General features: G+C 57.9%; 681 protein-coding genes, 9 tRNA genes, 2 rRNA genes and 1 pseudogene (1 of these 693 cut by a window edge). 335 read left to right on the top strand and 358 right to left on the bottom strand.

Annotated features, from left to right (window positions below; all coding sequences use genetic code 11):
- The 4 genes from Mal65_RS20505 to xrt form a co-directional block, all read right to left on the bottom strand.
- Nucleotides 1-1,539, bottom strand: the 5' portion of a protein-coding gene (locus Mal65_RS20505; protein ID WP_145301926.1) for a polysaccharide biosynthesis protein. Its footprint begins 354 nt before the window's first position; only the first 1,539 of its 1,893 coding nucleotides appear in the window; the start codon lies at nucleotides 1,537-1,539; its stop codon lies off the left edge, out of view.
- Between the two features lie 40 nt (nucleotides 1,540-1,579).
- Nucleotides 1,580-2,212, bottom strand: coding sequence for an exosortase-associated EpsI family protein (locus tag Mal65_RS20500; protein WP_165701419.1), 633 nt, complete (start codon nucleotides 2,210-2,212; stop codon nucleotides 1,580-1,582).
- A gap of 83 nt (nucleotides 2,213-2,295) precedes the next feature.
- Nucleotides 2,296-4,413 (bottom strand): GumC family protein, encoded by a 2,118-nt coding sequence (locus Mal65_RS20495; RefSeq protein WP_165701418.1) that lies wholly within the window; start codon nucleotides 4,411-4,413, stop codon nucleotides 2,296-2,298.
- Between the two features lie 322 nt (nucleotides 4,414-4,735).
- Nucleotides 4,736-5,677 (bottom strand): exosortase/archaeosortase family protein, encoded by a 942-nt coding sequence (xrt, locus tag Mal65_RS20490; RefSeq protein ID WP_145301918.1) that lies wholly within the window; start codon nucleotides 5,675-5,677, stop codon nucleotides 4,736-4,738.
- 1,333 nt (nucleotides 5,678-7,010) lie between these two features.
- On the opposite strand from xrt, the gene Mal65_RS20485 reads away from it, so the two are divergent.
- Nucleotides 7,011-7,319, top strand: a complete 309-nt coding sequence (locus Mal65_RS20485; RefSeq protein WP_165701417.1) for an antibiotic biosynthesis monooxygenase family protein — start codon at nucleotides 7,011-7,013, stop codon at nucleotides 7,317-7,319.
- A 268-nt stretch (nucleotides 7,320-7,587) separates the two neighbouring features.
- On the opposite strand, the pseudogene Mal65_RS20480 reads toward Mal65_RS20485, so the two are convergent.
- From Mal65_RS20480 to ubiE, 7 genes and pseudogenes are all read right to left on the bottom strand, one after another.
- A pseudogene (locus tag Mal65_RS20480) lies at nucleotides 7,588-7,878 on the bottom strand (integrase core domain-containing protein); the annotation flags it as partial.
- 547 nt (nucleotides 7,879-8,425) lie between these two features.
- Nucleotides 8,426-8,498 (bottom strand) — tRNA-Lys (locus Mal65_RS20475).
- Nucleotides 8,499-8,646: 148 nt separating this feature from the next.
- Nucleotides 8,647-10,281: an anthranilate synthase component I family protein gene (locus Mal65_RS20470; RefSeq protein ID WP_196784335.1), complete on the bottom strand. Its 1,635-nt coding sequence runs from the start codon at nucleotides 10,279-10,281 to the stop codon at nucleotides 8,647-8,649.
- 104 nt (nucleotides 10,282-10,385) lie between these two features.
- Complete coding sequence (mqnE, locus tag Mal65_RS20465) at nucleotides 10,386-11,543, bottom strand: aminofutalosine synthase MqnE (RefSeq protein ID WP_145301912.1); 1,158 nt, start codon at nucleotides 11,541-11,543, stop codon at nucleotides 10,386-10,388.
- A 182-nt stretch (nucleotides 11,544-11,725) separates the two neighbouring features.
- Entirely contained in the window at nucleotides 11,726-12,694 is a 969-nt protein-coding gene (locus Mal65_RS20460; RefSeq protein ID WP_145301910.1) for a 4-hydroxybenzoate octaprenyltransferase, read from the bottom strand.
- A gap of 10 nt (nucleotides 12,695-12,704) precedes the next feature.
- Nucleotides 12,705-13,331 carry a UbiX family flavin prenyltransferase gene (locus Mal65_RS20455; RefSeq protein ID WP_196784334.1) on the bottom strand — a complete coding sequence of 209 codons (627 nt, stop codon included), beginning with the start codon at nucleotides 13,329-13,331 and terminating at the stop codon, nucleotides 12,705-12,707.
- 182 nt (nucleotides 13,332-13,513) lie between these two features.
- On the bottom strand, nucleotides 13,514-14,257 hold the full coding sequence (gene ubiE / locus Mal65_RS20450; protein WP_231131192.1) for a bifunctional demethylmenaquinone methyltransferase/2-methoxy-6-polyprenyl-1,4-benzoquinol methylase UbiE: 744 nt from the start codon (nucleotides 14,255-14,257) through the stop codon (nucleotides 13,514-13,516).
- Nucleotides 14,258-14,675: 418 nt separating this feature from the next.
- On the opposite strand from ubiE, the gene Mal65_RS20445 reads away from it, so the two are divergent.
- Both Mal65_RS20445 and Mal65_RS20440 read left to right on the top strand, forming a co-directional pair.
- Nucleotides 14,676-15,356 carry an HAD family hydrolase gene (locus Mal65_RS20445; protein WP_145301905.1) on the top strand — a complete coding sequence of 227 codons (681 nt, stop codon included), beginning with the start codon at nucleotides 14,676-14,678 and terminating at the stop codon, nucleotides 15,354-15,356.
- Nucleotides 15,357-15,489: 133 nt separating this feature from the next.
- Nucleotides 15,490-16,734, top strand: a complete 1,245-nt coding sequence (locus tag Mal65_RS20440; RefSeq protein WP_145301902.1) for a DNA polymerase IV — start codon at nucleotides 15,490-15,492, stop codon at nucleotides 16,732-16,734.
- Here the strand turns inward: Mal65_RS20440 and Mal65_RS20435 are convergent.
- The 3 genes from Mal65_RS20435 to Mal65_RS20425 form a co-directional block, all read right to left on the bottom strand.
- Complete coding sequence (locus tag Mal65_RS20435) at nucleotides 16,719-19,163, bottom strand: CehA/McbA family metallohydrolase (RefSeq protein WP_145301899.1); 2,445 nt, start codon at nucleotides 19,161-19,163, stop codon at nucleotides 16,719-16,721. The two genes, Mal65_RS20440 and Mal65_RS20435, sit on opposite strands and share 16 nt — an antisense overlap.
- A 253-nt stretch (nucleotides 19,164-19,416) precedes the next feature.
- Nucleotides 19,417-21,078, bottom strand: a complete 1,662-nt coding sequence (locus Mal65_RS20430) for a BamA/TamA family outer membrane protein (RefSeq protein WP_196784333.1) — start codon at nucleotides 21,076-21,078, stop codon at nucleotides 19,417-19,419.
- Nucleotides 21,075-22,610 (bottom strand): BamA/OMP85 family outer membrane protein, encoded by a 1,536-nt coding sequence (locus Mal65_RS20425; protein WP_231131191.1) that lies wholly within the window; start codon nucleotides 22,608-22,610, stop codon nucleotides 21,075-21,077. Before Mal65_RS20425 ends, Mal65_RS20430 begins: the two co-directional genes overlap by 4 nt.
- A 430-nt stretch (nucleotides 22,611-23,040) precedes the next feature.
- Here Mal65_RS20425 and Mal65_RS27010 point away from each other — a divergent pair, with 430 nt between their 5' ends.
- The 5 genes from Mal65_RS27010 (at nucleotide 23,041) to Mal65_RS20400 (ending at nucleotide 33,713) form a co-directional block, all read left to right on the top strand.
- Nucleotides 23,041-25,851, top strand: a complete 2,811-nt coding sequence (locus Mal65_RS27010; protein WP_196784331.1) for a flagellin — start codon at nucleotides 23,041-23,043, stop codon at nucleotides 25,849-25,851.
- A gap of 398 nt (nucleotides 25,852-26,249) precedes the next feature.
- The gene (locus Mal65_RS20415) at nucleotides 26,250-29,060 is read left to right on the top strand and encodes a flagellin (protein ID WP_145301893.1); all 2,811 of its coding nucleotides are present in this window, start codon (nucleotides 26,250-26,252) and stop codon (nucleotides 29,058-29,060) included.
- 298 nt (nucleotides 29,061-29,358) lie between these two features.
- Nucleotides 29,359-32,112, top strand: coding sequence for a flagellar filament capping protein FliD (gene fliD / locus Mal65_RS20410; RefSeq protein ID WP_145301890.1), 2,754 nt, complete (start codon nucleotides 29,359-29,361; stop codon nucleotides 32,110-32,112).
- 73 nt (nucleotides 32,113-32,185) lie between these two features.
- On the top strand, nucleotides 32,186-32,635 hold the full coding sequence (locus Mal65_RS20405; RefSeq protein ID WP_145301887.1) for a flagellar protein FliS: 450 nt from the start codon (nucleotides 32,186-32,188) through the stop codon (nucleotides 32,633-32,635).
- A gap of 130 nt (nucleotides 32,636-32,765) precedes the next feature.
- Nucleotides 32,766-33,713 (top strand): hypothetical protein, encoded by a 948-nt coding sequence (locus tag Mal65_RS20400; protein ID WP_196784330.1) that lies wholly within the window; start codon nucleotides 32,766-32,768, stop codon nucleotides 33,711-33,713.
- 58 nt (nucleotides 33,714-33,771) lie between these two features.
- Here the strand turns inward: Mal65_RS20400 and metF are convergent, their stop codons facing one another.
- Nucleotides 33,772-34,641: a methylenetetrahydrofolate reductase [NAD(P)H] gene (gene metF / locus Mal65_RS20395; RefSeq protein ID WP_145301884.1), complete on the bottom strand. Its 870-nt coding sequence runs from the start codon at nucleotides 34,639-34,641 to the stop codon at nucleotides 33,772-33,774.
- Nucleotides 34,642-34,841: 200 nt separating this feature from the next.
- Nucleotides 34,842-35,675 (bottom strand): phytanoyl-CoA dioxygenase family protein, encoded by an 834-nt coding sequence (locus tag Mal65_RS20390; protein WP_145301881.1) that lies wholly within the window; start codon nucleotides 35,673-35,675, stop codon nucleotides 34,842-34,844.
- A gap of 420 nt (nucleotides 35,676-36,095) precedes the next feature.
- Here Mal65_RS20390 and Mal65_RS20385 point away from each other — a divergent pair, with 420 nt between their 5' ends.
- Nucleotides 36,096-36,644, top strand: coding sequence for a HEAT repeat domain-containing protein (locus Mal65_RS20385; protein ID WP_145301878.1), 549 nt, complete (start codon nucleotides 36,096-36,098; stop codon nucleotides 36,642-36,644).
- 218 nt (nucleotides 36,645-36,862) lie between these two features.
- Complete coding sequence (locus Mal65_RS20380) at nucleotides 36,863-38,023, top strand: endonuclease/exonuclease/phosphatase family protein (protein WP_174820192.1); 1,161 nt, start codon at nucleotides 36,863-36,865, stop codon at nucleotides 38,021-38,023.
- A gap of 34 nt (nucleotides 38,024-38,057) precedes the next feature.
- Here Mal65_RS20380 and Mal65_RS20375 read toward each other — a convergent pair whose 3' ends face one another.
- Nucleotides 38,058-39,281, bottom strand: a complete 1,224-nt coding sequence (locus Mal65_RS20375; RefSeq protein WP_145301875.1) for a DUF4912 domain-containing protein — start codon at nucleotides 39,279-39,281, stop codon at nucleotides 38,058-38,060.
- A gap of 466 nt (nucleotides 39,282-39,747) precedes the next feature.
- On the opposite strand from Mal65_RS20375, the gene Mal65_RS20370 reads away from it, so the two are divergent.
- The 15 genes from Mal65_RS20370 (at nucleotide 39,748) to Mal65_RS20300 (ending at nucleotide 53,042) form a co-directional block, all read left to right on the top strand.
- Entirely contained in the window at nucleotides 39,748-40,140 is a 393-nt protein-coding gene (locus tag Mal65_RS20370; RefSeq protein ID WP_145301872.1) for an AtpZ/AtpI family protein, read from the top strand.
- Nucleotides 40,137-40,631, top strand: a complete 495-nt coding sequence (locus Mal65_RS20365) for a hypothetical protein (protein ID WP_165701416.1) — start codon at nucleotides 40,137-40,139, stop codon at nucleotides 40,629-40,631. The genes Mal65_RS20370 and Mal65_RS20365 overlap by 4 nt, the downstream gene beginning before the upstream one ends.
- 22 nt (nucleotides 40,632-40,653) lie before the next feature.
- The gene (gene atpB, locus Mal65_RS20360; protein ID WP_145301867.1) at nucleotides 40,654-41,676 is read left to right on the top strand and encodes a F0F1 ATP synthase subunit A; all 1,023 of its coding nucleotides are present in this window, start codon (nucleotides 40,654-40,656) and stop codon (nucleotides 41,674-41,676) included.
- A gap of 57 nt (nucleotides 41,677-41,733) precedes the next feature.
- Nucleotides 41,734-41,982 (top strand): ATP synthase F0 subunit C, encoded by a 249-nt coding sequence (gene atpE / locus Mal65_RS20355; RefSeq protein WP_145301864.1) that lies wholly within the window; start codon nucleotides 41,734-41,736, stop codon nucleotides 41,980-41,982.
- 123 nt (nucleotides 41,983-42,105) lie between these two features.
- On the top strand, nucleotides 42,106-42,858 hold the full coding sequence (gene atpF / locus Mal65_RS20350) for a F0F1 ATP synthase subunit B (RefSeq protein ID WP_231131190.1): 753 nt from the start codon (nucleotides 42,106-42,108) through the stop codon (nucleotides 42,856-42,858).
- 140 nt (nucleotides 42,859-42,998) lie between these two features.
- On the top strand, nucleotides 42,999-43,670 hold the full coding sequence (gene atpH / locus Mal65_RS20345) for an ATP synthase F1 subunit delta (protein WP_145301861.1): 672 nt from the start codon (nucleotides 42,999-43,001) through the stop codon (nucleotides 43,668-43,670).
- A gap of 55 nt (nucleotides 43,671-43,725) precedes the next feature.
- Nucleotides 43,726-45,246, top strand: coding sequence for a F0F1 ATP synthase subunit alpha (gene atpA / locus Mal65_RS20340; RefSeq protein WP_145301858.1), 1,521 nt, complete (start codon nucleotides 43,726-43,728; stop codon nucleotides 45,244-45,246).
- Between the two features lie 40 nt (nucleotides 45,247-45,286).
- Nucleotides 45,287-45,775 (top strand): DUF4870 domain-containing protein, encoded by a 489-nt coding sequence (locus Mal65_RS20335; protein ID WP_145301855.1) that lies wholly within the window; start codon nucleotides 45,287-45,289, stop codon nucleotides 45,773-45,775.
- A 7-nt stretch (nucleotides 45,776-45,782) separates the two neighbouring features.
- Nucleotides 45,783-46,664 (top strand): ATP synthase F1 subunit gamma, encoded by an 882-nt coding sequence (gene atpG / locus Mal65_RS20330; protein ID WP_145301852.1) that lies wholly within the window; start codon nucleotides 45,783-45,785, stop codon nucleotides 46,662-46,664.
- Between the two features lie 116 nt (nucleotides 46,665-46,780).
- Nucleotides 46,781-48,229 (top strand): F0F1 ATP synthase subunit beta, encoded by a 1,449-nt coding sequence (atpD, locus tag Mal65_RS20325; protein WP_174820191.1) that lies wholly within the window; start codon nucleotides 46,781-46,783, stop codon nucleotides 48,227-48,229.
- 3 nt (nucleotides 48,230-48,232) lie between these two features.
- Nucleotides 48,233-48,619 carry a F0F1 ATP synthase subunit delta/epsilon gene (locus Mal65_RS20320; protein WP_145301849.1) on the top strand — a complete coding sequence of 129 codons (387 nt, stop codon included), beginning with the start codon at nucleotides 48,233-48,235 and terminating at the stop codon, nucleotides 48,617-48,619.
- A 308-nt stretch (nucleotides 48,620-48,927) separates the two neighbouring features.
- On the top strand, nucleotides 48,928-49,803 hold the full coding sequence (locus Mal65_RS20315; protein WP_165701415.1) for an ABC transporter permease: 876 nt from the start codon (nucleotides 48,928-48,930) through the stop codon (nucleotides 49,801-49,803).
- Nucleotides 49,804-49,807: 4 nt separating this feature from the next.
- Nucleotides 49,808-50,548, top strand: a complete 741-nt coding sequence (locus Mal65_RS20310; protein ID WP_165701414.1) for an ATP-binding cassette domain-containing protein — start codon at nucleotides 49,808-49,810, stop codon at nucleotides 50,546-50,548.
- Complete coding sequence (locus Mal65_RS20305) at nucleotides 50,545-51,654, top strand: MlaD family protein (protein ID WP_145301840.1); 1,110 nt, start codon at nucleotides 50,545-50,547, stop codon at nucleotides 51,652-51,654. Before Mal65_RS20310 ends, Mal65_RS20305 begins: the two co-directional genes overlap by 4 nt.
- Nucleotides 51,651-53,042 carry an ATP-binding protein gene (locus tag Mal65_RS20300; RefSeq protein WP_145301837.1) on the top strand — a complete coding sequence of 464 codons (1,392 nt, stop codon included), beginning with the start codon at nucleotides 51,651-51,653 and terminating at the stop codon, nucleotides 53,040-53,042. Before Mal65_RS20305 ends, Mal65_RS20300 begins: the two co-directional genes overlap by 4 nt.
- A gap of 55 nt (nucleotides 53,043-53,097) precedes the next feature.
- Here the strand turns inward: Mal65_RS20300 and Mal65_RS20295 are convergent, their stop codons facing one another.
- Entirely contained in the window at nucleotides 53,098-54,162 is a 1,065-nt protein-coding gene (locus Mal65_RS20295) for a cation diffusion facilitator family transporter (RefSeq protein WP_145301834.1), read from the bottom strand.
- 851 nt (nucleotides 54,163-55,013) lie between these two features.
- Between Mal65_RS20295 and Mal65_RS20290 the strand changes: the two genes are divergently transcribed.
- Nucleotides 55,014-56,006 (top strand): DUF1559 domain-containing protein, encoded by a 993-nt coding sequence (locus Mal65_RS20290; RefSeq protein WP_145301832.1) that lies wholly within the window; start codon nucleotides 55,014-55,016, stop codon nucleotides 56,004-56,006.
- A gap of 13 nt (nucleotides 56,007-56,019) precedes the next feature.
- Here the strand turns inward: Mal65_RS20290 and Mal65_RS20285 are convergent, their stop codons facing one another.
- From Mal65_RS20285 to Mal65_RS20260, 6 genes are all read right to left on the bottom strand, one after another.
- A complete protein-coding gene (locus Mal65_RS20285) occupies nucleotides 56,020-57,537 on the bottom strand; it encodes a TolC family protein (RefSeq protein WP_145301829.1) in 1,518 nt (505 codons plus the stop codon).
- 310 nt (nucleotides 57,538-57,847) lie between these two features.
- Nucleotides 57,848-59,440, bottom strand: coding sequence for an arylsulfatase (locus Mal65_RS20280; RefSeq protein ID WP_145301826.1), 1,593 nt, complete (start codon nucleotides 59,438-59,440; stop codon nucleotides 57,848-57,850).
- 209 nt (nucleotides 59,441-59,649) lie between these two features.
- Entirely contained in the window at nucleotides 59,650-61,161 is a 1,512-nt protein-coding gene (locus tag Mal65_RS20275) for an adenylate/guanylate cyclase domain-containing protein (protein WP_196784327.1), read from the bottom strand.
- A gap of 71 nt (nucleotides 61,162-61,232) precedes the next feature.
- Nucleotides 61,233-62,660: an MlaD family protein gene (locus Mal65_RS20270; protein ID WP_145301820.1), complete on the bottom strand. Its 1,428-nt coding sequence runs from the start codon at nucleotides 62,658-62,660 to the stop codon at nucleotides 61,233-61,235.
- A gap of 11 nt (nucleotides 62,661-62,671) precedes the next feature.
- Nucleotides 62,672-63,517 carry an ABC transporter ATP-binding protein gene (locus Mal65_RS20265; RefSeq protein WP_145301817.1) on the bottom strand — a complete coding sequence of 282 codons (846 nt, stop codon included), beginning with the start codon at nucleotides 63,515-63,517 and terminating at the stop codon, nucleotides 62,672-62,674.
- Complete coding sequence (locus tag Mal65_RS20260; protein WP_145305075.1) at nucleotides 63,514-64,335, bottom strand: MlaE family ABC transporter permease; 822 nt, start codon at nucleotides 64,333-64,335, stop codon at nucleotides 63,514-63,516. The genes Mal65_RS20265 and Mal65_RS20260 overlap by 4 nt, the downstream gene beginning before the upstream one ends.
- A 522-nt stretch (nucleotides 64,336-64,857) precedes the next feature.
- Here Mal65_RS20260 and Mal65_RS20255 point away from each other — a divergent pair.
- Genes Mal65_RS20255 through Mal65_RS20240 form a run of 4 tightly spaced genes read left to right on the top strand, consistent with a single transcriptional unit; the run spans nucleotide 64,858 to nucleotide 68,695 of the window.
- Complete coding sequence (locus tag Mal65_RS20255) at nucleotides 64,858-65,883, top strand: ABC transporter ATP-binding protein (RefSeq protein WP_145301814.1); 1,026 nt, start codon at nucleotides 64,858-64,860, stop codon at nucleotides 65,881-65,883.
- Complete coding sequence (locus Mal65_RS20250; protein WP_145301811.1) at nucleotides 65,870-66,868, top strand: ABC transporter permease; 999 nt, start codon at nucleotides 65,870-65,872, stop codon at nucleotides 66,866-66,868. Before Mal65_RS20255 ends, Mal65_RS20250 begins: the two co-directional genes overlap by 14 nt.
- Before the next feature lies 1 nt (nucleotide 66,869).
- Nucleotides 66,870-67,802: an ABC transporter ATP-binding protein gene (locus Mal65_RS20245; protein ID WP_145305074.1), complete on the top strand. Its 933-nt coding sequence runs from the start codon at nucleotides 66,870-66,872 to the stop codon at nucleotides 67,800-67,802.
- Nucleotides 67,802-68,695 (top strand): hypothetical protein, encoded by an 894-nt coding sequence (locus Mal65_RS20240; protein ID WP_196784325.1) that lies wholly within the window; start codon nucleotides 67,802-67,804, stop codon nucleotides 68,693-68,695. The genes Mal65_RS20245 and Mal65_RS20240 overlap by 1 nt, the downstream gene beginning before the upstream one ends.
- A gap of 45 nt (nucleotides 68,696-68,740) precedes the next feature.
- Here the strand turns inward: Mal65_RS20240 and Mal65_RS20235 are convergent, their stop codons facing one another.
- Nucleotides 68,741-70,177 carry a sigma-54-dependent transcriptional regulator gene (locus Mal65_RS20235; protein WP_145301808.1) on the bottom strand — a complete coding sequence of 479 codons (1,437 nt, stop codon included), beginning with the start codon at nucleotides 70,175-70,177 and terminating at the stop codon, nucleotides 68,741-68,743.
- A gap of 314 nt (nucleotides 70,178-70,491) precedes the next feature.
- Here Mal65_RS20235 and Mal65_RS20230 point away from each other — a divergent pair, with 314 nt between their 5' ends.
- Nucleotides 70,492-71,115 carry a response regulator transcription factor gene (locus tag Mal65_RS20230; RefSeq protein WP_145301805.1) on the top strand — a complete coding sequence of 208 codons (624 nt, stop codon included), beginning with the start codon at nucleotides 70,492-70,494 and terminating at the stop codon, nucleotides 71,113-71,115.
- A 165-nt stretch (nucleotides 71,116-71,280) separates the two neighbouring features.
- On the opposite strand, the gene serS is transcribed toward Mal65_RS20230, so the two are convergent.
- Together serS and Mal65_RS20220 are read right to left on the bottom strand one after the other, a co-directional pair.
- Nucleotides 71,281-72,564, bottom strand: a complete 1,284-nt coding sequence (serS, locus tag Mal65_RS20225; RefSeq protein WP_145301802.1) for a serine--tRNA ligase — start codon at nucleotides 72,562-72,564, stop codon at nucleotides 71,281-71,283.
- A gap of 133 nt (nucleotides 72,565-72,697) precedes the next feature.
- The gene (locus tag Mal65_RS20220) at nucleotides 72,698-74,083 is read right to left on the bottom strand and encodes a dipeptidase (RefSeq protein WP_196784324.1); all 1,386 of its coding nucleotides are present in this window, start codon (nucleotides 74,081-74,083) and stop codon (nucleotides 72,698-72,700) included.
- Nucleotides 74,084-74,230: 147 nt separating this feature from the next.
- Between Mal65_RS20220 and Mal65_RS26670 the strand changes: the two genes are divergently transcribed.
- From Mal65_RS26670 to Mal65_RS20205, 4 genes are all read left to right on the top strand, one after another.
- Complete coding sequence (locus Mal65_RS26670; RefSeq protein ID WP_165701413.1) at nucleotides 74,231-74,389, top strand: hypothetical protein; 159 nt, start codon at nucleotides 74,231-74,233, stop codon at nucleotides 74,387-74,389.
- A gap of 5 nt (nucleotides 74,390-74,394) precedes the next feature.
- Entirely contained in the window at nucleotides 74,395-74,733 is a 339-nt protein-coding gene (locus Mal65_RS20215; protein ID WP_145301800.1) for an ATP-dependent Clp protease adaptor ClpS, read from the top strand.
- Between the two features lie 102 nt (nucleotides 74,734-74,835).
- Nucleotides 74,836-75,360 (top strand): putative quinol monooxygenase, encoded by a 525-nt coding sequence (locus tag Mal65_RS20210; protein WP_145301797.1) that lies wholly within the window; start codon nucleotides 74,836-74,838, stop codon nucleotides 75,358-75,360.
- Nucleotides 75,361-75,381: 21 nt separating this feature from the next.
- Entirely contained in the window at nucleotides 75,382-77,013 is a 1,632-nt protein-coding gene (locus Mal65_RS20205) for an ABC transporter permease (protein WP_145301794.1), read from the top strand.
- A 29-nt stretch (nucleotides 77,014-77,042) separates the two neighbouring features.
- On the opposite strand, the gene Mal65_RS20200 is transcribed toward Mal65_RS20205, so the two are convergent.
- Both Mal65_RS20200 and Mal65_RS20195 read right to left on the bottom strand, forming a co-directional pair.
- Nucleotides 77,043-78,338, bottom strand: a complete 1,296-nt coding sequence (locus Mal65_RS20200; protein WP_145301791.1) for a HEAT repeat domain-containing protein — start codon at nucleotides 78,336-78,338, stop codon at nucleotides 77,043-77,045.
- Between the two features lie 129 nt (nucleotides 78,339-78,467).
- Entirely contained in the window at nucleotides 78,468-79,958 is a 1,491-nt protein-coding gene (locus tag Mal65_RS20195; RefSeq protein ID WP_145301789.1) for a hypothetical protein, read from the bottom strand.
- A gap of 378 nt (nucleotides 79,959-80,336) precedes the next feature.
- On the opposite strand from Mal65_RS20195, the gene Mal65_RS20190 reads away from it, so the two are divergent.
- The 4 genes from Mal65_RS20190 (at nucleotide 80,337) to Mal65_RS20175 (ending at nucleotide 84,945) form a co-directional block, all read left to right on the top strand.
- The gene (locus tag Mal65_RS20190; RefSeq protein WP_145301786.1) at nucleotides 80,337-81,692 is read left to right on the top strand and encodes a hypothetical protein; all 1,356 of its coding nucleotides are present in this window, start codon (nucleotides 80,337-80,339) and stop codon (nucleotides 81,690-81,692) included.
- Nucleotides 81,689-82,237, top strand: a complete 549-nt coding sequence (locus Mal65_RS20185; RefSeq protein WP_196784323.1) for an NUDIX hydrolase — start codon at nucleotides 81,689-81,691, stop codon at nucleotides 82,235-82,237. The genes Mal65_RS20190 and Mal65_RS20185 overlap by 4 nt, the downstream gene beginning before the upstream one ends.
- 250 nt (nucleotides 82,238-82,487) lie before the next feature.
- A complete protein-coding gene (locus tag Mal65_RS20180; protein ID WP_145301782.1) occupies nucleotides 82,488-83,675 on the top strand; it encodes a hypothetical protein in 1,188 nt (395 codons plus the stop codon).
- Between the two features lies 1 nt (nucleotide 83,676).
- Nucleotides 83,677-84,945: a BamB-related PQQ repeat family beta-propellar protein gene (locus Mal65_RS20175; RefSeq protein ID WP_145301779.1), complete on the top strand. Its 1,269-nt coding sequence runs from the start codon at nucleotides 83,677-83,679 to the stop codon at nucleotides 84,943-84,945.
- A gap of 72 nt (nucleotides 84,946-85,017) precedes the next feature.
- On the opposite strand, the gene Mal65_RS20170 is transcribed toward Mal65_RS20175, so the two are convergent.
- From Mal65_RS20170 to Mal65_RS20140, 7 genes are all read right to left on the bottom strand, one after another.
- Nucleotides 85,018-85,974: a hypothetical protein gene (locus Mal65_RS20170; RefSeq protein ID WP_165701411.1), complete on the bottom strand. Its 957-nt coding sequence runs from the start codon at nucleotides 85,972-85,974 to the stop codon at nucleotides 85,018-85,020.
- Between the two features lie 438 nt (nucleotides 85,975-86,412).
- Nucleotides 86,413-87,915: a glutamate synthase subunit beta gene (gene gltD / locus Mal65_RS20165; protein WP_145301773.1), complete on the bottom strand. Its 1,503-nt coding sequence runs from the start codon at nucleotides 87,913-87,915 to the stop codon at nucleotides 86,413-86,415.
- 71 nt (nucleotides 87,916-87,986) lie between these two features.
- Nucleotides 87,987-92,555, bottom strand: coding sequence for a glutamate synthase large subunit (gene gltB, locus Mal65_RS20160; RefSeq protein ID WP_145301770.1), 4,569 nt, complete (start codon nucleotides 92,553-92,555; stop codon nucleotides 87,987-87,989).
- Between the two features lie 106 nt (nucleotides 92,556-92,661).
- Nucleotides 92,662-93,660 carry a LysR family transcriptional regulator gene (locus Mal65_RS20155; RefSeq protein ID WP_196784322.1) on the bottom strand — a complete coding sequence of 333 codons (999 nt, stop codon included), beginning with the start codon at nucleotides 93,658-93,660 and terminating at the stop codon, nucleotides 92,662-92,664.
- A gap of 222 nt (nucleotides 93,661-93,882) precedes the next feature.
- Nucleotides 93,883-94,140 (bottom strand): hypothetical protein, encoded by a 258-nt coding sequence (locus Mal65_RS20150; RefSeq protein ID WP_145301764.1) that lies wholly within the window; start codon nucleotides 94,138-94,140, stop codon nucleotides 93,883-93,885.
- A 367-nt stretch (nucleotides 94,141-94,507) separates the two neighbouring features.
- Nucleotides 94,508-95,986 (bottom strand): DUF58 domain-containing protein, encoded by a 1,479-nt coding sequence (locus tag Mal65_RS20145; RefSeq protein ID WP_145301761.1) that lies wholly within the window; start codon nucleotides 95,984-95,986, stop codon nucleotides 94,508-94,510.
- Nucleotides 95,986-97,458, bottom strand: a complete 1,473-nt coding sequence (locus Mal65_RS20140; RefSeq protein WP_145301758.1) for an aldehyde dehydrogenase family protein — start codon at nucleotides 97,456-97,458, stop codon at nucleotides 95,986-95,988. The genes Mal65_RS20145 and Mal65_RS20140 overlap by 1 nt, the downstream gene beginning before the upstream one ends.
- A 289-nt stretch (nucleotides 97,459-97,747) precedes the next feature.
- Between Mal65_RS20140 and Mal65_RS20135 the strand changes: the two genes are divergently transcribed.
- Nucleotides 97,748-98,656, top strand: a complete 909-nt coding sequence (locus tag Mal65_RS20135; RefSeq protein WP_145301755.1) for a thiamine-phosphate kinase — start codon at nucleotides 97,748-97,750, stop codon at nucleotides 98,654-98,656.
- A gap of 94 nt (nucleotides 98,657-98,750) precedes the next feature.
- Here Mal65_RS20135 and Mal65_RS20130 read toward each other — a convergent pair whose 3' ends face one another.
- Nucleotides 98,751-99,509, bottom strand: a complete 759-nt coding sequence (locus tag Mal65_RS20130; protein WP_145301752.1) for a 3-keto-disaccharide hydrolase — start codon at nucleotides 99,507-99,509, stop codon at nucleotides 98,751-98,753.
- Nucleotides 99,510-99,746: 237 nt separating this feature from the next.
- Between Mal65_RS20130 and Mal65_RS20125 the strand changes: the two genes are divergently transcribed.
- Nucleotides 99,747-102,107 carry a coiled-coil domain-containing protein gene (locus Mal65_RS20125; protein ID WP_145301749.1) on the top strand — a complete coding sequence of 787 codons (2,361 nt, stop codon included), beginning with the start codon at nucleotides 99,747-99,749 and terminating at the stop codon, nucleotides 102,105-102,107.
- 66 nt (nucleotides 102,108-102,173) lie between these two features.
- Here the strand turns inward: Mal65_RS20125 and Mal65_RS20120 are convergent, their stop codons facing one another.
- Nucleotides 102,174-103,535, bottom strand: a complete 1,362-nt coding sequence (locus Mal65_RS20120) for a sulfatase-like hydrolase/transferase (protein WP_165701410.1) — start codon at nucleotides 103,533-103,535, stop codon at nucleotides 102,174-102,176.
- Nucleotides 103,536-104,059: 524 nt separating this feature from the next.
- On the opposite strand from Mal65_RS20120, the gene Mal65_RS20115 reads away from it, so the two are divergent.
- From Mal65_RS20115 to Mal65_RS20105, 3 genes are all read left to right on the top strand, one after another.
- On the top strand, nucleotides 104,060-106,960 hold the full coding sequence (locus Mal65_RS20115; protein ID WP_145301743.1) for a serine/threonine-protein kinase: 2,901 nt from the start codon (nucleotides 104,060-104,062) through the stop codon (nucleotides 106,958-106,960).
- Nucleotides 106,961-107,173: 213 nt separating this feature from the next.
- Nucleotides 107,174-107,590 carry a hypothetical protein gene (locus Mal65_RS20110; RefSeq protein WP_145301741.1) on the top strand — a complete coding sequence of 139 codons (417 nt, stop codon included), beginning with the start codon at nucleotides 107,174-107,176 and terminating at the stop codon, nucleotides 107,588-107,590.
- Between the two features lie 183 nt (nucleotides 107,591-107,773).
- Complete coding sequence (locus tag Mal65_RS20105) at nucleotides 107,774-108,421, top strand: 3-keto-disaccharide hydrolase (RefSeq protein WP_145301738.1); 648 nt, start codon at nucleotides 107,774-107,776, stop codon at nucleotides 108,419-108,421.
- A 105-nt stretch (nucleotides 108,422-108,526) separates the two neighbouring features.
- On the opposite strand, the gene Mal65_RS20100 is transcribed toward Mal65_RS20105, so the two are convergent.
- From Mal65_RS20100 to Mal65_RS26665, 3 genes are all read right to left on the bottom strand, one after another.
- Nucleotides 108,527-110,026: a polysaccharide biosynthesis protein gene (locus tag Mal65_RS20100; RefSeq protein ID WP_145301735.1), complete on the bottom strand. Its 1,500-nt coding sequence runs from the start codon at nucleotides 110,024-110,026 to the stop codon at nucleotides 108,527-108,529.
- A 24-nt stretch (nucleotides 110,027-110,050) separates the two neighbouring features.
- The gene (gene hemQ / locus Mal65_RS20095; protein ID WP_145301732.1) at nucleotides 110,051-110,902 is read right to left on the bottom strand and encodes a hydrogen peroxide-dependent heme synthase; all 852 of its coding nucleotides are present in this window, start codon (nucleotides 110,900-110,902) and stop codon (nucleotides 110,051-110,053) included.
- Between the two features lie 202 nt (nucleotides 110,903-111,104).
- Nucleotides 111,105-111,329 (bottom strand): hypothetical protein, encoded by a 225-nt coding sequence (locus tag Mal65_RS26665; protein WP_165701409.1) that lies wholly within the window; start codon nucleotides 111,327-111,329, stop codon nucleotides 111,105-111,107.
- A gap of 817 nt (nucleotides 111,330-112,146) precedes the next feature.
- Here Mal65_RS26665 and Mal65_RS20090 point away from each other — a divergent pair.
- Entirely contained in the window at nucleotides 112,147-113,022 is an 876-nt protein-coding gene (locus tag Mal65_RS20090) for a DUF1571 domain-containing protein (RefSeq protein WP_145301730.1), read from the top strand.
- A 66-nt stretch (nucleotides 113,023-113,088) separates the two neighbouring features.
- Here Mal65_RS20090 and Mal65_RS20085 read toward each other — a convergent pair whose 3' ends face one another.
- The 3 genes from Mal65_RS20085 to Mal65_RS20075 form a co-directional block, all read right to left on the bottom strand.
- The gene (locus tag Mal65_RS20085; protein WP_145301727.1) at nucleotides 113,089-113,700 is read right to left on the bottom strand and encodes a flavin reductase family protein; all 612 of its coding nucleotides are present in this window, start codon (nucleotides 113,698-113,700) and stop codon (nucleotides 113,089-113,091) included.
- A 186-nt stretch (nucleotides 113,701-113,886) separates the two neighbouring features.
- Entirely contained in the window at nucleotides 113,887-114,681 is a 795-nt protein-coding gene (locus Mal65_RS20080) for an inositol monophosphatase family protein (RefSeq protein ID WP_145301724.1), read from the bottom strand.
- Between the two features lie 12 nt (nucleotides 114,682-114,693).
- Nucleotides 114,694-115,812, bottom strand: a complete 1,119-nt coding sequence (locus tag Mal65_RS20075) for a serine/threonine-protein kinase (RefSeq protein ID WP_145301721.1) — start codon at nucleotides 115,810-115,812, stop codon at nucleotides 114,694-114,696.
- 245 nt (nucleotides 115,813-116,057) lie between these two features.
- On the opposite strand from Mal65_RS20075, the gene Mal65_RS20070 reads away from it, so the two are divergent.
- Complete coding sequence (locus Mal65_RS20070; protein ID WP_145301718.1) at nucleotides 116,058-117,728, top strand: DUF1559 family PulG-like putative transporter; 1,671 nt, start codon at nucleotides 116,058-116,060, stop codon at nucleotides 117,726-117,728.
- Between the two features lie 30 nt (nucleotides 117,729-117,758).
- Here the strand turns inward: Mal65_RS20070 and xerD are convergent, their stop codons facing one another.
- Entirely contained in the window at nucleotides 117,759-118,712 is a 954-nt protein-coding gene (gene xerD, locus Mal65_RS20065) for a site-specific tyrosine recombinase XerD (protein ID WP_145301715.1), read from the bottom strand.
- Between the two features lie 145 nt (nucleotides 118,713-118,857).
- Here xerD and galE point away from each other — a divergent pair, with 145 nt between their 5' ends.
- Nucleotides 118,858-119,841 carry a UDP-glucose 4-epimerase GalE gene (gene galE / locus Mal65_RS20060; protein ID WP_174820190.1) on the top strand — a complete coding sequence of 328 codons (984 nt, stop codon included), beginning with the start codon at nucleotides 118,858-118,860 and terminating at the stop codon, nucleotides 119,839-119,841.
- Between the two features lie 61 nt (nucleotides 119,842-119,902).
- Here the strand turns inward: galE and Mal65_RS20055 are convergent, their stop codons facing one another.
- Together Mal65_RS20055 and Mal65_RS20050 are read right to left on the bottom strand one after the other, a co-directional pair.
- Entirely contained in the window at nucleotides 119,903-121,531 is a 1,629-nt protein-coding gene (locus Mal65_RS20055) for a PH domain-containing protein (protein WP_165701408.1), read from the bottom strand.
- On the bottom strand, nucleotides 121,515-122,072 hold the full coding sequence (locus tag Mal65_RS20050) for a PH domain-containing protein (protein WP_165701407.1): 558 nt from the start codon (nucleotides 122,070-122,072) through the stop codon (nucleotides 121,515-121,517). The genes Mal65_RS20055 and Mal65_RS20050 overlap by 17 nt, the downstream gene beginning before the upstream one ends.
- Before the next feature lie 347 nt (nucleotides 122,073-122,419).
- Here Mal65_RS20050 and Mal65_RS20045 point away from each other — a divergent pair, with 347 nt between their 5' ends.
- The gene (locus tag Mal65_RS20045; RefSeq protein ID WP_165701406.1) at nucleotides 122,420-124,144 is read left to right on the top strand and encodes a c-type cytochrome domain-containing protein; all 1,725 of its coding nucleotides are present in this window, start codon (nucleotides 122,420-122,422) and stop codon (nucleotides 124,142-124,144) included.
- A 24-nt stretch (nucleotides 124,145-124,168) separates the two neighbouring features.
- Here the strand turns inward: Mal65_RS20045 and ilvD are convergent, their stop codons facing one another.
- Nucleotides 124,169-125,848 carry a dihydroxy-acid dehydratase gene (gene ilvD / locus Mal65_RS20040; RefSeq protein WP_145301701.1) on the bottom strand — a complete coding sequence of 560 codons (1,680 nt, stop codon included), beginning with the start codon at nucleotides 125,846-125,848 and terminating at the stop codon, nucleotides 124,169-124,171.
- Between the two features lie 356 nt (nucleotides 125,849-126,204).
- Between ilvD and Mal65_RS20035 the strand changes: the two genes are divergently transcribed.
- The 7 genes from Mal65_RS20035 to Mal65_RS20005 all read left to right on the top strand — a co-directional run bounded on the left by Mal65_RS20035 (nucleotide 126,205) and on the right by Mal65_RS20005 (nucleotide 134,408).
- On the top strand, nucleotides 126,205-126,882 hold the full coding sequence (locus Mal65_RS20035; RefSeq protein WP_196784321.1) for a 3-keto-disaccharide hydrolase: 678 nt from the start codon (nucleotides 126,205-126,207) through the stop codon (nucleotides 126,880-126,882).
- Nucleotides 126,879-127,535 carry an HAD family hydrolase gene (locus tag Mal65_RS20030; protein ID WP_145301698.1) on the top strand — a complete coding sequence of 219 codons (657 nt, stop codon included), beginning with the start codon at nucleotides 126,879-126,881 and terminating at the stop codon, nucleotides 127,533-127,535. The genes Mal65_RS20035 and Mal65_RS20030 overlap by 4 nt, the downstream gene beginning before the upstream one ends.
- Nucleotides 127,536-127,685: 150 nt before the next feature.
- Nucleotides 127,686-129,329: a Ppx/GppA phosphatase family protein gene (locus tag Mal65_RS20025; RefSeq protein ID WP_145301694.1), complete on the top strand. Its 1,644-nt coding sequence runs from the start codon at nucleotides 127,686-127,688 to the stop codon at nucleotides 129,327-129,329.
- Between the two features lie 148 nt (nucleotides 129,330-129,477).
- Nucleotides 129,478-130,746: a protein-L-isoaspartate(D-aspartate) O-methyltransferase gene (locus Mal65_RS20020; protein WP_145301691.1), complete on the top strand. Its 1,269-nt coding sequence runs from the start codon at nucleotides 129,478-129,480 to the stop codon at nucleotides 130,744-130,746.
- Between the two features lie 236 nt (nucleotides 130,747-130,982).
- A complete protein-coding gene (locus Mal65_RS20015) occupies nucleotides 130,983-132,422 on the top strand; it encodes a TIGR03000 domain-containing protein (protein ID WP_145301688.1) in 1,440 nt (479 codons plus the stop codon).
- A gap of 142 nt (nucleotides 132,423-132,564) precedes the next feature.
- Nucleotides 132,565-133,419 carry a hypothetical protein gene (locus tag Mal65_RS20010; RefSeq protein WP_145301684.1) on the top strand — a complete coding sequence of 285 codons (855 nt, stop codon included), beginning with the start codon at nucleotides 132,565-132,567 and terminating at the stop codon, nucleotides 133,417-133,419.
- On the top strand, nucleotides 133,416-134,408 hold the full coding sequence (locus Mal65_RS20005; RefSeq protein ID WP_145301681.1) for an HTTM domain-containing protein: 993 nt from the start codon (nucleotides 133,416-133,418) through the stop codon (nucleotides 134,406-134,408). Before Mal65_RS20010 ends, Mal65_RS20005 begins: the two co-directional genes overlap by 4 nt.
- Nucleotides 134,409-134,454: 46 nt before the next feature.
- Here the strand turns inward: Mal65_RS20005 and gpmI are convergent, their stop codons facing one another.
- The gene (gene gpmI, locus Mal65_RS20000; protein ID WP_145301678.1) at nucleotides 134,455-136,062 is read right to left on the bottom strand and encodes a 2,3-bisphosphoglycerate-independent phosphoglycerate mutase; all 1,608 of its coding nucleotides are present in this window, start codon (nucleotides 136,060-136,062) and stop codon (nucleotides 134,455-134,457) included.
- A gap of 262 nt (nucleotides 136,063-136,324) precedes the next feature.
- Here gpmI and Mal65_RS19995 point away from each other — a divergent pair, with 262 nt between their 5' ends.
- From Mal65_RS19995 to Mal65_RS19980, 4 genes are all read left to right on the top strand, one after another.
- A complete protein-coding gene (locus Mal65_RS19995; protein WP_145301675.1) occupies nucleotides 136,325-137,743 on the top strand; it encodes a phosphoglucose isomerase-related protein in 1,419 nt (472 codons plus the stop codon).
- A 3-nt stretch (nucleotides 137,744-137,746) separates the two neighbouring features.
- The gene (trpA, locus tag Mal65_RS19990; protein ID WP_145301672.1) at nucleotides 137,747-138,559 is read left to right on the top strand and encodes a tryptophan synthase subunit alpha; all 813 of its coding nucleotides are present in this window, start codon (nucleotides 137,747-137,749) and stop codon (nucleotides 138,557-138,559) included.
- A 295-nt stretch (nucleotides 138,560-138,854) separates the two neighbouring features.
- The gene (locus Mal65_RS19985; RefSeq protein WP_145301669.1) at nucleotides 138,855-139,265 is read left to right on the top strand and encodes a hypothetical protein; all 411 of its coding nucleotides are present in this window, start codon (nucleotides 138,855-138,857) and stop codon (nucleotides 139,263-139,265) included.
- A 100-nt stretch (nucleotides 139,266-139,365) separates the two neighbouring features.
- Nucleotides 139,366-139,878 (top strand): hypothetical protein, encoded by a 513-nt coding sequence (locus Mal65_RS19980; RefSeq protein WP_196784319.1) that lies wholly within the window; start codon nucleotides 139,366-139,368, stop codon nucleotides 139,876-139,878.
- 79 nt (nucleotides 139,879-139,957) lie between these two features.
- Here the strand turns inward: Mal65_RS19980 and Mal65_RS19975 are convergent, their stop codons facing one another.
- The gene (locus Mal65_RS19975; RefSeq protein ID WP_145301666.1) at nucleotides 139,958-141,343 is read right to left on the bottom strand and encodes a histidine kinase; all 1,386 of its coding nucleotides are present in this window, start codon (nucleotides 141,341-141,343) and stop codon (nucleotides 139,958-139,960) included.
- Between the two features lie 361 nt (nucleotides 141,344-141,704).
- On the bottom strand, nucleotides 141,705-142,235 hold the full coding sequence (locus tag Mal65_RS19970; protein WP_196784318.1) for a MaoC family dehydratase: 531 nt from the start codon (nucleotides 142,233-142,235) through the stop codon (nucleotides 141,705-141,707).
- Nucleotides 142,236-142,810: 575 nt separating this feature from the next.
- Here Mal65_RS19970 and Mal65_RS19965 point away from each other — a divergent pair.
- The 3 genes from Mal65_RS19965 to Mal65_RS19955 all read left to right on the top strand — a co-directional run bounded on the left by Mal65_RS19965 (nucleotide 142,811) and on the right by Mal65_RS19955 (nucleotide 146,274).
- Nucleotides 142,811-143,965, top strand: a complete 1,155-nt coding sequence (locus Mal65_RS19965; protein ID WP_390621981.1) for an FG-GAP repeat domain-containing protein — start codon at nucleotides 142,811-142,813, stop codon at nucleotides 143,963-143,965.
- 70 nt (nucleotides 143,966-144,035) lie between these two features.
- Nucleotides 144,036-144,398, top strand: a complete 363-nt coding sequence (locus Mal65_RS19960) for a nucleotide pyrophosphohydrolase (RefSeq protein WP_145301657.1) — start codon at nucleotides 144,036-144,038, stop codon at nucleotides 144,396-144,398.
- A gap of 121 nt (nucleotides 144,399-144,519) precedes the next feature.
- The gene (locus Mal65_RS19955) at nucleotides 144,520-146,274 is read left to right on the top strand and encodes a flagellar basal body P-ring protein FlgI (RefSeq protein ID WP_196784317.1); all 1,755 of its coding nucleotides are present in this window, start codon (nucleotides 144,520-144,522) and stop codon (nucleotides 146,272-146,274) included.
- 68 nt (nucleotides 146,275-146,342) lie between these two features.
- On the opposite strand, the gene Mal65_RS19950 is transcribed toward Mal65_RS19955, so the two are convergent.
- Both Mal65_RS19950 and Mal65_RS19945 read right to left on the bottom strand, forming a co-directional pair.
- The gene (locus tag Mal65_RS19950; RefSeq protein ID WP_145301654.1) at nucleotides 146,343-146,768 is read right to left on the bottom strand and encodes an RrF2 family transcriptional regulator; all 426 of its coding nucleotides are present in this window, start codon (nucleotides 146,766-146,768) and stop codon (nucleotides 146,343-146,345) included.
- A gap of 19 nt (nucleotides 146,769-146,787) precedes the next feature.
- On the bottom strand, nucleotides 146,788-147,621 hold the full coding sequence (locus Mal65_RS19945; protein WP_145301651.1) for a phosphoadenylyl-sulfate reductase: 834 nt from the start codon (nucleotides 147,619-147,621) through the stop codon (nucleotides 146,788-146,790).
- A gap of 257 nt (nucleotides 147,622-147,878) precedes the next feature.
- On the opposite strand from Mal65_RS19945, the gene Mal65_RS19940 reads away from it, so the two are divergent.
- Nucleotides 147,879-149,114: a hypothetical protein gene (locus Mal65_RS19940; protein WP_145301648.1), complete on the top strand. Its 1,236-nt coding sequence runs from the start codon at nucleotides 147,879-147,881 to the stop codon at nucleotides 149,112-149,114.
- Nucleotides 149,115-149,156: 42 nt separating this feature from the next.
- On the opposite strand, the gene Mal65_RS19935 is transcribed toward Mal65_RS19940, so the two are convergent.
- From Mal65_RS19935 to Mal65_RS19900, 8 genes are all read right to left on the bottom strand, one after another.
- Nucleotides 149,157-150,506, bottom strand: coding sequence for a carbohydrate porin (locus Mal65_RS19935; protein ID WP_145301645.1), 1,350 nt, complete (start codon nucleotides 150,504-150,506; stop codon nucleotides 149,157-149,159).
- A gap of 191 nt (nucleotides 150,507-150,697) precedes the next feature.
- Nucleotides 150,698-151,090 carry a hypothetical protein gene (locus tag Mal65_RS19930; RefSeq protein ID WP_196784315.1) on the bottom strand — a complete coding sequence of 131 codons (393 nt, stop codon included), beginning with the start codon at nucleotides 151,088-151,090 and terminating at the stop codon, nucleotides 150,698-150,700.
- Complete coding sequence (locus tag Mal65_RS19925) at nucleotides 151,080-151,931, bottom strand: sugar phosphate isomerase/epimerase family protein (protein ID WP_145301641.1); 852 nt, start codon at nucleotides 151,929-151,931, stop codon at nucleotides 151,080-151,082. The genes Mal65_RS19930 and Mal65_RS19925 overlap by 11 nt, the downstream gene beginning before the upstream one ends.
- 60 nt (nucleotides 151,932-151,991) lie before the next feature.
- Nucleotides 151,992-152,663, bottom strand: coding sequence for a hypothetical protein (locus tag Mal65_RS19920; RefSeq protein WP_145301638.1), 672 nt, complete (start codon nucleotides 152,661-152,663; stop codon nucleotides 151,992-151,994).
- 111 nt (nucleotides 152,664-152,774) lie between these two features.
- Entirely contained in the window at nucleotides 152,775-154,316 is a 1,542-nt protein-coding gene (locus tag Mal65_RS19915; protein ID WP_165701405.1) for a lipopolysaccharide biosynthesis protein, read from the bottom strand.
- Between the two features lie 396 nt (nucleotides 154,317-154,712).
- The gene (locus tag Mal65_RS19910; protein ID WP_145301632.1) at nucleotides 154,713-157,184 is read right to left on the bottom strand and encodes a TolC family protein; all 2,472 of its coding nucleotides are present in this window, start codon (nucleotides 157,182-157,184) and stop codon (nucleotides 154,713-154,715) included.
- A gap of 333 nt (nucleotides 157,185-157,517) precedes the next feature.
- Nucleotides 157,518-158,021, bottom strand: a complete 504-nt coding sequence (locus tag Mal65_RS19905; RefSeq protein ID WP_145301628.1) for a hypothetical protein — start codon at nucleotides 158,019-158,021, stop codon at nucleotides 157,518-157,520.
- Between the two features lie 159 nt (nucleotides 158,022-158,180).
- Complete coding sequence (locus Mal65_RS19900; RefSeq protein ID WP_145301625.1) at nucleotides 158,181-159,914, bottom strand: serine/threonine protein kinase; 1,734 nt, start codon at nucleotides 159,912-159,914, stop codon at nucleotides 158,181-158,183.
- 171 nt (nucleotides 159,915-160,085) lie between these two features.
- On the opposite strand from Mal65_RS19900, the gene Mal65_RS19895 reads away from it, so the two are divergent.
- Nucleotides 160,086-165,698, top strand: coding sequence for a hypothetical protein (locus Mal65_RS19895; RefSeq protein ID WP_165701404.1), 5,613 nt, complete (start codon nucleotides 160,086-160,088; stop codon nucleotides 165,696-165,698).
- Nucleotides 165,699-165,899: 201 nt separating this feature from the next.
- Here the strand turns inward: Mal65_RS19895 and rbp are convergent, their stop codons facing one another.
- Entirely contained in the window at nucleotides 165,900-166,256 is a 357-nt protein-coding gene (gene rbp, locus Mal65_RS19890) for an RNA-binding regulator (RefSeq protein WP_231131187.1), read from the bottom strand.
- 504 nt (nucleotides 166,257-166,760) lie between these two features.
- Between rbp and Mal65_RS19885 the strand changes: the two genes are divergently transcribed.
- From Mal65_RS19885 to Mal65_RS19830, 12 genes are all read left to right on the top strand, one after another.
- Nucleotides 166,761-168,296: a hypothetical protein gene (locus Mal65_RS19885; RefSeq protein ID WP_196784313.1), complete on the top strand. Its 1,536-nt coding sequence runs from the start codon at nucleotides 166,761-166,763 to the stop codon at nucleotides 168,294-168,296.
- 424 nt (nucleotides 168,297-168,720) lie between these two features.
- Entirely contained in the window at nucleotides 168,721-176,022 is a 7,302-nt protein-coding gene (locus tag Mal65_RS19880; RefSeq protein WP_145301619.1) for a secretin N-terminal domain-containing protein, read from the top strand.
- A gap of 403 nt (nucleotides 176,023-176,425) precedes the next feature.
- Nucleotides 176,426-178,114, top strand: a complete 1,689-nt coding sequence (gspE, locus tag Mal65_RS19875; protein WP_145301617.1) for a type II secretion system ATPase GspE — start codon at nucleotides 176,426-176,428, stop codon at nucleotides 178,112-178,114.
- A gap of 60 nt (nucleotides 178,115-178,174) precedes the next feature.
- Nucleotides 178,175-179,398 carry a type II secretion system F family protein gene (locus tag Mal65_RS19870; protein ID WP_145301614.1) on the top strand — a complete coding sequence of 408 codons (1,224 nt, stop codon included), beginning with the start codon at nucleotides 178,175-178,177 and terminating at the stop codon, nucleotides 179,396-179,398.
- Between the two features lie 44 nt (nucleotides 179,399-179,442).
- Complete coding sequence (gene gspG / locus Mal65_RS19865; protein WP_165701403.1) at nucleotides 179,443-179,988, top strand: type II secretion system major pseudopilin GspG; 546 nt, start codon at nucleotides 179,443-179,445, stop codon at nucleotides 179,986-179,988.
- Nucleotides 179,985-180,764 (top strand): pilus assembly FimT family protein, encoded by a 780-nt coding sequence (locus Mal65_RS19860; RefSeq protein ID WP_145301607.1) that lies wholly within the window; start codon nucleotides 179,985-179,987, stop codon nucleotides 180,762-180,764. Before gspG ends, Mal65_RS19860 begins: the two co-directional genes overlap by 4 nt.
- Nucleotides 180,761-181,201, top strand: a complete 441-nt coding sequence (locus tag Mal65_RS19855) for a type IV pilus modification PilV family protein (protein WP_145301604.1) — start codon at nucleotides 180,761-180,763, stop codon at nucleotides 181,199-181,201. Before Mal65_RS19860 ends, Mal65_RS19855 begins: the two co-directional genes overlap by 4 nt.
- Nucleotides 181,198-182,373, top strand: a complete 1,176-nt coding sequence (locus tag Mal65_RS19850) for a prepilin-type N-terminal cleavage/methylation domain-containing protein (protein WP_145301601.1) — start codon at nucleotides 181,198-181,200, stop codon at nucleotides 182,371-182,373. Before Mal65_RS19855 ends, Mal65_RS19850 begins: the two co-directional genes overlap by 4 nt.
- An 83-nt stretch (nucleotides 182,374-182,456) precedes the next feature.
- On the top strand, nucleotides 182,457-183,734 hold the full coding sequence (locus Mal65_RS19845) for a general secretion pathway protein GspK (RefSeq protein WP_145301598.1): 1,278 nt from the start codon (nucleotides 182,457-182,459) through the stop codon (nucleotides 183,732-183,734).
- Between the two features lie 22 nt (nucleotides 183,735-183,756).
- Nucleotides 183,757-185,547 carry a hypothetical protein gene (locus Mal65_RS19840; RefSeq protein ID WP_145301595.1) on the top strand — a complete coding sequence of 597 codons (1,791 nt, stop codon included), beginning with the start codon at nucleotides 183,757-183,759 and terminating at the stop codon, nucleotides 185,545-185,547.
- Entirely contained in the window at nucleotides 185,544-186,443 is a 900-nt protein-coding gene (locus Mal65_RS19835) for a hypothetical protein (protein ID WP_145301592.1), read from the top strand. The genes Mal65_RS19840 and Mal65_RS19835 overlap by 4 nt, the downstream gene beginning before the upstream one ends.
- Before the next feature lie 255 nt (nucleotides 186,444-186,698).
- Nucleotides 186,699-190,187 (top strand): secretin N-terminal domain-containing protein, encoded by a 3,489-nt coding sequence (locus tag Mal65_RS19830; RefSeq protein WP_145301589.1) that lies wholly within the window; start codon nucleotides 186,699-186,701, stop codon nucleotides 190,185-190,187.
- A 370-nt stretch (nucleotides 190,188-190,557) separates the two neighbouring features.
- Here Mal65_RS19830 and Mal65_RS27560 read toward each other — a convergent pair whose 3' ends face one another.
- Together Mal65_RS27560 and Mal65_RS27555 are read right to left on the bottom strand one after the other, a co-directional pair.
- On the bottom strand, nucleotides 190,558-190,707 hold the full coding sequence (locus Mal65_RS27560; RefSeq protein WP_165701401.1) for a hypothetical protein: 150 nt from the start codon (nucleotides 190,705-190,707) through the stop codon (nucleotides 190,558-190,560).
- Between the two features lie 314 nt (nucleotides 190,708-191,021).
- Nucleotides 191,022-191,321 (bottom strand): BON domain-containing protein, encoded by a 300-nt coding sequence (locus tag Mal65_RS27555; protein WP_390621871.1) that lies wholly within the window; start codon nucleotides 191,319-191,321, stop codon nucleotides 191,022-191,024.
- A 105-nt stretch (nucleotides 191,322-191,426) separates the two neighbouring features.
- Here Mal65_RS27555 and Mal65_RS27230 point away from each other — a divergent pair, with 105 nt between their 5' ends.
- The 3 genes from Mal65_RS27230 (at nucleotide 191,427) to moaA (ending at nucleotide 193,789) form a co-directional block, all read left to right on the top strand.
- Complete coding sequence (locus tag Mal65_RS27230) at nucleotides 191,427-191,636, top strand: hypothetical protein (RefSeq protein WP_231131185.1); 210 nt, start codon at nucleotides 191,427-191,429, stop codon at nucleotides 191,634-191,636.
- Nucleotides 191,637-192,338: 702 nt separating this feature from the next.
- Nucleotides 192,339-192,695: a SpoIIAA family protein gene (locus Mal65_RS19820; RefSeq protein WP_145301583.1), complete on the top strand. Its 357-nt coding sequence runs from the start codon at nucleotides 192,339-192,341 to the stop codon at nucleotides 192,693-192,695.
- Nucleotides 192,696-192,787: 92 nt separating this feature from the next.
- Nucleotides 192,788-193,789, top strand: a complete 1,002-nt coding sequence (gene moaA / locus Mal65_RS19815) for a GTP 3',8-cyclase MoaA (protein WP_231131184.1) — start codon at nucleotides 192,788-192,790, stop codon at nucleotides 193,787-193,789.
- Between the two features lie 42 nt (nucleotides 193,790-193,831).
- Here the strand turns inward: moaA and Mal65_RS19810 are convergent, their stop codons facing one another.
- From Mal65_RS19810 to Mal65_RS19800, 3 genes are all read right to left on the bottom strand, one after another.
- Nucleotides 193,832-196,129, bottom strand: a complete 2,298-nt coding sequence (locus Mal65_RS19810; RefSeq protein WP_145301578.1) for a sulfatase-like hydrolase/transferase — start codon at nucleotides 196,127-196,129, stop codon at nucleotides 193,832-193,834.
- A 256-nt stretch (nucleotides 196,130-196,385) separates the two neighbouring features.
- Entirely contained in the window at nucleotides 196,386-196,931 is a 546-nt protein-coding gene (locus tag Mal65_RS19805) for a CBS domain-containing protein (RefSeq protein ID WP_165701400.1), read from the bottom strand.
- Between the two features lie 315 nt (nucleotides 196,932-197,246).
- The gene (locus Mal65_RS19800; RefSeq protein WP_145301571.1) at nucleotides 197,247-198,902 is read right to left on the bottom strand and encodes a putative transporter; all 1,656 of its coding nucleotides are present in this window, start codon (nucleotides 198,900-198,902) and stop codon (nucleotides 197,247-197,249) included.
- 317 nt (nucleotides 198,903-199,219) lie between these two features.
- Here Mal65_RS19800 and Mal65_RS19795 point away from each other — a divergent pair, with 317 nt between their 5' ends.
- Nucleotides 199,220-200,179: a BamB-related PQQ repeat family beta-propellar protein gene (locus tag Mal65_RS19795; protein WP_145301568.1), complete on the top strand. Its 960-nt coding sequence runs from the start codon at nucleotides 199,220-199,222 to the stop codon at nucleotides 200,177-200,179.
- A gap of 51 nt (nucleotides 200,180-200,230) precedes the next feature.
- On the opposite strand, the gene Mal65_RS19790 is transcribed toward Mal65_RS19795, so the two are convergent.
- The 5 genes from Mal65_RS19790 to nadC form a co-directional block, all read right to left on the bottom strand.
- Nucleotides 200,231-201,145 carry a hypothetical protein gene (locus Mal65_RS19790; RefSeq protein WP_145301565.1) on the bottom strand — a complete coding sequence of 305 codons (915 nt, stop codon included), beginning with the start codon at nucleotides 201,143-201,145 and terminating at the stop codon, nucleotides 200,231-200,233.
- Nucleotides 201,146-201,494: 349 nt separating this feature from the next.
- Complete coding sequence (locus tag Mal65_RS19785; protein ID WP_145305065.1) at nucleotides 201,495-202,448, bottom strand: HAD family hydrolase; 954 nt, start codon at nucleotides 202,446-202,448, stop codon at nucleotides 201,495-201,497.
- Between the two features lie 753 nt (nucleotides 202,449-203,201).
- Nucleotides 203,202-203,274: transfer RNA gene (locus Mal65_RS19780), tRNA-Ala, on the bottom strand.
- A gap of 58 nt (nucleotides 203,275-203,332) precedes the next feature.
- Nucleotides 203,333-204,796, bottom strand: coding sequence for an undecaprenyl-phosphate glucose phosphotransferase (locus Mal65_RS19775; RefSeq protein WP_145301561.1), 1,464 nt, complete (start codon nucleotides 204,794-204,796; stop codon nucleotides 203,333-203,335).
- 110 nt (nucleotides 204,797-204,906) lie between these two features.
- Entirely contained in the window at nucleotides 204,907-205,896 is a 990-nt protein-coding gene (gene nadC / locus Mal65_RS19770; protein ID WP_145301558.1) for a carboxylating nicotinate-nucleotide diphosphorylase, read from the bottom strand.
- A 206-nt stretch (nucleotides 205,897-206,102) separates the two neighbouring features.
- On the opposite strand from nadC, the gene Mal65_RS19765 reads away from it, so the two are divergent.
- Nucleotides 206,103-206,612: a ComEA family DNA-binding protein gene (locus Mal65_RS19765; protein ID WP_196784312.1), complete on the top strand. Its 510-nt coding sequence runs from the start codon at nucleotides 206,103-206,105 to the stop codon at nucleotides 206,610-206,612.
- A gap of 160 nt (nucleotides 206,613-206,772) precedes the next feature.
- Nucleotides 206,773-208,899 (top strand): excinuclease ABC subunit UvrB, encoded by a 2,127-nt coding sequence (uvrB, locus tag Mal65_RS19760; RefSeq protein ID WP_145301555.1) that lies wholly within the window; start codon nucleotides 206,773-206,775, stop codon nucleotides 208,897-208,899.
- Nucleotides 208,900-208,965: 66 nt separating this feature from the next.
- Here the strand turns inward: uvrB and Mal65_RS19755 are convergent, their stop codons facing one another.
- From Mal65_RS19755 to Mal65_RS19745, 3 genes are all read right to left on the bottom strand, one after another.
- Entirely contained in the window at nucleotides 208,966-209,685 is a 720-nt protein-coding gene (locus Mal65_RS19755) for a hypothetical protein (protein ID WP_145301552.1), read from the bottom strand.
- Between the two features lie 297 nt (nucleotides 209,686-209,982).
- Entirely contained in the window at nucleotides 209,983-211,278 is a 1,296-nt protein-coding gene (locus tag Mal65_RS19750; RefSeq protein ID WP_145301549.1) for a beta-ketoacyl synthase N-terminal-like domain-containing protein, read from the bottom strand.
- Between the two features lie 152 nt (nucleotides 211,279-211,430).
- Entirely contained in the window at nucleotides 211,431-212,564 is a 1,134-nt protein-coding gene (locus Mal65_RS19745; protein ID WP_145301546.1) for an N-acetyltransferase, read from the bottom strand.
- 153 nt (nucleotides 212,565-212,717) lie between these two features.
- On the opposite strand from Mal65_RS19745, the gene Mal65_RS19740 reads away from it, so the two are divergent.
- From Mal65_RS19740 to Mal65_RS19730, 3 genes are all read left to right on the top strand, one after another.
- Nucleotides 212,718-213,623 carry a TrmH family RNA methyltransferase gene (locus Mal65_RS19740; protein ID WP_145301543.1) on the top strand — a complete coding sequence of 302 codons (906 nt, stop codon included), beginning with the start codon at nucleotides 212,718-212,720 and terminating at the stop codon, nucleotides 213,621-213,623.
- Nucleotides 213,624-213,831: 208 nt separating this feature from the next.
- Nucleotides 213,832-215,874 (top strand): pilus assembly protein N-terminal domain-containing protein, encoded by a 2,043-nt coding sequence (locus Mal65_RS19735; RefSeq protein WP_145301540.1) that lies wholly within the window; start codon nucleotides 213,832-213,834, stop codon nucleotides 215,872-215,874.
- A 112-nt stretch (nucleotides 215,875-215,986) separates the two neighbouring features.
- The gene (locus Mal65_RS19730; RefSeq protein ID WP_145301537.1) at nucleotides 215,987-217,252 is read left to right on the top strand and encodes a hypothetical protein; all 1,266 of its coding nucleotides are present in this window, start codon (nucleotides 215,987-215,989) and stop codon (nucleotides 217,250-217,252) included.
- Nucleotides 217,253-217,406: 154 nt separating this feature from the next.
- Here Mal65_RS19730 and Mal65_RS19725 read toward each other — a convergent pair whose 3' ends face one another.
- Complete coding sequence (locus Mal65_RS19725; protein ID WP_145301534.1) at nucleotides 217,407-218,075, bottom strand: PH domain-containing protein; 669 nt, start codon at nucleotides 218,073-218,075, stop codon at nucleotides 217,407-217,409.
- A gap of 205 nt (nucleotides 218,076-218,280) precedes the next feature.
- On the opposite strand from Mal65_RS19725, the gene nrdR reads away from it, so the two are divergent.
- From nrdR to tkt, 4 genes are all read left to right on the top strand, one after another.
- Nucleotides 218,281-218,751 carry a transcriptional regulator NrdR gene (gene nrdR, locus Mal65_RS19720; protein WP_145301531.1) on the top strand — a complete coding sequence of 157 codons (471 nt, stop codon included), beginning with the start codon at nucleotides 218,281-218,283 and terminating at the stop codon, nucleotides 218,749-218,751.
- Nucleotides 218,752-218,982: 231 nt separating this feature from the next.
- Nucleotides 218,983-219,651 carry a YMGG-like glycine zipper-containing protein gene (locus Mal65_RS19715; RefSeq protein WP_145301528.1) on the top strand — a complete coding sequence of 223 codons (669 nt, stop codon included), beginning with the start codon at nucleotides 218,983-218,985 and terminating at the stop codon, nucleotides 219,649-219,651.
- 141 nt (nucleotides 219,652-219,792) lie between these two features.
- The gene (surE, locus tag Mal65_RS19710) at nucleotides 219,793-220,581 is read left to right on the top strand and encodes a 5'/3'-nucleotidase SurE (RefSeq protein WP_145301524.1); all 789 of its coding nucleotides are present in this window, start codon (nucleotides 219,793-219,795) and stop codon (nucleotides 220,579-220,581) included.
- A gap of 97 nt (nucleotides 220,582-220,678) precedes the next feature.
- Nucleotides 220,679-222,724, top strand: coding sequence for a transketolase (gene tkt, locus Mal65_RS19705; RefSeq protein ID WP_145301521.1), 2,046 nt, complete (start codon nucleotides 220,679-220,681; stop codon nucleotides 222,722-222,724).
- 138 nt (nucleotides 222,725-222,862) lie between these two features.
- Here tkt and Mal65_RS19700 read toward each other — a convergent pair whose 3' ends face one another.
- A complete protein-coding gene (locus Mal65_RS19700; RefSeq protein WP_145301518.1) occupies nucleotides 222,863-223,522 on the bottom strand; it encodes an FHA domain-containing protein in 660 nt (219 codons plus the stop codon).
- Between the two features lie 249 nt (nucleotides 223,523-223,771).
- Entirely contained in the window at nucleotides 223,772-225,001 is a 1,230-nt protein-coding gene (locus Mal65_RS19695) for a class I SAM-dependent rRNA methyltransferase (protein ID WP_145301515.1), read from the bottom strand.
- Nucleotides 225,002-225,361: 360 nt separating this feature from the next.
- On the opposite strand from Mal65_RS19695, the gene Mal65_RS19690 reads away from it, so the two are divergent.
- A complete protein-coding gene (locus Mal65_RS19690; RefSeq protein ID WP_145301512.1) occupies nucleotides 225,362-225,640 on the top strand; it encodes a ferredoxin family protein in 279 nt (92 codons plus the stop codon).
- Between the two features lie 227 nt (nucleotides 225,641-225,867).
- On the opposite strand, the gene Mal65_RS19685 is transcribed toward Mal65_RS19690, so the two are convergent.
- Nucleotides 225,868-226,479 (bottom strand): HNH endonuclease, encoded by a 612-nt coding sequence (locus tag Mal65_RS19685; protein ID WP_145301509.1) that lies wholly within the window; start codon nucleotides 226,477-226,479, stop codon nucleotides 225,868-225,870.
- A 488-nt stretch (nucleotides 226,480-226,967) separates the two neighbouring features.
- Between Mal65_RS19685 and Mal65_RS19680 the strand changes: the two genes are divergently transcribed.
- Nucleotides 226,968-227,573 (top strand): DUF456 domain-containing protein, encoded by a 606-nt coding sequence (locus Mal65_RS19680; protein ID WP_145301506.1) that lies wholly within the window; start codon nucleotides 226,968-226,970, stop codon nucleotides 227,571-227,573.
- Nucleotides 227,574-227,645: 72 nt separating this feature from the next.
- Here the strand turns inward: Mal65_RS19680 and Mal65_RS19675 are convergent, their stop codons facing one another.
- The 6 genes from Mal65_RS19675 to Mal65_RS19650 form a co-directional block, all read right to left on the bottom strand.
- Nucleotides 227,646-229,289: a TlpA family protein disulfide reductase gene (locus Mal65_RS19675; RefSeq protein ID WP_145301503.1), complete on the bottom strand. Its 1,644-nt coding sequence runs from the start codon at nucleotides 229,287-229,289 to the stop codon at nucleotides 227,646-227,648.
- A 52-nt stretch (nucleotides 229,290-229,341) separates the two neighbouring features.
- Complete coding sequence (locus Mal65_RS19670) at nucleotides 229,342-230,220, bottom strand: dihydroorotate dehydrogenase electron transfer subunit (RefSeq protein WP_145301500.1); 879 nt, start codon at nucleotides 230,218-230,220, stop codon at nucleotides 229,342-229,344.
- Between the two features lie 31 nt (nucleotides 230,221-230,251).
- The gene (locus Mal65_RS19665; protein WP_145301497.1) at nucleotides 230,252-231,472 is read right to left on the bottom strand and encodes a pseudouridine synthase; all 1,221 of its coding nucleotides are present in this window, start codon (nucleotides 231,470-231,472) and stop codon (nucleotides 230,252-230,254) included.
- Nucleotides 231,473-231,579: 107 nt separating this feature from the next.
- Nucleotides 231,580-232,950 carry a hypothetical protein gene (locus Mal65_RS19660; RefSeq protein WP_145301494.1) on the bottom strand — a complete coding sequence of 457 codons (1,371 nt, stop codon included), beginning with the start codon at nucleotides 232,948-232,950 and terminating at the stop codon, nucleotides 231,580-231,582.
- Between the two features lie 260 nt (nucleotides 232,951-233,210).
- Nucleotides 233,211-233,474, bottom strand: a complete 264-nt coding sequence (locus Mal65_RS19655; RefSeq protein WP_145301491.1) for a membrane or secreted protein — start codon at nucleotides 233,472-233,474, stop codon at nucleotides 233,211-233,213.
- A gap of 290 nt (nucleotides 233,475-233,764) precedes the next feature.
- The gene (locus Mal65_RS19650) at nucleotides 233,765-234,790 is read right to left on the bottom strand and encodes a type I phosphomannose isomerase catalytic subunit (protein WP_145301488.1); all 1,026 of its coding nucleotides are present in this window, start codon (nucleotides 234,788-234,790) and stop codon (nucleotides 233,765-233,767) included.
- A gap of 323 nt (nucleotides 234,791-235,113) precedes the next feature.
- On the opposite strand from Mal65_RS19650, the gene tatC reads away from it, so the two are divergent.
- A complete protein-coding gene (gene tatC / locus Mal65_RS19645) occupies nucleotides 235,114-236,157 on the top strand; it encodes a twin-arginine translocase subunit TatC (RefSeq protein ID WP_196784311.1) in 1,044 nt (347 codons plus the stop codon).
- A gap of 16 nt (nucleotides 236,158-236,173) precedes the next feature.
- Here tatC and Mal65_RS19640 read toward each other — a convergent pair whose 3' ends face one another.
- From Mal65_RS19640 to Mal65_RS19630, 3 genes are all read right to left on the bottom strand, one after another.
- A complete protein-coding gene (locus Mal65_RS19640; protein ID WP_145301482.1) occupies nucleotides 236,174-237,622 on the bottom strand; it encodes a class I adenylate-forming enzyme family protein in 1,449 nt (482 codons plus the stop codon).
- A 139-nt stretch (nucleotides 237,623-237,761) separates the two neighbouring features.
- On the bottom strand, nucleotides 237,762-238,784 hold the full coding sequence (gene fba / locus Mal65_RS19635; RefSeq protein WP_145301479.1) for a class II fructose-bisphosphate aldolase: 1,023 nt from the start codon (nucleotides 238,782-238,784) through the stop codon (nucleotides 237,762-237,764).
- A 172-nt stretch (nucleotides 238,785-238,956) separates the two neighbouring features.
- A complete protein-coding gene (locus Mal65_RS19630; RefSeq protein WP_145301477.1) occupies nucleotides 238,957-240,939 on the bottom strand; it encodes a YjhG/YagF family D-xylonate dehydratase in 1,983 nt (660 codons plus the stop codon).
- Nucleotides 240,940-241,763: 824 nt separating this feature from the next.
- On the opposite strand from Mal65_RS19630, the gene Mal65_RS19625 reads away from it, so the two are divergent.
- A complete protein-coding gene (locus Mal65_RS19625) occupies nucleotides 241,764-242,351 on the top strand; it encodes an RNA polymerase sigma factor (protein ID WP_197203623.1) in 588 nt (195 codons plus the stop codon).
- A gap of 126 nt (nucleotides 242,352-242,477) precedes the next feature.
- Here Mal65_RS19625 and Mal65_RS26655 read toward each other — a convergent pair whose 3' ends face one another.
- Nucleotides 242,478-242,618, bottom strand: coding sequence for a hypothetical protein (locus Mal65_RS26655; protein WP_165701398.1), 141 nt, complete (start codon nucleotides 242,616-242,618; stop codon nucleotides 242,478-242,480).
- A gap of 18 nt (nucleotides 242,619-242,636) precedes the next feature.
- On the opposite strand from Mal65_RS26655, the gene Mal65_RS19620 reads away from it, so the two are divergent.
- A complete protein-coding gene (locus Mal65_RS19620; RefSeq protein ID WP_145301471.1) occupies nucleotides 242,637-245,789 on the top strand; it encodes a serine/threonine-protein kinase in 3,153 nt (1,050 codons plus the stop codon).
- Between the two features lie 61 nt (nucleotides 245,790-245,850).
- The gene (locus Mal65_RS19615) at nucleotides 245,851-247,878 is read left to right on the top strand and encodes a matrixin family metalloprotease (protein WP_145301468.1); all 2,028 of its coding nucleotides are present in this window, start codon (nucleotides 245,851-245,853) and stop codon (nucleotides 247,876-247,878) included.
- On the opposite strand, the gene Mal65_RS26650 is transcribed toward Mal65_RS19615, so the two are convergent.
- Nucleotides 247,863-248,210 carry a hypothetical protein gene (locus Mal65_RS26650; protein WP_165701397.1) on the bottom strand — a complete coding sequence of 116 codons (348 nt, stop codon included), beginning with the start codon at nucleotides 248,208-248,210 and terminating at the stop codon, nucleotides 247,863-247,865. The genes Mal65_RS19615 and Mal65_RS26650 overlap by 16 nt on opposite strands.
- On the opposite strand from Mal65_RS26650, the gene Mal65_RS19610 reads away from it, so the two are divergent.
- Nucleotides 248,205-249,977, top strand: coding sequence for a tetratricopeptide repeat-containing sulfotransferase family protein (locus Mal65_RS19610; protein ID WP_165701396.1), 1,773 nt, complete (start codon nucleotides 248,205-248,207; stop codon nucleotides 249,975-249,977). The two genes, Mal65_RS26650 and Mal65_RS19610, sit on opposite strands and share 6 nt — an antisense overlap.
- A 16-nt stretch (nucleotides 249,978-249,993) precedes the next feature.
- Here the strand turns inward: Mal65_RS19610 and Mal65_RS19605 are convergent, their stop codons facing one another.
- From Mal65_RS19605 to Mal65_RS19595, 3 genes are all read right to left on the bottom strand, one after another.
- Nucleotides 249,994-250,662: a zinc metallopeptidase gene (locus tag Mal65_RS19605; protein WP_145301462.1), complete on the bottom strand. Its 669-nt coding sequence runs from the start codon at nucleotides 250,660-250,662 to the stop codon at nucleotides 249,994-249,996.
- 276 nt (nucleotides 250,663-250,938) lie between these two features.
- Entirely contained in the window at nucleotides 250,939-252,570 is a 1,632-nt protein-coding gene (locus Mal65_RS19600) for a sensor domain-containing diguanylate cyclase (protein WP_165701395.1), read from the bottom strand.
- A 57-nt stretch (nucleotides 252,571-252,627) separates the two neighbouring features.
- Nucleotides 252,628-255,417 (bottom strand): hypothetical protein, encoded by a 2,790-nt coding sequence (locus tag Mal65_RS19595; protein WP_145301456.1) that lies wholly within the window; start codon nucleotides 255,415-255,417, stop codon nucleotides 252,628-252,630.
- A gap of 555 nt (nucleotides 255,418-255,972) precedes the next feature.
- Between Mal65_RS19595 and Mal65_RS19590 the strand changes: the two genes are divergently transcribed.
- From Mal65_RS19590 to Mal65_RS19575, 5 genes are all read left to right on the top strand, one after another.
- Nucleotides 255,973-257,382, top strand: a complete 1,410-nt coding sequence (locus Mal65_RS19590) for a chorismate transformation FkbO/Hyg5 family protein (protein ID WP_145301452.1) — start codon at nucleotides 255,973-255,975, stop codon at nucleotides 257,380-257,382.
- Between the two features lie 82 nt (nucleotides 257,383-257,464).
- Nucleotides 257,465-259,354 (top strand): DUF1553 domain-containing protein, encoded by a 1,890-nt coding sequence (locus Mal65_RS19585; RefSeq protein WP_145301449.1) that lies wholly within the window; start codon nucleotides 257,465-257,467, stop codon nucleotides 259,352-259,354.
- 83 nt (nucleotides 259,355-259,437) lie between these two features.
- Nucleotides 259,438-260,796, top strand: a complete 1,359-nt coding sequence (locus tag Mal65_RS19580; RefSeq protein WP_145301446.1) for a DUF1501 domain-containing protein — start codon at nucleotides 259,438-259,440, stop codon at nucleotides 260,794-260,796.
- Nucleotides 260,783-263,104: a peptidase gene (locus Mal65_RS26645; protein ID WP_165701394.1), complete on the top strand. Its 2,322-nt coding sequence runs from the start codon at nucleotides 260,783-260,785 to the stop codon at nucleotides 263,102-263,104. The genes Mal65_RS19580 and Mal65_RS26645 overlap by 14 nt, the downstream gene beginning before the upstream one ends.
- Nucleotides 263,105-263,186: 82 nt before the next feature.
- Nucleotides 263,187-265,244, top strand: coding sequence for an SHD1 domain-containing protein (locus Mal65_RS19575; RefSeq protein ID WP_315852824.1), 2,058 nt, complete (start codon nucleotides 263,187-263,189; stop codon nucleotides 265,242-265,244).
- 43 nt (nucleotides 265,245-265,287) lie between these two features.
- Here Mal65_RS19575 and Mal65_RS19570 read toward each other — a convergent pair whose 3' ends face one another.
- The 8 genes from Mal65_RS19570 to Mal65_RS19535 all read right to left on the bottom strand — a co-directional run bounded on the left by Mal65_RS19570 (nucleotide 265,288) and on the right by Mal65_RS19535 (nucleotide 276,265).
- Complete coding sequence (locus Mal65_RS19570; RefSeq protein ID WP_145301440.1) at nucleotides 265,288-268,377, bottom strand: M28 family peptidase; 3,090 nt, start codon at nucleotides 268,375-268,377, stop codon at nucleotides 265,288-265,290.
- 172 nt (nucleotides 268,378-268,549) lie between these two features.
- The gene (locus tag Mal65_RS19565) at nucleotides 268,550-268,966 is read right to left on the bottom strand and encodes a hypothetical protein (protein WP_145301437.1); all 417 of its coding nucleotides are present in this window, start codon (nucleotides 268,964-268,966) and stop codon (nucleotides 268,550-268,552) included.
- Between the two features lie 7 nt (nucleotides 268,967-268,973).
- A complete protein-coding gene (locus tag Mal65_RS19560) occupies nucleotides 268,974-270,020 on the bottom strand; it encodes a DUF3500 domain-containing protein (RefSeq protein WP_145301434.1) in 1,047 nt (348 codons plus the stop codon).
- 118 nt (nucleotides 270,021-270,138) lie between these two features.
- Complete coding sequence (locus Mal65_RS19555) at nucleotides 270,139-270,945, bottom strand: WecB/TagA/CpsF family glycosyltransferase (protein ID WP_145301432.1); 807 nt, start codon at nucleotides 270,943-270,945, stop codon at nucleotides 270,139-270,141.
- On the bottom strand, nucleotides 270,942-271,973 hold the full coding sequence (locus tag Mal65_RS19550; RefSeq protein WP_145301429.1) for a polysaccharide deacetylase family protein: 1,032 nt from the start codon (nucleotides 271,971-271,973) through the stop codon (nucleotides 270,942-270,944). Before Mal65_RS19550 ends, Mal65_RS19555 begins: the two co-directional genes overlap by 4 nt.
- On the bottom strand, nucleotides 271,970-273,325 hold the full coding sequence (locus tag Mal65_RS19545) for a glycosyltransferase family 4 protein (protein WP_196784310.1): 1,356 nt from the start codon (nucleotides 273,323-273,325) through the stop codon (nucleotides 271,970-271,972). The genes Mal65_RS19550 and Mal65_RS19545 overlap by 4 nt, the downstream gene beginning before the upstream one ends.
- Nucleotides 273,325-274,449, bottom strand: coding sequence for a sugar transferase (locus tag Mal65_RS19540; protein ID WP_145301426.1), 1,125 nt, complete (start codon nucleotides 274,447-274,449; stop codon nucleotides 273,325-273,327). The genes Mal65_RS19545 and Mal65_RS19540 overlap by 1 nt, the downstream gene beginning before the upstream one ends.
- Before the next feature lie 145 nt (nucleotides 274,450-274,594).
- Complete coding sequence (locus Mal65_RS19535) at nucleotides 274,595-276,265, bottom strand: GumC family protein (RefSeq protein WP_165701392.1); 1,671 nt, start codon at nucleotides 276,263-276,265, stop codon at nucleotides 274,595-274,597.
- 849 nt (nucleotides 276,266-277,114) lie between these two features.
- On the opposite strand from Mal65_RS19535, the gene Mal65_RS19530 reads away from it, so the two are divergent.
- The 7 genes from Mal65_RS19530 to Mal65_RS19500 all read left to right on the top strand — a co-directional run bounded on the left by Mal65_RS19530 (nucleotide 277,115) and on the right by Mal65_RS19500 (nucleotide 282,763).
- A complete protein-coding gene (locus tag Mal65_RS19530) occupies nucleotides 277,115-277,795 on the top strand; it encodes a class I SAM-dependent methyltransferase (RefSeq protein WP_145301420.1) in 681 nt (226 codons plus the stop codon).
- On the top strand, nucleotides 277,792-278,586 hold the full coding sequence (locus Mal65_RS19525) for a thymidylate synthase (protein WP_145301417.1): 795 nt from the start codon (nucleotides 277,792-277,794) through the stop codon (nucleotides 278,584-278,586). Before Mal65_RS19530 ends, Mal65_RS19525 begins: the two co-directional genes overlap by 4 nt.
- A complete protein-coding gene (locus Mal65_RS19520) occupies nucleotides 278,586-279,203 on the top strand; it encodes a dihydrofolate reductase (protein ID WP_145301414.1) in 618 nt (205 codons plus the stop codon). The genes Mal65_RS19525 and Mal65_RS19520 overlap by 1 nt, the downstream gene beginning before the upstream one ends.
- Before the next feature lie 249 nt (nucleotides 279,204-279,452).
- The gene (rpsM, locus tag Mal65_RS19515) at nucleotides 279,453-279,824 is read left to right on the top strand and encodes a 30S ribosomal protein S13 (RefSeq protein ID WP_145305062.1); all 372 of its coding nucleotides are present in this window, start codon (nucleotides 279,453-279,455) and stop codon (nucleotides 279,822-279,824) included.
- A 522-nt stretch (nucleotides 279,825-280,346) separates the two neighbouring features.
- Complete coding sequence (gene rpsK / locus Mal65_RS19510; protein WP_145301411.1) at nucleotides 280,347-280,730, top strand: 30S ribosomal protein S11; 384 nt, start codon at nucleotides 280,347-280,349, stop codon at nucleotides 280,728-280,730.
- Between the two features lie 328 nt (nucleotides 280,731-281,058).
- Nucleotides 281,059-282,054, top strand: a complete 996-nt coding sequence (locus Mal65_RS19505; RefSeq protein ID WP_145301408.1) for a DNA-directed RNA polymerase subunit alpha — start codon at nucleotides 281,059-281,061, stop codon at nucleotides 282,052-282,054.
- Nucleotides 282,055-282,106: 52 nt separating this feature from the next.
- On the top strand, nucleotides 282,107-282,763 hold the full coding sequence (locus Mal65_RS19500; protein ID WP_145301392.1) for a bL17 family ribosomal protein: 657 nt from the start codon (nucleotides 282,107-282,109) through the stop codon (nucleotides 282,761-282,763).
- Nucleotides 282,764-282,899: 136 nt separating this feature from the next.
- On the opposite strand, the gene Mal65_RS19495 is transcribed toward Mal65_RS19500, so the two are convergent.
- Complete coding sequence (locus Mal65_RS19495) at nucleotides 282,900-284,273, bottom strand: hypothetical protein (protein WP_145301389.1); 1,374 nt, start codon at nucleotides 284,271-284,273, stop codon at nucleotides 282,900-282,902.
- Between the two features lie 312 nt (nucleotides 284,274-284,585).
- Between Mal65_RS19495 and xylB the strand changes: the two genes are divergently transcribed.
- Together xylB and Mal65_RS19485 are read left to right on the top strand one after the other, a co-directional pair.
- On the top strand, nucleotides 284,586-286,118 hold the full coding sequence (gene xylB / locus Mal65_RS19490) for a xylulokinase (protein WP_145301386.1): 1,533 nt from the start codon (nucleotides 284,586-284,588) through the stop codon (nucleotides 286,116-286,118).
- A 165-nt stretch (nucleotides 286,119-286,283) separates the two neighbouring features.
- The gene (locus Mal65_RS19485; RefSeq protein ID WP_145301383.1) at nucleotides 286,284-286,484 is read left to right on the top strand and encodes a hypothetical protein; all 201 of its coding nucleotides are present in this window, start codon (nucleotides 286,284-286,286) and stop codon (nucleotides 286,482-286,484) included.
- A gap of 53 nt (nucleotides 286,485-286,537) precedes the next feature.
- Here the strand turns inward: Mal65_RS19485 and Mal65_RS19480 are convergent, their stop codons facing one another.
- The 3 genes from Mal65_RS19480 to Mal65_RS19470 form a co-directional block, all read right to left on the bottom strand.
- Nucleotides 286,538-288,910, bottom strand: a complete 2,373-nt coding sequence (locus tag Mal65_RS19480) for an ABC transporter permease (protein WP_165701391.1) — start codon at nucleotides 288,908-288,910, stop codon at nucleotides 286,538-286,540.
- Nucleotides 288,911-288,927: 17 nt separating this feature from the next.
- A complete protein-coding gene (locus Mal65_RS19475) occupies nucleotides 288,928-290,058 on the bottom strand; it encodes an ABC transporter ATP-binding protein (RefSeq protein WP_196784308.1) in 1,131 nt (376 codons plus the stop codon).
- 143 nt (nucleotides 290,059-290,201) lie between these two features.
- Entirely contained in the window at nucleotides 290,202-290,648 is a 447-nt protein-coding gene (locus Mal65_RS19470; RefSeq protein ID WP_145301377.1) for a hypothetical protein, read from the bottom strand.
- Between the two features lie 324 nt (nucleotides 290,649-290,972).
- On the opposite strand from Mal65_RS19470, the gene Mal65_RS19465 reads away from it, so the two are divergent.
- Both Mal65_RS19465 and Mal65_RS19460 read left to right on the top strand, forming a co-directional pair.
- Complete coding sequence (locus Mal65_RS19465; protein ID WP_196784307.1) at nucleotides 290,973-292,073, top strand: sensor histidine kinase; 1,101 nt, start codon at nucleotides 290,973-290,975, stop codon at nucleotides 292,071-292,073.
- A 108-nt stretch (nucleotides 292,074-292,181) separates the two neighbouring features.
- Nucleotides 292,182-292,931, top strand: a complete 750-nt coding sequence (locus tag Mal65_RS19460) for a response regulator transcription factor (RefSeq protein WP_145301374.1) — start codon at nucleotides 292,182-292,184, stop codon at nucleotides 292,929-292,931.
- A 418-nt stretch (nucleotides 292,932-293,349) separates the two neighbouring features.
- Here the strand turns inward: Mal65_RS19460 and Mal65_RS19455 are convergent, their stop codons facing one another.
- Nucleotides 293,350-294,996, bottom strand: coding sequence for a GGDEF domain-containing protein (locus tag Mal65_RS19455; RefSeq protein ID WP_165701390.1), 1,647 nt, complete (start codon nucleotides 294,994-294,996; stop codon nucleotides 293,350-293,352).
- A gap of 595 nt (nucleotides 294,997-295,591) precedes the next feature.
- Here Mal65_RS19455 and Mal65_RS19450 point away from each other — a divergent pair.
- Nucleotides 295,592-295,834 carry a BON domain-containing protein gene (locus tag Mal65_RS19450; protein WP_145301369.1) on the top strand — a complete coding sequence of 81 codons (243 nt, stop codon included), beginning with the start codon at nucleotides 295,592-295,594 and terminating at the stop codon, nucleotides 295,832-295,834.
- Nucleotides 295,835-295,863: 29 nt separating this feature from the next.
- On the opposite strand, the gene Mal65_RS19445 is transcribed toward Mal65_RS19450, so the two are convergent.
- Both Mal65_RS19445 and Mal65_RS19440 read right to left on the bottom strand, forming a co-directional pair.
- Complete coding sequence (locus Mal65_RS19445) at nucleotides 295,864-297,138, bottom strand: DEAD/DEAH box helicase (RefSeq protein ID WP_145301366.1); 1,275 nt, start codon at nucleotides 297,136-297,138, stop codon at nucleotides 295,864-295,866.
- A gap of 73 nt (nucleotides 297,139-297,211) precedes the next feature.
- Nucleotides 297,212-298,525: an ABC transporter permease gene (locus Mal65_RS19440; protein WP_145301363.1), complete on the bottom strand. Its 1,314-nt coding sequence runs from the start codon at nucleotides 298,523-298,525 to the stop codon at nucleotides 297,212-297,214.
- A gap of 147 nt (nucleotides 298,526-298,672) precedes the next feature.
- On the opposite strand from Mal65_RS19440, the gene Mal65_RS19435 reads away from it, so the two are divergent.
- The gene (locus Mal65_RS19435) at nucleotides 298,673-299,974 is read left to right on the top strand and encodes a nickel-dependent lactate racemase family protein (RefSeq protein ID WP_145301360.1); all 1,302 of its coding nucleotides are present in this window, start codon (nucleotides 298,673-298,675) and stop codon (nucleotides 299,972-299,974) included.
- A gap of 13 nt (nucleotides 299,975-299,987) precedes the next feature.
- Here Mal65_RS19435 and Mal65_RS19430 read toward each other — a convergent pair whose 3' ends face one another.
- From Mal65_RS19430 to Mal65_RS19415, 4 genes are all read right to left on the bottom strand, one after another.
- Nucleotides 299,988-301,559, bottom strand: a complete 1,572-nt coding sequence (locus tag Mal65_RS19430) for a sugar ABC transporter ATP-binding protein (RefSeq protein ID WP_231131181.1) — start codon at nucleotides 301,557-301,559, stop codon at nucleotides 299,988-299,990.
- 30 nt (nucleotides 301,560-301,589) lie between these two features.
- Nucleotides 301,590-302,993 (bottom strand): DUF1552 domain-containing protein, encoded by a 1,404-nt coding sequence (locus Mal65_RS19425; RefSeq protein WP_231131180.1) that lies wholly within the window; start codon nucleotides 302,991-302,993, stop codon nucleotides 301,590-301,592.
- Nucleotides 302,993-305,398 (bottom strand): DUF1588 domain-containing protein, encoded by a 2,406-nt coding sequence (locus Mal65_RS19420; RefSeq protein WP_145301357.1) that lies wholly within the window; start codon nucleotides 305,396-305,398, stop codon nucleotides 302,993-302,995. Before Mal65_RS19420 ends, Mal65_RS19425 begins: the two co-directional genes overlap by 1 nt.
- Before the next feature lie 313 nt (nucleotides 305,399-305,711).
- Nucleotides 305,712-307,223: a hypothetical protein gene (locus Mal65_RS19415; protein WP_145301354.1), complete on the bottom strand. Its 1,512-nt coding sequence runs from the start codon at nucleotides 307,221-307,223 to the stop codon at nucleotides 305,712-305,714.
- Between the two features lie 261 nt (nucleotides 307,224-307,484).
- Between Mal65_RS19415 and polA the strand changes: the two genes are divergently transcribed.
- The 11 genes from polA to Mal65_RS19360 all read left to right on the top strand — a co-directional run bounded on the left by polA (nucleotide 307,485) and on the right by Mal65_RS19360 (nucleotide 320,876).
- Nucleotides 307,485-310,586, top strand: a complete 3,102-nt coding sequence (gene polA, locus Mal65_RS19410; RefSeq protein ID WP_231131179.1) for a DNA polymerase I — start codon at nucleotides 307,485-307,487, stop codon at nucleotides 310,584-310,586.
- Between the two features lie 183 nt (nucleotides 310,587-310,769).
- Nucleotides 310,770-311,219: a type II secretion system protein GspG gene (locus Mal65_RS19405; RefSeq protein WP_174820187.1), complete on the top strand. Its 450-nt coding sequence runs from the start codon at nucleotides 310,770-310,772 to the stop codon at nucleotides 311,217-311,219.
- Between the two features lie 63 nt (nucleotides 311,220-311,282).
- Nucleotides 311,283-311,921, top strand: coding sequence for a prepilin-type N-terminal cleavage/methylation domain-containing protein (locus tag Mal65_RS19400; RefSeq protein ID WP_165701389.1), 639 nt, complete (start codon nucleotides 311,283-311,285; stop codon nucleotides 311,919-311,921).
- A gap of 4 nt (nucleotides 311,922-311,925) precedes the next feature.
- Complete coding sequence (locus Mal65_RS19395) at nucleotides 311,926-312,399, top strand: type II secretion system protein (protein WP_145301342.1); 474 nt, start codon at nucleotides 311,926-311,928, stop codon at nucleotides 312,397-312,399.
- Entirely contained in the window at nucleotides 312,399-313,406 is a 1,008-nt protein-coding gene (locus tag Mal65_RS19390) for a prepilin-type cleavage/methylation domain-containing protein (RefSeq protein ID WP_165701388.1), read from the top strand. Before Mal65_RS19395 ends, Mal65_RS19390 begins: the two co-directional genes overlap by 1 nt.
- Nucleotides 313,403-315,127, top strand: a complete 1,725-nt coding sequence (locus Mal65_RS19385) for a type II secretion system minor pseudopilin (RefSeq protein ID WP_145301336.1) — start codon at nucleotides 313,403-313,405, stop codon at nucleotides 315,125-315,127. Before Mal65_RS19390 ends, Mal65_RS19385 begins: the two co-directional genes overlap by 4 nt.
- A 126-nt stretch (nucleotides 315,128-315,253) precedes the next feature.
- Nucleotides 315,254-316,834, top strand: coding sequence for a type IV pilus biogenesis protein PilM (locus tag Mal65_RS19380; protein WP_145301333.1), 1,581 nt, complete (start codon nucleotides 315,254-315,256; stop codon nucleotides 316,832-316,834).
- The gene (locus Mal65_RS19375) at nucleotides 316,831-318,015 is read left to right on the top strand and encodes a cadherin repeat domain-containing protein (RefSeq protein ID WP_145301330.1); all 1,185 of its coding nucleotides are present in this window, start codon (nucleotides 316,831-316,833) and stop codon (nucleotides 318,013-318,015) included. Before Mal65_RS19380 ends, Mal65_RS19375 begins: the two co-directional genes overlap by 4 nt.
- A gap of 145 nt (nucleotides 318,016-318,160) precedes the next feature.
- Complete coding sequence (locus tag Mal65_RS19370; RefSeq protein ID WP_145301329.1) at nucleotides 318,161-319,006, top strand: ABC transporter ATP-binding protein; 846 nt, start codon at nucleotides 318,161-318,163, stop codon at nucleotides 319,004-319,006.
- Entirely contained in the window at nucleotides 319,003-319,800 is a 798-nt protein-coding gene (locus Mal65_RS19365; protein ID WP_196784306.1) for an ABC transporter permease, read from the top strand. Before Mal65_RS19370 ends, Mal65_RS19365 begins: the two co-directional genes overlap by 4 nt.
- The gene (locus tag Mal65_RS19360; RefSeq protein ID WP_145301328.1) at nucleotides 319,797-320,876 is read left to right on the top strand and encodes an ABC transporter substrate-binding protein; all 1,080 of its coding nucleotides are present in this window, start codon (nucleotides 319,797-319,799) and stop codon (nucleotides 320,874-320,876) included. The genes Mal65_RS19365 and Mal65_RS19360 overlap by 4 nt, the downstream gene beginning before the upstream one ends.
- Nucleotides 320,877-320,906: 30 nt before the next feature.
- Here Mal65_RS19360 and Mal65_RS19355 read toward each other — a convergent pair whose 3' ends face one another.
- Together Mal65_RS19355 and Mal65_RS19350 are read right to left on the bottom strand one after the other, a co-directional pair.
- Nucleotides 320,907-321,998, bottom strand: a complete 1,092-nt coding sequence (locus Mal65_RS19355) for a nucleoside hydrolase (RefSeq protein WP_231131178.1) — start codon at nucleotides 321,996-321,998, stop codon at nucleotides 320,907-320,909.
- A 234-nt stretch (nucleotides 321,999-322,232) separates the two neighbouring features.
- On the bottom strand, nucleotides 322,233-323,081 hold the full coding sequence (locus Mal65_RS19350; RefSeq protein ID WP_145301325.1) for a serine/threonine protein kinase: 849 nt from the start codon (nucleotides 323,079-323,081) through the stop codon (nucleotides 322,233-322,235).
- Nucleotides 323,082-323,515: 434 nt separating this feature from the next.
- Here Mal65_RS19350 and Mal65_RS19345 point away from each other — a divergent pair, with 434 nt between their 5' ends.
- From Mal65_RS19345 to Mal65_RS19325, 5 genes are all read left to right on the top strand, one after another.
- A complete protein-coding gene (locus Mal65_RS19345; RefSeq protein ID WP_145301322.1) occupies nucleotides 323,516-324,604 on the top strand; it encodes a substrate-binding domain-containing protein in 1,089 nt (362 codons plus the stop codon).
- 178 nt (nucleotides 324,605-324,782) lie between these two features.
- Nucleotides 324,783-326,531 carry a hypothetical protein gene (locus tag Mal65_RS19340; RefSeq protein WP_145301319.1) on the top strand — a complete coding sequence of 583 codons (1,749 nt, stop codon included), beginning with the start codon at nucleotides 324,783-324,785 and terminating at the stop codon, nucleotides 326,529-326,531.
- A gap of 206 nt (nucleotides 326,532-326,737) precedes the next feature.
- Nucleotides 326,738-328,282 (top strand): glutamate--tRNA ligase, encoded by a 1,545-nt coding sequence (gene gltX / locus Mal65_RS19335; protein ID WP_145301316.1) that lies wholly within the window; start codon nucleotides 326,738-326,740, stop codon nucleotides 328,280-328,282.
- A gap of 117 nt (nucleotides 328,283-328,399) precedes the next feature.
- Nucleotides 328,400-329,818 (top strand): c-type cytochrome, encoded by a 1,419-nt coding sequence (locus tag Mal65_RS19330; RefSeq protein WP_196784305.1) that lies wholly within the window; start codon nucleotides 328,400-328,402, stop codon nucleotides 329,816-329,818.
- Between the two features lie 306 nt (nucleotides 329,819-330,124).
- Nucleotides 330,125-331,822: a glutamine--tRNA ligase/YqeY domain fusion protein gene (locus tag Mal65_RS19325; RefSeq protein WP_145305054.1), complete on the top strand. Its 1,698-nt coding sequence runs from the start codon at nucleotides 330,125-330,127 to the stop codon at nucleotides 331,820-331,822.
- Between the two features lie 330 nt (nucleotides 331,823-332,152).
- Here the strand turns inward: Mal65_RS19325 and recA are convergent, their stop codons facing one another.
- Nucleotides 332,153-333,286, bottom strand: coding sequence for a recombinase RecA (gene recA, locus Mal65_RS19320; protein ID WP_145301314.1), 1,134 nt, complete (start codon nucleotides 333,284-333,286; stop codon nucleotides 332,153-332,155).
- A 733-nt stretch (nucleotides 333,287-334,019) separates the two neighbouring features.
- Between recA and Mal65_RS19315 the strand changes: the two genes are divergently transcribed.
- The gene (locus Mal65_RS19315) at nucleotides 334,020-335,072 is read left to right on the top strand and encodes a hypothetical protein (RefSeq protein WP_196784304.1); all 1,053 of its coding nucleotides are present in this window, start codon (nucleotides 334,020-334,022) and stop codon (nucleotides 335,070-335,072) included.
- Nucleotides 335,073-335,323: 251 nt separating this feature from the next.
- Here the strand turns inward: Mal65_RS19315 and Mal65_RS19310 are convergent, their stop codons facing one another.
- The 3 genes from Mal65_RS19310 to Mal65_RS19300 are packed head-to-tail and all read right to left on the bottom strand — an operon-like array spanning nucleotide 335,324 to nucleotide 338,685.
- Entirely contained in the window at nucleotides 335,324-336,409 is a 1,086-nt protein-coding gene (locus Mal65_RS19310) for a sensor histidine kinase (protein WP_145301311.1), read from the bottom strand.
- A 9-nt stretch (nucleotides 336,410-336,418) separates the two neighbouring features.
- On the bottom strand, nucleotides 336,419-336,880 hold the full coding sequence (locus Mal65_RS19305) for a response regulator (protein WP_145301308.1): 462 nt from the start codon (nucleotides 336,878-336,880) through the stop codon (nucleotides 336,419-336,421).
- Nucleotides 336,877-338,685, bottom strand: a complete 1,809-nt coding sequence (locus Mal65_RS19300) for a sensor histidine kinase (protein WP_145301305.1) — start codon at nucleotides 338,683-338,685, stop codon at nucleotides 336,877-336,879. Before Mal65_RS19300 ends, Mal65_RS19305 begins: the two co-directional genes overlap by 4 nt.
- 444 nt (nucleotides 338,686-339,129) lie before the next feature.
- On the opposite strand from Mal65_RS19300, the gene Mal65_RS19295 reads away from it, so the two are divergent.
- Nucleotides 339,130-340,053, top strand: coding sequence for a LysR family transcriptional regulator (locus Mal65_RS19295; RefSeq protein WP_145301302.1), 924 nt, complete (start codon nucleotides 339,130-339,132; stop codon nucleotides 340,051-340,053).
- Here Mal65_RS19295 and Mal65_RS19290 read toward each other — a convergent pair.
- From Mal65_RS19290 to Mal65_RS19275, 4 genes are all read right to left on the bottom strand, one after another.
- Nucleotides 340,040-341,785, bottom strand: coding sequence for a Na+/H+ antiporter NhaC family protein (locus Mal65_RS19290; RefSeq protein ID WP_145301299.1), 1,746 nt, complete (start codon nucleotides 341,783-341,785; stop codon nucleotides 340,040-340,042). The two genes, Mal65_RS19295 and Mal65_RS19290, sit on opposite strands and share 14 nt — an antisense overlap.
- Complete coding sequence (locus Mal65_RS19285; protein WP_145301296.1) at nucleotides 341,782-342,825, bottom strand: dipeptide epimerase; 1,044 nt, start codon at nucleotides 342,823-342,825, stop codon at nucleotides 341,782-341,784. The genes Mal65_RS19290 and Mal65_RS19285 overlap by 4 nt, the downstream gene beginning before the upstream one ends.
- A complete protein-coding gene (locus tag Mal65_RS19280) occupies nucleotides 342,825-343,883 on the bottom strand; it encodes an N-acetyltransferase DgcN family protein (RefSeq protein WP_145301293.1) in 1,059 nt (352 codons plus the stop codon). The genes Mal65_RS19285 and Mal65_RS19280 overlap by 1 nt, the downstream gene beginning before the upstream one ends.
- Before the next feature lie 84 nt (nucleotides 343,884-343,967).
- Complete coding sequence (locus Mal65_RS19275) at nucleotides 343,968-347,330, bottom strand: DEAD/DEAH box helicase (RefSeq protein WP_145301290.1); 3,363 nt, start codon at nucleotides 347,328-347,330, stop codon at nucleotides 343,968-343,970.
- 234 nt (nucleotides 347,331-347,564) lie between these two features.
- Between Mal65_RS19275 and Mal65_RS19270 the strand changes: the two genes are divergently transcribed.
- On the top strand, nucleotides 347,565-347,927 hold the full coding sequence (locus tag Mal65_RS19270; protein WP_145301287.1) for a 2Fe-2S iron-sulfur cluster-binding protein: 363 nt from the start codon (nucleotides 347,565-347,567) through the stop codon (nucleotides 347,925-347,927).
- On the opposite strand, the gene Mal65_RS19265 is transcribed toward Mal65_RS19270, so the two are convergent.
- Genes Mal65_RS19265 through Mal65_RS19250 form a run of 4 tightly spaced genes read right to left on the bottom strand, consistent with a single transcriptional unit; the run spans nucleotide 347,870 to nucleotide 353,305 of the window.
- Nucleotides 347,870-348,928, bottom strand: a complete 1,059-nt coding sequence (locus tag Mal65_RS19265; protein WP_145301284.1) for a YheT family hydrolase — start codon at nucleotides 348,926-348,928, stop codon at nucleotides 347,870-347,872. The genes Mal65_RS19270 and Mal65_RS19265 overlap by 58 nt on opposite strands.
- A 55-nt stretch (nucleotides 348,929-348,983) precedes the next feature.
- Nucleotides 348,984-350,183: an efflux RND transporter periplasmic adaptor subunit gene (locus Mal65_RS19260; protein WP_145301281.1), complete on the bottom strand. Its 1,200-nt coding sequence runs from the start codon at nucleotides 350,181-350,183 to the stop codon at nucleotides 348,984-348,986.
- Nucleotides 350,184-350,215: 32 nt separating this feature from the next.
- A complete protein-coding gene (locus Mal65_RS19255) occupies nucleotides 350,216-352,579 on the bottom strand; it encodes an ABC transporter permease (RefSeq protein WP_145301278.1) in 2,364 nt (787 codons plus the stop codon).
- A 6-nt stretch (nucleotides 352,580-352,585) separates the two neighbouring features.
- The gene (locus tag Mal65_RS19250; protein ID WP_145301276.1) at nucleotides 352,586-353,305 is read right to left on the bottom strand and encodes an ABC transporter ATP-binding protein; all 720 of its coding nucleotides are present in this window, start codon (nucleotides 353,303-353,305) and stop codon (nucleotides 352,586-352,588) included.
- Nucleotides 353,306-353,579: 274 nt separating this feature from the next.
- On the opposite strand from Mal65_RS19250, the gene thpR reads away from it, so the two are divergent.
- From thpR to Mal65_RS19230, 4 genes are all read left to right on the top strand, one after another.
- The gene (gene thpR / locus Mal65_RS19245) at nucleotides 353,580-354,155 is read left to right on the top strand and encodes an RNA 2',3'-cyclic phosphodiesterase (RefSeq protein WP_145301273.1); all 576 of its coding nucleotides are present in this window, start codon (nucleotides 353,580-353,582) and stop codon (nucleotides 354,153-354,155) included.
- Between the two features lie 128 nt (nucleotides 354,156-354,283).
- Nucleotides 354,284-354,622 (top strand): nucleotide pyrophosphohydrolase, encoded by a 339-nt coding sequence (locus Mal65_RS19240; RefSeq protein WP_196784303.1) that lies wholly within the window; start codon nucleotides 354,284-354,286, stop codon nucleotides 354,620-354,622.
- Nucleotides 354,623-354,720: 98 nt separating this feature from the next.
- On the top strand, nucleotides 354,721-356,157 hold the full coding sequence (gene hflX / locus Mal65_RS19235) for a GTPase HflX (RefSeq protein WP_145301267.1): 1,437 nt from the start codon (nucleotides 354,721-354,723) through the stop codon (nucleotides 356,155-356,157).
- Between the two features lie 86 nt (nucleotides 356,158-356,243).
- A complete protein-coding gene (locus Mal65_RS19230) occupies nucleotides 356,244-357,032 on the top strand; it encodes an SDR family NAD(P)-dependent oxidoreductase (RefSeq protein WP_145301264.1) in 789 nt (262 codons plus the stop codon).
- A gap of 44 nt (nucleotides 357,033-357,076) precedes the next feature.
- Here Mal65_RS19230 and Mal65_RS19225 read toward each other — a convergent pair whose 3' ends face one another.
- Nucleotides 357,077-357,865, bottom strand: coding sequence for a hypothetical protein (locus Mal65_RS19225; protein ID WP_145301262.1), 789 nt, complete (start codon nucleotides 357,863-357,865; stop codon nucleotides 357,077-357,079).
- Nucleotides 357,866-358,016: 151 nt separating this feature from the next.
- On the opposite strand from Mal65_RS19225, the gene Mal65_RS19220 reads away from it, so the two are divergent.
- Complete coding sequence (locus Mal65_RS19220) at nucleotides 358,017-358,727, top strand: RsmE family RNA methyltransferase (RefSeq protein ID WP_165701386.1); 711 nt, start codon at nucleotides 358,017-358,019, stop codon at nucleotides 358,725-358,727.
- Nucleotides 358,728-359,164: 437 nt separating this feature from the next.
- Here the strand turns inward: Mal65_RS19220 and rrf are convergent.
- The 4 genes from rrf to Mal65_RS19200 all read right to left on the bottom strand — a co-directional run bounded on the left by rrf (nucleotide 359,165) and on the right by Mal65_RS19200 (nucleotide 363,236).
- Nucleotides 359,165-359,273, bottom strand: a 5S ribosomal RNA gene (rrf, locus tag Mal65_RS19215).
- A gap of 114 nt (nucleotides 359,274-359,387) precedes the next feature.
- A 23S ribosomal RNA gene (locus tag Mal65_RS19210) occupies nucleotides 359,388-362,253 on the bottom strand.
- Between the two features lie 760 nt (nucleotides 362,254-363,013).
- Nucleotides 363,014-363,086, bottom strand: a tRNA-Ala gene (locus Mal65_RS19205).
- Nucleotides 363,087-363,162: 76 nt separating this feature from the next.
- A tRNA-Ile gene (locus Mal65_RS19200) sits at nucleotides 363,163-363,236 on the bottom strand.
- A gap of 484 nt (nucleotides 363,237-363,720) precedes the next feature.
- On the opposite strand from Mal65_RS19200, the gene Mal65_RS19195 reads away from it, so the two are divergent.
- From Mal65_RS19195 to rpoN, 5 genes are all read left to right on the top strand, one after another.
- Nucleotides 363,721-365,574, top strand: coding sequence for a redoxin domain-containing protein (locus Mal65_RS19195; protein ID WP_196784301.1), 1,854 nt, complete (start codon nucleotides 363,721-363,723; stop codon nucleotides 365,572-365,574).
- Nucleotides 365,575-365,971: 397 nt separating this feature from the next.
- Complete coding sequence (locus Mal65_RS19190; protein ID WP_145301254.1) at nucleotides 365,972-366,379, top strand: hypothetical protein; 408 nt, start codon at nucleotides 365,972-365,974, stop codon at nucleotides 366,377-366,379.
- 334 nt (nucleotides 366,380-366,713) lie between these two features.
- The gene (locus Mal65_RS19185; protein WP_145301251.1) at nucleotides 366,714-367,070 is read left to right on the top strand and encodes a YbaB/EbfC family nucleoid-associated protein; all 357 of its coding nucleotides are present in this window, start codon (nucleotides 366,714-366,716) and stop codon (nucleotides 367,068-367,070) included.
- Nucleotides 367,071-367,081: 11 nt separating this feature from the next.
- Entirely contained in the window at nucleotides 367,082-367,696 is a 615-nt protein-coding gene (gene recR, locus Mal65_RS19180; protein WP_145301248.1) for a recombination mediator RecR, read from the top strand.
- 245 nt (nucleotides 367,697-367,941) lie between these two features.
- Nucleotides 367,942-369,438 (top strand): RNA polymerase factor sigma-54, encoded by a 1,497-nt coding sequence (rpoN, locus tag Mal65_RS19175; protein ID WP_165701385.1) that lies wholly within the window; start codon nucleotides 367,942-367,944, stop codon nucleotides 369,436-369,438.
- A gap of 10 nt (nucleotides 369,439-369,448) precedes the next feature.
- On the opposite strand, the gene Mal65_RS19170 is transcribed toward rpoN, so the two are convergent.
- On the bottom strand, nucleotides 369,449-370,411 hold the full coding sequence (locus Mal65_RS19170; protein ID WP_145301245.1) for a CHAD domain-containing protein: 963 nt from the start codon (nucleotides 370,409-370,411) through the stop codon (nucleotides 369,449-369,451).
- Nucleotides 370,412-370,807: 396 nt separating this feature from the next.
- On the opposite strand from Mal65_RS19170, the gene Mal65_RS19165 reads away from it, so the two are divergent.
- The 3 genes from Mal65_RS19165 (at nucleotide 370,808) to Mal65_RS19155 (ending at nucleotide 374,841) form a co-directional block, all read left to right on the top strand.
- Nucleotides 370,808-371,740: an alpha/beta hydrolase gene (locus Mal65_RS19165; protein ID WP_145301243.1), complete on the top strand. Its 933-nt coding sequence runs from the start codon at nucleotides 370,808-370,810 to the stop codon at nucleotides 371,738-371,740.
- A 152-nt stretch (nucleotides 371,741-371,892) separates the two neighbouring features.
- Nucleotides 371,893-373,077, top strand: coding sequence for a 3-dehydroquinate synthase (locus tag Mal65_RS19160; protein WP_196784300.1), 1,185 nt, complete (start codon nucleotides 371,893-371,895; stop codon nucleotides 373,075-373,077).
- A gap of 210 nt (nucleotides 373,078-373,287) precedes the next feature.
- The gene (locus Mal65_RS19155) at nucleotides 373,288-374,841 is read left to right on the top strand and encodes a hypothetical protein (RefSeq protein WP_145301240.1); all 1,554 of its coding nucleotides are present in this window, start codon (nucleotides 373,288-373,290) and stop codon (nucleotides 374,839-374,841) included.
- A 21-nt stretch (nucleotides 374,842-374,862) separates the two neighbouring features.
- On the opposite strand, the gene Mal65_RS19150 is transcribed toward Mal65_RS19155, so the two are convergent.
- Both Mal65_RS19150 and Mal65_RS19145 read right to left on the bottom strand, forming a co-directional pair.
- Nucleotides 374,863-375,942, bottom strand: a complete 1,080-nt coding sequence (locus tag Mal65_RS19150) for a ribonuclease H family protein (protein ID WP_145301237.1) — start codon at nucleotides 375,940-375,942, stop codon at nucleotides 374,863-374,865.
- Nucleotides 375,933-376,832, bottom strand: coding sequence for a carbon-nitrogen hydrolase (locus tag Mal65_RS19145; RefSeq protein ID WP_145301235.1), 900 nt, complete (start codon nucleotides 376,830-376,832; stop codon nucleotides 375,933-375,935). The genes Mal65_RS19150 and Mal65_RS19145 overlap by 10 nt, the downstream gene beginning before the upstream one ends.
- Nucleotides 376,833-376,857: 25 nt before the next feature.
- On the opposite strand from Mal65_RS19145, the gene bioD reads away from it, so the two are divergent.
- The 5 genes from bioD (at nucleotide 376,858) to Mal65_RS19120 (ending at nucleotide 385,227) form a co-directional block, all read left to right on the top strand.
- Entirely contained in the window at nucleotides 376,858-377,562 is a 705-nt protein-coding gene (gene bioD / locus Mal65_RS19140) for a dethiobiotin synthase (RefSeq protein ID WP_145301232.1), read from the top strand.
- Nucleotides 377,563-377,943: 381 nt separating this feature from the next.
- Nucleotides 377,944-379,953, top strand: coding sequence for a DNA primase (gene dnaG / locus Mal65_RS19135; protein WP_196784299.1), 2,010 nt, complete (start codon nucleotides 377,944-377,946; stop codon nucleotides 379,951-379,953).
- A 287-nt stretch (nucleotides 379,954-380,240) separates the two neighbouring features.
- Nucleotides 380,241-381,920, top strand: coding sequence for a sigma-70 family RNA polymerase sigma factor (locus Mal65_RS19130; RefSeq protein WP_145301226.1), 1,680 nt, complete (start codon nucleotides 380,241-380,243; stop codon nucleotides 381,918-381,920).
- 236 nt (nucleotides 381,921-382,156) lie between these two features.
- Nucleotides 382,157-383,245, top strand: a complete 1,089-nt coding sequence (locus Mal65_RS19125) for a DUF1573 domain-containing protein (protein WP_165701384.1) — start codon at nucleotides 382,157-382,159, stop codon at nucleotides 383,243-383,245.
- Nucleotides 383,246-384,303: 1,058 nt separating this feature from the next.
- Nucleotides 384,304-385,227 (top strand): hypothetical protein, encoded by a 924-nt coding sequence (locus tag Mal65_RS19120; RefSeq protein WP_145301220.1) that lies wholly within the window; start codon nucleotides 384,304-384,306, stop codon nucleotides 385,225-385,227.
- 98 nt (nucleotides 385,228-385,325) lie between these two features.
- On the opposite strand, the gene epmB is transcribed toward Mal65_RS19120, so the two are convergent.
- On the bottom strand, nucleotides 385,326-386,438 hold the full coding sequence (gene epmB / locus Mal65_RS19115; RefSeq protein ID WP_145301217.1) for an EF-P beta-lysylation protein EpmB: 1,113 nt from the start codon (nucleotides 386,436-386,438) through the stop codon (nucleotides 385,326-385,328).
- Nucleotides 386,439-386,497: 59 nt separating this feature from the next.
- On the opposite strand from epmB, the gene efp reads away from it, so the two are divergent.
- Both efp and mgtE read left to right on the top strand, forming a co-directional pair.
- Nucleotides 386,498-387,067: an elongation factor P gene (gene efp / locus Mal65_RS19110; RefSeq protein ID WP_145305050.1), complete on the top strand. Its 570-nt coding sequence runs from the start codon at nucleotides 386,498-386,500 to the stop codon at nucleotides 387,065-387,067.
- 2 nt (nucleotides 387,068-387,069) lie between these two features.
- Nucleotides 387,070-388,422, top strand: a complete 1,353-nt coding sequence (gene mgtE / locus Mal65_RS19105) for a magnesium transporter (RefSeq protein WP_145301214.1) — start codon at nucleotides 387,070-387,072, stop codon at nucleotides 388,420-388,422.
- A 332-nt stretch (nucleotides 388,423-388,754) separates the two neighbouring features.
- Here mgtE and Mal65_RS19100 read toward each other — a convergent pair whose 3' ends face one another.
- A complete protein-coding gene (locus Mal65_RS19100; RefSeq protein ID WP_196784297.1) occupies nucleotides 388,755-390,026 on the bottom strand; it encodes a hypothetical protein in 1,272 nt (423 codons plus the stop codon).
- A gap of 217 nt (nucleotides 390,027-390,243) precedes the next feature.
- Here Mal65_RS19100 and Mal65_RS19095 point away from each other — a divergent pair, with 217 nt between their 5' ends.
- From Mal65_RS19095 to Mal65_RS19065, 7 genes are all read left to right on the top strand, one after another.
- Nucleotides 390,244-391,404 carry a DUF1570 domain-containing protein gene (locus tag Mal65_RS19095; protein WP_145301211.1) on the top strand — a complete coding sequence of 387 codons (1,161 nt, stop codon included), beginning with the start codon at nucleotides 390,244-390,246 and terminating at the stop codon, nucleotides 391,402-391,404.
- 130 nt (nucleotides 391,405-391,534) lie between these two features.
- The gene (ruvB, locus tag Mal65_RS19090) at nucleotides 391,535-392,626 is read left to right on the top strand and encodes a Holliday junction branch migration DNA helicase RuvB (RefSeq protein ID WP_174820186.1); all 1,092 of its coding nucleotides are present in this window, start codon (nucleotides 391,535-391,537) and stop codon (nucleotides 392,624-392,626) included.
- Nucleotides 392,626-393,723, top strand: a complete 1,098-nt coding sequence (gene queA, locus Mal65_RS19085) for a tRNA preQ1(34) S-adenosylmethionine ribosyltransferase-isomerase QueA (protein ID WP_145301209.1) — start codon at nucleotides 392,626-392,628, stop codon at nucleotides 393,721-393,723. The genes ruvB and queA overlap by 1 nt, the downstream gene beginning before the upstream one ends.
- A gap of 103 nt (nucleotides 393,724-393,826) precedes the next feature.
- Nucleotides 393,827-394,435, top strand: a complete 609-nt coding sequence (locus tag Mal65_RS19080; RefSeq protein WP_145301207.1) for a phosphoesterase — start codon at nucleotides 393,827-393,829, stop codon at nucleotides 394,433-394,435.
- Between the two features lie 37 nt (nucleotides 394,436-394,472).
- The gene (locus tag Mal65_RS19075) at nucleotides 394,473-395,618 is read left to right on the top strand and encodes a cysteine desulfurase family protein (protein ID WP_145301204.1); all 1,146 of its coding nucleotides are present in this window, start codon (nucleotides 394,473-394,475) and stop codon (nucleotides 395,616-395,618) included.
- 305 nt (nucleotides 395,619-395,923) lie between these two features.
- Nucleotides 395,924-396,454 (top strand): Gfo/Idh/MocA family oxidoreductase, encoded by a 531-nt coding sequence (locus tag Mal65_RS19070; protein ID WP_174820185.1) that lies wholly within the window; start codon nucleotides 395,924-395,926, stop codon nucleotides 396,452-396,454.
- A complete protein-coding gene (locus tag Mal65_RS19065) occupies nucleotides 396,454-397,509 on the top strand; it encodes a Gfo/Idh/MocA family protein (protein ID WP_145301201.1) in 1,056 nt (351 codons plus the stop codon). Before Mal65_RS19070 ends, Mal65_RS19065 begins: the two co-directional genes overlap by 1 nt.
- Before the next feature lie 39 nt (nucleotides 397,510-397,548).
- Here the strand turns inward: Mal65_RS19065 and Mal65_RS19060 are convergent, their stop codons facing one another.
- A complete protein-coding gene (locus Mal65_RS19060) occupies nucleotides 397,549-399,045 on the bottom strand; it encodes a sulfatase-like hydrolase/transferase (RefSeq protein ID WP_145301198.1) in 1,497 nt (498 codons plus the stop codon).
- 108 nt (nucleotides 399,046-399,153) lie between these two features.
- Between Mal65_RS19060 and Mal65_RS19055 the strand changes: the two genes are divergently transcribed.
- The 3 genes from Mal65_RS19055 to Mal65_RS19045 all read left to right on the top strand — a co-directional run bounded on the left by Mal65_RS19055 (nucleotide 399,154) and on the right by Mal65_RS19045 (nucleotide 403,019).
- On the top strand, nucleotides 399,154-400,452 hold the full coding sequence (locus tag Mal65_RS19055; protein WP_165701383.1) for an alpha/beta hydrolase family protein: 1,299 nt from the start codon (nucleotides 399,154-399,156) through the stop codon (nucleotides 400,450-400,452).
- Nucleotides 400,453-400,575: 123 nt separating this feature from the next.
- Entirely contained in the window at nucleotides 400,576-401,832 is a 1,257-nt protein-coding gene (locus Mal65_RS19050) for an HlyD family secretion protein (RefSeq protein WP_165701382.1), read from the top strand.
- On the top strand, nucleotides 401,829-403,019 hold the full coding sequence (locus tag Mal65_RS19045) for a prenyltransferase/squalene oxidase repeat-containing protein (protein WP_145301190.1): 1,191 nt from the start codon (nucleotides 401,829-401,831) through the stop codon (nucleotides 403,017-403,019). Before Mal65_RS19050 ends, Mal65_RS19045 begins: the two co-directional genes overlap by 4 nt.
- A gap of 35 nt (nucleotides 403,020-403,054) precedes the next feature.
- Here the strand turns inward: Mal65_RS19045 and Mal65_RS19040 are convergent, their stop codons facing one another.
- The 9 genes from Mal65_RS19040 to Mal65_RS19000 form a co-directional block, all read right to left on the bottom strand.
- Entirely contained in the window at nucleotides 403,055-405,994 is a 2,940-nt protein-coding gene (locus tag Mal65_RS19040) for a TlpA family protein disulfide reductase (protein ID WP_145301187.1), read from the bottom strand.
- An 83-nt stretch (nucleotides 405,995-406,077) separates the two neighbouring features.
- Nucleotides 406,078-407,160 (bottom strand): prenyltransferase/squalene oxidase repeat-containing protein, encoded by a 1,083-nt coding sequence (locus Mal65_RS19035; protein ID WP_231131174.1) that lies wholly within the window; start codon nucleotides 407,158-407,160, stop codon nucleotides 406,078-406,080.
- Nucleotides 407,161-407,170: 10 nt separating this feature from the next.
- Nucleotides 407,171-408,928 carry a hypothetical protein gene (locus tag Mal65_RS19030; RefSeq protein WP_145301184.1) on the bottom strand — a complete coding sequence of 586 codons (1,758 nt, stop codon included), beginning with the start codon at nucleotides 408,926-408,928 and terminating at the stop codon, nucleotides 407,171-407,173.
- Nucleotides 408,925-412,197, bottom strand: a complete 3,273-nt coding sequence (locus Mal65_RS19025) for a hypothetical protein (RefSeq protein ID WP_145301182.1) — start codon at nucleotides 412,195-412,197, stop codon at nucleotides 408,925-408,927. Before Mal65_RS19025 ends, Mal65_RS19030 begins: the two co-directional genes overlap by 4 nt.
- 129 nt (nucleotides 412,198-412,326) lie before the next feature.
- Nucleotides 412,327-414,537 (bottom strand): hypothetical protein, encoded by a 2,211-nt coding sequence (locus Mal65_RS19020; protein WP_145301180.1) that lies wholly within the window; start codon nucleotides 414,535-414,537, stop codon nucleotides 412,327-412,329.
- Nucleotides 414,534-416,636 carry an N-terminal double-transmembrane domain-containing protein gene (locus tag Mal65_RS19015; RefSeq protein ID WP_145301177.1) on the bottom strand — a complete coding sequence of 701 codons (2,103 nt, stop codon included), beginning with the start codon at nucleotides 416,634-416,636 and terminating at the stop codon, nucleotides 414,534-414,536. Before Mal65_RS19015 ends, Mal65_RS19020 begins: the two co-directional genes overlap by 4 nt.
- Nucleotides 416,633-417,589 (bottom strand): DUF58 domain-containing protein, encoded by a 957-nt coding sequence (locus tag Mal65_RS19010; RefSeq protein ID WP_145301170.1) that lies wholly within the window; start codon nucleotides 417,587-417,589, stop codon nucleotides 416,633-416,635. Before Mal65_RS19010 ends, Mal65_RS19015 begins: the two co-directional genes overlap by 4 nt.
- 48 nt (nucleotides 417,590-417,637) lie before the next feature.
- Nucleotides 417,638-418,705 (bottom strand): AAA family ATPase, encoded by a 1,068-nt coding sequence (locus tag Mal65_RS19005; RefSeq protein WP_231131173.1) that lies wholly within the window; start codon nucleotides 418,703-418,705, stop codon nucleotides 417,638-417,640.
- Between the two features lie 455 nt (nucleotides 418,706-419,160).
- Entirely contained in the window at nucleotides 419,161-420,651 is a 1,491-nt protein-coding gene (locus Mal65_RS19000) for a DUF6513 domain-containing protein (protein ID WP_145301165.1), read from the bottom strand.
- Nucleotides 420,652-421,371: 720 nt separating this feature from the next.
- Between Mal65_RS19000 and Mal65_RS18995 the strand changes: the two genes are divergently transcribed.
- From Mal65_RS18995 to Mal65_RS18985, 3 genes are all read left to right on the top strand, one after another.
- Nucleotides 421,372-422,187, top strand: a complete 816-nt coding sequence (locus Mal65_RS18995; RefSeq protein WP_145301162.1) for a menaquinone biosynthetic enzyme MqnA/MqnD family protein — start codon at nucleotides 421,372-421,374, stop codon at nucleotides 422,185-422,187.
- Between the two features lie 134 nt (nucleotides 422,188-422,321).
- Complete coding sequence (mqnC, locus tag Mal65_RS18990) at nucleotides 422,322-423,482, top strand: cyclic dehypoxanthinyl futalosine synthase (RefSeq protein WP_145301159.1); 1,161 nt, start codon at nucleotides 422,322-422,324, stop codon at nucleotides 423,480-423,482.
- Between the two features lie 302 nt (nucleotides 423,483-423,784).
- Nucleotides 423,785-424,123, top strand: a complete 339-nt coding sequence (locus Mal65_RS18985; RefSeq protein ID WP_145301156.1) for a BON domain-containing protein — start codon at nucleotides 423,785-423,787, stop codon at nucleotides 424,121-424,123.
- A gap of 367 nt (nucleotides 424,124-424,490) precedes the next feature.
- Here Mal65_RS18985 and Mal65_RS18980 read toward each other — a convergent pair whose 3' ends face one another.
- Nucleotides 424,491-426,083, bottom strand: coding sequence for a glutamate ligase domain-containing protein (locus tag Mal65_RS18980; protein WP_145301153.1), 1,593 nt, complete (start codon nucleotides 426,081-426,083; stop codon nucleotides 424,491-424,493).
- A gap of 197 nt (nucleotides 426,084-426,280) precedes the next feature.
- Entirely contained in the window at nucleotides 426,281-427,216 is a 936-nt protein-coding gene (locus tag Mal65_RS18975; protein WP_145301150.1) for a uracil-DNA glycosylase, read from the bottom strand.
- Nucleotides 427,217-427,469: 253 nt separating this feature from the next.
- On the opposite strand from Mal65_RS18975, the gene der reads away from it, so the two are divergent.
- The 3 genes from der (at nucleotide 427,470) to Mal65_RS18960 (ending at nucleotide 432,562) form a co-directional block, all read left to right on the top strand.
- Nucleotides 427,470-428,834 carry a ribosome biogenesis GTPase Der gene (gene der / locus Mal65_RS18970; RefSeq protein ID WP_145301147.1) on the top strand — a complete coding sequence of 455 codons (1,365 nt, stop codon included), beginning with the start codon at nucleotides 427,470-427,472 and terminating at the stop codon, nucleotides 428,832-428,834.
- Between the two features lie 192 nt (nucleotides 428,835-429,026).
- Nucleotides 429,027-431,081 carry a DUF1592 domain-containing protein gene (locus Mal65_RS18965; RefSeq protein ID WP_165701381.1) on the top strand — a complete coding sequence of 685 codons (2,055 nt, stop codon included), beginning with the start codon at nucleotides 429,027-429,029 and terminating at the stop codon, nucleotides 431,079-431,081.
- Nucleotides 431,078-432,562, top strand: coding sequence for a DUF1552 domain-containing protein (locus Mal65_RS18960; RefSeq protein ID WP_145301141.1), 1,485 nt, complete (start codon nucleotides 431,078-431,080; stop codon nucleotides 432,560-432,562). The genes Mal65_RS18965 and Mal65_RS18960 overlap by 4 nt, the downstream gene beginning before the upstream one ends.
- A gap of 44 nt (nucleotides 432,563-432,606) precedes the next feature.
- On the opposite strand, the gene Mal65_RS18955 is transcribed toward Mal65_RS18960, so the two are convergent.
- Nucleotides 432,607-432,921, bottom strand: a complete 315-nt coding sequence (locus tag Mal65_RS18955) for a DUF4235 domain-containing protein (protein ID WP_145301138.1) — start codon at nucleotides 432,919-432,921, stop codon at nucleotides 432,607-432,609.
- Nucleotides 432,922-433,128: 207 nt separating this feature from the next.
- Nucleotides 433,129-433,569, bottom strand: coding sequence for a thioredoxin family protein (locus tag Mal65_RS18950; protein ID WP_145301135.1), 441 nt, complete (start codon nucleotides 433,567-433,569; stop codon nucleotides 433,129-433,131).
- Nucleotides 433,570-433,787: 218 nt separating this feature from the next.
- Between Mal65_RS18950 and Mal65_RS18945 the strand changes: the two genes are divergently transcribed.
- Together Mal65_RS18945 and Mal65_RS18940 are read left to right on the top strand one after the other, a co-directional pair.
- The gene (locus tag Mal65_RS18945) at nucleotides 433,788-434,138 is read left to right on the top strand and encodes a hypothetical protein (RefSeq protein WP_145301132.1); all 351 of its coding nucleotides are present in this window, start codon (nucleotides 433,788-433,790) and stop codon (nucleotides 434,136-434,138) included.
- A gap of 188 nt (nucleotides 434,139-434,326) precedes the next feature.
- Entirely contained in the window at nucleotides 434,327-435,748 is a 1,422-nt protein-coding gene (locus Mal65_RS18940) for a sulfatase-like hydrolase/transferase (RefSeq protein WP_145301130.1), read from the top strand.
- Nucleotides 435,749-435,812: 64 nt separating this feature from the next.
- Here Mal65_RS18940 and tgt read toward each other — a convergent pair whose 3' ends face one another.
- The 5 genes from tgt to Mal65_RS18915 all read right to left on the bottom strand — a co-directional run bounded on the left by tgt (nucleotide 435,813) and on the right by Mal65_RS18915 (nucleotide 441,018).
- Entirely contained in the window at nucleotides 435,813-436,961 is a 1,149-nt protein-coding gene (tgt, locus tag Mal65_RS18935; protein WP_145301127.1) for a tRNA guanosine(34) transglycosylase Tgt, read from the bottom strand.
- Nucleotides 436,962-436,968: 7 nt separating this feature from the next.
- Complete coding sequence (locus Mal65_RS18930) at nucleotides 436,969-438,300, bottom strand: DNA-directed RNA polymerase subunit alpha C-terminal domain-containing protein (protein ID WP_145301124.1); 1,332 nt, start codon at nucleotides 438,298-438,300, stop codon at nucleotides 436,969-436,971.
- 142 nt (nucleotides 438,301-438,442) lie between these two features.
- Nucleotides 438,443-438,516: transfer RNA gene (locus Mal65_RS18925), tRNA-Thr, on the bottom strand.
- A gap of 192 nt (nucleotides 438,517-438,708) precedes the next feature.
- A complete protein-coding gene (gnd, locus tag Mal65_RS18920; protein WP_145301121.1) occupies nucleotides 438,709-440,184 on the bottom strand; it encodes a decarboxylating NADP(+)-dependent phosphogluconate dehydrogenase in 1,476 nt (491 codons plus the stop codon).
- 135 nt (nucleotides 440,185-440,319) lie between these two features.
- A complete protein-coding gene (locus tag Mal65_RS18915; protein WP_165701380.1) occupies nucleotides 440,320-441,018 on the bottom strand; it encodes a TraX family protein in 699 nt (232 codons plus the stop codon).
- Between the two features lie 116 nt (nucleotides 441,019-441,134).
- Here Mal65_RS18915 and Mal65_RS27335 point away from each other — a divergent pair, with 116 nt between their 5' ends.
- From Mal65_RS27335 to Mal65_RS18900, 4 genes are all read left to right on the top strand, one after another.
- A complete protein-coding gene (locus Mal65_RS27335; protein ID WP_261342849.1) occupies nucleotides 441,135-441,260 on the top strand; it encodes a hypothetical protein in 126 nt (41 codons plus the stop codon).
- 189 nt (nucleotides 441,261-441,449) lie between these two features.
- A complete protein-coding gene (locus Mal65_RS18910; RefSeq protein WP_145301115.1) occupies nucleotides 441,450-442,883 on the top strand; it encodes a DUF1598 domain-containing protein in 1,434 nt (477 codons plus the stop codon).
- Nucleotides 442,884-443,095: 212 nt separating this feature from the next.
- Nucleotides 443,096-443,860: an arginyltransferase gene (locus Mal65_RS18905; RefSeq protein WP_145301112.1), complete on the top strand. Its 765-nt coding sequence runs from the start codon at nucleotides 443,096-443,098 to the stop codon at nucleotides 443,858-443,860.
- 95 nt (nucleotides 443,861-443,955) lie between these two features.
- Nucleotides 443,956-445,575: a DUF1598 domain-containing protein gene (locus tag Mal65_RS18900; RefSeq protein WP_165701379.1), complete on the top strand. Its 1,620-nt coding sequence runs from the start codon at nucleotides 443,956-443,958 to the stop codon at nucleotides 445,573-445,575.
- A gap of 19 nt (nucleotides 445,576-445,594) precedes the next feature.
- Here the strand turns inward: Mal65_RS18900 and Mal65_RS18895 are convergent, their stop codons facing one another.
- From Mal65_RS18895 to Mal65_RS18885, 3 genes are all read right to left on the bottom strand, one after another.
- Nucleotides 445,595-446,530: an SRPBCC family protein gene (locus Mal65_RS18895; RefSeq protein ID WP_145301106.1), complete on the bottom strand. Its 936-nt coding sequence runs from the start codon at nucleotides 446,528-446,530 to the stop codon at nucleotides 445,595-445,597.
- A gap of 67 nt (nucleotides 446,531-446,597) precedes the next feature.
- On the bottom strand, nucleotides 446,598-447,920 hold the full coding sequence (locus tag Mal65_RS18890) for a Gfo/Idh/MocA family protein (RefSeq protein ID WP_145301103.1): 1,323 nt from the start codon (nucleotides 447,918-447,920) through the stop codon (nucleotides 446,598-446,600).
- A 113-nt stretch (nucleotides 447,921-448,033) separates the two neighbouring features.
- On the bottom strand, nucleotides 448,034-449,350 hold the full coding sequence (locus tag Mal65_RS18885) for an amidohydrolase family protein (RefSeq protein ID WP_196784295.1): 1,317 nt from the start codon (nucleotides 449,348-449,350) through the stop codon (nucleotides 448,034-448,036).
- A gap of 45 nt (nucleotides 449,351-449,395) precedes the next feature.
- On the opposite strand from Mal65_RS18885, the gene Mal65_RS18880 reads away from it, so the two are divergent.
- From Mal65_RS18880 to Mal65_RS18870, 3 genes are read left to right on the top strand one after another with little or no spacing between them, the layout of a single operon-like run.
- Nucleotides 449,396-451,738 (top strand): serine/threonine-protein kinase, encoded by a 2,343-nt coding sequence (locus Mal65_RS18880; protein ID WP_196784294.1) that lies wholly within the window; start codon nucleotides 449,396-449,398, stop codon nucleotides 451,736-451,738.
- Between the two features lie 16 nt (nucleotides 451,739-451,754).
- Nucleotides 451,755-453,875 carry an arylsulfatase gene (locus tag Mal65_RS18875; RefSeq protein WP_145301100.1) on the top strand — a complete coding sequence of 707 codons (2,121 nt, stop codon included), beginning with the start codon at nucleotides 451,755-451,757 and terminating at the stop codon, nucleotides 453,873-453,875.
- 5 nt (nucleotides 453,876-453,880) lie between these two features.
- Nucleotides 453,881-454,840, top strand: a complete 960-nt coding sequence (locus Mal65_RS18870; protein WP_196784293.1) for a putative 2-dehydropantoate 2-reductase — start codon at nucleotides 453,881-453,883, stop codon at nucleotides 454,838-454,840.
- Here the strand turns inward: Mal65_RS18870 and Mal65_RS18865 are convergent, their stop codons facing one another.
- The 9 genes from Mal65_RS18865 to wecB form a co-directional block, all read right to left on the bottom strand.
- On the bottom strand, nucleotides 454,841-455,686 hold the full coding sequence (locus Mal65_RS18865; RefSeq protein WP_145301094.1) for a histidinol-phosphatase HisJ family protein: 846 nt from the start codon (nucleotides 455,684-455,686) through the stop codon (nucleotides 454,841-454,843).
- 370 nt (nucleotides 455,687-456,056) lie between these two features.
- Entirely contained in the window at nucleotides 456,057-457,211 is a 1,155-nt protein-coding gene (locus Mal65_RS18860; RefSeq protein ID WP_145301091.1) for a hypothetical protein, read from the bottom strand.
- Nucleotides 457,212-457,459: 248 nt separating this feature from the next.
- Nucleotides 457,460-458,980 carry a carboxypeptidase M32 gene (locus Mal65_RS18855; RefSeq protein WP_145301089.1) on the bottom strand — a complete coding sequence of 507 codons (1,521 nt, stop codon included), beginning with the start codon at nucleotides 458,978-458,980 and terminating at the stop codon, nucleotides 457,460-457,462.
- 173 nt (nucleotides 458,981-459,153) lie between these two features.
- Complete coding sequence (locus tag Mal65_RS18850) at nucleotides 459,154-459,831, bottom strand: hypothetical protein (RefSeq protein WP_145301086.1); 678 nt, start codon at nucleotides 459,829-459,831, stop codon at nucleotides 459,154-459,156.
- A gap of 52 nt (nucleotides 459,832-459,883) precedes the next feature.
- On the bottom strand, nucleotides 459,884-460,567 hold the full coding sequence (locus tag Mal65_RS18845) for a P-loop NTPase family protein (protein WP_145301083.1): 684 nt from the start codon (nucleotides 460,565-460,567) through the stop codon (nucleotides 459,884-459,886).
- Nucleotides 460,564-461,112, bottom strand: a complete 549-nt coding sequence (locus tag Mal65_RS18840) for a hypothetical protein (protein ID WP_145301080.1) — start codon at nucleotides 461,110-461,112, stop codon at nucleotides 460,564-460,566. Before Mal65_RS18840 ends, Mal65_RS18845 begins: the two co-directional genes overlap by 4 nt.
- An 8-nt stretch (nucleotides 461,113-461,120) precedes the next feature.
- A complete protein-coding gene (locus Mal65_RS18835) occupies nucleotides 461,121-462,224 on the bottom strand; it encodes a hypothetical protein (RefSeq protein WP_145301077.1) in 1,104 nt (367 codons plus the stop codon).
- 46 nt (nucleotides 462,225-462,270) lie between these two features.
- Complete coding sequence (locus tag Mal65_RS18830; protein ID WP_145301074.1) at nucleotides 462,271-462,543, bottom strand: DNA-directed RNA polymerase subunit alpha C-terminal domain-containing protein; 273 nt, start codon at nucleotides 462,541-462,543, stop codon at nucleotides 462,271-462,273.
- 245 nt (nucleotides 462,544-462,788) lie between these two features.
- Nucleotides 462,789-463,916, bottom strand: a complete 1,128-nt coding sequence (gene wecB / locus Mal65_RS18825; RefSeq protein WP_145305044.1) for a non-hydrolyzing UDP-N-acetylglucosamine 2-epimerase — start codon at nucleotides 463,914-463,916, stop codon at nucleotides 462,789-462,791.
- A gap of 677 nt (nucleotides 463,917-464,593) precedes the next feature.
- Between wecB and Mal65_RS18820 the strand changes: the two genes are divergently transcribed.
- The 6 genes from Mal65_RS18820 (at nucleotide 464,594) to Mal65_RS18795 (ending at nucleotide 473,115) form a co-directional block, all read left to right on the top strand.
- On the top strand, nucleotides 464,594-466,210 hold the full coding sequence (locus tag Mal65_RS18820) for a hypothetical protein (protein WP_145301071.1): 1,617 nt from the start codon (nucleotides 464,594-464,596) through the stop codon (nucleotides 466,208-466,210).
- Between the two features lie 110 nt (nucleotides 466,211-466,320).
- Entirely contained in the window at nucleotides 466,321-467,412 is a 1,092-nt protein-coding gene (locus Mal65_RS18815) for a hypothetical protein (protein ID WP_196784291.1), read from the top strand.
- A complete protein-coding gene (locus Mal65_RS18810) occupies nucleotides 467,409-469,016 on the top strand; it encodes a glycosyltransferase family protein (protein WP_145301068.1) in 1,608 nt (535 codons plus the stop codon). Before Mal65_RS18815 ends, Mal65_RS18810 begins: the two co-directional genes overlap by 4 nt.
- A complete protein-coding gene (locus tag Mal65_RS18805; protein ID WP_145301065.1) occupies nucleotides 469,013-469,939 on the top strand; it encodes an HAD family hydrolase in 927 nt (308 codons plus the stop codon). Before Mal65_RS18810 ends, Mal65_RS18805 begins: the two co-directional genes overlap by 4 nt.
- A gap of 204 nt (nucleotides 469,940-470,143) precedes the next feature.
- A complete protein-coding gene (locus Mal65_RS18800) occupies nucleotides 470,144-471,409 on the top strand; it encodes a glycosyltransferase family 4 protein (protein ID WP_145301061.1) in 1,266 nt (421 codons plus the stop codon).
- An 8-nt stretch (nucleotides 471,410-471,417) separates the two neighbouring features.
- Nucleotides 471,418-473,115 carry a sugar phosphorylase gene (locus Mal65_RS18795; RefSeq protein WP_145301058.1) on the top strand — a complete coding sequence of 566 codons (1,698 nt, stop codon included), beginning with the start codon at nucleotides 471,418-471,420 and terminating at the stop codon, nucleotides 473,113-473,115.
- A 72-nt stretch (nucleotides 473,116-473,187) separates the two neighbouring features.
- On the opposite strand, the gene Mal65_RS18790 is transcribed toward Mal65_RS18795, so the two are convergent.
- The 5 genes from Mal65_RS18790 to Mal65_RS18770 all read right to left on the bottom strand — a co-directional run bounded on the left by Mal65_RS18790 (nucleotide 473,188) and on the right by Mal65_RS18770 (nucleotide 479,421).
- Entirely contained in the window at nucleotides 473,188-475,233 is a 2,046-nt protein-coding gene (locus Mal65_RS18790) for a sodium:solute symporter family transporter (RefSeq protein ID WP_145301055.1), read from the bottom strand.
- A 438-nt stretch (nucleotides 475,234-475,671) separates the two neighbouring features.
- A complete protein-coding gene (locus Mal65_RS18785) occupies nucleotides 475,672-476,820 on the bottom strand; it encodes a sodium ion-translocating decarboxylase subunit beta (RefSeq protein ID WP_145301052.1) in 1,149 nt (382 codons plus the stop codon).
- Between the two features lie 34 nt (nucleotides 476,821-476,854).
- Complete coding sequence (locus tag Mal65_RS18780; protein WP_196784289.1) at nucleotides 476,855-477,400, bottom strand: OadG family protein; 546 nt, start codon at nucleotides 477,398-477,400, stop codon at nucleotides 476,855-476,857.
- Between the two features lie 63 nt (nucleotides 477,401-477,463).
- On the bottom strand, nucleotides 477,464-477,847 hold the full coding sequence (locus Mal65_RS18775; RefSeq protein WP_145301049.1) for a biotin/lipoyl-containing protein: 384 nt from the start codon (nucleotides 477,845-477,847) through the stop codon (nucleotides 477,464-477,466).
- A 20-nt stretch (nucleotides 477,848-477,867) separates the two neighbouring features.
- Nucleotides 477,868-479,421, bottom strand: coding sequence for an acyl-CoA carboxylase subunit beta (locus Mal65_RS18770; RefSeq protein WP_145305041.1), 1,554 nt, complete (start codon nucleotides 479,419-479,421; stop codon nucleotides 477,868-477,870).
- A 452-nt stretch (nucleotides 479,422-479,873) separates the two neighbouring features.
- Between Mal65_RS18770 and scpC the strand changes: the two genes are divergently transcribed.
- Complete coding sequence (gene scpC / locus Mal65_RS18765; RefSeq protein ID WP_145305040.1) at nucleotides 479,874-481,373, top strand: succinyl-CoA:acetate CoA-transferase ScpC; 1,500 nt, start codon at nucleotides 479,874-479,876, stop codon at nucleotides 481,371-481,373.
- A 142-nt stretch (nucleotides 481,374-481,515) separates the two neighbouring features.
- Here the strand turns inward: scpC and Mal65_RS18760 are convergent, their stop codons facing one another.
- The 6 genes from Mal65_RS18760 to Mal65_RS18735 form a co-directional block, all read right to left on the bottom strand.
- Nucleotides 481,516-482,052 carry a gamma carbonic anhydrase family protein gene (locus tag Mal65_RS18760; protein WP_145301046.1) on the bottom strand — a complete coding sequence of 179 codons (537 nt, stop codon included), beginning with the start codon at nucleotides 482,050-482,052 and terminating at the stop codon, nucleotides 481,516-481,518.
- Between the two features lie 9 nt (nucleotides 482,053-482,061).
- On the bottom strand, nucleotides 482,062-483,096 hold the full coding sequence (gene meaB, locus Mal65_RS18755; RefSeq protein WP_145301044.1) for a methylmalonyl Co-A mutase-associated GTPase MeaB: 1,035 nt from the start codon (nucleotides 483,094-483,096) through the stop codon (nucleotides 482,062-482,064).
- Nucleotides 483,096-485,297 (bottom strand): methylmalonyl-CoA mutase, encoded by a 2,202-nt coding sequence (scpA, locus tag Mal65_RS18750; protein ID WP_145301041.1) that lies wholly within the window; start codon nucleotides 485,295-485,297, stop codon nucleotides 483,096-483,098. The genes meaB and scpA overlap by 1 nt, the downstream gene beginning before the upstream one ends.
- Nucleotides 485,297-487,378 (bottom strand): methylmalonyl-CoA mutase family protein, encoded by a 2,082-nt coding sequence (locus tag Mal65_RS18745; protein WP_145301038.1) that lies wholly within the window; start codon nucleotides 487,376-487,378, stop codon nucleotides 485,297-485,299. The genes scpA and Mal65_RS18745 overlap by 1 nt, the downstream gene beginning before the upstream one ends.
- 138 nt (nucleotides 487,379-487,516) lie before the next feature.
- Nucleotides 487,517-487,930: a methylmalonyl-CoA epimerase gene (mce, locus tag Mal65_RS18740; protein ID WP_145305039.1), complete on the bottom strand. Its 414-nt coding sequence runs from the start codon at nucleotides 487,928-487,930 to the stop codon at nucleotides 487,517-487,519.
- Between the two features lie 458 nt (nucleotides 487,931-488,388).
- Entirely contained in the window at nucleotides 488,389-491,016 is a 2,628-nt protein-coding gene (locus Mal65_RS18735) for a hypothetical protein (protein ID WP_145301035.1), read from the bottom strand.
- A 240-nt stretch (nucleotides 491,017-491,256) separates the two neighbouring features.
- On the opposite strand from Mal65_RS18735, the gene Mal65_RS18730 reads away from it, so the two are divergent.
- Together Mal65_RS18730 and Mal65_RS18725 are read left to right on the top strand one after the other, a co-directional pair.
- Nucleotides 491,257-492,720, top strand: coding sequence for a sulfatase (locus Mal65_RS18730; protein ID WP_196784287.1), 1,464 nt, complete (start codon nucleotides 491,257-491,259; stop codon nucleotides 492,718-492,720).
- Between the two features lie 150 nt (nucleotides 492,721-492,870).
- Complete coding sequence (locus tag Mal65_RS18725; protein ID WP_145301032.1) at nucleotides 492,871-495,006, top strand: S9 family peptidase; 2,136 nt, start codon at nucleotides 492,871-492,873, stop codon at nucleotides 495,004-495,006.
- A 12-nt stretch (nucleotides 495,007-495,018) separates the two neighbouring features.
- Here Mal65_RS18725 and Mal65_RS18720 read toward each other — a convergent pair whose 3' ends face one another.
- The 7 genes from Mal65_RS18720 to Mal65_RS18690 form a co-directional block, all read right to left on the bottom strand.
- Nucleotides 495,019-496,116 carry a sugar kinase gene (locus Mal65_RS18720; RefSeq protein ID WP_145301029.1) on the bottom strand — a complete coding sequence of 366 codons (1,098 nt, stop codon included), beginning with the start codon at nucleotides 496,114-496,116 and terminating at the stop codon, nucleotides 495,019-495,021.
- A 73-nt stretch (nucleotides 496,117-496,189) separates the two neighbouring features.
- Entirely contained in the window at nucleotides 496,190-496,822 is a 633-nt protein-coding gene (locus tag Mal65_RS18715; protein ID WP_145301025.1) for a bifunctional 4-hydroxy-2-oxoglutarate aldolase/2-dehydro-3-deoxy-phosphogluconate aldolase, read from the bottom strand.
- A gap of 90 nt (nucleotides 496,823-496,912) precedes the next feature.
- On the bottom strand, nucleotides 496,913-497,704 hold the full coding sequence (locus Mal65_RS18710) for a 3-ketoacyl-ACP reductase (RefSeq protein WP_196784286.1): 792 nt from the start codon (nucleotides 497,702-497,704) through the stop codon (nucleotides 496,913-496,915).
- On the bottom strand, nucleotides 497,701-499,089 hold the full coding sequence (locus Mal65_RS18705; protein ID WP_145301020.1) for a glycosyl hydrolase: 1,389 nt from the start codon (nucleotides 499,087-499,089) through the stop codon (nucleotides 497,701-497,703). The genes Mal65_RS18710 and Mal65_RS18705 overlap by 4 nt, the downstream gene beginning before the upstream one ends.
- A 238-nt stretch (nucleotides 499,090-499,327) precedes the next feature.
- Nucleotides 499,328-500,299, bottom strand: coding sequence for a carbohydrate kinase family protein (locus tag Mal65_RS18700; protein WP_165701378.1), 972 nt, complete (start codon nucleotides 500,297-500,299; stop codon nucleotides 499,328-499,330).
- Between the two features lie 112 nt (nucleotides 500,300-500,411).
- Nucleotides 500,412-501,251: a hypothetical protein gene (locus Mal65_RS18695; RefSeq protein ID WP_145301014.1), complete on the bottom strand. Its 840-nt coding sequence runs from the start codon at nucleotides 501,249-501,251 to the stop codon at nucleotides 500,412-500,414.
- Between the two features lie 98 nt (nucleotides 501,252-501,349).
- The gene (locus tag Mal65_RS18690; protein ID WP_145301011.1) at nucleotides 501,350-502,039 is read right to left on the bottom strand and encodes a PTS sugar transporter subunit IIA; all 690 of its coding nucleotides are present in this window, start codon (nucleotides 502,037-502,039) and stop codon (nucleotides 501,350-501,352) included.
- Nucleotides 502,040-502,374: 335 nt separating this feature from the next.
- On the opposite strand from Mal65_RS18690, the gene Mal65_RS18685 reads away from it, so the two are divergent.
- Nucleotides 502,375-503,829 carry a hypothetical protein gene (locus tag Mal65_RS18685; protein WP_145301008.1) on the top strand — a complete coding sequence of 485 codons (1,455 nt, stop codon included), beginning with the start codon at nucleotides 502,375-502,377 and terminating at the stop codon, nucleotides 503,827-503,829.
- A gap of 44 nt (nucleotides 503,830-503,873) precedes the next feature.
- On the opposite strand, the gene Mal65_RS18680 is transcribed toward Mal65_RS18685, so the two are convergent.
- The 4 genes from Mal65_RS18680 to Mal65_RS18665 all read right to left on the bottom strand — a co-directional run bounded on the left by Mal65_RS18680 (nucleotide 503,874) and on the right by Mal65_RS18665 (nucleotide 507,757).
- A complete protein-coding gene (locus Mal65_RS18680) occupies nucleotides 503,874-504,671 on the bottom strand; it encodes an NIPSNAP family protein (protein WP_145301006.1) in 798 nt (265 codons plus the stop codon).
- 73 nt (nucleotides 504,672-504,744) lie between these two features.
- Nucleotides 504,745-505,464 carry a class I SAM-dependent methyltransferase gene (locus tag Mal65_RS18675; protein WP_145301003.1) on the bottom strand — a complete coding sequence of 240 codons (720 nt, stop codon included), beginning with the start codon at nucleotides 505,462-505,464 and terminating at the stop codon, nucleotides 504,745-504,747.
- Nucleotides 505,465-505,737: 273 nt separating this feature from the next.
- Complete coding sequence (pssA, locus tag Mal65_RS18670; protein ID WP_231131172.1) at nucleotides 505,738-506,712, bottom strand: CDP-diacylglycerol--serine O-phosphatidyltransferase; 975 nt, start codon at nucleotides 506,710-506,712, stop codon at nucleotides 505,738-505,740.
- Between the two features lies 1 nt (nucleotide 506,713).
- Nucleotides 506,714-507,757 carry a phosphatidylserine decarboxylase gene (locus Mal65_RS18665; RefSeq protein ID WP_196784285.1) on the bottom strand — a complete coding sequence of 348 codons (1,044 nt, stop codon included), beginning with the start codon at nucleotides 507,755-507,757 and terminating at the stop codon, nucleotides 506,714-506,716.
- 99 nt (nucleotides 507,758-507,856) lie between these two features.
- Between Mal65_RS18665 and nadB the strand changes: the two genes are divergently transcribed.
- The 4 genes from nadB (at nucleotide 507,857) to Mal65_RS18645 (ending at nucleotide 515,011) form a co-directional block, all read left to right on the top strand.
- Nucleotides 507,857-509,539: an L-aspartate oxidase gene (gene nadB, locus Mal65_RS18660; protein ID WP_145300997.1), complete on the top strand. Its 1,683-nt coding sequence runs from the start codon at nucleotides 507,857-507,859 to the stop codon at nucleotides 509,537-509,539.
- A 189-nt stretch (nucleotides 509,540-509,728) separates the two neighbouring features.
- Nucleotides 509,729-510,697, top strand: a complete 969-nt coding sequence (locus Mal65_RS18655; protein WP_145300994.1) for a lipase family protein — start codon at nucleotides 509,729-509,731, stop codon at nucleotides 510,695-510,697.
- Nucleotides 510,698-510,723: 26 nt separating this feature from the next.
- Nucleotides 510,724-511,707, top strand: a complete 984-nt coding sequence (locus Mal65_RS18650; RefSeq protein WP_231131171.1) for an AAA family ATPase — start codon at nucleotides 510,724-510,726, stop codon at nucleotides 511,705-511,707.
- Between the two features lie 163 nt (nucleotides 511,708-511,870).
- Nucleotides 511,871-515,011: a cadherin domain-containing protein gene (locus Mal65_RS18645; protein WP_145300987.1), complete on the top strand. Its 3,141-nt coding sequence runs from the start codon at nucleotides 511,871-511,873 to the stop codon at nucleotides 515,009-515,011.
- Between the two features lie 39 nt (nucleotides 515,012-515,050).
- Here Mal65_RS18645 and Mal65_RS18640 read toward each other — a convergent pair whose 3' ends face one another.
- The 10 genes from Mal65_RS18640 to Mal65_RS18595 form a co-directional block, all read right to left on the bottom strand.
- Nucleotides 515,051-515,800 (bottom strand): ABC transporter ATP-binding protein, encoded by a 750-nt coding sequence (locus tag Mal65_RS18640; protein WP_145300984.1) that lies wholly within the window; start codon nucleotides 515,798-515,800, stop codon nucleotides 515,051-515,053.
- A gap of 117 nt (nucleotides 515,801-515,917) precedes the next feature.
- Nucleotides 515,918-517,531, bottom strand: a complete 1,614-nt coding sequence (locus Mal65_RS18635; RefSeq protein WP_145300981.1) for an ABC transporter permease — start codon at nucleotides 517,529-517,531, stop codon at nucleotides 515,918-515,920.
- A gap of 105 nt (nucleotides 517,532-517,636) precedes the next feature.
- Entirely contained in the window at nucleotides 517,637-519,781 is a 2,145-nt protein-coding gene (locus Mal65_RS18630) for a multiheme c-type cytochrome (protein WP_145300978.1), read from the bottom strand.
- Between the two features lie 3 nt (nucleotides 519,782-519,784).
- Nucleotides 519,785-521,170, bottom strand: a complete 1,386-nt coding sequence (locus Mal65_RS18625; RefSeq protein WP_145300975.1) for a DUF1573 domain-containing protein — start codon at nucleotides 521,168-521,170, stop codon at nucleotides 519,785-519,787.
- Nucleotides 521,167-523,698: an O-antigen ligase family protein gene (locus Mal65_RS18620; RefSeq protein WP_145300972.1), complete on the bottom strand. Its 2,532-nt coding sequence runs from the start codon at nucleotides 523,696-523,698 to the stop codon at nucleotides 521,167-521,169. The genes Mal65_RS18625 and Mal65_RS18620 overlap by 4 nt, the downstream gene beginning before the upstream one ends.
- 130 nt (nucleotides 523,699-523,828) lie before the next feature.
- Nucleotides 523,829-524,200 carry a hypothetical protein gene (locus Mal65_RS18615; protein WP_145300969.1) on the bottom strand — a complete coding sequence of 124 codons (372 nt, stop codon included), beginning with the start codon at nucleotides 524,198-524,200 and terminating at the stop codon, nucleotides 523,829-523,831.
- Nucleotides 524,201-524,430: 230 nt separating this feature from the next.
- Entirely contained in the window at nucleotides 524,431-527,799 is a 3,369-nt protein-coding gene (locus Mal65_RS18610) for a hypothetical protein (RefSeq protein WP_145300966.1), read from the bottom strand.
- Between the two features lie 108 nt (nucleotides 527,800-527,907).
- On the bottom strand, nucleotides 527,908-529,647 hold the full coding sequence (locus tag Mal65_RS18605; protein WP_196784284.1) for a hypothetical protein: 1,740 nt from the start codon (nucleotides 529,645-529,647) through the stop codon (nucleotides 527,908-527,910).
- Between the two features lie 5 nt (nucleotides 529,648-529,652).
- Complete coding sequence (locus Mal65_RS18600; RefSeq protein ID WP_145300962.1) at nucleotides 529,653-530,723, bottom strand: glycosyltransferase family 2 protein; 1,071 nt, start codon at nucleotides 530,721-530,723, stop codon at nucleotides 529,653-529,655.
- Nucleotides 530,720-531,910, bottom strand: a complete 1,191-nt coding sequence (locus Mal65_RS18595; RefSeq protein ID WP_165701377.1) for a lysylphosphatidylglycerol synthase domain-containing protein — start codon at nucleotides 531,908-531,910, stop codon at nucleotides 530,720-530,722. The genes Mal65_RS18600 and Mal65_RS18595 overlap by 4 nt, the downstream gene beginning before the upstream one ends.
- 146 nt (nucleotides 531,911-532,056) lie before the next feature.
- Here Mal65_RS18595 and Mal65_RS18590 point away from each other — a divergent pair, with 146 nt between their 5' ends.
- Nucleotides 532,057-533,700: an AI-2E family transporter gene (locus Mal65_RS18590; protein WP_145300956.1), complete on the top strand. Its 1,644-nt coding sequence runs from the start codon at nucleotides 532,057-532,059 to the stop codon at nucleotides 533,698-533,700.
- A 173-nt stretch (nucleotides 533,701-533,873) separates the two neighbouring features.
- Here the strand turns inward: Mal65_RS18590 and Mal65_RS18585 are convergent, their stop codons facing one another.
- Entirely contained in the window at nucleotides 533,874-534,248 is a 375-nt protein-coding gene (locus Mal65_RS18585; protein WP_145300953.1) for a hypothetical protein, read from the bottom strand.
- Between the two features lie 416 nt (nucleotides 534,249-534,664).
- On the opposite strand from Mal65_RS18585, the gene Mal65_RS18580 reads away from it, so the two are divergent.
- The 4 genes from Mal65_RS18580 (at nucleotide 534,665) to Mal65_RS18565 (ending at nucleotide 540,519) form a co-directional block, all read left to right on the top strand.
- Complete coding sequence (locus Mal65_RS18580) at nucleotides 534,665-535,879, top strand: carboxypeptidase-like regulatory domain-containing protein (protein WP_165701376.1); 1,215 nt, start codon at nucleotides 534,665-534,667, stop codon at nucleotides 535,877-535,879.
- A 259-nt stretch (nucleotides 535,880-536,138) separates the two neighbouring features.
- On the top strand, nucleotides 536,139-537,275 hold the full coding sequence (locus Mal65_RS18575; protein ID WP_165701375.1) for a carboxypeptidase-like regulatory domain-containing protein: 1,137 nt from the start codon (nucleotides 536,139-536,141) through the stop codon (nucleotides 537,273-537,275).
- Nucleotides 537,276-537,627: 352 nt separating this feature from the next.
- Nucleotides 537,628-538,761 (top strand): phenylacetate--CoA ligase family protein, encoded by a 1,134-nt coding sequence (locus Mal65_RS18570; RefSeq protein ID WP_145300945.1) that lies wholly within the window; start codon nucleotides 537,628-537,630, stop codon nucleotides 538,759-538,761.
- 315 nt (nucleotides 538,762-539,076) lie between these two features.
- Nucleotides 539,077-540,519: an aldehyde dehydrogenase family protein gene (locus tag Mal65_RS18565; RefSeq protein ID WP_145300942.1), complete on the top strand. Its 1,443-nt coding sequence runs from the start codon at nucleotides 539,077-539,079 to the stop codon at nucleotides 540,517-540,519.
- 124 nt (nucleotides 540,520-540,643) lie between these two features.
- Here the strand turns inward: Mal65_RS18565 and lysS are convergent, their stop codons facing one another.
- A complete protein-coding gene (gene lysS, locus Mal65_RS18560; RefSeq protein ID WP_145300939.1) occupies nucleotides 540,644-542,227 on the bottom strand; it encodes a lysine--tRNA ligase in 1,584 nt (527 codons plus the stop codon).
- On the bottom strand, nucleotides 542,224-542,352 hold the full coding sequence (locus Mal65_RS27330; RefSeq protein ID WP_261343454.1) for a hypothetical protein: 129 nt from the start codon (nucleotides 542,350-542,352) through the stop codon (nucleotides 542,224-542,226). The genes lysS and Mal65_RS27330 overlap by 4 nt, the downstream gene beginning before the upstream one ends.
- A 104-nt stretch (nucleotides 542,353-542,456) precedes the next feature.
- On the opposite strand from Mal65_RS27330, the gene Mal65_RS18555 reads away from it, so the two are divergent.
- Nucleotides 542,457-543,131: a calcium-binding protein gene (locus Mal65_RS18555; RefSeq protein ID WP_145300936.1), complete on the top strand. Its 675-nt coding sequence runs from the start codon at nucleotides 542,457-542,459 to the stop codon at nucleotides 543,129-543,131.
- Between the two features lie 32 nt (nucleotides 543,132-543,163).
- On the opposite strand, the gene Mal65_RS18550 is transcribed toward Mal65_RS18555, so the two are convergent.
- From Mal65_RS18550 to Mal65_RS18525, 6 genes are all read right to left on the bottom strand, one after another.
- The gene (locus tag Mal65_RS18550) at nucleotides 543,164-544,294 is read right to left on the bottom strand and encodes an acyl-CoA dehydrogenase family protein (RefSeq protein ID WP_145300933.1); all 1,131 of its coding nucleotides are present in this window, start codon (nucleotides 544,292-544,294) and stop codon (nucleotides 543,164-543,166) included.
- Complete coding sequence (locus tag Mal65_RS18545; RefSeq protein WP_145300931.1) at nucleotides 544,291-545,700, bottom strand: EF-hand domain-containing protein; 1,410 nt, start codon at nucleotides 545,698-545,700, stop codon at nucleotides 544,291-544,293. The genes Mal65_RS18550 and Mal65_RS18545 overlap by 4 nt, the downstream gene beginning before the upstream one ends.
- A 264-nt stretch (nucleotides 545,701-545,964) precedes the next feature.
- Entirely contained in the window at nucleotides 545,965-547,272 is a 1,308-nt protein-coding gene (locus Mal65_RS18540) for a mandelate racemase/muconate lactonizing enzyme family protein (protein WP_197203592.1), read from the bottom strand.
- Nucleotides 547,273-547,388: 116 nt separating this feature from the next.
- On the bottom strand, nucleotides 547,389-548,021 hold the full coding sequence (locus Mal65_RS18535; RefSeq protein ID WP_145300925.1) for a response regulator: 633 nt from the start codon (nucleotides 548,019-548,021) through the stop codon (nucleotides 547,389-547,391).
- 439 nt (nucleotides 548,022-548,460) lie between these two features.
- The gene (locus Mal65_RS18530; protein ID WP_145300922.1) at nucleotides 548,461-550,695 is read right to left on the bottom strand and encodes a hypothetical protein; all 2,235 of its coding nucleotides are present in this window, start codon (nucleotides 550,693-550,695) and stop codon (nucleotides 548,461-548,463) included.
- Nucleotides 550,696-550,851: 156 nt separating this feature from the next.
- Nucleotides 550,852-551,442, bottom strand: a complete 591-nt coding sequence (locus tag Mal65_RS18525; protein ID WP_145300919.1) for a DJ-1/PfpI family protein — start codon at nucleotides 551,440-551,442, stop codon at nucleotides 550,852-550,854.
- A 336-nt stretch (nucleotides 551,443-551,778) separates the two neighbouring features.
- On the opposite strand from Mal65_RS18525, the gene Mal65_RS18520 reads away from it, so the two are divergent.
- The 7 genes from Mal65_RS18520 (at nucleotide 551,779) to Mal65_RS18490 (ending at nucleotide 560,637) form a co-directional block, all read left to right on the top strand.
- Nucleotides 551,779-553,407, top strand: coding sequence for a BamB-related PQQ repeat family beta-propellar protein (locus tag Mal65_RS18520; RefSeq protein WP_165701373.1), 1,629 nt, complete (start codon nucleotides 551,779-551,781; stop codon nucleotides 553,405-553,407).
- A gap of 110 nt (nucleotides 553,408-553,517) precedes the next feature.
- Nucleotides 553,518-554,534, top strand: coding sequence for an ion transporter (locus tag Mal65_RS18515; protein WP_196784282.1), 1,017 nt, complete (start codon nucleotides 553,518-553,520; stop codon nucleotides 554,532-554,534).
- A 112-nt stretch (nucleotides 554,535-554,646) separates the two neighbouring features.
- A complete protein-coding gene (locus tag Mal65_RS18510) occupies nucleotides 554,647-557,628 on the top strand; it encodes an FAD-binding and (Fe-S)-binding domain-containing protein (RefSeq protein WP_145300912.1) in 2,982 nt (993 codons plus the stop codon).
- Entirely contained in the window at nucleotides 557,625-557,870 is a 246-nt protein-coding gene (locus Mal65_RS18505) for a MoaD/ThiS family protein (RefSeq protein WP_145300910.1), read from the top strand. Before Mal65_RS18510 ends, Mal65_RS18505 begins: the two co-directional genes overlap by 4 nt.
- A 5-nt stretch (nucleotides 557,871-557,875) precedes the next feature.
- On the top strand, nucleotides 557,876-558,367 hold the full coding sequence (locus tag Mal65_RS18500; RefSeq protein ID WP_145300907.1) for a molybdenum cofactor biosynthesis protein MoaE: 492 nt from the start codon (nucleotides 557,876-557,878) through the stop codon (nucleotides 558,365-558,367).
- A gap of 7 nt (nucleotides 558,368-558,374) precedes the next feature.
- Nucleotides 558,375-559,544 carry an aminotransferase class V-fold PLP-dependent enzyme gene (locus Mal65_RS18495; protein ID WP_145300904.1) on the top strand — a complete coding sequence of 390 codons (1,170 nt, stop codon included), beginning with the start codon at nucleotides 558,375-558,377 and terminating at the stop codon, nucleotides 559,542-559,544.
- Nucleotides 559,545-559,713: 169 nt separating this feature from the next.
- Nucleotides 559,714-560,637: a cytochrome c gene (locus Mal65_RS18490; protein ID WP_145300901.1), complete on the top strand. Its 924-nt coding sequence runs from the start codon at nucleotides 559,714-559,716 to the stop codon at nucleotides 560,635-560,637.
- Nucleotides 560,638-560,725: 88 nt separating this feature from the next.
- Here the strand turns inward: Mal65_RS18490 and Mal65_RS18485 are convergent, their stop codons facing one another.
- From Mal65_RS18485 to Mal65_RS18475, 3 genes are all read right to left on the bottom strand, one after another.
- Nucleotides 560,726-561,943 (bottom strand): type II secretion system F family protein, encoded by a 1,218-nt coding sequence (locus Mal65_RS18485; RefSeq protein WP_145300899.1) that lies wholly within the window; start codon nucleotides 561,941-561,943, stop codon nucleotides 560,726-560,728.
- Nucleotides 561,944-562,014: 71 nt separating this feature from the next.
- Complete coding sequence (locus Mal65_RS18480) at nucleotides 562,015-563,709, bottom strand: GspE/PulE family protein (RefSeq protein WP_145300896.1); 1,695 nt, start codon at nucleotides 563,707-563,709, stop codon at nucleotides 562,015-562,017.
- A 149-nt stretch (nucleotides 563,710-563,858) separates the two neighbouring features.
- Complete coding sequence (locus Mal65_RS18475; RefSeq protein WP_145300893.1) at nucleotides 563,859-566,966, bottom strand: secretin N-terminal domain-containing protein; 3,108 nt, start codon at nucleotides 566,964-566,966, stop codon at nucleotides 563,859-563,861.
- A 759-nt stretch (nucleotides 566,967-567,725) separates the two neighbouring features.
- On the opposite strand from Mal65_RS18475, the gene map reads away from it, so the two are divergent.
- Nucleotides 567,726-568,523, top strand: a complete 798-nt coding sequence (map, locus tag Mal65_RS18470; RefSeq protein ID WP_145300891.1) for a type I methionyl aminopeptidase — start codon at nucleotides 567,726-567,728, stop codon at nucleotides 568,521-568,523.
- 175 nt (nucleotides 568,524-568,698) lie between these two features.
- Nucleotides 568,699-570,684 (top strand): hypothetical protein, encoded by a 1,986-nt coding sequence (locus Mal65_RS18465; RefSeq protein WP_145300888.1) that lies wholly within the window; start codon nucleotides 568,699-568,701, stop codon nucleotides 570,682-570,684.
- On the opposite strand, the gene Mal65_RS18460 is transcribed toward Mal65_RS18465, so the two are convergent.
- Nucleotides 570,673-572,889, bottom strand: coding sequence for a sulfatase/phosphatase domain-containing protein (locus tag Mal65_RS18460; protein ID WP_145300885.1), 2,217 nt, complete (start codon nucleotides 572,887-572,889; stop codon nucleotides 570,673-570,675). The two genes, Mal65_RS18465 and Mal65_RS18460, sit on opposite strands and share 12 nt — an antisense overlap.
- Before the next feature lie 217 nt (nucleotides 572,890-573,106).
- Here Mal65_RS18460 and Mal65_RS18455 point away from each other — a divergent pair, with 217 nt between their 5' ends.
- Nucleotides 573,107-575,869, top strand: a complete 2,763-nt coding sequence (locus tag Mal65_RS18455; protein WP_145300882.1) for a bifunctional acetate--CoA ligase family protein/GNAT family N-acetyltransferase — start codon at nucleotides 573,107-573,109, stop codon at nucleotides 575,867-575,869.
- A 44-nt stretch (nucleotides 575,870-575,913) separates the two neighbouring features.
- Here the strand turns inward: Mal65_RS18455 and Mal65_RS18450 are convergent, their stop codons facing one another.
- The gene (locus Mal65_RS18450) at nucleotides 575,914-576,870 is read right to left on the bottom strand and encodes a histone deacetylase family protein (RefSeq protein ID WP_196784281.1); all 957 of its coding nucleotides are present in this window, start codon (nucleotides 576,868-576,870) and stop codon (nucleotides 575,914-575,916) included.
- Nucleotides 576,871-577,075: 205 nt separating this feature from the next.
- Here Mal65_RS18450 and Mal65_RS18445 point away from each other — a divergent pair, with 205 nt between their 5' ends.
- Entirely contained in the window at nucleotides 577,076-578,167 is a 1,092-nt protein-coding gene (locus Mal65_RS18445; protein WP_145300879.1) for a ZIP family metal transporter, read from the top strand.
- 40 nt (nucleotides 578,168-578,207) lie between these two features.
- On the opposite strand, the gene Mal65_RS18440 is transcribed toward Mal65_RS18445, so the two are convergent.
- The 11 genes from Mal65_RS18440 to Mal65_RS18390 form a co-directional block, all read right to left on the bottom strand.
- Nucleotides 578,208-579,404: a Gfo/Idh/MocA family protein gene (locus Mal65_RS18440; RefSeq protein WP_145300876.1), complete on the bottom strand. Its 1,197-nt coding sequence runs from the start codon at nucleotides 579,402-579,404 to the stop codon at nucleotides 578,208-578,210.
- A gap of 207 nt (nucleotides 579,405-579,611) precedes the next feature.
- Nucleotides 579,612-579,685 (bottom strand) — tRNA-His (locus Mal65_RS18435).
- Between the two features lie 92 nt (nucleotides 579,686-579,777).
- Nucleotides 579,778-580,116 carry a tetratricopeptide repeat protein gene (locus tag Mal65_RS18430; RefSeq protein WP_145300874.1) on the bottom strand — a complete coding sequence of 113 codons (339 nt, stop codon included), beginning with the start codon at nucleotides 580,114-580,116 and terminating at the stop codon, nucleotides 579,778-579,780.
- Between the two features lie 292 nt (nucleotides 580,117-580,408).
- Nucleotides 580,409-583,048, bottom strand: coding sequence for a pyruvate, phosphate dikinase (gene ppdK, locus Mal65_RS18425; RefSeq protein ID WP_165701573.1), 2,640 nt, complete (start codon nucleotides 583,046-583,048; stop codon nucleotides 580,409-580,411).
- Nucleotides 583,049-583,643: 595 nt separating this feature from the next.
- Nucleotides 583,644-583,725, bottom strand: a tRNA-Leu gene (locus Mal65_RS18420).
- Nucleotides 583,726-584,005: 280 nt separating this feature from the next.
- Complete coding sequence (gene rplI, locus Mal65_RS18415; RefSeq protein ID WP_145300869.1) at nucleotides 584,006-584,533, bottom strand: 50S ribosomal protein L9; 528 nt, start codon at nucleotides 584,531-584,533, stop codon at nucleotides 584,006-584,008.
- Nucleotides 584,534-584,609: 76 nt separating this feature from the next.
- Nucleotides 584,610-585,107 (bottom strand): single-stranded DNA-binding protein, encoded by a 498-nt coding sequence (locus Mal65_RS18410; protein ID WP_145300866.1) that lies wholly within the window; start codon nucleotides 585,105-585,107, stop codon nucleotides 584,610-584,612.
- Between the two features lie 58 nt (nucleotides 585,108-585,165).
- Complete coding sequence (gene rpsF / locus Mal65_RS18405) at nucleotides 585,166-585,588, bottom strand: 30S ribosomal protein S6 (RefSeq protein ID WP_145300863.1); 423 nt, start codon at nucleotides 585,586-585,588, stop codon at nucleotides 585,166-585,168.
- 81 nt (nucleotides 585,589-585,669) lie between these two features.
- Nucleotides 585,670-586,239 carry an aminoacyl-tRNA hydrolase gene (pth, locus tag Mal65_RS18400; protein WP_145300860.1) on the bottom strand — a complete coding sequence of 190 codons (570 nt, stop codon included), beginning with the start codon at nucleotides 586,237-586,239 and terminating at the stop codon, nucleotides 585,670-585,672.
- 154 nt (nucleotides 586,240-586,393) lie between these two features.
- Nucleotides 586,394-587,011 carry a 50S ribosomal protein L25 gene (locus Mal65_RS18395; protein ID WP_145300857.1) on the bottom strand — a complete coding sequence of 206 codons (618 nt, stop codon included), beginning with the start codon at nucleotides 587,009-587,011 and terminating at the stop codon, nucleotides 586,394-586,396.
- A 260-nt stretch (nucleotides 587,012-587,271) separates the two neighbouring features.
- Entirely contained in the window at nucleotides 587,272-588,141 is an 870-nt protein-coding gene (locus Mal65_RS18390) for an HDOD domain-containing protein (RefSeq protein WP_165701372.1), read from the bottom strand.
- Between the two features lie 240 nt (nucleotides 588,142-588,381).
- Between Mal65_RS18390 and Mal65_RS18385 the strand changes: the two genes are divergently transcribed.
- Entirely contained in the window at nucleotides 588,382-590,001 is a 1,620-nt protein-coding gene (locus tag Mal65_RS18385; protein WP_196784280.1) for a DUF8689 domain-containing protein, read from the top strand.
- Between the two features lie 45 nt (nucleotides 590,002-590,046).
- On the opposite strand, the gene Mal65_RS18380 is transcribed toward Mal65_RS18385, so the two are convergent.
- From Mal65_RS18380 to sucC, 3 genes are all read right to left on the bottom strand, one after another.
- A complete protein-coding gene (locus tag Mal65_RS18380) occupies nucleotides 590,047-591,327 on the bottom strand; it encodes a GNAT family N-acetyltransferase (protein WP_145300851.1) in 1,281 nt (426 codons plus the stop codon).
- A gap of 240 nt (nucleotides 591,328-591,567) precedes the next feature.
- Nucleotides 591,568-592,449, bottom strand: a complete 882-nt coding sequence (gene sucD, locus Mal65_RS18375) for a succinate--CoA ligase subunit alpha (RefSeq protein WP_145300848.1) — start codon at nucleotides 592,447-592,449, stop codon at nucleotides 591,568-591,570.
- A gap of 76 nt (nucleotides 592,450-592,525) precedes the next feature.
- A complete protein-coding gene (gene sucC / locus Mal65_RS18370) occupies nucleotides 592,526-593,710 on the bottom strand; it encodes an ADP-forming succinate--CoA ligase subunit beta (protein ID WP_145300844.1) in 1,185 nt (394 codons plus the stop codon).
- Nucleotides 593,711-593,839: 129 nt separating this feature from the next.
- Here sucC and Mal65_RS18365 point away from each other — a divergent pair, with 129 nt between their 5' ends.
- The 4 genes from Mal65_RS18365 (at nucleotide 593,840) to flgK (ending at nucleotide 600,528) form a co-directional block, all read left to right on the top strand.
- A complete protein-coding gene (locus tag Mal65_RS18365) occupies nucleotides 593,840-595,474 on the top strand; it encodes a UxaA family hydrolase (RefSeq protein ID WP_145300840.1) in 1,635 nt (544 codons plus the stop codon).
- Between the two features lie 255 nt (nucleotides 595,475-595,729).
- Nucleotides 595,730-597,490 carry a hypothetical protein gene (locus tag Mal65_RS18360; RefSeq protein ID WP_231131170.1) on the top strand — a complete coding sequence of 587 codons (1,761 nt, stop codon included), beginning with the start codon at nucleotides 595,730-595,732 and terminating at the stop codon, nucleotides 597,488-597,490.
- Between the two features lie 5 nt (nucleotides 597,491-597,495).
- Nucleotides 597,496-598,761, top strand: coding sequence for a polysaccharide biosynthesis/export family protein (locus Mal65_RS18355; RefSeq protein ID WP_165701371.1), 1,266 nt, complete (start codon nucleotides 597,496-597,498; stop codon nucleotides 598,759-598,761).
- Nucleotides 598,762-598,839: 78 nt separating this feature from the next.
- The gene (gene flgK / locus Mal65_RS18350) at nucleotides 598,840-600,528 is read left to right on the top strand and encodes a flagellar hook-associated protein FlgK (protein WP_145300834.1); all 1,689 of its coding nucleotides are present in this window, start codon (nucleotides 598,840-598,842) and stop codon (nucleotides 600,526-600,528) included.
- A gap of 66 nt (nucleotides 600,529-600,594) precedes the next feature.
- On the opposite strand, the gene Mal65_RS18345 is transcribed toward flgK, so the two are convergent.
- On the bottom strand, nucleotides 600,595-601,716 hold the full coding sequence (locus Mal65_RS18345) for a type IV pilus twitching motility protein PilT (protein ID WP_145300832.1): 1,122 nt from the start codon (nucleotides 601,714-601,716) through the stop codon (nucleotides 600,595-600,597).
- 382 nt (nucleotides 601,717-602,098) lie between these two features.
- On the opposite strand from Mal65_RS18345, the gene Mal65_RS18340 reads away from it, so the two are divergent.
- From Mal65_RS18340 to Mal65_RS18305, 8 genes are all read left to right on the top strand, one after another.
- Nucleotides 602,099-603,127, top strand: coding sequence for an SAM-dependent methyltransferase (locus Mal65_RS18340; RefSeq protein WP_196784279.1), 1,029 nt, complete (start codon nucleotides 602,099-602,101; stop codon nucleotides 603,125-603,127).
- A gap of 213 nt (nucleotides 603,128-603,340) precedes the next feature.
- Nucleotides 603,341-604,759, top strand: coding sequence for a sulfatase family protein (locus Mal65_RS18335; protein ID WP_145300825.1), 1,419 nt, complete (start codon nucleotides 603,341-603,343; stop codon nucleotides 604,757-604,759).
- Nucleotides 604,760-605,169: 410 nt separating this feature from the next.
- The gene (locus Mal65_RS18330) at nucleotides 605,170-606,471 is read left to right on the top strand and encodes a DUF1501 domain-containing protein (RefSeq protein WP_145305031.1); all 1,302 of its coding nucleotides are present in this window, start codon (nucleotides 605,170-605,172) and stop codon (nucleotides 606,469-606,471) included.
- A 29-nt stretch (nucleotides 606,472-606,500) separates the two neighbouring features.
- Nucleotides 606,501-608,990, top strand: a complete 2,490-nt coding sequence (locus tag Mal65_RS18325) for a PPC domain-containing protein (protein WP_165701370.1) — start codon at nucleotides 606,501-606,503, stop codon at nucleotides 608,988-608,990.
- Nucleotides 608,987-611,512, top strand: a complete 2,526-nt coding sequence (locus Mal65_RS18320) for a DUF1549 domain-containing protein (RefSeq protein WP_196784278.1) — start codon at nucleotides 608,987-608,989, stop codon at nucleotides 611,510-611,512. Before Mal65_RS18325 ends, Mal65_RS18320 begins: the two co-directional genes overlap by 4 nt.
- 13 nt (nucleotides 611,513-611,525) lie before the next feature.
- The gene (locus Mal65_RS18315; protein ID WP_196784277.1) at nucleotides 611,526-613,556 is read left to right on the top strand and encodes a c-type cytochrome domain-containing protein; all 2,031 of its coding nucleotides are present in this window, start codon (nucleotides 611,526-611,528) and stop codon (nucleotides 613,554-613,556) included.
- A gap of 159 nt (nucleotides 613,557-613,715) precedes the next feature.
- Entirely contained in the window at nucleotides 613,716-614,267 is a 552-nt protein-coding gene (gene purE, locus Mal65_RS18310; protein ID WP_196784276.1) for a 5-(carboxyamino)imidazole ribonucleotide mutase, read from the top strand.
- 100 nt (nucleotides 614,268-614,367) lie between these two features.
- Nucleotides 614,368-615,522, top strand: coding sequence for a 5-(carboxyamino)imidazole ribonucleotide synthase (locus Mal65_RS18305; protein WP_196784275.1), 1,155 nt, complete (start codon nucleotides 614,368-614,370; stop codon nucleotides 615,520-615,522).
- Between the two features lie 38 nt (nucleotides 615,523-615,560).
- Here Mal65_RS18305 and Mal65_RS18300 read toward each other — a convergent pair whose 3' ends face one another.
- Nucleotides 615,561-616,076: a VanZ family protein gene (locus tag Mal65_RS18300; protein ID WP_196784274.1), complete on the bottom strand. Its 516-nt coding sequence runs from the start codon at nucleotides 616,074-616,076 to the stop codon at nucleotides 615,561-615,563.
- A gap of 121 nt (nucleotides 616,077-616,197) precedes the next feature.
- On the opposite strand from Mal65_RS18300, the gene Mal65_RS18295 reads away from it, so the two are divergent.
- The 3 genes from Mal65_RS18295 (at nucleotide 616,198) to Mal65_RS18285 (ending at nucleotide 619,115) form a co-directional block, all read left to right on the top strand.
- The gene (locus tag Mal65_RS18295; RefSeq protein ID WP_145300817.1) at nucleotides 616,198-616,947 is read left to right on the top strand and encodes a 3-keto-alpha-glucoside-1,2-lyase-like domain-containing protein; all 750 of its coding nucleotides are present in this window, start codon (nucleotides 616,198-616,200) and stop codon (nucleotides 616,945-616,947) included.
- Nucleotides 616,948-616,952: 5 nt separating this feature from the next.
- Nucleotides 616,953-617,489, top strand: a complete 537-nt coding sequence (tadA, locus tag Mal65_RS18290) for a tRNA adenosine(34) deaminase TadA (RefSeq protein WP_174820184.1) — start codon at nucleotides 616,953-616,955, stop codon at nucleotides 617,487-617,489.
- A 417-nt stretch (nucleotides 617,490-617,906) separates the two neighbouring features.
- A complete protein-coding gene (locus Mal65_RS18285; protein WP_145300814.1) occupies nucleotides 617,907-619,115 on the top strand; it encodes a hypothetical protein in 1,209 nt (402 codons plus the stop codon).
- A gap of 179 nt (nucleotides 619,116-619,294) precedes the next feature.
- On the opposite strand, the gene Mal65_RS18280 is transcribed toward Mal65_RS18285, so the two are convergent.
- A complete protein-coding gene (locus Mal65_RS18280) occupies nucleotides 619,295-619,507 on the bottom strand; it encodes a hypothetical protein (protein WP_196784273.1) in 213 nt (70 codons plus the stop codon).
- 153 nt (nucleotides 619,508-619,660) lie between these two features.
- Nucleotides 619,661-623,071, bottom strand: a complete 3,411-nt coding sequence (locus Mal65_RS18275) for an aminotransferase class I/II-fold pyridoxal phosphate-dependent enzyme (protein ID WP_196784272.1) — start codon at nucleotides 623,069-623,071, stop codon at nucleotides 619,661-619,663.
- Between the two features lie 493 nt (nucleotides 623,072-623,564).
- Between Mal65_RS18275 and Mal65_RS18270 the strand changes: the two genes are divergently transcribed.
- Complete coding sequence (locus Mal65_RS18270; RefSeq protein WP_145300807.1) at nucleotides 623,565-624,944, top strand: asparagine synthase C-terminal domain-containing protein; 1,380 nt, start codon at nucleotides 623,565-623,567, stop codon at nucleotides 624,942-624,944.
- 124 nt (nucleotides 624,945-625,068) lie between these two features.
- Here the strand turns inward: Mal65_RS18270 and Mal65_RS18265 are convergent, their stop codons facing one another.
- The 5 genes from Mal65_RS18265 to Mal65_RS18245 form a co-directional block, all read right to left on the bottom strand.
- Complete coding sequence (locus Mal65_RS18265; RefSeq protein ID WP_145300804.1) at nucleotides 625,069-625,926, bottom strand: M3 family oligoendopeptidase; 858 nt, start codon at nucleotides 625,924-625,926, stop codon at nucleotides 625,069-625,071.
- A 415-nt stretch (nucleotides 625,927-626,341) separates the two neighbouring features.
- Nucleotides 626,342-627,610, bottom strand: a complete 1,269-nt coding sequence (gene ribD / locus Mal65_RS18260) for a bifunctional diaminohydroxyphosphoribosylaminopyrimidine deaminase/5-amino-6-(5-phosphoribosylamino)uracil reductase RibD (RefSeq protein ID WP_145300801.1) — start codon at nucleotides 627,608-627,610, stop codon at nucleotides 626,342-626,344.
- Between the two features lie 9 nt (nucleotides 627,611-627,619).
- Nucleotides 627,620-629,800: a tetratricopeptide repeat protein gene (locus Mal65_RS18255; protein WP_165701369.1), complete on the bottom strand. Its 2,181-nt coding sequence runs from the start codon at nucleotides 629,798-629,800 to the stop codon at nucleotides 627,620-627,622.
- A gap of 197 nt (nucleotides 629,801-629,997) precedes the next feature.
- Nucleotides 629,998-630,786, bottom strand: a complete 789-nt coding sequence (locus Mal65_RS18250; RefSeq protein WP_145300795.1) for a hypothetical protein — start codon at nucleotides 630,784-630,786, stop codon at nucleotides 629,998-630,000.
- 1 nt (nucleotide 630,787) lies between these two features.
- Nucleotides 630,788-632,431, bottom strand: coding sequence for an arylsulfatase (locus Mal65_RS18245; protein WP_196784271.1), 1,644 nt, complete (start codon nucleotides 632,429-632,431; stop codon nucleotides 630,788-630,790).
- 171 nt (nucleotides 632,432-632,602) lie between these two features.
- Between Mal65_RS18245 and Mal65_RS18240 the strand changes: the two genes are divergently transcribed.
- Together Mal65_RS18240 and Mal65_RS18235 are read left to right on the top strand one after the other, a co-directional pair.
- Nucleotides 632,603-632,989: a hypothetical protein gene (locus Mal65_RS18240; protein ID WP_145300792.1), complete on the top strand. Its 387-nt coding sequence runs from the start codon at nucleotides 632,603-632,605 to the stop codon at nucleotides 632,987-632,989.
- 109 nt (nucleotides 632,990-633,098) lie between these two features.
- Nucleotides 633,099-635,426, top strand: coding sequence for an alkaline phosphatase D family protein (locus Mal65_RS18235; protein WP_145300789.1), 2,328 nt, complete (start codon nucleotides 633,099-633,101; stop codon nucleotides 635,424-635,426).
- Nucleotides 635,427-635,532: 106 nt separating this feature from the next.
- Here Mal65_RS18235 and Mal65_RS18230 read toward each other — a convergent pair whose 3' ends face one another.
- From Mal65_RS18230 to arfB, 5 genes are all read right to left on the bottom strand, one after another.
- A complete protein-coding gene (locus Mal65_RS18230; RefSeq protein ID WP_390621927.1) occupies nucleotides 635,533-636,714 on the bottom strand; it encodes a DUF2786 domain-containing protein in 1,182 nt (393 codons plus the stop codon).
- 114 nt (nucleotides 636,715-636,828) lie between these two features.
- A complete protein-coding gene (locus Mal65_RS18225) occupies nucleotides 636,829-637,485 on the bottom strand; it encodes a response regulator transcription factor (protein WP_145300786.1) in 657 nt (218 codons plus the stop codon).
- 133 nt (nucleotides 637,486-637,618) lie between these two features.
- Nucleotides 637,619-639,031 carry a sensor histidine kinase gene (locus tag Mal65_RS18220; RefSeq protein ID WP_145300783.1) on the bottom strand — a complete coding sequence of 471 codons (1,413 nt, stop codon included), beginning with the start codon at nucleotides 639,029-639,031 and terminating at the stop codon, nucleotides 637,619-637,621.
- Nucleotides 639,032-639,185: 154 nt separating this feature from the next.
- On the bottom strand, nucleotides 639,186-639,920 hold the full coding sequence (locus Mal65_RS18215) for a UvrB/UvrC motif-containing protein (RefSeq protein ID WP_145300780.1): 735 nt from the start codon (nucleotides 639,918-639,920) through the stop codon (nucleotides 639,186-639,188).
- Nucleotides 639,921-640,046: 126 nt separating this feature from the next.
- A complete protein-coding gene (gene arfB, locus Mal65_RS18210) occupies nucleotides 640,047-640,475 on the bottom strand; it encodes an alternative ribosome rescue aminoacyl-tRNA hydrolase ArfB (protein WP_145305022.1) in 429 nt (142 codons plus the stop codon).
- A gap of 177 nt (nucleotides 640,476-640,652) precedes the next feature.
- Between arfB and Mal65_RS18205 the strand changes: the two genes are divergently transcribed.
- The gene (locus Mal65_RS18205; RefSeq protein WP_196784270.1) at nucleotides 640,653-642,191 is read left to right on the top strand and encodes a BamB-related PQQ repeat family beta-propellar protein; all 1,539 of its coding nucleotides are present in this window, start codon (nucleotides 640,653-640,655) and stop codon (nucleotides 642,189-642,191) included.
- A gap of 49 nt (nucleotides 642,192-642,240) precedes the next feature.
- On the opposite strand, the gene Mal65_RS18200 is transcribed toward Mal65_RS18205, so the two are convergent.
- From Mal65_RS18200 to secY, 3 genes are all read right to left on the bottom strand, one after another.
- Nucleotides 642,241-646,893 (bottom strand): BamB-related PQQ repeat family beta-propellar protein, encoded by a 4,653-nt coding sequence (locus tag Mal65_RS18200; RefSeq protein WP_165701368.1) that lies wholly within the window; start codon nucleotides 646,891-646,893, stop codon nucleotides 642,241-642,243.
- 284 nt (nucleotides 646,894-647,177) lie between these two features.
- Entirely contained in the window at nucleotides 647,178-647,783 is a 606-nt protein-coding gene (locus tag Mal65_RS18195; protein ID WP_196784269.1) for an adenylate kinase, read from the bottom strand.
- A gap of 49 nt (nucleotides 647,784-647,832) precedes the next feature.
- Complete coding sequence (gene secY, locus Mal65_RS18190) at nucleotides 647,833-649,230, bottom strand: preprotein translocase subunit SecY (RefSeq protein ID WP_145300772.1); 1,398 nt, start codon at nucleotides 649,228-649,230, stop codon at nucleotides 647,833-647,835.
- A 385-nt stretch (nucleotides 649,231-649,615) separates the two neighbouring features.
- Between secY and Mal65_RS18185 the strand changes: the two genes are divergently transcribed.
- A complete protein-coding gene (locus Mal65_RS18185) occupies nucleotides 649,616-651,259 on the top strand; it encodes a serine/threonine-protein kinase (RefSeq protein ID WP_165701367.1) in 1,644 nt (547 codons plus the stop codon).
- Nucleotides 651,260-651,425: 166 nt separating this feature from the next.
- On the opposite strand, the gene rplO is transcribed toward Mal65_RS18185, so the two are convergent.
- The 20 genes from rplO to rpsJ form a co-directional block, all read right to left on the bottom strand.
- Nucleotides 651,426-651,923 (bottom strand): 50S ribosomal protein L15, encoded by a 498-nt coding sequence (rplO, locus tag Mal65_RS18180; RefSeq protein ID WP_145300767.1) that lies wholly within the window; start codon nucleotides 651,921-651,923, stop codon nucleotides 651,426-651,428.
- A gap of 186 nt (nucleotides 651,924-652,109) precedes the next feature.
- The gene (rpsE, locus tag Mal65_RS18175; protein WP_145300764.1) at nucleotides 652,110-652,643 is read right to left on the bottom strand and encodes a 30S ribosomal protein S5; all 534 of its coding nucleotides are present in this window, start codon (nucleotides 652,641-652,643) and stop codon (nucleotides 652,110-652,112) included.
- A 95-nt stretch (nucleotides 652,644-652,738) separates the two neighbouring features.
- On the bottom strand, nucleotides 652,739-653,107 hold the full coding sequence (gene rplR, locus Mal65_RS18170; RefSeq protein ID WP_145300761.1) for a 50S ribosomal protein L18: 369 nt from the start codon (nucleotides 653,105-653,107) through the stop codon (nucleotides 652,739-652,741).
- Nucleotides 653,108-653,172: 65 nt separating this feature from the next.
- Complete coding sequence (gene rplF / locus Mal65_RS18165; protein ID WP_145300758.1) at nucleotides 653,173-653,712, bottom strand: 50S ribosomal protein L6; 540 nt, start codon at nucleotides 653,710-653,712, stop codon at nucleotides 653,173-653,175.
- 165 nt (nucleotides 653,713-653,877) lie between these two features.
- Nucleotides 653,878-654,273 carry a 30S ribosomal protein S8 gene (rpsH, locus tag Mal65_RS18160; RefSeq protein ID WP_145300755.1) on the bottom strand — a complete coding sequence of 132 codons (396 nt, stop codon included), beginning with the start codon at nucleotides 654,271-654,273 and terminating at the stop codon, nucleotides 653,878-653,880.
- A 43-nt stretch (nucleotides 654,274-654,316) separates the two neighbouring features.
- The gene (locus Mal65_RS27550; RefSeq protein WP_145300752.1) at nucleotides 654,317-654,502 is read right to left on the bottom strand and encodes a type Z 30S ribosomal protein S14; all 186 of its coding nucleotides are present in this window, start codon (nucleotides 654,500-654,502) and stop codon (nucleotides 654,317-654,319) included.
- A 67-nt stretch (nucleotides 654,503-654,569) separates the two neighbouring features.
- Nucleotides 654,570-655,145 (bottom strand): 50S ribosomal protein L5, encoded by a 576-nt coding sequence (gene rplE / locus Mal65_RS18150; RefSeq protein ID WP_145300749.1) that lies wholly within the window; start codon nucleotides 655,143-655,145, stop codon nucleotides 654,570-654,572.
- 86 nt (nucleotides 655,146-655,231) lie between these two features.
- Nucleotides 655,232-655,573: a 50S ribosomal protein L24 gene (gene rplX / locus Mal65_RS18145; RefSeq protein ID WP_145300746.1), complete on the bottom strand. Its 342-nt coding sequence runs from the start codon at nucleotides 655,571-655,573 to the stop codon at nucleotides 655,232-655,234.
- 59 nt (nucleotides 655,574-655,632) lie between these two features.
- The gene (gene rplN, locus Mal65_RS18140) at nucleotides 655,633-656,001 is read right to left on the bottom strand and encodes a 50S ribosomal protein L14 (protein WP_145300743.1); all 369 of its coding nucleotides are present in this window, start codon (nucleotides 655,999-656,001) and stop codon (nucleotides 655,633-655,635) included.
- Nucleotides 656,002-656,133: 132 nt separating this feature from the next.
- Complete coding sequence (gene rpsQ / locus Mal65_RS18135; protein WP_145300740.1) at nucleotides 656,134-656,481, bottom strand: 30S ribosomal protein S17; 348 nt, start codon at nucleotides 656,479-656,481, stop codon at nucleotides 656,134-656,136.
- A gap of 49 nt (nucleotides 656,482-656,530) precedes the next feature.
- Nucleotides 656,531-656,749, bottom strand: coding sequence for a 50S ribosomal protein L29 (rpmC, locus tag Mal65_RS18130; protein WP_145300737.1), 219 nt, complete (start codon nucleotides 656,747-656,749; stop codon nucleotides 656,531-656,533).
- 222 nt (nucleotides 656,750-656,971) lie between these two features.
- Nucleotides 656,972-657,388, bottom strand: a complete 417-nt coding sequence (gene rplP / locus Mal65_RS18125) for a 50S ribosomal protein L16 (RefSeq protein WP_145300735.1) — start codon at nucleotides 657,386-657,388, stop codon at nucleotides 656,972-656,974.
- Nucleotides 657,327-658,037 (bottom strand): 30S ribosomal protein S3, encoded by a 711-nt coding sequence (rpsC, locus tag Mal65_RS18120; protein WP_145300732.1) that lies wholly within the window; start codon nucleotides 658,035-658,037, stop codon nucleotides 657,327-657,329. Before rpsC ends, rplP begins: the two co-directional genes overlap by 62 nt.
- Before the next feature lie 56 nt (nucleotides 658,038-658,093).
- Nucleotides 658,094-658,453, bottom strand: a complete 360-nt coding sequence (rplV, locus tag Mal65_RS18115; RefSeq protein ID WP_145300729.1) for a 50S ribosomal protein L22 — start codon at nucleotides 658,451-658,453, stop codon at nucleotides 658,094-658,096.
- 9 nt (nucleotides 658,454-658,462) lie between these two features.
- Nucleotides 658,463-658,735, bottom strand: a complete 273-nt coding sequence (rpsS, locus tag Mal65_RS18110; RefSeq protein WP_145300726.1) for a 30S ribosomal protein S19 — start codon at nucleotides 658,733-658,735, stop codon at nucleotides 658,463-658,465.
- Nucleotides 658,736-658,784: 49 nt separating this feature from the next.
- Nucleotides 658,785-659,642 carry a 50S ribosomal protein L2 gene (gene rplB / locus Mal65_RS18105; protein ID WP_145300724.1) on the bottom strand — a complete coding sequence of 286 codons (858 nt, stop codon included), beginning with the start codon at nucleotides 659,640-659,642 and terminating at the stop codon, nucleotides 658,785-658,787.
- Nucleotides 659,643-659,768: 126 nt separating this feature from the next.
- Nucleotides 659,769-660,092: a 50S ribosomal protein L23 gene (rplW, locus tag Mal65_RS18100; protein ID WP_145300720.1), complete on the bottom strand. Its 324-nt coding sequence runs from the start codon at nucleotides 660,090-660,092 to the stop codon at nucleotides 659,769-659,771.
- On the bottom strand, nucleotides 660,092-660,745 hold the full coding sequence (rplD, locus tag Mal65_RS18095; RefSeq protein WP_145300717.1) for a 50S ribosomal protein L4: 654 nt from the start codon (nucleotides 660,743-660,745) through the stop codon (nucleotides 660,092-660,094). Before rplD ends, rplW begins: the two co-directional genes overlap by 1 nt.
- A 5-nt stretch (nucleotides 660,746-660,750) precedes the next feature.
- On the bottom strand, nucleotides 660,751-661,404 hold the full coding sequence (rplC, locus tag Mal65_RS18090) for a 50S ribosomal protein L3 (protein ID WP_390621870.1): 654 nt from the start codon (nucleotides 661,402-661,404) through the stop codon (nucleotides 660,751-660,753).
- A gap of 246 nt (nucleotides 661,405-661,650) precedes the next feature.
- On the bottom strand, nucleotides 661,651-661,977 hold the full coding sequence (gene rpsJ, locus Mal65_RS18085; protein WP_145300711.1) for a 30S ribosomal protein S10: 327 nt from the start codon (nucleotides 661,975-661,977) through the stop codon (nucleotides 661,651-661,653).
- 200 nt (nucleotides 661,978-662,177) lie between these two features.
- Here rpsJ and Mal65_RS18080 point away from each other — a divergent pair, with 200 nt between their 5' ends.
- On the top strand, nucleotides 662,178-662,678 hold the full coding sequence (locus Mal65_RS18080) for a DUF2752 domain-containing protein (RefSeq protein WP_145300708.1): 501 nt from the start codon (nucleotides 662,178-662,180) through the stop codon (nucleotides 662,676-662,678).
- A 136-nt stretch (nucleotides 662,679-662,814) separates the two neighbouring features.
- Here the strand turns inward: Mal65_RS18080 and Mal65_RS18075 are convergent, their stop codons facing one another.
- The 3 genes from Mal65_RS18075 to Mal65_RS18065 form a co-directional block, all read right to left on the bottom strand.
- Complete coding sequence (locus Mal65_RS18075) at nucleotides 662,815-665,394, bottom strand: 4Fe-4S binding protein (protein WP_145300705.1); 2,580 nt, start codon at nucleotides 665,392-665,394, stop codon at nucleotides 662,815-662,817.
- 81 nt (nucleotides 665,395-665,475) lie between these two features.
- Nucleotides 665,476-666,549: a glycoside hydrolase family 62 protein gene (locus Mal65_RS18070; protein WP_145300702.1), complete on the bottom strand. Its 1,074-nt coding sequence runs from the start codon at nucleotides 666,547-666,549 to the stop codon at nucleotides 665,476-665,478.
- Nucleotides 666,546-667,931, bottom strand: coding sequence for an FMN-binding protein (locus Mal65_RS18065; RefSeq protein WP_145300699.1), 1,386 nt, complete (start codon nucleotides 667,929-667,931; stop codon nucleotides 666,546-666,548). Before Mal65_RS18065 ends, Mal65_RS18070 begins: the two co-directional genes overlap by 4 nt.
- Before the next feature lie 381 nt (nucleotides 667,932-668,312).
- On the opposite strand from Mal65_RS18065, the gene Mal65_RS18060 reads away from it, so the two are divergent.
- The 14 genes from Mal65_RS18060 to Mal65_RS17995 all read left to right on the top strand — a co-directional run bounded on the left by Mal65_RS18060 (nucleotide 668,313) and on the right by Mal65_RS17995 (nucleotide 677,311).
- A complete protein-coding gene (locus Mal65_RS18060) occupies nucleotides 668,313-669,275 on the top strand; it encodes a DUF3179 domain-containing (seleno)protein (protein WP_165701366.1) in 963 nt (320 codons plus the stop codon).
- Between the two features lie 92 nt (nucleotides 669,276-669,367).
- Nucleotides 669,368-669,441, top strand: a tRNA-Val gene (locus Mal65_RS18055).
- A 137-nt stretch (nucleotides 669,442-669,578) separates the two neighbouring features.
- Complete coding sequence (locus tag Mal65_RS18050) at nucleotides 669,579-670,781, top strand: tyrosine-type recombinase/integrase (RefSeq protein ID WP_145300693.1); 1,203 nt, start codon at nucleotides 669,579-669,581, stop codon at nucleotides 670,779-670,781.
- Between the two features lie 149 nt (nucleotides 670,782-670,930).
- Entirely contained in the window at nucleotides 670,931-671,665 is a 735-nt protein-coding gene (locus tag Mal65_RS18045; protein WP_145300690.1) for a hypothetical protein, read from the top strand.
- Nucleotides 671,666-671,755: 90 nt separating this feature from the next.
- Nucleotides 671,756-672,013 (top strand): DUF1580 domain-containing protein, encoded by a 258-nt coding sequence (locus tag Mal65_RS18040; protein ID WP_145300687.1) that lies wholly within the window; start codon nucleotides 671,756-671,758, stop codon nucleotides 672,011-672,013.
- A gap of 112 nt (nucleotides 672,014-672,125) precedes the next feature.
- Entirely contained in the window at nucleotides 672,126-672,617 is a 492-nt protein-coding gene (locus tag Mal65_RS18035) for a DUF669 domain-containing protein (RefSeq protein WP_196784268.1), read from the top strand.
- Nucleotides 672,617-673,585: a DNA primase gene (locus Mal65_RS18030; RefSeq protein ID WP_145300684.1), complete on the top strand. Its 969-nt coding sequence runs from the start codon at nucleotides 672,617-672,619 to the stop codon at nucleotides 673,583-673,585. The genes Mal65_RS18035 and Mal65_RS18030 overlap by 1 nt, the downstream gene beginning before the upstream one ends.
- A complete protein-coding gene (locus Mal65_RS18025) occupies nucleotides 673,582-674,499 on the top strand; it encodes a DnaB-like helicase C-terminal domain-containing protein (protein WP_145300681.1) in 918 nt (305 codons plus the stop codon). The genes Mal65_RS18030 and Mal65_RS18025 overlap by 4 nt, the downstream gene beginning before the upstream one ends.
- Complete coding sequence (locus Mal65_RS18020) at nucleotides 674,496-674,846, top strand: helix-turn-helix domain-containing protein (RefSeq protein ID WP_145300678.1); 351 nt, start codon at nucleotides 674,496-674,498, stop codon at nucleotides 674,844-674,846. Before Mal65_RS18025 ends, Mal65_RS18020 begins: the two co-directional genes overlap by 4 nt.
- A 170-nt stretch (nucleotides 674,847-675,016) precedes the next feature.
- Nucleotides 675,017-675,277, top strand: a complete 261-nt coding sequence (locus Mal65_RS18015; protein WP_174820183.1) for a hypothetical protein — start codon at nucleotides 675,017-675,019, stop codon at nucleotides 675,275-675,277.
- Between the two features lie 3 nt (nucleotides 675,278-675,280).
- Complete coding sequence (locus Mal65_RS18010) at nucleotides 675,281-675,496, top strand: hypothetical protein (protein WP_145300675.1); 216 nt, start codon at nucleotides 675,281-675,283, stop codon at nucleotides 675,494-675,496.
- A gap of 252 nt (nucleotides 675,497-675,748) precedes the next feature.
- Entirely contained in the window at nucleotides 675,749-676,225 is a 477-nt protein-coding gene (locus Mal65_RS18005) for a hypothetical protein (RefSeq protein WP_145300672.1), read from the top strand.
- Nucleotides 676,218-676,559: a hypothetical protein gene (locus Mal65_RS18000; protein ID WP_145300669.1), complete on the top strand. Its 342-nt coding sequence runs from the start codon at nucleotides 676,218-676,220 to the stop codon at nucleotides 676,557-676,559. Before Mal65_RS18005 ends, Mal65_RS18000 begins: the two co-directional genes overlap by 8 nt.
- Nucleotides 676,556-677,311, top strand: a complete 756-nt coding sequence (locus Mal65_RS17995; RefSeq protein ID WP_145300666.1) for a hypothetical protein — start codon at nucleotides 676,556-676,558, stop codon at nucleotides 677,309-677,311. Before Mal65_RS18000 ends, Mal65_RS17995 begins: the two co-directional genes overlap by 4 nt.
- A 953-nt stretch (nucleotides 677,312-678,264) precedes the next feature.
- Here the strand turns inward: Mal65_RS17995 and Mal65_RS17990 are convergent.
- Nucleotides 678,265-678,684 (bottom strand): hypothetical protein, encoded by a 420-nt coding sequence (locus tag Mal65_RS17990; RefSeq protein WP_165701365.1) that lies wholly within the window; start codon nucleotides 678,682-678,684, stop codon nucleotides 678,265-678,267.
- Between the two features lie 790 nt (nucleotides 678,685-679,474).
- On the opposite strand from Mal65_RS17990, the gene Mal65_RS17985 reads away from it, so the two are divergent.
- Both Mal65_RS17985 and Mal65_RS17980 read left to right on the top strand, forming a co-directional pair.
- On the top strand, nucleotides 679,475-680,233 hold the full coding sequence (locus Mal65_RS17985) for a class I SAM-dependent methyltransferase (RefSeq protein WP_145300661.1): 759 nt from the start codon (nucleotides 679,475-679,477) through the stop codon (nucleotides 680,231-680,233).
- Nucleotides 680,234-680,368: 135 nt separating this feature from the next.
- Nucleotides 680,369-681,379, top strand: coding sequence for a hypothetical protein (locus Mal65_RS17980; RefSeq protein ID WP_196784267.1), 1,011 nt, complete (start codon nucleotides 680,369-680,371; stop codon nucleotides 681,377-681,379).
- 75 nt (nucleotides 681,380-681,454) lie between these two features.
- Here the strand turns inward: Mal65_RS17980 and Mal65_RS17975 are convergent, their stop codons facing one another.
- Nucleotides 681,455-681,868 carry a hypothetical protein gene (locus Mal65_RS17975; protein WP_145300658.1) on the bottom strand — a complete coding sequence of 138 codons (414 nt, stop codon included), beginning with the start codon at nucleotides 681,866-681,868 and terminating at the stop codon, nucleotides 681,455-681,457.
- Nucleotides 681,869-682,057: 189 nt separating this feature from the next.
- Here Mal65_RS17975 and Mal65_RS17970 point away from each other — a divergent pair, with 189 nt between their 5' ends.
- The 20 genes from Mal65_RS17970 (at nucleotide 682,058) to glgX (ending at nucleotide 709,008) form a co-directional block, all read left to right on the top strand.
- A complete protein-coding gene (locus tag Mal65_RS17970; protein WP_231131168.1) occupies nucleotides 682,058-683,257 on the top strand; it encodes a cation:proton antiporter in 1,200 nt (399 codons plus the stop codon).
- A gap of 232 nt (nucleotides 683,258-683,489) precedes the next feature.
- Nucleotides 683,490-684,011 carry a hypothetical protein gene (locus Mal65_RS17965; protein WP_196784266.1) on the top strand — a complete coding sequence of 174 codons (522 nt, stop codon included), beginning with the start codon at nucleotides 683,490-683,492 and terminating at the stop codon, nucleotides 684,009-684,011.
- Nucleotides 684,012-684,277: 266 nt separating this feature from the next.
- Nucleotides 684,278-685,306 carry an HlyD family secretion protein gene (locus tag Mal65_RS17960; protein WP_145300652.1) on the top strand — a complete coding sequence of 343 codons (1,029 nt, stop codon included), beginning with the start codon at nucleotides 684,278-684,280 and terminating at the stop codon, nucleotides 685,304-685,306.
- Nucleotides 685,303-688,059 carry a ribosome-associated ATPase/putative transporter RbbA gene (gene rbbA, locus Mal65_RS17955; RefSeq protein WP_145300649.1) on the top strand — a complete coding sequence of 919 codons (2,757 nt, stop codon included), beginning with the start codon at nucleotides 685,303-685,305 and terminating at the stop codon, nucleotides 688,057-688,059. Before Mal65_RS17960 ends, rbbA begins: the two co-directional genes overlap by 4 nt.
- An 82-nt stretch (nucleotides 688,060-688,141) precedes the next feature.
- Nucleotides 688,142-689,266 carry an ABC transporter permease gene (locus tag Mal65_RS17950; protein ID WP_145300646.1) on the top strand — a complete coding sequence of 375 codons (1,125 nt, stop codon included), beginning with the start codon at nucleotides 688,142-688,144 and terminating at the stop codon, nucleotides 689,264-689,266.
- A gap of 467 nt (nucleotides 689,267-689,733) precedes the next feature.
- On the top strand, nucleotides 689,734-691,770 hold the full coding sequence (locus Mal65_RS17945; protein ID WP_145300643.1) for a sigma 54-interacting transcriptional regulator: 2,037 nt from the start codon (nucleotides 689,734-689,736) through the stop codon (nucleotides 691,768-691,770).
- Between the two features lie 363 nt (nucleotides 691,771-692,133).
- A complete protein-coding gene (locus Mal65_RS17940) occupies nucleotides 692,134-692,466 on the top strand; it encodes a putative quinol monooxygenase (RefSeq protein ID WP_145300640.1) in 333 nt (110 codons plus the stop codon).
- On the top strand, nucleotides 692,466-693,410 hold the full coding sequence (locus Mal65_RS17935) for a YybH family protein (RefSeq protein WP_196784265.1): 945 nt from the start codon (nucleotides 692,466-692,468) through the stop codon (nucleotides 693,408-693,410). The genes Mal65_RS17940 and Mal65_RS17935 overlap by 1 nt, the downstream gene beginning before the upstream one ends.
- Nucleotides 693,411-693,583: 173 nt before the next feature.
- Nucleotides 693,584-694,990 carry a hypothetical protein gene (locus tag Mal65_RS17930; RefSeq protein WP_165701362.1) on the top strand — a complete coding sequence of 469 codons (1,407 nt, stop codon included), beginning with the start codon at nucleotides 693,584-693,586 and terminating at the stop codon, nucleotides 694,988-694,990.
- Between the two features lie 59 nt (nucleotides 694,991-695,049).
- Nucleotides 695,050-695,664, top strand: a complete 615-nt coding sequence (locus Mal65_RS17925) for an efflux RND transporter periplasmic adaptor subunit (protein WP_165701361.1) — start codon at nucleotides 695,050-695,052, stop codon at nucleotides 695,662-695,664.
- On the top strand, nucleotides 695,628-696,269 hold the full coding sequence (locus Mal65_RS17920; protein ID WP_165701360.1) for an efflux RND transporter periplasmic adaptor subunit: 642 nt from the start codon (nucleotides 695,628-695,630) through the stop codon (nucleotides 696,267-696,269). The genes Mal65_RS17925 and Mal65_RS17920 overlap by 37 nt, the downstream gene beginning before the upstream one ends.
- Before the next feature lie 7 nt (nucleotides 696,270-696,276).
- A complete protein-coding gene (locus Mal65_RS17915) occupies nucleotides 696,277-699,339 on the top strand; it encodes an efflux RND transporter permease subunit (protein WP_145300626.1) in 3,063 nt (1,020 codons plus the stop codon).
- Between the two features lie 16 nt (nucleotides 699,340-699,355).
- Nucleotides 699,356-700,708: a V-type ATP synthase subunit B gene (locus Mal65_RS17910; protein ID WP_145300623.1), complete on the top strand. Its 1,353-nt coding sequence runs from the start codon at nucleotides 699,356-699,358 to the stop codon at nucleotides 700,706-700,708.
- Nucleotides 700,709-700,714: 6 nt separating this feature from the next.
- Nucleotides 700,715-701,344, top strand: coding sequence for a V-type ATP synthase subunit D (locus tag Mal65_RS17905; RefSeq protein ID WP_145300620.1), 630 nt, complete (start codon nucleotides 700,715-700,717; stop codon nucleotides 701,342-701,344).
- Nucleotides 701,341-703,215, top strand: coding sequence for a V-type ATP synthase subunit I (locus Mal65_RS17900; protein ID WP_145300617.1), 1,875 nt, complete (start codon nucleotides 701,341-701,343; stop codon nucleotides 703,213-703,215). The genes Mal65_RS17905 and Mal65_RS17900 overlap by 4 nt, the downstream gene beginning before the upstream one ends.
- Nucleotides 703,206-703,652: an ATP synthase subunit C gene (locus Mal65_RS17895; RefSeq protein ID WP_145300614.1), complete on the top strand. Its 447-nt coding sequence runs from the start codon at nucleotides 703,206-703,208 to the stop codon at nucleotides 703,650-703,652. The genes Mal65_RS17900 and Mal65_RS17895 overlap by 10 nt, the downstream gene beginning before the upstream one ends.
- Before the next feature lie 55 nt (nucleotides 703,653-703,707).
- Nucleotides 703,708-704,364, top strand: coding sequence for a hypothetical protein (locus Mal65_RS17890; protein WP_145305018.1), 657 nt, complete (start codon nucleotides 703,708-703,710; stop codon nucleotides 704,362-704,364).
- Nucleotides 704,365-704,371: 7 nt separating this feature from the next.
- Entirely contained in the window at nucleotides 704,372-705,031 is a 660-nt protein-coding gene (locus tag Mal65_RS17885; RefSeq protein WP_145300611.1) for a DUF2764 family protein, read from the top strand.
- Nucleotides 705,018-706,814 carry a V-type ATP synthase subunit A gene (locus Mal65_RS17880; RefSeq protein ID WP_145300608.1) on the top strand — a complete coding sequence of 599 codons (1,797 nt, stop codon included), beginning with the start codon at nucleotides 705,018-705,020 and terminating at the stop codon, nucleotides 706,812-706,814. The genes Mal65_RS17885 and Mal65_RS17880 overlap by 14 nt, the downstream gene beginning before the upstream one ends.
- 133 nt (nucleotides 706,815-706,947) lie before the next feature.
- Nucleotides 706,948-709,008, top strand: coding sequence for a glycogen debranching protein GlgX (glgX, locus tag Mal65_RS17875; RefSeq protein WP_145300605.1), 2,061 nt, complete (start codon nucleotides 706,948-706,950; stop codon nucleotides 709,006-709,008).
- 179 nt (nucleotides 709,009-709,187) lie between these two features.
- Here glgX and Mal65_RS17870 read toward each other — a convergent pair whose 3' ends face one another.
- The 3 genes from Mal65_RS17870 to Mal65_RS17860 form a co-directional block, all read right to left on the bottom strand.
- Nucleotides 709,188-710,774: a sulfatase gene (locus Mal65_RS17870; RefSeq protein ID WP_145300602.1), complete on the bottom strand. Its 1,587-nt coding sequence runs from the start codon at nucleotides 710,772-710,774 to the stop codon at nucleotides 709,188-709,190.
- A 71-nt stretch (nucleotides 710,775-710,845) separates the two neighbouring features.
- Nucleotides 710,846-712,336: an alkaline phosphatase D family protein gene (locus Mal65_RS17865; protein ID WP_196784264.1), complete on the bottom strand. Its 1,491-nt coding sequence runs from the start codon at nucleotides 712,334-712,336 to the stop codon at nucleotides 710,846-710,848.
- 211 nt (nucleotides 712,337-712,547) lie between these two features.
- Nucleotides 712,548-713,606 carry a succinylglutamate desuccinylase/aspartoacylase family protein gene (locus Mal65_RS17860; RefSeq protein WP_145300599.1) on the bottom strand — a complete coding sequence of 353 codons (1,059 nt, stop codon included), beginning with the start codon at nucleotides 713,604-713,606 and terminating at the stop codon, nucleotides 712,548-712,550.
- A gap of 174 nt (nucleotides 713,607-713,780) precedes the next feature.
- Here Mal65_RS17860 and Mal65_RS17855 point away from each other — a divergent pair, with 174 nt between their 5' ends.
- A complete protein-coding gene (locus tag Mal65_RS17855) occupies nucleotides 713,781-714,332 on the top strand; it encodes a potassium channel family protein (RefSeq protein WP_145300596.1) in 552 nt (183 codons plus the stop codon).
- Here Mal65_RS17855 and Mal65_RS17850 read toward each other — a convergent pair.
- Entirely contained in the window at nucleotides 714,254-715,132 is an 879-nt protein-coding gene (locus tag Mal65_RS17850) for an SAM hydrolase/SAM-dependent halogenase family protein (protein WP_165701359.1), read from the bottom strand. The genes Mal65_RS17855 and Mal65_RS17850 overlap by 79 nt on opposite strands.
- Nucleotides 715,133-715,265: 133 nt before the next feature.
- Between Mal65_RS17850 and Mal65_RS17845 the strand changes: the two genes are divergently transcribed.
- Nucleotides 715,266-716,057, top strand: a complete 792-nt coding sequence (locus Mal65_RS17845) for a PIG-L deacetylase family protein (RefSeq protein ID WP_145300589.1) — start codon at nucleotides 715,266-715,268, stop codon at nucleotides 716,055-716,057.
- A 130-nt stretch (nucleotides 716,058-716,187) separates the two neighbouring features.
- Nucleotides 716,188-717,669 (top strand): sulfatase-like hydrolase/transferase, encoded by a 1,482-nt coding sequence (locus Mal65_RS17840; RefSeq protein ID WP_196784263.1) that lies wholly within the window; start codon nucleotides 716,188-716,190, stop codon nucleotides 717,667-717,669.
- A 78-nt stretch (nucleotides 717,670-717,747) separates the two neighbouring features.
- Here Mal65_RS17840 and Mal65_RS17835 read toward each other — a convergent pair whose 3' ends face one another.
- The 7 genes from Mal65_RS17835 to Mal65_RS17805 form a co-directional block, all read right to left on the bottom strand.
- Nucleotides 717,748-719,919: a biotin/lipoyl-binding protein gene (locus tag Mal65_RS17835; protein ID WP_145300587.1), complete on the bottom strand. Its 2,172-nt coding sequence runs from the start codon at nucleotides 719,917-719,919 to the stop codon at nucleotides 717,748-717,750.
- An 8-nt stretch (nucleotides 719,920-719,927) separates the two neighbouring features.
- Nucleotides 719,928-722,084 carry a GAF domain-containing protein gene (locus Mal65_RS17830; RefSeq protein WP_145300583.1) on the bottom strand — a complete coding sequence of 719 codons (2,157 nt, stop codon included), beginning with the start codon at nucleotides 722,082-722,084 and terminating at the stop codon, nucleotides 719,928-719,930.
- A 370-nt stretch (nucleotides 722,085-722,454) separates the two neighbouring features.
- Entirely contained in the window at nucleotides 722,455-722,823 is a 369-nt protein-coding gene (locus Mal65_RS17825) for a DUF2237 family protein (RefSeq protein WP_165701572.1), read from the bottom strand.
- A gap of 219 nt (nucleotides 722,824-723,042) precedes the next feature.
- Nucleotides 723,043-724,275, bottom strand: coding sequence for an acyltransferase family protein (locus tag Mal65_RS17820; RefSeq protein ID WP_196784262.1), 1,233 nt, complete (start codon nucleotides 724,273-724,275; stop codon nucleotides 723,043-723,045).
- A gap of 39 nt (nucleotides 724,276-724,314) precedes the next feature.
- Entirely contained in the window at nucleotides 724,315-724,494 is a 180-nt protein-coding gene (locus Mal65_RS17815) for a DUF2256 domain-containing protein (RefSeq protein WP_145300580.1), read from the bottom strand.
- Between the two features lie 155 nt (nucleotides 724,495-724,649).
- Nucleotides 724,650-725,627 (bottom strand): DUF502 domain-containing protein, encoded by a 978-nt coding sequence (locus Mal65_RS17810; protein WP_390621869.1) that lies wholly within the window; start codon nucleotides 725,625-725,627, stop codon nucleotides 724,650-724,652.
- A gap of 228 nt (nucleotides 725,628-725,855) precedes the next feature.
- Nucleotides 725,856-726,668, bottom strand: a complete 813-nt coding sequence (locus Mal65_RS17805) for a double zinc ribbon domain-containing protein (RefSeq protein ID WP_145300574.1) — start codon at nucleotides 726,666-726,668, stop codon at nucleotides 725,856-725,858.
- A 439-nt stretch (nucleotides 726,669-727,107) separates the two neighbouring features.
- On the opposite strand from Mal65_RS17805, the gene Mal65_RS17800 reads away from it, so the two are divergent.
- The 3 genes from Mal65_RS17800 (at nucleotide 727,108) to Mal65_RS17790 (ending at nucleotide 729,949) form a co-directional block, all read left to right on the top strand.
- The gene (locus tag Mal65_RS17800) at nucleotides 727,108-727,437 is read left to right on the top strand and encodes a hypothetical protein (RefSeq protein ID WP_145300571.1); all 330 of its coding nucleotides are present in this window, start codon (nucleotides 727,108-727,110) and stop codon (nucleotides 727,435-727,437) included.
- Between the two features lie 571 nt (nucleotides 727,438-728,008).
- On the top strand, nucleotides 728,009-728,599 hold the full coding sequence (locus Mal65_RS17795) for an RNA polymerase sigma factor (RefSeq protein WP_145300568.1): 591 nt from the start codon (nucleotides 728,009-728,011) through the stop codon (nucleotides 728,597-728,599).
- Between the two features lie 375 nt (nucleotides 728,600-728,974).
- The gene (locus Mal65_RS17790) at nucleotides 728,975-729,949 is read left to right on the top strand and encodes a phosphatase PAP2 family protein (RefSeq protein ID WP_145300565.1); all 975 of its coding nucleotides are present in this window, start codon (nucleotides 728,975-728,977) and stop codon (nucleotides 729,947-729,949) included.
- A 20-nt stretch (nucleotides 729,950-729,969) separates the two neighbouring features.
- Here the strand turns inward: Mal65_RS17790 and coaD are convergent, their stop codons facing one another.
- On the bottom strand, nucleotides 729,970-730,467 hold the full coding sequence (gene coaD / locus Mal65_RS17785) for a pantetheine-phosphate adenylyltransferase (protein WP_145300562.1): 498 nt from the start codon (nucleotides 730,465-730,467) through the stop codon (nucleotides 729,970-729,972).
- A gap of 52 nt (nucleotides 730,468-730,519) precedes the next feature.
- Nucleotides 730,520-731,740 (bottom strand): aminotransferase class V-fold PLP-dependent enzyme, encoded by a 1,221-nt coding sequence (locus Mal65_RS17780; protein WP_196784261.1) that lies wholly within the window; start codon nucleotides 731,738-731,740, stop codon nucleotides 730,520-730,522.
- Nucleotides 731,741-731,971: 231 nt separating this feature from the next.
- On the opposite strand from Mal65_RS17780, the gene Mal65_RS17775 reads away from it, so the two are divergent.
- Nucleotides 731,972-732,175: a hypothetical protein gene (locus tag Mal65_RS17775; RefSeq protein WP_145300559.1), complete on the top strand. Its 204-nt coding sequence runs from the start codon at nucleotides 731,972-731,974 to the stop codon at nucleotides 732,173-732,175.
- 72 nt (nucleotides 732,176-732,247) lie between these two features.
- On the opposite strand, the gene Mal65_RS26635 is transcribed toward Mal65_RS17775, so the two are convergent.
- Entirely contained in the window at nucleotides 732,248-732,400 is a 153-nt protein-coding gene (locus Mal65_RS26635; RefSeq protein ID WP_165701358.1) for a hypothetical protein, read from the bottom strand.
- Nucleotides 732,401-732,447: 47 nt separating this feature from the next.
- Between Mal65_RS26635 and Mal65_RS17770 the strand changes: the two genes are divergently transcribed.
- Nucleotides 732,448-733,749, top strand: a complete 1,302-nt coding sequence (locus Mal65_RS17770; RefSeq protein WP_145300556.1) for a hypothetical protein — start codon at nucleotides 732,448-732,450, stop codon at nucleotides 733,747-733,749.
- Nucleotides 733,750-733,804: 55 nt separating this feature from the next.
- Here the strand turns inward: Mal65_RS17770 and Mal65_RS17765 are convergent, their stop codons facing one another.
- The 7 genes from Mal65_RS17765 to Mal65_RS17735 all read right to left on the bottom strand — a co-directional run bounded on the left by Mal65_RS17765 (nucleotide 733,805) and on the right by Mal65_RS17735 (nucleotide 741,265).
- Nucleotides 733,805-735,148 carry an FAD:protein FMN transferase gene (locus tag Mal65_RS17765; RefSeq protein WP_196784260.1) on the bottom strand — a complete coding sequence of 448 codons (1,344 nt, stop codon included), beginning with the start codon at nucleotides 735,146-735,148 and terminating at the stop codon, nucleotides 733,805-733,807.
- Between the two features lie 6 nt (nucleotides 735,149-735,154).
- The gene (gene nqrF / locus Mal65_RS17760; RefSeq protein WP_145300553.1) at nucleotides 735,155-736,378 is read right to left on the bottom strand and encodes an NADH:ubiquinone reductase (Na(+)-transporting) subunit F; all 1,224 of its coding nucleotides are present in this window, start codon (nucleotides 736,376-736,378) and stop codon (nucleotides 735,155-735,157) included.
- A 134-nt stretch (nucleotides 736,379-736,512) separates the two neighbouring features.
- Nucleotides 736,513-737,151, bottom strand: a complete 639-nt coding sequence (gene nqrE, locus Mal65_RS17755; protein ID WP_145300550.1) for an NADH:ubiquinone reductase (Na(+)-transporting) subunit E — start codon at nucleotides 737,149-737,151, stop codon at nucleotides 736,513-736,515.
- Between the two features lie 6 nt (nucleotides 737,152-737,157).
- The gene (locus tag Mal65_RS17750; protein ID WP_145300547.1) at nucleotides 737,158-737,784 is read right to left on the bottom strand and encodes an NADH:ubiquinone reductase (Na(+)-transporting) subunit D; all 627 of its coding nucleotides are present in this window, start codon (nucleotides 737,782-737,784) and stop codon (nucleotides 737,158-737,160) included.
- A 2-nt stretch (nucleotides 737,785-737,786) separates the two neighbouring features.
- Nucleotides 737,787-738,656, bottom strand: coding sequence for a Na(+)-translocating NADH-quinone reductase subunit C (locus Mal65_RS17745; RefSeq protein ID WP_145300544.1), 870 nt, complete (start codon nucleotides 738,654-738,656; stop codon nucleotides 737,787-737,789).
- Nucleotides 738,643-739,902 carry an NADH:ubiquinone reductase (Na(+)-transporting) subunit B gene (locus tag Mal65_RS17740; protein WP_145300541.1) on the bottom strand — a complete coding sequence of 420 codons (1,260 nt, stop codon included), beginning with the start codon at nucleotides 739,900-739,902 and terminating at the stop codon, nucleotides 738,643-738,645. Before Mal65_RS17740 ends, Mal65_RS17745 begins: the two co-directional genes overlap by 14 nt.
- Nucleotides 739,903-739,921: 19 nt before the next feature.
- Nucleotides 739,922-741,265, bottom strand: a complete 1,344-nt coding sequence (locus tag Mal65_RS17735; protein WP_145300538.1) for a Na(+)-translocating NADH-quinone reductase subunit A — start codon at nucleotides 741,263-741,265, stop codon at nucleotides 739,922-739,924.
- A 706-nt stretch (nucleotides 741,266-741,971) separates the two neighbouring features.
- Between Mal65_RS17735 and typA the strand changes: the two genes are divergently transcribed.
- Both typA and Mal65_RS17725 read left to right on the top strand, forming a co-directional pair.
- Entirely contained in the window at nucleotides 741,972-743,798 is a 1,827-nt protein-coding gene (gene typA / locus Mal65_RS17730; RefSeq protein WP_231131167.1) for a translational GTPase TypA, read from the top strand.
- Nucleotides 743,799-744,036: 238 nt separating this feature from the next.
- Nucleotides 744,037-744,321 (top strand): hypothetical protein, encoded by a 285-nt coding sequence (locus Mal65_RS17725; protein WP_196784259.1) that lies wholly within the window; start codon nucleotides 744,037-744,039, stop codon nucleotides 744,319-744,321.
- Between the two features lie 7 nt (nucleotides 744,322-744,328).
- Here Mal65_RS17725 and Mal65_RS17720 read toward each other — a convergent pair whose 3' ends face one another.
- The 5 genes from Mal65_RS17720 to Mal65_RS17700 all read right to left on the bottom strand — a co-directional run bounded on the left by Mal65_RS17720 (nucleotide 744,329) and on the right by Mal65_RS17700 (nucleotide 749,239).
- A complete protein-coding gene (locus Mal65_RS17720) occupies nucleotides 744,329-744,946 on the bottom strand; it encodes a hypothetical protein (RefSeq protein WP_145305010.1) in 618 nt (205 codons plus the stop codon).
- 162 nt (nucleotides 744,947-745,108) lie between these two features.
- Nucleotides 745,109-746,146, bottom strand: coding sequence for an aldo/keto reductase (locus Mal65_RS17715; RefSeq protein WP_145300533.1), 1,038 nt, complete (start codon nucleotides 746,144-746,146; stop codon nucleotides 745,109-745,111).
- A 62-nt stretch (nucleotides 746,147-746,208) separates the two neighbouring features.
- The gene (locus Mal65_RS17710) at nucleotides 746,209-747,159 is read right to left on the bottom strand and encodes a ribose-phosphate diphosphokinase (RefSeq protein ID WP_145300530.1); all 951 of its coding nucleotides are present in this window, start codon (nucleotides 747,157-747,159) and stop codon (nucleotides 746,209-746,211) included.
- Nucleotides 747,152-747,910, bottom strand: coding sequence for a sugar phosphate nucleotidyltransferase (locus tag Mal65_RS17705; RefSeq protein ID WP_145300527.1), 759 nt, complete (start codon nucleotides 747,908-747,910; stop codon nucleotides 747,152-747,154). Before Mal65_RS17705 ends, Mal65_RS17710 begins: the two co-directional genes overlap by 8 nt.
- Before the next feature lie 180 nt (nucleotides 747,911-748,090).
- Complete coding sequence (locus Mal65_RS17700; RefSeq protein ID WP_165701357.1) at nucleotides 748,091-749,239, bottom strand: retropepsin-like aspartic protease family protein; 1,149 nt, start codon at nucleotides 749,237-749,239, stop codon at nucleotides 748,091-748,093.
- Nucleotides 749,240-749,635: 396 nt separating this feature from the next.
- Between Mal65_RS17700 and Mal65_RS17695 the strand changes: the two genes are divergently transcribed.
- The gene (locus tag Mal65_RS17695; RefSeq protein WP_145305009.1) at nucleotides 749,636-749,794 is read left to right on the top strand and encodes a DNA gyrase inhibitor YacG; all 159 of its coding nucleotides are present in this window, start codon (nucleotides 749,636-749,638) and stop codon (nucleotides 749,792-749,794) included.
- A gap of 124 nt (nucleotides 749,795-749,918) precedes the next feature.
- Here the strand turns inward: Mal65_RS17695 and Mal65_RS17690 are convergent, their stop codons facing one another.
- The 4 genes from Mal65_RS17690 to Mal65_RS17675 all read right to left on the bottom strand — a co-directional run bounded on the left by Mal65_RS17690 (nucleotide 749,919) and on the right by Mal65_RS17675 (nucleotide 755,051).
- Complete coding sequence (locus tag Mal65_RS17690; RefSeq protein ID WP_145300521.1) at nucleotides 749,919-750,431, bottom strand: hypothetical protein; 513 nt, start codon at nucleotides 750,429-750,431, stop codon at nucleotides 749,919-749,921.
- A gap of 81 nt (nucleotides 750,432-750,512) precedes the next feature.
- Nucleotides 750,513-751,793 carry a serpin family protein gene (locus Mal65_RS17685; RefSeq protein WP_145300518.1) on the bottom strand — a complete coding sequence of 427 codons (1,281 nt, stop codon included), beginning with the start codon at nucleotides 751,791-751,793 and terminating at the stop codon, nucleotides 750,513-750,515.
- 117 nt (nucleotides 751,794-751,910) lie between these two features.
- Nucleotides 751,911-753,158 (bottom strand): hypothetical protein, encoded by a 1,248-nt coding sequence (locus Mal65_RS17680; protein ID WP_145300515.1) that lies wholly within the window; start codon nucleotides 753,156-753,158, stop codon nucleotides 751,911-751,913.
- A gap of 171 nt (nucleotides 753,159-753,329) precedes the next feature.
- Nucleotides 753,330-755,051 carry a glycoside hydrolase gene (locus Mal65_RS17675; RefSeq protein WP_145300512.1) on the bottom strand — a complete coding sequence of 574 codons (1,722 nt, stop codon included), beginning with the start codon at nucleotides 755,049-755,051 and terminating at the stop codon, nucleotides 753,330-753,332.
- Between the two features lie 272 nt (nucleotides 755,052-755,323).
- Here Mal65_RS17675 and greA point away from each other — a divergent pair, with 272 nt between their 5' ends.
- Complete coding sequence (gene greA / locus Mal65_RS17670; RefSeq protein ID WP_145300509.1) at nucleotides 755,324-755,803, top strand: transcription elongation factor GreA; 480 nt, start codon at nucleotides 755,324-755,326, stop codon at nucleotides 755,801-755,803.
- A 127-nt stretch (nucleotides 755,804-755,930) separates the two neighbouring features.
- Here greA and bioB read toward each other — a convergent pair whose 3' ends face one another.
- Nucleotides 755,931-756,932, bottom strand: coding sequence for a biotin synthase BioB (bioB, locus tag Mal65_RS17665; protein ID WP_196784870.1), 1,002 nt, complete (start codon nucleotides 756,930-756,932; stop codon nucleotides 755,931-755,933).
- Between the two features lie 313 nt (nucleotides 756,933-757,245).
- On the opposite strand from bioB, the gene Mal65_RS17660 reads away from it, so the two are divergent.
- On the top strand, nucleotides 757,246-757,845 hold the full coding sequence (locus tag Mal65_RS17660) for a hypothetical protein (RefSeq protein ID WP_145300503.1): 600 nt from the start codon (nucleotides 757,246-757,248) through the stop codon (nucleotides 757,843-757,845).
- A gap of 28 nt (nucleotides 757,846-757,873) precedes the next feature.
- On the opposite strand, the gene leuS is transcribed toward Mal65_RS17660, so the two are convergent.
- The gene (leuS, locus tag Mal65_RS17655) at nucleotides 757,874-760,714 is read right to left on the bottom strand and encodes a leucine--tRNA ligase (protein WP_145305008.1); all 2,841 of its coding nucleotides are present in this window, start codon (nucleotides 760,712-760,714) and stop codon (nucleotides 757,874-757,876) included.
- Nucleotides 760,715-761,318: 604 nt separating this feature from the next.
- On the opposite strand from leuS, the gene Mal65_RS17650 reads away from it, so the two are divergent.
- The 4 genes from Mal65_RS17650 (at nucleotide 761,319) to accC (ending at nucleotide 765,479) form a co-directional block, all read left to right on the top strand.
- Complete coding sequence (locus tag Mal65_RS17650; protein ID WP_145300500.1) at nucleotides 761,319-762,284, top strand: leucine-rich repeat domain-containing protein; 966 nt, start codon at nucleotides 761,319-761,321, stop codon at nucleotides 762,282-762,284.
- Nucleotides 762,285-762,360: 76 nt separating this feature from the next.
- Complete coding sequence (locus Mal65_RS17645) at nucleotides 762,361-763,476, top strand: M24 family metallopeptidase (RefSeq protein WP_145300497.1); 1,116 nt, start codon at nucleotides 762,361-762,363, stop codon at nucleotides 763,474-763,476.
- Nucleotides 763,477-763,637: 161 nt separating this feature from the next.
- On the top strand, nucleotides 763,638-764,114 hold the full coding sequence (gene accB, locus Mal65_RS17640; protein ID WP_145300495.1) for an acetyl-CoA carboxylase biotin carboxyl carrier protein: 477 nt from the start codon (nucleotides 763,638-763,640) through the stop codon (nucleotides 764,112-764,114).
- Nucleotides 764,115-764,132: 18 nt separating this feature from the next.
- Nucleotides 764,133-765,479 carry an acetyl-CoA carboxylase biotin carboxylase subunit gene (accC, locus tag Mal65_RS17635; protein WP_145300492.1) on the top strand — a complete coding sequence of 449 codons (1,347 nt, stop codon included), beginning with the start codon at nucleotides 764,133-764,135 and terminating at the stop codon, nucleotides 765,477-765,479.
- 24 nt (nucleotides 765,480-765,503) lie between these two features.
- Here accC and Mal65_RS17630 read toward each other — a convergent pair whose 3' ends face one another.
- Entirely contained in the window at nucleotides 765,504-766,154 is a 651-nt protein-coding gene (locus tag Mal65_RS17630) for a HEAT repeat domain-containing protein (RefSeq protein ID WP_196784257.1), read from the bottom strand.
- Between the two features lie 505 nt (nucleotides 766,155-766,659).
- Between Mal65_RS17630 and Mal65_RS17625 the strand changes: the two genes are divergently transcribed.
- From Mal65_RS17625 to Mal65_RS17615, 3 genes are all read left to right on the top strand, one after another.
- Nucleotides 766,660-768,000 (top strand): ABC transporter substrate-binding protein, encoded by a 1,341-nt coding sequence (locus tag Mal65_RS17625; protein WP_145300486.1) that lies wholly within the window; start codon nucleotides 766,660-766,662, stop codon nucleotides 767,998-768,000.
- On the top strand, nucleotides 768,000-770,792 hold the full coding sequence (locus Mal65_RS17620) for a PAS domain-containing sensor histidine kinase (protein WP_145300483.1): 2,793 nt from the start codon (nucleotides 768,000-768,002) through the stop codon (nucleotides 770,790-770,792). Before Mal65_RS17625 ends, Mal65_RS17620 begins: the two co-directional genes overlap by 1 nt.
- A 68-nt stretch (nucleotides 770,793-770,860) precedes the next feature.
- On the top strand, nucleotides 770,861-772,126 hold the full coding sequence (locus Mal65_RS17615) for a response regulator (RefSeq protein ID WP_145300480.1): 1,266 nt from the start codon (nucleotides 770,861-770,863) through the stop codon (nucleotides 772,124-772,126).
- Nucleotides 772,127-772,141: 15 nt separating this feature from the next.
- Here the strand turns inward: Mal65_RS17615 and hemL are convergent, their stop codons facing one another.
- Together hemL and hemC are read right to left on the bottom strand one after the other, a co-directional pair.
- The gene (gene hemL, locus Mal65_RS17610; RefSeq protein ID WP_145300478.1) at nucleotides 772,142-773,458 is read right to left on the bottom strand and encodes a glutamate-1-semialdehyde 2,1-aminomutase; all 1,317 of its coding nucleotides are present in this window, start codon (nucleotides 773,456-773,458) and stop codon (nucleotides 772,142-772,144) included.
- 68 nt (nucleotides 773,459-773,526) lie between these two features.
- The gene (hemC, locus tag Mal65_RS17605; RefSeq protein ID WP_145300475.1) at nucleotides 773,527-774,465 is read right to left on the bottom strand and encodes a hydroxymethylbilane synthase; all 939 of its coding nucleotides are present in this window, start codon (nucleotides 774,463-774,465) and stop codon (nucleotides 773,527-773,529) included.
- 445 nt (nucleotides 774,466-774,910) lie between these two features.
- Between hemC and Mal65_RS17600 the strand changes: the two genes are divergently transcribed.
- The 4 genes from Mal65_RS17600 to Mal65_RS17585 all read left to right on the top strand — a co-directional run bounded on the left by Mal65_RS17600 (nucleotide 774,911) and on the right by Mal65_RS17585 (nucleotide 781,832).
- The gene (locus Mal65_RS17600; RefSeq protein WP_145300472.1) at nucleotides 774,911-777,667 is read left to right on the top strand and encodes a protein kinase domain-containing protein; all 2,757 of its coding nucleotides are present in this window, start codon (nucleotides 774,911-774,913) and stop codon (nucleotides 777,665-777,667) included.
- A 189-nt stretch (nucleotides 777,668-777,856) separates the two neighbouring features.
- Complete coding sequence (gene dapF, locus Mal65_RS17595; protein WP_145300469.1) at nucleotides 777,857-778,693, top strand: diaminopimelate epimerase; 837 nt, start codon at nucleotides 777,857-777,859, stop codon at nucleotides 778,691-778,693.
- 141 nt (nucleotides 778,694-778,834) lie between these two features.
- The gene (locus Mal65_RS17590) at nucleotides 778,835-780,403 is read left to right on the top strand and encodes a sulfatase family protein (RefSeq protein ID WP_145300465.1); all 1,569 of its coding nucleotides are present in this window, start codon (nucleotides 778,835-778,837) and stop codon (nucleotides 780,401-780,403) included.
- A gap of 61 nt (nucleotides 780,404-780,464) precedes the next feature.
- Nucleotides 780,465-781,832, top strand: coding sequence for a BamB-related PQQ repeat family beta-propellar protein (locus Mal65_RS17585; RefSeq protein WP_145300463.1), 1,368 nt, complete (start codon nucleotides 780,465-780,467; stop codon nucleotides 781,830-781,832).
- An 84-nt stretch (nucleotides 781,833-781,916) separates the two neighbouring features.
- Here Mal65_RS17585 and Mal65_RS17580 read toward each other — a convergent pair whose 3' ends face one another.
- Complete coding sequence (locus Mal65_RS17580) at nucleotides 781,917-783,128, bottom strand: glycosyltransferase (protein ID WP_145300461.1); 1,212 nt, start codon at nucleotides 783,126-783,128, stop codon at nucleotides 781,917-781,919.
- A 392-nt stretch (nucleotides 783,129-783,520) separates the two neighbouring features.
- On the opposite strand from Mal65_RS17580, the gene leuB reads away from it, so the two are divergent.
- The 3 genes from leuB (at nucleotide 783,521) to Mal65_RS17565 (ending at nucleotide 786,590) form a co-directional block, all read left to right on the top strand.
- On the top strand, nucleotides 783,521-784,591 hold the full coding sequence (gene leuB, locus Mal65_RS17575; protein WP_145300458.1) for a 3-isopropylmalate dehydrogenase: 1,071 nt from the start codon (nucleotides 783,521-783,523) through the stop codon (nucleotides 784,589-784,591).
- A 122-nt stretch (nucleotides 784,592-784,713) separates the two neighbouring features.
- The gene (locus tag Mal65_RS17570; RefSeq protein ID WP_196784256.1) at nucleotides 784,714-785,757 is read left to right on the top strand and encodes a phosphatidate cytidylyltransferase; all 1,044 of its coding nucleotides are present in this window, start codon (nucleotides 784,714-784,716) and stop codon (nucleotides 785,755-785,757) included.
- 53 nt (nucleotides 785,758-785,810) lie between these two features.
- A complete protein-coding gene (locus Mal65_RS17565) occupies nucleotides 785,811-786,590 on the top strand; it encodes a TatD family hydrolase (RefSeq protein WP_145300455.1) in 780 nt (259 codons plus the stop codon).
- Between the two features lie 22 nt (nucleotides 786,591-786,612).
- On the opposite strand, the gene mutS is transcribed toward Mal65_RS17565, so the two are convergent.
- The 4 genes from mutS to Mal65_RS17545 form a co-directional block, all read right to left on the bottom strand.
- Nucleotides 786,613-789,231 carry a DNA mismatch repair protein MutS gene (gene mutS, locus Mal65_RS17560; RefSeq protein ID WP_145305006.1) on the bottom strand — a complete coding sequence of 873 codons (2,619 nt, stop codon included), beginning with the start codon at nucleotides 789,229-789,231 and terminating at the stop codon, nucleotides 786,613-786,615.
- 220 nt (nucleotides 789,232-789,451) lie between these two features.
- Nucleotides 789,452-791,221 (bottom strand): ArnT family glycosyltransferase, encoded by a 1,770-nt coding sequence (locus Mal65_RS17555; RefSeq protein ID WP_165701356.1) that lies wholly within the window; start codon nucleotides 791,219-791,221, stop codon nucleotides 789,452-789,454.
- 44 nt (nucleotides 791,222-791,265) lie between these two features.
- The gene (locus Mal65_RS17550; RefSeq protein WP_261343447.1) at nucleotides 791,266-792,705 is read right to left on the bottom strand and encodes a DUF1559 family PulG-like putative transporter; all 1,440 of its coding nucleotides are present in this window, start codon (nucleotides 792,703-792,705) and stop codon (nucleotides 791,266-791,268) included.
- Complete coding sequence (locus tag Mal65_RS17545; RefSeq protein ID WP_165701354.1) at nucleotides 792,698-793,552, bottom strand: rhodanese-like domain-containing protein; 855 nt, start codon at nucleotides 793,550-793,552, stop codon at nucleotides 792,698-792,700. Before Mal65_RS17545 ends, Mal65_RS17550 begins: the two co-directional genes overlap by 8 nt.
- On the opposite strand from Mal65_RS17545, the gene Mal65_RS26630 reads away from it, so the two are divergent.
- A complete protein-coding gene (locus Mal65_RS26630; protein WP_165701353.1) occupies nucleotides 793,547-793,696 on the top strand; it encodes a hypothetical protein in 150 nt (49 codons plus the stop codon). The two genes, Mal65_RS17545 and Mal65_RS26630, sit on opposite strands and share 6 nt — an antisense overlap.
- A 34-nt stretch (nucleotides 793,697-793,730) precedes the next feature.
- On the opposite strand, the gene Mal65_RS17540 is transcribed toward Mal65_RS26630, so the two are convergent.
- Nucleotides 793,731-794,876, bottom strand: coding sequence for a hypothetical protein (locus Mal65_RS17540; protein WP_145300443.1), 1,146 nt, complete (start codon nucleotides 794,874-794,876; stop codon nucleotides 793,731-793,733).
- Nucleotides 794,877-795,351: 475 nt separating this feature from the next.
- Between Mal65_RS17540 and Mal65_RS17535 the strand changes: the two genes are divergently transcribed.
- Together Mal65_RS17535 and Mal65_RS17530 are read left to right on the top strand one after the other, a co-directional pair.
- Entirely contained in the window at nucleotides 795,352-799,281 is a 3,930-nt protein-coding gene (locus Mal65_RS17535; RefSeq protein WP_145300440.1) for a secretin N-terminal domain-containing protein, read from the top strand.
- Between the two features lie 33 nt (nucleotides 799,282-799,314).
- On the top strand, nucleotides 799,315-800,187 hold the full coding sequence (locus tag Mal65_RS17530) for a hypothetical protein (protein ID WP_145300437.1): 873 nt from the start codon (nucleotides 799,315-799,317) through the stop codon (nucleotides 800,185-800,187).
- Nucleotides 800,188-800,199: 12 nt separating this feature from the next.
- Here the strand turns inward: Mal65_RS17530 and Mal65_RS17525 are convergent, their stop codons facing one another.
- The gene (locus Mal65_RS17525; protein WP_145300434.1) at nucleotides 800,200-800,979 is read right to left on the bottom strand and encodes a TIGR00282 family metallophosphoesterase; all 780 of its coding nucleotides are present in this window, start codon (nucleotides 800,977-800,979) and stop codon (nucleotides 800,200-800,202) included.
- On the bottom strand, nucleotides 800,979-802,706 hold the full coding sequence (locus tag Mal65_RS17520) for a S1 RNA-binding domain-containing protein (RefSeq protein ID WP_145300432.1): 1,728 nt from the start codon (nucleotides 802,704-802,706) through the stop codon (nucleotides 800,979-800,981). The genes Mal65_RS17525 and Mal65_RS17520 overlap by 1 nt, the downstream gene beginning before the upstream one ends.
- A gap of 127 nt (nucleotides 802,707-802,833) precedes the next feature.
- On the opposite strand from Mal65_RS17520, the gene Mal65_RS17515 reads away from it, so the two are divergent.
- Both Mal65_RS17515 and Mal65_RS17510 read left to right on the top strand, forming a co-directional pair.
- Nucleotides 802,834-803,394, top strand: coding sequence for a hypothetical protein (locus tag Mal65_RS17515; RefSeq protein WP_145300430.1), 561 nt, complete (start codon nucleotides 802,834-802,836; stop codon nucleotides 803,392-803,394).
- 601 nt (nucleotides 803,395-803,995) lie between these two features.
- Nucleotides 803,996-805,096, top strand: coding sequence for a hypothetical protein (locus Mal65_RS17510; protein ID WP_145300427.1), 1,101 nt, complete (start codon nucleotides 803,996-803,998; stop codon nucleotides 805,094-805,096).
- A gap of 59 nt (nucleotides 805,097-805,155) precedes the next feature.
- Here Mal65_RS17510 and Mal65_RS17505 read toward each other — a convergent pair whose 3' ends face one another.
- On the bottom strand, nucleotides 805,156-808,827 hold the full coding sequence (locus Mal65_RS17505; protein ID WP_145300425.1) for a bifunctional proline dehydrogenase/L-glutamate gamma-semialdehyde dehydrogenase: 3,672 nt from the start codon (nucleotides 808,825-808,827) through the stop codon (nucleotides 805,156-805,158).
- A gap of 385 nt (nucleotides 808,828-809,212) precedes the next feature.
- Between Mal65_RS17505 and Mal65_RS17500 the strand changes: the two genes are divergently transcribed.
- Together Mal65_RS17500 and Mal65_RS17495 are read left to right on the top strand one after the other, a co-directional pair.
- Nucleotides 809,213-809,929 carry a hypothetical protein gene (locus Mal65_RS17500; RefSeq protein ID WP_145300421.1) on the top strand — a complete coding sequence of 239 codons (717 nt, stop codon included), beginning with the start codon at nucleotides 809,213-809,215 and terminating at the stop codon, nucleotides 809,927-809,929.
- Nucleotides 809,930-810,031: 102 nt separating this feature from the next.
- A complete protein-coding gene (locus Mal65_RS17495; RefSeq protein ID WP_145300418.1) occupies nucleotides 810,032-811,591 on the top strand; it encodes a phytoene desaturase in 1,560 nt (519 codons plus the stop codon).
- Between the two features lie 49 nt (nucleotides 811,592-811,640).
- Here the strand turns inward: Mal65_RS17495 and Mal65_RS17490 are convergent, their stop codons facing one another.
- The 5 genes from Mal65_RS17490 to flgA all read right to left on the bottom strand — a co-directional run bounded on the left by Mal65_RS17490 (nucleotide 811,641) and on the right by flgA (nucleotide 815,323).
- On the bottom strand, nucleotides 811,641-812,141 hold the full coding sequence (locus tag Mal65_RS17490; RefSeq protein WP_145300415.1) for a hypothetical protein: 501 nt from the start codon (nucleotides 812,139-812,141) through the stop codon (nucleotides 811,641-811,643).
- Entirely contained in the window at nucleotides 812,138-812,485 is a 348-nt protein-coding gene (locus Mal65_RS17485; protein ID WP_145300412.1) for a rod-binding protein, read from the bottom strand. Before Mal65_RS17485 ends, Mal65_RS17490 begins: the two co-directional genes overlap by 4 nt.
- A gap of 78 nt (nucleotides 812,486-812,563) precedes the next feature.
- Entirely contained in the window at nucleotides 812,564-813,625 is a 1,062-nt protein-coding gene (locus Mal65_RS17480) for a flagellar basal body P-ring protein FlgI (protein ID WP_390621980.1), read from the bottom strand.
- Between the two features lie 193 nt (nucleotides 813,626-813,818).
- The gene (locus Mal65_RS17475) at nucleotides 813,819-814,556 is read right to left on the bottom strand and encodes a flagellar basal body L-ring protein FlgH (RefSeq protein WP_196784253.1); all 738 of its coding nucleotides are present in this window, start codon (nucleotides 814,554-814,556) and stop codon (nucleotides 813,819-813,821) included.
- Between the two features lie 59 nt (nucleotides 814,557-814,615).
- A complete protein-coding gene (flgA, locus tag Mal65_RS26625) occupies nucleotides 814,616-815,323 on the bottom strand; it encodes a flagellar basal body P-ring formation chaperone FlgA (RefSeq protein ID WP_197203557.1) in 708 nt (235 codons plus the stop codon).
- A 331-nt stretch (nucleotides 815,324-815,654) separates the two neighbouring features.
- Between flgA and Mal65_RS26620 the strand changes: the two genes are divergently transcribed.
- Nucleotides 815,655-815,921, top strand: a complete 267-nt coding sequence (locus tag Mal65_RS26620) for a hypothetical protein (RefSeq protein WP_165701351.1) — start codon at nucleotides 815,655-815,657, stop codon at nucleotides 815,919-815,921.
- 117 nt (nucleotides 815,922-816,038) lie between these two features.
- Here Mal65_RS26620 and flgG read toward each other — a convergent pair whose 3' ends face one another.
- Together flgG and Mal65_RS17460 are read right to left on the bottom strand one after the other, a co-directional pair.
- Nucleotides 816,039-816,845 (bottom strand): flagellar basal-body rod protein FlgG, encoded by an 807-nt coding sequence (gene flgG, locus Mal65_RS17465; protein ID WP_145300403.1) that lies wholly within the window; start codon nucleotides 816,843-816,845, stop codon nucleotides 816,039-816,041.
- A gap of 71 nt (nucleotides 816,846-816,916) precedes the next feature.
- Nucleotides 816,917-817,666, bottom strand: a complete 750-nt coding sequence (locus tag Mal65_RS17460; RefSeq protein ID WP_145300400.1) for a flagellar hook-basal body protein — start codon at nucleotides 817,664-817,666, stop codon at nucleotides 816,917-816,919.
- Between the two features lie 508 nt (nucleotides 817,667-818,174).
- On the opposite strand from Mal65_RS17460, the gene Mal65_RS17455 reads away from it, so the two are divergent.
- Both Mal65_RS17455 and Mal65_RS17450 read left to right on the top strand, forming a co-directional pair.
- Complete coding sequence (locus Mal65_RS17455; RefSeq protein ID WP_145300397.1) at nucleotides 818,175-819,278, top strand: potassium channel protein; 1,104 nt, start codon at nucleotides 818,175-818,177, stop codon at nucleotides 819,276-819,278.
- A 282-nt stretch (nucleotides 819,279-819,560) separates the two neighbouring features.
- Entirely contained in the window at nucleotides 819,561-821,945 is a 2,385-nt protein-coding gene (locus Mal65_RS17450; RefSeq protein WP_196784252.1) for a glycoside hydrolase family 2 protein, read from the top strand.
- Nucleotides 821,946-822,080: 135 nt separating this feature from the next.
- On the opposite strand, the gene Mal65_RS17445 is transcribed toward Mal65_RS17450, so the two are convergent.
- On the bottom strand, nucleotides 822,081-823,463 hold the full coding sequence (locus tag Mal65_RS17445) for a polysaccharide biosynthesis/export family protein (protein WP_145300392.1): 1,383 nt from the start codon (nucleotides 823,461-823,463) through the stop codon (nucleotides 822,081-822,083).
- Nucleotides 823,464-823,493: 30 nt separating this feature from the next.
- Nucleotides 823,494-824,339: a hypothetical protein gene (locus tag Mal65_RS17440; RefSeq protein ID WP_145300389.1), complete on the bottom strand. Its 846-nt coding sequence runs from the start codon at nucleotides 824,337-824,339 to the stop codon at nucleotides 823,494-823,496.
- 722 nt (nucleotides 824,340-825,061) lie between these two features.
- Between Mal65_RS17440 and Mal65_RS17435 the strand changes: the two genes are divergently transcribed.
- The gene (locus Mal65_RS17435; RefSeq protein ID WP_165701350.1) at nucleotides 825,062-826,687 is read left to right on the top strand and encodes a glycosyltransferase family 4 protein; all 1,626 of its coding nucleotides are present in this window, start codon (nucleotides 825,062-825,064) and stop codon (nucleotides 826,685-826,687) included.
- A 67-nt stretch (nucleotides 826,688-826,754) separates the two neighbouring features.
- On the opposite strand, the gene fliG is transcribed toward Mal65_RS17435, so the two are convergent.
- The 4 genes from fliG to Mal65_RS17415 form a co-directional block, all read right to left on the bottom strand.
- Nucleotides 826,755-827,768 carry a flagellar motor switch protein FliG gene (fliG, locus tag Mal65_RS17430; RefSeq protein ID WP_196784251.1) on the bottom strand — a complete coding sequence of 338 codons (1,014 nt, stop codon included), beginning with the start codon at nucleotides 827,766-827,768 and terminating at the stop codon, nucleotides 826,755-826,757.
- Nucleotides 827,769-828,000: 232 nt separating this feature from the next.
- Complete coding sequence (locus tag Mal65_RS17425) at nucleotides 828,001-828,525, bottom strand: 6-pyruvoyl trahydropterin synthase family protein (protein ID WP_145300380.1); 525 nt, start codon at nucleotides 828,523-828,525, stop codon at nucleotides 828,001-828,003.
- A complete protein-coding gene (locus tag Mal65_RS17420; RefSeq protein WP_145300377.1) occupies nucleotides 828,522-829,439 on the bottom strand; it encodes a triphosphoribosyl-dephospho-CoA synthase in 918 nt (305 codons plus the stop codon). Before Mal65_RS17420 ends, Mal65_RS17425 begins: the two co-directional genes overlap by 4 nt.
- On the bottom strand, nucleotides 829,436-830,344 hold the full coding sequence (locus Mal65_RS17415; RefSeq protein WP_145300374.1) for an alpha/beta fold hydrolase: 909 nt from the start codon (nucleotides 830,342-830,344) through the stop codon (nucleotides 829,436-829,438). The genes Mal65_RS17420 and Mal65_RS17415 overlap by 4 nt, the downstream gene beginning before the upstream one ends.
- A gap of 99 nt (nucleotides 830,345-830,443) precedes the next feature.
- Between Mal65_RS17415 and Mal65_RS17410 the strand changes: the two genes are divergently transcribed.
- From Mal65_RS17410 to Mal65_RS26615, 5 genes are all read left to right on the top strand, one after another.
- Nucleotides 830,444-831,421: a DnaJ C-terminal domain-containing protein gene (locus tag Mal65_RS17410; RefSeq protein WP_145300371.1), complete on the top strand. Its 978-nt coding sequence runs from the start codon at nucleotides 830,444-830,446 to the stop codon at nucleotides 831,419-831,421.
- A gap of 87 nt (nucleotides 831,422-831,508) precedes the next feature.
- Nucleotides 831,509-831,928, top strand: a complete 420-nt coding sequence (rnpA, locus tag Mal65_RS17405) for a ribonuclease P protein component (protein WP_196784250.1) — start codon at nucleotides 831,509-831,511, stop codon at nucleotides 831,926-831,928.
- A gap of 194 nt (nucleotides 831,929-832,122) precedes the next feature.
- Nucleotides 832,123-832,770 carry a ClpP family protease gene (locus Mal65_RS17400; protein WP_231131166.1) on the top strand — a complete coding sequence of 216 codons (648 nt, stop codon included), beginning with the start codon at nucleotides 832,123-832,125 and terminating at the stop codon, nucleotides 832,768-832,770.
- Nucleotides 832,771-832,872: 102 nt separating this feature from the next.
- Nucleotides 832,873-833,466: an ATP-dependent Clp endopeptidase proteolytic subunit ClpP gene (gene clpP, locus Mal65_RS17395; RefSeq protein ID WP_145300368.1), complete on the top strand. Its 594-nt coding sequence runs from the start codon at nucleotides 832,873-832,875 to the stop codon at nucleotides 833,464-833,466.
- 63 nt (nucleotides 833,467-833,529) lie between these two features.
- Nucleotides 833,530-833,604, top strand: a tRNA-OTHER gene (locus tag Mal65_RS26615).
- A 141-nt stretch (nucleotides 833,605-833,745) separates the two neighbouring features.
- Here Mal65_RS26615 and Mal65_RS17390 read toward each other — a convergent pair.
- Nucleotides 833,746-834,627, bottom strand: a complete 882-nt coding sequence (locus tag Mal65_RS17390) for a sigma-70 family RNA polymerase sigma factor (protein WP_174820222.1) — start codon at nucleotides 834,625-834,627, stop codon at nucleotides 833,746-833,748.
- 373 nt (nucleotides 834,628-835,000) lie between these two features.
- A complete protein-coding gene (locus Mal65_RS17385) occupies nucleotides 835,001-836,125 on the bottom strand; it encodes a redoxin domain-containing protein (RefSeq protein ID WP_165701349.1) in 1,125 nt (374 codons plus the stop codon).
- Nucleotides 836,126-836,422: 297 nt separating this feature from the next.
- Between Mal65_RS17385 and Mal65_RS17380 the strand changes: the two genes are divergently transcribed.
- Entirely contained in the window at nucleotides 836,423-837,316 is an 894-nt protein-coding gene (locus Mal65_RS17380) for a PEP-CTERM sorting domain-containing protein (RefSeq protein ID WP_165701348.1), read from the top strand.
- A gap of 123 nt (nucleotides 837,317-837,439) precedes the next feature.
- Here Mal65_RS17380 and Mal65_RS17375 read toward each other — a convergent pair whose 3' ends face one another.
- The 13 genes from Mal65_RS17375 to Mal65_RS17315 form a co-directional block, all read right to left on the bottom strand.
- A complete protein-coding gene (locus Mal65_RS17375; protein ID WP_165701347.1) occupies nucleotides 837,440-837,934 on the bottom strand; it encodes a hypothetical protein in 495 nt (164 codons plus the stop codon).
- A 9-nt stretch (nucleotides 837,935-837,943) separates the two neighbouring features.
- On the bottom strand, nucleotides 837,944-840,172 hold the full coding sequence (locus tag Mal65_RS17370; protein ID WP_165701346.1) for a PulJ/GspJ family protein: 2,229 nt from the start codon (nucleotides 840,170-840,172) through the stop codon (nucleotides 837,944-837,946).
- A 2-nt stretch (nucleotides 840,173-840,174) separates the two neighbouring features.
- Nucleotides 840,175-846,222 (bottom strand): hypothetical protein, encoded by a 6,048-nt coding sequence (locus Mal65_RS17365; RefSeq protein ID WP_145300354.1) that lies wholly within the window; start codon nucleotides 846,220-846,222, stop codon nucleotides 840,175-840,177.
- Between the two features lie 159 nt (nucleotides 846,223-846,381).
- Entirely contained in the window at nucleotides 846,382-847,836 is a 1,455-nt protein-coding gene (locus Mal65_RS17360; protein WP_145300352.1) for a type IV pilus modification PilV family protein, read from the bottom strand.
- The gene (locus Mal65_RS17355) at nucleotides 847,836-849,224 is read right to left on the bottom strand and encodes a pilus assembly FimT family protein (RefSeq protein WP_145300349.1); all 1,389 of its coding nucleotides are present in this window, start codon (nucleotides 849,222-849,224) and stop codon (nucleotides 847,836-847,838) included. Before Mal65_RS17355 ends, Mal65_RS17360 begins: the two co-directional genes overlap by 1 nt.
- Nucleotides 849,221-850,576, bottom strand: a complete 1,356-nt coding sequence (locus Mal65_RS17350) for a prepilin-type N-terminal cleavage/methylation domain-containing protein (RefSeq protein ID WP_145300346.1) — start codon at nucleotides 850,574-850,576, stop codon at nucleotides 849,221-849,223. The genes Mal65_RS17355 and Mal65_RS17350 overlap by 4 nt, the downstream gene beginning before the upstream one ends.
- A 72-nt stretch (nucleotides 850,577-850,648) precedes the next feature.
- Nucleotides 850,649-851,845 (bottom strand): prepilin-type N-terminal cleavage/methylation domain-containing protein, encoded by a 1,197-nt coding sequence (locus Mal65_RS27005; RefSeq protein ID WP_145300343.1) that lies wholly within the window; start codon nucleotides 851,843-851,845, stop codon nucleotides 850,649-850,651.
- An 89-nt stretch (nucleotides 851,846-851,934) separates the two neighbouring features.
- Nucleotides 851,935-853,371 (bottom strand): type II secretion system F family protein, encoded by a 1,437-nt coding sequence (locus Mal65_RS17340; RefSeq protein WP_145300341.1) that lies wholly within the window; start codon nucleotides 853,369-853,371, stop codon nucleotides 851,935-851,937.
- A gap of 80 nt (nucleotides 853,372-853,451) precedes the next feature.
- Complete coding sequence (locus Mal65_RS17335; RefSeq protein WP_145300338.1) at nucleotides 853,452-853,883, bottom strand: four helix bundle protein; 432 nt, start codon at nucleotides 853,881-853,883, stop codon at nucleotides 853,452-853,454.
- A 76-nt stretch (nucleotides 853,884-853,959) separates the two neighbouring features.
- Nucleotides 853,960-855,672 carry a GspE/PulE family protein gene (locus tag Mal65_RS17330; RefSeq protein ID WP_145300336.1) on the bottom strand — a complete coding sequence of 571 codons (1,713 nt, stop codon included), beginning with the start codon at nucleotides 855,670-855,672 and terminating at the stop codon, nucleotides 853,960-853,962.
- A 53-nt stretch (nucleotides 855,673-855,725) separates the two neighbouring features.
- On the bottom strand, nucleotides 855,726-856,835 hold the full coding sequence (locus Mal65_RS17325; RefSeq protein ID WP_145300334.1) for a type IV pilus twitching motility protein PilT: 1,110 nt from the start codon (nucleotides 856,833-856,835) through the stop codon (nucleotides 855,726-855,728).
- Nucleotides 856,836-857,222: 387 nt separating this feature from the next.
- A complete protein-coding gene (locus Mal65_RS17320; protein WP_145300331.1) occupies nucleotides 857,223-858,983 on the bottom strand; it encodes a GspE/PulE family protein in 1,761 nt (586 codons plus the stop codon).
- Nucleotides 858,984-859,154: 171 nt separating this feature from the next.
- On the bottom strand, nucleotides 859,155-859,874 hold the full coding sequence (locus Mal65_RS17315; RefSeq protein ID WP_145300328.1) for a PIG-L family deacetylase: 720 nt from the start codon (nucleotides 859,872-859,874) through the stop codon (nucleotides 859,155-859,157).
- A gap of 920 nt (nucleotides 859,875-860,794) precedes the next feature.
- Between Mal65_RS17315 and Mal65_RS17310 the strand changes: the two genes are divergently transcribed.
- The 3 genes from Mal65_RS17310 to panC all read left to right on the top strand — a co-directional run bounded on the left by Mal65_RS17310 (nucleotide 860,795) and on the right by panC (nucleotide 867,348).
- Nucleotides 860,795-865,591, top strand: a complete 4,797-nt coding sequence (locus tag Mal65_RS17310) for an Ig-like domain-containing protein (RefSeq protein WP_145300325.1) — start codon at nucleotides 860,795-860,797, stop codon at nucleotides 865,589-865,591.
- Between the two features lie 313 nt (nucleotides 865,592-865,904).
- A complete protein-coding gene (locus Mal65_RS17305; RefSeq protein WP_145300321.1) occupies nucleotides 865,905-866,210 on the top strand; it encodes an HU family DNA-binding protein in 306 nt (101 codons plus the stop codon).
- A 271-nt stretch (nucleotides 866,211-866,481) separates the two neighbouring features.
- Nucleotides 866,482-867,348 (top strand): pantoate--beta-alanine ligase, encoded by an 867-nt coding sequence (gene panC / locus Mal65_RS17300; protein ID WP_145300318.1) that lies wholly within the window; start codon nucleotides 866,482-866,484, stop codon nucleotides 867,346-867,348.
- A gap of 83 nt (nucleotides 867,349-867,431) precedes the next feature.
- Here panC and Mal65_RS17295 read toward each other — a convergent pair whose 3' ends face one another.
- The 4 genes from Mal65_RS17295 to Mal65_RS17280 form a co-directional block, all read right to left on the bottom strand.
- The gene (locus tag Mal65_RS17295; protein WP_145300314.1) at nucleotides 867,432-874,457 is read right to left on the bottom strand and encodes a hypothetical protein; all 7,026 of its coding nucleotides are present in this window, start codon (nucleotides 874,455-874,457) and stop codon (nucleotides 867,432-867,434) included.
- Between the two features lie 17 nt (nucleotides 874,458-874,474).
- Nucleotides 874,475-878,476, bottom strand: coding sequence for a hypothetical protein (locus Mal65_RS17290; protein ID WP_145300311.1), 4,002 nt, complete (start codon nucleotides 878,474-878,476; stop codon nucleotides 874,475-874,477).
- A gap of 337 nt (nucleotides 878,477-878,813) precedes the next feature.
- Entirely contained in the window at nucleotides 878,814-879,494 is a 681-nt protein-coding gene (locus Mal65_RS17285) for a hypothetical protein (protein ID WP_145300309.1), read from the bottom strand.
- Nucleotides 879,495-879,563: 69 nt separating this feature from the next.
- The gene (locus Mal65_RS17280) at nucleotides 879,564-880,157 is read right to left on the bottom strand and encodes a peroxiredoxin (RefSeq protein ID WP_145300306.1); all 594 of its coding nucleotides are present in this window, start codon (nucleotides 880,155-880,157) and stop codon (nucleotides 879,564-879,566) included.
- Between the two features lie 337 nt (nucleotides 880,158-880,494).
- On the opposite strand from Mal65_RS17280, the gene Mal65_RS17275 reads away from it, so the two are divergent.
- The 7 genes from Mal65_RS17275 to Mal65_RS17245 all read left to right on the top strand — a co-directional run bounded on the left by Mal65_RS17275 (nucleotide 880,495) and on the right by Mal65_RS17245 (nucleotide 887,833).
- Nucleotides 880,495-881,250, top strand: coding sequence for a helix-turn-helix transcriptional regulator (locus tag Mal65_RS17275; protein ID WP_145300302.1), 756 nt, complete (start codon nucleotides 880,495-880,497; stop codon nucleotides 881,248-881,250).
- A gap of 79 nt (nucleotides 881,251-881,329) precedes the next feature.
- Nucleotides 881,330-882,145 carry a Fe-S cluster assembly ATPase SufC gene (gene sufC / locus Mal65_RS17270; RefSeq protein ID WP_145300299.1) on the top strand — a complete coding sequence of 272 codons (816 nt, stop codon included), beginning with the start codon at nucleotides 881,330-881,332 and terminating at the stop codon, nucleotides 882,143-882,145.
- Nucleotides 882,146-882,229: 84 nt separating this feature from the next.
- On the top strand, nucleotides 882,230-883,636 hold the full coding sequence (gene sufB / locus Mal65_RS17265; RefSeq protein ID WP_145300296.1) for a Fe-S cluster assembly protein SufB: 1,407 nt from the start codon (nucleotides 882,230-882,232) through the stop codon (nucleotides 883,634-883,636).
- A gap of 59 nt (nucleotides 883,637-883,695) precedes the next feature.
- Nucleotides 883,696-885,003, top strand: a complete 1,308-nt coding sequence (gene sufD / locus Mal65_RS17260) for a Fe-S cluster assembly protein SufD (protein WP_145300293.1) — start codon at nucleotides 883,696-883,698, stop codon at nucleotides 885,001-885,003.
- A 53-nt stretch (nucleotides 885,004-885,056) separates the two neighbouring features.
- Nucleotides 885,057-885,377 carry a metal-sulfur cluster assembly factor gene (locus Mal65_RS17255; RefSeq protein ID WP_145300290.1) on the top strand — a complete coding sequence of 107 codons (321 nt, stop codon included), beginning with the start codon at nucleotides 885,057-885,059 and terminating at the stop codon, nucleotides 885,375-885,377.
- 165 nt (nucleotides 885,378-885,542) lie between these two features.
- Entirely contained in the window at nucleotides 885,543-886,589 is a 1,047-nt protein-coding gene (locus tag Mal65_RS17250) for an ATP-grasp domain-containing protein (RefSeq protein ID WP_145300288.1), read from the top strand.
- A 71-nt stretch (nucleotides 886,590-886,660) separates the two neighbouring features.
- Nucleotides 886,661-887,833 (top strand): hydantoinase/oxoprolinase family protein, encoded by a 1,173-nt coding sequence (locus Mal65_RS17245; RefSeq protein ID WP_165701345.1) that lies wholly within the window; start codon nucleotides 886,661-886,663, stop codon nucleotides 887,831-887,833.
- Nucleotides 887,834-887,855: 22 nt separating this feature from the next.
- Here the strand turns inward: Mal65_RS17245 and Mal65_RS17240 are convergent, their stop codons facing one another.
- The 5 genes from Mal65_RS17240 to Mal65_RS17225 all read right to left on the bottom strand — a co-directional run bounded on the left by Mal65_RS17240 (nucleotide 887,856) and on the right by Mal65_RS17225 (nucleotide 892,825).
- Complete coding sequence (locus Mal65_RS17240) at nucleotides 887,856-888,230, bottom strand: TlpA family protein disulfide reductase (protein ID WP_231131164.1); 375 nt, start codon at nucleotides 888,228-888,230, stop codon at nucleotides 887,856-887,858.
- A gap of 10 nt (nucleotides 888,231-888,240) precedes the next feature.
- Nucleotides 888,241-889,152, bottom strand: coding sequence for a hypothetical protein (locus tag Mal65_RS26605; RefSeq protein WP_165701343.1), 912 nt, complete (start codon nucleotides 889,150-889,152; stop codon nucleotides 888,241-888,243).
- 218 nt (nucleotides 889,153-889,370) lie between these two features.
- The gene (locus tag Mal65_RS17235; RefSeq protein ID WP_145300281.1) at nucleotides 889,371-890,567 is read right to left on the bottom strand and encodes an LptF/LptG family permease; all 1,197 of its coding nucleotides are present in this window, start codon (nucleotides 890,565-890,567) and stop codon (nucleotides 889,371-889,373) included.
- Nucleotides 890,568-890,891: 324 nt separating this feature from the next.
- Entirely contained in the window at nucleotides 890,892-892,217 is a 1,326-nt protein-coding gene (locus Mal65_RS17230; RefSeq protein ID WP_165701342.1) for a PP2C family protein-serine/threonine phosphatase, read from the bottom strand.
- Between the two features lie 104 nt (nucleotides 892,218-892,321).
- Nucleotides 892,322-892,825 (bottom strand): ACT domain-containing protein, encoded by a 504-nt coding sequence (locus Mal65_RS17225; protein ID WP_145300276.1) that lies wholly within the window; start codon nucleotides 892,823-892,825, stop codon nucleotides 892,322-892,324.
- Between the two features lie 203 nt (nucleotides 892,826-893,028).
- Between Mal65_RS17225 and Mal65_RS17220 the strand changes: the two genes are divergently transcribed.
- The 4 genes from Mal65_RS17220 to egtB all read left to right on the top strand — a co-directional run bounded on the left by Mal65_RS17220 (nucleotide 893,029) and on the right by egtB (nucleotide 899,682).
- The gene (locus Mal65_RS17220; RefSeq protein ID WP_145305001.1) at nucleotides 893,029-893,427 is read left to right on the top strand and encodes an acyl-CoA thioesterase; all 399 of its coding nucleotides are present in this window, start codon (nucleotides 893,029-893,031) and stop codon (nucleotides 893,425-893,427) included.
- 782 nt (nucleotides 893,428-894,209) lie between these two features.
- A complete protein-coding gene (locus tag Mal65_RS17215) occupies nucleotides 894,210-896,759 on the top strand; it encodes a DUF1592 domain-containing protein (protein WP_231131163.1) in 2,550 nt (849 codons plus the stop codon).
- An 86-nt stretch (nucleotides 896,760-896,845) separates the two neighbouring features.
- Complete coding sequence (locus Mal65_RS17210) at nucleotides 896,846-898,222, top strand: DUF1552 domain-containing protein (protein WP_196784248.1); 1,377 nt, start codon at nucleotides 896,846-896,848, stop codon at nucleotides 898,220-898,222.
- A gap of 137 nt (nucleotides 898,223-898,359) precedes the next feature.
- On the top strand, nucleotides 898,360-899,682 hold the full coding sequence (gene egtB / locus Mal65_RS17205) for an ergothioneine biosynthesis protein EgtB (protein ID WP_196784247.1): 1,323 nt from the start codon (nucleotides 898,360-898,362) through the stop codon (nucleotides 899,680-899,682).
- 27 nt (nucleotides 899,683-899,709) lie between these two features.
- Here the strand turns inward: egtB and Mal65_RS17200 are convergent, their stop codons facing one another.
- A complete protein-coding gene (locus tag Mal65_RS17200) occupies nucleotides 899,710-900,600 on the bottom strand; it encodes a hypothetical protein (RefSeq protein ID WP_145300266.1) in 891 nt (296 codons plus the stop codon).
- A 682-nt stretch (nucleotides 900,601-901,282) separates the two neighbouring features.
- Between Mal65_RS17200 and Mal65_RS17195 the strand changes: the two genes are divergently transcribed.
- The 6 genes from Mal65_RS17195 to csrA all read left to right on the top strand — a co-directional run bounded on the left by Mal65_RS17195 (nucleotide 901,283) and on the right by csrA (nucleotide 909,189).
- The gene (locus Mal65_RS17195) at nucleotides 901,283-901,480 is read left to right on the top strand and encodes a transposase family protein (protein WP_145300263.1); all 198 of its coding nucleotides are present in this window, start codon (nucleotides 901,283-901,285) and stop codon (nucleotides 901,478-901,480) included.
- A gap of 1,196 nt (nucleotides 901,481-902,676) precedes the next feature.
- Complete coding sequence (locus tag Mal65_RS17190) at nucleotides 902,677-903,768, top strand: sulfotransferase family protein (protein ID WP_145300260.1); 1,092 nt, start codon at nucleotides 902,677-902,679, stop codon at nucleotides 903,766-903,768.
- Nucleotides 903,759-904,184 (top strand): hypothetical protein, encoded by a 426-nt coding sequence (locus tag Mal65_RS17185; RefSeq protein ID WP_165701340.1) that lies wholly within the window; start codon nucleotides 903,759-903,761, stop codon nucleotides 904,182-904,184. The genes Mal65_RS17190 and Mal65_RS17185 overlap by 10 nt, the downstream gene beginning before the upstream one ends.
- Nucleotides 904,185-904,701: 517 nt before the next feature.
- Nucleotides 904,702-905,643, top strand: coding sequence for a hypothetical protein (locus Mal65_RS17180; protein ID WP_145300254.1), 942 nt, complete (start codon nucleotides 904,702-904,704; stop codon nucleotides 905,641-905,643).
- 370 nt (nucleotides 905,644-906,013) lie between these two features.
- The gene (locus tag Mal65_RS17175) at nucleotides 906,014-907,915 is read left to right on the top strand and encodes a DUF8201 family protein (RefSeq protein WP_145300251.1); all 1,902 of its coding nucleotides are present in this window, start codon (nucleotides 906,014-906,016) and stop codon (nucleotides 907,913-907,915) included.
- A gap of 842 nt (nucleotides 907,916-908,757) precedes the next feature.
- Nucleotides 908,758-909,189, top strand: a complete 432-nt coding sequence (csrA, locus tag Mal65_RS27545) for a carbon storage regulator CsrA (RefSeq protein WP_145300248.1) — start codon at nucleotides 908,758-908,760, stop codon at nucleotides 909,187-909,189.
- Nucleotides 909,190-909,257: 68 nt separating this feature from the next.
- Here csrA and Mal65_RS17165 read toward each other — a convergent pair whose 3' ends face one another.
- Complete coding sequence (locus Mal65_RS17165) at nucleotides 909,258-911,141, bottom strand: esterase/lipase family protein (protein WP_390621867.1); 1,884 nt, start codon at nucleotides 911,139-911,141, stop codon at nucleotides 909,258-909,260.
- 107 nt (nucleotides 911,142-911,248) lie between these two features.
- Here Mal65_RS17165 and Mal65_RS26595 point away from each other — a divergent pair, with 107 nt between their 5' ends.
- The 3 genes from Mal65_RS26595 (at nucleotide 911,249) to Mal65_RS17155 (ending at nucleotide 913,164) form a co-directional block, all read left to right on the top strand.
- On the top strand, nucleotides 911,249-911,473 hold the full coding sequence (locus tag Mal65_RS26595; RefSeq protein WP_165700970.1) for a hypothetical protein: 225 nt from the start codon (nucleotides 911,249-911,251) through the stop codon (nucleotides 911,471-911,473).
- A 286-nt stretch (nucleotides 911,474-911,759) separates the two neighbouring features.
- Nucleotides 911,760-912,335 carry an adenine phosphoribosyltransferase gene (locus tag Mal65_RS17160; RefSeq protein WP_145300243.1) on the top strand — a complete coding sequence of 192 codons (576 nt, stop codon included), beginning with the start codon at nucleotides 911,760-911,762 and terminating at the stop codon, nucleotides 912,333-912,335.
- A 49-nt stretch (nucleotides 912,336-912,384) separates the two neighbouring features.
- A complete protein-coding gene (locus Mal65_RS17155) occupies nucleotides 912,385-913,164 on the top strand; it encodes an LON peptidase substrate-binding domain-containing protein (protein ID WP_145300240.1) in 780 nt (259 codons plus the stop codon).
- Here the strand turns inward: Mal65_RS17155 and Mal65_RS17150 are convergent.
- The 6 genes from Mal65_RS17150 to Mal65_RS17125 form a co-directional block, all read right to left on the bottom strand.
- Complete coding sequence (locus tag Mal65_RS17150) at nucleotides 913,151-913,921, bottom strand: PEP-CTERM sorting domain-containing protein (RefSeq protein ID WP_165701338.1); 771 nt, start codon at nucleotides 913,919-913,921, stop codon at nucleotides 913,151-913,153. The genes Mal65_RS17155 and Mal65_RS17150 overlap by 14 nt on opposite strands.
- A gap of 128 nt (nucleotides 913,922-914,049) precedes the next feature.
- Nucleotides 914,050-918,540, bottom strand: a complete 4,491-nt coding sequence (locus Mal65_RS17145; protein WP_145300234.1) for a CHRD domain-containing protein — start codon at nucleotides 918,538-918,540, stop codon at nucleotides 914,050-914,052.
- 144 nt (nucleotides 918,541-918,684) lie between these two features.
- On the bottom strand, nucleotides 918,685-919,506 hold the full coding sequence (locus tag Mal65_RS17140; RefSeq protein WP_145300231.1) for an anti-sigma factor domain-containing protein: 822 nt from the start codon (nucleotides 919,504-919,506) through the stop codon (nucleotides 918,685-918,687).
- A gap of 54 nt (nucleotides 919,507-919,560) precedes the next feature.
- On the bottom strand, nucleotides 919,561-920,151 hold the full coding sequence (locus Mal65_RS17135; protein ID WP_146439059.1) for an RNA polymerase sigma factor: 591 nt from the start codon (nucleotides 920,149-920,151) through the stop codon (nucleotides 919,561-919,563).
- Nucleotides 920,152-920,161: 10 nt separating this feature from the next.
- The gene (locus Mal65_RS17130) at nucleotides 920,162-920,734 is read right to left on the bottom strand and encodes a DUF4864 domain-containing protein (protein ID WP_145300225.1); all 573 of its coding nucleotides are present in this window, start codon (nucleotides 920,732-920,734) and stop codon (nucleotides 920,162-920,164) included.
- A 167-nt stretch (nucleotides 920,735-920,901) separates the two neighbouring features.
- Nucleotides 920,902-921,567 carry a PilZ domain-containing protein gene (locus Mal65_RS17125; protein ID WP_145300222.1) on the bottom strand — a complete coding sequence of 222 codons (666 nt, stop codon included), beginning with the start codon at nucleotides 921,565-921,567 and terminating at the stop codon, nucleotides 920,902-920,904.
- Nucleotides 921,568-922,147: 580 nt separating this feature from the next.
- Between Mal65_RS17125 and folE the strand changes: the two genes are divergently transcribed.
- On the top strand, nucleotides 922,148-922,738 hold the full coding sequence (gene folE / locus Mal65_RS17120; protein WP_145305000.1) for a GTP cyclohydrolase I FolE: 591 nt from the start codon (nucleotides 922,148-922,150) through the stop codon (nucleotides 922,736-922,738).
- Nucleotides 922,739-922,746: the final 8 nt, after the last annotated feature.

Below are 922,746 nucleotides of genomic sequence, written 5' to 3'. Positions count from 1 at the left end.
TTTTCCGAGTGTGGACGCCTGCAGGACCAGTTGAGAAGCCTCGGGGATCGTCATGAAAAATCGAGTCATTCGAGCGTCAGTAACCGTGATCGGACCGCCTTCGGCAATTTGCCTTTTGAATAACGGAACAACGCTCCCGGCGGATCCCAGGACGTTCCCAAATCGCACCGTCATAAACCGCGTACTTGATCGACGTGAGATGCACTGGACGTACATTTCAGCAGCCCGCTTTGACGCGCCCATGACGCTTGTGGGATGGACCGCTTTGTCGCTCGAGATCATCACGAAGCGGGACACGCCAAAACGATCCGCCGCATCGCATACCGTCCGGGTGCCAACCACATTATTGACAATGGCCTCGCGGATACTTCGCTCCATGAGCGGAACGTGCTTGTGGGCAGCCGCATGGAACACACAGTCGGGTCGGTATTGTTCAAAGACCGCTTGTATCGTGTGCGCATCTCGAATGTCGGCGATCACCGGTTCTAGTTTTGTCGCTGTTACTTGGTGTCGCAACTCTTGCTCGATGTGATAGATGCGATTCTCGCCGCGCCCCAGCAGTATCAGCTGTTTGGGTTCAAAGCGAATCAATTGACGGCAAATCTCTGATCCAATACTGCCGCCAGCACCGGTTACCAAGACACACTTTCCTGACACGATCTCGGCAATACTTTGAAGGTCAAGCTTTGCTTCATCGCGACGCAAGAGATCGTCGATGCGAATCTCGCGAGTCGGAATTTTTCCTTTGCCATGCATTCGATCTTCGAAGCGAGGGACGATTTGTAGCTGCGTGCCGAGTGCATTGCATTCATCCATTACCCATCGCATATCACGGCCGTCAAGGATCTCCGTATGAACTAGCAGGGTCTCGATACGGCTGTCTTGGATCACGTTGCGAAGTTCTCGCAAGTTTCCAAGTATCGCGAGCCCGCTTGGAAGATGCTTGTTCCTCTTTTGTGGAGAGATGGAAATGAGCCCGCAGACGTTAAGTGAAAGTCTGCCGTGTGACTGAATTTGACTTGCCAGGAAAATCGTTTCTTCGTCGGTGCCCAGCAATGCAGCACGTTTATACCTGTTGGTAGCCAAAACCGGCTGAACGAACTCAGCAAAGGTGCGAATACTGGACCGTAGACCGCCAATGAACAGCAGGGTGAGCAAGGCATCAAGGACGAGTACGCTTTGCGGAACTGTAATGCTGTTGGAGAAATATGCCGCTGCACCCAAGGTCGCAAGTGACAAGACACTTGCAAGCGAAACCCCCAATAGGTCTCGAAACGCGAGAGTTCGCCACCAGCCACTGAGTTGTCCGGAAATCGCGAACACGATCAACTTGATCATCACGACCGCCGGAAGGGTCGCCTTAATGGACACAACGAAGGTGGAAGGGATATTGAAATCAAAACGCAAGAGAAACGCCGAAAGGTACGTGGCAGAGAAAATTCCGACATGCAACAGTGGCAGCAAGATCTGTCGGTGCCTTACCAGAAAGTGCTGCGCTACGTCTCTCGGTTCTTCCATCGTTTGCAATTTGGAAGCCATGCTGTAGGTGCTTTTTGCTCGATCCAGAATTGTCAGCGATTCAGCTTTCTTCGGATTCCATTGCGTGGCAATAGAACTGTTCCGCGAACTCCACGAGCGATTCGCCGGAACGTCGCACCGGATCGTATGGTGTTTCAAGCATGAACTTCATTAGCGGCGGCCACTCCTTTTGTCCCCAGCACACTTGGCGGCGTAACATGCGATGCTGGAATCGGTCAAGAAAAGTGTATGGGCCAAGCTGGAACCAGTAGAGTACTTGGATTTTGCGGTCACCCTGCGCGAACGTGATGATCCGTCCGGTGAAGTTATCAAAGTCCTTCGGATTTAGCTTCACGTCGATCGAATCCACTTGCTCCCATCCCGATTCTCGATAGCACTGCTGCGGAAAGTGCAATTTCAGGTAGTCGTCTGTCCAGACACCATGAATTAGGACCCGCGATCCATCACGTTTTCGATATAGACGGTCGATGCCAGATTTGGCACACAGGATTTCGCGGAGTCTTGGATCCTCGGGGAGGTCTTCGCCCTGCCAACCGGCGAATGTCAGCGGGCTATCCTTTAGGTCGGTCGTGGGTGGAACCACTTTGCCAAACGAGTATCCATCTTTGACATACTCCACAACAAAATGCCCGCAAACCAAAACCAAGCATACGATCACAGCACGACTTACCATTCCCATCGATTGCCTCTTGAGACTTGAAGATTCGAAGGATGCCATGTTGGCATCTTTCGAATGGTTCACTGATTTCAACAACTTTATGCCGGCGCTTCTCTTCGGGATGTGTCTACGTGACGACGGCCAGGGGACGTGCCAAGGTCGGCGTGTTTCCCGGGTTTCGCATCGCTTTTAAGCGGTTCTACAACCACGGCGCCGCAGACGTGGGTCTCCGCCATTCGGAGGTGATCGATAGCCACCTGGATGTCGCCAACGCGTGAGACGTCACGACGAGCGACGATGACGACACCATCGACATGTGGACTGACGCATTCCATGTCTGCGGCACTGAGGACGGGGCCCCCATCGACGACAACGATGTCCGCGAGAGTTCGAATTTCTTTAAGATGTGACGACAGTTTGTCTTGAGCGAGAATTTGAAGGGTTGTCTCGCAGGGCGCCCCGACTGTCAGGGCTTGCAGCCGGTCTTGTTCCGTCTTGTGGACGACGGTGTGTGCTTCGACTTCGCCACGGAACACTTCGGAAAGTCCCGGTGACTGGGGAACACCATAGACGCGATGTATAGCAGGTTTGCGAAAGTCGGCGTCGACAAGAAGTACGTTACGCCCACTTTTGGCCAAAGCAGTTGCCAATTGTGTTGAGACGGTCGTTCTGCCCTCGTTTCTGTTCGCACTGGTGACGATCAGCATTTGTCCGCGGTTTGACGGAAGGCTGTTGTTAATACGACTGGCAAGTCGCTTCATGGACTCTGAAAGCCGGTGTTGCCAGAAAAGGCTGCGTTTGGAACGGCGATTCTTCCCGCCGATACTTCGAATCGGCACGAGGGGAATAGAGCTGAGCAACCGAATTCCTGTCTTCTGACCGAGGCTGGCCGCTGAATTCACCCGATTCTGTAGCAGGTCAAATCCAATGCACAGCCCCAGCGGGATGATTAGCCCTGCCAGGCTTCCCATACCAGCTAGGGCGACACGCTTCATGCTGCCGCTCGGCTCTGCTTCCTCCGCACGCTGCAGTACCTCCACTCTGGGCCGGGATCGCAATTCCACTCGCAATTGCTCACGTTGCTGCGCAATAACTCCTAGGACCTCGTCCAGCTGAGATATCTCGCGTCGCATCATCTCGATGTCAACGGACTGATTTCCAATGCTTCCAAATTCCTTCTTTAGCGTATCTGCTTGTGTTTGGAGTTGATTCTCCAGTTGATCCAGAACTTCGACTTCAGCGGCAATACGAGATCTCTCCTGTTCCCGTTCCTGCCGTGTCCGAAATTCCTGTTGGCTTCGTCGCAGAGGCGCCAGTTCTTTAAGTTCGTCCTGGATTTGTTGCTTGCGGGATTCAAGTTCCGAATCTACAAAACCACGCAATTCGTGAAAGGTTGATGTTTTGCCCGTTTCCTTCATCGCCGATTCCGCTTCCGATTGAAGTCGAAAAGCGTTAAGCCGATCTCTCATTAATTCGACATAGATCGGATCGTTCAATAATGCCGCCTGCACTTCGTCCAGCGGTACCTCTTCATCTTTCTCTGTGGTGTGTTCGGTCTGCAGGTCCATCGCGTCAAGTGACCGCAGGGTGGCTTGAGCGGTCCATTTTCGCAGCTGAATGGAGATGAGTTGAGAACGCACATCGCCGAGTTCTTGCATCAAAAATTGTTGGGCGATGGACAGGACCTCGGAATCACTGGTACCCAATCGCTCAGCCAAGGATTTCAGGTCTCGTCGTTTTCGCCGCAGTTCAGCGTCTTTTTCGTCAAACACTCGTTCGATGCTATCGAGACGCGCTTGACGTGTGGAACGCTCTCGGTTGACGACCTGTACCAAGAATGCGTCGACGACCGAGTTGACCAATTCAATCGCTTCTTCAGGATCTATTTCCGAAGTAGAGATCGTCATGATCTCCGTCTGTTTGGGCGTATCGACTTTGATGTTTTCAAGCATCCATTCGACAGGAAACTCTTCTTCACGGACCACGCGGCTATCCGAAAGTGTTGGGTCTCGCAAAGCTGCTGTCATTACCAATCGACTCTTGACAAGCTCTCGCTGTGTTCCTTGAAATAGCTCAAACTCGCTATCTTCCCCGTCTCCATCAAACACGAGACTGTTGTCCGTAGACGAAAGTTGCAGCAGTGCCGAAGACGTGTACTTGGGGGACTGTGACAGAAAGGCTGCGGTCCCAAAAACGGCGGCCAATGGAATCGACATCAACACAGACATCCATCCGACGCGGCGAAGGCTGTGTAGGATATCCGTCGGCTGAAGTCCGGCTGGGACCGGATTCGTCACCGTCGGCATGTTTGGAAATAGATCACCAACGCCATGTTGGGAAGCCAGCCCATTTCTTTCGTGTACTGCGGTGCTCACGCTAATCAGTCAATGTGTTTTTGGGGTTTGCAGCGCGGGAAGGTATTCACCGCGAGCAAGGTGCGGCACAAAGGCGAGGCGGGGGCCTCTTTGTAGATGATCGAAATCAGCTTGCCCCCAATTCAGCTCCCGCCTCGCTTGAAAATTTGGGTGATGCAGTGTTTCAGCCGGTAGCGATAGAAGTGTCCATCAACAATGGGCCTTCATCTTCGGTAGGCACTAAGAGCATCTGAACAAGAAGAACCACGCCATAGACCATTCCGGCAGCCAATGGAAGCATTAAGAAACCGAAGAAGTCATGAAAGACCGCGGAGGCAAGTTCCGCCGACCCAAATTGGTAAAGCAAGCCCGTGGCGACAATACGTACAATATTGGCGATGACGGCCGCCGGTATGGCGGCTAATAACACGGCCAAACGTTCGGGGGCTGATTTCAATAGGAATGCTGCTCCGGCGCTGACTGCCAAAAATAAGACGGTGGAACGCAGGCCCGAGCAAGCCTCTTCAACACCAAGCTCTGCATTGCTCAACAGAATGACGTTGCCAAATGAAGCGGCTGGGACTCCCAAAGTTTGCAGAACGCCCGTGCTCGACACGGTGGCAACTCGCTGAAGAACCAGGTTGCCCCAGCTTTCCATGAAGTTCGGTAAGGGAATCATGAACAGCAGAAAGATAAATGAAGGCCACAACCAAAGGCAATAACGCAAGCCTCCCCAGCACATCGCGACGCCAAATAGGCAAATGACCAGTGAGGCTGGTGCCAAAATGGGATCCGACATATAGGCTGAAAAGCAACGTAGTCCCACTGCGGCCAGAACAAGGGTGATTCCCCAAAATGTTCCTTTTGCCTTGGCGGGTATCATCGATCGTCTTGACCACGCCAAATAGACGGCAAACGGTATGACAAGAAATCCGTGGACATAGTCAGAGTTCGACCACCATCGTTCCACCAGTTTGGAGACCTCCTGGTGGTAGGTCCAGCCAATGACTAGTCCTAGGACGCCAACGACAGCGTAAACTTGCATGGGCGCAATGTCGCGTGATTCGTCCGGCAGCCCCATTGCGGCATCATGCTTTGGCCCCATTTCGCTACTTAGTGAACTCATGTTGTCCTGATGCGATTGGATACTTGAAGTTTTCTAGCGGATCCGCACGGCAACTTTTGTCAGTGCAAGGCTTCGCCGTCGCCGGTGACACCGAGGTCTTTCTCCTCAAAATCACAGAGCACGAGTCGTTTGCGTGACGTCAACCGCGGCTGATATCGGATGCAGCTGGTTCGGCCGCTCAGTGCGAACGACTCGATTCAGGTGACGCAAGAGTATCCGGGGAGCCGCACTCGACTAGAAGATCGGGCGTTTTCTTCATATGCATCTCACGGTGCAATTGCGTGGGTCACATAATTCACTGGACAGGGCGGTGAACAGTGGCGAATCTTTGCGAAGGTACGAAGCGATCGTTTGTGAAGCATCGGTCACACGCTAGGAGCTTGACACACTCATAGGTCTCTTTGCCCGGTGGTCTTGCAGTTGTATCGTTGGCTAACCAAGAGCAGCGGGCGCTGCTTGCGACCGGCAGGGCTAGGTCCTGGCACGGGTATTGGCCGGGAGCTGTTTCGCACTTGCCGAGACTGGAGATCGCTCGGGAAAAGAAGCAGGAGGCGAGAAACTGTCGCAAAGGAATGGTGGGCCAGGTCGGCTCCGCGGTGTGTTGGGGCGGCGAGTTACGCGTAGATCGTGCGGGCTTGCTTCTGCGGGGCATGTCGGGTGGGCTGAAGTGTTCCTGTTGATGGGGCGTCCCGACATATCTAGTCGTGTCAACATGGCGGTTCGCCGTTCAGCATCGTGACGATTCAATGCGTGGGGGCATGCGACCCGATTTTGGCTGGAGTGAAAGGTGGCAACCGGACCGCTGGGGAGTCAGCTTGAGCAAACGGCCGGAGACGCGGTTGGAAGGTTTGTTTTGCCTTCACTTGATGTCCGCATTTTGTATTCTGGATCTTCATGGTTGGCGTCAGTTGGAGCCACGCAGGCTTGCTGTGTTCACCGACTCCTTTTGGGGGGAGGTGTCCTGATCGTTTTATAGGAGAAATCAAAAAGAAAGTGATTGTGACGGCGTCGGCTTGAAGCGTGTTCAGTGGGGTCCTGATAACACGGATTCTGTTCAGAAATTCATGCGCACGTCCCAGCTAATTTCCTAATCGCGTGATACCCTGGTCATCACAAATACAGTTGGTCCTGCAACTCGAGTTAGCCAAGTCACGAGGCAGAGTCGGGTTGCTAGCAAGTTGTGGGCGCGACCAGATGCCTCGAAATGGAGGCCTTGAAGCTTGCACGCAATGCGATGTTTCGCTGAACGAAGGTCTCACTGGACAACACTTCGCGGGGACATTGGCGGAGGATGTGCTGTACCCAAAAGAATTCTTCGAACACGGAAACCAAGATGGTACTGGAGATTACACGATTGGAAGTAAGGCCGAAGCAAAAAGAGGCCTTTCAGCTTGCACTGGCAGAGGCAATGTCCATTTTTACTTCTGCAGATGGGTATGTGAGTCATACGGTTCAGCGAAACGTCGAGAAGACGAATCAGTACCTTCTGTGCATTCGCTGGAAGTCCCGCGAGTATTCTTCCGAAGACTTCAAGCGTAGCGGTCGCTTGGCTCGCGTCCGAAATTTGTTACACCACTTCTATGAAATGTTCCCGGAAACGGAATATTATGAAGAGCTTTCACAATTAGTGGAGTCGAGCTGAGTGTGTCAGCTGTTGAGGCTATCAGGAGTTCCCTGTTTGCCATTCAGATTTGCCTTCTCATCGTTTGCTAAGCACATAAACAAGATTGTTTGTGTTTAATTGGCAAGCAAATTGCACGATGGTTTCGATAGGAATCCTTCCTGGTGTTTCGAATATTTCGCCTGCGTGCTGGGATGCCCCCATTTGCTGATCCACGGCTACGAGAGCACGGGTTGGTTATGACCTGCTACCAAAACCTGTACCAACCTTGGTGAGAAAATCGGAGTCTTCAACTGGCCAGGCTAGCCTGGCCAGATGAAGCGAAATCTCTGGGGGCCAGGTTGCCCAGAGCGCTGTGTGGTGGGTGTTCGTTGTAGTCAACTCGCCAAGCTTCGATTTTCTCCCGTGCGTCCTCAAAGGACAAGAACCAGTTTTCGTTGAGGCATTCAGTTCGGAAGCTTCCATTGAAGGACTCGATGAAAGCGTTGTCCGTCGGTTTTCCTGGACGACTGAAGTCGAGTGTCACCTTGTTGTCGTACGCCCACTGGCCCAGAGCCTTTGAAGTAAACTCGGGACCGTTGACGAAGCCATAATCCGTGTGCGTTCCATCGGGATTGATTGCCACGTCTGGTGCCAGTTTGAGATCGAATGTAGCGCTCAATCGAATGGTTTTGGAACTGTCTCCACCGTGCACGACTCGAGGGAAGACTAGCAACCCGGATGCTTGACCAACGCGTTGGTGCAGTCCATTGAGTTTGCCCAGGACAGACACCGTGTCACTGTTCAGGTTGAAAAGCTCCAGGCGCAGCTGGTCCCAGTCGACATCGGGCGGCGGCGGGTTAGGGACGAAGGTCAGGGTTTGGGTGGACACGGGTGGTTTTAGCGGTCCATCGGGGTACTCCTGCATGGTGACAGGGACCAGTTTTCCCGGTGATTGCTTGCTGAAATCGCTCGTTTGCATTAGTAAAACCGGCTTTACCCTGGCTAAACGCTAGTAAGGTATCACGGGGCGCTCAAAGGGGACCAAAAAGTGGACCATTTGGGGACGTACGGAGTCGTACAGAGACTTGCCGGAAAAAAGAAAAGCCGGAAAACACGGGGATTCACGTGTTTTCCGGCTTGGGCAGTACCCCCGCAAGGGCTCGAACCTTGGACCCAGGGATTAAGAGTCCCTTGCTCTACCAACTGAGCTACAGGGGCGTGTACTTCACAGAATCTTACCAAATGGATCGACTCTGACAACCAGTTCCATCGGCGTTTTGACGGTCGGAATTGAGCGTTTTTGTGACCGCATTTTCCCCGCTCCTTTTCCGCTGTCTGGCGGGCGGGGACGGCGGAAGCGTTCCGCTCATTGGTCGTTCAGGTCACGGAACGCTTGCAACATGCCCTCGGCCTTGGACCAGGTTTCGTCCCACTCGGCCGCGGGATCGCTACGTGCCGTCATCCCGCCGCCGACGGGCAGTTGCCAGGTGCCCGCGGTGGCCGTGACGGTGCGAATCAAAATGTTGAAATCGGCGTCGACCTGGGAACTGATGTAGCCCATCGATCCACAGTAAGGGCCGCGACGATGGGGTTCCAATTCGGCGATCGTCCGCATCGCTTCGATCTTCGGCGCCCCGGTCACCGACCCGCCGGGAAAACAACATCGGATCAAATCGACCAAGCCGTGCGTGGGGTTCAAGCGACCGCGAACGACCGACACCAGGTGTTGGACGTATTGGTACTTTTCCAAACCGCACAGCGTGTCGACCACGACCGAGTCGTCCACGCAAACTCGCGACAGATCGTTCCGCATCAGATCGACGATCATGATGTTTTCGGCGCGGTCCTTCTCGCTATGACGCAACGCATTTCCGATCGTTTGGTCTTCATCGGATGTCCGGCCACGGGGACGCGTCCCTTTGATCGGCCGGGTGCTGACCAGACGATCGCGGACTTGCAGGAAGCCTTCAGGCGATGAACTGAGGACCTGAAAATCGCCGGCGTCAAAGTAACCGGCAAAGGTGGCCGGGTTGGCTTGTCGCAGTTTTTCATACAAACGCGGGCTATCGCAAACCGCGGGCGTCGTCAAACGCTGGGCCAGGTTGACCTGAAAAGAATCGCCACGGCAGATCCGATCGACAATCTGAGCGACGCTGGTCATGAAGCCTTGACGATCGAAATTGCTTGTCAGGTCGATTCCGTTTTTGGAAGCGGAATACACAGGAGACCCTGATGCGCCACTGGTGGGCTGTCGTCTCGGTGATCGGTCGACACCCGGGCGATCGGCAGACTTTGATACAGATGCCTCGTAAACAATTTGTTGCACCGGAGAGACGTTGGCAATCTTTTGGGCCAAGTCGTGGTCGTCGGTTTCCAGCCAACGCTGGAATTGGTCCGCCCGGCGGACGGCTTGTTCACGGGATCGAGTCGCGGTGTCGTCGAGAAAACCTTGGCTGAATAACCAGTTTTGATTGGCGTGGTGGTCGGTTGCGATGACGACGTCGTACAAACCGGCGGTCAGGGCGGGGGTCGGCAGGTCGTCATGCGGGCTGACGCCGACGGGTTCCAGCGATGCGCCGGCTTCGTAGCCGATAATCGTGGCGATCCCGCCTTGAAACGGCGGCAAACGGATGCCGTCGTCGTGTTGCAGGTTCTCTGCGGGCAACAGGTCGACCCAATGTTGCAGGCGCGACCATTCCAGATGACCTTGCGGCGGTTGACCTGAAGCAGGGGCGTCGGGCTGGTCGCTTGCGGATGCTGGCGGAGCGATCTGAAGATCCAGTCGCAGCCAAGCGACCGGCGCGGCGGCCAGGAAAGAATATCGGTCCAGCGGGCTGTCGGCGGGAGATTGATCCAGCGACGCGGTCGCTGAGTCGAACCAAACGCAACCAGGCAGCCGGCTGAAGCGTGAAAAGAGATTGGCGGTATCGAATCGCTCGGACAACCGCCGGACGATCGGCAACCCATCGTCGACGTCGTCATGTTCAGAACGTCGATTCAAAGGAACACCGAGAGTGCGATTTCAATGGGGACAATTACGTCGGCGACGTGATGCGACGACGGCCCGATGCGAACGTCGAAAGATCCATGGGGTACCGCCGGAGTCTACGACACCGCGACGGCATCATCGACGGGTTGACCGCTGTGCCAATCGCGGAAATCGGTTTCACTGCGGTGCACGCGATGATAGACGGTGTCGCGTTCGACCGGTTCGCGTCCGGCTTCGGTGATCAGCCCGCGAATGTCGTCCACCGACAGGCACTGGGGCGTGGTCGCACCGGCGTCGTGGTAAATCAGTTCGTGCCGTACGGTCCCATCGATATCGTCGGCACCATAGGCCAATGCCGTTTGCGCCGTCGGGATACCCAACATGATCCAGTAAGCTTTGATGTGTTGAACGTTGTCCAGCATCAGCCGGCTGATCGCCACGGTCCGCAGATCCATCAGGGCGGACGGCTTTTTCAAGTTGTCCAGTTTGGTGTTGTCCGGATGAAACGCCAAAGGGATGAAGACCTGGAAGCCACCAGTGATGTCTTGCAGTTCACGCAACCGCATCAGGTGGTCGATACGGTGGTACGCCTGTTCGACGTGGCCGTAAAGCATGGTGCAGTTGGTGCGGATGCCCAGTTCGTGAGCGGCCTGGTGGATCTGTAACCATTCATGCGTGTTGGCTTTGTGTTCGCACAGTTGGTCACGGACTTCGGGGTGAAAGATTTCCGCGCCGCCACCAGGCATGCTGCCAAGACCGGCCGAACGCATGTCGTCCAGGACCCATTGTTTGGACTTCTTGGTTTGAAATTCGAACCAGTTGATTTCGACCGCGGTCCAAGCTTTCAGGTGGATCTTGGGGAAATTGTCTTTCAGCAAAGCGATCAGATCGCGGTACCACTCGTAGGGTTTCTGGTGGTGCAAACCGCCGACGATGTGCATTTCGGTACAGCCGTTCTCGGTGGCTTCGCGACCGCGTTGCAAGATCTGTTCATCGGACATCGCGTAACCCTTCGGGTCACGCAGGTCGCTACGGAAAGCACAAAAGCGACAGCGGTACACGCACACATTGGTCGGATTCAAATGCGTGTTGATGTTGTAATAGGCGACGTTGCCGTTTTTTCGTTCGCGGACCAGATTGGCCAATTGGCCGACGTCTTGTAGCGGAACCTCCGGATCGTACAGAAAGATTCCATCGTCCATGGAAAGACGTTGGCCGGATTCGACTTTGTCGCGAATTTGGCGAAAGCGTGCGTCGCGGTCGGTCTTGTTCATATTGGTTTCGCGCTTGGTTGGCGAAGGATTGAATCTGGCGAAAAAAATCGTGTCAGGAACCCGCGGGACAACCATTCCGACTGGCCGAGCCAATCCCCGCTGGGGCCAGGCATTGGATCGTTTGGTTAACCGTCATGACGCCGGTTGCCGCAACGGCCGGTCGGGCTGCGGCGACGATGGTTTTACGTCAGGCAATCGACGACGCCGACGACCAGGATCAGCAGACTAATCATGGCGTTGGTTTGGAAAAAGGCCTCGTTGATTCTGCGCAAATCGTCGGGGTTCACCAGGGTGTGCTGGCGAACGACCAGCACGACGACCACGGCCATCCCCGCCAGGAAAGTCCACCCCAGCGGGGTCGAGGCGGCCACAAATGGCAGGGCAAACAGTGCCACCAGCATCACAATATGGAATGCGGCGGCGATCCGGAACGCGCCGGTCATGCCGAAGCGGGCGGGGATGCTGTGAAGCCCGGTGCGGCGGTCGAAATCGGCATCCTGGCAAGCGTAAACGATGTCGAATCCGGTGACCCAGGCGGCGACGGCCAATGCCAGCACCAGTGGTGAAACCAAGTCGATCGGATGAGTGACCGAAACGGGGCCGCGGATGGCGACCCAAGCGCAGACCGGCGACAGCGACAGGGCGATTCCCAACCACAGGTGCGCTGCCGAGGTAAATCGCTTGGCCAGGCTGTATCCACACAAAAAAAGAATCACCGGTACCGATCCGGCCAACGGCACCCAATTGGGCCAAAACAACAACGTCGATGCGACGAACCCCAGCACGCACAGCGCGGTGAACCAGGCGACTTGAGCGGGTGAAAAGATGCCGGCCGGCAGATGACGGCCGGCGGTCCGCGGGTTGTCCGCGTCCAGTTTGCGGTCGGCCCAGCGGTTGAAGGCCATCGCAGCACTGCGTGCGGTCACCATGCAAAGCAAAATGCCGATGATGTCGCGAAGCCGCAAACTGGGCCAGTCACCGGTGGGCAACGGAGTCGACAGAGCCATCACGGTTGCCAGGGCGGCGAAGGGTAACGCGAAGATCGTGTGGCTGAATCGGATCAAGCCCAGCCAATCGCTGATCCCACCGCGGCGGCCGGTGGCGATGGGTGCGGTCGAAGGATCGACGGGGGACGCATCAGGTTGGTTCATGTCGTTTGTTTTAGGTTTCACCCCAACGACCAATCAATGCGTTGTCGACGTCCAACTGGTCCAGAATCCGGCTGACCACAAAGTCGACCAGATCATCGGGCCCGCTGACGCCGTGGTACCAACCCGGCATCGCGGGCAACACGACCGCGCCTGTGGAGGCGATGCGACGCATGTTTTCCAGCTGGATGACCGACATGGGCGTTTCGCGGGGCACGATGATCAAACGGCGGTGTTCCTTCAGGTGGACTTCGGCCGCACGCTGGATCAGGTTGGATGCGGCCGAGCGTGCGATCGCGCTCAGCGTGCTGCCGCTGCATGGGCAAACGATCATGGCGTCGGTTTGAAAGGAACCGCTGGCGATCGGCGTCATGAAGTCATCGTGTCGGTGAACGATCACTCGGGCGTGGTCGTTCGCTGTCGCCGCCAACGCGGATTGTTGTGACCACTGGCCCGGCCAAGTGGGGCGGAAGTCCAACAGCGCTTGCACGTCGGGATCGGCGACGTTGATGTCCAAGGCACATTCCTGACGCAGCACCGCCGCGCCGCTGGGGCTGATGGCCAGATGAATTTCTGCGTCGCTGTGAACAAGGGTTTGCAACAGGCGGACCGCATAGGGCGCACCGCTAGCACCAGTCATCGCCAGGACGAATCGTCGGGGGCGTTTTGAGGCTGTCATGTTTGCGGTGGGATGGTTGATGGAAGATCAAGGACCGATCGGGGCCGGCGAAGCCCTGTCGATCGGTGAAATCGCGATGTGGCCCAAAAAAGATGGGCTTGGTTTGCGCGATCGGTGAGCCCGGGTTCAGGGTAAGCAGGGGATCAAGAATCTGGTTTGCGTCCGATATAGATCGAAGCCACACCCAGGGTCAGCGGTGTGTATCGCACGTCGGTTAAACCGGCGGCGGTGAAATGTTTCAACAGGTCAGGCCCGGACGGAAAGTGGCCGACCGATTCGGGCAGGTACTCATAGGCCGATTGGTTATTCCGCGCCATCCACTGGCCGATGCGTGGCAACACGTGCGAAAAGTAGAAGCCGTAAATCTGTTTCAAAACGGGAATGCGTGGTTTGGAAAATTCCAACACGACGACGTGGCCGCCCGGGGCGCACACACGCGTCATTTCTTGAAGACCTCGATCGGTATCGGCGACGTTCCGCAAACCGAACGCGACGGTGACGTATTGAAAGCGGTCCGATTCAAACGGCAACGCCTGGGCGTCGGCTTCCAGGAACCGAACCGGTTTGACCGGGCCTTCGGGTTCGGCGTTCTTGTCGGTGGCGATCCGCAGCATGGCGTTGCAGAAATCGCTGCCAAAGACGCGCACGCCGTGGGGGACTTTTCGGGCGATCGAAAGGGCCAAGTCGCCGGTTCCCGTGCAGACATCCAACACGGGGCGGGTGGGCTGGAAATCCATCTTCCGGACCGTCCGCCAACGCCAATAGCGATCGATGTTCAGCGACAGCAGATGGTTCATCCGGTCGTAGCGTGGAGCGATCTGGCGAAACATTTCGCGGACGCGGTCGCCGCTTTTGTCGACGGTGGATGAATCAGACGTCTGGCTCAAGTGATCAACGATGGGAAAGAGAAGGAAAACCTGTGTGATGAAAGCGGCGTCGGACACGTCCCGACAATCCGCCGCCCAGACATTATGATCGTCTGGGCAGTGGGGGCCGTGGTCAAATGCGGCGGATCGATTCCGGGGACGACGGGGCCGGGGACGACACCGGTTGAGTCCCGGACCGGGCGGAATGTTGAACGGGCCGAGCTAGTATCGGAATCCGCGGGACGATGGGCTAGCGGGCGACTGGGCCGCGGGCGGAAGAACCTCGGGTGACGGGGCCAGACGGATAGGCGCCGGCCGGACAAAACACCAGCGATCGCATTGCTCCGCCAGGGGCCGCCCATGCCCGAAGACGCCTTGCCGTTTCATCCTTTACCGGTCCATCCCACCATCATTGAATTTGATCTTCGCCGACTGAACCATGCGGACGTTATTGTTTGACATCGATGGAACGTTGTTGACCGCGCACGGAGGCGGTCGTCGGGCGATGCTGCGAACGCTGCGGGAAGAATTCGGCTTGGAGGATCCGGAAATGGTCGGATCGTTTCACGGTCGCACCGACATGGGGTTGATGGCCCAGATGTTGGAGATGAACGGATTGGAGCCCACCGAACAGCGACGTCGGCGATTCCGCGTGGGGTATGCGGAACGGTTTCCGGGGGAATTGCAACGCAGCGGTGGCGAAGTGTTCGTGGGCGTTGCGGAATTGTTGAAGGCGTTGGCACCGGCGCGATCTTGCCGGCTGGCATCGATGACGGGCAACTTGCCGGAAACCGCGACTCGCAAATTGGAACACTTTCATTTGCGACACTACATCCAGTGGATCGTCGGCGGGGACTTGGATGCCCAGCGGAACGATTTGGCATCACGGACCTTAGATACGATCCGACGCCGACACGGCGACGATGCTTGTCGTGATGTTGTGGTGATCGGTGACACGGTGGCCGATATCGTTTGCGCGCGTCATATCGGGGCGTCGGTGGTCGCGGTATGTACCGGGGGCGAGACGTACGAGGAATTGTCGGCGGCCGGTCCGGATGCGATCTGGCACGATTTTTCGGATCACCAGGGCGTGGCCGATTGTTTGTTGGGCGACTTATGAGCCGTCGCGAGATCACGGTCATTTTTCAAGCGAACGTTGGTGCGGTTCGCCGACCCGACAATGATGGGATGATCCGGTCGGTGCGATTGAGTTTCGTATTGACCTCTTTGACGTTCGACCAGCGGACAACGGGATGATTCTGCATGTCGACATGGACGCGTTTTATGCGTCGATCGAACAACGCGATCGTCCCGAACTGCGTGGCCGACCGGTGGTGGTCGGTGGAACCGGTGGGCGAGGCGTCGTTCAGGCGGCCAGTTACGAAGCACGTCGATTCGGCATTCACAGCGCAATGCCGGGACGACGTGCCGTTCAGTTGTGCCGCGATGCGGTGTTCGTCAAAGGTCGCATGTCGCACTATGTCGATGTGGGGCGACAGGTCCGCGAGATCTTTCATCGCTTCACGCCGCTGGTCCAACCGTTGTCGTTGGACGAAGCGTTCTTGGATGTCACCGGCAGCCGACGGTTGTACGGTTCGGCCGAAACGATCGGACGCGCGATCAAACAGGCGATTGCTGATGAAGTCGGCTTGACCGCCAGTGTCGGGATAGCGCCGCTGAAGTTCGTGGCAAAAATCGCCAGCGATCTGCAAAAGCCCGATGGCTTTGTGATGGTCGACCCGGCGACGGTGCAAGCGTTTTTAGATCCGTTGCCCGTGTCACGATTGTGGGGCGTCGGCAAAGTCGGACAACGAAAACTTGGTGAGCTGGGGATTCGTCACATCATTGATATCCGAAAGCAAGACGCCGACCAATTGCGACGTCGTTTCGGCAGTTGGGGCGAACACTTGTGCCGACTGGCCAACGGAATCGATCCCCGCGGGGTCGTGCCCGATCGTCAGGCAAAACAAATCAGTCACGAGCGAACGTTTTCCGAAGACCAGACTTCCGGCGAAGTTCTGTCCAGCGTCGTCAGTTACCTGAGCGAACAGACCGCGTGGCGGCTGCGTCGCAGCGATCGCGTCGCAAAGACGGTGACGCTGAAGTATCGCCGCGAGGACTTTGAGACATTCACACGGGCCCGGACGCTGCCGCAGACGACGGATTCGACCGGGCTGATTCTGGAAACGGCGATGACGTTGTTGGACGAAATGCGACAACGCCAACCCAGGCCGGTACGGCTGATCGGTGTTTCCCTTGGAGGGCTGACCGACGTGCGACCGGTGCGTCAAATGTCACTGTTTGACGACGAGACCCATCAGGCCGACCAGCGAGCGATTGATCGCGTGTCGGACAACCTGCGCGACGCGATGGGGGACGGCGTCATCCACCGCGCCAGCAGCCATGTTTGGTCACAGCGAAAGAAACAGAAACCGTCGGATCCGCCCAGCGATGCGGATCCGACGGGCGATTCGCAGGACGGTCATCGTCGCACGTAGATCGGGTTGCTGATCACGACCGGCGGCTGCTTGCCGAAATTGTCACCGTAGACCCGGCCCAGTTCACGTTGTTCGCCGATCGCGGCAACGACGATGAACGTGTCGCCATCAATCGACAGCGGCAAACGTTGGTCGAACTTTATAACGCCATCGGCAAAGGCATCCGGATGGGTTTGACGGCGGCGTGTCAGTTCGTCCACGCGGCGGGTGCCGACGAAGACTTCCACGCGAGTGACGTCCAACCAGTTGGGACATTGGATTTGGACCGCTAGTTCGGCGTTGCCGTCGCTCAGGGTGACTTCGTCGCCGATCTGTGCCGGGCGGTCCAGTTCCTTGGCATGCAATTGGACCGTCATGAACGGGCCCGTCGACATGATCGCGCGACCGGCTTCCAGATTGGCCGTCATTTCATCAATGTCGATCTGCGCCGGATCGTCGGTGGATGATGCGACCCAATTGCGAAGCCAACCGCTGCCGTGATGGTTGTAGTGGGCATCGGTGTTGACGACGCCGGGGATGCGTTGGCCTTCGCTGATCAATCGCATCCACTGCAAGATTCGGTTGTCTCGCAAATCATCCGGAGTGATTTCCTCGGGATCATCAAAGATGGCTTCCGGCGGGTGAACTTCAATCACGTCGGCGAACTGGAACATCGACGCAAAGCCACCGTCTTCGGTGCCATCCTTGTCTTTGTCACGAGCCATCTGGTTCAAGTTGGGGTGATTGATTTGAATCACTTTATCGGATTCATCGTCCCACATCGCCAATCGCTGGATTTGGGTGATCGGATTGGTGTCGGTGCGCGGGCCGCCGCCGCTTTGGGCATGGGGCGTCCATTTCAAGGGAAACGCGTTTTGGTGATTCAGCGGCAACGGTCCGCCGGTCAATTCCATGCCGCTGCAGGTGGCCATCAGGTCCATGGCGCCCAGTTCGCCAAGGAAGTCTTCGTATGATTCGATACGCTGGTGTTCGGTGCACGGTCCGAATTCGATGTGTTCGCACACCAGGTTTTCGACGCGTCCACGTTGGGATGACGTATTGTCGCCCGACGGGGTGCTGTGGCTGTGCAGTTCGGCACTGACCCAACCATCGGTGTTGATCACCCGGTTCAGCGTGACGTCGACGGTGGTCTGTTGTCCGTCGGCAACCTGAATGGTTTGGATTTCGGCGTCGAATTCCGGCCCCCGGCTGATGATGCATTCGTAACGTCCGGCCGGAATGCTGCGAGTGAAGTTCCCGTCGACGGTGTAGACACAGTTTTCCACACTGCCGTCGGCGCTGTCGGGGCCGAACGTCGGGTTGGCGGTTCCGTCGATGCCGTAAAAGGTCCACTTGGCGGGCGACGGGTTGCCGTCGCTGTCGCGAGTGGAGGCCACAATGCTGGTGGCGGCCGAAAATTCGATCGTGTGATCAGCGGCACTTGGCCCCACCGTCAATTCGGTGATCACCGCTTGATGGCCGATCGCTTCGGCACGTACCTGATATTTTCCGGGGCTCAGGTGCAACGAAGTGTTCCCGTTTTCGGGGAAATGAATCTTGGTTTGCAATTCTGGTGTCAGCGATGCCAGTTGGTCAGCATCGGCCGACAGGATTGTCAGCGTCGGACGCGGTTGGTCACCGACCAATCCGTCCAGCTGAATCGTTTGCGGGGCGGATCCGCGAACAATGCCGACCAGATCGACCAAGTTGGCGGCCGGGTACAGGCGAACGGTCCACCGGATTGTGTTGTCGTCATTGCCCGGATCTTCGCCGGCGGCCGGCGGGTAGGTCACGCGGCGCATCCGTTCCTTGTCCCATTGCATCATCCCGTTGCCCAAACCCTGTCCGGTGATGCCATAGCACTGGCGAAAAAACTCGTCACGAAAGAACGCCACGTTTTGGTCGTCAACACTTAAGGTTCCGAATTGGAACGTACGGTCGGCACGGACACCGTCGGCCGCGGTGTCTTCGCCACGGAGGGTCGTGGTGACTGTCACGAAATCGTCGCCGTCGCGCAATTCGTATCGCACCGTCGCGTTACCGCCGGAACCGTTGCGGACGGACGACGACGTGCATTGCCAAAAAACGCCGCCGTCGACATCGCCGGTTTCGACCGCTGATGCGTCTTCGAACAGAAATCGTGAAGCGGCCGGATAAAATGCGCTCAGTTGATCGCTCATCCCGTCCCGCCGAGTCAGGTCGATCAAGCCCGCACCCGCATCGCGGACGGTCATGTTGGCATCGCGGCCCTCGACGGGGTTGGCGACGACGGCGATGATTTTGTCGTTGCGAATAACAAAGTCGCCGTCGATCCAGTCGATTTCCTTACCGCCAATCGCCGGTCGGTTGGTCGGATCAATTTGGAACAGGTCGGCGGCGGGGGCAACGGCGGTCAGCGTGCAGCATCCTAGGCACCCCACCAAAACAAATTTGCCAAATGACGTCGGCATACCAGCGGCTCACTACTTTGTGTCTGTGCAGAGACTTGAATTCCATAAACCAACATCGCAACTTTCCCGACAGGAAAGTTGCGTGGGGTGGGAATTAAAGCAGACAGCGGTGCCAAACGCTTCCGATCTTCACGTCGAATTGATGTTTCGACTGTTCAGATGTGAGTCAACCTGGTGGGGCGAGCGGCAATCGGAGTTTGCCAGCCGCCTGGTTTTCACAGGCGGCCCGAGTGGTTGCTAAACCTGGGTCTGGTTATCGGATCAGGCTCATGTAGAAGCTGAACGTGCGCTCGTCGTCGGTGTCCGCTTTGGCGACCGGAAAGGCGAAGTCGAACGCCAGCGGCGCGGGCCCCATCATCGGGATGGCCACTCGCAGACCGACCCCGGGAGCGACCCGGAAGTTGTCTTTGTTGATTTCGATATCTTGTTCGACGGTTCCGAAGTCGACAAAGGCGACGCCACGGAACGCATCGTCCGCGGTGATCGGGAACATGTATTCGATGGCGTTGAGCCATTGGAATCGACCCCCGACTTCCACACCGGCGATCGACGGGCTGGCACCACGGAAGTCAAAACCACGCATGGTCGCGTAACCACCGGCGAAGAAGTTTTCAAAGATCGGTGTTTCTTCGCCGCTGATTCCGATTTGAGTCGAATACGACAGCGTTTGGCGGCCGGATCCGTCGGCACGTTGCGCCAGCAACCAGTACTGGCGGAACTCCGTTTCGAATCGGGAATAATCGTAATCGCCAAAGACTTCTTCGAAACTGAATTCGAAGTAGTGGCCTTCGCCGGCTTGGATCGGGCTGTCACGTGTGTCGTGGACCAGAGCGATTTGTCCGCTGTACAGTTCGTTGTCACCCAGGGCGTTGTCCAGTTGGGGAATCCCCAAGACACGCGGGTTGGTGACGTCGACGTTTTGTCCGCTGATGCCCAGACTGATCGAAAGGTCGGGCGTGATGCGATAGCCAAAACTCAGGCGACCGCCCAAGCGTTCTTCGTCCCAGTCGTCGAACCGTCGGTCGTACAAGAAGCCGCTGACGTTCATGCTGATGGGCAGGTAGCCGAACAGATTGGGGTCACCGAACGATGCGGTGTAGCGTTGGAATTGGCTGCCGGGGACCGCTTCGATCCGCAGGGTTTGACCGGCACCGCGAAACGCCGTTCCGCCGATCAGGTCGGACCAGGACGTTGGAAAACGAGTGATGTCAAAGTTGCGTTCGTCGATCGTGATTTGACCGGTGACGCCGGCGTCGCTGTTGACGGCACCGCCAAACATGATCCGGCCGGTTCGGGCGGGGTATCCGTTGACGATCAGATCGGCGTCACGAATGGGCGGCATCATGGGTGCCGGCGGTGGCGCGTTCAGCACATCGCCGCCCATCGGGGAACCGAACGGCGAACCGTATGTGTCGACCGTGTTGCCCGGCATCGGTGCGGGAACAGGGACGGCACCGGGTGTCGTCGGGTATTGTCGCGAGACATAAGGTTGGGGTTGGCCAAAGCCCACGCCGCTGTCGACGTTACCGGCATGGCCGGTTTGTCCAGTGGTCGGCGTGGTGGCCGATGCGGGGATCACCGTTGAAGCGGGAATGGCGGTGGTGCCGGGATTCGGAGACGAAGCTTGGATCACCGATCCGTCGGCGGTCGCCGGGGCACCGGCCGTAGCGCCGCTGGTGGCCGAAGCCTGAGCGATCGACGGCGTGGCGGTTTGCAAACTTGGTCCGGTGACCGGCGGTCCGGCGCCCATCGACAATGATGATCCGGAACCGGGGTTGGGGCCGAATTGGTTACAGCCGGTCAGCGCGATCAGTCCGCCGATCATCAGCGTCTTGGCCCAGCGACCGGTTCGGTCGGCGGTCTTCGCAGGTTCACCGTGCGTGTTGTTCATGCAGAAACGTTCCATGGTGTTCATCGAAGCTCCTGCCTTGGCACGACTTTGATGTCCGGTGGTTCGGCGATATTCATGTCGGCTTCCAACAGTGGGCTGGCTCCCAGACGACGACGGTCGCTTTCCAGTTTCCGACGGTCGATGACATCGCCTTCGCGCAGTTCCATCAGGTTCAGGATGGTGCTTTCTTTCATCAGGTGAGGTTCGCCGTCGATGTTGACGTGAATTTCACCGATCCGCCAACGATCGCCTTCTTCGATTTGGTAAACCAGATCGACCACGCCGGCTTCGTCACGGATGATGGTTTTCGGCTCGACTTCGGCATAGATGAAACCCAGTTCGCCGTAGCCGTAGATCATCGATCCGATGTCCAGTTGCATTTTGGTGCCACTGAACGTTGCACCGGAGATCAATTCGTGTCGGGCACGCAGTGATTCTTCGGTGACGTATTGATTGCCGACGATTTGAATGTCGCCGATGCGGAACCGGGGGCCTTCGTGGATGTCGAAGGTGACCGACATGAATTTGCCGTTTTCTTCGTACTCGATGCTGCGGCCGACCGATGCGGTCAAGAATCCCAGGTTGTGGTAATAGGCCTGCAGGATGTCGACGTCACGATTGATTTTTTGCAGATCGGCGGTGTTACCGACGTACAGCGTCGCACCGTACCGAGCGTCACGGCTTTTGATGATGCTTTTTAGTCGCGAGCCACTGACAATGGTGTTTCCCACCATGCGGATGGTGCGAATGCGTTCTTTTTGGCCTTCGTTGATGCGGAAGACGACTTCGCCGCTGGACAGTCGTTGGCCCTCCGGTGCATCGGGTTGTCCGTATTCCACGGAGATCGCGACGCGGTTGAAGCCTTCTTCGTGATAGTAGTCGATCAGGCGGCGTTGGGCCGATTCGATGGCGTAGGGGTTCAGTGGGTCTTTCTTGGTCAGCCCCGCCCTGCCCCGCAGTTCGCGGTCATTGATGCGAGTGTTGCCGAAAAAGATCACTTCGGTGATGACCGGACGTTCGCGAACTTTGAAGGTGACGATCACGCCGGGCTGGGCCGCGTCGGCGGGTGTTTCTTGGATGTCAAACGTCACATCATCAAAGGATCCCATTTCGATCAGACGATGGACGTCGGCCAGGACGGTTTCGTAGTCGAAGAACCGGTCTTTTCGGGTCTGCAGTTTTTGATGGATCAGGTGAGGGCTGACCGATCGGTTGCCCACCAAGCGGACGGCCAAGACGATTTTGTCGCCTTCTTCCCGCCCGATGGTCAGGCCGTCGGTTTCGTGGATTGCGTCACGGAATTTGGCTCGCTGGGGTGGTCCTGGGGCGCCCGCGCCACCGCCTGCGCCGGGCATTCCGCCCCCCATTCCGCCCATTTGGCCGTTGGCCGGCGTTGGGAAACAGGAAAGGATCGTCAGGGTCAGGAACAACCCCAGCCACGACGCCGCCATGACCGGCGGACGCGCCGCGGGGGCGCGTCGGGCGCGGACCCCGATCGGGCCTTCCTGCCCGACCGGACCGGCGTCACCTCGAAAAATGTCGGTTTGCCTAGCCACAAGCATCCTTGCACAGCCGCATCGCGAACGAGACGGAATCGCTGTTTATGAGTCGCTAAAGGGGGATGAAACGTCTTGGGTGGCCGCATCCGGTGGGGCGCGGCTTTGCGGGAAAAACGTCCCGGTTGCTGGCTAAGTACCAACGTGGCAACGGCAGCGGCAAGGCGGATTGTGACGTTTCTAGGGAAGATGCTGGATTCCGGCCCGATTCGTTCAAGTTTGGCCAGCTTTTGTAGGCCTAAAAGTTTGCCAATTTTTCGCCGTGACCAACGTTTGCAGCGGAAGGCAGAAAAGTGTTGCTGCCCTCCGGCAGGTGTATCGGTGTTCGGTGCCTGCCCAAATTCGAACGCACCGCTGCCCGGTTGAACTTGTTTGAGCGGCGGAACGCACATTCCGCCGGCAGCGATGCCGCAGCATAGGGGAAATCACCATGACACGGATCAACACCAACGTTTCGTCTCTTGTCGCCCAAAACCGACTTCAATCCAGCAACGCCGACCTGCAAACACGCCTGACGCGTTTGTCGACCGGTTTGCGTATCAACACGGGTGCGGACGATCCGGCCGGTTTGATCGCCAGCGAAGCCTTGCGGGCTGAAATCACTGGTTTGAACAAGGCGATCAGCAACACGCAACGAGCCAGCCAAATCATCAGCACCGCTGACAGTGCCTTGGGCCAAGTCAGCAGCCTGCTGAACGACGTCCGCGGCCTAGTCGTCGAAGCAGCCAACAGTGGTGCCCTGTCGTCCGAGGAAATCGAGGCGAACCAACTGCAAATCGACAGTTCGCTGGAAGCGATCAATCGGATCGCCCAAACGACCACTTTCCAAGGCCGCAAGTTGCTGGACGGAAGCCTGGATTTCAACACCAAGGCCGGCACAGGCTTTTCCAACGTGAAAGACCTGGAAATTGACCAAGCCAACTTGGGCAACCTTGGCAAGATCAGCGTGAACGTTGAAGTTCAATCCGCTGCGACCAAGGCCGCGGTTACGTCGACCGGGATTCCCGCGACGACCACGGCGGCCAACTCCACCGGAACGATCAGCTTCGGTGCACCGTCGGCCGATGCCGAAGCAACCGGCACCGCGTCCTTCAGCAATTCCTACACCGTTGGCGCCGAAGCGACCGGAACGATCAACTTCGACGATGCGTTCACGCCCAACGCCGAAGCCGGCGGTACATTGACGCTGGGCAGCGGCGTGACGTTGGACATCGATGCGGTCGACGGCGGCCTGGCCGATGGTTTGAAGGGTGACAGCACGATCATCGAAGTCGTCACGCAAGTCGGCGGTGATTCGTCGGCCAGCTATGATGCCGACAGCGACACGCTGACGTTGACCTTGGTCGAAGGCGATGATGCCGCGGCAATCGTGACGGACCTGACCGGCGACCCGAACTTCACCGTCGCAGCCAACGGCGGCACCTCGGGTACGATCGCCGCGGGCGATGCGGGCACGTACACCGGCCAATTGACCGGCGGTTCGAACACGACCAGCGGCACGACGGGCTTTGACCTGACGGCCGTCAACGGTGGTGCGGCCGACGGTGCCAAGGGGAACGACACGGAGATCGTGTTGACCAGTGGTGCGACGACCGGTGCGGCCTACGACGCCGACAACGACTTGCTGACGATCACCGTTGCCGACGGTGACACGATCGCCGACATCGCCGCGGCGATCAACAATGACGTCGGTGACGATTTCATCGCATCGAACACGGTCAACGGCGACTACGCCTACGACGCTGCCGACAACACGGCGATCGGCAGCCCGCTGACGGCTCAACTGGCCAGCGGCACCGACCCGACGTTGGCATCGTCATTCGACATCGAAGCGGTCAACGGCGGTGACGCCGACGGCACCGCGGGCAACGGTGTGACGTTGAACCTGACCAGCGGTGACACGACCGAAGCGGTTTACGACGCCGATAACGACGTGATCAACATCACGGTGGCCGACGGTGCGACGACGGCCGACATTGCCGCCGCGATCGACAACGAAGGCACGTTCATCACCAAGAACGTGCAAAACGGCACGGCTCTGTTCGCTACGGCGGATCTGGGTGCGAACGACCCCAGCCTGACCGGTGGTACCGACGCGACGGCCGACGACGTGATCACGGTCACGGCGGATGAAGCCAGTGCCGATAGCGACGGCGTGACGATCACACTGAACGCGGACAACTCGCTGGCCGCCGGTGAAGCTCAGGCATCGCTGGATGACGACGGCAACATCGTCGTCGCGGTCAGCAGCAACGGTGCGGTCAATGTCGGAACGATTTCCGCCGCCATCGATGATTTGGAAGGCTTCAGTGCCGAAGTCACCGCGACCGATGGTGACGGCAGCTATGACATCGACAATGACACCGCGGCGACCACGACCGACCTGTCCGGCGGTGTGTTCGGCGGTGGACTGAACGCCGACTTGGTGGTTCAGTTGACCGGTTCGCTGGGTGCCGAGGTCTTCCAGTTCGACAAGGGAGCTTCGCTGGACGACGTGATCCAGTCGATCAACTTGGTTGCCGACGCGACCGGCATTCAAGCCGAAGACGACGGCGGTTCGTTGAAGCTGACCAGCACCTCGTACGGTTCGGATTCGCTGATCGATGTCGAAGTCATCAGCGAAGGCGAAGGCGGAACGTTCAAGAGCGGCCTGTCCGCCGAACGTGCCACCGGTACCGACCTGTCGGCAACGGTCAACGGAATCGCGGCCAACGCATCCGGCAACACTTTGTCGATCAACACCAGCACGTTGGACTTGACCATGACGGTCGAAGAAGGCGTCAGCAGCGACATCAGCTTTGACATCACCGGTGGCGGTGCGACGTTCCAATTGGGACCGGAAGTCACCAGCACGCAACGAGCCAGCTTGGGCATCGGCAGCGTCAGCACCGGTCAGCTCGGTGGTGCCAGCGGTCGACTGTACGAACTGGCTAGCGGCCAAGCGAAGAGTCTGACCAACGACATCAGCGGTGCGACCGAAGTGATCGACGAAGTCATCAACAAGGTCACCGGACTTCGCGGCCGATTGGGTGCGTTCCAGGCAACGACGCTGGACAGCAACATGGTCAGCCTGAACGAAACGAAGGCCAACTTGCAGGAAGCCGAAAGCTCGATCCGCGACGCCGATTTCGCCGAAGAGTCCGCCCAACTGACCCGGGCTCAAATCCTGGTCCAATCGGGCACCAACGTGTTGGCGATGGCCAACCAAAACCCGCAAAACGTTTTGTCGCTGCTGCGATAAGTTTGCCGAAACAGATTCCGCCGGCCGAAACCCGACTTTCGGGGCATCGGCCGGCCACCGGAAAGCCGCGAAACGCCTCGTCGAATCAGTTCGACGGGGCGTTTCTTCGTTTTGAACAGGGACATCGGCTCAGGTCGGAGGCCCGAGAATGTCAAAGCTTAACGGTCGTTTCGAATAATGCAGGCACCGGGTCGACAGTCGTCCAGATTCGGCGGCTGTTCGGCCAGATTTATGCGGAAGGAATTCCGATACCGAGTGTGACGCAAACAGATTTCCCGATCGGTGACGTGAGTTTCACGCCGCTCCGGTTCGGAATGTTTTCCGGTCTTCGCGTGGCCGGGCCACGCGGTCGGAAGAGACTGCGATTCATTAGTCTCACTTGATATGGAAGTCCCGCCATGACACGGATTAACACCAACGTTCCTTCGCTTGTCGCCCAGAACCGGCTGCAAACGAGTAACCGGGATTTGCAGACCAGCCTGACGCGGCTGAGCACCGGCTTACGCATCAACAGCGGATCGGACGATCCGGCCGGTTTGATTGCCAGTGAAGCCCTGCGGAGCGAAATCACCAGCCTGGGCAAAGCCGTCAGCAACACGCAACGAGCCAGCCAGATCATCAGCACCGCCGACAGCGCCCTTGGTGAAGTCAGCAGCTTGTTGAACGACATCCGCGGTCTGGTCGTCGAAGCGGCCAACAGTGGTGCCTTGAGCCCTGACGAAATCGCTGCGAACCAGTTGCAGATTGACAGTTCGCTGGAAGCGATCAACCGGATCGCCCAAACGACCACCTTCCAAGGCCGCCGGCTGCTGGACGGCAGCTTGGACTTCGTGACCCAGGGTGGATCGAACTTCGGCACGATCACCGATTTACAAATCGATCAAGCCAACTTGGGCGCGTTGGGTGCGATCGATGTCGATATCGAAGTCATTGCGGCGGCGACCAAGGCGGAAGTCAGCACGACCGGGATCCCGGCGTCAACCACTGCCGCTTACTCCACCGGCACGATTAACTTCAGCGCCCCATCGGCCGATGCCGAAGCGGCCGGTACCGTGAACTTTGCCAATTCGTTCACCGTTGGCGCCGAAGCCACCGGGACGATCAACTTCGACGATGCGTTCACGCCCAATGCCGAAGCCGGCGGTACGTTGACGCTGGGCAGCGGCGTGACGTTGGACATCGATGCGGTCGACGGCGGCCTGGCCGACGGTTTGAAGGGCGACAGCACGATCATCGAAGTCGTCACGCAAGTCGGCGGTGATTCGTCGGCCAGCTATGACGCCGACAGCGACACACTGACGTTGACCTTGGTCGAAGGCGATGATGCCGCGGCAATCGTGACGGACCTGACCGGCGACCCGAACTTCACCGTCGCAGCCAACGGCGGTACCTCGGGTACGATCGCCGCGGGCGATGCGGGCACGTACACCGGCCAATTGACCGGCGGTTCGAACACGACCAGCGGCACGACGGGCTTTGACCTGACGGCCGTCAACGGTGGTGCGGCCGACGGTGCCAAGGGGAACGACACGGAGATCGTGTTGACCAGTGGTGCGACGACCGGTGCAGTTTACGACGCCGATAACGACCTGTTGACCGTGACGGTTGCCGACGGTGACACGATCGCCGACATTGCCGCGGCGATCAACAATGACGTTGGTGACGTGTTCATCGCATCGAACACCGTCAATGGTGACTATGAGTATGACGCTGTCGACAACACGGCACCGGGCAGCCCGCTGACGGCTCAACTGGCCAGCGGCACCGACCCGACGTTGGCATCGTCATTCGACATCGAAGCGGTCAACGGTGGTGACGCCGACGGCACCGCGGGCAACGGCGTGACGTTGAACCTGACCAGCGGTGACACGACCGAAGCGGTTTACGACGCCGAAAACGACGTGATCAACGTCACGGTGGCCGATGGTGCGACGACAGCTGACATTGCCGCCGCGATCGACAACGAAGGCACGTTCATTACACGGAACGTGCAAAACGGCACGGCCTTGTTCGCCACGGCGGATTTGGGTGCGAACGACCCCAGCCTGACCGGTGGTACCGACGCGACGGCCGATGACGTGATCACGGTCACGGCGGACGATGCCAGTGCCGACAGCGATGGTGTTTCGATCACGCTGAACTCGGACAACTCCTTGGACGCCGGCACCGCAATCGCATCGCTGGATACCGACGGCAACATCGTCGTCGCGGTCAGCAGCAACGGTCCGGTCAACGTCGGCGCGATCTCGCAAGCGATCGACGATTTGGAAGGCTTCAGCGCCGAACTGACCGCCACCGATGGCGACGGCAGTTATGACATTGTCAACGACACCCCGGCGACCACGACCGATCTGACCGGCGGCGTTTTCGGCGGCGGACTGAACGCCGACTTGGTGGTTCAGTTGACCGGTTCGTTGGGTTCGGAAGTCTTCCAGTTTGATAAGGGAGCTTCGCTGGACGACGTGATCCAGTCGATCAACTTGGTTTCCGATTCGACCGGCATTCAAGCCGAAGACGACGGCGGTTCGCTGAAGTTGACCAGCACCTCGTACGGCTCCGAATCGCTGATCGACATCGAAGTCATCGAAGAGGGCGAAGGCGGAACGTTTGAAAGCGGTTTGACCGCGTCGCGGGCCAACGGAAAAGACATCCGCGCCACGGTCAACGGAACGTCCGCCACCGGCGACGGCAACACGTTGTCGATCAACACCAGCACGCTGGACTTGACCGTGACGGTCGAAGAAGGCAGCGACACCGACGTGTCCTTCAGCATCACCAGTGGCGGTGCCCTGTTCCAACTGGGCCCCGATGTGACCAGCAATCAGCAAGCCCGCATGGGGATCGGCAGCGTCAGCACCAGCCAACTGGGCGGTGCCAGCGGCCGGCTGTACGAATTGGCCAGCGGCCAGGACAAGAGCCTGACCAATGACATCAACGGCGCCGCACGCGTCATCGATGACGTCATCAATAAGGTCACCGGGCTGCGTGGGCGGTTGGGTGCGTTCCAGGCAACGACGCTGGACAGCAACATGGTCAGCCTGAACGAAACCATGGCCAACTTGAAGGAAGCGGAAAGTTCGATCCGGGACGCCGACTTTGCTCAAGAATCGGCAAACCTGACGCGAGCCCAAATCTTGGTCCAATCCGGTACCAACGTGCTGGGGATCGCCAACCAAAACCCGCAAAACGTCCTGTCGCTGTTGGGATAAGCCGATAATCAACGCTGACCGACCGCCGCCATGGCCTTGGGCATCCGGCGGTTCGGTCCGGCATCGGCCACGAAATGTCCGACAAACCGCGTTTTTTCGTGGTTTCAGCGCCGATCGGCAAGCTAAGTTTCGGACGGGGTTAAAAGCAGATCATCCGCACGGGTGGTCAGGCGGCCGGTTCGGTCGCATCGATCCGATCAGACTGAATTGGTGAATGCTTTGGCCCGAGTTTGACGATGACAAGGATTGAATCGATTCGATCGATCCTGATTTTCACCGCTTGGGCGTTCGTGTTGCCATGGGCCGTATTCAATCTTCTGTCGGTTTGGTTACCGGTACCGATATTTTGGGTACCGTTGATCAGCTGATGCAGATCAGCGCCCAGCCGCGCGATCGGTTGTCGGCGCAAACCGAATCCTTGCGGCAAGAACAGTCGGCGGTCAATTCGCTGATGGCCATGGTGATCGGCGTCCAGTTGGCCGGAAACGGACTGGGCAGCGAAGCGCTGTATCACAGCAAATCGGCCAGTTCCAGCAACAAAGACGTGCTTTCAGCCACCGCGGGCGAAAACGTCGAAACGGGCGACTACAGCGTCCGCACGCTGGCCACCGCTGCGACCCACAGCGTTTCATCACGGCGGCGATTTGATTCCGCCGAAGAAGCATTGGGCTTTGAAGGAAAGCTGACCGTTGCACCGGAGGGTTTTTTGGACCAGTCCGCCAGCCTTGCGGATCTGAACGGCGGGCGCGGGGTCGAAGCGGGAACCATTCGTATCACCGACCGCAGCGGCGCATCGGCGGAAATCGATCTTTCCGATGCACGCACCGTGGATGACGTGATCACCGCCATTAACGACGCTGACGTCGACGTAAGGGCGACCACGGTGGGCGGTGCCTTTCGTCTGATCGACGAAACCGGACAATCGGCGTCCAATCTGATCGTCGAACAACTCGGCAGCGACGAAACCGCCGCCGATCTTGGACTGTGGGGCGTCAATGAAGCCTCCGATTCGATTACCGGCGCCGCACTGGAACTTCCCGACGGCGTGCAAACGCTACGCGGGGTCGCGTTGGACGAATTGGCCGGCGGTGCAGGCCTGGACAGCCTGACGACGCTGGACATCACGTTGTCGGACGGTTCGTCCGCGTCGGTGGATTTGTCGTCGGCGACTTCCACCAGCGAAGTGATCGACTTGATCGACGCCGCGGGATTGGACTTGATCGTTGGACTGAATGATGCGCGAAACGGATTACGTATTCGTGACGTGTCGGGCGGTTCGGGCAACCTGCAAATCGATTCGGCCGACGACACCGCATCGGCTTTGGGCCTGCAGGCCGACACGACCGACGACATCGTCGTCGGTACCAATTTGAATCGTCAATTGGTCACGGCCGATACAAAGTTGGAAGACATGAACGGTGGTGCCGGTATCGGGCTGAGTGGTTTCACCATCAAAGACAGCGCCGGGGTAACCGGGGCGATCAACTTGAAAGCCGACCAGATCAGCACGATCGGCGAATTGGTCGACGCGATCAACGATTCATCCGCCGACGTCACCGCGTCGATCAACGAAGCAGGCGATGGCATCCAGGTCATCGACAACGCGGGCGGCGAAGAAGCACTGACAATCACCGATGGCGGATCGGGAACCGCGGCGGCCGACCTGGGCATCGCGGGAACCGCAACGGAGCAGACGATCGGCGGTCAAACCGTGTCGGCGTTGGTGGGAACGCAAGCCGATGTTATCGAAGTCACCGCCGAAGACACACTGACGTCGATCGCCGAAAAAATCAACAACGGGCGATACGCCACCGCCGGCATCCGACAGAACGACGACGGAAGCTTTTCGCTTTCGGTTCGCAGCCAAACCGCGGGGGAAAGTGGCCAGCTGGCGATCAACACCAGCGGTTTTAGTTTGGACTTGGACACCACGTCGATCGGCCAAGACGCGTTGATCGGTGTGACCGACGCTGACGGCAGCGAACGTTTTTACACGTCAACCGACGGCGTGTTCGAAATCGGCGATGCGGGATCCACCGGATCGGTCTTGGGATCGTTGACGGCGCTCAGCGATCTGGGCATCACCAACGGAAGCTTGAAAATCCAGGATTCCACCGGTGCCACGGGGGCGGTCAACATCACGACCGAAGGCATCACCAGCGTTGGCGCATTGGTGGATCGGATCAATGCCTTGGACATCGGCGTCACGGCGTCGATCAAGGAAGACGGTTCGGGCGTTCAAATCATCGACAACGCCGGCGGCGACGAAGACTTGGTCATCGAAGACGTGGGCAATGGCATTGTCGCATCAACCTTGGGATTTGCGGGAACGGGCGAAACGCAAACCATCGACGGTGTCGAAGTCTTGGCCGTCACCCCTGAGGAGTCCGACAGCAGCGATTCCAGCGGCGGGTTAGTGTTGACCGTCAAAGAATTGTCCGACGAAGCCATCAAAGTCACCGTCGGCGACAATCCCGACGCGGCGGTCAATGCGGTCAAGCGACTGGTCACGCAATACAACACGTTGGTCGATGAAGTCGGCAAGCTGAGTTATTTCGACAGTGAAACCGACGAAGTCGGGCTGTTGTTCGGCAGCAGCGAAGTCTTGCGAATCGAAACCGGATACAGCCGGCTGATTTCCGGCCAGATTCGCGGTGCCGGTGACATTCAATCTTTGGGCCAAGTCGGCTTGCGATTGGATAGCGAAGGCAAACTGCAGTTCGACGAAAGCAAGTTCAAAGACACACTGTCCGAACAACGCGAATCGGTGGTCGATTTCTTCACCACCGACGACACCGGTTTGGTTGCACGTATGGACAGCCTGGGGGAACGCTTGGCCGGCGATTCCAGCAGCCTGTTGCTGACACGAACCCAAACGTTGACGACCCAGATCGAACGGAACGACCAGCGGGTGGAGTATTACAACGCACGTCTGGAAACCGAACGCGAACAATTGTTGTTGCAATTCATCGGTATGGAAGAAGCGATCGCCAAGTTGCAAGGCAACATCAGCGCGATCGAAAGCATCCAACCGATCGAGATCCCGGAATAGGCCGTCTTGAAAGACGACGTCGATCCTTGATCCGACCGCTTATCGCCAATCACTCGAAGGGAGTTGAGAATCTATGAACGAAGCCACCAAGCAGGGAAGCGGACAGTACCTGGAATCTGCGGTCATCAATGCCCCGCCGGCAAAATTGCGGCTGATGCTGATCGAAAAAGCTGTCCAAGTGGCCGATCGCCTGTCGCGACGCTGGCGGCACGAAGACACGCCTGCGGTTTGCGAAGATTCGATCTGGTTGTTGGACTTGTTGAATGAGTTGCTGTCCGGCGTGACGGACAAGGATACCGAGTTGGGCAAACAGGTTTCCGACCTGTACGTCTTTCTGTGCAAACACCTGATCGCCGCCGAAGAAACGCGGGACGCCGGTGCCATCGATGAGATCCGTTTGGTTCTGGAAGTCGAAGCGGAAACGTGGCGGCTGTGTTGTGCCCGCCAGCTGGCCGGCGAACAACCGACCACCGAGACCCCCGTGCCCGACGCCGGTTTGACCGGTCTGGACCTGTGCGGCTGAACCAAGCCGACGGTCATTGCATCGGCGGCGAAACCGTCGCCAAGGTTTGCCGGGCTTGAGCGAACGCTAGGATAGAAGGGGTTCGGCGAACCCGAATCGGATCCCCATCATCACGCCCCCCGGTAATGCCATGCGTCTGCTGTTCGCTTTTTTGTTCGCCCTGTTTCTGGTTTTCGCCGACCGGGTGCGTTCTTTCGCCCAAGCGGTTGCCGAACGACCCGCCGCGGCCGAGAAAGATACGGCGGAAACCAAACAAGCGGATTCGTCCGACGCGACCGCGACGGACCAGGTTCCGCTGTACGTCCGCATCGCCAAGAGCGACGACCAACGCCCCAAAGCTCTGCAGACCGCGATAGTCCGCTACCGGGGTAAGAAGGGCACGGAGTTCGAAGGCAAGGTGGTGGATTTGGTCGGCGTGGTCCACATCGGCCAGCGTGAATACTACACAAAACTAAACGGTCTTTTGGCCAAGTACGACAAGGTCTTGTACGAACTGGTCGCTCCCGACGGCACGCGGATTCGGCCGGAAGATCTGAAGCGTCGCCGGTCGCTGTTGGCGTCGATGCAGACCGGCATGAAATCCATGCTGAATCTGGAGTATCAGCTGGAGTTGATCGATTACATGGCGGACAACTTTCGTCACGCCGACATGTCACCCGATGAATTTGTCGAAGACTTGGAACGACGCGGCGACAGTTTGCCGAAAATGGTGGCCCGCATGATGGGTGCGGGACTGGCGTCGTCGACGCAAACCGGCGGCGATGCGGGGTTGCTGATGGCTTTGTTCAGCAAGGACCGCAGCAAGATGATGAAACAGACGATGGCGCGACAATTGATCGACATCGAATCGGTCACCGCCGGCATCGATGATGCCAACGGTGAAAACACGTTGATCAAAGGACGCAATGCCAAAGCGTTCGAGATCTTGCGTGAAGAATTGAAGGGCGACAACGCAAAGATCGCTGTCTTCTATGGTGCCGGGCACCTGCCCGACATGGCCGAGCGTCTGGAAGAAAACTTCGACATGAAACGTCGAAAAACGCAGTGGTTGGACGCCTGGGATTTGACGCGAAACTAGGTCGTGTCGTGACACCGGGGCAATTGGTGGTCTCGCTCGCCCCGCGGTCGACGTCGACCTAAACGGCGAATGACAAACCCTGCAGCAACCGTTCGGCTGCTTCGGTCTTGTTCAGCACGTAGTAGTGAATGCCGGGCACACCGTTTTCCATCAGGTCGATGGTTTGACGGCGTGCATGTTCGACACCGATTTCAAATTCTTCGTCGGCGTTCTGGCACTTGGCAAAGGCGTCTTCCAACGATGCGGGGATCGCCGATTTGCACATCGTCGCGATCCGCTTGGCTTGAGCGAAATTGGTGACCGGCAAGATGCCCGGGACGATCGGAACCGTGATCCCGGCGCGGTCGCAGTCATCGCGGAAACGATAAAAGTCGGCGTTGTCGTAAAACAATTGGGTGACCACGACATCGGCCCCCGCGTCGACCTTACGCTTCAGATTCGTCAGATCGGTTTGGGCATCGGGGGCTTCCTGGTGCACTTCCGGATAACCGGCGACCAGGATGCCGAAGTGATTGAAACGCTCGCGGATCAGTTCCACCAATTCGTTGGCGTACTGCAGCCCGCCTTCGGTTTGCACAAACCTATCGCTGCCCTGCGGCGGGTCTCCACGCAAAGCGACGATGTAATCGACACCCGCGTCGGTCGCTTGCTGTAGAAAATCACACAACTGTGGCACGGTCGCCCCGACACAAGTCAGATGGCTGGCCACGGGCAGATTCGTCCGCGATTTCACCTGGCGCAGAACGTCCAGGGTCATGCCCTGGGATGATCCGCCGGCCCCGTAAGTGCAGGTCATGAACTTGGGGCCAAAATCGGTCAAGCGATCGACGTTTTGGCAAAGCTTGTCCAGCCCGGCGGTAGTCTTGGGCGGGAACAATTCGAAGGAAATCGTGCAGTCGGCGGACTGGTAGGCGCTGGTTAGCTTCATAGCGAAGAAGGGTTGACGGGACGGACGGTTTGCCTGTTCCGATGACCGTCAACCGGACTCAGTCCGTCACCGCGAGCCTTCATTCTAATCCTTTTTGTCGATCCGCCAACCGAAACCGTCGGGGACGATCCGAAGACAGCCGAGCCGGAAAAGGCCAATCACCGAAGAAATTCCCCAGCGGAAAGATGGCCGGCGAAAAATCACTCGGCCGGGCGCGAGGCACCGGGCCACAGTTCGGGATCCGCCTTGCCACGAACCGGCACGCCCTTGGCCTGCCAGCCCAGATAAGCGGTCACATCGGCGGGACAATACCGCAGGGTCAGCCCGCAGCGTCGGCGACCGCTGTTATTGGGGGCCGACCCGTGCAACAGCAAATCGCTGTGGATGCTGATCTGGCCGGCGTTCAGGGGCGTGTGCATCCGCGTTCCGTACTGTTCGGGATTTTCGACGGTCTGGTCCAGAACGTTGCCCGACCCCGCGTCGCTGGTTTCAAAATCGATCAAGCCATTGGTGTGGGAACCGGCGAAGATTTCCATGCCGCCATTTTCCAAGTCCGCATCGTCGATGGCCAGCCACACCGTGACGGCCTTGGTGGGCGTCAAAGGCCAGTAACTGCAGTCCTGGTGCCAATCGACTCGTTTGCCGTCACCGGGCATTTTGCAAAAAAAGTGGGCACCCCAACCGATCACGTCTTGGCCCAACAAGTCCGAAACGTAGTCGACGATGCGGTGGTCTCGCAGCATGTCGTACACACGAGCGTGTTTCAGATGCGCGCTGCTGATCGAATAGCTGTCTTTGCCTTCGGCCAAGGTCTTTTGCAGCAAATCGTCAAAGAACTTACGGATGTCGGTGATTTCGGCTTCGTCATACACGTCCAGCGGCCCCAGGAACCCGGTCTCGTTCCAGCGTTTGATGTCGTCGGTGCGTAACCGTTTCGGCGCGGTCGTCTGGCTGGGAAAAAACTGGATGGTGCGGTCGACCGTTCCGATCGAATCGCGGTCGGGAATGATGGCGAAATCGGTGGGCTGTTGCATGACTGTTTCGATCCGTAGCACGTGGGGAAAGGTCGATATTCCATTCGAATCAGGCCGATGCCGCCGACCGAGATCCGCTGGCGAACGGGCGATGTTCGGATCGCCAACGCGGCCCAGTTTCATCGCCGTCAACAAGCCGCCAACTCGATCGGGGGTGCGACCCGAAATTCTCTATCACTCAATTCTAACGCAACCAGAATGGTCGCCGTCTGAATCGAGGCCATCGGATTCGGGCGGCCGGTCGCCAGTGTATCCGCGTCGGTATGCAGCGTCGGTTCGATCTTGCGTCGCACTTTGGCGATTTGCTAACGCACCCAAGTGACGAATTTGGTTCGGCGATTGTCGCCGTGCCGATCCCGAATGGCCGCGACGGATTCGAACATCCGATCCCACCAAAGGTGAAACCCAAGGACGCCAGTCATGTCCACCAGCGAACATGAAGCAGTTTTAAACCAAGACCTGTTTAGCGACGATACGGTCCGTTTGATGGCCGTTTTGCGTGCAATCACTCTGATCGACGAAGTGTCAATGTCTCGATTGGATTTGCCCTGTGCGTCGCGGCTGGTGGAATTGAACGGGCACAGTGCGGAAATGGTCCGAGTCGGATCGGCCGAGGCCCTGGAATGCGGGCTGCCCGTGCACGCCGATGAAGTGCCACGATTGTGCGAGTTATTGGCCGATCAACAGCACGGCGATGTCAGCTATTGGGCGGCCACGTTGCTGGGGCGTTGTGGTGCCGCCGGCGGACTGGGCTGTCATTGGGCCGAAGCGATCATGGCGCTGGAAAGCTGCCTGACCGATTCCCATTTTTTGCCGACACGCGAACGCGCCGCTTGGGCGCTCGGCCGCATCGGACAAAAAGCGGCCGGGGCGATGCCGGTGTTGCGAAACATTGCCGAAGATGCACCGCCGCGTTTGCGTCGTCTTGCCATCGAGGCGCTGGAATCCATCCGCGGTTTCGCTGCCTAGCGGCCGATTGATTTTCGGATCGTCGTCTTTCGCTTTGCGAATACAGCGTTTCAGCACGCGAGGACTACGAAGCAAAAGACGGCTCTGAATCAGCGCTGGTTCCGCAATTCAACGGGCAGCTAGACGACACCCCATCCCGCCCCCGGGGCGACCGGTGGGTCTGACACGACGATTCGGCGACAGGATGTTGCCGCGAAACCCCGCTGCAAGGAAGCGACGTGGGATTGCTATTCAATAAGAAGCGGCGTCGCCGCAGCAAAAGCCGCAGCCTGCTGGGGTCACTGCCGCTGGTCCGTTGGATCGGTCCTGGTCTGACCGGTGGTGGCATCTTGGCGACGATGCTGGGTGCATTCACCGGCCAAATTGATCTGCCGTCGCTGGACAAGTATCGGGGCGAATCGCCGCCGATCGAAATGCGGCCGATCAGTCTAAGACAACTGGGGGAAAAGTCCGCGGAAACCATCCGTGTGGCAACGTTCAACATCCAGGTCTTTGCCGAAGCCAAGTCCAACAATCGCACCGTGATGCAGCAGATCGCGGGCATCGTCGCCAACTTTGACGTCGTCGCGATTCAGGAAGTCAAAAGCAAAGGCGTCGCGCTGGACCGGCTGATGGAGATTCTGAACCAGGACGTTCCCCGCGGCGGTCGGCCTCACTATCAAGCGGTGATGAGCCAACCCCTGGGCCGCACCAATCAAAAGGAACACTACGCGTTCGTCTGGGACGACCGCCGAATCGCGTTGGTGCCCGACAGCCAGTACGTCGTCCAAGACGGCGAGCCCAACAGCGAATCGGATTTCCTGCATCGCGAACCCATGGTCGCCTCGTTTCAGGTTCGACCATTACCGAATCAGACCCGGCAACCGTTTCGGTTCACGATGATCAACATGCACACCGATCCGGATGAGGTTCGTGGGGATTCCCGCACCAATGAAATGAACGTTCTGGATGATGTGTTCAATAACATCCGCAGCTGGGAATACAGCCAGCACGGCGAAGATGATTACATGCTGGTCGGGGACCTGAACGTGGACGTCCCGAATCTGGGCGAAATGGGGCAGATCCCGGGGATCGCAAGCCTGGCCGGTGGTCTGACGACCAATACCGCACGCAACAAAACGTACGATCACATCTTGATCGACCGCTATACGATGCAGGAATTCATTCCGGGGCGAGCCGGTGTGGTCGACTTCGTCAACGACTTGGGCATCACCAGCGAACAAGCCAAGGCGATCAGTGATCACTTGCCGGTGTTCGCAGAATTCAGTGCTTTTGAGATTCCACCGCCCTCGCCCGATCAATCCACGACCAACGTGGCGTTACGGGGCGCTGCGGAGACCAGTGGCGGGAACAGAGCCGCAAATCGTCTGCGGCGTTGATGCTGCTGCGGTTTGAAACGCTTGGCCGACCCGATCAGATCTTGTCTTCAAAGTCGACCGTTTCCATCGTCTTGGTGTTTCGTTCGACCGCGATCACGGTGGTGCGTTGACGGGATCCGTCACGGCTTTCAGCGGTCACCGGCAGAACTTGACGCTTATCGGGCATCTTCAGGCGGACGGTGAACGAGCCGTCGGCTTGCAGTTTGACGGGGTTGCCACCGATCATCACCGAAGCGGTCGGCGACGTGCTGCCGAAGACGATCATTTCGGCGTCGACCTTGAACGGCAACCGGTTTTCACGCAGGAGTGTGGGTTCGGCGGTCAGGCCGTTTTCGCCGCGTTGGGGCATGGTGCGTTGCAGCCGTTCTTCGAACATCTCCCGCAGGTCGCCACCGTCGGTGTCGTAGCCACCGCTCAGCGAATAGATCCGCTCGTAATCTTCGGCGATGTCCGACCAGTGTTCGTCCAGTCGTTCGCATTCGCCCGGCTTGGGGGTTTCAACGATGTTGCTGCGGCACAGTGAGAAGAATTCGCCGTTGTCGGCCAGATAACCGACCATCACGCGGAAACGCGACGGCGGTTCGTCGACGTCGATGTACCACGTGTTCACGCCGCCGTGGATTTGGATGTCGCGTTCGATGCTCTCGGCACGGTTGGATGACACGTCTCCGACGGTCAGCAAACGCAGGGTTGGGACCGCGGTGTGCCAGCGTTCGGCCAAGGCGGATTGAGCACGCTGGACGCTGGCGCGGGTGATTTCCCAGCTGGCCTGCAGCCAGAAAGCGTCACGCACCAGCAGCACGACGCGATCTTGATGCGGTTCGTCGCCGCGGGTGCGTTGGGCACCGTTTTTCAGGGCGGCGCCGCCGACCAGGGTGCCGGTGGACAAGTCGCGGTTGCGTTGAACCGATTCACGTCGCTTGCGGATCTGAGCCCGAATTCTCGCGGTCTTGGGTGACACACGTGGCGGTTTCATTTCAGCCACACGCCCTTGGGTGCCCGTGCGACGTTTCTTGGAGGTCGATTTTACTTTGGTGGTGGTTGATTTCGTCCGGTTAGGAGCCATCGACTTGGCGGACCGCGACTCCGTCTTGGCTTTCGAAGCGTTTCCGCTGCGGCGAAGCGAGCGTTGCATCTTTTCGATCGCTGTGACCAGTTCGTGCTTCCGCATCCCGTGCCAACCGCTGATCCCGTAATTCTTCGCCAGATCGGCCAATTCACGTCGTGTCTGGGCTTTTAAGTCGGCTGTTGTGATCACGGCGTCGGTCTCCTGGATGTATACAACCGGCCCGCTGCAGGGGCGGCTGCCATGGCGGTTTGGATGTTCGTCGCAAGGTGGGCAGGGGCGACGAGAACGGCAGGATTTGAAGGAGGGAGGCTGGTCGACGACCCCTTTTAACGGGATAATCGATACCTGTGACATTATGCCAAGGGGAGATGGATTGGTCTAGGGTTGAGATGTTCAAAACCGCGATGGGAACTCCAGTTTCCCCGCTGGAGGGTTGCCCAGGCGGCATAAGTCGGACAGATTTTCCCCGTTTATTCATGTCATGCGGACCCTTTTGCCCCGTTGGGGTGGTGTCTGGTTTTGGTCGGTGCGGTCCGCCGCGATTTGTTCAAGAATGTCGTCAAGGGTGTCGTATGAGACTGCTACGCCGAAACTGCTGGGGCGGCAATTGTTGGGGCCCGGGGGGATCGTTCCGGAATTCCGGAAGGTGCCTGTGATGGGAATGTTTCTTTCGCCCGCGACTCGGCGTCTGGCCGGGGTCGGCGTGGAGCTGGCCGGTGGTGCCTTGGGGTTTGGTGCGATCGGCTACTTGGCGGATCGGTCGATCGGATGGCAGACGCCTTGGCTGGCTGTTGCCGGTGTGTTGTTGGGGTTTGCACTGGGGATGTATCGATTGATTCGTATGGCCAACGAAATCAGCCAGCGTTACGACCGGTCGGCGTCGGGAATCCGGGGGCGCGGTGACGGCCAAGGTTCCGGTTCGCCCACTGGGTCGGAATCTCCGGTGGATCGCACCGAAGCTGGAGGGGGCGATCGGCGCGGCGAGGCGACACACGACGGCGAGTCGGGGCAAGGCGGCCAGTCGGGGCAAGCAAGAGGTCCAGGGTGAAGGACCAGCGGCGGCCGCTGCGGCCATTCGAAACATCGTTGCGTTGGATGCTGATCGGCTGGGCCGTGATGTTGCCTGCTGCGGCGGTGCTGGCTTGGGCGGTGCCGGTTCTGGCGACCGGGCTTCCGGCGCGGCACTGGTTGGCGATGGCCATCAGCAGCCTGATCGTTGCGGTCGCCGCGGTGACTCCGGCGGTGGTGCGCGGGCGGCTGCGGGAGGCGGCCACGGCCGGTCAGGATGCCGGCGGCGGCGATGGTGAAGATGCCCTGGCCTATCAAGGTTTTGGGGCCGAGTTTGTTTTATCTGCTTTGCTACGGCTTGTTGGTACCGTTGTACTGTTTATGCTCTGCCGCTATCACATGGCTGCTTCGGATCGCATCACGGCCGCTTGGCTGTTGGCGTGGTACGTGTACCTCGTGACGCTCGAAGTCATCGGTCTGGCCCGGACCATCCCCAAGGCCGACCCTTCGCCGACCGATCGGTCGGATTGAACTGTCCAATTCTTACGCCGATATCCGCATGTTTCTGGCTGCCCACAGTCCGCTCGAACACGCCGTTCCACACGCCCTGCACAGCGAACCGCTGTTTCGTTTGCCCGCGTCGTTCATTGGTGAAGACGTGCCGGCATTGGGCATCCGCGACGGATACTATGAGTTCTTTATCACCAATCATTTGATGATGTCGGCGGTTGCCGGCCTGTTGGTGATTCTGACGTTTGCTTGGGTCGGTCGTCGTGTCGGGACCGGAACGGGCAAGGGCCTGGAGCGGTTTCAGACCAAGGGGCGGATCAGCCAGTTGTTCGAAACCATGTGTGCCTTCATCCGTGATGAAGTGGCCGCACCGAACCTGCACGGTCTGACCGATAAATACATTTACTACATCTGGTCGATCTTCTTCTTCATTCTGTTCGCCAATGTTCTGGGTGTGATCCCGTTCGGTGCGATGTTGCAGTTGATCACTGGTGATACGCACTACAGTCACTGGGGCGGCAGTGCGACGGGGAACTTGTCGCTGACCGGCGTGATGGCCGTGCTGTCGTTCATCGCGATCCTTTATATCGGGATCAAAGAAACCGGCGCCAAAGCGTTCTTCAATCACTTCAACCCGCTGGGCTGGGATCAAGGGGTGGCGATGCTGCCGATTTCCTTGCTGTTGTATGTCCTGGAATGGCTCAGTTTGTTGGTCAAGTGTTTTGTCTTGGCCATGCGGTTGTTCGGAACCATGATGGCCGGCCACTTGGTGCTGGCCGCCTTCATCGGGCTGATCTTCACGGCCAAGGAGGCCATCGGCGACGGCGGTGCGTGGGCGGTTTCGATTCCCGTGATGCTGGTCGCGACGGCGTTGACGCTGTTGGAGTTGTTCGTCTGTTTCTTGCAGGCCTTCATCTTCACGTTCTTGACGGTCCTGTTCATTGCGGCCACTGCGGTGCACGAGCACGACGACGAACTGGATCATGATCCGGATGCTTTGACGGATGCCGCGCAAATGGATCCCGACAAAATTTTTGACCCAGGCCGGCTCGGGCCGGCCGTTTAACCCTCAACCATCCTTTACAACCACCTTTGGTTTTCCTTTTGTTGGAGCTTTCTCTCGATGTTTGAATTGGCAACGTTGTTGGCACAAATCACCACCGATTACGGCCGCATGGGGATCGGCCTGGGAATCGGTCTGATCATCATTGGTGCCGGCTTGGGAATCGGCCGCATCGGCGGTTCGGCAGTCGACGCGATGGCGCGTCAGCCGGAAGCCGGCGGACGTATCCAAACCGCAATGATCATTGCAGCCGCTCTGATCGAAGGTGCGACCGTGATCGCATTGGTGTTCTCGCTGCTGGTCAGCTAGACGGCACCACCCCGGCGCGTGACGGCCGTTGGGATTTCCGCAGCTTGTTCGATGCACCGCATCGCCACTGTGGGGCTTTCGACTCCGGCGGTCACGGCAAGCTAGTTTCCCGTTCCCCTTTCGATGCTGAAAATCATGAGCGTGATTTCGATGCGCTTTCCCATGCTGTTGATGTTGGCCGTGCTGGCGATGTCGGCGGGTTCGTATGTCTCGGCCGCCGATGAACCGGAGGACGCCGTGGAGGTCGAATTGACTTCCGCCGATGGTTCCGACGCGGACGCCGCCGATCACGAGGACGGCCACGACGATCACGCCGGTGACGGCCATGCCGAAGGGGATCACCAGCACGATGGTGACGACGGACACGGCGACGAAGCGGAGGGCGGCTTGCTGTCGTTCGACTTCGGTTCGGCCATGTTCAACGTTTTGATCTTCCTGTTTGTGTTCTCCGTCTTGTCGGCGTTCGTCTGGCCCAACGTGTTGGGCGGCTTGCGGGCCCGTGAAGATAAGATTCGCAGTGATCTGCAGGCGGCCGAACAGGCCAATTCGGATGCCGCGAAGCTGTTGAAGGAATACCAGGTGAAGTTGGACGACGCGGCGCAACAGGTTCAATCGATGTTGGCCGAAGCCCGCAACGACGCCCAGGCCACCGGCCAGCGAATCGTCGACGAAGCCAAACAGGAAGCGTCACGCCAGCAAGAGCGTGCGGTCGCCGAAATCCAAACCGCCAAAAAGGTCGCGCTTTCGGAGATCGCCGGCCAGACGTCCGACTTGGCGATCAAGTTGGCCGGTTCGGTTGTCGGACGTGAATTGAACGAACAAGAACACTCCGAACTGATCCGACAGTCGCTCGATCGTCTGCCCAGTAATAACTAAGCCCACCCGGTCTCGGCCGCGGTGCAACCGTCATCCCTTCGCGTTCGTGTTCCGCATCGCGTCGGATCCATCAGCCGCGATCGGGTGTCTTTCCAGCGATCACGTCACTTAGCGAAACGTCAACCAGCGAACCTCATCAAGTGTCAGAAGCCACCGAATACCCAACCGTGCTTGACATCGGTGCCGAGCAACTGGGCAAGACCTACGCTCGTGCTCTGATGGCGGCCGCGCACAACCAGGGCGTCGCCGATGAAGTCCTGGGGCAGTTGGGCGAAATTGTCGATGAAGGTTTGTCAGCGAATCCTCGTTTGGCCGCTGCACTTGCTTCGCCTCGGGTCAGTGAATCGGAGAAAAACGCGGTCGTCGATCGTTTGTTCGCCGGTCAAATTCACCCCGTTTTGACAAACGCTTTGAAGGTCATGAACGCCCACGGCCGTCTGGGATACCTCAGGGCGGTGCGTGACGCGGCGACCGATATTCGTGACGAACAGCTGGGCCGGGTCGTCGCAGAGATTCGCACCGCGGTACCAATCACCGACGATTTACGCGAAGTTGTTTTGCGTCGGCTGGGTGAAACCCTGGGACGGCATGTTCGTTTGAACGAACGAATTGATACCGATTTGATCGGCGGCATGGTCGTCCGAGTCGGCGATACGGTGTTCGATTCATCGGTGGCCGGACGGTTGGCCAAGGTTCGTCAAAAGGTCCGCGACGGTTTCAGCCAGCAATTGCTGCGGCGGGCCGAAGCATTCGTGACCGCCGATGTCGGTTCGTCCGACGATACAGATTCCTCCGATGCGGCTGCTCAGTAGCAGCGTCCGAAACTCATTCATTCCATCTGGTTAGATTCATCCGGAATAACCTGCCGTGAAATTCAATAGCGACGAAATCGCATCGGTCTTGCAACAAGAGATCGAGCAGTTTGAAAGCAAGATCGACGTCCGCGAAGTCGGAACCGTGCTGGAAGTCGGCGACGGGATCGCCCGCGTTTACGGCTTGTCAGGCGTTATGGCCGGGGAAATGGTCGAATTTCCCAACGGTGCGATCGGCCTGGCGTTCAACCTGGAAGAAAATAGCGTCGGTGTGATCATCTTGGGTGATTACCTGACCATCGAAGAAGGCGACGAAGTCAAAGCCCTGGGCACCCTGCTGTCGGTTCCCGCCGGCGATGCGGTGGTCGGCCGCGTGCTGGACCCGTTGGGCAACCCGCTGGACGGCAAAGGCCCGGTGCAAACCGATGCGTCGCGACCGGTCGAAATCATCGCCACCGGTGTTGCCGAGCGTCAGCCGGTGACCGAGCCGATGCAAACCGGGATCAAGGCGATCGACGCGATGACCCCCATCGGACGTGGCCAACGGGAACTGATCATCGGTGACCGTAAAACGGGTAAGACGGCCATCGCCATCGACGCGATCCTGAACCAAAAGGGCAAGGACGTTAAGTGTTTCTACATCGCGATCGGCCAAAAGGACAGCTCCGTTGCTGGCGTGGTCGACATCTTGGAACGCTACGGTGCGATGGAATACACCACGGTGATTGCCGCCGGTGCCAGTAGCCCCGCCCCGCTGCAATACATCGCACCGTACGCCGGTACCGCGATGGCCGAACACTTCATGTTCAATGGCGGCCACTGCTTGGTTGTCTATGACGATTTGTCCAAGCAAGCCACGGCGTATCGTCAGATGAGTCTGTTGATGCGTCGTCCGCCGGGACGCGAAGCGTATCCCGGGGACGTGTTCTATTGCCACAGTCGCCTGCTGGAACGATCGGCCAAGCTGTCCGATGAATTGGGTGGCGGATCGATCACCAGCCTGCCGATCATCGAAACGCTGGAAGGCGAGGTTTCGGCTTACATTCCGACCAACGTGATTTCGATCACCGACGGCCAGATCTATGTGCAGCCCGACTTGTTCTTTTCCGGGGTTCGCCCGGCGATGAACGCGGGGATTTCGGTCTCACGCGTTGGTGGTGCCGCCCAGATCAAAGCGATGAAGAAGGTCGCCGGCGGATTGCGGTTGGACTTGGCCGCGTTCCGGGCTTTGGAAGCCTTTGCCCAGTTGGGCACCGACCTGGATGCCGCGACCCAAGCACAGCTGGACCGTGGGTACCGAATGGTCGAATTGCTGAAACAGCCCCAATACCAGCCTTTGCCCGTCGAAGAACAAGTGCTCAGCATTTTCGCCGGCACGCGAGGCCACCTGGACGAAGTCGAAATCAAGTCGGTCCAGCAGTGGGAACAAGACTTTCTGCAGTTCGCCAGGAACAAGCACCAACCGTTGCTGAACGACTTGGTCGAAAAGGGCGAATTGTCCGACGAGATTGTCGAGCGAATCGAATCGGCGATCAAAGAATTCAAGGCCGGCTATAAACCACCGGCTGCCACCTAAACGCCCCGGCGTTGACCGGGCCCATCAGGAGTGAAATCGTATGCAACCCAATGATCCGAATTCACCGCAAGGCCCCGGTTACGATCCCTATGCCAATCGCCCCGATTCGGGGCAATCCGACAACCCGTCGTATAAGACCCATTCCACGTCACCCGAACCGATTCCCCAAGTGGGAGCCCCGCCGACCAATGACGAAAAGAATCTAGCCCTGATCGCCCATTTGTCGGGCATCGCGGGAATCATCGCCGGTGGCTTGGTCGGATTTGTCGGACCGCTGGTGGTTTATCTGATCAAAAAAGACACGTCCCCGTATGTGGAGTCGCAAGCGAAAGAAGCGTTGAACTTCCAAATCACCCTGTTGATCCTGTCGGGGGCCTGCTTCGTGCTGACCCTGGCGACTTGCGGACTGGTTTGGCCGCTGATCTTTGTCCCGGTCATCCTGCAAGTCGTTTTCGGCATCCTGGCAACGTTGGCGGTGAAAGATGGACAGTTCTATCGATACCCCTTCAACCTCCGTTTGCTTCAATAAGTAATCCATGGCCAACGCTAGAGCACTCGATAAGCGACGTAAGTCGATCAAGAACATTCGCAAGATCACGCGAACGATGGAATTGATCGCTACGGCGCGATACAAAAAAGCGATGGATCGTGCGTCGGCGGCGACGGCCTATACGGATCAGATCACCAAGATCGTGCGACGTTTGGCCGCCGCGGGTTTGGAAGTCAGCCATCCGCTTTTGGAACCGCGTGACGAGATCAAAAACGCTCGCGTACTGGTGCTCTCCAGCAACCGGGGACTGTGCGGTGGTTACAACGCATCGATCCTGCGAACCGCGATGCCGCTGATTCGCAAACTGCGCGAAGACGTTCCCAACGTTGCGGTCGACGCAAGCGGTAAGCGAGGCGTCAATGGGCTGAAGTTCCGCGGGATGGCAACGGACCAGCAGTTTTATCAGTTCGAAGATCAACCGCCCTATGACGATGTCGAAACCATCGCCAACGGTTACTTGAACGACTACATCACAGGGAAATTGGATCGCTTGGATGTGGTGTACACCAAGTTCAACAGCACCAGTTCCCAGGTCGCCACCGTCGAACAGCTTCTGCCGCTCGGTTCACTGAGCGACGACGAAGAATCCACCGGGGATGAATCGGTGGCCGAATACGAATTCTTGCCATCGGCTGAAAGCATTTTGGAAGAAGTCGTCCCGACCAGTTTCAAGGTCAAGCTTTTCAAGTGTTTCTTGGACTCGGCGGTCAGCGAGCAGGTCGCCCGAATGGTCGCCATGAAGGGCGCCACCGAGAATGCCGGCGAAATGATCAAACAACTTTCCATGACCTACAACCGCGCCCGCCAAAGCCAAATCACCGGCGAGATCATGGAGATCATCGGCGGCGTCGAAGCTTTGGAAAATTGAAGCCTTGGAAAATCAACGGAGCAGCTGAATCGCAAAGCGGCCGTCAAACGATCGATCGCCCTGCCCCGCTCCGACACCCGTCCACCCGTTAACCTTTCAACCTTTGCCTCTGATCCATGTCCATCGCTACTGAACAGCAAGTGACCGGTAAAGTCACCCAAGTCATCGGATCCACCTTCGATGCGGAGTTTCCCGAAGGTCAGCTTCCGAAAATCTATAACGCCCTGAGCATCAAGAGCCAGCACAAGGGCGTTGACATCGACTTGGTCGGTGAAGTCCAACAGCACCTTGGCGGTGGCCGCGTGCGGGTGATCGCACTGGGCAGCACCGAAGGCATGATGCGGGGCATGGACGTGGTCGACACCGGGCAACCGGTTTCGGTGCCCGTTGGAAAGCAAACCTTGGGTCGCGTTTTCAACGTGCTGGGACGTCCGATCGACAAACGCGGCGACGTCCAGGCCGATGATTACTGGCCGATCCACCGCGAAGCCCCGCCGGTCAACGAACTTTCGACCAACACTGAATTGTTCGAAACCGGGATCAAGGTGGTCGACCTGCTGACCCCGTTCGTTCGCGGCGGTAAAGCCGGACTGTTCGGTGGTGCGGGATTGGGCAAGACGGTGATTTTGACCGAGTTGATTGCTCGGATTGCCAGCAGCCACGGTGGTTATTCGGTGTTCGCCGGTGTCGGTGAACGGACCCGCGAAGGCACCGACCTTTGGTTGGAAATGCAGGAGACCGAAATCGGTTCGACCGGCCGCAGCGTCATCGAACAAACCTGCATGGTGTTCGGTCAGATGAACGAGCCGCCGGGATCACGTCTTCGTGTCGCTCTGTCCGCACTGACGATGGCGGAATACTTCCGCGATACGACCGGCGCCGACACCCTGTTGTTCGTCGACAACATTTTCCGCTTCTCCCAAGCGGGTAGCGAAGTGTCCGCGTTGTTGGGACGGATGCCGTCGGCCGTGGGTTACCAACCGACCCTGGCGACCGAGATGGGTGCCCTGCAGGAACGCATCACATCGACCAAGAGCGGTGCGATCACATCGGTGCAAGCCGTTTATGTCCCCGCCGATGACCCGACCGACCCCGCGCCGGCCACCGCGTTCGGCCAGTTGGACGCGTTCATCTATCTGGAACGATCGATTTCGGAAAAGGGAATCTATCCCGCCATCGACCCGTTGGCATCCAACAGCCGGATCTTGGACCCGCAGTACGTCGGTGATCGTCACTACGCGATCGCTCGCCGCGTGCAAACGATTTTGCAACGCTATCGTGAACTGCAAGACATCATCGCCATCTTGGGTGTTGATGAATTGAGCGAAGAGGACAAGACGATCGTGCACCGCGCGCGTCGAATCGAACGTTTCTTGTCCCAGCCGTTCTTGGTCGCCGAAGTCTTCATCGGCAAGCCGGGTGAAATCACTTCGCTGGAAGACACGATCCGCAGCTTCGAAGAAATCTGCGACGGTAAATGGGACCACTTGCCCGAACAGGCCTTCATGTACGTCGGTCCGATCGAACAGGCCGAAGAACAGGCCAAGAAGATGGAGTCGAAGTAAACGATGGCCATTCGTTGTATTGTCGTCACGCCGGAACGCACCGAGCTGGACCGCGAAGCTGACTTTGTGGCCCTGCCGATGTTCGACGGTGAACTGGGAGTCCAAAGCGGCCGTGCGCCGATGATCGGCCGGCTCGGGCACGGGGTGCTCCGGATGCAGACCAATGCCGGTCCGGAACGCTATTTCGTCGACGGTGGGTTCGCCCAGGTCGAAGGCGATGTGGTCAATGTGCTGACCAGTCGTGCGATCTCCGTCGATCTGCTTGACGGCGAAGAAGCTCAAAAGAACTTGGACGAGGCGCTGGAAATGCCGTCGCTGTCACCCGAGCAGATCCAAATCAAAGAAGCCGCGGTTCGCCGGGCTCGGGGCATGTTGCGGGCGTCTCGATAAGCCTGGCAACCATTCCAGCAGGCGTTTCGCCGGCTGAACCGAAGCATTCATCCATCCCGCCACGATCGGCATTGCCGTTCGTGGCATTTTTTTTGGGGGGGCATTGATGTGGCGGTCCGTTTCACCCCGCAAAGGTGACGGTTGTGCCGGACATGACGATTCGGCCAGGCTGATCGATTCCGGTTGTGACGGCGGCACCGTTTTGGCTGGTTCGGTGGGAAGCGTCCCGCCGATTGCGACGAAGGTGTCGGTTGTAGCTGATTCGCCGACTGTTTTCCCCGTTGCCTCGTCGCCCACGCTTGGTCCCCGTGACACCGATTCGTGAAACACGAACGCTACCGTCGGCCACTGGGTGGTTGGTGGCGCCGCTGCGTGTCGCGGACACGTTGGGCGGTGCGGCGTTGTCGCGTCTGCATACCGTGGCGTCGATTCTGTCGTTGTTGTGGGCCACCGGGTATCTGTCCATTCGACCGGCGTCGTGGACCCCGCCGGTGCGTCTGGTGATGGTCCGCCAGTTGTTCTTCACCGCGGTCGATGCGGTTCCGGCGATCGTCCGGTTTGGGATCGCCGCCGGGATTCTGTTGATCGTCCAGGCATTGCTGTGGTCGGACCAATTCGGCGTCGGCGCGGACTTCGTCGCGCCCTTTCTGTGGCGGGCCGTGGTACGAGAATTGGGACCGCTGTTGGCTTGTCTGGTGGTGATCGGACGCAGCGGTGTGGCGATCAGCACAGAACTGGCATCGATGGTTGTCGCCGACGAATTTGAAGTTTTGGAGGCCCAAGGCATCGATCCGATGACCTATCTGATCATGCCGCGGATCATCAGTATCGTGACCAGCGTCTTTTGCTTGGCCGTATTGTTGACGACGACCATGTTGATCACCGGTTTTGCCGTTGGCTGGGCGATGGGGGCCGTCCGCGTGGGATTGACGTCGTTCTTGGAATTGATGTTTCGCAAAGCCAATTCGCTGGACCTGTTGTTCTTTGTCAGCAAGACGTTGATCGCAGGCGGTTTCGCCGGTGCCATTTGTTGCCAAGACGGTGTCAGCGTCCGCGGGACGGTGACCGATGTGGCCCGGGTTTCCAGTCGCAGTGTCATCCGGGCATTGTCGGCCGTCTTGGCCGTGTCGGCATTTCTGTCGGTGCTGATCTATGGCCGAATCCTGGTTTTCAAGATTGGATAAGGCCATGAAACGAAACACCAGTACGCGGGAATCCGCGGAAACGAAAGGCATTGCATCCAAGCCGCCGGTATTAAGTTGGGTCGATCTGGACGTCGGCAGCGACTCCGGTGCAAGTGTCTGTTTAAGGAAGTCGGACCTGACCGTACGGCAAGGTGAACTGCTGGTCGTGCACTGCGAGATGTCCCACCAAACGCGATTCTTTGCTTCGGTGTTGCAGGGGTTGAAGCCGCCGTCGGCCGGAACGGTTCTGTTCGATCAAACGGATTGGACAGCCATGAACGACGAAACTCTGTTTCGCAGTCGAGGTCAGATCGGCCGAGTCTTTGACGGCGTCGGTTGGATCGCAAACTTGAACGTGACCGAAAACATGATGTTGTCGCGGCAGCACCATGGTGATGACGATGCCGTGATCATGCGTCAAATGGAACACTGGGCCGAGCAGATCGGGTTGCATCGAATCAGTCGACAACGTCCGGCGTTTGTCGCGCCGGGCCAACTTCAGATTCATCAATGGATTCGTGCGTTCTTGGGCCCGCCCAAATTGGTCATCTTGGAACGCCCGATGCGATACGTCGCGTCCAAATGGCGTCAGAAGCTGACCGATGCGGTGCAATCGCTTCGGAAACAAGCCACGGCGGTCGTGTGGATCAGCGACGTTTGGAATTCCGATCATCTTGAATCTCTGGGGGCCGAGCACCGACTGGATGTTCGACATCCGGAATTGAACGATGGAGACGACGCATGAACGAACCCTACCGATTGCGATACGCCAATCAGGCGGTGGGATTTTTTCTGCTGTTGATTTTGGTCTTGATGGTCGCGCTTGCGTTTCTGGTGTTGCGAGCCGGGAACTATTTCGTCGAACAAGACAACTACTACCTGAACATCAAACAGAATGAGATCGGCGACCTGCATAAAGGGGCCGACGTGATGATCTTGGGCGAAAGAGCCGGATCGATCGAATCGATTCGCTATGTCGACTCGACCAATCTGGTTCGAGTCAACTTGAGCGTACGCCCGGAAATGAGTCGCCAGATCTTTACCGATTCGATTGTCAGCCAAGAGCGAAGATTCGGGCTGGGCAATCCCGTCTTGGTGATCCGACGTTCCGACGATCCGGATGACGACCGGATGCCGCTGCCGCCGGGCAGCGAACTGGAAAACTACATCGGTGAAGCGGACGCGATCGATCTGATGACTCGCGAAGTGGAATTGGTTAGCCAGTCAATTCAGATGATTGAACAACAGTTACGTCCGACCTTGGAAAGCATCGCCGGCGCGACTGACAAGCTTCAAGACACTTTGACGGCGTCCGCGGATCCCGCCTTGGTCCAGTCCCGCCAGGCTGCCGAGTCGTTCTACGAAACCAGTGAAACGGTGCGTCCGCAGACGTTAGAAACCATGCGAACCGTGCAAGAAGCCGCGATCAATCTGGAAAGCAAGGTTGCCGGGCTGACCGATCAGGTCTCCGATTTAGTCGAAGGCGATATCACCGATGCCCTGGACCAGGTGCAGGTGTCCAGCCGCAGCGTACGCGATGCATCCAATGCGGTCGCGCAAACGGCCGAAAGCGTGAACGAAGACATGGCGGTGACGCTTGACACACTGCGTGGTGCGGCCGAACAAGTCCAGAAGTTGGCGGTACAGACTCAGAAACTTGTTGCGGTGCTGCAGGACGAAGCCCAAGATCTTCCCGGTACCACACGGCGTGTCAACGATACCGTCAGCGACACCCAAGACCTGGTGGAAGAAATTCGCAGCCATTGGCTGTTGCGTCGATACAGCAATCAAGGGAAACCGAGCGTCCAGATTTCACCGTCCAACGTCCGCGCCGGAGGAAGTCTGCGATGATCGATGAAAGACATCATCGACAACGGCTCCGGTGCATCATGTTGTTCGGTTTTCTAGTGTTAGGCGTGATCGGGTGTCAGAGTCCGACCGTGGATGTGGCTGATACCGATTCGTCATTGGTGCGATACGCCAAGTCCGGACGCGAAGCGTTTGCCGAAGGGGATACCGAAGCGGCAATTCAGCTGTACCACCGGGCGATCGCCCGGGCCTGGATGTTGGATGATCCGGCCGAGGCCGGTACGCATGCCTATAACTTGGCCGCCTGTTTTGCCAGTCTGGGGCAGTATCCCGAAGCCAAGGATTGGTTGGTCGATTCACGAGTGGAACTGTGCCGCGCGGGATTGTCGACGGGAAACACTTACCTGCTGCAAGCCAAGATTGCGCAGGACGAAGGCGATTTGGCGACCGCGGCGGATCTGATTCAAAATGCGGCCTGTGCCAAGCCGCCGTGCGGGCCGGAGGCGTCAAGCTGTTGTTGTGGCTGTGACCAAGACCCATGCAAGCAGTCTTGTCTGACCATGGTTCCTTGCGTTGGACCGCGGTTGCACCAAAAAAAGTTGCGCAAGCAGTGTGAAGACGAATATGACGCCCAGGTCCAATTGGCAGCCGCACGTTTGGCGGCGGAGCAATATCAGCTGGCCTGTGCCAAGAAGCGGTTGCAGACCGCTTGCGAATTGGCCGACGGCGTTTGCAGCGAAGCCTTGGTGGCGGAAGTGCACGACGTCGCCGCACTGATTCATTTGGCACAGGCAAACTACCTTTGTGCCGCAAGCCATCTGGACCGCGAGGCGTATCATCTGCGACTGGCGGGGAATTACCGGGAGATTCCTAACGTTTTGGAATTGGCATCGGCGGCCTACACCGAAGCGGCACGCACCGATTTGGCCGCACGACGATTGTGTCGTGTCGCCAGGATTTGGTTTGGTCGTGGCGACTATCAAAAATCGTGGGATCACTTGCAGCAGGCGTTGCCGATGGCGGAGGCCTCCTACGATCGTCCGACGTGTATTCAATTGGCACTGTTGGCGCACCGGATTGAACAGGTTTTATCGGCCGATGGCAAATCAACGTCACAGTGGGATTCGCCGGCGATGATCAGCGACACCGCTGACGTCCAAACACTTGGTGACGACTTGAATCTGGTCGATTCACCGACGTCGAACACGCAGGCCGCAGAATTGCAGGACTCCGAAACGGTGGATGACGCATCCGTTGAAACGACTCCGATGCGGGAAACACCGGAGCCGCAAACTGAAATCCTGGATCCGCGGGATCCGCTGCCGCCTTCGAGCGATGCGACGCTGGAATTGCCGATCGACGAATCAGACAACGACACGTCCGGGCATTCGGTGCATTGGGCCGAACCCATTGGGATCGATGGCCAGTAACGCCCATTCGATGTGGCTTCGTCGATGATGTTCAGTGATCAAACGCTAGTAAGAATCATTCGTGATGCTTGTCACGCATCGACGCTTGGCTGACTGGCGTGGACGCTTCGCCGACTGGTGACAAATCGGGGCTCCAACAGCGTTCCGCCCCTTCGTGGACGGCTCCGATGCAATGGTCTGTTTGATTGTCTCGGCTGACTTCAAATTCCAAGGTGGAATGCTGGATGCCAAACGCTTCGTGTAAACGATGTTTCAGTTGGTGTTTGATGTCTTCCATTCGACCAAGATCATCAGAACGGATTAAGACGTGGGCTTCCAATGCCCGGTGATCTTCGTCCAGTTCCCAAACGTGCAAATGGTGCATGCCGACGACATCCGGCATTCCGACAGCGACGCGAATCAATTCGTCCACATCCAAGTCCGGTGGTGTGCCTTCCATCAAAATGCGAATGGCTTGTGGCAGCATGGCCCAGACTTGATACAGGATGTAAATCGCCAATCCGAACGTTAACGCGGAATCCACCCACGTCCAGTCCGTCAAAGTGATCACCACCGCGCCGATCAAGACGACGGCGGAACCCGCCGCGTCGACAAGGTTATGAACGAAGGCGGCGCGAACGTTAAGCGATCCCTTGCTCATCGCCCACAGCAAGCCGGCCGTCGCGATGTCGATCAACAATGCGATCGCGGCAGCGGCCCCCATCAACCAACCGATCACCGGTTGCGGATCGAGCAGACGGTGGGCGGCCTCATAGATCAGAAAGCAGCCGACAGTTGCCAGCAGTGTCAGGTTGATGGTCGCACCGATCAGTTCGGCCCGGCGATAGCCGAACGTGAACTGCGAACTTGCTTTTCGACGTGAGATCCGGCGTGCGATGTAGGCGATCAGCAATGCATTGGCATCGCTGAAGTTGTGGGCCGCATCGGATAATAGGGCGACGCTGCCCGACCAAATGCCGGCGATCACTTGGGCGACCGTCAACAACTGATTGAGCGCGACGGTCCACAGCAAACGGCTGTCGGGAATGGAATCGTAGGCATTGCCGCTGGTCAGCCCGTGATGATGGGGGACCGCACCGTGCCCGCAATCTTGGCAATCGTGGCTGTGGTTTGCCGGCATTGATTCCCTGCTGGGGAAGACGGGGCGTCGTGTGAATTGGGCTCGTTGGAGCAAAGTTTGGCGGGCCGTCTGACGCAGACAGGCACACTCCAGACGCAAAAAACGATTTTATTCGACGTTGTCGGTAAAAATCGCCTTGTCGACAGGTCCAACACTAGCAAAGTTGGCGGTGAGCGTGTTTTTTCCATCTTTTCTCCGATCCTTTAGGGCTTTCTGGGGCGTAGGAAGCGTGGCCCTCTACGCGTCCTAATCCAGGCCTGGCTGGTTTACCAGTTCCGTCACATTTGCCCCCGACCATCCGACCGGATCTTTTCTTGCACACCTGGACCCGCCGAATCGCTTTGATCGCCTATTTGGTGGGTGGATGGCTGATGCCTGCGGCGCACCATCACGGGCACGGCAAGTGTGTTCTCCACACGGTTTGCTCTGACGACGCGGTCGACGAATCGGGCTGTGGGTGCGAACACGGCACGGTCGGATGCGACGATTCATCACCGTCAGCTCTCTCAGGTCAGGATCGGTCGTATTGGCGGGTGGCGACGGCGGAAGATGGTTGTCACGGCCTGTGCGCGCTTTGTGTGGTGCGTGGCATGTCGGGCTCGCACGAACAATCGATATCGGCAATCCAGGGAGTGGTCGCTGCTCAAGCGTCGGGCGAGTTTACTGATCGACGCCAGAAAGTCTGGCGTTGGGGGGCGTCCCGTCCCCGCGGGCCGCCAGCGAAAGTTTGATTTCATCGTTTCCTTTCTCGTTGGTCCAATCGGACAGGTTCGTCGGCTGCGCCGCACGGATCATTGATCAACGAGACCGGGGAATTCATTCCACGAAAATCGAACTTCACTTGCCGAACCATGAATCTCTTCTCTGGCGTGACCCGCCGCAACAAAACAGATTCGTCATCGAATCGAAACGCATTTACCTTGGTCGAATTGCTGGTGGTGATCGCGGTCATCGGCGTCCTGGTTGGCCTATTGCTGCCCGCAGTTCAAGCCGCACGCGAATCAGCGCGGCGGATGTCCTGCCAAAATAACTTGCGGCAGATCGGAATTGCGCTCCACAACTACCACAGTGCGTACCGGCGACTGCCCAGCGGTTGGATTGCCGCCGACGACGACCATCATGAACCGGGATGGGGGTGGGCGGCTGCGATCTTGCCGCAGATGGAACAAGTCTCGGCCTATGACCGAGTCAATTTTTCACTACCGATCGAAGAAGATGAGCATGCGGCCGTTCGTACCAGCTCGATTCCATCGTTTGTTTGTCCCAGTGACACCTTAAGCCTGTTGTTCGCCATTGCCGAAGGCGAAGAACACGAGCACGACGATCATGATGACGAAGATGGGCACGAAGATGATGACCACGACGAGGATCATGCACATGATCACGAAGACGGCGTGAACGTCGACTTAGGCCCCCATTTCCTGTTTGATGTCGCCAAGAGCAATTATGTTGGCGTCTATGGTACGACAGATATTCACGACGATCTGTATGACGGGGACGGACTGTTCTATGGAAACAGTCAGCTGCGTTTCCGTGACATCTACGACGGATTGAGCCAGACCATCATGGTGGGCGAACGTAGCGGGCGACTGGGCGGTTCGATTTGGCATGGCGTCATTCACGATGCCAACGAACCAGCCGCCCGAATCGTGGGGGCCGCCGACCATGTCCCCAATGATCCGGTGGGACACTTCGAAGATTTTGGTAGCTATCACCCTGGCGGTGCCCAGTTCATTCTGTCCGACGGTTCGGTTCGAATGTTGACCAAGTTTATCGATTTGGACATCTATAAAGCGCTGGCGACACGCAACAACAAGGAAGTCATCGGCGGCGATGATTTTTAAGTCGACGCCAAGTTTAGTTCGGCGAATCGACGGATACCAACAGCCCATCGATCGCCGCGGCGGCCACGTGGGCCTGTTTGGCCGCGTCCAGTACATTCAATCTTGCCGCAAACAGTGTTCGCTGAGCGGTTAACAGTTGCAGGAAATTGGTCTCACCAGCTTGGAATGCTTGCCGCGACAATTCAAAGGTTTCTTCGGCGTCAGTCAGAATTTGGCTATTTAGCCGGTGGTACCTTTGAAGCGCCGTTTGATAATCGGTGATGCTTTGTGACAGTCGTGATGCCAAGTCCAAACGCGTCGCGTCGATGGATGCGCCGGCGGCCGTAATGGCTGCCCGGGCTGCACGAATATTTCCTTGATTTCGGTTGTGGATCGGCAAGGGAACGCTGATGCCAAACCTGGCGAAGGTGTCATCCGATCCCGTGTCCACGCCGACGCCGATTTGTCCGGTAATGTTGGGCGTCACCTGGGCACAAGCCAAACGAAGCGCCCAACGGGCACGTTCCAGTTCGCTGCCCGCGGCAGCCAATTCCGGGCTGGTGGCTTCGATCGTTTGCAACCAACGGTCCCACGGGCGGTCGGTCAGCCCTTCACCCAACGTACCGACCAGATGCGACGAACCGATCGAATCGTTGCCCGAAGCCGCCGCCAGAGCCCGCCGTGCGACGTCGGCTCGAACCTTCGCGTTTTCGGCTTCGATACGTGCGTTTTCTAACTCGACTCGCGCCTGCAACAGTGCGATTTTGGATACCTCTTCGGCATCCAACAGGTCTTGAACCGACTGCAGCGACTGTTCGGCCAAGTCCACAATCTGGTCGGTTAATTCCGCTTGTTTCTGCGCGGCTAAAGCATTCCAGTAAGCCGTGCGAACACGGGTCAAAACTTGCAGCCGAGTTCTTTCGCGATCCGCGACCCGCTGTTGGACGACTTGACGCAGGGTTTGGTTGGCCAATGCCAGTTTGTTGGCGGTCACGATGGACTGGGATACGCCAACGCTGTGCAAGCCGGCGCTACCTTCGTTACCGACCTCGTCGGCTTGGTACTGCAGCGTCGGATTGGGCGAAAGACAGGCCTGGTAGGCGCGGCCCTGCGCCTGACGGACGGCCGCATCTGCGGCGGCAATTGCCGGATGCGACATGGCCATCGCTTCGACGTCCACCAAGGAAAGTGTGGGCGGCGAAGAGGCATCAAAGGCAACTGCTGTTTGCAGATCCCCCGAGGCGACCGGTGCAATGGCCAGCGGATCAGAAACGATGACAGGTTGCACGTTGCCAACAGTCGTATCCGGTGCATCTTTCAAAGGCGATTGAGGAAACGCCGATGGGATTTCGGATTCGAAATCGACCGTTTGAACTGCCGTGGGATTTGATATTGGTTGCGTTTGCTGGGGAGCGGCCGATGATGCGACCGGTGGCTGTGAAATACCGGCAACGACGGACGGTGGTTGTCGTTCGCGCAGAGTGCCGTTGCAGCCGTTCAGGCTGCAAGCCAATAGCGTTGCGAGTGCCAAACGTCGATTTCGTGCGGTCATCGATCCCGATTCCTTTCAGTACAGCCGCGTCTGCCAGTCTGGTAACACCCCCATCCGCAAAGTGCGGGCTGGTGAAGGTGGTCAAACGTTTCGATCCGGCACGGGCCCATTCAGACCAACGCCATCGAAAGAATCGACGTCCCTGTCGAATTCACATCCGGCCTGGTTTGAAAATCGGAATCAATCGGATCGTGGCATCACCGATATCTGCCCAACCAGTGGCCGGATCAAGCGACATTGCCGGCAGGGCATCACAATGCGCCCACAGGTGCGGGCTGGCTGGACTTTGCCGAATAGGTAATCGATGTGCCTATTGAGGATCACGCAACAGTTTGTCCAGATTGAATAATTGCGACTGATTGGATGGGGACGAATTCAGGCACTTTGCGTGCGTTTTCGCACCGACTCGTTTGGCCCACTGGTCGTAGGATTTCGCCAGACGTTTCGCAACGTCAGGGTACTGTTCGATGATGTTGTTGGTTTCGCATCGGTCGCGCGAAATATCGTACAGTTCCCAATCCTTGGTGCGCTCAGCGACCAATTTCCAATTGCCGTCACGGACGGCATGGTTGTTGGCGAATTCCCAATAGATCGGCTTGCGTTGCCTCGATGTTTCTTTGCCTTGCAGCGTTGCGGCCAACGAGACGCCCTCCATCGGAAAGACGTCTTGTCCGTTTCGCTGCGTCGGATAGGTGGCACCCGCTAGTTCCACCAACGTCGGCATGATGTCGACCAGGTGTGACGGGAAATGGTTCATGCCGCCCGTGTCTTGAATACCATTGGGCCAGTGCGCGATCATCGGCGTCAGCGTGCCGCCATGGTGGGCATACTGTTTGTAGTTCCGCAGCGGCGTGTTGCACATGTTGGCCCAGCGGGCGTCATAAGCAATGTCACTGTCGCCCGAACCGGGAACAAGCATGTCACCCTTCAGTCGCTGGTAAGGGCACGCGCCGTTGTCGGAAAAGAAAAAGATCAACGTGTTGTTCAGTTGGCCGGTGGATTCCAAGTGATCGATCAGCCGACCAATGTTTTGGTCCAAGCGGTCCACCATCGCCGCGTACACCTCCATCATGGGTTCCAAAAATTCACGCTCTTTCGCGGTCAGCGAATCCCATGATTCGACTTTGGAATCGCGATCCGACAGATTCCATGTTTCGTCGGCGATCCCCAGTTCCTGTAATCGTTGATACCGACGGCGACGAATTTCATCCCAGCCGACGCGATAACGCCCGCGGTACTTGGCGATGTCTTCCTCCGGTGCATGTAATGGGAAATGGGGTGCGTTGTGGGCCAAGTAAAGGAAAAAGGGCCGATCGTCGGATTCGCCTTCATTCAAAAAATCGATCGCATAGTCGGTAATCGCATCGGTGGAATAGAAATCATCCGGAACGTCAAAGACGTTGCGGTCCAGCCGCATCAGATTTTCACCGCTGCCCCAATCGTTGCCGGTGAAGAAGTTGATGCAACCGCCCAGGAATCCAAAGTATCGATCGAATCCGCGTTCCGGCGGTTCGCCGGCCAGATGCCATTTGCCGCTCATCAGTGTCCGGTAACCGGCGGGCTTCAAGACTTCAGCGATGGTGGCGTTGCCGGGTTTCTTCAGATTTTTGGACTGCTGATGCCAGAGTCCGGTCATCAGCGACGCCCTCGTTTCGGAACACTTGGCGTTGTTGTGGAAATCAACGAAACGCAAGCCCGACGAAGCCAGTCGGTCCAGATTGGGCGTGTCAATTTCACCGCCATAGCAACCCAGATCGGAAAACCCCATGTCGTCGCAAACAATGACGATGAAATTGGGGCGGGATGGTTTGGCGGCAAGCAGCGTGGGGCTTAGGCATGGCAGGCTAACCAGCACGGTTGCCAACGCGATGACGCAACGAACGGGAACGCGACGTTTTGGCATGGGATTGATGGCGGGGTTGAAAAAGGTGGGAGCATAGGAGGACGCCGCCACGTCAGACAACGTGGCTTTGACAGTCGTGGCCCGGGCAGCGGAAGCGAATGCCCGATTATAGATCCGTCCGCAACCCAAAGGTGGCGTTGATTCGTATGTCGCCAATGCGGGGGTCGCGACAGCAGTAAGGCTCTAGGTCAGCGGAAATCGCCGCCTGATTAGCGGTTCGCCGTGGACACGGAAGATTCGACCGCGAACAGTTCAATCGGAACCGCCTTGCCCTTCACGTTCTGCGGTGACTGCGGGTGCAACGTGAATGGTTGTGTCAGCAAGGATCGTGTTGATGCGGTGATCAGAATGGGCTGCGTCAAAGTCTTGGTCAGCGATTCGACTCGGGCCGCGACGTTCACCGTGTCGCCCATCGCGGTGTATTCCTGTCGCCGTGGTGAACCAATGCTACCGACGATGGCTTTTCCTGAATTGATTCCGATGCCGATGGCGAAGCCGGGCCAATGAAGATCAATGAACCTGTCGGCATGGTCGACGACAAACGACTGCAAATCAATGGCGGCGGCAACGGCCTGGTCGGCGTGTCGTTCGGCTTCGGTGCCGACGCCGAAAATGGCCATCAAGCCGTCGCCCAGGAACTTGTTGACCATCCCACCGCGGCCTTCGATCCGTTCCACCGCAGCGCCGAAAAACGTGTTCAATGCGGCAACGATTTCATGAGGCGGTTGCTGTGACGAATGCATGGTGAAATTGCGTACGTCGACAAACATGATCGACACGCTTTGTTCCCGGCCGCCACCGGCGTCGCCCTGTTGAAGGATTTGCTTGGCGGCTTCTTGACCAACGTGACGTCCGAAGGTTTGTTGCAAGCGTTCTCGCTCGCGTAACCCGCCGGCCATGCGGTTGAAGCTTTCGATCAGTAACCCAAACTCATCAGCGTGCTGCAGCGGCACATGAGTGTTCAGGTGTCCGTCGGCGATGCGTTGTGATGCAAGTTTCAACGTTCGGATCGGCCGAACGACCAATCGCCCCAGCATCCAACTGGTGGCGAACCCAAACGCAATGGCCACCACCGCAACGGCAATCGCGAACAGCGGTGCGCGGTGGGCGGCATCCGGAACCAAGACGATCAACAACAACGAAACGACCGGGCAAACAACCGCGGTAAACGACCACAGCAATCCACGATGGGTAATCGAAAGTGGTCTCGCGCCGGGCACACTTGCTGGTGAATCCGATTGGAAGAATACTGGAAACAGTGTCTTCTGAATGGTCAGTTCGACCGCAAAGAAGCTTTGGGTCACCGCAATCAACGACGCGATCAAGAACGAAGTGATCAAGTGCGTGATCACTTCGCCGAAAACGGGTTCGCCCAGAGCGATCAAGGCAAGCGGGAAAACCGGAATGCAAATCAGCCAACCGATTGCGGCAACGATTAGAAACCACCACGGCAAATTGATGATCAATCGCTGGGCCGATGACAATTCATCGCGATCGACGGGGTCGCCGTTGATCAGCCGGCGATGAATTGGACGCAGCCGCGTGACCGGGACCACAAAGCAGGCGATCGCGATGGGATACACGACCAAGTTGAACCATTTGACGACTTCGAAGAAGCGGTCCATCTGGCGTTCGGTCAGCAACGGCTGTACTTGCGTCTGGTTGTACAGGATGTTGAACAGGCTGCCGACCAAATTTGCCAGCACCGGTGACAGCAACACCAAGATCAGTGCGTGGCGTTGTGCAAAAGACCAGGATCGCGGTCGTGGCGTTACGGCATCGGAAATCCGGTTCACTTCAAGCCAAGGCCGTTGGGACGATTGGTCAATGCACCGCGGACGCCCAATTGTCGTGGATCTCGCGCGACTTTGTCGGTAAAGACGCGAACGTCGTCCAGGATCGGGCGAATCCGCGCGGTGGCGTTTTCGATATTCTTCACGGTACGAAGCACGTCATAGTACATTTCGTCGTCCTCGATCAGCCGACGCAAGGTTCCGTCGCTGCGGTTGATCATCTGGCCGACCGATTGTAATTCAATCACGGCGTTGTCCAGGTTGGCCAAGCTGGTCAAGACTTGTTCAATCAATTCGCCACCGCGTGCCCCCAGGGGTTCGGTAAAGCGTTCAACATTGGCGATGGTTTTTTCAAGACCTCCCAGCGTCGCGTTCAGTTTAACGACCGCATCTTCGACCGCCGTGTCCACGTTTTGCAGTGTTTGATCCGCGGTCGAGCCGACTTGTTCGAATTGCCGCCCTGCCCTTTCAAAGCTGTCAAACGAATCGCTTGCGCTTTGCAACGTCTCGGTGGCCTGGTCGATAAAACCGGGAACCTTTTCTATCGACGTTTCGATGTTTTGCCGGATGTTGGGATTGCTGACGATCTGCCGGACATCACGAATTGCACCCTGAAATTCTTCCAGCGTCCGAATGGCTTCATCCGCCAGATCACGCAGGGTGGCATCGTTGCGTGGCGAAATGGTTTGGCCCGGGGGCTGCGGTTGGGCAAAACTGGGCGGCGTGTTTTGTGCCAATTTCATCGATGGTGGGTTTTGATAACCCGCGGTTCGGACCGATGGATCGTCGGACACCGCGCCGCGTCCGGCCGGTGGTGCCGGGGCCATACCAATCACCGATCGAAGGTCTCCGACCATCGACTGGACACTGCGACCGGCCTGTTCGACCGAAACGCCGGCCCCACGAATCGATTCCATGGTCAATCGGATATCGTCTTCCAAGTCGAACAGGACGCTGAACGGATCCGCCGCCTTTCGGCCGTGCTTGAAATATTCGCCGTCGGAATAGGGTTCGTCGATCAAGTCCAAGTTGCCGTCCAGCAGCGTTGCCAGTTCCGTTCGGCTGGCACGAACGAATTCCAGTTTGGAATCACCCGTGATGAAAGATCCGTTGCCGATGCGAGGAACGTATTCGTGGGTCAACACGAACTCTTGACCCAAACGCAGCGTCAAGATCACGCCGCCTTCGGGGTGTTCGTCAAAGTCATCGACCAGGCGAATGTTGCTGACCCGCCCGATCCGAAAACCGTCACGCAATACCGGTGTATTCGTGCTGACGCCTTCGGACGATGGAAACCAGACGTCCAACGTGTATTCGCGATTCAGCACCGTTGGAAACGCGCCGAATAGAAAGGTCAAAATGATTCCGATTCCGATGGCGGCAATCACGAGGACGCCGACGCCGAATCGCATTCTGTTTTCGTCCATGATGCAATCCTTTATCCCGAAATCGAATCCACTTGTCGGGTCATTTCATCCAAGCGTTCACCGGCCTCGCCGCGGACGAACTGTCGAACGCGGCGGTCCGGCGCGTTTTCCAGTTCACTCGGTGGACCGTCGAACAGAATTTGGCTGTCGTCAGGTTCCAGTCGCCAGCGTGGAAAAAACATCAACACGCGATCGGACACCTTGCGTGCCGTATGCATGTCGTGGGTGACGACGATACTGGTAACGGGGTAGCGACGTCGGGTGTCCAGGATCAATTCATTGATCACGTCACTCATGATCGGATCCAAACCGGTGGTCGGTTCGTCGTAGACGACCAGTTCGGGCTTTAAGATCAACGCCCGGGCCAGTCCAACGCGTTTGCGCATCCCGCCGGACAGTTCCGCCGGTCGTTTGGCGGCCGCTGAAGTCGGCAAGCCAACTTCGGCCAGGTGTCGCATTACACGGTTCCGCACGTCCGATTCCGGCGGCTGAACCTTTTCCTGACGAAGGGGAAATGCGACGTTTTCATAGATCGTCATGCTGTCAAACAACGCGGCGTTTTGAAAAACAAAACCAAAACGACGTCGCGTTGCCGTCAATTCGCCTTGTGACATCTGGCCCAAGGACTGTCCGTCGAAACGGACTTGGCCGCGTGTGGGCTTCAGCAAGCCGACCAGTGTTTTCATGAACACCGTTTTGCCACAACCGCTTTCCCCGATCACGGCCACGGTTTGACCGCGAGTGATTTGCACGTTGATGTCTTTCAAAATGCATTGGTCGTTCAAGACCATGCTGACATTGTCCACATCGATCAATGCGTTCGTATCGGTTTCGGATGGGATGGAATCATCGGTCATAGCAGCGATGTTCCTTCGGGGTAGATCATGAAGTACACCGCGTCCAGAACGATGTTCAAAAACAAATCGATGGCCAAAATCAGCACAAAGGAATAAACGAAAGCCGCGGTCGCCGCTTTACCAACCCCTTCGGCACCCGGATCACAATGAAAACCGCGGTAACACGAAACCACCGCGATGATGCCGCCGAAGAACACACTTTTGAACACGCCGGAAAACAGATCGAATCCGACGACCCCTTCGCGTGAATGGTTCAGATACGCCGCGTGATCGATGTGCAGAATGATCACGCTGTAAAAGTACCCTCCGACGATGCCCATGAAATCGGCCATGATCGTCAGGGCAGGAATCAACAGGATGCAGGCAAGGAATCGCGGCACCACCAAGTAGTGGATCGGATCGGCACCCATGGCCGTCAACGCATCGATTTGTTCGGTCACTCGCATGGTGCCCAGCACCGCCGCCATCGCACCGCCCACACGTCCGGCCAGCATGGTGGCCGCCAGCACCGGCCCCAGTTCACGGACCAGCGAAGTGTTGATGACAACGCCCAAGCGGCTTTCCAAACCGATGGCGTGAAACTGATAGTAGCTTTGGACGGCCAAGACCATTCCGATGAACGTTCCGGTCAACGCCACCACCGGCAGACTGAGCACGCCGACCTGGTAGAAGTTTGTCAGCAGGGTTCCGCGTTTGGGCAACCGTGTGAACATCCAAGTGCACATTTGCCACGCGAACACGGCCATGTCGCCCACGGTGCTGACACCGTCGATGACCGCGGATCCCCAATCGGTGACCCACTTTTCGACCGGTCGCATCGTGCCGCTGGGGTCACCCGGGCCCTCGCCGATTGGCGACGGGCCATTCGGTTCTTGGCGCACCGGCAGCCAACGGTGCAGCACCGAACGCAGCGATCGAGACGTACGTGAAGCTTGGTCGGCCAAAATCAAGCATCCTGATGGATATTGACGGGATCCGGTTGTGGCGCACCTTTGGCGCGGGCGCCCTTCGATTTTATCGGTCAGTGAATCTGTACGGATGAGGAAAACCTTTCGGCGGATCGTGTCTTCCCTGCCCCGAGGCACCGATGATGCCCCACGGACGCTACGATTGTTTCCCGGTGTGGTGTGAAACTTTTTTGATGCGGTGCCGAACCAAGATCACGCGGCGGCGTGCGAAAGTGGTCTGTTTACCCCCTTTGATTGTGCTGACGTTCCTAAGGCCTGATCGGAACGTCTTGCCTGGTCATCGCATCGGATCGCCCGGCCGATTTCGCCCATTTCATCCATCACGTCCGCCGACCGGTGGTCAGATAGGGAACGCATAAAAATGATTCGCCAATGACGTCTGAGTCTCACGTCGTTTCCATCGACGGTCTTACGAAGCGATATCGAGAGGTGGTGGCACTGGATGACGTGTCATTGAAGATCCGTCCCGGCGTCACTGGTTTGTTGGGGCCCAACGGCAGTGGCAAGAGCACGTTCATTAAAGCGCTTTTGGGTTTGGTGCGGACACAAACCGGCGCGGGCGATGTCATGGGATTGCAATGGCCGGAACAGGTACGGGCAATCCGAGATGCCATCGGATATTCCCCCGAAGACGATTGCTATATCGCTGGGTTGACCGGAATCGAATCCGTGGCCTTGATGGCTGAGTTGTCGGGGTTGCCCAGGATCGAAGCGTTGCGTCGCTCGCACGAAATCCTGGACTTCTGTGATGTCGGTGAAGAACGCTATCGCGAAGTCGAGTCGTATTCGACGGGCATGCGGCAAAAATTGAAGTTCGCCCAGGCCTTGGTGCACGACCCAGACCTTTTGATCTTGGACGAGCCCACGACCGGGTTGGATCCAAAGCAACGACGTTCGATGTTGGACCGCATTCGTACCTTGGGCCAGCGGCATGGCAAAAGCATTTTGTTGTCCACGCATATTTTGCACGACGTCCGCGCGGTTTGTGACCACGTCATCATTTTGGTTGGAGGAACCGTGCGCGTCTCGGACAGCTTGGCGAACCTAAGCCGTCCGGCCGAACCTTCGGTTCAAGTGGGGGTACAGGGCGATCCATCGCTTCTGGTCCGCGACCTACAAAATGCCGGGCATGAGGTCAGCGCGACGATCGACGGACGATGGAAAGTCGGCGGGATTGATCCGAATGACTCGGCTGCAATCTGGCAGACGGCCGGGCAATCAGGAGCCGCCATTTCGAGATTGGAACCGGCAAGGAACTCGTTGGAGCAGATCTTTTTCGCGGCCACCGGGGCGACCATGCCCATTGACGCGGAACCAGGTTCCGTTGATTTCGCCGCCACGGTGTCGGGCCAAGGAACGACAACGAAAGGCACCGGAGGATCCGATGGCGCTTCATGATGTCGGCTATCGCGGTTGGAACCAATCGAAAACGAATCGTATCACGCGACCGTTGGCAATCGCTCGCAGCGGCGTATCACTGGTGTTGCGTGCCAAGTGGCTGCGATTCGGGTTGATGTTGGGTTGGCTGCCGGTGATTTTCCCGGCCGCAATCATTTTCATGTTCGAATACACCACCCAGCAGGAACCCGACCGAGTCGTCGGACTGTTGATGTCGCCCCCGATCGATCGGCCTGATTTGGCGGCAGAGTACATGACGGATCCGGCGGCGGTGCGTCATGAGATTTGGTCCAGCGCGATCCTCGCTTTTTTTCGCTATCCCCAGCTTTATGCGATGGTGATTTTGGTCGGGCTGATCACACCCAGGCTGGTCTGTTACGACATGCGCAGTCGTGCTTATCTGCAGTACTTTGCTCGTCCTTTGACGCCGACGGAATATGTGTTTGGAAAGTCCGCGGTGCTGTGGTTCTTTCTTGCCTGCATCGTCACGGTTCCGGCGCTCGTGCTGTATGTGACCGGCGTCCTGTTCTCACCCGGCTTGATGGTGGTCGCCGAAACGTGGGACATCCCGCTGCGGGTCATGGTCGCCAGTTTGTGTTTGATTTTGCCGACGACGACGCTGGCGATGGTGTATTCATCGCTGACACCGGAAAGTCGCTATGCGACGTTTGCTTGGTTCGCCACCTGGGTTCTGGGGTACGTTGCTTACACGTTTTTAACCTTTGCACCCGGCGTGGGGCGTCCGCCAAGACGACGGTTCGGCGGACGTGGCGGTCCATCGATGTCTGACGTTAGCGATTGGATCGACTTGGATCGTTGGCGTCTGGTTTCGCCCTATCACATGTTGGGCAAAGTTCAGTCTTGGGTCTTTGATGTGCAGGACACCGACGGCAGTGTGTGGCCGTCGATCGCTGTTCTGGTGGCAATGACCGTGGTGGGAACTTGGATCATTCGCAACCGCATTTTGTCGAGGCTGCGTGTCTGAAATGATCGAGCTTCAAGGTCTTTCAAAACTGTACGGTCGCGTGATCGGTGTCAACGATCTGTGCGGCAGTTTTCCCGCCGGTGCCTACGGGTTGATTGGCCCCAATGGAAGCGGCAAGACGACGATGATCAACTTGCTGACGGGGCAATTGAAACCGACGACCGGCCGTGTTCGGGTTTTCGGTCGTGACCCGTTTCGCCAGCGTGATGTGCTGCGACAAATCGGCCTTTGTCCGGCGACCGACGTTTTGTACCCCAACGTGTCCGCCCGACAGTGGGTGCGTTGCTTGGTGCGTTTGCATGGCTTTGGTGCGGCCGAGAGTCGACGCAGGGCGGATGACGCTCTGGAACAGGTCGGCTTGTCGGATGCGATGGATCGACCGATGGGCCGGTATTCATTGGGCATGCGCCAGCGAGCCAAGCTGGCCCAGGCGATCGCCCACGAACCGGATCTGTTGATTTTGGATGAACCGTACAACGGTCTGGATCCGGTCGGCCGCTATGAAATGACGGCACTGCTTCGTCGTTGGCATTCCGCCGGGCGAAGTTTGTTGTTCGCCAGTCACGTGCTGCACGAAATCGAATCCATCACCCGTTCATTTCTTTGGATCCACGGCGGGCGATTGTTGGCCAGTGGGACGGCCGAAGAAATCGATGCGATCGTGGCTTCGACGCCTCAAGAGATAGTGTTGCGTGGCGATGGGGTCGGACGTTTGGTGCAACATTTGGCCAACCATCCACAGGTTCAGCGGATCGAGTTGTCGACGACGGACAACCGTTTGACCGTCGGAGTGCGGGAGGTCAACCAATTGATCCCACAATTGACACGATGGATCGCGGAAGATTCCGTCAAGGTCGATGAATTGCTTTCGGCCGATGGTGACCTGTCGGCCATGTTCGAAGCATTGCTACGTCGACACCGGGGGGAGCAATGATGTCCGAGGGATCAACGGTACCAAGCGACGCGGCGGACGAAGATCCAGCGGGCGGTCGAGTCATGGATCAAGAACTTTCGCCATCGACTTCGATTCATCCGACAACGCCACAGACGCAGCGGGCCACGCTGGGGATGATTGTCGATTTTGTGCGTTTTGAATTGGCGCGATCCGTCACGGCCGGTCGGCTTGCGGTTTGGTTCCTGTTGATCGCGTTTCCCATTGTGATTGTCGCGCTGCTTCGCGTGCAAAGGTCGGTCGATGCGATCGATCCCTGGGGCAATGCGGTGTATTTCTTGATTCCCGAAGTGACCTGTTTGTTGGGGTTGTTGCTGTGGGCAACGCCCGCGGTGGGAACCGAGCTGGAAGGCCAAACTTGGATCTATCTGGCAACCCGCACACGGGGACGGATGGTCGTCTTGGTTGGCAAATACGTGACTGCCATTTTTTGGACGTTCGCCGCGGCAGCCATCTCGTTGATCGGTTGCACGGTGCTGATAGGGCCCGATGATCCTGGCCGTTTTTGCGGCATCTTGACCTTGCTGGCGGCCCTATCCTGTTTGGCCCACGGTGCCCAATACCTTTTGATCGGCGTGTTCTTTTTTCGGCGAACGATGGTGGCCGCCGTGTTCTACACGCTGGTCGCCGAGTACGGGTTGTCGTTTGTTCCAGCGATCATCAATCAATTGACGGTGAACTATCAATTGCGTGGATTGCTGACCCGTTGGACTTCTTGGCGTTCGGTGCAAGTATTCGATGACACCACATTTGGCAACGAATCGATCGTTCGTCACCTTTTGGCCCTGTTGATCGTCACCGCCGTGTGTTTGACGTTGGCGGTGTACCGTGTGCGAACGGCCCAGTACCCCACGCAGCAAGACGGCGGTGGGTGACCCATCGAACCGAGTCGTCGGAATCGGGAACGCCGCCGGCCTGAATCAGGAGCTGAATTGAAGTCGAGGGTCATCTAGTCCCAGACGCTTCATCTTTTTGTACAGCGTGGTTCGGTTGATTTCCAAAGCATCCGCGGTTGCGGCCCGATTCCAATTGTGACGCCGCAAGGATTGCAGAATGATTTGACGCTCGGGGCCTTCCAGGGCATCACGCAGACTCTTGCCTTGAACGTCGCCCAGACGCGGCGCGAACGACGGTTCATTGGCGTTGTTCGATGGCGTCGGGGCGGCCAGCGGATCGGCGTGACCCAAAACTTCGGGCGGCAAGTCTTCGACCGTCAAATCCGCATCACGCGAAAGCAGGACGGCGCGTTCGACCACGTTTTGAAGTTGGCGAACGTTGCCCGGCCATTGGTACCGTTGCAGCCGGTCCATCGCGTCGGCATCAAAACCGTTGATCGGTCTGCCGCTGGTTTCGCTGGCCTCGCGTAAGAAGTGTTCCGCCAGGATCGGAATGTCGCCGGGACGCTCACGCAAGGAAGGAAGCTGAATGTTGACGACGTTGATTCGGTAATACAGGTCTTGTCGAAACGCACCGGAGGCCACCTGCTGCTGCAGGTTTTCATTGGTGGCCAGGATCACGCGTGTATCGACGGATTGCGTTTCGGTGCCGCCCAAGCGTTCGAATTGAAACTCCTGCAGAACCCGCAGCAATTTGACTTGCATTGCCGGGGATGCCGTTCCGATTTCGTCCAGGAACAGTGTTCCGCCGGTGGCCAATTCAAACTTACCGACCTTATCGACCGCGGCTCCGGTGAAGGCGCCGGCGACATGGCCGAACAATTCACTTTCCAGCAGCGTGTCGGGCAAGGCACCGCATGCGACTTCGACGAAGGGGCCACCGCGGCGCGAACTGCGTCCGTGGATGGCGCGGGCGATCATCGACTTACCCGTTCCGTTTTCGCCGGTGATCAAGATGGAGGCTTTGGCGTCGGCGACGTTGTCGATGACGTCAAAGATCTTCAGCATCCTGTAATCGTGGCTCAGGATGTTTTCCAGGCCGCTGCGCCGATCAAGCTGTTTCTTCAGCGATTCGTTTTCCTTGGCGATATCCCGTTGGGCCATCGCCCGGTCCATCGCCAAAGCCAATTCTTCATCGATCAACGGTTTGGTCAGAACGTCAAAGGCGCCTTCGCGAACGGCCGCCACCGCCGTGTCGGGCGTGGCGTAGCCCGTCATGACCAGCACTGCTGTTTCCGGCTGCGCTTTGCGGCTGAACCGGATCAGGTCCATGCCATCGTCGGAACCCAAACGCAGGTCGGTCAGCAGGATGTCAAAAGACGTCGACGAAAGTTGGGATCGTGCTTGGGCGGCGTCGGAGGCCACGGCGACCTGCATCCCCTGCTCATGCAGCCAGTCCGCCATCGACTGAGCCAGATGGTGATCGTCGTCGACCAGAAGCAGGGAAATTGGTTGATTCATGCCGAAAAGCGTCATCGCGTGTCGCGGATCAATACTGTCGCGACGCCCAAGAACAAGCGTCCTTGTTTATCTAGGTCGCCGAACCGGTACGGTCAAAAAATCGACGCTCAATTCCAGATGGGTGGTCGCTTGTGCTCCCTCGGGTGGTTGAGATTGGCCTTCCGTAATGACTGTAAGTGTTGAATTTCAAACCGTTTACAATGGTGGGGGCTTACCTTGAGCATCGTAACGGTGAACAATAGGTTAGACCTTTTTGAACGACGACATGATGAACTCGGCCGGGGCCGGAGGAGTGGCCAACGTTGTTTAGCCTGATGATTGTCGACGACCACCCGGTCGTTTGCGACGCACTATCGCTTTTTCTCAGACAGTACGACATCGATACCGTCGCCACCTGTGGCACGGGGAAAGACGCACTGCGCCAGGCCGAAAGCCGAACGCTTGATGTCGTTTTGCTGGATGTGCGACTGCCCGACATAGACGGATTGTTGGTGTTGGAAAAACTACTGGAATCCGTCAACGATTTACCGATCGTGATGTTCAGCGGCCATGAAAACCCGACTTATGTGGCCCGTGCCGCGGCCATGGGGGCGGTCGATTTTCTGGACAAATCGGCTTCGGTCGCCGTCGTTGCCACGACGCTGGTCGAAGCGGTACAGAAACGGTCCGGCCGCAACGGCAGTCAGCTTCTGCGAATCCAAAATCTGATGCAGGCACCGGTGGAACCGGAAGAATTGCCCGACGGGATGCCTTTGACGTCCCGCGAGGCGCAGGTGCTGCGGCACATGGGGTTCGGGCTAAGCAATCGCGAGATCGCGAATTCGCTGCGGATCAGTGTCGAAACCGTCAAGGAGCACGTGCAGAATGTGCTGCGGAAGTTGAACGCAAGCGATCGGACCGCCGCCGCGGTTCGCGCCGTCCGCGAAGGCCTGGTGTAGCGAAGCGAACGTTGCGACGCCGCACCCGACGCCATCGCATGGGTGACGCCCGCGCGTTGAATGTACGGTGGCATCGACCTTGAACCTGGGCCGACCGAAAACCGTCGTGGCGGTTCGGTCTTCAGGTGTCACACGGTCGACCAATGGCGGACGGATGGTCGTGGATCAAGCCTTGGCCTGGATCACATCACAGCCGACCCACGGACGGAGGACTTCGGGCACATTGATGCTGCCGTCGGCAAGTTGATGGTTTTCCAGAATCGCGATCATCGCTCGGCCCGTTGCAATCGCGGTGCCGTTGAGTGTGTGTGCGAAGTGGGTGCCTTTTTCGCCGGTCGTTTTGTAGCGGACATTCAATCGCCGCGCCTGATAGTCGGTGCAATTACTAGTGCTGGTGACTTCACCCCACTGGCCCGATTCGCCGCGTCCGGGCATCCACGCTTCCAAGTCGTATTTGCGATACGCGGGGCCGCCCAGGTCACCGCTGGCGGTGTCGATGACCCGATAGGGCACCTCCAAAGCGTCAAAGATCTCACATTCCAAGCCACGCATTTCTTCGTGAACTTGATCGCTTTGTTCGGGCAAAGTGAACGCGAACATTTCGACTTTGGTGAATTGGTGAACGCGGTACAGACCTTTGCTGGCCCGTCCCGCCGCGCCCGCTTCGGTGCGGAAGCAGTGGCTAAGGCCGCACAAGCGGATCGGCAAATCTGTGTCATCCAGTGTCTGTCCCGACATCATGCCGCCGAGAGTGATTTCGGCGGTGGCGACCAAGTTCAGTTCGGTGTTCTCGATGCTGTAGATCTGTGTTTCTGGTCCCCGTGGATTGAAACCCGTGCCCTGCAAAACGCTAGTCAAAGCCAGGTCGGGCGTGGCGACGGGCGTGAAGCCTTTGTCGCTTAAGAACTGAATGGCGAATTGCTGTAACGCCAGATCCAAGCGGACGGCGGCATTTCGCAGGAAATAGAATCCGGACCCGGCGACTCGGGCACCGCCCTCGAAATCAAACAAGTCGTGTTTTTCGCCCAGTTCAAGGTGGTCCAGCGGTTGGAATTCGAACTGTGGTTTGGGCGTCTTGCCGAAGCCCAGTTCATTGGCGTCGTCTTCGCCGCCGTCGGGAACATCGGGATGCGTCAGGTTGGGCAATACGGTTTGCAACGCGATGATTTCCTGTTCCAGTTCATCGTGTTGGTTTTGTGCGGCATCCTTTTCTTCGCGCAGTTGACGCCCACGTGCGATCATCGCTTGGCGTTCGTCATTGTCCTTGGCTTTGCCGATCCCCTTGCTGGTTTCGTTCGCCTGGCGATTTAGTTCTTGGGCCAGTTGCAGTTTTTCCAACCGCTGTTGTTCCAGTTGAACGATCCGGGCAACGTCACACTGGACGCCGCGACGGCGAGCGTTTTCAGCGACAAGTTCGGCGTTTTGAAGAATGAATTTGCGGTCAAGCATGATGGATGAAGGGTAGTGCCGATTGGGGCGTGGGAAAGACCGTTGGATGGGTCGTGAATATCAGTAGTTTCGCCGTCGGACAGATTCCAGTCACGACGCGTCGATGGCTGGTCGGTGGGTGCGATTTGATCGATTAGCCGACTCGGCATTCGCCAAGTTGTTTCCACAGTTCGCGAGACGCCGCGATTCCGCGATGGAAATCTGCCAAACGAAATTTTTCGTCGGGACTATGAGCGTTATCGTCCGAAAGTCCCCAGCCCAACAGGAGGCAGTCACAGCGAAGGACTTTTTGAAATTCTGCCACGATGGGAATCGACCCACCTTCGCGGATCAAAACAGGTGACACGCCAAAACCGGCGCGAATTGCTTCGGCCGCGGCGGCCATGTACGGGCTGTCGGTATTGGCCAACATGGCCGGGGCCCCGTGGTCGGCTTTCAAGGTGACACGGGTGCCGGGAATCTTGTTCGCATCCAGGTGGGCTTGGATCGCGGCGGTGATCTTTCCAGGATCTTGATCGGGAACCAAGCGGCAACTGATCTTCGCTTTGGCGACGGCCGGGATGATCGTTTTGACGCCTTCGCCCTGATGGCCAGACGTCAATCCGTTGACTTCCAAGGTCGGACGCGCCCAGCGACGTTCGTCGGCGGTGTACCCCGGTTCGCCGAACAACTGGTCGACACCGACTGATTTGGCGAACTCCGATTCATCCTGCGGTAACTGCGTCCAGCGTTCTCGTTCATTGGCATCGATTGGTCGTACATCGTCGTAGAACCCCGAGATGCAAATCTTGCCGGTTTCATCAACCATTGACGAAATCAAGTGGGAAATCGCGACCGCGGGGTTGGCGACCGCGCCGCCGAAAGAACCGCTGTGCAAGTCCATCGCAGGACCCTGGACCTCGATCTCGTAAGTTGCGATACCACGCAGCCCGTACGTGATCGCCGGTTGGCCGTCGGCGTACTGGCCGCTGTCGCTGATCACCACGCAGTCACAGGCCAATTGGTCGGCCAGGTCGCTCAGGTGGGCTTCCAGATTCTGGCTGCCGACTTCTTCTTCGCCTTCGACCAGGAACTTGACCTGCAGCGGCAGCGATTCACCGGAGGCGATCCAGTCGCAGACGCTGTGCACATGTGTCAGCAACTGGCCTTTGTCATCGGTCGCACCACGAGCGTACAGATTGCCGTTGCGGACGGTGGGTTCAAACGGCGGGGTGGTCCACAATTCCAGGGGTTCCGCCGGTTGGACATCATAGTGTCCATAGACAAGAGCGACCGGGGCGCCGGGGACCGGCGGCGTTTCCGCCAAAACGATCGGATGACCTTCGGTGGGCAGCCACTGTGTCGCCAGCCCCGCCCGCTGGAACTTGTCCAACAGCCATTGGCCGGCACGACGTGTGTCGTCCTTGTGGTCAGGATAGCTGCTGATGCTGGGGATCCGCAGCCACTGGATCAGCTCGGTTTCGTGGCGCTGTTTTTGGGCTGGGGCATCTTCGTTTGCGGGGTAATTTGAATCGGTCACGTCGACGTCCGGGGCCAGGAAAAGTCGGAAAGGTTTGCCGCGCGGGTGCAAAAAACTGAACCCGATTCATCGGCAAAATGTGTACTTTTTGTTTCACGGTCGCGCTACAATATAGCCATGTCGATCAGACCGAAAATGACACCTGTGATGCCTGTATCCGGGCTGGATGTGGGAATCGACCGTGTGATCACGCGTGTGTGGCATGCCAAAGCTTTGACGGCTTGGTGGCCCGACCGAGGATCACGCGATGGTGGCCGACCGGAAAGCCCCGGGATGTCTGACGGTCGCAAATTCAAGGAGCGTTAACAAGAATGTCCGATCCGCAGACCATGGTCGCCGAACCGGTCGTTCGTACCCGACAGAACAAACGACGGAAAAAGCAGCCACGATACAACGTCATCCTTTGGGATGATCCCGATCACAGCTACGACTACGTCATCATGATGATGAAGCAGCTGTTTGCCTTTCCGATCGAGCGCGGTTTTCAAATTGCCAAAGAAGTCGATGGATCGGGCCGTGCGATCTGTCTGACCACGACCATGGAGCACGCCGAATTGAAGCGTGACCAAATCCATTCGTTCGGGAAAGATGACATGATTGCCCGCTGTAAGGGCAGCATGCGGGCGTCCATCGAACCGGTCACCGAGTGATTCAGATCGCCTACAATCGTCAGACGTTTCGACGCCGGTCCGTGACGGCGTCGAAATACCACTGTTCAAATCACGTCTGACGTTTTTGCGAAGAACTGAATCATGATCTCCCTGAGTAACTGTGGCAAAGCGGACCGATCGATCGTCCGCCGTGTGGTGTCAACCGCCGTCGTGTTGGTGGTTTTGGTGTTTGTCGACGCCGGCGCTTTTTCAAATGCGGCTTTCGGCGATCAACAAGACGGTGATGCCGTCTCGGCCGCCAAGCCCCTGCATCCGTTGGCGGCAGAAATCAAAAGCCAGTTGGCCGACCGTCCCGCCGACAAGCCCTTTGTGGCGGCCGTGACGCTGAAGGCGAACCCCGGCGCTGCGAAGAAAGTGGTGGCGGCGATGCGTGAAGCAACGCCGATCACGCGAAAAGAAGAAGGCAACGCGGCGTATCTGTTGTTGCGTGATCCGTCCGACAAGAACTTGTTCGTCTTGTTTGAACGCTGGAAATCGCTGGACACGTTGAACGCACACTTGCACGCCGAGCATACGGTGAAGTTGCTGGAGACGTTGGAGCCGCTGTTGTCCGAAGCTCCCAAGGTCGACGTGATGTACCCGGTGTTCTTTCCGAAAGCAAAGTAGTGCTTCGGCGGTCACGGGCGAATGTATCTACGTAATAATCCCGTTTTGCAACGAGAGTTGTTGGTCAATTTGCGGACCAACAAATCGTTTTTGCTGCTGGCTGGATATCAGTTGATGTTGTCGTTGGTGGTGTTGGCCGCTTGGCCGGCCGATCGGCGATTGGATTTGACCAGCAATCCGGAATCCGCCAGCCGGTTGGTCAATCTGTTCTTTCTGGGGCAGTACGTCATCGCATCCTTGATCGCCCCCAGCTTTTCAGCCGGTGCCGTGTCGGGCGAAAAAGAACGACAGACTTACGAGATGCTGTTGGCCAGCCCGATGCGTCCGGGGGCGATTGTTTTCGGAAAGATGGTGGCTTCGCTGCTACACCTGGGGCTATTGGTCATTGCATCGTTGCCCATCATCGCACTGTGTCTGCCGCTGGGTGGCGTCAGTCTGTACGAAGTCATCGCCGCTTATGTGGGCTTGTTGGTTTCCGTCGTGCTGTATGGTGCGATCGGGGTGTTTTGTAGCAGCTATTTCACCCGCACCAGCAGTTCGATCGTTGTCAGTTATCTGGCAATCTTGCCGTTGGTGTTGGCCGCCATCACGTTCTGGATGCTGGCCAGCGGCGAATTTCGTTTGAAGGTCTCGCTGTTGGTCATCCCCGCCTTTGCGATCGCCGCGATCGGTTTGATGTGTGCCAACGCGGCTGCGCGGATGCTGTACCCGCCCGACTTTGGAAGCGAAGGCAAGGAGGTGATTGATTTGGAAAGGGAGGCGGAGGAGGCCGTCGGGCTGGTCATCCAGCCGGATCAGTTTCCCGATCGTTTGTTCGCACCGCCGAAGAAACAGGAATTGATGGCCGACGGGACCAACCCGGTTTACGACAAAGAATTGCACAGCGAGATTTTTAGTCAGGGGACGTTGATGCTGCGTCTGGTCATCCAGATCAGCATGTTGCTGGCGATCCCGTTGATGGGCTTGTTTCTGTTCTTTCAATACGATCGTTCGCCCTGGTTTGTCGTGTACGTGATCGTATTCAATTTGTTGGTCGGCCCGGTGTTCCTGGCGGGCAGCATGACCAGTGAACGCGAACGCCAGACCTTGGATTTGTTGCTGACGACGACGTTGACGCCGTGGCAAATCCTGTCCGGCAAATTCATCGTAGGTTTCCGTATCTCCTTTGTGCTGACATCGTTTCTGTTGTGGCCCTTGTTGCTGGGCACCTTGATGAACGACGTTTTCTACACGAATTGGATGTCGGTCTTGGGGATGTTTGCGATCGTCGTGATGGCATCGCTGGTCAATGCGTTTGTCGCGCTGACTTGTTCGTTATTTTGCCGGCGCACTTCCGTCTCGCTGATCGCCACCTATGTCGTGTTGCTGACCTTGTATGTCGGGCCGCCCGCGTTGGTGACGTTTTCGGGATTGGTTCAAACGGTGACGGCGACAGGTGCTCCGGTGCAATTCCTAGGAATCGCTAGCCCGTTTTCGGCGTTGTTTGCCCTGCCCTTGGACGGAAACCTGATGCGGTTTGGTGAAGGCGAGTGGCTGAACCCAGGGAATCTGACCACCGTGTATGGCTACTTTGGATTCAGCGCCGCGGTGTTGGCCGTGACGTCGCTGGCCATGTGGACTCGGCTGAATGCCAGACGTGGGCTGTCGGAGTGATATCGCGCTACTGAAGAACGCGTCGCAGGTTACTGAAGTATCAGCGACCGGATTTCTGGATCGCTTTCGCCTGCCGCGTGCTTTCGCAAACGATCTTGAACATCCGGGTCGTTGACCGTCTTCAAGACGCTGACGACGCGGTGGCGAATCCGGGCATCGGTATCATCCAACAGCAGCAACAGCCAAGCCCGTGGGTCAAATTTCGACTGCGAACCCAGCCAATCGATCAATTCCATGCGGGCAGAGACGGATCCGCTGACCAAACGGTCGGCGAGTTCAATTTTTGAATCCGACCACTGTCGCCGTCTCAGTTCGGCTTCGGCCAAGTCGTGAGTTTCTGGGGTCGGATCGGCCAAAAATTGGACGACCGTTCGAATGTCCATCGCCTCCAAGGGCGATTGAACCAAATGGGACGTGGGCTGGACGGCGGGTGTAGGCGGCGCGGCCTTGGCAACCGCCACTATTTGCGGGGTGTCGCCGACGGGTTTCAAGTGAACCGTTTCCGGTGCAACGGCTTGAAGGCTTGTTGCGTCCTGGGTTTGGATCGGGCGGGCCGATGCCGGTGCGGGTTGATTGGCGAATTCGTCGGTGGTGCTGGCGTCGGCATCGTCTTGGTTGCCGGCCCAGTCGTTTCCGATCGGCAGTGGGGCGGACATGCCGACGATCCGCAGCGGTGTCGGTGCGGCGGCGGTTTGCGTGATTTTGCCTTCAACGGTGGTGTCACCGTCGCCCGTGGTTGTGGCCGATGCGCCGGATTCGTTGAGCCGCTGAAGGGTGTTCAGAGCCAGTCGATTGATTTGCAGGTCATCATCCTTGCCGCTGCGCCGCAACGCATCCAGCGAAGTCTGGATAAGGCCGGCGGCCCAGGCTGTGCGATCGGCGGGAACCCGGTCGGCTTGTTGACCGATCAGCCGAATCAGTTGGCGATGCTTTTGGTCCGATCGCGATGGCGACAGCAGAGCCCAGTCGTCTTGGGCTTGTTGCAGAATCCGCCATGCGGCTTGGGCGAATGGCGGTTCCGGGTCGGTCATCGCGGCGACGATCGTCGGCATCGCGGCATCGTTTTGGTCGGGACCGCCCAGGGTCGACAGTTCCAGCAATCTGGCGATCCGCTGATCCGTCGGCAACTGATTCAGGTCTTGTGTGTACCGGTGAACAAGCCAAACGCGACTGTAATGCTGAACGGCCAACACCCCTGCGAAGGCGACACAGGCCAATGCGACCAACTTGAACGCGGAAACAAAAGCCGAACGAATACCGCGACGCTGGTTTCGCAGCGGTCCGGCAAACGGATTGGCAATGGTTTCAACTTCGCCCGGTGTCATCGGGATTACCGTCCTTGGCTGGCGTGGTCCGTCGCCGTGGCGTCATTGGCCGCTGGGGGCAAGGTCCGGACCGAACGATCCGCCACCGGTGATCCGTGGTGACGGAATGTTTACAGGTGGATTGTGCGTTCAGGGGGCGTGCGAAGGCAAGATCAGTTCAGCGGCCGCGGAATGCTGCTTTTCCAGGCTTCGACGGAATTCTTCGTCCGCCTGGCGTTGCTGTTGGCGGATTCGCTGGGGGACGTTCACGCCGTTGACCAAGTCGGCCAAGACCGCGCCAATTTGCGGCAGTGTGGATGAGACAAAATGGGGTTCGTGCCACTGGATACGTCCCTGGTGATCCAAAACCGTCAGACTGCCGGGCAATAGCCAAGAGGGATCCTGGGATGGGGCTTGCTGATACACAAGGTCCAGCATGGATTCATCGCCTACGATGCGATCGTCCGATGAATCGCCCGCCGGTAACACAGCACCGATCAATACCTTGCGACGCAGATCCGCGGGCATTCGCGAAACCCATTGCCGAAGAAGATCCAACTGGTGGCCGGCCAAGGGGGAATCAGACAGCGACAGAAGGCATGCCCACGGCTGGCGCACGATTTGGTCTTGGTCGCCGCGATTGGTGGCGGGACGCCGGCTTAGTTGAATGCGGTCGCCGGAGACCCGTTGCCCAAGCCATCCCGGCGACACGGTCGGCGGTGTCACCAAGCCGGCCACCGTGACCGGCGCCGCGGGAAACGAATCCATGGGGGGTGGGCCGGTGCGTTGGGAACGCGTCGCATCGCGTAGGTGGATGCTCAACTGGACCACTGCGGCCACGTTGGCCGGCGGTTGCGATGGTTCAATTGGTTGATCGCTTGTCGTTTGGTCGGTCGGAATCAATAGCGACGGAAGATCGACGCGGCGGATCAACGTCTGTGTCGTGTCGATCCAAAACGTGAAACGCTCGTTGCCGCTGGTGACGTTGACCGAACGACAAGGGACTTGGTCGATCGTGGCGACGTCGCCGTAGACGAACTGTGCATCGTCATCAAAAAGTTTCTGCATCGGGTTTTCGGCAAACATCCATTCCAGCTGTGGTGGCGGTCCCGCTTGTCCCGCCGCAATCGCGGTCACCAGCGCCGGATCGGATAAAAGATGTTCCAAGTCTGGGCGTCGTTGGCGGACGTCTTGGACCAACACTTGTTGTTGCCAAAGCTGGGCCGCATCACCGACAAACCAAGCGATCGATTGGCGATCGTCACGCCAAAGACGGGTCTCGTAAGCCGAAACGTACAGTCGGCCACGGTCGTACCATGTGGCCAATGGTGCGGTGCGTCGTTCGGTTCCCTGTTCGCCTTGGTAGGTCAGTTCGGCAAAGCCGCGATCACTGTAATAGTCACTGTTGCGATAACGTAAAAATGTCATCCTCAGCAGCGTTGCCGGATCCGTCCTGGGTAACGCCGACGCATTGTCCGTCGCGGGGGTATCCGGCGTTTGGGGCGTGGACTGCGAACATCCCGCAACGGCCGTCGCGACCAACAGGGCGGCCAGTGTGCCAAACCGCTGGGGCAGGCGTCGGGGTGACGGACGCCGGCGGAAGATGGGGGCGGTCGTGGGGCGTCGGCTTGGGGAGATCATGATGGCTTGATGGGATTCTTCTTGCTGCTTCCGCGATCCAGATCGTCTGCTTGATGTGTGATCGATGTGCCGGGGGAAAGGCAAGGTCAATCGCAATCGCGAACTCAGGGGTGCGGCGACACCTACAATGATCCGTATGATTGTTGATCGTCGGCGTTCGGGCATGCACGCATTGCACGTCCATCGATGGAATGAGATGTTGAACCGGCGAAACCGACACGACTGAGTTGATTTGTGGGTTTTAACGCCAGCCGCCGCCGGGGGTATCGATCGATTCCGGTGCGCGATCCGTGCCGGCGGTTCCGTTTGGCCGACAAGTCTGCTCGGCCGCCTTGTGATCCTGAATTCTAAAGTTTGATCCTGAATCCTAAAGAACGTATGACTGCCGCCCATCACGACGCAACCTTTTCCGGCGAAGCGATCGCGGACGCCTTGGCAGATCGCCTAGCGTGGCGTCTTCACCCAGCATCGGCCGGCGAATCCCAGGAACGTGCCGCCGGCGATTTGGCCCAGCGTGTCCAGGCGGCCCTAAGCGAACCGATCAATTTCCCGGCGATTTCGCAAGCCATGATCCCCGGCGACCGCGTTGCGCTGACGGTCGAAGCCATGGTGCCGGAATTGGTCGATACGGTCGGCACCGTGGTGCAGTGGCTTGCAAACCACGACGTAGGTGGCATCGATGTTGTGGTTTCCGATGACGCCAGCGATGAATTGATGATGGATCTGGCTCAGCGTTTGGGGGCGGCGGCCAAGGCCACACGTCATCAATCCGACCGACGGGATTCGTTGATGTACTTGGTGGCCGATGCTGGTGCCGAACCGGTTTATGTCAATCGGCAGCTTGCCGACGCTGATTTTGTGCTGCCGATACGATGTCGTCGCTCTGCGATCGCTGGTCAATCCGTCGACGCCGATCAAAGCGACCCGGCGGGTGTCTATCCGGTGTTTTCCGATTCGGCATCGCTTCAGCGATTCACCCGGGAATCGACCGACGACGCCGGCTTTCGTCAAAACCTGTCCATGACGATTGGGATTCAGGTGGTGATGTGGGTGGAACCGACAATCGACGGCCAAGCAAATCGGATCACTTGCCAGATCGTCTCCGATGCAGAGCATCACAATGAACCTGCGGAAATTTCGAAAGGCGTTTCCCCAGATCAGTGTCGCGCCAACGCGGTTGTGGTCATCGTTGATGGGGATCCGCATCAGCAAACCTGGATGAACGTCGCCCGAGCCGCAATTGCGGGGGCACGCCATTTGAACGAAGAAGGTTTGTTGGTGATCTGGTCGCAGTTACAAAAGGATCCACCGGAGCAGTTGGGGGCGATCCTGCAACGATTCGTTGATTCCGGCGACTTAGACCTGCCTTCGCTATCGGACCCCGCCGAATCGGATGACGGGTTCCCGGTGGTGTCACCAGCCGAGCCACTGGCCAAGGCCTTCGCACAGGTGATGCAAGACGCAAGAGTGGTTCTGCACAGTCATCTTGCCGACGAAGTGGTGGAAGACCTGGGATGGGGGACGGTCGGCTCGGTCAAGCAATTGGTTCGCTTGCTGGAAAGCCAGCAAGAAGTTGGTTTGATCCGTGCCGCCCAGTTCCTGGGCCCCCAGTTACCCGAAACCGTCGCCGATCCAACCGGCATTCGGCACGTCGACGATACGGAACAGCATTCGGCGATCGACCGACAGGATGACATTGATTCGCAAGATGACGGTTCGGAGCCGCCGTTGTGAATGATTCCGAAGCCCCACCGGTCGAAGAAGCATTCCGGTTTTGTCCGCGGTGTGGAAAGCCGAGTTCGGAAATCGGCAAGATCCCGTTTCACTGTAAACACTGCGGGATGGCCTGTTATTTCGGCCCGGTGGCCGCCGTCGGTGCGTTGATCACCGATCATCAAAATCAGCTGCTGCTGGTTCGGCGTGCTCGCAATCCGGGGCGTGGAAAATGGGGCTTGCCCGGTGGGTTTGTCGACCGGGATGAAACGGTGGAACAGGCTTTGGCCAGAGAGGTCCGCGAAGAAACCGGCTTGGTCGTGACGTCCTGTCGATTGTTGATGACGCGGCCGAACCAATACGTTTACACCGGCGTTCGTTCGCCCGTGATCGATCTGTTTTACTGCTGCCAGGTTGCCGACATCGACAACGTCGCCTTGGAACCGTCCGAACTGGAGCATCATGAATGGGCGTGGCCGGAACGTCGGCACTTGGAAAACATGGCGTTTGATTCCAACCGAATCGCGGTTCTGGCATGGATGAAGGAAATGGAAGCCGCCGATTGATCGGAAGTGTTCAGCCGTTGACGGTTTGGGGATTCGCGTTGCGGCCCCGACAACCGCGACTGTTGGATCGGTGATTCGCTGGGCAGACGGTCCGCAAGCCCTGATTGCGTTGGCTCAACTTGTGCCCGGTGAAATTTGTGCGGCTCAACAGCGGGCTGACTCGTCCAACGTCTACACTGTTCCGCTTTGACCTGGGCATCCGTGGGAAATGCTGCGGATTGCCGATGGCACCAGGACCGAACGTGACCAGATGACGGGGATTCGTGTGGCCAGACACATTCATTCAATCTTTGGGCTGATGATGGCGGGGGGGCTGGCCGTCGCGGCGTTATCGCCCGGTCAATCTTGGGCTGAATCGCCGATTGACGCAGACATTGCGACGATCGGATCGATCGGGCCTGGTGGCGGGGGCCACGCCGAGGCGGTGGTGGCAGCGAAACGGCTACGAAATGCCGGCGTCGAACATTTGCCAGAAATCCTAAACGCGATGGACGACGCCAATCCCATCGCGATGAACTGGTATCGCGGAATCGTCGCGGATGTCGTGCGACGTGCCGATCGTTTGCCCGTGGGTGAATTGATTGGCTTCGTCGGCGACTTGAACAATCGGCCCGTCGGTCGGGCGTTGGCGGTCGAGTTGATCCGGGACGCAGACGGGGATGCGGCGGAGCGATTGATTGCTGCGTCGGTCGATGATCCCAGCTTGCCGTTGCGGGAAATGGCGATCGCACGGCTGTTGGACTTGGCGGACCAAGCGAAGCAGCGGAAAGAAGAAGAACAGGCGGAAAGGTTTCTGCTGGATGCCCTGCCCTTTGCGCGTCAGCCGACACAGTTGAAAACGATCGTCGATCGGTTGGAAGACATGGGCGTGGACGTGTCGCTGGCGGATTCGTTTTGCATGATTCGTAAATGGTCACTGGTGGGGCCCTTTAACAACGTAGGCGGTGTGGGTTTCGACACCGCGTACGGACCAGAAGCTGAATTCACCGCCAACGGGTCGGTGGATTTGAATGCAAAGCATGAGGGCAAGAACGGTCCAGTTACCTGGCATGACGTCCAAGCCGATTCCGACGACGGTACCGTCGACATTGCAAAAGACTTGGACAAAGAGAAAGGCGCCGTCGCCTATTTATGGGCCACATTTAATTCACCTTCGGCGATCGACATCCAGGCACGTCTCAGTTGTGTGACGGCCAACAAGGTTTGGATCAATGGTCGACAGGTGATGGCCAACGAGGTCTATCACAGTGGCAGTGCGATCGACCAGTACATCGGCGATGCACAGTTGCAGCAGGGGCAGAACGTGATCCTGTTGAAGATTTGCCAAAACGAACAAACCCAGTCATGGGCACAGGATTGGGAGTTTCAGTTCCGATTGACCGACCGCAATGGTAAGGGGCTGAAAAGCCAGGCACCGAACACCGAAGGGACCCGTTGAAATGCGATTGAACAAATCCCACGGCCCAAAGACGCAACGAACGTGGTGGTCACCCAAACGCGCATCCATCTTGCTGGTGCAAGCCGGTCTGCTAACAACGTCGGCCATTTCGACCCCATCGGTTTTGGCAGACTGGTCGGCATTTCGCGGCGACGGCAGCGCGTCGGCGGCGGTCGGACCTGCCACTTTGAAAGTCGAAGAGTCTGGCAATCTGGCTTGGAAGACGGATATGCCGGGACGAAGTGTGGCAAGCCCGATCGTTGTCGGGGACTTGGTCATCACAACCAGTTCGGCGGGACCCGACGGTGGCCACCTTTACATCACCGCGGTGGACCTAAATTCGGGCGATGTTCGATGGGAACAGTCGTTTCGCGCGACCGGTCGTCCGTTTTGTCATCCGACCAGCGCCAACGCCGCGCCGACGCCGGTAAGCGATGGGAAGCGTGTGGTTGCGTTTTTCAGCAGCAATGATTTGGCTTGTTTGTCGATCGAAGGCGATTTGTTGTGGTACCGCGGCTTGGGGCACGACCATCCCAAGGCAGGGAACGACGTGGGGATGGCCGCGTCACCTGTGATTGCCGAAAACGCCGTGATCGTTCAAGTCGAATGCAAGGGAGATTCTTTTGCCGCCGGGATCCACTTGGCGGATGGGACCACGTTGTGGGAACAGCAACGAAATCGCGATTCCAACTGGGCATCGCCGTTGCCCATCACTCGCAGCGATGGCAGCACCGAAGTGGTCATGCCGTCGGGGCAGGATGTGGTTGCTGTTGATCCGCGCACCGGTGACGTGCGATGGAAGCTGGATGAAGGACGTGCAACGGTATCTTCGCCCAGTTTGTCGGGATCATACTTGATGTTGCCCGGCAATGATCTGTTGGTGATGCGGACCGACCAAAGTGGCACCGCACCCAAAGAAGTTTGGCGGAACAACCGGTTCAGTCCCAGAAACGCCACCGTCGCGTCCAACGGCCAAACGCTGTATGCCCTGAAAGGCTCCGTCCTGATTGCGGGCACCATGGCCGACGGCGAAAGAAAATGGCAGCACCGCTTGCCCGATTTTGGTGGCGGTTGGGCAACACCGGTCGTGGCAGCCGATCGAATCTATGTGTTTGATCAAGCTGGAAATGGTGCAATCATCGCCGATCGGGATGACCGTGCTGAAACCGTCGCCCAGGTCGAACTTGGCGAACCGGTCCTTGCGTCACCGGCCTTGGCCGACGGCAAGTTGATCGTGCGGTCTGACCGGTCGCTGTACTGTTTTCAGTAAACGCCGATAGCACGTTGGCCAAAGGTTTTGGCCATTTCGAAAGTCACGACCGTGCGCATCCACGCGATGCCGTTATCGATAGATCGATCCGCTGGTGGTCGAACCGCCGGTCGGATAGGCGCCCGCACCGCCCGTGCTGCCGGGCATGTATCCGCCCGCGTTGGACACCGGCGACGGGGAACCCGGAGTCGAAATTCCGCTGGTCGGCATGGTGGCCGATGGATTCGCCGCGGTACTGTAGGAAGCAGCCGCTGCGGCAGATGTTGTGCCTGAAGGGGCGTCCGGCAAGGCGAATCCTGATGTCGCGGGAACTTGGGCGGCGACGCTTGCGGTGGTTGATGGGACGGACGTGTCGCCAGTGGGCAAAGCATAGCTGCTTGGCGCGGGCGCGGTCGTCGATGACGCCACGGTCGATCCCGGCAGTGCAAACCCGGACGACGGGGTGGCCGGTGACGAAGGTGTCGATGAAATCGAGTACGTCGGCGATGGTGACGGACTAGCCGATGCGGTCGACGTCGGCGATGGTTGGCCGAATCGATAACCGCTGGGGGCCGACGATGGATTCGCCGCGTACGACGGTGGCGTGGTACCGCCGGTCGCGTAACCACCCTGCGGCGTCGCTGGGACGTTGGCAGTACCAGGGGTTACACCGGAGCCGCCAGTGGTCGATGGCGTTTGGCTGGCCAAGCTGGACGGAGATGTCGGGACACCGGTTGAAATATCAAACCCGTTGGCAAGCGATGCAGCAGGATTTACCGCACCGCGAGTTTCCGGCAGTTTGGCAATTTTGGTGTCTGAACCACCATAGGGCGAAGCCGAGGGTGTCGGCGTGGCGGTTCCGCCGGCCACCGAAGCGATCGCTTCCGGCGATGCCGAAGCGCTGGGCGGTGACGGGTACGTCATCGAAGGTCCGCTTCCGGCCAGCATTTCTGCCGATGGTTCGCTCTTGCCAAACCCGAACATGTTCATTCGGGGCATCGAACTGCGACAACCGGCTGACGTTCCGGCCGCGGCGATCAAAGTCGCCATCGCGAGACGACGGTAGGTCCGTGTGGTTGTGTGGTTCCGCATCCGTGCCACTTTCTCAGTCGGTGATCGAAACTGGATCATCATCTATGTCGTGTATCGACGCCGTCTGGAGCAGTCTGCAGGAATAATCGGCAAACTTTCCATAATCGACGCGAACGTCCTGTTTTCAGTCGCACACTAAAAAGCCGTGATTGCGAGTGTCAACGTCATTGTGGGGGATCCTTCGGGAAAGTTATTCACCGCCTTGGGGCGGTTTCACGAACATCGGGTTTCACGGTTCCAATGCGTTCGCCCCCGTGCAGCCTTGGGATCCGATCCGCCCCGCAGCGCAAAAGAAAAAGGCCGGTCACGTTGAATACGTGACCGGCCGCCGAATGATGTGGTCAATCGGGAAAGACCGTCATCCCGATTTCGCGATGTTCATCGCCTGGTCGTCGATCAGACAGCCGACAACGCAGTGCCCATGGTTTGACCGGGAGCCGGCAGAGCGGTTTCGCCCATCAAGTAAAGGTCGATGGCACGTGCCGCCCCGCGGCCTTCGTTGATGGCCCAGACCACCAAGCTCTGGCCACGTCGACAGTCACCAGCGGCGAATACGCCTTCGATGTTGGTGGTGTATTCACCGTGCACCGCTTCGAAATTGCTGCGGGCATCGGTTTTCAGTCCCAACGATTTCGGCAGGTACTGTTCCGGCCCCAGAAAGCCCATGGCCAGCAAAATCAATTGCGCCGGCCATTCCTTTTCGCTGCCTTCGACTTCGGTCATCTTCCAACCGCCATCGTCGTTCTTTGTCCATTCGACTTGGACCGAGCGAATGCCGACTAGTTTCCCATCGTCGTCTTTGATGAATTCCTTGCTCAGCAGCTGATAGTTCCGCGGGTCGCTTCCAAATTTTGCGGTGGCTTCTTCATGACCGTAGTCGATGCGGAAGACACGCGGCCATTCGGGCCACGGATTGTCGTCGGCGCGACCCTTCGGCGGCTTGGGCAGCAGTTCAAAATTGACGACGCTGCGGCAACCATGTCGGATACTGGTCGCGATACAGTCGGTACCGGTATCACCCCCACCGATCACGATGACATCTTTACCTTCGGCGCTAATGAACGACCCATTCAACGAATCGCCGTGAACGCTTTGCATGGTGTTGGCGGTCAGGAATTCCATGGCAAAATGAATGCCTTTGGCGTCGCGGCCTTCGATCGGCAAATCGCGTGGCTGCGTTGCACCGCATGCCAACAAGACGGCGTCGAAGTCCTTTTGAAGTTGTTCCGACTGAACATCTTTGCCGACGTTGACGCCGGTTTTGAAAGTCACGCCTTCGGCCGACATCTTGTCCAAGCGTCGCTGCAAGACTTCCTTGGACAACTTCATGTTGGGAATGCCGTACTGCAGCAAACCGCCGATGCGATTGGCGCGTTCAAAGACGGTGACTTCGTGACCGGCCTGATTCAGCTGGTCGGCCGCGGCCAACCCGGCGGGTCCGCTGCCGACGATCGCCACCTTTTTACCGGTTCGTGATTCCGGCGGTGTGGGGACGATCCAACCTTCGGCCCACGCCCGGTCAACGATCGCGTTTTCGATATTCTTGATCGTGACCGGCGGATTGGTGATTCCCAAAACACAGGAACCTTCGCAAGGTGCCGGACAAGTACGACCGGTGAACTCCGGAAAGTTGTTCGTCTTGTGAAGACGTTCGATCGCTTCTTTCCAGCGGTTGTTGTAGACCAGATCGTTCCATTCGGGGATCAGGTTATCGATCGGGCATCCAGTTGCGGATTGGCAAAACGGGACGCCACAGTCCATGCAGCGGGCACCCTGTTCACGCAGGTGATCGATTTTGTGCTCGGTGTAGATTTCGTCGTAATCATTGATCCGAACGACCGGCAAACGCCACGGCACTTTTTTGCGATCAAACTCTTTGAATCCGGTTGGCTTCCCCATGGGATCGGTCCAGTGTTGAAAAAGGAATATTTGTTTGTTGGATGGAACAGTCGGGTGTTTGGTGCGTCAGATCAGACCGGTGCGGCGGCCTGCTTTTCAGCCATTTCCAGCAACACACGCTTGTAATCAGTCGGCATGACTTTGACGCATTCGGTCATGAACTGGTCCCAGTTGTCCAAGGCTGTTTTCGCCGTCGCACTGCCGGTGTAATCGGCGTGGTTCTGGATCATCTCCCGGACCTCGGCTTCTTCCTCCGGTGAATCGATTCGTTCCAGTGCCACGGTTGCCAAGTTGCAATTCAGATTGAAATCACCTTGGCGATCCCACACATAGGCGATGCCGCCTGACATCCCGGCGGCAAAGTTGCGTCCGGTGGCGCCCAGGCAGATCATGCGACCACCGGTCATGTATTCGCAACCATGGTCACCGACGCCTTCGACGACGGTTTTTGCACCACTGTTACGGACACAGAAACGTTCCGCCGCGCGACCGCGGAAGTAGGCTTCACCGCCGGTCGCACCATAAAGACAGACGTTGCCGACGATGATGTTTTCGTGAGCGTCGAATGTGCTTTCACGTGGCGGATAGACGATGATCTTGCCGCCCGAAAGTCCTTTGCCGATGTAATCGTTTCCGTCGCCTTCCAGATCGATGGTCACGCCGTGGGCCAGGAATGCACCCAAGCTTTGACCAGCCGATCCGGACAATTCGATCCGAATCGTGTCGTCGGGCAACCCGGCTTGGCCGTGCTTCTTGGCGACTTCGTTACTCAGGATGGTGCCCACCGTTCGGTTGATGTTCACCACGGGCGACTGGATGACGACCGGCTTGCCGGTGTCGATGGCCGATTGGGCTTCGGGCAAAATCTTTCGAATGTCCAGCGATCGTTCCAGTCCGTGGTCCTGGGCCATCACGCAGCGGACTTCGACGTCGTCATGCGGTTTGGCGGCCGGTGCCAGGATCGGAGTCAAATCCAACCCATCGGACTTCCAATGCTTGATCGCTTTGTCGGTCATCAGGACTTCGGTGTGACCGACCATCTCGTCGATCGACTTGAAGCCCAGCTTGGCCATGATGCGACGTGCTTCTTCGGCAACCATGAATAAGTAATTGACGACGTGTTCCGGTTTGCCGCTGAACTTCTTGCGCAGTTCCGGATCTTGGGTCGCGATGCCCACCGGGCAAGTGTTCAAGTGACACTTTCGCATCATGATGCAGCCCAGGGTGATCAGCGGTGCGGTGCTGAATCCAAACTCTTCGGCTCCCAGCAACGCCGCAATGACCACGTCGCGACCGGTTTTCAATCCGCCGTCGGTCTGCAGAACCACTCGGCTGCGCAAGTCGTTCAAGACCAGCACTTGATGCGTTTCGGCGATCCCCAATTCCCAAGGCAAGCCGGCGTGCTTGATGCTGGTCAGTGGGGACGCCCCCGTTCCGCCGGTATCGCCGGAAATCAGAATGTGATCGGCGTGCGCCTTGGCGACGCCCGAGGCGATCACACCGACGCCGACTTCGCTGACCAGTTTGACACTGATGCGTGCCGCACGGTTGGCATTCTTCAGGTCGTGGATCAGCTGGGCCAAATCCTCGATCGAATAAATGTCGTGGTGCGGCGGTGGGCTGATCAAACCGACGCCGGGCGTGCTGTACCGGATGCTGGCGATGTAATCGTCGACCTTTCGACCGGGCAATTCACCGCCTTCACCGGGCTTGGCACCCTGGGACACCTTGATCTGAATTTCGTCCGCGTTGGTCAAGTACTCGATTGTCACACCGAACCGACCAGACGCCACCTGCTTGATGGCCGAACGCTTCGAATCGCCGTTGGGCAGCGGCTGGAATCGCCGAGGATCTTCGCCGCCTTCGCCGGTGTTGCTCTTACCGCCGATACGGTTCAACGCGATCGCCAACGACTCGTGCGATTCGGCGCTGATGCTGCCCAGTGACATTGCACCGGTGCAAAACCGCTTGACTATTTCGCTGGCCGGTTCGACCTCGTCCAGATGAATCGCCTTGCCGGGATCATCTTTGAAGTCCAACAGTCCGCGAAGCGTGCAGCGGTTGCGGCTGTCTTCGTTGATCGTGTGGGCGAACTTCCAGTACGCATCTTCGTTGTTCTTGCGTGCGGCGTTTTGCAGATTGCTGATCGCTTGCGGGCTCCACGCATGCTTTTCGCCCTCGGCCCGCCAGTGGAATTCACCCAAGTTCGGCAATTGACGCTGACGATCGACCGATTCGCTGGGATAACCCAATTCGTGCCGCCGAATGGATTCTTCGGCAATCACATCGAACGAGACCCCTTGGATCCGGCTGGCGGTGTTCGCGAAGCACTTGTTGATGACTTCGTCTTTCAAGCCCAAGGCTTCAAAGATTTGGGCACCCTTGTAGCTTTGCAGCGTACTGATCCCCATCTTGGCCATGACTTTCAGCATGCCCTTGGCGACACCCTTTCGATAGGCGGCGACAACGGCATCGTCGTCGCCGATCGAATCGGGCAACAGCCCGTCGCGTCGCGATTGCCAAAGGGCTTCAAATGCCAAGTACGGGTTGATCGCATCGGCACCGTAGCCGACCAGCAAACAGTGATGGTGGACTTCGCGGGCTTCGCCGGTTTCCACGACGATCCCCACACGCGTCCGTTTGGCCGTTTTGACCAAGTGGTGGTGGACGGCGCCGGTGGCCAGCAAAGCGCTGACGGGAATGCGTCCTTGGCCGATTTCGCGATCGGTCAACACGATCAACTGAATTCCATCGTCGGCCGCGGCTTCGGCTTCCGCGGAAATCCGATCCAACGTTTTGGTCAGTCCCGCCTTGCCTTCGCTGCGGTCGTACGTGATGTCGATCACCCGGCTGTTCCAGCCTTGGTAATTGATGTGCTTGAGCGCCGCGATTTCTTCGTTGGTCAAAATCGGGTGATCGACCAACAGCCGGTGACAGTGCTGGGGTGTGGCCGCCAGCAAGTTCTGTTCGGGACCGATGTAGCATTCCAGCGACATGATCACTTCTTCACGGATCGAATCGATCGCGGGATTGGTGACCTGGGCAAACAGTTGCTTGAAGTAGTCGTAAACCAGTCGTGGTTTGTCGCTCAGGCATGCAATGGCACTGTCGTTGCCCATCGAACCGACCGGGTCACGAAGCTGTTCGACCAGCGGACGCAGCATGAAGTTCATCGTTTCGGCGGTGTAACCGAACGCTTGCATCCGAGGCAGCAACGTGTCGCTGTCGAAACCGTGCCCTTCTTCTTCGGGATGCAAGTCGGCCAGCCGAATGCGTTGTTCCCGCAGCCATTGTCCATAAGGCATCTTGCGGGCAAAGTCGCTCTTGAGTTCTTCATCGGGAATCAAGCGGCCTTGTTCGAAATCAACCAAGAACATCTTGCCCGGTTGCAGACGCCCCTTCTCTTTAACGATCGCCGGGTCGACGGGAACCACACCGACTTCGCTGGCCATAATCACGCGATCGTCATGCGTGATGTAGTAGCGGCTGGGACGCAAGCCATTTCGGTCCAGCGTCGCGCCGATGTACTTGCCATCGGTGAACGCGACCGAAGCGGGGCCGTCCCACGGTTCCATCAGACTGCTGAAATACTCATAGAACGCACGCTTGTCTTCGTCCATCGTTTCGTGCTTTTGCCACGCTTCGGGCACCATCATCATGACGGCTTCCTGCAGCGTGCGACCGCCCATGAGCAAAAACTCCAGGACGTTGTCGAACGTTCCCGAATCGCTGCAATGCGGTTCAACAACGGGGAACAATTTGGACAGGTCGTCGCCAAACAAATCGCTTTCGGCGTTGCCTTCGCGGGCACGCATCCAATTGCTGTTGCCACGCAGCGTGTTGATTTCGCCGTTGTGCGACATGAACCGGAACGGTTGGGCCCGGTCCCAACTGGGGAACGTGTTGGTCGAAAACCGGCTATGGACCATCGCCAAGTGCGTTTTGAAGTCCTCGTCACGCAGATCGGGGAAGTACGGCAGCACTTGTGCCGGCGTCAGCATCCCCTTGTAGATGATGACCTTGGTGCTGAGCGAACAGATGTAGAAGATCAACGCTTGGTCCAGCTTTTCGCTGCCGCGCAGCATGTGACTGGCACGCTTGCGAATGATGTACAGCTTGCGTTCAAACGCCTCGCTGTCCAGTCCGTCGGCCGCACCGACGAACAGCATCTCCATGACCGGTTCGCTGCGACGTGCCGTCGGACCCACGTCCGCGCCGTCGGTATCCTGCGGCACGTCACGCCATCCGATCAGCGTTTGTCCGGTTTCGCTGATCAAACGTTCGATCGTTTCTTTGCAGAACTCGCGTTCTTGCGGATCAGTCGGCAGATAGATCAAACCTGCGGCGTACTTGCCTTCCTCGGGCAGGTCTTTGCCCAGATCTGCTTTGGCGACTTTGCGCAGAAAAGCGTGGGGCAATCCACACATCATGCCCGACCCGTCACCGGTGTTCGGTTCACATCCACAGCCGCCACGGTGGTCCATGTTTTGAAGCATGGTGTCGGCGTCGACGACAATCTGGTGACTGGGCTGGCCCTTGATGTGCGCGATGAATCCGACACCACACGAATCTTTTTCGTGCGCCGGGTCGTAAAGGCCTTGGGAAGGCGGCAGATGGTGACGGTTCAAAATTGCGTTCATAGCTTGCTCGTTCGTTATGGGCCGTCGCCGGGGTGCGGCGTCATGCACAAATGACAGACTGCAAAGATGGTTTGGAAACGAGGGGTTGGATATCAATCGGGGTCGGTCAAGCCACCACGGACGTGGTGGCGGTGTGTTCGTCGGCGGACTCATTGCCGCCGGTCAATCGTGGCGACGATCCGCCACGCGGCGACGGATCCAAGCGACCGCGGCGATCAATGGGCAGCGGCCGGCCCAGCAACAGGGATGCAAATTCGATGGCGGCGGGCGTCAGCTTGGCCGTCCGCCGGAATATGAATCCGAGCGGTCGGTTCATTTGAAAATCAGGGCAAGCCAGCACTCTCAGCGTGCCGGTTGCGGTTTCACGTCGGACGACCGATTGAGGCAAAAACGCGATCCCGCCATTGGCTTCGATCGCGCGAACCATCGAATCGGCGTTATCGAACTCGATGTCGAAGTTGACCGTCACGCCCATCTTGGCCAACAGCTTGTCGATCTCTTGCCTCAACAGCAGCGACCGGCAAAAGCCGACCATCGACAACCCGTGCAATTGATCTCGGCCGACCGAATCGCTGTCGGCCAACGGGTGACGGGGGGAACAGACCAAACGCATCGGTTCGCTCTGCCAGCCCACGTGGACAATGGTTTTCGTGTTTCGGGGAAAGCTGACCAGTCCGAAATCAGCGTCACCACGTTCCACGATCTCAACAACACTGTGGCTGTGGCCGAATTCCAACTGCACACGGACGTCGCTGTGTAACCGTGAGAATTCCGTGGTCGCGTCGGGCAGGTAACTCAGACCGACCGAGTAAATCGTTCCCACTCGGACTTCACCGGCCAAGCGTTGGCCGCGATGCCGGACCTCCCGCTCCAGCGATTGGTAATCCCGCAAGAATCGCCGCAGGCCGCGAAAGTAAAGCTCGCCGGCGTCGGTCAGGCTAAGCGGGCGCGTACCGCGATCGATCAGCTTGGCGCCGACGGATTCTTCCAACTGCTGAATCGACTGGCTAACCGCGCTTTGGGTCAATTCGAAAGCCGACGCCGCCCGGCTGAAGCTGCGATGCTCGGCAACGGCACAGAAAATTTCGAGCGATCGGAGTTGCAATGAAGACCTGGGAGTATAAGTAACGCTTAATTTGCCGGCTCCGTCCGTCAGTAAAACTTAAGGAAGGTTAAACGCGTTGCCTGTCAGCGTCAAGACACACCCCGTTTGTGGCCGCCCCGCGATCGCCTGGAAGACGGTCAAAAGATGGCTTGAGACGCCCGTGTCGGGTTTCCGCCGAGCGGGGGTGGGGCATTCGAAATACCGTCAATACGCCGGCATCGCTTAGGCGGCGCGATTGAACCGCTGGGGCAGCGTGAATGCATAGATCACCACGATCGCACCGACGAACAGCAGCACCCACGGGAACGCTTCCCCCGGGGTCCAAGACTTGATGCTGTACGAGGGGGCTGCGGTGGGATTGGCGAAGTCGGCGGCCGTCGTCTCCGCCGCGCCGTAGAAATTCGCCGACTCGATCACCATGGATTCCAAGCCGACGATGATCGCCATGATGCCGAGAGCTAAAAAGAAAGAACGCCACATCAGTCACGGTCTCCGAATCGTTGCACGGACGGTTGGCAGGGAAGGCTGTCGGTGCTTTATCGGTCGCTCGCCCCGCCCCAGCCAAACCCGTTTCTGATTCGCCGATTGATCGTGCTGATACTTCCACATCCGTCAGGCGATCAAACCGCCGCATCCGTCAGGACCGTCAACGCGGTAGCGGTAAGGTGGGGCAAGAAGCCAGGGCCACGGGCAGGCAGGGAAACGGGGACCTCGTGGACACGGCGCGATATCAAATTCGCATTGCAGTCTGGTTCATCGCGTTGGGAGCGGAGAGGATCCGGAGAGGATGGCGTTGTCACGGCGTCGATGAATCATCCTTCGCCAGTCAGTTTTGGGTCGAAGTGGCTTAAAGCAAGTGTTGCGCTTTGATTTCCAAGTATTGATTGACCAGTGGCGCGGTCAATTCGTCGGGAAACGCATCGACGCACAGAACGCCGCGCTGCTCCAGGTCTCGCAACACCTGCTGCCGCCAAATCAGAATGTCGGCGGCCGCCACGCCACGGTACAGCGTTCTACGCTCGGCCGTCGCCAGCCCGCCCAAAGTCGATGGTCCGGCAGATTCCGCCCGAGCGACCGCCGTGTCGGCGGCATCGAACAGACCGCGGTCGCGCAGCAAGATGCCCAGCGGTAAATGTTTGCCGCTGATGTTGCCCAGGTAGTCCACGACCGCCGCCGCATTGACTTCGTCAATGACGTTGGTGGCCAAGGTGATCAGCGAACGACGCTTGCAGTGATTTTGCAGATAGACGAACGCTTGGTCATAACGTGATTCGACCATGCGGGGGAATTGATCGAATCCGGCTTGCAGCAGCCGATTCATTTGGCTGGCGCCCCCGCGTGGTGGCACGTAGGCGTGGACCGTGTCGGAAAAGCACAGCATGCCGACCGAATCCCCTTGATGCAGCGCGACATAGGCCATCATCAACGAAGCGTTCAATGCGTGATCCAGCAGCGAAAGCCCTTCGCACAGATTGGTCATCATGCGTCCGCAGTCCAACATGAAGACCACGCGTTGGCTTTGGTCGGTTTGGAACTGTTTGACGGTCAGCTTTCGCCGACGGGCCGTGCTGCGCCAATCGATGTGACGATAATTGTCGTCACGGGTGTAGTCGCGCAGGCGTTCGAAATCACTGTCTTGGCCGATCCGCCGGGTCCGCCGAACACCGATCAAACTGAGTCGATCGGTTCTTGCCAGCAACGCGTAGTCCGACATTTGTTTCATGTCGGGATAGACGTTGATTCGACTTTCCACCGGAATCGAAACGTGTCGGCGCCAGAACCGCAGCGGGCTTTCCAGTCGCAGATAGACGTGATGAAGTTGAAACGCACCGCGTCGAAACGCCGTCAGTTGGCGCGTCGCCGAAAATTCCGCCAACGGCGGCAAACGCAGTGGGTGGTCCATCGGGTCGGACCGAAAGCCATCCGGCAAGTCGTCGCGGACGTGACCGACCAGCGTAATCGCGGTTCGGTTTTCCACCCCCAGACGACTTTCCATGGGCACACCGATGCTGCCCGTCCGCGAATGAGATCGTGACGCCGTGATACCGCCGGACGTCATGACCAGGACCAGAAAAAAGTCGATGCTGGCGAACAGGATCAATAGCCCATCCAGGACCAGCACGGCCAACAGCAACGCGGGAAAGAAAACGTTCAGCGTGCTGACCACCGCGATCACCGCCAACGCGATGACCCAGCGGCGGCTGGGAAAAATCTTGGTCCACCAAGCCGCCAAGACCAGCGGCATCGTCGCTGCGGCAATGATCAGCCAAGGCAGCGCCGATGCGTACTGGAAGGTTTCTTGTGCGGTCTGGCGGATCGGTTCCATCAAAGTGCCATCGTGACGGTTTTGCTTTCGGTATACGCCTTCAAACCTTCTTCGCCCAATTCGCGTCCGTAACCGGACATCTTGAATCCGCCGAACGGGGCGCGAGCATCGAAGGCGTCATAAGTGTTGACCCAAATCGTCCCGGCGCGAACTCGGGCGGCAAATTCATGGGCCAGCGATACGTCGCGTGTCCACACCGCCGCGGCCAAACCATAGCAGGTGTCGTTGGCACGGCGGATCAGGTCTTCTTTGTCATTGAAGGTCAACATGCTAAGCACCGGGCCGAAGATCTCTTCCCTGGCGATCGCCATGTCGTCTTGAACGGAATCAAAGATCGTCGGCTGGATGAAGTAACCTTTGTCGCCGACCCGTTCGCCGCCGGCCACACACTGGGCACCCTGCTCTTTGCCTTTGTTGATGTACGACATGATTTTGTCGAACTGGGCTTGGTCGATTTGTGGCCCCTGTTCGGTGTCGCCGTCAAACGGATTGCCGACGCGCCGCTGAAGGGTCAGACGTTTCAGTTTGTCCAAGAATTCGTCATGCACGCTTTCTTCAACAAACACGCGGCTGCCCGCGCAACAACATTGGCCCTGGTTCAGGTACAGCCCGGTGTAGGTCCCCTGGGCGGCGGCATCCAGATCGGCATCGGCGAAAATCACGTTCGGGCTTTTACCACCCAGTTCGAACGTCAATCGTTTCAACGTTTCGGCAGAATCACGAGTGATCGTTTGCGCCGTTCGGTGTTCGCCAGTGAAAGCGACCTTGTCGATCATCGGGTGCTTGACCACTGCGGCCCCCGCGGTCGGTCCGAAACCGGGGACGACGTTGATGACGCCATCGGGAAAGCCGACTTCCTTGGCCAATTGTGCCATCCGCAAACAGCTAAGCGGCGTTTGTTCAGCAGGCTTCATCACGATGGTGCAACCGGCGGCCAACGCGGGACCCCATTTCCAAGCGACCATCAGCATGGGGAAGTTCCAAGGGATGATCTGGCCCGCCACCCCGATCGGTTCACGTCGTGTGTAGCAAAAATGGTTGCCGCGAACCGGAATCGTGCTGCCTTGGATCTTGTCCGCAAAGCCGGCGTAATATCGAAGCACGTCGACCACCAGTGGCAAATCGCCGCCACGGCTTTCGCGAATCGGTTTGCCGTTGTCCAGCGTTTCCAATGCCGCCAGTGAATCGATGTCTTGTTCGATTCGATCGGCCAGTTGGTACATCAACCTCCCACGATCGGCGGCATCCATCCGTGCCCAAGGTCCCGATTCCAACGCGGCGCGGGCCGCCTTGGCCGCCCGGTCGACGTCTTCGGCATCGCCTTCGGCGACCTGACAAATCTCTTCTTCGGTCGCCGGATTGATCGTTGCGAATGTCTTGCCACTGGCGGCGGGAACGAATTCGCCATTGATGAAGCATTCGGCGTGGTCGATTTTGACGTCCAGCTCGTTAGGGGAAAGCGTGGTCGACATGAAAAGCCCTCGTGCGAGTGAAGGTGATGAAAGGAGGCGGGGGAAACCACGGCGAAACTCCGGATGGGGTGATCCAGTGGTGGCCCGAAAAATCGGCCCGCAGCGGTACCCGTCAGTCTAGCGATCGCGGTGTTCGGCGTGGCGATTTGCCGCACTGCCGCGAGTGGTGATTTTGGGTCGGTCGTTGAACTTTTTCGTCGCTTCGCTAGGCTCCGCCGCCGGTGCCGTGGCAAACGCTTGGCATCGACCGCTTTCACGCCCCCCATTTGATGACGCACGAAACACGGAAATGGAAACATCCTTTTTGGCATATTTGCGTGGTCGTTGCCGAACCCTTCCCGAGGTGGAGGTCGGCATCGGCGATGACGCCGCGGTCTTGGCGCCGGTCCAAGGCCGGCAAGTGATTTGCGCCGACCAGATCATCGACGGGGTGGATTTCGACGCCGCCGGCCAGTCTTTGGCCGACATCGGATACAAGGCGATGGCGATCAATCTGTCCGACATCGCCGCGATGGGGGCTGTTCCCGATGCGGCGTTCGTCACGCTTGCTTTGCCCAAAGACGATGCGACCCAAACGGCCGGGGCGGTTTATGAAGGCATCTTGGAATCCGCCGCCCGCCATCAGGTTTCGATCGCCGGCGGAGACCTTTCAGTCTATGACGGCCCATTGTCGATCAACATCACCATGACCGGACACGTGGCCGCGGGCGAACCCTGGTTACGAAGTGGTGCGTGTGAAGGCGACGCCATTGTCGTCTCCGGTGCATTCGGTGGTAGCATTCTGGGGCGGCATCTGCGTCCGATCAGCCGACTGTCCATGGCGGCGACGCTACGCCGCTTGGTTGACGTACACGCGGCGATCGATGCCAGCGATGGGTTGTCGTTGGACCTGGACCGTATGCTGGCCGCCAGTCGCGTCGGCGCGGAACTGGATATCGATCAAATCCCGATCCACGACGATGCCCACCGGCAAAGCAAACAAAGCGGACGCAGTGCGTTTGAACACGCCTGGAGCGACGGCGAAGATTTTGAACTGATCATGACCATGTCGGCCGACGATGCGCAAAAGGCCGTCGACGATCCGGAAATCGGTAAAGACCTCCGGCGTATCGGCACCGTCGTCGGCCGAACCGGACTTTGGAAGCGAGACAAAGGCAGCCTGAAGCGGCTGTCGCCCCAAGGATACCTGCACGGATGATTTTGCCGGCTGCTGGGACGTGCTCGGCTGCCTGACGGTACCTGGCTACTTGGAATCGAACGGCCTTCATGGTCGAGTGATTGCAACGCCGGAGTCAGTCCAGCGGTTTGATCCAAATGTTCTTGAACTGGATCAAGCTGGACGCGGGCGAGTACTCGCCGTTTCGCATACCGCCGTGGTGTTGCAGCACGACCGGTCCCTTCTCGGGAATCCCGGGCAACTGGGCGTTTTCCAGAACCAATTGGTCATTCAGCATCACGGTCACCCGATCGTCGACCAAGATGATTTCGAACCGGTTCCACTGGCCCACCGGTTTGTCTGCATTCAACCGTGGCGTCAAAGCGGCACGGATTTCTGGCGGAGTCTTGGGATTGTTGCGGTGGCCATAGACTTCGCCCGATCCGATCGGCCAGCACCAGATGTTCAGCTGGGCTCGGCTGTCACCACGCAGGTAAACACCCGAATCCGCGTTGGGCCGCTTGATGGTGATGTTGTTTCCGGATCGATCGGTCAAATAGGTCCCGTCGCTCAGCACAACTGGGATGTCCATCAAGCCGGTCGTCTGCTTCAAACGCCAATCGATTTTCAGGATGAAGTCGGTGAATTCCTGTTCGGTTTTCAGGTTCTTGTCGCCGCTGGCTTCGGACATCGCGTCATAGTCGATGACGCCGTCGACGACCTTCCAGTGTCCCCCGTCGCCTTCGGGAATCACCCAACCCGAAAGGTCGGTACCGTTGAAAAGGGATTGGAATCCGTCAGCGACTTCGGCTTGGCCGAAAGCGTTGGGGCCGTTGCCCAAGACGCAGCCAACCAAAGCAATGGCAAAAATTGAAAAACAGCGACGCAGTTTCATGACTTGGTCCCAAGGCGGGTGGTGGGAAAGGCGGGGCTGGAAAACACGTGACTGACACAGCGTAAACCACCGCGTCGTCGCTGTCAGTTTCACAAGCGTCGGTTCGGTCTGACAATTCGTCTCGACTTGACAAACGTTTCTTTGTTAATGCCCCCAATGATGTCGGTGGGGATGTTGCAACCATCCTGGGTTCCAGGTGCCATCGTCGGTCGGATTGTTGAATACCGGAGTTTTACTATGAATGCCTGGATTGGCATCCCCGTCATGTCCGCCTTTCTGTTTGTCTTGGGCGGCATTTTGATTGGCCACTTGCTGTGGTATCGCGACCGAACCAGCGACCTAAAGGCGGTGGATGAAGCCGAAGGCAAATATGCCAAGGCTCGCATTTCGGCCGTGCAGCGCAAACGTGACGTCGGTGAACTGGAACGACGTTTGGACCAGCGGGAACGCGAGGTCAAACAACAGGAATTGGAAATCCAAAAGCTGAAGAAACAGCATCACGCCTGGGAAACTCAAAACGAAGACGTCCAAGCCCAACTGCAGCGTTTGGAAAACGCACGCCAGAATGCGTTGGCCACCGCCAAACAGGCCGAGGAAGATCGACAGGCCAGCGAATTGGCTGCCGAGGAAATGAAAACTCGGCTGGACGACGAACGACAGCGTCATCAGCAAACCCAGGCCGACGCACAGAAGGAATTCAACCGCGTCGTGGCTTCGCAGCAACAGGCCGAAAGCCACCTGCGTGAAATGGAAGCCGCCCTGGACCAGGCCAAACAGGATGCCGCCCAGTTCGAAGCACAGCTGCAGCAGTTGGCCAAGGACAAGAACGAACAGGTTCACGAGCATACCAATGACCTGAAGCGGATCGAGACGCTGGAGGACGAAATCGCGTCGTTGACCGCCGAGCTTCGCAAACAGCAATCCGATTCGGCCGACCTGATCGCCGCTCGAGACGAATTGGAACAACGCGTCGAACAATCCGCCGAACAGCTGGAAGTCCAAGTTCGCAAGACGGAATCGTTGATCCAACAATTGTCCGAACAGCGAGAATCAAGCGAGTCTTTTCAAGCGACGATCGACGAACAGAAAAACGTCATCGCACAACAGACCGAACGCATCTCGGTGTTGGTGGAACAGTCCAGCCAACAAGACGAATCGGTGGCCAAACAAATCACGCAACTGCGTGATGAGGCCACCATGCTGAACGAGAATCTGACGGCCGAACGTGACGCCCACGACGCCACCAAACAACAGAACATCGAACTGAGAGATGCCCAGCAATCGTTCGAACGTCAAATCGCTGAGCTGAAGGAACGGCTGCAACAGGCAGACACGCGACATCAGGCCAGTTTGCAACAGATGAACGAAACGCAAGATGAACTGTTGCGTGCGAATCAGATGTTGGTCGATCTGCGGTCCACGGTCGAAGACCGAACCCAAAAGAATATCGAACTGGAATCACGGCATGCCGAGCTGCGAACCCAAGCGGCAGTTGCCGATCAATTGCGGGGCGAACTACAGCAGGCCAACAATCATGTCGCCGAATTGCAGTCACGTGTTGAGTCGTTGGATGCGATGGTGGCGGACCTGAAGCAGCAAAAGCACACGTTGGTTCAGATGCGCAACAAGGCCAGCGACCAAAACGATCAGTCCAAGATCGCTTTGGTCGCGGTCAACGAAACCGTGGATCAATTACGAGTCGCGCTTCGTCAACGCGAGCAAGAACTGACCGCCCGTGTCGATGCGGCGCATGCAAAGGTGACCGAGTCGGAAACCCAGTCCCGAAAGCTGCAAGAACACGTCGAATCGCTGCAATCCAAGCTGGCGGAAATGGACCTGTTGCAAACGCAACTGGATGAAGCACGCGATGCCTTGGCCAAACGCGACGACGCCTATCAATCATCTTGTGCGGAGCTGCAAGCATCCACGCAGGAAATTACGGAGTTGAAGACTCGTTTGGATCAAACGCACATCGACCTGGACCAAAGCCGCGGCGAACTGGCGTTGTCCCAGGACCGCGCTCAGCGATTGGAATTGACACTACAGGAACACGCCGCACAGATTCAAACGCTGCAATCGACGTTGTCGGATCGCGATGAAACAGTTCAGCAAACACAGGTCGAATTGCAACAGCAATCGGACCAAGTCCGGCGGCTGTCCGATCAGCTCAGCGATACCCGGCAAGAAGTCCTGTCGGCTGAAGATCGTCTGCACGAACACGCCGACACCATCGCCAACTTGAAAGCTGAACTGGAATCGGCGATTCAGCGTCACACCGCAGCACAACAGTCGCTAAGCGAAAGCGAAAGTCGCGTCGCGCAGTTGACCGGCGACCTTGCCGAAGCGGAGCCGTTCCGAGACCGTGCCAAGCAATTGCAAAGCCAAATCGATCATTTGGAAGCTCAGCTGGGAATGGTTTTGGCCGAGCACGAAGATAGCTTGGAGGCGAACGCCAGAATGCAGGATCGATTAAGCGAAGTCGAAGCCGAGCTGCACGGTGCGACGAAAACGATCCGCGAATTGCGACGAAGTCGGGCCAGCATGGGATTGGCCCAACGACCGGACGACCAGGACGATTCGGCCCGACGCGCCGCCTAGGTTGGTTCAAAACCCCCGGTACCGGATCGTTCATCCGGTACCGGATAAAGTGTCGTTGGCGATCGCTTATTGCCAGGGAACGCGGCCGCCGTTCTGGATGTGCCGCTGCAGCCGCAATTGCATTTCACGGAACTTCCCGGATTGACGATCCGACAGATCAACCTGTTCCAGCGGGTCGTCGGAAAGATCGAACAGTTCAAAACGGCTGGTGGGCAAGTTGTGCACCAGTTTCGTCTGGCCGACCAAGACGGCTTCGCAAGTCAGGCCACCATAAGCTTTGCCGCCTTCACGACGGACAAAGTAAATCTCTCGGGGATCCTCCCAATCGGTTGCCGGGTTCCGAATCATCGGGACCAATGACCGGCCGTCCAACGCATCCGGGATCTCGGCACCGACCAGGTCCAAGACGGTGGGCATCAAATCTGCGGTGCAATTCGCCGCCTTGGCCACACTGCCGATCGTGGTTTCGGCGGTCGCGCCACATCCCGGCGGAACATACAGCGAACCTGGGATCCTGAGACCGCCTTCGTACATGGACCCTTTCCCGTCACGCAGGTTGCCGTTGTTTGCACCAACGTTGACTTGCCCGCCGTTGTCGCTGGTGAAGACAACGAGGGTGTTTTGATCTTGGCCGGTGTCGGCAAGCCGTTTCAAAACACGACCGATGCCGTCGTCCAAATGTTCGATCAATGCGACCAGTTTGGCGCGTCGGGGGTCGATCGATGAATCGCGTTGCCGCACGCGTTCCAACCAATCTTGCGGCGGTTGAATGGGAGTGTGTGGCGCGTTGTAGGCCAAGTACAAAAACCAGGGACGATCGGCGTGTTCGGTTTGGTTCGAAATGAATGCTTCGGCCCATGAGGTGAAGACATCGGTGGCGTGACCTTCCGGGTGAACCGGCGTCATGCCGTCACGCATGTAGTGTTGGCCATGGCGCAGATGGTTGTAATAGTCATCCATCATGTCACCCAAGAACCCATGGAAATGATCAAAACCATGTCGATGTGGATGGTCTTCTTCGGTCAATCCCAGATGCCACTTGCCGATCGCTTCGGTGTGGTAACCGGCACTTTGCAGGGCACCCGGCAGGGTCGGTTTTGAGGGCGAAAAGTTGCCCCAGCTGTTATCCTGATGCGTGCGGATCACACCCGGCACGCCGACGCGATCGGGATAAAAGCCGGTCAGGACGGAAGCGCGCGTCGGCGAACAAACCGGACAATTCGCGTAGAAACGCTGAAGCCGCAATGATCGTGCAAAGAGGTCGTCCAGATGCGGTGTCCGCATGTCGGTCGACCCTAGGCACGACAGATCGGCCGCACCCAGATCGTCGACGATGATCAACAGAACATTCGGCCGGTTGCTGCGTTGCCCCCCTGAGGTGTCGGCGGCCCACAGGGGGCGGTCAGCCCAAATCAAACCGATCGTCATCGTCCAGAACAAGCACAGCCAGATGACACGGCACGGGGTGGACCGGCGGAGGTGGGACAGACATTCCTCTACTAGGTGAAACGTGTGGGATGCCGAACGTGGGGAACGGTGGGGGGCCGAAAAGGTTGCACGCGATGCCCTCACTGGGACGCGTGTTTTGCGGCGGACGATGCGGTGGGGGCGGCGGGATTGATTCACGGGGGGCAACTCGTGGGCGGGAAAGCAGTCTGGCTGTGACGGTTGTACCGGTCGTCGGGCTATCGTATTCCAAGACGGTGGCGATTTGTTGACGGTCTTTCGGTACAGGACTACCGTGAACGGATCGACGGTTCGTGTGCATAGGAACGCGGGCACCACGGTGGGCCAATCACACGATCGCCGGTGCAGAACCATCACGCTTTTCAACCGTGTGTTTGCCGACGCAGGTGTCCGTTGCCGCTTGTTGTCCTGTGTCGCTGGTTGCTTTCGAACACCGGTCCTTTTTCATCGCCCCACTGAACCCCCGGTCGGGACCGCCCCCAATCGTGTCCAAAGACGATTCGATCCAGCCGAACGCATCGACGGTCCACCGGCGGGATTCGGCACTTCGCCCGAAGGACGCACCTGGGAATCCATCGTCCTCGGGGCCGGATGACTTGGTGTCCGAAGAAGCGCAAACGGTGATTCGTGGTTCATCGGTCGGGCGTGCCTCCGGCTTCAGCGCATCGGCCGGCGGTGCGGCTTCCGGCGGTGCCCTGTCTGGTGGCAACATCGACCGATCCCCGGCATCGGTGGCCAAGGTCTTGTCGGGACAAAACCTGAACCATTTTCACCTGCAGGAACTGATCGGTGGCGGTGGGATGGGCGCGGTCTTTCGGGCTCGCGACGAACACCTGGATCGCGTCGTCGCAATCAAGGTGATTCCTTTTGTTGGTGACGACGTCGATCTCGGACGTCGGTTTCGCAACGAGGCGCAGAGCGCGGCCAAGTTGGACCATCCGAACATCGCTCGGGTCTTTGATGTCGGCCAGGTCGATCACTGGAACTACATCGTTTTCGAATTCGTCCAAGGGACCAATATTCGCGATCGGGTGATACGCGATGGACCTTTCAGTATCGACGACGCCGTGTTTGCGACGTGCCAATTGGCCGGGGCGATCGGACACGCAGCCGAACGTGGCATCGTGCACCGTGACATCAAACCGTCCAATGTCGTCATCAACGCGGATGAACAGATCAAGCTTGTCGACATGGGCCTGGCCCGCAGTGAGAACGTCGAACTAAGCGAAGACATGACCGCCAGCGGTGTCACCCTGGGGACGTTCGACTACATTTCGCCGGAACAAGCACTTGACCCACGCGATGCCGATGTCCGCAGCGATATCTATTCGCTCGGCTGTACGCTGTACTTCATGATCACGGGGCAACCGCCCTACCCCGGCGGTACGATGCTGCAAAAGTTGCTAAGCCATGGCAATGCGCCGCCACCGGACCCTCGATCACTGCGACAAGATGCAAGCGATGACTTGGTGTTGGTCTTGCAGAAAATGTTGGCCAAGTCGCCGGGCGATCGTTACCAAAACGTTACCGATTTGATCGCCGATTTACAGGAGGTCGCCGCGCGCGAAGGCTTGAAGCGTTCCCTGTCCATTGCACGCCCGCTACCCAGCAGCGAAGGACTTTGGACACCCGCGATTCGACAGTTTCTGCCCTGGGGCGTCGCGGTCGTGGTTTTGTTGGCGGTTGCTTTGTGGTTGCAAATCGATTCGCGACTGCGCGACAACGAATTGCAGATTCAAATGCCGGATCGCATCGGCATGGTGACCGAATCGGACGCGATTCCCCCGGCGAGACGTTCGCCGATGGGTGATCAACGGCAGCCAGCATCTGGCGACACCCGCACGGCATCGCCATCAGGCACGCGAAATCCAGATACTCCCATCGATCCGCCAGGTCCGCCCGCGACCAACGGTTTCGAAGTGATCGATGATCCATCGGGTAGCGCCGACGGTGCTGCTGTCACCGGACGCGTGGCCGATGCACCCGGGGCCGCTGTTTCGGATTCCGTCGCGATGCCCGGTGCGGTCGGTGATGCGGATACGTCGCCGTCGGAAACCGCCGCAGGCATTGATGTCCCCAGCGTTGCCACGACGAAACCGCCGGCCGATCGATCGCCGCCATCGTTGGGCACCGCCCTGCCCGACGGCAAGCTGGCCTTGCCGATGGAAATCGCCCCGCCATTGATCGCAAGGGTCATCGACCAGTTGGACAATCCCTATCCCGGATTGAATCTGCGCGAAGTGACCGTCGAAGGGGTGGCTTATGTCAATTCACTTTCAGACGCGTTTGATTTAGCCAGGGTGCATCGACTGGATCGAATCGAGTTGGCAGCCAAGGTGATTCGGACCGGACCGATCCGAGTGCCCGTCGATTCGATGCAGATCGTGTCCGTCGTGGATCGCACCTTGTTGTGGGTCCAGGCGGACGAAGACCTTTCGATGCAGCGGTCTCAGTTGATTGACGTCGGCGACCGACGCACCGAGTGGGATGGGATCGATTTCTTTTGGGACGTCGGCGCCACCGAAGCGGATGGGGGAACGTTGTTCTCCGTCGGTGCCAACCGCATGTTTCGAATGACCGACTGCACGGTCACGGTTCGCAATTCATCGCGTCACGATCACGTCTATGCGATGGAGGTCAATGCGGATTCTGAAGAATCGTTTGCGGCAATGCCGGATTCGGACGAGACGGTCACCGTTGAAAGTCCGACGCTGCCGTTGGTCGCCATTGAGATGGAGAATGTGGCGATACGCGGTGAGATGACCTTGTTGCACTTGAGCGATGCTGCGGAATTGCAGTTGAAGTGGAACAATGGATTCTTGGCCGTGTCGCAACGCTTCATGGATTGCGTGGGGGCCGCCGAACCGCCGTCGGCTACCACGCCGGCGATGCAGGTGGAAATCAGCCGGCTGACCGCTTCGATCCCCGAAGGCTTTTACCGGGCGCGGATGGGTTTCGTCGAATCGTATCCGGTGACGTTAAAACGCCAGGCCGATCGCTGCGTTTTTCTGCAGCGTACGGGGGTTCCGCATTTCGAAATTCGCGGCATCGACCCGTCCGCGTCCATCAAGTCACTGATCCAGACTCGAGGCCAAGCCAACGCGTACGTGTATCCTCAGGCGACAGCATTGGAAGATCCGTTGGTTTCGATCGGCGAGATCAACCAGCCGCCAAGGCAGATTCGATTGGACACGATGATCGCAGAAGAACCCGAGGACTGGTCGAGCGAAAAGGATCCGCTGTGGTCGGTCCGTTGGTCGGTGTTCCCGTTGCCGACGCGGCCGCCGAGCGAATTATTGAGCGAGGATTTTCGTCAGGACGGATCGATCCTGAGCGGCTTTGATTTACAAACATTGCCGCCTTTGCCGCCGATCGCCTGGGACTGAGGTATTTTTTCCTACGCCCGCGGTCGACGACCGACGAGCTTTCGATTTTGCAGTCCCCTGATTCAGAATTTCTGGAGTTTGCATCGAAGATCGGTCGACGACTGAGGGGCAAGATTTGACTTTTGCCAACCTTTAAGGGTTAATAGTGCGGTCCTTCCGAGATCTCGATCGATGATGATCTCAGCCTTGCTACACACCGTCGGAGATTTGTTGATGCATCGTTCTGTTTCGTGGCTTGCCGGCATTGCCGCCGTGGCTTGCGTTTTTACCTTTGCCGCGCCCGCCTCGGCCACCAGCGATTTCGCTCGGGCTTGGAAAGAAGCCTACTTGGCCGGTGACGACGTCGACGCCGATTTCGTGAAGACGGCGCGAAAGGCCGGTTGCTACGTCTGCCATATCAAGGGCCACCCCAAGAAAAAGGAAGTCCGCAACGAATACGGCAAAGCGATCCATGAATTTTTGAAGAAAGAGGATTTCCCCAAGGACTACCTGAAGGAAAAACCGGAAGAAGCCAAGAAGAAGATGGTCGAAGGCTTCAAAAAGGCTGGCGAGAAGAAATCCAGCGACGGCGAAGTCTTCGCTGAAAAAATCAAGGCCGGCAAATTGCCCGCCACCGACGCCGGTCTGTAAGATCGCCATCGCCGGACCACCGGTCATCATTTGAATCAACGAAACGCTTGTTCCATGTCGGAACAAGCGTTTTTTGTTTTCATGTAGACTGTGGCGAATCTGAGCGTCGGTCGATTCGTTTTTTCCGCGGCATCGACCCTTCGTTTCCTGCCCCCTTCACCGCCCGCCTTTAGGTGCCCCCCCATGTCGAAAGTCTGTTTGGCCGGTCTGGTCATTGCATCGTGCGTCGTCGCTGCTGTCCCCGCCTCGGCGGACTCACCCTCCGGATCCGATGAAGGTTTCGTTGCCCTGTTTGACGGCCAGTCGCTGGATGGTTGGAAGGTGTCGGAGGAGAATCCAGATTCTTGGAAGGTGGAAGACGGCAAGTTGGTTTGCGAAGGCCCCAGAGCCCACTTGTTTTACGTCGGCGAATTGGCACCCTTCAAAGACTTTCATTTCAAGGCGGAGGTCATGACGACGCCCGGAAGCAATTCCGGGATCTACTTTCACACCAAGTACCAGCCGAGCGGTTGGCCAAAGTATGGCTACGAATGCCAGGTCAACATCACGCACAAGGATCCCAAGAAGACCAGTTCGCTGTACAGCGTCAAAAACGTCGACGATCCAGGTTTGAAAGACAACGAATGGTACACGCAAGAAATCATCGTTCGCGGTAAAGAAATCACGTTGAAAGTCAACGGAAAAGTCATGGTTCAGTACACCGAACCCAGTGACCAGGAAGCTTTCAGCGATAGCTTTGAACGTCGTTTGGGCGAAGGCACTTTTGCCCTGCAAGCTCACGATCCGGACAGCAAAGCGTATTTCCGGAACCTGCGAGTCAAAAATCTGTAAGCGGTCTGTCGTTTTGGATCGTCGCCTGACAATCCATCAAAGCAGCGAAGCGAAGCATCGATTTGCCCAGCAGAAGGCAACAATGATCGGCGTTGATTCAGAATATCAAACGCCGGTCGCGGTCGACGTGACGCTCGTGGCGGCGGATGCATCGTCGTTGTGCCATTGGCGTCGCAAATGGCCAAACGCCCAGGTCGATAGCGGCAGTAGAAAGATCGCTTGAAGCAAAGCAAAAGCGACAGCCGCGCCGGTGGCACCATGCGACATCACCGCCGCGACGATCACCACGCCGCAAACCAGACTGCCGACCACGCTGAATCCCAAGTACGGTGATCGGCCGTGGGCATGCAGATACAACCACTGGAATTCTTTGATCAACGCCGCGACCAGGCCGATCGCCAGGAAGAAGGTCGGCGCCGGACCTAAAAATCGGTCGGCGATGTGAAGGGCACCGGCGTTCATCAGCACGATCACCGCGACGACTGCCAGAACCAACGCCGTCATCACGACGACGGCGATCCTGCCGACGCGGAACAGGATTCGGTCGGCTTCGTTCCAATCCCGTTTCTGGATCAGTGTTCCCAATTGGGGCACACGTGTTCGAACCCAAGACGAACAGGCGTTACGGATGGAGGACAAAATCGTCCAAGTCAAACCCATTTGCCCGCCAACGACGGGGCCCTGCAGGTTGAAAACCAAGACGTGCATCAGGTCGGACCGCAGGAATGCGAAGACCCCTTTCAAAAACAAGCGAATTTGAAAGGGCATGACTTCCAAACGCCAATCCAGCGAATCGGTTCGTGGCGCGTGCCATAGGGTTCCAAACAGTCTGCGATAGCTGCCGATCAGCAAGCCGATTTCGATCAACAGCCGAACGGCCATCACAAATACGGGGACCCATAAATTGGCGCCTGCGGCCATGGTCCCCCAAACCACAAGGTTGCCGACGATTTCTCGCGTCAGGTGCATCCGGTACACCGGTCGCACCTGATGGCACCCTTCCAACACCGACAGAAAGGGAGTCAAAGCGAACGTCAGGACCGCAAACCCGACGAGGCCCAGCCAAGGGAAAAACCAGTCAATTTGGTCGGACGACTCGGCGCGCGAAAACATCCAAATACCGACCGCGGCCAAGGTGATCCCTGACACCACCGCCAACGCGGCAAAGGCGGCCGCCGCCGTTCGCAACAGACTGCCCAAGCGTGCCAACGCACCGGCGTCACCGGTCAAACCTCCGTCCGTGGACCACTGCAGTTTGGACCACAAGTGGCTGGTGTTCATCACGATCGCCTGTGGGATCGAAATCTCAAAGTAGGTTTGAAATCCCAGAACCGTGTTGAACATGTAGAAGTAGCCCTGGACCTCCGGCGAAAAGTAGCGCGCGATCAACAAAACCGTGATCGGGCCGGCCACCAATTTCCAGTACCGGGCAGACATCGCAAAAAATGTCGCCCGGTCGATTTCCAATCGATTCAAGGCCCGCCGCGGCCACGAACGTCGCTGGAGCGAATCGGTTTCGACGGGTGGCGCCCCGATCGGTTCGCCGGTCGCAGCGGATGCATTCGGCGAAGCGGCATCGGCATCGTTGGAATCGTCTGGCGACATGGATGGTGGCTTGGGGCGACCGGATTAGGGTGTCGTCGGGGCAACCCGGCAATGTCGCATGATGGCGTCGGCGTCCGCTTGATAGCCGACGTAAAAGGGACCGAATTCCGCGTACTTGGCGCTCGCTTCGTCGAAACGCATTTGATAGACGATATCTTTCAAGAATTGCGGGTTGCGGGCCCAAAGCGTGACCATCCATTCCCAATCATCCAGCCCGACGCCGACGCTGATCAATTGGCTGACCCGGTTGGCAAAGGCGATCCCGCTTTGTGCGTGCTGCGCCATCATGGCATTGCGCCGGCTGAACGGTTCGCTGAACCAATTCGCCCCAGGGACACGGCTCTTGTTCATCGGGTAAAAGCACGCCGCAGGCCAATCCGGGATCTCCGGTTTCAAGCGTTGCTGATTCATCATCGGCAACCGTCTTTCATAAGCGGCGACTTTTGCCGCCAACTCCGGTGCATCAGGTTGTGTTCCTTCGCGGATCAGTCGTTCGCGGTATTGTTCAACGCTTGGGACGTATTCGCTGACCTCGCTGATTGAAACAAAGGACCACGCCGGCTTGATGACTTTGCCCAGACCGCCGGACTGCAATCTCTGGTGAATCGAATCCACCACCGCGGGATCAGGGTCCATGACCATGACGCCGAAATCGACTTCGTGACCACTGATCCAGTAGGACGCCAGGCGTTGGGGAACCGATTCGGCGGGCGCGAACGCTTCACGAAATCGCTGGGCCAGATCATCCGACAAGCGGTCGGGTAACGCATCGCGATCGAAACGATAGAAGAAATGGCCGCAGTGCCATCCGTTTTCAGGGACGACGGAATTTTCGGCCGGGGCGGGGGCTGGTCGTTGGGCTTGCGGGGCGTTCATGGCGGGCGAATGAAGCGAAATGGTGGTGTCCGAGGAAGTTGCGTTTTGCCTGCATCCTAGATCATTTTTTTCCTCGGCGAACCGCCCCGATTCGCAGCGGCCTTGATTTACCGTTTCCCACCGCTGTGATTCGCGCAGCCGACGTAGCCGATCCAATGCAACATCGCCAGGATCGATGCCTTGGCGAAGCGTCCGCTGGGCATTAGCGAAGCGTCCACTGGCTGTATCCGTCGCGGTAGCCGTACTGGCGAGACCAATGCCGCGATCCGCGGGCACCGAAATAGCCATACGAATAGGGTGTCTTCCAGGCCGGTCGGGTGGCGGCCGACGGAATCGCGGGGCCAGGTTTCTGGTTCATCGCATCCCATTTGCGATTCACCGATGCGGACCAAGGTCCGGATGTCGCGTGATCCCAAACTCGTTTCACGTGGTGGGTGGCCGATGACACTTGCGGCGGTGGCGGTGTTCCCGGCATGGACTGTGGGGGGCCAACGACGGCAGACGACGAATGAGGATCGGTCACGGGGCGTGTCGAGCGGCTGGCGGGTGAACGCAGGATCCGATGTGGGGGTGGCGTTGGCTGCCAAGTATCGGCGTGCTGCCAGGCGGATGGCTGTGTCGCATCGTGCTGCGCTGCCGATTCAAAGCCCCGGTTCGCCGAATGCTGGGCAGTGGATTGCGCGGCGTCTGTCAGAAGGATCGCAATCGCCACCGCACCTATCCAGACGAACGAGCACGGCTCGGCGACGATGGATCGCGGCGACAAGAATGTGGTACGGGTGTCCAACGAAATCATGAGGCATCCGTGTGCATTTTGGACAGGCGATGGGGCCGACTTTGCCGATTGCGCAAAGGCTACGGTGTTGTTTTTATCGGCAGCCATCAACGAATCGGGTGAACTAATTCGCTCGGAAAGCCCGTGGGATCAGTGGTTCACGCGATAGCGAGGTGAATTCCTTCATCAGATTCGTCGAAAACGTCCGGATTCCTCTGGCCACCCAGGGCCCCAAATCGCTATCAAATCTTGACCGAAGGTCTCGACGATACGAGATCCGGTAACGAACGCGAGGATTGAGCGGTTTGCACTTCGTGAATCGGATGCTCCGGTGCCCAGCAATGTGGTCAACAAGCTGGGGGCTTGGGTTCGATTTCTAGTGCAAAGCAACCGGCCCAATGGCAACGGAAACGGTGATGCCAGGGCCCATCGGAAACGCCAACAATTCTTCACCCGCAAGGATGCTGGGATGCAATACCAACGACGTCAATTCTTGACCGCCATGGGCGCCGTGGCAGCGGGCGGTTCCGCACTGCCCGCGATTGCTGCTGAAAACAACGGTTTGGTTGAACCGGTGCACCGTGTCGCCAACTCGTCCGCGGGCGTCCTTCACGCGGCAAAGCCGTTGGATCGTGCCCTGCAAATGGCTCGTGAAGCCCTGGATTCCTGTCGGGCAAACATCAACGATTACACCGCCATCTTGGTCAAACGAGAAAACGTCGGCGGAACGATCGGCGAACAGGAATTCATGTACACCAAGATTCGCAATCGCAAGGTTGCCAGCGGACGTGTGGTCCAGCCGCTAAGTGTGTACATCCAGTTCTTGAAGCCGACGACGGTCAAAGGCCGTGAAGTCATCTATGTCGAAGGCCAGAACAACGGCAATCTGGTCGCACACGAGGGTGGGTTCAAAGGCAAGTTCTTGCCGACGGTCACGATTCCGCCCGATGGCATGTTGGCAATGCGGGGCCAGCGTTATCCGATGACCGAAGTCGGCATCGAAAACCTGATCGTCAAGCTGATCGAACGTGGTGAAACCGCGCGAAAGTACCCCGATGTGACTTGCGAATTCCGCCGCAATGCTCGGGTCAAGGATCGCGTATGTACTGTGTTGCAGGTCACACAGCCGACGCGACGTCCTGAGTTGATTTTCTATCAGGCCCAGATCTTTATCGATGATCAACTGAAGGTGCCGGTTCGCTACGTCGCCTATGACTGGCCACGACGTGCCGGCGATCCGCTGCAGGTGATTGAAGAATACACCTATTTGAACCTGAAAACGAACGTCGGTTTGACCGACGCCGATTTCGATCCGCGGAACCAGGCGTACAGTTTCTACTCCTGATTCGCGAACAGGGGTCCGACACGGTCGGTTCGTCCGGCCGGTCACCGGCCCTACGTCCGACAGCGTCTAGTCTTGCGACGGCCGCGCCAGATCGAACAGGTCATTGGTGCGGCAGTACAATGGTCCGCCCATGCGTCCGACCGTTTTCAAGTCTCGCAGCTTCAAACGACCGCTGTCGACCAGATCGTCGTCCACGTGCAAGTGACGAATGTGCCCGATGACCAGGTTCGCACCGCCCGGTCCGGTGCCCAATTGAATCGCTTGCATCAGTTCGCATTCGAACGTGGCGATTGCGTCGGACACGCGAGGGACATCAATCGTCACGCAGTCCGCCTTTTCAATCTTCGCAACGTCGTATTCGTCGACTTCGTGATCAAACGCACCCGCGGTCATGTTCATCGCGTCGACGACCGCTTCGTTGACGATGCTGACGGCGAACTGGCCGGTTTCGGTCAAATTACGCAGGGTGTCTTTGGGCGAACCGTCGTCGTTGTTCGCGGGACAGAACATCAGGCACGGCGGTTTGGCGCCCACACCATTGAAAAAACTGAACGGGGCTAAGTTCACGTGACCGGCGGATGATCGCGTGGAAACCCAGGCGATCGGACGCGGTGTGATCAGCCCGACCATCCAGTGGTACATCGCACGGGCAGATAGTTCGCTGGCAGAAAAGTTCATGGATGACGATTCGGTGAAAGAGGCATGCGACGAAGGTTGTTTATCGATGTGAGTGTCGCGGCCAATCGATGGTCGGTCCCGACGAACGTCAGACACGGCGGTGTTGATCGCCCCCGACCGTCCGGTCTTTCACTGTGGGATCGGTCGCCAATGGCGTGGAGGCCGTGAGCGACCACGCAAGCGCGGTCACGACAGCAGTGGCAGCAAGCTCTGGTGCAACGATGTGTTTGCTGCGACAACAAACTTCGGATTCCAGTCGTCAAATCCGTCGCCGTTGTACGCCGTCAGCACGGCGCCGGATTCGCGTGCGATCACGGTGCCTGCGGCGCTGTCCCAAGCGGCGACACCGGTGGCCCAGTAAGCGTCCAAGCGACCGTCGGCGACGTAGCACATGTTTAAGGCGCACGAGCCCAGACGGCGTAGCGACCGGCATTGTTCCAGCACGCGAACGAATCGTCCGACTTCCGGATCGTCGGATTGAACGCCGGCTTTGAAGCTGCAAGCGATCAGGCTGTTGCCGATTTGCTGACAGTCGCTGGATTCCATCACGCGACCGTTGGCTTGAGCACCCTGGCCATCGATGGCGGTGAACAATTCATCGCGGGTGGGATCCAGGATGACGCCCAGCCGCATTTTGCCGCGAGCGTAAAGGGCGATCGAAACCGCGAAGCTTTGCAGACGGTGGACGTAATTCACGGTGCCGTCCAGCGGGTCGACCACCCAGCAAGGCGGCGCATCGGGATCGCCGCGGCGGACGGATTCAGGTGGGTCGTTTTCGCCTTCCTCTTCACCGACAAAGGCATAGTCGGGGAAAGCGGCCTGCAATCGTTGTCGTATCGCGTGCTGCGATGCCAAATCGGCGTCGGTCACCAAGTCCTTGGGCGACTTTTCTGACACGACGCGATCATCGCGGCGTGCCATCAGTTCCTTCGCCCCGGCCCTGGCGGCTTCAACGGCGACGTCCAGATGTTGTTGATCCATGCTTTCGGTGCACTAGTCGGTTTCCAGTTCGCGCAGCTCTTCCAGCCAGACACGAATGTCATTGTCGTACTCTGTCGACATGTTGCTGATAATTAGCTGGCGATGGAAGGCCGCGGCCCCCTGATCGACGTGCTCGGCCGCTTCGGCGCTGGGGAACCGCTTGTTGGGGTCGTAGGCGATCAAACCCTTCAAAAAGCTCATCAGAAGGTCGTTCACCACAACTTCCTTGGGCAAAATCTTATGCAGATTCTTGGGAAGTTCGCGTTTGGCGACCAACAGATCGCGAAGTTTTGTCGCATCTGCGAAAGGATTTTTTCCGCTCAAAAGTTCGATCAGAACATAGCCGATGCTGGCCAAATCGCTTTTGGGACTGGAACGCTGGTTTTCCAGCACTTCCGGTGCTGCGTACAACGGCGTGCAGTCGCGCTCGTTGGGCGGGTCGTCATAGAAAAACGCGGATCCCAGATCGATCAACTTGGTGTGGCCGCTGCGTTTCAGCATGATGTTGGCAGGCTTGATGTCGCCATGGACCATGCCTTCGCGGTGCAAAGCCGCCAGCGCCGCCAAACATTCGCGGACGATCGCAACGGCGACCCCCGCTTTGAATCGGGACTGTTCCGGGCCGGCGGTCAGGATGACTTCGTTGATGTACCGCCATCGCTTGATCGGCAGACGCGATTGCAGCAGTTCCAAACATTTGGGCGACATCAGTTGTCGCAAGTCATAGCCGTCGACCCATTCCATCAGCATGACGCGGATGCGATGGCGTTCGAAGAAGTTCTGGACGTCCAGAAGGTTGTCGTTTTGGATCAACGCGACCTTGGCCGCAATGGAAGCGACCCGAGCCATCGCGTCTTCGTAACTGCGGGTGTCTTTGTACCGTTCGGGGCTGAAGATTTTCATCGCCGCGGGAACGGTGAAGCCGTCAGTGCCACGCACTTCGGTCAAGTACACTTCGCCCTGGCCCCCTTTGCCCAACATGCGGCGAAGGTGGTAGTGGCCGGTCCAACTGAGTTTGTTGCCCCGAGTCAGATCGTCGTAATGCTGAACCAGACGTGAATCCGATTGCTGAACCTTCGATCCGTGGAACGTCAGCGTCGGCGTGGGTTCGAAACGAGTGGTGGAGATCATTCGCGTCGTGGGGGGCTACGGTGCGGTGGTGGATCCAAGCCGACTTTCCGGTGACTTGTCCATAAGCCACCAAGTCGCTCCGCCATCAGCAGACGGCGACCGCAGCCCCTATGATACGTCACGTCGGCAAAAGTCCGAGACATCTTTGTCGGTTTATGTGGCGGAATTTTCCACATGCTGCGACGATTTTTGCCGCCCGTTGGTTCCGCCTTTTCAAACCTTCCGGTTAACCAAGGACGCGTAGAATGAGTTTGTCGACCGTGGCGAATTGCCGAATTCTGTCGCCAGCTGCTTCCACGGCAGCGTTTCTTTTGATGGCATTGTTCGGGGGCACCTGTGATGCTCAATCCGATGATGAACGTGCGTCCGGCGGCTCGTTAGTTGATTCTGCGTACTTGCCACCGACCTCCATCGCCACCGCTCGGATCCGCCCCCAGCTGCTGTTGGAATCAGAGATCTTTCAGTGGATGCCGATCGAGGTCGCCGAGGCTTGGACGCAAGAAGCATTGGGACTGGATCTGAGAAGCGTTCAGGACGTGCGATTCGTCTTGAATTTTCCCGCCGGTCGCGGCGCACCGCCGATGGGATTCGTCATTCGATTGTCCCAGCCGTTTGATCCCGCCGGCATTGATCCGGAACTACTGGCGGTCGAAGACCCGCAAATGGTGGGTCAGCGACAGGTCTACGCCCTTGGGGATCGGCAGATGCCTTTCCTGCTGCACGCGTTGGACCCGCAAACGATTTTGATCGCCAGCCCCACCATGCTGGAGCCGATGATTTTGGCCGAAGACGGCACCGGTGAACTGGCCGATTTGGTCGCCACTGAATCATCGGACCAGCCCGCGGTGGAAATCGGGATTGGCATGTTGATGTTGCGCCCGATCGCGATGCAGATGGCACAGCAGGCCGGCGAAGACTTGCCGCCACCGATGCGGCGGTTGACTGAAGTGCCAAACTATCTAGACGCGATCTGGTTGAACGTCTCCGCCAAACAGGCAACCTTTCACACGGAACTGCGTTTGATTGCCAGCGATGACGGGTCCGCGGAAAAACTGCAGGACATTGTCGACGAGGCGATCGTCAATGCGCGTGACATGTTTGTTCAACAAATGGACGCCGAAGTCGATGACGATGGGCCGATCGGTCAGGCACAACGGGCTTACGCAAGGCGACTGGCCGACGGCATGCTGGCGATGATGCAGCCCCAGCGTGAAGGCGACCGATTGCTGTACGAAGCCGAATCAGGCGTGTCCGTTGCGGCCGTCGGTGTGCTGACGGGATTGCTGTTACCGGCTGTTCAGGCGGCACGTAATGCGGCGCGTCGTGTTGCCACGGCAAACAATCTGAAACAAATCGGATTGGCGATGCACAACTATCATTCCGCCTACCGCAAGTTGCCCGGGCCGGCCATCGTCGACGAAGACGGCAAGCCGTTGCTCAGTTGGCGCGTCGCGGTCTTGCCTTTCGTGGAACAGCAAACGTTGTACGAGCAATTTCATTTGGACGAACCGTGGGACAGCCCCCACAACATTCAACTGATCGACCAGATGCCCGACGTGTATCGCGATCCCGATATCGAAACGGATCCGGGCGAAACGATTTACCACGCGATGGTGGATGACAAAGCGTTGCAAAAGCACGGCGGCCCGAACCGGTTTCGCGACTGTTTGGATGGTTTAAGCAACACGATCATGGCGGTCCAAGTGACCAAGGAAAACGCCGTGCCCTGGACCGCGCCGGTTGATTTCGAAATCGACTGGGATGCTCCGCTTGCCGGAATCAAACGAATGGAACCCGGCGGTGTTCAAGTGTTGATGGCCGACGGTGCGGTGTTGGTGTTTGACGAATCATTGGGCACTGAAACGTTCAAGAAGATGATCACCCGCGCCGGCAAGGAAATCATTGACGCACGCTGACCGATCCCGCTGGTTCAGCGAGGCGGATCGTCAGGCACGGGGATGGAATTGTCGGTGGACTTTTTTCAGCCGCGAATGTTCGACATGGGTGTAAATCTGTGTCGTTTGGATACTGGCGTGTCCAAGCAGTTCTTGGACCTGACGCAGGTCCGCGCCGCCGGCCAGCATGTGCGTGGCAAAGCTGTGCCGCAGACTGTGCGGGCTGATTTTGGGATCAATCCCGACGCGGCGTGCGTACAGCTTGACAAGACGCCAAAGCTGGATGCGATCCAGCGGTCGGCCGCCGCGTGACAAGAACAAGGCTTCGGGCGGGTGCGGAGATTTCGCCGCCAACTTGCCCCGCAGTTGTTCGAGATACAGTTCAATGGCCTGAATCGCACGCGAACCGATGGGCACCATGCGTTGCTTGCCGCCTTTTCCGTGCGCCTTGATGTGGCGTTCTTTCAGCGACATGTCACGAACACGCAGCGAACAAACTTCGCTGGCTCGACATCCGGTCGCGTACAGGACTTCCAAGATCGCACGATCACGTTGCCAGAACGTGTCCGTTTTTCGCGGCGACCGCAGGAAATCGTCGACTTCACGAATCGACAGGACGCCGGGGACCCGCTGCCACATTTTCTGGGTGGACAGCAATTCGGCCGGGTTATCGGTGACGCGGCCTTCGAGCTGTAGGTAGCGGAAAAACGTCCGGACGGCGACCACGGTTCGCGCGATCGATGAAGGCGCCTGGCCTTTGTCACGCAGGTGGCCCATGAAATCGGAAAGCTGGCCGACCCGTACTTTCCGCAGGTCTTTACCGCCCAACCACTGCAGGAACAGTCGAATGTCGCGTCCGTAGGCGTCGATCGTGTTGGCCGCCAGGTGGCATTCGCCCTTCAGATAGTCCAAAAAATCGCCGCATACCGTGTCCTGTGCGGGGGACGCCGGTTTCGGGGCTTCGCCCTGGCGAAGCATCTGCAGTTTGGTTAATCGTCGACTCAATAGCGTTTCCGCTTGGTATTGCGGTGGTGTCCCCTTAGCGAAAGCCGGCGGATGCGGGATGATGGATGGCGATCCACCGCGGCTTCGTCTGGTATCGATCCGCGGCCAGTCCTTTTCTTACTCGAACGAACATCGGGTCGAATCAATGAACGTTTTGGTTGTCGGTGGCGCCGGCTATATCGGTTCGCACGCGGTCCGTCTGCTGCTAGACGCCGGGCACCAAGTGGTGGTTTACGACAATTTGTCACGTGGACACAGCGAAGCGGTCCCCGCAGGCATGTTGGTCGAAGGTGATGTGGCCGATCGTGCCAAGCTGGTCCAAGTATTGAAGGACAAGCATATCGATGCGGTCATGCACTTCGCCGCGTTCGCGCTGGTCAATGAATCTGTCAACGATCCGGCGCTGTATTACCGCAACAACGTGATCGCGGCGTTGGAACTCTTGGAAGCGATGCGCGAAGCCGATGTGAAGAAGATCGTCTTCAGCAGCACGACGGCGACTTACGGTGAGCCCGACACGATCCCGATCCCCGAAACGACGCCCCAAAATCCGATCAACCCTTACGGCTTCACCAAGCTGGTGATCGAAAAAGCCCTGGCCGATTACGCCGCTGCCTACGGGTTTGCCTACGCCGCGCTGCGGTATTTCAATGCCGCCGGCGCGCGGCCCGACGGAACGATTGGCGAAGATCACGATCCGGAATCGCACATCATTCCGATCGTCTTGCAGGTGGCATTGGGGCAGCGTGAATTCATCACCATCTTTGGCGACGACTATCCGACGCCCGATGGAACGTGCATCCGCGACTACATCCACGTCAATGATCTTGGAGACGCCCACCTGAAAGCGCTGGAAAAACTGGAGCCCGGCAAGGGCATTTGTGTCAATCTGGGGACCGGCAAGGGCACAAGCGTCCGTGAAATTGTCGAGGCGTGTCGCGAAGTCACCGGACATCCGATTCCGGAAAAAATGGGCGAACGTCGCGCCGGGGATCCGCCCGAATTGGTCGCCGATGCGTCGATGGCGCGCCAAGTGTTGGGATGGGAACCCAAGTACAACGACGCCAAATCAATCGTTGAAACTGCTTGGGCGTGGCACCGCGATCATCCTCGCGGCTATGCCACCTGATGCCAACGCTGATATGCGACGTTCCGTTGCTTGAAAAGTTGGTGTCCGGTTTGAAAAATGGTCACCAGCGAAACGGCTGGTCGGCGATCCGCTTGGCCAGTCGGCGTCGCAATCGGACGGCTGTTAGCAACGTCAAGTTTTGGATCACCGGTCCGCCACCGGTGTTTGATTGACCCGCCGTATCGATCGACAGCGTGGCCAAGCCTAGGCGACGATCCAGCGGCGATTGACTGATTCGCAGATTCTGGATGTTTTCGATCGGCAGGCCCAAGGTCGCTCGGCTGATCCAGCCTTTGCGATACATCACACTATGGTCACTGATGCGGTATCCGGTGTGCCGATACCACTGGCGATTGCATAGGTAGACCAGTGCGAAGCCTGGTGACAGAGCGACGGCCAGGATTAGCGACCAGGAGGCAATTTGCGCCAGGACGGCGGCATAGATCAGGCATCCCAAACGTGTTCCGCGGCCGATGGCTTTGGAGGACACTTTTTGCCACCCGGGCTGGTCGATCGGAAATTCTCCAATGACCTGTTCGGCGATTTCGATTGCTTTGTTTCGCTCGGCGGCTGGGACCAGCAGACTGCGTTTTTTGTTCTCGTCGACTTCGCGATGGTCGCCCGCATTATCGACCCGGATTGACGCCAGTCCGGCCCAGCGACGCAGTGGGCTTTCTTCCAGCTTTAATGATTGAATCCGGCGACGCGAAAGGCTGCTTTCCTGCCGCGTCAGCAGCCCGTGCGCGACGACCAACCGGTCGTCGCTGCGGCGAATTTCGTACGCATGGTATCGAATGACAAACGCGATGGTCGCCGCGATCATTGACAGGACCGCCAACGTGACGCTCTTGAACATGGTCTCCGACAGCACCAAGTCGATCAGGACGTCAAGCGGACCAAGGCTGGGCACTTGCGAACGCAATGTTTCGGTGGCCTGTTCCATGGGCGCGACCCACGGCGGTGCCGGTACATGTTCCAGCCAGTCCATTGGCCCGCCCAGCCAGTCAAACGGGCCACCCCAGGAAAGCTGGAAATAGGCGATGGCACCCATCACACCGAAAATCCCCGCAATCAACTGCGATGTCAAACCGCCAAGGAATAGTTCTTTGGTGGTCAAGGATTGGTCAAAATCCGAGTGGCTCGTGATTGCTGGGTCGGCAACGCTTGCGGCGGGCTGGTTCTCCGGTGCAAGCGACTGTCCGGAAACGATGTGGTGGCGGATTTCATCGGCTTGCTTGGACGTGATGACGTTCAACGCGGCTTCTTCGTCATCGCTGCCCGCGGTCTTTAGCGTCAAATGAGTCAAACCCAAAGGCTTACCGAACAGACTTTGTTCTTGTTTGGCTTCCTGGACTCGGTCCCAAGGAATGCGTCGTTCGCGTCGTGCCAGCCAGCCCGTGTGGATCACCAAGGCGTCTTGGCGGATTTGATACGTTAGCGTGAGGTAACGGATCGTGAAGTACAGAACAACGGGCGCCACGAAAAACAAAGCATAGAATCCGATCGCAACGGGCGGCGTCATGACCAGGCATCCGACCGCCAGCGGAACCAGCGAACGTCGAAGGTTTTCTAAGACGGGCAACCACAGTGTTGCGTTGTGCAACCGCAGGGATCCATCGGCTTGAGCCTTTGCCGCCATGACCGGCGGTGGATCATTCGTGCCGGAAACGGCGTCAGGTGTCGTCGTCACTGGGCCATTCCGATTGATGAGGCCGTCCCGATTCATGGGACCGTTCTGTTTGATGACGTATCCGTTTCAACAATTCATCTCGCAACTGGATCGCATCGGCATGTTCCAAACCGGGCAGACGGTGACTGGCGTGGCGTGTTCCCGCGGTGTGCAATTCCAAGGTGGCCAGGCCGGCCCGCCGTTCAAGCGGGCCGCGATGGATATCAACATGTTGTAATCGCGAAATGGGAATGGACACCGATTGTCGCCAGATCACACCATGCCCCAATTCAAACACGTCGTCGGTCCAGCGATACGACCATGATCGTTGGATCAGTGCCAAGCCTGGACCCAGGCCAACAGCCAGTGTCGCCATCACGACGATCGATCCCGCAGCGATCACCCCCCGGACCAGCACTGAATCATGTGACCAAGCCAGCAAGGCGGCGACGAGTGCAAGGACGACGATCACCGGTCCACCGAATAGGCCGAACGTCATTCGCCAGACCGACAGCACCCTTGGGGCAATGGTGTGTTGCCGGACGCGATGGTCATCGGTCATGATCGCTTCGGGGGGCTGGTGTATTGATTTCAGCTGACCTCGCCGGTCGGTGGCGTTGATCGAAGGAGTGGCCGGAGCAGCGTGTTGTATCGTCAACGCCTTGACGGACATTCGTTGCGACCGAATCAATCTTGCTCGTAGTGATGGCGAAACGATTAGGATTCGATTTGCAACTGGAAAATCCGGCAGATTTTCCGCTGCATCCGCCGTGGGGCGAAACGCCGACAAAGATCGGGAGATTGGGGGGCTGGTTCGGATTCGACGGGCTCGGTCGAGCACAATTAGAATCGGTTCGCGTTACAAACTGCAGTTTTCGTCCGCTTCTCGTGATTATTCGAACGTGGTTCATGACGATTTTACGGATCACATCACAGTCTGGGACCCGTTGCATTTTGGCATGCCTGGTCGTTTTTTGTTTCGCCGGTGATGCCACCGCCCAGTCTGCACCCGAGGGGTTAGCGACGGCCAAGGACCAATTGGCAAAGGCCGCGGTGGCCTATCGGAACCGTGAATACGTCGCTGCCGGTCAAGCATTGGTGACCGCCTCGTCCACCCTGCAGGCGACACTTGCCAAAACGGAACCCGCCCGGCGCGAAGCGGTGCTGGAACAGGAATCGGATTTGTTGTCTCGCATGCGAAACGCACACGTCATGCTGCAATTGGAAGGCGTCCGGGTACCACCGATTCGCATTGATGATGGTACAGCATGGTGGCAAGAAGAACCGGGGGTTGCACCGGAGGTCGTCATGTTGCCGGGGGCGGAATTGGACCCCGACGCTTCGCTGGCGTCATCGTTGCCAAAAAAAGAGATGGAAGCGATGGCGACGTCCGGCGACGTACCGGCCATGGCCAGCAGCACCGGTGATTCCGCGACGGGCGACGCCGAAGGTGAATCCGACACGGTGTCCTTTGTTCGTGACGTGGCCCCCGTTTTGATCGAACACTGCGGTGGTTGTCATGTCGGCGGCGGTCAGGTGCGCGGCGGGTTGAATATGAATACCTTTGCCGGATTGATGCGTGGGGGCGATGAAGGCGACACGGTGATCGCCGGCAGCGGCGATGAGAGTGGTTTGGTGTTGCGGATGCGTGGCGAAGGCGGTGATTTGATGCCGCCCGGTGGACGACCACGCGTTCCCGAAGATTCGATTCAGTTGATCAGTCGCTGGATCGACCAAGGTGCCAAGGACGACGCGATTCGTCCCGGCCAAGATTTAAAGACGGCATCGATGCAGGCTTGGGCATCATCGGCGACTACCGACCAACGGAACGAACGAAGGCGACAACACGCCCAAGAGTCCATACGGATGGTTGCACCCGATGGCGTGGCGATGGTGGAATCGGACTACTTTATGGTCATCGGCCCGATGACCGAAAGGCGGTTGCAGGAAATCGGGAAGTTGGCCGATGGTCAGATGAAAGTCGTGCGTTCGGTAATTCCAGCGGTTTCCGGGGCGGATAAAGGCGAATACTTTCGTGGCCGCGCGACGTTGTTTGTTTTTCCGCGGCCCTACGAGTACGCGGAGTTTTCCAAGATGGTCGAACAGCGCAGCATTCCCGCCCAGTGGGTTTCTCACTTTCGCTCCGACGCCATTCTGGCGTACGCGTCGTTGGTGGTGACGCCGGATTTGGATGATGAAGGTCTGCGAAGCCGCTTGGCCGGGCCGCTGTTTTCCATGGCGATGGCCACGCGGGCCGCCGACGTGCCGGAGTGGCTGGCTGGCGGTGTGGGCGAATCGATCGCCAACGACCGTGTTCGAAAACTGGACCGTGACAGCCGCAGTCGATTGTTGGCCGCCCAACGCGACGCAGCGATTGCCGCCAAGAATGCGGGGGACTTGTTGCAACAACGTCTGCCCGCCCAGCAGGTTGATGCGTTATCGATCGCGGTGGCCGGTGCGATGATGGCACCGCCGCGACGCCGTGGATTCCAAACGATGATTCGGCAGATGAACGCGGGCCAGCCGTTCGAATCCGGCTTTCAAGGCGCTTATGGCGTCACGGTTGAAGCCTTTGTGGACGCCTTTTTGAAATGGGCCAAGGGGCCGACACCGACCCCTGCGCCGCAACGTTAGGCATTCGCCGCTTCCGGTGATCGACTATTCGTCGGTCACACAGCCTTCGCTGGCGGTCTTCACGTTTTTGATGTACTTGTGCAGGGTGCCACGAGTCGCTTTCAACGGCGGTGCCTGCCACTTTGCACGCCGTGCTTCCAGTTCTTTTTCACTGACATCGACGTCCAGCGAATTTGTTTCGGCATCGATCGTGACAACGTCACCGTCTTGCAGCAGCCCGATCGGGCCACCGGTTTGGGCTTCCGGTGTGACGTGCCCGACGATGAATCCGTGGCTGCCGCCGCTAAAGCGACCGTCGGTGATCATGGCGACGTCGCTGCCCAAGCCCGCGCCCATGATGGCACTGGTCGGGGTCAACATTTCCGGCATGCCGGGGCCGCCTTTGGGGCCTTCGTAGCGGATGACGACCACGTCACCTTTCTGGATTTGTTTTTGTTCCAACGCGGCCAGCATCAGTTCTTCGCTGTCGAAGCAGCGAGCCGGGCCGCTGAACCGAAGCCCTTCTTTGCCGGTGATTTTGGCGACGGCGCCTTCGGGGGCCAGCGAGCCTTTCAGGATTCGAAGGTGGCCCGATTTCTTGATCGGCGCGTCAACCGTGTGCACAATCGTTTGACCTTCTTTCAAGCCGGGCACTGATTCCAAGTTCTCCGCCAACGTCTTGCCGGTCACGGTCAAGCACGATCCATCCATCAGCCCTTCTTTCAGCAGATACTTCATGACCGCGGGGGTGCCGCCGATGCTGTGCAGGTCTTCTTGGACGAACCGGCCGCTGGGCTTCAAGTCGGCCAGGTAGGGAACACGATCGCTAACGCTTTGGAAATCGTCGATGGTCAGCGGTACGTCAACGCTGCGGGCCATCGCGATCAAGTGCAGAACGGCGTTGGTCGAACCGCCCAAGGCCATGACGGTGACCATCGCGTTTTCAAACGCTGTGCGCGTCATGATATCGCGAGGCTTGATATCCGCTTTCAACAGTTCCAGGATCGCTTCGCCGGCGCGGTGACATTCGTCTTTTTTGTCGGGGTCTTCCGCGGGGATGCTGGCCGAATAGGGCAGTGACATCCCCAGGGCTTCGATTGCCGTCGCCATCGTGTTGGCCGTGTACATGCCACCGCAAGCGCCCGCACCGGGACAAGACCGACGCACGATTTCTTGGCGTTCATCTTCACTGATCTGTCCGGCGATGAATTGGCCATAGCACTGGAATGCGCTGACGATGTCCAATTTTTCGTCCTTGTAAGATCCCGGACGAATGGTGCCCCCATAAACCATGATCGCGGGACGATTCAATCGGCCCATGGCGATCAGACACCCGGGCATGTTTTTGTCACAACCGGGCAGCGCGATCAGCGCGTCGTACCACTGGGCGGCCATGATGGTTTCGATCGAATCGGCGATCAGATCACGGCTTTGCAAACTGTAGGACATCCCTTCGGTGCCCATGCTGATCCCGTCGGAGACGCCGATCGTGTTGAAACGCATGCCGACCAAGCCGGATTTTTCCACGCCTTCTTTAACATCGCCCGCCAAGTCCAACAGGTGCATGTTACAGCTGTTGCCTTCGTACCACATGCTGGCGATACCAACCTGTGCCTTGTTCATGTCTTCGGACGACATGCCGGTGGCGTACAGCATGGCCTGTGACGCGCCCTGGCTTTTCGGTTGGGTGATTCGTGAACTGTATTTGTTCAGTGCTGTGGACATTGCGGCGTAGGGAGCAAAAAAGTGTGAAAGGAACGGGCGTCGATGGCCGGCGTCGGTGTGTTCGGCGCCGGGCGGGGGCCTGCGATTATGGTGGGACCGTCCCGCCGAGCCAAGGACGGCAGCGACCCGGCGACGTCGGCTGCGACAATGCTGGGCGATGGCCGTAACCATGCTAGGGCCCCCACGTTGCTCGGGGATCGGTTAAAACGGCATGTCCAAGGTGACCGTGTCCCGTCGGTTTGGGTTCGTCTGGCGAAATCCCGATGTGTTGTCGGCAGTGGCAATTTTTCAGTCGGCGGCCCGCCGTGCCTCCGCGGACGCGGCGTATTCGTTTTCCGGTTTTGATGGTGTTCAGCATGCGTTTTCAACGTCGTTGGATGATGGTTTTCGTGTCCGGCATGCTGCCGTGGTTGGTGTTGCTGTGCGCGGACACCACGGATGCCGATTCGCCCGTCGCCACGGGCGATTGGATTGGGCTGTTCGACTGCCACAGCTTGGACGGCTGGGAAGGCGATCCGCAGTACTTCCGAGTCCAAGATGGCTGTATCGTTGCCGGGACGTTGAAGAAAAAGATTCCGCACAACTATTTTTTGTGCACCCGCGAAACCTACGGGGACTTTGAGCTCAGTTTCGAAGCCAAGCTGGTCGGCGAAGGTAAAAACGCGGGTGTGCAATTCCGCTCGCAACGAATTCCCGACGAGACCGAAGTGCGCGGATATCAAGCCGATATCGGCATTGCTTGGAAGCGCCCGGTCTGGGGCGCGCTGTATGACGAATCACGACGTCGCAAAATGCTGGCCGAACCCGACGCCCAGTTGGCCAAGTCGCTCGTCCGCCCCGGCCAGTGGAATGAGATGCGTGTGATCTGTCGCGGTGATCGAATCCAGATCTATTTGAATGGGACGCAAACCGTCGACTATCGCGAAGACGATGATACAATCGAACGCACCGGAGTGATCGGCTTGCAAATTCACAGTGGACCGCCGACCGAAGCCTGGTACCGCGAAATCCGATTGCGAAGACTGGATCCGTGAATTCAAGTGATATTCAAATCGTCTATTTCGATTTGGGGAACATCCTGTGTGCCTTTGACCGATCGTTGGCGTCGGCCAACCTGGCCGAATTGTTGTCGGTCGATCGGGCTGCGGCCGACGACGTGTTGCACGGGGCGGATCTGCAGGAACGATTCGAGCATGGCGAGATCACCGGGGCACAGTACGCCGACGAAGTCTGTCGGCGCTGCGGTCGCCCGGATTGGCTGAGCCAGGCCACCGGCGGCGATCAGGCTGGTGTTGCTGCGGTGTTGGACGCGGTCAGCGATATGTTCACCGCGGTTGACGGGATGGACCAATTGGTCGTTCAAACGCGGGATCGTGTCGGTCGCGTCGGCATGCTGTCGAACACTTGTGAAGCCCACTGGGATTGGATCAATCGCCAAGCGTATTCGTTTCTGGATTCCGGTTTTGATCCGATCGTCCTTAGCTGTCGCGTGGCCAGCATGAAGCCCGACGTGGCGATCTATCAGGCCGCCGAATCGATGGCCGATTGCCGGCCATCGTCGATCTTCTTCGTCGACGACAAACCGGAAAACGTCGAAGCGGCACGACGACGTGGCTGGGTTGCCGAGGTCGCGATGGGGCTGGACCAGGTGCGCGACGCTCTGACGCGACACCAACTGATCGGATAAACTGGTTTCGATCCCGGTTGGCGTGCACGAGTCATTGGTGCACGCGTCTGGCCGGTTCGTGGCGGAACGGAAATTGCCTGTGATCGCACGGTCCGAATGAATTCGCCCGATCGTGGTTCGCTCAATCGAAGGGATGGTCAAAGAAACGCAATGGCAGATTCGCCCACCACCAAAAAACAAGCCACCCGGAAAAAGGGCGTCAAAAAGCGGAGCGCCAAAAGTCCCGCGACGAAGAAAAGCGGTCGCGTCCGGCGCAGTGAGGTGGTGGCCGTGATCGATATCGGCGCGATCAGCATCCGCATGGCGGTCGCTGAGATTCACGCCGGTGGTTCCGTCCGGCAATTGGATTCATTGATCCAGCCGGTCGAATTGGGCCGTGATAGTTTCAATCAGCGTTTTTTGACACGTGGGACGATCGAAAAGTCGGTCGAGATCTTGCGACGCTATCGTCGAACACTGTTGGAATATGGCATCGAAAGCACCGATCGCGTTCGCGTGGTGGCGACCAGTGCGGTTCGTGAAGCCAGCAATCGTCTGGCGTTCATCGATCGCGTCTATGTGGCCACCGGGCTGGATGTCGAAGTCATGGACGAAGCGGAGGTCAACCGCATCACGTTCATGGGCGTGATGCCACACCTTCATTCCGCCGCATTCGAAGATCCACGCAAAATCGTCGTGGTGGAAATGGGGGGCGGCAGCACCGAACTACTTGTGATTCGTGGCGGCAACGTCCTGCACAGTGAATCGTTTCGGCTGGGCGCGTTGCGTTTGCAAGAAACCTTGCGGGGATCTCGGGCGACGGCTTCGGCGCGACGCGGTTTGTTGGAAAGTCACATCAAACGCACGCTGATGCGGATGGCCGATCAGGTTCGTGTGGACGGCCCCATCCACTTGGTCGCACTGGGCGGCGACATGCGTTTCGCCGGTCACTGTTTGCTGCCAGACTGGGACGGCGTGTCATTGACCCGACTGGACACGGCGGATCTGCGCGCTTTCGCTGACAAAGTCTTGCGGATGGACGAAGATCAAATCGTCAAGCAGTACGGCGCAAGCTTTCTGGACGCCCAAACGTTGGGGCCGGCTTTGCTGACGTATTCGTTGCTGACCGAGCGATTTTCGCTGGACGAAGTCTATCTGTGCGAAGCCAATTTGCGCGATGGGTTGCTTCGTGATATGGCCAGCGGCGGTGACTGGACCAGCGAATTCAGGGACCAGACCATTCGATCGGCTCGGGCGCTTGGGCGTCGTTTCGACTACGACGAATCGTATGCCAACAGCGTGGCCGAACTGTCACGGCGCCTGTTCACCGAATTGGCCGACGAACACAAGCTTAGCCAGCGTTTTGAAGTCTTGTTGTATGTGGCTTCATTGCTGCACGAGATCGGATTGTTCATCAACGTTCAAAGCAATCACAAGCACGCCTTTTACATCATTCGCAACAGTGAACTGTTCGGGCTGTCCAAGAGCGAAAAGAACCTGGTCGGTTTGATCGCCCGCTACTATCGCCGTGCGTTTCCCCAGCCGTCCCACGAGGTCTATCGCAACTTGAATCGGGACGACCGTGTGGCGGTGGCCAAGGCGGCGGCGTTGTTGCGATTGGCCATCGCCCTGAATGACACACGAAGCGGTCGGATTCGGGAAATTCGTTGTTTACGCGAAGAAAAACGGCTGGTGATCGTCGTTCCTGATGTGGAAGACGTTTCGCTGGAACGTTTGGCGATGCAAAAAGCATCGGGGCTGTTTCAAGAAATTTTCGGCGTGCCCGTGTTACTGCGGACCACGTCGACACGTTGACTGCGGGGATGACCCAACAGGCTGCCACGTCCATCGACGCGACGCGTGAACGGCTTGTTGGTCGGTCCTTTTTTGATTCGATTGATCGTCGGTGCCATGGGGTGCCGCTCCCTCATTCGTTGCGTCGTTTGGTTGGTTTGAAGGAACAATGTCAATCAAGTCGATTTGTACCATCGCCAGTTTTGTTTGCTTGTCTGCCGTGCCCCTAAGCTTTGCCCATTGTGATGATGACGATCCATACGCCGAAGCGAGACAGCGGTTGGTTCGCGACCGAATCGAAAACGCGGGTGTGACTGACCCGCGGGTTCTGGATTCGATCCGCCAAACGCCCAGGCACGAGTTTGTTCCCGCCACGCAAGTTCCGCGGGCTTATCTGGACATGGCACTGCCGATTGGCAGTTCGCAAACGATCAGCAGCCCCTTCATCGTCGCCATGATGACCGAGGCGATCGATCCACAACCCACCGACAAGGTCTTGGAAATCGGGACGGGCAGTGGCTATCAGGCCGCGGTGTTAAGCCCGTTGGTGGATCAGGTCTATACGATCGAAATCGTGGACGAATTGGGACGCCAAGCCGCCAAGACGATCGAGCGATTGGGGTACGAGAACGTGCATACCCGAATCGGCGACGGTTTCTTGGGTTGGCCCGATGCGGCGCCCTTCGACAAAATCATCGTGACCTGCAGCCCTGAATCGATCCCCCAGCCGCTGGTCGATCAGCTTCGCGAAGGCGGCCAGATGATCATTCCGGTCGGACAACGTTATCAGCAGTCGCTGTACCGTTTGGTCAAACAGGACGGACAGTTGCAACGCAAACGTTTGCGTCCCACGCTGTTCGTCCCGATGACTGGACAGGCCGAAGATGAACGCCAGGTCCAGCCCGATCCGGCCAACCCGTCGGTGGTCAACGGTGACTTTGAAACAGAAGCTTCGGCCGGATCAACCGTCGCCGGATCCGATGCATCGAACGACGACTTTGTCCCGGGCTGGTATTACGGCCGCCAAGTCCGATTGCTGAAAGCCAATATCGACGTCGGCCAGGCCGATGAAGGTTCTGGGTTTGTCCGCTGCGAAAATGAGACCCCCGGGCTTAGCTCTCATCTGTTGCAAGGAGTCGCGATCGACGGGCGGCAAGTCACCACAGTTCGCTTATCCGGCTCAGTCCGCACCGCTGGTGTGGTGGCGGGCGATGCGCCCGACGCGATGGCGATGATTGCGATCAGCCTGTACGACGATCAGCGTCGGGACTTGGGCACTTCCTGGATCGGGCCGTTCAAAGGCACCCGGCCGTGGCGAAAGACCAGCAAGCTGATTCGCATTCCCTTGCAGACACGCGAGGCCATTCTGCGGATCGGACTGTTCGGAGCCACCGGAACGGCTGACTTCGATTCGATCTCAATTCAAAAGGTCCACTAGCCCCGTCGGGCGTCCGGGGGTGATCACCCGTCTGTGGCACTGGTGGAGGCCGGATAGCGTCACAGTGTTCTCTATTTCGCCCAGGCCGCAAAAATCGCCTGAAATGCTTGATCCGACATTCGCCTTCGCTATCCTAACATGGCTAACGGGTGTGGCATAAGTTCGCAGAATTGATGTGAACGCGTGTGCGCATTCCATGGGATCGGAAACCAAACTTTATTCAGGCAAACAAGACGATGAAACAGCGTGGCATTCGAGCTTGGATTCGAATCTGTGCCGTTGTGGCGGCCTCGATTCCGTTTTCAGCGGCCCAAGCCGGTTACGGATCGTCCGGAGGCTATGGATCTTCCGGCGGATATGCTTCCTATGGCGGGTCTTCGGGCGGATACGCGTCGTCGGGTGGATATGGATCCAGCGGCGGGCATCACCCGGTGTTGAGCCACTTGAAGGCAAAGATTGCTGCCAAGCGAGCCGCTTGGTACAGCAGTGGTGGTGCCAGCAGTGGCGGTTCGTCCGGCGGCTATGCGGCCTACTCCTATTCGGCCAGCAGCGGCGGAGCCAGCAGCGGTGGCGCCAGCAGCGGCGGACATGTCGGGCCGTTGCGTCGATTGGCCGATCACATTCACGCCAAGAAGGCGGCCATCCGTGCCCGCTGGGCGGGGGCCAGCAGCGGCGGCAGCTCCGGCGGATACGCTTCCTATTCGTATGCCTATTCGGCCAGCAGTGGTGGAGCCAGCAGCGGTGGTTCATCCGGCGGCTATTCTGCCGCCCGCGCGACGTACGGATCGTCCGGCGGCAGCAGTGGTGGGTCGGTGTCGTCCTACTCCGCTCCCGTAGTCTCGGGCGTGATCGAATCGCCCAGCTACGAATCGTCCCAGATTCAAAGCGGCTACCAGGTCCAACCACAGATGTCGGCGCCCGTCGAGTACGGCGCACCGGTGGAATACGGCACTCCGGTCGAAAGTGGCGCACCGATGGAGTACAGCGCTCCGGTGGATTCGTCTGCTCCCGGCGATGGTTTTGTACCGTCGGATTCGATCCAAACCCCTGACGTTTCAGCCGAAGGCGAATCGGATGCGAGTATCCAGTACGGATCGGCGCAGTTTGCTTCCACCGATTCGCTTAGCGATGCGGCTTTGTTGACCGTTGCGGTTCCCAGCGAAGACGCTGTGTTGGAAGTCAACGGACATCGCACCCGCAGCGAAGGCGAAATTCGCCAGTTCTTGTCGCGTGGATTGAAGGAAGGATTTGTTTACACGTACGTCGTGAACGTCCAGTACCAGCAAGACGGCCAAACCATCCAAGACACGCAAACGGTGAAGATGCGTCCGGGCGACAAGCAGCGTCTGTTCTTTGACGCCAAGTCCGCCGAAGTTGTTGACGAAACGATCGTCTCGGAAGAAGCCGAATCCGTGGAAGAAACGGTCGTGACGATTCGTGTTCCCCAGGACGCCAAGGTCGTTCTGGCTGGCAATGAAACGGCGGGTCAGGGAGCAACGCGTACATTCCGGACTCGGACGCTGAAAGCCGGCCAGGTCTGGGAAGACTACACGATCGAAGTGACCGCGGATGTTGACGGCACGCCCGTCACGCAAACGCGTTCGATCACGGTTCGCCAAGGCCAGACCCACCAAGTGGACTTCGATTTCGACGCACAGCGTTTGGCCAGCCGCTAGGCGAACCAAACGTCCGATGGTTGCCGGCGCGTCGCCAGACCGTCGCCAGTGGTTTGGCCGTTAAAACCAAACCACGCGGCTGCTTGCGATGATTTGACCGACCGATCACTGGTGGCAAGTTGGCCGCCGAGGAAATACTTTGATGCCGCGTCCCGTTGTGGGACGCGGCATTTTTTCGTTTGACGGATCCATTGACGTGTCAAGCATTGAACCAGCCGGCCAAGATACACCGGTACCGATTCGGCCGGCGCTCAAGCGATGCATTAGCGCGTTGGTGGTCTTGCATGTGGGCGCCGTTTTCTTGGCACCGTTAAGTTTTCAAACGCGTGGTTCGCTGGGAAGTTCGCCGTCGGTCGATACGTTACTGATGCCGCTGCGTGGCTATGGTGAATTCCTGTATTTGAACCGCGGCTACGCGTTCTTTGCACCCGACCCCGGTCCCAGTCACCTGGTTCAAGCGGCGATTGGTGAATTGACCGATCCCGATCTACAGGAGCCGGTTTATCCGGACTTGGATCGCGACTGGCCACGCCTGCTGTATCACCGGCATTTCATGTTGGCAGAGTATTTGACCGAAATTCATCACCCGCCGGGACCGCCACCTGAGCTGAAAGATCAGGATCCCGCCGCGGCCGAGTTGTGGGAAGCGACCCGGGCCCGCTACGAATACGTGCGTCAGTCCTATGTACGGCATCTGCAGTCGAAGCATCCTGGACGCGCCGTTGCCATTCGACGGTTGGAGCATTTGCTGCCCAGCTTTCTGGATTTTGATCCGGGGACGACGGATCTGCGGTCCGAGCAGTCTTATCGCGTGATGCCCGACCAGTGGGATCCTGCACCGATGCCCATGGCGGCTGGGGCAGTCGCACCCGCGCCGGCTCCCGAATTGTTGCCCGAAACGGTTTCGCCCACGTCCCATTCGCCACGACAGCCGACCTTGCCACAAGATTCGACTTCGCCGGCTGACGCCACCGAATCGGGAGTCGACGGTCGATGATCGGTGCAGCGATGGGTGAAATTCGGTCTTGGCTGCACGACGTGGCCGCGGCTTGGGACAGATTCTGGTTTTGCGGTCGTACCGGTGAAACGTTGGCCGTCATTCGCATCGCCACCGGCGTCATGCTGTTGTATTCCCATTTGGTTTTGGCCAAGGACCTGATGTCGTTCGTGGGGCCCGATGCCTGGATCGACAACGTTACGGCTAAGCAATTACACGACGGTGCTTTTGGCGTCAGCGATTGGGCACGCAGCTATCTGTGGCACATCGACAACGCATCGCTGTTGTGGGCCCATCAAGCGTTGGCAATCACCGCGTCGGCATTGATGGCGGTCGGTTTCCTGTCACGTCTGACGGTTCCGTTGGCTTGGTTCTTGAACCTGATGTACGTGCACCGTTTGACGGGCGCATTGTTCGGGCTGGACCAGATCATGACCTATTCCGCGATGTATTTAAGTCTGGCTCCCTGTGGTGCCGTTTGGTCGGTGGACGCGTGGTTGCGACGTCAGGGCAAATGGTCGGCAAAGATGCGTGACCGCTGGCTGCCGGCGAATCGTTCGTATGTGTCGACCAATGTGGCGACGCGTTTGTTTCAGATTCACGTCTGTGTCATCTATCTATTTGGCGGACTGGCGAAGGCCCGTGGAGAAATGTGGTGGGATGGAACGGCGGTTTGGTTTGCGGTGGCCAACTATGAATACCAGTCGTGGGACATGACTTGGATGGGACGCTATCCGCGGCTGTTTTCCCTGCTGACGCACACCACGCTGTTTTGGGAAGTCTTCTATTGTGCGCTCGTTTGGCCTCGTTTAACTCGCCCGATCGTGTTGGCGATGGCCGTTGCTGTGCACGGCGGGATCGCGTTGTTCTTGGGGATGATCACGTTCGGCGTGATGATGATTGTGGCCAACATGATCTTCGTCCCGCCCGATCTTTGGCGGCGTCTGATGGGGCGCGGTGCGCATGAAAAAACGCCGGTCAAAGCCTGAGCCCGACCGGCGGTGGATCGCGTTTTGATGTTGGGGAATGTCGCTTTCAGCTGACGTCAACCAACGATTCGCCGGTCATCTCCGCGGGCTTTTCCAAGCCCATCAAAGCCAGCACTGTCGGCGCGATGTCGGCCAGGCGGCCACCTTCACGCAGCGATTTGCCGACCGAATCGGGGTCGACAACGATCAACGGCACGTCAAAGGTGGTGTGGGCGGTGTGTGGGCCGCCGGTTTCCGGGTTGGTCATCTGTTCGCAGTTGCCGTGATCTGCCGTGACGACCAGGGACCCGCCCTTGGCCAGGGTTGCCTTGACCAATTGGCCGACGCCATCATCGACGGTTTCGACCGCTTTGACAGCCGCATCCAAGTTGCCCGTGTGGCCGACCATGTCGCCGTTGGCATAGTTAACGATGATCATGTCGCTGCGTCCTGATTCGATCTCTTTCAGGACGATCTGGGTGACCTCGGGTGCCGACATTTCTGGCTTTTGATCATAAGTCGACACGTCGCGTGGCGACTGGGCCATTTCATTGTTTTGGCCGTCGAAAGGATCGTCGCGGTAATCGTTGAAGAAGAACGTGACGTGGGGGTACTTTTCCGTTTCGGCACAGCGGAATTGTTTCAGTCCCAGCTTGCAAACGTATTCACCCAAGATATTCGGCATCTTGGGAGGCTTTTCGAAAATCACGTTGACCGGCAACCCGGTTTCGTAGCCCGCCATGGTGGCAAAATACAGATTGTCGATCTTCTCACCACGGTCAAAACCACCGCCTTGGATTTGCGACCACGCGTCGTCGTCCAAGACAAACGCTTTGGTCAATTCGCGGGGGCGGTCACCGCGATAATTCATGAAGACGACCGCATCGCCGGGACCGATCAACGACGGCTTGCCGTTGTACGGGATGGTCGTGGCCGTGATGAATTCATCGCCACTGCGGCTGGGTTCGGTCGGGTTGTCGTAGTAATCACGGATGGCGTCGACGGCGGATTGTGCAGTCTTTTCGGCACCCTTGGTCAGCATGTCATAGGCTTGTTGGACTCGGTCCCAACGGAAATCACGGTCCATGGCATAGAAACGTCCGATGACGCTGGCGATGTGGCCGGCGCCCAGTTCCTGGCACTTCTGTTGGACACTTTCGACGAACGCGGCACCGCCGGTGGGCGAAGTGTCACGGCCATCGGTGATCGCGTGGATCGCCAGCCGGTCGTGTCCCAAGCCCGCATCCTTGGCGACTCGGATGAACGCATCGGCGTGGGTGATATCGCTGTGGACCCGTCCGTCGGACATCAGCCCCAACAGGTGCAGGGTGCCGCCGGTTTCTTTGACATGATCGACAGCGGCGTTGACGACTTTGTTTTCGAAAAAGCTGCCTTCACGAATCGCCCGCGTGATTCTCATCACTTCTTGATCAACGATGCGTCCGGCGCCGATGTTTTGGTGTCCGACTTCGCTATTGCCCATCACGCCGTCGGGCAGACCGACGTCTTCGCCGGATGTGTGGATCAGGACGTTCGGGTATTTCTGCATCAGTTCGTCGGCCACCGGGGTATCGGCCTGCACGATGGCGTTGGCCTTGTCCCACTGGGGGTCGGGGTTTTGCCCCCAACCATCACGAACGATCAAAACGACAGGTTTGCGACGCAGGTCAGTCACGGCGGCGTGTCTCTTTCGCGAAGGACAGAATGGAATGGAAACTGATTTTCGCGGGGGAGTCTAACGCGCATCACCGAATTGTCCCACGAGTCCTCGTGGTGACCAATCGGTCCGCGGGCCTACGGCGGCGACGAAACGGGCCGCCTCGGGTGCGGGGCCACCAGTGTCGCGTCGGACGTAGGCTTCGGCGCGGCGGTTCGATTCGCTAAGCTCTGCGGACCGTCTGCCCGAATTTTCCTGGTCCACAACGAGCGATTCCAAGATGTCTCTGTTGCAGTTCGATCCGTCCGGTTCCATCAACGACGACTACGGCGTCACCCAAGCCCAAATCGATTCGCTGGGTGACGAATTGGCGGCACTGCGGACGGAGATGGTGGAAACCGACCGCAAGCAATACGACAGCGGCGATGTTCCCGCCGAAAAGCAGCCCCTGGACGCTCGGTTCTTCTGGCTGCCCGAAGAACAACTGGAAGCCTATCAGAAGGACCGCGAAGCCAGCGAACTGGGCCGGATCTTCAAGGTCGCCAACGGACTGCATGATTCGATCGATGCGGTGACCGTGCTGGGGATCGGCGGTTCCTACATGGGCGCCCGCGCGATGATGGAAGCCTGCTGTGATCCCTACCACAATGAACTGACGCGAGCCGCCCGTGGCAGTAAGCCGCGGATGTATTTCGAGGGCAACAACGTCGACAACGATGCCGCTGATTCACTGCTGCGCCGTTTGCGGTCCGGCGGCTACGGCGATTCGGTGGCCGAAAAACGATCGGCGCTGGTCGTGATCAGCAAGTCGGGCGGGACGATGGAAACGGCGGCGGCATTCCGTTTGTTTTTGCCCGCGCTGGAATCGGAATTGGGCGAACAGGCCAAGGACTGGTTGGGCAAGCTGGTGGTTCCGGTCACCGGCGAAGGCGGCAAGTTGTTCAACTTGGCTCAGGAGATCGGTTGCGAAGAAGTCTTCAGTGTTCCCGATGGTGTGGGCGGACGTTTCAGCGTCCTGTCACCAGTCGGTCTGGTGCCCGCGGCATTCCTGGGGCTGGACTGTATGAAATTGCTCGAAGGCGCCGTGGCGATGAACGAGCATTTCAAGACCGCCGACTACGCCGACAACGTCGTGCTGCAGTACGTCGCCGTCAATCATTTGCTGGCACAACATCGCGGGAAATCGATCCGGGTGATGAGTGTTTGGACCAAGGCACTGGAATCGCTCGGGTTGTGGTACGACCAGTTGTTGGCCGAATCCAACGGCAAGGATGGCAAGGGTGTCACGCCGCTGACCACGGTCAATACACGTGATCTGCACAGCCGGCACCAACAGCATCAACAAGGGGCCAACGACAAAGTCTTCAACAATGTGATCGTTCAATCGGTTCGCACCGATGCGTTGGCCGTGGGGCATAGCGAGCGCAACCAGGACGGCATGAATGACATCGCCGAAAAAACGTTGCCCGAAATCATGTCGGCGGCCATCAAGGGGACCAACGACGCGTTGCACGCCGATGGGCGACCCACCACCGACATCATCTTGCCGAAGATCGACACCCATGTTCTGGGCCAGCTGTTCCAAATGCTAATGATCGCCACGGTGATCGAAGGCCGTTTGCTTGGGATCAATCCCTACGGCCAACCGGGTGTCGAACAGTACAAGAAAAACATGAATAAGAACTTGGGACGCGCCTGATCGATGTCGAAAGTTGACGAACTGTTTCAGCGGTTGCGTGATGATGGCCGTAAAGCATTGATGCCCTTCATTACCGCCGGCGATCCGGATTTTGAAACCACCGCGGCCATCTTGAACGGGGTCAAAGCGGCTGGCGCTGATTTATGCGAAATCGGCGTTCCGTACAGCGACCCGATTGCTGACGGGCCGGTGATTCAAGAATCCTATCAACGGGCCCTGGATCACGGTTTCCGTTTGGATGGCCTGTTCGATTTGCCGTCCCAGGTCCGTGGTGCGGATGCCCAGCTGCCCTTGGTCACCATGGCCAGCTATTCGATCATCTATCGCATGGGGCTTCGGCAATACGTGCAGCGTGCGATCGACGCGGGCTACGCGGGAGCGATCGTTCCCGATTTGTTGGTCGAAGAAGCCGGGCCTCTGTCAAAAGTCTGCTCGGAACTTGGCTTTTCTCTTGTGTTGCTGGTCACACCCACGACCTCACGCGACCGCCAGATCCGCATCGCCGAATCGTCCACCGGGTTTCTGTACTTCGTGTCGGTGACGGGGATCACCGGTGAACGTGCCGCATTGCCCGAAACGCTGGGGGAGAACGTGCGTTGGTTGAAGCAGCGCACTGATCTGCCGATCTGCATCGGTTTCGGGATCAGCGGTCCGGAAACGGCGGCGCAACTGGCTCCCGTCGCCGACGGTCTGATCGTTGGTTCGGCCGTGGTCCGGCGTATCGCGGCGGCGGCGGATCGCGACGACGCCGTGAAACGGGTCAGCCAGTTTGTCGGCGAACTGCGAACGGCGATCGACTCGGCCCCGGTGGCCTGAATTCTTTGCAAAAAACGACCGGTTTGCCGGTGCTCTGGTCGTCGAAACGGCGATCTGTCGTTGCAACCGTCATAACTGTCGCGGCCCATGCCCGTTAAAGTTTCTCCAGCCCGAAAGGTGCCCTGTTCCGGAAAGGTTTGCGCAATCTGCGTGCTACTGTTCTAACGGCCGGGGATTGTCGGCGTGAAACACTTCACCGCTGACGTCAAAGATTCCCCAGCTGTTCCGATCCGAAATCACTTCGAATCGCCGACGCATCATCGACGTCGGCAAAGCACGCACGAGGGGAATGCTGATGACCGCTTCGACCACCAACAACGACCAGTTTGCCGGCGAAATCTTGACTCTGGACCGCCGTCGCAAAGATCGGCGTGCCGACAAAGCCGCCACGGTCGAAGCCGAAGCTGGCAGCAAGACCCGTCGCAAGAAGCAACGTCGTCGCCATATCGATCCCACGACTTGCGAGCGTGACTACAACGATCAAGAGATCGAGTTCATGCGTGCGATGGACGACTATAAGCAAAGCAGCGGGCGGATGTTCCCCACGTGCAGCGAAGTCTTGGAAGTGGTGCGTTCGCTGGGATACGTCAAGCTGGACGACGAACAAATCGCTCAGTTGGGCCTGGACACCGATGTCGATGAAGACGCGGCCGATGCCGCCGATGCTGAAATGGACGAATTGGGCGAAGCGGACGACCTGGCCTAGTCCATCGATACGCAACGGCCGTTTACATAACGATCCTGTCGAATGATCCGTCGGGTTTTGACCGGCGGATGTGCGCGACTACCAGCGGACGTTTAGACTGATGCGGCGATGGGTTCGTTCCGGCCAACGGGCCGAAACGGTTGATCTGACATCAGGACATGGTCACTGGGAAATGATGCGACGTGCCATCGGCTATCTTTGGGCGTCTCCCAATACGTTGGCCGCCGTCGCGATCGGCTTGTTGCTCTGCGGACGATTCCGCTGGGTCCAGGGCGTCATCGAAATCGATGGGCCATGGGTGCGCCAAACGCTGAATCGTTTGCCCATTCAACCACGGGCGATGACGGTCGGCCATGTTGTTTTCGGTACCGACCTGGCTGCTTTGACGGTAACGCGCGCCCACGAACGCGTTCACGTTCGGCAATACGAACGATGGGGGCCGGTGTTCATCCCGGCCTATCTGGGCTGGTCTTTGTGGTTGCAACTACGCGGACGCGACGGGTATCGCGAAAACCCGTTTGAGGTGGAAGCGTACGCGGTTGATACACCCGGTCCATCGGCGTCCGATTCTGCGGACGCGGAAAGCGATCGTCGCTGGAATTCGTCAAAGTGATTGATGAATTCTGTGTGGCCGAATGCCGATCAGCCGGCTGGCGTAAGACGAGCGTGGGCAAGTCGTTCCGAAGTCAAGTCTAGCGTTCTTTCGGACGCATGCGACTGGCATGGGATTGCAGGCTTTGCGTCTGCTTGCGAAGTCTTGCTCCCATCCGCAGCATTTCTTCATCCAGACGAGCCATCGCCACCGGTGAAGGTTCCAGCGGCTTGGTGCCCAGTCGGACTTGATTGTGATCAAAGTGCCGCAAGTCGGTTTGTGACGAAAGGGTTTGACGCACCAACAGGTCGCTGATCCGTGACGTCATGCGACGCTGATCGACGGGAATGATCTGAGGATCGCTCCAATCCAGTCGCGCTTCGGGGACTTGGTGACGCACGGATTCATTCAAACGTTCCCACCGTTCTTCCATCTGGTCGATCGACGCATCGAACACCCACACCCATTGTCGGTCACCGATGCGATAAACGAAGTCGAATGCCGACAGTCGTTCATGAAACAGATCGTCCAAGCGTGTTGCCAATTGTTTCGAACACGCGGCACCCAGCGTCACGGTGCCCGCAACGATTTGATGCGGAGAACGAGGACGAATGTCATTCCAATTCAGCTGGACACGGTTTGCCCCACGCGATGCAGACTGGGCCGCACGCGGTCGATCCAGACGCGTGATGTGTCGCACGGAATTGGCGGACGTCTTTTGTGGACGGATTGCATGAGTGCGTCTTGGTGCCACCGAGGGCGGGCGATACTGCAGTCGCCACTGGCACCATGCTTTGGCCACCGAACGTGGACCGGACGCGGGGATGCTTAGCCCCGTTTCGGTACCAGTGCTTGCATCGGAGATAATTGTTAGCGGGGAAAAGTGCATGCCCGCCAATTGGCGACACAGCATCAATCCTTGTGAAAAACTATCACCATCGCGCGCGTCGGATTCCACAAACTGCTGTAGCTGGTCGGCGGACAATCCCGGGCCGCGATCAATGACTGACCATTGTTGATAATCGCCGTCGTCACTGTGGTTCAATCGCACCAGTACGGGGGGCCTGCCGCGAGAAACCAAGGCCGATCGGGTGATCAGGTGGATCATCAGCGCGGCCAAAACATCGGGGTCGCCAAACACGCGTTGCGATGGATCGGTACCGCCGTCCCACAAGACTTCGATCCCGTCAGGCAAGCACTGCGGAAGCGCCGATTCGACGCTGCGGCGAACGTCCGACGTGGCCACCCAACGCCGACGGACCGCCGGAATATCAAGGTTGTCTCCGTCGTCGGGATAGGCTTGTCGAATCAGTTGCTCCAGCCCATCACACTGACGCAGAACTTCGTCCAGACATTCCGCCTGTCTCAGTGACAGTGTGCCCAGTTCGCCGGCGCGGACTTGCCGAACGGTTTCTCGGACACCCCTTAGCGGGCGTTGGACATCGCCCAGGGTTTGTTGCAGCACCGCGTCGTGGCGTGACGACACAAAGCTTCCCTCTTTCCGGCGGACGGGGCGCCGGTGACTCGTTGCCACTTCGGTAGCGGCGGGCGTCGTCGGTTCGACGGAATCTGAATGGTTCAAGTGCGACTTCACGGCAGCATACCCGACAGGTCGGAGGGCGGCCCACGCATCAGCGCAGGCGGCAACAACGAAACAGCCGCCCGGCAATGGCGGTACGTTTCCAGCTATCGACCGCACCGTCCCCGGTTATCCATCGGGTCGGACCGGATGACGACGACCTCGGTCCCGGGGCGAACTTGTCGCGACGAATCTGTCGGATACGACGGCTGTCTTGGCCGCTGCACCAAAGAAGGTGCGACGAGCGGCGTGGATCGCAAAGGATCGCTTAGCGGGCCGGCAGCGTGCCGCGTTGTGAAGGTGTGTCGGTCGTATCGACGATGGCGGCGGGCGTGGTGCCACGCCGACGTCGTTTGCTGGCGACCAAGGTGACCAAGTGCCCACGCTGGACCACTCGATCGGATTGATTGATTAGCTCACGCAACCAAGTCACCCGAGCAGCCCGCCGGCCATGAGGTTGGATTTCCGACACGGTCGTGGCGACCCGCACGCGATCACCAAAGTAAATGGGGGCTTCGAACGACCATTCGCTCAGCCCGGTCAAAGCCAGCGTGCTGACCCGAGGATGCTCAGTGCTCAGGCCCGCCAAGACGCTTAGCCCCAACAGCCCATGAGCAACTGGTTCGCCGAAAGGCAGGCCGTGGCTGGAGGCGTCACGATGAAGCGGATCGTGGTCGCCGGTCAATGCGGCGAAGTCGGCAACATCCTGTTCCGTGATGACCCTTTCGGGGCTGAACCATCGGTCACCAACGGCTAAGTCTTCGAAGTACAAGACATCCGTGGAGGTGGTAGCTTCCAAAACCAGCTCGATCGATTGAAGGAATGAAGCAAACAGATGGACAACGTTGCTGTCGAATCCAATGGCCGCGGCGAGAAGTTTTCCGTCAACCGCTGCAAGGGGGGAATATGAAGGAGCATGCCGATCTGCGAAACCGTCAATGCACGGATTCGTTTCAGATTGTTTTGCTGGGCAAGGATTCTAGCGGCTAGCCAAAGGCTTTCGAATGGTCCCCCCGGTCGGGCTGTGGGGCATTGTGCCGTCCGTTCGGCACGTCTGCAATGCAACGCGTGGTGTCCATAAAACGGTTATGATTGTTGGACCACGCGTCACCGGTTTGGTCGAACCGCAATCGAATTGCCGGCTGTTTCTTGCCGGGAATCTTTGCCCCGTTTACCTCGTCGATTGCATCAGGCGACGCGCGGCCCCGCCCTGATCCGTGTCGACGTGATCTGCACCAACGCCGCCCCCTTCCCACGAGGCCCGCTTACGGGTTCCCGCCGATGTGTCTCTCTGCACGAAAGTTATTGTTGGCTCTGTCCCTAATTCTGGCCGGTTCGGTCCATGCCGCTGACGTCAGCGAAAAGTCGACGCGGATGTCGTTCGCGATTCGACCCCTGGCGGTGGATGCCAACGAAGGCATCGCCGCCGGCGATGTGAATCGTGACGGCCACATGGATTTGGTGGCAGGTCGCAACTGGTACAGCGGGGTCGATTGGACCGCGCGTCCCTTGCGAACGATTGACGACTGGAATGGGTACGTTCAAAGCAATGGCGACTATCTGTTCGACGTCAACGATGATGGATGGCTGGATGTGATTGCCGGATCCTTCTTGCCGACCGAAGTCCACTGGTACGAAAACCCGGGTGCCGAAGGATTGCGTTTGGGCCAGCAGTGGACCCAGCACTTGTTGGTGGACACCAAGAATTCCGCCAACGAAGGCCAGTTGTTTGGCGACATCGACGGGGATGGAACACCCGAGTGGATCGTCAACAGTTGGAAAGCTGAAACAGCCACGACGATTTGGCGATTGGAACGCATCGAAAAGACGCCGAAAGCCGCCGGTTCTGTTGCAACAAAAAACGCGACCGGCAAAAAGTCCGCCAAAGCCCAAGGCAAACCGGCACAGTACCAAATGGTTCCTCACGTCCTGGGCGACATCAATGGGCACGGTGCGGCGATCGGCGACCTCAGTGGTGACGGGCGAACCGATGTCCTGGTCGGCCATGGATGGTACGAACAGCCTGCGGAAAATCCGTGGGGCCAACCTTGGAAGTTCCATGACGCTTGGAAGTTGCACAGCAGTTTGCCGATGGTCGTCGCGGATGTGGATTCCGATGGCGACAGCGATTTGATTTTCGGCAACGGTCACGACTTCGGACTGCAGTGGTGGGAAAACACCGGTGTCGATGCGGACGGGGAATTCACTTGGCAAGAACACTTGATTGACGACCGTTTCAGCCAGCCCCATTGTTTGGCTTGGGTGGATTTGGATGGTGACAAACGGCCTGAATTGATCACCGGTAAACGGTACTTTGGTCACAACGGACGCGATCCCGGCGGGATGGACATGCCCTGTTTGTACGCCTATCGCGTGGATCCGCAGACTCACCAGTTTCAGCGTTTCACCATCGACGAAGGACACGTCGGAACCGGATTGCAGATCGTCGCGCAAGACTTGAATGATGATGGCGCGGTGGACCTGGCGGTGGCGGGGAAGAGCGGTACCTTTGTGCTGTTGGCCCAGTAGCGGCCGGCGCTGAACCCTGCGGTCGACGGGTAACGTCGACGTCAACTTTGATGTGTGGAGTCCAACGGGCATGGATGGGGATACCGGTGCCGACGATGAATCGTGGACGTTGCGTGAAGCCCAGGATCAGGTCGATCGGTGGATCCGAACGATCGGCGTGCGGTACTTTGATCCGATGACCAACCTGGCCCAGTTGGTCGAAGAGGTCGGTGAAGTTTCACGTATCATTTCACGGACTCATGGCCAACAGAGCTGGAAAAAAGACGCGACACGTGGCAGTTTGCCCGACGAATTGGCCGACGTTCTGTTTGTCGTGATCTGCTTGGCCAACCAGTCGGGGATCGATCTGACCAGCGCCTTGCGTGCCAATTTGGACAAGAAGACCCGCCGCGACGCCGATCGGCATCGCACCAATCAAAAGCTGCAAGACTGATTCGATCTTGCCACCGGGCGGTCCGCTGGAGTAGGCACACGGCAGGAATTTTCCGCACTCCGGACGGAGTGCGCTGAGATCAACGACGAATCCACGACAGCCGACTGGCAGGATGCCGAACATGTCGACCAAGTCCACCGCCCACGGACGCCAAGAAACGCCGCCGGTCGGTCTTCGCATGACACGCCGCAACGGGATCGTTGCTGCCGCGGCTTTGATGATCGCCGGCACCAGTACACTAGGCTGTTCATCGATGTGGCGCCGCGACGACGACGATTCGGCCGACGCCAAATTGGAAAAGTTGCTGAAGGTACCCAAGGCACCCGATCTGGTGCGTGAAGCGGCGGTGCCCAAAGGTCTGCACTCGGTTCGTGTCGACGGCGTGGCTTTGGTGAATCGATTGGTCGCCACCGGTGGTGCGCCGGAACCGTCGATTATGCGAGACGAATTGGTCGAACAAATGCGTCGCCACGACGTGGCCAACCCCAATCACGTGCTGGAAAGTTCGGAAACGGCATTGGTGGAAGTCCGCGGCGTGATTCCGCCCGGCGCCCGGACCGGGGATCCCATGGATTTGCTGGTCGTCGCTCCGGTGCAAAGCCATGTTCGTGACTTGCATGGCGGATGGTTGATGGAAACACGCTTGCGGCACCAACAGATGCTGCGAAATAGTCTGCGAAAAAGTGAACCGTTGGCAATCGGCCAAGGGCCACTGCTGACACGAGCCGACACGACGCCGGGGACCGACGACAGCTTGCGGACCAAAGCCATTGTGATTGCCGGTGGACGCGTGATCGAAAATCGAGACCTGGGATTGATTCTGCGGCCCGAGTTTCAGCACGTCAAAATGGCCGCGGCGATCGCGCAAGCCATCAACCGGCGATTCTTTTTCTTTGATGGGACCGAGCGACGCGGCATCGCCGAACCCTTGGAAGACGACTACATCAAGATCGAAGTCCATCCGCGTTATCGCCGCAACCAGTATCGGATGATGGAAGTCGCTCGTGCCATCGGGGTCAAACCCGAATCGGCGGAAACGCAACAGCGTCTGGCCGACTTGGGTCAGAAGTTGACCGATCCCGAGACATCCGCCGACGCGGCCCTGCAGCTGGAAGGAATGGGCGATAGCGCAATTCCCACGTTGGTCGACGCCTTGGAACAAGACAATCCAGAACTGCGATTTTATGTCGCCGAGGCGCTGGCATATTTGGATCGCGATGAAGCGCTGCCTCCACTGGAATCGGCAATCGCAGATTCACCCGCGTTTCGCTTTCCCGGATTGTTGGCGATCGAGGGGATGGACGGATCCGCGGCGGTGGAAACCTTGCGTCGTTTGATGGATCAACCCAGCTTGGAGACACGCTACGGCGCCTTCTGTGCGATTCGTCGACGGCCCGATGGTGCATCGGTTCTGGCCGGTCAAAACGTCAGTGGACAGTTTCGCTTGTTCACGGTGCCCTGCTCTTGCCAGCCGGCGATCGTGGTCTCCCTGCGCGAGTCGCCAGAGATTGTCATGTTCGGCCCCGACGAAACGATCGACGTGACGCACCCATTGTTCGGCCCCGGTGGTCTGTTGATCAAGCAAGATCCTGAAAACCCAGGTCAGCTGCGAATCAATCGATTCTTGCCGGGCGAAGACGATCGATTGGCCATCGTGCCCGCCAACCTGACGGCACTGATTCACGGGATCGCAGACGTCGGCGGCGGCTACGGGGACGTGGTCACAGTGCTACGAGAAGCCAAAGACAGTGGGTTCTTGCAACAACAGTTGGCGATGGATCCATTGCCCGAGCCGATGCGCACCTACCACCGTGATGAAGCGGAAGACCTGGATTCGGTCGCCGATGAAGATTCGTCGGCTGATGTGGACGGCTAGGAAACGAACGACACAGCGACATCTGGTGGTGTGTCCGCCGCGGAGCGAGGGCCCGTGCCCGTCGTGTTTCAGATGTAAAACATCACGCCGTCGTCTTGGCGGCACCGTCGCGCCAGTTCGGAAAGCGTGATCTTGGCCAGCACGTCCCGCGCACTTTGGGTCGCTTCGGCCCAGATGTCTTGCAACGTTTCCGCGGCAACGCCGGTTTGACTTTCACCGTGATCCTGGGTTTCCTGACATCCCACTTCGTCGGCGATGTCCAGCAGCGTGATCGATGTAGGATCAACCGCCAAACGATAGCCGCCGTGACTGCCTCGAATGCTTTGGACCCATCCGGCGGCGCGAAGGGTTCGCAGGATCTGATTCAAGAAAGGTCCCGGGATCGCATGGCGTTGGCTGATGTCACTGGCCGCCACGGGCGACGGATCATCCATCCGTGACGCCAATTCGACCAATGCCAGGCATGAGTAATGCACCCGTGCAGAAATGACCATCGAAGCACCTCGTTGCACGTCAGCTGCTGTGCAGCCCACATTCGGTTTTTTGGAAGCCGCTCCACCGCCCGGCGCGTTCGTCTTCGCCCGCCATCACCGCACGGGTGCATGGCTGGCAACCGATGCTGGGATAGCCACGATCGTGTAGCGGGTTGTACGGGATGTCTTCTTTGGTGATCAGCGACCAGACATCTTTCTTGGTCCAATTCGCCAGCGGGCTGATTTTGACCAAGTGAAATTTCTTGTCCCAACCCACGATCGGCGCCTTGGCACGATCCGGACTTTGGTCGCGCCGAATCGCACTGGCCCAGGCGTGCCAACCCTGTGCGGCGCGGTGCAGAACCTTCAGCTTTCGCTCGAAACAACAACGGTTCGGATCGGTCTGGTACATCGGACCGCCGTTGGCCTTTTCGAACGCTTCGACCGAAAGCTCGGGCAGCTTGAATTCGACCTCAATGCCGTAACGCTCTTTGACCCGCTCGCGTAGTTGCAGGGTTTCTTCGAATTGGTAGCCGGTGTCCAGGTTGAAGATCGGCGTTTCCGGGGCGATCTGCGCCAGCATGTGAATGATCGTCATCCCTTCGGGACCGAACGCCGTGGCCATCGTGAATTTGGGAGCGTATCGATCCACGGCCCAGCGAAGGATTTCCGTGGGAGTCGCCGATTCCAACTGGCGGCTTTCCTTTTCCAACTCGTTCAAAAAATCGGTCGTCGGGGCCAGCGGAGGATCGGCCCCCAGGGCACCCGGCAGACCGTCCAGGCCCACCTTTGGATCGACCGTTGCGTCGTAATCGCCCGGCAGGTCGGTGGGGGAAACCACCGGCAAATTTCGGTCGCTGGCAATCGGTGACATCGAATCAGGATCAAAAACAGGGGCGGATGAACGGGAAAAAAGCCTCGGGCCGATCTAATCGGCCGGCCGTTTCCGGCCACCGACGCCTAAACAGTACCAATTCGACCAGAATGGTCAAGTATGGTGCTGGTTATGAAATTCGGACATTCCGATCGTTCGGACCAGTCGTTTTTTCACTTCGATCCGGTTTTGCGATTCTGCCCAGCTGTGGACCAGATACTCTGGAGACGAGAACCTTCGACCGACGGTGCATTCCGATGAACTGGCAAACTTTGACACGAATGCTTTGGGTGGCGATCACGCTGCCTTTGCCGGCGGCTGTTGGCGAACGAGTCGACCTGTACGTCGGTGGCGGCGTGACCGGCCAGACCAAGGTGGTCAGCGACGACAAGGACCGCCAGCAGGTCTGGGTGAAGACCGACCCAGATCTGGTCTTGGTGCTGCCGAAATCCCGCGTGCGTTCGATCGAGCCGGCGGACAAGTTGGCCGCGTATGAGCGCTTTGCCGGCCAGACCGGCCAAGACGCCGAGCGGCATTACAAGCTGTCCGTGTGGTGCAAGACCAACCACTTGCCGGAACAGTCGCGGTATCACCTGCAACGCGCGATCACCCTCAATCCTGATCACGTTGCCGCCCGTGCATCGTTGGGTTACAAGCAGATCAACGGTCGCTGGACGTTGTTCACTGACTTGCAGCGGTCACGTGGCCTGGTTCACGTCGGCGGTAATCTGTGGAAGGCACCCGAACAGATCTCTCGCGAAGAGGTCCGCAAGGAAACCGACAAGACGGCCAAGCTATGGAAACGAAAGCTGTCGCAAATGCTGGCGGCACTGAGCCGCGAGGAACCCGATGCGTGGGCAAATTTGGAAGCGATCGACGATCCCTTGGCGGCCGACGCGATTGCCGAACAGTTGGAAAAGTCGCGGGGCGGCCGACAGCCACGCCGGCTGCGAAGTCTGTGGGTGCGTCTGTTGGGCAAGCTGGATCACCCGTCCGCTCGCAAGGCTCTGGTCCGCGCGGGACTGGAAGAACCCGATCGTCGGCTACAGCAAGACATTTTGGAACAGCTGCAAACCAACGGTCGTTCCTCGGCCGTCGCATCCTACACCGACGTTTTGGTCAAAGCCGCCGCGGGGAAACACCCTGATGCCAAGGGCGTATCACTGGCTGCGACGGCATTGCAATCGTTTGTCGATCCCGAAATGGCGCTGGTATGGGTCGATGCTTTGGTCACTGAGCATATTCGTGCGGCGCCTCAACAGCCTGGCATGACATTCGGTTTCGGCGATACCGGGGCTAATGGCATGCAGGCCGGTAGCGCAGCGAAAGCCGAGATTCGCCGCAGTCAGAATGGCGAGGTTCGGAATCTGTTACGGATGATTGAACCGGAGGCGGATTACGGGTTTGATGAAAACGCGTGGCGTCGTCATTTCGCACTGCAGCGGTCGCGTTACCAGGGCGATTTGCGTCGCGATGGCGATGCGGTTCGCTAAGCGGTTCGCCGCTGACGTGTCGAGCGGCAACGGGCCCGACCATCAAAAGGCCAAATTCGCTCGCAAGCCCATCACGTAGGCGTCGTCGACGTTTTCACGCGCCGAATCCAGCCATTGGAAATCTGGCGTGACCGTCAGGGATTTGCCGATCTGGATGTTATAGAAAAGTTCCACGCCCTGTCCGTCGTCAATCGGTCCAAAGGGAATTTGCAGGAACGGGCCGATTTCATCGCTGGTTCCGCTGTAGAAGTACCCTGCCCCGAATGAATCACCCCGGCGAAGCGGGCTGGCACCGCCGAGTCCGAAGTTCAACAGGTAGCTGAGCGGATTGGCGTCTTCATCCGCCACGCCGGCGCGTGCGAAGTAACCCCAGTGACGCGTCGGATCGCATGGATCCACCCACAACGCCTGGTCGGTGTTCCAGTAAAACGACCATGATCCGTCGGCGCGATTGATTGGGACGTTGGGCAAAATGATCCGCGGGTCCTGTCCCAACGCCACATAGTCACGGCTGCTCCAGGTGAACCCGAACAGTTGGTGACCTGGTTTGCCCATCAGCGGCGTCGCGAATCGAAGTTCCGTCGATAAGGAAACACCTTCGGCAAACAGTTCGTCAAAGCCGTCGCTGTCGGCGGTATCGGTCGGGTTAAGGACAGTGAAGTTCAACAGCGGTGTTCCCTCAGCGCCCAGAATGAAAAAGCCGCAGCCCAGGGTCGAATAGGGAATCGTCCGCAAGGCCAGCGGGTTTACGATGAAGGCGGTGTTGGAAAACTGTCGAATGCCGCGACCGTGCGCGTAAGCGTTAAGGTCGCCGTCCAGCGTGTCCAGTTTGCCCGCATAAACGGCAAAGCGTTCACTCAAAAACTGGGTGAATAGAACATTCGTCAGATACAGTTCCGTGCTGTTGGCGACCGGCAATTCAGTTGCCAGGGTCGCCGGTAAAAAGGAACCAGTAAACGGACCGGCGGATTCGCCGAAGCGATGTTCCGCACGCAGTTTGACCAACAAACCATCGTGAATTCCGGCTTTGCCCAAGTCAAAGTTGGCCACGTAGTCGCCATGACCGCCATAGGCAAATTCACGCTCAAGCCCGCCCGAGACGGTTCCAAAATAAAACTGCGTCAGGTTGTTTTGAAACGTGATTCCGCAGTCGGCCATGTCGGCACGAAAGCGTTCCAGCAGCGATCCGCAATGGCAATTGTCGTCACTGGCGTAGGCATCGCAGGCATCGACGCCGTAGGCATCACAGGCGACGCCCCCGTCACAAAAACCCTGTGCTGAAGCATCACGTGCCGGTGCGGCGTAGAAATGCAGGGTCAATACTGCCATTGCCAACCAACGAAAGCATGCCGGCCCCGCCGTTGTCGCGCCCAACCATTTCACCCAACGCATCGTTCCGAGCTCGCTTCATAAGTCATCCTGACGAAGCGCATCTCGTCCGCTTGATCAACGCTTCTAGTAGACACTCTGTCGGCGAGGGGGAATGCGTGGGCAAACCGAAACCCCTTGATCAGTGACGAACCTTCACGGGACCGATCGACCATTGGGTGTCGTACCGGTTGGGGAAAGTTTGCGGAGCCCCGTCAATTCGCCAGCGATTGCAAGAATCCAGCGATCTGGCGGTCAAATTGTCCGCGTGTCATCACATGGTCCAATTTTTCTGCCTTGGCGGATTCCAACGGTCCGACCTGAACATGTGGTCCATAGGCGATCGTCATCGCGTTGGGACAAGCATCGGCGACCTTCGCGCCGAATCCTTGGACGATGGACGAACGCGTGGCCAAGTCCAAGATGACCACACGAACGTCACGTGCCGGATCGGCCGGCAAGTTGCCCGACATTTGAAACTGCATCCCCGCAGCCTCGGCCGCGGCACCGACCCTGGAGGCGAACATTAGATCGCCCGACAAGAACAGAACCTTATCGGGACGCACGGGCGCCGAATCAGTGTTGCCGGCATCAGAGTCAGCTGCCACTGCGTTTTTCCATCTCAGATTTCATGAAGTTCAAACCGTTTTCGGACAGTTGCAGTTCCGTATCGAACATCTTCCGCCAAATCTTGGTGGCGGCGGCGATTTCCGGCAAAGCCAAACCGAATGCCTCGATGACCAACCAGCCGTCGTAACCGCTTTCGGCAATTGCATCGAAGTTCTCATCCCAGTTCACACCACCGGTGCCCGGCGTGCTGCGATCGTTTTCGCTGATGTGGATGTGATACAGCTTGTCGCCACCGGCCAGGACCGCGTCACGCATCGATTTTTCTTCGATGTTGGCATGGAAGGTGTCGTACATGATGCCGCATGCCGGATGATCGACGTCACGTGCGAAACGCGCCGAATCGGCGTGACAGTTTAGGAAGTAACATTCGAAGCGGTTCAGCGCCTCCATGCCCATACGAACGCCGACGTCGGCGGCATGCTCGGCCGTCGCGCGGATGCTGTCCACACCCCACTGCCATTCATCGGCGGTCGCGCCCGCACCGCTGAAGTGGCCGATCGCCGAGTGATAGGGGCCGACCAATGTTTCGGCGCCCACCGCGGCGCAACAGTCCAGCGTTTTCTTGTTCAATTCCACGCCTTTGGCGCGGACGGCGGCTTCCGAGGAAATCGGGTTGTCTTCCAGATTGCGAATCGTCACTGCGGTCCGGCGTAGTCCCAAGTCATCCAACTGTTTGCCCAGCTTGGTGTAATCCAAATCCAGGTTGAACATCGGTATTTCGACGCCGTCAAATCCCATCGCTTTCAGCTTTTCACAGATCGGCAACAGGTCCTCGGTGACTTCGCCGGACCACAACAACAGATTCATTCCGTACAGCATTGATCTTGATTCTCTTTCGTCACGAAGTGGCGGTGGGAATGGGGCCGCTGGCAGGCGTTGCTAAAGCGGAAACGGCGATGCGGCCCCGGGGGGCGACAGCATCATATCGCGTTGCCGCACCACGTGCTGCTCCGCTTGGGCCAACCACGGCAGCAAGCTTTCGGGCAACGGGCTTAGTCCCACACGATTCATGACTTGGTTCAGGCGGAACAGCAAACGTTCCTGATCCAGATAATCGAACAGAAACCGCGATCGTGTGAATCGCTGCAAGACTTCCACCAGTCGGTCGGTCGGTCGACCGGTGATCACATTGACGCAGTGCTGGATGTGTTCCAACGGTGCGCCGGCAAGCTCGGCATAGTACCGTTCACCAAAATCCGGCTGCTGTCGCAACCACGACGCGTCCAACAAGACCTCGATCAAGATGTGCCCCACAAAACTGGGGCGAAAACCTTCATCACCGGGCAACTGATCGCGCAGCTGCACGGCGAACTGCAAGTTGGTCGTCACAAAAGCTTCGGTTCCATGGAACCATCGGTCGTCGTCGTGATGTCGGACGATCCCGCGGGCGATCGCACTTAGGACGGGATCGGAGTCATCGACATAAGGCACCGCCATACGGCTGCGGGCGCGGATTTTACGATCCACCACCGACAACCAATCGGGCACTCCCGTGCCGATGGCCATCATGGGATCGTTCAGATACGGCAAAGCGTGGCACAGAAAATTCATGCGGCAAAGCTAACCGATGATCCGCGTCCTGGGCACCAGCGGACCACCCCGGCGATCACCAACCAGACGGACTGTTGGGGAACGTTGCCACACCGCGCTAATGATGGCCAGTCACGCCGACGCCGGGGCAAGAAACGCAAAGCGTTCTCGTGCCAACGCGATGCCTTCGTCTGCCCACTGACGCATTGCGGGACTGGTGATCATCACGATCGTGACCGCAGCGACCGCCACCCAGGGACCCGCCAGCACGGTTGCCGGCATGACAGCGACATAGAACGCGGTGTGGTCGGCGACGAAGCCGCAACGCACCATCGCCAACCAAACGCCGACCATGACGATCCCGTTGGCGGTCAATGTGGCCATGACGGCGCCCTGCAGACCCATCAAGGGCAACAGCCAAGCATTCAACGCGATATTGCTGACCAAACCGATGCTAAGGGCGACGGTCACCCATTTGCCTTTCTCGGCAACCCACAGATAGTTCTGACCGATCATCACCAACGCCGACCAACTGCAAAAGACAAATGCCATTGGCAACAGCGAAAGCCCGTCGTCATAGCGGCCTTCCAATAGGGTGCCGAACAACCAGGGTGACAGAATCAAGGTGCCCGAGGCGATCAACGTAAAGCACGCCGAAACACCCAGCAGCACTTGTTTCAATCGACGCCGCACGGCATCCACGCGGCCGGCTTCCCAGTCGGCGGCCAAGTAAGGCATCAAAATCCCGCCCAGCAGTGTTGCCAAGCTTAGAAATAACATCGGCAGGATACGGCCGCTGTGATATTGACCCACCGCGGACTGGCCGATGGATTCGCCGCCCACACCGGCGCCCGGCATGAAGTGCAGAATCATGTATCGATCGGAAAGTTCAAACACGTTCCCAATCAAGTTCATCGCCCACAGGGCCGCGGCATACGGCACAATGCGTCGCCACATCTTCGACGCATCAAACGATTCGGTGGCGGTCGGCATTCCCGACCAACCGCGACGCAATCGCCACAGGCCTGGCGTGGTGGCAAGCAAGGTCGTCACCGAAAATGTCAACACCAGGCCGGTCAACCCACCACCGGTCGCCAGCCAAGCGACACCGCCGATTCCAAAACCGACGCCCTGCATGAACTGCATCACCGAAACCATGCGAACCTGCCGCAAGGAAGAATTCAAATCGTTGATGAAGTTGAAGAACACGATCGACAACACGCCAACACCGACCGCGTAGATCAAGGTGGCGTCTTGGGGCTGCAGGAAGATCAGCCAGCCGAACCATTGCGGACAGCACCACATGATGCAGAATCCGATCACTGCCAAGCACCCGGTGGTCAAACCGATGCGCCGAAGGAATGACCCCAATTGGCCTCGGCTGCGGAAATGTTCGACGTAGCGCGGTAGCGAACCGGGAATCCCCAGCAACATCACCGGCGTGATCAGCGTGATGAATCCAAACGCCATTGACCACTGGCCGACGACGGCGTCGTCCATCAACCGGCAAAACCAGATGCCGCGAAAGAACCCGATCGCACGCTGGACGATCGTCATTGCCAAGACGATGACCATGCCGAGCGCAAGCGAATCCGCTTTGAAGCCGGTGCCCCGCCCTGACGCTGCGTTTTCGGCCGTAGCTGACGACCCGTTGGCCGCGTCGGCATCGCTCATGAAATCAAATGGTTTGGTGGTGTGCGAATCGGACAGGCACCGCTGGCCTGTCGCTGATCGGTTCCCCGCGACCGAATCCCCTGCCTGAATATCGCTTACGGTCCGTGGCGGGCGGGCCCAAGAGGTGCACAACGAAACACCATGATCAACAAAGGGTTGACGGTTGTGCGGACCGCAACGAATCATCGGATCGCGACAGGTCGTCGTGGCGATGAACGACCCCCCGGAAACGACGATAGGTTCGAACGGTCTAGAAAAGACACGTTCGAACCTGTCGTGCGGAAAAGTGGTCGGCCCCGTTCGCTAGCGCGAGCGACGACCCTTTTCAAACCTCCGCCCCTAACGGATGTGTGATGGGTTCGTCGGCGGTCGATCGACCACCGACGATGCATGGCGTCAGCGTGGCAGCGGGACGCGTCGCACCGGTGCTGGTGCGGTTTGAACCTTCGTCGTCGATCGAGACGTCACGGCGGGTGACGCTTGCGACACGCCCGATTCACCGCCACCGTTCCAGTGATAGGTCATCTGTCGGACTTCGGCGGATGGGCCGTTTTGCGGTGCAGGCAGGCTGCGATCGATCGTCCCCGATCCGATCGGGGCCTCAAACGTTTCCGGCGTCGGTTGGGCACCCGGAACGGTTTCCAAACGATCCACCGGAGCCCCGTAAAGCACGTCGCCGGTCGAATCACCCAGGGCGTCCGACAAGGTCGGGGCCATCGATTCGGGCAATTCTGGAACGAAGGCATCGGCGCCGCCCAAGACGGTGTCGCTGATCACTTCGCCTTCGGACATGGTCATGCCGGGGGCCATCGTGCTGCCGACAGTTCCGCCGTTGGGTCCGGGGATCATCTGGGCCGCGGCGTCGGCCGACTGGACCGGGCCGCGACGGACCACCGCGGGACGGGTGACACCGTATTCCAGGTGGTAACCCGCACTGCGTTCCCGGGCACGTTCCAAGGCGTCACAGTAGGCCTTTTCATGCCACGGGCCTTCGCTGACCGTGATGCCGTTGTTGACCAACAGGGTTCCGACCAGGTAATCGACATAGTTCAGTGATTTGTTGTATTCGCCGACCGCACGGTAGTAAGCGATCTGGGCGTCGGCCCGACGTTGTTGGCTTTGCAGCACGACGTTGGTGTCCCCACGGCCTTCCTTCAAGTTGGCCAAGCGTGCGTCGACTTCGTCTTCCGCATCGGCCCACTGGGCGGCGGAAATCTGGATTTGACGATAGTGGGTGGCCGTCTTGGTGATCGCGTCGGACAGCAAGAACGTCAGCAAGCGTTCCTTTTCTTGCAAGTTGGCTTTCTCGCGGACCAGTCGCCATTCGGCACCGTTGATGCGAGTCAGTTCACGACGGGCACCGAACGCGGGCGGAGTGATTTCCAGTCGGACGCCGCCTTCCTGGTAATTGCCTTCGGTCAATTCACCCAACGCACTGCTGCCGGGCAGCGGGAAGTTCTGTGCACGACGTTCCGGCGGACCCAGTTGGTCACCCACACCGACCCAGCGGTACAGCAGCGACAGGTTCACTTCCGGCAAGATCTGATTCTTGGCCGACATCAATTCCAATTCGCTTTGCTTGATGCGGAACTTGGTTTGGCGAAGTTCAGCGTTCAGATACAGCATTTGTGCGGTGGAAACGAACCAGTCGTGTTCGACGCGGGCGATCGTCGGTTCATCGATCGGGCGAATCAAACGTCCGTCGGTGGCCGATTGGCCGATCAGTTCACGCAAGCGGCGTTCGCGGCCGAACACGCCGAATCGGTCTTGGCCCAAAACATTCGACCCGGTCAGCGTTCCGACCAGTTGGTTTTGGAAGCTGTGGTATTGTCCTTGGGCTTGTTTCAAGTCTTGGATTGTGCCGATGCCTTCTTCCATATTCAGCTTGGCAAAGTCCGCGGTGACCTGAGCGCTGTTTCGGCCGACGGCCACGCTGGCGAATGCACGATAGGCGACGTACAGGTCCCAGTAAGCGACTTCCACGTCGCGAACCAGGTTGCGGACTTGCAATTCAAACTCGGCGATCGAAATGTCTTCGTTCAGGCTGGCCAAGACGACCGGGATGCGATTGACCAGTGTGCCACGGTTTCGCATCAACGGGTGTTGAACTTGGGCTTCGACGATGGCGGTCCAGTCACTGGCGACCGATCGTGCGATGCTGTTGGGTTGGGTGTTGTTTCGCGAATACAGGATTTGTTGACGCAGCGTGGCAACACCACCGGTGGCGAATCGTTTGCTGATCGCCGATTGTTGGGTGGCCGTGTCCGACTGGGCGAACACCGGGTTAAACACGTTGCCGGGCAGCACGTTGTTCGGACGGTCGCCCTTTTGATAGTCGAAGAATGCGGTCGCCTGGGCATCAAATTCGGCCAAGGCGTCTTCCACGCCGCCGACCTGGTTGGCTCGCAACACGCCACGGGGCAGCACGCGATTGCCGTTGCCGTCGACCGTCAACGGGATCGACTGAGTCGTCGACTGGGCGATGGCCACGTCGTAAACGCTGCCGAATTGATCGGAGGTGCCCGCGATGAATTGTTCAGCCGTGTTGGCGCGTTGCTCGGCGATACCGTTGGTGGTGATCATGAACTTGGCGTTATGCAACGCCATGTTGACGCATTCTTCCAGCGTCAGATCCCAGAACTGGTAATCGTGGTTGTTGATCGACAACGGCGGCAGCGCCTCGCGTGTCTCCGCGAGGCTTTCGACTTCCACATCGGGATATTCGATCTGGGTGGCCGTATTCAGATAGTGCTGCAGCTCCGGCGACTCTTTCAAAAAGAAAGGTTGCGTGGGCGCGCAGCCGGTGGCCAACAAGACCGTCAGGCCGATTTGCAAGTATGCAGTCAGTCGAAACAGCGAGCGATTCATGCTCCGGGCTTCCCTGTCGCGGTGCCGCTGTGAAACACACCCGTCAGACGTCGGTCAATCGACCGGCGTGCCGATTCGTCGGCATGGCGTGTTCCCGCAATGCGGGCCGTTAATTGGAAAGCCCCCCACCGAGGTCGTCTTCGCGTACACCGTCCACCAACGATTGGCGAAAAGACCTCGTCCACGGGCAGTTATCGGAAGCCCCGGTGGCAAACTTTGACGGTTCCTGAAAACTTTCTCAAGAATCCGTCACTTCGATGCCGGCACGGTTTCACGCGCGTGTTTCGCACGTCGAACCTCGCCGGCGATCGCGACCGGACTGGCGATGATCGACTATCGCAATGGGATCAGTTCCAAGGCCGAAAAGTCCAAGTCGTCTTCCGCGGGTGCAACGGGCAGCTCGGGCAACATGTCACCGGCGGGTTTTTCGTCGACTTCACGCAGCTGGACATCTTCCAATCGATCCGACGGGCTGGTTTGTTCGGACCGTGCCGGTGCGTTGACGTCCTTGCGGCCGCCAATTTTCAAAGCCTCATACGGCTTTTGGTAGAAGTACTGAGGCACCACGCGACCTCGCTTGCACTCGTAATCACCACGGTGCTCCGCGCGGTGCCAGGCCATCGCTTCCTGGCTGGACGGTGCAATGTGATAGGCGATCTTGCCGCCGATGTACGTTGGTCGGTTGTACTTGCGGCGATAGCCTTCTGGCAGGCAGTTGCCCAGCGGCGGCAGCAAGTCGACCCGCGGGATGACGGGCGTGGTTTCGCGATTTGGATGATGGGCGCTGGCCGGTATCGTCATGACCGCGACAACCGCGGTGAAGATGGCAATTCGCATGTCGAATCCTTTCGGGGCGGGGTCGGCACGGCACGAATCCTTTCCAGCCGTTTGCGACACCCTCCAGTTTCGGCTTCCGGTCGGGTGGTTCGCGATCGTCCTATGCCGAATTCGGGAAACGCCACTGGTAACGACTGTGACGTCTGATCCGGCCATGATTCACGAATCGATTAGGGAAGAGGAATCCTGAGGCTGGTGCCCGCGATAGCGCCGTCCCAGAACCGCCAAGGCGATCCACCACATGCCGCCGAATATCAGGGGTGCCGCCGACGGAATCCATGCGTTCAACGCAGCGACCACCAGGAACGAGATCCCCAACGCCGCGGACACGCCCCAGACGTGGCCGCCCATGGCCATGAAACCGAACCCGCTCATCGCCGCGGCAATGGGAAACAGGCCGCCGGGGTCCACGCCGCCAAAGATCATCAACAGGTTGATCATGCCTAGTGCCGCCAAGTAGCCCAGCCAGATCGACCACAGCGGACGCTCCGCGGCGGTTCGTGGCATCAACGCGCCGCCGCGTGCCCAGTGGATCACCCCCAAAATAGCGCCCAACATCATCAGCCTTGGCAGCCACACGGACCACCAACGCGGCCAACCATACTGCTGGAGTGCGAAAATGATCACGTGTGCCGTCAGCACGATGTGACCGATCAGTTGCAGCGGACCTCCCCAGCGTTGAAACGCTTCACCGTGTTGATCACGTCGCAGTTCGCGAGTCACCACATCGACGATGCCGCTGTGATGGGCCACCAAGGTTTCGCCTTGTAAGAAACGATCCAGGTCGTCGGCCATCGCGGTGGCGGATTCGTAACGATCGTCGGGCGCGAACCGCATTGCGGTCGAACAAACGATTTCCAAGTCCGGCGGAACGTCACGACAGATTTGACGGGGCGCGATTGGTTCGTCTTGCAGCACACTGCGCAAAACCTCCGCAACAGCCGGTCCTTCGTGCGGCGGGCGCCCACAAAGCAACGCATAAAGAATCGCCCCCAAGGCGTACACATCGACGCGACAATCACCGTCGCTGAATCCGGCCGCCTGTTCGGGGCTCATGTAATTGGGGGTGCCCAAGACTTGACCGGTACGCGTGACCACCGTGCCTTCGCGATGCCACTTGGCCAGCCCAAAATCGGTCACCATCGGCCGGTTTCCATCCGCCATCAAAATGTTTTCCGGCTTCAGGTCACGGTGCACGATCCCGTGGTCATGCGCATAGGCCACCGCGCGGGCGATGTCTCGCACCACGGCTGCCAATGTTTCATAGCTCTGCCCGCGGACGCCGCCGTCGTCGATATGTTGCCGCGTCTGCTGGACCCAAGATTGCAGCGTCGGGCCTTCGACCAAGGCCATCGAGAAATACTCATAGCCCTGCCAAGAACCGGTCTCGTGAATCGGCACGATCCCGGGATGTTGCAGATTGGCGGCCGCCTCGGCTTCGTTGCGAAATCGGATCCGCTGTTCCGGCCCCGCCAGCACGCCGCTGCCGATCAGTTTCAGTGCGACGGGACGCTGCAGTCCGGATTGTCGTGCCCGATAGACGACGCCCATCCCGCCACGGGCAATTTCGCTTTCGATGCAATAGGGGCCGACCCGGTGTCCAACCAATTCGCCCGCGTCGGTGACGTTGACGCCCGCTGGTGGTGAACTGTCACAGGTTTCACCCGGATCCCCGGCCATCCATTGATGATTGTCAAAGAAGCTTTGCAGCTCGTCGGCATGTTGCGGATAGCGACGCAAGATCTGTTGCGGATCGGGCGTCTGACCGCTTTCAGCCTGCTGCAAGAAATCGGCCATGATCGATTCCAACGATTTCCCCGGCGCGTCCGACCGCGGCGGCAGCGTCGGTGGCGGATCGGCGTCGTCGTTCGTTCCGGGGCCGGTGGATGTCATCGCCACAGTTTAGGTCATTCGCGGGATCCACTCGATCGGCCGGTCATCGGCTTTCCCCAAGCGGGCGAGGAACATCGAAAAAGTGGCGCGGTGCAGGTTTCACAATGGGCTCTGTTGATCGCAGAGCCCGAAAGAATCGGTCGTGAACAGCCGCCCACCCCCAGCCGTCCTATGAAAGTATTCATCGTCGTCGTTCTTGGCCTGTTCATCATGATGGTTTTGGGCCATGGGGCCTGGGTCATCTGTGCCATGATCTTGCGTGCGATGATCGGCGGGGCGGATGACGACGCGGTGACGCCACTGGGACGAAAGCGACCGCAGGAACCGGTGCAGCGAGACCCGCTGGTCGATTTTCGCGTGGTGGTTCGCCGCCTGGAATGGAAAGGCGTCTTGCAACAGGGCAAAGGGGATCAGTGGATCCGGCTGGCCGAAGAGCACTTTCCCGATCCGTTGCCGTTTCTGGTGCCCGATCGCGATGCATCATCCGAGCAAGAAGAAGCGGTCGACCCCGAATCTGATTCCAGCGATGTTGGAAAATTCGATCCCGAAGCATCGTTCGATCCCCAGCCACACGATGACGTCCGGGAAACATCGGGGACCGGTCAAGACGACGAAGCACCATCGTCGGTACAGCCGAATGAATCAGGGATCTTCGTCGGACAAGTCGTCGACGATGCGGTGACGTCGATGGGCGGCGCTGCCACGTCAGATCGTGGAACGACATTGTCGCAATCGGTCAGCCGGTTCATGGCAACCCGCAACATCCGATGGGGCGAACTGGTCGCCGGCGCGATGATCGTGGTGTGTTCGATCGGGCTGGTGGTCAGCCTTTGGCACACGCTGACGGCGACGCATCGTGTGGTGCCTTCGCTAATCTTCATGGCCGCCAACGCATCGATATTCGCCGCAGGCTTTTACACCTTCAGCCGCTGGCGAGTTCAAGCGACCAGTCGGGCCATCTTGGTGATCGCCAGTCTATTGGTGCCGCTGTCCGTGCTGGCGGGCTTGGCGGCAACCGGCGAATACGGGACTGGCGTTTCCCTGGTCGACCCGGTCACGTTGGCCACCGTGGTTGCCGGTGCTTGTGTGTACGGATGGCTGTTGCTGCGTGCGTGCAAGGTCTTGTTCGGATCCAAGCTGGGGGTTCCGGCAGCGCTTTCGTTGTGGGGCCCCACACTGATGATTCCTCTGGTGCCGACGGTGGCTTCGACCCTGGTGCCACAGGGCTTGGCGGTTTTTGTGGGTCTGGTTTCATCGGCGGTTGCCGCGGCATGGATGTGGGAACCTTGGGTACGTCGCGTTCAGCCAAAATTCAATGATCCACAGCGTGGTTTGCGTCCGCGATTGTTCTCCAGGCGATTGGTTGCCATCGGACTTGGGGTTTTCGGTCTGGCTTGTCTGGTGACGTACTTGGTCGTCGTGTTGTTGAACGGGCAAACGGATGCCGTGACGGCCAAGGAGTTGGTCTGGCTGGCGCTGGCCACGATTCCCGCCTGGCTATCGATGGCATCGGTGATTCACTTCCATGCCCGACGTTCGCGCAGCAACCCGTTGTGCATGGTTGCCGATACATTCATCTGCATCGCATGTTTGGTTGTTGCTGTGATGTTTGTGCCCGCGTTCGGTGACGTGGAGTTGGTTTGGACATGGGCCATCGTGTTAGCCGGCTCCGCGTCGGTCCTGGCCTGGGTCATGAATCTTCGTTCCATGGCCATCGTCGCCCTGGCATCGCTGTGGATTGCGTCGGTGACAACGTCGACCGCTTGGCTGGGCAACCGTGATTTCCAAAGCGTGGCGCGATGGCAATGCTTTATCAGCGGGCCGGCGGTTTGGGTGACCGGACTTTGGGCGATCGGGCTGGCCGTTTGCGATGCGTTCGCAAATCAAAAATGGACCGATTGGATTCGTCCCGTCCGCATCGTGTCACAAATCGCCACCTGCGTGATTGGCGTCGTGATGTTGGTGGGACCTGCTGATTGGCACCTGGGCATTTCTGCATCGTCGATCGCCATGGTTTTGGCGATGACGGCGGTCGTTTCTCCGCTTGAGCGGCGTTCACTGGGACTGGCACTGGTCGCACCGACAACGGCGACCGTGGCGTTGGCCTTGCCGATCGTGACGCGGATGCCTGATTGGTTGGTGACTTTCGATGCGTTCATCCAGACACGCGGGTTGTTCGGTTGGGCGGCCATCTTTTCCGGAGTCGCCGTGTGGCAGACGTTGCGGTCATTGCCGGTCAAGCGTTGGTCTTTGACGTCGTCGAAAATTCGCGTTCATCGGGCTCCAGCCCAGTCGATTCAGATCTATTGGACGGTGGCGTCCGCGTTGCTGTGCCTGGCGACCATTGTTTGGTTGGTAAGGATGTTGGCCGGTTTGGGGCATCCGGTCTCCGGCAACGATGCCATCGTATTGACGTTGTTGGGTGCCGTGATTTGGATCATGCATTTGGCCGCCACCGTCGCTTGGCGGACGTTGGCACGTCGGACATCCGATGGGTGGGAAACACTTTCCGGTGCTCTTGTCGCGGCGATGACGGTTTGGGCGTCCGTCGCCATCGCCCTATCGGTCGACAATGCCCCCGATCGACAATGGATGGTTGCGGGCAGCATGAACCTATTGATCTCCGGTGCAATCGCTTGGGTCTTCAGATCTCGATCCAAGGTGGCTTCCAGCGTCGCAGTGGCCGCATTCGGCGTCCTGGCCCTGACGGCTCCGTTGCTGTGGAAGCAAGGTTGGTGGGAACCTTGGAACGCTGGCTTTACCGTGGATCGATTGACGGTGCTGGTTTTTACGGTGTGGTTGATGGCGACCGTCTTGATCGGCGGAATACGCTCGGTGCTTCGGCGATCTGTTTCTGGTTTGACCACGGCACTATTGGTTCCGCCGATGGCGTTGGGGCTGGTGCTGCCCTGCTTCAGGATTTCTGATGCGGTGACTCTGACGTTGTGGGTGGCTTTGGCGGCAATGGGATGGCTGTTCGTGTTGGTCCTGGGGTGGCCACGCTGTAAGCGAAGCCTGCAAATGATCGGCCCCAGCGGTGCATCCAAAGTTGCCGATGTCTCCATCGCATCGGCTGTCAGCGTGCTGTGGATTTCGGTATGGGGGATGGCGGTATTCGTCGCCGGTGCGACGATGGTCTTGATGATCGGTGGGCGGCCATTTGACGTGTTCGCTTCGGCCGTGGCGGTCATGGTGACCCTGACGGTAGCGGCTTGTTGGTCATTCGGCGACCGATTGATTCGGCGGTTCGGTATCCATCGCCGCTGCGTTCGTGGGATCGCTATGAAATCCGACCCGTTACCGATGCACTGGGGAGAGCTGCCGTGGCCACTGATGTTGACCGGAATCGCAGCGGTTTGCGCTGCGGGGGCCACCAATGCAGGCTGGGTGATGTCGGAAGCGACGGTCGTGATCTGGGCGATGGTCTTGTTGGTCGCAGGTTCCGGGTCGCTTGGGCGTGTCGTCTGGAATCGTGGTCAGGATCCATCAATCCAGGTGATTGACCTGTTGCACGCGATCGTTTTGTCGGTCGGCATTTTCGTGGTGTCCGTCTTCACCGACCCGGGGATCCAAACGCAGGCGATCCAAAACATACGGACCGCCATTGAGTTGTCCGCCTTGATTCTTGGCGGTCTGACCGTGTCCACGATCGGCCGTGATCCATCAATGAACCGCAGTATGGTGGGGGCCGGTCGTGTTTTGGGATGGATGGTGGTGTTCGCCGGATTGCCTTTCCTGGCAATTCAATTGGGCAATACGGTGACGCCTACGGAAACAGTGGCCACGTGGATTGGTTGGTTGTCGACTTGGTTGGTGTTCTGGCGATTGGCGGCGAAAGATCGCCCAGGCGGAGCGTGGCGGTTGGGTGGATTGCCCGATGCGGCACCATGGATCGGTTTGATTGGATCTTTGGGGTTCTACAGCCTCTTGGGGGCTCAGGACCAAGTGCGTTGGCCGGCCAATATTTTCGCCGACGTCTTGGTGCTCGGATCGGTGGCATCGGTGCTGGCCACCGCCGGGCGGCGTGCACGCCGTCGCGCCACTTCCTTGTTGTGGGTCGTTTCGCTGGCCGCGTCGGCGTTCACTGCAGCAGTTCGCATCACTCTGTCACTGGATGTCCCGATGTCCCGTGGGTGGCCGATCGCGCTGTTTGCCGCGGCCGCCACAATCACCGTATGGACGTTTATCGCAGGCAACACCGTTTCGGTGCTGCGTTCGTTGGCGGGAGGTCCTCCCATCGCGCTGCATCGTTTCCTTCGCGCGTTATGCGTGGTCGCGCTGTTGCTGGCTGTCGCCGGTATGGGGACGGCGGTGGTCGGCATTGATGCGTCGGATGATTTCGCCGCGATGTTGGGGATCGGTGTCATCGCGATGGTCGTCATCGGCCAATTTGAATTGGCCGAATGGGCACGGGCGGCTTGGCCGAGTGCGTCGGAACGCCTGCGTGATCTGGGAATGGGCTTGTTGATCGTGGCGTTGGGGATGTTTGCATGGTTGCAGGCGGCCGATCAGCCTTGGCCGGCACTGCAGTTTGTCATGCGCTCGTTCCTGGTCATGGTATTGGCCACCTTCATGATCGGCTGGTGGTTGCCGTGGATTCTGGGGCAGCGAATGGCCGACTACTGGCAAGCCACGCTGCGTCGTGGATCGATTTGGACGCTGGGCATCGCTCTCGCGTCGTTGGTCGGAATGCTGATCATGGAGCTCGTGATCCACGAATCGGGCGTCGGGATTGAAGCTTTGGAGGATGCCCTGATCATCTTGGTCGCCGCCGTTCTGGGACTGTTTAGCGTCGCACTGGCAATCACCAGCGTGGCCAGTGGCATGTCCAGTCGTTGGAGCGCACGTTTGCACCTGAGCGATGGATGGCGTCGGATGTGCATCGATGCGACGCAGTTGTTGGCACTGGCGACATGGGGGCACCTGTATTTGTGCCGCAGTGATTGGGCGATCCTTGGATTGCGTCCTTATTGGCCATGGATGGTGATGGTCCTTGCGTTTGTCAGCGTCGGATTGACCGAATGGGCAAATCGACGTGGTGACCGTGTGTTGGCAAGTGAACTACGACGCACCGCCTTGTTCCTGCCTTTGATTCCACTTGTCGGTTTTTGGCTCAGTTTCAACCGGCCGGGTTTGCAGTGGTTGGGACAAGCGGACAATTGGATGCTGGCGCAAACGGGCGTTCGCTATCAATACGTCCTGGCAATCGCATCGGCGTTTTACATCGCGGTGTCCATCCTTTGGAAACAGCGTTCGTCGCGCGTCGTTGGAATTGTGATCGGGAATCTTGCCTTGTGGGTTTCGCTGATCCAAGTTCCCGGGTGGGGATTCTTGCAGCACCCACAGGCTTGGCTGATCCCGCCGGCGGTTTGCGTGCTGGTGGTTAATCAGCTGTACCGCAAACACAGCGATCCCGCGGCATCGGCCGCCATTCGTTCGACGGCGATCCTGGTGATTTATCTAAGCAGTACCGCCGACATGCTTTTCGTCGGGATTGGTGAAACGCTTGCCGGCCCCATCGTGTTGATTCTGTTGGCGCTGGCCGGAATGCTGTTGGGCGCGGTATTGCGGTGGCGTTCGTTCCTGGTGCTTGGATTCATTTTCGTGTTGGTCGCATTGATCAGCATGGTCTATCACGCGGGGCAAGCGTTGGACGCGGTATGGCCATGGTGGGCGTTCGGGATCACAACGGGGATCGCTCTATTGATCGGGTTGGCCTTGTTGGAAAAGAACCGATCCGCGATGCAAAGCATGACGCAACGATTCAAAGCTTGGGAAACCTGAGCCGTTGATGTCGATTGATACGACAGTCATCGCCGAAGCAACGCTCCGGGCGCAAAAAAGAAGGGAAGACGACCGACCGGTCGTCTTCCCTTGCGATTCAACTATCGATTTGGCTTCGCCCGTTCATTCGGCTGAATGAACACGGCATTCATTCAAAGATGAACATTGGTCGAGGGGGCCCATTGAACAGGCCCGGTTCGATCAATAACGGTCGCCGCCGCGGCCACGACCGCCGCCGCCGCCGCCGCCGTAACCACCGCCGCCACCGTAACCACCGCGGCCGCCGCCACCGCCACCGCCCGCTCCGCGGGGTGCACGGGGACGTGCTTCATTGACTGTCACGTTTCGTCCGGCGATTTCGGCGCCGTTCAAATTGTTGATTGCCTCTTTGGCACCTTCGCCGTCTGACATTTCGACAAAGGCGAAACCACGAGACCTGCCCGTCTCACGGTCCATGATGATGTTCACCGTGTCGACTTGACCGTACTGCTCGAAAGCACCACGCAAATCGTCGTCAGTTGCTGAGAACGCTAAGTTCCCGACATAAATATTCGTCACAAAACTAACCCTACGAACCAGCACCACGGAGGCGAAAGCCCTCCTTTTCCCAACGGCGATTTGGAAAGAAAACGGTCCGATCCAGCTACCCGCCGTTTGGTGTGGTGCCAAACTGATCTCAACTGTCACCCTTGGCGACCCGGCAGTCAATGCCGATACCCGGCGAAAACACAAAACCTTCATCCCCAAACGCCCGTCGCGGACGCGATTCGGGCGGGCAAGACCACCCGATGCGGTCGCGGTATCGATCGTTGCTGGCCTGCCCCGGCGAATCCGCCAGTTGGGGCCGGAGCGACGCAAAACACGTCCTGGACGGAACGAAATCGCCGATGCGGGGTTCACATCCGATACACTGGCATGGCCGTGATCCGGCAATTGTCATTCAAAACCTGGACCGCAAGTCGGCGTCGGCCGCTGCTTTCGGATGACAGCAAACGGATTGACCAGGAATCTGAAATTCCGGTCCCGATGCGTCACTTTCTTTCGTCTCACCAATGGATCGACATGAACGCGGGCCTTCATCGGGGTGGTCCATCACTGGACCGATTGGGCGTTCGGCGACGTGTCGGCGTTCTGGACCTGATCGCCCTGGTCGGCTGCCTGATCGCGATTGGTGGAAACCCGGCAAAAGTCGCCGCGGATGACCACTGGTTGATTATCGGTGGCGGTTACGCACCCGAGGGGAATCAGGCGTCTCTGGAACGAAACGTCTTGGCGGCCCAGCAGCGTCTTGCGTTGCAGAATTCCGGTGTGAAGAGCAGCTGGATTTTCTTTGCGGACGGAACTTCACCGGGGCACGACGTTCAGGTCATCGATCGACAAAGCGTTCCGATGGCCAATCAGTTGATGGCAGAGTTCTTATCGGATTCGACTGACCTGGGACTGCACTATCGCGATCATCGGATCGACGGTGTTCGCGGTGCGGCGACCCCACAAAACCTGCAGCGATGGTTTTCGGTTGAAGGTCGACAATTGTCGGCCGGTGATCGTTTGGTGATCTATGTCACCGCCCATGGGTATGCCAGTCGCGGCAATCGAGATCCCTATGACACGTCGATCGCAACGTGGAACAAGACGTCCGTCACGACGAAACAATTCGACCAGTGGTTGAACACCTTGCCCCAGGGTGTCGATGTCGTGCTGGTCATGGTCCAGTGCTATTCCGGTGGGTTCGCTCGCCTGATCTTCGATCCAACCGATTCCGATCAGCAGCCGACGGCGCAGCGACGCATTGGCGTGTTTGCAACAGTGCACGACCGTCCTGCGGCCGGATGCACGGCGGATGTCGACCAAGCCGACTATCGGGAATACAGCACGTCGTTTTTCGAAGCGCTGGACCAAACGCGTGATCAGGAACGATCCGGTCCCGCTCCCGCCGATTTTGATGACGATGGCAAAATCAGCATCGCCGAAGCACACGCTTGGACCGTCCTGCACAGCGACACGATTGATTTGCCCGTCATCACCTCGGGCGAATACCTGACGGTCCACAGCCGGTTGGCAGAATCCGGTGATCCAGACCTGCTGGGCGATGCGGTGCCCTACAGCCAGATCGTCCAACTAGCCGGACCTGTCCAGCGTGCCGTCTTGGACGGTCTTTCGGAACAGTTGGGGCTGACCGGCGAAGATCGTGTGCAGCAGGCCGATCGACAAACCCGACGTGGCCGTCGTCGTCGATCCGGGACATCCGACGGTCGATGGCTCTCGATTCAACGCCGTATCGGCGACAGCCTGAAAGAACGTTGGCCCGGTTTGGCGAATGTGTTGAACCCGATCGCAACGGAACTGTTGACCCGTCGCAGTGATGAGTTCATCGCCGCGGTGAAGCAGCATCCCGACTATGCTCGCTATCAGCAACTGAAAGACGAACAGGAAAATCAACTCAGTAGTGCCGAACGGTCTGTGAAATATGAAAGGTTCATTCGAACGGCCGACAATGTCGTGCTGGCTGAAAACCTTCGGCGAATGCATGACGGCCAGCTCTGGCGTGATTACCAGAACTTGGTTGAACAGGAATCACGGCCGCTGTTCGGCTTTTAATTGTCAATCACTGGCGTGGTGTTGTGCCCACGGCGTTGGCCACCAACCGAGTTGAGTCAGCGATACGCCGTTCGTGGTCGCGACATATTGTCGCCTGCCGGCATCGACCCCGAATCCCGTGCCACCGTCTTAGGTCTTCGGTGATAGCCCGGGCATTGATTTTTGGTGATTCGGACCTGCGGAAATCGTGGGCGGTGGGTTTTGGTGGCTTGTGGATTGGTGGTGACATCTGTCCAGGAACGATGGCCGATCTGTCGACACGTCCCGGCCGTCAAATTAGCCTGTCAGGATAAGACGTTGGGTATTTCCCGTCGTCTTCCCGCCTTTGCCCTACCCCAAAAATCCCGCCTAGCGCTTCGTCGCCGTCGTGATTCACTGGACCCGATGACGTCCAGTCGCGAACCGGCGATGTCCGCATTGAATCATGCAAAAACTAACAACGCAGCATCGATGGCTCCTGGCCGCGATGGTGGTCATGGCAACGATTGCCGATGCCAGTGCCCAACAGGGGACGGACTACTCCCTTTTGGCCCAGCCCACGTATGCCGATCGGTTGAATCTGACGGACCAACAACGTGCCAAGATCGCCGAAATTTTGGACCAACGGGTCAGTGAATTGGTCAAGGTCGCCAGTGACCGTCGCGATGACGTGGTCAAAGATTCCAACGCACGATTGGCCGCCGTGCTGACACCCGAACAACGTGGCGCGTTCGACAACGTTCATCAAAGCGGAAAAATCCAGTTCAACTTCCGCGGCCAGCCTTGGTCCAGCGTGCTGCAGTGGTTTGCCGATCAAGCTGACCTATCGCTCGTGATGGATAACGAACCCTCGGGGAAATTCACCTACAGCGACACGAATGATTACACACCGACCGAGGCGATCGACCTACTGAACAGTGTGTTGCTAAGCAAGGACTACACGCTGATCCGTCGTGAAAAAATGCTGATCCTTGCCGACACCAGCGACGGAATCCCCTTCGAGATCGTGCCGACAGTGCCGGTCGACAAACTGGCCGAGCGTGGAAAGTTTGAAATCGTTTCGACCGAGTTTCCCGTTGGTGCGCGTCCAATGGATGTGGTGGTTCAAGAAGTCACGCCATTGGTCGGATCGCACGGCCAAGTCACACCCATGGCCGCCGCCAAGAAACTATTGGTGACCGAAACTGCCGGCAAACTTCGTGCGATCAATATCCTGATTGCATCGATCCCGGAACCCAAAAAGCCTGAACCCAAGGAAAAGAAAGAAGCACCCAAACCGGTCTTTGCAACCTATCCGGCCCCCGGGCTTGATGGCGAAGCGACGGTGGAAACGCTGCAGGCCTTGTTTTCGTCGGCACAGATTCGCTTTGATCCCAATGCCGACGAAGTCCACGCGCACGCAACGCCGGAAATGCAGAAGGGTATCGAAGCCAGCATCCAGAAAATGATCGAAAACGCATCCGGAGACAACGCGGATGCGGTGACAACTTACGATGTCGATCCGGATCGTTTGGACGACTTGGTCGAACAAATTCAATTGGTGCATCCCGATGTCCAGGTCAAAGCCGATGCGGATAACCAACGAATTTTGGTCGTCGGCGATGGACGTCAACAAACCGCGGTCAAGGCAACGCTGGAGCGGTTGGACGTGGGAGGATCTGGCGGAAACGATTCGGCACTCGCGGTGGCCATCCACCAAGTCGACCCCGATTCCACCGATGCGTTGTCGGCGTTGGTTCAAGACGTCGTTCCACGTGCGCTGGTGCTGTCGCAACCGGGACGAATCGTCATCCGTGGTAATTCGAGCGAATTGTCGATGGCCAAAGAAACCATCGACCAATACCCGCGTGATCCGGCACTGGAACGAACCCTTGCGTTCTATCCGCAACAGCAACCGCTCAGCCGTCAAATGCTGACGATGTTGACCAAGGCGGTGCCTGATGCCACTGTCGAGTGGTTGGGCGATGAAGGCCGGTTAAGCGTCGTTGCGACCCAGCGTGAACATCAACGCGTCACCGAAACACTGGCCCAAATGGAACAGGCGGGCGGCGCGTCACCGCGGCAGTTGAAGCTGTATCCGATCAGTCCATTGCAGCGTGATCGATTTGCAATGATCCAACGCGATCTGCCCGAATCGCTAGCCACGATGAAGATCAATCCGCAAGCCAGCTTGACCGAAATGGCGGCTTGGGGAAGCGAACGTCAACATGCGGAATTGACCAGCTTGTTGGCACAGTTGGATGTGGGAACCGACGATGCGCTCATTCCCGTTCAAACGTTGGCGGTGGATGTCGAAGATGACCGAACACTGTTGGCTTCGTTGCGAAAACGGTTCCCGCAGTTGGAGATGATTTACAACGATCAGACAGAGGTGTTATCGGTCTGGGCACAGGAAGAGGAATTCGAAAAGGTTCGTCAAGAATACGACAAGCTGGCGGCAGCGTTGCCACCACGAAGGGAACCAGTGCTGGAAACCTACGCCGTCGACGCCGCAGACCTTTCCAATCTGCAACGCAACTTGCAATCTTTGGTGCCCGATGCAGTGGTGACCGCGGATTCGGCCAACGGTCGATTGATTGTGCGTGCCACCGCGGAAGATCAAACGGAGGTTCAATCGCTGATCGAAAAGTTGTCGGCCGATGCAACAACCGATCGCAGTGTGACCATCGCTTATCCGTTGGAAAAGGGCGATGCGGATGCCATCGTCAAGCTACTTTCACGGATGCAGCCCGAATGGAAAATCGTCGCCGACGAACGATCGAATCGGGTGTTGGTTGCCGCACCGCTGTCCCAACAGCCTCGGATTCAAGCTCTGGTTCGGCAATTGGATGCCGACCCGGACGAGGCCAGTCAAACAAGCGTGGTTTCGTATCCGTTTCGAACGTTGAACCCCAGCAACGTCTTACGAATGCTACAGCCTCTGTTTCCCCGTATGCGATTGACCGTTGACGCCGACAGCAAGCAATTGGTGGCATCCGGAACCGGGCTGGATCATCAGGAACTTGCGCAAGCGATTGCACGTGTCGATGGAAATCGTTCGACCCAAACGTCCAAGGTGGTGGGCTACGATCTGGGCGACACGAAAGCAGAAGAGGTGGAAAACGTATTGATGCAATTGGTTCCCGCTGCGGTCATTTCGTCCGATCCAGACGAAAGCCGAATCTTTGTTTGGGCGGACCAGGAAGACCATCAGGCCGTGGCCGAAGCGATCGACCAGTTCACCCAAATGACGGGCAAATCCGACTTCAGCTTGCGGACCTACCCTTTGCCAGTCCGAATCGGGCCGACCGCCATCACCATGTTTCAGTCCATGGCCGATGATGCGGCGTTTTCGCTGGATCAGGCTCGCGAAAATCTGGTCGTATGGGCAAGCGAAAAAGATCACCAGACGATTCAAACTGCGTTCGATCAATTGAATCAGCAAACGTCGAAATCGGACGACCAGGTCTTGCGGGTTTATCGCGACAAGCCGGAAGTCATTGCGCTGGCGGCGGAGGTCTTGGACGACATTGCCCCGGATGCACGGTCGGTGGATGCACAGGCGGACGATCGGCTGATTCTGTGGGCGATTCCCGACGAACACGATGCGATCGAAGCCTTGCTGGAACGTCTGCGAACCGAACTCGGCGGCGATGCCACGGACCGAAGGGTTGGCGTGTATCCGATCTCCGATTTCAGCGTGGAAACGGCCGAAAGTATGCTGCGCGAACAGTTGCCGGACGCGACCGTTTTGGAATCCGATGACTACCAACTGATGGTCTTGGCGACCGAACAGGAACATGAGCAAATCAAGGCCATGTTGGAACAGTTGCGTCAGGCCAACCAAGACCGAAAAACGTCCGTGCTGCGGCAACACCCGGTCCGCAAGGATTTGTTGCCAGAGATCCGCGAACATCTGAAAGACGAGATTCCCCAGTTGCGATTCGTCGACAGCGAATCGGAAGACGCACTGTCCATCTGGGCATCGGAGCAGCAACACGAACGAATCGTTGCATTGATCGAGTCATTTGAAACAGCGATGAAACCGGAACCGGATCCGCTGGTTCACGTGTATCCGATCGACCCCGAAAAGATGGCTGCGTACACCGTTTACCGGGCTTTGGATCGGCGACTGGTTGGATTGATGTCAGTCCAGATCAGCAACGAAAGCAACAGCCTGGTCGCACGGGGGACGCCTGCGCAGCAAGCGGAAATTGGCCAAGCGATCGAGGCGATCGTGTCGCAATTGCCCGATACCCAACGTCGCCGAACCGCCGTTTATCCACTCCAGATGGCGGATCCCACTTCCGTTTCCCGAGCCCTGACGCGATTCGCCACCGATGCGACCATCGTTCCCGAACCCGAATCTTCCACGTTGATCGTCACGGCACTTGAAAAGGATCACCAACGCATCGCCGAGGTGATTGACAAGTTGGACGTCGTGTCTGGTCAACAACCTGTCGTCCAAGCCTATCCGATCCGGCATGGTGATCCTCAGGCGATCTATCGGTCCGTTTCGCTGGCCTTTCTGCGGAACCCCGATTATTCGATCACCTATCAAGACGCCAGCAAAACACTATTCGTGATCGCCAAGCCACGCAGCCAGGCGACGTTTGCGGAAATGTTCCAGTCGCTGGATGTTCCCGAAAGCAAACGAGAACTGAAGGTCTATCCTTTGGAACTGGCCGATGCGGTGTCCATCATGACCGCCGTGCGTGACGCGGAAAAAGATGCCGTCGTCACCGCCGACCGAGGTTCCAATTCGTTGCTGGTGACGGGAACCGAGCAGTCGCATGAATCGGTTGCAAAGATTATCCAGTCGCTGGACGTCGCCTCCGGGACTGAACCCGTTTTGAACGCATACCCCATTCGCAACGGGGATCCCGCTGCGGTTTCTCGTGCTCTGACCTTGGCGTTCTATCGAAATCCAAATTACACCGTCAGCTATCAAGCCGTGAACGAGACGGTTTTTGTGACAGCGACACCGAAGCATCAAGCGATCTTTGCGGAAATGTTTGAAGCGATGGATGTGCCGGAAAGCAAAAAAGTGCTGAAGGTCTATCCCTTGCAGTTGGCTGAACCTTCCGCGGTTGCTCGAGCCGTTTCCAACGTTGCTTCCGACGCAACCGTCGTCGCCGACAGTGGTTCCAGTTCGTTGTTGGTCACCGGAGACGATGAGGACCACGCCGTCATTGGTGAACTGATCGAACAGTTGGACGTCGTTTCCGGCCAAGAGCCAGTCGTCGAAGCCTATCCGATCAAAAACGGCGATCCGACATCGGTTTCACAGGCGTTAACGCAAGCGTTCCTACGTGACCGTAACTACGTTGTGACCTATCAGAGTGCCAACGAAACCATCTTCGTGACCGCGACGCCGCGTTATCAAGCCATCTTTGCTCAGATGTTTGAGTCGTTGGATGTCGCCGAGGGAAAGAAAGAGCTCAAAGTCTATCCGCTGAAGTTGGCCGATCCCGATTCGGTGGCCGATGCCATTGCCGACGTTCGTCCCGAAGCCATCGTGTCGGCGGACGAAGGTTCCAATTCACTGTTGGTGACCGGAACCGATGACACCCATGAAGCGGTCCGTGGTGTCGTCGAACAGTTGGATGTCGCATCAGGGCAAGAACCTGTGGTCCGCGCCTATCCCATTCGCAACGGTGACCCCACATCCATTTCACGATCCTTGTCGATCGCGTTTTACCGTAACAACGATTTCAACATCACCTATCAAGAAGACACCAGTACCGTTTTCGTCGTTGCAACCCCACGCAATCAATCCACCTTTGCGGAGATGTTCCAATCGCTGGACGTTCCCGAGTCAACGAAAAAGTTGAAAGTCTATCCGTTAACACTGGCGGATCCTGATAGCGTCGCCGAGGCAATCGAAGACTTGGCTCCGACCGCCACTGTCACCGCCGACGCGGGGTCTAATTCAATCATGGTGACGGCACCGGATGACGTGCATGCCAAAGTCGACGAAGTGATCGGTCAATTGGATGTGGCGTCCGGGCAGGAACCCGTCATGCGGGCCTATCCGATTCGAAACGGTGATCCCGACGCGATCGCAGATTCCGTCATTCGGGCGTTCGCACGCAGTCGCGATTATTCCATCACTTACCAGGAATCGAACGAAACTCTGTTTGTGCTGGCGATGCCAAAGCATCAGGTGGCGATCGATGAAATGCTTCAAGCGATGGACCAGCCGCCACCGCAGCGTCCGGCGCAAACGTCTCAGCTTTATCCGTTGGCCAACGTCAGCGCGACGGTTGCCGCATCGACGATCGACTCGATTGTCCAAGATGAAGTTCCGCGTCCCGAGGTTCTGGCCAATCGAACCAGCAATTCGCTGGTGGTGGTCGCGACGGATCAACAGCACTCTCGAATCGCCCAGGCACTGCAAAAGCTTGACGGCGACGAGCGGATCCTGGAAGTCTTTCAACTGCGAACCACCGATCCATACATGATCGAAATGGCGGTTCGCGATCTGTTTGCCGGATTGATCGGGACCAGCCGGCCGTACGTTTCGACCGACTACGGCACGAACAAGATCTTTGTGCGGGGGACCGAAGATCAATTGACCCAAATCCGTGCGTTGCTGACCAAGTTGGGCGAACAAGTGGACGCCGATGAAAAAGCGGCCACCGCATTGGGAACAGGGACCACTCGACGCATTCCGTTTGCCGGTGACACCGAATCTGCGGTGCGTCAGGTGCAATCGGTGTGGTCACGGATTCGCGGAAACCGCATCAAAGTCATCTATCCGGCACAGCAGCGACGTGGCGATGCCGTACCCTGGCCTGGCGAATCACCAAAGCAGGAACTTGCACCTGAGAATCCAGGCGAAACCGACGGTACGATGGATCCTGCAACCGACGCACGCGTCGATGGGATGGTGTCAGGCGTTCGGCTGGTGGCACAGCAAGACACGCTGCGTGCTGCCCCGCCCACGCCACAGACACGAAGCGATCAAGGTCAAGCCGGGACATCGTCTGAGAAACAGGGGGATGCACCGGAGGAATTGGCGGATGTGGTCGTCATTCCAGGTCCCGACAGCATCACGATTTCCTCGGATGACACTGATGCTTTGGATCGTATGGAAACCCTGTTGCGTGGGATCAGCCAACTGGGTCGCACCGAAGCATCCGATACCAACTTTGCAGTGTTCATGCTCCAGAACTCTGGCGCTATTGATATGGAAATGCTGTTGAAACGCTTGGTCGATGAAATGCCGTTCATGCGAGGCGGGCTGACCGATGCCGTAGTCGTTTCGGACGAACGATTGAACGCATTGATTGTTTACGGAAGCCCTCGGACTCGAGAGATCGTCGGTGATTTGTTGGAGGTCTTGGACACGGATGAGCTGCCGGACTTTTTGAATGTCTATCGGCCCGAAATCATCAACTTGGAGAACACGCAAGCCGATCGTGTTTTGACAATCCTGCGGACGGTGTATCGGTCGCAGATGAGTACCGCCGGTGGGCGTCGACCGCTGCAGGTCCCACGCGGTGTCGGTGCGTCGGTGGCTTCGGTGTTGCAACAGTTGAACGCCGCTGCGGCGGGGCCATTGTTGACTTTGGAAGTGGACGAGGCGGCCAATGCACTGATCGTCCGCGCGCCGGCGGAACTTCGCGATGAGATTCGATCCTTCGTGACGGACATGGATCAGCGGGCGCTGAACCAAAGCAACCGAAACGTCAAAATCATTCGCCTGAAACGTTCCAAGTCTGACAGCATCGAACGGGCATTACGCGAATTCATCGCCAGGTGATTCGCAGTTGATCACCAATTGAATCGGGCAAAGCGTCGCAGCCGGCATGCCCGGTGACGGGCCATGTGCAGTCATTGGCTGTCGATGGGGCTTTGTTTGGCCTTGGGTGGTCTTTAGTGGATGCGTGTGTTCCCTTGGTGGGTCCGTCTGCTTGTCCATGTTCGCCAAAGCCGCCAATCGGGATCGACCGACGAATCGGAATGTCCATGGGCGGCGCCGGCCGTTTATACTGACAGTTGGTCGTCCGGTTACACCGTCTGGATGGCCCGTCACGACATTGCGTCGTTGACGAACTTTCCCGCCTTCACGGTGCCCCACCCCACCAACGACCGGCCCGACGGGTGATCCCACGCACAGCGAAACTGTGCCAGGGACGCACATGTTTTGCCGGCCCCACCGAACGATGTCTCAAGACGTTTCCACCGCTGGCCGGTTGGACAAGCATCAGCTGGCCAGTGCCGCTGAGGCGATTCGATCGCAGCGTCCGATACAGGACTTCGCGCCCGAACTTGGGTTCGCAGACGCATCCGGATTGCTGCGCGCGATCGCCGATTCGATGCGGCTGAAATTGGCGGACCTGACCGACATCGAGATCGACGAACAAATACTCGAAGGCTTTCCCGTTCGTTTGATCCACCGCTATGAAGTGTTCCCGATCGCCAAAAAATCGGACGCTTTGGTGGTCGCGCTGAGCAACCCATTCGATTTTCAAGCGATCGACGCGTTGAGCGCTGCGACTGGGCAAATCATCCAACCGGTCGTTAGTGATCCGGAGCAAGTCCGCGATTTGATCAAGCGTTTTCTGGGCGTGGGTGCCGAAACGATCGACGGTTTGCTGGCACTGCAGAAAGACGAGGACTTGGGTGAACTGAATTCGTTGACCGGGCAAGATCTGGAAGATGCGGAAGTCGCCCAGCAAGCCTCCGTGGTGCGATTGGTCAACGAGATTCTCAGCGAAGCCATCGAAGCACGCGCCAGTGACATTCACATCGAGGCTCAAGAAAAAGGCATCAAAATCCGCTATCGGATTGATGGTGTTCTGCAGCGTCAACCGGCACCGCCGGAGATGAATCAATTTCGGTCGGCGATTGTCAGCCGGCTGAAAATCATGGCGCGATTGAACATTGCGGAAAAGCGTGTCCCCCAAGACGGTCGAATCAAGATCCGCGTCAAAGGACGCGAAGTCGACATTCGCGTTTCAATCATCCCGATGCTGCACGGCGAAGGAATCGTCATGCGGGTCTTGGACAAGGAAAATTTGCGGTTTTCACTCGCCGACATCGGGATGCCCGATGACGTCTATCAACGCTTTCAAAAATTGATCCGATTGCCACACGGGATCATCTTGGTGACGGGGCCGACGGGGTCGGGAAAAACAACGACGCTTTACAGCGCGCTCAGTGAGATCCAGGACGAAGAAACCAAGATCATCACCACCGAAGATCCGATCGAGTATCAGCTGGAAGGGATCAACCAGATCCAAGTGCACAAGAAGGTCGGGCTGACGTTTGCGGCCAGCCTGCGGAGCATCCTGCGGCACGATCCCGATGTCGTTCTGGTTGGCGAAATTCGCGACTTGGAAACCGCCGAAAACGCCACACAGGCTTCGCTAACGGGTCACTTGGTTTTCAGTACCCTGCACACCAACGATTCCGCCGGCGCGTTCATGCGATTGTGTGACATGGGCGTCGAACCGTTTCTGGTCAGCAGCACCGTCGAAGGCGTGATGGCGCAGCGGTTGGTACGCAAACTGTGTCCGGATTGTCGCGAACCCGATCTGTGTCGCCAAGCGGATTTGCCCGACGATTTTCCTTATGAGCAGGCCAAGGAAAACGGCACGGTGGTCTACCGTCCCGTTGGATGTTCGGCCTGTCGCGGCAGCGGATATCGCGGCCGGATGGGCCTGTACGAATTGCTGGTCGCCAATGACGAAATCCGTGACTTGGCAACCAACCAAGCGGCCAGCAATGAAATCAAGAAAGCCGCCGTTCGCGGCGGCATGAAGACGCTCCGCCACGACGGGTGGAACAAAGTCATGCAAGGTGTCACATCGATTGATGAAGTCTTGCGTGTCACCAAAGCCGACGCCTGATCAGGGCGTTCGGCCCGATCACAAAACTGAATCCTGACCAAAACTGATTCCACATCAACGATGCCTAATTTCGCTTATCGTGCAAAAACCGCCGGCGGTGACAACGCCGACGGAACGATCATCGCGGGTGACGCCCGCGAAGCGATGGCGTTGTTACGTCGCCAGGCTTTGTTTCCCATCGAAGTGATCGACCGGTCCGCCCGAACCGGGGCCTTCGAATGGAAGTTGGATTTGCCCAAGCGGGTCAAAGCGGAAACGATCGCCGACACGCTGACACAGTTAAGCGATTTGTTGAACGGCGGCGTCACGCTGTTGGAATCGCTGACGATTCTGGCCGAACAGAGTGCCGACGAAACGATGGCGGATGTTTTGGCCGACGTTCGTGATCGCGTTGCTGATGGAGAGAACTTGGATGAGGCACTTGCGGCACACCCCAAGGTGTTTTCCGAATTGGTAGTCAGCATGGTCCGCGCGGGGTTGGAAGGTGCGTTCCTTGAGGAATCGTTGCAACACGTCGCCGGCTTCCTACAAAAGCAGGATGCGATTCGCGGCAAGGTTTCCGGTGCCATGACCTACCCCATCGTTTTGATGGTGGTCGGTGGCATCGTCACCGTGGTGCTGGTGATGTACGTCGTACCGATGTTCGAACCGTTCTTTGAACGACTTCAACGCAGTGGTGCCGGTTTACCACTGGCGACCGTCGTGCTTTTGGCTCTCAGTCATTCGCTGGTACGCTTCGGCGTGTTGGTCTTAATCGCCGCTGCGGGCGTGGTCGTGATGTTGCGACGAGCGGTGGGGACCCCCAAAGGCCGACGTGTTCTGGATCGGCTAAAGCTAAAGATTCCGATCGCCGGATCGATCTTTCATTCCATGGCAGTTTCTCGGTTCTGCCGCGTTTTGGGGACACTGCTACGCAACGGCGTCCCGCTGCTGAAATCGCTGGACATCAGCAGCACATCGACGGGCAACGTCTTGTTGGCGGAAACGATTCAGAAAGCGTCCGAAAACATTTCATCCGGAAATTCGCTTGCGGCGCCGCTGGCCGCCAGCGGTCTGATTCCGCCCCAGGTGATGGCGATGATGCGAGTGGCGGAAGAATCCAATTCTTTGGATTCCGTGCTGGTCAAAATCGCGGATCGGATGGATGAGAAAACCGAACGCAAATTGGATGCAATGGTGCGTCTGATTGAGCCACTGATGTTATTGATCATCGGGGCGATGGTGATGTTCATCATCGTCGCGGTGTTGTTGCCCGTTTTCGATATGAACACGGCGTTGGATTAAGAAACATGCCCACAATCAATTTCTCTGTTCGAAGGATGAATGCAATGAAACGTCATCAACGTATTCGCGTCGGTTTCACGCTGATTGAGCTGATGATCGTCTTGGTGATTTTGGTGATGTTGTTCGCAATCGCGGGACCGCGATTGCTGGGGACTCAGAAGAAAGCGGATATCAAGAGCACCAAGGCGCAACTGGGGAACCTGGAAGCATCTTTAAAACTTTATGCAGTGGACATGCGGACCTTCCCCAGCACCGAGGACGGTTTGGCGGCCCTGATCAAACCACCTGCCGACGAAGCAAAGGCACGCAAGTGGGATGGTCCGTACTTGGATGATGAAGTCATTCCGGCGGACGCTTGGGGAAATGCATTTGTTTATGAGTATCCGCCGACACAAGGTGGTCGTGACTTCCCCAATATTTCTTCACCCGGTTTGGACGGTGAACCCGACACCGAAGATGACATCGTCAACTGGCGTGCCACCGAAGATGGCGAAGACGGTGAAATGGGAACGATGGATTCGGGCGACAGTTTTGACTCCGGCGATTCAATGTCCACCGATATGTCCTTCGACACAGGGGACGCCTTATGAACCATCGCGCTTTCACCTTGCTGGAGTTGATCATCGTTCTGTCGATCATGGTGGCGGTGATGGGAATGTCTTGGCCTCGGATGCGGCGGGCTGCCAATCGTGCGGTGCTGCGTGAAGCGGCGCTGCAGGTGAAAGCCGGTTTAGCCGAGGCACGCGACCGAGCGGTGCGTACCGGCCAACGTTCCAGCTTTTCGTTCCAACAGAACGGCACCGAGTTTGTCATCGCAACCACGGATCTTCGTTCGGCCGATTCAGCGGACGAAAGTTTGATGATTTCGGTGGTGTCGGGTGAATCAAACGGTTTTGAATCGGTCGCGAACGAATCGATCGCCGAATCGGCGGATACCGAATACAGTTTGAACGGCGGGCAGTGCGTGAAGCACTCGTTACCTGAACCTGTGACGATTGCGTCGGTTGAATCGGACGACATCGAGGAATCAATCTTGGATGTGTCCGCTGTGACCGACGATGTTTCGGATGTCGAAGCGGATTCATCACAAACCATCGCGTTTTTCCCCGACGGTCGAGGGTCCGCAGCACAGATTCGCTTGGGCAGTGCGGACACCCAAGAGATGGTCGTGTTGACCGTCCGCGCACTGACCGGTGACGTCACCATTGGCGACATCGAACGAGATTCGGCGATGGTGCTGGAACAAGACGATCTGTCAGTCGACCCGTCGGTGGAGACCGAGTTCCAATCCACGCTTCCCGAATCCGCAGTGATTGATTCGGCTGATGATTTGATTCCCACCACAGGCTGGGATTTTTCGACGTGATTCGGCGTTCGACAACCGATGCGTTTTCGTTGTTGGAAGTGATTGTTTCCACCGTGATCTTGGTCACCAGTTCGATGATCCTGCTGCGACTGATCGCGGTGGGATCGAAGCACCAGGATCGCAGCGAGCGACGGGCTTGGGGCCAAATCGTTTGCCACGATTTGGTCGACCAATGGGTAATTGACCCCGTATCGGTTGATAGCGTTGAACGATCACCGGTCCCCGGCCACCCGGGCTGGGACTATGAAGCGGAGGTGGCGGAGACCGATTATCCCGGCGTGCGTCGTGTTCGAATCCGAGTCTTCGCAAATGTGTCCGTTCAGGATAATGCGATGGCCGCCGCGTCGCAGTTGACCGAGTCCGAGTTGGATGCACGCCCCACCTTTGAACTGGTGCGATGGATGCGCGCCGGTGATCACCCGGGGGCAAGCGGATGAAACCGTCCATCGCACCGGATCGTCATCCATTGAAGCCTGGGGGCATTGTCGCGGCGAAGTGTGGGTTTACGTTGTTGGAAACCGTAATCGCCATGACCCTGGTTTCAGTTCTGATGCTGTTGGTGTGGTCGATTTTTGGAATCTATACCAAGCTGGAAAACAAAGGTGTTAATGCTGCGAACCGAGTGTCTTTGATCCGATCTTTTCATCGCCAGATGCGTGATGACCTGGTCCGGTTGCTGCCGTGTGACGTCGACCGTTCCTTGCCCACGGCAAATCTTCAAGACGGTGGCTTTGCAGATGACGGCATTCACAACGGATATTTTTCGGGGGACCGACAACGGATTTGCTTTGCAATTGTTCAGCGACGTTCCGATGCTGCGGGTCATGTCGTTCGCTTGGTAACGTATCGCCCCGCAACGGCTGCCGATTTGCCCGGCCATGACGAATTGCTAGTGTCAGACGACGGTGGCGATGTCCGTGGGGACGAAGCGATGGAAATCGACGCCATGGAGGCCGATACAGGACTGTTGGAAGCATCGTCGGGTCGAATCCAACGACTGGGGATCGTGCGTGTTGTCGAATCTTGGGACAGCTTTCTTGATTCGGCGGAATTGTTCGAAGCAATCGAAGGCGTGGATTCCGGCCGCCGGCAATTGGCTTTGGACGCAGACGATTTTATGACCATCGGCCCGGCCGACTTGACGGACGATTCGGTTGAACAAGAAGCCGAACGTGATCGACAGCTGGATATGGTCCCTGAGATCGCTGATTGTCAGTTCCAGTTTTTTGACGGGCAGGTCTGGCGAAGTCGGTGGGAATCGTCCGTTCGCAATGGATATCCACGTGCGTTGGCGGTGACCGTCGATGTGATTGAATCGCAGGATCCGGAAACGCCGGACGATGGAGATGTCGCATCGGATGAAGTCGTGATCGGACCCGATGACGAATGGTCCAATGACCAAGACGTCTTTGCATCGGATTCGGCGGATCCTTTGGTTGCGTCGCAGGACGTTTCTGTCGAGACCGAAGCCGAAGAGGGCATCGTCGCGGCTTTGGGAGATCAGCCCGTTCGCTGGGTCATTGCTCTCAGCCAAGCGGCAACGAAAACCGTCGACGATTCTCAGCAGTCAGTGCATCCCGATGCGAACGAATGGGGGGACCTGCCGTGAAGAGCTTGGCTTCACTTTCCACGCGTTCGGCAAAGGTTTTGGGACCTCCATCAAGGCAAGGGACGGTCATCATCGTTGTGTTGGTGATTGTAATTTTGATCAGCTTGGCGGCTTACAACTTCACCTTGTCGATGGAGTCCGAGCATCTGGCGACTCGAAACGGTGGTGACCGTTTGGCTTGTCGCCAAGCCGCGTTTTCCGTCGTCGAAGTCTTGGCGTCCATCATGGAACGCCCACGTAGCCAAAGACTGGCTGACACCTTACCGATCAACCAACCAATTGATCTTTGGCCCGACGATACCGATGCCGCCGACAAATCGGATTGGAAGCTTCAGGCTGTGGTGTATCAGGGACCAAACGCCAGCGGATCCGAACCTTCACAACGGTTGTTGACCGAATCGGCCAAGTTGAACTTGCGATCTTCAGGACCAGGTGGATCACCAAGCCCAGATTCTTTACAGCAAAGTCTGCTTCGACTTCCTGGGATGACGGCGGAAACGGCGGCGGACATTCTGCAAAGTCTTGGACGACCGACCCGGAATTCTGGCAAGCCCGTGGACGATGGACCCGCGATCGTTGAATTGCTGCCGCAGCATACGTCCGATTTGTCATCCGATTCCGATAACCCGAGCGATGCTTGGCGAACCTGGGTGACGATGTGCAGCGCCGAAAGAAACGAGACTTTTGAAGGATTGCCACGCATCAACATCAATGCGGACTCGCTGACACAGTTGCATCAACAACTTAGCAAGCGGGTGCCTTTGCCGGTGGCAAACTTTATTGTGCTGGCGCGACAACATGGCATCAATAAAACATCGTCCGCCAATACACCACTTGATTCGGTCAACGTGGATCTGAACCGCCGCTCGATCTATCGATTTGAAAGTCTGACCGAACTCTTTGATAGCTCGGTGTCCGTTTCGGAGTCGAATCGGAAGCGGCAAACCGTGGCGAGTCCGATCGATCGCGTCAACGGTGCAGCAGGGTTGGATGTGGCGCGGTTGCTGGATCAATTGACGCTGACATCCGCACGTCGCTTGGTCGGTCGTGTCGATGTCGCCACGGCACCAGTGGAGGTGCTTGCCGTGGTGCCTGGGTTGGATACGACATCGGCCGGCGCAATCGTCAACGCTCGGTCGTCCGATTCCAATGGCTGGGTGCATCCGATCGCCGCGCTGGCGTCAAGTGGTCTGTCCGCGACGGTTGTCGACACGGCATTGCCCTATCTGACGGTGGGCGGCGACGTCGTGAAAGTGACCGTGGTCGGACGATTGGGACAGCACGGTCCAACGTATCGGTGTCGTGTCCTGGTGGACGCATCGTGGGGAAAAACGCGTTGGAGCGTCTTGTCGGTTCGGTGACAAGGTCGCAGATGTAGACAGCATGAATCAGCAACATCAGAAAGAGTCACGTGCCGTGAACCTGTTTCAAAAGCAACGACCACGACGTTCCACGCTTTCGGTGGTCGTGGATGCCAGTGATGAAGTCGCAAACGTTTTGGTGATCGACCGCAGTCAGCATCCGCCGAAAATTTTGCAGCGATGTCGGCTGGACCCACCGGACAATCCGACGGACGACGACTCCGATTCATCCGCCGACGCGCCCGTTGCCGATACGGAAACGCCGGACACCAGCAACGTTTCGGATGCAAAGTTGGTGCGACAGTTTTTGGACCAGCACAAGTTGCGAGCTTCGTCGGTCACCCTGTTGTTGACACGACCGGACGTCGAAATCATCACGGGGAACTTACCGTCGGCCGACGACCATGAGTTGCCAGAGATGGTTGCCGCCATGGTGATGCAGGAAACCGATGACGGGACCCCGCGCGAAGTCGATTTTCTGATGGGAGCATCCGATTCCCAGGCCGACGGCGAATTGGTCCATGCGGTAACTTGCACGACGAGCCAACTGCAAGCCTGGCGGGATGAGTACAAACAAGCCGGTTTGCGTCTGGAGTCGGCGACGTACGCTGGTTTGGGGATCACAAACATCCTGGACCAGCAATCGGCGACATCGGGTTTGTCGATCGGTGTCAGTTGCACACATTCGAAGACCGAACTGGTGGTCGTCAAAAATCACCGTCCGGTATTGATGCGAACCATCCAGCGGGGCACGGATCTCCGGGAACGACTGGCGCCGGTCCTTGCGTCGGAACTGCAACGCACGGCGGCCTATTTAAGCGACGAAGACGACCCGGCGATGGCGGTCTGGCTGCTGGGCGACCAGGAGATCTTTGGCGACGCTGCCAAGGATATCTCCGGTGCACTGGATTGTGATGTTTCGGTGTTGGAACCCGATCGAATGCTCGCTTGCCCCGATGATGCCCAGGGGCGATGGACGGAGAATGTCAATGCGATTGGCCATCTTCTTGGTGCTGATTTTGAATCGCCGGCCGTGAACTTGGTTTCGCCCAAACGTCCGCCACGTCAACCGAGTCCCTATCGTCGCTACGCGATATGGGGCGGTGTCGCCGCTTCTCTTCTGTTGATGCTGGGCTACTTTGCCTGGCAAGACCGAAGCGAGCAATTGGATCAGATCGAAACGAAACGCGAGACGCTGAAAAAATTGGGCGGCCGTGCCAACAAAGCGATGGAACTTCAGGACATCGTCAACGCCGTGGCATCCTGGCGTTCGGGTGAAGTGATCTGGCTGGACGAAATCAAAGACCTTTCCGATCGACTTCCGGCCAAGGATTTGGCCTTGGTGCGACGGTTTTCGGCCCAGTCCGCCTCCGATGGAACGGGCGTGTTTGACTTGAGTCTGCAAGTCAGGTCGCCCGAAATTGTGACGGAACTGGAAGCCGCGATTCGGGACGATCGTCACAGCGTTAGCAGTAAGCGTGTCAGTGAGGTTGGTGATTCTAAAGAATTGGATTGGGCTTTCGAGACTCGAGTGACGTTTCAGCCGCAGCGACGTCCGCTGCGGCCGGTCGAGAATCCAGAGCGTCCGCCAAGTGTCGATCCGCAATCATCGGAGTCACAACATGGATCCGACGCAAATGACGAATCGCAGATACCAAGGTCCCCCAGTGATACCAAAATGCCAACGGAATCCGATGACGGTGCGGCAGAAGCAAAGTCCGATGAATCAACCGGTGGGGAAGACGAAGCGACGACGTCCGAAACTCAGGTGATCGATTCAGCATCCGCTGGAAACGGGGGAGCACAACGATGAATGCCCGAACCCGATTGTTGCTGATCCTGATGTCGGTTGTCGGCCTGGTTTGGATGGCCGACGCAGGATATCGAAATCTGATCGAAGGCCCAGCGGCGGATCGCGAGCGCGAACTGGATCGTTTGACTCGGCAAGTCGCCGAAACGCAAGACAGCATCATCAAGACATCCAAAGCCGCGGATGTCTTGGCCGTGTTGGAGCAGTTTTCGCTTCCCTATGATCCCGAGTTGGCACGGGCGGCTTATCAAGACTGGTTGCTGGGGTTGGTGCAACAGGCCGAAATGACCGGGGCTAGTGTCGATGCATCGCAACCGGCACCGGTGAAGATCAAGGACCGCGATTCGAAACGGCAGAAAGAAATCTACGTTCGTTACAACTATTCGCTTCGAGCGCGTGGCAACTTGCAACAAGTCACCAAGTTTCTTTACCTGTTTTATCGCAGCGGTCATTTGCACAAAATTTCATCAATCAGTTTGAATCCGGTCGGTGGGGGACGATCGGTCGACATGTCGCTGGCTGTCGAAGCCATTGGTTTAAGTCGTTGCGAACGCAAGGGGGAATTGTCGCCCTACGCGGCCACTCGTCTGTCTCATGATCCGTTCCAAGACTATTTGACGATTGCCCGGCGTAATCTTTTCTCGCGAGGCGGCGACTCGGTTCTTGCCAAAACCACCGTGACTGCGGTGACCGTGTCATCGGATGGCGTTGCAGAGGCTTGGATTTCGTTGCCCGATAACGAAACCAGCGTACTGCGCCGTGGGCAATCCGTTGAAACCGAAGCCCACGTCATCGAAGTCGTCGACGTGTTGGATCGCCAGGTTTTGCTGGACGTTGATGGGCAGGTCATCACGGTTCGCGCCGGTGAAACTCTTGCCGAAGCGACAGGTTCAGGGTGATGTCCGTCGGCCGGGGCAGGCGGTTGACCCAGAGTGAACCAGATTACCCGCCGGCACGTGGGGAAATTTCCGGCGTCTGAACGTCGTTCGGCTGGGAAAAACCAGCAAAATTAGGGGAAAAATGGACTGGTCCGCTCAGTCAACTTGACATCAAGCGGGCGGATTTCTTACGCCACAATCTTGTGTTCCGTCGGTTACGACGGACAAGAAATCAACATCGATGCGGTGAACCGATCGCACTCGAAGGGAGACAGGATGCTCCGTGGAACATTTGCGTCGGCACTGCTGATCTTGATGGTCAGTTCTGCCTTCGCCCAATCATCATTCGTCGCTCATCCCTGCCGCCATCAACCGGCGCAGAAACTGGCGGAAGTATTGCGCCCCTTGCTGCCGCCCCAGTCGGATGCACAAGTGGTTGTGGATTCGGAATCCAACCGGTTGCTGATCAGTGGATCGGAGGATGTCCAGCGAATCGTCCAGGAATTCATGCGCCGCGCGGATTTGCCGTCGTCGCAAATGACGGTGAATTCGACGATGACCATGTCCCCAAAATCTACGGCTCAGATCCAACCGATCGCAAAGAATCGTTCGCCGCAGGAAGCGTCGCAAAGCGTGTTCGTTGCGATCGAAAGGGGCCGCTTGGAGTCGGTACAACAGGGATTGATGCAGATCTTTGGATCGCAGATGCGTCCGTCACAAGTCGACGATGGCGTGTCTTGGCTGCTGCAAACTCGCAACCCCCAACGATCGATCACGCTGCAGTTCGACTTGGTCCGCAGCGGAGTCAAGATTTCGTCATCACCCGGGTTGGTGCAACAAGCCGGACGTCTGGTTCAAAAGCTTGCGGAATCACCCGAACTGGATCGTCGAACTCAGGTCTTTCGCATTCGACGTGAAAACCATTCCAGTTTGCGTGAAACGGTCGATGCCATTCGGAGCGATGTCAATCGATCGCCTGTCACACCGGCCTCGGGCGATCAGAGTCGGTGGATGATGCCGGCGGGCGTGTGGGGAACGATTCGCCAAGTCGCATTCCAGAATGCACAATCGACACCTCAAGGCAACGACCCGCAAGCGTCGGGGCAGTCAAACACCGACGAAGCCGATGATGTGTTGCGTCAATTCGAGGGTGTCGAAATCGAATCATTGCCCGACTTGGACGTGATTATCTTGCGAGGCCGCGATCCCGACCTACAGCAATTGGCGGAAGTCATTTCACAGCTGGAAAGGATCAGCCAAGAAACGCAGCCGGAAATCAAGATCATCCCGCTGACACATGCGTCCAGCGAGTCAGTGGCATCGGTGATTTTGCAGACAAGCCAAGACTTGACCAGCGGTCGGCAAGGCCGTGTATCGGTCACGCCGTTGGTGAAGCCCAACGCGTTGCTGTTGATCGGTTGGGGCGACGCGGTCAATGCAATCATGGAGTTGACGCGTCAGTTAGACACGCCCGTTTCGGCCGATTCGCAGTCGGCAGTTTTTCGTATCCAGCACGCTACGGCGCAAACCGTCGGATCGACGATCGAAACGTTCTTGTCCGGACGCGGCACGATGGGACCGGACGTCAACATCGCCGTCGACCAACGGACCAATTCGCTGATCGTGTACGCGTCGCCACGTGATCTGCAGGAGGTTGCCAAGTTGGTCAAAGATTTGGATCAACCTGGCGGTGACAGCGTGCTGCACACACGCGTGTTTCCAATCACCAATGCGTTGGCTGCCGACATCGCGACGTTATTGCAAGAAGCAATCAACGAACAATCCAGCAACCTGGCATTGGAGGTTCAGGACGATGGTGGCAAGCGGTTGATCCAATCGGGATCATTGGAACAGGTCAGCATCACACCGAACGTTCGAAACAACACGCTGATCATAGCGTCCCCGATCGAGAACTTTCCGCTGTTGGAAGCCCTCATTCGCCAACTGGACATGCCATCGAGTGAAGTGCAACTGAAGATTTTTCAAATCGTCAATGGCGATGCGGCCAGCATGATTCAAACATTGCGGTCGTTGTTGCCGTCGCAAGTCGGCACGAATTCGGTGCCCCAGTTGTCCAGTGCCGAAGGTGAATCATCATTGGCACCGCTGCGGTTTTCGGTGGATTTGCGCAGCAACAGCATCATTGCCACGGGCAGCGAAGGCGACCTGCGAATCGTCGAAGCTTTGCTGTTGCGGCTGGATCAAGCCACCACGCAGCAACGCAAAAGCACGGTGATTCAATTAAAGAATGCACCGGCCGTCGATGTGGCCGCATCGATCAATCAATACTTGATGGAGCAACGCCAAATCGAAAATGCGGTTCCGGGCGAACGCAATCCCTTTCAAGAGATTGAACACGAAGTGATCGTTGTCCCCGAGCCGATCGCCAACAAATTGATTCTGGCAGCGACACCACGCTATTACGACGAAATCAAAGCGTTGATTGACAAGCTGGATGAACAGCCGCCACAAGTGTTGATTCAAGTTTTGATCGCCGAAGTCGCCTTGAACAATATCAATGAATTTGGCGTCGAACTAGGCGTGCAAAGTGACGTCTTGTTTGACCGCAGCCTGTTGGGTGATCTGCTGACGACGACCAATTCGAACCAGTTTTCGACCCCCGGTGGTGTGACCACCGTGACCGAGGAAATTATCCAGGCGGCGACCAACGTGCCTGGTTTTCTGTTCAATGACACCAGCCCGCTTGGCAACAGCGGCAGTGCCAAGTCGCTGCAATCGTCCGGTGTGGTCGGCGGACAAGGGATCTCCAACTTTGCGGTCGGGCGTGAAAGCTCCGAAGCCGGTTTTGGCGGGCTGGTTTTATCGGCCAGCAGCAGCAACGTCAGCGTGTTGCTGCGGGCGTTGGCGGAAACACGACAAGTTCGCGTGCTCAGTCGTCCGCAAATCCGAACGTTGGACAATCAACCCGCGTTCATCCAAGTCGGCCAACGCGTTCCGCGGATCATCGGATCGACGGTGAACCAAAACGGGCAATCCAATTCGATCACTTTGGAAAACGTTGGTTTGATTCTGGGGGTGACACCTCGGGTCAGTCCTGACGACATGGTCGTCATGGAAATTGACGCCGAACGGTCCAAGTTGGGCGAAGAAGCCGATGGTGTCCCTGTGGCCGTTGGTGCCGAAGGCACGGTGATTCGTTCGCCACCGATCGACACCATCACGGCGCAAGCAACCGTCAGTGCGGCCAATGGCGAAACGATCATCCTGGGCGGGCTGATATCCGAGGACAAACAATCGATTCGCCGCCGAGTGCCCTACCTGAGCGACATCCCTGTTTTGAAGCATCTGTTCAAGTTTGATTCGGATCGCTGGTTTCGCTCGGAATTGTTGGTGATCTTGACACCCCATGTGATTCGTTCCTCCGACGACAACGAACGTCTGAAGCAAGCGGAATTCGCACGAATGAGCTGGTGCGAATGTGACGTGTACCGTGTGCATGGGGACATCCACATGTCGGGATTGCAATACAGCGATGTGTTGGATTCCGCACAGCCGCCGACGGTGTATCCCGACCTGAATCCGTCCGGATCACTGGAGGATGCGATCATTTCGGAATCCGTGATTTCTGATTCCGCAATCTCCGGAACAGCTATTCCTGAATCCGGCAGCCAATTTCAGGATGCCGTCTTACAAACGCCCGACCTTCAGCCGGTCAACGTCGCGCCGATGGACCCGGATACCTTTCGATTGGACCCGGCCGATGCTGGCGAGTTGCCCGAGCCGAATTACGAGGTGCTGCCATGAACCAGCCAATCAGACTGTCGGTTCAAACCTTTGCGGCGATCATCCTATGGACGGTCGGCGGCTGCACAACGATTCAACCTGACTGGAAATGGCCGGGCAAAGACAAGCCCGTGACTCCCGAAGTCGTGATGCCGATCTGGACCGATACGGTGTTGCATCAGCCCGGCAAGCCGGGCGTTCGAGGATTCGGTGGACGAGTGTTCTTTTATGAACAGGAAGGCGGCGAACCGATCAAGGTCGATGGATCGCTAACCGTGTACGTTTTTGATGGCGAACAGTTGGATGTCCAGCAAGCCAAACCACTGCGCAAGTTTGTCTTTACGCCTGAACAACTGGCCAAACACCACAGCAAGTCGGACCTTGGCGATTCCTACAGCGTCTGGATTCCTTGGGAAAAGGTCGGTGGCCCCAGCAAGGCATTGTCCTTGATCACGCGTTTCGATGGTCGCAACGGCGGGACCGCGATTTCCGACGCGTCGAACAAGTTGTTGCCCGGAATCTCCCCGGCTTTGGCGAACAAGTCGTCTGAGCCACCAGAAAACGCCCAAGCCCCATCGCCGGTGCGACAGGTTTCATTCGAAACCGAAACTCTTCAGGGAACTGATGTCTCGGCAAACGGAAATGCAACCGCGTCGACGGGGGATCGCGAAGCCAAGATGAAAACGTATTCGCTTGCCTTGCCCAGCCATTTTCAACGACATTTGCGCAGCGGGGATGCGCTCCAATCGGACGAAGGTCCAGCCACGACTGACGGGTTACAGCGATTGCCGCCGGCCGGTTCTCGTTCGGCAATTCCCATGGCGACGCCCGTGGAAAACACGACTGCCGAATCAGTCAACGCGACGGATCAATGGGAATCCCTGACGACGTCGCCGTCACCCGCAATTGATTCGTCACCGTCGAAATACCCGGCTCGAAAAGCACCAGTGTTTCCGCCATCGACTTTTCAGATTCGGAAGCAACCAATCCGCGCAACGTGGCAGTCCGGCCTTGAACCGACACCTCGATCGGTGATGACGAAGCTAGGCGCACGGTCTGTTGAAGCCGAGTCTCAAGGGGCCGAAGCGGTGCCAGTCGCTGGTCGCTGACCGAAGCCACCGGTTCTAAGACGACATTCAGCTTTGGCAAGTACATTTGTCCGCGCCGTGGTGCGGTCAAGGGGCGATTGATACGTGCCGATCGATCAGGCGGCGGTTGAATTCCCGCGGTTGATGAGAGAATTCGGCCCGATGTCCGGCCTTGCGTGCTGCCTACAAAACTGCCGCCTTCGGTGCGATCGGCCCCGACAAAGCTGGCACGATCGCGGTTGTCGCGCAAAAAACGTTCGGCACCGGTGATCTGACCCACCTCTTCCATCGCGACCGGCGAAGCTTGGCGTGTCAGTGGTTGCCCGAGTTCACGGGGCCGACTGAAAATCTGGGCATCGCAGACCGATATCAAGCCCAGTGAAATCACCAAGCTGGTCATTCCGATCGCAAGCGAAGGCCGTTCGGTCATGCGTTGTGCAGCCTTCATGTCCTGCTCGGTAAATCTAGGGTGAACTTAAAACCACTTCATCGAAAACACACGGGATATCACCATTTTAACCCGCCATTTACACCGGTGATCGCTTGTCGGTGTCTGTAGTGCATCAGCTGTGACAATCGCAACGACTGCAGGCGACAGTGATCCAGAAGTGTCACGTCGGCGGATACCGCCATCGGACCGTTGACCATCGCGGCACACCACAGAAATCATCGACAGTGGCAACCACAATGATCCAGTTTCCGCCCGTGTTGCGGGCCGAATCGGGCAATCATGCCGGCGTGACGAATCGCTTGTACCCATTATTCCGAAGGCCCGTTAAAGTAGTTTGGCGTGAGAATCGGTTTTTGATCAACGGTCGCAAATCCCAAACATTGCGAAAGGACAGGCGGTGGTTTACGCCGACGAGGTACAAATTGCCGGCATTCTGGACATGACTTTGATTCGGGCGAGCGCCTGGCTGAACGCCTTGTTTTAGACTGTCCGTGGTGCCGAGGCCCGTCGATTGACAACTCGAGACTTCGGCGTACTGGATAGATTTTTTCGACATTGAAGATTGGCGTCGTGTTGTTACCGCGTCGCCTACGAACCACGAAATTTCCCACCAACCAAGAAAGTGAAGATGCAATGATTACCCCCTTGGAATCGCCTTCGCCCGACGTGGTCGGATTTCAGCTGTCAGGCAAACTACACGACGAGGACTACAAGACCTTCGTGCCGCTGGTGGACGAACACATCGCGAAAAACGAAACGACGCGAATCCTGGCGCAGTTTCATGATTTCAGTGGCTGGGATGCGCACGCACTATGGGATGACATCCGTTTTGCCACGACCCATTGCACGTCGATCGAAAAGATCGCCTTGGTCGGTGAAAAGCAGTGGGAAAAGTACATGGCAACGGTGTGCAAACCGTTCACCATGGCAAAGATCAAGTATTTTGACCAATCGGAAATGGAATCGGCCTGGAATTGGCTTTCCGAATAGCCTTCGTCGCTCCAGTTTGTGTCGCGGGGTAATGTGACGGACGCGTCTGACGTTTTGTCGGTCGTTTCCTGTGTAAGTTTTTGCTTTTCTTTTTGCCCCGTCTGGTCGCGTTGATGCTGGTTGATGGATTTGGACGCCGACACACATCGTTGCGCATCAGCGTCACCGATCGGTGTAATCTGCGTTGCACCTATTGCATGCCGGCGGTGACGCCGAAGTATCAAGCCAAATCCCTGTTGTTGACCTATGAAGAAATCATTCGCTTCACTCGTGTTGCGGTTGATCTCGGTGTCGACGATGTTCGGGTGACTGGTGGCGAACCGTTGGTACGAGCCGACTTGGATCACCTGATTGCAATGTTGGCTCAGGTTTTGGATCCGTCGCGCATTTCGTTGACGACCAACGGCGTGTTGCTGCTGCAACAGTTGCCACGCTTGACCGAGGCGGGACTGCGTAGTGTCAACGTCAGCTTGGACGCTTTGGACGAGTCATCATTCGAGCATTCAACTCGACGCCGCGGGCTTTCGATGGTGCTGGACAGCATTCACGCGGCGGTCGATGCCGGAATGAAGGTGAAGGTCAACGCGATTGCCAAACGTGACTTCACAGAATCGCAACTGGCCGCTTTTGGGCACTTTGCCAACCGTACGAAGTTGCCGGTCCGGTTCATCGAATACATGCCTTTGGATGCCGATGGAAATTGGGACCCGGCCAACGTCTTGTCCGGGTCGGAAATCCTTCGTCGCTTGTCGGAACACTTTGGTCCGCTGCGTCCCCTGCCCCGTCGCGAGGGGGCTCCGGCAGTCGATTACAAAATCGAATCGGGTGGCGGAACGATCGGAATCGTTGCGTCGGTGACCGAGCCATTTTGCCAAGCTTGCAATCGTATTCGCTTGACCGCCGACGGCAAAATTCGCAATTGCCTGTTCGGGGATGATAGTGGCGACGTGCGATCGCTGTTGCGTTCGGGAGCCAATGATCAAGCGATCGCAGATTTATTGAAGTCCGCCGTAGCGGCAAAAAAACGGGGCCACGGCAGCGACGATCTTGTCTTTGTGCGACCGTCCCGGCCGATGTATTCGATCGGCGGGTGACGTTGGTCAGCAAGCTCCCTTGGAAGGGGATCTGATGTTTCGCTAGTTCGAATCCGCCTGGACGTCGACGGGCGTGACGGCGGCCCGGAATAGCCCGCATGTTCCCCGTGCGGTTTGGCAGGTGACCAACAAGAACGTCTGGTCATCGACCGACATCAAGCAGCAATTCGTCGGTACGTCGGGAACCGGCAAGACGGCCAACTGTTCGCCATCGGGGCCGAACACATACACCCCCGCATCGTCGCCTTTGCCGGCCGTGGCATAGACGTTGTCGAATTGGTCGACACACATGCCATCGATGCCACGGCGTCCCATTCCGAAATCATAAACGACCTTTCGATTCGCCAGCGATCCGTCGCTTTGCAGATCAAACGACAACAAGGTTCGGGCTCCCCCGTAATCATTATTGTTGTCAGCGACAAACAAGCGGTTTTCGTCATTGCTGAACGCCAAGCCGTTGGGACGTTGGACGTGATCCGTCGCAAGAGTCACCTTGCCGTCTTCGATGCGATAAACACCTTCGTGGTCCAGTTCGCGATCGCTTTGGTCACCATACCGTGGGTCGGTGAAATACAGCGCACCATCGGAGGCGATGACGACGTCGTTGGGGCTATTGAAACGTTTGCCTTCGAAGCGATCAGCGATGACATCGACTTTGCCGTCAAAGCTGACCTTCAGCAGAGCTCGGCGACCGCTGCCCTGGCAGGCATAGAAGTGCGACGAATCGATTGACGCTAAGCCGTTAACCCCCGGCAAGTCATCGATCAAGATGGATGTTTGGCCCGTTTGATGATTCCAATGCATGACGCGTCCGGCACGGACATCGGAAAACAGGATATCGCCGTCGGGGGTGACCGTCGGGCCTTCGGTGAACTTGCCTTCGCCCCAAAGCAATTCCATCGATGGTGATTCACCAAAAAACGCTTCTTGATGACTTGCCGAAAATGCCAACGGGTCTCGCGGCATCGGTTCGGGATTGGGCATCTGGTCCAAGACCGATTGCAAACGAAGTCGCGTGGCGACTCGTTCGTCATCTTCCGTCCCCAGGTGGATCGGTGACTGTTCCAAGGGATCCTGTTGGACGTCAAAAAATTGACCGTCACCGTACAGCTTGTACCGATGGTCCCGGGCAAAACGAGAATGAGAAAACTGGTCCTTGTCCCAACCCGGTCGCGGGTCGTAATGGCAAAAGATCCAGTCGCGCCGAGCGGTATCGTCGCCCATCAAGACCGGCAGAAAACTGACGCCGTCGGTCCGTTTCAGCGATTCCGATTTGCCGGCAGCATCCAAGACCGTTGGTAAGAAATCCGTTGAGTCCACGAGGTGAGGCTTTTCGCCCGGTTGGATCACACCGGACCAGCGTACGATCAACGGAACATGAGTTCCCGCGTCGGTGGTCAGCCCCTTGCCGCCACGGATCGGTCCGTTGTCCGTGTTCGACGTGATGCTTTGGTGTGTCCCGTTGTCGCTATAAAAAATGATCAATGTCTGCTCGGCCAAGCCGAGTTGGTCGATCTTGTCGACCACGCGACCGACGCATCGGTCGGTGTATTGCACCATGTCGGCGAAATAGTCGGTGCTGTCATCATGACGTTTCGATGGGTCTTGCCAGTCTTTGCTGATCGGCGTCGGCGTCATCGGGCCATGCGGCAATGCCATCGGATAGTAGACAAAGAACGGTTGGTCATCGGATTGCTTGCGATCGATGAAATCACAGATGTAATCGACCCAAAGGTCCGGACCGTACTGGCCTGCGGTGTCGGTGCGCATCGCACCGTTTTGTTCGATCGCCGGATCGGCGTACCGTGAACCCTTGTCTTCGGTGTGGCCGTTGTGCCACAGACTGTACTCGTCAAATCCGGCATCTTGGCCTCGCATGCCTGTGCCCCGTCGCATCGCGGCACCGGGATAGTCCGGCGGATCATAGCTGTACAGTTGCCACTTGCCCGCGATGCAGGTTTGATAGCCGGCATCGCTCATGTAGTGACCGATCGTTTGGCTATTGCGATCCAGAATTCCAAACGCTTGCCAGTTGCGGTTGTTGTACAAACCGGTCATCAATTGGACGCGAGTGTTCGTGCACAGTGGCTGGGCATGAGCGTTGGAAAAACGAATGCCTTGACCGGCCAGTTCATCCAGGTTGGGCGTTGTGTAACTGGTTCCGCCGTACGATCCCAAACACTCCACGCCCAGGTCGTCGGCCATGATTAGAACGATATTGGGCCGCGCCGGACCTGCGGCATCTGCTGTCAAAGCAAAGAGAAGAAGCACAGCCAACCCGCGCAGGCCCGCGAAGAACAGGCCATTGGGGATGCAGCGACGCAACACAGAAACTTTCATGAAGTCAAACCGATGTTGTGCAAGGAATGTTCGGCCGCAATCGGGCGAAAGCGGGGCAACAGACTAGCACAAACCGGTGTCGACCGTGTCGTCAAGCGATGGCGGAGGCGTTCGGAAAAGCGAAGGCCACTGCGCGGTGCATGCCCCTGGTGATGACCGCACCACGCAGGGCCGTGGGATGCTTCGCAGGGCCGTGGAATGCTTCACAACGCCGGGGACCATCGTCGAACGAATCCGGCTGGCAGGCTTGTTTTGATCAGCGGGTGACCAGGAAACGATGATTCATGATCTCGTGGACGTTGACCGGGAATCGGTCGCGATCGCGTGTCCCCAGCCATTGGCGATAATATTGTTCCAGTGCCGCGATCACGTCGTGGCGGTTCACGATGCCGATGAATTCCTCACCTTCGGCGATGATCAAATGCCGGAAGGGATGATGCAGGAACATCGACGCCAAGGTGAATAGATCCACATCACGCGATACGCAGATAGGATGTTTTTGCATGATCGTCTGGGCTTCAGTTCGCGGGCATGGATCGCCGTAAAAAATTTCGTTGACCAAGTATTCCAGACAGGTTTGTTCGGTCACCAGACCCAACAGGATCTTTCGGTTCCCGTCGGCTCGTACAACCGGTGCGATGCATTGACGATGTTCCAAAAGGAATGACGTGATTTCATCCAATCCCATGTCCGGTCGGATGACACGGACGTTGGGCATCATCAACGAGACCGCTGTGGGGGCGTTGGCGGGAACGGCACGTTCGGTATCACTGGCATGGGGCGCGAAGCTGGAACGGTTCATGGTGACCACTCCTGGAAAATTTTGGGGCGTTGCCGATGGACGTTGCACACATCCAGGTGCGACCATCGTGCCAGTTAGGCTGAACACTTACGCGACGCGTCACCAAGCCGCTGGCAAATTCCCAATGCCTTGCGAACATGCACGAATCGGTGCCGTGCGCGTTGTTCGATTTTGAAGACAGGTCGACCGGTGGTTACATTCGGCGCGCCCTTGGTGCGTCCAGCGGGGCCACTTCCAGCATACTCGTGTGCGAAAACGCCCACCCAATGATGGCTGGTGCGAATCGCCGTGATCCGATGTTCCCGTCTAGGGGCGTCAGATCAGCAGATAGACCAAGCTTTGGGCAGCGACGATCCGTAACACCATGGTCAGCGGATACACCGCGGCATAGGCGGTCGCACAGGCATCATGGTCCGCTTGGGAACTGGCGAATGCCAGCGCTGGCGGGTCCGTCATGCTTCCCGCGAAGACGCCGCAAATCGTCAGATAATTGATCTTCAGCAGCTTTCTTGCGAATGCACCAACACAAAGAAGCGGCAGCATCGTCACGAAGATTCCCGCCAACATCCACTTCAGCCCGCTGGCCGTCAAAGCGATCGAAAAGAAAGTCTCGCCGGCTGACAGGCCTGCGCTGGCCAAGAACAGGATGATGCCCAATTCGCGCAGCGATAGGTTGGCCGAATAAGGGATGTACCACACCAGTCCGCCCAGGCGTCCGATCAAGCTGAAACTGATCGCGGCAATCAGCGGTCCGCCCGCCAAGCCCAGCTTCACTGGAAACGGCAGCCCAGGAATTTGGATCGGAATCATGCCCAGCAATACGCCGACGGCGATCCCCAGAAATACCGGGGCGAATTGGGTTTCGTTGATCGCTTTGACCGAATTGCCGAGCAGTTTGGAAACGCGATCGACCGCTTCTTCATCACCAACCAAGTGCGCGATATCGCCATAGTGAAAACGCGTCGATCCACGAGCCGTCATTTCCACCCCGCCTCGGCGAATCCGAGTCACCGAGACGGCGTACAAATGGTCCAGTGACAAGTCGCGAAGCGATTGATTGATGACCGATGGTTCGGTGACGAATACCTTGCGAAAGCGAACATCGCTTTCTTGTTGGGTCAGGTCGACATCGACCGCGTGTCCGATCAAGGGTTCGAACCGGTTCAAGTCGTTTTCGGTCCCCACGACCGAAACGATGTCGCCGGGATTCAAACGTGTTTCATCGTTGGCCACCAAGACCTCATCACGATCGGACGGACGGATGCGCGAAATCCGGACGCCGGTTTCTTCCACTCCGGGGATTTCCCCGAATGGCATCGAAGACAAACGCTGATTGTCGACTTCGATACAGCGACGGTGAATCGCTTGAGTCTTGGAACTGTTTTCGGCATCCATTTGTTGAACTTCATCGTCCACCTTGACTTTAAACACTCGTCGCAAAATCAGCATGCTGGCGATGATGCCCGCGATGCCGCCGGGATAAGCGACCGCGTAAGCGGATGCCAGCGTTCCGACGTCCGCGCCTTCAATGCCATTTTGTTCGATCAGTGAGTTGGCCGCTCCCTGTGCGGCACCCAGTGACGGTGTATTGGTCGTCGCACCGCTGAACAAACCCGGTGCAGCCAGCGGGATCAGGTCCAGCATGTAGTGAAACGCGATCACCAGCGACGCACCCAACACCACGATGCACAACGCCATCGCGTTCAGGATTAGCCCCTGATCACGCCACAGTTGGATGATCCCCGGTCCCAACTGTAACCCGATCGTGAAGACGAACAGTACAAGCCCGAATTCTTTGACGAAGTGGGCGATGTCGTGATCAATGGTTCCACCAAAGTGGCCGACCACGATCCCGGCAAACAGCACGCCGGCCGATCCGATACCGATCCCGCGAAACGTGATGCCGCCAATGCAAATGCCGATCATCGCGACGAACGACAGAATCAAAATGGCCGTAGCGATCGAAGACAAAATGCGGGCTCCACCGACAAGAATTCGCGAGCGAATCGGGATCGAGAAAGCGGCGATTGTAGTGATTCACGCGTGTGCGAAAATGGACCACCCCCGAACGCCCTCGCCCGGTCGCCGGTGGGGACGGTTCTTTGCAGTTAGCCGGTCCGCAATGGAAGATCCGACGCTGAAAAGGAAAAGTTGACCGACCCTGGATTTCACCACCCTGCCGCATCGAACGGTGTTTCGGTGCCCATGGTTGGTGATGCAGCGGTTAGGCTGGTCGGCCTCCATGGCATCTGATTCCGCTTTGTTTCTTCGTTTTGTCGATATTGGTCATGATTCGAAATTTGGCTTCGCTCTGCTTCAGCGCCGTGCTGCTGTGCGGTTTCTTGTTCACGGGAATCGTGTGGGCCGAGCATCGGGTTCTGTTGCAAGGCGATGGACGATTGGTCGTCGTCGAGCCCGATGGCAGCCTTTCCTGGCAGATGCCCTGGGGATCGATCCACGACATTCATCGATTGGAAAACGGTCGGATACTGACCCGTCGTGGGAAGGCCGAGGTTGTGGAAATCGATCCCGATTCACACGAAGTCGTCTGGGCCTATGACTCCGCCACGGCGAACGGCAACGCGGGAAAGCGTGTGGAAGTCCATGCGTTTGAGCGGCTGCCCGGTGGTCACACGATGATCGCCGAGTCGGGAACGGCGCGCATCATCGAAATGAATCGTGAAGGTGAAATCCAACGTGAAATCCCGTTGGTCGTCGATCATCCCAGCGCCCACAGCGATACCCGATTGGTTCGCCGAACGCCCGACGACGATTACTTGGTCGCTCATGAAGCCGACGGCAAAGTCAGGCAGTATGATCGGGAAACCGGTGAAGTGGTTTGGGAATATTCGGTGCCTCTGTTCGGCAAACAGCCGGCCAAGGGGCATGGCCCGGATGCGTTCGGCAACCGGCTGTTCGCCGCGCTGCGTTTGCCCAACGGGAACACCTTGATCGCAACCGGAAACGGACACGGCGTCATCGAAGTCACGCCTGACAAGGAAATCGTCTGGGAATTGCACCAGGACGATTTACCCGGCATTCGCTTGGCCTGGGTCACGACGTTGGAAGTTCTGCCGAGTGGGCATTTGGTGATTGGCAATTGTCACGCAGGACCGGGCCAGCCGTTGTTGGTCCAGATCGACCGCAAAACCAAACAAGTGGTTTGGACATTGGACCGTTTTGACGACTTCGGCAACGCGGTATCCAATTCGCAACTGTTGGACCTTGCCGGCCAAACGATTCGTTAAGCCGGGTTGTTGTTCGGTATCACGCGCGGCCCCGCTGCGACGAGCCGAAAGCTATTTTTCGACACGCTTCCATCGATGCGTTTGCGTGGTTCCGTCGGGACGGTTGTGAATTTCGGTGAACGCGGACGAATCGACCCTGTAAGCGTATCCCAGGTTTTGAAGTAGGCCTTGAGGAACCTGGATTCCTTTTCGCGGTCCAGCGGTGAACTCCATCGTGGCGATGCTGAACCGTTTGTCGTCGCCGTCTTTTTGCACTGAAATCGTGGCCTGGTGTGATTCGTCGACATCGCCCTCGGCGTTGTAGCGTGTCAGCGTTTCGTGGTTGCCGTCGATCTGCTTGATGACCCAACCGCCGTTGCCCCGTTCCAAACGCCAGACGCCTTGAAGTTCAGCCAACAACTCGGGGTCAGACTTCGCAGCTTCCGACTCTTCTGCAACATTCGGCACGCGATCCAAGACCACGCGTTCATCCGGAATCGGTGTACCATTCGCCACACCGTCCGACTGTGACAGAATCAGCTTGTCGTCATCAAGTTTCATCTGCAAACGAAGCGTCATCGCTTGGCCACGATTGGTGATCCCGGTGGCCAACGTTTCGCACGTGTTGTTTGAGATCTCAGTATCGCCATCCATGCGACCTTCGATGCCATGAAACCATGAGTGCACCCTGTTGGTCGGTTCTTTAATGCGAACAATCCCATGGGTCAGCAAAATTGCCTTTCCCTGACCGCCGATCTTGTAGCGTGTTGAAATGGAAACAAAGGATCCCATTCCACCCTGTTCGACGACAACCGTCATTTCACCTGCCGGGCCACCGTTGGGCGTGACGTCGCCGGACCACGTTCCCATGAACGGTGCGAACGCTTTCGCCAAGTCCACCTTGGAAGCCGTTTCTGCCTGAAGGAAAGATGGAAGCAATAACAATGCAAAGCCAACTGTAAGGCCACAGACGGTCAACTTTCGCATGACATATCCTTGGTGATCCGGGTGAAGTACCTAATCGAACCATCGCGTCGGCGTCGATCCGACCTGCCGACACGCTGGTTCTGGTGGGTGGTTTTGGTTTGGCTCATGCTAGCCGCTCCCGCAGCCGCTATCAACACAGCGTGAGCGGCCAGCCAATGCCAAAGGAAGCTTTCAAAGAAAACCTGGCGAAAGCCCACCCGATCAGATGTTCCCTGCGAATCCGATGTCAAAGCGATCGAAGTCTTCGAGACTTGTCCTGCAACATCTTTGCGGCGCCATCGCAACATTGACCAGCCGTGTTGGCACATCGGTAAACGTGTGATGTGAGAGATGTCGACGTTGTCGGTGACTACTTTGGATAAATCTGTTTCCAATCTCGCTTCATATCCACCACGGTCCAACCTTGTTTGGGGGCATCGTCCAATACCTTGTCTAATTTGCCGACCGCGGATTGGCGATCGTAGGCCCATTCACGATCCGCGTCCGTATGATGCACGATCAGGCCGAAACTGGGCGAGTGGTCCATGGTGGCGTACTGCAGCATTTGCCAATCCCCATCGCTGTTGCCGGCGGCGAAAATGGGACGGCGTCCGATATGGGAGTGAATGCCGATGGGCTTGCCTTCTTTGTCATCGATAAAGTCGATATCAGGCATGCGCAGGATAACGGGCTTGCCGTCACGAAGCTCATACTTGGTTTTGATACTGCTGCCGACCACCTGTTCCGGCGGGATGCCATAGGTTTCCATGGTCCAGGGACGCATGAAATCAATACCGCCGCCGGAGACGATGAAGGTTTTGAATCCGTTGGACTGCAGGTAGGTCAGTAATTCAAGCATCGGTTGATAGACCATGTCTTTGTAAAGCCGCCCCGTCTTTGGATGCTTGGCCGTTTGGATCCAGTCGTAGGCAAGAGCCTCAAATTCGGCCGCCGTCATTCCGGCGTGAGTGGTGGCCACAATTTTTAGCAGGGACTCTTTGCCGCCAGCCATGACGGTCTTCATGTCACCTTCGAGGACCGCTTGGAATGGCTGAGTTTGCTTCCATTCGGGATGCATCGGAGCCATGGCTTTGACACGATCAAGCGCAAAAGCCAATTGGAAGTAAAACGGCTTTTCCGACCACAGTGTTCCGTCGTTATCGAAGGTGGCGATTCGCAGTGCCGGTTCGACGAAATCGGTGCTATCGGGATCTGTCACTCGCTGAACAAAGCTCGTGATCGACGTTTTGGTGTCGGCGTCATTCCAGGACGGAAGCGGATCGTCAGCCGATACGGCGTGAGGACCGATCGAACGGATCGCCATGACCAGGGCAAAGGCGATGTGCAATGGTGTCAATTTCATGGGAGTGATTGATCGCAAGAAGAGTGAGTTGTCGAGGCGTACCAGTTTACCCGAAAGAAGTTGCAAGCATCCAACAGAACAGGCCACCCAAGAACCGACGACCCGTTTGCTGGCGGACCTTCGATGATCGGGTTCGGCCATTCTGTCCCGATTGGTGTTTCAAAAGCGGCTTTGCTAAGTCAGATCTGCGACGTCTTCACAGACACGATTATTGGCAAGGAGGCCGATTAACCAGTCGTGTCCCATCCACACTGGAGTACCAAACATCTCGCCAAGAGCATCATTGGCCTTGATAGCGACGGTATTGCGCCAAGAAAGTGATGTCCGAATCGTTGTCGACACAAGCCCCGAGCCGAGTTGACGGCCTGCTGTGTTTTTTGTTTGCAGCACGCGAGGCTTTTCGAGTCAGATTCGAGCAACGGATTTGGGGCTCGAAAACGAAATGGATCCCTGGTGGATGCAAAGTGTTTGGGGATCACGCCCACTCAGTTATTGGGCGGAAAGCCAACCACCATCAGCTTGCAGCATTGAACATCAAGCGGAGCTTGAAGGTTGAGACGCCGCTACAGCAAATGCTCGGTCGCAAGGTTGAGTGCCGTTTCGACGGTGAAGTCGCGTCTGTGTTCCCTTGGCGAAATTTTGTCACCGAGAATTCAGTAGGCCGAAACGAAAAAACGCCGCAAGGCACATGGCTTTGCGGCGTTTGTCGGAAAGTGGAGCTGAGGAGATTCGAACTCCCGACCTCTGCATTGCGAACGCAGCGCTCTCCCAGCTGAGCTACAACCCCGGGTCAGCCGATATTGTGTCGAATCGGCTTGTGCCGGTCCAGTGCCGGCGAGGCAAATCTAGCGGGCCTCTGGCTGCGTCCAAACCACCAGCAGTGTTTTGAACATGATTTTCAGGTCCAGCCAGATCGACCAGGACCGTATGTATTGATGGTCAAAGTGTACACGTTTTTCCATCTTGTCGATGGTTTCCGTTTCGCCGCGGCATCCGTTGACTTGCGCCAGTCCTGTGATCCCCGGCTTGATCTTGTGCCGCAGCATGTAGCCGCGGATTTGGCCGCGGTATTGTTCGTTGTGTGCCGTGGCATGGGGACGCGGGCCGACCAGGGACATGCTGCCGTCGATGACATTGAACAACTGCGGCAATTCGTCCAGGCTGGTTTTCCGTAGGATCCCGCCCAGCGGCGTGATTCGAGGATCGTCTTTGGTGGCTTGCTTGACCACCGGGCCGTTGTCGCAGGTCCGCATGCTGCGGAATTTCCAGACCAAGATTTCCTTGCCGTCCAAGCCGTATCGTTTTTGGCGAAAGAAGACCGGGCCTCGCGATGTCACTTTCACCGCGATCGCAATCAACGTCATGGGCACCGCGGCACATAGCAGCGCGGCACAGGCGACGGTGACGTCGAACAGTCGTTTCGCGATGCCGTCGACACCGAACAACGGGTTTTCGAAAACGCTGACCGCCGGCAAACCGCCCATGTTGGTCCAGCGGGAATGCAAGAGTTCAAACACAAAGAAATCGGGCACGATGTAGACCGATGCCGTGGTATCGCTTAACTGATCCAGAAGACCGCGGATTCGGGCTTCGGCCCGCATCGGCAACGTGATCAGGACGGTATCGATTTCGCCGGCCTTCGCTGCGGTGACCAATGCATCCAAGCCGCCGTGAAGCGGGTGGTCGGCCGACAGTGGTTGCTCCGATTCGGGACCAGATGCGTCCATCGGCTTGGCGTCTTTTTCGATGTCGTCTTTGTCGGAATCGTCCGGGCGCACTTGTTTTCGGTCGTCATAGAAGCCGACCATGCGAAAACCGATCGACGGATCTTGTTCAATATTGTGTGCCGTGCGCAGCCCCAACTGATTGAAGCCGGCAATCGCCACACGCCGCACGCCGATTCCGCGGCGGTTCATCGCGTTTTGCACCAACCGGATCGACATTCGAAAGAACCCGATCATTGACGGCGCGACGACGATCCATGCCAGGATCACCGAGCGAGCGAATTCTTGGCCGTAACGTGTCGCAAAGGCGATCATCGACATGACCAAGACGGTCAGCGTCCATGTCACCGCCAAGCCCGACATTTCGTTGTCGGCGGACCCAGATCCGAACTTGCGCTGCAGCCCCGTCAGCTGCGACAGCAGCAAAAACACGACGGTCGCGATCATCCCCGCAATGACGACTTTGTCATCAATGACGCCTTTGACGGCCCACTTGACCAGTGCGGCAGACAAAACGATGGCGATCGCATCGAAAGTCGGTTGTAGAAAATCCCACCAGTGACGGTGTGCCCGAATCGAACTCATCGAATGGAACCGGAGAATATTGGCTTGGGTCGAGTCAATGCACCGGAGATTCGGATGCGTCTGTAACAGATGCATCGGAACAGATGTTTCCCCCCCGGCGACGAGCAACCCTAGCTTGCCTGTGGCGGCAACCAATCCAATCCCAGGTCCAACCACATGGCCCGGTGGGTTAATGCACCGCTGCTGATTCGGTCCACGCCGGTCGCAGCGATTTCGCCGATCGTGTCGATCCTGACGTTCCCCGATGCTTCCAGCTGAACGGACGGATTCAGCTGGTCTCGCATCGCGACGGCCTGACGCAATTGGTCCAGGGTGAAGTTGTCGACCAGGACGATATCGGGGCCGGCCGGCAATACAGACTGCAACTGATCCAATCGATCGACTTCGATTTCGACGATGTCGGGGGCCGGCAACTGGTTGATGCGTCCGGAGCGCCACTGCAGCGCTTTGCGCACCGCGTCAGCGGGATCCAATGTCGCACCCGGACCGCCACCCAAAGCAAGGTGGTTGTCTTTGATCAAAAATCCGTCGAACAGTCCGGTGCGATGGTTTTGGCCGCCGCCCATTCGAACGGCGTACTTTTCCAGGCGACGCCATCCCGGTGTGGTCTTGCGTGTGTCATAGACCTTTGCGTGGTGGCCTTCGATGGCTTGGACAAATTCGCGGGTCTTGGTTGCGATCCCGCACAGCTTGCACAGGATGTTCAGGACGACGCGTTCGCTGGTCAACAAATCACGTGCGTTGCCTGACAACGTCACGATCTCTTGTCCTGGGACCAGCGGTTGTCCGTCTTCGATGTGACATTTGTGATCAATGTCGGCATCAAATTCATCCAAGATCCAGGGGACCAACACCATTCCGGCGGCAACCCCGGGGGCACGCGGGACGATGGAGCATTGGCCGCGAGTTTCTTCGCCGATCAGACAGACCGTGGTCCAGTCGACCGATCGGCCCAGATCTTCGGCGATTGCCAGTCGGACCAATTGGCGAAGAGCGTTTTCCATCGTCTCGTCTGCCGCGACCTCCGCGTACTCCGGTGCAACCGGTGGGTTTTGGCCTTCATCGGCGTCGGTTGAATTGCTGGGGGCGTCGTCGGACATCACGTTGGCCTGATCGAATGGGGATCGGAGGGGTCGGCAGTTTGAAAGCTAGCAAATGCCCCAAAAATTTCGCGTGAAATTGTTGCCGTGTCGCGGGATGGTGAATCGAGAGTTCGTCGCTCAGGCGATACAATGCGGTGACCGAGTGGCGTCAGGGGGCTTGCTTTGCGGACGGCACTTCGGCAGTTGGCAACGGAGTGGGCGTCGTGCGGCAGAATCATCTTGACGAATCGAACCGTGTTCGCGAAGTGGCGGAAGATCCGTCCGCGAATGAAGGCGTCATCGATGGGAAGGTAACGCCTCCGCTGGCCACCGATCCGGTCCGCCGCCAATTGACCGTGATGCTGGTTTTGCTGGCGGCGACGTTGACCGCGGCCTGGTGCTTCCGACCGCAGTCCCCTGCCCCGGTTGGTGACACGTCCCGAGCGTCGACAGCGCCTGCTTGGCCGGACGAGAATACCCGGCGAACGGGGCTGGTCATCGATTTGAACGAGGCGCCGCTGCGAGAGCTGAATTTGTTGCCGGGGGTCGGCCCCGTTCTGGCCGGTCGCATTCTGTCGGATCGTCAGGCTCGTGGGCCATTTTCTGATTTGAACGACCTGTCGCGGGTGTCCGGGATTGGTCCCAAGACGATCGAGCGGATTCGCCCCTATGCCGTCGCCCAGACGGCGTCTGATTCGCCTGTGCCAGACGGTTTCGTCGCCGCGCATCCTTAATCGTCGTCGCCGATGGAACAATCGTGGGGCCAGCGGGTACGCTGGGGCATCGCGCGGGGAAAGTTGTCGGCGTGCGTCCGAAACGCTTGTTTGCGATTTTTGGCCCCTCCCAGGCCCCCGTGACTTGGTTCGATCCATTGCCGTCAATCCAAAGTGTCTGATGACGACCGATTCTACCCCCGAATTGCCGCGCGCCGATTTCCATTTGGCGTGTCCTTTTCCGCCGGCCGGTGATCAACCGCAAGCGATCGAGAAGCTGACGCGAGGATTCGAAAGCGGTCGAGACTCGCAGGTTCTGTTGGGAGCGACGGGCACCGGGAAGACTTACACCATGGCCAACGTGATTGCCAACGTCGGCCGGCCCGCGATCGTCCTGAGTCACAACAAAACGCTGGCGGCCCAGTTGTATGCCGAGTTCAAGGAATTTTTTCCCGAGAACGCGGTCCACTACTTTGTCAGCTATTACGATTACTACCAACCCGAAGCCTACATCCCCCAACGTGACGTCTACATCGAAAAGGATGCGTCGATCAATGAGGAGATCGATCGTTTGCGGCTGGCGACGACCAGTTCGCTGGTCAGCCGCCGGGACGTTGTCATCGTCGCTTCGGTCAGCAGCATCTACGGCCTGGGTTCACCGGAAGATTACAAACAACTGATCGTGGGATTGCGTGTCGGTGAAAACACGCGACGCGATCATTTGCTGTTGAAGCTGGTCGACATCCAGTACGACCGCAACGACGTCGCCTTTGAACGTGGCAAGTTTCGAGTGCGGGGGGATTCGATCGAGCTGTGGCCCAGCTATGAAGAATTCGCCTATCGCATTGAAATGTGGGGCGATGAAATCGAAAAGATCAGCATCATCAAGCCGGTCAGCGGGGAAGTCATCAAGGTCGTTGATCAGCTTTACATCTATCCGGCCAAGCACTTTGTGATGCCGGAGGATCGCATTCAACGTGCGTTGCGCGTGATCCGCGAGGAATTAACGCAGCAGTTGGAGACGTTTCAAAAGCAGGGAAAACTGTTGGAAGCCCAGCGGTTGTCAGCCCGGACCAAGTTCGATTTGGAAATGTTGGCCGAAGTCGGGCATTGTCCGGGGATCGAAAACTACAGCCGACCGTTGTCGGGCAAACCACCGGGGGCGACCCCCGATACGTTGTACGATTTTTTTCCCAAGGACTTCATCACTTTCATCGACGAATCGCACGTGACCGTTCCCCAGGTTCGTGCGATGTACGCGGGCGATCGCAGTCGCAAGTTGACGCTGGTGGATCATGGGTTTCGATTGCCCAGTGCGCTGGACAACCGGCCGCTGAAGTTCGAGGAATGGGAACAGCGGAATCACCAGATTTGTTTCGTCAGCGCGACGCCGGCCGAATATGAACTGGGGCGAACACGCGGCGAGGTGGTGGAGCAGATCATTCGGCCGACCGGGCTTTTGGATCCGGTGGTCGAAGTGGTATCCGCTCGCGGCCAGGTCGCTCACCTGTTGGAAGAAATTCGCGACCGAGCGGCCAAGAACGAACGTGTGTTGGTGACGGCGTTGACCAAACGCTTGGCCGAAGACCTTTCAACGTTCTTGCAAGAACAGAACGTGCGGTGTCGATGGCTGCACAGTGAATTGAATGCGTTCGAACGCGTGGACCTGTTGCAGGAGCTTCGCAGCGGCGTGTTCGATTGTCTGGTCGGCGTGAACTTATTGCGAGAAGGCCTGGATTTGCCCGAGGTTTCCTTGGTCGCGATTTTGGATGCCGATAAAGAGGGGTTCCTGCGCAGCGAGACGTCGCTGGTTCAAACGATCGGTCGTGCCGCTCGGAATGCCAATTCAAAAGTCCTTCTGTATGCCGACAAGGTCACCGAAGCCATGCAGCTTGCAATCGACGAAACGGAACGACGCCGCAAGTTACAGATCGAATACAACCGCGAGCATGGGATTGTCCCCAAGACCGTTTTGAAAACGATCCGGCCGGGAATCGAATCCGAAGCGGCCAAGCATCGCAGAACCACGGCGGCGGCCAAAGAGGAAGAAGAAGCCGTTTACATCACGATCGAGTATGTCGACGCGCTGGAGCAAGAGATGTTGGCGGCAGCGGAGGATTTGGAATTCGAGCGTGCTGCGGCGCTGAGGGATCGGGTGATGCAGCTGAAAGACAACATCGGAAAACCGCTGTCGGAGATCGAACAGGATTCGTCCGGTTCGGGCAATGTCGGACGTCAGCGGAAACGTCGCAAAGGTCAACGCCAGGGATCGGGCCGGACAAAGGTGCCGCGGCCCAAGCGTGGGTGATGGTTCGCGAATCGTTCCAATCGATGCATCGGTGTGACGCATCGATTGGTTTCGCATCCCCTTTGACTAGCGACCGACCAAGCGGAATTCGATCGCCGACGACAGGATGAATCCGTCGTCGGTGCCCAGTTGGCCGTTTTGATAGCTGGCCATGTCCGACAGGAATTCAAACTTCATCATCGGGCGTGCTGCAACGCCGAAGAAGCAAGCTTCGGTACGCAGGGCGACCGAATAGGTGGTCGTGAATTCATCGATCGTTTCGACCGGCCCGGCTGCGGGAGTGAAGGTGCCGTTCAGGTCATACAGCCCCAGCCCAAAGTCGATCCAAAACGGGCGATGTCCGAACATGGATTCGAATCCCGCGACGACTTTACCGCCGGTGTAATCGTTTTCCAGGTTGGTGCCGGCGAAGTCTTGGTCGAAGGTCATTTGGCTGAATCCACCGCCGGCCGACAGGTCGGCAAAGCTGAATTCCCAGGTGTCACGCAGTAAACCTTCGTAGCCGAACAGGCTGGTGTCGCCCGCATCGCCATAGAAGATCGAACCTTCGATGCTGGTGCGATAGCCGTCGAAGCGGTGATGACCACGCAGGCGTGCCAAGAACCCGTAGTCGTCTTGGTCATCACTGGCCGCGCCGACTTCATAGGTCGGTAGGAAGGGGGCCCAGCTGCCGACGGAGCCACTGATTTCGCTGCCATCGACGGCGGCGGCTTGGCGTACGTCGGCGCTACAGCAGGCGATCGCGATCGCCAAGCCGGCCAACAGTTTGAATGTTTTCAGTTTCACGGCCCTGGGTTCTCCATGGACAGACAACGGATACGACGGGAGGTAAGTTCGCCATCGGCATCACGCTGACCACAGCGACAAAAAATTCCGCACCCTCCGTTCTGGGCAGACGAATTGAGCGCCACGTGCATTGGCCACGAAAACGGTATTGGTCGCGTCGACTTTAACAATCGCGAAAGGAGGCTCAGCCGCACCGACTGGACGACCCGCTGGCAATAATCGAAGCCGCTAAGAAATCGGCAGCAAGGAGATTCGATCCCGGGTGCGCAAGATCTGGGGGCGGCGAGATCCCAGGAGTCAGGGACGACTGAGGATGCTGGCGACCGCGGAACCTTCCGACGTGTGGGCCAAACACAATACGTCGCCATCAGGTGAACCGGGAAAGCCATCGCCGCGGCCCGCATCGGCCAACCAGCAGGCACCTGTCGCAATGGCAAACGATCCACTGGCCGCGCCGGTGTGTCCGATCAATCGCATTGGTTCGATTCTGGGGCAATCCGCCAGGTGGCCTTTCAGTGCATCGTTTTCCGCGGCGTCCATCGATGGATCACCCATCGCATGGCTGACCACGCCGCCGATGTCCGATTCGGTGCGACCCGCCTGGGACAGGGCCGCGTCGATGGCGTTGCGAATCGCCGTGGACGAACCACGTCCGGCTGATGCGCAACGCTTGCTGGTGCGGTCACGCTGCTTCATTGAATCCGCTGGGCTGAACCGCGACGCGATTCCCGTAATACGGACGATCGGTTCGGCGTCGCGTTTGGCCATGCTGTCGGCGGTTTCCAGGGTGAAGGCGACACTGCCTTCGCCGCCGATGACCCCGGCATTGCACTGCAGCGGGTCACAAGGAAACGTCACCGCGGATTCGGGTGCAAAGGCGGGCAGATCGTGACGGTACAGCAAACGTGTGGAATTGATTCGCGTCCCGGCAGCGCCACAGATGACCAAATCCGCGATGCCACGATTCAAACAGGACATCGATTCGATCACCGCCGCCGGTCCCGAGACATCGCCCAAGACCAAGGTATTGTTGGGGCCTTGGGCGTTGATCGCGATTCCGATTTGGCATGCCGGCATGTTCGGCAGGTACTTCAGCATCCACAGCGGCATGATCCCTTTCATTGCCGAGCGGCCGAAATCGGCTTCGCGGATCTGACCGTCTTCGTCGCGGCAGTCTTCGACGGCCTTGATCATTTCGTTGGGCGAACCGTACAGCATTTCGCTGCCGAACACGGTCGCCACACGGTCCGACGCGACGTCACCGTCATCGTCGGCGGGCAACCGATCGGACCAACCTGAATCATCCATCGCCAGTTGGGATGCCGCGAAAGCCGTTTGGATTTCGCGGCACATGACCTTCAAAGCTTTTCGCGGACGCACGTATTGTTTGGCGTCAAAGCCGGTCACCGGGGCTCCGATCCAGAACGGTTGTTGGGCCTGGTCGGGTGTGGGCTTGGCACCGTCATCTTCGCGTTCGATCAGAGACCGGATTCCGGAACGTCCGGTGGTCAATCCGGTCCAATAGTCCGACCGTCCCAGTCCGACCGGCGAAATGATTCCGATGCCGGTAATGAATACGTCAGACTGTGGCATAAACGAAATCGGACGGCGGCGTGTTTGCGGCGGACGGGCGACGAGCAAGGGTTCCGGCGACGGCACCGGCGGGCAACGGCGCGGATGCGAAAGACCAGCCGTTGAGCCCGATTATGGTTGCAGATGGGGCCGATGCCTAGGCAAGCCGCCGTTTAAACATCGACACTGCGGTCGTACAGACGCAGGGTTTTGCGGCGACGGGCTCCACCCCGTTCGATCGTGTTTCGCGACAGCGAATTGGATTCCAGCACCCAACTGAATTCACCAATCTCGATGCCGTATTCCAGTGCGTCCGGCAAAATTCGGGCCAGCGTCACCAGGCCCAGGCCCCATTTTTGATAGGTCGGCAGGACGTTCGTGCTGATCACCCGCAATCGTTTGATATTTTTTCGCTGGGTCAGCAGGCTGAGCCAGCCCAGCGGGAACAGCTTGCCGCCGATCCGCCGGATGATCGGGTTGTAGTCCAGTAGGCCGAAGCCGGCACCGACGGGTTCCCCATCGATTTCCGCGATGCTGGTCAATTCGGGCACGATCAGGTGTTTCAAGCCGGCGGCCTGGTGATTGATCTCCGCTTCGCTCATCGGCACGTAGCCCCAGGTCCGCTGCAGCGACAGATTATAGATTTCCAAAAAGGATCGGACGTCTTTGGCGAAACGTTTCCGATCCAGGGGACGACAGGCCACGTCGAATCGATTGGTGGCTTCTTGAATGACGAACGCCAACTTGGGGTCCAAGTCATTCAATTCATCCATGTGGGCGTCGTAACAGAACATGTCTTGGCATTTGACGAAGCCGAACGCTTCGATCAAATCGCTATAGAACGTCTGGTTGTAGGGGATCAAGAATGTCGGCGGCGTATCGAATCCGTCGACCAGCAGACCGCATTCATAATTCAGGCTCGGGTGCACCGGGCCGCGGATGTCGGTCAATCCTTTTTCTTTCAACCATTGGCAGGCCGCGGCCAACAACGCGTCGCTGGCTTCTTGATCGTTTTCGCATTCATAGAAACCGAAAAATCCCAGTTTGTCGTCGTGGTAGCGGTTGTGGGCATGGTTGGCGATGGCGACCACACGTCCGACCACGCGATCACCGCGGCGGGCCAGGAACGCTTGGGAATCGGCGTCCAGATAGAACGGGTGCGGCTTGAAGTTCACCAGTTCTTTTCGCACCGACCACAGCGGCGGAACCCAGTTCGGGTCGTTTTGGTACAGCCGCTTTTCCAGTGCCAAAAACTCTTTTCGGTCACGGCGGGATGTGACAGCGTCGCAGCGGATCGGTTGGGTCATGGATAGATTCGGTCGACGTGGATGCGAATGCGATACGTGGGCGAAATCATGGCGGGAAACGCCGCGCGGTGGCATGGTGACGGTTGGCCCGGCATCGGATTGGTCTAAACTTTCGGCCAAAACATAACAGACCCACCCCCGGACGTTTCAGCGGTGACTTCATCGACGCGACCAATCCTGCGCAGCCCCGCCAATCCCACCATTCGGCGTTTGGTGCGGCTTCGTGACAACCGCCGTCGCCGCCAATTCGGACGATTTTTGATCGACGGTTGGCGTGAAACGGCGGCCGCGGTGCAGTCTGGACTGTGCCCCGAAGCGGTCTATGTTTCGGCGAATCCTGGATCGGATTCGGGAAAACAGGCGGATGCCGCCGCCTCGGATATGGTCTCCGCGACGGGCGAAGCGGCATGGTCCGATTGGCTGCCCGGCGATGAATTTGACCTGGACGCTCGAACGGTCTTGAAGGCCACGCCGATCATCCAGCCGGTCAGTCCGGCGGTCATGAGCCGGATCAGTTATGGGCAGAATGCTCGTGGGGCGGTCGCCGAGTTTCTGCAACCGGATTGGTCACTGTCGCGTCTGGATCTGCCGGCCAGCCCGTTGTTGTTGGTGCTGGATTCGATCGAAAAGCCGGGGAACCTGGGGGCCGTTTTTCGATCCGCCGACGCGGCCGGCGTCGATGCGATCCTGATCACCGGCGAATCCGTCGATCCCTTCAACGCCAACGCGATCCGGTCCAGCTTGGGGACGCTGTTCACCGTGCCGGCCGCGGTGGCCGACCGTGACCAAGTCGCGGAATTTTTAAATTCGCGGAACATCCTCGCTTACGCGGCCCGGGTCGAAGCCGCCGAATTGCTGTGGGAATGCGACCTGACGGGGCCCGTCGCGGTCGTTTTGGGCAGCGAGGCGAAGGGCCTGGGGAACCACTGGCGGTCATGCGGCGGGCATCCGGTGCGCGGGATTCGGATCCCCATGTCTGGGAGTGCTGACAGTCTGAATTTGTCGATTTCAGCGGCTGTGATCGCATTTGAAGCCGCACGACGGCGTCAATCCGAATGACCAAATTCGCTGTGGCAATCAGCACCAAACATCGCATCGACAGAATCGTTAATGTCGCGGTCGGGTGGTTCCGATAACACAAGCATCCGAGTCCGTCGCCGCGCCGACGCATGGCCTGTGGCCTGCTGAGTTCGCGATCGATCGGGTTCAAGGTTTTTTGCGCCGGGGGGGTGCAGAGGCCAAGACGCTTCAATGCAAGGATGCGCAGGTGGGTGACCGTCGACTCCAAAGCGGCCAACGAAAGAATCCCGAAAACGTGCAACGATTCCGGCGACGCCGGCGTCTGTTCGCGTTGTTGATGACTGCCGGGGTTTCTGCAACTGCCTGGATGCCGGCGGCCGTCGCACAGCAGTCGTCGGCCGCACCGATCCGCACGAATCCGTTTGTGCAGACACAGCCGATCCAACAAGCGGCCGTCCATCAAACGTCCGGCCAATCCGAATCCGCCGTGTTGCTGAAGCCGATGGGTTCCGTCGTCGGTTTGCGACCGATCGATGCGGGGGCGAAGCATCAAGCCGCATCGTCGCAGATGTCAGTCCGGGCCCCGCAACCGTCGCCCATCCGAACCAACCCGCTGCTGCGATCGACCAACCTGGGTGCCCGTCAACTACACGAGGTCACCGCAGGTGACGCGACGAAGGTCGACGCCGACAGCCGAGCCTACTTCAACCAACCACCAACTTTCGCCGGACACGTCACCGCAGGTCAGGTGGTTGCACCGGAGTCTGTCGCGCCCACTGCCGATCGCATCCAACAGACCGCCGCTGACACGGTGGTCGGTTCGGCACAACCGTATTCGTTCTCGCTAGCGGACGTCCCCGAACCGCAGGCCGCACCCGCGGTGAAAAGCGATGCATCCAATCCAGCCACCGTGGCCGATGGCGATGATGCCGACCGCATCGGTGAAGCGATCGAGTTTTCACTGTCGGATTCGTCGGACGAACCGACCGTCCAGCCCGCCAAGCGATCGACGGACCAAGCGATTCAAAAGTCGTCGACCAAGCAGGCACGGCCCGCACTGAGCAAGGCCGGATTGGCAGCAGCACCAAGAATCGACTTGGCCGAAGTCCCGCCGATGACTTTGGATAGCGAGCCCGAACAAGCAGACGCACCGGCGGTGGTTGCTGAACAGACCGAAACGTCCGTCGCGTCCCAAGACCAGATTCCCGGCCCGGGATCGGTCAGCCCCACGCCCGACGCCGCTGGCAACATCGCGGACTCGCAGCAACGTGCCGACATCGACGTTTCAGATGATCCCGAGGTGGATGAGACTCAAACGTCGGTCGACACAGAAAACTTGGCCGCGGGGCAACGCCAACTGCCCTCGCCACAGCCGATCGAATCGCCCGTGGTCGAACCAGAAATGGCTGCGCCCTTGGCCGATCCGATGGAAGCCGAACCGGTTGTCGCGTCGGAAGTACCCACGGCTCCGACGAATCTGGATCCTGCCGTCAAATGGCGTCCGCCGGTTGCCGTTGCAGCGGCACCGGCATCGTTCCGGCCGGCTTCCGAAACTGGCGCCAGCATCGTTCGCACGGCACCTGACCCGATCCGGGTGGATCCGCAGTCGGTCGAAACCGCAGAGCAAGACGACACGCCGGACCTATCCGAAAGCATCGCGGCCGACATTCCGACACCAATGCCCGAAGCAATGCCGGCCCAAACGCCCGCATTGCCTCCGCTACCCCGCGGACCCCAGACGCTTCATTGGAAAACACCCGTCCAAAACGTTTCGGCTCGGTTGACCCCGGGGACCGGGACGACCGATGCCGCCGAAGCGGCCCAGCAACTGCGGGCCACATCGGCAACGCCGCTGTACATGACACGTGCCCAGGTTCGTTCGCTGACCATCCGCGGCCAGCTGCACAAGGTCAGTGTCAACGACAAAGGCGTATGCCAAGCCGTCGCGGCAGGGCCCAGCCAAATCAAGTTGATCGGTGCCAGCAACGGTGTCACCCACATGACCGTGTGGGCATCGCCAGTTGGCAGCGATTCGGTGGTCTCGCGTGAATTCGAAGTTCACGTGACCGCACCCGTTGAAGCTTCGCACGACCCGGCAAGTGAGAAAATGTCGGTGCTAAGCCAAGCGATTCGGCACGCTTTTCCGACGGCGGACGTGACCGTGCAACTGTTGGCGGATGAATTGATCGTCAGCGGACATTGCCCGAGCGAAGAAGCGGCCAAGAAAATCATTCGTCTGGTTCGGAAGACTTGTTTGATTCCCGTCAGGGATGAATTGGTCGTCCGTTGATTGGTGTGGTTCGACGCGTCGAACCGCACAACGAGTTTCCTTTCACCATCCTTAGTCTTTCCAGCCACGCGGTCAGCGCAGTAGCCGCGATCAGAGTCTACGAGGTTTGATCATGAAGATCCAAGCGATCCGCCAGGGCATCGGCCGCAGGCTTCGCCAGCTGGCAGCCCTTAGCAGCATTTTAATGCTGGGCGTTTCAGCCGAAGCGCAACAGCCGGCCAGTGATGCTGGTCAAACCGGAACGACGACGGCGTCCAACGCCGGCGATTTGACCGGGGGCATCACGTTTCATAACGGCCAGCTGATCAACGGCGGCCAAGCGTTTCAGGTCGTCGACCCGTCACAATTGGGACTGTTGAATTCACAGGTCCGCAATGCCGGCGGTGACTCCGTCGATTCGTTGGTCGACCAGCGAATCGCCCAAGTCAGCAACTGCCAAAGCTGCCAAACCGGCGGCGTCTATCAAGGCGGTGGCAACTATGTGCCGGGCGTCGCATCGGGATTCAGCACCGCCTGTCCGACTTGCGAACCGTATCGGTACGGCTTTGTCGACTTGCTGTACATGAAGCGTTTCGATGACAAGCGATACACGCTTAGCCAAAACTACTTCGTCGGTGAATTCGATTGGGAACTGGCTCCGCGGATCACTTTCGGTGCGGTGCCCGATTGCGTGCACGGCTGGGAAGGCAGCTTCACCGGTCCACTGGAATGGGATCGTTCGGCTGGAATCACCGGAACCGGACTTTCGTCACTGTTCATTGCCGGGTTGCCAATCGCGTCGACCCAGTTGAGTGCCTTCAACGACAACGCCGTCTATCAGCAACAAGACCAAGCATCGGAGTACTGGTCGTTCGAAGCCAGTCGCACGATCATGGGCTGGCAAGTTGCCAAAATATTGTACGGGATTCGTTACATCGATTTCCAAGACGGATACCGTTTCATTTCGCAAAACGGTGCGGGCGACGTCGGCGTGTTCCAAAGCAACACCGAGAACAAGTTGATCGGTGGCCAAGTCGGACTGGACATGTTCTATCCGGTTTGCAACCACGTGGTCGCCGACTTCCGCGGACGTGCCGGTGTGTACGCCAACTTCGTTGACTTGGATTATCGTCTGCAGAACGCCGGAGCCACGGTCTTGTTCAACGGCGACGATGACGAAGACATCGCCGGTGTGTTCGAACTGGGTTCGGGCATCCGATTCAATCTGGGCGAAATGTTGTCGCTGCGTGCCGGATCGGAATTGTGGTACCTGACCGGGATCGCAACCGCCACCGAGCAGTTTAACCAGGTGGTCCGTCCCAACGACGGTCGCACGGTCCGGATCAACGACGATGTGGTCACCGTCGGTCTGACTTTGTCAGCCGAAGTGAAATATTGATCCTTAGGTTTGATCGAACGGGCGTGTCGGCCGAATCGATCGCCCGGCGGATGGTGAATCCGATCAACAAACAAGGCATCGTGGGGTTCACCCGCGATGCCTTGTTTGCGTTTGATTGTGATGATGGGACGCCGCGTTGCGGTCGTCGGTGTCGCTAGATCGCTTCGATATGCAGGCTGCGTTTGCGACGTTCCTTGCGGCGGACGTCATCGATCAGGCCGGCGACTTCTTGGACCTTTTCGATGCCGATCATTTTTAGTTCTGGGTGAGTCCGATCGCTGCTGGTGATCACGATGGTGCCCACGCCCAGAGCGCGTTCGACCGGACCTTGGCTGTAGCTGACGTCGTCAATGTCGATGACTTCGATTCGGTCGGTACGTCGGGTCAGGATTCCGATCTGGTGGATGAATCGCTGGGTGGTCAGCTGGTAATGAAAGCCCAAGCGGCGGCTGGCGTACCACAGTCCGACGATCACCCACAGCACCGCGATGATGCCCAGTGCAATGGGGAACGTCAGTTGGGGCATCATGATCGCGGCGATGGTCAGGGCGACGGTCACGACGACCAACAGAAACCACGAGCCGATCATGGCTTTGGCACTATAGCCGCCGGCCCACAGTTCTTCCTCGTTTTCGAAATCGTCCAGGGATCCCTGTTTCGATTCCACTTCCCTGCGGAACTTGTCGGCCGGCGATTCATGACGCGCCGGTTCGGATGCCGCCGCGGCCGGAGCGGGATCGGCCGGAGGGGCGTTTTCGGCCGATGATGCTTGCTCGGGGGCTGTCGGGGACGGGGATTCGTCGGGGCGGTTTTCGTCAGACATGCGATCGTTGGCTCTGGGGATGACGCGGTCGGTGACTATCGATGCGAATTTTGGCGGGCCCGGATTGCCGCGGGGGGCCCGATTCCATTCGCCCGGCTGCTCGCAACCTTGGGGCGAAGCCGATAATCTAACGAACTGGGACGCACGACGAAGCCCGACGTTGTGGGTCAAGATCGACGTTCAAACTTCTGCCAACGGATTGCCCATGCGTTGCCCGTTTTGTCACGTGGACAACGATCGCGTGGTGGACACGCGTTCGGTGGATGACGGATACCAGGTGCGGCGAAAGCGAGTGTGCAGCAACTGTCACCGGCGATTCGTCACGCTGGAAACGATGCAGCAGTTGGGGGTCCGCGTGGTTAAACGCGAACAGACCCGCGAACCCTTCGATCGAGAAAAAATCCGCCGCGGTATCGAGCGGGCTTGTTCGAAACGACCGATCACCAGTTCGCGAATCGAAAAATGCGTTCAAGGCATCGAAGCGGACATCTATGCGTCGTTCGATTCGGAGATCCCGGCTGAAAAAATCGGCGACATCGTTTTGGCGCACCTGGCCGATCTGGATCCGGTCGCGTTCATCCGTTTTGCCAGCGTGTATCGCGAATTTGACGATGCTGACGATTTTCTGCAGGCCATTTCTGAGGTCATCGGCCAGGGCGTGGGAAGACCGGATTGAGCTTGTCCTTTCGGCCGAAGAAGGACTAAGTATCGATCCCGAACTTCGGATCGACGGCTAAGGCAAACGTTTTGATGGCGTGTTGTCGTTCGGCGACGATCGGTGACCTAGGGTTGTGTGGACCGTTCAGGCGCCGGTGTCGGTTTCTTGACCGGTGTCGTTGGCCGACCGCGACACGCCTGTCCTTGGGCCGCGCGTTCTTTCTTCCCCCCCAATCAATGGCAATCCGCAATGGTACGGACACGTTTTCTGATTCCAACGTTGTTGCTGGTGTCTTTGACCGTGATGATTCCGGCCAATTTTGCCCAAGCGCAAACGGGTAAACAGCGTGGGGCAACCTTTGGCGGATTGGCCGGTGCGATTGCCGGCGGAATCATCGGCGACCACAACGACGAAGCCGGTGCCGGTGCGGCGATTGGTGGCGTCGTGGGAGCGGTCGCGGGTGGAATCTTGGGCGATGCGGCCGACAAAGAACAAGCGGCACGCCAGCAACAATACCTGTATCAACAACAGCAACAGCAGGTTGCACGGACGGTCGGCGCGGTATCGATCACCGACGTCATCAACATGACCCGCAGCGGCCTGAGTGATTCAGTCATCATCAACCAAATCCACAGTCGCGGCGTTCAACATCAGATCCAAGTGTCCGACATCATCGCGATGCACCAGCAAGGTGTTCGCGAAAGCGTGATCTCCGCGATGCAACAAGCCACTGTCGGCAGCCCCGCCGTCGTGCAGCCCGATCCGGCGCCGGTCGTGGTCCAGCAGCCGACGGTGATTCATGAAACGCACGTCTTGCCGGCATACCCGGTTCGGCGCTACTACGGTCCGCACTATTATTCGCCGCGGCCGTACCATCATCACCGCCCGCGTGGGACCAGCGTCCGCATCGGATTCTGATCCGATTCGCGATTGTCGTCTTTGCTGCTTCGCCGGCGGATCCGTCCATGACGGCTTGACCGCTTCGGAAGTCGCCCAGCACGATAGGTGGGCGTCGGATCGGGATTGACCGATTCGACGGCAACCGATTGGTTGCCGATCATGCCCCAAAAGTGCGAAGGACGCGGCTTGAGAATCTTATTGACCAACGATGATGGCGTTTTTGCGCCGGGGCTGGCGGCGTTGGAACAGCAGCTTCGGCATTTGGGCGAAGTCGTGATTGTGGCCCCCGCAACGGAACAAAGTGGGGTCGGCCATTCGATCACCTACCTGACGCCTTTGGTGTGCAAAGCAATTCATCGCGAAGGCCGACATTGGGCTTGGGCGGTGGACGGTTCACCGGCGGATTGCGTCAAGCTGGCGGTTGCCGAGTTGCTGAAGGACAACCCGGTCGATCTGGTCGTCAGCGGGATCAACAGCGGCCTGAACGCGGGCATCAACGTTCTGTACAGCGGCACCGTGGCGGCGGCGATCGAAGGAGCGTTCTTTGGCATCACCAGCGTCGCGGTTTCGCTGGAGCACGACGACGACGCAGATTTTCAAAGCGCCGCGGTCATCGCAAGGAACGTCATTGGCGGCATCGTCAAGCAGCCGCGTTCCCAAGGCGGGCTGTTCAACCTGAACGTCCCGACCGCGGCGACCGAAACACCACGGGAAGTGAAGATTGTTCCGATGGGCTTGGAACAATACGGCCGCACCTACGAAAAGCGGACGGATCCCGGCGGACGCGGATACTACTGGGCTCTGTGGTCAGAATCGGAAAGCCAGCCGCCGGAAATGACCGACGTCAGCCAGTTGCGTGATGGCAATGTCACGCTGACGCCGCTGCATTTTGACCTGACCCGATCCGAAATGTTGGATCCGATGAGGGATTGGAATCTGAAGGGCTGATTCCCCCGCCCCTTTTCCGGCGGCGACGTGCGAGATACGCTTTTTCTCACTGTTTCTGACTGATTATTCCGCCGAAAGATCCCCGGGGAAACGACCGATGAGCGTCGCTTCGACTGACATTCAAACGCTGGCCGTCGACACGATTCGAACGCTCAGCATGGACGCCGTCCAAACCGCCAACAGCGGGCACCCGGGAACGCCGATGGCGCTCGCCCCGATCGCCTATCAGCTGTACCAGCACGCGATGGACTACGACCCGGCCCAGCCGACTTGGCCCAACCGCGATCGTTTCGTGCTGTCCTGTGGCCACGCTTCGATGCTGCTTTACAGCTCGTTGCATTTGATCGGCGTCAAAGCCTTGGACGACAACGGCCAGCCCACCGACCGCCTGGCTGTCACCCTGGACGACATCAAGTCGTTTCGTCAGATCGGCAGCGTCTGCGCCGGTCACCCCGAATTTGGCGAAGCTGCTGGAATCGAAACCACCACCGGACCGCTGGGCGCGGGCGTCAGCAACAGCGTCGGCATGGCGATGGCCGCCAAGTGGTTGGGGGCGACCTACAACACCGATTCGGCCACGCTGTTTGACTACAACACCTACGCCCTGTGCAGCGACGGGGACTTGATGGAAGGTGTCGCGTGCGAAGCCGCATCGGTGGCCGGCCACCTGAAGCTGGACAACCTGTGCTGGATCTACGATGACAACGGCATCACCATCGAAGGTGAAACCGATCTGGCATTCAGCGAAAACGTCGGTCAACGTTTCGAAGGCTTGGGATGGAACGTCGTCCACGTCGATGATGCCAACGACTTGGCCGCACTGGGCAAGGCGATCGATAACTTCAAGGCCTGTAACGACAAGCCGACGATCATCATCGTCAAAAGCATCATCGGCTACGGTGCACCCAACAAGCAAAACACGCACGGTGCCCACGGCGCCCCGTTGGGTTGGGACGAGGTCGCACTGGCGAAGCAAAGCTATGGGTTCCCGCCGGAGGAAAAGTTCTACATTCCCGACGGCGTCCAGCAACACTTTGCCGAAGGTGTCGGTGAACGTGGGAAGAAGGCTTTCGATGCGTGGAACGAAACCTGGGCCAAGTACCAAAAAGACCATCCGGAAAAGGCGGCTGAGTTGACCGCCATGTTCGCCGGCAAGTTGCCCGAGGGCTGGGACAAAGACATCCCCGTATTCCCCGCCGATGAAAAAGGCGATGCGACGCGGAACAGCAGCGGAAAGGTTCTTAACGCCGTTGCCGCAAACATCCCGTTCATGATCGGCGGATCCGCCGACCTGGCGCCCAGCAACAAGTCGGATCTGAAGTTCGACGGTGCCGGGAATTTCCAATCCGGCAGCTACGGTGGACGCAACCTGCATTTCGGCATCCGCGAGCATGCGATGGCCGGCATCACCAACGGCTTGTCGCTGTCAGGTTTGCGTTCTTACGCCGCCACGTTCTTTGTCTTTTCGGATTACATGCGTGGCGGCATGCGTTTGTCGTCCATCATGCATCAACCGGTGATCTATATCCTGACGCATGATTCCATCGGCGTCGGGGAAGACGGTCCGACCCACCAACCGGTCGAACACCTTTCGGCTTGCCGTGCGATTCCCGGACTGTTGGTTTTCCGTCCCGGCGATTCCAACGAAGTTGCAGAGTGTTATCGCACAGCATTGTCGATCGATGATCACCCGTCCGCATTCGTGCTGTCGCGTCAAAACATGCCGACGTTGGATCGTGACGTTTACGCCGACGTCAGTGGGTGTGCCAAGGGCGGCTACGTTCTGTCGGATTGCGACGGCACACCCGACGTGATCTTGATGGGCAGCGGCAGCGAATTGAACTTGTGCGTGGAGGCCGCCAAGACCCTGACCGAACAAGGCAAGAAGGTTCGCGTCGTCAGCATGCCTTGTATGGATTTGTTCCAGGATCAGGACCAAAGTTACATCGACGAAGTGTTGCCGCCCGCTGTCACCAACCGCGTTGCCGTGGAAGCCGGGATTCGCATGAGCTGGGATCGATGGATCGGATTGGATGGCAAGTTCGTGGGGATGGAAAGCTACGGAGCCAGCGGTCCCTACGCGGCCGTCTATGAACACTTTGGCATCAATGCCGAAGCGGTCGTCAACGCCGCATCGGCTTGATTTCGGACCGCCGTTGTGCGGTACCCTTTACGAACAAAAACAAACGGCCTGGATCCAAGATCCAGGCCGTTTGGCGTTAACGGGAATGCTGCAGATTCACGCACGCGTCATCTGCATTGAACTGTCTTTGCGTCGTGATCAGCTGGGCCAATCCGGGTCGGTGATCTGGCGCACCATTTCGGCCAGTTCCGCTTGGGTGTCCAGCAACCGATGCCATGCACCCAGTTGCAATTGGACGTCTTGACCGGAATCGTCGTGCTTGGCCGATTCGATCAAGCGGTGCAGGCGTTCTTGCAAGTAATCCAGGACTTCGCAGATCTGCGCTTTCTGGCCCGGTGACAAATCCTTGGGGACGTTGGGCAGTTCGCGAACCTGCATCATTTCCGCGGGGATCGGCGAATTGGTGCCCTGCAATTCCACCCGCATTGAACTGTCGGACGATCCCATTTCACGTTTGACGGTGGGACCATCGGTGCCCATGGCGGCCAAGCGTGCTGCGATTTGTTCTTCCGAACCCACCAGCATCAAGCTACGGCCGACCGCGATCAGATCGCCGTGACGCAGGATTTTTAACTGGCATTCAACACCGTTAACTTTTGTACCGTTGGTGCTGTCCAAATCCGTCAGCACCAATCGGTCGTTGTCACGTTGGATCTTCAGGTGACAGCGGCTGACCCTTTCGTCATTCAATTGAATGTCGTTGCCTTCTTCGCGACCGATCGTCATCGGCAGCTGTACTTCTTCGTACACCCGGCCGCGATCTGCGCCGTGAAGAATTTTGATCGTTACACCCGACATGGGTTGGACTCCAGGCTGGACGGCACGCTTGAATGGTGACGAGAAATGGTCCGAAGGTAGGCGATTTGGCTGCATCCTGGCGACCCGGACGTTGGAACAAGGCGTTTGATTATAGGTCAACGCGTCGCGGCTTGTTTATCCCCGCAACGGTTGGGCAGCCCTGCGGTCACCCTTTTGAGCATAATCGCCCGGTTCGGCTGTCGACCGGACTGGATGTTCACCCAACCTGTCCGACGACGGCCCCGTCCCCTAATGGACTTGCGCAATGACGCATTTCAGGTACTCGCTTTCCGGACAGGATGCCGCTACCGGGTGGTCGGGGGCTGCGCCGCGGGTTTGCAGCAAAATCAAATCACGGCGGCGGCGTTTTCCGACGTCCGTCAACATGTCGTGGAAGTCGGCCACCGAAACTCGTCCCGAACAGCTGCACGTGACCAAGATGCCACCGGGAGGAAGCAGATCGATAGCCAGTGCGTTCAGTCGGGCGTAAGCACGCATCGCCGACGCGACTTGGTGCCTTGAACCGGCGAATCGCGGCGGATCCAAAATGACCGCGTCGAATTGTTGGGATTCGCCGGCCAGTTCCTTCAATGCGTCGAAGCAGTCGGCTTGGCGAAAGGTGACGTTGGACAGCGAATTTCGCTGGACGTTTTCGGCCGCCTGCTGCAATGCCGCTTCACTGGAATCGATCCCCAAGACTTCAGCGGCGCCCGAAACGGCGGCGACCAGTCCGAAGCCGCCGTGGTAACAACAGACATCCAAAACCCGTCGTCCGGTCAGATAGCGTGCCGCCTGGGCGTGGTTCAACGCTTGGTCCAAATAGCCACCGGTTTTTTGGCCGGAACGTAGATCGACGCTTAGGTTCAGCCCGTTTTGTCGATATTGAACCGGCCGGGCGAAGGGATCCTCGGTTTCGCCCTCATCGGCAGCCCAGCGTTCATTGAACCAAGTGTCGATCGGTTCCATGCCTTCCAGTCGCGCGGTTCGCTGGTCGATCTGGATTTTGATGGCGCGGCATCCCGTCGCCTGCATCAGATGATTGACGATCGTGTCACGAAAACGCCAGATTCCTGCGGCGGTGAATTGAACACTGAGACAATCGGCATAGCGGTCGACAATCAAACCGCTCAGCAAATCGCTTTCGCTGAAAACCAGCCGCTCCGCTTCGTCGTCGCCCGCACGATGCTGGGAATCCAATCGCCGGCGATCGATCGCCGCATCAATTCGCTCGGCCCACAACGAATCGTCCAACGCACGATCGGGATCAAAGCTGTACAGACGGACCCGAAGCTTGCTGTCGGGATTGGCCAGGCCTTGTCCCAGCCAGTTGCCATCGTGGTCGGTCAGGTCCACGATCTGGCCACAAGCAAACTCGGTATCCGCGGCCGCCAGGGCGTGGGCGTGGACCCAGGGGTGACGGGCGTAAAACGGAAAATGGCGATTGGGTTTGACGCGCAAGGCGACCGTGGATGCAGGCATGCGATGAAATGAGGGAACAGCGAGGTTGATGGAGCGAAAATGGGGGTTTTAACAAGTCCGGGTGATTCAATTGCCCAGCCGCTTTGCACGTCTCGTCAGCGGCGCGAAAGGACGGCAAAATGGCTGCAATCCTAATGTTTCAACACGCAATGATCCGATTCGGACATTTCCGGATAGCGAAATCGGCGCCGCCGGCCCCCCGAGCATCAGGCCGGCGTCGACGCTGTGACGGACGTCCCCGCTGATCGTTGGTCGACGAACCATGTCGAAACTTATTTTCGGCTTCAGATGCCTTCGTTGACCACCCGATACATTGGTGGAGAATTGCGACACCTCGAGACTTCGTAGAAAGGTCCAACCATGACTCACGTTGTTGCCGAACCGTGCAAAGGCTGTAAGTACACCGATTGTGTCGTCGTCTGCCCGGTGGAATGTTTCTACGAGGGTGACGACATGTTGTACATCCACCCAGAAGAGTGCATTGACTGTGAAGCCTGCGTTCCGGAATGCCCGGTCGAGGCGATCTTCCACGAAGACAATCTGCCCGATGAGTGGAAGAGCTACTTGGAATTGAACGCCACCAAGTCGGAAGAGTGCGAAGTCATTACTGAAAAGAAAGCACCGCTGGCCGATCAGTGATCGGCACGTCGACAACGCCGACGCTTCAAAAAGGCGTCACTGTGGTGTTTGTCGGTCGGTGAACCCGACGACCATCGAAAGAAAGGCGGCCTGACCCAGGCCGCCTTTCGCGTTGTTTGTCAAAAATTTGCCTCTGCAGCCTTGTCGATACCCGGACCGCACACCGGCCGAATCGCCACAGCGAACTGGGCGTGGCCGGGGTTCATCGCTGCTGAAACGCCAGGCGGCTATGAGGCCGCAGGCATGCTGACAAACGTTTTCCAGGATTCGTACCGTGGGTCATCGATCGGGCCCGACCACAGCGGGTGAAAACGTGGCTTCACCGGCTTTGTCAGCAGTTTCATGTTCGCCTGCTTGGGCGTTCGCCCACCTTTGCGGCTGTTGCACCGAAGACAGCAGCACACGACGTTTTCCCACGTCGTCGGACCGCCATGGGAACGAGGCACGACGTGGTCCAGGCTCAACTTATGCGTCGGTTCATCTTTGCCACAGTATTGGCACCGGTGATTGTCGCGCGTGAACAAGTTTTTGCGGTTGAACCGAACGGTCTGTGCCGGCATTCGATCGAATCGCGTCAGCCGGACGATGCGTGGAACCATCAATTCAAAACCGACGGCTTGAAGGTAATCTTCGCCGGCTTGCTTGTCGGTGGATGCCAAACGGCTAAGTTCGCACCAGCTGTCAAAGTCGTAGCTGACGAACTGTTCTTCGTCATTGCTGATGACTTCGGCGCATTGCCGGTAAAGAAGTGTCAACGCGCGACGCACGTTGACCACGCGAATGGCCATATAGAATCGGTTGAGTACCAACACGTTGGTGTCGAGCACACTGTGGGTCATCGTCGCCCTGCTCCATGCGAATGCTTGCTTGGTGAAAAGGCCGTGCGCCACGGCTGCCGCGAACCATCGGCGTCGTGGCTTCCCCGCACAACTTGTTTGCCAGTTTACCGGCTGCCGAAGCCGGCAACCATCAAATCGGGCCGGTGGGAAAGGCCGACCGTCAGCCCCGGCTCGGCAACGGTGCCGGGAGGGGGGAATTCCCAGGCCGCCCGTATAGGTCAGACGGATCCCATGGTTTCGGGGTTCGTTTTGCCAAATCGTGGACGAACCCAACGAACAATAGGATGGCGGCAACGGGGGGCAGTGTCGCACAGAATTGGCCGTAAGGTGGGGATCGCCACCGGACCGAAGTTTGCAGCCATTGATTTTGTCGTCGCCGATTCGCCGGGGACCGTTTGGCGATGCTGGGCCAAATCGGCCGGTCTTCGACACGGTTTCGCCGTCGACACCTTCCATGACCAGACTTCAGATCAGCGAAGATTCACCAGATGATTTCGGAACTTTCACTGCTAGCAGCACCGGACACCGCATGGTGGCAGGCCCCGTGGATCGCGGCTTCCGGAGCCGCCTTGTTGGCGATCGGAATGGTGATCGCCGTGGCTATGAGCTGGATGTTGAATTTGATCGCGCTGCCGGGCAACTGGATCGCCGTGGGCTTGATGGCGATTTACGCTTGGCTGGCACCCGATGACGGGCGTATGGGGATGGCAGCGACGCCCGTTGTGTTGGCGTTTGTGTTGGCAGCGATCGGCGAAGGCTTGGAATTTTTGGCTGGTGCCGTGGGGGCCAGCCGTGCCGGGGCCAGTCGACGGGCAACGGTCTATTCACTGGGCGGATCGATGCTGGGCGCGTTTCTGGGGGCGATGGTTGGTTTGCCGATCCCGGTCTTGGGCCCGGTTCTGGCCGCATTGCTTTTCGGCGGTGCCGGTGCCACGGTCGGTGCGATCTACGCCGAAAGGACCGACGGTCGGCCTTGGCGTGAAAGCTGGCTGATCGGAAAGTCAGCGTTTTGGGGACGCACGATTGGGACCGCCGGCAAGGCGGGCGCGGGGGCATTGATCGTGGTGGTGGCTTTCATCGCGGTGCTGGTCTAAGTGATCAGCGACGGTTCAGCAACAAAGCAATCGTGACATACAAAGAAACCGCGAAATGATCAGACAGCCCGATCACGGGTTTCCCTGACCCGCATCGGCCAGGACCAAGGCTTCGACGGTGGCACGCAGGTTTTGGTCGCCGAAAAGGATTTTTCGAACGATTCCCTGACGGTCCAGGATCACGGTCATCGGTCGTCCCCCCATTCCAAATTGGCGGGCGACCGGACTGACTTTCACGGATTCATCGGCGTTTTGTTGCAGTGCCACGGTCGGCAATTCAAGCCCCGCTTTTGACATCCATCCGCGCACGTCGTCGCCAGACGGATCCAGGTTCATGCCGACCACCGACACGTCGTCGGGGAACTCCGATTCAAGTTTTTGTAGCGTAGGGATCAGCTGCAGCGAGTCCTCAAAACGCGTGGACCAAAATGGCATCAGGACGACTTGCCCCTGCATCTGCTCGATGCGACCCACCGTTCCGTAAATGGACCGCAGTGGTACGTCCATAGGTTGTCCGATTTTCTCGGCTCGCGCATCGCGCAGTTCCAAGGCCAGTTGAACGTCTTGCCCCATGGCGGATGCATCATCGGCAAAACGCTGCTCCAAGATCTCGTAAGTGATGTCAGCCAATTCCGGTTGGTTGCCGGATTCGAACTGCAATGTGGTGCCGCATAGGTAACGGACCGACAACAAATCGGGAGCTTCACGCAACAGCGTTTCCACGGCTTCACGCCACCGCGTCGGATTGATCGTTTGACCCTCAATGGCCTTGGCCACCAGTTGGTCGATCGCATCGAACTTCACATTGCCCGCGTACTGTGCGGCCATAGCACTGATGTTCGGATCCGATGAAGCGCCGAACTTATCCAAAATCATCCGGCGGACTTCGTCGGATTCGGCGGGATGATCCAGCTTGGCCAGCCACTGTCTCGCTTGGGCCATCGCGACGATGGCCATGACGTTTTGATCCGAAGTGATTTCAATCAGTTCCCGGTTCAACTGGACCAGGTCATCGGCCGCCTGTTCATCGCCATTTTGCAAACGTTCCAACCCAAAACCGATCAGCACCAGTTGGCTGTCCACCTTCAAATCATCGGATTCGGAGCGGACGTATTCGCTGGCCAAGTCTTCCAGTAACTCCGCCGATCGCAAGTCACCCAGTTGTGCCAAGTGTGATAGGCCCTGCAGTTCGGCGCGTTTCCCCAGGGTCATTTGTTCGGGGGTAGCGTCGGGATGCGAGGCCAATCGTCTGGCGGCTTGCAACTTTGCATCGGCAATCTTCTTGGCCTGTGCCAGGCGTTCCTGTTGCGACGCGTCGCTTTGCATCGTCAACGCCATTTCCATTTCTCGGTCGGCAGTGGCCAATAGAACGGCCAGACGATCGGGGGAAAGGTTCGCCTTGAGCTGCTCCGTCGCCTGACTTGGCGGTTGAGCCAATTCCAACTCGGGTGGCTCGGCCAACTGGTCCAATAAGTCACCGCCGCCTTGTTCGGTGGGCGAAGGTGTCATGGCAGTGTCTGAAATCGGCGGTGCGACTGGATTGTTATTGGGGCGACCGGTGGGTGATGGTCGGCCGGCAAAGTCCGTTTCGTCTTCTTGCGGCAGCGGGGGCGTTGGCTGACCGTCGCTGTCGACAACGTCGGTTTCGGACGATGAATTGCAGCCGGCCAGAATCGCCAGTCCCAGCAGCGCGGCCACCGCGAACAATCGCGGCATGCGAAACGACGATATAGGGTTCGCGACGAGGTGGTTCCACATTCTGAACAAATTAGTCATCCCAATGGACCCGCGAGGAATCGAAGATGGGACCTTCGACGCACGTTCGTTTGTAGTCCCAAGGTTGGTTTGGATCGTCCTGTCGAATTTTCGCGACGCAGGAAAAACAGATGCCGATGCCGCAGGCCATGGGGGTTTCCATGCTGACCTGACAATCGACCCCGTGTTGATCGCAGACTTCGGAAACTCGCTGCATCATGATTTCCGGTCCACAAGTCACCACACGCGTCGTGCCGGTGTCTTTCAGTTCGGTCAATCGCGTGGCCAAAACATCCGGCACCCGTCCAGTCTGTCCCGTCGAACCATCGTCGGTGCAAACGGTGACTTCAAAGCCGGCGGTGCGAAACGCTTCGACACCCGCCAACAATTCAGCGGTTCGAGCCCCATAAATGATTTCGACGTGGCTTGCCCAACCATGTTCGCGGCCGAAATCGGTGGTCCCTATCGCTTCTTTTCCAAGCAATAGCATCGGAGTCTGGCCGATGCCGCCGGCAGTCATGATCAGGCGGTCACACGGGCGAGCGGCAAAGCCGTTGCCAAGCGGTCCCCAAACATCCATCGGGGTACCCACCGGTGCGGAAGCCAACGCTCGCGTCAACGTGCCTTTGCGAAGGTAGATCAATTCGATGAACCGTGGGGAACCCGAATCGTCGTTGATGATGTCCCAAACGGCAAAGGCGCGGCCGATCAGCGGGGCGTCATGCTGGGCCATGCGAATCATCACAAACTGGCCGGGGATCACGGCCCCAGCAATCTCCGGTGCATCGATTCGGCACAGAAAAGTGTCTCGAGCGACGCAGCGATTGGTCACCAGCGGTGATCGCAATTGCACGAGGTTGTCGGCGTAGTGATCAGCGTGCAGCGAAGTCATGGCGTCATGCAAATCCGGAAAGAGAACAAATTTAACGACGGCGACGTTTTTTCGTATTGGCTTTCGGGCCGGCGGATCGGCTGCCAGCGCGTTTCTTGGTGCCACGTTTTGTTGCACGGCCTTGTGAACCGGTGCGACCTGATCCGGATCGAGACGCCGCCGGTCGCTTGGCTGCTTTTTTCCGAGACGGCTTTTTGGAACGTTTGGCGGGCCGTCCCTCAACGGTGTCGACTGGTTCGGGCGCATCACCGCCAATGACGGCGCCGATTCGGCGATGGGACGACGGCAGGGGGAAAGATGAATCCGATCGCTCGTCGCGGCGATTGCGGTCGGGATCGGGCGTGCGGCCGGACCGTTTCGCAGCCGCTTTCTTGGCTGTGGATTTCGTCGACTTTGGTCGCGGGCCGTCGGTGCCGCTGCGCTGTCGCGGTTTCTTGCCACCCTTGCGCCGGCTGGGATGCGTCGGGGTGTCGTCATCGCCACCGGGTTGAACGGACGCGTACAGCTTGGCGACTTCGTCGTGCCGCAGCGCGCGATACGCCCCGGCGGGAACATCGCCCAGACGCAACGGGCCGATCGCGATCCGACGAAGTTTTTGAACCTTGTGACCCAGCCTGGCAAGGATCCGGCGGATCTCACGGTTCTTTCCTTCACGCAGTACGATTTCCAATTCCGTGGATCGGCCGCGAGTCTTTAACAGCTTGGCACCCTCGACGCGGACCATCCCCTCCGCGATGTGAATGCCGCGACGCATCTGTTTCATTGTTTCGCCGTCAACCTTACCGGCGACGGTGACGCGATAGATTTTGCGAACACCGAACTTGGGGTGGGCCAATTGTTGGGCCAGATCCCCATCGTTGGTCAGCAGGATCAGACCTTCGCTGTTGCGGTCCAGGCGGCCGACCGGAAAGACACGTTCGTCGGGCGGCACCAAGTCGATCACTCGGGGGCGTCCCTGGGGGTCGCGGTTGGTCGTGACGACGCCGGTCGGTTTATGAACGGCGTAATACACGTGTCGTGACGGCCGGATCGGCGAATCGTCGACCAGGATGGTGTCCGACTTGGGGTCTGCCGTGCTGCCCAGCTGTGTCACGGTTTGCCCGTTGACGATGACCCGTCCCTCTTGAATCAAATCCTCGCATTGCCGCCGGCTGCCGAATCCGGCGGCCGCCAAAATGCGTTGCAGCCGTTGCGGACCCGAGGAGGCAGAATTCTGGGAGGGGCGTTTGGCTGATTTGGCGCGCTTGGGCATGCTTGTGTTATCCGCGGACGATTCAATGCAACGTGCCAACGTACCAAATAGCCGCCGATTTGTTAGGCCGACCCGTCGCCCAGCGGAGCGCAGGGCAAACGCGGCATTCAGGGAAGGGATTGTCGAATCAGGTCGACGCCGATCTTGCTGTCACGGTGTTTGTCGTCGATCGATTCATCGGAAAAGTGAAAGCGGGCCAAGTCGGCATCGCGGTCGTCGGAATCAGAAAGGCTTTCCAGCAAGTCGTCCCATTGTGTTTGTTCGGATTGAGAAAGTCCGTGATACCAAAGCACGTACTGGCTAAGTTCGCGTTCCCGCAGAACGACGTCGCCCAAGACCCGAGTCTGTTGTGACACGTCCGCAACGCTCCATGCCGCCATTGCCATTGGTGGCAACGGGGACCCCGAAATCCCCAGTGACCAAAAAACGTGACCTTCGTCGGCTTGCCACGTTCCATTGGTCCAGTGCGGCGGTGCATCCAGCAATAAATGGACTTCGGCGACTTCGCTGCCTGGTCCGAACAGATGAGGTGATGCGGCCGCCAATAAACGCTCGGTTACGAATCCCATAGGCGTTGGTTGTTGGTCGTCGGCTGCATCGGGGTGGTCGTGTCGCCATTGCGTCACGCTATCACGATAAGCGTCGGTTTCACGAACATACGATTCCAACGAGCGATGCATGGCCTTGGGATCTGAAGCAAACTGCAACGCCTTGGTCTGTTGTGGCGTCAATTCGAGCTTGCGTTGCATGCATCGGACCAGTTGGTCACTGGCGTGTTCCGCGGTCGTCGGCCAAGCCAGCCGAGCCAACCGTGGTGCATCCGATGGCCGAATGTAATCGCGTTCCAACAGAAACTGAATCGCCATGGTGGCCAGCCAAGTCGGGTCCGTTTGTGGGACAATCTGGTTGGTCGCCTCCGCGGTCCAAAGCGACAAGATCAAGGATCGTGCATCGTTCCGAAAGTCACCGTTGAACCAGTGCATCACCTTGTCACGGCATTCGGCATCGTCGATTTGTTGTTCCAACCACCCGCCGATCAGATCGGCCCAGGTGTCAAACGCTTCGTAGCGTTGCTGCAGGTTGTCAGCGACGTCAACCGATCCCCGAAAACGCTCGAGGTAGGCGAAGTGGTCGCCCAGGGATGTCGCAAGGTGCTGGTAATTTCCGTGACCACCGATGTCTTGCGGCATCGCGCTGGCAAAGTCACCGCTAAATCGATAGCCGTCGTCGGTGTATTTCAGCGGGCTATCGGGATAGGCTTCGTGCAGCCGTCGCAGCTCCGATTCGCCAATGTCTTTCAACGGTTGTCGCTTGGAATCGATTTCGTGAACGATGGTGATGTCGCGATGGATCACGTCCCCGTCTGGGCGAAGATCCACCAAGTACACTTTGCGCGAACATCCGGTGATCACAACAAACGTCAGGGCCAACCACGCGTAAAGGCATGCCGTTTGAACGGACTTTCTGCGACGCAACATGGATGCCACCGTGGGTCACGCGGAATCAGATCTGCATGAGGTGGGACGGCAAAGTCGCAACGTGATCGGTCCGGTGATGTGGCAGACCAATCACGCGTCCACGGGTGCGTTATCCGATGACCGAGCGCCGCACGGACTGGTGAACTGTACCGTTCCCAACGATTCCTTCAGTGTAGGAGATGCGGGCGCGGTGGCGGCAAAAAACGTCGGACCGCCGGCACATGGAGAGCCCCGGCTTCATTGCGACGGCAAAACCGTGCTTAGCGGCCCAGCCAGGGCATCAAGTCGGGAACCAAGCGATTGCGGACGGGTTCGGCCAAGGGTTTTTGATAGCTGGGCGGACGTGCACCGGCGTCGGATGGTCCAATATCCGCCTGGGGATACGGATCGTGGACGACCGCGCTGGCTTGTTGCTGGCCGATCGGCCCGGCCGCGGGCAACCAGCCACGACCGCGGCAACCCAGTGAAACCAGGCAAACGGCGACACCTGCGATGAAGGCGACTTGGCGTTGGCTGGCAGTCATGGGGTGGTCCTGACGGTGGCTTGGGCCTGATGGCGGCATCGGCCTGACGATGGCATGGAAGAATTGCGAACGTTGGCGGCCGAATCGCCGTTCCGGGTGGGCGACGGTGAACATCACATTCCCGCTGCTTTCCGCTGGCGATGGGCAGCGTACGAAGTTTCCAACGTTGCCGCCAAGGTGAATCGGGCTTCGGCCGAACGAACCGTGCTTCATCCACGATCGTCTCGGTCACCGTCTGGTCCCCAGGATTCCGCGGGCGGATCCGAGCAGATCTTCGATCGGGATACCGGTCAGACCGTTTCGTCGGGCAATCCCATTGCCAACAGCAGCGACGATTCGGTGGGCTCGACCTGACATTCCGCGCAAGCCGCCGGGATCAGCAGGCTTTGCCCGGTCCGCAATTCCCGTTCTTCGTCACCGCACTGCAACACCACCGTGCCGTGCGGAACGGTCAGGATGACGCATCGGCCATCGCCACCGATCGGTCGCCGGCCGATGCTGAGTGCTCGTAATGTGAACTTGTCGCACTGAACCAACGATTGCCAGCCTTCGGCCGAAGGGTCGACCGATGACGGTTTGGCCGGACCGGCCTGGTAATCGGAAACTGCCAACGATGGTTCGATGTGCAGCGGACGTGCGTTGCCTTGGGCGTCCACCCGGTTCCAATCAAACAGACGAAACGTTGTGTCGCTGGATTGTTGGATTTCCGCAATGATCAACCCTTCGCCCAACGCGTGAACGGTACCCGCGGGGATGAACACGCAGTCACCCGGGCTGGGGTGAAACGAGTGCAGTACTTGTTCGGTCTGTCCCGCCTCAACCGCCTCGGCCAGGGTTTGACGATCGACTCCCTCCTTCAGCCCGGCGTAAATCAGGCTTTCCGGCTCGGCCGCCACGACATACCAGGCTTCTGTTTTGCCCAGGTCCGGCGGATCCATTTGGCGGGCATAGGCATCGTCCGGATGAACTTGAACCGATAGAACGCGGTTGCAATCCAGGTACTTCAACAGCAGCGGAAAGCGTCCGCCGCTGGCACCGGTTTGCCCGACCCGTTTTTCCCAAGCCGGCCCCAACAGCCATTCGGGGCGTTCGGCCAGGATTTGCGCCAGCGATTGTCCCTTCAGGGGACCGGCGTCAACGATGCTCTGGTCGTCACCGTGGTCAACGATTTCCCAGCTTTCGGCATAGTCCTGTTCGGCCCCCAGTGGTTTCCCCAACATTTCGCCCAGCCGACGGCCGCCCCACAGCGTGCGTTTCAGTACGGGCGTGAAGGACAGCGGGTAGCCGTCGACAGATGGTTCGGCGGAAATTCTCATGGAATTTGGTTCAGCGTCGTTGCGGTTCCGGAGGGTGAAAGCGGCGATACGGCCAAAGTTGCACAATCCCTACAAACGAAACGACCGGCCAGGCCCGTCGTCACTGGCTCGATTTTCGGGTCAGTTGGTACACTGGGGAAGCCGTCGAACGATGATTTTAGATCTCCGCATGCTCCGATCTGGCGTCTGCAATTCGAATCGGCCCTTCGCCCAGCGATGCGGCATTGTCCGCATTGGTCATCCGCCCAACCTTTCCCCGCCCCAGCGATCGCTTCGTGGACCGAATCTCCACCCCCAACGACGACCTGTTTGAAAACTCCACGATGACTTTCGGAGAACATCTCCGTGAGTTGCAGCAGGCGTTGACCAAAGCGTGCATTTGGCTGGGAATCGGCGTGGCGATCGGGCTGTTTTTCGCCAACCAGGTGGTGGCCTACATCAAAACGCCGCTGGAACAGGCGATCCATCAGTACCACGCCGAACGTGGAATGGCACTGTTGGGGGTCGAAGACACCAAGGCGGCCGAGTTGAAGCCGCTTCGCGATGCCTTTGCCGCCGGAGCCTGGGTGGTGGAGGAAGTCGTTCCGGTTCCGGGCGACTTGCAGAATGCCCTTTCTCAGTTGCGGTCAGAAGACACCACCGATGCGGATTCAGACACGTCCGACGACGCGGTCCCAGATCCCGAGGCCGGTGACGCGGCGATTTCGCCCGATGCGATCGAACGTTTGGCGGAACTTGCGGACCAAGCACCCCAGTTTCAATTGCGCAAATCTCAGACCAACGTCAGTTCGTTTGAAATGACCGAAGGTTTCATGATTTGGTTCAAAGCGGCGCTGGTGATCGGTGCGGTGGTTTCGTCGCCGTTCGTCTTCTATCACCTGTGGACGTTCGTCGCCGCGGGGCTGCATGCACACGAGCGGCGCTATGTCTATCTGTACCTGCCGGTCAGCGTTGGGCTATTCGTCAGCGGCGTGTTGATGGCGTTTTACGTGGTGCTGCAATACGTGATCCACTTTCTGTTGCAGTTCAACGAAAGCATGGACGTCGCCTTTGAACCGCGACTGAATTATTACGTCAGCTTTGTTTTGCTGTTGCCGCTGGGATTTGGCATCGCGTTTCAATTGCCACTGGTCATGCTGTTCTTGCAGCGAATCGGTCTGTTGGAAACGGAGGCCTACACGAGCAGTTGGCGCGTCGCCGTGGTGGTCATCTTTGTGATTTCGATGTTGGTCACGCCGGCCGATTGGACCAGCATGGTTCTGTTGGCGATTCCGTTGCTGTTCCTCTATCTGCTGGGCATCGGCATGTGCATGTTCCTGCCACGTGGACGTGGTTTGGGCAGCGATGCCTACGACCCGGTGTCCTAACGAACGCCCCGATGTCCTAGCCGACGATCGGCGTCACCGTTCTCCAGGCCAGGCTGTGGGCAAATTCGCGACGTCGTATCGTGCCCTTCATCGTCAACGATCCGTCGGCCTGCGTCGGTGGCGGCCAGACGCGGAAGCACTGCTTGGGACGGGCGTGGGTTGGCAGATCGCCGAGTGGTTCCAGTAGGCTTTCAAGCGTCAAAGAATCGTTCGGCTGATGGGGCACAACCCAGGCCACCAAACCGCCGTCTTCTTGGCCCACCATGGCATGTCGGATCGGCGGGATCGATTCCAGTCGACGTTCCACCTCGGTGGGTTGGACCTTGTGTCCGCAATCCAAGACGATCACATCATCGCAGCGTCCCAGAATTCTTAATTGTCCCGACGTCGGGTCCACTGCCACCGCGTCACCGGTGTCCAGCCATCCCTCGGGATCGATCCGCAGGGCCGTCGCCGGGGCATCGTCGATGTAACCGGACATCACGGCGGGACCACGGACGAACAGTCGGCCTTCAATCAGGCGATGCTGCCAGTGCCGGGTGACGGGCCCGACCAAACCAGGCCTTGCATCGGAGACCGTTGCGCTGGCGATCACCGGTCCGGTTTCCGTCAATCCGTAACCATGAATGACTGTCACTCCACGCTCGGTCCAGCGATCAAATGTTGCTTCGTCCAGACCCGCGCCGCCGCAACCCAGCACCCGCAAACAGCTTTGGCCATCAGCGTTCGGGGCTTGGTTCAACCAGTGTTTGGCAAGGACCGGAACAAGATTCACATGAGTCGGACGCACTGCCGCCGCGACGCGTTGCAAGCCTTCACCACCACGGCTGATCGCCAGCGTGCAGCCACTGATCAGCCATGTGCCGATATCGCAGGTTCGCGCGTATGCATGACAGATCGGAAGAACTGTCAGCCGAACATCGTCGGCATGTTGCGGCACCGCTTCCAGTTTGTCCTGTGCATTGATCAGCAAGGCGCGATTCGATAGCCGGACGCCCTGCGGCCGTGATGTCGTGCCGCTGGTCCAAAGCACGACCGCGTCGTCGTCTGCCGATGATGGTCGGGGCGGAGCGAGCGATTTCGGCGATGCGTCGACGCCGTCGTCGCGGATCGGAACATCGCTCGATTCGACCCAGTGCCCGGCGGCACGCCGAATCAGATCTTGGGCCATCGACTGGGAAAGGCGACCGTCGATCGGAACATCGACGCGTCCGGTCCGCAAACAAGCCAGCCAGATCAGCAAATCACTCAGCGAATTGGTGCTGGCGTGAACGATGCGCTGCCCGCTGGCGATTCCGAAATTCTGATCCAACCAAGCGGCCACTCGGCCGGTCAGGTGGTTCAGTTCAGACCAAGTCAACGAAACGAGCCCCGAACCGGGCCCCGGATCATAGACCAGGGCGACGCGTCGGGGCTGTCGTTGGACATGGCCGGCAAACACCGGCCAGAAATGGTCAGATGCCATCGAACAGTTGAATTGAACCGATATCGGTCGCCAAGGTGTTTTCGGTTTAGCACCCGGATTGCCGACGTGGCGTAAAAAAACGCGGCCCGACAGCTTCGGACCGCGTTGATGACTTTGAACGTTGCTCGGGTGAGCCGGATCAGGCGGTGGCGCCCATTGCTTGACGCAGCTTGGCACCGTTTCCGGCTTGACCGAAGCTGGTCATGCGGGCGACACAGACTTCCTTCATCGCGGCGCGGGCCGGCTTCAGGTAGGCGCGCGGGTCGAACGCGGACGGGTCTTCGGCGAAGACTTTGCGGATCGCACCAGTGATGGCCATACGGCAATCGGTGTCGACATTGATCTTACGAACACCGCTCTTGATGCCGCGTTGGATCTCTTCGACCGGCACGCCGTAGGTTTGCTTCATTTCCCCGCCGTACTTGTTGATGATGTCCTGCAATTCTTGAGGAACGCTGCTGCTGCCGTGCATCACCAGGTGGGTGTTGGGCAATTTGGCGTGGATTTCTTCGATCCGCTTCATCGCCAAGACTTCGCCGGTGGGCTTCTTGGTGAACTTGTAAGCACCGTGGCTGGTACCGATGGCAACGGCCAATGCGTCGACGTTGGTTTCTTCGACGAAGCGGGCGGCTTCCTCGGGATCGGTCAGCAATTGATCGCGCGACAGGGTGCCGACGGCGCCGTGTCCGTCTTCTTGTTCGCCGCCGCCGCTTTCCAGCGATCCCAGGCAACCCAGTTCGCCTTCGACGCTAACGCCCTTGGCGTGAGCCAGCTTGACCACTTCGGCGGTGACTTTGACGTTGTAGTCATAGTCGGCCGGGGTTTTGCCATCTTCTTCCAGCGATCCGTCCATCATGACGCTGGTAAATCCGTTTTCGATCGCCGACTGGCAGGTTTCCGGGCTGTTGCCGTGGTCCTGGTGCATGACGGTCGGGATGTGCGGATACAGCTCGGTGGCGGCCAGCATCAGGTGACGCAGGTAAGCGTCTTGGCTGTACGCCCGGGCGCCGCGCGACGCCTGGATGATCACCGGCGAATCGGTTTCTTCGGCGGCCTCCATGATCGCCTGAATCTGTTCCATATTGTTGACGTTGAATGCGGCGACGCCATAGTCGTTTTCAGCGGCGTGGTCCAAAACAACACGAAGGGGCACCAGTGCCATGGGTCAAAGTCCTGTGGTTCGATTGTGCGGCGGTTAAGGAGACGAAGGCCGATTATCCGACAGTGCGGTTTTGAAGCAAGAGGCCGCGATCAAGTGTCCCACCGCCGCACGGTCGCACATGTCGGCCGAAAGTCGGGGGCGGTTGACCGGCCGGCTGATTTGCGGGCGTGCGTCAGGGTTGATCGCGTAAGGCGTGCTGGCCGGCCTGAAGCGTGCGAATGATCGCGTCGACGTCGTACGTGCAACCGCCCCACGTGCCGCCGCCGACCTGCTGTAACGCCGCCCACAACCGGGTGTCATCGGGTACATCCGGGTCCACTAATAGCTCCGGATGGGGCGTACGCCGCCGCAAGGCGTCCTCGACCGGGACTCCGTCGTGGGTCTGAACCAGCTGGACACTGCCCTGCAGCGTTCGGGTGTCGACATTGATTTCGATCGTGTCACCGTCTCGGACTTTGCTGATCGGGCCACCCGCCAAGGCCTCAGGTCCGACGTGGCCGATGCACGCGCCGGTGCTGACCCCGGAGAACCTTGCGTCGGTGATCAGTGCGACATCTTTTCCGAAAGAAAGATATTTTAGCGCCGAAGTGATCTGATACGTCTCCTCCATTCCGCAGCCCAGCGGTCCACGGCCGATCAGCACCATGACGTCCCCGGGCCGAATTTCCTGGATCGACGGATCGGCACCGTTGCCTTTGACCGCCGCGATCGCATCGCGTTCGGACGTGAACACGCGTGCGGGACCGCGTTTGTGATAGACGCCGTTTTCGACCACTTCGGGGGCGATCGCCGTGGCTTTGATGACCGAGCCCTCCGGGCACAGGTTCCCCTCGGGAAAGCAAACGGTGCTGGTCAGTCCTTGGGCGGTCGCGCGATCCGGCGGCATGATGACGTCGTCGGGGGACACGCCGTCGGCTTCGACCAGACGCTCGCGGCACGCCATGCGTCGATCGCTGGTATGCCACCGGTCCAAGACCTCATCCCAGGTCAGTCCGGAAACGGTCCGGGCCTGGGATTTCAATAGACCCAATTCCCTCAGGTGCCACGCCACTTCGGGCACGCCGCCGGCCAAGAAGAACTGAACGGTCGGATGTCCCACCGGTCCGTTGGGCAAACAATCCACCAAGCGGGTGACTTGGGCGTTGACGCGGCGGAAATCATCGGCGGTCGGGCGTGGCAAGCCGGCCGCTGCGGCAATCGCCGGAATGTGCAGCAATAAATTCGTACTGCCCCCGACCGCCGCATGCATCAGCATTGCGTTTTCGATCGCGTCCTCGGTCAGGCAGTCCGCCAACGACAGGCCATCGCGTTTCATCGCCATCGCGGCGTCCGCCGAATCGCGGCACATCTGCAGCCAAATCGGTTGGCCGCTTGGGCATAAAGCCGCGTGAGGGATGGTCATGCCAAGAGCTTCGGCGACCACTTGCGCGGTGGCGGCGGTCCCCAGAAATTGACAGCCGCCACCCGGTGTACCGCAGGCTCGACAGCCTTCCAGCGACGCCTGTTCCAAACTGATTTCGCCACGAGCGTACCTCGCACCGATGGTTTGAACTTTTCCCGCGTCTTCGCCTTCGGTAGCGGGCAAAGTGACGCCGCCGGGGACCAAAACGTTGTGCAGTGCCTTCGTCCCCGCCAGTGCCATCATCATGGCCGGCAGCCCCTTGTCGCAGGTGGCAATGCCGATCACGCCCTGCCGACGAGGCAGCGATCGGATCAGCCGTCGCATCACCATCGCGGCATCGTTGCGATAGGGCAGCGAATCGAACATCCCCCGGGTTCCCTGGGATCGGCCGTCGCAGGGGTCGCTGACAAAGGCGGCAAACGGGACACCATCGGCCTCGGTGATTTGTTCCGCCGCCGCGGCGACCATCAGTCCGACTTCCCAGTGACCTGTGTGGTAGCCCAGTGCCAGAGGCGTGCCGTCCGGATTTCGAACCCCGCCTTGGGTGCTGAGGATCAGATACTGGTCCCCCAAGACACGGCGTGGGTCAAACCCCATGCCCACGCTTTGGGTCAGCCCGAAAAGGTCCCCGCTGCTCCATTGCCGCAGCATCTCGTCGGACAACGGCAGCCGGCCGGTCGGGCCGGGGGCGTGTGTCAGAAGTGATTCGCGGTCGGCAGGGCTGGCAAAGAAATGGGGATTCGCGTCCGTCATGGTGGGCTATCAAAGGGAAGGCGATGGAGGGGCTGAATCGAAAGGCAAAAAACGCCCCAGAAAGCACCGAAAAGGTATTTCCGAAATTTGATCAGAAAGTTGGCGGGATCGGGCTTTGAACCGTGCTCTACCTTTCTGACCAATCTGCACGACATGTCGATTGCCATTTGCGGCAGACGTGATCTACGCCGTCAACACGAGTTGACGGCAATGTCGATTGATCGACGGGGGACGATTGCAAGGGAATGAATGTCGGCCGAGTCATCGTTCAGTGTCTGCCAATTTGGGGCATCTTGGCGGGCATGGTCGTTGCCTGCCGACGCCCTTGGTTCAACAGGTGATCGGGTGGACGTGACGGGGCAATGAACGGCGACAGCAAGTTGGCTGGCAGGCCAGATGAGGGTTTGAAGCAGGATAGACAAAGTTAGCAAACGACGTGGGACGCGGAAGCAGCGTTCCAGGTCGGCCGATGGCACAGTTGGCCGGCCCGGCGTGGACGACTTGATCGTTTCGCCGGGCAGGTTCGGGTCGCGGCGAACGCGGTAGCGGCGGGGGCATCGCTCATCCGCTGGCAATCCATCGGTTCGATGGTCGCTCTTGGAACCGAGGAGCTGTCAGACGGTTTGGGCCGCGTCGCAACGCGTTCGTCGCGATTCGACAAATCACGTGAAGAAGGATGTGAGATAACGAAGGGGATGGGGTGAGCTGAACGTGGGTGTGGGTGCAGTCGGTCTGTGTACGGATCGTCAATACTTACCGTAGGTTCGGGGCGGATGCTATTCTGCGAAGACGGTTCGCATGTCGGCAGTTCGCTTAAGGTTCCTATGTCATTCCAGCCCAGTGACGATTTACTGGTCGATCGTTTCCGAAACGGAGACGAGCGGGCGGCTGATGATTTATACGAGCGGTACGCTCACCGGCTGATCGGATTGATCGCCAGTCGGATGAATGAGCGTTTGAGGACGCGGACCGAGCCCGAAGACGTGTTGCAGTCGGTGCTCCGCAGCGTCTTCATGGGCGTCCGCTCGGGACAATACAATGCACCGGAGGGTGCGACGCTGTGGAATTTGATGTCGGTAATCGCGGTTCGTAAGGTCCGCAACCACTACCGCGCCATGCTGACGCAACGTCGCGACGCCAAGGTATTCTCGTTGGACGATCCCGAGAGCTGGGATGATGCCGTCGGCGATGAATCCTTGCAGTTGTTCGAAACCAGCTTTCGCGAACTGATCGAACCTCTCCGTGCCGACGAACAACAAATTGTGACGCTGCGTTTGCAGATGCACACGGTGGAAGAGATTGCACAGATCATCGGACGAAGTCGACGTTCCGTTGAACGGATCTTGCAAAATTGCCGCTCTCGTTTGAGCCAACAGTTAAACCAAGCGGATCGAAACGAAACGACGGACTGATATTGCGGCCTTCACCCCTTGGGGTGCTAGTGCCAATGCCGATTTTGCCCGTAAAGCGAAGTCGGTCCGCCGTGATACCGATCGATGCGTTTGGCAAGCACCATCTGAAAATACAATCGTTCGATTTCAACCGACGATTGCTCGGGGCTGGTTGTGCCGCGGGCAAGCACGCAACGCGATGGCCAATACCGATGATCCGGCCATGGTTTTCAGCGGTCCGTGCGCCCCCGCGATCACAAACCAATCAATGACGGATTTTTGATTCACGATACGGATTCAGCCGACATGATGATCGAAGCGAAAGATACCGACAGGCTCGAGGATGCCGTCGCAGCTTTCGAAACGGATTGGACGAACGATTCGATTGATCGAATCGCCGACGTGCTGAAATGTCACTCACTTGACGATGATCTGGCCGCCGCGACCGAACTGATCCGTGTCGATATCGAACGTCGCTACGGTGCGGGAAATCCATTGGATTTGGCCGACTATCGGTCTGCGTTTCCCCGACTTTGGCGACACCAGGAGTTCGTGTCGCAGATTCATTTCGAAGATCGGCGTTCTCGCAGCGTTGCCGGGATGCCGGATGATCCGACAAGGTATCAGGAGCAAACCGACGGTCGCATCGATGATGACAATCCGTCCCGTCGAAAAAGCACCGTCGATGCCGCGGCATCGACGACGGGACCTTCGGACGATCTTCGGCGGAACCTGCGGCAGATCGGATACGAGATCGATGCACGTTTGGGGCGTGGGGCGTTCAGCGAAGTCTATTTGGCGACGGAAAAACACCTTGCCGGTCGCTTCGTGGTGCTGAAGATCGTTCGCGACGAACGGAACGAATCTCAGCGGCTGGCAACGCTGCAGCACACGAACATTGTTCCCATCTTTTCGGTCCACCGTTTCGATGACTGTACCGTGTTGTGCATGCCCTATGCGGGAAGCTTGACGCTGCAAAAGTTCTTGACGCAGTCGGACACGCCGGAGGATCGAGATGGCCAGTCGTTGATCGCGACGCTGTGCAATCGCAGTGACGAAACGATTCAGCGATTCGATGCGATCGGGTCTCCTTCGACCGCGACGGTCACGCCACAGCCGTATGTGAACGATTCGTTCATGACGCCCCTGGATTGGGCCGCCGATCCCACGGTGGCCGACCTGCCGATCGCCGACCAGTCACCGCTAACTCGGCTGCAGCCGATGGGGCGAGCGGACTTAACATTGTGGCTGTTTTCCAAGATTGTCGAAGCACTCGTTCACTCGCATGCCCGCGGGATTTTGCACAGCGATCTGAAGCCCGCCAATGTGTTGATCCGAAACGACGGCGAACCGGCGTTGCTGGACTTCAACCTTTCCCAGTCGTTTCAAAATCATGGCTCTGCGATTGCCGGTGGTACCCTGCCCTACATGTCACCGGAAACCTATCGGCGGATGATGGGTTGCGATCTGGCCGCGGATCCTCGTGCCGATTTGTGGTCGGTCGGCGTGATGATGTACGAGTTTCTGTGTGGGCGTTTGCCGTTCAAGCCGCCGGAGTCGGCCGCCGCGATCGATTTGGAAGTCGGCGTGCAGCATCGCCGCGGTCCGGTGGTCTGGGATCCGTCGACCAAGGTCCCGCTGGGGCTGCGTTGCATCATTGAAAAATGCTTGGCGTTTGATCCGGCTGATCGCTACAGCGACAGCGAACAGTTGCTGACCGACCTGCGATCCCAAGCATCGGATCGTCCACTGCAGTTCGCAAGTGAACCCTTGCGTGGACGCTGTCACAAATGGTTTCGCCGGCATCCCAGGGCCGTTTCGGGCGGCTCGGTTGCGACCTTGGCCGCGCTGGCGGCGTTGATGTTGGTTCCCTTGGCCGTTCGGTGGCGAAACCAATCGTTGGCTCTTGAGGCACAGTCGCAGTTGGTTCAGTTTCAAGATTTGTCTGATCGCTTGCTGGCCAGACAAATCGTGGACCCACAACGGACCGATCCGAGCTACTTCAGCGATCTGGTGCGTCCGCTGACCGACCGTGGCTTATTGGCACCCGGAGAACCCGCGCGATGGATCCAAGCGGCAACCACGCGGGAGAGTCAGATTCAACGAGCTCAAGTGCTGTTCCGGCATCTCGGGCATGCGGCGATCAATGCGGTGGAACGGTTGGACGATGTCCATGGCACCGGCAACGCCGCCGAGGCCGAGGTTGCCCAATTGCAGTCGCTGGTCGATGCATTTCGAGAAGCCATTCGGTCGGCCGGCGGTGATCCAGATGATTCGCGCGCGTACCGCTTTTTACAGCAAGACCTGCAGCGATTCACGGGCCATGATGATTCCGACGTTAACAACGATTCCGTCCCGCCGGAAAAGCTGGCGTACGTCAGCGACGACGAAGCGTACTTGGAGGCAGTGCGAGACTTAAAGGACCGACACTACAGTGAGGCATCCGAATTACTGACGATGCTTGCGGACAAACAGGCCATCGCATCGTCGTTGCGCTGGACCATGCTTGCGCGGGCCCAGCGAGGGCAACGCCAATACAAAGACGCATTGCTGTCGTTCACGCAATCCATCGAGCGGTCACCAGAGTCACCGCGTTTGTGGTACTTGCGTGGCCGATGCCAACAAAGTCTGAAAAGATTTGCCAAAGCCGAATCGGACTATCGCCGTGCGTTGCAGCTGGATCCGGCGTTTGTATCGGCGCGCTGGTCACACGCGCAGTGTCTGATGGCTTTGGGCCAGCCCGAAAAGGCTTTGCAGACACTCAATACAGGACTTCAGCATCGTCCCGAGAATTTGTCGCTGACGATCCTGCGAAGCCAAGTTCAACGTCAACTTGGAAACATCGAGGCGTCCAAAGCCGACTACGCCAAGGCAATCGAGGGGACGCCGGAGAGTTTTGCGGAGTACCTGAATCGAGCCAAATATCGCCAAGACGACGATCTGGAAGGCAAGTTGGCGGATTTGCTGGAGGCCAAGCAGTTGCGCGCGACTTCACCGGAGGTGCATTACCAGTTGGCAGCGGTCCATACAAAGCTGGGGGATTTGGATGCCGCCATCGCATCTTTGGACGAAGTCCGCCGGCTGAACCCCAGCGATGAACGTGCGATGGTCGATACCGGCGTCTTGTTGGCACGCTCGCAAGAAACCGAGTCGGCGCTGCAGATGATGGATGCCGCCCTGCAGCGGCCCAACAGTGGGCGAACGCTGTACCAGGCCGCGTGTATCTGTTCCCTGGTCGGTGACAACGCACGTTATCAGCGAGGCGTGTCGCTACTGGCCAGTGCAATTCACTCCGGCTATGGCGTGGACTTGCTTCGCACAGATTCCGACTTGGACGCCCTGCGACTTTTTCCTGGCTTTGCGGCCGTGGGGCGGACGGCCGAATTGGTACGTCGGACTCGATACAGCAATCGGAATCAGGGGCAAGACGAACAGAATGATTGGGATATCACCGACTAGGCACACACAACCGTTTTCGTTTTTTGTCCACACCGCAATCGCGGAATGAAAGGAACCACCCTTGCCCGCCCCTAATCGACGACGCCAGATTCAATCACAGTTGTTGGAATCGCGTCGAATGCTTGCCGCGTTTGGAACGCCGTGGCCTGATCCATCCAGCCTGTCCATCAGTTTTGCCCACGATGGTTCGGATATTCACGGGCAAGGTAACGAAATTCATTCGCAACTTGACGCTCTGGCCGACCGCCAAGAGTGGCAGGAGTTGGCGCTGCGTGCTTTTCAAACCTGGTCATACGTCGCCGATATCAACGTCGCACTGACGAACGACGCGGGCGCCGATTTCGGAACGCCAGGACTGCTGCAAAATGATCCGCGGTTCGGTGAGTTTCGAATCGGATCGATTCCACAGTCCGGCGCCCTGGCCAACACGTTGCCCTTTCAAGTGATGGCGGGGACGCTGTCGGGTGATTTGTTGCTTAATTCCGCTACGAACTTCGTCTATCACGATTGGGCCGGCGGTGCATCGCCGGATCCCGCGCCGCCGGAATCGCCCCAACAGTTTGATCTGTTCAGCGTTTTCTTGCACGAAGCGGGCAATGCCCTGGGCATCGAGGATAATGACCTGACGTCGTCGGTCATGTTCCAAAACTACACCGTCCCCAAAGGAATTCTGACGGCCCAAGACATCGCCGACATCCAAGCATTGTATGGCCAGCGGTCCGACGACTATGAATCCGTTGACAACGGATCGTTATTGACGGCAAGCCTGATCGCGAATCCTGCCGGTTTTGATCCTGCGGGCCAGACCATCCGAGTGCGAGGAAGCTTGAAAGACGCGGCGGACGTCGACGTGTATCGGTACGTTCCCCTGTCGTTGTCTGGCGACGTGACGGTGACGCTTCAGGCTCGCGAAATCAGCTTGCTTCAAGGCAAGATTGAACTGCTGAACTTGACCGGGGGCGTTCTGGCTTCGGCCGAAGCCGATTCTGTTTTCGACAACGATGTGTCGTTGACCCTTGGCGGACTTTCCGCCCAACAACTGGCCTACATTCGCGTGACGGGAGCCAACGGCGATGTCTACAGCGCCGGTGACTATGACTTGGTCATCGACTACCGATCCGATACGGTCCAAGCATCGGACTTGGTGATACCCGCCTACGACAGTTTGGCCGAGCACCTGTGGCAAAACTTTGACCTGGTCGATGACGAAGTCGGTGCGACCGATGTGATCGCCGACGCCCTGCCCTTGCCCGTGATGCCTGGCGGGATCCAAAGTCATCGCCAGGAAGTCCTTTCGTCGGTCGGCGGTACCAATGACAGTGGTTCCGCCGACGTCGATATCTGGAAAGTGGCCGCACCGGCCACCGTCAGCGGCGCGATGCGTGTTTACCTGTCGCCGATCGGTGGCGATGCAGCGGCCGACTTGAAGATTCAAATTTTGGATGCCAGCGGTGCCACCGTCGGTGCGTCCGGACGCTTGGCGGCGGACGGAACTTGGACCTTAGATGTCGACCAGCCCACACCGGGGGCCGAGTACTTTCTGCGGATTTCGGTGGATCCCAGTTCTGCCGTGGATGTCGGCAACTATGTCGCGTCGGCCGAATTCACACCGGCGTTTACCGACGCACACCAGATGTTCTCGCGGACCATCCAACCGGGCGAAGATGAATTCGTCCGTTGGAACTTGCGTGAGTCGAAGATGTATCGCTTCGATTTGTCGGCAACGGCGGCATCTGACGATGCCGGCGTTCGACTGACCGTGTACGACGCCTTCACCAAAGAAGTTGTTTTGGTTGTCGGAGCGACCGCGGGCGGTTCACGTTCCGTTCACGCGATGTTGGATTCCGGTGACTATATCCTGCGATTTGCGGCGGTGTCACGTGGCGATGCTCCGGTGCAAGCGGTGGATGCGTCATTGTTCGTGCACGGCTTGTCTGATGATCAAGATCCCGGAAACGGATCGGATCCGGACGAAGGCGATTCGGATTACGATCCCTACTACTATTACGACGACTACGACTACGATTACGACTATTACTACTACTATTACGATCCGTTCGGGTACGACGACTATTATTCGTCCAATTGAAGGTCGGCCATATGAACGTGATGAATGGATCGGATGTGGGAGCGTCTGCTGGGCGTGATCGTCGTGGTGGGTTTGCAGCAACCTTGCCACAGTATCAGGCTGTGGGGCTCGATCAGTTGATCCAACAACTCTCGCAGCAGGTGGTTGCCAGGTATCGCACCTTGCAAGTTAACGATGGTGACGCTTCGGCGGCTGCGTTGACAGCGACAGCCGTCCACCAGCATGCGTGTCGGAGGCTCCGAAGAGATGCCGAATGCACAACCGCCTTGAACGTTTGTGCCGTTGATCTGTTGAGGCAAGGATACGGACGACGTGCAACGGAACTGTTGCATTCATCTCCGGGATCGCTGCACCACGACGATCATTCGTTGTTGATCGCTGCATTGGCATCGTTGGCCGATGGTGATCTGGCGACGGCCGAAACGATGCTGATTCGCTCCGTCGATTGCCAACCCAACCAAGCAATGGGCTGGTTGATGCTGGCGCGGATCTACCGCGATCAGGGGAATGCCGATCGTGCGATTGCATACTTCGAACGGGGCCTACTACTGGATCCCGAACACGGCGATGCCGCCATCGATCTGGCGCGGCTGTATGTCGGGCGGCGGCAGGTTTCGGCGGCCATTTCGACGTTGCGTCCCGCCCTGGCGCGGCATCCACGTTCCGCCGCATTGAACGAGACGTTTGCGGCGTTGCTGCTGCGACGTGCGGCATGGCTTCGCCGTTTGCGTCGGATCAATGCTGCAACAGAATTGTCGAAGAAGGCACTGCGGCATCTGCGGACTGCTGTTCAGTCACGTCCCACCGCCGAGTTGTGGGCACGGATCGGAACTGGTGAATTGAGGCGAGAGAACTTCGCCGCCGCACGTCAAGCATTCGAATCAGCATTGGCACTTAACCCGGATTTTCGACCGGCGGCGACGCGTTTGGCAACCTTGGACGTTGATCAAGGCAACATCGACGAAGCACGAAGCCAGTTTGATCGGCTGGTGCAGCAAGCCGATTCGTCGGCGTTGGCACACTTTCGGTATTCTCGAATTCGAAAATTCAAACCAAACGATCAATCGATTCGCTATCTAGCCGAGCTGCGTCGGCGTTTGGCAAAAGCAGAACAGCCGGCGGAACAAACCCAGTGGCTGTTTACCATCGCGAAAGTTTGCGATGACTGCGGTGATTTTGATCAGGCTTGGGACGCTTATCGACAAGCCAACCGGATCAAAATGCGTCGGATGCGTCCCGATGAATCAGGACGTATGGCCGGCATCGTTGATGATGCCATCGCGGCGTTTGATGCGGATACGTTGCAACGTTTTGCTGGGATCGGACACCTTTCTCAGCAGCCGATCTTTATCGTCGGGATGCCAAGATCCGGGACCACCCTGACCGAGCAAATCCTCAGCTGCCATTCGCTGATCGATGGCGCGGGCGAATTGAAAGATCTGGAAAGACTGCGTTGCCGAATGTTTCGAGCTTGGCACCAGCGAATGCAGTCAACGGGCTCGTTCCGCGGCCCGGTTCGTGCGGTCAAGTATCACAACGGGTTGCCCTATGCCCAGGCGAAGGACTTCAAGCAGCTTCAGAACGACTACTTGGAACAACTGTCGGGTCACCAAATCGATGGTCATTATGTGACCGACAAAATGCCGACCAATTTCATGCATCTCGGTCTGGTCGCCATCTGTTTTCCAAACGCACGCATCATCCACTGTCGGCGAGATCCGATGGACATTCTGGCTTCATCGATGTGCCAAAATCTAACGCCGCCATTTTGCGATCCAGAAACCTTGGCCGATTACTACGTCCAGTATTGCCGGATGATGGACCATTGGCGTCGGGTCATTCCCAACCGATTCGTCGAAGTCGACTACGAGAAACTGGTTTCGGACAGCGAAAATCAGATTCGGCGTGTGTTCACCGAACTTGAAATCCCTTTCCAAGACGCTTGTTTACGATTTCATGAAAATGGCCGATCGGTGCACACGCCGAGCAAATTTCAGGTGCGCCAACCGATGTACGGAACATCGATTGGCAAATGGAAACGCTTTGAACGTCAATTGAAGCCGATCGCCGAACGTCTTCAGCAGGCATCGACGGATTGACGCCGATGGCGGGATACTAGTCGCGACGGTTCAAAAGAATGAACAAGTAATACGCCAGTGTCATGACCGATTGCAGGGTCGCCGCCACATAGGTCAGTGCCGCGGCGTTCAGCACCTTCGACACGTACGGTAACTCTGCTTCAGCGATCAAACGCTGGTCGACCAACTGTTGCTTCGCTCGCGCACTGGCATCGAATTCGACCGGCAGATTAATCAGCTGGAAAAAGACCACGGCCGAAAACAGGGCGACGCCGATCCACGCCAGTGGTTGCGATCCCAACCAGATGCCGCCGATCAGCATCCAGACCCCGGCGCCACTGCCGAAGCTGGCCGCGGGAACCGCCAGATTGCGGATCACCAATGGTGCGTACTGTCGGGCGTCTTGAAACGCGTGCCCCGCCTCGTGGCAGGCGACGCCAAGGGCTGCCATGTTGCGTCCGTTGTAGACATCCGCCGACAGCCGGACCACTTTTCCGCGAGGATCGTAATGATCGCTCAGGTGACCGGGCACCATTTCGATCGGCACGCCTTGCAGTCCGCCGGAATCCAGCATGCGACGTGCCGCTTCGGCACCGCTCATTCGCGCCGGAACTTCGCTCATGCTGCTGAAGTTCGACTTGACTCGCCACTGGGCGTACAGACCCAAAAGAAACGGCGGCAAAACGAATAGGAAATACAGAAGCATCGGTTTTCAAGTTCCTTGCAGAACGGCTCAGGGCTGGAAGCGGCCAACATGGCAGCAAATGCAATTCAAACCAGTATCGAACGCAATTGGCGGACCAAAGGCTCGAGACTGCTGACCACCGGATCGACGATCATCCAAATTGTTATCGTCGGTGATCCATCCGTGGTTCGTAGCGATTGTAGCGCTCTTGGCTACAAAATGCTGCTGGGGGGCGTGATGGGCTCCCGGATTTTTGTCCGCCCGTGGTGCTTCCCACGGCCGTTGGTGGTCTTGCGATCAGTGAACGCCCGACTGGGCAACGGACGTGTCCACTTGGTTTGACGCGGGGGGGCGGTCTGCCAAAACACCCTGCAAGCGTTGCAGCGGCACCTGGGATTGGCCTTCCGCCTGTAGGTCGCGGACAAGCATCTGAACGGACTCAAGCAAGCTCGATTCGGCATCCACGGGGTCGACTTGATTCTCGCCCGAGATTGCCTCCGCCGTCCCTGGTGCCTCCTGGTGGTGGTTGTCGTTTTCACCCGCCGGCAATTCCGTTTCTTCGGGAAGTTCGGCGAAGGTGGTCACACGATTGCGGCCCGAGCGTTTGGAGTGGTAGAGCGCCTGGTCGGCTTGATCCAGCATCGTTTCCACCGAATCAGCTCCCAATGCATTGCTGGACACTCCCAGGCTTGCGGTCACCGACAACTGGTCGAATGCCAGCGATTCGATGGCTTCGCGATAACGCTGTGCGGCCATCTTTGCTCCTTCGATCGTCTCGAAAGGCATCGCGACACAAAATTCTTCACCGCCGTATCGGCAGACCAAATCCGAACCGCGTGCCATTTCCAGCAACGCGGATGAAACCGCAACCAAGACTTCGTCACCCACGGCATGCCCAAAGTTGTCGTTGATCGATTTGAAGTGATCAACGTCGACCATCATGCATCCGATCGAATGGCCATGTCGCGCGGCACCGGACCAGTGCGTTTCCATCTGTTCAAAAAAGGATCGCCGATTCAAACAGCCGGTCATCGGATCACGAGTCGCCAAGTATTCCAGTTGCTGATTCTTCTGTTCCAGACTGGTGACATCGGCCAGCGAGATCATGTAACCATGACACTGTTCGCCTTCGATGATACGACTGGCGTTGGGCTGCAAGATGCGTTCTTCCGAATCGTTGGGCGAAAGCCGCAACAAGTCGGCACTTTGGCGGCCTCCCGATGCCATGGCATCCAACAATTGGGTGAACTTGGCGTCGTCTTTGATGACCCAAGGAAGATCATCGATGTCTTTCCCGATAAGCTCGTTGACCACCGAGTCGCAAAATTCGGCAAACGGTTGATTGGCCATGCGGATGCGACCATCCATATCCGCAACGACAATTCCTTCGGCCATCGTGTCCAGTGCCGTGCGGACTCGTTCGGGGACCGCCCGCGATGGATCCAAATGCCGAAAACATCGACGCAGTAGAAGCAGGAAGCCCAGCAGATTCCCCAGCGTTGCAAGCAGCGTCACCTGAACCGACCGCAAACCAAAGAAGCCCAGCCAACCTTGGGCGACCAGGGGCCGAAACGTGACCTGCACATCGGCAAAGTGCCCGTCGCCTTGATAGACGGGAACTTTGATCTGCGTCGCGCCGGATTCATTATCACTGTCGGCCAACCAACGTTTTGGATGGCCCTCGGTTTCTGCAATCACTTCGCCATTGTCGGCAACACAGGCGGCCGACAAAACGTCCGAATCACGCTGGACCAACGCCGCTAGCGTGACCGCGATCGCATCGGTCTGGTCTCGGCTGGCAAACTGCGAACATGTCACCGCCACCATCTCCGACATTTCGGAACGTTGTCGTATGGTTTCTGCGGTTCGGTCGCCGATAACACCGCACATCCGCAGCATCAAAAGGACCGTCGCGGTCCACATCGCCATCGCAAAGGCGATTCTGGTGGTTGTTCCAAAATGTTGCATCGGATTAGCGGCCCATTATCAAAGCGGATGATCGGCGTGAAAGGTTCGGGCGATATCGGCCAAGGATTCTTGGTCGGCCATCAAGTCCGAGGGGACGGCGACCGTGGTCAACATGGGAAGCGGATCAAAGCCGACCCAAATCGGCACAGAAGACATCAGTTTGGTCAGCAGGACGCTTCCACGCAGCAGCCAAGCCAATTCGGCGATTGAGAAGCCCGTGGCCACGACGACGGCAGCACCGACAACCATTTCGACGTTGGCCGCCGCCAATTCCCGCTTGGATTGTTGTTGATCCAATTGCGCGAAGACTTGTTGGCTGTCGAAGCGCGGCTTCGCGTCGAACGAGCGATCAAGAAAGACTGCCGGACTGTTTGGCTGGGTGCCAGCATTCGACGTTTCAGCCAGCAGACCGATTGCGATTGACAAGGTTTGTTCACCCTCCGCCTGTGCAGCCGATTGACCGGATTGATGCGAAACCGCGGGGCCGTTGGGTATCGCCACCGCGGGGTCGGAAACAATGCGTGGCCGGACTCCATCGGTTTGGTTCGAAGGACGTCGATGGTTCAGACGGTCATGCTGGGTTGATTCTCGTTCCTGACCGAGCGATGGAAACGGGGAGGCCAACGGAGCGACAGATTTCTTCGGCCCGCCCGGACCCCGCCAAAGTGACTTTTCTTGCGACGTATCGTCCGCATCGTTGCGATTTTCAGATCGATTTCCCTCGGTCTCGTGAAGTTCCGTTGGCTCAAGGCCGCCGAAAGGCGTCAGTGCTGGTTCGAAGGCGGGGGATGCCGACAAGTCGGGCGTCATATTTCCCGGCGAAGCGTCTGTGGGCACCGCCGGTGCGGACGTCATCGTCGGCGATGGCGAAATCGGTGGAGCGGATTGATCGACTTCTTCGGTGGGGCTTTCTGACGCAGATACAGAATCAATCAGCGGATCGTCATTGTCGGTCATCTCGTTGCCGGAAACCGAAATTAGATCGACCGGAAGCCAGGTTCCGCTATCGAATTGAATCTCTTCCACATCGTGAACCGTTACCATGTTTCCGGAAGCGGTGTCGGTCAATTGAAAGACTCGGTCGACCTCGATCCAATCGGCGGTGAACTCCGCATGGTCTCGGGCGATCGTCCAGCGATCCCATCCGTCACCGGCAAAAACAGCATCCACCAACTGTGACGTCGAATCCGCCTGCAGCATGTCGTCATCATCGGTTCCGATCATGATGTCGATGCTTTCTTGAGCAGATTCTTCCGACATCGCGATCAGTTGCATCCGTCCCGACCAGTCTGATGATTCCTGCAAGCCGTAGATGGACACGGATTCAAACTGGTCACGTTGGATGATCCACGCATCGCCGGACTGTCGCATCGCACCGTCGACGATCACTGCGTCTGGTAATCCGTTCAGGACAAGGTTTTGCACCTGAGATTCGTAAGTGTCATCCAGGTCGAGATGCCACTGTGTTTCCGACAAGCGAATCTGTCGGGACATGATGGTCGGTGCGGTTCCGTCCAGATTCCATCCCGCCCAGTGGAATGCAAAGTGATTGGGGGACAGAGCGTCAATGCGCCCGTGGTGGTAGGGATGCAATCCGGATTCGTCCAAACGGATTTCTTCGCCCACCGTGGTTCCATCACCACGATAAATTTGGGCGTAGAAGCCACTGGTCGTGGTTTCACCGCGGAAGTAGGCGATCACAAAACCGTCTTTTGCAAAGGGGACGACTTCGGGTCGACCGTCAAAAGAATCTTGGAAACCGTCGACCAAGATCCACGGCAGTACGTTTCCTTTCGCATCCAGTCGACCGATGGCAGGCCACGATGTATCGCCGATGAATGCTTCACCCGGAAGCACCCAAGATCCATCGCCAAGGATTGAGGTCGGTCCCTCGGGGACAAAATCAGGGATGGAAAGTTCAATGGTTTCGTCTGCGCGATCGGTCCAGGCAATGAAAGCCGACCGTGTGGGCAACGTCGGTTGCGATGTGATGGCGCCGGTACTGGTCCAGTCGGGATAAGAATTCCACGCGACCACATGATCCGCAGACGGATGTGTCAGTAGTTGCAAGTCACCCAGAAAGGCATTCGCGTCACCTTGGCCGATCATCTCGGCGCTGCCGATCGGTTGGCCATCGACAGAAAGAAGTTGCCGATACACGGTGGACGATGCATGGTCCAACCAAGCGGTCACGTACTGGTCTGCGCCAGCAATAATCTGTGCTTCGATTCCACCCCACGTGTCCGTCGATTGATACAAGCGTTCGGCGGCGCGTGTGGCCAGGCCGTCGCGTGTGAAGTGTTGTGAAAACAGTTCGGTGTCAGTGGCCCATGTCACAACGAACGTGCCAGCGCCCTGGGATGATTGCCGTATAGAGGCACCGTTGAGATGAATGTAGGTGGTGGAGGTGTCAGTGACGTCCAATTCGACCAGCGTCATGACGTCGCCGCCGGGCTTGCCGTCGGCCAGCGTTTGCCGAGCCCGCAAATACCAGGGGCCGTTCACCGAACCGTCGACGAAGACCGTGAGCAGTGTCCCATCGTCAAAGGTAATCACCGCGACGTCGGATACTTCGATTTGCCCCAAGCCGGTGATGGTTGTTTCCGGCGACCTCAGCGGTGGCTGCGTGGATCTGGAATCAATCCGGATCGATTCGGCAAGTCCGCCACCATCACTGGTTCCGGTGACTGCCAATTCAACGGGGACTTGAGGGACGTCGACCGACGCATCGGTCGATTCAATTTCGGAATCCCAGCCGACATCGCCTGCACGGGGCAGTCGCGATTCCAAACGTTCTAATCTCGGCACGAACCGGTGACGTTGTGTCTTGATTTGTGTTCGTGGTCCCGACACGCGTCGCCCCCGACACCGATGGCAAAGTGAACAGAAAAATCCGGCCTAAGTTGTTTCGTGGGTGCCGCGGTGGGTGCGCGTTCACCGACGAAACTTAGGTCAGACTTTCGAGTGACGATGGACTTGCAGCTGAACTGCACGGCCGCCCGCCAATCCGTCGTCGATCAATCCGCACAAAACGAAGGATCGCTACCACAGGCATGGGCCGTAGCGATTGGCCTGCGTCAGTCGTTCGTTGTTCGAGCAGGCCCAGGGACGATTCAAAACGGACTTGGTGGAAACGTTTGGGAGACCACGGAATTCGGGTGCGGCAAAAAGCCCCTGCAGTTGCATTGTGGTGACCATTGTCGCGTCTTGGCGTTGTAACTACGGTCGAAGTTGAGTTCGAATGCGGTTGGAACAAGACGCAATGCGATCGCAGTGGCGTCGTGTTTCGCCTAACAGTCTCACCGGGACCACGAACCACACACCTTCCTCCCGCCCAGTGTGTCCCTTGACGGAATCAGTCCGATGAAACGAATTCAAACCAATGGCCGCCCCGCCGGCGCGATCCAGAACTCGGCGTTCAACAACCAATGGACTGGCGCGAATGCATCGATCACGTGTGATCGTTTGATGCCCAGTCGGCAGGTGCTGGGTGATTGCACGATGGGTTGCGTGTCTCGACCTGAAACCAGTCGCGAATCAGTCGAAGCAACGACACCGCCATGTTTGTTAAGTCGGCAGCAACACACGGTCATTGATCTACAGGACGTTCGTCGAATCGCCTTGATGGTGACACCGCAATGTGTGGGAACACCGATCGATCAAGCATGGGAGGCGGTGTCGACGATCCGCGCGATCATGCTGCAACAACCGGTCGCGATGACGGTTTCGATGCAAACGATATTCGTCAAATCGGCCGACTTGATACCGGCCATTCGTCGGCTGTTGGAATCCTATTTCATGGACACCATGCCCGCGACGACCTTCATCGTCCAGCCTCCGGCGGGCGGCCAGGCACTGGCGATCGAAGCGTGGGCGCTGGGTGGCAAGAACGTCGAAGTCGATTTTCCAACGACCGACATCGTCACGGTCCAGTACAACGACATGCGGTGGATTCACGTAGGCGGAATCGTCGCTCCGGAACACTTCCACGAATCGGCCTACGCCGAAGCCGAGTTTGTCTTTGCTGATCTTGCCGGACGTCTGGATCGCATTGGTGCCACCATGGCCGATGTGCCGCGGGTTTGGTTGTATCAGGACCAGATCGTGGAATTGGAATCCGGCACCGAACGGTATCGCGAACTCAATCGCGCAAGAACTGACTTCTTCGATCAGCAGAACGCCGCCGGTTTCATGAAAATTGGTGAAGCCGGCCAAGTCATCTATCCCGCTAGCACGGGAATCGGAATGACCGGTGGCGGGTTGACCGTTTCTGCGTTGGGTTTGCAGACCGATCGCGATGACATCGTGATTCGTCCGTTGGAAAACCCCAGTCAGACATCGGCATTCGATTATGACCAACGCTTTTCGTTGAAGAGCCCCAAGTTTGCCCGGGCCATGGCGATGTCGATTGATGATTACGTCACGACATGGGTTTCGGGAACGGCCAGCATCCTGGAAGCGGAAAGCGTTCATCTTGGTGACGCTGAAAAACAGACCGAACAGACCATCGACAACATCCAGCGTCTGATCAGTCCGGACAACTTGAAACGGCATGGTTTCGAAGGCGTTCATCCACAGCTTGCGGATATCGCCAAGCTGCGTGTGTACGTCAAGAACCCCGAAGACCAACCCGTGTGTGAAGCGGTTTGTCGGCGGCGATTTGGCAATGTTCCGGCCATCTATGCGATTGCCGATGTGTGTCGTCCTGAACTGTTGGTGGAAATCGAAGGCGTGGCCTTCACCAAACGCCAGCCCGATCCTGGCCAACACTGAATCCAACGCAGGCTTTCATGCAAACATCATCGTTTGACGCTTTGCGTGGTTGCCCCTGAATTGAAAAGGCAATGGGAATGTCATGAGTACCGAATCGATCGTGTCGACCGACATCAGCCCGTTTCAAATTCGAACGAAACCAAGACGTAAGCGTCGGCCCGGACGATGGGCTCGCGCTGTCAGTCATTGGATGTATTCGACGATCGCGTTTTCGTTGGCTCTAGTGTTGCTGGTTGTCTGGCTGCAGCGAAGTCCGCTTGATGTGGCGGCACCAGTGAACCCGGAAGATCAATTCAACGGTCCGAATCCAGGGGGGCCGGTTGGAAACGCGATGGTGCCCGCTGGGTTTCTAAGCGAAGTCACCAAGGGCGGTGGCAAAGTCGATCGAAGCAACCAGAAGTCATTGGGACGATCCTTGCCGAAGACGTTGTTTGATGGCAACACGTCGGAGAAGAACGAGGCCAAAGTTGCCGGCGTCGAATCCAAGAATGCCGGGCCGGCAGCACGGTTTGAAATCGTTAATCCGATCGACCGAATGATTCTCGCGTCTTTGCAACAGCAAGGGATTCAACCGGCAAACCGGTGCGACGACGCGACGTATCTGCGGCGAGTCTATTTGGATGTGTTGGGCACTCTGCCGACTTTGTCTGAGGTTCGTACATTTCTGAGCGATCCCGATCCCGAGAAACGTTCCAAGCTTGTCGATGCGGTCTTGCGACGTCCTGAATATGTGGACTACGCGACGATGCGTTGGTGTGATCGCTTACGAGTGAAGGCAGAGTTTCCCATCAACCTGTGGCCCAATGCGGCACAGGCTTACCACCATTGGATTCATCGTTCGATCGAAACCAACCAGCCGATGGACCGCTTCGCGAAAGAGTTGTTGGTCGCATCGGGCAGCAATTTTCGGTCACCGCCGGCCAATTTCTATCGCGCACTGCAGGGGAATGAACCCGGCGACATCGCCACGGTGGTCGCGTTAACGTTCTTATGTGAACGCCTTGATGAATGGCCGCAGGCAAAGCGAGAAGGATTCATTCAGTTCTTCTCCAAGGTCGGATACAAACCGACGGGTGAATGGAAAGAGGAAATTGTTTATTTCGATCTGCATCAAGCCGATGGTGAGCCGCCGCAGGATCTGAAGGCGATCTTCCCGGATGGAAAATCGGTGACGATTCCGCCCGATGTCGATCCGCGGTCGGTGTTCGCAGACTGGCTAACGGATCCACGAAACTCCGCATTTGCAAAAGGGATCGCGAATCGACTTTGGGCACACCTGATGGGACGTGGGATCGTGGAACCGGTGGATCACTTCGCTTCCGATCATCCACCCAGCCATCCCGAGTTGCTGGATTGGCTTGCCAAAGAATTGATCGATTCTGGGTATGACATCAAGCATTTGTATCGCTTGATTTTGAACAGTTCGACTTACGGGCAATCTTGTATTCCCAAAGGCGATAGCCAGCAGGCCGAACATTGGTTCGCTTGTTACATTCCGCGTCGAATGGATGCCGAGGTTTTGATTGATGCCATCTGTCAAATCACCGGAACTACCGAAACCTACATGAGTATCATTCCGGAACCGTATACGTTTCTGCCCACTGATCAACGGGCCATCAGCCTGCCGGATGGCAGCATCTCTAGCAGCTTTCTGGAGATGTTCGGAAGGCCCGCACGTGACACGGGGATGGCGTCGGAGCGAAATAATCGCTTAACGGCCGCGCAGACTTTGCACCTGCTGAATTCGAATCACATCCGTGACAAATTGAAGAAAGGGCCTGCGGCAGCAAAGTTGTACAAAGGAAAAACGCCCGCGCCGCAGCGTTTGAATCAGATTTACATGACAGTGCTGTCGCGACGCCCCAGCAACGATGAGGTCATGCTTGGGGAACCCTTGTGCAGTTCCCCCACCAGTGGCCGTGATTTGATCTGGGCATTGGTTAACTGTGATGAATTTCTATTTCGACACTAAGTATGTGGAATCCACTGGACGCCAGAACTGTGAAGTCGTTGGGACAGAAAACAACCGATCGAAAATGAAATGAAAGACTTGCCATGAATCGATATGATCATCGCTACGGTTTGGATATGGGGCTGACACGTCGGCAGATGTTGCATTCGGGGGTTTTGAGTTCTGCAGGATTCATGTTGGCGTCCAGGCTTTATGCGGCAGCTGCCAGCGGTGGTGTGCTGCAGGAAAATGCCAAAGCCAAGGCGGTCATACAGGTTTGGCTTGCGGGTGGGCCGTCCCACACGGACACCTTTGATCCAAAGCCGGATTTGGGTTCCGAATACACGGGACCGCTAAGTGACATTTGCGAAACCAACGTGCCAGGGATTCAGATCGGACAGTCGTTGCCCGAGCTGGCAAAGATTGCCGACAAGTATTCGCTGATCCGCAGCATGACACATGGCCAAAACGGTCATGAAACAGCATCCTATCTAACGCAAACCGGTCGCATGCCGGGGCGAATCGTGCATCCGGCTGCGGGTGCGGTGGTCAACGCCATGACCGATCAAAAGACCGATGGCGGATCATCTAGCCTGATACCTCCCTACGTCGTGCTGACCCGTCCCCAGGGTCGTTTCTCCGAAGCGGGGTTCCTGGGGATCAAATACAAGCCTTTCGCAACCGGCGGTGATCCGAATGCACAGCGATTCGCCGTCGAAGGTATCGTTGCGCCGGACTTGAACGAAAATCGCCAATTGCAACGTCGTGAATTGCTGAGCCAGTTGAATTCGTTGCCAGATCGAATTCAGCATTCAACCACGCTGGCGTCGGCAGCCGAATCACGCGATCAGGCCTATGACATGATTCTTGGTGACACGGGCAAGGTGTTTGATCTGAACCAAGAATCGGATGACATACGACAACGTTATGGTCGCACACGATTCGGTCAATCGTGTCTGGCCGCCCGACGTTTAGTGGAGAATGGATCCAAGTTTGTCACCATCAATGACGGTGGATGGGATACCCATAAAGACCACTTCGGTGTGATGCGGCGAAAGCTTCCCGATCTGGACCGCGGCTTGTCCGCACTGATCAGCGACTTGGATCAACGCGGCATGTTGGATAGCACCATTGTGTGGTGCATCGGAGAGTTCGGCAGGACACCCAAGGTTGCGATGGAATCACCGTGGAACGGCGGGCGGCACCATTTCGGCGCCGTTTTTTCCACGCTGGTTGCTGGAGGCGGATTTGTGGGCGGCCAGGTTCTAGGGCAGTCTGATGCCAAGGGCGAAACCGTTGCCGATCGTCCGGTGTATCCGACAGATCTGATCGGAACGATGTATGAATTGCTGGGGATCGATCCAGAGGCAACACTGCCGCATCCCCTGGGGTACCCGGTTCGCATCACTCCGGGACAAGACGAAGGATTGGATTCGGGAGGCCGGCTTGATGAACTTGTATAGCATTCCTCGTGGATTTGGACTGGCTTTGGCCGCCCTCTGGATGCCATCGGCGACGGCGCAGCCGGTCCCCAAGAAACCCCATTTGGCTTACGTTTTCCCGGCCGGGTGCCAGCAAGGCCAGACTTGCGAGGTTGTCGTCGGTGGTCAGTACCTGAAGTCGATTGAATCCGCTGCCATCACCGGTGAGGGCGTCACGGTGGAGGTCGTCAGCTACTATCAGCCTTTGACCGATGGCCAGTTCAATAGTCTGCGTCGGACCTTGGACACCATTCGCGATCGACTGACCAAGCAGCGAGAAGCGAAAGGATTGAATGGCAAGCCGCCAGAAGAAGAGGTGATCAAAGAAGCTGGTTTCACCGACGAACAGTTGGAACAGATGGAACTGTATCGTCAACGTCGTCGTGATCCACGTCGGCAACCGAATGAGCAACTGGACGAGCAGATTCGTGTGAAGGTCACCGTGGCCGACAATGCTGACGTCGGAAAACGGCAATTGCGACTGGCGAAAGATCCGTTGGTTTCCGACCCGATCTGGTTCCACATCGATCGGTATACGGAAGTGGTCGAACACGAACCCAATGACGACGATCCTGAATACCTGTCTCGGTCGATGCCGCTGAACATCAACGGCCAGATTTTCCCCGGCGATCGTGATCGGTTTTCGTTTGACGTCCGCCGTGGTCAGAATCTGGTCATCAAGGCATCGGTTCGCGACGTGATTCCCTACTTAGCGGATGCCGTGCCTGGCTGGTTTCAGGCGGTCATGGATCTAAGAGATTCTGATGGAAACGAAGTCGCGTATTCCGATTCATTTTTCTTTCATCAAGACCCGGTGATGATGCATCGTGTTAGTCGTGATGACACTTATACCCTGACGATTCGAGACTCGGTGTACCGAGGACGCGAAGACTTTGTTTATCGAGTCACGGTGGGCGAGATACCGTTCGTCACCGACTATTTTCCACTGGGGGCCACGGCTGATTCGGACGTCACCGTCCGTCTGCGCGGGTGGAACCTGACCAATACAACGGCGACGATCAAAACCAAATCACGGCGAAACATCGACGGTCCGCAAGTATTCACCGTACGGCAAAACGACGGAACGAAGGTTTCGTTGCCGCTGCGTGTCGATCTTTGGCCGGACGTCGACGAAGCTGAATCGAACGATTCGCCTGATGAAGCACAGCCCATCAAGCTGCGCACGGCGATCAACGGTCGAATTGATCGGCCCGGGGACGTTGATATGTACCGATTGCCCGGGGGCGGCCGCATTACCGCCGAGGTGTATGCCAGACGATTGGGATCGCCGTTGGATTCGGTGCTTTCTGTGCTGGACGCCGAAGGAAATGTGCTTGCGTTTGCCGATGATTTCGAAGATCGTTCACACGGGCTTTTGACCCACCAGGCCGATTCGCATTTGGAAGTTTCGCTGCCCGCTGGTGGTCCCTACTATCTGCGGTTGATGGACACGCAGCGCAATGGGGGCCCTGAGTATGCTTATCGGTTGTGCCTGCGAGCTCCCGAGTCAAGTTTCCAATTGCGAGTGACGCCCGGCACCATTGCCGCGCGACCAGGCCAAGTGGTTCCGATCGACGTGCACGTCATGCGAACCGATGGGTTTGATCAACCGATTCAATTACAATTGGTGGACCCGCCCGAGGGGTTGGTCTTGAACGGCGGAATCATTCCGCCTGGCTCGGACCGCGTGACGGCAACGTTGACGATGCCAGCCAAGCCTGATGCCAAATCCGTCTCGCTGCACATGAAGGGGATTGCGGCACGACGTGGTCGCGGACGAACAAACGTCGAATCCGTCGCGGTCGCTTGCGAAGATCGAATGCAAGCGTTCATTTGGCATCATTTGATTCCATTGGATCAATGGAGTCTGGTGATGACCGGAAAACGTACCGGTTGGATCCCATTCCGTGTTCAGGTGCCACCGGGCCAACCGCTTCCGTTGGCGGTCAAGGGCAAGGTGACTGTTCCCGCGGTCATGCATCAGAAAAATGTGCAGCCATCCCAAATCACTTTAGAACCAGTCGATGCACCGGAGGGTATCGCGGCTTCGCTGGTTGATACCGGTCGTGGCCAACTGGGTTTAGAAGTCGATACTACGGCCTGTGATTTGACAGATGGGGATGCGGGCAACTTGGTCTTTCGCGTCATCCGTGAAATCATGCCACCGAAGACCGAAGCCAACCCGAATCCAAAGATCAGACGCCAAGACATTGGGCTTTACCCTGCCGTGCCGTTTGAGGTTTCCAAATCTCGAACGCGACCCCAACGACGCGTTGCGTCGCGAAACTGATTTCGCGAACGGATTCACCTGGGTGTCTTTTTACATAACCGGTAAGACGTCCAGGTGGGCGACTGCACGGGGGCATGTCGGCATGCGCCTGCGGGAAGGTCGAGCTACAATACGAGCCAAACTGTTTCCCATTGGTTCGTTTGATTGGTTTTGGCGAATGCTTGGTTGGATTCATTGGCCCCGGTGTGGTGGGGGGCGACTACGATTCGTGATCTTGGTCGTTTGCCTTGCTTGTCTTGGCTGCCTTCGCATCTGTTCCGCCGATGATTTGGCGGATATTCGAGTCTGGCGTGATCAAACCGGTCGCTTTGAGACGAAAGCTGTCCTGGTAGAAATCAAGGACGGAAGGGTCAAGTTGCGGAAGGCCGACGGACGCGTTGTTTGGCCACCGCTGAGCCTGCTAAGTCAACCGGACCAAGACTACGTGGCCAAGTGGCAGGAGGCCCGAGAGGCATCGGACATTTTTGCCGGCGGTGTGATGGAAGGTGAATCACCAGGGCCCGTGGCCGAAGCGACAGTGACAGCCTGGAAACCGGGGGACGAGCCGGTTTCCGTACAGCCTGGACGGTTGCTGACGGTCCAACCGATGCCACGCCCGGAATTGACCGACGCAGACCCTCGCTCGGTTTCGATGTCGCCACCACAGGCTGGTCTGACGGTGTTGCCGGCCATCGCCGGGCTTGCCGATGGAAACATTCCCTACCTGCTGGACCCAAAGGGGATGATGTCTTTGTTACGAGTCCAACAGGGCACGTGGGACAAAACAAAGTTCTCACAGGCTGTCTTGGTTGATCACGAGGTCAATCGGGCGAATCCGACCACGCGATGGGAAGAACCACTTCACTTCTTCAACTCCAACCCGAGTCATGGCTTGGTCGTGGGCAGGGCCGACGTGGGCAGTTGGGGGGCGACCGGACAAATGGTGATGCTGCGGTTGGATGATTTGGGGCAATTGAATGAATTGCTGCGTTGGTTTCCAGATCCTGGGTCCAATGAATCCAAGCCGCGGATTCGCCAGGTGGAGTTCATCGACGCGGAACTTGTTTTGGCTCGCGTCGGTGACATCATCCGCGTCTATGACTGGAATGAACGACGCGAAGTTTGGCGGTTGCCGATTAGCGGCTGGCATCGACCGGCGCTTAGTCCCGGCGGTCGATATTTCGCGGCCCAGATTCGTGACGAGATCGCGTTGTTTGAATCCAAGACCGGGCATCAATTGGGCGTGATCAAACGCGATGATGCGGATCCAGTTGACTTGGCGTTTCATCCAACGGGATTGAAGCTGGCAGCGGTCGGCGGACGCGATATCGACATCTACGATTTGGCGGATGCGGGCAACGATCGAAGCTTCAGTTTGACCGAGCCGATCGACACGTTCTACAGCGACCCAAGTTGGACGGACGCATTGCATTTGTTGGTCGGTGGGACTCGGTTGGTGGATGCCGACCTTGGACGACAGGTTTGGCAGTACGACCTTGGTGGTCGTGGAAACGACAACCGTGCGTTTCAATCAGGTTTGTTTCGCGGCGTGATCGGCGGTCGAGGCGGCCTGATCGTCTTTCGTCACGCCGTTCCGCATGCTTCGGTTGTCAAAGCCAAGGCGTCGGTCGACTGGTCGGACATCCAGGTGCTGAGCCCCGGCGATTCGGTACGTATGGAGATCAGCGTTTCGGGGCCAACGAATCGATCGAAGGTCGCTGAATTGATGCAAGCGGCGATTGCCAAAGCGGGATGGAAGTTGTCGAACACCGCTGACAGCGTGGTGCGTTTCGCAAACTATCGAACCGACCGGCGAACGCATCGATTTCGTTCGGGGCCTTTGAAAGACCAGGAGTTACCGTATCGCCCGTACGCCACGGTCGTGGAAGTGGAAGTCGGCGGAAAAGTCGTCTATCGCGTGGTCGATGTTGGACGAGTGCCGGATGACTTTAAGGTGAGTTTGGATGAAACGCTAAAAGACGCGATCGAACGCCAAACGGTGCCGACCTATCGGATGATCGAACGCCTGGATTTGCCGTCGCACATCATCGAGCCCGATTTCCAGCATGGCCTGGGCAAGTCAACCTTAGATGCCGAAGGGTTCGTCGATGCGACCGACTTTGTTTCCGGTCTTGTCCAAGCGCCGCCGCGTGGTCGCTAGCCAGCCACGGCGCCACGGGTGCGTGGCAAGCCGGCGGAAGCCATCAGTCGCGAGACCCCGGGGTGATCTGTAACGTGATTTCCTCATCGCCTCGCTGAACGACCATTTCGACATTCTCACCAATCTTCAGTGCTTCGATGGCGTAGGTATAGTCGTACAGGTTTTCGATCGTGCGGCCAGCCAGTTTGATGATGATATCGCCACCTTGGACACCAGCTTTGTCGGCCGGTCCATCGGTTCCAACACCACTGAGCTTGACTCCTTTGATGTCGCCCGACGCGTAGTCTGGGATGGTGCCCAGATAGGCCGTCAAACGTGCTCTTGGAACCTCTTTCGTTTGTTCGCCTTCGTCCAAGCGGAATTCGGGTACGGCATCGGCAACCAAAAATCCACGCGTCAGCAAACCGAACAGTTGTGCGATATCCGATAGGCCCTCGTAGTTCAATTTGCTTGCCACGTCACGCGGCGTGTGATAGTCCGAGTGGGCACCGGTAAAGCCCGAAAGTATCGGAACGCTTCGAGTGACAAAGGCGGATGCATCGGTCGGCAGACGCGTGCTGGTGCGATCCAGCTTCAACGTCAAGCCGACCGGGATGTTTCGCCGCTGGACTTCAGATTCAAAACCGGGGGACGATCCGATGCCCTGAATGATCAAGCTTTCACGCAGCCGCCCCACCATATCCAAGTTCAGGTAGACCGCGATGCTTTCACGCAGCGAATCCTGGCCGGGATGGGCACCGTGGGCATGCGCGATGTCCACGGTCGTGGAGGTATCCGATTCCGCATGTTCGCCGTGGGAGGCATGTGCATGCGCATCGTTCGTGTGTGGATCATGCGTTTCGGGTGATCCGTACAGATCGGCATAAGCCGAAACAAAGGCTTGGGAACCGAACAGCCCCAGTTCTTCACCGCTCCAAGCGGCAATCAACAAGTCACGTTTTGCGTCCAACTTGCCGCTTCTTTTTTGCGAGGCCAGGTACTGAGCGATTTCTAAGATGGCTGCAACGCCGCTGGCATTGTCATCGGCCCCGTAGTGAATCTGATCTTCATCATCGCCAGTGGCCAAGCTGTTTCCAGCACCACCACGACCGAGGTGATCGATGTGGGCTCCCAAGATAACCACGGGGGCGTCGGCGTGGTCGGGGGAATCGGCCGCCAGTCGTGCAATGACATTGCGTCCCGTTCCGGTGGATCGTTTGATGCCAATCTTGGCACTGACCTTGACGCCTTCCAGTGCGAAACCCATCTGCATTGATCCGTCGTCCAGTGCCGTCTGAGCAGATTTCAAGTCTTTACCGGCGCGATCGAACCAAGATGCGGCCAGCCGGTTGCTGATGCTCGTCACGGCGATGCTGACACCGGCCTGTGATGCACTGGTGTCAAAGCGAATCAGGTCGCGTTTCACCTTGCTGTTTGGTCCGGCGACAAAGATCACGCCTTTGGCACCACGGTCTCGAGCCACAGACGCTTTTCTTTGTGGTGCGCTGTAGCGCGCCAATTGTTGTCGTCGATCCGCCGAGATGTCTTGCGGCATGTCACGGAGGATCATGACCCATTTGTTATCCACATCCAGATGGACATAGCTGTCGTATTCCTCCACACCGTCGCTGCCAGGAACGGTCATGCCGTAGCCCGCGAAGACAACGTCACCCACATCGAAAGACCCGGTGCCGGAAAAACCGAGAGGCGTCCAGTCTTGGCCCAGACGCAGCGCGTCTTGCTGTTGAGCGGACATCACATTTTCGTCCGTCAATTCGGAACCGGCAGGGAAATCGAAGGACTGGAAAAACGTTCCGTCTTCACCGGCCGGCTCGAAACCCAAGTGCTGAAGGTAGGCTGCGACGTAGGCGGTGGCTTTCTTTTCACCGATGGTCCCCGTCAAACGACCTTCGAGTTCCGGACGCGTCAGGTAATCGACGTGACGTCCCGCATCGGCCGGTTGAAATTCGCCGGATGTGACACTGATGTTTTGCCGTGCGGTTGCCAAGTCGGATTCAAAGGCTGCGTCATCACCAGAATCGTCGTTCGTCGCCAGCCCCAGTCGTCGTCTTGCTTCCGCATCATTCCAGCTTGCCATGAAGATTTGAGACTGATTGCCTGACGCACGATTGTTCGTCCAGGCGATGCGGTCCCCGCCGGGCAAGAAGACGGGAAGGCCATCAAATCCATCGGCATCCGTGACACGTACGGGGTCGCTGTTGCCGTCGGCACGCACCAAGTAAAGCTCGAAGTTGCCGAAGCCGTGTTTGTTCGTCGTGAAAACAAGGTAGTCACCGCTGGGGTGATAAAACGGTGCCCAGCTCATCACGCCCAAATCTGTAAGACGTTGCACATCGGTCCCGTCGGTCCGCATGGTGTAAATCTCGGCCGTCGCGCCGTCTTCACCGAACCGTCGCCAGCAGATGCGTTGACCATCGGGCGAAAAGAAGGGCCCGCCGTCATAGCCGGGAACATCGGTCAGCCGTCGGACATTCGTTCCGTCGGCGTCCATGATGTACAGTTCCATCATGACCGACGGGTCGGTTTCAAAACGCTGTTGCTGCGTCTCAGTTAATTCGTTTTGGAAGGCGGATCGATTGGAGGCAAAAACGATTTGATCGCCATCGGGGCTGAAGCTTGCTTCGGCGTCGTAGCCGTGTTCATGCGTCAGACGTGTGTACTGTCCATTGGTTGAATCCCAAACGTACAGATCAAAATGGGGGTCATAGTCCCAAGAATATCGGCGGCTTTTCCCCGACGCGCGAAAGTCCAATTCGGCCTGTTGTTTCGCTTGGGCTTCCGGATCGTCGTGCGTGCTGGCGAACAGAACTTGTTTGCCCTCAGGATGGATCCAAGCGCAGGTGGTTTTTCCGATGCCGGGAGAAACCCTTTCGATATCCCCCGTTCCAAGATCCATCCAGTAAATCTGATAGAAGGGGTTTTCTGGATCACGTTCGCTTTGGAACACCATCTTGGAAGCGTCAGGGCTGAAGTAGCCTTCCCCCGCGCGGCGACCTTCAAAAGTGATTTGACGAACTTTGCCCATTAGCGGCACATCTTCGCCGTTTCCAACGGACGGCGGGCCGTCAGCCGATGCTTTCGCGATGAGGAAGACTGTTGCGAACGTGACAAAAAAGTGCAGTCGTCGATTCATGGCGAAAGCGAAGTTCCAAAATGGGAATCTAGAAAGGCCGTGTTTCGCGACGTGCACCGCACGACGGAACAGGGACGATTCGTCAAGGCTGTAGGAATACGCTGGGGCGACGGTACCGATCGCGGGCTCATCAGAGTTGCAGCAAACGATCAGCCCGTTGGTGCGTCTGTGATCAACTGTCGGCCAAACCGTGCGCACCCCGCAGCCGAATCATGCCATCGCTCCAGCGGCGAAACAGTTCGGCACGTTCACCGGAATCGTCAAACACGCGCGTGTCACTGATTTTGGCACGCAAGTCTTCGCGGACAAGGCCGAACAATTCATGATAAATCGCGGCGGTGTCCGTCGGGTCATCGGAGAAGGCCTCCGAAAACTGGGCGGATTCTGGATTGACCCTGGCGGTCGCCTCGAACCGAAAAACCTGTTGCCAGCCAGGACGCTGGACCGCGATCAATCGCACCGACCGGAGCTTGGCCGTGGTTCCGAAATAGCCATGCTCGGTCAGATGTCGGCGGATCGACAACTCCATTTCTCGATCACCGCACCAGTCGTCCCATCGCTGTCGAATTTGTCGAATGAAGTGGAGCATGTCTCCACTATTGTGAAGGCGGCAAGTCGAAATCGCCGGTCAGGTCGCGCCAGACACAGTGGATGTGGTTTGCCGGATTGCCAACCGCGTCGGATTGGGTGTTCACGAACTCGATCAAAAAGCTCTTGCCTTGGACACGGTAGTAGTGGCCGATGCCCGGTTCGGTGGCCCCGGCCCACGCGAAGTGGATTTGGTTCCAACCGTTTTCCGCAATCCCGTCACGACGTGCCACCGCGACGGGTTCGGGGACCACATCGATATAGGTATCAACCAAACGCTGCAGGATCTGTTGTTGGTCCGCATCCAGTTTTTGATATCGGATGCCTTCGGGGGCGGTGACGTCCGCTTGCGCCTGACCGGCGAAACGAATCTCCGAGAGAGCTTTTTCAGCGATGATCGCGTCAGACTTTTGAGTGTCGGTCAGCGAATTGACCAGATCGAAACCCAACTGTTCTTCGTCACGCAGAATCCGAGCCCCTTTGTGCAGGGCGACACTCGGGTCCTCCACCTCGTTCATCAAGGTCGCAGGGTTCGATGCCATGAATTGTGGCGTGCTATCGACGATTCGGCCGCCACGACACACGAAGTTCAGCGAGAGGTGGTGACCTTCGAAGCTCAGCCCCCACGGTTTCTGGTCATCGGGTTCGCCGAATACCGTGACGTAATACTTCATCGGGTCGCGTGTCCAATTGCCACCATCGCCTTCCAGGACGTTCAGCACTTGTTCCATGCTTCGGATCTGGTCCGCTTTCCGATAGCCGACTTCGCTAAGTGCGGCACGCAGCAGACGCAGGGCACCGGTGCGTTGGGCTTCGGTCATGTCCCCCAGCATCAAGCCCTTACGTGTCTTCATCGGGATGAAGTGCCATTGGACGCGGCGTTCATCGTCGAAGGGAATGACCGCTTGAGAGGCTTGGTCCTTGTCCAGTGTCGACAGAAACGCCTTGGCATGCTGATGCATTTGAACGCCGGGCGGATCGCCGACCTTTAGGCCGGACATCACCGACAGGCCGATCAGACACAAGGCGAGAATTGCAAGCGGAAAACGTTTCATGCTCGTGGCGGGGGGTAATGAACTGAGCGGGAAGGGAAACTTGAAGAAGTGCAAGTCTAGCCAATCCGCTCGCCGCCCGCCGGGTTTTGGCCCGGGACCGCTTTGCCAATCCTGAGGGTCAGCCGAAAAGCAAATCGTCGGTGGGTTTGGATTCTTCGAGCCCGCTTTCCCGTCGAAGCCCAAGCTTTTGCATCGCCAACAGTGACAAGTACGCAGGGTTCAGCAACACGTATCGACGCCACAAACGCCCCGGTTCCTTGGTCAGTCGATAAAACCATTCCAGACCACGGTCCTGCATCCACCGCGGTGCCTGGTCCAGCATTCCGGCGTGAAAGGCGAACGCCGCACCGACCGCAATTAGCGGCATGCCCAGGCGATCTCGCATCTCGTAGGCAAAGATCTCTTGTCGTGGGCATCCCAAGCCGACAAAACACATTTGAGCCCCGCTGCTGCGAATCTCGTCGACCAAGTCGTCACGTTCCTCAGGTGAAATCTGACGAAATCGTGAAGCGCGGATTCCGGCGATCCGCAATCCATCGAACTTTTCGGTCAGGTTGTCCGCAAACTGCTTCAGCATTTCTTCCGTGGCACCGAACAGAAAGATCGAAACATCTTCCTTGGACGCAGCCGCACACAGACGCAGTGTTAATTCTGGGCCATAGACACGGTCTGGAAGACTAAGTCCGTGAAGCGAATTCAATGCCCAGCGAACCGGTTGGCCGTCGGGACAGACCAGATCAAACCGGTTCAGTCGATATCGATGGGTCTTGTCCTGGACACCGGTCATCACGCCATGAACCGCCAACGCGGTCACCGACATCGGTTGTTGCCGCTTGGCGGAATCGATCACACGGGCGACGGCGGCTTCGTAATCAATGGCGTTGACTTCGATGCCCAGAACGCTTTTCTTGCCAAGGTCGATCATGGTGTCGTTGCCGCGTCCACAACGCGGTCCGGTACGGGGGAATGAGACTCGCCGGATTCGTGATGTTTCAGATCCGCTTGGGTGATCGCCGAAACCGTCTCCGGTGCAAGTGAGTGCAGCTGGTCGATCATTCTGCGAACTTCGAAGCGGCCGCTGAGACTTTCCAAAGCCCAGCGGACGAATCGAAGTTTGTCGTCGCGTGCCATCGACATTCCCGGCAAATAGCTCAGGTCGTCGGCGTCTTCATGCCCGAAAAAATCCGGTGGGTGCAACAACAATGAAATCGGCGTTCCGGTCAGCGTTGCCAAACGTACGACCGATGAGAAATACATCTTGGCCGCGGCGACCGAAAAACTGGCCAGGTAACACAGATAGCTCATGTGGATCGGCAGACGCGTCAACGGCATGACGGATACCGGGATCTCCCAGAACTCCGGTGCAGTGTTGTGCAACCGGTGGGGGCGATTGGGCTTTAGCATCGACCCGAATCCACCGTACAGCTGTTTAGCTTTGTCTTTTTGCTGGCCTTTCAAGCCCGTTTTTAGCATGAAGAACCAACGGGCGATTGGTGCGACCGATGTGGGAAAGGATGACGCATCGTACAGGTAACCCCGTTCTTGTAAGACGCTCAAGACTTCGGGAGGGCAGCTGAAACCGGGGCCGCGAAATCCGTACGGACGGATGCCCAGCAAGTCGACGATTCGTGTCTCGGTGATTGCGATCTCTTCTTCGATCTGATCCGGGGGCATCGTGTGCATCCACGGCAGATGATTCAGGGAATGGTTGGCCGGTTCCCAATGAATCGAATCGAACCGCCGAATCGCGTCGCAGTCCGCCTTGTTTGTCAAGTCACGACCGACAAGAAAGACCGTCAGTGGTAGGTTCAGTTCGCCCAGTACATCGACGATTCGGTCGACCGCCATGGGCAGATAGCTTGGGCGATTCATCCAATCATCGCGGCCGGCGGCGCGCAGATAGGCCCAGCGGTTATCCAGGTCCAGTGATAGGCTTGCGATGGGGCGATTCATGGTTGGGATACCGCCAGTTTTGCCGTCATCCGCGAACGCAATTCCGGGTCTGGCAGACGCCACGGGTCGGCCTTCAGTGCATGAATCGCGCGGATCGCACCGGAGGCCGCCCAATGCGGCGTTCGTTCACGCACCGATTGGAATGCCGCCTGACGCATCGCGTTCCAGGCCACGTCATTGGTATCGAAATACCGGTCCATTGCCGACGCAATGCTGGCGTCCTTCAAGGGGTCGAAACGCCAACCGTTGACGTCGTCTTGCACCAAGGTGGTCACCGCCTGTGCATAAACACTGCCGATGACGGGAACGCCCGCATGAAGTGCTTCGTTGACCACCAGCAACCATTCGTCGGCAAGGGTGGGCGAGATCACCGCGTCGTGAACCGCCAGTGTCTTGCGTAGCTCGGTCGACGCGACGTTGCCAATCAGGCGGAACTGCAGATTGTCCGGCGTGACCATCGATTCCAATTCGTGACGCTTGGGGCCATCGCCGGCAAACGTCAATTCGATATGCCGATTGGGATTCTGGCGGCAGTACGCGACCAATTGCTCCGCCAGCGGGATGACGCCTTTCCGGTCACTCAATTGACCGATGCACAACAGCTTGCCCAACGGACGCGACCCATCCGATGTTGCGCTGTTGGGCGGATCGACCGCGAACACGCGATCGTCGGCGGCGTAGGGTAACGGAAAGAGTTTCGGCCCTGGCACCAACAAGCGATCCCGCAGATAGCGAAGGCATGATGGCCCGTTGTAGGTGACCGCGTCGGCTTGACGGATCAATCGACGACGCAGCACACGTCGCATCCATCCGCGTCCCTGTTCGGAATGTTCCGACATGTAAGTGCAAAGGATCAGCTTTGCATCGGGGTTTCTTCGACAGTACTGTGCGGCGCCGACGCTGCGGGCGCCCAATTCCAGTGACATCACCACATCGGGACGTAGGCGGCGAAGCTGAGCCTGGGTGTCGGTGGGAAAGTGCACGTAAAGGTCGTCAACGAAACCGGATGTGTGCTTCCACGGTCGGCGGAGCATGAAGTTCTTTTGAACGTTGACGTTCAGCCCCGACCAATCCACTTGAAAGTCGCGGTTTGGCTCGATCGGCGTGCTGAGCAAGACGTGAAATTCACGAACCGATGCTGCGATCGATTGCAACACACGCACTTGATACAGAGGGATGTAGTGCGTCATGAAGACGACCCGCACATCCAGCGGTTGACCGACTGAATCGCCCAAAGTGTTTGACACCCAGGGCCCCTCGGTTGACGGCCGATCAATGGCGGGATTGGTATCCATGTCACCGGACGACGAGGCATCGCCGTCGACGCGATCCCTGTCGTCTTGCGTGTCCACTACCGACTACCTCGTCCCAATATCGGAACGGTGACGGTTTGGGCGATCAGGCGAAAGTCACCCAGCAGTCCGGTGCGATCGACGTAGCGAAGATCCATCCGCATCCAGTCGTCAAACGTCTCGGCGGCTTCCTTATCGACCTGCCAATAACAGGTCATGCCCGGTTTGACGTCCAGGCGGCGGCGGTGCCAGTGGCTGCAGGCGCGGCTTTCATGCCAGGGCAGCGGTCGCGGTCCGACCAGCGACATGTCACCCTTCAGCACGTTCCATAACTGTGGCAGTTCGTCGATGCAGGTGACGCGAAACAAGTGGCCCACACTCGTCACACGGGGATCGCGTTCAATCTTGAAAGCGGGACCGTCGCGATGGCTTTGTTCGCGAAGCGCCGCCTGTTGGCTTTCCGCGTCCACGATCATCGTGCGCAACTTGTAGATCGTAAAAGGACGTCCGCGATAGCCTTCGCGGGTTTGGGTGAACATCGCCGGGCCGGGGCTGGTCAGTTTGACCGCCGCCATGGAGCCCAGAATGATCGGCCCGGTCAAAATCAGTCCCACCGAAGCGCCAATCACATCGACCGATCGCTTGAGCGCCGATTGAATCGTCTTGCCCGAAGTCATCGGTGATTCCGTTGACACTTCCACCGGCCCGGCATCGGTTTCCGGAGACCATTGGCGGGTGGTCGGCGTTTCACCGCGGCGATCGCCATCGCCGGGATAATCGTCGTCGCTGTCGAAGCCCTCGGGGTCGTGGACCCGCAGCGACAATCGAACGTCCAATTGGACGCCATCGAACAGGCGGGTCAGGCGGTCCAAGCAAGCTCGGCCGCCCATTTCCGGCGTATCCACCAACAGCACGCCGAATTGGTTTCGGTTCAACTGGCCGATTTGATCCGTGATCCGCAGGTTACGGTTCAGCAAGCGAACCAGTTTCCGGCGGTTATTCGATCGATCGGCCTCGGCCGTCAATTCCACGTTCAGCAAGCAGAACGGGATGGAACGTCGGGTGGCGCGGATTCGTTCGCGAGTCAATTCGTGATTGAATTGTTGTCGCGTCAGAACGCTTTCACCGTTGCGTCCGCGTCGGACTCGCCGATCGGACCAGTACTGAATCAAAGCACCTAGCACTTCGGGGCGTCCTTCTGTTGCGGGGATAACGCGGTCGAAGTTGACCCGTCGCGGCCTTCAGCCGTTGGCAAGAGGTTCTGGATATTCTCGGGCATCGTCATGGTGATCCGAAGCGAAACCGTCTTTCGATTCCGCTGGTTTCCTGTCATCGAGGCAAGTTTGATTCGGTAGCGGAATGCGTGTTCGTGTTACCAGCCCCGCTCGTCACCAAGTCGCGTGATTCGGCGACGTGCTCCGCATCCATTTGATCTGCCCCGTTTGTCCATCTTGGTGCCGCCACGTCATCGTGGATCGGATCGATGCGAGATTCTGGTCCCGCAAACTCACGATCAACGGACCGGCCTGTCGCATCGCCAGTGTCACGCAGGAAAGCCTGCAGCAGCCCCAGCGACAGCCCCAGAAATGCACCGACGATGGCCAGCAGTGCTCGGGAGGGGGACGATTTTTTCAGGTTCAGCGAAGCGTCTTGGACGATCGACACGTCCGACAGATTTTCGCGATCCAAGTCGTGCGTGATTCGTGCTTCGTCGTAACGGCGTGTGTGTTCCAGGTAATCACGCTCGGCGATCTTGGCTTCCCAAGCCAACTCATTCAGCCGAGCCGAATCCCGGTTCAGCCGTTCGACGTCTTTGCGGACCTGAGTCAATTCCGTTTCCAACGCCGCGTGCTTGGCCTTCAGCCCGGCGGCCTTGGCGATCGCGGTGGTGTGGGCGGTCTGCAGTTCTTGAAAGACCGGATTGATGGCCTCGCGGCTGATATCGCGGCCCTTTTCTTCGCCGTCAACGATCTTCGAATTGGCTTCCATCTTTTCCTTCAGCATCCGGTACCGCGGATGGCTGGGCATGATTTTGGCCAGTTCGTCGTTCTGCTGGACCTGCAGGTCATACAGTTGCGTTCGCATGTCGTCGGCCGATTTGCTGGCGACGCCGCTGGTCTTTTCGACGGGAATCCATTGGTCGACCGTGTCCAGTTGTTTGGCCAGTTCGATCACCGTCCGCTCGGCTTCGGCCAGCTGGCCGGACGTTTCGTCCATGGCGACTTCCACGTTGACGAAGCGTTCGCTGAGTGTCTTTTCGGCCGTGTCGGGATTCAGCCATCCCAGTTCGTTCTTGGCCGCCTGCAGGGCCTGTTGCGCTTTGGCGGCCTTTTCGCGGCTGTTTCGGACCTGTTGTTCAAAGAACTCAAACGATCCGGTCGCCCGGTGGGCCTCGACGTGATACCCGGCGTACTGATCCATCGCAGCTTGGGCAATTTGCTGGGCGACGATGGGGTCGCTGAATTTTGCCCCCACGCTGACCGTGTAGGCATCACGCGGCATGCTGATCTGCAGCGATTCGTGAACCTTTCGAACCGCGTTTTCCAGATCGACCTGGGCCTGGCACTGCTCCGCCGTCAGGTCGCCCCAGGTTCCGCCGCCTTTACTGGGCATCGCGTCACGCAAGCGTGCGATCGAACGGTCGATCCAGGTCCGGGGTTGCAGCAAAGTGTCGGCCCCGAGCTGCTGGACGATACGTTCGGCGATTTCACGACTGCCCAGCATTTCGGCAATGCTGACGACTTCTGAGGTTCGGCTTTCTTGAAGCGACACGCCCGCCGACGGGTTGGCCGTGGGATCGACGTTCAAAGCCATCCGGCCCAGACGCACATACATCAGCCCATCGCTGCGGTACTGATTGGGCCAGGCCAGCAGCATGGCGACCACCGCGGTGGTGACGACCATGGCAACCAAGATGACCGAAATCAAGTGGCGGCGGACCGAGCCGATCAAGTCGGCCACGCTCAATGACGCCCAGGAGTTGTTTTGGCGGCGATTCACGTTCACTTACGACAGGATTGTGGGGAAAGTGGGGAAAAGGTGGCCACCGTGCCTTGCGAATTTCATGGGATCGTCGTCGCTGTGGCGATCGTCGCCATCACGGTCCGTCGTTTCGCTGTTCGGGTCGGCCAAGGACAAACGCGGCGTTTTCCCCGGTGGACCGTTGCCGACCACCAGGAATCCCGACGGCCGGGGGCGTCGCGGATTCGCCGTACGGCGATGAACAGTCGAAATTCAGTGCAACTGCGGTGGGCCGCAGAAATGGCGACGTTTTTCCTGTTGGCAAACAAAACTGCGACAAAAAAACCAGAAAACTCGTTGCCCAGATTACCAAGTCATCGTGATCGTTCCATTTGAAAAAAGCGATGTACAGGTATTTTGTAGTTGCGAGGGGACGGTTTGTAACGAATCCCATCCGAAATTTTTGGGCGTTCCCGAATCCCTGCCCTACACTGCCTTTTTTGGTCGCATCTGTCCCATTAGATGACAGCGGACGCGGTCCGTTGAAGGTGAACAACGCGGGCGGCCGCAGTCTTCGCGTCGGCCGAGTCCCTCAACGTTGCCGAGCAACCTGGTTCGCTGGCCTAGAAACGAAATGGCCACGCATTCTCGGTCGGCTACGGCTTCTGGGGGCGGCTGATCCCCTGTGCAATGCCTGGCTTCCCGGTTGATACCGGGGGCCCGGCTTCGGGATCGTTTCAGATTGTTGGGTGCTTGATCATCTGGCGGCACGGAAAGACGAAAGGTGATAGAAACCAGCGTCCGGTGTCGCCGTGAAGAGTTTCAGTCGTCTTGTCGTGTCGACCGGCTTTGCGGCACAGCCGGATTCCAAAATAAGCGAGGACAGTTTTGGCACTGCAACGGGTTCTGGAGCCAGAGATTGGTGAGTCGGCCGAGGATGCGGATCTTTATCACGCGATGGATCACACCGCCGTCAATCAGCAATTCGTCGACGATCTGTTCAGCGGCGGTCCGGTCGGGCCACGAGTGATCGACTTGGGCTGTGGCCCGGGGGAGATTCCGATCCTGATTTGTCGCAACGCCGACCACGTGGGCTTGGAGGTGGAAGTCTTGGGGATCGATAGCGATGTGGAGATGTTGGACATCGCCAAACGCGAACTCGAAATCGAAGGCGTCATCGACCGCGTCACCTTGCAGCATGCCGATATCAAAGACCTAAGCTGTTTCGAGGACGGTCTGGTTCACACCGCCGTTTCGAACACAGTAGCGCATCATTTGGCCGAGCCGCGGTTGTTGTTGGCGGCGGCAAAGCGATTGGCGGGCGATGCTGGTCGTGTGTTCGTGCGTGACTTGTACCGTCCCGAGGACGAGGCGACGGTGGAGGCGTTGATTCGTGCCCACGCGGAAGGTGAACCGCCGTCGGCCCAGCAGTTGTATCGCCAGTCGCTGCACGCGGCATTGACGCTTGAAGAAGTCCGGGCAATCGTCAACGATTTGGGGATGGACGCCGCGTCAGTGAAAATGACCAGCGACCGGCACTGGACTTTGGATTGGCGCGGGACGGCATGAAAGAATATTTGGATCTGCTTCGTGACGTCTTGGACAACGGAAACGATCGAACGGATCGGACGGGTGTCGGTACCCGCGGTGTGTTCGGGCGTCAGGTTCGCTTCGATTTGGCGGACGGGTTTCCGTTGTTGACGACCAAGAAGCTGCATCTCAGGTCGATCATCTATGAACTCCTTTGGTTCTTGCGGGGCGACACCAACACGCGGTGGTTGAACGAACACGGCGTTTCGATCTGGGACGAATGGGCCGACGAAAACGGTGATTTGGGCCCGGTGTATGGTCATCAGTGGCGATGTTGGCCGGCGGCCGATGGGCAGACCGTTGACCAGATCGCTTGGGTCCAAAACGAGATCCGCAACAACCCGCATTCCCGTCGGTTGATCGTTTCGGCTTGGAACGTTGGTGAGGTATCGCAAATGGCGCTGCCGCCCTGTCACTTGCTGTTCCAGTTCTATGTGGAAGCGGATCGCCTTTCGTGTCAGCTGTACCAGCGTAGTGCGGACTTGTTTCTGGGCGTTCCGTTTAACATCGCAAGCTACAGCTTGCTGTTGATGATGATGGCTCGCGTGACCGGGTTACAGCCGGGCGAATTTGTGCACACCTTCGGCGATCTGCATCTGTATCAAAATCACTTCGATCAAGCGCGTTTGCAATTGGAACGTCAGCCGCGGCCACGGCCTCGCATGGAATTGAAGTCGCACCCGGCATCGATCGACGAATTTCAATTCGAAGATTTCTGCCTAAGCGATTATGACCCCCACCCCCACATCAAGGCCCCGGTGGCGGTTTGATGGGGGCGAACGAAGCATTCGACGTCCGGGCGGACGACGATTCGGAACCGGGCGACGCATCCAAATCGGGACAAGCGGTGCGGCGCCGGATTGCCGTGGTGGCGGCAACGCCCGACGGGGTGATCGGGTCCGGCGGCGACCTGCCGTGGCGGCTTCGCCGTGACCTTCAACGGTTCAAACGCACCACGATGGGCGGCGTTTTGGTCATGGGACGTAAGACGTTCGATTCAATCGGGCGTCCGTTGCCCGGTCGCCAGACCGTCGTGATCACCGCCCAATCCGACTGGTCGGCCGCGGGGGTGGTGGTCGCTCCAGGGCCCAGCGAAGCGCTGCGGCAGGCGGATCAGCTGATTGCGCCCGGCGATTCCAAAGATGCTTCAGGTCTGGAGGACGATCAGCGACGCTGTCCTGTTTTTGTGGTTGGCGGCGCGACGATCTATCAGGCGTTGCTGCCAGAATGCGACGAATTGTGGCTGACCACCGTACTTTCCAGGATCAGCGGGGACGTTCATCTGTCGATGGATCGATCGCGGTGGCGTGCGGTGGAAACCGTTCGATATCCCGCCGGCGCCGCTGATCAGATGCCCACCGAATTTCATCGTTTGGTCCGCCGCTAGCGGGGCCGAATGGCGGGGGATGGCCAAAATCGGAGGGGTTAAAGAAGCCATCGGGAAAATTCCTGGAATTTTGAGGACTCGTCCCCATTGAGCAAAAATGGGACCAGCCGCTATAAAGCTGGATTCTTGGCGGACGGGATTGCCGGGTTCCGATGGACGGATGCCCCATTTCCCGCGAAGTGCCGATTCGTCGCCTCACGCCGTCCCCCCACGTAAGGTCAACCCAGGAGCCGTGTTATGCCCCGTTTGATGGGCGTTGACATCCCGAACGATAAGCAAATCCAGTACTCGCTGACGTACCTGTATGGCGTCGGATTCAATTCCGCGCGTGAGGTCTGCGAAAAGCTGGGCATTGATCCGACGCTTCCCGCCAGTGATCTGGATGACGAGCAGCTAAGCCGTATTTCTGCGTTGCTGGAACGTGACTACGTGGTCGAAGGGCCGTTGCGTCGTCAGGTCGCCCAGAACATCGGACGCTTGCGAGAGATCAAAAGCTACCGTGGCATGCGTCACCGACTGAGTCTGCCGGTGCGTGGCCAACGAACAAAAACCAACGCTCGCACCCGTAAGGGACCGCGGAAAACGGTTGCCGGTAAAAAAGGCGTCAAGGACCTTCGTTAGTTTGTTGCCTGTGTTTCAGCCGATCGTGTTCGCCGGTGCGGTGTCCCGCTCCTTTCGCACCTTCGGTTGTGGGGACCAACGGCCGCCTGGCGAAGAACGGCCCGAGATGCAGTGTGTCGGGTGCCCTGGGGGGGCGTCAAATTCCGGTCAGGTTGCGACAGAGGGCTTTACCGATATCTCCGTCAAGATGTCAGCGACGCGGAGCATGGCGGTGAAACCGTTTTAGGCCAGGCGTCCATTTGAGAGTCGGCCGGAATTTGCACGGCGATCGCCATGGACATTGTGATCGGTTCGGATCAATCGAGCCCGTCGTCATGGATGGTTTGGCGAGTCGAGTGAACGGTTTTCAGCCGACTCGGCAACCAGGCACACGAATCAAGTAAACAACAAAAATTTCGAATCGAAGCGAGTCTTGCGTCGACGGCCGTCAGTTGGTCGGCGGTTTGGCACAAAGCGTTTCGGTTCCCGTTATCGAACATCCCGAAATTTAGACATCCGATTTTTGTCGATTGAGGCCGAGTGATGGCAAAGACAAACAAGAAGAAGCGAGTCCGACGCAACGTCAGTAATGGCATTGCGCACGTCAACGCAACGTTCAACAATACGACCGTGACGATCACCGATCCCAAGGGTGACACGTTGTGCTGGGCGAGTGCCGGAACCAGTGGGTTCAAGGGCAGCCGCAAGAGCACGCCGTTCGCCGGGCAGTGTGCCGCTCAACAGGCCGCGGAAAAGGCCACGAAGTTCGGCATGCGTGACGTCGAGGTCCGTGTCAAAGGCCCGGGCAGCGGACGCGAAAGCGCCATTACCGCGTTGCAGGCAGCTGGGCTGAATGTCAAGCAAATCGAAGACGTGACGCCGATCCCGCACAACGGTTGCCGGCCCCGTAAGAAACGCCGCGTCTGATCCGATAGACCGCGGTTGGCTGTGGTTCCGCAGCTCGAGTTTGCCACCGGAGTCGCATCGCACGGATGCCGCCCGGGATGCTCGGGTGATCGGGACGCCCGATTTCGGCTCCTTCGTTTTGGATGGCCCGATGATCGGATACCGCAGCGTGGGCTGACTCGTCTTGGGCAATCCGCTTGGTTGCTCGGGGCACCAGCGGCCCGTCACGGTTTACAGCACTGATCGCGAAAGATCATGAAAAGACGGTCGGTCCGGATGGCCACCGAATCGACCCGTCTTCCCGTCCCTTCGCCGAATTCACCAAACATTCCAGAGAGTCAAATCCCCTATGTCGATGCACATCCGTTGGCGTGGTATGGAATTGCCCAGCAACGTCGAAGTCGATCGTGACACCCTGTCGGCGACCTATGGCAAATTCATTGCCGAGCCGTTCGAGCGTGGATTCGGTGCCAGCGTTGGAAACAGCCTGCGACGGGTTCTGTTGAGCAGCTTGATGGGCAGTGCCGTCACGCAGATCAAGATTCGCGGCGCCCAGCATGAATTCACGAGCATTCCTGGCGTGTTGGAAGACATCACCGAGATCGTGCTGAACGTCAAAAGCCTGATCGTCCGCAATCATACCGAATCGACTCGAGTCATCACGGTTGAACGCAATACCGCTGGTGTGATCACCGGTGCCGACATCGAAACCGATTCGGAAGTCGACATCATCAACAAAGATCACGTGCTGGCGACGTTGACCGAAGACGTCCCGTTCATGATGGAAATGGTCGTCGAGAATGGTCGCGGCTATGTTCCAAGCAGCGAACACAGCAGCATTGATCATGAAATCGGCATCATTCCGATTGACGCCGTGTTCAGCCCGATCACCCGAGTCCGCTACGAAGTGGAAGAAACTCGGGTCGGCCAAAAAACCAACTTCGACAAACTGAACTTGGAAATCTGGACAGACGGCACGGTTTCCCCCGAGATGTCGCTGATCGAAGCGGCCAAGATCCTGCGGAAACACCTCAACCCGTTCGTGCAGTATCGCGAATTGGGACCCAGCATCTTCAGCGCCGCTCGTGGCGGTGCCGGATCGCCCGAGGCCCAGTTGGAAGCCAAGCTGAACATGACGCTGGCCGACCTGCGGCTTTCGGTCCGAGCCAATAATTGCTTGGAAAGCGAAAACATTGCGACGGTTCGCGACCTGGTTCAGCGGACCGAAGATTCCCTGTTGGAAGTGCGTAATTTTGGCGACACGACTTTGAACGAAGTCCGCGAAAAGTTGGCGCAGTATGGACTGCATTTGGGAATGAGGGTTCCCAGCCAACCGCTGTTTTAGTCACACTGGTCCAACGATCACTCATTGAAAGCTTTATTACGGATTCACTGAAATGCGTCACCGCCGAAAAGGTCGCGTTCTGGGTCGGGCTCCCAGCCACCGCAAAGCATTGCTGAAAAACTTGGTCAGCGCCCTGTTTTTGACCGAACGGGATGCTACATACGACGACAATGCGCCGAAGAACCCTGGCCAAATTGTGACCACGTTGCACAAGGCCAAGGAAATGCGTCCGTTGGTCGAAAAGTGCATCACGATCGCGAAAAAGTCGATCCCGCACGCTGAAGAAGCCGAAAAGTATGCGACCGATGCCGATCGTGGCACGGATGCTTACAAGCAATGGCGCAAAAGCGACGATTGGCAAAAGTGGGCAGCCGCACGTGCCCCCGTGGTTGCCGCGCAGCGTCGCGTCCTGCAGTTGATCGGCGACCGTCAAGCGGTGGCGATCCTGTTCGACACGGTCGCACCGCGTTATGCCGATCGACCCGGTGGCTACACTCGAATCGTCCGCCTGGCAACGCCTCGCTTGGGCGACGCGGGTCTGCGTGCGGTCCTGCAGTTGGTCGGTGAAGACGAACGTCGCAACCGTCGCGCCGAACGACCGGCGTTCGAATCGGATTTGCCGGAGGACGATACCAACAACTGTCCCGAAGCCAGCGGTGATGACGCGGACAAGAAAGAAGAAACCGTTGCGGCCGGCGACGCTAGCTGACTTCAGGCTGCAATAGCACCGCCGATAAGCGGCATCAATACAAGCCGAGTTGCGATCCCAGAAGATCGCATCTCGGTTTTTTTGTGGCTGCCAGTACCCCTGAGACCACCGCCACGGTGCCATCGGATAACAGAGTTCAGATGCGGCGTCCCTGGCTGCGACGCCAGGCGCGAATCTGTTTTTCGGTTCCGATTGCTTCGGTCAACGCTGACCAGGTTGCGGCGACCGTCGCCAAGGCTTGTGCCGGTTCCGTATTGCCGGAGACACAATCATGAATCGCGGCGTCAAGAGCGTCATAGTAGGCACAGCCTTGAATCAGTTGAGTGGTCGGACGGACGATGGTCGACGACAGTTGGTCGCGTCGAATCTGTTGATAGGGATCCGCCAGCGATTCGCCACCGTCGATTGAGTTTGCAATCCGAGTGACGTCCAAGCCGGCCAGCTGATTGCGGACCGAGCCAATTCCTTCACCGCCGGCCAGCCATTGCAGGAACTGCTTCGCTGATTTTGATTGCCGGCACGACTTCGGCAGGATTCCCAACGAAGTCCACGGCGAAAGCAGGGTCGGGCCGACATCGGATGAAACGGTCGGGTCACCGTCAGCCTGCATCGCATTGGATATCGTCGAAGGCAGTGGTCGCAGGTCCAATGACGAAGTATCCCCCGCCGACGCCGGCAGAACTCCAATTCCACCATCCAAGGTACCCTCGGCGATCGCCATTCCGATTTCGCGAGCCGTCAGTGTCGGCTTGGCGTAATGCTGGGCCGCCGCTTTCATCGAATCGAGAGCCGCGGCACAAGCGTCGCTATCAATTGTCGGCTGGAACGTTTCGCGGTCAAACAACCAGTTGGCTTCCACGGTTCCTGCGAGCCGACGCAGAAAACTTTCGCCGCATTGACCACGGCTGATCGGTTCGGCGACTCTTTTGGCGTGTCCTGACGCGTATTCGGAAAAGGCATCCCAGTTTTCAATCGGATCGGTTGCGACGTCGACCATCAGCACCGGGACGTCGCTGCCCAAAGGGACCGCAAAATCGCTTGCCGCATAGCTGGCCGCTCCCACCCGAAGCGACGTCAGCACGGGGCCCAACGAATCGTCAAGATCCGCCTGCCAAGCGTCTTGGATTTCGCTGATCAAATCGCCGGCATACAGATCGGCAACGCACAACAGTGGCACCACCAAAACGTCGGCACGACGCGATGCCGCCAATACGCTGGGGCCCAATTCGGTGATCGATTGTTCGTCACAACGAATCCATTGAATCTTTAAAGGGACCTCAGCGACCGCACCCCAATTTCGCTGCAAAACGTCCGATGGATCATCGTGGCCGACCCAAACCACACGCAGTGGAACATCGGTTCGGACCGAGGACGCTGTGTCGGGGCTTGCTTCGTCGGGTTCCGAGCATCCCGTCAATGCAACCGTGCCCAACCCCAGCCCCCCAGTGACGAAAGCCCGGCGCGAAACACATGAATCGGGGCGTCGGCGGGCATTCGATCGGTTCGGCATGACGAAAGATTTGGAGTTTTAAAACAGTGGGATCAAGACGGCATATGACACGGGGCGTGGCATCTGGGCTGCGACGAACACGTCAGCAACAGATGCGAATCGACGAGTGAAGCATCCGCCATCGATCGCGAAGGATAGTCGCAGTCAGACCCTGCCCTGACGACTTTCGACGCGCGGCGTCTGCTAAGCGAGTCGTTACGCATTATATTGCGGACCAGTTCGACGCACCGGGCACGGAAGATCCATGTTTGTCAGGAAGATCGACGTTCGCCGGCGTCCTTTTCAAACCGCACTACGAATCATCACAGCATCATGGCTTTCTATCTAGGAATTGACGTCGGGACGAGTGGCACCAAGACCTTGTTGGTCGACGAGGCGGGCAATGTCGTCGCCGAAAGTGATGCGTCGTATCCGTTGGAACAGCCCCGACCGGGTTGGACCCAACAGGACCCGGACGATTGGTGGAAAGCAACGGTGAAGACGGTCCGTGCGGTGATCAAGAAAGGCAAGGTCGACGCATCGGATGTCAAAGCCATCGGCCTTAGCGGCCAGATGCACGGCAGTGTCTTTCTGGACAAAGACGACAATGTGATTCGGCCCGCTCTGTTGTGGAACGACCAACGCACGGCAGCGGAATGTGATGAGATCACTGAAAGTGCCGGCGGACGATCTGCGTTGATCAAGATGGTGGCGAATCCGGCGTTGACCGGTTTTCAAGCACCCAAAATCCTGTGGATGCGAAACAACGAAAAACGAAATTTCGCCAAGCTGGCCAAGGTCCTGTTGCCCAAGGACGAGATCCGGCGCCGCCTGATTGGTGATTACGTCACCGAGGTCAGTGACGCCAGTGGCACCCTGCTATTGGATGTGGTGCGTCGAAACTGGTCAAAGAAGTTGTTGGGTAAATTGGATTTGGATCCGGATCTGTTGCCTCGCGTCGTCGAAAGCGAAGAGGTTACCGGACAGTTGACGTCCGAAGCCGCCAAGGCTCTGGGTCTGACCACGGATTGCAAAGTGATCGGCGGGGCCGGCGATTGTGCGGCCGGTGCGGTTGGAAATGGTGTGGTGAAGAAGGGCGTGCTTAGTACGTCCATCGGAACCAGTGGTGTCATGTTTGTGCACAGCGATGAACCACAGTACGACGCGGCCGGTCGGCTGCACACGTTTTGTCATGCGGTGCGTGGCAAGTGGCACATGATGGGCGTCAATCTGACCAGCGGCGGTTCGTTGCAGTGGTGGGTCGAGAGTGTCATTCAAGGATTAGCCGGTGTCAGCGGAAAGGACGTCTACAAAGCGGTTACCGAAGAAGCCAAGAAGATCGATGCGGGCAGCGAAGGTTTGGTGTTTCTGCCGTATTTGAATGGCGAACGTACGCCTCACGCGGATCCTGATGTTCGCGGATCGTTTGTCGGTCTGGGGATGAACCACAATCGTGGTGCGATGACGCGCGCCGTGATGGAGGGAATCACGTTCGCGTTGCGTGACAGTTTGAACATCATCGAATCGTTGGACGTGCCTGTCCGCCAAATTCGCGTTTCTGGTGGCGGCAGCAAGAATCCGTTCTGGCGTCAGATGCAAGCGGATGTTTTTGGACGCAAGGTCACCACGCTGAAGGTCGAACAAGGGCCAGCGTATGGCGTGGCGTTGCTGGCGATGGTCGGTGATGGTCTGCACCGCAACATCGAATCCGCATGCAAAGCGAATATCTTGGTGGCCGAAGAAACGCAAGCAGATCGCGCCGCCGCCAAACGATACAACGCGTTGTTCCCCGTCTATCGCGACCTTTACGGTCAGCTGAAAGAATCGACCCAAGCGTTGGCTGAGTATCGCGAAGCGTTTCTGTAGGCCTTTGCCGTAATCATTACGGTCGCCCTAATCCGCATCGCCGGAATCCCGACGGAGAGCTTGTCAGGTATTTGGCAATAGAATTCGTTGCCAAGACGAGCTGAGTGACCGATGGGCTGATAGCTGGTTATCCATACCCAATGCATCGGTTTTGAAATCACTGTTATGACTTCCGGTCTTGATCCCGTCATCGCACAGGTGCTGCAGGCTCGTCAGGCATCGACGAATCAGCAGGTCGCTACCGCGGTTGCCGCAAAGCAACTGGATGCGACGAAGCAGACCGGCGACGCCATCAATCAGCTGCTGGAAACCATTGCGACGGCCCAGAAACAGATCGCCCAGGGTTATCTGGACGTGAAGGTCTGATGCCGCCGGTGCAGGTCGCGTTGTCTTCGTAGACGCGTCTTAGTGAGTGAGTCTCAGTAGTCGCTGCGTGAAAAGTAGACGCAACCGATCGTCAGCATGACCAGTGTGAATGCCGCGCAGCTGACCACCGGTCGAACGATCGGGTACCGGACGACCTGTTCGTCATCGCGGTTGGGCCCACCTGGTATTTCTGCGGTATCGCTGCCGCCGATGATCGCGGCGACGGTTCCGCCCAATTCGCCGGTCTGTGGAATGATCGTTCGCAGGGGAGTGATCACGTAGCGATCGACCAGACGCCAAGTTGACATGTTTGGCCGGACGGCTTTGGTGCTTTGCATCGTCCGCAAGTCGATCCATTCAAGTTGATCAATGTGGTGCGAGAGAATGACTTGATTGGGTTGATCAATACGGCTGATTGACACCACTTCGCGAAACGGAAACGTCTGTGTTTTGAATGTCGGCTCGTCTCCGACGATGTCGACTTCGATCAACCCAGCCTGTGCGTCGGCATTCACAAAGGCAAATTGAATTCTGCCGTCGTTTTGGGTTTCCAGTCCGATGACTTTGACCAAGTCCCACTCGGGTTGTAGGCCCTGTGCATGTTGGGCTTTGATCGGCGTCAAATCGCGGGCATCAAAGAACTGCAATGGCTCGTTCAGGCGTGAAACCAGCAAGACGTTGCCGCTAATTGCGATCCGTGCATCGGCGGACGCTTCACCTTCGGCTTCGGTGGACGCGTCTAGATCCCAAGGGCCGTTGGTTGACGCACTGGGTTTTTCCAGTTTGAAAATGCGGCCCGCGCTGATCAGCCAGAGGGATCGGCCGTCATCGGCGACGGCGAACTCACTGGGGCTGGCGACACTTGCTTTGGCGGGAATGATGGACCGAAAACGTTCGGTCCCCGCACCCTGCATCGACAACAACTTGGACAGCCAGTTGGTCATGGACGATTCGGCTTCCGCGTCGTCAGCGGTCTGTGCTTCGTCGTCAACAATGGCATCGATGTCAGCGACGAACAGGTCGCCCATGTTCTTGGCGTACAGGTGCCCTGCCCGGTCCGATCGAAGATCCACGGTGGAAACGGGCAACCGAGCCAGGCGTTCCGGTTCCCAATCATTGCGGCGGCGAAAGACCAGCAAGTCCAATGTGCCAGCGCCGAATGCATTGAACCGACCACCACTGATTCTGGCCGATGCGATCGTCCCTTCATCCATCGACACCGGTGACAGCACCCGATCACGCCCCATCGCTTGGCTTTCGACGATGTCGACCCATTGGTTGGAATCGCCGTCGTAACGCTGAAGGCCTTGACCCCGGGTTTTTACAATGATGTCATCCTGGTCCACCGTCACCGCGATCACTTCGTCGGGACGGCGGACCAGTCCGTCAAACAACCCACCGACGAAACCGACCACGAATACGATCGCCCCGAACATGCAGGTCACGCCGATCGACAAGATGGGAGATCGCCAACGCAATCCGGCCAACACTGACACGCTGTAAAAGACCGAAAACAGAAACACGCTGACCGGAATGCACCACAGCAGACGTGCGTTCCAGATATCCAATCGCAAACCCGCAATCAGCCACAAGCCGATGACAAGTTGGACCACGCATAGAAAAACGAACGCACAGCCGCCCAGAAACTTTGTCAAAAAAAGCATCGGGCGGCTGATCGGTTTGCTAAGCAGCAAGTGAAGGCTGCCCGGTTGCAATAGGTCCGGAATCAATGATGCGGTCACCAAGATTCCTAAGAAGACCAGGACGAAACCCAGAAGCAAGTTGATCAGCTGAGGCAAAACGAATTGGTTGATCAACGCTTTGAACTGGCGCTGGTCAATGGTAAAAGACGCGGGGAAATCAAATCCCGCGTAGGTCATCAAGATGGATTGTGCGGATCTGGCTTCGAAGACGCCTGGCAAGGCCGTTTCCAAACGAAGTCGGGCCACCCGTCTGCGTTCGGATTTTGTCCAGTCGTCAGGGTTTGATTGCTGGCGTTTGATCAATTCAAACGGGGCCAGCAGATCCTGCCAGGCGACCGGATCATACCAAGATGGATCGTCCAACAAATCGTTGAACGCATCGGCAAAATCGCTCAGCGGGATGCGAACCTCGCTGCCTTCGCCGACCTGACGAAGTTGGTCTTTCAAATCATCTGGCAATGCATTGGCAATCTTTGCGACAGCCGGTCCGGTCTGTTCGGGCTGGACCAAACCGGTGGCCAACATCGCCTTCAGTTTCGTGCCGGCTGCAAAGTCCTGCCAGCGAAAATCGGTGGTCAGGTCTTCTCGGTATCCGATTGGCGCTAATGCGAGCAGCAGCAGCCAAATCGCGACGAACGCACACCACAACACACGTGACGCCAATGCCGCGTGGAATGAATCGATCAGAATGGCGGTGTACGCTGAAAAGCGGAATGATCGCACCGTTTGGGCTTCCTTTGTCAGTCTTGCGTATCCACACGTCCGACCAACCGCAAAAACGTGTCTTCCAGACTGGGACGATGGGTGGTCAATTCCAACAGGCGGATATCGCGGGACCGCAGCCAGTCGACCAATGCGTTGCTGCCTTCGTTGCGGTCAACCAAAACCGCTAGGCGACAGACCGCGTCGTCTTTCTCCGGTGCAACGTTTTGAGTGTTGAAGCCGGCTTGGCCAAGTGAATCGTTCAATCGTTGGCAGACTGCGGCAAAATCTGTATTGTGCGTCGGTGTTTCCGGCCCGTCTTGGTAATCCGCCAAACTGACACGCAGATGCAGGGACACATGCGATCCGTCGGCGTCACCGCGTAATTCGTCAATGGTGCCAATGCCCTTCACTTCCCCGCCGGCCATGATCGCGACACGGCTGCAGACCAATTCGACTTCCTGCAGGATGTGGCTGTTTAAAAAGATTGTTTTTCCGTCGTCTCGCAATCGTTCGATCACGCGGCGGACTTCGTTGCGTCCAACGGGGTCCAGCCCGTCGGTCGGTTCATCCAAGATCAGCAGATCGGGATTGTGCATCAAAGCCTGGGCCAGGCCGAGTCGCTGATACATTCCTTTGCTGAATCGGCGGACCGATTCGCGGCTGCGGTTTTCCAGCCCGACCAGTTTCAAAAGAGATTCGCGTCGCTGCTGGATCTGGGCTCTCGTCATCCCACTTAGCCGGCCGTAATACCACAAAGCCGTGCGCGCCGTATGGTGGCGGTCGATTCGCAACGATTCCGGCAGGTAGCCGACGCGGCGACGGGCGGAAAAGGAATGCACGGGGATGCCGAACAGCTCCGCGGTGCCCCCGCTGGGCTGGATGATGCCCAGCAGTGTTTTGATCAACGTCGTTTTGCCGGCGCCGTTGGGGCCCAACAATCCAAAAACTTCGCCCGCGTACGCCTGCAAGGTGACACCCCTCAGGGCTTTCACCGGCGTGCGGCGCATCACGGAGCCGCCGCGATACGATTTTTGCAAATTGGTGACTCGGACGATCGCTGCTTCGGAGGCCCTGACCGCATCGGAGGCAAGACCGGGCGCATCACTTTGAGATTCGGTGTCGAACCTTGGAACGGCCGTGCCGTCGCCCGGCGTCGTTGCTGTCACCAGATATTCCTTTGCGTGAAGTATCGTGACAGACTATCGCACAGCGTCCCGCCTTGTCAGCCGCCGGCCAGCGGTGGCCGTGCGGAGCGACGAAAAATGACCCAAAGAGTACCGGCCCGCGGGGGCTTTTTTCGATTCGGGGGCTACACGCTCAGGTAGCGAAACAGCAGATAAACCAGCGTCAACGCGGACGTCGTCATCAAACCCGCCGCCAGCCAGCGATGCTGAGGCTGCTGCCAACTGGGACGTTCGTAATCGTTTTCGTACAGGTTCCGAAAACGTTCACGCTGATGTTCGGATTCGAACACGCCGTCATCGATCAGTTCCAACAGTCCGAACTGGATCGAGTACTCCATCACCCCGTAGATCAGGTGACGGTGGTCGAGTTCATTGACGCCGACACCTTCGAAGTACCACAACTGGCTGCCGAAGGAGTCGTCTGTTTCAGGGTGATCGTCGATGCACCGCAAATGCACGATTTCGCTACGTGCGGTGCAATATCGCCCACGCATCAGGGCGCGGATGCTGTCTTTTTTAACTTGGCGGACAATCCGTTCGGCAATTTGTCCGCTTCCGAGCTCGGCACTCATCCTCGAAGGCTCCATGACGTTACGGGGTTTAAGGCCGCCTAAACACATTATTACGGGGTGGCTGTCCCCGGTCACCGCCGATTTTGCAAATTTGGTGCCTTACGCGTGAAGAATTCTGGAATTCCCGCGTGTGCACGCGTGCACATGTGTACGGTTGGGCCGTGCTGAGACCGAAATCGGGTGCGCCAAAACAAAGCCAAACGTCCGACGTCCCCACCCACATGTCGGTTTCCGGACCGATGTTGTCGGCGAGAGGACAACACTAAAATCGTCACTCCGGCGTGTGATCTCAAGAACCGAACCCAATTTCCAGCGAGGAACCTGTTGCTCGAGCGTCGATCCCTGAAAGGCCCCGTCGTCCTTGGCGTCGTGATGATCGTATTGGTGATCATCTTGGGCGCGATGTGGGTGGTGGGAAACATCTTGGGCGCGACCGGTACGCCGGTGTCGCCGACGATGTTTTGGGCGATGTTGGCGACCGGTGGCGTCTTGCTGACATTCGTTTTGGCAGGCGTGATCACCTACCTGACGCTGACGGTCAAAGCATTCAATTTGAATCGCCGTCAGTCGAACTTCATTGATTCGGTGACTCATGAACTGAAGAGTCCCCTGGCGTCTCTGAAGCTGTATCTACAGACGATGACCCGACGGGCGGTCGATGCCGATCAACAACAGCATTTTCATCGCACGATGCTGGAAGACGTCGAACGCCTCGACTCGCTGATCAATCACTTGCTGGACGCGGCTAGAATCGAGCGTGGCGTGGAACCACAGCCGCCGGCAACCGTTCGTTTGGATGAGTTATTGGATCAGTTGGCCCAGGCCGCATGCCTGCGGTATCGCACCGACCCCAGCGTCGTGTCGATACGGTCAAACCAAGTCACGGTTAACAGCCAGTTGATTCAGTTGGAGATCCTGTTTCGTAATTTGATCGACAATGCGGTGAAGTATGCCGGCGACCCACCGGAAGTCGTGGTCACTGTTTCGACCCAGAACCAAAAAGACGTGATCGTTCGTGTCGCTGATAACGGATGCGGCATTCCGATGGATCAGCGACGAAAGGTTTTTGGACGCTTCGTTCGGCTTGGCAATGAACTCGAACGCAGCAAGCCGGGAACGGGCTTGGGGTTGTATTTGGTTCGTAACGTCGCGAAGACGCTAGGTGGTGTCGTTCGGGTGAACGATCGCACCGGGGGCGGAACTGAATTTGAAGTTTTGTTGCGGTCCGTCTGGCAACACGAACAGGCACGATCGGGCGACGATACCGAATCACCACCGACGTCACTGCTGGATTTTCCGCCCGGCGAAGATCCGATGAAGCTGCCGATCAATCAATTCGATCCAAAGGGCGACGGCCAAGAAAGCATCAAGTCTGACGAATCGACGGTTCGCCTGGCCAAGCCTGGTGGGCCCAGCGGCGGATGAAGCATCGATCGCAATCGAACCCGCATGCCACGTTGATCCGCTTTTGCAATCCGATCAACAATCGCGTTTGTTTTTCATTTTCACTGGTCTCTTTTCATTCACTGATTCATGCGTTTCCACATCCTGGTCGTCGAAGACGAAAAGCATTTGGCTGTCGGGATCAAGTACAACCTTGAAGCAGACAGCTATCGCGTCACCATTGCCGAAGACGGCCAAACGGCGCTGCGGATCATGGAATCGGTCGGCGACAGTGTTGACTTGGTGATCTTGGATCTGATGCTGCCAGGAATGAGTGGCTATACGGTTTGTGAACGCTTGCGGAGTGCCGGTCGCACCTTGCCGATCTTGATGCTGTCGGCTCGAACGCTGGCGGAGGATCGTACACGTGGATTCGACGTCGGTGCAAATCAGTACATGAGCAAGCCGTTCGAGTTGGACGAACTGCTCAGCCGCGTCAAAAACCTGTTGCACACCGGCAACGGCCACCATGCCACCGAGGCACCCAAGCCGCCGCCACCCGCATTGCGACAGATCGAATTCGGTCACGTTCAAGTTGATTTTGACACGCACGAATGCCGCGCGGGTGATCGCGATGTTCGCATGACATCCAAGGAACTTCGGCTGCTGCGTTATTTTGTGGAAAATCCCAACCGTGTCATCAGCAGGGCCGAATTGTTGTCCGAGGTCTGGGAAATGAACGGCAATCTGCAGACGCGAGCGGTCGATCAATTCATCGCTCGGCTTCGAAAAATCATCGAAGTCGACAGCGGAAACCCGGTCCATTTATTGACGGTCCGCGACGCCGGCTATCGCTTCGTGCTGAATCCCGAAGGCAAGGACGAAGCAGAAGGCGGCTAAACTGATCGGCGGATTCTGTCGGCGCATAAAAAAAGCTCCCGGAAAGCATGAGGTCCTAGGGGGGCGGAGGACAACGCGCTTGGTTCCGGGAGCCGGTGGTTCGTTGTTCGAGGGTCGTCAGCATCCATGCTTCGGTACCGCCCGAACGTCACGGGAAAATCGCACCTTCAACGACCTCCTCTCGTCCGTGAGATCAAGCCGTTGAACGTCCGCAGCTAGCCCCGGTATTTCACGTGGCAGCCGGTGCAGGACCGTTTGATTTGCTCGTGCGTCGTGCGGGCGACTTCATTTGTCGCCCCCAACGATGTGCGGAAGATAGGCGGCAGCAATTCGTCGGGTCAAGGTAGATTTTGAACTTCACGAAAAACGCATTCTGTTTTTCGTGATGCGACGATTTCGCCCGGTCGATCCGCCGAGATCAGACTGCCGCCAGGCCTTCGGCGATGGCAACCGGGGCGTCGCCATGGGCGGCTGTTTCGTTCGCCAAGGTCGCGGCGCGGTTTGCCAATTCGACCAGCGTTTGGTCCGAAGAGGATTCCACCACGCCGATCGCCACCGGGTGTCGATGTTGGGCGTCGGTGGTTCCCAAACGCAAGGATTGGGCGGCGCTACAGACTTGTTTGCCGCGTGCCAGAGCAGTGGCCTGATCCGCCGATGGCATGACCAACAGGATCGTGTGATCGTCGTACCCGCCGATTTCGTCCACGTTACGACTGCTGGCGCGAACGACCTGCAACAGAGATCGCATTTTCAGCGGTGATGCTTTGCCCGACAGGCGAATCGCCAAAACCTGAGTTCCGGCCGTCATCGCCCCGCCACGACGTTGCTGGGATAGCTTTGTTTCCAAGTCATCGATGGCCGGCAGCGACGCGACCACGCCGGTGGTCGGTTTGGACGGTGTGATGGTTGCCGATTCCGCCGGGTTGGACGCCTGCGGGTTTGTCGGGGACGAGTTCATCGATGCTGAAGCCGGATCGCCACCCGAATTTGATTCCGTCCCGGCGACTGCGGATGCGGCTGCAACGGGTGTCGTGTCGGAGATGATCTTGGAATCCGATGCGTTGGACGCACTTGGCGTTGGACCGAAACCAGTGGGATGGTTCATCGGACGCGGTGTTTTTTGCTGCATCCAATGGCCGCAGTTTCGACCGTTTTCTTTGGAGTGATACAACGCTTCGTCGGCACGCTGAAGCCATTGCTGTGTTGTTTCGCCTGGTTCCAGGAAGGCAACGCCCAGACAGCTATTGACCCGCAGGCATTGGTCTTCGAAAAGGATTTCTCGCTCGCCAATGGCGGTTCGTGCTTGTTCAAGGATGGCCAGCGATTCATTGCGGTCTTGGTTGTCGATCACGATCGCAAATTCCTCGCCGCCGAAACGTGCAACGGTTCCAAACGGCTTAAGCCGGGCGTTCAGGATTGCCGCGGTGTGACGCAGCACTTCGTCACCGGCCCGGTGGCCATAGATGTCATTGACCTTCTTGAAGTGATCCAAGTCGATCAGACCCAATGCCGCGGAACACTTCGCTCCGTTTAAATGGTGTTGGGCCAGCGTTTCGTCAAACACACGGCGGTTGGCCAGCATGGTCAGCGGGTCGGTTTGCGCTCGCTTTTCCGCGGTTTCCAGCTGAGCGGATTGCTCTTGGATACGGCGTTGCGCGGAATTCAGCTGATGCTGCATCTGTTCATTGGCTTCGATCAATTCGTTGACCGAATCGATGATGTCCTGAGGCGTGGCGGAGTCCTGTCGGCCAAGCAAGGAATGATTGACCGCTTGGACACGGCTTTGGTGTGCGTCGACATCGGCCGCCATCGTGGTGGCAAACCCGCGCAGTCGTTCAGCTATTTCCGCCAACCGACGGGTGGTCTGTTCATTCGTCGCCGCGGAATGCGACGAACGGCCTTTGGACGTGCCGCTTGATTCGTTGTGTGATGGATTTGAATCGTGTTCCGATGGGGGTGACGGCATGATCGAGCGATGCAGTGCGTGCATCAGCCAGCCGACGACGGCCCCACCGCAGCCGCAGGTGACGGCAACCAATATGTCCAGCCCGATGTTGTTCATCATTCGTTTGTCCCATCCACATGTGGTTGCGTCGGCAACTGGCGTTGGCCTGATTCGAAACCACCGATGCCCCGTCCGTGCCCAGCGTCGCGATGCCATTTGGTGAACCTGGCACACTTTGAGTGTGCGTGTTCGCCCGGCCGTCACAGGGGCCAGCCGTCGCGTGCAACGGTCACGGATCTGTTGTGGATATAGGTCGCGATCCGGCAAGAGTCAAAACAGTGGTGGGCCACTATCACCGCATGCTTGTGGCGGGATCGGCACCGACAATGAGGCAAAACGGATGGATTTCGGGAAATCCCGGCTGGATTTCGGGCATTGGGCCCTGAATTGCTGTTGATTCGGCAAGTGGGGTATTGGCGATATTAGCGGTGACACCAAGTTGCGCCGTTCGCGCGGTGGGACACTTCGCAGAATCGAAGAAATTCCATTCCGCCGAAACGGTCGCGCCGACCCCGTGGGGAATAGTTGGTTAGTGGTCGACAAGAATCGGGATTGTCGCGAGTCGCAGATTTGGTGCTGACCCCATCGGAATGGTTCAACCGCCAGGTTCCACCGACAAGATTTGCACCAACGGACAAACACAAGAGGTCGGTTGATGAATCAGAACAATGAAACCGAATTGGCTGTGGCCGCGCTGGCCGCATTGGCCGAGAGCTCGGTATCAGAACTGCGTTTTTTGCGCGTCGATGAAAGCGAGAATTCGCTTCATCTGAGCGGACGTGTGAAGTCTTTCTATCACAAGCAACTGGCGCAAGAATTGGTTCGCCCGCTGGCCGACGGACGCCAAGTGGTCAACCACGTCAACGTCTGTCATCAACCGATGTCGGCTGCGTCCTGAACCGTTCGCTGCTGTGGCACCAATGCCGATCAACGCCGTCGTTTCACGCGCCGGAACATCGGATTTAGCCGCGTCTGTTTCTTCGGCGCTTGCTCAACCGGCTTCGCCGTTTCGACTTGTGGTGACGCGTCATAGCCTTCGATTTGATCGCGAATCAGCTCTCGATTGATTCGCTGCTCGATGCTGGTCAGCATCTCTCCTTCGCCAGGGACGACGAATGTGAACGCGATGCCATCGCGTCCCATACGTCCGGTCCGGCCGACGCGGTGAACGTAGTCGTCACTGTCCTGCGGAAGGTCATAGTTGATGATGTGAGAGATCGTGGAGATATCGATCCCGCGGCCGACGACGTCCGTCGCGACCAAGATCCGCAAGTTGCCGTCACGCAAGTTTTGTAATACGCGATCGCGTTCCCGCTGTTGCATGTCACCGTGCATGCTGCCGCATTTATCGAAATCACGGCTCAACTGGCGGTACAGTCGGTCGGTGCCACGCTTGGTCCGACAAAAGATAATCGCCTGCTTGGGATCCTCACGCTTCAGCAAGCGACGCAACAGTTCGCCTTTCTGGTCCTGGGCGACCGTGAAGTAACGCTGTTCGATCGTTTCGACGGCGACTTCTTTCTGGCAGCAATCGATGATCTGAGGATCGATCATGTACGATTTGGCCAATCGCTGAACCGCCGGCGGCAATGTCGCGGACAAAAGCAGGGTCTGACGTTGGCGTGGACAGCGTCGCAGGATCCGTTCGATCTGTGGGCGAAACCCGATGTCCAACATGCGATCGGCTTCGTCCAACACCACGCACCAGACCTTGTCGGTCCGCAGGGACTTTCGTTGCAAGTGATCATGCAGACGCCCGGGGGTTCCCACCACGACTTGGACGCCGTTTTGCAACTGGCGAAGTTGTCGGTTGATGTTTTTGCCGCCCGCCAAAACCGCGATTTCGGTCGGCACACCGAACGCCAAGCGTTCCAATTCACGGCCGACTTGATCGGCCAATTCACGGGTCGGGACGACGATGATGGCTTGAGGATCCCGACAGTCTTCCAGGCCGTCCAGTTGCTCCAGGATGGGGATCGAGAACGCGGCGGTCTTGCCCGTTCCCGTCCGTGCCTGGCCGATGACATCCACGCCTTCCAACGCCAATGGGATCAGCGAACCCTGAATGGGTGAAGGTTTGGTGAATCCCGCGCGGGCCACCGCCCGACGCATCAAAGGCGACAAGTCGATATCGTCGAACGACTGATAATCGCCGTCAGTTGGAAAGAGGACTTCCGTTTTTTCATCCGTTACGCTGCTCATAAACGCAAAGTCTAACCTTCCATCGGCGTTTGCACTACAGATCGATCGTCGTTTCGACGTGGGGAACGCCAGTCTAACCTACCTTGGATGTCTTGCCGCCCAAGCGTCGGAGGACTTCGTCCACGATCACGCTGCACAGCAACGCCATGCCGATGATCACCATCTCCCATTCCTGAGGAATCCCCAGGACCACGATCGCCTTGTAAAGACAACGCATGACCGCAGCACCGGCGATCACACCCAACACGGCACCCTGCCCGCCCCGCAGCGAACATCCACCCAGCACGGCCGCCGCAATTGCGTACAGTTCATAGAAATTGCCGCTCGATCCGGGCTGAACCGAATTCCATTCCAACGTGAACAGGATTCCGGCCAAACCCGCAAGCAGGCTGCAGACCACATAGGCCGCAATCACCAGCCGGTCGGTCGACACGCCACTGTATCGAGCTGCGGTTTCGTTCTGCCCAGTGGCTAGCAGGTGGCGTCCCCAAACGGTGCGGTTCAGAAAGACCCAGCCGACGATGCCCACCACGACCAACAACACACCGGTGACCGGAAAGTCCACCCAGACCCACGCCGACCAATCGTCAGTCGCCCCGCTGATCCGTCCGATCAGCGGCAACGGAAACTGAAACGCAGTACCAGTGACGGCCGCTTTGAAACCGGGCAAGGCATTTTGAAGTCCGATCTGATCATCGCCGGTCCATACCCTGGCAGCACCCCGATAGATCAGCAGCCCACATAAGGTGACGACAAACGGTTGCAACCGCAGCCAAGTCACCAAAATTCCGTGAATGCATCCCAGCAGTCCGGCGAATCCCAAGACCAAGCTGCAGGCCAACAGCGGCGGCGTGTATTCAATGGTTTCCAGCTGGACTTGGGTGCCGCTGTTTAGTGAACGGGCCGTGTCCCGGGTGGTCAAAAACGCGGTGTCGCCCGCTTGGTGAATGCCCGCCAAACTGACAAAGGATTGTCCTGTGACCCCCGAATAAACCAACCGGTCGCCTTCGCTGACGGTATCGGGCATCACGGACAAGCGGATCAGCGATAAATCGCTGTCATCGGACGGCCCCATCGTCGCGGCCAGCTCGGATCCCTGGCGAACAACCTGGTTCACCGAAGCGGTAAAGTCCGTCCGCTCGTAATGAACGTTGACCACCTGGACCAGCATGACACCACACAGCGCGATCATGGATCCGATCGAAAGATCGATGCCGCCGGTGATGATGACGACCGCAACGCCAAGTGAAATCAGACCATACAGACTGGTGTCGCGGATCAACGTCTTCAGATTCGCGGGATCAACAAAGCTGCCGTTGATCGAACTGGCAATCACCATGATCGCCAGCAACAATAAAAAGATCCCGATGTTTTTCGTTGGCCACATTCAACACGCCGCTTGGACACGCAACAGACTTTTCGGCAGCGTCTGAGACAACGCCGCTGGCGGGAATTGTACGATCTGTGGTGTTGATCGTGGGCATTGATCGCCGACCCTTGAATCCCATTTCCGATTGAATCGTAAACCTAACCCATGCCCTATCGATTGAACTACGGCCGCGGGCATCTGGAAATCAGCGTTCCCAGCGAATGTATCGTGACGGAAATTCGAAAGCCCGCGATGCCAGTCTTGCCGGACGCCGATGCGGCGATCGATAAGGCATTGGACACGCCCTGCGGATGCGATTCGTTAACGCAATTGGCGGGTAAAGCCACGTCCGCTTGTATTGCAATCTGTGACATCACGCGACCGGTTCCCAACGGGTTATTTTTACAGCCGATGATCCGCCGGATCATGGCCGCCGGCGTCGATGCGTCCAACATTACGGTGCTGGTCGCCACCGGTCTGCATCGACCCAATCTGGGTGATGAATTGGAAGAGTTGTTGGGTGACGCTTGGGTCCGTCGAAACGTCCAAGTGGTGAATCACGAGGCACGCGATGACCAGCAACATGTGCATGTCGGAAACACACGCAAACGATCCACCGTCGTTCGACTGGATCGCCGGTTTGTCGAAGCTGACTTGAAAATCGTGACCGGACTTGTTGAACCCCATTTCATGGCGGGCTATTCCGGCGGACGGAAAGTTATCGCACCCGGGTTAGCTCATCAGGAGACGATCACGACTTTCCACAATCATCGGTTCATGTCAGATCCGGCGGCCCGCAATTGCAACTTTGATCAGAACCCGTTGCATGAAGACCAGCTAGAAATCCTGCAGATGCTGGGCGACGTGTATGCGTTGAACACGGTCATTGACGAGCAACGCCGATTGTCGTTTGTCAATTTCGGCGAATGTTTGCAGAGCCACGCCGACGCCGTTCAATTCGTAAAGCCTTTCTGCGAAATCGTAGTCCCACGTCGCTTCAAGACGGTGGTCACCAGTGCGGCGGGATATCCGCTGGACAAAACCTATTATCAGACGATCAAAGGTATGGTCGCAGCAATGAATATCTTGGCGCCCGGCGGTGATTTGATCATCGCTTCGCAGTGCAGTGAAGGCATGGGATCGCCGGAGTTCGTCCATTCACAAAAGCAACTGTTGGAAATGCGGGCCGATGCATTCCTGAATCACATTGCACAACAGTCGCATGCGGATATCGATCAGTGGCAAACGCAGATGCAAACCAAGCCGATGTCGATCGGACGTGTTCACCTTTATTCGGATGGGATCCCCGATCAACAGCGTGCGTTGACCTGTGTCGATGTCGCGTCGTCCGTTGACGACGCGATCGCCGAAAGTGTGCAACGTCACCAGGATCGGCACGTCGCCGTCATCCCCGAAGGCCCTTACGTGGTTCCCTTTTGTGAACAAGACGTCATGGCGCACACCTAGCCGTGGTCGTACTTCATGATGCCGGGATGGCTGTCGAATCCGGCGTACCGATTGCCAGTTGAACGATCGCGTTTTCGCTGATCTCGTCTCCGGTCAATTCGCCTGCGATGTTGCCGTCGCACATCACGGCCACTCGGTCGGCAAGTGTTAAGACCTCTTCCAGTTCGCTGCTGACAAACAGGATTGCCATCCCTTGGTCCGCCAAGCGTTGTAGCAGTTGATAAATTTCCTGCTTCGCGCCGACATCCACACCGCGGGTGGGTTCGTCCAGCAGCAAGACCTTGGGGGCACGTAACAACCATTTTCCCAAAGCAACCTTTTGCTGATTACCACCAGACAGCGTGGAAACGTCGACGGTTTGTCCCGACGTTTTGATTCCCAAGTCTTGGATCATCTGTTGCGTGCAGATCGATTCCCAGGATCGATCGATGCGCGGGGCGGTTGGCGAGTCGGACAAAGCCGCGATTGTTGTGTTGGTGCGGACATCACTGGCGATCAACAGGCCTTCGTCTTTGCGGTCTTCCGGAACCAACGCCAATCCGGCACGCATCGCATCACGGACCGAACCCGGGGGCACCGGTTGGCCGTCGACCCAGACGGCGTCCGCCACGTTGGTGTTTTGGTTCGCACGAATGCCGAAAATGGTTTGCAACAGTTCGGTGCGACCCGATCCGACCAATCCCGCAATCCCAACAATTTCCCCCGGCCATACCGACAAATCAATCGGCCGAGTGTCGGGGGCCGTTTGCACGCCTTCGCATCGCAGACGTGGTTGTGGCGGTTCGGTGGCAGACGCTTTCGTTACCGCCGCATCGGTCGATGGTTCGCGTCGTCGCTTCAATTCCAAAGGCCGCCCCACCATCGCATTGATCAAGTCCGCATGGCTGTAATGGCCTCTTGCGAAATTACCGCTGTTCTTGCCGTCACGCAGCACTTCGACGCGATCAGCCAGTCGATCGACCTCGACCAGCCGATGGGAGATGTAGACAATTCCGACGCCGGCCGCCTTCAGCGACTGGACCACGCCGAACAGCCGTTCGGTTTCGCGGTGGCTAAGGCTGCTGGTCGGTTCGTCCATGATGACGAAGGATGCATTGATGGAAATCGCCTTGGCAATTTCAACCAGTTGGCGGGAAGCGGTGCTTAGCGTCCACAGCGGTTGTGTCGGTGCCACATCCAAACCGACTTGCCCCAGAACGGATTCGGCCATCCGGTTCAGTTCGCGACGATTCAGCCAGCCCAGTCGCTGTGGCTCTCGTCCCAGGTAGATGTTTTCGGCAACCGACAGATTGCCGTGAAGATTCAGTTCTTGGTGAATCAATGCGATTCCCGACGCGATGGCTTCGCCGGGATGATGAAAGCGAACCGCTGCATCGTTTAACCGAATGTGCCCCTGGTCCGGTGATTGGATCCCGGCCAGTATTTTCATCAGCGTGCTTTTGCCCGCGCCGTTTTCACCCACCACGGCCAAAACTTCGCCGCCGGCAACATCCATATCGACATTGTCCAGCGCTAGCACGCCGGGATATTTCTTGCTGATCCCTTTGACCGCAAGCCGGTGTTGATCACTGGATGAATGCGGCACCACGCGTTCCTGCGGAAGTACGACGCGGTGTCAAGCGAACAGATCGCTCAGCACACCGTCGCCACAAAAATCGGGATTGCCGAATGATTCTTGGGGACAATCGAACGCCTGCAGGAAGCTCATCAGCAAGCGGTTGTGGGGAACGCCGCCGAATTCCATTGCCTGGCCGGTCTTGAAACCAAGCCCATCGCCGACAAAGACAAACGGAATGTTGTTGCGAGTGTGCGAATTTCCTTTGCCCAGTTCGTTCGTCCACACGATCGTGGTGTGATCCAACATCGAACCATCGGCGCCGGGTTCAGGCGTCTCGTCCAGTCGTTTCGCCAATGCCGCAACCTGCTCCGCGTACCAAGTGTTGATGCGAATCAGTTTTTCATAGGCCTCGGCATTGCTGTCCGGTTCATGGGACAGTGAATGGTGGCTTTCATCGATGTCCAACCAACGCATCTTGGGATTCCCCACGCTGTTGGTGATCTGGAACGTCGCGACACGGGCGAAATCGGATCGGAAAGCACTGGTCAGCAGTTCGATCTGCATTCGAGTGATTTCCGGCATGTTGTCGTTTTCTTCCTCGACATTGGGCGTCAATTCGGGAACCGCATGCCCCAAGTCCTTGGTCTCCTGTTCCGACGAACGCTGGATCGATTCGCGTTCAATCTTCAGGTCGGATTCGACTTTGCGGACCATCGCCAAGTGGTCTTCCAGCAGTTGATAATCTTCGCTGCTGACGACCTTCTTCAACCGTCGCAGATCATCGACGACGCCATCTAAGACACTGCCCAGCAGTTCGCGGTCATGTGTCTTGCCATACAGGCGATCGAACATTTGGTACGGGTTGTCGATCGGTGCGACCGGTTGATTCGGTCCCGCGTAGGACAGGCGTGTCCAGGTGTCCGCGCGATCGGGAACCATGACGCCGAATTCCAGCGAACCGTAACGGGTGCGCGTTTGTTCGTTCGCCTGTAGATGGTTCTTGATCTTTTGGTCGACTGAAATGCCCATCGACCAACCGGCCGGGGTATCGCTTCCGCCTTGGACGTCACCGGGAAACAACTCGATCCCGGTCAACAGACAACCGATGCCTCGCATGTGCCCGTCACCGTCGCCGCGGATCTGGTTGTTAACGCCATGCAGGGTGGTCATCCGCGATTGGAAGCCTGCCAGCGGTTCCAGAATGCGTTTGACGTCGTAGTCCGCACCCTTGTTGTCGGGCCAAAAATGCTTGGGGATCACACCGTTGGGGCTGAACACGAAAACGATTCGCTTCTTCGGGTTGCCGACGTTGCTGCCTGCCCAACCCAGACTGGGCAGCGACAGAGCAAACGGCGCGGCGGCGGCGCTGATACCCAGGGTCCGCAAGAATTCACGTCGACTGCGGCCGAATCGTTTGGAACCACGCGTGGTGCGGTCACGCAGTTGCATAGGCTCGGTCATCAGCTTTCCTCCAGGGCATCAGTAGCGGCGATGGTCGCGATCTCGATGACGAGTTCGCGAACGTTGAAATCGTGTTCTGCGAAGTACTGTTCCAGACGGTCCAGCGTACCCGGTCCGTAGGCGGCCGGGGGCTGTTTGACGAAATGCTGAAACAGACGGTGGATGAAACCACGGCGAGAATCAGGGCCGTTGGCCAAATACTGGGCCAATTCGTCGGCGCCGCGGAAAGACTGCGATTCACCACTGCGGCTTTCATATCCGCCCGACGCATCGACGGTTTGCCCCGCGTCGAGTTCGCGAAAGCGACCCGTCGGGTCATAGTTTTCCAAGGTGAATCCCAGACCGTTGATTTTCGAGTGACAAACCTGGCAACTGACTTCGCCGGTCTGCAATTCGACACGTTGTCGTGTGGTCAAATCTGGATGCAAATCAATGCTAAGCGGAGCAAAGGCGGCATTGGGCGGTCGCAGGGTTCGCCCCAGCATGTATCGGATCAAGAACACGCCGCGATGGATCGGCGATGTTGCGTCGTGATAAGCCAAACCGCCCATCAAGTACGGATGATTCAACAACCCATATCGATCGTCCGATTCCACCGATCGCACCAAGTGGGCCGGCTGATCGACGACCAGGCCGACGCGATCGATCGTGTCGCCACTCTCGTTTTCGGAATTTTCGCTGTCGGTCTCCGCGATGGAAGCAAACCCGTCGCCGTAGTATTCATGCAGTAAAGCGGAGGTCAGCGTATGCCGCGTCGTGAACAAGTCTTGAAAAGCCAAGTCGTCGTCGTCGGCAAGGTCATTCAATGTCCACATCAATGATCGCCGAACATCCGCGGCAACCTCCGATGTAAATCCTGGGAACCGCTCTGAGTCTTTGTTCAAGTCGTGCAAACGATCCAAGTTGAGCCAACCGGCATAGAAATCCCGAAGCTTGGCCCGAGTTCGATGGTCATCGAACAGTCGACGCGCGTGCTGGCGAACTTCTTCCACCGTCTGGATTTTGCCTTGATCGGCTTCGTCGATTTGCCACGATTCAGTGGGCAGTGAGTCGTGCAAAATCAGCGACAATCGGTTCAGCGTTTGTCGCGACGGCGATGCCTGAATGTCTAGCGTCGGATACAAGAACCTTGGCGACTTCAAAGCCATCAACATGACTCGTTTGATCGCGTCCAAGTCGCTCTCGGTGGTCTGCAGCGGCTGGTCGATGTAGCGATCTTGGTCGTCGTCGGACAACGGTCTTCGAAAAGCACGTGAGACGATGTCGGCCAACAAGTTCTTCATCGCTTGTCGTTTTTCCAACTTGCGATGCTTCTTGTCGCGACGGTAACGCGGCAAAAGCTCATCGTGCACCAGCGTGGCAAATTCCAAAGCCACATCGCTGGTGCTGGATTCCCAAGCGGGATCGACCGAAAGTCCTCGCTCGTATCCGTAGCTGCGATCATCTGGTGGCAAAGGGGCCTGGATCGATCGCATCGATGGAACCCAATCAGCCACCAGGTTGCGTGTCGGAATCGTGTGTTCGACGTCGCCGGGCGGCACCCAGGCCAATCGAATACGCGCCGGGGGAAGTTCTGTCTTGCGTTTGCGTTGGATGAATTGAATCTGAAGCGGATAGATTCGTCCGGCATCCAACCAAACCGAGCGACGAAATTCTGTTTTGTCACCGGACTGGACGTGGTTATCGATCAGTCGATCGCCATGGCTGCCGAAGTCCATGATCATCGACAACGTGCTGTTGACGACCAATTCATAGCGACCGGTTTGGTCGACTTTCAGGCCACCGTTCCACTGGATATAGAAGGCTTCGTCAGAAATGCCTTCGCCGGGGGACTGTCGGTCGAAATCAAAATCCAGAAACGGATCGACACGTTCGATCTTCAGTTTTTCTTTTTTCCAGCGGTCGCCGTCGAAGTACTGGGCCTTCAAGCCATACCGGTCAATCGATCCCGGCAGTCCTTCAACGGTCGCGTACAGATCGGCAAAGGACTGACGCAATTGGTTGGCGGTCAAGCGTTGAAGCCGTTGCCTGGGCGGCCGGTTTCGAATTTGGGCCGCTTCGCTGTAAAAGGCTTCGTAGATGTATTGGGCCACGGCCAAGGCGTCGTCGCCTTCGCACAGTTCCGGTTCGCCTTCCGGCATGGTGTCGGCGATCAGTTCAGCCAGTTGACCGGCGGAATCATCCCCGACCAGCGGATCCGGGTAATAGTCCTCGTTGCCTTGCCCGGCCCGGCCATGGCAATCGGCGCACTGCGATCGATAAATCTCGCGGCCTTTTTCCTGCAAAGGCGACAGATTCAAACGCGAACCTTCATCGGCGGCGACACTGATGACACCGAGCAGGATGAAGCCGATCCAGCCTCCGCATAGCGACGCGGCGGCCCGTTTTCTTGGCGGGAAGTTCATGGCGGGTGGGATTCTTCGACCGCTTAGCGACGGACCATCCACGAACAGGGGACGGTACGTTTTTGGCTGGTCAAAAACGCGGATGCATAGGTGGGACCTTGGCGTGACGGCTGTGTGAGTCACCCACAAATGTGGGCAATCCGGCCGCCGGACGTTAGGGCAACATCGGCGTGTGGGGTGGTTTGTGTCCTGGAATCGTTGTGATTCACGAACACCTTCATGATAGTGCGACCACAGGCCGCACGATCAGTGGATTTATGTATACCAAGCGGGCGTCTTTCGGGGGGCGTCGATCGACGAGACGGGCCGCGAATCAGGGGCGAATGCGGACTTGGTTGCCGCGTTCAAGTGCTTCTTCCTGCTGTTTGTAGATCGACGGCAGCGAACGGGTCTGGAACGTGTTCGTTTCCGGTTGGAAATCGGAGCCACGAGCCGCCGAGCCCAGTGGCGTGGTCAGCGAATCGTCGATCGTCCGCAGATAAGCATTCAGCTTCCAAGCCGGGATCACGGTGACTCCCATTTCCTGGGCGGCGGCGATCAAGATGCCTTCGTTTTCCAGTTGCTGGACCTTTTCATCGTTCATTTCTTGGACGTCGGCCAGGTCGGCGTTCACATCGCCCAGTTCCGTTCGGGTGCCTTCGACCAGGAATCGGACGCTGTTGTCCAAGTTCTTGACTTGGCCGTTGACGACCTGAGTTTCGACGACTTCGGCACCCGCCGCACGGATTTGTGCCTTGACCGCTTCGTTATCCGGTTCGCCGTCGCCATCGATGTCGATGTCGCCGAGCAAAGCGATTTTGACGCGTCGTCCGGGGGCCCAGAATGGGCTGTAAATCTTATCGCCTTCGACAATGGGTGAAGCGATACCGGCACGTGAAACGACGTTGGCGCTGGCCAGGTGAGAATCACGGATGCGGGTCACGCGGATCGTTGCTTTGACGTCCGCTTCCTCGGGTCGGGTTGCGTCGCCGTCCAAAATCCCAAAGGTCACATTGGGACGCAGCTGATCGGCAGCACCAAGATTGATCATCACGACGTTTCCGCCGTTGCGACCGCGAACGGACGTGACTTCGCCTTGGAAGGATTCGAACCGGTCGCTACGAAGCCGGTTCAATTCTTGTCGTTGGCTTTCGATGGTCGAGGTCAGCTGAGCGACCTTTTTGTTGAATTCGTCTTCCGCGACCTTCGCGGCATCGGTCGCGGCCAGCAATTCGCGGCTTTTCTTGGTCAGTTTGTCGGCCGTTGCCTCGGTTTGTGCCTTCATCGCCTTACGTTCTTCGGCGAATTTTTGTTGGGCGTCGGCCAAGTCGTTGGCGGCCTTCTCCGCGGCGTCTTCGGCCACCTTTTGAGCCGAGCGAGCATTATCGACGTCACGCTTGGCGTTTTCCTGGGCTTTGTCGACGTCTTGGCGTGCTTTGGCCAAAATTTCGTTGTTCGAACGGATGGAGCTGACCAGGAATTCAGGCAGCTTGGGATAGTTTTGGTCCTGCGGAGCGACCTCTTGGCCGAAATAGGCCATGTCCGTTTGGTACTGGGCAATGATCGCCTGCATGTCTTCTTCGCCGCCAACGCTGCGAATCAGCTCTTCGCGTTCCGCTTCGGTGGAACCGCCCACGCCCAGCATCGCCTTCATCAGGTCCGCCTTACTTTGCAAGACACGCAACGTTTGCTGGGTGCTGCTGAGCTGTTCCTTCGCGCGGTCGGCGGTGTCAGCTTGGCTGCCGCCCCACTGCCAAAGGAAAATGTTCAGCGCGAAGGAAAGCACGAGGATAACCAGAGAGGCAATCAGGCTTCCTCGGATGACGGAATCGTCGCGTGCGACCATGGTTGATGCAGACGTCGGCTGTGCAGTCCGGAAGCCAAAAAAAGGAGGCGCGGTCCGGACGCGGGGGAAGACGAGTTTTCAAAGCGTGGACAAGACGACCACGATGAGTAGCCACAGACTATTTGAAACGTTTCTGTATTCTACTGGCAGCTTTGACAATTTGATCGACCGAAGGGGGGGAATTCCGCCTTTTTGTCGGTTGTGACAGTCGCGACGATGCCCCCCGCCGCGGAATCTTTGCCCCGACGCCCCGAAATCCTGATGCCCCGAAAATCCAGCCGCCGATCCGCCGATTCGGCCCCGTCCCCTGCCCCGACGACCAAACAGATCGACCGTGCGGCACAACAAATGACGTTCGACGGGTTTCAGGACGACGGGGGCAGCCGGTCAGACCCCGTCATCGGCAATCAGGGAACGGAAGCCGATGTCGGCCCCGCTGGCGAAGGGGCTTCGCTGCCGCCGTCCGGTGGCGATGGAGAGTCGGGCGTCGTCCGCGAAGCGGAACCGGCAACCGCCCAAACGAAACCAGACGCCGCAAAGTCCACCGATGCTCGGTCGCGACGGCGGGCCGCCGCCGGGATCGCTACCGACCACTTGCCCGACTTGCTGCAACGACCGTTGCCCGAACCGCAGCCCGAACCGGTGCCCGACCTGACCGACAAACTGGTGATCATCGTCGATGCTCATTCGTTGATCTATCAGGTCTTTCACGCATTGCCGCCGATGACCAGCACCAGCGGTTTGCCGGTTTCGGCGGTCTATGGCTTCGTCGGCGACATGCTGGAACTGATTTCGCGAAAGCACCCGGACTATCTGATTGCGGCGTTTGACAAAAGCGAGGTGACGTTCCGAAATCAGCTTTTCGACCAGTACAAGGCTCATCGGGAATCCATGCCGGATGAATTGCGGCAACAGATTCCGCTGCTGCGTCAGGCCATCGACGCGATGGGGATCGGGATCATGGAACAATCGGGGTTTGAGGCCGACGACTTGCTGGCCACCGTCGCCGAAACGGTTCAAAACGCCGGCGGGCGTTGTCTGGTGGTGACCAGCGACAAGGATTGCCGGCAACTGATCAGCGATACCGTGTCGGTCTACAACATCCGCAAAGACAAGGAAATCGACGCGGCGGAACTGTGGGACTTGTGGGGCGTTCGGCCTGATCAAGTCGTCGACTTTCAATCGCTGGTCGGCGATCCGGTCGACAACGTGCCGGGCGTGCCCTTGATCGGCCCCAAGTTGGCCCAGCAATTGTTGGAGCAATTCGGCACGCTGGACGCCGTTCTGGACAATGCCGATTCGGTGTCCGGCAAGAAACGCAAAGAAAATTTGAAGAACGGTCGCGAGCAGGCACTGTTAAGCCGCGAACTGGTTCGGTTGCGTCGGGATGTGGATTCGCCCATTCCATGGTCTTACAGCGTTCGCCAAGCGGCCGACTTGCCGCGAGCCCAGGCTTTGTTCAAGGAATTCGGCTTTCGGCGGCTGACCGACCGTGTCGCCGAAGTACTCGGTGACGGCGAATCGACGATGACGCCCGATGCGGTCTGGGAAACCGACTATGCAACGATCGACACGGTCGCGGGATTGAAAAAGCTGGCCAAACAATTGGCCAAGTGCGAACAGATTGCGATCGACACCGAAACCACCGGAACCAATCCGCGGGCTAGTGATCTGGTGGGCATTTCCATTGCCTGGCGGCCCGGTCAAGCGGCCTACATTCCAGTGCTTGCACCGGAGGGCCAGCAAGTCCTGGATCCTGGGGTCGTCGCGGAGCACTTGAAACCGGTGGTCGAATCAGAATCGATTCGAAAGATTGGTCAGAACCTGAAGTACGACGTGGTCGTGTTGCGAGGCATCGGGTTGAACGTTCGCGGGATTGCCGTGGACACCATGGTCGCGGACTATTTGCTGAACCCGGGCGGTCGCAATCACACATTGGACGACTTGGCGCGTCGTTATTTGAACCATCAAACGACGTCGATCAAGGAACTGATCGGAACCGGCAAAAAACAGATCCGGATGGACCAAGTCGACGTGACCCGGGTGTCCGACTATGCCTGTGAAGACGTGGATGTTCCGATTCGTATCGCCGACACCATTTCGGATCAACTGAAACAGGCCGACTTGAACGACTTGTTCGCCGACGTGGAGATACCGCTGATCGACGTCTTGGCGGAAATGGAGTTCAACGGCATCACGGTCGATGCGGAATACCTGCGTCGGATGAGCGAGCAGTTTGCGTCGCAGATCGAGCAATTGCACCAGCAGATCATGGACATGTCACCGCGTGCTTTCAACGTGGACAGTCCAAAGCAACTGAGCGAGATCCTGTTCGTCGAAATGAAATTACCCGTCATCAAGAAAACAAAAACGGGATTCAGCACCGATGCGTCGGTGTTGGAGGAATTGGCGGTGAACCACGAGTTGCCCGCCAAGGTGCTGGAGTATCGCCAGCTGACCAAGCTGAAGAACACGTACATTGACGCCTTGCCAAATTTGATTTGCGAAAAGACGGGGCGGATCCACACGTCGTTTCGCCAAGACGTCGCCGCAACGGGGCGGCTTAGCAGCAGCGAACCGAATCTGCAGAACATCCCCATCCGTACCGCCCAGGGGCGGGCCATTCGCGGTGCCTTTACCGCCGGCGATGAAGGCTGGTTGTTGTTGGGGGCGGACTATTCCCAGATCGAATTGCGGGTGCTGGCCCACTACAGCGGCGATCCCGCGTTGATTGCGGCCTATCACGACGGCGCCGACATCCACACGCGGGTCGCGGCGGAAGTCAACGAAATCGCGGAATCGGACGTCACGTCGGATTTGCGTCGAATCGCCAAGACGATCAACTTCGGCATCGTCTACGGACAAAGCCCGTTCGGGTTGGCGAAAACGCTGGGCATCAGCAAAGACGAGGCTCGCGATTACATCGAACTGTATTTTCAGCGGTACCAAGGTGTCGAAAGGTTCATGACGCAGACGCTGATCGATTGCCGGAACAACGGCTACGTGACCACCATGCTGGGGCGTCGGCGCGACGTCCAGGGTGTCCGTGACATTGCCAAGCTGGACCCGGTCAAGCGGCGAAGCCTGACGGAGCCGGAACGGATCGCGGTGAACACGCCGATCCAGGGTTCAGCCGCCGATTTGATCAAGCTGGCAATGTTGAAGGTGCATTCGCGGCTGAGTTCGTCCGCTTTACGGGCACGCATGCTGCTGCAAATTCACGACGAATTATTGTTCGAGGTCCATCAGGACGATCGCCAAGAACTGCAGGAATTGGTCGAACAATCGATGACCGGGGTCGTCCAGTTGGATGTTCCGCTGCAGGTCGACGTCGCCTTTGGCAAGACCTGGGCGGACACGTGATGACAGGGACGGTCGACGCTTGGTTTTCGGGCGGAACCTGAGTCGATTGCCGTGGTTACAATAGGTGTGCGGTGGAAACCAACACCGTCCTCGCTGACGCGATTTGAACCGATTTTCGCCCCTTTTCCTGGTCTCGAATCACGGGCCAGATACGTCAAGACATCCCCAATTTTTCGAATGATCATGAATCACCCAGGCCTCCGTTCTGCCCCTCGTCGACGCCTCGGCGACCGATCGCAACGCCGCCGATCCGGTTTCACCCTGCTGGAACTGTTGCTGGTGCTTTCGATCTTGGTCGTCGTCGGCGGCATCGCCGTGGTGAACTTGTCCAGTGCCGGTGACGATGCGAACCGAAACGCGACGATCACCCAACTGAATGCGTTGGAGCAAGCGATTGAGATGTATCGAATTCGCATGAACTCGTTGCCCGAGACGCTGGACAACCTGGTCGAAGGCCCCAGTGATTCGGCCCAGAAAGCAAAATGGGGTAAGGCGATTTTGGATGAAGTTCCCGCGGACGCTTGGGGCAAAGAAATTGTCTACAAGCTGAATGGGAATGAGTACGAGCTGCGTAGCGGCGGCAGCGACGGACAAATGAACACCGAAGACGATTTGACAGTCACCGGTTCCTGATCCGACGCTCGATTCTTATGTCGCGAGGAACCGATGTCTCCGCATTTTGCCGATCTACGGTGCATGGATCGACCGGCCACTCGCGCGTTCACATTGCTGGAAATGTTGTTGACCCTGGCGGTTTTGACTGCCGTGGCGGCGGTCGCTCTTCCCCAGCTGGATGTTCTGCTTAGCGGCAGCCGGTTGGAGCGTGCAGCGGATCAGATGCGGATCGAAATGACGCGGACCCGCGTCGATGCGATGCGTCAGGGAAAGGTGTTGATGATGGAAGTCGTACCGGAAACGGGTGACTTTCGCGTTCGCGCGTACAATTCTCTTTCTGACGCCACTGAAACGGCTGAGATCAATCCCGGCAGTTCGGCGCTATTAACCGGCGCCGATCAGGCGATGGCGATGCCGGTTCAGACCGACGAAATTCCGGTGAAGGAATTCACGCTGCCGGACAACGTCACCTTTGGCGGAATCACGGTGGCGTCGACCGTCCGTTCGATGCAAGTGGTTCAAGACGCCGCTTCCGATACGGCCGTGCTGGACGAACCGATCGGGGACACCGCGTCGCCGATCTTGTTCTATCCCGACGGGACGACCAGTACCGCGGCGATCCAGCTGCAAAACACGATCGGTGAAGGCAAGCTGGTGATGATCCGTGGGATCACGGGCGAAGTCGCGATTGTTTCAACCGCTGTCACGTCGGAGGGGTGAACCAATGCAGACGCGAAGCGGCATTTCGTTGTTGGAATTGGTTCTGGCACTGGCCATTCTGGGCGGTTCCCTGGCGGTGTTGTCACAGATCGCGAGTACCGGTGCCGATGCGGCGCGGGAAGCTCGTGACTTGGCGATGGCGCGCTTGTTGGCCCAACGAAAGATGTCTGAAATCCTGTTGGATTATCTGGTCACACCCGTCAGCGTTCCGTCGTCTCCGATGGAAGCGTTTGATTCGACTTCGCTGACCGCTTTTATGTATTCGGTCGAAGTTCAGCCTGGGCAATTGGATGGCTTGCTGGCGATTCGAGTGACCGTCGAAGCGGTCGATCCGGCGGGTGGACCGTCCACCGCGTTGTACGTGCTTGACCGCTGGATGATCGATCCCGCGTTGGGGCTGGCCGAAGCGGAAGAAGAGGCGGAGTTGGCACGCGAGGAAGCCGCTGCTGGTGCAACTGATTCGGCCGGAGGCATTTGATGAACGAGTGTTTGCACCGGAGTGCGGCCGTCAAATCGTGGCCGTCGGATCGATCCGCTTTCACATTGCTGGAAGCTTTATTGTCGTTGTCGCTTTCGGTCGTTCTGATGGGCTTGGTCGGCTTCGCGATCCAGTTTTATGCCCGCGACATGAATGTGGCCGACGAAGAAGTCCGCCAGATTCAGTTGGTCACCGCGATCATGCAAATGATTGAAGACGATTTGCGATGCGTGGTCCATCCGGAACCGGCCGATACCACCGGATTGGAAAGTCTGATGGCGGCCTTTGCCGGTGGTGATGCGTCAGCGGCCGCGGCAGGCGGAACCGGTGAATCGGAATCCGATGACGCATTGATGACCGACGACACGTCGTTGTTGACCGATGAATCACTGGCATCGACGGACTTGGCGATCGGGACAGCGGTCTTGGAGACGCCGGGGTTAATCGGCAACCAAGGTCAAATCCAGTTTGACGTCAGCCGTCTGCCTCGATTGGAGGAATATGTCCAGATGCTGGACAGTTCGCCCAGCGATCTGGATGACGTACCCAGCGACATCAAAACGGTCGCCTATTTCATCCAAGCCCCGGGCACGGTCAGCGGCGTCAGCGATGATTTGAACGAGTTGGTTCAAGACTTTGTTGAACAAGACGAAGCCGCCGGCGGCGGTCTGGTGCGGCGAAGTCTGGACCGCGCGGCGTCGTCCTATGCGATGCTTTCCGGCGGTGTCAGTGGGCTGAACGCGACCGGCGATTTGATTGCCCCGGAAATTCAATCGTTGCAGTTCGAATACTGGGACGGCTTCATGTGGCAGATTGAATGGAGCAGTGACGAAATGGGAGAATTGCCGATGGCGATCCGCGTCACCCTGGCATTGGCACCCGAAACCACCGATGCGGCGGTCGCCGCCACCGATGAACCTCAGTTGTTCCAGCACGTCATTCGTCTGCCGATGGCCAAGCCGATCGAGGAAGAGGAAGAAGACTTGTTGATGGAGACGACGCTATGATCGCCGGATCGAACGACGGGCCGACCGAATCCATCAACAGACATCGAAAAGCGTCCACCGCCAAACGCCCCGCTTTCTTTTTGGTGTTGGCTTTGATCGTGGTGACAGTGGCAACGTTGGCCTGTTACTCGTTTACCGAATTGATGGTCGCCTACGATGATTCGGCATACTTGTCGGCTGACATCGTGCAAACTCGCGTGAATACTGAATCAGGCATCGAGGCGATTCGTTTACTGTTGGCACAGCCCAAGGAAACTCGGACGGATTTCGGCGGAATCTACAACAATCCCAACATGTTCCAAGCGATCACGGTTTCCACCGGAGCGGATGGGACGACGGCGTCCAATTTTTCGGTGATCGCAACCGATTTGGACGAAACAGGACGCTACGGCGGGATTCGGTTCGGTTTACGTGATGAATCGGCCAAGTTGAATGTCAACACTCTGCCGATTTTGGACCAGTACAGTGACGCGATCATGGCGTTGGTGCCGATGGATGATTCGTCGACCGAGGTTCTTTCCGACAGTATCGCCGTGAACCTGCTGATGGCATTGCCCGGCATGACCGAGGATGTTGCCGAAGCCATTCTGGACTGGATCGATGAAGACGACGAGGCCCGCGAACTAGGCGTTGAATCGGAGTACTACAACACCTTGACCACCCCCTACGACGCCGCCAACGGTCCGTTGCAGTCGGTGGAGGAACTGCTGCTGATTCGTGGGGTCACACCCACTTTGTTGTTCGGGGCTGACGCGAATCGAAACGGCGTCTTGGATGCCGACGAACAGCAGCGTTTCGGTGTGGGGATCGAAACGGCCGGAGCGCTCGGTTGGGCTGCCTACTTGACGGTTCACGGCGTCGAATCGAATCGTCGTGAAGACGGCAGTGATCGCGTCAATGTCAACCAGGATGATCTGGAACTCCTTTACGATCAATTGTTGGATGCGTTGGGGGATGAGTCTTACGCCAGCTACATCGTGGCCTATCGCATCTCCGGTCAGTCCGATAACGAATCCGACGTCGAAAACCTGAATGCGGCTTTGGGGATCGACGCCGATACCGCGCAGCAGACGGCGGATGAAAACGATGCCGGTGGTGGCCCCAGCCAGCCCTGGGCGTCCGAGGCATTGGACGAATTGGATCTGTCCGGTGGCGGCAGCAATCAGTTGGGGCAAGTCCTGGATCTGATCGGATCCACCGTGTCGATCGGCCAAGGCGATTCGGCGGTGACCTATCAGTCTCCGTTTGCCGAGGACCCGATCTCGATGGCCCTGTACATGCCGCTGTTGATGGACGCGCTGACGACTCAGGATTCCTACGTCACACCGGGACGGATCAATTTAAACGAGTGTCCGGCGGAGTTGCTTTATGGCATTCCGTTGCTGGATTCGGAAACGGTGGACCTGATTTTGGAGTACCGAGCGGAAGAAACGGACGATGTGAATCGCCATTTCGAAACATGGCCGTTGGTGGCGGGTTTAATCACACTGGACCAAATGAAAATTCTGCAACCGCTGTTAACCGGGGGGGGCGACGTTTATTCGGCTCAGATCGTCGGTTATTTCGAAAACAGCGGTGCCTTTCACCGCACCGACGTGGTGATCGATGCGACGACGGTCAATCCAAAAATCGTCGCCCAGCGTGACCTGAGCCATCTGGGGCGTGGATTTGACCTGACAACCCTTGGCATTCGCGGGCTGGCCACTGCGGCGACGCAGTAAGTTTTCTGGCCGCCGGTGACCCATCGGCGATTAGGATCAATGGTGCCGATGCCCGTATCCGCAACGCCAGGTTGCCGATCTAGTTTTTGACTTACGACACAGACGAACCCGACGAAGACGAATCGAATGGCAAAAAAGATCGCAATCGACTGGGACGACGGCGAACTACGGTTGGTCGCGGCCAACTGCAGCGGTAGCAGCGTCAAAGTGACGGATGTCGCGGTTTTGCCGTTGGGCGACAAAAACGTCCACCAGGTTTTATCCGAACAGTCCAAGCAGCGTGGGTGGGCCAAGCACGACACGCTGGTCGCCATCGGCCGTGGCAAAGCAGAATTGCGTGAATTGCAACTGCCGGCCGTTCCCGACGAAGAATTACCCGACATGGTTCGCTTTCAAGCGATCCGATCGTTTGCTTCGGCGGGCGACAGTGCCCTGGTCGACTACCTGGTGACCAATCGGGATGAATCCGGCGTCGAAATGATCGCCGCGGCGATCGGGCCGTCGAAGCTGAAAGAGGTCAAAGAGGTTTGCGAATCGGCGACCTTGAATCCAGTGCGGATCGCGTTGCGGCCGCTGGCCAGTGCCGCGTTGTTCCTAGCCGCGGGGCCATCGGGACGGAGTGAAGGCCAAGTGATCTTGGTCGACTTGTTGCGAGACGAAGCGGAAATTGTGATCGCCGACAGCGGCAGCGTGATCTTTGTTCGCACCGTGCGACTGCCCGCTCAAGCGGCCGCTCGTTCCAAATCTTTGGCCGGCGAATTGAAGCGGAGCCTGCTGGCATGCGGCGCCGCGTCGGACCAACGTCGCGTTGTCCTTTGGGGACGCAAAGAGGTTCACGAACAAGACGTCGCCGAACTTGCCCAGGCAACCGGATTGGACGTCGAAACCCTGGACCCGTTTACGTTGGTCGACTTGGATCGTGCCGCGTCGGACCAACTGACCGATCACACCGGCCGTTTGGCTCCGTTGGTCGGATTGCTGGTTGCCGACGAATTGCACGCCGATCGGTTGGTGGACTTTCTTCAGCCTCGAAAACGTCCAGAACCAAAAAGCAACCGCGGGCGGATCGCCGCGATGGTGGGCGTTCCGGTCGCTTTGGTATTGCTGTTGGGCTTCATGGTTTATCGCCAGTTCGCCGGCATGGATCAAGAGATCGAACGACTGCAAGTGGCCAATGGAAAACTGCAAGAACAAGTTGAGATGGCTGATACCAGTATCACGGAAGTCGGCCAAGTCGATCTGTTCTTAAACGGCGATGTGAACTGGTTGACTGCGATGAAGCGATTAGCCGAAGAAATGCCGCCAGCCCAAGACTTGATTGTTCGCGAATTTCATGGTGCGTCCAACACTCGCACAGGTGGCGGCACAATGACCATCCGTGGCGGTGTGACGGATTCAGACCTGATCGAAGAATTCGAAGATTCGATTCGCGACCAAGTGCATAGTGTGATGGGCGACGGAGCCACCTTCGATCGCACGCAGCCGTATTATCGATACAGCTTTAAGGAAGACATCGTGGTGTCCCCCGACTTTGTTCAAGCCGGACGGTATCAAGCCTTTGAAGATCTGTTGAACGCGGCAGCCAATCAGTCAGCCGCTGGAAACAGCGATTCGGACGGCCAAACGCCAGCGGATTCAAACACGGTTCCGCAAGATTCAGGTGATGGTGCCGGCGGAAGTGATGCCGGCCAGGAGGTGACGTCATGACCCAACGCGAACGTTTTCTGGCGATGGCAATCGGCGGGTTGTTGGTCGTGGTCGGCCTGCAATGGATGTTCACCCAATACAAGAATGCCAAGCAAGACCGCATCACAAAGATCGCGAACTTGAAACAGACGTCCTTGGATCTCAACACGCGTCTGTTGGAAGGCGCGATGGCGGAACGTCAGATGGGCGAATATCGCGTGCGATCCTTGCCCGGTGATCGCGAGATCGCCGTCGCGCGCTATTCGTCGTATCTGTTGGACTTGGTCAAAGAAACGGGAATCAATACGCCCGATGTGCGTCATGTGAATTCGACGCCGATGAAAGATCTGTACACACGCCATCGTTTCAGCGTTGGTGGTTCAGCGGACTTACCAACGGTCATCCGCTTGTTGCACTCCTTTTATGCGACGGACTATCTGCACCGAATTGCCGACTTGACGATCAAGCCGTCACGTACCGGTGATCTGCGTGTCACCATGGCGGTGGACGCCATCGGTTTGTCCACCGTGCCTGCCGAAGCCACCGTGTCGGAAGCCCCGTCGTGGCGTGTCGATCCTGACATGACAGCGTACGAATCAGCCATCTTGAATCGAAATTTCTTCGAGCCACCGAACAAGGCGCCGCGGTTCGGCGGTGATTCGCAGATCGAAGGGATCGTTGGACGCCGCAGTACGGCCAGGGTCAATTTTGCCGACGAAGAAGATCATCCGATCGAATATGAATTGGGCGAGGACGCGCCGGACTTCGTCGAATTGGATGCTCAATCAGGAACGCTGTCGTTCGAACCAAAGGAAACCGGTGAATTCGAGGTGCTGGTACGCGCTACCGACAAGGGCTATCCCGCGCAAACGACCGAGCAGGTCGTCAAGATTCGCGTCAACGAACCACCGGTGGAAAAGGAACCCGAACCCGAACCAAAGTTTGATCACGCCAGCCAAACGGTTCTGACGGCCTTGGTTCAAGGACGTGATGACTGGACGGCGTGGATGAACGTTCGGACGTCCGGAAAAACGTTGAAGCTTCGCGTGGGGGACCGATTCGAAATCGGAACGGTGACGGGCGAAGTGGCGGAAGTGAATCGCAAATACGTGGTGCTGGAAATCGACGGTCAGCGGGTCGTCTTGAGCCCCGGCAAAGACACGCTTCGTGATGTTGCCCAGCGGGCCAAAGAAGACGACTGATTTCTCGCCTGTCTCGGAATCCTGTCCTTTCGCAACGAACCGCTGACGGCGGCGGTGATGGGCTGGGGAGCGATGGACGCGTTGCTATACTGCGGCGTGACACCAACCGTCCTAGGCTTGCACCCCTGTTGATGACGCCCGACTGATGCCAGCGGCCCCTTTGAACGCTGCCGAACCCACCGCGTGTGCGTCGGCGGTGCGCTGTCGTCGTCTGAGCGTAGAATTTCCCGGGGCGGGTCGACAGATCGTCAAGGTCATTAATCAGGCGGATGTCGAATTTGCATCTGGTGAGATCTCGGCCCTGATCGGCCCCAGCGGTTGTGGAAAGACAACGCTGTTGCGAACGATCGCCGGGCTGCAGTCACCATCATCCGGTGGTGTCACCATCGATCCACCATCGGTCGGACGCCGCGGTGAATTGGGCTTTGTGTTTCAGCACCCGGCGCTGCTGCCCTGGCGGACGACGTTGCAAAATGTCAGCTTGCCACTGCGTTTGACTCGATCATGCGATCCCGCCGACGCCACCCGCAGGGCGACGGAGATCCTGGATACCGTTGGCATGGCTGATGCCATCGATCGTTTCCCGCATCAGTTGTCCGGTGGCATGCAGATGCGTGTGTCCATTGCACGTGCATTGGTGACTCGTCCGCGATTGTTGTTGTTGGATGAACCCTTCGCCGCGCTGGACGACATCTTGCGCGGTCAACTGTGGGAATTGCTGTTGGGTTTGTGGCGACAGCTTTGCTTCACGGCCATCCTGGTGACCCACAACATTGCCGAAGCCTGCTTGTTATCGCATCGAATTTTCGTGATGCGTGATGGGACCTGCGGCGATGGGATCATCAATCCGTTGTCATGGCCGCGTTCGCAGCAGCAACGGCGGACTCCGGAGTTCGGCCAGTTTTATGGCACGATCAGCGATCGTCTGCGAACAAGCGTCGGTGTGCAGGATCATGGTGCTCGTTCCAGTCAAATGGAGGCTGGCACGTGAATCGCCCTTTCATGCAGATCGCACAAACCGTGGTCGCCGTTGGGTCCGTGTTGGTGGCGATGATTGCCGTTTGGTACGCGGTCGTCGTGCTGTTTGATTTGCCCAAGATTCTTTTGCCCACTCCCGTGGACGTTGTTCAAGCGGGCTGGGAAGAACGCGATGCGATTCTACGGGGAATGTGGGTGACCGGCCTGACTGCAGTGGTGGGATTATTCACCGCATTCTTGGTGGGTGGTGGTCTTTCCGTTTTGTTCAGCCAGTCAGCGCTGTTGCGCCGCGCGTTGTTTCCGTATGTCGTCTTCTTGCAAACGGTGCCCATTGTGGCCATCGCGCCGCTGTTGGTGATCTGGAGCGGCTATACGTTTCGCAGTGCGGTCATTGCGACCGTGATCATCTGTTTGTTCCCGATCGTCAATAACTGCACCACGGGGTTGCTGGCGGTGCGAACCGATCACGACGAACTGTTTTCTTTGTACGGTGCCGGGCGGTTGCGACGGATGCTACGCTTGCAAATTCCTGGTGCCGTTTCGCAAATCATTTTGGGGCTGCGAATCAGCAGCGGCTTGGCGGTCATCGGTGCGATCATTGCCGAATTTTTCGTCAGTAATGGTTCCGTCTACGAGGGATTGGGGGCACTGATGACCGGTTGGCAGGGACGATCGCGTACCGACGCTTTGATCGCCGCGTTATTCGCATCGGCACTGCTGGGATTGGTTTTGTTTGGTGCCGTTCAGCTTCTGGCTGCGACGGTGCTGCGCCGCTGGGCATACACGGGAATCTATAAGTCGTCATGAGCATCCAACGTTTTCGATTTGACCGAACACCAGGCAAGCGTCCGCGGCATTCACGAACGTTCATCCACCGGGTGACGGGGCTGATCATCGCGTCTGGTCTGCTGTTCACGTTGGGCTGTCGCCAATCGGATCAACCGCCGGTCGTGACCGCCGCCGATCAGGCCCGGGCGGATCAGTTGGCGGTTCGAGTCCAGTTGAATTGGTACCCCGAAACCGAGCATGGTGGGATTTATCAAGCCCAGGCCGACGGGACCTATGCGGCGGCAGGTTTGAATGTCGAAATCCGTCCCGGAGGCCGAGCGACGCCGGTGGCTCCGGAGTTGGACTTGGGACGTTGTCACTTTGCGATCACCGGTGCCGACGATGTGATCCAATTTCGTCGTCAGGGATCCAAGGTGGTGGCCGTCTTGGCTGCGGTCCAAAATCATCCGCGTTGCATCATGGTTCAAGCGGCCAGCCCGGTGCAGTCCTTTGATGACTTTGCGACCAGTGGGATGACGCTGCAATGCCAGCCCGGAAGAGCATTCTTGGATTTTCTGGAACAGCGTGGATATCTGAAACAAGTCAAACAGGTGCCCTACCACGGCAGCGTGGCATCCCTGGTCACCGATCCGACGATTGCGATTCAAGCCTACAGTTTTGCCGAACCGCTGTTGGCCAAACAGCAAGGCGTTCAGACGCGTCAGTTAATGGTCAGCGATCTGGGGTGGAATCCCTATTCCAGTGTTCTGGTCACCACCGAAACGTTGATCGAAGAACAACCCGAATTGGTTCGTAAATTTGTCCAGGCCACTCGGCAGGGCTGGCAGCATTACTTTGATAATCCTGCACTTGGCAACGCGGCCGTATTGGATGCCAATCAACACGGCATGACTGCCGAAGCCTTGCAGTTCGGCGTCGAACAGATGAAGCCACTCGCGGTCCCGCAAGACATGACGTCCCAGGACATCGGCATGATGACGCTCGACCGGTGGAAGACGTTGGTCGAACAAATGGACAGTCTGGATCCGCAACGGGCCGGGAAGGTGCGACCCGATGATTGCTTCACAACGGCATTTTTAGGCGACGAAATTTGACCTTCGGCACTCCGATCGCTGGCAACCGAATCAATCGGTGACGCGAGATGTTGCATTCCGATTGGGTGGCTGGCTGACCAGGCTGCGCTGAACTTCGATGACGCGATGAGCTTGAGGTTTGCTCATGGTCAGGTAACGATCGGGACCATCCGCGGACGGACGAAATGCGGTGAAGCCGTCGTCTTGGACTTCGACCACCCCGCGATCGGACAAGCCAAAATAGCCGTCCCCGGGCCGGACGGCGTAAAGCACGCTGATTAGATCCCACGTCGGTCGATCGTGGTCCGGGCCGTTGTATCGTAAGTAGGCTTCGCGGACGGGATGATGTGGATCGTAGCGAAAGTCATTCTTGATGGAACGTCGCGGATATTTGGCAGCGATACCGATTCGGAAATCACTCCAGATGCTAGGAACGCTTTGTGGCCAGCGGTTGACCAATTGCTGCATGGATTCAATGTGGTTCTTTACGTTGGCCTCCAAGTGGCGGGGATTCGATCCAACGGGGCCAAAAGCACCCGCCATGATGGAAGCGAGACGCAGCTTTTGCTGCACCAGATCGTGTCCATTCATGGGACTGATGCGGTCCGGTTTGCTGTCGAGTAAATCCGCTGTGTTGACCGCCAAGCCGACTTGGATCAGACAGACGGAATGATCGTCCGCATCGGCCAAAGTTTGCCGCAGCAGTTCGACGGCCTCACGAGCATCGCTGTCGTCGCGCAGATCATGTGGATATCGATCGGTACCGTCGGGTTGTCTTTGGTCGACCAAAGACAGATAGCGACTTTCACGTGGTGGCGCCGTCGTCGAAATTCCGATCGGGATGTCCGGCCGGCCGTAGAACGTGTTGATCGCATCAACGAATGCGGCAGCTTTCGGGTGACGTTTTGATATCGTCACGGCCAACAGATCGCACTCGCCACGATCCGCCAGCGTGTGCAGCATTGCCAGTGCTAAGACGTCGTCCACGTCACCCGTGATATCGGTATCAAAGATCACCGGTACCGGATCCAGGTCGGCGTCGTGGTCTGTCGACTGGGCGACTACGCATTCGTTTCTGGTGAACGCAACGATCAACACCAGAACGGCCAGGGGACAGGTCCGACCGAAACGTCGTGGCATCATAGGGCGATCACGCTGATCACGAGGACTGTCCCAAGGCAGAAGGCCTGTTGGGAACAGAGACGGGCGGGCAACACGTGCTCACAGCCGGTTTCCCGAAGTGAGCCTCACCAGCATATCGCATGGTCGGTGGACGTGTTTGTGCCCGTCTTGGTGGCACCGGTGTGTCGACACCGGTATTCAGCGTTCGGGTCCTGATTCATTGGCCCTGATTCATTGGCCCTGGTGATCAGACCCTTATGCCGCGCGACGTGCACGGTGCACCGGTTCGATATGGCTGCCCAACGCATTGATTTCCAGTTTCAGCAATCGGTCGACGACGGACGCGGCGGTCGGCCGTGCGTCTGGATCCAAATCGATCATCGACGCGACCAATTCCGAAGCGGTTTCCACGACCGGCGATGAACTGTCGTTGCAATGGGCCATGAATTGCCAAAGCATTCGGCCCAAAGAAAACACATCCATCGATGGCAATGCGGCTGTTTCGCTTTCCAGCATTTCCGGCGACGCGTATTCGGGCGTGCCGCGAAACACGCGACCGAGCGGGGTGTGGATGCGTCGCGCAAAACCGAGATCGATCACGGTTGCATGACCTTGGCCGCTGACCAAGATGTTGGCCGGTTTGATGTCACCGTGGATCCATCCGCCCGCGTGCAGGGTGGCGATCGCCTGGGCTGTTTGTCGGGTCAGCCAGAGTGCAACCGGCAACGCCAAGATGTTGCCATCGCTCAAGTGTTGTTGCAGCGTCCGACCTTCGATTCGTGGCATCACCACGAACGGATGCGAGCCCGAAACGGATCCGTCCAGGACGCACACCAGATTCGGATGCTTGGCAACTTGCGAAGCCGCAGCGGCCTGTGCGATGAACTGTCGATGACTCGGTGACTGTTCAACATCCAAGCCCCGCTTGATGACATAGTCCCAACGCGGATTTTGGGATGCGTCGGCAGGTTGGGCCAACGTGATCTCCGCCGACTCGGTTCGATGGACCACGCTGCCCAATCGCCAAATCCCTAGTAATTTGGGGCCACGCGGCGATGACTTGGAACTGTTGGTCACAAATTGGTCGGTGGTGATGTCGTCCATAGCGATCCGTCGGGGCCGTTTTGCATGCGTTGCTTTGTCTGGCAAACCAAAGTGCCTCCCGTGGCCACATGAACCGTGACCACATGAACATGGTTCGCGGAACCGGTCCGGTGCGTCGTTCCGCCGGACGGCGCAGCAATCGACACCCTGGTTTGCTGAAGGGTTGGATCGGTCAAAGCAGAAGTGCGGGTCAAGGATTGATGATCCAATCCGCAAAGTCTCACAGGCTTCACGGGCACAGTTTCACGCACCCCCAAGGCGGTGCGACCGCATCCGGCCCTCGCGATTGTCCCGGCAATGGAACAGACGAGTGCCACAACGGGGCTTCACAGGCATTAACATGGCCGCAACGAAGGGCTCGTGGGACAGCGCGCCCGGCCCGTCGGGTATTGCCGTGTCGGCTTTCATGTTTTGGTGATTGATTGGTGAACTGCATGCGATCGAACGTTCTTTGGAACATTTCCCGTCTTCCCGTCCTGGCATGCGTGTTGGCCGGTTTCGTGTTTCTGGCCATCAGCGGCTGTGGTTCCTCAAAGCAACCGACCGCCAGCGAGAAAGAACGTTTCCCGTTGCAGGCGGGCCGATACACGGTCCTTGGGATTCTGACGGATAACCAAGACAACAACAAAGCCAAGGAGAATGCTGAAGCGACGCTGCTGCGTCACCCCGAAATCAAGTGCATGGTGGGGCTTTGGAGTGCCAATACGCCAATGATCCTGGCCGCGCTGCGAAGTAGTGAGCGTTTGGGGGACGTCGCCGTCGTCGGGTTCGACGAACACCCCGATACGCTGAATGGAATCGCGGAAGGAAATGTCTATGGCACGGTGGTTCAGAATCCTTATGCGTTCGGTTATCGCAGCGTTCAGTGGTTGACCATGCTGGCCAAGGGCCAGGCCGTGGACGTACCCGATAGTTCGCTGATCTATATCCCGCACCGCCGGATCACCGAAGACAACGTGCAGCAATTTCGCAACGAAGTCGCCCTGATGAAGAAGGGCGAAGGGCCTCTACTGTCACCCGACTTGGACTTGAGCGGCACTGGCGTCCGATTGGCCTACATCACCAACAGCACGGATCCTTTTTGGACGCTGGCCGAAGACGGGTGCGAGCGTGCGGCGGGACAGTTTGGATGCGATGTGGACGTCCAGATGCCTTCGGCCGGTACCATCGAAGAACAAAAACGCTTTCTGGAGTCCAACGTCGCTAATCAGTTGGACGGGATCGCAATCAGCCCGATTGATCCGGAAAACCAAGTCCAGATGATCAACGAGGCTTGTGACGCGACCACGGTGATCTGCCAAGACAGCGATGCGCCGAAATCGAAACGCCAGTTTTACTTGGGGACCAGCAACTACATGGCCGGGCGCGAAGCGGGCAAACTGATCAAGGAGATCATCCCCGAAGGCGGTGAAATCATGTTGTTCGTCGGCAAACTGGAAGTCCTGAACGCTCAGGAACGCAGCCAAGGCATCATCGACGAACTGGCGGATAAACCGATCCCCGCCGCCCTGCAGACGCCCTGACTAAACCGACCGGCTGCGGTCACTTTGGCTGGCCGATTGACGCGTGAAACAAGCCGGTCGTGAAACCGACGCCCACAGCCACACGTTGACCGCGGGCGGCGGAATTTTGTAGCGTCGCTCCGTTGCCGGAAGACGGTTGGGATGCCGTCGTCGGATTCTTCTTGGGCGGTGCGGCTGGATGATTTCGGAACGACGGACGATCGATCGACGCCGCCGTGTGTTGTATTCGGCGCAAAAAATCGACGAGGGCGTGTATGCACCGCCTGGCAATGCGGCATCCAGGCGGTTGCGGGAAGCCCGCCGCCCGGCGACCGCTTACGGGTCTCATGTGAATCGGCGATTGCGTGGCCGGTGGTTTTCACTGGTGCCTGTCAAACGCCGGTCAATGATCGCGTTGGGGGCTGCCGTCATGTCGGTGGTGTCCCTGCTTGCGGTGATGCACTACTTGGCACTTGCCTGGCCGGCTCTGGCATCACGACCCGACTTGGCTCGGCCGTTTCGACTGGATCGCGGCGACAGTTTCGGACGTTGGACCGTGACGATGGCCTATGCGTTGACGGCCGGATCATCGCTGTTGGTTTATCAACTGCGGCGGTATCGAAATGATGATTATCGGGGGCATTACCGGCTGTGGCGAATCGTTTTGCTGACCAGCCTGATCGCCAGTCTGCAGTCGGCCACGGATCTGGTTTCTTGGGGCGGCGGATTGATCGACGCCTTGTTCGGGTCACGGGTGGCCCTTTCAGGCGGCGACTGGTTACGGATCCTGCTGACGTTCGGCGGTGTGGTGTTTGCTTTGCGACTTTTGGTGGAAGTCTCGCGATGCAAGGCGGCGCTTGCGATGATGGCCGCAGGTTGGATCGCCTTTGCGATTCCGATTGCGGCGCGGTGGAATTTGATCGAGATCGATTCGGTGTTCCGCGCGTGGCTGGTAACGTCGTGTCCGGTCTGGGCATGCGGTTGCTTTGGCGTGTCGGTGATGGCCTATCTGCGAGTGCTGTTGCGTGAGGTTCGCGATCTGGAAGCGGAGCCAACGCCGTTCGATTCTCTGCACTCGATGACGCAACGCTGGAAACAGCAGCGTGCCGAGAAACAGGCGTTCAAAGAGGCCGAGCGCAACGAACGCGAGGAAGCGGCAAAACAAAAACGGGACCAAAAAGCCGAAGAACGCCGCCAGCGTTTGGAGGCCAAGCGAGCTGGTAAACGCACCGCTGCCGCACAGTCCGAAACGGAATCGGAAGCCGATTCCGAAACAACCGCTTCCGCCAAGACGCCAACCACCCGAAACCGGACACGAGCCGGGCAAGCCGTACAGCCCAGCGACAAAGCGGATGACGAAAACGTCGCCGAAGCAACGGAATCCAAACCGGCGAAGAAACGATCCGGATGGGGGTTGAAAGGTTGGCGGAAACGATCGGCCAAGAGTGCGGATCCGGAATCGACGGTTGACGATTTGGATGATGAATCAGACCACGAAAGTGCATCACAGGAATCCGACGGCGACGCGGGGCAAACCAAACGCAAACGTGGCTGGGGATGGTCGCGAAAGAAAGCGTCCAAGTCCTCCGGCCAAGATGAATCTGGTATCGCCGATGAGCAGGCAACTGTTGACGATGACGTCGTGACCGAGGCAAGTGATTCCGACGCCCTGCCTCAGAAAAAGTCGCGTGGGCTGAAGGGATGGTTTGGGGGACGCAAGAACAAACCGAAATCCGGTGATGACGACGGTCACGATGCGGACGAGGGCGACCATCGAGATCGCGGGGGATCCGCCTCCCACGATGACGACCGTTCGGTCGACGAGGAAGCGGATGATTTTGATTCCGACGACGTCATCGACGAACAGGACATCGATTGGACCAGCCTAAGCAAGGCGGAACGTCGGCGGATGCGCAAACAGCTGAAACGACGCGGACGCGCCGCATAACGGTTTCCAAACCAGCGATTTGATGCGGTGGCGGGGCCATTGACGCAAGTCTTCTCCGGTGGGCTTCGACCCTCAGCATCAAGCGATCTTGGCAAACCAGGCGGGAAAAACGGTCTCCCGCCACCGGTGGTTCATCAGCCGGGCAAACATCGGCTATCTTTCGCGACAGATTTGTTGCAACATTCCTTTGGCCGATTTCCAAATTCATGCGTACCAGGTTCGCCCCCAGCCCGACCGGCTATCTGCACATCGGTGGTGTTCGCACCGCACTGTTCAACTGGTTGCTGGCCCGCCAGTCCGGCGGACAGTTCATCTTGCGAATCGACGACACCGACGCCGGACGAAACGTCAACGAAGCGATTCAACCGATCCTGGACGGCTTTCGTTGGCTTGGCATGGACTGGGATGAAGGTCCGGAAGTCGGCGGTCCTCATGAACCGTACTATCAATCACAGCGGGCGGAACGTCATCGCCAGGCTGCGGAACAGTTGCTGGCATCCGGTCACGCCTATCGCGACTTTTCACGCCCCGAAGAATTACAGCAACAACGCGAAGCGGCTCAGAAAGAAGGCAAGCCCTTCATCTATGACCGTCGTTGGATGGCCGAAGACGACGCGGCGGCCGCGGCATTCCAAGCCGAAGGACGCACGGCGGTGGTGCGACTGAAAATGCCTCGCGAGGGCCAGTGCGTGATCAACGATTTGATCCGCGGCGAAGTGGTGGTCGATTGGGCCAGCGAACAGGACCACGTGATCCAGCGCGCCGATGGCAGCTGTCTGTATCACTTGGCCAGCGTCGTGGATGACCAGGACTTTGAAATCACTCACGTCGTTCGCGCTGCCGAACACTTGCCCAACACGGCACGACAGGTCTTCATTTTGGAAAGCCTGGGCTATCCGCGACCTCAATACGCCCACTTGCCCTATGTGGCCGAACCCGGTGGGACTGCCAAACTGAGCAAACGCAAACTGGACAAGTACACCAAGAACAAGGGCTTTGCCGATCTGCTGAATCATGGACGTCAGATTGCCGACGCCTGTTCCATCGCGACCGAGGCCGACACCTTCAATCCGGTGATCGTGGATTTCTATCGTGAGATCGGTTTTTTGCCTTCGGCCGTGCTGAATTACCTGCTGCTGTTGGGCTGGTCGCTTGACGGTGAAACGGAAAAATTTGACCGCCAGCAAATGATCGACAAATTCACGTTGGACCGAGTCAACAAAGCACCCGCATCGTTCGATCCGCAAAAGCTGGTGGCTTTCCAGGCCGACGCGTTCGCCGCACTTTCGATCGACGACCGCTTGCAGCAAGTCGCACCCTTTGCGATCGCGGCCGGATTCGTCGATTCGGACGACGATGCGTTGCTGAAGACCGTGGTGGAAGCCGCCGATGATCGCTTGAAGATCGCAGGCGATATTGTCCAGTTCGATTACTGTTTCACCGATGACTACACAGTTGATCAAAAGGCGTTCGAAAAACGCGTGGTCAACGCGGACGGGGCGGCCGAGCGGCTGACAAAGTTGAAAGAGGACTTTGTGAACGCCGACGCATTCGATCACGACGCCATCGCGGAAATCGTCAAAGCGTTTTGCGACCGTGAATCCATCAAGCTGAAAGACATCATCCACTCGCTCCGTTTGGCCACCACCGGCCAGCCCGGTGGTTTTGGCATGTTTGAAACGCTGGCGATTCTCGGTCAAGAACGTACGTGCAACCGAATGGATGCCGCAATCGCCAAGGCGTCAGCTTAGGCATTCGGCCGCCGTCCTCTGGCCCTGCTTGGCATGCAGATCTGTTTTCCGCCGGATGGACTGGCACACGGCGGATCACAAAGGTTGGACGGGCCTGATAAACTGAATCGTTGGAAAATGGATCCCATAAGGGACCGCTACACTCGTCGTCTGTGTTGGACCGAAATGATGTCGACCAAGCAATTAAAACTGTTCGTACCCGCATCCCTGCTGTGCAGCCTGGCCGTTCTGGTGGCAGGTTGTCGCGAGACTCCACCGGCGACGTTTGACCCAAATTTTGTCCACGCGATGAAGTATCAGATCCGTGAAGAGATCCCGATGGATCAGCCCATGGATGATACGTTTTGGATTCTGACCGAAATGTTCGGCACGCCGGACCAGCCCAAGTTGCCCGCGTTCGTGGCGGAAGAAGAAGATTTTGCTTCACTGGTGTCGATGGACAACCTGATGAAAGCGTCGGGCGATCCCGGAACACCAGGCCGAGGTCTTTATCAAAAGCATTGTGCCACGTGTCACGGTGTCAGCGGCGACGGGCGTGGTGCGACCAGCAGCGTCGTGGTGCCCTATCCCCGTGATTATCGCAAGGGCGTCTTCAAGTTCACGTCGACGCCTCGCGGTGTGAAGCCGCTGCGGGAAGACCTGACGCGATTGATCCGGAACGGAATCGAGGGCACCGCCATGGTCAAAATCAACGAACTGACCGAGGAAGATGTTCAAGCACTGACCGACTATGTCATCTATCTATCTTGGCGTGGCGAACTGGAACGCAGCATCATCGACGAAGCCGTCTTATCGGGTGACTGGGCGTTCGACGAAGGTGATCGCATCATCGTCCCAGAAGATCGTGACCTTGGCGAACCGCCGGCCGGGCTAAGCGACGAACAGCTGGACGAATTTGAAACCCGCGTCGAAAACTTTGAATACGGCTGGGAACTGGCCGAGGAACTGGCGATGGACATCGCCGATTCTTGGTTGGAAGCCGAGGACGAAGTCGTCGAGGTGCCGGAACCGCCCAGTGATTTTCCGGTCACCGATAGCTACGACGAATACGTTCAGGTCAAGAACAGCGACCAATCCGCCGCGTTGGCCGACTCCGTTCAGCGAGGTCGCGAGGTCTTCCTGGGCAAGATTGCTGCCTGCAGCACATGTCACGGAAAGACCGGTCAGGGTGATGGCCAAACCACGGACTACGATGACTGGACCAAGGATTGGACGCTGAAGATTGGTCTGAAGCCTGACGATCGTGATTCGCTGATTCCTCTATTGGCACGCGGGGCCCTGGCACCGGTGAATGCGAAGCCGCGAAACTTCTCGACCGGCGTTTTCCACGGCGGCGAATCGGCCAGCGATCTGTACCTTCGCATCACTCAAGGGATTGACGGCACGCCCATGCCCGCGGCAACTTTCGTCGAAGGCGAGTTCGAAGAGGTTGATGTGTGGCACTTGATCAACTTCATTCGGTCATTGGAGGACCAGGCACAGATGGAATCGCAAACGCCGACGGAAGATCCTCAGGCCGAAACGCCCACGGCGTAGCACTGCCGCAGAATGCGATGGGCCTGTCCCGATGACCGGCCGAATCGCCCCTCGCGGTTGCCGATCGGAGGCCTGGTTGCTGACGGGCCGGGCCGATGAGTCGGCGGCGGCCCTTGTGCCGCGAATCTGCGGAAATGCTATTGGCTGTGAATTTGCCCCAAGACCACAGCGTCGGGCAAACCGCCGGGAACCGGGCTGGGTGGCGAACCCGTTTCCGTGTAAATCTGTCACGTCGTGACGGGTCGGTTTTGGTGAAAGCGACCCGCTGAAATGCCCCTCTTTATCTTCCAAATCAAGTCCATCGGGATGACCGAACAAGCCGAAACGGAATCGCCACGCCCACGCAAGCACTTCATCGAAAACGCGATCGATGAAGATCTTCAGGCTGGCAAATTCGAAGCCGTTCATACCCGGTTTCCACCGGAACCCAACGGGTATCTGCACATCGGTCACGCAAAAAGCATCTGCTTGAACTTCGGGCTCGCGAGAAATTACGGCGGCACCTGCAATCTGCGATTCGATGATACGAATCCCAGTAAGGAAGAAACGGAGTACGTCGAATCAATCCAAGAAGATGTCCGTTGGCTTGGATTCCAGTGGGACGAACTGCACTATGCCAGCGATTATTTCGAGCAGCTGTACGAATGGGCCGAGCGGCTGATCGAAAAGAGTAAAGCGTACGTCTGTGAATTGTCGGCGGAACAAACCCGTGAGTACCGTGGGACGTTGACCGAACCTGGAAAGAACAGTCCTTACCGAGATCGCGACCCGAAAGAAAATTTGGATCTGTTTCGGCGGATGAAAGCGGGGGAATTCCCCGACGGTTCGAAAACCCTGCGCGCCAAGATCAACATGGCGTCACCCAACTTGAATCTCCGTGATCCGGTCATGTACCGCATCATGAAAGCTCATCACCATCGTACCGGCGACCGGTGGTGCATTTACCCGATGTACGACTGGGCTCACGGTCAAAGCGATTCCATCGAAGGAATTTCTTTTTCCATTTGTACGTTGGAATTTGAAAACCATCGGCCGCTGTACGATTGGTACTGCGACAGCCTTGAAATCCATCACCCGCGACAAATCGAATTCGCACGCTTGAATCTGACTTACACGGTCATGAGCAAGCGGAAGTTGTTGCAACTGGTCAAAGAAAAACATGTCGGCGGCTGGGATGATCCACGCATGCCGACGATCAGCGGTTTGCGGCGACGTGGGTACACGCCCGAATCCATCCGTAACTTTTGTGCCGATGTCGGCGTTGCAAAGTTCAACAGCACCATCGATGTCGTGCGTTTAGAAAACTCGATCCGCGAACATTTGAATCGGGTCGCTCCGCGGCGGATGGCCGTCATGGATCCGATCAAGTTGACCATCACCAATTGGCCGAAAGACAAGGTCGAAATGTGTTCGGTGATCAACAACCCCGAAGACGAATCGGCCGGCAAGCGTGAAGTGCCCTTCAGCGGCCACTTGCTGATTCAGCAGGAAGACTTTCGCGAAGAAGCGCCCCGGAAATTCTTCCGATTAAAGAAGGGCGGCGCGGTGCGTTTGCGCGGGGCATTCATCATCGATTGTCACGATGTGGTCAAAGATGATGACGGGAATGTCATCGAGATTCTGTGTACCTATGATCCGGAAACGCGATCCGGCCAAGATCAATCAGGACGCAAGGTCAAAGGCACCATCCACTGGGTCAGTGCGGATCACGCGAGCGAAGTCGAGGTGCGTGACTATGACCGGTTGTTTGGTGTGGAAAATCCGGATGCAGCCGAGCAAGGCAAGACTTTTTTGGACTACTTGAATCCCGATTCACTGACGGTTCGCACTGCGTTTGTGGAACCCGCTCTGGCCGAGGCTCAGATTGGTGATCGAGTCCAGTTTGAACGCGTCGGATACTTCGTTGTCGATTCCGATAGCAAGCCCGGAAGCCTGGTCATGAATCGCATCGTTGGATTGCGAGACACGTGGGGCAAGATGGAAGCCAAGGGAAAGGCGAACTGAACGGTCACGCGTGGGAGGCAACCGGCATCGGCAATCTGGATGAATGAAAAAGCCCTCCGTGGCTAATGGACCGGCGACGCGTCGACGACAACGCGGACGGCGTGGCCGATCCGTCCGTTTTATCGCCGACGCGATCGGAGCCGGTCGGAATACCGTGACGGTCGCGACCGAGTTGGTCTGTCGCGCCGGCAACGGCATATCAAAGATGCGCCGAAAGCCACCGCAATGGATCTGATCGACATCAAGGCAAAATGAGGGCAAAAGGAATCCCGCCCGAGTGACCGGTCGGCCATCGGAGCGAGACGAATTGGCGTGAACCGAAAGATCAGACTAGCTGTTTTCGGCGACCTCGGTTTCGTCCGTTGCTGCGGCTTCGGATTCGCCTTCGCCCGCTTCATCCACCGGTGCCGCATAACCGCCGGCGGCCAGCACCTTCTGCTTGATCTCGTCCCGTACGTCCGGGTTTTCGATCAAGAAGTTTCGTGCCTTTTCTTTGCCCTGCCCCAAGTAGGTTTCACCGTACTTGAACCATGATCCGCTGCGGTTGACCACTTTGTGAGTGGTTCCCAAGTCCAGCAGGTCGCCTTCGAAGCTGATGCCGTTGCTGTGCATCATGTCGAACTCGGCCACGCGGAACGGCGGCGCGACCTTGTTCTTTACGATCTTGGCGCGAACCCGTTGGCCGACCTGTTCTTCGCCGTCTTTCAATGCTCCGATACGTCGGACATCGATTCGACAACTGCAGTAGAACTTCAGGGCACGACCGCCGGGGGTGGTTTCCGGGCTGCCGAACATCACACCGACCTTTTCACGGATCTGGTTGATGAACACCACGGCTGATTTGCTTTTGGCGATCGCACCGGTCAGCTTACGCATCGACTGGCTCATCAATCGAGCTTGCAGGCCGACGTGACTGTCACCGATTTCACCTTCCAATTCCGCCTTCGGAACCAAAGCGGCGACCGAGTCGACGATGATCACGTCAACCGCATTGCTTTTGACCAGCATTTCGCAGATCTGCATCGCTTCTTCGCCGCTGCTGGGTTGGCTGACCAGCAGGCTGTCCAATTCGACACCCAGCTTTTTGGCCCAACTGGGATCGAACGCGTGTTCGGCGTCGATGATCGCTGCGATCCCGCCGGTCTTTTGCGCTTCCGCACCGATGTGCAGCGCCAGTGTCGTTTTACCGCTGGATTCCGGACCGAACACTTCGATGATCCGCCCACGCGGGATTCCCTGGCCGCCCAAGGCCATGTCCAAACTTAGGCTTCCCGTCGGGATTCCGGCGACTTGAAGATGCTGTGACGCACCCAGCGGCATGATCGCACCTTCGCCGAAGGTCTTTTCGATCTGTTGCAGCGTGGTCTTCAGACCCGGTTCCTTTTCCAAAACCGTCTTCATGCCGGGATCCAATTTCACACCCTTGGACGCAGCAGCGGTCGCAGTTCTCGGTTTCTTGGCCATTCCCTTTTTTCCTTCCCGTGTGATTCGGTTGTTCTAGCCCCGGCAATGCCCCTGTGTGACGTGCCGGATCTGGCGGGTGGTGAACAGAAATATCGTATCGATTGGGCCGCACTTCGACAACCAACAAACGACAGATTTTCCACAGGCGAATTCTCGGCTCTTGCCGCTCGTTTCGCCGACAGGAGTATCTTTCGCGACCGCCGTGACAAGTCTGGTCACGAGCGTGAAAAAGTCGGGATGCGTTTGTCGCCATGACGCCAAAATAAAGAACCTGAAACCGATCCCCAGGTCCGACGTGCCGCCGTCCGGTCCCGCCTTAGCACGTCGGCGGCGACCTTGGGATGGTTTCAAAAAACGCACACGACTGTGGAAGTGTGATGATTATTCGGTGTGGGGGCCAAAGGTCCAGAAAAAAGTCGTCGGTATACCCTGGCGAGGCGGATCGTCGAGCTTGGTCGGGCAGCCAGTCACCGCGACCGGATGCCGCAGTCGACACCTCGCCACGATCTGAAATGTGACAAATCCGCACGGATGACGACGTACGACTCGCCAATGCTGCTTGGTCGATGTGGTTTTCAGCGACCAGGAAAACCTTAACGGCACCCGAGGTGAATCACTGTCAACGTTTCGCGTTGCGCCGATGGGACACACGGAACAGATCGGACAAGTCGGATTCGGGTGGTCGGCCAAGGGTGTCGAACCAAAGGCGACTTGCCAACTTGACAGGAGGTGGATGGTGAAACGCTTTTGGAAAACATCGATTTTGGCCGCGGTGGCGTGCCTGTGTTCCCCCGCGTTGGTGACCGCCGATACGTGCGGCGGATGCGACCCGTTCGGGGTGATGGGTTGCGACCAGGCGTGCGACGACTTTGGCTGTGACGCGTATGGGTGCGACGCAGGTTGTGATTCGCTGGGATGCGATCCTTGTGGATGCCTGGCATCGCTGAAACGCTGTCTGCGACCCAGCGATCATTGCTTTGATGATTTCATCAGCCCGATGATCGACTTCGTCCACTTCGAAGACCCGCGGAATTTGACCGAATTGCGTCCGATCTTCGTGACTCATCAGTTCCCCGCAACACTGGGGCCGAACAACATTCCGGCCGGTGGCAGTGTGCAGTTATTCGCGTTGCAGTTTCGCATCGCGTTGACCGAGCGGCTTAGCCTGATCGCGGTTAAAGACGGCTACATCATCGACAGCAGCGAAGGCGCGCTGGACAGCTTGGTGCTGGATTCAGGATGGGCCGACGTGACAGCGGGTCTGAAATACAACTTGATCCGCAATACGCGGACGGGCACGCTGCTATCAGGTGGATTCACCTATGAAATTCCCATGGGTAGCGAAAAAGCCGCCCAAGCCGTCGGCGATGGTGAATTCCACTTCTTCGTTTCCGGTGGTCAACGCTTCTTGGACGGCCAAGCCCACTGGCTTAGCTCGTTCGGTTGGCAATTGCCCGTGGACCAATCGGTGCAAAGCACCACCGTGCACTGGAACAATCACTTCGACGTGAAGCTGACCGATCGCGTGTACCTGTTCACCGAAAACTCTTGGTGGCACTGGGTGGACGAAGCCGAAGTCGGCTTGCCGCTGGGCGTGTCGGGCCAAGACCTGTTGAACCTGTCGGCGACCGATGTCGAAGGCAACGACTTGGTGACCCACAATGTCGGGATGAAGTACAAGCCCAGCCGCAACATCGAAGCCGGTGTCGCTTATGAGTTCCCGCTGACGGAATTCAAGGATGTCATCGAGGATCGTGTCACGCTGGATTTGATCTTCCGCTACTAACATCCGCGACCGATCTTGACGCCGGCTGCCAAAACGAGATGTCATGCCGGCGGATGTGATCTGAAACGAACCGAAAACGAGCAAGGCCCGGCAACATCAAAGTTGTCGGGCCTTGTTGTGTGTCTGCGAAACACGGTCGACTGGTCCACGCCAGAATTTGCCAACCGCCCTCCGGACTATAGCGGCCCAGCTGGCTGATCAAACCGCTGAAATTGCATGTCGATTCAGCAAAGCAGATGCACCGGCTTTGACTAGCCGTTGATGGGCATCTCTGCGGATCGGTCCGGCAAGGCAATGCAGAACATCGATCCGTTGGAATCACTGTCTTGCAGCCAAATGCGACCACCGTGTTGCTGCGTGATCTTTCGGCACGCGGCCAAGCCCAGGCCGTGGCCCGGGTATTCGTCGTTGGAATACAGTCGTTTCAACGGAACGAAGATGTCTTCCGATTCATGAATCGGGATGCCGATGCCGTTATCCGAAACGGTCAACAGCCACTGTCCCGATTTCGATTCAGCTCGGACATCAATCAACGGTGTCTCTGCTTCGCAAAACTTGATGGCATTGGACAACAGGTTTTGGATCAACTGAATCAAGTTGGAACGGTCACCCCAAATCATGGGCAAATCGCCGTAACGAATCTTTGCGCCGGAGGCTTGGATCGAATCGACCAAGCGTTCCGTCGCCACCGTAACGGCGTCGTTCATGTCGACCCAGTCCAGCGTTTCCAGGTCTTCATCCACTTGGGTCTGATGAAGCAATTGATCCACCATCATGCGAAGATCATTGGCCGTGTCGGCGGATCGGGAGACCAATGATCGCGACCGGACCGAACCGTCGTCGGCCATGTCGACCAAAGCCGTCCGCAGCGTCCGTTCGATATCTTCCAGCGGAGTTTTTAGTTCCGAAGTCGCCATTCCGACCAAGTCTTCCAACTCCTGACGCGTGCGTGACAGGCGGCGACGTAGATCGGCGTGTTCGATGGCACGCTGAATGGCTGAATGCAGCCGCACTTTGTCCAGACGCTTCTTTGCAAAATAGTCAAACGCGCCCGTTTTGATCGCCGTGGCGGCAACCTCCTCGTCACCTTCCCCGGTCAACATGATCACCGGGATACCGCTGGGTGTGATTTTTTGCAGTGTCGCGATCCCATCGGCATCGGGCAGACGATAGTCCAGCAAGACGCAATCGGGGTTTTGGTTTTGACAGTGGTCCAGACCCTGACGTGCGGAATCGGCTGACAGGATCTGAAAATCTGATCCCAACAAGCGGACGATCTGTTCCCGGTCCAGCGAATCGTCGTCGATCACCACGATCCGTCGGTGCGTGAATTCCATGGTAGTTTCTCAGGTTCCGTCCAGCTTCTCCGGCGGGAATTCGACGACCCGCCAGTAGTGATCCAACATATTGATCAAATTCATGAAGTCCTTGCCGGCGCGGGACTTCACCATATAGCCGGCAATCTGCTCGTCGTATGCTGCAATCTTATCGGCGTCATCATCGGATGTTGTCAACACAAATACGATGGTTCCCTTCAGTGACGCATCGCCGCGGATTTCGCGTAGGAATCCAATGCCGTCCAAGCGGGGGAGGTTCAAGTCGAGCAGTACTAGGTAGGGATGACTGATCGCACTTGCCGCGTTTCCGCGTAGGACTTCCAGGGCTTCCATACCGTCGCACACACGGTGGGTCGGATTGGCAATCTTGGCTTTGCGAAACGCTCTGCCGATCGCCTCCGCATCGATGTCGTCGTCTTCGACCAATAAGATTTGGACTGCCGAGTATGGGTTTTCGTTTACAGCGTTCACCCTGCATGATCCTGTTCAATAGGTTCTAACGGCCACGTGAATTGAATCACGGTGCCCCGCGGTTGGTTGCTGTCGATACGGACAGTTCCACCTTCGGTTTCGATGATTCGTTGAACGATTGCCAGACCGACGCCACTGCCTTCGACTTCATCACGAGGCCGCAGCGTCTGGAAGATTTTGAAAGCACGCTCTCGCAGTTCAGGGGCGATGCCGGGGCCGTCATCGGCGACGGAAAACTGGACGAATCGGTCGTCGTCCTGGCAGTGCTGACAGCAGACCTGGATCGTTCCCGATTCTTGGTCGTGGTGTTTGACGGCGTTGGAAATCAGGTTCCGCAGAACGGTTTCCAGCGGCGTGCGACGGGTCGTCATTTGTTCGATTTGAATTTTCGAATCGATCGTGAATTCCTTGGGCACTGCCAAGAAATCAATCACACCGCAGACCACTTTCGATATCGATACGACACTGACTTGTCCCCGGTCTCGCGAGGCCCGGGAATAGGCCAACAAATCGTCCAACAGTTTTTCCATCCGACGTACACGCTGGTTCAACTGTTGCAGGTGGCGTTCGGATTCGACAGGCAGGTCGCCTGCCAAGTCTTCTTGCAGCCATCCCGATATATGGTCAATCGCGCGCAGGGGCGCTTTCAAATCATGTGATGCGATGTAGGCAAAGTGATCCAGTTCAGCATTGGACCGCTGAAGTTGTTGCATCAGTTTGTGTTGATCGGTGACGTCGCGCGCCGCGGCAAACAGCACCTGGTCCCCGTGGCGTGGTTCCGGGATGGACCATTCCAACGTTCGATAGGAATCGTTGCGGTGACGGATCCGGTTGGTAAAGCCTTGAACCGACACACCGTTTTTCAACTCCGCAATGACGCGACGCGTTTCATCGGCGTCATGCGGGTGAACCAAGTCGAACAGACACCGTCCTTCCAACAGCGGGACTTCGTATCCCAGGCTTTCGGTCCACGCCGGATTGATGCGAACAATTTCGCCATCGAAGTTGGTGACACACAACAGGTCCAGCGTTGCGCTGAAAAAGGCATCTCGTTCGTTTTGAAGGGCTTTCAGCGTGGTGACGTCTTGAAGGGTTCCCCACAAACGAACGCACTTGCCATTTTTGACTTCCGGTTCCCCCATCGCGCGAACCCAGACGCGGGTTCCGTCAGTGCGAATCAGTTGTGCCTCGAAATCCCAAGGTTCCAATTTTTCGATGCCACGTCGCACGGCGGCTTGAACCGTTGCCCGGTCGTCCGGTGCGTAATAGTTGATGGCTGAATCCAAATCGGGTTGATGGTCGTCGGGCATCCCATGGATGCGACACACTTGTGGGGACCATTTGATGGCAGGCGGATCCAACGTGTATTCCCAGCCACCGACGTTGGCAATCCGATTGGTGGTTTCCAAGATCGTTTGCAGCTTGTCACGTTCCAGTTCCGCTTCGCGGACCTCGGTGATGTCCGTTGCGATCACCAAGATGCGATGATAAGCCCCCTGGGCGTCGGCGATCGGCATTTTGTCGGTGCGGACCCAGCGATCGCCGACCGCTTCGGTGTAGCCCAGCCGCGGCTGGCCCGTGGCCATCACCGCGCAGTCATCTTCGTAGAATCGGTCCGCATCATCCGGAAAGATCTCCGACGAATGTTTGCCCTCGATTCGTTCTCGTGGGATGCCCAAGCTGTCAACGACGGCTTGGTTGACTTTCAAAATGTTGTTCTGGTTGTCTTTGAGAAAGACCAGTGACGGGATGGCGTCAATGATCAGTTGCCCATAGTGCGATTCACGAAACACTGGCGCGATCATCCTGCGGCGTCGGGTGGATCCTTTTAGCGGTCAACAGTGTACAGAGTGAATCACGAAGAAGGATACGCATCTATCGGAGCGCAAAATTCATCGGTCACCGGCGGGGAAAATTTCGGCCGTTGCCCGGTGATGTTGAAGAAGGCTGGATCCTGTCCACCGCCCGACGCCGACGGCCGCTGAGTCGTGCCCCGAACACATCGGAACGCTCAACGCCGGGGGTGGCACAAGAAACGCATTGGTGGCAATCACCCTGGACCACCACCTGTGTGGTGCTCAGGACGGGATCGCTGTCACGTTCCCGCTGCCATGAATTGGATTGGGGTATCTCCGCAGGCTGCTTCAGCAGCGGCTGGGGTTGATTTCCAAGTCAATCTAAGCCACAAAATGCTTTGCTTCAATTAAATAGTCGAAAAAGAACATTTGCCATTGGTGTATGGTGGAAAGATGCCTTCTCCCCGTTTCTACGACCTGACCGCGGCCCAGCTGAACACGTTTTGCCTGGTCATGCGCGAGGGCGGGTACGCCGCAGCTGCGAAAGTCTGTGGGTTGTCGGTGCCCACCGTCTGGCAGCAGGTTCAAGCGATCGAACGGGTTTATGGGGTCAAGCTGTTTGAAAAAACAGGACGTAGCATCAAGCCCACCACACCCGCATTGGCCTTGTATCGCCAGATCGACCCGATTCTGGTTAGTTTGGAATCAACCTTTGACCGGCTGGAAGATTCGATCGCTGCACCGATTCGTATCGTCAGCGGCGTACGAATGATGTTGGAGGACCTGGCGCGGCCCTTTGCCAGATTTCGAAAGACCCATGACAACCTGTTGGTGATTTGCCAGGGGAACGACAAACGTGCGGAGGAACTGTTGTTAAACGACCAGGCGGATCTGGCGTTCGCATTGCAACCCAATCCGCAACAGGCCAACGAACGATTGCACTACGAATCGGTCTACACGGTGGACTTTTTGGTCGTCAGTCCGCCCGAGCATTCGATCATGAAAGCCGACACGCTGCGGTTGGTTGATCTGGCCAAGCAGGACCTGATTGTCACGCGATCAGGATCTCACGGACGATCCGCTCTGGAACAAGCGTTTCATCGCGAAGGGCTGAAACCCAGGGTGGTCGTCGAAACGGACAACAGTGCTTTCACCGTCGCCTGTGTGGCCGCGGGGATGGGCATCGGCATCTTGGCGGGAAATGCACAAGGCTACTTGCGACAGAACCTACAGACTCGATCGGCTGCCGACCTAATGGGCGTTCGCAGTATCGTCGCGATGTGGCGAAAGGGCTTGTTGTTGTCACCAGCGATGAAAGACTTGATCGACGAAGTCAAAGCGATCGGCGGAACGGTCGACGACGTCAGCCAACCGTAATCGCAGTCATGATCGTCCAGGCGATCATTGCCAAGACGCCGGCAAGGCACGCCGGAACAATCTGTGTGCGTACATGTTCCATCAGGTCACAATCCGAGACCAACGAACTTAGAATCGTCGTATCGGAGATCGGGCTACACTGATCGCCAAAAACGCTGCCGTTCAAGACCGCGGCAAAGCAGATCATCACAAACCACTGTCCCGATTCAGCGGGCAATCCTGACGACATCGCGATCGACATCGGCATCGTCAGGGGATAGGCGATGGCATAGGTCCCGAAACTTGTGCCGGTGGCGAACGCGATCACCGCGGTCAGCACAAACAGGATCGCGGGGAACAGTATGCGCGGGGCGTTTTCGCCGATCGCCGTGGACAAATAAAGTCCACCGCCCAGTTCGGTGGTGATGCCACCCAGCACGACCGCCAGGACCAAGATCACCGACACAACGGTGACGCTTTTCAGGCCATCGCCGACGCCTTCGACCAACGACGGCAACTTCATGCCACGCAACAGTGCGGCGGCAATGGCGACGCCCAGTGCTGCCGCAAAGGCCCAACGCACCTTCGGGCTATCGTAAAGCCCCGTGCCAACTGCGATACCGATCAGCGTTAGCAGCGGCAACGCAAATTCCCAGGGGTTGGCCTGGTAATCGGGATCGATTTGGTTGTCAGGGTCCCCTTCAAATCCCATTGGTTCGATGGTGTCGGCACTGACGTGTACCTCGCCGCTGGTGATGGGATTGCCCTGCTGTCGAGCCCTGGCGATTGCCGCCCGAAAACGTTTCCCCAGGAACGGTGCTTTGTCGATCGAAAGTAGGAACGTTCCGGTGACTGCGAAGATGCTGTAAAAGCTAAGCGGTGCACATTGGAAAAAGAATCCGATGCGATCCGCCTCCGTGGCCAAGTACGCCACCCCGGGAACTGCGATCAACGATTGCACATAGCCCGGCCAAGCGTTGAAGGCGATCAATGATGCGATCGGCGATGCCGTGGAATCCACCACATAGCTGAGTTCTTCTGGGCTGATCCGGTTTCGATCGGTGATCGGCTTGACCGTGGTGCCGACCAGCACCGTGCTGACCGTGCCGCCTTGAAAGAACAATACACCCAGAACCCATGCGACCAACTTCGCCGATCGAGGGCCACGCACAAACTTACCGCACACCCATTCGGCGAACGCCAACGCGGCGCCGGTTCGCGACCAAACGCCAAGCAATGCGCCCAACAGCCACAAATACAACAGCGTGATTCCGGCGGCGCGTGTCGATGCCAAACCGGGCAACAAGACCGCGTCGGTCAAATCGTATTGCTGTAAAACCAGAGCCCCCGACAAGATCCCCAGCAACAGTGCCGGCAACGGTTCGCGAAAGGTCACGCAAAACGCCAAAGTGATGACCGCGGGCAAAATGGACCAGATGCCAAAGTGTCTGCCCACGGTGACCCGAACTGCGGGCGTCGAGTCATCGGGCGAAGGGACCAGCACGCTGTCCGACGATGTCTTTTCCTCTTGGATCTTTTCCCGCAGGTCATCGGCGGTTGCGATCAGGTCGGGGCTGACTTGGACGTCCTGGCCGCCTTGGCTGGTGAATTGCTCGATCCAGTTTTCATCAGCCAGCCGGCCGGCGATCAAGGACAAAACCACGCAGAAAACAATTGCCAATGGTGCAAACGCGGCACTGTTCAGCCATCGTCCAATCGTCGATGTGGAGGCCGGTTGAGATGGATTATTCATTCGGAATGTTGTCGCATGGATGCCGCGTGACCGTTGCCGACCGCAAGTGTAACGATTCCTCGGTTCACGCTGGCTCCCATCGCTGGGTCAGAATCCAAAAGTTCGGCGCCGTCCAAGTCGGCGAAATCAAGAAGTGGCAACAACTGTGCCGCGGCGCTGATTCCAATGGAGCTTTCCACCATACAGCCGACCATGGTTGACAACCCCAAGCGTCGGGCGTGGCGTAGCATCTCGATCGCAGGTGTCAGCCCACCACACTTGCAAAGCTTGACGCTTATTCCGTGATACATTCCCGAGCACTTGGCGACGTCCGCCGCAACTTGGCAATCCTCGTCGGCGATCAGGGGCAGTCGACTGTGGGTGAAGACATCTCGCTTGGCCGACTCCGGTGCATCAATTGGCAGCGGCTGTTCGATAAACTGAACGTTCAGCGTTTCCATTGCCTGTGACATGGCAATCGTTTTGTCGACGTCCCAGCCGCCGTTGGCATCGACGCGGAATACCGCATCGGTTTCCCCCCGCAGACGCTGCACGATGTCCAAGTCGTCATCGGATCCCAGCTTGATCTTGTAGACCGGCCAACCGGGACGTTGACGGAGTTTCGTGACCATGCGGTCGACGGTGTCCAACCCAATGGTGAAGCTGGACGGTACTGTTGAAGTCCAGTCCAAGCCCCAAATCTGATGCGTCGGAACGTTCTGGTGTTTGGCGGTCCAATCGCAAACGGCCGAATCGATCGCCGACAAAGCAAATGTGTCCGGCCAGACCCGTTGGGCGATTTGGTCCCAGATCTGTTTCACCCCATCGTTGCAGGTCAGCAATTCCGTCATCCCAGACAGCATGTCGGCGGCGATGCGAATGTTTTCCTGAATCGATTCGGCGGTTCGACCATAAAACCGATTCTCGGTGACTTCGCCCCAGCCGACATGATCCAAATGCTGCAACTGGACGATCACACTACGCTGTGTCGGAATCGTCTCTCGAGAAATGCCGAACGGATGCTCGGGATGCAGCGTCACCGTCTCACTGAAAATCTGCATCAGGATGGTTGTTCTTGCTTCAGACGGATCACGGCATCGACCAAAACATCGGGACCATTGCGATAAACATCGCAAACCGGCAAACCAAATTCCTCGCAAGCTCGCTGCATTTCTGATTCGGCTTCGGCATCGGATAGCAGTGATGTGTTGGCGGCAATCCCGATGAGGCGACACGGGTGTCGCAAATTGGCCATCGCCACGGACAAATCCATCAATGTACGCAGCGGTGGAATCGCAACACCATCAAGCCCTTTGACGAAATCACGACCGGGTTGATAACAGAACACCAGTCCATCGGGCGCGCAGCCGTGCAGCAAGCCTAGCGTGACCGCCGAAAACATCGGGTGGGATAAACTGCCCTGCCCTTCGATCAACAAGACGTCGTGGTTCTGATGGGCCAGCGTCAAACTTTCAGCCGCACCGTTGACGAAGTCGGCGACCACGCAATCGATCGGAATACCTGTGCCGGCAATCATGATCCCGGTTTGTCCGGTTGCCGCAAAACCGGCGTCCAGGTCGCGACGTTGAAGACCCTTTTGGATTTCCAAACAGGTCACCATTTTTCCTAGGCTGCAATCGTTACCGATGGCATGGATGCGCAGGCAATTTTCGTCAAACGCGGCACAGGTGGCGACGGATCTGAAATCGTTTTTGCGAACGTCAATCAAACGGCTGCCCGATCGCTCGGCCGCACTAACCCATTCGGAACGGTTGCATAGAAATTCGTGCAGTCCCGAGACGACGTCAATTCCTCGATCGATCGCGGCGGCAATCAGATCGTCCCATCGTGGCGGTAATTTGCCGCCCGGTGGCGCGATTCCCACGAAAACGGCATCGATGTCGTGTTGATCGATCGTTGCAAGTACGGGGATGCCGGCGTTCGCTGGCGAATCGATTCCCAGAACCGTACCGGCGTCGGATCCCGCATGATCGCGATCGATCACCGCGACCACATCATCGCCACGGTACCGCATTAGATTGATGGCGGTCTTGGCCAAAAAAGGGGTCGAAAATCCGTCGGTCAACAGTGCGATGCGTTGATATTTGCGAAGGTCCATTGTTGCCGTCGAATAAGAGTTCAGACGCTGGGATCAATCGTTGGCGGGCAAAGGATCGCGACGGAATCTGGCGTCACCGACAAACTACGATTGGGCCACGCCTTCCTTGATCAGGTTGATCAAGTCTTGGGTGTTCAGTTTGGCTGCCCCATCGGTACCGTCCAACACACCGGCGACCAATTCACGTTTGTCGGCGTGCATTTGCAGAATCTGTTCTTCGATGGTCCCTTGGGCGACCAGACGATAGACCGTCACCGGGCGTTCTTGGCCGATACGGTGCGCCCGGTCGGTCGCCTGATCTTCCACCGCCGGGTTCCACCAAGGATCCAGATGGAAAACGTAATCCGCAGCGGTCAGGTTCAAGCCCGTTCCGCCGGCTTTCAGCGAAATCAAGAACAGATCGCCTTCACCATTTTGGAAAGCATCTACGCGGCGTTGGCGTTCTTTGGCGGGCGTGCTGCCGTCCAGGTATTGATAGGCGATGCCTTGCTGGTCCAATTGTTTACGAACCACATCCAAGTGCTTGACGAACTGGCTGAACACCAACGCCCGATGGTCTTCGTCACGCAACTCGTTGATCAATTCCATCATCAGGCTCAGTTTGGCCGAACCCTTTTTCCACGAGCGATCGACCAACTGGGGATGGCAGGAAAGCTGACGCAGTTTGGTCAACCACGCGAGCGTGCGAATTCGGCGATCGCCTTCGCCTTTTTCCGCAATCGCGGCACCGGACAATTCCGCGACCGCGGCCATCCGGGCTTCCTCGTACAAGCGACGTTCTTCCTTGGACAAAACCGCCTGCACCGTGATTTCGGTCCGCGGTGGCAATTCGGTCAACACTTTTTCTTTGGTGCGACGCAGGATGAATGGACGTACCAAACGGGCCAATGACGTGCGACGTTCATCGTCGCGGTGGCGTTCGATGGGTTCAGCGAATCGGTTGCGGAAACGATCCCAGGATCCCAGCAATCCAGGGCTCAGGGTTCGAAACAGGCTCCACAATTCGCCCAGGTGATTTTCCAGCGGCGTTCCGGAAAGTCCGATCCGCCAGTTGGCGTCGATTCGTCGAATGGACTGGGCCGTCTTGGTTTGTGCGTTCTTGATGAACTGGGCTTCATCCAATACCAGGGTGTTCCAGATTCGACTGGCAAAGCGTTTCGCGTCCCGCTGTAACAATTGGTAACTGACAATGACCAAATCATTGGCTTTGGCAGTTTTGATCAATTCATCGCGGTTCGAATCGCGATACAAGATCGGATTCAGTGTGGGGGCAAAACGGTTTGCTTCGCGGACCCAGTTGTCACCCACGCTGGTCGGCGCGATGACCAGGGCCGGGCCGCCATCGCCGCGATCGCACAGAACACCCAACGCTTGAACCGTTTTTCCCAGGCCCATGTCATCGGCCAAGACGCCACCAACGCCCCAGCGACTTAGGCGGGCCAGCCATTGGTAACCTTCCAATTGATAGTGCCGAAATTCCACATCTAATTCGGAAGGCTTTTCAGGTGTCCAGTCGTGTAAGGATTGCAGATTTTCAATCGACTGGTGCCAGCGATCAGCCGCTTCCAGAATGACGTCTTCGCCGATCAAGTCTTGGACCGACGGAACCGCCGCATCAGCGATCTTCAGGCCGCCGCGTTCGGACACCACGCTGTCACTTAATTGCCGCAAACGCTGGCGGAATTCGTCACTGATTTTGGCAAATTCACGATCACCGACACGGACGAGCGATCGGTTGTCTTGAACCGCCGACAGGACATCGGACAAAGCGACTTGGTGGCCCTGAAGATCGATCACTCCCGACATGCCGAACCAGTCACGCCGGTCGTCGATCTGGACTCGCAACGATGACGGTGTGATTTCGCCACGCACGCGTATCGATTCGCCTTCGGGCCAAATGATTCGCGGGGCTTCTTCGCCGGCGGCGTGCAGACGTCCCAACAAGTCCAGCGAGTCTTCGTCGGTTTCGGCGACCCAGCGATAGGAACCGTCGGACGAAAATTGATGCAAGGCAAACCGCTCGGTCACCTGGTCGGCCGCGTTTCGCTCAACCGCCAAGTCGCGGCCCAGCCGGATGGGGCCCTCGGGCGTTAAACAGGTCACCGTCTGCGGCGGCGAACCGGGCGTCATCAAGTGTTCGAATCGTGGGTCGTGCATTCCCAGCGCGACCTTGGTGCCGGCACCCACCCGCGGTCGTAATTCAATCACCAGTTCGGGTTCGACGGGTTCCAAGGGACCGGCCAGTTGCAACGGCAGGTCGACGTTGATCAACGAATGGATCTTCGACGCTTGGACCGCCAACAAATTGGCCGTTTCAAAGTCCAGCAAAGCGTCTTCCCAATCGGAACGCAGCAAGAATTCGAACATGCGAATCGCGCGTTGCGACGGCAGCGGGCAATAGACGATTCGATCTTGGTCCTGATCGACGATCAACAGCACCGGTTCGGACGGACTGGCGTAGCCCTTGATGATATCGCAAGCTTCGGGGTTCAGCGGTTGCCCGCCAAGGTGCAACTTGGGACGAAACTTGGTGCGGATCGCTTCATCGTCGGGAGAGGATTCTTGATCGGGACCGTCCTGGTCACCGGCTTCGCTTTCGTCAATCTCGATAACTTCGATCGCCAGTGACAATTGTCCTGATTGAACGGACACACCCCGCGCATCCTGGTCGTCCCAAACGACGTTGGGGTGTCCGATCAACAATCGGATGGCCTGGAATTCGCTGAAGTGGTCTTCGTTGAAGCTGTAGCTGGGGTCGGCCACCAATGCGGCGATTTGGCCGTCGATCGGCTGGAGGCTGAAATTCCTTTGCAAAAGATCGTAAGCCCTCAGTTCACGACCTTTGGTCCATCCTCGACCGCTTTTGCGTGGACGTTGTTCATAAGCACGCACCGACACCGGACAGTAATAACGTGCGTCAGTGATGCCGATCCGCCATTGCAACCGCGTGGTGGGAACTTCTTCTGACTGCTGTAAATTGTCGGCCAGGGTCAACAATTCTTTGACCAGTTCGCGACCGTCGGATACAGAATCGCGTTCCAGGGTCCCGAAAAATTCCAGCACCTGTTGGATGTTTCGTCGGCCCAACTGTTCTTGAAGCCACCAGGCACTGGCCAACGTGTGCGGACACGAACCGTCGCGTTGAAAACTGACGCATTCGCAAACCGCGTCGGCACGCAACGAAACCTGGAAGGCTTCGACTTCGTCCAAGTCGATATCGTCGTCGGGAATGATGTGGATCTGGACGGTTTCGGTTTTTTGACGATTCCCGGCGACACGAAAATCGAATCGGATATCCCCATCGTTCTGGTGCAATGTGGGCTGTTCGACTTTCAGCAACGCGGCGCGTTTGTCCAGCGATTCATCGTGGACGTCGACCAGATTTTGTGCGGCTTCCACCACCAACAAGCCAAATGCTGCTAGTGAATCACTTGAAAGCAAATCCATACAGGAAAATCCGTTCGCGTTTCGTGTATCAGCCAAGCCCACCAGTTTAACGGCCAAGTCTGTCTTGACGATGCCGGCGTGACGAAAGTTTGTCGTTACCCCCGCCCGACGGGCCGTTTGGCGGACTGTGCACCGCCACACCGGACACTACAGTGTTCGGTCTTCCGCTGGGATCGACCAGTTTTTTGCCATCGATCCCGCACCACCGATTCCCATCAGCACGAGGTAACAGCGATGCCAAAATTGACGATCGAAGGCGTGGGCGAATTCGAAGTCGCCCCTGGAAAGCGGTTGATCAAGGCTCTGGTCGACGACGCCGGGACGGATCAATTGCACGCCTGTGGCGGCGTCAGCCGATGCACGACGTGTCGCGTCGAATTTTTGGACGGCGAACCGGACAAAATGACCGCCGCGGAAAAAGAAACGTTAAAAGTCCGTGAAGTCGACCAGCCTGGTGTACGGCTCAGCTGCCAAATCGCCTGTGATCACGACATGTCCGTGCGTCTGATCAGTCGATTGGAAGGCAGCGGTCGCAAGGATCAGGGTTCGCCCGTGGCCGACGATATCGAGCCGACCCCGAATTGGGTTGAAAAATAGGTCTCCGCGACACCGTCGGTCCAGCAATTTCCCCGGCGGTCGACAAAACCCAAGTGCCCACCGCCGGGCACCAACACTTGCTGGACCGAAGTTGAAAATTCTGCTGCCTGGTCACCTTGGAAACAGGTGAGCGGAACGATCGGGTCATCGATCGCGGCGACCAAGCATGTCGGCGTGCGAATCGATCGGGTGACCCGGCGGGCCGAACAGGTTTCGTAGTAATGCCTTGCGTCCTCGAATCCTGCCAGCGGTGCGGTCAGCCGGTCGTCAAAATCCCACAGCGTTTTGGGTGGGGCGGTCGCCAACAAGTCATCGACCCATTGGTGACGCCGGGCGACGTGCGGAAGCCCACGCAGCAAGCGTTTTAAAAAATACCGGCTGTAGATGCGACGCAGACCCGTCAACATGTGCCGACTGCAGCGTGCCAGGTCCACTGGTGGAGCAACAACGAAGGCCGCAAATAGTCGATCAAAAAGATCGGACGAATGGTGCTCTGATCGATGTCCTAGCATCCGAAGCACCTGGTTGCCGCCCATCGAAAACCCCGCCACGCCCAAGGGACCGTCGGTTCGCGACGCGATGTAGTCCAACGCGTCGGCACAGTCATCACTGCGGCCCGCGTGGGTGATTTGATTCGAAAGCTTGGTTGCGGCACCGCATCCACGTTGGTCCATCCGAAACACTCGGATGCCTCTCCGTGTCAGCCGGTCAGCGATCCGCACCATGTAGGACGATCGATGGCAACCACAAAGACCATGAACCAGCAAAACGGACGGCGTCGGCCCGGCGATATCAAGTCGCGATTCATCATCCGGCAACGTAGGCAAGTCTTCGTGTAGGACAATGGTGTCGTCGTCGCGAGTTGGAACCAGATGGCGAATCGGTCTCAAAATGGGCGACTGGCCTGAACGCAGCGTCGCTAACGTCTGTAGATGACCACCCCGCCACAATGGATGCGGTAGGAACGGGGGAACGCTGTCGGCTATTGGGCTTGTCTTCATGGCAAGCGTTGGTCACCAGAGGAAGAACAGACGCGGAAGGACGACATCGGAAATCTTATCGTTGGTGGACCAGCACGCCATCGGATACTTCATCACTCGGGTAGACGATCACTTGGTCACCAGGGTTTGCACCGGAGATGATTTCAGCTTTCATGCCATTGTTTTTGCCGATTTGCACGGCGGCTGAGACTGCCCGTCCGCCTTCGACACGGAACAGCATCCATTGGGGGCCGTCGCGATAAAGGGCGCTGGTGGGAACAACCAGCGTCTCGTCCGTACTCCACGTCACGATCTGGCAGTCCACGCGAAAGTTGTCGCCCAACATGGCGGGGTTTCCACTTGGGTCGGCGAAATCCACGATCACGTTGACTCGTTGTTCTTCGACTCCCAGTGCGGAAACTTTGGTGAACCCTGAGGGTTCGATGAGACGCACGACGCCGTGAAGCGGATCTGCGCCGCCCCATTGGTTCATGATGACGTGATCGCCCGCGGAAATGCGAACGGCATCGCGTGATAGCACATCGACGACGACTTCCAAATCGCTGGGGTCACCAAGTTCCATCAACGGCTGGCCCGCGGTGACCACCGTCGTGCTTTCTTCATAGATTCTCAGCACCCGTCCGTTGATCGGCGCACGAATCTCCAACGCCATTGCTTTACCGCTGTCTTCGGGCGATTCGGTCAGAATCAATGCGGCACGTTGAAGCTCCAATTCATACTCCGCGATATCGACGCCGAACGTTGCTGCGCGGACTTTTTCGGTCAGTTGGCGGAACTGCAATTCCTTTTGTTCAAATTCCGTTTGCGATGTTGCATTGGCGGACAGCAACTTTCTCAGGCGGCCCATTTCTCGCTCGGCAAACTGCAGTTCGGCTTCCGACTGCGATAGTTCGGCCTTGGCCGTTTCCAGTCGCTGTTCGGCCGCCCGGATGCGTGCCTGAGCTTGGGCGACTTCGCGCGGATCCAGCAGTTGCGGGTTGGTCGGTTCCAAGCGAGCCAAGACGGTCTGGTCGGACAGAACTTCGTCGCCTACATCCCAGGTGATACGCAGCAATCGGCTGGAAAGAGGCGCCGAAACGACGTAGCGTTCACGAATCCGAGTGACCCCGTCGTCTTCGATCGATACGGTCAACGATCCAATTTGAAGCACTTCGGTGTCGACCATCACGGGACGCGGCGACAATGCGAAATATCCGGCACCGCCCAGCAACGCCAGGACGATGGACCACAGAACGATCTTTTTCGCGAATGACATAATTGAAACGGCTCGTCCAAATGAAACGGTGATTACTCGCGGCTTTTCAAAACGTCGACCAAGTCCAAATGGTCCAGTCGGCGCCGCACGATCAGGCCGCTGATTGCCGACGCCAGCGTGACCAGCAGTGCCGACCGCGCATAACTGGCGACGGTGATTGTCAATGGGATTCGAAAGGATTCGGATTCAAAGCCTTTGACCATCGCGTAACAGAAGCCATATCCGATCGCCCAACCCAATGGAATCGCCGCAAGCGTGATCAATGCAAGTTCGCCCAACAGGATCGTCGACACTTCGCCGCGTGTGAATCCGATCACTCGCAAGGTTGCCAGTTCACGAGCGCGTTCGTCGACGGCGATCCTGGCGGTGTTGTAAACCACCCCGACCGCAATGATTCCTGCAAACAGCAATGTGAACGAAAGCATGGTGTTTTGATTCTTGGCGATGGTTTCATCGAACTGTTCCACAGTCGCACGTTTGACCGACACCGCAGCGACTCGCGGTGTTTGCTTGAAGTCTTGATATAGCGTCGCTTGGTGACGCGAATCGACGGTCAAGAAGGCTGCCGACACGGCGTCGGTCTCGCTCATCAAGCGATTCAGTGTTTGACGGTCCATGTAAGCGTTCATGCCCGCGTATTCTTTCGTCACCATGCTGACGACCAGATCGCGACTCGGACGCTGGCCCTCCAACACTTGAACGTGAATCAAATCTCCAGCACGGACATCCAAACGTTCCGCCAGTGCGTCGCTGACAACGATTCCGTGATCGGGAATCGTGACCTGCTGGCCATCGGGGCGAAGCAAACGATAAAGCAAACCATTGGGTTCCAAGCCCAAAATGCTGGTCCTGTAATCATGATGCCGGTGCCGCAGATGAACGGCCACGGCACGCATGGGTTCGACGTGTTGCACCCCGGGCATGTGTCGCAAGTCGTCCAGGACGTCCGGCGATGTGGTTTGCGTGAACACCAGTTGAATGTCATGTCGCTGTGATTGCCAGAACTGAAAGCGAATCAGTTCATCCAACGCGTCCTGGAAAAAACCGCTCATCACCACCACGGACACGGCCGCGGCGATGCCAAGTGACGACATCGCGGCGCTGACCGATTTGCGTTCGATGGTTCGCACGATCATCCGCACGACCACGGGGAACCAATGCGAAAGCCCCAGACGCTCCAGCCAAGAACGACGGTACACCTTGGGGGCTTCGGGACGCATCGCTTCGGCCGGTTGAAAGTCAATCGCACGGTAGACCGACCGCAACGATCCGATCACCGCTGCCGCCAAAGCAATCACAATCGCCAACGCGATGACGCGAAAGTCAGGTTGGTAAACAAAGGTCGGGAACCGATAGAATTCCATGTACAACTTTGCCAGGCCGCCGCCCATCCAGTATCCGAGAAACGAACCGGTCACCGCGGCCATCGCCGCCACCATCAACGCGGGTTGAAGGTAGTGCCATCCGATTTCGCGATTGGTGTACCCGAATGCTTTCAACGATGCGATGATGCCGCGTTGCGTCGCGACCCGACGCGATGCGACCAAGTTCAACAGGAACGCCGCGACGGACAAGAAAATGATCGGCGAAATCAATCCGGTGCTGCGAAGTGATCGTATTTCGTCATCCAGAAAGCGAGCCGACAGTTGCTGGGTTCGGTCGATCGCGCCGACGCTTCCATAAGGTTCAAGCAACCGGTCCAGCCTGGCTTTGATATCCTCGATATTGCCCCCGCGTTGAACTTGAATGGCAAGGCTGTTGAAGGCGCCGTCCATGTCGAATGCGGCCTCGACGTGGCGTTCGGGTTGCCACAACACACCGAATCGTCGGTTGTCGGGCAAGAGATCGCCGCCGCGAATTTCGAAAACATATTCCGGTGACAATGCCACACCCACGACAACCAGTTCTTGAAGACGTTCGTTGATGATCGCGGAGATTCGATCGCCGATTCTGAGATTGTTCGCATCCACAAACGCCGCACTGACCAAAACTTCGTCCGGGCGTTGTGGATCGGGAAAACGCCCGTCTTTCAGGTGCAGGTTGTTCAACGGCAATGGCCGCCGGTCTGGCAGCGAAATGATGCGACCGACCGCGGGTTCGGCCAAGCCGGGAACGTCCAATGTGACGTCGCTGACGATTCTGGACTGCACGCGAGCGACGCCGGGAAACAAGGCGACCGTTTCGGCAAGATGCACCGGAGCCCGATTGACGGTGACGAATAGATCGGCGAAACGATAGCGATCGTAGTAAGCGTCGCGTGTGTCCAGCAAGAATCGCAGGGTTCCCAACGACATCACAAACACCGCAACGCCACTGGCGATCACTGCGGCAATGGCAAGCGATTGACCTCTGCTTTGCCAAAGTTCACGAAACATCTTTCGATGCAGACTACGCATCGCCAATCACCAGGACATCGATGACACGGGCGCTTTGGTGGAATTGCGCGTTTCATCGACAATCACACCATCTCGCATGGACACAATTCGGTCGGCGATCTGACCAATCGCCGCGTTGTGTGTGATCACGGCCGTCGTCGTCCCTAATTCTGCATTGATGTTGGAAATCGCCTCCAAAACAGTGATTCCCGTATGAGCGTCCAATGCACCGGTGGGTTCATCGCATAAAAGGACATCGGGTCTTTTGGCGATGGCCCGGGCGATGGCCACCCGCTGTTGTTGTCCTCCGGAAAGCTGACTGGGGAAATGGTCCAAACGATCGGACAGCCCCACAATGTCCAACGCTTCTTCGGCGGTCATCGGATCGGTGGCGATGTCGGTCACCAGACTGACATTTTCGCGTGCCGTCAGACTGGGAATCAGGTTGTAGAACTGGAAGACGAAACCAACGGATTCTCGTCGGAACCACGTCAATCGGTTGGCGTCCGCGCGTGTCATGTCCAGATCGCGGTAACGGACTTCGCCGTCGGTCGGAACGTCCAATCCGCCCATGATGTTCAGCAAGGTGCTTTTGCCGCTGCCGCTGGGGCCTAGCAAGACAACGAATTCACTCTCAGGAATCCGCAGATTCACGCCACGCAGGGCGTGGACCTCGACTTCGCCCATCGGATAGATCTTGGTCAATCCGCGGATGTCGTAAACCGTTTCGTTGGGATCACTGGGCATCAAAGCCGATCGGTTGATGGGGCCGCCGATACGAAATCGCCCCGGTTGCTGGGCTGTTGACGGGCAGGTGGCTTGGTCCACAGTGTATCGCCTGCCATCGATGGGGATCGACACCCGGTCGATTCGGCTGTGATCGACGGGGATTGGTCCGAAAACAAAAGCTGTTACGATCGACCCACAGATGCGCAAATTGGGGCCTGACAGCGTGGCGGGCCTTGCATCGTGTCCAATCGTATTCCGCAACTTAGTTCCGGCGTCCATCACGCCGCGCCCGATGCAATTGATCCGATCCTTTATTGCTGTTCCATTGGAAAAACCGGTCGAACGATCGGCCGTCAAACTGCTGAGATCGTTGCAGCAAGAACAGGATGGTATTCGTTGGGTGCCAGCGGAAAACTTGCATCTGACTTTGAAATTTTTGGGCGACGTGGACAATCGTCAGGTGCCGGTCGTTTGCGAAGCGATCCGTTCGGTGGTGTCACAAGTGGACGCGTTTCCGCTGTTGTTTCGTGGAACCATGGCCCTGCCCTCGGATTTGAAGGCTCGCGTTTTATGTGCGGGGGTGGATGACCCGACGCAAACATTGGTTCAGATGGTCGCTTCGCTTGAAAAGGCCATGGCGGAATTAGGGTTCAAACCGGAGGCACGTGACTATGTGCCTCACCTGACCTTGGGGCGTGTTCGCAAGACGTCGCGTCGCGCCAACGATGACGTTCTGCGCCGCCTGCGGGCACAGCAGGACGTTCATCTAGGAACCATGACCGCCGATCGCGCCCTGTTGATGGCCAGCTTTCTGGATCGCGGTGGCCCCACGTACCAAGTCATGGCGACGATTCCGTTTGGGCAATAAGACCTGGGTGCCCACCGAGGCGGTCAAATCGTCGTGCGGCCCTTCATGTTGGCCGAAATCGTTGACTTCAAATTGTATGAATGATTCCAATGAGTGACGAAAACACCACGATCGCCGAACTGAAACAGGTGGTCGATCGTTTTGTCAGCGAACGGGAATGGCTCACGTTTCATAACCCGAAGAATCTTGCGATGTCGCTGTCGATCGAGGCAGCCGAACTGATGGAGCATTTTCAGTGGCTGACACAGGACGAAGCAGACGCGGTCATCGGACAACCTGAAAACCGTGATGAAATTGGCGAGGAAATAGCGGATTGCCTGGCCTATCTGCTATCACTGGCGAACGTGATGAACCTGGATTTAGATCAAACCCTGCGGCAAAAAATGGTGAAAAACGCCGCAAAATACCCGGTCGAAACGTCACGAGGGGTGGCGCGTCCGAACCCCTCGGGCGAATCAAGCGTCTAAAAAGTATCTGCGTCGCCGACCGGTATCCGACGGCGACATCGCCAAATGCTCGGACGCGTCTATAATGGCGGCGTCCTCGAAAACCCCAGGAGTCATCGATTTCTACCTATCGTGAACCACGTAACCAGTCGTTTGACGAACCGGAAAAAAGCATTCTGGCAAGGCTGATTTTGCCGGACCAAACGGTCGATGACGATCCACTGGAAGAACTGCATGGGCTGGCGATCACCGCCGGGACCGAAGTCGTGGACGAATTGATCCAGCGACGCCCCAATCCGAGTCATTCGACTTATTTAGGAAAAGGAAAGGTCGAGGAGTTGCGGACGCTGGTCCAAGAACATGACGCGGATGTGGTCATCTTCGACAATGACCTGTCGCCCGCGCAAGTGCGGAACTTGGAAAAAGAGGTCAAGGCTAAAGTGCTTGACCGAACCGAGTTGATTCTGGACATCTTTGCCGCGGGGGCCCGTACCCATGAATCACGCTTGGCGATCGAATTGGCGCAGTTGGAGTATTCGCTGCCGCGTTTGAAACGAATGTGGACGCACCTTTCGCGTCAATCCATGGGCGTGGGGATGCGTGGCCCCGGTGAAAAACAATTGGAAGTCGACCGGCGTCTGGCGCAAAAGCGAATCCGTGACCTGAGAGCGGAACTATCCAAGGTCGAACGTCGACGGGAAGTCCAGGTGGCGTCGCGTAAGGAAGCCCCCACGGTGTCATTGGTCGGCTACACAAACGCCGGCAAAAGCACGTTGATGAATCGGCTGACCGAAGCCGACGTGGAAGCCGCGGATAAGCTGTTTGCAACGCTGGACACCCGAACCCGTCGCTGGGCCATTCCCGGTTGGGGCACGGTTCTGTTGAGTGATACGGTCGGGTTTATCCGAGACCTGCCACACTCGTTGGTCGCTAGTTTCAAGTCGACGTTGGAAGAAACTCGGCAAGCGGAATTGCTTCTGCATGTCGCCGACGCGAGTCATCCCAACGTTTTCCAACAGATCTCATCGGTCTATGCCGTCTTGGAAGAATTGGGGATCGAAGAGAAGCGAACGCTGCTGTTGTTGAACAAGATTGACATGATCGATTCACCAATACAGTTGAATCGAGTGCTTGATCGCTACCCCAATGCAATTCCAGTCAGTGCGCGGCAAGGCAAAGGAATGGATGCATTGACTGAAGCAGTGGGGCAGGTGCTGGGAAGGGAATTCTTGGACCTAAAAGTGACGGCCGATCCCGCCGATGGAAAACTTCTGGCGTACTTGGCGTCCAAGGGCGAAGTGAAGGCTCGCGACTTTGAAACGGACAAAGTGCAGATTCACGTCCGCATGCCGGCCGGGGCGATGGGCCCGGTTCATCGATGGGCCTTGGAGATCACTCCGGTGCAACGATTTGAGTCCGGCGGCTTGACTGCGAAGGAGGATGATCGTGACATCACCGACGAATCGATCGGGGGTCCCGCCAACCACGATTTGCCGCCGATGGGCAATGAGTCCTTTGACACCGAAATCCCCAGGTCCAGCGGCGAAGTTGCCTGACCATTGAAGCCTTCGCTCGGTCGTCACCGCTTCACCTGGGCTTTTTTCCATCCACCGTTGTGATTGTTCACTGGGAGTGCTGTTGAATGTGGACGCGGTGGAACCCCGATGGCAGTACCGCCATTGTCACGGGGGCAAGCAGCGGAGTCGGCTATCAGTTCTGTCGCCTGGTGACATCCAAGGGGTGTCGCGTCGTCGCGGTGGCCCGGCGTGCGGACAAACTGGAACAGTTGCTTCACGATTGCCCCAAGGGTTCGGTCCGTTTGGTGCCGGGCGATATCACATTGGGCCAAACGTGTGATTCGGCCATCCAAACGGTCCAGGACTGGAGCGGCGATCAGCTGGATCTGCTTGTCAATAACGCCGGGATTGGTGCCATCGGACCTTTCATTGACGCTTCTCCGGACCGACTCCGCCGCATCATGGAAGTCAACTTTTTTGCCGCCACCGAATGGACCCGCAGGTGTTTGCCTTCGCTGTTGCGGGGTCAAAACCCGGTCGTATGCCACGTGGGAAGCGTCCTTGGACACTGTGGCGTGCCCAACAAAAGCGAATACTGCGCCAGCAAGTTCGCCCTGCATGGTTGGCATGATGCGATCTGTGCCGAACTGCGTGGAACCGTTCTGCGATCGACGTTGGTCAGCCCGAGTACCACAAGAAGCGAATTTTTTGATTCGCTGATCGATTCGGATCCGGCCCAGCGTTCGGTCAGTGTCGGATCTTGGCCACCAGAAAAGGTCGCCCGGGCAATGTTTCACGCAATCGTACGACGACGACGCGAAGTCGTTTGCAGCGTGGGCGGGAAAGCGTTGGTTTGGGCGGACCGAATTTTTCCCGGAATCACCCACCGAATTTTGTCGCGAACGGCCAAGTAAATTTTGTTCTAGCGGTGGTTGGCCCTCGGCCAAGACACAAATGTTTACGCCGCACGGACCAACTCGGACTGCACCGATTCCAACAACCCCACGTCGATTGTTTTCAATTGATGGGCCGAACCGATCATCAAAGCCAACTCGGCTACCCGGCCGATCCAGCCGATGCGTCCTTCGCCCAATTCGTGCAAGCGAACGAGTGCCGTATCGGTGAAGGGAAGCGAATGTTCGCTTGTTCGACCTCCCGCAACCACCGATTCCATCGCCCACCGGACGTAGCGACAAGAATCTTCCAGCGAAAACGCGGGCAATTCCATTCGCAGCGGAACCTGTCCCAACGCAAGACAACAATCGCGTGCTGATTCGCCGTTGACACCCAAAACAATGGTCAAATCGGATTCACGACGAATCAATTCGCCGGCAACTTCCGCGGTTTGGCGGTCGCAATCGTCGATCATCCAAATGGTGCGAACTCCTTGCCGGCCCAGACTGCGGATCTGATCGATCACTTTTCCCGGCACCTTGGACGGTGTTGTCTGCAACCGAAGCTGATGCGCGATCCGCTGCCACGGAGCATCAGGGGAATCAACCTGACCGGCGGTCATGATCATTTGCACTGCGGTGTCGCCAAAACCCGTGCTTTGCGACAGATGACGCAACAACGATGTTTGTCCACACCCGTCTTCAGCCATCAATAATCCACCCACCATTGCCCCGCTGACGAGGCAATGGAACCGAGCGATCACTTCACGCTGTGGAGTTCCGGCAAAGAACCCCACTTCTGCACAGCGTCCAAACGGGTTGGAATGCAATGACCAATGCTTTAGATAATCCATACGGAATCTCGGCTTCCTGCCTGCGGTGTCCGGCGCTTTTCGATTCTTCCATTATCGGGTCGCGCCACCGCGCGGCTTGAATCTTCGAGCGATGTCGATTCACGCCGTCGTTCGATCGTCGCCCGCAACCCATTGCCGACCAGCAACTTCAATGACCCGACGCTACTACCAACCGGACCTTCCACAAGTTGCCGGTGCGAATTTTTCGCTGGATGACACCGAGGCCAGTCATGCGATCCGCGTGATGCGTGTGAAACCCGGTGATCAGCTTCAGCTGTTCGACGGCGGCGGGCGAATTGCCACGGCCGAGGTCATCCTGGTCAACCGAAAAACTTGCCAATGTCAATTGTTGCATGCGCCGTCGGAAACACAGGTGAAGCAGCGAATGGTGAAGATGGGAATCGCATTTCCAAAGGGGGATCGCTGCAAGCGGATGATCGAAAGTCTGACAGAATTGGGGATCGATACGGTCATTCCGATTACGGCGGAAAGATCACAGCGTCCCGAGTCAGAGTCCACCTTGCACAAACTTCGCCGCACCGTCATCGAGTCATGCAAGCAGTCGGGGCGAAACCACTTGATGCAGTTGAGCTCTCCCCAAGGCCTTAAGGAGTTCACGAGTTGTGCCGACGAGAATTGGCGTTGGATTGCGGATCCACGAGGGGATGAACCTAGTCAAGAGGCCTGGATGAAGAGTGACCGGATCTGCGTACTTATCGGTCCCGAGGGTGGGTTCACTGATGCCGAGATCTCAATGGCCACCGCCCACGGATTCAAGGCTTTGGCACTGGGGCATTCAATTTTGCGAATCGAAACCGCAGCGATCGTTGCGGGAGCGAAGGCGGTGGGCGCCGTAGGATGAATCGCGGGCAACGACGAACTGTTCTCTGAATAGCTCTGTCGCCCGTTGTCTTCTAAGCAGACGGATAGGTTTGCGACAAATGGCAACCGGACGCGTGAGCGAGAAACCGCGTTCTTCGCCGGCTCATTACTCGCATCCGCGTTTTGAAGCGGGGCACATTTGGTAACCCGACGCGTGAGCGAGGGGAAAACGATGTTGACATCGCCTCGCTCACGCGTCTGGTTACCAAAAAAACAATGCCTCGGGCAGAAGCGCAACTTCGAAACCTACGCCTCGGGGCAATAGACGACAGAAGACTGGTCCGCCTACTTATCCGAAAGTCGAGGAATCGATCGGATGGTTGCACACTATCGGGTCGCCCGGGGGCGGAGCCGTACGCGGTGTGATGGGCGCATAAAAAAAGCCTTGGATGGCGAACCATCCAAGGCTTTTAAAAAATCCGGCAATACCTACTTTCACGCTGGTGTGCACTATCATCGGCTCGAAAAGCTTGACTGCTGTGTTCGGGATGGAAACAGGTAGAACCTTTCCGATATAGTCGCCGGAAAGACCACGACGGGGATATTACACCGCCGCCGTGGCCGAGTTGTTTGGTAGTATGGCAGAGCACGTTCGAGAAGCGTTTGTAAAAACCGACAGTCTCTCGAGTGCGGGATATCGATGGCCAAACTTTTGCCCGTTAGTACTGGTTAGCTTAACACGTTACCGTGCTTACACGTCCAGCCTATCAACCAGGTCGTCTTCCTGGGGGCTTTCGACAAATGTCTACGAATCCTAATCTCTGGGCGGGCTTCACGCTTAGATGCTTTCAGCGTTTATCCTTTCCGAAGTTAGCTATCCAGCCGTGCCGCTAGCGCGACAACTGGTACACCAGAGCTTCGTCCAACTAAATCCTCTCGTACTAAAGTTGAATCCCATCAAGATTCGAACGCCCACGGCAGATAGGGACCGACCTGTCTCACGACGGTCTGAACCCAGCTCACGTACCACTTTCATTGGCGAACAGCCAAACCCTTGGGAGCTTCTACACCCCCAGGATGTGATGAGCCGACATCGAGGTGCCAAACCGCATCGCCGCTGTGGACGCTCGGATGCGATAAGCCTGTTATCCCCGGAGTACCTTTTATCTGATGAGCGATAACCCTTCCATTCGGGATTACCGGATCACTAAGGCCTACTTTCGTATCTGCTCGACTTATGGGTCTCGCAGTTAAGCACACTTTTACCTTTACGCTCTTCGCCTGATTGCCAACCAGGCTGAGTGTACCTTTGCACTCCTCCGTTACTCTTTGGGAGGAGACCGCCCCAGTCAAACTGCCCGACTGACACTGTCCGTTGCCCTGATTCAAGGGATCAACGTTAGAATTAAAATATGACCAGGCTGGTATTTCAACAACGGCTCCACCAACACTAGCGTGCCGGTTTCAAAGCCTCCCAGCTATCCTACACAAGACATATCTCAACCCAATATCAGCCTACAGTAAAGGTTCACGGGGTCTTTCCGTCTAACCGCGGGTATGTGGCATCTTCACCACAACTACAATTTCACCGGGTCGGTGGTTGAGACAGTGCTCAAATCGTTACGCCTTTCATGCAGGTCGGAACTTACCCGACAAGGAACTTCGCTACCTTAGGACCCTCATAGTTAGGGCCGCCGTTTACTGGGGCTTCGGTCGCTTGCTTCGCTAATGCTAACAATCTTCCTTAACCTACCAGCACCGGGCAGGCGTCAGTCTCTATACATCCACTTGCGTGTTAGCAGAGACCTGTGTTTTTGATAAACAGTCGTTAGAGCCGATTTTCTGTGGCCCACTCTCGTGGGCGCCCCTTATCGCGAACTTACGGGGCCATTTTGCAGAGTTCCTTAACCACCGTTCTCCCGAGCGCCTTAGAATTCTCATCTCGCCTACCTGTGTCAGTTTTAGTACGGTCAGTTGCTTAACCTAGTGGCTTTTCTTGGACGTCCTTCCAGTGACTTCGAGAACTTAAACGCTCTCGAGCTAAGCCTTGATAAACACCAGTATTTTAACCCTGGATCTCTCAGCTTTCGCTACGGACATTTCTATTCGTACCGCTCACTTTCTGGACGCCGTCCCCACATCGGATACACAACCGGCGCAGGAATGTTGACCTGCTATCCATCGTCTACGCCTTTCGGCCTCGACTAAGGGACCGGCTAACCCTGGGCGGAATTGCCTTCCCCAGGAAACCTTAGGCTTTCGGCGAACAGGATTCTCACCTGTTTTATCGTTACTCATTCCGGCATAATCACTCGATGACCCCGACACCGCTCGTTACCGTACGGCTCGTATCTGGTCATCGACGCTCTCCTACCGCTCTAGTAAACTAGAGCCCGCTGCTTCGGTGCCATACTTACTCCCGTTCATTATCGGCGCAGAAATGCTCGACTGGTAAGCTGTTACGCACTTTTTAAATGGTGGCTGCTTCTAAGCCAACATCCCAGCTGTCACGGCACTTCAACTTCCTTAGTGACTAAGTATGTCTTCGGGACCTTAGCAGGCGATCTGGGTTGTTTCCCTCTCGACCCTGGAGCTTATCCCCCAGGGACTGACTGCCGAGATAGTTTTACCGGTATTCGGAGTTTGGTTCGGTGGGGTACCCCGGGAAGGGCCCCCATCCGATTCAGTATCTCTACCCCCGGTAAATAGTGGCTCGACGCTATCCCTCAAGATATTTCGGAGAGAACGAGCTATCTGCTGGTTTGATTACACTTTCAGTCCTCCCCACAGGTCATCCCCTCAGTTTTCAACCTAAGTGGGTTCGGTCCTCCACGCAGTTTAACCCGCGCTTCAACCTGCCCATGGGTAGATCACACAGCTTTCGCGTCTGCAGCAAACGACATATCGCCCTATTCAGACTCGGTTTCCCTTGGGCTTCGTCCCGTAAGGACTTAACCAAGCCGTTTACCACAACTCGCCGGATCATTATGCAAAAGGCACGCCGTCACACATTAACGTGCTCCGACCGCTTGTAGGCACATGGTTTCAGGTTCACATTCCTCCCCTAGCAGGGGTTCTTCTCACCCTTCACTCACGCTACTGGTACGCTATCGGTCGTTAAGGAGTATTTAGCCTTACGGGATGGTCCCCGCAGATTCAGCCCAGGTTTCACGTGACTGGGCCTACTCAGGTGCTCCTACGGTGTGAAAAAGTTTTCGCGTACGGGACTGTCACCCCCTGTGGTGCGCCTTTCCAAACGCTTCCGCTAACCTTTCACAATCCGATATTGGAGTCCTACAACCCCGCGAGGGAAACCCTCACGGTTTGGGCTATTCCGATTTCGCTCGCCGCTACTGACGGAATCGATTTTTCTTTCTGTTCCTCTGGTTACTTAGATGTTTCAGTTCACCAGGTTGTAACGAACCTGCCTATGGATTCAGCAGGCCGCAATCGGGAATCCCGGGATCATCGCTTGTTTGTCAACTTCCCCGGGCATTTCGCAGACTTCCACGCCCTTCTAACACTTAACGCCAAGACATCCCCCATGTGCCCTTCGTCATTTGGCCACCGAAATCCCGAACTCGAAAACTCAGCCCACCAACCAGACCCCAGAAGGATCCAACTTGCGTGGAAAGTTGTTCGAATCTGTTGAATTTCGTTTCCAATGACTGAAACGATATCACATGTAAGCTTTGCCAGTCGCAGTTTCGTGAACACATCAATAGTAACTGTTTCCAGTTCCCTTGGTGTGCTGCACTCATCTACTTGGCAAAACCATCGCACAGAATCCTGTCAGAATTCACACGCCAACACTTTTTAGCCAACCTTTCGATTGGCAAAAGATATGCTGGCGACGCTTCTTTATTGAACTTGTCACTCGCAACCTTGCACTAAGTGCATTGGTCACGTGTGGTGCTCTTATTCAGATGCCAACTACCAAACAACCAAATTGTCAAAAATCAATTCCGCTACTGTGCCCGTGGGCGTTTTGCGGGACGCTGCTGTGGGCAGCCGGTTAAGACGTTTAGCGTTGTCGCTTGGCGTCTCAGCCGGTCACTCACGAGCGAGCGGGAAAGTTATCGTCGCCAGGTGGCGGCGTCAACCGGAGAATCATCGAAAGTTTCAAAAACTTTCATCGTTTCTCCTTGCCCCGCCGGAGCGGAGCCAGGTGCCCCACCGAGGCGGAGCGAGAAGCTCTGACGGAGCAGAGCTGGGTGACCTTTGATCGCCCGGTGAAGGGCGGCTGTCAGGTCGAGGAGCAGAAGGATAGCGAGCCGGCGGCTGGCGTCAACTCCGTTTTTGAAGTTTTCCTTCAGGCTTCTCTAGTGGAGGTAGACGGACTCGAACCGACGACATTCTGCTTGCAAAGCAGACGCTCTCCCAACTGAGCTATACCCCCAAAAATGGGCCGAGGGAGGTGGGGTCGGTGGCGAACCGGTTGGAAACCGTCTTGCCTGGGACCCTGTCCCTCAAAGTGGGCGTACCAAGATTCGAACTTGGGACCTCATCGTTATCAGCGATGCGCTCTAACCAACTGAGCTATACGCCCGAACCGGATAACGAACTAGCGTCGTCCGATGGGTCGCGGAGTTTACGCCATCCTGGTCCAGGCTGCCAAGGCAGTCCACCAGGACTTTTCGAGGTTTTTCTTCATCGGCCCTTCTCGATCGACACTTCAGTCAAATTGCCGGGCGGATGGGGCGTCTTGGCAACCGATTCGCCTGGTCGGTCGTGCAGCGTGTGGGCCGTCGGGTGGCCCGACGAATTTCGACGTGTCGGCCAAATCCGTGAATCTCTACAATCGACGTTCCAGCCGTCTGTCGCGGCGTGGTTTGCCGGAAAAGAAGCCTTCTTTTCCAGGCGAAACGATGCGACGGTGGGCGGTTTCCGAGCTCGGGGAGCCGGTTCGGTACCGGCGCGAGGCCCGGGCAATGGCCCTCGCCCACCCCCTCCCTATTACCGATCGATTTCGAAGGAATTGGAATCACATGTTTGGACATCTGTGCCGATCAGGCTCTTTGCCCGCTTTCGCTATGGCTGCCACGCTGGGTTGGTCGGCCACCGCCTCGGCGGCTCCCACCGTGGCTCAGGCGCTCGGTTTGAAGCCGGTCCAGCCCAATGTGGACTACCAAAAAGTGGACGATGCGACCGGTTGCAAGCTGGAAGATATCGAACGCGATGATTGGGCGGGCTGGGAAGTTGTCTCGCCCGAAGGGGAAACACTGCGGCGATTCGCCGACACCAACGGCGACAGTAAGGTCGACTTGTGGTGCTATTACCGGTACGGCGTGGAGGTCTATCGCGACGTCGATTCGAACTTCAACGGAAAAGCCGACCAATACCGCTGGATGGGCACCGAAGGCATCCGCTGGGGATTGGACGATAACGAAGACGCCACGGTCGATCGTTGGAAGCAGATTTCGGCCGAAGAGGTTTCCGCAGAGCTGGTCGCGGCCATTCGAGATGCCGACGCGAAGCGATTCGGTGCCCTGTTGGCCGATCAACGTGATCTGACTCGGGCCGGGTTGGGCGCGGCTCAGGCGAAGGAGTTGGCCGAGAAGGCATCGCTGGCCGCACGCCGCTTTGCCCGATTGGCCGATTCACAGAAGACGATCGGCAAAGATGCCAACTGGGTTCAGTTCACCGCAACCGCCCCCGGCGTGGTTCCCGCCGGCACCCAAGACGCCACCCGCGATTTCATTGTCTACGAGAATGCCGTGGCGATGTATGAAAGCGACGGGAAAAGCGGCCAGCTGGTGATCGGCACCATGATCAAAGTCGATGACGGATGGAAGCTGGTGGATTTGCCATCCATGCCCGCCGCGGGCGAAGCGATCGAACAAACGGCGGGGATCTTTTTCCGTCCCGTCGTCTCGACCGGTGCCGGTGCCGTTTCCGGCGGTGTCGGCGGTGCGGAAATGCAAAAAATGGTCACCGCACTGGAGGCGATTGATCGTCAGTTGGCGGAGGAAAAAAGTGCCGCCAAATTGGCCGATTTGCACGCCCGTCGCGCGGACGTCGTGGAACAGTTGATCGCCAATTCGCCCAGCAACGCCGACAAACAAATGTGGGTGCGGCAACTGGTCGATACCGTTGGTTTCGCCGTTCAAAGCGGGGCCTATCCCAAGGGACTGGATCGTTTGAAGCAGGCCCGTCAACGCTACGCGGGATCCGACGAGTCGCTGCAGTCGTACATCGATTTCCAGGTCCTGAGCACGGAATACGCGGCCAAGTTGCAGCCTGGTGCCGATTCGGTCGACGTCCAAGAGTGGTACTTGGAGCAATTGACGGCGTTCGTGAAGGCACACCCGAGGGCCGCCGAATCTGCCCAAGCCATGTTGCAATTGGCATTGGGCAAAGAGTTCGAGGACAACGAAAAGGAAGCGTTGGATTATTACCGCCAGATCGCCAGCCGTTTCAAAGGCACCGACGCGGCGCAAAAAGCGGCCGGTGCGATCCGGCGTCTGGATAGTGTCGGCAAAGCGGTTGATCTGAGCGGCAAGACCGTCGCCGGCCAGCCGTTCCGTTTGGCTTCGTTGCGTGGCAAGCCGGTGATCGTTCAGTACTGGGCGACGTGGTGCGAACCGTGCAAGGAAGACATGAAGCAGTTGCGCCGTTTGAAGGCACAGTACCGACGCGCCGGCTTGGAAGTCGTCGGCATCAGTGTCGACAGTTCGCGGCAACAAGCGGAATCATTCATCAAAGCCAACAGCATGCCCTGGATCCAGCTGTTCGAAGACGGCGGATTGGATTCCAGCCCGCTGGCCTTGCAATTCGGCGTTCAAACGTTGCCGACGATGATGCTGATCGATAAACGCGGGGCTCTGGTCCGGCACAACGTCAGCCGCGACGAGCTGGAAGCCGAGCTGAAGAAGCTGGTTCAATAGCGTCCGGTTGTCTGGTCCACCGTCGTCCGCATTTGCGTATCGCCGGGACGAGCGTCGATCCATAGGCCGCCCCTGGTTGCTCGCCGAGTGCGAGGATTGAGGGCGGCCTTTTTTGTGTTTCCACGCGACCTGAAAAGGCCGTCGTCGGGGGCCAGGTGATTTGTCGCTTGTGGCGGCGTTGTGTGCCTTTGGGGTGTTTAAGGGTTGGGATCGGTTTATAATCGCGGCCCGTTGATGGTCGCGCCTGGGGGTGCGGCGGGTTGTGGGGCATCGAAATACGGCCCGGTCTTTTCAGTCCTTTGGGAACAACACCCCTTGGGGCGCACTCGGTGACATGGTCGCCGTTTCTTGTCGATTCTTCCTGCAACGTCACCCGTGTCGTCCCAGCGTGCCGAACGTGAAAAAAGATCAATTGCGGCGATTGAAAGCGGCGCAAAAGCGGCGGGCCAAGCGTCAAGTTGCCGACGACCATCCGATCGCCGCTCGACCGTCTCAGGCGGATCCCGTTGAGCAGGCCTATGGTCGTCTGGTGGAGGCGGTGTTGGGATGGGCAGAGACGGTGTCGAGGCGCGGCCGGCACGATGTGTCTGCGGCGAGTCGGTGCTATCTGAAGTTCTCCGAACCCCGCGAGCCCACCGCCGCGGAACTGTTGCAACGCATCGATGCGCTGTCGTCCAGCAAGGACGTGACCGAACGCCATTTGCGTGTCGCGGTGCAGCGTTTGTTGGATTTGGCCTCGGAGTACGAGAGTGCCGAGCAGAATGACGCCGCGCTGCTGGATTATCTGCGAATGATCAGCCAGTAACCGCCGAGCCGGTTGTCGTCGCAGGGTTCCGCTTCCCGGCGAATCCGATTCATCTCGCATTCAAAAGTCACGTTTCCGTCGGCGGCGTCAACACTTTGCCGGTTCGCGGTCGCACGTCATACTCGACGAACAAGGTGTGTGTTTCGCGCCGTTGGCTTTGGCACCCCAAGTGTGATTGCGTTCTGGCCGATCGGTGATGCTGATTCGGTCGCGGCGTCGTCGTCGGTCGGCGTGGACGGATGGCATTCACTGGACTTCGCCAAACAATTTGGCGGGCGATCGAAGCGGATCGCTTGGGGTTCGTTTTCTTCTTCTGTCTCAGGATGGTTCTCTGGTGTTTAAAGGTCTCGGAAATCTCGGCAACCTGGCCGGTCTGGTCGGCAGCTTTCAAGAGTTGCCCGGCAAAATGCAGGAATTGAACGAACGCATGAAGTCGGAATCCGTGACGGCAACGTCGGGGTGTCAGCGGGTGGAGGTCGTGATGAACGGCGTCGGCCATGTGCAGTCGGTCCGAATTGATCCTGAATTTGTCGGGGCGGAATTGGAAGAAGCGGTTCTGGAGGCCACCAATGCCGCCGGTGCGGCGGCCAAACAGATGTACGCCGACGCGATCAGCAACATGGTGTCGGAAATGAACCTGAACGTCCCCGGCATCGACGGGATGTTGGCCAGTCTGACCGGCAGCAAGTGAGCCCGCGGGTCATGGCGTCGCAAAACAATTCAGGTCAATCCGGGGCCGTATCCGATCTGGTCGATCACTTGTCCAGGTTGCCGGGAATCGGACGAAAAAGCGCCGAACGTCTGGCGTTCCACCTGTTGCGCGTCCATGAATCCGAAGCGATCGCATTGGCCGACGCCATTCGGCGCGTCCGCCAGGACGTCCGGTATTGCGAGCACTGTTTCAATCTGTGCGAAACGACCGCGTGCCAGATTTGCAGCGATCCCAATCGCGATGCCACGCGGCTGTGCGTGGTCGAACAGCCGCGTGACTTGATGAGCTTGGAGCAATCGGGTGTCTACAAAGGGCTGTACCACGTCCTGTTGGGGCGAATCGCGCCGCTGGACGGCATCGGTCCGGATCAATTGACGATCGACGCCTTGGTGGATCGCGTGCGGACCGGAAATTTCGTGGAAGTCATCATGGCGACCAATCCGACGGTCGAAGGCGACGGCACATCACTGTACGTCAGTAACCTGCTGGGCGAATTTCCGGTCCAGGTCACTCGGCTGGCCCGTGGGATCACCGCCGGAAGCATTCTGGAATACGCCAATCGCGAAGTGATTGCGGATGCCTTAACCGGTCGACAAAAACTATAATGGGTTTCGGCACGAAATTCGCGTATTAAGATCGGGCTTCCGTTCGGAACGCGGCGTGCTGACCGCGGGGCCTGTCGGCAATCCCGCGGCTCGGCAATCCCCGCGTTTAACCCGTGCCGCCACGAAACGCGGGCACGCCGGCGATTTGCCCGTGTCGGCCGACGGGAATGACCGACCAACGGTGGGTCGGGCGACGGGAGTGTCGCTTTCAAGGACGTCCTTTTTTCAAAAAGTGAAAATCAGTCATGCGCATGTCGATGGGCCTGCAGGCCCGCCAAATGCAAGTCCAGAAATTGGCACCCCGGATGATCCAGTCGATGGAGATTCTGCAGATGCCCACGCTGGCTTTGCAGGAACGCATTGACCAGGAATTGACCGAAAACCCGCTGTTGGAACAGCTGGAAACGGACCCGCTGAGTGCCGAGGAATCGTCCGACGACGTGCCTTCATCGGACACACGCAGCGAAGACGAAAAAGAATTGGTCGTCCGGGATGACAGCGACAATCGCGATGATTTTGAACGGCTGACCAATTCGGAAAATGATCTGCCCAGTTCATTCGACGATTCGTTCCGTCGCAGTGCCGGTGGCATCCAAGACGATATGGATCGCCGGCACGATTTGATGGCCAACGCCCAGTCGCGACCGGAATCGTTGAACGATTTTCTGCTGCATCAGCTGGCTGAAATGGACATCGACGACGAAGTCGAACAGGTCGCCGAACGGATCATCAGCACGTTGGACGCCCGCGACGGTGGCTACCTGCGAACGCCGCTGGTCGATTTGCTGCCCGCCGGTCATGCGGACGAAGCACTTGCGAAAGCCGAAGAGGCGTTGGCCGTTGTCCAGTCGCTGGAGCCGGTGGGGATCGCTTCGCGCAACTTGAGCGAATGCTTGTTGAAACAGGTGCCGCCCGACCATCCGCACTTGGACGAAATCACCACGCTGATCGAGTCGCATCTGGAAGACCTGGCCGAAAACCGGCTGCCCCAGATCGCACGAAAAACGGGATACTCGATCGAGCTGATCCAGGAACTGCGGGAAGAACTGCACAAGCTGAATCCCAAACCGGGTGCGGCGTTCATGGAGACTTACGTCCCCAACGTCACGCCGGACATCATTCTGGAACGCGACGAAAACGGCGAATACAAAGTCCGTTTGGAAGACGACCGAATCCCCAGTTTGCGGATCAGCGAGTATTACCGGCGACGACTGCAGGCGTCGGACTGCACCGATGAAGAACGCGAATTCATCAAGCAAAAGGTCAACGGGGCCCAGTGGCTGATCGATTCGATCAACCAACGCCGTAACACATTGCTGAAAGTCAGCGAAGCGATCGTGACGCACCAAAAGCGGTTTTTGGACGAAGGTCCCGAGGCGATCGAACCGTTGAAGATGCAGCAGGTCGCCGATGACGTGGGGGTTCACGTGACCACGGTCAGCCGTGCGGTCGATGATAAATGGATCCAAACGCCGCGGGGTATCTTGCCGCTGCGTCGCTTCTTCGTCGGTGGGACCAAAACCGAAGACGGTGAAGACGTGGCCTGGGATACAATCCGCTTGAAACTGCAGGAATTGATCGACAAGGAAGACAAGTCCAAACCGTTGGCCGACGAGCACTTGGTGGAAGAGCTGAAGAAAGCCGGGATGACGGTCGCCCGTCGGACGGTCACCAAGTACCGCAAAAAGATGGGCATCCCCAGCAGTCGTCAGCGTCGCGACTGGTCGCTGGTCAAAAAATAGCCAGCACCGGTCACGCGTCGTTGCGGGCCAGTTTCCAGTACACGCGGCAACGTTTGCTAAACGCCGCGGGGGACTCGGCGAACAGACGTCGCCCGCGTCGCAGTGCTTTTCGGGAAAGCTGGTTTCGGCGTTCGTCTAAACGCCGTATCAGCTGGTCAGCACCGGACGGCAGTTCATTTTCCTTTTGGAATCGCCGCAGGGTTTCGCCCAGCACATCGACGTCGTGCAGGTCCCCCAATGCTTCGGCCAGCTTCTTGGCATCGTCGCGGTTTCCGGCCAAGCCTTGTTTCCAAATCGGCTGCAGTAAACGCAGGTGATACCAGTGGTATTTGACCCGTTTTCGCCACTGGTGCATGTGATCGGTCGATGGATCTTCGGTGGCGGTTCGCATCGCGTCATGGGCACGGCCGAGCGTTTTTTGCAGGCCTTCGCCCAGGGATTCGAACGAGCCCGGTTTGCCGTCACGCCACTTCCAGTTGTCGATGCCACCTAGGGCTTGTTGCAGCTCCGTCTTGGCATCCTTCCAAATCGATTGCAGTTCAGACTTCGAATTCCTACACCGGTCGTCTTGATTTTTCAGCGATCGGGCTTCGCGCAAATCGGCACGTTCGCGTTGCAGCAACTGTCGGGCTTGCAGGTAGGCTTCGGTCAATTCGGTTGAATCGGTCGATGGGATTTCCGAGGCGATGTGGTCCAAAGTGGTCAGTTGTGTCTTAGCATCACGGAGCTCGGAAAACTTGCGTGCCAAGTCTCGAAAGCGTGCGTTTTCTCGGTCGTAGGTTTTGGGCATCGCCGGGCGAGCCAATCGCAGCAGGCCGCGAATTTTCTTGCACCGCTTTCGCAGTTGGTGGACCTTTTCGGCGTCGTCAGTTTCCGGAGATCGGATCTCCAGCAAGGCTTCGCGGATCTGTTCCTTGGCGACGCGGCGAGTCATGTGGGCGGCGGTTTCGCCGGGCTTCAGGCGATAACTCATGATGGCGAATCTGGAAATGGGGATCGGCGACGACCGGGTTCCGTATCCGGTGCGAACTTTGGGGCAAACTTGTGGTCAATCGGCCGGTGGTGATGACCGCTGACAGGGCAATTGTTGTACCGGCACGCCAGGCAAAGAGCAGAATTCCGGCGGTCGGGGCGTCCAGTGCGACATTCTTTCCGATTAGAATGAACGGCTCGCTCGCCTGCCCCCATGCTTCGCCCTTTCCGGTGCCCTGCCCGACGTCTTGCTTGGCGTTTCACCGTTGCCGGCGAAGATCCCCGACCACGACGCGGATCCCGATCGTCTTTGCGTTGGTGGAATCCGTTTCGCACGGCGACGTTCGCCCTCCATCCATTCCCGCTATTTGCATCCCATCCACCAAGGCGATTGATCATGCATCGGTCCATCCCAGTCGCATTGCCCGTCTCCGCCGAGCGACGCGGTTTTCTGTTTCTATGTTTCGGTTTGGCGGCCACGCTGGTCGTTACGGTTCCGACATGGGCTGAAGAGTACGAGATCGGTCCCGATTCCAAAGTCCAAGACGTTCCGCACGGAAAAGTGACGCAGTACGAATGGACCGAAAGCAAAGTCTTTCCCGGCACCAAGCGACGCTACAGCGTTTACGTCCCGGCGCAGTACGACGGCAGTTCACCGGCGGCATTGATGGTGTTCCAAGACGGGCACAATTTTGAATCGGTCGATTCGGGGTACCGAGTGCCCGTCGTGTTCGACAATTTGATCGCCAAAGGCCAGATGCCGGTCACGATTGCCGTGATGATTGATCCCGGTACCCACAAGGACTTGCCGGAAAAGCGAGGTTGGAAGCCGACACCGACCAATCGCAGTTTCGAATATGACACCGTCAGCGGGGACTACGCAGAATTTTTGCTGACAGAAATTTTGCCTGAAGTTGAAAAGGAATTTCGCATCACCCAGAACCCTGAACTGCGTGCGATCTGTGGCAACAGCAGCGGCGGCATCTGTGCGTTCGGCGTCGCCTGGCACCGGCCCGACAGCTTTCGCAAAGTGGTGTCCCACATCGGCAGCTTCGTCAACATCCGTGGCGGGCACAATTACGAGGCCATGGTGCGCAAGACGGAAAAGAAACCGCTGCGCGTCTTCATGCAAGACGGATCGGGCGACTTGGACAACATGCACGGCAACTGGCCGCTGGCCAATCAAGAGTTGTCGGCGTCGTTGAAGTTCAAAGGCTATGACCACAAATTCGTGTACGGCACTGGTGGTCACAATGGTGAACACGGTACAGCCATTTTCCCCGACACACTGCGCTGGGTCTGGCGTGGCTGGGAAAAGGAAACGCCCTGAGCCCTGTCGTTGGTGTGGGTCGCGTCGATGGGGCTGGTGTCGTTGACGACGTCAGGTTGATCGTCGCGGCCGGTGATGTTGCAATCCCTTGGTCATTCCCAACTTCCGTGAACCATTACAACCCTGTTCCCGACATGCCCGAGGAATCCGCCGTGCCCCCTTCGCATTCGCCCGAGGGCCATGACGAAGCGCTGGACATTGCATTTGCGGTGCCACAAACCCATCGCCTGCGGATGACGACGGACCTGGCCGGACCTCAGTTTGCGGTGCTGGAGCAACTATTGGCGATCGACGTGGTGCCGGGAACGTCCGCCAAAGTCCTGTTGTGGGTGGATGCGGAAGTCGCCGCGGCGGGCAATTTTCCGCTGCGTTTATCGCAACGTTTGTCGTCGTCTGATGCGATCAATCTGGTTGCCCCGGTGTTGGAGGTCCAAGGCGGCGAAGCGGTCAAGAATTCCGAAGTCGTGCTGCGGCAAATGCTGTCGCAAATCAACGACCACGATTTGGATCGCCGCAGCACGATCATCGTCGTGGGCGGCGGAGCGGTTTTGGATGCGGCCGGATTTGCTGCGGCGATTGCCCACCGTGGGATACGGCTGATTCGTGTGCCGACCACCGTTTTGGCGCAGGCCGACAGCGGCGTCGGGGTCAAGAACGCCATCAACTACTTTGGCAAGAAGAATTGGATCGGCACGTTCGCGGTCCCCTGGGCGGTGATCAATGATGCGTCGGTGTTGCAGACCTTGCCGGACCGTGACTTCCGATCGGGGTTTACCGAAGCGGTCAAAGTCAGCTTGTTGAAAGACGCGGCGGGGTTCGAATGGCTGCACCATCATGCGGATCAGATTCGCGCCCGCGACAGCCGTTCTTGTCGGGTCGCGATTCGCGAATCTTGCGTCCACCACCTGCGGCACATCACTCAGGGTGGGGATCCCTTCGAGATGTTGGAAGCAAGGCCTTTGGATTTTGGGCACTGGTCGGCGCATCGGCTTGAACCCTTGACCGAGTATCGATTGCGTCACGGCGAAGCGGTGGGGATCGGTGTCGCGATCGACTGTCTTTATTCGTCTTTGGTGCTCGGGTTTCCCACGCAGGCGGCCGAAAAAGTCATCGACTGTCTGCGCAGGTTGGGCGTCCCGCTGTGGGATGAGGCGATCGATCCGGTCGATCGTTTATTCCAAGGCTTGGAAGAATTTCGACAGCATCTTGGTGGGCGTTTGACCATCACGATGCTGCGTGACATCGGTGACCCGGTCGATGTGCACGAAATCGACACGAACGCCATGGCCAAGGCGATCCAGCAATTACGGGAAATGGCTGGCGCATCGGCGGGCTGATGCCGGCCGGAACACCACGGTTTCGTTGCGTGGGGCGTATTGCCCAGGGGCCCCCGCCATTGGGATGCGACAGAATGCGTGGTGAATGTTTTCTGCAAGATGGCGATGATGGTGCGTCGTGTCTGGAAGTGATCGCGTCGATATGACGAACGGTTGGATCGGTCGGATGGGGCGTGAATGAAATGGTTGGACTGAATGAAAGGTTGGGTTGTGTCTGTTCGTTGCCGAATGAATCGTCTGGGAATCGCGTTTGCCCTTGTGGTCGCTTGTGGAGGCGTCGATGCGTCTGCCGCCGATTCGCAGGTGGTGACTTATGAAGCGTTCGGTGCGGTCGGCGATGGCGTGGCAGACGACTTGCCGGCGATTTGCAAAGCGCATGAACATGCCAACAGAAACGGCCTGAGCGTTCGGTCCAATCCCAAGGCGACCTATCATTTGGGCCGACAAGCTTTGACGGCGGTGATCGCAACTAACACGGATTGGGGGACGTCCCAATTCATCATCGACGACAGCGTGGAAGTGGATGACCACCGCAAGACACTGTTCGAAGTCCGATCGCTGCTGAAGCCGGCCAAGCTTGCGATCAAGCGGTTGAAGCGAGACCAAAAACGCTTGGACGTCCGGCCCGAACAAGATTGCTATGTGCTGGTCTACGACAACAACGTGAAACGTTATCGTCGTCGCGGACGTAACCAGAATTCGGGAACCGCCCAGCGTGACTGTTTTATTCTGCGTCGTGACGGTTCGATCGAAGGCAACATCGACTGGGATTATTCCGCGGTCACTCGGGTGGTCGCCAACCCGATGGATCAGGATCGCTTGACGATTCGTGGCGGCCGATTCACCACGATCGCCAATCAGATGCGGCAGGACGTCGGGTACAACTACTGGTCACGCAATATCAAGATTCTGCGGTCCAATACCCAAGTGGTCGGCTTGGAGCACCGGATCAAAGGCGAAGGCGAATTCGGTCACCCCTATTCGGGCTTTATCAGCGTCAGCGAATGTGCGAACGTCACGCTTCGCGACTGCTTTGCCACCGGGCACAAGACGTACAAAACGATCGGATCGACTGGTCAGCCCGTCAGCATGGGATCTTACGACTATACGGCCAATTCGGTGGTCAATTTTTTGATGGTCGGTTGCCGGATGGATGACATTCTGGATCGATCGCTGTGGGGCGTGATCGGTACCAACTTTTGCAAAAACATTCGTCTGAAGGATTGCGTGTTGTCACGAATGGACACGCACATGGGCGTGTCGGGACGCTATGAGATCTTGGGGTGCACGCTGGGGCATGCGGGATTGAATGCGATCGGACGCGGACGCTTGGTCGTGGAAGATTCCACCTTGCACGGTCGGTCGCTGGTCAATCTGCGCAGTGACTACGGCAGCACTTGGGAAGGCGAGGTCGTGATCAATCGATGCCGCTGGATTCCCGCGGCCGGATCTCGGACGTGGCCGGCACTGTTAGGCGTCAGCAACGACGGAACGCACGACTTTGGCTATCCGTGCTTCATGCCCAAGTCGATCGCGATCGATCGTTTGCTGGTGGACGATTCCGTTGTTCCCAGTGGTTACCAAGGCATGTACTTGTTGGCCGACCCGGACGGGAACAAGCAAGGCGATCCGGCGAAGCGTCCCTTCCCCTACCGTCTGACGGAAACCATTCGGATCGGCACGCTGAAGACGGCCAGCGGAAAACCGCCACAGGTTTCGGCGGATCCGTGGCTGCGGAAGTCCGTTTCGGTGATCAACAAATAGGTCGGCGTGCCGGACGCGGACCTAACGTTGCCGAACCAGACGGTCGATGTCGATTTCGTCACGTCGTATTTGGTCGGCAATGTCCACGAGGAATCGTTTGGCGTCTTGGGGGTAACCCGCGGTGGGTTTTAAAGGCGTTTCGCCCGGATGGCGATCGGCAAAGTAGCGATTCATCGCGCCCATCATGCGTTCGCGGATGTACTTGGCGATCATCGATGACATTGCGACGGGTGCAAAGCGGTCACCTTTGACGGTGAAGTTCCATCGGATTTCACGCTCGCCGTCACCGACCGTGTAGCGGCTGATTTGCGAAGCTTCTTCGATGATTTCGATCGTCTCCGGTGCAAATTCGTGTGTTGCGTTGTTTTGGTCTGCTGGTCTTAACGTTCGTCCGATCGCATCGGCATAGTACCGGCGACCGCCGTGTCGGTCACAGAACACGTGGATGTCAGCGGGCAACTTGCCGTTGGAGTCGGCTGAGACGATGGCATCACGGACCAGACCCAGCGACGCTTGGGTTAGCAGGTCCGATTTATTCTTGCCGTCGTCGCAGATCTGGTTGAATCGGCCTGCCGTGATCACGCGGCAGTGAACGTTGCACAGGCGGGCGACGCTGTGTTCATCTGCCGTGGATGTGGGGCACCAATGATCCAGGATCGGTCGGACCGAATCCGGCGACATCAGCGGTGGTGTGCCTTGCAGATCCAGCCAGGGCGTCTGCGCCCGATCGGACGCGTCCTGGGGATTGATGCGGTCCAGCCAGTCGGTGAATTCGCGGCTGCAAGCCGAATTTTTTTCTGAGACTTCCAGCGTCGCGGCTACTGCACTGGTCACCAGATGCAACGGCGTCAAAGCCGCGGGCAATTCAATCTCTGGCATCAACGACGCGGCGTTTTTGGAATTACGCGACGCCGGACGGAAGATCGCTTTGGAATCGTCAATGCGAATCGTCGCTTCGCCGCAGCGGACCGGTTTTGCAAGGTGTTCAAAAGCCTTCGCAAAATCAGGCTCGGACGTCGGCAGTTTCCAGGTCGTGGCGACGATCACCAGCGGCCCCAGTTTGGGACCATAGCCCGCTTCGTCGGTCGCGATCAGCCACATCGTTTCGGTGTCGTGTCCTGGTGATCGATCCAGCGTCGTGTCAGATCGCCATAGTCGTCGATGCGTCGATCACGCAGGAAAGGCCAGTGAGTGCGCACCACGTCGATCTGCGGCAGTTGGCAATCGGCAATCAGAATGCCTTCCTCGTGGTCGCTCAATTGGCCCAGCAATTGGCCGGTGGGTGAGGCAACGAAGGAACTGCCCCAGAATTCCAATTTGCCTTCGACACCGATGCGGTTGGGGGCACCCAGGAACACGCCGTTACAGATCGCATGGGACCGCATCACCGTGATCCAAGCGTCACGCTGGGCCGCACCGAATTCGGCTTTCTCCTGATCAATCCAGCCGATGGCGGTCGGGTACAACAGGATTTCCGCGCCGGCCAGGCTTAGCAGTCGCGCGGTCTCGGGAAACCATTGGTCCCAACAAATCGCCACGCCCAGTCGCGCGACACTGGTTTGGATCGGTCGAAAACCGCCTGCGTCGCCGGGAGTGAAATAGAACTTTTCGTAAAACAATGGGTCGTCGGGGATGTGCATCTTTCGGTACACGCCGGCAATGCTGCCGTCGGTGTCCAAGACCGCGGCGCTGTTGTGGTACATCCCGGGGCCGCGACGTTCGAAAATCGGCGCGACAATCACGACCCCCAATTCTTTCGCCACACCGGCCAAGCGATCGACGGTCGGGCCGGGAATCGATTCGGCATCGTCGAATCGTCGGTGGTCTTCGCTTTGGCACGGATAGGGGCCATTGAAAAGCTCCTGCAGGCAGACCACGTTGGCGCCATCGGTGGCGGCCGCGTGGATCTGCTTTTCGGCTTGATCGACACAGGCCAGCGCGGACCCTTGATCACGCATCTGGACCAGTGCCAGGCGAACGTTTTTTGTCACGTAGTTAAATCGACAGGTTGGTGGGTTGAATTCGGAAACAGAACAGCGGTCCCGTGCGAATGTCTGGTTCGTTGCGGGGACCGACACCGACGTCGGCAAGACGTACGTTACCGCATTGTTGGCTGCTGCATTGAACGGACAAGGAAAGCGGGTCGGCGTTTATAAGCCCGCCGCCAGCGGATGCAATCGGTCGGGCAATGAATTGGTCGCCGACGATGCCGTCCAGCTATGGCGGGCGGCCGGCAAGCCGTTGGATTTGGACGCAGTGTGTCCGCAACGTTTCGAAGCGGCATTGTCGCCGCCGGAATCGGCCAAGCTGGCCGGTCGATCGGTGGACGAAGGCATGCTGGTGCGGGGGGCGGACCCTTGGCTTCGTGGCGAATTCGATGTCGTGTTGATTGAAGGGGCGGGCGGTCTGTTCAGTCCCATCAGTGACCGGTGGATGAACATCGACTTGTTCCAGCAGTTTGCCGATGCCCGGTTGCTGGTCGTCGCGGCCAATCGGCTGGGATGCGTCCACCAGACGTTGGCGACTTGTATCGCGGCGACCGAGCGACAGGTTTTCCCGGATGGGGTCGTGCTGTGCCAGACGCAGAACCAGCGACCGGCGTCGGCGGACAGCAACGCGGCGGCGATCGCACGATTCGGCCCGACAGCGGTCTGGGGGGAAATCGGCTTTGGTGCGTCGGAGGTGCCCGAAAGGTTGGTCCGCCAAATCCTGGTCGGCTAAGGTCGCGACGCAGGAAGGGAAGTTCGGACGGAGCCACGTGGGGCGGATCGACGCAGCTGTTCCCGTTTTTTGGGGCGAAAACCGGAGGCTTTAGCCAAAATCGGTTTCACCCGCGTTTTTCAGTCAAATGATCTTGACCCAGTGTTGGCCGTTGCGACAGACTCTTTGGCTGCTCTTGGCGAACTTGTTTTGCGACCCCGTGGCCATCGATCGGATGGCCCCGCGACACCGCAAAACCACGCTACAGGGATGTACGTAACGATCGAAAATTATCTGACGATTGGCCGGTCACGTTTTGGCGACCGGCGTCTGCCGTCCGGGAGGGACGGTTCGCCGTTTCGGTGACAGATGGACCGATCACTAGCACGGGAGAATTGTCGCTTGTCCACATCGGCGGACTACGACCTGAAAGAACGAGTGCGCGCCGCGGTCGACATCCTGGATGTCATCGGCCAAGGCACCGAAGTGCGTCCGCAGGGCCGCAACTTCGTCGTTCGCTGCCCGTTCCACAACGACCGCCGCCCCTCGCTGACCATCAACCCCGAACGCCAGTCTTGGAAGTGTTGGGTGTGTGACATCGGCGGGGATGTTTTCAGTTACGTGATGCAACGTGACGGGGTGGACTTTCCCACCGCCCTGCGAACCTTGGCCGAACAAGCCGGTATTGCGATGGAAGAATTCCGTCGCGGCAAGAAAACCAAGCCGGGCGATCCGGACGACCGTGCGACCTTGTTTGATGCGATCGCCGCGGTGGCTGATGCTTACTACAAGCATTTGAAACACGGCAAGGGCGACCAAGTTGATTTGGCTCGGCAGTACTTGGTCCAACGAGGGATCAGCGACGAAAGCCGCCGGCGATTTCGGATCGGCTTTGCGCCCGACCAGTGGTCCTTTGCGATCGATCACTTGCAACAGAAAAACTTCAGCGGCGCGGTCGCCGAAGCCGCCGGTGTGGCCATCGCACGTGGCAGCGGCAACGGACACTACGATCGCTTTCGTGGTCGGCTGATCTTCCCGATCCATGATTTGCAAGACCGTCCGATTTCGATGGGCGGCCGGGTCATTCCCGCAATCGCACAGCGCAGCGAAAACAGCGAAGCGGCCAAGTACATCAACGGCCCCGAAACCTTGCTGTTCCGAAAGTCGCAACAGCTTTACGGATTGCAACTTGCCCGAGACGCGATTCGTCACGGCGGCGAAGTCCTGGTGATGGAAGGTTACACCGATGTGGTCGCCGCACGACAAGCCGGCATTGAACCGGTCGTCGCGGTGCTGGGAACCGCTTTGGGCGAAGCTCATGTTCGCATCCTGAAACGATTCGCCCATCGTGTCGTCTTGGTGTTGGACGGTGACGATGCCGGCCAGCGTCGCGCCGATCAGGTGTTGGAGCTGTTCGTCGGTGCGGGCGTGGATTTGCGTGTGCTGACGCTGCCCGATGGCTCGGACCCCGCCGACTTCATCCATCAAAATGGCGCCGACGCGTTCAACGAATTGGTCAAGCAGTCGCCCGACGCGTTCGATCACAAATTGGCCAAGCTTTCCGAAGGCGTTGATTGGCGCAAGGACACCCACGCGGCATCCACCGCAATGGAATCGGTCTTGGGCATCATGGCCAAGTCGTCCGGCGACGACATTCGTCACGAACAGTTGATCGTCCGCTTGTCCGACGCGTCGGGCATCGCCGTCGATCGGATTCAGCGACGTTTGGATGTGCTGCGGTCCGAACGAAGCCAAAATTCGCGAAAGCCTTTTGCGACCAAACGTCCATCACGTCCAACGCCCCCGCCACGTCCGGCGGCGACCGGTGCCGCGGACCTTGATGTCAACGCGATGCTCAGCAGCATGGCCGATGATGATGACGAATCGGCATCGCCCTACGCACCGGCGGTGATCGCCGGACGATCGGCCGGCACGCCAAACGCACGTTTGACGCCGATCAGCGGAATTGACCGTGAATTGTTCGAAGCGTTGATCGAGTGTCCCGAATTGGCCGGCATGGCCGTCGAAGCGATCGACCCGTCCTGGTTGTCCAGCAACACGGCACAGATGTTGTTGTCCGCCTATCAAGACCTGGATTTGGCTGGCCGTGATTTGGACGTCGATTCGTTGCTGTTGATGGTGGACAACGAGCAACTGAAAAACCAAATCGTCACGCTCCAGCATCGCGTCGGCTTACGCAGCGGCCAATCATCCGAGGATGCCGACCGTCGCTACACCGCGATCATCACGCGATACCGCGAGCGCGAATTCGAGTCTGAAAAAACACGCCAGATCGAGCGCTTGGCATCGGCCACCCTGGATGACGACCAGGAACTGGCTCTGCTGAAAGAACTGTTGGAAGCCGAGCGTTTTCGGCAAGGCATCGAAACCCCGACCGAGCAAGAAAACTAGGTGTTCCGTTGGTGTCGGCTGGCACGCCCACCGCAAGGACTCGGACGCTCGAATTTACACGGACCTTTACGAACTTTTCGATCGCAAAATCGCTTTCGCTTTTCCCCGCAGGAGAAACACGGCCCAGCACACGACCGACGGATGGATACCAAAGTCGGCTGCCGGATGACCACCCGCAAAAATTGATCGGCCTCGGCCGGTCATGTCATCCGAACGCCGCAAACGTGAGAACGATTTTCATGACCCAGGCGTCACGATGGACGCTGAAGATAAGACGGAGCTTTCCGATGCAATTGATGGAACAAGACCTGAACGCGTTGATCGAAAAGGGAACCAAGGATGGTTACCTGACCTACGACGAAGTCAACGCGTATCTGCCGGACGAAGACGTTAATCCCGAAAAACTGAATCGGCTGATTCTGGCGATCGAACGCCGCGGCATTCGCCTGATCGAAGGCGCCGAAAAGAAACGCTTGGTGGCCGCCAACTGCCCTGCCCCGAACGTTTCCGGTTTGACCGACATGGCCGCCGAGGCCGACGCGATGGGCGACGCCGAAGTCAGCCTGGCCGTCGCCGGCGAAACCAGCCGCACCAGCGATGATCCGATCCGGATGTACCTGAGCCAAATGGCCAACATCCCGTTGCTCAGCCGCGAAGAAGAAATCTCGTTGGCGAAGAAGATCGAAATCACACGCCGACAGTTCCGACGCACACTGTTGGAATCCGATTACGCCCTGCGTTCGACCGTCGAAGTCCTGCACAAGGTTCACGATGGCGAATTGCCGTTCGACCGGACCATCAAGGTGTCGCTGACCGAATGTCTGACCAAGGAACAGATCAGCCAACGCATGCCGCACAACCTGCGGACGTTGAACGTGCTGATCGCACAGAACAAGGATGATTTCGGCATGCTGGTCCGTCGCAGCACGTCGCCGCGATTGAAGGCGGAGGTTCGCAAGCGTTTCATTCGCCGTCGCCGCAAGTGTTTGCAACTGGTCGAAGAACTCAGCTTGCGCAGCCGACGCGTGACGCCGCTGTTGGGGCAGATGGAAAAGATTTCGCGACGCATGAATTTTCTGCGTGATCGGTTGAACAACTTGGGCACCGATGCACTCAGCCGTGACGAAGCGGCTGACATTCGCCAAGAACTTCGCGAACTGATGTTGGTCACCCAGGAAAGCCCCACCAGTTTGCACAACCGTGTCACCAAGGCTCGCCGCCATTTCGAAGAATACGAAGCGACCAAACGTGAATTGAGCAGCGGGAACCTGCGACTGGTGGTCTCGATCGCGAAGAAGTATCGCAACCGTGGCCTGTCATTCTTGGACTTGATCCAGGAAGGCAACACGGGCTTGATGCGTGCGGTCGACAAGTATGAATACCGTCGCGGATTCAAGTTCAGCACCTATGCGACGTGGTGGATTCGTCAAGCGATCACCCGCGCGATCGCCGACCAGGCTCGCACCATTCGCATCCCGGTCCACATGATCGACGTGCTCAGCAAACTGCGTCAGGCGCAAAAACGCATGACACAAGAATTGCGTCGCGAACCGACCTATGAAGAAATCGCAGCCGCGACCGAAGTGCCGATCGAAGAAGTCCGTCGCGTCATGGACATCGGGCGACATCCGGTCAGCTTGGATCGACCGGTTGGCGAGGGAGAAGACAGCAGCTTTGGTGAATTCATCGAGTCCAGCGAAGACTGCAATCCCGTCCAAACCGCCGCCAGCGGAATGCTGCGAGGCAAGATCGACGAACTGCTGAAAACGCTGACGTTCCGCGAACGCGAAATCATCCGTTTGCGTTACGGATTGGTCGACGGCTACAGCTACACGCTGGAAGAATGCGGTCGCATCTTCAAGGTCACCCGCGAACGGGTCCGTCAGATCGAAGCCAAAGCGGTTGCCAAGTTGCAAAGCCCTTCGCGTGCCGATCGATTGGCCTCGTTCTTGAAGACCGCCGCCTGATCGCGCCGGCTTTGCGGCACCCTCCAACCGCAGGACCAAAACGAAAGAGCGGAGCGAACGGTTCGCGGCATCGGTACGCCAATGCCCGAACCTCGCCGCCGCTCCACTGGGCACGAACCCGCGATTCCGTTCCGCTTCAATCGGAATTTGACAGGTGGGCAGAGGGGGGGGGCTATAATCACCCGCCGGTTTTGAAGAAACGGAATCGTACCGGCTGGGAGAAAAAAATGTTCGCGATGCGTTGGGGCACCTTGCCGGTCTTTTTGATCGCTGCAATGACGACCGGAATCTGCAAAGAATCCTCGGAGGTGCGTCACGATGGGTATCGTCCACCCGTCGACGCCACGGGGGTGGGTACGATCGTGGTTGGCGACCAGGACGGTGATCGAGTCATTGAAAAACAATTGCACCTCGGACGGGTGCCAACGACTGGCAAAACGTATTTCGTCGAAATCGTCAACCGTTCAGGCCGACAGTTGCGTGCGCGAAGTATCAAGAGTTCGTGTGGGTGTCTGGTGGCCGCGCCTCGCCCGGCCGTGTTCGACGATGGGCAGTCGATGCGGTTGTACATCGAGATGAAATCCACGCAGAACGGAAGTTTTCGTCGACCGATTCAAGTCATTTTCGCTGGATCCGGTGAAGGTTCGGATGCGGACACGCTGCCTTGTATTTTGACTTGCATTGGGGAGTGCTTGCACCCTGTTCGCATTAATCCCCCCGTGATCGACGTTGGACAAGAGGATCGTCCTGTCGAGATGACGCTGACCGGCAATTTTGGGGATTTTGATCCGAAGAAACTGGAGGTCCAGATCCCTTCGTCGGGCGATGCAAATGTCATGGCGAAACGTTTGTCTGTCTCAGGAGACACCGCAAAGTTTCAGCTTTGGTTCCAAGGACTTGACTGGCCTGCCGGTGATTTGGAAAAGACGTTTTATGTTCGCGTGCGAGGCTATGGAAAGGACCTGGAGCATCCGTTGCGTGTTCGCAATCGGGCAGCGGTTCGGCTTCGGCCTCGCTACATCGTGGTGTCCAAGGATCGCGACGCGCGGCCTCCGATGTTGTATCTAAGTGTTCCGGCTGCGGACTCTATCGAGAGTTATCGATCGCTTCTCGGCGAAGCTCAGCATCCAGGCAAAGACAAGGGCTGGATTCAATTCGAAATGGTCATTGATCGATTTGTAAGAGAATTTGACATTGCCGCAGTGCGGATCGTGCCACCCTACGAGCTTTTGGAGTCAACGGACGCTACCACTTTTGATTGTCGACTGCGCTGGCAGGGTGAAGACGAACCCGTTGAAAAAATGAAAATGGTTGTGCGTTTTTAGTGTCGATAGAAGAGGCAATCTAATGACTTTCGTTCGATGTTTCTTGTTTGCTGCGGCTGTCCTGTCCACGTTTCGGTCTGTGTCTTCGGAGGATATCTACTATTCACTTCCAAGTGCCGAGTGTTACGACCTCACATCTGTTTCGACCTGTTACGATTTGTTTCCTGATCTGCCCGTATACATTCTCCTCAATGACCACGAATCTGGGTGTAGCGGTCACTCATGCGGGCCCGGGAGCGGATACGATTGCTCTGATGAATACGCCTGGGAAGAGTTGAGAGATGTCGAAGTCGTTGATGGCAACTATTACGGGTACGGAGTGGCGGACAAAGTTGATTGGCGAACTTGTGGCCGGCTGCACCGTTGTGAATGTGTTGGGAATTTCGTCGATGGCTTCTGGGTTCAAACGTGCGCTGAGGAGGTCGACGGCTATCGAGTCCCCCTGTTGAACGATTCTTGGTGTGAAATTGACGACTACGGGTACTAGGACCGTGATTTGGAATCGTCGGTCATGCATCATATGAGCCGACGGCGCTAGCCGCGGGCCTTCATTCCTCGACATTTGAAGAGTCAAGACCCGAGACTAGGCACTGTTTTCCAATCGGTAACCCGAATCGTCAGTGAGGGGCCGAAATTGTTCATTCATCAATAATCCCTCGCTGACGCGTCGGTTTACCGTTTTCATTGGCCTTCGTGTTGAATTGATAAACAGTGCCTAGCGTCTACGGTTCACATTTCAAAACAGGTTCAACGCATCCCAGGGCAAGTACCTGGCGTTATTTTGGTCGCGCGTGGGTATGGGGCACGGATTGTATTACCCTCGGCTACGATTACGGCTCGTCGGTCATTTGTGGATCCGTTTTTTTACTGTGTTTGCGAATGCAGGTCCTAGGTTGTTCGGTTGGCAATTCGTGTTGGAGGTCCAGGACTCCAACGCGGGGCTGTCTGGAATGTTCGAAAAGGGACTCGGGAAAATGAACAGGTGGTTGGGGCTAGGAATGGTCTTGTTTGCGTGCAACTTGACCTCCACGCCAGGAGTGGTGGCGCAAGAATCGGGAATGCTTGTCGATCCAGCGGCTAGGTCTGCAAGATTCGTCGAAGCCTTTCGCGCTAACATTGAAGGTGTCCAAGAGACGTTTCGAGTCGCGGTCGAACGTAGGGCTTGGATCCGCGAAGATGAGAATCGTGAGGTCGAAGTGGTGATGCGTCTCTTAGCCTGGCAACAGAGGGACGGAAGGCGGTTGTTCGCGATCATGCCAAACTTCAATGAGCGTTCAAAGGCGGACCGCCACAGCGGAATCTGGGAGGAGTTGTTGAATGATGGGAACAGGACGTTTATTCGTATTCGTCCGACCTTTCTAAGTACGTTGCATACGGTGCCGAGCGAATGGACAGGAACCCTGGAGTTCGTCCCGGAGATGCGTTCCGGTTATGTCCATCTTTCGATGTGGTGGGATCCTATCCAGGCTGTCTTTTGCAGCAACGAGAGGGGGAGTCGTTGGTCCAAGCGGTCAAACCTAGACATGGGGCTTGCAAACCTTCAGTTCCTCGCAGGACAGCAGTTGCAAAACGGTTGTTTTCAAGTGGTTTTCGAGGCCGGTTGCAAAATAACCGGGGTTCGGGTCGCAGAGATCTATGTGTTTGATCCCAAGGTTGGCGGCATGCCGACCTCTCGCACCGTCAAGTTTATGCAAACGGATTCCGCCGAAATGGCCGCAGAGCTTGGGACTCCGTTTTCCCACGTGGAAGTTTCTTGGAGACCGCTGGGAGAGTTATGGGTTCCGGTTCACTCGGTAGACGTCAGGGAGCCTTTGAGTTGGAGCGGGGGCAATAAGCATGCGGAGGTTGAAACGATCATTCGCTGGGATGCCGACGCGGGGGCCGATTCGCGTTTTCCCGAACTGGGGGATCGTGACTGGAAAAAATCCTTTTATGGCGACATGGTCGAAGATCACCTAGGACAACTGGTCGCCGACAAGTAAACCAACCAATCGATTGCACGCAGCTTTCCTTTAGCACATGGGCGCGACGTAGAGAACGCCGGGTTCGAACACGACAGGATCCATCAAATGGTGTCGGCCTAGGTGTCGGCGATCGGGGTCTTGGACGCCGCGCCGCATTGTTCTTGGACGTATGTCGGCACCGCGTAACCCGGCAGTCGCTTTCGCAATTCCTTCACGATCGCCTGCCCACGATCGGGCGAAACTTCGAAATGGGCCGCGCCACGCACGCGGTCCAGTTGGTGCAGGTAATACGGCTGGACGCGCAAATCGATCATGCGCCGACAGAGGGTTTCAAGGGTGGCCACGTCGTCGTTGACCCCACGCAGCAAGACGGCTTGGTTCAATACGGGGATTCCACCATCGACCAACGCCGCGATTGACGCTTCGACGTCGCCGTCGATTTCCGACGCATGGTTACAGTGGACGACCATCCAACTGGTGGCGCGACTTTCACGCAGCATCGACACCAGTTCCGGCGTGACACGGCTGGGGATGACGATCGGCATTCGGCTGTGCAGACGGATGCGGCGGACGTGTTCGATCTGGTTCAAACGATCCAGCAATCCGCCCAGCACGTCATCGGTCAGCGTCAGTGGATCACCACCGCTCAGCAAGACTTCGTCGATGTCTTTGCGTTGGCTTAGGAAATCGATCGCATCATTCCAGTGGGTCCCCACGCCCGACATATCGCCGTAGGGGAATTCGCGTCGAAAGCAATAACGACAATGAATCCCGCACGCCGCGGTCGTGATCATCAGGGCGCGGCCGTCGTATTTCTGCAGCAAACCCTGGCAGGCGGTTGCTTCCAAGTCGCCGACCGGATCGGCGGCGAATCCGGCGACCGTCTGTTCTTCATCGGCGACCGCCAGGACCTGTCGCAACAGCGGGTCGTCGGGATCGCCGGGCCGGATGCGGGCTAAAAATTCGGGCGGCACGAACGTGGGAAACGCTTCGTCGCGGCACAGCGGGACCTGCCCCGCCAGCCCCAGGTGTTCCAACAGGGTGGCGGAGTCGCGGATCGCCGCTTTCATCGATTGACGCCAATCCTGCGCCGGGGGGTGGGCCTGCGGACGTCGGCGGGACCCGCCCGCGACAAAACGGCGATCGGCCGCTAAACTTCGCGACCTTTGAGGGATTCCCTGATGTAACGCCGGTTCGGGCCGACCGATTCCGGCGGAGTCCTTGTTCATTTCTCGAATCCAGTTTGTATCTCGAAAGCGGAGCCTGGCCGGACGGCTGGGATGAAGACGTGGCGACCTATAACACAAGTGACTTCCGCAAAGGTCTGAAAGTCCAGATCGACGGCGAACCCTATCTGATGATCGAAATGAACTTCGTCAAGCCTGGTAAGGGCAACGCACTGTACAAGTGCAAGATGAAGAATCTGATCCGGGGCACCACGTTGGAACGGACGTACAAAGGTGGGGACAGTCTGGAATCCGCCGACGTCGAAACCACCGAGGTCAGTTTTCTGTATCGCCAGGGCCAGGACTATGTCTTCATGGACGGCCAGACCTTCGAACAATACGAAGTCGCCGAAGACGTGGCGGGCGATATTTGGAAATACCTGAAGGACGGCATGAAGTGCACGATGACGTTGTACAACGGCAACGCGATTATCGTCGAAGCACCATTGCAGGTCGAACTGGAAGTCGTCGACTGTGCCCCGGGTGCCAAGGGCGACACCGCCACCAACGTCACCAAGCCCGCGAAGGTTGAAACCGACGCCGAATTCATCGTGCCCGGCTTCATCAAGATCGGAAACGTCATCAAGGTCGATACCCGCACCGGCGAATACGTCGAACGAGTCAGCAACTGATCATGACGAACACTCTGTTCCTGCCCGAATTGCGCGAAATGCTCGCCGACAACAATCGGGCGGAACTGGAGGAGTTCTGCACCACCCTGAACGCTGGTCGAACGGCCGAGTTCATGGAGGGGCTGAGCGACGCCGAAGTCTGGCAGGTGTTGCAGTTCGCCCAGCCCGAGCGAAGGTCTGAAATCTTTGGCTACTTCGACGAAGAGCGCCAGTTGTCGATGTTGGCCCAACAGCCGACCGACGAAGTGGCGGAGTTGGTCGAAGAACTGGCCGCCGACGATCGCGTCGACTTGCTGCAACAACTGGACGACGAACACGTCGATACCATCTTGCCGCTGTTGCCGGTCGAAGAACGGCGTGACATTCAGCGATTGCGGTCCTATGCCGAAGGTACCGCCGGTTCGCTGATGACGACGGAGGTCGCCAAGCTGGCCGATCGGTTGACCGCGCGCGAGGCGTTGGAGGAACTGAGCCGTCAAGCCAGCGAACTGGAAACGATCTATTACTTGTACGTCGTTGATGATGACAATCACCTGCGTGGCATCGTTTCCACACGGCAATTGGTTTCATCGCTGGCGCAGCCGCATCGCACCTTGCGGGAGATGATGGAAACCGACGTCGTCGTTGCGATGGTCGACGAAGACCAGGAATCGGTTGCCGAAAAAGTTGAACATTTCAATCTGTTGGCGATCCCCGTCTTAGATTCGGGACGCCAGTTGTTGGGCATCATCACGCACGACGATGTGATCGATGTCGTCCGCGAAGAATTGACCGAGGACGCCCAGCGGATCGCTGCGGTCACGCCGCTGGAGCGTGACTTTTTGCGCATCGGTTTGGTGACGCTTTCGTGGAAACGCGGTATCTGGCTGACCATCCTGTTCTTTGCTGCACTGCTGACCGCGTTTGCCTTGCGGCACTATGAACTGGAACTGGAAACCTACGCTTGGCTGGTCTGGTTCATACCGCTGATCATCAGTGCCGGCGGAAATTCGGGCAGCCAGTCGGCAACGTTGGTGATCACGGCGATGACCGGTGGCGAGATCGAACTGCGAGATTGGCGCACCGTTCTGATGCGGGAAAGCGTCGTATCGTTGATGCTGGGCGGGTTCATTGCGGTGATCGGTTACGCCGTCGCTTTCTTCATTGCACCCAGCCCCTCCGACGCTCTGGTCATTCCGCTGACATTGCTGGCGGTGATGATCACCGGATGTCTGTGTGGGGCGACGTTGCCGCTGGTGTTCAAGCGGCTGGGATTGGACCCCGCATTGATGAGCAATCCATTTGTCGCCGGGATCGTCGACATCATGGGCATCGTGATCTACATCAACGTCGCCCGGATGATCCTGTCCAACTGATCGGGCCGCTGATCCTGGACGCCGTTCCCGGCCACCGCTTTCGGGGAGCACCGCCGTGGGGATGAGTGGGACCCGATACAGTCTCTGCGACCCGCCAAGTTCCGCGGCCGGCCGATTGATTCGCGAGTTTCGGCACCGGGGGGCTTCAATTATCAACCCGTCTCAAGCTCGATTCTTCATTGCTTCCAATGTATATTTCGAAGCAGTGACAGGTGCTTGCACCTGTTACGGCGTTCGAAGCGTTTTGCCCCAACGTTTCGGACGTTTTTTTATGCGCGGGCGCTTGCTTGGCTTGGGCATTATCGGATCGCCGGGGCGTTTTTGCCCGATCATCAGGGCAACGGGATTTCCTGCAAGACGAACGGCACTTCGTTGCGGATGACCGCCGTCGGCGACAGATATTTCAGCTGGTAACCGGTCGGATCGTCACCGACGTCGAACAAGTATCCGATTCCCAGTTCCTCGGTAGTTTGGCGGAACACCTGAAACCCCAGGTGGTCGACACGCGTGTCATCCGGGGCGACCAAAAATATTTCGTTGTCCATCAGCCATTGGCGGTGGCTCTCCAGTGCGCGATCAGCGTTTTCAATGGTGATGGAAAGCCGGACCTCGTGAAGCGGTCCGTTGGGGCGAACGTCCAATCGCTTGACGGTCATCGCATCGATCGACACAGCGTCAGGCGTGCCGACCAGGGGAACGGTGAAACGTTTACGTCGACCCGGAAGCAAGGCTTGGATGACGCCACCGATTCGTTGGATCTTGTTGGCTTTGGCCGCCGGCAATTCCAGCGGCAAATAGAACTCGCTGAACGCGATGTCGCTGGCCGTCGCAACGTCGATCGTTTCGCTGCTGGCTTGCGACTGCAGACGTTGACCGGAATCCAGTGTGACCGCGATCTCGTCGACCGGGATGGTCAAACCGATCGGTGTGATCCTCGGTTCCCAAGCAATTTCCATGCTGACGTTCAGTCCGCTCAAGCTGGGTTGCCGTAAGATCCGACGTGCCGTTACCGACGTCGGTTCGATGCGATAGATGCCGGCGTAGACCGCGGCACCCACGCGGTCAGGGCGTTTCTCGTCGCGCGGCGTCAGCATCAGCGTTTCGCGGTCACCGCCGTAAAAGTTGATGTCCAAGTCGGCTTGGTCCAAAACCAGATCGATCGCGTGCCAGAACGTCAGCGGCGTGGCAACCGGATCCACCGGTTGTGTTCGGTCGCTGTTGCATTCGAATTCGACGCCGCTGTCGCGACTGATCGCCTCCAGTGCTTCGCCCAGATTGCTGACATCCGCCAGGTCGATGCGGATGTCCGCCACCTCCCGGGCCGCCTGTTGTTTTCGCAGGACCTCCACGATCCGCCGGATTCGATCCGCCGCTTCGGGCGACAATCGTGGATCATCGGGTTCGGGCAACCAAGAAAGCGTTTCCGCGCCGGCTTCGATCAGCGAACGCTCGGCTGCTTGCCGAGTCGCCGCGGCATCGGCGTCCAGTTCGTTGATCCATTCCAGCACGTCGTCGCGAAGGGTGTCCGAATTGGGGGCGTCGTCCTGGGCCGACACGGGCCCGACCATTGCGAAAATGACCAGCAGACCGGCGATGCGATTCACACAACCGATTCCGGCAACCGGTTGAAAACGCGCCGGCCCGACATTCGATGAAACCGTCATGATCCGACTGATGCCTCAATCAGGTTCGATGATGAAGTCGCGGCGTGGGAAACGTTTTCATGTGCGGCCGCAGGGTTTGATCTTAACCTAAGTTTTTGGTGGAGATGCCGTACGACCGTGATGAACCTCTGTACCCAGCGACCAGAGTCGATTTGAAATGCCCGAACCGAACGATCAGCCGTCTTCGCCGACTGTACGCATTCAGGCTCGGCGAAACCGCGGCAGCGTTTGCTTTCGGTATGTGTTGCAGCATTCATTGTTCGTGACGTTGGTGCTGGGATTGCCCGCGATGTCGCTGTCGGCGACGCCGCCCGCGCTGATCCGATTCAACTTGAATGGCCACCTGCAGACCGGTTTGGAACTGATTCGGATCGGAAAAGAATCCGTGGTCATCGGTCGTGATGGAGCCCTGCATTCACTGGATCCGCGTGATTCCAAAGAGTACTTGGGACGAACCAAGGGCGAATACGAACCGCTGGGAAGCGCGGAATTGGCCAACCGATTGCGGCGTGAGTTCGGTGACGGTTTCGAAGTCGTCGCGACGAAACACTTTCTGGTGGTGCAGCCCAAAGGCCGTGGTCGCAAGTGGCCCGACCTGTTTGAAAAGTCCCATCAGATTTTTGTCCGCTACATGACCCAACGCGGGGTGCATGTGCGCCGCGGGCGTTTTCCGATGGTGGCCGTCGTTTTCCCCGACAGCCGTTCGATGTATCGTGAATTTGCCCGACTGGGATTAGATGTTTCGCGGGTCGCGGGCATCTATTCGAACAATACCAATCGAGTCATGACGCATGATTCGGGTCACATCCAGATGATCGTCGCTACCGTGCGGCATGAGGCTGCCCATCAGTCGGGTTTCAACAGTGGCGTGCACAGTCGGGTCAACGACACGCCGCGTTGGGTCACCGAAGGCATCGGGCAATTGTTCGAACCCGCCGCGATGGGCAACGTCCGCGCCGGGAGTGATGCACGAAGCCGCATCAACCGCGAAAGTTTGCATCAGCTGACCAAGACGTACGGACGATTTGACAACACCACGTTCGCACGCGACCTCAGGCGACTGGTCATCGACGATCGATTGTTTGACGGCGAACCGTCGATCGGCAACGCCTACGCGATCGCTTGGGCAATGATGTTTTATCTGGCCGAGCGTGAACCACAACAGTTCGCGTCGATTCTGAATCACACTGCCGGCCGACCCGCGTTCAAGACGTACGAGCGACACGAACGAATCGCTGATTTTGAACGCATTGTGGGCGGATCGACCGCCGATTTTGCCAAAAAGCTGGCCGCGTATCTTCGGCACCTGCAAGGCTAAATCGGTCCGGATTCGCCGGCGGGAAAAGCCGCCAAGGTCCACGGTCCGCCGTGCCCCCTGTCTCGGTTGCGTGTTGGTCGATCTGACCTGAAACGCTAGAGTGATACGCAGGTAATTCAGGGAGGCAGGTGTGGCACGCGAAGCGATCTATCAACAAGACGACCCCGAACCGATCGGCGGCCTGCGCGGATCGGGACCCGGATCCGATGTTCCGCCGGGATCGGCGGGCGTTGGTGGCGACGGCATGCCCGATCGACCCGACCAAGACGTGCGTCTTCGGCCGCGACGGATGGACGAAATGGTCGGCCAGCGGGACGTGATCGAACGCCTGAAGATCGCCATCGATGCCGCCCAGCGACGTGGCGAACCACTGGGGCACATCCTTTTCGACGGACCGCCCGGATTGGGCAAAACGACCTTCGCAACCGTCATTCCGGTCGAAATGGAAACCACCGTCCAGATGGCCAACGGTGCCGGCTTGAAAGCACCGAAGGACTTGCTGCCCTATCTGACCAACGTGTCCGAAGGCTCGGTGCTGTTCATCGATGAGATCCACCGGATTCCCAAGAGCGTCGAAGAGTACCTGTACACGGCGATGGAAGACTATCGCATCGACATCGTGTTGGGCGACGGCGTGAACGCGCGGACGCTGAACTACGAAATCAAACCGTTCACGTTGATTGGCGCGACCACGCGAGCCGGGATGTTAAGTGCACCGTTGCGGGATCGGTTCCAGATTCGCGAACACCTCGGCTGGTACAGCCAACAGGACCTATGTCAAATCGTCCAGCTGAATTCAAAAAAGCTGGGGTTAGACGTCGACCCGCAAAGCGAAAAGATCGTTGCCTCGCGCAGCCGCAGCACTCCCCGATTGGCCAACAACCGTTTGCTGTGGGTTCGCGACTATGCCCAAAGCAAAGCCGAAGGCAAAGTCGACGCCGGATTGACCACCGCGGCCCTGGACATGATCGGAATTGACCCGCTCGGCCTGGACCGCCAAGACCGCAATTACCTGGAAACTCTGATCCGCGTTTTCGTCGGCGGACCCGCCGGTTTGGAAGCGATCGCCCACACCATGAATGTCAGCAGTGATACGTTGGAAGACGAAGTGGAACCGTTCTTGCTTCGCAGTGAATTGATCGTCCGCACGCGTCGTGGTCGAATCGCCACGGCCAAAGCGTTCGAACACCTGAAGTTGGCGCCACCGGAGGCGACCGGCTGATGAGTGAACAGGTCGAACAAGAAATCGATGCGTACGATTACACCCTGCCCCGTGAACGAATTGCCCAAGAACCGCTGAAGGTCCGCAGCGATTCACGATTGATGATCGTCGATCGCCAAACGGGGCAGATCGAACACAGCCATGTCCGTGACATCCGCGAGCATTTGCGGGCCGAAGACGCCTTGGTGCTGAACAACAGCAAGGTGGTGCCGGCCAAGCTGGTCGGGTACCGCACGCGTACCGGCGGACGATGGCAAGGTCTGTTTCTACGGTGCGACAGCCAGTCCGGTGTCTGGGAAGTGTTGACCAAGACACGGGGCACGCTGCAAACCGGCGAAACGATCACGATCCAAGACCGCGACGGTCGCGACGGCATGTTGCTGGAAGTCGTCGCGCGGACCGAGGGCGGGCATCTGCTGGCGTTGCCCCGAATGCCGGATTCTCATTGGGATGACGACTCGTTTGATCAACCCGTGCAGTGGTTGGAACGCTTCGGTCGGGTTCCCCTGCCGCCTTACATTCGCGACGGCCAAATGGTCGACGCGGATATCCAAAACTACCAAACGGTTTTTGCCAGCGATGCGGGCAGCGTTGCGGCGCCCACGGCCGGGCTGCACTTTACCGATCGCTTATTGGAAGAAATTCATAAGGGCCAGACGGCGATCGCCGAGGTCACGTTGCACGTCGGCATCGGCACGTTCCGGCCCATCGCCACCGATCGGCTGGACCAGCACCAGATGCACGAGGAATGGGGACGTTTGGACGACGCCAACTGCACCACCATCAATGACCGGAAATCCGGGGGCGGCCGACGAATCGCGGTGGGCACCACATCGGTTCGTGTTTTGGAAAGTGCTGCGGCGCACCATGATGGCGTGCTGCGACCGTGGACGGGAACCACCGGCTTGTTCATCAAGCCGCCCTACCAATTCGCCGCGGTGGATGCGTTGATGACCAACTTTCACCTGCCCAAAAGCAGCCTGTTGGTTTTGGTCAGCGCCTTTGCCGGTCGAGAATTGATCATGGAAGCCTATCACAAGGCGATCGAAAACGAGTACCGCTTCTTCAGCTATGGCGATGCAATGCTGTTGATTTGATGCAGCGGCACGTCGGCGATTTCCATGGGTCCAAATCGCACGCTGTGATCAACCTGGCTGATACCGGTCCCTATCAAAACCTTTGACACCCTGACATTCTTGCATGTCCGCAGACGAACAAATCTTGGTCATCCCCGAATCGTTCATTGATGCGATCGGCACGATCGACGGTTTCCAACGCGACGTTGATCGCTTTTTGGATCCGATACTGCAAAGCGATCAACTGACGTTTGGACGTCGTGGGGACATGGAAACGGACCCGTCGTTCAAGCAATTGATTCCCTATGTCGTTTTGCAGCACAACGACGATGACGGCAACATACATGTTTTCGCATACACTCGGGGCGGCGGTTCCGGTGAAGCTCGGCTGCATGCCAAACGCAGTATCGGTATCGGCGGACACATCAGTGCCGAAGACGCCCAGGGTGACGGCAATCCCTATTTGATCGGGATGCAACGTGAACTGGACGAGGAAGTCGATATCGATTCGGCTTACGAAGACATTCGCGAAGGTCTGTTGTACGACCCTTCCAACGATGTCGGCAAAGTGCACTTGGGAATCGTTCACCGGTTTGTATTGCAATCGCCGTCGGTCAAGAGTCGCGAAGATGATCTAGCCGAAGGCGGTTTCGTGCCGCTGGACGAACTGCGGAATCAGTTCGAGCGTCTGGAGACGTGGAGCCAGTTGACCCTGACGGCGCTTTACGGCTGAACACCGCTGTCGGAACCATCGCGTTGCCGCTGTCCCCATGATCTACCTTGACCATCACGCCACGACGCCGTGCGATCGACGTGTTGTCGAAGCGATGTTGCCTTGGTTGACGGAGCATTTTGGCAATCCGCACAGCACTTCGCATGAAATCGGACGCGTTGCGGCTGACGCGATGCAGGCGGCGATCAATGATTTGGCCGCCCACTTGGATGTGCCAGCCGACAATGTGGTGATCACCAGCGGCGCCACCGAAAGCAATCTGCTGGCGATTCGCGGCGTGCTGTGCCACCCCAGGCAACAGCGGCGGAAACTGATCACCGTGGTGACCGAGCACCCGTCGGTGCTGGACGTGGCCAAAGAGATCCAAGCGGACGGATTCCACGTGACTTTCGTCGGCGTTGACGATCAAGGCTTGGTCGATCAACAACAGCTTGCATCGGAGCTGGATGGCGACACCGCTTTGGTCAGTGTGATGTGGGCCAACAACGAAATCGGTACCATCGCGGACATCCAAGCGATCGCAAGTTTGGTGCACCAGCACGGTGCGTTGCTGCACAGCGATGCGACACAAGCCGTCGGCCGCATTGCCGTGCATGCACGACGGGACGATGTTGATCTGATCAGCGGATCGGCGCATAAGTTCTACGGCCCCAAGGGCGTCGGTTTTTTGACCGTTGGCAACGGGAATCGACGCGTCCGAATTCGTCCCATCCAGGTCGGCGGCGGGCAACAACGCGGCCGCCGTGGCGGGACCATGAATCCGTCGTCGGTCATCGCGATGGCGACCGCCCTGCGTCTGGCCTGCGATGAAATGCAGGCCGAATCCGAGGTTCGCGAGCTTCGTGATCTTCTGTGGCAAACGCTGTCACAGCAGATCGACGGACTCAAAATCAACGGGCCACCGCTTGATAGTGATCGCCGTTTGGTCGGCAATCTAAACGTGATGGTCGCCGATGTCGAAGGCGAAGCTTGGATGGCGGCAACGCCCGAAGTGGCTTTTAGCAGTGGTTCGGCATGCAGCAGCGTCGATCCGTCGCCCAGTCATGTCTTGACTGCACTCGGACACAGCGAATCTCAGGCACGTCGCAGCGTTCGCTTCGGCATCGGACGCGGAAACACGAAAGATGAAATCCGCCACGCCGCCGATTTGTTGGTGAAGTCTTACAAGCGACTGTCTGGCTGACGAAGACGGCACCACCGGCCTCCAGCGACGGTCGCGGCATCACCGTGACGCGGTGCGATTCAGTGTAGCTGTGGCGAAACGGCGTCGTTCTCGGACTGGAATTCTCCACGCAACACGGTCGCGGTCTAATCATGTTGCAATGGATTTCGCTGGGCATCCCGCTAGCCGTACCAGATTGGAACTGATGACCAACGTGGTGCATTCTTGTCGCCAGGAACGGGTGAGCTGGGAAAGACGGTTGGCTTCACCTCAGGCTGACCTGCATTGCACTCCGGCGATTCATTTCCTTACCGCAAGTGCATGCCATGGATGTTGCGCGTTGGGGATTGCAGGTCGACTATCCGATTCAGGTGACCGCCGGTGGTGGGAAGTATCGCCACGATGATGACCAAGAAACGCCCGACACGATGATGGTGACTTACGATTTCCCAGATCAGAAATCGATCACTTGGGAAGGTTTATCGTGGTCACCACTCGGGCCGCATGATTCCCAATTTGGGATCAGTCTGCATGGCACCGAAGGCTCGATCGTGATTCGTGGTGGTGGGTATGTGCAATACGACATGAAAGGACAGGAGGTTGCCACGGGGGCCGGTGCCGCCGGTGACCAAGGCCACTTTGAAGACTTCTTGATGGGCGTTCGCGAGCATCGCCGAACCAACTCGGATATCGAAGGGGCCCACAAGAGCACACTGCTTTGTCACCTGGGCAACATCGCCTACCGGACCAGCGGTACGCTGAAGACCAATGGAAGCAATGGGCATCTTGTCCAGAATGCCGAAGCAGAATCCTATTGGTCACGCGAATACGCAAAGGGTTGGGAGCCGAAAGTCTGATGCCGGAACAAAAACAACTTGCACCGTTGATCATCGCTTTGTTCTGTTGCTGGTCCGGGTTCCTGGGATCGCCTGCGACTTGCCAAGAAAGCGATGCCAATCCAACAGGCAACATCATTCGCGTCGGAATCATCGGCTTGGATACATCCCATGTGCCCGCGTTCACTCGAGAGTTCAATGCGGTTCCGGCAAACCCCGACATGAAGGGCTGTCGCGTGGTGGCGGCCTACCCGTACGGCAGCCGTACAATCGAGTCCAGCTACAGCCGCATCCCAAAGTACACCGAAGCGGTGCAGGAACTGGGCGTCAACGTGGTTGATTCGATCCCGGAACTGCTCGGGCAGGTCGATTGTGTGTTGTTAGAAACCAACGACGGAAAGCCTCACCTTGCTCAGGCCGTTGAGGTGTTCAAAGCCGGAAAGCCGGTTTTTATTGACAAGCCGGTTGCATCGAATCTGACCGAAGTCGTCGCGATCTATCGTGCCGCGCAGCATTACGGCGTGCCGATGTTTTCCAGTTCATCGTTGCGTTATAGCGATGGGGTCCAAGCGATCCGTGGCGGAAAAATCGGCAGGGTGCTGGGATGCAACGCCTACAGCCCGGCGTCGATAGAACCATCACACACGGATCTGTTTTGGTACGGGATCCACGGCGTTGAAACACTGTTCACGTGCATGGGAACGGGATGCCAGTCGGTCAGTCACACCTCCACCGATAGTCGTGAGTTGGCCGTGGGAATATGGGATGGAGCACGGATCGGAACGTTCCACGGCATGCGTGAAGGCACGAAAAGCTATGGCGGAACGGCTTTCGGAACCGACGCGATCGAGCCGATCGGCCCGTATGCTGGATACAAGCCGCTGGTGCTACAGATCGCCAATTTTTTCTACACGCGAAAGCCGCCAATCGATCCGGCCGAAACGATCCAGTTGTACGCGTTCATGCAAGCAGCCGCCGAAAGCAAACAACGCAACGGGCAAGCGGTCACCATTGCAGAAGTCATGCAAATCGCCGAAGCGAAAGCGGACGAACTGCTTTCGGGTAAACTGGACTGATCGACGGCGTGGCGAACGTGGGCCAGCCGTTCCCCTGTGCTATTGCCGGGCAACGGGCCACACGTGGGAATCTTCAACCAGTGCTTTGTATTCAGATCGAATCTGTTGACTCATGGTCCGAGTCAGCGTTTCGTCTTGGCCAGCCAAGTTATCGGATTCGCCGATGTCGGTGGTCACATCATAAATCTCGATATCGGTCAGTTCCGCATCACGAACCGCAGGATAAGTTTTCTGCGTGATGTTTTGCATCTGCGGTAATTGTCCACCGTTCAACTTGGCCAGCACTTTGTAGTTTCCCGATCGCATCGCTACGCGACTTTCGTTGGTCGCGTTGTAATAGCACCAAACCAGTGGTTTCATGCGATTGATCTGGTTCCCACCGAGCGCCGGGCGGAAATCGGTTCCATCAAGCGAGATGTCTTGCGGCGGTTCATTGCCGGCCAACAAGCAAAACGTCGGTAGGAAGTCCAGTGACGAGACGGGCTGGGAAACGATTTGTCCCGCGGCAATCTTAGCCGGCCAATTCATGATTCCCGCGACTCGAAATCCTGCATCCGTGGTGTGTAATTTCATTCCCCGCAGCGGTCCGGGGGTTCCATAGGAACGTTTCGCACGTTGATACCGTTTGAGTGTTTCGGGGCCGTTGTCGGAGGTAAAGATGATCAACGTATTGTCACGCTGGCCCAGTTCTTCCAATCCCTTTACCAAACGCCCGACGGCGGCATCGACGTTGGCGACATTGGCAAAATACTGTGCCTGGTCTTCGTTCTTCGCCATTGGCAAGTACTGTTGCACCAACTCCGGCGGAGATGCAACTGGTTCGTGTGGCTCATGAAACGGCAGGTACAGAAAAAACGGTTGGTCGTTGTCCGCGGTGTCTTGCAGCCAATGAAGTGCTTCGGTGACGACATACTGGCAACTGAATTCGTCGATTTTGCCGACCGGCTGGCCGTTGCGAACAAAGTTGACCGGTTGCTGGTGTGACGGCGAGGCGTTGTTTTGAGTGCCAAGCCAATGGTCAAATCCAAAGTCGCCGGGTTGAGCCTGTGACGGATGATTGAACTTGCCATTGCAGTGCCATTTGCCCGCCATGCACGTCGCATATCCCGCTTGTTTCAACAGAGCGGGAATCGTCACCTCTCCCTTTCGCATGTGAACCTGCTCGCGAGCGTCGGGACGAGGTTTTTGGGATGGTGGTATCCAATCAAAAACGCCCGCACGGTTGGGGCTGCGACCGGTCAGCAATCCGACACGCGAGGGTGAACAAACCGGGGCTGCCGAATAGAAGTCGGTAAAGCGAATGCCCCCATCGGCCAACGCGTTCAGGTTTGGCGTCTTGATGATCGGATGGCCGTAGCACTCAAGGTCGCCGTAGCCGAGGTCATCACACAGGACGACGGCGATGTTGGGACGATCGTCCGTGCCCTGCGCCTTGGCGACCGGCGTGGCAACCAGTACGGCACAAAGAAACAGGGCGGCGGGAAGCAGCGCGGCGTGAATGGGTGTGGCGGCAATCAGCAAGGGAAAGTTCTTCATCAGTCATCCGTTCTCGGTGCGGGGAATCCAACGTCGGAACGTTGGTGCGTGTATTCTAATCGCACTCGCCTTCCCCCACGTCGCCCCACCTTTTTCCCGCCCACTGACATGATGCCGACGATACGGTTGCTTGGTTGTTCGCTTGCGATTTTTTGCGTTACACCGCTGTTCGCAGATTCCTTTTCGGTCCACGTGCCCCCATCAGCCAACGGATCGCAGTTGCAAATCGGTGTCACTTTTAATCTATGGATTCCCGATGACGCTGTGACGTTGCGCGGCATCATTGTCCATCAGCACGGTTGTGGCGAAGGGGCTTGCCGAAGCGGGGAAACGGCGGCGAAGGATTTGCACTGGCAAGCCTTGGCACGCGAATGGGATTGCGCGTTGCTCAGTCCACGTTACCACCAAAGCCAAGATCAGAATTGCCGATTGTGGTGTGATCCGCGTCAGGGGTCTGGCGAAGTTTTCGTCACTTCACTCGAACAACTTGCCGAACAGTCAATGCACCCCGAACTGGCCCGCGTTCCCTGGTGTTTGTGGGGACATTCCGGTGGGGGTTTCTGGGCCAGTCTGATGCAGATGGAATATCCACAGCGGATCGTTGCGATCTGGTTCCAATCGGGAACGGCCCACAGTCGTTGGGTGTCCGGTGAAATTGAAGCTCCAACAATTCCGGACGCCGCGATGGGGATCCCCATGGTCGCCAATCCGGGCTTCAAGGAGCGTGATCACCAGCGGTTCAAATCTGCGTATAGCGGCTGCTACCAGATGGTCAAAGACTATCGGCAACGCGGTGCACCGATCGCGTTCGCACCCGATCCCAAGTCCGGACACGAAACACGAGATTCACGCTATCTGGCGATCCCGTTTTTCGATGCCTGTTTGGCAATGCGTTTGCCGGGAACACCGGGGACGGCTGATTTGAAACCGGTTGACCTGAACGGCGGAGTCTTGGTTCCGTTGCACGAGAATTATCAAGACGTGACTCAGCTTTCACCCATCAATCCTCCGAATCCTACGACCGCGAATTGGCTGCCCAATGAAGCCTTGGCATTGAAATGGGCTGAGTTCATTCGCGCGGGTGAAGTTGCCGACACCACCCCGCCGCCGCGGCCCACATTGGTTTCGGCCGAAGGTAACCAAGTGCGGTGGCACGCCGAAGCGGACTTGGAATCGGGAATCGCGGCGTTTGTGATCTTGAAGGACGGCCATCGAATCGGCCGCGTGCCTGAAGAATCAAAAAGTCAATTCGGACGCCCTTTGTTTCAAGGAAACACCTATCACGACACGCCTGCGTTTGACGCTCCCGAGATGAAGTTCTTGGATCCCAGCGGAACGCCTGGGCGGTATCAAGTGATCACGGTCAATAGCATGGGGCTTCAAAGTCAGCCAACGTCGACCGAGTGAGATACAGAGTGTGTCGGTGAAAGATGCCACTTTCGTCGCAGTTGCTGGACTTCGGTTCCATCGCTTGCGATCATGGTTGGAATCGGTCGCCTGACTCTTTCGATCCATCGACGGCTACGCACCATGAAATTCCGATCATTCTCATTCATGTGGTTGTTGGTAACCGCATTTCCGCTGCTTGCAGATTCGCCGGCGGAACAAGAAAAACAATCTGATAAAAAGGCAGACCCGGAGACCGTCGCCAAGGCGTCACCGCCGATCAAACTGGACGGGATTTTTCAGGCGGTTCGTCAGTCGGAGTTGATGATCGACAATGAGCAACTGACGGAATTTAAGCTTCTGCGGATTTTGCCGCATGGAACGACCGTCAAAGCGGGGGCCCCCGTCATCTGGTTCGATACCGATGGGTTGGACGAAAAACTAGAAAAAGCCGAAACGGAATATCGACTTGCCGAACTGCAAATGGAAGCTGATGAGTTTGCGTACGAACAATTTCTTGAGTCGCAAGAGCTTGATCGTGACGCGGCCAAGCGAGCGCGAGACGATGCCCGCAGCGACTACGACCACTTCATCAAGACACAGTTGGAACGCGAGATTGCCGACGCGAAACAGGATCTAAAATCAGCGGAGTTTTCCGTCGAGAGCGCAAAAGAAGAACTCGACCAGCTAACACAGATGTATGAAGAAGATGATCTAACCGAAGAATCTGAGGAGATTGTCTTGCGTCGCGCCCAGTTCACTTACGAATCGGCGATGCACCGTCTGACAGGCTCCAAGATCCGCATCCAACGTGCATTGGATGTGTTGATCCCACGCCGAGAGGCCAGCCAAGAAGAAGCTCTAGACCGTGCGCTGATGCGGTACGACAAGGCGATGCACGAACTTGACATCGCCAAACGCAAACGCGAGTTGGAGATGGAAAGAAAGCGAGAGGACGTCGAAGAGACGCTGCGTGACTTTGAACAGATGCGTGAAGAACGCAAGGACGTGGTTCTGAAGGCACCGCACGAAGGAATCGTTTTGCACGGCAAGCTCAATCGGGGCAAGCTGTCCGACAAACCGGTTTCGTGGTCGCCCGGCAGCAAGCTGGCGAATCGAACGGTGATTGCGACCATCGTCGATCCGGCCAAGCTTCAGGTTCGTGTGGATATTCCCGAACAGCACCGGGCATTGATACAGCCTGGTAAGCCGGTGGTGTTGACCGCTAAAGCGATGCCGGACGTCAGTTTCACCGCAAAGGTGCGTGAGGTTGCCGATGTGCCTTACGTTCCCGGGAAATTCGACTGCGTGATCTCCGTACCAATGAAGAAGGTTTCCGGTGTTCGTCCGACGATGGCTTGCGAAGTCGAAATCGAACGGCAAGTGCAGGACGACGAATGAGACTTTCGCTTGCCTGCGTGACGCTGGGCTGTGCGGTGCAGTTGATGGGCTTCATCGCCACCGGTGCGTCGGCGCAAGAAATCATTCCGGCGACCGACCCACAGTCGCTGCCGAGTATTGACCCGATCGATCAGGATCAGTTGGATGCGTCGATTGCCCGCGGGATCGCCTTTCTGATCGAAGACCAGAACCCGAACGGTTCTTGGGGCTCGGCGACAAAAACTAAAGCATTGAACATCTTTGCCCCCGTCCCGGGCGCCCATCACGCGTTTCGCGCCGGGACGACATCGCTGTGCATCAGCGCGTTACTGGAAACGGCAACTGAGGATGACACGGCGGCCCAGGCGACGATCGACAAAGCCGAGCAATGGCTATACCAGCACATTTCGCATCTGCGTCGGGCGACCGGCGATGCGATTTACAACGTTTGGGGACACTGCTATGCGATCCAGGCCCTGGTGCGATTGCACCAGCGGCACGATGGAGATGCGGATAAGCAAGAACGGATCGTGAAGTTGCTGAAAGAGCAATTCGAGCGTTTGCAAAGGTACGAATCGGTTGACGGTGGATGGGGGTACTACGACTTTCGTTACCAAGCGAATCAGCCGACGTCGGATTCGATTAGTTTCGTCAATGGTGCGATTTTGGTCGCTCTGGCCGAAGCAAACGAAATCGGCGTCAAGCCACCAGACCGAATGGTGGATCGCGCGATCGCCGCGCTACAGCGTCAGCAAAAACCGGATTTCTCGTATCTGTACGGCGAATATCTGAAAGACCGTCCGGCTCGTGAGATCAATCGTCCTGGTGGGAGTCTTGGAAGAAGCCAGTGCTGCAACGTGGCGCTACGCATGTGGAATCAGCCGGAGGTCACCGATGACGTTTTGTCGAAATGGCTGACGCGGCTGTACTTGCGCAATGGATGGCTGGACATCGGGCGAAAACGTCCGATCCCTCATGAGTCGTGGATGCAGGTCGCGGGATACTTCTATTACTTCGGTCACTACTACGGTGCATTTGCTTTACAGCATTTGCCGTCTGAACAGCAAAAGCGTTTTGCCCCATATTTGGCAAAGCTGATGTTGGACCGACAGGAAAAGAATGGTTCGTGGTGGGATTACCCGCTGTACGACTACCATCGTCCGTACGGCACCGCGTTTGCTTTGATGACGTTGCATCGATGTCGATAGAAAAATCCACGAAATGGCACATTGAAGAACAGTGCCTAGTCGACATTGGATTCGGGCGCAGTCATGGAATCAAGCAACGCTTTTAGCCGCGCAATCATGAAATCGCCGCCACCCACGAACACGCCGGCGACGTCGCCTTGTCGGTCGATCACCACCAATTGGGGAATCGCATCGGCTTGGTATCGTTCCGCCGCAACGCCATCAATGTCCATCGCAACTTCCGGTTGAATGTTCATGCGTCGCAGGCTGCTTCGGATCTGTGCGTCGGCGTCGCTGATGTTGATCGTCATCAAACGCACCTGTTCCGATTCGTACTGTGCGGCCACTTCATCAACCATTGGCATTGTCTGTATGCATGGGGCGCACCAGGATGCCCAAAAGTCGACCAAAACGATTTCGCCCCGATATTCTGATAACCTGAATCGACCGCCTTCGACCAAAGGCAGATTAATCTCAGGGGCTTTTTGACCGTTCAATGGGTGCGGCGGCACCGTCATTTCGCCACGCATCGCGGCGGCGACAACCGGTTCTTTCGCAAGCTTCATGGCCCAGGATCCATAGGCGGCGGGACCAGAGGCTTGCCCGATGGCGCGTCCCAGAATCAACCGGTCCAGCTGATGCAGGTCAACCTGGCAATCGCCGAAAACGCCGTGCCGACCGTACAATGTTTGGTCGTCCAGTGCCGCGGGTACAAAGGTCAGCCGGTCATTTCCGTTGCGAAACACTGCTTGGATGTGATCGTCAAACCGAGTCTCAGGATTCAGATCATCCGGGGAATCGGACCGAGTTTGTGAATCCTTATTCTCCTTTGCCGCCGACAAGTCTTCGGGGTGCAACCAGATGATTTGTGTGACTCGGTTTCGGGGAACGGCCAACTCCTGCATCCGCGCCGTGACCGTGACAGCTTTTTCGTCGATCGAAACCATTTGACATCGCATCATGTCGCCGTTGGCCGCGATCAGCAAATGCGTCGGCGGCGCGTCGTGCTGAGACCGTGGCAGCGTCAACAATCGTTTGCGTTTGGCTTGTTCCAGATTTGGGATTTTCGTTTTCAAGTCGAACTGCACGGCCTTGATCTGGCCGTCGGGCAAAGTCGACACGCCACTTTCGGCGGAGCGGATCTGCAGACCATCCTTGGCCACGCCCAAAACGTCACAGCTGAAATGGTCTCCTGACACCAAATACACGTGATGCGCAAACGCATCCTTCGCAGGTCCGCTCGGCGGGGCATCCTTGGTGGTTTGATCGGATGACTTCTTCGTGTTGGCGACGGGTGGATCAGGCGATTTGTTTTCCCGAAGTTCCGCTAGGCGTTTTCTGACATCGTCGATTTGCGACCGTCCCGATCGATCCGCTGTCGCCGAGTTCGCTTGTGCAGTCGTCGCCGATGCTGATGGCTTGCGAATCACACCGCTGACCGACGGGGTGAAGCTTGCGGCGGTCTGGCTGCCGCGTGGCTGCCATGCCAGGGAGGGCAAGCCGCTGCCGCGTTCCCCATCATCCCCGCCAGCGGCGTCTTCGACCGCGGTGGTCATTCGCCCCAAGGTTCGGTGGTCACCCTGTTGCAAAACCGACAAATCATCCTCAATCGTCTGCCACCGGTGTTCACGCCAATGGATCAGACGCACGCGCCGTCGGGGCAGCTTTCCGACGTGACCAGTCGCGGCATGGCGAATCTGGATATGCGTTGGTGTGACTTTCTGGACGCGGCCCAGCAAGCGTCCGCCGTCGCCAAGTAAAAGAGTGGCAATGTCTTTTTGTTGAATCGCATCGTCAGCAGATTCGATATCGGCTGGTCGCGGGAAATTGATTCCGGCGATCTGCTTCATCGCGATGGTTTCTTGCTGCTGATCCGCAGCCATGACCAAACCTTCACCATCCGATGTCAATTCCGCGGTTCGGCCCGTCACGACCTTGCCATCAATCGTCACGACGCTGACCACCGCGTCGTCTGTATCGGACTGTGGTCCGGCGTCGCCGATCCATTTCGCCACCCGCAACCGTCGCAGATAGGTCGTGCCTTCGCGATTGGTGACGGAAATGCCGGTACCGTTTGCGATGCGGACTCGCGGCAAATCGTCGGACGGTTCGGCCTCGTCATCGTCTTTCGGTTCCGCAGCAAGCTGACCGGCCAGCGATCCATCGGAATGATAGACGGCGATCGTGTCAGCGTCCTGGTCTAAAAAAGCGATCAAACGAATCGACGAATCGTCTTCCAGCGTGGTCAGAATGTCCAAGTCGGCGGAGTGTTGCCGTTCGCGAAAGACCGCCAGCGTGCGTCCGATGCTGGTGATCGCCCAGCCGGAGGAAACTTCAGGTGATTGCGTGGGGTCACAGCCGAGCGAGACGTGAAAATTGGGGGCACCTTTCCACGATAGCTCCAGTTCAATGATGGCACGATTCGGCACTCCCAAGTCGCCCATCAAAACCGCGTCGGGGCGGTCGGACCCCAATGCGATGCCTTCTTCGAACCAGCCTTCGTTGTTCCAGTGGTTGCCCGACCAATCTTGCAGTCCGGCCAAGTGTGCAAACACCAGCGTCGGATTGTCGGCGACACGATACAGACGGTGCACTGCATCCAGTGGGATCTGCAGTGTGCCCAAATCCGGTTCTTTCAGCACCAATCGGTTCGCGTCGATCGAAAGCAAGTCGCAGGTCAACAAATCGCCCTGGTACAGCTCCACGGCAAATGTGGCCTGTTGCTGGTTGATTTCATTGGCGTCTTGAAATTCCAATTTCTTGACGTGATCAATTGGAAACACGAAGGGATCGCTAAAACCGGCGCCCTGCCAAGCCAAGATGGGATCGTCTGTCGCTGGCGTCGGTGCGTCGGAAACCTGGCCGACGACCGTTTGGTAATCCGATAGCGTCAAGATTCCATCGGCGAGCAACAGGCCGAGATGGGATGACGACAACGAGACCGCGATCGCCAACGCGGTCAGCAAGTGGGTTCGGTAGCAGTTGAATCTGGTCATGCGATATCGGGGGCCGGCCAAATTGAATCCTGGATTCTTGCCGGTGGTCGGGGAAGATTGATCAAGGTGAATGGCGATTGGCTCTAACGTTCGTAAATCGGCAGAAAGCGGTAATTCAACGCCAAGGCCAACAAGGACAGACAAGTGCTGACCGACTTTCCGTAACTGCCGTCAAAGCTTCCATCGGGTTGTTGGCGAGTTTTCAAAGTGTCGATCAGCTTTTGGTTCCACTTCTTCCAACTTTCTTCGTCGCCTTGGAACAACGCCTGAGCCTGGTAGTAATTCTGGTATTCGACCGAGCCCAAACCCGCACGTCCGCCACTGACCAACCGGCTCTTGAGGTATTCCAGCGTTTGTTTGTATTGCGGCAAATCTTTGCGACGGGCGACCGCATAGACCAAGGCTGCGATGGAAATGCGTGCCATGGATTCGTCAAAGCCACCCATGCCGCCGGCATAGGCGACTTGGCCGGAGGGTGATGTCATGCTGACGAAGTACTTGATGGCACGATCAATGGCTTCGTCGGGGACTTCGATGCCGGCGTTGCGTGCGGCCAACAGTCCCACCAAGACACTGCCCGAAACGGAGGTGTCCGCATCGTTTCCGCTTGGGTTGTATCGCCATGCGCCATAGCTGTTTTTCTTTTGTGACGTGACGGCGCAACGTACTGCCAGTTCCAGCGATTCGGCCAAGGTGATCTGCTCGGATTCGGATTCCCCCGGCCACAAATTTCGGTCGTCAACTGTCCCGTAGGCTTCGGCAACCGCCAGCATCGCAAAGCCGTGGTGATACATGCTGCCGCCAAAGAAACCCGTTCGCCGGCTTTGTTGACGCAACATGTTTCGCAAAGTCTTGCGCATGGGGGCCGCATAGGCACCGAAGTTTGGGTCTTCCCCCGACGCCAAGAAACACATGACCGCCATGCCGTCGACACCGGCCCCGCGATAACTGCTGTTCCAACTGCCCTGTTGGTCTTGAGAATCGATCAGGTGCTGTAATCCCGCGTCGTACATCTCACGAACTTCGCGCGGCACCGCTTCGCCGGTGCGAATCTCCAGCACTTGTGCACCACAGTGCGTGGTCCCAAAAAGCAGCATGCAGCAGGCAATGCCGGAGACGCAGGATCGAAACGTTTTGGAATTGACCATTCGGGCGTTCAAACTCAATGCGGTTGGGTTAGGGATGATTGGACTCGGCGTGGGCGACCATTCTTTCAAGGTCCGAATCGTTGAACATGTCCTTCAGCGGCTGGGTGTCCATCGATGCGACCGCCTGGCTCAGGTGGCGAAGCCGTTGTGCCAGCGTCTGATCGGTCGCGTCCGGCAAGTCGAGTTTGCGCAGGTGTTTCAACAGCTGTTGGTGCTGGCGGTCGGTCAATGCGATTCGATAACTGAAGTTGGCCAGCCAAACATCGCAGGCGAATTGATGTTTGATCATCGCTCGTTGCCGCTGGGAAGCCGCCCATCGTGTTCGATACTCAGTGGGCACTGACCGCCACAGTTTTTGAAATGTGGAACCTTTCCCGTGGAGCCCCTGCCCGATTCGATTGCGGTATTCCATCGTCTGATCGCGGGCTTCGGCATGCGTGGTGATTTTGGCGTTGGGACCGCGAAGGCGACGTTTGAACCGGGCATAGTCATTCAGCAAACTTTGGATGTCGGCCATTCCGGCCAAACGCAATTTTTCCTGATGAGGCACGGGAAGGTCGGTCGCAGCGACGACGACCTCCAATTTGGCTTCCAAACGCTTCTTCAAAAGGTCTTTCACATCGGACATGCGATTGACGTTGTTGATCAGAAGCTGGTCCAGCGCATCTGGATTCACCTCGGTTGGAGTGAACGAAAGAAAATCTTCCGCGAAGACAACCGCGTCTGCTGCGTCGATCACCACTTCCACTTCGACGTCCGCAACCCTTTCCAGTTGGACTTCCGGTTCCTCGACGACTGCCATTTCGACGGCGTTTTCGATCACCACGACGTCTGCGGAATCGTCCGAGAGTTCGATTTCGGAGGTGGCTGCGGCGGGCTGAACCTCATCCTGCGAACTTTCAATACGTTTGGCGCGTTGGAATTCGATTGCGGACTGCCAAAGTTGTTCAATATCGGCACTGACTAGGGGCGACGCATCGGTGATGGCGCAATCAAGCCCCGCGGCAAAACGCTGGCCGTTTGAAAAATCCGTTGGCGGCCGGCGATCCAATAGCTGACGCTGGCGTGAATCCAACAGACGCCGCACCGTATTGGTTCGGGCCAAAGGAGCGTCTTCTCCATATGACGGCGACAGCAATACGCCGTCGTGACGATCGCCATTGCCCTTTTCGTAGTCGATGAAGACTTGGTGCAATGGTTCAAGCTGGTCGACACGCAACGGAATCACACAATCAATAGCATCCACCATGACGGCGGCATTGGCACCACGCCACCGATCTTGGCGTTTGCGCAGGATGACTTCCCAGCGTTCCAACTGTTGGGCCGACAGCGTTTCGCTGAGTGCTGGTTGAATCCAATGGTGAAGGATCGACAGCACCGGTGGCATCGCCGTGGATTCAAATTCCCCGTCCGACTTCATGACCCAATCCGATACTTTGCTGGTCACGGTCACGCCTCGTGCCGCGATCGCCAGACGCTGTTGGGGCGTCAAGTCAAAGTGCCGGTCGATGAATTCCAATTCACGCTGGACGGTGGCCTGGACAACCGGTTTGGCATCGTTGGTCAGGTCAGGATCGCCGTCGAACTGATGGTACTGCGGCCGTGTCCAGTCAGGTTCGGTCGACAGCAAACGTTGGGCAACGTTGCCGATCGCCGACAGTGTTTCGCTTAGCGGATCATCGGCGAAAGCCGAGGCAACCGTCCAAACATGCAACAGATAGATGCAACCGATGATCCGCACGCATGCAAAGCCGTCACGTCGTAATCGCCGCCGTTTCGCGATCATGGCGACGCGTTCCACTGTTGGATTTGATGAAAGTATTGGTCCAGGCCCGATCGAAATTCTTCCGGCAACGGTGTGCCGGAGTTTCCAGTATTCGTCTCGGTCCGTGACGCTTCGCGGACTTCGTTGGCGTTCAATCCTGCGCCGACCAATGCCAATGCGGCAACATCGGTATCGCCTCCACCGCCGCCACCCGGATTGGCACCGCCGCCTCCGCCCCCGCCGCCCTGGCACATGCGTTTGGTTTCCAACAACAATTCAATCACTTCGGTTTCCGCTGCAATCGCTTCGCTGCCCGTTTCAGGAGTCGCCAAAATTCCCACCGCCTCGGTCATCACGATCGACACCGAGGTCAATTTTTTCAGCTCCTTGACGAAGTGCTCGCCGGCGTCGGGCAATTCGTTGATACGTTGCGAAACCAGATCGGTCCGGTTCCTTAGGTCAGCCTGTTCCACCGCCAAGTTGGTGGCGCGTTGGTGATAGTCATCGGCGTCCAGGTCGGGGCGTGCTTGTTGGGCCTCGCGTGTCGATTCTCGCAGCTTGACCTCGGCTTCCAAAATCTGCAAAACCTCCAGCACGATCGACGGGGGCAAGCTTTTCTGTGATTTTCCGCCTGGACATGATCCCGAGATGCTGGGTTCGACCAAGTCTTCTGCCCAGCGGTCCAGCGTGTCGCTCCAGTATTCGGCCATGGCGATGGAAATACCGCTCTGGTCGACCACGTCGTTAGACAATTGACCGAGTGCACCGGTGACATCTTCGCTGCGCATTTCATCCAGGACCGTCTTGAACTGGACATAGCGGCTACGTTCATAGTAGGCGTCCATGTCGTCCATGATGTACGAAACGTCGGTCCGATAGCCGGTCAGCTTCTCAGACAACTCCGACAGCGTCGCACCCGCCTCGGCAGCCTCGGATGCATCGCGCCCAAAGGTGGATTGCGAAACCGATGTCAACTGATCCGCGACGGCATCTTGTTTTCGCGATGCCGCTTTCAAGCGTTTGACCAACGTGCTGCCTTCCATGTTGGCCATCAGTTTGTCCAGTTCGCCGACCACCTTTTCAAATTCGGCCAGCAGGTCGTCCTGTTCGGTGACCGCTTCGTCGATCTCGTTTTCCTGGGGTTCGGATTCCGGTGGCTCTTGATCGGAAACGGCGTTGCCGGCCAGACGAGTGGTGGGCAGGGAAAGACGACCCGACGAAGCCTTTTTTGGGCCCGATTTTGGTTGCTTTTGTTCGCTCAGATCCAACTGCGTTGATTCAACATCGGTGACACCGGGTGCTTTGGCGGGCGGGTCGCCTTCGTCCTCCTGGTCGGATTCCGATTTGCCGGATTGATTGACACGATTTTTGCCAGCGGTCAAACGTTTTCTTGCCGCATCACTGCGTGACAATGATTCGGATTCACCCGCTTTGCGCAACAGATCGGCGACACTGGGCATGCGGTTGCCCGAGATGTCTTTGAGGACTTGCATCATTTCGGCCCAGGATTCCATGTGCCCCACGCCGATTTCCGGATTACGCATCGCCTGGGCCAACAGCGATTCTCCCTCGCCGACCAGCCGATTCAAACGATGCCCGTTGGCGCGTTCGGCACGAGCCTGAGCTTGCAATTGACGCCGCGTCTCCGGTGCATTGAGTTGCTCTTTCGATAAGCGTCGAAGTTCACTGTTCTTTTGGTACAGTTTCAATTCACGATCGCGAACATCCAGCGATTGGCGTTGCCAACGGGCCAGTTGGTTGGCGATCCAGATGGCGTGTTCATCGGCCGTCAGCACATCGAACACACTGATCGGCCCTAAAACTCGCTCACGGTTTGGCAAGAAGTCTTCGACGTACAACTGAACGGCGACACGGTCAAAACGTCGTTCCAGATCTTTGGCCGTAAATGTCCCCGTTGCTTCCAGTAAGTCCGCATCTGGTCGACCCGCCGCGATGACTTTTTCGCCACCGTCGATCAATTTGCCTTCGTCGTCCACGTGGTGCCAAAGAAGGCCGATACGTCGAATGCCGAAATCATCACGGCCGTATGCGGTGTAGGCGATGGTTTCGGAATCCAGCAACACTTGATGTCTTGGCAGACCGTCGGCGGTGACCGTTGGTGCGGCATCGTTGACATCAGTTAATTGCAGTTCGAACGGTTGGGCGGGCTGCAGGTTGTGGACGTCACGCCAGGAAAGCGTCAGTCGTGATGGCGACTGGACCGATTGTGGAGGCACTTCAAATGCATGCCCCGATACATCGGCGGGGGAGCCGTTGATATCGGCCGATCGCAAATCACGCGATGTATTGACCTGCAGTTCAACCTGGCTGCCGCGGACGACCGACAGGGAACCGCCCCGAAGCGTTTGAATGATCGGTTCAACACGCTGAAGGTAGGCCGGCAAGTGGATTGTCGCTTCGATATCGGCCAGTTCCGGACGTGTGACGGGAACCAGTTTGGTGGCACCGCGATAATCGCCGGCCGACAATTCCAACGCGCCTTCCTGGTAACGTCCGGGCAAATGAAAGTGATAGCCTTCGTCGTCAATCGATGCCGTTTGTTGTCCATCGGCCAAACGTGCCGTGGCAATCTCTGGCCGACTTTCGGTGGAACCTGCCAAGGCCACATCAAAGTCAAACGCTTCGCCGTGTGCGACGATCATCTGATCCGGCAACGGTTCCATTTGGGTGAACGTGAATCGCGACACGTCCGACCAAGGCGTCAGGTATCGAGACCAAGCGTTGCCGGTTGCCGCGGCGGAAATCCCTGTCAAACATCCCAAGCCGATCAGCATGATCGCGGCGGTCAGCGATCGCTGACCGTGCATCGGGTGTGGGATCGCATGCCGCAAGTCGGCATGATCCACATCATCACTGACTTGATCGATTGCGGCACGCACCAATCGCGGCGAACGGCCCTGTTCGTCCACGTTGTCTGCAAGCTCGATGACGCCCATCAATCGATCGCCGATGGCCGGGCGGGTGGTGGTCAGTAATTCGGCGACTTGATGAAGCGTCCGGCGTCGAACGATCCAGTGATAAATGGCCCATGGCACCACCAACAGCACCGCTAGGGAACCGATCAGGATCAGCAGGCGGATCCATGCCGGTGTGTCGACGAAACGGTCGACGATGAACACGAAAAAGAATCCAAACAGCACGCCCGCAACCGCCAAGGCCGATGCTTCCCATAATTTCAGAGTCCACAATCGGCGTCGAAACACAGTGATCGACCGCTTCAGCGTATCGGGCAGTTGGACGTTGGATTGGGGGGCGATGCTGTCGGACACTCAGACAGGCTCCGGTTCACAACGGCAGGCGGGCGGATGGATTCGGCAGGGGCGAATGAAGGATCATTCAACGGTGCATCATTCTAGGCGACCCCACCCCGATGGGTCGCAAAAAATCAGGGGGTGATCCTAAATCAGTCCGACGATTTTTCGACCGACCCAGAACAGCCCCAGGGCGACCAACAAGACGGCCATCGTGACCGGGTTGCACCACAGTTGGACCCGTCGAATCTCCGGCGGTGGTAGAGGCAGTTCCGCCAATCGATCCAAGATTTGGTCAACCTGGTCCACACGGACCGACAATCCGCCGGTCAAGGTTGCCAATTCGTCCAACACTTCGGGGCGGGCTGGTTGCCCGATCGTTTCCACCACTTGGCCCTGGACGAAAAAGTTGGTCTGCAAATCCGATGGTGACTCGGGGGACGTCACCATCACTTCGTGACGCCCCGGATCTTCGGGAACGAACGTACCGCGATAGACGCCCCATTGATCGCCCTGGGCTGTCAAGCGAACCGTTTCCACGGTTCCGGTCGGCGATTCAATGCGAGCGACAACGTTTCCATTTTCCAGCGGTTCACCGCTTTCGGAAATCACATGAGCGGTCAGCGACATGGTTTGGCGTCGCGACGGCTGGTCGGGCGAATAATAAAAACGCATGGAATCGCCGCGCGCCATGTTTCGTTGATACGCCATCCAACGAACCACTTGTCCCCAGAATCGATAGTGGTATTTGTCTTCGACGCCTTTCCGCCAACGCCATGCGCCGTCGGTGCCCATGAACAAGACTTTGCCGGCACCGAATGTTCGCGTGACCAATAACGGCAGACGACCGTATTGATTGCTGACCTCGCCGTGAACCGCCAGTGTTTCGGTGCCTGGTCGGCTGCGAACCACCGGCGCGAACCACTGGAAACCGGGCAAGCCTTCCCACACCTGTGCATTTTCCTCTTGGGTGTCGGCCAATTTGGTCAGCAGGCTTCGCCGCCCCGATTCGGACAGTTGGAAATGTCCCGCATCAGCCGCGCCCCAGCCCTCCGGTTGCAACGAATCCAAATCGACCGGATACAGTTGATTCAGTTCGGTTTCCAGCAAGTCGAATTGATGCCCCTGCCAACCCGGCATCAGCACCAAGCCGCTGGCCTGGAATTGAACTAGACCCTTCAGCAGGTCCGCCTGCTTTTGGGTCAGCTGGTCTTCGCCGACGCCAACATCGCCCAGGAAGACCACGTCAAACGGCGACAGTTCCTCGATGGTTTCCGGGAACGTTTTGATGTAATCGGTCGAACCGCCGCCGGTGGATTCCAAGTTGGGATGGAACAGCAAGCAAGCGACATCGATTCCCGGATCGCGCGACAAAGCGTTTCGAAGGTAGCGGTATTCCCATCGTGGAATCGACTCGATCACCAGCACACGCAGTCGTTCCCGGCGGATGGCGATCGGCGATGTGCGCTGGTTGTTGGATTTGATTTCGTCGTCCGGATGGTCTGGCAAGCGGACCGTGATTTCGTAGTCGCCGACTCCGTCTGGTTTCCATAAAAACGCGTCGGCCGTCTTGGACATCGGTTCGATTTCCACCGATCGGTCCATCGTTTCACCATTCGATGATTTCAGACTGACGGTGGCGGCGACCTTGCGCGGCAACGAGCTTTGGATCGTGAACGGGATTCGGACGGTTTTTCCCAGCGTTGCAAACGTCGGCACGTCCAAGTTGACCAATTCTAGGTCGGGCAATTTTTGTGGGCTGCCCACTTTGACGCCGTAGACCGGGACGTTCTGCATTCGCAACTGCAGAGCCCCGTCGGCGGGCGATGCGCCCTCGTTCCAGTCCCCGTCGCTGATCACCACCACGCCCAACAATTCGCCGATCTCCGATGCAGCTTTTTGTATCGGGCTGTTGAGGTCGGTGCCACGGTCAGGTTGTCCTATGGGGGCCATGATGACTTTGCGATCTTCGCCGACACTTTGCCAGACGGTTTCGTCCTTCAAGCCTTCGATCGCTCGTTGTCGTGTCTGACGTTGGGCATCCACCGACGCCGCGTCGACGTCCTGGGTTCGCATGCTGGGCGAATTGTCCCACAGTACGGCGATGGTCGGCTCGGTTTCCGGTTGGTACTGGCTTTCCCATTCGGGCTGGTTCAACAGCACCGCGATCAACAACATGATCAACAAACGCAGCGTTTCCAAAACGCCCACACCGATCGCGAATCGGCTGCGTCGCCATGACACGAAACTGGCCCACGAGGTGATGGCGATCAGAACGATGGACAGCAGGACGGAGAAACTGCTTGGCAAAAAGGTCAAGCTGGATCGTGTTTGGGCGATCAAAAAGGTTTCGATCATGTGGTCGCCCCCTTCTGATCAAAGCCGGCGCCGCGACCCCGGCCACCGGTGACACGTCCGCTGGATGCCGGGGCCGACGTTCGGCGGATTCGAGGCAGGCATAGCAGTGCCTCGGCCGCAAAGGCAATCATCATCAACACCAGGAACGTTCGCCAAACTTCCTGGATCAAGCTGTCGGTCGACCCGCCCACGTTTTCAATCCGGTCGTAACGAAGACCCGCGAAGATGCGATCCAGTTGATCGTTGGAAACGGTCGCTTCGATGTCTTCGGATTCGCCACGATTGATTGCGATGAATCGGTCGTCGTCTTGATAAACGCCTCGGTGCAACGAATAGGTCGTCGATCGACCCACATTCGGACCGGTCAACCGCTGCCAGGTGTCCGTGTCCGATTGGTTTTGCCCCGCGGTCAATTGTTGGGTCAGTCCCAACGTGTCGGCTCCATCGGCCAACGCACGTTGGATCAATGCATACAAAACAACTCCATCACGAGCCAACGACGATTGGTCCGCGGATATCCCCGTGCCGATGAAGTAAACGCCGGGGACATCGGCGATCGATCGGGCGATGATCGGGGCGCCGTCGGGCAGGTGGGCCAAGCCGATTTGATCACCCAACACGGGGCGATGCCAGCGGATCTTTAGGTCGCCAACCGGCAATGAGTCACCGCTGCGGACGCCTGACAGAAGATCATGGTCACCGATCCAGCGACCGACCTGGACGTCGCTTTCGTGTTGCAAGGCTTCGCCCCAAGAAAGCCCCGCCCAGGCAATGCCTGGATCTTCATCGCCACCGGAATCAGGGGCAAAGCAAATCAGGCGTCCGCCGCGGCGCAAAAAAGGATCCAATAAAGCTTGTGTGCTTTCCGGCGGCAGCGGCCCGGTCCATAGGACCAATGCGACATCATCCAGATCGGCTTTCGCCAAGTCGTTTGGGGTCATCGCGACCGATTCGCAGCGGATTTCCGGGGTGGTGGAAATGCCCGCGGCAAGCAACAGCGGCCGCGCCGTTTCGGTGTCCCCATCGACGGCATCCTCGGTCACCACAATCGACTTTCGAATCACCGGGCTGCCGTAGACGAAGTAATACTCATTGTCGGACGCATTGGTGTCTGCGGGGATGGATAGCTTTCCCCAACCGGTTCGTTGCCCCGCGTCCAGAGGCACGGCCCACTGGTTGATCTCGGTTAATTCGCCGGTCTGTCGAACGTTGAATTTGCTGCGTGCACCGTTCAGGTCCAGTTCGATCGGCAGTTCGCGACGAGCGGAATCATTGCTAGACACGCCCACTTGCCGGATCGTGAAGGACAGACGTAGTTCACCGGCCCCGGGCGTTTCCGTTGGGTCGGGGCCCTTGGCTGCTGACGCGACGGTGGCCGATTGCACGCGTAGGCTGCGGTTGTTCGGTGCGGATGCCGCATCGGTCAACAGATGGAATCGAACCGGTTGGCTGATCTGCCGCAGCGACCGATTGATCGCATTCCAACGTCCGCTGTCGACGTTCCAGTCGCTGCGTCGCAAGTCCGACACGATCCAACAATCCACACTGCCCGGTTGGTTTTCGCGAATGTACTTGGCCGCGGCTTCCAGCAGATCGGCCGTGTCGGTTGTCGCCGCATCCGTGTCGGCTGCCGACAACTCGATCAACTGTTCGGGATTCTCCAGTTCCAAGATTTGTTCTTGGTTGGTGTCGATCCACACATAGCGATCCGATCGAATGGTGTTCAACGATTCGACCAAGCGGCGGGTCAGCGTTTCCAGCTTGGTGCGTCCACCGGGCGTGATCTGACCCATGCTGGGTGAACGGTCTAGCAAGATCAGTGTTGTATCAACACGGCTGCCGATCGTTGTGCCCAGCCAACCACTGCTTAGCGGTCGAGCCACGGCGAAGATCAGACCGGCCACAACTAATGTGCGAGCGGCCAAGATCAAGTAGCGACGCAGCTTGGCATAGCCGCGCGACATGCGATTGGCGGCCAGCAAAAAAGACATCGCCGCCCAAGGTGTTGTTTGGAATCGGCGTTGATTGATCAAATGGATGATGATGGGCAAAGCAACCAGCGGCAGTGCCCACAGCATCCAGGGCTGCAGAAACGTCATCCCACACCGCCGACCGATGAAGAATCAATGGGGGACGTTTCGGCGACCGCTTGGCGACCGCCGGCCCGGCCGACCAGAAAACGACGCAAGACGATTTCGACGTCCTGGTCCGTGATCACGCGGTGATAATCGACGGCGCTTTCCAACATCATTTGGCGAATGCTGGTCAAGTATTCGGACATCGCGCGATGATATTGCGGTGCGATATCGTTCGGGTCTGCGAAGACGTGTTCGTCGCTTTCCATGTCGACAAAGCGTGTCGGTCGAGAAAACGTAAAATCAATCTCTTCACGATCAATCAGGTGGAAAGCCGCGACGTCGTGTTTGCAAAACCGCAAGTGGTCGATCGCCCCACGCAATTCGGCCGGTTCGACGAACAGGTCGCTGACGATCACGACCAAGGCACGCTGACGCGTCGTGTCGGCGAATTCATGAATCCGCTGGACCAATTGTGTTCCGCCACCGGGGCGGATGTTTTGCAACACATCAAACATCACCCGCAGATGACTGGGGGTGCGACGTGGCGGCAACGTTTCGGTGATCGTTTCACCGATGCCGGTCAATCCGGCCGCATCGCCCTGTTGGATCGCAAGGTGCGCCAGCGTTGCAATGATGCGGCGGGCAAAGGACAGCTTGGTTGCCGCGGTGGAACCGTAACCCATGGAACCGCTGGTGTCCAAAATCAAGTGGCACCGCAGATTCGTGTCCGCTTCGAATTCTTTGACATAAAACCGGTCGGAACGTCCGTAGGCACGCCAATCCAGACGTCGCAAATCATCGCCGGGGACGTATCGGCGGTACTCCGCAAACTCGACACTGGAACCGCGGTGCGGGCTGGCGTGCATGCCGGACACGTTTCCCAACATTGCCTGCCGCGAATACAACGGGATCGACGACAGTCGAACCAGCATTTGTGGGTCTAGGAAATCGCGGTGTTGTGCTTGCGGGATCATCGCGGTGTGGCTTCATCAAGGTCGCATCGTACGTGTCGGTTTGGGCGGCTAGGATGCTTTCGCCGCTCGGTCCTCGGCCACTTCATCGACCAGTTGCTGCACGATCTGTTTCGCGTCGACCCCTTCGCTTTGCGCGGCGAATGTGGTGATCAGTCGGTGGGTCAGCACGGGCTGTGCGACGTCTTGAACGTCTTCGGTGCGGACCATGTATTGGCCTTCCAACGCCGCACGCGTTTTGCCACCCAGGATCAGGTACTGGACGGCACGTGGTCCCGCGCCCCAAGACACCAAGCGGCGAAGCCAATCCGATGCTTCGGGTTCCCCGGGACGCGTCCGACGCACCAAGTCGACCGCGTATTGGTACACATGATCGGGCACCGGAATTCGACGAGCCAGATGTTGAAATTCGATGATCTGGTTGCCGTCAAGAATGTGTTCCAACGTGGGCATCGAATCGCCCGTGGTGGTTCTGGCGATTTGGATTTCTTCCGCTTCCGACGGATAGCCCAACTCGATTAAAAACATGAAGCGATCCAGTTGCGCTTCGGGCAATGGATACGTGCCTTCTTGTTCCACCGGGTTTTGCGTGGCCAGCACCAGAAACGGTTCGTCCAGACTGTAAGACGTGCCCAGCACAGTGATGCGTCGTTCCTGCATCGCTTCCAACATTGCGGCCTGGGTCTTGGGTGGCGCGCGGTTGATTTCGTCCGCCAAGACGATGTTGGAAAACACCGGGCCGCGAACGAAATGGAATTCGCGTCGGCCGTCGGCGGTGTCTTGCAAAATGTCGGTGCCGGTGATGTCCATCGGCATCAAGTCGGGCGTGAACTGGATGCGATTGAACTGAAGCGACAATGTTTCAGCCAACTTGCTGACCAGCAAGGTTTTGGCCAAGCCGGGAACCCCCATCAGCAAGGAATGGCCGCGAGCAAACAGGCAGATCAGCAGTTGATCAATGACACGAGTTTGACCGACGATGACTTTGGCCAATTCGTCTTTCAGTTGCTGGTGGTGCTGACGCAGACGCTGAAGACTTTCAACATCGTCGTGGCTCAGTTCTGTGGTCGGATTCGGCCGGGACGGATCACCGGTCGGGGTCGGGGCATCGGATGACACTTGCAGGAGGGCTCCGCGATGGGCGGTCGAATCCCCGGGGGGGCGGGATTCGGCCGAGATGTCGGTCAATGAAGGTGGGAATGCTGGATCGCAGGAATGAATGATCCCGGGACGCGTCAGGCACATCCGGCGGTGTGACCGTTGTCCCGGTGTGCCGCAGGCAGGACCGGATGAGATCGTCAAAGCAGACTTTCAGCCGCCAAAGTATCAGCCGCTCATGCGACCCGCAAACGTCGACTTGTCGCGCTTTTCCGGCCGCCACCCTCGGTGGCGATTTGCCACGTCGGGGCTGACGGCGGTGCATCCCTGTCCGCCCCATGATAGTCGCCTGGCCGGACTTGCGAACCATGGCGTGCGACGATCACTCCAGATGCCGGCCAACAGTTCATGCAGGACAGCGTTCAGCACGGAATGCATCATGTCACGCGCCGGTGTCGATCATCCCCCTGACCATTTCAATCGGATTCTTGACCGCCCGAACCTTTCCGATTCGAATCTTTGCGACGCCGGGCAGTTCGCTCGATGCGGTGGGCGTCTTCTTCCACCGTCAGCATGCCCCAATACAGTGCGCGGTCTTGTTCGTACTGCTTGCCCAATTGCATCGCGATCGTGGCTTTGGCCATCTCATAGCCCAAATAAAAGGCATGTCCCGGATCCATCGAATCACCGCGAGGTGATTTCAACAATGCGTCGAACATGGCAAACGCATCACGGTCGCTTAGGTGCAGCCCCGACGACACCAAATGGATCAAGCTGTCGTCAGCAAAGATGCGGTAATTCGTATCACGGATCGTGGTGGCCAATTCGTCCAAAGCGCCATCGGGCATCGGTCGCAGTTTCGGGTCACGCAGCATGACCAGCGCATCGCTGATTCGTTTGGGCGGCGTTTGCATGCCGACCGCGTAACGCACCAAACGCCGCGCATGATCACATTCGCGGACCGAGGATCGTGCCCAGTTGATGACCTGAGTCGTCAGCACGCTTTCGATTCGCAGTTCTTCGCAGATCGCCAACAGGATCAAGTTGACACCCGCCGAATCAACGTCGGTCAATTCGGTCAGGTTTCCGATGCCCATCATCATCTTGATCGTGGGATCCTGTTTTCGAAATTCCGCGTATCGTTGCAAGCTGGCAAAGAACCCCGAACCAATGGGTTCCAAGATGGCGTCGGCGCGAACGCACACGCCGTGTTGGCGAAGGTCATCGACCGTGTGTTTCAAGCTGTTGATGTCGTTCGGCACATCGGGGATCGCAACCACTTCACAACCCCAGTCCATCGCGGCGAAACGGTTGGACGCGTTGACCGACAACACCAAGTCGGCACCCGCGGCAACCGCTCGTTCAGTTTCCGGAATGTCAAAGGTGTCGATCGATGCTGGCATGCCTTCGTCCAGCACGACGCGGACATAGTCGGCGATGTTTTGACAGGCTGACGATGGATCACATCCGATATCGATTCGATCCGCACCCTGATCACGCAAGTGTCCGACGGCAGATCGAAAGTCCTGCATCGACAATCGTGGGGCGTGATTGATTTCCGCGATGATTTCGATTCCATGGTCCGTCAATTCCACCGGCATGGATTCGCCGCCGAACCATTCATGCAATTCACGACAGTCTTTGGGACCGATCCACCAGCGGACTTGGTCACCACGGTCGACATCGTTTTGCAACTCGCTAATGACGGAAGCACGTTGTTCGGGATCCAGGCAAATGAATCCTGGCAACACGACGTCGGTCGTCTGTGGCGGTATGTCAAGCTTCCGTTTCAACCATCGTGGCGTCATCAACGCCGCAACGGTGATGGGGGCAACCCCCACGGTGCAACGAACGTCATGGCGTTGTTCCAATTCACCGGCAATGTGACACAACATTGGTTCAGCCAACTTGCCCGTGACCAAGTGGATGCGTTGGCCGGTCGATGGTTGAAAAGCGTCTTGTTGCATGTTGGATGATCCATCAAACCGACGTGTCAATGTCGTCTTCGATGTGGGATGGTCTTGACGTTTGGCAGATGCGACTTACAAAAGGTAATAGCGAGAGACTTGTTTGCGGTCGTTTTTTACAAAACGATCGTGACGTGGCCGAGGTCTCTCGCTTTTTTATGCGCACTGTCTGGTGCGATGCGTTGCGACATTGGGCACCGTCATCAAGCACGCTTGTGATCCCAAACGATTGGTCACGCGATCCTGTTTCGACGATAAGTCGACGGCCCGGATGTGCAAGCTTTGCGATCGATGACCCGCCGCATGAAAGTTGCACCCTTGCGTCGCGTTGGATCGGATCGGTTCGACGCGAATGCGAAGGATCGGGGCAAGTGCGAAACGATCGACCCCATCGGGCTTGATCGAGCCACAAAGCGTTGCTGAATGAATGAGCCTAGCTGAAGAGCCCAGCCGATTCGATCAAAACGATCGTCGGGGCGGATGGTTCCTTGATCGATCGGTGACGTTTGCTGTGGCAAGGACGGGCCTGCCCACGATGATGGCGGCGCCGCGTCGGGATTCCTACTGGGGGTACCGTGACGACTTTGTGGGAAAGTCGATCGGCACCGGGGTTGCCAGATCGGGTTTTTGGCGGTTAAACGGCGTGATGAAAGCCGTTTTTGTCATCTTCACAGGATGTCGGCTGCAAATCCGCTCGTATTTCTACCGTCGCATTTCTCCATGATTCGCATCGGCGCCGTTTCCTATCTGAACACCAAACCATTGATCGCAAGTTTGCGGGATCGGTTGGCGGACCGCGGGCAGTTGACTCTGAATCTGCCCAGCCGGTTGGCCGATGATTTGAATGAAGGGCGGTTGGACGTCGCGTTGATCCCGATCATCGAGTCCTTTCGCACGCCCGGATTGCGAGTCATTTCCGACGCGGGAATTGCTTGCCGGGGGCCGGTGTGGAGTGTTCGGTTGCTCAGCCGCGTGCCGATCGACCAAATCCGCACTCTGGCGCTGGACGAAGGCAGTCGGACCAGCGCCGCGATGGTTCAGGTCTTGTTGTGGGAACGATACGGTTTGCGACCCCAGACCGTGCCGCTCGGGATGGAGCAGTTGCCCGAATCGGTGGCAGCTGACGCGATTTTGATCATCGGCGACCGAGCCATGCACCCCGAGCAAGGCGTCTACGAACAAATTTTGGATTTGGGCGATCAGTGGTGCCGTTGGACCGAATTGCCATTTGTTTTCGCCGCCTGGGTTGCCCGGCCCGGCGTCGATGTGAGCGGCCTGGCGGAGATTCTGCAGGCCAGTCGCGACGACGGTTTAAAGGCCGTCCAGTCGATCGCCCGTCGGGAGGCGGCCCGGCATGGGCTGACGACCGAAGACTTGATCGACTATTTTCGAGTCAATCTGCATTACCGGTTGGAAGCCGGTGAGTTGCGAGCGATGGAACTGTTCCGCCAAAAAGCCGCCGCCATCGGCTTGGTCCGTCCCGCCGACGACGATCCCGGACGTCCCCAGGGGGCCGCCGAACGATTCGTCGAGTGACAGCCGGCAACGTTCCGTTGATGCGGCGGGGCGATTCCGTTGCGTCACCTTCACGCCGGGGCATGACGCGTGTTGGTGATAACCGTTTTGACCTTTTATATATCTTTACCATTCGACCCACGTTCAAGCCGATAATGATTGCCGCCGCAAAGCCTGCCGTGCGTGACATCTTGGAAAAAGCTCTTCAGGGCGAACGGTTGACCGTCGCCGAAGGCGTCACCCTTTTGGAGAGTCACGATCTGGCCGCGATCGGGGCTGCCGCCGATCGAGTTTCTCGACGAATGCATCCGGAACCCTACCGGACGTACAACGTCGATCGGAACATCAACTACACCAACGTGTGCACAGCGGTGTGTGACTTCTGCGCGTTCTATCGTGGGCCCAAAAGTGACGAAGGCTACGTCCTGCCACGCGACGTTCTGCTGAAGAAGGTGGAAGAGACCGTGGAGTTGGGCGGCAACCAGATTTTGCTGCAAGGTGGTCTGCATCCCAAGTTCAAGTTGGATTGGTACGAGGAGATGTTGCAAGACATCAAGTCGGCCTTTCCCACCGTCAACATTCACGGGTTCAGTCCCCCGGAAATTTATCACTTCACCAAAGTCAACAAGTTGCCGTTGGACGAAGTGCTGCGAAGACTTCGGGCCGCCGGCCTGGGTAGCATTCCCGGTGGAGGTGCCGAGATTTTGGTCGATCGTGTTCGAGATGAAATCACGCGTGGAAAGGTGTCCACCGACGATTGGCTGGATGTCATGCGGGTGTGGCACAAGATGGGCGGTATCAGCAGCAGCACAATGATGTTCGGTCACGTCGAAACGTTAGCCGAGCGTGTCGAGCACTTGCAGCGTCTGCGTGATTTGCAGGACGAAACCGGCGGATTCACCGCATTCATTTGCTGGACGTTCCAACCCGATAACACGGAGATGTCCGACACGCCGCCGGCCGGATCGTTTGAGTACTTGAAGATGCTGGCCGTTGCTCGGCTGTTTCTGGACAATATCCCCAACCTGCAAAGCAGTTGGGTCACCCAGGGGGCCAAAATCGGCCAGCTTGCGCTGGTCTTTGGGGCCAACGACATGGGCAGCCTGATGATCGAAGAAAACGTGGTGGCCGAAGCCGGTACGGTGCACTACCTGACCATTCAGCAAATCCGCGATTCGATTTCCGAATTGGGATACCAACCGCGTCAACGTGATGTCTTCTACGACTTGGTTGACCCGGCGTTGGAAGCGAAGGCGATCGAAGTGAACGGATCACGCAGCACCTGTGACCCGAATGTTGTCGCACTGGAGGTCTGACGGCCAAAATTTGGGCGGCCCGGTGTCCGGCACTTGTCGACCTGGCCGGGCCACCCGATGCTGATTTTGCTAGCAAGTAAGAATCGTCCTGACGTGTCTTCGGCGTCAACTTTCCTGGATTAACAATCGTTCGCGACAAGGCGCAAAAGGGAGCAGATTCCCGCCACTTTTTTCTCGAATGTGAAGACTTTCTCGGGTTCGCGAAGCCTTGAATTGTTAGTCTAGAAATATGGCGGACGTAACGTCGTGGGATGGCGTTACCAACGTGAACCGAATGGCCAATGGATGGAGAGTGAGTTCTCGTGACGATTCAAACGCATGGCTTTGCTGCCACCGCGAACGTCGAAGTCAAACCGACGAATCAGCCGGATGCTTATCGCATTGCATTTCAACAGTTGACCCGGCTGTTTCAAGATTGCTGCTACGGAGATCTGCACCGGGTGCGAGTCGTGTTGCATGGCAGCGTGGTGCAATTGTTGGGTGATGTTTCCAGTTACCACATGAAGCAAACCGCTCAAGAAATGGTGCGACGATCCATGCCCAGTCATCGCGTGATCAACGACCTGACCGTTCAATCGCCCGATCCGGTGACCACCATCGGAAAGTTGCGAAATCAACGAATGCCACAGCAGCCTCGCTAGGTTTGACACCGGCTGATCGGTGAAATCCATCATTGCTCGCGATTGCCATCGCAGAGCCAAGGTGGTGTTGAATATCGGCATATCTGGAAAGATGCCGGTTGATGGTATGTCTTGCTACGGATTCATCATTTCCGTGTGTTTGCCGGCTTGGTGTTGATCGGCTGTTCGCGTCAGACGACTCTTTTCGCGATCGACGAAGTCACGCTTCCCTGAAAACATGCCGATTCGCCCGACGATATCGGCGTTCTTGCGTCATCAGCGGGCATCTCACTAAGACACGGGCGGCCCATCAAGACTCGGGCATCCCATCAAGACACGGGCAGCTTGTCAGCGATGGCTTGCCCGTGCACTGCTGCCGGTTTTTGGATTATCGAACGCCGACGACTCGCAATCGCGGACGCGATCCGCAGGCCGGATCGGTTTTCGGTTGGCGATCTTGTTGTTTGCGGATGTTGCCGGCCAGCGATTCCAGTTCCAATCGTTCGGTTCTGGCGTTTCCCCGGCTTGCCCCGCAAAGGACCAGCACCGTGTCGTCAGCGTTGGCTTCGCCGATCGCCCACTGCAATGCACGGTCGCTGTCGGCAACCAAGCGAAATGCGGCGCACTGCGTGACACCGTCCAAGACGTCGTGCGAACGCTTCAGGAACGATCGCTTCTGGTCTTTCGATGTCGTGATCACCGCTTGGTCGCCGAAGCGTTCAATCAGGTGACCGACTTCGGCCAAGTCTTCGGATGAGTGTGTTTCGCGAATGCTGAAAACGCACCACAGTTTTCCTTGACCTTTGCTTGCCCGTGCCGCACGAATTGCCGATGCGATGGCGGTCGGGCTTCCTGCGACGTCGATCACCGCGTTGGCGGCATGTTCGCAAGCGACCTGCTGCATGCGTCCAGGAAAAGTTCGCATCGTGTGCATCGTTTCGACAAGGCGATGCAGCGGGCGATCGATCAGCAGTCCGAAGGCCACCGATGCCAATTGGTCGGCCAGCATTCCGCCGCCATTCAGCATCGTTTCCATTGCGATGGTCGTGTCGTCGTAGTTGACCAAGGATGTCGTCACGCCGTCGGTCTGGTCGATGATCTTGGCCGTCACATCGGCGGCACCGCGAAGCGAATAAGTGACCATCCGCACACCGGCGTCACGAGCCGATCGCATGCCAACCTGATCATCCGCCGAAATGATCAGGACACCTTCGGGCGTCAAACGCTCCAATGCACAGTTCAGGCCGGTGGGACCAAAATCGTGTCCGGCAATGGTTCGGCCGGTCGCGATCAACACGTCAAATTCGATCGCGTCGTGACGACCGTGACGCAAATCGGCATCGGTCAATTCGATCACCGCGGCCTGGCATCCCGCGTCGACCGCTTCGGCCAACCAACGCAGTGAATCGGTTCCGCTTTGTGGGCCATGTTCGGGTGTCGTCTGCAGAACGCCGTCGGATTCGCCGAGGTCGGTCTGGTAGGCCGTGCGGATTTGGGCGTCGCGAAGAACCGCGGCGACCAGCAAGCTAGCGGTGGTTTTCCCGGTCGACCCTAACACGCCGACCGTAAGCATTTGACGATCCGGTCGACCGATCAGTGTGGCTTCGATTCGAGCCGCCGCGTGTTCGACATCGGGCACGATGCATTGTGGCAGCGGGCAAGGCAGCAGTTGCTCGGTCAAGATCCCGGCGGCACCGCGTGCCATGGCTTCGGCAATCAACTGAACCGGTTCGCACTGTCCGATTCGATAGACCACGACCGCGTCTGACCAAGTTTGATCGTCGCTCGAGTCGGACTCCGGTGCATCGCCTTGGAATTCCACCAAGCGTGTGGCGCGGATGTCGTCGACCGAGTCGTCGAAGAATCGGGCCTCGGGCAAGATCTGGCCCAAAGCCGCCACCGTTTGTTTTTCAGACGGATGGCCGAAGCCGCGAAGTTCAAAAGAAGTGGTTTGGGCTTCGGTCGATTTCAGCTGACGCATCGGTTGCCTCCCTGCGTGACGTCAGTCGGTTTCACGACATTCCTTGCCGCGGACAACGCACTCGTTGCGTCGTCATGCCGAAAATTGTTGGGATGTCGGCGATACGGTCAATAGCGAAAACAGACGCGATGCCAAGCTTTCAATTGCTAGCAAATGCAGTGAATCGCCGAGCGAAACGACGATCATGATGGGCGTGATCACTGGCCGGCGCGGATGCCGGCGTCGCGCAACATCAGCTGTAAATCTTCCCAAGCGGCACGTTTCGCCGACGGATTTCGCAATAGATATGCCGGGTGATACGTCACCAAGACTTTGCTATCAAAATACCGATGAAGCTTGCCTCTTAGGCGTCCCACCGACAGTTTGCTTTGCAACAACGTTTGTGCGGCGATCGCGCCAAGACAGACCACATATTCCGGACGCAGGGTGGACAGTTGGGTCGTGAAATATTCACGACAATTTTCGATTTCTGTTGGTTCCGGGTTCCTGTTTCCCGGCGGACGACACTTCACCGTGTTCAGGATGTAGACGTCGTCACGCCGCAGCGTGCAGGCTTCGATCATCTTGGTCAGCAGTTGTCCGGCGCGTCCGACAAACGGGCGTCCCGTCCGGTCTTCGTCGGCGCCCGGGCCTTCGCCGAAGAATGCAAAACGCGGCGTCACGCTGCCTTCCCCGAACACCGTTTGTTTACGACAGGACGCCAAATGGCGGCAGCGTTGGCACTGCGAGACCGTCGCGGCAAGGCCTTCCATGACCTCCAGACGTTGCGGGGCCGACAAGCTTTTACCGGGGTACGGACCATCGGACACTTCCATCGGCGGCACCCCCGCCAAACGCGACCGGGTCGCATCGCCCAGGCGATCGGGGGGCGACGCGGCGGGACGTCGCCCTGATTCACCCCGGCCGGCCGCCCGAGACGCGGCGGATTTGCGGGGACCTTCGGCCGGCGGGGGGGCTGGTTTGCTGGGAGATGCAGATCGGGTGGCGGACGGCGGATGGGCATCAGGCGGCTGAAACGAATCGGCCAGTTGTGCCACTTTTTCCGCATCGGGTCCCGGCATCCACTGAACCCCGGACCGCCTAAGGTGTCTGGCAAGCTGCGACGCGGCGTATAGCAATTCGTCGTTTTGCATCGCTGAAATGACTTGTCACGTTTGGCGGAATCGGACGACGCCCCGTCCTGAACGTGGCTCGGCTAAGTCGCCATTTTTCACGTCCGGGCGGGCCTTGTCAGTGGGGCTGACGAATGCACGCCAGTTTTTGCGGGATCGGAGGCTCGATCCACTAGGTCGATCCGCCGAATCGGTCTACGCTAGCCCGTTGATCACCCCGCCCCGTTGGTCCGATCGGATCCGGGCCCCATCTGCGTCGACCTTTTGCCCCATCATGCCTGTTCCCCAAGTCGCCATCGTCGGTCGCCCCAACGTCGGCAAAAGCAGTTTGTTCAACTGGCTGGCGCGTCGCCGCCTGGCCATCGTCGATGATTTCGAGGGGGTGACTCGGGATCGAATGACGACGCTGATCGAAGTCGGCGAAACCGAAAAGTTCTTTGAATTGGTCGATACGGGCGGGATGGGGATCGAAGACCCCGATGACTTGACAGCCGATGTCCAGCGTCAAATCGAGGCGGCAATCGCGTCGGCCGATGTCATCTTGTTGGTGGTGGACATCCAAACGGGGCTGATGCCGCTGGATGAAATGGTCACCGAGCGTCTGCGTGCGGTTCAGCGTCCGGTCATTTTGGTGGCCAACAAAGCGGACCAAGAACATATGGACACGCACGCCGAAGAATTTCATCGCTTGGGGCGTGGCCATTTGGTTTGTGTCAGCACGACCCAGAATCGAAATCGAGACAAGTTACTGGAACTGATCCAGGATCGCTTGCCCGAATATGGCGACGATGACGTGGTGGAAACGCCACAGATGAAGGTCGCCATTGTGGGGCGTCGGAATGTGGGCAAAAGCACGTTCGTCAACACGTTGTCCGAATCGGATCGGATGATCGTCAGCGAAGTCGCCGGGACCACGCGTGACAGCGTTGATGTGTTGTTTGAAATGGACGGCCAAAGCTTCATTGCGATTGATACGCCGGGACTTCGTAAACGTAAAAGCGTTCGCACCGACCTGGATTTTTACGGCACCCACCGCGCCCAGCGAAGCATCCGACGCGCCGATGTCGTTTTGATGTTCTTCGACGCAATGGAAAAGACCAGCAAAGTCGACAAGCAATTGGTCGGCTACATCATGGAACACCACAAGCCGTGCATCTTTGTGGTCAACAAATGGGACTTGCTGAAGGGGCAATTACCCACCGATCGCTGGGTCAAGTATCTACGGGGGCAATTCCCAACACTTGCCTATGCACCGATCGCGTTCATCACGGGTGAAACCGGCAAGAATGTCAAAACGTTGTTGAATCATGCGACGATGCTGTACAAGCAATCGATGCACCGTGTATCGACGGGGTTGTTGAATCGCATCATTCGCGACGCCGTGACCGCGCACCCACCGGCGATGTATCAGAACCGGCGCCCCAAAATTTATTACGCGACTCAGGTGTCGACCCAACCGCCGACGATCGTGCTGATGTGCAGCGACCCCAAGGCATTCGGCAAGGACTATCAGCGGTACTTGTTGAACACGTTTCGTGATCACCTGCCGTTCGGCGAAGTTCCGATCAAGATGTATTTGAACAAGCGGGCGCGAAACGACGAGAAGTCTGAAGCGTTGCCAAAGGAAGGCGGCGGTTAGTTTCCATCGGCGGGATCAAACGGGCTCGGCGGCGCCCGTGCAGGATGCGAACGACATGGTGGTGTCGTTCCTCGGAAATTGGGCCTCGGATACCGGGCGTAGGAAACTTGGCTGTGGCAGATCGGCGCATCCGGTGGGCGGATCGGGTACCCTAGAAAGGACTGCCCCGCCCCATCCTGCCCAATGCCCGCCATGCGATCTTCGCCTTTCCATCAAACGCTTCCGCCCCACGGTGTTGCGGGATCTCGCCCATGGTTGACCGGGGCTGTCAAGATTTTGCTTGGTTTGCTGGGGCTGGGCGGCATGCTGGCTGTTGGCGAGGTGGGGCACGCCGAAAGCGGCGTCCATCAGACGTTGTTCCGTGAGAAGGTCGCGCCGATTTTGGCCCGTCACTGCATCGGGTGTCACGACGCGTCGACGGCCGAGGCGGGGCTGGATCTATCGCATCGCGATACGGCGCTGCGGGGTGGGCACGATGGTGTGGTGATCGTCGAGGGCCAGGCGGATCACAGCGCATTGTGGCAAGTCATCGACGCCGACCTGATGCCGCCGGATCGTCCGCCGTTGACCGACACGGAAAAGACGGTCATTCGCCGCTGGATCAACAACGGTGCATCTTGGCCGATCGATTTCGTTGATCCGGCGATCTATTCGGGTTCCCCCGTCAAGCCCCAGCAATGGGTTCGTCGATTGACCGTGGACGAATACGTTCACACGGTTGCGGATGTCTTCGGGGTGGACGTGCAAAAGCAGGCCACACGCCTGTTGCCCGCGGATCCTCGTGCGGATGGCTTTCGAAACACGGCTTACAGTCTGAACGTGGATCTGAAAAACGTTCAAGCGTATGCACAGTTGGCCGAGCAGATTGTGGATTCAATCCCGATCGAACGCTTTGGCAAAAGGTTTCATCGTGGAACCAAGTTCACCGACAAGGACATGCGTGGGCTGATCGATGCGATGGGGCGACATGTCTATCGCGGACCACTGAATGAATCGGAGATCGCGTCGCTGCGTGGCATCACGACCACCGTTGCGGCAGCCGGCGGGACGTACGAGGAAGCGGTGCGCTACGTGCTGCTGGCCATGCTGCAGTCGCCTCGATTCTTGTACCGAATCGAACAACAGGTGATCGATGATCCAGGAAGGAAACAAGAGTTTGCACCGGAGCGATCTGTGGCGGTGTCCGACTTTGAAATGGCCAGTCGGCTGAGCTACGCGGTTTGGGGAGGCCCGCCGGACAAGCGTCTGTTCGATCTGGCTTCCAAAAAACGCTTGCGTGAGCGCGAAGTCGTTGAAGCGGAAGTTCGGCGAATGCTGGAAGATCCGCGAGCGCGTCGACAGTCACTGCTGTTCGCATCGCAGTGGTTGGACTTGGACCGCTTGGCAAATTTGAGTCCGGACCCAAAGCGTTTTCCGAAATGGCAGGCTGCTTTGGCCGATGACATGCGTCGGGAAACGCTTGCGTTTTTCGAGGAAGTCGTTTGGAATCGACGCCGCCCGCTGGTTAGGTTGTTGAATGAACCGGTGACCTTTGTGACGCCTCGCTTGGCCAATCACTATGACTTGGCCGTCGACGTTGGCGCCGATGATGATCAAACCTTGAAATTGGTTTCGTTGGTGGACGTTCCCCAGCGCGGCGGGGTGTTGACGCAAGGCAGTCTTTTGACCATCGGCGGCGACGATGCATCCATGGTGACTCGTGGGTTATTCGTCCTGAACGATCTGCTTTACAGTCGCGTCGGTGATCCTCCACCCGGTTTGGATACGACCCCGGTTCCACCCAGTCCGGGACGATCTCATCGTGACATCGCGCTGGATCGCGTACGAAATGATGCGTGTGGCGGCTGCCATGCGAAGTTCGAACCGTTGGCGTTTGGCTTGGAACGTTATGACGGCGTGGGAACGTATCGGTTGACCGATGAATACGGCAACAAGAATCGTCAGGATGGTGCGATTCAATTTCCTGGTGACGCGATGCCGACGCCGTTTGATGATTCTGCCCAGATGATGGATCTGTTGGCCCAAAGCGATCGTGTGTCCAAGGGAATCACGAGAAAACTGATTCAGTTTGTGATGGGGCGTCCGCTGACCATGAACGATGTGTCAGACGTCGACCAAATTCATCAGGCCGCGTTGGCCGAAGGTGGGACGTACATGGCGACGATGATCGCCATCGCGACCAGTGATTTGATGGCTCGTGGGCGAGCCGATTTACAGTCTTCAGATTCCAATGAGAGCCAGCCATGACGACACTCGGCCATTGCGATTCCAATCGTCCGGTACCCTCGCGACGGCAAACAGCGGCGGCACGGCGGATCAGTCGACGGACACTTCTTCGTGGGGCGGCGGGCGTCACGGTGGGCTTGCCGCTGTTGGAAGAAATGATGCTGTCCACCGCGGTGGCCGGGCATTCGACGAGCGTTCCGGTGCGGGCGTTCAACGTTTTCTTCGGTCTGGGGATCCCCGCCCCGTTGCAGCGGGAAGGATACGGCGGTGTTCTGGAACCGTTGGAGTCATTGAAAGACAAGCTTTTGGTGATGCGAAACGTCGACCAGGTTCGCTGTGACCAATCGGGGATCAATGCCCACTTCGACGGGGCCAGCGGCGCGTTTACGGCCGAACCACCCAGTGGTGAAGCCAAGGCGGGCGGACCGTCGATCGATCAGGTGATTCGTCGAACCCAATATGCCGACGGTTTGCCGACCGGAATGGTCCCGACGCTGATCGGTGGTACTTTCTTTCGGCGCAGTCGTGTCAGCCGATACGTACACAGCTACAACATCGACGGCACGGTCGCGGCCAGCATGCAGGAAAGGCCTCGCGATTTGTTTGATCGCGTGTTCGGTCACGTCGATAGCGGTAGCAATGCGGACGAATCCACGGTCCGCGAAAAACGCTTACGCAAAAGCGTGTTGGATAGCGTGGTTGATCAGTACAAGCATTACACCGGACCGTCGTCACCACTGGGAACGGCATCTCGCGGTCGCGTTGCCGATCACTTGGATCGCATTCGGGAGTTAGAACAGCGTGCGTTTTCACTGCAGCGGTCTCAGCACACGCCGGTGGATCCGCCGCCGGAATCGTCGATTCTGCACGGCGGTTTGGCCGATCCCGGTGGTGAAGGCATCGACATCACGCTGGATGAATTGACCAGCGAATGGCGGCTGATGGCAGAACTTTATGCGTTGGCCGTCCATGCTGATCGCGTTCGATTCGGGTCGTTGACCTTTTTGGCCGCGGGGGAACGCATCCGATTGACCGGTGATTACCATTATGGCGATCGATTGGTTCACACCTTTGACGACGCGTCTCGGCTGAACGCATCGGGCAGCAAAGGTTGCAGCCACGAATGGTGGCACAAGTTCAATCCGAAGAAGGACAACACGGAGTTGCGGGCACACGCCCACATGAAGATGCGTGAAGTTGCGTTCTTCTTGAAACAGTTGGATGCCGTGACCGAGGCCAACGGCAAAACGATCCTGGAAAACAGCCTGGTCACGATATCGACCGAATCAGGCGACGGTCGGCACAATGATCCGAAACGTGAATTGTCCGGCGTCTTCCATGCCATCAGTGGTGGTGGCGGACGGTTCAAGACGGGACAGATCATGGACGTCGGGCAAGAAGGATTAGACGTTTACAACACGATGCTGTCGGCCTTCGATGCCGCATCGACGTTGGGGCCCAAGCGACGTGACCATCAAACGGTCGACGCGATCTTGGCCTGACCAGATCGCGTACGCACAAGGCGATCAATTAACGACGGTTTGAACTAGGCTTTGAAACGTTGATACGCCTTTGATGAAGCGCGGCGGGATGCGATACGTGCGATGCCGACAACGGCGCCGGACACCGCGCCCCACAAAAGGGCGTCTTTCCAAGCGACCTCATGCGACGCCGGGTTCTTAGGCGGGTCACGGTCGAACGTGGTGCGCCATCCGGCTTGCAGCGTTTGTCGCGCCAAGAAGGTCATTCCTAAAGCGACGGCAAACGCCAATGCGTTCTCAGCAGGTTCGATGCCCGCGTTTCGTTCATCAGGAGCTTCGGAAACGGTGTCAGCGATTTTTTCTTTGATGGATTCAATCATTGGATCGTTTGGCTGGCGGATCGGTTTTCTTTACCCGCCGTATCGCTGACCATTTCTGGCCACCACCGAAGCAGTGCGGTGGGTAACAACACGCGGGTACACCAGTGCTATGCAAGAACGATGCCACGATCCGGCGGACGAGGTGGTGGCACGCCTGTGACGGACGTCTTGGTCGCTTGACGGCCGATCTGGACGACGATCCGTCGTTCAGCGGGGGGCGATCGATGCCAGCCAGGCCAGCGTTTGTTGAGGCGACATGTAGCCGGATTTCTGGGTGACGAATTTGCCGTCGGGTGTGTAGATCAGCGTGGCCGGATAGCCGTTCAAACCCAGCTTTTTCACCACGGCTTTGTCCCGGTCGCCGTCCAGCATCAGCGTTTGGAAATTGGACGCGACGACACTGCTGGCGGTGCGATCGGACCACGTGTCCTTCTTCATCTTCTTGCAGTAGTGGCACCATTCCGCGGTGACGAAGACCAGGATCGGCTTGCCTTCGGACCGTGCCGCATTCAATGCAGCTTCCGGCGAATTCTTCCAAGGAATTTCGGCCGCGGCGGGTGACGTCGCAGAGAACGCGGTCAGGAATATTCCGACAATCGCCAGCCCGATTGCCCGACGGAAATGGGCGGTCTGTTGCTGATTCGACATTCAACTGCCTCCATGCAGTGAACGGGGAACGTGATGGGGTGCCGCCGTAAGTACAACGGCGCGACTAGGCGGTGCAATGTGCGAAGGACATTTTGGTCCGCCATTCCAGGGAAAATGCTGCGAATTTGCTGTTTTTGCATTGAGTTCGCCGCGGCAAATCCGATAGACGCCCACTGAACCCAAAGTTGATACATCCGCTTGTAAAAGGCGAAACTGCGATGAAATCCATTTTGATCCTCGATCCGCGGCGATGGGCTCTGGCCGCGACCGCGGGACTGGTCGTGGCATCTGCGGGGTGCCAGACCGCGTCCTTTCCCCGCATGCCATGGTCCATGACGGCCCAAAAAGACGTTGCCGAAGTGGCGCCGCAGTGTGAAGGTGGTGCGTGTGAAATTCCGGGCGACGGAAAGGACGTCATGCTGACCGGCGGTGAAGATACGCCTGCGTCGTTGTTCGCAAAGCTGAATCAGGCCGACTACGTCGAAAAGCATCGCGAGCAAGCGGAACAGGCTGAACGCGTCGCCAAGATTCCCGACGGCCCCGACAGTCTGTTTGCGCCGTATCGCTAGGACCGCTGGTCGTCGGCTTCGACGCCTGGAGTCGATTCAGCCGTGATACGTTGCTGCCGCGACAAACCGTGACGGCATGGGATGTCTGCGCATCGTCCCGGGCTCGTTTCATTTGAAGTATGCTTTGCGACCAGCGTGACCGTGTGCACGTGAGTGATTGGCAAAGCAACTTCGATGAAATGTGATTGATGTTTGATCTGATGCGATGGTCCGTCCTGTTCGTGGGGATGGTCGCTTTTTACATGCCGTGTCATGCCCAACGGCCCAACGTGGTTTTGATTGTGGCCGATGACTTGGGCTACAGCGATGTCGGTTTCAATGGCTGTAAAGAAATCCCCACTCCGAACCTGGATGCATTGGCCGACCGCGGCGTCGTCTTTGAATGTGGATATGCATCGCACCCGTACTGCAGCCCCAGTCGCGCCGGGCTGTTGACCGGTCGGTATCAACAGCGATTTGGTCACGAATGCAATCCGGAACCGTCGGAGTCGTTTGACGCATCGCCCAACCCACCGGGCTTGCCGCTGACCGAACAGACCATCGCCGATCGCTTGCGTGCGTCGGGGTATTCGACCGCGGCGATTGGCAAATGGCACTTGGGTGATCAAGTGCAATACTGGCCCAACCGGCGCGGGTTTGATCACTGGTTTGGTTTCAGTGGTGGTGGGCTCAGCTACTGGGGTGATCCGGGCAATAAGCCCGCGTCAATGGCGGTGCATCGGGGTGACATGCCGGTCGATCGAAAAAGCTTGACCTATTTGACGGATGATTTCTCTGAAGAAGCCGTGCGGTTCGTTCAAAGTCCGTCGGATCAACCGTTCTTTCTTTACTTGGCTTACAACGCACCGCATGCGCCCGATCAGGCCACCCGCAGGCACTTGGAAAAGACGGCGCATATCGAATACGGCGGCCGCGCTGTTTACGGTGCCATGGTCGCGGGGATGGATGAAGGCATCGGCAAGGTCGTCAATGCGCTGGAGCAAGCTGGAAAATTGGACAACACGCTGATCGTGTTCTTCAGTGACAACGGCGGCCGGAAGGAACACGCGATGAACTTTCCCTATCGCGGTCACAAAGGCATGCTTTTCGAAGGCGGCATACGTGTGCCATTTTTAATCAGCTGGCCGGCCGGCATCGCCCCCGGACGACGTGTCGCCGATCCTGTCACATCACTGGATTTGTGCCCGACCATTTTGGCGGCGACGTCGACCGATGTGGATGCCGATGAACTGGACGGCGTCAATTTGATGCCGATGTTGGATGGGTCGCGGCTGAGCCCGCTTCCGGCACGCACGTTGTTTTGGCGTTACGCGATGGGCGACGATCAATATGGGTACGCGGTGCGGTACGGCGATTGGAAACTGGTCGACAGCGGTTACAAGAATCGTAAGCTTCTGTTTGACCTTTCCCGCGACCCCTGGGAACGCGACGACTTGGCTGACGGGAACCCACAGAAGGTGCAGGAGTTGTCGTCGCTGATTCGTCAGTGGGACCGAGACAATGTTGCGCCTCGCTGGGGTGACGCCCACGGTCCGCACGTGCGTGAAGAAGAACTGGCCCGGCAAGCGATCGTTAATGCGGCTAGCCGTGGCGACAAATCGCGGAAGTAATCGGTGCTTGAGGTTTGATTTTCGGGGGGCGTCCTGCAGCAAAGCTCGGTTGCTTTGGCCGAGTTTATTGAGCTTCTGATCCGGTCGCCTTGCCGGGCGTCTTAGCCGAATCCCATCCGGCGATTTTTTCGCGGCGGAATTCTTCAAACCGGTCCGCTTCGATCGCCGATCGAGTCTCAGCCATCAAACGTTGGTAGTACGTCAGGTTGTGAATCGACAACAGGATCGGGCCCAGCATTTCACCGGCGTTGAACAGGTGCCGGATGTATCCACGGCTGTGTCGGCATGCGATGCAGGGGCATCCCTGTTCGACCGGACGACGGTCTTCGCGGTGGACGGCATTGCGAAGCTTGACCGGTCCGGCGTCGGTGAACGCAATGCTGTTGCGTCCGTTTCGTGTCGGCATGACGCAGTCGAACAGGTCAATACCGCGAGCGACGTTCTCCAACAGATCGATGGGGCGGCCGACGCCCATTAGGTAACGCGGATGATCCGCCGGCAAATGTTCGGTGGTGGCCGCGGTCACTCGATACATTTCCGATGGTTCTTCGCCGACGCTCAGCCCGCCGACCGCGTAGCCATCAAAGTCCATCGACGTCAATTCACGTGCACATTGTGCCCGTAGGGTTTCGTCCAGCCCGCCTTGGACGATGGCGAATTTCGCCTGGCGGTCGCTGTTGGCGTATTCCAGGCATCGTTTGGCCCACCGGATGGAACGCTCCATCGCATCGGTCACGGCGCCCGGGTCGGCGGGAAGTGCGATGACGTGATCCAGCACCATCGCGACATCGCTGCCCAGGGCTTCCTGGATCTCAATGGAATGCTCGGGGGTCAGTTCGACGATCCGTCCGTCGATGTGGCTTCGAAAGGTTGCCGCGTGTTCGGTGACCTTGTTGATTTCGCCCAGGCTGAAGACTTGGAACCCGCCGCTGTCGGTCAGGATCGGACCTTCCCAGCCGCACATCGCATGCAGGCCACCGAGACGTCGAACGGTTTCGTGCCCGGGCCGCAATGCCAGGTGGTATGTGTTGCCCAGGATCATGTGGGCACCGGTCGCGGCGACCTGGTCGATGGTCACACCCTTGACGGTCCCTTGGGTGCCGACGGGCATGAAGCCCGGCGTCTGGACGGGGCCATGGGGGGTGACAAAAACACCGCGACGGGCACCCGTGGCCGCGTCGCGGTGTTGAAGATCAAAGTGGAATTGGGACATGCAGCGATCAGTCGCCACGCATCTTCAAACCCAGATCGGCCAGCTTTTCCCGAACCTCGTTCAGGCTGGTCACGCCGAAATTCTTGCATTCCAGCATGTCGTCGCCGGTCTTGCGAATCAGTTCGCCGATCGTGTTCAGCTGCAGCCGTGCCATGCACTTGCGAGCACGCACGGACAAGTTCAGATCGCTGATCGGACGTTCCAGCAACGCCTGTTCGTCGGGCGACATGTGGCTGGTGTCGATCGGCGGATCGTTGCTTTTCTTTTCGTGGGCGAATTGTCCGAGGGACAGGCCCTTGGACGTCAGCATTTCGCGGATTTCGAACAGGCTGGTTTCGCCGAAGTTCTTGCTGCTTAGCAATTCGGCTTCGGTCGTGCGGGTCAGATCTCCGATCGTGTCGATGCCCATCTTCTGCAGACAATTGCGACTGCGAACGCTGAGTTCGAAATTGTTGACCGGCATGTTCAAGATCTGGGCCAGCTTGTCGTTGCGACGCTGGGCTTCTTCGTCATACAGCTGGTTGCCGGTCGCCGAAGCGTCCTTGATGTACAGGCTGGCCTGCGGGTGTTCGGGATAGCAATCCAGAATTCGCTTGTAACACGACTGGGCACGGTCGTACTGATCACGGTCTTCGTAGATCAGTCCCAAATTGATCAGTGCACCGATACCGGTCGGGAACGCCTTGGCGGCACGCTCGTACAGGGCCAAACTTTCTTCGTCGTTGCCCAGTCGGTCGTTTTCCAACGCCAGGCCGAACAATGCGCCGGCGTGATTGGGGTCGGTGTTGATGGCGCGTTCGTACAGCGTCATCGCTTCTTCCAGGCGTCCACCGACCGCTGCGACGGTGGCCGCACGCTGGTACATGTATTCCGGGGTCTGTTCGGCCGGGCCGAAAATATCGTCCAAAATCGCCAGCGACTGGTCGATGCGTCCGGCGTAACGGTGACTTTCGGCGGTGCGGATCTTGCACTCGTCTTCGTTGTAGCCAGATTTCTGAGCGGCTTCGTAGGTCGCGATCGCTTCGTCGTAATGACGCAATTCGAACTGGCATCGAGCCTGGTAGAACAACGCCATCGCGCTGCCGTCGGCCGACTGCAGCGTTTCCAGCGAATCTCTGAACCGCCCCAGCAGAAACTGGCACACGCCCATCTTGGTTTTGCCGGCGGGGCTGAGCATCGTGTCAGCTTCCATTTCGCCGACTGCGTCGCGCAGTTCACCGAAGTGACCGTAGTTTTCGGTGATGGCATTGCGGATGGAGGTCACATCCGACGGGCCGAACGAATTGTTCGACAAAACCAATTCTTTCAAATCGAGGACTTCGATTTCGAGGTCACTCATGTCTTGCAGACTCCTGAACGCGTGATACCGCATCTGAAAAACGCCCACGCAAAGGACGGCCGACCTGACGAACGGGCGACCGAAGGTGCCCGGCATCAGAGAACCGGGATTTCGCATTGGGGGCGGACCGGCGGACCGGCTAAGCCAGCGGCGGGATTTGAACCCGCAACCCTCGCATTACGAATGCGATGCTCTGCCAATTGAAGCTACGCTGGCGAAATGGTGTGCCGAAGAGCAAGAAAATACGCTCTGGACCCAAAATTAGTCAAGAAGGTCCTGGCGGTGCGGACGGGCAATTTGGCCGCCCAATGGAACGCGAGTCGTATTGTGCCAGCCCGGCACGATCGACGGCAAGGCGGATCGGCTGACAATCGCCGCAAATCCACCGCCGCTACCAATCGTTGCAATTCAGCTGACCGGACGACGTAAATCCAGCCATTCGCTGTGGAAGGTGCCGTCCCGGTCGACCCGTTTGTACGTGTGGGCACCGAAATAGTCACGCTGGGCCTGCAACAGGTTCGCCGGCAGGCGATCCATTCGATAGCCGTCGTAATAATTCAGTGCCGCACCGAAGGCCGGGACCGGGATTCCCGCGATGCTGGCGGCGGCCACCACGCGACGCCACGCCGGTTGGCATTGTTCGATGGCGTCCTTGAAAAAGGGATACAGCAACAGGTTTTCCAGGTTCGGCTGGTCGTCGAACGCTTCCTTGATCCGGTCCAAGAACTGAGCCCGGATGATACAACCGCCTCGCCACAGCAGTGCGGATTGCCCGTAATCCAGATCCCAGTCGTGTTCGGTCGACGCGGCTTGCAACTGAACAAATCCCTGGGCATAGCTGACAATCTTTGACGCGTACAGTGCGTCGCGGACCGCGTCGATGAAGCCCTGCTTGTCGCCGATGACCGATTCGGTCAGTGCCGACCATTGGGGATTCGATTCAGCGCCGGGGCCGCGAAGCGATTCGCTGGCACGGACGCGGGCGTCCTTTTGAGCCGACAAGCCGCGGGCGAACACGGCGGTGGTGACCAGGGTGCTGGGGACGCCCAGGTCCAAGGCCAGTTGGCTCATCCATTTTCCGGTGCCCTTGGCACCGGCGACGTCCAGAACCTTGTCCACCAGATACCCGTCACCGCCCTGGTCATCTTTGACACTGAAAATGTCGCGGGTGATTTCGATCAGGTAGCTTTGCAGTTCGCCCTCATTCCATTTGGCAAACACGTCGTAAAGTTCGTCGTTGCTTAGCCCCGCCAGTTCTTTCAGCAACTGATAGGCTTCGCAAATCAGCTGCATGTCGCCGTATTCGATGCCGTTGTGGACCATTTTGACGTAGTGACCGGCGCCACGTGGGCCGACCCATTCGCAACAGGGAATGTCGTCGTTGGGCCCGACCTTGGCCGCGATGGCCTGGAACATGTCCTTGATTTCCGGCCAGGCTTCTTTGCTGCCGCCCGGCATCAAACTGGGACCCTTCAGCGCGCCCTCTTCGCCACCGCTGACACCGGCTCCCACGTACAACAGCCCCGCGTCTTCGACCGTCTTGGTGCGTCGCTCGGTGTCGACGTAGTACGTGTTGCCGCCGTCGATGATGATGTCACCGGGTTCGCACAGGGGGATCAACGATTCAATGATCGCGTCGACCGCCGGGCCGGCTTTGACCAGCATCATCAGCTTTCGCGGCCGTTTGACGGCTTTGACGAAGTCTTCGATCGAATGCGTGCCGACGAAGTTCTTGCCCGCGGCACGACCCGCGATCAGGTCGTCGACTTTGGAAGTCGTGCGGTTGTAAACGGCAACCTTGTAGCCGCGTGATTCGACGTTCAGGGCCAAGTTTTCGCCCATCACGGCCAGCCCGATCAGTCCAAAATCACAGTCGCCGCTCATTGCCGCTCTCGTTTCCCAGGGGGTGGTGAAATGTGTCAGGCCGGATTCTAGGCGATTGACGGCATCCCGAAAGACCGCCAACGGGAATCGGACCGGTCGACGTACAGGGCGTGACCGCATCGGCCGATTGACCGACTAATTGCCGCCCAGCGCCCAGGCGATCGCGGCGATGACGTAGAAGTGGGCGACATAGATCGACAAAGGATGACGACCCAGCCAATCCAAACCGATCACGCGGAAGTCTGGGAATCGTCGACCTAGACCAACCAAAATCGTCGCCGGAAGGCTGAACCAGACCACAAAACGGTGCGTGTCCGTCGGCCGAATCCAGTGCCCGCTGATCGTGATGCCCAGCAACGCCAAGCCGCTGGCGATCGCCGGCCCGATCCCGAAGCGACGCAGCATCGCACCCTGACCGACCAGTGCAAACACCAGCGTGGGCTGATAATCGAACCAGCGAGACACGGGATCCAGACGATAAAACAGAATCGACGCCAGCATCAGCGGTGCCGTCCGCCCCATCGCGGTCCCCACCACCGCGGCCAGCAACAGGCTGGCCAGAATCTCCAGTTGGTGATTCAGCGGCCAGTAGACCAAGTTCACCGCGACTGCCGCGGCCAGGATCTGTAGTAAACGAACGGCACGAAAACGCCGGTCGGTGGGCAAAAAGTAGCCCAACAGCAGGCAAAACAGCGGCATGCTTAGCCGAGTGATCAGCCGAACGCTGGTCAATTCGATCCGCACGTCAAACCAGTAGGCGGCCGCGTGATCGACCAGCATCAGGACGATCGCCAAACCGCGAAGCGTGTCCAAGGCTGCGTTTCGAGGGGGCAAGGTCGCCGCTTCGGATGAACGTCCACCGGGCACATTGGACTGGGACGAAGCCGACGATTTTCGGCTCGATTTCGGTCTGACGCGGCGTTTTTTGGCTTTCTTCATCGTCCCCCATCATGCAAAACAATCGTCCTCAACGCAGCACCGCGATCCGCCGCACCGCGTTTCCGTTGCCCGATGGACCACTGGTGATGGCGGTCGTATCGGTTGTATCGACCATGGCTGATTCGGCCGGCCGGTGATCCCGCCGACAAAAATTCTGGTCTCGATCGGTGGGCCCGGATGCGGGGCCGATTTCGACGGCTCGGCAAGCCGAAAAGTCCTGCGATTTGCTTGTTGATGCGATGGGGCCCGACTATTCTCAAAGGCTGGCGACCCGACCGCACCGCCGCTGCTTCGGCGTGCGATCTTCCTACCCACACTTTTCCCCGATGGCAGTCTTTTCGATGCAAGCCAGTCGATCTCCCTTCCGCTTCGCCCGTTTCGCCTGCTTGGCAACGCTTGCCGCGCTCCTGGCCTCCAGTCCCGCGTCCGTCCTGGCCGACGGTGGTGATGGCGGTGACGGCGGCGATGTGATTTTTGACTTCGTCCAGCCGATCGCCGGTGTCGACGTCGATGCGTCCGGTGTCTTGAAGGTCAAACGCTTTGACGCGTCTCTGGCTCGTCAGCGTTTCGAAGCGGCCCGCCGCCAAGCCGAATCGCAGCTGATGAAGACCAGTCCGATGCGTAAGGTGTCGCTGAACCGGTTGGAAGCCGAAGTCGCACGACGAATCGCTGCTGGTGAAGAAATCGATGATCCGATCCGTGCGTTGGCCGGGCTGACCAGCATTCGATACGTCTTCTATTACCCCGAAACGCAAGACATCGTTGTGGCCGGTCCCGCCGAAGGCTTCTTTGCCGACGCCACCGAACGTCTGATCGGGATGCGTTCGGGCAAGCCGGTCGTACTGTTGGAAGACTTGGTGGTGGCACTGCGTGCCTTTGCGCCTCACACGCCGCCGACCAACGTGATCAGCGTGTCGATTGACCCGACCGCCGAAGGGTTGCAGCAATTGCAGCAGTTCATGGCCCGGGTTGGACGCAACGTCCAACCCGCACAAACGAAGTGGTTGGCCGCCAACTTGCAAAAGAACCTGGGCCTGCAAACCGTGTTGATCCGCGGCATTCCGGCCGACACCCACTTTGCTCGCGTCTTGGTGGAAGCCGATTATCGAATGAAGTTGATCGGCATCGGACTGGAACGCTTGCCGGTTCCGGTCAAGAGCTACGTCGAACGAGCCAACCCGGCCGCGGTGTCCAGCAATGCCATGGAGCGTTGGTACTTCCAGCCGAACTACGACGGTGTCGCTATCAGCGAAGATGGATTGGCGATGCGGATCGACGAACGGGGTGTTCAGTTGGTCGGTGCCAATGAACGTGTCGCCGGCGGCAAACGCCAGGCAACCGGCCGCGTGAATCGCGCCAGCCAAGCGTTTTGCCAAGACTTCACCGACAAATATCCTCAGATCGCCGGCAAGGTTCGCATCTATGCCGAACTGGAACAGCTGATCGATCTGGCAATCGCCGCGGCGTACATTCAAGAACAAGATTTCTACAGCCAAGCCGACTGGAACCTGGGCGTGCTGGCCGACGAGGCCTCGTTGGCGGTTCAAACCGAAACTGCTCCACAGCAAGTCCAAACTGCGGTCAACGCGATTTGGCGGGGCAACCAGCTGATGACTCCGCTGGGCGGGGGCGTTCAAATGCAGCCTCGTTTGGCGCTCCGCGATGATCATTTGGTCCGCGATTCGGCCGTGAAGCAACTGCAACAGAAAACGGCTGGCACGTTGGAAGGCTTGAAGGATGGCCAGTGGTGGTGGGACTGATCCCACGCCGTTTGCATCGATGATCTCACTTTAACGGCCGCCCACTTTGATACGGGGCGGCCGTTTTTCTTGGCGGCTTGGGATTCGCCTCCGGTCGATCCGGCGGCAAGTCAGAATTTTCGCCACCCGCAGGGGGCGGACTTCGCTAAAGTGAAAAGGCGGACGGTCGGCGGTGCGATCGTCAATGCTGACACGCCTTGGAGCGAATCGGGATGCGTCATCCGCCCAAACAGCCGACGGCTACCGGGACGCCGTACCGAATGGTCATCGTGCAAGACATGCCTCAAACGTGTCCTTATTTGCCCGATCAAATCGCTCGAATGCCTCTGCAGTTGCCGGTGGTTCCCATCGACCCCGGCTTTACCGATTGGACGTTGGACCGTGGCTATCGACGCAGCGGTGATTTCGTCTATCGGACCCGATGTGCCGAGTGCCAGGAGTGTCAGCCGACGCGAATCCGTGTCGACGATTTTTGTTGGACCCGGTCCTTCCGGCGTGTCTTCAAACGTGGGCAGCGTGACCTGATCCAGCATTGGGATCGCCCCGTGGTGACCGAGGATCGCGTGAACTTGTTCAATCGCCACCGGACCGTCCGCGGGTTGGACCACACGGACGAAGCCGTCGACAGTCACGCCTATCATGCTTTTTTGATCTCGTCATTCGGCCAGGTCGATGAATGGAGCGTCTGGGACGGTGATCGGCTGATCGGCATTTCCATCGTCGACGTCGGGCAAGACTGTTTGTCGGCGGTCTACACGATGTTCGATCCGGACTACTCACGCTACAGCTTGGGAACCTACGCAATTTTGCAGCAGATCGTGCGTGCCCAGCGGGAAAAATTGTCGTTCGTCTATTTAGGCATGTACGTCCAAGACAATCCGCATCTGAATTACAAGGCAAGGTTTGGTCCTCAGGAACGTTTGCGGGACGGCGTTTGGTCGACCTTCGATCGCGAAACCGTGACCGACCAGCTTTAGATTCTTTTGACGCTGCTGGGGCGCTGATCGCATCCCAACCGATGCCGAATCCCTTCTCTCCTTTTCTTGTTTGAGGTCACATCGAAACCATGCGAATGAATATGCTGCTTCGGCCAAGTTGGTTAGGAGGATTTTGGGCCATCTGCGTTGCGATGCTATTGGGCGTTGCAACGGGCCAGGATCTGGGGGGGGCATTGGGCGTGGAATCATCCGCGGCATCGTCAGGAGTGTCTGGCGGCAATGCCGCATCAGCGACCGCTGGATCGGACAATCCGGCGGGCGGCGGATCAATGGCCGATTTTTCACAGCTGATGATGCTGATCCAAACAACGATTGAACCGGAAACTTGGGAAGCACTGGGCGGTACTAGCACGATGTTTCCGTACGCAGCGGGCATCTATGTCGACCCGGACGGAATCGTTCGCGATGTCGACCAGATACCACGCGAAGACATGGCCGCCGAGATCGATGCGTTGATTGCCGCGTCAGCAAGCAGCGATGGTGTGATGTTGCAGAGCCACAGCCCTAGGGATTGGTGGCGTGACGCCGCCAAGCTCCGGTGCATTTCGTTGAAACAGCTGCTGGATCAGTATGCCGACAATCGGTCGTCAATGCAGTCGCCCGACGATGATTTGTTGCACTGCGCAGGTCTGTCGCACGTTCGTTTCGTCCGCTTCACCGAAAACGACGTGATTCTTGCCGGACCGGTGGGCGGCATCCAACGCGTCGATGGTCATTGGCGGGATCGATCCTCGGGGGCCGCTCCGGTCCGTCTGGACGCCTTGGCCGCGTGTTTTGCCGCGACATCGGATGACGGCGTGTTCGGTTGTTCCATCGATCCGACCACCACGGGGTTACAACGGGCCGCGGTCGTCGCCCAGCAGATCCAACACGGCGATGTTCCTAAAGGCTTGGCCGCCAACACGCTGGCATCGGCCGTGGGACGCCAGGAAGTTTCAATTTTCGGGATCAATCGTGATAGCTCTCTCGCATGGCTGTTGGTCGAAGCCGATCGGCACATGAAGCAATTGGCGTTGGGCAAGCACGCGATGCCTGATGGCGCGACGAATTACTTGGACCAAATCGAATCACACATTGACCAGGGCGTGCCCACCGATTTGATGCTGCGTTTGTGGTTCACGTCCAACCCGCTCGCGGCCCGACAGAGCACCGACGGCAGCGTGGTCGAATTGGCAGGACGGCCGATTCGTTTGAGCGGTCAGAACGAACTGGCCGTCGCCAGCGGGCGGCGTGGAATCGTCACCAAGGATCCGCGTACCGACGCTTTCGTCGCTGATTTCAATCGTCACTGGAATAATGTCCGTGACATGTATCCAGTGTATGCGTCGCTGGAAAGCGTTTTTCAATCGGCGGCCATCGTTCGTTTAGTGCGCGGCAACGCAGCGAAAGCGAATCCCACCTCCAATGCTTCGCGATTGATCGCCGACGCCATGGCTGCGATCGCCAGTAGCGACCAGCACGGCTTTGCACCGCCAAGCCAAGTGGACACGTTGGCCGTGTCGCACACATTCAGGCATGGTCGGCAACGTCACAACGTGATCGTCGCCAGTGGCGGCGTGACGGTGCGTAGCGATGAAAGCCTACGTGACGAGATTGCCCGATACCCGGCGTTGGATTCGGTGGCAGGTCGAATGACCAGGAACGTGGATGCTGGATCATCGCGTTGGTGGTGGAACGTGGCGACGCGGCGATGACCGATCGTTCCAAACGCGTTCAGCCTTTGATCGCCATGTAGACATCGGTGATCAGATCGGCCGGATCGGTGTCTTGCGGCGAATTGGGATAAAACTCCAAGCCGGGTTCTTTCGCCATCTTCAATTTCTTGTACTGGCAATACTGCGCCGCACCGGACCAAGCGTTACCCAGATGTTGATAGCGGCCGGTGTGTCGAACTTTCAAGTAACGACCGGCGTCGACGGTCAGTTCGTCCAGTCCGTCGACGGTGACATCGGTGTCCGTCGTTTCGATACCGCAAGTAAAATCAAAGTATCGCGTTTTTAAATCGCAGGTCGGGTGATAAACGCTGATCATGTTCCCGGGAACATTCACGCCTGATGCCGCGATCCGTTGATGGACTTTTTCAAAGACCTTTTCCATCACCGGACCGATGTCGTCCATGCTGCAAGATTCACGAATTCCCAAGACGCGAAGTCGATCGAGTGATTGAACGCCCTGGACGTCTAGTTTTGAAGTGACGGTACCGGTTTTCACGTACTCGGCCAGCATTTGAAGCCCTCGTTCGTAGTCCATGCCGACGAACATTTCCATGCTGGACTTCATCCAAAACAGAAACCACGGCAGTTTGCCGATCATGTGCCAGGTGACTTCGGTTTCATCGCCGACCGACCGAATGTCGAATCGCACTTCGGACTGAGATTTGAACGGCTTGATGAAATGAAGATCGATTTCGATTTTGCGTGGACGATCCAGCCAGCGATGCTTCATGCCGCCCTGCCCGACCAAGTCACCCTGCCAGTCATAGGTGGACCCGACGCTGGACGGATCGGTCGAAATGGTCACGGTCGGATCGGGGTCGATCTTCAGCCATGGCGACCACGTGGTCCAGGTGCGAAAGTCGGCAATGGCGTCGAACACCTGTTCGGCGGATGCGGCAATTCGATGCGTGCGTTGGATATGGAAAGCTGGCATGGTCGAATCAGCGAAAGCGTGTGAAAAAGAGTTCGGCGGACAAGCAAAACAGGATTCAAAACCGGGGTTATGTCACTGGCAACTCATAACCGCTGCGTCGCGGACGCGTCAGCAATGAATTGGCTTCATCGTCATTGATGAAGGTTTCGCGTTTCGGATCCCAATTCAGTGTGCGACCCAGTTCGCGTGTTAGATTCACCAGATGGCAAAACGTGATGCTGCGATGTCCAATTTCGACGTCCGCGTTGGGGCGTTGTCGCGTGCGGATGCACTGCAGCCAATTGGCCAGGTGCGGACCGGCGATCCAGCCCGGTTTTTCCCACTTGGCTTGCACCGCCGAATCAGGTGCGTTCTTGATCAAGTCGGCTGGATTGGTCGCAAAACGATTTCGGTTGATTTCAACCTTGCCCGCGTCGCATTGAAAAATGGCACCGCCCTGGGGCCCCTGGTCCAATTCGAATCGCACTTCCAAACCGTCGTCGTAGCGTGCCGTGACCTTCCCATTGGGGCCGCCGGTAACGGGGATGAACTGCGTCGGTCCGGTCAGACTTTTCCCCAGTGCCCATTGAATCTGGTCGACCCCGTGGGCACCCCAGTTGGTCATTTCACCGCCGCTGTAGGCACGCCATTGCATCCAGCCGAACTGTAACGACGAATGAAACGGTCGCAGCGGTGTGGGGCCACACCATCGATCCCAGTCGTCGCCCTGCGGGATGGGTTCGGCGGGCAGGCGCTGGTAGCGTTTCGGTCCGGTGTAGTTCACCGCTTGGACGAAACGGACGCGGCCCAAGTTGCCTTCGCGAATTTGGCGGCATAGATAGTCGTTGATCTCCATCGTGCGTTGTTGCGTGCCGACCTGAAACACCGTGTTGTTCTGGCGTGCGGCACGAACAATCTCGCGACCTTCACTGACATAGGCGGTCAGTGGCTTTTCTGCATAAACGTCAAGTCCCGCCTGGCAGGCATCGATGCAAGGCAGCGATCGGCCGTGATCGGGCGTTGCGATGATCACCGCGTCAAGCGATTCACGGTCCAGCATTTGACGGTGATTCGAATAGGTCGGCCACTTTGCATCAAACTTGGCCAGAGTTTCATCGGCACGCTTTTGATAACAATCGCAAATTGCCACGACCCGAGCCGCCTTGGGCAGTTGGTCCATCAGTTGTCGTGCGCGGTTTCCAGTTCCAATCACACCGATACGGATGACGTCCGATGGTGCGTCGGATTCCAAGGGCGATGCGGCGGTGGTCGCGGCGTGATAACCCAGCCCCACGGTTGCCGCCGCAGCGGATCGCAATGCGTCACGCCGAGTCGGCATGTGACTGGATTGCAAAGAACCACCGTCGAAGCAGACGTGGTCCTGCTGCGGCACTTGTTGGCTCGACATCATCAATCGACGACTCCGCACAAATGAACTTCGAATCAGCCATCCGCCGAATGACGAACCAACGTGTTGAGGGCACGAGCTCTATTCATTCGGCGGTGATGTCGATCCTCGTTTCATCATGGGACCGACGGCGGCAAACGTTCGGCCACACCTGGGATGAACTTCGCCGCGTTTAGATGATAGATCTTTTTTAGCACGTCCGGGGGCAGCCCAACCCCATGAATGTTCCACATGCCTTGCGGAGGCGGGATCTTTTCGCTGTAGGCAAACGATTCATCCTTGGTTTCCAAGAAACGCCAATAGGCATTCAAGCGTGCTTCGGGTTGCGGTCCATCGGTGCCGAACATGATGCGGTCGGCATAGCGAATCATAAATCGACGTGCCGTGTACGGCTGTCTTCCCAGTTCGCCGATGCGTGAAGCAAATTCGACAACCAAGTTGGGCATTTGGTCCAGCCATGCTGCAACTTCGTTCAGGTCTTCTGGGTTGTTTGCAACGTGAGCGCCGATGAACGTCGTTTCGGGATGCCGCCGGATGACACGATTGCGGGCTTCCAGCAGTTCGCTTCGGCTGGGAAATTCATCTCCGTAGAAGCTCCAGTCGGGATGCCGGCTCAATTCTTCCCAGCGTTCGTTGGTGGCATCGACCGGATCAAAAAAAGCCGCCGGATCAGCGGTGTGCATGATCACGGGGATACCCAGTTCGCCACAAGCCTTCCAGATCGGATCGAATCGACGGTCGTCGATCTTGATCAGGCTGCCGTCGGGATAGCGATAACGCAGCCCAAAATTCTTGAAGATTTTCAATCCGCTGGCGCCTTCGTCGACGGAGTGTCGGATCCGGGCAGCCGCACGCTGGGCAAAGCCAGGCTGATTGCAGGCCCATGTGGACGCCTGGTCTTCCACACCGTCACCACGCCAATCCAAGTGAGCGAAGATGACAAAACGATCGTGATGATGCTTCCAAAGGAAATCGCGATGACGGCCAAATGTTCCGTCCAGTCGACCATCCAAAGAAACGCAAACGGCGATTCCGTTTCGGTCCATCACGGCGACAAAGTCGTTCAGAGCTTGTCGGTTCTCACGCAACTTGAACATGAAATGTGTGTGAACATCGACGACCGGGAAGGACGCTTTGGGAATCTCGGTCCGGTGAACCTTCAATTTCGATTGCGGACGAAAATTCCGCAGTAACAACTCGCGTCCCTCGGATCCGTCCAGCGGAGCGGCGGAGTCACCTGGTGGTCGTATCGGCGACTGGATCGTTTCGGCCGTTGATGCGTCGACGTCGGCTGCGGGCTTGGAATGTGTCTGGGACGTTGTCGTCGTTGTCGGAGGCGTCGCATCGGACCACGAGATTTCCGCCTGTGCGACGACAAAAACACAACATGCCAGGATGGCGAACCGGCACATTTGTTCTACCGTCTGAATCATGGTGTAAACTGCGTTTTTGAAGACATCGGCACCAAGGAAGCACGCTTGACAGACGATCATACGCTCGACCAGACGCCCCTGGCTCGCTCGGCCAGCAAACGGCTGTCCATGCAGGCGACGACGCCTCCGGCCGAGGTGCCGGGGTATCGATTGATCAAGTTTTTGGGATCGGGAGCGTTCGGCCAAGTCTGGGTCGGTCGTGACTTGAACACCGGTCGCGGTGTGGCAGTGAAGTTTTATCTGCACCGCGGGGGTGTCAATTGGTCGTTGCTCAGTCGTGAGGTCAAAAACCTAGTCCAGCTGTCGGCCAACCGGCATGTGGTTCAGGTCTTGGAGGTCGGCTGGGATGCGGACCCGCCTTACTACGTGATGGAATTGATCACCGGCGGGTCACTGGAGGAGATGTTAAAGTCGCGGGGGCGATTACCGGTCCAAGAAGCGGTGGAAATCTTTCGCAAGATTTGCGTCGGGTTGAACCATTGCCACAGCAAGGGGGTGCTGCACTGCGACGTCAAGCCGGCCAATATTTTGATGGGCGACGACCAAGAACCTCGGCTGGCGGATTTCGGTCAAAGTCGTATGTCGCACGACCAAACGCCCGCGTTGGGAACGCTGTTTTACATGGCACCCGAGCAAGCCGACTTGGACGCAAACCCGGATGCCAGTTGGGACGTTTATGCCGCCGGCGCGATCCTGTTCCAGATGCTGGTGGGCAAACCGCCTTATCGCGATGAATCGCTGATCTCGCGAATCGATACCGCCGGATCGCTGCCCAAACGATTGCGCCAATACCAACAAGCGATCGCTTCCCAACCGCCCGTCATGGAACGGCTGGCCCGCAGCGGTATCGATCGTCCGTTGCAACGCATCCTGGCAAAGTCGCTGGCGAATGATCCGGAAGATCGCTACCGGAACGTTCAACAGATCTTGGCCGATTTGCAGGAACGCGAAAACAATCGTGCCCGCCGCCCTCTGTTGCTGTTGGGAATCGTGGGACCGCTATTGTTGTTGGCGGCGACATCGATCTTTGCCGCTCGAAGCATCAACCGCGCCAGCGAAAGTACGACCGAAGCTTTGCGAACCGAAGCCTTTGGCAGCAACCAATTGGCCGCTCGGTTTGCCGCCAAAACACTGCAGTCAGAAATCGAACGCTATTTCGCATTGGCGATCGACGAGGCCAAGCGGCCGGAGTTTCAAGAAACACTGCAAGAATTTCTGACCGATCCCGAGATCAAACGACAGCGCGAGCGAATCGCAAAAGCCGATGGCAATGACGCGGGAAACGTGCGTGCCGATGCCAGAGAAGAAATCTACAACGCGCCCAAACGCGTCGCCTTGGACGAATACTTGTACCAACGACTCGGCAATCACGTGGGTGAAGGTGCGCGTCGACCTTTGGCGACGATGTTTGTCACCGATCGCTTTGGGACGATCGTCGCCATTGCGTACGACAATCCGGTGACCAAGGACCGCAACAGTGCAGGCCGCAACTTTTCATACCGGAACTATTTTCACGGCGGCCGTGACGATCTGCAAAAGCCCGCATTGAATGAACAGGTGGCACAGGTCCCGCCGCTGACGGAAACGCGATTTTCCGCCGCCTTTCAAAGCACCGCGTCTGGATTATGGAAGGTGGCGATCAGCACGCCGGTTTATTTGTCGAACGATTCCGATTCGCCCGACGCGGTCTTCGTGACCACGATCAATTTGGGTGAGTTTCCGTTGCTGCAGCGTCAGCAGAATCAACGGGATGCCAAGCAGGCAGGTTCCGGCCAACTGGCCGCCGACAACCAAGTGGCCGTTTTGGTCGAGGCCCGTCAGGGTGATCAACGCGGCACCATCTTGGAACACCCTTTCTTGCGTGACCGGCGGGCGGCGGGTGACGCCACCATCGATAAACAGTTCAAGATTTCTCCCGGTCTGATGGATCGGCTGATCGAAGGTGGCGATGTCGATTACCGTGATCCGGTTGCCAGCGATCCCGAGGGGCAGGCCTATCGGGGTGAGTGGATCGCCGCCATGCAACCGATTGAACTGCCCAATCTGGATGTCGAATCGGTCGCTGGGCCGAACGCGACGTCTTCCGACGCTGATGCCGAAAACAATTCAAACGTCGAAGGCGAATCTGGTACACAGGCGAACAGTTCAAAGCCCGACACCGATCTTTTGGTCTTGGTCCAATACAGGCTTTCCAAGGTGTTCGCACCGGTCGGCCAAATGCGACGATCGCTGTTCATCGAAGGGGCCGCCGCCATGCTGTCGGTCCTTTTGGTGACGATGGTGATGTGGTATTTCGTGTGGCGTGCGAACAACAAAACTCAAGAAGAACTTTCCGATTCGGTCATGGAACACTCCGGATTGACCGAAACCATTCCCGTTCAAAACTGACGAATCGAATCGACGGATGAATCTCAGAAAAGTCGCTGCCGTTTTTTGCGTTGCGTTTTCATGCTTTTCGGTACTGGCGGTCCAAGCGAACGCCGACGCAAACGATCCCAACACGAAACAACCAAACATTGTTTTCATCTTGTGTGATGATCTTGGTTGGGGCGATCTAAGCGTCTACGACGACAATCGATCACGTGGCGGCAAAGACTTTCAAACACCCTCGCTGGATCGGATGGCCCAGGACGGTGCACAACTGCGGAATCATTATTGTCCCGCGCCGGTTTGTGCCCCCAGTCGCGCTTCGCTGTTGTTGGGAAAGCACCAGGGATCGGCGGAGATCCGCGACAACCAATTCGATAAACAGCTACCGCCACAGCATTCCGTCGCGTCGGTACTGAAATCGGCCGGTTACCGCACCGCAATCATCGGCAAGTATGGTCTGCAAGGCGATCAGAGGTACGCGCTGGCCGAGAACGGAACCAAGCCCGACCAATGGCCGGGTTATCCGACCAGTCGTGGCTTTGATGAATTCTTGGGTTATGTCCGTCACGTCGACGGCCACCTCCATTATCCGGCCCATGCTTGGGAGTTGGGGAATTCGGACAGTCACAAAGAACCGAAAGAAGTCTGGCACAACGATCGCGAAATCAGTGGTGATTTGACCAACTGCTACACGACGGATCTTTTCACCGCCTACGCCAAGCATTGGATTTCCGAACAGGTCAGCCAAGATTCGGATGTTCCGTTTTTCTTGTACTTGGCCTATGACACGCCCCACGCCGCACTACAGATTCCCAGTTGTCGGTATCCCGAATCAAAGGGGCTGAACGGCGGTGTTCAGTGGACAGGCAAACCTGGGGCGATGATCAATACCGCGAAGGGACCGATCGACAGTTACCGTTATCCTCAAGTGACCAATCAAGGTTGGTCGGATGTGGAAGAACGATTCGCGTCGATGGTGTTGCGCATTGATGATGCCGTCGGCGACTTGCTTCAAACGCTGAAAGATCTAGGAATCGACCAAAACACGTTGGTGGTCCTTAGCAGCGACAATGGTCCGCACCATGAATCGTATTTGGCCGACGCATCGTACCAGCCCACATCGTTCCGTTCTTATGGTCCATTCGACGGTACCAAACGTGACGTGTGGGAAGGCGGCGTTCGTGTTCCCACCGTGGCCTATTGGCCGGGCAAGATCCCGTCTGGCCACGTCGATCAACAACCCAGCCAGTTCCACGACTGGATGGCTACGTTTGCCGATGCCGCCAATTGCCCCGTACCAGCGGGATGTGATGGCGTTTCCTTGTTGCCGGGATTGATCCGATCGGGAACACGGCAAGACAGCACGGTCTATGTGGAGTATTCACAGAATGGACGCACGCCCGATTATCAAGATTTTCAGCAGCGGAAACGCAAGCAGAAACGCGGGCAGATGCAGATCGTTTTTGTCGATGGCTATAAGGGCGTCCGTCTGGACATCGCCAGCCATGATGACGATTTCCAAATCTTCGACTTAGAGAGCGATCCAAAAGAGTTGAACAACTTGGCGGGCTCGTCAGATGCGATTTCTCAGGTTCAGCAGAAAATGAAAGACCGCGTTTTGCGATTGCGGACAATGAACGAAAGTGCCAAGCGGCCTTACGATACCGCTTTGGTCCCGTCAATGAATGTTGTCGATCCAAAGCCTGGTGCGATCATGGAGTATCAAATCGGAGAGTTTCCGTATGTGCCGAAAGAATTAGATTCTGGTCATGGACGCGTCTATCTGACGTCTTATCATCGTGACCGAAAAGAACTTGATGTGGTCAATGCCACCGCCGCCGTTTGGTTCCGTGGCTATCTGCGGGTGCCCGACGACGGAAGCTATCGATTTCGTGTTGTCGGGCTGGATCGCGTTGCCGCACGCCTGCACGAAATGCTGTTGTTGGAGCACGATCCGCCGGCGGGCGCAGGTGATTCGGCCGAAAAGGACTCGGTTGTTGAAAGCCCCCCGGTACACCTTGCGTCGGGAATGCATCCGATTGCCATCGGGACAGTGGTACACCCGGGTGATTCCCAGTGGAAACTGCAGTGGTCGTTTGAAAGCGGCGACTGGAAAGACGTATCCGACGATTCGTTTGTGATCGAATCGGAATGAAGTTGATGCAACGCTACGCAATCATCGGCAGTGGGGCGCTGGGCGGGCTGTACGGCGCCCGTTTGGCGGCGGCGGGACACGAGGTCCACTTTCTGTTCCGTTCTGATTATCAGCATGTCCGGCAACACGGATTGAAAGTCGATAGCGTCTGGGGTGATCTGCACCTGCATGACGTGAACGCTTATCAGTGTGCGGATGACATGCCGCCTTGTGACGTGACCATTGTCGCTTTGAAGACGACGCAAAACCATCATTTGCCGAAACTGTTGGCCGGTCCGACGGCCGGCGGTGGGGCTGTGTTGGTGCTTCAAAATGGCCTGGACGTCGAAGCGGATTCGGCACAAGTGGTCGGCGTGCAGCGTACGCTGGGGGGATGTTGTTTTCTGTGCAGTAATAAGGTGGGCCCCGGGCACATCAAACACATCGATTACGGGCGGATCGTGTTCGGTGAATACAGCCCTCAAGCCGGCGTATCGGATCGGGCGGCACGAATCGCATCCGAATTGAATGCCGCGGGAGTGGAAGCGATCGCGACCGACGACCTTCTGCTAACACGTTGGCGAAAGCTGATGTGGAACATCACGTTCAATGGATTGTCGGTGGTCTGTGACGCCAGTACTGACCAGCTGATGGACGGTCGATGGGGAGAACAACTATCGTTGTCATTGGTCCGCGAAGTGCACGCTGCCGCCGCGGCCTGTGGTGTTTCCATCGCTGAAGATGCGATCGGAACGACGATCGAGCACACTCGCAAGATGGTGCCCTATGACAGCAGCATGAGGCTGGATTTTTTGAATGGGCGCCCGATGGAAGTGGAAGCCATCTTTGGAAATCCGTTACGGGCGGCACAGGCTGCCGGATTCGACGCCCCACGCATCGAAATGCTGTACCGTCAACTGAAAGTGTTGGATCAGCTACGACGGGGCTCTCAGGCTGCTTCTGCTTCAAGCAGTGCCGCGACTTGACTAAGACGCTTGGCGTACATCGGCGGGGCCGGCCAAACTCTGTAACGCGTCATCGATGATCACGTCGTGGCGACGGCGTTGTAGGAAGAAGCTGACTTGTTGAAAGCCGCATTCGGACAACAGATTCAATGCTTCGACGAATCGATCCCCCACGCGTTCGGGCACGTGTGCATCGGCACCCAGGGTGATGGGAATGTTGCGTTTGGCGATTTCCCGCAACATGTCCGGATACGGGTTCATCTGCTGGATCGTTTTCAATGCCCCGGACGTGTTCAGTTCCATCGCAACGCCCGTCTTGGCGATTCGATCAAGCGACGGCGCGATGATGTCCATCATGTTCGGCTCGTCCCAAACCTTGACAGTAAAATTCTTGATCAGGTCAGGGTGACTGATGGAATCGAACAACCCGGTTTCCGCGGCATCGGCGAGCAACCGAAAGTAGGTTTTCTGGACTTCGCGTAAATCTTCCTGCCAGTAGCGGTCGCGAAATTCATCCAACTGGGGGTGCACGCTGCCCAGCACGAATTGGAAATCGGCGCTGGCCAACTGTTCTTCGACGTAGGATTCGTATCCTTGGAAATAGTCCGCTTCCAGACCCAGGCGGACGTCCACGCGATCTTGCCATTCTTCGCGTGTCTGGTCGACCATCGCGATGTACTGGTCCAATTCATTTTCCGCCATGCGCACACGAGCGGAAAATCCGTCGGGCATGGGGTTATGACAAGTGACGATCAGACCCTTAAGGTTCTTTTCCAAAGCCTGAGCGGCATACTCGGTCGGTTCGCCACTGGCATGTTTGCACAAAGGCGTATGGCAATGGGATTCGTATAGGATCGGTGCGGGCATCGTTTTCGGAAATCGCGATGGAGGCGAAGCGATTGCTTCGTAAAAGGAATCCCGGCGAAGATCGTCGTGGTTGGGCAGTACCAAAGGCGGATCACACGCATTCGACCGCTGTTGATCGCGCGGTGGCGCCGATGTGCGAGACGCCGATTCGTGCTCCTGAGGTCGGGCACGCAACGTCGGACACGATGTGGCGATCGCGCCGGGGAGACAGCAGGAGCCTAGAAGGCTTGGCCGGCACTGACCACCCCGATGCCGGAGGGCAGGTAACGGCTTTGCAGGAAATTCATCGCGACCAACAAGCATGCCGCATGGCGTGCCCATTGCGATCGCCGTGTGGCAGAATCATCGCCGCAATGCTGTTGCGTCCGAATTAGTGATCCGGTTCGCCGCGTACAAGAATCTGGACTGTTTTGACATCGGAAGTCGCCGCTGCCCCGGTATTGGGAACCAGACGTCCGAGTGCCAGAAATGGTGAATCGTCTTGATTTTCGGGCAGATCACCACGCACGTTGACCATTTCCCCGCCCGGCAATCGGACGTAGGCGGGGCCGATGGAATTTAGAAGTCCGGCGACGATCACGCCGTCGTTCATCAGTGGTTCGGTGGCGCGACGCTTGGAATCCAGCGAAATCCACTGGGCCGTTTTCGAACCCAAGTCTTCCAAACGATCGGATCGGCTGACTCGGTCCAAGATGGCTTGCTGCTGCGCGGTGGTGACATCATCGTCCACGGCCGTCCCGGCGATCTGTGAGTAAACAGTGACGACCTGGCGCCAATAGTCACGACTGTTGGAGCGAGTTGCTTGTTCCAATTCGTCAATCGCTGCAAATGTTTCCCGCAACTTGGCGGCTCCGGCGTCCTGGGCCACGATGTCTTCGGATGCCGGTTCGGCCGGACCAAGTGTGCTGGTCGTTTTGCCTCGATCGGATTGCTCGCGATAGGTCAACATACTGGCCGCTTCGATGTCATCCATGTGCGACGCTGGATCGGTCGCGTCACGCTCGCCGTCGTTTGCATCCGATTCGGTTTCATCGGGAAGTGGAAACGCGCGAATGGCGGATCGAGATTCTGCAAAAGGCCAGAACCCAAATTTCACCGGCGATCCAACGGCGTACAAGATTGCCAGGGCCATCGGAATCGCCAGGATCAATCCGTAAAGCATCTGGGCGATGGGATGCAGGAAAATGCTCTTGTTGCGATTGGATGTACGTTCGTTCCGGCTCTCTGGATTGAAATCAAGGGAGGGCATGGATGCCCCATGGCTTTGGGGCGATCCAGCGGCTGCATCGGGTTCGACAGAAAACTCGTGTTGGCCGAACACGAACGGTGCTTCCGCGCCAGGGGCTTGTTCGCCGACCGGTGGTTCCGATCCGCCGATGACTTCCACTTCGTCTTCAGGTTCAGGGAGATCCAGGATCAATTCAGGAGGAAGAAGCTCCTCGATTTCGGCCAGGAAAAACGAGCCGCGGCACCACGGGCAGGTGGCTTTTGTGTCACCCGGAACGTCCGCTGCGGGCAATCGCACGGGTTCGTTACATCGTGGGCAGGAAGCTTGCATCATGGGTGGTTCAGCGACGCGTGTGTGTCCGGATTCAAATCCGATCCTTCGATCATTGGCCCCGGGAAAGGTAACTGCTAGTTGGTGTCATCGTCGGGGACGATTGGTCGCCAGGCCGTGGTTAATTGAAAGCGTCGACTTTCCCTTCTTCGAATACGCAAACTGTTCCGATGGTCTGGATCGTCGCGAATGGGTCAATCGAATCGATTGGGCGATCAAAATTGGTACAGCGACGACAGCTTGTCCTTCAGGTAGCTGATCAGCGGCGCCGCCGACAAATCGTTGCCGGTTACTTTCTGTACCAACTGGGGCGTCCGGTAACACTTGCCCGGTTCGTGAACGTTCTTCCGCAACCAATGGCAAAGTGGTCCAAATTCACCTGTGGCAATCTGGTGTTCCAGATCCGGCATCGCAGCTTGAACGGTCGCAAACAACTGCGCGGCGATCAGGTTTCCCAGGGTGTAGGTCGGGAAATATCCGAACAACCCAGCGCTCCAGTGCACGTCTTGCAGAACCCCATCGGCGTCGGAGGTCGGGCGGATTCCCAGGTCCGACTCGTACCGCGCATTCCAGGCTTCGGGTAACTGATCGACCGACAGGTCGCCCGCGATCAACTGGCGTTCCAGGTCAAAGCGGATGATGATGTGCAGGTTGTAAGTGGCTTCGTCGGCTTCGACACGAATCAGGCTGGGGCCGACCGCGTTGGTTGCAAAGTAAAACTCGTCTGCCGACACGCCTTCCAAACTAGAATCCAGAACTTCGGTGGCCTGCGGCAGCAACCACTGCCAAAATGCACGGCTGCGGCCGACTTGGTTTTCCCACAGACGCGATTGCGATTCGTGCACGCTGAGCGACGCATACGATCCAGGCGGCAGACCGAACCAATCGGCACGCAAACCCTGTTCATAGATTCCGTGCCCCGCCTCGTGCATCGACCCGTACAGGCCACCGGGTAACCACGTCGATTCGTAGCGTGTCAGGATGCGGATATCGTCCGGCCCCAGTGTGGTGCAGAACGGGTGCGAAGTTTCGTCCAGTCGGCCACGGGAAAAATCAAACCCGATCGATTCGCAGACCTGATGGCTGAACGCACGTTGCCGATCCAAATCAAAGGGCCCACGAACGCATTGCAGATCGGGTTGGTTCGGTGAGCGACCGATCGCCTCGATCATCGGCACCAATTCGGACCGCAGTTCTTGAAAGACTTCTGCCAACTTCGCTTCGCGACCGCCGGGTTCGAACTCGTCCAACAGACTTTCGTACAGCGTCGCATCGCTGCCCTCGCGATACCGATCGGCCTGTTCCTTCTTCAGTGCTAGGATTTCTGCCAACGCGGGTTTGAATTGGCGATAGTCGTCCGCCTTGCGAGCGGCATCCCACGACTGCTGGCCACGAACGGTGGCGAGGGAAAGGCGCTGCACCAAGTCTTCGGGCAATTTGCTGTCGCGACGAAAGTCCACATTCAGTTCACGAATGGTTGCGGCGTGATCACCGTGTGGCGGCAATGCCGCGGCCTGTTCGGACAACGTCGCTAGCTGTTCGCCGTACTTCGCATCGGTTCTTAAACGATGCACCTGAGCACGAAGTGTGGAAACCTGCTGGGCGCGATACTCACCGGCGGCCGACGGCATTCCGGTACGTTCGTCCCATTCCAATGTGTCGGCGATGGTCTGCAGCATCGCCGCCTTTCGCGCGTGGTCACATACGTCGGCAAAGATGCGGTCGTCGATCGACATCGTATTGGTGTTGGTTACAGGGGCACTTGGAACACAATCAAGGCCAAGCGTGTGGGATCAGGGGCGGGATTCACTCTGTCTGCCCGCCGCATGGCCAACGCCGGAGCGCCAAGATCAATTCTATGTCGTCCGGAACGGCTGACCAAACCGACCGAAACGGCCAAAGGACTGGTTTACGGATCTAGTTCGTCCAGTTCATCCAGCAATTGATCCAGGGCTTGGTTGTTATCAGGGGGGCTGGCCGGTTTCGTCGCCCGATGGTTTTCGGCCTTCATCGAATCGGTACTCGGTGGCGCATCCGAGCTCTTGGGTGATCCACCGACCACCGCGTTCGACCGGACCGACGTTGAACGCCGGCCGCCATTTTCACGGGTTTCGCTGTTGGTTCCCACCGGATCAACAGTCGTTTTTTGCGGCGCAGCCGTCGTGCCGAACAGTTGAAACGTGCGAACTTGTCGCGATTCTTGGATTCGGTGAATGGCGTCGACCACATCGACCGCCGTTTCAAATTGCCCCAAGTCGAATAGAAACAGGCACTTGGATCCCACGCGCGGCGGCGGAGCGTCCGCATCGTTTTCGTGGCGGGTGCGGGCATGGTCCTGGCACACTTGCCGGAGTGCATCGGCGGATTGTTCGATGGGAACCCAATCCAAAACCGCAACGTCATTCTGAAGATTTTCCAGTGTCAGACGATCTGTCGATTCTGGTTCCCAATGATGGGGACTCCGGACCAGCATCAGATCGACGCCGGGAACCGCGATCAGTTGTCCAACGATCTCGTCGATCATTGAGCCCGCCGCTGATGTCGGTGGCGGTGTTTGGATCAGCAAGACGTTCAATCGGACGGCCATGGGAATGCCCCTGCCCCTTCGGAACACGGAGTGAATTTTGTGCCGGTGGAGGCTAGCGGACCGCCGTGGTCCGGTCCTGAGCTTCAAAGTCTGCCACCAAGTCGTACAGCTCAAACCATAACGCGCGAAGATCGGTCGTCGTGTGAAGGTCCCGTGACGAAAGGTTTTTAAAAACCTTCTGGCGCAAACTCGGATCAGCATCCGCCAGCAACTGATCGCACAAACGTTGGATCAATTCCGAGTTCAAACGGGTGGCAAAACAGTGGTCCCACCCCAGGATGCGTCGATGGCTGGTGGCCAAGCAGCGTGTTCCGGATCGACGTAGAAACCTGGTCAGCAACCAGCCGTTCAAACGGCCAAGTTGTTCGATGCCATCGATCACCAACCAAGGGTCCCGATGACGGTGATGGTTGGCCGTGCCCATCGACCGGCGCAGCAGATTTTGATTTTCGCCGGGGCTTAGGTCCGATGAAAGTGTCACCCAGATTTCTGTCCCCCAGTGCTGTCGGATCCGGGGGACCAACTGGTGCAACAAGGTGGTTTTGCCAGACCCGTGCGGACCGACGATTAACTTCGGGCCGGTCAGTTTGGGGCCCGTGTCCGGGGTAATGATCCGACGAACCAGATCGTCCTGCTGAATTTCCGGATCGACAAACTGATAGGGAATCGCGCCCGGTTTGACGCGTCGGACCCGAAACGGATTGTCGCTGGGAAAGACCGGCGACATTTCGGTCATGACCGATCGACGAATCGCCGAAAAGTGCGGGGACGCTTCAGGCGTCGAAAGATCACCGTTTCCTCACCCGATTTTTCCGCAGGCGTCGTTTCCGTTGATGCGTCGGCCAGATTCCGTCGACCGGTCGGGGAAACGTCTTTGCCGTTGCCAGCCATCTTTTGCAGTCCCGGCGCCGCGATGGGCCCGTCCGGCGATAAGTCGGCGACGACAAAGAAAGGCTGTTCGGTGACGATTTCTTTACCACCGCTCATAAACAACCGGACACGCAAGCACCATCGGATCGAAAGAAGCCGTCCGTGGTAGCTGAGCGGTGTTGCCGGCAAGCGGCAATCGAGTGCTTGGGGCGACCCCAAATCTATCGCGGATAGCTCGGCGGTGTCGATGCGATGAAAATGATGGACCTGCAGATCTTCGTCGCCTTTGCCATCGGTGTGCCACAGCACGGACACTTCGATGCACCGGATGCGATCGGGTTGGACTCGGGACACGCGCCAAGACGCACGCAGCAACCCACCGGCGTTGTACCGGCCGTCTTCACGACACAAAGTGACGTTCAGCGCGGGTTGCGTCTCATGGACAAGCCCGGTGGATGAACGACGACGGGGAAACTGCGGCAGAACGATGGCCAAGGACGTGATTCTCCGGAAACGACTAATCGCCAACGTATGGCGTTGTGATTGCCCACGAACGAATGCATGACGTCGGGGGGCAAGTCCAAGTTGAATTGTTGCTGCCAGGGTGTGTGCGGGTCAACTCGGACGTTGTGTTCTTTCGCCAGATCTTGGTGAAATGCGTCGTAACGTTCGACACGAACGTCCGTGCCCTGATGAAAGAACGCTTCTTCCTGACAGGTCAGGTAAACCCTGAGGTTTTTAAGGCGTAGGCGGCCCATTTGCGACACATGGACGCGATATTGATTGCCGGGGACCAGCGGGTGATCGCTGATTTCGACAATCGTGGGCCCCACACCGGCCTGGCGTCGCAATTGGGCGACGAAGTGCCGAAACATTCGGACGCCCAGAAAACCGGTCGGGATCAATAATCCCGCCAGGACCCAACGCGGACGCGAAAACCAAAATCCGCTTAGCACCACCGACAAGAGCGTGAACCAAGCGGCGTTCCACAGCATGGTCAGCGCGGCGGTGCCGACGATGCCGGTTTCCTGGGTCGATGCGCCCAGGCGATACGTTTGACGTTCTCCCGGACTTTCGGTCAACCGTTTGCCTTGTGGAACCCCCGGCAATTTGACCGTCTGATCGGCCGTTGGACCGATCAATTCGATCTGCTTGGCGCGGGCCCGGATGGCCGAGCGACGCTCGTTGCTGGCACCGATCTGCGAGATTCGATACAGAAGTCCCGCGATGCCGGTCAGGATGGCCACGGCCGATAGAATGCCCAGAATCCAAGTGCCCAGGCCGCTGGAGGTGATCTCCGGCGAAACCTCGGGCAACGGAATCGGCGCCTGGCGGATCACGGCAACCCGACTGGCGATGATCAGCGACAGCCCGAACACGCCCAGTAAAAACAGGCCGGCGTAGAACAGGGCTTCGCCGACGATGCCACGGAATGTCTGTCCCAGCACGCGGCTGCCACGCTTCTTGATCCAAGGACGCAGAAGGGCGGGACCGAAATCACGCGAACGGGACGAACGCGGCATGCTCGTGGCTCAGCGGGGCTGATTCTTGATCGATAGGTGTATGGAATCAGCGGGGCTGATCCGGGCGATGGCCGGATCGGTAAAAGCCCAGGTCTTCCAAAGCACCGTAAACTTCTTCCAGCGTTTTTTCGCCGAAATTGCTGATGCTAAGCAGACGCTTGGGCGTCGCGTTGAGCAGGTCGCGGACGGTCAAAATGCCGGTTTCTTCCAGACAGTTGGTCGTCCGAACCGTCAACTTCATCTCCGCGATACTCAGATCCATCCGCTCACGACGCAGTCGGGCCTGTTCGTCCGCTTGGCTCAGTGGAATGCGGGTCATCGCAAACTCCCTTTTGATGTGATCGATGATCGTGGCCGGGACGGGCGGGCCAAATTCAATTGACCCATGCCATCAGCCCGGCTGACTACCTAATTCCATGGCGGGGAAAGATAGCCGATCCTGCGAAATCTGGCAAACATCCCTGCCGATTTGTCGCCACCGGGTCCGAAGCCTGACGTGCTGGTCTGCCGCTTGACCTGCGACTGGAATAATGCGTTTGCCGAGCGCCCGTCGCGAACGGGCGTTCAGGAGAACACTTCCGCCATCCAGTCGGCGATCTGGACCGACGCTGTGCCGTCGCCGTAGGGATTGTTTCGAATTTTGGTTTCATCGGTGGATCCGCCGGAGGCCGGAACGGACTGCAGCGATCGCGAGACACTGTCGACGATCTTTTGTCGGTCGGTACCGACCAAGTGTGCCAATCCGGCGTCGACCGCTTCAGGTCGCTCGGTTTTTTCACGAGTGACGAAAACGTCACAGCCCAGCGACGGCGCTTCTTCTTGAACCCCGCCCGAATCTGTCAGCACCACGCGGGCACGGTCCATCAGCCACACAAATTCGCGATAGTCCGCCGGTGGCACCAAGTGGATGTTGTCATGCCCATCCAGCCGCTGATAAACCGGGCCTTTGACGTTGGGGTTCAGGTGCACCGGATAGATGAACTGGGCCTGGGGATGGCGATCGGACAGTTCGGCAATGGCGTCGCACATGTCCGCCAATCCCTGTCCAAAGTTCTCGCGACGGTGGCCGGTAATCAGGACCACGTCATCGGCCATCGCGAAAGGATACTTTTGCGACCAAGTTTCCGAATTGGCTCGCTCGCGACCAACCGCCCACAGTAACGCGTCGATCACGGTGTTGCCCGTCACGCGAATCTTTGATTCGTCGATGCCTTCGCGTCGTAATGCATTGGCGGCGCCTTCGGTGGGGGCACAGTGCAGCCGAGTGACAATGGCGGCGACGCGACGATTGAATTCTTCCGGCCAAGGCGCCCAAAGATCTCCGGTGCGAAGACCTGCTTCGACATGCACCACCGGGATCTTCTGATAAAAGGCGGCAACCGACGCGGTCATCACGGTGGTGGTGTCGCCTTGCACCACGACGCAGTCCGGTTTGGCTTTGATCAACGCGTCGGTGACCGCCTGCATGCACGAAGCGGTTAACTCAGCCAATGTTTGGCCGTGCTTCATCAGACGCAAATCAACGTCCGGCTGGATTTCAAAATACCCAAGAACCTGTTCCAGCATTTCGCGGTGTTGACCGGTGCTGCAAACGATCGGATCAAAGTCGTCGCTGCGTTCCAAGCAATGACGGATCAGCGGGGCCAGTTTAACGGCCTCGGGACGAGTTCCCAGCACGATGAAGGGGCGTATCACGGTTGCTTGTTTACCTTTTCACTTGGCTATTTCGTTTGGCTTTTTCAAAGACGATTTGACCAAAACCGTGGGCACCGCTGGCCCGAGGGTTCGCACCGGACGGCTTGGTTTATCGATGTCGCAGGACGCCTTGGATGATAGTCCGAAAGCGTCGGGGCATTTCACTACGCGTCCAAATGTCGTCTCCGGCGCACGGCGGCGTGATGCTGTGTTCGTGGAGCCTGGCCGGTGACTGTCTTTGTGGTGAAAGTTTGCGGGTGAAACCGACTTGCCGGGTTGTAACGCTTGTGCCGGGAAACAGGCGGCCGACTTGAACGGTTCGAGCGTCCGGGCGGTGTGGTGAAAAGCCAACGACTGTGGCGTGGACTAAACAGACCGGGCGGTTTGGCGAAGATTCCGGGGCTCGGGGAAACAGAAAGCGTCGTTTTTCCACAGATTTTTCACCAAATTGCTAAAGGCTTGCGTAGTCTTGATTTGTCGGGATACCGGCGTGTGGCGGGTCTTTTCCCCACCCCGCGTCGTGCGAATGATTTCGACAGCGTGACTGCCCTTGCCGGTGGGTCACGTCCATCGCCGCCGTCGGCGGCCGTTTCCGTGTCGAAAGGGCATCACCGGCTGATTCGCCCCTTCGGAACGCCAGTTTCACAACATCGATCGACCGACCCAACACCACCATGTTTGACCGATCCATTCGCCGTCTGGCCGCTAGTGTTTTGTGCGGGACCGTTTCGCTGTCCCAAGTCGGTGGTTTTGCGCTGGCACAAGACGCCTGTTGTTTCGAACCCGCCTATCGACTGCAGTGCGAAACCGTGGTCCAGAAGGTACCCCAAACGCGGTACCGTCTTTCGACCAAGACCGACTATGTCGAAGAGACTCAGTTGTCCTATCGACCGGTGTTAAAATATCGCCAAGAGGAACGGGAATACCGTGTCGCCAAGCCGGTCACCGAAACCCGGTATGTCGAAGAAACCTATTCGGTGCTCAAACCCGTCACCGAAACGTCTTATCGGGACGAAGAAGTGACTCGCACCCGATACGTCGACGAAACTTCCGAACGCGAAGAATCGGTGACTCAGTATCAGCCGGTCACCGAGACGCAGTACTATCAAAAACAGTACACGGTCCAGCGCCCGGTCACCGAAACGCAGATGCGAGAACAGCAATACACCGTTCAGCGTCCGGTCACCGAAACGATCATGCAGACGCAACAGTACACGTCGATGCGGCCGGTCACCACGGTTCAAAACCAAGTGGTCGATGCCGGTGGATACGTCGCCCAACAAGTCGTGACTCCGGGACAACTGCAATACGGTGTCGGTTGGCAACGCAACGCCTATGCCGTCCCCGGTCCGCTGGGAATCTTCTCCCTGAATCGCGGTGCACCCGTATTGGTGCCTCAGGTGACGCCACCGACCGTGCAAACACAGATGGCTTATCGTCCAAACTACGTGAATCAACAAGTCGCCCGGACGACATACGTGCCGGAAGTCCAACAGGTCCAAACGCCTGTTCAAGTCCAACGAATGCAAACCGAGGTCGTTCGGCAACAGATTCCGGTTCAAGTTCAACGCATGGAAAGCGAAGTCGTCACGGAAAACGTGCCCGTGCAAACAACTCGCATGGTGCCCGTTCAGTTGACCCGCAAAGTGCCCGTGACGGTTCGGCGTCCGGTGACCGAAACGCTGACTCGACGGGTACCGGTCACCAGCCAACGTTGGGTGCGTGAGGAGAAGGTTCGCAAGGTGCCGGTCCAGACGACACGCATGGTTTATGAGACGAAGAAGGAAGTCGTGAACGTGCCCTATTACGAACAAGAGGCCGTTGAACGCAAAGTCATGCGTCCCGTGACACGCCAAGAATACGTCCCCTACACCGTGATGGTGGACATGCCACAAACGGTCGTGCAGCGAACTCCGCTCAGCTACATCGATCCGTTTAGTCCAGCGATCAGCCAAGGCTACAGTTCGTTCAGTGTTCCGGTTTCCGGATCAACGATCTATGAATCTCCGATCGTTACCGGATCCACGATTGTCCAGCCGTCGGAGGTCGTCGAAAGCCGATCGCCCGTCAAAGAGGATGACGAGGACGCGGAAATGACCGAAGACGCACAAACCGAGTTGGAGGGCGTGCGTCGAGACTATTCCGATGATGACAACGCCGACGCCGATGACCTGCAAGAGTTGCCACAACCGCAATTGAACGGCGACGACGTGCAATTGAATCCGGCCACCGAAGCCACCACGACTGGTTTCCGCGTGACTTGGAGCCCGATGGTCGATCGGGAAGCCTGATCGAGGACGCACACCCTCCTAAAGAAAGCCAGCGAGCAACCGCGGATGCACTGATGTGCATCTGCGGTTTTTTTTGTTTGCCTCATCTCGCCTTCGCACGACGAGCCACCGTGGCGATTCCGTCGCTTTCACAAAGCTATCGGCTGGTCGTCTATCATGATTGCCGATTCGTTTCGCTGGTTCATCCAGAAGCCGCTGCTGGTGGCTTCGGTAGCGGCTTCATTATGGCACATCAACAAAACAACCGTTTGAGTTTCCGTCGATCGGCCAATGGGCTGCGGCGCAGCTTGATCGCAGCATTGTCTGTTTTGCCGTTCCGGTCATGGGCGGACGACACCACAAGCGTGAAGTCCGACGCAGCGGAACTCGACGAAAGCGAAAAGCAAATCTTGGTGGTGGTCGGACCCAGCACGCATCCGCCGGGAACTCATGAAGTGGCTGCGGGCGGACGATTGGTCGCCCACTGTATGATGCACCCGCTCAATGCACCGCCCATTCGTACCATCGTTGTGGATCATTGGCCGGATGCCGAGACGCAGTCCAAGGCGGATTCCATCGTCTTCATTGGCGACATGTTTCCGCCGACAAAGTTCGCCAACACCGAATCCATCCTGGATGAATTGGCGGGCATGATGGATCGCGGCTGTGGAATCGTATGCCTGCACTATGCGACCGGTTTGGAGGCCAAGGATGTTGGGCCGGAAGGACAGCATCCATTGTTGCAGTGGATGGGGGGCTATTTCGCAACACGCTGTGATCATCACCGATCGGTCGCGCGAATCTTTGACGCGGCGACCATCGAAAATGCGTCAGCGGATCATCCGGTGGGGGCCGGATGGGAACCGTTCACGTTGCATGATGAACCGTACATCAACAATTATTTTGGCCCCGATGCCAATCGCATGTTGCCGGGGGCAATCCCACTAGCGACTTCGATGTTGCCGCCGGAGGCTCCGGAACGTCAGGTGGTCGCCTGGGGAATCAATCGGGCTGACGGTGGACGCGGTTTCGGGATCGTCATGCCCCACTATTATCGCAATTGGGCCAACGATCCGCTAAGAACGCTGATCTGCAACGGGATTGCTTGGTCGACAGGTGCCGATGTGCCAAAGGACGGTTTCAAAACGGCTGCCCCCAACTTGAAACAGTTCGATCCGGATTCGATCGAACCCCAGGCTAGAAAGAAGGCGAAGACGCGTTGAACGACGATTGGAATGTGGTCATCTTGCACTGTCACTTTGAACGTGGTGGTGTCACCCAAGTCGTATGCAATCACATTCGCGCGATTTGTTCGTTAAGCCCTGCCCCGTCGATTCATTTGGTGGCCGAAGATCGGATCTCGGGCTTGGATGACTTTGCCAAGGCGACATGCCGGGTCCATCGAGTCGACGGATTTGACTATGACGACCAAGTGGTTTCGCCGTCAGATTTGTCGGCCAAGGTCGACGCATTGGTCGCGTCGTTGAAGCAGATGTTGCAAGACGCCGGAATGTCGCCCGGCAATACCGTTCTGCACTGGCATAACCACAGCTTGGGCAAGAATGTTGCCGCCGCCGATGTGATTTCAAGACTGGCCGGCGAAGGTTGGCGGTTCTTGTTGCAGATACATGATTTTGCCGAAGATTGTCGACCGGGCAATGTTCGACGCTTGATCACGTCCATGGAGTTGGAATCCCCGAGGCATTGGGGGGAGCGAATCTATCCCTGTGGTCCAAGGATTCACTATGCGTCTTTGACCGGGGGCGATGCCAGTGTCTTGCGTCAGATCGGCATCGACAACGATCGCGTTCACACGTTGCCCAACAGTGTGCGTTTGGATGATGATTCCAATCAGGACGTATCTGTTCAAAGTGATCCAGTCGCGATTCAAAAGGTCCGCGCCGCGATGCGTCTGCCCAGTGATGCGGAATGGACGTTGTATCCGGTGCGAGGGATACGGCGAAAGAACGTCGGTGAGTGGTTGTTACTGTCACGATGGGTGCCGGCGAATCACTACGCCGGGATCACCCTGAGTCCGGCAACACCGATTGAGGCGGAGTCGTATCGGCGTTGGCGTTCGTTGGGGCGTCAGGTGGCGCCGCGTGCGATTTTCGACGCCGGACTGTCGGATCAGATTTCATTCACCGACAATCTGCGTGCCAGTCGTTTCGTGTTGTCCACCAGCGTGGCCGAAGGATTCGGGATGGTCTATCTGGAACCGTGGTTGGCCGGACGCCGTGTGTTGGCACGGCGTATCGATGGCGTGGTGGACGACTTTCGTGATGCCGGTGTGGATCTTTCCGGTGGATACGACGCGATTCCCGTTCCATTGGATGCACCGGAGCACGCCAAGGCGTTGCAGCAGTATCAAGTGGCGGTTGATCAGGCGTATGCCGGATTGCCCGCATCCTTTTTGGTCGAAGCGATCGCGGCGGCGGAAGTTCACCTAAGTCCCTGGGAAAACACCCAGACGCTGGACTTTGCAATGTTGACGCCACAGCATCAAATTTCCATCCTTCGGCAATGTTCCGACGACGTCGGTTTCGAAGCCGCGTGCAAGGAAGGCTCGGCACCACTGCTGGAAGCCATGAAGGAATCAAACTCCGGCCCTCGTGAAGATCAGATCCGGCATAACGGCGAAGTCATCCGGAATCGCTTCGGATTGTCCGCCCAGGCCGATCGTTTGCTTCACGCGTATCGCATGTTGTTGTCTATCGATGACCCACCGTCGCTGGAGCATCCCGCTTCGGCATCCCAGGCGTTTGGCCGTATCGTTCAGTCCCACCGTTTCTTTCCCTGCCGAACCGAAGATCCCATCGCCGGATGAATCATCGTAACGAAACGCCGTCAGCCGTCGTCCAGCATCAGGTCCCCATGGATCCATTGCCGACGTCGGTCCGGCCGTCGCTGAAGCCGCTGCGGTCGATTCGTGCCGTCATTTTCGATGTCTATGGAACGCTGTTGATCAGCGGCAGCGGTGAAGTCGGTGCCGCCGTCGATCCGCCCACCGTCGATGATCCCGCATCGGATACGGGCGGTGGTGAACCGCAGGATCCGGTGCGGCGTGCCCTTCGTGCGGTTTGTGGCGTCGATGTTTCGGTGGTTTCCAAGCAGGATTTGATTGAAACGATCGTCCGTGAAAACGATGCGCACCGTGGGGCCGATCGCCCAAACCCCGAAGTCGAAATCTTGGACATTTGGTCAAAGATTTTGGACCGCAGCGACATTCGTTCCCTTTGCGGGGTTTCGCATTGGGATGCCCGTGTGGTGTCGGAAGTTGCGGCACGGTACGAGGCGATCGCGAACCCGACGTGGGCGATGCCGGCGGCCGCGGAGGTGATTACGACGCTTCGGAACCGGGATTTTCGCTTAGGAATCGTCAGCAATGCCCAGGTATTCACGATCGACTTGGTGCAAGTACTTGCCGGCGCAGCGTTGGCCGATGGCCCCTTCGATCTTGATCTGTGCGTGTTTTCAAACCGTTTTCGACAATCCAAGCCGGGCCCGCGGCTGTTCGATGTGCTGGTTCATGCGATGGAAAAAGCCGGAATCGCACCGGAGCAAGCGGTCTATGTCGGCAATGACATGCTGAATGACGTTTGGGCGGCCGGCAACGCGGGATTGAAGACGGCCTGGTATGCGGGTGATCGTCGTAGCTTGCGTGATCGCGCCAACGATCCGCGTTGTCGTGACAAAATCCCCGATCTCGTAGTGACCGAATTGACGCAGTTGTTAGATTGTCTTGGCTAGACGGTCGGAGCACCGAATGACGCTGTGGGAATCTGGCGGATCCTGACGGCCAAATTCAACCGAGGAGCCTTTGCGGCCACGGTGTCGGTGAAGGCAACGCCGAAAATTCGCACCATCGTCAGTCGGCGGATACCAGCAAAACGACCGCGATCATCGGGTCAAACGCCAAGATACTTCGCGACCACAGACTCAGATTTAGCAGCCATGGGCGTTCAGATCGGATTTGTCGGAACCCGGTTCAGTGGAACAGACGGGGTTTCTTTGGAAAGTGCCAAATGGGCGCAAGTGCTCTGGGACCATCGCCACGTCAGCTATTGGTACTCGGGCCTAAGCGATCGGGACAAAGACAGTTCCATGGTCGTCCCGCATGCCTATTTCGGACATCCCGACATTCAATGGATCAACCGTCGCGCCTTTGGGACACGAACCCGAACACCTGATGTGACCCAGCGCATTTACACGCTGGCGGATTATTTGAAGGGCACGCTGTACGAGTTCACGCGGCGATACAACTTGGATTTGTTGATCGTACAGAACGCGTTGACCATCCCGATGAACATTCCATTGGGCGTCGCGTTGACGAACTTCATCGCCGAAACCGGTTTTCCGACGATCGCCCACCACCATGATTTTTATTGGGAACGGGACCGCTTCAGCGTCAGTGCGGTGACCGACATGTTGTGGATGGCGTTTCCACCCGCCCTACCCCAGATTCAAAACGTCACGATCAACTCGTTCGCCCAGGAAGACCTGTCGCACCGCCGCGGTGTTTCGTCGACGTTGGTGCCCAACGTGTTGGATTTCGACACCGAACCTCCCGAGCCCGACGAATACGTTCGCGATTTTCGGCGTGACATCGGCTTGGACGATGACGACATCCTGTTCCTGCAACCCACCCGCGTCGTCCCGCGTAAGGGAATCGAGCATTCCATCGCGTTGGTCGCGGCCCTGCGAAATGACAAGTGCAAATTGGTCATCAGCCACGCCAGTGGCGATGAGGGCAACGAGTATCTGGCCGCGTTAATGGAACTGGCCGAATCAAGTGGCGTTGACCTGCGTTTGGCCGATGAACACGTGGGCGACAAACGTGGGCTGACCGAAGACGGCAACAAGATCTACACGTTGGCCGATGCGTATTCTCAAGCCGACTTCATCACCTACCCCAGCATTTACGAAGGTTTCGGCAACGCCTTGTTGGAAGCGTTCTACTATCGGAAACCCGTGTTGGTGAACCGGTATTCGATTTTTGTGGCTGATATCGAGCCCAAAGGGGCAAAGGTCATTGCCATGGACGGATACCTGACGCAAGACGTGGTATCAAAGGTCGAACGCGTGATTCGTGACCAACGTTTCCGCGAAGAAATGGTCGATTTCAATTACGAAATCGGAAAAGCGTTCTTCAGTTACAGCGTATTGCGACGAAAGTTGCGCGCCTTGGTGACCAACTTTACCGGACAGGACAACCTTTGACCGACCCGATGACTTGCGGCCAGTTTGATTCCATTCTTGCGGACATTTATGGCAGCGTGCCGACGGAACTGAGCGAAGCACTCCATCGGCTGGTCGAATCAGCCAATGCCAAGCCGCGCGATGGATCTTTATGGGACCAAAACGACGTCGTTTGCATCACCTATGCTGACCAAATTCGTCAGCCCGGTCTGCATCCGCTGGAAGCATTTCGGCGTTTCTTCCTAGATTGGGAATTGGATCAAAAGCTCCGGTGCATTCATTTGCTGCCGTTTTGTCCCTACACCAGCGATGACGGTTTTTCGGTCGTCGATTACTTGGCCGTCGATCCCGATTCGGGTGACTGGGATGATATCGCACGCTTGGGCCAGCATTTCGATCTGATGTTCGACTTGGTCGCCAATCACACCTCGGTGTCCCACCGCTGGTTTCAAAGTTTTCTGGCGGACGAAGAACCCTTTCGCGATGCCTACATTGATCAAGACCCGACCGCGGATCTGTCGGACGTGGTGCGTCCGCGTAGTCTGCCGTTGCTGACGCCTTTCGAAACAGCGTCGGGAACCAAACACGTCTGGACAACTTTCAGCGCCGATCAAGTTGATTTGAACTACGGTGATCCGGCAACTCTGCTGCGGATGATCGAAACGCTGGTGCTGTACGCGCAACGCGGTGCCAGGATCATTCGACTCGATGCGATTGCGTTTCTGTGGAAGAAGGTCGGCACATCCTGCATTCATTTGCCACAAACTCATGCCATCGTGCGTTTGATGCGGGCGGTTTTGGATGCCGCCGTGCCGGGAACGATTGTCTTGACCGAGACGAACGTTCCCCACAAGGAGAACATCAGCTACTTCGGTGACGGCACCGACGAAGCCCACATGGTGTATCAATTCAGTTTGCCGCCTTTGTTGTTGGACGCGATTCACAGTGGTGACACCACGGTGTTGCGAGACTGGATGAAGTCGCTGCGGCCGCCCACCGATCAAACGACGTTCTTCAACTTCACTGCCAGCCACGATGGCGTGGGTGTTCGTCCCTTGGAAGGTTTGGTGCCGCGCGAGCGATTGGACCATTTGGTGGACGTCGTGCGACGTCATGGCGGTCGCGTCAACATGCGTTCGCAAAGCGACGGGACCGAAAGCCCCTATGAGCTGAACATCACGTACTTGGATGCCGTCGCCGATCGGGCGACGATTGAACCGGCCGAGCATTCACGAAGATTTTTGGCGACGCAGGCGATCATGCTTTCGATGCAGGGGGTTCCGGCCGTGTATTTTCACAGTCTGTTTGGATCCCCCAACGACGTCGCCGCGGCCGATGAATCCGGTCAGAATCGCAGAATCAATCGACACAAATACGAACGCGACGAATTGGAAAACGCATTGGCCGATGCGGCAGGATTGCAGCGGCGTGTGTTCGACGGTTATTGCCGATTGTTGGAACTGCGTCGTCAGCAGCCGGCTTTCCACCCGATTGCAGGGCAACAGGTGTTGGACTTGCCGGGTGACGGACTGCTGGGTTTTGTTCGTGGGGCGTCGGACCAACGAATTGTGGTGTTGGCGAATTTGTCCGATTCGGCCCGAGAGGTCAGCTGCGACGTGATTCCGGTCGCAGCCGACCACGACCTGTTGGCCGATCAATCGCTTGCCCAGGGCGACGCCATTTCGCTGCGGCCGTTTCAAGTCCGCTGGTTGGTGACGGCATCGTAGGCCTCGGTTCAAGTTGCCGGGGTGACGCGTTACGCGGGCATCCCGGCTTTGCAAAAGCACGACGTGTTCGGCTTAGTAGAACACGATGTACAGGGCGACCATCAGGACAATCACTAGGCCGCCAAAGAATTTCGCGCCCTTGGAACCCGTCAGGTCGATCTGATCGTTGACGGGCAATGTGACCGGTTCCTTCATCGGTCGTATCAGCGTGACCAAGGCTAGGACGGTCAAGACCGTTCCGAAGCAAATCGCCATACGGTTCAGGAAGGTGATGTCTGCCGTCGCGGGCATCCATTTCAAGGCACCGTACAACACCGGGTTCAACAACAGACCGATCGTTCCGACGGAACGAGGTGCTTTGTGGAACAGCACACCGAAGATGAAAATCGCCAAGATTCCGGGTGAAATGAACCCTTGGAATTCCTGGATGAAGGTGAAGATTCCGCCGAACGACGGGTGGCCCAGGAAGGGCGCGATCAGCAAAGCGATCAAGACAAAGACGATCGTGCAGATTCGACCCACCATGACCAATTGGCTTTGGGACGCATTGGGCTTCAGCTTGTAGAAGATGTCCATCGTTGCGATCGTCGATGCACTGTTCAGCATCGATGCCAACGAACTGACGACGGCACCAAAGATGGCGGCCAGAACGAAACCTTTGATGCCCACACCGATCGGCAACAATTCGCGAATCAACGTTGGGAACGCATTGTCGTAATCGTGTGCGATCAGCGTTTCGGTCCCAACGGAGTCGCCCAGCTGTTCGGTGGCTGTTTGAATCGTCGTGTTGTTCGCGATGACCAGAGCCATCGCCGGATCGTCGCCATCAAGGATTTCTTCAGCGGATGATTCGCTTCCCGCGATCGATTGGTTGTGCTGTAGCAGTGCCAGTGAGTTCTCGGGGTGCATCTCCGCGAACTCTTCGTCAAAGGCGTAAAGCATCTTCGAACCGGGCTCAGCTTCTGCCAGATTTTTTTCGATCGCTTCCAAGATCAGCGTGTTTCGATCGCTGGCCGGATCGGGTTTCATGCTCGAATCCAGCGTCTGGTACAGATCCGGCGAATTCGCGGAAATCAGCAACGCGTTTCGACCCGAAGCGTCGTTGCGTAGTTCGCTGTTGAACAGGTTGAACGCCAGGATGCCGGGGATCACCACGATGAACGGGATGATCAGCTTCAGGAATGCGGCAAACACCACCCCTTTTTGTCCTTCGGCAAGTGATCGAGATCCCAGAGTTCGCTGGGTGATGTATTGGTTCAATCCCCAGTAAAAAAAGTTGGGAATCCACAAGCCGACCAGCAATGCGGTCCACGGAATTTCGGGGTCGTCGGTCGGACGCACCATGTGCAACTTGCCTTCGGGCAAATCGCCTTTGTTCAAATCCCAAAAACGTTGAATCGGACCCGCCGATTCCAGGCTTTCCACCGTCACCTGATCGTTGCGAGCGGTTTGAATCAGTTCTTCCGGCGCCGTGTTGCCCATCAGAGACATCGCAAACCAAGCGATGATGACACCGCCGACGATCAATGCCGATCCCTGAATTAGGTCGGCCCAGGCACAGGCTTTCAAACCACCGGCAAACACATACACGGCGGCCAGGATGCCGATAATCCAGCAACCAACGGTGATATTCCCCAGGTCCAAACCGGCGACCACCATCCCTTGGAAATTGCCCGTGATGACCTTTGCACCGGAGAAAATGACCGACGCCGTCGGAACACCCACCAAAATGATCATCGTGCTGATGGCCATCACGGTTCGAGCGAAAGCGTTGTATCGGTATTCCAAAAATTCGGGGATCGTATAGATCCCGCTTTTCAGAAACACCGGCAGAAACACAAACGCGGTGACCACCAGCGTGACCGCTGCCATCCATTCGTAACTGGCAATGGCCATCCCCAACCAATCCGCCGCTTTGCCCGTCATACCGACGAATTGTTCGGTGGAGATGTTTGCGGCGATCAGCGAAAAACCGACCAAGTACCACGTCAGACCACGTCCGGCCAGGAAGTAATCCTGGGCATCTTTGACGTCGTCCTCTTCACGACTCTTGTACAAACCGATCGATATGACGGCGATCACAAAGCCGACGAAGACAATGACGTCCAAGATGCCCATGAGTACAGAAACCTTTCTGTCAGTGGTGGCGTTGGGGGGAACGGCCGGTTTCATCCGGCCCATGCCGCAAGGGGACCGGGGTGGCCGCTAGCGGGCGGATTAGGTGATGCGACAGCGCAAACGTCCAGATTATGCTTGTGTTTGGCGTCAGGCACAATCAGCCGCAGCATTGGTTTTGCCGCGACAGATGGTTGCGTTGCCTATACGAGACATCCGCCGCTTGCTCGACACGGTATTACGGCCGCCGCTGTGTGGTTCGGCAACTCGAAGCGGCGACCGATCCAAAGGAACGTGCCGAAACCAGCCCGCTCAAACGCCGCGGGGCGATGTTCATTAGTGCTGGCTCTGCCGGTCGGCGCGACCGACGCGTCGGTCGGCACCCCTGCCGTATCGTGGCAATGACGCTGCGATCCCGACGCTGGCGAATGCCGCGAAGGCTCAGCTGGCCAGTTGGCTCCACAGGACCCCGGCGGCGATAGCCGATCCGATGACTCCGGCCACGTTGGGGGCCATGGCGTGCATCAGCAAAAAGTTTTGGGGATCGGCTTCTTGGCCGACCATGTGAACGACGCGTGCCGAGTCAGGCACAGCCGAAACGCCGGCCGCACCGATCAATGGGTTGATCTTTTCTTTCAAAAACAAGTTCATCAATTTTGCGAACAGCACGCCGCTGGCCGTCGCGATGGCAAACGCGAGTGCGCCAAGGGCGAAAATCATGATTGATTCTCGTTTCAGGAAGTACGGGGCGCTGGTGCTGGCCCCGACACAGAATCCCAGCAACACGGTCACGATGTCGATCATCGCGGCCCGAGCGGTCGCCGCCAAACGGTCGGTCACGGTGCATTCCTTCAATAAGTTGCCGAAGAACAGCATACCGATCAGCACGATGGCACCTGGGGCCAACATGGTGCAAACGATGAACGCAACGATGGGAAACAGGATGCGCTCGCGTGTCGAAACCTGACGAGACGGCTTCATGCGAATCAGCCGTTCTTCTTTGGTCGTCAACAATTTCATGATCGGCGGCTGGATCACCGGAACCAGTGCCATGTACGAATAAGCGGCGATCGCGATGGCCCCGAGTAGTTGGGGGGCAAGACGCGAGGACAAGAAAATGGCGGTGGGGCCGTCGGCGCCACCGATGATTCCGATCGCGCCGGCTTCGTTCGGGTCGAACCCAATCGCGATGGCGCCCAAGAATGTCAGAAAGACACCGACTTGCGCTGATGCACCTAGCAAGATCAACTTGGGACTGGACAGCATCGTCGAAAAGTCGGTCATCGCACCGATGCCAAGGAAGATCAGCGGTGGATAAACCCCTCTTTCCACCCCAAAGTACAGATAACGCAGCACGCTTCCTTCGTCGTAAACGCTGAGCGGCATTCCGGGCACACTGGGGATATTGCCGACGACGATCCCGAAACCGATTGGAACCAGCAGCAGCGGTTCGTAGTGTTTGGCGATCGCCAAATAAATGAAGATCATCCCGATCACGATCATGATCAGGTTGCCCGCCTGCATGCTGGGAAACGCGGTGGTTTCAAGCAACTGGCCGGCTTTGGCCGAAAGGTAGTCCCAAGCGTTCATCTTGGCTGCTTTACCGATTTACAAAGGTGGATGATCAGCGATTTCGTGGCTGCAGACGGTGCGATGCGTGATGCCGGATTCGCCCTTCCAGCGTCCAAGCCAATTCCGATGGTGTCAGACGGCGGGTCCGAACAATGCGTACGGGGCGGCGTTCGGTCGCGGCAACAGCGGCGGTCAGCACGGCAATCAACTCCGGCGTCAACTCGTCGTCATCGCCATCGTCGGAGGCGGGCGGAGCAGCCGATTTGGTCTTTGCATCGGCGGCCGATGATTTGCCTGGCTTGCCTTCCATCAAGGCGATCAGCCGTGGCATGGCCGTGATGACCATCATCAAAATGATCAACGCCATGAAGACGACGACCATCCCAAGAATGGCTAGCGGAATGCCAAAATCCGAAAACAATGTGTCCATCGCCGATGGCGCTTCGCCGTCGATCGCCGGTACGGCGTCGCCGGTCGTTGTTTCGGCGGCTTGCAGCAAACCGATCGGCATCACCCATCCCATCGCAACGATGGGATGCGCCAAACAGCATTGCAGCACTGACCCGCACAGCGGGAAAAGGGCAGGAAACGGGGCCATGGGTGTCTCGATGAAGCAAGCCCGGGAATCAAACGTCGTTACGTGATGGGTGGTGATGAGCGGCTATTCCAGTTCAACCAACAATTGGCCTTCCTGAACCGATTCACCCGCCTTGACGTGAACGGCTTTTACTTTGGCACCGGCCGGCGCGATGATTTGGTTTTCCATCTTCATCGCTTCCAATACCAGCAAGACATCGTTTTGGTCGACGCTGTCGTTTTCCTTCACGGCCACCGACAGGACCACGCCCGCCATCGGGCTGGTGATTGCACCGGCCGCCAAAGTCACTTTGGGGCTGGGCGCGGCAGCTTTTTGCACCGGAGCAACCGGCGACACCGGTCGCGGGCCGGCCGGTTGTGGCGCACCCGCAACGGCATCGTCGTCTTCCAAGTGTTCGACGGTGACTTCATAGGATTTGTCACCGACAGTGATTCGCATTTTTTTCATGGTCAAAGCATTCCGGTGGTTTACAGCGGGATCAGGCCGTGTTTCTTGGGTGGACGAGTTTCACTCTTGCGAAGTGTATTGCGTAACGCCAGCGAAATGCTCGCCCGCGTCATCGATGGTTGAATGATATCGGTAATCATCCCGCGCGATGCGGCCATGTAGGGAGAAGCAAATCGGTCGTGGTATTCCTTGACCAATTCGGCCCGTTTGGCCTGTTTGTCTTCGGCCGCTTCCAATTCGCGGCGGTACAAAACGTTGATGGCTCCTTCGGCCCCCATCACTGCGATCTCGGCGGTCGGCCATGCGAATACGACGTCGGCCCGCATGTCGCGACTGCACATCGCCAAATAGGCACCGCCATAGGCTTTGCGGGTGATCACCGTGATTTTGGGGACCGTCGCAGCGCAGTAGGCGAACAGCATTTTAGCGCCGTGGCGGATGATGCCGCCCTGTTCCTGTTGCACGCCGGGCAAGAAACCGGGAACGTCGACCAAGGTGACCAACGGGATATTGAAGGCATTGCAGAATCGAATGAAACGTGACGCCTTGTCCGAGGCATCGATGTCGATCGTTCCCGCCTTGACCATCGGTTGGTTGGCGATGATCCCGACGACGACGCCGTCGATCCTTGCGAAGCCCACCAGGATGTTCTTTGCGAATTCTTGATGAACTTGCAGGAAGCGTCCGTCATCAACGATGCGTTGGATCACCGCTTCCATGTCCAACGCGCCTTTGGCGTCGGCGGGCACCAGATCGTCGATCGACGTATCGGGCACCATGCTGATGTCTTCGATCGGATGGTGGGGCGGGTTGTCCAAGTTGTTTGATGGCAAGTAGGACAACAGTTCCTGGACCAATTCCAGAGCGTGTTGATCATCCTCGGCCACAAAGTGCACGTTGCCGCTGATCGCTGCGTTTGCCGCGGCGCTGCCGATTTCGTCCATCGTGGTGTCCACGCCGGTCGCGGCTTTGATCACCTGAGGACCGCAAATGAACATGCTCGCGTTCTTACGAGTCATGATCAAAAAGTCCATCAACGCCGGTGAATAGGCGGCGCCGCCGGCACAGCTGCCGGCGATGACGGCGATCTGAGGGACCAGTCCCGACAGTTCGACGTTTCGATAGAAGACTTGGCCGTACCCGCTGAGGGCATCGACCCCTTCTTGGATCCGGGCCCCGCCCGAATCGTTGATCGCGACGAAGGGCAATCCGCAATTGGCGGCATAGTCCATCACGTCGCAAATCTTTTGCGAATGTCGTTGTCCCAGTGCACCGCCGCCGACGGTGAAGTCTTGGCTGAATCCCGCAACGGGACGTCCATCGACCTGTCCGACGCCGGTGATCACACCATCGCCGGGCATGAATTTCTTTTCCATGCCGAAGTCATGGCAGTTGTGTTCGACGTGCAGACCCCATTCTTGAAAGGTGCCGTCGTCAAACAGTCCGTCAAATCGTTCCCTCGCCGTGATGCTGCCTTTGGCGTGGATCTTGGCAATGCGTTCTTTACCGCCGCCCACCAGCCGCTGATCGCGACGTTCTTTCAACTGTTCTAACAGTGACTTTTCGATAGCCATCAATTCACCACAACCGTGTTGTGCGACCAAGTAAGACAAGCTTCAGACCACTTGTCACATCGGCATAAACTAGCGTGAGACCCGACGCCTGTCAGGAGCCGCCTGACGATCGATGTGAAACCAGTGAAGGCGCTGTTTTGTGTACAAAGACCAGCGTTTCGGGCATGATGTCCGCCGTAGCGACCCTGTGAAAGCCCCGTGGATCGTTGAAAAAAATGGTGGCTGTGACATTGCGCACCAGATCGCCGCACCGACTTGACAATATTTCACACGGCGGTCTATCTACGAGGGTTAGATGGCGGATGTGTGATCTCGTTTGTCGTGAAAATCCTTATGCGACAACTTGTCCTTGATTCGTCGGTTGTTGGCGACGAGAGATCGATTAAACGTCACAACGTTCCACTTCATATCGGGCGTAACCCCTGACCTGCCTAACCGATAAGGAAATGAAAATGTCCGGCGCTTTCCCCATTCTTAGCGCTGCCGAAGCGGCCGAATTGATCGACCATGGCATGCTGGTGGCAATGAGCGGGTTCACGCCCGCTGGTGCCGCCAAAGCCGTTCCACGCGCGATCGCCGACCGGGCCAAGATTTTGCATGAAGCCGGCCAGCCGTTTCGCATCCGTGTTTTGACCGGCGCCAGCACCGGTAAGAGCCTGGACGACGCATTGGCCGAAGCCGACGCGGTCAGTTGGCGTGCACCCTACCAATCGTCACGCCCGTTGCGACAACGCATCAACAAAGGCGAAGTCGAATTCGTCGACATGCACTTGTCCCACCTGCCCCAATCCGTCCTGTTCGGGCACTTCGGCGATATCGACGTTGCGGTGATCGAAGCCACCGACGTGACCGAAGACGGAAAAGTCTATCTGAGTACATCGGTGGGGGCATCGCCGACGTTTCTGATGAAGGCAAAGAAGGTCATCATCGAACTGAACCGTGGCCAGTCCAAAGAAATCGGCAAGATGGCCGATGTCGTGGTTCCCGATACACCGCCCCACCGCAAATCACTGGCCCTGGATCATCCGCTGCAGCGCATCGGAACCCGCTACGCCCAAGTCGATCCGTCCAAGATCGTGGGGATCGTCGAAAACGACCAGCCTGACGAATTGGGCGGTTTCACCGCATCGGACGAACTGAGCAGTGCGATCGCCGGCTATGTCGTCCAGTTCTTGACCGAAGAACTGGCCGCAGGGCGCATTCCCAAGGAATTCTTGCCGATGCAAAGTGGTGTCGGGAACGTCGCCAACGCGGTGACCGAGGGCATCGGTGCCAGTACGGAAATCCCCGATTTCTACATGTACACCGAGGTGCTACAGCCGGCGCCGTTCCGTTTGCTGAAAAGCGGCCGGATGAAGGGAGCCAGTTCTTGTGGTTTGACCCTGTTACCGGAACAGATCCAAGAGATTTCTGAAGACATCGAGTTCTATCGCGATCGAATCGTGCTTCGTCCTCAGGAAATCAGCAACAACCCGGCGATCGTCCGTCAGTTGGGCATCATCGCGATGAATACGGCGTTGGAAGTGGACTTTTATGGTCACGTGAATTCCACGCACGTTTGCGGTCAAAACATCATGAACGGTATCGGCGGCAGCGGTGATTTTGCCCGCAACGCCTACCTTTCGATCTTCGTGTGTCCGTCGACGGCAAAGGACGGCAAGATTTCGACGATTGTTCCGATGTGCAGCCATGTGGATCACAACGAACACAGCGTCGAAGTCATTGTGACCGAGCAAGGTCTAGCCGACTTGCGCGGCGTTGCACCGGCCCAGCGGGCACGATTGATCATCGATAACTGTGCCCATCCGATGTATCGCGACATGCTGCATCGCTACATCGAAAAGTGCAAACCGGGACACATCTATCACGATTTGGAACGCAGTTTCGATATGCACCGAAACCTGATGCGTCACGGCGATATGCTGGCAGGCGAAACCAGTTCGGTGGCTTAGACCCACGCGACGAACGAAAAGCGGCGCAGTGATGTGCCGCTTTTTTTGTGCCGTCGCTCCGTTGTGTCCGGTCTTGCGGACCGCCCAGCCCTGACGTTTTGATCAGGCGACTTTGGAGAATTCGATCGAGCTGACTTCGGGCCTAGTCTTGGCCGGGCTCTTGTTCGTCTTTGAACCAACTGGCGTAGAACAGATAGTTCTTGGCGATCTTTTCAATCATCTCCTTGGCCTGTTCCGGATCGACATCTTTGATCCGTTTGGCCGGGGTACCGGCGTACAGGCTGCCGGGTTCGACTTTGGTTCCCTGCAAGACAACCGAACCGGCACCGATGATCGATCCTTCACCGATCACCGAGTGATCCAGAATCACCGAATTGATGCCGATCAAGCAGTTCTGTTCGATCTTGGCGCCATGCACACAGACGTTGTGGCCGATCGAAACGTTGTCCGCGATGTCGATGACCGATTTTTGATACAGCGTGTGCAGCACCGCGCCGTCCTGGATGTTCACCCGATTGCCGATGCGGATCGAGTTCACATCGCCGCGAACGACCGTGTTGAACCATACCGAACAGTCATTGCCCATGACGACGTCGCCCAGCACCACGGCGGTGTCCGCTAGGAAGCAATTTTCACCAAATTGTGGGGTGAAACCACGCACTGTTTTGATAAGGCCCATGGGAATCAATCAAAGGTTGCTGGGATCAAGGTTCAAAGCCGAAAACAAACGTCGTGCTCCAGCCGCCGGTGGCATGGATCCGTCCAAGACGTTCGTTTCCACGTCGTTGCAGATGGCTTGTACGGCCGGATGAGTGTGCATGACGTGACGCAGCTGATCTTCGACGATGGACCACAACCAGCGTAGGTTTTGTTGTTGTCGACGTCGTTGGAAATCGCCCGAATCTTTTCGCAGACGACATCGCTTTTCGATCGCTTTCCAAACCTTGTCGATGTCCAAATTTTCGCGCGCGCTGCACGTCAAAATGGCCGGTGCGTCATCGAAGTGTCGTCCCGTGATCGAATCCAGCGCGTTGTGGTATTGCCGCGCCGCCAGTTCTGCGGCGTCCTTGTTTTTCCCGTCGGCTTTGTTGACGGCGATCACATCGACCAGTTCCAACAGGCCTCGCTTGATGCCCTGCAGTTCGTCACCGGCACCGGGCAACATCAGTCCCAAAAAACAATCGGTCATGTCGGCGACCATTGTTTCGCTTTGCCCCACGCCGACGGTTTCAATCAGGATCACGTCGAATCCAGCCGCTTCGGCGATCAGCATGCATTCGCGGGTCTTGTGGGCGACACCGCCCAGGGTGCCCGCCGATGGCGATGGGCGAATGAACGCGTCTTTTTCCGACGACAGATTGGTCATCCGTGTTTTGTCGCCCAGGATGCTGCCACCGCTGACGCCGCTGGACGGGTCGACCGCCAACACGGCGACCCGTTTGCCCTGACGTACCAGTAGCAATCCGAACGCTTCGATGAAGGTGCTTTTGCCCGCCCCGGGTGCGCCGGTGATACCGATACGCAAGGCATTTCCGGTCAAGGGCATCAGCCGAGTCAGCAATTCCTCGGCGACCTTTAGGTGCCGTGGGCTGCTGGATTCGACCAGGGTAAATGCACGCGCCAACATCGACAGGTTGCGATCGCGGATGCCTTGGAAATAGTCATCCGCGGTGGGGCGATTGCGGGCACGTGCTTTGGAATTAGCGGTCGGTCGATCTGTCATCAGACCGCCGTGTCCGCCGTACCGGGAAGCTGGATTTCCAACTGGTCCGCCAGCTTTTCCAACAACGAAACGGCGGCGTCGCTGATCACGGTACCGGGGCCGAAGACCGCTGCGGCGCCGGCCGCATACAGGGCATCGTAATCTTGCGGCGGGATCACCCCGCCGGCAACGATCATAATGTCGTCACGGTCCAGCTTTTCCAGTTCTTGCTTCAGTTCCGGCACCAACGTCAGGTGACCGGCGGCCAGCGAACTGACCCCCACGACGTGGACGTCGTTTTCAACCGCCTGCTTGGCGGTTTCGGCCGGGGTACGGAACAGCGAACCGATGTCCACATCGAAGCCAAGGTCGGCAAAGGCCGAAGCGATCACTTTTTGACCGCGGTCGTGACCGTCTTGTCCCATTTTGGCGACCAGGATTCGCGGCCGACGTCCTTCGGCTTCTTCGAATTTTTCGACCAACTGTTGGACTCGCGTCACGGCATCCTGACCCTTGGTTTCGTTGGCATAAACGCCACGGACGGTTTGCACGGGCGCTTCGTATCGGCCGTATACCGATTCCAAAGCATCGCTCATTTCGCCCACGGTCGCTTTGACACGAGCGGCATCGACGGCACATTCCAGCAAGTTGCCCGAACCTTCTTCGGCGGCGTGTCGCAAAGCGGCCAGGGCGGCGTTGACTTCACCTTCGTTACGGTCTTCACGCAGCTTTTTCAAGCTTTCGATTTGTGCCTGTCGCACGGCAGTGTTGTCGACGCTCAGCACCTTCAAGTCGTCTTCTTGGGCCAAGCGATACTTGTTCATGCCGATCACCGGTTGCAGTCCCGCATCAATCCGCGCCTGCGTCCGAGCGGCGGCTTCTTCGATCCGCATTTTCGGAATGCCGGCTTGGATGGCTTTGGTCATCCCGCCCGCTTCGTCGACTTCGGTGATGTGTTCCCAAGCACGTTGGGCCAAATCATGCGTCAGTTTTTCGACATAGTAGCTGCCGCCCCAGGGATCGACGACGTTGCAGGTGTCCGTCTCCTGTTGCAGGAACAGCTGCGTGTTTCGTGCGATCCGGGCGGAGAAATCGGTCGGCAACGCGATCGCTTCATCCAACGCGTTGGTGTGCAGCGATTGGGTGTGGCCGTGGGTGGCCGCCATTGCTTCGACACAGGTACGGACGACATTGTTATAAACGTCTTGTGCGACCAAGCTCCAGCCGCTGGTTTGGCTGTGAGTCCGCAGCGACAAACTCTTGGGGTTCTTGGGATTGAACTGTTTGATCAGCTTGGCCCAAATCAACCGCGCGGCACGAAGCTTGGCGACTTCCATGAAGTAATTCATGCCGATGCCCCAGAAGAACGACAGTCGGGGGCAGAACGAATCGACGTCCAGGTCGGCTTGTAATCCGGTGCGGACGTATTCCAGGCCATCGGCCAGCGTGTACGCCAATTCCAGGTCCGCCGTCGCACCGGCTTCCTGCATGTGGTAACCGCTGATGCTGATGCTGTTGAATCGCGGCATCTTGCGACTGGTGTAGTCAAAGATGTCGGCGATAATGCGGATGCTGGGTTCGGGCGGATAAATGTACGTATTCCGAACCATGAACTCCTTCAGGATGTCGTTCTGGATCGTGCCGGCCAGTTTCTCCGGTGCAACGCCCTGTTCTTCTGCGGCGACGATGTACAACGCCATCACGGGCAACACGGCACCGTTCATCGTCATCGACACGCTCATCTGATCCAGCGGAATGCCGTCGAAAAGCACTCGCATGTCATAGATGCTGTCGATCGCGACGCCGGCCATGCCGACATCGCCGGCGACACGTGGGTGATCGCTGTCGTAACCACGGTGGGTTGCCAAGTCGAACGCGATGCTCAGCCCCTTTTGGCCGGCGGCCAAGTTGCGGCGATAAAATGCGTTGGACTCCTTGGCAGTGGAGAAACCTGCGTACTGGCGGACGGTCCACGGCCGCATGACGTACATCGTCGCGTAGGGGCCACGCAAGAACGGCGGGAATCCCGGCATCGTCTGCAAGTGGTCGACGTCTTCCAAGTCCTTTTGCGAATACAACGCTTGGATCGGAATCTGTTCGCCGGTTTGCCAGCCCAGGCGTTGCGGATCGCCGCCGACGGATTGATTCCAGTCGTCGGGGGATCCCACGGTGTTCGCATCGCCCTTCAAAGCGACGTCGGCAAAATTCGGTATCGCAGTCATCACGAAAGTACCTCCTCTTCACGCAGCAGTTCGCGAAGCGTGGCCAGCACGTCGCATTTGATGAAAATGAATCGATCGACGCCGGCTTGTCGCCACGCCGCTTCGTTGTCGCCGGGATGTCCGGCCAGCACCACGGTCTTTGCACCCGCGGCTTTCAGACCGCTGGCAACGGGTGGAACCATGTCGGGATAAAGTTTGTCCGATGAACAGATCACGGCGACGTTCGCGCCGGATTCCTTGAAGGCCGCCGTCGCCGCATCGGCGTCCGCGAAGCCTTCGTTGGTGACCGCTTCGAACCCGCCGGCTTCGAAGAAGTTTTTGGCGTAAGTCGCGCGAGCCGTGTGGTGGGCAACCGGGCCCATGTTGGCCAAGAAGACGCGAGGTCGGTTGCCATGCTTTTCCATCCAAGCGTCGCTGGCATCCCGCAATTCTTCGAACGGTTGGGCGAATGCGTGCGGTTCGATCACTTTGGCGTCGGTTGACTCTTGTTGCAGTCCCAGACGCTGTGCCAAGGCGGCAATCGTCGCACCTTGTTCGGCCGCGACGACGCATTGCGCCAGACGGTCATCGCCGTCGATGGCATCCGCCGTCGGTGACGTCACGGCAAGCCGTTTCTTCGCGCCCGCCAACAAAGCGTCCATGTCCGGCGGCGAATGCTTGACCGGTTCTTCGGTCAGATTGGGAAACTCACTGACACCGGTGATGCCTTCGCGACGTTTGGCAATGTCCTTGGCACGCGGGGCATAGGCGGCGTCGATTTGTTCGGCGATCGCACCACTTTGCAGGGCGGCCGACATCCCGCCGGCTTTTTCGATGCCTTGGAAGATCTCCCAAGCCTTTTCGCACAACTCGGTTGTCAGATCGTCCAAGAACCAGCTGCCGCCTGAGGCGTCCAACACGCGGTGCATGTGCGATTCTTCTTGCAGAATCAACACGGTATTGCGAGCGATTCGCCGGCTGAACGCGTTGGGCAATCCGGACGCTTCGTCGAAAGGAACCGAGGTGACGATTTCTGCGCCGCCGACAATTCCCGCAAACGATGCGACGGTATTGCGAAGCATGTTCACGTACGGGTCACGTTGGGTCATCACCCGGTCGCTGGTGCGAGTGTGAATCCGCATGCCACGCGGTGCCGCGCCACAGGCTTGCAACACACGCGACCACAACGATCGTGCCGCACGCAACTTGGCGATCGCCAAGAAGTGGTGGGTTCCGATGTTGAATCGGAACAGCATCTGTGACACCGCATCGTCGATGGCGACGCCTTCGGATTCCAGACCGCGTAGATAATTGACCGCGGTGGCCAGCGCGAACGCGATGTCCTGGGCGGCCGTGGCGCCGGCGTTGTGATAGACCGCGGTGTTGACGCAGATCGCAGTCGACTTGGGATAGTTGGCTTTCGTCCAGCGGACCAGTTCGGCCATCTGGTGATACGCCTGGCTCATCGACATCGGCAAGCGACCGTCGGCGGCCAACGTCGCCAGCGGATCAGCGCCGAAGCTGGCACGTGCCGATTCGCCGGGGACGCCACGCTTGTTCCAGAGTGCCGCCAAGGTTGCCGCGGCCGGCAAATAGCTGGCACCGGCGTCGATCCCGACCTCGATCAATTCCAGATGAACCTTTTCCAACAGTTCATCCAAATCTTCGACGCGATAGGCCATCAGGCCGTCGACACCGGCCAAATCTTCGGCTTGTTCCACCGAAACGCCCGCACGCGTGGCCTTGTCCAGACGCAATGTCAGGGACGTCACGCCGCCTTCCAAGTCGCCCAAGATGGCTTGATTGGCTGCTTCCAAATCAGGGTGCGTGTGTTCTTGACGCTGATCGACGCCGCACATGATCGGGCCCATCGGGTGGGCACCACGCGTGAACGGCACCGCGCCGGGGACGCCCATAGGGTCGGTCCCGTCCAACTGGTCTTTCGACGAATAAACCGGTTGGATGTCGATGCCTTCGTAGGTGTGCGACACCAATTTGCGGTCAAACGGTGCGCCTTTCAGATCGGATTCGACCTGTTGCCGCCACGTGTCATAATCGACCGGCGGAAAGTCATCGGTGACTGTTAATTTTGACGTTGTCATGGAAGAAGAATCCAATCACTACAGCGGTCAAGGAAAGTGAACGGGATGAGGTCAAAAACGGATGACCGAATTCTGTTGCCGAAGCGGCGCGGGGGGGCGTTGCCGCAGAACCGACCATTCGCTGGAAAACGAATTTCATCAAGCTTTCATCGGCTGGCACAGTTCGGTCAGAACGCCGCAACTGCTCTTGGGATGCAAGAACGCGATTTGCGTGTGGTGGGCGCCCGGTCGCGGTGTTTCGTCGATCATTCGCAAACCTTCGTCCTTCAGTTCCGCGATCCGCGACGGCAGATCTTCGACGGTGAAGGCCAGGTGATGCAAGCCTTCGCCGCGTTTCTCGATGAACTTCGCGATCGGGCTTTCGGGATCTGTGGGTTCCAGCAATTCCAGCCGGACATCGTTGACTCGATAAAAAGCGACCTTCACCTTCTGGCTGGGCACGTCTTCGACGCCTTCAAACTCCGCGCCCAACGAACCTTCATAGAACGCTTTCTGATCCTCCAGCGAACGGACGGCGATCCCGACATGATTCAATGATTTGACGGGCTGCATCATCAAGACTCCTAATTGCGGTGAGCGACGGTGAAAGGCGAATCTTTGGTCGATCAAAGTGTGGCCGCCATCGAGATTGCCACAAGTGTGGACGCCCTGTCTATCGGACAAACAACACTTGCGACCTGACTTCTTTGCCGGGGCTTTCCTGACCGGTGTCGAGTCGATTTTCCCGACAAGCATGGGCTTGTAAAGCCAATGCGGTGGTATGCCGCAGTTGTAAAAGGCATCAAGATGAATTTCCAGCGTGTGCGGTCCTGCCGCACATCGTACCGAATGTCAGGTTTGAGGCGGGCCGGATGCCGGTGTCGCCCTGACAAGGGCAATGTTTGCGTTTCAGGTTCCGCTGGCGACATCGCCGGGAATGCAATCGCAACGCATGCGTGACCAATTGTCACGCCGCGGTTTTCATGCCGGCAAGCGACAAAGGTTGGCTTGGGAGACAAATCGTCGCGGAATTAGCGTGACGCCGTGTCGACGCGTTCCAAAAAGACCGCGTCCAAAGGACCCAGCTGAATGGCCGATCCGGTGCGGCGACCGTTGTTTGTTTTCGGATCCTGTTTCGCGCTGCCTTTGATGTGACGAAGTGACCCGACCAGGTCACTGGGAAGTTCAAATTTCATCGGCCGCGGCGACGGGTTAGCGATGATCATTCCATTTTCGAATCGTCGCGACAGCGCGTCGGGGTGGGCATGGACGCTGATCTGATGAAGGTATACCGCTTGGCCGCCTTCGATCCGGAATTCAATGTCCACTTTGGGGCTGCCGATGGCGGACGCGTAACAGCCGGCGGTGAATGGTTGGGCGCCGACCCAAGTGTTCGCCTTCTTTGCGGCCTGGCTTGGCAACGAATCCATGTCCGATTGCTGGATTCGGACGTTTGCCCAGGATGCGTGATCTGTTGTGGAATTGTCGTTGATTCCACAGTCGGCCAAGAATCTCAGTCGGATTCGGTTGCCGGCGAAATCATCCAAAGGAACGCTCCGGTGCAGCCATGAGTGTTCGTTGGTGGTTTCGTCAAAGATTGTTTGCGTGACCGACCGGTGCCCGTTGGAAAGCACGGTGGCTTCGATCATGAAGCGGACGCCGTCGCTTCGTTGTGGGCTAAGCGGTCCCATTCCCAAAGCAAAACAAAGCGACTGATCGGCTTTGACGTCGGTTTCGATGGTCCAGAACGTCGCACCTTTGGCGGCTTTGTAGGGTGGGTGGACCGAAAACGCGTCGAAGGTTTCTTCTTCAATGCTGACACGAGCGGCCGAAAACTTTGCGCCCGTCGCCGGATCCAGCGACCGATCACGCGTTTGGTTTCGCAAACGCATGCCGGTGACGATGTCGTCGCGTTCCATCAACGATTGTACTCGACCGTCGGTGATGCCCAGCGATCCCAAACGGGCCATCGTTGCGGAATACCCGGGCATCGGATCGGCGGACAACGTCGCCAGCACGGTCTGGTCAGGGCCCGACGTGGGAATCGCCGAGATGCGAAAGGCGGTGCTGGTTGCTACCGGATCGTTTGGCGTGATCCGCAGGCCCCCGTCGACCACTTGCGTGGATACGTTGCCTTGGATGATCTTCGCCAAGTCGGCCGGGCTAGGTGCGGCACCGGATATCAGGTCGGGCGTTCGAGCGGCGAGACGTTGCATGGGTTCGATTGGTTTTCCCAGCCACCCGGCTTCGCCCCGAGCACCGCCACGCAGTTCGTCCCAGATCCCGGGCTTGCCGCCGGGATCATTGGCCGGGCGGATCGAAAAGCAAACGGCGTTGTCGGCGGCGACCGCCGCCGCCATGGCCAGGCGATGTCGGGCCGGGGCGACATCCGGATGTCGAGTGACACCGGGCTGTCCCGCGACCGGTTGAATCCACTTGTGATTGACGTAGCTGAAAGCCGGAGCCCGTGCGTTTTCCTGCCAGTACAACAGCCGGTTCAGCCCGCCCGACCAATCGTCGAATTCCCAGTCGTTCAGATTCGGCCAGCCTTCGCTTTCGATGCCGTTGAAGATGCCAAACGCCCTTTGGCTGCGGCTGCCGCCTGGTCCCAGTGCACCATCGGCCAAAATCAAGAAATCATCCCCCATTCGTTCACGCAGTTGTTGTGCAAACTGGACGACGCCGATGCTGTACCGGTCGACGCCGTCGATCACCCCATCGTCCACGATGCCATCTCCGTCGGTGTCACCGTGCGTGTCGTTGAACAGAACATCGAATTCGATGCCGTCGAAGTCGGCCAGGATTCCGTCGCTGCTGAACCATCGTGCCAAGTCATCGACCAAATGATCGGTGCACGTCTTACCATTCGCATCGCGGGGGCAATGTGTGGCGTAGTTGTAGTACCACATCAAGTGATTGTTGCGTCCCCAAGGACCTTCGGTTTGATGGGCCGCCGCGCGACTGGCCCCGGCCTTGAATGCCAGCGGTTGTGTTCCATAGCATCCGCGACGAACGCGAATGGTTTGTTCCTTTGCATTGACCGATACCAGTTGCACTTGTTCGCAGTGGTTCCAGTCGTGTTTGCCGTCGGCGGTCATGCCAAACAGAGCAATGTCGTCGTTGCGGTTCTTGTACCGCCCTGTTTCGATTCGAAAATCGCGAACGTTCTGGACCGCGATGTCTGTCACGCCATTCTCGGCGGGCACATCTTCGGTGATGACGACCGCTTGTCGATAAATCCAGTGACCGGCAAAGAACGGTTCGGTGTGATAGCGTGGATCCCTGGCGTTGCCGTTGAAATGCAACATCACGGCTTGCCGCGGATGCTGTTGCTTAAAACGCCGAAAGAACAGCGCATTTCTTGGCTCGCGGTCCAAGCATTCTTCTTCCAAACACTTGCCCATGATGCCTTGCAAGCGTCCGTACGGTTCAGCCCAGGATTCGTACGTGGGATACTTACCGGTCTGGTAAGCCGATTCCGTTTGTCGAAAGAAAAAAGCTTGAGGGGCATCAGGCCGCAAGACCAGCAAACGGTTGATGTCCGGTGATGTTACCGGCGATTGGTCTTGCGCACCGGCGGAGACTTGCCAAAGGAAGCAGGCCAGCATGATCACGATCGGCACCGTGGCCGTCGATCGCAAAAGGGGGCGTTTTTTCATCGGAGATCCGTGGGACAAATTCAATCGCATGGGGTGTCAATCAGGTCGCGACGGCAAACACCTCCAACCTAACGGTCCTGGAGCGGTCTGTCCGCTATGCGGCAGGTTGTCCTGATAGGCCGCTTACCGATTCGGCATCGTCGGGACTGCTATCATGGGCGATGACGACTATCGAAATTCTCGTCGTCATCCTATCCCCCCTGCCCCGTCCAACAAAATTCCCGCCTGGTGGACCATCCAATGAATGTTGTCAGTTGTCGTCGTATTTTTCGTGCCCCGCTTGGTGGATGGATCGCGGTGATCACGCTGTTGGTTGGCACCGCCGGCGCTGATTCACCCAAAAACGTTTTGATGATTTGCGTCGATGACCTGAAACCCAACATCGGATGTTTCGGTGATCCGGTGGCGGTGACTCCGAACATCGATGCGTTGGCGCAACGCGGCGTCAGTTTTCAATCGGCCTATTGCAACCAAGCGGTGTGTTCGCCCAGTCGCAATTCGCTGATGACGGGCCTGCGTCCGCAAACGATCGGCGTGTACGACCTGTCGACCCACTTCCGCGACGCGGTGCCCGATGTGGTAACCGTGGGCGAACACTTTCAAAAGTTTGGCTATCAAGTCCAAGGCCTGGGAAAGATCTATCACACCGGACACGGCAATCATGACGACAAGCAAACTTGGACGGTTCCGTCGTGGCGTCCCAAGGGTTCCCAATACGTGCATCCCGACAGCTTGGCGAATCGGGTGAAGGATTCTCGTGGGCGTCTGCGTGGTCCGGCGACCGAAGCGGCGGATGTGCCGGATGATACTTATTCCGATGGGAAGATCGCCGATGAAGCGGTGCGGCGGCTGCAACAATCGGCATCCAATTCCGAGCAGCCGTTCTTCTTGGCGGTCGGATTCTTAAAGCCTCACCTGCCCTTCATCGCACCACAAAAGTATTGGGACTTGTACGATCCCCAAAGTCTGCCGATGCCGGAATATCGACAAGCTCCACAGGGGGCACCCGATTATGCGCCGACCAACTGGGGCGAACTGCGCAGCTACAGCGATGTGCCCAACGAAGGTCCGCTGCCAAAAGCGATGCCCCGCGATTTGATTCATGGATACTACGCCGCGACCAGCTACATCGATGCGCAGATCGGAAAGGTCTTGGATGAATTGAATCGTCTGCAACTTGCCGACCAGACGGTTGTTGTGCTGTGGGGCGACCATGGTTGGCACTTGGGCGATCACGACATGTGGTGCAAGCACACGAATTACGAACAGGCGGCGCGGATCCCCGTCGTGGTGGCGTCACCCGAAGGCGCAAAGGGACAGGCCACGCAATCCTTGATCGAAACTGTTGACATCTATCCCACCTTGGCCGAATTGGCCGGCATCGATGCACCCCTCGGGCTGGACGGTCGCAGCTTTGCCGCCGTGGTTCGCGATCCCAAGCAGACGACCCGCCCCTTCATCACGCATGTCTATCCACGCAGTGGTCGGCTGGGGCGAGCGATTCGGACGCCTCGATACCGCTTGGTTCAGTGGGCCGCGATCAAGGGCGGCGACCAGGGCGTGGATTTGGAGTTGTACGACTATCAAAGCGATCCGCTGGAAACCAAAAATGTTGCGGCGGAAAACCCGGAAGTCGTTCAGGAATTGTTGGAGTACTTAGGCCGGCAATCCGCCCCCAAACAAGCCTGGAAGCCGCAGGGGTAACGCCCGCCGGTGATCTTTGCGCGGGCGTTGGGGCGCCCGCCGATCACGGGGATGCACTGACTGGTCAGGTCGTCGTCCTGAAACGGACTGGGGCAATCCTTTAAGATTGTCCTGCTGACCTTCAGTCCGACTTCCCTGTGTGAGTGAATCATGACCAAACAACGATGGCGGGTCGCCTTTGGATGGCTTGTCCTATGGCCGGTGCTTGCCGCCGGTACCTTGCAGGCCCAGTCAGAAGACCGTGGATCCGAATCCGGCGAACTGCGTCGCTTTAGCCCCGCGGATGTCGCAAAAGTTCGTTACGTCACCAATGCGAAACCGTCGCCCGACGGATCGCAGGTGGCTTACCTGTTGTCGGTGCCACGCCGTCCGATGAGCGATGACAATGGTCCCGCATGGACCGAATTGCATGTGGTCGATCGTGACGGGCAAACACGTCCGTTCGTGACCGGCCACGTCAACGTGTCGTCGACGGCATGGAGTCACGACGGATCGGCAATCTATTTCGTCGCCAAGCGAACGGGCGATGATCATAGTGCGTTGTATCGCATCGCCATCGATGGCGGTGAAGCGATTCGTGTTCTAACGCACGAGACGGGAATTGGATCTTATTCCCTTTCTCCCGACGGAGAATCGATCGCGTTCCTGGCCACCAAGCCCGTCCCTGAGGACGAAAAGAAGTTGCGCGATCAGGGGTTCGATCAAGAGATTTACGAAGAAGATGTCTCGGCGACGTTGGTGTGGCTGTCCAAGTTGCCTACGGTCAACGATGTCCTGGACGGCAAGGATGATGCACAAGCAAAGCCGCTTGAATTGCCGGGGGCTGCGTCGCAAATCCACTTCAGCCCGTCCGGTAAAGAACTGGCGGTGGTTCTGGCGCCGACGCCGTTGATTGACGATCACTACATGGCCAAAAAAGTCCACATCGCCGATGCGGAATCGGGCCAGATCATTCGTGAGATTGAACACGTCGGAAAGCTGGGCCAAGTGGCATGGAGCCCCGATGGGAAACGATTGGCGTTGGTCGGCAGCGCGGATATCCATGATCCCCACGAAGGACGTTTGGTGATTGCCGACGTTGTTTCAGGGGATGCGGACCGACCGGCAATTCGCGATCTGATGCCGGAAGACGATTCGCACGTTGAATCGATCGCTTGGATCGACGACACCACGCTGGTTTATTCGGCCGCCGAAGGTGTGTCATCGCGTTTGGGAACAGTCACGATCGATGGCCAGCGAAACGACTGGATCGAACCCGGTGGCGAATTGGTGATTGACGCCATGACAAAGGCGGCCGATGCCAATTCTTTTGTCCTGGTCGGTGAATCCGCCAACCATCCTCCCGATGTATTCGCGGTTGAGAAACAAGGAGATGCACCAGAGCGGTTGACGATATCGAATCCGTGGCTTTCGGAAATGCGTTTCGCACGCCAAGAACCGATCCGATGGACCGCCGCCGACGGTTTGGAACTGGAAGGCGTACTGATGTATCCGCTGAACTATGTCCAAGGCCGGCAGTATCCGACGATCATGTACGTCCATGGCGGTCCGGAATCGCACGAATCCAATGCGTGGTTGACCAGCTATGCACGGCCCGGTCAAACCGCTGCGGCCATGGGCTTTGCCGTCTTCTATCCGAACTATCGCGGCAGCACCGGTCGCGGCGTCGAATTTTCAATGATGGGCCAGGCCGACGCGGCCGGAAAAGAGTTTTCCGATTTGATCGATGGCGTGGACCATTTGCTTGACATCGGAATCACCAAACCCGATGCGGTGGGCATCACCGGCGGATCGTACGGTGGTTTTGCGTCGGCCTGGGGCACGACGTACTACTCGGATCGTTTCGCCGCCAGCGTGATGTTTGTGGGGATCAGCGACAACGTTTCCAAGGTCGGGACGACCGACATCCCCGAAGAAATGTTCTTGGTGCACCATCGAAAACGCTTGTGGGACGACTGGGACTACTTCTTAGAAAGCAGTCCCATCTATCACGTGCAAAAGAACCGAACGCCGACGCTGATTTTGCACGGAAAGAACGACCCCCGCGTCCACCCGTCCCAGTCTTTGGAATTGTTCCGACATCTAAAGACGTTGGATCAGGCGCCGGTGCGTTTGGTGATGTATGAAGGCGAAGGTCACGGCAATCGCAAAGCCGCGGCACGGCTGGATTACAACCTGCGGATGTTGCGCTGGATGCAAGAATTTTTGCAGAAGAAATCCAGTGCCTCGCCGCCGCTGAAAATCGATTATCAGGCGGCACTTGGCGAAGATTCGTCGAATCCGTAACGGGGCGTTTGCTTAGCGGACGACGCGAGCGCTGCCGCCGCTTTTCAGTTTTTCGACTTCTTTCAAACTGGCCATCGACGTGTCACCCGGTGTCGTCATGGCCAGTGCCCCGTGGGCGGCACCATACTGGACCGCTTCCGCGGCATCGCCGGTAGTCAAAAAGCCGTAGATCAGGCCGCTGGCAAAGCTGTCGCCACCGCCCACACGGTCCAAGATTTCCAGATCTTCGTACTGTCGTGACTGATGAAACTGGCCGGCGTGCCAGACGATCGCACTCCAGTCGTTAATCGATGCTGTTTTCACGCCGCGCAAGGTCGTCGCGGTCGCTTTGAAGTTGGGGAATTCGGCGGTGGCACGCTCGATCATCTTTTTGAAATTGGTGACGTCCAGCTTGCTAAGGTTTTCGTCCACCCCATCGACTTCGAATCCCAGGCAAGCGGTGAAGTCTTCTTCATTACCGATCATCACGTCGACGTGCTGGGCAATCTTGCGGTTGACGTCTTGACATTTGGCGTGGCCGCCGATGGCCTGCCACAAGGATGGGCGGTAGTTCAGGTCATAGGAAACGACGGTCCCATGACGGTGTGCTGACTGGACCGCTTCCAGCACAACGTCGGGGGTGGTTTCGCTGAGCGCCGCATAGATGCCGCCGGTGTGGAACCAACGAACGCCCTGTTTGCCGAACAAGTCGTCCCAGTCGATGTCCCCGGGTTTCAACTGGCTCGCCGCCGTGTTTCCGCGATCGGCCGCGCCGACGGCACCACGCACACCGAACCCGCGTTCGGTGAAGTTCAGTCCGTTGCGGACGGTGCGGCCGACTCCGTCATAGTCGAACCATTGCACCCACTGCGTGTCCACGCCGCCGGTCAGCATGAGGTCTTCCACCAAACGACCGATCGGATTGTCAGCCAACGCGGTGACGATCCCCGTCGTTAAGCCGAAGCAGCGACGCAATCCGCGGGCGACGTTGTATTCGCCGCCGCCTTCCCACGCTTGGAATTGCCGTGTCGTGTGAATGCGTCCTTCACCGGGATCCAGACGCAACATGACTTCGCCAAGGGAGACCAAGTCATAGCGGCACTGATCAGCGGGACGAAGATTGATAGTCATGTCGATCGTTCAGCGAATGGAAAAGAGTTGGGGGAGTTAGTCGCGGGGGCGGACAAAAGTCAGGGCTGCATGTTCAGTTTGGGGTCGCCAACGTCACAGCTTCGGCAACCAATCGCTCCACCGATTCAAAGTCGGATTGCGTGATACGATCTTGCGGCACCATCCAACTACCGCCACACGCCAGCACGGATGCCAGTTGCAGGTAGTCCTTGACGTTGGCGGGTGAAATTCCACCGGTCGGAATGAAGCGGACATGATGATAGGGCGCCGAAACCGCCTTCAACAATTTGACGCCGCCCACCGCTTCGGCCGGAAAGAACTTCAGAGTGTTCAGGCCCAAGTCCAATCCCATTTCGATGTCCGATGGATTGCTGACACCCGGAAAGACGGGGATGCCCTTATCCAGCGCGTGGCGAACGACTTTGGGATTTAGACCCGGCGAAACGATAAAGGACGCACCCGCATCCTGGGCTTGGTCGACTTGCTCGGTCGTCAGCACGGTTCCGGCACCGACGCACAAATCGGGATTTTCCGCCATCCGCCGGATGCTTTCACCTGCCGCATCGGTGCGGAAGGTGACTTCGGCGATGGGCAGACCGCCGCTGACCAATGCTCGGCCCAGCGGTTCGGCATGGCCGGCATCCTGCAGCACGATTACGGGAACCAAACGGTGTTTTTCGATGACATCCTGGGGAACCGTGGCCACTGCAAAAACCTAGGGTGATTCGTAAAAGTAGTGAGAAAACTTGAGTCAAGTGAAGGTCGTTGATCGCGACGTGTGATGCCCACGCTGAACTTACAGACGTGGAATCGTCAGCCCGCCGTCGACATGAATGACCTGCCCGGTGCTGTAGGCAAAGTCGCCGCGTGCCAACGATGCGACAACGCGACCGGTGTCCTCGGGATATCCCCACCGCTGCGTCACGCAGATGCCGTCACGGATCAGACGGTCATACTTGTCGGTCACCGTCGCGGTCATGTCCGTCTTGGTGATACCGGGACGCACTTCAAAGACCGGAATATTGAGTTCGCCCATTCGAGCGGCGAACAGTTGTGTCATCATCCCCACGCCCGCTTTGGCCAAGCAATAGTCGCCGCGATTGGTTGACACCATGGTCGCGGAGACACTGCCCACGTTGATGATGCAGCCTTGGTAATCGGCGTCGTTCGTCTTTTGCCGGACCATCCAAGCGGCGACTCGGCTGGTCAGAAGGTAGGGCCCCTTCAAGTTGGTCCCCATGACGAACTCGTATGAATCTTCGTCCGCTTCCAACAAATCCTTGCGCTCTTTGGGCGCGACGCCGGCGTTGTTGACCAGGACATGGATGCCACCGAAAGCTTCTTCAATGCCGTCGGTGATCATCTGGTGTGTCTGTGTGGATGCAATATCACCGGCAAAATAATGCACCGCCGGCGACTGTTTTTTCAGTCCATCCAAGACGTCGGCAACTTGTTCGGCCGGACGCATGCCATTGATCGCTAGTGCGTAGCCCTCATTGGCGAGGGCTTTGGCAATTCCCAGTCCGATGCCGCGGGTGCCGCCGGTAATCAAGGCGACCTTTAGGGCTTTTTCCTTCGACTGGTTCACGACGGCAAGCATCCATAAAACGTGTAGTCGGTTAGCGTATCGTCGGCCAAACGTTGCACGTACAAGGCCAGTTCACGCAGGTGATAATCACCCCACATGCAAGATTGGCCATTGGCGATCGATTGGCCTTCGGCGACCTCGTCCCAGCCGCGCGGCTGGTGATAAATGCTATGCAGCAACAATCCTTGATGATCGTTGCTGGTGCTGAGGTACGGTTCCTGCAGCAGATTGGCGGTCACGTGAAGTCCAGCTTGTCGGTACTTGGCGGCATCATCGTCGCCGCGACGTTGCAGGACATCACCCAAACGCAGCAGCCCCTGGGCCGCGATGGCCGCAGCCGAACTGTCCACGGGTTCCCACTGATTGAACGGGTCGGCCGGCTGGTTCAAGTAATCACCCAACCGGTGAAGTTGCGGGGCACCGGTGTCCCAATAAGGGATGCCGCAGGTCGGGCTGTTGGCCAGATAGAAGTCGCAAGTTTGGCGGGCCGATTCCAGCATCATGGATTCGGCGTTTTGCAATTCCGATGAATCGACGTTCGATGACGCCAGAACATCCCGTAGAAATTCCAACTGTTCGGCATAGCCCAACATGGCCCAGGACAATCCACGGGTCCATGTCGTTAAACCCGAAAAGCCCTGCTGTGAACTCGGGCATCGGAACAAACCGTCGTTCAAGTTGAACACCGCTTCATGCGCGGTCCGTCCGGGAACGTCGTAACGATCGCGATCGGTTCCGTGATAGACGTTGTATTTGTCGGTCGTTCGGATGTGCGTCAGTGCGCGGCCGGCCAACGAAATCGGTTGGTCACCTTCGCCCATCAACACGTGTCCTAGCGCGTGGCCGACCATCAAAATCCGACAGGATCGGATGGTATCGATGAACAGCGAATGGGGGCCATTGAAGGAATAGACATAGCCTTCGCTGGGCGAAAGCTGTGTCCAGCGTGACGCCTGGACGGCCGCCGACGTCTTCAACGCCAGTTCATAAAACCTGATTTCCCAATCCGAGGCTTGGATGCGGTTCTCGCGGCATAACCGCAGCAGGTTTCCGTAGGTGGACAGGTTATTGAACCCATGGTCATGAACGCCGACATGGCTGACATGCGTCGCCATTCGGTCGACCGTGTTTTCGCGGCCGATCTTTAAGAAAGCAGCGTCGTCAGTTGCATCGTATTGCAATACGGATGACCCGTAGACGAAACCTTCGGTCCATTCGGTCCAGCCTCGGGTGGTGTAGCGGCCGCCGATGGTGAAGACGGGCGTACCCTGGGATTTGTCGTAATCGTTTTCCAGACTTTCCAGTTTCGCCGCGGATGCTTCCCACATGCGTCTGATGGCGGGCAACAGCGATTCTGGTGTCACGGTCGGTTCGGGAATGATCATCGATACAGGAGATGAGGGAACGAGGGCCGGTGTGACATTGAAACGCCGTCCGCTTGGGCGGCCCTGCCGCGGGCTGGAAGCCAGGACTTGGCAGCGTCACCCCGATGGGACGGCGGGGGGCCCTGGCGAGAGGGCGATCGATCAAGATCATGCATCAAACCGCAGCGGATGACCAGTCGGCGTCCGTCGCCCACTGGCCAGGTCGGCGGTGAAGGGATCGAGTGTCGCCGCAGCAGATTCAACTGCGATATTGTTCCAGTTGGTACAGATTCCCGTCGGTCGATGTCGCGCCGGCATTCTGGCAAATCCTTGCGGCGAACTGGATCGCCTGATTTAAGCATGCTTCCATTGATTGACCGGACAACAGACCGTCGATCGTGGCCGCGGCGAACGCATCGCCCGCACCCACCGTGTCGACCATCTTGGCCAGTTTCGGTGCCGGAACGAATACGCTGGCATCCGGGGTGACGGCGAATGCACCGTGCGGACCACAGGTCACAAAAAACGTCCGGCAATTCCAGCGGTCACGCAAGCGGGCGACCGCATCGGAGACTTGTTGATGAAACTCAGGCGACTCCGGTGCAATCGCCTGACCTGTCATCGATGAAAGCTCTTCATCATTCAGCTTAAAAAACGTGGCGTCCCTGGCAATGCAGTCGACTACATCGTCACGGACCCATGGCGGGCGCATGTTGATGTCGATGAAGCGATACGTTCCGTTCGATTGAACCCACGATCGCAAAATGTCCATGGACTCGGGGCGACGCCAAGCGAGCGTTCCCAGGTACAGGAGACAGGCATCAGGTGGCTGGACGGTCAAATCGCCGGGGGCGTCAATAAAGTCGTACGCCACCGGGTACACCAAATCGTAATCGGGTGTGCCATTGGTCAACGTGACTTTGACGATGCCGGTTTCTCGGTCATCGCCGCGGACCACACCGTCGGTGTTCATGCCCCACTGTTTCAGCTTGTCAAAAATCAGTCGGCCACGATTGTCGTTTCCGATTTTTGAGACGAAGACGGGATCGCGTCCGAATCCACGCAAGTTCCAGGCAACGTTCAGCGGAGCGCCGCCGACGATATCACGGCCGTCGGGAAACGAATCAATCAGAGCTTCACCGACGATCACCGGTCGCAAACCGGTTGGAATTCCCAAGTGGTCTTGATGGGACGCGTGCGCAGCGTCGGTCGAATCGGACGGTTCAGACATGCCGTAACAATCGGGTGAATGGATAGTGGATCGCGACGGTGCCATCCTACCCGTTGTCTTTGATCCCTTGCAGGACTCGCGTGGCCAAGCCGCATCCGGTCGGCCTGCGGCATCACGCCGCGCGGCGGGGACTGGCTTGGGGATTCGACTGGGTTGGTGGCACGCCGACCATGTTTCGCAGCAAACGTTGGACCGCCGCGACAGGGCCCGGCTTTGCAATCACTGTGTCGACCCCGGCATCCCGCGCGCTTTGGATTTGCTGGGGTGTTGCCAACACCGTCATCCACCCATGGCGAGCACTCGATCGCGTGCACCGACCCGCTTGTCGGATGCGGGTACGCCAAGTCGCGACGTCGGTGGGGGCCGCCAAGCTGTCGTCCCACAAACAAAGATCGATGTTTCGCACCGAGGTTGATTCAACATTGTTGGCCCAGCAAACGCTGTGGCCATCGGCGGCGACCAAGTCCATCCAATGGTCAGCCGTGGCCAAACGGTCGGCCAGCACCAAAACGGCGGCGGGTCGATTCAAGCCAGTTCCAATGGTGTCCTTCGCAGCTTTCGCGACCATCGGGTTGGCTTCGGTTGCGGGGGACGTCCAATATTCCTGCAAGCGATCCGCGGCGATCCGCCAAGACATCGGGACCGTGTTTGGGTCGCGCCGCGCCGATGGCACCGTTTGGCACAGCGACGTATTGACGATCCAACGCTGAGCCGACGGATAGACGTCCGCGATCGTCGAAAGAGTGGCCGCGTCCATTTCGCCCGACTTTGATTTAACAATCATGACCAAGCGGACCGATGCCGCCGGGCGATCAACGGCGTCCTGCAAATCGGAACGATACGCCACTTGTGGACAAACGTGTTCGGCAACCGTCGACAGACGTTGGACTTCCACACGACGGCGTGGACCGATCCACAGCAGGGTGCCGGGGCTGGTGATTGAACAAGGCATCGCCACAAATCTCCTTACGAGCGGCGGACGGTTGGATCATCGATGTCGTTTCATTCGTTTCGACACGGCGTTGGGCACTGCACTGCGTCGACGGCCGATCAGCTTTCAAAATCCACGATCGATTGCCAAGCCTGATCGGCAGAGGTTGCGGACCGAAGATGAGCAAGGAAGTCCGGCTGAGAGACCAAACGGCTGAGCTTCGCGAGGATACGAAGGTGAGCGGAGTCGTTGTAAGAGCAAATCAAGAAGAACACGTCGGTCAGATGGCCACGGCCCGAGGAGAACGGGATGCCCGCCGAACAGATGCCCAGGGCTAGGACCGATTCGGCAAGGATCGACGTCTGGGGACGACGCGGGTGCAGCAACGCGACGCCACAATCCAAGGCGGTGGGATGCAGTTCTTCACGTGTTTTGACCGCTTCGGACATCGCCGCGGCGTCCCACAGGTATCCCGACGTGGACGCCAGATCGCACATGGACCGAATCACACTGCTTCGCGTCCGCGCCTGTAGCGGGACGGCGATGTTGCTGGGTGGGCAAAGCTGCGACAACGTGGCATCACCCGCGTCGCCGTGGTTGCGCTCCAACAACGCTTCCACTTTGTCCAGTTCATCGTCGTCGCTTAACCCGATCCGTTCCTCCAGCCAGTGGTGGATCTCCGCTTCGTTGAACTGCCACTGGCCGCCGACTTTGCGACCGGGCAATTTGCCGCGGTTGGCCATCTTGTTGACTTGAGCCGGCGTCAGGTGCAAGTACTCGGCAAGTTTGTCGACATCTAGGACGTCCATCGTGCGATCGGCTGGGTGGAAAGGAAGAGACGGAAAGACGGGGGGCGGGAAACGTTGGTTGCGGCCAGCGGCGAACAGGGAATTCCAGAAACCTGTGACTTCGGGTAGCGGGGACTTTGCCGAGTCCTGGCCCGTCTGGGACGCCCCGTCAGCGGGCGGAATTTGGATTGTGGGTGGACCCGGTGCGCATTCATCTTGACCGAATTCGCAAAAAATCGGTAGTTCCGTTCAAGTCTGTCGCAGCGGTAGTCGACACGGCCGAGTTTTGCCTGCCGATTCACCCCCGCTGCTTTTTACCCAACGTCCTGAATTCACCGACCGTGGCAACCTTCGCGATGAAGTTCACGAATCAGCGTGATCGCCGAACATTGGCGGCCCGAGATCCGGGACGTTGGTGCTGCGCGTTGGTGGTGGCGATGCTTTGCATGGTCGCCGGCCCGAACCACGCGCGTGGACAGGGTGGGTATCCGTCCCCGATCGATTCGCCTCAGACCGATTTAACGCCGATCGGACCACCCGCATACAGTGGCGGAACCAACGGCAGTGGATTGCTGTTCGATCCGTATTCGACCAGTGGGTCGGCCGGTGCTTCGTTGGGAATGCCGACGACACCGCCACCGGTCGCTGGCGGATCGGGGTATCCCAACGGCGGTTTATTTGGCCAGATGTTTTCTTCGGGGCCGCCGGCCACCTATCCCGGCGGCACACTTTCGTCGGGAAGTACGACGTTGCCGCCGCCCGGTGGTGCGTTACCGAATGCTTACGGTGCGACGACCGCGGCACCCTACACGGGATCGATTTACAACTATCCGCCGACCGGTGGCGGATCGGTCTATGCACCCGGCCCCGGCGGCGCGGGGGCTTATCCGTCCAGCATTTATCCTCAGGGATCGCCGTCGACGTTGTTCCCCAACGGGATGTTTGGTGGTGCGTCGATCGGCAGTGTGATCGCCCAGGACCCGATGATCTACAACGCTTACCGTCGGTTCCAAGGGCCTCGGATGCGTTACACGTACATCGGTCGTGGCAGCGGTGCCGAAGACGTGAACCAAAACATCTTTGATTTCTCGGCCGCGTTCGCGTGTCAAAACTTCATCGCGTCGGGACGCCCGCTGTACATCGTCCCGTCGTTTTCGCTGCGTCTGTGGGATGGGCCGATCAGTCCCGGCGGCCCGGTCAGTCCGGATCTGCCCGGACAAGCCTATGACGGATTTTTGGATTTCGGATGGCAGACCGATCCGAATCAGATGTTCGGTGTCGAACTGGGAATCCGTACGGGCGTCTTCACCGACTTTGAAACCATGAACAGCGATTCATGGCGGATCCGTGGCAAGGGCTTGGCGTCGTTTCGATTGACGCCGGCGTCCACATTGAAGTTGGGCATTTACTATCTGGATCGCAATACGATTCAGCTATTGCCCGCCGGCGGATTGCTTTGGCAACCGAATCCGCTGAAACGCTGTGACATCTTTTTCCCCGAGCCCAAGTTTGCGCACTATTGGCGAACCATCGGGACGCAAGACGTCTGGTGGTACATCGGTGGCGAATACGGCGGCGGTGCCTGGACGATCGAGCGAGCTGACGGAACCAGCGACAATGTCGAGATGAACGACCTGCGGGCCATGTTTGGCTTTGAATGGGGCCAAAGCGAATTGATCCGCTCGGGCCGCCGACGTGCCTTCATTGAATTTGGCTACGTCTGGGATCGCGAGGTGAACTACAAGTTCAATCCACAGGACGATTTTTCACCCCGCAGTGCGTTCATGTTCCGCGCCGGATTCGGCTACTGATTCACGCTTGCCGCCGCGCCGGATTGCACCGGCGATTCACGTCATCACATTTGTGAATACGGTTTGGGTGTCAAAACCAGTTTGTCGATCCGGCTGACCGTGTTGGCATATTGCTTGTCCTTGCTAAGGACTTTCCAGTCCGGATGGACGCGAAACGCTTTCCACGCTTCGTTGCGTGCCTCGTCGTTTTCATAAACGGTCAAGTACGTCAGGCTGGGCTGTTGCGGACCCACCAAGCATTGACCGATGAAAATCGGTTGGATGTCGCAATCCAAGAAGATGGGGACTTCGCCGTTGTTGAACATGTCCACCTTTTTGGCCGCCAGTCGCTCGTTGGCGCTTTCGTACAGACGCAACTCATACACGCGGTCGGGATTGTCCAGCGTGCCGCTGGGTACGTTTAGTTGCTTCATGCAGTCCATTGCCACCAGCAGTTCGGTTTGAATCCGCTGGAACGCTGGTTCGTTGTGCGCACGCTGCAGGTACGCGTCGGCATCTTGCAGGTATTGCGTGTCGCTGGACAGCGCGGCGGCTGTCTTGGCGATGTCCGCGGCGCTCTTGTAGGGGATGACCACAACGACCCGGTCGGACAAACGTTTGTTGTCGTTGGGGTTCAGAGATTCCGGATAGGCGAACGCGCCGACAGGACCGATTTCTTGACGCTGTAGTGCCGGGATCAAAGCGTCGGCAAGGTACTGGTCCAACGCTTGGGCGTCGCTTTGTTCGCCCAGGATGTAGTGCCGGACTTCGTACAGCTCCGGTTCATCAGCTTGTGTGGAGGTCATCGGGACGCAGGCCAGGACGGCCAAGACGGCGGCGGAAAGCCAGGGGCGATGGTTCATTTGCGGTCGTTGATGCGTGGTTGGGGAAGGAAGGAAACCAAGGCAGTGGTTCCGCATTCTACCCGCCGGCGCATCAGTCGTTGCAATCGACCGCCGATTCCATTCGATCGACTTTACAGGTCGCACGCAGCACGGTGAACAGCGACCAGGGCTTGGGCTTGAAGCGGTCTTCCAGGCGGATCGGCAACTGGTCCAGCAAGGGATCCAGACGCAAATCGGTCCGCCACCCCAAATGCTTGGTCAGGTTGCCGGCGGAATCGACCACCGCGGCGATCAGCGGGTTTTTGCTGCGGAAATGATTGATCAGCAAGATTTGACCGCCGGGGCGACAAACGCGGACCATCTCTCGCATCATCGCCCGGGGATCATTGACCACACTGACGGTGTGGAACGAAGTGACCAAGTCGAAGCTGTCGTCTTCAAAGTCCAGCGATTCCGCGTTCATCGGCATGACACGGATGTGTTGCCAGTCGTTCTTGTCGATGCGTTCCTGGGCCTCGGCCAGCATTGGGACCGACAGATCCACGCCGGTCAATTCAATGTGGTGGGGGTAGGTGTCCAGCGACAAACCTGTTCCCACCCCGACCTCCAGAACTTGGGTGGCCGGTGCGATGTCCAGAGCCGCGATGTTCTCCGCGATCCGCCGTTTGGAAACGGCGGGCCACAGCGCTTCGTACGCCGGGACCAGTTGGTGGTACAGCGGGCTGGATGCCGGCTTGTTGGACGTTTTGCGGCCGCGCCGGTCGGACGATGGCCGTTTCGGGTGCGGTTTGGACTGAATGTCGCTGATCATAGGTTGCGATCCGTGTATCCGTATCTGAATGCCCCTTCGGTCGTGCAGACGCGTCCCGTGACATTCGCTGTCAACGCCCACTGTTTGGTGCCCAGCCGGAGGCGTCAAGTCATGCTGGTTTGGCCACGAAAACGTCCTAACTATCAGGCAGGTATCGGTTTACGTGTCGCAAAAGTCCGCTTCGCACGGTCAATCATGAAGAAAGTATTACGATCCGTATACACGAATCACACCGCATCGACGGTTGTGTCGGCTCCGTCGGGAACGGCGGACCTAAAAAGTATCCTCCGCCGACGAATCCGCTTCGGACAGTGCCGATTCACCGTCGGCGGTGGTGGGTGACCACAGCGATTTGATCGGCGCACCGAATGCGAAGTAGCAAAACACCATCGGCAGTGCGACCCAGTGCAATAAGAAGACCAAAAAGACCGCGAACAGAGCTTGGCCGATTTGGTGTGGCGGACGACGGCCGCCGATCCACTGGCGGACGACGTGCGGATACTGGAAACGCGATACCATCAGGAAAGCCAACGCCAGAGCCAGGCAGGGGATGACATAGTGCGACGCATCCAGCGACCACGTCGCGGCGGCGCGGATGAAACTCGGCAGGGCCTCCTTGGTCTGCAAATCGGCAAGGTCTGGCATGGCGATGGCAAACGCCGCCAGGGTGCCTGCCGCCGCGGGACTTGGCAAACCGTCAAACCCGTCGTGCGGGTCGTCTTCGCCCGTTTCGACGTTGAATCGGGCCAGCCGGATCAGCACACACAACGTGAATAGCACTCCGATGGCCCAGGTCAGACGCTGGGGCAACCGGTCGCTGATCTGCCAAACAATCACCGCCGGTGCGGTGCCGAAGGTGATGGCATCACACAGGCTGTCCAGTTCTGCGCCGAACTGGCTGGCCTGCCCCGTCAGTCGCGCCGCCGATCCGTCCAACGCATCGAACACCATTCCGCCAAAGATCAGGATGCCGGCGGCAAACAGCTTTTGTTCGTCCGGCCATTGCAGCGTCGTGCTCATGGCAATCGCAATGGCCGCCAATCCACAGACACCGTTGCCCAGGGTCAGCAGCGTGGGCAGCACGGCCAGCATGACCTTGCGCCGCTTCTTGGCTTGGCGTCGACGTCGGTCCCGGCGGCGGGATCGAGGGTTGGTCGTCTCGTCGCCCAGGGGCCCGTCGTCAAGCGATTCCTCGGCGTCGGAATCGATGTCGTCCCGCTGGGCGTCATCGATCAGTCCGCGTGTCATTTCACTCATACTTTGCCAACACCGTGTTTCCGGCGGCGATTTTCTGTCCCAATTGGGCGACGACACGGAGCGATGGGTCGTCGGGGATCAATAGTTCGGTCCGCGACCCCAGCTTAATCATGCCGAACATTTCGCCACGCTTTAAAACGTCACCGGGACGTACCCAGCACACGATGCGCCGCGCGAACTGGCCGGTGATCTGACGGATGCGGCACCGGCGTGACGCGATCGGCCCGGGAATTTCGCCGGCGTCTAATTCGACGGTAACGTCCAAATTCTCGTTTTCTTTGGCGGATTCGGGACGCAACGCGTTCAAGAACTTGCCGGGGCGGTAGCGGATCGCCACGACTTTTCCGGGCAAGGACGCGCGGTTGGCATGCACGTTGAAGATCGAAAGAAAGATCCCGAACTGGATACACACACCCAATTCCGGGTCCTCGACGCGTTCAATCTGGACCAGTTTGCCGTCGGCCGGTGCGACGACCGTCCCCAAGCCCTCGGGGACCGCACGCGCGGGGTCGCGAAAGAACCACACAATCAAACCCGCGACGATCAGCGGACCGATCGCCAGAGGCCACCAAAACCAGCCGGCCGCCAAGGCCAACAACAACATGCCGCCGCCCAAGATCAGCAGTTCGGCCAGGCCCACGCGGACGAACGGCAGACTTTCACGCCAAAAAAACGGATCGTCGGCCTGATCCCAATGGTAGGTCGCCTGGTTGCGGAAATACTTCACGTCCCGCGGGTCGACGGGATCGAAAGGCAAGTCGCCACGGTCACCCTGGCGCAGTGACTGCATTCGACTGACATAGCCCGGAAAAAAACTTCGCAACCAAGCTCGCCGTAAACGGCCCCAGGCCAATTCGATCGACATCACGATCCCGCCGCCGGGCTGGATGTTTTTCACTTGGGGATCCATCGCGGGCTGTCCCGAATCGTCCGCCTGCTGGGGGGCTTCGGCGGCAGTGTCGGCCGGGTCAGACGAGGCGTCCGGTGGCGGGGTTTTTGGCGGCTCGGGCCGTGACGATGTTGGGGGTGTGCTCATGTTAAACAAGCGTATCCGCTATAACGGACGGCTGTCGACACGCCGCCAACGTTTCGATGGCGATCAACCTGTTTCGGCGGATCAAGACCTGCGACCACTATGACCCCACGATATTTGCTGCCCTTTGATTCGCGCCGTTCGCTGCATCGGTTCGCCGATGTCTTGATCATCGGTGGCGGACTTGCGGGGCTCCGTGCCGCCAACGCCGTGTCGCCTAACCAGTCGGTCTTGGTGGTCACCAAGGATCAGTTGCGGGAATCCAGCAGCAACTACGCCCAAGGGGGAATCGCCAGCGTCATCAACCCCGAAGACTGCTTCAATTCCCACATCCGCGACACGCTGGTCGCCGGTGCCAATCTATGCGACAGCGAAGTCGTCGAAATGGTGGTCCGCGACGGCCCCCAGCGGATCGAAGAATTGATCCGGTGGGGAACCCAATTCGACGAATTCGAAGGCGCGATCGCGCTGGGACGCGAGGGCGGTCACAGTTACCAACGGATTCTGCACGCCCACGGCGATGCGACCGGACGCGAAATCATGCGTGCGGTGATCGAACGGACGCGGAACGCGGAAAACATCGAAATCTTGGAAGACACCTTCACGGTGGACTTGCTGACCTACGAAGGCAAGTGCCGCGGTGCGGTGGTCGTCGGCTGTGGCGAAAAGAACGAAGACACACGGCCGATGATGGTCTGGGCTAAAGAAACGATTCTGTGCACCGGCGGTTCCGGCCAGGTCTATCGCGAATCGACCAATCCGCCGGTAGCCACCGGTGATGGCACCGCATTGGCATACCGTGCCGGCGTGGAGCTCCGGGACATGGAATTCGTCCAGTTCCACCCGACGGTGTTGTACATCGCCGGTTCGTCGCGATCGTTGATCACCGAAGCGGTGCGTGGCGAGGGCGCCTACTTGGTCGACAGCGAAGGGCATCGCTTCATGCCCGAATACGATTCGCGCGCCGAATTGGCACCGCGGGATATCGTCAGCCAGTCGATCGTCCGGCAAATGTCCCGCACCCAGCATCCCAGCGTCTATTTGGATTTGTCCCACTTGGATGGTGATCGCATCCGCGAACGATTCCCTGGGATCGCCGATGTGTGTGCCCGGTTCGGATTGGATTTGGCAAAGGACCGCATTCCCGTGCGTCCCGGTGCCCATTACGCGATCGGTGGCGTCACGGTGGATCGACAGGGTCGCACGTCGTTGCCCGGATTGTGGGCCGCGGGCGAAGCGTCCAGTTCGGGGCTGCACGGGGCCAACCGACTGGCCAGCAACAGTTTATTGGAAGGCTTGGTGTACGGTGCGTATGCCGGTGAAGCTGCGTCACGGTCAGCCGCCGAGGGCCCCCACCGGCTGTTGGCTCAGCGGATCCAGTCGGCGGTCAAGAACAGCACCACTGAATTCGATGTCGCCGATGTCCGTGTGTCATTGAAAAGTCTGATGGGCCGGTTGGTCGGGGTCGAACGAAGTGCCGAGGGCTTGCGTGAAGCGGCCAATTCGATCCATTCGTTCGCCGCGTACGTCATGGCGCACCAATTCGATACGGTCGGCGGCTGGGAATTGCAGAACATGATCACCACCGCCCAGTGCATGGTCGCCGCCGCCCAAGCACGGACCGAATCGCGGGGCGTTCACTTCCGTACCGATCATCCCGAAAGCGACGACGAAAATTGGCGTCGTCACTTGACGATTCAAGTGGACATCAACGGGGGGCACCCACGGCAAGGACCGCTGCAGACGGGCAGCGCCTTGCAGATCGATTCGCTCAAGCCGTGTTAAAATTTCGCGATACCGACGATTCACTCCGACGGTTTGTGTGGCAAACCTTCCGGCCGGGCCGGTTTGCGTGGACCAATTTCGCGGTAACTTGAAGTGGATCGTCCGGCGGCCCCCCGCTTTTGTTTTGTGTCCCGACGATCCCGTTGGTCTTTTTGTTTCTGAAATGGTTCCTTCAAGGAAGTGCGACCGATGACGAAGATTGTTCATGACAAGGGCGAAGTCCCCGTCGTCATTCATTCCAACGTCAAGGGACCGATCGGTGAAATGACGTTTATGCAGCGGTCGCTGCTGTTCGCCGAGCTTTCGATGGTTGCATACAACGATCCGGAGGAAGCCTCGGTCGCCGCGTCCATGGCGGGGTTCCCCGAATCCAACCTGTACGACAACGACGGTTCCCAGGCGTATCGTTTCCGAAACGAACACGATTGCGTGATCGCGTGCCGCGGTACCGAACCGAACGAATGGAATGACATTCGTGCCGATGCCAACGCCGCCAGCGTCTTGGCCGAAACGGTGGGCAAGGTCCATCGCGGTTTCAAACGCGAAGTCGACGATCTGTGGCCGATGTTGGAGGCCGCGCTCATCAGCAACGACCAGCCGTTGTGGTTTTGTGGCCACAGTCTGGGCGGAGCCATGGCCACCATTTGTGCCGGACGCTGTTACCTTTCCCACATCGCCAGTATGCCCGAACAGCTTTACACCTTCGGCAGCCCCCGCGTCGGCAACAAACGATACGTGAACTACGTCAGCCTGGATCACTATCGGTACGTCAACAACAACGACATCGTGACTCGCGTGCCGCCGGCTTGGATGGGATATCGCCACAACGGTCACGAAGTCTACATCAACCGGCATGGCGAAATCGGCGAACTGGGGATGGTGAAGAAACGCCACGACCGTTGGCGAGGTTTCGTTCAAAGCCTGACACGATGGAAGATCGATCACCTGAGCGATCATGCGATTCACGAATACATTGCTGCACTGGTGGCCGCGGTGGAAGAAGAACGTGCGGCATCCAAGTTGGGTGAATCTCCGGTGCAAGCCGATGACGTGGCGGGAGAAGCACCGGCACCACCAACATCACCGCCGGACGAGTCCGATCGACCGGTCGGTCAGCAATCTGGCGGTCAAACGACCGGTGCATCGGCGGGGGCATGATGAAGGATCATTCGGAAGCACAGCCGATGATGACCGACAATCGTCACGTGGAAATCGATGGCGTGTCGCTGAAGTTGGCACAGCCCCACAGCGCGCCCGCACAATGGATCGGACAACAAGAGATTTTGATGCAGCTGTTGGCATGCTGGATCGTTGTGGATGACAACGACCTGCCGCTGACGCCGCGTTTGATCGGTTCTCCTGGTGTCGGCAAAACGCAGTTGGCGATCGCCGCGGCGAATCAGCAGCAATTGCCGCTGTTCATTTATCAGTGCACCGCCGACACACGCCCCGAAGATCTGCTGATCACTCCGGTGCTCAGCCGGGGCGGCGAAATCGAATACCACGCGTCGCCGCTGGTTTCGGCCATGCTGTTGGGCGGCGTTTGCGTGCTGGATGAAGGCAACCGGATGAACGAAAAATCCTGGGCCTCGGTCGCGCCATTGTTCGATAGCCGCCGGTATGTCGAATCCATCGTGGCTGGAATCACCATTCCCGCCAATCGAGATTTTCGCGCTGCGGTGACGATGAATCAGGACGAATCAACGTTCGAGATTCCCGATTACATCCTCAGCCGTCTACAGCCGACATTGAAAGTCGGGTTTCCCAACAAGCAGGACGAAATGGCGATCCTGCAATACCACCTGCCATTCGCTGAGCCGGAAATGCTGGCGATGACGGTGGAATTTTTGCAGCGGTCGCATGAGTTGAAATTGGATTTTTCGCCACGCGACGGGATCAACCTGCTGCGATACGCGCTGAAACGATTGACCCAAGACCCGACTCACCCGATCGGACGTGATGCCGCTTGGCGGGAAGCTTTGGAAAAATGCCTGGGTGAAGACGCGGCAGACTTGGAATCCCTGGCCCAGCGGAAAAGCCGGACTCTGGGCGGTGACGCCGTACCGCTGGGGTTGGCCGATCTGTTCTTTGACGCTGACGATCCGCTGCACCCGGATCGTGACGTCGATGATGACGACGACGATGACGATGAACGCGGTGACTATTGAGCCCCTGGTTCTGACGCGGCCACGATCGCGTACCGATTCCGCAATGTGATCGTTTGAACCGCGGCCATGCCCAATTTGAGTGCATGGTCAGCTGTGCATTGATTTTCTCGGCAAGGTATCCTGTGGGGCCCTTGTTCCCACATCGATGTCGAGATAATCCGCGATGAAGAAAGTCCGTTCGCGACGCCGCCCACTGGCCATCGAAGCTTTGGACAGCCGCCGTTTGCTGGCGGCCCACATCAGCGAACTGTTGGTCGATCCATTGTTCGGTGACAAAGACACCACGCAAATGGTGGAACTGCGCGGCCAGCCGAACGCCACATTGCAACAGGGCACCTACCTGTTGGTCGTCAGCGAGCGTGGTCTGAACAAAGGCGAAATCCACGGCAAGTTCGATCTTAGCGGCCAGCAGTTCGGATCCAACGGATACCTGGTCATGCTGCAAAAGGACAGTCCGCACGTGGCCGATCCCGCGGCGAACACCCTGGTTTCGACCGAGACGGGATTCGGCGGTTTGCCGGGAGACTTGTACAGCGACACCCATGATTTGTCGGAACGAATCGACTTCATCATCGGTGCCAACGCTTACATTTTGGTCCAAACCGGGAATGAGCCGACGCTGGGGACCGATATCGACACCAACGACGACGGAGTGATCGACCCTGCGATCGCCGCGACGTGGCAAATTCATGATTCGATATCGCTGCACCCGTTTGTCGGGCGCGGCGACCTGGCGTATGGAAACATCGTCTATGCCGAAATCGGAACGGGGCTATCCGCCATCAATGCACCCCAGGCCACCGCGGTCATTGGTACCGAAGGGTTCGGCTATGCGGGACGCGTCGGCGAATCCAGCCGCAGTTTGCCGGAGGATTGGGTCGTCGGAACGGTGCAAAACGAGGCCGCAGCGGGTGATCCGGCTCGGTGGGCGCTGGCCGACAATCTGTTCGGTGAACCCAGCCAGTTTCCGTATGCCGGACGCGACTTGGACCACGTCGGCGGACCCAACTTTGTCGGCGGTGTTCGGGGCACGATCCGCGGCGAGATCAATCAAGGGATCGCCAATGTGACCGTCTTGGCCGACACCAATGGCAATGGACAACAAGACAATTTGCACTTCGTTGTCGATCCGGACGACGTTAGCACGCCCACGAATACCGGTGTGCCGCTGCTGAACGCGTTTGACGGTGCCACGGTTACCAACTTTGCCTTGGGCTCGTTTGCCGCGCACGAAGTGACCGCCGAGCGGGAGAAAGATTTTCCCAACGAGCGGACCAACCGTATCTTTGCCAAAGGCGGAATCGACTGGTTTGAAAACAGCAATGTTTTGCGGATCGATTTCTATCGGCCGGTCAATCGCGCGTCGATCGTAGCGATCGGCGACGACAACCCGCTGTCAAAAGTCTACGGACGTTTGCAGGCCTATACGGTCGACGGGCAACTGATCGACGAAACGGTCAGCGGGCTGTTGGTCGACAGTGCGCGACAGACGATCGAAGTGTCTTCTGGTGAAGACAACATCGCATACGTATTTGCCTTTGCCGATAACGATTACCCGGTCGACACCAAGGAAGGCGGACCGTTCGGGCGTTTCGATCGGCTGGAGTACTGGCAACACGAACCGACGGCCGTGACGGATGAGAATGGCGATTACGACATCCGCCACCTATTCCCAGGTCAATACAACGTTCAACTGTTGGACGAGAACTGGGTGTCATCGATCCAGCCGATCAACGTCCAGCAATACGAGAACTTTGTCTTCGATTTCACCGCGGGTCCGAACCAACCGCCCGCGATTGATTCGGCTGAATTCGCCGTGTCCGAAGACTCGGCGGCGGGCACCGTTGTCGGTACCGTCACGGCAAGCGATCCCAACGGCGATTCGATCACGTTTACTTTGGGGGGAACGCAGGACGAATTCGCCATCGATGCGGTGTCGGGGCAAATCACTGTCACCGAAAATGCGGAATTCAATTTCGAAACGCAGCAGCAATTCGAATTGGTCGTTGTCGCGACCGATTCACGCGGTGCAATGTCTGACCGAACGGTGATCGTCAATGTCACCGATGCCAATGAGCCACCAAGCCTTGGCGATGCGACGGCGTTTGTTGCCGAAGACCAACCGATCGGGACAGTCGTCCGGGAGTTGTTCGCACAGGATCCGGACGCCGACACTGTGTTTCAGTATTCCATTGTCGGTGGCAACGATGCCGGACTGTTCGAAGTGGAAGCATCCACCGGTAAGTTGTTGGTGGCACAGTCCCTGGACTTTGAAACCGTCAGTCGTGTCGATTTGCAAGTTCGCGTGACCGACAATGGCCAGCCCTCCTTGTTCGATGACGCGACCGTGACGGTGTTTGTCGCCGATGTGAACGAAGCTCCACAGTTGACCACCACCGTCGTAGAAGTCCCCGAGAATAAGACGGGGATTTTGGCCATGTTGTCCGCATTCGATCCGGAGGGCGGTCAGGGGGTGGCGTTTGAAGCGATCGGTGGCACGGCAATGGGGATGGTCACGCTGTTTTCGTCCGGTTTGTTGTCGTTGAACGAGAACGCCCGGCTGGATTACGAAAGCGGAAACCAATACACGTTGGATGTTAGGGTGACCGACACGGGCAACCCACCTCGGTCGACCGAGGCAACCATCGAATTGGTGATTCAAGACGTCAATGAACCGCCGAAGTTTGATTTGGAACTGACGCCTCCCGCCGCGGTGGCTGGCGAGCCGTATCGGTTTGAATTGCCGGCCGGCTATGCCAGTGACCCCGAAAATGATCCCTGGCAATTGCAGATCGATTTGGAATCGGCCGGTATGTCGCGCTGGGTCCAGTTCGATGCTGCGACGGGCGTGATCGAAGGCATCCTGCCTTCATCGTTGATCGGGCCTCACGAAATCAATGTTCGACTGATCAGCGAGAATGATCCGGAACTGTTTACCGACGAAACCGTTTCGGTCGTCGTCGGGGCCGGCCAACGTCCGCTGCAGAATCAGATGACCCGGCACGACGTGAATGCCGACAATGATGTCACCGCGTTTGATGCCCTGCAGATCATCAATTTCTTATCGCGGTACGGCGAATTGTTGGCTGCCGATGCCACGGTGCGGTTTGGTGGGTTTTACGACGTCAACGGCGACAACGACGTCACGTCATTTGACGCGTTGTGGGTGATCAATGAATTGGCCCGCAGCGGTGAATCCGAATCACGTGCGGGCGAAACGATGGCAGCGGGTGGAAACGTCATGGCTGATATCGACGAAGACGACCTGGATGCCGCCTTTGCCGAGTCCTCGTTCCTGTTCTAAGCCTGGCGCTGTGCCCGTGTCATAAACGCCACAGAATTCTTAAGCGATTTGCAGTTTCGGGGCGTCGGGCGATTCGGTTCGAGTGCGTCGCGGTGACAGCAACAATTGGCCGTCTTTCATTCGGTGACAGACGTCGGCGGTTTCGGCGATCGCATCATCGTGGGTGATCATGCAAATGGTCAGCCCCTCGTTTTCGTTTAGTCCACGCAACAGCCCCAGGATTTCGTGGCCGGTGTCGGTGTCCAGGTTTCCCGTCGGTTCATCCGCCAGCAACAACTGCGGATCGTTCATCAGCGAACGGGCGATCGCCGTGCGTTGCATTTCACCACCGCTCAGTTCGCTGGGTTTGTGGCTGGCACGCTGCAGCAATCCGACGCGGTCCAGCATTGCTTCGGCGTGACGACGGGTTTCTTTGCGGCTGCGGAAATAGTCCGTCAAGCTGCGGCCGATCATCGTGGGGGCCAGGACGTTTTCCAGTGCGGAAAGCTCGGGCAACAGATGATAGAACTGAAAAATGATGCCGATTTGCTTGTTACGAAAGCTGTCTCGGGTGCGACGGCTTGTGTTGTCGATTCGTTGCTGGCCGAAGTAAACCTCGCCTTCATCCGGTTGGTCCAGGGTTGCCAGGATGTGCATCAACGTGCTTTTCCCGCTGCCGCTGCGGCCGACCAAGGCTGTCACCTTGCCACGGGGGACTTCCACATCCACGCCACGCAGCACCGGGACTTCCAATTTGTCTTTGAAGTAGCTTTTCTTGATGCCTCTGGCGCTAAGAACGATGTCGGACATCGGTGGATCCTTGTTTGCGGTATGCCGTCGGCAGTGGCCGCTTTTCGGGTGACTTTTTGGGGGCGGGATGGTTTGGGGTGATCGGGATCGGCGCTGGTTTTGGCCGCGTCGCCCCTATCATTCGAATCGCAATGCGGCGACCGGGTGCATTCGTGCCGCTCGCAATGCGGGAAGCACGCTGGCGGTGACGGCGATGGCGATCGCACCGGCCATGACCCAGGTGATGGTGATCGGGTCGATGATGGTCGGGATTTCAGTGAAGTAATAGACGGTCGGATCGAAGACTTCCTGGCCCGTCGCCATTTCGACCAATTCAGCGATGCGATTGATATTTCGAACAAACAGCAGTCCGCCGACCAAGCCAACGCCACTGCCGACACCGCCCAGCAGAAGACCATAGCTAAGGAAGATGCTCATCACCCCGCCGCCCGATGCGCCTAGAGCTTTCAAGGTTCCAATGTCCCGGGTTTTCTCCACGACGATCATGAAGAACGTCGCCAAAATCCCAAACCCGGCGACGGCAATGATCAGGAACAGCAGGATGTTCAAAATGGTGGTTTCCAACTGGACCGCCGACAGCAACGGACCTTGCATGTCACGCCATGTTTGGATGTTCATCGAATAAACGTCCGCCGGGAATCGTTGACGCAGTGCATCGCGAACGGCGTTCAGGTTGGCCGATTCACGCAGTTTCAGTTGAATCGTGGTGACGCTGCGAACGTTGGTTTGGGGATCGACCATCTGGCGAAAGTCTTGCAGTTTGTCCAGCGGGACAAATGCAAACGTGCTGTCATATTCGCTCATTCCCGATTCGTACAAATCGACGACCGTGAATTTTTGATTGATGACTTTGGGGTTGTCCGAGGCGCTGGGGAACATCATGCGGATGTCATCGCCGGGGCGGGCAAAGTACGTGTCGTGAACATTGCCGTCGCTGTCACGCCACTTGGTGCTGCAAGTGCTGATCCCCAAGACGATCCCGGCGTATTGTTCATTGGCCGGATCAAATTCCGTTGCCGATTCGCCACCGCCCAGTTCATCTGGAACGGCGTTCTGCATGGACGGGCCGTTCATCCAGCTGGGGCCGCTGGCCAAACCCTCGTCGATCGGTGAATCTTCGCCGTTGGCATTGGGCGCGTCGGCCGGGAATGCGGCGTTGTCCGGGACGGCAAACTGTTGGCGAATCTGTTCGGCTCGTTCACGTTCTTGCCGCAACAGTTGTTGCTCCATGGCACGCCGCCGGCGATAGCTCCAACCGGCAATCGGAAAGCCTTCGCGTGATTCGGCATAGCCCCCATCACGAAGCTGGAAACTGACCGATTGGCGATTGTCGCGGTGGATCAGATAGCGGCCGAAATGGCTGACTTTGTCATAGGTCGCCGGGTCGATGCCGACCAATTGGACGTGACGGGTGATCACCTGCCCGTTGTGGTCGATGCCCAGCATGGCCGGGACATGTACGCTGTACGAAACGCCCTCGAGATCGTCACCGACGACCTTTCGGATTTCATCGACGTGAAATTCGGGGTTGGGCAGGCCGCCGCTGGCCCAAGATTCCAGCAAAATGTCGGACGCCAAGCCGTGCAGGCGTTCGTGCATTTCCGCCGCAAAGCCGCTCATCACGGCGTTGACGACGATCAGGGTCGCCACGCCCAGGGTGACGCTGATGATCGACGCGAGCGCGATGTACCGCGTGCGCAGGTATCGAAAACACAGTAACCAACGGTACATGGCCGTTCCTTCGGCGACGGGCGGGGCAATCCTTGTCCTTGCCGGCAGGATAGGCGATTCGCTTCGTCGCGGTAAACGGCAATCGGGCGTCGTGTCAGCGGTGGATCAGTCGACGCCGTAATGTTCGACTTCCGGCCAATAGACGTCTTCGAACGCGTTTTCGTCGTGGAAATCGGGGCTGTTATCCAGATCGTGGCATTCCATGCATTTTTCGCGGGCCTTTTCCAACGGTAGCTGCATTTCCCGACGCAGTTCTTCCAAGCGATCCTGGGTCACATCCAAATCCCCGGCTTCGGCGGCACTGTGATCCGCCCCAGGGCCGTGGCAGTTTTCGCAACCATTGCCGGTCAGGTGGTCAGTGGTTTCCAGCGACAGATAGCCCGAGTCATACGGATAGTACTTTTGCGGGTTCCAACCGGTGACGTGACAGCTGATGCATTCCGGGTCAAAGTGCCGGGCAATGTCACCGCGTTCCTTCGGCGGGCTGACGATGCTGTCGGTGGCGTGCACGTGTGGTGTTGATTCCCAGATTTCAAAGGCGGTGGTGTGGCATTCACCGCAAGTCGCACTGCCGACGAACCGTCCGCCGTCGGGATGCGGTTGCGGGTTGATGCCCAGGCCTTCCAAACCAAGATCACGAAGTTGTTCTTGGTAGGCTCTCATCAACTGACGCATTTCCGGAGCGTCGGCAAACTCATGGCTCAGCGGTACGCGTGCATAACGCAAGGAATCTTCCGGGTACAAAGCCACCAGACCGGCATACATGGCTTTGTCGCCGGTCACAATCATCTGCGTTTCGGTGCCGTCGATCGCTTGCGGCTGGAACGTCGGTTCGCCATAGCCGCCCGAAACACACAGCAAATCAATGCCATCGACGCGCTGCGCCAGCTTTTGCCCGGCTTCTTCGGTCCCGAAAAACGTGACGACCACCCAGTCGGGGGCGGAATTCTCAATTTCGGCCACCGCTTTCTTGGCGGATTCGACCGCCGGCTGGATCGTGACATCGGTGGCGACGGTGCCTTCGACAAATTCCGGATCCAACACCGTCGTGACGCCGACCGATACGCCGCCTTGTTGAATGATTTTGTGACTTGGCATCAGCGACGGGTCGTACAACACGACGTTGGCTGACACGTACAGGGCGTCGTCGGCCGATTCGGCGGCGGCTTCTTGGATCAGATCGCTAATCCCCAGCCGAACATCATCGGGGCCGAATCCAACCGCCTGGTAATTCATCGCCCGGAGCGCTTCGACGCTGCGGTGGTATTTGATTTCACCCTGGCTGCTGAAACGACGAATCAGGTTTCCCGTATCGATCGGGGCCAGCGTCCAGCCGGCGGATTTCAATTGGTCGAAAAAGGTATACCGGCGAGCCACCCCGCCCTTTTGACGATCCAGCCCCGTGCAACCACACGGTTCGATGTAACCGTGTTGTTGGCCGGTGAAGACCAGGGTTAAAGCCGGTTTGGGCCAGCTGCGGTAATCAATCGGCTGTCCCAGCGTTTGGTCAGCAGATTCTCGCAGCCGATTTTCCGGCGTCCCAGGCGATGGCGTTGATCGCAAAGCATTGGGCTGGGAATCGTTGTCAGTAGATTCATCGTCGCCGGAACCTTTGCCGGTGGGAACGTCCGCCGCGGCCAAGCTGATTTCGGCAGCGGGCCGCGACGATTTCGGCGTGATCGCCGTGACCGCACCCTCTTGAACGGAAGCTTCGGGACCTTCTTCGGACGCCGGAGCGGCCAGATCCAGCGGGTCCAGATCCAGTTGGTCACTGGGGGACGAAATGACCATTTCCGTTTCCGGTGCCGACAAGCTTACCGCGGGCGGTAACAGGTCGGTCGAATCCGACGCTGCATCGTCCAGGCCAAGGTCGGGCGGCGAAAGGTCGAAATCGGAGGCGACTGTCGAACCCGAATCAGCCGACGCGATTTCGCCTAGGGCGATTCCGCCTGGATCCAAGTCGCCCGGCAACGAAGACGGATCCGGATCGGCCCGCGGGGTTTGCCGAAGGTGGATGGTGGCGTGATCACCCGGATCGACGTCGACCAGCATCGGAGCTTCCGATGACGCAAGATCCTCGTTGGCATCCATTTCGGTTGCCAACGGCGGCGGCGTTTCGGGGCCGCCGCAACCGATGACGAAGACCAGCAATGCCAGCCCCCCGAATCGACCGATCAAACGGGCGTCCGAAGCTGACTTTGGATCCGTGTCGGCGGCGGACGGAGATGTCGATGTCGGGGCGGTGAACATGGTCTATTCCGAATGAGTGTCGTCGTTTTCGGAGTTCTCGGGTTCCGATGAAGGATTCGCGTCAGCGTCATCCGATGACGCATCGTCGATCGATTTGTCGGACGGTTGTTCTTGGGCGTCCAGCTGTTCCGCCTGCCACTGGCGTGCCGAAGGAAGCGAGAAGGTCAGATAAATCTTCATCGGCGGGACTTTCGAATTATCGGACTCGATGGTCACGATTCCGAAATCTTCTTCTACGGTCCCCAGTCGAGAAACCGCTTTTTCACCAGGTTTTAGCTCAATCGTCAGCCGGCGGAGCGACATTTCGCCCTGTCCGATGGGATCGCCCAAGGTCGCGGTGACGATATCCGCCGGTTCGACGTTGCCGATCGATAACTTGGTCGAATCCTTCATCGGTCCCTTCAGGGTGATGAAGGACTTGCCGCTCAGTTCATCTGGCGTCTTGGGACGCCCGAACTTGTAAATCCAACCGCCGCCGGTGACACCCGACAATCGCGGATTGGGGATCATGCTGAGCGCCCCGACGACACGGCCGACCACTTGCCAGTCCATCCGAACCGCTTCGGCCACGTCGCCTGATTCGTCGACCAGCACGCTGCCGTCGTCGCCGACCGGCGTGAATGTGAACCACAAGTTTTCGTTGACGGGACCTTGGCTGAGCCCCGGTTCGATATGGATAGAGACTTCGAACGCTTGTCGTGCCGCTTCGTGGACCGGGTCGTCGGGTTCGACCTCCTTGATGCTGAGCTTGGCAAATTCGGCCATCTCGTCGCCGCTGATCATGACATCGTCCGCACGAATCGGGCTATCGGAGTAGTTGTAGATCAGCGTTTTGATGTCCACCGCTTCGCCGGCCGCGACGTTGCCCAACGCCACGACGTCAGGATCCATCTTCAGGTCGCGGACAATCTGGCCGTGGATTTTCAGCCGGATCGCCACGTTGTGAGGATCATTGGTGATGATTTCTGCTGTTTGACTGAAATCATCACCCCGTGCGTTGACCGTCCATTCCAGCTTGACACGCGTGGTTTCACCCGGGGCCAGTGACGATGATTCGGGGGTGCCCAAGGTGCATTTGCAGGTTGATGCCCCCTGTCGCAACGTCAGGGGAGATTGGCCTTCGTTTCGAATCACAAAATAGTGTTCGCCTTTTTCGCCAACACGCATGATGCCAAAGTCATGCTCCATGCCCTGGGGCGTGGTGGCCACCGGCAGGTCATCGGGCAACGATTCGACATGCAGCCGCATGATGTTGTCCGCGGTGACCTCGCCATCCAGCTTCATCGGTCCGAACAGACCTTCGGCACCGCCGTACTTGGACACCACATGGCCATAGGCGAAAACGCCGCCGATCAATCCGGCGACCAACATGGAGACGATCAGTTTCATGATTCGGGCTGTGAATCGGAGTGGGAAGACTTCGAGATTTTGGCTGATACGGCGTTTTCGTCCAGAAGGTTCTGCAGCACTTCGCTGGCCGGTGCCGTTTGAGGACCAAAATTCGCCTCGTCCCCCACCACTTTGGGAAGGTAAATGAATTGGCGGTCCAGCCAGCGTTGGTAATTATTGCCCAGCTTGGACAACGTGTCCGCCGTGTCCGCCGCCCTTTCCGCACCCGCTTGGTCCCCCATGGCCTGGCGAACCGCCGCCAGTTGTGCCCAGTGCCACTGATGCGACGGACTGGCCGCGGTGGATTGGTTCAGTAGTTCAGCAGCGAAACTCAGATCGTCCGCAAAACCGAATCGCTGGTACACGTGCAGCGATTGACCGGCCAAGACGCGACGCACCGACGGCGAAACGCCACTTCGGCGAAGCGTGGTGTCGACCATGTTTTTCCATTGCTGGTGACGCCTCTGCACCTCCGCCGACGCATCGGACACACGGTCCGCTTGGGCATCACCACCGAACTGCGGCGGGGCGGCCAAAATTAGCCGCCAATGCGATGCGTCGGCGGCCGATAGAGCGGCACGGAAATCCCAGGGGTCGGCATCCACCGCTTGATTCAGCAAACGCCAAGCCTGGTCGACACGGCCGTCCATCAGACTGAATTCTGCCTGTCGGCTGAGCCGTGCGGCCTGCGTCACCGGGCGAATCGACCCGAAACCGATTCCGCAAACCAACACCATGCCGATCACTCCGATGGCAAGCCGCGGGTGATTCCAGCTTGAACGCGAATCGGGATCCACCGACACGGCGGAACGTGGCACCCATTGCGATGGAAACGCCAATGCCGCCAGAGTCCATCCCGCCAGGGCGACGCCCGGGACGGTCCAGCCGCCCGAAACCGTCAAGTGCAGCAATAGGCCGGCGATGGCGACCCGTGAAACGGAACGGACAACCGCATCATCCAACTCGACTTGCACAAAAGCACGCATCGCGACGAACCAGCCTCCGGCTAAGACGACGGAGGCCAAGACGGCTTCGATGGCGGGAGATGCTCCGATAACCCAGCGCGACATCAGGCACAAGATCACCCCGGCCAGAAAGCCACCCATAACCACTTGGTGGTCAAGTGTTTCGTTGGGGTTCGATTCGCCATGGCGATTCTCCGGTGCAGACGCATGTCTTTGGGATGCCAGCAGTGAAAGGAACCAGACGATCAGCAGCGCCGCTGCAAGGAACCCACCGGCCCCCAGTGTTTCCATCAAAAAATTATGGGGTTCGGCGATTTGTTCGTTCGCCGATGGTTCACGATACCGTTCATACAGCGACTGAAAGTTCCCCGGTCCCGCACCAAACCAGGGGTGATCCAGAGCCATTGCGGCAGTGCTTCGCCAGTACTGGAATCGAAACGCCAATGACATGGGGGCTTGCCGAACCCATTCTCCACGTCCAAAGGCGACTACCGCTGTCAGCGTGACCACGATCAACACGCCGATGCCGATCACCACCGGCTGCCAAGATCCCTGCTTGTTCGAGCGGGTCTGGTCTTCCGGTGAACTGACCGTTTCAGAACTATGCGTTGCACCGGAGTCTTGCGGGTCAGCAATATCCTTGACGTTGTTTTGACGACCGGCCCGGTTCAAGGATATGCAGCCGGCGGCCAACGATGTCAGCACTCCCGCCGCCATGCCGCTGCGACTGCCTGTGGCAACCAATGTCAGCACCAGGATCGCACAACCGCCAAGACCGATCGCTTTGTGAAGATGCCCAAGGGTGTTCCAAGACCGAACCAAAACGGCGACCGACAGCACGAGGCCGACCAACAACTGTGCGGCGAAAGAGTTGGCCAAGGCAAAGGTGCCGATCGGGCCGCCATCGTTCAAGCGATTTTCAAACGCCATCCGTTGGGCGGAACCCGGCGGTGCGTCAATCCCGACTTCGGCCAGCACACTTTCGGGATCGGCCGCGTAACGGGCACGGTCGGCGGGCAGGCTGATCCATTGTTGATGCAGGCCTTCAACCGCACCGGCCAGGCTGATGGCGATGACGATCAAAATCAGCAAACGGCGAATGGCTGCTTTGCCCGCGGTCAGTCGCCGCGCGCCGGTCCACCAGACCGCTGCCGCGACCCACCACCAGGCTTCATTGCTGGCCATGCGAAGGTTACCCGGTGGCGACGTTTGCCAGGACGCCAAGACGATCCATCCGGCGACGGCGAAGATCAGTAGGTCGGGAATCCAGGTCCTGCATCGCCCCGCCGAAAATTGAACGGGCGACTTTTGTGCGACGGTCACCCCGTCGGACGCCGACCACCATCCCGCCCAGCCAGCCAAGATGGCCAACAGGCAGACCCACAAGGCATCGCCCGATTCAACGGCCGTGCTGTCGGCCGGAAAGTAATGCGCGAAGACCAACGTGAACGCCAGCAAGCCAAACCCGGCTGACGTGACCCACGGCGAAGCGGATGCGGGGGCACCATGGGCGGCGGCTGGATCGGCAGGCCGACGCTTGGACTTGCCAGATCCTTGACGCACAGATTCAGACGACTTGTCGCGTCGGCGTTTTGATAGGGGCGTTTTGGTCAAGGCGCGGGGATCAGGGCCGTTCGGATGAAACGCCTGGAATGATCACGAGACACCAGGCAACGCCCAAAGTATCCGCGATTCAGGCCATCAGGTCCAAGTGGGGCGGCGGTGGATCGGGGTCATCGTCCGTCGGCGACGCATTGTCAGTGGGTTCCGGATCCGCCGAGGCCTGGGACGTTAATGGATCGGCGGATTCGTCGCCGTCTTGCAGGGAATCCGGATCGTCGTGCTTTTCGAACGTGTCCAACATCTGTCGCCCGTTTCCGTGGCGATCGCCGGTCTGTTCGCCGGCATCCACGGCGGCAGAATCGGCGTTTTTACCGCCGGGCTTTTCGGCCGTCGCCGCTTGATTGGACGCTTCGGTGGCGCGGGCGTCGCTTTCGCCGCCTTTGCCGGCTGCCAACTGGACACCGGCCACGATGCCGGCGGACTGAATCGAAGGAAGGCTCATCGTCAGATTCTCCTGATCAATGGCGTCGCCCCGATTTGATGGAAATCAGGACGTCAAGGAAATCGAATCATCAACGTGCAAGGTTCTGCTGGAAAATAAGTACGGTTTGCCGCGTTTAACGACGGGCGAATCAAAAGCAAAAGATGGCGATCAAAGCTGGTTGCCCGAAACAGATTCGGTATCAAGTTGCCAACCTGCGTTTCGGCGCGGGATGGATCTTCGTCGTGTTTCTAGTTTCGTAGTGGGGGCGGCACTTGGTTGGCCGTCCGCGGCGATCCGGTGGACCCGCCGGTATTCAACAATAGCTCCATTGTTTCACCCAAGTTGTCGAAAGCGCGTCTTTGAATGGTTTGGGCTCCGATCGGGCCTTTCACGTCCAGCGTCCATAGCGTGTAAGGCGTATCACGCAGAGGCCCGATTGCCTTGGTGAAAAAGTTTTGCGGGCTGACGCGGGTGTCCAGCGACAAATCCAGTTCTCGGCCCCGGGTGACCGTACCGCCGCCGTAAAAAGCCACCAGATCGCCCCACAACCGCAGGGTGTCGAAGTTGACGTCACGTCCGTCGATCGTGAACTTGCAATCGCCACTGGTGATCGCGACATCTTCAGAGGGACTGATCCGCAACTGATTGAATATCTGAATGATGAACGGCAGTTGATAGATGTTCGCACCTTCCATCTTTCCCTGGCCGAATCCGTGCAGGCGTTCCATGTCGCCCAGCACACCGCCCAGCCGCATCTGACCGTCCAGCGTGCCGGTCAGTCCGTGATCGGCATGCCCCAAATCGGCCAACAGCGTGGGCACGCGAGCTTTGACGATGTTCAAACCGACATCAAATTCACTAGCGGACAGATTGGCCAGCCCGTTGACACGAATTTGACCGCCGAAAAGTCGGCCTTCGATGGGACGTGCGGTCTGGCCGCCCGCTGGGCCCGGATTGGCGGACGCTGCGTTTTGCCCCAGTGCCATTTGGTCGTCGCGGATGACGAACGGGCCACGCAACCCTGTGATTTGGATATCGTCGACGTGCATCGAATCTAGATTGACGTTGCCGCGAGCGACCAAATGTACCCCGTCATGTTGTCCACTGATTTCAAGTTCGCCGCGTAGCGAATGCACACTGCCGGCGTCACCGATGCGATTGCCTTCCAGTTGGACTTTGTTGTCCCAACGCAGCACCGGCGACGGAAAAGCACCGCCTGGGAACAACACATCTGTTTTGCCGCGGACTCCCAGCGGTCCGCGAAGTTGCAGGCTGCGCATGGTCTGACGCATGGAATCCGGCAGGGCATCGATCAAATCCGAATCCGGAACCAATCGACTACCGCCGTTGACGTCCAAGGAAAGTTGCCATCGCCCATCGGGGACTTGTTGGCAGCTGCCGCTGGCGGTCAATCTGGACCCGCCGTGGCTGGCCTGCAGCCCTTCGATCGTGATTCGCTGACCATCAAAATGCACCTGACCGCCGATGACATCCAATCGATAGGGCAACGCAGTGGGACGCAGCGTCACCGATCGGTGATGTGCCTCCGGTGCAACCTTTTGTCGTGCAGTGACGTCCAGCTCGATCGGATTGGAACCCAAACGCGTGACTCGAACGTCCAAGTGATCTAAGACGCCGCCCGGGGCCAATGCATCCCAGGTGACTTGGCTGGATGACGGCAGTGCCGATCGCAGCGTGTCGTCGATGGATACGTCGCTGGCCGAAAACGTCAGATCCAATCGCCCGGACGGATCATCGGTTGCTACGCGTTTTCCGGGCATAATTTCAACGCCCGGGCGCTGATGATCCGCTGGTGGGTGGCCGGAGTCTTGGTGGATCGGCATGCGGTATCCGCCGTGACATCGGACCAGGCCGCCGCTGGCGCTGTGCCCGCGAAAACCCGTCAGCCGGACGTCACGATCCAAAATGCGAATGCCGCCTTGAACGTTGAACAACGGATAGCTGAAGGCTTGGTAATTCAGTCGCCCGTCCATCACAATCAATTCAAAGTCGCGGTGAACGACCCCCGCTTCGTCGCGCCGAATGATCGCCTTTTTGACTTGGACCGCACCGACAGGATCCAGCGACCGGACGAAAGATTCCAATTTGGATGTAGGCTGGCCGCGATGGGTCAACGACGCCAACAGGGCTTCGTCGATCGGTAGTGGCAGGTCCGTTTGAGCTTCGAATTGAAAGGGCCGGTCCGGCCTGGTCGGAACCGAAAACCGACACCGAAAGATGCGTCCCCCGGCACGGCCGTGCATCGATTCGCAAACCGCACGATCGTCCGCGACGTGAATCTGTCCCGTCAGTTGCTGGACCGGGTAAGGGAACTTTTCGTATTGAACGTCGATGCCTTTGCACTGAATGTCGGCTCGGCTGATCCATCGCCACTGGGGCAGCGGCGTCCAATTGGCATTTTCGGGACTGCCGTCTTTAAACTCCGGTGCAAGCTGGTGTTTTAGGTGTGCGTCGACATCCAGGTGACCGGTCGGACGCAAACGTTGCCAAAGGGTTTTCAGTTGATCCGGCAGCGCGCTGACAAGGCCGTCATCCATCAACAGCCCATCAGTGGTCACGTTCAGTTCAGCGGGGACCGGCCAATTCAGGCCATCGACGTGGCCGTCCAGGCGACAAACCGCGTCGCCGAACAAAGCTTGCGATGATCCGATTTGGATTCCCGCTGGTGTGACGACAAAGCGACCGCGGATCTGAGTCAAAGGCAGGGGAATGCGTGGATGTTGGAATTGTCCGTCGGCCACGGTGACGTCGGCTTGGTAGCGGATCGACGCGATGTCATCGGTAGCCCCTTCGGCACGCAATGAAAGATCCGCTATGAAATCCAAACCGCGAATTTCGTTGGCTTTGGACGACAATGACGGCGGCAAGCGGTCCAGCAGACGCCGATTCCATTGGGCATGACGTGCGGTGGCGGCGACTCGGAACCGACCGTCATCAACGACGCCGGTTAGGTTCAGCTGACGCAGGAAATGCGCGTCGGCTTGGACATCAAATTGGGTGGCCAGTTGGCCGTCGGCGTCATGGGACTTTAGCAGGACCGCTTTTCGCAGATTGATCGGGATCGCAGACGTCGCGCCCCGCGGGTCTTCCCACAACAGGATGCTGTTGCGGACCAGTGTTTTGGGGCAAGCCGGGCCGAAATTTGGCAACGGCATCAGCGTTTCCAGGCCGCAGCGGGCGTTTTGGTCAAGCCAAAGGTGGGCCTCCAAACCATCAATGACGATGCCATGGGTGACCAGCGGATTGGTCCGCTCGGCAACTTTTTGCCAGTCCCAATCGGCCTCGACCTGCATCTGGTCGATGTGAATTAGCAACCGTGGGCTACCGTCGACGCCGTGGGTGGGGTCACGGAATTCGATGTCCTCGAATGTAAGTCCGACGTCTTCGTCAAAGTTGCCGCGTCCGATGGAAACGATCAGGTGCGGGTAGTGGGTCTGCAGTTTTTGCAGCAAAACCAGTCGCGCCTGCTCTCCGACCGTATCGGGCAGCGAAGCCTGGCCCAAAATCAGCACCAGCAAAATCAACAGCGCAATCAGAAACGTCCCCGGACCAAAGGCCGAGGGCCTGGGCTTCGACGTGGCTTCCGTGCCGTTCAAGCTGGATCGCGAAAAAGTTAGCGTGGATTCCTGTTGCCGAAAACGTTTTCTCGGCAAACGCGCCCACCGGTCATGTGGGCGCGGTGACCGGCGATGGTAGTGATCCGGTCAGCCGTCCAGCCAGCCCAAAAAATCCCAGTACCGGTACAGCCAGGGGGAATGCCAAGGCGAATCCAAAGCCGTGGACATGGAAAAGACGCTCAGGCCCAGCAAAACGATGATCGTGAAACGTCCCCAACGGGACCGTGAAACACGATCGATCGCGGGGACACAGCACAGCAACCACAGCGGTGCGAACCACAGCATCCAACGAAAACACGTGCTGACGCCCCCATAATTGCGGTCGATCTTGGGACGTGCCATGTAGAACGCGAAGCAAACCAGCGAAGCGATCATGATGGCAAACAGCATCGCGCGAACCGCTCGATCGTCGGACAGTTGATAACCGTCTTGATCACGAACATCGGTTCGCCAAGTTCCCGCGACCGCGATCAGCCATCCCAGTGGCACCAGGCACCAGAGCGGCGTCAGCGAAAACAGGCCGTGGTGCCCCACGGTCGCGTTGAAAAGGTAGGTCCATCGCGACGGTTCACCACGATCCACACCGCTGCGCTCGGTCTGCCAATAGCTGCCCGGATACTCATACCAATCATCCCACTGATAGATCCGCCAGCGTGAAGCCGACTGGACCGGATTCTCGGCAACTTTGTCAGTCGCCACATCCGCGGTGACGGCAAACCAACGCTGTGCATTGGTCACCGCACGCCATCGGCCCGGTTCATCAGAGTCGACCACTGATTCGACGGTCTCCTGTGGATCCAAAGCTTTGGCGGAACGCAACGGACCGGTGATCGCGTCAGCGGCCAGATTCGGTTCGACGGCATCCATGGTCGCCACCAGTGGGCCGACGCCGCGATGGGCATACGGGGGACGCAGACTTTGATGTGCCATCCAGTTGGTCCAGAAGAACGCGACGGCCACCACGCCGATCCCCATGGTGTAGCCGACGACCGTGCGGCGGTCCCAATACAAGAACAGCAATCCCCACAACCCGACCATTGACAGTGCGGGCAATTCATTGGCAGCCACCCATCCCGATGCGACGCCGGCCAGCAATGAAACCAACAGACAAGGCATCCAGCCGGAACGATCTCCGGTGCGTTGGTTTGTGTCGACACCGTGACGGCCGGAAAGCCAAAGGAACAACGCGGCCACCACGGCCGTCGCGGATGCCGCCGGCAAATGATTGTTCAGCGAAAAGGAAAACGGGATCAGCATCGTGCCAAAGCATGTCGCCGCCGAAAGTATCCGTCGTGTCCAATCAGACGACGTCATACGATGGACGCTAAAGATCGTCGCAACACAGAAGGCCAGCAGCATTGGCAAATTGACCAGTGCCAAAATGATCCTTGCCAGATAAATCGGCTGTTGCGTCAGCGTCATTGCCGTGCACTGATTCACCCCCCAGTACAGCCAAGCGACCAGCACGGGGAACAATGGCGGTTTGCTGCTGTAATCGTGTTGCCGACCGTCTTCACCGCGATGTTGAACGCGATCGATCGTTTGCCAGTGCCGGCGTCCTTTGGCATCTTTCAAACGCATTTGGCGGTCGATGGCAAAGGTGCCGTCTTCCACCAACGCGGCGATCGTGCACCAGCGACTGCGGTCATTGGCCGACAAAAAAGCGGTGCTGCCTTCGCGACTGCTGACCGTTGCGATCCGCCCGGCCGCGATGGCCAGGGCGATGACCACCATCACGACGTAGTGGTGTCGCACAGAAAACAGGGAACCGACCGGTACCGAATCTTGGTCGTGCAAACGCGGCGGACTGGTTGGGGATGATGACATGAAGCCTACGATTCGTTCGATGGCGTTTCGGTGGAATTTTGTCTGTGATCGGACGATTCGTCGCGGCGAAAGCCGACGCGTTTGGCGACGCTGGCGGCCGGGCGACGACCGGGTTGCTGGCTGACGATCAATTCAGCCAGCAGTCCAGCCAGCATGAACTGCGCACCCAACAAGACCGCCAAAATGCAGTAGTAAAAGATCGCCGTTTCATGCAGGTGCAGGACGTCGATCGAAGCAAAGGTCCGCGAAAGGACCCACATCATCGACAGGTACAACATGCCGATGGCACCGGCGGCAAAACACAACACCCCGACCCCGCCGATCAAGTGCAGCGGGCGTTTACCAAAGGAGGTGATGAAATAGATCGTCAGCAGATCCAGGAATCCCTTCAAGATCCGAGAGACACCGTACTTGCTTTGTCCAAACGGGCGCGCGTGGTGCTGAACGACGATTTCGCCCACTTTCCAACCACGTTCAGCGGCTAGGACGGGGACGAATCGATGGCGTTCACCGTACAGCCGAACTTCGTCGAAGACTTCGCGGCGATAGGCTTTGAAACCACAGTTGTGATCGTGAAGTTGCACGCCGGTCAGCCCGCTGACCAAGCGATTGAAGACTCGGCTGGGCCAGACTTTGTGCCAGGGATCGTGACGGACTTTCTTCCACCCGCTGACGACGTCCAACCCCTGATCAATCTGCTGCATGAAACGCGGGATTTCTTGCGGGTCATCTTGCAAGTCCGCATCCATGGTGATGATCACTCGCCCGGTCGACGCGGTGATGCCGGCTTCCAACGCCGCCGCTTTGCCAAAATTGCGACGCAGCTTGACCCCGTGCGTTCGCGACGACTGGGCGACCAGTTGTTCGATGCGTCGCCACGACTGGTCGGATGATCCGTCGTCGATAAAGATGATTTCGGTCGCAATGCCGGCGCTGTCGACCGATTCGGTGATCGCATCGTGCAGGGCTTGCAACGAGTCTTGTTCGTTGAAGGTGGGCACCACGATTGCCAAATCGGGGCGTCGATGTTGGAGGGCGGCCGGAGGTGGCTCGACGGCCAAAGCGGTATCGTTCATGCCGAGTCCGTGGAGGCGGAAGGTGCGGTCGCCGGGGCGGGGCCCACTGTCGATGACGCATCGACGCGAAAACGCAGCCAAGCCTGCGCCGCCAACGCCATCGCGCATTCGACGACCAAAAATACAACTCTAGCCGCAATCGCCGACAAGAGTGCAGCGGCGGGACCGACCAGCGGCGCCAAGAGTGTCGTCAGGACCAATTCACGCACCCCCGCACCCCCGGGGATCAGTGACGCAAATCCGATCACCATTGCCAGGCTGATCGATGCGGCACTGGCCAACGCCAATCCGGCGAGGTCCACCGTCGCGGACGATTCCAACCAGCCCGCGGAATCTGAATCCGACGCACCGTGTGGGATCGCGGCAACCAACAGCGTGAACGCGGCGGCGATGCCGATCCATGCCAGCAAGCTGTAACCCCACCCGGCGATAAACAAGCCGGCGTCCCAGTGATTCAGCGGGTTCGATGGATTGTCGCCGCCCGCGGAACGCGACCGGGCGACTCGGTCCACCACTCGGTTCAAAATTGGCGGCACCGTCGGCAGTGTCGCAACCGCGGCCACAACCAAGGCCGACCATCGCATCCACGCGGGGGCGGGAAGAAAGCAAATGATCAATCCGCCCACAGTGCCGCCCACGGCCATCATCAACAAGGTTTCGATGAATACTGCGATTCCGGCGGGGACCACCGCCACGCCCTGCCGACGCATCACGTCCGCACGCAAGACGACCACCATCGCTTTGCCGGGAACATACTTGCCCAAGTGCCCGATCAATTGGGCGGCCACCGCGACCCCGGGACGGCATGTTTGTCCCATTGCCAAAACGGCGCGGCGTAGCAGCAAGCCGGGCGGCATCAGCGATAACGCATAACAGCACGCAGCCAGACCGATGTAACCCCAGCGCAGATTGGAGGCGCGGGGAACGGATTTCGCGACCTTGGATCGCTGCAGCCTCAGCGCCGCTTGGTCATCCGACCCGCCGGCGGCGGATTGAATCTGGCGGTCCAATTCGCTCAGGCGACTTTCGGCCGATCGAACCTCCGCCTGCCATTGCTGGACTGCTTTTCGACCGGCTGCTGCCAAGCCCACCAGGACCAGCACGAACACCAAGCGTCTTGCCCACCGGATCAGCGGCTTGAAGTTGCGTTTGGGAGGACGAGTTTCGGAATCGATCGGGCTGGACAACGCGCTGGATCGGCGGCAGGGAGTGCGGGAATGCGGCAAGATTGTCTTTGCACCGCGACGCCGATCATCCACAATCCCGCCGGCGGATACCAGTTGTTCGGTTCCCCTTTTGCCGCCCGACTTCCAACCCCGATGACTGACTTCCGATGAAGGATTCTGACGACCCGGCCGATCCAAACCCTGCGGCCTCCTCCGGCGACGTTGATGGCGGGGACGCGATCGATCGTGATGCGGACACCGGCAAGGCATCATCCGATCCGGCGACCGACCGCCCCGTTTCGACGGTGGGAACGCACCAGTCGGCGGCCTCCAGCTTGTTCAACAGCTTCCCATCGCTGTCGCGGATCATGTCGGTGGTGGTGTTGGTGATGGTCATCATCGCCGTCGGCTTGTTGTTTTACAAAGTCATGGCGGGATTCTTCGTCCCGTTGTTCCTGGCCGTCTTGCTGGTCGTGATCTTTCGCCCGGTGCACATGTGGATTCTGCACCGGATGGGCAATCGTCCGCGGACCGCCGCGGCGATCACCACCGGGTTGATTCTGACCATCGTGTTGATGCCGTTGCTGTTGCTGGTGGTCGTCGCGGTCGGACAGTTTGCTTCGGTATTGAAACAAATCGACGCCGGCAGTCTGAAGCGGGCGATCGAACGAGGTCGCGAACAGACGGCTTTGGCGGTGCCGCATCCCGAATATTTTCGCCGCCTTGATGAAATCGTCATTCGGTTGCAGTCCAGCGAGCCCCAGCACATCGAAACGTCCGAGGTCTTGCAGGCCAAAGACATTCTGGGGTCGCTGCAAAACGATGAATCCATCAGCCAGTCGGCACGCGACGCCGCCACGCCGGCCGCCGTTTCCGCCGCCGAGTCATTGGACGAATTGTTAAGCGAGATCAAAGGCTGGCAGAATCGGGAATTTGACGATCCCGTTGCCCGGTCGTATGTCGAAGACCTGGATTTGATGGCACGCCTGCAACAATTAAGCGACGATGCAGGATCCAAAACCCGACGTTGGATGCAAGAGATTCTGGGGGGATCGATCTGGGGCCCCATCCGCTTGGCGGCCAACCTGAGTGATGACGAAATCGACCGAATGATTCTCAGCACTCGAGACACGCTGCAACCCTGGTTCGTTCAGTTCACCAGTCGCACCGGTGGGTTCTTGGTGACTCTGGGGATTGGCATCCTGATCATGGTCATCTCGGTCTACTTTTTCCTGATCGATGGTCCGGGGATGGTCCACACGCTGATGCGGCTAAGTCCCATGGACGACAACTACGAACGTCGGCTGTTGATGGAATTTGATCGGACCAGTCGTGCCGTCGTTCTGGCATCGGTGCTAAGTGCGCTTGCCCAGGGTGTCTTGGCGGCGATCGCCTATTTCTTTTTGGGGTTTTCCGGTTCGGTCGTGCTACTGTTCTTGGCGACCACGGTCATGGCGCTGGTGCCGTTTCTTGGGGCGGCGTCGGTTTGGGTGCCCTGTGTCGTTTGGCTGGGGCTGGTGGAACGCCAATGGGGACAAGCCATTTTTCTATTGATCTATGGAACGTTGGTGATCAGTTCGATTGACAACGTCATCAAAGTCTTCGTGTTGCACGGACGATCGCAGCTGCACCCGCTGTTGGCACTGCTCAGTGTGCTCGGCGGCGTCGGCGTCTTTGGTCCGATCGGGATCTTGGTCGGTCCCATGGTCGTGGTGTTCCTGCAGACCCTGTTGGAGATTCTGAATCACGAATTGGCCAAGGGCGACTTTCACATTCGGCCGAGCGATGGGGCGGACGAAACCACCGCGTAGGCACACGGGCTTCGTCGGCTGTCTTTCGGCAACGGTGGGGCGGAAGGTCGGCATCGCGGCACCGTAAACCCCTCACCTTGCGGGGCTGCTTGACCGTGGCCGCGGCGGAAACGCTCGACGACATCGACCGAGTACCAAGCCGTCGCTTGATCCCGGGTTTGCAGATTTGAGCGTCAGTTGATTTCGTCGTAGACCAGGGTCTCGCCCATCCAGATACGAAATCGTCGGATCCATAGGAATCGAGAGAAGTCGATTTCCATTCGGCATGTTCGCTGTTCCGGATCAACCGCCGGAGGAAGCCGGAACTCCGCTTTGCGGTGGATGATCAGCCAGCTGATTCGAAACCAAACCAAGTGTCCCGCGAATTCGATTTTCTGCCGAAACCATCGGCCGTCATATAGAAGCGTTCCCGGGAAGGGACCCATGACGTTCAAGCGGCGGTAAAGAAAGTTTTTGCCCTCGCATTCGGCCAGTTCCGTGAAGACGCCTTGGCGCTCCTCGGGCAGATTGATCGTCGGTGCGAAAGGGTTGATCGTCGGTGGTGACATCAGACCGACTCCAGGTGGCAGTAAGAATGGAGGGTTTGGTGTGCGGCAAGTGAGCGTTTTGGCGTCCAGCTGCGGCCATTTTGACCGCAATCCTAAAATGCTGCGACTTCTATTTGTTCACCTTCCATGGGGTGGTGAGGGCGACAGCAGGACTCTGGGAAAAATCGAGTTTTTGACGAAAATTCAAAGAACTACCCGATGGGGGAATGCATCCAATGAGGCCGATACTAGCGGTATTTTCGCGTTTTCTGTCCGTCGTCCACCCTCGTGGGGGTGCCGGTTTTCTTCATTATTCCGATTTCGTTGTCATTCGGTCGTTGAATTCCGTTGCGTCGCAGAATATCATCCATACCGCTTACCTATCTTCACAAGAGTTACACCCCCCGCTTGATCGACGATTTCGAGGTAAACCTCCAATGCAACGGCTTTTCTTCGTTCCTTTGCTGGCACTGTTGGGCATGATCACGCCCGCATTCGCAGTACAGCTGACGCGGAACCATCTGACTTCGAATCAGTGGGTGCGATCCACCGCTGATGGGCACTTGGTCGGACGAATTGTTCTGCCCACCGAGAACGGAACGTCGCAAGCCGTCGAGGCTGCGGCGCTGGCGTTGACCGGACCTGCCGGTCAAACCGTCACCGTTCAAACGGACGAAAGCGGACGCTTCCAGTTCGATAACGTCACCCCCGGCGTTTATGCCCTGACCGCACGCGGCGAAGGCATCTTCGCGGTCAGCGCGATGCACGTCGTCGCAAATGACGCGGCTGGATATCCCGAAGAAGTTGAACTGGCCGCGGCCAACGTCGACCACGAGATGGTCAAGATGGCGTTGGTTCGTTACTTGCCCGCCAGTGCCCAGCGTAGCAGCAGCACGATTGACAGCGTCGATCTGGAAAAGCTGGCCGCACGCGTGATCGGCGAAGGTTTTTCGCGGGTCGCTCAAGACAACGGTGGGATGAGCGGTCAAATCCACATGGCCGGTGCCGAAGGCGGTGAGTTGAAGGCCGCACCGTCGATGAACGTTTTCGTTCTGCGTAACGGTGCCGAAGTCGCTCGAGCCGTCACCGACGAGAATGGCCAGTTCCACATCGACGCGTTGACCCCGGGTCAGTACTCGCTGATGGCCGTCGGAACCGCCGGTCTGGGACTGACTGGTTTCGAATTGGTCGACGAAAACGAAATCGACCGCACGACCTCGGTCAGCAGCAACGGCGAAACCCTGGTGGGTCTGCTGGGACATCACTGCTGCCCCCAATTCGAAATGCAATGTGCACCGGCTCCCGAAGTCGTCACTTGTGTCGAAGAAGTCGTCGTGGAAACGGTTCCGGCTTGCTGTGAAGAAGAAATCATCATCAGCGACGAAGTGATCTCCGAAACGCCAATCGGCGGTGAGATCGTCGATTGTGGCTTCGGTACCTCGGCCTGTGGCTGCGGTGGTGGCGGCGGCGGATACGCTGGCGGTTACGGCGGCTACGGTGGTGGTGGCGGATACGGCGGCGGCGGATGGGGCGGTGGCCTCGCTGCACTGGCCGGTATCGGTGCAATTGCCGCGATCGCTGATAACAACGACGGGAACGACTTCCCCTTCGTTCCGGTTCCCCCACCGCCGGTCAGCCCAGCATCGCCGTGATCGGTGATGATTTTGGGTCCCTGATGCGGGCCTGATCAAAAAGTTGAACATACGGAACCGCGGCTCAACGAGTCGCGGTTTTCTTTTGTTTTTTTGCTAGCATCCCGAAAGATTGTTGAAATGCCGGTGGGGGGATTTATCATCAATCTGACGAATTTGTGGGCCGGCGGTCTGTTTGCATGCACCCCGTCGGTGGCACCAACTTGATTGACACCTTGAATATCTGACGTCGTTTCCACCCTGGGAAGGCATGAATCTGATGAAATCCGCATCGTTGGCTGTTGGTGCAGCCTTGTTATTCTGCAGCAGCGTGTTTGCCCAAGGCAGCGGGCTGCGGCAGTGGGTCCGCCTGACCGATGACGGTCGTCTGCAGGGTGAGGTGATGATTCCGCAAAACGGAAACATCGACCAAGCCGTCAGCCGTGCGGATGTTCGACTGGTCGATGTCAATGGTCGGGTTTGGGAAGCCAAATCCAGCACCAAGGGGCGGTTTACGCTGCGTGATGTCCCGCCGGGTGCATACGCCTTGTCGGCTCGTGGTGAGAACGTCTGGGGTATCGCCGCGGTCCACGTGATCGCGTCGGATGCAAGTGATTCGGCCGTTTATCCCACGACGGCCGCCCTCAGCGTTGCATCGATTGATCGCGCATTGGTTCAGCAAGCGGTCGGCCGATATGTCAGTGCCGCGTCGACTGGCCAAGACCCGATGGCATCGGTGGATTTGACGCGTCTGTCGAAACAAGTCGCTGCCGGTGTGTCATCACGGGTTCGCCGTATCGAAGGCAAGCTGCACGGCCGTGTTTATCTGCCTGGGGCTGTTGGCGACAAGTTGATGCCCGCGGTCGACACGAACATCTTCATCTTCCGCGAAGGTGCCGAAGCGGCCAGAGCCGTGACCGATTTGGATGGCAAGTTCGAGATTGAGGAATTGCCGCCGGCTGCCTACGCGTTGGTTGCCGCCCGTTCCACCGGTGTTGCGGTCGTTGGTTTCGAATTGGTCGATGGCAGCGACAAGCAGGCACGAAGCAGTGCATCGTCGAAAAAACAACTGGTGTCCTACTTTGCCGAGCCGATCGCGGATGAACTGGTGGTTCAGCTGGCACCTCCCGGCACCATCGATCCGGTGGTCGACACATCGGACGACGGACCGAGTGACGGGACCGAGGACGCCATCGAAGATGAAGTCGTTGAGGAAGGTTTTGGTTCGGCTTTGACGATTCCGCCGGGAACCTACATCGCCCCCAGTGGCGCGGGCGGTGGTGGCGGATTCGTCGGTGGTGGCGGTGAATTGATCGGCTTGGCCGCGATTGCGGCGATCGCTGCGGCATCTGACGACAATGACAACAACCAGCCGTTTGTTCCGGTTCCTCCGCCGGTCAGCCCCGCTTCGCCCTGATTGCTCGCTGGTAGAGATCGCGGATCTTGGCGACAGGCCGAGACTGCTGGTCACCTTTGAAGATCACGTTGCCACCGTCGGCTGGAATGTCGTCGGTGGCTTTTTTTGTCGACGCCTTGTTGGTTCTGTCGATGGCTGTGGATGTTGATCGGACGTTCAGCTTTTGGCGACCGCACGGCGCCGAAGACTATTCACGGTTGTCGGGCGCTCGCAGCCGTCGGTTCTGACCGATCGGGTTTTCTGGTCGCGGCGTTATCGTCAAGTGCTTCCCGAGTCGACATACTGTGTAAGACGTCCAGGGACGTTCCTGCCCAACCCCCTTCACCCGCCCTACCCCGTAGCGAGAGCGTTGATGAGTACTGCCGAATCTGGCGTGGATCCCGAGATCCAGAAGAAGGTGTCTGAAGCCCTTGACCGCTTGAACGAACACACTCTGAAGACCGTTCATTGGCACTTCAGCGACGACACCGGCAGTCCGTTTTGGTTGGAAAAGAAACGTGAACTGAACTTCGACCCGCTGGCCGATGTGAAGGGCTTCGATGACCTGAAGAAGTTCCCGCACTTCGAGGACGAATGGTTGCGTGGCGGCCCGGTGACTCGCTGGGTTCCCAAAGGCCATCAAGGCAAACCGACCTACGTATTCGAAACGGGCGGAACGACGGGGATTCCGAAGAGCCGCGTGGTGATTGAAGACCACTGGAAAGATTACGAACTGTTCAGCGACACCCTGCCGGAAAAATACTTTCCCAAAGGTGCGAATTGGTTGATGCTGGGACCCAGCGGACCACGGCGTTTGCGATTAGCCGTGGAGCATCTGGCGCAGCACCGTGGCGGGATTTGTTTCTGTATCGATCTGGATCCTCGCTGGGTGGTCAAGCTGATCAAGAAGGGCTGGATGGAACACCTGGAGGAATACAAGAAACACTGCATCGACCAGGCGATCACGATCCTGACCGCGGGGCACGACGTGAAGTGCATGTTTGCAACACCGAAGTTACTGGAATCTTTGGGCGAGGCTCTTGAAGAACGCGGGACCAGTTTGGGCGAATGTGGCATCACCGGAATTTTCTCCGGCGGCACCGAGTTCACGCCCCAGTGGACGCGCTTTTGCGTCGAAGAGTTGCTGGATGGGCCGCCGGAAGAAAGCGGCATCTACATGACCCCGACCTATGGCAACACATTGATGGGGTTGGCATGCAGTAAACCGGTCACTGCCAGTGATGGTTACAAGATCAGCTACTACGCACCTCAACCCCGTGCGGTTACCGAAGTTGTCCAATTCGAGGATTACGATAGCGTGGTGGGCTACGGCGAAACCGGTCGCGTGAAGCTTTACACTTTGACCGACGAGTTCTTCGTCCCCGGGTTCATGGAACGTGACGAAGGCGAACGCGAAATGCCGTTTGATACCTATCCCTGGGATGGTGTCAGCGGAGTACGGCCATTTCATGAACTGGCCAGCGCGACGACCGTCGGCGTCTACTAACCGGCGACACGGTTTCGCCGGTGGGGCACATTGGATTGGCACTCGTCGATTCGGTGGATGACTAGCCAACGCATTGCAATGAATCACGCTCGAATGATCGCTGTGCATTGCGATGCGACCATCGGCCGTCGACGCAATCGACCTTGTTCGCAACGCTCGTGATTTGCGGCCTTGTCGCTGTCCGACGTCGGCTCGCGATTTTCGATTGGTTGCATTTTGTCTCGCGACGCCGGTCTTCACCTTTGTCTGGCCGGACCAAACCGTTCGCCACCGTTCTAACTTCTGACTTTAGTTCCGTTTGAGATTGGATCAATCATGATCACGCTTAGTCCGCTGCGTTGGGGAAAGCCGTACGAATCGTTGGAGTTCAACGATGTCGTCCACTTTGACACCGGTGAACCCATTGCCAAGGTCGGGACCGTTGGCGGCGGGATCGTTGGGCGCGACATGCGAAAAGCCCACAAGGCTCGTGAGGCGCTCTTGCAGCTGTCACCTGAGGACTTGATTGAAAAGTGCAAGCAGGCGGCGCAGCTGTTTGAAAATGCCGACTTGAAAGTGGGCGACAGCGTGCAGACGGTCGACGACTTTGTGCATCAGCAATCCGCCAGTACCGGACTGCCCGAGCACATGTGCCGTTCGAACATGACCAAGAACAGTTTTGTGTTGTCCAACATGGACCAGATTCTGGATTGCCTGACCCGCGGTCTGGATCTTTCCATCTTGGCACGTGGGTACGGCGAAGAAGGTCGTGGCGTGACGGTCAGCTTTCAGGCACAGACTCCGGTGCTTGGTGCTGTGTTGCCCAACAATTCACCCGGGGTTCACACGCTTTGGCTGCCCGCGATTCCGTTGCAGGTTGGTTTGGCATTGAAGCCGGGGTCACAGGAACCTTGGACGCCCTATCGAATGGTCGCTGCGTTCATGCAGGCCGGTGTGCCAGCCGAAGCGTTCGGTCTGTATCCCGGTGGCCATGATGCCGGTGGAGCCATCATGACTAAGACACCACGCAGCATGATTTTCGGTAGCGCCCAGACGGTCGCCCAGCACGCGGGCAACCCACGTGTGCAGCCTCACGGTCCTGGATTTTCCAAGATCTTGATTGCCGACGATGTGGTCGATGATTGGGAACAGTACTTGGACGTGATGGTGGAGAGTGTGCTGAGCAATTCCGGACGCAGTTGCATCAATTGCAGCGGCATTTGGGCCAGTCGGCACACCAAAGAGATCGCCCAAGCCCTGGCCGAGCGATTGGGGCCGGTCGATGTTCGGCCGCCCGCGGATGACGAGGCTCAGTTGGCCGCGTTTACGGTTCCCGCGATGGCGACCGGAACCTACGCAATGGTCCAGCAAGATTTGGCCGAATCGGGCGTGACCGACATGACGGCATCGTTCGGTGAAAAACTGATCGAGCGTGAACACTGTGCGTATTTGCGGCCGATGGTGGTCCACGCCGATTCACCCGATCGTGGTGTGGCGGCCAAGGAATACATGTTCCCCTTCGTCAGCGTCGTCGAATGTCCGGAATCGGAGATGTTGCGACGGATCGGACCGACGTTGGTCGGGACCGTTTTGACGGGGAACGAGCAACTGCAACACGACGCAGCGAACTGTGTCGAGATTGATCGTTTGAATATCGGTCCGATTCCGACCAACCGCTTGAATTGGTTGCAGCCGCACGAAGGAAACATCATCGATTTCTTGTTCCGCTCGCGAGCCTATCAAATCGCGCCGATGCCGGTTGCCGCAGCGGGGGCGTAGAACAGCTTCACGGGATCATTGCTTGCTTCGTTGATTGCCTAAAAAAAAACGGCTCGCTCGAAGGTGATTCGGGCGAGCCGTTTTTGCGTCACGGTTTGTCGTTCTTAATGTTGCTTGTTCGACATCATGAATCCTTTTCCGGACGCAGCACGGGAAACAGGATCACGTCACGGATCGACCGCTTGTTGGTCAGCAGCATGACCAGGCGATCGATACCGACACCCAGTCCGCCCGCCGGCGGCATTGCGTAACGAAGCGCCCGGATGAAGTCATGGTCCATTTTCGCCATGCTGTCTTCATCGTCTTGACCTTGCAATTGCGTTTCGAACAACGCTTGTTGCAGGTCCGGGTCATTCAGTTCGGTGTACGCGTTGGCCAATTCCATTCCGTTGATGAACAATTCAAAACGTTCGGCGATCTCCGGTTGATCCGCTTTGCGTTTGGTCAACGGGCAGATGCTGGCGGGATAGTCGATCACAAAGATGGGACCTTGCAGCGTGTCTTCTACCTTCTCTTCAAAGATCTCGTTGCGGACGACGTCCGGATGTTTGCCTTCGGTTTCTAAGCCCAGCTTCTTGGCCAGTTCGATGACCGCAGATTCGTCCGCCGGATCGACATTGGTGGCCTTGGCGAACAGTTCGGCATAAGTGGCACGTTGAAACGGTGGCGTGAAATCAATTTCCACGTCGCCAAACGGCCGGACGTAACCGCCACCGATCGCGTCGATCGCATCGACGATCAAACGTTCGGTCAGGTCCATCATCGTCCCGTAATCGCCGTAGGCTTGATACGCCTCCAGCATTGTGAATTCCGGATTATGCCGCGGGCTGATGCCTTCGTTGCGGTACACGCGTCCGAGTTCGTAAACGCGTTCCATGCCGCCGACCATCAGACGCTTGAGGTGCAATTCGAGCGCGATCCGCATGTACAACGGCATGTCCAAGGCGTTGTGATGCGTGGTGAAAGGTCGTGCCGCCGCACCACCGGCGACCGCGTGAAGCGTCGGTCCTTCGACTTCGCAAAACTGTTGATCATCCAGCGTTCGGCGAATCGACTGGATGATTTTGGTTCGGGCCATGAAGGTTTCCATGACGCCATCGTTGAACGCCATGTCGGCGTAACGCATCCGCTGTTTCAGATCCGGATCGGTCAATCCCGCGTGCTTTTCCGGCGGAACTTCCAGCATCTTGGTGTGGAAGAACAGCTTTTCGGCGAACACGGTCAGTTCACCAGTGTTCGTGCGCCCCAGACGTCCCTCGGCGCCCACCAGGTCGCCCAAGTCAAACAGCTTGGCCAGTTCAAAATCGTCGCCGACTTGCTTTTTGCCGATGAAGATCTGGAGGCTGCCGGTCCAGTCCTTGATGTTCAGAAAGATCAGTTTGCCGGTGGGTCGCGCAAACTGAATGCGTCCGGCGACGCGAACGGTGGGGCCAATTTCTTCGCCCGGGCCGAGATCGGTTTTCCATTGCCGATAGTCCACCGAATCATCACCGAAATCGGGCAGATCGATCGTTTCGCCCTCTGCGGTCCGGAATTTGACCTGATCGCTCATCGCGTGACAGTCGCCGATCCAGGTTCGGTCGTCGAAACGGCCGCCGAACGGATCGATCCCCATGTCCGTCAATTTTTGTAGTTTCGACCGACGTGCCACACGTGGGTCGGTGAAATCATCGCCGTTATCGGGGGTGGAAGCCGCTGTTTGATTCATCGCTGACGAAGGTTGTTGGGAACGAGTGCCAAGTGTCTCAGACGCTGAATTTTGGCGGCTGATGTCCACTTCTGGTAGGTGACGGCACCGCTTCGTGGACTGTCGGCGGTTTTTGCCCGTTGCATCGACGTGACTTCCACGCTGGGTAGATCAGAAACAAACACGCCGGCAACCGAGCGGATCGCGTTTCGGCGTCCACCTGAAACCCTGCCTGCATGGGAGAAACCCGATGAAACGTCTGTTCGCTGTACTGTGTTTGTGTGCCCTGGCTTGGACCAACGCACCGGCCCAGTCGATCGTCTATGACGAAGTCAACCGAATCGTCACGGTCACCGGCACCGATCTGGACGACGAATGCAAGATCTCGGTTGACGGAGATGAATTCAAAATCAAGTTGACCTACCCCGAAGCGGACAACTGGAACCACACCGACAACATCAAGCAAAAGTTCGAGTTCGACGAATTGGTCTTGGTCATCTTCTTCGGGCTGCGAGGGGACGACATCTGCTTCTTTGACGATGTCGATGATTTTGTGGATGAGGGAGCCGACCATTTGGTCAGCGTCCAGTACGGCGGCGAGGGCGAAGACATGCTGTTCGGCGGTCCGGCCAGCGATTACTTGGACGGCGGCGACGACAACGTGGTCGACGTGTTATTCGGTGGTGGTTCCAACGACACGTTTGTTCGCTATTACATCAACAAGAAAGTCGATGCCGATCACGGGACTTTGGAATCGGCAATGCAGAAACCCAAGTTCAGTGCGAAAAAGAGCTTCATTCGTAACGCCGAGTTAGAGTCCGAGCCGGAGGTCAAAGTGATCAAGATGCCGCTGGTCGACAAAATCACCGACTTCAATGAAGCGGAATCGGACTTCATTCATTGGCAACTTGCCCAGCCGGAATAGAGCGGCCCGCAATCGACGCCACGGAAAGGACATCAGCCGGCGGTGTCGCCCGACACGCCGGCAAGATTGCAAAGATGGTTTTGGGCGATCGGTTGTGGACAGCTCCAGACCAAAAAGAAAAGGGCTTCGCGGCACCACCGTCCCACTGGATGGCCTTCGACAAAACCCGCACCCTTGGCGGCGGTCATCGCGGCTTGCGTGCAACGCATGACCAAGTCATTGGCCCGGCCTCGAATGGCCATCGGGTCACAGGGGGCCTCGGTTTTGTGCACCTGATGTTGGTCTTCGCCCGGCGGGTTCGCGGCCGTCAGCAGATCGTCCAGTTGTGCTTCGCAGTCGCGTTTCAGCTGATCCGCAATCGGTGTCAGTTCGGGTCTCGCGTCGGATTCATCGGCCAAAAAATCGATGGCCGTTGCCGCCAGCCCCAAAGCCAGGGCGGATGTCTGCAGCCCGCCGGTTCCCCCGCCCGACCCGGTGCTCATCACGTCATCGACCGGACCGGCGACGATCATCGATGGGGACACGACAACGTCATCCAGACGGACCATGTCGGTGCAGCTGGCCGACAATGCGATCATCGAAACTCCCGGGCCGCAATGGACGCCGGCCAAGTCGGTGGGCACCGCCACCAATGCCTCTCGGCCGTCGTCCAGAGTCGCACCTAGGACGATCACTTCGGCGTGAGCGGCACCGGTCACCCATGGGGCGACGCCGGAAAGAACCAAGCCACCGTCATCGGTTTGGCGGGCCGACAGAATGGGACGGTCCAAGTGGCGTCGGCTTGTGGTCAAATGGCTAATCCCGACGGTTCCAAAGCGATCACCTGACAGCAACGCTTCCACGTGCCGGGCACGAATCGCGGCGTTTTCACTGCCCGCGATCCGACGGCAGGCACCGGCGTACTGGGTCAGGACGAACGTCGTCGTCAGATCGGCTTGAGCCAGTCGATGGTAAGCCAACAACTGACGGTCGGGCGACCAATCGACACCGCCATGGTCGGACGAAAGTGTCCATCGTAAGGCACCGGACGCGGCGCACTGGTGAATCGGACCACCGGGCCAGTGTTCCGGAGCGTTCCATAGGGAAGCTTGGGCGGCCAAGTCATCACATAGCGATCCGAATTCGGGGTCGCTTAAACGAGTGATGACCGGCGGAGTTGTCATTGGGCGCGTCGACGTGCCATGGATTCGGCGTATTCACGAATCGAAACGCGACCGTCGCGGTCGGTGTCCGCACCGGTCGGCTTCATCAGCATGTTCTCATATTCCGATGGCACCAGCACCCCGTCACCGTTGGCGTCGTACCGCTTCACGATGCGTTCGGCATAGGCCATGTCGCGATCGCTGACTTCCACATCGCCTGCCGTCGCGTTGGCGGTGGCCGACGAACTGGACGATGAACTAGCGATCGACGATGGGGCGGGTGATCCGCCGCCGGAACTGACCGGGCCACGTTCGACACCGATCCTGGCTTCATCACTGGTGATGGTTCCGTCGCCGTTTCGGTCCCATCCGTTGAATTCCTTGACCACAGCGTCGGTCCATTCACTGGTGTATTCCGACATCAGCACCTGACCGTCCTTGTCGCCATCGCGGTCGATGAACCAGCCCGGCAATCCGTCGGTGCCATCGCCGGCGATGATTCGATACGACTTTCGACCGTCATAACGATCCACCGGTTCGGAATCTTCTCGATCGTCAGAGCGGCGACGATCACTATCGCGTCTTTGCTGATCGTCTTCGCGGGCCTCGCGACGTCTGGCATAGCGAACGGCTAATTCGTCCAAGCTCAGCTTTCCGTCCTTGTTTCGGTCAAACGCCATCGGATCCCCGGAAAATCGCTCCATTTCATTGCTGCTAAGAAAGCCGTCTTTGTTGCGGTCGTAACGCTGCATCCGTTCGGTCGCTTCGCGTCGATCTGCGTCGCTGACAGGGACAGCCAACATTTCCGCGTTGGGTCCGAAGCCCAAAATGGGATCGAATTCGACCACGGCGTCGAATCCAGGAACCAACAATTCGACCTCCATTGCATCGTTGGCGGGATCGCTGCGGGAATCGCGGCGGTCACGCGAATCGCCGCCGCCGCCACGCATCTTTTCAAAGGCACTGGTGACCTTGGAAATTGGAATGGGGGATCCGGGGCGAATGCTGGAATCTTCGCGCTGCAAGCGACCGATCAGGAATTGGGCGGGGCCCTGTTGTTCGTCGGGATCCAAGACGCCGTTTCCGTTGCGATCCAATCGGCTCAGGAAATCACTCGGTCCGCCGCCACCGCCGCGATCGCCACCGCGGCCGCCTCGATCACCGCCGCGGTCCCCGAAACCACCGCCGGGAGGTCCACCGCCACGCCCGCCGAATCCGCCGCGATCACCAAAACCGCCACCGGGAGGTCCGCCGCCACGCCCGCCGAATCCGCCGCGGTCCCCGAAGCCACCGCCGGGAGGTCCACCACCGCGTCCGCCAAAATCGCCCCGGTCACCGCCGCGTCCGCCAAAAGGCGGTTGGGCGCAAAGCGTGGTTGCCAGAATCATCGGGGCGGTCAACGCCGCCAAAATTCGGAATGTGTTCATACCATTGAAACCACTTGCATGCGTCAATGTTTCGGTCGAGGCCCCCGATGCTGCGGTCTCGATCGTCCATACACGGACCGTCGACACACACGTCGTCATGGCATTCTAGATGGCGCCGTAGAAATTGGAAAAATCTTGGCACCAAATTGGATTGTTGTTCTGGCGGCAAAATGGTGGTGTCCGCATGTGGGCAGGTCACCCTGGCCGCTGGCTCTATGCGCCCAAACGACGCACCATGACGGGCCGTCGGTTGATCGCCATCGTTCAGGCCGTGTCGGATTCCCAAGCGGGATCGTCGCCGTATCCCAGCCCGGGCCCCGCCAGCCTTGCAGTGGGCACTCGGCCGTCGCGGATTTCAAAGAATTCGCCGAATCCTTCCATCCACCGCTGGTTTCCCTGTGGGCAATATTGGCGACCGTTGCTTTCGATCGCCGTCACGCCCGGGATGTGTGCTGCCAGCGACGCGGAATGCAACAGCGATGCGCCGACGCAAGTCAGGTCTTGGACGCACAGATACAGGCCTTCGCGAACGGCCACAGCGCCCAACAGAATCGCTTCGCAGTGGCCCTTGCAGGCCTTCAACGCGATCCCCGAATAGCCCTGGGCGATCGCCGTCCGCAGACTGTGAAGGTCCACCAAAGATTCGTCGATCACGACAGGAAGGCTTTCTGCGACCCGGTGCATTGTGATCGCCGGTCGCCGCGTTAAATCACGATGCGTTGGTTGTTCGATGTAGCCCACGCATCGCAACGCTTCGGGGGCGTCCCGCTGCAACAGGTCCAGCATCTGCAAGACGTAATCTTCGTCACGACAGCGCTCGTTGAAATCCAACGAAAATGACCAACCGTCGCCCAGATCGGGACGTGTTTGCGTTGCCACCGCATGGACGCGAGCGACACGGTCGGCGTCCCACTGCAGATCGTCGCCGTCCAGCTTGATCTTCAGGTGGGTCAGCCCGTTTCGTTGGATCCATTGCCCCAGCGTCTCGGGTAACCCATCGCTCACGGGTGTCTGGACGTCGGCGTCGGTCAACGGATCCAACGCGCCGACCAGGTGATACAGCGGCAACTGATCCACTGGTTGGGGGCGGATCAGTTCGTCAAGGAACACATTGCGGTAATCGTCACCCAGAAAACGTGACAGATCCCCGGGAAGATGGTCCCGGCCCAGCAAAGCGTAACTGCTTTGCCCGTTGGACTTGCCATGAGCATCGAATATCGCCGCCTCGATGGGCGAAGCGGCCAGCAATATCGCCAATTCTGGGATCGTTTCGCCCAGTCCGCGTTCCATATAGATCTGGTCCGCGATGGCCGATCGCTGTTCGGCCAACTGGTGGCAGATGTCCAGCGGGTGGCCCGCCAAGGCCGAATCGTTGAACAATTCGACCAGACGTTCCATCAACTCCAGAACGATTTCTAGCTTTTGGTCTGCCGTCAGATCGGGGTCGGGCCAAGCCCAGGCGACCCCCATCGTCATCGAACCGAAACCCGTCGCACTGCCGATCGACGTTTCCGCCTGGCAATCGACCGAAGCCACGGTCACGTCATTCACCACCCGGCCGCCAAATTTCATCGGCGTACGGTAATCGTACCTCTCGGTACGCATTGACAGCCGAAACGACCGCAACGCCGTTTCAGGCATTCCCAAATCCGGCATTGTGGAATGCCCTAATCAAAGTGGTGGATCGATCAGACCAAGTTTTTGCGAACGGCCCAAACCGCGGCTTGCGTACGGTCGGAAACACCGATCTTTCGCAGGATGTGCTGGACGTGTTCCTTGACCGTTTCGTAGCTAATTCCCAGCATCTTTGCGATTTCCTTGTTGGTCAGGCCAAGAGCCATTTGACGCAGGACTTCGCTTTCGCGTTGGGTCAACGGAACTTCGATGTCTTGGCTCATTCGCGGCGTTGCCAGCGCGCCGGTGACGCGTCGCAGTTCTTCGCGGGTCCAAGCCGATTCGCCGGCCAAAGCCATTTGCAGGGCTTCGATCAGGCGGTCGTTCGATGCCGACTTCAGCACGTATCCGGCGGCACCCAATGCCACGGCGCGAGCGATGTAGGTCGGGTTGTCATAAGCGCTGAACAACATGATCGGCAGATCCGGGTGGTCCAGCTTCAAACGGCCCAAGGCGTTAAGCCCATCGCCGCCGTCCATCCGGATGTCCAACAGGACCGCGTCCGGGTTCAATTTTTCAACCGCTGCCAGCCCCTCAGCAGCCGACGCCGCTTCACCAACGATCTGAATGTCGGTGTCTTGCAGCGCAACTTTCAGCCCCATGCGGACGATCTCGTGATCGTCGACGATTAATAGGTTCTTGGTCATTCTCTGACTCCTCTTTCATTTTGATGGGTGACACTCTCACCCCGACATCGGCGGACACTGCATGTTGCGTGCCACCAATAGGGAGGCTTAAGTTCCCCACCAGTCACGGCCACGTCAAACCCCTCACACAACACACCTGACCGTCGCCGACGCTTTTCGGACACCCCAGAATTGGAGACGTCCGTGGCACATCACGGTGACAGGTGAATCACTTTCCTCCAGTGAGGGATCGGATGATCCCCGCGTCGGGTCCCTTAGGATGACGCGGAAACGAGCCGAAAAACAGCACTGAAAAAAAGTCCCCTATCAAGGGGTAATACAGTTTACGCGAGTAGGGTAGTGCGAGGCTGATAATTGAAGGGCAAAATCCATTACTAAGTGTAATTATGGTGGGATTCATCCATCTGTGGAACCCCGCCTTGCCCCTTGAATTGGTCTGTCAGTCTGACGGTAGTCCCGCGCCGGTGGATCGTTTTGCGATCACCATCTCGCGAAACTGCTGTCGTAGCCCCTTCAACCAGAAGACTAAGTAAACGTTACCAACGATTGATAGCAATAGGAACGTGGTGAAGAAAGGTTGCGCTGCAATCAATTTCTTTGCCCGCGGATCGACCTCTTCCGCCTTTGACGGTTGTACGTTGGAGGTTCGGTCGCTGGGGCTGGGGGATTGGCCGGCGGCCACACGTGGCGGCAACGCCGAGTCATTCGTGGTCGGTCGATCACCTACCACGCGAGAGCTCGGAACATCCCGGGACGACGAAAGCCGGTCTCGGTAAGAAGCGTCGGCATCCAAGCGGCTGTCACCACGATCGAGTTGAGCGTATCGATCGCCACGATAGGAGTCCGATAACGAGTCGGAATTGTCACGCCGGGGGATTCGACGATCGTCCGAATATCGAGAATCCACCAAACGGCTGTCTCGGTAGCGATCGTCCAATCGTGGATCGCTGGCTCGGGGATCCGAGCCACGGGATCGGCTGTCGGCATAACGCAGATCGGCATCGTCACCGAATCGATCGGTCGGGTAGCCACGATCACGGGCGTATCTGGAATCGGCGTACCCGCCATCTGGGCCACGCGGGTCGTTTGAACGAAGACGCGGATCGGTGGTCGTTGCGTATGGGGCGCCGGTCCGATAGCGGTCATTCGCCGAGTCGGATCCCGGGAACACGGGCGGCGGCAAGATGTCGGTCGGTGAACCGCCGCCGGCGTTGGTCCCGGACCCGGGTGCGTTGCCGCCTTGTGCAAACAGGGGATTGTCATAACTGGGGACGCGTCCGGCCGGCGCGCCGGTGGTTGACGGTGTCCCCGTGGAAACGCCGGTCGCGGGCGTTCCGTTTCCGGCGCTGGCCAACCGAGGCGTCACGTATTCCAAAGCCACTTGTTGGTTGGACACTGCTTGGTACTGGGCGTTGATGGGGTAGCCCTGGGGATTGACGGGCAACGCGTTCTTGTAGAGATGGCCGCCCTGCAAGCGAAACTTTTCGAAGGTCTCCGGGGTCCAGCCGTGGTTCATGTTCCACTGGATGTCGGTCGGATTCATTCGGTTCCACGTGGCCGAGATTGTGTCCGTGCGATAGGGATTGGGGGCCTCGGTGGCCGTGGTTCCTGACACGCCGGTACCGGGGGGATTGCTGTTCGGGTAGGAGCCGGCGCCGTAGCCGGTCGGCGACGATGGAGGTTTCGGGCCCAGGTAAGGTTCCGTGCTGCGGTAGGTGTAGGCGTCCGCACTCGAATTGGCGGCCGTGTTGCGATAGCCGTTGATGTTCAAGTTGTCCGGCACTTGTCCAAACGACGACGCGGAACCGGTCGGCGATGCGGCGCCGGTCCCTGGACCGGCCGATGTGGTTGACGGAGCTGGTGGCAGGACGGGAGTCGTGTTGGAAACCTGCTGCGTCGTTTCTGGGCCGCCTGTTCCGGGGTAACCGGTCGTGTTGAAGCCGTTTGACGGCTGGGTGCTGGGTTGCGAGGGGCCCGCCGATGTTTGGGTGGTGCGTGGCGTGGTGCCGTCGGGCAGCCAATAATTGTTTGGTCCGGTGGACGGGGCCGTGCTGGGACCGCCGGCGCGGGGCTGGGCCGTCGCGGCGCGACTGGGTGACGGTGGTGGAACCACACCGGAACGTGGGTCGGCGGCCTGGCTGGCGGTATTCGTTTGGCTGTTGGCGGAGGTTCCAGGGAAATTGAAGCCGCCGAACTGTGGATCGGGCTTCATCACCCGCGTGGTCGGGTGGTCATCAGATTCGGCCGAAACTGATGACGCGCGGGGATCGGTTTGCCCTGACGCCGTGGAAGGATTCTTGGACCGCGCTTTAGCAGTGCCAGACGCAGCGTCCGAAATCGCGGGTGCGGGCATCGCGTCCAGATCGGCGCAATCGACGACGGTGGGAATCACGGGGCTATCGCAAACCACGCCAAAACCGCCGGCCGGTTTTCGGACGACGACCTCTGGGGTGTCCCGCGGCAGCGGATCATCCCCGACTCGGATCACGACCTTCGTGACACGACCGTGCAATTCCGCCGGCAAGGTACTGGTGATCTCGCCGGCCCGACGCACGTCATCCCACTTGTCGGGTTCGACCTGGATGATGTATTGCGTGTCGCCGTTTTCGTCGCTGCACCAGCCGCTATCCATGCCCAATGCGGCGACCAACAGTAGCACCGGGACTCCGCCCATGGTGAATTCCTTATTCGACCGTCCGTGATTGCCGCGGGGCCGGATCCAGGCCGATCAATAGGCTGATGATCTGTCCACGCGGGAGTTTCACCGCCAATGTTAGCGGCCAGGCCGGTTGGGGGTAAAGACAAGTTTCCCGCGCCGGCGGTCGACCACCTATTTTCCCGAAATTTCCAGCAGTGTCACGAATTCACGCATCCAGGCGGGGTGTGCCGGCCAGGCCGGCGCGGTGACCAGATTGCCCTGAACGTGGGCCGAATCCATCGTCGGGGCTGGATCGACATATTGGCCGCCGCCGACAGTGACCTCCGCGGCGACCGCGGGATAGCAACTGCACTGACGCCCCTGCAGCACGCCGGCGGCCGACAGGATCTGTGGTCCGTGACAGATCGCGGCGACCGGCTTGTCCGTGTCGAAGAAGTGGCGAACCAGTTCCAACACACGATCGTTCATCCGCAGGTATTCCGGTGCCCTGCCGCCCGGGATCACCAAGGCGTCGAAGTCTGTCGGGTCAATCGACGCGAAATCACCGGTGATGGCGAAGCGGTGTCCCGGTTTTTCGCTGTACGTCTGGTGACCTTCGAAATCATGGATCGCGGTGACCACGAAATCGCCCGCCTTTTTTTCCGGGCAAACGGTCACGACGTCCTGCCCCAGCGTTTGCAGAATCTGTAGCGGTACCATTGCTTCGTAGTCTTCCACGAAGTCGCCGACGATCATCAGGATGCGGTGGGTGGCCAAGTTCATGAGCTGAATAATCCGTACAAGTCGTGCCAGGGGTGCGGTCGTCACGGCCGGTCGCTCCGCATGACTCGCCGCCGGGGGGCTTTGATTCGCGACGGGCGACTGCGGCAGTTAGACTACGATCTGGTCAGTCGTCGTCAACGCGTGGCGGAACCGGTTTCGCCGTATGTCGTTCGGCCCGTGTTGTGCGGCCATGGTCGATCCCGTCACGATCGTCTTTCCGCGATTCGACCGGCCAAAGTCTTTTCCATTGCCTTCTTGCCCTTCGTGGATGATCTCGTGCAGTCGATTCCTGCGTTTGGTCCGTCGTTTTGCGTGTCCGCCCCGACTCGCCCCGCCATGCCTTTGCAACGCGGTTTGCTGGTTCTGGCCGGATGGTCGGTTCTGGCGGCGTTTGCCGGTTTATCGGCGTCCGCCGACAACTTGATGCCGCCCGACACGGCGTCGTCCTATGGCCTGGTTCAAGTCTATCAACACCAACTGAGTGTGGCGTTGGGCGTGGATTCGGTCGTCGACCAAAAGCTGCATGTCAGTCGAACGGAAACGCGTCAGTACGTCGAACTCGTTCAAGTCGACGGCGATGAAGCAACGCCGGCCGGTGATGAAGCCGTAGCGGATGATGGTGGGGCCGCGGCGGACGGCGAAGCGACGGATGACGCCGGCAAGCCATCGGGCAAGGTGGTCGCCCGCTTTGCCACCGACCAGACCAGCTTCAGCAATCATTTAACGGGTGTCGAAGAGGCGACCCGACAGGCCAAAAACCAACAGCGGCGATTGCGTCGCTTCGGAATCGAAACCGAATTGCGAACCGTCGACGTGCCGCTGGTCCGACTGATCACGTTGACCGATCGCGGTCAGCTGGAAGTCTTGGATGCGGAGTCGGGGCAAACGCTGTGGCGGGAAGACATCGGCGATCCCGGCCGTCAGTACTATTCGATCGGTTGCAGCGACAAGTATGTCGCCGTGGTCAACGGATCTCAGCTGTTCGCGTTGTCGATCGAAAACGGTGCGCTGGTCAAGCAAGCCGAATTGGATCGGCCGCCATTGTTCGGTCCGGCCATCGCGGGTGAATTGGCTATCGTGCCGGGTTTGTTGGGATCGATCGAAGGCGTTTACGTGACCGACGTAAAGCGTGACGATTTTGTCTTGATGGCCAGCGGACCACCGGCGGCACCGATGACCGGAGCGATCGAGACGGACAAGATTGCGATTCCCACCGAAACGGGATTCGTGTTTGTGGTTCACACCGACGGAAGACCCGGCGCTGATTTTCGGCTGGCCACTTCTGGCAAAGTCGTGGCTCCGCTTGCCGTGGGCACCGGCGAACGGTTCTTCTTTGCGACGACTGCCGGGCAAGTTTACGGGATGCAGGCGACCAAGAACGGACGCGTGCTTTGGACCGTCCCGCTGGGTGAACCGGTTACCGAACAAGTCTTGTTGGATGGCGACCGCGTGTTCGTCTGCACCGCCTATGGAAACGTTTTTGCACTTGATGCGTCATCGGGCGAATTGTTGTGGAATGCTCCGGCGCCAGGTGCCCGAGAAATCTTGGGCGTGACCGCCGGTCATGTTTACGCCCTTCGCAACGCGGGCGGCACCAGCGTGATCGATGCCAGCAACGGCAAGGTCGTTCGCAATCTGTATGGCCTTCAGCCCGCAGGTTCCGTCCAAAACAGCCTGACCGATCGGCTTTACCTGGTTTCGCGTCGTGGCACGCTTCAGTGTCTGCGTCCGGAAATCAGCGAGTTGCCGGAATTGAAACAGATGCCGCCGGTTGAAACGAAGCCGGAAGAATCGGAAACCGCCGAATCGGAATCCGAAAGCGAAACGGCCGAGGCTCCCGTCACTGGGAATCCGTTTGGCGGGACGGGCGACGATGATCCGTTCGGCGGTATGGGCGAAGATCCCTTCGGTGATACCGGTGACGACAACCCGTTCGGCGGCTTCGACGACGACAATCCGTTCTAACGCATTGGCGTTTCGCACGAACGAAAACGGTTCGGGGGTGTCGTGTCCGTCGGCGCCTCGGGATCCATGCGTGCTAACGCTCCGCGGACTCCTGCGCTACAATTCCGGCCATGAAACAGGACGGGAACGAAGAGGCCGCTTCGCAATCACGGCCCTCTGACACCGCCGACACGCCGCAACGACGCGATGCTTCGTCCGGAATGTCGGCGGCACAAGAACGATCGCCACGTGCAAACGCGGCGTCCGATCGGTTGGCGCGTTCCCAGCGGCCACAAAATCCTGGCGTGCGTCAAACGCTGTACGACGTGATCTTCGAAGCCGACACGCCATTGGGACGGTGGTTCGACATTGCTTTGTTGTTGGCCATTCTGGCCAGCATCACCTTGGTCGCCTGGGAAACGGTTCCCGGATTCCGTAACAACCCCGACACCAAGCCCTGGTTCATCACCGGCGAATTGATTCTGACCGGGTTGTTCACGATCGAATACGGCTTGCGTCTGTACTGTGCCCGGCGACCCTGGCGGTACGCGTTTAGTTTTTGGGGCATCATCGATCTGCTAAGCATTTTGCCGACTTACGTTGCGCTGATTCCGTCGACCGTGAATTCTCGATCCTTCGTGATCTTGCGCAGCATTCGCTTGTTGCGTGTGTTTCGTGTCTTGAAGTTATGGCGGATGATGAGCGAGGCGGACGACCTGTCCGCGGCAATTTGGCGGGCACGTGAAAAGATCATCGTTTTTCTGGTCGTCGTTTTGGTGGCGGTGACCATCAGCGGCACGTTGATGTATTTCGTCGAGACCGAATTGTGGGAAGAAGCCGGCGCGACGGCGGATCAACAAAGCGATTTCACATCGATCCCCCAAGCGATGTATTGGGCGATCGTAACGATGACCACCGTGGGCTACGGGGATGTGGTGCCACACACCGCACCTGGCAAAGTCATCTCCGCCGCGTTGATTTTGTTGGGATACAGTTTGATCATCGTGCCGACCGGTTTCGTCAGCGCCGAACTGACATCGTCAAAGCAGGTGGAACGGGAATATCATCCCTGTCATCGCTGTGGTGCCGACCGGCATCGTTTGGAAGCCAGTTTCTGTTACCGCTGCGGCGCGGCCTTGCAACAGTGACCCCGCCGGATGCCAAGGTCGGATTCGTTTCGCATTTTCCACATCCGGCACAACACGCCCGACCACATGGCGGTCCTTGACGCCAAGCATTCGGTGCGATCGAAATAGACGCATGGACATCGAACAGCAACGTGTGCAAGACGATCTACGCGGCGTGATCGCGGGCGATGTGTTGTGTGATCCGCTCAGCACGCAACTGTACGCATCGGATGCCAGTATCTATCAGGTGCGACCGTTGGGCGTGATCTGTCCCGCCGGCGTGGCTGACGTTTTGGCCACGGTCCGTTATGCCTGTGAACACGACATTCCTTTGCATCCACGCGGTGCGGGCAGCGGAGTCGCCGGCGAATCGCTGGGACGCGGGTTGGTTCTGGATTTTTCCAGACACATGCGTCGCGTCACCGCATCGACCGACGCGGAAACGATCACCGTGCAAAGCGGCGCGGTGCTGGCGGACGTGAATCGTGCCATTCAAAACACCGGGCGGATGTTTGGCCCCGATCCGGCGACCCGCAGTGTGACCACGATGGGCAGCGTCGTGGCGACCAACGCATCGGGCAGCCACTACCTGCGCAGTGGCGCCGCACGTGACACCGTCGAATCGGTGCGAGTGGTCACGATGGACGGCGAACTGGTCGAATTAAAACCACGCAAACCGTCCAGCGATGACTTGGCCGGTAAATATGCGTTGGGCTTGAACGAAATTCGCCATCGCTTTGCCGATTTGATCCAGCAATCCACCCAGTCGCCACCCTCGCGTGGCGGCTATCGTCTGGACGATGTCTTTGCCGACGACGGGACGGTTCACTTGGGACGGTTTTTCGCCGGCACCCAGGGGACGCTGGCAATCATGGTCGACGCGACGATGCGGACCGAAGTAGCCCCCAAGCATCGCGGCGTCGCATTGTTGTTCTTTCACCGTGTCGATTCGGCGGCACGCATGGCGGTCGCCGCGCTGGATCATGGACCGGTCGCTTGTGACTTGATGGACCGTCGGTTGCTGCAGATTGCGCGCGAAACCGAACCCGGGTTCGCCGACCTGTTGCCCATCGAAGCCGAAGCGATGTTGTTGATCGAGGTCCAAGGGGATGTGGAAGCGGAACTGGAAGACCGATTGCGGTTGATCTATCGAAACTTGTCCACCGGACACGACGGGGCTTTTGGATTTACCTGCACCACCGATGAAGTTGAACGCAATCGTTACTGGTCACTGTGCCGACGTGTCGTGCCACGCCAGTATCGTGTTCGCAGTTCCGAAGCTCCGCTGGCGTTCATGGAAGACTTGGCCGTGCCCGTCGGTCGTCTGCCAGCGGTGCTGACTGAAATCCAAGACGCTTTGAAACGTCATCATACGACCGCCACGGTGTTCGCCCATGCGGGGCACGGGCAACTGCACATTCGACCGTTTTTAAATTTGGCCAACTCGGATGACCGTGACAGGCTGATGCGTCTGAGCGAAGAAACGGCGGAGGTCGTTTGGAAGCACGGCGGTGCGATCAGCGTCGAACATGCCGCGGGGCTCAGCCGGTCCTATCTGATGCCCAAACAGTACGGTGAACTGTGGCAGGCGATGGGGCAAATCAAACGCCTGTTCGATCCGCTGCACCGCTTGCATCCAGGGAAATACTTCGGCGCGATTCTGCAGAAGCCCAATGAGAATCTTCGGCCCGCCGACCAAACCATCGAAATCACGTTCGAAGGTCGTACGGTTTTGCAGGCCGATACGGGTTCGTCGGGACGATCCTTGGAAGGGGAACCGTCGATCCCGCAACTGGAAGTCATTCAGCATTGGCCAGGCAATGCTACGATCAGTCAGGTCACCCGTGCCTGCAACGGGTGCGGACGGTGCCGCACCAATTCGCCGGCCGAACGGCAGTGCCCGGTCTATCGGGCGTCTTTGAAGGAATCCGCAACGCCACGCGCCAAAGCCAATCTGTTGCGTGGCGTGATCAGCGGCCAATTGCCGGTGGATTGTCTGACCGATGATGCGGCCAAAGCGGTCGCCGATTCGTGTTTCAATTGCCACCAGTGCCGTGTGGACTGTCCCGCGTCGGTAAACATCCCCAAGATCGTCGGCGAATTGAAGTCACAATACGTCGCGACCAACGGCTTGCCGCTGTCGGATTTGTTGATGGGGCGAATCGACACCGTCGCCGCGATTGCGTCACGGCTGCCTTGGTTGTCCAACCAGTTGCGACGCAGCGTTCTGTTTCGTTGGGTGGCCGAGCGAATGTTGGGACTGGCCGCGGCACGTCCCTTGCCGCCGGTGCAAAGCGAAACGTTTTTGCGATTGGCGTCCAAACGACGATGGAACAAGGCAACGCCCAGCGGCGGTTTGAAAGTCGTCTACTTTGTCGATCACTATGCCAACTATCACGACCCAGACATCGGTCGCGCGTTGGCGGAGATCCTGCAACAAAACCGCATCGGCTTGTTCGTGCCGACGTCGCAGGTGACCAGTGGGATGCCAAGGATCACTAGCGGTGATTTGAAGGGTGCACGCAAAATCGCACGTCGCAACGTCCGGATGCTGGCTGAACATGTTCGCCAAGGTTACACCATCGTTGCCACCGAACCGGCCGCCGCCCTGTGCTTGAAATACGAGTATCCGAATCTGTTGGACGACGAAGACGCTCACTTGGTTGCCAAGCATTCCTACGAGGCATGTTCGTATCTGTGGGAATTGCACCAAGGCAATCGTTTGTCGACCGAGTTCAACGACGTGCCGCTGCACTTGGCCTATCATCAACCCTGCCATTTGCGCGTCTTGGATCCGGATTGCACGACACCTAAATTGCTGTCGGTGATTCCCGGTGTCAACGTCCGTCACATCGAAGCGGGCTGTACCGGTATGGCGGGAACGTGGGGCCTGCAACGCAAAAATTATCGGAACAGTCTGCGGATCGGATGGCCGTTGATCAGCGCCATGCGTTTGGCCGATCGCAGCGTGGCAACGACCGAATGCAGTTCCTGCAAAATGCAAATCGAACACGGGTCGGGACGTGAAACCGTGCACCCGCTGAAGTTGTTGGCGCATGCCTACGGCCGCATGCCGAAGATCGCGGAACATTTGGAACAGGCCGAAGACCAGTGACCATCACCGTTCGTTTCTATGCCGGAATTCGTCAACAGTGCGGACTGGATCAGGCGGAGTTTGTATTGCCCGACGGCGCCTCGGCGACCGATCTGTTTTCGGCCGTTGCCCAGCGTTGGCCCGACATCGTTCCGCTGGTTTCGTCCAGTCGTTTGGCGGTCGATGACCAGTACGTCAACAGCGATCATCGCTTCACCGGCGACACGGTTTGCGACTTGATCCCGCCGGTCAGTGGAGGTTGACGTCGATGGTCGATCAGGCGAATTCGTCACCAACACAGTCCGATCACCGCAGCACTGAAATTCACGTTGCCTTGACCGATGATCCGATCGCAACGCAGCAGTGGATGAACCGTCTGGGCGATCCCGATGTGGGGGCGCACGCTTGGTTCATCGGCGTGACGCGTGGGCAAACCAAGGCGTCCGATCAGAACGACGATGACAAGACTACGTTGACGCTGTTTTACCAAGCTCAACGTACGATGGCGGTGGCGGAAATGCGGCGTCTGGCTCAGGCCGCGGTCGACCAGTTTGGTTTGCGGGGTTTCGTACTGGTTCACCGTTTGGGAGAAGTCCCCGTCGGCCAAGCCAGTGTGTTGCTGGGATGTTGCAGCCCGCATCGCCGTGGATCGCTGGACGCCCTGCCCTGGGTGATGGACCAGCTGAAAAAAACGGTTCCCATTTGGAAGCAAGAACACTACATCGATGGGGTGACCGAGTGGGTTCACCCCGAAAGCTGAGAATGTATTGACGGACAGCGAGCGGTTGTATTTGGATCACGCGGCGACGTCCTGGCCCAAGCCGGCCGGCGTGATGCAGGCGGTTGCCGATTTTGCGTTGAACTGTGGCGCCAGCGCCGGCCGTGGCGCGTATGCATCGGCGCAAACGGCCGGCATGATTTTGGCAAGCGTACGCCGTGACCTCGGGCGTCTGATCAATGCACCTTCGCCCGACGACATCAGTCTGCACGCCAGCGGTACCTTGGCGCTGAACGTTGCGATCGCCGGCGTGCTGCGGCCCGGCGATCATGTGGTGGCGACCGCGACCGATCACAACAGCGTATTACGGCCGTTGCATCATTTCTGTAAGCATCGGGACGTCGATTGGACCGTTGTGAAATGCGATGCCGCAGGTCGCGTCGATCCGTCGTCGATCATTGATGCGGTGGGGCCACGAACTCGGCTGGTCGCCGTCAGCCACGTCAGCAACGTGACCGGCACCGTTCAGGACATCAACGCGATCGCTGATTCGCTTTCCGGGCGTGACGCATTGTTTCTGGTCGACGCGGCGCAGTCCTTGGGCTGGATTCCGGTGGATGTCCAGGTCGGCATTGATTTGTTGGCCGCTCCCTGTCACAAGGCCCTCAGAGGACCAGCCGGAACTGCGATGTTGTATTGTGCACCCGCGGTTCAAGCTCAGTTGAACACGATGGTCTTTGGCGGAACCGGTTCCTATTCGGAATCGCTGGAAATGCCGACACGGTACCCGGATCGATTGGAAGCCGGCAGCCTGAACGTTCCCGCGTTTGCGGGCGTGGCCCACGCGGTTGGCCGACTGCGAAGCGACCAAGAAAACAAGACGACAAACGCATCGTCGATCGGCCGCCAATTGTCCGAACGAATCCACGCGGGACTGCACAGTCTGCCGGGTGTCACCGTGCTGGGAACCCCGGGCCCGGTTCCCGTTGTCAGCTTTGCCATTGACGGCATGCCGCCCGCCGACGTGGCTGCTGTTCTGGATGCCGAATTTCAAATCGAAGTTCGCGCGGGCTATCACTGCGCCGCACTGATTCACTCGCATCTTCCCACCGGCGACCTGGGAACCGTGCGTGTCAGTGCCGGGCACGAAACCACCACCGACCAAATCGACCGGTTCCTGCAAGCGGTGGAGGCAATCGCCGTGTCGATGCAGCCGTAGCCCCAAGATCGACCGTTTGAAACCGTCAAGTTTGCCGTCTTGATCTATGATGATTAAAACGCGGTGAACCGGCGATCCATAGGATTTTTCATCACGCCGCCGATGGACCGCAGTCAATCCATAACCAGGTGAATGTGTTTTGATACTTACGATTCGATGCCGACGTCTGATGCGTCGACCGTTTGCTTGGCTGATGTCCCTGGCAATTCTGGGCGGCGGAATCGTCGTGTCCGCACCACCGCCGGATTTCGATCCTGATGAAGTTCGCAGTGTGTTCTTCGAATCGCTGGATGATGCGATCCGTGGCCAGCGGCCGAAGTTGGGCGAAATGGGGACCGGGCCATCGACCGCCAAGTCCAAGGCGACCAATCCGTCCGCCGACTCGGGCAACAATGACGGCACATCGGTGTGGAATGTGGGTGCCGACGCGGTGTCTTTGGAAGACGAAATCAAACGCTTGCGATTACGGTTCGAACAAGGGATCACCACCCCCGGTGCGTTTCGCAGCGGTGGCTACCAGGACGCTCGATTGGATTTGACCGTGCTGGCGACATGGTTCGCCGTGATCAACGAATTCGAGGGCGATGTTCGGTGGAAAGACGACGCCGCCGTCGCACGCGATGTCTTGGCCCGCACCGCACGCAACACCCAAAGCGGGACGATCCAGGTTTACAACGAAGTCAAAAAACGTGCGGCGGATCTGCAGGATCTGGTTTCAGGATCGGGCTTGGCCGCCGCCAAAGCCGACCCGGACAACGATTGGGCCACCATCGCGGATCGAGTCCCCTTGATGAGGTACGCCGAACAATTGCTGGACGATCTTTCTGACGCAACATCGGATGTGGCGACGGCCAAAGAAGAAGCCGAGGTGGCGTCTCGCAACGCCGATCTGATCGCGTTACTTGGGGTTGTTTTGACACGCGAGGGCTTGGACGAAGCCGATGACCCCGACTACGTCGAATTAGCCGAAGCGATGACGAATGCAGGGCGATCGGTCAAACAAGCGGTTCGGCAAGATCGATGGGGCGACCTTCGATCCGCGGTCGGCGAAATCAGCAAGACCTGTGCGAATTGCCACGAGCAATATCGCTGAAATTGTTTCGCCAAATCGCTGAGCTTGAATTCCCACGCGGCCGAATTTGTCTCGGTGTGTCGTTCGGGTGCAAAGGTTTGTGCTTCGTCTAGATGGACGTGCTGCTCTTGAGCACCGGAACCAGAAGCGCCAACACGACGGCCAGAACCAAAATCGCCATGATCAGCAGCATCAGGGGTTCCAACAGGCGGACGAACAAGTCCAGACGCCGGAAGGTGCGTTTTTCCAGCGAATCAGCGATCTCGGGTAACACCGTGTCCAGTGAATTGCTTTCTTCGCCCACGCTGATCATTTCCACCACGGCGATCGGAAAATAGCCGCTGCTGCGCAGTGGTTTGGCCAGGCTTTCGCCGCTGCGGATGTTCTCGGTCGCATCGGCAATCGACTTGCTAAGCAGCCGGTTGCCGGTCGCAGATCGGCTGATTTCCAGCGAACGCAGGATCGGCACCCCGTTGCCAAGCAAGGTTCCCAACACGCGGCAAAACCGCGCGACGGCCAGGTTCATCAGGATGCCGCCCAGCACGGGAATCTTCAGCTTGACCTTGTCTGCCGTGTCCTTGCCGGAATCCGTGTTCAATTTCAATTTGATCAATACACCGACAACCACCAGAGCGATCAGGATGACCCAGCCGTAGTCTCGCAGCAGGTTACTGAACGCCAGCAGGCCTTCGGTCATCGCCGGCATTTCGCCTTTTTCACGCAAGCGGGCGAACAGTTGATCGAATTTGGGGACAAAGAAGACCAGCAGTGACGTGACGACAACGGTGCCGACACAGAACAGGAAAACGGGATACGCCATCGCACTGACGGTTCGCCCTTTCAGGTCTTCCTGCAGTTCGGTGAACGTCCCCACGCGGTCCAGAGCGTCTTCCAAAAAGCCGCCTTCGGTTCCCGCGCGGACCATGTTGACTGCCATGTCGCTGAACGCCTTCGGGTGGCGCGCCATCGCATTGCCGATCGGTTCCCCGTCTTCGACACGGTTGCGGATGTCCTTCAGGACTTCGCCCAGTGCCGGCGTCGATGATTGATCGGCCAGCACGTTCAGTGCGCGAATCATGGGCACGCCACTGCGCAGAAGCGACGCCAGTTGCCCATAGAAGGTCGCCATCGTCTGGCCTTTGACCTTCTTGTTGGATCCGACCGTCAACGATGTCAGGGCACCACCGGCCTTGGCGTCCTTGATGCTGACGGGGAACAACGATTTTTCGGCCAGGATGGAACTGGCTTCACGTTCATTGCCGGCTTCCACTTCACCGGTGATCGATTTTCCCGACATGTCACGGGCGGTGTAGGCAAACGTCGGCATCGCGAACAGTCAGGGGGTTGGGAAAGGAATGTGTCGATGAAAAGAAAGACGATCGAACGATCGTCGACGAATCAGATGGCGTCGCCCTTGGTCACACGCAAGACTTCGTCCACGCTGGTGGTTCCTACGACGGCTTTGTCCCATGCGTCCATCCGCAGGGTTCGCATTCCTTCCTTGACCGCTTGTCGCCGAATGTCCCAACTGCTGGCACGTTCTTGGGCCAGTTCGCGAATCGCTTCGCTTGTCACCAGCAATTCGTAGATCCCCATTCGCCCGGTGTAGCCGACGTTGCGACATTCGCGGCAACCGACCGGACGATACAGCGGGCGGCCTTCCAAAGCGTCGAACGGGAAATCGCTGGGAAGATCCGCCTGATGCGGTTGGTATTCTTCGCGACAGTGGACACAAAGGCGACGCAGCAGACGCTGGGCCATCACGCCTTCGACGGTTCCGGCGACCAGGAATGGTTCGACGCCCATGTCGCCCATTCGTGTGAACGCTCCGGCGGCATCGTTGGTGTGCAGCGTACTGAACACCAAGTGACCGGTCAGCGATGCCTGGGTGGCGTTTTCGGCGGTCTCGAGATCGCGGATTTCCCCAACCAGTACGATGTCGGGGTCATGCCGCAGAATGCTCCGCAGCGACGCGGCAAAGGTCAGGCCGATCTTGGAATGCACCTGGATCTGGTTGATCCCGTCCAATTGATACTCGACCGGGTCTTCGGTCGTGATGATCTTGTTCTCAGGACTCTTGATTTCCAGCAGGCTGCTGTAAAGCGTCGTCGTTTTACCCGAACCGGTCGGCCCGGTGACCAGAATGATGCCGTGGGGCAAACGGATCAGTTCGCTGAACCGACCGTAGATCTCCTTGGACATCCCCAAGCCTTGCAAGTCGAACACCATCGACGACTTGTCCAGCACCCGCATGACCAAGCCTTCGCCGTGGATCATGGGGATCACGCTAAGCCGGATGTCGACCTCGCGTCCGTGGACCCGCAACTTGATGCGTCCGTCCTGGGGCAATCGTTTTTCGGCGATGTTAAGCCGCGCCATGATCTTCAAGCGGCTGATGATCGCGGCTTGGAACCGATTGATCTCCGGTGGAACGGGTTGTGTGTGAAGGATGCCGTCGATCCGGTACCGAATGACCAGACCGTCGGATTGTGATTCGATGTGAATGTCACTGGTTCGCGTTTCGATCGCTTCGATCAAGATTTCGTTCACCAGGCGAACGACGGAGGCCTCCTGGGCCATTTCGCTCAGTTCGCTGCCGTCGGTCTCGATTTCTTCCAGCAGTTCGACGTCGTCTTCGTCACCGACGTTGGCGATCAGGTTTTCCACCGTTTCGCTGCCGACGCCCAGATGCTTTTTCATCAGCCGCGCGATTTCGCCTCGTTCGGCGACGACGGGGATGACATTGCGACCGGTCGCGGCGCTGGCTTCGTCCAGCGGATAAAGATCGAACGGATCGGACGTGGCGACCACGATCGATTCACCTTCGAAGCCGATCGGGAACAACGACTGGCGATAGATCAGCTTTTGCGGAAAGCCTTCCAGCGCCGACAGATCGACTTCGTGCAGACGCAGATCGACGAAGTCCAGGCCCACTTCTTCGGCCACGGCACTCAGAGCGTCCCGTTCATCGACGTATCCCAACGACACCGCTGCTTGCAGCACACTGGGGGAATCGTCGGCGGCACTCTGGCGAAGCTGTTCTTCGGAAATCAGTCCTCGACGTTTAAGAATTTCGCCTGCGTGCATGATCATCTTCGTTATCCGAATGTCAGTGATCCGCGTCGTGGGGACGCGGAGCCCATGTCCGGCGGGCCCGCGTCAGCGGATCGTTTAGGGTGGGACCGTCCATTGTCGCCTATCGCGACGTCGGGGAAACGATCGAACGATTAAAAAGTTTGGGCCTATCGGCCACCACGACCGCCTCCGCCGCTGGGACGTCCGCCGCCGCCGCCGCCGAAACCGCCCGGACGACCGCCGAATCCGCCGGTGCTTCCGCCGCCAAATCCACCTGGTCGACCACCGCCGCCACCGAATCCGCCGGAGGAACCGCCGCCGAAACGAGATCGGAAAGCTTCGATGCGTCGCCGAATATCTTCGGGTGATGATCCGCCGGATGAGGTTCCGCTGCCGCCGTTGGATGAGCTGTTATTGCTGTTGGCCCGTTCTTCGGCCTCCTTTTCACCCAAGAACTGTTCGATGGCCTTTTGCATGACCTCGGGATTGGTGGCGCCGTCCATCGTATAGACTTCGGCGACTTCCTCGGTCTCCATGCTGCCGTCGTCCAGGGCTTCCACCAATTGTCGTACCTCAGCCAAGTCTTGGCTCGTTGCGGTGACGACCAGCGAATTGCTGCGAGCGTCGACGGCGATTTTCATCTTGGTCGGTTCGCTGGTGGCGCTGTCGGAACCACCGCGTCCGCCCCGTCCACCGCCACGCAGTGCGGCGATGAAGTCGGCCGGGTTGGGCTGGCCGCCGCGTCCGCCGCCGCCGCCACCACTTTGTTCTTCGGCAAACTTCTCTGCAAACACAGCTTTGATGATTTCGGCCACATCATTGGCGTCTTGATAGATGACCGGGATCAGGGCCGGTTTCAACACGGTTTCGATGTCTTCGGGACTTTCTTCGACATCCAGTTTCGCCAGGATCGCTTCGATGAACGCCAGGTCGGTCGCGTTTGCTTGAATGATCAGGGCGTTCAACCGCGCGTCGGCGACGATGTTGACCGATCCCGAGGTAGTCAGAATGCTTTTGCTGGATGAATCCGATCCACTTCCGCCGATGCCCATCAGGCCGCCCAGCATTCCGCCACCAAGGCTGCCCAGCGCCGAATCAGCCATCGATGTCAGCGACGACTCGGCACCGCCCATCACACTGGCAACCAATTCTGCGGCGACATCTGCTTTGATGTACTTCAGCCAAAAGATGGTCGGCATTTCCGATGCGGCCATCGACGGTTGGGTGATCGTTTCCAGCAAGGCTTCCAAGTCATCCAGTGCGGCGGCGTCGTCCGATGCGATCATCAATCCATTGGGCGTCATCTGGATCACGATGTCCGACCCCAGTCCCAGACGATCCTGTTCCTCTGCGGCGGTCAGCTGATCGGATTCCGCTGCCCCGTTCCGGTCGTCGGCGTTGTCTTCGTCCGTTTGTTGAACCGGGTTGGTGATGTAAACGAAGGATGGCTGGTCCGCCGACCGATGATTCCACCTTGCATCGGTTGGGACATCGTTGCGAGTCTGTGAGTTTGGATAGCTGGTGTTGGATTCATCCGCTCGGCGAATCCGACGTTCTTGCAAGCCGCCGGAATTGCCATTGTTGCTGGATGGAGTGATCGTGCGGATCGGGTTGTCGCGACCCGTCATCGGCCACAGGGTTCGCAATTGTTGCAGCGCGTCCTCGGCGGCCCGTCCGGTGTAAGGCAACACACGAACTTTGTCGCCGAAAATGCCGGCCGACTGATCGCCTTCCAAACGCTCAATCAATTCGCGGACTTGATTGATCTCGGCTCGGGTCCCCTTGACCCACAAGCGGCCCGTTGCCGGGTCGCCGTCGACAGTCGGTCCTTCGCCGCCTTCCTCGGTGATGCCGAAGTACTTATTGATCGTCAGCAGGGCTTGGGAAGGTTCCAAGCGTTTCAGATCGATGATGTCAAACTCGGTCCCGTTGCCTTCCAATTCGGCAATCGTTTCACCGATCAACTGTTGAGTTTCCGGACGAGCCCAAGCGATCAATGCATTGCTGTTGGGTTCCACCGCGATACGTGTGTCCGGGGTGCCGGCCAACAGAGTTTGCAGCACGTCGAACACCGTGTTGATCTCCGCCGCTTGTACGGTGTGCGTGCGGAAAACAGGCAGGCTGATTTCGGCGTCGTCGGCCCCATCGGCGTTGGGCATCGGTTGATCCGCGGTCCGGATGATCGATTGCAACTGGGCCAACTTGGATTGGCTTCCAAAGGCCAAGATGCGTTCACCGTACAGGCCAAGCGAGATGCGGATTTCGTCGTTCGTGTTTTCGCCGGGTTCCAGGCCCAACAGTGGACGGGCAAGTTCCAAAACTTCCTCGGCACCACGATGCTGCAGTCGGATTTCGACGACGCTGCTGTTGGTCTGGTTGGCTTGTTCCAACACCTTTTGGATCGCCCGCAGACGCGCGACCGTATCGGTCACGCGGACCTGACCCGCACTTTCCAAAATCACAATGTCGCCGAAGGGGCTGATCAGTTGTGGCAATTCTTGATCCGCCGCGTCGCTGGTCATCCCGCCGAGCGAGAAAAAGGTGGTGACGATGTCGCTGCTGCCGCGGCCGGCCAAGTCGTCAGGAGAAACTTGTTCGCTGATTTCAGCGATCAGTTTGTCCGCGTTGTCGATTTCCAAGTCGATCACGGTCAGCATGCGTCCGCGACGGACCAAGGCCCAACCTTTGTCCAACAACAAGCGGTTCAAAAGATCCAGGCTTTCGTTGATCGAATACCGCCGTGTCGGATCGATGTAGCTGACCGATCCCGGCGGAAACTGATTCACTTGCAGCGACAAATCCGCCTCATCGGCGTACCACTGCAGAACGTCACGCCACGGTGTGCCGTTAAAGTTGAACGAAAGCTGGGGGCCCGCCGCCGCGATCGCTTGACGGATGATTTCTTCGGGCGTGTCGGCACGCATCAGCGCTTCGGCCGCTCTGCGTTGTGCTTCGGGGGACGTCGGCGGCTGGACTTGTGCGGGGGTGCCGGCCGGTGCGACTTGCGAAGCATCGGTTTCACCCACCGCGTTATTGTCGGCCGCTTCTGGTGACGCGTTGCCTGTAACGAATTCGGTCTTTGCCACGTCCGCGACCTGGTCCGCCGACGGTGCCGATTCGGAATCCGGCGTGGCGGTGTCCTGGGCGCTCGTGGGCGAGCCCGCGGTGGTCACCACGGCTAGGCAGACGATCAAAGCCAACAGACGCCTTGGCCGACGCGAAGCGACCGGGCGGCAAGACGTGGTGAAGGATCGACGAATAGGAGATTGGGTCATCGTGTGGGTCGGTCCACTGTCGAGTTTCAAAAGCCGTGACGTGCGAAAAGCCGATTCGAAAACCAGTCATTGGGCAGGCAAGGTGATTTGCCGCCCGTTCAGGTCATTGATTCATGGAAAAGCACCCGTCCTTGAGCCGTTTGGTTTTCCCGCTTGGTCAATCGGGTAGCCCGCCGGTTGAGGGGCCGGCCGGCATCCACATTCCGATTGTTTCAATCGCTGGGGGCGAATTGGCATACTAATCGGGATTTTTCCGGTAAACGGCCCAAAACGGTCGACACGCACAAAGCCGTCGCTCGTCGGGACGTTTGCCTCCAAGCAATCGTTTTAACCCGGCGATTCCGACGAAGTTCTGTCCGCCGCCCGCTTTTCAGCCGCGTTTTGATCGGTCCGTTGGCGGTAACGCTTGGGATTCGATCCTGACGCTGATAAGATCGTCCGACGCCTTTGCGAGTCCAATTCGTCGTCGATTCGGGCATCTTGGCATCGGTCGGTTCGGTGCCAGACCACTAAACTGGGGACCGGATGGCCGACCAGGCTGTGATCCCAGCCGGACGCCGCCCCACGGTTGTGTTGTGCTCCGTTTTGCTGCGTCTGGTTTTTGCCTGGTTTTGCTGTGCTCCGTCACGCCGCGCTTCGTCATGCCGTCGGCACCGCTGGTTGGATGGATTTGGCCGTCGATTACCTGATCCGTCTCCGAATTTCCGCGGCGTTCCCTGTTCAACGTTCCCAAAGTCTTTTTTCCCATCTCAACGTCGCATGCTGAAAAAGCAAAAACGATTGATTTTGACCGAAGCCCAACGCGACGCGATGCGTAAAGCGGGTCGCGTCAATGCCCAGTTGTTGGATTTCGTCCGCCCTCATGTCAAAGCCGGCATCACTACGGGGCAAATCGATCGCATGGTCTATGAGTGGACTCACGATCACGGGCACAAGCCGGCAACGTTGGGGTACCAGAACTATCCCAAAAGTTGTTGCACCAGCGTCAACGAGGTGATCTGTCACGGGATCCCCGACGACTACGTGCTGCAGGACGGGGATATCGTCAACGTGGATATCACGACCATCGTCGATGGATGGCACGGTGACCAAAGCGAGACGTTCTTGATCGGCGAGGTCGATGAGGAGAAACGCAGTGTCACGCAGTGTGCGTTCGACTGCTTGTACCTGGCAATCGAAGCCCTGGTGCCCGGTTGTCGCGTCGCCTTGATCGGCGAAACCATCGTCCCCGAGGCTCATCGCCGCGGTTTCACCGTGGTTCGCGAATACGTGGGGCACGGCCTGGGACGACAGTTTCACTTGGATCCATCGATCCCTCACTTCCCGAACCGACAAAGCCGCATCGATCGACTGCACCCGGGCATGTGTTTCACGGTGGAACCGATGATCAATGCCGGGTCTCGATACACCAAGAGCGATAAAACCGATGGCTGGACAGTGCGAACCAAGGATGGCAAGCCTTCGGCACAGTTCGAACACAGCATTCTGATGACCGAAGACGGTCCCGAGATCCTGACGCTGACCGAAGACGGGCCGCGACGCGGGCACCGTTTCTAAGGACACGCGGATTTCTTGAGCCTCGGCTTTTGAGGTCTCCGTTCACCGAGACCTCACATCGGGGGCGTCCGCGAATGCCCCCCATGCGCGTGGCGAACTGATCTTGCTCAAGGTGACCACAAATTCCTAGGGTGAGCGACAAACACTCCGTATGTCGAACGCCAGCGAGGCAAGGATGCACGCTCGCCCCACCACGAATCACCTTCACTGGTGCTTGATTCTGATCGTCGTCGTCCTATCGGGATGCCGCGGAACTCGGCCTTTGGGCGGCTGGGTACAGGTCAAAGCTGAACCTACCGGCGATCTGCCGGCGATCGAGCCGCCACCGCAGCGTCTGGCCAAAGCCGCCGGAGCCGCAGCCGCAACCACTGCCGAAGCACCCGGCACGTCGCAGAACCGTCTAGCGTCGGCCAATATGGCCGAACCGCCGATGAAAACGGCATCCGTCACAACGGCATCACCCGCGTCACCGACTGGTGTGGCCGAACAAAGCGTTGCGCCGCAAAGCACGACCGAGCTGGCCAATAAGGCCCCCAGTGGGACTCGGCGTACCGAGCGTTTGCTGTACCAAAAACCCGAGCGACCCCAGAGCAAAGTCGCGGCGGCAAAGCCGGCACCCGCCCCGACCGGCGAAGCAGAATCTGGCCAACCGCCGGCCGAACAAGTCGCAGCCGCAACGGCAACGCCAACCACACCGGATGCGAAGACCCCATCGGAATCGACGGCCACGTCGATGCGTCTGAGCGACCAGATTGTCGAAGATCTGACTCAAGGCGATGCCCAGAAAAAGGTCGCCGCGACCGCCAAAGTTTCAGGCGAATCGACCGCCGAAAGCTCGCCCGAGTCCGGCGATGATTCGGTGGCAACGCAAACCACCGACGATAGGTCGTCGAAGGTCGCGGCAGCCGAAAAAGCTGAGAATGCTGATGACCAAAAGGCTGCCGAAGCCGAAAACGCGCTGGACGCTTTTGCCAACAGTCCGCCCGAGATTCAACAACAGGCTTTGCGTCACTTGATCACTTTGGCCGTTCGTGACGCCAATCGAACCAGCCAGCCGGCGTCGATCGACGACTTGTTGCTGCAGGCGATGTCCGATCCGGTGGACTTGCCGGAGCCACGACGCACCCCATCGCCGATGCAAACGACTCGCATCGTGTCGCCCGGCACGCAGGCCGCCGCGACCATGGTTGTACAGTCACCGCCGCAGGCCGACAACACTGCGCCCAAACCTGATCCGGTCGTTGCACCGGAGTCGTTGGTCAAGGTCGAAAACGCCCCGGCGTCTTCGGCAACCGCGTCGGTTCAGCCGGTCGGTTCGGTGGATGACAAAGACAGCGTCGATTCAGTCGAACTGGCGGTGGTCAGCCAGCCGATGCCGGAACCAGCGAAGAAGTCGGGGAACCCGGCGGATTCCGTTCAGTCTGCGGTCGCCCAAGTCAGCAACGCCCTTTTGTCCGACGACGCCCTGTATGACATGTTGATTCGGCGTTTGGGCCAGGCCGCCGATGATGAAACCGAAGCCCAGAAACACCGTCGCGAAATCATCACCCGTCACCTGATGGTCTTGGCCGGCAAACCGGATGCGGCCGTCGAAGGCATCGAGGGCTTGACCCGCGAGGAACAGGAATACCTGCGTCACCAATTGATGGGTTTGTGGACGATCATCGATCCGGCCGGTCATCCGGTCCCCAGCCGACGCTTTCATTCGGCTCTGCCACAAATGCGCGAAGGCATCAAGCATTTGGCAGCGTCGACCGATTCGCTGGAAGTTAAATCGATGGCCTTCTGTACCGCCGTCGATTGGTACGGGCAGTACAAGGAGTTCGATGAAGCCGTCTTCAAGCCCGAGGCCGACGTGATCTTGTACTGTGAAGTGGACAACTTCACCGCCAAACAAGTCGGCGAAGGATACGAGACGCATCTCCAGGGCAGCTACACGATCTACAACGCCGATAACCGCAAGGTGCTAAGCCAGTTGTTGCCGGCCGACAAGCAAGTGTCGCGAAACTATCTGCGTGACTACTTCATTGCCTATGGCATGAAGATCCCCACCGCGCTGACCGCCGGCAAATACCGGCTGGAATTGACGATGGAGGATCTGAACGGCAAGAAGTACGGTCAGTCCAGCATTGACTTTGAAGTCAAAGCATCAAAGCCCTAGATCTTTCAGCTTGGGTTCGATCGCTTCGGCCCAAAGCCGATAACCCGCTTCGCTCAAGTGCAACTGATCGGGCATGATTGTCTTGCTGATTGTGCCATCGGATTCCAGGAACACGTCACCGATATCCATATAGTGCACGTGTGAACCATCGGCCAGTTTGCGGATTCGATCGTTGATCGCAATGTTGTTCAAACGATAAAGATCGAATGGGGCCGCGCCCCGTGGGAAGATTCCCAACAACAGAATCTGGGTGTCCGCCCAACGCTGTCGCAAATCTTCGATGATGGCCGTCACGCCCTGGGCGACCTGATCGGGCGACTGCATCAAGTGACCGGTGTTGTTGGTGCCGATCATGACAACGGCCACCTTCGGGTTCAACTTGTTGACCTTGCCTTTGTCCAAACGCCAAATCACGTGTTCGGTACGGTCGCCACTGATTCCCAAGTTGATCGGGCTTCGGTCACCGTAGAATTCCTGCCACACCTTTTTGCCGGCGCCCTCCCAACCTTGCGTGATTGAATCGCCGATGAAGGCAAGGTCCGCGTTGCCCTGGGATGCACGGCGTGTCTGCGATTGAAAGCGATCGGCCCACCATTTTTCGGTGCCGCGGGTCGCAGGAATGGTCGCCGTGTTCACGTCGTACAGAACACGCAAATCCCAGTACCGTTTTTGCATCGCCAGCAAAATCGATGCGTACTGCGGATCGTCATGCACGCTTTTTAGTTCCAGCGGATCCGTTTGCAGATCAAACAGATTCCATTGGCGAGTGCGGGCGAAGTACATCAACTTGTACCGATCCGTTCGGACGCCATCGTGAAGCGGCACGTTGTGCACTGCGGCATTTTCATAGTACGCGTAATAGATCGCGTCGCGCCAATCGGACGTCGCTTTGCCTTCGTTCTTCAGCATCGACACCATGCTGCGTCCTTGGATTTCATCGGGGACACCGGCGCCCGCGATTTCCAGGAACGTCGGCGCGTAATCGATGTTTTGGATCAACGCTTTGGATTCGACGCCGCTTTTGACCTTACCGGGCCAGCGAATAATGAAAGGCATCTGCAGCGATTCTTCGAACATCCAACGCTTGTCATACCAGCCGTGTTCGCCCAAGTAGAAACCTTGGTCGGAGCTGTAGATCACGATGGTGTTTTCGGCCAAGCCGGAATCATCCAAGTAATTTAGCAGCTGACCGACGCTGTCATCGACCGCTTGAACACATCGCAGGTAGTCTTTGATGTAGCGTTGATATTTCCACCGAACGATGTCTTGCTCGGACATCGAACCGTCACGGATCGACTTGATCAGAGCTTCGTTTTCCGGGCCATAGGCGGCGTCCCAGGCGGCTTTTTGCTGGTCCGTCATTCGCTGATATTCGCGATTGATGATGCCGGATGCAAAGTGTTCGGGGAACTGGTTTTCGCCCTGGAACTTCATGTCGTGCTGCCAATACATGTGATCGGCGATCGACATTTCGTTTTCTTTCAGCAGTTCGCTTCGTCCCTGATAGTCATCGAAAAGGGTTTCCGGGACGGGAACGTCGGTGTCCTTGTACAGTGAAAAGTGACGTGGCGGTGGCGACCAATTTCGGTGCGGTGCTTTGTGTTGGCACATCATCAAGAACGGCTTGTCCTCGTCACGGTTCTTCAGCCAGTCCAGCGCCTGTTCGGTAATGATGTCGGTGACATAGCCTTCGTATTGCTTGCGGTCACCACCCATCTGCAGAAAGACCGGGTTGTAATAGTTGCCTTGTCCCGGCAAGACTTCCCAGTGATCGAACCCTGTCGGGTCGGTCCCCAGGTGCCACTTTCCGATTAGTGCGGTTTGATAGCCGACATCCTGCAACAACTTGGGAAACGTCACTTGGCTGCCGTCAAAACGGTTGCCGTTGCGTCGGAATCCGTTGATGTGACTGTGCTTGCCGGTCAGGATGCAGGCTCGGGACGGTCCACAAATCGAATTGGCGCAGAACGAATTGCGAAACAACATGCCGTCGCTGGCAATGCGATCCAGATGGGGCGTTTGGTTGATTTTCGAACCGTAAGCGCCAATGGCCTGCGTCGCGTGGTCGTCGGAAAACACAAACAAGATGTTTGGCCGCTTTGCGGTGTCGTCGTTCGCTGTGGCCAGACGATGGCCGAAGGCGGTGGCGGTCAGCAGGGCCAAAATGGCGGCGGTTCTCAGCGCCGGCGGTGTGCCGAGTCTCATGATCAGGTTGGGCTCCCAAGATTCGAAGGAAGGGTTTCAGGCGGGGTGGGAAAGCCAACAGGATAACGGTTGGGACAGCGGGCGGAGGCGACCGGCGGACCAAAGCGTCGCGGTTACAAGGAACTGTCAGAACCTTGCCGCGTTCCAGATCGGCGATTCGTTAGACTTGACGTATTGATGCCCCCGCTTGATTGGACGACGCCCGACGGATTGCGAGATGCCGTTTCGACCTTTGCGCAAGATCTTTTCGCCTAAAAGTGTGGCTGTGATTGGCGCCAGTTCGCGTGTCGGCAGTGTCGGGGAACGAGTGATCGCCAACCTGATCAGTACCGATTTTTCAGGCCCCGTTGTCCCAATCAATCCGGCCCACGATGCAGTCCATGGGCTGAATTGTGTTTCTCGTATCAGTGACGTGCCACACGCCGTTGATCTGGCGGTGCTGTGCACCCCCGCCGATGCGACGCCCGACGTGGTGGATCAGTGTGGCAAGGCCGGCGTGGGCGGATTGATCTGTCTAAGCGATGGCTTTCGAGAGATTGGTCCGATAGGGCGCGGGCGCGAAGACGAACTGAAGACCGTTTTGGCCAAGTATCCGCGGATGCGGATGATCGGTCCGAATTGTCTTGGCGTGATTCGCCCACCGGTCGGATTGAATGCCAGCTTTGCGACCGATGTGGTGCAAAAGGGGAACGTGGCGTTTCTTTCACAGTCGGCCGCCTTTTGTGCATCGATTCTGGATCGCGCCGCCAGCGAAGGAATCGGCTTTTCCTGCGTCGTGTCGGTCGGCAACATGGTGAACGTGACGATGGCTGATTTGATCGACCATCTGGCGTTTGATCCGCACACCGATGCGATCGTGATTTACTTGCAATCGCTGGCCGACGCACGGCGTTTCATGTCGGCCGCGCGGGCCTTCACTCGGTACAAGCCGATCATCGCATGCAAAGCGGGGCGGTACCATCAATCTGCGATCGCTGCGGCATCTCACACCGGTGCCATGGTGGGAATCGATGCGGTGTATGACGCCGCGTTTGCACGCGCGGGCATTGTGCGTGTCGATCAGGCGGAAGACTTGTGGGGCTGTGCGGAATTGTTGACCCGTTACCCGAATCGATGTGGTTCACGCTTGGGAATTTTGACCAACGCCGGGGGCCCGGGGGTGATGGCCGTGGATGCATTGATGCGATGTCGTGGGCAACTTGCAAAGTTGGATCCGCAACGCCGCAATGCGATGGACGAACTTTTTCCCAGCGGTTGGTCGCGTGACAATCCCGCCGTTGTTTTTGGCGACACCGATCCGGTCCACTACAGCGAAGCGGCCGACGTGATGCTGGCCGATCACGGCGTGGACGCTTTGTTGGCGATCCTGGTTCCGCAACCGCTGACCGATCCGGATCAAACCGCGCGGCGAATTGCGGATGTTGCCAAAGCACACCGGAAGCCTTTGATCGCATGTTGGATGGGCGGGTCGCGAGCGGCGTCCGGGGCGAAGTGGCTTCATGACCACGACATCGCGGTGTATTCCAGTCCCGAAAAAGCGGTCACCGCATTTGGGCATTTGGTGCACTACGGACGCCGATACGATCTGTTGTATGAAACGCCCAAAGCCGCACCGCCGGTGGTGGTCAGTGATGATCGGACGGTGGACGATTTGTTGGGCGGTGAAGGCGATGCCGCGGAAAAACAATCATCACAAGTTTGGTCGGAACTGCGTAGCAAGCGTCTGCTGGCGGCTTATGGGATCGATGTCACGATGCCGCAAGTCGTGCGATCCGCTAACGAAGCAATTGCCGTCGCCGATGCGATGGGGTATCCCGTCGCCGTGAAAGTCTACGCACCCGAATTGACTCACAAGACCGACGTCGGTGGTGTCGTGCTGAATGTCAGCAACGCCGAACAGGTGGCCGAAGCCTACCAGACGATCCATCAACGATCGGCACAGGCACGACCCGACATCCAGGTTCGCGGGGTCACGGTCCAGCCGATGTTGGTCGATCCGCTGGGCCGGGAACTGATCGTGGGGGCCAAACGCGATCCGGTGTTCGGCGCGGTACTGATGGTCGGCGCCGGCGGGATCGACGCGGAACTGTTTCAAGATTCGGCGGTCGAATTGCCGCCGCTTAGCGAATCGCTGTCACGGCGACTGTTGGAACAATTGCAATGTCGTCCGATGTTGGATGCGTACCGTGGGCGTCCGCCGATCGACATGGATGCTCTGCAGGATGCATTGATACGCATCAGCCACATGGTGGCCCAGCATCCCGAAGTGATCGAACTGGACATCAACCCGTTGGTGGTGACGCCCACACGAACCATCGCGTTGGATGCGACAGTCCTGGTCGATCACGATTGGAAGCCGATTGCGCCTGGCGATTTTCCACATTTGGCGATCCGTCCTTATCCCGATCGCTGGATTCGTGCGGATCGTCTGAGTGATGGCACCGAAGTGACGTTGCGTCCGATTCGGCCCGAAGACGAAGAAGCTTGGACACGGATGTTGGCGACATGTTCACAGGAAACGATTCGGTTGAGGTTCCGATACCTGTTCAAGCAAGTCGAACACGAAATGGCGGCACGTTATTGCTTCATCGATTACGACCGCGAACTCGCGCTTGTGGCGGAATACCATCCGCCGGCGCAGTCCGATGATCCGGCCATCGCCGGCAGTGAGTCTTGTTTGATCGGCGTCGGACGTTTGGTCGCCGATGCGGAAAATCATGAAGCCGAATTTGCCGTGATGGTTCACGACCGGTGGCAGGGAAGACGCCTGGGGTCCATCCTGACCGACCGCTGTCTGGAGATTGCAAAGCAACGGGGGCTGCAAAAAATCGTCGCTGAAACCGCCACGGAAAATCGTGCAATGCGGACCATCTTTCAAAACCGCGGCTTTCAATGCCGGCGGATCATTGGCGATGACACCTTGATCTTTACGCTGGACATGTCCGATGCGAATGCGGACGCAGAATCAAAGCAAGCGTAACAACCACGGGATGAACCGACGCGTCTGAACGGACGGCCAACGTCCTACGTACCGCGTCGATGTTCATCATCCATGAACGTCTCCAAATACAACGTCACACTGTCGGACAACGCCGTCGGGTCGTATCCGCCTTCGAGCACGCTGATGACCTTGCCCTCGCAATGAGTGTGAGCCAAATCTAGTATGGTTTCGGCGATCGTCTGGTAGTCGTCGGTTTCCCAGCCGAGCGAACCAACCGGATCATTGCGATGGCTGTCAAAGCCCGCGCTGACGATGATCAATTCAGGCGGATGTCGGCTTGCAAAGGCCTGCAGCTTGGCGGCAAAGGTTTCCATTTGCGTTTGCCGAGGTGTTCCAAACTTCACCGGCGCGTTGCATGTGGTTCCCAAGGCGGGGCCGGTTCCCGTTTCATCCTCACGTCCGGTGTGTGGATAAAACGGGCTTCGGTGCATTGAAAAAAACGCAATTTGCTCGTCTTCGTAAAACAGGTCTTGGGTCCCGTTGCCATGGTGCACGTCGAAATCAACGATCATCACTCGATTCATTTGATGCTGCTTCGTCGCCTGACGTGCCGCAACGGCGACGTGATTGATCAAACAGAATCCCATCGCTCGATCGGCCAGCGCGTGATGACCGGGAGGTCGGCTTAAGCACATGGCCGTTTTGGCGTCACCGGCGATCAATCGATCGACCGCGTCACAGACGGCGCCCGACGCCTTCAAGGCGGCGACCAACGACTGGTCGCTCATGATGGTGTCTTCGTCCAACCATCCGCCCCCGGCGTCCTGGGTTTGGGACAATCGATTCAGGTATTCCGCCGTGTGAACACGTTCGACTTGCAGCCGGCTTGCCGGTTCCCAGCCGGGCCGATCGCACAACGAATCCAGCCCGACAAAGTGCAGATGCCGAACCACGGTTTGCAAGCGTTCGGCGGATTCCGGATGACGTCCCGTGCGATGTTGCATGTAAACGGGATCGTAGTACAGCAGCGTCATCGTCATGATGCTCGGTCAAAGAAACGATTTCGGGCCCATGGATGCAACCTAACACGTTTGACGCTGCTTTGCCCGGCGATGGCGGACCTGGGGGGGCTGACATGCCAGGACGATCATTGCTTGCTGCCGCGGGGCGATTGTCGCGGTGTCCTATAGGCAACCAATTTGCGATCTTTTAGTGTGGGCGTTTCCTGTCGCTACCTGGACCGCCATGCCCGCTTTGCCGCTGCTGATTGCCTACTGTGTCGTGATCGTCTTTGCATCGTTGATCGGTGGACGGTTGTCTGCGATTTTGCGCATGACGCATCTGCGAACCCAGTTGCTGATGAGCGGTGTGGGGGGATTGATGCTGGGGATCGCGCTGCTGGCGATGCTGCCACATGCGACCGAGATGTTGGTGTCGGCATCACGCGCGTGCACCGGTGCGTTGACCGGCTTGATCGCGATGTTCCTGATGATCCGGCTGTTCCACACCCACGATCATGGCGGTCCGGTTTCGTCGCCCCATCACGAGGGTGGACACGACCATAGCCATGCCCACGGACACGACCATTGGGATGATCCGGGCACCGGACACGATCACGATTTGACCGACAGGCACGATTTGACCGACAGGCACGATTTGACCGACAGGCACGATTTGACCGACAGGCATGATGCGATCGACAGGCATGATGCGATCGACAGGCATGATGCGATCGACAGGCATGATGCGATCGACAGGGCGGCCGCCGATCCGCCATCACGTCCGCCTGGGACTTTGGAAGACGGGCGTAAACTCGGTTGGTTCGGCATGTTCTTCGGCTTGACGCTTCACACGCTGATCGACGGCGTGGCTTTGGCCAGCAGCGTGATGGCGGACCATGCCGGCGACGCATGGTTGGGGTTGGCCGGACTGGGAACTTTTTCGGCGGTGGCACTGCACAAGCCGCTGGACGCCTTCGCAATCCTATCGGTGATGCAGCGACAGCATTGGTCGCCGCGGGCCCAGACGGTCGCCAATCTCGTCTTTTCCACCGCTTGTCCGTTTGGTGCTTTGGCCTTTTTTGTTGGTACGTCTGCCCTGCAGTCACAGACCGAACTGTTGGGGTGGGGGCTGGCCGTATCAGCGGGCTTTTTTATCGGAATCGCCCTGGCCGACCTGTTGCCCGAGGTGGCATTCCATGACCACGACAAAGGCAAGCTGACCGCCGCATTGTTGATCGGTGTTGGGATCGCGGTGGGCATTGAGAATCTTCCCGGGCACCAACACACCCAAAACGATTCATCGCGACCCGCAGTCAACGCGGAAGCGAATTCCTGATGATTTGCCCGACGCGTGACTTGATCCATCGGTGATGGAGTCAGTCCAGATTGATCGTCGTGCCGGTGTCCAGACTTCGGCGCCCCGCCTGCAAGATCGCGGTCACATTGATTGTGTCTTTTGCCGTGGCCAGTCGCCCGTGAAAGTCGTCCGGTGTCGCCCGCCCCCGGCGAATTTCAATTGCGGCCTGCACGAACGCCTCTATGCTGCGATACCCGTACCCGGTTTGTCCGGCGAATCGGCCCTGGGCATCGGGCGTGTACTTCATGAACAGCGGATTGACCGATTGAAAACCTCGCCCGTCGGTCGCAACGCTATAGCCGCGATGGGCCTGGTCAACGGTCACCTCGCCTTGATGCCCCATGTAAAAGAATCGTTGCTGGGAATGCACATCCGATTTTGGTGCGATCCAGGAAGATGTGAAGACCGCCGTGCCCGTTGCCGTGCCGTCGTTCATTGCCCAGTCAACGGTCAGCGTGATCGTGTCTTCGGTGTCGATTCCTCGCCCCTTGGCATATCCCGTTGCCGCCGATGCGTGAACCGAAACGGGGGTGGCCATCGATCCGATCGACCAGTTCAAAAAATCGATGTGATGCGCATTCAAGTAGTAACTGATGTCGCTTGATTGACCCGCCCAAGACCGAAACGTGTCTAGCTGAGATTTGGGTTGGCTCATGTAGGCATGAAAGAACCCGAATGATCCGAGATTTCGAATGCGATCTCGTGCGTCGGCATAGATCGGATCCCAGCGTTTGTGGACTTCCATCGCCACCAAAACCTCCGCGTCGTTGGCGGCCCTGATCAGTTGCTGGTGCTGGTCGACGGTCAGGACGATCGGCTTGGCGATCAAGACATGGCAACCGTGCCGGATCGCATCCATCGCAATGGCAAAGTGTGTGTCGTCCGGGGTGAACACGGTGACGACATCCCCAGGATCCAGAGCTTCGATCGCCCGCTGGTACGCGGTTGGATCGCGGTCGACATCATCGGCCGGAAAACACAGTGCGGTCACATCTAGGTCGGCATAGGTGTCACCGATCACGCGTTGCAAATGATCGCGGATGCCCGGCATTTTTCGGCCGTTGGTGCCTGCCATCAAAACTTGTTCGACGATGCCACGGCGTCGCAGGTCGAATACCGTCAGTGCGACGACACCAGCGGATTTGTCGGAATCGGAAGCTTGATCGTGGACATATCCGGTCGTGTATTCGCCGGTGCCCACCATAAGGACCTTCATGGGGTGATGACCCGCTGGATTGAAGACGCGGTTCACTCGCGGCCAACGCCCGCATCATACCGGTGGCCACCATTGATTCGCTGTGGAAGCGTCGTGACCTAGGGATGGATCAGCGAGCGATCGTCCAGAAACGGCCGCCACCGAAAAATCGCACCGCGGCGAACCGGTGTGGGACTTACGGGCAAAGACGGCCGAAAGTCAAAAGAGGGTGACTGAGGGGATTCGAACCCCCGACATTCGGAACCACAATCCGACGCTCTAACCAACTGAGCTACAGTCACCGTGAAGAAAGCATGTGGCCGTTTCGCGATAAGTTATCGACGCGGCCGATCTTGGTCAATGACATTCTGGCGACCGGGCGGTCGCCGGCTTTCTACTGCTGCATTTGCAGCGTTTGTGCACGGGCCATCGCGTCTTCGGCCTTGCGAATGAATTCCTGGTCCTGCGTTCCCGCCCACGCACGCTGGTACGTCACGCTGAGCGCGGTGAAGTTGAACGATTCGTTGGGCTCCAGTTCGCATGCTTTTTCACCGTGCTGAACGGCTTCGGCGTGCTGTCCGGTCTTGGTGTAGACCCGCGCCAGGGCCAAGTGTGCCAGGACGAACGAATCGTCTTGCGCGACGATCTCTTCCAAGCCCTTGATGGCTTCCTCGAATTTCTCTTCGTCGATCAGTTTTTCGACGTCGTTGTACTGGGCGTGAATATCGGACATGGCTGAAAACCGTTTTCGCAATGGACGCGGTGGTGGTGAAGGATCGGTGGTTCGGGACGACCGACCGCTGAAAGCATCGCAACGACCGAATCCTGTCAATGGTCGGGGCTGCAAGGCTAACCGGGCTTGGATGCGGATGGGATCTACGACCAAACCGTTGGAATAAAATTCTAGGGCCGGTTCGTCATGGCGACGACCGGCCCTAGAGATTCAGCTTTTATGTTTGCCCCGACTCGCCCGTCGCCGGAACGACGACGTCAGAGGTTTCGGGGCCAGACGCAACCCGATGGAATTAACCCAGGGCAGCTTGTGCGGCAGCCAAGCGTGCGATCGGCACACGGAAGGGGCTGCAGCTGACGTAGTCCAGACCGACTTCGTGACAGAAGCGGACCGACTGTGGGTCGCCGCCGTGTTCGCCACAGATGCCGACCTTCAGATTCTTCTTGATGCTGCGGCCCTTTTCGACGCCCATCGACACCAATTGGCCGACGCCGGTTTGGTCGATTGATTGGAAGGGGTCGATCTGCAGAATCTTGTTTTCGATGTATTCCGGCAGGAACCCACCGACGTCGTCACGGCTGTAGCCGAACGTCATCTGGGTCAAGTCGTTGGTACCGAAGCTGAAGAAGTCGGCGTACTCGGCAACTTCATCGGCGGTCAACGCGGCACGCGGAATTTCGATCATCGTGCCAATCTTGATGTCCAACTTCCCGTCAAACTTCTTGGCGGCCTTGGTGGCTTCGATCGTTTCTTCGACCTTTTCACGCAGGATGCGAAGTTCGGCCGATGTACCGACCAACGGAATCATGATTTCCGGGTGAGCATCGATCTTCTTCTTAGCGCTGTTGATCGCGGCTTCGACGATCGCTTGGACCTGCATTTCCAGAATCTCTGGATAGGTCACGCTCAGACGGCAACCACGGTGGCCGAGCATCGGGTTGGATTCGTGCAGGGCTTCGGCACGCTTCTTGATTTCGGCGGGCTTGACGCCCAATTCCGACGCCATTTCCTTTTGTGCCGAGTTGTCGTGCGGCAGGAATTCGTGAAGCGGCGGATCCAACAAACGGACGGTCACCGGCAGCCCCTTCATGGCTTTGAAGATGCCTTCGAAGTCTTTGCGTTGGAACGGCAGCAACTTCTTCAACGCCGCGCGGCGATCATCTTCGGTTTCCGCCAGGATCATCGCACGCATGTGAATGATGCGATCGGCTTCGAAGAACATGTGTTCGGTACGGCACAGCCCGATGCCTTCGGCACCGAAGTCGCGGGCACGCTTGCTGTCGGCAGGCGAATCCGCATTGGTGCGAATGTTCAACGTGCGGTACTTGTCGGCCCAGGTCATCAGCTTGGCGAAATCGCCGGCCAGTTTTGGCTCTTGCGTTTCGACTTCACCAGCCATCACTTCACCGGTCGCCCCGTCCAGGCTGATGGTGTCCTTGTCGGTCAATGTGCGACCGTTGACGGTGATCTTCTTGGCCTTTTCGTTGATGTGAATGTCACCGGCACCGGCGACACAGCACTTGCCCCAACCTCGTGCGACGACTGCAGCATGGCTGGTCGCACCACCGGTGCTGGTCAAGATACCGACGGCGGCCGACATACCTTCGACGTCTTCGGGGCTGGTTTCGCGACGGACCAGAATGACATTTTCGCCGGCTTCAAATCGGCTGCGGGCTTCTTCGGCGGTGAACGCCAGCTTGCCGACAGCAGCACCCGGCGACGCGTTCAGGCCACGACAAAGGACGTCGGCGGCGTTGCGGGCGGTGGGCTTGAAGCTGGGCAGCAGGCAGTGAGTCAGGTCGGATGCCGGGACGCGGCGGACCGCTTCCTTTTCATCGATCAGGCCTTCTTTGACCATGTCGCATGCGATCTTTACCGCGGCGATCCCGTTCCGCTTGCCGGTTCGGGTTTGCAGCATGAACAGCTTGCCCTTCTCGATCGTGAATTCGATGTCCTGCATGTCGGTGTAATGGTCCTCAAGCGTCTTCTTGATTTCCATCAGTTCCTTGTGAGCCTTGCGGTCCCACTTGCCCATTTCCGACACGGGTTGCGGCGTGCGGATACCGGCCACGACGTCTTCACCTTGGGCGTTGACCAAGAATTCGCCGTAGAACTTGTTCTGTCCCGTGTTCGGGTCGCGGGTGAAACCGACACCGGTTCCGGAATCATCACCCATGTTGCCGTACACCATCGCTTGGACGTTGACGGCGGTACCGATCAGGTTGGCGATTTCCGTGTTGCCCTTGGCGGCTTCGATTCGGCGATAGCTGATCGCGCGGTCGGCGTTCCAAGAACCGAAAACGGCTTCGATTGCCAATTGCAGTTGGGTGATGGGGTCCTGCGGGAATTCTTCGCCACAGCCCTTCTTGTAAACGGCTTTGTAGGCGTCACACAGTTCCTTCAAGCCCTCGGCCGGAACCTCGGTGTCTTCGGTGACCTTGTACTTCTTCTTGATTTTGGTGAAGGCTTCTTCGAACGCTTCGTGTTCGATGCCCATGACGACGTCGCCGTACATGTTGATCAGTCGGCGATAGGCGTCGTAAGCGAAACGTTCGTTCTTGGTCGCTTTGGCCAAGCCTTCGGTTGCGACATCGTTCAGACCCAAGTTCAGGATGGTGTTCATCATCCCGGGCATCGACACAGCGGCACCGCTGCGGACGCTGACCAGCAACGGGTTGGAATCATCGCCGAAGGACTTCTTCAGTTCCTTTTCCAGCAGTTCGACGGCCTTGTGGACATCATCCATCAAGCCGTTTGGCAACTTCTTGCCGGCTTTGTAATAAGCGTCACAGACTTCGGTGGTGATCGTGAATCCGGGAGGAACGGGCAGACCGATCGACGTCATTTCCGCCAGGTTCTTGCCCTTGCCGCCCAACACGGCCTTGGTCGCCTTTTTGCCTTCGGTCTTGGTTTTGCCGAAGTAGTACACCATCTTGTCGGATGCCGCGGCGCTGCTACGCCGTGCGGTTGCGCGTCTTTGGGAGGCTGCTTTTTTGGCCATGTTTGTTCTCTGGGGAACGGTCGTTAAAAAAAGTCGAGGGTTAGGGAGATGCCCGTGTAAAACGTCATGTTTTGGCGGGCAATTTATTTGTGTCTTGCAATACGGTCAATGAGACAGCTGGTCCAGAACGTGCGGATGCGACCAACGAGCGCGTCAAGGGGAACCAGAGACCGGTTGCCGATCACCCGTCAAACGTCTTGCCGGCCAGCGTTCTGGTCGTCCGGCCGTCACGGCGGTCCTTCGTCTTGAGGCCCGAATTCGCCAAATCACGAAACTGTCATGCGACGGGGCCGTTGGCGTTCAGATGCGGGGCGACGCTGAGCAAACACGCCGCGCCGCAAACCGGTGCCAGCGACGAAAGATCCACACCGTGCCCATTGCGATCGGCGGCGGTTGAAAGGCCGGCGACGTTCCGGCAACGATGGGCTGCATCACGCCGCCGCGATTTTTTCCTTGCGGCGGTCAACAAAGCCTGCCGCGAAGGAGGCCGGTCGGCGGGTCCGTCGCGGCGACAAGGCGTCCGAAATGGGGCTGACAGGAATCGAACCTGCACTTCCGAAGAAACTGGAACCTAAATCCAGCGCGTCTGCCAGTTCCGCCACAGCCCCGCAGTGTGGTGATTGTGTCCGGTTCACCTTTCGCGAACCTAGAACCGTCGAATCTAAATCACGATGAAGTGGTGGTCACTCCGATGCTGACGCGAATCAGATACGGAGGCGACCTTCACCAATCGTCCGCCCCAGCCGAATCGATCCGGTGAGGGCGGAGGACAATGCTTTCGCAAAGCGATCGGGGGAACGCCCTGCGTGTCGTTTTCCGACGCGTGTCTCGTCCGGGTGCATGTCCGGGTGCATGTCCGGGCAAACGAACACGGCCAACGGCTTGCGATCAGGCTTCGGCCGATTCGGCGGTGACCGTCGGGACGACCCAGACTTTCAGGCTGGCATCGACTTCGCTGTGCAAGTGGATCTTGACCGTGTACAGACCCAGTTCCTTCAGCGGACCTTCCAGGCGGATCTGGTCTTGCGCCAAAGTGAAGCCGGCTTCCTTCAGGGCGTCGACGATTTCGTGCGGACCAACGCTGCCGTACAGGTGACCTTCGTCGTTGGCATTGGCTTCGATCGTGATCGACTGCTTGCCCAGTTCGTCGGCCAAGTCTCGCCATTCCTTCAGCTTTTCCAGTTCGATCGCACGCAGCTTGTCGCGGTGCTTTTCCACCATTCGCTTGTGGTGGTCATTGGCGATGGTCGCCAGGCCTTGCGGCAGCAGGTAGTTCAGCGCGTAACCGCGTTTGACTTCGACGATGTCGCCCTGCTTGCCCAGGTGTTCGATGTTGTGGATCAGCAACAGTTGGATGCCGCCGTTTTCGCCCTTGGGCAGGCGTTTGAACGTTTGCTTGTGACGGGTCGCAGGCATGATCGTGATCTGTGATGGAAATGGTGAATGAATGAAATGTTTTGGTTCGATTCGTCGGCCTTGGGCGGCGAGTCGATCAGAACGGGATGTCGGCGTCTTCGTATCCGGCACCTTCGCCGGTCGGCTGGGCGTCGCCACGTCCGGGCGGCGGGCCGGAATCGTCGCGATGACTTTGCGGCGGAGGGCCGCCCTGGGACGCTTCGCCTTGTGCGGGACGACGACCGCCGCCACCGCCGCCGGATCCTTCACGTCCGCTGATCAACTGCATGCGTTCGCCGATGACCCGCAGTTTGTAATTCTTCTTGCCGTCCTTTTCCCACGAATCCAGTTTCAGGCGGCCTTCGATAAAGATCGGAGAGCCCTTGCTTAGGTATTCGCTGGCGACTTCCGCGGTCCGTCCCCACAGGGTGACGTCGACGAAAGTGGTTTCGTCGACCCATTCGCCTTCGGCATTTTTACGACGGTCGTTGACGGCGATACCGATGTCGGTCACGGCACGTCCCCCGGGCGTGTAACGCAAGTCAATGTCTCGCGTCAAGTTGCCCATCAAGACGACGCGATTGTAGCTGGCCATCGGCGAGGTCTCCTTGTTGTGGTTTGGGGGATGTGACGGTGAATCGCGGAACGACGAATCAGGCTTCTGCCGGGGCTTCGGCGGCGGCCGGGGCCGGGGCGTCGCCGGATTCCGAATCGCCCGCTTCATCCGAATCCGACCCAACGATGCGTTCGCCGCGAGCGTTGGCCAGGATCGGTTCCACCAAACGTGGATCCAAGCGGATGGTCAGATGGCGAACGACGGCGTCATCCAAGTGGAATCCGCGATCGGTCTTGGCGACCACGTCGCCTTCGCCGGAGAAGTACACCAACCAATAGGTGCCTTTTTGGTGCCCGTTGATCGGGTACGCCAGCTTTTGTTCCATCCACAGTCGGTTGACGTGAACTTCACCACCGGCCGCCGTGACAACTTCTTCCACACGTTTTGCGACGCCACCGGGGTCGCGTGCGTAGTGGTTGCTGTCCAGGATCAACAGGGTTTCGTAGGTGTTGTTGGCCACTTTTCGGGGTCTCTCGTAAAAAGTGATTCGATGCCGGGCGATTCGTCACCGGATCGTTTCGTTGTCTGTGCGGCTTTTCGGTCAATCAGCCTTCGCGTTGTATCGGCTCATCACCGCCGTCATGTCGTCCACTGCCCAGTCCATGACGGCCCGAGCGGCACGATCGATCGCCGGATCGATCAACGACTGTTCCTGCGAATCGAAGCGACCCAACACATAGTCAGGCGTTTGCCAACCGGGTGGTGGTCGGTCGATTCCAACCCGCAAGCGGGCAAATTCTTCGCCGCCCAACATCCGAATGATGTCGGCCAGCCCTTTTTGGCCACCCGCACTGCCGCGTGGTCGGATCCGCAATCGCCCGGTCGGCAGATTCAGATCGTCGCAGACGACCAGCAGGTCGGCGTCATCCAATTTGAAAAAATCTTTTGCCTTGCGGACGCTGCGGCCGCTGGCGTTCATGTAGGTGTGTGGCCAAAGCAGGACCAGTTTTTGTCCGCCGCTGTGGCCTTCGGTCATTTCGCCTTCGAACTTCGTCTTCGCCCCCGGCGCTGCCAGCAAGCCGGCCAGTTTGGACAAGACGTCGAATCCGACGTTGTGCCGTGTTCCCTGGTATTTCCGGCCCGGATTGCCAAGCCCGACGATCAGTTTCATAAGACCGATGCGTGCTGTTGGACGTTACGGCGTGGTGGACCGGATGTGGTGGGATGCCAATGTATCGTGTGGTGCGGCGATCGACCGAGCGATGCGACGGACGGGTGGTTTGTGCGAACATCCGCCGACGCCGAACGGCCAAGCCGCGATCGGATCACTCCTCGTCCTTCTCGCCTCCCTTGGCGATGACTTCGGGTTCACCGCCGCCGGCTTCACCCACTTCTTCGCTTTCGGTCTTCGGCATCTCGATGTGGACCACGGTGGTCTCGGCCGGAGTGACCAGTTCGGCACCCTCGGGCAGAATGACATCACCGGCGGTCAGGTGCTGACCGACGCCCAGTCCGTTGACGTCCAGTTGAACCGATTCGGGAATGTCGCCGGCCGGGCAGCGGATTTCGACTTCGTGCAGGTTTTCCAGCAACAAGCCGCCTTCGCGAACGCCCGGGGCGTCGCCGACGGTGGTCAGTGCCACGGTGACGTCGACCTTTTCCCGCAAGTTGACACGCATCAAATCCATGTGCAGCACTTCGATCCCCAACGGATCCCACTGCATGTCGGCCACCAAAGCGGTTTCGTTGACGTCGCCCTTCAGTTCCACAGTGCGTCCGTGATGACGCAACAGCAATTGGACGTCGTCGGTGGGGACCGACAAATGTTCGTTACCTTCGCCGTGGCCATACAGCACGGCGGGCACCCGGCCGCTGCGACGCAGACGGCGGGAATCGGTGGTGCCCAAGTTGGTTCTTTTTTCGACCTGCAATATGTCTGCCATGGCAGGATCAACCTTCCAGTCGACTGGTGCTTGTTTTTTGAAACGGAATCGACACAGGCGAAACACCGGATCGGGTCGCGTGCCAGAGTCCGCAAGCACGTTCGAAACAATTTCGCCAAATTTTAAAAGGGCGTAAGTATGGCGAACCGATCGGCGATGGCAAGCCCAAAGCACCGCCGAAAAACACGCTTTTGGCGGGGCCAAAGCGAATCAGGGGCCTCCGCAGCCATCCGGGCACCCGGTCCGGCGTGGCGGCCGGCCTACTTTGCCAGCGGATCGGCGTTTCCCAGCGTTTCGTGAAGCTGGTGCCAGATCAGCATCAACATGTCCGAACTGATGTCCAGACGCTGAAAAACGATGTCGGCCGGCGTCGGCAAGGTGCATTCTTTTGCAATTGCCCGCCCGATCCGACAGCAAAGGTAATTGGAAATGACGACACAGCACAGCACCGGATCCAGCGTGTCCAGCGATTGGCCGGACAAATCATCGTGATGCCGTAACGCCACCGACTGGGCCGCGTCGGGCAATTCCCAGTGCTTCAGAACCGCCGCGCCCAGCGGTGCGTGGCTCCAACCGTTGCGGTCGAATTCGACCTCCTGGATCGTCGAAAGACGGTCGACCTCCGCGAAAACTTCCGCCGTTTCCCAGGGGTTCAGGGTTGCCGTGACGGCGACCCCGATGTCGTGAAGCGTTCCCACCAGCATCACACTGCCGGGGTCATCGACGCCACAGGTCCGCGCGATCATCGCCGATACCGCACCGACCCCAACGCTGTGGCTCCACAGCCGACGTGGGTCAAATCCGTCGGCCGGTTTGCACTGCAAGTACCGCCGGCGGACCTCCGCCAAGAACGTCAAACGCGCGATGTCGGCCGAACCAAGGGTTTGGATGGCTTCGGCTAGGTCGGAAAACGGCGTCGATAAATTGAACAGCGGTGTGTTGCACCAACGCAGCACACGCGATGCGAGTTCGCGGTCCGCCGCAAGCCAGCGGCACATCGACCGGCTGGTTTTTCCGTCCAACGCTCCTTCGGCGATCATCCGCCGCGCAGGTTCGCTCAGCGCGTATTCCCACCGCGCCTGTTCGGCACGCTGGGACAGCTGAGGAGTACGGGACGTGGTGGGAGGCATCGATCGGCGGCTTGGGTGTCGGCGTGACATGACCATGCGAACTCTGAACCATAGCTTTCGCAATTCGCCCTGCGGCACTCTGGCGACTGCCCCATCCGCCGAAGGGCGGGGATGAGCAAAAGGGTGTCAAGAAGTACCGATTGTTCGGATTGCAAACGCGCGACCCCCACCGCGTCGCGGCGTTATCCATGCCTGCCGATAAATTCGGAAGTCGGAAAGGATTCCAACCATGGGTGCAAAATGAGTTCATCGAATCGTCCCGCCGCGCCGGGAATGCCGTCCGCTGCCCCCGATGCGGATAGCCAGCTGGACGCATTGTTGGCCAGAATCGAGTCGCTCAGCGGACAAGCGGCCGAGCCGAGCGATGGTGCCACCCCGGCGTCATCGTCGCCATCACCGCCACAAACCAGGCAACCGGCCGCCTTGCCGACCGATCGGGCGCCGGTGGGATCGCCTGTGCCGCCCGCCGCGGCGAATCCCGCGGCTGCCACCCGGCCGCCGGTGACAGCCCGGCCGGCCGCGACCCAGCCAGCGGCACCGACGGCGCGACCCGCCCAAGCAGCGTCTGCCGCCAAGTTGGGTTTTCAGCCATCGCGTGACGAACCTTGGCGTCCCATCGAACCGGCCACGATGCAGGAAGCGGGCGTCAACGAAACCCTGCTGGAAGCGATCGTCTATCGCTATCTGTTGAACGTCGGGGAATGTCCCGGCCGCCAGATCGCTGATCAGGTGAAGTTGCCCTTCCGGATGATCGAGCCGATTTTGACGCGGCTGAAAATGGAACAGAACGTTGCGTACAAGAGTGCGACGGCGACCAACGATTACGTGTATATCCTGAGCGAATCGGGACGTGCGATCGCACGCAATCATGCCTCGGATTGCACCTACTACGGGTCCTGTCCGGTGCGGCTGCAAGACTACATCGTCAGTGTCAAAAAACAGACGATCGAAGGTCAGTATCCGAAAAAGCAAAACCTGCAGGAAGCGTTCCGAGACCTGCTGATCAATCCCAAGATGTTGCTGCGTTTGGGCCCCGCAATCGCCAGCGGACGCGGCATGTTCCTGTTCGGTTTCCCCGGCAACGGGAAAACGTCCATCGCCGAACGGGTCACCCGGGCATTCGGAAAATACATTTGGATCCCGCGGGCGATCGATGTCGACGGCGACGTGCTGCGGGTCTTCGATCCGATGAACCATGAATTGGAAATGCCCGATCCGGGATCCGGGTTGCTCAAACAGGATCCGTTCGACCAGCGTTGGGTCCGCATCAAGCGGCCCACCATCGTGGCCGGTGGCGAATTGACGATGGACATGCTGGAAGTCGCTCGTAACAACGAATCGAACATCAGCGAATCGCCGATGCAGCTGAAAAGCAACTGCGGCACGCTGGTCATCGATGACTTTGGCCGTCAAAAGATGAGCGTGGATCAGTTGCTGAACCGCTGGATCGTGCCGCTGGAAAAACGGTACGACTTTTTGAACATGGCCAGCGGAAAGAAGATTCAGGTTCCCTTTGATCAACTGGTCGTCTTCAGCACCAACCTGGAACCCAAGGACTTGGTCGACGACGCGTTCTTGCGACGGATTCCCTACAAGATCGAAGTCGAAAATCCGCCGGAAGCCGACTTCCGTAAACTGTTCGAGATCATGTGTAAGGTGACCAAGATCCCGTACGATCCCGGCCCGATCGATTACCTGATCAAGACGCACTATTTGCCCGTCAATCGACCGTTTCGTAATTGCCAGCCGCGTGACCTGTTGCTGCAGGTTCGCAACTATTGCCTGTACAACGATTTCAAAGTCGAACTGAAGAACGAGTACTTCGACTTCGCCTGTGACAACTACTTCAGCGTGATGTAGTCGCCGGTGTCGTGGGCTTGATTCGCGGGGAACGCAAAGCTTGGCTTATCGCAGTTTGCCGATCCCGGCATCCGGGGTCGTCGCGCGGACGATCCGCTTGACGGATTCCTTCATCGGGATCGACTGCGCCGCGTGGACCACCATGCGTTCCAAGAATCGGTAGGCGCGATGGATCTTGCAACGGCTGATGCAGCCGGCCGAAACCTCGGTCACTGCATCGGTTTGTTTGCGTTTGTAAGGCTGTTCGCCATAGCCCATGTCGATCATCGTGATCCCGTGATCCGATGCCGCTTCGATGATGCCGCGGAACAATGCGGTCCCCGGTGAATATCGCCCCAGTGCCGGATCATAGGCGGGGAACCAATAGTGAAGTCGCCCGGATTCGATCATCCCGAAGTGCCCGGCGGCCGGTCGTCCGTCGACCCACAGCACACTCAACAGTCCTCGCGATGAACAGCGGCCGAAGTCTGCGGCATTCGAACCCAAGTCGCTGTGCAAGTCGCCGATCATGCGGCGGGTCCAGTCGGGTTTGAACAGGTCCAAGATGTGGGTCCGCCGGTACTGGTCACGTTTCCAGGCGATGACCTGGTCCAGCACGGCGGGGTCGCGACAGTCCAGTTCCCAACGCACCGTCCCGACTTCACGTTGCATCTTGCGCGTTTTTTGAGGCTGGCGTCCGATCGTTTTGTGATCACGCCCCAAACGCTTCAGGTAGCCACGCGAATCGTCGCCTAGCTCGCAAGCAAACGATCGCACCGTCCGCATTCGAAAACGATCGCGGTCGCGATCGTTGACGCCCGTCATGGCGTGGGCATCAAAGGATCGCAATGACAGTTGACGCAGTAGATCGATCCAATCGACGGTTACATCACTGGCCGTGATCAGTTGGTGTGCGTCGTTAAAGAAACGACCGACCGGATAGGCGACACGGCCGCGTCGATGAAACGGCAGCACGCCGACGATTCGATTTCGCTGGCTGGCGACCGCCACCTGCACGTCGCCTCGTGCACGCTGGACGGCTTGTGCGAAACGATGGGAAAAGAACGGCGATTGAAATTCCGGTCGGCCTTCCCGGAGCTGCGACCAGGAATCGATGGCTTGTGGATCCAGTTCATCCAGCGACAAACAGCGGACCGCGATGGGCGTCGTCGTGGCCGCAGCGATCGACGGTGTCTGGCCGTTGTCGACTGACGCGACAGTCCAGCGGCCGGCCGGCACCGTGGGGTGGCGGTTGCTGGACGAATCCTGCGATTCGCCCTGGCCACTGGGAAGGGCGTGCGATGCGGCGAAACGCGTCGTGGAAATTTCCGAAACTGTATCGGGCATGAACGCCGTGCCGTGGTCGTTGGAAGCGAACCCGTGGATGGCGGGACGGCCGTCCACGGAAACAGCATTCCAAAATAATCCAACTTTGCGGCGGCACCTGCGACAACCGGCGTCCGGCGGTATGTCGATCGCCGCGATGGTGGATCGTAGCGATCCGGCCGGTCATGCCGACCACCGCCAGCGGACTGCGTCGGGGCCTGTCCGTTTGATCGACGAAGGCGGTGACGGGGCGATGGCCGGTCAGCTGTGCTTTTTGATCGCTTCGGTGACCGCTTCGCCCATCGTGGCGGGCGTCGGTGCGACGACAATCCCGGCATCTTCCAGTGCCGCGACCTTCTCGGTGGCCGTTCCCTTGCCGCCGGAAATGATGGCACCGGCGTGACCCATGCGTTTGCCGGGCGGTGCGGTTCGTCCGGCGATGAAGGCCGCGACCGGTTTGGTGACATGTTCCTTGACGAACGCGGCGGCTTCTTCCTCGGCGGTGCCACCGATTTCACCGATCATCAGGATCGCTTCGGTCTGGTCGTCTTCCTGGTACAGCTTGAACAGATCGATGTAATTGGTGCCGACGATCGGGTCGCCGCCCAGCCCGACGCAGGTGCTCTGGCCCAGGCCCAGGTTGCTGGTTTGCCAAACGGCCTCGTAGGTCAGCGTTCCACTGCGGCTCATCACCCCGACCTTGCCCCGCTGGTGAATGTAACCGGGCATGATGCCGATCTTGCATTCCTCCGGCGTGATCAAACCGGGACAGTTGGGGCCGATCAGGATCGAATCGCTGGCTTTGACTTTTTCATAGACGCGGACCATGTCCAGCACCGGGACGCCTTCGGTGATGGCGGCGATGACCCGGATGCCGGCGTCGACCGCTTCCAAGATGGCATCGGCGGTGAACGGTGGCGGGACAAAAATCATCGTCGCGTCGGCGCCGGTTTGGGCGACGGCTTCTTCGACGGTGTCAAAGACCGGCAGACCTTCGACGGTTTGTCCGCCTTTGCCCGGAGTGACGCCACCGACCATTTGGGTGCCGGCGTATTCCTTGCAGCCCTTGGTGTGGAAGCTGCCCGCACTGCCGGTGATGCCTTGGCAGATGACCTTGGTGTTCTTGTCGATCAGGATGGACATGAGAGAGAGCTTTGAGCGGTAATCGGTTGGCGATGAACGGGGTTCGGATTCAGGGGCGAAAGCGGCGAATGGCCGCTCAGGCGACCGCGGCAACGATTTTCTTCGCCGCGTCTGTCAGGTCCGTCGCGGTGATGACGTCGATGTCGGATTCTTCCAGCAACTTGCGGCCTTCTTCGACCTCGGTGCCTTCCAAACGAACGACCAACGGGACGCTGAACCCGACTTCTTTGCCGGCTTCGATCAACGCGCTGGCGATCGTCGTACAGCGGGCAATGCCGCCGAAGATATTGACCAAGACGCCTTTGCAATTCGGATCGCTCAACAGAATCCGGAACGCTTCGGTGACCTGTTGGGCGTTGGCCCCGCCGCCGACGTCCAAAAAGTTGGCCGGCTGGCCGCCGTGGTACTTGATGATGTCCATCGTCGACATCGCCAGACCGGCACCGTTGACCAGGCAGGCGATGTTGCCTTCCAGCTTGACATAGCTCAGTCCCGCGTTGGCCGCGCGGACCTCACTTTCTTCTTCTTCACTCAGGTCGCGAAGTTCCAAAAGGTCTTTGTGGCGGAACAAGGCGTTTTCATCAAAGGTGACTTTGGCGTCCAAGGCGATCATTTCGCCGTCGCCGGTGATGACCAGCGGATTGATTTCGGCAAGCGAGCAATCGAAATCGACAAAGAACCGACAGATCGCGGTCATGAACTTGTGGGCCGCCTTGGCCGCGGCACCTTCGATCTTCAGTTTCTTGCACAGCTTGCGGACTTGGTAAGCATCCAGTCCGACGGCGGGATCGAAGTGTTCTTTGAAGATCAGTTCCGGCGTTTCCTCCGCGACGGTTTCGATCTCCACACCGCCTTCGGTGCTGGCCATCAAGACCGGGCGTGATGCGGCACGGTCCAGAACGATGCCCAAGTACAATTCGCGGGCAATGTCGCAACCGGCTTCGACAAACACACGGTTGACCGTCTGGCCTTCGGGGCCCGTTTGGATGGTCACCAGTTTGTTGCCCAGCAGGCCCGCCGCCGCCGCTTTGGCTTCGTCGGCCGACTTGACCAAGACGACGCCTTTTTGATCGGGATTGTCGATGACGTTGCCTTTGCCACGCCCGCCGGCATGGATTTGGGCTTTGACCACCGCAATCTTTCCGCCCAGCTTGTCATACGCCGCCGCGGCCTCATCGGGCGTCGTTACCATTTGGCCTTCCAGCACCGGCACGCCGGCCTGGCGAAACAATTCTTTGCCTTGGTATTCGTGGATCTTCATGTTCGGTAGTCGGCTCGGAACCCTGGCGACGCGGAAACGAATCATTGCATACGGGTCGAAGAATATAGGCGGACCCCCGTCGCGACGGAACCACAAGAAGCCCCAAGGAACCCAGCGGAATTCGAAGCCATGACCTTTGTGCCACCAAATGGCGACACCGATCACCCATCGGGCAGCTCAACTCCGCAGGCCCAAGCCCGCTTGGTTCGGTTGCACGATGACGACAACGTGGGGATCGCAACGGAAATGCTGATGCCCGGACAGAGCGTGGCGATTCCGCCACCGGCAGATCCGTCGTCTTCGACCGGAAATACGATCGTCGTTTGTCAACGTATTCCGCCGGGGCACAAGATGGCGATCGCCCCGATCGATGCCGATACCGATGTCCGGAAGTATGGCCAGCGGATCGGAAAAGCCACGCAGCCGATCCGCGTTGGTGATCACGTTCATGATCACAATCTGGCCGATGACCATCGCATCGCGGTCCGTGTCGACAATCGACATCCACCGCAGCGTCCGACACCGATCCGGGCGACGTTTCAGGGTTACCACCGTCCCGGCGGCAAGGTCGGCACCCGGAACTACGTCGGACTCATCGCGACGGTCAATTGCAGCGCCAGCGTTTGCCACGCGGTGCTCAAACGTTTTGACGATGATCGGCTGGCACGCTGGCCGAATGTCGATGGCGTCTTTGTCGCGACGCACACCACCGGTTGTGCCCTCCGCTACGGCGGCCAGAAACACGAAATGCTGGGCCGCGTCCTGTCCGGGTATGCGCGGCACGCCAACGTCGCCGGGTGTTTGATGATCGGCTTGGGTTGCGAACAAACAACCGCCGGTTATTTGGCGGAACACCATCAAATGGTATCGCTGTACGGGCCCGACGGACGACAACTGACCCGCGACGATGGCGTGCCGATGATCGTCATGCAAACGGAAGGCGGCACCCGGGCGACGATTGAAAAAGCCGATGCGTTGCTGGAACAAGTCCTGGATCGGGCCAACGCCTGCCGACGCGCCCCGGTCGACGCATCGCATCTGTCGGTCGCCCTGGAATGCGGCGGCAGCGATGCCTATTCCGGTTGGACCGCCAACCCGGCCGTCGGTGCCGCGGCCGACCGCTTTGTGGCTTGCGGCGGTTCGGCGGTGATCTCGGAAACCACCGAGCTGTACGGGGCGGAGCATTTGTTGGTTGACCGCAGCCGCAGCGATGACGTGGCCAATGCACTGCTGGATAAAATCCGCTGGTGGAAAGAACACGTGGCGATGTTCGGCGGCCAGATTGACAACAACCCCTCGGTGGGAAACAAGGCCGGGGGGCTGACCACCATCACCGAAAAATCGCTGGGGGCCGTCTGCAAAAGCGGTTCCACGACCCTGCAAGCAGTCTATGACTATGCCCAACGCATCGACCGAGCCGGCTTGAGTGTCATGGATAGTCCCGGATTCGATCCAGCCAGCGTGACCGGCAAAGTCGCCGGAGGCTGCAACCTTGTACTGTTCACCACCGGTCGAGGAAGCTGCTTCGGTTGTAAACCGGTGCCGGTGATCAAAATCGCCAGCAACAGCGATCTGTTCCACCGCATGCGCGAAGACATGGACGTCAATGCGGGAGACATTGCCGACGGTCACAGTGTCGACCAGGTCGGTCAGCGAATCTTTGAGTTCTCGCTGGACGTTGCCAGCGGCCGGAAAACGTCCAGCGAAGAACTGGGCATCGGCGACCACGAATTCATCCCTTGGACGGTCGGGCCCACATTGTGACGACATCCGGCGATCGACTTTGTCGGTTATTCGACCTGGTCGATGGATCACAGCGTCCGAAAAGTCGGCTGGTCGGTTTGGCCCGAAGCATTGGACGGATTCTTCCGATGGGAACCATGACGCAGAGGCAGTGTTCAGTGCGTACGCCGATGCCCCGCGGACAACGGGGCGGCACGGCGGCGTTCGATCGAGGGGGCGGCACGGAAGCCGGTCACTGCCTGATTCGTCGCGTTTCACGGATGAAACCGAGCACCGATGACGTACCGAAATCGTTCCAACCGACCCACCGCGCAGAACGCTGCGGACCGACCGTCGGCTGTCCGCCGGTCACGTCGACGTCTGCGGTCGTGCTTGATGTCGGCCGTCATCATTCCGTCGACCCTGCCGGCCGCGGAAACACCGCAAGTCAATCCTTTCGTGCAACAGATTGCTGCACCGGAGCAATCCGGCCCATCAGCCGCCGGTTCGCTGCAGGGATGGCAGTGCATACCACGCCCGGGAAAACTCGTTAAAACGACCGATGCGTCCACCAGTTTGACCGGAACACAGGCCACCGGGCCAGAAGGTCTGGGGATTCAACCCTCGACGGCGGTTCCAGCGCCGATACCGATGGATCAGCTGTTTCAAACGCAGGCATCGACAAACTCACCGAGCTCCGCGAAGCCGCCCGCACCGATGAAAGCCGCGCGGTTGCCCGCGGTGCAAGCGAAGGGGACGGACGCGACTCCGCCGGTACCACCGTCGCTGTCGGAATCCGTTCCGCGGTCCAGGATGCTGCCAACCGGTTCTGTGGCAAGCGGCGACGAACAAGTGGGCACATTCGCCAGCAACGCATCGGGCCAATGGACGGTGCCAGGCTCCGGTGCAACGTCTGGTTACAAAGTGGTCGCGGCAGCGCAAAGCCAGGAAGTCTTCCAAACCCAACCCGCAACGTCGCCACGCCCGTGGCTGGCCAGCGGAACATCGATTTCGCTGGACCGTGACGCATCGATGGCTTTGGCCGAGGCGACCGCAGACTACGGTGTCGGGGCTTGGGCCAGCGCCGAAGACAACGCATGGTTGGCCATCCGCAAGGCGGCCCAAAGTTTGGATTGCCAGTCGTCTTCTTCACGCGACGTCCAGCAGTTGAACCAGGCAATCGATGCCATCCGCGAAGCCAAAGACTTCGTAGGCCCGTACGCGGCCGATGATCCGGTCGTGTTGCGACGCCTGATTCGTTCGCATCGCACCAGCGTGGCCGCACCTTGGCTGGATGCTTCGCACGCGGTCGTGCCGTCATGTCGCCAATTGGCCGACGTCTACTTGAACCATGCGCGACGCATGCTTGGTGATTTGGCGTCGCGTCATCTGGTTGCGGCACGGTCGTTGGATCTGTTGGCCGCTGTGACACTTTCTCGCAATGACGAAACGACGTTGGCGGGGCCGGTCGCCCTTTGTCTGCGTCGTGCCGCGCTGCAGGGGCAACCGCAGAATGCCAGCTTGGCGTTGAACCTTGGCCGCCAGTTGATCGACGTCGGTCTGTATCGCGAAGCTCATTGGGCATTGCAGCAGTCGTATCAGCACGAGCCATCGGCCGAATCGGCGGAGCTGATCGCACGACTGATGCACCAAGCTGGCGAAACGGATGCGGCGGGTCAGTGGATGATCGCCGCACGTCAAAGCTTGCAGAACGCGGGTGCAGCGGCGACCGGATCGCCGGTTCCCGAGGTCGTCCACGTCAGCCCGGCGGAATTCGCTTCCCTGTCCGCTCGGCCCCCAGTGGTCCACGGCACGCCGGCGATGATCGGAAATCAGACCGCCACGCCTAACCAGGCAACCACGATGAACCCGCGGGTGGCCATGCGGCCCAATGCCGTCGTTCAACCCTACGCCGTTTCGGGGAACGTAAATGCCTCGGCAAACCGGCAAGCCGCGCCCGGCCAACTGGTTGCGCCCGGCGCCATGCCCCCAGCATCCACCGCTCCCGAACCGGGGCCGGCAAAGCGGATGTTCAACGCGATCGGAAAGTGGTGGTGATCCCTATGGCGAATCATTCACCGCTTCTCGGCGTCCGCCCTTCGGCGCGATGTTGGCCCAGCACGTATGGCGTCGTCGGTCTGGCGATGATCTTGTCGATATTGATGGCGACGACGTTGTGTGCCCAGTCGTCGACGCCTTGGACACCACCAGAGGCCGGCAGCGCTGCGATTCAAAATCGTCCCTGTGCAAACGGCGGTGGCGGCGCATGTGGCATCCAGCCCGGCAGCGGATGTCCCAACTGCATGATGGGTGTTGATTGCCAAAACTGCTGGGGCAGCGAGTCGCGCTGGCAAGACATGCGGCCGGTGCAATTCGCACCCTACGGACCCGGCGGGTATGCCGGACCACCGAGGACGGCGCACCTGGCACAGTACCGTCTTCGACCCGGCGACCAAGTTCGCTTGCTGTACCTGGTGACTCGTCGACAGGGCGGCGGATCGTATCGATTGACACCCGGGGACGAAGTGTTGATCGAATCGTTACAGGATCCTGATTTGGTCCGCGGGACTCTGGACCGAGGCCTACAGATTCAGCCCGATGGTACGTTGACGCTTCGGTTGTTGGGCGAAGTCCAGGCCGCCGGTCTGACCGTTCGGCAATTGCGCGAACAGCTGGAAGAGTTGTACACGGAATACTACGAAGAACCGTCGATCGACGTCACGCCGGTCCGCACCAACACGCTGGCCGAAGACATCCGATCGGCGGTCGCCGGCCAGGGTGGATTCAATCAGCAGAATTTGGATTTGGTCGTCATGCCCGACGGCAATCTTCGTTTGCCCGGCTTGGGGGCCGTCTGTGTTCAAGGATTCACGCTTAGCCAGCTGAAACGCGAGATCAATCTGCGTTATAGCCGTATCGTGGTCGGTCTGGAGGTGGAACCGATTTTGACCGGCCAGGCCCCCCATGTCGTGCACGTCTTGGGGCAAGTCGCCAATCCGTCGCGGATCCAAATCGACACGCCCACGACCGTGCTGGGGATGATTGCCGCCGCGGGCGGTCACCTGCCGGGCGGAAACATGCGACAAGTGGTGATTTTCCGCCGGGCACAAGACTGGCGTCTGATCTCCACGATGTTGGACCTGCGCGGGGCCGTGTTGGGTAAACGCCCCACACCGGCCGACGAAATTTGGGTCCAAGACGGCGACGTCATCATCGTTCCCGAGAAACCGATCCAAGTGTTCGACAACTGGGTCCAGCAAGTTTTCACCGACGGTCTGTACGGCATCATCCCTGTTGATCTGGTCACCGACGCGATCATCAACAATTGATTCGGGGCCGGTTGTAGGGATTGGATAAAGTTCGACGCCTTGCGCGTCCGAAAACCGATCAGGGGAGAAACCTGATCGATGAGCCTATTCGGAACGATCCAACAGTCCAACGGTGCACTGCAGGCGGCGCAGATCGGCCTGCAAGTGGTCGGCAACAACATTGCCAATTCCAACACCGAAGGCTACATCCGCCAGCGTCTGGAACAGACGCCCGCCGGTGCTTTTCGCCAGGGCGGGTTGATCAAGGGCCAGGGCGTTCGGCCGACCGGCATCACGCAGGTGGTCGACAAGGCGTTGGCCGAACAAATGTTCAATGCCGGCACGGCGCTGGCCGGCGCCGAATCGTTGGGCCAGGCGTATTCACAGCTGGAAGAAATCGCCAGCGAACTGGACAACAACGGAATCAATTTCCAGCTGTCCGAATTCAACAACGCGTTGCATGAATTGACGACCCAGCCGGCCGATTCGGCGCTGCGGGAATTCGTCATTCTGCAAGGGCAATCCTTGGCGTCGAAGCTGAACAACACACGCGAAAAAGTGCTGGATCGCCAAGCGGGTGTGAACACCGAACTGGATGACATCAGCAACCAGATCAACCGGCTGACCAACCGCATCGCCGAACTGAATGTCGAAATCGCCACGATCGAAGGCGGCGGTTTGATCGGCAGCGATGCAACGGGGCTGCGTGACGAACGCTATCAAGCACTCGAAGAATTGGCGACGTACGTCAACATCAACTTCCAAGAACAAACCAGTGGCAACGTCAACGTATTCGTCGGCGGCGATTACTTGGTCACCAATGGCATCGCACGGGACGTCTACACCGCCTACAGCGAAAATGAAAGTCGTCCCGAGGTTCGCATCATCGAAACCGATGCACCGCTGCAAGCGACCGGCGGCAAGTTGGGGGCCGCGCTGCAAGCCCGCGACAGTATCTTTGGTGAATTCGTCGGTGACTTGGATTCGATGGCGTCCGGTTTGATCCGGACGATCAACCAGATTCACACTCAGGGACAAGGCCGCAAAGGCTACACCGATCTGACGTCCGATTCGGCCAGCGAACCCGGCGTGCCATTGGAATCGGCCGGCCTGCCGTTCACACCCGAAAACGGAACTTTTGACATGGCGTTGGTCGACGCCGATGGCAAAGTCATTTCCAACCACCGCATCACCGTCCGTGTGTTGGGCCAAGTCGGTGATTCGACGATGCAATCGGTGGCCCAGCAGATCGATGACATCGACGGACTTTCCGCCACGATCACCAATGAAGGTCGACTGAAGATCAGTTCCGACAACCCGCCGACTGAATTTACCTTTGGCGAAGACACCAGCGGGTTCTTAGCGGCCGCGGGTCTGAATACCTTCTTCACCGGGACTCACGCCGGTGACATCGCCGTCAATGATGTCTTGGCTCAAGACGCGGACTTGTTGGCGGTCAGTTTCGGCGGCATCGGCGAAGACACCGAAGCCCTTTATGAAATGACCGATCTGGTCGACCGGCCCCTGGACGTGCTGGACGGCCGCACCGTGCGCGGCGTCTATGAACACTCCATCGCGTCGTTGGGACAAGAGGTCAGTTTGCACCAAAGCAGCACGCAAGGTCTGAGCGACTTTCACGCCACGCTGCAAAGCAAACACTTGGCGATCACCGGTGTGAACATCGATGAAGAATCAATCAAGATGATCATGTACCAACGAGCATTCCAAGCCAGTTCGCGAGTGATCTCGACCGCCAGCGAAATGTTGGACCTGTTGGTCAATCTGTAACAGATCCAGCTTTTCGCCGCCCGTTTGCAGGCAGTTGGCAGCGGTGCCAGCGTGAAGCGTGGATGATCAAACCCGCGAAACCAACCCGTCGGCCGCGGTATCGATGCCCTTCAGCAGGGACGCCAACGATTCGCGGTGCGGCGCATAGTCCATACCGGTCTCCATTGAAATCTTTCCACCTTGGACCAGCTCGCACAGCGAATGCGTGAAGTCACGCATGCCTTCGTCTTTGCAAACGTTCAAGATCGCCGGGATGTCTTCGTCTTGTTCGTTCAAGATCCGCTCGCGCACGATCGGATTGTTCAACAAGACTTCGGTGGCCGGGTATCGTTCGCCTTCGACCGCACCCGGGATCAGCCGCTGGCACATGATCGCGCGCAAGCTGTTCGCCAACGATGAACGAATGAAGGCGTGTTCTTCCTTGGGAAAGAATTCCAGGATGCGGCTGAATGATTGCTCCGCGTCGCTGCAGTGCATCGACGCCATCACCAAGTGACCGGTCTCCGCTGCCTGGACCGCCGCCAATATGGTTTCTTTGTCACGCAGTTCCCCGATCAAGATGCAATCGGGGTCTTGCCGGACGACGTACCGCAAGGCATGGGAATAACTGGGGACATCGATACCGATTTCACGCTGCGAAACGATCGACTTGTTGGACGCGAATCGATATTCGATAGGGTCTTCGATCGTGATCACGTGCATGCTGCGGTGGTGATTGATCCAGTCCATCATCGCGGCCAATGTGCTGCTTTTGCCGCTGCCCGTCACACCGGTGACCAAGATCAGCCCGTCGAAACTTCGCGAGATCGTTTGTTGATACACCGGCGGCAGGTGCAGCTTTTCGAAATCCGGGATCACGCTGTTGACCCGGCGCAATGCCGCATGCATTTGGCGATCGGATCGATAAGCGTTGACGCGAAACCGGTCGCCGGATTCTGACAGAAACGCAAAATCGATCCCGCCATACTTTTGGTACTCCTCTTCACGTCCCGGCGGCATCAACGCCACCATCATCGCCGTGATGTAAGTACTGTCGGGCAGCGGCGGCATGTCCAGCGGTTTCAGATGACCGCCGATTCGCACGTAGGGAGGCAAGCCGACCTTCAGATGCAAATCCGACGCCTCGGCGCGACTGACGAAGGCCAACAGTTTCAGGATTTCCTGGTCCGGCGTGTGAAGCTGACTCATGACGGGCCTCCCCGAGTCGTCTGTCGTGGTGCGGAACCATCGCCCGGCGGATCATTCGGCCAGGCGAACACCCCATCATAGACATCGGCGCACCACAAATGAGGTGCTTCGATCCCCTCGGTCTGAATTTCAACGCCCCTGCGACACTGTGCCCTTCGGTGCAAACTGTGTGACCGGCAACGCCCAGTACCGAGCCACGTCGACGATCCGGTCGGCCGCCGGGACCTCGACTTGCCAAGGTGCATTCGCCACGATGCGTGGTTTGACCGCAGGCAAGGTTGCCCACCCTTGCCGGTCGGACGCTTGACCCCTGACAGCCTGGATTCATCGACACGTGCCGCAGATACCTGACCAACCCTCGGATGCCCAAGCCGGATTCGCGATGTCGACTTGCGCCAATGGCGCTGAATCGTGGGTCAAGGCGGATGCCACACGACAGGGCTGGCGGCTGGCGTTTTCGCGGCCGGGATTTGTGACGTTGAAACATGATGATCCCGCAGCCGATCTGCCATCGGGAATCTTCATTCGCCGCAGCTGCCATTCGATTGGCTCGGGGCGTGGGAACGATTCCAACGCGTTGATCGCCAAGTTGGCGGAGGATTTTCAGACCAAGTTTTCCGGTCCGATCCCCTTTCGCACCCTGCACGTCTGGTCGCGTGACCGTTTGCCGATCGGCAAGTTCGGATTTGAACCCGAACTGGACGCGCTCAGCGATGCTGTGGGCGGACAGATTCTTGCGCACCTGCCGAAGACCTTATTGGACGCTGATAAGGTCAATGGGATCGCCGAAGCCGGGACGCCCGTGATGGACGTTGTGTTGGTGGAACCGAACCAATGGTTTTGGGGATGGCACGTTGCCCGTGATTGGCATGATCGGTGGCCCGGAGGGATTCAACCGATCCGTCCCCAAGTCGAACCCGTTTCCCGAGCCTACTTCAAAGCCGCCGAGTCGATTGCCTGGTCTGGATTTGAGATGCGCCCCGGTGATCTGGCCGTTGATGTTGGCAGTTCGCCCGGAGGTGCCAGCGGGCTGTTGCTGGAAATGGGACTTCGCGTCCTGGGCATCGATCCCGCGGAAATGGACCCGTCGATCAATGAACATCCAAATTTTCAGCACGTCCGGGCGCGTGCGGGCGACTTGAAGCGATCGGTGTTTGGTGATGCCAAATGGATGATGGTTGATTCCAACGTCAAGCCCGACCAAACCCTTTCGACCGTCGAAAATATTGTCACGCACCCGCGAGTGCCGATCGAAGGTGTTCTGTTGACATTGAAGCTTGGCGACTATGCGATGGCCGAAAACCTTGACCGGTGGCTGGATCGCATCCAAAGCTGGAATCCCAAAGACGTCCAAGTCCGGCAGTTGACTCGAAATCGATGTGAAGTCTGCTGTGCCATTCGCATGCGGTGAACTCGCTCTCGCACACCGTCCTGTACGGTGACCCTGTCCGACCTGTCTGCTTCAAAGGATGCGACAGGTTGTCTGTGCCGTGGATACCCCGCGGCGCCCCATGACGTGTTATGGTCACCGGGACAATGCCACCGGCCTGGTCATCGTCCGCACGCGACGTCTGGTTTGGTTGTCGGTGGCTACGTTTTGGTCCCTCAGCGATAGAGCGAAGACATGCTGAATGATCTCCGGTGCAATGCGTTGTCGTTTTCTTTGGTGGTCATTGGTGCATTGGCGGTTGCCGCCGACCCGTCGAAACCGGCGAACGCCTCGGAACCACCCAATGTTGTTTTCATTTTTGCCGATGACTTGGGTTGGGGCGATCTCAGTTGCTATGGGCAAAGCCGTATCAAGACGCCAAATCTGGATCGTCTGGCCCGGCAAGGCACACTGTTCACCCAGTTCTATGTCGCCGGTTCGGTATGTTCGCCCAGTCGGACCGGCATCATGACGGGGCAAAACCCGGCGCGGCATCGCATTTTCGGTCATTTGGCCAACCGGCAAAGCAACCAGCGGCGTGGCATGCCCGATGCGTTGGACCCCAATGTGCCCACATTGCCCGACATGCTGAAAGACGCCGGCTACGTCACGGCTCATTTTGGAAAGTGGCACCTCGGCAATGTTTCGCCGGATCATTATGGCGTTGATGTTTTCCGAACGGACAAGTTTTGCAACGTCGCGGGTAAACAGGTGATCGACATTTGGAGTGCCGAAGCACGCCCGGTCTGCACGGCCAATATCCTGGACGCAACGCTGGATTTCATTCGCGAACAGGCAGATGCACCGGAGCCGTTTTATGTCAACGCATGGTTTTCCGATCCGCATGCGACCTTGAATCCTTCGCCAGACCAATTGGATCGAGTGAAAAATCTGGCACCGCAAGGCGTGCCGTTTCCCGGTGTTGCGCAGATCTATTATGCCTGTGTGTTGGAGATGGATCGTCAGATCGGACGCTTCATGGATCAGCTGGAACAATTGGGGGGCGCGGATCGAACGTTGATTTTGTTTTCCAGCGACAACGGTCCCGAAGATTTTCAAATTCGTAATGCGGCCCACAGCGGGGTCGGCAGCAGCGGTCCGTTTCGTGGTCGCAAACGCAGCATCTACGAAGGTGGCATCCGCACACCGTTGATCGTCCGCTGGCCGGGCCATGTTCCCGCCGGAAAGGTCAATCGAACATCAGTGATCAGCGGTTTGGATTTTTTGCCATCGTTGGCCGCCATCGCTGGTCAGTCAGCCGACGCGATCGTCGGTGGGGATGGGGAAGCGATGGACGACGTTTGGCTGGGAGCGAACCGCCAACGTCGCACGCCGTGTTTTTGGGAATGGCGGTACCGTGTTTTCGGGCACCCCGCCAACATGCCGCCGCAATTGGCCGTTCGCGACGGAGATTTCAAGCTGTTGGTCAATCCCGATGGCGGGCGAGTCGAACTGTACGACTTGGGCAGCGATCCCGGCGAACAGGACAACGTGGCGGCGAATCACCCAGATGTCGTTCAGCGTTTGACGCAAATGGTTTTGCAGTGGAACAAAACTTTGCCCGATTCTCCGCGAGACCCCGGGGCGGGGCTGAAAGCTTGGCGGTGGCCCTGATGGAGGCTCGGCCGACTGCCTTTCCTGACAATGCTGGAAACGCCAAGTCGTGCCAACCACCCCACTTGCGGAGAGGATCCCGAAAGCCGGTGGCCGACCGTTTGCCAGGAAATTTCCCACGTTTTGCCGTTCGGGCCGGGGAAATCGCAGTGCTGAAGCGTTAGGCGGATGCGATGGTTTCCGAATAGGAAAGATTTGACGCACGCTTGGCGGACCAGTATCGTTGGACGGAATGTCGCATCCAATTGCGTGGTCTGATGGACACGTGACGGATGCTGCACCACCCTCCCGCCCGCGTCGCAGTTTGCTTCGCGGGTCCCGCCTTTTTGCCGTCTCCGTTGATCTTGCCGATGGTTTGGCGAGACCGAATTGACGGTTCATCCTTGACGACTACGCCGGAGATGACTCGCATGCGTTGTGTCGGAAACCCTTTCAGCCGCCGTGGATTTCTGGCGGCCGGATCGATCGCCGGATTCGGGCTGTCGCTTCCTGAATTGCTGATGCGTCAGGCCGCTGCGGAGATGAAGCATTACGACTTCATCAAACCCAAAGCGAAAAGCGTCATCCACGTTTTCTTGCCGGGCGGGATGGCCCAGCAGGAATCCTTCGATCCCAAGCCCTACAGTCCGCTGGAATATCGCGGGGAAATGGGCACTCTGAAGACGAACACGGGCGAAGTCTTTTCCAACACGATTCCCAAGCTGGCCAAACGTGCTGACAAATTCAGCGTGATTCGGTCCATGACGCACGGGGAAGCCGCCCACGAACGCGGCACCCACAACATGTTTACCGGGTACAAACCCAGTCCGGCGTTGCAGTATCCCAGCTTCGGCGCCGTCGTCAGCCACGAATACGGACCTCGAAACAACCTGCCTCCGTATATCTGTATTCCCAATGTTCCCAACGAATTCGCCGGAACGGGATATTTGCCCAGCAGCTACGGCGGATTCGCGTTGGGCAGTGATCCGGCCCGTGGTGATTTCCAGGTCCGCGATTTGAACTTGTCCGGTGGCGTGGACGAAAGCCGGTTCGTCAAACGCAAAGAAGCGTTGGAAGTCGTCAATCGCCGCTTCACGTCAATGACGTCGGCGGACAACGTTGCCGCGATGAGCACGTTTTACGAAAGGGCCTACGACCTGCTGGACACACCGGCGGCCAAAGAAGCATTCGACATCAACAAGGAAGGCGACAAGCTTCGTGACCGATACGGACGCAACCAAGCCGGCCAACGTTTGTTGATGGCACGACGTTTGGTCGAAGCCGGTTCGCGTTTGGTGACGCTGACCTACGGCGGCTGGGATATGCACCAAAGCATTACCAGCGGTTTCAATCGCACGATGCCCGCACTGGATCAAGGCTTGTCGGCCCTGATCGATGACTTGGATTCGCGCGGTTTATTGGACGAAACGCTGGTCATGGTCACCAGTGAATTCGGCCGCACACCCAAGATCAACGCGGACGCCGGACGCGATCACTGGCCCAAGGTGTTCAGCGTGATGCTGGCCGGCGGGGGCGTCAAAGGCGGCATGGTCTATGGTGCGTCCGACAGTACGGCGGCCGAACCCGATCACAGCCCGGTGTCGCCGGCGGATTTGGCCACCACGATGTATCACTTGTTAGGCATTGTGGCCGACAAGGAATTGATGGCCCCCGGAGACCGTCCGATCGAAATCGTCGATGGCGGCAACGTCATCAGCGACATTCTGGTCTGATCCATTTGTCCAGGATGAATGCCATGAAGATGAATTCTTTTTCTGTCGGTTGCCCGAGTGGTGTGACCGGCATCGGTGTCGCACGCAATCGCGTTGTGCGGACCGTCGTTGCCTGCGTCGTGTTCGGTTGCCTTCAATCGGCTGCGACCGTCCGGGCATCCTATCCGGTCGTCGAACGGTTACAGCCGATGGGCGTCCGTGCGGGAACCGAAACCAAGCTGACCTTTCACGGTCAACGCTTGGGGGACACCTATGACGTGGTGTCCGACGACCCACGAATTGAAATCGTCGACGTCACAGCCGTTGATGGAAAGAAAGCCGACGTCACCCTGAAGGTCGCCGAGAGTGTATCGCCGGGGCTGTACCCGTTGCGTTTGGTGACCAAAACAGGCGTCGCGAATCTGCGTTTGCTGTCGGTCGGTCACCTGCCTGTTGTCGCTGAAGAAGAACCCAACAGCCGACCGGACCAGGCACAGTCGGTGCCCATCAATCACACCATCGAAGGTGTCGTCGACACCGAAGACGTGGATTTATTCAACGTCGATGTCGCGGCCGGTCAGCGTTTGAGGGTGGAGGTCGAAGGCATTCGATTGGCGTTTTCACTTCGCAACCAGAACATTTTGGATCCGTACGTCGCGATTCTGGACAGCGAAGGTATCGAGGTGGCATCCAGCGATGATTCGGCTCTGCTACAGCAAGACGGCTTGTGCACTTACACGCCGGACCAGGCGGGCACCTACACGGTCATGATCCGGGACAGTTCGTTCCGCGGCAGCCGAGTTTCGGGGTACCGTTTGCACATCGGTGACTTTCCACGTCCGATGGCAATCTTTCCGGCCGGCGGGCAACCGGGCTCCGTTCTGCAGGCCCAGTGGATTGACGTCGATGGATCCGTCCACGAAGACCAGTTCCAGTTGCCCAGCTTGGCCGACGATCACCACCGTTTGTGGGTCAAGACCGACAAAGGCATCAGCCCGTCGCCCAACACTGTTCGGGTGAACGACTTGCCAGTTCATGTCGAAGCTGAACCGAACGACGATATCCGCAAAGCACCCGAGTTCACTTTGCCCGCGGCGTTCTGCGGCGCTGTCGACAAAGACAATGACTTTGATTGCTTCAGCTTTCAGTGCAAGAAGGGCCGGCGGTATCGTGTGGAGGTGTTTGCCCGCCACTCGCTACGCAGCAGCCTTGACGCCGTGCTGAACGTCTTCGGTCCCGACAATCGAACGATCCAGTCGTCCGATGATGTGGCCGGTCGGATGGATCCGTCGTTGGAGTTTGCCGCCAAAGAAGATGGCAAGCACACGATTCGGGTCTACGATCATCTGCGATTGGGAACTCCCACGCACCAATACCGCGTTGAGGTGGTGGAAGCGACAGCGGAGGTCAACCTGACGCTGAAGGAACTTCGACGTGACGAGGCAACACCCGCGTTGGTTCCCGCCGGTGGGCATGGGGCCATCATGGTGACCGCTGCACGCACGAATTACGGCGGTCCCATTGGTATCGACATTCCCTCATTGCCCGACGGTGTCACGGCGACCACGTTTGACGTCCCCGCCGGGCGAGGTGAAATACCGGTTCTGCTTTCGGCCAAGGCCGGCACCGATCCGATTTGCCAGCCGATATCGCTGACCGGCATCGCCAAAGATCCGAAAGCGTTGAACGTCGGCAGCCGCTTCGTTCAAACGCACAAACTTGTGCTGGGGCAAAACCGACGTCACATGTGGGCCACTGACACGCCACAAGCGTTGTGTGCCGTCGTCGAACCGACCCCCTTTGAAATCGAGTTGGTCCAACCGAAAACGCCGATCGTTCGCCAAGGCAGTGCGAATTTGGTCGTCCGCGTCAAACGACACGACGGCTTCAAAGAACAAATCGCCCTGCGAACGCTTTACAACCCACCAGGTGTCGGCGTGAACAACAGCCGTCGGATTGCCGGTGACAAGTCCGAAGCGTTGATTCCAATCACCGCCAACAGCCGCGCGGCGACCGGCCAGTGGCCGATGATCTTGACGGCAACTTTCACCGCACCGGGCGGCAGCCAAGTGGTTGCTACCAACGCGATCGATTTGCAGGTTGAAAACGAATACTTCAAGTACGCGTTTCCCAAAGCGGCAACCGAACAAGGCAAGTCGATGACGTATGCGGTGAACGTCGAAGTATTGCGTGAGTTCGATGATGAAGCCGAAATCGAATTGGTCGGCTTGCCCAACGGTGTCACCAGTCCCAAAGCGGTCCAACCGCTGGCCAAAGACAGCACCGTGGTCAACTTTCCGCTGGAGATCGCTGCCGATGCGAAAGTCGGAAAGCACCGGACGTTGGTCTGTGTAGCACGGCTAAAACGCAGCGGCGAAGTGATCACGCAGACCACTGGGACGGGCGAACTCCGGATTGACAAGCCGATGGTGGCCGCACCCGCGAAGAAACCTGAAAAGCCGGCGGCCAAAAAGACTGCCGAACCCAAACCGCTCAGCCGCCTGGAACAATTGCGTCAAAAACGCCAGGAGATGAAATGAGTTCTGGAATTTTCCTAGGCCGATCCATTCGCACATGGACGCATCGATGCGTCGCAATGGTGGCGGCGTTGGCCGTCACCTGGGCGTCGGTTGCTGCACACGCGGTGACCCCGGACCCGGATCCCAGCGCCAGTCGCCCGTCCAAACCGCCACGCCCTGCCCTGGAAGTCTACCCGCCGAATGTGCAATTGGATTCGGCTCGCGACTATCAATCCTTTGTCGCCGTACTTCGACGTCCCGACGGAATCACCGTTGATGTGACGGATCAAGTGCGATGGTCCGTCGGCGACGACGCGGTGGCCCGTGTCGATGGCGTGCGCGTCGTTCCGATCGCCGACGGCAAAACGGAATTGGTCGGGCGTTTCAGCGGACACCATTTTAAAGTGCCGGTGACCGTGAAGGATGCCTCCGTCAAACCAGCGATCAGCTTTGGTAAAGACGTCATGCCCGTCCTGACACGGTCGGGATGCAATACCGGATCCTGCCACGGGGCCGCACGCGGCAAAGACGGTTTTCGGCTAAGCCTGTTCGGTTTCGATCCCGATGGCGACTATCACCGCATCACCCGCGAAATGGGAGTTCGGCGTGTCAATTTGGCGGTTCCCGCCGAAAGTCTGATGTTGCGAAAAGCCATCGGCGCCGTGCCGCACACCGGTGGCAAACTGTTCGATGTCGACAGTCCATACTACGCGACCATGTTGGAATGGTTGCAAGACGGTGCACCGGAGGATCCATCCGATGCGAAACCGCCGGCGGTTGAATCTTTGGCCGTTTATCCGCAGCAAGCGGTGATCGAAGGCACCGGCACCAAGCAACGATTCGTCGCCGTCGCGACCTACGAAGACGGAACGACCCGTGATGTCACGAATCTGTCGGCTTTCAGCAGCAACAATTCCGGCAGCGCCGACATCGATGGCACGGGAACGGTCACCGCCGGGTCCCGTGGCGAAGCATTCGTCATGGCACGATTCGACACCAAGACCGTCGGCAGCCAAGTGCTAACGCTGCCCGAAGGTCTGGTCTATGAACCGCCTCAGCAGTCGGCCCGCGGCGAAGACCAGTACATCGATCAATTGGTCGATAAGAAACTGCATCAGTTGCGGATCACGCCCAGCGGACAATGCAGCGATGAAGAATTCATTCGCCGCGTGACGATCGACGTGATCGGTTTGTTGCCGACCGAAGACGAATTTCATCAATTCGTGAATGACCCGTCGGAAAACAAAAGGGCCGAGTTGATCGACCGCTTGTTGGCCCGCAAAGAGTTCAGCGAAATCTGGGCGATGAAGTTCGCCCAGTTGCTGATGATCAAGAGCACCAACCAGGTCAGTTACAAGTCCGCGTTCTTGTATTCCAAATGGTTGACCGAGCAGTTCCAAAACAGTGTTCCGGTCGACCAAATGGTCCACGAACTGTTGACCAGCACTGGTGGCACGTTTTCACAACCGGCGACAAATTTTTATGAGATCGAACGCGATCAGTTGAAAACGTCGGAAAACGTGGCTCAGGTGTTTCTGGGAATCCGGACGCAGTGTGCCCAGTGTCACAACCACCCGTTCGACCGCTGGACGATGGATGATTACTACGGGTTTGCGGCATTCTTTTCGCAAATCGGTCGCAAACAGGCCGAGGATTACCGCGAAAAGATCATCTACAACCGTGGTTCGGGGACGACCAAGCATCCGGTGACCGGCGCGACGGTTGAACCCAAATTCCTTGGCGGCGAAGCCCCCGAAACACGTGGCAAGGATCGTCGCCAAGTGCTGGCCGATTGGTTGACCGCACCGGAGAATCCGTACTTCGCCAAGTCCATCGCCAATCGTGTTTGGGCCCACTTCATGGGCGTCGGCTTGGTCGACGAAGTGGACGATATCCGGGTCAGTAACCCACCCAGCAATCCGGAATTGTTTGACACACTGGGGGAAAAACTGGTCGCCTACGATTTCGATTTCCGTGCGTTGGTGCGTGATATCTGCAACAGCGACGCTTATCAGCGAAGCTGTCAAATCAATGAATCCAACCAGCATGACAATCGCAATTATGCTCACGCGGTGATCCGCCGGATTCCCGCCGAAAACATGTTGGATTGTCTCAGCCAGGTGACCGACAGCCCGGACAAATTCCGTGGTCTGCCACTGGGGGCCCGCGCGGTCCAAATCGCCGATGGGACGACGTCCAACTATTTCTTGACGACCTTCGGGCGGTCACCGCGAGCCACCGTTTGCGAATGCGAAGCGTCCACCGACCCGTCGCTATCACAGGCCTTGCACTTGCTGAACGGTAATTCCGTTCAAGGCAAAATCGCAAGTGGAAAGTTGATTCGGACGTGGTTGAAGGAGGAGAAGCTTTCGCCAGAGCAAATCTTGGATCGCTTGTATGTTCGCTCGCTTAGTCGGGTGCCAACGAAAGAAGAACGCGACGATTTGTTGGCCATGGTCAACGAACAAAGTAATGCCGAAGCGGTGCTGCAGGATGTTGCTTGGGCGATTTTGAACAGCCGTGAATTTGCCTTTAACCACTGATCGAGACGACACCGTGCTGAGACGACAAAGGGCATTCCGTTCGACGATCGCGCTGGCCGCATCGCTGACATCCGTCGCGATTTCAGGTTTGGCATCCGCCGAACAATCGACGCCGGATTCCGGTGCAGAAAAGGTGACGTTTGAAGAACACGTCAAACCAATTTTTCGACAGCACTGTTTGACTTGTCACAACTTGGGCGAAAAGAAGGGCGGCTTGGCTCTGGATTCGTACCAAGCGGTGTTGGAAGGCGGCGGCAGCGGTGAAGTCGTCTATGACGATGGGGATTACGCCGGCAGCCGACTGTGGCAATTGGTGTCGCACGAAGACACGCCGATCATGCCGCCGGGCCAAGACAAGATTCCGGCCGAGCAATTGGCGGTTCTTCAGGCCTGGATCGAAGGCGGCATTCTGGAAAACAGTGGTTCGAAGGCCAAAGCGAAAAAGAAGAACCCACTGGAATTTGTCGCCGCCAGCCGCGGCAAGCCTGAAGGGCCGGCTGCCATGCCGGAAACAGTGTCGATGGGCGTCCCCGTGGTGACGAACCGGCCGGCGGCGGTCACCGCGATCGCTTGCAGCCCCTGGGCGCCTTTGGTCGCCGTCGGTGGCCAGCGTCAGGTCGTCCTGTATCACGGCGACAACGGTGAATTGCTGGGCGTATTGCCCTTCGCCGAAGGCATCCCGCAATCGATCCGGTTCAGTTCCGACGGCGGATATTTGTTTGTCGCCGGCGGCGAGCACGCAGTGCTGGGACTGGTGGCCATTTACGATGTTCGGACCGGCGAGCGTATTGCGACGGTCGGTGACGAACTGGACATCGTGTTTGATGGCGACGCCAATTCCGACATGACCCGCGTTGCGATGGGCGGACCGAAGCGGATGTTGCGTATTTACGACGTCACCGACGGGTCGCTGAAGTTTGATCTGAAGAAACACACCGACTGGATTTTGGCGGTCGCTTTCAGCCCCGACGATGTGTTGATCGCTTCGGGTGATCGCTCGGCCGGTCTGGTGGTTTGGGAAGCCGACACCGGACAGCCCTATCTGGACTTGGCTGGTCACAAGGGCGCCGTGACGGCAGTGTCTTGGCGTGACGATGGCAACGTTTTGGCCAGCGGCAGCGAAGACGGCACGGTCAAGTTATGGGACATGCACACGGGAAACCAAATCAAAAGCATCAACGTTGGTGGCCCTGTCCAAGACGTCGCGTTTGACCATCAAGGTCGATTGATCACCGCATCCGGGAATCGCAAAGCCACGGTCTGGGATGCCGGCGGATCAAAAGTCAGGGATCTTCCCGCGATGCAGGAAGCGGTTTTGGAAGCCGCCCTGTCACACGATGGAAAGCGAGCGGTGTATGGCGATTGGAGTGGGCAAATCTTCAACGTTGCCACCGATGATCCCAAGCAAACACTGACCCTGGCATCCAATCCACCGGATGAAAGGGAACTGTTGGCGGCTGCTTCACAAAAACTGAAAGCGGCCCAGGCGGAACTGAAGAAGGCCACGGATGACTTGCAACCGATTCAGACCAAGGTCCAAACGATGAAGGACGCCGTCGATGTGGCAAAACGCGATCTAGCGTCGAAACGCGATCGTTTGGAGGAACTGAAGTCGACGCTGGCCGAACTGAACCAAAAAGAACAGTCCGCACAGGGGACGATTCGGAAAGCCGCCGAGGCCGCCGACGTCAGCCATGACGAAATGATCGCGGCCAAGGTTGCGTTGAAACGTGGCGACATCGACGACCAACGGTTGGCGGCGGCAGAACAGCAAGTCGCTGATGCGTTTGCCGCTTTGGCCGAATCACGACGCGGTTTGTTGGCGACCCGGGAACAGATCGTTTCGGTCGCCGCGCAGCGGAAGCAAATCCAGGAAGCGATACCGACTTTGGAAAAGGCGGTCAGCGACGCATACGGTCGCTTGCAGGCGGCCCAAGCCGAACTTGAACCGGCGGAGCAAACCCGCCGAGGGGCCGATGCGGTGGTCCAGCAACTGTCGGACCGCGTAAGGCGCATTGAAGCAGCGATCGAAGCATCAATCTGACTTTCAAAAATCATCCCCGGCCGGTGGCCTTTCGTTCGCCGGTCTGGATGTGGCGGTCAGAAAACCGCTGGCCCGCTGGGGTGTTGTTTGGACATTCGTTAAAACTGTCGCGACGACCTGCCACGTTTTGTGGTCCCAGGCCAGCGACAGAGAATACGAATGACTTCGGAAAGCGAATCCACCGCCACCAGCACTTCATCGAACGAGTTCCCGGACACCGGTGCTCGGGTCGGCATCATCATGGGCAGCCGAAACGACTGGGAAACGATGCAGCCCGCTGCGGCAATGTTGAAGCAGCTGGGCGTGCCGCATGAGTGTTTGGTGGTCAGCGCCCACCGCACGCCACAGCGGATGTTCGCCTACGCACAATCGGCCGCCGGTCGTGGCGTGCAGGTCATTATCGCGGGTGCCGGGGGGGCGGCCCATTTGCCGGGAATGGTCGCATCGGAAACCCATTTGCCGGTCATCGGTGTCCCCGTCCAAAGTCGCGCGTTGCAGGGTCTGGATTCGCTGCTGTCGATCGTCCAGATGCCCGGCGGCATTCCGGTGGCCACCATGTCGATTGGAAAGTCCGGTGCAAAGAACGCGGGCATCTTCGCGGCGCGCGTCTTGGCATTGTCCGATAGCGATCTGCGCGAAAGGCTTTGCGACTTCGTTCGTCAACAAAAGGACGACGTGCTGAAGTCGGCTGATCTGAACGACCTGTGTTGATTTCATTGACGCGAGAGAGTCGACCTTGATGCGTCCCCAGTCCCCCGACACTCTACCAAGCACTGCTGCTGGTCCTCGAACCTCCGAGCCTTTGTCCGCCATGAAAAAGACGCTAATGCCAGGCGCCACCTTGGGGATGGTCGGGGGCGGTCAATTGGGACGCATGTTCGCAATCGCCGCCGCACAGATGGGTTATCGGGTCGTCGTGTTATGCGATTCCGATAACGCGCCCGCGGCACAAGTGGCGACCCAAGTCGTTGTCGGCGCGATCGACGATCCGGACGTGGTGAAACGATTCGCCCGGCAGTGCGACGTGATCACTTTGGAATTCGAAAACATTCCCACCGATACGATCGCGGGTTGTGCCGAATTTGCACCGACTTACCCCTCAGCCGACGTGTTACGTGTCGCCCAAGACCGTTGGCTGGAAAAGTCCAGTTTGCGTGACCTGGGATTGCCCGTGACTCCGTTTGATCAAGTCGGCGACGCGGATTCCGTCCGGCGATTTGCGGAACACCATGGTTACCCGGTGATCGTGAAGACGGCACGCAGTGGTTATGACGGCAAAGGCCAGTATCGCGTCGAATCATCCCAGCAAGCGGACGATGTCCCCTGGGATACGGCCGACCAATGGATTGCCGAACGGTGCATCCGATTTGATAAAGAAGTTTCGATCTTGGTGGCTCGGAACGTTCACGGTCAAACGTCGACATTCCCGCTGTTCGAAAATGATCACGTCAATCACATCCTGGACCAAACAACGTGTCCCGCATCGGTCGGTCCGGCCATCGAATCATCGGCACGTGAAATTGCGATGGCCGTGGCCGATGGATTGGATTTGATCGGATTGATCTGCATCGAGTTTTTTCTGATGGGGGATTCATTGATGATCAATGAAATCGCACCTCGGCCACACAACTCAGGTCACCTTTCGATCGAAGCGTGTGGTGTCAGCCAGTTCGAACAACAGGTCCGCGCCGTCTGTGGGCTTTCGCTTGGAAACACTGGATTGGTATCCGGCGGCGCCGCGATGGTGAATCTGCTCGGCGACTTATGGCAGGATGGCGATCCGGCTTGGGATCGCGTTTTTGGATTGGAAGATTCGCTGGCCGCTTTGGGGATTCGCTTGCACTTGTATGGAAAAGCGGGTGCCAAGGTGGGACGCAAGATGGGGCACCTGACCGCGGTGGCGGACGATGTCGTCGCAGCGGTCAACGCGGTTCGCGAAGCTCGGGAACGACTGCGATCGTCTTAGGCGTGGGGACCGTTGCGTCGGTGCAACTGTTCGAGGGCTCAAACCGATGGCGACGTGGATGCGCCCGCCGACTTGGTCACCGGTGTCGACCAATCGGATGACTGACCACGAATCTTTCGAATCAGCCCACGAATTTGGTGTCCGAACAGGAACTTCGCGACCAGGTACATCGCCATCGCGGCCAACATTCCCGCCGCATCGGCCAGGAAATCGTACCGGTCGGGGGTCCGTCCGGGCACAAAGCCCTGTGACCACTCGTCGAACGCCGCGTAGGCAAGCACAATGGCGGCCACCCGCGAAAACCGAGTGATGACACGACGGCCGCCGGTCACATAGCACAGTAGAAACGCGAGGCCGAAGAAGCCCACGAAGTGCTTGACCTTGTCGCCAACGTGCAGCTGAACAAAATCGACACGCGGCAAGTGGGTGCCGGTGAACATCGCCAGCCAGTACAGCGCCAGCAACACAATCGCCAACCGGATTCGAAAAATGCGGATCTTGGTGACCGGCTGCATCAACGGGGCTCGCGTCGGATAAGCTTGAAACAAAGTCATACGGAATTGCACCGAGGTGAGCGTTCGGACGAATACTCCTGCCGAACGCTTCCTAAGGAATACGGCCCGGACTGCACTAGGTCAAATTATCGCTCACGTAATTCACAACGAAGCCGGTTTCATGAAATCATCACGAGATAGACAGCCCAAGTTTGCTACGGTTCTTTTTGTCGCATTATCCGTCGCTTATGCGACTGCTTTGTCACCTTTCGCGGGGCAAGTGGCGGCCGACGACACGCCCGCAGCGGAGGGGAAAGACGCGACCAAAGACGTCGAAAAAACGCCCGATGATGCCGGCTGGACGCCTTTGAAAGGCAAATGGGACTTTTCACGCTACGGCGGCGAAGGGCCCGTGGAAATCACCGACGAAGGTATCGAAATGGGGTTCGGGGACCCGCTGACCGGGGTCCGCTGGACCGGCGATTATCCCAAAGATAACTACGAAATTCGCTTGGAAGCTCAGCGAACCGACGCCCACGATTTCTTTGTGGCGGTCACGTTTCCGGTGGGCGATCAACACTGCAGCCTTGTCCTGGGGGGCTGGGGCGGTGGTGTCACGGGAATCAGCAACATCGACGGAAATGACGCGTCCAGCAACGACACCACGCTGTACCGCATGTACGAAAACGACCAGTGGTACAAGATTCACATTCGCGTCGTTCCCAAAGAAATCGTTTGCAAGGTCGACGGCGAAATCGTCGTCCAAGTCGAACGCGAAGGCGTCGAATTTGATATCCGTGACGAAATGGACCCCGCATTACCGCTGGGGTTGGCCAACTATCAGTGCGTTTCGGAAATCCGAAACATCGCGATTCGCACGTTGGACAAGTCACAGGCCGACGCGGCGCCACAGCCGAAAACCGACAAGTAGCGTTGATGTTCCCACCCGATGAATCGTCGCCGGGGATTCCCCTGCAAGGTTTGGACGAGGTTGATCGCCACTGGATGCGTCGTGCGCTGGAAATGGCGTCTGAGGCGGTGACCGCGGGGGAAGTCCCCGTCGGCGCCATCATTGTGAAGGACCACACGGTGATCGCGGCGGCACGAAATGAGAAAGAAACGCTGCGTGACCCCACGGCCCATGCCGAAATGATCGCAATCACGCAGGCCGCTGCCGCCATGGAAGATTGGCGTTTGGAGGGAACCACGCTGTATGTCACGCTGGAACCGTGCGTGATGTGTGCCGGCGCCATCATCCAGGCTCGGGTGCCCCGTGTCGTGTTCGGGGCGACCGACCCCAAGGCCGGCGCGGTTTGCAGCCTTTACGAAGTCTTGAATGACAGCCGGCTGAATCATCGATGCGATGTGACCGGCGGCGTGATGGCGGAAAACTGCGGGCGGATTCTGACGGATTTTTTTGCCGACAAGCGTGCCGCGGCGCGGCTTCGAAAAACGTCGCCCTACGACGGATAGGACTGCGGCGGATGTATCGCCGGCGTTTAAAGCTGGCGACCCAAAATACGCGTCGTTTTCGCAGCGGACATCGGTTTTTGCGGCCGCGTTGCCAGTGTTTGATCCAGACGTCCTGCGGCAGGTGGTCGAATCGCCATGCTTCGTGAAACACGGTGGCGTGGGTTTGTAACGATTGGAAAAGCGTTGTCGTTTGCTACTTTTCTGATGCTTTTGCCGCTTCTGGGGTCAAAGAAGCTAAGCCTCTGCGCCGTACCGCGCCGATACTACCGGCACAACCCGAATCGGATGCGCACCGCGATGGTGTGGATGCGATGTCGCGATAGCGAGCCCGGACTTCTCGGGATCGGGTAAGCAGACACGGTCTCGGGCAAACCGGGATCAGCGTCCCTCACTACATGCAAGACGGTGGAACAAGCGATGTCGGTAAGGAAGCTGACGGCAAGAATCATCGCGGTCGTGATCATGATGACCGCGGCGGGAACGACGTACGCCCAGAATCACGATGTGCCGCCGGTCGATCCGCTCGCGTTCGATCCGGACTTTCGATGGTTTGAGCCAATTTACGAAGCAGACCTGTTGGACATGAAGCCCAAGAAGCGGGCCAACACGGGCTGGTTTGCAACGTACGACAAACTGTTGTTGTACGGCACACGTCCGGAGACGTTTATCAACGGCGATGCCGAGACGAAACTGGACAACGGATCGGGGCACCGGTACGAAATCGGTTACATGCTGCCCGATAAAGACACGGGGTGGTTGTTCAACTGGACCGAGAACGATGTGTTTCGGGCCGATGTCGTTCGTCAAGAACGCATCAACCGGTACAGTTTGGACGATCTGCAAGGCACCGCCGACGACAGTCCGGCCGGCCCGCCTTTCGGGTTCATCGTTCCGCAGGAAGACCGCAATAATCTGGGGTACAACACACGTTTCTACGACGTGCAGAATTCCCAGAACATGATCAAGTTTGACAGCTACGAGCTGAACAAGACTTGGCGTTTGGAACCGTATCACTACGGTGGCATCTTGGAACCGATGGTCGGCGTCCGCTGGATGCGTGCGGAAGACATCAATTTGCGTCAGACGTATCAAAGCACCCAAGACAACATCACCGGGAACGTGTTGCTGCCCTTGCCCAACCCGATCTTGGCAGGCGTTGAATTCAGTGCCGCCGAACAGATTACCAGCATCGCACAGATCACTGACAATGAGATGCTGACCGCACAGCTGGGCTTCCGGTACTTCAAGCACAAAGGCCGATTCATGTACAGCAGCGACTTCCGGGTCTTTGCTGGAAACAACTGGCAGTGCAGCGAAGCCTACACCGAAAGCGAACTGACGATCTATGCCTTCGGGCAAACCAACGAACAGCCGACCGTGGGCGAACCTCCGATCACGATCCAACGGGATCGCACCACACCGACCTTCATTCGCAATGAAGAGTTCCTGGTCGGGTTCGATGTCCGCGGCGAACTGGGATATCAGTTGACCAAAGCGATCAGCGTTCGAGCCGGTTTCCAGGTCATTGACATCGGTCGTGGTCTGTGGCGATACGGAACCGAAGGCGATTGGGACCAAGACTATCAAATGTTCGGCGGAACTCTGGGTCTGACCTTGAACCGCTAAGGACGACGACGCAGGTCTCGCAGGTGAATATCGGGTCGACCATTTTCACCGTCATGGTTTCGGCCCCATCAAAAGACAAAGCCCGCTTGAGAGATTTCTCAGGCGGGCTTTGTCGTTTTGTTTTGTAGGTGTCACCGGCCGGGCGATTGGTGGAAGCATCGGGGCCAATGGCAAAGGCATCAAGACTTGGCGTTGTTTGCTTCTCGCAGCTCTTCCAATTCGACGCTCAAGCGGTGGCGAAGCGGGCTTTCGGGGCGAAGCTCCTCTTCTAGAAGCTCCTCCGCCTTGTCGAAGGCGTCTTCGGTTCGGTTTGGATCGCTGACCAAACCGCGAAATTTTTTCTCGACAGTGGCTTCGGTTAGCAAGTGTGTTTCTCCCTTTTTGATTGGCATGCGTCGCGACCGTCGTTTTGTCCGTGTTGCAGCCGCATCAACACTCCGATCAAGACAGGACGACTTCGCGACAAACTCAGATTTTAAAGCAGCCGTCGCCTTTGGCAAGTCACTACAGCGGCACGCCGCGTCGGTGCGACGCCACGGACAGAGTCATCCGGCGACCGAAGCCGTTTGGAATCCCAGTTCCGCCAAGTGGTGGGCGGTACGTTCGACGGTGAACCGAATTTGGTCTTCGCTGTGCTCGCAAGTGATGAAAAACCGCAATCTAGCCGCTGATTCGTCGACGGCGGGGTACAGAATTGGCTGGACGTTGATTCCATCCGCCTTCAGCCGGTGTGACAGCCGAAGCGCCACCATCGAATTGCCCGTGATCACGGGAACCACTGGCGTTTGACCACTGTCGCCCGTGTCCAGCCCACGATCCTGACACAGCGATAAAAACAATTCGCTGTTTTCACGCAGTTTTTGAACCCGTTCGGGTTCCGCGTCCAGCGTCTGCAATGACGCGATCGCAGCGGCCACCTGGGCCGGCGGCATGCCGACGCTGAAGACGAAACCGGGGGCGGTGTAACGCAGCAATTCGATCAATTCCTTGCTGCCGGCGATGTACCCGCCACACGATGCGGCCGACTTGCTAAGGGTGCCCATCCAGATATCGACTTCACGGGCGTCCATCGCGAAGTGCTCCGCGATCCCGTGTCCGGTTGCCCCCATCGTGCCGAAACTGTGGGCTTCGTCCACCATCAGCATCGCTTGGTGCCGTTTCTTGACTTTGACGAACTCCGGCACATCGGCGAAATCGCCGTCCATGCTGTATACGCCCTCAATCACGATCAGCACGCGGCGGTACTGGGATCGGCAATCCGAAAGCACGCGATCAAGCGTCTCGTAATCGTTGTGCGGGAAAGGCCGGCGTTTCGCGCCCGACAACAACGCACCCTGGACGATGCTGTTGTGGGCAAGCGCATCGTGAATGATCAGGTCACCGTGACCGACCAAGTGACCAATCGTCGTTTCGTTGGTCGCATGACCGCCCACCATGGTGATCGAAGCGTCCACACCCACCCAATCGGCGATCAATTGTTCGAGTTGCCCGTGGATCGGTTTTTCGCCCGAAACCAAACGACTGGCCGAAACACTGGTCCCGTACTTTTTCACCGCTTCGGCGGCGGCAGCGGTCACCGCCGGATGCCCGCTCATGCCCAAGTAGTTGTAACTGGCAAAACTGATCAATTCACGACCGTCGATCCGTGTCCGGTCGTTGACAACTTGTTCGTGAACCGTGAAGTAGGGATTGGGGACCCCCGTCATGGCCATCTGCTGCATGGTCGCTTTCAGCCGCCGGTATTCGGCAAACTGGCTGATGTCGAACTCCGGTTCAACGACTTGTCGGGGCGCGGTGGGCGTTTCCGAGTCGGCGTCAACGGGCTGATCCGACGCTTGGTCCAGCAACGTCTTTGCCCTGCTCTCACCGCCGGGCGGAAGGTAGCGTTCGATGGCCGAAGCGGTTTGCGCAACCGTTTCAATTTCATCCAGGACTTGTTCGGGGAATCGTCCGCCGAAGGTGCGTTCTAGATTCTGGGCGATTTCCAGTCGCTCCAGACTGTCCAGCCCCAGGTCCAAGACGATGTTGGTGTCCAGGTGAAGCGTTGTGGCACGATCACCGGCCACCCGACGAATATGGTGCAGCACGGCATCAACAATCGCCGGATTCAAATCACGGTTTGCGGCTTGGTCGGGATCGGAACCGGTCGCCGCGGCGGCACGCATCATGGGAACCGCATCGCCATCGGCCGTCACCGACGTGCCGTCTTCTTCCCAACGCACCCATTTGGCGATCAGTTTCAAATTGCCGTCGCGAACCGCATGCAGACAAGCGTGACGCTGGATCTTGCCACTGCTGGTCTTGGGAACACTGCTGTTGCGAACGATGTAGACCGCATCAGGCGGCAATTCATGTTCTTCGGTTACCGCGCGGCGGATACGCTGCAGTTCCCTATCCCAGTCGTGATCACGGCGCCGAACCGCCTCGGCGACGATCACCAACTGTTCGCGGTCGTCGTGGTTCATGGCAAACGCTGCGACGGAACCCGCTTGGATGACATCGCTGGCGCGTTCCACAGTCGCTTCGATGTCTTGCGGGTATCGATTCACGCCCCGCACGATGATCATGTCTTTCAGACGACCGGAAACGTACAGCTGGCCTTCGTACAAAAAGCCCAAGTCGCCGGTTCGCAAATATGGGCCGTCGCCGTCAGCGGTGAACGCGTTGAAGGTCCGTTCGGAATCCTCCGTACGACGCCAGTATCCCTGTCCCACACAGTCGCTTTGCACCCAGATTTCGCCGATCGCATCGGACGCATTGACTTCGCAGGTTTCCGGATCGACGACCAGCACTGATTCGTCTTCCAAGACGCGGCCACAGGCGACCAATTGTCGGGCGCCTTGCTGATCTTCGCTGGCCGGACGGACGGCTTTTTCATCCAACGCACCGCCGTCAAACCAGCTCGTCACAGGACGGGGGTTGGACGGACCACCGGTCACCAGCAACGTGGTTTCAGCCATCCCGTAACAAGGCAGGTGTGAACGATGGTCAAACCCGTACTTTTCAAAACGCCGTGTGAACGCGTCCAGCGTGGAAGCCCGGATCGGTTCGGCGCCGTTGAACGCAATCTTGAAGGTCGACAAATCGACGCCTTCCAGTTCGCTGTCGTCGATTTTGTCGACACACAACTGATAGGCAAAGTTGGGGCCGCCGCTGACGGTCACGCCGTACTTTGAAATGCTTTGGAACCAACGCGACGGACGTTGCAAGAACGTCATCGGGCTCATCAAAACATTCGGGACGCCGACAAACATCGGCATCAAAACCCCACCGACCAAACCCATGTCGTGGTACGTCGGCAGCCAGGTCATCGCCACCGTGTCCGCGGGCGGTTCAAAGGCCTGCTTGATGAACTTCGTGTTGGTGACCAAATTCCGCTGGGTCAGCATCACGCCTTTGGGCGAACCGGTCGAACCCGACGTGTACTGCAGCACCGCCAACGAATCGCCGTCCAGCTTGGGCCGGCGCCAGCGGTCCGGCTTTCGTGTCGACGGATCATCGGTGCCCAGCATTTGGACGCCAAGCAGATCCTCATGAAATTGGTCGCCGGTCAACTGTTCGACGACCGATTGCGTCGACAACGCCCACCGTGCGTCGGCGTCGACCACGATCGATCGGATCCGCGACGCCTTGCGGTTGCGACGGGGGGGAAACGCGGGCACGGCGATCGCACCGGCGGCGTGACAGGCGTAAAAACCGATCACGAAATCCAGGCCCGGCGGATAGATCAACAGGACTCGGTCGCCCGGCCGAATGCCACACCGGCTTTGCAGATACCCCGCCAACCCGCGGACTTCGTCCCACAGTTCGCGATAGGTCAGCTTTTCTTCCAGGGTCTCGGCGTCGGTAAAGTAATACGCCGGCTGGTCGCCACGCAGCATCGCCCAGTGGCTCAGGATTCCCGGAAAGTTATCCTGGGGAGGTAACTGATCATCACCATAGAAGGACAGGTCCACGGGCGAAGTCGCTGATAATTCGGGAGTGAAATCGGTTTGCCAAAATCGAGCCGCTTCCGTGTCAGTTGCCGAAGGAAGGTTTCGGCACAGGCGAGCGACCCGCACGTCGAAAAAATCGTCGTGTCGGCAGCGTCGGCACGCGTCCATTCTTACTAGGCCGCCCATTGTGTCCGAAATCGGGTTCGATTGCAGCGCCTAGACTGCCTGTCCGGATCAACCGTCATGTTGGTTAAGCCTTCACGCCGAATGTGGTCTGCCCGCAAAATCGTTGCGATTGACCCGAATCGATGACGATCCCGTCTGGCCGTTGAACACGGTCGGAATGCCCTGATCAGTGCCGCGATTGTCGCCGGATAGCGACCGCCACCGCCGGTCAGCCGTATATTGACGGGACGCTTTTGCGGCCCGATCTTCGCCTCTGTGGCCCGGGCCATCATCCCCTGACTGAAATGTTGCGAGTTCGTCTCGAACCACCCCATTTGGCAAAGACTCGATGAATCCGTCACGAACTTTTCAAGACCAGCCGACCGCCTTGATCGACCGCATTGTCGACCTGATGGATCCTGCCGGAAACATTTTGCTGTCGGGAACCTTTGACCAAGCCGTCGAAGCGGTTGCCAGCGGCGACGCATCTCGAGTGGCACAGATTCAAGGTCAATTTGCGATCTGTGCAAAGTCGGGAAAGACCATCCGCATGGCCCGGTCGATCGGACGCCCCATGCGGTATTTTTTGGCCAAGCGGGCCGAGGGACCGGCGTTGATTATTGCCGAGCGGATTGACGAAATCCGTCAACAACTGATGCGTGAAGGTTTGGGAGATCAATTCCGCGCGGCGTACACACGGATGGTTCCGGCACATCATCTATTGGAATTGCAATTGGTCGGTTGCCCCGACCCGAACCCCGCGCTGACACGTTTCTTTGCGCCGCCGCGAAACCGGTTGCCCGGCAATGTCCAAGCGATCGGCCAAGCCTACATCGGACGCTTGGCGGAAATTTGCGATCAGTGGCTGGAATCCCTCCCCGCCGATGCGCCGATTGGTGTCATGTTCAGCGGCGGTATCGACAGCACGTCGATCGTCGTGTTGATGGATTTTTTACTTCGCCGTCGCGGCCAGTCGCCAGCCAGGTTAAAGGCGTTCACGCTGAATGTCGGTGACGAAGATTCAACCGATGCCCGCCAGGCGTTGGCGTGTTTGGAATCGATGAACTTGCAGATGTTGTGGGAGCCCGTGAAAGTCGAACCCAACGCGGTCGACTGGCGCGAAGCGGTGCAAGTCATCGAAGACTACAAGCCCTTGGACGTCCAGGCGGCCGCCATGGGAATCGCCCTGCTGCGCGAAGTCCGACGTCGCTATCCCACTTGGAAATACTTGATCGATGGCGATGGCGGCGATGAAAACTTGAAGGACTATCCAATCGAAGAGAATCCCGAGCTAACCATTCGCAGCGTGTTGGGGAATCGAATGCTTTACCAAGAGGGGTGGGGCGTCGACGCGGTCAAGCATTCACTGACCTACAGCGGCGGCCAAAGTCGTGGTCACGTGCGTACCGCGGCACCGGCAAAGAAGTTTGGCTTTGAAGGGTTCAGCCCCTATGCCACCACGGCGGTGATCGAAGTGGCCGAAGCGATTCCCTTTGTCGGTTTGACCGACTGGGACCATCAGCGTCTTTACGATTTGAAGGGGCAAATCGTGGCGTCAGGAATCCAGCAGATTTGCGGTGTAACGATGCCGGTGTTTCCCAAAAGTCGTTTTCAGCACGGTGCGGTGGGGCCGATCGACCAGGGGCCGTTGTTCCCGGAAAAGGAACAGGCCTACCGCGATGCTTTCGCGTCGATCCAGCGTGGGACCGCAGACGTCCAGGTTCACTAATTAGCAACAAGCCATCGACGATTCCTGGTTCAGTGGCCGTCGTTGCTTGTCGTGACAACATCAGATTCACTGACGCAGAGCGCCAGAACAAATCGTCCGCACCATTAGGTCGGTCCGGTTCGATTCAATCCGATGACGTCGCCACATGAACCAAGCTTTCGGACGAACCGACGATGGGTTCCATGCCCAATGATTCTAAGTGTCGGTTGACGATCAACTGTTGGTCGATCGGTAAGTCACCCGCGATGGTCGCAAAGTACTGTCGGTCCATGGCCAAACGGTGGGCCCACGACGCGACGGAGTCTTCCATGGTTGGGGTCAAGCGTCGGCGGATCTGTTTGATGCGATACCGTTGTTCCGCATCCAAGTGTTCGCTCGGGATGGCATCCAGCATCTGCAGGACGGGGGTGCCCACACGCAACAGTTGGTTTTGTGCGGTTTGACGTTTACCGATCTGATCGGCCGACAATGCTTCGATCCACTGTTGAATCTGGTCCTGACGCGGCAGCGCCGTGTCGGTGGACGAAACCAAGTGGATCAGCTTGCGGTCGACATTTCGGCTGAACGCGTGCAGCGATTGGCCACGCAACAGATGGGCAACGATTTCACCAAACGTCTTGTCAAAGGACTGTGGGTTTTGCCTTCTCAGGTGCAACAGGCTGTCTGCTTCGATGGTGTCATCGGTGATCCAGCGGACGGGCTTGCCTTCGTATTGTTCCAGCACATCACGACGTTGCGTGTCGGTGACGAACAATTCCATCCGGATCGACTTGGCGTCCTGGACGTTCAATGACAAGTGACACTCAGCCGATTGAAACGTGTACTGCAGTGTCGGCAGACCCGCGTGCGATTGGACCGAAATACTTTCAAAGACACCACCACGATCGCGGGTTTCGCGGCCCTTTCGATGCTGCAGCGGGTGAAGCTGCAATCGGCCGCCGACCAAGATGAAACGGGCCATCCCGTGGTCGTCAAAAGACATGTCGCTTGTCAGCGACGATGGGGTCGGGGAAAGACGCTCAGCCTCCGGGCGACCTTGAGCAAAAGTCGCCACGTCCGTCATGGACAAGCCGAGTATCACGGCAAGCAAACAACGCCATCTCATCCCGGAACCCTCTTCGCCTTTCAGCGTGTTTTAAGAGGGCCCGCCAAAGGACCAACACCAAACACCAATCCATTTTGCGGTGCGTATGTAGGCAAGTCAGTCTCTCGGTGGCAAACCCTCTCTGGGAGCGAATCGATATGGACGCATCAGCCGGCCCTCTTGTCGGGGCCAGCCCGACGAGTCCGTTTCCCCGGTTATCGTCAAAATTGGGAGAAGAAATAAAGAGCGCGGTTGCGACGAAATGCCTAGGGTCGGCAGAAAAAGCGTTTCACGCGATCACGGTGCAAGATTCTCACTTCCGCCGATAAATAATTTTGACGTCTTCGCCGATGGCTCTGGATTCGACCAATTCCAACGCGGGGCTCTCACCGATAGCCGAAATCCCAGCTCCGCCCACCGGACCAGGGGCCGTGTGACCGCCAAAGACCTTCGCGCCGACATAGATGTGAAACTCGTCGGGAAGGTTTTCGGAAAGAAAACTGGCCATTAAACGCCCACCGCATTCCAACAAGACGTTGGTTGCGCCTTCATGGCTCAACGTTCGCATGACCCGGCGAAGTGGCGGGTCCATCTCCGCCGGCCCACAATCGTTCGATCGAGCTACCTGATCACAGGGTGGTTCTGCGGTCGGCCGCAGAAAACGTACACCCAGGTCGGCCAGACGTTTTTGTGATACTGGGTTCAGGTCTTCCGGGGCGACACAAGTGGTCGGAATCTGATCCGCCGTCTGCACCAATCGCGATGTTTCGCCGGGCAGCGACGTTCGACAGAAAACCAGACGCTGGGCGACCCTGGCCCCCGGCGGTCGAGCGGTCAGTAACGGATCATCCGCCGACATCGTCCCCATTCCCACGACGATCGCATCGACGCGTCCGCGGGTTTGATGGACATCGGCCCGGCTGTCCGTGCCGGTAATCCATTGACTCTGGCCCGTGACGGTCGCGATCCTGCCGTCGGCGGTCATCGCCCATTTGGCGATCATCCACGGGATTCCCGTCGTGATGCGTTTCAGATAGGGGGCCAGGATAAACCGTGCCTCCGATTCTAAAACACCGACGTCGACGCGAATCCCTGCATCAGTCAATTGCCGAATGCCGCCGTGGTCGACCTGTTTGAACGGGTCAGCAACTGCGATAACGACGCGATGAACCTGTGCGTCGATCAAGGCTCCGGTGCAAGGAGGTGTTTTTCCGTGATGACAGCAGGGTTCCAAGGTGACATAGGCTGTGCAGCCGACCGTCGTCTGGCCACTCGCCAGGCAATCCCGGATCGCTTCGACTTCCGCGTGGGGACCGCCAAACTTCCGGTGGTAACCTTGACCGATCAAGCGGCCGTCGCGAACCAGCACGCATCCGACCATGGGGTTCGGTTCCACGTGACCCTGTCCCGCCGTTGCCAAACGCAAGGCATCTTGCATCCATCGCTGGTCAGCTTCGGCGGCATCCGCGGGCGTGGCAAATTGGGCGGGCGCCAATTCGCCGCGACGTGGCGGCGGCGTTGAAATTGGATCGGGATGATCGGGGCCCGACGGTTCGTCGGCGGGCGTGCTGTCGTCAGGCATTCGCTGAAATCAGTCCATGCCGGGGACCCAAAGCTTGCCACCGCTACCACTTTCTGGGGCCGATGCGGGCGGACCCGATGCGGCGGGGGGCGCCGCTGCGGGGCTACCGGAATCCGGAGTCCACAAACCCGATTCTGCTTGCGGCGAAGCCGGTGCCGCAGCAGCCGGGCCGGCGTTACGCGGCGATCCGTCCGGGCGAATCAGTCCCCATGACATCAGCATTTGCTGCAGCTGGGCCATGACTTCCGGGTTATTGCCATAGGTTTCCGACACCTCTCGCAACGATTGCTGGAAACCTTCGCCGTCGCGTGCTTGCAATCGCAGTTCCAGTTCCAAGAACAGCATCCGTGGCGTGACCCGGTCGTTCGCCTTGGCGTACGCTTTGGCTTCGTCCAGCAGGGCAAGCTTGGACTTGAAGTTCGTCGAACTGCCCACCAAAGCAAAATAGGCCATGATGGTCACATCCGGGTTTTCGTTGCGGATGTTGGAATCCAGGATGGATTGGGCGACTCGACGCAGCAGTGGCGTCGCGGAGACCTGCTGGGCGCGGTTCATCAAGTAGATCCGCGACTCGTTGTTCAGCCCCGCCACATCGACCCGGTTCAGATCAACATTGGCGACGTCTTCGATATCGTCATCGCTGATGGTCAGTCCGGGCAACGCATCCACGTTGGCGGCGGATCGAATCTTGCCCGACAATTCTTCGTCCAACGACGTCAGCAAGTCATAGGACTCCATGATCGTGACGGCCACCGAACAGTCGAACTTCGCGTCCGAATCCTGGGCCGCGTCGACCAGTGAACGGTCACCCAGCATGGGCAACGCGATCTTTGTCAAACGGTCGGCGACCTCGCTGCGCTGGATCGAGACGATGGTTTCGTCCACGGCCAGCGGATCGGCTTCGAACTGGACCAAGGCCAATTGCGGACGTGCCGCGACCAAGAAAGGCAATTGACGATCCTGGGTCGACTGATATTCAACCCCGGGCAAGAGTTCGGACAGTTTGGATTGAACCGTTTCCGCGTCGGCGGATTGCATGTCCAACGCGATCAATTTGGCATCACGATCGGTCTGCTTGCCATACAACAAAACAATGGCAAGGGATCGGGGGAAATTGTCGACGCTCGGTGCTTCGGTCGGTTCGGGGCGGTCACGATCCAAGATTTGAAACGCAACGCGTGGGGCGACTTCTTCGTCCTCCTGTCGCAGGCTCTGGGCCGCTTCGGCGGGCAATTTCAACACGCGTGAATCGGCCAGGAACGCCATTTCGATCTCGTCCAGATCGCCAATGGTCGCTTCCAAGCGTGTCAACGAAACCGAAATTCCCTTCAGGTCGGGATGAACCAGTTCGGCCATCGCCGCGAAACGGACACGTTGCTGCTGGTCCAGCGATTCGCACTGGGACAATTGACGCAACAAGTCCGATTGACGTTCCAAATTGCCACGCCAAATGGCACAGTGCAGCAGGCCCGACAAAATCGCCGGTTCCATCGATGCGACCCGCTGCAAAGACTGCAGCTTCGTTTCAGCCAGCACGACCTTGTTGCTGCGAAGCAATCCCTGGGCTTCGTCAAAACGCTCGCCCCAATCAACCGTCGACGGACGCGAAATCGGTTCGGGCAACGATTTCAACAGCATTGGAATCGTCGGGGCGTGATTCAATTGCCCCAAGACATCCATGGCCGCGTTTTGGCCTTCAAAGCCCTCGGCCATCACCGCCAGCGTTGCATAGGCGCGGGCGGTCAGGAAAGCGCCGGTTTGCAGCAGCGTGTAGGACAACACCGATGCGACGCTGATGACGAAGCTGTCGACCTCGCGACCGCTCTCGGTCAAAGCGTCCAGCATTGATCCGGTGGCTGATTCGACGTCCCCGCTGAATAGCTTGGCGGCCGCACGCTGGGTCAACGCCAATGGGTTGCTGGGCTGCAATCGCATGAACCGTTCGGCGTTTTCGGCCAACGTGTCGTATTCACGCAAATCAATCAACAGTCGGCCGCGGATCGCCAATGCCCATGCGGCGTCGGGGTGTTCTTCCAGGATCGCCGCCAGCCGATCAAGTGCCGGGACGACCTGGCCGCCTTCGACCATTTTGATCACGCGATCCATGTCGTGGATCGAGTCCTTGCACTTGCAGAATTTGATCTTCTTGCCGTTGCCGCAAGGGCAGATCGAATAGGTGTCCACCGACATTTTGGGTCGCCGATTGGGGGAAAAAGCGGGTCTTGGTCTAGCAACCGGGCAACTTACCACGCTTCGCGCCATCGTCCCAACCCCTACACACTGATCCAATCTGAAATGATCGACGCGGTGGGGGCGATCGCCAAGCGAACACGATGCCTGCATTGCCAATGTCGCCGGATTCCATCCGGAATGCCCGCAACGCTGATTCAGTGTTCGGTCGATGCCTTGGCCGGTTCGCCCAACCATTGTCGAACCTGGCTGTCGGCTGGTATCGGTCGCCGTCCGTGGGCGGTTTGCTGATCCAAGTCGTCATAGCGTATCTGGATCAGTTCATTCATTTGATGAAACCGATGTTGGACGTGTTCGCGAACGACTTGGTCCACCCATGCCTGAGTCACACGTTGGCCGGACGGCAATTCTCGCAAAATCGGTGATGCGGCTTTCAAGTCGTCTGCCAAGTGTTTCGATTTTGCAACGAGCGTGGAGATTCGAACGTGATCGAATTCGTGTTGCACCAAGGCGGAATCCCAAAAACGGTCCTTCGGCGGAATCCGTTTCAAATGAATGTGATGTGCCAAGCTCACACGAAGACGCGTCAATCGATAGTCGATTCGGATGACTTGGCGGTTCTGTTCTCGCTGCTTTCGCCAGCGGCATTGGCTGCGAAAATTCAGGTCCGTTTTGAAAATGGTCTCACCGTCAAACGAAGTGCCACCCCGATAAAAACTCACATTGCCCGATCGGATCCAAGACCGCAGTGATTCGGGCGGTTCCGGATAGTCCGAGATGTCGATCCGAGGCGAACCATCCCGAATATCCTTTGCCGGTGATGATGGACCGTCGCTACGGTCGGCCGTCGCTTCCTGGGCGGATGCCGTTGGAAGTGCGACGACCATGGGGACGGTGGAAACCACCAACCAAGCACCAATCAAGATGCCGGTACAGCTTGCAGCGACGCGGCGACGTCTGATTTTGGTGGCACCGCTGCGAAGCATTCTAGTTGCTTCCCTTTGCACCGGAGGTTTCTTTGGCCGCCGTTTGTGCGTCATATAAAGGGTTGGGAAAGTCCGGTTCGATCGTGCGGTTGTCCAAGAACACTTGCTCCATCGCTTGGACTCGTTCGGGAAACTCGGTGGCCAAATCGTTCGTTTCCCCCGGATCGCTGGACAAGTCGTACAGTTCCCAAGGTTCAGGATTCTTGCGGACGACATCCCTTCGGATCGCTTTCCACTTGCCGTCGCGGACAACGACGTAACCACCGTAGCCGGTGAATTCCCAGATCATCGGGCTTTGTCGCTCAGCATCTTTGCCACGCAACGCGTCGGTCAGAACCGTCCCGTCGGAAAGATCCGCGATGCTTTGATCCTGATAACCGTCGGCGCCCGCCAAGGATGACAACGTTGCAAACCAGTCAGGGAAATAGGAAGGAAAGTCACAGACGGTTCCGGCAGGGATCACACCGGGATAACGGACCAAGCAGGGCACCCGAATACCACCTTCATCCGCACTGCCCTTGTACCCCTTCAGTCCACCGGTCGAATCAAAGAACTTGCAGGCGGCTCCCCCGATGTGAAAGTTGGGATCGCGGCCTTCGTGCGTTGAGCCATTGTCCGAAGTGAAAACAACGATCGTATGATCCGTTAGTCCGAATTCGTCCAACGTTTGCAACACCTGACCGACGTGTTCATCCAAATCGCTGATCATCGCCGCGTATGCTGCTCGAGGACGTGGATGAGGCAGGTATCCGTTTTGGCCGCGATAAGCACCATGGCCGTCAAAGGGTTCGCCCGGTTGGTCCCACTGCGATGGATAATGATCGATCCAGCTTTGTGGGGGCTGCATCGCAACATGTGGCTCGGTAAACGGTAGATACGCAAAGAACGTCTTGTCTTTGTTCGCTTTGATGAAACCGATCGCTTCCTTCAGGATTAAATCTGGGGCGTAATTCTCGGCACGATAGTCATCCGCGTCGACGCTGCCTTCGGGTTTGCGATCGTGACCGGGAATCGGATACTGATTGATCCGTACTTCGCGTTCGTTCGAATCCAAGAAAGCGGGATAGAAACTGTGGGCGTTTCGTTGGCCGTTGTAACCATAAAAGCGGTCAAAGCCCTGGCGAATCGGTGAACCGCTGGTTCGCGACGGTCCCAGACCCCACTTTCCAAAGGCTCCGTTGATGTATCCTTTGGTTTTCAAAACTTCGGCGATCGTGACGGCTTCGTCTGTCAAAGGGAACTGTCCCGGAAAGATGCGGCCGTTGCCGGAATCCCGGTTGTTTCGTACTTCGGCTTTGGCCAAGTGACGGCCGGTCATCAGCACGCATCGCGACGGTGCACACACCGGCGCCCCGCAGTAATGTTGTGTCAAACGCACGCCCTGTTTCGCCAACGCATCCAGGTTGGGCGTCTCGATCTTCTGCTGTCCGTAACAGCCCAGTTCGCCATATCCCAGATCATCCGCCATGATGAACACGATGTTCGGAGGACGATCTTGGGCTTCGGCCAAACACTGATCGTCCTGACTGACGACGAACAGACTGACGACAAACACTGCGAAAAAGGATCGTGCGATCACTGCCATGGCCGGACACTCTTTGGCGGTCAACAAGGAAGGGGCGTGCAGCCAGTCTATCCGAATCATCCCGGAGTATCGAAAGCCTCGGTTGATTGTTGCACGAATGTGAAGCATGAGAGTCGGATCCGCAGCTGGCCCGATCGGCCAGCGGGCGACCCACCTGGGCGGCGATTAAGATGGGGCCCGAGTTCGATGGATGTTGTTTTCCGATCCTCTTTTACCGCCGGCCGTCATCACATGAATCGACGTCGTTGTTTTGGTTGCATATTGGTTGCCCTGCTTGTTTGCCTGGGACCTGTGGCGTCGGCCGCATCCCCCAATGGACGCTGGAGTGGCATGTGGCGAAGCGAATCGACGGGGCATCAGGGACCGCTGCGGGCGAAGATCCGGCAAGTGGATTCGCAGACTTACCGTGCTTGGTTTGCCGGCCGCTTTGCCAAAGTCGTGCCGTTCGCGTATCCGGCGACGCTGACACGTGTCCCGGGAACATCGTCGATGTACCAATCACAGACCCGCCTGCCGTTGCTGGGAACGTACCGCATGAATGCCGTGGTGACGCCGCATTCGTTCAATGCCAGTTTTACCGGAAGACGCGATGAGGGAATTTTCCAGATGAGTCGATAATCCAGGGCGACATCGCGATGCGGCGGTCCAACCGTTCAGCGGCGGCACGTTACAATTCGACGATTCAGTCGCTTTGTCTCTTGTTTACACCGGATCCAACGCCCCAACCATGCCATCGTTTCAACGTCGTGATGTTCTGAAGATCTTCGGTGCCGGTACCGCCACGGCCGGCGCAACGCCCTCGTTCGCCCAGCAGGCATCCAACGCATTGGACCTGCGGGTCACCCACCAGTCCGGCTGGAATGATTGTTTTGATCGAGTGTTTCTGGGCGGGGACTATTGGGCCAACCCAATGGAAGATTGGCGAATCGTCGATGGCATGGCAGAATGTCAGTCATCGGCCGGCAATCGAAACATCCATTTACTGACCCATCAATTGACCAAGGCCGACCAGCCCTTTGCCGTGTCAGTGAATGTGCGACGGGTCGAGAGCGGAAAGAGCGATGCCGGCGTTGGGATTCGAATCGGAATCCGCAGCGAATTGAATGATTATCGAAGCAACCTGTTTGCGCGCAGCGGCATCAACGTTGGAATCGTCGGCGATCAATTGCAGATCGGCCGCAAGTCAGTCCCCGTCCAGTCCGATCTGGATGCCGGTAACGTCACGTTGCACCTGAGCGGAGTTCCCGATGACCATCAAGTGCGTTTGACTCTGACCGCAACCGATACCAATGACAAAGTGCTGGCAAAAGTAACGTCGAAGGTGGCTGCCGATGCTGTGCAAGGCAACGTGGCCCTTGTCAATAATTTCAAAGCTCAAGTGAAGTCGGGACAAGGCGGGAGGTATCGATTCGGCGATTGGACCGTCGCCGGCGACGCCTTCACAGTCACCCCCGAAAATCAGTTTGGTCCCATTCTGTGGACGATGTATTCGCTTAGTGATTCTCGCGGCGACGATGGTTTTGTGTTGAAGCTTTCCGCATTGACCGGACCGCTGGGCAAAGAAGATTCGGATCAAATTCAGTTGCGGGTCCGACGCGACGGCGAAGCCTGGGAATCGATGGGCACGGCCACCTTGGATCACGATGCGTGGACCGCAACCTTCCGGCTTCCCAATTGGGATCAGAAACGGCCGGCCGACTATGAGGTGGTGTATCAGGAAAGACAAAAGAGCGGATCGCCCGTGACGCATCGCTGGAGCGGCAAGATCAAGCAAAATCCAACAGGCCGACCTCTGCGGATGGCGGGCCTGACCTGCCAAAACGACTACGCGTTTCCTTATGCACCGGTCTGTGAAAACCTGATGAGGTTGGACCCGGATTTGCTGTATTTCTCTGGCGATCAGCTCTACGAAGGTCACGGTGGATACGGTTTGATTCGCGAACCTGCCGAGCCTGCCATCTTGAACTACTTGCGTAAGTTCTATCAGCACGGACTGGCATTTCGTCACGCGATGAAAGATTGCCCAACGTTGTGTATCCCGGACGATCACGACGTGTTCCAGGGCAATATCTGGGGGGAAGGTGGCAAACCAATGGACATCGATGCCGGTGGAACGTCGTCCAATGGTGGCTACCGCGAACCGGCTCGGATGGTCAACGTGGTTCATCGAACGAATGCGTCGCATCATCCCGATTTCTATGACCCCACACCCGTCTTGCAAGACATTAGTGTGTATTACGGGGACATGGTTTACGGCGACGTTAGTTTTGCGGTGGTGGCCGACCGGCAATGGAAAAGCGGTCCTCAGAATGTGGATACCGGCAGCGGACGCGCCGATCACTTGGCTGATCGCTCGGTGGATCCGAAAACCTTGGACAAGCCGGGCTTGATCTTGCTGGGACAGCGACAAGAGGACTTTTTGCGGCAGTGGACCAAGGACTGGCGTGGTCATGCGATGAAGGTGTTGCTGACCCAAACCGTGTTTGCCGGTGTGGCAACCCACCACGGTGGATACGACGGATATCTGGTCGCCGACTTGGACTGTGGTGGTTGGCCGCAAACGCCTCGTGACCGTGCAATTGAAATTGCACGCGAAGGCATGCCGTTGCACGTCAACGGTGACCAGCACCTGACGACGTTGGTTCAATACGGTGTCGAAAAGCAACGCGACAGTTTCTGGTCGTTCTGTACGCCGGCGATTGCGGCGGGCTATCCGCGTTGGTGGCGTCCGGATGAAATGGGAATGCCTCACCAAAATCGACCACAACACGGCCGGGAAAACACCGGTGAATACGTTGATGGTCTGGGCAATAAAGCTTATGTGTATGCCGTCGGGAATCCGGAAGTCGGCACGAAGAAGAATCGCTACGAAAAAGCGCATCAAAAGGGCAGCGGTTTCGGCATGATCACGATCGATACGAAGGCCAAAACCTATACCTTGGAATCGTTTCGGTTCATGGTCGATGCGACCGATGGGAATCCGGATAACCAGTTTCCTGGTTGGCCCGTGACCATCCATCAATCTGAAAATGCCGGGGACAACCGCCTGGGCTGATGGGTGACATCGCGTCTGGATGCCGGCCGTGCCTTTGGCGGCCGGCAATCGCGGCGGTGCTGGTCACGGCGGTGGACCTTGCAAGGGGGTGGCGGCGATCGTGGATTTAGTTACCGATCCGCTTCCGTCCGTTTTCGCCGCGAACATCGTGCTGGGAACCATGCACTTCACCACGACGGGCCGCATCAGGGTCGTGGTCGAATCGGCCGCTGCTGCGTGTCGTGACCAGCCGAATGCCGCATTCGACGTTTAGCCATTCTTCCGCCAAACGCTGGGTGGATAGAACGCGGGCCTGGATCAGCGACCGATCATTCGCCTCGGTCTGATTGGATTTGAAATCGGTCTCTGCGGTCGGCAGGCCCAACACGTAGCCCTCGCAATACGACGCACCGCTGCCGCGACTGTGGCCGCCGTAGCGAAGGCGTGCCGATGTCGCGATGGTCAGCAGCAATTCACGAAACAACTGGATGCAGTGTTCGACGTCATCCAGCGGACCATAAAACCAGAACAGCGTGCGGTGTCCCTTAGTGTTGACGTACCAAAGGACCATGGGAAAGACCTGCTCGGTCAAATAGTGTGCCAAGTCCTTTTCCCACCGACAGGCTCTTCGGCCGTTGACCGGGCACGCCATGCGGGTCAAAGCCAAGTTGTCGGTGTCATCCCGGATGGTCAGGTCTTCGCGAGAAAGGTTATGACGCAGCATCAAGTTCTGCATCATCCGCAATGCATTGCGTTTTTCACCCTCGGTGCTGGCGTCGTTACTGGCGGTGTTGTCCAACGCTCGGATGCGATTCAGGATTTTGTCAAACTCATCCTGGTGGGCGCGGGCGTGTTGGGTTCGTCGCCGGTTTCGCGACACCGCGGGCATCGTCGCATCATGTGAATCCGACGGTGGCGGCGTCCAGAATGCAAGGATCTGGTATTCGTCGTCGACGGGATTCCAGGTGTCATAGGCGGTGTGGTCGATCACCGTTGTCCAGTGTCTTCCTTTGCCGGTTCTGCGGTTCTGAGAATCCACAATGACCACGCCTTGCGGCAGTTCATCCCACGGGACGTCATGGGCAAGCAGGCGTTTCCAACCGGCCCTTTTCAGATAGGGTTCCGCCAAATCGATCGGGACGCCATCACGCGGCGATGATTGGTTGGCATCGAACAGTTCGCGATAGACGCGGCCATAGGACCAACCGGTCGCGATGGCGATCGACCGCGTGACACAGTCGCCCGCGATTCCGACGAAGCCGCTGGCCGCGCGGCCACCGTCGTCCCAAATCCACTGCACGTCATGCATCCTTTTCGAAAACGAGGCACTGGTCAGTTGGAACGACAAATCGCCGATGCGGTTTCGAACGCCCCGGCGATGTTCAGTGGACTGTCAAAGGATTGGTTGGCTGGAAACCGCGGACTATTCCACTGCTTCTTCGCCGGCGATTGCATCGTCGGCGTCCAACATGTCTTCTGCATCGGGGACCGAGGGATCCTCCGGTGCACGCTTGCGCAACTTTCGCTGTAGCGACCGGCGGTGGATTCCCAGACGTCGTGCCGCTTCGCTGATGTTGCCATCGCAGTCGGCCAAGACCCGATGGATGTGTTCCCATTCGTTTCGCGCAAGCGAGGGCGCAGGAAACGCAACGGCACCGTCGGGAACCGTTTGTTCGTCACCACGCAGGAATGCGGCAAGAATGTCGTCGGCGTCCGCGGGCTTGCTAAGGAAATTCACCGCACCGGAGCGAATGGCGTCGATCGATGCCGGAATGCTGCCGAAACCGGACAAGATGATGATCCGCGTGTCTTCCTTGAATTCCAGCAACTTGCGTAGCAATTCCAGACCGTTGCGGCCCGGCATTCGCAAGTCCAAGACCGCAAGGTCAGTGGGACGTTGCTTAAATACTTCGACGGCCTCGTCGTAGTTCCCAGCCGTTTCGACTCGAAAACCACGTTGTTGCATCGCCATTGCCAAGCGGTCCCGCAGCACAAACGTGTCATCGACCAGCAAGATACTTTCGGCTTGAACGTCGCTGGTGGTGTAGATGGGGCCCGGTTCTGAATCTCGATCGTTCATCGTTCCTTTCCTGGTACTGCGAGACATGCGACCAAGTCTCAAGTGTAACCCGATTGTGACATTTTGTTTGCATCCCGTCGCCCCGTTTCGCCACAGTTCGGCACGATTTAAAGGGCACCTGTGACAATATGGGTCAGTTCGCTGGTGGGCGGATGGGTAAAATGATCCGTGCCGTCGTTCCGACACCGGGCGTCGAGTCCATTTTCAGTTGACCACCCAGCTTTTTCACAACGTTTCGCGTCAAAAAGATGCCCAGTCCGATCCCGCGACCCGGATCTTTGGTGGTGTAGAAAGGATTGCCGATCCGTTCCAAAACGTCTTCGCTCATGCCGCATCCGGAATCGGTCACGATCAGTTGCAACACGCCATCGTCGACACGGGATTCCAAAACAACATTTTTGTCGCGGTCACTTGCGTCCAGGCCATTGTGAATCAGGTTTCGGATTGCTTGGGCCACCGCTTCCTGGGGCACCCACAGCGGTCGGTCTTCGATCTCTGGTGCCGCGTCGATCACATCCACGCGATGAGGTTGTCGGACACCGTCAAGGGCAACATCGATCAATTCGCCAACGGTCGTTTCGTCCCAGCGACCTGTCGTTGAATCACCCGATGCCGCACGCATTCGTTGCAAAATTTGACGGCAGTGTTCCAACTGGCCGTCGATCAGCTGCAAGTCTTCTTCCACCGATGCGGGCTTTTCGATTCCATCCAAGTGGCGGAACAATTCACGAACGATGACATCGATGGTGGATAACGGCGTGGCCAGTTCGTGTGCCGCACCGGCGGCCAATGTCGTCAAACCCTCCAGTTGTCGATTGGCTGCTTCGGTGGCCTGTGCTTCCAACAACTGCGTTTCGCGCATCCGCAGTTCGCCCGATGTGCGGGTAACGAAGTACGTGATGACGGCTGAACACGCGGTGAAGGCGATCATCTGGCCCAGTCGATGAATGTTGCTTGCCGCGTCGATGTTGGTGTCCAGCAGTTCTGGCAGCGCGGTGGAAAACAACAACAGCAACGCGAAGCCGATCACGGCGACCAGCGTCAACGTCCACGCGCGATACGGCCGCAGCATCACGCCGCCGACCGACAAGTTGACCAAGTAGAAAAAACAAAACGGATTTTGCGTGCCCCCGGTCAGGTGCAACATGGCCGTCAACGTCACGAGGTCCAGCAGCATCAACGCCCAAGCGATCCAACCCGCGGACTTGCTGGCATCGTCGTCGATGTCCACAAGCAAAGACGACGGGTCGTCCGTTGCATTCGCCAGTCTGCCGACCGGACCCTTCATGCCGATGGCTTCGGGGCGACTTAATTCATCCGATGGCTCAACCGTCGCGGCGGGTTTCTTGCGTGTCAGCCACAGCGCATAGATGACGTTCGTCGTGGCGGTCAGTGCGACCAAGCCCAATAGCGGCAGGTATGCCACATCAAGGTCGGCCAGGACCCAGACGGCGAAGATCGTTACCAACTGGCCGACCACCGCCGCCGAACGCAACAACAACAACCAAGTGGACGAACCCAAACGGGCACGTTGCATCAACGGCATAGCGGCATTCCCGCGGCTACAAAAGGATCAAACAAAGCGTCGGTGATTCGTGGCGACATGATCCGATCACCAAGGGCGACGACCCTGTCCGCGATCGGCCACCGCCTGTCAGTTTGGACAGGTCGACCAAAGTCACCAAGATGCGGTGATTGAATCAGCGGGATTGGCGTCGTGCAAGCTCATCACGCAGACGGGCCGCCAATTCATACTCTTCTTGTTGAATCGCGGCATCCAAGCGTTCGCTAAGCGTTTGGCCGACTTCGTACTCGTTTCGCAACGATTCGCGTAGTTCGGCCAAGCGGACGACCAGCTCGTCTTCTTCGAAATGTTCTTCGGCGTCGTGCTGAATAAAAAACTGACGCATCGTTTCCAAGCCGCGATTGATCGCTTGGACGGCTTCTTCGGCGCTGTTTTCTTCCAATTCACCCAACGCTTCGGCCTGGGTCCGGTGGAACAAAACGAATGGCCGGTACTGTTCGTGCGATCCCGTCCATTCTTCATCCGGGCTCATCACCGACGACAGGTCCATCAGCCGCAAGGTGTGATTCGCGTCCATGACCGCGCGGTGGTAATACTGCAGCCGCAACCAACACAAACGCCGATGGTAGAACTGCATGAATTCACGGTCGACTTCGGCGCATTCATCATCCGTCAGCACCCGGTCCGGGGCTTCCAGGTGTTCCAGTTGCAAATGATCCAAATAGGTATCGGATCCTTCGACCTTTGAACCATCCGGACGACCGGCGGTTTCCAGCTGAAGAATGCCCATGTCCAGCCGCATCTGAATCACATCACGGCCGTCCTTGCCTTTGACCAATCGGACGTTCAGATTCGACGGATCGTAGGCCCACTTGGACAACAGGTCGTCGATATGCATTGAACGTTTCATCGATTCCATCGGTCTGACTGGACGAGAGAAACCGGCCGCTGCGCCCCGGCCGATCGATCGGCCCTCGGCCTGGTCTCTACTATAGCAGCGACAATTTTGACGAGAAGCATTGAATCCGAATCCGCATCAGTCGCGTGGGATCGGCGACCGGCGAAGCTGTTTTTTTTGGCTGTGCTGTTTTTTCTTTTTCAATCGCTTTTTGTTGCTCGAACGACTGGGACGAGTCGCCTTGCGAGCCTTCGGTGGCCACTGGCATTCCAGCAACAGATCGACCAGACGTTGCCGGACGTCCGCTAGATTACTGGGCTGATCGCGAAAACGGTCACTATGCAGCACCAAATCACCGTCCCGGGTGATACGGTTACTTTGACGGGCCATGAACCGGCGTTTCCAATCCTCCGGCATCGCATCGCATTGCCCGGGCGACCACCGCAGTGTGACCCGAGAATTGACTTTGTTGACGTTCTGCCCACCAGGGCCACTGCTTCGCGAATGCGAAATCTGGATCGATTCCGCCGGCAACGTTAAACGTCGATTGACGACCAAATCGCTCACTGACACTCTCCCACCGATTCGATCGGCGACACCATGAACCAAAAAAAATTTTCAGCGTTCTTGTTTGCTTCGCCGCCCCGACGATGCCGGTCGTCGGCAGGGGGACGCTTCCTACCATCGGCCGAATCAACGGTCCACGCAAGCCTTATGCCGAAACATTGCTTCGCGAATCATCGCGTGTCCAAAGGACGTGTGTGCAACGGCGTTCGGCTGACCTTCACGCCGCCCGGCCGCCGGCCGCATCCGCGGGGAACCGCCAACTGGAGTGCGCCCGCAGCGCAACAGTGCTGCTTGGTCGTCCCCAACGTGATTGCACCTTGGGTGACCGCATTGGCACTGGTCATCGTATCGGCCGGTCAGTCGGCGGCGGATTGGCCGCGGTTTTTGGGGCCGCAATTCGATGGCATCGTCCACGACGCGGATTTGATCCAAGCCGCCGATCGAGTCGACTGGAACGGCAAGCCTTCGGTCACCTGGTCGTTGCCGGTCGGCGAAGGTTACGGCATCGGTGTCACCGCGGCCGATCGATACTATCACTTTGATGCGGCACCCGATTCCACCGACCGCCGCGTCGTTGGGCGCCGGTCATCCATCACGGAACGACTGCGATGTGTGGATTTGGCATCGGGACAAATTATCTGGACGCAACAAAACGAATGTCGATACCAGGACTTGTACGGGTACGAAGCGGGACCGCGATCGAGTCCGACCGTGCACCAAGACAGTGTCTATACGCTTGGGGTTCGCGGTCGACTGACCTGTCGATCATTAAGCGACGGCACTGAACGATGGTCGGTGGAAACCGTTGATCAGTTCGCGGTGGTCCAAAACTTTTTCGGCGTCGGTTCGGCTCCGCTTGTTATCGATGATTTGGTCATTGTCATGGTGGGCGGAAGCCCCGACGAAGACCAAGTAGTTCCGCCGGGACAGTTGAACCGCGTCAGCCCAAATGGCACCGGGTTGGTTGCTTTCAATCGAAACACCGGCCAAGTGCGGTGGCAAGCCGTTGACGATCTGGCCAGCTACAGCAGTCCACGTCCGATTCAGATCGACAACAAAGCGTGTGTTTTATTGTTGGCCCGTGATCATTTGTGGTGCGTCGACGCAAAGGCCGGGACGACCCTTTGGAAGTTCCATCACCGATCGGACTTGCTGGAAAGCGTCAATGCTATGACCCCCGTGGTCGATGGATCGAAGGTATTCATCAGCGAGTGCTATGAAGTGGGAAGTGTGTTGCTGGAGGTGGATCCATCCGAATCACCGACCGCCGTTTGGCAAGACCCACGTCGTGATCGTCGACGCATGGCGATGCGCTGCCACTGGGCGACGCCGGTTTTGGTCAACGGTTACCTTTACGGCTGCAGTGGCAGAAACGCCCCGGACAGCGATTTTCGCTGTGTGGACTTGATGACGGGGACCGTCAAATGGACTGGATTGGAACGCCGACGCAGCAGCGTGACCGCGGTGGGGGACCATTTGCTGGTCCTGGAGGAACGCGGCACACTTCACATCGCCAAGGCCGATCCCGAAGCACTGTCGATTAAAGCTTCGCATGATCTGGCGACTGAGGAAGCCTTTGCAAACGGTGATACAAACCCAGCACTTCAGTACCCGTGTTGGTCCGCGCCCCTGTGGGTGGCCGTCCCCGATCTCGCTCCGCAGATTCTGCTGCGTGGCGATCAAACAGTGCTGTGTTTGCAATTTCCAATGAAGTGATTGCGGGATCGATCAGGCTTCGACCCGATTGGCCCGGCGGACCTTGATCCTAAGGTTGCTCCGGCGTCGTGTCGTCAATCTCGTCGCTGGAACTTGGTTGATCGCCAGCATCCGGTTGTCCAGCCGGATTGCTAGGGGATTCGAACAGGAACTGAAAGTCGATCGTCAGGGTATCGATACGCGCTTTGATGTTGTTGTGTGGCAGCAACGTTTGTTCGGTATCGCGGAACGTGAACTTGGATCCGACGTCGTTTCGCAATTGCTGCGCGATCAGTTTGCCGTTTCGAACATCGATGGCTTGGAAATCCAATGACTGTTCACGCTTTCCTTGCGTTGAATAGGCACTACGCAAACGTGTGAACAGCAACAGCGGTGAAGCTGCGGGTTGGTCCAAGGTCACGCCCCAAGGAAGTTCGAAATCTTGCCGCCATTTCAATTCGCCGGTGACGCTATCAAATGCCAACGCGGCTCCCGCTTCTTTTTGATTGTCTGTTGTGCGGCCGTCCAGTTTTTCCGATTCGATGTCATTGCTTGCCGGCATACTGACTTGCGGCAGAATGACCAAACCACCTCGCATTTGAACGCTGGATAACCCGAGGTGCCCCGGTGACAGGTCGATCGATTCGCGTGCAAGTTCCTTTCCTGATTGCAAATCCCAGACGACAAGCTTGCCTTCGTGGTTAAGAATCGTGACCCAACGTCCGTTCAACAGATCCCCGAACGAATCTTCGGTGGACTGGCTGGAACGGGACACGACGCAGTTGTCAGATTCGATCATCACACCGCTGCCATCGGCCAATGGGTCGACCATGATCACGCGGCGACGCAGTGATTCGTTTTGATCATCTTCACCGTCGGCCTGAATCGCGACGACAAAGCGATCGCTGCGGCCCCACAGATCGCCATGATTCCAAGGCTTCTGGCTCGTCAACGTCCCGTCATAAAGATCGTAGATTCGAATCTCGTTGGTTTCGTCAGAGACAAGGGCCACACGCGATCCGTCGACGACCAGCACGCCGGTGCGTGGTGCGTCGGTCGTGCGCCATCGTGTGTCGCCGGTGATCGCGTCCAGGCACATCAATTCGCCGTTTCGAAATACGAAGAAGCGATCGCCCAAGATCGGTCCCACACTGATTTCCGGCAGCATTCCGTTGATCATCGTTCCGCTACTGATGCGGTTGCGATAAATGACATCGCCCAAATCGTTTTCGGTACGCACGGATGAAACGCCTGATTCGCGACTGACCAATTCTCGCCGCCAGATCATCGGTGGTTGCATCGCGTCATTAACTTTGGTCATGTCCAATGCGATCAGTTCCGTACCCACACTTAGCAGTGCCAGGCTTCCGCTGATTGCATATTCCCGCATGCCGTTGCGATTGGGGTGCGGGGACAACGCGATCGGTCGCGCACGTCCCAACGCGTCACGCACTTGCAGTGACTGGCTGCTATTGGTGCCGATCTCCCACCCGGAAAACGTCCGTCCCGATTCCGACGATAAACGTAAAGTGGCAAAGCGACGCTGCAACGCTTGGAAATTGGACATGGCCATGGTCGGACTGGCTCGCGTCAACAAGTCCAAGCTGACGTCGACACGATCGGGCCACAGATCCAACGGCGCGGTTCGCTGTCCAAGCAAATCAGGTAAAGGGCCGGCCCAATCCGCTTCGGCCAATCGATCAATCGCCGTTCGATTTGCCAGTTCGGCGATGACCGCGGATGCGTCTTCCGGCATCTCGGACTTTGCGTAGGCATACGCCAACATGTACAGCCGGTCGTCGGAAAGCTCTTTCCAGCGTCGATGCGGCAGTGTGCCCAGTGCCATCCGTTCGATCAAATGATATTGCCGTTTCGTTTTCAAACGCTCGAACAACACCTGGCCAATCTGGTCGGCGAATCCTGTCGGCGACCATTGCCGCAACAATTCTTGCAGCTGCGCGGTCGGTCGGGCCAACTGTTCGGACAAGGTGCGGCTGACCAAATCGTCCAGGTTCTCTTCGGAAACCGAAACCTCGTTGGTTTGGTCTTCGGTGATTCGATAGCAACGCGTTACGCGGCCGGCGATCCATTCATGCACCGAAACGGTTTGCGATCCGGTAACCACCGTGCCATCGCTTTCGGGTGAATCCAACACCATTGCGGACAATGCCAACAGTTCACGCAACGATTGTTCCGGCTGGCCTTGCCGCAGAAACCCGTCCACCTTCAAGCGTTGGAATTCCAGCATCTGTTCCGGCTGATCGATTCTTGGTTCCAGCTTGGCAATCAGATCAGTATCGATGCTTTCTGATTCACGTAGCTGTTCTAGCATTGCCGACACCAGCAGTTGATCGATTTCATCGTTGTCACTGTCCAACGCTTCGGCTTTGTGCAGCACGTCAACGGCCTGATCACGCTGGCCGTTTTCCAGCATCAGTTGCGCTTGGTCGATCAGCGCCATCACGTCGTCGGGGTTCTGTTCCAGACGAAGACGCACGTCCGGTTGCAAACTACTCATCCCAGATGCCATGACAACTTCGGTCGCGGTTTGACTGAATAGTTCGCCACCGGATGCCACCAGATTGCCCAAAGGAAAGTCGACCTTTTTACGACCGGTGATTGATCCGTCGGCGGTTGAAATCCGAATCAATTCCTGTTGCGTCGTGGGCACGAGATAGTCGCCATCGCCGAATGCTCCACGACCCGCCACCTCTTGATCGCCGGCAAACACCGAATCATCGGTCGCCCAGACTTTTTTTCCCGAATCCAGGTCATACGCGGCGACCTGACGGCGGCCGACCAAGATGTAATTGCCGTCGCGAATTCCGGCAACGTACAGTTCACCGCTTCGGGGTTTCGCGCGAAAACTGGATTGCCCCGTCGCCGCATTCAAAACGATCAATTGGTCGCTTTCGACCGGGGTGATGACCACGTGACCGTCGCCGGCGATTGCGACGCCGTCGGCCCATCGACGCTGGGTAGATTCAAGATCGTTACGTTCGGGATCAAAGAAACTGTTGTTGGCAGCGGAACGAGGCCGGGGGTAACGACGGGCCCAGCGGAACGTTCGGTCCGCTAAATCAATCGCGACCACCAAGCCGTTTCCGGTCGCACAAATCAATAGCCCTTGATAGTAGGTTGGCATCGCGCCGGCCAATCTTCGCTGTGCATCGAATCGCACCGGCAAGCCATCAATCGAACCCAACGTTTGCCGCCAGATTTCTTGACCGGTTGCGGGATCCAGGCAATACAGTCCCAAATCGCCACTGACTTCTGCCAAGACATACAACCGGCCATCGATGGGCAGTGGCGGTCCCAAAAAAAAGGCGTCGCCCAAGGTGCTGGCTTCGTCTTCATCGGCCCCAATCCGCCACAGCAACTTGCCCTGTGTCTTCAGCTCTAAAGCGACCAGGGTGTTGGCGGCTTCCCGCCGCGATCGCAACCCCATCGCGCTGTTGCCCATACGAAACGATTCCAGGTCGTCCAATCCGTCCAGCAAGAACAACCGTTGGCCGTCGCTGGAAAGCTGGCCATAGGGTAGGTCATGCCAAACCCGCTGGACCAATTGTGCGACCTCCTGTTCCTCGCTCAGCGACGGATGCGGCGTTTCGAAATCATCCAACGCATCCTGGGCGGAATACCACGGAAAGGTCCAAACCATCTTGCCGGTTGACTGATCGATTCCGGTCAACCATTTGGTCGTCCGAACCATCACTTGGCCGTCGATCGAAAGCGGTTGGGCACTGGGTGGCAGCAGAACACCTTGGCTGCGGAACCGTTCGGCTTGGTCAGCCAGCAATTCGGATTCCCGGGGCGACGCGGTTGATTCGACCACCCATTCCGGCCGAGTCAGCGGCATTTGCCCTGACGCACCTCCGTTACGGTCCGGCGTTGTTCCCATCAAGCCGAAGTTCTGCCTCCATCGAGCCGACGCCAAATCGCCGATCGTCGCCGCATCGTTACACCATTGTCGTAATGATTCGCCCGAACGACTCTGACCGGCGGCGATGGCCTCGGCATCGCCAACCGCAGGAACCGGCCCGGAAAGTTTCAACTCCGGTTCAAGGCTTAGTTCCGATTGGTGGGCTGCGACCGCGAATAAAGCAACAACCGATGCGTCGATGTGCGGTGAAGCGTCGGCTTGCGGAATGATGTCTTTCAACAGCATGGCACAATGCAAGGCTTCGCCACGCTGCCACGCGCGACGTGCCAGGACGATCGAAGACAGATACCCGGCCTGGGTATGGAAATACCGACGTCGGACTTCGGCCAAGGCAAGCCAATCACGTTGCCGGGTCGCCTGGTCGAAAATTCGTCGTGCCGACGGGCCGTACAGTAATTCATACGTCTCGCGTGCGTCGGCCGGCAAATCGCCGATCATCTGGCGGGCTTGGCGGATCAAGCTTTGTGACAACGTGGCGTTGGGATCCTGGTCGACCGAGTCCAGGAAATAGTCTTGGGTCAGCGCCAGGTCGGCTGCTTCGCTGGTCTCTTGCTGCAGGAAATCGCCCAGGCCGGCAACGGCATCGCTCCATTGCTGTTGATCGATTGCTCGCTGGGCGTCGCTCAAGATCTGTCGCACTGCGCGTGGTGGCGTGATCAAGCCCGCGGATGATTCGGCGCGATTTTGAAAGGGCAGGCCTTGGGCCGACACGGTGCCGCAAAGCATCGCCAGCCAGCCCAGGTAAACCAACAAAAACCGAAAGCGGAAAGACAAGGTCATCGTTTGATCCGATGTGATGATGGCAAATGAATCGATTCGCCGATTGCAGAATACGGTGCTTTCAACCGAGTCCATTGTAAAACCCGTTCACCCCAGCGATACACCGATCAATCGTGCGATCTGCCGTCGATGCCCCCTACAGGGGAATCCAACACGCGCGTCTTCGCGGGCGATGACAAAGGACCGACGTATCGCCGTGCGGTCATCACCGAATCTAGCCGACGCTGAATCTGGTCAGACTTCGCCCGGTCGATCGACTCGGTCCAGACCGCCAGCGGGCCCGATTAGACAACGCATGCCAGCAGACGCTGCGAAACCTCGTCCATCGTTCCGGTGCCATCAACGTCGGTCAGGATGCCGGACTGGCGGTAATAGTCCAGAACGGGCCGAGTTTGCGATTCAAAGATTTCCAGGCGGACCCGGATGGTTTCGTCGGTGTCGTCATCGCGGTCTTCGGTTTCCGCACGACGTGCCAAACGTTCGATCAAGATTTCCTGGGGGACGCACAGCGAAATGACATGGGTCAGCTGTTCGTCTTGGCTGCTCAAGTAATCGTCCATCAGCCGCGCCTGTTGGACATTCCGCGGAAAACCATCCAGCAGGTAGCCCGATGAACAATCCGCCTTTTCCAAACGACGGGTCAGGATCTTCATCACCAAATCGTCGGGGGCTAATCGGCCGCCGTCGATATAGCTGGCCACCAATTCGCCGACCTCCGATCCGTCCTTGGTCGCACGCAGCATTTCGCCGGTCGACAAATGCGGGATCGACAAACGTTCGGACAGACGCCGGCACTGGGTGCCCTTGCCTGCCCCGGGCGGACCAATGAAGACGATCCGGAACACGGGGGCGTCGTTGTGATCGACGCCACGTCGGTTGGATGCGTTCAAAGATTCACCGAGTCAGAAGCGAAACGAAACGGTCGTGCGACGGCCACGATCAGACGACGGGGGACGTTCCGCCACCGGCACCTTCGAGCAACCCGCGATAGTTTCGCATCACCAAGTGGCTGTCGATCTTCTGCACCAAGTCAAACGCGACGCTGACGGCGATCAGAAGGCCCGTTCCACCGTAGAAACCAGCGATCGAATAAGGCACACCCAACGAACCGTAAACAATCGTCGGGACGATCGCGATCAATCCCAAGAACGCGGCGCCGACATAGGTGATTCGTACCATCACCTTTTCCAGGTAATCGGTCGTTCGCTTACCGGGACGATACCCCGGAATGAACGTGCCACTTTCCTTCAGGTTGTCCGACATTTCTTTCGGGTTGAACGTGATCGCCGTCCAGAAGTAGCAGAAGAAGAAAATCAGCGCGACGTACAGCAGATTGAAGAAATAGGAGCTTTGGTCCTGCATCGACAATCCGATCATGTTCAGCCAGCGGAACAACGACGAATCGGTCTCAAACAGACCCGCCATGAACCCAAAGAAAACGCCGGGGATCATCAGCAAACTGCTGGCGAAGATGATCGGCATCACGCCGGCTTGGTTGATCCGCAGCGGCAAGAATTGACGCGTGCCGCCGTAAACCCGGCGTCCGCGGGTGAACTTGGCCGATTGCGTCGGGATCTTGCGTTGACCCAGCGTGATGAAGACCACGCCGAAAACAACACAGACAAACAACAAGACCAACAATATCAGTGTTTCAATGCCGACCTGTCCGCGGCTAAGCCCGGTCAGTTGCGGCTTCATGTTTCGGATCAGTTCATACAACGCTTTGGGCATCTGGGCCAAAATGCCTGCCATGATCAACAGGCTGATGCCGTTGCCGATACCGTATTCGTCGATCTGTTCGCCCAACCACATCAGGAACACCGTCCCGCAGGTCATCACCAGGACGGCGACGATCTGCCAGCCCCAAAACAGGCCGGTGCCTTCGGCGTTCAAAAAGTTCGGGTTTATGTTTCCGAAGCCACCCGGGCCACCGGCCATCAACATGAACTTCAGGTACATGTAGCTTTGGACCAAACAAATCGCCACGGTCAGATAACGCGTGTATTCGTTCAGCTTTTTGCGGCCCGCCTCGCCTTCCTTCTTCAGCTCTTCCAGCGGTTTGTAAACGCTGCCCAGCAATTGGAAAATGATCGACGCCGAAATGTAGGGCATGATCCCCAGACCAAAGATCGTCGCCTGGCGCAGATCGCTGGCGGCGAACATGCTGACCCGCTCGAAGAAGTCGGCCGCACCACCGGAGGATTCGCCCAAGTTCGTGGCGACCATCGGCAACGGGATGTGAAAACCGATCCGATAAACGGCCAGCAACCCGATGGTCAGAAGCACCTTCTTCCGCAATTCGGGAATGGTGAAGACGATTCGAAGCTTTTCAAACATGTGCCAGAACGGACAACGGGGATGGCGTGCAGAAAAGACGAAGATTAGCGATTTTCCGGTTGGTCCGCGAGGCTGAACGGTCGGAAATTTGCCTTCGGCAACCGCAGAAAACCCCGTGATTCGGGATGTCGGGCAGTTTTCCCAGTTTCTTTCCGCTATTTCTTGCCCGCCGAAGGTGATCGCCGTAGCAAAATCCTTCATGGTTTGTGGACCGATGGATGGTTGCAATGACGCTCCGCTGACCGACGCGAAGGCTGCAGAAAGGGGATTGCCAGGCCCGAAATCCAGCGGAATTTCACTCCGGATCAACTATCGCTGAATCGCGTCGCTGAGCAGAATGACCGGGATTTCCCAGTTCTGTCGTGACGTTCAACACGAGGTAACCGTGCCATCCGACGACGCGTTGTCCGACGAAGAAGCTGTCAGGAGACTTTGCCGCGTTGATGATCCTGTGCAACGACAGGATCTATTGGACGACCTGTGCGGCGACAACCATCAGCGTCGTGATCGGTTGGCTTCGTTGGTGGAAGCGGCAAAGAACGGAAATCGGCCGTTAGCGGCATTCGATTTGTCGGCGCCGGGGCGATCCAAATCGACCGTTCACGAGACCCCGGGGGTCCCGATGAACTTGGCGGAAACGCCGGTCGACAGTCAATTCTCTCGATCGCCGCTGAAGCAGATCGGAAATTATGAGCTGACCCGCTTGGTCGGCCGTGGTGGCATGGGAAACGTCTTTCATGCCCGTGATCCGGCTCTTGATCGTGAAGTTGCGCTGAAGGTGCCTCGTGTGGAAGTCATGCTGTCGCCAGACGTGGAACGTCGCTTCATTCGCGAAGCGCGGGCGGCGGCGCAGCTGGATCATCCGAATCTGGTGTCGATCCTGCAGGTCGGATCGGATGGCCCCTATCCCTACATCGCATCTCAGTGGTGCGACGGGGGCGATCTGGCGACTTGGATGCGGAAGAATCCGCAACCACGGGATCCTTACGACGCGGCTAGGTTCATGGCCGCCGTTGCCGATGCGATTCAGCATTGTCACGGCCGTCGCATTGTCCATTTGGATTTGAAGCCGTCGAACATTTTGCTGGTGGGGCGTGATGACCAAACGGATCCGCGATCGGATCTTGCCGCCCTGCATCCGAAAGTGACCGACTTTGGTTTGGCTCGGTTGATGGACGTGCAATTGGATCAGACTACTGAAAGTATGTTTTTGGGCACGCCTCTGTACATGGCACCGGAACAGGCGGAGTGTCGTCGAGATCTGATCGGCCCGGCCAGTGATGTGTTCGCTTTGGGGGTCGTCCTGCACGAGTTGGCGACCGGCAAGCGTCCATTCGATGGTGAAACGTTAACGTTGGTTCTGGATCAAATTCGTTCGGTCAACGTGCATTCGACGATGCCATTGCGAACACTGCCACGCGACTTGCGTACGATCATTTCCCGGTGCCTGCAGCGGGAACCGTCGGACCGCTATTCGACGGCAGCCGCCCTTCGCGATGACCTGCGGCTGTTTGCGTCGGAGAACCCGATTCGAATCCGCCGTGTTTCCCTGGGACGTCGGTTTTGGCTGTGGTGTCGTCGGCCCGAACGGATCACGCAGACCGGCGTGGTTACGGTCGCGATCCAGATCGCCGTTCTAAGCAATCTGTACAGTCACTACGTGTTGATGGGATTGGGGTATCAGGTGCCTTTCTCCGTCGACAATTGGCAATTCTTCAAGGAAACCATCCCGGTCGCACTCTTTCCCCACCTGCCGCTGCTGATCAATGGTTTTCGGACGATCCGGCGAAAACGCTGGAGCGTGACCATCGGGATACTATTGAGCCTGGTGTTCGTCGGTGCGCTGGCATCCGTTTTGTTCGGAGCCAAGGCCGCCTTTTCTGCTTATCAAGGCAATCCTCTGGCAAGCTACGTTGCTCACCTGTTCATCTGCTGCATGGCGCTGGTCCAGTTAATTGCTCACCTGATCGCCATCCCAGCCGCAATGAAGGAATCAGCCGAACGTGGCCGAACCGCAGCCTTAATCTAGTCGGTCGAAACTGCAGATGCGCGATCAACAGGTTTTTGGAGACGTAGTTCGACGATGCGGAACGAAAAAAAGCATCGTGACGGTGTCACGATGCTTTGGCGTTTTGAATGGTCGATCTCGTTCGGCCGGAAAGCTATTGGCCGCAGCCATCACTTACCAGGATCCGTCAGTTGGATGCTGACTTGAGGGCTTCGACGCGTTCTTTGGGAGTGCGTTTGGGCGGCAGCTTGTTAATTGTGCCGCCGGCGGCGGTGATCTTTTCTTCGGCCGATTTGCTGAAGCGATGTGCGGTGACGGTCAGCTTTTTGGTCAGTTCGCCGTCGCCCAAAATCTTGACTTCGTCGAACGTTCCTGACGCCAAATTTTTCGCCTTCATCGATTCCAGATCGACGGTCGCACCATCATCATATGCCGCGTTCAAACGGCCGACATTGACGGCAAAGACGGTGGTCGCCCAGCGGTTGTTGAAACCACGTTTGGGGATGCGGCGGAACATCGGCATCGCACCGCCCTGGAAGTTGGGCTTGCGGCTGTAACCGCTGCGGCTCTTGTGTCCCTTGTGTCCACGGCCGGCCGTCTTGCCATGACCGCTACCGATCCCACGGCCGATTCGTTTGCGGGCCCGGTTCTTGGTAATCCCGCGGTGCACATCGTTCAAATTCATGATCTATCACCAAGTCGATTGGCTGGTCGTTCAAACGGACCATGGGCAATGGCCGCGAACATTTTATGCGATAATGGGCTTGTAAACGAATCTAAACGTCGATTCGCGTCAAGGATGTTCGTCCGTCGGCGTGAACCACGGATCCGGGCGTCCTTGATCGACCGGAATGAAGTTTGGCGAACTGATTCAGTTCTCGACCAACTCGGCCGGTTCCAAACCACGCAGGGCAGCGACTTGTTCAATCGTACGCAACTTTTCCAATGCGTCGAACGTCGCCTTGACCAAGGTGACCGGGTTATTGGTGCCGTAGGACTTGGTCAAAATGTCGTGGATACCGGTGGCTTCGCAAACGGCACGCACGGCCTGACCGGCGATAATACCGGTACCAGCACCGGCGGGGACCAACAGCACCTTGGCGGCACCGAAGTGACCCCAAACTTGGTGCGGAATGGAACCGTCGACCAACGGGACTTGGACCAGACTACGGCTGGCCTGCTTTTGTGCTTTTTGAACGCTGGGCGGGACTTCGTTGGCTTTGCCATAGCCCCAGCCGACCTTGCCTTGGCCGTCACCGACGACCACCATCGCTGCGAAGCTGAACCGTCGACCGCCTTTGACCACGGCGGCACAACGCTTGATCTTCACAACGCGGTCCAGCATGCCGTCACCGACAGCGGGTTCTTCGTTTTTTTTTCGTTTGTTGCGGGGTCCGCTACTCATGATCTTTGCCCGTCGGCATGAACGGTCGGTTCGTAAAGGGGGGCGGTCCGTTTGGCCGGACCGTGCAATGCGTGATGGTCAGCGTTTCACTGACGTTACAGTTTCAGGCCACTTTCGCGGGCGGCGTCGGCAAACGCTTTAACACGACCGTGGTACTTGTTGTGTCCACGATCCAATTTGACTTCGCTGATTCCGGCGGCGGACGCCTTTTCGGCGATCGCCTTGCCGATTTCGGCCGCGGCGTCGCAGTTCCCACCAGCCTTGATCGATTCACGCAAAGCCTTGTCGCGGGTACTGGCACTGGCCAGCGTCTTGCCGGACGAATCGTCGATCAGCTGGCAACTGAAGTGCTTCAGCGAACGGTGCACACTTAAACGCGGCAGCGTGTTGTCGCCACGCAGGCGATTGCGAACGTGATTGCGGCGGCGAAGCCGTTTTTTCTGAAGTTGTTTGTTCTTGTCCATGACGTTTGTTTGCCTTCGATGGAAAGGGCGTTGACCCTATCGCGGCCGTTGGTGTTACGGGCCGACTACTTGGTGGCTGCCTTACCAGGCTTGATCTTGACTTGTTCGCCTTGGTAACGCACGCCCTTGCCCTTGTAAGGTTCAGGTTTACGCAGGGCACGGATTTCGGCGGCAAATTGGCCGACCTGTTGCTTGTCACAGCCCTGGACGACGATATGCGTCTGGTCCGGGCAGGTCACGTTCAATCCCGTGGGGATCTTGCGATGCAGTTCGTTGGCATAGCCGACGCGAAGCTGCAAGGTATCGCCGCTGACCATCGCCAGATAACCGACGCCCACGACTTCCAAACGCTTTTCATAGCCCTTGGTCACGCCTTCGATCATATTGGCGACCAAAGCGCGTGTCAGACCGTGGCACTCACGTGCGACACGAACGTTTGATTTTCGGCTGACGCTGACCTCATCGTCCTCGATTTTGACGTCGATTTCCGGACGGTGTTGGAACGTCAGTTTGCCCTTGGGGCCTTCCACTTCGATCACACGATTGCTGACGGACACTTTCGCGCCGCCTTCGATCTTGACCGGTTTGTTTCCAATGCGACTCATGTCGATCAGCTTTCAGTTTCGATTGTCGGTTGACCCAATCGGGTTGTCTGTCGGGATCGCCAACGGGCGACTATCGTTTTCGATGGTCCACGATCATCGTGTCGATGCAATGGGCGGCGCCAGCCGCTTGGACATCGCTGATCGGTCGTTGACGGATGGGTGGGATCAAGAGACTTCGCAAAGAACTTCGCCGCCAACGTTCTCGCGGCGGGCTTCGCGGTCGCTCATGACCCCTTTGCTGGTGCTAATGATTTGGATGCCCATGCCACCCAGTACGGGCTTGAGTTCCTTGCCGCGGCTGTACAGCCGGCGTCCGGGCTTGCTTACGCGTTTGATCGCTTGGATCACACGTTCGCCGTTGGGCCCGTATTTCAATTCCAGCCGAAGCGTCTTGGCGGGTTCGGTTTCTTCTTCCTTCCAATCCCACACAAATCCTTCACGCTTCAGAACGTCGGCGATGCCTCGCTTGACGCGGCTGCTGGGGATATCGACGAACGGCCGTTCGACACGGACGGCGTTGCGAATGCGGGTCAGCATGTCGGCAATCGGGTCAGTCATCATGGCGGTAAAGCTCCACGGTCTTCTTATCTACTGGACTCACGAACTACCAACTGGCCTTACGCAGACCGGGGATCAAACCACGGTCGGCGTTGTCACGGATGCAAATTCGGCAGATGCCAAACTTGCGATACACGCCACGGGGCCGTCCACAAAACCGGCATCGGTTTTCACGACGGGTCGAAAACTTCGGGGTCCGCAGGGCTTTTGCGATTTTGGATTTGCTTGCCACGGCTTGCTTCTGCTTTTGCCTAAGGTCAATAGTTTTGGCTGGCGGTAATGTTTGATCAGGGCGAAACCTAAGCGGCTTCTTCCTTCTTCGGATCGCTCTTGAACGGCATGCCGAACAACGACAGCATTTCACGAGCCTCATCATTGTTCTTCGCGGACGTGACGAACGTGATGTTCATCCCTTGCGGCCGCGTGTATTTGTCGGGATTCAACTCGGGAAAAACCAACTGTTCGGTCAAACCCATGGTGTAGTTACCACGTCCGTCGAAAGCATTGCGGTTGATACCGCGAAAGTCACGGACACGAGGTAACACGATCGACACCAGGCGATCCAGGAATTCGTACATCCGGTCACGACGCAGCGTCACCATGCATCCGATCGGCATGCCTTCCCGCAAGCGGAAACCGGCGATCGATTTGCGAGCGGTGGTAATGACGGGTTTCTGTCCGGTGATTTCGGTCATGCAGTCGACCGCCAAGTCCAAGACCTTCTTGTCACCGACCGCAGCACCCACGCCCATGTTCAGCGTGATCTTTTCCAAACGAGGAATTTGGTGCGGGTTGGTGAAGCCGAACTTTTCTTTCAAGGCAGCACGAATCGATTCGTCGTACTTCTCTTGCAATCGTGGTTTGTTCTGTGCCATGGGTCAGGCTATTGCGACGTTGGGTGCCGGCGGTGCCGGACGATTTGAATTGGACGGTTGCCCCCGATGTTGTCTCGGCGGCCGGTTTACGACTTTATGGCTTTGGCCGGTGCGATTTGGCCTAGGCTGGTGCCACTGGCTTTGGCGAAACGTTCTTTGCTGCCGTCTTCCAGGTAGCGGACACCGATGCGGGTTGGTTTTCCGGTCGACGGATCGACCAACATCACGTTGCTGGCGCTGATCGGCATTTCTTTGCTCAATCGTCCGCCCTGGGGGTTCTTCTGGCTGCGGCGAACGTGCTTCCACACGCGGGCGGCGCCTTCGACCACGACCTTGTTTTGTTGGCGGTCGATCTTCAGGATCTTGCCGCGGTGGCCTTTGTCCGCCCCGGCGACCAGAATCACTTCATCGTCGATTCGAAATTTCATGGCTGTCTTGTTCCTTGTTTTCCCTTTGATCCGGCATGCCGGCGTTTACGGCGATGCGATCAAACCACTTCGTTGGCCAAGCTGACGATCTTCATGAAGTTGCGTTCCCGCAATTCGCGTGCGACCGCACCGAAGATCCGTGTACCACGAGGGGACTTGTCTTTGTCGATCAAAACCACCGCGTTGCTGTCAAAACGGATGTAGCTTCCGTCTTGGCGACGCGTCGGTTGCTTGGTGCGGACGATGACCGCACGCACGACCGATTTCTTCTTGATTTCCGAGCCCGGGATCACGCTCTTAACGCTACACACGATGATGTCGCCGACGGTGGCGAATCGACGACGGCTGCCGCCAAGCACCTTGATGCACATCACTTCACGGGCACCCGTGTTGTCGGCGACGTTCAGGCGAGTTTCTTGCTGAATCATGATTCGGTGAAAATCAAAAATGAATGGTGGTTCGCGCGGACTCGGTTTTCGGCGTCCGCCGCCGTGACGACCGTCGGTTTCAATTCCGATCGGCGGTCCATTGTTCGGTTGTCATTGCCGACCAGCGGGTTTTCACTCCGCAGTCGGTTCGTCGCCACTGTGGGCAGCTTCGATGGCCTCTTGTTCGGCCGGTGTTTCGCCCTTTCGTGCGGCACGCAAAGCGGCCAAGTCGACCTCGGTGGACTTTTCCAAAACCTTGACCAATCGCCAACGCTTCGTCTTGCTCAGCGGTTGCGACTCGATGATCTCCACCAGGTCGCCGACGCCGGATTCATTGTTCTCGTCGTGCACATGGCAAACCGTCTTACGTTTGACGTACTTGCCATACTTCGGGTGCTTGACGACACGATTGATTTCCACGCGACGGGTTTTGGCCATCTTGTCGCTGGTCACCACGCCGGAAACAACACGCTTGGGCATTTTGAAATGATTTGGTTGGGGTTTGTCTCGTCAGTCGATCTTGTCCGGCTCAGGCCGTGGCCGATGCGTTTTCGGCGGCAATTCGACGTTCGGTTTGAATGGTCTTGATCCGGGCGATCAGCCGGCGGTTCTTCTTCATTTCGCTGGGCGTATTCAATCGCTCGGACTGGGATTGAAAACGCAACCGGAACAGCGTCTCGGCCGCTTCTTTTGCGGTCGCTTCGAGCTGCTCGTCGCTCATCTCGCGCAGTTCAGTGTTGGTTGCCATGAAACTTGATCGGCTGTCGTAAACGTTGTTCGGTGGATTGGTTCGGTTCGGCCGTTGATGACGGTGGGACTCCGCTGATTCATGGCGGTCGGTGATGCGTTGATCAGCGACCGTTGGCGGAAATCTCGTTGCGGCCTGCCCGGTCGAATGAGGTGAGTCACCCGGGCATCAAGCGCCGCGGGAATGCTCACCCGTTCTCATCGGGCTGTGTTTGGTTTCGGCTCAGGCCGTTCGCCGTTCGACGAAACGCACCTTGACCGGCAATTTGCTGGCGAGTCGAGCGAAACAGACTTTTGCCTGTTGCTCGGTCACACCACTCAGTTCGTAAAGGATCGTGCCAGGCTTCACCACGGCCGCCCAAAACTCGGGCTCACCCTTCCCCTTACCCATCCGAGTTTCCAGCGGTGTGCTGGTCACGGACTTGTCGGGAAAGATGCGAATGTAAAGCTTGCCTTCGCCACGAACGTATTGTTGGGCCGCGATACGACCGGCTTCGATGGTGGTCGCCTTGATCCAACCAGGTTCCAAGGACTGGATCCCGTAGTCACCAAAGACCACCGTGTTGCCGCGAGTCGCGCTACCTTTTATACGTCCTCTTTGGCTTTTTCGATGCTTGACCCGTTTGGGCATCAGCGCCATCGGTGTCGTCTCCGTAAGTACCTTGATTAACCCAGACCTGAATCCCGATGTGCCCCTGTGGCGTCATCGCTTCAGTAATGCCGTAGTCGATTTTCGCCTGCAGGGTGCTCAGCGGAATCGATCCGGCGATTTGTTTTTCACGTCGAGCCATTTCGGCTCCGCCCAACCGGCCGGCCAGTTGGATCTTGATGCCCTTGGCACCGGCGTCCATCGTTTGTTCCAACGAACGCTTCATCGTTCGGCGGAAGCTGGAACGCTTTTGCAATTGTTGGGCGATGTCTTCGGCGACCAATTGAGCTTGCAGCTCGGGGCGACCGACTTCTTCGACCTTCAAGTTGATGCGTCGGCCGACCAGGTTTTGAAGCTCGGCTTGCAGGATTTCAATCTCCTGACCTTTCTTGCCGATGATCAGACCGGGGCGAGCGACGAACATCATCACACGGACCTCGTCACGAGTCCGTTCGATTTCGATGCGATCGATTCCCGCGTTGCGATACTGCGGACGCTTCGGATGGTTGCAGATGAAGTCGCGAATCTTGCGATCTTCAACCAGCAAGTCCGAATAGTCCTGCTTCGACGCATACCAACGGCTTTGCCAGCCGCGGGTTACGCCGGTGCGGAAAGCGACGGGATTGACTTTTTGTCCCATGATGTCGGGTGGATCTTAGGGGCTTTGATGGAAAGCGATTCGACGTTACGCGTCGATTACAGTTCGTCGATCGGCGTCAGGCCGACGCGGATATGGCTGAAACGTTTCTTGATCATGAAAGCCATCCCGCGAGCGCGAGGACGGATTCGCTTGAACATCGGACCGCTGTCGATTCGGACGTCGGTCAAAACCAATTCTTCAATGCGATGGCTGGTGCCACCGTTCTGATCGGGATCTTGAGCATTGCCGACGGCGCTCTTGATCACCTTTTCCAACATGCGTGCACCACGCTGCGGCTGAAACTTCAGTAGGTCCAATGCTTCGTCGGCGTACATGCCGCGAACCATGTTGGCGACCAACCGGACCTTCTGTGCGCTGATGCGTGCGTTCTTGTGGACTGCGTTGATTTGTGCCATGGGATTTTCCTATCGCTTGCCGCCCTTGCCGCCGTGACCCTTGAACGTCCGCGTGGGAGCGAATTCGCCCAACTTGTGGCCCACCATGTCTTCGGTGACCAACACTTTGACGTGCTTGCGCCCGTCGTGAACCATGAAGGTCACGTTGACGAACTCGGGGACAATCGTGCAGGCACGTGCCCAAGTCTTGATGGGTTCCGCCTTCCCCGTTTCCGACTGTTTTTGCACTTTGAAAAACAGCTTCGGGTCGACGTAAGGCCCTTTCTTTTGACTGCGACTCATGTTTGGTGTTTCCGTCTACGCTAGACGCGGGATCGGGGCGATTTTGTGTTTACTTCAACTTCAATTGACCGTAACGCCGGCTCTTGCGACGACGAACGATGCTGCTGTTGCTTGGTTTACGCTTCTGGCGTGTCGAACCACCCTTGGCACTCTTGCCCTGCGGGCTGACCGGGTGACGACCGCCCTTGGTACGACCTTCACCACCACCGTGCGGGTGATCGATCGGGTTCATCGCGGTACCGCGAGTGTGCGGACGACGGCCCAACCAGCGGGCACGTCCGGCTTTACCCAGGCGCACGTTCATGTGATCGCTGTTGCCGACTTGACCGATCGTTGCCCGGCATCCGCTGGGGACACGGCGGACTTCGCCACTGGGCAACAACAACTGCGCCCAGTCGGCTTCACGAGCCATCAAAGTCGCCTGCGTTCCGGCCGAACGACAAAGCGTTGCTCCGCCGCCCAACCGCATTTCAATGCAGCAGATCGACGTACCCAACGGGATGTTTTTCAGCGGCAAGCAGTTGCCGACGTTTGGTGCCGCATCGGGACCGCTTTCGACCTTGTCACCTGCTTTCAGTCCGGCAGGTGCGACGATGTATGCTTTTTCACCGTCGGTGTATTTCAGCAGTGCGATGCGAGCCGAGCGGTTCGGGTCGTACTGGATCGAATCGACGACCGCAGGCACACCATCCTTGACGCGACGGAAATCGATCACGCGATACTTTCGCTTGTGACCGCCACCACGGTGCCGGGCGGTGATCTTGCCCTGGTTGTTACGACCGCCGGTTTTTCGCAGCGGACGCAGCAACGACCGTTCCGGCTTGGCGCCGGGCGTCAAATCCGCAAAGTCGCTGACCGACGCGTTGCGTCGTCCGGCGCTGGTCGGCTTGTATACTCGAATGCCCATGACAGGTCTGATTCAGATGGAAAGGGTATTTGATGGGGCGTGTCGGACGTTCGCCTCGGTGAATTGCGTCGCAATCAGATTCGTTCTTACGAACGACCGCGAACCCAAAGCGACCGGCGACGCACTTTAGAAGAAGTCGATTCGATGATCCGGGTGCAGTTGGATGATCGCCTTCTTCCAGTCGCTGGTACGACCGTATCGAAACTTGAAACGCCGCGTTTTGCCTTTGCGAGTCTGGGTACGCACCTTGGCGACTTTGACATCAAACAGCGATTCGACCGCACGGCGGATGTCAATCTTGTTGGCATCGCGGTGGACTTGGAACGCGTATTGGTTGTTTCGAGTCGCGCGGTGGACACCTTTTTCGGTCACCAAGGGACGCAGCAAGATCTGGTGGGGTTCCAGTTCAACGCCGCGATGGGTGGGTTCCGGGGGATTGATCTTGCTCATCACTCATCACTCCCTTCGGCGTTGGCCGCGAAGCTGCCGTCTTTGATTTTGTCCAAGGCCGCTTTGGTGATCAGCATCCGCTTGGGGCGAAGCACCGACAGGGCGTTCAGGTCACGCACTTGGGCGACCGAGACACCGGTGATGTTGCGGCCACTCTTGTAGACCATGCTGTCCTGATCGCTGGTGGCGACCAATGTCGACACACCACCCAGGCCCAATGCCTTCAGGGTGCCGGCCATTTGCGAAGTCTTGGGTTCTTCGAACTTCAAGTCGTCGACCACCACGACTTCGCCGTCGTCGATTTTGCTGCGGATGGCCATTCGCGTCGCCAACTTGATCGCCTTCTTGGGCAACCGGTAGCTGTAATCGCGAGGGGCGATCGTGCGAGCCACGCCACCACCACGGCGAACGTTGGTGCGTTTTCCGCCGGCCCGGGCGTTACCGGTGCCCTTTTGGCGATACAGCTTTTTCTTGCTGCCGGCGACCATGCCACGAGTCTTCGCGGCACGACTGCCTTGACGCTGGTTGGCTTGGTACATCACCACGACGTCGTGCAGCAATTGCTTGCTGATGCGGTCGGCGATCTGTTCGGTATCGATGTCATAGCTGCCGACTTCGCTGCCGGCGGCATCATAAACGGGCAGTGTTGCCATAACGCTTACCCCAACTTGTTGGTTTGACGGACGGAGACGAAGCCGCCATTGGGGCCGGGAACCGCGCCGCGTACCAGCAGCAAGTTGTTCTCCGGGTCCACGCGAACGACGTCCAGGTTTCGCACGGTGCTGCGGGCATTTCCGTATTGCCCGGACATGCGACGACCTTTGAAGACGCGACTGGGCGATGCACTACAGCCGGTACCCCCGGCGTGACGGTGGACTTTCTTCACACCGTGTGATGCACGCTGACCGCTAAAGTTGTGTCGTTTCATGACACCGGCATAACCACGGCCCTTGCTGGTGCCGGTGATGTCCACCTTTTGGACTTCGGCAAATTGGCCGACGGTGACTTCCGCACCGATTTCCAAATCCGTCGCACCGCGGAACTCACGGACGAAACGCTTGGGCTCACAATCTGCCTTGGCGGGCAATTCAACGCCGCCTGCCGAGCGTTTCTTCGAACGCTTGCTGTCCAGCTTGGCAACATGACCGCGTTCGCTGCGGTTGGCCAAGCGACGGGGCTTGTCTTCGAAACCCAATTGAACTGCTTCGTAGCCGTCCCGATCCACGCTGCGAACCTGCAGCACGTGACAGGGTCCCGCCTGGATCACGGTCACCGGCACGACAGTCCCGTCGTCCTGGTAAACCTGCGTCATTCCGACCTTGCGGCCGAGTATGGAAGGAGACATAGCAACCTGCACCCCGCCGTATCACGGGGCCCTCAAACGTTCGTATTGGATTCCGAAGTCGCCGAGACCGAACCGAACTCTATTCCACATCCAACGCAATCAACGCGAAGGCTGGCGAGCGGTTATCGGCACGGCTTCCATGCATGCAGAAACCAGCGAATAAACCACAAAACGACGAGACGATCATCGGATCGCTTCGCCACGACCGACTGACTAACGAGCGGACGCCTTGATCTTGATGTCCACGCCGGCCGGCAAACTTAACTTGTTCAATGCTTCAATCGTTTTGGCCGTTGCCTGAACGATGTCGATCAGACGCTTGTGCGTCCGGATTTCATATTGTTGCCGAGATTTCTTGTTCACAAACGGACCCGACAAAACCGTGTAGCGTTCCACTCGCGTGGGCAACGGAATCGGGCCGTGAACCTCGCTGTGCGTTCGCTTGACGGTATCCACGATCTCCAGAGCGCTCTGGTCAAGCACAGAGTGATCGTAAGCTTCCATTCGGATGCGGATAACTTCGTTCGTCCCGGCAGACACAGCGACAACCTAAAAAGGGAAATACCAAAGGGCGTTTCGCTGAACCGCGGCCATGCCGAAAGCATATCGGCGTGCGTACTGGCAGCGTTGCGGGACAATCCCGCTCGGCGAAGGCAAGGAAGGTATGACCCGGCGAAAAAAACGTCAACAGCTGTTATGAAATTCGGACGAACTTTTTCCGATTACGACCGGATTTTGGCATGACAAGCCGTCCACAAACCCCTGATGGTCTGTCGCACCCGCCCCGGCCGGGGGCGCAGGCGACCGTTGATCGCCCGTTTCCGTTGAGTATCCCGGCGCGATTGGTCGCTGCGGTCGCCGCCGGCGTGCCTTTGGTGTTGTTGCTCATCGCGTCCACGTTGCAGCCGAGTTCCGAAGGCCTGGGAACCCATCGTCAACTTGGGCTACCGCCCTGCTCCACACGCATCTTGCTGGGCGTGCGTTGTCCGGCCTGCGGTATGACGACATCTTGGAGCCACTTTACCCATGGCCAGTGGGCCAGCAGCCTGGCGGTGAATTCGGGAGGGTTCTTCCTGGCGGTGTTTGCGCTGATATTCAGCGGTGTGGCGATCGGGGTCGCTTGGCGCGGTCGATTGCCCCGGCCGGAATGGATTCGAGTGCTGGGATGGTCCGCCGTCGGAATTGCGGTGTTAACCTTGGTCGACTGGGCAATCCGGCTGGCAAGCGAAGCCGGTGCATAAGGTCTCGACGAAGACGTCTCGGGCGAGCCCGAATCCCTGTCACGGCACCGGATCATTGCGATCGGGTCAGCGCAGTTTGTTTGTCGCTGACAGGTTTTGTTGCCGCACCGAGAACTTGTCGGCAATCGGACATGTTTCAGAACGGGCTGTCGTCGTCGCTTGGCGTTTGCCCAGCATCCGTTTCGATGCCGATTCCGAAAGGATCCAGATCATCAGTGTTTTTGGCGGGGTGGGCGTCCGGTGTGGTGGATTCGCTGCCGACCGATTCGCCCAGGCCGAACGGATCGGCATCGCCACCCAGTCCGAAGGGGTCCTGTGAATCGCTGCGGGCCGTGCCAGACGCGCCGCCACCCTTCGGGGCGGCCGTCTGCGATCGCGTGCCATGGCCGGTCGGCGTCGGATCCTTGGCGGCCCCGCCGGTGCGTTGTTCGTGCAGTTCGCGGTAGGAGCCTTCCATCAGCCGGTCTTCTCGGTCCCCGCCGGCGACAACAACAATGGCCGATTCATCCAGGACGCCGCGATCCTTGACGTTGATGGCATAGCAACGTGTCTGGCAAAGCCCGCAACCCACGCAAGCGTCGTCGATGACCAGCGGGGCCAGGAATCCCGTCCCTTCGATCGGCATCCCGCTTTCGTCGGTTTGAACACCGACCTGGGTGTATTCGATGGCGTGATACCCGGCTGCCTGACATTCCTGGACACACAGGTCGCAATCCTCCTTGCCCGCCAGCGGCAGACAGGTGGATTCATTCAGAATCGCCAGCCCCATCCGCGCGTGCCGCTTTTCTTCGATGGGCAGCGCCCGAATCGCACCCGTCGGGCAAACCTGGCCGCACGCGTTGCAACTGGATTCGCATCCGGCCCAGTCGGCCTGGACCATCGGCGTCCACAGTCCTTCCAAGCCTTGCTGGAATCCCTCCGGCTGCAGCACGTTGTTGGGGCAAGCCTTGAAGCACTCACCACAGCGGATGCACATCTGCAAGAATTCTTGCTCGGGGACACTGCCGGGCGGTCGTACGGGGCGAAACGATTCGTCATCGGACAGCTTGGCACCGAACGCTTTGGTGGCCGCCACCGCTCCGACGCCACCCACCACCGCGGCCGCACCGCCACCGACGGCCGATAGGAACCCGCGGCGCCCCAGCGAGCTTTCGCCTGTCGGTGGGTCATCAAAGGTTTTCAGCTGGACCAGGTTGGTCCGCTCGACAAATTTAATCGCATGCGTCGGGCACACACCGCCACACGACTGGCACATCGTGCAGTCTGTCCCGCGGGTCGTGAAGTCCGGTTTGATCGCGTCAAACGGGCAGATTTCCACACACTTGTTGCAGTGAATGCAGCTGGATTCGACTTTGCGTTCGGTCGCCCTCAGCAGGTTGCCCACGCTAAATACCGCGCCGCTGGGGCATACGTACTTGCACCAAAACCTGGGACGCAAAAAACCCAAGCACAGCACCGCTGCAAACAACAACAGCGAAACGATATGCCCCGCATTGATCGGCGGGATCAAATGCCAGCCTCGCGTTGCGCCTGTTTGCACCGGATCCAGCAAGAACAGCATGCCCCGAGTGACCACCGGGATCGCTGAAAAAAAGCCAGAGACCAGCACGCCGCCGACCGCCGCGATCATGGTTCCAGCCAATAGGTAGTACTTGATGTGAACCCACCAGCCGTCATCGGGAACGCGGAAGCGGCCAACTCGCCCGGCCACCAGCCAGTCGAACAGATCAATCGTGGTGCCCAATGGACACAGGTAGCCGCAAAAACCACGCGGGATCAAAACGCAAACGATCAAAATCACGCCCGCCGCAGTCAGCGACCAGACAAGGCTTCGCGATGCGACGGCCGTCGAAAGGCTGACCAGCGGATCGATGATCAGAAACAACTCGGCCGGTAATCTTTCCTTGCCTCGCAGATTGTCGGCGTAGTGCGAGGGCCATTGTCCCAGCCGCATCGCGTACAAGTCATAGGGGCCGGTACCAAAGAAAAAGGCGTCCCACTGTCCCGCCGCCTTGGTTTGGCTGGGCTTCAGTGAAATCGTCCCGTCGGAGTTCATGTCGATGCGAAACTGTCCCAGATCCGCGGCTGCATCGTCGGTCACGCCCGTGTCGATGACAAAGTAGTCCCCCGCTTCGATGGAAGCGTCCGTCGAGTCGTCGCCCTGGAACCGAACTTCACCCGATTGCTGGTCAACCGTTTGCAACAACCACCCGGTCGACGCGGGCTGGACCAGTGCCGGACGAGCGTCATACGGCCAGCAAACGTAGAAAAACAGAATCCAAAAAGTGACCAAGCAGGTGCCTTGAACAAGCCGTCGCACCGGAGCAGCCGTCCAACTGGGGCCCAGTCGGCGAAGCCAGCGACGAACCGGGCCGCGGCGTTTGGTGGACCAGTCGGATTGCAACGTCGATGGCATCACCCGCCGCATCGTTCGGCCCAGGATAGACGGCGACACCGCCTTGCCCGCCTTGGGCCGCCTCAGCATCGGCAAAAACCAGTCCAAACGGATCAACACCTTGGACCCGTCGTCACTGCGAAAGCTGGACAGCAATATCAAGGCGCTGGCGGCCAACCCAACGATCGACGCAGCCAAGACCATCGGATCCAGCCGAAGGGTTCCGAACGTCCAATGCCATTGGCCGGCCCCGGCCGCCAAAGCCGCCGTGCAAACCATGGCGATCCCCAAGGCCAGTAATCGTTTTTTTCCAGCCGTCATGATGAATCGTCGTCGAGGTTCGTTTCGTGTGCGCGCTGTGCCGGTGATCAGGCACCCGATCCGTCCGTCGGCCGTTCGGCGTTACTCCGGTGCATCGTATGGTTCGTCAGCCAGACGCAGTAATCCCAATCGCCAGGGAATGTCGCCATAGGAACCACGCTGGTATTCGGTGTCCGAAGCCCCCTGGAACAGCAACGTCAAACGGTCATCCGAGATGCTCAGTCGCTGGTCGATGCCGTCGCGAATGAATTCACCATGGCTGTAGGACGTCGCCCAAGATGTCGATTGGTTGATGACGTTCTTCGGGGCGACGAACGGCTTTTGGCGACTAGCCGCCAAGGGCCGCCATGTTCCGTCCAGTGTGTCGGCGATGAACGTCTTGAAGTAGCGACGTTTTCCATCTTGAGCTTCGACCAAGGTCACGTACTTTTCCAAACCCTTGATGTGATACGTGTGGCTGGCCTCATAGATGTCGGCCTGTAATGCGATCACCGGTTCGGACCACCCGCGGTCGGGGAATTGATCCAAGCGGGTTCGTGATCGCCACAATTTTCCGTTCAGCGAAGTGAAAAACAGATAGGCATGATCGTTGTCGCAAATGACCCAAAAATCCAACCCGGCCTGCTCGCCCTCCGGGACCACGTACAAAGACTCGGGACGACTCCAGTCGGCCGGGTTGTTGATGTCATCGTTGACCGAATAGCAGGGGCCGTAGCGAAGGTTGCGCGATTCATCCGCCGCCTGGTAAATCAGATACCACTTTTGGTCGGGGCGGAAATAGAAGATTTGCGGCGCGCCGTGGTAGTCCAATGTCAAATCCAGGACGGACCATTCGGACGACTTGGCCTGTTCCCACTGGGAAAATTTCAGATAGCCGATGCGTATCCGGCCGTCGCCCTTCTTGTCGTTGCGAAGCGTACAAAACAAATGCCAGTGTCCGTCGTGACGAACCACGCTGGGGTCTTTGACGGCCACCCATCGATGATCCGGCAAGTCCGGTAGGCGATCCTGGTCAACACTTAAGATGGGCTTGCCGACGTGCCAATGAAACCGTCCGTCGTTCCAGCTTCCGTCCACCGGGTCGCCGGCATACAGCGATTGATAAAAGGATACGGAAGCAAGGACAGCCAGGGCGATACGCGACGCGACAATCATTGATTGGACCCTTTGCCCAGTGCCATTGCGGTGGCGGTGATGATGGCCTGGGATGTGATGGTCGCACCGCTGGTCCCGTCGATGTCTTTGACCGTCTGCTTTTCGATGATTTGACGCGGTGTGTCGGTCAGTGCGGCATAGAATTGCTTGTCTTTGTGTTTGACGACTTGCACGGATTCGATTTTTGCGTCGGCAACGATGACATCCACGGTCAGAGGGCCAGCGTAGGCCGTGGCGGTTGCCTGGTAGGTGCCGTCGGAAATCTTCGTCACATCGACTTTGTCGAACAGCCGAATCGCCTGGATCGCGTCGCGGGCGCGGCCGTGATAACGCTTCTTGTATTCGGCATTTCGCGCGCGATCCAAATCCAAAATGCGTTGGTAGTATTGAATTGCCTCGTCGTATCGACCCGCGTTTCGCAGGGCATCACCAGCGTTCAAGAAGGCCTCGTTGAAGAAGTTGCTGTTGGCGTACGCGGCAGTCAGTCGAACGGCTCGATCGACCTCCCCCATGTCACCCAGCAATTTGATCGCGTCGAAATGAATGCTGCGTCCGGCGAGCGTTTGCAAGGCCATCGATTTGTTGCCCAGTCGCCAGTAGCATTCCGCCAAGTGCACGCCCAGTTGCTTGTCTGGCGCTGCCCCCGCCAGCTTCATGTAATAGGCAGCGCGTGGGTAATCTTGCAAAAGCTCGAAATACATTTGCCCCAGTTTCTCGAAATCACGTTTCAGTAACTTCGGGTCTGTCTTGTGTTGGTCGATGCATTGATGGACCAACTTGATCCCGCTGCGCCAGCGTCCCGGGTTCGGATTCACTCGTCCCCAAATGTACTGACCCACATTCTTTGATTCGTTCCATGGTCCCCCCGGCTTCAGCGGCCATGAAAGGTCCAGCGACGCAGGATGATTCATCGGCGTCGATGCCAGCCAGCTGGGCGGCTGACGGCCGGCTTGTTCGATGATCTGTAAGACTTCGCCACGCGAACGGTTCAGTTGGTTTGGATCGCTGCTGGCCGAAGACGATGCGGTGCTTGCCGCAGTTTTCGGCGTGATCACAAACCGCTTGCCGCCAAATGTGACCGCGTGGACCTTGTCGTACGGGTAGGTGCGGGAAATCGTGCGGCCACCGATGTCTGTCTCAAAGTCGAATTCTTTGTCGGCTTTGCGAATCTGCAAAATCTTTCCGTCCAGCTCGGTGCCGTTGACGAACTCGATCTTGTCGGCGGCTCGCGCGTGGCCAGATCCGAAAACCGAGATCACCAACACGGTAACGATCGCCAGCTGAAACCTAGACGTGACGTAGCGGCGAATGCATGGGGCGTTTAACGCTGCTGTCAATCCGCGGCCGACAGATTTTGGTTTGCGAATGTTCGGAGGTTTCATGCTTGTGCTGTCGTGCGAACGGTTGAAAGTGGTGGCGGTTCATCGCGGCCCCATGCTGCGGTGTGCCGATTGGCGTCGATTCGAACACCGCTTCGGTCAGTTTAGTTGTTGCGGCTGCGTCGATGTGTCCGGCGGTGATTGTTAACGATCCCGCTCGTCGGTTTAGCGACGGCCTTCGCCATTGTTTTTCGGGAAGATGGTTCACCGCCCGTTTTTCGTCTGTGGGAGACAATTGTCGTGACGGTCCTCGATCCGATGCAAACAAAAGTCTGCCGGCGTCAGCCAAATCGTTTTGGGTGGGCTTTGGCTTTGGTTGTTTTCGTTGTGACTTGCGTCTCCGCGTCCGTTCGGGATGGATCGACAGCAAGACGGGACGTGTCGATGACTTTGCCAGTGACGCTGGTTCAGGATTCCGGGGAACGCGACGTCAGACCGAACGGATTCGATCTATCCGAATCACTGGTGCCCCGCGAACAGATCCTCCGCGGCGGGCCACCCAAAGACGGGATTGCCGCGTTGAGCGACCCCGTCGTTTTGACGGTGGACCAAGCGGACGCGATGCGCGGCGATGATCGCGTGATCGGTGTTGCAATGGGTGGTATGGCCAGGGCCTATCCAATTTCCATCCTGAATTATCACGAGATCATCAACGATCAATTTGGGGATCACGCGATCGCGGTGACCTTCTGTCCGCTTTGTGACTCAGCGGTCGTGGTCGACCGGGATGTCGGATCAAGATCGATCGAGTTCGGTGTTTCGGGCTTGCTGTTCAACAGCAACGTGCTGATGTACGACCGGCGATCATCGAATCCCAGTCTGTGGTCGCAATTGGATCTGCGAGCGATCAGCGGTCCAATGGCGGGGACACGCTTGGCGCCCGTTCGCCATGAATTGGTCCATTGGAAGCAGTGGGTCGACCGGCACCCGCAATCCACCGTCGTATCGATCCGTTCGGCCGATCCCGTTCGCTCAGGCAGTCGACGCGATTACACCGTTAATCCGTACGAAGCTTACCTTCGCCGTCCGGGGCTGATGTTTCCGGTCAATCCTGCGGCGATGGAATTGCCAGCCTCGGATTTGAAATCGTTGGTGTTGGGAGTGTCGGCCAACGGCCAGTCCGGCTTCATCGCCGCCGACGCATTTGGCAATCGAGCATCTTCCCGCCGTTTCCAGCTAGCCGGAGCGTCGTTGGTCGTGAAATTCGACCCGGTTGCACTCCAGTTTCGTGTGACTCAGGCGGATCCGGCAGTGTCGTGGACGCATTCGTTTCGTTTCGCCTGGCAAGCATTTCATCCGACCTCCGTAGCTCTGCGACCCAGCCAAGAACGATTGCCAAATCGTTGACGCATCGCACCCGGGAATGCTGCTTGCGGAATCGAATCGATTTTTCTACGCTGTCGCTTCCGAAGTCGTCGGCTCACCGGCCGGCCCCCATCGGGCGATTAGCTCAGTTGGTTAGAGCGCTGTGTTCACACCGCAGAGGTCACAGATTCGAATTCTGTATCGCCCATAGTTGTGAGTTTCGGAAAACACCGTGTTTTCCCGGTCGGATCGCTCCTGTGAGCGTTACCTGCCCAAGGCAGTGCGACCCGTTTCCAAGTCATTCTTGATATTCGATATCAAGAATCATTCGGAGGACGGCAGCACATGCCACGCAAACGTTCTACGGCCCCCGGTTATCGCTACCACGTATCGGGCCAAGCAGTCGTCACGCTGGACGGTCGCAACTTCTATCTAGGCGAACATGGAAGCCCGCAAAGCTGGGCCAAGTACTACGCACTATTGGCGGAGTACAACGCCAACGGCCAGCGGATGCCCGAACAAGTCGAAACGCACAAGTCAGACCAGCCGGTAACCGTGCGATGCCTGACGGCCGAGTTTCGAGAACACGCCAAGGTCCGCTACGCCAAGAACGCTGGCGAGCTGTCGAGGTACGGAAGCCTGTGTTCCGTCCTGGAAGACGAATACGGCGACGACCCTGTCGAGAATTTCGGCCCCCGCAAGCTTGCCGAACTTCGGGACTTGTTTGTCGCGTCCGGCAACTGTCGCAAGTACGTCAACACGCAGACCCGTTGCATCGTTTCAATCTTCCGATTCGGAGTGAGCCGCGAGATTGTGAAGCCGGAATACTTGGTTGCCTTGCAAACGTTGGAACCGCTGAAGCAGGGTCAGACCAAGGCCCGCGAATCCGAACCCGTGCAACCGGTCGACATCGAAGCGGTCAGACTGACGGCGAAACACCTATCGCCAACTGTCAAGGCAATGGTGCGGATTCAGGCGGCAACCGGGATGCGTCCGAGTGAAGTCTGCAAGATGCGTCCGACCGACATCGAGAAGCGACCGGACGGTGTGTGGGTGTACCGACCGCCGACGCACAAGACCGCCCATCATGGCAAGACCAAGGCGGTGCCACTGGTGGGCGATGCGAAGTTGGCGCTAAAGCCGTTTTTGGACCGGCCGGACGATAAATACTGCTTCACCCCGAAGGAGTCGGCCGACTGGCACCGGGACCAGCGAAGTGCGAACCGCAAAACGCCGATGAACCAGGGCGACCGGCCGGGCTATGGCAAAACGGCGAGGGACGGAACACGCAAGGAGCGAAACTACAGACCCTGCTTTGGTGCGGACAGTTACCGACGTGCGATTCAGCGAGCGGCAGAGAAGGCCGGGACCGACCATTGGTTCCCCTACCAACTTCGGCATACCGCTGGCACGGTCATCCGCGAAGCGTTGGGCGTGGAAGCCGCACAGGCAATGCTTGGTCATAGTCGAGCGTCGATGACCGAGCACTACGCCAAGCTGTCGCTGGAAAAGGCAATCGAAGCCGCCAAGGCTGGACCGTCCGTCTAGCAATCTGAACAATGAACCCAACGCGGCGGCGACGGTCACCGCGTCAACCAAGTCATGCCGGCGACGGTCGGCGTGATGGCGTCACGGAACGGCCGGCGGTATCTCCAATGCACCGCCGGCCGCCGTGGTGCCGAAAGCATTGGACCATCATGAAATTGGACGAGTACATCGCGCTGATAGATCGCCAGCATGTTTTTGTTTGCGATCTGGACGACGTAGACGGCTACTATCTGGACGTCCCGCAGGAGTCTTGGCGACCACTGAGGGGCAACCGTCGGGGATGGACACGGCAAGACATTCGGCGGCGGTATGAATATCAATTGATGACGCCGCCACACCTGCGCGAATACCCGCCGGGTTATCGTTGGCCAACGACGCGGGTCAAAACAGCGTCACGCATTTTCGACCTGTCGACACCATTCGAACACGCAGCAGCCGCAGCCCTTGCAGAGTGCCAGAGCCACCCGGCGCTTTCCGATGTCGCCGCCTTGGTATTTCGGTCGATAGCCGTGCATCGGGAATGGCTTGATTGGATGCGTGACGATACTTGGCGAGACATCGACGCACGATGGCGAGACGTTCAGCGGGAATTGAAAGCGGCTGCGAATGCGTTGGGGATTCTCGCCCCTTGTGCTCGCAAAGCCGAGTGGGACCGCTGGCGCAACCTGCTTACGACCGTCAATCGCCAGCAAATCCTTGACGTGTTTTGGCTTGCCAAGTCACCAATGAGCCGGGCAGAGATTGCACCGGGTGCGGGCAGCGAGTTCCGAAACCTGATACGGCAAATGAACGAAGTCGCAAACCGTGCGAAGCCCCGTATTCCTTGGGAACTTCGGGCTGATCCCAAGACGCAAAAGTGGGCAAAACACTGGGTCGGACCATAGGGTTAGATTTTTCTACGGCTGCGTTTTCCTACCGTCGCCCCACAATCCCTTGCGTTGCATTTAGCAGCAATCAAACGCAAGGGATTTTTCATGCAAACCGCCGAACAAGATGCCGGCCAATCTGTCCGCCGGATTCTGTCCGAAGACATTCTCACAATCGCTGAAGCACGGGCCGAGATCGCCCGCGTCACTGGCCGCCGATGCCGGCCGGACAAGGCCACGATGACGCGGTGGATTCAGCGCGGCGTTGGTGACACCAAGGTGAAGCTTGAGGCGATCCGCCTGGGCCGCCAGTGGTTCACATCGCGCCAGTCGATCACCCGATTCATCGAAGCCCGGAGCAGATGAAAAAAACGGCCAGTGTCGTCTACCAACCGACACCAGCCGTTTCGGTTTTTTCTTGGCAAAGACGGTCGGACGTCTTCGCCGTTTCTTAGCACCCCATCAAAAGGAATCAAAAATGGGAAAGCTATCTAACATTCTACGCCAGCAAGGCACCTTAGACACCATCAAATCGGCTTGGGACACTACGGCCGCCGCCGCCGACAATGACGTGCTACCCAAAGGCGAATACGTCGCCGACATTGTGGCGGGTGAGGCCATCGAAAGCCGAACCAAAGGGACGCCGGGATACCGGCTGACGTTCGAGGTGGCCGAAGGTGAACACACCGGCGGCCGGTTCTGGCATGAATGCTGGTTCACCGAGGCCGCAATGTCGCGAACAAAACGCGACCTTTCAAAGCTCGGTGTGACCGACTTGGAACAACTTGAACGGCCGTTGCCGGCTGTGTTCCGCTGCAACGTCAAGCTGGCAATCCGCCGCGACGACGACGGCAACGAAGGGAACCGCGTGCGGAAATTCGAGGTTGTCGAAGTCATTAAGCCGGAACCGGACGCATTCGCGCCGGACGGCGACAGTGAGAGCGCACCCGAAAGCGGGGAAACGTTCTGATGACCAATGCGATGCCGCTGGGGTATCGCATTGTTGGACCGTGTAGCCGCGAGCGTCGTTTGGTCGATTATGACCGCGCGTTCGCGGCCTACGCGGATTGCGATGACCTAGCACAGATTGACCGCGAAGGGTTCTTATCACCTTTCCAGTACGACAATGCGATTCGGTCGCGCGTGGTTCGACCGGACGGAACGTTGGACGTTCGCGGGTTCACCGGGACGCATTGGTCGCGGTACTTGTGGGCCGACATCGACGACGACGGCAACATCGACCGGGCAACCGCTTCGGCTCGGCGGTTGGTCGCTTGGGTGTTGGAGCGATACCAAGTCGATGAATCCGAGCTGCTGGTGTTCTTCAGCGGGTCAAAAGGCTTTCACGTTGGCCTACCGACATCACTGTTCGCCGCCAAACCGTCGGACGTGTTCGGCCGGGTGGCTCGGCAGGTAGCCGAGGACATCGCCACGAAGGCCGCTGTAAGGCTCGACACGGCTATCTACCACATCGTCCAGCCATTACGAGCACCGAACAGCCGCCACGGCAAGACGGGACGTCACAAGCGGTTCCTGACGGTCGATGAGCTGATGCAGGTTCGGCCGGCGGCGATTGTGGAGCGTTCGGCCGAGCCGCTGGCGTTCGACTTGCCAGAAACACCAGCGGCCGACGAACGAGCGGTCGCGGACTGGCAATCGGCTTGCGAACAGACGAACCGAAAAACCGAAGCGGTCCGAAGTCGCGACACCGACCGGACCGAGCTGAACTTGGCGACATTGGAGTTTATCCGCGACGGTGCGGACGAAGGCGACCGACACCGGCTGTTGTACTCGGCGGCAGCAAACTTGGCCGAGCTTGGTTGTCCGCCGCGACTTGCGCATGCGTTGCTGACTGAATCGGCTTTGGACTCGGGGTTGCCGCCGGCTGATGTCCGCCGAGCGATTGACAATGGATTGTCGAAAGGGGTTACGGAATGACCGCCGCGAACTTCATCCGGTGCGACCGGTTGTTCGATGACTGGCAAGACGATGTTTTGCACGGCGAACCGCCGCGCCGATATGACATCGGGCCGGGATTGGAACACGTCCGGCTTGGTCCGGGGACCGTCTCTTTGTTGGGCGGTTCACCCGGCATGGGCAAGACGGCATTTGCCATGCAGTGCGTCGTCTCTGCGATGACCGCTGACGAATCGTTGCGTGCGTGCGTCTGCAATGTCGAGATGCCGCCGGAACGGCTGTTAGAACGGCAACTGAGCCGTTTATCGGGGGTGGGACTGGACTACATCCAAAGCCGCCAACTAGGTGAACGGCAACGCGACAAACTAGACGCGGCTTTTGATGTCATCGACGACATCGCCGACAGGCTGGTGTTTGTGCGGGCACCGATGACACTTGAGAACGTCGCGGCGGCTGCGGACGACATCGAAGCCGAGTTGGTTGTTTTGGACTACATCCAACGAATCCGGCCGGTCGGCAAGCATGACGACAAACGCGGTTCGGTCGATGCGACGATGGATTCGATACGGCGGTTCGCCGATGCGGGTTGTTGCGTTCTGGCGTTGTCGGCGGTCGGACGTTCGAAGGATGCCAAAGGCCGCACCAGCTACGCCGGCGACGGCTTGTCACTGGCATCCTTTCGGGAGTCGTCAGAACTGGAATACGGGGCCGATGACGCCTACCTGCTGGTTCCCGCGAAGGACGCCGAACAGGACGCCGACGACGCGGTTATCGACGTGACGTTGAGGCAACTGAAAAGCCGCTACGGTCAGCCGACGGATTGCGACCTGACGTTCGACCGCTCGGTCCAATCGTTCGAACCGACCGAACCACCGATGACCGAGGAACACCGCCAACTTCGCGCTGCGATTGCGGGATTGTGGGGTGAGGAATGACCCGCCCAAAGACAAAGCCGAAGCGTCAAACCGCCGACCGCTTCCGCGTCTTGAATGCGTTTGTGGACTTCACGGCAAGCGAACTGCGACGGTCCGAGTTGTTGGTGTGGCTGGCGTTGTACCGCGACACCCGCGAAGGGATCGCGACGGTATCCCAGCGAGCCATCGCGGGTCGGTGTGGGATTGATCGCAAAACCGTTGAGCGGTCGGTCGCAAGCTTGGTCGCTCGGGGGCTGCTGGTAGTAGTGAACACGGGAGGGTTTCGCCAAGGTTCGGCAAGCTACCGAGTGTTGCCAATGTCGCGCGAAAAACTCGACTCACTGCCCCGATCACCGCCGGACGCCTAGGCGACATTTTGAGCAAATCCTAGGCGACATAGCTATGTCGCCACGTAGGCGACATTTTGATACCTGCCCAGGCGACACCCAGATGTCGCCATTCCCATAAGGGACCATAAGAGAGTCAGTCTCTCTTAATGGTTCCCATTGAGACTGACTCCAGAGACCACCGCCGACGAATGAACACCGCACCGACCGCCGTCGACCTTCAATCGCTTTGGGTGACGCCGGCACTGAACACGCCGGCATCCGAACCAACGACACCGCCGCGTTGCACGTACCACGACCGGTCCGCCTGGCGCGACGACTTTCAATCGCGTCCTGGTTGGATTCGCACAACGTGTTCGGTTTGCGGCGGATTCATTGGCTACCGCCGCGACACTGGCAGCACCCCCGAACTTGAACACGCGAACCACCACCAACAACAGAACGGAGTTTGAGCAATGGCAGGGACGAAACGCCGGGCACAAGCCAAGCGAACGCAAGTCGACCGAAACACCTTGGCGGTCATGCCACTGACGACCAAGGAAGGCGAGCAAATCCACATCGCCAGGACATCGCGTCGCGTCGAGAAGGGGACGCTATTGCGTCTGGATTACGAAGATACGCGGCTGGTCCTTCGCATCGCCGACGAGAGCATCCTGAGCGAGCAATACTGATGCGAGCTTTAGACACCTGCCCCAAGTGCCACACCGGCACGATGCGACGGCAGAGCACGCGCACGGTCGGACGATGGCGGACGCGGTACTTTCGGTGCGATGTCTGCGGACATCACGGCAAGTCGAGCAACGCGGTCGATGAGCGCGGCAGGGATATTTTTGATGCAGTTATCCGTTCGGATAAGTCGGCCATGGAATGTCCATGTTGCGGCCATACGATGGAAGCATCACACCCCACGGAGTAGATGCAAAATGAGTCAAGCAAAAGACCTGCGGACGCTTCGGCGTATGTTTCCAAGAATGACCAGCGACCGACTGGTTCTTGCCATCGAGCGAGGCAAGAGCGTGAAAGCCATCGCCGCCGATGAACAAAAACGCCTGATCGCCGAAAACGACCAGTTGTCGGAAACCATCGCCGAGTTGGAAAAGCGAATCGAAACGTTGACCGCTGAGCGTGACCAGCACGACGCGGACGAAGCCGAGCGGACCGCACCGGCGGCGAAGGCCAAAGCACGAGGGAACAAGCCGGTCGCATTCGCCAACGGTCACCGGCCGAATCTGGTCGATACGCATTCGTTGCGGGGGCAGTGGAAAGCACTGGTCGACGATCTTGTAAGCCAGGGCATGACACGAGCCAAAGCCGTGAGCCGCGCGAACCGGGCCTATCCTGAGCTGCGGGAACTGGCCATCACCGAAGCCAACAGCCGACGCGGTCGTCGCCATGGATAAGTTCTACATCGTCTTGCCGACCGGTGGCGAGTTTGTCACAGCCGCCGGGAGCCACGCTGAGGCCGTCGCGGTGTTTTGCCTGGTCGAGGTTATCAACAAGGCGAACCAGTACACCGACGGACCGCCGGCGGACTTGTGGTCAGGCTACTGGGTCCACCGTGGCCGAGCGTCCAGGGCCACAACGGTCCGACTGGCCAGTGCGATGCAGTTTTTGAACCGAAGCGACTGGCAACTTCTCAACAGCGGTCTGGAATTGAATGTCCCACCGCACACGTTTCGCGAACACTGCGACGAACTAATCCGACTGACAGCCAAGCATGAGGCCAACCAATGACCACCAAAACCGAAACCAAATCCAAGCTGGAAGCCGCCGAGGAGTTGTTAAAAATGGTCGCATCGTCCGGCGGAGAATTGACGTTTGAACAACGCGTCGAATGCTGCAATGCACTCGGGTGCAGCGAAAGGGAACTGGACAAAGAGTTGCGCCGATTCGGTCGCATCGTCCAGCTACGCAAGATCGCCGGCACCCGCAAAGATCGCGACAAACAGGATGCGGAAGTTTCTCGCCTGTTCAAAGTGCGAGAAAAACGCGCGCCAGAATTGCAAAAGCAGATCGCCGACCTTCAATCCGAGTTGGCCAAGATCGAGCAAGACCACCGCATCGCGGCCAAGCGAGCCGAGGAGATGGACGCGGCAGTTACTAACCTGCGATCGCTGGCACCCAAGTGGCGCGTCGCTGAGTTCAACCAGCGCAAGCGAGCCGCGACCCGAAAGTATCGGGAGGCGGCATTGCGGGCGGAGACCGAGTTGGACCGCATCGAAGCGTGCGAGAACTTGGCCATCGATGACGGGCAGAAGTGCATCGACTTCATCACCACAATCGAACACACCACCGGCAAGAAGTTTGTTGAGCGTCGTGGGTTTGGCCAGCGATCTACGGTCGACCGTTCGGCATGGCAGGCCTACATCGACGAGCAGGTGGCACGCATTCCAAAACTCGAAGAAATCCACGGGGAGAACCTGGACGCGTACAACGATGCGATTGATGCCGCCGAGGCGGAATGTCTGGACGTGTACGTCGACTGACCCCACACCCGCTGATTGTCTCCCGCCCCGTGTTTCGCAACCTTTCCACGGGACTGGGCTTGGCCGGACCGCTGTTAGCTTTGGCAGTGGTCCGGCTTTTTTTTGTGTCTTCATTGAATCTGCGACAATGGACCAACCGATGCGATGCACCACCCCCCTACCCGCCTTTGGGTCCTTCCGCCGGACAGATGAAAAGTGCGGTCAATAGAATCGCGATGCTCGCCATAAAAATTCCGGCGCTTTCAATCCCGTGGGGGATTAGGGGGAAGGTACGCACGGACACAGCCGGGGGTGGCCTCAAAGTCGGTTCGCATCGGTGACGACCGCCCGTGTTCCGTCTGCTTTATCTCGGCCAGCAGAATGAGATTTTGGGGTGGTCAATTTGTCCACTCTGCTTGTGCTGTCACCACGACCATCGACCCCGGCGGTCGTTTCCACAAGTCCTCAATTTGAGGACTTGATTTCCTGTCCCCGGCCACTGCTGCCAACATTTGAATCCCCAATTGGGGACTCGGAATCTAAGCCAGTATGGACAGAAGGAGCTGTCCGCCACCTGACCCACAAAGACTTCACGCCCGCCGACGTGAAGAATCAATACACCAATGAAAAGTGCCTCTTGGATAATATACAAGAGGCACAGTCACCGCCGGCACCCGCCGGCACGTCCCGCGACGCTGCTTTGCGTCGTCTTCGCAAGGATCGACCGCACACGCTCAACCCTCCCGCGACTGGACGACCTAACGCGACATCGGAGCGACGAAAGCGGGAAAGTGCGTTAGGGGACGGCACAGGCGGCCTGAGGGGGGTAGTAAGCGAAACGGCAGTCTGATGGTGGTGGCGATCACTCGAAAAAAGCGCTTCAGGCAAACTTGCCTGAACCGGACAAAGGCCAGGCCCGCGACCAGGCGAAGAAACGGCAGGGGTCGAATCAACATCAGAGCAAGGTGGAAAATTTACCACCTTGCGAAACAGGCAAAGCCCGCGACCAGGCGAAGAAACGGCAGGTTCGAAAGCCCGCCGAATCTGTTCAGGAAAATTTGCCTGAACAGAACAAAGGCCGGGCCCGCGACCAGGCGAAGAAACGGCAGGGCCAGAGAACAGACCTGAAAGACAACATTCAGGAAAATTTGCCTGAAAGTAACAAGGGCCAGTCCCGCGACCATCGATCCCGGCGGTCGCTTCCACTTGTTGCCAAGCTTCGACTCCGGAATTCCGGAGTCGGAGTCACCACGACCACCGGTCCCGGCGGTCACTTCCACTCCCGATCCATCATTTGATGGTTCGGGGTTTCTCTTGTCACCACGACCACCGGTCCCGGCGGTCACTTCCACTGCATCATCAATCGATAAAACGTCATTTGACGCTTTTGTCACCACGACCACCGATCCCGGCGGTCGTTTCCACTGCCGTCCGTCGACTCCACCATGGTGGAGTCGGACCAGTCGCCACGACCACCGGACCCACCGGTCACTTCCACCTGTTTTCGGGTGATCAATTTGATCACCCGAAATATTGTCGCCACGACCACCGGACCCACCGGTCGTTTCCACCCCTGCCGCCATCGATGCGGCAATTCCCGGCGGTCCACCGGCGGTCTGCGAGCGGTGGCCGGTCCCATCTTGCGGGCGACTGATTGGCCGAAGCGGCGAATCATTCTTGATATCCATATCAAGAATAGGCCGATTTGAGCGAAATCCGGCCGTTCTATATCACAATCAACGCCACTAGTTGCAACGAGCGTTGCACGCGATATGCTAGCAAATAGCAACGGAAACGGGGTTTTTCCCGCAAAAACCGGGGCGGCGCTTGCGTGTTTTATCGCGATTCACACCGCAGAGGTCACAGATTCGAATTCTGTATCGCCCATCAACGCCTTGTGTCGAGTTGTTGTCACAAGGCGTTTTTTGTTGACTTTCGTTCGTGATTTGCGAGCAATCTCCGAAGTTGCTTGCCTCTGCTCGTCTTTTGCCCTCAGACGGTGACTGCTTCGCCTGGCCGTTTGTGATGGCGCCCGTTCCCGGGATCTTGCCAGGTCTTTGCCGGTGCCCGAAACGCCCGCCGACACCGTGCTTGCGTTATTTTCGTGGCCTGCCGTCGGCTCGTGATCGATGACTGTGGGTGACTACTGGTTTGGGATTCTCGTCGCACAAGGACGTTTTTGGCATGAGCGAAGAGAATGCCACGCTGGACGCCTACCGATCCGACCTTGCCCACATCCACGACGTAGGATTTGGACGGTTTGCCGGCGCCGCGGCCCGCACGGTGGTCGATCATTTACGCGCACGAGATGTCCGGTGCGGGCTGGTTGTCGATATCGGCTGTGGGGGTGGAATCGCGGCACGCATTTTCGCGGACGCGGGCTACCAGGTGCTGGGGTGCGATGTCTCAGGTGCAAGCGTTGGTATTGCGAGAGAGCGTGTCCCTGAGGCTTCGTTTCAGGTCGGTTCCTATGTGGACCTGGTGGTCCCGCCAGCGGTTGCGGTGGTCACCATCGGCGAGGTGCTGAATTACGTGTTTGATCCACGTTGTGACCGATCGGCACGGCAAGCGTTCTTTCGCCGTCTGTTTCGTTCGCTCTTACCCGGTGGGCTGTTTCTGTTGGATGTGGCGGGTCCATCAAGGGCACCGCGTCAGCCGACACGGACGTTTGCCGAAGGTGACCACTGGGCTGTGTTGGTGGAAACTGCTTTTGAATTGGATTTGCTAACACGCCAGATCACGACTTTCGTCCGCGAAGGCGCGTTCTATCGGCGAGACACCGAAACACATCGATTGCGGCTGTATCCGGCGGTGGAAGTCGTGGATGATTTGCAACAGGCTGGTTTCGACGTGGTCCAGGTGGATTGCTATGCCGATGTCCCTTTGCTGGACGGCATGCACGGTTTCTTGGCCACCAAAGCGGCCGCCGGGTCGCCGATGTAGCCGGCTGTAATGACCGATGAACTTCGTTGCAGTTGTTCGCCAACGCCGCGCCCCAAGCCGACGAACCTTGTCGTCTTAGGAAGGCCTACAATGGTCGCGAACCGCCTGCTTGCGTATTGATAAGAGTTCTAATTCATGTCGCCAAAGACTTGCGTCACGATCGTGACAACGCTGATTTTGTGCTGGGGGTGTTCCCCTGTTATGGCCGCTGATGCGACACCCCTGGGCGATCCGGAGGTCGTCTTGCAAACACCGGGGCTGGTCGGGTTTTGGATGTTCGGCGAAGACGCGGGAGAATTGCGTCAGTCCTCCGGCACAAACGAATCTTTGCCGCTGATGGAAGTCGGCGGAGAAATCCCACGCGCGGCGATCGGCCCCTACTCGGGCTATTCAGCCAGGTTGGATGGAAAGCACTACTTCAAGATTCCCTACGCCGACACGGGACGGTTGAACATCAGTGGGCCGCGTGCACAGGTCAGCATGTTCGCCGTGGTCCGCATCGTGGACCTGCGTCAGAGTCGTACGATCGCCGGCATGTGGAGCGAAGGCAAAGGTCGCCACGATGATTCAGGGACGCGGCAGTACGCACTGTTGATGAACATGCCCACGTATGGTGGCCCGCGGCAACTGGTGCCCCACATCTCTAGCGAAGGCGGCGTGACACGGCGGGCCGACGGCAGCGCGTTTCCGTGGTGTGCCGACTATGCGGCGACGGCCAGCGAAGTCCCGGAGGAACAGTGGTGCACGTTGGGGTTCACTTATGACGCAAAGTACATCCGCGCCTACGTGAACGGGATCATGGAGCCGCGCGACTTGGATTCAGTCAAGGACAAACGCCAAGATCGCTATTTCACTCGGGAGGGACCGGATGGGCGAGATCGTGGAATGAATCCGTATTATCACGGGCGTGGCATTTTTCGCTACGATCCGGCGCAGCATGCCCAAACCAAACCCGGTGGTGGTTCTGATTTCACCGTCGGTGCTCGATTCGCTGTTGGTTCGTTTACCCGCGAGGCAACCATCGGTCACTTCGGAGGGTTAGCCGTGTTTGACCGGGCGCTGTCGGATTCCGAAATGCAGCAGTTGCACGATTCCGCGAATATCACCGCCTTGAACGCGATTAGGGTCGACGAACGCCGGCGCTAACGGATCGCAAGTCGGTGATGAAGGTCGTGATGCTGTCGCCCGAACTCGCACCGCCCACCATGATCGATTCAGCGGTCACAGCGATGTTTGCAGGCTGGACGCCAGCATGTTGATTTGGGCGACCACCGTGTGGTGGTGTTTTTTCATGCGTTCGTGGGCTTGGTAAAGGTTTTGATGTTTTTGGGATTCCATTTCGTGATTGGCGACACCCGGTACCGGTGCGTCTGGCTGGTCGCGGCATTGGGCGACGACATCGTGTTCGTGTTGCAGTGTTTGGGCTTCGTGCGAATCGAGGGCATCGACGTGCGAAGCCAACGCAGCGGCATGGCTTTCCAATTGTTGCTGTGCTTCGGCCAGCAGACGCTGCACATTTTGATGATCTTCCTTCCATTGTTCGGTGTCTTGCCGCCACATCGCGACGTCGCTTTGCCATTGTCGATGGTCGTGATGCATGGATTCGTCGGTGGCGTGTGTAGATTGACCTGACATCAGAGCACTCCTTGTGGATGGAACCGAAAACAAGGGGAACTGCTTTGCACGAGTCGTGCCAAATGTCTTCTGGTCCGGCTATTGCAAATGGAATTGGAATCGGAGGTCGGAGGAAGGTTGGACCTGCGGCCTTTTGTCGTAACCGATCGGTGTGTTCGAAAGGGCTTAAGGAGTCGGGTTTTGGATGGCGTGCCTGATGCGGTGTCGTTGATCATCTTGGGGGGCTTTTTGCTGGCCGGCTTTGCCGCCGATGTGCTTGGACGCCGAATCTATGTTCCCCGCGTTACCCTGCTGTTGCTGTTGGGATTCCTAGCGGGGCCGTCGGTATGGCGACTGGTCCCCAATGAGATATCACAGTGGTTTTCGTTTGCCACCTTGCTGGCTCTCAGCATTCTTGGGTTCCATCTGGGAGAACGTTTTCTGGGCAAGCGACTGCGGTCGACCGGGAAAAGCGTTGCTTTTGTATCCCTGGCCGAGGTCATGATGTCGGCGGCGTGCGTTTTCGGCCTACTGTGGGCGTTTGGTGTACCCATTCCGGTCGCCCTGTTGTTGGCCAGCATTGCACCGGCGACCGATCCGGCAGCGACGATGGACGTGGCGGAAGGTACCGAGGCGTCTGGTCCGTTGACCAATACACTGCTGGGGGTGGTCGCGATTGATGATGCCTGGGGCGTGATTCTGTTCAGTTTATTGGTGGTGTTGGCCGGTTCATTCGCCGGTCCTGATGCGGCTGTCCAGGCCGGTCCATGGGCAGTGTTGGGGATGGGAGTGTGGGAGATCGCCGGAGGTCTGCTGTTGGGATCTCTTGTCGGGGTTCCCATGTCGATGGTGACCGGACGGATCAAATCTGGGGAACTGACGATTGTCGAAACACTCGGATTCGTCCTGTTGTGCAGTGGGCTCGCGTTGCAATTCCACCTTTCTTATGTCATGGCATGCATGGCGATGGGGGCGACCGTATCGAATCTGGCGCATCACCATTGCCGTCCTTTTCATGCGATCAAGGAGGTGGAACAGCCGTTTCTGGTCGTCTTCTTTGTGTTGGCCGGCTTCCAGTTTCAGATCGACCAATTAGCCAACGTCGGCTGGATCGGGCTCGGCTACATCGTCGGCAGGGTCGCAGGCAAAGTTGTCGGTGGGTACTTGGGAGCCCGAATGGCGCGTGCACCACGAACCGTCAGTCGCCACATCGGGTTCTGCCTATTGCCCCAAGCCGGGATTGCACTGGGATTGGCATTGATGGTCGCCGAGCGGTTTCCCGCGTTCGGGGCCCAAATCCTGACCACGATTGTCGGAACAACCTTTGTCTTTGAGCTTTTAGGGCCGGTCGTGACTCGTTGGCAATTGCAATGGTCGGGCGAAACCGGGCACACCGATTCATCGGATTGATGCAGGCCAGCAATACAATTGCATTCGATTTTCGAATGTCACCATGGCATGCAGCCGATGGGGGATGGAATTGCCCCGTGTGCGATATGGGTCATGCGAGCCTGGGGAGTTTCGCGCATGTTGTGCGTATTTGATCAACCATCCGGCACGGCGGAGGGATCAGTCTGTCGGCATAGGAATCGCACCTTGGTGTAACGACCAACGGTTGTCCCTGCAAATCAAAGGTGATCTCATGCAAAGTTTCAGCCACAAAACCGTTTTACCCGTGGAATCCGACGCGCATGTGGGGGCACGGCGCTTTCGCAATGGTGTGCGACTGTTGCTGGTCCTCAGCCTGATCAGCACCGTGGTGACACTGCTATTTGCACGTCAAGTTGCCTATCTGGCTGCGATCCCATTGCCCTTTCTGACCGCGATCTTGGCGGGGGCAAACTACTTGGAATTTCGATCCCGGGCTTCGATTCTGCGTGAAGGCGGCGTAGATCATCTACAGAAATCGGAACTGGACGCTGATCTTGAAACGGCCGGGATCTTGTTCGTGCTAAAGCTGTTGGGGGTCCTGGCGATGGGGACGTTTATCATCGCAGCCGCTGTTTTGGATTGGCAACTGGTGGGGGTCGTTGCGGCGGCGATGCTGCTGTTGATCGTGTTGATCAACTTGCCATACCTGCCGTTGTTTTTCGACGAAGCCAGGCGTGATGAACTACGGCGTCTCCGTGCGGCCGGACACGATGTCGAAGGTCTGGATGGATGAATGTTGTGTCATGTTCGGACGCCCGCGCGTTCTGGGGGTGATGCGAACCGAAGTGCAATTCGCTGTACGGGTCGGTCCGGCATAGCGGCGGCATTCGCGGGGCCTGGCATCGACGCCCGGCAAATCGACGCCCGGCAAATCGACGCCCGGCAAATCGACGCCCGGCAAATCGACGCAGTGTCGGAGCTTTTCCGACTCGTGATGCGAAATGGCCTCGGGTTTGCATCTTCGGACCTGCACTTCTCACCTAAATGGAATGCACGCCGATGTTCAAACGCATCCTTTTGATCCTGCTCTTTATCGTCGCGGCTTTCGGGGTCTGGTACTTGTGGCAGGAAGAAATCGTCCGTCGGTCTGCAGACGCGTTGCCGGAACAAATTGTTTATGGCAATGGACGCATCGAAGCGGACTTGGTGGATGTATCGGCCAAGTATGCCGGTCGCGTTTTACAGATCAATGTCCATGAAGGGGATCTGGTTGAACCCGGGCAAGTCCTGGCGACATTGGATACCGCGGAACTTGAAGCCACGATGGCCAAAGCCAAAGCGCAGCTGGCCGAGGCGATCGAATCACTTTCGGAAACCGAGGCCGAAATCGTTCGCTACGAAGGCGAATTGCGACTGGCGAATCAGAATTTGAAGCGTACCGAACAGTTGGTTCGTCGCAACGCCGCATCACAGGAAGAGTTTGATACTCGCAAAACCCAACGTGATTCGGCCGAAGCGATCTTGAAGGTGGCGAAAGCTCATAAGCGGACGGCGGAAAGAGCCATTGAGGCAGTCGAAGCCGAAATTCGCCGCATCCAAACTCAGATCGACGACTTCACCCTTCGGTCGACGGTCTCGGGACGTGTCTTGTACCGGTTGGCGGAGGAAGGCGAAGTCGTTGCGGCCGGAGGCAAGGTTTTGACTTTGCTTGATTTGAGCGATGTGTATATGGAAATCTTTCTTCCATCGAGTCTGACGACGCAGTTGTCGATTCATGCCGAAGCGCGTATCGCATTGGATTTTGCGCCCCAGTACACGATTCCTGCCGAAGTGACCTTTGTTTCGCCGGAAGCTCAGTTCACACCCAAGCAGGTCGAGACGATGAAGGAGCGTGACAAGTTAATGTTCCGAGTCAAGGTTCAAATTCCACGCGAGTTGGTCAAGAAACATATCCGACGGGTCAAAACCGGGGTTCGAGGAGTGGCCTACGTCCGGCTGGACGACAGTGTTGAATGGCCGGAATCATTGAACCGTCGATTCCCTGAAGCTGTCTTGGCCGACGGCAATGACGAATCGGACAACCAATGACTGTCACTCGCATCGAATCGCTTACCCACCGCTATGGCGACACCGTTGCGGTGGATGACGTGACGTTGGAATTGCCCGGTGGGGAAATGGTCGGCTTGATCGGCCCGGATGGCGTCGGCAAGTCGACGTTGATGGCTTTGATCGCGGGGGCGAAGCGTTTGCAGACCGGCGATGTGGTTGTGATGGATGGGTCAATGCGTGACCACCAGCATCGACGCAAGGTCTGCCCAAGAATCGCCTATATGCCGCAAGGCCTGGGAAAAAATCTTTATGCCGAACTAAGTGTGACCGAGAACCTGCATTTTTTCGGGCGACTATTTGGCCAGAGTCGTCACGAACGGGACCGGCGCATCGACCGTCTGCTGCGTTCAACGGGATTGCATCCATTTCGCGGTCGCCCCGCCGGGAAATTGTCCGGCGGTATGAAGCAAAAACTTGGTCTTTGTTGCGCTTTGATTCATGACCCCGATCTGTTGATCTTGGACGAACCGACCACGGGGGTGGATCCGTTGTCGCGAGAGCAATTCTGGACGTTGATTGATGAAATTCGCCAACAACGAGACGGAATGAGCGTTTTTGTTTCGACGGCCTATATGGAAGAAGCCGAGCGGTTTGATTGGTTGGTGGCAATGAATGCCGGAAAGGTATTAGCTGAAGGAACGCCTCGTCAGATCAAAGGTGAATCGACAACAACATTGGAAGAAGCCTTTGTCGGATTGCTGCCAGAAAGCGAACGCGGCAGCCAAGCCCCATTGTCGATACCGCCACTGGTCAATGACGGTGGTCCGCCGGCGATCATCGCGCAGGGACTGACGCGTCGTTTCGGCAACTTTACAGCGGTGGATCACGTCAGTTTTGAAATCGCCAAAGGAGAGATCTTCGGGTTCTTGGGGTCCAATGGTTGTGGCAAAACAACCACCATGAAGATGTTGACCGGATTGTTGCCGGCCAGCGAAGGAACGGCCAAGTTGTTTAACCAGACCGTCGATGCGCACAACTTGGACACGCGTCGTCGCGTCGGGTATATGTCGCAAGCCTTTTCGTTGTATGAAGAACTGACCGTGCGGCAGAACTTGATGCTGCATGCACGATTGTTTTCCATTGAAGATCGTCAATCGCGTGTCAGGGAATTGGCCAACCGGTTTGGTTTGGTTGAGGAACTGGACCAGTCCGCCAGTCAGTTGCCACTGGGCGTGCGGCAGCGTTTATCCCTGGCTGTTGCGATTCTGCATCGTCCAGAAATGTTGATTTTGGATGAACCCACATCGGGGGTGGATCCGGTTGCCCGTGATGGTTTCTGGCGTCTGTTGGTGGATCTGTCACGCCAAGACAATGTGACCATCTTTATCTCAACCCACTTCATGAATGAGGCAATGCGTTGTGATCGTATTTCGTTGATGCATGCAGGAAAGGTCTTGGCCTGCGACGCGCCCGATCGATTGATTCAAGAGCGAGGTGAATCCACGCTGGATCGAGCGTTCGTCGGATACATTCAAGATGCGATCAAAGATGACCCGTTATCGGCCACGCCGGATACGCGACCGGTTGGCATACCGCAGATCAACAGCCACGCGACGGAAAAAACAAGCGGGATCGGTGCGTCGTATTCGCAAGATCCGCCGAAACGTTTCAGTCTTCGACGTTTGTTGGCCTATTCGTATCGGGAAACCTTGGAGGTGATGCGAGACCCGGTTCGCTTGGGATTTGCACTGGCCGGATCGGTCATGTTGATGTTGGTGTTGGGGTTTGGGATGACGACGGATGTCGAGGATTTGCGTTTCGCCGTCTTTGACCAAGACCAAACCCCGCAAAGTCGTGAGTATGTGCGCGGATTCGCCGGGTCGCGGTACTTCCTGGAACAGACGCCGATTACATCGCAAGAAGAACTGCAGAGTCGACTTGTTTCGGGAGACGTGTCTCTGGTGCTAGAAATTCCGCCTGACTTTGGCAGGCGACTCGTTCGTGGCGATGTCCCCGAAGTGTTTGCTTGGGTTGACGGAGCAATGCCGTTTCGAGGCGAAACCATCGCGGGCTACACCGAGGGCGTCCACGTGAACTACATCCAAACACTGGCGCGACAAACCTATGGATCCGAGCCCACGCTGACGTACGCTGACTTGGAACTGAGGTACCGGTATAACCCAAGCTTTCAAAGTATCAATGCGATGGTGCCTAGCGTGCCACCGATGTTGCTGATTCTGATACCCGCTATCTTGATGGCGGTCAGTGTTGCGAAAGAGAAAGAACTGGGGTCGGTTACCAACTTTTATGTGACACCGACCACCCGCACAGAATTTTTGATCGGAAAACAATTGCCGTATGTCGGAATTGCCATGGTCAACTTTGGTCTGCTGACCTGGATGGGCGTTTATGTTTTTGGCGTTCCCATGAAAGGCGATTTATGGTTTTTGGTATTGGGCGCGTTGTTTTACGTGACAGCAACGACCGGGCTGGGGTTATTGACATCGTGTTTCACCGGAAGCCAAGTCGCCGCGGTGTTTGCCACCGCAATTGTGGCCATCATGCCGACGGTGCAGTTTTCAGGCATGATGCAACCCGTTTCGACGCTAAGCGGGACGGCTCAGTGGATCGGATCCGTCTGGCCGACAACCTATTTTATGCGAATGAGTGTGGGAGCCTTCACCAAAGGTCTGGGGGCAACGGACTTGATGCCTGATCTGTTGACTCTTGCACTTTTTGCCCCCTTTTACCTGTTCATTAGTGTGGTTTTGCTGCGGAAGCAAGAACGCTAATGATTCGGATTTAACTCGGATGTTCTTGCATTGTGCTGGAATTCGTCGTGCCGTTCGATGACGTCGTTTGGAGAATCTCCTGATGCAAACTGCAAAAAACATCCTGTGGCTGACCCTCAAAGAGTTGCGCAGTCTGCGACACGACAAGATGCTGATCGCGTTGTTGGGGTTTGCGTTGACGTTCAGTGTGTACAGCCAAGCCACTGGGATTTCCACGGAAGTCCATCATGCGTCGGTTGGTATTGTGGATGAAGACAATACAACACTGTCGCGACGGATCGGTTCGGCGTTCTATCCGCCCTACTTCAATCAGCCGGTGCTGATTAGCGCGGATCAAATTGATCCACTTATGAATTCCGGCCAGTTGATGTTCGTGATCAATATTCCGAGAGGTTTCGAGGCGGACGTGATCGCCGATCGAAATCCGGAATTGCAAGTCAATATTGATGCAACGGCAGTGCTTCAGGCCGATATCGGCGCCAGTTACATTCAAAACATCGTGAATGATGAGATCGACCGTTTTGTGACAGGAAGCGATCAGTCGTCTGAGTCGGTGGTCGATTTGATTGTCCGGCGTGCGTTTAACCCCAATGGAGATACAAGTTGGTTCTCCAGCATGACCGCCATCATCGACCAAATCACGCTGTTGACGATCGTCTTGACCGGGGCCGCTTTGATTCGCGAAAGGGAACACGGGACGATCGAGCACTTGTTGGTGATGCCATTGACGTCCTTTGACATCGCGGTATCCAAAGTGTGTGCCAATGGCTTGGTGGTGTTGGTTGCCGTGATGCTGTCGCTGTGGTTGGTCGTCGAGAACGTACTGGGGGTTCCAATCGCGGGATCACGCTGGTTGTTGTTGGCCGGAATCACTTTGTATTTGTTCTTCGCAACCGCCATGGGCATTTTGTTGGGAACCGTTTCAGGTTCAATGGCACAGTTTGCATTGTTGGTTTTGTTGACGGTGCTGCCGCTACAAATGCTGTCGGGAGCTATCACACCGATTGAAAGTCAACCCGATTGGCTGCAGCCGATCACGTACTTCTTTCCGTCACGACATTTCGTCAGTTTTGCTCAGTCGATCGTGTTTCGCGGCGCCGGGCTGCGCGATGTCTGGCACGAGTTCTTTGCCACGGTTTCTTTGGGAATGGTTTGCTTCCTGGCCAGTCTCGCACTCTTTCGACGGTCGATCTCTGTTCGCAACTAGCGGCATGGGGGCGAACACCGATCTCGCGTTTGCCCACCACTTTCACCTAGTCGTTCTGGCCCGCTGTTTGTCGAATGCTGCCCGCACGTGCAAGTCAAGGTGATCACGTGCGGTTCGATTGGTATTCGGATCGATGCGAGGTTTCATGCGGCCCGGTTTTACAGCGGGCTGTTGACGTGTCGGAAACTTGAGGCATTGCCTGCGGTTCAGTTTGCGTATTGGACCACCATGAAAATGTCGGGCATTGGTGAAGAGTACTTCGCAGAAGCGTCGAACGGGAAAGTCACGTCAAGCCATCTTGTCGAGCGTGCTTGGGATCAAATGTGAACAGACGTTTCGTCGGTTGTGATTTCGGCGGTTGTCTCTGTATTTTGAAGTCTTCGAAGTCTACTTTTCGGCCCAAGTCCCGGTAACTTGAGCGTTCATCGGATCGGTCTCTTCACTTGCGGGCGGGCTGTGATGCGAGAATGTGTCGCAGTGGCTACAACGCAATCCGCATTCCGACGTGCAATTCAGGCGGCAAATTGGTGAACGCGCAGAACGACCTTGACGATCGGTTCGTGGGACTGTTGTCAGGGCTTCGTTCACAGTTCATACAGGCCAGCAGTCCGCTTTTTGTTATCCGAAACGGACGCGTTTGTTCGGTGAACGAAGCGTTTTGCCGGTGGATGTCCGTTGAGCCTCAAGCGATCGTGGGGCGTCAGACGGAATCATTCGTTGCCCACGCCGATTGGGATGAGGTGAAGCGTCATCTGGATCAGTTGCTGCGAGGAGACCAAGCGTCGTGCCAGTTCTATTGCAGCTTTGACGGCCTGGACGATCGATCGCGGAAAGCATGCGTGACGGCGGCAAGATTGTACGGCGATCACGACGGTGCCGTGCTTTGTGGGGTGGCGGACCTTGATGTTCAACAAAGTTCGGATCGCGAATCCGAACCGATGCCGTGGCAACTGTTGAGCTTTGAACGATTGCTTTCCACACTTTCGGCTAGTTTCATCAATTTGCCCATTGATCAGATCGAGGATCAGATCAACGAAAGTTTGAAATCTCTGGTTCAATTTCTGGGTAACGACCGTTGCACGTTTTTCGAGTTTGGCGACGACAACGCATACATCAATGTGACGCATTCCTATGCGGTGGAAGGTTGCCCGCGGTTTCCGATCGGCGCCTTCGAAGTGGCTCAGTTGCCGTGGTTTATCAACGAGTTTGGTGAAGGCAATTGTGTCTTTGCAAAATCGATTCCAGATGATCTTCCGCCTGAGGCCAAACAAGAGGCACGATACTGTCGGGAGCACGGGATTCAGTCCAACATTGCGGTGCCGCTCCGTGCCGGCGGTCAGGTTTTGGGCGGCTTGACGTTCGCCTTCATTGAAAAGCCATGCTCGTGGCCTCGCGAAACGGTCTTGCGTCTTCAGTTGATCGGTGAAGTGTTCGCCGGATCGCTCTTGCGGCGACGAACCGAGATGTCTTTGCGGGACAAGATCGCAGAAAATGAACAGCTGCGGCGTCGGTTGGAGCAGGAAAATCTCTATCTGCGAGAACAGACCGTCTTGCGGCATCACCACGGAAAGATCGTAGGACGCAGCGATGCGCTTTTGAAAGTGTTGGCCGATGTGGAAAGGGTTGCGACCACCGATGCCCCCGTGCTGTTGACCGGGGAAACGGGGACGGGCAAGGAGTTGTTGGCACAGGCGATTCATGAGCTTAGCAGCCGCAGCGGCAGTCCGATGATCGTGGTGAATTGCGCTTCCCTGCCGGCAACGTTGATCGAAAGTGAGTTGTTCGGTCGCGTCGCCGGAGCTTACACGGGTGCCGCATCAGCCCAGATCGGACGTTTCGAATTGGCCGACGGATCCACGCTGTTTTTGGATGAGATCGGTGAGTTCCCATTGGAATTGCAGGCCAAGCTACTGCGTGTCTTGCAGGACGGAAGGTTCGAACGTTTGGGGAGCCCCGATTCGGTGTCCGTGAACGTTCGTATTATCGCCGCGACCAATCGCGACCTACACCAGGCGAGTCGAGACGGAAAGTTTCGCACCGACCTTTTCCATCGTTTGAATGTTTTCCCGATTCGAGTTCCGCCGCTGCGTGAGCGACGCGACGATATCCCGTCGTTGGCTTGGTCTTTCGTTGAAACGTTTGGCCGGCGTATGGGCAAGACGATCAAGAGCATTCCGCGAAAGTCGATGCAGAGGTTGCAGCGTCACGATTGGCCCGGCAATGTCCGCGAGTTAAGCAACGCGATTGAGCGGGCGATGATCTTGACCGACGGCGATACGCTCAATCTGGTCATGGATGACTGGGGCGCGGAAAGGCCGGCGCGACGACTATCGTTGAAGGAGTCGGAGAAGCAACAGATCCTTGATGTCTTGCAGGAAACGGGCTGGCGGATTCGGGGCAAGGGTGGCGCGGCCGAACTGTTGGACGTCAAGCCGACGACGTTGGAGGCCCGGATGGCTCGCTTGGGCATTCGTCGGCCAGGGAATCGATCGGACGATTCGTAGTCGCCCGTTCGGTTCGTTCATTCTTTCTTTGCAGTGTTGCGATGCCGACGCCTCTTGAGTCTTTGGTCGGGCGGTGTGTGGTCGCGTCGATCGGTGGTCAGGCAACGGTGGTTGCAGACGGGCAGACGAAGCGGAACGTCTCCAGTATTTGGTGGGATCTCCAAGTTTTTCACGCTGTGATGGAGGTGCATCGAACGGAGGCGATCGCCACAAACCGTTTGTCAGCATTGGTTTGTATTGCAATCGGTCTTCGCCGGTGTCTGGTGGCACGGCCTGTGCTTTTGCGGGCCGTCTTACATACGAGTCCGCAAGGTATGGATTCGGCGCATTTCACCAAAGAGTGCGAGTGGGGAAGGTTTGTTCATGTTCCAGGCCGTCTTGCGAGTCGTCGCGCCGCATGAGATGCGCGGCGAGTTCATCGACGTCTTTTGGGGATTGACCGGGCCCACCGCCTGTGTTCGCGGATGTCGGGAGTGTCGCGTGTTCCGCGAGGTCGAGGATGGCGACGCGATCACCTATTGGATGCAGTGGGACAGTCGGGACGCTTTGGATGAACACTTTCGATCCGAGCGGTTTCGGCGACTGTTGCCATACATCGAGATGTCAACCGAGCCGCCCGAAGTGGAAGTCACACGTGTGGAACGCCTGGGCGGAATCGAAACGGTCCTGGCCGCAATCAATTCGCGGCTGAGCTGATGGCTGTGGGAACCGAAACACTTGTCGCAATGAAAGAGGCAGTGATGAAGTCGATCCTGTTGAAATTGACGTTGATGCTGGGCTGCGTCGGGCTTGGTCCGTTCGCTTGGTCAGACCAGTCATCCGAACAGTCAGCGATTCGTCAGATGGTCAGGGCGTATGTGGATGCCTACAACCGACACGATGCCGACGCGGTTGCCCAACTGTGGTCGCCCGAAGCCGTCTACACCGACCCGGACAGTGGCGAACAAGTTGTCGGACGTGATGCCATCCGCGCAGAGTTCGCCGCGACGTTCCGGGAGATCAAAGACGTCCGTCTGTCCGTCATCACTGAGTCGATCGAATTCGTCTCGCCCAACGTGGCGATTGAAAAGGGGTCGGCCACGCTATTGCAACAGGATTCCGTCTCCGAGTCGACGCACTATTCCGCTGTCTACGTCAAACGCGACGGTCGGTGGTTGCTGGACCGAGTCAGCGAGGTTGTGACTGAACGGCCGAGCTCCGGCTACGAAGGGTTGAAAGAATTGGAATGGTTGATCGGATCCTGGATCGATGATGACGACCAAGCGACTGTCGTGACCACGTGCAATTGGACCAAGAACCGAAGCTTCATGACACGGATGTTCTCGATCAGCGTCGGCGACAACGTGGACTTTGCTGGAATGCAGATCATCGGATGGGACGCGGCTGACAAGACCATTCGATCATGGGTGTTCGATTCGGATGGTGGTTTTGGGCAAGGCATGTGGCACCGTCAAGGCGAAGCTTGGCATATCCGTTTGGTCGGCACGTTGCCAGACGGCACCCGTTCATCTTCGACGAACATTGTGCGGCGCGTCGATGACGACACGTTCACTTGGCAAGCGGTCGATCGAACCGTTGCCGGCGAGTTGTTGCCCAACGTCGATGAGATCGTCGTGAATCGTCGAGATGTAAGCGAATGAAAATTTCCAACAGTAGAACGTTTCTCGTGTCGTTTGGTGGTCGGGCGACGTCCCTGAAAAAACATGGGCTCACTGCATCATCCAAGCCGCACCAGTGGATCACCAAGCCGACGTGTGGAGTGATGATGATGCGATGCAAGTTCATGTGGCCGGTTGTTTTAGGTCTCAGCCTCTTGTCGTCCGCCGAAGCTCTGGCCCGAGGCGGTCGGGGTGGCGGCATGCGCGGTGGTGGTGGAATGCGCAGCGGCGGTGCGATGCGCAGTGGCGGGTTCAGCGGTGGCGGCTTTAGCGGCGCCCGGCCGTCGATCGGACACGCACCGTCGATCAGTCGTCCGTCGCCAAGGCCGTCGGTCCCCAGCATGTCACGACCCGGAATTTCGTCGCCCGGGTTTTCATTACCCGGGATCAGCCGACAGCCCAGTGTGGGAACACGGCCCAGCGTCGGCGGAGGCTTGTCATCGGGGGCGTCGATCGGAAACCGCCCCAGCGCGGGGACTCTTACCGCCGCGGGTGCGCGGCCCAATTTGCCATCACGCCCTGGTTCACCGACGCGACCCGGAACCGGAGGCGGGACGGGGATATCCGGCCGACCAGGCAGTTCCGGCGGCCCCGGAGTTGCGACCCGTCCCAGCGTGGGCGATTTGCAAGACTTTTTAGATATCGGTCCGTCGACCGGTGGTGGTCGTCCCGGTTCGCGGCCCGGAAACCAGGTCGGAGATCGAGCCGGCAACTTGGCCGCCGGGATTGCCGGAGGTGTTGCTGGCGGAGCAGCGGCGGAGTTTCTGCGTGACTCGGCCAATCGTCCCTCCACCGCCGACCGACCCGGTGCAGGAGACCGACCCGGTGCAGGAGACCGACCCGGTGCAGGAGACCGACCCGGGCATGGCAACCGACCCGATCGAATCGCCGACCGAGACGAACGGTTGCAGAACCGCATGGACCGACGCGAGGAGATTCGCGACCAGATCGATGATACGCCGATCCGAGACTTCTGGTCGGAACATCCGCTGTGGGGAACTTGGGCCATCACGCGCCCGTTCCGCTGGGCGGCTTGGGGCGGCGTGTCCACTTGGGTCAACTACGGGTGGACCGAACCGCTGTACTACAACTACGGCGAAAATCTGTACTACGACGATGGTTCGGTCTATTACGAGGGCGAACCGATCGCGACCGAAGCCGAATACGCGGCGCAGGCCGAATCGATCGCTGCATCGGCCGATCAAGTGCCGGTCGATGAACAAGAGTGGATGCCCTTGGGTGTCTTTGCTTTGGCGCCAGACGGCCAAGAATCGGGACCGGAGCCTACGCTGTTTTTACAGTTGGTCATCAGCAAGCAAGGCGTGATATCCGGGACGCTGGACAATACCGCTACGGACGTGACCCAAACAATCGAAGGGATGACCGACAAGGAGTCGCAGCGGTGCGCTTGGACCGTTGTCGACAAGGACCGCCCGATCATGGAGACGGGCATCTACAACCTGACGCAAGACACCGCACCGGTTCTGGTTCATTTCGCCGACGAAACGACTCAGCAATGGTTGATGGTACGACTGGACGATCCGTCCGCGGGGGAACAATGAACGATCAAGATTTACGTTGCGCAATGATTCATCGATCGGGGCGCATCCCCGGGATCGCCATGCTGCTTTTGTTGATCGGCGGTTGCGGCGAAGTTGACACGCTGCCTGAACCGGTCCGTCCGGTCCGAGCCGCCAAGGTGGGATCCAAGCACGCGATGCCCGGTCGTCAGTTTCCCGGTCGTGCCGCGGCAAAGCAGGACGTGGAAATGTCATTCCAAGTTTCCGGGCTGTTGATGGACTTGCCCGTTGATGTCGGGACCGAGGTCAAGCAAGGGGACATCATTGGTGCGTTGGAGCCACAGGATTTTCAAGCTGCTTTGGCGATGGCCGAAGGCAATTTGGCACGTGAGCGTTCCAACCTATTGGCGATGGAACGCGGGGCGCGGCCGGAAGAAATTCAAAAGCTGCGTGCCGCATTAGCGGAAGCCGAAGCCCTTCACCGTGAATCGATTTCCGCCCACGAACGGAACATTCGATTGATCAAGGAACAGGCCGCTAGCCAGGAAGACTTCGATCGCAGTCTGGCACGTCAAGAACGAAATGCGGCACAAGTCGCCAGCGTCAAGGAGGAATTGAACATCGGATTAAAGGGGCTCGTCCCGAGGACTTGGACGCCAAGCGGGCGGAAATTCGCGCGTTGGAAGCTGCCGTTGCTAGCGCGCAAAACCAGCTGAATTATGCAACGCTCAAAGCCCCTTTCAGCGGACGTGTGGCGGCACGTTACGTCGACAATTATCAAACCGTCCAAGCCAAGCAGCCTGTCGTCCGACTGGTCGATCTTTCCAAAATCGAGATCACCGTGCAGGTTCCCGAAAGTCTGATCACCCTGGTCCCTCAGTTGCGGAAAGTGGTTTGTCGTTTCGACGCCTTCACCGGCAAAGAATTCGATTGCGAGGTCACGAAGATCGGCAGCGAAGCGTCTCAAGTCACGCGCACCTATCCGGTAACGGTCCAGTTGGATCAACCGGATGACCTTTCAATCCTGCCCGGCATGGCGGCCACCGTCCAAGGGTTGATTGACGTCGACCAAGTCGACGATGGATTGATCGTGCCGGCCGGTGCGGTGTTTGCCGCCGAGGGGAATGATCAAAGTTCCGTTTGGATCGTGGACGAGTCGTCGAAAACTGTTTCGCGACAGGAAGTCGAAGTCTTGCGGCTGATGGCCGACGGGTTAACGGTCGTCGCCGACGGGATCAAGGAAGGCAGCTGGGTGGTCACCGCGGGCGTGCATTCGTTGCGTGAAGGCCAGCAAGTGAAGTTACTGCAGGCGGGAAGCTGAGGACGTCATGAATCTTTCAGCTATCGCAATTGAAAAACGAGCGATCGCCTATTTCGGTGTCGCGTTGGTGATCATCGGCGGCGTGTTTTGCTTCTTCCAGCTTGGGCAGTTGGAAGACCCGGAATTTTCCGTGAAGACAGCGGTCATCACGACCACCTATCCGGGTGCCAGTGCCGAACAAGTCGAATTGGAGATCACCGACCGCATCGAAACCAAGCTCCAGGAGATGACGGAGCTGAAGAACGTCTATTCGAACTCTCGACCCGGATTGTCGATCATCAAGGTCGACATCAAAAGCAATTATTGGTCGGAACGACTGCCCCAAGTCTGGGACATCTTGCGAAAAAAAGTGGCCGACGTGGAACCGTCGTTGCCGCCGGGCGCCGGGAAGCCCAAAGTCGGCGATGACTTTGGTTATGTGTTCGGGTTCCTGTTGGCCGTCAGCAGCGACGGATTCAGCTACGCCGAACTGGAACGCTATGTCAAAGACATGCGGAAAGAACTGAGTGTGGTGTCCGGTGTCGCACGCGTTGATTTCTGGGGTGTCCAGGACAAACGCATTTATGTGGACGTTTCGACCAACCAGTTGGCGGCGTTGAACATCACGCCTGAACAGCTGATCCGAACGCTGCAATCGGAAAACATGGTGGTCGACGCTGGCAGCGTGAACCATGAAAGCAATCGTTTTCGGGTCACACCAACGGGCGAATTTGCGTCTCCCGAAGACATCGCCGATTTAGCCGTGTCCGGGACCGTGGTCGGGCGCGATGAAATTCTTCGCATTCGCGACTTCGCATCGGTATCGGTGGGATATGTCGATCCGCCGATGCAATTGATGCGTCACAACGGCCGACCGGCGATCGCGCTGGCCATTGCGCCGGGAGCCGGTGAAAACGTCGTCCATGTGGGCAATGCGATTGATCACAGGATCAACGAAATGATGTCGGATTTGCCGATCGGTATCGATATCCAACGGGTGTCGTGGCAATCAGACCAGGTCAGCGAATCGATTCGCGCCTTCATGATCAGTTTGTTGGAAGCGGTGGCGATCGTGCTGATCTTGTTGGCCGTCACCATGGGCATTCGTCCGGGCATCATTATCGGCATCAGCGGGTTGGTGTTTCCGATTCTTGGTACGTTCATCGTGATGTCGATCATGGGAATCGATTTGCACCGAATTTCACTCGGCGCATTGATCATCGCCATGGGCATGATGGTCGACAATGCGATCGTGGTGACCGACGGGATCATGGTGCGCATTGCGCAGGGGCGGGATCGGGTGGAAGCGGCGATCGAAGCGGCAAACGGTCCGGCGCTGCCACTGTTGGGCGCGACCGTCGTGGCCTGCATGGCGTTTTATCCGATCTTTGCGTCCAGTTACGACACCGGTGAATACGCGGGAAGCCTGTTCACGGTGGTGGCAATCTCTTTGGTGCTCAGTTGGGTTTTCTGTCAAACCGTTGCGCCGTTGTTGTGCATCGCGATGTTGCCGGGCCCCAAACCGGGGCAGGCTACCGGCGACCCATATCAGGGAAAGCTATATCAATACTTTCGTGGCGTGCTGTCGTGGGCCATTCGTTTTCGCATTCTATTTTTGGGCGGGATGGTCGGGTTGTTGTTGGCATCTGTGGTGGGCTTTCGCTGGGTACCGCAGTTGTATTTCCCCGATTCCAGTCGCTTGCAGGTGATGGTCGACTACTGGGCACCCCAGGGAACACGAATTGAAGAAACCAGCGCCGGTCTGGAGCGGATCGAAAAGTTCCTGCAGCAACATGACGCCACCGCATCGGTCAGCACATTCGTCGGGAAAGGGCCACCACGATTTTATTTGCCGGTCAGTGCCGAAGACCCCTACACGTCGTATGGCCAGATCATCATCAACACCAAGTCACTTGACGGAGTGAATCAGCTGGTCGGCGATACCGACGCTTGGGTCAAAGTCAACGTACCCGAAGCGATGGTTCGAGTGCGCAAATACGCGGTGGGCGCTTTTGACGATTGGAAGGTCGAAGCCCGGTTCAGCGGACCGGCCAACGCGGATCCGGCAACCTTGCGGCGACTGGCCGAAGCCGGGGCGAATGTCTTGCGCGAGACGCCGTTGGCCAAGGAAGTCCGCGTCAATTGGCGACAACGCGTCTTGGCTTTACAGCCACAGTTGAATCAGGAGCGTGCGCGATGGGCGGGGGTCTCACGCGAAGAACTGGCACGCGTGCTGAAGCGATCATCCGATGGTGTGGTGATCGGGCAATACCGTGAAGACGATAGCCTGATCCCGATCCTGGCGCGAAACATTCAATCCGAACGTGAATCATCCGCGACGTCTCTGGATGAGCTGCACGTGACGCCACGGTTGTCGACCAAGGCGGTTCCAGTTTCGCAGATCATTGACGGTGTCGACATGCCGTGGGAAGACCCGATCATTTGGCGGTGGGATCGACGTCGGGCCATCACGGTTCAGTGTTCGCCCAACGGCGTGACCGCGCCGACGCTGCGAAATGCGATGTTGGAAAAATTCAATGCGATCGATTTGCCGCCCGGATATCGACTGGATTGGGACGGCGAATACTGGAGTGCGAAACAGTCACAGGAAGCTCTGGTGCCCGGCATCGTCCCGGCGGTGGTCGTGATGTTGTTCATTTTGGTGGCGTTGTTCAACAGTTTCCGACCAATGTTGATTTGCATCGGAGTGATCCCCTTTGTGATGATCGGGATTACCGGTGGGCTGTTGATGACCCAAACGCCGTTCGGCTTTATCGCCTTGCTCGGGGCGATGAGTCTGTCAGGAATGATGATTAAGAATGTGGTTGTTTTGTTAGATGAAGTGAACGCCAACCTCAGCCGCGGTTTGAAACCCTATAATGCAGTCGTCGAAGCAGCCGTCTCGCGTCTAAGTCCAGTGGTGAACGCCGCAGGAACGACCGTGCTGGGCGTGCTGCCAATGCTTCAGGACGTGTTTTGGGTTGCACTGGCGGTGACGATCTTCTTCGGACTGATCGTCGGGACTTTGCTGACCATGGTCATGGTGCCAACCCTGTATGCGCTTCTTTACCGCATTCCCGCCGAATCATAGCGTGAAGGGACGGCCGATGGATTCACAGTTGCAACAACTCATTCGCCACACGCGGGTGGACGAAATCGTCGGCGACGTGATCCGGTTGCGTGCCACCGGCGTGGCGCTGGGGGACATGGCGGAGATTCAGAATACCGACGGCGAGACGTCGCTGGCTCGAGTGATCGGATTGGATCGCGATTTGGTCAGTCTGCAGGTCTTCGCCGGTGGCAAGGGGCTGTCGACCGATGCGACGGTTCAGTTTTTAGGGCGACCGCTGGATGTGGTCTATTCGCCAAACATTCTGGGACGCATTTTTCGCGGGTCCGGCGAACCGATGGACGGCGGACCTGATCTTTCGGCGGATCCCCACATCCGCGTTGGCGGTCCGACCGTCAATCCGGTGATGCGGGTGATGCCGACTCGGATGATCGAAACCCGCGTCCCAATGATCGACCTGTTCAACAGCTTGGTCGAAAGCCAAAAGATTCCAATCTTTTCGGTCGCCGGCGAACCGCACAGTGAACTACTGGCGCGGATCGGGTTTCAAGCCGATGCCGACGTGTTGGTGTTCGGTGGGCTCGGATTGATTTTTGACGACTACAGTTTTTTTCGCACCAGTTTTGAACAGCACGGCGTCTTTGCCCGGACCGTGATGTTCGTCAATCAGGCATCTGATCCGCTGGTCGAACGTTTGCTGGTCCCCGACATGGCGTTGGCGGTCGCCGAAAAGTTTGCAGTGGAAGAAAACAAACGTGTGCTGGTGCTGCTGACCGACATGACCGCCTATGCCGACGCGATGAAGGAAATCGGTGTGGCGCAAGAACGCATTCCGGCGGTCCGCGGCTACATGGGCGATTTGTATACGCAATTAGCACAGCGGTACGAAAAAGCGTGTGACTTTAAAGGGGCCGGTTCGGTCACCATTTTGAGTGTCACGACGATGCCCGGTGACGATGTGACTCACCCCGTCCCCGACAATACCGGGTACATCACCGAAGGCCAATTCTATCTGCACGGCGGAATCATCGATCCCTTTGGTTCGCTATCGCGTCTGAAACAGCACGTGATCGGCAAAACCACTCGCGAGGATCATTCGCAGATCATGAACACGATGATCCGCTTTTATTCCGAGGCAGTCGAAGCCCAAAAGAAACAGGCGATGGCTTTTGAACTGTCGCCATTTGACGAAAAGCTTTTGGAGTACGGTCGCCTGTTCCGCGATCGTTTTATGGATATTCGCGTCTCCATGGGCGTGACCGAAGCGTTGGATTTGTGTTGGCAAACGCTTGCCGAGTGCTTTGATTCTCAAGAACTGTTGATGAAACAGCACCTGGTCGACAAGTACTTTCCGAGACCAACGGATTCGATGGCTGCGGCAAAAGGTTAGCATGCCATGGCGAAACTGCGACTCAGCAAGAACAGTCTTCAACAGCAACAGCAGAACCTGAAGCTGTACCGGAAACTGCTGCCTTCGTTGGATTTGAAACGCAGACAGTTGACCGTCGAAGCCCAAAAGGCACGTGCGGAACACCAAGCCGCACTATTGGCCGCGGAAACTTTGGAAGCTGGCATCGGCGATGAACTTCCCATGTTGGCGGATTCGCGAATCGATCTGTCGGGCTTGGTGACCATGGACGGCTATCAGGTCGGCCAACAGAACGTGGTGGGAACGCGGTTGCCCGTGTTGCAACGTGTCGAATTCACGGTTTGTGATTACTCACGTCTGTCGACTCCCGCGTGGGTGGATATTTTGGTTCAGCGACTGAAAGATGCATCGGAGGCTCGTGTGCGTGCCCGCATCGCTGGCCAGCGGGTTGAAATCTTGAACCAAGCCGTTCGCCGCATCACCCAGCGGGTGAACTTGTTCGAGAAAATTTTGATTCCGGAGGCACAGAAGAATATCCAGCGGATTCGAATCTTTCTGGGCGACGCCGAACGAGCCGCCGTCATTACATCCAAGTTGGCAAAAACAAAACAGCAGACCGCCGGCGGTGGATGGGACACCGGGGAGTGGGGCACGTGAGCATCGTCGCGTTAGAACGAGTCACCTTTGCCGGATTGACCAGCGAAAAAGAACGTTTGCTGGATGATCTGCACCGTTTCGGATGCTTGGAAATCATCCCGTTCGATCAACCGGGAGCAACTGCTTTGCATGATGGGCCGTCCGGTCCCGCACGCGATGCGTTGAAGTTTTTGTTGTCATCGCCGCATCGACGTCGACAGATCCGTGACCCCGAGCGATTCGATGCAGATGCCATCGAGCGGAAGGCATTGCAGTTGCAATCACAATTGCAGACGCTGAATGAAGAACGTGACGACTTGATTCAACGGTTGGAATTGGTCAGGCCGTTCGGCAAGTTTCGTTTCGCTTCCATCCAAGAGATGGGCGACCTGCGCCTGTGGTTCTATGTGGTGCCTCACAACGAGATGCCAGCGGTGGAATCGAGGTTGTCGGAATCACCTTCCAACGACATCGGTGCTTGGCAAACGGTCAATCGCGATGCCCGGTTTTGCTACGTCGTTGTCGTATCGATCGACGAACCGATCGGCATGCCGGTGCCCCGCGTGCGAATCGGATCTCGATCGCCCGAGGAATTGAGCAAGCGGCGTGACGACGTCGAATTTGCCATCGAAGATGTTCAGGCCGAACGGATTTCGTTGACGCGATGGTGTCTGTTGTTCGCTCGTAGCTTGACCGAATTGGAAGACGCCGCAGCACGACGGCAGGCTGCCGGTCAGACGCTGGACGCGGATCCCGTTTTTGCGTTGCAGGCTTGGGTTCCCAGCGATCGTGTCGATGAGTTGGCGGAATATGCGAAACAAAAAGGCATCTTGTTCGAACATCGACCGCCGGTCCAAGGCGAACGTCCGCCCACGCTGATGCGCAACACGTCACAAACGGAAGCCGGCGAAGACTTGGTCAACTTCTACATGACGCCGGGCTATTGGACATGGGATCCGTCCGGTGTCGTGTTTGTATCGTTCGCCATTTTCTTTGCCATGATTTTGGCCGACGCCGGTTATGCGATCTTGCTGGGTGTCGGATTGTTGGCCGTTTGGCGTCGCCTGGGACATCCGCCCCAGGGTGGCGGTGCCTGGATCGCGGCGGCCGACATCGAACAGGGCGAACCGGAACTGCAGCGTTCGACAGGGCAACGTTTCCGGCCGATGTTGCTGTTGATCGTCGTCGTCTCACTGATCTATGGCGTGTTGGTCGGCAGCTACTTTGGGCTTTCGCCGTCACCGAATTCGCTGTTGAGCCGATTCAACGTTTTGGACATGAGCAATTCGCAGTTGATGATGGGCGTGTCGGTCTTGGTCGGTGGGTTGCACGTGATTTTGGCCAACCTGATGGACGCGCGGCGTTATGTCGATTGGCGTGACGGTTTGGCTTCCTTGGGTTGGGCCATGGCCGTGGGCGGTGGCCTGATGGCGGGAGCCGGCTATGCGATGCCACGGCTGGATTTGTTGACAACCATCGGTGCGGGCTTGGTGGTCACCGGCTTGTTAATGGTCGTCGGATTCACGGCTCGCCATGAAAAGCCGGTCGGACGTTTGGTCGGTGGTTTGATCGGGCTGACCAAAATTTCCGCGGCGTTTGGCGACGTGTTGAGCTATCTGCGTTTGTTCGCCCTCGGGCTGGCATCGGCATCATTGGCGACGGCTTTCAATGACATGGCCGCGGGGCTGCACAGCAGTTTTCCACGTCTGGGATTGCTGTTTGCTTTGTTGGTGTTGTTGTTCGGACACGCATTGAATTTGTTGCTGGGGGTCTCCAGCGGAGTCATTCACGGGTTGCGACTGAACGTCATCGAGTTCTTCAACTGGGGACTGAAAGACGAAGGTCGGCGTTTTACCCCATTTCGACGAAAGGAAGGTTCCCTATGGAATTAGCGATCATCACGTTGGGGTGGATCGGCCTGTATGCCCCGCTGGCCCTTGGTGCGGTGGGCAGCATGCTTGGTTGTTTGCGCGGCGGAATGGCCGCGTGCGGTGCGATGTTGGAGGTCGAAAGCGGCTTTGGACGTTTTGTGGGAGTGGCGGCGATGCCTTCATCACAAACGATCTATGGCATCGTCGTAACCATGGCATTGCCGTCGACGATCACCGCGGAAAATTCGCCGGGCATCTTTGCGCTGGGCGCTTTGTCTGGCGTCGCTTTGCTGTTTAGTGCATTGGCACAGGGGACCGCCTGCGCATCGGCCATCAACGCATCGAAAAGTAAACCCGAAGTCTTTGGGATCTCATTGGCACCGGCTGCATTAATCGAAGGTTTCGCCGTGTTTGCTTTTGTGTTCGCTCTGGTTCTGGCCGGTCGTTTACCGGGGTGAAATGTCGGAAAGCCTGCCCACTTGTCCGGTTCAAGCACACCTGCAAGGTGCCAACATGGAATCCAACAATCAAACATCCGGCGGCGTTCAGCAGCTGATCGATAAGATTCGCGACCAAGGCGTCCAGGCGGCGCAAACGGAGGCCGATCGGATTCTGAATGATGCACGTGCGGAGGCTGCGGCGATTATCGCCAGCGCCAAGGCGGAAGCGGAACAGGAAAAAGACAAAGCGAAAGCCGAGATCGACGCGCACCGGTCCGCTTCGCTGGACGCGCTGGACCTGGCCGCCCGGGACGCCGTTTTGGTGTTGAAATCACGGGTGACCGAGAGGTTCGAGGAATTCTTGAGTCGGATGGTCGTGTCGGCCACGTGTGATCACGAACTGGTCCGTAACCTTGTCTTGGTCTTGGCCGGTCATGCCGCCGAGGAATTGATTCAAGACAAAGAGATCCACGTCCGGGTATCCCAAGCATTGTTGGGCGAAACGACATTGGAAGACGATGCACGCGAAGCGATCCTGGCCCTGTCAAGTGACATGTTGCGTGAAGGGATCGAGCTGATGCCGACGCATGAGATCGAAGGTGGGGCTCGGGTGCGTCTGGTTCAGGATCAGCTGGAGATTGATCTTTCCGACCGCGCCGTCGCTCGATTGATCGCGCAGCGGATCGTGCCGCGCTTCCGTGCCATTCTGGAGGGGACGGAGTCCGCGTAATCCCGTCATGTATTACGACTTGATCGCCAGTTTGCCGCACCTGCCGCATTTCCAGTCGGCGGAACATTGCCCCATCACACCCCTGCGGTTGCGACAACGTTTGGGACTGCTTCGTCGGGGCGATGCCGAATCGCTGCATCGCGTTTGGCCGTTCGTTCAATTGCGCAGCGATGGATCGGCCATCGAGTCAGATCATGTGATTGCGAAACGCTATCGCCTGTTGGTCGAATCTCCGATTCCCACACCGCTTCGCGGTTACTTGGACTATCGCATGACACAACAAACCTTGCTGGCGGCGCTCCGTCGGAAGCAGGCTGCGATGGGGCCGCCAGCGACGGCGTTGTTTGCGGATCCCTCGAGCCCGATTCATCAGATTTATTGGAACTGGGACAAGCCGGTTTTTGGGTTGTCCAATGTCTACCCGTGGCTGACGGGGGCGTCCGATCGATTGGCCAGTGGTGACGCCCTAGGGCTGGAGCAAGCAATGGCAGAATTGAATTGGCGCTGGCTAGGTCGGATGGCCGAGCAATCCGTGTTTGGGTTCGCTGCGGTGGTCGCCTATGTCTTCAAGTGGGATCTGCTTCGGTCTTGGTTGGCAAACGATTCGGCAGAAGCGAAACAGCGTTTTCAAAATTTGATTGATAGGGTGACGCATGTCGCAGACTGATGACCAAAAGAGTGCCGGCCGAACCGCCACCGTGGTGCAAGTGCGGGAAAGCTTGGTCCTGATCCAGATCGACGATGATGCGTCGGTCATGAAGAACGAAGTCGGATACGTTTGTGTCGGCGACGAACGACTGAAAGCGGAGGTCTTGCGGATTCGCGGACGTACCGCCGACATGCAAGTGTTCGAGGACACCACCGGGGTTCGCGTTGGTGACCGAGTCGAAATGACCAACGAAATGTTGTCGGCGACTTTGGGCCCTGGGTTGTTGGGACGTGTTTTCGACGGCTTGCAAAATCCACTGCACGACCTGGCGCAGCAACATGGCTTTTTCCTTCCACGTGGCGTCTCTGTCGAACCACTGGACATGGACCAACGTTGGGAATTCACACCCGCCGTGTCCGTTGGCCAGCGCGTCGCGCCGGGTGGCGTTTTGGGGACCGTTCCCGAGGGCCCTGTGATGCACAAAATCCTGGTCCCATTCGGCGAATCGGATTCCGTCACGGTGACCTGGATCGCAGAGGGAAAGCATTCGTTAAGTGATCCGATCGCACGTATCGAGTCGGCGGGCCAGGAACGTGACGTGACGATGATGCAACGCTGGCCGGTGCGGCGTCCGGTTCCCGGATCGTTGCTGCGTCGGAATTTTGCCCAGCGTTTGTATCCCCAGGAACCGTTGACGACCGGGACTCGGATCATCGACACTTTTTTTCCGATTGCCTCTGGCGGAACTGGATGCATCCCCGGTCCGTTTGGTGCGGGCAAGACGGTATTGCAAAGCACGATCGCGCGTTATTCCACCGTGGATGTCGTTTTGGTGGTTGCCTGTGGCGAACGAGCGGGCGAAGTCGTCGAAACGATCACCTTGTATCCCGAGACGGAAGATCCACGCACCGGCGGCACATTGATGGATCGAACCATCATCATTTGCAACACGTCATCGATGCCGGTTGCCGCTCGTGAAGCCTCCATTTACATGGGGGTGACGCTGGCGGAATACTATCGACAAATGGGGCTGAGCGTTCTGTTGATCGCCGATTCGACATCCCGCTGGGCCCAAGCGATGCGGGAAACGTCGGGACGGATGGAAGAAATTCCTGGTGAAGAAGCGTTTCCCGCCTACTTGGATTCGTCCGTCAAAAACGTTTACGAGCGAGCGGGCGTGATTTGCTGTCCCGATGGTTCACAGGGCAGTCTGACGATGATCGGAACGGTTTCCCCCGCCGGGGGAAACTTCGAAGAACCCGTCACGCAATCCACCCTGGGGACGGTCAAGACCTTTCTGGGATTGTCTTATGATCGCGCGTACAAACGCTTTTATCCGGCGATCGACCCGCTGATTTCTTGGTCGCGATACCTGGACCAGTTGGCACCGTGGCTGGGCGAAAACTTGGATGCCGATTGGATCGGCGATGTTAAACGACTGCACGAGCTACTTCAGCAAGGAGAATCGATCAACCAGATGATGCAAGTGACCGGCGAAGAGGGGATCACGCTGGAAGACTTCATCACTTGGCAGAAATCCGTCCTCGTGGACATGGCGTATTTGCAACAAGACGCGTTTGACGATGTCGACGCATGCATGCCCCGCGATCGCCAATTGGAATCGCTCAGGCTGCTGATACGTTTGATCGATCGTGATGATGAATTTGATAGCCGCGAGGAGGTTCGCGAACTGTTTACCCGACTGATCGGGTTGTACAAAAACTGGAACTACAGTGCGCCTGGAACGCCGGACTACGAAAGCTACCGAGAACAAATTGAGGCAATCGCAAGCCGATCGTGATCTTGGTTCAACGACGTCGACACCTAAGGTGGTTTGGGTCTTAAATTTCCAATCCAGAGACTTCTTGGCGGAATGTTGGACTGATCGCGAGATTCGAATTTGATCCATTGGATTGGACAAAGGATCCAATGTCATGAACCAACATCCCGATTCCGGACAACCGTCGCCGCTGGGGGCAACCGTCGTTGATGGCGGTGTCAATTTCAGTTTGTATTCTCGCGTCGCAGCAGGTGTGGAGTTGCTGTTGTTTGACCGCGAGGATGACGAAGTTCCCACGCAGGTGATTTCCTTTCATCCGGGATCCAATCGTACCTATCACTATTGGCACCGCTTTGTTCCCGGGCTGACGGCCGGCCAACTGTATGGTTTTCGTGTGCATGGCCAGGCCACGGGCATGCACGGGGCACGCCCGGATCCCGAAAAAGTTTTATTGGACCCCTATGGACGTGGCGTCGTGGTACCCAATGGCTATCGCCGTGATGCCGCGTCCAATCCCGGTGACAATTCGGCAACGGCGATGAAAAGTGTCGTCGTGGACGCGTCAGATTACGACTGGGAAGGCGACCGTCCGCTACGGCGGGCCGCCGCACAAACCATCATTTACGAAATGCACGTTCGTGGCTTCACGCGCGATCCGCGATCGGGAGTCTCTCCGTCAAAACAGGGGACCTACGCCGGGCTGATCGAAAAGATCCCCTATTTGAAAGAATTGGGCGTTACGGCGGTGGAACTGTTGCCCGTGTTTCAGTTTGATGCCCTCGACGCACCGGAGGGAAAAACAAACTATTGGGGATACGCGCCGATTTCGTTCTTCGCGCCACATGCGGCCTATAGTTCGCGCCAGGATCCACTGGGGCCGGTGTGTGAGTTCCGTGATATGGTGAAAGCACTGCACCGTGCCGGAATCGAAGTCATCTTGGACGTCGTCTACAACCATACCGCCGAAGGCAATGAACGCGGACCCACTTTGTCCTTTCGTGGGATCGATCGATCCACCTATTACATTTTACACGATGACCAATATGCGAATTACACCGGATGTGGGAATACGCTGAACGCTAATCATCCGATCGTACGCCGCATGATCGTCGACAGCCTGCGTTATTGGGTGCGTGAGATGCACGTCGACGGATTTCGATTTGACCTAGCGTCGATCCTATCACGCGATTCGGACGGGGTTCCGCTGCCGAACCCACCGGTGCTGTGGGACATTGAATCCGATCCGCAGTTGGCGGGGACAAAATTGTTGGCCGAAGCCTGGGATGCCGCCGGGTTGTATCAGGTCGGCAGCTTTGTGGGCGATGCTTGGCGTGAATGGAATGGCCGATTCCGGGATGATGTGCGAGATTTCTTTCGTTGCCAGCCGGGATCGGTTCGGCGAATCGCCGACCGCATTGTCGGCAGTCCCGAACTGTATGGTCACAAGCTGCGGGAACCGGAACAAAGCGTGAACTTCGTCACCTGCCACGATGGTTTCACTCTGAATGATTTGGTTTCCTACAACGAAAAACACAACGATGCCAACGGTGAACAGAATCGCGATGGCTGTAATGACAATCGCAGTTGGAATTGCGGATCGGAGGGGCCGACCGACGACCCGGAGATTGAACGGCTTCGGAATCGTCAAGTCAAAAACATGTTGACGGTGACCATGCTTTCGCTGGGCATTCCGATGGTCACGATGGGCGACGAAGTGCGACGGACGCAAAGGGGAAACAACAACGCGTATTGCCAAGACAATGAAATCAGTTGGTTTGACTGGTCATTGCTGGAACAGCATGCTGACATCCATCGCTTCGTTCAAGTTTTCTGTGACCAGCGGGTTCGCCGAACAACGATCCACGAACGGGAACGCGTCACCTTGGTGGATTTGCTATGTGAAGCCAACGAAACTTGGCATGGTGTGAAGCTGAATCAACCGGATTGGGGCGACTCGTCCCATTGCCTGGCGCTCCACGCACAATTACGAAACGCCAAGATTTACTTTCACCTGATCCTCAATGCGTATTGGCAACCGATGGAGTTCGAGTTGCCGTCGCTGGACGTCGGACCGTGGCGAAGGTGGATCGATACGTCGCTGGAGTCGCCTGACGACATCGTTCATCAAGACTCTGCCCCGACGGTGGCAACGAACCACTATCAGGCAGAATCACACTCGGTCGTCATGCTGATCGCCGGTGGACGTTTGTCGTGATACCATTTTCGATTCAGGTGTCCATGGGGAACTTGAACGACAAGCATGACGCCGTGGCCGCAATCCGGTTTTTGATTCGAATTGTCGTCTTTCACCTTGCGAAAGCAGCGTCACGATTCGCAGTTTTAGCACAGCAAAGAGCGACGATGCGCTGCATTGGTCCAGTGAATGTCCGGCAATTAGTCGTCAGAGGCTGATCGCATCGCGGCATTTTCAGATGACGCCTGTTGTTGTTTGGCTTTCAATGCGATTTGCATCGTGGCGATCTGTTCGGCAAAGGCGGGGCGCCCCGCCAAGTTCTCTTTCTCCAGCGGATCATTCTCTAAATCGTATAACTCTTCGCCGTCAGGCCAATACGCATAACGCCAGTGTTGATTGCGAATTGCATGGCCAACCTTCGGGCCGCGTTTGACGACGGTGTAGGCGTATTCCTTGGTGCCTTTCCGTTCCGGGTGCTTCAACAACGGACGCAAAGAATGTCCCTGTATCGATTTCGGCGGTGACAGTTGTGTCAGATCCGCGATGGTCGGATAGATATCGATCAACTCGATCATGGCCTGCGATCGAGTGCCAGGTCGAGTCAACCCTGGAGCTCGAATCAAGAACGGGACTCGCGTGCCGATATCAAACAGAGTGACCTTTCCCCACAGAAAATGGTCGCCAAGGTGATAGCCGTGATCGGAAGTGAAGATGACGATGGTGTCGTCCCAGTGTTTGGACTCTTTCAACGAATCGAAGACAATTTTCAGCTGTGAATCGATGAAGGAAACGCATGCATGATAAGCCTGCATGTACTGTCGACGCAGGTCATCGTTCTCGATACCCAATTCGAATCCAAAAGCTTCGTATCGTTTGGAAATGGCAGTGCCGGGGATGGAATCCCACAACTCTGGGCGGTCAGGCACGTAGGAGATTTCGGCGACAGGGTATCGATCGAAGTATTTGCCGGGGGCTAGGAATGGCACGTGTGGTTTTTGAATGCCACAGGCGATGAAGAATGGTTGGTCGCCGTTGGCGTTGTCGACCAACCATTGTTGGACTTGACGCACGTTCTTGCCATCTTTGTGTTGATAATCGTCCAGGCCGCTGCGGCCGTAGCCGGGTGGCGTTTGGGCGTTCAGTTTGGCGGAGACTGATTTTTGAATCTCTTTCCAAGCCTTTCGATTCGTGCGGTCCGTAATGCTGCCGTGTTCGGCTTCGAATCGGATCCTTGCATCACGTACGACGGGCAATTCATCGTTGTCGAAGCGGATGAATTCGTCCCAAGCGGTGTGGCCGTGTTCGTGTCTGGGCGAATGAAAGACTTTTCCGACGCTGGCGGTCCAGTAACCGTTCTGTTTTAAAAACTGTGGCAGCGTCGTGGTTCCAGGGCGCGTGTTTCGAATGTCTGCGGTGTTATCCAGGACACCGGTCGATTGCGGATACAGCCCGCTGAGAAAAGACGCGCGGGACGGGCCGCAGACGGGATATTGGCAATAGGCCCTTTCGAACGTCATCGCGTTATCGGCAAACGCGGCCAGGGTCGGTGTTTGAATCGGCTGATATCCGGCCGGTGAAACGTGCGTATTCAAATCGTCGCAAACGATCAGTAACACATTGGGTTTCTTGTCGTTCGCATCGTTGCCTGCGACCTCGGTCGTTGGCGGATTCGCATCAACGTTCGTCGAAGCCGGGACACTCGGATGGTCCGCTGCGTTTCCTGTGTCGGAAAACGCCATTGCCAGCGAACAACAAACGAACAGACAAAAGCAATCGCGAAGTTTCATGGTCAGACCCCGGCGGTGGCGGGCTGTTTGTTCGGGCGGACGGCGTAGCGAGCTGACGCTGCGATCAAAAGTTAAGCAGGCGTCAGATCGGACAAGGCCAACGGGATTTCTTCGAGGACATCACCGTGCTGGCCGATCAGTCGGAAAGTGACCGTCGGATCGTCGGCGGCCATGTCGAACGTGAATTCGCCGAAAGCGATGAAATCGTTTCCTTTGTCGTCGGTGCCGCTGTAACCGAACAGTTGATCGGGACAGTCTTTGACCAAGCCGGCCGGTCCGGAAACGCCGCCCAACGTGGCCGGCTCAAATTCATAGAAGGCAAACCCTGAGGGACGAGGGATTCGGAAGCCGCGGGCGCCGTGTCGATCACCGCAGACAAGCAGGACGCCACTGAGTTTTTCTTGTTCGATCAACTGGAAGATCTCTTCACGAGCCTCCGTGTCCCAACTGCCCCATGAATCCTTGGCGTTAGAAACGTAGTCGCTCCACATCGTTCCACTGCTGATGATCTTGAACGGTGCATTCGAATTTTGAAGCGTGTTTTTCAGCCAGGCTTGTTGAGCTTCGCCCAAATAAGATCCGTATCGATTGCGGCGTGAGTTTTGGCGACACGATCGGGTGTCCAGCATGATGATTTCAATCGGGCCGATGCGAGTGTTGAAATAGATGCCGTCCCGTTGGTCATTGGCCGGTGGGTTGTTCCAATTTTCATGCCATACCGACCGAACGCCATCGCGATCGGCTGCGGTGAATCGCTTGGGGACGCCGCTGAGGTCGTTGTTGAAGTAGTCGTGATCATCCCATGAGGCATACAGCGGAACTTGGGATGACAGTTCACGCCAAGCATTGGAAACGTCTCGCAGTTGATAATCGGCGCGATGCATTGCGATGTTGCCTTCGCGGTCATCCACCGCGATGTCACCAAGTAACATCATCGCATGAGGGTGACGCCCGACGATCTGTCGAAACAGGTTCAGGTTGTGAACGCCGATTTTGTGACAGCAGGATCCGAAGGCGATTCGCACCGTGTCAGTTGCATTATTCAACGGCGCGGTGGTGAAACTTCCTTCGGCGGTCATTTGATCGCCCACGCGAAGCTGGTATTCGTAACCGGTGTTGGGGGCCAATCCGGTGATGGGAATTCGCAATGCTTCGCCAGCCTGATCAACTTGGCCATCGAACGTTTTGCCGTCGATCGCGATCGAGCAAGTTTGCGTGGTCGCCGGTCGCAACCAAATGGACACGCTGTCGCTGTGGAGATCACCTAACATCGGGCCGCCCATGAGATGCAACCGATGACGCTTGGCCGCATCGACGATGGCTTGGTTTGTAAAGTCGGCGTTCGGGTTTTCAGAGAACACCTTGCGAGCGTCAAGATAGAACTGACGCCGATCGGCCGGCGGCGGCCCGTAGCTGTCAAGCAACTGGGTGTCGATGTCCAAAGTGCCTTTGTGGGCATTCTTTAGCGTGACACGTAATTGGCGATCGACGGCGTTGCCGAGAGCCAACTTGCAAGACGTCAGCAGAGAACCGAGAGCGATCAGAAAAGGTCGGCGTTTCATGGTCGTGTCCGGCGAGTGGGGTGCCGATGGAAGGAGGCCAACGGCAGGTGGGACAGGAATCGTGCGGCTGCGATCGTGTGATCAGCAGCATCATAGCTCAGCCGCTTCAGCACGGTGGGAGGTGCGAGGGTGCACGATGGTCCTGGGAATTGGCCGAAGCGCTGAAGGTACTGGTGTCCCGCTGCGGTGGAACGGTCCGGTCCGACACCGCCTAAGATTCGACGTCTTCGTCGAACACCGGATGATCCAGTCCGTGGTCCAAGTCGGCTTCGGCCGCCTGGATGCTTTTGGCGATCGCCCCCTCGCGGCGGGTCAGCCCGATGTGGAAGATCCCGTCGCCTTCGTCGATGACGCCGTTTCGCAATCGACCGATGACGACGCCGGAATGCGTGGCAAAGATGGGTGTTTTTTGGCGTCCAAGCGGATCGCCGATCTTCCCAAGAATCATGCCCTCTTCGACAAAGGCACCCAGGTTGACCGAAGGCAAAAACAGTCCACCCCGCGGTGCACGTTGCCAAGTGGTTTGTTCGCAGAAAACGGTTTTTCCACGCGTTTCGGTGCGTTTGGGTTGCGGCAACATTTGCAAATGACGCATGACCGACAGCACACCATTGATGGCCAACTGAACGGGGGCCGGTTCCAAGATGCCCGCTTCGCCGCCCTCGTACATCAGTTGCACCATGCCTTGGCGACCGAACACGTCACGAAAGGAACCCTCGCGAACCGAAGAAGCGATCGTCACGGGCGCGCAAAAAGCTTCGGCCAGTTCCTTGGCCCCCGGCACATCGTCGCTGTAGCGGATTTGGGGCAGATTGGGACGGTTGACCGCACCGGTGTGCAGATCGATGGCGTGAGTGCACTGGGTGGCGATTTCTTTGGTCAAAAGATCCGCCAAACGGGCGCCAAAGGAACCGTTCTTTGATCCGGGGAACAAACGGTTCAAATCACGTCGATCCGGCAGGTAGCGACTGCGATTGACGAAGGCCGGCAAATTGACGACCGGGATCAAAATCAAGTCGCCCGCCAAGTGACGCATGCGTCGATTCAGCAAACGCCGAATCGCTTCGGTGCCGTTGATTTCATCGCCGTGGATGGCGGCCGTGACCAGCAATCGCGGTCCCGGGTTTTCGCCGCGGCGAACGTGTACGGTCAGATCCAAGACCTGGTGGGTGACCAAATGACCCACTGGCAAGTCGATCGTTTGGCGTTGTCCCGGCATCAAACGATGGGGGCCAATGCACAGTGGTTGATCAAAGTTGTTGTTCAGCATTCAACAGGCTCGCGGCATTTCCCCAAGTCCCTTAAATTCTACCGCGGTTATCGGCGAAGCAAATCGGGCATCGGGAAAGTCGCCAAGGCCCATGGCAAAAGTGGTCCGGTTAGGTCGGATCACCATTGCTGGATTCGTGTATCAAACGTCGGCTTGGGTGATAGGTAAAGCGTAATGTTGGTCCCGATCATCGTCGGAATCGGATTGACGATCGTCACCGTCGCCATTCATGCGGTGGGGACAGGGTTTTGGATTCGAAATCTGTTCATACACCGTGACCATTTCCGCGCCCGACTTGGCTTCGTGGCGGTGTTGAATATTTTGGCTCGTACGGCGGCAACGCTGCTGGTGATGCACATCATCGAAGTCTTGGTGTGGGCAACGCTGTATTGGTGGGTACAGTCCGAGGCACTGATCAATACGTTCGAAGATGCGATGTACTTTTCCGCCGTCACATTCACGTCGCTCGGCTATGGGGATATCGTCGTACAATCCCACTGGCGTATCGCAGCCGGGATCCAGGCGATGACAGGTTTGTTGGTTTTCGGCTGGAGCACGGCACTGTTGTTTGCGGTGGTGCAGCGTTTGATCGTCATCGAAGAATTAAATCTGGAAACACTGCCCAAAGCGGCCAAGTCGGATCAGGTTCAAGGCGCATCCCGTCGGTCGGTGGAATCATCAAGCCGCAACGTCAGTGACGGCAGAGATCTTGAATCGGCCCCATAAACATCCAGGGCAAGTCGCTCGGCGGCGTTGCCATTGCAAACGGCGAATTCCACTCGCCCGCCGGACCCCCATAGGACGACCAGTTCGCCAGGCGTCGCGTCGCCGTAGGTGGCAACCGGTCGCGCCAAAATCGGCGTCGATTCTTTGGGGCAATCAATCCAAGCTTCCGTGATGGTGTGCCCGGACGGATAGTCAGCCGAGTGAATGTTGGTGATCAGATTCCCAAAGGAATCCGCGTACAGCACTTTCCCGCGGATTTCGGTTGATCCCGCTGGTGCGTCGGATCGGTGTTCCGGTTTGGGAAGGGGGAAGCGAACGGGATCGATGCGACGTTCGCCCAGTTCGGACAACGGAATTCCGCCGGCGATCGCGGCGGCAGCCGGGGCCATCAAATCGCGGCCGTGAAACGTATTGGAGACATTCCGCACCGTTCGCATCGCGGTTTCATCCAAGTGCCACGCGTCGACAATGTTCAGCAAACTGAACAAACCGTTATCGGGGCCAACGATGAAGTGTTGGTCGTTGATCCCCGATTGGTTGGGGCATTCGAACCTGCCGACCAAGATTTTGCGGGATGTTCCCACCCCCGGGTCGATGACGGCCAAATGAACCGAACCGCTGGGGAACCAAGGCAACGTGTCGGCCAACCAAATCGCGGCGGCCGTCGTGTTTTGCGGTGGAACATCGTGGGTGATGTCCACCAGGACGCTGTCAGGCGAACGCCGTAGCAAGACGGCTTTCATCTGGGCGACGTAGCCGGTGGTGGATCCAAAGTCGGTGGTAAGCGTGATGATCGCCAAAGGTCGGCTCCTGCATGAACCTGCGAAATCGGTATGCTTGGCATCGCCACGCGGGACCATTTCGAATCATCCAGCCCGCGACGACACGTGACAGACTTTCTCGCATTCCATCTGCTTCGACAAGACACGCACGATGCCCACCGCTTTGACCATTGCCGCACACCACGACGACATCGAATTTCTGATGGCTGGAACGATGATTCTGCTGAAGCAGCGTGGTTGGGACTTGCATTACATGGACATCGCCGATGGGTGCCGGGGATCGACCGTGACCGGTCGCGAGGAAACGGCACGCATCCGTTTGAACGAAGCACGCCAAGCTGCCGAATCGCTGGGCGCGGTCTTTCACCCGCCGATTTGCCCGGACATGGAAATCCACTATCGCACCGATTTGTTGCAAAAGGTCGCTGCCGTTGTCCGCCAAGTTCAGCCGAGCGTGATTTTGACACATTCGCCGTGCGACTATATGGAAGACCACGAGAATGCGTGTCGTCTGGCCGTCGGCGCGGCATTCGCACACGGTATGCCGAACCTGGAAAGTGATCCTCCGGTGGGCACCTACGACGATCCCGTCACGGTTTATCACGCTCAGCCGGTTGGCAATCGCCAGCCGACCGGCGAATTGGTGGTGCCGCATTTCTATGTGAATATCAGTGACGTCATCGACCAGAAGCAGCAGGCTTTGGCCTGTCATGAAAGTCAAAAGGTCTGGCTGGACCAGTCCCAAGGCATGGACAGTTACCTACAAACCATGCGAGATGGTTCCGCAGAGGTCGGTCGGATGAGCGGTCAGTATTCCTTTGCCGAAGGCTGGCGTCGGCGTGAACACTGGGGGGTCTGTGGCCGCGATGACGACCCGTTGCGAGACGCCTTGGCGGACGTGATCGTCCCGGGCAAACCACGCGGCGAGGTCGAAAAGGGCTAGGATGTGGAATCCCACCGGCACTGGCCTGCTTTTTTTTTTATTGATAACGTCGCGATCGGTCCGAACGCGGCGACAGGTGCCGGGGCCCCCGCGAAAGTCTTGCCCTCCCCTGCCTCAGTGAGATGTTGTGATGTTTTTTTGTCGACGTTTGGCTGACCGACGCGTGATCGGTTGGGTCGGTTTTTGGATCATGGGTCTGGCCTTTGCCGTCGATGTATGCGGCGAGGATTCCAACAGAACCAATGTCGTGTTGGTCATGGCCGACGACATGGGATGGGCACAGACGGGGTACTATCAGCATCCGATCTTGAAGACGCCACATCTGGATGAAATGAGCCGGCATTCGATTCGCTTCGATCGGTTCTATGCCGGCGCACCGGTTTGTTCGCCGACTCGCGCGAGCGTATTGACCGGACGCAACAACGATCGTACCGGTACCCTGAGTCATGGATATCCGTTGCGACGCCAGGAGGTCACGATCGCACAGTTGTTGAAGAAGTCCGGATACACAACAGGCCACTTTGGGAAATGGCACTTGAATGGTTTGCGGGGCCCCGGTGTTCCCGTGTTGCATACCGATTCACATCATCCCGGTCACTTCGGTTTTGACCAATGGATTTCTGTAACGAACTTTTTTGATCGTGACCCGATCATGAGCCATCGCGGCAGCTTCGTTGAATACGAGGGGGATTCGTCAGAAATTGTTGTCGATCAAGCTCTGGAGTTCATTGATCGCCAAGCAAAAAGTGACCAACCATTCTTGGCGGTGATCTGGTATGGGACGCCGCACAGCCCCTTCCGTGCCGATGAAGCGGACATGGAAGGTTTTGATGATTTGGATGAAGCCTCGAAAAATCACTATGGCGAATTGGTGGCAATGGATCGCAGTATCGGCACCCTGCGTCAGGGTTTGCGCGACGCGGGGGTCGCGGACGAAACGATCCTGTGGTTCTGCAGTGACAACGGGGGTTTGCCCAAAATCACGCCGTCGTCGACCGGACCCCTGCGCGGCAACAAAGGCACGATCTATGAGGGCGGTTTACTGGTCCCGGCATTGTTGGAATGGCCCAATCGCGTTGACCAGCCGCATACTTTGATGACGCGAAGCGGGACGTTCGACATCCTGCCCACGATCTTGGATGCATTGGGAATGCAAGACAGCCAGCCTGATCGCCCCATGGATGGGATCAGCCTGATGCCGATGATTGAGGCGGCGGTTGCGGGCGAACCGATTCCAGCACGAACGAAACCGCTGAACTTTCGTCATTCCGGTCGTTTGGCTGTGATCGACGGCGACTTGAAATTACTGACGACTGACATTCGCAAGGGCAATTTTGAACTGTACGATTTGGCGAATGATCTTTCTGAAACCAATGACTTGTTTGATTCGCGACCCGATGACGCCAAGCGTTTGATGGAAAAACTGATCCAGTGGAATCAGTCGGTCCAGGATAGCATCGCGGGAATGGATTATCCCGAAGGGCGTTTGTTGCCGGGAGATCCGCCGTCGCGATTCTGGAATGAAACGCCTGAGTATCAGCCGTACATCGATCAGTGGCGACAGCGGCCCGAGTACGGTGATTGGCTGGCCAAGCGTCGGTCGTCGAAATAGGCGAGCAGATGATCGCCCAGCGGCATGATCGACGCTGACGTGGACGGTCCGCGTTTGCGTGATTGAACCGAATGCAAACTAGCGGAACCGTAACAGACCATTGAGCCAACGGTAACATCGACCGGCCAATGAGATCGGTGCCGCATCAATTTTGGCACGAACCGTCGCGCCGGTGACCATGCGAATCGACGGCTGGTCCAACACGACACTGACCAGATACGACGTGGATCTGGGATCGGTCCGACGTGCGGCATCGGGATCGTCACGCCGTTCGGCATGCTCGTTTGCGTTCCATCGTTGTCGAGCGATGTGTACCACTTCTCCAGACATCCATTGGTCGGGGGCGGCATTCATGATCAGGCGGACTCGATTGCCGATCTTCAGACGGTGCATGTCTGATTGTTGGGCAATCAAATTGGCGTTCCAGCGATTGCCCACCGCGATGCTGATCAATTCGGTGCCCGCTTCTAATGTGCAGCCCGCGTTTTCAGGTAACGTCGGGTCGCCCTGCCACCCCGTCAAACGAACCTTATCGGTCGCCTGAACGCGTCGAGGCGGTTCTAGTACGACACCGGCGAAGTCGGATCGAATGGTTAACGCTTCGAATCGTTGATCGGCTCGCGCCTTTTGGTCGATAAGGTCGGCCAGCAAGGCTTCGGCGGCCGGCAATTGGTTGGCAGCGACGGGGTTGCTGACGCTCGAGTCTTTCAAGGCTTGCACCACGGCTTGTTGGGACTCAAACCGTCCGGATGCCATGACTTGTTGCAACTTGGTCTCTTCATTGGACAGTGTCGCGATCACTTGGCCTTGTTCGATCGAATCACCAGGACGGACGGACAGCGATTCCAGGTCGCCGGTCGTTGACACAAACACGCGGGCTTCCTGCGCCGGTGCGATGCGACCGGTCGCCGTTACGCGGGATGAATAGGGAATCAATGCAGCGATACCCAGGGCCGCTGTCGCCACGACGCTGATCCACAGTCGGTGCATTTTGATCTGGTGCCGCTGTTGAGGGTTTTGAAGGAAACGTAGGGGGCCACGCAACATTGTTGAAAGCATCATGGCTGCTGCGAAAGCGCAAAGGGTTTTGCCCAGCGATTCCAACCCATAGGGACGCAACGCGTATGCGACGAACCATAAGATGACCAACGTCAATGTCCATCGGTAAACAAACGCCGCGATGGCATAGACGGCCAACACGGTCCGGTATCGCCACGTTTCCATCGAAGGCTGGGGATCGCGTACGCCAAGCAATAGGTTGGACGCCAGGGACGAAAGCCAACGATTGGCTTGCTGCGACAGATTGGGGATGTCCAATAGATCCGAAAGGACATAGTAGCCGTCGTAACGCAGCAACGGATTGGCATTGAAGACGACGGTGCTGATGCCGCAAACCAACATCACATTCATGGCCACGTAGTGGACCAAGCCTGGGCCGGACAAAAACCATATCCATGCGGCCAATGACGCCAAGATGACTTCGACCGCCATGCCGGCCAGGCCGATCGAAGCTCGCGCGAATCGATTGGGTAACATCCACGAATCGGTGGTGTCACAGTACAACGCCGGTGTGAACACCAACAGCATGGGGCCGATCTGGTGACATTCGCCGCCGAAATGTTTGCAAACCAGCGCGTGCCCCAATTCGTGTGCGACTTTTGTTAACCCGATCACGGCCATCAATGTCACGACGGCATCCAGTTGAAGCCAGCGATGCATGTCCGGAAATTCTGCGGCGAATCGTGATGCCGAAATCAGCATGACGATTCCGGCGGAAACGACCAATCCAATCCACAAGGCCAGGCATGCGGGCTGTAACAGTGGCCGCACCCATGGATAAACACGACGCAACAGCGGCTCGGGATCGACGCCGGGAAAACGAATGAACAGCAGGCTGCTGAAACGCTGTTTCCATTGATCGGTTTGGTGCTTTCGCCGTTTTTGCAGCAGTTGATCGGCCTGTCCGGCAGCCTGGCTGATCAACAATCCGCTCTGGTAGAAACGAAACAGCAGCCGATTCAATTCGGGTTCGCTCACCCGTCGTGGCGCAAAGCGTTTCTCGTAGCGTTTGCGAAGTTCCGTCAGATCGGAAACGTCTTGCAGTTGCGATAGCACGAAATATTCGTCCGGTCGCATGCGATGGTATTGCAGCGAAACCGGATCCTTGGCGACGAACGCCGATTCGTGGGCGTGCGTCGTCTGGACGAATTGCAGGTCGGGACGACAGCGGACGTGAATGCGTTGCGACATTCTTTTGGTCACGCCGAAAGGTGAAATAAGATGTGTCGATGCACAAAGTCGATCACGTCGCTGAACCAACTGGTCAACAACCGGCGGCGATCACATTGGATCTTGGCAGTGACATCGGCACCGATCATTGCCGCGTCATTGTTCCAAGGGGCGAAACCGGATGCCTGGGCGGTGATGTCCGCATAGGCGTCGATGACGTATCGGCCCTGCGGATCCAGTCGTGTGGCGGTCGCCGTGGATTGCAAAGTGCCGGCAAAACTGAGTTCCGGTTCTGTCGCAATGGCGAATCGAAGTGGCAGTGTCGTGGAATCTTGCATCGATTCCAGCACAGGGCCCGCGTCGGAATCGACGATCGACAAGGTCAGTTCCCACGGTCCCTGGTCGTCGACGATACGCAACAACGCATCGCCGCGATTGACGGGGCGGTCGATCAAACGCTGGCGGATCTGCCAGGCGTCGACGCGGCCGTCGATTGGGCTGGTGACCACCAAGTCGGATTGTTGCTTTTGCAACAGATCCAACTGTGATTTCAGTCCGGTCAATTCACTGGACAGCTGGCTTTCTTCCAACGCCCAACGCGCTTGGGATGCGGTATCGGCCGACGGATCCAAACGCATCGCCTGTAGGGAAGCCAAACGTTGGCTGGCGGTTTGGATACGGCCGGCCAAATCTTCAACCTGGCTTTCCAAATCGGCGTTTTCCAACCGGATCAGCGGAACACCGGCCGACACCGTATCGCCATCAGCGACCAAGATTTCTTTGACGATGCCGTCGATCCCCGCAAAGACTTGCTGGCGAATCTTGGGTTCGGCGTGTCCCGACGCGGTGACCGTGTGGTCGACGCGGACCAGCCAAGCTGCGGCCAGAAGAGCGAACAGAATGACGAACGCCGCCAGCCAAGCGGCGCGACCGATCGATCCCGTTACACGGCCGATTGCCTTGCGTGTTCGCAGGCCGAAAACGCTTTGGTGTTCGTCGCTGTTGCGCAGTGCTAACGCGGCTTCGTCGGCGACCTCGTGGATCGAGGGGCCAATCGTCGCGTCGGGACGTCCTTCGAACGACTCCAACAGCAAAATGCCCAGCAGTCGCCCGTCACCCGACAAAACGTTTTGGGTTTGTGGCATGGTCAGGTCGTCGTCGTCATCGCCGGTGCAATCCGACGACAGCGTTGGGGCATGAATCGGCAACATCGCACAGGTGGTGACACCCGTTTGGTCCATGTAATCGTCCAGCGGCGTTTGAATTTGTGGCGGCAATTCGTCGGCGTCCGGCAAAATGACCGGACGGTTCAACACGGCGGCGGCTTTGGCCAGACGCTCGGCGGACGCTACGCTGTTGCTGCGTCGATCCACCACCGCCACGCTGCTGATCGCGGAAACCACCATTTTGCGACCACGAGGACGCAGTAAGGTGACTCGATCCCACTGCAGTAAACGACGTGCTTCATTGACGATGCGATAGCAAGTCGCATTCATGTCCAGGTCGCGGTGCAACGACCGCAACGCTTGGCGTGCAGCTTCGGTCGACAAATTTGTCGTCGACTGTTTCGAAAGCATTTGGTCACCGGACAAGGCAAGTGACTGACCAGTCTCCGGTGCATCGATATGTGCGTTGCCTTGGAAATGCCGCAGCCAGGTTCGGCTGGCGGATGCGTACTGCGAAAGACGGCGAAGCAGGTCGACTTGCGTGCGCGGTCCGACCGTGGGTGACATCAGCGGCGCGACGATCAGCACGGCGGTTCGATGAGGATCACGATCAATTTCCACATGGTATCCGCGAGTGAGGGAACCTGGATCGTGGGTGGGGACGGAGCAACCGACGGCAGCCGAGCTGGCGGATTGCAAAAGGCTGCGGATCGCATCACGGTCGATCACGGCGGATGTGGACGGATCGCTGACCAGCATTACCGGCGCGGACCACTGGTGCCAATGCACGGCGACGATGCCGCCATTGAATGCCTGTTGAAGATCCGTCGCCAAACGCCGAAGAAAGGTTTCTGCGTCGTTGCTGTTTGACGCCAAGGCGGCGACGCGAGAATCGATCGATCCGAATTCCGCTTGTTCGCCCGTGCCAGGCTGCGTGACATCACGAAACGGTGCGTCGGAATCGGCCTTGCCGTGCGAGGTGGCCGAGTCGTTGGATGATGACGATGATTCGGCGTTCACAGGTGTGGGCTCGGTAACGAATGGAACGTGCGGCTTCGCGATCGGAGTTCGCCCGCGTGAACCGACGGACCGTTCATCCGGTAACGGTCAGATATTCCGTTCAATGGTCGAACGGAATCGATCCCCTGCAGGACGATCGGGGCCACCAAATCGGTCCAGTCAACGATAATCCAACCGGTGCGAAATCCAGTCGGCCGAGCGAATCGGCTGGCACGCGGCATGGAATCGACGCTCGCGGCGAACAGACACGCCGGTCGTCACGATTCTATCGACTGGCCGGTGCACGTACACAAGATGGGGGGCGTCGGAGAGAGGCGTCGCGACGGGGCCGCCCAGACAGAGATGCGGCATAACACCAGTGTCGGCCGTCCTATGCGTCGACGGCGTGTTGTTTCAGTTCGTCCAGATTGGCGAATTCGAGTGCTGAAATGTGCGTTGATTCCAAGACGACGGCAGGTGCCATGCCGGCATCGAAGGCTTCCTTCCACCGCGCGGCGCACAAACACCAGCGATCGCCGGGCTGCAGACCGGGGAAATCAAACATCGGATTCGGGGTGGTCAGATCGTTTCCACGCTGGCGACTGAATTCCAAGAATTCCGCGGTGACTTGAGAACAAACGACGTGCAGGCCCGTGTCTTGGCCGCCGGTGTTGCAACAACCATCGCGGTAAAAACCGGTCATCGGATCGGTGCTGCAGGTTTGAAGTTCGCCCCCCAGTACGTTCTTGGCCTTTGCCATCATCACGTTCCAAATCCAAGGATTGCCATGTCACCGCAGCCCCATCGCCATTGGGGCCCGCCTCGGCGTCATTGTAGGCCGATGGGAAACAGCCTAGCGTCGTCTTGAGCCCGTCGCGACGGGGGCCCCCATTAGCGAGAAATCGCACCGGATCCGGAATTTGATTTTGGATGATCGGGGCTATTCCGGTGGGCCGTCAATGTTCAGCGCGTGCGCCGATCAAATCTTGATAAAGACACGGCGTCGATAAAGCCAAAGTAGCATGCCGAAGATGATCAAAAGTGTGATCGCACCCGATACGGTGCTGATCGACGCGGGGCCGAACCATGCGAATGAATCACGGCCCAAGTGGCAAAACAGCACATCGCGAATCGGTTCAACGATCGTCCAGCTGAACACGTATGCCAGGATGCTGTTCGCACCAATGACGACAAACGGAAAACTCCATGACTGCCATTGGTGCTGATCACAGATCCAGTGCAGCAGGGCCAGCCACAGGAAACAAACCGCACCGCTGACCAGTGTCCATGACGGCGTCCAGATTCGTTTGACGATCGGGCAAAGATCCGTCCACCCCAAGAACCAACCCAAGACAAAGCAGATGGATGCCGCAAGAAGCAGTCGTCTCATGCGTCCGCCGAACGAACGGATGTCGCGGAACCAACGTCCGGCAAAGATCCCCAACAACATCGTGCCCAGCGTCGGGATGAACGAAATGGTGCAGTAACCTCCGCCGTTGCAAACAAACGGTTCTTCGCGAGGAAACAAGTTCATCCACCAGACTTCCAGCCGCCAACTGGGGTTGCTGTTTTTGTTCCAGCGTGATGCAAAACCATCGTGGTGATGGGGCCAGTCCTGGGGCACGCCGACCGCGGCATAATCAAAGTCATCCGGTGGCGGGGCCGACGCCGCGTACCACGTCCAGAAACCGATCAGGACAACCGCCAATGCGATCACATTCCAACGTGGCGACAGCAAGCAAATCACAAAAGCGATCGGGTACCCCAATCCGATCTGGGTCAGCGTGTCGTCGAAGCGAAATTGAGTGGAATCGTGACCAAGGGAACGCAGGCCGATGCCCAGCAGCACCAAGACCGCGGCGCGCCACAGGGCGTGTAAAAACAACTTGGTGTCACTGCTGCCGCGACGACGTCGACTGGCAATGGAAAATGGCAACGCGACACCGACCAGGAAGGTGAATCCCGGCTGGATCATGTCATGCAACGACCCGCCTTCCCAAGCGATGTGGGACGTATGAAAGCTGATCCATTGACAAATCGTGCTGTCGGGAAAGTGATCACCCAATTGATCCAGGTGCATCATTTCCGCCAGCATCAAAAACATCACCATGCCGCGGAACACGTCGATGCTGACCACTCGTCCCGTTTTCGTCGCGGTCAGCGCCGGTTCATTCGGAACATCACCGCGGGAATCGTCAGAAGGGGTGTTCATCGCCGGGGTTCCGGATCGCGGTGTGTGGCATCGGGGCGGTCACTTTGGGAATGGAGGCCGGCCAGCCGATGACGCATCACGTTGTCGGCGGCATCGCTGGCTGCAATAGCGGACTTGTTCCCACTGGCTGCGCCATTTTTTACGCCATACGAACGTTCGGCCACAAACCGGGCAAACTTTTTGTGGCAGCGTTCGTTTGCGATCTCGATTCTTTGGCATCGGGTCTTCTGCGTCGGGCGACGTTTGGCGATCGGGGAACCCATGGATGCAAGAAGATCATGGGGATTGCGTCGCCGCAAAAGGGGCGTGATTCCGGACGGCGCCCCAAGCCTTGGGAAACGGCCGGTGACAGGACACGCATTGGCCCGAGCGCCCTAGACCTTTTCCGCGGTTTCCCCGACGACAGCTTCGCTCGTGACCGGTGCTTTGCGTCGTGGTACGACGGAACCGTCGGTTCGTTGTTGCGGCGGAACGACCACACCACAACTGACAATGAACTGTATGGCCTCGTCGATCGTCAGATCCAAATCGATGGCTTCGCTGCGTCGCACCGTCACGATGAATCCCGTCATCGGCATCGGGCTGGTTGGCATCAGAACGCTTAGCGTCGGTTCGCCACACGCTTCGGTGATCTCCAACATGCTGCCACCGGTGACGAAGCCGATCGACCAAATGCCTTCGCGTGGATATTGAATTGCCACGACGCGGTTGAATTCAATCTCGCGATCATCAAAGGCAAAGTCGGTGATTTGCTTCACACTGCCGTAGACCTTGTTGACGATCGGGATCCGCAGGATGGCCGCGTCGAAACTGGCCACGAACCATCGCCCGACTCCGCCGGCGAAGACGCGTCCCAGGAAATAAAGCACCGTCAGGAATACGATCAAAAACACCGGCACCACGATCGAACGTGGCATGTACGTCAGTTCGACATAACGGTGCCAATAAGCCGACGCACTGGCGGGGCCCGGTGTGAACGGGCCGAAGTAATCGGCGTTGTCGTCCACTTTGTTGACGACGTAGTCCGGCAGGAAACGGAAACCGTTTGGGCCCGGGACATAGTTGGTGCCTTCGTAAAAGAACCCGTCCAGACGGCGGCCCGATTCGGTGGATGCCTGAGCGCCTTCGGGGATATCTGCCAACGTGTCGTTGACGTACCAAACGATGGCGTGACGGATACCGCTTTCGACGGGGCGAAGCACGTAGCTTTCGATCGCGTTCCAAGCCCAGATCAACACGACGATCGTCAACAGTGGCGGAAGCACCACACCGAGGCCGCGCAGGATGGCGCGTCGGATCGTGCCACCGCGCGATTCGGCGCGCGACGAAGCCACGCGGATCGCGTCGGCCATATCATCGGCTTGCGGCGAATCGGAATCGGAAGGTGTTGGAACGTCGCTCATGAAAGTGGTTTCAGTCGCTTTGAGTCGATGGTCGGCTCGTGGTTGGTTTCGGGACCGACAAGATCTGATGAGCCTGTGCTTGTCCGGCCAACGCGTTGGGGCCGGTTGGGGTGAGTGGTGCGTTCGTCGCCACCCCGGACGTGTTTCGGGAACGCATCAGCCGTGCCAGTCTACGAGTCATTGGCGAATTGCCCGTGCAATGACGCCCACGCTGACCCTATCGGCACCAGCTAACTTCAGGACACGTGCCACTTCATTGGTCGTCGCCCCCGACGTCATCACGTCGTCGACGATCATGACGTGCCCACCCTTGATTCGGCCAGACGGTGCCCGGCCGAAACGGTCCGTTGGAAGATAGCTTTTTTTAACGACAAAGGCATCGCGGACGTTGGAAATTCGCTGACGATCCCCCAGCCACGCTTGTTTCGCGATCGGTCGCCGCGCCCGCAAGATTGATACAAACGGACGATCCAACTTGTTCGCTACAGTGACCGCCAAGGTTTCGGCCGAACAACCACCACGCGACAACCGGCGTGTCCAGTACGACGGCACATAGGTCACCACGTCGGGCAACGGATCCATGTCGCCGCGATGATCCCGGAGAATCTCCGACGCCAAGTGTCCCGCCGCGGCGACGGCGATCGCCGCATGGCGGCCATATTTTGAAGCGACGACCATGCCCCGAACCGCTTCTTCGTAGGACCAAAGCGCATGGGTGCGGTCGATTCGCCAGCCTTTGCCGGGGCCTGACGCATCACCACCACACGCGGTGCAGCGACCGGTTTTGGCGGCTGATGCCCCGCCGGGCACTCCGCACCACCGGCATCCCAACCGCATTTTTGGACGTGAAACGGCCAAACGGGTCAGACAATCCTGGCAAAAGTCGCCGCCACCCAGGGTTTGTCGGCTGCACAAGACACAGGTCGGCGGCAGAACTAAATCCACCCATCCGGTTGAAGTCGCGCTGATGGTTGACCGCTGGTCCGTCATCGGTGTGGGGTACTTGAGTGGGAAAAGTCGGCCGCGGCGTGGTTCGTCGGGCGGCCGTCACCTACGTTGCGAACCGAATCGGCGCGAATGAACGTGGTACGAATCGCGAATGTCCGCCGGGGCAAAAAGAAAATTCCTGGAAAAACGAAAAACAGGTTTTTATCCGCGAACCTTCCCTTGCCCTGGGCGTCCTTACGACCGATCCCTGAGATTGGGTGGCGGCTGGATCCGCTTTTCGCTGGTCCCCGTTGCTCCCCAGGAGTATCCTTTTTTGCGACGGTTGATGTTGTTTGCCACACCGCGGTTAATCCGTTGGCGTGGTGGAATCGTATCCTGACCGTCGCCTGGGTTGGAGCCACCGGCTCTGCCCAACCCATCAACTTCATCGTTTTTTTGTTTTGCTGCCGCACCCAAAACAAAGGGTGCCGGGAGGTTTGAAATGCGTTTGGAACAAGCCGCCGCCGTCGTCGTTCGCGTCTTTGCAGTTGTCGAAGTACGCACGAATCGCGTCATGGGTGCGTTTGCCGCCGCATTGCAGACCGCCACCCGTTTGATTCGCAGTTATCTGCGTGACGGGATTGATTGGCAGTGGCTGTTCTCATCCAGATCACATCGACACCTATCGGGTTCGATGTCGTCAGGTCTGGATGTCTTGTCGGATCGCATGCACCCGCGTTGTCCGGGCCGGCCCATTTTGGTGCCGGTGACAACGCAGGGCTCGATCGGCACAGGGCGATTGAAACCGACGCTTGGCAAACGCTGCGGCTGATGTCGATCGCCGGCCTTGGTCGTGCGGAAAACCCTCGCACGTCACGGCTGACACGACACATCCAACGTTTTGACCGTCGCTGAAATCGCCTTCCGATCCGGCACCGCTGTGTTGGTCCATCGGCCGTGATGCTTCGCACTGAAACGAAGCCGTCATCGGACGTTTGGATTCTCACAACGCACTGCATTCGGTCGGCATGGTCATCGCGGTCAACCAAGCAATCGGTTTGACGCCTTTGGACATCGGTTCCCTTGTCAGGTCCGCCCGAATTCGGCCGTGACCATCGACGAAACACCGTTTTGCCAAAGTCGTCTTGATCGACCCCCGCCGCCAGGCCGGCCACCACGACAACGCAATTTCGCACCACTTTCGGATCCCACCGATCGCCAAGTCGCGAAGTTCAACGAAGCCAAACACAACCAGCAAAACACCCCACCGCGACGGCAGCGAAGAAAGCCGTCGCCCACCGAATCCGCCCCTTTTGGATTCACGTCGATCGTCACCGGCGGCCAGCAGAACGCTGGCCCAGACGAATCGGCTGACAAGGCGGATCGGGAAAAGGAAATCAACGATGAATGCAATCGATGAACAGCCAATGTCTCCGGCCCAGCTTCGCCAATGCAGCGTGGCTGAACTGGTGAAGTCGGCCCAGGATGGAAATCGCGAAGCCTTTGGCGAACTGTTCGAACGTTACCGTGGCGGAATCGTTGCGTTGGCGATGCGAAAAGTCCGTGACGGCGACGAGGCCGAAGAATTGGCCCAAGACGTCTTCATGCAGGCGATGCAGAAGATCAATCAATTGCGTGTTCCGGAAGCTTTCGGCGGGTGGTTGCGTCAGATCTTGCACCGCATGGCGATCAACCGCATCACGCGTCATCGCGGCGCGGTCGTTTGTGATCCCGAGACTTTGGAAGCAACGTGTGCAGCCGACGCAACGCCCGAAACCTTCGCCCAGGATCGTGAAGAGGCCGCCGCAGTTCGCAGCGGTATCGGACGATTGAACGAGATGGATCGGGACACGCTGAACGCGTTTTACCTGAACGGGCAAACCTTGGTCGAAATGAGCGATGCGTTTGCCGCGCCGGTCGGAACGATCAAGCGACGTCTGCACGTGGCGCGGAAGCGATTGGCCAAGGAGATTGATGTGATGCAAGCCGTTTGATCCGCTGACCGTTGGATCTGTTTCTGTCAGTCGCTCCTGCACCAAATTTCGTGACGCCCCGCCGGTGAAGAATCATTGGCGGGGCTTTTTCGGGCTTTCACCAGCGCCTTCTGCAGGAGTGATTCTTGCCGAGACCGAGCAGCAGTACAGCGAAGCGGGACGAACCGTGATTGCAAGCAAACTGGAAAACAGGCGTTGCAGGCAAGCGGGCAAAGTTGGGGGCCGAATTGCGGTGGATCGCCGGACGGGATGGGCTTTTCACCAGGGTGGTTCATTGAATACCCTCCGCAAAACTCACCCCGACGCCGTCGCCCAACGATTGGGCTTTGGGGCGTGCGGAATTGATGGGTGAATCACGAGGTCTGGATCGACACGATGCTTCATCATCCCCAATCCACCGATCACGAATCACCGAGCGACGGTCAACGTCCCGCGGCTCCCGTTGATGCGTTGAGCGCGTCGGCGTTGGAATTGTTGATGAAACCGTTGCCGCGTCGTCAACCATCACGCCAGGACAGCGGGTCGTGGCGTGTCCGAAACAGTGGTTCGTCGGTATCGATGACCGAAGGTGTCGGCGAAGGGTTTTATCGGCCCGGAACTCTACTGTGGTTGTCGGCGTTCCTGTTCTTGCTGGTGCCGCTGTTGACGCTGGCGGATGTTCCGATCGCCCGCTACGTCGCCAACACGCGGTGGTCCAGTGATTTTCAGAGTGCCCTGGATCTGACCCTGGTATTTTCCCACGGCATCGGCGTCTTTTTGGTGTTGGTGGGGATCATGTTGATGGCTCCCGGCAAACGCTGGCAAGTTCCGCGACTGGCGACCTTGGCGTTGGGCGGTGGTTCGGTTGCCATGATGGCCAAACTGTTTGTGTTGCGGCCCAAACCCCACGCGTTGAACTTGGATTTGGCCACCACCGACTATGCGTGGTTGTGGGCGTTTGATTGGGACCTTGATCAGATCGCGACCTTCGCCGCACAGACACGCGCGTTCCCTAGCGGCAAAGTCGCCACGGCGACGGCATTGATCGTCGGTTTGTGGGTGATCCTGCCGCGCGGTCGCTGGCTGTTCTTCATCATCGGTGCCGGCCAACTGTTGCAGCCATTGTTAAGCGGTGCCCATTTCTTTACCGACGGAATCGGCGGCGTGGCGTTCGGACTGCTGTGGGGATACGTCTGCTTCAGCCCCAATCTCTTGGGCAGCGTGTTCGATCGTTTTGCACCCGAATCGCACCAGCGACTGCGACGTCGCAAACGTGGCAGTTACGCGTTGGCGGGCGAAGGTTCCGGCGGCGGCGTTCGCAGCGGGGACAGCGAAAACGCGGAATCGCAGAAAGAAAAACGAGCGGCCTGAATTGTCGCATCGGCCGTTGGTTATTCGCTCATTCGTTGTCGCAGCGCGTCCAAAACGGGTGGCGGAACGAACTTTGCCAAACGTTGATCGCTGTCACTGACCGCGGCGATCTGTTTCAGCAACGAACTGCTGACGTGTGAGAAACGCTCATCGGCCATCAGAAACACGGTTTCGATGCTGTCGTCCAACTGTCGGTTGGCCATCATCATCGTGAATTCACCGGCGGTGTCGGTCAGCGGTCGAATGCCACGAATCATCAGCGACGATTTTTGCTGGCGGACAAAGTCGACGGCCAAGCCATCGAACGGTTCGACACGGACGTTTTCGAAAGGCTCAGTCACCTTTTGAACCAATTCGACCCGCTTTTCGATCGAGAACATTGGACGTTTGTCCGCGTTGATGCCGATCCCGACGACCAAGTTTTCAAACAACGCCGAAGCCCGCTGGATGATGTGCAGGTGTCCCAGTGTGACGGGGTCGAAGGAGCCGGTGTAGACGGCCGTGCTTTTGTGGGGCATGGTCAATCGGTGAAGCGAGAGAAGATGGCAGACCCTGGGCCGATCCGTTCGGCTACTTTGCCAGGCCTGCGGCCAAATCAGCCAGTTGTTCCAGTTCGTGCAGCGTGTTGTAAGCGTGGATGCTGGCGCGGACACCCGCACCACGACAGCTGATGACCATCGAAGAATCCAAGGCCGCTTGCCGGACTTTCGCCGCATCGACCCCGGGGACTTCAAAGATAACGATTCCCGTGCGATGCATTGACCCGACAGGTGTGTGACAAATCAGACCTCGTTCACGCAGCATTTGTTCAAAGCCGTCGACCAGCCCGATGACCCGGTCAGCGATCGCGCCGGCACCGTGCACGCGGCGGACTTGCAGGAACAATTCAACGCTGGCCGACAAGGCGGCAAACCCGACCATGTTGGCCGACCCGCCTTCGAAACGAGCCGCGGTTGGGCGAAGGTCTAAATCGGTTGCCGTGAACGCTTTGGATTCTTTCACGCTGTGCCAGCCCACGCCGACACACCGCAACGTTTCCAGGTGCCGCTTGGCAACGACGGCGACGCCGGCACCTTCGGGCCCCAGCAGCCACTTGTGACCATCGGCCGCCAGAAAGTCGACAGGAATTTGGGACAGATCCAGCGGGTACATTCCCAAGCCCTGGATCGCGTCGACAAAGACTTTCACGCCGCGGCGATGGGCCCGGTGCACCAGAGATTCCAGATCGACCCGGTAGCCGCTGGAAAATCCGACCCAGCTGACGGCGATCATCTGAGTCGAATCGTCGACACGGTCGAACAAGTCATCGATTTCCACGCGGCCATCGCGGCGGGGAACGATTCGCACGTCCACGCCCTTGCTCTGTTGGTTCAGCCACGGCAGCAAATTGCTGGGATATTCGCCTTCGGGCACCACCACGCTGTCGCCCGGCTGCCACGGCCACCCTTCGGCCACCAGGTTGATGCCGGTCGTTGTGTTCGGAATCAAACAGACTTCGTCGATCGATGCACCGGTCAGCTGGGCAAATTGTCCACGCAGGGTTTCCTGGCAATCGTGCCACTGTGGCCAAACCGTGTCGCCCTCTTCACTGGCCTGAGTCGCAAATTTAGTGATTGCATCGGCGGCGGGCTTGGGCAGGGGGGCCACGGCGGCATGGTCGAAATAATGCCATTTGGCCGTGATCGGCATCTGGTTTCGCCACCACAGCCACGGATCGCGCCGCAGCAAGTCGTCGGCGGTCGATGTTGGGGGGGCGGATGACGAATTTTCAGGGGCGGGCGTCGAATTCATGGGCCAAATGCCGCGTTGACGGGACGAAGTATCGCAATCAACATCGCACTTTCGTCGCAATCCTTACAGCCGTCCGAGCGGTGAATTTTCGTGAAAATGCACACCTTGGGCGGGCGTGGGAAAATGCGTCGAGGGCAACTATACTTTGCCGATGAAGTTCCCACGCAAATCCAACGGTCTGTCCCGGCGGGCCGCATTTCTGTCCTTTAATCCCCTTCAAGAGGTTGGTTGATGCCCAAGGCGCTTTGTCTGATCAGCCTTGTGGCTTCGATCCTGGTCGTCGTGCTGTTTGGTGCCGATGCGATCATGGGCCTGGCCGGCATGGAAGATGTCGCTCCGCTGGGCTACGCCAGCCTGCTGATGGACCTGACCTTCGCCATTTTCGGCCTGATTCTGGTCTTTTTGAGCTTCACGACCTATCGCGAGCAGCGATAACCCGGCCGTCTTGACCACGCCCCCCGTCATTGGCAGTGGTTCCTCCCGGCGAGGTCGTGCGATCGACTGACGCTAAAACAAGTGGATTCCGTTGCCGCTGACCGCCGGCTCGTCGCCCAGGTTGGCGATGACACGGGCCGCAGACGCGTTGTCAAACGGATATCTTGGTGGTTCCATCACCGGTTTGGCCTGCATGGTCACCAAGTAACAGCGGTGATTGATCACGTCCCGCCCTTCCCCCTTTCCTGGGCCCGGCTCACGGCCGCCCCACCATGCCAATCACAAGACGCCAGTTCTGTCGTGCCGCGACCGCGGCTTCGTTGTCGACGTGTGCCTTTTCTGACGCACGAGCCGATTCGCAGGGGATCGGCAAGCTGGAAACGATGGTGCCGTGCCGTCAGATCACCAAGCCGCCGGGGCACCACTGGTTCGGATATTACGACAAACGAGAATTCGACCCGACGGGGACGAAGGTGCTTTCAAACCGGGTGAATTTCGAAGGGCGTTCCCCCACGGGAAACGATTCGATCGACGTCGGCTATGTCGACACCGCCGCCGGTGACCGCTGGGTGCCACTTGGTGTGTCCAACGCGTGGGGATGGCAGCAAGGTTGCATGTTGCAATGGATCGGACGCGACGGACGTCGTGTCCTGTGGAACGACCGCCAGGGTGACCAGTTCGTGTGTCGCATTCACGATTTGAAATCGGGACGAACGCGAACGATTGATCGGCCGATTTATACGATTAGTGACGACGGTCGCTTTGGTTTGTCTGCGGATTTTCGTCGCATCGATAACCTGCGTCCGGGATACGGCTATGACGGACTGGCCGATCCCTTTGTCGATCAGCGGAGCCCAAAGGAATCGGGCGTCTGGAAAGTTGACTTGGAAACAGGCGACAGCCGTTTAATCCTTTCACTTGACCGTGTCGCCGCAATGCCCTGGCACGATGGCCAGACGCACGACGAAGCGTGGCACTATTTCAACCATTTGTTGATCAATCCGTCCGGCACGCGTTTTATCGTGTTGCATCGATTCCGCCCGGAATTTGATCCCCCGACGTTGCAATACAAGGGCGGTTTTGTGACGCGGATGTTGACCGCCGATATGGACGGCAACGACTTGTATGAATTGGATCCTTCCGGAAAAACGTCCCACTTCATCTGGAAAGATGACGAAGTCGTCACGATGTGGACGCGACCGATTGGGATGGCCGACGGCTTTTATGACTTCGTCGATCGCACGGACAAAGTGACCCCGGTGGGTGTCGGGGTGATGAAGACCAATGGTCACAACACGTATTTGCGCGGCGACCACGGTGATTGGATTTTAAACGACACCTATCCGTCCAAACACGACCGCCGTCAAACGGTGTACCTGTATCACGTTCCCAGCGGCCGTCGATTCGATCTCGGACATTTCCCATCACCACGTGCTTACACGGGTGAATGGCGTTGTGACACGCACCCGCGTTGCAGCGAAGACGGCACGCAGGTGGCCATCGACAGCCCACATCAAGACGGTCGCCAAGTCCATCTTTTGGACATCAGTGAACTGTTGGCCCGCAATTCATAACGGTGGTTCCCACCGCGGCGCCGATTCACGTTCGATCCGTGACCGCAAGGAACGATCAAGAAGTCACGTTTTCGGCGGCTGGTTTTTCCGCCTGCATCTTTTCGCGTAGTTCCTTGCATGCATCGCTGGGGTTGCTGCAAAGCGAACAGCTGGTGGATCCATCGGGGTTGGTTTTGCTGTTCAGCCCGCCACAACTTCCGCTAATCGCACGCCGTCCGAACATCACGCCGACGGCCATGCCGGTGACAACGATTCCCATAAACACAGCCGTGACGACCGCCAATGGCAGGACACGTGCAACCAAGGAAGATTCGTCCTTGGGATTCGCATCATTCGAAACTTTAACCGTCGTCAACTGATCGACATACGTTTGGAACTGACCGGTGGCCGCTGCGTCGTAACCATCCTCGTTGCGATGGATCACCAACACATCCAGGCCTTCGGCTTTGGCGGCTTTGATACCTGCGTTTGGCCCCAGCACATTGATCGCGGTGGCCCATGCGTCGGCCGACATGCAATCGTCGGTAATCACCGAAACGGAGGCGACGTCGTGCTTAACCGGGCGTCCCGTTCGCGGATCAATCGTATGGGAATACCGAACGCCATCGATCATGAAAAAGTTTCGGTAATCGCCCGATGTTGCGATCGCCGCGTTAGTCAAACCGTGGGCAATCGCGGGACGATTCATCGCTTGATCGGGCGCCTGAATGCCGACCATCCAGGGGCCACTTGGCTTTGCCCCCGTCGTTCGAATTTCACCGCCAATTTCAACGAAGACGTTTTCCGCACCGGTGGACCGCAGCAATTCGACGATGCGGTCGACGCCATGGCCTTTCGCTATCGCCGACAGATCGATGCGCAGATCGGGAATGTCTTTGCGTAACGCCGGTGGATGTAATCGGACATGCAGATGCGAATACCCGGTCGCCGCTTTCAAGCGTTCCAAGGATGCATCGTCGGGGATTTGATTGGAACGCGGTGCGGGCCCAAAGCTCCACGCGTCCACCAGTGGTCCCACGGTGACGTCGAAGCCGCCATCGGTCAGTTCCGAAATCTCCAACGCTCGCTTCACCACCAGGGCGGTCGCATCGCTGACGTCGAACCAGTCGGTCGAATCCGATGCATTGAACTGCGAGATCTCTGACGACTTCAAATAGGTCGACATCTGGTCGTTGACGGTTCGCAATTCGGCATCGACCTGAAAGCGAAGATCGTCCGGCAGCGAATCATGGGGCGGTGCGATCTTGATCGAATAAGTCGTCCCCATCGTCTGGCCCGCAAAGCTGACCAGGTCTTGCTGACCGCGGGCTCGCGATTGACCGATGCCCAGTGAGACTAAAAGAAACAACGCGGCCACCCGAAAGTGCGACCGCGTTGCGACGTGCATGAATGCGTTCATGAAAGATCAACCACCGAAGTCGTCGTAGGCGATGTTTTCCGGTTCGACGCCCAAATCATCCAACATCTTAAAGACCGCTTGGTTCATCATCGGCGGTCCACAAATGTAGTATTCGATGTCTTCGGGAGCCGGGTGTTTGGACAGGTAATTTTCCAACAACACCTGGTGAATGAAACCGACGTAGCCCGTCCAGTTATCTTCCGGCATCGGCTCGGAAAGTGCGATGTTGAATTGGAAGTTCGGGAAGTCCTTTTCGATTTCACGGAAGTGATCGATGTAGAACAGTTCACGCAAGCTGCGACCGCCGTACCAGTACGACACCTTACGGTCGGTCTTCCGGTTTTTGAACAGTTCAAAGATATGGCTTCGCAGCGGAGCCATGCCTGCACCACCACCGATGTAAACCATCTCGGCGTCGGTGTCTTTGATAAAGAACTCACCGTAGGGACCGCTGATGGTGACCTTGTCGCCCGGCTTCCGGCCAAAGATGAAGCTGCTCATCTTGCCCGGCGGGATGCCTTCGGGGCCACGTGGCGGCGGCGTCGCGACCCGGATGTTCAGCATGATGATGCCCTTTTCGCCCGGGTAGTTGGCCATCGAATAAGCACGCACGACGGGTTCATCGACCTTTGACACATAGCGCCAAACATCAAAGCGGTCCCAGTCCGGGTGGTATTCCTCTTCGATCTCGAAGTTCTTGTATTCCTGGACGTGTGGCGGGCATTCGATTTGGATGTAACCACCGGCCTTGAAGTCGACTTCTTCGCCTTCGGGCAACTCCAGCACGAATTCCTTGATAAACGTCGCAACGTTGTGATTGCTGCGGACGGTGCATTCCCACTTCTTGGTTTCGAAGGCTTCGGCAGGAACTTCAACCTGCATGTCTTGCTTGACCGCGACTTGGCAACTCAAACGGTCGCCTTCTTTCGCTTCACGGTTGCTGATGTGACCTTTTTCGGTCGGCAAAATGTCGCCACCGCCCTCGGTCACTTTCACCTTGCACTGGGCACAGGTGCCGCCACCGCCGCAGGCGCTGGAAACGAAAATGCCGGCGTCAGCCAACGCGCCTAGCAACTTTCCGCCGGCGGGGACTTCGATTTCTTTCTGGTTATTGACGGTGATCTTCACCGGGCCCGAAGCCACCAGTTGGCTCTTGGCCAACAAGATCACCACCACCAACGCGACCACCACGAAGGTGAACATCACGACGCCGAAAACAACGGTTGTCATCGAATCAGACTTTGTTGACTTTTTGAAATGTGAATGACCAACGGATCGGCAGGCCGATCATGCGGCGGCAGATGCCTTACGGATGTCCGACGCAACCGCGTCTGGCAACGATCCCGGCACCCGCCCGAATCGGATCAAAGCTGAATCCCGCTAAACGACATGAACGCCAGCGACATCAATCCAACCGTGATAAACGTGATTCCCAAACCACGCAGCGGCGGTGGAACGTCACTGTATTTCAGTTTTTCACGAATTCCCGCCAACGCGGCGATCGCAATGGCCCAGCCGACACCGCAGCCGAAACCGTAGACACATGATTGGGGGAAGTTGTAGCTGCGTTCCTGCATGAACAGCGACGCACCCAAGATGGCGCAGTTCACCGTGATCAGCGGCAGGAAAATTCCCAACGCGTTGTAAAGCGCCGGAAAAAATCGGTCCAACGTCATCTCCAGAATCTGGACCATCGCCGCGATCACGCCGATGTAGCTGATGAACGACAGGAACGTCAAATCGACGGTCGAAAAATCGATCACGTCGGTGCCGATGCCCAGGCCGTTCAACCAAGTCAACGCGCCCTTCTTCAACATCCAGTCATAGATCAACTGGTTGGCCGGCACCGTGATGGTTTCGATCACGATCACCGCGACGCCCAAACCGAGGGCCGTTTTGACGTTCTTGCTGACCGCCAAGAACGTGCACATGCCCAGGAAGAAGGCCAACGCCAAGTTTTCGACGAAGACGGCCTTCAAAAAGATGCTCAGGTATTCTTCCATCGGACTCTAGGCCTCTTCGATTTGTTCGGGGCGGAACGATCGGATCACCCAGATCATGATGCCGATCAAGAAGAACGCGCTGGGTGGCAACAACATCAAGTTGTTCGGGTTGTACCAGCCGCCGTTGCGGTCCAGTTCCATGATGGTGACGCCGAACAGCGAACCATTACCGAACAGTTCCCGAAAAAACGCGACGACCAACAGCACCATGCCGTAGCCCAGGCCATTGCCGACGCCGTCCAGGAAACTGATACCGGCTGGGTTCTTCATCGCAAAGCCTTCGGCGCGACCCATCACGATGCAGTTGGTGATGATCAGCCCGACGAAGACCGAAAGCTGCTTGCTGATGTCGAAAAAGAAGGCCTTCAAGAATTGGTCGACCACAATCACCAGCGACGCGATCACGGTCATCTGCACGATGATCCGAATGCTGCTGGGGATGAAGCTGCGGATCGCACTGACGGCCAGGTTACTGAACGCGGTCACCGCGATCACCGCCAAAGCCATGACGACCGATGTTTCCATCTTCGTGGTCACCGCTAATGCGCTACAAATTCCCAGGATCTGCAGTGCGATCGGGTTGTTATCAACCAGTGGTCCCAGCAGGACCTCTTTGGGTTTGGGGGCTGCCATGATTAACCCTCCAGCGTGGGTTGAGGTCCGGTGCTCGTTGAAACGCCAGCGGTTTCTTCGCCGGCGGGTGCTTCGTTCAATTCCGTCCGAAGCTTCTTCATGAACGGGCCATAGCCGTCATCGCCGGCCCAGTAATTGATCAGATTGGTCACGCCGTTACTGGTGATGGTGGCACCGGACAGACCGTCGACCGAATACGGGTTTCCGGGGGGCGCCGGGCCCTTGCTGACCTTGGCCGCCGGTTGCCCGCTGTCGTTGAACAGCAGTTTGCCTTCCCACTGTTGTTTCCAACGCGGGTTGTCCACTTCGCCGCCCAGGCCCGGGGTTTCCCCGTGCTCATAGAACGTCAGACCTTGAATCGTCTCCAGGTCGCTCTTCATCGCCAAGTATCCGTACATGGTCGACCACAATCCCTTGCCATAGACGGGCAAGACGATTTGTCGGATACGGTCTTCGCCGGGACGTTTGACGAAGAAGACCTTGGCGACCTTTTCCCGGCGGCCGATTCCGGGGTTGTAATCCTCGGCGACGACTTCGACGCTGCGGGCCTTGTCGTCGACCACTTCGCGAGGATCGTACGTTTCCGGATCGATTTCGGTGTTGTAGGAACCGTCTTCCAAGTTGACCAATTTTTCACTGATCCACTCGTACAGTTCTGCCACCTTTTCAGCCGACAGTTGCGACGCGGGCTTTCCGTATTCACCCATCGCCAGACCAGTGGCGTCCAGAATGTTTCGTTGTTGATCCAGTTGCTTGTTCTTTGCCTGGATCGGACGCAGGACGACCGCCGCGGCGCTCACCGCTAGCGAACAGACCACGCAAAGAACCAGGGCAACCAGGATGGTGTTGCCGATCGAATCACGCCGTTGCATAACGAGCCTTTCTGCGAGAGACGTTCCACTGGACGACGAAGTAGTCGATTAGCGGAGCAAACACATTGCCGAACAAGATGGCCAGCATGATGCCTTCGGGGAAAGCCGGATTGATGACCCGAATCAGGACGGTCATGAATCCGATCAGTCCGCCGTAAAACCATTTACCGGTTTCGGTCATCGATGCGCTGACCGGGTCGGTGGCCATGTAGACCAAACCGAACGCCAAGCCGCCGATGACCAGGTGCCAATAGAACGGGACTTCGAACATCGGGTTCGTTTCGCTGCCCACCACATTCAACAACAGCGACGTGGCGACGACACCGCCGATCACGCCGGTCATGATTTTCCAAGATCCGACGCCACAAGCGATCAAGATGCCGGCACCGACCAAACACAACAGGGCGCTGGTTTCGCCGACGCATCCCTGAATGGTGCCGATGAAAGCACTCATCCAAGTGATCGGTTCCTGGGCACCCCAGACATAGTCGACGCTTGCCAGTGAACCGACCGCGTCTTGTTCGGCGATCGCCATTTGGCCCAGGGCGGTCGCGCCGCTGTAGCCATCGACGGCCGTCCAGACTTTGTCACCACTGATTTGGCCGGCGTAGGCGAAGTACAGGAACGCACGGCTGGTCAGGGCGACGTTCAAGAAGTTTCGACCCGTTCCGCCGAAGACCTCCTTGGCCACGATCACGCCGAACGCGATCCCCAGTGCGACCTGCCAAAGCGGAATGGATGCGGGCAGTGTCAGCGGGAACAACAGTCCGGTGACCAAGAAGCCTTCGTTGATTTCGTGTCCACGCAGAACGCTGAACACCAATTCGATGTGGCCACCGACAAACATCGTCACGATGTACATCGGCAAAAAGAAAATCGCACCGAGCACGAAATTGGCCACGTGATCCGATGCGTCATAGCCGAAGCCGATCGCCTGGAACAGTTGGTGGTGCCAATCGTAATCGATGTCGATCCCCGCGGCGGTCATCTTTTCAACCGCTTCGGTGGCCTGGTAACCGACATTCCACATGCCGAACAGGGTCACCGGGACCAACGCAAAGACGACCATGCTCATCATCCGCTTCAGGTCGATGCCGTCGCGAACGTGGGTCAAGCCGTGCGTGGTTTCGCCGGGTGTGTAAAGAAATGTGTCGAGGGCCTCGTAGACCGGGTAGGCCTTCTCCAGAATCGCACCCTTTTCAAAGTAAGGGTGAACCGAATCCAGAGCGTCGCGCAGTGCTTTCATGTTTCTGGGTTTTCCTTGATCAACCTTCCCGTTCGATCGTGGTCAAGTTTTCACGCAACAGGGAACCGTACTCGTATTTGCCGGGACACACGAACGTGCACAACGCCAAGTCTTCTTCGTCCAACTCCAACGCGCCCAACTGTTGCGCTTGGTCGGTGTCGCGGACGATCAGGGCACGCAGCAATTGCGTCGGCAGGATGTCCAGCGGGACGACCTTTTCGTAGGTTCCCAGTGGCACCATCGCCCGCACGCTGCCGCCGGTGGACGTCGTGAAGGGGAATTTCTTGCCCGGCGTCATCGCGGATGCAAAAACGCGTGTCACGCTGTACTTATCAAAACCGGGTTTTTGCCAGCCAAGAAACTCTCGGTCATCGCCTTCGGCCAAGACGGAGACTTGGTTGTGATAGCGGCCCAGGTACTGGTGTGGATCCAACGCGGTGCGTCCGCAAAGCACCGAACCGGAAATCGGCCGGACTTTGACGTCTTCGCATTCGCCGTCGATCAATTCGCTGACGTTGGCGCCCAAACGGGTTTCCAACAATCGCGGCTGCTTGACGACCGGTCCGGCCAACGCGATCACGCGTCGCGGATCCAACGTGCCATTGATCAACAGCGATCCGATCGCCGCGACGTCTTGGTATCCGATGTGCCAAACCGTTTTCGTCGGTCCCACCGGATCCAAGTGATGAATGTGTGTGCCGACCAGCCCCGCCGGGTGGGGGCCGCCGAACGATTCAATTTCGATTTTGGTGTTGGATGACCCGGGGATCTCGGAGTTCGGTGATTTGCACACGAACACCTTCCCATCGGTCAGCTCGGCGATCGCTTCCAAGCCCAGTGAAAACTGGTCCTTGCGGTCGGCCAGCACCACCGCGGGATCGGCCGCCAGCGGGTTGGTGTCGATCGCGGTCACGAAGATCGAATGCGGGGTGGTGCCCGGGGCGGGAACTTTGCCGTAGGGGCGTCCGCGGAAGGCGGTCCACAATCCGGACTGGACCAACACGTCGGTCAGCCCCTGACGGCCCATGCCCGACGGCGTGCCGCCCTTGGCCTGGTCGAATTCGACGCGTTCGTCGCCTTCGACCTGGATCGTCAACGCTTCGAATTTCCGTTTCGCACCGCGGACCACACCGGTCACGCGACCCGAAGCCGGAGCGGTGAAAATCACACCTGGGGTCTTCTTGTCTTCGAACACCGGTTGGCCCGCGCGAACAGTGTCGCCTTCGGCCACCAGCATCGTGGGCTTCATACCGACATAGTCGTCACCCAACAGGGCAACCGACGAAACCGGCGAAGCGACTTCGATGTGCTGTTCCGGGCATCCCGTGATGGGAAGGTCCAAACCCTTTTTGATCGTTACCATCGACTGTTTCAGCCTAGAAAGAATGCTTCACACGAACGCCGGCCCGTGTCGAAGACCGCCTGGTCGTGGCAAAACACGCCGCAGAGACTTTGTGAAAAAAATCACAAAGTAGGTCCAAGTCAACGCCCGCGGTTCTTGCGGGCGTCACTGTGGCAGAATATCGCACAGGCAAGCAAAAGTGACAACGGCATTGGACGCTGCTGTGGACGGTTTTCCCGTGGGCATCCCACAGCGGTCATCGGTGACCGTTGCAACTGGAAAACTTTGCCGCCGCTGCATGCAATGCAACGAGACCTGTCAACGGTAACTGGCGCGCCGCTAACACCCGCTGCACGGGACGTTCGTCTTCCGGTAACCGCCTGCGGATGCTCCGCGATCGGGTCCCACCTTTGAATCAATACGCCTAGCGTTTTTTCCCTGCGCGTTTACGCTGCTGCAGAAATTTTTTTTGCATCGGTTTGCGGTGCCGTTTTTCTGTCAGGTCGCGTTGGCGTTCCGACGGCGGCCGCCCCCAAATCGAGCGAACCCATCGTCACGCGGCATCCCTTAGGTGCATCGTCACGGGATGCCCGATGCCGGCGTCTTCTTTGGAAGTCACTGCTTTGACGTGGCGACCGAAAGAAACGTCGCACGCGGGCCCCGGCGATTGTTTGCCCGGCCGACGAATACGAACTCAATACACCCTTTCCATCAAAGGCATCCGCCCTTGCGTCGCAACGACATCCGAAACGTCGTCATCATCGCCCACGTTGATCACGGAAAGACCACGCTGGTCGATTGCCTGTTGCGTCAAAGCGGCCAGTTTCGCGATGCGGAACTGAAAGGCGAACGCATCCTGGATTCCAATGATTTGGAAAGGGAGCGTGGGATCACCATTTTGTCCAAGAACATCGCGATTCCCTATCGCGACGTCAAAATCAACTTGATCGACACGCCGGGCCACGCGGATTTCGGCGGCGAAGTCGAACGCGTCGTCCAGATGGCCGACGGAGCGTTGGTTTTGGTCGACGCCGCCGAAGGCCCCATGCCGCAAACCCGCTTTGTGCTGGAAAAAGCGTTGCAAGCGGGCGTGCGGCCCATTGTGGTGGTCAACAAGGTCGACCGTCCGGACGGCCGCCCGCACGAGGCGCTGGACGAAGCGCTGGAATTGTTGGCCGAGCTTGGCGGCGAAGACCAGTTGGACAACGCGGCCTACGTTTTTGCTAGTGCGAAAGAGGGATTCGCCACGACCGACCCCGAGACGACGTCTCCCAACATGCAACCGCTGTTGGACTTGCTGGTGGACGCGGTCCCCGGACCTGAGGTGGAAACGGAAGCTCCGCTGCAAATGCTGGTCACCACATTGGACTGGAGCGACTACGTCGGCCGAATCGCGATCGGTCGGATCACCGCCGGCGCCATTCGCAGCGGTCAAAACGTGATGCTGTACCAAAAGGATCAGAAGCGCGTGGCGAAGGTTGGCGGACTGTTCGTGTTCGACAAGCTTGGGCGCACCCCCGCCGAACAAGCGTCGGCTGGAGACGTGATCGCGATCGAAGGTTTGGAGAACGTCGAAATCGGCGACACCATCGCGAATGCCGAAGGCGGCACCGCGCTACCGCGGCTTAGCGTCGACGAACCGACACTTGAGATGATTTTCAGTGTCAACACGTCGCCGTTTTTGGGTCGCGAAGGCAAGTTCGTGACGACGCGTCAGCTGAAAGCACGGCTGGAAAAAGAACTGGAGCGAAACGTCGCGCTGCGGGTCCGTCAGGTCGAAGGCAGCGATAGCTACGCCGTGGCGGGCCGGGGCGTGTTGCACTTGGCCGTTTTGATCGAAACGATGCGACGCGAAGGTTACGAACTGAGCGTCGGAAAGCCGCAGGTGGTCTACAAAGAGATCGACGGAATCAAGCACGAGCCCTACGAAGATTTGCGGGTGGAGGTGCCCACCGAAACGATGGGGCCGGTGATGGAACTGGTGGGTTTGCGTCGCGGAACCTTGGACGTGATGCAACAGCGCGGCGATTTCAGTTTGCTGAGCTTCAAAATCCCCTCGCGTGGTCTGATCGGCTTGCGAACCAAGTTGCTGAACGCCACCCGCGGGACGGCGATCATTCACCACCGGTTTGACAGTTACCAAGTGGTCGAGGGCGAAGTACCGCGTCGCGGAAACGGTGTGTTGATCTCCATGGTCAGTGGCAAAGCGATGCCGTTTGCTTTGTTCGGTTTGCAGGACCGATCCGAATTGTTCGTCGCCCCGGGGACGGAAGTCTATGAGGGCATGATCGTCGGCGAAAACGCTCGCGACAACGACATGACGGTGAACCCGTGCCGTGAGAAAAAATTGACCAACATGCGGGCCAGCGGCAGCGACGAAAATGTGATTTTGAAGCCGCCGCGCGACATGTCGTTGGAAGCCGCGCTGGAATACATCGAAGACGATGAACTGGTGGAAGTCACGCCGGAAAACATTCGGCTTCGCAAGGCTGTGCTGGGCGAAGCGGATCGCCGGCGCATCAAGCGTGCCGGGAAAACCGCGGCCGCTGTCTAAGCCTCGCTAGGCGGCGAAGCTTGTCGGGAATGATCGCACGCCCACCCTGGGGTTTTGTTCATCGGTTTTGCCCGTAACATGCGGATGCAGCGGAGAGTGATCGCCGTCGCGGCCGTGCATCGTCGGGGAATGCCCGAACTGTTCGAAAAATCAGGTATCGACGAGGCCGCGTTTGCCACAGAAGAATACTAGACTGTCGTTAGCAACCTGTTTGTTTGACCCGCATGATTCTTGGACGATGAAACGCTTCGCAATCGCTTTACTTGCTTTCGCATTTGTCTCGGCCGTCGGTTCGTCGGCATTGGCCACTTCACCGACCGGTTGGGACCGCGTCATTGTGCCGACCGGACAGTACCGCCAAACCGTCAAGGCGATGCCGATCGAAAAACGTCCGGGACGACCGTTGCACGTTTACGGCAATACGATTCGCTATCGCCATCAAGCCGCGACCGGACAGTTGCAGGGCAGCCCGCTGCGTCGCATCTTGCTGGGAACCGATCAACTGCGTGGTGCCCGTCGATAGTTTGCGCCTAGCGCCCGCGAGAATTGTCGGTTTGGTTCCGGTATTGCGGATAATAACCGTCGTAATAGGGCGCGACCGGATACGGGCTGTTTCCACCCGCCGGATAGGGATTGCCCGGGCGATCAAAGACGGGCGGTTTGCCGGGGCGGCCCAGTCCGTTGCCCGGACGCTGACCGTTGCCCGGGCGCTGGCCATTGCCCGGACGTTGCCAGCCGGGACCTACAGGGCCGCCACCGTTTCCGGCACCCGGCGGATAGGGGGCGGGATAGCCGTAGCCCAGATTCAGGCCGGCGAACGGTGCACCCCAATTGGCGTACGGCGTGCTGTAAGGCCGATAGGGAAAACGCCATTCGCCGTAAGGTCGAACGGGATCTCCCCAGGTATCGACGTTGTGATAGTTGTCGGCCGACTGGCCATAAGCCAATGTGCTGCGATAGTGGCGATAACCGCTGCTGCGATACGTCGGGTCGATTTCCACCGATGGCATTGCCGTGGGCGCGTACTGGGTGACCCGCTGACCGCTGACGGGGTCATGCGTGTAGGTGCTCGGAAGCGTCAGCCAATCCGTTGCGATGGCCGGTGCGGTCAATAGCATCCATGCGACCACGGGGATCATGTAGCGCATGGACGCCAAGCTAGTTCGCAAAACCAATTGGCGTCGGGAAAATGACAGGAACGCGGCGAATTTGCCAAGTTCTGTCTCCGCGCAATCCGTCCAATCGTCACCAGCGGACACTCCGTCATCGCCCACCGAACCGACGGGCGATGTGGTGAGGACGGCTTGCCGTTACAGTCGTCGCAGCCCGTCTTCGGTCATCGGGTTGGGGATTTCGAAATCGATCTGATCGATCCGCTCCAACGTTTCGGCGTCCAAAATCAGGTCGTCCGCCTCCAGTGATTCTTTCAGCTGTGCGACGGAGGTGGCGCCGACGATCGTGCTGGCGACGAAGTCGTGTTGCTTGCTCCAGGCCAGCGCCAACGCGGTGACACTGACGCCCAAGTCTTCGGCGATTTGGCCCAGGCGTCTGGTGGTTTCCAGTGATCGATCATTGACGAATCGCTGAGCCATCCGCTTCTGCCGGTCACCGCCGTTGGTCAGGTATTCGGTGAACCGTCCGCCGGGCGGGGGCCCATCGTTGTACTTGCCCGTTAGCACGCCGCCGCCCAAAGGCGAATAAGGCAACAGCGAAAGGCCCTCTTTACGAAGCACTTGTGCCAGTTCGCTTTCGCAACGGCGATTGATCAGGCTGAAGTTGTTCTGAACGGTTTGGTAGCGATCCAGTCCATAGGTGTCGGCTTCCCACAGGCTTTTCATCACTCCCCAGCTGGTTTCGTTGCTGCAGCCGATGACTCGGACCTTGCCGCTTTGCCGCAATTCCGTCAACGCCGACAACACTTCGTGATACGGCATGCCGTGGTCGGGCCAGTGGATCTGATACAGATCGATGTAATCGGTTTGCAAACGACGCAGCGAAGCTTCGCAGGCACGGATGATCTGATGCCGGTCGATCGCACAGTGTTCGTTACGGACCGGCGCGGCGAACCAGCCGTGCGCCGGACCGGTGACTTTGGTGGCAACGATCACCGCTTCGCGTGTTTGTCGCTTCAACCAATTGCCAAAGATTTCTTCGGTCTTGCCGACCGTTTCCCGCTTCGGTGGAACGGGATAGATTTCCGCTGCATCAAAGAAATCGATTCCCGCATCGTGTGCGACGTCACAAATTTCGTGGCTAGTCGATTCATCGCACTGGGAACCGAACGTCATTGTGCCCATGCAGATGTCGGACACGACGATACCGCTGCGGCCGAGTCGTCGTCGTTGCATCGTTGGATATCTCTTGGAAGAACCGTTGTCGGAGAAATGGTCACGTGGCGCAAGTTGGTCAATCAGCGTTCGCGGAACAGTTCACTGATTGATTGGTCGTGGTGGATCCGTTTGATGGCTTCGGCAAGCAGCGGGGCCACAGACAGCTGGACCATACCGGGCAATTGTTTTTCCGCAGGAATCGGAATCGTGTCGGTGACGACGACCGAATCGATCGGGGCTTCGCGCAGGCGATGAATCGCCGGACCGCACAGGACGCCGTGGGTGCATGCGATGTGAATTTCTTTGGCGCCCGCGTCGTGCACCAAGCGTGCCGCGCCGCAGATGGAACCGGCGGTGCTGATCATGTCGTCAAACATCAGTGCGATGCGTCCTTCGACGGGACCACCGATGATGGTCGACTGGCGGACTTCCAATGCGCTGCTGCGACGTTTGTCGATGATTCCCAGCGGGCCGCCCAATCGTTTGGCGTGGCCGACGGCACGTTTAATGCTGCCTTCGTCCGGGCTGACCACGACGATTTCGTCTTCGTCCAGCCCGCGGCTAAGGAAGTGATCGTTCAGCACGGGGGCCGCATACAAGTGATCCACCGGGACGTCAAAAAAGCCCTGGATTTGGGCCGCGTGCAAGTCCATCGCCAACACGCGATCGGCACCGGCGCGGGTGATCAAGTTGGCGATCAGCTTGGCCGTGATCGGCACCCGGCCTTCGTCCTTGCGGTCCTGCCGCGCGTAACCGAAGTACGGGATGACCGCGGTGATCCGTTCGGCACTGGCGCGGCGGCAGCAATCGATCATGGTCAAAAGTTCGATCAAATGATCGTTGACCGGTGGACATGTCGGCTGTATCAAGAAAACGTCGCGTCCGCGCACGTCTTCATCTAGCTTGCAAAAATTCTCTCCGTCGGGGAATTGTCCCAACGAGATCTTGGCGGGCTCCAGATGCAGGTGCCGGCACAGTTTTTCAGTCAGCGTCGGGTTCGCCCGACCGCTAAAGATTTTCAGTTCACGCATAACCCATTGATCGCATCGTTTCGTCGACGATCTGCAGCTCCTGTGGATTGTTGATCGAAAGAGCTTCGCACGGCTTCAGCACGGGCAAAGCGTCCACGGCCTTGCCTGATTTCCGCAACAGTGCCGGACAATCCGTCAGGTAGTATTCACCCTGTGCGTTGTCGTTGCTGATCTGTTTCAGCGACGACAGCAAGTCGGGGGTTTGGAACAGGTACGTGCTCATGTTCACTTCGGTGATCGCCAACTGTTCCGGCGTGGCGTCTTTGTGTTCGACGATGCCGATAAAGTTGCCGTCTTCATCACGAACGATGCGACCCAGCCCGGTGGGATCGTCTTTCTTCAACGTACCCATCAGCAACGACGGTTGCGTTTTGGCGAAGTGATCCAGCAGGGTTTTCAAACTGTCGGATTGAATCAGCGGCGAATCGCCCGCCACCACGATGGTCGGGCCGGCTTGCGTCATCAATGCGTCGCGACACATTTGCACCGCGTGACCGGTCCCCAGCTGTTCGGTTTGTTCCACGAACTCGATCGGGTCTTTGCGACCGCTAAGCTCCTGGCGGACCAAGTCCGCTTGATAGCCAACGACGACGATCTTTCGTTCGATGCCGGCCGCCGACAATGCGTCCAACACAAAATGGATCATCGGGCGGTCCACCACGGGGCAAAGCACTTTGGGCAGTTCGCTTTTCATCCGCGTGCCCTTGCCAGCGGCGAGCACGACGGCACAGGGCGAATCCGTTGCAGACATTGATTGAACCGGTCGATTGTTGGGGGCCGAGTGTTCAGTGGTCGATTTTTCGGTCGGTCGCAGCGGATGCCTGCGACGCGGCCGATGGGCCGACATCGTGGTCGGTCGACCGGACATCAGCAAGGCGGGGCAAAGAAGGCCGAACCAGCGTGGGCGGTCCGGTCGCCCAGCAAATGGCGGTCAATCGCCTTGGATACGCAGCATTTTTAGCGTCCGGCCTGCGGCATCGATTTCGAATTTGAACCGCCCCAGATAGCTCATTCCCAGCAGCGGCTGGGCAAACGAAGCGGAAGCGTCCAAGACGGCGGCACGAACGTTTTCCGCTTCGAATTGTCCGACCCGCACCGACGGCAACGTGACACCGCGGGCGCCGATCACGCGGCCATCGGCCAATTCCATCCGCATTGCCGGCGCGTCGGCGGGAATCTTGATATCCAATTCGGCGGCCGTTTTTGCCGGCAGGCTGATGATCGATGCCCCGCTGTCCAGCACCATCTTGGTCGTCTTGCCGCCGACGGTCACGTTGACGAACAAACCGTTGCCCTCGGATTCCAGTTCAATCGTTTCGCGAAATACCTCGGATTCTTCCGCCTCCAGACGACGAAGGACCGGTGCCAAAATGTCGTCGGCCGTCAGTTCGGCGGGGGTGTTCAAGTTGCGATTGGTGACCGACAGGGCGATGGACACTTTGCGGTCCTTCAAACTTTCGGCCAAAGCATCACGCAATTGATCAAAGTCCGCACGAATCGCCATCACGACTTCTGCGTAATCCGACTCGGCTTGATGCAACTGTGACGCCTGTTTGTCCACGTTCAGCTTGGCGTTTTGACGGTCGGCCGCCAACTGTTTTGTTTTCGCGGCCGTCGCGTTGATCATCGCGACGATCTTGTTGTGGTCTCGCCCACTGATGACCGGAGTGGATGCCAGTCGAAGATTGAGTTCGCCGTATTGTCGATTCAGCCGAGACAATTGCTCGACGATCGTGTTTTCGATCAACGTGGCTTGCTGCCAAGCTTGGCGGATTTGCCGAAGTTCACGTCGTTGTTTGGGCAGCCCCGACAATGCACGTGATATCTCACCGGCCGTCGTGCAGATGATCTGTCGTCCCGAAGGTTTCAATCCATGGGTGTCCAAGATTTCAACGGCCTGGGCCAAGACCGCGGGTGAATACGGTTTCGGTGCTGGGACGTCGGCGGGTTGCGAATCCTGGCCATCGGCGTCGGATCGTGACGTGGTCGACGATGCCTGTGATTCCGTATCACCACTGGTTTCACTGGGATTGGATTGTGCAGCGATCGTCACCGTCGCCGATGCGCAGACGCAAAACATGACGGCCAACGACAAACGGCCAAGGGCCAATGTAAAACCCGTGCGCATTGGCAACGTTGCGGCGGTCGTGCGTTGGGGTGCGCGGAAGACCATGGATGGGTGGTGGGGCGGAAGGACGGTGGCGGGTGACGCTGTTGCGGGGGGACGACACCTCTCTATCGTATGCTGGACGCGGCCGCGATGGGATTAAAAAATGGATACCTCAGCCGCGGAAGCCTCCGACGTCCCCGTGAACGGGCGACGACCGCAGCGTCGGAACGAACGGCATCGAACCAATCGAAAGTGAATCGACGGATGGACCGGAAAGAAACTTCAAACGTGAAAAACCGTTCGGCCTCATCGCAACCCACACCATCGACATCACGACGCAGTGTGGTTCGGCGAGATCCGTCGGCAATGACGTGTCCGATTTGTGGGACCGGTTTTTTGCTGGATGAGACACAGGCCCCGCCGTTTTGCAGCGTGCGGTGTAAACAAATCGATCTGGGGCGATGGTTGGACGAAGAAATCGGGCTGCCTCATGAAGGCGAACCCGATCCTGAAATGCTCGATTGAAACGAGATGGACAACCGAAGGTCCCGAAGAGTTACCGAATCCAGCGACTGGTTTCGTTGGCATTCTTTGGCTTCCATCGGTCCGAACGCTGCTTTCGCCAGGATGACGGTTTGCAGACCGGCGTTTAACGTTTGGGCATCGGAGGATGGGGGCGAATCGGCACCCGCCAAGCCGGGATGTCCCGTTGAACAATCTTGCCATCGGGCATCAACACGCGAGCGACACGAGCGGTGTTGATTCGCATGGGAAGTTCTTCTTTCCTGGTCAATCGAATCTCGTCGATTTGCAAGATGATCTCGCCGGCGGTGAATTTCACTTTCCCATACTCCAGGGTCACATCGCTGGTGACCAACATTCCGGCACCATCCTCCAGTTCCGGATGAGCCGTGCGCAACACATCCGGCACCGAAAGTAGGTTGTCCCAAAGGTTCGACCACATGGTGCGGCTGGGGTGAATCTGACGTGCCGGCCCAGACCAGCTCCACGGACGCTTGATCTGTCGCGCCGTGCTGTCTATCCGAGTCGCACTGACGGCGTTGGCGCGTTCCGATCTTTTCCTTTCGTCTTGTGGTTCGTCTGCGGTTGCAACGCAGCACAGGCTTAGCAGGATCAAGATGGATCGAATGTGAATCGTCATGGTGGATGTCTGCTGGTGTTACGGGGCTGAGAGTGGTCTAGGGAAGCGTTAAGCTTCGGCGGTGTTGTTCATCGGCCGCGTTCATTTGGCCGAAGGATCATTCACGCGTCCGACGAACAGGATGCTTCCCGTTTGGTTGTCACGAATCAGAAATGCGAACGGCCGATCGACATTGAATGTCGGCGGTGGTGGTGGCACCGAGGTGGCTCGGATGCCGCCGACGCCGGTGACCGCGGCTGCAACGGTTCCTTCTTCGTCCACTTGAATGACGGCTTTGTGACAAACGACGGACAGCTTGATGCGATCTTGTTGTGTCATTCCCGAGAAATCTGCCGCGTCGGTGAACGCCGTTTTGATTCCCATCTGTTGCAAATGGGGGATCAGGTCATAACTGCTGCTCAATTCAAACTTCGGAAGGGTCACCAACGTGCCACGTCGTTTCGGACGCATGGACAATTGGGTGTTCAGTGTGCCTAAATCCATTTGGTCGATCATGGAGTTCAGCCCGTCGTGCCTATCCGGCAACAAGATCACCATTTCCATGCGACGAATCTTGTCGCCATAAGGCAGGATTCCGATGCGATAGGTGTCGCCATCCATCGTTTGGATGTGGATGTTTTTCTGCATCATCGGGACTTCCTTGGTCGTACCATCGGCCAGAGTAAAGTCACGCGGCAGAGTCGACCGTTTTGAAAATGCTTCCGACCAAGAACCTTTGAAGTAAATGGCACTGGCCAAAAACATCAGCGTTTCTTTGGTGACCGTGTCACGCGACGCTAGCTTGGGAATGCGTCCTGCAGTGGCGTCGGAGACCCAGTCGTTGATCGCGGCAATGGATTCGTCTTGTTCATGAAGAAAGTCGGCGTGGTCGACGCCGGCAAAGCGGTCTGCGAGAAGGCTTTCATACTTGGAACGAATGTCCAAGCCCGAACGCAACCACAGGTTGGACCCCATCGATATCTCGACGCCCGTTTGGTCTTGGTCGGTCATTTGTTCAATGAACGATCGGTACAGCGAATCAGGGTTTTCATCCCGATACAACAATGACCGAAGTTCATCCTTTGTCGGACCATTGGCGGCCGGTTCCAACAAGCTGAGAGCCATGTGGATGTTCATCGGGGAACAAAAAATGTTCTTGTCGTCGGCATTGCACAAACGCCGTAGCATGTCGATGCTCAAACGATTTTGTTCCGACACCAACGGTGATAAATCCAACGGTTCAGAACGCATTTCTTCTGCGACCGTGCGGGCGGACACGAACGCCAGTGGAATCGATAACAGCAGGGTGATCGCCGCGATGGCCAGCGATCGGCGTTGAAGCCAGCGACGGGTGGGGTGTTTCAAGCTTTGAAGTGACATCATGGTTTCCTATCAATAGGCGGACGAACGAGAGAAGAAGAAGCTCAACAAAAACGCGGCGGTGAACGGACAAGCGTTGGGTGATGGACACACCACATCGGCTTCACGCCGCGCCCGTTTTCAGAAGCCCAAAAACATGGCCGGCATGTCGGCAGCGGGTGTCTGCTTGGGGGGCGTGGATGGTGGATCTGGTCGCACGGTTTTTTCGGGACGCGAAACTGGTTGGCCGATGGGGGCCGGCGTGGGAGGCAGTTGGCGAACGATTTTTTGGGTTTGCTGGGTCTGAAACGTCAGTGTTTTGATGGCCGACTGCAATCGCTTGATCAGAGACGATTCAATCATTTTCAGTGGCTGTTCAGCGGTACGGCTGATGCGTGTGGCTTCGTCCAACTGTCGAGACAGTTCCGTCAAACCTTTGGGCGACGGGATCTCCAGCTTCAGCTTGCTTAGCAGGGGATCAAGCAGCTTGTCGACGATCTTGTTCAGCGGTTTCAGAATGATTCCGGCGATGTCTTGAGGCTTCTCCAAGATTTCGCGAACGCTGAAGCTTTTCGTCTTTCGAGTGATCGGGTTTTTGATTCGAATCGGTTTGGTAATCACGTCATCGATGCGGCCGACCAGTTCTTCACTGGCTTTCATCTTGTCGCCACTTTGCTGAACCGATTGATGGACCGTTGCGAAAGCTGCGAACACGCCGTCGATCTTTTGAAACGAGGATGTGATCAAGCGGGATTGGTGGCCCAGCCGTTCGATCGCATCGACGGTTTGGTCGATGGAACGGCGATGCTGCGAAGCGGTGAATTCGAGTGTCTGATGAAGTTGGCGATGCGTCGCAGCGATCTCCGTTGCCTGAGACAGCGAATGCCGGTACACGCCGATGTCGCGACGCAAGGTTGCCAACTTGATGCGGCCACCGGAAATGGTCTGTCGCAGGTTTTTGACACGCTGGCGGGCCGGTTTCAAAACGTCTGCCTCGAACTTGTCCGCCTTTTTGCGAACCTTTGCGATTTGACTCTGCAATCGTTCGACGTTCTTCTTCAAATGACGCGCCGCGGTGCGAACGTGCGGCACCGATTGATAAGGCGTCAAGCGATCGGCCAACTTTTTCAATCGACGATCAAAGTCGCGAATCAGACTGGTCGTTTTGATTCCGACTTTGATCCCTTCGCCGAACCGCCAGGCGGATTGGTCCAGTTGGACCAGTTGAGAATCGAACTCGCTGATTTGTGATTGCAGTCGACGCAGGTCTGCATCGATCGCAGCACACTGGGGAAAGCGGGGAGAGATCGACGCGAATGCCGGTGCCGGCGAAAGACTGGCCCAGAGGCCGCAGATCAGGGTGACGATCAGGGGGCTTTTGCGGATCATGTGACGTTGGCAAGGCTTGTGGGCAGCGGGTGACCGAGACCGACGTGGTGTCGATGTCGATCCCTGCGAGAGCCAACGTCGAAAGGTGCCAAAAATTAGTGGCCAATCCGAATTTCATCCCCGTCGCATGCAGGGCCTCCGATCGCCATCTCGCTGCCGAATCGTCGCTGATTACAGGGAATACTGCAGCGTCAGCACGGCGTGGGGCGGAATCTGGCCCTGCGATTGATGCTGCGATAGCGGCGTGAAATTGTTTGTGTGGTCGGTCAACCACGCCGCATCAGGATCGCCGACGCCCGGCCCTGTTACGGTGTAGGGACGGCGAGTGGGCCGGTCGTTGACGATATGGACGACCATTTGATCGTCTTTGCGAACACACAGGGCTTCCAGTCCGCCGGGCTGCCTGCCATCACCGCCGGCGTCAATTTCGATGGGCACACATTGGCCGCCGGCGGGGCTGGTGTTGGCGATCTGCTGGAACACGTAATACGCCTTGCTGCGCCAGAAGCGTTTCTGCGGATAGCCTTCGCCCCACTGCGTGCTGATCAAACCCGATTGGTTCTGGGCCGGGTGCGCCCATTCGAATGCCATCCAGGCCGAACACCCCAAACGCAGCGCATTGGTGATGTTCCGCCCATATTCCATCGCCGACGCCAAATCAGATTTGGGGGATCGCTGAGCCCACTCGGTCATCCAAATCGGTTGTTGATCCGACTTGGTGAAGCGTCGTAACTCTTGGAAACGTACCGGCCAGTAACCGCCGGTGTTCCAGTAGTCGTGAACACCCCACGCGGCCAGGTGATCCAATTGACCGGACTGTACAAAGTCGGCCAGACGATCGCTGTCCTTTGCAGCGCGAGTAATCGAACCGGCCCCCAGCGTTTCCGGAAAAACGAATTGCGGAAGGTGATCAAATTCATCGTCGGCTTCGATCAATTCGATGATGGCGTTTCGCACCTGGACGTGCGTTTCGGCCAGTTCGGTCAGTGATGTGTAGTGCGTTCCGTCCTGGGTATGAGGCCAATCGGGTTCATTGAACAAACAGAGATAATCAATCGTGGTGCCCTTCCACTTGGCGTGCTTCAGGAACGCATAAACGTATTCGGCCATTTCGAGCCGGTATTGATCTCCCTTCTTCAAACCGCCGTCACCGGTGGTCGCCTGATTGGTCTTCATCCACGGTGGCGGCGAATAAAGACAAGCGAAGACCTTCAAGTCGGGGTTGCGTTGTTTGGCATTCCACAGGATCCAAAACAGGCGTTCGCAGCGCGACCAATCAAAGGCATCGTTGTTCAGCGATTGCCAGTCGTCGTTGTCATTGGTCGGTTCAAAATCTGGTCGAATCAACGCGTGAACCAATTGCGTGTCGACGTCGCGGAAGCACCAATCGAACAGATCGTTGCTGATGTTGAATTGGTTGTCATAGAACATGACTCCCGCACCCAGCCCGGTGTAAGGGTGTCCGGTTTGATCGGGGTGAATCCGCAGGGTGACGGGACCGGACGACGCGGGTTCGGCAACATCCAATGCCACTTCGGACGCGACGTTGCCGGCCGTCAACCGCACGGTGACCGCATCACCAGCGGATTCCGGAATGATCACGAACGGATTGCGTGGTTCGCCCGTGGGGTCTTGGACCAGGGATGCAGACCCCTTGATTTTGACCTGATAGGTTTCCGGGTCGGCACTGGACCAGCGGTCGCTGCCTTCGTACCGGGCTTGGATGTGGATCAAATCCGGGCCACCGGCGAACAGCCCGTCATCAGGTTCGGCCACTCGAAACGCGACGACCTTTTTCGGCGGCTCGTCGGGTGATGCGGCGGAGGCCAACCGCGACGATGACAAGGCGGCGACGACTGACAGAAAAACGACGCGGGCCGTCGTGATATTCATGGGGGTCCCCAAGGCGTGATCGTGCTTTTGCCTCCCAGTGTAGATCAGTCGGCCGGGTTGATTTCGAGCCGGTCGCCGGTCGATGCTCCGCTGCGACAGCGGGTCGTCGCGTCGGCGAATACGTCGGTCAAGCACGGGCAAGACGCCACGGCAATGGGAAACTGGCTTTACACAGGGGGTGGGGATCGGGATAATACGGGGCTTTGAAACCGAAGGCCTTTTCCGCTGTCCGCGGCGGAAAAGGTTTCTTTTTTGTCCGAAAGGAAAGATGGATGCACGAGACCGTTCCCATGACGCGGGAGGGTTACAACCGTTTGAAAGCCGAAATCTCTCGCCTGGAAAACGATGAGCTGCCCGTCATTACCGAAAAGCTGGCTGCCGCCCGCGAGGAAGGCGACCTGAAGGAAAACGCCGAATACCATGCCCAGCGTGAAAACCAGGGCATGCTGATGGCGAAGATCAGCGAGCTGAAAGACAAGGTCGCTCGGGCTTCGATCGTTGATACGTCGCAAATGCCCAAGGACGAGGTCGCTTTCGGCTGCACCGTCACCGTCGAAGACTTGGCCTACGGTGACGAAGAAGAGTTCACTCTGGTCGGCACCGGCGACGAAGATTACGACACGAACAAGATCCTGGTGACCAGCCCGCTGGGCCAAGGACTGATCGGCAAAAAGGTCGGTGACACCGCGGAAGTCGAAGCGCCGGCCGGCATGCTGAAGTTCAAGATTCTGAAGATCAAGTACGAATCCTAAACGGCTGGATATTCTTTCACGGGCGTTTTTGCCGTCCCATCAAAAAGGGCTCCGAGGTCGTCATGACCGCGGAGCCCTTTTGCATTGGACTGGGGGCAGGCGTTTCGATCCGCTGACCGATCCGGTACTAGCGGGCGACAGGTTCGATGTTGGTGGTGATGTCAAAGCCCATGTCGCGGATCATGTCGTAATCGGCTTGCGGCGGTTGCCCCTTGGTCGTCAGGTAATCGCCGACAAACAGGCTGTTGGCCACGTACAGGCCCATCGGCTGCATGTGACGCAGGTGAATTTCGCGGCCACCGGCGATGCGGATTTCGCGATCCGGGTTGACGAACCGGAACATCGCCAACGCTTTCAAGCAATCGTTGGGCGACATCGCTTGGGTGCCTTCCAATGGCGTGCCGTCGATGGCGTTCAGAATGTTCAGCGGAATGGAATGCACGCCCAGCTCTTTCAAGTCGAACGCCATCTGCACGATGTCGTCGTGGGATTCGCCCATCCCGATGATCCCACCGCTGCACATTTCCATTCCCGCGTCGCGAACGTTTTCCAGCGTTTGCTTGCGGTCTTCGTAGGTGTGCGTCGAACAGATGTGACCGTAATAGTTTTCGCTGGTGTTCAGATTGTGGTTGATGCGATCAACACCGGCGGCAAACAAACGATCGGCTTGTTCGCGGTCCAGCAGCCCGAGGCTGGCGCAAATGTCCAAGTCATACTTGGCTTTGATTTCCGGCACGATGGATTCGACCGCGTTCATTTCGCGTTCGTTCGGGCCGCGAGCGGAGATAACCAGGCAATAGGTTTTCGCGCCCCGTTCATGCGCCAGCTTGGCCGCTTCCATCAAGCGATCGCGCTGCAGAATGTTGTACTTGGGAACCGGCGCGTTGCTGACCTTGGACTGGCTGCAGTAGCTGCAGTCTTCCGGGCAGAGTCCGCTTTTCGCGTTCATCAGAAAGTACAGCTGAACGGTACGGCCGAAATGCTTTTGGCGGATCCGGAAACCGGCGGCCATGATCGCCGGGACGTCCAAGTCCGAAGCGTTGATGATCGCCAACGCGTCTTCACGGCTGATTGTTTCGCCGGCCAGCACCGAGGAGGCCAGTGAGTCATAGAAACCGGGTTCCGCCATCGGCTTGGCGTTGATCGCCACGTCGGAATCGGTGGAAACGGGAGGCAGGGTCTCCGGGGTGGCCGCGTCGGTGGTCGACATGATCTATCGGGCTCGCTGAATTCGATGAACAGGATCGGGGACGCCGTCCATGACACGATTTCTGGGGCGCGACCGGACGTTTGGTTCCGCAAAAAGCGGATTCGTATCGGTCGGCCCATCGCATCGGGCGGGCTTTTGCATCTGCGGTGCAGATCGTTCAACATGGTGGCCCTTGGCCGACAATTCAGCAAGAGCGGCCGACCGTCGCGAACCCATTTGTGAACCGTCTACGTTGGATCCCACCGAACCTGATCGAAGTCCCCAAGCGGGGCCCCAAGCGTGGACGTTGCGTCTGGGGTGTCTGGCCGAACTGGCATCGGCATCCGCCCCGGCGTCCGCGTCGGATCGTCCACTGGGCCGCCGCGACCGAGTTTTGGTGCGGACATCGCGGGGCGTGGAGCTGGGGGAACTGGTGTCGCCGGTGAGGTGGAATTTCCTACAAGGGCGTCAAGCCGGTCCCTCGCCCCGAATACTGCGCCGCACCACACCCCAGGACGAATTGCTGATTCGACGCTTGGATCGGCATCGATGCGAAGCGGTGGAGGCCTGTCGCGACGCGATCCGATCGGCGGGGATCGTCGCGACGCTGTTGGACGTCGATCACTTGTTCGACGGCGGGACGCTGTTGCTGCATTTTTTGGGCGACGTTCCCGAGCAGATCGACGCGATCACCGGCGACATCGTGCGACAATATGAAGCAGTGGTTCGCACGGGTGAATTTGCCGAATTGCTGGAAACCGGATGCGGTCCAGGGTGCGGCACCGACGCCGCCAAAGGTTGCGTCGGTTGCGTGTCCTGTGCCGCCCACGCGGCCTGTCGCACGGCCCGCTGAATCGGCGTTGGTGCATGACGCCGATTCGTCAGGGTTTGACGACGAAGTTCACCAGACGTCCGGGCACGGCGATTTTCTTGACGACCGTTTTCCCGTCCACCAGCGATTGGACTTTGTCGTCATTCAACGCGGCTTGGATCATGTCGTCCGGTTTGGCATCGGCGGGGACGTTGATCTTGGTCTTCACCTTGCCGTTCAGCTGGACCGGGATCTCGATGGTTGATTCGCGGATCGCATCTTCGTCCCAGGTCGGCCAGGTGGCATGGGCGATCGAATCATCGTGCCCCAGGCGGTTCCAAAGTTCCTCGGCCAAGTGTGGGGCATAGGGCGACAACAGAACGAGGAACGAATTCATCGCTTCGATCGGTCGTTCGTCTTGGCGGGTGAAGAAGTTGGTGAACTCCATCATCCGTGCGATCGCCGTGTTGAAGCTGAGCCCTTCGGTGTCTTCGGTTACTTTTTTGATCGTTTGGTGAAGGACACGGTTCTGTTCTTCGTTGCAGGGCTGGTCGACTAATTCGGCACACAGTTGATCGTCATCGGATTTCGCATCCACGATCATTCGCCAAACGCGATCCAAGAAGTTTCGCACGCCGCCGACGCCGGACATGTTCCAGGGCTTGGTGGCTTCGAGTGGTCCCATGAACATTTCATACAGGCGCAGCGAGTCGGCACCGTATTCACGCACCACCGCGTCAGGGTTGACGACATTGCCACGACTCTTGGACATCTTGTCGGCTTTGGCGATGACTTCGATGTCGGTGCCTTTGACGAACAACTTGCCTTTGCGTTTTTCCGTCGCATCATCGTCAAGGTCGTGGCCGTCGGTGCTTCGCAACACCAACGTCTTGTCGTCTTCTTTGCCTCGCACCGCTTCGATGCCAACGTCGGCCAGGGGTTTCTGGTGCTGTTGGGCCTGATCTTCGCTCAAGTGAAATTGTGCTTGGCCCAAGATCATGCCTTGGTTGACCAGCCGTCCGAATGGTTCGGCGCAGGTCACGTGTCCGCGATCGTACAGGACCTTGTGCCAGAACCGGGCGTACAACAGGTGCAGCACGGCATGTTCGGCACCGCCCACGTACAGGTCGACGGGCATCCAAGCCTTTTCCAGCTCGGGGTCGATCATGCATTGGTTATTTTTCGGATCGATATACCGCAGGTAATACCAGCAAGATCCCGCCCACTGGGGCATGGTGTTGGTTTCGCGTCGGAAACGTCGTCCGTCCAATTCGACGATCAACCAGTCGTCGTCGGCCTTGGCCAGCGGCGGCTCGGGGCGGCCGTGGGGTTTGAAGTCTTCCAGTTCCGGCAGCGTCACCGGCAAGTCTTCGGCCGGCACGGTGCGTTTGCGGCCGGTCAATTCGCCGGCTTCATCGATTTCATGAAGCACGGGGAACGGTTCGCCCCAGAAACGCTGGCGGCTGAACAACCAATCGCGAAGCTTGTAATTGACCGCGGCACGGCCCAGGTGATCGCCGTCCAGCGATTCGGTCACGGCTTTTTTGACTTGGTCTGTCGTCTGGCCATCAAACGGGCCGCTGTTGATCGCCACGCCGGTGGCCGAAAAACAAGCCTTGCCCGCCAAGATGACTTCGCGCCGGGGATCATCGTCATCAGGCCGTACGACGGGAATCACTGGCAAGTCGAATGCTTGGGCGAAATCAAAGTCGCGTTCATCGTGCGCCGGAACCGCCATGATCGCGCCCGTCCCATAACCAGCTAACACATAGTCGGCGACCCAGATCGGAATCGGTTTTCCGTTGACCGGGTTGATCGCGTGCGATCCGGTGAAGACGCCGGTTTTGTTCTTGTCGCCTTCGGTGCGTTCCCGATCACTTTTGAAGGATGCTTGTTCGCAATACTTTTTGACTTGCGGCGATTGATCTTCGGTGGTCAATCGATCCCGCATCGGATGCTCCGGTGCAACGACCATGTACGTCGCGCCGAACAGGGTGTCGGGCCGAGTCGTGTAGACACGCAGGGCATCGGTGGGATCTGTCGGAAAGCCTGACTTGGCACGTTCGGTTTTCCAAGCGTCAAACTGGTCGGCCGGGCCGATGAAGAAATCGACTTCCGCGCCGGTGCTGCGTCCGATCCAATCCTGTTGCAGTTTCTTGATGCCGACGGGCCAGTCCAAATCGTCCAGGCCGGACAACAAGCGTTCGGAATACGCAGTGATCCGCAACATCCACTGACGCAGCGGGATACGTTTGACCGGATAGCCGCCACGTTCGCTTTTGCCATCGATCACTTCTTCGTTGGCCAATACCGTCCCCAAATCGGGACACCAATTCACTAACGCGTCGTCTTGATAGGCCAGACGATGATCGTCCTGGTACGATTCGATCACCGCATCACCTTGGGCGGCGATTTCCGCCGGGATCGGCAACTCGGAAATCGGGCGACCCTTTTGTTGTTCGTCGTCGAACCAGGTGTCGTACAGGACCAGAAAAATCCACTGGGTCCAGCGGAAATAGTCTTCGTCCGTCGTCGCGACGACCCGATCCCAGTCGTAGCTGAACCCCAGCATCTTCAATTGGCGTGTGAAGTTGTCGATGTTCCGTTGCGTCTGGATCCGCGGGTGTTCGCCGGTGCTGATCGCGTGTTCCTCGGCGGGCAATCCGAACGAATCGAAACCGATCGGGTGCAGCACGCTTTCGCCGCGCAGCCGTGCGAACCGTGAAACAATGTCCGTCGCCGTGTAGCCTTCGGGGTGACCGACATGCAGACCGTCGCCGCTGGGATAGGGGAACATGTCCAGCACGTAGCGTTTGGTCCCGCCGGGCAAACGTGGCGTGGCGAACGTGCGATGGGTCAGCCAGTATTCTTGCCAGCGGGGTTCGATTTCGGCGGGGTTGTAACGCGGCATCGGTATCGCAGTCGAGTCGTCGGGAAACAGGGGATCACGGCGGAGCGTCGGCATTGCCGCCATCGCCCGGGGGCGATGGATTCGGCGGGCTCGGCAACGCCAGGGCATCGCGAGGCGGGATTCTAGGTCAACGTCGTGGAAGCTTCCATGACCGGGCAATCGCCGCCGGGGGACCTACGTTTCACCGCAATCGACGTTGACAGCGGTCCACGGCGGCTGTTATCCCGCGATTGACGACCGGATCCGTCCCTCTTTCAGCGATCCCTTTGTGGCCAAATCGGCGAACCCGCCGGAGACATGTCCGCACAGGCGGTCGTGCCGTTGACCGACGTTTGTGACCGCCCGCCGGATGTGAACGTTCGGCAGCGACGGATCCCCCCACCGACCAACCAGGCTTCATCGCCAGCGTTCTTTTTGCGGGAAAAGAACGCCATCCGTGCCTGCCAAAGGTTTCGCAGCCGCGTGACCTTTGGTGTACGGACGTGCCAGGATCACCGCGCGACGATTACTGGGTCAATCGTCTCGACAATGACCTGCGGCGATGAAGTCACGACGCACCGGGGTGCGCTACGACGTGCCCCGGTGCGGGGATACAATCGCCAGCATGCCGACCAACGATCCCCAGCGCGAAGCCGCGACTGACGACGCAGCGTCTGACGAACAAGTCAACGCCGACGCAGCCACCGACGTCCAAGCCGGAACCGACCCCGAATCCGCGTCGCAGGGTGCCCAAGGCGATCTTGCGGGCGATCCCGCCGATGAAGTCCTGCCGGGCGATGACACGGGGTTGGACGACGCTCCGCCGGTGACCGTCCAGGATGAACGACGACGGCGGCGCCGAAAGAAACAGTTGGCCGTGGCCGTCGCGGTGATCGCGGCGGTGATCGCGGTGGTTGTGTTCTGGGGCGGCGAATCGCTGGATGTGATGCCGGAAACGACGGAGGAAGTTCCCGCGGCCCAGCGCTTTCACGCTCTGGTCGAACAGATTCGTGCCGAAGATCTGCAATCCATCCACGTGACCGAATTCGAGGTCACCGACGCGATGTGTCAACAATTGCGGGGCTTGGACAGTTTGCAACACGTGATCTTTGACCAAGGCAGCATCGGTGACGAAGGCTTGGCGGCGATCGCGTCGTTGCCCAAGTTGCAGCACGTCCGCTTGCGATTGTCGCCGATCACCGACCAAGGCTTGGCGTCGCTGACCGAGTGTTCCGATCTGTGGCTGATCAATCTGCCGCACAGCCGGGTGACGGCCGATGGTGTCGCCCAGCTGGGCAAACTTCCGCGGTTAAGACAGCTGCGTTTGGGAACCGATCGAGCGGGCAATGACATTTGCCGCGCGATCGCCGGTTTGACGTCGCTGCGTGGCATTCACCTGATCGGCATCGGGGTGACCGACGAAGGGATGAAGTTGATGGCGGAAATGCCCTACCTGGAATCGCTGTATTTGGACGATTCCGCGGTGACCGATGTCGGATGGCAATGGCTGTTCGACACCAAGCCACAGTTGCACGTGCACGTCGATCAGCAGCACCACGATCGCGACCCCCACGCCCATCGCCACGACTGATCGGCGGCCGGCCATCGCGTCGAATCCCATTCGCACAGACTTGGATCGACGCGCCCGAACCGTCATGATTGGCGGCATGAATGCGAAAGCCCCCCACGCCGATCGTTTGCGCTCTTTGCGTCAGTCCTTCGAAACGCACCAAATCGATGCGTTGTTGGTGACCGACGAAATCAATGTCGGATACTTGTCCGGGTTTACCGGCGACAGTTCGTACCTGTTGGTCGGAACCGGCGAAGCGACGCTGTTGAGTGACCGACGATACGAAACACAAATCGCCCAGGAGTGTCCTCACTTGGCCGCCGCGGTTCGGCCGCCCTCTCAATCAATGCCGGACTTGCTGGCGGAGGTCTTCGCCGGATCCTGTTACCGTCGCGTCGGCGTCGAATCATCCAGCGTCACGTTGGCCCAGTGGGACGCTTGGCAAGACCGTTTGGCCGATGCCGAGCCGTCGATCCAGTGGGTGCCGACCGCGGGCGTCGTCGAAGCGTTGCGGCAAATCAAAGACGAATTTGAAATTGGTCGGATCCGCCAATCCATCGACATCGCCGAACGAGCGTATGTTTCGGTGACCAGCCGTTTGACGCCTCGGATGACCGAACGCGAAGTCGCCCATGACTTGGAATCCGTGATGCGGACCCTGGGGGCATCGGGGGTCAGTTTTGAACCCATCGTTGGTGCCCAGCCCAGTGGTGCCCTGCCCCATTATCGGCCCGATGCGGTTCCGCTGGGCGATGCCCCGACGCTGTTGATCGACTGGGGGGCTTTTTATCAAGGCTATGCCAGCGACCTGACGCGGACGCTGCATCGTGACGCCGCTAGCGATGCGTTTCGTCGCGCCTACGACGTGGTTTTGGCAGCTCAATTGGCGGCGATCGAACGCATCAGCGATGGCGTCGCTGCCAGCGATGTCGATGCGGCTGCCCGCAATGTGATCGAAGCGGCGGGAATGGGCGACGCTTTCAAACACGGCTTGGGACACGGCATCGGGCTGCAGATCCATGAATCCCCCCGGATGGCGTCGGTCAGCCCGCAGGTGTTGTCCAGCGGGATGGTCGTCACGGTTGAACCCGGCGTCTATTTCGAGGGTGAATTCGGCATCCGAATCGAAGATGACGTCTTGGTGACCGATTCCGGGTGCGAAGTGCTGACGCGATTGCCCAAGGGCCTCGATGATTGTCGGCTGATTCTGTAAAGTCTGCGATCTGATCTTTTGGGGCCACAGCGCCGATACTGATTCGCCACCCGGGCCCAACGGGGCTGGGGCGGCCCGGTCGGGGCACCCACCACGAAGCCTCGCGCTGCTGAAAATCATCCGTGGCTTTTCCCGTCACCTCCGCGATAGAACGATAAAGAATGAGCAAGGGAGAAAAGTCAAACACCGGCGTGTTTGACATCGATCGCATCCGTCAAATCGTCCAGTTGATGGAACAGCACGAGCTTGGCGAAGTCGATCTTCAGCAAGGCGACGAAAAAATCAAACTGTGCCGTGGGGTTGCCCAGGCTGCCGTGCCCGTCGCCGCACCGGCACCGGTGGCGGCTGCACCGGCCGCGGCGCCTGCCGATGCATCGGCCGACACGTCGGGCACCATCACGATCAACGCGCCGATGGTGGGCACGTTTTATTCACGCCCCAATCCCGAATCGGAAACGTTCGTCAAGGTCGGCACGGTGGTCAGCCCCGATACGGTGTGCTGCATCGTCGAAGCGATGAAGGTCTTCAACGAAATCCCCGCCGAATGCAGCGGCAAGATCGTTGAAGTGTTGGCCCAAGACCAACAAGCCGTCGACTTTGGCAAACCGTTGTTCCGTGTCCAACCGCTGGACGGTTGAAGCAAAACCTGACGTTCTATGTTTAAGAAAATTCTGGTCGCCAACCGCGGCGAAATCGCGCTGCGCGTCATCCGCGCTTGTCGTGAAATGGGCATCACCAGCGTCGCCGTCTTCAGTGACGCCGACCGTGATTCGATGCACGTCCAATTGGCCGACGAAGCGTACTGTGTCGGTACCGCCCGCAGTGCCGACAGCTATCTGCGGATCGATCAAATCATCGCGGCCGCAGAAGTTTCCGATGCCGACGCGGTCCACCCGGGCTACGGCTTTCTGTCGGAAAACGCCCACTTCAACGAAGTCTGTCGGGAAAGCGGATTCGAGTTCATCGGCCCCAGTGCCGATGCGATGCGCAAACTGGGCGACAAAAATACCGCCCGGTCGATCGCCATCGCCAATGAAGTCCCCGTCGTTCCGGGCAGTGACGGGTTGATCGAATCGGACGACGTGGCACGACAGACCGCGGCGGAAATCGGCTATCCCGTTTTGATCAAAGCCACCGCCGGTGGTGGTGGCAAAGGCATGCGGATCGCCGAGAGCGAAGACGTTCTGGCCGGCGCACTGAAAGCCGCCCGAAACGAAGCCGCCGCCGCATTTGGTAACGGTGGTGTCTACCTGGAAAAGTTCATCGATCGGCCACGCCACATCGAAGTCCAAGTCATCGCCGACACCCACGGCAACGTTTGCCACTTGTTCGAACGTGATTGCAGCGTCCAGCGTCGGCACCAAAAGCTGATCGAAGAAGCACCCTGCAGCACGCTGACCCCCGAACGTCGTGACGCGATCTGCCAGGCGGCGGTACGCATGATTCGCGGGGCCGATTATGCCAACGCGGGGACCGTCGAGTTCATCGTTGACCAAAACAACGATTTCTATTTCATCGAAGTCAATGCTCGGATCCAAGTCGAACACCCGGTCAGCGAACTGGTCGCCGGCGTGGACTTGATCAAAGAACAGATCCGCGTGGCCACCGGCCAGCCGCTGTCATTCAAGCAAGAGGATCTGGTCTGCACCGGGACGGCGATCGAATGCCGCATCAATGCGGAGAATCCGGATCGCGGTTTCCAGCCGTCCCCCGGTCGAATTGAATCGATGTTTGCCCCCGGCGGGATGGGCGTCCGTTTCGATTCGCACGTCTATGCGGGCTACACCGTTCCGCCACACTACGATTCGATGATCGGCAAGCTGATCGTGCACCGTCCGACGCGTGAAGAAGCGATCGCGACGATGCGGCGTGCTTTAGCAGAACTGCAGATCAAGGGCATTTCCACCACGGCTTCCTTCCATGATGTCGTGCTGGGCCACCCCGAGTTTGTGGCCGCGACCATCGATACCAAGTGGGTGGATCGCGAGTTCCAAAAACCCTGATTGATCGGTCGTGATGCGATCGATCTAAAATCGCTCGGTCGACGCTTCGGTGTCGGCCGAATCAGATCCAGCGGCGTCCAACGCGGCGATCCATTCTTGCGGCTGGTCACCGAAGTCTTTGCCGGTCGCGTCACGCAGCGAATTGACCGCCAAACGCTGGGTCGACGGGTCGCTGTCATTCAGTGCGATGCGCAGTGCGTCCACGGCGACCGGAGATTGAAATCGTCCGAGTGCGGCGATCGCGGAATTGCGGACATCATCATCGGGGTCGGCGTTGACCGTGGTGGCCAACAGCCGCGCCGCTTCCTCGTCACCCCGTTTACCCAGCCCACGACAAGCTTCCATTCGGACTTTGAAGTCGTCGTCATCCAGGCCCTTGCGTAACAGGTCCAGTCCGTTGGCTTCGTCGGCACGGCCCGCGGCGACGACGGCCAACCGCCGCATTTCCGCGCTGGGGTCGTGTTCGTAAATCTTGTCCAGTTCACTTAGCCAATACTGTTGGCGATCGGCGGTCATCCGGGCGATGCCACCAGCGACGTCCTGCAGTTCTTGGTGTCTTTCAAAATCGGTGATGCCCAACTGGCGGTCGTCACGCCATTCTTTCATCACAAAGTACGGATTGACCTTTTTCAACGCGTACAGCGGTCCGTCGTGACAACCCGGCGCGATCGTCATGATCGTGCCAAGCAGAACGGCGGATCGTATCGCGAAACCGAGGCGAATGGCCTTAGCAGGACGACTCGGTTCGATTCGGCTGCGGATCATGCGTGAATCAAGGCTCGTGAAGGAACGCGTCAGGGAAGGTCCGATGCCAAGGCAACGCGACCGTTTTGCGATGTAGCAAACCACGATGGCTGCCTCCAAGGGCAGTTTCTCGGCAACTGTGAAACTGCCAGTTTCCGCAACTGCTGGGATAGGCACCGAATGCGGGCCGGCGCAATCCCCCCGCCCAATCGATCCATTCCGATCAGTTGGCCCCATCGGATTGCCTTCCCATGGTTTCTAAATGAACGCACGCGCCATGTGCTAACAGTCAACGGCACAGTTTCCATAGAGCCGGACGAATCGCGATCTGGGTATTGCGTCGACGAATCAATGTGACTTGGCAGAGTTGTGGTTTGGGACGACGTGAATCCGTTGCGATGTGGTGTTTCGGCACGAGCAAACTGATGGGGGCATCATGGCACTTTCCATTCACTCCAACCGTTGGACGATCTTTGCGCTGTTGATCGCGTCGGCTTGGATTGCATTCATCGCCCAGGCGCCAAGGGTGCAATCCGCCCACGATTCCATCGCTTCACGTTCGTCCAACGTCCGTGTCGATCCCGCTGGGGCGGACTTTCCCGAGTCGGTCACAACCGAGACGCATTCGGGCCAGCGCGTTCCAACATCCGACAGCGTGAATACCCACGATCGGATCACGATTCATGTGGGAACGTCCACATCGATGACCGGGCCATGCGCTGATTTGGGTAATTCCGTGTTGGACGGGATTCGGGCCTCGTTCCACCAGGCGAACGCCGAAGGCAAGCGGTATCGATTTCAAATCACGGCGATGGATGATGCCTATGATCCTGCCAAAACGGCGTCGAACACGAAACGGTTGCTGGCCGATCCGACAATCTTGGCGGTGATCGGCAATGTCGGAACTCCGACCGGCGTGGTTGCCGCGACGATGTGTTGCCAGACAGACACGTTGTTTTTCGCACCGATCTCGGGCGCGCAGATTCTGCGAACCGAAGGGACGCAGACGCTTCAGCATTTTCGCGGCAGCTATGAAGACGAGGTGTTGGCGTCGATCAACGCGATCCTTCGCTACAGCGACGTTTCCGCCGACCAGATCGGCTTTTTCTGTCTGCGGGACGGACTCGGGATGGCGGGATTCAAAGCCGCCTGTCAAGTATTGGAGCAACACGGTGGTATTCCCCCGCACCACATACCGGTCGGGTTGTACGCCAGAGATTCATTGGCCATTCAAAACGGTTTGGCGGACCTGCTGAATCACCAGCGACCGCCGAGAGCGATCATCGTGGGCGCGTCAACCGACGCGGCGAAAGAGTTTGTGTCCCATGCGCGACGCCATGGCTATCGCGGCTGGATCATCTGTATCAGCTTCGTCCAAACGGATTCGCTGGCACGTGTCATCGCCGTCGACGACCGTCGAGTGATCGCGACTCAGGTGGTCCCCGATCCGCTTTCAAACCACGCTATTGCGATCCGGTATCGCGACGCGTTGAAAGACTTCTCGCAAAAATCGCATCCGAATCCCGCATCATTCGAAGGCTATTTGCTTGGATCCGCATGGGTGCATGCCGTCGAATCATTGGAAGTCCATCCCAACCGGAAATCGGTGGTTCAGGCCGTTGAAAACATTTTCGCGGGGATCACACCGGTTCCCTGGTTGGAAGAATTCCGCAGTCCGCAAAACCCCGATGGCAAGCGGATTTGGGCCACCCGACTGACGTCATCGGGAGTCCAATATGAAACGTGGGATCAGATCTTTGCATCGGAGGCGTTGTGATGCATCGAGTCATTCCCCCCCACAAACTCATTACGGCCATGCTACTGGCCGGGGTCGTCTCGGGAATCATTCTGCTGGTCAGCTGCGTGGTGACGCTTCAGCGGCTGAACGACCAACGTTTGCAAGCGGCCGAAGCTGAGATTCGGGCACGCGAGCTGGTCGATCAGACCCAGCGTTTTCGCAGTTCGATTGAAAGCATCGCCCTGCGTCCCGAGCGGCAAGATTGGGAACAGGTCGGCGGTCAAGCAGAAAGGGAACGTGATCAACTGCGCGAAGCTTTACAGTTCGTCGATTGCGGCCAGCAGCATCGTCCCGACGACTGCCAGTGTCAGAAGCTTTACGAATCCTTGGATGAAATCGTTCTTGAAATCCAAGGCTTGGGGCGATCAAGCAAGGTTCTGCGCGGCGATTTGCAAGTGCTGAAGCAACAGTTTTGTGTCGCTCGTGATGCTTTACTGCGAATCCGTACCGCCGCTGAGTCCGTCGAAGGACGCTACCGTTTGAATGGCAGCATTTCGCCAGGAGATGAAAACCATCGCAACATTCAAACGATTGTTGTGGAATGCAGCGATGCCTTGCACTACATGGAACGGACGCAAGCTGCGTCGCACGTCAGTGAACTGCTTCGATTGCGTGAAGGCGCCTATCGACCATTGCTAATGCGTTTGGAGCTTTCGCTTCGACGGCTGGCCGAGTTAGAGGATGCCAAGGGGATCGCGACGATCGATGACTTTGCCAAACTTCGACAGGCTGTTTTTGATCATTCCCAATCCCCTGATTTGTTTTTTCACTCAGATTGCGACAGCATCTTCTGTCTGCGTTTCAAGGTGATCGAAAATCAAAAACAGATCGCTGCGTCACAGGAACGTCTGAGCGGTTTGTTGACGCAAGTCAGCACGAAGGTTGCAAACCGGCTGGTCACTCTATCCGGTGACGATTCCCAACGCGCCGGCAAGATGGGGAACCCATTGCAATCCGCCATTTGGACAATGGTCGTCTTGGGCGTGATGTTGTGTGTGACTTTTGTAGGGTTGGCGGTCGCAGTACGAAGTCTGTTGATCCGGACATTCGAAACGATCGAAGAGAAACGTTTGGAGGCGGAAAAGCTGGCGCTGGTGGCAAAGTACACGGTGAATTCCGTTGCGATCACCGACGAAAAAATCCGCGTCGAATGGGTCAACGAGGCGTTCACACGAAACACCGGGTACACCCTGGATGAAGTCGTGGGATCGTCGCCCGGCAAGTTTTTGCAAGGGCCGCTGACCGATCCGAAGATCATCCGAAGGATGCGCGCGGCGCTCCGCAAAGATCTCGGGTTTCGCACGCGAGTTTTGAACTACAAGAAGGATGGAACACCCTACTGGAACGACTTGGAAGTCAGACCCATTCGGGATCAAAACGGCGAAGTCACCAAATACATCAGCATCCAAACCAACGTCACTTCTCAGGTGGAAGCCGAACAGCGACAAGCCAAACTTCAGCAGGAATTGAAGCAACAGAAAACGTTGCTGGATACCATCGTCCAGCACATTCCGGCGGGGGTCATCGCGGCCGGACCTGACGGAAATGTCACTTGCTTCAACGCGAAAGCAGAAAAACTGCTGGGGGCAAGTCGTGATGACTTGAAACGTGTGGACCAAGTGGACGCAATCTGGCATTTCCAAGAAGACGATGGGAATGTGGAATCGGAATTCCAATCCCCGCTGGGTCGCGCGGTCAACGGCGAAGACATACCCAATCGTCAAATCCGTGTGCAGGTGGGCGGCGATGACCGTTGGCTGTTGCTGGGCGCCGTCGCGTTTGATAGCGAACACGTCAGCGGCGGTGTGGTGATCTTCAACGACGTAACGGAACAGGTCGCAACCGAACACGGCCAGCGGCAATCGCAAAAGCTGGAAGCCATTGGCCAGCTAGCGGCCGGAATCGCTCACGAAATCAATACACCGATGCAGTACATCGGCGACAACATTGATTCGTTGGCGGAATGGATGGACGAGTTCGGTAGGTTCTTGGAACAAACCACCGATGGCGGCGATGATGATGACGTCGATCGACGTGATTCGACGGATCTGCCGGCACAGCGAATCCAACGATTGCAACAAATGGTCGCCGAAGCGTTGCAGGATTGTCGCGAAGGATTTGATCAAGTGACCGGCATCACTCGCGCGATGAAGGAGTTGTCGCACCCGGGTGAAGCAACCTATCAGTGGGCCGATCTGAATCGGCTAGTCGTCGGCGCCATCACACTGTCAAAAAATCGCTACAAGTATCACGCCGAGTTGGTGAAAGATCTGGAAGCCGATCTTCCAGAAATTCAATGCCGGTCGGCCGAAATCAGTCAAGTCGTTTTGAACTTGGTTGTCAACGCTTCCGATGCGATCAGCGAACGTCTGGAATCCGATGATTCCCACAGCGGTGTGATTCGAGTCGAAACGCGCCGGCAAGATGATCAGGTCATCTTGCGTGTCAGCGACAACGGTTCAGGGATGGACCAAGCCACCATCGAACGCATTTTCGATCCGTTCTTTACGACCAAAGACGTCGGCAAGGGGACGGGACAGGGATTAACGATCTCGTATGACATTGTGGTGGCAAAACATCAAGGCACATTGCTGGTCGATAGCGAACCGGGTGTGGGAACGACGTTCACGGTTGCCTTGCCTATTGAACGTGAAAACGATGGTGAATCGGAAGCCTACTCGCGGGACCTTGGTGATCCAGACATTTGGCTGGACGAAGATCCGAACGTGTTGGATTCATTGGATGATGCCGACGATCTGATCATCACCTGAACAATCCAAATGGAAACAAACAAAAAAAATCGGCTGTTTTGTCGAACCACAGATGGGGTGAATGAAAGATGAACGATCGAGTCTTATTCGTCGACGACGAACAAAAAATGCTCGACGCGGTGGCGCGTCGCTTCGAAGGGACGTTTGAAATTCATACGGCTTCGTCGGGGGCGATGGCGCTGCAGATGATGGAGCATCAAGACCCGTTCGGTGTTGTGATCTGTGACATGCGAATGCCGCAGATGGACGGTTTGCAGTTGATCAAGGAAGCACGGAAGAAGTTCCCCGACAGCATCTACATGATGCTGACCGGAAACCAAGATTTGACGACGGCATGCAACGCGGTCAACGTCGGCCAAGTGTTCCGGTTGCTTCACAAGCCGTGTCACAGTTCGGTGCTGCACCGCGCGATCGAAGATGGTTTGATGCAATTCGATTTGCTCAATGGTCGCGAAGATTTGCTGCGCCGGACCTTCGGCGGTGCACTGACCGTATTGACGGAAATCTTGGAATTGACGCATCCCATTGTTTTCCAGCGTTCCCACACCGTGATGCGGTTCGTCGACGAATTGGCGGATCAGTTGGGCCTGGGCAAACCTTGGGACTATCGCGTCGCCGCATCGCTGGCCAACATCGGCCGCGTCGTCGTGGGCGAACATGACCAAGACCGGACCGACACCTATGGTGTTTGCATCGATTCGGAAGCCGAGATCGCTGGTCGCTTGATCGCCAACATTCCGCGTTTAAACGATGTGGCGGAAATCGTTCGCCGGCATCCCAATGCCAGCCGAATTCCCGATCATCCCGAACAGTCCCGCGAAACGCGAATCGAAGCCGGGGCTTTGTTGCTTCGTACCGCGATCGTGTACGAGTTTCATTTGCGAAGTGGGCTGAAGCCTGACCGAGCTTTGACTCAACTGACGCATGCGATCCCGGGGCTTGCCAAGTCCGTGTTGGACGCTGCGGCAAGGTTGGATGTGTCGGAGTTCTCGGCACCCGACGACGAAAGACCGGATGTTGAGATTCGACCTTATGCACTGAAGGAAGGCATGATCCTGGCGCAAAACGTCCAAACCCGCGATGGTTCCCTGCTGTTGTCCAAGGGGACCCGGTTGAGCCAAGCGTTCATTGAACGTTTGCAACAAATGGCGATTCGCGACGATCTGCGGCCGCTGTTTGTCCAGGCCATTGTGGAAACCCCCGAGGCGTCGGAGGAATCCAAACCGAACGCAGCGGATGAATCTCAGGGACAAAGCGACGGCGATACGAACGCGGATCACGCTTCGGCCGATTCATTCAGTGGTGCCGACGAACCGGTTGCTGCATCGATCTAGCCGTGTAACGGTGGGTCAATCAGATGCGATCGCGGCCAAGACCTGTTGCGCCGCTTCGATCGTCTGGTCGATCATCGCTTCGGTATGCGTGCGGCTGAAGAACAACGCTTCGAATTGGCTGCATGGCATGTAGACGCCTTGGCCGATCATGCCCCAAAAGTACTTGGCGAACCGATCGCGATCGCATTGGTCGGCATCGTCCCAGCTGTTGACCGGTTGATCGTGAAAGAACAGCGTCATCATGCTGCCGACTTGTTGGACTTGGTGGGGAATCTCGGCCGACGTTGCCGCCGCGTCCAATCCATCGGCCAACTTTTTGCCCAGGCGTTCCAGTTGTTCGTAGGGCGGTTGGCGTTTCAAAATTTCCAGGGTCTTACTGCCTGCGGCCACTGCCACCGGATTGCCGCTTAAGGTTCCCGCTTGAAAGACTTTTCCGGCGGGCAGCACCTGATCCATGATGTCCTTTCGGCCGCCGTAGGCGCCCAGCGGCATGCCACCGCCGACGATTTTGCCAAGCGTCGTCATATCGGGGGTGATCCCATAGCGTTCTTGTGCACCGCCGTAGGCCAAACGGAATCCGGTCATCACTTCATCAAAGATCAGCACGCATCCGTCATCTGCGGTTAGCCGTCGGACTTCTTTCATGAAGGCTTCGCTGGCCGGGACGCACCCCATGTTTCCGACCACCGGTTCCATGATCACGGCTGCGATTTGGCCGGGATGATCGGCAAAGCACTGTCCGATCGCATCGACGTCGTTGTATCGCAGGACGATGGTGTCGCGGCTGGCGCCAGCGGTCACACCCGGGGAATCGGGCGTGCCCAAGGTTGCGGCGCTGCTGCCGGCGGCGACCAAAAGACTGTCGACGTGGCCGTGGTAGTTGCCGGCAAACTTGATGACTTTCTCTCGACCGGTGGCGCCACGTGCCACGCGAATTGCGCTCATCGTCGCTTCGGTGCCGCTGTTAACCAGACGCACCTTTTCGATCGAACCCACCGCATCGATGATCTGTTGCGCCAGCACCGATTCGGCTTCCGTGGGGGCGCCATAGCTGGTCCCACGCGATGCGGCTGCCGTGATGGCATCGATCACTTCGTCTTGGGCGTGACCCAAAATCATCGGTCCCCATGAACCGATGTAGTCCAAGTACCGATTGCCATCGATGTCAAATAGGTGCGGGCCTTTGGCGTGATCGATGAACAGCGGTGTTCCGCCCACGGCGCCGAAAGCTCGTGCGGGACTGTTCACCCCACCGGGCATCAGTTGTCGTGCGGATTCGAAGGCGGCGCGACTTTTTTCGCCGGCGGCGGCTGTCAATGAAATCGATGTCATGTCGTGGGAACCGTGCAGTGATTGCAGTGAATGTCAGGCGTTGAAGTTTTTGGTGTGGCGGTGACGAATCACAGGTTGGACGAACGTTCTTGTTCGATCATTTCTCTGGCGCCTGATTCGATCAACCGGTTCGCAATGTTAGTGGCCAACTGGATCGTCGCTTCCGCATCGGGCGAATCCAATTCACCCGTTTCGTCCAGACACTGTTGGCCGTCATGTGACAAGACACGAGCGTGGACGTTCATGCGATCGTCAACGATGGTTGCCAACACGGCGATGGGCGCCAAACACCCGCCGTGCAATTGCGACAAGATGGTTCGTTCCGCTGTCACACACAGCCAACTGTTGGGATCGTCCAGTTTTGAAACCGCATTCGATGTCGTCGTGTCACCGGCGCGAACTTCGATACCCAGAGCACCCTGCCCCGGTGCCGGCAGCATCTGTGAAAGCTCAATCGTTCGACGCGGCAGGTCGTCCATCTCCAGCCGACGGATGCCGGCTTCGGCCAACAGGATCGCATCGAACTCGCCGCTGTTCAGTTTGGAAAGACGGGTTTGGACGTTGCCACGGATCGGCCGAATGTCCAAGTCGTTTCGCAGTGCTTTCAACTGGGCCATGCGGCGGCGGCTGCCCGTGCCGACGACCGACGATTTCGGCAAAGTGTCCACGTCGTATCGCTGGGGCGAAACCAGACTGTCGCTGACCGTTTCGCGGGTCGGGACGGCGGCCAGCTTGAAACGCTCGTCCGGTTCGGTCGGCAAATCCTTCAGCGAATGCACCGCCACATCGGCTTCGTCGTCGATCAATGCCTGCTGAATACGTTTGGTGAACAAACCGACGCTGCGTGTCCCGTCGATCGGGCGCTGATCGACATCGCCACCACTGACCAGCGGGACCAGACGAGTGTCGAAACCGGCGTCCGCCAGTTTCCGGGCAACGAAACGCGCCTGCCACATCGCCAAAGGGCTCTCACGCGTGGCAATTCGCACGATCGGTAAATCTGTCATCAAGCAAAAAGTCCAAAAACTGCGGATGCCGGATCGGCTTTCTCGGGCACACATCGCGGCTGCGAAACCTGGATCATCCGGCACGGTGGCTAGAATGGGAACCGCCAAGCGAAGGGGGCGACCCGTTGACACATCGGCGTTTCCGCCGATCCCGCGGGTTCGTCGATTCGCACGTCGACGGGTACGATCATGGCTCGGTTTGCGTTCGATGGGCGGTTCGTCCCGGTGGCGGGCGATCCGATTTTTGACATCCGTACCGGTGTTTTTCGCGCCCCACGGCCGACATAAATGTTGCCCCGTCGTCAGTCATTAAGTTCCACACCATTAAACGTCAGCCGATGCGGTGTGACGACCCCGGCGGTCGTTCCATCGCGAACCGTCGGACCGAGTTTTGCGTTGAAAGTTCACCGTCTCGGCCGTCATCCATCTGGTATTTGATCTCAACGTGTCCGCAAATCCACCGAACGGCGATTTTCGCGACGACGATGCGACCCGAGAATGGTCCACCGGCGATGGGGAGGCGGGTTCGCACGACTTGACCGAAGCGGGGCTGTTCGAAGTTTCCCAAGGCGAATCGGCCGATGATGTCTTGGAGGTCCACGACCGCTTGGGCGATTACGAGATCAAGTCGCTGCTGGGTTCCGGCGGCATGGGCCAAGTTTTCTTGGCCGAACACGTGCGGATGCAGCGAACCGTCGCACTGAAGACGCTGCCCGTGCACCGTCTGGGCGATGCCAAAGCAATCGAACGATTTTTTTCGGAGGTTCGCGCCGCCTCTCGCGTCATGCATCCGAACATCGTCACCGCGTTTGACGCGGGCGAACAAGACGGCGTGCCCTATCTGGCGATGGAATACGTCGATGGAAAAACGTTGACCCAGATCGTATCCGAAGGCGGGCCGCTGACCGTCGGCGATGCGGCGGATGTCATTCGGCAAGCCGCGCTGGGGTTGCTGCACGCACACCGTGCCGGCGTGGTGCACCGCGACGTCAAGCCGGGAAACTTGATGCGAACCACCGATGGGACGGTCAAGGTTTTGGATTTGGGGTTGGCCCAAATTAGCTCGCTAGCGGTCGACGCGATTCGGCCGTCGGCCAAGACCGACGCCGTTTCCAGTACGGCCGATGCCAAGTCAGGAAAGCACGGCGATGGCAAAACCGCTGGCAAACAACGATCACGGGGCAAACGCCGACCGGGAAAGCTGATCGGCACCCTGTCGTTCATGTCGCCCGAACAGTTGGAAGACCCGGAATCGATTGATTCACGCAGCGATATCTATTCGCTGGGGGCGACACTGTATTTCTTGCTGACCGGACGCACGCCGTATCCCGGCGAATTCTTGGACCAAGTGTACGGCCACCGCCACGGCGAAATACCTGATCTGATGCAGATCCGCGATGACGTCGACATGAATTTTGCCAACGTGTTTCGACGCATGATGGCAAAGTCACCGGGGGCCCGATACAACTCGCTGGATGAAGTGATCGAAGACTTGGCGGGTTACGTCGCATCCGAAGCCGCGCCGTCTTGGTTGCAACAGTTGGCGCCCATGCAGGCGATCGCACAAGACAGCAGCACGATCATTGGTGGTTCCACCTACGGCGGTGAATCCACGGTCGCCCGTCGGACCGAGATCGTCGGTCTGGATCTGGGTATGTTCGACTTGGCCGCCGCCAGTACCGACTTAAGCGGATCGCTGCGGAATTTGACGCCCGGCGAACTGGGCCAACCGCTGTTTCGAATGGTGATGACCGGCAGCGACGGCACGATGCGGTTCGGCGATGTTGCGACCCAGCGTCAATCGACCAATCCCGACCAAGTGATTCGGTGTTTGCCGATGTATTTCGGCCAGCCCACGATCGGTCGGCAAGTTTGTGGACGCAATTGCCCGCCGGAAGTCTTGATGGGCGCGATGATCCGCCGCGCGATGCGCCAGGCGTGGAATCGCAAACAGCCGCCCGAAGCGGTGGCGATCACAGTCCCATCGGTTTATGACCAACTGCATCGCCGCAGCATCATGCAATCGGCGACCATCGCCGGCCTGCGTTCGGTTCGCTTGGTGGACCGATCATTGGCGTGCGTGCAATTGATGATGATGCAACATCAATGTGGGGGAACAGCATCGGCCCCCACGGACGACAATCCGTTGGTGTTGGATGATCCGGCCGAATCTGAACCCATGCCGGGTGACGAAAGCCGTCATGTCTTGTTTGTTGGGCTGACCGGCCAGGCGTGCGAGGCGGTGGTCGTTCGCTGCGAAAATGGTCGGCTGGAACAGTTGGGGGCCAGCGGGCATTGGAATCACGGCACGCTGATTTGGATTCAACGTCTGGTCGACTTGGCCGCGGAGATGTACAGCCGGTCGATCGATCTGGATCCACGCAAAACCTTGCGACGTGCCGCGCGGCTGCAGACGGCGTGCGAGCGTGCGATCCAGTCGCTGATCATGTTGCCCAGCGTCAAAATTACGATCGAAGCCGCATCGCACCCCGTGTCCGTCGTCGTGGATCGCATGCAGTGGATGCTGCGATGTGAAGACTTGATCGACCAAGTCACCAAACACATCCGACAGGCCTGTGAACGCGCGTCGATCCGGCCCGACCAACTTGATCATGTGGTCGGGCTGGGACCGCTATTGCGGATGCCGGAATTGAAGAAGCGGATCTTTGCCGGGGTCCCCGCCGCCGCGAATGTCACGATGGCGGATCGCCATGATGTGGCCTGTGGTGCCGCGATCTGTCTTTCAGGGGAATTGCCCGGTCGTGGTGATATTCCGATGCCCCCGCGAAACGTGGCCAGCCAACAGATCGGTGTTTTGGTCGAAGACGCGCAGGGACGCAGCCGCATTCTGCCCATCATTCCGCGCGGCACCATCTTGCCGGCTCGGACGAATCGACGAATCAGTGCCGGGAAACAAAAGGAATCGTTGACTCTGTCTCTGGTCGAAAGCTCAGGGCCTCTTGGCAAACACTGGCAATCCCTGGGACAATACGACTTCGACCTGGATTTGGCGAACGATTCGTCGGCCAAACGGGCTCGCATGATCGGCTTCGAAGTCGACATCAATGGCCTGTTGACCGTACGTGCCCAGACCCCGGGCGTGCCCGGCAGTAATAAGTTGCCGTCACTTCCAAAACCGGCGATTGACGAAAGCGATCTGGCGGGCTGGATCCAGTGGCTGAACGAACAGCCCGTCGAATGATCTTGCCGGGCCGGTCGGGGCAACGCTGCTTCCGATCGGCGATCACGCCTGTCGCCGGATGCTTGCCCGTGTGTTGTCGCACTTGGATGCTGCCTGGACGGTCATATCGGCGCCCATCGTATCGCGAACCCGCCGACGACAGGTTCGCTCGTCTAAAGAACATTCCCCACCCACCACGCGAAAGGTCTCATGGAATTTGTCAAAATGCACGGTGCGGGCAACGACTATGTTTATGTCGATTGCTTCGATCAGACCGTGCCGTCGAATCTGCCGGAATTGGCGCGACGCATTTCCCATCGACGTTTCGGCGTGGGTGCCGATGGGCTGATTTTGGTTCGCCCTAGTGAGCAGGCCGACGCGTGGATGCACATGTTCAATGCGGACGGCAGCGAAAGCGAAATGTGTGGCAATGGGATTCGTTGCGTCGCCAAATTGGTCCAAGACCGCGGGTACGCCAAAGCGTCGCCACTGACCATCGAATCGGGGGGCCAGGTTTATACGATCCAAACGCAATGCGATGACGACGGAAAGGTTTGTCAGGTCACCGTCGACATGGGCAAGCCGATACTGCAGCCCGAACGAATACCGACCCTGATTCCGGGCGATCCTCATGTTGTTGACGTGCAAGTGGAAATCGACGGACGCCATTTTCCCGTGACCTGCGTTTCGATGGGCAACCCGCACTGCGTCGTGTTCGTTGATCATGCCGACGATGAATGGGTGCTGAAGATCGGGCCACAGTTGGAAAACGATCCCCGTTTTCCCAAACGTGTGAACGTCGAATTTGTCGAAGTCCTGTCACCGACCGAGGTCCGACAGCGGACTTGGGAACGTGGCAGCGGCGAGACTTGGGCGTGCGGCACCGGTGCGTCGGCGGTTTGTGTCGCCGGTGTTTTGACGGGACGAACCGAACGAACCATCTTGAATCACCTGCTCGGTGGCGACCTGACACTGCGGTGGGATGAAGACAGCGATCATGTGTTCATGACCGGCGGAGCGGCGGAGGTCTTTCGCGGAACTTGGTGAACGACGGGATCGCCGATGGGATGAAATCGGGTTGGCACGCAAAGCGACGCGGTTTGGTTTAGAATGCGCGCTTCGCATGACGTCGCTGTTGCAGCGACCCTTCCTGATTTGCCCCTCCGCACCGATTTCGAGAATTCCGGAATGATGTTCCGACCTGCTGTTTCCACGCTGTGTTTGTCGGCGTGGTGTCTTGCTTTGTGTTTGTCCAATGGCTTGGTGTTTGCTCAAGGCGATGATTTGCCATCGGTTCAGCAACGCGCCGGAGTCCAGCCACGCAACGTCATTTTCATTTTGACCGATGATCACCGCTATGATGCGATGAGCTTCATGGGGCATCCCTTCTTGGAAACCCCGCACTTGGATTCGCTGGCATCCAATGGTGTGCATCTAAAGAATGCGTTTGTCACCACATCGCTGTGTTCGCCCAGCCGCGCGTCGATTCTGACCGGCCTGTACACCCACAAACACCGTGTGATCGACAACAACCGTGCCGTCCCCGAGGGCACCTTGTTCTTTCCGCAATACTTGCAGCAAGCCGGATACAAGACCGGGTTCTTCGGCAAATGGCACATGGGTGGTGGGAATGATGAGCCAAGACCGGGATTTGACCATTGGGTCAGTTTTCGCGGTCAAGGCAATTACTTGCCGCCAGGTCCCAATTACACGTTGAACGTCAACGGCGAAAGAGTCAAACAGAAGGGCTATATCACCGACGAACTGACCGATTACGCATTGGATTGGTTAGATCAACAAAGTGACGATCAACCTTTCTTTATGTATCTGTCGCACAAGGCGGTTCACGCGAACTTTACCCCAGCCGAACGTCACGAAGATCGATATGCCGATGCTGACCTAAGCTTCTTGCCACGGGGCAAAGACATCACCGCCGAAAATAATTCACCCCGATGGGTTCGTGATCAACGCAACAGTTGGCACGGGATCGATTTTTCGTACCACAGTGATCGCGGACTGGATTACTTGTATCGGCGGTACTGTGAATCGTTGCTGGCTGTTGATGATAGCGTCGGCCGGGTGTTGCAGCGTTTGAAAGACAAAGGCATTCACGACGAAACGTTGATCGTTTATATGGGCGATAACGGTTTCATGTGGGGCGAACACGGTTTGATTGATAAACGTGTTTCCTACGAAGAATCCATTCGTGTTCCGATGATGATGCAGTGTCCCGACCTGTATGACGGCGGCAAGGTCGTCGGACAAGTCATCGGGAACATTGACGTCGGCCCGACGATCATGCATGCCGCCGGGTTGACGACCCCCGAATACATGGATGGTCGCAGTTTCTTGGAATTGCCGAATGATTCGGATCAGCCGTGGCGTGACTATTTCTTGTACGTCTATTACTGGGAAAAGAATTTCCCCCAATCACCGACGCAGTTCGCGTTGCGAGGGGATCGGTTCAAGTACATCACGTATTACGGATTGTGGGATACCGACGAACTGTACGATTTGTCGAACGATCCCAAGGAAACGAAGAACTTGATCCATGATCCTGAGTATCAAAACGTGGTTCAGGAAATGGAAAATCAGTTGTATTCGATGCTCGGCCAGGCCGGTGGGATGGACATTCCGATGAATCAGCCCGCGGGCAGAAGCCAGAACAAGCGTTGGGACGACCGCGGCGGGAATGATGCGGCGGCGTTTCCCAAGGCGATGGTCGTGGACGAACCGATCAACCGCCAAGCGAAGTAGTTCGGCTCGCAATGCCGACGTGCCCACATTGGTGTTTTCAACTTCCAGAAAGAATGAATCGATGAAGTGGATGCTGCGCGGCGTTTCGGCCGCGACGATCATGTTGTTGGTCTCCGGCGGCGATCATGCCGCTTCGTCCGCTGCGGAACCGTCCGGCAGCGCGGCCAAGGCGGCTTGGTGGCCTCAGTTCCGCGGGCCAAGTGGTGACGGCATTGCGATGCAACAGAATCCGCCCGTCGAATTCGGTGGCGAAACAACGTCGCTTTGGCGGACGGAGCTTGTCGGCAAAGGTTGGTCGTCGCCAGTCGTTGCCGACGGTGTTGTTTGGATGACCACCGCGGTGGAACGCCAACCGACCGAAGAAGAACGCTTGGAGTTGCTGCGAAAAACAGACAACGATGAAAAGAAGTTTCGCACGCTTGCGATCGCTGCTTCGATCGAATTGAAACTGTTGGCCGTCGATCTGCAATCAGGCAGCTTGACCAAAACGATCGACCTGACCACGGTTCAGCAACCCGACGCGATTCACTCCCTGAACAGTTACGCGTCACCGACGCCCGTGATCGATGGCGATTCCGTTTTTTGCCACTTCGGAACGTTTGGCACCTTTTGCATTGACCGTGACAGCGGCGACGTCGTGTGGTCACGAGTCTTGCCGTTGAAGCATGCGGTCGGACCCGGCAGTTCGCCAATGGTGTACGACGACAAACTGATCCTGATTCAAGACGGGATGGAACAGCAGTATGTCGTGGCACTGGACAAAGCGACCGGCGAAACCATTTGGAAGGCCGACCGTCCGCCGATGCGAGCCAGCAACGGTGACCAGCGAAAATCCTATTGCACTCCCATCGCGATTGAAGATTCCAAGGGACGTGATCAACTGATCTGCATGGGCGCCCAATGGATGATTTCATTGGACCCGTCCAGCGGTGAAGAAATCTGGCGCGTGGATCACGGCAGCGGGTTTTCGGTTGTGCCGCGTCCGGTGGTGCATCAGGATCTGGTGATCTTTGCCACCGGCTTTGGCAGCAAGGAATTGTGGGCGGTCGACGTGACCGGTACCGGCGACGTCAGCAACACGCATGTCCGCTGGACGGTGTCGCGGGGTGTTCCGACCAAGCCGTCGCCGTTGTTGCTGGATGGGCTGCTTTACATCGTCGATGATTCCGGCGTGGCTTCCTGCTTTGCCGCCGATGACGGCAGCGTTGTTTGGAAGAAACGGCTGGGAGGCAATTTTTCGGCTTCACCGCTATTGGCCGGTGGCCGAATCTACTTTGCCAACCACGATGGTGACGTCTTCGTTGTCCGACCGGGCGACGAATTCGACCTGGTCCAAGAAAATCACTTGGGCGAACAGATCATGGCGTCGCCGGTGGCGGTGGAAGATTCGCTGCTGATTCGCACCGATCAAGCGATCTATCGCTTTTGAATGAATCCGGCCGAATTTGGCTGGCTCTCGGTGGCGACGGTAAGCGTGAGTTCCGCGATTCGATGGGGCGATCGATTGATGGATTCAATCGATGTCCAGCACACGTCGATAGACGTCGGCGACCCCGTTGCTCATGGCCAGATCCGAAAACTGCCGAGCGTGACGTTGATAGGCGGCTTCCGACATAGCGGTCCAGTCATGGCGACCGGTGACCAGTTCGGTGATTTTGTTTGATAGGCTTTCGGCATTTCCGGCTTCGGCCAGCAAGCCTTCGACGCCATCGGTGATCGCTTCGGGAGTGCCTTCGACGTGCGTCGCGATCACCGGAACCGCTGCGGCCATTGCTTCCAGGACGACCATGGGCAGCCCTTCGCCGAACAGGCTTGGCAACAGCATGGCGTCCAATTGCGACAGTGCCGCCGGGACGTCATCGGTGAATCCCACCCACTGGACGCTGTCGCCCAGATTCAATCGATCGGCTTGCTGTTTGACTTGGCGTTCGTATTCGGGGGTCTCAAACGGACCGATGCACCGGAGCACGACATCGTGGCCGGATTGTCGCAACAGGGCCAGCGCGTCCAAAGCGACCTCCACGCCCTTTCGCGGACGCATCAACGCGATCATGCCGATCGTCCATCGTTGTCCGACACTTGGAAAACGTTCGCGACGCGGTCGGATACCGGGCACGCCGTTGTGGACCACGCTGATGCGATCATCGGCGATGCCACCGGCCCGGCAATGGTCTCGAAGGCTTTCGGACACGGTGATCAGGTGATCGGCACCACGCAAAGCCGCCTTTTCGGTCCACGCGTTGATCCGATTCAGCCAAGGTCGATCGGAATCACGCGATGCAGGGCTGTGCACGTGATACACCCAAGGACGCGACGTCAAACGCGACACGATCGCCGCCAACAAAGCGGTCCGTGGCGTGTGGGCATGCAGCAATTCGAATCCGTGGTCTTTCACCAGTGTCGCGATTCGCCCCGTCACGGCCATGTCGAATCGACCCGACATCGGAACGTCGAAAGCGCTGCCCCATGCGCCGCGTTTTTCGTGCAGCATTTCTGAAAACCGCCCCGGTTTGACGCATGCGAAATCGGCAAAGAATCCGTGCGACGGAAGGCATCGTCCCAGATGCGATTGCACGCGTTCGGCACCGGCAAAGTGTTCGCCGTTGACCAAGTGCAAGACCTTGGTGGTCCGCATCGCCACCGGCGCTTTGGCTTTGGGTGTCGCCATGACCGCGACCGGGCCGACGGTTGCTTCGATTGACGTGGGAACCATGGGCGTAAGCATCGGGCGTGTCCTGCGAAAACGCGGGTGTACAGACGACAGATCAGATCGGACCGCGGGCGGGTGCGTGTCGTGGCTAGATTTGTCTGACGAGGTGACTGTCCAATCTTTGCTTGCCACTTGGTGCCGTGACCTGACACCGTCACTGCCGGGCCGTTGACCGGGGATCGTCTTGTTCGACTTTGCGGGTTTTGCCGGTCGATCCGAAGCCGTGGTCGCTGATGAATTCGGCCGACCGCTTCAGGCCGGCGGTGCAACCGGATTTGGCCCGTCTACGTCATCCGGCCGGCTTGGTTTAAGCTGACACGTCCCCGGCGATACCGATCGGTGTTCTGTTGGAGCGCCGTCAGCCAATTTTCCCCGTTCGATCCCCCTGTTTGTGACGAAGCATCCCCTTGAAAGCCAACCTTGTCTTGTTGCCCGGCGATGGCATCGGGCCGGAAATCGTGGAATCGGCCAAGAGCGTTCTGGAAGTGGTCGCCAAGCGGTTTGGCCATGAATTCCAGTACACCAGTTGTCTGATCGGTGGGATCGCCATCGATGAAACCGGCGATCCTTTGCCCCAAGAAACCGTCGACGCTTGCCGTCAGAGCGATGCGATTCTGCTGGGCGCCGTTGGTGGACCCAAATGGGACGACCCCAACGCGAAGACCCGCCCCGAAGCCGGGCTGTTGCGGATCCGCAAGGAACTGGGGCTGTTCGCCAACCTGCGTCCGATCAAGATGTTCGATGAATTGGCCGACGCTTCACCGCTGCGGCCCGACATCATCAAGGGAACCGACATCCTGTTCTTCCGCGAATTGACCGGCGGGATCTATTTCGGCCAGTCGGGCACAGGCGAAGTCGACGGACATGAATCGGCCTATCAGTCGATGGTGTACAGCGTGCCGGAAGTAGAGCGTATTGTTCGCCTGGCTGCCAAAGCGGCCCAAGGTCGCGACAACCGACTGACCAGTGTCGACAAGGCCAACGTGTTGGAACCCAGTCGGCTTTGGCGTCGTACCGCCGCACGCGTGATGGCTGACGAATTCCCCGATGTGCAATACGACGTGGTCTTGGTCGACGCGATGGCGATGCACTTGATCAATCGTCCGGCCGATTTTGATGTCGTGGTGACCGGGAACATGTTCGGTGACATTTTGACCGACGAAGCATCGATGTTGCCGGGTTCGCTGGGCATGTTGCCCAGTGCTTCGCTTGGCGATGGTGGTCCCGGATTGTACGAACCGATCCACGGCAGCGCACCGGACATCGCCGGCAAAGGCATCGCCAATCCGCTGGCGACGATTCTGGCGTCCGCCATGTTGCTGCGTCATTCGTTGGACTTGAATGAAGAAGCCGCTGCGGTCGAATCCGCCGTGCAGGAAGTTTTGGCCGACGGATTGCGGACCGCTGACATCGCCCGCGGCGGTGATTCGGTCAGCACCGAGGTCATGGGCCAAGCGGTCACGGCCAAGTTGGCCTAACGCGGTCGATCGACCATAGGTTCGCACACTGCGGCGTGACCAGCGGGGGCGCCGCGATCTGATTCAGTTTGCGATTTTGAATTCGGCCCAGACGTCATTGGACCGCAGGGCACAGGTGGATCATGACGAATTTTGCCGCCACGGTTTCGATGCCGGCGACTCCGGTGCAACAGGCTGCCCAATCGGCGTCCCTGACGCCGACGTATTTGCTGTTGGCTTTGGTCCTGGCAACGCTGGGGATTGCCAGTGTCGTGGGATGGTTTTTGTCGCGACGTGAAAAACTGGGTGTCGAAAACACCTTGATCACGCGGTTCAACTACAAGATCCGTGTGTGGTGGATGATGTTGGCGATCTTTGCGATCGGGCTGTTGCTTCACCGCATCGGGGTCGTCGTGTTGTTCTTCTTGGTGTCGTTTTGGGCATTGCGAGAATTCATCACGATGACGCCGACACGTCGGGGGGATCACCGGACGTTGTTTTGGATCTTTTTCATCTTCACCCCACTGCAATACATCCTGATCGGGTTGGGCAGCGGATATTACGACTACTACAGCATCGTCATTCCCGTTTACGCCAGCCTGTTCATTCCCGCTCGGGCCGCGATCGCGGGTGATTACAAGCGATTCCTGGAACGCAGTGCCAAGATTCAATCAGGGCTGCTGATTTGTGTTTACTCGCTAAGCCACGCACCGGCGTTGTTGGACCTGGAATTGGTGCGGACGCCGATCCGCAGCGGTGCCGAAAAAATCCCTTGGGAAGGCAACAACCTGAGCGTGATGATCTTCTTCGTCCTGATCGCCCAACTGTCGTTGGTGATGGAGCGTGCCTGGAGCGTGTTTGCCGGACGAACGGTGATCGCCGAAAAGATCAACGCGTCACGAACCTGGGAAGGCGTCTTGGGGTCGATCGTCAGCACGGGCATCATTGCCGCCGCCCTGTCGTGGGCCACACCGTTTTATCCATGGGAAGCCGGCGTGATGGGCGGCGTCGTCACGATCATGGCCAGCGCCGGAACGTTGACGATGAGTGCGATCAAACGCGACCGCGGGGTCAAGGATACTGGAACGCTGGTCCAAGGCCACGCCGGGGTGTTGGACCAGATCGACAACATCTGCTTTGCCGCGCCGATCTTCTTTCACGTCACGCGTTTCTTCTTCACCGCTTGATCACGACCAAGCCGAAAACCCCTCGAACCGAATCCCGTTTCCGCGAAACGATCATGACGTTGACCCTGTTTGACACCCACGCGCACCTGAACATCGACGATTTCGCCGAACACGTCGACCAGGTGGTCGATCGTGCGAAACAAGCCGGGCTGGTCGGCATTGCGGTGATCGGCATTGATCGTCCGACCAGCGTGCGCGCGGTTGAATTGGCTGCGACGTATCCTGATTACTTGTATGCGGTGGTCGGGATCCAGCCGAACTCGGTGGCCTCGGCGGCCGAAGGCGACTGGGAATTTGTAGCCGACCTGGCAGGCAGCCCCGGGGTGCGGGCGATCGGCGAAACCGGCCTGGATTGCTATTGGGACGACACGCCCATCGAGGACCAGAAGGTCTACTTTGATCGGCACATGGATTTGTGTTTGCAGACGGGTCTGCCGATGGTGATTCACATGCGTGAAAGCTGTGAACTGATTTTGCAGCAGATGCAAAGCCGTTCCAAATTACCTGCCGGCGTCATGCACTCGTTTACCGGAACCATCGACCAAGCACGGCAGTGTCTGGATCTGGGGATGATGATCAGCTTCGCGGGCATGGTCACGTTCAAGAAAAGCCACGACCTGCGCGAAGTCGCCGCGATGGTCCCGGAAGACCAACTGTTGGTCGAAACCGATTCGCCCTACCTCAGTCCTGAACCGCTGCGGGGGAAACGCCCCAACGAGCCGTCCCGCGTTGAACACACGCTGCGGTGTTTGGCTGAAGTGCGCGGTGTTGCACCGGAGCACTTGGCAGATGCGACCACCGCGAACGCGAAGCGATTCTTTCAGCTTCGTTAATCGGCCGCCGGTGATCTTCGATTCAGACGCGGGCTGATTTTAGCTTTTCTTTTGCTTCCTGCAAAAATTGCAACGCGTCCATCGGCGTCATCGCATTGACGTCCAGTTTCTGCAGATCTTCCAGCAGCGGATGATCCGCGAAACCGAACAGCGTCAATTGAAATTGTCCGCCGCCTGGGTTGTCATCCGGGGCGCTGATGGTCGGACGATCAAACGCGTCGCGGTGATCCGCTTCCAACTGTGCCAAAACATCTTTGGCGCGTTCGCCAACGGCTTTGGGGACGCCCGCCAAACGTGCAACGTGAATGCCGTAACTTTTGTCCGCACCACCGCTGACGATGCGATGCAGAAACACGACTTCGTCGTTCCATTCCTTGACGGCGACGTTCAAATTGGCAACCCGCGGAAGCATTTCTTCCAGTTGCGTCAGTTCGTGATAGTGGGTTGCGAACAGTGTCCGGCAACCGATCTGTTCGTGCAGGTATTCGGTGATCGCCCATGCCAGCGAGAGGCCGTCATAGGTGCTGGTTCCGCGTCCGATCTCGTCCAGAATGACCAGACTGCGTGACGTCGCGGTGTTCAGGATCCGCGCCGTTTCGACCATCTCCACCATGAACGTACTTTGCCCGCGATTCAGTTCATCGCTGGCACCGACGCGGGCAAAGATCCGGTCGGTCAGCCCGATTTCCGCCTTGTCGGCAGGCACGAAGCAGCCGGTTTGTGCCAACAGCGTGATCAGTGCGACTTGGCGAATGTACGTGCTCTTGCCCGCCATGTTGGGGCCGGTGATCAACAGGATCATGCCCGCTTCGGGCGAATGCACACAGTCGTTGGGAACGAATTCGCCCTGAGGCATGGTGATGTCCAGCACCGGGTGACGTCCGTTTTCGATCCGCAGGACTGAATCGTCGGTCAACTGGGGGCGCACCCATCCGCGATGGCTGGCGATTTCGGCCAATGCCGCCAGCACGTCCAGCTGTGCCATCGCATCGGCGACTTCTTGCAGGATCGCCAAATGCTGATGGGTCGCGGTCCGAAGTTCTTGGAAGAGGTGCTGTTCGCGTGCAGCGGCCTTTTCGTCGGCGGCCAACACCTTTTCTTCGTACTCTTTCAGCTCCGGTGTAATGTACCGTTCGGCGTTCTTCAGCGTTTGTTTGCGGATAAAGTCGTCCGGGACGCTGTCACGATGTGCGTTGCTGACTTCCAGGTAATACCCGAACACGCGGTTATAACCGACCTTCAAATTGGTGATGCCGGTTTCGTCCATTTGGCGTTGTTGATACGCGGCAATCCATTCTTTGCCGCCTTTGGCCAGATCTCGCAGCTGATCCAGTTCTTCGTCGTAGCCTTCGCGGATGAAGTTACCGTCGGCGGCCGACAGCGGGCATTCGTCGGCCAAGCCACGTTCCAGCTTCGAACGCAGTTCGGGACACAGATGCAGCGATGATTCGATCTGCACCAACTGTGCCGGTTTACGGCCGGTCAAGCGAGCTTTTAGCGTCGGCAGCCCGGCCAGCGTCCGAGCGACTTGCTGCAAATCACGAGGCCCGGTTCGACCCGTCGCCAATCGGGCAAGCAGTCGTGTCAGGTCGAACGTTTGCTTCAAAGTCGCGCGGATATCGTCTCGCAGATTTTCGTTGTTGACGAATTCTTCGACCGCATCCAAACGGTGGTTGATCGGATCGATTTCGATCAGCGGACCGGCCACCCAGTCGCCCAGCATTCGCGAACCCATCGGCGTGCAGGTGCAGTCGATCACGTCCAACAGCGATCCCTCACGCGATGCCGTCCGCAGGGTTCGTGTGATCTCCAGGCTACGTCGGCTGGCCGCATCAATTTGCAAGACGCGGCTTTGGCGGTGCGATGTCAGAGACCGAAAGTGATCCAGACCCGACGGCTGGGTTTCTTGCAGGTAGGTCATCACCGCGCCGGCGGCGGCGATCGCCGGTGCGTCTTCGGTGGCGAATCCGAAGCCGTCCAGATTGTGCACGCCTAACTGTTTGCACAGCGTTTCTTCGGCGGCGTCCTGGGCAAACGTCCATGCCGGTCGGCGTGTCCAGGACCACGGGGCGGTGGTGTCGGGGGAAAACCGGCCGTCGTCTTCGCGATACAGCACTTCGGCCGGCCCGATGCGTTCCAGTTCATCTTCCAAGCGGTGTCGTGGGAACACGCCGGCTTCGAAACGTCCGCTGGAAAGTTCGGCCCAGGCCAAGCCGACGATCGGATCGTCCGCGTTGTCGGATTTGGCGGGTGGCAGGAAAACGCAGGCCAAATAATTGGCTTCGCGGGGATCCAGCAAACCGTCGTCGGTCAGCGTGCCGGCGCTGACGACGCGGGTGATTTCCCGGCGGACCAGCCCTTTGGCCTGCTTGGGATCTTCAACCTGTTCGCACACCGCAGCGCGATAGCCCGCACGAATCAATTTGTGCAGGTACTGGTCCAACTGGTGGTGGGGAAAGCCCGCCATTGCCGTGGGATTGGCGCTATCCTTGTCCCGGCTGGTCAGAGTCAGCCCCAAGACCCGGGCGGCCGTTTCGGCGTCCTCCAGAAATAATTCATAGAAGTCGCCCATGCGAAACAGCAGCAGGGCATCGCCACAGGCTGTCTTCGCCTCGTGATACTGTTTCATCATTGGTGTCATGGCGGAAATCGTACCCATCGACCTGGCATCCGCCCAGTCAGGATGGACCTCGCGACGCCACGGTTTCCGCGTCTCCCGTGACGATCGTCCGACTGGGTGAACTTTTGCGGGCTGGAGGTTTCGGGACGATGTCGGGATCCCCCCACTGACAGGTTGTTTCCTGTCGGCCCAACGATGCAGTCCAGTGATCGGCCAAAAAAACAGTTCGATGGATGCCCAATCAATGGCTCTGGGAGATCGAATGCAATTGTTGAAAGGTGTAGATCTTGTAGGTTTCTCCGACCTCTGCCACCGGCGTTAAGCGTCTCACTCGTCTCAGCCATAGCGGATCGATGACCCAGGGTTTGGCATCGCAGGTGTAAATGGGCTTCCCGAGTTCTCGAAGCTGGTTGACGCTGATTGCGCAGTAGTCACTCGGACGTGGCTTCGAGCCCAGGTCACGGTCGGAGTCACTGCCAAGAAGCACCAAGTGATCTGGAAGCAGGTTTTTTAGCTTACCCCCGGAAAGAACGCCGACGTCAAAGTGGTTGAATGAGCCAACGTAGACTGAACTGCCGTTGGCTTCAGTTTCCTTCCACCACTGCAAGCGTCGAAGGTCTTGTCCCCAGTCCAGGTTGCTATCCAGAAGAAACCAACCTTTCTGCTGGCCGATTGTGAACGCATTGGAATACGCGAGATGATTCGGCCAAGATAGCACCGAGCCAGTGACTGCCGCCCCAAAACGCGCCCAGGCGATCGTGCTTCGGAATCCGCCTACTGTCACGGCGCGACCTGCGAAGACGAAAACAAAGGGTATGGCCGGCAACACATACCGATAATGCATGGTAAATCCGCCCTTTGTCGCGGCTGCAACGTGAATCGCCACCGCAAAAGCCAGTGGCAGCCAATCGGCATGTCTTCGAAACAGAGGTCTGATTGCCAATGAGAGAGGAATTAAGAGAAGCGTGCCGATGGGTGTCTTGAGCCCCATCGCAAGCCCATAGAAGTAGGGCCAACCGTGGTCCCGCAATCGCCCCAGGCTGTAAGAGTTCATGCCGCTTTCAAAATCAGCCTGTTGGTGATCCAGGCCTCGAACGTAGTTTCCAGGAAGCGGCACGCGTAGGTCTGACAACAGCGGCACATTTGAAAAGCGGTGACGGTCTTTGTCCAAGGGATGCACTTGGCTTCCATCTCGCACCCACTTCGTTGATGAATCGACTTCATTGCCACGGAATAGACGGCTAACGAACTGATACTGATTCAGAGGACGACCGAAGTCCTCAAAGCCATACCCCAAGTTGACAATGAAAAGCGAGCCAACAATTAACGCCAGGCATGCGGCGACACCGGAAAACAGACTTCTCCAATGAGTACCGCGGCGGCAGGAGTCGGCGAGAATAAGCACCACCATCAGGGGATAAAAGACAAGAAACGTGTGTTTGCAAAGCTGCGCCGTCCCCAAGGCAACGGTCGCGTAGAAAAGGTTGGCCATGTCTCGCGCGGACAGCCATCGATGGAACCGGTATCCGGCAAGCAAGCCCATTGCGGTTGCCGTAGCGTCTGGAGTCAGCAGCCCGCCGTGTGCTAGCAGATTGGGCGAGGTCGCATATAACATTGCCGACACCATTGCAGCTTTACGTCCAAACAAAGATGTCGCCCACAACCATGTCGTTGTGATTCCAATCCATCCGAACGGAATCAGCGCGATGCGACCCAAAACGAAATGCCAGTAAGCATCGGGGCCGCTATCGCAGATGTAACTACGTCCAAGATCGAATTCAGTTCGTTTCTTTTGATCACGAGTGAATTCATCCAGCGGCGGCACGTACCCGATCAGCCACACGGGCAAACTACCAACCAGTCGGGGCAGAGGGGGATTCACCCGATAGACGTCAAAGTTCCCAAGTTCCCAATGAGACAGACCGGCAACCAAATGGCCCGGCTCGTCAACCGTTGGGCTGGCAATGTAGACATTGGCAATCTGCAGCGTCGTGTAAAGGATGATCGGCACGGCGACGAATCGTCCGGTCTGGCACCAAGGTAACTTGGACTGCGTCAATTCCGTGCACCGCTCTGTCGCGTACCGCTTTCATGATGGACCGCAAGATCAATGTTATACGACACATGTCGCACTGCGCCGTCGCAAAATGACATGTGAAACCCCGAGGGGTGTGCACTGCCAAAAATGCGATAACGGTCCGGGAAGTCGCTGTCTGGGCCTGGATGCAAATGGCACCAACGAGATAGATCGACATCCACGCCAGAAGCCAAACTTTGGTCATACCCACGGTCACCTGTGCCTTCATAGTTGGTGCGTGACACGTGCTTTTCACCGATCAAATAAGTATTTGAAAGTCCGGCGGTCACATCACGCGGCCGGATTCGACTTCGTTGGAACGAGATCCCCGTTGCCTTTTCGGTACCAGGCCATTCGTAAAGATCTTGGCCGAGCGAGGAAGTGTCGCCGGGACCTTCCCTGGAATCCGTGATGAAGTCTCCTTCGCAAATCGCGAAGTCGGTTTTGGCCACAGCCTTAATGGTCACCGCATTGAACGGTTGGGTTGCATTCGAGCAGGGACCGATTTCAGGGCCTGGTCGCGACGGGCACCGGAAGAGAGACACCTCCCTATCAAATAGATCAGAGCCGTTCAAATGGTTGGCGTCCCCGTTAAACATTGAACGCCAGGATTCCAGTTCAACAAAAGGAAGAAGATTAAAACACCACCCACCTGGCTGTTGTACTCCGAAACCCCTGGAGTCGATTCCAACCCAGCGAAACCCCCAACCATTGGTTGGGAAATGCTTGTGTGCACCCACATGCATCTGTGAGCCCAGAGCAATCTGACGAAGTCGATTCTTACACGTTGTTTGTCGCGAGGATTCCCGAGTTGACTGCACACCCATCAGGACCAATCCCGTCAAAATTGCAGTGATCGCCAAGACGACGATCAACTCCAGAAGCGTGAAGGCCGATCGCAATGGCGTGGGTTCGTTCGCTGGGTAAACCGATTCCGATGCAGGGTCCGAAAACTTGGAAACATGTCCACCAAAATGGCCCAGCAATGCTGTGTACAAAGATAAACATAGAGGCAGTAGCGCAGAGGCCGGCGATATTTTGCTGGTCGAGTAGCCGAAACAGCCACAAGAGATCTCCAGTCCGCGATATAGCGCAGTTGCTTGCACGACAAAGAAGGTCATGAAAAGCAGGCTGGCAATTCGATACCAGTTGACCTGAAGCGATTGAACCAACTTGACACCGATCAACAACTGAACGGCAGGTAAACCGAAGGCGATAGGCGTTAATGACCAGCCAGGCAAAAGCCGATACGCAGCAAGTGTTGCCAGGAAGACGTGAGGCTGCGATAGATGCGTCAAGGCAGTTTTCGCCAGCAACAGTGCGATTGGGAGTGATGCCAGTCGCAGCCCAAACGTCCGGTCTCGGAAAAATGAGTGGCTGTGTCGCCCGTTGGATTCGCCGATCGGTACCTCATTCATTGGTATCACCCGCCGACTTCGGTTTTCTCGCTTCACAGTACTCGCGCCAGCCAACCTGGCAGGTCCGAACATCTTCAAAGCCGATCGCCACGAGTCTGGCTGCCACACTATCATCAAAATTGCACTGCCGGCTCTGGCAGAAAACGATCGTCGGAAGACTTGGGTCCAGACGCCCTGCGCGTTGATCCAATTCTGCCATGGAAAGATCGACGGGCAAGTTGATGGCGGTCGGAACAGATCCTGCTGCGAAGTCGGAAGTCAGACGCGCGTCGACCAACTGAACATCACTTCGCGAAATTGCACTGGCAAGTTCTCGCTCGGTCGCAGCACTCTGCGGAAAATGGTTCCAGGGTGCGAGGGCCAACGACGAGGCTTTCGTAATCTGCGACGGTTTTGTTTGTACGACCAAAGTCAATCCAATGATCCAAAGGACCGGCATGGCGTAGGCTAGGAAACTCGTGCGGTTGAGTTGTTGGGGCACCCAAAGACATGGCAAAATCAGTGAAACGTAGAAAAGAACTCTTGCGGCGGTCGGCAGTTTCATCGCCGAAGACTGGGTGATTGCGAATCCATTCCAGCTTGCAAGAAAACGCGTGATCGACATTTCGCGGGCTTTCTTGTGCCCATCGATGACCATCAAGGTTTCGTTTTCGAAATAGACGCATATCCAATGGTCATATTCACGAGAGTCCGATCGCTTTCGAACGTTTGCCAGCCAGGGTGTTCCCGAAACCTTTAAATCAAGTAGCGATAAGCCCGCATAGCCTTCCGCATCGAGACCATATTCGCCCAGCAAATCGCAAAGCTGTTTTGCAGTGCTTCCCTGACGGGAAACAACGTATTGCACCGACGCATGGTCGGATGCGTCAATCGGTTGCCCCACCAATTGGCCGAAGGCGGCAGCGGCCTGGATGCCGCAATAGGAATCGGCCGCGTCCAATGTGAAGCAACCTGGACCGGCGATTACGATCAAGCCAATCAGCAACCGTGACCATGTCGCCAATGGTGCGCGGGCGGGATGCAAGTTACTTTTCTGCATACTTGCGTTTCCGAAACGTTAGAAACCCAATCGCAGCGACTGCGAGTACGGCCAAGCCGAGAACCGTGAGGGTCGTTCGACTGATACCGGGCGCACCCGCGACCTGGCTGACGAATCGGACTTCGGGAACAGCCCATTGTCCATCAAAAATGTAATTCAAGTGTGACGCATCTCTCACGTTCACTCTGGAGCCAATCTTGTACGGAGTCACCGGAGCTCGATCGATTGCACCGGGGGATGGAGCGAATGTGATTTGTTGAAGATCCCAAGTCTCCGTAACGTTTACATCGCCCTGGCAAACGTAATGGCGAGTTGCCCGCCAATGCGTGGGGCGTCGATCCATCTCGGTGTCATCCCAATCGACGACGGTCATCTCTGTGTGGACGCGTTTGGCATAACCTTTGGGCCAGCCCCCACCGCCTCGCATGTCCAGATCGGAAAGGCGTTTGTCTGCCGATAGGCGGTCGCTGCGGGCCTGCGTTAGTTCGACGGAGACGGGGAACACGTCGCCCGGCCTTGACCATTGCACTTTCAATTGTCCGTAGTCGTCGGTTCGCTTCGTCAGCAATTGCGAACGGGGATCCGAGTTGTCGGATTCTGCCTCCAACTCGTTGGAGGCATCAAGCCATTGTTCGATGCGAACCGAGTTGACGATCCCGAAAATCGGAACATTGCGAAGCAACATCAATACGCGGTCCGTATTGACCGTTTCTCCGTTGTTAGAAATCCCGGGAGCTCGAAGCGTGGCCGAATGAAATTCGTCGAAGTGGATCGACTGTCCCTGGACATCGCTGGTAATCGTTGAAAAGGTGAGACATTGCCCGCCGTCGACGATGGACTCAATGAAGCTGAAACCTTCGCGACCCACCAACTCGGTCGCTTCGGTGTACCGTGCTCGCGTTTCACCCAGCTGAAGGTCCGTTGTCCAGGATGACCGGATCGGCGCCTCGAGCAGATCGCTGGCGCGTGAGTACCGCACCTTCGCGACGAGGCGGGCGTCACGGAACTCCCGCGCCGCAGTAACCCATCGTTCTAAAGGCTCCTCACCTGAAACGCGACCGGTGAAGCAAATCTGCAGCGTCAACAAGCACACGGCGATGGTTGGAACAAAACGCGGTAGCCAGACTGTCATCGCTGCGTAACCCCTGGAAGTAAAGCAATCTTCCCCGTCTCGAAGACGTGTCCCGATCCACTTTATCCGGGGGGGGGGGGGGGCTGTGTCAACTGAGCCGTTACGGTTTTGCAAGGGCGGCTGGTTCGCCCGTGAGTGCTCGCGCGTCGCCTGCTCTCACCGATCTTGGTCACCCTGTCGGCACCGTGCCGCGACGAGCGGTGCCTGGCAAAGTTTGACGATTGGGCGGTGAAATCCGGGGCGCGGGGCCGTGACGGGGGCCGGGGGTAGCTGGAACGATCGTCAAAACCGTCAAAGCTTTCCAATGCCGGGTTCGGTCTGTAGTGCCTGTACCACCCGCACCGATGAATCCGATTGAACGGGAGAGCGTTTTGTGCCGGTCGTAACACCGACCCAGGACCCATGAGGTCCGTCCGCGTCCGGCATGAACCCGTGATTGCTAATACGTCACCTGAACCAAAGACGGAAATACATCATGCGTCGCTCCTTCACTCGGGCATGTGCCGCGGCCCTGCTGATGGCCCAGACCGGATGGGTGGCTGCCCAGTATCCGAATCCAGTGCCGGTCAGCCAAACGGTTGGCCAGGCGGCAGCCGATGCGCCGCAGCTGAAAAAGCTTCGCGTTCCCGGTTCGGCCGCGCGACAAATCGCAACGACGATGAGTTTGCGATATCGCGATGTGCCGGGCATCTCCATCCAGCCCGACCCGCAAAACAACCAAGTCGTCGTGTTGGCACCGGCCCGCGAACACGGCCGGATCGCCAGCGAAGTTCGAAAGCTGGTGACATCCGCGGTGCAACCGGCATCGGCCCAGACCGAAGGCCCGTTGAAAGTCCAGCTGACCGCGGTGACGTGGCGCGAATTCGAAGACGCCATCGCTCAGGTGATCCCCGAAGGCACGCCGGTAACGACCAGTCGCAATGGCGAACGGGCGGCTTTCCAATTGACCAGTGCTCCCCTGACTGGAACCACGGTCCAGGTGGATCGCCGGCTGAATACGGTCACCGTCATCGCGCCCCAGCCCGCCGTCCAGGGTTGGCAAGAGATGATTGATGCGATCGACGGCGGCATCCGTTCATCCGGCGACGTGATGCAGTTGGTGCGATTGCAGAACGCTGATCCGGCACCCATCCAACGCGCGATTCGGTTGCTACGCGAAGTCGAATCGAACCAAGCCGAAGCGATGGCCGCGATCCCCGCACCGGCCGGCCGATTGGCACAGATGCCACTTCAAAACGCCATGTTCCAAGCGCCCGCCCCACAAAACGGCGGCGACGCGGGGGAAGCACCGCAAGAGGGCGAAGATATCGGCGCCCAGGGTGTTGCCGGTGATACGGAACTGCAGTTCATTCCCGAACTGGGCATGATCATCATCAAGGGGGCCAAGAAGGACGTCCAACGTGTCCGCGAGATCATCAGTGAGATCGAACGTCAAAGCGAATTGACGCGGCCCGAGGTCGAAGTCGTTCGCCTAGAACATGCCGACGCCAATGCCGTGGAAACCTTGCTGCAACAGTTATACGAAGACGTTTTGTCGACGCGACAAGGCGAAGTCAGCATCACATCGTTGGACACGCCAAACGCGTTGCTGTTGATCGGACGCCAGGAAGCGATCGCCAGCTTGATGGACTTGATCCAAAAGATTGATCAACCCATCAATGAGAACGATCGTTTGCGGGTGTTTCGTTTGCAACACGCATCGGCCGTCGACGCGGAAGAAACCATTCGCGGCTTCTTCACCGAACAACCCGGCAGTAGTGACGACCCGCGGCCTGGACTGGGCATCCGTGTTCGTATCAGTGCCGATTATCGCACCAACAGTTTGATCGTCAGTGCTTCGCAGCGTGACTTGGCCGAGGTGACTCGTCTGATCAACGAATTGGACGTGCAGCAGATCGCGGCACAAAGCGAGATCCGCACATTCACGCTTCGCAATACTCTTGCCGAAGACTTGGCCGACACGCTGAACGAAATCATCGCCCCGGGGGAAGGTGACGAAGCGTCCACACCGTCGACGACGCTTTCGATCGTCAAACTGGGCAGCGAAGGCAGCGAGCAATTGGACAGTGGCGTCTTGGTGGGAGCCGTTGTCACCGCCGATACGAACACCAATACGATCATCGTCAAAGCACCATCGACCAGCATGCCGCTGATCGGTGAACTGATCCGGCAATTGGACCGTCCGGCCGACGTTGAGTCATTGGTGAAGGTCTTCACGCTGGAAAACGGCGACGCGACCAACCTGACCACGGCACTGCAATCGTTGTTCGGCGATGACGCCGCGACATCGGGCACCAGTGTCGGTGCGGGCAACTTGGCCGATTCGACGGCATCGGAAAGCTCGCTGACCCCGCTGCGGTTCAGCGCCGAAATTCGCACCAACAGCATCGTCGCCAGCGGTAGTGCGGAAGACTTGGAAGTCGTCGAAAGCATTCTGTTGCGTTTGGACAGCGAAGGTTTTGCCGAACGAATCACCGAAGTGATCTGGCTGCGTCACCAAGACGCCACGCAAATGGCCGAAGCCTTGCAACAGTACGTCAGTTCGCGAAGCCAGTCCCAGAACCAATACACCCAATTCCAACAAGGCGGTCTGGGACCGTTCGACATGCTGGACCGCGACTTGATCGTCGTGCCGGAAGACCGCACCAACAGCCTGATCATCAGCGTCGCTCCGCGGTTGTATCCCGACATTCGGCGTCTGGTCGATCGATTGGACCGTCGTCCGCCGATGATCATGGTCAAAACCGTGATCGCCGAAGTCCGTTTGAATGATCGATTCGAAATCGGTGGTGAACTGGGCCTGCAGGACTCGCTGTTGTTCGACCGTGACATCGCGGGCGGTGCGACCGGCGTCCCGCCGTACAGCGACAACGGATACAACTTCAACGGAACCAACCTGCCGAACATCAACAACGTGTTCCCCAACACACTGGCCTCACGCGGCGTGACCACGTTCGGTGTGGGGACGTCCAGTGCGGATGCCGGTGTGGGTGGATTCGTGCTGAATGCGGCCAGCGAATCGGTCAACATGTTGTTCCGTACCCTGCAAACCGCCGGCCGATTGCAAATCATCAGCCGTCCGCAGATCACCACCGCGGACAACACCGAAGCGTTGATCCAGGTCGGCCAGGACGTTGCACGGCCCCAAGACGTCGTCGTGACGAACAACAACACGGCGATCGGCGTCGAAGACGTCAGCGTCGGTTTGATCCTGCGAATCTTTCCGCGTGTCGGATCGGACGGCCAGATCTATATGGAGATCGATGCCGAACGATCGGCCATCAACAACACCGACCCGGGACAAGTGATCGGTAACTTCGATGGTGCACCTGTCGTCGTCCCGCCGATCGACATCACTCGGGCTCAATCGACGTTGACCGCATACAGCGGACAAACCGTGATCTTCGGCGGTCTGATTCAAAAGACCCGAGAGAACGTGACACGACGCGTGCCCTACCTGTCGAACATCCCGCTGCTGGGATACATGTTCAAGTATGACGAGGAAACGGAAGCACGTAGCGAGCTGCTGCTGGTCATGACGCCGATGCTGATCAACGGCGAAGAGGATTTGGAATACATCAAGCAGACCGAATCCAGCCGCATGTCCTGGTGCTTGGCCGACGTGGTCGAAGCTCACGGTGACGTCGGACTGAGCCATGGCTATGGACTGTGGGGACCCGCGGTTGGTCCGACGATCTATCCCGATATGACACCGACCATTGATGGTGTGATGCAGGAACAAATCATCAGCCAACAAGTGGTCGATGGAAACGCGACCGGCGAAGCTTGTGTCCAGGAAGGTGCGATCATCCAATCCCAACCCGTTGAATTGAACGACGGAATGATGATCCAGCCGCAACCGTATCAGCCGCCCGCTGGTGCTGAGATTCCCTTTGAATCGACGATTCCCGCCGATGCACCGATCATGACCGCACCGTCGGCCATGCAAGCACCAACGCAGCCGCGTGCACCCCAGCGGATTCATTCGCCCGAAAATATCCAGCCGCCCGTCACGATGACGCCGGCATCACCGGTCAGTCACCGCATGCCGACATCCGGCGTTCAGCCGTCACCGGCAATGATGCAAAGTGGATCGGCCGGTCAAAGCGGCAATGTGGGCGGATTCCAACTGCCCTCAAGCGGCCGTGCCGCGGCAAACCCTGAACCCGTCGTGGCACCGATCCCGACCGACGCGATGCGTCAGGCATCTTGGAATTCGCAGTCCAGTTGGTCGTCGCCAGCCCCAGCCGGCACCACGCCGCAGGCAACCCAAAGCGGCAAAGTGATTCGTCTGGGACAAGGGGCCACCGAGAATTCCGTCAACGCGAGTGACACGACCGGACAAGAACCGGCCAAGCCCAAGCGTCGTTTCCCCAAGGTTTCGCCTTTGTCTTGGCTGCGATAGTCGACGAATCAATCGAAAGGAAGGATCCGAACGATGAAAAAGAAATCACGCCAAATCGTCGCCGTCGCACTGTTGGTCGGTGGATCCACAACCATGACCGGTTGTGCATCACTGACGGCCAAACAAGACACGGGACGTCCCACAACGGCCAACGCATCAAAGACTGATGAAACGCTGTGGGAAAAACTGCCGCTGATCGGAAAGAAAGACGACCAGCCCAAACCGTATCCCAATCCGGTGCAAGTCGCTGCGACGTGGACACCCGATACGCTGATGCAAACCGGACGGGTTCCGACCCGTGGTTTCGGCGGACGGATTTTCTTCTTCGATGAAAAATCGCACGCCGTTCCGGTCGAAGGGACCTTGGTCGTGCATGCGTTCAACGAAGATGCGACCGATCCCAAGGAACAAGTGAAGCGCTACGAATTCACGCCGGAGCAATTCACAAAGCACTACAGCCAATCCGATCTAGGCGCGTCGTACAGCGTTTGGATTCCGTTCGATGCCGTCGGCGGCGAACAGCGTAAAATTTCGCTGGTCGCATCCTTCGTGACCGAAAGTGGCAAGCCGATTCAATCCAGTCCGGCCAAGGTGGTGCTGCCCGGTCAAGTCGAAAAGTCGCAAGAGACGTTGGCACAACGTTTTGCACCGGAGTACAAGGACTGGCAGGCCGCCAACGCCGGTGGGACCACGCGAGCGTCGGGATTGACCACGACGACGATCCAGCGTCGTCGCTCGGTTCCGGGGTCGACCAAGATTGGTGGTGCCACCGAAAGCCGATCCATGTTGGCGTCCAGCGATGCGACACCCGCGAGTGACGTTTCGATGCGCCGCCGGCCGATGACCCAGTCGGCCGATGTGATGCCCGCCAGCGCGACGATGCCGGCGGATCAAACGCAGCGTTGATTGCCGCAGGGATCAAACGTCCACGGCGCGCTCGAAACGTTGGATCGATGTGGCTTTTCCATCGGAATCGCTTTCGATCACCGCGCCGCATAGACGGACGTCGCGGGTGGCGACATAAAAGTGAGTCGGTTGGAACGTTCGCGTGGTTTCCATCACGCGACGGATGTCCCGTCCGATGATGCTGTCGTACGGCCCGGTCATTCCGACGTCACATTGGAACGCCGTTCCGCCGGGCAGAACGGCTGTGTCGGCGGTCGGCACGTGCGTGTGGGTGCCCAATACAGCGGTGACACGACCGTCCAGGTAACGTCCCAGCGTTTGTTTATCGCTGGTCGCTTCGGCGTGAATGTCAACCAGAATGCTGTCGACCTTGTTTTCGATTTCGCCCAGCACACGATCGATCGCATCAAACGGGCAATCGACCGGACGCATGTAGACGCGTCCCAACAGCGACACGACGCCCAGTTTTCCGGCCGGTGTGTCGACGATGCAGTGCGTGTGACCCGCGGCGGTTGACGGGTAATTGGCCGGTTTGACGATCCGGTCGCTGGACTGCAACGTGTCCATGATCTCTTTGCGACGATAGATGTGATCGCCCATCGTCATCGCATCCACGCCGGCGTCGCACAGACGCTGGAACTGACGTGGCGTCAAGCCGGAACCATCGGATGCATTTTCAGCGTTCGCGACGATGGCATCTAAACCCAGTTCTTTCTTCAGCGGTGCCGCGTGCTGCAGCACCGCGGTGTAGCCGGGTTTTCCAACGATGTCACCGAGGAACAGAAAACGCATTACCAGCGGAGCCCAAACCGTTCGCCACCGGTGTCACGGTTGTTGCCGCCTTTCAGCGGACCGTCATGGCGTGACTTGACGGCCATCTCGCGTGGCGGTTCGATCTCTTCTTCGGCCGGTTTGGATTTTGCGGTGTCAGCGGCCGAGGTCTGGGCCGCTTTGATCGACAGTGCGATTTTCTGAGTATCGCGATCGAACGACAGCACTTTGACTTCGACTTCGTCGCCTTCGGAAACGAAAGCACTGATTTTCGAAACGCGATGATGAGCCAATTCGCTGATGTGCACCAAGCCTTCGATGCCGGCGGCCAAACGGACGAAGCACCCGAAGTTGGCGATCCGGGTGACGGTGCCTTTGTGAACCGTGCCCGCGGCGAAGGTGGCTTCGGCAGTGTCCCAAGGGTTTTCCAGCAGGTCGCGATAGGAAAGGCTGATCTTTCCGGTCGCCTTGTCGACCTTTTCCAGTTTGACCTGGACCTCTTGGCCTTCTTCCAACACTTCGCTGGGGTGTTTGACGCGATCCCAGCTGAGCTTGCTGATGTGGATCAGCCCGTCCAGTCCGCCCAGGTCGACGAAGGCACCGAAGTCCTTGATGCTGCGAACCGTGCCCTTCAGTTCATCGCCGACTTCCAGCTTTTCCAATTGCTCCTTGCGTTTTTCTTCGCGTTCACGTTCCAGGATTGCCCGACGTGATAGCACCAGGTTGCCGCGTCGCTCGTTGGCTTCGGTGACCAAACAGATCATGCGTTGGTCGACGAATTCCGACAGGTCTTCGACGCGATACTCGGTGACTTGGCTGATCGGGATGAAACCGCGGACGCCGCCGACCTTGCATTCCAAGCCACCGGCGTTGTGTCCCGTGATGGTGGCTTCGACGACGGATCCTTCTTCCATGTCCGCCCAGTCGCTGACGTCGACCGCTTGGCCGGGCAAGGTCAGGACGTACAAGCCGTCTTCGCCGTTGAAACCGCGCACCATCACTTCGACGGAGCTGCCGATTTCCGGCTCTTGTTCGAATTGTTCGAAGGGCACGACGCCTTCATCCGGGCCGCCCATACCGATGAAGACGCTGTCGTCATGGATTTTCAGAACGCGACCTTGTAACCGCGAACCTTCGGCCAGCGGTTCTTTGCGGTCCGGCATACCGGCACCGCCACCCAGAATCGAATCGATGTCCGAATCGGCCAGTTGCATGTCCAGTTCGGCCTGCAAGTCGTCGGACAACGGTTGCCGCAAACTCGGGACGGCGACCTTGCCCTGCTTGGGCGGCGCCTTGGCGGCGGCCGGAGTGGTCACGCCGCTGGGAACGACTTTGGGAGCGTTGTCGGTCGAACCTCGCTCGCCGGCCAAGCGAGGACGCGGGGCCTTTTTGCCGCCCGGCTTTTTCTTCTTGGCAGGCTTGTCCGATGAAGCGGCCCCGGCGTCGGTCGTCGCGACCGGCGACGCGGGTTTGGCCAGTCCCAGTCCACGTGAGGCAAGCGGACCGCTGCCTCGTGCCACCGGTTTGGCATCGTCACCGCTGGACGTTTCGGAATCCGCGGCCGGGGCGGCCGACGGCGTGTCCACCGGCGCCGATTCCGACGTCACCGAGTTTTCCGAAGTGTTTTCCGGATTCGGGACAGCGTCGTCCGGGCGTGGTGTGGGGGCGGTTGCGTTGGCGGGATCTTGCGGGCTGGCGCTGTCCGACGCAGGGGACCCGGTTTCGGGCGTCTGTTCGCCGTTGGTCATCGGTGGTGGTGCCGTGATCGGTTAGTAAATTAGGCGGCCACAACGTCAATCGCTGGGCATCGCCGTTGATGCTAAGGGCGAACAGTCTAACAACACGAATCTCGATCAGATAGAGTCAACTCCAGCCATGCCCCAACTGCGGATCATCGGATCAGGCCACTCGACCGACGGCGACTTTGAAAGCCAATTGAGGCAAGCTTTGGACGGCGAATTGGTCGATCGAATCGTCGCCGCCGCCGTGCCACCGTTGGATGACAGCGGCCGCGATGCCCCATTGGATGACTTCCTGACCGGCACGCCCGCGAAACAGTGGTGTCTGGCGTCTGCCGCGGCCAACCGGGATCCGATCGCCAGCACGCTGTGGTTGTTGGCCGGCGATCTGGACCGCAGCCACAGCATCAGCCAACGTCTGCACACGCCCACCGGCAGCTATCTGCATGGCGTGATGCACCGCCGCGAAGGCGATTACGGCAACGCCAAGTATTGGTTCCGCGGTGCCGGACAGCATCCTGTCGAAATCGCCCTGCAATCGGAATTCCCCGATTGGTACCCGTCGGCCGACGGATTCGTCGACCAGTGTCAGAAATCCGTCCGTTCATCGCAACCGGAAAATCCTGACCTGACAGAGGTTCAGTGGGTGGAATGGTGTCAACTGCTGTGGGGGATGATAGCGACGTCGAAACCCTGAAATCTGTGTTTTTACAGCCTTTTTCAGGACGCAAAACGAAACATGTTCGATAATAAAGACAGGAGCAGTTGCTCATAATGAGCATGTGTGGGGCACGCGAACTACGAGTGCTGCTCCGGTGAGCGGCCCGGGTTTTTTTTCAGCCGTCCGATGGGTGAGCATCGGCAGGTTGGGGCACAAAACCCGGGCCGTTTTTTTTATGCGCCGGCGGAACATCCGGCCTCTTCTTGTCCGCCCATCCCACCAGCCGATCCGCCGGTTTTGCGACATCGATGTCGCCGGGACGCAACGTCCGTGATGCCGGCAGGCAACATTGCTTTTGCCGTTGGGCGTTGCCGATGCGGTTCACGCGGAACATTCGCAATGCGGTGAACGAGCGCTGGATCCCGCAATTTCCGGGCATTTCAATTATTCACGGGACGCCCATGGCGATCTGTGGCAACGCGGTCGCGGGCGGTCGGCACATCGTCTGCTTTTGCATCGTGTCGCCGGCACGTCAGCGCGGGGGAAAGACGTGTCGGCATCATCGCGTCGTTTTCGAACGGTCCACCTCCGAACGACTTTGGCGTCCGACCATTTGCCCCGTCTGCCAAGACCGCCCATGCACTGTTTACAGTTGGCCAATCTGGCTTCGCTGCTGGCCCAACGAGGTCACGCCATCGCATACCGCGAAGACGCGATCTGTCCCCGCGCTCTGACCGACTATTGGGTGGCCTGTCGATCGCGTTCCGATTTGTGGCATCAAGCGATGGCTCGGAATCGACAAGCGCATCAGGCCGGCGATTGGGTCGCACTGCGGCGTTGGTGGGATGATCACCTGGTGGTGTTACAGGAAATTTTGGTCAGCGAAATGCTGTCGCGTGTGGTCGCATGCTTGGCCGCCGCTTCGGATCAACAGTTCCGATCGGCACCGATTTGCGCCAAGACTTGGTCTGATGAAGACGCCATCGATGGCCCCCTGCCCGACGCGGACGACTGGGCGATCGATCCTTGGGGCGAAATCGTTGTCGGTGGCGATTCGGTTCCGGGATACAGCATGTCCCATGACAAGGATCGCGACGCGTCTTCGTCAGGCGACGCTTCGGCTGCTTCATCCGATAAGGAAACGCCGGTTGGTTCGGGCAAGCAAGACCTGAGTCCCATCACCGACGCGATTCAGTCCAGTCACTTGGATGCACGGAACCGCGTCCAGTTTTTGATGCTGCACAATCGCGGTTGTCGCGTGACCGACGCGGTTCGCTTGAATCGATTGCGAATGACGGTGGAACGCTGGACCGACGCTTTGCTGGGACGCATGCCGGTTCGATTGTCGACGGCGATGAAGTACGGTTTCGACAAAGAATTGATTCGCAGCTATGCCGATGAAACTGCCGAACTGGGGCCAACGATCGGATACAGCGCCGCCGCGGCTTTGTTGAATGCGTCGATGATGAACACGCTCTCGCGTCACGTCGATCGAACTCCCGCGCTACCTCAGGCCAACCGGCGGGTCGCACAATCGGTGATCAAGATGCTGCGTCCCAATTTGTTCGATGATTGGGGTGAACTGAAATCGCTGCGTCAGCATCGCATCGAATGTGATCATCGACACAGTGAACTGGATGGTAAGTCACCGACAGCGTGGAACATGGACGCGGATGATTCTGGTGACCGCGGCGATGCCGGGGCGAAGGATTCGTTGCAGCGATGGTACCTGGCGTGACACGTTTTGATCGTACGACTGGTTCGGTGAAGTCGTTTCGGAACGACCCGCTGATCGCGTCATTCAGACCGCGTTGCTGAACCGCGTTCGAAACGTGCGGATCGGCGTCCCAGGTTTCCATATCGGTGGTAGTCGTGCGAAATGGATTGTTCGTTCAAGTACCGCAGACATTCGATGCGTCCATGATCGACAACCGGTTCAGCAATCACGGTAATGAACCTTTGGCCGCATGCACGCCGGATGGACTCGCCGGCGACCGACACGGTGCGAAGTCGGCTGATGCACCCAGCTTCGATCCGATGTACCAATTGCGCCATCGTTTCTTCGATCGGATCGATCAGGCTTGGTAACCAATCGGCACTACTTTCCAGCCAATCGCGGGCGGCTTCATCCATTTCAGGTGAAAGGGAAAGTGTGATCGGAGTTCCCACGCATACGGCAGCCGAGATTGCCACCACTGCATCGGCCAAATCATCGCCTGGCTCAATCCGTATCGTCATTCCGTCGACCGGACGATAACGCCGAACATTATCCTGCCCGACCAACTGAAAGGTGTCGTGTTCTTTCGCAAAGTCGGTCTGATGAGCCAGCGTTTGCGACGCGACGGCACGCTGGAATCGCAAGCGTTGGGCACTGCCAAAAACAGATTCAGACGTTTGGTTGTCTTTCATCCACTGACGAAATGGATCCAAAGACTGGTGCGGCGTGTCGGCTTCTTTTTCGGTCGGTTCCCAATCGTTGGTGTGATTGACGCGCGAAAGTGCCAAAACATAGTTCGGTCCGCCCGCTTTGATTCCCGGACCATAGGCAGAAAGACCCACACCGCCGAACGGTTGTCGCAAAACAATCGCACCCGTTGTCGGACGGTTGATGTACAGGTTGCCTGCGGGGATGGATTCACGCCACAGTTGGATCTCGCGATCGTCCAGGCTCTCTAATCCGCTGGTCAACCCATAGCCCGTGTTGCGAACCATCTCGATCGCTTCTTCCAGACGCCCGAAACGCATCACGCCCAACACGGGACCGAACAATTCGGTGGTGTGAGTAAAGCTTCCCGGCTGGACGTTCCACTTCACCCCCGGTCGGTACAGAGTCGGATGACCGTCGACTCGTTCGGACATCACCAGCCAGGTTTCATCGCTTTCCAATTCCTGTAGACCACGCCGAAGCTTTTCCGTCGGCGGATCGACCAAAGGGGTCACGCGGGTGTGCAAGTCCCACGCGGATCCCACGGGCAGACTGCGAACCGCGTCCGCCAAGGTTTCGCGAAACACTGGATCGTCGAAGACTTCGTTTTCCAGCAACAGCAGCGAAGTCGCACTGCATTTTTGACCGCTGTGTCCGAAAGCCGAGTGCAACACATGTTTGATCGCTAAGTCGCGGTCCGCCATTGCCGTGACAATAGTCACGTTCTTGCCACCGGTTTCGGCCAACAGGTGCAGGTCCGGACGAACGTCCAGCATTCGCATCGCGGTCGACGTTCCGCCGGTCAGCACCACGGTGTCGACCGTTGGATTCTTGACCAGGCATTCTTCGGCGACGTCGTCGTCACAGACGATCATCTGCAACGCTTCGATGGGCACGCCCGCATCCCAGAAGGCTTGGCACAGCAACCATGCCGGCAGCAACGTTTGCGTCGAAGGTTTCAACACGACGGGATTACCCGCCGAAATCGCTGCCGAGATCCCGCCGCACGCAATCGCCAGCGGAAAATTCCATGGTGTGATCACCGACACCACGCCGCGAGGACGACATTCGATGCCAGGGCATTCGTCCCAGGCCTTCATCGTCAGCGGATAGAACTCCAGGAAATCCACGGCCTCGCTGACTTCGGGGTCGGCTTCGGCGACGGTCTTCCCGGCACCCGCCACCATGCTGCCGATCAAATCGCCACGTCGAGTGCGGACAAGTTGAGCGACCTTGCGAAGCACCGCGTGACGATCGTCGACGGATCGGTCGGCGGCCCACGTCGATTGCGATGCCATGTCCACCGCCGTCATCACCGCGGCGATATCGGCCTTTTGATAGCGACAGGTGACCACGCCGGGACGCGACACGTCGTCGGTCGTGAACCACGGCTGTGCGTCCGCCCCATCATCGTTGGCAGATTCCGCCACCGAATGTCCGGCAATCACCGGAGTCACGCATATCGCGTTGTCGTCGCACTTTGTTTGCCATTGATCCAGTGTTTCCCGAGCCCAATGCCCGTGGTACAGCAGCGACCAATCGGTATCGGGTTCGTTGGCAAATTGCGTCCAGTGTTTTGCCACCGGTGGCGGTGTTGGTGGCCGACAGCGGTTTTGGGTTCGGCGTCGTTGTACCGAAACACTTGGGCTTTCGATCAAGGCGGCTTCGAATCGATCTGCCAGCAACTTGAAATCAGGTGTGTCGGGCTGCAAGCGATACGCGTGTCGCAAGAAGTTTTCCGCACCCGTGTTTTCATCCAGTCGGCGAATCAAATATGTGATCGCGTGTAAGAAGTCTTTCTTGCGACATGCCGGTGCGTACAACAACATCGATGCATCACGTTCGGTCAGCGCACGTCGTTGATGATTGGCCATGCCTTCCAGCATTTCGAACTGGACGGCGTCGGCGGCACCGAGGCTTTGAGTCCAAATCATCGCCAACGCCACATCAAACAAGTTGTGTGACGCGACACCGACTCGGACGTGTCCGGCCGATGCTGCGGTGATCAATTCCCTCAGCATCCGCTTGTAATTAGCATCTGTGTCATGCTTGTTGGTGTACGGTGCAAGCGGCCAACCGCTAACGGACGCATGGACGCGTTCCATTTCCAAGTTGGCACCTTTGACCAAGCGGATCGTCAGGGGAACACCGCCCGACTTCACGCGATCGGATGACCACTGGATCAGATCGCACATCACCAGAAAAGAATCGGGGATATAGGCTTGTAACGCGATTCCCGCCTTCACCGATTCCAAGTCGTCACGCTGCAACGTCGTGCGTAACACCTCGGCGGTTAAGTACAAGTCGCTGTACTCCTCCATGTCCAAATAAACAAATTTGGCTTGCCGATGACCATTGCCGTCGTCATGGTTGGCGTTGCGATACAAACGTTCCAAGCGATTGGACACCGCACGAATCGTGTGATCGCGAGCCAACGCAGAAACTTGGCTGTACAGCGTCGTTAGCTTGACGGAGATGCACTGCACCGTGGGCATCCGCAACAGATCGCAAAACGCTTGCATCCGCCGTCGTGTTTCGTCTTCGCCCAACAATGCCTCGCCCAACAAGTTGACGTTCATGGCCACGCCATGGCTCTGACGCGATTCCAGATGGGAAGCCAATAAGTCAGGTTCGGCCGGCAATATCACGTTCGCCGTTTCACGACGCATCTTTTCTTTGACCAGCGGCACCGCCACGCCGGGCAAGTATTCGCCGAACGCTTGGAATCCTTTCAGCATCGCTTGTTCGACCGGGTTGAAAAAGCGAGGGATGCCTTGCAGATCCAACAGATGAGTCATCTGGTCCGCCACCCGCGCCGACGTGTGCGTGCGAAACGCTTGATCGGTCATTTCCACCAGCGTGGCTTTGTCGCCATCGTGGCCGAGCATGCGATCCAGTTCGGATTGCTGGCGTCGTTCTTGCGGCGTTTGCAGACGTCGAGATTCCGTCAATAAATCGGCAGCCAGTTCGATGGCTGCGGCCGCATCACGCCGGGCATCCGATGCGGGGTCTGTCGACGGCGATTCGGGTTCATGCGTGGGCAAGACATGATCCTTTGTATTGTGTCCAACGGGATACCGGACGGACCCATTGCTTGACCGCAGCGCTAGGGTGTGTCGATCGAACGCCGAAGTGCATCAAGCCTGACCGGCACCACGATTGATCTGGTGGTGATTCCGCCTAGATGCATTGTAGGCGTGATTCGTTTTTACGGTCACTTTTCCGTTGACCATCCAAGGCCAAGCTGAATGGATTCTCGGTGGATGCGACATGCCGGTGCCGCGTCCGTCCTTTTCACGCCATGCGTCAACGACGATAACGTGTACCGGACAATCGGCCTGTCGCAGGTGCAGCTTTCGCCACCACCGGCGGTTCGATGACCGTCTGGACTGACACCGTTTCTGCGTCGCCAACCCTCGTGACATTGCCGTGACCGACGATTCCCCCCGACCTGAAACTCCTGAGCATGCACAGGCCGGCGCGGTGACAGGCGATGAAGAGGAAAAGGCGGGGTGTTTCCCGGCGATCCTTGCCGCCACGCTGATCATGGGCATGGTGTTCTGCATCGGTTGCGGCTTGTCGGCATGGGTGATTTTCGGCAAGCGTACCGAGATGGCCATCGTGACGATGGAAAAGAACTTTGTGCCGATGGTCCAGCAGAGTCGTTTGGAATCGGATGACAAAGCCGCGGTCCTGGAACAATTCGAAGACTTCATCCGTGATATGAAAGCGGACAATGTCGAAAATTGGCAGGCCAGCGGCGTGCTGCAGCGTTTGGTCAATCTGCCCGTCGTCGAATGGGGGGATTTGCAGGCAGTCGAAGCCTATGCCCAAACGCGAGATCCCGAACTGGCTGACGAGGCGCGGTTGCAGCTTTCTCGCTTACGCCGTGCTATCGAATTGCAAGAAGCCGTTCGGATCGATGTGACCGATGCGTTGAAACCAGTGATGCGTCCCAGTGATGATCCGTTGATGGTCCAGGTGTTGATTGATCCGCTGAATGACCAGGCGGTCAAGGAGACGGTTTTGCGGGCGAAGCTGTTGGCCGACCGCGCGGAGATCCCCGACAAGCCGTTTGAAGACGTACAGATTGGGCGGATTGTGCGGCGACAAATCGAAGCGGGAATGCTGAAGGGCACGTATTGAAGCCGCGTTTGGTTCCCCAGGGACTCGGCAAGGCTCTACAGTGACGGCGGTTCGGGCGACTCCCGGCCGTGTCAATTTGGGTTCGGTGGAAGGGAAGAATCGTTGGCGACCAAGAAGATTGTCATTGTCGGGGCGGGGCCTGGCGGGTTAGCAAGTGCCATGCAATTGGCCAAAGCCGGTTGTGATGTGACCGTCTTGGAACGGCGGGATCGCGTCGGCGGGCGGACATCGGCAATCCATCAAGACGGCTTTCGTTTCGATTGTGGGCCGACGTTCTTTCTGTACCCTCGGGTGCTGACGGAGATCTTTGCATCCTGTGGCTATGACCTCATGGATGAGTGTCCGATGCAACGGTTGGACATCCAGTATCGATTGACGTTCGGCGGCGGAGGTGTGCTGGATTGTTCCGCCGACATGGACGAAATGGATCGCCAAATCGCCCAGATTTCGCCTGGCGACGTCGGAGCCCTGCGGCGATACATCGACGACAATCGGGTCAAGCTGGAACGCTTTCGGCCGATTTTGGAATCACCGTTTTCGTCACCAATGGATCTGCTGCGTCCGTCCGTTCTGGCGGCCGCGCTTTATGTGAATCCGCAGCGTTCGTTGGGACGCGAACTGCAACGGTACTTCCAAGACCCACGACTGGTCATCGCGTTCGCGTTCCAATCAAAGTATTTGGGGATGTCCCCGTTCAACTGCCCCAGCTTGTTCAGCATCCTGTCGTTCTTGGAATACGAACACGGCGTCTATCACCCGATGGGTGGGTGCAGTCGTGTTAGCGAAGTGATGGCCGATTTGGCCCGGTCGATGGGCGTGAAGGTTCACTTGGACCAGGAAGTCCGTTCGGTGGAACTGCAGGGTCGGCGATTGAAAGCCTTGCATACCAATGATGAACGCTATGAAGCTGACAGCTTTGTGATCAACGCCGATTTCGCCGATTGGATCAGCAAGAACATTCCCAATGCGATGCGTCGGCGATGGAGTGATCAGCAACTGGCGAAGAAACGTTATTCGTGCAGCACGTACATGCTGTACTTGGGGATCGACGGTTTGTACGAAGACCTGCCGCACCACAACATCTACATCAGCTCGGATTACGAACAAAACCTTTGCGACATTGAACACGACCATGTTCTCAGCGATGATCCGTCGGTTTACGTCCAGAACGCTTGCGTGACGGATCCATCCTTGGCTCCGCACGGTCAAAGCACTTTGTACGTTTTGGTGCCCGTCACTCACGAACACGCCAATGTCGATTGGTCGGTCCACGCGGATCCGCTGCGTGAAAAAACGTTGGATCAGTTGGCCAAGATCGGCCTGACCGACGTGCGAGATCGTATTCGCACCGAACACCGGATCACGCCGGTGGACTGGAAGAAGGACTACGCGATCTATCGCGGCGCCACTTTTAATTTGGCCCACAATTTGGGACAGATGCTGCACCGTCGCCCGCAAAACCGATTTGAGGAATTGGACGGTGTGTACTTGGTCGGCGGCGGAACGCATCCCGGCAGCGGTTTGCCGGTGATCTATGAATCCAGCCGCATCACGTCGCGGTTGTTGTTGTCCGACTTGGGAATCAGCACGGACTTCATCGACGCATCGGCCACCGGCGTCACGGCAAAGAAGCCCGCCGTCGCGGCGATGGTGCCGGCGTAAGCGTCGTGTTCAACTCAATGCCACGCAAGTTTCGTGGCATCGTTTGAAATCAGGCCGCTTCGTTGAATAGCCCGCCACCGCGACCACGTTCGGTCGTGTCCGGTTTGCCAATTTTGTGTCCGTACGTGTCGCCACCGGTCGATCCGCTCAGCAGACGGATCAGTTCTTGGCCCAGATTTGCCAGGTGATATTGGCAAACGAATAGGGCGACCGAACGTTCCCGCGTGACTTCGATTTGACGGCCGACTTCGTCCAGACGTTTGGCCAGGCGTGCGTCATCGATCCGACGCGTCGATATCAAGCGCGTTCGCAAGGTCGTTCCGCTGCCCACCGCGTCATCGGCGGCCAGCAATTCCTCGCGTTCGGCCAGCATGTTTTGCAGGTTTTGTACCTGGGCGGACAACGCTTCCTGTGAAGCTTTCAGCTCCTCACTTTTGACGTTGATCGTGCCGACACGTGTCTCGTCCAAAATCAGGTCGATGGATTCATTGATTTCGGCCAGACGGTCGGCGTAATCGGCGACACGTTGTTGCCATGTTGGATTTGTCATGATTGTCGCTGCAGGTTGAACAGTTCGAACATTGGATCGCTGATCGTCGACGCTGATGATTCGGTCAGGTCTTCGACGATGTATTGGTCCATTTGGTTTTGAAACACTTCTTCGGCACGACCACCATGCATGTACGCCGGTTTGCCCGTCGTTTGACGCATGGCCTTCAACATCGAACCGAACATGGTTTGCCCGACGAAGTCTTGGAAAGCTTCACGCAGAGGTTCTGATTCGCCGGCCGACTTTGACGCCGCATCCAAGGGGGATTCGCTTTCCAAATTGGGACGCCGCGGTGCGGCAGCCAAGTGGGAACCGAATGAATTCTGGCTGGGCAGGACGTTCATCGAAACACTTTTGGAAACGAAGCACTCGGGTGGGACAATCGGTCCGCGCGATGAGGCAACCGGACTGCAGATCAATCACTACTGAAAAACGACTTCGCCGTACAAGTCACCTTTGGCCTTGAGTGTCTTGATAATCGCAATCAGATCTTCGGTGGAAACATCCAACGCGTTCAATGCGTCGGCCAAATCTTTCAACTTGGCGTTGGTTTCCGGCGAAGCGTCTTGACCGATTTCCACAAACTCAGGTCCGCCGGCTTCGATTCGAAGATTGCGATGCGTCACCAGGACCGGCGCAATTTCCACGTCTTTGCCGATAACCACGATGCCATCGGATTCATTGATCACGACGCGGTTGGATTTGGACTGTAAATGGATGGTGGTGTCCAGCAGCAAGGAGATGAAACGGACGGGGCTGCTGCGATCCAATTCGGGAATTTCGACTTCGATGTGCAGTTGATCGATCGCGCGGGCGGTCGAAAGGTTGCTACTAAGTCGTGCCGATCCGGGGGTCAGGTTGGATCCGTTTGCCAATCCACCCCGCGATGCCGTTGCGGAATCGCCCGCGATGATCGCCATGTAGTTATTGATTTCGTCTTCGACCCGTTGGGCAGTGATGAAGTCGGCAAAGTCCTGATCCAGGATCAGTGTGATCCGCCCGTCGGTATGGAAGTTCGCTTTGATGGTGGATTCCATTTTGGCCCCGCCTTCGACGGTCGCCACTGTCGCCGGCCCGTCAGGCGACACTCGCAATTGGCCCTGTGCCAAGGCATACACATTCCGGTCATCGGTTCGCGGCCCCAGCATCGGCGTGGTCAATAGCCGACCACCTTCCAGGCTTTTGGCGCTGATAGCACTGACTGACACGTCCAGCAAATCACCTTGCTGGGCACCCACGGCGGGGACGACCGCGGTCACAACGACCATCGCCACGTTTTTGGCATCGGCAACGTCGTCCAGGTTCAATTGCCCCGTCGTGTCACTGGAGACGGGACCGCCCATCAATTGCATGGCTCGGGCCAAGGCACGCGAGGTGGTCGCAGCGTCACCGTCACCGGTTCCCCGCAATCCGACCACCAGCCCCAGGCCTTGCAGTGTGTTCGTTTCCTGGCCACGGACACGACAAATGTCGCCCAGACGCATCCCGGCGGCATCGCATCGGTTTTCCAAAGTGATGAACACCAGCAATGAAAACACCGCGATGCACCGGAGCAAAACGGTTTCGCAAAATCGTGTCGGATCGATTGTGCGATCGGTCGATCGTTTCGGATCGGGCGACGGCATTGGGACGTCCTTGTCGGTGGGTTTGTTCTTCATCCGATTCGCGTCCGTGCGATCAGAAGGGCTGGAGTCGGTCGAACCAACGCGTGAACCAGCCTCGTTTGTATCCGTCCCGCAATTGTCCTTGATCTTGCTTGTCAATTTCCAGATCGATCAGGTCACGGCTAAGCACAACGTTGTCGGGGCCCACGTCTTGGGCGCGACAGATGCCTGATAGTGCAGTTTCCCAAAGGTTGTCGTTGACCCGAAACTTCTTGCGGGCTTCCAAAACCAGATTGCCGTTGGGCCGAATGTCGACGATGCGAGCGGCAATGTTGAAGGTCAAAGCTTCGCTGGTGTCGACGTCCGATTCGGCGCGATATTGGTTGTTTGTGTTTCCCGCGACGCTGGGGTCGCCGTTGGGCTGTTCGTCGGGTTGCAACCGGCCCTGGGTCAAGCGGATCCAATCGCTTAGCACGGCGCTGTACTGAGTAATTTTGCGACTTTCGGCGCTTCCCTCGGCCAGGACGCGAGCGATTTCGTCGACCCGGATGGTGACGATATCGTGGATCTGGAAAACTCGACGGGGCAACGGCGGGGTGTACGTCCAACTGACCGCAGCCAGCCCCGGATGCGGCGGCGGAGTTTGACCGTAGGGTGCGGAGATCACCGGTGTATCGGATCCATGTGGTCCGACCACTTGTCCGCCGGACCCTTGCGACGATCCGTTGACATCATCGCCGTGAAAGAGCGAAGTCGACTGGGCCAACCCCAATGATGGCGACACCAGTGAAACGCTCAACAGCAGCGCCATGATCGGTAACCCCCGTGGGCCGATGATCGAAGGTGCGTTTGTGTTTGTTGAATTTTGCATTAGCGCACTCTGGGGGACCGAGTCACGATTTCGGCAAGGCCGGACGCAGCGACGCGGGCGACCATTCGGCGTCTCGGTTCGGCCGTCTCGACTTCGATCAACTGTGATAAATGACCGTCGTCCAGCGCCTTGGCCATCGTGGTGACGCGGACTCCGCCACCGACGACTCGCAATTCGATTTGATCACCGCGATGGATCAGGACCGGCGGCGCCACTGCCGATACCGAAAGCGGCGCGTCTTGTCGTGCCAGACCCACGATCTCTTTCCCGATGAAGTCGTCGACGTCGGAACTGTAGTCGTCACGTTGCTGGTCTTCCGGGACGGGAACCCAGGTTAGATCTTCCACGCGAATTCGATGGCCGCGACGCAGTGGCATCTTTGGAGCAACGACCATGGGATGCGGCTTCAACTGAAGCACAACTTGGGCATCGATGGGGCCGTCCACCCCGCGTCCGGTCACCATGATCGCTCGTCGGATCGGTGTCGATTGCTCGGAAGGTTCATGGGGCGGCAACACGGCTTCGCGGAAACTGGTGTGCATGATTCCGCCGGCCGATTGAAGTTGCGTGAATCCGGCTAGGTTTTCCGGTGACGACGCCAATTGAACGTCATAGTGCTTCATCAACTCGGGATTTTGACGCTGAACCGACATTCGGATCCAAGATTCCAGTCGCGATACGACATGCGGCGATGGCGGATCCGCCACGGGCATGGAGGTAGGTGCCGAGCCGTTGGTCGATTGTCGAACCGGGGATCTGGTGGACGCCAGTGAGGCCGAAATCCCTGGGCTCGATTTGTTCGGTGCCGATACCTTTTGCACGGAAGATGGTCTTGGTGCCAGACGGTCACCCAACCGTTGCAGCGGAGACGGTCCGGCAAGGCTTTGGGATGGTGGATGCTGTTTTCGCAACGAGACTTCGATCATGTCCGGGCCGATCCATTCGATCGGTTGATCGGTGCCCTCGGATCTTGCGACCGCCTCTGCCAAACGGTCCCGCTCGATTCTTGCACGGCCCTGGCCGACGGGGATCAGACCAATGACGCCGCCCCGAAGTCGCGTCCAAACGTCCGTGGGGACTCCGATCGGTTCGGCAACGTCGCCCAATCGGATGACCGTCGTTTCCAGATTCGTCCGTCCAACACAGCGGAAACGCCAAAGCGATTTGACGGGTTCGTCGTTCAGTTCCGATGTCGACGGGGCTGTTGGTGATTCCTGTGCGAAACACGTGATCGTCGAAGGATTCCAACACCATCCAATCAGCAGCGCAGCAAACAACGCCGATCGAGCGATCGACGTGGGTTGACAACGGTTTGCGGCGGCCACCTGGTTCACTGTGTTCCTTTGCGAAGGGTTGGGTGGGGGGGGCGATTCGGCATCTGCGTATGGATGCAGGATCGCGACCCGCTAACGATCAAACCGGTTAGAACCGACGCAGGTTGGAGATGTTTTGCATCACTTGGTCACCGGCTTGGACCGCTTGGCTGTTCATCTCGAACGCGCGTTGCGTGGTGATCAGATCGATCAGTTCTTGAACGGGTTCCACATTGGATGCTTCCAAGTTGCCTTGTCGCAGCAATCCCAAACCGTCGACTCCCGGATTGCTGACCTGTTCCGGTCCCGACGCGTCCGTCGCTTCGTACATGTTTTCGCCGACTTTCAACAATCCATCGGGGTTGATGAATTGGGACATTTGAATTTGGCCTTGGACGGCCAGTTCGGTCACGCCCGGCTGTCGAACCATGACTTCGCCGTTGCTGTTGATCACAATTTTGGTCGCGTCCGGCGGGATGTTGACCGGCGGATCCAACAAGCGGCCGGTTTGAGCCGATCCGATCACCAGATTTCCGTCGGCATTGATGTCCAGGTTGCCGGCCCGTGTGTACATCGGTTGTTGGCTGGATGGATCAAGCACACGCAAGAATCCGTCGCCTTGAATTGCGATGTCCAATTCACGACCGGTTTGTTGCAGCGTGCCCTGGCGATGATCGGTCTGGGTGCTGGTCACCCGAACGCCCAAGCCGACTTGTGTTCCCACGGCGGTTGGCGTCTGTGTGGCGTCACGAACCCCCGGGTAAACTTCCGTTCGGTACAGCAAGTCTTCGAAGTTTGCGCGGTCTTTCTTGAAGCCGGTCGTGTTGACGTTGGCCAAGTTGTTGGCGATCACGTCCAACTTGGTTTCCATCGCTTCCATGCCGGTCGCGGCGGTGTACAGCGTTTGAACACTCATGTTTGGTTTTCCGTTGACGCGGCAGATTGACGAAGTGAATTACGAACGGGTTCGTGGCCGCAAGGTCACGATTACTGCAGCAGACGACCGACGAGAGACCCCATCAGGTTGTCTTGGTTTTTGATCATTTGGACGTTGGCTTCGTAGACTCGACTGGTCTCGATCAATTCCATCATGGCGTTGGTGGGCCGGACGGATGATTTTTCCAGCGAACCCGCTACTACGTCGCGTTCTTGCGGGGACACAAGGTCAAACGACTTGGTCGGCTTGAACAGGTTGCCACCCAGATGCTCCAAATCACCCAGCTGTTTGGGTTTGGCCAGCATCAGCGACCAGCGATTGTTTCCCTGGATCAGTGTTCCCTGGGGACCCACATCGAACGGCCGATCGGACTGTAATTGAATCGGGCTGCCGTCGGACGCAAGCACTTGGTGTCCGTTTTGGGTGACCAAGTAGCCGCGCGAATCCAGCACAAATTCGCCGGCTCGCGTCATCATCTGTTCTTCGCCATGTTGGATGACGAAGAAAGCTTCGCGGTCATGGATGGCAAAGTCGGTTTTCCGGCCGGTGACTTGGATCGGACCGACGTCGAAAGCCGTTTGCGTGGGCTGGATCGTGACTCCGCCGCCCAAATCGTCGGCTCCGCCCAGGCCTTCACTGATTTCACCGCGTTCGATCAATTCCGCGAATCGTGCTTGAAGGATCGTTTCCTGAGGCTTGAAGCCGGGCGTTTCCACATTGGCCAAATTGTGACTCAGCGTGCGCAGACGCTGGTCCTGGGCATGCGCGCCGGCGGCAGAGAGGTAGAGGCCGTAGGGCATGAGAGACTAAGTGGCTTCGAACTTGGCGTGTGACCGAATCACCAGGGGCAATTCACCGTTTCGGATTCAAATCAAAGGGCGCGTCACGGCGGACTTGAGCAAATCTTCACCGCAGGTAAGAAATTTTGGATTCCCCTGGCAAGGGCGAATCAGCGTCGGTGGAGTGTTTGCAAGTTCCCTTGGGAGATGCGAAAACACACGGGATGTTCGTGTCGGCCCGGTTTTGCTGCGAACGGCAGCGTTTGGCGGCTCTTCGACGGGCTCTCGCGCCCCGAATCGCCGTGAAACTGGCCTAAAGAGTTGCCCCGGTTTGGTCACATCCGAACCAAGGCGACGCTAGGGGTTTTGGGCGGCGTCCACCGCGTCGAAAAAAAAGGAAACGTCGTTTCGCAGGACCGGCGGCGACGTACTGGGGCGATCGATCGCTGCCCGAACTTCGACGCATGAAACGACAGTCACCGGCCCGAGTGCACCGAGCCCACACGACGGAAGGAACAAACGAAAGGCGATGACGATGCTATCCGCGGCAACTCGAATCACGATCGCTCGGATGACGGCACCGCTGTTCTTTTGGTTGTCGCTGGCATTTCTGGTCGGGCAAGCTTGTTTGGTCGTGCTGTGGGTCGACGTGCCCAACTTGCGTGAATCTGCCTTGGTCGCTTTGGAAGAAGTCGATCCGGAACAGGAACTGAATCTGGCCGATATCGGCCAAGCACGCGCGATCGGCTTGGGGTTGGATCCGCAAACGCAAAGGGAAGAACTTGCGACGCAGCATCGCGTGGTGACATTGTTGCTGTTGATCTGGCCGTTGATCATCGCCGAGTCGGTGTTTCACTGGCTGTCGCGTTCTTGGTCACGTGCGAACCGCTGGTTTCATTTTTACGGCTTCCTTTTCTGCTTGTGTCCGTCCTTGCGCTTGTGCGCCCGCAGCGTCGAGATGGATCGCCGATTGTGGTTGCCCGGCCTTGGGTGGCGACGCAGTGACAAGCGATTGCGTCGACGACTGGAACGCACATTCAGCTTGCCAATGATTGCGATCGCATTGCTGATCTTGCCTGTGCTGGCGATCGAATTCTTCTTCAAAGCCCAAGTCGTTCAGCACGAGTGGTTGCGTTTCGCTCTGCATGTGTCGACCGGAGTGATTTGGTTTGCTTTCGCGCTGGAGTTCATTCTGATGGTCAGTGTGGCGGAGAAAAAGTTCGATTACATCCGCACCAACTGGATCGACTTGGCAATCATCTTGCTGCCGTTGCTGTCGTTTCTTCGCTCGCTTTCGCTGGTCCGCAGCACCAAGGTGGCGAAGTTGTTGCGGGTGTCCAAGTTGACTCGCTTGGCCAGCATGTATCGGATGCGTGCGACGGCGGTCAAAGCCCTGCGGGCACTGATTTTGTGGGATGTCTTGGAGCGACTGTTGCGGCCGGATCCGGAAAAGCAACTTCAAAAGCTGAAAGAGGATCTGAATCAGCGTGAGCTGGAAATTCGCATTTTGAAACGAGAGATCTATCGGGCGGAACGCAAGCTGCGACGCGGCGCCGATGACAGTGAGGCTGCGTTGACCGGGACCGAAATCGCGGTTGCCGCCGATACGACGCTTGATTCCGACGAAGTGTGACGTTTTGACTCACTGCGGGACTGTTGTTGATTGTCGACATTCGTGTGACGATGAAGCCCTTCTTGGTTCAAGTTGTCATTGACGAGTGGGATGGTCATGCGGATTCAACGAGGTTTGGTCGTTGCGCGAAAACGGTTTCGATTGTCTGTCTTGACGGTCGCCACCCTCTGCTGCCTTTGCGTACCGTGCCTGACGGCAATAGCGCAGCCTGGCGCGGGGGATCTGGTTCGAAGTGGAAACCTGGTCCAAGACCTCAGCGGCTATCGCTGGAAGCTGAAGCGAATGCGTCCGGGTCAGGGTGTGGTCCAGGGGCTGCACGAATTGCCACCCGCTGACATCGAAACCCACGTGTGGATTTCTGGCCGCGTCCCCGGGGACGTCTATACGGACCTTTGGAAAGCTGGGGTTTTGGAGGATCCCTATTGGGGACGCAATAGCACCAAGGCGCAGTGGGTCATGTTGGATGAATGGTGGTATTCGCTGCAATTTGACGTCGGCGAAACGCTGGAAGACAAAGTCGTTCGTCTGGAATTTGACGGTGTCGACTATGCATGCGACGTGTGGCTGAACGGGAACAAGCTTGGCCGTCACGAAGGGATGTTCAGCCCGTTCGCATTTGACGTCACGGACTTCGTCAACAGCGGACCCAGGTGGGACAAGGGCCGGAATATTTTGATGGTCAAACTGGATCCACCACCCCAGGTCAATCACAAGGTGGCTGGGCTGAAGACACCGTGGTTTGGTGACTATTGGCGTGATCTGGTGCCGTTCGGGATTTGGCGTCCGGTTCGGTTGGTGGCATCTGGCAAGGTGCGGATCGATGACGTCTATGTGAAGCCCGCGGTTCGCGATGATGGTTCATCGCGGGTTGAGTTCGAAGTCACTGTCGAGAACCACGCGGACCAGGCGATGGAGATCAAGATGCCCATTGCTATTGAAGGCAAAAACTTCTCATCCGAACCCTTGGCGACTGAAGTACAGACCCGAGTGAAGCCTGGTAAGCAAGTGGTGACGGCGAAGATCGATATCACCGATCCGCAACTTTGGTGGCCTTGGGACCTGGGCAAACCCAATCTGTACAACGCAACGATCGAAGTGCGCTGTGACGATGTCGTTCATCACCAACAAACCGAGACCTTTGGAATTCGCCAAATCAAAATGGAATGGAATCCGGGGTTCGGTCCGGATGAGGTTAGCTTTCCGCGCACGGTGATGCTGAACGGTAAGCGGCATTTCATTCGTTCGGCATGTTGGGGCGGGCCGCCGGACATCTTTGTGGGGCGCACGTCGCCGGATGAATACAAGACGCTGATCGATTTGGCCAAAGCGGCCAATATGAACAACATCCGCATCTTTGGCTGGCATCCGCCGGAGATTCCTGAGTTTTATCAGTACTGCGATGAAGCGGGCCTGACCGTTTGGCAGGACGTCATTCCCTTGGGGACGGCGAATATTTCTCAGGAGCCATCATTCGTTGAACGGATTTATCAGGAAGCAGTGACGGTCATCAAGGAACGCCGCAATCATCCATCTTTGATTTTGATCGAAGGTGGCGAGGAGGCCTTCTTGCGAGCCGCTGATCCGGTTTTCACCAAAGGTTTTCTTGAAGAACTGGGGCGACGCTTACAACAGCACGTCGATCTGCCCTATGTGCCAGATTCCCCGCTGACCTGTGCGATCGCTCAGAGTGTCGGTTACAAGCCGAAAGAGGCGGTGCACGCGTTGGCCTATTTCTATTCGATGGGCCGATGGTTGATGGAAGACTGGTACCGATCGCTGGACTTCCCCATTGTTCCCGAGTTGGCGATCACATCGGTGCCGTCCGTCGAAAGCCTGAAGCGTTTCATTCCGCCGGATGAGCTTTGGCCACCCGGACCGAGTTGGGGGCACCACTGGGCCGACTTGGACCGTTTGCGGATGCAGAACTTTGATTGCTTTGGTGACGAACGTACGGGATCGTTGGAAGAATTTGTCAACGCGACGCAGGACGCCCAAGGCACGATCTTTCAGCTGGCCGTTGAGCATTTCCGGCGTGCTAAACCCAGGTGCAGCGGAGTCTCCCTGTGTCACTTCATTACGTATTGGCCGGACATGAAATGGGGGATCGTTGATGCGTATCAACAACCCAAACGTTCGTACGAGTACGTTAAGCGAGCGTACCAACCATTGCTGGTCAGTCTGGATTTTGAACGACGGCGATGGAAACCCGGCGAGTCATTGGATGCCAAGGTTTGGTTGATCAATGACACCTATCAATCGCATCAGGATTGTACGGTTCAGTTGGTCATCAAAAACTCCGATGGGGCGCACTTGGCGGTCAAAGATTTTGACGTTGCGTTGGTCGACGAAGACAGTTCGCTCGCGATCGGCGAACTGAAGTGGAAGGTCGATGCGACGGTCGAGGATTCGTTCAACGTGTCGCTGTCTTTGCTGGATGCTGACGGAGCTGTGCTTTCCAGCAATCAATACCAACTGCTGATCGGCGACCAGGAACTGGCACGTCAGCGGATGGCGGCCATGGGTAAAATCAGATCGCAAGCGAACCTGAAGTACACCTATGGCAACTACTATCGCTTTTTCCCGTCGATGATTGGCGAAGCGGATCCCTCATCAGGCTCTGCCGATGGCGTTCCTCGCGCCGGAGGGTTTTCAAAGAATCAGCCGTAGATCGTTGGGGCAATCCAGGTTTGTCGTGGCGACCGATTGCTGGAGCGGCTACGAGCGTCTGACAACGAAAAAACGCCCCCGAGAAGCATGCTTCCCGAGGGCGTTGTTCGTTTCTTTCGGTTTGGTGGCGAGTTCTTAGTTCCTCAGGATCTCAGCAATCCCGAAGGTGAAGAACGTTCCGATACCGGCGTTGATGATTTCTTCCTCGCACTTGTACTGCAGCAGTACCACGTCGCCCGGTTGAATCAGCACCCGAGCCGACGGATTGTTGGTCGCCTCGGAGATGTCAACTTCGATGGCAACTTGCTGGTTACAAGGCAGCTTACGAAGAATGTAGACGCGTCCCGGCGGTACACCAGCGACCGGCGAACGGCCAAGGCTGATTCCACCACCACTGTTTTGGGCCGTACCACCGACTCCGGCTCCGGCCAGGGCCAATGCACCAAGCACGTCCAAGTCATAGTCACGAGGCAGCGGGAATTCACCACCCGGCAACAAACCACCGGTGTAGAAGACTTCCGTTTCACGCGATTCGATGTACACGATATCGCCATCATTCAGCGTGATGTCTTCATCGCTGATGTCGGGGAATTCACCCGGACGAACACGTAGCGGCACCTTCAAGATCGACGGGTCTTCCGGAAGTTCCGGCGGACAGTAGCACGGGTCGCGTTGCAAACACTCTTGCTGTGCATAGAACTGTTTGACGAACTCGCGATACTTCTCTTGGTTCGCACGATTAGCCCGCAACACTTTGACCTGGTTTTTGGCGTTCAAGCCTGGCAGGCCGCCGGTTTCGACCAATGCATGCAAGATGTCGTTCTCGTACGCATTCAGCTTGACCATCGAACCGCTACCGCTGCGGTCGCTACCGCCACGGATGAACTGCGATGCGACGTCTTGTGACTGCAGACCTCGGCTCGTACGACCATCACCCAGTCCGTCTTCACGGATGACGATGATGTTGTAGGTCCGCTTTTGGATCAGCGTGACGATCGGACGAGCCTTTTCTTCGATCAAGATTTCTTCATCGATGTAGGCGTCGCGGATCTTGTCACGCACTTGTTCCAGGGTCAGACCGGAAACATCCAACGGCTCGATCAACGGCAGCGCCAGCGTACCATCGTCTTGGATGGCGATCGGATAACCGATCGATGGCGGCAGCGTGTTGTCGGCTTCCGGGAAGTTCACCGGCGGCGGTTCCGGCGGCTCGTTGGGCGGGTTGAAAGGCAGGACGCCTTCGATGTACACGCCCAAAATATCCCCACCGTCCAGCAAGTATTCACGCGGTGGTTCCAGTGACAGCAATGAGATGTCGACCGGGACCAAGTCGTTTTTAGGCTCCGGGAAAAATTCCGGAGGCAGGCGATTCGCGGGCACCCCGTTGATCGGTTGAGTCAACGTGCTGCAGCCGGTGATTGCCGTCACGGCGACGCCGGCGGCAAGCGCGGTTGCGGCGGTTCGCAGCGTCCTGATGCAGCGATGGATCCGCCGGCCGGCTGAAAGTGTCTTAGTCATCCTTGAACTCTCTTGCTAAGGCCTATCAGCTCACTCGAAGGTGAACGGAATCGACTCGAACGTGTTCGTGTCATCCGCGTCGTCGGACGCTGGAGACTGCGGTTTGCCAAAGATGTCGTCGATAACGGCATCAATTTCTTCTTGACTGGGTTCGTCCAACTGATAGGCGTCGGCTTGGATCGGCGTCGCACCGACCTGGTCGCTCAAGTTCAGTGAAACGGCCGGCGGCTGGGCTTGCGTCGGTGCTACGTCCGCTTTCAAGGGTGCAACTTCGACCGGTTGGTCGTCGGCCGCGACGATGGCGGGAACTTGCACCGCGCTTTCAACCGGCTCTCCGATGGCACGGTCGACGACCGTGCCCTTTCCAGCCAGGTTTCCGTTCTTGTCGTAGAAGTCGCCGTTTTGGCTGATATAGCCACCCGGCACCGGGATCATTTCTGAAACCGATGGTTTCGGTGGTTCCGGATTCTTCTGCGCGATCGTATTGACCGTTCCCGGTGTGGACGTTTGACGGGTCGGCAAGTTCGCCATTTGGATGCTGGCGTAATTTCCAATTCCGTCCTGTTCGGCCGCTTTCACGCCGATCGGATAGCCTTGGAACCATGAGTTCACCGCGACGTGTCCGTCAGCGGACTGGTACCGCCATCCCCAGTATTCACGAGGTGCGACGGTCGGCGTGCATCCGGTTCCACCTTTGGCGACGTCTTTATAGGCGTCCATGAACCCGCGTTTGATGTCTCGCAGGTTTCGGTGGTTTCCGAAGCACTTCTTTTCACGTTGCCAAGCGCGGGCGGCCATGACTCGGTGATGATGGGACATCATGAAGTCGTTCAGGCAGCCCTCGTCACACAGTGACTGCGTGGCCGTGTTGAACATGGTGCAGCCGGTCGAAGCGACCAAAGCCAGACCCAGACAACCGCTGGCAAGCAGTCGGAAACGTCGACGACGCGACGAATCCGGCTTGTCGGACCGGGAGCTGCTTGTTGATGAAGTGTCGCTATGGGTAACAGATTCCGCTGACGCGGTCGTTACCGTCATTTTGCGAATCGCCATTGGGCCCCCCTTGGCTGCTGGCGGCATTCGATTTGTCTCTACGCAAGGGATACTGCCGGAACGACAGGAACCCCCTCCTGGGATACAAATCGTCGTAACCGCCGTTGCGGATTAGCCAAAAGTGACGGAAACGCGGGCTGAACCGTTGAGAATGCTCTGCACTGTCGCGACAGACGTCGGGAATGTCCGGGTCCGACGCATCAAGACAGACCGCTGGTGGGGGCTGATGGGCGTCTTTTGGGCACTCGTGGGGCGTGCGGAATGCCACCTGTCTTCAGGTTTCGCCAGTGTGTCGCGTTAGCGACGCAGCGAACCGTATCGATTGGGCGGATTGCACAAGTCAGTCAAAAACTAGCGTTTCCCGCATGAAATCTATAGGAATTTGATCGATGCACGGGTTCGTTTGGTGGAGGGGACTTTTATACTGATGGTCGATCGCCGGTTTCGAATGGCTGATGGACTTGGGCAAAGCTTTCGGACACCGACGATCAGACGCCTGCTCAACATGCTACTCCCACTCTGATTTCTTCACGGCGGAACACACCATGCAATGGATGATTGCGATTTCGTTCATCCTTTCCCTCGCTTGTTCGCTGTTATTGGTTCGAATTGTCCGAGCATTTGCGCGGACGGTCGGGTTGGTGGATCGTCCTGATGCAGAGCGAAAGGTGCACGAGAAGCCGGTCGCTTTGGCCGGTGGAGTCGCCGTTTTTCTCTCAGTGGCGACCACCTTTGCGTTGTCCCTGGTTCTGGATCGAACCCTTGGATACCACGTGCTGGGGACGATTCAGATGCGCTGGTACGTGCTTTTTGGCGCCGCCCTCGCCATCCTGGTTGTCGGGCTGGTTGACGACGTGTGGTCGTTGCGTGGCCGACAGAAGTTGCTACTGCAGATCGTGATCATCGGTTTGATGATCGGTGCGGGAACTCAGATTCACCAGATCGGCTTGTTCGGATACGAGATCAGCCTGGGGGTATTTAGCATTCCCGTCACCATGCTTTGGTTGCTGTTGGCGGTCAACGCGCTGAACTTGATCGACGGCGCCGACGGGATGGCCAGCACGGTCGGAATGATCATCGCCATTGGACTTGGCATATTGGGGTTCGTCGGGGCTTCGCCGCTTTCCGGTGTGGTCGGATTTGCACTCGCCGGCGCCTTGCTCGGTTTCCTGGTTTACAACAAACCCCCCGCCAGTATTTATCTTGGTGATGCGGGCAGCATGATGATCGGCCTATTCGTGGGAACCTTGGCAATCTGGTCCAACTTGAAGGAATCTACCGTTCTCGCGTCGGCACCTATGGCGATTCTTGCGATTCCGCTGTTTGATTCCTCGGCAGCCATTGTGCGGCGTCGTTTGACGGGACGCAGCATCTACGCAACGGATCGCGGTCACATGCACCACCTGCTGCAATTGAAATACGGACCGCACGGGCTATTGATCGTGGTTGGTCTGGCCTGTCTGGTCACGACGGTGGTCGCGGTATTGGGCGAAGTCTACAGCGAACCGTGGTGGGCGATGTTCGGCGTCATTCTGGTCATCGCTGTTCTGATCCAGACACGCTCGTTCGGACATAGCGAAGCCCGCTTGATCTTTAATCGCGCCGCCCACTTCATCGAATCGTTTTTCATGCACCCTGAACGTTGCGAGCAGTCAAAGCAGCATCGTCGACTGCAGCTTCAGGGGGACGCACCATGGGAACTGGTGTGGGAACCCTTGGTCGAATTCGCGAAGAAACACGATCTGGCCAAGATGAAGGTCAATATCTCCATGCCTTGGCTTCACGAGAGTTATCACGCAACGTGGCAAAGTGTGCGGCTTCCGGAGCGTGCCCAGCAAATGGTGATGGAAGTTCCATTGTTCGCGGAACGTCAAAACGGCGACGAAATGGTCGACATTTCAGTTGGCAAATTAGAGCTGGTCGCTTTGGGCAAGAGCACGGCGATTTACCAAAACCTGGAAGATTTCCTGACCAAATTGGACGAGAGCAAGGCGCCGATCACCAAGATCATGCTGGACTTGGAACGCCGCCAACTGAAGGGCAAGGGCGCAGCGGTCGCTACAGTTGGCCGTCCTGAAACCGAGACTTCCGATACTGTGGCTTCCCTGTCCGGCGAAACTGCCGAACAGCCTCCAGTGGATTCCGAATCCCACGCGGTATCGTCGTCTTAGCACGCATCCGTGGTTGGGTGACGGCCCGAACGTTGACCGCGAGATCGGCTGTTCCATGAACCGTCGATCAGTTGACGTATTCTTCTTCGTTTTCGCCAGTGGGACGAGAGATTTCGCCGGTATCTTCGAGGTGCCGTACGATGTCGACGATCTTTTGCTGCACGGATTCCACTTCGCTGACGCGGACGCTGCCCAGAAATCCCATCTCGTCTTTCAGGTTTTCGGCCGCACGTGAACTCATGTTCTTCATGACCTTTTCCTGGAGCGTTTCGCTGGCGCCCTTCAAAGCCATCGCCCACTGAGCCGTTTCGACATTCTTCAGCAACGCCTGAATATCGCGATCGCCCAACTTGGCGATGTCTTCGAAAACGAACATCAGGCGGCGAATGTCATCGGAAAGTTCCGGTTCGTCGCGACCGAGGGACTCCATGATCATCCGTTCAACGGATCGTTCGCAAACGTTCAGGATTTCGGCGACGCTTTCGACGCCCCCTGCGGACGTGTGGCTCTGATTCACCATGCTGGAAAGCCGTTGTTCTAGACCGTATTCCAATTCCTCGATGGCATCGGGACTGGTGCGGCCGATGGAAGCCACTCGGCGAATCACATCCAGTTGTTTCTCGGAATCCAGGCCACCCAAGACTTCCGCGGCGTATGAGGCGGGCACGTGGCTTAACAGCAACGCGATGGTTTGCGGGTGTTCTTCGCCAATGAATTGCATCAGCGTCTGCGAATCCACCTTTTTGACGAACGCAAAAGGCATCGATTCGATCGTTTGCTGCAAATTGCCGATCAGTTCGGATGCGTCGCGTCCCAACGCCTCCTTGATCAGTTCCTTTGCTCGCTCCAGTCCGCCGGGGCTGGCATAAATCGAACTGGCTTTACTCGTCAGGAATTCCGCGATCACGATTTCTTGGTCGTCGCCACCGACGGATTCGGTTTGCGCAATGCGGATGCTGATCTGTTCGATCAGTCGCGGCGGCAATTGCTGCATGATCCGAGCAGCACTCTTGGTCGGCAAGCTCATCAACAGGATGGCTGCTTTGCGAAGCCCGTCGTTATCCGTATTGACCGTCTGCACCCTAAGGAATCCCTTCGCGTTTGCGTCAGCCCGGACTTGCCGATTGACGCATTTTCGATTGAAGCTGCTTCGCCATCCTGGCGTCTTTCGGCTTATCGACGTTTCCGCGATCGATCCGGCGACGGCGCGACGCATTTGCCGGATTCGACGGAGCTAGAGTCTGTAGGAGTGATTTGGACCTTTCCGAAAAGGCAAACCGTGACGGTCGTCGCTGGTCCCGAACCGAAACCGTCTATGCTGAAGCAGACGGTCGTTTCCAGGGCAGACGACAGACACCCCACTGGCCCTGGTTCTCATCCACGGCAACTTCGATCCACGACAAGTGATCACCAAACTGATCGAACGTGCGCTCGATCACCCGCCGACCGATGTACTCGGCCAACTCTTCGGCCGTGGTGTTCGTCACGGGCAAATGGACACAGTCTTCGTTTGGAAAAACCCAGCGACGGTCTTGGAATGTTGCCGTGGTTTCCTTTTCATCCTTCGACACCCGAATCTGGGCATGTCGGTCGGGTAACAAGACGTGATGGTCCAGACGTCCCGTTTCCGCAAGAACGGCATCACGCAACGCGATAAAGTCGACGACGTAGCGGTTTTCGTCCAATGGGCCTTCGACCGACACGCGGACGCCATAGTTGTGGCCGTGGATTCTTTCACAAATGTCGCCGGCGAAGGTGATGAAATGCGCCGCCGAAAAAACAAATTGTTCTTTGCTGACGTCGACTCGGAACACAGGTTGTTCGGTGGGATGTGTCACGCTGGTCTTTCGGATTGCAATGGAGTGGGACACAGAAGGACAAACAGTGCTGCCGCCAGAAGGTCGGCGGTGGTACCCGGATTCAATCGGTTTCCATCTGATCTTAGACGTTCGTCCAATGTCCGGATCGACGACGGGTTTTCAAAATCGGCTTCGCGGAACCATTGCCGGACTTTCGATGCGACGTCCGAACCGCATTTCCGGGCGATCAGCGAGTCGGTGTTTTCTTGCAGCCATCGATGCTGCGCCAAGCAGATTCCTTGGATCGTGCCACCCGTTTCATCGATGCACTGCTTCAATAGCGGTGTCATTTGGTGAAGCAGACTGTCGAATCCACTGGCGTATTCCCGGGCAATCGCATCACGATCGGAAGCCAGACGCATTGCGGCCATCAAATCATCGTGATTCGCACGGTCGTCGTGGACGTCCATTTCCAAGTCGTCTGATTCGTCACTCGGGTTCATGCCGCCGGCCATTGCGTGGGCAATCGCACGAAAGACCGCCCTGCTCTGTCGGACGCTGATTGACGACAGCACACTTTCCACAGAATCAAAGCGCCACCACGGTGATGTGGCGTCTGCTGACGCGGAATAATCGGTTTGCGTTACCGCTTCCACCAACGGTGCGATCAACAAAGCGATCCCCAGATTCACATTCGTGCCGGTTGTCCGTCGCGTCTGCACCACGGTCGATTCAATTCGTTGGCCCCAACCCAGGTCGGTGCGACTCAGTTGGACCGCGGCGATTTCTGCTGCCTGGGCAAAGTGGGCGAACGACAGGTCATCGAATTCGCGGCCGGGATGCACGTTGCCAGGTTTTGGGGCCGTCGCCTCAAGGACACAGGCCCAGCGGATTGCATCGCCCACCGTCCGGATCATCGGCGCGAAAGCACTCAGGGGGCTGTTTTCATTCACGTCGATTGCAGAAATTCGTCGATCGCATTCAGTGTTTCGGTCGGAGCGTCTTCCAACACATAGTGCCCCGCATCGTCGATCGGCACGACCCTGGCATCGGGCCAATGCCCTTGGAAACGCTCCAAGCATTCGGGGCGAAAGCACCAATCTTTCATCCCCCAGACCAACAAGATTGGTAGTCCGGCAAGCGAAGGGAGCTCCGATTCAAGCTTTTGTAACACCGGAAACGTCCGGTGCGACCGATGCATCGGAATGTCTTGGACAAAGGCGTCGATCGCGACACGGTTTGCCCAGCTGTCGTAGGGTGCGATCATGCCGCGGCGGACGTCCGCCGGCAGCGGCTGCCGCGAAACGGTCATCGTCTGTGCGGCTCGAGCGAACGCATTGAATCCACGCACGCCCAGCGGCCCGACCCATGGCCAGCGACAGGCGGCGATCCGCAGCGGCAGATAGGGCGGCGGGAAAGCGCCCGTGTTCAGCAACACAATCCTCTTGAATCGGTCGCGACGTTCGCACAGCGCGGCCAAGCCGATTGCACCGCCCCAATCGTGGGCCAACAGCGTTGTCTGGCTTAAGTCCAGCTGATCGATCAACCGGACCAAATTGTCGCGGTGGGATGCCAGGCAATAGTCGAATTCAGACTTCGACGGTTTGTCGCTGCGCCCACACCCCAGGTGATCCACCGCCACAACGCGACGGGCGGGGCTGAACCGCTGGACGACGCGACGAAAATAGAAACTCCAGGTCGGGTTCCCATGGACGCACAGGATGGGACCGGAATCGGACGGTGTGTTCGACGTCGGGCCTTCGTCCAGATAACGCATCGTCCAGGTCGATCCGGACAGGCCGTCGACCGTCAAAGATTTTGATTCGTATGCCAGCAGGTCCTGGGCGATCATGTCCATTTCACTCGTTTCGGATCGCGATTTGCTACCGCTGGTGGAATCCGTGTCGTTGTGTCAATCTGACACGACGAAAGTCGATTCGGAAACCCCAGGATTGAAGTGGCCGAAGATCTGTATGAAACCCTTGGCGTCGGTCGAACCGCCGACAAGGACGAAATTCAAAAGGCGTACCGCAAGCTCGCGCGCAAGTACCATCCCGACGTCAACAAAGACAGTGACGCGGCACGGGAGAAGTTTAAACGCGTTCAGGAAGCGTACGAAGTTCTCAGCGACGAAGAAAAGCGCGCCGCATACGATCGTTACGGCGCCGACTTCGAAAAAATCCGCACCGGCGGTTGGCAACCGGGTGCCGGCGGAGCTTCGTTTGACGGATTGGATTTGGAGCAGATTTTCGGCGGTGCCGGCGCGGCAAAGGCCGGAGGCAATCCGTTCGAAGGCGGGTTTACCGATTTCTTCGAACAGCTGATGGGCGGTGGTGCGGGCCCGACGCGAGGTCGTCCGGGACGTGGCCGGGCTGCCGCTGCGCCGCCGCGACGCGGATCCAATTTGCGGCACGAGCTGGAGATACCTTTTTCGATGGCCGTCACGGGCGGAAAGACGGAGTTCTATCTGCACCGCGGTGGCAAACAGGAAAAGTTGTCGGTCACCATTCCCGCTGGCGTCGAAACGGGGTCAAAGATTCGCCTGAGACAGCAAGGCCACGCTTCGACTAGTGGAGGCGAGTCCGGTGATTTGATTCTGCTGATCAAAGTATCGCCGCATCCTCATTTCAAGCGGAACGGCCAGAACCTGGAACTGCGATTGCCCGTCTCGATTGGCGAAGCGGTCTTGGGCGGCAAAGTCGACGTGCCCACACCGCAAGGTACGGTCACACTGTCGGTCCCGCCGGGAACCAGCAGCGGAAAACGGCTGCGGATCAAAGGCCGCGGGGTTACCAAAGCCGGGGCATCCCCGGGTGATCTGTTGGTCGAACTGCAGATTCAGCTACCGGACCAGATCGACGAAGAATCCAAACAGTTGATCGCATCCTTTGCCGAACGTAACCCGCCACCAGATCGTGACGATTTGCAGTTTTGACGGTGATCGCATGCATGGTGTGCCGAAACCGCACCACGGTGTGCAAGTGACGTCATTTTCCGTTTTCGATTTGCCGGGACGCGTCCTTTGAACCCAACACCAGCCGAAACAAAGATTCCCGACGGCGGTTTGTCATTTCCCAAGTCGCGTCGTGTCCGTCGCCCGCAAGAGTTCACCCGATTGATGCGGACGGGGGTCTGCGTTGCCGACGATGTGTTGGTGATGTTTGCAAGCCCGATTCGGCCCCGGCACCGTGAATTGCCGGCGGATGCGAAAGCCCAGCTGGGCATCACCATTCCGAAAAAGGTGGGCAATGCGGTAGTTCGCAATCGATGGAAACGTTGGATACGAGAATCTTTTCGAACCCAGCCCGGCGAGTTTCACGACGGTTGGCAGTACGTCGTTCGGCCCAAGAAAGGTGCATCGGCAACGTATCCGGCCATTCGGCGATCGCTGCCACGTTTATCGCGACGCGCGGTCAAACGGTATCGCCAAGCCACGGCCTGATTCGTGCGTGTTTCACGACAGCCACAACCTTCGCAGCGTACCGATTGACGGGTGGCCAACCACTTGCCGTATCGATGACAATGTCGAAACTAACGCAATGGTCCCGATGCCTGCCGCGAACGGTCCAAACAAACCAACCTGGCGACCGACGTCGTCCTTATCCCGCGACCCCCATCACCGACAGAGTGAGTTGAATGGAATTTTCATCGGCTTCTGACATTTTGCCGCCGCAAATGGCCGGCGGATATTCCTATCAGAACTACCAGCGCCAGCGTCAAATGACGTTGGGCGATTTGCTGCTGGAAAACCGCATCCTGTTTTTGCAGGGTGAGATTCATACCGGCAACGCCAACGAACTGGTGATGAAGCTGTTGTATTTGCAAAGCGAAAATCGCCGCAAGGACATCCACTTTTACATCAACAGTCCCGGCGGCAGTGTCACCGCCACGCTGGCGATTTATGACACGATGCAAATGCTGTCTTGCCCGGTGGCAACCTACTGCGTCGGCGAAGCCTGCAGCGGTGCATCGGTCGTGCTTTGTGCCGGCACCAAAGGCAAGCGTTTCTGTTTGCCCAATAGCCGCGTGATGCTGCACCAACCGATGGGCGGTGTCGGCGGTCAGGTCAGCGACATTGAAATTCAAGCAGCCGAGATGTTCCGCTATCGCGACGTGCTTAACGGCATCCTGTCGAAGCACACGGGCCAATCGGTCGAACAGATCGCCAAGGATACCGATCGTGATTTCTTCTTGAATGCAGAAGAAGCCAAAAACTATGGGCTGGTTGACGACATTCTGACGCGTCCGCCCAACGACAACGATGAAGACCGCGACGACGAGTGATTCGCCACCGCGGGGTTTTGCGGTTCGAACCGAATCGCATTCAACCGCACTTGTCGTTTCATTGTATTAACCAGCCATCCAATCAATCAAGAACGAATCACGATGCCGATCATTCCTTACGTTATTGAAAGCAACGGTCGCGAAGAACGCACCTACGATATCTACAGCCGGTTGCTGAAAGACCGGATCATTTTCCTGGGACAACAAGTCGACGACCAGATCAGCAATGCCCTGGTGGCCCAAATGCTGTTCCTGCAGTCGGACAACCCCAAGGAAGACATCCATCTTTACATCAACAGTCCCGGCGGCAGCATCACCGCGGGCATGGCCATCTATGACACGATGCAGTTTGTCAGCTGTGACGTCGCAACCTATTGCATCGGCCAAGCCGCTTCGATGGGTGCCGTGTTGCTGACCGCCGGTGCCAAGGGCAAGCGTCACGCGTTGCCCAATGCCCGGATCATGATCCACCAACCGCTGGCCGGAATGCAGGGGACCGCACGCGAAGTCGAGATTCACGTCGAAGAATTGCGTCGGATCAAGCAACGCATGAACGAAATCATGATCGAACACACCGGCCACTCTTTGGAAAAGATCGAGGAAGACACCGATCGAGACCGGTTCATGTCGGCGGCCGAAGCATCCGAGTATGGCTTGATCGACAAGGTGGTTCAGCGGATCGATCAAACGTCGTGATGCGTCTGACGCCGGGTACCCGATCACTGCCCTTGCTGGGTTGAATGTTGGTGCCCCGTCCACGCCCCCTTCGTCTAGCGGCCCAGGACGCTGGGTTTATTCGGCCCGGAAACGCTCGTTCGAATCGGGCAGGGGGTATTTCCAATGCGAAAAGGCCGGCCGGCAAAGCAATCCTGCTTCACCGGCCGGCCTTCGTCGTTGTTATCTTCCGTTGTTGTCATTCCCGGCAATCGACGATCGCCTTCGTTTGATTGCCGGCGATGATCGGCCTGCTTTGGCCTACAGATAGCGTTCCCGAGGATCGGTCAGTCCATCGGCCAAACGGCGAAGTGCATCGGTTTCGATTTGGCGTACCCGTTCGCGGGTCAATCCCAACGTTTCACCAATTTCCTTCAGCGTCTTGGGTTCATCACCGACCAAGCCGAATCGCAGTTTCAGCACCATCGCTTCGCGTTCTTCCAGATCGTCCAACAATTCCATGGCGTGACGCAGGATGTCGTGGTCCAACATCTCCTCGTCGGGAGCCTTCAAACGCTCGTCCATGACCATTTCGCCCAGCGACCAACCGGAATCGGTTTGATCGCTTTGCGGCGTGCTGTTGTTGATCTTGATCGCCTTGCGAATGATCGGCAGCTTCTTCTTGGGTAACCCCAGCACGCGGGCCACTTCTTCGTTGGTCGGTGTGCGGCCCAGTTCTTCGCTCAGCCGTGCCGTCGCCCTTCGCCACTTGCTCAGCAATTCGACCATGTATGCCGGAATGCGAATCGTTTTCGCACTGTTGATCAGCGCCCTTTTGATCGACTGTTTGATCCAGTAACTGGCATAGGTGCTGAATCGCGTTCCGACACTGGGATCAAACCCTTCGACCGCCCGCAGCAGACCCAGATTGCCTTCTTCGATCAAGTCTTGCAGACCCAGACCCTTTCCGGTGTAGCCGCGAGCGATGTTGACGACCAAACGCAGGTTGGCACGCACCATTCGGTCACGCGCCATGACGTCGCCCTGGGCAATTTGCTCGGCCAAGTCCAGTTCGTCTTGTGCCGACAGCAACGCGGTTTCATTGATCTCGCGAAGATACGTTTCCAAAGGCGATTGGGCGGCCGAATCTCGTCGAGTCTTCCGCCGTTCGGGACGAGCGGCCGGTGTGCCGGTCACCGCCATCGTTTCGTCGGTCGAACTATTATCTCCACGCGAATCGTCAGTCCAGGAATCGGTTTGCAACATGAATCGGGTACCACGTAAGGCGGCCAGGTCGTTCACGTTGATCGACGTGACGCCGCGTAGGCCGGATGACGCGAGAAAAGCGACGTCATACGACCGACACGGCGGCGGTGAATCGGTTCCGTTGGGAGTGTGGGTCGGTGACCGGTTCGTGGTGCCGTGCGACACGTGTGAACGACCCGACCTCAGGGAGGCGATCGGGTCTGAAACTAACATCGACCACCAGGACGAAGAAAAAGCACCCGTTGCGAAGAATTTCGGTCTGTGACGATCGCACCGATCACGCGATCCGTTCCGACGGCGTCGGCAAACATCAGCCGTCTTCGGCCAACAGCATCTCCAGTGTCGACCGCATGTCCTTTTCACCCTCGTTGCCCTGCCAGTTCATTTCGCCATACCAAGACCGTCGCAGAAAGCCGTCCTTGTCAATCAAATAGACCGATGGCCAAATCCGATTGCCCCAGGCATTCCAATTGGAGGATTCCAAATCCAAGAGAATTGGATATCGGATGCCTTCGCGTTTCGCCGCCGACGCGACCTTGTTGCCGTCTCGTTCGGCGGAGGTTTCAGGTCGCTGGATACCCAACACCACCAAATCATCGTCCGCATAATCGGAATACCAAGCGGTGTAGTGCGGCAGATTGCGAATGCAGTTGATGCACTGAAATGCATAAAAGTGGACAACCACCACTTTGCCTCGCAGGTCGGCCAGGCGGACGGGTTCGCCTTGGATCCATGTCACGCCGGCATTTTGAATCTCCGGTGCAAAGGGCAGTTTTCGACGGACTCGCGAAAAGTCAAATGCCGGGCCGGTCAATGAACCCAGCCGCCCACGCTGGGTGTCGGTCAGAGCGCCGACCACCGTTTCGCGTTCGGTCTGCTGTAACTTGGCGACTTGTCGGGCCGCTTCACCGGCCTCCAGTTCTTGCTTTTTCAACTTGGCAGTGATCCGCTGGCTCTCCGATTCAGTTTTGGCAAAAGCATCGGTGAAACGTTGGATCTGCGACGAAGTCAGTTCCAGGCCCTGGCGGACATCGTCCAGCAACACCATCCGCGTTCCCAGTGCTTGTCGCCGCAACTGCATCAGCCGATCGAACTGAGACGTGTTCAGGATCGACTTCAATTCGCGTTGAAGCTTTGCCGTCAAATCCTTGACCGTCTCTTGATACGGCTCCGGCTTGGTGTTTCCGGTGGTGATCAGGTTCAGCTGCGGGAACCACTGTGCGTCGATGCCTTTGACCACGCTAAACAGGCTGCGTTTCTGGTCGCTGGTTAACTCCAGGTCCTCGTGCACGGCATCATCGCGAATCATTTGCAACAGCACGGGTGGCAAGTCGGCCGTCGTCGGCTCGGACGCTTCCGCAGTCACCAGCGGCACCGACGCCATGAAAACCAGGACCCAAGGGGTCAATGCCGAGGTCAGGATGGAAGACCGCATGGTGAGCATCACCCGGGTTAGAAGATAAGAGTGGCTAGGTCGGCGACCGGCGGGCGCGGACCGGGTTGAAAAGTCAGGCAACGATCGCTGAGTCGTCACCCCAAAACGCAGCGTTCCCCACCAAAATAGCGGATCAGCCAGACGGACCGCCGGATGCCGGTGATCCGCGACGTCCCGTTTTCTGGTGACGGTCGGTCTTCATCAAATGCACACGTAAATTTTGGGGTCCGAGGTGGCCCCCGAAGTTTGCCCAGCTTCACTCATTGGAGTACCATCAGAGGGTCCCTAACCTCTGCAATGAATGCGACCGACCACGGTTGCCCCATCCTCTTTTCCGCTGATTCGATCACCATGAAGCGTTTGTTCACTGCGGTCTTGGCCGCCGGTTGCTTGTTCGGAACTGCGTCGGCCGATGTCACCCTTGATGCGATCGGTCAAACCAAAACGATTGATTTTGAAGGCTTCGCCGGAAACGGGTTCGCACCGGCTGACGCGGGCGTAGATGGACAGGGAATCATTTCAGGAGCGAACGACGGGCGGCTTGACTCTTATGATTGGAGCGCCAAGCTTTTTGAAGACTCTTTTCTGACCCTTGAAGTCCCCTTCGAAGGCGGAATGCCTGCCGGAAACGAGGACTTTTTTAGCCGCGGCGATGGCTACGGCGCCGGAATCACCGATGATGGGATCTACAATTTCATCACTGGTGGAAGCAACACGAACGATGCCTCTTTGGGGGTGGTGCCAAGGTTCTCCGATACATTTGATTCCGGTTTTTTTGCGCTTCGTTTACTGAATAATACCGGTAACGACCTGAGCAGCATTCTTGTCGATTTCACCGTTTTTGACTTCAACAATCAGTCGGGGCAGACCTTGTTAAATTTGGAGTTTTCAGCCGACGGGTCGACTTTCTCGTCAACTGGCGTTCAATTCGAGTCGGATTTGACCGCTGACGCTTCATGGAAGGAAACCCAGCTCAGCACATTGATTTCTACTCCTACACCGATCGCAGATCAGCAGCAGTTCTTCCTCCGATGGAACGGCAGTATTGCTGGTCAAACCTCAGGGTTGGGAGATATTGTGGCCATCGACAATATCTCCGTCACCGCCGTTCCAGAGCCGAGCAGCCTGATCGCACTGGGTGCGGTTTCTGCTTTTGCCGCACGCCGTTATCGACGTCGCAAGAACGGCTAAACGAGTCACCCTCTTGCAATGCCGTCGAGGAACTGGATGGCTTTTGGTTGATTTGCCGGCTGGGCGATGAAGGACGACGTCAACCTAGACGAATCGTTGTCTTAACCGGATCTTGTGGCTTAGTCACAGCGAATTGCTAATCGGGTTTGCGAACCAAACTCGATCGTTGCCAAAGCCGTCGCGAAAATGGATGATTGGGGTGCCAGCGTCCGAGTCAGCGGATACCAAGGCTCCGGCAAACATCACGCGGCTGATTCCGTCATTCGATGCCGCTTCAAAAGCCGGATGATCCTTGGTAATGATTCGGTCATCACTGTGGATCGCGCCCAGTTCCGATGAGTCGTCGATGACGCCATTCTGGTCGTCATCGTAGTGTCGCTGTCCAGCGGCCGAATCGGGGCCGATCCATAGCAACGCATCGGCATCGGGATCAAAGTGAACGCTGGTCAATGAGGTTGTGCCGGAACCGGGCGCATCGATGGAATGAAATTCGCCACCGAATTGCAGGCACTGTCCGATTCGTAGAACGCCGAACAGGACAGCCAGCGTCATCCCTGCGGCAATGAAGGGCATTGGCGTCGTCGATGGGGACGCCGTCTGGTGGTGTTCGCGATCCATCGCTCGGGCTCAGTCTCCGAAGTACTTCGCGACGGACGATTGTTCGACCTCGCGTACCTGGGTGTTCTCCACTCGGATTTCGATGTTCAGCGCTGGCAATCCACTCGCAAACGGTGGAGCCGTTTCGCGTTCGCCAATGGAGCCGCTTCCGAACGAATTCCCACCCGTTGACGCGGCGACGTCATCCAACCCATTGGTCGATGGGTCCACTGAAGCCGCATTTCCCGGCAACGTGGAGGGCGGGCTGCCATCGTTATTATTCAGCCACCATAAAGTGCCGTCATGAACGCCCGTGTTGGGATCGCTGCGCGACCATTGCAAATACCCATCACTTTCGTATTCACTGGTGAAGGTATCAAATGCCGGTTGATATAGGACAATGCGACCGCCGTTGGTGATCATCCGTCCCGAAGCCAGAAGATTGTCGCCGTATTGCGGCACATAGCGAGCGTTTTGGTTGTAAGCGGAGAACCGGGTGTTGGGGATGAGTGCCGGGTTTAGCACTGGCCGAGCAACACCGCTGAACGCATCGTAAAGCAAGCCCGCATTGCCGCGAACCGCGCCTCCCGCTTGGACTGCATATCCGAGATCAACAAAAGCACCCATTACTCCCGGCGCGGGAGGTTGGCGGTTTCCCGCGATGGTGCCAGAGCCCGACCATTGGCCGTAACGCCAAAGCACGTCGTAGTAGGACGGGTCGTTGGGCGTGACCGCATGGTCGTCGCTTCCGACAAATCCGACTTCTTCGTTGATCAATGCCGGATTGATCGAAAGCCCGTCATCAACGGTCCCGTTTTGATCGTCATCGACTCCGGCGACTCCGAATTGGCCGTCAGGCCCAGGGGAGACGTAAGTCTGGACCCCAGGATCGAACGCCTTAACGTCAAATGAAAGCACGTTGGTCAGAAGGACGTCTTCACCGACCCGCTCGATTCCCCAACCATCGCCAAACGTATCGGTGTGCGAAAGATCTTGCCCAAGGATAAATTCCGGTCTCAAAAATCCGTTCAAAAAGGTTGGCGTCACGAATCTTGTTCGCAACGCGAATCCAGGTGCGCCTCCATAGGGAGGGGCCACTGAGGGTGTGTTGATGGTGGCGGCTTCCAAGATCGGTGCGACACCGCCCAGAGCTAACAGCGGCATCGACGTATAGCCATTGGTTCCGTTGGGCGGACTGATGCCCAAAATCGTCTGTGGAACACGAACGTGTGCAAACCGGTTGTGGGGCTGTTGCAAGTCGTCCAACGAGTTCGCGAAAACGAAATTACCAGCATTACTTGTACTAGGCGCACCATTGGGCATCAGTCGTCGACCCACCGAAAGGTCGCACTGTTGGTGAATCGGCCCCATCCCAATCAACCAAGCCAGCGCCGCCTGTGATTGGTTCAGGCCGTTGCCGCCCGGTGTCTTGATTGCCGGCAACCCGGTGCTGGCATCCGAAGGCCATGTATCCGGTTGCAGATAGGTGTAGTTGCCACTGGTGAATTGCGGCAATGCAGGCCCCAGCGTTGTGACACCGTTCAAATTCAAATCGGGGCGGATCAGCAACACGCGGCGGTGCAGCTTCATTTGATCCGGGATGCCGTTGCCGTCCAGATCGACGATCGTCGGCTGTGCGGCGGTATCGTAGACGTGGATGGATTGGCCGTTGTTTGCGGTGTCCAGTGATGTCTGATATTGCGGGCTGACGTAGTAGATGATTTCCGCATACTGTGACGTGATCACCACGGGATCCAGTGCGCCGGCGACGCCGCCGGGAAAGTTCGCCGCGTTGTAGGCAACGCCGTTGGCTTCGGCCGTCTTGGCGTCCAGGACAAAACGCGGCACTTTGCCGGTGAACGGAGATCCTTCGGGAGCTTTGGCGGTGAACGCCAGGTAATCGTCGTAATCACCGAAACGCGAATCCTGCAACGTGTACTCGTTGTCCTCGGCCGGGGCCCGGCCCATCAGCGTTGCGGTGATGTTGCTGATCGGGCCGTCGAAATAGACCAGGTAGCCTTCGCCCTTGTCGCTGCCCGTCGCCGCCGGGTTGGCGGTGCATCGTGACAGTTCATCACGCATGCGGCGGGTCACGTCACGGACACGGCTGCTAAGGTCCACTTGCGCACGGCTGACGCGTACCTGTTGCCCGACTTTGCCGAACGACGAGGCGAGTGCGGCCATCAGCAACAGCGTGATCGCCATCGCGACCATCATTTCGACCAGCGTAAAGCCGACCGCGATCGATTTTCGGTTCACTCTCATTTCTCCACCTGCGAATAGATCACGGTGTTGGCGGCATTGATGTCGGTCCCCGGGCCGGCAAATCCGACGGGGATCGATCGATCAATGACATAGGTCGCCCGGTAACGCCGTTGGCGACCGATGTCGGCGTTGTATTCTTGGCCCAATTGGGACGTCGCGCTATCAACTTCGAAATAGCCGATCGTCATCCGCACCATGAAGGTCTGGGATTGGGTGCTGACCAAGTTCGGAATCCGCACCAGCGAATGCAGGTCCATGAACGAACTGCGGCTGCGGTCGGCGTGGGCCGGGCCGGCGCCGTCGGGGGTGAACAGCGGGTCAAAGTCCGACGTTTCCCCCGCTCGCGCGATGGTGCCTTCGGCCGGTGTTCGGTTGCGAAGAGCGTTCGCGTTGCCGCCCGATAAGGTCGGCGCCAAATCGGCATCCAGGCTGGTGCGGAAGATGCCGGCGAATTGTGTCGGCGAATCTTCCGTCAGTGAATTGGGATCGAAGTTGTAGGGTTGCGACTGAATTTGTGGCGGCAACGTCGTCGTATCGACGATTCGCGATGCGTTTCCGCCGGCGGGCGTGTATCCGCGTCGCGATTCCAAAAACTCTTGATAGCGAGTCGATCCTTGCGCCGTTTGTGTCCGTTCGCTTGACGACAGGTGGTTGAACATCAACCCCATCCACACCGGGTATTCGCCGATCGTGTTGATGTTCAAACGGCCCTGACGGCGGCCATCCCAGATCTTGTTGTGCGGTGGCAACAGATAATCGCTCAGCTTTTTCCGGGCATGCAAGAACGTCGAATTGGGATTGGGCACGTAGGGGACGCGTTCCGGATTGATGAATTCGATTTCACCGCGGTAACGCGGCGGCGTGGCCACGAAATCAAAGATGCGAAGGGCCTGCGACGCATCGTCTTCGGTTTCGTCCGACTGGAAGAAGTTCAGCAAATGCCCGAACGGAGCACGGAAGGTCGTCGGCGGATCCGATGATGCATTGGGATCGTACGGGCTGTTGGTTGCCGAAGCGTCATTCAGAGTGAATTCCTCGAACAACCGGCCTTGCGAACACGCCGGCACCATCATGACTTCCATCGGTGACGCAAAGTCGCGGTTCAACCATTCGTGCACCGCAAACGGAGTCAATGGCAGCCCGCGATTGCTGTTCGCACCGGTTTCAACCACGGTCACATCGTCCGCCACCACGCCGTTGCTGTTCGCCGGATCGCGAACGTCGCCGAACGCCAGGTTCAAGAAGTTGAACGTGTGGTCCAGGCCTTCTGGATTGGTATCGCCGTTGGAATCGGCGAATGCGAAATACGCCGATGCGGTGGTATCGATGGGCAGCGTGGCCGGATCGTTCACCGTGTAGCTAAACAAAACATGGGAACCCGTTCCGTTGGATGGAACACCGGTACGTTGGCGGCTGCCTGCAAGGTATCGAGTGTCCACATCGTTACCATTCACGGCCGGCGGACCGACGTTGGATTCGCTTTCTTCACCACTGAAGACGGTCAAGTCCAAAGTCATTTGATCGATCGTGATGTACGGATTCGTCACGCGATCAAACGCACGTGTCGGATCGGCCAAACGCTGCAAGAAAGCCGTTCGATAGTTTTTCACCGTGCCCAGCATCGGTTCAGCCGGGTTGGCGCTGGTCGCCAAATCCAAAGTCAAATCACCCACCGGGGCATTGGACAGCAGCAGGTCCAGCGGCTGGTCACGCGGCGGGTCATTGATCGGGTCATCCCAGTCGATGTACGAATCGATCAATGGGTATTCCGTGCTGTTGCTGGAATCGTATTGTGCCGTTGGTTCGGGATAGTAACCCGTCGGTGTCGGCAGCGGTTCGCTGATGTTCAAACCAATGCCGTGCACCGGGCGCGCCGTGGCTTGCCAGCCAAGCGGTTCAGCAAACGCTCCCATGATCAGCGATAAACCGGGCTGAGACAGACTGGTGGTGTTGGGCGTGTTCAGCGGAGTCGTGTCAAAGTTGTAATGAGCCAGACCGATGACCGGATTGGCATTGCTGATTTCGAATCGCTGGGGGCTGTTCCCCGCGGGTGCGACATCACCACTGGACACTTGGCTGCCCAGGTAAGTGACCGGGCGCGGTGCAAGCGTCAGGTATTGTTCGCCCAGCAGGCGGGCGTTGTTGCTGCCGCTGCGATTGAAGAACACTCGGGCCACACGGTTCGGGTCACCGGTTAACCACGGCATGACGTGGGTGACGTTTTCCAGTTCGGTCACGTTGTTGTAATCGGTGAAAAAGATGAATCGTTCCAGATTCAACCGACGGATGTCTTGGTTCAGTTCATCCAGCGGTCGGAAATTCTGAGTGTGCTGTGAGTTTCCGTCGTTGTACTGCGTGCCGATCGGGTTGCGTGGTGTCCCAGGGTCAAAGGAATAGCTGTCGGCAAGGTTCAGTGTGCCCGATTGAATCTGGTCACGAATGTACTGCGGTGAAATTTCGCGGTCGTTCGGCGAATTGGCGCCGTCGTAGTGGGGTTCGCTGATGGCGATTCGCCAAACCGGAACCTCGACCACACCGTTGGTCGATGGCGTGGTGACCGTCTTGTCCAGTTCCAGTCGATATTGGCCGCCCTGGTACCGATACAACTCCATCGGCAATCCCGGGGCATGTTGTTGGTCGTTGTTGTTCAAAACACGTTGACGCGGGTTGAACAGTTCCAAGAACAGCGAGCCTTGAGGGATTCGGAGTTGGTCGGTATCGGGATCGGGCGGGGTGTCCGATTTGTCAGATCCCGATCCGCCGCCTTCCTGTTTGGTGTCGCGGACACGGATGTCGTGCAGCGCCAAAGATTCGCTGAACAGAAGATCGGGGCTTTCGACGCCCCACACCATCGGGCTGGCGGGTTGGTTGCCGGTCACCGTGTTGCCGTTGAAATCGATGTCGGCATAGCCATCACCGTCGGTGTCGTAAGTGACGTTCCAATTGCCATCCAGCGGATTTCGGTCGTACACGAACGGCGTCATGATCGAATCAGGATCACGATAATCAACGACGTTGACGGCCCACTGGGCCAAACGCCGTGCACGGTATTCCGCCGGATCGGTGTTGCCCTGATCGGCAACCGGAAAATCGTATCCGTCACCGGTGATCGCCATCATCAACACATAGATGTTCCGGGCCAACAACGTTCGCGGGGTTTCCAACGTGACGTTGTAAGTCGGACCATCGATTCCGTTGGTCCCACTGGGGCGGACGTTGGAAAGATAAGTGGCGGTGTTGTTGGCGTTGCCAGCGTTCGGATACGCCCGCATTTCGTAATAGACCTCCAGCGGTTCATCGATTACGCCGTTGCCTTCGCTAGCCTCATCGGTGCTGCCGTTGGCGTTATCGTCCACGCCGGAACGCGAGCCACGTCCGTTTTCGACCGTATCGGCGGCCAACTGTCCAAAGGCGTCGTCAACGCCGTTACCGAACGGGCGGTTCAGGTCCAGTTTCTGGCCGAGTTTCAGTTCACGCGGCAAGATCGCATCCAAGTACGCCTGTTCGTTCTGCAGATCGGTTTCGCTGCTGATCCGGCCGTCGCTGTTCAATCGCTGCAGCAGCATTTCCATCAGTGCCAGCGGCGCACCCTGTGACCGCGAGCCCTCCGGCGGCAATGCGGCGGGAACATCCAAGGAAGTGCTGACGGTCGTCAAAGTGCGGGCCGCCGATGCGGGCAATCCCGTCAAACGCGAAACTTGCTCCATTCGGCTGAACAGTGACTGATCGGCCAAACCCACCATGTCTTTGGTCCGATAGGCGTTGTCGCCCGACAGAACGCCGCGGGGATCCATTTCGTAGGGATCGTCGATGTTTTCGTCGATCTGCGTTCGGACCGGCGGACCGGCGTCATAGTTGCGAACAATCGTTCCCGAACCGGCGACGAACAGGCGGCCGCTGCGGCTAAGTCCGTAACCACCGCGTCCGAACGGATCGGCCGACAAACCGGTGCCTGCCCCCAGCCAACGTGAACCGACACGCGGCCGATTGATCAGCGAGTCCAGCAGGTCATTGCCCTGCAATCCCGGGTACGCGTACGGCCATGCCGGAGCGATCCCCAGACGATTTTGATAACGGCCGGCCAACAGGTTCGAATACTGTGTCCCACCGGCAAGCACTTGTGCGTCGGTGTGAACCACGTTGCCATAGGGCAAAACGATTTCGGCCGGCCCGAATCCAATGCCCCGATAGATCTCTCGATTCACATTGTTGCTGGTCCGCGGGGTGGGATCGAACCACGGTTCGTTCTCCGATGAACTGAGATCCACTGGCGAATCAATCGTCCCGTGAGCATTGACATTCAAGCGTGCCGAAAGGTCTTCGATCAGCGGGGCGACCAACGGTTTGATCAGCCGACCATCGGGGGCCGTCTTGGTCGGCAATCCGAAGTCCACCCAAATGCTATCGGGAACACCGTCACCATCGTTGTCGACATCCCACGGTCCGTTGACCAGGGCGTTGACCAGCTGGTCCAAGCCAATCATTTGGGGAATGGACCCGGTCGAGCCAGCATCTCTGTCAACCAACAAGGGCGTTGAAAACGCTGGATCGGTGTTGCCGCCGTTGAACTGTGGGTTGATCGCGTTGGGCAAAAGGTTGTTGTTGGCGTCGGAGAACTGACCCTGTGCAAACGACAGCGGACGGAACGTGGCCCGGCGGATGGCTTCAACAATTGTTCGTAATTCGGTTGCGCTGGCGCTGGAAAGATCGTATTGATTGACGATGTAATTGATCAGCGCCGGTCGGTGAAACGACGGAATGATCCGACGTTGTCCGTTGCCGTCGACATAAGTGTGTGACAGGAACCAGTTTTGGAAATCAGCAGCGTCGTAGGATTCGTCATAGTCGCCGTCGATGCCTTGAACCATGCGATAATTGTTGGTCGCTTGGTCCAAGAATTCTTGATCCGAAGACTTCACCTCCAATGGCCCACGCAATGGAATGTTTGGATCGAAACGATTTCGGATCGAGTCGACAGCACGCGGTTGAAATGAGATCGGATACGTCGCCGCAGGGTCTGCGTAGCTGACCGTCGTGTCTTGATCGACGTTGTTGCCGTCGAATCCAACGCCGCCACCATTCATAGGCTGGCCGTTGATGATCAGCCGGAATCCGGTTTCCCCAGCCGCACCCGCGTTGGCATATTGTCGCGTCGACATCCAGCCTGGCGTGGTGCTGGCGTAGAACAATGCCGAAACCGCGTAGGGGTCGGGATTCGCCGCGTTCGGGAAATTGAACAGATCACCCACGGTCAATTCGGTGCCGTCGGACAGTGCAACCTGCAAGTCCGGGTCCAATGCGATGTAAACGCTCAACCGCGTCGAACGATCGTTGGCCGCGTCGGGACGCCAACCAATGGACCGAACGATGCGAAACGAATTCCCCGCCAGGGGGCCCGATGCGAGCGTCAATACTCGGCCGGAAAAAAAGTCGTCCACACCAAAGACGCTATCGCGAGGATTGATCCGTTCGTTCGGATTGTTCGCGTGGTCGTCTGGATAGAATCCAAACAAGGGAGTCTGTAAGCGGTCGTTCGGGTTGGTGGTCGTCAGGTCCAAGCCTAGCCGAATGCCGTTTTCGTCATGCTGGAAGAACGACAACGGAATGCGGACAAAGCCGCCGCCGACGTGCATCGGACGATCCGCCGCGACACTGGACTCGTTGAACGGACCGGTTTGATCGATTTCACGCACTGCGGTCTGGACCGCATCGGTGATTCCGTACAAGTCCGACAGCAAGTCTTCCCCGTACATCGGATGCAGCGGATCGGACGTTCCGCGGATCAACGTGGCGACGGCATCCTTGAAGTCTTCGGACGGTTCGGTCTTGCGCATCTCGCGCGACGCGATCCCAAAGGCCGACTGTCGTGAACTGCTGGTGTAGGTCACATAGGTCACCACCAGAATGCCCAGAAAGGCCAGCATGCTGAGCACGACCAACAGGATGATTCCTGACCGCCGGTCGTCACCGCAGGGGCGAACCGGTCGCGATTGGAACGATCGCGTCATGTTTCGTGTTTGTCGTTTCAAAGTGGGTCCGTTCATGATGTTCACCGAGGGATCCGAGGGGGATCGTTCGCCGGTCGTTGCCGGTGTGCAACGTCAGCGTTCGGTCACGTTCGCTTGTTCCGTGCGGCGCGCGACAGATCAAAGTTTGAAAAGCTGGATCGATCCGCGGTGTCCTGCGTTTCGATCCGATGGTTTTTAGGGGCGGCGGATGGTTCGTTCGGTGACGGAAACGACTCCGCGTACCAAAGTCATCACCGTGTTGTCGTCAATCAGTGGAGTCCCGTTCGCGCGAGTTCCGGAATCGGCAGGACCGGGAGTTTGGAAGCCGAATTCCCAATCCGGTCCGTCCAGCATCAGGCGCAGATGCCAGACGTCGAACGGTGTTCCGTGAACCGGGTCGTTGACGATGATCCGATCCGGGTCACCGCTTGCCGTTTGACCGACAACACCGGTGACGCGATACCAGCGATGGACTTCACCACCGGGTAGGCCGGGCAACGCATCACGCGAGAGCATGACCCACTGCCCCGGGATGATTGTGGGGTCGACGTATGCCGACATCACGATTTCAACGGTTCCGCCTGCTCCGCCGGTGAAGCCACCCGCGTAACTGACATAGGCGACCCGCTCTTCCGTCGCGTTGGCTTGCGGATCCTCGGCGTAGACACCATTCAGCGTTCCTTCCGGTCCGCCGTTCGGATAGGTGAAAAATGTGCGGTCGCGATTCTCAATCACAGCGATGGATACCGATGACGACTGACCGCCAGTCAGTTCGTTGACGGTCGCAATCCAGCTGTACGTTCCATCGGTTTGTACTTTCCCGTAATTCATGCCGGTGCCAGTAACGGGGTGCCCGGGAATTACCGGAGACAGTGTTTGATCTTTAGGTTTGATGATGTTCAGGTCATCCGGCGTTTCCGATAAAAGGTCGGCTTCGCGACCGCTGATAAATTGGCCCGCCGGGGAATTACCTCGATTGATCGTCACCCGTGTAAGTCGTGGCATTGCGGGCCACTGATTGGATGCCGTGACGGGCAGCGATGGGTTGGCCAAAGGGTTGTAGTTGGCTTTGTAATACGGGAATCGAACACGACGGTGGCCGTTGGTCCCCGTTCGGTTGTACTGAACATACTTGCCATCCGATGAATTCGACGTCGCAGGCAAATAGCCTGATGGGTCGGCGACAAACAGTGGATCAATGCAAACAGCGTTGGTGCTAAGGCTGACGTCACCCAGTCCCACCCAAAGCGTCGGATCTTGGCCTCTTCGTGGCCGCCACTGGTAATCTGGGTGCATCACTGAATTCAAAAACGTGATGCTTCGCTCATTGAACCCGGTACGTGCGCCAGTCCCAATGTTCATGACTGAATTTGCATTTGCGGCAGCTTTGCCGATATCCGGTTTAAAAACCCAGCGTCCCGGTTGGCCGTAGTTGCGTGCTTGGAATTCGGCCAACGCGGCGTTCGCCAGCGAAGTCGCATTGTTCAGGCTGACCGCATCTTTGGCTTGCCGGCCGGCGATCGGCAGGATGGATACCAACCCGACCAACCCGATCAAGATGATGCCCATGGCGAAGGCGACTTCGACCAGGGTCACACCGTGACGGCCACACCCACCGGCGTGTTTGCGGGAAAGAATGAAATCACTCATTACAGGTCCTCCAACGTGTCGGAGTTGAAGGCGTACGTTCGGGCCACCAAGGCCGCGTTGGCCATGTTTTGTTCGATGGTCAGATTCGGATCGACCGGTCGCGTTGACGCGATCGGGGATACCGCAACATTGCCGTTGCTGGGGTTGATCACGATCCAAACGCTATCGCCATCCAGAATGTTGGACACCGCGCGGTCTTCGGTGGAAAACGGAGCGTCCGGGCGGATGCCGTCAGTCTTGCCAAGTAAGAAAAAGATCTGGCCGGTCGGACGTCGTTCGTTGAAGGTATAAGAGGCCGCACCGGGCATGGCGGACCCGACCGACTGGACGCTGCCGTCGGGGGCGAAAACGATCGCGATGTTCAGGAAACTGATCGGGTTGTTCGGGTCGGTCGAATTCAGCGCCACGTTGCCCGCGGTGGCGTCGATGAAGTAAGGCGAAAACTCGATACCCGCGGGCAGCCCACCGGAATACGTCGCTGTGCCCGAAAAATTCAAGTCGATCGCCATGCCCTTCATCAAGTTCATCGGCGAAGTTTGCGACGGCGATGGTTGGCGGAAGATTTGAAAACGCGAGGCCCGCCAAGTGTTGTCGGCCGTCGCGTTGACGGCACCGGTCGGCAACTCAAAGGTCGGGAATGCGCCACCACCGATTTCAACAAAGCTTCGCGAATCAAATCGGATCTTGATGTACGGCTGGTCGTCGGTAGGCAAAGCCGGCAACGGCAACGCGTTCCACTTGGGATAGTTCAAGTTGTTTCGATTCCATGGCGGCGTGATCGCCCCATAGCTGGCCAAATCCAGATCGTTGGCGTCGCTGAAACCGATCGCCATGATGCGAACCGGGCGGCTGCCTTCGAAACTGATCAGGTCACCGGCTTTGATCGGTGCCGCGCCGTCATTGGTCAAGTCGCCATCGTTCAGCACTTGCGCGCTGAGCCGTAGCAACGGGTTCTCTTCCTGGCGAAAAAGGCAAGCGTTGAATTGACCGACACGATCGGAGTTATTGCTGTTGGCGGCCTGTGCATTGTTGAAAGCAAAAAAATCATGAATGATCACGCACTGGGTGTCGGGTGATTCGCCGCCGTAGGACGGCACCCCGTTGGTCATGCGAAGACGCGTGCTGTATGACCGGGCGAAGGGATCGGTCGTGCCCGCTCGTTCGATCACCACGCCGACCGGACGTCCGGTGGCGATCGCACGATCCCGTGCGGTCGTCAGATAGGCGACGACTTGCCGTGAGGTTTGTGATTCTTTTTGGTCTTTCAGCGTTTGCTTGATGGCGGGCAAACCGATGCCGGCCAACAGCATCAACAAGACCATGACGACCATGATTTCGACCAACGTGAAGGCACGTCGATGCTTCGGTCGTGACGCGTGGATACTCATTGGGCGTCTCCCGTCAGACCGTGGTTGGTGATGTTGTCGGACAGACCTTCGAAGGATCCGTCACCGTCGGTGTCAAAGACGCCGCCGATCGCACCCGCCGCGCCGTTGTTTTGGGCCAGCGACTGTCGCAGGAACGGGTCAACGTAGAAGAAGTTTTGCGGTCGACCGGCCGTTTGGTTGCCCACCCACGCTTGGGTGTTGGGCCAGGTTTCCAACGGATAAATCACATCGAAATTCTTATTATCGCTGCGAGTTTGGTAGAACCGCAGATCAAACACGCCGTCCGGACCCGCCGAGACGACCAGCGGTTGAAGCGATCGTGGCAGCGGCAAGTTCGGTGGACCAGGAATGCTCGAACCTTCCGCATACGCAAAGTCGGCACGGAACACGTCGTACTCCTCCGGTTCCACGTTGGCCAGCACTGTCGGCGGTGCGGGATTGCCCGGTTCGACATAGCCGACCGGCCAGCGGATGAACCCCAGGGGGACGCCCCAAGCGTCGACGATTTCCGGCACGCCGTCGCCGTCGGTGTCTTCGACGTGGCCGCGTGGCAGCATCTCGATTGCCGACGTGCCACTGATGAACGTCGTCGACATGATCAAGTACAAACACTCGGCCGGGCTGTTGGCGGGGCTCCATGATGTCGTGAACCCGAGTTGGTTGTTCGGAACGATCCGTGGGATTCGTGCGCGGTAAGCCGACAACTGACCGGGAACGTTGTGGTTCTCCGTCCGAAAATCGTTGTCGGTGTCGTTCCACCAGCTGTAACGTGCAACCGTAACGCTTGGGATGAAGGTGCCGTCGGGTTGTCGATCGGACACTCGGACGGGGCCCGCAATGGTGACCGGGTCGGTCCAGACACCGCTGATCCATTCGTCTGGCTGGCTATCCTTGTTGCGGTCGGATGTCAGATCAGGGCTGAAGACAAAGAACGGATCGTTGGTGGCGTTGGTCACCCGATTGTCAGTGATGCGAATCAGGTCGCTGTATCGATCCGGCAGGTACATGCGAATCGCGTCACGCCGCATCTGCAGACGAACCCGCTCGGCTTCATCGGCCGGGATCGATGGGATCCGCTGCGTGGTCCGAGCAATGTTGTGTTCCAGCGGCAACGGCAGCGAATTCAATTCATCCAGTCGTTGACGGATGACGCCATCCACGACGCTGATGACGGCTTGGGTCCGAGCGATTCGCGATGACCGACGTGCGGTGGCCATCATCGAGGCACCCATGCCCAACAGCAGGCCGCCGACGACCAGCACGACCATGATTTCCACCAGCGTGAAAGCCGATCGTGATCGTTGCCGCCGGCTGGGCAGGCGGATCGGTCGTGGTTTGAACAAGACAAGCATGACAGTCGACAAGAAAAGAGGGATCGGTTGGGTCGGGCGCGCCAACGGCGTTGGCACCGCGCCGCGGGCCGATCAGGTTTCCAAATCGCTTTCCAATGTTCGAGAGCTGAAGTTGGTAATGTTGTCCAAATGGGCGTTGCCTTCGGAACCATTGACGGCGCCGTCTTCTTGGAATCCATCCATTCCGGTGATCAGAGTTTGTTGTGGCGACGTCGCGTTGCTGTTGATCGTCATCGCCTTGCCCGTCTTTTCGATGAAGTATGCGGGCAAGTCGCTGGCGGCCACCGTGTTTTGTGCCGCCGTCATCGGCATGCGGATCAGCGTGCCGAACGTGTCGTCGGTGCCCGCCGCGATGATCTGGAATGACTTGTCGTTTGCGAACTTCCAGCTTTTCAGCGAGGCATCCGGTTCGGTGCCCCATCCGCTGCCGGTCGGCGAAACGGGCACGTTGGTCTTGTACGGACGGACGCCACCAAAATCGGGGTTGTAATAACCGTTGTAGGGATTGGCACCGGCGACCAACGTCGACACCGCGTCAGGGATGCCGCCATAGGTTCGCGATTCGAAGTAGACAAACGGCGCGGCGCGACCATCCATCTGGTAGGCGGGAATCAAATCGCCGTCGTCGGTCGAATTGACCTGACCGCCGGTTTCGGCCGCGGCCGCGTTGACGGTCAAACGTGCGACGTCGAATTCGAACAGAGCATCATTGCGCGAAACGTTGTATTGGAAATCGGCAACGTTCGTGGTCGTCGTGTAGGCCGCGTTGTTTTTTGCCAAGCGACATTCGAACGGTCCGCCGGCTCCGGTCAACGGATAGGCTGCGTCGTCACTGAACCCGCCCAAGAACAACACCAACGCTTCACTGCGATCAACCGCGGCGGGGTTGAAGCGGCCGTTGCCGTCGTGGCACATGTTGTAAAGCAGCGTCAGGTCGCGCTGCGACATTCGCGGGAACGCCTTTTTCAGGTGACGCTGGGCGATCGTCCAGCTGCTCATGTCCGGCGGGTAATCGCCGTACTTCAAGTTGTACTGCTCCACCGAGTCGGCCAATTGCGTGATTTCGACTTTCAAAGCCGCTTCGCGACCGGTGGCGATCACATTGGTGACCGCAGGAATCGCGATCCCGGCCAAGATGCCGATGATCACGATCACGACCAGGATTTCCACCAGGGTGAACCCGTGCCGAGCCGCCAGTGATTGGCGGGCCGCTGGATCGATGTGACGATCCGGCGAAGAGGCGTCGTGATGAACTTGCGTGTTTGACATGAAGGCTACCCGTGTCGGCTCGTGTCCGTGAGTCGTGTAAGAGTCGTGAAAAGCTTCGCCGTCTTCGGCGTTGGTTGGATGGAAAAGGATCAAGTCAAACCACTGATCAATTCGACCAAGGGCATGAACAGACTGATGACGATGAAACCAACGGCCAGCCCCAGGAACACGATCATCAACGGTTCCATCAGGGCGGTCAGACCGTCGGTCATGACGCGGACTTCTTCGTCGTACGTGTCGGCGACCTTGTAAAGCATCGTGTCCAGTTCGCCGGTTTCTTCGCCGACGTCGACCATGTTGACGACCAAGTCATCGACCACGCGGCTTTTGATTTTCGTCAGGTAAAACAGCCCGGCCAACGCCGCGCCGCCGACAAACAATTGGCCGCCCCAGCTGAACAACGATTGGACCATCGTGCCGTCGTCCAGCTTGGTGCCTTTGGCGGTCACCGCGATCGACAACAGGAACACGCCGGGGAAAGCACCGAAGATGATCCAAAAGACCAGCGTCATCGGGTGAAAGCCCAGCACGCTGAATTCCTTCAGCGGTTTGCTGATCACTTCCCCTTCGCGAATCGAATCGTTGACCTGTGAAAACAGGCGTTCGAACATCGCGTTGCCGGCGGTTTCTCGGGTGATGTTGATCGCTTCCAAAATCGGCACACCGCTGCTGACCAGGGTGCCCAAGGTTCGCGTGGTTCGGGCCATGATGTTCTTTTCAATCAGAGCACCGAAAATCGGGACTCGAATGATGAACATGTCAAATCCCATGCGACCGTGTCGGAATTTTCGCAACAGCTTCAGCACGATCATCAAGCAGATCGGAAGCGCGAACAGCAGGAACCAATAGTCCTTGATGTAATTGCTCATCGCGATCAACAGGATCGTCGGCGTGGGCAACGACAAACCGAATTCCTCGAACATCTCTTCGAACGTCGGAACGATGAAGACCATGATGAACGACAGAATCGCGATCGCGACCAAGACGACGATGACCGGATAGATCAACGCCCCTTTGACTTTCCGCTTCAGTGATTCGGCGCGTTCCAGGAAGTCGGCCAGACGCTGAAGGATCAACTCCAGTGCACCACCGGCCTCACCGGCTTTGATCATGTTGACGTACAGACGCGAAAACACCTTGGGGCATTTGGACATCGCTTCGCTGAGCGTCGCCCCGCCTTCGATTTCGTCACAGACGTCCATCAAGGCGTTCTTCAGCTTGCCCGGTTTGGAGTTGCCTTCCAGGATTTTCAGGCTGCGCAAGATCGGCAGACCGGCATCTTGAAGGATCGACAACTGACGCGTGAACGCACAGATGTGTTTGGTGCCGCCGCCACCGATGGCGAAGGGGCGTTTTTTCTTCGCGCCCTTTGCCGTGGTCGCCGTCTGTTTTTTGACGGCGATCTTGGTGACGAAGTAGCCCATCTGACGGATGGTGGTCTGGGCTTCTTCTTCGTTGGCCGCATCGATTTCGTCCCGGATCTCTTGTCCGGTCGCGTCCATCGCTTCGAATTGATAGGTAGGCATGACTTCGCTTCGCGAAGAAGGGAAAAGGTCGTCAGGTTACTGGTTCACGGGCATAAGACATTTCGTCATGCCGGCTTGATTCAAGACTGTTCCGGTTTGTCGCCGGATGAAGTCCGCAAAGATCCGTCACCCGGTGAAAACGCGTAGTCTTCTGCAGATTCCCGAATCTGCGTGGATCGGTATTGGATCAATGACTGCAACATCTTGGACAAAACCTTCGCTTCATCCGCGATGTGTTTGGCTTGTTCTGATTTCAACTCGTTGACCTTTCCGGCGATCAAAGCCTGGGTCCGCAACTCGGCGGCTGAACCCTTGGCGATGGTCAGAAAGCGAATGAAATCTTTGGTGGTTCGTTCGTAGCCTTCGGCAATATTGGATGCGATCGAAACTGCGGAACGCTGCATCTGGTCTTGCAGACCCCACGGTTGTTTTCGATCAAAGGATTGGTACACGTAAACCGCTATCCGGCATGCGCGTTTCCAAACTTCTAAGTCTTCGTAGGTTTGGGCCATCGTGTCCGTCAATCTTCCCGCCGGACCATCTGGGAACGCTGCCTGTGACCTGTTTTCCAGGTGACCCGACAGGCCCCTATTCCTCCACCGTTTCGCGGAGGACTTCGTCGAGGGTGGTGACGCCTTGGGACGCCATGTTCATGCCGTAATCGCGTAGCGGGATCATGCCGTTGCGGGCCGCTTCGTCGCGGATCTCGTCGGTCGATGCGTTGCCCAAAACCATTTCACGGATCGTGTCGTTCAGCAGCATCAATTCGAACAACGCCACGCGGCCTTTGTACCCGGTGTTGTTGCACTGTTCGCATCCGACGCCCTTATAAAACGTTGTGCCTTCGACTGCTTCGCGGTTGACGCCCAGGTCACGCAGCATCTCGTTGCTGACATCGGTTTCCTCGCGACACTTCGAACAGATTCGCCGCACCAATCGTTGGGCCAGGATCGCTTCGACCGTCGCGCAAATCATGAACGCTTGGATGCCCATATCTTTCAGCCGCGTCACCGTGGCGGGGGCACTGTTGGTGTGCAACGTGCTGAAGACCAAGTGCCCGGTCAGCGAAGCTTGAATGGCGATTTCGGCCGTCTCCAAATCACGGATCTCGCCGACCAGGATCGTGTCGGGGTCTTGTCGCAGGATGGCCCGCAGACAGCTTGCGAACGTGACGCCCACGGCGCTATCGATCGGGATCTGGATGATGCCGTCGATGTCGTATTCGACCGGGTCTTCGGTCGTGATCAATTTGTCTTTGATGTCGTTCAGTTCGGTCAGCGCCGAATACAGGGTGGTCGTTTTGCCCGAACCCGTGGGGCCGGTCACCAGCACGATGCCGTTGGGGCGGTCGATCGCTTTGCGAAAATTCGCGATCGTCGCTTCGTCCATTCCCACGTTGTCCAGGGACAGGTTCACGACGCTACGGTCCAGCACCCGCATGACGACGCTTTCGCCAAAGATCGTCGGCAACACGCTGACGCGAAGGTCGACCGGGTGACCACCGACCATCAATTCGATTCGGCCGTCTTGGGGCATGCGGCGTTCGGCGATGTCCAAGTCCGCCATCACTTTGATCCGCGTCGTGATCGCGAATGCAAGGTGACGCGGCGGCGGGACCATTTCGTACAGCACGCCTTCGGCCTTGATCCGAATCCGAAACTCGTCTTCGAACGGTTCAAAGTGGATGTCGCTGGCGTGGTCCTTGATGGCCAGCAGCAACACCATGTTCAACAGCTTTCGGACCGGCGCCGAATCGGCCAAAGCCTCGGCATCGGTGATGTTGAACTTTTCGTTGTCCAGCGCGCTGATCGACGCTTTCAGTTCTTCGTCTTCGGCCAGTTCGGCGACCAGCTTTTCGACGCTTTCCGATTCGCTGTCATAATGCTTTTCGATCGCCTGCAGCACGTCGTGCTCGGTGGCCACGACCATGCCGATTTCCATGCCCAGGAACGTCCGCAATTCGTCTTGGATCGTCAGGTTTTGCGGATCGCATGTGGCCACGGTCAGCCGGTTGTCTTCAAAGGCGATCGGAATGACGCGATACAGCTGGGCCATCGTTTCGGAGATCTTTTCCAACAACTCCGGGGCCAAATTGGCATCGCCCAGCGACACCGTTTGCATGCCCATTTGTTCGGCGAGCGCTTGGGCCAGCTGCTCGTCGGTGATCAACGTCATTTCCTCGGCGACCTTGCCGAACAGGGCGCCGGGTTGCTGTTCTTGTTCGGCGAGAACGGATTCCAATTGTTCGTCGGTCATGAAACCGAGGTCGACAAGGATCTGTCCGATGCGGCGTGTGGCCATGGGGGCGACTAGCGGTTAGCGAAAGAGCGTGTGGGAATGTTTCAAGGTGTCGATCAGTCGTCTTCCCCGACGGGCATCGCTTCGTCGCCAAGGCCCTTACGAGCCTGGACAATACGGCGGGCCAAGTCGTCCGGACGGTGGGCTTTGGCCAAGGCGTCTTCGACCGTGACCTTTTCCGCTTTCCAGTGGTTGAACAAAGCGTCGTCCATCAGCTGCATGCCAAACTTGGCACCGGTCTGGATCGAACTGTTGATTCGGAAGGTCTTGTTTTCACGAATCAGGTTCGACACCCCGGGAGTGACCACCAAGACTTCGTAGGCCGCACAGCGACCGCCGCCGATTCGAGGCAACAGGGTCTGGGCGACCACGCCGATCAGCGAACTGGCCAACTGGGTTCGGATCTGATCCTGCAGGTTCCCGGGGAACGCGTCGATGATTCGGTTGACCGTGCCTTGGGCACTGTTGGTGTGCAGCGTGCCGAACACGATGTGCCCCGTTTCCGCCGCACTGATCGCCGCTTCGATCGTTTCCAAGTCACGAAGCTCGCCGACCAGGATCACGTCGGGGTCTTGCCGCAATGCCCGCCGAATCGCTTCGGAGAAACTCGGCACGTCCACGCCGACTTCACGCTGGTTGATCGTGCTCTTGATGTGGTCGTGATAGAACTCGATCGGGTCTTCGATCGTGATGATGTGGTGGTCGACCGTTTCGTTCAGCAGGTGAATCAGCGAAGCCAGCGTCGTTGATTTCCCCGAACCGGTCGGCCCGGTCACCAGGAACAGGCCCCGCGGGCGGTGCACCAGTTTGACGACGCTTTCGGGCAATCCCAGTTGTTCGGGTGTCAGCTTGTCGTTGGGGATCTGACGCAGCACCATCGAAATGAAACCGCGCTGTTTGAACACCGACACCCGGAAACGTGCCAGTTCGCCAAACGCGAACCCGAAGTCCGTACTTCCTGTCTCTTGCAGTTCCCGTTGGCACCGTTCCGGCGTGATGCTTTTCATCAGCGCGACGGCGTCTTCGGCGTCCAGTGTTTTGGTTTCCAGCTTCCGCATTCGGCCGTGCAAGCGGAATACGGGCGGTTGACCGACGACGATGTGAATGTCGCTGACGCCCTGCTTAATGGCGGCCTGCAACAGTTTGTCGATCAACACGGTTGCCATGACGATTCGTCTCTTTGGGCGGTGGAGCGGCCATCCGGGCCGCTCGGGATCAGGAATAGCCCCGCCGGATTGGCTTCCGTGGGTGACCCGACGGGATCGGCCAAGGAAAGGCGGGGAAAAGTGAAAAGGGTGTGAAGGGGAATTCCGCCGCACTAGCCGGCGGGTTCGCCCGTCTGACAGCCATTATCGCAGCAAAATTCCGCTTTTCAAAGAAACCCGCCGGTTTCACGCGGGTTAGGTGCGGATTTATGAACCCGCCCATTCGGGCGGTTCTGTGTTGTCGCCAAGCTTTCGGGCGGCCGCGTCCGGTTCTTTTGGGACCTCAGGGGTTGCCAAGATGGTGGGTGGTCGCCGTCGTCGGTCTCGTGCCGGGGGGTGGGCCGCTGGTTACAGCGAAGCCAGGTCCTTGACGATGTGGCTCATCGCCAGCTGTTCTTGCTCGGTTCGCTTGGCGACCCGGTAGACCTCTTCGAAGCTGGTGATCCCACGAATCACTTTCAGCATGCCGTCGGCGTATAGCGTGGACATGCCGTTTTCGATCGCAAGTTCCCGGATTTCATTGGTCGCGGCGCCCTTGAACATCTTCTCGCGAAGCTTGTTGTTGATCAGCATCAGTTCGTAAATGCCGAGCCGTCCGCGGTAGCCCGACTTGCCGCAGTAGGTGCATCCCTTGCCCTTGGCGAACTCCGCCTGCTTGACCATTTCCGGCGGCAGCCCGCTGTCGGCGATCAGGCTTTCCGGCGGGGTCCATCGGGTCTTGCAGCGCGGGCAAATCGTCCGCACCAGCCGCTGGGCCAGCACGGCGATGACGCTGCTGGCGACCATGTAGCCAGGTACACCGATGTCCACCATTCGACTGATGGCACTGGGCGCATCGTTCGTGTGCAGTGTACTGAAAACCAAGTGTCCCGTCAGTGAAGCCTGGATTCCCATCGATGCGGTCTCGTGATCCCGCATTTCGCCGACCAGGATGATGTTGGGGGCCTGGCGCAGCATCGCCCGAATGATGCGGGCGAAGTCCAGTCCGATGTTGTGCCGGACTTCCACCTGGTTGATCCCCGGCAGGTAGTACTCCACCGGGTCTTCGGCGGTGATGATCTTGCGGTCCGGGCGGTTCAGCGCGTTCAGTGCCGCGTACAGTGTCGTGGTCTTCCCCGATCCCGTCGGGCCGGTCACCAAGACGATTCCGTTGGGGCGGCGGATCAGGCCGTTGAAGTTGCGATAGTCACGCTGGGACAGACCCAGCTGGCGGACGCCGACCTTGATGTTGTCCTTGTCCAGCAGCCGCATCACGCAGGATTGGCCGTGGTTGGTCGGGATGATGCTGACTCGCAGGTCCAGCTGCTTGTCGCCGACCGTGATTTTGATCCGCCCGTCCGTGGGGCGTCGCTTTTCGCTGATGTCGATCTTCGACAGGATCTTGATGCGGGCAATGATGGCCGACAGCATCCGCCGGGGGGCGTTTTCCCTCTCCACACAAACGCCGTCAATTCGATAACGGATCCGGACACGGTCCTCGAAGGGTTCGACGTGGATGTCGCTGGCCCGCAATTGGACCGCTTCTTGGATCATCAAGTTGACCAGCCGGATGACCGGGGCGCTGCCGTCGTCGACGACTTCTTCCCCGCCGCCACCGTCTTCGCCCTCGGTTTCGGTGAAGTCGATGGCCGTGTCGGTGAATTCCTGCAGCATACTGTCGGCCGATTCACCTTCGACCTGGCCGTAATACTGGTTGATCGCACCGTTGATCGATTCCCGTGGCGCGATCGCGGTTTCGATCTTTCGGTTCAGGATGAAACGCAGTTTTTCGATCGTTTCCAGGTCGAACGGGTCGGCGATCAGGATTTGCAGTGCCCCGTCTTCTTCGCTGTACGGGATGACCGTGTTTTCCCGGGCCACCGATTCGGGGACCAGTTCGATGACGTTTTCCGGGATCCGGGTTTCGCGTAGGTCGACAAAGGGGATTTTGTGGAAATCCGCCAGTGCTCGAGCCACGTCCTCGGGGGCGGCGTATTCCGATTTTACCAACACGTCGCCGACGTCTTGATCGGTATCCTTGGCGATCTGTTCCGCTTCGGCCAGCTGCTCGGCACTGATGATGCCGCGTTTGATCAGCAGATGGGTGAAGTCCATGGCGGCTTGGCTCATCGTGTTAGTCTTCGTCCCGGAAAGAGAGGGTGGAGCGAGAGAGTGGACGGAAAAGAGACGCGTCGCGGATGGATCGCGTCAATGTCCTAAGATAACAGACCGGTGTCAGATAGCGAGTTTTACCGGCCCTATTCCCGCCACAGGGTCCGGTTCGGCGGGCCGCCGGTTGGTCTACAGGACGGTGGTGACCAGGTCGTCCACGGCCACCGGCCGGACGGCGACGAACGATTCGGCGGCATCGACCCCTGCCAGGCTGCCGGTGACCAGAGCGGCGGCGCGGATGCGTGATTCGATCGCCGGTTTGTGGGCGAATTGGCTTTGGTAGCAAAGGATGGCGTCGATTTTCTGTTGCAGCGTTGCGGCCACATCGACCAGCAAATGATGGGAATGGCCGGCGATCGTGTCGGGTTCCAAGGCCAGGCGGAAATACAGCTGGCGGCGGACCGCATGGACGGGCAGGCCGTCAAAATGCTGGTCCCACTTGGTCAGCCGACTGTAAAAGACGGCTGCGTCGGTGATCAGTTTGGCTTGCCAGTGGTCCGGCGACGCGGTCGGGGTGGCGTCGCCAAAGCCGATGACGATGCGTGGACGGTGGATCCGAAACTGTTTTGCAAGTGCGACGCGAGCATCGAATCCGTCCATCAGCCTGCGGTTGGGCAGCCCCAGCTGGATCCGGACCTGGACGCCCAGTGTTTCGGCGGCCGCCCGGGCCTCGGCCGCCCGGACCTCCGGCGATGGGCAATGGGGCGTCGGTTCACCGTCGGTCAAATCGATGATCCCGACGCGATAGCCTTGGCGAACCAGTTTGGCCAGCGTTGCGCCGCAGGCGACTTCCACGTCGTCCGGGTGGGCGGCAACGGCGACGACGTCCAGGGGCGGTGAATCATTCATGTCGAAGGCCTGGCAGAGGCGGCGCGGCAGCGGTCGGATGGCAACGCGGGGCGTGATCGCGTTCTTTCAAGGTCCGCGTTCTTTGAAAGTCGCTGCGATCGCTACAACCGTCGTGTTGGTCAAAGTCGACCGGGGGTTGGGATGGGATTGAGCAGAAACCATCTTGATGGCGCGTACGTCGGGACGGAATCGGACTACCGTTACTGGTGTGCGAGGGACACGACGCACGGGCCACCATGACGAAACAACGAGAGAATAATAAGTGTCCCCCCGTGCGAGGCGGGGTCGGTCCTTCGGGATCGGCCTCGCCTTTTTTCGTGCCCTGACCGGCGTTTCGCACTCGCCAGTCGGGTGTCGCCCGGCCGTCCCGGACCCGTCCAGCCGCGGTGATCGACCGTCGCCACGCCCCGGCGAGCACCGCGAATGCGTGGTCCCCCAGACGCCGAAACATCAGATGAGGATTTCGCAAAGCCGATGCCCGTCGTGGAACCGAAGGTCTTTCTGCCGCGTCCCAATGGGGGAAAGCATGCAAAAATCGTTCGTTCGGTTTCAGTTTGCGTGGACATGGGCCGGTGTGACGCGATTCTACGTAGGACGTCCTTTGAGACCGCGTGGTCCTGTCAAACCTTGACGGTGATAACGATTTTTCGCATCGCCGCCGCGATGCTTTGCCGAAACACCCCGTTACACGAACCGCCCTGGCCGTTACAGCGATTTAGCTGGTGCCCATGAAGGTTGCGGTCCGCGAAGGGATTGACCGTGCCACCGCAGGGTGGTTTCCGGGAAATCTGGACCGGACTTCAACGCTGGGCATTCCAGTGCCCGACGATCGATGGTTTGCGGTTCCGCAGCGATGAAACGCCCGTCCAGTGCGACGGAAACCGATTCGCCCCCAACACCCCTGAACGAACATTCTAGGTATGTCGCGAAACGCTCTTCGACAACTGATTGCCAGCCTGACCTGTGGTTCCGCACGCCAGCATGCCGCGATGAAGCAGTCGCGTGGCGATGGCGATTTGGCCAGCCGTGGGCCCTTGCGGTTGGAAATGCTGGAACGTCGGCAGTTGATGGCCGGTGACGTGGAGATGATGTTCACCGACGGCAACGCCGATGGGCTGCCCGATGCGGGGGCCACCGCGACGGCACAAAGCGGTGTCTTGGCGGTGACCGGTCAAGCGGAAGGGGAATCAGAGCCGGATCTGGTCCAGTTCGCGAAAAATCTGGAAGCCGCGGGCGTGCAATTCTTCGGTGCGGCTTGGTGCCCGGCTTGTACCCAGCAGAAAGAATTGTTCGAAGACGGTGGGGATGAGCTGCCGTTTGTCGAAGTCACCAATCCGGACCGAACGCTGAACAGCATCGGCATCGCCGAAGGCATTTCGCAATTCCCGACTTGGCGGTTCCCCGACGATACCGAGGCGACCGGGGTTTTGGATTTGGCAACCATCAGCTCTCGCAGCGGCGTGTCGATCCCGCAAAGTGAAACGCCGACGTTCGAGACCATTGGTTCACAAACGGTTCGCATCGGATCGCCGCTGCATGTCGTCGTGGATGGTTACGATCCCGACGGCAGCGTGCTGACGACCACGGTCACGGTGGAAGATCCGTCCTTGATCGAAGCGACCGTGATTTCGGGCAACCGGTCGTTGCGTTTGGATGTCGCTGGGTTTGGGGACATGGTGTTCGAGCTGTTCGAACAACGGGCGCCGGTTCCCGCCGGACGCGTTGCGGATTTGGCGGAATCTGGATTCTATGACGGCATCATCTTTCACCGCGTGGTCAACGGCTTTGTGATTCAGGCCGGTGACCCAACCGGAACGGGAACCAGCGGATCGACCTTGGGCAGTTTCGACGATCAGTTCCATCCCGATCTGCAGCACAACCGTGACGGGATTCTGTCGTTCGCCAAGACGTCGGACGACACGAACAATTCGCAGTTCTTCATCACCGAAACCGACACGCGGCATCTGGACTTTAACCACTCGATCTTTGGCCAGTTGGTCGAAGGCGAAGACGTCCGTGAAGCCATCAGCAACATGGAAACCGATCCGCCGGCCAGCCAGGGCGGCGGTGCCCCGACGACCGACATCGTGATCGAAGATGCCTCGGTCTTTACCGACACCGAAAACAGTGTCGTGATGTTCAAAGCGGTCGGCGGAACGGGAACGACCAACGTCACCATTACGGTCACCGACGAAGACGGCAACACGCACAGCGAAGTCATTCCGGTGACGGTGGTCGCCGATACCGGCAGCAGCACTGATTCACAGCCATTCTTGGGTGACATCAACGACCCGGTCACCTCGGCGGTCGACACGCCGGCCCAGTTGCAATTGTCGGCCGTGGATGTCGAAGGCGACGCGGTTCGATACAGCGGTTCGATCGTCAGCGGCCAAGGCAACGCGACGCTGAACGTGGATTCGACGACCGGTCTGGTCACGGTGACGCCCGCTTCGGGTTTCACCGGCACCGTGGATGTCAACTTGACCGTGGCGGCCGCCTCCGGTGCAACGGGTAGTGACAACCAGGTCGTGACGTTCGAGTTTGTTGAATCACAGTTGTCTGCTCCCACAGGATTGGACTTGCTGGCCACCAGCGACAGCGGTTCCAGCGACAGCGACAACGTGACCAATGAGGGCACGTTGTCCTTTACCGTCACCGGCGTCGAATCCGGTGACACGGTCGAAATCATCAACACCAACGGTGATGCGGTGATCGGTTCGGCGGTTGCCACCGGCAGCACAGTCACGATCACGACGTCGAACATCGCCGCGCTGGGCGACGGCAGTTACACGCTTGCGGCACGACGTAGCAATGGTGGTTCCAGCAGTGGCAACAGCGCGACCCTGACGGTCACCTACGACAACACCGGCCCGGCGACGGTCGGCGACACGGCCACGACCCAGGCCAACGTCGGGACGCAGTACATCACCAACTTGATCAGCAGTGAAGAAGGCAGCGGGCTGGTCTATTCGTTGATTTCGTCGCCCACCGGCGCGACCATTAACCCGGCCACCGGCCAGATCACTTGGAATCCGCAGGCCGCCGATGTGGGGACCGTCGACTTTGACATCCGACTGACTGACTTGGCCGGCAATGCGACCGATGACAGCTTCAGTGTCACCGTCAGCGAACCGGCGGTCGCGGGTGTGCGACTGGAAATCACGGACTTGGACGGAAACGTCATCACCAGTGTCGCCAGTGGCGAAGAATTCTTGCTGCGGATGTACGGCCAAGATTTGCGACCCGGCATCGATCGACGCGGTGTCTTCGCGGCATTCGCCGACATCTTGTTTGACGCCAATCTGATTCAACCGGTCAGCGGTACAACGATCCAGTACGGCAGCGGATTCAATACCGTCCAAGACGGGACCTTTGCCAGCGGTTTAATCGACGAACTTGGTGCGGCCCAGTCCAACACGGTCCCCAGCGACGAAAGCGAAAGCCTGATCGCCACCATTCGCATGGAAGCGATCGCCAGCGGGACGGTCAACATCACCAGTGAACCGGCCGACGATTCTGGCAGCGAAACGTTGCTGTACTTGAGTGACGAACGAGTTCCGGCCGCCAGCGTCGCTTACGGCAACATCTCCCTGGCGATCGACCAAAACTTTACGGTTGTCGATGACACGTTCACTGTGGACGAAGACAGCACCTCCAACACGCTGGACGTCTTGGACAACGACACCAGTGTCGGTGGTACCACGCTAACGATCGTCTCGGTGACCCAGCCGACCACCGGTGGCGCGGTATCGATCAGCAACGACGAATTGATCTTCACGCCCACCGCGGACTTCGTCGGCGAAGTCGTCTTCAGCTATCGCGTGGCCAACAGCGACGGGGTTCAAGACGACGCGACCGTGACGGTGACCGTTGAAGACGTGAATGATCCGCCGCTCGGGGCGCCGGACACCTTCACCGTTGATCAGGGGACGGTGTTGAATGATCTGGACGTCTTGGACAACGACAGCATCGCGCCCGATACCGGCGAAGAACTGACGGTGACCGGTGTCGGGACCACGTCCAACGGCGGCACGGTGACCGTTGCCAGCGACGGCAAATCGGTGTTGTACACACCGCCAGCCGACTTCACCGGCGTCGATACCTTTACCTACACCCTCAGCGACGGCGAGGCGACCGTGCCGGTGACCGTCAGCGTGACGGTGAACCCGGGTGACGAACCGCCGGTCGCGGTCAACGATGCCTTTACGGTGACCGAAGACGCGGCCGAGGCATCGTTTGACATCTTGGCCAACGACACCCGTGACAGTGAAAATCAGGCTTTCGAACTGCTCGAAGTCGCCACACCGTCCAACGGTGGAACCGCCTCGGTCGGCACCGATGGCGAACTGCGGTACCAACCGGCCGCCAATTTTGTCGGCACCGAAACGGTCCAGTACACCATCCGCGATACCGGCGGCGGGCTGGCCGTCGGAACGGTGACGTTCACGGTGACCGGTGTGAACGATCCACCGCCTGCGGCCGATGCAACCGCCGACGTTCTGCGATCCGCCGGCGAATCCGTCGTGCTGACCGTTGCCGATTTGCCGACCAACGTCGACAGCGGTGAAACGTTGCAATTCACTGCGACCGGAACGACATCACAGGGCGGAACCGTTCGCATCAGTACCGCGGGGGATCGAATCTTTTACACGCCGCCGGCGGGCGACTTCACCGGCGACGACACGTTCACGTTCACCGTCAGCGATCCATCAGGTGCCACCAGCACGGCGACACTGACGGTGACGGTGTCCGACTACGAGCTGCGTGATTTTTCGTTCGCATTGTCATCAGCCATCCCCGGCGTCTTGCACGGCGTTCGATTGGTAGGCACTGACGACTTGGGTGCTGCCGTGGACGTCGCGGCGATTCAAGACGCAAACGGCCAGTTCGTGTTCGCCGACCAATTGCCCGGTGACTACAAGATCATGATCCCCGCGGTTCCGTTCTTGCAAAACGGGGGCCAGCCGATCGAGTTGGAACTAAACAGTGCACCGGAGGACGGCGATGCGGCACTGGAAGCCGACTTGGGACGTCTGCGTCCGCAATACCTTTCGATCCGTGATTGGTTCGGCGGTGCGGCACGACGATCGATCGTTGCGGCGGTCAGCCCCGGCGAAGAACCCGTCTTCATGCAAACCAGCCAAGACACCGGAGACGTTTCCGATCCGGATGTCCAGCTAAGCAACGACGGCACCCAAGTGATCGTCACCGGGAAAGACGATCAAGACGCCGATGTGCAGGCGACGTTGAACGTTCAGTCCGGCAACCGCGTCGAAGTTCGCGGTCAAGTCGGTGATTTGCGTCTGCTGAAAATCAGCGTCGAACCGACCGATGTCAGCTTTACCGAAGTCGCTTCGGCGGGCACCGCGTCAACGGCCGAGGGCGAAGCAGCGGCGGCAACCAGCCAATCCGTGTTGTCCAATGATCAGGCGGCCGAAGGTGAATCGCCCGTCGTCGCGGCGGTCACTCAGGTGGACGCGGTCGTGCCCGCCGCTTCACCGATATCGGTCGATCAAACGCCGCAACAAGACGCAAGCGGCGTCGGTTCGGATGCCGATACCAACGTCGTCGGCGACAGCATGGACGCCCAACAGGTTGACGCATCAATGCCACAGGTGGCATCACGTTTGAGCTTGCTGTCGTCCGCTGCGGATCAGTTGGCCGAACCCGACGACGATCTTTCGGCCGATGCCGTTGACGCGGCCTTGTCCTCGTAACAGCGTCCTCTGGCGTGTCCGCCTGATTGCCCCGTCGCACCGCGGTGCGACTTTGCTGGGGGTGATGATGTGACCTGAACGTCCGATTTGGTGGACCGAATCGGCGTGGCTGAATGCTGTCTTGGGCAAACCACATCCGTCATCGCCAGTCAAGGCCACGGCGAAAAACCCCGCAAATCGTTGGGTTTTTTGCGATGTGCCCGCTTGCACGGATCCCCCCGCCGACTTATCACCTTTCCCTGAAGTTGACCGGACGTTGGATTTTCCGGCCCAAAACCACTTTGTCACCGCCACTTTCAAAAGGGTATCGCCCATGGCCAAGGCTCCGACCAAGACTCAAATCTTGGCGAACATCGCCGAAGCGACCGAGCTGTCCAAAAAAGACGTTGCTGCGGTCTTTGATGCATTGACCGAAGAGATCCGTGCCGAGCTCGGCAAGAAAGGATCTGGACAATTCGCGATTCCAGGTCTGTGCAAGATCGTTCGTCGCGACGTGCCCGCCAAGCCGAAACGCAAGGGACGCAACCCTGCCGATGGCAGCGAAATCTGGTTGGCTCCCAAACCGGCCAGCAAGAAGATCGTGATCCGTCCGCTGAAGGGTCTGAAGGAAATGATCTGATTCGTTGGTGGAACCACCGGAAGGACGCGGTTGATCCAACCGCAAGCTCCGGCTCCACAACGTTGATCATCCTGAGCGTCCGGACACGGATGGTGTGACTCTTGTAGGCACGCCGCCGGCCGGCCGGAAGTGTTGAAAAACACCGCTATTTCCAATCAAAAAAGCCGAAGTCCGGTCATTCACCGACTTCGGTTTTTTTCGTGGACCCGCCTGAACGGCCCGCCCAGAAGGAGCGCCCAGCAGGTCCGGTTCAAATTCGATAGAGCGATCGATGCAAGTCTTTCAACAAATCGACGAAGCCCGAAACTGGGTTCGCCAGCAACGCGCCGCAGGCCACCGTACGGCGCTGGTGCCGACCATGGGTGCGCTTCACCAGGGCCACCTTTCGTTGGTCGAACTCGGGCGGCAACGGTGCGAGAAAACGATCGCGACCATCTTCGTCAATCCAACCCAGTTTGGGCCTGGTGAAGATTTCGAACAGTATCCTCGATTGCCCGAGGAAGACTTGCAATTGCTGCGTCAGGTCGGAACCGATGCGGTGTTCCTGCCGGACGCCGCGGCGATGTATCCGACCGGATTCAGCACCGCGGTGTCACCACCCGATGTTGCGGGCGACCTGGAAGGCCGACTGCGGCCCGGACATTTTTCGGGAGTGGCCACCGTGGTCTTAAAGTTGTTTCAAATATTGCCGGCCACGCATGCGGTTTTCGGACGCAAGGACTATCAACAACTGTTGGTCATCGCCGCGATGGTGCGTGACTTGAATGTTGACATCGAAATTATCGACGCGCCGATCGTTCGCGAAGCGGATGGATTGGCGTTAAGCAGTCGTAACCGTTACCTCAGTCAGGACGAACGTCAAACCGCAAAGCGATTGTCCGCAGCGTTGCAGGCGTGCTGTGATGCTTTTGCCGATGGCAACCGCGACGCCGACGACTTGCAGTCAATCATGCATGCGGTGCTGACCGAATCTGGCAAGTCACATCCGCCGGTGGATTCCATCGATTACGCGGTGGTCCGTGGCGCCGATGACCTACGCGTGTTGAACACGGTCACGGCCGATGCGGTTGCATTGATTGCGGCGAAGGTGGGATCGACTCGATTGATTGACAATCGGGTGATCGGCAACACGCATTAGACGCGTCACAAAAGCGTCACGGCAGCATCCGTCAGACGTGAGCGTCCGGCGCCTTGCCGTTCAGTTGACCGGCGACGCTGGCGTCACTGGTTCGTTTTGGCCGACAACCAGCGTGAACCTCCGCCGGGAAACGCGGCAAAGCAGATCACGATCATGGTCAACGCGATCGCGATCGGCGGCGGCGCGACGACATAGAGGCAAACCGACAGTAAGGCCAGCCAAAAAATTGGATGGGATAAGACGGTTTCGATCGATCTTCGGTGAGGCCACACCAGCACGGTGATGATGACGGTTACAAACAGGATCAGCACGTTGTTCAACAGCCATCTCAAATCCGCTTGTGCCACTTGGTGAAATTGCAATCGTGATCGCCAAGCGTCGTCATTGATCAACGCTTCGTTTGGCACAACGGTGTTGGGACCATCGATGACTCGAGCCCATATCGTGGCAAAATTTCCGGATGTGGACCCCGCGGGTGAATCGCCTTCGTCATCCAGCGGAACGTCCAGTGAAATTGCGACAGCGGCAAAGCGGTCACGCAACTGTTGCCAGCGTTGATCTTGTTCCGAATCGTCGTTGGAAATCATCCGCAAACGCGCTTGTTCGAGCGACCGAAATTCTTCGGCCCAGTCGGTCAGCCACGTCGCCATTTCCGCAGCCGGCTTTTCGGCAATCAAATCTTTTGCCCCGTCGACCACGTCAACGATCGATTCGGCCAACGCGAACAATCTTCGTTGGTTTTCATCGGCGATCCAATCACTGATGACTTGTCCGTTTCGATCATTGCCGCCCGATGACGATGCGTATTCGGTCAGCGTTTGCAGGGTCAATGACGAAACGCCCGGACGACCGGTTGATGAAACATCGTTCGAATTCGTTTCGGATACCGACCAAGGCTCCGGTGCAAAGCTTGGTTCAACCACCGGCAGGATGGCGGACAAATCAGATGTCTTGGACCCAAACGCGTCCGACGGATACTCGAACAAAACGTCGACGATCTGCGGCAGTTCGGCGTAGGCCAAGCCGACGGTCACACCGTTGGTCTGTTCGCCGTTGGTCTTGTCGGTTCCGCTAATCAACGCGGTTCTGGCGACGGCGGGTCGATCGTCGACGGAGGCACGTAAGAAGTTCGCCAGGCTGGGGTAATGAATTTCCAACGACAGATCGGATTCGGGCACGACGAAGTAGCGGCATGCCACCAGGGTGCTGTCGGGGCGTACGATGACGCGAATGTCTTGGGTGGCCACCGAAAGTGGTCGGTTATTACGTGTCTGGCTGACCAGGTCGACCGACCACTGATCGGACCGGATGGAATACCGACCGGCTGATGCATCGGGGGACGCCGCCGCTTGGGTGGATGACTTGTTTGGGTCGACGTTCGGGCCGGGCACGGTGGCTTGGATGCGGTCGACACCATTGGTTCGCCACTGTAGCGGTTGCCCAGACGCCTGCGATGGCACTTCCACGACCGCACGTCGTACGGATACATCACGGATTTCTAAATCGGGAACGGCGATGGATCCGCGGTCCACGGTGGATAATCGTCCGGTCAGGCGATACGACGTGTTGCCGGCATCACCGATGGGGCGGCGAACGCGAATCCATTGGCGACTGGCGTCGGGGCCGGGTTGCTGCAGCCATCGATCGGCGCCCTGGACGTTCAAGTCAATCGACCACAATGCGGGAACCGCGATGTCGACGATCTCCGGTGCACGAGGTCGGAAATCAATCTGGAATGCAAAGCCCCACTCGCCGTCGATTTGTTCGATACGAGTGGTGGTGTCACAGCGGTACCTGACGCCTTCGGTTCGGATCCACATCGGTTGCCCGGACCAAGACGGAGATTCCTGGCCCGGCCGCGTGGTCCAAGCGGCGACTTGGACCCAGCCTTTGTCGTTCAATTCGGCGCTGGAGAAACCAGTGGTCGAATCAGCCACGGTTTGCCCCGGCCAAGCACTGGTGGTTGATTCGCCGTCCCGTGTTGGCTCCTTTGCACCGGCGGGCGAAGTACCAATGGTGATCTCAGGATCTCGCGTCACGACATGCTGGACGGACGGCGTCGTCAATTGCATGTCGCCCGGACCCGGCCAGATCGAAAGGTCGGTCCAGACGAAGGGGGCATCGGAGCGCAAACGTCGCGTGGCTGCGATCGACAGTCGCGATCGAATCGCTGCTTCCGCGGTGACGCCCGACGATTCAGCCGCACCTTTGGCCTGAGGGGCTTTGACCTGCACCAGAAAGGTCTGGCGATTACCACGACCATACAAGACGCGTGTCACAGCTGCTTCACCGTCGACCGTGACCGAATGCAATTCAAATCCGGGCGGCAGCGTCACCGGAAATTCGGTGGGGCTTTGTGCCGACGAAAGTGACAGCAACGTCGTGTAGCGATATTGCAGTTCGACCACGTCCGGCCTGCTTTGTCCGGGAAAATCAGGCCGGTCGTCGACGTCGCGCAGATGCAGGTGATGAATCGACTCGGAAAGGATCGGTGGTCCCGGTCGGATGCGGAGGATCATCTTGGGGATGACACCGGAGAAGACTTGGACCGATTGCGCCACGCTGCGGAAACCGTTCCAGGACGCGAAGAACTGGTCGGGCGTCATCGCTTCGTTGGTCCGCTCGGTGACCACCGCGTTCGACTCGGTTTCAAACTCGGTGCTGATGTCCGGCGCGACCCCCATGGCCACATAAACGGGCGTGACAGGATCTCCGCCGGCCGGCAGCGCCGACGGCAGGACCAAATCGGTGCGCAGGGCGGTTCCCGATTCGGGGAACGCCGCTCCCGATCCGTCGACATCGATCCGAGGCGACGAATCACAGGCCGGACAGGTAACGGCCACCAGTCGGATCGGCTGATCGGAAGCCGCGATTCGCTGATAATCGACCAGCGTTCGCCCGCTGGACGTGAACACCGAGTCTACGATTCGCCAACTGTCGGAAATCAGCGTTGGTGGTGAATCCGAAAACAAGACTTGGACTCGATCACCCGCTTCGGTTTTTCCAAGCGGTGTCAGTTCATAGTCAATGACGGTTTGGTGACGTCCGACCTGAACATAGTAGCGACGCTGAAGAACATCTTTGCGAGCCGACGTTTCGGTCAAGTCCGACTGATAATCCAAGCTAATCCGATCGATGGGACCCAGCACGGCCGAACGCAGTCGACCGCTAAGATCATTTTCGATCGGACCAACGCACCGGTTCAATCGGATGTTGTCCCAGCCGCGTTGATCGACGACCAACAATTGGGCACACGCGATACGCGGAATCGGCATCGCCAGACGAACGGTGGAACCTTCGCGTTCAATCGACGGCACCAGTGTTAAACGCAAACGGACTCGATCGGTCGACGGAATCGTCACCACCGTCCAGGCGTCGGCTGACAATCCGTTGGCGTTGCCGTTGGTGGCGCCGGCATCGGACGACTTTTGTACGGTGCCAGATGCTGGAAGGCCACCCACGCCGGATGCCGCGTCCGTGTCGCTGTCGGGTGCCGCATCCTCGGCAAAGCGAACGACGCTGTTGCCTTCGTCACGTATCAGTTCGACACGTTGGATCAGGTCCGCGTCGATTGGTAAGCGGACGGAAGCGGTCGCGGTGTCCAACCGAATGTCAAACTCCGCTTCAACGGTTGGCATCGGCAATACTTCATCGGCGGCGACCTGCTGTAACTGGACGGTGTACCGAGCCGATTGGTACAACGGCGGCAGGGTGGATGAACGACGCTGGATCGATTCCCAGTGTCGCAGTGCCGCGATCGGTACATAGACGTGGTTGCCGACGATCGAACCGCTTTCATCGAAGGGCAACAGAACGTCGACCACGTCGATGGACTGCTTTGTAGGGGCCGTTTCGTTCTGTCCGATCGCCTTTGGCATGGCTCCCGAGATCGCCAACAGCGACGTGCCTAGCATCAACCAAAGTACCGACCGAGTCAGTGAGAGTGAAAACGAACCGCTGGGATCATTCTTGGAACTCTGACGTCTGTCATTTCGGTCAATCTTGCAAAGGGATGTGTGCAGCAAGGCGGCCACAAGCCAGGGCACCAGAATCCAGCCGACAAATGCCACGGTGAACTCGGTCCAAAGCAGACAGAACGTGGCCAGCAACAACGCAATCGCCGCGGACAAGACCAACTGCAATCGGCTGACGAACCATCCGGCCGCGAAGAATACGAAAGCACCACAGCAGCCCAACGCAAACAGTAGTTCTCTGCGCAACAGCAACACGGTCGTCGCCGGTGTCACGCGGATCCCAGCGACGCTATCGTGACGTGGCCGGAATAAATCACTTAGCAGCATGGTTTCCGATGACGGCAACAACCGCATCGACGATTGCCAGACGACACCGCGTGGTCGAATCCACGGCACGCGGCATTTGCGGGCTGACCAAGTGCCCAAACGGCTGCGAACAAACGTCAATCGAATGGTGTCACGTTGTCCCGGCGCCGTCGCAGGCAAGCGAATCGGGTGCTGGGGGATCTGGCCGACTTCCAACAGAGACCCGTTTCGCCGAACCGTTTCCAATTGCAAGTCCAGCGGCGTATCGATGACGATCGTCTGGTCAGATGAAATCACCAACTCGGATCGTATTTGATCGCTGCCGCGACTGGACACGATCATTTCAGTGTCTTGCTGCCAAACGTCGGTACGTCCAGGATGCGCGGGCCGACGACGCAATCGAATGGCGACTTGATCGTCAGGGTTATAACGCAAACGCTGCAAAAAACGCGACTCCGGTGCAGCTGCTTGTTCGATCGGAAGCGGCGTTGGGGTGATCGTTCCCGATGAAGCGGTGGCAAACAACGGGTCTTCCAAAAGAATCGATGCGTCCTGTTGTCCTGCGCCAGTGACCGATGGTAACTGCAGACGAATGCCGGAATTTGCGATCGCGTACTGGCGGGTGCCGACCAGCGTCATTGTGGTCGCGGTGGGCGCTGCAATATCGAAACGAACAATCCGTCGGTCGTTTGTTTCAGTCGTCCGCGTCTGATCCGCTCGAATCGCCGTCATCGGACCGCCACCGTCGGTCACCATTCCCCATTGGTATTCGGGCAAGTCGGCGTGATCGTCGATCGACAGTGAAAGTTCCGATGGCGCACGCCCCGATGCAATCAGGACACGGACGGTTTCAACGATCTCCGTGGCCGATTGACGGAATTCGACGTTCACCTGAGCATCGAAATCTTCCCGCGGCGGTGCCAACCGCAGCGGCGGAACTGCTGCCATATCGTTGCGAAAGAACAACGAATCGTTGGTCATGGGATCCAGGAAATCGCGGCGTCGTGATGATAGACCGTTCGGCCGGCTGGGTCGGTATGCCAATAATGTCAGGTCGTCCCAAACGCCGCTGGAGGGACGTTCGACCTGCGCGGCCAAGTCGGTGGCCACACCTTGGACACGGGCAACCCATGTCGCGGGAATGCGGCGGCGGTCCGCCAGTCGTCGTGATGGGAAACGAGCGGCAATCTCAATCAATAAACGCTGATCCACCAAATCAGCGGATTCCGGCCACAGGGTGATTGTTCCGCCACGCCGAAGCGGTCCCAAGCGTTCACGGATTCGACCGGAATTGGGAAAGCTGATCTGGTCGACTTCCCAGCCCGGTTGGATGGCCAGTTCGACGGGACTTAAACCGCCCTGCCCCATCGGCAATTCCAACAACATCTGAGCTTGGTGTTCCGGTTCATCCAGTTGTAACCGCAGGGTGGCCAAGCATTGCCCAAGTTCGCTTTGGGGCATGACCGTCAATCCGATCCATTGATTCGATGCGATCGGCGGACCTTCCCATTGCCAAACACTGGCGTCGACACCTGGTTGCACCCGAGCCAGACGCCAATGATCGGGCATTTGGCTGGACGTCAACGACATCGTGTTTTCGACGCGAATCTGCAACTGTTCCTCCGTCACCGCTTCCAGCACACCGGTGCTGCGGAACCTTGGTCGACGCAATTGGAATGGACGTTCGCCGTAGCCATCGGGGATGCAGTGCCCGCGGATCATTAATGCCAGCCCGGTGCCCTGGTCGTCTTCGCTACCGGTGCCAAAATTTGAAAGCTCACCTGCCACGTCCAGTTGTCCCGATGATGGACCACGTGGCGTAAACACAAAGGGCACCTCCAAGCCGTTGATCTCCACCGATTCGACCGAGCCCAGGGGGACATCAATCGATGGCAACCTGTCGTCCGACGGTGATTCAATGGTCAAACGGTGTTGCCACGTGATGCCCGATGCCGACATTTCCAATTGCGTTCGCACCCGTCGCACAACGATCGGGGTGGCGCTGCGGAAGGCATCCGAACGGCTGAACTGCAAACGCAAACGCTCCAACCCACCGGCGCGAACCACGTACAAGCGACGACGTGCCGAATCGTCGTCGGCAAATTCACCCGCGATGGAACCTTCTTGCCGGACCACGCCGACGTCACTGGTCAGTCCGACGTCGGCCGGTGTTTCGATCTGGAGTTCACAGTCAACGGCGATCGGGATCTGCAAGTCAAATTCGATCCCCTGTGGCGTTGCCAGTCCGCGTGCGGCCCAGCGAAATGTGGTTTCCGATGATTCGGAACGTCGCACATACAGATTGCCGGCGTGGTCTTGAAGCAATCCGGTCGTGTCGGTTCCCAACGCGAAACTGCTGGCCGGTTGAATCGCTAGATTGGTCGCACCCAACAGCACGGTCGAATGCGGTGAGGCACTGACGCTGTCGTCCGACAATTTTCCGGACGTGGGTTGGTCGCACCAAAACTGCGATTCGTCGCCGACCAGCATCAAGCCTTCCAGTCGTGCGCGATAGACCGAACGCTTGAGACTGCCGGATCCCGGTGTGTCGTCCCGGTCTGGCCGCAGTAGCGTTTTCAAGCGGTCGATTCGGACCGCTTCGAAATCATCCGGAATCAAGCGGTACTGACCCTTGTACACGCCAACGCCGCGCAACCGGCGGCCGTCAGGATCCGTCGTCGGCAATGACAGTGCATCGATGTTACGGCGGATCCAATCCGACGTCATGTCTTGTGCTTGCGTGACCGCGGTGGCATCCAAGCCGACCAGCCAAGATGCCAACAGCCACGCGGCGATCGTGCCGCGAACCGATGGAACATTCGTTCGCATGAATTCACCTCCGCCGATCATTCATTGCGCCGCGACGGAGAATCGGTTGGCTGGGGCGACGACGTCGGCTGTTGAGTGCTGGCCGGATCGTGCGGCGACAATATCGGGCCGTCTTGCGCAGGTTCGGGATCGCCGGGACGACGATCAAGCGTTTCCGTTTTGGACAGCGCGTCTGGGTCGATCGACGGTGCGGGGCTGGCTTTCGATCCGCCGCCATGTCGAAGTGCCGAATCGGATTGGACGCCGGGCCCTGTGTCGGGACTGTTTGAATGACGCGTGCTGCCGGTGGTGGCCGGCCGCGGCGTGGTGCTGGGCGACAGAACGCGTGAAGCTTGGCGGTCGGTCATCAACGCGCGAACCGCAACCATGATGACCAGCAATACCAATGAAACCACCAGCCACTGGCCGGCAAGCACGGCCGCATCGGGTGCAATCAGCAACAGACCGGCCAGCGAAAAAGCCGCAAAGACTCCGGTCATGGGGTGGCGGACGATCGGGGTTGCCGTCATCAGCGCCGCAAATCCCAAGACGATTGAACCGATCAGTAACCACAGCAACATGCTGCTGAACGTCAGCACAGAAAACGATGAAACGCTGCTGCCGACGTAAAGGTAGATGTTGCCGCCCGGCGGACGCGGCAGCGATTCAATCCCAACCCAGGTCGCCAAATTGCTGTCCGATTCGGTGGGGCGACGGGCCAGACGCCAGCGATCGAACCGCCACGACATCGCGCGGCCAATGGTCGGCGACGCCCAGACGATGTGCTGGTCACGCGGCGCGACGATTTGCCAATAAACACGTTCGGTCCCCGTGACGAACTGCAACAGCGGACGCACGGGGATCCACACCGGAGGTCGGTCCACATCAAACCAAACGTCCAGTCGCACCGTCTGCACCGCGCCGGTTGACGGCAACGTGACTTCCATTCCGCCGTCTCGCAGCCTTGCTGGAACATCTCGTCCGTCAATGGTCGCGTTGGCCGATATCGGACGCACGTCCGGTGCCAGTTCCAAGCGAAACGTTTCTCCGCCTTCGACCAGGGCGAAAACCTGTTCGTGACGTACGTTTTGCCCCAAAAAAGAACGGATCACCGCGCGGCGGACCATCGTTCGGTGCACCGATTTGGCCTTGTTCAGGACACGGACACGCAAGGGTTGGCTAGTGGGGCGGGCAAATTCCAGTTGGGAACGTCCGGGATGATCAATGGAAACCAAGTCACGTGACGCGTCGCCGCGCAGCAGCACACGGCGGACATTGCGCATCATCACCTCCGACGTGTCCGGTCGCGGCAACGCCACTGTCAAAACGCCCGATTCCGGGACCACGTCGGCGACCGGAACCCGGTAACGCCAGCGAATGGACCGGGCGCCGTCGGTCAATTGTTCCGATACGATTTCATACCGATCTTTGCCCAGCGGTCGAATCGCCGCAGACGAACCATCAACCCATACGATCCAATCGGCCAACGGATCGGTGGGCATCGGTTCGGCCGAATCATCGCTTTCTGTCTCGGCAAGCGGCGGATCTGATGAATCGTCATTCAGATTTCCCGCGGTCGAAAGCGATGCATCGGTGGTCGATTCGGAATCCGCGTCGATGGCCGGTGTGGCCGAATTGGATTCCGCTGATGGATCGCGTAGCACGCGAACCGGCAACCTGCCCTCCAAGTCGAACGGACTGGTCACCGTCCAGTCGATCGTCACCTGGAGCGCGTCGCCGTCCAATTCCAGCGTCGCGTCGCTAAGCAGTGAAACCTGTTGGGGTTGTTTGACCACGGTGCCGACCAGTCGTGTGGGCTGGCCGGTCGGCAGTATCCGGTACAACGACGTCAACGTGGACTCGACCGATCCGTCGTTGGGTTGCGTGACCGATGGATCCAAGCCGACCGACTGTTCCAAGTCGACGATCAGTCGTGATCGACCGGCGTGGATGATCCGCAAATTGGCATCCGATACCAACGTCGTGTCGTCCAATCCGATCACCCGTGGCAGTGCGACATCGACGGCCGACTGCTCCGGTGCAAGCGTTTGATCGGCGACGATTTGAAAGGCTGCCAGATCGCCGGTGTCCAATTGGCTGACTTCGATTTCACGCACGCTTCCGTCACTGAAAGCATCCAAATCCACACCGGTGTCCACGTCCACGATTGACCGGACGGTCCAATCGGAAAGGTCAACTTTCAGCCCACCGCCGCCGACCAACTGGCCGCTCGGGCGAACCGTCATCGTGGCGGTCAGTGCCGAATCATGTAGCGAAACGTCAATGTCACTGGTCAGCCGAAGCTGGCGCTGTTTCGCGGTCAGCCAAACGGGCAGCGCCACGTTGGCCCGATCCAGGTCAAAGAAATAGCTGCGGCGGGTCGACAATTCTTCGGTGGTGCGGCCGACCACGCTTTGGATCCAGGGGCGGCTGATCCAACGCAGCCGATAGTCTTCGCTGCACAGAAACCGCAATTCGCCCCGCTGAAACACTGCGTCGACCACTTCGGGGACTCGCAATGACAGTGGGGCAGTGGCGTCGGCACCTGAATTGCGGACCTGCAAATTGATGGTCAAATCCAAGCGACTGACTCGCTCGTTTTCCATCAGCGTCACCGTCATTCGGCCCGCCGATTCGCCGGGATCCGGCAGTTCCAATTCGGCGACTTCCACATTGGAATCCACCGTCGGCGTGTCTAACAACACGGTTTCTGGCGGCAACTGAATGGTGAACGACGTCAAATCCCCACGAAGATTTCGGACCGTCAATTGAGACGTCAAAATCGGTTGGTCCTGCGGTGAATCCCAGGTGACTTTGGCGTTCACGTAAGCGTCCAGCATGTCCGACGCGACCGCACGCTGTTTGACCTTGGACCATTGCAACGTGAATTGCCCACCGGCGCTGTCGACCGACAACACGGTGCGATCATCCAGTGTTCGTTGTTCGCTGACCTCGTCGCCGCGGCCGATCACCTGTGATGTCAGCCCGACGCCTTCGACATTCATGACAATCCGCGACGTCGCCACGGGTAGATCAAAGTCGACGTGGCGTAACCCGTTTTCGCCGCCGACGCGAACCACCGCTGGAACTTTGATCGTCAAGCGGCACGGACGCGTGGTCGATGACCAAAGCACAAATCCCGATCGATCGGGGGCCATCGTGATCCGATGACGACCGGCCGGTGGTGGCTGTGAAGTCGTTGTTTCGTCCAGCTCCGGTGCATCGACTTGTGGTCCTGAGGAAGGCTCGGGTTCAGTCGGTTCGGCTGGTTCGTCCTCGGTCTCGTCCGGTTCGCTGTCCGAATCATTGTCGTCGTTCGAATCAGGATCGGCGTCATCACCTGCGGAGTCACCTGCTGAAGGCTTGCTTGCCGTTGCCCGATCGTCTTGATTGTCTTGGTCTTTGGGTTCGTCGCCGTCGTCTTCGGTGTCGGAACCTCGGTCGGAATCATCCGTGTCGGTTTCCGTCGCGTTGGTTTCTGTCGTGGCGGTCGGGTCGGGTGCGGAAGAGGGTTCGGTTGGATCGTCGCCGGACAGCGTTGATTCGACGATTTCAAATTCGCCCGACGGATGAAAGTTGCCCATTCGCAGCGGAACGCTGACCCAACGACCCTGGGTCGAATCGATATCGACTGACAAGCTGACCGACAAATCCGCGCTGTCTTGTTCCACGTCACCCTGGACCGTCAACGACATGTTGCCGTGAGTCTGGGATGTCGCCCCCAAGCCCTGGGCCAGTCGGCGGATTCGTTCGAATTCTTCCCAACTCATCGCCGGGCGTACCACCGGGTCACCGGCCTCGTCCAAATACACGAACGCTTCGACGGACAACGACGATCCGGTCGGTCGCTCCGGCGACGATCCGATACCACCGTTTTCCTGCGGCCGATTCGTCGGCGGTTCGGTTCCCGGCGGTTGTGCAAGCGCCACTTTTGGCCACGCCAATGCCACCAGCGCGATCGCCAGGACGATGGCGATCCGGCACCGGTTCAGCGGTCGGCCGATTCCGGATTCCGGGCGTTGGCGCGGCGTGGGATTCATCAACGAATGAAACGGGACAAGGGTGATGGCGTGCGGCGCCGGGATGTCCGGTCGCACTCTTTGCGGCGTCGGGCGATGGCGGTCCCGATTTCGAACGCAGTTAAAGTCGCCTGCAGAGCCCCCAGTCTACGCAAACATCAACGTCGGGGTAGCAAACTGTCCCTTTCCAACTACCCCTTCGTCACCAAGTGTCGGCGTGAAGGTGACAACCGTCAAAATCGGAAAATCCCCAACCCCGCCCGCAGCCGGCGGCGACGTTCCTACGACGTAATTTTGACAACAGATCGGCACGAATTGGTTCGGGTGCGATTCCGGACCACTCCGCAGCGGCAAAGGTTCACGAGGCCAGCGGCAACGGTGAACCTTGCAATTGGTCCCACAGCTGGGCGATCAGGTCATCGTCCAGCGGTCCTGTTTGCTGGTCGATTCGAATCCACGGCCGGGCGCGTCGAATGACGCCTTTTTCCAGAAATTCACCGAACAGTCGTAGACGCATTTCCGCGTCGTCGGACAGGTCCATGGTGAAGGGGTAATCGCGTCGCCCCAACAGCACCGATGTGGCCAACGACGGACCGAAGACCGATGTCACGCATGCCGCACCGGGGCCGCTGGAATGTCCCGATTGCCGTGACCATTCCGCTTCGGCCGGAAATGTTTCGGCCGACAAACCGTCGCCGGTTGCGACAAGGTCGATCGTCGGATGGCTGTCCAACAGCGTGGTTTCGATCGAAACCGTCGTGTCGATGACCAGACCACCGGCTCGGTCGGTGAACGGATGCAACACCAGCCGCAGGGAATAGCTGCCCTGACCCTGAGGAAACCACAGGTGCCACTGGTCCCCGCGGACGAACGATTCGCCTAGTTCAGGGAACTGATCATCGCCGACCGCTTGCAAACGGACGGCCTGCTGACCGCCGCAATGAACCGAGACCGCCTGGCCGCCACCGGCGGCTTGGACACGGATTTCTGCGTCGGTCGCGTTCCAGATTCCGACACCCGGATCGATCAAATTCCACATGGGGGACGGTGCTCCGTAACGATTGACCGACGCTTGAAAAATAAAAATCGGACGAAGGTAAAGGTCCGATCAGCCGGCGTATTCGGCGCCAAAAAATTCCTTGCTGTCGTCGACCGACGGCTTGATCGTGCGACTGCCTTCCTTCCAGTTGGCCGGGCAAACTTCGCCGTTCTTTTCGAAGTATTGCAGGGCTTGGACCATCCGCAGGGCTTCATCGACGCTGCGGCCCAGCGGCAAATCGTTAACGACTTGGTGGCGAACCACGCCGTCTTTGTCGATCAAAAACAGCCCACGCAACGCCATTCCGCCGTCAAGCAACACGTCGTAGTCGCGTGAGATCTGCTTGTTCATGTCGGCGACCAGCGGGTAAGCCGTCTTGCCAATGCCACCCTCGTTTCGTGGGGTGTTCGTCCAAGCCAAGTGCGTGAAATGGCTGTCGGTCGAGACGCCCAAGATCTGAACGTCCAAGTCGCTGAAGCTCTTTTCGGCGTCGCTGAACGCGATGATTTCGGTCGGGCAGACGAAAGTGAAATCTAGTGGCCAAAAGAACAGCAAGACGTATTTGCCGCGGTAATCGCTGAGCGAGATCTCTTTGAATTGACCATCGGGCATGACGGCCTGGGCTTTGAAATCGGGAGCTTCCTGGGTGACGAGAACTGCCATGGTGTCTTTTGAAATGTTTCGGTGGGTGAAAGTTGAAAAACGATGTTTTAGCTCGGTGCGTCCACACTATTAGATGGCCGGACGCTTCCGACAACCGGCCCCTGCGGCGATGGGTCGCACCGCACGGCAAAATCCCAGCGGTTTTTCACAGCAAGGATTGTCAAAATTGTGAAATCTGGAATAGTGAAGGGCAAGGGCACTGCGACGTCACGCGGAACTTTCTGGGCGTGGGCGTCAGCACCCCCGCGGTTTGGCCGTTCTTTGAATCACCGCAATGTGTGGTGTCGAAGGATCGCAACCGCGGCATTTCCATCGGAACCCGTGATTGAAACGTTCGATGACCCAGCAACAACCAACGCAACGACAGCCCGCCACGGCTAGCGAAGACTTGCGCTCGGTCGATCGTGAATTGCTGTCTGCTTTGCGGGGTGGGCAATCGATGACCATCGGCGATCTGACCGACGCCTTGGGGGTGACCGCGACGGCGGTCCGCCAGCGGATCGATCGCTTGCTGTCGGCCGGTCTGATCGAACGCCAAAAGGAAGTCGCCGGACGCGGCCGACCGACTTACCGGTACGGTTTGACGGTTTTGGGCCATCAACGTGCCGGCGCCAACCCGGCCGAATTGGCGGATGCGATGTGGCGTGAAATCATGGCCATCGAAGACGCCGAGGTCCGAGACGCCGTGGTCGCCGGAGTGGCTTCACGACTGGGACGCCAATACTTGGCCAAGATTCGGGCAATCGCAGACGACGATGACCCGGTCCTTAGCGACCTGTCGCTGGAAGAACGCATGAAACGTTTGGCGGGCGTCTTGACCGGTGAGCGTATTGAAATGGATGTGCGGACGTTGGCATCGAACGACTTACCCGTCCTGGACATTACCGCCTGCCCGTATCCGTCGCTGACCGAAGCGGCGTCGCATGATCGTGCGATGTGTCGCTTGGAAGAACAAATGCTTTCCGAAGCTTTGGGCAAACAGGTTCAGTTAAGCAGCTGTCGTTTGGACGGTGACGACCGCTGTCAGTTTTCCGCGTCGCCCGAAACAAGCGACTCTGTGGACGACGCCAAACCAAAACAACAAGAACGCTGAACGATTCATTCGTCGGGGCCGTGGCTCCTTTTTACCTTTCTCTCGCTATACAGATTCCTACGCTTTAACCACTGCAGCGATGACTCACGTACTGAAAATTGAAGACCTGCGTGTCAACGTCGGCGACAAGCCCATCTTGCGCGGCGTGAACTTGACCCTTCGTCACGGCGAAACGCACGCCTTGATGGGACCCAATGGCAGCGGCAAAAGCACCTTGGGTTTGGCCATCATGGGACATCCCGGCTACGAAGTGGTCGGCGGCAGCATCGAATTGGATGGCCAAAACGTCTTGGACATGGAAGTCGACCAGCGTGCTCGTGCCGGACTGTTCATGGCGTTCCAGCGGCCGATGGCGATTCCCGGCGTGAAGATGGCCGACTTCCTGCGTCACGCGACGACCAACGTCCGCAACCCGGATCGTAAAGAAGGCGAAGAACTGATTCCAATGCGTGAATTCCGCAAGGAATTGAAAGAACGCATGGCCCATTTGCGAATGGACACCGAATTCGCACGCCGTTACGTCAACGACGGATTCAGCGGCGGTGAAATGAAGCGTGCGGAAATTCTGCAACTGGCCATGCTGCAGCCCAAGTTCGCGATTCTGGACGAAACGGACAGTGGTTTGGACGCCGATGCCGTGCGTCTGGCCAGCGAATCGATTGCCGACATCGGCCGTGAAAAGATGGGTCTGTTGATCATCACCCACCACGACAAACTGCTGGTCCACAATCCGCCGGAATACACCCACGTCATGCTGGGCGGCCGATTGGTGGAAACGGGCGGCAAAGAATTGGCCGAAGAGCTGCATGAAAAGGGTTACGACCGCATCCGCGCGGCTTATCCCGATGCCGAAGCCGCCAACCAAGAAATGTTGGCCGAAGAAGCTGCGGTTTAACGATAGGCGGTGCCGGGATATTCGGCACTGCCATCGAACATCGATCAAAACACTTCCATCACTCAAACGATTCAGACGGTCATCATGTCCACGGACGTTTCCGAAACCGATCAAATCGGCGAAATCAATAAGTACAATTTCCGCACGGAAACCACCGGCGTGTTCAAGGCCAAGAAGGGCTTGAGCGAAGAAGTGGTACACCAGATCAGCGATATCAAAGAAGAACCCGACTGGATGCGCAAGTTCCGTCTGGATTCGCTGAAGGAATTTGAAAGCCGTCCGATGCCCAAGTGGGGCGGTGCGATCGATATCGATTTTCAAGACATTTTTTATTACCTGAGGCCGACCGATCACCAGGGAAAGACCTGGGACGACGTCCCGCAGGAGATTAAAGACACGTTTGAGAAGTTGGGCATTCCCGAAGCGGAGCGAAAGTTCCTGGCCGGTGTGAAGGCTCAGTTCGAAAGCGAAGTCGTCTATGGGTCTTTGCAAGAAGACTTGTTTGAAAAGGGCGTCATCTTCACCGACACCGATTCGGCCGTTCGCGAACACCCGGACTTGTTGCGCAAGTATTTCGGCAAGGTGATCCCGGCCACCGATAACAAGTTCGCGGCGCTCAATAGCGCCGTGTGGTCGGGCGGTTCATTCATCTATGTTCCGCCGGGCGTCCATATCGATTTTCCGTTGCAAGCTTACTTCCGGATCAACGAAGAAAGCATGGGACAATTCGAGCGGACGCTGATCATCGTCGACGAAGGTGCCAGCGTTCACTACGTCGAAGGCTGCACCGCCCCGATGTACACCAGCGAAAGCTTGCATAGTGCCGTTGTGGAAGTCGTTTGCTTGAAGGGGTCGCGGTGTCGCTACACCACGATCCAGAACTGGGCCAACAACATTTACAACTTGGTCACCAAGCGGGCTTATGCCTACGAAGACGCGACCATGGAATGGGTCGACGGCAACTTGGGCAGCAAGCTGACGATGAAGTACCCGGCGGTCCACATGATGGAACCCGGCGCGCGTGGTGAAATCCTTTCCATCGCGTTTGCCAATGGCGGCCAACACCAGGATGCCGGTGCGAAACTGGTGCACAACGCTCCCAATACGACCGGCCAGATCATCAGCAAATCGATCAGCAAGAACGGCGGACGCAGCAGCTATCGCGGTTTGGTTCACGTCGCACCCGGTGCGACCAACAGCAAGAACAACGTCGTCTGTGATGCGTTGATCTTGGATCCCGAAAGCCGCAGCGACACGTACCCGTACATTGAAATTAGCGAGCAGGATGTCCAGATCGGACACGAGGCTAGCGTGTCACGGATCGGCGAAGAACAGATGTTCTATCTGCTCAGTCGCGGACTGACCGAGGCCGAGGCCAGCACCATGATTGTCAACGGGTTCATCGAACCGTTGGTCAAAGAGTTGCCGATGGAGTACGCCATCGAAATGAACCGCCTGATCCAGTTGCAAATGGAAGGCAGCGTCGGCTGATCCGACGCGGGCGTGATTTCGTCAATGCACAATGCTTTTGAACTTGAATCCTTAGATACATGACACAAACGACAACCATCGCATTCGACCAGGCGGGACTGGAAACTTTTCTGCAGTCACGTGATGAACCGGATTGGCTGATCGAACTGCGACGCGAAGCATGGCAACACGCCGCCGCGATGAGCTGGCCTGAGCGACGCAGCGAAGAATGGAATCGCACCGACATTCGTATTTTCCAGCTAGAAAAATACGGCGTTCCTTGCGGTCCGGTCGCTGACGATTTGCCTTCGCGTGCGCAGCTTGCCGAAGGTGTGGATCTGGCCGGCTGGATTCACACGACCGACAGCCAAGTCACCGAGGAATCGCTGAGCGAAAAATGGGCCGCCAAAGGCGTGCTGTTTGGCAGCCTGGAACGACTGTGCCGCGACCACGCCGACGTTATCCGCCCGCATTTGTTCACTGCGTTTGATCCCGACTATGACAAGTTCGCCGCCCTGCATGCGGCGTTCTGGTCGGGGGGGCAATTGTTGTACGTCCCTCGCGGTGTTGCACTAACCGAACCGCTGCACATCAGTTCGTTGTTGTCCGATGGCGGGACCGACACGACGCACACGTTGATCGTGCTGGAGGAAGGTGCCGAGGCCACCGTGTTGCATGAATCCAACGGTGTCGATGCCGAAGGCGGTGGGTTGCATTTGGGAGCGATCGAACTGATTCAAAAAGCGGGGTCGCATCTCCGCTTTGTCGACCTGCAGGAATGGGGTCAAAAGACGTACCACTTTGCGCACCAAAAAGCGGTCGTCGATCGCGACGCGTCCTTGCAATGGACAATCGCTGCGATGGGCGGACAACTGGCCAAGGTGAATCAAACGGTCGACTTGGTGGGACCGGGCGCGGATAGCCAAGTCAATGGCGTGATGTTTACCGAAGGCCGCCAGCACTTGGCCTTCCACACGATGCAGCACCATAAGGCTCCGAACTGTCACAGTGATTTCCTTTACAAATCCGCGCAGCAAGACCGCAGTCGCACGGTTTGGAAAGGAATGATCAAGGTCGACAAGGAAGCGCAAAAGACCGACGGTTACCAACGAAACGATAACTTGGTCCTGTCGAATCATTCGCGGGCCGATTCGATTCCCGGGCTGGAAATCGAAGCCGATGATGTCCGCTGTACTCACGGCAGTACGACGTCGAAGGTGGACGAGGAACAGATCTTCTACGCCCAATGCCGCGGCTTCACGCGCAACGAAGCCACGCGGATGATCGTGACCGGATTCTTTCAACAGATCTTTGATCGCATTACGATCGAAAGCGTTCGCGAGGCCCTCGGGGCGGCAATCGCACGTCAGGTCCGCGAGTACAGCTGATTCGGTCACGATCGACCGAGGCACGAGTTTTCAAATTTCAGGGAGAAACAGCCATGGCGCTGGCCGAAGACAAAGTTCGCGAAGCGTTGAAAGAAGTCATCGACCCCGAACTGTATGTCAACATCGTCGATTTGGGGTTGGTGTATCTGGTCGACGTTGGTGAACCGAACGACGAAGGCAAACACGATGTCACCGTCGAAATGACGATGACCAGTCCGATGTGCCCGGCCGGCCCGCAGTTGGTCGCTGGATGCAAGAATGCCGCCGAAAGCCTGGATGAAGTCCAGACCTGCGAAGTCAAGGTCGTCATGGACCCCCCGTGGTCACCTGATAAGATGACGGACGAAGCCAGAGACCATTTGGGCATTTTCTGATCGGTCGAATCGTGGGCCTGCCCATGCCGTTCGACTCGAAATGTCGGCTTTTCTGGCTTTGTTTCCAGATAAAACGGGCACTGTGGGTGGCTCCAAAGTGCGATCTGACGCAACCCTTGCCGGGCCGAGCGGTGTTCGGTGCGGCAAGCAACATGAAATGATTCGATGCGAGTTTTTGTAGCAGAATTCATTTGCGGTGGCGGATTTCTGCATACTTCGGTCGATGGGATTTCCGAAAGCCTGCGTCGTGAAGGCGCTGCAATGCTGTCGGCTTTGGTCGAAGACACGGCCGGCGTTGCCGATGTGGTGACGCCCGTCGATACGCGTTTGAATCCGTCGCTGGTGGATGTCGATCGTCTTTCGATCCGTCCAGTCGATCCTGCGGGCGGTCCGATCTGGGCCCAGTGGATCGAATCGGCCGCCGGTTGCGATCACGCGATCATCGTGGCACCGGAAAGCAACGGGCACTTGGCCCAAGGCATCGCCATGTTACGGGCTGCCGGGATCGACTGCGTTGCCGGCAGCGGTGACTTTCTGCGTGTGGCCAGCGACAAGATTCTGACCGCAAAAACGTTGCACACCGCCGGCGTGAAGCATCCGCTGTTCATGGCCGAAGGCGAACGGCGACACCGACGTCAATTGGCCAAGTGCGATCGATTTATCTTGAAGCCTCGCGACGGTTGCGGCACGCAGATGATCGCCAAGTTCGACGACTTGGACACCGCCATCAGCCAGATGACGCCTCAAGACATCCTGCAGGAATTCCGGCCGGGACGTCCCGTTTCGATTGCGTTGATCGCCGATGACGCGGGACTGAAATTTTTACCGGCAGCGGCACAGTTCTTTGACGCCGAAACGTGCATTTATTCCGGTGGTCGTGGGCCGTTGTGTGACGATGACCAACGACGTGCGATGGCTCTGGCATCACGTGCGATCGAAGCCATGCCGCCGCGGGCCCGCGGATACATCGGGATCGATTTGATTTTGGGGGACTGTCCCGGTGACGATTGCGTGATCGAAATCAACCCGCGTCTAACGACATCCTACGTGGGGCTGCGTCGCATGACATCATGCAACTTGGCGGCACAAATCTTGGGCATCGAAACCCAAGCGATCTGTTGTGATGTTGGTGTGGATGACGTGTCTTGGACCAGCGAAGGTGATATTGCGGTGGCGACGGAAATCCCGTTGTCCGATGCCGGCCGGCCATGAAGCGCCAGGCTGTGAAGCGACCGGCTGTGAAGCGGCAGGCTGTGAAGCGGCAGGCTGTGAAGCGGCAGGCTGTGAAGAGACCGGGGCTGCGAATCGGGTTGGACATCGGTGGTGCCAATCTAAAAGCTGCGACCGATGCCGGTGATGCCGCCGACGTGTTCTTTCCGCTTTGGAAGCAACCGGATCGTTTAGCAACGGCCGTCGCCGAAATCTTGCAGGACTTTTGCAGGGACGACCCCGCTGATTGCACCATCGGCGTGACGATGACCGGCGAGTTGGCTGATTGCTACGTCGATCGTGCCGTGGGAGTCGCTCATATCACCGACTCGGTGGTCCAAGCGGCGGAATCCATTGGGATGAATCGTCGGCAAGTCCATTTCTACTGCGTCGATGGTCGCTTCGTCGATTCGCAGTTGGTCAAGCAGTGTGTGGATCGAGCCGCGGCGTCCAACTGGCATGCGTTGGCCAGTTATGTGGCGGCAGAGATTTGTTCCGACGGCTGGCTGATCGACATTGGTTCGACGACGTGCGATTTACTGCCGCTTCGAAAAGGCCGCGTCGCAACCGATTCGCTCACCGACTTTGACCGTCTCTGCAAAGGTCAGTTGGCCTATTTCGGGTGTCGACGGACTCCGGTGCAATCCATTGTTTGCAGCTTGCTGATGCCACGGGCTTTGCAATCCGGAATTGTCACGGTCTCCAATGATGCCATGAACTGTGATGGTGATTTGATCGACGTCCCGGTGATGCGAGAGCAGTTTGCGACGACCGATGACGTCGGGTTATTGCTGGGACATGTGTCCGAAGACCAGGATGATTGCGATACCGCCGACGGGTGTCCGCGTACGGTTTCATCCGCGATCAATCGGATCGCTCGGATGGTCGGTTTGGACCGACGAAGCGTGGACTTGGCATTGGCCCGATTCATGGCAAAGCAGGTGCAACGCGCCGCGTCCGATCGAATTCGCGATGCCGCCGCACGAGCGGTGTCCGACCAAGATTCCCGCGGAGACACCGCGATGAACGGCACGAAACTGGTGATCAGCGGGCACGGTGATTGGTTGATGCCCGATGATCTGGACGTCGTACTTAAGGGCGATCGTCATACTGGCGATCGTCATGTCGGCGATCGGCCGCCACTAATCCGGCTAGCCGAACACTGGGGTTCGGCGATCAGCCGCGTTGCGCCGGCCTATGCCGTTGCCAGACTGGTGCCGGCCGACGATCGATGCCGGCCGGCTTGATTGGTATTTGGCGTCGCCCGAGTTACTCGGCGGATTCGCCGTCTTCCTGCGGGTCGGCATCGCCTTCGGCATCCACGGGGCTGCCACCGTCGTCGGGTTCGATTTTGGCGGGAGGTCCGATCAGTTCTTCCAGGTGCTTATTCAATCGAATGCCACGTGCGGCGAGCGAAACGACCTTGCCTTCGCGATCGACCAGAATCGCGGTGGGAATACCCGTGATGCCGTAATACGTTGCCATCGGGTGGTCCCAGCCCATGCCGTTTTCTTCGTCACCGACCAGATTGACCCAGTCGATATCAAACTGTTCGATACATTTTTCCATCGCGGCGATGCTGCTGTCCATGTTGATCCCGATGATGGTGAAGTCATCCGGATAGGCCTGCAGCGCACGTTTCATGTTGGGGATTTCACTTTTGCAGGGGCCGCACCACGACGCCCAAAAATTCCACCAAGACAACTTTGCCACGATATTGGTCCCAGTCGAATTCATTGCCATCGGCGGTGGTTCCTTTGACTTCGATCGCATTGCCGGGCAATCGCATTCGTCTGGCGGAACCCATGGCTTTGTCAGCCATCTGTTGGAATTGTGGATCATCTGATTTGGACAACACTTTTGCCAAGCGTTCGTACATCTCGGCGCCCAGTTCGGGATGATCGGAATAGCCGATGTTGCGGGCCAGACTGGATGCAAGAGAATAAGACGATCGGTCGATCCCGTCGGTTTCGATGATCCCCATCACGCGGTCGATCAGGGCTTGTTGTTCTTCCGCCGATGCGGTTCGCGCGCCGCTGATCTCCGATTTCAGTTGTTGCATTTCGATGAATTGGCGGACACGCGGCAGGTCACTTTTGGAATGCCGTTCCAGCAAATCGGCAAGCTGTTGGCGGGCGTCCGCTTGATAGTTTGCCAGGAACGACAAAGCGGGCCACTGGATGTTCAACGCCTGCATGACGGTGTCTTCGTCGGCGTCTTCGTGATCGACGATTTTTTGCGCAGCGTCCACCACCGCTCGTGCCGAACGGAACATGGATTCTCGGTCGCGTCCACGCTTGGACATCACATCCTGGATGAATTCGAACAGTTCGTCAGGGGAACCCTCGGGAACCACAAACGCCTGTTCTTCTTGTTCTTCGGTATCGGTCGCCGTTTCTTCATCGGCCGCAGCATCGTCGGCGCAAGCGACGCCGGAGACTGGGCCAGCCAGGACGACGGCCAGGGCCAAGCAGACGATCCAACGCAGGCCAAGCGAAAGACGCAGATTCGAAAGGCGTTCGATCGAACAAGTGTGCTTTGCTTGATCGACGGGTCCAATGGGCATGGTCATGTTTCGATAAACCCCGGTGGCAGGCGGCATTGATTTTGAAGCGACGGACCTGGGGTCGAATCACGGTGTCGACCTGGTTTGGGTCCGAGAGGCGATTCCCCGAAGATAACGGGGTGGCCCGTCGACGCGGTAGAACTTCGCCGAATCTTTGTCGCGAAAACACTCAATTCCCGGCGATGCCACTATCCGGCGGCGTGGATGTTCAGTGGCCGCTAATACCGGCGGACTCGTGCCATCAGGATGACGGAGATTCCGCCCAGGACGAAGTTGCCGACCCAGACGCCCCAAGGCGGAACGTGCCCGTCCTTGGCCTGTTCCAAGCCCAGCAAGAACAGCGGGAAGTAGATCAGGATGGTCGGCAGAAAGCACATGCCGAACGTCGACCAGTAATCACTGGACTTGGCAATCATCGCGAGCGGTGCGCCGACCAAGACGAAAAACAAGCAGGTGAAGCCTTCGGCCCAGCGACGCCAAGGTTCGGTGTGCAGCAAGATCAGGCGTTGCTGGCCGCTGGATAATTCCCACTCGATCGCCTGGCCTTGCGGACCCGCCAATTCTTCGGGGCGAGCGGTCAGGATGGAAAACGCCGTTTGCGCGGCCAGTTTGCCGACCGTTTCATGCATCGCGCTGTCTTGCCGCAAACGTTCGCGTCCGATCAGGCGAAGTGGCAAGTCTTGTGGACGCATCGACGACGGATCACGGTTGCCACCGCCTTTCTGTAATTCGATGGGCCATTCATGTTCGCCCGGAAAGGTGCCGCTGACATGGCTGCCGAATTCCAACTGGCTGTCGACCAGTTTGATGATCAACGACATCGTTTCCGGATCCAGGATCAGTTCGCCTTCGGCCGCGGTCAGCTTATGAACCGGACCGCCGGATGATTTTCGGATCGTGACGGCGGGGTGAATCAATCGGTGCCCGACGACCTCGCGAACGTGGATCGAAAACCCATGGTCCGATTGATAGGAATGCTTCGACCGCAATAGTCGATAGGCGATGTCTTCGATCGACATCATGACCACACGCCGCAGGCCGGGTTGGCCCCACGATTTGGCCACATCGGAAAGGGCCACCGAAACGGGGCTGAGTAGCGCGGCAAAAATGATCGCCGGCTGCAGCAGCTTCATCGGTGAAATCCCGCTGGCCTTTACCGTCGCAATTTCACCGTCCGATGCCATTCGTCCGTATACACAACACACCGAAAACAGTGCGGTCGCCGGCAATGCGAACTGCAACGCGACCGGGGCCATGAAAGGCATGATCCGCAGCACCGCATCGGGACCCAGCCCTTTGCGTAGCAATTCCCGCGCGACGACGATCAGCAACAGCAGCACGGTCAGGACGACCAACGCGATGACAAAGATCTTGAAGATCTCGGCCAAGATGTAGCGGGTCAGTCGACTGGGCATGAGCGGCAGGTAGGCACGGCGAAGATCGGCACGGCAACGTCAAACCGACCTTTAGCAAAGTTGGCACGGTTTCCCTATGCCAATGCGTGGCTGTGCGGACCACCATCGCGGCACCGTCGTGATCTCGATCCACTGCGTGCTGTGAAACGTGTTGCGGTTTCACGCCCAAGCGTATCTCTTGACCGGTGGAGGACGCGATTTCGGGGCACGACGGCCGAGCCATTGAAATCCACTGGCAATGAAGAAGGCCACCCGCACGAGCCAAGGGAAACGGAATGCGTGCACCCTGAAAGCGATGTCCCGCACGGCAAAGTGACCGCGACCCTAGTTGTCGATGGCTGTTTCGCCGGCGGCCCGATCGTGCTGTTCGCGCAATTGTTGCATCGTCGCGATGATGGCCTCGGCTTGGTGCCGGACGGCTTCGGCGAACTGGCCATTGCTGACGGCCTGTTCGGCGGTCCGCTGGTGCTTTTCCACCTCTCGCCAGTCCATTTCCCAGCACTTTTCGTCGGCGGCACGTCGCAATTCGTCGACGGTGGTCCGCAGTTTTTCGTTCAGCGAATCGGATGGCTTGGCGTTGTACCGTCGATACGGGGCTCTGCCGCCGCCGGGATGATCGTTTCGCAAACGATTGTTGGCCGGCTTGGCGCTCAGCTGCATCTGCACGATCGATGTGATCGCCGCAGAAAGCCCCAACAGAATCGCGATCACCATCGACTGATACATGCCGGCGAACGCCAGGACGCCGGCGCCAAGCAGGCAGGCGACTGCGGCCGATGGAAACAGGCCGGACACGACACGTTGCGTGTCGGCGGCTGGTCGTGCCGGTGGTGTTGCCGATCCGTCGGGCATTCGGTCCACACGGGCGATGATGACGGTGGAGTTATCCGGACCGCCACGCAGATTCGCCAAATCGACCAAGACGCGGGCCGCTTCGTCCACCGGCAGACAGCTCAGAATGGCGCCGATCTCCTCATCGTCGACTTGTCCCGAAAGCCCATCGCTGCAAAGCAAGAAAGTGTCACCGGGGGCCACCGGGAACGGGCCTTCCGAATCGACTTGAACACTTGGGTTGGGGCCCAGCGAACGGGTGATCACATTCTTTGGAATGGATTGGCCCAGCGCGCTGTTGGGATGAACTTGTCCGCTGGCTTCCATTTCCCAAACCAGCGAATGGTCAAACGTCAGTTGATCCAACATGTCGCCGCGCAAGCGATAGACACGCGAATCGCCCACGTGCGCGATGATGGCACCGTCGGGGATGATGGCCATCGCGCTGGCGGTCGTCCCCATGTTGTGGAATTCAGGATTTTCCTGACCGCGACGATGAATTTCTTCGTTGGCTTGGTCGACCGAGGCACGCAGCAGATCGATTGCCGCGAATTCATCGCTGGGCAATTGCGAACCGCCACGGAAATACGTGGACGTGATGCGATCGATCGCCATCCGGCTGGCCAGTTCACCAGCGGCGTGCGCACCCATGCCGTCGGCGACGACGAACAGATGGCCACACAAGCCGAACCGTTCGGGGGAATCCGCCAGCACCACCGCGTGGCTGTCCTGGTTATTGGATCGACGCATGCCGACATCGCTGATGTCGGCGAAGCTGATTCCGTGATTCCAGGCTTCGGACACCGACACAATGCTCACGCTGACAAGACAAACCGCCGGACAAGACTGTTCAAGGGGCGGCTGGAAACAAACATAGTAGTCTACTGTCTGGAAACGTCACGTGGGGCCCCGACACGCGAACGTTAGTCCTGCAGCCCTTCACGATCGATCAAGTCGCCTTCGGTCAGCATGCGAAAACCTTTGCCGGCCAGCGTTTCCTGGGCGCTTTCAATGTTATCAACCATCAAAGCGACGGCGGGTTCCCCATGGGGACGCGACAAAAGCGGATAGGCCTGGATGATGTTCAGTTCCGCCTGAAGCAGCGCCGTGCAAACACGCAGCAGCGGTTGCGGGCCATCGGGCAATTCCACGCCGACCAGGTCACTTTCAATGATGGTCAATCCGCTGCGTTCCAAAATGTCGCGGCCGCGGTCGGGGTCGCTGACGACGAAACGCACAAACGCACACTCCGCCGCGTCGCTGATCGACAGCGCGACGATGCGAATGCCCGTCCCTTCGAAACGTTTGACCACCTCCAAAAGTTGGCCCACCCGATTTTCCAAGAAGACCGTAAACTGTCGAATGGCCGGAAAGTCGCGGCCACGCATCGTTTTAAAATCGGTCCCCGAATTGGCGCCGAAGCTCATCGTGTCGCTGTCCTCTTGTCATGCGAATAGGGCCCGGGTACCGGCAGAGTTTAGGCCCCGCCGGTCGGGACGGTCAATTCGCCCGACGAATCAGCCCGACCCGTCTATTTTGATCGACCCCTGTGGAAAGGAATGACCTGTCACGGATGAATGCCAAACAGACGCCAGCCGATCCCCCGTCCGATCCGCCGCCACTGGCTGCGATGCAGATCCCCATACGGGTCGCCTACCAGGAAACCGACGGCCAGCGACGGGTGCATCATGCGAATTATTTGAACTATTTCGAGCGGGGGCGGGTCGAAATGTTGCGCGAATTGGGCATCTCGTATCGTCAGCTGGAAGACGATGGGATTCTGTTGGTCGTCACCGAGATGAATTTGCAGTACCACGCGGCGGCCGAATTCGACGACGTGTTAACACTGACCACCGAAGCAATCGAAGTCCGACCGGTGCGGGTGAAGCATCGCTATCGCATTCATCGTGATGATGACTTGATCGTTCAAGCCTGGTCGACCATTGCGGCGGTCAATCGTGAAGGCAAGCCGTGTCGTCTGCCTCCACGGATGCGGGAATTGGCCCGCGCGGCTGAACGTTCCTCCTGATCGCAGGCGGTCCGAAGCATCGCCGGATATCTGGTCACCCGTTGGTGAACACGTGTCTGTCAGTTGCTTTCCGCTATATCGGTGCCAACGGTAAAAAGCTGGACCTAGCTAGCCAAATCGCTACAATAGACCGCAGGTAGATGCCGAACAAAGACGGGCCAGACCACTGGTCCCTTGGACCCGGCGGCGCACCGACCCCCACCCACCCCCGCGTGACTGACGCGAAACAGGCAACCGCGTTCATCGCCTTCGTCCCATTCGTCCGCACCGATCAGTCGGACATCGCAGCTCAATCGGAAAACCGCGGCTTCCGCGGATTCTCCAGCGAGACGGCTTGTGGTTTCTGATCATCGCGGCCGGTTCGTTTGCTGATCGATTCGGTAAATGGCTCTCGAAAGCTGATGAATCGGCCCTGTTGGCCAACCTTCGTTCCTGACTCGATTCCCCTCTTTTCGAATCAGCGGCGATCGCGTCACGACCCACCCCGCCACGACTGACGAAACTGCCAATCCGGAATGCTGATGCGTTCATCCACGATGGGGCACCGCCTGTCGATCGATGCCGCCGCATCGCCATTCGGTTTGTCTGGCCACGGGCCCGACCGGTCGGCGTCGACAGTCTCCACCCGCCTGATCTGACACGCCATGCATCGGAACGCATTGATCGAACGACGGCGCCGTTTGCCGAACCCTTTGGGTTGCCGGTCGGTTTCCAGTTCGCGCCCACTGGTCCGCATTCAACCAGAAAGATTCGGCCGGTGCTCGGCGCGTGCGGTCGCTTGGATGTCGACGCTTGTTTGGATGATTGCCGCAGGTGGTGGTTTGGCAGTCGCAGATGAGTCTGACACGCATCCACAAGAGATCCAAACGTCCAGCGAATCAGACGTCGAAGCCCGCTGGCAAAACGACGGCTGGGAATTGATGGAGCGATTCTGTCTGGACTGTCACAACGATGCGTTCCAAGAAGCCGAATTGGATCTGTCGGGTTTCGACACGATCGAAGGGCTGATGCTGGAGGGCAACGGCATGACCGCCGAACGTGTCTTGAACATGGTTCGATTCGGCGCGATGCCCCCGGAAGATTACGACGTTCCCACCGACGGCGAACGCAAACAGTTGGTCCAAGCTTTGGACGCGGCGATGTACTCGGTTGTATGCGACTTGGTACCCAAGCCTGGCAAGGTCACCGCGCGGCGATTGAACCGCGCCGAATACAACCATTCGGTCCGCGATCTGTTCGGTATGGATCTGCGACCCGCGGATGCTTTCCCGTCGGACGAGGTCGGCGGCGGATTCGATAACAACGGGGATGTCTTGTCGCTGTCGCCGATGCTTATGGAAAAGTACCTGGACGCTGCGATCTCAGTCGCCGATGCCGTTTTGGTCGATCCGGCCGACTTGCCGCGAATTGATTCCGAAGCAGCGGGTGACCTTTTGGTCGTTCAAGGCGACGGGGTGACCGGCAGCTTTTACGGTCGATTCATCACGCCTGAATCTTTCGTCTGGACCGAATTCAAAGTCCCCGCCGATGGCAAGTACCGTGTTCAGGTCGCATGCGGGATGACGCGTGAGGACGATGGTCCCGGCCGCTTTGGTTTGTTCGATTCCGACGGAATGTTGTTGGGCACCTTCGTCGCGGAATACTTCGGCGGTGGTGGCAGCAGCCAACGCGAATCGGTCACCGTGCATTTGACCGAAGGAACCCACGTCTTGTGTGTCGCGCCGTTGCCCGGTGCGGATGACGATGCCAAAGGTGACGCGAACTGGAAAGTCGGTGAAGCCAAGTTGGATGCCATCGAAAAGCTCAGCAAGCAAGCCATCCGCGATGGCAAAAAACAGTTCGGCAAAGGTCTGACCCCCGACCGCCGCTTTGACCGAGACCGATACACGTACATGGTCCGCAAGATCGAAGTCGAAGGACCGTCGGAGTTCGACAATCCGGTCTATCCGCCCAGCCAGTGGAAAATTCTGCGGAAACAACCGCCGCGTCGCCGTGGTGGATACCGGGATGTGGCCGAAGCCGCACGCGAAAACATGGCCCCGCTGCTGCGTCGTGCGTTTCGCGGACCGGTGACCGACGACGATTTGGACGCCTATGCCGCCTTGGTCAAACAGGCCACCGATCGCGACGAGTCCTTTGTGGATGGCATGCGAATCGCCATCGCCGCGATGCTGGTTTCGCCACGGTTCTTGTTCCGAATCGAAAGCCCCGTCGACTGGGAAACGGGCAATGTCGTCGCCCAGGCGGACGAAGGCGTGGTGACGCTGAGCGATCACCAGTTGGCCACGCGGCTGGCGTATTTCTTGTGGAGCAGTTTGCCGGACGATCGTTTGTTGGACTTGGCCGACAAAGGTAAGCTGCGTGACGAATCGGTGCTGAAGAGTGAAGTCAAACGAATGATTCGCGATCCGCGGTCGCGGTCGCTTGCCAGCGAATTTGCGGCGCAGTGGCTGGGACTTCGGAACCTGGAAGGCGTCCAGCCTGATGCATCGCGCTACGCCGGTTTCGATGAAGGCCTGTTGCCACGCATGGCCACCGAAACCGAATCACTGTTCATGCATTTGGTTCATCAGAATCGACCGATCAGTGAACTGTTGACGGCGGACTACACGTTTGTCGATGCTGCACTGGCGAAGTACTACGGTCTGAAGGATTCGAAGATTCCCGAAGATGATTTTGTCAAAGTCACGCTGGCGGATACTCCGCGCCGGGGTGTCCTGGGGCATGCCAGCGTGTTGACCCTGACCAGCAACCCCACACGTACATCTCCTGTGATCCGTGGTAAATGGATTCTGGAAAACATTCTGGGAACGCCGCCGCCCGAACCTCCCGCCGGTGTTCCGGAATTGGAGGAAACAGCGACCGCGGGAGCCGAAGCATCCTTGCGGGAACAAATGGAAATCCACCGCGCTGATCCGGCCTGTGCGTCCTGCCACCGCGTCATGGATCAATTGGGATTCGGCTTGGAAAACTTTGACGCCGTCGGTCGTTTTCGCAAAATGGATGGCAAGTTCCCGGTCGATTCCAGCGGCGAACTTCCCGGCGGTCGCACGTTCAACGGCGGCAAAGAACTGAGCGAACTGCTGGGACGCAGCGAACAAAAATCGTTCGCCGCAACGGCGGTTCGCAAGCTGATGACGTTTGCACTGGGGCGCGAGTTGACCCCGCAAGATCGATGTGTCGTCGACGAAATCGTGGCACAGACAGCCGCGGACGATTATCGGCTGGCCGATCTTGTCTGGGGCGTGGTCAACAGCCGTCCATTCCAGGCCTACGAGTGGACGCCCAACGTGACGTTCCGCGATGCCGTCGGCGACGCCGAGCGAAAATAGCCCACTCCAATGAAGCGAGACAAATCGTTTGTCTCGTGATTAAGCAAAACCCGTTTGCGATGCTTTCACCAAAACCGGAGACTCCGATGACCACACGAACCATCGATCAACGCACCGAGAGCGGACTGTTGCATCGCCGCACCCTGTTGCGGGGCGCGTCCGTCGCGCTGGGGTTGCCAATGTTGGAAGCGATGTCGCCGATGGCCAAGAGCGCGTTCGCCGCAGCGGCCCCCAAACGGTCGCCTGTCCGTATGGCCTGTGTGTTTGTTCCCAACGGCGTGATCGTGCCCGATTGGAAGCCGACCGGCGGCGGTTCGGATTGGCAGCTTTCCAAAACGCTGCAACCGTTGGCGCCGTTCAAGTCAAAGCTGAACGTCATCGGTGGCTTGGCGTTGGACAACGGACGAGCCAAAAAAGACGGCGCGGGCGACCACGCACGTGGCGGTTCGACGTTTTTGACCGCGGCCCGGCCGGTGAAAACCAGTAGCAACATTCGGCTGGGCATCTCCGTCGACCAGGTCGCCGCGACCCAACTGGCCGATGTGACGCGTTTGCCATCGATCGAATTGGGACTGGAAGGCAGTCGTAACGCGGGCAGCTGTGACAGCGGATACAGTTGCGCCTATTCGTCCAACATCTCTTGGCGAAACGAAACCCAACCGATGCCCAAAGAAACGATCCCACGCATGGCGTTTGATCGCATGTTCGGATCGGGCGATTCCGCCCAGCGTCGTGAACTGAATCGGACCCGCCAAAGCATCTTGGATGTCGTCCAGCGGGATGCCAAACGATTGCTGGGCCAAGTCAACCAGACCGACCGACGCAAATTGGATGAATACTTCACCAGCATTCGCGAAATCGAAAAACGGATCGAGCGCACCGAACGCGAAGACGCCGCCGCGCTGCCCGATCTGGATGTGCCCGATGGTCGTGTCGAAGCATTCCGCGAACACGCGCGGTTGATGTTCGACTTGATGGCGATCGGTTTCCAAACCGATACCACGCGTGTCGCGACGTTGATGTTGGACAACGCGGGCGGGAATCGTTCGTATGCCGAAATCGGTGTGAAAGATGCACACCACCAATTGAGCCACCACCGAAACCGCGAAGAAAACGTCAGCAAGCTTCGCAAGATCGATTACTACTTGGTGGAACAACTGGCGTATTTCCTGGAACGGTTGGATTCGATTCCCGATGGTGATGGCACACTGCTGGACCAATGCATGGTCCTGTACGGCAGCGGGCTGAGCGACGGCAATCGGCACCAGCATGATGACTTGCCGATCGTTTTGGCCGGCAGCGCGGGCGGTCAATTGGAAACCGACCGGTACATTGTGACGCCGTCAGAACGCCCGATGGCCAACATGTTCCTTTCCATGCTGGACATGATGGGCACGCCGGCCGAAAGCATCGGCGACAGCACCGGACGCTTGGATGAATTGGGCGTCACCCTGAACGCCTGACCGATCGGCGGTATCCGGGCAGGCCGCTGTGATTGTGGTCCACGGTGTGCAGGTGGGCGAACGGTTCGCAATGCGTCAAACTAATGACGCATCACCCGAGTCCGAGTTCCGATCACTCCGTCCCCCGAGTGCACCTCGTGTCCAGCACGCCCGATACTTGTGAATCTGCCGCCGGTTCGTCGGCCAGCCACGGTGACGTCGTCACTGACGGACAAGCTTTGGCCAAACGCTATGCCGACGTCCGGGCGCTCAGCGACAGCATCGTCGCGCCGCTGCAACCAGAGGACTGCGTGCTCCAGTCGATGCCCGATGCCAGTCCGATCCGCTGGCACCTGGCACACACGACGTGGTTCTTTGAGACCTTTGTTTTGGCCGACCGTTGCGATGCACCGGTCGCCGACGAATCGTTTCGGTATCTGTTCAACAGTTACTACAACACGGTGGGGGATCAATTCCCGCGGCACCAGCGTGGACTGCTTTCGCGTCCCACGGTTCGCGAGGTCATGGGATATCGACGCGACGTCGACGACGCTGTGGTCACGTTGCTGCGAAACGCCGACGTGGTCGATGAGTCTCTTGCACGTGTCATCGAGTTGGGGCTGAATCACGAGCAGCAACATCAAGAATTGATGCTGACCGACATCAAGCACGCCTTTGCCCAGAACCCGCTGTACCCTGCTCATGTCGATGCTGCATGCGGACCATGCGATGCACCGGAGTTGCAGTGGATCAGCAGTGATGGTGGCGTTGTGAACATGGGATGCACCGGAGACCGGTTCTGTTTCGACAATGAATTGCCACAGCACCGTGTCTTTTTGGAACCCTTTCAAATCGCCAACCGCTTGGTGACGAACGCGGAATACCAACAATTCATCGAAGACGGTGGCTATCAGGATCCTCGGCATTGGTTGTCAGCGGGATGGGCGACGGTCCAGCAGCAAGGTTGGACGAACCCGATTTATTGGATTCGCCAAGGCGAGAGGTTTGACGAGTTCACGCTGGGAGGCCGCCAACCAATCGATCCCGAAGCACCGGTCGCCCACCTGAGCTATTTCGAGGCCGACGCATTCGCACGCTGGTCGCGGGCCAGGTTGCCGACCGAGGCCGAATGGGAAACAGTTGCAAGGGAGCCAAGCCCTGATGATCCAACCAGCGGCGAGTGCATTGATGCTAGGCGGCCCGTTCATCCGACCCACGGTACCCCATCGGCAAGCGGTGTTTCAGGCTTGTACGGCACGCTGTGGCAATGGACCAGCAGTTCCTACGGCCCGTATCCGGGATACACACCGCCGGAAGGTGCGTTGGGGGAATACAACGGTAAATTCATGTGCAACCAATACGTTTTGCGTGGCAGTTCCTGTGCCACGTCGCCGGGGCATGCGCGTCGAACGTATCGGAATTTCTTCGGCCCGGATGCGCGTTGGCAATTCACCGGCATCCGTCTGGCGCGGTCGGTGTGATCGGGCGGCGAGATGACAGCTTGTCGATCACGGTGCTTCGTCGAAGGTGACAAACCAGCCTTCCGGCGGATCATCCAAGCCGAACGATTTGTGGTATTCACGTTGACGCAGTTCAATCCAGACCAGGTTTTCTTTGTTGAATTTGGTCGGTGCCCATCGGACCGCACGACGGGCCAATTCTTTCGCTTGGGTGAAATCCTGGCGTGCCACGGCGGCCAAGGAAAGGTTGACCATCGCACTGGTGTTTAGGGGATTCCAACGCAAAGCTTCCTCCCACAGTTGCGCCGCCATTTGCCAGTTGCCGTTTTTGGCCAGCTTGTTCCCCTTGCGGACGCGGCCGCTTAGCGGGGTCAGGTAGGGACGCGCCAGTAAAACCTCGTCTTTGCGCAGCGACGGCAGAATCAAGCGGTTCGTATCGCGGGCAGCCGCCTTCAACAGTGCCAATGTTGGGTCTTCTTCATTGGCCAAGTCCGGATAACGCTGCATCGCATCGTCGAAGTGAACCGTCAGCGGGGCACCGATGGGTGGTTGATCACCGCTGGTTGCCAGCAGACGCCAAGACAGTGTGATGTGTTCGGGGGCGGCGTTCTGGATCGGTACCACATCGCGACGGATGCGCTGGTGTGTTTTCTCGATGACTCGGCCCTGCAAGACGTAGTCGAACCCTTCGGATCGGGCGATCGGCATCAGCGCGACGTCGCTGGGCACCGCGTCCGTCGCACTGGTCAGTTGAATCTCCGGAGGCTGTGGCAACTGGTCCACCGTTGCCAATTGAATTTGGCGACCGGCATCCGACGGCGCTTGCTGCAACAGTTGATCCACCAAGCGACCGGTCAGCGACCGAGGCCCTTCGACACCCGCGATGATGACTCGTTTGCCCACGGCCGATTTCAGTGCTGGCGCCTGCCAGACATGCATCGTCGCAGCAGTCCTGCAGCCTGCAGAAAGCAGAATCACACTGCACACCACCAAGCACACCCCGATCGGGGCGGCGCGGCGCGAAATCGCCGGTCGCAAACGTACCGATGATCGTGTAAAGGCGTCTGGATACATAGGCGGATGAATAAGAAGCGGTGGCCGCAAACGTCAAGGTGAATCCCACGTTGCTAGCAAGCCGGACGTCTCGGCTGGTATCAATTGGAGAGTTTCATGACGGAGCGATATGCCGAAAGTCGCATGGGGGACAGCGGTTCCCAGTGCAACCCCTCGGGTGATTGAGGTGCGGCACGGACGGTGGTTTGGACTGTGCGGCCAGTGATTTTTCACGAGGGGCTCGCCAGGCTGATGGTCGGCTGGGTATATGAATCGTTCGATGCGATGGTCCCAGGGCAAATTTTGTTTCTGATTGGGGCGACTCGGGGGAGTGGTTCATGGACGCCGGGTGTGACGATCGAGCGGCAAACCTTCGCGACACACTGGCCGGCCATCGCTGGGCGAAAAAATGGTCGCTGATCAAATCAGCGTGGCCACGAAGTTCACGTTGGTTCCTTCGTGAAGCGTTGGCTGATTCCAAGGGCAATTTGCGAAGCTTGGTGAAGGGGCGATTGAAGATATTGTTCGAGGAACCTCTGAGCGATGCATCTATCCCAGGGTTCATCGCATGGGACTTTCTACCGGTCTCACCGGGCATCTCCACCATGTTGTCGATCCGCGAACCGTCACGATCACCTACCCGTTCACCGACATACTCTTCATGATCATTGGTGCGGTGATTGCCGGCGCCCATGACTTCGGCGCAATGGCTCACATTGCCAACACGAAGAAGGAGTGGTTTGAGATGTCTCTCAACATGACTTGAGGAGTTCCTTCGCACGATCGATTCAGCTCGATCCTGAAGCACATCAAGCCCGAAGAATTTTAGCGCAGTTTGCTTGCTTGGTTGACTGAGTTGCACGAAATCACTGACCGCCGAGTCGGTGATCCGGTGCACGTCGGTGAGCCATGACGCCACAATCGGTTCAAGCTCATCAAGTTCAATCGCGGAGGTATGGCATTGAAACGTTCGTGCGGACGAAGGTCATATCGCATGTTCAAAAACTTGGCGAACCATTCGCTCCCTGTGTTTGCACGCTTAGCGACCGAAACGAAATCGTCCGCTCCGCCGCTGGCTCCACTGATCATCATCGACAGTCAATCGACAAACCGGTTCATCGCGACGCGGGTCTGTTACGTTTCCGAGTTGGTCCACATGCGAAGCATCCCGTCGCAAAAAGTCACGGCGAGTGGATTCGCCTGACGCTGCAATTGACAAACTCTCCTGTGGTCATTTGTCTACTTTTTGGCGGCGCCCAGTGCGGCACATTCGCGTCTTGAAATTCTCCCACACCACCCTGTGCTGGGATAATTTGCGCTCTTGGGTTTGGCGATTGACATTGAGTTCGATAGGGGCGCGATTCCAGGGCACAAGATTTCGGGCACATCAATGGCGGGGGCAACAATTTTGCGATTTCTCAAGCCTGACTTTTGGTTGATTTGTTGTTTCCCAAATGACAGCCGAACTGGGCGTTGTCAATGGAAATGCGGATTGTGCCGCGTCTCTCTGGCTTTGCTGTGTATTGGTGATTTGTGGGTGTCTTGATAATCCCGACTCGCAAGCATCAGTTCCTGTAAAGAATAAAAGGCTCCTTCGGGACGGATATGGTTTTGCGATTGATTCATCAGCATCAATCAATCTTGGCGTATTGTTTCCCGGTGAGTCGACTTTCGTAAGGGTGCCGTACGGCAGCGTTACATCGGATCGGCTGTCTATTGATTCAACCTGCGAATGTCTTTCAGTGACTCAGCAGGCGTATAGCGATCAGGCGTATCTTTGTTTTTCCATTGAGAATGATTCGCCGCCCGTTTCAAAGCAGAGGTTGGCAATCGTGGTTGAAGTGAAAACAGGCGACCGGCTTCTACACACTTATCGAGTGGATGTTGTCTTGTTGCCAGGGGCCCCGCACCGGGATGGATTGGCCCAGACGCGTTCGAAGATCCGACGAATGGTGATATCATATGAATGAAATTTTCCAATGCCAGCCATTCTTTATTGTTGGATGCCCTCGTTCGGGAACCACGCTGATTCAGGTGTTCTTGAACCGGCATCCAAACGTCATCTGCCCGCCCGAAACTAAGCTTTTCTGTCGGTTTGATGGATGCCCCACTTGGATTAAGATCCGGACTCTTCAGAGAATCAATTCCGATCTTGGAATAAGCATTCCTCTTCGCCTGGCGAAGGAGTCTTGCGGTACTGAATGGGTGTTCCGGACGATGGATGCCCAATATTCCTCGGTGAGGCCCGATGGAGCTTACGCAACGCATTTTGGGGAAAAGATCCCCGAGCACACGCCTCGTGTCGCACGTCTGCTCCACCTTTTTCCAAATGCTCGAATTGTTTTTATCTATCGAGATGGCCGTGACGTATCAGCGAGTCTGCAGAAGGTGCCGTGGCTGAAGTCTGATTTTCGTTCCGGACTGATTCTCTGGAAGCGATACTGTCGGCACCTTCTGTGGTGGCAACGCCGGCAAGATTCCCGTGTGTTGTTTGTTCGCTACGAGTCCTTCGTTTCTTCTCCCGTCTCGGAACTCAATCGCATCCTGTTGCACCTCGGGCTGCCCGGAGATGCAATTGATCTCATGTGCCGGCAATACGTTGATCGGGCTGTCGTCCCGGAGAGGGAGCTCGACTGGAAATGTCGAGCACTTGGAAGGCCTGTCTCATGTCGTGTCGGACAATGGAAAAACGATTATCGACACATGGCGAAGGTTGCCGATGGTTTGATTGGAAGAGAGTTGCGACAACTAGGCTATGATGCAGCACCAATGAGTAGCGTTGTGTCATATATCCAGTGGGCTCGATCGATTGGTTCTATTGCACGTACTCTTGGAGGGGTGCCCCTGGACGTGTTGATGGCGGAATGCTCCTGTTTCCTTGTTGATAGATTGAGGCGTCAACGATTCGTTCCGTTGACGCGGGCCAAGGCGGCATCAGGCACGCGTGTCGCCATGGATTGCAAACAGGACCCTTTCGCTCCTTCGTTTTTGGCGGGTGCTGAAAATGATCTGCCAGTTGAAATGTTTGACCAGGAGGCAAAGTCGTGCAACTAAAGAGTGTGCTATTACGTACGTTCCTTTTAATGGTTTCCGTTTCTGTTGGAATGATTGGAGCAAAGACTTTAAGTTCGAAAGATGTGATTGCAGTCGAGCCTAGCCACGTGATTGACATTCATGTGACGGATCCAGGCGCAGTCAAAGAAGCAACGTTTCAACTCAAGTCGAACGTGTCTTACCCAGTCAATGTCATTGGCGTGGCTCTCCCTTGTAGCTGCATGGAGATTTCACCAATTCCGGTTTCCATCGAGCCAAAAGGTAGTGTAGAAATGACACTGAAGATTCATCTTGCGGATCTAAGAATCGATCCCGCCGCACTTCGAAGAGGAGAAATCGCAGAGACGATCCAGGTTTATACTGAATATTCGGATGTCGCTCCAATCTTAGCCATTCGTCTCGTTGACGATGTGTAATCGGTTTGAGTAAGTTGTTTCTGTTTCAGGAGAATGATGATGATTCGTGAAGTTCGTCCCACGATCTTGTTTGCATTGGGGGTAGTGTTGCTATCGCTTTCCCTGACGTCGTTTGCTCAAGCGGCGTGTTGGTGCGGTGGAACCTGCTCGGACGCAACCCCTGACGAGAATGGAAATTGCATCGGAACTTGTACGGGGTACTTTTGCAGCAATGACTGTGGATGCGAGCCAGACAGGAACGGATTGAACTGCGAGTGCGACAGTTAGTCGAAAACAGACGAACAAAGAAAACGTCTATACTTGAGATGAGGATTCGCACGGCCATTGTCGTGCGAATCTTATCTCGGTTTTGAGCAATCGTTCTGTCGCCCGATCGTTTGACTCCGGCCGAAGCTCAAAGTATGTGACAATCAAGGCCCCCCCGCCTTTCCTCGATGGTCATGGGCATTGGTTGTTTGATATGACGTGATGCTACTGAGAAAGTTGTATAAATATGGGTGCCGTAAGAATTCTTATCGTGAGTACGCTACTCGCGTCGCACGTCCTTCCATTGGCCGCTAAGAACACCGCTGGTGTACCTGCGGAAGTGCTCGAGTCTTGGCAAGAACGATTGGCTGAGAGGCCGTCAAGCTCAGCCATCGTCACTGTTGAGGTAAAGCGACACAATTCTCAAAATCCAAAGTCGGGTGATACCACCTATTGGCGTGAATTCATTGACGGTTCAAACTACAAAATCGAAGAATTTGCATCTTTGCAAGATGCGATCGACCGAAAAAACTTTGCTTCCGTGAAGATGCGGAATGATCAAGGATTAATCGAAATTGGTGCGAACGAAAATGGTCAGCTTTTTATTCGGCGGTTTATCCCCGTCGAGCAACTTGAAGGAGAAGGTGATACGCCGATCCATGCGAGGGTTTCTGACTTGGTTCTCGATCTTCCATGGATAGCTTGGGCAGTTCCCTTGGGAGCGATCGAAAATTCTCAGCAGTATGACTTTGTGGGATGGGGGCCTGCAGAGGATGACGAAAATGGGTGGTCATGCAAAATTGATGATCTTTCAGAAGAGCCATCCAAGTTCTCAAAAGTTTCTTTAACGGTCGATCCTGAACATGGTTACCGCATTTTGCATTTGGAGGCAGATTTCGTGGGCAAACCTGAGAGGTATCGAAAGGTCCGCACGCTTAAGTATGACGAATCGGGGCTTCTGGTGTCTTCATTGACAGAATTTGTTGAACAGACGGAAAGAGCCCGCAAGGTCAATTGGTCATCGTCGGCCATGTTGAGCGATTTTGCTTCTTCTGTGCCGGCGGAAGAGTTTACGCCTGAGTTTTACGGACTGGTAACACCCTTTCAGAAACGACATTGGCTGAACTCGATGATGATTGCGGCCGTTTCATTTGCGCTGTTTTTGGCGGTCATTGTGTACGCGACATTGGATAGACGACGTGCCGCAAGGTAGCTTATGTCATTCTGCTGTATTTTGTTGCCGGGTGTGTTGAGCGAATGTGTGAGTCATCGATCCAATGCGCCTGTTTTGACGCAGCGGTTTTTGTTCCATGGTTGATGACCACGGTCCTGATGTTCAAGTCGCACTTGCGAATTGCAGGTCGGTGGTTCCCTGCCGGTGACATCTTGTTGCGCACCGAAGTTGCTTTGGTTGTATCGTTTTATTCACTTGTCGTCCATGCTTGTGTGTTGGGAGCACTGGGGATTCTCCATCCCTGGATCTTTTTGGGGACCATTTTATTGCAGGTCGTGGCGACCTTGCACTGGTGCGAGCCAGTCCCACTGGGCTCTCATGCATACAAGCTCCGTCGCAATTCATCTCAGTGACGTATTTTCTTTGGCTTGCGATTGCCTGCTTGGCGGTTTCATGGGTTTTAGTTCGAGGAGTCAACGAGTTTCCGACTAACTGGGACACGCTTTCCTATCACCTGCCCATGGTCGAAGCCTGGATTTCAGAGGGCAGTATCTATACGCCCAGAAACATGAAATGGTTTTTTCCGGGTAATAGTGAAGTGCTCATTTTGTGGTGTGTCGGTCTGTTTAGCGGAGACTTTCTGGCACCGATAGAGAACTTGATTGGAGCTTCGCTGTTAGTATGCAGTTCATTGTCTTTGCTGAAAATGTTGAATATTTCTGGTTTGTTCCGACACTTGGTTTGTTTCGCGGTTGTCGCCAATGATGTCGTTTGGCACCAGCTTGTCGATAGTAAGAACGACATCGCAGCAGTTGGTCTTGCAATTGCGGCGTTGCATTTTTTCTGCGTACATTTGACTGCTGGTGACGGTGCTAACTATCTCGTTTTGGCTTTTGCATCATTGGGTCTATTGGCCGGTGTTAAATATTATGCGGTGCCTTATGCGGTTCTGTTCGCGTTTGCGGGAGTCTTCGGGATTGTTGTATCACGCAGGCTTGACCGCATTTCATGGAAGCAATGGGCGTTACTTGTGGCGGTGTTTTTTGCTCCATCATGTTGTTGGTACCTTCGTAATTTTGTTGTGACGGGATTTCCGCTTTTCCCGCAGTCTTTGATCGGGCAGGATCGGGGAACGGACGATGCGAGTTTGTTTGCGACTACCATATTGGGGCACGGCAATACCGAAAAGTGGTTTTTGCTTGCGCAAGCTATCTGGGGGCTGACGGGACCGGTGCATGTTGTCGCGTTGGTTGCCCTTCCCGCATCCCTGGCTCGTCTAGCGATCGGGGGCGTCGTTGGATTTGGGGAGAATGCAAATGGCGTGCGTGACATGCGATCGGTTTACTGCATTTTGTTGGTCGCCGCTGCCGGTTCTGTTCTGTTGTATTTGGTGACGCCGTTTGCAATTGGCAGCAATGGTACGAACATGGTTTTTGTTTCGCATGGTTACGTAACGGTCAGGTTGGGGCTGATCTGTCTGACTCTTGTGCTAATCGTTGTCAGTGTTGCATTTGAGGGTGTTTTTCGATCGGCAAGGTGCATGGAGATTCGCGGAGATCGAGGGATGGGAGTACTACAATGCCATTCCATTCGATCAATTTTCGCCTTGTTGATTCTAGCAATTGCTACCGCGTGGCAGTTCTTACGAAGAATGATCCCGAGTGTCGATCCATTGCAGGTAAACCCTATGGGGGTGAACCTTTTTCCAGAGGACCCAGCGATTCAAAAATATGGGATCGCAACATGGGTGATCGCGACCGTTTACTTTTTGGGTTTTGTAGTGGTGTCTCTCTTCTGGCATCGGGGAAGAGGCCGTGTTACCTGCCCAAGGTTTGTCCTAGCCGGGGGCATCGTGGCGGTCTGCGTTGCGGTTGGTGTGCGTTCGGCGATCTGGCATCAGGGGTTCGATACATTTTATGGGAGGTTTTTGGGAATGGATGCCTTGCCCGCATTGAAAATGCTTGAACAACGCAAGGGGCTTCATCGGCCGTCGATATTGGTGACGGGGCAACGTAGCTATCCATTCGCCGGGTCGGATCGACATCGGCAACTTGGCCAGTGCTATTCAATGCCTGCTTTGAAGCGCCGGTTTGAGGGCACCGCCGAAACGATCAGATTTTTTCGACAGCAAAGAACCGACCTCGTCGTTCTACGTAATTCCGCCGAATGGGAAAGTCTGTCTATTTCTCCCGATCTCGTTTCGAAGATTAGCAAACTTGAAGTGACAAACGAACGATTCCTGATTTACAGTTTGCGCCAAGACGTGATTGAGGATTTGTTTGCAACCAGTGTTCAGGATATTGGACGGTGATCGCGGGCGTGTCCGTCAAGTTGCGCTCCATCGATTTCCCAGCCTGATTCCGGATGTTCGATCCTTTGTCCACGTGGCCAACGAATCGAATTTCTTCGCGACTTCAGTTGGGAGTCTGCTCGGGGGGCGGATGGTGCGTGTCGAGTGGGCCTTGTGTTGACCCGCTCGGTTTTGTCGGACATCTCTGGAGCCGATTCGGTTGAAACCGGCAGTCCAGGTTTCCTTTCAAAATCCAAGCCCTCATCGACATCGGCAGGATTTCCCGGTGGTCGTCGATCGTGCACCAAGGCATTGCATCAGGATCGTGGCCAATCAGGCTGCCCATCGGTCCACAACATTGCTCGCAAAGCACGAGAATGGGAGGAAACCAGCATCAACGACGACCGAACCACCAGACGTTTGCTGGCAATAGGAGTGTTTGCTAGCAAGGCGGAGTCTTCGTCTTGCTGGGGCTAAAGATTGCGGAGGCGTTCCCATCACAGGAAAGTGGCAACTCCTTTGCGAATTCGCCCAAACAGGTTCAGAGCCTGAATCGTAGTAGCGAACACCGGGATTTGCGAGGTTCGCAAAGGCACCCGGAACTGCTGGCATTGGTGAAGGGGAAAGATTTTGCAAAGCGGAGGTAAGTTTTTCTCTCATGGTTCGCAACGCGAATCGGGCCGGACACTGTTTGGAAATTTGTAAACCAAGAACTGCGTTGAGTTTACGAAGATTCATTGAGATGACGGCCTGCAAAATGGCACACCGTCTGCATTACCGCTTCACCGTTCCGACGCGGATCGAGCGACGTCGGGAAGGAATCTGTTCAACATTCACAGCGCCCGAGGGCAAAGGAAACTGCCATGTTAGTTTTGACTCGCAAAGCCAAAGAACAAATCGTTATCGGCGACGGCATCACGATCACGCTGGTGCGTGTCAAAGGAAACAGCGTTCGGATCGGCATCGACGCCCCCAAAGATGTCCGCGTGGTTCGCGGCGAGTTGGCGGAAAAGGACCAACAGCGACAAGCGGACGATGGTGGGAAGTTGGACGTCGTGTCGGGGGCCGAAGACGTCGATGCGTATCCGAAGGCACGTCGATCCATCGCCGGAAAGTTGCGATGCGAAACCAGCCGCGACGGCAAAATCGTCTCCGGCCGCGTGTCGATGCCCGGGCGTCGTGGTGCGGAACCGACCAATCGGCTGGCTGCGATGCCGCATGCCGGCAAGATTTCCCCGACCGCTGGCATCAGCCAATCGGCCGGACCTTTGGCAGGATTTGGAACGATCCGCTAGCGTTCAACCGGACGCCTCGCGGCGTTAGGTTTTTCGGCGGGCTGCCCGGATTGACGACGTGTCAACGTTCACCGCGTTGCCGTTGCGGCGGAAATATCGCTGGCTTGGCGGATCGGCGTTGCCAAGTGTGCGGGATCGGCGTTTGAACCTGGACCACTTTCGGTTTGTAGGGCAACCCGGTTCTTGGCATCAAATTCTTGCAGGTGCTTCAATAAGATTCGGCGGACTTCGAAAATGGCTTGTCCGGTCATGTGCAATGAAACGTGATCGGCATCCACCACCAACTCACTTTCAACATCGTTCATCGTGGCACTGGCGTATTCCACGACGCCGTCGCCTTTGTGTTTGGATCCCACGATCAACGGCGGATCTTTCAAGACTCCAATGATGTTGTGGTAACGTGTTTGCGGCGATCGGTCGGCCGCCAACATGACTTCGAAAATCGGGGACTCCGGTGCCAGTGAATCGATCGCTGTTGCCTCGGTCAACAAGTGGCTGTTGCGAAACAGTCCCGGATTGGCGCCGACCATGGTGCGTCCGACGGACATCGCCATGTTGGGCAATTTAATGAACGTCTCGCCCAGCCATTTGGTGATGCTGTTGGCAAAGTCGCTGCCGCGGTGCGGCGTGCCGATGGTGATCACCCGACTGACCGATTGGTTGGGGTGAAAGAACATCGCGCTGACCAACTTGGCCTTTTGATCTTCAGGACCTTGCAGTTCTTCCGGCGGACGGTCGCTGATGATTTTCCAGAATTTGTCTTCGCTCTCGATCGTTTGAAACCGGCTCAGCAGCCCGCCCATGCTGTGCCCCACCAAGACCATGTCATCCAGTGGTCGATCATCGCCCATCGGGTCGAACGTTTGCCGCATTTCAGCCAAGTCGGTGCGCAATTGAGTCGCGCTTAGCCAGAACGGTTGTCCGGACGGATACAGATAGAACCAGAACTGATAGCGTTCTCGGATCTCGGGGAAACTGCGTAGATCGTTGAACATGTCCATCCAGGTGATCGGGCTGGACCACAATCCGTGGACCATCAACACCGGGATACGGTTCGGGTCGTAGGGTTCCAACATGAAGATGCCGCGGTTTTCTTCCACCATGTTGGGGCGGACCAGTCCCAAAGTCGGGCGATCGCGTTCGCGGTATTCGGGGCTGTCCAGGAAGAATGCCAGCGGAGTCGTCAGGTCGGTTTCCAGCGGCACCCAGTGATTGGCCAATTGAATTTGATTGGCTTGCAGTGGGTCAAAGAACTCCAAAACGCAGACCGGAGTTTCGCCAGGTTTTCGATCCTCTCGCGGCGTCGGGCATCGCATCATCGCGGTCACCGCATAGCTGAGGCCTTCGGGGTAATAGCCTTCGCGGTGATCGCTTTCCGATCCCGCGCGCCGGACGGCGATCAGCGGAACACCCAGCCCATACGTCGTGTGACGGTTCCGCAGGGTTTGGATGTCATAGTCGCTGACGAATTCATAACGTTCGAATTCGGACGGTTTCCAAGCACCCCGCATTTCCGTGCGGACGATGAATTCTCGTTCCGGCGTGCGAATGGTGTAGGTTTGACCGGGTTGGAATCGATTCTCGCGGCAAAGCAACCGCAGGGTGTCTTCCAACGATTCGTTGTACAAATTGCACACCGATCGGAACTGCGGATCATACGGGTTCCGCGTGTTCACATAGGCGTCGGAAAACAGATAGTCATAGCTGTTGGTCAGCGCGATGCCGTAGTGATTCAAAGCATCGCTGACTTCGCCGGCACGTTCCGACTTCTTCCCTTCGACGTACGCCAATTCGCTTAGCGCGTAGACCAATTCCGGATCGGGGGTCTCGTGGATTAGCCGGCGAATGTTGGAAAGGCAGGTTCGACAGTCTGTCTGATAATTGCTTTCCAGCCCGTATCGTCGCAGCGTGCTCCAAGTCCGATCGCTAACTTTCGGGCCGCTCAGTCGCATCAAATTCAGCGGGCGGCTAAGCGGATTGTCACGGACGTTGCGGTCGACTAGGTACTTGGTCGTCGAACAACCCGGTCCAGCGGCCAGAAAAACCGCCAGCCAGATCAATGGCCACCGCTGACGACACGCCCAAGCCCGACGATGCGGAACTTGCCAATCCCGATCGGTCCGCCAGCGACACCATGGGCGTCCACGATTCGGATGGAAATCACCTTCCATGGCTGGGGCGGTCGCGACTGTGGCTGGTTCCGTGGGACGGGGACTCGGAATCGTTCGAGCGGTTTTTACGGCTTCATTGCCATCGATGGACCGCCGGAAACTCGGTAGCGTGACAGTAGAAAAATTCGTCCCAGGGTGTCAACGGACATCGCGAAAGCGGCCATTGGCGACGTTTCGCGGCGGACGGGCCGCGGTGGTGGCTCACACAAGTTTCACCCTGGGTTCGGCCGTCGCGGGCAAGACGATTCGCGGTCTTACGGGTATCCTAGAGGCGACCGAAACAAAATTCCCGCCGGCGTCCGCCCGTTTGTCGATTGACGATGGTGTCGTGTTACGACATCTGCGTTGCGATACACCACGGACCGAACGCCGAATCGATCCTGACAAGCATCAATATCCATGGAATCACTTCGCCAATACGTCCGAGACATTCCGGATTTCCCCAAACCGGGCATCTTGTTCCGAGACATCACGCCCATGTTGGCGAATCCCGAAGCCCTGACGGCGGCGGTCGATGCGATGGCGGTCCCCTTTGTCGACGCCGGCGTGGAAGTCATCGCGGCGGCTGAGGCTCGCGGTTTCATCTTTGCCGCGCCGTTGGCGATGAAGCTGAACGCCGGTTTCGTGCCGATCCGGAAACCCGGCAAACTGCCTTTCGACATGCACTCCTTTGCCTACGAACTGGAATATGGCACCGATGAACTGCAGATTCACGTCGACGGTGTGAAAAAGGGCCAACGGGTGCTGCTGGTCGATGACCTATTGGCCACCGGCGGCACGATGGAAGCGTGTTGCCGTTTGTTGGAAAAGTGCGACGCCGAAATCGTCGGATGCTCTTTCTTGATTCATCTGGAAGTCCTGGGCGGCGCCGCACGTTTGTCGCCCTATCAAGTCCAATCGGTCTTGACATACGGACAGGATGATGAGGAAGCCGAACTGAGTATCCAAAATCGCCAACCGGGTCCGTCGGTCTAGTTCAAGACGGACGTCGGTGTGTCGCCGAAAGTAAGCCGAGTCGAATTCGATGCACGACTGGTCTGATATCACGAATTTGCCGGACGATTTCGACCAGCGGGTTCGCATGTTCCCGCTGCCGGAATTGGTCGTGTTCCCTCACGCGATGCAGCCGCTTCACATTTTCGAACCGCGATACTGTGACATGCTGCGTGATGCCTTGGCATCGGATCATTTGATCGCGATGGCAACGGTGAAGTCCGGCCAAAGCATCGATTTGAAATCGGCAAAGCCGCCGGTCGTCGGGCCCGCGGTCGAAGACACGTTGTGCATCGGACGGATCGTTTCACACACCGAATTGGAAGGCGATCGGCACAACATCCTTTTGGTGGGAATGAAACGAGCGACCATGATCGATGAAATCGATAACGGCCGCACGTTTCGTACGGCGTCCGTCGATGTGATGGACGATTACTACCCGCCCGCCAATGTCGCGCTTCGCAACGAGTTGAAAGACGATTTGTTGCGTGCCTTCGCGTCGATCATCCCCCAAAGTGCAAACGTGCAAAAGAACTTGCACGATCTGATGGCGGGGCAAATGACTCTGGGCCCCATCACGGACATCATCAGTTACACGATGCCGTTCGAAGTGGACGAAAAGATTCAGTTGTTGGCCGAACCCGATGTCGACAAGCGAGCGGCGTTGCTGATTCGCTATCTACGCAGCGGGAAAATTCAGCTGCATTCGGTTTCGATCGAAGAACAGCAGGAACAGAAATCACAATCGGTCGGCAGCATGATTCGCGCCAACCGAAGCGATCAGTTTCCGCCGCCGTTCAGCATGAACTGACGGCCGGCGTCGTGTTTCTGCGTCGGCGAAACCAGCCGACCGCGACGGCACACAACGAGCCCAGACCCGCCATCGATGTGGGTTCGGGAACCGCGGTCGGATTGATCTGCCCGATCGACGTCGAAAAAGCGTCACCGGAAAACGCAACGTCGCCGGCGATGTCGCGACCATTCAGATCAAAGATTTGGCCGTTATCAGGACTGTTGATCGCGTACCAGTCACCCACACTGGCATCGCGGAATATCAATCGTGGTTCGTCACCGGTGAACGCAAAATCCGCACCGCCCAGTTGTTGACCATAGGTAAGGTTGTTCTGTGTATCACCACTGTCAGTGATACCGATGGCGTCCCTGACACTGGAAATCGATGCCAGGTTGTCGATGATTCCGTCATCATCGCCATCCAAGTCCGTCATGCCCGCTTGGCCGGTGAAATCGTCGACCAGTGCAACCGTCAAGGTCGGGTTTAGAAACGGGCGATGGTCAAAGACATAGATGCCGTTGCTGTCGAAGGTTCCGTCGATCGAAAGAGCCCGATCCACCAAACCGTAGCTGCCGACTTCGCCGCGAATTGCCAACAAGAATCCGCGAAACGGCATTCCAGCGACGCCGCTGAATTCCGACTGAGTCGTTAGCGGAGGCAGGCCTGGGATATCGGGTTGATATTCGCTGATCAGGACGGCCGGGGCGGACGATGTCCACAGAGTACCGATCCCTGTGAACAGAAGCGTGATTGATTGAAAGATGAACGCGCGCATGGTTGATTGAATTTGATTGATAGAGTTTGCAATTACTCGGGGGAGGCAGAGCCGGGCATGCATCGGAAACCAATGCCAGCCCGGCGATCACTTGCAGTCGATGGTCGCAACACTTCGCCGGCGACAAATCACTGAACTCGGTCGACGATCGCGTCCATCCATTCTTCATCATCGTCCAAGCCCGATCGTTGGATGTCGGCGGCAACTTGGACCAAGGCTTGGTCTGTCGTGGCGTTCTGCGTTGTTTGGCGTGCCAGTGTGTTGATCACACGCAGGGCATCGATCGCGGTGATGCGGCCGTCACCGGACACGTCGACCATCGGATGGTTGGCCGACGTCTGAACCGACGCCGATTCGCCTTCGGCAGTCACTAGCTGTTCGACGTCCACGTCGCCGCCGTAGCGGGCAACAAAATTGATGACCATCAAGGCGTCCAGTGCGGTGGTGCGGCTGTCGCCGTTGACATCGGTCGGCATCACTGGGTTCTGGAACACCCCGGCGATCACGGGCGCCGACAGCGGTGATTCGAATGCACCGCTGTCCGGGGCGTCGCCTTGCGGGCGTGCGATGCCACGCTGGTCAACGTCGACTCCGGCGGGATCACCCGATGCAAGTGCGGGGCTTCCGGCACTTAGAGCGTGCGTCATCGTCGGGCCGCCGTTGTCGGCAAGCGGTTGCAATCCTGTGTTGGTCACATCCACTTGGTCAGTCGGCTGGGTGTTGGCAAAGTTCGCCCCCGATGTGTCGCCAATGACGTTGAAACCGTCGGTGGTCACCGCACCATGGATATTGGGGCCATCATCCGCGTCATTCATCGCGATGATCGACGATCCAATGGTTGTCGAACCACCGTCGATCGTGTCGATTCCGCCACCGCGGGGCGAAGCGTTTAATGCGATGGTGGAACTGACCACTGTTAATGTGCCGGTGCTGCTGTTCCAAAGTCCGCCGCCTTCGTTGCCCGATTGGTTTTCACTGACGGTGGTGTTAATGACATCCACGATCGCATCGCCGCCCAAGTGAAGCCCGCCGCCGTTGCCCGGCATTGCCATGCCGTCGGGCCCAGTGACGTTGCCAACAAGCAAGACACGTTCGATGGTGCTTTCACTTCCTCCGGTGACTTCGATGCCACCGCCGGCGCGGTTGGACGTGTTGAATCCAATAGTTGCATCGGAGATTTCCAGCGTTCCGCCAAGATTCATGATCCCGCCGCCACTACCGCTGGTTCCATCGGCCTGGTTTTCCGAGATCGTTCCGCCGGAAATCGTCAGTGAACCACCGTTGTTGAAGATGCCGCCGCCGCCGTCGTCCGCGGCATCACCACTGGCGACGTTGCCCATCAGATCGGTGGACAGAACGGACATCATTCCGCTGCCGTTCCACAGCCCGCCACCTTCGCGGCCGGCATGGTTTGATTCGATTCGGCTGTTTTCGATCACGGCGTCGCCAACACCCGTGATGTGCAGGCCGCCGCCATTGCCGGGGGTTGCAAAGCCGGATGGGCCGGCGATGTTGGACACCATGTCGACTTGGCTGAGCGTGGTGATGGAGTTCGGTGTCGCTTCGATTCCACCCCCGGCACGACTGGCAATGTTACCGTCAATCAAGGTGTTGCTGACTTCGACGGTTCCGCCGTCATTCAAGATGCCTCCACCGCTTCCCATCGTTGTCGGGAACACGACTTGCCCTCGGAGTTCGCCGCCTGGGTTCGTGGTCGAATGGAGGTTGATGTAGGTTCCGCCCGCGGCGAAATCGGCAAAGTTGGACTCGGGCAGTTCGACATCATGCAGTCGCAAGCGAATGGAATCGCCGTCTTGGACAAAGTTTTCCACACCCAGATTGACGATGACCGGACCGTTGGCATCGGCGGCGGCAACATGAAGGTGTGCACCGGTCAGTTCGGGCAAGCTGGTGTCGTCGTTCAGTTCGATACCACGGACGATCACGTCCAAATCAAAGGTGCCGGCATTCGGATCGTAATGGATCGCGGCCGTTCCGGTTGCCACCGTCGTCACCGAGGGAACTTCGGCGTCACCGGACAGGGTGACGATGGTCGATGCCGTCGCTCGGTTGTTCGTCAGGGTGGATGAATCGATTTGGATCGTTCCGCCCGCATTGAAGACGCCACCGCCACCCTGGTCGGCTTCATTACCAGCAGCGACGTTGCCATCGATCTGGGTTCCCGAAACCGCCATCACGCCGGTCCCGTTCCAAAGCCCACCGCCTTCGCTGGCGGCGAAGTTGTCGCGAACGGTGCCGCCGATCACTGCGACGGTACCCTGCCCTGTCACATGCAGACCGCCGCCGTTTCCGGGCGAAGCCGATCCAACCGGCCCGGCCGTGTTGGATTGCATCGTGACGTCGATCAGCGTGCTTTCGCTGTCCGTGGTCGCCTCGACGGCCCCTCCGGCGCGATTCGCAACATTTTCGGAAAGATTGGTGGATTCGACTCGCAGGATCCCATCCAGATTCAAGATCCCGCCACCGCTTCCGCTGGCACCATTGGCGACGTTTCCGGTGATGTTTCCGCCGTTGATGATCAGCTGACCGGTGTTATTGAAGATGCCACCGCCGCCGTCGTCGGCCGCATCACCGCGGGCGATGTTGTCCATCACGTCGACATCGACCAATGTCATCAAGCCTGCGCCGTTCCATAGTCCGCCACCTTCGCGGTCGGCCGTGTTGCCCACGACAGTTCCGCCCTGGATTTCAACCGATCCACTGCCCGTGACGTGAAGCCCGCCACCGTTGCCCGGTGCGGCGGCGCCCATCGGACCAGCCTCGTTTTCCATCAAATCGACGTTGGACAACACCGTGTCGCTGTCACCGGTGACTTCGATGCCACCGCCGGCACGTGAAGCCGAATTGTTGCGGATCTGTGCACCGGAGATTTCCAGCGATCCCCCGAGGCTGAGGATGCCTCCACCACTTCCGCTGGCGCCATCGGCCATATTGGATTCGATCACACCACCGTCCATGATGACTTGACCGCCGTTATTAAAGATGCCGCCGCCGCCTTCATCGGCTGCATCACCCGAGGCATTGTTTCGTTCGATGGTGATGTTGATGACCGTCATGGTTCCCGAGCCATTCCACAGTCCACCGCCTTCGGCCGCAGCGATGTTCTCGCTGACGAAGCTATCGGCGATCAAAACGTCACCGGCACCGGTGACGTGAATCCCGCCACCGTTTCCTGGCGCGGCGGCGGATGCGTCCGCTGCAGTGACGCCCGCGTTGTTGTCGCTCAAAAACACGTTCTGCAGCGACAAGCCTTGGACGCCAGGAACATCCGAAGCGTCTTCGATCCCGCCTCCGGCACGACTGGCGACATTGTCCGTGATCTCGGAGTCGAACACGGAAACCTTGCCCGCGTTGATATTCAGGATGCCGCCACCGCTGGCACCGGTTCCCGCCGCAAAGTTGCCGGACACGATGGAACGATTGACCGTGACCAAACCACCGTCGTTGGCAATCCCGCCGCCCCCACCCGCGGTTCCCGTCGTCGCATTGTCAGTGATCCGGGCGTCGGTGATGGTCAGCAAACCGCCGTTATTGAAAACACCGCCGCCGCCTTCGGTATTGGTTTCGCCGCCGGCCCGGTTGCCGACGATTTCCGCGTTTCCGGCGATCGTCATCACGGCGCCGTTTTGATTCCAGACTCCGCCTCCCTCGGACGCTGCGAAGTTACCCGCGATGACCCCGCCAAAGATGGCGACTGATGTTGCCGCAGCGCCACCGGTCACGTGAATGCCACCTCCGTTGCCCGGCGACGCCGAACCGGCAGGCCCGGCAATGTTGGCGTCGTCGACGGCGAATCCGCCCAGCATCACATCGGTAAGCGTCAACGATCCGGTGCCCAGTTCAATCGCGCCGCCGGCACGATTGGCCACATTGCCCGCCAGGGTCGTCGATTGAATCGATACCGAACCGCCCGTGGAAAGAATTCCACCACCACTACCGCTTGCACCGGAGGCGGTGTTGTCGGTGATCGAACCACCGATGATGACCAAGTTCGCACCGACGTTGTTGATCGCCCCGCCTCCTTGCCTGGCGGCGTCACCCGTCGCGACGTTGGAAACGATGTCCACATCGTGCAGTTCTAACGACGTCATGCCCGCGGCATCGATCGCCCCGCCCGACGCTGCGGAACCACCGGTCAGCGTCAAACCGGAAAGTCGGACCGGACCTGCATCGGTGATGGAAAACAGCCGACTGCCACCCTGTGCATCGATCTGAATCGATTGGCCGAAAGATGGTTCGATAGCGACCGAGTCGGTCAATGAAAGTTCACCACCGGCCAAATTGATCGTGGCATCACCCAGCGACGGGCTAAACGATATGGTGTCGATTCCCGCGGTCGCACCGACTTGGCCCGCGGCAGCCTCATTGACTGCGGCGTTGGAATTGGCCGCCTGAATCGCCTCACGCAGACTGACAAAGCCATCTGCCGCGACCACGTCGTCGACGGTGTCCACGATGTATCCGGTCAACACACGTCTTGCTTCCAGCGGTTCAAGTCGACTGCGACGAACCTTTCGGCGTCGCAACCGGGATTCCTTGGTGAAACAAGTTGATGGACGACGTTTATGGTTGGATTGGCGCAGGTTGCGTTTCAGCATGAATCAGTTCTCGTTCGGGAATCCGGAGGGTTCGCCGACGCAAGCATCCGAGTCTGATCATCGCTCCGATCACCTGCGTCGCGAAAGGTACGGACAGCGGTGGGGCAGCGGATGCAAAAAGCTGAAAACTTTTTCGTAGATTTCCTAAAGCTGATTCTCAAACCAATCGGTCAGATCTTCGCTGACCAAATCGGCATCCTCCAGCGATCGTCCATCGCGCGGGGACTGTGTCCCTCGTTCGATCGTGACGGCGATGCGTTGGATGGTGGTGTACGAATCCGGAATGTCCAGCACACGAGTCCGGTCATGGTCGTCGTCGCCGCCGACTTGTCCGGCAAACGTCCATTGTCCCCGCGGATCCACCAACCAAATGGCATAGAAAGTGTCACCGTCCAGTGGATCCCAATTGACCGCATGGACGTGTAATTGGTTGGCCACACGGTCAATCCAAAATGATGCCAGCGGTTGTGTGGGTTCCCGCCGATTAACGACGGATACCAAACGCTGATTCGGGTCGGACATCGATTGAAAACGTGGTGGCAATGGATCGGTTTGACCGTGCGTGCTTGCCGAACCCAGTTGGAGATGATTGTCCGATCGAGGAATCATGACGATCGCCATCGCGAAACCGGCGGCGGTCGCCAAAGCGGGAATCATCCAACGCTTCAAAACATCCAGATTTTCAGATTCGGCCCCCGATGCTCTAGCGTGTCTGGCCGGCGTGGAATTGTCAGCGTCGATGGCGTGATGGATTTCTCGTTCGATCGATTGGATCGTCGCAGCATTCGGGCGATGATCGGATACCGATGTCAGCATCGCTGCGTGAGCAGCGGACAAGCTTTCCAGCGAATCACGGCAATCTTGGCATCCCGCATCCAGGTGATCTTCCACCTGTCGGGCGACCGAAGCATCCGCCTGGCCGGTCAGATAATTCATCAAGTGCTGCTGGCAATCGTGACAGTTCATGACGGTTCAGTGTGCTCGATCGACTCGAAAGAAAAGCGAACGTTGGAAATCATTTCAGTGTTCCCTGGTGTCGGAACCGGTGTCCTTTCGCAACCGATCGGCCAAATCGGCCAACCCGCGACGGATGTGACTTTTCACCGTTCCCAGTGGCAATTTCAATTTTTTGGCGATCTCACGATGGGTATGCCCATGGAAAAAGGCCAATGTCAGCGCGGATCTGGACTCATCCGACAACCCAGCCAAACACCTTCGAACCTGTTGTGCGTCTTCTTGGGCCGCCAGGTTTTGACCCGGATCGGTCGAATCCACCAGGCTTGCCACCGTAGGCGTCAGCTGCGGATCCAAGGAGGCTTCAATACGCACTCCCGCTTGAGAGCGGCGAAGGTGATCCCGAGCGCGGCTGCGGGTCAGGATCGTCAAATAAGTACGCAGTGAACTACGCTGCGGATGATAGTTGTCCGGGCTTTTCCAAAGTTCGATGAAGACTTGGCTGGTCACCGCTTGGGCATCGCTGTCTTGGCCACAAATCGAATGGGCAATCGCATAGACCAACGAAACGTGCCTGCGATACAAACATCGCAGCGCCTCGGTTTGGCCGGAAACCATCGCGGCCAGCAACTGTTCGTCGGACTGGGATTCCGTCATGGCGATCGAATCAGAGCGACAAAGCGGGCTGATCGGAATCCGCCGGTTCGACCGCGGCATCCGCCGGCACCACCGCCAGCGGCGTCACCGCTTCGGTCATCCAGCATCCATCGAATGGAGGCTCGTTTTGCCGAATCAGATAGAACTGGTACGCACGTGTCTGGCCATCGGCGTTGTCAATGGAAACCAAAACCATCGCTTCATCACCGCGAATCTGTGGACGCCCGATCAAGCCGTGGCGGTGGCCGATCAGGGCGGCAAACGGTGGTTCGACCACCAGACGTTGAAATCGCTCAAACGGACCAGTGAGTCTGCGATTCGATGGCGAAGCAAACGCAAAACAGAGTTTCAGCTGTTCGGGATCGACTGCGCCCTTACGCATCGATTCCAACTGAATGGCAACGACGTCCGCCGGGCCCAATTCTGGTTGGACTCCCTTTTCAAACTCGGCAAGGTCCAAGGATTTTGACCCGGGTGTCGGGGCCGAGGGATCTGGTTGAATCAACCGCCAACCGATCCCGGCGATCAGGCCAATGCCGACAAAAATGCCGATGGGCAAAACCTTGCGAAAATCGGTGGGCACAGCTTGGGCGTCTCAGAAAATGCGGATAAGACCGCGATCATCGTCACGGCCTGAAGATGGCATGCCTAGGCGGTTTAAAAACGCCGACCCCATCATAGGGACTCAAATCACAAACGTCTCCGATCGAAGTTTGAATCCACGTGATTCCAAATCAATACCGCAAGTAACTAACCGACCGTTGCCAAGTTCGCTTTGAGTGCTTCGTTGATCGCCCGACTGCCGGTCAAGTTTTCAAAGGCGACGCCCGCACAATGCCCGCTTTGGGACGGGCGTGCCCAGCGGACTTTGACCGCAGCGCTGGGCCCTGTCGGAAGCGTGACCAGGATGCGTTCGCCGATTTCCAATGCTTCGTCCGTGGCAATTTGAAGACCGCTGCGCGAAACATCGATCAACTGGGCGCTGTTGATCAGCGTCTTCCCGGCGGTCCGTCGCACCGTGACGTCGATGCCAACGACTTCGCGCGGATGTTCGCGACGGCTGATGTGCCCTTCGTGGATCAGGCGTTCCAGCAATTCGGGATGCAACTCGCGGCGGAACTTCATCCCGAAGCTGCGTGACGAAAGCGAAGTGTGCTTGTCCCAGCAGATTCGACCGGCTGCTTCGACCACCACGTCGTCTTGGCTGCCGAAAATTCGAATGATGCCAACCTGCGGACGGATTTCTGGGGGAAGATCAGCCTGAACTGCGCAGCCCGACTGGCTGACATCGATGATTTGTGAATCGAATACCTTCGGTTGATCGTCGAATCCGACGATCAGCTCGGCCCACAGGGACATCGAGCTGGTCCATCGGTATCGATCATCTTTTCGCTGGGGCGGTTGTTCGTCGGACATGGAAGGAAAAACCGGGGCTGGACAAATTGCAGAGGCAGGGAAAAAAGGCACAAGGATCACTGTTCACCGTCAGACCTCGTGCCATGGGTAACCTAGGCCACAAAACCTGCGTCCGACCGCTGACACTGCCGTTGTCAGCCCCCCCAAGCGAAGAGATTCACCCGTGGTCACGATCGGTTGTAGCGGGGATGCGAATGATTCCGGCAAATGCGAAATCTTTACGCCCCATCGTCCGAGTCGATTCCGCAGTGGGGGAAGGCCCTGATCAGAGAATGCGGCCCATCGCGGTGACTGTGGAAGAATCGCTAGCCGAGCCGGTATACTTCGTGCGGCAGGCGGTTCAACGACGCTTGCCGTCGAATGACGACCGCGAATCCGTCGATTAGCCCAGTCTGTGACCGGGTGCGATGCGAAAGTGGGCGAGTTGAAAAAAATCACCCTCCCATGACGACGCGACGGGACCCATCTCGTCGCGCGTTGCCATCGAAAGGAATGGTCCACTATGGACTCTGTTGCCGACACGCCATCTGGCAGGCATTTTGATGATTCTTCGCACTGCCTGGCGGCACGCGAAGCTCCCATGCACGTCGATCCCAATGAACCCAAGGGGGACGGCGCCGATTTAAAACGGATCGAGGCGGCCGTTCGCGTCATCTTGGATGCGGTTGGCGAAGATCCGAATCGTGAAGGTCTGCTGGAGACCCCCGCACGGGTCGCGCGGATGTACGCGGAGATGTTTGCAGGATTGAAAGTCGATCCGGGCCGTCACTTGGCCAAAGTTTTCACCGAAGATTACGACGAAATCGTTTTGGTGCGCGACATCAGCTTCTGCAGCATGTGCGAACACCACCTGCTGCCATTCACTGGCAAAGCTCACATCGCTTACTTGCCGGACGGAAAGGTCGTCGGGCTTAGCAAACTTGCACGCGTGGTTGAAGAAGTCGCGCGGCGACCACAAGTTCAAGAACGAATGACACAGACGGTGGCTGACCTGATCGAAACGCGCTTGTCCGCTCGCGGCGTCGCCGTGGTTGTCGAATCCACTCACAGCTGCATGACGATGCGAGGCATTCGCAAACCCGGAAGCCTTTGCATGACCAGCGCGATGCGCGGCGCCTTCCGCGATGATCCGGCGACCCGCGCCGAAGTCCTGGGGCTGATCAATCGATAAACCGTTTT

The sequence above is a fragment of the Crateriforma conspicua genome, from assembly GCF_007752935.1.
Classification (GTDB): Bacteria; Planctomycetota; Planctomycetia; order Pirellulales; family Pirellulaceae; genus Crateriforma; species Crateriforma conspicua.
Note: the sequence above shows the minus strand (reverse complement) of the source record. Positions and strands in the feature narration are given on the sequence as shown.

Excerpts from the sequence above, each read along its gene's own strand:
- Mal65_RS20500 (WP_165701419.1), bottom strand. The coding sequence starts at position 2,212 with ATGGTAAGTCGTGCTGTGATCGTATGCTTGGTTTTGGTTTGCGGGCAT.
- Mal65_RS20495 (WP_165701418.1), bottom strand. The coding sequence starts at position 4,413 with ATGTCGATTCCATTGGCCGCCGTTTTTGGGACCGCAGCCTTTCTGTCA.
- xrt (WP_145301918.1), bottom strand. The coding sequence starts at position 5,677 with ATGAGTTCACTAAGTAGCGAAATGGGGCCAAAGCATGATGCCGCAATG.
- Mal65_RS20485 (WP_165701417.1), top strand. The coding sequence starts at position 7,011 with ATGGTACTGGAGATTACACGATTGGAAGTAAGGCCGAAGCAAAAAGAG.
- mqnE (WP_145301912.1), bottom strand. The coding sequence starts at position 11,543 with ATGAACAAGACCGACCGCGACGCACGCTTTCGCCAAATTCGCGACAAA.
- Mal65_RS20460 (WP_145301910.1), bottom strand. The coding sequence starts at position 12,694 with ATGAACCAACCTGATGCGTCCCCCGTCGATCCTTCGACCGCACCCATC.
- Mal65_RS20455 (WP_196784334.1), bottom strand. The coding sequence starts at position 13,331 with ATGACTGGTGCTAGCGGTGCGCCCTATGCGGTCCGCCTGTTGCAAACC.
- Mal65_RS20445 (WP_145301905.1), top strand. The coding sequence starts at position 14,676 with ATGCGGACGTTATTGTTTGACATCGATGGAACGTTGTTGACCGCGCAC.
- Mal65_RS20440 (WP_145301902.1), top strand. The coding sequence starts at position 15,490 with ATGATTCTGCATGTCGACATGGACGCGTTTTATGCGTCGATCGAACAA.
- Mal65_RS20435 (WP_145301899.1), bottom strand. The coding sequence starts at position 19,163 with ATGCCGACGTCATTTGGCAAATTTGTTTTGGTGGGGTGCCTAGGATGC.
- Mal65_RS20430 (WP_196784333.1), bottom strand. The coding sequence starts at position 21,078 with ATGAACACCATGGAACGTTTCTGCATGAACAACACGCACGGTGAACCT.
- Mal65_RS27010 (WP_196784331.1), top strand. The coding sequence starts at position 23,041 with ATGACACGGATCAACACCAACGTTTCGTCTCTTGTCGCCCAAAACCGA.
- Mal65_RS20415 (WP_145301893.1), top strand. The coding sequence starts at position 26,250 with ATGACACGGATTAACACCAACGTTCCTTCGCTTGTCGCCCAGAACCGG.
- fliD (WP_145301890.1), top strand. The coding sequence starts at position 29,359 with ATGGGCCGTATTCAATCTTCTGTCGGTTTGGTTACCGGTACCGATATT.
- Mal65_RS20405 (WP_145301887.1), top strand. The coding sequence starts at position 32,186 with ATGAACGAAGCCACCAAGCAGGGAAGCGGACAGTACCTGGAATCTGCG.
- Mal65_RS20400 (WP_196784330.1), top strand. The coding sequence starts at position 32,766 with ATGCGTCTGCTGTTCGCTTTTTTGTTCGCCCTGTTTCTGGTTTTCGCC.
- metF (WP_145301884.1), bottom strand. The coding sequence starts at position 34,641 with ATGAAGCTAACCAGCGCCTACCAGTCCGCCGACTGCACGATTTCCTTC.
- Mal65_RS20390 (WP_145301881.1), bottom strand. The coding sequence starts at position 35,675 with ATGCAACAGCCCACCGATTTCGCCATCATTCCCGACCGCGATTCGATC.
- Mal65_RS20385 (WP_145301878.1), top strand. The coding sequence starts at position 36,096 with ATGTCCACCAGCGAACATGAAGCAGTTTTAAACCAAGACCTGTTTAGC.
- Mal65_RS20370 (WP_145301872.1), top strand. The coding sequence starts at position 39,748 with ATGGGAATGTTTCTTTCGCCCGCGACTCGGCGTCTGGCCGGGGTCGGC.
- atpE (WP_145301864.1), top strand. The coding sequence starts at position 41,734 with ATGTTTGAATTGGCAACGTTGTTGGCACAAATCACCACCGATTACGGC.
- atpF (WP_231131190.1), top strand. The coding sequence starts at position 42,106 with ATGCTGAAAATCATGAGCGTGATTTCGATGCGCTTTCCCATGCTGTTG.
- Mal65_RS20335 (WP_145301855.1), top strand. The coding sequence starts at position 45,287 with ATGCAACCCAATGATCCGAATTCACCGCAAGGCCCCGGTTACGATCCC.
- atpG (WP_145301852.1), top strand. The coding sequence starts at position 45,783 with ATGGCCAACGCTAGAGCACTCGATAAGCGACGTAAGTCGATCAAGAAC.
- atpD (WP_174820191.1), top strand. The coding sequence starts at position 46,781 with ATGTCCATCGCTACTGAACAGCAAGTGACCGGTAAAGTCACCCAAGTC.
- Mal65_RS20320 (WP_145301849.1), top strand. The coding sequence starts at position 48,233 with ATGGCCATTCGTTGTATTGTCGTCACGCCGGAACGCACCGAGCTGGAC.
- Mal65_RS20310 (WP_165701414.1), top strand. The coding sequence starts at position 49,808 with ATGAAACGAAACACCAGTACGCGGGAATCCGCGGAAACGAAAGGCATT.
- Mal65_RS20305 (WP_145301840.1), top strand. The coding sequence starts at position 50,545 with ATGAACGAACCCTACCGATTGCGATACGCCAATCAGGCGGTGGGATTT.
- Mal65_RS20300 (WP_145301837.1), top strand. The coding sequence starts at position 51,651 with ATGATCGATGAAAGACATCATCGACAACGGCTCCGGTGCATCATGTTG.
- Mal65_RS20295 (WP_145301834.1), bottom strand. The coding sequence starts at position 54,162 with ATGCCGGCAAACCACAGCCACGATTGCCAAGATTGCGGGCACGGTGCG.
- Mal65_RS20290 (WP_145301832.1), top strand. The coding sequence starts at position 55,014 with ATGAATCTCTTCTCTGGCGTGACCCGCCGCAACAAAACAGATTCGTCA.
- Mal65_RS20285 (WP_145301829.1), bottom strand. The coding sequence starts at position 57,537 with ATGACCGCACGAAATCGACGTTTGGCACTCGCAACGCTATTGGCTTGC.
- Mal65_RS20280 (WP_145301826.1), bottom strand. The coding sequence starts at position 59,440 with ATGCCAAAACGTCGCGTTCCCGTTCGTTGCGTCATCGCGTTGGCAACC.
- Mal65_RS20270 (WP_145301820.1), bottom strand. The coding sequence starts at position 62,660 with ATGGACGAAAACAGAATGCGATTCGGCGTCGGCGTCCTCGTGATTGCC.
- Mal65_RS20265 (WP_145301817.1), bottom strand. The coding sequence starts at position 63,517 with ATGACCGATGATTCCATCCCATCCGAAACCGATACGAACGCATTGATC.
- Mal65_RS20260 (WP_145305075.1), bottom strand. The coding sequence starts at position 64,335 with ATGCGACCGGTCGAAAAGTGGGTCACCGATTGGGGATCCGCGGTCATC.
- Mal65_RS20255 (WP_145301814.1), top strand. The coding sequence starts at position 64,858 with ATGACGTCTGAGTCTCACGTCGTTTCCATCGACGGTCTTACGAAGCGA.
- Mal65_RS20250 (WP_145301811.1), top strand. The coding sequence starts at position 65,870 with ATGGCGCTTCATGATGTCGGCTATCGCGGTTGGAACCAATCGAAAACG.
- Mal65_RS20245 (WP_145305074.1), top strand. The coding sequence starts at position 66,870 with ATGATCGAGCTTCAAGGTCTTTCAAAACTGTACGGTCGCGTGATCGGT.
- Mal65_RS20240 (WP_196784325.1), top strand. The coding sequence starts at position 67,802 with ATGTCCGAGGGATCAACGGTACCAAGCGACGCGGCGGACGAAGATCCA.
- Mal65_RS20235 (WP_145301808.1), bottom strand. The coding sequence starts at position 70,177 with ATGAATCAACCAATTTCCCTGCTTCTGGTCGACGACGATCACCATCTG.
- Mal65_RS20230 (WP_145301805.1), top strand. The coding sequence starts at position 70,492 with ATGATTGTCGACGACCACCCGGTCGTTTGCGACGCACTATCGCTTTTT.
- serS (WP_145301802.1), bottom strand. The coding sequence starts at position 72,564 with ATGCTTGACCGCAAATTCATTCTTCAAAACGCCGAACTTGTCGCTGAA.
- Mal65_RS26670 (WP_165701413.1), top strand. The coding sequence starts at position 74,231 with ATGCCTGTATCCGGGCTGGATGTGGGAATCGACCGTGTGATCACGCGT.
- Mal65_RS20215 (WP_145301800.1), top strand. The coding sequence starts at position 74,395 with ATGTCCGATCCGCAGACCATGGTCGCCGAACCGGTCGTTCGTACCCGA.
- Mal65_RS20210 (WP_145301797.1), top strand. The coding sequence starts at position 74,836 with ATGATCTCCCTGAGTAACTGTGGCAAAGCGGACCGATCGATCGTCCGC.
- Mal65_RS20205 (WP_145301794.1), top strand. The coding sequence starts at position 75,382 with ATGTATCTACGTAATAATCCCGTTTTGCAACGAGAGTTGTTGGTCAAT.
- Mal65_RS20200 (WP_145301791.1), bottom strand. The coding sequence starts at position 78,338 with ATGACACCGGGCGAAGTTGAAACCATTGCCAATCCGTTTGCCGGACCG.
- Mal65_RS20195 (WP_145301789.1), bottom strand. The coding sequence starts at position 79,958 with ATGATCTCCCCAAGCCGACGCCCCACGACCGCCCCCATCTTCCGCCGG.
- Mal65_RS20190 (WP_145301786.1), top strand. The coding sequence starts at position 80,337 with ATGACTGCCGCCCATCACGACGCAACCTTTTCCGGCGAAGCGATCGCG.
- Mal65_RS20180 (WP_145301782.1), top strand. The coding sequence starts at position 82,488 with ATGACGGGGATTCGTGTGGCCAGACACATTCATTCAATCTTTGGGCTG.
- Mal65_RS20175 (WP_145301779.1), top strand. The coding sequence starts at position 83,677 with ATGCGATTGAACAAATCCCACGGCCCAAAGACGCAACGAACGTGGTGG.
- Mal65_RS20170 (WP_165701411.1), bottom strand. The coding sequence starts at position 85,974 with ATGGCGACTTTGATCGCCGCGGCCGGAACGTCAGCCGGTTGTCGCAGT.
- gltD (WP_145301773.1), bottom strand. The coding sequence starts at position 87,915 with ATGGGGAAGCCAACCGGATTCAAAGAGTTTGATCGCAAAAAAGTGCCG.
- gltB (WP_145301770.1), bottom strand. The coding sequence starts at position 92,555 with ATGAACGCAATTTTGAACCGTCACCATCTGCCGCCTTCCCAAGGCCTT.
- Mal65_RS20150 (WP_145301764.1), bottom strand. The coding sequence starts at position 94,140 with ATGTGGCGTTCTTTCTTTTTAGCTCTCGGCATCATGGCGATCATCGTC.
- Mal65_RS20145 (WP_145301761.1), bottom strand. The coding sequence starts at position 95,986 with ATGGAACCGATCCGCCAGACCGCACAAGAAACCTTCCAGTACGCATCG.
- Mal65_RS20140 (WP_145301758.1), bottom strand. The coding sequence starts at position 97,458 with ATGTCGACCACGCTTTCCCCTAACGAGCTGGACGTCAAAATCGACCAC.
- Mal65_RS20135 (WP_145301755.1), top strand. The coding sequence starts at position 97,748 with ATGGAAACATCCTTTTTGGCATATTTGCGTGGTCGTTGCCGAACCCTT.
- Mal65_RS20130 (WP_145301752.1), bottom strand. The coding sequence starts at position 99,509 with ATGAAACTGCGTCGCTGTTTTTCAATTTTTGCCATTGCTTTGGTTGGC.
- Mal65_RS20125 (WP_145301749.1), top strand. The coding sequence starts at position 99,747 with ATGAATGCCTGGATTGGCATCCCCGTCATGTCCGCCTTTCTGTTTGTC.
- Mal65_RS20120 (WP_165701410.1), bottom strand. The coding sequence starts at position 103,535 with ATGACGATCGGTTTGATTTGGGCTGACCGCCCCCTGTGGGCCGCCGAC.
- Mal65_RS20110 (WP_145301741.1), top strand. The coding sequence starts at position 107,174 with ATGCATCGTTCTGTTTCGTGGCTTGCCGGCATTGCCGCCGTGGCTTGC.
- Mal65_RS20105 (WP_145301738.1), top strand. The coding sequence starts at position 107,774 with ATGTCGAAAGTCTGTTTGGCCGGTCTGGTCATTGCATCGTGCGTCGTC.
- Mal65_RS20100 (WP_145301735.1), bottom strand. The coding sequence starts at position 110,026 with ATGTCGCCAGACGATTCCAACGATGCCGATGCCGCTTCGCCGAATGCA.
- hemQ (WP_145301732.1), bottom strand. The coding sequence starts at position 110,902 with ATGAACGCCCCGCAAGCCCAACGACCAGCCCCCGCCCCGGCCGAAAAT.
- Mal65_RS20090 (WP_145301730.1), top strand. The coding sequence starts at position 112,147 with ATGCAATACCAACGACGTCAATTCTTGACCGCCATGGGCGCCGTGGCA.
- Mal65_RS20085 (WP_145301727.1), bottom strand. The coding sequence starts at position 113,700 with ATGAACTTTTCTGCCAGCGAACTATCTGCCCGTGCGATGTACCACTGG.
- Mal65_RS20080 (WP_145301724.1), bottom strand. The coding sequence starts at position 114,681 with ATGGATCAACAACATCTGGACGTCGCCGTTGAAGCCGCCAGGGCCGGG.
- Mal65_RS20075 (WP_145301721.1), bottom strand. The coding sequence starts at position 115,812 with ATGATCTCCACCACTCGTTTCGAACCCACGCCGACGCTGACGTTCCAC.
- Mal65_RS20070 (WP_145301718.1), top strand. The coding sequence starts at position 116,058 with ATGAGTTTGTCGACCGTGGCGAATTGCCGAATTCTGTCGCCAGCTGCT.
- galE (WP_174820190.1), top strand. The coding sequence starts at position 118,858 with ATGAACGTTTTGGTTGTCGGTGGCGCCGGCTATATCGGTTCGCACGCG.
- Mal65_RS20050 (WP_165701407.1), bottom strand. The coding sequence starts at position 122,072 with ATGACCGATGACCATCGCGTCCGGCAACACACCATTGCCCCAAGGGTG.
- Mal65_RS20045 (WP_165701406.1), top strand. The coding sequence starts at position 122,420 with ATGACGATTTTACGGATCACATCACAGTCTGGGACCCGTTGCATTTTG.
- ilvD (WP_145301701.1), bottom strand. The coding sequence starts at position 125,848 with ATGTCCACAGCACTGAACAAATACAGTTCACGAATCACCCAACCGAAA.
- Mal65_RS20035 (WP_196784321.1), top strand. The coding sequence starts at position 126,205 with ATGCGTTTTCAACGTCGTTGGATGATGGTTTTCGTGTCCGGCATGCTG.
- Mal65_RS20025 (WP_145301694.1), top strand. The coding sequence starts at position 127,686 with ATGGCAGATTCGCCCACCACCAAAAAACAAGCCACCCGGAAAAAGGGC.
- Mal65_RS20020 (WP_145301691.1), top strand. The coding sequence starts at position 129,478 with ATGTCAATCAAGTCGATTTGTACCATCGCCAGTTTTGTTTGCTTGTCT.
- Mal65_RS20015 (WP_145301688.1), top strand. The coding sequence starts at position 130,983 with ATGAAACAGCGTGGCATTCGAGCTTGGATTCGAATCTGTGCCGTTGTG.
- Mal65_RS20010 (WP_145301684.1), top strand. The coding sequence starts at position 132,565 with ATGCCGCGTCCCGTTGTGGGACGCGGCATTTTTTCGTTTGACGGATCC.
- Mal65_RS20005 (WP_145301681.1), top strand. The coding sequence starts at position 133,416 with ATGATCGGTGCAGCGATGGGTGAAATTCGGTCTTGGCTGCACGACGTG.
- Mal65_RS19995 (WP_145301675.1), top strand. The coding sequence starts at position 136,325 with ATGTCTCTGTTGCAGTTCGATCCGTCCGGTTCCATCAACGACGACTAC.
- trpA (WP_145301672.1), top strand. The coding sequence starts at position 137,747 with ATGTCGAAAGTTGACGAACTGTTTCAGCGGTTGCGTGATGATGGCCGT.
- Mal65_RS19985 (WP_145301669.1), top strand. The coding sequence starts at position 138,855 with ATGACCGCTTCGACCACCAACAACGACCAGTTTGCCGGCGAAATCTTG.
- Mal65_RS19980 (WP_196784319.1), top strand. The coding sequence starts at position 139,366 with ATGCGGCGATGGGTTCGTTCCGGCCAACGGGCCGAAACGGTTGATCTG.
- Mal65_RS19965 (WP_390621981.1), top strand. The coding sequence starts at position 142,811 with ATGTCGTTCGCGATTCGACCCCTGGCGGTGGATGCCAACGAAGGCATC.
- Mal65_RS19960 (WP_145301657.1), top strand. The coding sequence starts at position 144,036 with ATGGATGGGGATACCGGTGCCGACGATGAATCGTGGACGTTGCGTGAA.
- Mal65_RS19955 (WP_196784317.1), top strand. The coding sequence starts at position 144,520 with ATGTCGACCAAGTCCACCGCCCACGGACGCCAAGAAACGCCGCCGGTC.
- Mal65_RS19950 (WP_145301654.1), bottom strand. The coding sequence starts at position 146,768 with ATGGTCATTTCTGCACGGGTGCATTACTCATGCCTGGCATTGGTCGAA.
- Mal65_RS19945 (WP_145301651.1), bottom strand. The coding sequence starts at position 147,621 with ATGTCACCGATTGCCAGCGACCGAAATTTGCCGGTGGTTTCCCCCACC.
- Mal65_RS19940 (WP_145301648.1), top strand. The coding sequence starts at position 147,879 with ATGAACTGGCAAACTTTGACACGAATGCTTTGGGTGGCGATCACGCTG.
- Mal65_RS19935 (WP_145301645.1), bottom strand. The coding sequence starts at position 150,506 with ATGCGTTGGGTGAAATGGTTGGGCGCGACAACGGCGGGGCCGGCATGC.
- Mal65_RS19925 (WP_145301641.1), bottom strand. The coding sequence starts at position 151,931 with ATGCTGTACGGAATGAATCTGTTGTTGTGGTCCGGCGAAGTCACCGAG.
- Mal65_RS19920 (WP_145301638.1), bottom strand. The coding sequence starts at position 152,663 with ATGAATTTTCTGTGCCACGCTTTGCCGTATCTGAACGATCCCATGATG.
- Mal65_RS19915 (WP_165701405.1), bottom strand. The coding sequence starts at position 154,316 with ATGAGCGATGCCGACGCGGCCAACGGGTCGTCAGCTACGGCCGAAAAC.
- Mal65_RS19910 (WP_145301632.1), bottom strand. The coding sequence starts at position 157,184 with ATGAATCGCTCGCTGTTTCGACTGACTGCATACTTGCAAATCGGCCTG.
- Mal65_RS19905 (WP_145301628.1), bottom strand. The coding sequence starts at position 158,021 with ATGCGAATTGCCATCTTCACCGCGGTTGTCGCGGTCATGACGATACCG.
- Mal65_RS19900 (WP_145301625.1), bottom strand. The coding sequence starts at position 159,914 with ATGACATCCACCGGCCCCGGAACGAACGACGACGCCGATCCGCCACCG.
- Mal65_RS19895 (WP_165701404.1), top strand. The coding sequence starts at position 160,086 with ATGAAAGTATTCATCGTCGTCGTTCTTGGCCTGTTCATCATGATGGTT.
- Mal65_RS19885 (WP_196784313.1), top strand. The coding sequence starts at position 166,761 with ATGAACGCGGGCCTTCATCGGGGTGGTCCATCACTGGACCGATTGGGC.
- Mal65_RS19880 (WP_145301619.1), top strand. The coding sequence starts at position 168,721 with ATGCAAAAACTAACAACGCAGCATCGATGGCTCCTGGCCGCGATGGTG.
- gspE (WP_145301617.1), top strand. The coding sequence starts at position 176,426 with ATGTCTCAAGACGTTTCCACCGCTGGCCGGTTGGACAAGCATCAGCTG.
- Mal65_RS19870 (WP_145301614.1), top strand. The coding sequence starts at position 178,175 with ATGCCTAATTTCGCTTATCGTGCAAAAACCGCCGGCGGTGACAACGCC.
- gspG (WP_165701403.1), top strand. The coding sequence starts at position 179,443 with ATGAAACGTCATCAACGTATTCGCGTCGGTTTCACGCTGATTGAGCTG.
- Mal65_RS19860 (WP_145301607.1), top strand. The coding sequence starts at position 179,985 with ATGAACCATCGCGCTTTCACCTTGCTGGAGTTGATCATCGTTCTGTCG.
- Mal65_RS19850 (WP_145301601.1), top strand. The coding sequence starts at position 181,198 with ATGAAACCGTCCATCGCACCGGATCGTCATCCATTGAAGCCTGGGGGC.
- Mal65_RS19840 (WP_145301595.1), top strand. The coding sequence starts at position 183,757 with ATGAATCAGCAACATCAGAAAGAGTCACGTGCCGTGAACCTGTTTCAA.
- Mal65_RS19835 (WP_145301592.1), top strand. The coding sequence starts at position 185,544 with ATGAATGCCCGAACCCGATTGTTGCTGATCCTGATGTCGGTTGTCGGC.
- Mal65_RS19830 (WP_145301589.1), top strand. The coding sequence starts at position 186,699 with ATGCTCCGTGGAACATTTGCGTCGGCACTGCTGATCTTGATGGTCAGT.
- Mal65_RS27555 (WP_390621871.1), bottom strand. The coding sequence starts at position 191,321 with ATGTACTTGCCAAAGCTGAATGTCGTCTTAGAACCGGTGGCTTCGGTC.
- Mal65_RS19820 (WP_145301583.1), top strand. The coding sequence starts at position 192,339 with ATGATTACCCCCTTGGAATCGCCTTCGCCCGACGTGGTCGGATTTCAG.
- Mal65_RS19810 (WP_145301578.1), bottom strand. The coding sequence starts at position 196,129 with ATGAAAGTTTCTGTGTTGCGTCGCTGCATCCCCAATGGCCTGTTCTTC.
- Mal65_RS19805 (WP_165701400.1), bottom strand. The coding sequence starts at position 196,931 with ATGAACCGTTCCAGCTTCGCGCCCCATGCCAGTGATACCGAACGTGCC.
- Mal65_RS19795 (WP_145301568.1), top strand. The coding sequence starts at position 199,220 with ATGATTCGAAATTTGGCTTCGCTCTGCTTCAGCGCCGTGCTGCTGTGC.
- Mal65_RS19790 (WP_145301565.1), bottom strand. The coding sequence starts at position 201,145 with ATGCGAAAGTTGACCGTCTGTGGCCTTACAGTTGGCTTTGCATTGTTA.
- Mal65_RS19785 (WP_145305065.1), bottom strand. The coding sequence starts at position 202,448 with ATGGCGATCCGTTCGATCGGTCCTCACGCCGTATCGGCTGACGATCCG.
- Mal65_RS19775 (WP_145301561.1), bottom strand. The coding sequence starts at position 204,796 with ATGAGTTCGATTCGGGCACACCGTCACTGGTGGGATTTTCTACAACCG.
- nadC (WP_145301558.1), bottom strand. The coding sequence starts at position 205,896 with ATGTCCGACGACGCCCCCAGCAATTCAACCGACGCCGATGAAGGCCAA.
- uvrB (WP_145301555.1), top strand. The coding sequence starts at position 206,773 with ATGACGACCGATTCTACCCCCGAATTGCCGCGCGCCGATTTCCATTTG.
- Mal65_RS19750 (WP_145301549.1), bottom strand. The coding sequence starts at position 211,278 with ATGCCACAGTCTGACGTATTCATTACCGGCATCGGAATCATTTCGCCG.
- Mal65_RS19745 (WP_145301546.1), bottom strand. The coding sequence starts at position 212,564 with ATGACCCAACCGATCCGCTGCGACGCTGTCACATCCCGCCGTGACCGA.
- Mal65_RS19730 (WP_145301537.1), top strand. The coding sequence starts at position 215,987 with ATGAAGATCCAAGCGATCCGCCAGGGCATCGGCCGCAGGCTTCGCCAG.
- Mal65_RS19725 (WP_145301534.1), bottom strand. The coding sequence starts at position 218,075 with ATGTCTGACGAAAACCGCCCCGACGAATCCCCGTCCCCGACAGCCCCC.
- nrdR (WP_145301531.1), top strand. The coding sequence starts at position 218,281 with ATGCGTTGCCCGTTTTGTCACGTGGACAACGATCGCGTGGTGGACACG.
- Mal65_RS19715 (WP_145301528.1), top strand. The coding sequence starts at position 218,983 with ATGGTACGGACACGTTTTCTGATTCCAACGTTGTTGCTGGTGTCTTTG.
- surE (WP_145301524.1), top strand. The coding sequence starts at position 219,793 with ATGCCCCAAAAGTGCGAAGGACGCGGCTTGAGAATCTTATTGACCAAC.
- tkt (WP_145301521.1), top strand. The coding sequence starts at position 220,679 with ATGAGCGTCGCTTCGACTGACATTCAAACGCTGGCCGTCGACACGATT.
- Mal65_RS19700 (WP_145301518.1), bottom strand. The coding sequence starts at position 223,522 with ATGTCGGGTGTAACGATCAAAATTCTTCACGGCGCAGATCGCGGCCGG.
- Mal65_RS19695 (WP_145301515.1), bottom strand. The coding sequence starts at position 225,001 with ATGCCTGCATCCACGGTCGCCTTGCGCGTCAAACCCAATCGCCATTTT.
- Mal65_RS19690 (WP_145301512.1), top strand. The coding sequence starts at position 225,362 with ATGACTCACGTTGTTGCCGAACCGTGCAAAGGCTGTAAGTACACCGAT.
- Mal65_RS19685 (WP_145301509.1), bottom strand. The coding sequence starts at position 226,479 with ATGACCCACAGTGTGCTCGACACCAACGTGTTGGTACTCAACCGATTC.
- Mal65_RS19680 (WP_145301506.1), top strand. The coding sequence starts at position 226,968 with ATGATTTCGGAACTTTCACTGCTAGCAGCACCGGACACCGCATGGTGG.
- Mal65_RS19675 (WP_145301503.1), bottom strand. The coding sequence starts at position 229,289 with ATGCCGCGATTGTTCGCGGTGGCCGCGCTGCTGGGACTGGCGATTCTG.
- Mal65_RS19670 (WP_145301500.1), bottom strand. The coding sequence starts at position 230,220 with ATGACTTCGCTGCACGCTGATCACTACGCCGACAACCTCGTGCAATTG.
- Mal65_RS19665 (WP_145301497.1), bottom strand. The coding sequence starts at position 231,472 with ATGCCCAAGCGCGCCAAATCAGCCAAACGCCCCTCCCAGAATTCTGCC.
- Mal65_RS19660 (WP_145301494.1), bottom strand. The coding sequence starts at position 232,950 with ATGTTGCGTCGCAGAAAGTCCGTTCAAACGGCATGCCTTTACGCGTGG.
- Mal65_RS19655 (WP_145301491.1), bottom strand. The coding sequence starts at position 233,474 with ATGACTGCCAGCCAACGCCAAGTCGCCTTCATCGCAGGTGTCGCCGTT.
- Mal65_RS19650 (WP_145301488.1), bottom strand. The coding sequence starts at position 234,790 with ATGAGAATTTCCGCCGAACCATCTGTCGACGGCTACCCGCTGTCCTTC.
- tatC (WP_196784311.1), top strand. The coding sequence starts at position 235,114 with ATGACTTTCGGAGAACATCTCCGTGAGTTGCAGCAGGCGTTGACCAAA.
- Mal65_RS19640 (WP_145301482.1), bottom strand. The coding sequence starts at position 237,622 with ATGGCATCTGACCATTTCTGGCCGGTGTTTGCCGGCCATGTCCAACGA.
- fba (WP_145301479.1), bottom strand. The coding sequence starts at position 238,784 with ATGGCACTGGTGCCCCTTCGTGTTGTTTTGGACCACGCCGCTGAAAAC.
- Mal65_RS19630 (WP_145301477.1), bottom strand. The coding sequence starts at position 240,939 with ATGACGGACGCGAATCCCCATTTCTTTGCCAGCCCTGCCGACCGCGAA.
- Mal65_RS19625 (WP_197203623.1), top strand. The coding sequence starts at position 241,764 with ATGTCATTCCAGCCCAGTGACGATTTACTGGTCGATCGTTTCCGAAAC.
- Mal65_RS19620 (WP_145301471.1), top strand. The coding sequence starts at position 242,637 with ATGATGATCGAAGCGAAAGATACCGACAGGCTCGAGGATGCCGTCGCA.
- Mal65_RS26650 (WP_165701397.1), bottom strand. The coding sequence starts at position 248,210 with ATGCAACAGTTCCGTTGCACGTCGTCCGTATCCTTGCCTCAACAGATC.
- Mal65_RS19605 (WP_145301462.1), bottom strand. The coding sequence starts at position 250,662 with ATGCTTCTGTATTTCCTATTCGTTTTGCCGCCGTTTCTTTTGGGTCTG.
- Mal65_RS19600 (WP_165701395.1), bottom strand. The coding sequence starts at position 252,570 with ATGGCGATGTGGACCGCGACGGTCCTTTTGATGCTGCGGATGTGCGGT.
- Mal65_RS19590 (WP_145301452.1), top strand. The coding sequence starts at position 255,973 with ATGAAACGAATTCAAACCAATGGCCGCCCCGCCGGCGCGATCCAGAAC.
- Mal65_RS19585 (WP_145301449.1), top strand. The coding sequence starts at position 257,465 with ATGAGTACCGAATCGATCGTGTCGACCGACATCAGCCCGTTTCAAATT.
- Mal65_RS19580 (WP_145301446.1), top strand. The coding sequence starts at position 259,438 with ATGAATCGATATGATCATCGCTACGGTTTGGATATGGGGCTGACACGT.
- Mal65_RS26645 (WP_165701394.1), top strand. The coding sequence starts at position 260,783 with ATGAACTTGTATAGCATTCCTCGTGGATTTGGACTGGCTTTGGCCGCC.
- Mal65_RS19575 (WP_315852824.1), top strand. The coding sequence starts at position 263,187 with ATGCGCCTGCGGGAAGGTCGAGCTACAATACGAGCCAAACTGTTTCCC.
- Mal65_RS19570 (WP_145301440.1), bottom strand. The coding sequence starts at position 268,377 with ATGAATCGACGACTGCACTTTTTTGTCACGTTCGCAACAGTCTTCCTC.
- Mal65_RS19565 (WP_145301437.1), bottom strand. The coding sequence starts at position 268,966 with ATGCTCCACTTCATTCGACAAATTCGACAGCGATGGGACGACTGGTGC.
- Mal65_RS19560 (WP_145301434.1), bottom strand. The coding sequence starts at position 270,020 with ATGAAACGTTTTCCGCTTGCAATTCTCGCCTTGTGTCTGATCGGCCTG.
- Mal65_RS19555 (WP_145301432.1), bottom strand. The coding sequence starts at position 270,945 with ATGATCGACCTTGGCAAGAAAAGCGTTCTGGGCATCGAAGTCAACGCC.
- Mal65_RS19550 (WP_145301429.1), bottom strand. The coding sequence starts at position 271,973 with ATGAATCGCCCCATCGCAAGCCTATCACTGGACCTGGATAACCGCTGG.
- Mal65_RS19525 (WP_145301417.1), top strand. The coding sequence starts at position 277,792 with ATGAAAGAATATTTGGATCTGCTTCGTGACGTCTTGGACAACGGAAAC.
- Mal65_RS19520 (WP_145301414.1), top strand. The coding sequence starts at position 278,586 with ATGGGGGCGAACGAAGCATTCGACGTCCGGGCGGACGACGATTCGGAA.
- rpsM (WP_145305062.1), top strand. The coding sequence starts at position 279,453 with ATGGGCGTTGACATCCCGAACGATAAGCAAATCCAGTACTCGCTGACG.
- rpsK (WP_145301411.1), top strand. The coding sequence starts at position 280,347 with ATGGCAAAGACAAACAAGAAGAAGCGAGTCCGACGCAACGTCAGTAAT.
- Mal65_RS19505 (WP_145301408.1), top strand. The coding sequence starts at position 281,059 with ATGTCGATGCACATCCGTTGGCGTGGTATGGAATTGCCCAGCAACGTC.
- Mal65_RS19500 (WP_145301392.1), top strand. The coding sequence starts at position 282,107 with ATGCGTCACCGCCGAAAAGGTCGCGTTCTGGGTCGGGCTCCCAGCCAC.
- Mal65_RS19495 (WP_145301389.1), bottom strand. The coding sequence starts at position 284,273 with ATGCCGAACCGATCGAATGCCCGCCGACGCCCCGATTCATGTGTTTCG.
- xylB (WP_145301386.1), top strand. The coding sequence starts at position 284,586 with ATGGCTTTCTATCTAGGAATTGACGTCGGGACGAGTGGCACCAAGACC.
- Mal65_RS19485 (WP_145301383.1), top strand. The coding sequence starts at position 286,284 with ATGACTTCCGGTCTTGATCCCGTCATCGCACAGGTGCTGCAGGCTCGT.
- Mal65_RS19470 (WP_145301377.1), bottom strand. The coding sequence starts at position 290,648 with ATGAGTGCCGAGCTCGGAAGCGGACAAATTGCCGAACGGATTGTCCGC.
- Mal65_RS19460 (WP_145301374.1), top strand. The coding sequence starts at position 292,182 with ATGCGTTTCCACATCCTGGTCGTCGAAGACGAAAAGCATTTGGCTGTC.
- Mal65_RS19455 (WP_165701390.1), bottom strand. The coding sequence starts at position 294,996 with ATGATGAACAACATCGGGCTGGACATATTGGTTGCCGTCACCTGCGGC.
- Mal65_RS19450 (WP_145301369.1), top strand. The coding sequence starts at position 295,592 with ATGAATCAGAACAATGAAACCGAATTGGCTGTGGCCGCGCTGGCCGCA.
- Mal65_RS19445 (WP_145301366.1), bottom strand. The coding sequence starts at position 297,138 with ATGAGCAGCGTAACGGATGAAAAAACGGAAGTCCTCTTTCCAACTGAC.
- Mal65_RS19440 (WP_145301363.1), bottom strand. The coding sequence starts at position 298,525 with ATGTGGCCAACGAAAAACATCGGGATCTTTTTATTGTTGCTGGCGATC.
- Mal65_RS19435 (WP_145301360.1), top strand. The coding sequence starts at position 298,673 with ATGCCCTATCGATTGAACTACGGCCGCGGGCATCTGGAAATCAGCGTT.
- Mal65_RS19425 (WP_231131180.1), bottom strand. The coding sequence starts at position 302,993 with ATGACCGAGCCTATGCAACTGCGTGACCGCACCACGCGTGGTTCCAAA.
- Mal65_RS19420 (WP_145301357.1), bottom strand. The coding sequence starts at position 305,398 with ATGAACTTCCCGCCAAGAAAACGGGCCGCCGCGTCGCTATGCGGAGGC.
- Mal65_RS19415 (WP_145301354.1), bottom strand. The coding sequence starts at position 307,223 with ATGGTCGCACGCGACGATTCCGTCATCCGAGGAAGCCTGATTGCCTCT.
- polA (WP_231131179.1), top strand. The coding sequence starts at position 307,485 with ATGCCCCGAAAATCCAGCCGCCGATCCGCCGATTCGGCCCCGTCCCCT.
- Mal65_RS19405 (WP_174820187.1), top strand. The coding sequence starts at position 310,770 with ATGAATCACCCAGGCCTCCGTTCTGCCCCTCGTCGACGCCTCGGCGAC.
- Mal65_RS19400 (WP_165701389.1), top strand. The coding sequence starts at position 311,283 with ATGGATCGACCGGCCACTCGCGCGTTCACATTGCTGGAAATGTTGTTG.
- Mal65_RS19395 (WP_145301342.1), top strand. The coding sequence starts at position 311,926 with ATGCAGACGCGAAGCGGCATTTCGTTGTTGGAATTGGTTCTGGCACTG.
- Mal65_RS19390 (WP_165701388.1), top strand. The coding sequence starts at position 312,399 with ATGAACGAGTGTTTGCACCGGAGTGCGGCCGTCAAATCGTGGCCGTCG.
- Mal65_RS19385 (WP_145301336.1), top strand. The coding sequence starts at position 313,403 with ATGATCGCCGGATCGAACGACGGGCCGACCGAATCCATCAACAGACAT.
- Mal65_RS19380 (WP_145301333.1), top strand. The coding sequence starts at position 315,254 with ATGGCAAAAAAGATCGCAATCGACTGGGACGACGGCGAACTACGGTTG.
- Mal65_RS19375 (WP_145301330.1), top strand. The coding sequence starts at position 316,831 with ATGACCCAACGCGAACGTTTTCTGGCGATGGCAATCGGCGGGTTGTTG.
- Mal65_RS19370 (WP_145301329.1), top strand. The coding sequence starts at position 318,161 with ATGCCAGCGGCCCCTTTGAACGCTGCCGAACCCACCGCGTGTGCGTCG.
- Mal65_RS19360 (WP_145301328.1), top strand. The coding sequence starts at position 319,797 with ATGAGCATCCAACGTTTTCGATTTGACCGAACACCAGGCAAGCGTCCG.
- Mal65_RS19355 (WP_231131178.1), bottom strand. The coding sequence starts at position 321,998 with ATGATGCCACGACGTTTCGGTCGGACCTGTCCCCTGGCCGTTCTGGTG.
- Mal65_RS19350 (WP_145301325.1), bottom strand. The coding sequence starts at position 323,081 with ATGGACGACATCACCACCGACCAATTTGTGACCAACAGTTCCAAGTCA.
- Mal65_RS19345 (WP_145301322.1), top strand. The coding sequence starts at position 323,516 with ATGCGATCGAACGTTCTTTGGAACATTTCCCGTCTTCCCGTCCTGGCA.
- Mal65_RS19340 (WP_145301319.1), top strand. The coding sequence starts at position 324,783 with ATGATTTCGGAACGACGGACGATCGATCGACGCCGCCGTGTGTTGTAT.
- gltX (WP_145301316.1), top strand. The coding sequence starts at position 326,738 with ATGCGTACCAGGTTCGCCCCCAGCCCGACCGGCTATCTGCACATCGGT.
- Mal65_RS19330 (WP_196784305.1), top strand. The coding sequence starts at position 328,400 with ATGGATCCCATAAGGGACCGCTACACTCGTCGTCTGTGTTGGACCGAA.
- Mal65_RS19325 (WP_145305054.1), top strand. The coding sequence starts at position 330,125 with ATGACCGAACAAGCCGAAACGGAATCGCCACGCCCACGCAAGCACTTC.
- recA (WP_145301314.1), bottom strand. The coding sequence starts at position 333,286 with ATGGCCAAGAAACCGAGAACTGCGACCGCTGCTGCGTCCAAGGGTGTG.
- Mal65_RS19315 (WP_196784304.1), top strand. The coding sequence starts at position 334,020 with ATGGTGAAACGCTTTTGGAAAACATCGATTTTGGCCGCGGTGGCGTGC.
- Mal65_RS19310 (WP_145301311.1), bottom strand. The coding sequence starts at position 336,409 with ATGGAATTCACGCACCGACGGATCGTGGTGATCGACGACGATTCGCTG.
- Mal65_RS19300 (WP_145301305.1), bottom strand. The coding sequence starts at position 338,685 with ATGATCGCGCCAGTGTTTCGTGAATCGCACTATGGGCAACTGATCATT.
- Mal65_RS19295 (WP_145301302.1), top strand. The coding sequence starts at position 339,130 with ATGCCTTCTCCCCGTTTCTACGACCTGACCGCGGCCCAGCTGAACACG.
- Mal65_RS19290 (WP_145301299.1), bottom strand. The coding sequence starts at position 341,785 with ATGAATAATCCATCTCAACCGGCCTCCACATCGACGATTGGACGATGG.
- Mal65_RS19285 (WP_145301296.1), bottom strand. The coding sequence starts at position 342,825 with ATGCAGATTTTCAGTGAGACGGTGACGCTGCATCCCGAGCATCCGTTC.
- Mal65_RS19280 (WP_145301293.1), bottom strand. The coding sequence starts at position 343,883 with ATGGACCTTCGCAAATATCAACGCATCGCACTGTTGACCGACGGATTT.
- Mal65_RS19275 (WP_145301290.1), bottom strand. The coding sequence starts at position 347,330 with ATGGATTTGCTTTCAAGTGATTCACTAGCAGCATTTGGCTTGTTGGTG.
- Mal65_RS19270 (WP_145301287.1), top strand. The coding sequence starts at position 347,565 with ATGCCAAAATTGACGATCGAAGGCGTGGGCGAATTCGAAGTCGCCCCT.
- Mal65_RS19265 (WP_145301284.1), bottom strand. The coding sequence starts at position 348,928 with ATGAAGACAAGCCCAATAGCCGACAGCGTTCCCCCGTTCCTACCGCAT.
- Mal65_RS19260 (WP_145301281.1), bottom strand. The coding sequence starts at position 350,183 with ATGTCATTCGCGAAAAAGATCGTTCTGTGGTCCATCGTCCTGGCGTTG.
- Mal65_RS19255 (WP_145301278.1), bottom strand. The coding sequence starts at position 352,579 with ATGCGTAGTCTGCATCGAAAGATGTTTCGTGAACTTTGGCAAAGCAGA.
- Mal65_RS19250 (WP_145301276.1), bottom strand. The coding sequence starts at position 353,305 with ATGCCCAGTGATCCCAACGAAACGGTTTACGACATCCGCGGATTGACC.
- thpR (WP_145301273.1), top strand. The coding sequence starts at position 353,580 with ATGCAATTGATCCGATCCTTTATTGCTGTTCCATTGGAAAAACCGGTC.
- Mal65_RS19230 (WP_145301264.1), top strand. The coding sequence starts at position 356,244 with ATGTGGACGCGGTGGAACCCCGATGGCAGTACCGCCATTGTCACGGGG.
- Mal65_RS19225 (WP_145301262.1), bottom strand. The coding sequence starts at position 357,865 with ATGGATTATCTAAAGCATTGGTCATTGCATTCCAACCCGTTTGGACGC.
- Mal65_RS19220 (WP_165701386.1), top strand. The coding sequence starts at position 358,017 with ATGACCCGACGCTACTACCAACCGGACCTTCCACAAGTTGCCGGTGCG.
- Mal65_RS19195 (WP_196784301.1), top strand. The coding sequence starts at position 363,721 with ATGGCTGCCACGCTGGGTTGGTCGGCCACCGCCTCGGCGGCTCCCACC.
- recR (WP_145301248.1), top strand. The coding sequence starts at position 367,082 with ATGGCGTCGCAAAACAATTCAGGTCAATCCGGGGCCGTATCCGATCTG.
- rpoN (WP_165701385.1), top strand. The coding sequence starts at position 367,942 with ATGCGCATGTCGATGGGCCTGCAGGCCCGCCAAATGCAAGTCCAGAAA.
- Mal65_RS19170 (WP_145301245.1), bottom strand. The coding sequence starts at position 370,411 with ATGAGTTATCGCCTGAAGCCCGGCGAAACCGCCGCCCACATGACTCGC.
- Mal65_RS19165 (WP_145301243.1), top strand. The coding sequence starts at position 370,808 with ATGCATCGGTCCATCCCAGTCGCATTGCCCGTCTCCGCCGAGCGACGC.
- Mal65_RS19150 (WP_145301237.1), bottom strand. The coding sequence starts at position 375,942 with ATGTGGCTGATCGCGACCGACGAAGCGGGCTATGGTCCCAAACTGGGG.
- Mal65_RS19130 (WP_145301226.1), top strand. The coding sequence starts at position 380,241 with ATGCAATTGATGGAACAAGACCTGAACGCGTTGATCGAAAAGGGAACC.
- Mal65_RS19125 (WP_165701384.1), top strand. The coding sequence starts at position 382,157 with ATGCGTTGGGGCACCTTGCCGGTCTTTTTGATCGCTGCAATGACGACC.
- Mal65_RS19120 (WP_145301220.1), top strand. The coding sequence starts at position 384,304 with ATGCTTGTCGATCCAGCGGCTAGGTCTGCAAGATTCGTCGAAGCCTTT.
- epmB (WP_145301217.1), bottom strand. The coding sequence starts at position 386,438 with ATGAACAAGGACTCCGCCGGAATCGGTCGGCCCGAACCGGCGTTACAT.
- mgtE (WP_145301214.1), top strand. The coding sequence starts at position 387,070 with ATGACGAACACTCTGTTCCTGCCCGAATTGCGCGAAATGCTCGCCGAC.
- Mal65_RS19095 (WP_145301211.1), top strand. The coding sequence starts at position 390,244 with ATGCCCGAACCGAACGATCAGCCGTCTTCGCCGACTGTACGCATTCAG.
- queA (WP_145301209.1), top strand. The coding sequence starts at position 392,626 with ATGAGTGAACAGGTCGAACAAGAAATCGATGCGTACGATTACACCCTG.
- Mal65_RS19080 (WP_145301207.1), top strand. The coding sequence starts at position 393,827 with ATGTCCGCAGACGAACAAATCTTGGTCATCCCCGAATCGTTCATTGAT.
- Mal65_RS19075 (WP_145301204.1), top strand. The coding sequence starts at position 394,473 with ATGATCTACCTTGACCATCACGCCACGACGCCGTGCGATCGACGTGTT.
- Mal65_RS19070 (WP_174820185.1), top strand. The coding sequence starts at position 395,924 with ATGGATGTTGCGCGTTGGGGATTGCAGGTCGACTATCCGATTCAGGTG.
- Mal65_RS19065 (WP_145301201.1), top strand. The coding sequence starts at position 396,454 with ATGCCGGAACAAAAACAACTTGCACCGTTGATCATCGCTTTGTTCTGT.
- Mal65_RS19060 (WP_145301198.1), bottom strand. The coding sequence starts at position 399,045 with ATGAAGAACTTTCCCTTGCTGATTGCCGCCACACCCATTCACGCCGCG.
- Mal65_RS19055 (WP_165701383.1), top strand. The coding sequence starts at position 399,154 with ATGATGCCGACGATACGGTTGCTTGGTTGTTCGCTTGCGATTTTTTGC.
- Mal65_RS19050 (WP_165701382.1), top strand. The coding sequence starts at position 400,576 with ATGAAATTCCGATCATTCTCATTCATGTGGTTGTTGGTAACCGCATTT.
- Mal65_RS19045 (WP_145301190.1), top strand. The coding sequence starts at position 401,829 with ATGAGACTTTCGCTTGCCTGCGTGACGCTGGGCTGTGCGGTGCAGTTG.
- Mal65_RS19040 (WP_145301187.1), bottom strand. The coding sequence starts at position 405,994 with ATGACCAGATTCAACTGCTACCGAACCCACTTGCTGACCGCGTTGGCG.
- Mal65_RS19030 (WP_145301184.1), bottom strand. The coding sequence starts at position 408,928 with ATGATCGCGAAACGGCGGCGATTACGACGTGACGGCTTTGCATGCGTG.
- Mal65_RS19020 (WP_145301180.1), bottom strand. The coding sequence starts at position 414,537 with ATGATCGAAACCTTTTTGATCGCCCAAACACGATCCAGCTTGACCTTT.
- Mal65_RS19015 (WP_145301177.1), bottom strand. The coding sequence starts at position 416,636 with ATGACGTTTCTGCAGCCCTGGATGCTGTGGGCACTGCCGCTGGTTGCT.
- Mal65_RS19010 (WP_145301170.1), bottom strand. The coding sequence starts at position 417,589 with ATGATCCCGCAAGCACAACACCGCGATTTCCTAGACCCACAAATGCTG.
- Mal65_RS19000 (WP_145301165.1), bottom strand. The coding sequence starts at position 420,651 with ATGCAACAAGACGCTTTTCAACCATCGACCGGCCAACGCATCCACTTG.
- Mal65_RS18995 (WP_145301162.1), top strand. The coding sequence starts at position 421,372 with ATGATTCGCATCGGCGCCGTTTCCTATCTGAACACCAAACCATTGATC.
- mqnC (WP_145301159.1), top strand. The coding sequence starts at position 422,322 with ATGATTGCCGCCGCAAAGCCTGCCGTGCGTGACATCTTGGAAAAAGCT.
- Mal65_RS18980 (WP_145301153.1), bottom strand. The coding sequence starts at position 426,083 with ATGCGTCAGCTGAAATCGACCGAAGCCCAAACCACTTCTTTTGAACTT.
- Mal65_RS18975 (WP_145301150.1), bottom strand. The coding sequence starts at position 427,216 with ATGCAAAACGACGAATTGCTATACGCCGCGTCGCAGCTTGCCAGACAC.
- der (WP_145301147.1), top strand. The coding sequence starts at position 427,470 with ATGCCTGTTCCCCAAGTCGCCATCGTCGGTCGCCCCAACGTCGGCAAA.
- Mal65_RS18965 (WP_165701381.1), top strand. The coding sequence starts at position 429,027 with ATGCGATCTTCGCCTTTCCATCAAACGCTTCCGCCCCACGGTGTTGCG.
- Mal65_RS18960 (WP_145301141.1), top strand. The coding sequence starts at position 431,078 with ATGACGACACTCGGCCATTGCGATTCCAATCGTCCGGTACCCTCGCGA.
- Mal65_RS18955 (WP_145301138.1), bottom strand. The coding sequence starts at position 432,921 with ATGATTGAATCCATCAAAGAAAAAATCGCTGACACCGTTTCCGAAGCT.
- Mal65_RS18950 (WP_145301135.1), bottom strand. The coding sequence starts at position 433,569 with ATGTCGAATCAGCAACAGACCGCCCATTTCCGTCGGGCAATCGGGCTG.
- Mal65_RS18945 (WP_145301132.1), top strand. The coding sequence starts at position 433,788 with ATGAAATCCATTTTGATCCTCGATCCGCGGCGATGGGCTCTGGCCGCG.
- Mal65_RS18940 (WP_145301130.1), top strand. The coding sequence starts at position 434,327 with ATGTTTGATCTGATGCGATGGTCCGTCCTGTTCGTGGGGATGGTCGCT.
- tgt (WP_145301127.1), bottom strand. The coding sequence starts at position 436,961 with ATGTCCCAATTCCACTTTGATCTTCAACACCGCGACGCGGCCACGGGT.
- Mal65_RS18930 (WP_145301124.1), bottom strand. The coding sequence starts at position 438,300 with ATGAGTGACCTCGAAATCGAAGTCCTCGATTTGAAAGAATTGGTTTTG.
- gnd (WP_145301121.1), bottom strand. The coding sequence starts at position 440,184 with ATGAGCGGCGACTGTGATTTTGGACTGATCGGGCTGGCCGTGATGGGC.
- Mal65_RS27335 (WP_261342849.1), top strand. The coding sequence starts at position 441,135 with ATGCAAAACAATCGTCCTCAACGCAGCACCGCGATCCGCCGCACCGCG.
- Mal65_RS18910 (WP_145301115.1), top strand. The coding sequence starts at position 441,450 with ATGGCAGTCTTTTCGATGCAAGCCAGTCGATCTCCCTTCCGCTTCGCC.
- Mal65_RS18905 (WP_145301112.1), top strand. The coding sequence starts at position 443,096 with ATGCGTCATCCGCCCAAACAGCCGACGGCTACCGGGACGCCGTACCGA.
- Mal65_RS18900 (WP_165701379.1), top strand. The coding sequence starts at position 443,956 with ATGAATATGCTGCTTCGGCCAAGTTGGTTAGGAGGATTTTGGGCCATC.
- Mal65_RS18895 (WP_145301106.1), bottom strand. The coding sequence starts at position 446,530 with ATGCCAGCTTTCCATATCCAACGCACGCATCGAATTGCCGCATCCGCC.
- Mal65_RS18890 (WP_145301103.1), bottom strand. The coding sequence starts at position 447,920 with ATGATGTCGAGCCAACAAGTGCCGCAGCAGGACCACGTCTGCTTCGAC.
- Mal65_RS18885 (WP_196784295.1), bottom strand. The coding sequence starts at position 449,350 with ATGATTCAGACGGTAGAACAAATGTGCCGGTTCGCCATCCTGGCATGT.
- Mal65_RS18875 (WP_145301100.1), top strand. The coding sequence starts at position 451,755 with ATGAATCTCAGAAAAGTCGCTGCCGTTTTTTGCGTTGCGTTTTCATGC.
- Mal65_RS18870 (WP_196784293.1), top strand. The coding sequence starts at position 453,881 with ATGCAACGCTACGCAATCATCGGCAGTGGGGCGCTGGGCGGGCTGTAC.
- Mal65_RS18865 (WP_145301094.1), bottom strand. The coding sequence starts at position 455,686 with ATGCCCGCACCGATCCTATACGAATCCCATTGCCATACGCCTTTGTGC.
- Mal65_RS18855 (WP_145301089.1), bottom strand. The coding sequence starts at position 458,980 with ATGTCGATCGACGACCGCATCTTTGCCGACGTATGTGACCACGCGCGA.
- Mal65_RS18850 (WP_145301086.1), bottom strand. The coding sequence starts at position 459,831 with ATGGCCGTCCGATTGAACGTCTTGCTGATCCAAACACCGCCACCGACA.
- Mal65_RS18845 (WP_145301083.1), bottom strand. The coding sequence starts at position 460,567 with ATGACCGAAATGTCGCCGGTCTTTCCCAGCGACAATCCGTTTCGGGTC.
- Mal65_RS18835 (WP_145301077.1), bottom strand. The coding sequence starts at position 462,224 with ATGCCGCGTTCGTCCCGTTCGCGTGATTTCGGTCCCGCCCTTCTGCGT.
- Mal65_RS18830 (WP_145301074.1), bottom strand. The coding sequence starts at position 462,543 with ATGACCCGCATTCCACTGAGCCAAGCGGACGAACAGGCCCGACTGCGT.
- Mal65_RS18820 (WP_145301071.1), top strand. The coding sequence starts at position 464,594 with ATGTTTGACCGATCCATTCGCCGTCTGGCCGCTAGTGTTTTGTGCGGG.
- Mal65_RS18805 (WP_145301065.1), top strand. The coding sequence starts at position 469,013 with ATGAATCATCGTAACGAAACGCCGTCAGCCGTCGTCCAGCATCAGGTC.
- Mal65_RS18800 (WP_145301061.1), top strand. The coding sequence starts at position 470,144 with ATGGGCGTTCAGATCGGATTTGTCGGAACCCGGTTCAGTGGAACAGAC.
- Mal65_RS18795 (WP_145301058.1), top strand. The coding sequence starts at position 471,418 with ATGACTTGCGGCCAGTTTGATTCCATTCTTGCGGACATTTATGGCAGC.
- Mal65_RS18790 (WP_145301055.1), bottom strand. The coding sequence starts at position 475,233 with ATGGGCATCTTGGACGTCATTGTCTTCGTCGGCTTTGTGATCGCCGTC.
- Mal65_RS18785 (WP_145301052.1), bottom strand. The coding sequence starts at position 476,820 with ATGAACGCTTGGGACTACCTTTCGGCCAAAGCCGGCCAGTTGCTTGAA.
- Mal65_RS18780 (WP_196784289.1), bottom strand. The coding sequence starts at position 477,400 with ATGGCCCCGTTTCCTGCCCTTTTCCCGCTGTGCGGGTCAGTGCTGCAA.
- Mal65_RS18775 (WP_145301049.1), bottom strand. The coding sequence starts at position 477,847 with ATGAAAAAAATGCGAATCACTGTCGGTGACAAATCCTATGAAGTCACC.
- Mal65_RS18770 (WP_145305041.1), bottom strand. The coding sequence starts at position 479,421 with ATGGCTATCGAAAAGTCACTGTTAGAACAGTTGAAAGAACGTCGCGAT.
- scpC (WP_145305040.1), top strand. The coding sequence starts at position 479,874 with ATGTCCGGCGCTTTCCCCATTCTTAGCGCTGCCGAAGCGGCCGAATTG.
- Mal65_RS18760 (WP_145301046.1), bottom strand. The coding sequence starts at position 482,052 with ATGGGCCTTATCAAAACAGTGCGTGGTTTCACCCCACAATTTGGTGAA.
- meaB (WP_145301044.1), bottom strand. The coding sequence starts at position 483,096 with ATGACAGATCGACCGACCGCTAATTCCAAAGCACGTGCCCGCAATCGC.
- scpA (WP_145301041.1), bottom strand. The coding sequence starts at position 485,297 with ATGACTGCGATACCGAATTTTGCCGACGTCGCTTTGAAGGGCGATGCG.
- Mal65_RS18745 (WP_145301038.1), bottom strand. The coding sequence starts at position 487,378 with ATGACAACGTCAAAATTAACAGTCACCGATGACTTTCCGCCGGTCGAT.
- mce (WP_145305039.1), bottom strand. The coding sequence starts at position 487,930 with ATGCAGCCCGTCAAATCATTGAATCATGTCGGGATCGCCGTCCGTTCG.
- Mal65_RS18735 (WP_145301035.1), bottom strand. The coding sequence starts at position 491,016 with ATGAAAAAACGCCCCCTTTTGCGATCGACGGCCACGGTGCCGATCGTG.
- Mal65_RS18730 (WP_196784287.1), top strand. The coding sequence starts at position 491,257 with ATGAATGTTGTCAGTTGTCGTCGTATTTTTCGTGCCCCGCTTGGTGGA.
- Mal65_RS18725 (WP_145301032.1), top strand. The coding sequence starts at position 492,871 with ATGACCAAACAACGATGGCGGGTCGCCTTTGGATGGCTTGTCCTATGG.
- Mal65_RS18720 (WP_145301029.1), bottom strand. The coding sequence starts at position 496,116 with ATGACTATCAATCTTCGTCCCGCTGATCAGTGCCGCTATGACTTGGTC.
- Mal65_RS18705 (WP_145301020.1), bottom strand. The coding sequence starts at position 499,089 with ATGATCATTCCCGAACCGACCGTGACACCAGAATCGCTGTTGCCCGCC.
- Mal65_RS18700 (WP_165701378.1), bottom strand. The coding sequence starts at position 500,299 with ATGTCTGAACCGTCCGATTCGACCGACGCTGCGCACGCGTCCCATCAA.
- Mal65_RS18695 (WP_145301014.1), bottom strand. The coding sequence starts at position 501,251 with ATGCCTTGTTCAATCACCAGCCCCGGCACCCTGCTGTGGATCGGTCCA.
- Mal65_RS18690 (WP_145301011.1), bottom strand. The coding sequence starts at position 502,039 with ATGGACGTCCTAGATGTCGACAAACTTGCCGAGTACTTGCACCTGACG.
- Mal65_RS18685 (WP_145301008.1), top strand. The coding sequence starts at position 502,375 with ATGAAGTTCACGAATCAGCGTGATCGCCGAACATTGGCGGCCCGAGAT.
- Mal65_RS18680 (WP_145301006.1), bottom strand. The coding sequence starts at position 504,671 with ATGAACCATCGCCCCTGGCTTTCCGCCGCCGTCTTGGCCGTCCTGGCC.
- Mal65_RS18675 (WP_145301003.1), bottom strand. The coding sequence starts at position 505,464 with ATGATCAGCGACATTCAGTCCAAACCGCACCCGAAACGGCCATCGTCC.
- pssA (WP_231131172.1), bottom strand. The coding sequence starts at position 506,712 with ATGACACGCGGACTGATCGATGACGCCCAGCGGGACGACATCGATTCC.
- Mal65_RS18665 (WP_196784285.1), bottom strand. The coding sequence starts at position 507,757 with ATGAGCACACCCCCAACATCGTCACGGCCCGAGCCGCCAAAAACCCCG.
- nadB (WP_145300997.1), top strand. The coding sequence starts at position 507,857 with ATGACCCCACGATATTTGCTGCCCTTTGATTCGCGCCGTTCGCTGCAT.
- Mal65_RS18655 (WP_145300994.1), top strand. The coding sequence starts at position 509,729 with ATGACGAAGATTGTTCATGACAAGGGCGAAGTCCCCGTCGTCATTCAT.
- Mal65_RS18650 (WP_231131171.1), top strand. The coding sequence starts at position 510,724 with ATGATGACCGACAATCGTCACGTGGAAATCGATGGCGTGTCGCTGAAG.
- Mal65_RS18645 (WP_145300987.1), top strand. The coding sequence starts at position 511,871 with ATGAAGAAAGTCCGTTCGCGACGCCGCCCACTGGCCATCGAAGCTTTG.
- Mal65_RS18640 (WP_145300984.1), bottom strand. The coding sequence starts at position 515,800 with ATGTCCGACATCGTTCTTAGCGCCAGAGGCATCAAGAAAAGCTACTTC.
- Mal65_RS18635 (WP_145300981.1), bottom strand. The coding sequence starts at position 517,531 with ATGTACCGTTGGTTACTGTGTTTTCGATACCTGCGCACGCGGTACATC.
- Mal65_RS18630 (WP_145300978.1), bottom strand. The coding sequence starts at position 519,781 with ATGTTCACCGCCCCGACATCGACATCTCCGTCCGCCGCCGACACGGAT.
- Mal65_RS18625 (WP_145300975.1), bottom strand. The coding sequence starts at position 521,170 with ATGAAACTGATCGTCTCCATGTTGGTCGCCGGATTGATCGGCGGCGTT.
- Mal65_RS18615 (WP_145300969.1), bottom strand. The coding sequence starts at position 524,200 with ATGAGCCTTCCTTCGATTCAGTCCGCCGGCATCGTGGCCGGTGTCCAG.
- Mal65_RS18605 (WP_196784284.1), bottom strand. The coding sequence starts at position 529,647 with ATGTCATCATCCCCAACCAGTCCGCCGCGTTTGCACGACCAAGATTCG.
- Mal65_RS18600 (WP_145300962.1), bottom strand. The coding sequence starts at position 530,723 with ATGAACGATACCGCTTTGGCCGTCGAGCCACCTCCGGCCGCCCTCCAA.
- Mal65_RS18590 (WP_145300956.1), top strand. The coding sequence starts at position 532,057 with ATGAAGGATTCTGACGACCCGGCCGATCCAAACCCTGCGGCCTCCTCC.
- Mal65_RS18585 (WP_145300953.1), bottom strand. The coding sequence starts at position 534,248 with ATGTCACCACCGACGATCAACCCTTTCGCACCGACGATCAATCTGCCC.
- Mal65_RS18580 (WP_165701376.1), top strand. The coding sequence starts at position 534,665 with ATGCAACGGCTTTTCTTCGTTCCTTTGCTGGCACTGTTGGGCATGATC.
- Mal65_RS18575 (WP_165701375.1), top strand. The coding sequence starts at position 536,139 with ATGAAATCCGCATCGTTGGCTGTTGGTGCAGCCTTGTTATTCTGCAGC.
- Mal65_RS18570 (WP_145300945.1), top strand. The coding sequence starts at position 537,628 with ATGAGTACTGCCGAATCTGGCGTGGATCCCGAGATCCAGAAGAAGGTG.
- Mal65_RS18565 (WP_145300942.1), top strand. The coding sequence starts at position 539,077 with ATGATCACGCTTAGTCCGCTGCGTTGGGGAAAGCCGTACGAATCGTTG.
- lysS (WP_145300939.1), bottom strand. The coding sequence starts at position 542,227 with ATGAATCAAACAGCGGCTTCCACCCCCGATAACGGCGATGATTTCACC.
- Mal65_RS27330 (WP_261343454.1), bottom strand. The coding sequence starts at position 542,352 with ATGCAACGGGCAAAAACCGCCGACAGTCCACGAAGCGGTGCCGTCACC.
- Mal65_RS18555 (WP_145300936.1), top strand. The coding sequence starts at position 542,457 with ATGAAACGTCTGTTCGCTGTACTGTGTTTGTGTGCCCTGGCTTGGACC.
- Mal65_RS18550 (WP_145300933.1), bottom strand. The coding sequence starts at position 544,294 with ATGACAACTCCGCCGGTCATCACTCGTTTAAGCGACCCCGAATTCGGA.
- Mal65_RS18545 (WP_145300931.1), bottom strand. The coding sequence starts at position 545,700 with ATGAACACATTCCGAATTTTGGCGGCGTTGACCGCCCCGATGATTCTG.
- Mal65_RS18540 (WP_197203592.1), bottom strand. The coding sequence starts at position 547,272 with ATGAAATTTGGCGGCCGGGTGGTGAATGACGTGACCGTGGCTTCGGTC.
- Mal65_RS18535 (WP_145300925.1), bottom strand. The coding sequence starts at position 548,021 with ATGACCAAGAACCTATTAATCGTCGACGATCACGAGATCGTCCGCATG.
- Mal65_RS18530 (WP_145300922.1), bottom strand. The coding sequence starts at position 550,695 with ATGGGCGGAGTCCCGGTGCTACTGTTGGTCGCCGCATTGGGCATGGAT.
- Mal65_RS18525 (WP_145300919.1), bottom strand. The coding sequence starts at position 551,442 with ATGAACTTGGCCACCCACCGCATCCTGATGATCGTCGGCGACTTCGTG.
- Mal65_RS18520 (WP_165701373.1), top strand. The coding sequence starts at position 551,779 with ATGCCTTTGCAACGCGGTTTGCTGGTTCTGGCCGGATGGTCGGTTCTG.
- Mal65_RS18515 (WP_196784282.1), top strand. The coding sequence starts at position 553,518 with ATGAAACAGGACGGGAACGAAGAGGCCGCTTCGCAATCACGGCCCTCT.
- Mal65_RS18510 (WP_145300912.1), top strand. The coding sequence starts at position 554,647 with ATGGACATCGAACAGCAACGTGTGCAAGACGATCTACGCGGCGTGATC.
- Mal65_RS18500 (WP_145300907.1), top strand. The coding sequence starts at position 557,876 with ATGGTCGATCAGGCGAATTCGTCACCAACACAGTCCGATCACCGCAGC.
- Mal65_RS18490 (WP_145300901.1), top strand. The coding sequence starts at position 559,714 with ATGCGTCGACCGTTTGCTTGGCTGATGTCCCTGGCAATTCTGGGCGGC.
- Mal65_RS18485 (WP_145300899.1), bottom strand. The coding sequence starts at position 561,943 with ATGCCGACGTTTGCCTACACCGCCCGTGACATGTCGGGAAAATCGATC.
- Mal65_RS18480 (WP_145300896.1), bottom strand. The coding sequence starts at position 563,709 with ATGATCATGCACGCAGGCGAAATTCTTAAACGTCGAGGACTGATTTCC.
- Mal65_RS18475 (WP_145300893.1), bottom strand. The coding sequence starts at position 566,966 with ATGACCCAATCTCCTATTCGTCGATCCTTCACCACGTCTTGCCGCCCG.
- map (WP_145300891.1), top strand. The coding sequence starts at position 567,726 with ATGCTGAAAAAGCAAAAACGATTGATTTTGACCGAAGCCCAACGCGAC.
- Mal65_RS18465 (WP_145300888.1), top strand. The coding sequence starts at position 568,699 with ATGCACGCTCGCCCCACCACGAATCACCTTCACTGGTGCTTGATTCTG.
- Mal65_RS18460 (WP_145300885.1), bottom strand. The coding sequence starts at position 572,889 with ATGAGACTCGGCACACCGCCGGCGCTGAGAACCGCCGCCATTTTGGCC.
- Mal65_RS18455 (WP_145300882.1), top strand. The coding sequence starts at position 573,107 with ATGCCGTTTCGACCTTTGCGCAAGATCTTTTCGCCTAAAAGTGTGGCT.
- Mal65_RS18450 (WP_196784281.1), bottom strand. The coding sequence starts at position 576,870 with ATGACGATGACGCTGCTGTACTACGATCCCGTTTACATGCAACATCGC.
- Mal65_RS18445 (WP_145300879.1), top strand. The coding sequence starts at position 577,076 with ATGCCCGCTTTGCCGCTGCTGATTGCCTACTGTGTCGTGATCGTCTTT.
- Mal65_RS18440 (WP_145300876.1), bottom strand. The coding sequence starts at position 579,404 with ATGAAGGTCCTTATGGTGGGCACCGGCGAATACACGACCGGATATGTC.
- Mal65_RS18430 (WP_145300874.1), bottom strand. The coding sequence starts at position 580,116 with ATGTCCGATATTCACGCCCAGTACAACGACGTCGAAAAACTGATCGAC.
- ppdK (WP_165701573.1), bottom strand. The coding sequence starts at position 583,048 with ATGGTGTACTACTTCGGCAAAACCAAGACCGAAGGCAAAAAGGCGACC.
- rplI (WP_145300869.1), bottom strand. The coding sequence starts at position 584,533 with ATGCCTGCGACCCGTCACAAGCAAACGTTCAAACGCCTGCCCAAGGGC.
- Mal65_RS18410 (WP_145300866.1), bottom strand. The coding sequence starts at position 585,107 with ATGGCCAGCTACAATCGCGTCGTCTTGATGGGCAACTTGACGCGAGAC.
- pth (WP_145300860.1), bottom strand. The coding sequence starts at position 586,239 with ATGAAACTGATCGTCGGGCTTGGCAATCCGGGCCGGAAATACCAGGGA.
- Mal65_RS18395 (WP_145300857.1), bottom strand. The coding sequence starts at position 587,011 with ATGGCAGACATATTGCAGGTCGAAAAAAGAACCAACTTGGGCACCACC.
- Mal65_RS18390 (WP_165701372.1), bottom strand. The coding sequence starts at position 588,141 with ATGCCTCCCACCACGTCCCGTACTCCTCAGCTGTCCCAGCGTGCCGAA.
- Mal65_RS18385 (WP_196784280.1), top strand. The coding sequence starts at position 588,382 with ATGAGTTCATCGAATCGTCCCGCCGCGCCGGGAATGCCGTCCGCTGCC.
- Mal65_RS18380 (WP_145300851.1), bottom strand. The coding sequence starts at position 591,327 with ATGCCCGATACAGTTTCGGAAATTTCCACGACGCGTTTCGCCGCATCG.
- sucD (WP_145300848.1), bottom strand. The coding sequence starts at position 592,449 with ATGTCCATCCTGATCGACAAGAACACCAAGGTCATCTGCCAAGGCATC.
- sucC (WP_145300844.1), bottom strand. The coding sequence starts at position 593,710 with ATGAAGATCCACGAATACCAAGGCAAAGAATTGTTTCGCCAGGCCGGC.
- Mal65_RS18365 (WP_145300840.1), top strand. The coding sequence starts at position 593,840 with ATGACCTTTGTGCCACCAAATGGCGACACCGATCACCCATCGGGCAGC.
- Mal65_RS18360 (WP_231131170.1), top strand. The coding sequence starts at position 595,730 with ATGACGTACCGAAATCGTTCCAACCGACCCACCGCGCAGAACGCTGCG.
- Mal65_RS18355 (WP_165701371.1), top strand. The coding sequence starts at position 597,496 with ATGGCGAATCATTCACCGCTTCTCGGCGTCCGCCCTTCGGCGCGATGT.
- flgK (WP_145300834.1), top strand. The coding sequence starts at position 598,840 with ATGAGCCTATTCGGAACGATCCAACAGTCCAACGGTGCACTGCAGGCG.
- Mal65_RS18345 (WP_145300832.1), bottom strand. The coding sequence starts at position 601,716 with ATGAGTCAGCTTCACACGCCGGACCAGGAAATCCTGAAACTGTTGGCC.
- Mal65_RS18340 (WP_196784279.1), top strand. The coding sequence starts at position 602,099 with ATGTCGACTTGCGCCAATGGCGCTGAATCGTGGGTCAAGGCGGATGCC.
- Mal65_RS18335 (WP_145300825.1), top strand. The coding sequence starts at position 603,341 with ATGCTGAATGATCTCCGGTGCAATGCGTTGTCGTTTTCTTTGGTGGTC.
- Mal65_RS18330 (WP_145305031.1), top strand. The coding sequence starts at position 605,170 with ATGCGTTGTGTCGGAAACCCTTTCAGCCGCCGTGGATTTCTGGCGGCC.
- Mal65_RS18325 (WP_165701370.1), top strand. The coding sequence starts at position 606,501 with ATGAATTCTTTTTCTGTCGGTTGCCCGAGTGGTGTGACCGGCATCGGT.
- Mal65_RS18320 (WP_196784278.1), top strand. The coding sequence starts at position 608,987 with ATGAGTTCTGGAATTTTCCTAGGCCGATCCATTCGCACATGGACGCAT.
- purE (WP_196784276.1), top strand. The coding sequence starts at position 613,716 with ATGACTTCGGAAAGCGAATCCACCGCCACCAGCACTTCATCGAACGAG.
- Mal65_RS18305 (WP_196784275.1), top strand. The coding sequence starts at position 614,368 with ATGAAAAAGACGCTAATGCCAGGCGCCACCTTGGGGATGGTCGGGGGC.
- Mal65_RS18300 (WP_196784274.1), bottom strand. The coding sequence starts at position 616,076 with ATGACTTTGTTTCAAGCTTATCCGACGCGAGCCCCGTTGATGCAGCCG.
- Mal65_RS18295 (WP_145300817.1), top strand. The coding sequence starts at position 616,198 with ATGAAATCATCACGAGATAGACAGCCCAAGTTTGCTACGGTTCTTTTT.
- tadA (WP_174820184.1), top strand. The coding sequence starts at position 616,953 with ATGTTCCCACCCGATGAATCGTCGCCGGGGATTCCCCTGCAAGGTTTG.
- Mal65_RS18285 (WP_145300814.1), top strand. The coding sequence starts at position 617,907 with ATGTCGGTAAGGAAGCTGACGGCAAGAATCATCGCGGTCGTGATCATG.
- Mal65_RS18280 (WP_196784273.1), bottom strand. The coding sequence starts at position 619,507 with ATGCCAATCAAAAAGGGAGAAACACACTTGCTAACCGAAGCCACTGTC.
- Mal65_RS18270 (WP_145300807.1), top strand. The coding sequence starts at position 623,565 with ATGAATCCGTCACGAACTTTTCAAGACCAGCCGACCGCCTTGATCGAC.
- Mal65_RS18265 (WP_145300804.1), bottom strand. The coding sequence starts at position 625,926 with ATGTCTTTTGACGACCACGGGATGGCCCGTTTCATCTTGGTCGGCGGC.
- ribD (WP_145300801.1), bottom strand. The coding sequence starts at position 627,610 with ATGCCTGACGACAGCACGCCCGCCGACGAACCGTCGGGCCCCGATCAT.
- Mal65_RS18255 (WP_165701369.1), bottom strand. The coding sequence starts at position 629,800 with ATGTCGGTGGACACCTATTCGATCTGCCCTTGCGGCAACGGCAAGAAG.
- Mal65_RS18250 (WP_145300795.1), bottom strand. The coding sequence starts at position 630,786 with ATGCTTCGCAGCGGTGCCACCAAAATCAGACGTCGCCGCGTCGCTGCA.
- Mal65_RS18245 (WP_196784271.1), bottom strand. The coding sequence starts at position 632,431 with ATGATTCGGATAGACTGGCTGCACGCCCCTTCCTTGTTGACCGCCAAA.
- Mal65_RS18240 (WP_145300792.1), top strand. The coding sequence starts at position 632,603 with ATGAATCGACGTCGTTGTTTTGGTTGCATATTGGTTGCCCTGCTTGTT.
- Mal65_RS18235 (WP_145300789.1), top strand. The coding sequence starts at position 633,099 with ATGCCATCGTTTCAACGTCGTGATGTTCTGAAGATCTTCGGTGCCGGT.
- Mal65_RS18230 (WP_390621927.1), bottom strand. The coding sequence starts at position 636,714 with ATGCATGACGTGCAGTGGATTTGGGACGACGGTGGCCGCGCGGCCAGC.
- Mal65_RS18225 (WP_145300786.1), bottom strand. The coding sequence starts at position 637,485 with ATGAACGATCGAGATTCAGAACCGGGCCCCATCTACACCACCAGCGAC.
- Mal65_RS18220 (WP_145300783.1), bottom strand. The coding sequence starts at position 639,031 with ATGCCGTTGATGCAACGTGCCCGTTTGGGTTCGTCCACTTGGTTGTTG.
- Mal65_RS18215 (WP_145300780.1), bottom strand. The coding sequence starts at position 639,920 with ATGAAACGTTCAATGCATATCGACGACCTGTTGTCCAAGTGGGCCTAC.
- Mal65_RS18200 (WP_165701368.1), bottom strand. The coding sequence starts at position 646,893 with ATGACCTTGTCTTTCCGCTTTCGGTTTTTGTTGGTTTACCTGGGCTGG.
- secY (WP_145300772.1), bottom strand. The coding sequence starts at position 649,230 with ATGTTTGAAAAGCTTCGAATCGTCTTCACCATTCCCGAATTGCGGAAG.
- rplO (WP_145300767.1), bottom strand. The coding sequence starts at position 651,923 with ATGAATTTGAACGATGTGCACCGCGGGATTACCAAGAACCGGGCCCGC.
- rpsE (WP_145300764.1), bottom strand. The coding sequence starts at position 652,643 with ATGAGTAGCGGACCCCGCAACAAACGAAAAAAAAACGAAGAACCCGCT.
- rplR (WP_145300761.1), bottom strand. The coding sequence starts at position 653,107 with ATGGACAAGAACAAACAACTTCAGAAAAAACGGCTTCGCCGCCGCAAT.
- rplF (WP_145300758.1), bottom strand. The coding sequence starts at position 653,712 with ATGAGTCGCATTGGAAACAAACCGGTCAAGATCGAAGGCGGCGCGAAA.
- rpsH (WP_145300755.1), bottom strand. The coding sequence starts at position 654,273 with ATGATGACTGACCCGATTGCCGACATGCTGACCCGCATTCGCAACGCC.
- rplE (WP_145300749.1), bottom strand. The coding sequence starts at position 655,145 with ATGGCACAGAACAAACCACGATTGCAAGAGAAGTACGACGAATCGATT.
- rplX (WP_145300746.1), bottom strand. The coding sequence starts at position 655,573 with ATGAAATTTCGAATCGACGATGAAGTGATTCTGGTCGCCGGGGCGGAC.
- rplN (WP_145300743.1), bottom strand. The coding sequence starts at position 656,001 with ATGATTCAGCAAGAAACTCGCCTGAACGTCGCCGACAACACGGGTGCC.
- rpsQ (WP_145300740.1), bottom strand. The coding sequence starts at position 656,481 with ATGCCCAAGCGTGTTGTTTCCGGCGTGGTGACCAGCGACAAGATGGCC.
- rpmC (WP_145300737.1), bottom strand. The coding sequence starts at position 656,749 with ATGGCAACCAACACTGAACTGCGCGAGATGAGCGACGAGCAGCTCGAA.
- rplP (WP_145300735.1), bottom strand. The coding sequence starts at position 657,388 with ATGGCGCTGATGCCCAAACGGGTCAAGCATCGAAAAAGCCAAAGAGGA.
- rpsC (WP_145300732.1), bottom strand. The coding sequence starts at position 658,037 with ATGGGACAAAAAGTCAATCCCGTCGCTTTCCGCACCGGCGTAACCCGC.
- rplV (WP_145300729.1), bottom strand. The coding sequence starts at position 658,453 with ATGGCACAAATCAACGCAGTCCACAAGAACGCACGCATCAGCGCACAG.
- rpsS (WP_145300726.1), bottom strand. The coding sequence starts at position 658,735 with ATGAGTCGCAGTCAAAAGAAAGGGCCTTACGTCGACCCGAAGCTGTTT.
- rplB (WP_145300724.1), bottom strand. The coding sequence starts at position 659,642 with ATGGGCATTCGAGTATACAAGCCGACCAGCGCCGGACGACGCAACGCG.
- rplW (WP_145300720.1), bottom strand. The coding sequence starts at position 660,092 with ATGAGCAAGATCAATCCCCCGGAACCCACCCATCGCGGCGTTGAACTG.
- rplD (WP_145300717.1), bottom strand. The coding sequence starts at position 660,745 with ATGGCAACACTGCCCGTTTATGATGCCGCCGGCAGCGAAGTCGGCAGC.
- rplC (WP_390621870.1), bottom strand. The coding sequence starts at position 661,404 with ATGACGCAGGTTTACCAGGACGACGGGACTGTCGTGCCGGTGACCGTG.
- Mal65_RS18080 (WP_145300708.1), top strand. The coding sequence starts at position 662,178 with ATGACAAGCCGTCCACAAACCCCTGATGGTCTGTCGCACCCGCCCCGG.
- Mal65_RS18075 (WP_145300705.1), bottom strand. The coding sequence starts at position 665,394 with ATGACGGCTGGAAAAAAACGATTACTGGCCTTGGGGATCGCCATGGTT.
- Mal65_RS18070 (WP_145300702.1), bottom strand. The coding sequence starts at position 666,549 with ATGATTGTCGCGTCGCGTATCGCCCTGGCTGTCCTTGCTTCCGTATCC.
- Mal65_RS18065 (WP_145300699.1), bottom strand. The coding sequence starts at position 667,931 with ATGAAACCTCCGAACATTCGCAAACCAAAATCTGTCGGCCGCGGATTG.
- Mal65_RS18060 (WP_165701366.1), top strand. The coding sequence starts at position 668,313 with ATGACTTTGCCAGTGACGCTGGTTCAGGATTCCGGGGAACGCGACGTC.
- Mal65_RS18050 (WP_145300693.1), top strand. The coding sequence starts at position 669,579 with ATGCCACGCAAACGTTCTACGGCCCCCGGTTATCGCTACCACGTATCG.
- Mal65_RS18045 (WP_145300690.1), top strand. The coding sequence starts at position 670,931 with ATGAAATTGGACGAGTACATCGCGCTGATAGATCGCCAGCATGTTTTT.
- Mal65_RS18040 (WP_145300687.1), top strand. The coding sequence starts at position 671,756 with ATGCAAACCGCCGAACAAGATGCCGGCCAATCTGTCCGCCGGATTCTG.
- Mal65_RS18035 (WP_196784268.1), top strand. The coding sequence starts at position 672,126 with ATGGGAAAGCTATCTAACATTCTACGCCAGCAAGGCACCTTAGACACC.
- Mal65_RS18030 (WP_145300684.1), top strand. The coding sequence starts at position 672,617 with ATGACCAATGCGATGCCGCTGGGGTATCGCATTGTTGGACCGTGTAGC.
- Mal65_RS18025 (WP_145300681.1), top strand. The coding sequence starts at position 673,582 with ATGACCGCCGCGAACTTCATCCGGTGCGACCGGTTGTTCGATGACTGG.
- Mal65_RS18020 (WP_145300678.1), top strand. The coding sequence starts at position 674,496 with ATGACCCGCCCAAAGACAAAGCCGAAGCGTCAAACCGCCGACCGCTTC.
- Mal65_RS18015 (WP_174820183.1), top strand. The coding sequence starts at position 675,017 with ATGAACACCGCACCGACCGCCGTCGACCTTCAATCGCTTTGGGTGACG.
- Mal65_RS18010 (WP_145300675.1), top strand. The coding sequence starts at position 675,281 with ATGGCAGGGACGAAACGCCGGGCACAAGCCAAGCGAACGCAAGTCGAC.
- Mal65_RS18005 (WP_145300672.1), top strand. The coding sequence starts at position 675,749 with ATGAGTCAAGCAAAAGACCTGCGGACGCTTCGGCGTATGTTTCCAAGA.
- Mal65_RS18000 (WP_145300669.1), top strand. The coding sequence starts at position 676,218 with ATGGATAAGTTCTACATCGTCTTGCCGACCGGTGGCGAGTTTGTCACA.
- Mal65_RS17995 (WP_145300666.1), top strand. The coding sequence starts at position 676,556 with ATGACCACCAAAACCGAAACCAAATCCAAGCTGGAAGCCGCCGAGGAG.
- Mal65_RS17985 (WP_145300661.1), top strand. The coding sequence starts at position 679,475 with ATGAGCGAAGAGAATGCCACGCTGGACGCCTACCGATCCGACCTTGCC.
- Mal65_RS17980 (WP_196784267.1), top strand. The coding sequence starts at position 680,369 with ATGTCGCCAAAGACTTGCGTCACGATCGTGACAACGCTGATTTTGTGC.
- Mal65_RS17975 (WP_145300658.1), bottom strand. The coding sequence starts at position 681,868 with ATGTCAGGTCAATCTACACACGCCACCGACGAATCCATGCATCACGAC.
- Mal65_RS17965 (WP_196784266.1), top strand. The coding sequence starts at position 683,490 with ATGCAAAGTTTCAGCCACAAAACCGTTTTACCCGTGGAATCCGACGCG.
- Mal65_RS17960 (WP_145300652.1), top strand. The coding sequence starts at position 684,278 with ATGTTCAAACGCATCCTTTTGATCCTGCTCTTTATCGTCGCGGCTTTC.
- rbbA (WP_145300649.1), top strand. The coding sequence starts at position 685,303 with ATGACTGTCACTCGCATCGAATCGCTTACCCACCGCTATGGCGACACC.
- Mal65_RS17950 (WP_145300646.1), top strand. The coding sequence starts at position 688,142 with ATGCAAACTGCAAAAAACATCCTGTGGCTGACCCTCAAAGAGTTGCGC.
- Mal65_RS17945 (WP_145300643.1), top strand. The coding sequence starts at position 689,734 with ATGTGTCGCAGTGGCTACAACGCAATCCGCATTCCGACGTGCAATTCA.
- Mal65_RS17940 (WP_145300640.1), top strand. The coding sequence starts at position 692,134 with ATGTTCCAGGCCGTCTTGCGAGTCGTCGCGCCGCATGAGATGCGCGGC.
- Mal65_RS17935 (WP_196784265.1), top strand. The coding sequence starts at position 692,466 with ATGGCTGTGGGAACCGAAACACTTGTCGCAATGAAAGAGGCAGTGATG.
- Mal65_RS17925 (WP_165701361.1), top strand. The coding sequence starts at position 695,050 with ATGCTGCTTTTGTTGATCGGCGGTTGCGGCGAAGTTGACACGCTGCCT.
- Mal65_RS17915 (WP_145300626.1), top strand. The coding sequence starts at position 696,277 with ATGAATCTTTCAGCTATCGCAATTGAAAAACGAGCGATCGCCTATTTC.
- Mal65_RS17910 (WP_145300623.1), top strand. The coding sequence starts at position 699,356 with ATGGATTCACAGTTGCAACAACTCATTCGCCACACGCGGGTGGACGAA.
- Mal65_RS17905 (WP_145300620.1), top strand. The coding sequence starts at position 700,715 with ATGGCGAAACTGCGACTCAGCAAGAACAGTCTTCAACAGCAACAGCAG.
- Mal65_RS17895 (WP_145300614.1), top strand. The coding sequence starts at position 703,206 with ATGGAATTAGCGATCATCACGTTGGGGTGGATCGGCCTGTATGCCCCG.
- Mal65_RS17890 (WP_145305018.1), top strand. The coding sequence starts at position 703,708 with ATGGAATCCAACAATCAAACATCCGGCGGCGTTCAGCAGCTGATCGAT.
- Mal65_RS17885 (WP_145300611.1), top strand. The coding sequence starts at position 704,372 with ATGTATTACGACTTGATCGCCAGTTTGCCGCACCTGCCGCATTTCCAG.
- Mal65_RS17880 (WP_145300608.1), top strand. The coding sequence starts at position 705,018 with ATGTCGCAGACTGATGACCAAAAGAGTGCCGGCCGAACCGCCACCGTG.
- glgX (WP_145300605.1), top strand. The coding sequence starts at position 706,948 with ATGAACCAACATCCCGATTCCGGACAACCGTCGCCGCTGGGGGCAACC.
- Mal65_RS17870 (WP_145300602.1), bottom strand. The coding sequence starts at position 710,774 with ATGAAACTTCGCGATTGCTTTTGTCTGTTCGTTTGTTGTTCGCTGGCA.
- Mal65_RS17865 (WP_196784264.1), bottom strand. The coding sequence starts at position 712,336 with ATGAAACGCCGACCTTTTCTGATCGCTCTCGGTTCTCTGCTGACGTCT.
- Mal65_RS17860 (WP_145300599.1), bottom strand. The coding sequence starts at position 713,606 with ATGCTGAACAACAACTTTGATCAACCACTGTGCATTGGCCCCCATCGT.
- Mal65_RS17855 (WP_145300596.1), top strand. The coding sequence starts at position 713,781 with ATGTTGGTCCCGATCATCGTCGGAATCGGATTGACGATCGTCACCGTC.
- Mal65_RS17845 (WP_145300589.1), top strand. The coding sequence starts at position 715,266 with ATGCCCACCGCTTTGACCATTGCCGCACACCACGACGACATCGAATTT.
- Mal65_RS17840 (WP_196784263.1), top strand. The coding sequence starts at position 716,188 with ATGTTTTTTTGTCGACGTTTGGCTGACCGACGCGTGATCGGTTGGGTC.
- Mal65_RS17835 (WP_145300587.1), bottom strand. The coding sequence starts at position 719,919 with ATGTCGCAACGCATTCACGTCCGCTGTCGTCCCGACCTGCAATTCGTC.
- Mal65_RS17825 (WP_165701572.1), bottom strand. The coding sequence starts at position 722,823 with ATGGCAAAGGCCAAGAACGTACTGGGGGGCGAACTTCAAACCTGCAGC.
- Mal65_RS17820 (WP_196784262.1), bottom strand. The coding sequence starts at position 724,275 with ATGAACACCCCTTCTGACGATTCCCGCGGTGATGTTCCGAATGAACCG.
- Mal65_RS17815 (WP_145300580.1), bottom strand. The coding sequence starts at position 724,494 with ATGCCAAAGAATCGAGATCGCAAACGAACGCTGCCACAAAAAGTTTGC.
- Mal65_RS17810 (WP_390621869.1), bottom strand. The coding sequence starts at position 725,627 with ATGGCCGACGCGATCCGCGTGGCTTCGTCGCGCGCCGAATCGCGCGGT.
- Mal65_RS17805 (WP_145300574.1), bottom strand. The coding sequence starts at position 726,668 with ATGACGGACCAGCGGTCAACCATCAGCGCGACTTCAACCGGATGGGTG.
- Mal65_RS17800 (WP_145300571.1), top strand. The coding sequence starts at position 727,108 with ATGCGTTTGGAACAAGCCGCCGCCGTCGTCGTTCGCGTCTTTGCAGTT.
- Mal65_RS17795 (WP_145300568.1), top strand. The coding sequence starts at position 728,009 with ATGAATGCAATCGATGAACAGCCAATGTCTCCGGCCCAGCTTCGCCAA.
- Mal65_RS17790 (WP_145300565.1), top strand. The coding sequence starts at position 728,975 with ATGCTTCATCATCCCCAATCCACCGATCACGAATCACCGAGCGACGGT.
- coaD (WP_145300562.1), bottom strand. The coding sequence starts at position 730,467 with ATGCCCCACAAAAGCACGGCCGTCTACACCGGCTCCTTCGACCCCGTC.
- Mal65_RS17780 (WP_196784261.1), bottom strand. The coding sequence starts at position 731,740 with ATGAATTCGACGCCCGCCCCTGAAAATTCGTCATCCGCCCCCCCAACA.
- Mal65_RS17775 (WP_145300559.1), top strand. The coding sequence starts at position 731,972 with ATGCCCAAGGCGCTTTGTCTGATCAGCCTTGTGGCTTCGATCCTGGTC.
- Mal65_RS17770 (WP_145300556.1), top strand. The coding sequence starts at position 732,448 with ATGCCAATCACAAGACGCCAGTTCTGTCGTGCCGCGACCGCGGCTTCG.
- Mal65_RS17765 (WP_196784260.1), bottom strand. The coding sequence starts at position 735,148 with ATGAACGCATTCATGCACGTCGCAACGCGGTCGCACTTTCGGGTGGCC.
- nqrF (WP_145300553.1), bottom strand. The coding sequence starts at position 736,378 with ATGACAACCGTTGTTTTCGGCGTCGTGATGTTCACCTTCGTGGTGGTC.
- nqrE (WP_145300550.1), bottom strand. The coding sequence starts at position 737,151 with ATGGAAGAATACCTGAGCATCTTTTTGAAGGCCGTCTTCGTCGAAAAC.
- Mal65_RS17750 (WP_145300547.1), bottom strand. The coding sequence starts at position 737,784 with ATGGCAGCCCCCAAACCCAAAGAGGTCCTGCTGGGACCACTGGTTGAT.
- Mal65_RS17745 (WP_145300544.1), bottom strand. The coding sequence starts at position 738,656 with ATGCAACGGCGTGATTCGATCGGCAACACCATCCTGGTTGCCCTGGTT.
- Mal65_RS17740 (WP_145300541.1), bottom strand. The coding sequence starts at position 739,902 with ATGAAAGCACTGCGCGACGCTCTGGATTCGGTTCACCCTTACTTTGAA.
- Mal65_RS17735 (WP_145300538.1), bottom strand. The coding sequence starts at position 741,265 with ATGGTAACGATCAAAAAGGGTTTGGACCTTCCCATCACGGGATGCCCG.
- Mal65_RS17725 (WP_196784259.1), top strand. The coding sequence starts at position 744,037 with ATGAAACGCTTCGCAATCGCTTTACTTGCTTTCGCATTTGTCTCGGCC.
- Mal65_RS17720 (WP_145305010.1), bottom strand. The coding sequence starts at position 744,946 with ATGCGCTACATGATCCCCGTGGTCGCATGGATGCTATTGACCGCACCG.
- Mal65_RS17715 (WP_145300533.1), bottom strand. The coding sequence starts at position 746,146 with ATGCAACGACGACGACTCGGCCGCAGCGGTATCGTCGTGTCCGACATC.
- Mal65_RS17710 (WP_145300530.1), bottom strand. The coding sequence starts at position 747,159 with ATGCGTGAACTGAAAATCTTTAGCGGTCGGGCGAACCCGACGCTGACT.
- Mal65_RS17705 (WP_145300527.1), bottom strand. The coding sequence starts at position 747,910 with ATGTCTGCAACGGATTCGCCCTGTGCCGTCGTGCTCGCCGCTGGCAAG.
- Mal65_RS17700 (WP_165701357.1), bottom strand. The coding sequence starts at position 749,239 with ATGTTTTGCGTCTGCGCATCGGCGACGGTGACGATCGCTGCACAATCC.
- Mal65_RS17695 (WP_145305009.1), top strand. The coding sequence starts at position 749,636 with ATGACGTGTCCGATTTGTGGGACCGGTTTTTTGCTGGATGAGACACAG.
- Mal65_RS17690 (WP_145300521.1), bottom strand. The coding sequence starts at position 750,431 with ATGACGATTCACATTCGATCCATCTTGATCCTGCTAAGCCTGTGCTGC.
- Mal65_RS17685 (WP_145300518.1), bottom strand. The coding sequence starts at position 751,793 with ATGATGTCACTTCAAAGCTTGAAACACCCCACCCGTCGCTGGCTTCAA.
- Mal65_RS17680 (WP_145300515.1), bottom strand. The coding sequence starts at position 753,158 with ATGATCCGCAAAAGCCCCCTGATCGTCACCCTGATCTGCGGCCTCTGG.
- Mal65_RS17675 (WP_145300512.1), bottom strand. The coding sequence starts at position 755,051 with ATGAATATCACGACGGCCCGCGTCGTTTTTCTGTCAGTCGTCGCCGCC.
- greA (WP_145300509.1), top strand. The coding sequence starts at position 755,324 with ATGCACGAGACCGTTCCCATGACGCGGGAGGGTTACAACCGTTTGAAA.
- bioB (WP_196784870.1), bottom strand. The coding sequence starts at position 756,932 with ATGGCGGAACCCGGTTTCTATGACTCACTGGCCTCCTCGGTGCTGGCC.
- leuS (WP_145305008.1), bottom strand. The coding sequence starts at position 760,714 with ATGCCGCGTTACAACCCCGCCGAAATCGAACCCCGCTGGCAAGAATAC.
- Mal65_RS17650 (WP_145300500.1), top strand. The coding sequence starts at position 761,319 with ATGCCGACCAACGATCCCCAGCGCGAAGCCGCGACTGACGACGCAGCG.
- Mal65_RS17645 (WP_145300497.1), top strand. The coding sequence starts at position 762,361 with ATGAATGCGAAAGCCCCCCACGCCGATCGTTTGCGCTCTTTGCGTCAG.
- accB (WP_145300495.1), top strand. The coding sequence starts at position 763,638 with ATGAGCAAGGGAGAAAAGTCAAACACCGGCGTGTTTGACATCGATCGC.
- accC (WP_145300492.1), top strand. The coding sequence starts at position 764,133 with ATGTTTAAGAAAATTCTGGTCGCCAACCGCGGCGAAATCGCGCTGCGC.
- Mal65_RS17630 (WP_196784257.1), bottom strand. The coding sequence starts at position 766,154 with ATGACGATCGCGCCGGGTTGTCACGACGGACCGCTGTACGCGTTGAAA.
- Mal65_RS17625 (WP_145300486.1), top strand. The coding sequence starts at position 766,660 with ATGGCACTTTCCATTCACTCCAACCGTTGGACGATCTTTGCGCTGTTG.
- Mal65_RS17620 (WP_145300483.1), top strand. The coding sequence starts at position 768,000 with ATGCATCGAGTCATTCCCCCCCACAAACTCATTACGGCCATGCTACTG.
- Mal65_RS17615 (WP_145300480.1), top strand. The coding sequence starts at position 770,861 with ATGAACGATCGAGTCTTATTCGTCGACGACGAACAAAAAATGCTCGAC.
- hemL (WP_145300478.1), bottom strand. The coding sequence starts at position 773,458 with ATGACATCGATTTCATTGACAGCCGCCGCCGGCGAAAAAAGTCGCGCC.
- hemC (WP_145300475.1), bottom strand. The coding sequence starts at position 774,465 with ATGACAGATTTACCGATCGTGCGAATTGCCACGCGTGAGAGCCCTTTG.
- dapF (WP_145300469.1), top strand. The coding sequence starts at position 777,857 with ATGGAATTTGTCAAAATGCACGGTGCGGGCAACGACTATGTTTATGTC.
- Mal65_RS17590 (WP_145300465.1), top strand. The coding sequence starts at position 778,835 with ATGATGTTCCGACCTGCTGTTTCCACGCTGTGTTTGTCGGCGTGGTGT.
- Mal65_RS17585 (WP_145300463.1), top strand. The coding sequence starts at position 780,465 with ATGAAGTGGATGCTGCGCGGCGTTTCGGCCGCGACGATCATGTTGTTG.
- Mal65_RS17580 (WP_145300461.1), bottom strand. The coding sequence starts at position 783,128 with ATGCTTACGCCCATGGTTCCCACGTCAATCGAAGCAACCGTCGGCCCG.
- Mal65_RS17570 (WP_196784256.1), top strand. The coding sequence starts at position 784,714 with ATGACGAATTTTGCCGCCACGGTTTCGATGCCGGCGACTCCGGTGCAA.
- Mal65_RS17565 (WP_145300455.1), top strand. The coding sequence starts at position 785,811 with ATGACGTTGACCCTGTTTGACACCCACGCGCACCTGAACATCGACGAT.
- mutS (WP_145305006.1), bottom strand. The coding sequence starts at position 789,231 with ATGACACCAATGATGAAACAGTATCACGAGGCGAAGACAGCCTGTGGC.
- Mal65_RS17550 (WP_261343447.1), bottom strand. The coding sequence starts at position 792,705 with ATGAATGAGGTACCGATCGGCGAATCCAACGGGCGACACAGCCACTCA.
- Mal65_RS17540 (WP_145300443.1), bottom strand. The coding sequence starts at position 794,876 with ATGACAGTCTGGCTACCGCGTTTTGTTCCAACCATCGCCGTGTGCTTG.
- Mal65_RS17535 (WP_145300440.1), top strand. The coding sequence starts at position 795,352 with ATGCGTCGCTCCTTCACTCGGGCATGTGCCGCGGCCCTGCTGATGGCC.
- Mal65_RS17530 (WP_145300437.1), top strand. The coding sequence starts at position 799,315 with ATGAAAAAGAAATCACGCCAAATCGTCGCCGTCGCACTGTTGGTCGGT.
- Mal65_RS17525 (WP_145300434.1), bottom strand. The coding sequence starts at position 800,979 with ATGCGTTTTCTGTTCCTCGGTGACATCGTTGGAAAACCCGGCTACACC.
- Mal65_RS17520 (WP_145300432.1), bottom strand. The coding sequence starts at position 802,706 with ATGACCAACGGCGAACAGACGCCCGAAACCGGGTCCCCTGCGTCGGAC.
- Mal65_RS17515 (WP_145300430.1), top strand. The coding sequence starts at position 802,834 with ATGCCCCAACTGCGGATCATCGGATCAGGCCACTCGACCGACGGCGAC.
- Mal65_RS17510 (WP_145300427.1), top strand. The coding sequence starts at position 803,996 with ATGCACTGTTTACAGTTGGCCAATCTGGCTTCGCTGCTGGCCCAACGA.
- Mal65_RS17490 (WP_145300415.1), bottom strand. The coding sequence starts at position 812,141 with ATGACAAATCCAACATGGCAACAACGTGTCGCCGATTACGCCGACCGT.
- Mal65_RS17485 (WP_145300412.1), bottom strand. The coding sequence starts at position 812,485 with ATGAACGTCCTGCCCAGCCAGAATTCATTCGGTTCCCACTTGGCTGCC.
- Mal65_RS17480 (WP_390621980.1), bottom strand. The coding sequence starts at position 813,625 with ATGCGTCTGGGCGACATTTGTCGTGTCCGTGGCCAGGAAACGAACACA.
- Mal65_RS17475 (WP_196784253.1), bottom strand. The coding sequence starts at position 814,556 with ATGGCGCTGCTGTTGAGCGTTTCACTGGTGTCGCCATCATTGGGGTTG.
- Mal65_RS26620 (WP_165701351.1), top strand. The coding sequence starts at position 815,655 with ATGACGCCGCCCCGAAGTCGCGTCCAAACGTCCGTGGGGACTCCGATC.
- flgG (WP_145300403.1), bottom strand. The coding sequence starts at position 816,845 with ATGAGTGTTCAAACGCTGTACACCGCCGCGACCGGCATGGAAGCGATG.
- Mal65_RS17460 (WP_145300400.1), bottom strand. The coding sequence starts at position 817,666 with ATGCCCTACGGCCTCTACCTCTCTGCCGCCGGCGCGCATGCCCAGGAC.
- Mal65_RS17455 (WP_145300397.1), top strand. The coding sequence starts at position 818,175 with ATGACGATGCTATCCGCGGCAACTCGAATCACGATCGCTCGGATGACG.
- Mal65_RS17450 (WP_196784252.1), top strand. The coding sequence starts at position 819,561 with ATGCGTCCGGGTCAGGGTGTGGTCCAGGGGCTGCACGAATTGCCACCC.
- Mal65_RS17445 (WP_145300392.1), bottom strand. The coding sequence starts at position 823,463 with ATGACTAAGACACTTTCAGCCGGCCGGCGGATCCATCGCTGCATCAGG.
- Mal65_RS17440 (WP_145300389.1), bottom strand. The coding sequence starts at position 824,339 with ATGTTCAACACGGCCACGCAGTCACTGTGTGACGAGGGCTGCCTGAAC.
- Mal65_RS17435 (WP_165701350.1), top strand. The coding sequence starts at position 825,062 with ATGCAATGGATGATTGCGATTTCGTTCATCCTTTCCCTCGCTTGTTCG.
- Mal65_RS17415 (WP_145300374.1), bottom strand. The coding sequence starts at position 830,344 with ATGGACATGATCGCCCAGGACCTGCTGGCATACGAATCAAAATCTTTG.
- Mal65_RS17400 (WP_231131166.1), top strand. The coding sequence starts at position 832,123 with ATGGAATTTTCATCGGCTTCTGACATTTTGCCGCCGCAAATGGCCGGC.
- clpP (WP_145300368.1), top strand. The coding sequence starts at position 832,873 with ATGCCGATCATTCCTTACGTTATTGAAAGCAACGGTCGCGAAGAACGC.
- Mal65_RS17390 (WP_174820222.1), bottom strand. The coding sequence starts at position 834,627 with ATGGCGGTGACCGGCACACCGGCCGCTCGTCCCGAACGGCGGAAGACT.
- Mal65_RS17385 (WP_165701349.1), bottom strand. The coding sequence starts at position 836,125 with ATGCGGTCTTCCATCCTGACCTCGGCATTGACCCCTTGGGTCCTGGTT.
- Mal65_RS17380 (WP_165701348.1), top strand. The coding sequence starts at position 836,423 with ATGAATGCGACCGACCACGGTTGCCCCATCCTCTTTTCCGCTGATTCG.
- Mal65_RS17375 (WP_165701347.1), bottom strand. The coding sequence starts at position 837,934 with ATGGATCGCGAACACCACCAGACGGCGTCCCCATCGACGACGCCAATG.
- Mal65_RS17365 (WP_145300354.1), bottom strand. The coding sequence starts at position 846,222 with ATGAACGGACCCACTTTGAAACGACAAACACGAAACATGACGCGATCG.
- Mal65_RS17360 (WP_145300352.1), bottom strand. The coding sequence starts at position 847,836 with ATGAGTGATTTCATTCTTTCCCGCAAACACGCCGGTGGGTGTGGCCGT.
- Mal65_RS17355 (WP_145300349.1), bottom strand. The coding sequence starts at position 849,224 with ATGAGTATCCACGCGTCACGACCGAAGCATCGACGTGCCTTCACGTTG.
- Mal65_RS17350 (WP_145300346.1), bottom strand. The coding sequence starts at position 850,576 with ATGCTTGTCTTGTTCAAACCACGACCGATCCGCCTGCCCAGCCGGCGG.
- Mal65_RS27005 (WP_145300343.1), bottom strand. The coding sequence starts at position 851,845 with ATGTCAAACACGCAAGTTCATCACGACGCCTCTTCGCCGGATCGTCAC.
- Mal65_RS17340 (WP_145300341.1), bottom strand. The coding sequence starts at position 853,371 with ATGCCTACCTATCAATTCGAAGCGATGGACGCGACCGGACAAGAGATC.
- Mal65_RS17335 (WP_145300338.1), bottom strand. The coding sequence starts at position 853,883 with ATGGCCCAAACCTACGAAGACTTAGAAGTTTGGAAACGCGCATGCCGG.
- Mal65_RS17330 (WP_145300336.1), bottom strand. The coding sequence starts at position 855,672 with ATGGCCACACGCCGCATCGGACAGATCCTTGTCGACCTCGGTTTCATG.
- Mal65_RS17325 (WP_145300334.1), bottom strand. The coding sequence starts at position 856,835 with ATGGCAACCGTGTTGATCGACAAACTGTTGCAGGCCGCCATTAAGCAG.
- Mal65_RS17320 (WP_145300331.1), bottom strand. The coding sequence starts at position 858,983 with ATGAGCCAAGCCGCCATGGACTTCACCCATCTGCTGATCAAACGCGGC.
- Mal65_RS17315 (WP_145300328.1), bottom strand. The coding sequence starts at position 859,874 with ATGAATGATTCACCGCCCCTGGACGTCGTCGCCGTTGCCGCCCACCCG.
- Mal65_RS17310 (WP_145300325.1), top strand. The coding sequence starts at position 860,795 with ATGTCGCGAAACGCTCTTCGACAACTGATTGCCAGCCTGACCTGTGGT.
- Mal65_RS17305 (WP_145300321.1), top strand. The coding sequence starts at position 865,905 with ATGGCCAAGGCTCCGACCAAGACTCAAATCTTGGCGAACATCGCCGAA.
- panC (WP_145300318.1), top strand. The coding sequence starts at position 866,482 with ATGCAAGTCTTTCAACAAATCGACGAAGCCCGAAACTGGGTTCGCCAG.
- Mal65_RS17295 (WP_145300314.1), bottom strand. The coding sequence starts at position 874,457 with ATGCGAACGAATGTTCCATCGGTTCGCGGCACGATCGCCGCGTGGCTG.
- Mal65_RS17290 (WP_145300311.1), bottom strand. The coding sequence starts at position 878,476 with ATGAATCCCACGCCGCGCCAACGCCCGGAATCCGGAATCGGCCGACCG.
- Mal65_RS17285 (WP_145300309.1), bottom strand. The coding sequence starts at position 879,494 with ATGTGGAATTTGATCGATCCGGGTGTCGGAATCTGGAACGCGACCGAC.
- Mal65_RS17280 (WP_145300306.1), bottom strand. The coding sequence starts at position 880,157 with ATGGCAGTTCTCGTCACCCAGGAAGCTCCCGATTTCAAAGCCCAGGCC.
- Mal65_RS17275 (WP_145300302.1), top strand. The coding sequence starts at position 880,495 with ATGACCCAGCAACAACCAACGCAACGACAGCCCGCCACGGCTAGCGAA.
- sufC (WP_145300299.1), top strand. The coding sequence starts at position 881,330 with ATGACTCACGTACTGAAAATTGAAGACCTGCGTGTCAACGTCGGCGAC.
- sufB (WP_145300296.1), top strand. The coding sequence starts at position 882,230 with ATGTCCACGGACGTTTCCGAAACCGATCAAATCGGCGAAATCAATAAG.
- sufD (WP_145300293.1), top strand. The coding sequence starts at position 883,696 with ATGACACAAACGACAACCATCGCATTCGACCAGGCGGGACTGGAAACT.
- Mal65_RS17255 (WP_145300290.1), top strand. The coding sequence starts at position 885,057 with ATGGCGCTGGCCGAAGACAAAGTTCGCGAAGCGTTGAAAGAAGTCATC.
- Mal65_RS17250 (WP_145300288.1), top strand. The coding sequence starts at position 885,543 with ATGCGAGTTTTTGTAGCAGAATTCATTTGCGGTGGCGGATTTCTGCAT.
- Mal65_RS17240 (WP_231131164.1), bottom strand. The coding sequence starts at position 888,230 with ATGAAACGTGCGCTGCAGGCCTATCCGGATGACTTCACCATCATCGGG.
- Mal65_RS26605 (WP_165701343.1), bottom strand. The coding sequence starts at position 889,152 with ATGCCCATTGGACCCGTCGATCAAGCAAAGCACACTTGTTCGATCGAA.
- Mal65_RS17235 (WP_145300281.1), bottom strand. The coding sequence starts at position 890,567 with ATGCCCAGTCGACTGACCCGCTACATCTTGGCCGAGATCTTCAAGATC.
- Mal65_RS17225 (WP_145300276.1), bottom strand. The coding sequence starts at position 892,825 with ATGAGCTTCGGCGCCAATTCGGGGACCGATTTTAAAACGATGCGTGGC.
- Mal65_RS17220 (WP_145305001.1), top strand. The coding sequence starts at position 893,029 with ATGCAGATCCCCATACGGGTCGCCTACCAGGAAACCGACGGCCAGCGA.
- Mal65_RS17215 (WP_231131163.1), top strand. The coding sequence starts at position 894,210 with ATGTCGACGCTTGTTTGGATGATTGCCGCAGGTGGTGGTTTGGCAGTC.
- Mal65_RS17210 (WP_196784248.1), top strand. The coding sequence starts at position 896,846 with ATGACCACACGAACCATCGATCAACGCACCGAGAGCGGACTGTTGCAT.
- Mal65_RS17200 (WP_145300266.1), bottom strand. The coding sequence starts at position 900,600 with ATGCATGTCTGGCAGGCGCCAGCACTGAAATCGGCCGTGGGCAAACGA.
- Mal65_RS17195 (WP_145300263.1), top strand. The coding sequence starts at position 901,283 with ATGGGACTTTCTACCGGTCTCACCGGGCATCTCCACCATGTTGTCGAT.
- Mal65_RS17190 (WP_145300260.1), top strand. The coding sequence starts at position 902,677 with ATGAATGAAATTTTCCAATGCCAGCCATTCTTTATTGTTGGATGCCCT.
- csrA (WP_145300248.1), top strand. The coding sequence starts at position 908,758 with ATGTTAGTTTTGACTCGCAAAGCCAAAGAACAAATCGTTATCGGCGAC.
- Mal65_RS17165 (WP_390621867.1), bottom strand. The coding sequence starts at position 911,141 with ATGCGACTGAGCGGCCCGAAAGTTAGCGATCGGACTTGGAGCACGCTG.
- Mal65_RS26595 (WP_165700970.1), top strand. The coding sequence starts at position 911,249 with ATGGCCACCGCTGACGACACGCCCAAGCCCGACGATGCGGAACTTGCC.
- Mal65_RS17160 (WP_145300243.1), top strand. The coding sequence starts at position 911,760 with ATGGAATCACTTCGCCAATACGTCCGAGACATTCCGGATTTCCCCAAA.
- Mal65_RS17155 (WP_145300240.1), top strand. The coding sequence starts at position 912,385 with ATGCACGACTGGTCTGATATCACGAATTTGCCGGACGATTTCGACCAG.
- Mal65_RS17150 (WP_165701338.1), bottom strand. The coding sequence starts at position 913,921 with ATGCGCGCGTTCATCTTTCAATCAATCACGCTTCTGTTCACAGGGATC.
- Mal65_RS17145 (WP_145300234.1), bottom strand. The coding sequence starts at position 918,540 with ATGCTGAAACGCAACCTGCGCCAATCCAACCATAAACGTCGTCCATCA.
- Mal65_RS17140 (WP_145300231.1), bottom strand. The coding sequence starts at position 919,506 with ATGAACTGTCACGATTGCCAGCAGCACTTGATGAATTATCTGACCGGC.
- Mal65_RS17135 (WP_146439059.1), bottom strand. The coding sequence starts at position 920,151 with ATGACGGAATCCCAGTCCGACGAACAGTTGCTGGCCGCGATGGTTTCC.
- Mal65_RS17125 (WP_145300222.1), bottom strand. The coding sequence starts at position 921,567 with ATGTCCGACGAACAACCGCCCCAGCGAAAAGATGATCGATACCGATGG.
- folE (WP_145305000.1), top strand. The coding sequence starts at position 922,148 with ATGCACGTCGATCCCAATGAACCCAAGGGGGACGGCGCCGATTTAAAA.